Source organism: Endozoicomonas sp. 4G (assembly GCF_023822025.1).
Lineage (GTDB): Bacteria > Pseudomonadota > Gammaproteobacteria > Pseudomonadales > Endozoicomonadaceae > Endozoicomonas_A.
In genome coordinates this window covers 57,672-980,417 of record NZ_CP082909.1, presented here as the reverse complement: position 1 = coordinate 980,417, position 922,746 = coordinate 57,672, and the positions used below count along the sequence as shown (strand labels likewise).

Genomic DNA, 922,746 nt, shown 5'->3' with positions numbered 1-922,746 from the left:
GAGCCAGGCTAATTCCAGACATGAAACTGCTGAGATAATGACCCAATTTATCTTTAACGATCTGTATGACTTCGTTCATTCACAAGCCGTGCATTCATTCGAGCAAGAGGTTGACTTAAACGGGCCGTTGGGAATCCATATCTTAACGTTCCTTTATGAACTCGACCAGATTTCAGCCCAGCTATTTGATGGCAACAATTACGTTGAATCCAATAATATCGCCTATGCCCGAAGCAGAGCCTGGTTTTTCATTTTCGGTCAGTTTGGTCATCGTGAGCCATTGCCAAACCATTCCTGGCAATGCAGATATCACTCCCACGTTCGGCAGGCTATTGAACGATATTCACAGCACGATCGTAATCTCTACTCAGCTTACAGCTCTCTAACTGCCTTATTCACATTATTCCTTGGTAATCAGGAAATGGCTTATAACATGCTTGAAAGACTTTCCTGGTCAGATCCTTATTTTCGAAGGGGAAATTATCCCCCCGATATGGAGTCTATCGTCAGCTGGGTGGTCGACAGCAACCTACGTATGTTCGAGCCACCTGAACGTAACCGGATTATACAAGCACTGACTTTAATGGCCAGTAATCCATTCCCTCCCTCTTCGCTTCATCGCACTCCCGATACGATTCGTTCGGCTGCTAACCCAGAGGTGTTGGAGGCGCTTAAGAAAGAACTGTTACAGGCTAAGTCAGAATGACTGATCTGGGTTCAGAAATAACATCAGCACAGCATTGAAGCTTTTTAGATAGATAAAGTTCAAGGTTTATTAAATGTTCAAAAAAAAATCGTTGCTCTCAAATTTTTCTCACTATTCAGGCAGCTACTTGTTGCTCTCGGCCAGCCTTATTTTCTCTCTTTCTTCTGGAACTGCCTATTCAGCTCCTCCCATCAAAAACAGTGCCGACTCTGTCACCTTTTCAGGTGAGACACCGGAGCTTCCGGGCACAGAAGAACTGGGTGCCACAGGCATCACAACCTCAGATGCAACAGAGAATACGACAGCATCGGGTGCCCTTGTTGCCGAGCCTGGTCTTTCCTGGTCAGTCTCTTGGCCGGCGGAAGAAGCACTGGCTGCCACAGGCAACACAACCGCATCGAACGCCCCTGTCAACCTGCCTGTCTGGTCAATCACTTTTCAGTGGGAGCCTCCCTGCCAGTCAGCCGAAACGACTGATTCAACGCCATCCGTTCCACACGGTGCCAGTAATGCACCGCTTTCAAATCAGGATCCAATGCTAACAGAATGCTCTGGTTGGCCGGACCAGGACGTGGAGGCCACCCATAATTGGCAAGCCCATTTTTCGATGCTGTTGTCAGAGCTCGATAGTGACCCAGCCGATGGCACAAATGTTGCCTTCCCAGCCCTTGACATTGTCAATCCATCGCTGCAAGAGATTAAGCTCAACAGTGATTCGCTAAATGGTGCGCTGCTAAGTATAGAAACAAACCCTGGAAACTATACGCTAATTGACCTCTATTATGTGCTCTGGTTAATTGCAAAGCACAATAGTGAACAGAGCCTTATGAAGGTTCTGCGCCTGAACGCTATTATTCTCAAACATCACTTAAGTCCTCGCCAGTTTGCAGTATTCCACAAGTTGGGCGGATTTGATGCTGCAAAAGTGGTCTTATTAGAAGCATTGACAGGTTTACGGAACGCCCTGAGCCAAGCTGGTTCCAGCCATGAAACTGCTGAGATAATGACCCAATTTATCTTCAACGATCTGTATGACTTCGTTCATTCACAAGCCGAGTCTACATTTCAGAAGGAGGTTCGCATCAACTCACCGTTGGTAATTAATACCTTAACGTTCCTTTATGAACTCGACCAGATTTCAGCCCAGCTATTTGATGGCAACAATTACGTTGAAGCCAATAATATCGCCTATGCCCGAAGCAGAGCCTGGTTTTTCATTTTCGGTCAGTTTGGTCATCGTAAGCCATTGCCAAAGGTGCCTAAGCGATTCAGACGTCAGCAGCTCGTACAGCAGGCTATTGAAGGATATTCACAGCACGATCGTAATCTCTACTCAGCTTACAGCTCTCTAACTGCGTTATTCACATTATTCCTTGGTAATCAGGAAATGGCTTATAACATGCTTGAAAGACTTTCCTGGTCAGATCCTTATTTTCGAAGGGGAAATTATCCCCCCGATATGGAGTCTATCGTCAGCTGGGTGGTCGATAGCAGCCTACGTATGTTCGAGCCACCTGAACGTAACCGGATTATGCAAGCACTGTCTTTGATGGCCAGTAATCCATTCCCTCCCTCTTCGCTTCATCGCACTCCCGATACTATTCGTTCGGCTGCTAACCCAGAGGTGTTGGAGGCGCTTAAGAAAGAGCTGTTAAAGGCTAAGTCAGAATGACTGACCTGGGTTCAGAAATAACATCAGCACAGCACCGAATCTCTTTAGATCAATAAAATTCAAGGTTTATTAAATGTTCAAAATAAAATCGTTGCTCTCAAATTTTTCTCACCATTCAGGCAGCTACTTGTTTCTCTCGGCCTGCCTTATTTTCTCTCTTTCTTCTGGAACTGCCTATTCAGCTCCCCCTATCAAAAACAGTGCCGGCTCTGTGGTCTTTTCAGGTGAAGCGCCAGAGCTTCCGAGTACAGAAGAACTGGGTGCCACAGGCATCACAACCTCAGATTTAGCAGAGAATGCGACAGAATTGAACGCCCCTGTTGCCGGTGCCGGGCTTGGTGCTACCTGGTCAGTCACTTTACCGTCGTCGGAGTCTACCTCCTGGTCAACCGAAACGACTGATTTAACGCCATCGGTCGCAAACGGTGCCAGTAATGCACCGCTTTCAGATCAGGAGCCAATGCTACCAGGATACTCCGATTCGCCGAACGAAGATGTGGATACCATCAGTGATTGGCCAGAGCATTTTGCGATGCTCTTAGAGCTCGAGAGTGACCCAGCCAATGATACGAATGATACGTTCCCGGCCCTTGACCTTGTCAATCCATCACTGCAAGAGATGGAGATCAACAATGATTCGCTAAATGGTGCGCTGCTAAGTATAAAAACAGAACCTGAAAACTATACAGCAATTGACCTCTATTATGTGCTCTGGTTACTTGCAAAGCTCAATGGTGAGCAGAGCCTTATGAAGGTTCTGCGCCTGAACGCTATTATTCTCAAACGTTTCCTTAATCATTGCGATTTCGAGAGGGTAGACTTCCACAAGTTAATCAATGACACTATTCCAAGAGGGGCGTTACTTGGAGCATTGGCACGTTTACGCAAAGCCCTGAGCCAAGCTCATTCCAAGCATGAAATTGCTAAAATAATGACCCAATTTATTTTCAACGACCTGTATGACTACATTCATTCAGAAGCAGCGACTGAATTCGAGGAACAGGTTTACTTTAAGTGGCCGTGGGCAATCCACCTCTTACGTTTCCTTTATGAACTCGACCAGATTTCATCCCAGCTATTTGATGGCAACAATTACGTTGCACCCAATAAAATCGCCTATGCCCGAAGCAGGGCCTGGTTTTTCATTTTAGGTCAGTTTGGTCATCGTAAACTAATGCTACAGCGGGTTTATAATCGAGCCGTATGGCGCAATCCTTATCCAGAACAATCGGAGGATTTGGCACGATTTTCACAGCAGAACCGTGATCTCTACTCCGCTCACCGTTCTCTAACTGCGTTATTCACATTATTCCTTGGTAATTTGGATATGGCTCATAACATGCTTCAAAGACTCGGTAAGTTTGAGCGTTCTTTTTACCCGGATTGTTGCCGCAATGTGTATTCTATCGTCAGATGGGTGATCGTCGGCAACCTCCGTATGTTCGATCCACCTGAACGTAACAGGATTATGCAAGCCCTGTCTTTAATGTTCAGTAATCCATTCCCTGACCCTTCTCTTCATCACACTCCCGATACGATTCGTTCGGCTTCTGACCCGTTCGTGCTGATGGCGCTTGAGCACTATCTGCCGCAGTTTAAATCAGAATAAATCAGCCCATAGCTCAGTCAGCATATTGGTTTACTGGCAGAATCATTTATTACTGCTATTAGTTGACTGAGCCGGTAGTTGACTGAGCCGGTTTCAGGACTGACATCAGGACGGCATCGAAGCTTTGTGGAGTAGTAAACGTCAAGGTTTATTAAATGTTCAAAAAGAAATCATTACATTTAGAGTTCTCTGACCATTCAGGCTATTGCCTGTTGCTCTCGGTCAGCCTTATTTTCTTCCTTTATTCCGAAACAGCCTATCCAGTTCCCCCCGTGAAACCCAGTAGCAGCTATGCCATCTTGTCAGGTGAGACTCCAGAACTTCCGGATACAGAAGAACTTGGGGCCACAGGCACCACAATCCCGGATATTACCGGATTGGACAACCCTGCTTTCGAGGCCAATGACTCCGGGACAGGAGAATTTTTGACGCTGTCTTTCTCCCAGTTATCCGTAAGCGCCTATTCAAATTTATTCTTGCCAAACAGTGCTACCCATGCACCGCTTCCAGAGCAGGTGTCAATGCTGCCCGGTACAGAACCCGGTGCCTGGCTGGATCATTTTTCAATGCTGTTGTCAGAGCTCAATAATGAGCCCGGCTATGGTATCAATGATACCTTCCCGGCCCCTGAGTTTATCAGTCAATCGCTGCAACAGGTGGAACTCAATAATGTTTATCTAAACGATCCTGTTCTAAACAATATTTTGCTCAGTAATGCACTGCACAGCATAGTAACAACCCCTGAAAACTATACGGTAATGGATATCTATTATGTTCTCTGGTTAATGGCAAAGTACAATAATGAGCAGAGTCTTATGAAGGTTCTGTCCTTAAACGCTCTTATTCTTAAACGTCACCTTAACCTTGGCAAAATAAAATTCCACCAGTTGGCCGACGATGTTGCAAGAGAAGTATTATTCGACTCATTGGCACGTTTACGGAAAGCTCTGAACCAACCTGGTTTTAACGTTGGGGTTGCTGTAATAATGACCCGGTTTATCTTCAACGATCTGTATCACTACGTTCATTCAAAAGCCACGGATGCATTGGAGCTGGAGCTTGCCTCCCAGGGAACCAGGGCGGGTCTTATCTTAACGTTCCTTTATGAGCTCGACCAGATTTCATCCCAGCTATTTGATGGCAAAGATTACGTTGAATCCAATAATCTCGCCTACGCCCGAAGCAGAGCCTGGTACTTCCTTTTCGATAAGTTTGGTCATCGTGATCGATCGCCACAGCAGAGTCGCAATCTTCACTCCGCTTATATATCTCTGACTGCGTTATACTGCTCATTCATTGGTAAGCCGGATATGGCTTATAGAATGCTTGAAGAACTTGCCCGGACAGTGCCTGGTTTCGCCAGGGAAAATGATACCCACGATGTGCATTCAATCGTCAGATGGGTGATCAACGGCAATCTCCTTATGTTCGATCCATCTGAATATGACAAGATTGTGCAAGCCCTGTTCCTCATGGCTAGAAACCCATTCCCTTCCTCTTCTTCCCAGCACACTCCCAATACTATTATTCTGGCGGGTAACCTGGACATATTGAGGGCACTTCGGAAAGAGTTGTCGCTGGTTTACTCACAATGGTTCCATGTGTTGAATATCGGTCCGCCGCTATCCTATCAAATTGAAACAAGCGAGGTGTTTGAAGTGACTGCCTTGGCAAACACCATCGAGAGGCAGAACAAGGCTCAACAAGAACAGGATAAAAAGAAACCCGGCTGGTTTAAGAAATTACAGCAACGTAATACGTCACTTCAAACTCATTGAAATGACGTACCATGCACAGGCTAATCGTTAACGAAAGCCATATTACCAATCGCAGTCAGCAAAGCTCTTGCTCTTTTCTCATCTTCCGAGGCATTCATGCGACTAGCCAGAGCCAGTGCCCTCAAGGCCTCCGCTGCGGCTATCTCCCAATCTTCCATACGGTGATGAGTTTTTGCCAACAAGTAGTGATACAACATCTGGGAACGAGCACTCTTAGGAATAGCTTCCACAGATTCGATAACAGCCAGTGCTCTGTCGTATTTACCTTCAAGGTAATCAATTCTTGCCAACCTCAAGTTTGCGCGAACGATTTCATCAACATCTTTCAAGACTTCATAGAGGGCAAGCGATCTCTTCAATACTATTCTGGCACGATCCAGATCAGGTTTGTCCGAATCACTGAGAAGCGCACCGTAATTATACAGCATCTTAGCCTCGAGGAACGGGCCAACGGGCCGGTATTTCTCTAACGCTTCCATGCCTTTTTCGGAGTACTCCATCGCCGCCTCCTTTCGACCCTGAGCCCTGGCCACCGCGGACAACTGGGACAGACTGAAAATGTAGCCATCCCACTCTTCGTGCTCCTGGGCATAGTTGCAGGCTTCCTCAGCCACTTTGCGAGACTGGTCATAATCGCCACGATAGAAGTAAATGGAAGCCACAGTCAGGGCAATCCGAACCTGGTCCTCAAAACGCGACTGCATAGCCGCCTCCCGCATCGCCTGGGGACCCAATTGAATATAGGCCTGCCAGCAGCCTTCCCGCTTCATTTCGAGGCTATGCCGCAATAGCCAGTCGACTAATTGTCCTGACTCGCTCTGCGGTGGCTGAAATTTTTGACAAACAGCAGGGTCTTCATTGGACACCTGCCCCTCAGCGACCGCTGCATGAGCAAAGAGAACAGCGCTCAGAAACACAAACCATTTTGCTTTATATTTGTGAAGACACGGTTGTGAAACAGTCAGGAAGAACGGCTTTTGCATAAATTCAGACTCCATCTTATCCGTAATAATTAGCCGACAGAAAATGGAGTCTAGTATAGGATAAGCGTTTTGCGCTGAAAGAAGCTTCATTCTGTCAACGACCGAAAGCCGGAAATCGACCGTTACAATAACCAAAACGATGGAACCAGAATTATGAATCAGGCCTACAACCAACTGGTAGAACGTTTCAACAAGCTATACCGTTTTCAACATCTGTCTGCCATGGCCAGCTGGGATCAAGCTGCCATGATGCCTTCCGGGGGCAACCAGGCCCGCTCAGAAGCACTGGCTGAACTCTCCAGCCTGATGCACGAACTGCTGACGGAAGAGCAGGTGGGCCAGTGGCTTCAGGAAGCCGGGGAAAAAGCTGACGACACGGTAATAAAGCGTTCTATCCGGGAAATGGAGCGGAGCTGGAAAAATGCTTCGGTCATGCCGGCCGATCTGGTCAAAGCCCAGTCCCTGGCCAGCTCAAAGTGCGAACATGCCTGGCGAACCCAGCGCCCGGAAAACGACTGGAAAGGCTTTTCAGAAAACCTGAAAGAAGTCATCAAACTGGCCCGGGAAGAGGCCAGTATCCGCGCTGCGGCTTCCGGAGCCAAAAGCTACGATGCCATGCTGGAACTCTACGAACCCGGCATGACTTCCAAAGAGCTGGATGTTCTTTTTGGCAACCTGAAGAACTGGCTGCCAGAAACCCTGCAAACCGTTGTGGAACAGCAAAAAAATGATTCTCTGATAAGCAGTCAGGGCCACTACCCTACCGACAATCAGAAGGCTCTGGGGCTGGACGTAATGAAACGGCTGGGTTTTGACTTCAATCATGGCCGACTGGACGTCAGTGTTCACCCATTCTGCGGAGGGGTTCCGGAAGATGTTCGACTCACAACCCGTTACAACGAAGAAGACTTTGTGGAATCGCTGATGGGTACCATCCACGAAACAGGCCATGCCCGCTACAACCAGAATCTTCCGCAGGATCTGAGAACGCTGCCACTGGGCTCCTACCGTTCCATGGGGGTTCATGAAGGCCAAAGTCTGTTTTTTGAAATGCAGCTGGGCCGCAGCCCCCAGTTCCTGCAGTTGATCAGGCCTCTGATCGTAAAACACCTGGCCGGGGGTCAGGAACATGAGCGTTTCAGCCAGGTCAATCTTGAGAAGATCTACCATCGGGTAAAGCCCGGTTTTATTCGTGTTGAAGCTGATGAAATCAGTTACCCCATGCATGTCATCCTTCGTTATGAAATTGAGAAAGCACTGATCGAAGGAGACCTTCTGGTGGACGACCTGCCCCAGGTCTGGAATGAAAAAATGCAGGCTTACCTGGGCCTTGCCACCGGTGAAAATCACAGCATCGGCTGTATGCAGGACATTCACTGGCCAATGGGCGCGTTTGGCTACTTCCCAAGTTATACCCTGGGTGCCATGTATGCAGCCCAGCAGTTTGCCGCCGTTAAACGACAATTGCCTGATGTAGAAAGTCGTATTGCTAACGGTGATCTGGAGCCGATATTTAACTGGTTGACAGAAAACATCTGGCAGCAGGGCAGCCAGTTGGACACCCACGAACTTTACACTCAGGCGACCGGTGAACCGCTGAATGCCGATCACTTCAAGCAGCATATTCTGAGTCGTTATCTACACAACTGATGACTCAGTACCTTTAGCCACCTGAGCCCACTCACCCGCAGGTCGGGTTCAGGTTGAGTGGGCAGCCACCTGATAGTCACTAACCTATTTTAAAAATTCATACGACATACAACAGAAGTCAGTGTACCCTGTCTGCCATTGTATCACCCACCCCTTAACAGCCAGCAAACGCTACCATGCAACTCACTGAAATACAGAACATTAGCCGCTACATAGTGATAGCAGCCTCACTGGTGGTCATTCTTGCCGGTATCCGACTGGGCAGCGAAATACTCTCCCTCCTTTTGTTTTCTTACTTTCTGGCGATCCTTCTGAACCCCGCCATTAACGCCTTGAGTCGGCTGCATATTCCCAGGGTGCTGGGTATTCTGTTGGTTGTCTCAGTGTTGATCGTTGCTATTTTGATGATTGTGGCTTCCATTGGCAGTGCCTTACAGGATTTTGCCAAGGCGCTGCCGGGGTACAAACAGCAAACGACCGATATTGTCCACCAGATCAGTGACCGGCTGGCGCAACGTAATATTAATCTGGACCTGAAATCCATCGCTGAGCCTCTGGATACCTCCTCCCTGTTTGGCTTTTTAACCTCCATGCTCAGCCATATGGGCAGTGCCACCAGTTATGTTTTGCTGATCTTTCTGACGGTTGTCTTCATGCTGGCTGAGGCTCCACTGCTAAGAAATAAGCTGATCCGCTCTATGCCCAATCCAGACCAGCAACTGAGAGACCTTGAACGATTTGTCGCTTCAGTCAATCGTTACGTTGCCCTGAAAACAGCCATCAGTCTGCTCACCGGGTTACTGGTTGCTTTGTTGTTATGGTCACAAGGGGTTAACTTTTACCTGCTGGGAGGCATTCTGGCTTTTGCCCTGAACTTTATTCCAAACATTGGCTCCATACTGGCGGCGATTCCCGGCATCCTGATCACCTTGCTGCAACTGGGTTTTTCTGAAGCCATCTTTGTTTCAGCGGGCTATTTTGCCATCAACATGGTGATTGGTAATATTCTTGAGCCCAGAGTTCTGGGCAAAGGACTCGGCCTTTCGTCCATGGTCGTGTTTTTATCACTGCTGATCTGGGGCTGGTTACTGGGACCCATTGGTATGCTGCTCTCAGTCCCCCTGACCATCAGCATAAAAATATTACTGGAATCTTCACCTGACAGCCGAAGGTTTGCAGTACTTTTGGGGTCGGGCCGGATGGTAGAGGAAGTGGAGGCTGAGCAGTCGAAGTAATGGCTGCTTTCGCTGAGAGATAGCACTGACTGGGCTTATTTGATGCCATGGCTGTTAATAAGGTATTACTGTCTCGGTTTTCGATGTAACTTATTGAATATAAAGTAATTTATTTATTTGATGGTTATTTGATGGAGAGTAGACCGACGGAACTTCCCCGTCAGCCCCTTGCAGAACGGTACGTAAAGTTGTTGCTTAAAATCAGCCGGAAGCAGGCCTCATGAAAATTTTCGTGTACAGTGTCACTATCAACTAAATTAACCAGACTCATCAACGAACAGGCCAACACCATGCAAAAAAACCCATGGATAAACTGGGCTGAGCAGATTCGAGCTATTGCCCAGAACGGAATAACCTATACCGATGGTGGCTTTGATCTGGAACGCTATCACCAACTTCAAACCATTGCCCACGAAATGACCGCACTGCTTGCCGGTGCTCCCATTGAAAAAGTCGATCAGTTTTTTCTCCCTGAAAAGGGCTATACCACACCCAAGCTTGATATCCGGGCCGGAGTGTTTCAGGACGGTCGTATCCTGCTGGTGAGAGAACGCTCTGATGGTCGCTGGGCCCTGCCGGGTGGCTGGGCCGATGTCTGCGAATCCCCGGCCTTGGGAGCGGAACGGGAGGCTTTGGAAGAGTCAGGGTATATTGTCAAAGCCGAAAAGTTGGTGGCCGTTCGCGATGTTCATAAACACCCCTACTATCCCACCAACCCTCACCACCTGATCAAAATGCTGTTTCTGTGCGAGCTGAAGAGCGGCAGCCCCACTGCCAATATCGAAATATCAGAAGTCGGCTTTTTTGAACTGGATCAGCTTCCCCCGCTTTCACAGGGGAGAACCATTGCTTCCGACATTGCTTTGTTAAAGCAACATGATGAAAACCGTGACTTGCCTACAGAGTTTGATAAGTAATTCCTGCCCGAAAATCCACAAATAATCTGGTCGTAGTCGCAGTTAATGACCAGCCGCAAGGTGCCAAAATATGCCGTTTTTTTAAGTGCTTGAGGGTTTTCGGGCTGGCACTGCTTAAGACGCTGTGCTTCTATCGAAAGAATATTTCTTCAGCACACTTGATGAATGACTTATCTATTACTAGTCTTTCACTTTCACAACTTACTAACTGACTGAATAATAAGAAAAAATATTACCATTGTTTTATTTTTAGTACTGGCAAAATTTAATCACTGCTAATTCTTAGAGTCTTTAGTTGCCAGTATTGAGCGTGCTCTTTTCAGACGAGCAGCATCAGGACTTACTAAAAAAAATCATGCAGTGAGTTAAATGAAAAAATGGACAAAAAAATGAACTTACCAACTATAAAATCATTAATATTTTTCTTAAGCTTGTTACTGAGTGCTTCACACTCACTGGCTACTGGATCAGTCGCTCTTGGGCATCAATCCGTTTTAACTCCGACTTTCGCTAGAAAATCGTTTACCCAAGCACTTCCTATTGTAAAAAACAATGCTGACAGAATGCTAATTGATGCCTTTAAGGAAAAAGAAATAGCTGAACTCAAAGGTTGGAAAGACCCCTTTCTTGACAGTAAAACAATGAAATTGACTAAAGAGTTCCAAGAACTCGATTACAAAAAGAACACAGGTGTTTCTAAAAATGAAAAGAATAACTTCTACCCGTTAGCCTACGAAAAAAATGAGGCTGGCAATAGTGATCAAAATAATGATCAAAATAGTGCTCAAGTCTTGAATATTGTTATATCTTTATTGCTTGATACTGCTGACAATATTTTTTTGAAAGGCAATGCAGCTGATATACACGGAATCATAAATCTGGGTAATTCAGATAAACAGGGAGCAGTTGGTAATAAAGATGACCGGTCACCTGAAAAAAATAAAGAACAACCCAAGGGGCAAAACCAACAAGCATCTTCTCAAGTAAAACCGGGCAAGCGCAAGCTAAATGAGCAAGAAGAGCTTATGTTAGAGCTGACACCTCAAGAGGCAGCTGAGCATTTTCTGAATACCATTTATAAACTTTCCAGGGAACATGATTTATCCATCAGAAGAATAATCGAGAAGAAGAAAGATAAGAAACCTGGTTGTATGAAATTTCACGAAAATTGTTACATTACTAGCAGATACGATGTTAAGGAAATATTTGTAGATTTTATAATGTTTATAGAAGGATTATTAAGAGATCAGAAATTTGTTTACAGTAATGACACCAATAAATATCTCCCTGATAAAACAATTAGTAATGAACGAGTCAAAACAATAGATTCGTTATTAAAAGAGTTGTTTACTAAAGAAGGTAAAAGAGAAAACCCTCCTTTTTTTCTGGGCCGCCAATATTATCTTGGATGGTTATTATCCGATTATCTTTATGAGAATTACAAGGCCTTTGATCGTCAGATGGCTTCAGGGTATAAACATATAGGGCGTAAGACATTTCTACTTTTTGAAAGAGTTTTTTATAAAGATGGTTTTTTTTCTGAATTTGTTGATGTTATGAGATTCACTGGCATCCACAACCAGGAAATTGATGAAGGGACTCAGAAATATAGGGATTTAGATTCAGCTATAAAGTGCCAAACTTTTATTCTTCACCCCATAAAAAGTAATGATGAACTTAGAACAGCTTTTAATAAAGATATCATGGAATCGAAATTTAATAGACGCTGGTTAGATACTCTTAATAATATGTTTGAAAAGAAACCAGATTCAGATGGACAGGTTATTGCACCGGACAATGACATTCATCTCAAATTTGGCGAAGAGTTAGAGTATAATTTGAAAAAAATTCCACCCAGTAATCCTCATGGATGTCATTATACAATATTATCAAGCCATCTAATAAATTCAGGAGCTAATGAAACAAGTTCTTATCCTTTCCCCAATTTAACCTTTGATGGTCGTTTCCATGTAATGCCTTTTCTAGATAATGATCTCTGGCTTGAGATGAATTGTACACCTTACTATGATGATGAGGATGGTGTGGACGATTGCCTGGAAAAAGTCTTTGAATCAGTTGATTTAATGATTAAAAATGGGCTTATAGATCATGCCTCCGGTCACAAGCACGTGGATGCACTCTCTGCTACGCATGGTGACCCTGGCGTTCTGCTGGAATTACAAAGGGAGATTGAGAGTAATCCTTATCTAACCAGGGCATTCGGTAATAATGATAAAATCGTTAAAAAAGATGAGCAGCAATGGTATAAATTGTTTTCCGATTATTCTGATATGAGAGGATTAGCCATTAAAAGGATCAATTGGATGATTACTACGTATAATAAACAGTTGGAAAATTTCTTCTATAAAGAAGTGAATGGCCATTGGCTAACAGATTCAGAAAAACTGGATAGGCTTAAACAGTTTGCAAATATATATAGTCATTTTGTACAGATGACCCCTTTACAAACTACATTTGGAAGAACAGATGATCCAAGTATGGATAAATATACGGCTATATCTTTGTTGCATATTCCAGGAACTGAGTTTATCGAACCTTACTCCACAATAGAGTTTCGTTTTTTTCGTTGCCCTGAAAATCTTCGGGAGTTAAAACTCATTAATCGGTTTTTAACCGCCTGGTTTAAATATATCCTTGACCGTCGAATGCAAAACCAGCCGATTGAGCCTGTACCGGACGATGTTAAAGCCAGCAAAGATTACACTGATGAAGAAGTTCTTCAATATACTACTCAATACTTGCAAATGCTGGGACTGAACCCCAGTGATTATCATAGCTTTCTGAATAAATTATCTAAAGACCTTCATTGAGTTAAATAAACAAATGGACAAAGAAATGAAATTTCCAACTATAAAACCATTAATATTTTTCTTAAGCTTGTTACTGAGTGCGTCACACTCACTGGCTACTGGATCAGTCGCTCTTGGGCATCAATCCGTTTTAACTCCGGCTTTTACTGGAAAATCGTTTCCCCAAGCACTTCCTATTGTAAAAAACAGTGCTGACAGAATGTTAATTGATGCCTTTAAGGAAAAAGAAATAGCCGAACTCAAAGGTTGGAAAGACCCCTTTCTTGACAGTAAAACCATCAAATTGACTAAAGAGTTCCAAGAACTCGATTACAAAAAGAACACAGGTGTTTCTAAAAATGAAAAGAATAATTTCTACCTGTTAGCCTACGAAAAAAATGAGGCTGGCAATAGTGATCAAAATAATGATCAAAATAGCGCTCAAGTCTTGAATATTGTTATATCTTTATTGCTTGATACTACTGACAATGTTTTTTTGAAAGGCAATGCAGCTGATATACACGGAATTATCAATCTGGGTAATTCAGATAAAGAGGGAGCAGTTGGTAACAAAGATGATCGGTCACCTGAAAAAAATGAAGAACAACCCAAGGGGCAAAACCAACAAGCATCTTTTCAAGTAAAACCGGGCAAGCGCAAGCTAAATCAGCAAGAAGAGCTTATGTTAGACCTGACACCTCAAGAGGCAGCTAAGCATTTTCTGAATACCATTTATAAACTTGCTAAGGAGTATGATTTAGACATCAGAAGAATAATCGAGATTAAGACAGTTAAGAAACCTGGTCATGTGAATTTTCACTATGACAATTACATTACTAGCATAGAGGATGTTGAGGAAATATTTGTAGATTTTATATTATTTAAGGAAGGATTGTTAAGAGATCAGAAATTTCTTTATAGTAATGACACCAATAAATACCTCCCTGACAAAACAATTAGTAATGAACGAGTAAAAATAATAAATTCGTTATTAACAGAGTTGTTTAGCCAAGAAAATAAAAGACAAAATGTATTTAAACGTTCGGATCGTCGCTACTATCTTAGATGTTTATTATCCGATTATCTTTATGAGAATTACAAGGCCTTTGACGATAAGATCGCTTCTAAGTATGAACGTATTGGGCGTCATTCATTTCCATTTTTTGAAATAATTTTTTATAGAGACGGTTATTTTTCTGAATTTTTACATGTTATGGAATTTACTTATAACCACAACCAAGAAATTAATGATGAGTCAAAGAGTGAGAAACATGCAGCTGTAAATCGTGAATTTTATAATGTTTTCCCCCTAGTTACCCAGCTAAGAAGTAATGATAAACTTAAAATGACTCTTAATGAAAATATCATGGATCCGATATTTAATAGACACTGGTTAGATACCCTTAATAATATGTTTGAAAAGAAACCAGATTCAAATGGACAGGTTATTGCATCAGACAACGACATTCATCTCAAATTTGGCGAAGAGTTAGAGTATAATTTGAAAGATATTCCACCCGGCTATTCAAATAAAGGTCATATTCAAATATTAACAAGCCATTTAATAAATTCAGGAGCTAATGAGACGAGCTCTTATCCTTGCCCCAATTTAACCTTTGATGGTCGTTTCCATGTCATGCCTTTTATTGATGGTAGGACGTGGCTTGAGATGAATTGTACGCCTTACTATGATGGTGAGGATGGTGTGGACGATTGCCTGGAAAAAGTCTTTGAATCAGTTGATTTAATGATTAAAGATGGGCTTATAGATCATGCCTCCGGTCACAAGCATGTGGATGCACTCTCTGCTACGCAGGGTGACCCTGGCGTTCTACTGGAATTACAAAGGGAGATTGAGAGTAATCCTTATCTAACCAGGGCGTTCGGTAATAATGATGAAATCGTTAAAAAAGATGAGCAGCAATGGTATAAATTGTTTTCCGATTATTCTGATATGAGAGGATTAGCCATTAAAAGGATGAATTGGATGATTGATACCTATAATGAAAAGTTAGCCAATTTACCCTATGAAGATGTGAATGGCCATTGGCTAACAGATTCAGAAAAACTGGAGAGGCTTAAACAGTTTGCAAATATATATAGTCATTTTGTACAGATGACCCCTTTACAAACAATATTTGGGCACATAGATAGTTTAAAGATGGATAAATATATGGCTATATCTTTGTTGCATATTCCAGGAACTGAGTTTATCGAACCTTACTCCACAATAGAGTTTCGTTTTTTTCGTTGCCCTGAAAATCTTCAGGAGTTAAAACTGATTAATCGGTTTTTAACCGCCTGGTTTAAATATATCCTTGACCGTCGAATGCAAAACAAGCCGATTGAGCTTGTATCGGACGATGTTAAAGCCAGCAAAGATTACACTGATGAAGAAGTTCTTCAATATACTATTGAATACTTGCAAAAGCTGGGACTGGACCCCAGTGATTATCATAGTTTTCTGAACAAAGTATCCAGTGCAGCCAAGCTCTGATATCCGTACACCCCTCGTTCCCACGCCCTGAGACTGTCGCAAAACTCTGGTTCCCATGCTCCAGCGTGGGAACGAGTGGCCAATAAAGACCGTGCCCGGCACCCTTCGACTCCGCTCAGGGTGAACGGAGTTTGGGTGCCATTAATAGAGGGAACCCGTCAATTACATTGAAACCGTGTACTAGGGGGGCAGCCCCCGCATAGTTAACAACCCAATCAGGCGGTCCCGCCCACGGTGATTTCATCAATCTTGAGTGTGGGCTGGCCGACACCAACCGGCACCGACTGACCGTCTTTACCGCAGACGCCAACGCCCGGATCCAGCTCCAGGTCATTACCAACCATTGAGACCTGATTCATCACATCAGGCCCGTTGCCGATCAGGGTAGCGCCTTTAACCGGAGTGGTGACCTTGCCATTTTCAATCAGGTACGCCTCACTGGTGGAGAATACAAATTTGCCAGAAGTAATATCGACCTGACCACCGCCCATATTGGCGACGTAGATCCCTTTATCAACACTGGCAATAATTTCACCCGGATCGTTTTTGCCAGCCAGCATGTAAGTGTTGGTCATTCGTGGCATGGGCAGATGAGAATAAGACTCCCGACGTCCATTACCGGTTGGAGCAACACCCATCAGACGGGCATTCAGCTTATCCTGCATGTAACCTTTTAGAATACCGTTCTCAACCAGCACCGTTGCTTCGGTTGGCACACCTTCGTCGTCCAGATTCAGGGAACCTCTGCGACCTGCCAGCGTGCCATCATCAACAATGGTACACAGTGGCGAAGCGACTCTTTCACCGATACGGCCTGCGTAGGCAGAACTGCCCTTACGGTTAAAGTCACCTTCCAGACCATGCCCCACGGCTTCATGCAGCAGCACACCCGACCAGCCCGGAGCCAATACCACCGGCATGGACCCGGCTGGAGCGGCAACGGCTTCAAGGTTCACCAGAGCCTGTCGCACCGCTTCACGGGCGTAGCCCAAACCTTTATCGTCGTGGATAAATTGCAAATAATCACCACGGCCACCACCGCCGGCAGAGCCTCGCTCAATACGGCCATCCTTCTCGGCAATAACACTGACACTCATGCGAACCAGCGGACGAATATCCGCTGCCAGAGTACCGTCAGAAGCCGCCACCAGAACCACTTCATGGGCGCCCGCCAGACTGACATTGACCTGCTTAACTGCTGGGTCGGCTTTCCTGGCTTCCTGATCAACCGTCTTGAGTAGAGCGACTTTATCTTCACGGGTCATGGAATCCAGAGGGTTATCCGTGCCATACAGAGCCAGAGGCTGACTGCGGCTCCAGGCCTGAATCTGATGTTCCTGACCCAAGCGGGCAATACTGCGAGCCGCACCCGCTGCCTGCTCCAGGGCCGGTAAAATGATTTCGTTGGAATAGGCAAAACCGGTTTTCTCGCCACTGATAGCCCGTACACCCACGCCCCGGTCTACGTTGAAGCTGCCTTCTTTGATAATACTGTCTTCCAGCGCCCAGACTTCGTGGCGTGTGGACTGAAAGTAGAGATCCGCGGCATCAACCGAATGTCCGAGAATACTGTCGAGCACCCTGCCCAACTCGTTGTCACCGATATTTGCCGGCGCCAGCAAATGATTTCGCGCCTGTGTAAGAATGTCGGTCATAGTTTTTTCAGGCCTTTGCTATTATCCATAGCCTGCTCCTGTTTATCCGAAGCAGACATACATCGTTGTTTGAAGATTGTCACACCTATGGATGGAAAAAGCATTCCAATTTTGCTTAATCATTTTTCTGGCTTAGCTTTTTCCGGCTTAGCTTTTTCCCGCTTTGGAGTTTCCGTCTGCTGGGGTTTTCGGGCTTTGCTCGAAAATAACTGATCCAGGGTGACTTCAGGATTATCAAAAGAGCCTTTGATCCGGTAGCGAATGCTGGCCAGCTGATCCACCTGTTTACCTACCAGCACATCCGCCAGATAAATCAATCCGGCAACCTGAGGTGCAGACCCCAGCAAAACACTGAGTATTGGCAAATTAGACGATACTGGAAGTGTAACCACCAGGCTCATATCCATACTTTGAGCGACGGTATCGACACGACCATCCAGCTTGAAGTCCGACGAAGGGCCCTTAATTTCCAGAGGCTTATCAAAAGTGATCATTCCTTCGTCAAATTGCACCACTCCATCCAGACGGTCAAAGCTGATGCCTTTTTCGTAGAGGTCAGAAAAATCGAGACGCAGACGCCGGGTCAGCGCCTCCATATTCAGGATACCGAATAGCTTTAAGGCTCCGGCCCCTCCTTCCAGTTTCTGCAAAGTACCACTTTCCAGCTTCAGGCGAACGGTGCCCGTCAGTGACGCCATATTGATACCCAGCGGCGTACCATCCCAGGCCAGCTGCCCCTGAACAGTCATCTTTTTTGCTGAAACAAACGGTGAAATACCCAAAGCTTCCTGTAGTGCCTGAACTCCGGATCCCGTCAGGCGTTCAGCAAAAGAAGTCTTGTGCTGGCCATGGATGAAGGTCCAGTCCAGGTCTCCGGATAGCGTCACTTTCTTCAAGTTGACTTGCAAATCCTCAATGCGTTTGCCATCGGGAAAAGGTCTCAAACCAAAAGAAACTGAACCCAGATTCTTGCCACCCAGTTTAAGGGAGTCTATGGAAATATCAGCATCAGGCAGTTCCGCAGGCCTGATATGATCCAGTACACCCCCTTGCCTGGCAGTGGTTTTTTTCTCTTCCGGAAAGTGCAGTTTTTTCAGATTCAACTGGTATGGCTGCCTGTGATCCTCAGGGATCACCAGACTGCCATCTATCTTGTCACTGCTTAGCACGAGACGAGTGCCACTGTGCTCATGAGACAGGTTAAGCATCAGGTTATTCAGCGTCTTTTTATCGAAGAGGAGTTGATCAATCTTCAATTGCCGAACTTCAATCTTGCTTATCAGCGTCTTTTCTGTTTTGTCACCCGGCTGCCCTTCAAATTGTTGCTTCCAGGGGGTCAGATCCAGTTTGGGTATATGACCGGATAGTACAACCTGACCGGGCTTCATGGCTGGCAGTTTATCTTTATCACCCAAAAGAACGACAGCAGACTCATACTTAAAACCATCACCAAACTGAATTCTGGCCTGACCGGTTTTACCAAAAGTGATATCCAGCAGGGCATCTCGATGGGCGAATTGATTAAAACGCAGTTCAAATGGCAGTGTCTGGTCAGCCGTTACTTTTAAAGGAGCCGGAAGCTCAACTTCCATGCCTTTCAGGTCACTGGTGATATTTAACTGAAGGCCAGCAGGCCGACCACCCAGTATCAATTCGCCCTGATAGCCAGTGTCACCTTCCAGAAAACTGAGGGCATCGAGCTGGAGCCATTGCTGAAGTCCTTCAGCAGAAACAGAACCCTTCCAATTGAAGTGGATTTCAGGCTCTCCTTTATTGGCTTTATTGGCCATATTAGTGTAAATACTGCCTTTGACCGAATCTCCCAGAAAATAGCCTTGCAGGTTTTCCGCAGACAATCCGTTATCAGTACTGAAATTCAAGGCTCCCTGAATGTCTTCAATCTGAATGTCAGCCGCATCTATGCCGAAATACGCGTCTGATGTTGCCACACTGACGTTTACCGAGGTATTCATGGCCTGTTTCAGTGGAATCGCTAAATGGATGCTGCCATCCAGGTCGCCACGAATTGTCCACTGCTTTGCCTCTCCCTTCAGCCGGTTGTTAACGGGCGTCTCAGTCAGCAGCTTTTCCAGATCCTGACCGGTAGCGGCCACCTGACCAGAGATGATCAAATCCAGATGGTTATCCAACACCAGATCAGCCTGAACATGACTGAGTTTTGCCTTCAATGACTTTGCGGACTCGATATCAATTTTGATGTTGTCGTTATCCACCCAGACCCGCCCCCGGCCGTCATAAACTTCAGGCCAGTCAGGGTGATAATCCAGACGTGCGTTATTGACATCGAAATAGAGTTCCCACTTCACATCGTCAGGGTCGTCCGTCTCTTCCACCGGGCCATCGTAGCTAAAGCGCCCTTCATAGATTTCTGCCCCTTTGATACTGGTATCCAGCCAATCGACCAGCGTTTTTGAAAGCGCAGGCAGCTGAGTGGGAATATATTTCGGGGCATAGCTGGCATCGCCGTTTTTCATGCCCACATTGAGATCCATGACAATGGGCTTCTCCCCATCCAGAGGAATATCGAGCCTCAGCTGACCACTGAGATCACCCTCGGGGGCTTTTACGGTGATATCATCGCTGCTGAGCTGAAAGAGATCTTCCTTATCCAGAACATCCCAGCTCAGCCTTGCTTTGGCACTGTCAAAGTGCCAGACCTCCCGAAACAGTTCCGTCAGTCCCAAACTGAAAGGTTTGGTATCCAGATCAAAATAGCCGCTGATCATGCCCATTTTCAGGTGACCATTGACGTTTGTAGCAGACGGCGCCCCTTCCCAGGCTGCCACTGAAACGCCTTTCAGATCGGCAGAGAGATCCAGCTGCTCCCGTAACGGCCTGTCGGGATAATAGCGGGCGGAAAGGCTCTCCAGCTCACCTGACGGGTTGAGAGTGGAAAACAGTTCATCTGCCAACTCGGGCATCAGCCGGGTACTGACCAGAAACGATTTGAGTGCGGCCAGATCAACAGAGTTGACCGAAGTCGTGTACATCGACTCTCTGTCCCTTTCGCCATGAATCTCGATGTTAAGACCCACAGTATGATCACCGGATGTAAGACTCAGGTTTTGCAGCCCCAGCTGCCAGTCGGTACTGCCAACCAGGTAATCACTGCTCAGTGACAGCTCAGCGGACAGAGCAGCGCCTGGCACTACTTGCTGATCGTTCTGGTAGACAATGGCTGGCAGATTCAAATCGCCCTGCAACTGCCATTGACCATCGAGATATTGCCAATGGGCATCCAGATTCAATAGCGCGGTTTTTAGCTGAGCTGTTTTTAGCTGAGAAAAGAGCGCCGACCAGGGAGCCAGATCCAGGACACTGGTCTTGATAAGCCCGGACCAGGCCATCTCCTCTCTTTCAATCCCCTTGCCCTGTGCTTTGAACTCAAGAGCCCCTTGTTGAGTCACTATTCGGGTCTCAAGCTGCTTCAGCCCTGGCGTTTCTTCAACGATGGAAAAATAGCGGGTATCAAGAATCAGCGGCTCGCTGCCAAAGGGCTGCATTGTGAAGGAAAAGTTGGTGACATCAATGTGTTCCTGAAGCTGCAATAACTCCAGGGTTTTGTGCAGGTCAAAGTCCTTGCCATCGTCACGGATGTATTGGACACCCCTGAGGGACCACACGCCATCACTGTCACTCTCTACGGCCAGAGTGACACCGTCGGCTTCCAGGTAGGAAAAGACCGGAGCCCGGTTCATCAGGCTGGCTTTCAAATCCAGCTCAAGATCGAGGCGCGAAATCGCAAAAGCGGGCGCTTCAGAGGTATTCCCCCGAAGCGTCAAACCTTTAATGTTAACGGTAGGACTGCCCCCGGCCCAGTCAGCTTCCAGCTGATCGACCGCGAAAGAGGTGTCGAGGGTATCGTTAAGATAGTCAACCAGGTAGTCATGAAACAAAGGCAGGGATCCGATAAATATCCGGATTCCTGCCACCAGCAACACGATTAACAGAAGCACCACCATGACCAGGCGGAAGCTCCATAAAGCGGTAGACTTAAGGTAAGTCACCAGCCCTGAATCTGACCTCATGAAAAATCAGGCCACCTGTTGTTCATGAACGCATCCCTATTTAGGTTATACCAGCACCACATCAAACTGTTCCTGACTGTATATGGGCTCAACCTGAAAACGAATCGGTTTTTGAATAAACTCTTCGAGATCCGCCACGTTATTGGACTCTTCATCCAGCAGACGATCCACGACCTGCTCGGACGCCAGAACCGTGTAACTCTCGCTTTCATAAGCTCGAACGGCTCGAAGAATTTCTCTGAAAATTTCATAACACACAGTTTCAGCTGTTTTCAGTGTGCCACGACCATCGCAGGTTGGACAGGGTTCACACAGTACATTTTCCAGTGACTCCCGTGTTCTCTTGCGGGTCATTTCCACCAAACCCAGCTCACTGACTCCGGTGATATTGGTTTTGGCGTGATCTTTCTCCAACGACCTTTCGTAGGTTCTCAGTACCTGTCTCTGATGCTCAGGGTCTTCCATATCAATAAAATCGATAATGATAATCCCCCCCAGGTTTCGCAGTCGTAACTGCCGGGCAATGGCGACAGAAGCTTCCAGGTTGGTTTTAAGGATCGTTTCTTCGAGATTACGATGACCAACAAAAGCGCCGGTATTCACATCAATGGTGGTCATGGCCTCGGTCTGATCGATGATCAGATAGCCACCTGACTTCAACTGCACCTTGCGACTGAGCGCCTTGTTAATTTCGTCTTCGACCCCGAACAAATCAAAAATAGGGCGTTCACCGGGATAATATTCCACTCTGCCGTCCACCAGCGGTACCAGCTTTTTGACAAACTTGTGTACCTTGTTGAAGGTTTCCCTGGAATCAATCCGGATTTTCTCGATGTCCGGCTCCACCAGATCACGCATGGTTCTCAGGTGCAGGGGCAGGTCTTCATAAATCGTGGCGGGTGCCGTACTTTCCCTGACCGTTTCTTCAATGGTTTGCCATAACCGTCTCAGGAAAAGAATATCGGCCTTCACTTCTGCGTCGGTAATACCTTCGGCTGCGGTTCTGAGAATAAAGCCGCCCTTGCCATCTTCCCCGTCGTCTTTCATGCCCTGTTCAACGAGATTTCTGAGACGATCGCGCTCTTGGGAATCTTCAATGCGCAGGGAAATACCCACATGATTATTATGAGGCATCAAAACCAGATAACGAGCCGGGATAGAAATATGCGTGGTCAAACGGGCACCTTTTGTCCCCAAGGGATCTTTGGTGACCTGGACTACCAGTGACTGGCCTTCATGCACGAGTTCAACAATGGGCCGCTCCGACGGACTATCACTGTCTTTTTCACTGCGGGGCACAATTTCACTGGCATGAATAAAAGCCGCTCTTTCAAGACCGATATCCACAAAAGCCGCCTGCATACCGGGCAACACCCGAACCACTTTGCCTTTGTATATGTTACCGACGATGCCCCGACTGCAGGCTCTCTCTATATAGACTTCCTGAAGCACCCCATTCTCAACCAGCGCCACACGCGACTCCATTGGCGTGATATTCATCAGAATCTCTTCACTCATTCCCTTCCCCTTGAAATACTTGAAAACGTTTTGCCAGATCGCAGGTAACACGACCCGACAGGGAAGCTGTTGTACAGTCTCCCGAGATTCTTTCCGATCAGTTTTTTACTGACTGAGGGTGCCATGGGCTGATGCCCAGATTCTGAAGCAGGTCTGCGGTTTCTTTCACGGGTAAGCCCACCACACCGGTGTAGCTTCCCGTTATGCTTTCGACCAGAACGGCTCCTTTGCCCTGGATACCGTAGGCGCCAGCCTTATCCATAGGTTCGCCGGTAGCCACGTAGGCTTCAGCCACTTTCCGGTCAAAAGCAGTCATTCTGACCACGGTTCTGGATACTTTTACGGACAGATTATCACCATCTGTGATCGCAACAGCTGTGAATACCTCATGGCTATTCCCACTTAATGACAACAGCATATCACAGGCTTGCGGCTCATTTTCGGGTTTACCGAGTATTTTCATTCCCAGGATCACTGAAGTATCCGCTGCCAGCACAGGCCCCAGAGGCAAGCGATCCAAAGTTAGCTGGCGCCAGCCCGCCAGCGCTTTTTGTTCAGCCATTCGGGTAACATAAGCTTCGGGAGCTTCGCCCGAATGCGGCGTTTCATCAATCCCGGAATGAATCTGCTCAAAGGCAATACCGATCTGCTGGAGCAGTTCCTTTCTACGGGGTGACTGGGAGGCAAGATAGATCATAACCATCAGGTAACTCTGAAGTTTCGCCGCAACGACCTTAAAAGAGCAGACACCCATGGCCAAAATGCAGCACTGGTGAATGCCGGAGCCAAATACCAGAGTGTTGGTGGGGTTCTGCCCAAGGCGCTGCGTATCCACAAATTCAGCAGCTGATAAAAGCCGACAATCACAAACACTACGAAAGACTGCTGCCACCAGGGAAACATTCTCAGACGACGGTGCAGACTGAGCACAATCACCGCCACCAATAACAACCCCATAGAGTTTTGACCAAAAGGGGTTCCCACCACGACATCCATCAGCAAACCGGTGAAGAAAGCGAAAAATAATCCGAACCGCTCCGGCAGAGACAAAATCCAGTAGAGCATCACCATCGCCACCCAGGAGGGTCTGGCAACGGAAACCCACGCGGGCAGAGGGACAATACTCAACAGGAAAGCACCCAGCAGGGTAAACCAGACAACCCAGTGAGCATTGGCTTTCTGAATACTCATGAGCCCTCCTCCCGACCTGCTTCAGGCAACGCTTCAGGCAACGCTTCCGGCACTGCTTCTTCATCGGAACGGAACACCAGCAGCACAAACCGGGTTCTGTTGACTTCGGCCATCAACTGAACTTCAACCTTGGCGAACGCCTCTCCCGGTGTGCGCTCTATTTTCCTGACTTTGCCCAGGGGATAACCCACCGGATAAACCTGCCCCAGGCCCGAGCTCACCAAAAGATCACCTTCTTTAATGTCCGCAGTATCGGGGATATGAACCAGCTCCACAGAATCTTTGCTGCCGGTGCCTACAGCGATGGCACGATAACCACTGCGATTCACCTGGACAGGAACCCTGCTGGCGGTGTCTGTCACCAGCATTACCCGGCTACTGACCGGATTAACGGCAATCACCTGCCCCATAACGCCATGGGCATCAACAATGGCCTGACCTCTAAAAACCCCATCGCCAGAACCTTTATTGATGGTCACGATATGAACGTAGGGGTCTGGATCAACACCAATGATTTCAGCCACCAGTACCTGCTCGTCCACCAGCTCGGATGAATTCAACAATTCCTTAAGACGGAGGTTCTGAGCCGTCAGTGATGCCAGCTTTTGAACTTTTTGCTCAAGAATCAGGTTACGGGCTTTCAGTCGGGTATTTTCTTCCAACAACTCAGTTCGGGACGTCACCAGTTCATCGGCAGTGCTAAAAACCCGGGAGGGCAGATCAGAGACCCACTGCAGCGGGGTAACCGCCATGGTTAGCCAGGAGCGGGCAGTAGACAGGTAATGATAACGGTGATCAACAAACAGCAACGCAATACAAATAATCAACAAAAAAACAAAACGCGTCGCCAGAGACTGTTGCCGGCTAAATATCGGTTTAATGGCTGGCTCCTGTGATGTGCACAGAACTCAATCTTTTAATTTTACAAAAATACAAACTTCACTCACGACAACAGGCCAGGCGGAAACCGCTTGGCCTGTTGCCTGGCCTGTAGCTTGGCTGGAAACACACCCACTGACGTTCAGTCGGTGGACAGTAAATCCATACGATGCTTGTCCATCATTTCCAGAGCCCGGCCACCGCCACGGGCAACACAGGTTAGCGGATCTTCAGCCACCAGCACGGGCAGACCGGTCTCTTCACTGATCAGTTTATCCAGATCACGTAACAAGGCGCCACCACCGGTCAACACCAGGCCACGCTCAGCAATATCAGAGGCCAGTTCCGGCGGGGACTGTTCCAGAGCACTTTTAACCGCCTGAACAATGGCACTCAGGGATTCCTGCAGGGCATCCAGAATTTCACTGCTGTTCAGGGTAAAGCTACGCGGGATACCTTCAGCAAGATTACGACCACGAACGTCGATTTCCATCAACTCATCGCTGGGGTAGGCAATGGCAATCTCCTGCTTGATACGCTCGGCGGTTGAGTCGCCAATCAGGCTGCCATAGTTGCGACGAACGTAGGTCACGATAGCATCATCAAAACGGTCACCGCCGACTCTGACTGACTCAGAATAAACGACACCGCTCAGTGAGATAATGGCGATCTCGGTAGTACCACCACCAATATCAACCACCATGGAACCACTGGCTTCTTCTACTGGCAAGCCAGCACCAATAGCGGCCGCCATGGGCTCCTCAATCAGGTAAACTTCACGGGCACCGGCACCCAGAACAGATTCACGAATCGCCCTGCGCTCAACTTTGGTGGACTTGCAGGGGACACAGACCAGCACCCGGGGGCTGGGCTGAATAAAACTGTTCTCATGCACTTTGTTAATAAAATGCTGAAGCATCCGTTCACAGACATCAAAGTCTGCAATCACACCGTCTTTCATGGGACGGATGGCAGTAATATTGCCAGGTGTCCTTCCCAACATACGCTTGGCATCAGCTCCGACTGCCACCACGCTTTTCTGTGTTCCCAAGTTTCGAATAGCCACAACCGAGGGCTCATTCAGGACTATTCCCTTTTCACGGACATAGACCAACGTATTGGCCGTTCCCAGGTCGATCGATAAATCGCTGGAAAACAGACCCCGTAACCTTTTCAGCATTTTCTGTATTACCTTGATTCAAGGCTTTCTTTAAATGTCGCAAACTCTATCAACGCACAGTACTCAGAGCAAGCAGCAATTGACCAAACTCTATAGGTCCAACCGGTCCAACCGGTCCAGCCGGGACAATTGAAGGCTAACATGAGGGGTTGCCACACAAGCTATTTAACACAGACCATAGGTTAAACTAATGCAGATGGCCTTTGTTCTCAATGGCTGCCATTCATTAATTTCGAAATAAAATCAAAAATCGCCAATCTTCGCGGCGCATTTCCCGGGCTATTACCGGCTCCCTGACACGCCATCAAAAATTACACGTCACTCACACTTTATACACATAACCCGGAAAGATCGCCCCCCCCCACAACCCCCTTACCCGATGCTAACAAACCTTTACTCTGCCTAATCATGTTATGAGAGCTGAACTCACGTATAGTAAACCCAGTTATTAATAGAGCCTGAACGGGAGGCCGTTATGGATGTTAAGGGTTTATTGAATCAAGTTCTGAACTCAGGTTCTTCCCTGGGTAAAAGCAAATTGGGAAAATCCTCAGACAGCAAGCACAGTTCAATGCTTTCTGGTATGGGCAAGGGCATTTTAACCGGCGGAGCAATTTCTGCACTCCTGGGTTCCAAAAAGGGTCGCTCAGTAGCAGGTAAAGCCGTCGGAGTAGGTGGTGCTGCGGCCCTGGGGGCATTAGCACTGAAGACCTATCAGAACTGGAAAGCCAATCAGTCTGAAGGCAGCCAGCAAAACAGCAGCGGTATGCAACTGTTGCCAGAGAATGAAGAGAAGCAAAGCCGGGTCATTCTAAAGGCGATGATTGCCGCAGCCAAGGCGGATGGTCATGTCGACGACAGCGAAAAGGAAAGAATCCAGAAAGCTTTCGAGTTACAGGGAGCCACTGCAGAAATGAATCGTTTTCTGCAACAGGAACTGGAAAAGCCTCTTGATCCGGCAGAAATCGCCAATGAAGTGTACAGCCCCGAAGAAGCTTCTGAGGTCTACCTTGCCTCCCTTCTGGTCGTGGATGAACAAAACTTTATGGAGAAAGCCTATCTTCAGGAACTGGCGAGACAACTGAAACTGGCACCCGGATTAGTCCAGCAACTCGAAGCTCAGGTGCAAACAGCATAGCTACGTTACGTAAAGCATAGCCACGTAAAAGGAACCAGAAAGACCGGCTGTCTTTGTGGTTCCGACTCAAATTAATCTTGCCCACACCTTGAGATTCACCTCCATACCCCATACATTTAGCCTTTATTTCTCACACCCAGCTCGCTTTGCCTCAAAAAGCAGGCAAAGAGAGCTGGTTATGACCGCTTTTTAAAGCCCGAATCCGGAGATAGCCATGGCCGTTGATGCCTCTGAAATTCAGAAGGTTGCCCATTTGGCACGATTATCCATAGATGACAGCCAGGTAGAGACCACCGCCAATACCATCAGTCGCATTCTCGAACTGGTTGACCAGATGCAGACAGTGAATACCGACAACGTGGAACCTATGGCTCATCCATTAGATGCCACTGCGCGCCTGCGCAAAGACGTTGTATCCGAAGAAAATAATCGCGAGCAACTGCTGAGTTGTGCACCGGCCACTGAAGACGGGCTGTTCCTGGTTCCCAAGGTAATTGAGTGAGTCGGCTTACTGCCAACAACCTCAACCCTTTACCCTGTTTTTAAAGCGATTACCCAGAATCATGTACGATAAATCACTCTCAGAACAAAGCCGCGCCCTGGCCGACGGCGAACTGTCCAGTGTTGAGCTGACCCAGCTCTACCTCGATCGAATCAAACAGCTGGACAGCCGCTACAACAGCTACATCACAGTGACCGAAGAACTGGCACTGGCACAAGCCAAAGCTGCCGACCAACGTCGTGCAACAGGCGACGCTTCAGCATTAACCGGTATTCCACTGGCCCACAAGGATCTATTTTGTACAGAAGGTGTTAAAACCACCTGCGGCTCGAAAATCCTGGACAATTTTGTAGCCCCCTATGAATCAACCGTCACCGGTAAATTCAAAGAAGCCGGCTCTGTCATGCTGGGTAAAACCAACATGGACGAATTTGCCATGGGCTCCTCCAACGAAAACAGCTACTACGGTGCTGTAAAAAACCCCTGGGACAGCACAGCCATTCCCGGCGGTTCCTCCGGTGGTTCTGCCGCCTGTGTGGCGGCTCGCCTGGCAGCCGGTGCCACCGGTACTGATACCGGCGGCTCTATTCGCCAACCGGCTTCTCATTGTGGCATCACAGGTCTTAAGCCTACCTACGGTCGTGTATCCCGTTATGGCATGATTGCTTATGCCTCCAGCCTGGATCAGGCGGGCCCAATGACCCGAACCGCCGAAGATGCGGCACTGATGCTGAACGTCATGGCAGGTTTTGATCACCGTGATTCCACCTGCCTTGATCGTGAAGTGCCCGATTACACAGCAAATCTGAATGATTCCCTGGAAGGTCTCACCATTGGCCTGCCAAAAGAATATTTCTCAACAGGTCTCGATTCTGAAGTTGAACAACGTGTACGTGATGCCGTTGCCGAGTACGAAAAACTGGGCGCCAAGGTAAAAGAAGTCAGCCTGCCGAACCTGGAGCTGTCCATACCGGCCTATTACGTCATTGCACCGGCTGAAGCCTCTTCCAACCTTTCACGCTTCGACGGCGCCCGTTTTGGTCACCGCTGCGAAAACCCTGAAGACCTGATGGATATGTACAAGCGCAGCCGCAGTGAAGGTTTTGGCGAAGAAGTCAAACGTCGTATTTTAGTGGGCACCTACGCACTGTCCACCGGTTACTACGATGCCTACTACAAGAAAGCACAAAAGATTCGTCGCCTGATTCGTGATGATTTTATAAATGCCTTCGAACAGTGTGACATCATCATGGGCCCTAACGCTCCGACCTCTGCCTTCAACATTGGTGAGAAGAACGACGATCCTGTAGCCATGTATCTGTCCGATATTTACACCCTGTCTGTGAATCTGGCGGGCCTGCCCGGCATGTCGGTTCCGGCTGGAATGGCCAATGGCCGCCCGGTCGGTTTACAGATGATTGGCCGTCACTTTGATGAGTCCCGACTGCTGAACGCCGCCCACCGTTTCCAGCAGGCCACCGACTTTCACCAACAGTTCCCGGTTAATAGTTAACAGTGGACAGCAGATTGCGCCTCAGGCTTAGCTCCTGAGACACAATCTGCCACGGATTACATTTCGAGGATTTAAAAAGTGTCTCAAACAACTCCGAGTCAACTGACCACTGACCACCGACCACTGCCCACTGCCCAATGGGAAACCGTTATCGGGCTGGAAATTCACGTTCAGCTTGCCACAAAAACCAAGATCTTCTCTGGAGCCTCTACCGCTTTCGGCGCCGAGCCTAACACTCAGGCCTGTGCTGTCGATCTCGGCCTGCCGGGGGTTCTGCCAGTGGTGAACGAAGAAGCCATCAACATGGCCATCAAGTTTGGTCTGGGTATTGATGCTGAAATCAACAGGGTGAACGTTTTCGAACGCAAGAACTACTTCTACCCGGATCTGCCAAAAGGCTACCAGACCACTCAGCTGGAGAAGCCCATTGTCGGTGCGGGTCACGTTGAGATCACCCTGAAAGACGGCGCCACTAAAACCGTTCGCATTCATCACGCTCATCTGGAAGAAGATGCCGGCAAGAGCCTGCATGAAGATTATCACGGCATGTCCGGTATCGACCTGAACCGTGCCGGCACACCGCTGATTGAGATTGTTACAGAACCCGATATGCGTAACGCCGAAGAAGCGGTAGCCTTTGCCAAAAAGCTGCATTCCATCGTAACCACGCTGGGCATCTGCGATGGTGATATGTCACAGGGTTCCATGCGCTTTGACGTAAACGTCTCTGTACGTCCAAAAGGCCAGCAGGAGCTTGGTACCCGTACTGAAACCAAGAACCTGAACTCTTTCAAGTTCATGGAAGCCGCGATCCTGAAAGAAGTGGAACGTCAGATTGATCTAATAGAAGACGGTGGCAAAGTCATTCAGGAAACCCGTCTCTACAACGGCGACACCGGTGAAGCCCGCTCCATGCGCAGCAAGGAAGAAGCCAACGATTACCGTTACTTCCCCTGCCCCGACCTGCTGCCGGTTATGATCGAAGATAGCCGTCTGGAAAAACTCCGTGCGGAAATGCCAGAAATGCCAGACGCCAAAAAAGCCCGCTTTGTCAGTGACCTGGGGCTGAGTGAAGTGGATGCTGAAATTCTGTCAGGCGATCAGGCGACAGCGGCTTTCTTTGAAACCACTGCGAAAATCAGTGGTGACACCAGGCTGGCGGCCAACTGGGTGCTGGGTGAAGTTTCCAAATCCCTGAATGCTAACAACATTGGCATTTCAGAGAGCCCTGTTTCTGCTGAAGTGCTGGCAGGCCTGATTGCCCGCATCAAGGACAACACCATTTCGGGCAAGATCGCCAAGCAGGTTTTTGAAGCCCTGTGGAACCGTGAAGGCAACGATGCTGATGAAGTCATCGAGAAGCAAGGCCTCAAACAGGTAACCGACACCGGTGCCATTGAATCCATGATCGATGAAGTGCTTGCTGCCAACGCCCAGCAAGTAGAAAACTATCGCGCTGCACCTCCTGAAAAACGCGGCAAGATGATCGGCTTCTTTGTGGGTCAGGCCATGAAGGCTTCAAAAGGCAAGGCTAATCCGGGCATGGTTAACCAGATTCTCAAGAAGAAGCTGGACGCCTGATAGCCGCTGGCCGATGCAACCACTCGTTCCCATGCTGGGACCCACAGGGCCTAAAAGCATGGGAACCAGAGTTAATCCTTAATATAATACACGACACCTTCAACAGGATAATGATCAGAAAGCACACCTAACCGAGTGCATGATTGATTGGCCTGTAGAATATTCATGTAACCATTCACCGGACAAACATTTCTCTTATCACAAAGAATATAATCCAGGGTACTCTGTTTAGGGCCTTTTCCTTTGGCCATTGCATTATCATGGATATCAAAGGAATACGGCAGAGAGCTGTTGATAAAATTGGCCACCTGACGGCTAACCAGCGTTTCCAGTAACATTTGAAAATATTGATCTCCTCCAGCTTCTCCGCCCTGTCTGCCTGCATCGGAATTGAAGTCTCCCATGTAAATAACTGCTTCATGGCTGGGTATATCGAGTTGATTCTTGATCTCCTCAAGGTAGCCATAGTGCCTGATCAGGCCTTTGTATTCATTCTCGCTATCCGTTTGTATCGTTTGCAAATGAAGACCAAACACATGCAGATTGCCACTGTAAGTGGGCACCTTGATATACCAGGCACCAACGGCACACCAGCCTTGGTTCCCTGCCGGCATTGGAAAGACAAATTCACGCATTTCCAGAATCGGTGCCTTGCTGTAAACCACAACTCCGCCATTGAATAGCCTGCCATAAAGCAGCCATTTCCACCCTTCACCCAAAACAGGTGTCATATAATAACCCGCCTCTCTCATGCCTTTATTTACCACATCTCTAAGATGCTGATCAGCTAGTTCCTGGAGCGCAACAATATGATAATCCTTCTCGATCAGGTACTGAGTAATTTCCTGAGCCCTTAGTTCCGGGTCATTCATGTCCTGACCACCAAACCACCACATCAGGAACTCGAACAAGTCATAGGAAGTCATAAGGTTCACATTCCAGGTCAACAGCTTGAGAGGCGAACACTGATCAAAGGCATTCAAGGGACACACCACGGGAGGGCCGGTGTAGACGGGAATAGACTCCATTCTTTGTCGTTTTCCAAAAGTACACTGCGAGGTTGAATCGGCAACAGCAAAGGCGCTCAACCCAAATAGCAAAGCCAGAAGGGAACTGAACTCTTTCATCAAGCTTGCTCACTAATTGGAAAATCAAATGTAGAGGATAGAAGCTCTCAGAGAAGACAGAGAAACAAATCAGGGGAGTACTGAATTTAGTTCAGATAATCCACTCACTCCCTGCTGTTTTAGGCATTCTTCATATCAGCAGCCTGCCTGAAAAATTCGGTGAAACCGTCCTGAATACTTTGCAGCTCTTGAAATATATACGACTGGTGACTTCCGTTGTAACCTTTCCTTTTGATCAGCGTGTCGACATCATAAAAGCGTGCCTGAAGATCAACACTGTCGCTGATTAACTGTTTCGCTTTGGCATCTCTTTGCTTATGGTTTTCCCAGAATGTCTCACAGGATAAGTTGCTGGATTGAACGCTGTTATGAAGCTGTTTTAACTGACTCTCATCCACCTGTGTCGTTGCAACTGCCTGCTGCTCAGGCCACACCCAACCACACATCCAGCTGCCGACAGTTCTGGCAGATTCCGTCAGCTTGGGAACCACGTATTTGCCAACCACGGTAGCCAACATCAGTGTTCCACCTAGCGAAGCGGTATTTTTGACTACAGGATGATAGCTAGCTGCGTAGAGTGTCGCCTGGCACGCCACACCCTGATTCAGATCTGAAGGTGTGAAATATTGAATGAAATGCCCGGGATAGCCGGTTTTTGAAAAAACCTCCTGGGCAAAATCAACACAGTTAAATCCAAACGTTCTAAAGGAACAACTTTCCTCTCCCTTATTACAAGCATCGTCATACTCTGAGATATGCTTCTCAATCCCCAAGGCTTCCTGTTGAGAAATAAAGAAAGTAACTTTGGGAATATGATTAATATCGGTACGGTAATAGTGTCGATAGAGCACAGCTTCATCTGCCACAACTCCCTGCTTTTTTTCGGTAAGGCTTTGATATAGATAATATGTGCCAACTCCAATACCCCAGGACGCCCGCTCCCGAAGTGTACTACCCGCCAACCTGACCCCTCCAGACACTGCTGACGCCGGTAAAAATCTGCGAGCCCGCCCAAAATCGCGAATTTGCTCCACAGGACACTGATTATGAGCAACGCGATGCACGGGAACTTCATCTATAGGATCTGGCTTTTCATGTTCTGGCGAGGGATCAACAGGAGGAACCTCAGCATAAAATAGGTAGTCTAGAAGACCATCAAGAAGACCATTATTCCTACCTTCTCGCTGCAGTGTCCGCCGAACACTCCGAGCTGGATAGAGACCACGGACAATATCTATTTCTCTTTCTTTGTTTTCAAGCCTGACAAAGCCATGATCACATTCCAGGTAAACCGTCAGTTTACAAGGCAGGTTATCCTCTCTTGTCACATTGCGAGTATTAAAAGTTGCCGAACGACTTGTCATAACCGGGTATTGAGGAATATTACCGATATCCATCGGCGTGGTAAGCAGAACCTCTGCCTGAGGTTTATTACGTCCTGCATCCATGTCAGCTCTCCCTAATCTTCTGAGTCTTCTTCATATCATCAGCTTTTCAGACACCTCTTTTCTTATAACGTTCCCAGAATAGTTAAATCGGCAACAGCAAAGGCGCTCAACCCAAATAGCAAAGCCAGAAGGGAACTGAACTCTTTCATCAAGCTTGCTCACTCATTGGAAAATCAAATGTACAGGATAGAAGCTCTCAGAGAAGACAGAGGAACAAATCGGGGGAGGTAATGAATCTGGTTCAGATAATCCACTTACTGCCTGCTGTTTTGGACATTCTTCATATCAGTAGCCTGCCTGAAAAATTCGGTGAAACCGTCCTGAATACTTTGCAGCTCTTGAAATATATACGACTGATGACTTCCGTTATAACCTTTCCTTTTGATCAGCGTGTCGACATCATAAAAGCGTGCCTGAAGATCAACACTGTCGCTGATTAACTGTTTCGCTTTGGCATCTCTTTGCTTATAGTTTTCCCAGAATGTCTCACAGGATAAGTTGCTGGATTGAACGCTGTTATGAAGCTGTTTTAACTGACTCTCATCCACCTGTGTCGCTGCAACCGCCTGCTGCTCAGGCCACACCCAACCACACATCCAGCTGCCGACACGTCTGACAGTTTCCTTCAGTTTGGGCACTGTGTGTTCAACCACCAGAGCTGCCAGCATCAGTGTTCCACCTATCGAAGCGGTCGTTTTTATCACAGGATGATAGCTGCCTGCGTAGAGTGTCGCATAACCCACACCCTGACCCAGAAGGGAAGGTGTAAAGTATTGAATATAATGGCCGGGATAACCGGTTTTTGAAAAGGCTTCCTGAGCGAAATCAACGCAGTTAAAGCCAATCAATTGATAGGCACAGCTGTCCTCTTTTTTTTCACAGGCGTCGGAATACTGTGAGATATACTTCTCGACCTCCAAAGCCTCTTTCTGAGAAATGAAAAAAGTGACTTTAGGGATATCGTCAATACCGTTAAATTGGCGATAGCTTATGACTTCATCAATCACACTTCCCCGCTCACCCATGGAACTCAATTGATAAAACCTATCGCCAGACCCAATAGCTGATGAAATAACTCCCTCGGGCTTACTGCCTGCTGACTTAACAATCCCTCCGGTCGCTAAAAACCCGTACAGTGGGGCGCGCTCGAACCCGTCAGGCTCTTCTATCTCTACTTCTGGCACTCCCTGCTCAACAGCCTTCGTTGGGTAGAGACCACGGGCAATATCTACCTCCCTGTCTTTGTTTTCAAGCCTGACAAAGCTGTGCCCATACTCGAGATAAACCGTCAGTTTACAAGGAGGGTTGTCTGCCCTTGTCACATTGCGAGTATTGAACTTTACCGAACTGGTTGACACGACCCTTGAGTGGGAGGCAGTACTGGCATCCATCGGTCTGGGTGGTTGAGTGTCGGTGTGAGGTTTGATGCTCCAAGCGTCCATGCTGACTCTACCTGTCTGCAAAACTAAATCCTAATTATAATAAACCCCTGAATCACTCCCACCACCTGCCCACACAGGCGCAAAAGCGCTTCGACTTAATTGACCACCGTCTTTTATATTAAGAATTAAGAAGAATAAATAATTAAACCTTTATAGCTAAATTTGTATAAAAATCCTGTTTCAAGGTATTATTCCGACCGATTTGCTGGGAATGTACTCCAGCGTATCTTTTTGTCAGGGTCATTTGCCTGACTTATCCGTCGCACTTATTTGCTGAATAACTACAACCATTTAGCGCACAGGTGTTACTCATGAACAGGCCAGTGTCATAACCAAAAGTAAAGACGCTGGCTCAAAACCAACTACAAACTGTTTGGAGCGGAAGTATGTCGTACAAGTCCGAAACTCTCCCAACAGGCGATGCAAATAACACCAATAATAATCGCACCGCCTTTGATCGTTTTCTTGCCACTGTAGAGTGGCTGGGAAACCTGTTACCCCATCCTATCACCCTCTTTGCCCTGTTCGCTGTGAGTGTTGTGATCATCAGCGGCATCGCCTCATGGGCGGGATTGAGCGTTATTGATCCCCGTCCTGAAGGCGCTGCTGGTCGCACAGCTGACGGCATGATTCATGTCGTCAATCTGTTAAACGGTGAAGGCCTGCGAATGATTGTGACCAGCCTGGTCAGCAATTTCACCGGCTTTGCTCCCTTGGGCACCGTGCTGGTAGCACTGATGGGGGTAGCGATCGCAGAACACTCGGGATTACTCAGCGCCCTGGTTCGCTCTCTGGTTATGAAGGCATCCCGCAATACGGTAACCATGATCGTAGTGTTTGCCGGTATTCTGTCCAATACCGCTTCCGAGTTGGGCTACGTGGTAGTGATTCCCCTTGCTGCCATGATCTTCCACTCGCTGGGAAGACACCCTCTGGCCGGTCTGGCTGCGGCTTTTGCCGGTGTTTCCGGTGGCTACAGCGCCAACCTGCTGCTGGGAACCGTCGACCCACTGCTGTCCGGCATTACTGAAGCTGCGGCCAAAATGATTGACCCGACTTATGTCGTAGGCCCGGAAGCCAACTGGTACTTCATGTCAGTCAGTGTCTTCCTGATTACTTTCATCGGTACTCTGGTCACCAACAAGATCATTGAACCTCGTTTGGGCAAGTACAATGAAACTGAAGCCTCTGCTGATCTTTCCAATGACAAAATGGAAGCGGTCACCGACCTTGAGAAGCGCGGTCTGAAGCGGGCCGGACTGGCTTTACTGGCGGTAACCGGCGTTATGGCTCTGACCATTGTTCCCGAATGGGGCGTACTCAGACACCCTGAAACAGGCGCTGTTGCAGGCTCGCCATTCCTGAAAGGCATTGTTGCCATGATCCTGATCTTCTTTGCCATTCCCGGCTTTGTTTACGGTAGAGCCGTAGGCACCATCAAGAATGACAGGGACGTGATCGACTTTATGTCCAGGAGCATGAGCGCCATGGGCATGTACATTGTCCTGGTATTCTTTGCTGCCCAGTTTGTCGCCTTCTTCGGCATGACTAATCTTGGAACCATCTTTGCCGTACTGGGTGCCGAGTTCCTTCAGAGCATCGGCCTGACCGGCCCCCTGCTGTTTATCGTCTTCATCCTGATGTGCGGTTTTGTGAATCTGATGATTGGCTCCTCTTCCGCACAGTGGGCCGTTACTGCGCCTATCTTTGTGCCCATGCTGATGCTGGTAGGCTACGCTCCTGAAGTCATTCAGGCGGCATACCGTATCGGCGACTCGGTCACCAATATCATCACGCCGATGATGAGTTATTTTGGACTGATCGTGGCCTTTGCTTCACGGTATAAGAAAGATTTGGGGATTGGCACTCTGATTTCCATGATGCTGCCCTACTCCATGTTCTTTGTGATTGGCTGGAGTTTGTTGTTCTTTATTTGGGTCTTTGCTCTGGGCCTGCCCGTTGGACCGGGCTCTGAGACGTACTTCAACGCGGGCTAACCGTAAAACATAAGAGCTGAGAAAAAGGGGTGATGCTTCACCCCTTTTTTATTACTCAGAAATCAATCAGAAAAAGTCAGCCATACTGTCAGCCTTGTTATAACACTTGCCTCCGGCAGTCCTTAAGATGTCCTGCAACTGTCCTGCAACAAAGCAGCCATTTTAAAGGAGTTATAACATGGCCCTATCCATCAATCTGGAAGATCATTACAACTACACCCTGCTGGAAGTCCAGGGTAAAGTGGACGCCATCACCTCACACATGCTAGATCGCGCCATCGAAGCGGCGACCTTTGAAGGTAATCGCCACCTGATCCTGGACTGCTCACAGTTATACAGCATCAGCAGTGAAGGCCTGAGGGTATTGCTCAACACCCGAAGTACATTAACCCTGCTTCACAGCCTCACCCTGTGCAATGTCTCAAGACCCATTTATTCACTGTTGGAACTGACGGGTATCACCCGATACATTCCCGTTGCCAATGATCTGGATGAAGCGGAATCCATGCTGTTTGAATCGGATGCCAAGCTGGGCAGGATCAGTGTCAGTTAAGCGGTGCCAACAAGATCACCTGAATAATCCCTGCCAGACAACACTGAAGCTGGTCGGTATTTCCCTATTTCTTTGCCTTTTGTTGGCTCAAAGTCCAGTCAGAGTATGTCCTTCCTGCCCGGTATGTAATCCGCCATACTAGGAGCCTGACTCAGCTTCAGAAAGGATAGCCAGCTCATCGGCATGAACTGTTTCAGGGTTTAACCCTCTCAGCAAGGATTTTTCACTATAGGGAAGGTTCAACTTCTTGCTTTCTTTTACTGCTTTTTTTATCACCAGTCCGTCTTTTGAAATACTGACACAAACCTTTGTGCCGACAGAAAAGTCCGGCACTTCAGCCATTGCCCCAGATAATCGAAGGGCCAGGCTATTACCCCATTTCTTTATTTCCGCCTCAATTTCCATAGCCTCACCATAGACACATTGTATACACATCCAGGTGCATACAATGTAGATTCATTTGCCAGAATTTTATGAATCACTGACGCTTGTAGACTGGAAGCGATCTTCTTTATCCGCATGAGGCAAGATCAAGTTGAGCAACACCGCCGTTATAGCACAAAGGCTGACGCCTTTCAGAGTGAACTCACTAAACGACAAAGCCAGATTACCAATACCAAACACCAGGACAACGGAGACAATCACCAGGTTACGTGGCTTGCTCAGATCCACCTGAGCCTTGATCATGGTGCTCAGGCCCACAACAGCGATAGAGCCGAACAACAACATCATGATGCCACCCATCACCGGGGTTGGAATCGTCGCCAAAAAGCCACCGACTTTACTGATAAACGCCACGATAATAGCGATGATAGCAGCCCAGGTCATGATTTTAGGGTTGAAGGCTTTGGTCAGCATCACGGCACCGGTGACTTCTGAATAGGTGGTATTGGGAGGACCGCCCAGCATGGCCGCAGCAGAAGTGGCAAAACCATCGCCCATCAGGGTATTTTTCAGACCGGGTTTTTCCAGATATTTCTTACCGGTGACGGAACTGATCGCCAGCATATCGCCAATGTGCTCAATGGCTGGAGCAATAGCAACGGGCACCATAAACAGGATGGCATTCCAGTTAAACTCCGGGGCCGTAAACGCAGGAATAGCAAACCATGGACGATCAATCACCGGTTGAAAATCGACAACACCCATAAACAACGCAGCAATATAGCCCGCACTGATACCACACATAATAGGAATCAGCTTGAGGATACCACCAGCCATAGTAGCGACAGACAGTGTTGTTACCAGGGCAATCCCCGCCAGCAACAGGGAAGTATCGGGATCAATCGCAGGATTGGCACCACCACTGGCCATATCAACGGCAAGAGGTGCCAGCCCAAGACCAATAACCATAATCACCGGGCCCACTACTACGGGAGGAAACAGTCGATAAAGAATACCGCTTCCCCGCAGGCGAATAATGAAACTGAGCAGCACATAAAACAGGCCTGCTGCCACCATACCGCCCAAGGTTGCAGGCAGCCCCCAGCTTTCAATACTGAATGTGATGGGCGCAATAAAGGCAAAAGAAGAGGCCAGAAAGATAGGCACCTGTCGTCTGGTACACAACTGGAATATCAGAGTACCAATGCCAGCAGTAAAGAAAGCGACATTGGGATCCAGCCCGGTCAACAGGGGCACTAGCACCAGGGCACCGAAGGCGACAAACAGCATCTGTCCGCCCATCAGCATCTGTCGCCATACTGGCATTTCATCGTCGGTCAGGTTCATAATCAGTCCCTTAATAGAAAATGTTCTCTGTATTATTTTGTTCCGAAGATTTTATCTCCGGCATCGCCCAGACCCGGCATGATATAGCCATGCTCATTCAGACAATCATCCACCGAGGCCGTAAAGATGGTGACATCCGGATGCGCTGAAAGTACTTTTTCTATACCTTCCGGAGCCGCTACCAGCACCAGACAGCGAATTTCCCTGCAACCGGCTTTCTTGAGCATATCAATCGTGGCAATCATGGAGCCACCGGTAGCCAGCATGGGGTCCAGCACCAGGGCCATCCGCTCCTCAATATCCTTAACCAGCTTTTCGAAGTAGGGAACCGGCTCAAGGGTTTCTTCATCGCGATACAAACCTACGACACTGACCCTGGCACTGGGCACCAGGTCCAGCACTCCGTCCATCATACCCAGACCTGCCCTGAGGATTGGGACAATGGTAATTTTCTTACCCTTGATCTGCTTGACCGTGACATCTCCGGCCCAGCCCTCAATCACATGGTCTTCCAGTTCAAAGTCTTTGGTTGCTTCATAAGTCAGCAGTGAGCCCACTTCATTAGCCAGTGTCCGAAATCCTTTCGTACTGATAGCTTTGGTACGCAAAATACCCAGCTTGTGCTGTACCAGAGGGTGCTTGATTTCATGTACACTCATGTCAGTTACCGATGCCTTTCACTTAAATACCGAACCTACCCATTTCACGGGCATAAACCTTTCCATTTTTACACAGCCTTTACCACCTACCTATAAGTTTTTCTCACAGCAAACCCCAGTGAAGCTACAACTTGCCGTTCACAGCTAATGTCGGTATCGTTGCCCTCTTTTTTCTATGGTTCAATTTTTGTCCAGTGTCTGGTGTCCGGTTCAGTGTCTGCTCACCAGACAGCACCTGAAAAATCAGGCTTTGGTCAATGATCCGTTACTGTTATTACAACGAGGCTCCCAACCCATGTCTGTTGATCTCGACCATATCCAGCAAGTCCTCGACGAGGCTGACTGCCTGTACAATGAACAACAGATAGAAGCCGCCATCAAAAACATGGGCAGTGCAATTACTGAACAACTGTCCGGTAGCAACCCGCTGGTTTACTGCGTAATGAATGGTGGCATGGTCATTACCGGCAAGCTGCTGACTCACCTGCAGTTCCCCCTGGAAGCCTCATACGTGCATGCCACCCGCTACCGCGATCAATTGACCGGTGGTCGTCTGGACTGGAAAGTGCGCCCTTCACAGGACATGAAAGGCAGAACGGTTCTGATCGTGGATGATATTCTTGACGAGGGTCACACGCTGGACTCTATTGTCGACTTCTGCCGGGAACAGGGTGCCAGGCGCGTTCTGACGGCTGTTCTGGTTGACAAACTGCACGATCGCAAAGCACGCCCCGGTCTCAAAGCGGATTTCTCAGGTCTTGAAATTGAAGATCGTTATATCTTTGGCTATGGACTGGACTACCAAGGCTACTGGCGCAATGCTAACGGCATTTTTGCCTTGAAGGGTCACTGATCATTGAGTCAACAGAACCAGTTTGCCTGACGGCAGACTGGTTCAACGATTTTTAATTCCGGTAGAGTTCATTCTGCCCTGCAGGCTTTTTCTGAGTGCAGCGCGTTCCTTTTCAATTTCCCCGGGAATGGCTTTGCGCTCTTCGCGCACTTCTTTTTCTTCTATTTTCTGCCCCCTGGTGATTGCATCTATATCTTTTTTGAAGTCCTTACCCTGTTTGGCCTCAGCCTTGGCATAAATAGTATCGTAGTACTCTCTCCTTAGCGCAGCCCTGTCCTCGGGATAACTCTTTACTTTGTCTTTGAGAGCCTGTAACTCTGCCTCAAGCTTCTTTTTCTGCTTATTGAGTGATCCTAACACCCGCTCTTTGACCACTTGCTTCTGCTCTGGGGTCAATAGCTTGTTGTCATTAATTTCAGCAAGCCGCTCTCGGCTCATGGTTTTGACCCTGTTAATCTTGGCTTTCAAAGCCGGGATCTCAAAGTCCCTTCTATGCTGATGCTCCCTTTTCTGGACAGCCATTTCTTCTTTTTTGTCTATTACCGCCTTGCTCAATTTTTCTATTTCTGCCCGGTACTCGTTGAATTTCTGGCTAATTTTCCCACTAGCCTTCTTTTCAATAGTCTCTATCTGGCGGTCGAGTTTTTGGTGACGGAGATCAGCTTTCTCCGATGCCGCTGAATCAATCCTTGGTTTCAGGGTTCGACTCAGCTCTTTGATTTCCTCTTTCAACTCGACTCTCTGGTCTTGTGTACTTCTTAACTCTTTTATATCAGAGTCGTAACTCTGAAAACCGGCATCATTTTCAAAAGCGGCTCTGAAATGACTCAGCATGACTTTTCGCTCATTATAAAGTTCGGCCTTGGAAAAGTCGTAGGTATTTCCATCCGGGGCTGGAAACTTACCCTCTTTAGGAGGGGCTTGCCTACTGTCGTAAAGCTCCAGTGACTTGGCGTACTTTTTATCAAAATCCACCAGTTTTTTCTCCAGAGCATTGGCTTTTCCTTTCAGCTCGGCCAATTGCTCTACCTTGTTATTTCTGGTGGTGAGATCCTGCTTCAAACCTTTATTGCGAATACCATCAATCAATTCCCGTGGCACAGGCTTCCAGTTTTCGTTCTTGAAGAAACGTTTCAACTCGCCGTAAATATGAGCCACCTTTTGCTTCAAGACTCGTTTGATATTGACTTTATCCGGGCTGGCAGAGCCTGATGATTCTTTTTCCAAGTGTTTTTTACCGTCTACCACTTCGCTCTTTCTTTCATGAAGTGAAGTATCTGGAGGGACTGACTGATGCGATCCGCTGCGCTCTGGGGAAGATGGAGACAAATAATTCGATTGATTACGCGCTTCAATACTGCGATTAAGGCCTTGGGCTTTCTGCCCGGATCCCTCTTCAATACCCTGAGAGCCCTGATGACCCGTCTGTATCGGACTCTGCCCCCCTATTGAACCTGATTCTATTGACATCCCTGCTTCCTCTGCAATTTTTCAGTCTGTTTCGTTATATATTTAAGTATCATCTATAGCAGAGGCGCTTATTTGAAGAATTTATATCATTTCGGAATAATTCAGAGGAGCAGACCTACCATAGATGCCGTAATCGTCACAATTACGACAATTGCAGTAAAAATATCAAACTATACCATCAGAATAACCTAACTCCTTCACTGAATAAGCCTGTTTCTTTCTTTCATTTTTCAATTTCTCGTCCCGCTTCGTCATAAATCTTTTTCAAACGCCCTTCCTCCAAACGCCTGACTTCAGCCTTAATGCCCTGTTCAGCGGCAGAAGAAATATTAATATTCAACTCTCGCGCCCGCCGTAGCAGTTCGTCATCAATGGTCACTGTAATTTTACTTTTGCTCATGCTTTAAACCTACTTACTGAGTTTTTTTGGCTAGCGTAGCAGGTATTTATCAGATCTGCTTACTGTGCTTCCCAACCACCTCAGCAGACAGCCTGCTCATTTGCCGGTTCAGCTGGTAGCCAGTTTTCCTACAGCCAGATAACACTCATCATTGCTGTTTTCCATTTCCCAAATATCCAGAGCATTTTGCATTCCGAGCCATACATCTACAGAGGTACCCAGAGCAATAGCCAACCGCTTGGCCATATCCTTACTGCATGGTATTCGTTCGTTCACGAAAGCGGATAAGTGCTTTCTGGAAACATTCAGAACTTTTGCCGCGTCAGTGACCGAAAGGTTCAAAGGCTCAAGCACATCCTTTTTTACAATCTGACCGGGATGGGTCGGCTTTCTGCTTCTGATTCTCTTGGACATAGTTTTTTTCCTCAGTGGTACTGCTCATAATCAACTCTGACTGCATCAGTAGTGTCAAAAAGCGATCATGGCGAAACTGTCTGACTGGCTGCCTTCAAATATCAGTTCGGGATCACACAATAGCTCTGCCAACTGGTGCCCAACAGCACACACTTCCGATGAGCCATCTATACTCTTGGCTTTAGCAGTAAACCGGAGAAACCCCATGCTCAGTACATGGTTTAGAAACCCTCGCAGGCTAGCCTGCGCCGTAATCCTGTTCAGCACCTCTGTGGTCGCTTCAGAAAACACAACCGAAGACAGGCTGGCGGCCTACAATCAGCACTACCCAGCCATATCCTACACCCAACTGCGCAAGGCAATAGATGCCGGCGAAGTCTTTCTTCTTGATACCAACAGAGCTGAGACCTACGCCAAGGGTCACCTGCCGGGCGCCTATTCACTGGCAGACCGGGCCACTCTGGAGCGCCGACTTCCTGTGCTGAAAAACTACCCCATTGTTGTTTATTGCGGTGGCCCACAGTGCACAGCCTGGTTTACCGGTGCTGACTTTGCTACAGCCAAAGGGTATACCAATATCATGCACTTCAAAGGAGGCTTGAAAGAGTGGAAAGAGCAAGGGGATAGTCTGGCAACGGGGAAAACACAATAAACTGCCACCCCCAGAGGGCATCAGGATTGATGCCCTTTACTGAATACCAGCAAAGCCTGACAACCAGAGCCCGAGACACGATCCTGCAACGTAAACGACCAACCATTCTGACGACAGATGTCATTCACTATCATCAACCCCAGGCCATGCCCTTCGAGATTGCCTGCTGTTTCTTTCAGGCCAGGTCCGGTATCCAGAACTTCCAGACTGGAATCTGTGAGATGAATAGAAACCTCGCCTTCCTGGGTATAACTGAAAGCATTTTTAATGATATTACCCAGCAAAATCCGGATCATGGTATCCGGTGCATTGAGCACCAACTCCTCCCCGGCATCAATGCTGATAGCCACCGGCTTGCCCTGTAGCAGCGTCTTATTCTCTTCAACCAACTGTTCAATAAATGGTCGGTCAATCATGCTGCTGGCCTGAATACTGGCCTTCTGCTCCCTGACCAGACTCAGAAGAGTTTCCGAGATATCGGTCATATCACGACAGGCTCTTTCCAGCCTGAGTCGCTGCTTCTCGACAAAAGCCGGCGCGTTAGAAATCTCAAGCAGCCCTGCCACTCCCATGATGACAGACAGCGGCGTTCTTAGTTCATGACTGACGTATCGACTGAAGGATTTTTCTCTCTCAATACTCAAATGAATACGTCGGCGGTAATCATTCAAAGCCTGCACCAGCCTTAACTGCTCTTGCGAATGCAGGCCTTTTTCTGACAGGGGCAATAGATCGTCGGTACTCCCCTGATCAATCAATCGAGCCAGGTCATTAAAAGGCCTTGAGACATTTTCTGAGAGCCGTCTCACGATGAGATAAAAGCTGATCAATATCAGCAGGGAGGACAGTACAACACCGAGCGTCAAGGTGATTTTCATACTCAATGTCATAGTGACAGGCGTACTGTTCTCAACGATATAGAGAGTTTTTCTCTCACCATTGATGATCTCCTCTTTGGCCAGCACCGTAAAAACCGAGTCCCCATTAGCGACGTCGTCAAAATCTTCCCCACCACGCCAGTTTTTATCAAAGTATTTCGTGACATGCTTTGGTATGGATTCGTAACGGTCGTAGGCAGTGGTCAGGTGATCCAGCACCTGAGGCCCCTTTGCCCCACTTCTATATCTGTCTAATGCAAAACTTTGCAAGAACTCAGCCCGGCGAATGCTGACAGAATCCTCGACGTAGTGAAGCACGGAATAAAAAATTAAAAAATTGACCAGCAGAATTGAAATCAGGCAAATACAAATAGGCACTGTTATCTGCATACGCAGAGAAGGAGGCATTGCTTTTGAGTCAAACATTCAGACAGTTTCCTTCACAGCAAAAGCGCCTAGACTACTCGCAGTTTGGCAGAATGGGGAGCAGTTTAACGCAAACTCAAACCGCTTCCTTCAAACGATATCCCACCTTGGGCACCGTGATAATAAGCTCCTGCTCAAACGGTTTATCCACTGACGCCCTGAGCTGATAGATATGATTTCTCAGGGTATCCCCTTCCGGTGGCTCATCCTTCCAGATGGCGTAAATCAACTCGTCCCGGGTCACGACTTCCGGCGCCTTATCAATCAAAATTTTCAAAATCTTGAAGCAGGTCGGATTCAAACCGATGGACTGACTGTCCCTTATGGCAGCACGACTACCCAAATCCAGAGAAAGTTGACCGTACGACAGCTCCTTTTTAAAGGCCGACGATGAATTACGACGCACCAAAGCCTGGACTCTGGCATCGAGAATTTTCAGATCAAACGGTTTAATCAGATAGTCATCAGCGCCTTCTGAGAATCCCTGGAGCGTATCATCGGTGGTATCCCTTGCCGTCAACATCAACACAGGCGTACTGTTCCCCTGCTCACGAAGGGCCCGGCAGACCTTAAAACCATTCATACCGGGTAACATCACATCCAGAATAATAATGTCATAACTGTTTTCACTGGCCAGATTCAGGCCGCCCTTGCCATCGGCAGCATAATCTACCTCATGGCCGGTATTCTCAAAGTAATCGAGAATAACACCGGCGACCTCCCTGCTATCTTCAACTAAAAGCAAACGCATCCCATACCCCATCAATGATTGAAGCGATAAGCAAAGTATAATTTTATGCCAGTAAAAAAAATGTCTGAAAAGATTTAGATATTTTTATGACATGCATTGTAAAGTTTGATACAACCAGTCTTCTTATTTCTTAGCGGAATTATTATGATACGCCTGCTCAATTTCTATACGGAAAATTAACATGAAATCACTGGTCAAAACCCTCTTTATACCACTGGCACTGTCTGCTACTTTCATGGCGTCGACGCCGGCTTCTGCTGATCACCAGGAAGGCCATGCCAGTCAGCTGAACGCTGAAATGAAAAAAATGGGCTTCAATTTCAAACGCTCTGGCTCAGCTAAAACCCTTGAAGACCTGCAAAACTACGTAACCGAATTTCGTAAACATGCAGAAAATGCCAAACAAAACGGCTACTCTGACTCGCCAGAGGCATTCCAGAAAGGCATCGATCAACTGCTGACCGGTCTGGCCGGTGTTCAGGCTGCCCTTGATCAGCAAGATCTGGATCTGGCCAAGCAGAAAATGAAAAAACTGAATGACATCAAAAAGAAATACCACAGTAAGTTCGATGTCTGACAGGTTCCGGTGGCCACGTACCGTTCAGCTGATTCACTGGACGGTTGCCGCTCTTTTTTTCAGTAACCATTTTTTGGTTGATGGCTGCGATAAGTATCACCAGTACTCTGGCTGGATGATTCTTGCGCTGGTAGCACTCCGACTGCTCTACGGTTTGACGTTTGCCCCTGCACCCGCTCGCCTCAGGGACATCAAGCCCTCTTTTGCGGGCATTAAACAGCATCTTCATGAGCTGAAAACCCGACAACCAGGAGAAAAAGGCCACAACCCACTGGGAGCAATGGCTGTCTGGCTGATGTGGATTACCCTGGCCCTGGCGGCGTTTACCGGGTGGTTGCAGGATACCGATTTCGGCTTTGAGCACGGTGTCTACGAATGGCATGCCATGCTGGTGAATGGCCTTTACTATTTTGTTGGCCTGCACTTGCTGGCTGTATTCATGACTTCCTGGCTGACCCGTCGTAACCTGCTTAAAACCATGGTATGACGGCCAGCGGGGCTTACAACTCACGTGGCGACAACACGCGACGGAATGCTAACAATCAGCCTGATAAACACTGCCCACAGACACAGGCCGAATCCCCTCCGATTCGGTCTGGTTGCTGTCGTTTATTGACTGGTTGTGCGGTATTCCATTTTTTCAAATAAATGACCCGACGAGTGACATTATGCACACTTTTACCAAGCTGGCTGCCGGTATCGCCTGCGGTGTTCTATCCCTGACTGCTTCTGCCGCCAATGGAGAGCCGCGTCATGTTGACGCTCATGTTCACGGACATGGCGAACTGAACTTTGCCGTCGAAGGGTCCGAAGTTCACCTGGAGCTGAAAATGCCGGCCAACGATGTGCTGGGCTTTGAGACCATTACCACCGATAAACAACGCCACCAGCTCCATGAAGCCCTGAACAAGCTGGAAGCCGCCAGCCTCTGGAGCATGACCCCTGCCGCTTCCTGCAAACTGGTCAGTGCCAAGGCTACAACAAGCTCTGTTGATCACGAGCACGGACATCACGAACACGATCATCATCATGATGATGAGCACGCACATCACGACCATCACGAACACGATCATCACGATGAACACAAGCATCACGAACACGACCATCATCATGATGAGCATGCCCATCACGACCTCAGCCATGAAGGACATGGCGGTCATATGGACATCTCTGCCACCTATGTCTTTCAATGTGGTAACGTCAGTCAGCTAAACACCATCAGCACCTCAATCTTTGAAAAGTTCGAACGCAGCGAATCCTTAAGCGTTCAGGGCTTTACCCAAAAAGGTCAGACGGCTGCGGAAATGACCAAGAGCACGCCAGAGGTTCGTTTCTAAGATGACTGACTCCCGCTCTCAATTGATTGAACTCAATGCGGTCGAGTTCAGCTGGAAACCTGGAATACCCGTTCTGGACATTCCAGAATTAACGATATCCAGAGGCGAAAAGGTGTTTGTCTGTGGCCCATCGGGCTCCGGCAAAACCACGCTATTGGGACTGCTCGGCGGCGTTATTACACCAGAGCGGGGACAGGTCAAAATACTGGGGAACGACATTAGTCGCATATCCCCGGTACAACGTGATCGCTTCCGTGCTGATCATATTGGCTTTATTTTTCAGATGTTCAACCTGATTCCCTATCTCTCTGTGATAGAGAACGTCACTCTGCCCCTGAGCTTTGCCAAAGAGCGCAAAAACCATCTCACCAGTATTGCCAGCAGTGAGCAGAATGAAGCAAGGCGTCTTCTCAAGCACCTGGAACTGGACGACGCCTTACTGCATCGCCCGGTCACAGAACTGAGTATTGGACAGCAGCAGCGGGTAGCAGCCGCCAGAGCGTTAATTGGCAAACCTGACCTGATCATTGCCGACGAGCCCACTTCAGCCCTGGACGCAGACACCCGGGAAGCTTTCATCAAACTGCTGTTCGCAGAATGTGAAGCAGCCAGCGACACTCTGTTGTTCGTCAGCCATGACCGGAGTCTTGAACCTTTATTTGATCGCACCATTGCACTCAATGAAATCAACCGGGCCAGCAAAGCTGCCCCAGTAAAGCAATAAAGGTGAAATGATGTCGATTTTAAGTCTGGCTTTAAAGAGTCTTAAAAACCGGAAAACCACAGCCCTGCTGACAATCTTCTCCATTGCTGTCAGCGTCGCCCTGCTCTTGGGGGTTGAGCGTATCAGGGTCGAAGCCAAAAACAGCTTTACCAACACCGTTGCCGGTACCGATTTGATTGTGGGTGCCAGAAGCAGCTCTATGAATCTTCTGCTGTATTCTGTTTTCCATATTGGCAATGCCACCAACAACATCACCTGGGAAACTTATCAGGATTTAACTTCTGACCCCAACGTCGCCTGGTCTGTACCCATTTCCCTGGGTGACTCCCACCACGGTTATCGGGTAGTGGGCACCACCCATGGCATGTTCAATCATTTCCGATACGGTGATGACGAGTCGCTGCAACTGTCCAAAGGTCGACCTTTTAATACCTTGTACGACGCTGTACTTGGATCTGAAGTCGCTGCCAGGCTTGGCTATAAAGTCGGTGACGACATTATTCTGAGCCACGGCGTAGAAAGTAAGAGCCTGCTACCCCACGATGACAAACCTTTCACGGTCTCAGGTATTCTCAAACCCACAGGTACTCCCACTGACAGGGTGATTATGATTTCCCTTGAGGGAATGGAAGCCCTGCACATCGACTGGGTAAATGGCGCTCCGCCCATTGCCGCATTTTCAGTTTCCGCTGAAGAAGCAGAGGCCATGGATCTTCAGCCTGCCAGTGTTACCGCCTATTTTGTCGGCCTGAAATCCCGTATTGCCGCTTTCCGTTACCAGAGGAAAGTAAACGAATACCGCCAGGAAGCCATGACCGCTATTCTGCCCGGTGTGGCCCTTCAGGAACTCTGGCAACTGGTGGGCACCGCCGAAAAGGCATTACTGGCGGTTTCCGTGATGGTGGTATTAGCGGGTCTGATGGGGATGCTCACCACCATTCTCACCTCCCTGAACGAAAGGCGGCGAGAGATGGCGATTCTCCGCTCTGTCGGTGCAAGGCCTGTTCATATCTTCACGCTGATGATTACTGAATCTGTCGTTTATGCCGTTGCCGGAACCCTGTTGGGCTTCCTTATGCTCTATGGCCTGCTGCTGGCCCTTCAGCCCGTTGTTCAACAAATACTGGGGCTGCACCTGGCCATCAGTGCCCCGGGCACCTTTGAGTGGTCACTGGCTGGAATGATTATTATCTGCGCCACTATTCTGGGCATGATCCCAGCCTGGCGTGCCTATAAAAACTCTCTCGCCGACGGTCTGACCGTAAGAGTTTGAAAAGGACATCCCTCATGAAAACAGGAAAACCCCTGATACTGACGATGCTACTGGCTTTGTTGCCAGTAGTCACCGTTCAGGCCAAAACGGTAGAAAAACCAGCTACTCAGGACAAACCGGTAGAAAAACCAGCCACTCAGGACAAACCGGTAGAAAAACCAACCCCTCAGGCAGAAGTCATAGAAATCACCTGGGATGAGCTGATGCCGGCACCGGACCAGAAGGTCATTAACAGCTACCAGGCCGGAGACATGGGCAGAGACGAGGTCATCGCCTACCTGGATAAGCTGGGCCAGACGCCTGTTGCAAGACTGAATAAACGCAAGGTCAAAATCCCCGGCTACCTGGTACCACTCAATCTCGATAAAAACCAGCGAGCAACGGAACTGTTGCTGGTGCCCACCATGGGCGCCTGCATCCACGTACCACCGCCACCACCTAACCAGACCATTTATGTGAAATTCAAGGAGAAAGAAAAGGGGATCAAGGTTGAGGAAGCGGGCTATACCCCTTACTGGCTGGTAGGCACCCTGAACGTTGAGACCACCCAGTCTGAGTACACAGAAACCCTGTACTCCATAACCGTTGACTCTCTGGAACTCTATAAATAAGACAATGCACTTTTGTTAAGAGCTTTTGGTTAAGAGCTTCTGCTTGTTAAACAACAGAGGCTCTTAACCGCAACTCACAGCAACGGACTTAACAACTGAAACAGGCTTTCAAGGAATCGTTTGGTGACAGATCGCTGATTCCATACCGACAAACGAACACGCTCGGAACTTTGCATATACTGATCGAGAAGCGTCGCCATGGTCTGGCTAAAGGCTCTGTCATAGATGATCATAGTCACTTCATAATTCAGCCAGACACTGCGCATATCCAGGTTGACCGTGCCAAACAGAATGGTCGACCGATCCACCAGAACACACTTGGTATGCAGCAGCCCACCCTTGAACTGCAATATTTTCACCCCGGCCTTTAACAGGTCTTCATAGTAGGAACGACTGGCATGGTGAACCATTCTGGAATCGTTTTTGTGAGGAAGCAGCAACTGAACATCCACCCCTCGCATGGCCGCGGACTTGAGGGCAACCAACAATGATTCGTCAGGAACAAAATAAGGCGTAGATATCAGCAGCTCTTCCTTGCTTTCGTAAATGGCGGTCAGCAACACCTGATGAAGCCTTTCCCGGTTGATACCCGGCCCTGATGGCAGTACGTGAGCATCAGCACCGGTATAACTATCCAGACAAGAAGGTGGAAACTCATAAGTGGCATTAAACGACGAATGTTTCTCACCCGTCTCAAGTGCTTTATCCCAATGGGCAATCACCCCCATAACATGGGCCGGAATGCCCTCCACCCTGACCATGGCATCGACCCATTGCCCGACATTAGCCCTTTGGCGAAAGTAGACGGGATCAACCAGGTTAAAACTGCCACTCCAGGCAATCTCATCATCAATTACCAGAATTTTGCGATGGTTGCGAATATCAACCCGCTCAAACAGCATTCTCAGCAAACCAACCGGCATAGAGCTGGTAACACTGATGCCTTCCCGGCGAAAACGTCTTGCCCACTCACTGCGGAGAAAACGACGGCTACCCACGGCATCCAGAATAACCATGCAGTCAACCCCCCGCTGAGAGGCTCTGATCAAAGCTTCCGCCAGAACCTTGATGCGTCCCTTGGGCTGACAGATATAAAATTCCAGCACAATGCTCTGTCTGGCTTTTTCTATATCCTGTAACAGGCCATGAAGAATCGTATCGGTTTCATGAAACAGCTGAAGCTTACTGCAGGGCAGCACAGGAATGTCCAAAGTCTGCTCCGCCAGCTTGTAGACACCGGTATGAGGGGTATTGGAGGAACACTCACCCTGTCGCCGAACAATGACTCTCGAAAGGTGGCCAGACCACTGCTCGTGGTCGGGATAGAGGCTTTCCAGACGGCGGAGCCTTCTTCGCCCCAGACGCCTTGAGCCAAACAGCAGATAAAAGAAGAATCCAGCCACCGGCAGAATAAACAGCAACAGTATCCAGGCCAGCGTCACCCCTACCGGCCTGCGCTGCATAATGATGTGAATGCCAAAGGCGATAATCAGGGCAAGATAAACGCCCCCAAACAATGCACTGAGCCAACTGCTATCCATTCAAATACTTGCACTTGCGCGAGGTTATTCTTGCCAAAATTAGTGATGAGGCCACGAGAACCCCAACACTTTACGGACTATCTATCATAACGCCAAACCGCCACTTGCGCAGAAAAACTGTTAAAAAAGCCAGTGCCCGTATTCGTCCCACATGAGTTTGCCGGTCATCACTAATGAAATAATGACAATCATGGGACGAATAATCTGCTGACCACGCTTCATCACCATTCTTGATCCCAGCCTGGCACCAATGAACTGACCTGCCAGCATGACAAGCCCTACCGCCCAGACAACCTGGCCACCGAGGATAAAGAACAGCAGGGAAGCCACATTACTGGTGCAGTTCAGAACCTTGGTATGAGCCGTTGCCATGGTCAGGGAATAACCAAGAAGGCTAACGAAAGCGATGGCAAAGAAAGAGCCGGTACCCGGCCCAAAGAAACCATCATAAAAGCCGACACCCACCCCTGCCGTACAGGCAAAAGCCGTCAGGCTCATTTTGGCGGTAGACGCTTCGGTATTTCGAGCGCTGGGGGAAAGAATAAAGTAAGCGGCAATACCCACTAACAGGAAAGGAATAACCTGCCTCATCACTGAAGCATCAATCAACAGAACCAGAATCGTGCCTGCGGCACTGCCAGCAAAGGTCATGAAAATGGCGAAACGCATTTCCCTGAGATTCACCAGCCCCCGGCGAACAAAATAGACACTGGCAGAAAAAGCCCCCCCCGTGGACTGTAATTTGTTAGTGGCCAGCGCCTGCGCCGGAGAAAGCCCCACCGCCAGAAGCGCAGGAACGGTAATCAAGCCACCCCCTCCGGCAATAGAGTCAACAAAACCGGCCAGAACCGCAATAAGAAACAGTAAAACCGCCCAATCAAGAGTGAGTGCAAAATCCAAAACAGGCCTCAGCTTTATAGAATGTCAAATCGTTAGACGACGGGTTACTCGTGCTCATCTTTCAGAAAAGAACCTAAACAGTTTTTTCTTTGATGACGAATTCTTGTTAATAAACTACCACCACCAATTCTAAAGATTTGGTGGTGGTTTTACAGAGCAAGCTCTGTGTAGGCCGGTTTCCGCCCCCAACTCATTTAACGCCCAGTTGGATCAAATCCAAACGAACGGGGGGATTATGGTGATATTTTCGGCGCTTGACTATCCGCAATAACAACAGATAACAAACCTGCCGATTAAAACAAGCTGGGCATTATTTAATGAAATGAAAAAACCCCAACTGTTTTTAGTCGGGATTTAGAAAGATGGCTGGGGTGGAGGGATTCGAACCCCCGCATGGCAGGATCAAAACCTGCTGCCTTACCGCTTGGCGACACCCCAGTAAAATGGTAGCTAGGGGCAGATTCGAACTGCCGACCCCAGCATTATGAGTGCTGTGCTCTAACCAACTGAGCTACCTAGCCATTTTAAGTGGCTGGGGTGGAGGGATTCGAACCCCCGCATGGCAGGATCAAAACCTGCTGCCTTACCGCTTGGCGACACCCCAGCAAATACGAAATGTTTATAGGGTATGGACATTCCGTGAACCCTTTCGACTCTACGTCATCAGTCGCTTATTTACAAACCGCTGAAGGATGGTAGCTAGGGGCAGATTCGAACTGCCGACCCCAGCATTATGAGTGCTGTGCTCTAACCAACTGAGCTACCTAGCCGCCGAAAGATGGAGCGCATTTTCAGGATTTCACGGCTTCCTGTCAACTGTTTCAGCGGCTTTTTTAAGAACCTTCAGAAAATCCCTATCCTGCTTCGTATTTTTGAAGATGAATCAGACATTGAACCGGAAATGCATAACATCGCCATCTTTAACGATGTAATCTTTACCTTCCACTCTGAGTCGACCAGCCTCCTTGGCACCCTGTTCACCGTTGTACTGAACAAACTCATCATAAGCCGTTACTTCAGCACGAATAAATCCACGCTCAAAGTCAGTGTGAATCACACCCGCAGCCTGGGGAGCCGTGGCACCGATTTTCACCGTCCAGGCACGAACTTCTTTAACACCGGCAGTGAAGTAGGTCTGTAGCCCCAAAAGCTCATAACCACCGCGGATCACCCGGTCCAGACCCGGTTCCTCCATACCCAGGTCGGCCAGGAACTCATCCCGCTCTTCATCTTCGAGTTCAGCAATCTCGGCTTCCAGCTTGTTGCAGACCGTCACTACAACAGAGCCTTCGCTCTTTGCAATGCCGCGGACAACATCCAGATAAGGGTTATCGTCAAAGCCATCTTCATCAACGTTGGCGATGTACATGGTGGGCTTGGTGGTCAGCAGGTGGAACGTTTTGGTCAGCTTCTGCTCCTCATCGGACATGGCCAGAGAGCGAACAGGATTCCCCTCTTCCAGATGAGGCACAATTCTTTCCAGCAGGGCTTTCTGGGCCTTGGCGTCCTTGTCACCGCTTTTAGCCACTCGTGTCACCCGCTGCAACTGCTTCTCACAGCTTTCCAGATCGGCCATGGCCAGCTCGATATTGATAATGTCAATATCTGCCGCCGGATCGATCTTGTTGGCCACATGGATAACATTGTCATTCTCAAAGCAACGAACCACGTGTGCGATGGCATCGGTCTCACGAATGTTGGCCAGGAATTTATTACCCAGACCTTCGCCCTTGGAGGCACCTTCTACCAGACCGGCAATGTCGACAAACTCCATGGTAGTGGGTAGCACACGCTCAGGCTTAACGATCTCTGCCAGCCTGTTCAAACGAGGGTCAGGCATAGCCACCACCCCCGCATTTGGCTCGATAGTACAGAAAGGGAAGTTTTCTGCATCAATCCCAGCCTTGGTTAAAGCGTTGAACAGTGTTGATTTACCGACGTTGGGCAGACCAACGATGCCACATTTAAAGCCCATAAAAAAAACCCACAATAAGTTACCAGGGGAAAATCAATCAAAAATTTGGTGAAGGATTATAAGGCCCGACCTGAAATGACACCAGCATTATGCCATCTGTTGCGCCTGACTATGAATACGCTCCGACTGGTCAGATTGGGCTGATGTACTAGGCTTGTCTGATCGCAACCAAAACTGAAGTCATTTGAAGAATGCCTGACAAAAGCAAAACCATTGCCGTCATCTGCGGCGGCCTGTCTCCCGAAGCCGATGTTTCCAGACTCTCGGCGAGCCGTATCACCCCCTGCCTGGAACAACATTATGGCAGAGTGGTTCACCTGGAACTCGACGCAACACTTCCGGAACAACTCATAGCCCAACGGGTTGACGTGGCTTTTCCGGTCGCCCACGGCCCTTATGGTGAAGATGGTCGCCTGCAAGGACTATTGGATATTATGAGCATCCCGTACGTAGGTTCTGGCGCCCTGGCCAGCGCCTGCTCTCTGGATAAGGTGGTGACCAAACGCCTGCTTCAGGCTGCTGGCATCCCCATGGCCAAAGACAGAATCGTCTATCGCAGCGACAACTGTGAAGACGCCACCCTCGACTGTATCGAATCCCTTGGGCATAAGGTCATCATCAAGCCGCCAGGCCAGGGTTCAGGGATTGGCGTCCAGTTTGCCATGGGTTATGAAGACCTGTTGAACAAGCTGAAAACCGGCCTGCAAATGGACGAAAAACTACTGGTTGAAGAGTTTGTCAGCGGTCGGGAAATCACCGCTGGCGTACTTCATCTGGATGACTATCAGGTTCTGCCCGTTACCGAAATCACCACACCAGACGGCGCCTGGTATGACTATATTCACCGTTATACACCGGGTCTCAGCAACCATGTCACTCCTGCCAGAATCCCGGATGAGCAATATCAGAAAGTGCAGCAGATTGCCCTGAAAGCCCACCAGATTCTCGGCTGTCATGACCTGAGTCGCTCTGACTTTATTGTTCCTGAATCGGGAGACCCCATATTTTCAGAACTCAATAACCTGCCAGGAATGACACCCACCAGCCTGTTTCCAGACGGTGCCAGACACGCAGGAATACCCTTTGATACGCTGATCTGCAAACTGGTGGACCAGGCTTTGAAACGGGGAGAAAACCCCAACGACGGCAAGGCCTACTGGCCAATACCCAAACTGAATATCAGACCATCCTGAAGTCAGGCTTTAAAAGTATGCAGCTCCTGAACAGCCTTGGCTCGAGCACCGCTAAAGGCTTCAGGGGAAATACGAACCGCTTCGTCGATCACAGAATCAATCTTCTGACGATCCGCCACGGAAGGCTTGCTCAGCACATAATTGACCACTTCCTTACTGTCACCCGGATGACCAATACCCAGACGCAAACGCAGGAAGTCCTTATTGTTTCCCAATGCTGAAATAATGTCCCGAAGACCATTATGACCACCGTGACCACCGCCCTGCTTCAGACGACCGACACCGGCAGGCAAGTCCAACTCATCGTGAACAACAAGAATAGATTGAGGGGGAATCTTGAAGAAGGTACTGATAGCACCCACCGCCTGACCACTGCGATTCATAAATGTGGTCGGGTTTAGCAGACGGACATCCTGTCCATTGATGGTAACGCGGGCAGCCAAGCCAAAGAATTTCTTCTCGGGCTGCAGACTGGCACCATAAGCGCGAGCCAACTGCTCCACGTACCAGAAACCGGCATTATGGCGAGTATCATCGTATTGAGCACCAGGGTTGCCGAGTCCGACAACCAGCTTAATCGAGTGATCTTTCGCCATAATATCCTCTTACTCTTCGCCGCTTTCTTCTTCAGAAGCTGCTTCTTCAGCTTCTTCTTTACCACCACGGGTAGTCTGAACAGAAGCAACGTCCAGATCGTGGCCTTCACCCTGCTGCAGGGCAACCAGCTCAACACCCTTAGGCATGGTCAGGTCGGTCAGATGAATGTGACCACCCAGCTCAACATCAGCCATGTCAACTTCGATAAATTCAGGCAGGTCAGCAGGCAGACACTTAACTTCCACTTCAACACGAGCGTGAGTGATAGCGCCACCGGCTTTCACACCGACACAGCTTTCTTCGTTCAGGAAGTGCAGTGGAATGTGAGTGGTCACTGCATGAGTAGCGTCAACACGCAGGAAGTCCAGGTGCATAGCATAGTCTTTTGCAGGATGACGTTGCAGGTCCTTCAGGATAACCTGCTGGGAAGCGCCTTCTACGTCCAGGGTAACGATCTGGGAGTAGAAAGATTCAGATTCCAGTGCCTTACGGATAGCACGGGCTTCCAGGGTGATTTGCGCAGGTTCCTGCTCACCACCGTAAATAACGGCAGGTACCAGTTCTGCACGACGCAGGCGGCGGCTCGCACCTTTCCCTACGTCCTTGCGTGCAACAGCGCTCAGAGCGATAGCTTCAGACATTTTTCTTTCTCCAAAGGAATACCCTGATATCTTGCGACCAGATACCGGGGCTTTAATAAAGGCGCCATATCATACCGGCAATCGGGGCAATTGCAAAAAAAAGTTTGGGTTTTACTGCGAGTCACCAATGTCTTCATCAAAAATGCGAATGATCTTTATAAAACACCCCTGCGACGAGTGGTGTCGCACTCAAACCTAAAACCGAAGATTGATATTTCCTAAATGTCAGTCGGAGTGGTAAAAGACAGCTACCATGTTAACCGCGAAAGCAAACCATCAGCGGACATGGGGAAGCCAATGCAACTCAGCGTTAACCTCCGTAACCTTTCAACTTGCTCCCGTACTACTGCACCGGAGTGCGTCCAGCCCACGATAACCGTGGGCTTGCCCCAGGGTAGTTCATTCGCCAGATTTTTTGGTGTAGCCTGTGTTCTTTTAACGTTTTTATGTATTCAGGCTTATGCGGAGGATTTGTCGCTGACACTTCCGGACAGTGCCTACAAAGGAGAGAATATCTCATACAGTCTTTACTGCGGTTTGGATGAGTCGATCCAGCTCGAGCTGAAAATCGGTGATCACTGCGTATTTTCTTTTGATTGCTCTAACATTCGGGATGGCCGATGCAATGTGCGCCTGATGCAAGGAGAAGGTTATGATTGCGCAGCATTATCAATCGATCATCGCTATTACCCGGTTTATAAAACGAAAAAGATTAATTCTGACTATTCACAAGTCAGCTGTGTCTCTGGAGTGGGTTGTTCAAATAATAAGTGTCTGAGATGCACGTATGCGCAGGCTTATTGTTCTATCCCTAATGAAGTGGGCTGCCCCAGAAAGAAATGCCCTAAAGGACACTGTGTCATCAGAACGGTTGGTTATATTGCTTATAGTCGCATCAGCTTTGATTTTACGATGCCAGAAGGCTCTGTGACGCTGAGTAACTTCCATTGCAAAAACAATACGGGTTCGAGCAGGACAAAAATCGAAAACTTTGTCATAAAGGACAGTTCCTCCAGCACAATAACCGGGATCAACATCAGTTGTGGAGAAAAAGGCAACCCTGTATTGAAATGGCAAAAGATTGATCCTGTTAACACTGGATTTATTTCAGTGGATCTTCCAGGGCAAGTGGATTCATTGATAAGGCCTGCCAATGAAACTGAGTTGCAAATTCTTGATTTCATGGAAAGCCCATCTCTGTCAAGCGGTTTGATCAAGCTAAAAACCCTCTTCTTTACACGAGAAGGCAAAAGATATGGTAAAGAAGCAAGCGTATTCTTTAATGCAAATTCCTGTCATTAAACTGGGTCACTTCGAGTGGCTACGTTAAAGGCGAATCCATAATGAACAGTTTATTATATCCAACGGTGAAGAAAAAATTACATAACAAATCAATTATTTTCTCATTATTATTTAGTACGGGTTGGATTTATGCCTGTATGCTGTTGATAATAATACCTGCCCGTTCTCAAACCCTTACGACATTGAGTGACAACCGGCTTTGTCCCGGAGTTGACCATATACTTCTGAAATTGCAGTGTGGCACAGAGCAGCATCCGGAATTCTCTGTTACCACCCGAACAGCCGCGGGTGTTTGTACGACACATTTTGACTGCTCTGGCACCCTTTATAGACATAAGGATGGAACTCACAGATGCCTGGAGAAAACAGATAATGGCAGTGTTTCATGCCCGATATTAAATTACAGTTATACGGATGAGCGACAAAACATACCTGATTTCCAGCAGCTGGCAGCAGAAACCTATGAATTTTCTGATTATAACTGCGGTCATTCGATCAATAGTCGATGTCGTTGCAACGATCGCGTTGTAGCAAATGCATTTTGCGTTAAAAAATATTCTTGCTCTCGTTGCTCCCCGCCTCAAAAAGGTTCTGTTAATGCCGGTTACAGTGATTTAATCATTAATACAGTGATGCCTGAAGGTTCGATCGAATTTCATAACATTAAATGCTGTAGAGACAGGCACGATTCAGGTTCTTTTCAAAGTTCCACCGAGTCTGAGTGCAATACATTTAAAAATATTAAATTTAATCATTCAGTGCCTGGGCACGTCTATCACCCGGAAATGAAATACTTTGAAAAAAAGCCTGTTTTATCATGGACGGCAACCTCTGATGCCGAGCTATTCATGATTAAATTTGATGGTGACAGCTACTATACAGACAAAACAAACATCGTTATTCCAAATGCATTACGAAACTATGAAGGGAATATTACGATAATTCCAATAACAATTAATGAAAAAACACAAACATCATGTCCCGGAAAGGGTACCGAACTATTTTTTAATTCAACAGCACTTGTTGCTGAGTTAATGGATATTCATCAGGATCATCACAAATATGAAGTCAAATTAAACAGCATGGCCACAGCTTCTGAAAGCTACTCTCTATCCAGCTCGTTATCCAGCTCGATACAGTCATCAGAAATTGAATCAGCCAGATCATCTTCAACAGGGTATTCCCCGATAATGTTCAAATTAATGACAGCGCTTATTATAAGGGCGTTATGCATCTAACAGGAAAAATAAAATCTACCTTTAGCTGGCTCGACCACCTACCCGGCAAGTAAGTTGAATCTGGTTTGGCGGTATGGCGTTAAAATTAAAAATCAGGCAGATCATACACATATCACTCAAACTCTTGAGAATATTTGTCATTGGGTTAGGGAGCAGTGTTAATGAACCTCTATAGCTGGCTGGATGCCGAACGACTGCTGGCATCCAAAACTCAGAACTTTACACACTTTCCTGAGGGTATAGCTGATATCCGTACTTACAGTGAAGCGATCGAAATAGACCTTGAAGGTAACGATCAAACCCTTGCCTTCGATTTTGTAAAAACAGTATTTGGAAATAACTGGCATCATGATGAACGAAAAATAGCGCTGGCTTACGGCTCACAAAGCTCGATAGATGTTGAAATTATCACGGACTGCGAAGAACAGAACCCACGCCATCCAAGGCCACTTTGGAAAGACCTTGGTTATGATGGAGCAATGTCAATACTGCCAAAAAGCCCTGAACCTTTCGAAGGGAAGTGCAGACTTGCAGCCTTTCACTCCTTTAAAGGAGGTGTTGGCCGCACCACTTCATTATTGACATTTTTCAAGGCGCTTCAGGTGAACTTCCACCATCGTGAAAACAATCGTGAGAAATTAAAAGTGTTGCTTGTCGATGCTGATATCAAAGCGCCGGGCCTGACCTATTTGTTCAAAGACAGCGATAAACCGGATGTATCATGGATTCAGTTTCTGGAAGCCAGCCACTATCCGGCGGTTGATGAGTCAACCACGATTGCCACTTTTGCCAAAGAGCTTGATCGTTATACAAAAAGTGAAGCCGGTTTTGAGTACTGCCTGCTCCCTGCTTTTTCCGATAGTGAAGCAGATATTGAAAAACACAGTGAATGCAAATCGGGAATGGCTCAATTAATCAACATTTCTGTTCGACCAGAACACCTTGCGCGAACCTATGAACAACCCTGGCGTTGTACCGATATGCTGCAAAAGCTGGGAAATCAACTTCAGGCGGATTTGATCCTGATTGACTTGAGAGCCGGACTCAGTGAACTCTCGAGCCCGCTGTTGTTTGACCCAAGAGTGGAGCGATTTGTTGTGACCACTTTGGCCGAGCAGGCTGTTAAGGGTACAGAATTCATTCTGAATCGCCTGACCTCTCTGGCCAATAATCGGGATTGGCGCAATAAATTTGGTGAAAAGACATTAGACCCACGAGTCATCACTACCTTTGTAAATGAAGACTTCAAAAAAACCGATCAGTACAAAACGGGCCTCGAACGACTGACTGCTGCGTATACGCCCGATTTATACGCTGATGATGCTAACGCCACTAACGGCCTTGAGATTATTGAGGCTGAATTCAGTTCTCAATTGTTGAACCTCGGGACACTGGACAGCACACTTTCTGTTATAGAGCATGCAAGCCCACTGCTCAATGAAGGATTAAACTGGATCCAGAGACTTCTTTGATACTGATAACCAGCTATCAACTAAAAAGCCTTGATTCTGACCAGCACCGGGAAGCTCCGCAATGCCTGAGCAATAATAAAGTCAGCAGCCCTCTGGGTACTTGTATAGAATGTTTCAGTTAGCTGAATTTTGGTAAAAAGCACTTCCTGCCTGAGGAGCCTATCGATGAGCCTGCATACCAATCTGGCAGGAAGGTTAAGGAATGCAAGAGTCATGGACTTTTCCCGGTTTTTGAAGCCGTTGTGAACTCTCTGCAAGCTCGTTCAGGCTGACCCACATAAAATTTCATGCTTCGACCAAAAAGAAACACTCTCTCGCCCTTTGCGCGGCTAACAGGCTGGTGCAGGAAATTCCCATTAGTCATCAAATCCCGGGGCTGTTTGGCAAAATATCGGATGAGGCTGGTGAGTTCATCTATACCTGCTACATTTCATCCGACTATCTGGACGACCATGTTCGTCCGGAGCGCACTGCATTTGATATAGCTGATGATATAGGGGGTATTCTTGAGGATGTCGAAGTCAGTTTCAAAGATATGCAACGTCATGTTCTGGCCAGAAGCAAGCAGTACCTGAGCAATTATCTGAGTGAAAACCTGAAAGCAGGTCGTGAGAGAATCAACGAATTACTGCGAACTGTTTTTAACCCCAACCATGGTAGAACGATGCGAGCTGGCGAGCCTGACCGAAACCTATGATGGAATGGGGTTCTTTGGTTATAACAAGCCTCGAAATGCTTACATTGAAGTCGTATCTTATGATCGCCTGCTGCAATCGGCAAAAGAGAGGAACCGGGCTTTCTTTGACCAGCTCGGCTTACCTGCGTAGTCATAAAATCCACCTTTAGCCGGTTCGACTACTCACCCGGCAAAGGAAGTCGAAACCAGCGGCACACTCCGGGCGGCAGTCGGCGAGATTGATGGCGAAACCGACGTTTGAAACTTATTTTCAAACTGGTTAATACTCTGAATAAGAATATTCAGGTCATCCTTTTGAATAATGCCATCTCTACAACAAATACCGGTCAGACGCGGCTGGTCAAAACTGTCTTTTCCTGATTTGGATTTCCCGGTGATATAAAACAGGTCTTCTACTTCCTTTTCCTTACCCTCATGTTTGAATTTCAATTTGACTCCAACTTCAACAACGCCAAGACTTTCCGTTAAAGTGATGTCATTGATAGCTACATCGCCAAAATCCAACTCCAGATTGCCCTCTCCCAATACCTGTATAAGATCTATGCCGCCCCATTGTTCGTATTGATAAACCATTTTCCCCGGGGATCGATGCCTTATATGGTCATTCCCAGCCCCCGATTCAACCCGCCCATTTAAGGCGGACGAGCCCAGCTCAAGGGTGTTGTCAAAGTCATCTCCCCTTAATAAAACATCAGTCTTACTGTTCCATTTAAAATCCCTGATCTCTTGAAGAAGCACGTCTAGTGTCTGACCCGATGTTACCCGTTGCTCATCAAGATCGACCTCAACTGGCTGATTGTACTCGGTTGCCATTTCAGCTGCTGGGCCCTGACACGGCATGTAACAGTTGATGGCCTCTCCATAAGAAAATGGTGTTAACCTGGTTATTTTGTAACTTTCACCCTCTTCGGCATCCATCGCTGAACCTGTTACATTACAGGGCAAAAAGCATTCATGCTGGTTGGGCAAAGAAGAAGAACCAGTCGGGACAGGAAAGACCCCCGTAGGCACCAGAGGCAAGCAAAGCGCAGAGCAGTTTAATCCCGATACCGACCATTGAGTACCCTGGGGAGCCAGCAGTTGAGGTGCCTGCTGATTATCAAGCAACTGGACAGAACTTTCATTGCACTGAAGTCTGTTGTACGAAAACTGACTTTTATTACCGCTCTCCCTGCTGGCAGGCAAGCCACTGGAAAAACATGGAAGGGATTCAAGCCCCTTGAACTCAGGCTCACCGGAGTTTGCCCTGTCAATCAGATCTCCTAACCCCGGTATTTTGGATTCAGGCGCCTCCTGTTTAAGAACCGTTAATGGAAAATCAGGAAACTCAAAAGACTCAACACTTGGCTTTAATTGGGTAGGAGTCGGTGTTGCCTGAGTAATCTGAGTGCTTTTTGAGGGGGCAAGCTGACTTACGACAGTAGCAGCAGGCTTTGAAGTTGCAAGTACTGGAGTGGCGGTGGTCACTGAACTCGCAGCGTCGGGGCTAACCTTTGGCTCCGTTAATTCGTCATCCTTCCGGAAGTTTTCCAAAGATTCCATGCTTTGGCTCTCAACAAAAGCACTATGCACTTGATCCAGAGTTAAGCGCTGCTGACCCACGGTGACAGTCTTCGGACCGCCCCCTTTGACCACCACACCCAGCTCAGGGGAATCGATTCGTTTTAACCGAGTCAACTTTCCGTTGGGTGTTTCTGCCAGCAAACCTGCGGTTCTGGGGTTAACGCTGCCAGCCACCAAAACCACTGCCTCCACTCTGGCATTGTCCCCAATCTGCGTTCTGCTGCGTAAAGCCACAGGCAGAGGGGCAAGCACTTCAGACTGGATAAGCTGGCCATTTTGGTAAATCATCAAATCGCTCTGATTCTGGGACACCAGCAGGTGCGTTTTTTTGCCCGGTGAGAAAAAGTCGTTGACAACAATCCTTCGTTCTTTCCTGTCAGAAGGTACTATCCTGATCACCAGATCCTTCCCTTGACTGACCAACAGGGTCATTGTTCCCTTGTCGCTGTCCGGCAAGTCAGAAAAATCAAACAACTCAACCTCGGCAGATCCAGACACATCTTCAGACACATCTCCAGACACACCAGGACTGACAAAAAAGGACAGTGTCATCTGCCCTCCCGTCAGGATATTCCCAAAGGTTGTTGCTGGCTCAAACCTTTGCACCATCAGGTCAGATAACTTGATACCCGGATGGTTAAAATGGACGTTCTCAAGCCCGGCCCCATCGTCTAAGATGGTCACCGAGTTCCAACCGGTATCCAGCAGTTGCACAGTCCCGCTGCCACTAACGACAATGCTTTCTAGACTGGCCCCGGTTTTAACCTGCACATCCCCCAGGGTAACCGTTAACTGTTTCACCTCCGGTGGTGGGATAAATTGGCCAGTACCGGATACCTGCCAGTGGATAGACTCAAATCCGGACACTGAGCCTTTTACCTGCCCATCCACAACAATGTGCTGTTGGTTGCCATCAACAATAAAGGATGTACCGGAGGCTTTGGGTGCAAGCACCAGCGAATCATCGCCCTCACCGCCCCCGAGATAATCCCAGTGCAAATCCGTGACCGTGAACTGATCATTTCCGCCCAGCCCAAAAAAGGCACCTGTCTCTCCTGATGAGTGCCACTTGTCAGCACTCGAAGTACCCAGACGTACTGTACAGTTTGATGAAGACTCAGCCATGTCATTCAACGGGCAGAACCCAGCCGTTTTCTCAAACACATTACTGGCACTAAGCTGGTGCAAGTGCTCATCACTGATGTCCGACCCGGAAAACAACACCTGTCCGTAAGCCTGGGCCAACCCGCGCCAATCCATGGCCGACATAGAACACACTGCCTCCACCCCTCGGGTGGGCTGAACAGTCTGGCAGCTTAATGTTACCTGCTGACGGTCACTCTTATAGTCATCCCAGACAACGGGCCACAACTGACCCAACGTCATTCCCAGGGGAAAATGATTCCCGCCAAAGAACAGCAGCAACTGCCCCTGGCGTTCCAGCACCCTTACCTGCTCAAGTCTTGCCTTGTTGAGGATTTGTAATGGTTGTGGAAAATCGCGGGTGAGCGACCATACGTCTTCCAACCGCAAAACTCTATGATCCAGCTCAATGCGCTCAACCCGATCCGAATGGTTGGGATTAAAATAATTCTGATACCGTCTCCGATCGGAAATGCTGGTCAAAGAAGTCGTTTCCAGGTTTTCACCATCCTTGAAAAGATAAATCATCAGATCATCATTCTCTTTGCGAAACACAGCCTGGCTATCTCGATTAACGTTCACCACCAACAAATCAGCACGCCCCGGAGCCTCGACAATCTCACTGTAACCATCGCCCTGCTGAAACAACCCCTTTTTGCTGTTTTTATCCGCGACAAAGACGTGTCGGCCATCCGGTTCAGGAATCATACCCGGCAATCGTTCAATAGACTGGAGCCAGTCACGAACCGTACCCTGACCATCAAGATAATACCTGGCACCCAACTCCAGGTAGTCCGGATAACGGCTCAGGGTCACCTCAATCGAATCACACTCAGACGACAGCTTCACCAGGTTTCTCGGCCCGGCAACGCTCAAGGTTGCGTTAGTGGAATTTTGGGGCCCGCCGCTAACCAGTTCCCCCGGTTCAACGGACTGCCAGGAAATAGCCCTGAGCTGTTCTGGCGGAGATGGCAACGAGAGCGCGAAGGTTTGTGATTGATCCGGATCAAAACTGACAAAAACCCTGGCCCCTTCACCCGCAGCAAGTTGGTTATGGCCGGGTCCCGGATAGACATACGCTGTCGTATTGCGCACCAGAAAAGTATCATGCCCCTCTTCACCGTAGAGCTGGTAGCGGCAGCCAGAGATGCCTTCCGTCTGGTTGGGTTTCCGGCAGCCCAGTGCCATCAGGTCATCATTGCCGATGCCACCAGCATAAGGCACCTGATCGTCAGCCTCTGCAATCAGGATGTTGTCCAGCCGGATATCCTTTATTAACCGGTCCTGATAAAAAAGCTTTAAGTCTTGCTTGGTCAGGGGAGCCGCAGCAGTTTTGTTACCTTTTTCAGTATCCTCAACGCGCAGATAAGGAAAATGCTGATGGAGTGCTTCGACAAAATGCCCAGTGTCCAGGCTGCCATCAGGACGAACTCTTCTTGGCACAGCGTCCATGGTGATGTTTACCCAGTACTGCCCCTGGTCTTGAAAGGCCAGCTGACTGAAATTCCGATTCAGTACCAGCCCAATAGTGTCAAAGCTGGCCCCTTTGCCCCTGAGCATCAGCATATTGCCATTATCCGGGTCAGCAATCACTGACCCCCTGGCCTGCCAGTCGATGAGATAAAAATCCTTGCCTATATCGCCCATTAATCGGTCAGGATCCTGATCCGCAATCATTTTGTCATCGCCAGGGCCGCCATAATGGAGATCAAAACCTGGCCCACCCACCGTGGTAGTGCCCAAACTATCATTTCGAGGGCTGGCATGGAGTATGTCATCGCCTTTGCCACCGTTCAGGGTTGCCCCCCCAGACAGATCCACCAGGCGGTCATTGCCATCAGCCCCATTGGCTGAATGTTCGGCCAACGTCAGGAAAAGGACATCGTCACCCTGACTGCCAAACAGGTTTTCAATGTCGTATAACTGATCTTTGATGCCTCGCGATCCGGGAGTCGAACTCTCCTCATAACGAAAGACGACAAAGCCTGAACGACAGGTGACCGAAACATTGGCTGGTCTGCCAACGGTGCCGTCATTTGGACAAGACAACCCGGCCTGTTCGACATAGTCTGACCAATCCGGGTCAAACCAGCTGGTACCATTAAGCCTGCCCTTGCCGTCAGCCAGTGCCTGATAATCCTGTAGAACCATGACACCCGTGGTACCGGGGGGTAAAACCAGGGCCTGATAATCGAGGGTATCCGTGCCATTGCCGCCAGAAACCAGGTGGGTTCCCTCAAACAGTAGAAAGCGATCGTTGCCTCCTCTGCCATAGACTTCCTGCTTGTCGCCTGCCCGGGGAGTGAAAACATTATCATGCTCATCGCCGTAAAGGGTATCGCGACTCTTACTGCCGGTGATCCGCTCAAATCCCGCGACATGAAATAGCCCCCCGGTTCCAACCCTGGCCTTGCCCGCTTGCAGATCCAACCAGACGCCCTGATCTGTTTCAAACACCAGGGTATCGTTGCCACTACCACCCTTCAGGCTGGGCTGCCCGGAATCCAGAACAATAACCAGATCATCGCCTCCGCCCATATCCACAGTGTCGTCGCCACCGCCCGTGGTGTATTGCTCGTTATCGTCCGATCCGGAATAGTGATCGTTATTGCCAGTACCAACAATATGGTCAATGTCGGTAAACCGATCTGAAAATGATTTGTCGGGAGATTTTCCGTCATCGGCTTTCCATGTATGACGAACCCTTCTGCTGGCCATATCCACCGAAATAGCATCCAGCGTGTAGGGGATAAAGGGCCGAGATTTCAGCCAGGTCCGGGTCGCCACCTGATACAAAAGCGTATCGTATCCGGGGCCGGCGGTGATGGTGTTATCTCCCATTCCTGTAGAGAACTGGTTATCTCCGCCCCTATCAATTAAACGATTATTACCGCTGCCCCCGATAATTCTATTATTTTCATCGGGGTTTCCGGTAATCCTGTCATCACCGTCCTGAGCGACCAGGGTCGTTACATTTTGCACCTGCAAGTGCCCGTCTTTTTTGTAGGTTAAGTCGATGGTCACTGGTGGCGAAACAATTGTTGAGAATTCAACCAACCATTTGGACAGACATCTTCCCAAGTACGTCGTAGTTACCTGCTCTGTTCTTTTTCCATTTTTAGTGGTCACTTTTGTTTTATGATCTGGCGACCACTTCAGGTCAACATCAAGGGCAGCATTAGCAACAAGCGACTCCAAACCTGAGTCCATTGATACACCCTGAACAATGCTTCCCCAGCTTATCGTTGCTTCTCCTTTTATGAAGTCGCCCGGTGCCACTTCTTTTACTCTCTGCTTTCCCGCTAAATCGAATGACAACCGAAACACACTGTCCTTGGAAAACTTGCCAGGCTTTATTCTTGTCTCGCCTTTAGCGGCATCGTAGAGATCCAAAACCTTTAGCTTTAATACATTATTCGCAAGATCCACCACCAGGCGAACAGGTGCAAAAGTTGTGCATTGAGGTTTCTCCAGGGGAACAAAAACAGGTCGAAAAAAATGTTTAGGGTGAACATATTTTGGGAATAGGAAAAATGGAGGCGTTGTTGTTGGTTGTGTGCTCGGTACAACTGTAGGAGTCAACAGCCGTTTGAATCTCAACGTAACAGTGGGCCGCAGAGTACTGATTAGCTGATCCCTGCCTCCTCCACCCTGAATCAGATGCCGGGTGTGAGTGGTATCCGAAAAATAAATTTCATCATTGCCTTTGCCACCATGGACAATATGATCCCCAGCCTTCAGGAAAACCTTATTACTTCCTTTTTCTAACCAGATTTCCGTGCGCCCACCATCAGCCAGTACCGTGTCATTACCCTTGCGGGTATACACCAGGTTATTGCCAGCCCGGGGAATAAAGGTAGTGCTTTCATCATTCCCATCCATGATATCGTTGTGATCGGTTCCCTCGAAGACTTCGACATTGTCATACACATCTCCCCAGTCTTTAACCGAAAATTGCTTTCTGTTAAGCCTAATGGTCAAGCCCTGTTTACTTTGGGCGTATGAGACCCTGTCATCACCAGGGCCGCCGTCGATGTATTTCCGGCTTTTATCTGAGGCCTCAATAGATATGGTATCCCGCCCGGCTCCGCCATAGACTTCATCAAACTCACTCCCGGTGACAATCTGGTCATCGCCAGATGATCCCTCGAAGAAATTACGGCCACTCTTACCTTTCATCAGATTCTTCTGGTCATCTCCGATTATTTTGGTGCTGTAAACACTGCCAACTACGTTTTCAATATTTTTGACGACCCCGTGGGTTCTAATAAAATCCATAAGACCCGCGTAAAATCGAACCACCGGGTTATTAAGGTGAGTGTAATACCTGCCATTACTCTTATCGTAAAAGGATTTAAGGTTGGCATATTCAAGCAACTGTTTATGATCAAACTTAATCAGGCGATCCTCTTCATCACTCAAAAAGTACATAGTGATTGAAGGATCCTTCTTCCCCTCTTCGAACCCCCTGGTATGTATATACAGAGCTCCGTCGTACACTTCGTCTTCTTTAATATAATCAATGCCCGCCACTCCATAAAAAACACAGCAATTTTCAAGAGTTTTATATGCTGAACTTGATGCACAACGGGTCTTTTGTGCCAGCAATTGACACCCGCCACCAGGCATTTTTTTTTCATTTACAACCCCATAAATTCGTCCTTTTGCATCAGCCTTCAGGCTGTTGTAAGAATGATGACGATGCTTATCCACATTCAGGGCAAAGATGTCTTTTGTAGACTGGGACTTATAAAGCTTTTTGTGCTCTTTAGCTTCCCAGTGCTTAACTTCCTTTCTGGAAAGAATGGCGATAACAACATCACCCACTTTATAAACTTCTTTTGCAGGGAGTTCTTTGAAAGGTTGAATATCAGTACCAGTTTCACTGAACGGCACCACATCCTCAACATCAGGGCAACCTGAACGACTTCGGGATATGACAGTTTTGCCTTTGCAGTTTTCCAGACTGGAATATTTATGAACCAGGAAGGCCGTTGGGTCACCCGCATAATTGATAAAGTTGATACCTGAATCCCGAACCCGCAGGCTACCTTTCTTCTGCAAACCATACAGGTCCTTCAAGATACTGAAGTCATCGCCCTGCCGCTTCAACAGTTCAACCAACCGGTTGGTGAACGTTTGTTTTGAGAGATCTACCTCGAACAGGTAGGGGAAACCATCCTGCCCCGTTTTCAGCGCTTCCTGATTAAACCTGGCAACCACACCAGAAGAACTAAAGGTTGCTTTTTCATAGCAGAAGACGCAGTGATATTGGAGCTTTGAGAAATCATCAATCTTCCGTACCCCCAAATCAGTTCTCAGGCACTGTACCAGGTGCATGCCCTTGAAATGAGTCTCAAACATAGGGCTGGGCAAGACCAGAGTGTCCTTACCGGCCTCACCGTCAATATAAGCAAACCCGGTACCGGGACGAATGTCATCGTTACCTTCCCCTCCCTCCTGAACTACTTCACCGAGAGCATGAACGAGTCTGTCATCTCCGGCCCCCCCACTCTGAAACACTCCCCCCACCAGCAGGTCATCGCCAGCGCCACCGAAGGCTTTCCCCCGGTGCATCTCAAGAAAAATCCTGTCGTCGCCCGCCAGCCCATGAACGTGTTTATCACCTTTTGCTACCACATAGTCGTCTTTATCCGTGGGTTTCTCCACCAGATCTTCAGACAGTTCATCCATATCCCAGATTTTGATGCCTTTTTCACCGCTGCTCTTTAAATCCCTGACGACCTGGTGTCGTAAAGTGCGCAAATCCTTTTCATATTCTTTATAACGATCTTTGAGATGCTGATCTCCCGTTTCCCTCCAGGCAAATCGGCTATAGCCTTCCTCTGCCGCATCCCCGGCCAGCTTATCAATAAACTCTTTAAATGCCTTGCTTTGCACCAGGACATCAAAGTCCTGACGGGCATTGGTAGGCGGGGCAAAAAAACCGATGATGGTCTGAACCAGTCCAAGCAGGGTGGAAATGATGTCCAGTACAAAACCGACCGGTGCCAGAATCACCGAGGCTTCCATAACAGTACTGACCGCATCCAAAGCAATACCGATGCAGTCCAGTGCAGCATTCACTGCATAAAATGCCACCTGGGCACTATTGCCTGCCTTACGGGCATCATCTGCAGCCATGGCACTGGCAGCCAGGGCGGTGGCGCCTGCCGCCACGGCCACAAAGCCTCCCACCATGGGAACAAATCTGGCCAACCGGGATGTGGTTTTCGCCGATAATGTGATGGCGCTTTTCCCTACCAGCCTTGGCGCATTTTCAATGGCCGCACCGGCAAGACCCAGCCCTTCATCGGCAAAGCCGGCGGCTTTGGACATTACCGAGTGGGACGTTCTGGACAAACCGTAAATGCTGCCAGTGTATCCCAGTGCCACCCCGGCAATCCCCGTGGCATAGGTTTCTGGTGACAGAACGTCCCGATATTCATTCAAGTTGTACAGCGACACCGAGCTTTGGGCCAGGCCCGTTATCCCCATACCCACACCGAACGCCATCTGAGCATTGCCAAACCAGGGCTTGCTGGCCAGTTTTGCCTGAACCTTCTGAAATTTAATCAGGGTTAGGGATTGGTCAACGTTGTGTTTCCTGAGCCAGCGGTCAATCATGTTTTCCCGCAAAGCCCCGGCCTGTTTCAGGGCATCACTGCTTTCATGGCTACCTTTTTGATCCACCATGGACTCAACAATGGCCTTGAATTCGTCGCTGCCCCTGATTGCCTCCCTCAAGTCGCTGATGTCTTCCTTAAATCCTGCCTTGCTGTATATCTCCAGAACACTGTCTATGGCCGCGTCCACGGAACCAACTTTACCCGCCGACAACAACTCCACCAGCCTGGTCATCACCTTCTGCTGGAGTTTGCTGTCATCTGCGGGGCTTAAGGCTGAAACGGCAGCAAATCTCTGATTGGCAAAGAAATTAATGGTTTTCAGCAGCTCTGCCGCCTTGCCCTCAGTACCCGATGCCTTCAATTGCTGTTTTAGCGACTCCAACTCCCGGCTGGTCAGTGCTTTATCCAGCTCATCATCCACCTGATCAAGGGTTTGGATGACAGAGCGACCACAGCCCTCACCCGCAGCCCTGCGACAAACAACCCTGGGCAAATCCGGCCCGGGCAGGTTCAGCGTTCTGCTAAAAGCATTAAGCCGTTTGCGAAAAGGCTCCTCGCCGATATTCCATTCGCTACCATCGCCGGACATGGTTTTCAGTAATTCAACGCTGTTTGAAATTGTCTGTTTCAGTAACCGCGCACTGTCTTTACTGTCACCACTGCCAACCGCATCCAATTCTCTTACTAACCCGGCGGCTGTTTCCAGACGATCCAGTTTGGCCGCCACGTCCAGGCGGGCTGGCATTACCCTGACCCTGCCCGGATCATTGATCGCAAGACCTTCAGGATTATTTCGAACCCCGAGAGCTACCAGGTCGCTGCCGGTGTGTTCTCCACCAATCGCCCTGTCCAACACCTTAAACAGCGTTAAGGCTCCTACTGCCACCAGCCCCTGTGTCTTTGTGGTGCCAATAAACATCCGGTTTTGCCGGGTATCCACCCAGGATGCATCCAGAGTCAGCGTCGGCTTTAACTCCACTGCAACCCGGGTGCCTCGGAAATCCAACGACAAAGTCACTTCATTAGTCAGTCTGCTTAAAGCGTCCACCCGCCGACACTGAACGTCTTCAAGCCGCTCATCTGCTGCCAACTGGCCAGCAATATCATTGAATTCAAGTTTCAGCAGCTCAGCAGCCAGTTTAGAACGCGCTTGCCATTGGCTCTGATCCGCAACAATGCCTGTTTTTTGCTCATCACTGACCCGATCAATCAATGCCTGCCCAAGTCGATTCCGATCATTGGGACCCAGCTCACCGACTCTTCTGGTAATGTCTTCAGTCAGGGACTGCGGGGGGTCGTCGGTAACATCGCTGTCTTTAGACGGGGACTGCGAGGGTGCAGTAACATCGCTGAAAACCGATTCCAGATTCTTAATAAAGGCCAGAGTTTCTGAATCTGAACGACCAATGCCCGACTGCCGGGTTAATTGCAATAACCCATCCACTTCCGCTGACTCAAGGTTTTGCCTGGCGGCCACTCGCTCGATATCGACACTCACCATGCCAAACACCTGGTCACCACTCTTTATCAGTGGCTGACGTTGCTCTTCGTTAATGGCTACCGGGTCAATGAGAGAACGGCTGTTTCTGGGGCTTAGCGACATGGGCTCAACAGGTAACTGGAACGCCTCCCCTTTTGACACCCTGAGGGACAGAGTTTCCGCAAAAACGCTCTTCACGGTTTTATCAAACAGACGAACCTTTAGAGCATTTTTATCAATATTGGCAAAATCGATGATGCGCCGCGCAGCCTTTTCCATAGCCTCTTTGAAAGAGTCAGAAGGGTTTTTTAGTGCCTCGCTCAGCTCTATCGCCGCATTTTGCGGTAACTCGCCGGCCACCGCGTCACTGGCACCCGTCAGGGGCAAGAACCCCGCAGAAACGTCAGGCGTCACCTGTCTGGCAATTTTGGTAATGCTTTGAAACAGAAAGTTGGTAAACAGGGACTTAATATAAGATCGGTACTGGCTGTCAACAGCCGTATACTTCAGCGCCAGTTTCTCTGCTTCTGAACGACACTTGGCAAGAAACCGTTGCTCACTTTCACTGGACATCAGGCGATCCAGGCCGGACAGCAGGCTTCCCCAGGACTGTAAGTTGACGAACACCCGTTGTTTAACCGGTGAGCCATCGGTGGACGTTGGTTCAAGATTGGCAAAATCAGCTACGGAAGTCTTGATTTTTTCAATCAGCTCATTGTTCACCATTTTAAAAGATGGCCGTTCGCCTGAAGCCTGCTGCGCCAGTCGTTGGTTTACACGTTCAAGGTTTTCAATCAGATAACGACCGTTCGCCTGGTCATCACGCAGCGCTTCGACTAACACCCGGCTGACTGTTTCCACGTCCAGCCCAGAAACAGCCTTAAACGACTCAGGATCACTGATTTCCAACCGCAGGGAGTCTACCGCGTCCATCACCAGCCGCGCGTAAGGCTTGCCACCCTTCTGAGAAGGCATTTCCGCAACAACAACCTGTCGTTTAAATGGATCATAAGCCCCCTGTTCGTTAATAGTCAGGCGCAGCCCCTGAGCTACTTCTATGGATCGAACGACACGTTGCTCGTCTCCCTTAGCGATGGCGTCCGGGGTTTTTGGCTCAATGGCGGGCAGCCCCAGACTCTCCCTGATGCGGTTTTCATACTCAAGCTCGCCACTGGCAGGCAACAGCTCCGGAAAAATACTGGCCAGCCTGGGAAACAGCTGGGTGCTATCACTGATTTCTGCGCCCTGCCTGATGGTTAACGGGTTTATCTTTATTGTCACAAACCCGTTTTGTCCCTGGTAACGCTCAAGGCGTAGATTCTGGTCTCTGGCTCTGTCCAGCGTCACCAGAACCCTGGCCTGATCGGGAATAATGCGGGAAGCTTTTGCTCCGGCTGACTGGGAAATCTGCGGCAGGTCACTCAAAGAAACAGGCCGGGCCAGATCAGTGGCCAATGAAGCTAAGCGTTTTTTTAATGCCTTGCCTTCATCGGTACTTTTAAAAAAAAGCTTCAGCGAACGACCTGCTTTTTTTAATACCCGAAGACCATCAGCTTTCTGGTCAGCCGACCCTGCGGGAAGGTGAAAGAGAATGGACCTCAGTTCCGGATCAGAAGCAGTGAATAACCAGCCTGCCTCTGGCTTCCCTGTTGAGGGGTTCAGTTTGCTGTCTATTGCTACAGCGTCCTGAATGTGACTGGCGGTGGTTGTCTCACCGAAAGGCACGATCCGCACATTCTTTGGCACACTGCTTACATCCGGTTGCTCGCCATCACTTTTAGCATTTTGTAGAAGAACCCCGTACTGACCACTGTCTTTCATCCTGACCAGCCAGAAACGCTGGTCCTCTCCCGAATTGACAACTTCCGTTGTCTTTATGTTTTGGGGGTTTTGTAAAAGAGGGCTGAGCTGAGACCGTACCAAGGCGGTTTTATCGAGATTCAAAACCAGACGGTCACTGCCTGAATCAGCATCTGTCCTGACCAGCCTGAACTCACCATTGGCATTGTCAATCAGCAGCTTAAACCCTAGCCGCTCATAAGCGGCGGGTTCACTCCTGAAAACAGGCTGTATCTGCTTGCCGTCATAATGACTGATGGCGAATTCAAGCGGTTGCCTGCCGCTGTATTCAAACTCGGAAGGATCGAGAACCAGCACTGACTGGCCGGACGATGGAAATTCAACCCGCGCCAGGCCATCATTTCCTCTGACCTGCCTTAGCACTGAGTTCAATGCGCCTGTCATGGCTATAAGCGTTTTTTCCTGGCCTGAAACCCCGTAGTCTTTCATTCGGGTCAGATGCTCAGGACCTATGGCTTTTAACAAGGCGTCTACTTTTTCCCGGTCGCCATTAACCGGGTGATTCAGGGCTTCATAAGTACTGGTAACCGCAAAAATAAAGCGGGCACGCTCCTGTTCCGGCATCTCACCAAAGTATTGAAAGGCCTGGGCAAACACCTGCCTGAGCTCTGCTGACGGTAAACGGTTAAAGACATCCCTGAAATCAGCAACCGTGCCGGGGCGAATTTGCCAGTCGTGTTCCTGACCGACCAGCATCTTGTGATAAAGGCTGTCTGCCGTTGACCTCAATACCGGCAACGGGTCATAAAGAGCGGTTAAGCCAACGGTATCGCCGAGCTTATCCAGAAATCGGTTATTTTGATTCCAGATAGTATTAACCAGAACTCTTCTGGGGTCAGTGGTGGCTTGTTCTGACGGTTGCCCGTCAGTGTAACTGGCGGCCAGGGCTAGCGGGTAAAGGGTTTTAACGAGGCCAGGAAGGTTCTCTCCCTGGGCTCGGAGGGTTCCCAACTGCACTCGCACTGGCCGGGCCGGGTCATCCCGGTCATACATAAGTACCCTGCTCTCAACCGGCGACCACTCTGGCATCAATTCAATGCGGATACCCCTGCCAACATTCAAACCAAGGTTTTCCCCGGCTTTTATGCCCAATGCCTCCAGTTTTTCCGCTATCCCCCTTTCTGAAAACTGGCGGACAATCTCGTCAATATCCAACTGCAACTGATGCTTGATCAGGCTGCCAGAAGACAGTGCCTGCCAGTAGTGGTTTTTATCAATCACCAGAATCGTTTTGGGCAGGAGATCTTTCCTTTTTATTTTTATTTTTATTTTGATCTCATTCAAGTCAGTGCCATCGTAGGTTACCCGGTAGTTGCTCTTGCCCCGGTCATAGGCAAGGTCGTCCCTTACACCCACCACCAGGGTTTTCAGGCCATTCTGGTCTTTCCGCGCATAATCCCTCATGGATCTCTGGGCATCAAATTCCAGCCTGATGGTCTTCCCGTCAGCAGTATCAAACCCGGCTGGAGGCGTTTCAGAAAGAGCGTGAAGTTGCGCCAGCCTGATAACCTGTTTACCGGAATCTTGCTGACCGTAGAGCAGATCGGAGTGTAGCTTACGGGTCCGGCGCTTGATTAGCTCAGCCAGCAAATCTTGCCTGCTGGCATCACTGATAAAACCAGGCTCTTCTTTCCTGCTCAGGTCAATAAAAATATCTTCCACTTGCCGGATGCGCTCATCCGTCAGGCCGACAACCTTGTCCCGCAGAATTTCTTTAAAAAAATCGGCCTGATTAATCCCGTTGTAACTCGCCGCTGTGGGCGCCAGACCTGCAATAAAGTCCCGGGTTGCCTCGGGATTAATACCCAGGGCATCGGGATTCATCATAAGTGCCAACCAGCCAGCCATGCCGGAACTTTCCGGTGATTGTCGGACCAGTGAGAGTATCGGCGATTGAGTATGCCTGACTTCCATTTTAACGTGATGTTGACCATCAGCCGTCTTCACAATCGGTAGCCTGGAGCCAGGGTTAAGCGTTCCGAGACTGATCAGCTCACTTTTGCCTTCCCCGATAGGAATGACACGGAAACCTGACATATCCGAATAGGAAATCTGAACCTGAAAAGCGCCATATTTCTTTCTTACCGCAATGGCTTCCAAAACGCTTTCGAGCCGCTCCTGTAGCATGGATTTTTTCAGCTCTGGTAAGGTTATTTCCTCGGAAAATCCCGACAAAATTTCCTTATGCATCTCCTCCGTCAGCTTTTCAATAGGCTCCCGGGAAAAGTAACGATCCAGTGTTTTGACTTCCTGGTCACTTAGAATGGAGGTAATTGCCTCGACTTCCCCAAACCTAAACAGAAAATTCACTCTCGTTTTTGTTTTTCTCTCAGGATCAGACGCTCCATGGATGATACGTCGTTCGAAGAAAAAATGGGCAAGGAAAGACCTTATATTCTCGGTGACCGGACCCGTATCAATGTGCTTTGCGTATTCATGAGCCAGGACCTGGGCATTCAGGAAATCGACGAGCACTGATTTTTCGGCGTCTGGATAAATAAGATCGGCAACCATGGTGAACGGGTCACCAATGGCTCGATAATTGGCATTTAATGTTCCCTGGGTTCTGACAGTCAACTTTTCCTGTTGTTCGTTACGAGTGAACCTTATGTTGTTAAGTGGGGTAGCACCGGAATAATAAGGATTAAGGCTAAGCTTGTAAGCTGCGGCCTCATCACCTAATGACTCCAGACTTTTATTAAACCGGTCAACAAAATCCTGCACCGACTCCGCTGTGCCCTGGGGAATCGCCTTGAAGCTTTTTTTCAGCTTTGCCATAACCCGGTAGAAGGTTTTCTCATTATACTCATCAAGGGTCAGAGGCCCCGTGATGACCTCAATAATCGTTCCACCACGATGGGGATCCGTTGATATATTGAGAAGAGGGTAGCCCTGACGATCGGATTTCGAAGCGGCGAGGGCTATTCGTTGATCTGTGTCCGGGAGGGGATCATCTTGTTCATTAAGAACGTTTATATTGAGATACTCTCGCTCAAAGCCAATCCGGTTGGGTTGGTCATCCCTGGCAACAGGGTCAACGTTGGCACCGGCTTTTAGTTCGCCATACATTTGCGTGAAAGATTCACGAATACCGTCATTATCAAAGTAATAATTCCCGAGTATTTCGTTTCTGATATCAGTGGAAATCAGGTTTTCACGGCTATTGAGTGCCTCCTTGGCAACTTCTGCCAGGCCTCTGCTGCCTATACCGGCGACAGGGGCAGTCGCGGCCATTATTTCCACAGCGACTCTGGAGAAATTGTATTCATAGTTCAATTCACCCAATGCTTTATCCAGCGTTGGGTCAACCAGCAACCGGGTGATTGAACCGGATACGCCCGGCTTTTTGCCTTGTCCAGCCAGAGGGTCGAAGGCTTGTATTCGCCTTTTCTTTTTCCCGGACTCCAACTTGGAAAGGCTTTCCGGAGTCTCAAGAACCAGTATTAACTTGAGCTCTTTTGGAAAAAGCACCTCAGGCAGACCGGAATCCAGGTCACTCAACTTTTCAGGACGAGCCAGCCTCCCTGTCAGGTTTTGGAGGTATTGATTGAAACGTTTGCCGATTTCATTATTGCTTAAATAATTAATCAGACTATCTCTGAACCGGTCAACAAAACGATCATACTTATCACTTTCTGTAAATTCAGGAGTATTGGCCATTAAGCCAATCGTATTGCCACTTTCCTCAATGAGAAACAGGTAAGATATTTTTTCTGAAGCTTTGCTTGGAACAAAATCACTGGCGGCTTCAGCTGCTTTTAAAAGAGCGTCGGGTGTTTGCCCGGAATTAAACAGGACAACATCGTTGGCATCCCCAGCATTAATCCTGACACCAAATGAATGGAGCCCGTCGGGCTGTTTTAAGTAAACCCATCGACCATCCTGTTTCACCGCAACGGATGTCCTGTCATTGCCACTGTCATTGCTATTAACGGTGAAAATCTTATTACCGATCAACTCAATTTGATCAGGAAGCTCATCAAATCGCCCATAATTTGCCAGGATAAATTCCTGGACTGCTGATATTTTTTGCGGATCGTCCGGATCATCCACCCTGATCCTTTTTTCCGTTCCGCCCTCAGCCCAGGGGCTGACCCAGAACCCATCATCCTCTTTTACGACAATGATATTCAGCTCTGAGCGCAGCAGATAGAAGGGTATTTTTTTCCGCAATACCCGGTCAACCAGATCGGCCTTCACCGGCACATCGACAAAGTCATTGTCTTTATAAAACCGTCCGGAGGGCAGTCTGCTTTTTAACTCAGCATTCAGACTGCCATAACGAGCCTTCATGGTGATACCTTCGATCAAACCGTGTCCCAAGGGCTGGCCAGTCGGTGGCGGCAATACCCGAGAGCTGTCCACTACCCGAATATCGGAAACAGTTCCGACCTTTTGCAGGGCTCTTAAAATCGGCAGCTCGGCATTCCAGAAAAAATTGTCGTACCTCACCCCACCTTCCGCGAAAATATAAACTTTATCTTGGGCACCCGCAGCAAAAAAAGAGCTGTTGATGGCAGTATTCCTGTTATATAACTTCTTAAGCAGCCCTTTATCTACTTCTTTGAGAATCTTTTTTCCCTGACTCTTTAGTTCGTCATCCATTAAATACAGCCAGCGAAAACCACTAAAACTTTCATTAAGCATGAGTTCCTGTTTTATGTGTTTTTCGAACGTCACTTTATATTCTCGATATTCGCGACGTTTTTCAGCAACTCCGTACCAGAATCCAAGTAAGTGGCTTCTGTCGTCTGAACCGAAACTGTACCCAACACGTTCCAGACGGGAAATCAACTCCCCTCTTTTTAGCAAACTGTCTTCCAGCACGGAGTCCACAAACAGCGTTGCCAGGCTTCGAGCCTCAGGCTCCAGCTTTTGCAAGATTCCGAGCTCAGCCTTCCGCGTTGCCAAGCTTTCGATCACAGCCTTGTTTGTGACAGAACCACCATAGAGCAGAGCGTCATCCAGAGCTTGCTTCAGATTTTCAGTGGCAATCTTCAGATTTTCCTTAGCAGTATCCAGACTTTTCTTAGCAATCGAGTCGATCAGAGATTCCCTTGTATTGGCCGAAAACGCCTTTTTAATCGTCTGTTGATCGTACCCCGGCAAAACAGCAGGAAGAGACTCGCCATTATCCACCTGAACACGTCGGTAAACGTCTTCAATGAGTTTCAGTCGTTCCATAACCCAGGGTGAAATATCCAGGGATTGCGGGATATCAGGAAGAAGGCGGTCAGGCCTTGCACTTCGAACCAGGTCAACACTCTGTCCGGAAACGGTTTCCACTTTCAGTATCGGGTCAGCATCAGCCAGCTGGATAGCTTTTGCGTCATCCTTTTCCCATTGAAATATCAGGCCTGTTTCTTTCTCTACCAGAATATCCTTAATCTCAACGAAGCTGGCCGGTATCGGGATGGGACGCCCTAAGCCGCCATCCCGTTTTTTCTGTTCTATCTGGCGATGAGCAACCACCAGCGAGTCCGCACCGACGACCCGGTGTCCTTTGACGAGTGATTCACCTTCATTGACGATCTGGTAAATTTCATCCTTAAAAGCTCCATAACGGTAAAGCTGGAACCGGGCAGATTCATCCTTGGCAACCATGTCCGCCGACACATCAATAACTCGCCGTTCTATCGGTTGGTCAGAGAGCAGAACCTGCATTGAACAGGAACCACCCACCACTCTTTTGCAGGTTTTCGAAAGGATGATGCCAACAGAATCTCTACCATCGTCTGCACGAATGATTTTTGTGTCGGAACGCTGGTAGTCCTTACCATTGACTAGAAAAAAATCCTCCCCGGAATCACTGCGAACAACAATCGCCCGTGATCGTTTTCTGACCACAGGCTCAAAGTCTGTTTCCGAAGGATCAAGAATGGTATGGGGATTTCCTGACTTATCAGCGACAACGTCTCCCAGACCGTCTGCTACTGGCAGGTTCCCTTTGCGCTTGACCTTTGCTGCCAGGTCCCCTTTGCGCTCGCCCTTTGCTGCCAACTCAGCCATTTTAGCCATACGTTGCCGGGCAGGCTGATCCAACTGAGTCTTGGACAGTTCCTGCCAGAGTTCCTTACCGATAGCGGCACTGAAATTCTGCTTATCCCAGGCGGGCGTCCCATCGTAGTGAGCCAGCAAAAACCTGGCCCACTCAGTGATGGCGCTGTCCCCGGGATGTTGTCTGATGTATTCAAGAATCTGACCGACTGCTTTACTGGCCCCGGTAGAGGGATGTTCTCGCTGTTCTCGCTGTTCTCGCTGTTTTCGCTGTTCTCGCAAAAGCCAGTTCAGGGCAGCCTTAAAGCCGGTATTGTCACCATTGAGCATTTTCAGGTCATGGGGTGCTTCATTAACCAGGGTTCGGTATAAGCGGTTATCCTGTTCATCGGGCAATGCCGTTGGCTTCAGATCACTGAATAAGCCAATTCGTGAACCCAGCTCATCAAAATAGCGCGGATCCTCACCCCAAACCTCCTGAATCAGGCTCTGAGGTCCCTCAAAGGAAGCCTTCCGTTCAGGCGGGGTTCTATTATCAGGTCTGGGGTTTTCAGTGGCGGAGCGAATGAATAAACCAATTTGGTCCTTGTAACGAGCCATCAATCGGTTGTTGTCTTCATGCTCCACATTGGTGGCTTCGCCAGCCACTCGAAAACCATCCTTTTGCAATTGCTCCCTGAGTTTTTCAGCGTGGGTACCCAGATTTTCGTTATCTGAAAACAACATCAATGGCAGTTTTTTGGACACCTTGCGCAAGTTTTCTACGATATTAAACCGTTTTGCCAGGCGATTAATCATACGGCCAGAACCGGGGACAACCCCCAGGCCATGAGCCGTGACAGCCGCCCCAAGACTGGCCATGGGACGATCAAGAATAAACCCCGCTGGCAGCTGTTGCCGGACCGCAGCCGTCCTGGCCAGATGCGCCCCGACAGCAGCTCCCATGGAATAGCCGTGAATCACAATACGACTGGGGTCTATGTTTCGATCCTTAATCAGGTACGACAGCATGGTCCAGGCATCGTCCGTCAGCCCTTTCATACCGGGGGAGCCGTCACTTTCGCCAAAACCCCGGCCATTGACGGCCAAGAGATCCATGCCCTGATTACGGTAATGCATCCAGGTGGTTTTGACCTGGGTTTCACAGGATTCATGAGTTCCATGGAGAAACAGCACGACCTTTTTATCCGCTGACGGGCCACCATTGCCGTGATGAAAATACCCCTTAAGCCTGCCACCGGTCCCGTCCAGTGTGATCTTTTCCGAGTTGCCTTTTCTAACGGCTTCCTCAAGGAGTAATTGTGTGGACACATCAATGTAACGCCGGTCATCCGTTGAACCATAAAGCTGATCGTTCAGGGCTCTGCCAATCGGGCTGGCCGGTAGTTGATCGACCGGCGGAATTTGATCATTGGCCAACACCACCGACTGATAATCAGACGACAGTGCCGTGGTTTTTTTCCCCGCGGGATCAATGGTCTGGTCGTCCTGACTCTGGGAAGACAGCGCCCCAAGTTTTGAACTATGAGCGGCGGCCAACCCGAACAGGCGGCTAACGGTGCTGCCAAATACCTTTTCAGTAAACTGCTTTCTGTCTGCCATCCCCAGCCGCACTATTACCGGAGGCTCCCCGGGGCTGTCAGCAGCAGGGGCAATCATCTGGCTTTGCTCCAGCTTCAGGTCCGGGCGCAAAACAATCTCAATGTTCCGACCCGTGGTTAAGTCAACCCTGTGCTCATGGGCCAGGAGCTGGGCCAGACGACGCTTTCCACCCAGTTCCCCGGAACCATTCAATTTAATCAGGGCGGTGACATCGTCCTGTAATGAGCCGGACCAACCCCGGAAAATAGCGTCTTCTTTATAAATATCCGAATCCCAGGTAATCCACGTTTTCGGGAAGACCATGGCATCATCGTCATTGCCGGTAACAAGGACGCTGGAGAGGGTGCCCTTTGACGGTTCAATGAGGTAGCCACCGCCAGGTTTGATACCAAACTGGTCAAGGACTCCGATGCCCAGCGTGTCAGGCTGGCCTGGTGCACCCTTAGCAAAGTCAACGGTACCCAGAGGCAGATCTGTCCGCAGAACTATTTTATTGGTGGTTGACTTAACTGTCAGACTCTGCAGGGCAGTCTGCTCCATCAGGCGGGCTAAGGATTCCAGCGATTGGCTGGTCACCTTGTTGCCAGCCCATTGCCGGGCAACCAACTCCGCAAAGGGTTTTACCATTCTTTGCGCCAGCTTTTTCATCCCCGGACGATTATCCAACCCATCCTGGTCATGGCTGACCACTTTGGCCAGTTCTCTGCCGAGACTTTCCAGGCTCTCCTGACCAAGCCCTGAAATCACCGTGCCGAGTTCAGCACCAAAATGTTCTCTTGACTCCGCAAGGTGCTTATAGGTTCGGTCAACCTGTTCAAGAAACAGCCGGTTCTGATCGGACCCACTCCCCGGTTTGATCCCCTCCTTCAGGGCAGAAAGTTGTGTCCGTAAATCAGCAGGCAGAGCCCCACTAACAGAGCGTTGATTTAACGGACTGTTCTCACCCCAAAACTGCATCAATATATTGGGGGCCGAAGCGGTAGCCGGAATGACTGGCTGCCTTGATGTCTGGGGCATCATTCTGTGCAGCACCAGTTCCGTGCTTCCGGTCTTCACCGGCTGCCAGGGGCTACCGGTATTGGTAACGGCCAGTTGAAAGGCAGGGAGCACCTTTCCATCCCGGTATCTGAGACTCAGGGCATGGTCAAACAGCTCAGCAACCGCCGTATGAAAATCCTGCCTTACTGAATGCCCGGCAGGCAGTTGATTAAAGCGGCCCAGAGAAAGTTCATCCAACGCCTTTGACAGTTGCCCGACAAGATCAGCCCGTTTCCCCTTGCCCAAATAGCTTTTAATCGTCTCGATATCGCTCTCTGGCAAAACTGACACCAAGGCATCGGTAGGCGACACCATAAGCCCAAGGCCACCTGTTCTGGGGCTTACTTTTTCGAGAGTGAAATAGTACTCAGTCAGTAAAAAGTGCATTAAAAAGGCGGTGAGGGAACGGCCCGGTGTCTTGCCACTGATGTCACGAGCCAACCCCGTGGCAATGGTTTTTGCTCTTAACAGCAGGTCCTGTTGTATTGATGAAGTGTTCAATCGGCCAAGCACAGAAAAGGAATCGGCCAGGTTTTCATAACGGGTTTCTGCATAGCTGGTCGGAACATAGCTGACCGGATGCCGTTCATAAGGTTGTATAGCGATGTCGGAGCCAATGAGATTTCCCAGCCGGTAGGGGGACTGATCATTCCCCGTTGCCTCTTTCAACTTCTGGTTATAATCGGAAATCACCCTGTTCAGGGATTTCTGCTGCTCCAGTCTTATAGTGCTAAAACTGCTGAGTAGCAGCTGTCTGGCCTGCTGATAGCCCTTATCAGCCACCTGGCTGGCCGGAACGACCAGAATAATTTTCCCGCCGTTATCGCCCGGTTCAACTTTTAATCCGAAACGGATGTTGGTTGTTTCGCCACTATCGACAGCGTCCGTGAGCAGCCGCGGGTAACCCGGTTCGCTGGTCAGCGCAACTCCCTGAATGACATCCTCAAACCACAGGGCACCCTGAGCACTGGTTTTGGGCACAGACAATGGCTCTGATTCGCGGGTCGATTGATGGAACCCCAGCGTTTTTCTGATCAACGCCTGCTGTTTTGTCCGCTGTTTCTCGGGAAAAGCCGATGACTTGCCTGCGACCTGGAAAGCTGAGGCCGTCAAATCAGAGAACAGCCGGGTATGTTGTGACAACCAGTTGGCGTTCATGCCTCTGTCACTGGCATAACCGGGGTCAACATGAATAACACTGAGTGACCCCTGACGATTATCAGAAGCTTGCTGGTTAAAGGGCTTCGCCTGATTGAGTGGTTGTCCACCACTCTCTCCACCACTCTCTCCACCACTCTCTCCACCACTCTCTCCACCACTCTGGCTTGAGTGCTTCAGGACAATCAGCTGCCTTGCTTCCTGAGGCAGTGCTATCTGCGCTTCACGGAGCGAGTCGCCTGCCATCAATCCCGACCGGACCAGCTCAGCCAGAGTGTCTGGCCTGCTGGGACTTTTAGGGGTGGACAGCAGATTGGAATATTGCCGAAAAGGCTCCGTACAATCGGTAAAGTGGCTGGCCAGGGTATTCAGCTTTGCCAGTTCGTCCCTGACATTGCCGCCGGAATCAACGACAGCCTTCTGGTATTCCGGTGAAACCCAGACGAGAACCTGACCATCGAGGTTCAACCTTCTGAAAGGATAAAGGCCGGTATAGTCGTTCTCATCCGACTGGGGTGCAGAGGCGGGTATTCGAGCAATTCTGGCAACCTCATGGAGATTCCTGAAATCCCGAACCAGCAACCCACTCTGGTCAGAACGATGATCCAGAGACTGAAAAATATCCTTCAGGTCGGCACTGATTAGCTCAGTCTGGACATCAGTGATACCAATGGCTAAGGGGCGTGAAGCGGTGATATCCGGTGCCGCTTTTGGGCGGACCGCTTTCAAAAAACTTTCCGGCAACTGTCGTATTAAAAAAGAGTGCCCGGATTCAGGGTTTCTGATAGACAATGCCAGCGGTGGTTGGCTGCCTTTGCCAGTCAAGCCAACCGGCTCATCACCAGACGGTTGCTGAGCGTTCCTATCCATCGAAGCAACCGCATAAAGTTGGTCTCCAGCCTTGAGTACTCTTAACCCGTTCTGAATATTTAACTTTTCCGGGATCTGGTGGTCATCCCATTGAGTCAACAGGGTGTGTTGTGCATGTTGCGACAGACCCTCAGCAATAACATTCAAAAATGCCTTGTTAGCCTCCAGCTGTTCTTTTTGGCTACTGGCTTTGTTACGGCTAGACCAGGTTATCTTCGAGTCATGGTAAATGGGTTTTGCTTTGCCCTCATTACCTGAAGGATCTATTTCAAGGGTTAATTTCGGCATCGTAAAGCCGAGCGTTTCTTTGAAGATATTTCCGTATTTAAGCACCAGGGTGTCGAATATTTTTTGTAGACCAGCGGTATTTTTCTGAAGACCTCTTTTCATCAGGCTGGGTACAATCTTATCGTCGCTTAATATGTATGCAGATAACTGCCGGGCCATTCTTTCCCGAGCTATGTGAATGGCATCCTTTTTCTCAAGCGTTTGATAGATCTTTTGCAGGGCTTCCTCTGCCCTGTTCGATTTTTTGTGAAGGACTTTGCCTAAATCAACATCTCTCTTTGCCTGCCGTAAAATAACGTCCCTGTAGTCTTCCATTGATGACACCGGAAGATCAGAAAGAAGGGCCGGGTTAATGACCAGAGAAGGACGCACTTCATGCCGCAACTTCCCGGCCACGTCTTCCAGTTTACTGACCGCCCGATTTTTGATGAGGGCAATATCCTCCTTAACATCAACGTCAAGGCGTTTGAATTTAGCCCTGGTTTTATCCTGAGATTCCAGCCATCTGACCCGATAGACCCCCAGAGCCAGCCTGAAGGTCTTTTGGGCATCCGGTGATTTGATGGTGTCATAGTAATCAGAAACAGCTCCGGCAAAATCAGACAACTCAAGCGGTGAATAACGAGCCTGGTTTTTATGAATGTGTTCAATCCTTTCATGCAATTTTCCAGACTGATAAACGGCTCTTACCGCCCGAAACATATCGGAATGAGGTTCGGACCGGATTCTGATAGTGTCTGGCCCTTTGGCGACCAAATCACGATAAAGCGATGCGTCGGGAAGATGATACAGGGGGGCCAGCCTGAAGCTCTCATCCAACCCATAGTACCGACCCAGGCTCATTAGCTGGCTAGTGCTGTATTTCCAGATATTCCCTGCCGACCCCATGTCATCGGTGCCTGCTAACTGGATAGACCTTAGCAGCGCCGAACCAAACAAACCGGAAACGGCTTCCCGAAGTGTTGAATCGGGTATGTTCTCGATACCCTTTGTACCTATTTCAATAACCGGTTTGCCGTCATCGGGGATAACGACATGACTCTCAAACAGGGCTTTATCCGGATGAACCAGAACACGAACCTGTTCCTTACTGGCATAACGGATGCTTTTTTCGGTTTTGCTCAATACCCTGAGCTGGTCGTTTAACCGCCCGGTCAAAAACAAGTCGGTTATTTTGCTGATATCATCCTGAAGGCGTGAAGCGGGAAACTCGTTATTACGAACCCCCCTGTCGTACTGGGCAATATCAAACTCCATGGCGATATATCGGGCAAGAAGGTCAAATCTCTCTTCCAGATACAGAAGGATGCCCAGTCCTCCCGGAATTTCTTCTGTCAGATAGCCTGAACCAAATTTCTGATACGAAAGCGCTTCTTCTCCTATGATCAACACCGGTGCCTTGTCTGGAATAGCAGGGCGCCCAGGTTTGAGCTGTCCTGACTCAAGAATTTGCAACAGTGGGGCCAGATTAAACCGTTCACGAAAACTAATCCGGCTGCCGGCTCCCAACTTGTTACTGATCTCCGGTGGCACTTTATCAATACGCTGGTACGAACGATTTCGATAGGTCAGGAAACCGCGGACAACATCGTAGTACTTCAGGATACTTGACACCTGTTCAAAGGTATCCGTTTGATAAACCCGACCTTCAGGATCAATGAACAAAATTTTATCGTCACGCTCGGGGTATTTGATATTGTCCTGTTCTGTGCCATGGTGGCAGACTTTGGGCAACCCTCTTTTCGCCGCCGCTTCATTGATCTGGTCAATGATATTTTCCTGAAAATGAGTCAGGGTTCCCTTGTTGGGATCAAACTTGCGTCTCTCACGCGTACCCAATCCTTCCTTCACACGTCGATAGGCAGACAGCCAACGAGCCCTGGCCAGTTCGCTGGAAAACTGCCCCGCCCCCTTGTTCGCTGATGATAACCGCCCAATTCGATCCGCCTCTTCCCTGACGCCAGAGCTCAGGTCGCTTGCCGATTTGTCCAACCGCTTGAACAGGGCAAACAGGTCAATGTCTGCCGTAAACAATCGATGGGAGCCATCGTCATCGACTTCAGCCATGACCTTCAGGGGGCGGAAAGCCTTATATTCCGTATGCCCAATGCCATAGTCTTCACTTTTATACTCGACCTTCCAGAGGTCATTGGACTGCTTGGTCAAACGATACTGAAACACCACCGGGCGCTCACCGGCACTACCGGTGTTGGATTCAATGGTGCGAGTCACCGTTGCCAGATAACTGCCATCTTCCAGAGGCGTCAGCGAGTCCAGCTTGCCCTGTGCCAGTCGGCGCTCAATGGTGCTCCAGTCCAGTTGCAGCTGAACGGCGGCCATTCCCGGCAAGTGGGTTGAATGGACATTTTGGGTGTTGCCCTTTTCGATTTGATAGCGGTGCTCCAGACCGCCTTTGCCAAATACCTTGGACAAAGCGGAATCGAAGGGAATCAATCCCGCCTGTATTCCCCAGTCCGCACTTTTGCCCTTGACACTTAAACCTTTTGTGGCAATTTTTATCCCCTCGCCCAGACCATGATTGAGCAGATCGGACGCGTCTGGATTAATGGGCCTGATGGCAATAAGTGCCTGGTTTTTCCGGGCTATCTCCCTGAATCCTTCCCAAAGGGCCTGGGGTACACCAGAATCCGCAAAAGCCTGGTCACCCTGGATCAGCTTTCCCGCCCACTGTTCCAGTGAGACCGGATGCACTTCCAACGGTTTCGACTCGTGGGGCGCGCGGCGCTGTCTGCCACTTTGCTGGAGGCTCTCGACGATCGGGTCATGGTGTGAGAATTCCAGGATGGCACCGGTCGGGTAATCCTGGAGCAGCGTAAAATATCGGGTACGGGTCAACTGAAACCATTGGCCTGAATCATTCACCCGTACCTGCCGCTCGCCGCTGTGATCCCAACCTTCAGCTTTCGCCAGACTGATTTGTAAATCGGCGATTTCCTGTTGCTGTTTGATGGCCGTTGCAATCACCTGAAAACGACTGCTCCAGCCTTGATACAGAGCCATACGACGATCGTCCGATAAGCCATTGCCGGGGAGCTGTTTGTGAAGCAGCGTATTCAGAGCTGAGGCTGAAGCCGGAGGTAAAATCTGGTTTTGTATAAGAGCTGTCAGTGACTCCGCAACAAAATGGAGTCTGGAGTGGCGTGCCAGAGGTGACACAGCCTTAGTATCATCTTGAAGATTATCGGGAGCAGGAGTTAACTCAAGCGGCTGGCAACCTGTTGCATCCCCGTGAAACGCGCTGAAATCGTTCCAGAATGCCTCCGGTTGCAACCGCTCATAAATGACCATGGACAAGTAATGAAGGAGAATCGAGCTACCCCGGTCGCTGGCAGGTGCCAGATCAGCCAGAGCGGTGGACTGAAACGGGGCAAGATCAGAGTCCAGAAAGCTGCCATCCAGAACCAGCTTGACCCCTTCGTTGGTTATATAGAGTCCATTTTTTACCCAGGGGCTCAGGGACACCAGCACCGTAAAACGGTCACTCATGTCATCAGGTAACCCTGAAAAACCAGACAATTGGGTAAATGCCAGATTGACGTCCCTTTCGATCTGGCGAATGTCCCGGGATGAAAAAAAATACTCAGGCTGGTTGCCGTGATTTGCCGTCACGGTATCCAGCAGCAACTGAATAGTCAGTCCGTCTTTATTTATAAACTTACTGAATAAATAACCGCTTTCATTAACATATCCAAGCTCCCGCAAAACCTTACGATAATGCTCCCTGGCCAGGTCAATGGCTCGGGAAATATCATTGCGTGGAAGAACTTCCTTTTCTCCCCGGGCAAAATCCGAGGACTGGATTTTCCATTGCCCCCCCGGAGTTCTGTAACAGGCCCAGTGCTGTCCGTTCCCCTGCTGCCATAGCAACTTTCCCTGAGCATCGACAGTAGCGAGCCAGGGCTGGCCAAGATCATCAACCTGGGTCAGCCCCCGGGCCACTTCCAGAGCGTTCAATGTCGCCTGCCCTTCTGGCAGGGCAGCCAGCACCTCCTGGAAAAATCCGACAATGCGCTCATCGCCCAACGCGGGATCAGCAAGACAGTAGATCTTTATTCGGTGGCTGGACTGATGTAACCATTGACTGGCAAGACCCGCTGCCAGGGCTGACCCGGAAAAGCCTGATAAACGACCATCTTCTGACAATCGGCCAACCAGCACCAATAGCCCTGACGATGGCGGCTCAGCAAAAAAGTCCAGGGCATTGTCAGCATCCGGGGAAAGCGCTGACAGCCGCTGTGTCGCCTGAGGGTAACTGTGGTGGAGGAATCCGGCGATGGCCTGAATGTCCTCGCCCTGACTCAGGGGAAGAACGTATTGCTTCAGCTTGCTGTTGGTCTTTTCAAGATGAAATGACAGGCTGTTTTGCTGAGGATCGACCGCCAGAGCCAGGTGTTCTTCAGTCGACAAAGTGCCCCAGCTGGCCAGCTGTTTTCCTATCGGGTGCTGCTCCGGGGGCACGGGCTGTTCGCCCAGCGATTGAATGTAGTCGGCCATTGCCTCCCTGAGTAACTCATCGCCATTGAGAAACAGGTTAAGGCTTTCATCCCCGCGCAGCAGTCCCAGCCGGTAAGCACCAATCCGGGCCAGGTGCAGAGGAAAACCCTGATCCTTCGCCGCATCCAGCTGACTGAAATAAAACCGTCGGGTCTCCTGCCAGTTGTAGGGTTCACCTCCCCCCAGGGCATGGTCTAAAAACCGGTACCTTTTTACCATCAAAGCCAACACCCGTTGTGCGACAGGTGACTCCTTACCGGCAGCCATCATGCTGGCGGACAGACGCCCACGCGATTGTCCGGCCTGAACAGTACCGGGAATCAAGCCCGTCTGGTTAATTGGGCGAAAGGGTTGCCGGGTCTCTCTGGCTGCCGCCAGCAATTGCTGACGAACCCCCGGCCTGAGATCATCCAGCAGCTTGAGGCTGTCAATGTAGCCACTGCGAAGCGGTTGCCGGAGTTTGTCCTGACGGTGGGGGAAATCATCCGGATGGCTCTCCAGAACCGCCTGGACAATACCGGCTTCCAGCATTTCCTCTGGCAGGCCATCCAGTTCAATCCCCGTTAGCCAATCCCGATTGATGCCGGGCAGGCTATCTGGCCTGACAATAAAGCCACCGGCACTGAACAGGATCTGAAACCGGGCCAGGTTTTCCGCTCCGTTAATATTTCCTCGCAGTAGCTCATTGAAATAATCACTGGTCAGAATGTTCTCTTCTGGCCATAGCGAGGCAATATCCCGAACGTTAATCCGGTTCCCAAGGTCACTTAACCGGCTCAATTCTTCCCTGGCATAGAGAATCCGCTGATTAAAGCGCGCCTTTTCAACGGCCAGTTCTTTGGCAGAAGCATTGGTATAGGAAACCAGAAAATCCTGCACCGCCCGGTCAATGGAAGCCCCTTTATCGTAACTATCGAGCACATGACGGACAGCACGGCGCTGGGTATGAATTATTCGACTGATTAATTGCCCCGAAAACGGCTCAAGGTCCCGGGCATTGGCAATATCGGCGTGCGCCCACTCTATGATGTATTTTCGCATCAGAGAAGCCAGGGAAACCCTGCTGTCCTGCCAGAGATGGATTTGATAATCCGGGTTGGCCATGATCCAGGCTTTCAGATAATCCAGGCCAATCCTGTCCATTGGCTGGAGCAATAGCATGTGAATGGTTTTGGGAGGGTCTTCGAGGATATGGTTGAGAAAAGCTTGAACGGGGGATAACACCGCAGCTACCCAGTCTTTCTTAAAGGGTTCCTGCTGCAGGTAATCCTTCGCCCTGGCTTCTATCTGGCTGGCAGCCAGCCAGCCTTTAGCGGAATGTTTCTCCTGGATGGCATCAAAAGCACTGTAACTCTCCATTAACTTGCGGTAATGGACCGTATTGCGGTCTTCCAGAGAAAGCCTATTTTTGGCCATTTCCAGAAACTGATTGAAATCAGGCTCTGGTACTTGAGGACGTTTAGCATTCTTACCAGACATTTTTTAAAAACCTTTTGCGATAGCTTTTGTGATAGCCTTTTTGCATTTCCGTAATCAGCGTCGATATGCTGAAAAAGACAAAATATAAACGACAATAATATTATTTTTATGAGGCCCTCAGGTTGAAATGAATATCTGCTATCATTTCCGAGGGTCAAGGACCTTTGACTGACGCTATGTAATCCGAGTACCACGCCAGACTTATTGGTGATTGATTACAGTACAACAGGGTTTAATTTTCCAGCCGGTGTGTTTTATTTTCAGGCTGATGGCCTGATTCAGGGGGGCGTTGTCTATGAACCACCGAACTCGTCGTATCTATCGAAAAGACCGCGATACGAATCAAGTCGGCACTGACTCTTTAGTTTTTTTAATTATAAAATCTAAAAATATAAGAACAAAGACGTCTTTTCCCATTCTTGCTCTTATGTTTATTGCTATTACATGGATTGCCAGCTCCAGTGCTGGCGACGAAACCTGGCAACATCGTCTGCTTTTAATGAATTCCAGCGAGCTGGCTGCCAGTGAGGAACCCTTGAATACCTATAAGGGTTCTGTTTCCTTCTATAACGCTTCCCATATTCTGCTGACTGTTAATAATGCTACTGATTCCAGATCCCGCTTTTTAGTTGATTTCAATAACCTTAACGTTGTTCAAAAATGGTCAGATGTCCTTGCCACCTCGCCTCCCGTGCAAGACTCTCTCTTCAGCGAGCCGTTAGCCGAATACCTGGGGCAAAAAGCAGGCTCGGTGGTCACTGTGCCACAGTCGAACCTGACATATATTGCGGCTCTGAATGACATACAGGAAGGCGACAATGGTATAGCCATGATGAGCTCGCTGATTAAAGTGGACAAAGACTGGCAGGAGAATCAATGGCGGAATCGCACTCTCGCTTCATCTTCAGACATTCCGGCTCTAAAAGACATTGTTGGTATGACACTGTCATCGGATGGACGCTTCCTTGCTGTGGTCGCTGCCGAAACCCAAACCCTGCTGATTTTTCGATACGACCAGGAACAATTGTATCTGTTGCAATCAGTCTCCAACCCGGAAGATCTTGAGAAAGTGGACAGCTGGTTCGGAGTACAGGATGTCACCATTGCCGGACTGCCCGATGATGCCAGCACCGCCTTTATTGCCTCTACCGACCGGTTCGTTCATCTGGTGGTTTTAAACAAGGAAAATCAGTGGGAAACTCAGGAGGCTCAACTTATTGGCCTTCGAAACATGCCTCAGGCACTCACCAGCATAGCTTCCAGCCCGGATGGCAGAAAAATAGCCGTGATAGGCAAACGAGGTACCCTCCATACCCTGAAACTCATCTCGCCCCCTTTATTCACAGAATGGCAGGATCCTCCTGAATATGACTACGATGAATCCGATATGGAAAATAACCGATTCGTAGTAGGGCTTATGAATGTGACAGACCCCAATCAGTCAGACAACAAGGATTATTCTCAATTGATCGTCAGGGTTGAGTGTGAAGGCCATGAAGGCAATTGCCCGTTTATTTGGCAAAACGAAAGTTTAGTGCTCAACCCCGAGAGTGATACCCCTTTGAGTAAAAAAAGCGGTGGCTGGGCATTATCAGAAAGATGGCCCCTGACGGTAACAGCAGCTAACCCGCACAGCCAGTTCAGTCAAATACGAACAGTGGTCAACGTAAAACCAGCGGATTACAACTACCGAATATTGAAACGGGTGATCGCTGCCCTGGTGCCATCGTTGGCCATAGTAGGCTGTGGCGGTTGCGGTCTGATTAAATGGTATCGATCAAGAATGAGAACCTATGAACTCAATCACGAGACCTCATCCGACGATCACATAGAAAATATCTCTAATCGCCCTGAAAGCCAGGATCGACCATCAACGCCAGCAAGTTTAATGGTTCAGTTTGATCCTGAATCAAATGCAGTGAGCCAGACGCTGGTGTACCCGGCACCAGGTAGTACAGGCTCTAGTTTAAGCTTAACCCTGGCCTGGCCTGCCCCTGAAGTTATAGATACGACCACTGTAGATGTCCCTGAAGTTGCAAGTACGACCGTCGTAGATGTCACTGAAGCTGAAAATACAACCGTCGTAGATGTCACTGAAGCTGAAAATACAACCGTCGTAGATGTCACTGAAGCTGAAAATACGACCGTCGTAGATGTCCCTGAAGCTGCAAATACAACCATTGCAGATGCCTCTGAAGATACAAATACAACCATTGCAGAAGCCCTTGAAGCTACAAATATGATGGCCACTACAGATGCCCTTGAAGCTGCAAATACGGCCACTGAAGATGCCTCTGAAAATCGCGAATCTGGGCATGAGGAGCCAACTATCCCACATCATGCTCTCAGAATACCGAAGGCGATTGGATACGCATATTGCAGCCAACAAGGACCGCAAAATTGTTTTAAATACCTTGGTGTTGATATCAAAAATAACAGAACAAAAGAGCGGTGATCTCGTGCGATGCCCGGCTTAAAGGTGAGTCACCAGCATCGCAAAATAACAACAGCGTTAAACAACGTGGTCAGTAGCGGCATCACTGAAGCAACCAGCGGTGGCGAAAACGACTCAAGGGGCTGAGCCGCTTGATGAATCCTCATGAGATGGACGGAATGATCAAAGCGATTGCCGAACACCAGCAGGTCACCACTGAAGTCAAAGGTAATTCGGTTTCCCGGCCAACCGGCACTGCCATCGCGACTGGTCAGGGTTGTTTGATAACAGAGGCTACCATTGCCAAGCTGAACAACGTGCAGGCCCAGCTCGCCAGCAATCAAAAAAGTTTTATTGTCGTATTGTCGGATTTCATCCAGTTCTCCCAGGTCTGGCCAGCTTGACTCGATGGTATTCTCAACGCCTTCCCCATTCGATGAAAAAATAGCATTCTCACAGGCACCAAATGAGCAAACCGGTTGGGTCAAGGTCGGCTTGCCAGGCGCGGTTTGGCATTGATGGGAATGCAAGCGACAGCCAAGAGTCTGATAGGAATAGTGAGCTGGGCCCGTGCCAGTGAATTGATTAGCAACCTCAAGAGGGCATAAAACCAACTCTCCACCTCTATGGATAACCAACAAGTGTGCATCTGCGAAGATGGCTCCAACGGGTTGGTCAATAACAGCGTCGCCGATAGCCGGTGTCAGTACGGTTACTGGCCGCCAGTCTCCAGCTGATTGCTTAAAGCAGGCTATCTGGTTGTCAGACGCCCAACTGACACACAATTGCGTGCTGTCTTTGCTGAAACGGGCTGAGGAGCAGCCTTGGCGAAAAAGATAGTGATTTTGCCCACCAAAGCGTTGGAATGATCCTGTTTGACAGTTTTTTTCCTGCTGGTAAATCCGCAGCTCACCCATGAGTAGAGAGCAAGCCGCGAGCCATTTGCCATCAGGGCTCACCTCAAGCGATGAAACACCAGCAAACGTCACCTGAGGGCCGGTGGTCAGCTGCCCTTGTTCCCAACTGAAGCTGCCAATATTTCCTCCCTCTTCACCTGAATCACTGGCTACGTAGAAGCAGTTTTCATTTTTAACCAGACTTCGATGTTGTCTTGAGTTGGGTGATAGCTGGGTCTTCGTTTGCACCGCACACGGGTCAGAATCCTCTGAACAATGGAACGCAAGACAAAGCCCTCTGTCGTTTAAAACTACTATTGTCGTATTGTTTTTTTGGGCAAATAATGCCACGCCCGCAGGAGCTCCAAACCATTGAGTCTCATTGGCAAACGGGTAGGTTTCACGCAACAACACGTTGTCAACCAGTGTCAGCCCAAACCCAGGCGAAGGTGTACCAAGAACCAGAAAAATAACGGTACAGCAAGTACAGCCCCTGAGCGCAGCAAAGCAGGCAGAAACCTTACGTACAATATCAGTATTCAAGTTGACCCCCTCTCAAATTACGGAATTTACGCCCATTCGATAAAGTAGCACGCTTAATTGAGAGTCTGCCTGCAAAAGAACTTTTAACGATGCCCAAAATACATATGCAAAAAATTTGTAACGAAACCAGCGGAGATGTCTACACTGTGAGACTCAACTGAACAGCTGTAACGTATTACGGGATTGCACCTTCAGGTTAAAGCGTCGTTTGGCAACACAAATCAGGACTTAAGGATATTTCCAATGAGCACTACAGATGCTGATACCGAGCCATCTGCCGGAAGTGGCTTGTTTTGCTTTTTGTTGATGATGCAATACCTGAAGAAAACCATCGACATCAGCGTCATCAAACATGAGTTCTGCCCCGAGGGAGAAGACCTGACCCCACTGACGATGCTCAGGGCTCTCAAACAACTCAAACTAAGAGCCAGACAAGTCAGAATCAGGCGGCAGCGATTAACTAAAAGACACTGTCCGTTTATTGCCATAGACAAAAACGAGCAGTTTTTCATTATTGCCGCCATCAGTGATGGTAAAGCATTAATTCAACGGGAAGGAATGAGACCAGAGTCCATTTCTTTAGATGAGCTCTGGAGTCGTTGGGGTGGCCAGGCCATTTTAATCACTGATCGAAGTGTTCTGCCAGGCAACAATCAGCACTTTGATATCAGCTGGTTTATACCGGCTATTGTCAAGTTTCGAAAACTGTTCAGGGACATATTGGTTGCTTCTTTTTTCATGCAGCTATTTGCCCTGCTGACGCCACTTGTTTTTCAGGTGGTGATGGACAAAGTGCTGGTTCACCGGGCAGAAATGACGCTGAATGTACTGGTTATCGCCCTGCTGGCCATTTCCCTGTTCGAGGTTACGCTGGATGGCTTGAGAACCTATGTTTTTTCACATACCACCAACCGGGTTGATGTTGAATTAGGCACCCGGTTATTCCGGCACCTGCTGAAACTTCCTGTTGCGTTCTTCCAGAGTCGACCGGTGGGTCAGGTTGTGGCTCGTGTGCGTGAGTTGGAAAATGTGCGAAACTTCCTGACCAGCAGTGCGCTCACCCTGGTCATAGACCTGTTTTTCAGCCTGTTGTTTATTGTGGTCATGTTCTTCTATTCCAGTCGGCTGGCCTGGATCGTGATGGGCTCGATTCCGTTCTACATCATCATTTCTATTTTGATTACTCCCCGCCTGCGCCAGAGAACCGAAGAATTGTTTCACCGCAGTGCCATTAACCAGGCCTTTCTGACCGAAACCCTGACCGGGGTAGAAACCCTTAAATCCATGGCCATCGAACCCCAGATGCGACAGCGCTGGGAACATCAGCTGGCCGGTTTTGCCCAGGCCTCTTTTCGCTCCGTGGTCACTGGCATGTACGGCAGTCAGTCGGTGCAGCTGGTGAGCAAGCTGGTCATCGCCCTGTTGATGTGGCAAGGGTCTCTGGAGGTCATTCATGGGCATATGACGGTCGGCGAACTGATCGCCTTCAATATGATTTCAGGCCAGATCTCCGCCCCCATCCTGAGGCTTGCCCAGCTCTGGCAGGACTTTCAGCAATTTCGCATTGCCATCGACCGCCTCGGAGACATCATCAATGCTCCCACCGAACCCCAGAGTCATTTAAGTCAACCCTCACCTCCGGCAATGAAAGGAGCTATCAAGCTTGAAAACGTTGTGTTTCGCTACAGCCCTGCGAGTCCGGCAGTACTGAACCGCATTGACCTGGACATTCCAGCAGGACAGGTGATCGGCATTGCTGGCCGTTCAGGCTCTGGTAAGTCAACGCTGACCAAGCTGATCCAGCGGCTTTTTATACCAGAAAGTGGCAAGATTTATATTGATGGTGCCAACCTTTCCCTATTAAACCCGGCCTGGATCCGACGCCAGATCGGTGTCGTCCTTCAGGACAGCGTGCTGTTTAATGGCACTATTCGAGACAATATTGCGCTTGCCGATCCAACCCTGGACATGGAGTCAGTCATCGCTTCAGCCCAACTGGCCGGAGCTCATGATTTCATTTCCGAAATGCCCCATGGCTACAATTCTGAGCTGGGTGAGCGCGGCGTAGGATTGTCCGGCGGCCAGCTTCAGCGCCTGGCCATAGCCAGGGCACTGGCCACCCAGCCCAATATCTTGATTTTTGATGAAGCGACATCGGCTCTGGATTATGAGTCAGAAAAAATTATTCAGGACAATATGCGGGCTATCAGCAAAGGCCGCACCGTCATCATCATCGCCCATCGACTCTCAACTATCCGTCGTTGTGATCGGATTATAGTGATCGAAAAAGGGATTATTGAAGAAGATGGCAGCCATGATGAGCTAGTTCAACAGCAGGGACGCTATGCCCAGCTGTGGTCTTCACAAATCGATGTAACACAAAGAGTTTAAACCATTGGGACGCATTCTCACGCTGATCAGAGACAGCCTGCACCATGAGAAAAAACATCCTCGGGTCAGGCGCAAAAAAGATGAGCTGGAATTTCTGCCAGCCGCTATTGAAATTCTCGAATCACCCCCATCACCGTTCGCCCATGCCCTGATGTTGCTGATTTGTGCCCTGCTGACCTTTGTTTTGCTTTGGAGCTGGTTCAGCTTTATTGACACCGAAGTCACCGCCAATGGCAGAATAATACCCGTGGGCAAGGTCAAGGAAGTACAGTCGCTGATTGCTGGCCGGGTGGATACTATTTATGTCACAGAAGGTGAGCATGTTCACAAAAACCAGTTACTGATCAAGCTGAACCCCACTGAACCCGAAGCGGATATTCAGCAGCTTGAAGCCATGTTGCTGCAAAACCAGCTCAATGTCGGGCGATTGCAATTGTTGCTTGAATCGGCAACGGAAACGCCCCTGGCACCGCCCCCCAACCTGCAAAAATGGATTACCCAGACTAAGCTACCGCTCTCGGGAACGCCCAGCCCTGACCAGTGGTTTCGCCAGCAACAGTTGCTGGATTATGACTACCAGCATTATCAGAGCAGCAATCAATCCATAGTGCAGCAAATCAATCAGCGCCGGGCAAAAATCATGGCGATTCAAGCCGAAATTGATCGACTGCAACTACTTAACCCCCTGCATCTGGAAAATGAAAAAGCGACTCGGCAATTATTGGACAAAGGTCTTATATCTCGGCTGGAGTGGCTGGCCACCAGGGAAAAACAGCTGGACACCAGCCAGCAGCTGCAGGTTCAGCAAAGTCACCGGAATGAAGCAAAGGCAGACCTGGCAGCGCTTGTTAGTGAAAAAGAAAGTAGACAAAAAGCATTTCGTCATGAACGCATGGAAAAACTCAATGAGCTCAGCGATAAGATGACTGAGCTACAGATGAGCATTATCAAAGTCAGGGAACACCACCAGAATTGTTATATCCGGGCACCGGAAGACGGCACGATACAACAATTATCGGTGCTGGGTGACGGCTCGGTGATCCAACCGGCGGTCACTTTGATGTCGTTGGTTCCAGACAATGCTGAGTTGCAGGCGGAAGTCATGGTGGAAAACAAGGATATCGGTTTTGTGAAGGTGGGGATGGTGACCGATATCAAAATAGAAACCTTTCCCTATACATTTTTTGGCTATTTACCAGGCGTAGTTGAGCTGGTTTCCAAAGATGCCCGGAAGCAGGACGAGCAGGGATTAATGTATCCGGTATACATCCGATTGCAGCAGCAATTTGTCAATGTTAACGGTCAGAAGGAACCTTTGCATGTGGATATGATGGTCTCTGCCGAGGTGAAAACCGGCAAACGCCGACTACTGGAATTTTTTCTGGAACCCTTTTTGCGCTACCGTGATGAAGCACTGAATGTTCGTTGAATGGGTTTGACACCCTCGCCTGAGCGAGGGCTTACGGCGTTTTTGCTGATGCTCTGAAATTACTGGAACATCGCACTGATGGATTCAGCGTTACTGATTCTGCGAACAGACTCAGCCAGCAGAGGGGACATATCCAACTGACGGATGCAATCCAGAGCCTGGGCAGCCGGACTCAGAGGAATAGTGTTGCTGACCACCAGTTCGTCCAGCTCGGAGTTAGTCAGGTTTTCCAGGGCACGACCCGACAGAACCGGGTGAGTACAGTAGGCCAGCACCTTGGTAGCGCCTTTGGCCTTCAATGCCGCGGCGGCTGCGCACAGAGTACCGGCTGTGTCGACCATGTCATCGACCAGCACACAGGTACGACCGGCAACATCACCAATGATATTCATGACTTCAGATTTATTGGCTTCAGGGCGACGCTTGTCGATGATCGCCAGATCTGTGTTCAGGCGTTTGGCCACAGCACGGGCACGAACCACACCACCATGGTCAGGTGATACCACCATCAGGTTCTCATAACCTTGACGTTCCATATCGTCCAGCAGGATGGGTGAGCCGTATACGTTATCCACAGGAATATCGAAGAAGCCCTGAATCTGATCGGCGTGCAGATCCACCGTCAGAACACGATCAACACCAACACCGGCGATCATATCAGCCACCACTTTGGCACTGATAGGTACCCTGGAAGAACGTGGACGACGATCCTGACGCGCGTAACCAAAGTAAGGCAGCACTGCCGTGATACGAACCGCAGAGGAGCGATGCACAGCATCGGCCATAACCAGCAGTTCCATCAGGTTGTCGTTGGTCGGGGCGCAGGTGGACTGGATGATAAAGACATCACGACCACGAACGTTTTCCTGGATTTCAACGGCTATTTCGCCGTCACTGAAACGGCCAACGTAGGCCCTGCCAAGGGGAATATGCAGGTGATTGACAACCTTTTGCACCAGCTCCGGATTTGAGTTGCCGGCAAACACCATCATTTTCGACACGGATAAGTACCTTGCTCTGGTCGTAGTCGTGGGTGGATGTAGCTCTTCGCCAAACGAGCAGAACCCCCATCGCCGACGGCAATGAGAGTCACATCATTCTGTTTTGGGCTGCCTGGATTGGCAACGAGAGAGCTATCTGTAAGATAGGATTCAAAACTGTGGCTGGGGTGGAGGGATTCGAACCCCCGCATGGCAGGATCAAAACCTGCTGCCTTACCGCTTGGCGACACCCCAGTAACATAATTCGCAGTGACTGTAAGTGGGATAATGGACTTTAATTCACACATGATCGCAGTTGACTGATCGAGTGGTGAAGCGGAGATGTATTGACACCACTGGCAACAAAACTATCAACATCAGAGTCGATTCCTGCCAGAGTCGTTTCCGCCTCTTCACGACTGGCAAACGGTACAAACACACAGGCACCCGAACCGCTCATCATAGCCTGCCCCACGCTCGAATTTCCGGAATTATCCAACAGCATTAAACATTTATCAACTTCCGGATAAAGCCTGCGAACCAATGGTTGAAAGTCATTGGTCAGCTCATTTCCATGCAGCCTGTTCAATGCGGCGCAAACTTTAATGGGACGAGTATCTCTTGTCAATTCCTGATGACGGAACATTTCGGTGGTATTGACATGACAGCCAGGCTTGAGCACCAGGTACCAGTACTCCTCAGGACTGACGGGAGTAAGCTTTTCGCCAACTCCCTCGGCAAAAGCGGCGTGCCCCCGAACAAAGACCGGAACATCAGCTCCCAGTTTCAGCCCCAGTTCTGCCAGCGTATCGTCATCCAGCCCCAGCCCCCATAAAATATTCAGGCCGTGGAGAGTGGTCGCCGCATCAGAGCTTCCGCCGCCCACTCCACCGCCCATGGGCAGACGTTTAACCAGCGTAATTCTGGCACCCTGTTCACAGCCAGTATGGACTTGTAACAGACGGGCAGCTTTAAGAATGAGGTTGTCCTCATTGACCAGTTCCGGCAGATCACAAGCCAGCAATAACTCGTTATGAGGCTCGAAGGTCAGTTCGTCAGCAACATCCAAAAACTGGAAAACGGTCTGAAGCTGGTGATAACCATCTTCCCGACGTCCGACTATATGCAAGAAAAGGTTTAGCTTGGCAGGAGCAGGGAGAACCAGAGCTGAAGGCGACATCAACAAACCATCCTGAAATTACGACCATGAACGATTAAACGACTTCTGCCCTATAAAAGAACAGAGATTAAAAACAAAAAGCTTATTTCAGCTGCCAGGTTCTGGCAAACAGTGTTGCCTCTACTTCACCCTGTCGGACTTTTATTCGGGCAGGCAGGGTGATTCCGGAAAAGTCCTTGTACTGCAAATATTCAACCTGCCACCCCTGTTGAGTCATCAACTCGGGATAGCCCTGATTATTTAGCCGGATACTGGCGCGGCTCCCGGGACTGGGCAGCCCCATGACCCAATATCGCAGCAGGCTGACGGGCAAATCCCAACCGGTCAGCTCAAACAGCAACTTTTCAGGATTCTGGTCACGATAGCGCTTTCCAGAGGCTTCCAGTTCTACCGAACCCGGTTGGCCATTAATTTTTGCCACCGACTGGCCCAAGGGGCCATCCAGGTAGATAAGATAACGCTCTTTATTCTGCTGCCACTCCAGGGAGAGGGCTCCGGAATCTCCGGGAACCCTCAACCCCAGCCGCCCTTTCAGGTGCCAATGATCCAATGCCTTCAGCTGCTTTTGATGAGCCTGCCACAACGACTGGCGCTGAGCTTCTGAAAGCCCTTTCTCTGGTTTGGGAGCCGTGACACAACCAGAAAGCAACAGGGCAAAAACCATAAGAACAGCCAGTTTTAGCTGCAATGAAAAGTCAGTCAGGGTTAAGGTAGAAAACGGAATCCGCATACAGCCTGCCAGTTTTTGAAGGTGATGAAACGAGCCCCGCAAGGCTCGTTATGATGGGTAATCAGTGAGTTTCCAATCGCTCACGGGTTTTTTTCAGAATGTCGCTGTCCGGGGTCTTCTGCAAAGCTTTATCCCAAAGCGCCTGGGCTTCTGCTTTTCTCCCCAGAGCCCAAAGCACCTCACCCAGATGAGCCGCTACTTCATGATCAGGATATTTTTCATAAGCGTCCTGGAGATAAACCAAAGCCGCCTGATGGTTGCCCAGACGGTACTGAACCCAACCCATGCTGTCCAAAATGGCAGGATCGTCTTTATCCAGGGCATAGGCTTTCTCGATCAGCTCCCTGGCCTCTTCATAACGATCGGTACGATCTGCCAAGGTGTAGCCAAGGGCGTTCAAAGCGGCTGAATTATCGGGCTGGCTCTTGATAATAGCACGGAGGTCTACCTCAAGATCTTTGATTCTTCCCATTTTCTCATAAACCATGGCCCGACCATAAAGCAGGTTAGCATTGCCGGGATAGCGCAACACAGCGTCTGTAAACAGCTTTAAGGCCTTGTCCAGCTCTCCGGCATTCACCAGAACTTCTGTCTCAAGCAAATAAAGCTGCTCTGCATGAACCGGGAACCGATTGCGGTCTTCTGCCAACTGCTCCCGGGCCTCGGCCACTTTGCCCTGCTTGAGCAGCATCTGGACAAGGGCAACCCGAGACATCATGAAATCCTTGCCCGGCATCACATTCAGAAAATATTCCTGAGCCTGGTCATACTGCCCTTTCTGTTCCGCCATCCAGCCCAGGTAATAATGTGCAGTACTTTTTCTCTGCCCCAGGGCCAGCAGCTGTTTAAAGTATTTTTCAGACTCTGCCAGCATACCGCTCTCAAGGGAAATCAGCGCCAGAGACAACAGGACTTCAACATCATAAGGCGACTGATCCAAAAGCACCTGAAACTGCTTACGCGCTTCACTTAGCTTATCCAGATGCACCAGCACGCGGGCGTAAATCAGACGCAAACGGGGGTTTTCAGGATGTTTTTTGACGGCATCAGCCAACATTTTCTCAGCCTCTTCCCCCTTGCCCATCTTATTGAGAATCCGGCCTTTGAGTATGATCGCCTTGACATTGCTGGAGTCTCTGGCGAGCAGCTGATCACAGAGTTTGATCGCTGCCGCCAACTGGTTGTCACGAAGTAACAGGATGGCTTTGCCCAGTATCAATGATGGTTGACCGGGGTGCTCCTTGAGAATGCTGTCAAAGGTGCTCAGCATTTGCTTCCTTTCATCCTCAGGAAGCTCTGAGGCAGTGACTGCGAGGAAATCAAAATTAACTTCACCCTCCAGGGTCAGCACCTTTTTCATCTGCTCGACGGCACGGTTCAGTTGCCCCGCCCTGATCAGCTCAATCGCACTGGCCTGCAACGCCGCTGCATTTTCATCATCCAGCGTTGACCAGAGTAAGGCCGCATCCAGAGACGCCTGCCGTGCGCCAACCATCTGGCTGATTTGATAGGCGCGTTTAGCAACCCCTTTGTCCTGAGTTTTGTGAGCCTGTTTGAGGTAATTCCCCAAGGCCAGATCATAACGTTTATTCTGCCCGCCCAGTTCCGCAACCAGCAAATCGTAAAGGGTATCAGGTTCAAAAGAAGCTACCGGCTCTTCCAGCTCGTTGCTGACCGGAGCAGGAACAGGCTCAGCCGCCACCCCGGTCTGCCCTGAACGTTGAACTGAAGAACAACCCGACACCAATATAACTGCCAGCAATAAAGAGAAACCATTAAGTTTCTTCATAAATGGAATGCCTTTACCCGTTGGAAATGTTGGAAATAATGTCTGCATTGAAGCCCGCAGCCCCGGATGAATCCGTTTCAACTGAGACCTTTTTTATCATGACACACCAAATTATGGTGAGAAACATTTTGCTACGGAGCCTGTACCGGGAGACCGGATAACATATTTCTCTTCTGCTTTGGGTATGGCAGGATACATCCTGGTTTGCAGTTGTTGCCGTTCCATAGGAGAATTGATCGGCCAGAATGTCCATAACGCAAGAACTGCGAACGATCAGGTAGTAATAATCGGCCTGACATGACGGGAATTCCCTCTGCTTTTATTGAAATAACCTTGGACAAACATCAGCCTGCTGCCCAGTGTTGTAGAATACTGTGTGGTCAATAATAGCATTGACTCTGAAACAAACAGCCCAATCTTTTGTCAGAAGGCACGGAGACTGGGTTGTGTAAATGAACATTGAAAGTAAGAAGACAGCCCCGATGGGGCTGATTAGAGTGTAAGAAAAGGCAACAGGACTTTATGGGGTATCTTACCGCCGGTATTAATCACAAAACTGCACCCGTCGCACTCAGGGAGCAGGTTGCTTTTTCACCTGAGCAACTGCCTGAAGCGCTTCAGGATGCCCGCCATTTCATGCACACCAATGAAGTGGCCATTTTGTCTACCTGTAACCGGACAGAACTTTACTGTGCCAGCAACGCCGATTATCACAAAGCCCTTGAATGGCTGACCGGGTACCACAACCTGGATCAGAAGCTGCTGAGTCAACACAGTTATATCCATCACGACAAAGCCGCTGTCCGCCACATGATGAGAGTGGCCTGCGGCCTCGACTCAATGGTGTTAGGTGAACCCCAGATTCTTGGTCAGCTGAAATCAGCCTACGCCCAGGCCCAGGAAGCCGGGACTATTGGCTCGCTGCTATCGAGACTGTTCCAGTACTGCTTTACCACTGCCAAACAGGTTCGAACCAACACTGCCATTGGCAGGCAGCCTGTTTCCATAGCCTACGCAGCCACAACCCTTGCCCAGAGAATCTTTGCCGACCTTTCTGAGAACACAGCACTACTGATTGGTGCCGGTGAAACCATTGAACTGGTCGCCAGACACCTTCACCAGCAAGGCCTCAAAGACATCATCGTCGCTAACCGAACCATGGGCCGGGCGAAACTGCTGGCTGACAAATTTAATGGCAAGCCCGCCCTGCTTTCGGATATTCCTCATTTATTGCCAGCCGCTGATATTGTCGTCTCGTCAACGGCCAGCCCGGTTCCTGTACTGGGTAAAGGCACCGTTGAAAGAGCCATTAAAAAGCGCAAGCATCGCCCCATATTTATGGTGGACATTGCGGTTCCCCGTGATATCGAACCTGAAGTCACTGAGCTGCCAGACATTTACCTGTATACCGTCGATGATCTTCATGGCGTGATTCAGGACAATATGCAGCAGCGGCAGAATGCCGCCAAGGAAGCCGAGCTACTGATCGAAACCGGTGCTTTCGAATTTATGAGCCGACTACGCTCACTGGATGCCGTCAGTGTTCTGCGCAGCTATCGACAAAATACCGAGGCACTCAGGGATCGTGAGCTTGAAAAGGCCATACTGTCTCTGGCCAATGGCATTCCGGCAGAACAGGTTCTGAATCAATTTGCCCGTTCACTGACCAACAAACTTATGCACACCCCCAGCGTGGCATTGAAGAAAGCAGCGGCACAAGGTCAAAGCAACCAACTGGAGTGGGCTGAAGAGCTGCTGGGCATTCATCGCCGTTACGAAGACCCGGATAAAGGGCCAAGCCATTCTTAGTTTTACATCACCGAATTGCTGTTTAACCCATCAGGCTCACGCCTGAACCAAACATTGATTACATCAAAATGAAAGATCCCAACCTGGCCAGTCTGAGTGCCAAACTTGAAACCCTGCTGGAACGCTTTGAGGAACTGGCGGCTTTGCTGAGTGACCCGCAAGTCATCGGTAATCAGGACCAGTTCCGGAAACTCTCCAAAGAATACGCAGAGCTTGAACCTGTCGTTAATGCTTACCGGGAATACGACCAGATTCAAAAAGATTTGGAAGACGCCCGTACCATGAAAGACGATCCGGAAATGGCCGATCTGGCCGAAGAAGAGATTCAGAGCTGCGAAGAAAAGCTGCCAGCCCTGGCCCAGGAGCTGCAACTACTGCTTTTGCCCAAAGATCCCAGGGACAACAATAATACCTTTCTGGAAATTCGTGCCGGTACTGGCGGTGACGAAGCGGCTATTTTCGCTGGCGACCTGTTCCGGATGTATTCCCGCTACGCTGAAAAACGCGGCTGGAACATCGAAGTCATCAGCGCCAATGACGGCGAGCACGGTGGCTATAAGGAAATTATTTCCCGCGTGGTGGGCAACCATGTTTTTGGCCATCTGAAATTTGAATCCGGCGCTCATCGGGTTCAGCGTGTGCCTGAAACAGAATCCCAGGGACGTATACACACCTCAGCCTGTACCGTCGCTATTATGGCAGAACCCGACGAGCAGGAAGCCATCGAGATCAAAAAGGAAGACCTTAGAGTTGACACCTACCGCTCATCCGGTGCCGGTGGTCAGCATGTGAATACCACCGATTCCGCCATTCGCCTGACTCACCTGCCCAGCGGTATTGTGGTTGAATGTCAGGACGAGCGTTCACAACACAAGAACCGGGCCAAGGCCATGGCTTTGCTTTCTGCAAAACTACAGGATGCTCAGGAAATGGCTGCCGCCAAAGAGATCAGCGAAACCCGTAAAAGTCTGGTGGGCAGTGGTGATCGTTCCGAGCGTATCCGAACCTATAACTATCCACAGGGGCGGGTTACGGATCATCGTATCAACCTGACGTTGTATAAACTGCCTGAGATTATCGAAGGTGATCTCGACCCGGTGATTAACCCCCTCCTTCAGCAACATCAGGCGGATCTGTTGACAGGCTTGTCTGATGAATAAGCCAATGGGCAGGATTGATCAGACCCTCAGTGAGGCCACTCGACGCCTCACTGACAGTTATGCCACCCGAAGAGAACAAAGCGACACGGCCCGTCTTGATGCCGAAGTGCTGCTGTGTCATGTGCTGGACAAACCCCACAGCTACCTGTTCACCTGGCCCGAGAGAGAGCTGACGCGCGAACAGGCTGAGCAGTTTGAGTCAATGCTGAGACAACGAATACAAGGAACCCCTGTCGCTTATATAACGGGAGAGAAAGAGTTCTGGAGTCTGAAACTTAAGGTTTCACCTTCCGTACTGATTCCCAGGCCCGATACTGAACTGCTGGTAGAACTTGCCCTGTCTATGCCTGTTTCTGATCAGGCAGCGGTTGCTGATCTTGGCACAGGCAGTGGTGCCATCGCTCTGGCCATGGCTGTCGAGCGACCACAGTGGCAAGTGATCGGCGTTGACAGGCTGCCCGGACCGGTCGCCACGGCTAAGAAAAATGCTGTTCTGAACCAAATCGGCAATGTCACGTTTGTGGAAGGTGACTGGTGCTCGCCCCTGGCAGAGCCGCTCGATATGATTGTCAGCAACCCGCCGTACATTCGTGAAGACGACAAGCATCTTGCCCAGGGCGATGTGCAGTTTGAACCCAGGTCAGCACTGACTGCTGGCAAAGACGGTCTTGATGATATACACACCATCAGTCAGCAGGCCTTTGCAAAGCTGAAACCAGGAGGCTGGTTATTGCTTGAGCACGGTTATGATCAGGGCAGAGATATCCGACTCATACTGGAGTCCAATGGCTTTACGGCGGTTAGCACACGACAGGACTTGTCTGATCAGGATCGTGTTACTCTGGCACAGAAACCTGTTTGATTCAGAGCCGGAAAGGTGTATTTCCGCTATGCTCACGTTTTTTGGTTATACTCCATAGCTTTAAACTGAAAACAGTGAACTGTTAAACCGTCATGTGCGATAGGCATCTGACTACGAAAGATTTCTCAAGGCAGACAGGAAGTAGGAATGGAAAATACCGGAGCATTGCTGGTTAACCTGGGTTCGCCCAATAGCCCCCATGAACAAGATGTACGACACTATCTGAATGAATTTCTAATGGATAGTAACGTCATCGACATGCCCTGGCTCTTAAGGCGCATGATTGTCAGCCTGTTTGTCCTGCCCAAAAGACCCGCTCAGTCCGCCAAAGCCTATGCCTCTGTCTGGACCGAAAAGGGCTCCCCCCTGATCTCTATCAGCAAGGACCTTCAGCAAGAAGTCCAGAAACTGACTTCCATGCCGGTAGAGTTAGCCATGCGTTACGGCAAGCCGGATATGGAAGGCGCTGTGGTCAGACTGGCCAGCAAACCTGATATAAAGGAAGTTCTGCTGTTCCCCCTCTACCCACACTACGCCATGTCCACCGTCAAGACCGTGGTAGAAAAGGCTGAAAAAATCATCAGTGATCACAAACTACCGGTGTCGTTAAAAGTGCATCCCGTATTTTATGATCACGATGCCTACATTGACGCACTGATTGAAAGCGCAAAAGACTATCTGGAGAAGGATTACGATCACATCGTGTTCAGTTATCACGGTGTTCCGGAAAGACACATCCGCAAGGATGACTGCACCGGTTCACACTGCCTGAAATCCAACGACTGCTGTCAGAAAGCATCACCTGCTCACCAGTCCTGCTACCGACATCAGGTATACAGAACCACCGCCTGCTTTGTTGAGAAAGCCGACATCCCGGTGGATAAATACTCCGTCGCCTTCCAGTCAAAACTGGGACGGGATAAATGGTTGGAACCGGCTACCAGCAGTACGATCAAATCACTGGCAGAGCAGGGTATTAAAAAGGTTCTGGTGATCTGCCCGGCGTTCGTGGCTGACTGTCTGGAAACCCTTGAAGAAATTGGTATGGAAGCGAAGGAGGACTTCATTGCCGCTGGCGGTGAATCCCTGGAACTGATTCCCTGCCTGAACAGCCACCCGGCCTGGACGAAGCTGGTCAGTCAATGGCTGGAGAAACCGCTTCAGAATTGATGCGTTTCCCCCTATCAATGGCGCCCAAACTTCGTTCACCCTGGGCGCCTTTCGACTATTCGCTAAGATTTCTTCAATGTTGTAAAATGTGTCTTTGTTAGATACAGACGATAGATTACATTAATTCAGATAAAAATTGATAGAGATTCCAATATGATATCGAACTTTAAAATAAATAATTTCAGATTGTTTGGTGATGTGGAAATCAATAACCTAAATAGAGTCAACTTAATTGTTGGAAAAAACGGCTCAGGTAAAAGTGCACTACTAGAAGGGTTTCTGTTATATTTCTCAAGAGTATCACCAGACTCTTTACATGAACGCTTGCACTGTAGGCAGGAGCACTGGGAGTCTCAGCAAAGTAAATATACACAACAATTACTGTCTAACCCTATAAGACATCTGTTTAAAGGTCATACCATTCCTGACATTAACAAGGATGGGTTTAAGCTATCTTCTGATAAAGAAACTATACATGTCAAAACAGCTGCGTATATTAGGGAGGAAACTGAAAATGGCATTACTAGAAGAATGCTGTTAGAAGATGAAGTCGATGAATGCGATCCAGATTTTTTGGAAAAATATATCGTTTCTGAAACAAATGGATCATACAAAATATTATTTTCGCTCAACTCCGAATACCGAGATATTAAACGAAGATCCATCAACTTCAAGAAAAATGATTCAATTCCTTATCAATTTGTTCCAACCGATGGAATAGATGACTCTTTAGCATCTTTATTATGGGATGGAATTTCATTAACTGAATTAGAAAAAGAGGTTTTAAAAGGGGTAAAACTAGTAGAACCTAATGCAATGGGTATAACATTTGTAGAAAATTCCGGTGGTGTCAGAAGCCCATCCAGAATCCCTCTGGTGAAACTAAAAAATATTGCTGAGCCTGTACCTCTAAAAAGCTTGGGTGACGGCATGTCTCGTATATTTCAAATCATTTTATCTTTAGTTAGCGCTAAAGGTGGTGTATTAATCGTAGATGAATTCGAAAATGGTTTACACTGGAGCATCCAAGATGATGTATGGGATATCGTTTTTAAATTGGCATCCAAGCTAAATATTCAGGTTTTCTGTTCAACTCATAGTAGAGACTGTATCAATAGTTTTGAAAACACTTGGAAGTCATATAAAAAATCAGCCAGTTTTATCAGGGTTTTTAAAAATGAAGGAATTTCTTCAGTAAAAGAGTATGACTTAGAACTTCTAAGTGACTCACTTGAAACTGATCTTGAGGTACGATAAGTGAGTGACTTTAAGTAGCACCTGACTTTTGCGATAGGTTATACAACAGAATGGTCCAACTAAGAATGCGATCAACCATTACCGGTGTTAGAAGGATTAATGTTTTTAAAATATAGTTATTGCGTTTAATTCCTACATACGAGCTTCCAACAATAAGAGGCATAGCCAATACCACCATTTTTGAAATATCGTTTACATCTAATCCTTTACTCTGACCCGCATAATTCCTGACAATAACTGACAGGAAAGATGCTAAAGCATTGCTGTCTGAAAAAATATAACACAGTTTATTTTTTGTCCCCTGATAAAGTAACATTGCAACCATGGAGTTGATAATAAATTCATTTTCATTCGATTTTAACTGATCAGCCCCAAACTCGTTATAGACCGACACCCGATCACTTAATGATGCAGCCACGGAAATCAAACTAAGAAGACTGCCTCGAAAAAGATAAAGGCCTTCTCTCATATCAAACTCGTCAATTATGCTCTTTAGATCACCGGGTTCTGGCCGTAAACAACCCATAAATTTTTCAGGTGCATTAGCCGCATATTTAGTTGCACCATTTCTATCTTGGGTAATATAGCTCCTGATTAATTCTAAATCATTAATCCCAATATCTTGTCCATAAGCGACACCTGCCCTTCCGGTAAGCTTTATTTTGTGTATGTATTCTGACGGTCTGGTATAAAAAACTAAAGACAATGGAGCTTCAGCCACTGCATTTATCAATTGAGTAGCAATCATATTATAGTAACCCCCTGTTTCGTTTATTCCTTTCGCTTTTGCTTCAATTGATAGAAAAATTACTGCTATAACAAAAAATAAATTGCGCACCGAGTCAGCCCCATACCATAATAGAAGTGATTATTTTATTTAGTAAGCTGGTGCATGTAAGCAATCAGTCCGATAAAACCAGCTTTAAAAACGCCTCAAGGACAGAAAAATAGCACAAGTTGCTTGCTCTGCAAGCCGAGCTACATTCCTGCCCTCAAAGTACGACGCTTTACGCTGATTCGATAAATACTCAGGCCTGTTTCAGAAAGCCTGTCAATTTTGGATCGGCCAACGCCCTGCTCAGCACATCACTGAGCACCTGATTGATCAACTCTTCGTTCTTTTCATCAGACGGTGCTTTGGGTACACGTTCGGTGATTTCGGTGGCGTAGACGCCTTCGAAACGCTGACCATCTTTGATAATCCTGACCCGCACTTTTGCCTTCAGGTCAACCTGGGTGATATAACTGCCTTCAGGCACTTTGTATTCCAAATCATCAAGATAAACCTGGAACTGAGGCACATCTTCAGACTCAGTTACGGTCAAGCCCATTTCCCTCAAACTCATCTCAACCGCCGAGCGAATAGCCAGAGTCAGACGGTCATTGGTCGTGATGTCATTGGTATCTGAATAGACCCCTCCCCGATGACCCAGAGAACGGGACAATCGTTCATCGTAAACGGTCACACTGACGGTTCCCTGTAATGGTTCAACGGGCTTTTCCACAGCAATTTTGGGAGTGACATCCACTTCCTGAGGGCTCAGGGCACATCCGCCCAGGGCAAGGGCTCCCAGCAAAATAAGTGACGCTTTTTTCATGTCCGGCTATCCTTTGATGGGCAGAACGCCCTTGGCGAAAAGAAAGTAGGGTCGCACAAATCCTATCCAGTCTCGAAAACCGGATCAACCCGCTTGGCAAAACGGTTTATAGAGGATATAGTTCGACCTCATTCGATCCACAAAACAACTTAACGCTGATTTCAAAACGCTGAGCGTGATTACAATGCCTGTAGCGAACGATAAGCACCAGCCAAAAACATTCCAGATCGCTCACGGTAGCGCCATCGGTGCAGCCGTGGTGTTGCCGCCTGAATCCATATTTTGTTCTTCCCGCCTACTACTCCTACTGCCTTGAGCAGATTATTTAACTTCACCTTCGACCCCGGCCAACTGGCCCTCTGACTCCAGAGTCAGAAAAGTAGTTATATTTGAATAAATTCCGACTGCCAAGTGCAGAAAATGCCGCCTGTTGCAAGCACCACCAAAACCGGCATTGTCATACAGCACAGCCTTGAGCAGTAGAAAGCCTTGAGCAGTAGAAAGCCTTGAGCAGTAGAAAGCCTTGAGCAGTAAGTAAAAAGTACAGCAAAAAAACATTGAGCTGATAAAAGAACAGCGGAGCAGCAACCATGAGCAACGATCAGGTTATTATTTTCGATACCACCTTGAGAGACGGTGAACAGAGTCCCGGCGCAGCCATGACTGGCGACGAGAAGCTCCGGATTGCCAAATCGCTGGAAATACTCAAGGTTGACGTGATTGAGGCGGGATTTGCCATCGCCAGCCCGGGCGATTTTGAGGCCGTCAAGAGCATCGCCGAAACCATTAAAGAGAGTACTGTCTGCAGTCTTTCCCGGGCACTGCCAAAGGATATTGAAGCCGCAGGTCAAGCGATTCAGCCAGCTGCCCGTGGTCGTATTCATACCTTCATTGCCACCTCCCCCCTGCACATGAAACACAAACTTTGTATGACGCCCGAGCAGGTACTGGAACAGGCAATAGCTTCTGTCAAACTGGCTCGCAATCTGATTGACGATGTTGAGTTTTCCCTGGAAGACGCCGGACGATCTGACATCGACTTTATGTGCCGTGTCATTGAAGCGGTGATTGATGCCGGCGCTCGCACCATTAACATCCCTGACACCGTTGGTTATGCGCTGCCGCACCAGTTCGGCAACACGATTGCCCAGCTGATTGAGCGTATTCCCAACTCAGACAAAGCCATCTTCTCGGTTCACTGTCACAATGACCTTGGGCTTGCCGTGGCCAACTCCCTGTCCGCTGTCGTTAATGGCGCCCGTCAGATTGAATGCACCATTAACGGTCTTGGCGAAAGAGCGGGCAACGCCTCTCTTGAAGAAATCGTTATGGCAATCCGCACCCGTCAGGATGAACTCAACGTCGAAACGGGGATCAATACCCGGCATATCGTTCCTACCTCCCGTCTGGTCTCAAGTATCACCGGCTTCCCGGTTCAGCCTAACAAGGCCATTGTCGGTGCTAATGCTTTTGCTCACGAATCCGGTATTCACCAGGATGGTATTCTGAAAAACCGTGAAACCTACGAAATTATGAAGGCTGAAGACGTTGGCTGGAACACCAACCGCCTGACCCTGGGTAAATTATCCGGCCGCAGCGCCTTCCAGTCCCGTATGGAAGAGCTGGGCATTACTTTTGCTGATCGTGACGAATTGACCGAAGCCTTTAACCGCTTCAAGATTCTGGCAGACAAAAAGTCTGAGATTTTCGATGACGACCTGCAGGCTCTGGTCAGTGACGTTCGTTCAGGCAATGAAGAAGAGAAATACCGTCTGATTAAGCTGGAAGCCGGCTCCAGCACAGGCAAACCCCCTGAAGCTCATCTGGTCATTGCGGTGGACTCTGAGGAAGTAGAGATACGCAGTGCCGGTGCTGGCCCTGTTGATGCGGTCTTTAAAGCCATAGAAAGTATTGCTGATTCCGGTGCCCATCTGGCATTGTATAATGTCAAGGCGATTACCAGCGGTACCGATTCTCAGGGCGAGGTCAGCGTGCGTCTGGAAAAGCAGGGTCGCATTGTCAATGGCTCCGGAGCGGACACGGATATCGTGGTGGCTTCTGCGAAAGCCTACATCAATGCCCTGAACCTGCTGAACGCTGATCATCCAAAAACCAACCCACAGACAGGAAACCTGTAACAGCCATGCAAGGCAGGATCAACGAGCGAACTCGACAACACTACCTCGATGCCATGGGAATCCAGACCTGGTTCCCAAGGCAGATCCTGCCTAATGCACTGCCGCCCCGGCCTTTTGACTGTTTAGAAGAGGAGCCAGAGGAAAGCTTTAAACCTGAGGCCTCCGGCCTATCTTCTCAACAAGCGTCGGCCCAAGTTTCTTCTGCTAGTACGATGGGCGCTGCAACGGCAAAAGATTTACTGGGCATCTCCGGTAGAGTCGAAACAAAACAAGACTCGAAGCCAGTGCCGCCAGTAACACAACCCGTTATAACTGAAGCTCCGCCAGTAGCTGTCAGCAAGTTCAGGCTGATAACCCTGTCAGCTAACGAACACTGTCTGGTAGTTGCAGAAATGCCTCACTCCGGGCTGAATCAATTTTCTCGATTTCACCAACGGTTACTCAGCGATATCCTGCGTGCCATTCAATTACCGCCTGAGTCGGAAGCCATGCCTTTCAGTGAGTTTGTCTGGCCACTGGGCAATATTGGCCTGATGGAGCACCTGAGCCAGGATGATTCTGCTGCTGCCGACGCGGTATGCGCCTACCTTAGCAACCAGTTTGGATTAGCCAGGCGAAAAGTAGTCCTGCTGCTAGGTCAGGCAGCAGCCCGCTTTGTGATTGATCCAAACCGAACCTTTAGCGATCTGAGAGGTTTGCAGAAAGGACTCCACTCAGACCAACACTTTATCGTCACCCATGGCCTTAATGAGTTGATGAAACTTCCAACACTCAAGTCAGAAGCCTGGCGAGATATTTATCCGATCATTAAAGAGCTGACCTCAGACAGCTGACAACCTCTCAGTTATCACAGAAAAGAATACTAATATGCTGTCGTTTAGAGCAATGACTCATCAGGATCTTCCAGAACTGGCTGCTATTGAGCAGGAGGCCGGGCCTCATCCATGGCAACAAAAGCACTACATGGACAGTATCGACTCAGGCTATCTCTGCACGGTGGCCGAGCACAAGGGCAGGATTGTTGCCCAGGGTGTCGTCATGATAGCTGCCGGAGAAGCCAGCCTGCTGATTCTGACTGTCTCTCGCAACGAGCAGGGCAAAGGCTTTGGCTCGGCTATGTTGAATCAACTTATCGACTCTTCAGCAAAGCAGGCAGAGACCCTGTTCCTTGAAGTGCGGGAGTCCAACCAGAAAGCATTCAACCTTTATCTGAACTCAGGCTTTAGTGAAATTGGCCGTCGTAAAAACTACTACCCGGCCAGCAAAGATCATAAAGCTGAAGATGCTATTGTTATGGCTCTGGACCTCAGTGTCAGGACGGAAAAAATCCTATGATATTCGGGATATTCTTAGCTGTATTGACGTTTCAATACAGCCTCAGTCCGCTATCCCTTAAAAGAGTTTTTGAATAGTGCACAATCCCCACTACACAGAAGAAAATCGGCGGGTATAATTGCGCGCCTGTCACCGTCAGTATAAAGGTTATCCAGCGTTGATTATCTTCACCGTCACCAATAAAGTAACCAAACAAATTTTTGTAGGCTCCACTCGCAATGACCTTGAGAGCCAGTGGGAAAAAATGGTGGCAGCCGCACACCAGGATCTGGACTACCCGCTCTACAGAGAAATCCGCATCCATGGCGAGGATGAATTTACCGTAGAAGAATGGGATCGGGCCGAGTCTCGTGAAGAGCTGGCGGAACTCGAACAGGACGCCATCCATTTTTTTGGTGCCGACAGCCTCAGAGGCTATAAGACCAGTACTGTAAAAATCCTGCCTAAAAAGAAGAAGCGCCAGCGTAAGTCCAGCATTGAAAAAGAGCTGGCCTCTATTTTTGCTGAAATTAATGAAGGTGATAGCAATACACCTCCAAGCCTTGCCATGAAATCCGGCGACGCGGGCAATCAAGCGGCCAATGAAAAGGCCACACAGGCTCCTGTCGCCCAAACCCCTCAACACTCGGCACCCGAGCCGGTATCTACACCGATGGCAGTGAACCTTACCCCGGCTGCAACTGACATCAAGGTTGAAGTTACTCAGCCTGAGACCGAAAAGCCAAAGCCCGAACCTACCCAATCTGCGGGTTCAAGGGCCAATGCCATGGTTCAGATGAACAGCATTGAAATGAGTGATGACATCACCGCCCAGCTGGCTGCGATTACTGCCGCAGCTGACGCCTGTCTGGCCGGCGATAACAATGCCCTGAGCCAACTGGATGTCCAGCCCGAACCGGCGGTTGAAGAAGACTCCCAGCCACCAGAGAGCATTGAGTCAAAACCCGCTGACATTGCTGAAAAAGAAATCATTGTTGCTGAGCCCATCTGCCCGAAACAGCTTCGCATACGTGAGGCTATTGAACGCCACAGAAAGCAACGTGCACAGCGCAGTGCTGAAAATCAGGAAAACGAGCGAAGAAAAATGGCTGAAACTCTCGCTGAACTCGATAGCAGAATTCGGGAAATGCACACCGGGAAGCTGGCAGCAGTCGCCTGATCACTTCGAGAGTCGGCCCTGAGGGTCGACTCAATTGCCCCGCTTATTTAACCACAACTTCTGTGGATAACCCTGTTAATGGTCTATTTCAACCTGTACTGATCCCCTCAGGGACAAGGCTTACAGCAAAGTGGACATTATTTGCTCACAAAAAATCATGACTACTACATGTAGGGGCATAGAAGAAAACAAGCACAAGACACCGTTTTATCGATAAAAACCAATCTAAGAAATTCCCACCAAAAACCGTGATTTATCGAGAAAATGACGATACCACCCACCTATTCTACCCGTCTGTAAAAATCGTTATCATTGTAGGCTTGTACTCTCACGCGAAGCTTCAACATGTTAGAACGGCTATTCAAACTAAAAGAACATCATACGGATGTTAAGACGGAAGTACTGGCAGGAATTACAACGTTCCTGACCATGGCCTACATCATTTTTGTCAACCCCAGCATGCTGGCAACCACCGGCATGGATCAGGGAGCGGTCTTTGTCGCTACCTGTGTGGCGGCTGCTATTGGCTGTATGGTCATGGGCTTGTATGCCAATTACCCCATTGCTCTTGCGCCTGGTATGGGCCTGAATGCCTTCTTTGCCTTCACCGTTGTCGGCCAGATGGGTTATAGCTGGCAAATCGCGCTGGGAGCTGTTTTCCTTTCGGGTGTCTGCTTCTTCGCATTAAGTGTCTTCAAGATTCGCGAGTGGATTATCAACAGCATTCCCCTGTCATTACGGGGTGGTATTGCTGCCGGTATTGGCCTCTTCCTTGGCTTTATTGCTCTACAGAATGCCGGCATTGTCGTTGGTGACCCGGCAACACTGGTGACACTGGGAGAGATGAGTTCCTGGAGTGCCATCATGACAGCCATTGGCTTTGTCCTGACGGTGGCTCTTTACTATCGCAATGTCACCGGATCCGTCATGATCGGGATTCTGACCATTACTATCGTCAGCCTGATTGCTGGCAAAGTAGAAATGAACGGTCTGGTTTCCGTACCTCCCAGCGTGGCCCCGACGCTTCTGCAACTGGATATTGCCGGAGCATTGGAGGTGGGCATGATCAGCATTATCTTCTCTTTTTTGTTTGTTGATCTCTTTGATACTTCAGGCACCCTGGTTGCGGTGGCCCAGAAAGGCGACCTGCTGGACAAAGACGGTAAATTCCCCCGGCTGGGCAGAGCCCTGATGGCCGACTCCATGGCCAGCATGGCTGGGGCCGGACTGGGTACTTCAACCACTACCAGCTACGTCGAGAGTACTGCCGGGATTTCGGTGGGTGGTCGGACAGGCCTTACCGCTGTGGTGGTGGGCCTGCTGTTTCTGGGTTCCCTGTTTCTGTCCCCGATGGCGGCCATGGTGCCGGCCTATGCAACCGCCCCCGCCCTGCTTTTTATAGCCGTTTTGATGACTCACAGCATGTTCCAGATTAACTGGGATGACCTGACTGAGGCTGCGCCAGTGGTTATTGCCGCCGTCTCTATGCCTCTGAGCTACTCAATTACCACCGGCATTGCCTTTGGCTTTATCTCCTACACCGCCATCAAGCTCTTGAGTGGTCGTGCAAAGGACCTGAATAGTGCCCTGGTTATTCTTTCTCTACTGTTCGCCATTAAACTGGTGATGTTCAGTTAATGAGCTGAAAACCGGTTTTCATCTCTTTGAAAGCGGCCCATAATACGGGCCGTTTTTATTGGTCGAAGAGCATTATGTCATTAGCCGTTGTAGAGCCTGCAAAGTATCAAACCCAGCTGAGTGAAAAGGTAAACCTTACCTGCGAAGAGTTTCAGGTTTTTGATGTTCCTGAGCTGGAGGTTTTCAGATCCCGACCAGAACATTACCGAATGCGCGCAGAGTTCCGCATCTGGCATGAGGGTGAACACAGCTACTATCGCATGTTTGACCCCAAGACCCGACAACCTTTCAGCATTGACCAGTTTCCTGCCGGCTCAGAGCGGATCAATCAATTGATGATGCCGTTGATCAGGGACATAGAACAACAGGAGATTCTTCGAAAAAGACTGTTCCAGCTGGAATTTCTGACGACCCAGACGGGTGAAGCCCTGATCAGTATGCTTTATCACAAACCACTGAATGATGAGTGGCAGGCTGCGGCAGAGAAATTACAGATTTCCCACAACATTGGTATCATTGGTCGTGCCCGAAAGCAGAAAATCGTTCTGGATCGGGATTACGTCGTCGAAACCCTGAAAGTAAAGGGCAAAACCTACCAGTACACTCAGGTCGAGAACAGCTTCACCCAACCTAATGCCGGAGTTAATGAACAAATGCTTGGCTGGGCCAGTGATGTCTGTGCTGGCCTGAAGGGGGATTTGCTCGAACTGTATTGCGGTAATGGCAATTTCACCTGTGTTCTGGCTAATCACTTTGACAAGGTTTTGGCGACTGAAATATCCAAGACATCCGTTCAATCTGCCCACGACAACTTCGAGCTGAACGCCATTGAGAATGTCCAGATAGCCCGTTTATCCAGTGAAGAGTTCACCCAGGCCATGAATCGGGAAAGACTGTTCAGACGTTTGCAGGATATTGATCTGGACAGTTATAACGTATCCACCATTCTGGTAGATCCTCCCAGGGCCGGCCTTGATGAAGGTACTGAAGCCTTGGTTCAAAGGTTCGACAATATTGTCTACATCTCTTGTAACCCGGACACATTGAAACAGAACCTGGAAAAGATCACCCGGACTCACAAAGTGCATCGTATAGCCCTTTTTGATCAGTTCCCATATACCCATCATCGCGAAATGGGTGTCTTCCTGACTCGAAAATAACTGCCTGAAAGGCTAAAAAATAACCCACCGCCAAACTTTCCTAAAACGGAATTCTGTACCAGACTGTTGGTTTCCCTGTTTCAAAAATGGATAAAAACCAGTAACGGGGATTCCAATGGAGGCAGTATGGAAAACTATGTAAACACTCTCTGTGCGTTGTTTGTTTGTTTCTTTGTAAACATTTTCAGCTCCAATGCACTGGCAACACAGAAAATTGATGTTCTTCTGGTCGCTTATGACCAAGGCGAAAGTAATGCGTTTAAGCAGCTTGAAAAAGCTTTGAAAAAGCAGGGTCTCAACTACCGCATTTTATCGATGGGCAGGGCTGCAGAAATTTTCCGGAATCATCCGCTCAACCTTACTATTTCTGTACCCGACCCAGAGCAGCTCCGCAACAATCGGGAAACCGCTTGGCCGGAGAGCGCTCTCCTTGAGTTATCGCAACGCATTAACCCTAAGATCGTCTATGCCGGAATGGCCAGTGCTGCACAGGCTCAGATTCTCAACTACATGAAGCAACAAGGCAGCTTCACTATGGCTTTGTATGATAATTTTGATGACATTACCAACCAGGAATATGTGCAGGCGTTTCTGAAAACCATTCGAACAATCGATGAATTCCATCTTCCCAGCAGCGCAACCGGGGTAAGTTTTAACGACCTTGTACTTTGTCCTACTCCCCTGTATCTGGTAACCGGACAACCAGCCCTTGAGGCCTGGGATGATATTTACCGTCAAACGGATGACCGGTCTGTCCGCCTTGAACTAAACCTTGGTCCCAATGAGCCTGTTGTGACATTTGCCGGTGGCTATGACGACACGTATGAAGAGTATTTCAGAGTCTTTCTTGAAGCCACCCGAAAGATGCCGTCCGTGGCCTTTCTGGTCACCCACCACCCTAAGACCAATGGTGAGATCGAGCGACGCTTGATTAAGGAAATAGCTGCCGGAAATGTCCGGTTGATGGAAAATAATCGTCATTCAACAGCGGTTCTCACAAAAATATCTGTCGCTGTTATGGTTCATAAATCCTCTATTGGAACCATGGCACTCTACAAGGGAAAACCGGTTATCCACATTGCTGAACCCGAAGCAGACAACTTTCTGATCCGCAGAAAACTGGCTTTTCTGGCTTCTACCCCGGAACAAGTGGTCAAAAAGTTTCAGGCGGCCATTGCCACCCATCACCAGTTTCTCTCACTGGAATCGCTGGGCATTCCCAATCATCAGGCTTCAAGGTTTATCGCCAGTGAATTCAAAGATATTTTGGAAGAGCTCAAGGAACCCCGCCCTGAAGGACAGGAGGTTTGTAAAGAAGTACAGGGTATCCCATTGAGGTAAAGATCTGAGTCCGATAGCCTTTAACCAACAGGATGATTATGGTTAACTGTCTCTGAATTTCTTATTTTGCGGAGACTTCCGAATGGAGGGCAGACTGACCCGCCTGAAAGCTGTTACAGGGTTGTTTGCCGTTGCTGCGATAGGACTCATTTCCCTGATCTCTGTCGCTAACTGGCTGGTCAATACCAAAACCAGCTCACGGCTTTATGACAATGTAGAAAGCATTTCATACAACGAAGTGGGTGTCCTGCTCGGCACCAGTAAATATGCCCGCGAAGGAGGCAATAACGATCATTATGATCTCAGGCTCAAGGCGGCGTACCTTCTCTACACCCGAAATAAAATCGATTACATTTTGATCAGTGGTGACAATGGAACGCCTTATTATGATGAGCCCAGCACCATCCGCAAAGACCTTTTGAAAATGGGGATTCCTGCTGAAAAAATCTACCGGGATTATGCCGGTTTTCGAACTCTGGACTCTATTCTAAGGGCAAAGTTTGTCTTCGGGCTTGACCGGTTCACCATCATTTCACAGGCCTATCACAATAAACGGGCACTTTATATCGCCCAGAATAACAATATTAATGCTATTGCTTTCAACGCGGGCGACGGAGCCAACAGCGACCTGAGCAATAAAACCAGGGAGATGCTGGCCAGGGTTCTGGCCGTTCTGGAAGTTCACTGGTTAAACACCGGCCCTAAATACCTGGGACCCACGATCGATATTGGTCATACACCTCCGACATAGGCTGAGATCTGCAATGCGAGTGTTCAACAACAAAAAAAAGTACGGACTACAACTGCTGATCTTCTGCCTGCTGCTACCCAGTGCCCTTACTCTGGCTGATGAAGACAGAATTGCTATCTCAACAGGGCTGTTTCCAACAAACTATCCTCCTCTTTTCTGGATCGATGGTAAAGATGGTAAAAAAGGCATTGTGCAGAAAATCCTTGAAGCCGTCAGCCAACGAAGCAACTATGACTTCGTAGAAGAGTACTACCCTTTCAACCGAATCATTTACAAAGTAGGCAATGGCAGTCTGGACCTGGAAGCCTGGAGCTCCCCCCAATGGCGGGAAAGAGTGGCTGAGAAAGTTTATTTCACTGAACCTTTTTCAGAGCACTGCGAAGTGATTGTCCAGCTAAAATACAGCGACCAGGGAGTGAGCCAACCCAGCGATCTCCGGGGCAAGCGGCTTGGAGTGGTGCAAAATTATACCTATAAGACGTTTGAGCCTTACTTTCAGTCAGGGGAAGTAATTCGTAACAACTCCAAGGATGAGCTGCATGTGTTAAAGCTTCTGGAGAAAGGTCGCAGTGACGCAGCACTGATGGATGAACTGGTAGCACAGCATCTGATGAAAACCCGGTTTACAGGACTCTTTGCCACAGGAAAAAGATTCGACTGTGTGCCAGTAACCTTCATGTTCAGTAAGTCTGCTGAGCAGCACGGGAAAAAGATCAACACCATTCTTCAGGAATTAAAGGCAGAAGGTGTTATTGATCAAATTTTGGAAGAGTACCTGTAAGTACTCGACTTTAGAGTTATCAAAGGACAATAGTTCTAAACCCAAACCATCTAGAAAACCGGAGTTTTACCACTCTGACAGATTGTTTGCCCTTAGGCGCTCTTCTTCATCATTAAGAGAATCTTTGACCCAGAGTCTGTCAGCTACTTTTTCAGGATTTCGGTTTATACGTTCAACGAATTTTTTTGCGGCTTCGAGCAGATCTTCTGCCGTTTTATGGCAGTGATGGTATGTAACATCTTCCCGGAACCAGCGCCATAAGGCTTCTACAGGCATAAAGTCAGGGCTGTAGGCTGGCATCTGGATAATGTTCAAATTCAGGCGTAGCCCCGCGTCCCTTACAAAGTGTGCGGTATGCCATGATGCACCATCCCACACAATGTCGATTTTCCTGTCAGGGTTCTCCTGCCTGATTCGTTCCAGAACATTAACGGTGTGCTCTTTCCGCCCACAGGGATAAGGCCACATTCTGACCTGACCAAAATTGTAGTAATAGATTCCGTAGAAGGTGATCTTGTCAGCCAGCTTTGGAGAGTGTGAACTGACCCAGAGTCTTTCGCCTTTACGGGACCAGCCATAGCCAATATCGGCATCTTGATGAATATGAGCTTCGTCAATGTAGACCAGCAGGCGTTTCTGGAAAGTGGCTTCTGACAGCAACGGCTTTAAAGTTTCAAGAAAGGTAGCCCGTTTTACCGAGTCAGCCTTGTTGAGCAGTTTTTGGCTTTCTTCCATGAATACCCCTGCCGTTTAAGAACCTGTCGTATGGTCTCACGGCAACATCGTACCTGAAAGCAATCCCAACACCATTGAACCAAGTATTTCAACGTCCAGCGAGGTGAGTTAAGAGAACTTTCCTGGTTAGCTGCTTTTTCCAGTGTCCGGTCAATCAGGCAAGCAGCAGCTTTACTGATAATTTGACAAAAGGGGGGCGGCCCCCAGTCCGCTTATAAACCATAGCCTCCGGCCCCTTTGAATTGTAGCGGTGAATCCAGTCAGTGACCGTTTCGAGATGCCGCCCCAATTGCTTGGCAACCTGAGTTGCAGAAGAACCCTGTGCCACTTGATAGAGCGCAGAAAAGCGCTCTCGTGTACGTGGGTGAGCTGCATGTATGGACTGCTGGAGCAGACAATCTTGTGTCTGCTGCCACTGTTGAGGGGAGACTTTTAATACCATGGGTAAGCAAGAAAAAATGAAAACTATCTTACTTATAGCGACGGGCTTGGCATGTCGTAGTGGGCGTAGTCATACAGGTAAATGAACGACTGTGATTGCGCACCTTCCCTATACCGGGGTGCGCTAGGTACCAATCCATTAAACTCCGGTTTTCTAGATGGTTTGGGTTTAGCATAAATGCACATATACGAAATTCGGGGTAGGTCATACCCTTAGAGCCTGCCAAGCGAACGATGCTGTAATGTCGTCGGCAACAGGAAACTGCTAAAGCCGTGAGGCTGAAGCCTGCACTATCTAATTAGTGCAGAATCACCATCCTTTAGGGTGGTGAGTATGTCAAATGCAAGCACTTGAAGCTGCCAGCGTGCAGCAGGATATTGTGCCGTTTACCAAATTTTTAGCGTCATTGCTGCAGGACTAAGGTCTGAATCTGCCCGTAGTTTAAGAAACTTGCCAATTTACCATCACTTTTAAAAAAAAAGAAAATAAAAAAACCTTCCGACAATTATCCAACCCAATTAAAACCTAATTAAAACCCTGTTTAAAAATTACAATTTCGTATTAGTAGATCGCTCTTAACTTTCTATAGTTAATTTCACAAGGAAATAAAAATCTCCTGATCAACACCTAGTTTTTTTAATAAACAGCCAGCCTCAATGAAGTCTGTCGTTGAAAAACGTTCTACGGATGGCATCGAAAGAAGTCAAAGAATATGGAAACCAGCACAGGCATTGATGCTAAGCAACGCTTATCTGCCAAATTGCTTAAAGCGGTTCTGATGGCAGCCTGCTTACTGGGTATTGCTATCAGTTGTGTTCAGATTTTCTTTGATGCCCGCCAATCCAGTAAAATCATTGATTCCGAAGCCCTGCAAATACTGGCCATGATCAGAGAGCCCGCCATTCAGGCCGCCTATAGACTTGAACCCAGAATGGGAAAAGAGATTCTTACCGGGTTAATGGAGCACCAGTCAGTCCACATTGCAGCGATTGAAATACCCGATGAACCTGAGCTTGCTGTGCTGAAACGTGATCTTTCCAGCTCAAGGTATCGCCAACTTTCGGACTACCTGTTTGAACCTGTTCGAATTTATCGTACTCCTCTTTATCGGGAAGAACCTTTTGATGAATATTACGGCGAGCTGCTTTTGGCCATTGATACAGCCTATCATGGACAGGAGTTCATCCAGCGCTCACTGATTGTCCTGGTCAGCGGTATTTTCAGAGCCGTTGCCATGGCATTGCTGCTCTATATGATCTATTCGTTGATTCTTACCAAACCTCTGAACCGTTTGATCAAACATCTGTCACAGATTAACCCGGACGCGCCCGGCTCTCATAAACTGCCCATGCCTAAAGGCCATCAGGACAATGAGCTGGGCCTCTGGGTGAGAACCGCGAATCAGCTTTTGGAATCAATAGAACGAAACCTGAACCTGAGGCAGAAAGCTGAAGCTCAGATCATGAGACTGTCTCAGTACGATTATTTAACTCGCCTGCCAAACCGAAAAACCTTGCAGAAGCACCTTCAGAGCCTGATCAAGAAACCCGCAAGTACTGATGGTCATATTGCCATTCTCTGTCTTGGCCTTGACGACTTCAAATCACTGAACGCTCACTTTAACTTCAATGCAGCAGAACATGTGCTGGTCAAAATTGCAGATCGCCTGAGAAATCATATTGGTAATAAAGGTTTTATTGGCAAGCTTGGAGAGGACCAGTTTGCCATCATCCTTGCCAGTAGCACCCAACCTTATGCAGCCGCTGAAATGGCCCAGACCCTTCTGAAACAGCTGGCAGCCCCTATTACAGTGGACGACGAGAAGATAACCATCAGTGGCACTGTGGGCATCACTCTATTTCCTGACGATGGTCAGGAAGTGGATAAGCTCCTGCAACAGGCCGAATTCGCCATGATCATGGCCAAGTCCCGAAGCCAGAACCGCTACCAGTTTTATATTGCGTCTATCGACACCGAGATCCGCCAGCGCAAGCGGCTTGAAAGGGATCTTCATGAAGCCCTGGAGCATCATGAAATGAGCCTGGTTTATCAACCACAGATTGATTTCAAGACCCTGCAGATGGTGGGTGCCGAGGCTTTACTTCGCTGGAAACATCCTGAAAAGGGACTTATTTCACCGGACATGTTTATCCCTATGGCAGAAGACAATCTGGACATCATTCCTATAGGTGACTGGGTGCTCGAGTCCGCTTGCCACCAGCTCCATGAGTGGCATAAAACAGAGTTCCATGATTTGAGAATTGCCGTGAACCTTTCTGCCATTCAGCTAAGAGATAAAAATATCGTTGACCGCATCAAGTACCTGTTGAATAAATACCAGATTCCACCCCGGTTGCTGGAAATTGAAGTGACCGAGACCTCCATTATGGAAGACATTAAGCTTTCCTCAGAACAGCTCAATAATATCAAGGCAACGGGAATCACCCTTGCAATGGATGATTTCGGCACAGGCTACTCCTCACTGAGTTACCTGAAACAGTTTCCATTCGATAAGTTGAAAATAGATAAATCGTTTGTCGAAGGGATACCGGAAAACAAGGAAAACACGGTTATCGTTGAAGCCATTATTCAACTGGGTCGCAGCTTTGGCATTGAAGTCATCGCTGAAGGTGTTGAAACCAAAGAACAGGAAACACACCTGATCAACTCAGGATGCACAGAAGGCCAGGGTTATTTTTACAGTAAACCCATTCCTGATCATGAGTTTGTCGAATTCCTGAGAGCCTGGAAAAACAAGCCTGCAAACTCATAAACACATGAAAGGTGGCTGATGTCTCCACCTTTCATTTTCTCCAGAAATTAACTTTTACCAATGAACCTGTCAGGAATCAGTTCAGGTAATCGCTTCGCCAGATAAGCTTCCAGTCTGGTCTTGCCAGATTCATCCAGCTCGATACCCAGCTTGGTCCTACGCCAGAGGATGTCTTCAATCTGGTAAGCCCATTCATGCTCAATCAGGTAATCCACTTCAACAGCGTAGAGTCCGGCACCAAAATGCTCACCCAAATCATCCAGTGAATGACTCTCTCCCAACAAACGGGCGCTCAGATTTCCATAAGTTCCACTGAGGCGGGAAGCCATCTCCCGAGGCAACCAGGGGTAAGCACGACAGAGTGCTTCAGTGTTCTCCTGAACAGTCTTGAACCCTTCACTGCCAGGCAACTGACACGCTTTGGTCCAGCTTTCACCCATATCAGGGAAATAAGGCTGAAGTTTGCCAACAGCCGCTTCACCCAACTTACGATAGGTGGTGAGTTTGCCGCCAAAGACAGACAACAACGGTGCCTTACCGTCCTGATCTTCCAGTTCCATGGTGTAGTCACGGGTAATCGCTTGGGGAGAGTCTGACTCATCTTCACAGAGTGGGCGCACTCCAGAGTAATCCCAGACAATGTCATTCAGGGAGATCGATTGTTTAAAGTGTTTATTCACGATGTCGCAAAGATAGCGTTTTTCGTCCTCAGAGCAGAACACATCAGCGGGATCACCCTTATACTCAACGTCCGTGGTACCCACCAGTGAATAGTTGTTCAGATAAGGAATAACAAAAACAATCCGGTTATCTTCATTCTGCAGAATGTAGGCACGAGGTTCCTCATGAATACGGGGAACGATAATGTGACTGCCTTTGATCAAACGGATTTTTCGTGGGGATTTTTGCTTCAGCCCTTCGTCAAAGAAAGATTGAACCCAGGGACCCGCCGCATTCAGCAGAGCACGACTTCGAACAACAGACTCTTCTCCAGTGATCTCGTCCCGTAAAGTGATATGCCAGACACCCTGATTTCGTTCAGCATGCAACGCCTGAGTGCGAGTACGAATGTCTCCCCCTTTTCTCTGAAGTTCCATAGCATTCAGCACCACCAGACGGGCATCATCCACCCAGGCATCAGAATATTCGAAGCCTTTCCTGAAGTCTTCTTTGAGTGCAGAATCCTTACCAAACCTGAGGGATTTTGACCCCTGTAAAGAAACCCGGGCACTGAGATTGTCGTACAGAAACAGCCCGGCACGAATCATCCAGGCCGGTCTCAGGTGAGGTCTGTGAGGCAGGCAAAAGCGCATGGGAAAAGCAATATGAGGTGCCATTTTAAGGAGCACCTCCCGTTCTGCCAGCGATTCCTTAACCAGCCGGAATTCATAATGTTCCAGATATCTGAGACCACCATGAATTAGCTTGCTGCTGGCTGATGAGGTCGCCCCGGCCAGATCAGACTTCTCACACAGGCCTACTTTTAGCCCCCGGCCAGCTGCATCAACGGCAATACCGACACCATTGATGCCACCACCAATCACGAAAATGTCAAAGAGATCCTCTGACTTCACCTGCTTCATTGACACACCCAAAATGAATATTTGCGAACATATATAAACTATAACGAATCTTATGCTACAAAAAAAACCAATATGTTTAATAATTCGAATTAATACGAATACTCAGGTGGTTCATATCAGAGATGATGACAAGGCAAGAATCGTGCAGGAACGATCCAGGAGCCAGATCAGGCTCCTGTACTGAGAATACGCGGGGTTATCAGGAACAAGCGCATTTGACTGGTGTTTTGCTTCTTATCCGCGCGGAACAGACGACCCAGCACGGGGATATCTCCCAGGACAGGCACTTTGGTGGTCTTCTGATCCTGGCTTTCCTTATAGAAACCACCAATCAGCAGACTCTCATTTTCGTTTACGATCGCCTGGGTACTGACTGAACTGTTACTGACCCTGGGCAGGCTGAGATTCTGGTCATTAGAATCGCCACCATCCTGAATATTTACGCTCATGTGAATCCGGCGGCCTGCCTCCTCTTTGACAATTCTTGGGGTAACCTGAACAACAGTGCCCGAAGTCACAGGAAACAGCTCCGCATCTTCCTGACTGGCTACCTGAACATAAAAGGTACTGCTGTTGTCAAAGACTGCCTCCAGATTGTCCAGGGTAAGAATAGAAGGTTTGGAAACCACTTTGGCCCGACCTTCATCTTCCAGCAAACTGAGTCGGGCATTAAAGCTGCCAATGTTCATGCCCAGAACCGTCGTGAATGAGGAGAAATCATCTTTATAAGCTGAAGAGCCCGGATCAAATTTAATTTCAGAACCGGTAGCACGAGTATTGTTCCAGTCAACACCCAGCGCTTCTATATCGGCTGTATTAACATCGATAATGGAGACACTGACCTCCACTTGCGAAGAAGGTTTGTCCAGAGACTCAATCAAACCTTCATACATGGCCATCTTTGACTCCAGATCATGGACAATGATGGCATTGAGCCTTGGGTCGGCGCTGATGTATGCCCCTTCAATCTGGGCACCCGCATTCAGTGATTCTCCCGGTTGCTGAGCCTGTTGCTTGTTTTGAACACCGTTGCGAACAACCCCTTTAGCAGGCTGCATTTTAAGCGGTTCAGACTTTCGCTCAACACTGGCAACACCACCGCCACTGATGATGTTTCTTAACAAAGTGGCCACCCCAGGTACAACGATTTGCTGCCCCCTGAAATTGAAACTTTTATCGGTAGCCCAGGCATATTTGAGACTGAACATACGCACGGTCAGTTTGCTCTTCTGTCGGTCACCTTCTTTATTGTCCAGCAGCGCAGCCGTTTGGCTTACTATCTCAATATATCTTGGCGGCCCGGATACATAAATCAGGCCATCTTTGGGTTGCTCTTTCCAGAAGAAACGCCCATCCCATATACCCACTTTTTTAAGTGTTTTTTTGAAGCTCCCGGTAGTCATGTATTCCAGACTGATAATCTTTTGTTCTGCGGAACTGCCACTGTAGACATAGAGTGAGTGACCATCAAAATACCAGATAAATCCATAAATGTTGGCCATGTGATCCATGAAGTCGATAGGCGTCAATGGACCAATCTTGCCATTCACCTCACCGACCACATCTTCAGAGATAACGACGGGAACATAGTAACTGGCAGCAAAGTTCTGTAATGCCTCAACCAGATCTTCACCACTGCCATAGAAGGAATAAGGACGGTCTCCAAAGACAGCCAGGGCTGGGGACTCTGAATCTTCAATCTCTTCTTCCGCCTCTTTCAGCAACTCCTTGCCGACTGTTTCTATACTTTCCATCGGCTTAACCGCAGCCCCGGCAGCAGTGTTTCCTTTGGCCGGTTTTTCCGTTTCCAGAGGAACTTCAAAACCCGCTTTAGCCTGAGGTTGCGGAGTCTTTTTCGCATAGTTGTAATCGATGCTTTCGATGCCTGTCGTTTGTTGCTGGCCGCCCATCCACTGCTGCAACCTGAAATATTCTGCTTCATCCGGTTTTGACCTTGTTGGCGGAAATGCGGTTGCATCTAAAACTTGTGCTGGCGGCTGGGCAGGGGCGGCTTCCTGAAACCCGGACTCAATAGATTCAGTAGAACCGTCTGGCAGGTATATGGTTTGTCCCACCAACAGTTTTGAAGGGTTGGTGATGTTGTTGTATTCGGCCAGTTCATGGAGCTCAAAGCCATAGTTCTGGGCAATAATAGAGAGCGTTTCACCGGGTCGCACAATGTGTCTTCGAGCACTTTCAGATTGAGCAACAGAAGACCAGATCGCCGCCCGGGAATAGGACGGCAACAAAAGCAGCGGGGTCAACAAAGACAGAGCAAGCCATAAGATTAGCCAGAATTTGAGAGTTTTTGAGCCCATTCGAAGAGTGCCTCCATGCCCGTCCTCTAAACAACTCACAACAAAGGTGTTAACGGCTAAATTTACTTTTTCTAATCAATTTTTAATTTTTTATAGCTAATTTAAATATACAGCCAAACAAAACCAGTGTATCCAAGATCACCCTTCAATTCTAATCATTTACACAGTTTTAGGTTTGCTGCCATGCAGCCGATGCAAAAGCGAAGAGAATCAATTCACTTAAACCGAGGCTGGGCATTATGGATGTGTCTTTTAAAAATGGTCTTTCTGGTATTTCATTCGTCAACAGTGACTTTATTGATAAAGACTTTCCGAAAGACAAGTCTTCTTTTAAACCCTCTGGCGCAAGTGTTTCGGCCCACTTCTGGAAAACCCTTGAGTTCGGTCGCACCTACGAAGATCGTCAAAAAACATACGCTCTCACCCTGAGTGAAAACGCGCCTTCGCTCTCCCCTGCTGAACATAACATGATGACAGATATAGCGTTGACTCTGCTCAGCAAACATGCCGAAGAATGGCCAGAAGCAAAGGCGGCGCTGGCCGTATTGAAAGAGTCTAAAGAATTGCAGGAATACCTGACCATGACACGGAATATTTTGGTTGCAGGCTAATATAAGCAGGCTGATAAAAGAAAACAACAGGGAGGACAAACCATGAATAAGCCATTGAGACAATGGTTGCTGGCCCAGGCCTCTTACTATATGGAGTATCTCCAGCCGCGAAAGTCCATCGCTTTGCTGGAAGCGATGAAACGATTTGAACCCAAAAACCCCGATGTTTATCGAATGCTCAGCTATGCCTACCTGCAAATTGATCGACCTGAAGATTCCATCAAGGCCGCCGATACTTTTCTGCAGTACGCGAAGCCTGGAATCGATACCCGGGCCATCAAATGGATCAAGGGGCGAGCACTGCTCAAAAAGAGAAAGAAAGCCGCTGTAAAATAATCTCTTGCTTGACCAGACTGCTCTCTCCTGCAAACAGACTGGTCATAAAGCATGAATCCTGTCATCGCAGGGCTTAATAAACTGGGCCAAAGAAATGACCTGATGCTGGCAGCTATGCTGGTAGCCATCGTCAGCCTCATCATATTGCCCATGCCCACCGTTCTGGTGGACTTTCTAATCGCCCTCAATATGGGGCTCTCTTTCATCTTGATGATGACGTCTATCTATCTGTTATCGCCGTTGGAATTCTCTTCGTTTCCAGCGGTGCTTCTGGTAACCACCCTTTTCAGGCTGGCGCTATCCATCACTACCACCCGACTCATTCTTCTTCAGGCTGATGCCGGTGAAATCGTCTATACCTTCGGTAATTTCGTGGTGGGCGGCAACCTTATTGTCGGTATTGTGATCTTTCTGATCATTACTATTGTTCAGTTTCTTGTCATCACCAAGGGTTCTGAAAGGGTTGCAGAAGTCAGCGCCCGTTTCTCCCTGGACGGTATGCCCGGTAAACAGATGAGTATCGACGCTGACCTTCGTGCCGGTTCCATCGAAATGGAAGAGGCACAAAAACGTCGGGAACTGGTTCAAAAAGAAAGTCAGATGTACGGGTCCATGGACGGCGCCATGAAATTCGTAAAAGGCGATGCCATCGCAGGTCTGATTATTATCTTTGTGAACATCACCGCCGGTGTCGCCATTGGTACTACGATGAACGATATGACGGCAGGTGAGGCATTGCAGCTTTATGCCATCCTGACGGTGGGTGACGGTCTGATTTCTCAGATACCGGCTCTGCTGATCTCTATCACCTCCGGTATTATCGTTACCAGGGTATCCAACGAAGATTCCAAAGACCTGGGTAACGAAATTGGTGGACAACTGCTTGACAAGCCCAAGGCACTGCTGGTGGGTGGTGTTCTGCTGCTTGGTTTCGCACTGATTCCCGGTTTCCCTACTTTTATATTTCTGATGCTGGCACTGATGATTGGCGGGGGTGGCTACTACCTGTTGAGAAAGGCCAGCCGTGAGATGGCTCAGGAAGCCGAAGGCGGGATTCCGGCCATGGCCGCTGCCACTGAAACAGCCGGAGATGCTAAATCCAGGTTGGATCAGCAGGAAGAGTTTACCCAAACTCTGCCGCTTATTATTGATGTTCCCACTTCCATTCAGGAAACATTGAACACTCAGATGCTTAACGACGAACTTCTGAAAGTTCGAAAAGCTCTGTACATGGATCTTGGGGTTCCCTTCCCGGGTATCCACCTTCGCTTTAATGACTCCATGGCGGATAACACTTACTCCATCATGCTTCAGGAAGTTCCTGTGGCTAGTGGCCATTTCAGGCCCGGTTATGTGTTCGTTCGTGAAACCATTGACCACCTGGAAATGCTGAAGATCCCCTATGAACAGGAAGAGGACTTTCTGCCCAGCCTTGATACGCTCTGGGCAGAAGAAAGCCAGAAAGAAAGGCTGGAAAAAAATAACGTTAATTACATGGATGCCCCAAAAATCCTGACCTTCCATCTGGCTCACGTACTGAAAAAATACGCAGAAGAATTTATCGGTATCCAGGAGACTCGCTACCTTCTGGAAAAAATGGAATCTTCTTTTGGCGAACTGATCAAGGAAGTCCAGCGTCTTTTACCCGTGAATAAAATCACTGAAATATTTCAGCGACTGGTCTCCGAGGACATCTCGATCAGAAACCTGAGATCCATACTTCAGGCGCTGGTCGTCTGGGGTCATAAAGAAAAAGAAGTGGTTCAATTAACAGAATATGTCCGCTCATCATTGAAGCGATACATCAGTTACAAGTATTCCAATGGTAAAAACATGCTGCCTGTCTACCTTCTTGATCAGGATGTTGAAGATACCATTCGTGGAGGCATCCGACAGACATCGGCGGGCAGCTACCTGGCTCTTGATCCATCCCAATCTGCCCGCTTTGTTGAGAATGTCAAAAACACAGTGGGCAAAATTGGCCACCTTGAACACAAGCCTGTCCTGATCACATCCATGGATATTCGTCGATACGTCAGAAAGCTTCTGGAGCTGGAAGTTTATGATCTGGCGGTATTATCCCACCAGGAACTGACGGAAGAAATCACAGTACAACCCCTGGGTCGTATATCACTCTGATCAATGTTGATAAATGACAGCCTGTTCTCTTTATGGGAAAGGCTGTCTGGTGTGCAAAGAAGGAGAGGAAAGTCGAGGAGGAAAGTAAAGAAAGATTATTGAACGTCAGAGCGAATCAGACCGTAAACGTATTGATCAAAGTAATCATCACCTTTGAAAATATGTTTTCTCAAGGTCCCTTCGAGTTGAAAACCGCACTTTTCGAGTACTTTTCCAGACCCCTTATTGTAATCAACAACATCGGCATAAATACGAACAAGACCCATTTCGTCCATGGCATACTGGGTAACCCGGCTGAGTGCTTGAGTCATTACCCCTTTTCCCCAATGGGATTCAGATAACCAATAGCCGATTTCAGCCGTAAAACGATGGACATCCAGTTGGGTTACAAAGCCGATCTCGCCAATGGCTTCCCCTTCGAAGTCAATCACGAAACGGGTGTCAGCCTCATTTTCCTTAACATGCTGAATCCATGCCCTGGCATGTTCTATCGTGTAAGGATGTGGAAAACTGTCCCTGAGATTTTTGGCGACATTCCAGTTGTTACCATGACGTGAAAGCGATGACGCATCACCGTACAGAAAGCTTCTAACACAATATCCGTTACCCAGATCAAAGCGCATATCCATTGCCCGACATGATCAATTCATCAGGTATTCAATCGGCAAAATCGTGTATGGCTAAAGAGAGGCATCAGGGCAGTTACTGCCCTTTTTTCATTTTATCCAGCACGGCATCGACAACGGCTCTCGCCTCATCCTGTGCATCGGGCATGGTGTCGGGGTTAACATCCGGTGCTACACGCCATTCAATGACGCGTTTGGCAAGTTTTCGAGCCAGAACGCCAACTACATCATCCAGGTACTTTTCATCCAGCATGGGTAAGTCCATAAATCGAAGATGGACAAGAAGTTGCTCGGATTTTCCTTCCTCTTTCATGTGGATGGCAAAATCACCTGCGTCGGTAGTGCTTTGACTGATGGTCAATGTGAAATGTTGGCCACTCATAACATTCTCCAAACCTAACTAATTCCAGTTGTCGGCGAAGCTATGGAGGGCTTTAAGGTGTCACCCCCTGTTCTTACGTAGATTGGAAATAACAATCCATGACCGATAGAACAACTTCCATTTTGTCCCTGAGCTGTTTATCTACAATTAAGTATGGTTGTGGGCGATATAAATAAGCATAGACATTACCGCTCATCAAACTGACCAACCCAGGGAGAGAACTATGATCACTAACCATGATGCTGATCCCATCCAGCCTTCCAACCGTGGTCAACAAGTTGACCCAACCCAACCCGTGCAACCCATTGATGCCGCTGAAGCTGAGCGCTTTGCTGATCTCAAAAAACAGGCAGAAACCAAAGAAGGTGAAGCCAGTGAAGCAGAAGACGGCATGATCAGCCCGGAAGAGCTTCAGAGGCAGATCAGGGAAAATCTTTTCAAGAACGGATTTAACAAGGCCATGGAAAAAGCTCGGGAAATATCTAAAGAACTGAAAGAGGGCTAGGAGCCTGAATAAGCGCCCTGACAACCGATCCAGATATCAAGGAGTCTCCATTGATCGACCTTGGGAACCTGCAACAACTCACCGAAGACGATGCACCTCTGATGCAGACACTTCTGAATGAATTCCTCAACACCACAGAAGACGACCTGAAGTCTCTGGACAAAGCGGTTGAAAAGCAGATGCACCACGAGATCGCCAGCCTGGCCCACCGAATCAAAGGCTCATTTATGATGGTGGGCGCCAGCCAGCTGATACAGCTGAGTGATGAGCTCGAAGCAGCCGGTAAACACGCTGAAAATGACAAGATCGAATCATTACTCTCTGATATAAAAGCCTGCTACCGCAAAGTTTCCGAAGCCATCAAAAACTTATAGCTGTGTGACGGGAGTGATTTATCCGGTAGAGTATCCTGCTTTACCCATTAACAGAATCACTGGAATGAGTCTGACGTCCAAGCCAATATCAACACCGTCTCCCCAGAGCCTTGCTGAAGACCTGGCCAGGTGTACCCGGGGGGAACAAAAAGCCTTAAAGCATCTCTATCAGCTGACTTCGGCGAAACTCTTTGCCGTGATCCTGCGTATAGTGAAAGACCGGGAGATTGCTGAGGACTGTCTTCAGCAGGTTTATATCAAGATCTGGCAGGCATCATCCAGCTATAACAGCAGTAAGGCCGCTCCCATGACCTGGATGAACACCATTGCCAGAAATCAGGCACTGGACCATTTGCGAAAACTGAACCGGGAACCCCGGATGGAAATGGAAGCGCTTGACCATCAGGTCGATCAGGGTTCCAGCCAGGAGCAAATAATCACTGACAGGCAAAATAGCCAGGAAGTCCACCGCTGCCTGAAAACCTTGAACGATAACCAGAGACGCTGCCTGGAACTCAGTTATTTTGATGGCATGACTCATCAGAATCTTTCCAACCAGCTGCAAGTTCCTATTGGTACAGTAAAAACATGGATTCGACGTGGACTGATGAGGTTGAAGGAATGCATGACCGCTTAGACCTGAGCCATCCTGATGAAAGAAATCAGGCCGCAGCAGACTATGTGCTCGGCTTGCTGACACCTGATGAAAAAACTCAATTTGAAGAATTAATGGCGGTAAGCCAGGATACTCAGCGTGAAGTACAAGAATGGCGAGAGCATCTGGATGTTCTGAACGAGACGCTGCCTCCTGTCGAGCCTCCAAAACATATCTGGAAAAACATTGAGAAAGCCACCCGCAAAAAAGAATCCTTCTGGTGCAGCCTGAAATTCTGGCAAGGCTCTGCTTTTGCCTCTGTTGCCCTGACCCTTATCGTGGTTATGGCAAACTTCCAGTCAGTCAATCCGACCGGCATGGAATACGTTTATGTCGTCAATAATCAGGAAAAAAGCCCCGGCTGGATTCTCAACGCCTCTCTGGACAGCAAGAAACTGGTCATGGACACCGTTCAGCCTTATTCCATCCCCGAGGGAAAAGCCTGTGAACTCTGGCTGGTGGTGGATGGTGTTGAGCCCATTTCTCTGGGAATGCTGCCTGAGTCCGGTACAAAAGAGATGACCCTGCCCAGGGGATGGGCAGAAAGGCTTTCCAAAGCGAAGATTATTGTCACACTCGAAGACCAGAAGGGGGCATCCAACGGCTGGGATATGGGGCCTGTTCTGGACAAAGGAGACTGGAGTACACGAACGTATTAAGTTTACTGACACTGCCCGAAAAGGCAGTGTCGAACTCTTACCAGGGAATCAGGGCACCGTCGTAATTAAAGAACTGCCCGGTATTTTCCGGCCCAAGCTGCTCAATCACCTCAATCAGGCCTTTGATAGAGGTTTGGGTGTCAATCAAGGCATTGGGCCCGCCCATTTCCGTCAGAACCCAACCGGGATGACAAATAGCTACACTGATTCCCTTGTCCGACAGATCGTGGGCCATGCTCTTGCCAACCGCATTTAATGCCGCTTTTGAGGAACGGTACAGGTAGCTCCCACCGCTGGTGTTATCAGCAATACTCCCCATTTTACTGGTCATCAAAACAATCTTGGACCCCCGGGGCATCAGTTCAAACAGCTCCTGCGCCAGCAAAACCGGTGCAATGGTATTGATCTCCAGAACCTTATGCCATTCTTCAGACTCCACCTCGCCAAATTTTAATCGAGAACCAGCGACCCCGGCATTATTGATCAATAGGTCAACCTGCTCCCCCTGCAACGAATGCTTCAGATTCATTCTCTGTGCAGGCTGGGTGACATCCAGAGGCACGGTTTCCAGCTTTTCGCTGTTTTGCTGCTTCAACTTGAGCAAATCCTCTGCCGACTCCGGTGCCCGACAACAGGCGTAGACTTTGTAACCTTTTTCCAAAAACTGCCTGCAATACTCCAGACCCAGACCCCGGTTTGCTCCAGTAACCACCACCGTTTTAGTCATCACTTAACTCCTGATAGAGAGTATCCAGACGAGCCAGATGCCGGGCTCGCTCTGAATGCTCAAGAAAACTGGCATTAAAGCTGTTTCGAAGCAATTGATAAACAGCCTGATTGTCCAAACCTAACGCTGTCTGCGTCGCACGAAAATTGTCGTTGATATAACCGCCAAAGTAGGAAGGATCATCAGAATTAACGGTGACACAGAGGCCTCTGTCCAACATCTGTTTTAGATTATGGTCTGACAGACTGTCAAATACACACAACTTGACGTTCGAAAGTGGACAAACTGTCAGAGGAATACGGTTCTCAACCAGGTACTGAACCAGACGATCGTCGTCCAAACATCGAACACCATGGTCAACCCGCAATACTTTCAGTTCCTTCAAAGCCTCCCAGATGTACTCTGCCGGACCTTCTTCTCCCGCATGAGCAACGGCCTTCAACCCCGCTTGCCTGGCTTTTTCAAAGACCTCAGTAAACTTCCGGGGAGGGTTTCCCTGCTCTGAAGAGTCCAGACCGACGCCAATCATTCTGTGATGCCAGGGTTTGGACATTGCAAACGTGTTCATTGCGTCCTCGGCACTCAAATGACGAAGAAAACACATAATGATATGACTGCTGATACCCAGCTGCTTTTTGCCATCCTGAAGTGCGGCGTCGATGCCCTCAAATACCGTGCCGAAGGAAATACCTCTGTCAGTGTGGGTCTGTGGATCAAAGAAAATCTCGGTATGAACCACATTGTCCTTTTGACAGCGCTCCAGGTACGCCCAGGTCAAATCGTAGAAATCCTGCTCAGTCTGAAGAACCTTGGCACCGGCATAATAAATATCCAGAAAGGATTGCAGACTGGAAAACTGATAGGCCGCCCGGACCTCTTCAACGCTTTGGTAAGGCAGGCTGATGGCATTTCTTTCAGCCAGAGAAAACATCAGTTCGGGCTCCAGAGTGCCTTCGATATGCAGATGGAGCTCTGCTTTGGGTAACGAGTCAATCATAGAAGAGTTTGCCTGTTCGTCTGCCATTAAGAAAAACCGGGAATTCATTCCTGAATGAATACTGCATTTCCACGTTAAAAAGAGCTATTCTTTCAGAAGATGATCATTATACCGCCCCGCCTGCAAATCAGGCAGCAATACCAGCAAAGATGCTTGCCCTTTCAGGCGTCTTTTCCGGCAAAAAACCATGGAATGGTACTATGTCAAAGATTGATGGCTCAGGACAACCGCTCCCCCAAACACAGTTTGACCCCAACCAACCGTCTGTTGATAAAGGCAACGGATCGACAGAAGCGAAGAAATACCTTTCATCAGAAAGGCCTCAGTCAGGGCCAGCGAAGAGGTCGATTCTCTCAAGGGGTGTCAAAACAGCGCCTTCGGAAGGCAAACTGGCGCCTGAACACTTGGGCATGATGCTGAAGTTTTTTAAAGAAGGTGATTTAGTCGGAGCCCAAACGTCCATGGAACGCTTCATCAAGGACCTCAATCAACTCAACAAGCTGATTTCAATCCTGCCCAAAGATCAGCCAGAGGAAGCCAAAAAACTGTTAGTAGATGTCGCTGGCCAGCTTACCGCTAACGATATTGTCAGTAAACTGGTGGTTTCGGACGTTTCACCGGAAGAGCAATTTGAACAAATCAGTGGCTATATGACCCAACCGGGAACCTCAGAAAGCCCGGTCAGAATGATTGCCACCGTCAAAGCTGATGAATACCTCAGTAACAGCAGGCTGGGACAGGACCTTCTTCCGGAGATGGTCAAACTTATGGAAAAGCAATGCCTTTCTTATTTAAGCCAGATAGCCAACCAACTGGGATTGAAGTTACAGGAAGGTGAACTGATGCCTGATCAGCAAAAAGCCCTGGAGCAGCAGCTTCGTCAGATGCGCATTGAAATGTCCGCTTTCAGCGACAGTTAGAGAAAAAAAGCCGTCAAACACAGTCTGACGGCTTTTTTTGATCTGAAAATTTGTTAAATCAGAACAGCACCAACACCACAGTCACCACACTCAAAACCAAAGTGGCCCCGTAAAGCAGTACTTTCAGCCCACCCCCCGGATGAAAACCCAAATCATGCAGACCGTGGTAAATCCGGTGGATGCAGGCCCAGTAAGAAGGCACCAGCGCGACTAGAAGCAGCAGCTGTCCAACCAGGTTATTCAGAAAGAAATCTGACATTCTTTCATACGACAATGCATCGTCGGGAATCACACCCAGAGATACCGCCAGGATCACCAAAATCACAGCCGGGAAAAAGAAGGCGATGGTCGTTCCACCAGCACCGAACAAGCTCCACAGCAACGGCTCGATGTGTCTTTTCTGACTCATGACCTTCTCCCTCAAAACAGCACTGTAGCAGCGAAAATAATGACAGAAACACCTGCCAGACCTGCATACATCAGTTTATTGACCACCGTATCAGCCACCTTCTTGCGAATCTGTTGAGGCAATACCCGCGGTGTCATACCAAAATAGGTGACGGCATGAAACAAGGTCATCCCCAGCGTCACAACCGTGAACAGAATCATCAGAGGGTTAGCCTGGAAAGACAACCAGCTCTCCCAGGCGTCTTCACCCCGGGTCAGCTGAAGAATACCGAAGAACAGGTTAATGCTGTAAAGCGCGTCAAATACACAGGTCGCTTCCCTGATCATATAAGTACGGTAAAAAGGATGATCCTTATACCAGGTGCGCTTCATGGGACGAACATAAGGACGACGACTCATGACTGACCTCCTTTACGCGGCATCAGGAAAGACAAAGCCCAGTCCTGAGCCCCCTGCAACTTGTTCTGGTTAATGGCAGCAGCCGGATCGACACTCTTTGGGCAGACTTCTGAGCAATAGCCGACAAAGGTACAGGACCAGACACCGTTCTTACCTTGAATCACTTCGGTACGCTCATCATAACCGTCATCCCGCGTATCCAGATTATAACGGTGTCCCAGTGCGATAACCGCCGGACCTGCAAACAACGGATTAATTCCCATTTGCGGGCAGGCTGAATAGCAAAGCATACAGTTGATGCAGCTGGAAAACTGCTTGTACAGACTCAGCTCTTCGGGTGTCTGTCTGGTCACACCTTCTGCCACCGGTTTTTCCATTGCGTTAATGATGTAGGGTTTAACAGACTCCAGTTTGTTGATGAAGTCTTCTGCATCCACCACCAGGTCACGCTCAATCGGGAAGTTCGCCAAAGGCTCGACCTTGATCGTGCCTTGGTAATCCCTCAGGAAGGTCTCACAACCCAGTTTGGGCGTGCCATTAATGACCATGCCACAGCTGCCGCAAACAGCCATACGACAGGACCAGCGATAGGCCAGGGAAGAGTCCAGTTCATCCTTGATGTACTCAAGGGCATCCAGCATGGACCACTCTTCAAGAAAAGGTACCTCAAAGGTGCCATAGCCAGGCTTGTCATCGCTTTCCGGGTTGTATCTCAGAATCTCGATGTTGATGGTTTTGTTACTCATTTCCAGCGCTCCCGTCACTTTGAATCGCTTTTCTCAGCCGCTGCGCCGTAAACACGCTCTTCTGGCTGATAACGGGTAATATTGACGTCCTGATAATCCAAACGGGGGGCTGAGTCACCGTTATAGTAAGCCAGGGTGTGTTTCAGGAACTGCTCGTCGTCACGTTTTTCAAAGCCATCAATACGCTGATGTGCACCACGAGACTCCTTACGATTCAGGGCGCCTACTGCCATGGTTTCAGCGACAGCCAGTGAGCTTTGCAGTTCAAAAGCCTGCAACAGTTCAGTGTTGAAAGCCTTGCTGCGGTCTTCAACCTGCACGTTACGGAAGCGCTCACGAAGTTCTGCAATCTTGTCGACCCCTTCCTGCATCTCTTCGCCGATTCGATAGATACCAAAGCAGCGCTCCATGGTTTTCACCATCTCATGACGAATGTGAGAAGCTTTTTCAGTGCCCTGGGCATTGCGCAGATGTTCGATGCTGGCCAGATGCATTTTCGCCTGATCCAACAGTTTTTTCTCGTCAGACATCACCGCCTGCTGAGCAAACTCTGCCGCTTTCTCACCGGCTACTGCACCGAATACCACCGTTTCTGCCAGCGAGTTTGAGCCCAGACGGTTAGCACCGTGCATACCAACACTGGCGCATTCACCCGCAGCGTAGAGGCCGGGAATATCAGAGGCACAGTGAATATCAGTACGGATCCCACCCATGGTGTAATGCACTGCAGGACGTACCGGAACAGGCTGACGAACCGGATCAACACCCACATAGTTTTTAGCCAGTGAGCAGATCAGGGGCAGGCGCTCCATCAGTTTCTTTTCACCCAGGTGGCGAAGATCCAGCAACACAGCATCACCCAGCGGGGTTTCAATGGTGTTGCCTTTACGCTGCTCATGCCAGAAAGCCTGAGAGAGCTTGTCACGGGGGCCCAGTTCCATATATTTGTTCTTTGGCTGACCTACGGGGGTCTCAGGTCCCAGACCGTAATCCTGCAAATAGCGGTAGCCATGCTTATTAAGCAAAATGCCACCTTCGCCTCGACAACCTTCGGTCATCAGAATACCTGAACCGGGCAGACCGGTTGGGTGGTATTGAACAAACTCCATATCTCTCAGTGGTGCACCGGCTCTCATCGCCATGCCATGGCCATCACCGGTGACAATAGCGCCATTGGTGTTGAAGCGGAATACACGACCAGAACCACCGGTTGCCAGAATCACCGTCTTAGCCAGGAAAACCTTTGGCTCACCGGTTTTAACTTCAATGGCCACTACGCCCTGGGCACGGCCATCCTCAACAATCAGGTCGGTAGCAAAGTACTCGTCAAAGCGCTCAATAGCGGGATATTTGACAGATGTCTGGTAAAGCGTATGCAGCATGTGGAAACCGGACTTGTCAGCAGCAAACCAGGTTCTCTCAATCTTCATACCGCCAAATGGACGTACGTTAATATCACCATCCGGCTTTCGGCTCCAGGGACATCCCCAGTGCTCCAGACGAATCATTTCTTCAGTGGAGTTCTGAACAAAATAATCCACAGCTTCCTGGTCACAGAGCCAGTCGCCACCGGAAACGGTATCTTTGAAGTGATTCTCAAAAGAGTCATGATCCTGAATAACACCCGCTGAGCCCCCTTCTGCCGCCACGGTGTGACTGCGCATCGGGTATACTTTTGAAAGCAGCGCGATGTTCAGGTTCGGGTCTTTTTCTGCAACCGCTATCGCTGCACGAAGGCCAGTACCACCAGCACCTACAATTGCAACATCGGTCTTAATGACCTGCATTATGCCAACCTCTACTGAAGGTCCGGCCTTTCAGTCTGGCAGCAGCCCTCAGCAAAACCGGACAGGGTTAAGTGGAATCGTTGGAAAGGAAAATTATGGGACAATGTCTGGATACTGTCAGTTAGAAGGATTCTCAATGCTTACCTTGAAAATCAGTATAGCTCTATTCAAAACCCTTCTGGCTCATGCCTCCACAGCGGTCAGCCAAACCCATTAATAAGTCAATGAGTTTAATGTACTCACTAAGAGCATCCGAAGCAACCACGTCAAATCTCAAAGATATGAGTATTTAACACAGCCTTACTCTGACAATATAAAAACGACTATAGCCGTTTATATTTTTAAGTGAAAACCACGATCATTCAGGCTTATCAAACATTGAGTGGTCGTTGGTTATATTGTTTACCGCTTCAGAGTTAATTCTCTCAAAACGTTTTTGCAGTGCCTTGATTTGCAGATCGACACTGGCGTCAACGACCCCGATGTCACTCTCCATGATACAGTCACCGGTAGACAGGCGCTCATCCGACACAAGATCTATAAAGCCTACACCTTTGTACTCTGCCAGTATTTCATTGAGTCTTGCCTTAACCATCTTGAATTGGCTGGGCGGGATGCGAATGGTGACCTGCTTCTCATTTCTGACGTGCTGTAGTGCATTTTTGACCAAACTTACGGCCAGCTCTTCCTGGTCATAGTCACCGATAATTTTTTTAATCCCCGACATTAAAATATCGGCCAGGGCTTTCTCCACCTCAGAGAGATAGTTTATGGTTCGACTGACAACCTTAAGCATCTGCTCAGCCTGGTCCACTTTGCTTTCTGCTAACCCTTCTTCAAAACCTCTCTGCTTTTCCTTCTCGTAGGCCTGACGAGACTGCTCCAGTATTTCTCTGGCATGATCCCGGGCTTTCCTGATGATTTCTTCAGACTCAAGATAGTCGGCATAATCTTGTGATTTCAGGACTTTCGCTGACGGGTCAATCATCAACTGCCCAGAGGTCAGACCAACAGGTGACGCCATTCTCTATTCACCTCTTTATGTGCTTTAACGACCAGTGTCTTGCACTGTCTGATATCCAGACCGGACTTCTCTGAACTCTGGAGATCATCACGAAACGAAACTGGCAGCTTTAGTTCCAGCCTTTTGGTAAAGGCCGGTGAACTGTCTGAGAAAGCCCTTCCGAGCACCTGAAAACCGGATTGCAGAAGATAACGCTTAAAACGATCCAGATGATCCCAGTCAATTAAAAAACTGGGCCCCTGGTCGCTTCTGATGCGACTGAAAAACTGCGCCTTTTTAACGGCAAAACGAAACCCGTCCTCACCCAGCGTTTTCTTTAACAACATCCTTTCCTGCTTGCGAAGGGTATTTCGAATAACACTTTCGTTTAAAATAATACCCAGATAAAAAGCCAGTTTTGTAAGGGCTTCTTCGTCAGCCAGTGCTACTCTTTTGTGCTTTTCATCAAAGTCGTAATCATAGTCATTGTTCAGCTTGAACTCTGTTAATAAAAAATGAGACAGATAGTAATCTGCATGACCGGCCTGTCTCAGCTGTTTGACCAGAGGCGATAACTTGATGGTTTTCAACCAGCTGTGATGAATAAAGCGCACCAGGTACAGATTAAATTCAGCAATGGACTGAAACAGTTCTGATTGAGGATCTTCCTGAAGGTGTGGCTGTTCTGCGTTCATTAACTTTTCCTGACTTTTTTCTTGCCTTTCTTCATGAACATCATCCAATACAGTGCCCCACAACCGGCAAGAGCCACCATCAAGAGAAACAAGAGTCCATAGACAACCCCCCTCAGAGCCCCGGCGGAAGCAGGATTTACCTTAACAAAAAATACCGATTCCATTTTCGGGGCGGCACTGCCTCCCTGATTAATGCGAGTAGCAGGAAAGAGCGAAACCGTGATTTTATCCAGGGACAAACCTTCAATACTATTAGACACCAGTGTTTTAACCTTTGGAATGAAACCCGCCAGCTCCAGTTCCGGTGTGTACTTGATAAAGACGGAAGCTGAGGAAGGGTAATTGACATCATTCAGAGAATCCTGCTCCTGAGGCAGAACCACATGGACACGAGCGGTGATAACGCCATCAATCATGGATAATGTTGATGAAAGCTCCTGGGACATGGAATAGGTATAGCGGGCTCGCTCTTCAGTGGGTGAAGAGATCAGGCCATCTTTTGGAAAAATATCACCAATGGAAGAATACTTCTCCTTGGGATATCCATAGCCACGGAGCAACTTGATGGAACGTGAAACTTCTTCTGATGGCACCATCAGGGTTACCATCTTGTCTTTATTGATAAGCTTTTCTGCGGGTATGCCACCATCGAGCAGGATGGCCAGCATATCATTGCCTTCCTTTTCAGAAAGGCCGGAATAGAGCTCCACCTGACACCCCGACAGCAGCAGGCTGAGGCAGATGACTCCCAGGTATTTTAGAGTACGGTGCACAGTTCCCTTGCTCATGAACGGGTGACTCCGGCTGTATTTCTGGATTCAAAATAACCAGACAGCTGTGCACCTGCTTCAGGACTCCATCAGGAATTACTGATTTCGCAGCAGAGTATCAAACGTCTGAGTACTCTTACTGACGATCTTCCCTATGTAATCCTCGGTGACCATCAGGTTGGTCATGGCCATCTGGGTTTTAAACATGTCCTGCATGGTCATGGCTTCACCAGGCTGCAGGTTGGAAACCACATTCTCCTTACCGGCTTCCACATGCTCTTTTAAACCCTGCATCCCCCTGAGAATCTTATCTCCCAGGGTCAGGGCTTCCCCTTCTGGCTGCCCAACCGCTGAAGCAGCTTGTATTGCCTGCTGTCCGTCGGCATCACCTGAAAGCAAGCTGCCAAATTTATCTGCTGCACCTGCATCCACTTTCTCTGGAGCAGCAAAGGTTTCGGCAGATTCAAGCGCTTTCTCTGTCAGGCCTTTTGAGTTGATAATATTTTCGGCCATAGTACAGACCTCTTGAGTGGGTTACGTTTTCAGCAGGCCCGGCCTGCCAGCCTGTGGTGCCTTAAGCAGCAAGCTGCTCAGATTGTCTCATTATGGTTTCGATGGCACTTTCAACGGTTGGGCGGGAGAACTGTTCATTATTGAGATAAATCAACCAGACCAGTTCTTCCTCTCCCTTGAGTCCTGCCTGTAATGGCAGCACAAGAGACTGGGTGTAATGACATTTTCTCAGGGCATGAACCAGACTTTTGGCGGCATCGAATCGAGACAAGCCCTGAACCATGTAGATAAGAACGCCCTCTTCCTGTGTTTCCAGATACAGGGTTCTTTCAGATTCAAACTCAATGCTGATCACGCCGGATGCGCCGAAACTGAGTCCCTCAACACCCATTCCCCGACCGATATCTGAAACCACTTCATCGCGCCAATCCATAGCTTGCTTCCCTCATGCTAAACCGCTTTTACAGGCGCTTCTGCCCGTTATCACCCATAGAGTCTTTGATGGTAGCTACTGAGATTTTTTATCCTTCTCAGCATTAAAAAAAGGCGTTTCAACTTTTTTACTCGGTGGCAAATTCAGCGAGGCGGTTACCTCACCCAGAAAATCATCATCCAGCACAGCATCCAGATCAGCCTCTTCAATGGCCACTGACTCTTCCTCTTCAATTTTGGTATCCAGACTGTCTTTTGCTGCAGACAGCATATTCAGTTTGGTCTCATCATTGGTAAATACTTCTTCAGGAATGGAGCTGACAACTTCCACGATGGCAGTTAAAGCAAAAATCTGAGCCTGCAGCCCTTTCAGATTCATGTCTTTTGGCATCTTCTCAAATTCAGAGTCTGTGACCCACTGCTGATCGACAAGCTCCAGCATCCCTTCCATCATTACAAATCGAGCGACGTTTTCTTCAGGGAATGTTCTTTCCAGTCTTTCTTCTGCTTCACAGCAGGCATCATGAACGCCTGATTGAATCTTCAACCCTTTCATATCATCAATGATGACTTTCAATCTGACCGGCGAAGTGGAGTGAGTGGTACAGTTCAAATCCGTCGCAAGGAGATCCAGCTGTCCCTGGATAGCTCCTTCGAGATTTTCTGCGCCATAGGTTTCTACCAGGTAGCGATACGTTTGCACGAGTGAACGGTCATCTCGCACATGGTCTGTCTTCGCTGAATCAATGAAGCCAGCATAGCTTTCCCGGACTGTGCGAACATCAACATCAAAGCCCATTTCTTCGATCATCTTAGCTGCTGGCTCAGAGATATTGAGACCCGCCTGGATCAGTGTCGGGTTCTTTTCCCTGATGCTTTGCTGAGCAGTTCGAATTTGCCTGGCTTTGTCTTCGTCTCCCTGCGCTTCAAAATAGTCTGCAGCAAAATCCAGTGCTGCAAATTGCTCAAGCACGTCGTCTGAAAATTCCTGAGCCTGCTTTAGAACCTGGTTGGGGTTGAGGTTGGTTTGATTACTGAAATTATTAGCCAGATCCTTAAATGCCTGGGTTTCCTGAATAGCCTGTATTTTCTTGATACGCTCAAGCAGCTTGTCAGAAAGTTCTGAACCACTGGAGAGTTTTCTGTCTTTAAGTTTGGTTTGCTTGAAGCGGTCGGCGACCATGGACATCTCTTCTGCATTTTGCAGTGCAGAAGCAGCATCAGTTTTGACCCGAACCTCCTGCCCGGCAACCTTGCCTTTGGCTCCCTGGTTACCTGCAACGTTCTGGTTACTCTCCAGAAACGATGGCGCTGATGCACTACCGGCCCTGTCGAGTGGAATAGTCATGTCATGCCTCCTGCATGTCGAAGACGGAAATCCTCAGAGCCTGAACGTCTCTGTTTAGCCCCTTGTAGTGGTTTTCAGCGTCTCGAACCAGGTTCTGATAATTTCGTCCATTTTACTTTGTACGGTCTTCACCATGTCCTGGTGTAACTGCATCCACTCAGATGAACTCTGAGCCGAGTTTTCATGGGTTTTCTGGTAGGCTTCGTGCTCTTTCTGCAGAGCCTGATGCTTTGAAGACTGATAGTTAAGGCTCGCAGAAGCAATGTCACCGAAACCTCCTACTATCTGAGCCCTCTGGGTAGCCAGCTGCATCCTGATAGACTGCTCAGCGGCGGAACCGCCTCCCCGCGCTCCGAATATTGCCACGGAACCTGCACCTATTTTCGCAACACCGCCGGCGATACCGGCTCCCAAGGCCCATGCGGCAGCGCTTCTGATTTCGTCGGCCTGGTTCAGAACTTCCTGTTTGGCTGCGTCATACTCAACAGCCCTGGTTTCCCTGGCGGTTCTTCGGCCCTGAATACTCATCTCGTGAAGGAGTTCAAACACGGTAAAAATATCCACCAGCTGTTGCAGCACTCTGTCCCCTATCGGACTGCCTGTTGATAGAATGTTGGCCGCCTTGGCCATCTCTTGCAGATGGGCCAGCTGATTAGCATCGGTTGTTCGGGCAAGATTACCTTGTGTTTTCAACGATTGAGGGTCTGCTGCTGCCAGCAGTACATCGGCTTCTGCATCACTGAAACCCATCTGCTTCAGCAGTTCTTTTTGTTGTTCAGTACCAAATGTCTGGCCGTTCAACAGAGCGGTCAAACGTTGTGTCTGGGCATTGCTGAACCCTTGAGAGGCAAGCGCCGATTTATGTTTCCCGGACCCGGCCTGGTGAGTTGACATCAATGAATTGCCTTCATCATCAGGATCCGCCAGTGACAGCAAGGCATCCACCTGACTCTCACTGAAACCCATGGATTTCAGAGCATCTTTTTTACCCTGTAAGGCTGATTGACCGCCATGCATAGATGCCAGAGAGTTACCCTCATCATCGGGATCCGCCAGTGACATCAGGGCATCAAGCTGGCTCTGATTAAAGCCCATTCCGGCAAGAACACTTCTCTTACCCTCAGCCGTTCCGAGATTATGACCATGAAGGTTACCTAAGAGGCCAGCACTGCCTTTCAAAAGTTCGGTGTTTCTTTTCAGCTGCTGTTGTTGTTCCGGATTGAGGTTGCCAGTGCGCAAACCTTCCGCCAGCTTTTTAGTATTTTCAATAGACGACTGAGTAAACTTACTGATGTCGTTGACGTCAGAACTGGCTGTTTCAAGATGGGTAGGCTTGACCTCACCGGGTTTATCAAGCTCTGGTGCCCTGTTCTGTTGACCTTTCAGAACCTCGGTGCCTTTGGCTTCACGGGAATATCGAAGGTTCTCGCCATCGAGATCTCCACGACCCACTTCATCCAAGGGGGCTGTGCCACCCAATGCGGGTGCTTGAGAACTATAGTCCACCGGCGTATTTTGCGACGCGCCTGTCTGTCCTACCTGTGACATAATCTACCTCCTTGAGACTCAGGCACGCAGGTTGCGCGCAAGTGTTGTCTTGGTTTCATGATTTGCTTTAATGATGCTGGCGGCTGTGGAGTAGCCATTCTGGAGTTCTTCGATAGCCTTTTCCAAACCTTCCATAGCATCATCGATGGCCTTCTGGATCCTGACCATTTCAGCTTTTTCATCAAGCGCTTCTGCTTTGAATTGGTCTGCCTGGTATTTGTAAACCGAGGTTCCGATATCAGCACCACCGGAAGCTATCTGACCGGCTCCCCCTATCCACTGGGCGGTTTGTCCTACTCGGTTCAGGATCGCAACATTTTTTGCTACAGCCGCTGATGAGGCTGCCGCCGTGTTAGCGCCTGTCGCCGTCACCGTTGCCCCCGTTGAAGAACCTGTTGCGGCACTCGATGAAGCGGTACTGGCAGCGGTTCCACCTGCACCGATAGCGCCACCTGCGACAGCTGCGCCTGCGGTAAGTGCGATCATAATCGTCGCCCAAAAGACCGTGGCACCAATTTTGGCACCTTTCTCACCTTCTTCGTCACTGGCAAGGCCGTCAAAAATTTTCATCATGAAGTTGTCGGTTTCTGATGAAACCGTCATGGTGATCATAAGACCTGTCGCCGCAACCATCAGACTTGCAGCAACAATACTTAACGCACCACCGGTAAGAAGTCCCGCAGCAGCCACTGCGATGGAAGCAACCACCATGAAGAACAGCCCGATATAATTGAAAACTTTCCCTACCATTTGGGATTTTTTCGATTCTTCGACCTTGGCAATGGATTCACGGATTTTATCGATGATATTGTTACTGCGCTGCCCGGCAGCGACTTGACCTATCTTGATACTTTCCTGATCAAACCGGAGTCGTTCGTTCTGCAGTTTTGACTGAATCTGCACCAGCATCGTGGTAGCACTATCAATATCCAAAGGCTTCTCAGCATTGAAAGCAGCTTTGGTGAACGTATCAAGATCCTTGGTCAGCTCTGCTTTGAGATCGTCCGGGATTTCTCTGATGGCAGAAAAACGAACCATAACGTCTTCAAAAGTATCAAACAGTGTATTCAGCTTGGGATCGCCCCCCCGGGCGTCCATGTCCTGGAATCGGGCAGAAGCAGAATGCATCGGGGCAAGAGTGTTTTTCGAATCATTGGGATCAGCTACAGACAACATCCCATCAATTTGGGATTTACTAAAGCCCATCTTTTCAAGTTCAGTACGCTTAGCCTGAAGATGGTCTGTCTGCTTTCTGATGGGAAGGTTCCTGTGTTCCTGAACCACCTCACCAAGCGTTTTGGGGCTTTTTCCCGACTTGTCTGTTGCCTGCCCTTCCTGATGCTTCAATACTTCTGAAGTCGCTTTGTCGGACTCAGCATTAGCCGATGGCGCATCCAGGACAGGCGCATTGATCTGTGCTTTCGGAGCTTCTCCACCTTCCGTTCTTGAGTAACTGTTCTGGTGACTAAAACCCCGTTGAACCGGATTTTCTTCATTATCAACGGCATCAACGCCATTAAAAGAAGCCTGATGAATATTTCCGGTTTGTTCTGTAGGGACAGGTCCCTGACCGATTGAAGACATCCTTTCACCTCTTCCCTTAACTGCTCAGGTTATCCAGCATACTTTCGGCTCTCTGTTTTTCTTCCTCATAAGCAGCCGCGTTTCCAGTCCACTCAATGGCTGTCTCGTAAGACATTTTTGCTTTTTCATTGTCACCCATCGCCAGATGACAGTCGCCGATGTAGATCATAGGTCTGGGATCGTCGGCATCCAGCACAGTAGCAAAAGTGAAGATTTCAATAGCATTTTCATACTGCTTCATCATTTGCTGACAGGCACCGAGCCCCATAAAGTATTTTCGATTGAAGTGATCGTAGAAGCAGAGAAACTGAAAGACCTTTTGTGCCTCTTCGTACTTTCCTCCCTGATAAAGGTTATAAGCGACGCTGTATATAGCCTCCATGGCATCGTCACTCATATTCTTCAGGTCCTTGAAGGTTCCACCCTTGCCAAAGAACTCAAGAAGCATATCATCAAGTTCTTCACCTTCATTCATCTTGGCTTCTTCATTCACAACGGAATCCTCCATGATTCACCGTAGGTTCTGAATAATCGTACTGAGTGACTGATAGTATTTGTTGACGAAGTTCGAAAGCATTTCAAAGCTTTGGTTATATTTATTTATAGTCTGCTGCAGCTTGGTTGTTTCCAGTTGGGATTGACTGGTCAAAGCTTCAATTTTGGTCTTCAGGCCTTCAATGTTAACTTCCCAGTCGGCTGAATTGTGATCACTGCCGTCCTGAAACTTGGCACCAAGGCTAGTCCAGAATTCCTTGAACTCCTGACTAAAGGTTGATGTGCCGGATGTACCGGCTTCCACTTTTTTAGCCTTGGCTTTGGCCAGCCAGTCATTTGCCACTTCCAACTGGGCGTTCTTATCCTGAATTGATTCAATCTGGTCTCTGAGCTGAACTTCTATGATTTCTGCCCTGGCCGTAAGCACTGACATCACCAGGGCATCCAGACTGGGCTTGGAAAAATCGACAGGTTCTCCGTTCAAATAGGCATTTACAGAGGCCGCACCCGGACCAATATAATTATCCCCCTGCCAGTTTTTCGGATCACTGACCTGATTCATAAGGGAGACCGGGGTCTGGACATAAACCAGCTGTTTTGCCGCGTCCGTGAGCTTGCCTGAATATTGGAGGGAGTTGAGTGTTGACTTGTCAACGGTATAAAAGTGAGTAGGTGTCAGGGAATTCCCCTGATCATCAGGGTCGGCCAGTGACAGCAAAGCATCGATCTGGGCATCACTGAAACCCGCAGCCCGGAGTGAGTCTCTTTTGGCATCAGTAAGATGAACAGACCCCTGTGTGCCAGTGAGTGTTACTCCTCCCTTGTTATCCACCGATGGTGTGGAATCAGTCATAAATGGGCTCCCTGCCGCTTTGAGCAAATCACATTAGCATTAATTTAGTACATGGCTTCAATGCCAAAACTTCATTAAAAACATCAGTTAATGACTATTTAAAATGTTTTTTATCTCTCATTTTTTCAATGATCTGAGTGAACCTGCCCCCGGTATATCTTTCAAGCTCATCTAAAAACTGTGCTCCCGTAATACTTTCCCCCCTGGGCTTTTCGAGCACCTCTTTGGCGGCATTCAGGAAGTCATTGCTGTCATTACCATTAAGACGATCGGCACTCTTTAAAGTGCTCAACTCAAAAGAAAGCACCCGATAATGAACCCGGTTTTTTGAAATAGACAGATCAACCGGCTCTGAAGCGACTGCTTCACTGGCAGAGGGTTGTGGAGGTACTTTCGAAGATCCCCCGGGTGCCGCTGAGCTCTGCTGTTTTAACGACCGCTCTGCCATTTCTGCTTCGAGCAGCTTCAATACACTGGTCAATATTTGTCTGGCTTCTTCTGTGCCGGAACTGACAAGAGCGCCCCGGGTCATGGCCATCAGCTGGCCCAACGATGCATCGCTCATTCTCGGCAACATCTCTTTCAGTTTTGCCAGGAATTCAGTCAGTGCCTGCTCTTTTTCACTGGCCGATGTGGCATCCATCATGGCTTCTGCGGCACTCAAAATAGCATTTGTGACCGCTTTAAATTCTGCATCATGAGGATCAATACTCTTATCCCTACTCAATACATCGGCAAGAGCCTCTGCAATCACCTCTGAAAGGGGCAGACCTGCTTGTATGCCGGTAGACATTTGCTCCAAAAGCACTTCAGGGTCTGCATTAATCCCGCTCTCTTGCGCAAGCTTCCTAAGTCTTTTTTTAGCTTCGTCTTCATCCAGAGAACCATCTTCCCTGACAGGAATCGCACCATCCCCCTGGGTAAGGGCTTCCAGAACGGGTTTGCGAACCGCCATAAACTTGCCATCATCGGCATTGTTTTCACCCGGTTTTGATTTAGATTCATCAGGTTTTGGTTCAGGCTTATCAGGTTTCGGCGTGGGCGGCGGGCTGTCCGGAACATCACCAGAAGCCATCAACTCGGTAAGGCCCATACTCAGCACCAGTATTCCGCAAGCGTATATACAAAATCCTACTGGGGGGAAAATGATGGTTCCGAGGGCACCCACGCCCACCAGAACACTACCCACTGCGGTGACCGTTGACTCTTTTTTGTGCCTATCGAAAAAACCGAGCTTGGGCTGAAGTTGATTTTTAAATTCTTCTTTTCTTCTTTGCGCATCAGGATCCGCAGATGAACTGACAGACACCTTTGCTTTTTCAGCAGGAGTCGGTGTTGATGTAAGGTCGTCATCGGAGTCTGGGGTAGAACTTTCCTCATATTCTCCAGAAGGTGTTTCCTGAGATTCGGGTTGAAGCGAAGCCTCTTCATCGTCCGGGTCAAGTATTGAGTGCGCCCCATCAAGTTCAGAAGGATTGGAAGGGCTTGTGCCGGAAGACTTTCTGGAGGCCTGAAGCGAACGGAGCAATTCAGAAGCTTCATCATTGCTCAGTGAACCTTCCAGCTCTGCTTCTATGAGTTCTGGCAAATCCTCCTGACTATGACGGATTCTAGAAGCAGTCCGTGAATGTATACTTCCTGGTGCAGGATCCGAATCCTCAGGGTCACGTCTGCCAACCAGACTCTGCCCCGGTGTTCCGGTTACATTTCTGGGACCCAACCGACCTGTTTCACTGACCTCCTGCTCTGAATGTCCTAAATCAACAGGAGGCGTAGTTTGAGTAGTACCGACGCCCGTCGCTCTGTCTGGCATAAACCTTCTTCCAAAAACGCTGCATATACTTCCATAAAGCTTAGATGAACTATCGTTATGGCAGCCGTAATTGACCATAGTACTAACTAGCGATACCCTGCACGTTCGTACTCCAGTTACTAAGGACACCGAACATGCAGGCTTACAGTTACCGCCGCTTCTCCAGTCAACAACAGGCCAAAGGCTCCAGTCTCGAACGTCAGACTAAAGCCAGCCGAGAGTTCGCCATAAAGCAGGGCTGGACGCTCTCAGACGTTAGTTTCAATGACCTCGGAGTCTCAGCATTCCGTGGGGCTAACGTCAAACGAGGCGAGCTCTCAGACTTCCTATCGGCTGTCCAGTCAGGCAGCATTAGTACTCCATGCGCACTAATCGTGGAATCATTAGACCGAGTGAGTCGAGACAAGCTATCGCAGGGCATGGCTACATTTCAGGCCTTATTAGCGGCTGGTGTGACGGTAGCAACCGTGAGTGATAATCAGGTCTACACTCCAGCAGACAAAGATAACTTAGGCGCACTAATGATAGCGATGGTAAACCTGCATCGTGCGCATGAAGAAAACCTTATTAAAAGCCAACGGAGCCTTGGAGCTTGGCAGAAGGCACGGGATGGCAGGGCTAAAAGTATTGGCGGTAGATGCCCTTGGTGGCTTGAACGTTGCCCTGACGCTGGCTATAAGCCTATTCCAGAGCGTGCAGAGCTGATACAGAAGCTATTCCAACGCTACCTTGACGGTATGCCCAATGCAGAGCTTCAGCGTTTCATGCAGACCAATAGTCCAGACCATGAGAAAAGTTGGTCTATATCGTCTATCCGTTCGATTCTCACTAGCGGGATCGTCATTGGCCTATGGACACCAAGAGAGCCTAACGCCACTCCAGTTCCCTTATATCCGCCGATAGTCAGCGAACGTGTATTCTATGCAGCTCTGGAGCTACGTAAGGGCAAGCAAGACCAATCGAAACGCAGAGGTCTAGCGTCCTATACCGATAATCTATTCAAAGGTATAGTCAAGTGCGGAACTTGTAGCGGCGTACGGGTCTATCATCAGCCGAGAGTGCCCTACAAGTATCTACGTTGCGTGGCTAAGGAACATTTAAGGTCATGTAGTGGTGGCGTGAACGTATCCTACGCTGACTCTATGCTCGCTCTAAAATGCCTGTTGGCTAACGTTGATTCAAGGCCACCAGCGGAGCATGACGATGAGCATTCGTCCACATTACGTGAACTGGAGCAAACGATAGCAGGGCATCAGACCGCCATAGACAACGTTAAGGCAGCGATAGCCACTACAGTAGACCCTAGTACCATTGGAGCACTAACGGCTACTCTAACGGGCTCTATAGCCGCTAAAAGCCAAGCACAGGCAAAACTCCAAGCCTATCAGGTGGAACATAAAGCCAAACTGTCCGTTAACGAACGTATCAGCGCCTATGCTGACATTATGCATGACATTGATTCATCGGTAGGCAGTCCTGAGATCGCTAATAGGGTTAACGCTCGGTTACGTCAGCTCGGCTTGACGGTGCTGGTGGATCGACAAGAGTTCAGGCTTATGGAGAACGGGAGTCCTATCGGTTCCCTGAGTTCTACACAGATTGCCGCACTGAAGGAAGCAGACAAAGAGATTAAGGCCGTACAGGTTGAACGTTTAGCTATCGCCCGTTAAAGAGTAGGAACCTGTTTGAAACGGACAGGCACCTGACGTTCCAACTTCAGCCGAACTTTGCTCGCACTTTTGTCTAGCAAAAGCTAATCACGCTTAATTAATATAGGTTTTATGATGGTTCTAATGATGGTTAAAGGGGTACGAAAAGTAAGACGGGGGGAGTGCTAAAAGTAAGACGGGGTGGTTCTACTGTCTGGACACCTTGGCTAACTAGGCTTCCCATCTTCAGGAGGTGGCAGTAACGTCAGCCACAACGTCAGCCACAACGTCAGCTATACAGTCAGTTCACAGCACTTCGCCAAACAATCAGCCAGCTGCAAGTGAATCCTTTCTTAAGAGGGCAAACTAAAGCTAACATTAGTAAAGCGTTATGCAACACTCAGCCAACCCAAGCCAAGCAATCGGCCACCAGTGACCCTGACCTAAAGTGTAAACATACTGGAGTCCTGAGTTCATCGTTAGGGGTGGCCCAAAATACCAAGATGGAAAATCGGGACACCCAAGCCAACTCCAAGCCAAGCAATCAGCCAACCCAAGCCAAACAATCAGCCACCAGTGTAAACATACTGGAGTCCTGAGTTCATCGTTAGGGGGGCTCCAAAATGGCAAGATGCCAAATTGATACCCCCCAAGCCAACGTATCAAAACCTCTCGACAGGCCACCCGCTGAATTAACGGCGGAGCCAAAAGCCACTGAGTTCACTATTAGGGGTGGCCCAAAATACCAAGATGGAAAATTGGACCACCCCAAGCCAACTCCAAGCCAAGCAATCGGCCAGCTGCAAGTGAATCCTGAGTTCACTGTTAGGGGGTTCCAAAATACCAAGATGGAAAATTGATACCCCCCAAGCCAACGTCAGTATACCAACAAGCTAACTAACGCCTGCTCACTAGCTGTTCTAGCACGGGCTACCACACTCAGCTAAGCACCATGGCTCAGGTTTCACCAGAGTTCACCGCTAGGCTTGTTGACCGATGACAAGGGTCTAATCCAACTTACTCAAATTGAGGAAGAGCAAACTGAAGGTAATCGCCAGAGTTCACCGCAAGGCTTGTAAACCGGCTAAAACCATGTTGAACAAGCTGGGAATAGGAGAGCTGAGAGTTCAGTCGTCCTACCTGACACCGCAAAACAAGCTGGAAACAGGAGAATTCACTTTTGAATCGTCCTACCTAACCCCACAAAACGGGCAGTCTTATCTGGAATCCTTGCAGGACAAGGGACTAATCCAGCTTACACAAATTGTGGAAGTTCAAAACCAGCGCCGTAAGCAACACTCAGCCAAGCAATTCGCCAAGCAATTCGCCACCGCTGACCCTGACATACTGGAGTCCTGAGTTCACTCCAAGCCAACCCCAAGCCAAGCAATCAGCCAGCTGCAAGTGAATCCTTAGCTAACATTAGTAAAGCGTTATGCAGCACTCAGCCAAACAATCAGCCACCACTGACCCTGACCTAAAGTGTAAACATACTGGAGTCCTGAGTTCACTGTTAGGGGCGGCCCAAAATGGCAAGATGCCAAATCGGGCCACCCCAAGCCAACCCCAAGCCAACCCCCAAGCCAAGCACTCAGCCAGCTGCAAGTGAATCCTTCCTTAAGAGGGAAAACTAAAGCTAACATTAGTAAAGCGTTATGCAACACCAGCAGCCAAACAGCAGCCAAACAGCAGCCAACCCCATGAAACCAAAGCGAATCCTGCTGTAGACAAAGAGCAAGCAATTCGCCACCACCGCTTACCCTAGCGCCTCAGAATCGTCCTATATGGAGCTCTGAGAGCCACTGACCGCAATAACTGACCGCTTTTACTGACCGCAATAACTGACCGCAATAACTGACAGCTAGAACTATACGCCAAACTGAAGAACACACTACGCCAAGCCACGAGCCAAGCCAACGATCCCCAATCGTACCAACTAAATCAATCCCCAATAGCTAATCATATTGCCTTTCATACCTACACCATTGTTGTTCTAACTATTGGGTGTGGTGTGGGACGGGATGTGAGAGGCAATATTATTAGGAACAACAGTAAATGCAAAAGCCAAACCCATCAACACTTCAGCATTATCACCAGCTCAATGACGTTACCATTGATAACTGGGAGGAAATGATTTTTGAAGGCAGTGTATACCGTATAATCGACCAGAAGACCGGATTCTTTAGCATCGGCTACACAATCCATAGTCTCAAGAAGACGTTACGTACTCGAATTGCATCAGCTAAGCGTCGTGAGAATAACTTTCGAGGCCAGTCAGCCTTGATTAACAATGCACTGTCAGCTGGCAGACAATCAGACCTAACGATAGAACAATTAGAGTCCTTACCGTTCCATTGGGCGGACAAGAAGCAGGCGCAATCAGGCCTAGCGGCGTTAGCTTTTAGTCATCAGGAGACTGACCGAGAGCACTGCGTCGATGAACGAGTATTGACAAGGCATAGTCAGCGGACACCAGAACGGACGCCAGACGTTGAAGATAAGTTCTGCCATCGGTGCCAGATGCAGACGGAGCGTCGACGGAATGGGCACTGTAAGAGATGCCACCAGAAAGTAAGTAAAGTACAGAACTATAAGCGAATTGATGATTCCAGCTCGCCTTTGGTTGACTGCTTCGACACAGCAGAGTTTGAAGCGAGTATCTACAGGATTACCGATGAATCAACAGGGCGCTATTACCTCGGCGTGACGATACTGAGGCTCAGCAGTCAGCTTCGCACTATCATCTATGCCGCTAAGTCTAGAGACTCCAGAGCGCCCGCCGCCCGTATGATAAAGGCTGCCCTCGACGCTGGCTCTGACCTGACCATCGAACCCGTGGAGACTCGCACGTTTACCCTAGCTACAAAAGACAAAGTGAGGGCAGAGCTGAAGACCCGAATGGCAACCATCATTCCAACCGATGATGCACTCTGCCTGAACTAAGTTTTTGTGAGGAAAATCTGTGGGCGTATATGAGTAAAGTCGCCCTCTGCCAGTGTCCCCCGTGCGCCCATGTGCCAGTGGGGGAGGGGGGTACGCTGTTGCCTCTTACATTAACCTGACTGAAAACGCAATGCTGGCTTGTCGCTACATCTATAAGTGTACGCCTCGTTGTCAAGAGAGAGCTTGTCGCTAGGCATGTTAGTGATTGTACGGTGAGCCCATGCTAGCCTATTGACAACGCCTGAACCCTGCGCTATTGCCGTGGTTTCGATTGTCCAGCCAGAGTACACCTTGGCTAGACGTACAGCACCTACCGGATACTTGTTTAATCAGAGTTGACTTCAGGCAATTAGACGCTATAGTAGGCGACTCTTAGAGCCTGATTAGACACTTGAGGTAAACCATGGGCGAAGCAGTTTACATCCGAGTCTCGACTACCGACCAGAACACCGCTAGACAGTATGAGATAGTCAAGCAAGGAATGGAGGTATTCGAGGATAAGTGCTCAGGGAGTACGGTAGACCGTCCGGCTCTCCAAGAGTTGATTAGATGGGTACGTAAGGGCGATACCGTCCACGTTCACAGTATTGACCGGATGGCTAGAGACTTGTTAGACCTACAGAAGCTAGTTGAAATCTTCAATGAGCGTGGAGCGGCATTAGTCTTTCATAAAGAGAACTTGACGTTCACGCAGGATTCTAGCGATGCCATGAGTAAGCTAATGCTCCACATCTTTGGCGCTGTTGCTGAGTTCGAGAGGGCACGGATTAAAGACCGTCAGGCCGAGGGCATAGCTAAAGCCAAGGCCGCAGGCAAGTACAAGGGCGGTAAGCCGAGGCTGGACGAAAAGGCAGTAATAGCCTTACTAGAGCAGGGCATAGGCGCAACAGAGATTACTAGACGCTTGAACGTAAGCAGGGCATCAGTCTACAACATTAAGAAGAAACTACCGTTGGCACTATGATTATTATGGCAGGTAGATTTAATAGTTAAAAAGAATAAGTAACTCCTTACTGTTTCGCCAACTTTTTGGCACATCAATCGGTTATATATTTACGTTTACCCTCAGAAGTGGAACACTAGCGTCTGGCAAGTCTCATACTGTGCAGTTATTTACCCGATAACTGCCGTTTAAGTACACGTCCGGAAAGATCTTCGGGATCGTGACTACAAATTAAAATGCCTATAGCCAAACAGTGCCTATAGTCTACCAATAATAATTTAAACGAAGAGACACTCGATGAATTACCTGACATTCAACTTCAACCTGGGTGAAACCAATGACATGCTGAGAGAGCAGGTCAAACAGTTTTGCGATCACGAAATTGCTCACCGCGCACAGGAAATCGACAGTAGCAACCAGTTCCCTATGGATCTCTGGCAAAAATTTGGAGAGATGGGTTTACTCGGCATAACGGTGGAAGAAGCGTTTGGCGGTTCAGGCATGGGTTATCTCGCTCATGTCATCGCCATGGAAGAGATCAGCCGGGCTTCTGCCTCCGTTGCTCTGAGTTATGGCGCACACTCCAATCTCTGCGTCAACCAGATCAGCCGTAACGGTAACGAAGCACAGAAACAGAAATACCTTCCCAAATTGATCAGTGGTGAGCACATCGGTGCTCTGGCCATGAGCGAACCCAACGCTGGTTCAGATGTTGTCAGCATGAAACTGAAAGCCGAAAAAAAAGGCGACAGATATATTCTGAATGGCAACAAAATGTGGATCACCAATGGCCCGGATGCCCACACCTACATCATTTATGCCAAAACCGAACCTAAAAACGGTTCCCGTGGCATTACCTCATTCATCGTTGAGCGCAACACCAAAGGGTTTTCTCGTGCACAAAAGCTCGACAAACTAGGCATGAGAGGCTCGAACACCTGTGAGCTGGTGTTTGAAGATTGTGAAGTGCCTGAAGAAAACGTGCTGGGCACTGTCAATGAAGGGGTCGCAGTACTCATGAGCGGTCTGGACTATGAGCGGGTAGTTCTGTCCGGTGGCCCAACCGGCATTATGCAAGCCTGTATGGACATCGTGATCCCCTACATCCACGATCGCAAACAGTTTGGCAAGTCCATCGGTGAATTTCAGCTGATTCAGGGCAAAGTGGCTGACATGTACAGCCAGATGAATGCCAGCAAAGCTTACCTTTATGCTGTTGCAGCAGCCTGTGATCGCGGTGAAAGTACTCGTAAGGATGCAGCGGGTGTCATTCTTTATTGCGCTGAACGTGCTACTCAAATGGCACTGGATGCCATTCAGATTCTTGGCGGCAATGGTTACATCAATGAATACCCGACAGGTCGCCTGCTCAGAGATGCCAAACTGTATGAAATAGGTGCCGGCACATCAGAAATCCGTCGTATGTTGATTGGCAGGGAACTGTTCGAGGAGTCCCGCTAACAACGTCACGGAGCGCCGCACCTCGTACCGTACAAGTGCTACGTAGCCATAAAATAATAACAAGTTCTGAAACAGCTTTATCAGAGACGATCACTATGCCCGTATTATCTTCAAAAGTGGCACCCGACAGTCCCGAATTCCACAAGAACCGGCAACACATGCAGGCTCTGGTAGATCGGATTAACACTCGTTTTGAAAAAATTGCCCTGGGCGGCAGTCGAAAATCCAGAGAAAACCATGCTGCCAGAGGCAAACTTTTGGCCCGGGATCGTATTGCCCATTTGCTTGATCCCAACTCTCCCTTTCTTGAAGTAGGCCGTTTTGCTGCTGCTGACCTCTACGATAATGAAGCCCCCTGCGCCGGTGTTGTTGCAGGCATAGGTTTTGTTGCTGGCATCGAATGTATGATTCTGGCCAACGACGCCACAGTCAAAGGCGGCAGTTACTTCCCGCTTACGGTAAAAAAACACCTGCGCGCTCAAACCATAGCTGAACAAAATCACTTACCCTGCATCTATCTGGTTGATTCCGGAGGGGCCAACCTTCCCTATCAGGATGAAGTGTTTCCAGACAGAGAACACTTTGGCCGAATCTTCTACAACCAGGCCAACATGTCTGCCAAAGGAATCCCCCAGATAGCAGCGGTTATGGGCTCTTGTACAGCAGGAGGAGCCTACGTGCCAGCTATGGCAGACGAAACCATCATCGTCAGAAATCAGGGCACCATTTTTCTGGCGGGGCCCCCTCTGGTCAAAGCGGCTACCGGAGAAGAGGTTACGGCAGAAGCACTGGGTGGCGCCAGGGTTCATTGTGAACAATCCGGTGTGGCAGATCATATGGCGGAAAATGATGCTCACGCCCTTGAGCTTGTCAGGCGTGCCATTGGCAGATTGAACAAGAAACCACCCCCCATTCCGCCAGCAAAGCCCGCTCTTCCGATCCACGACCCAAGCGAACTTTATGGCCTGATTCCTGCCGACCTGAAACAAAATTATGACGTTCGTGAAGTCATTGCCCGAATTGTCGATGGCTCCGAATTTGATGAATTCAAAGCCCTCTATGGCAATACGCTGGTCTGCGGCTTTGCGAGAATTCATGGTCATCCAGTGGGCATCCTGGCTAACAACGGCGTGCTGTTCTCGGAATCCGCCCAAAAAGGTGCTCACTTTATTGAATTATGCTGTCAGCGACGCAGACCTTTGGTTTTCCTGCAAAACATCACGGGATTTATGGTGGGTTCAAACTATGAAGCCGGAGGCATAGCGAAAGACGGCGCCAAGATGGTAAATGCGGTGGCCTGCGCAACCGTTCCAAAATTCACCGTCATCATCGGTGGCAGTTTTGGTGCCGGCAACTACGGTATGTGTGGCCGGGCTTATGATCCGAGGTTTCTGTGGACCTGGCCCAATGCAAGAATCTCGGTTATGGGTGGAGAACAGGCTGCCGAAGTTCTGGCCCAGGTTAAAAAAGACAGCCTGGCCCGCAAGGGAGAAACCCTTTCTGCCGAAGAAGAAGCCGCCATCAAAACGCCGGTCATCGAAACCTATGACCACAAGGGCAACCCGATTTATGCCAGTGCCCGACTCTGGGATGACGGTATTATTGACCCCGCCAGTACCCGTGACGTTCTGGGCCAGAGCCTCTCCGCAGCCCTTAATGCCCCCATTGAAGACACTCGCTTTGGCGTTTTCAGAATGTAAAACCGGGAAGTAATACCATGAGCAACTCTCTTATTATCGACACCACCCACAATGGTCTTGCCAGCATTACCATGAACCGTCCGGAAGTGGGTAATGCCTTGAATGCAGAACTGATCAGCGAACTGATTGCTGCCCTGAAACAGCTTTCTGGTGAACAGACCTCAGGTGAACAAACCTCCGGTGAAAAGATACGACTGCTGCAACTAAGAGGCTCCGGCAAACATTTTTCTGCCGGAGCTGACCTTAACTGGATGAAGAGTGCCATCCATCTCAGCGAGCAGGAGAACTACGACGACGCTCGCTTATTATCAGAATTACTCGACACCCTGAATCACTTCCCTGCGCCCACCATGGCAGTAGTGCAAGGCGCTGCATTTGGCGGCGCTATTGGACTGATTGCCGCCTGCGATATCGCAGTAGGAGCGGACAACAGCCGATTCAGCCTGAGTGAAGTCAGGATTGGCCTGATCCCGGCCGTTATCAGCGCTTACGTGGTTCAGGCCATAGGCACCCGTCAGGCCCGTCGTTACTTTCTCAGTGCCGAAGTTTTTTCCGGGGAAAAAGCACTTGAGCTGGGACTGCTGCATGAACAGGTGCCTGAATCAGAACTCAATACCAAAGCAGAAGAACTGACTCAACAGCTGCTTGGTAACGCCCCGGAAGCCTCTCGACTGGCCAAAAGCATGCTTCATAACGTTCATAACAAACCCATTGATGATGAGTTTGTTGAAATGGCCTGCCGGGAAATCGCCCGGATCAGAATCTCTCCGGAAGGTCAGGAAGGTCTGGCATCATTCCTTGAAAAACGCAAACCGTCATGGGGACAGCCATGAGCGAGGAAACAGCCATGAGCGAGAAGACAGCCGTGAGCGAGAAGACAGCCATGCGTTCTAACAACAACCTCAAGAGTGTCAAACATTTCGATAAAATCCTGATTGCCAACCGGGGTGAAATCGCCTGTCGGGTAATAAAAACTGCCAAGAAACTGGGCATTACAACAGTTGCCGTCTATTCCGATGCAGATTACCAGGCTCTTCATAAAAATCTGGCCGATGAGGCTTACTACATTGGCCCCTCACCCGCACCGGAAAGCTACCTGTGCACTGACAAACTGATTGAAGTAGTCAAACAATCCGGCGCTCAGGCAGTGCACCCCGGCTATGGTTTTCTGTCAGAAAATGCCGACTTTGCAAAAGCCTGTCATGATGCTGGTATTCACTTTATTGGCCCCGGATATCAAGCCATCAAAGCCATGGGATCAAAAAGTGAAGCCAAAGCCCTGATGGAAAAAGCCGGTGTCCCGGTTTGTCCCGGTTATCATGGTTCCGATCAGTCTGATGAAACTCTGACCCTGGAGGCAAAGCGCATCGGTTACCCCCTGATGGTCAAAGCGGCACTGGGTGGTGGCGGCAAGGGCATGAGAATTATTGAACATTCAGACCAGTTGCAGGAAGGCCTTCAGGCTGCCCGGAGAGAGGCCCTGAAAAGCTTTGGCGATGACCACCTGCTGCTGGAGTCGTATATCAGCCAGCCTCGTCATGTGGAAGTTCAGATCTTTTTTGATCAAAACAATGAAGGTGTTTATCTCTTCGACCGTGACTGCTCTCTGCAGCGTCGTCACCAGAAAGTCATCGAAGAAGCCCCCGCCCCCAATCTTTCTGATGCCATGCGAAAAAGTATGGGAGAGGCCGCAGTCGCAGCTGGTAAGGCAATACAGTATCAGGGAGCTGGTACGGTTGAGTTCCTGGTTGATAATGAACGTTTCTATTTCATGGAAATGAATACCCGGCTTCAGGTTGAACATCCGGTCACTGAGGCCATTACCGGACAGGATCTGGTTGAATGGCAACTGGCGATTGCCGCTGGTGCCTCCTTACCTCTGGCCCAGGATCAACTGCAATGTCATGGTCATGCTCTTGAGGCTCGAATTTATGCTGAAAGCCCCGGTCATGACTTTTTACCTTCCTCCGGGAAAATCATGGACTTGCAATGGCCTCAGGCCGTGAATCATGTCCGCATCGATACCGGCATACAACAGGGTGACCATATCTCCAGCCACTATGATCCGATGCTGGCAAAACTGGTGGTCTGGGCTGAAAGTCGTGAAGCGGCTATTGATAAAATGTCCCGGGCTTTGTCTGACTACCAACAGACTGGCTTAAGTGATAACCGGGATTTTCTGTTGCATCTGATCAATGAGCCTGCTTTTAGACAGGCTGAGTTATCCACACATTTCATTCATCAGCACCCACCTGAAACAGAGTTGGATCATGATCAGTTAAGAATGTCATTGATGGCCGGAGCCCTGTATCAATTCCATCAATCTCAATACGAAGGATCATTACCCGCTGCTGAATCGCCCTATCAGACGACTCTGTTCCTGAACCACCAACCCTACCCGATTTCACTGGAAAAAGAGTCCGAAGGGTTCAGGGTGAGTCTGACTGATGGCTATTGTCAGGCTGATATTCACTGGTATGAGGCCGAGTCAGGTTGTTTGTCCGGACAACTGTCTATTGGCCATCACACGCCGCCTTCTACAGTACAATGTCGTGCAGTCCCACTGCCTGAAGCCAGGCTAAAAATATTCTTCCCTGACTTCAGCGTTGAGTTAAGCCTTTCAGGACAATGCCTGGCTGCTCACGATGGCTCTGAAGCGATGGCTGCGCCTATGAACGGAACCGTCAGCTCAGTGATGGTGACAGAAGGACAACAGGTTCATGCCGGAACCCCTCTGCTGGTCATGGAAGCCATGAAAATGGAACACACCGTTCATGCTCCCTGTAACGGAATCGTTGAGTCAATCTTTTACCAGACAGGCGACAGAGTAGATGCAGGCTCACCTCTTCTGGCGTTCAGGGAGGAACATGAAAATGCTGCCTGATTCTGTCCGCATTGTTGAAGTTGGAGCCCGTGACGGGCTTCAGAACCTGCCAACACCAGCAGCTCCGGAAATCCGTGCACAGCTGGTCGACTTGCTGTCTCAATCGGGTCTTCAACACATCGAAGCTGGCAGTTTTGTTTCCTCCAACCATGTTCCCCAGATGGCGGGTTCAGATCAGGTTTTTCAGGTTATTAAACGACAAAGTGACGTTGTTTATACGGCTTTAACCCCCAATCTCAGGGGGATGGAAGATGCGCTGAAATCAGGAGCAGATGAGGCGGCAGTGTTCGCCTCAGCTTCCGAAGGGTTCAGCCAGAAAAATATCAACTGTTCCATTGCCGAAAGTCTGAAACGCTTTGAGCCTGTTATGGAATTGGCCAGACAAAATAACATGCCAGTCAGGGGCTATGTTTCCTGCATTATCAGTTGTCCCTATGATGGCGCAACCACGCCTGAGCAAGTGGCCGAAGTCACCAAAGCCTTGTATCAAATGGGATGCTACGAAGTCTCTCTTGGTGATACGGTAGGTACAGGAACGCCTTTACAGATTAAAAAAGTATTAGAAGCCTGTTGTCGTAAAGTGCCCATGGCACATCTTGCCGCCCACTACCACAACACTTATGGACAGGCATTGGCCAATATTTACGCCTCCCTTGAGGAAGGTCTGGCGGTAGTGGATTCGGCGGTTGCCGGTCTGGGTGGCTGTCCCTACGCACCGGGAGCCTCTGGCAATGTCGCCACGGAAGATGTGCTCTATTTAATGACAGGCCTGAACATTAAAACCGGCGTACAGATGGAAAAGCTTCTGGAAGCGGCTGCCTTTATCTGCCAGCAACTGGGCATCGGTTCACGCTCGAATACTGGACTGGCCCTAAAAGAACAATCTAAAAGAACAATAAAACAGGATCGAATATGACGCAGCTCTGGACACCGGACGAGAGCCAGGTTCAATCATCAAATCTTTATGCATTCATTCAGTCCGTCAATAACAGCAGCACTCAGGAGCTGACGGACTTCCACTCCCTGTATAACTGGAGTATCAAGGATCGTTATGCTTTCTGGGAAAGCCTGACAAAATTTGTCGATATTCAATTTCATAAGCCTCCTTCTACGATCTGCATTAATGACCACATGCCAGGGGCAAAGTGGTTCCCGGACTCGACACTTAACTATGCAGAACACCTGCTTCGTCATGGCAAAGATGCTGAGAAGGCCGCCAAAGATGCGTTGATTTTCAGGCGAGAGGATGGCCTGCGTACCTCATTGAGTTATGGTGAGCTGGTTAAAGCAGTTGCGGCGGCACAATCTGGACTCAAGGCAGTTGGTATCACCAAAGGCGACAGAGTGGCTGCTTTTATGCCCAACTGCCCCGAAACCCTGATTATGATGCTGGCAACCACTGCCCTGGGGGCTACCTGGTCCTCCTGCTCGCCAGATTTTGGTATTCAGGGTGTTCTGGATCGTTTTGGGCAAATCACGCCAAAACTACTGCTCAGCATTGACGGTTATTTTTATGGTGGCAAGCCGATTCAATGTCTGGAAAAAGTTCAATCGATTCAGGAACAAATCCCTTCCATTGAACAGACCGTCATTGTGCCATTCCTGAACGGTGATGCCGATATCAGTGCCCTGACTTCATCCACTTTATACGACGATTTTATTGTTCCAGATGGCGATACACCTGAGTTTGTCGCGGTAGATTTTAACCATCCTTTATTTATTATGTATTCCTCCGGCACCACAGGAGCACCCAAGTGCATCGTACATGGACACGGCGGAACCCTTTTACAGCACCTGAAGGAGCTGTCTTTACATACTGATGTAAAACCCGAAGATACTTTCTTCTACTTTTCTACCTGCGGCTGGATGATGTGGAACTGGCTGGCTTCTTCTCTGGCATTGGGAGCCACTGTCGTTCTTTATGAGGGCTCCCCCTTTTATCCTGAGCCTCGAAGCCTTATGGATATGGCTGAACAAGAAGGCATCACTATTTTCGGGACCAGTGCAAAATACATTGCCGCACTGGAAAAGGCCGGGGTCAAACCGGCTGAATCTCACGCTCTGCCAAAACTGAAGACTATTCTCTCTACCGGCTCCCCTTTGCTTCACGAGAGTTTTGATTACGTATACCGGGACATCAAAAATGACCTTTGTCTGTCCTCCATTTCCGGTGGCACCGATATCATTTCCTGCTTTGCCCTGGGCTGCCCCACCTTGCCGGTGAATAAGGGAGAGCTTCAGTGTCGTGGGTTAGGAATGGACGTGCAATTTGTGAACCCTGAAGGCCAGCCGCTGCAGGCAGAAAAAGGTGAGCTGACCTGTCAGCACAGTTTTCCTTCCATGCCCATTGGCTTCTGGAATGACCCTGAGAATAAAAAGTATCACAGAGCCTATTTCAATCAGTTCCCCGGAGTATGGGCCCATGGTGATTTTGGTGAGCTGACAGAAAACCAAGGAGTGATTATTCATGGCCGGGCAGATGCTGTCCTGAATCCGGGTGGTGTGAGAATCGGTACTGCCGAAATTTACCGGCAGGTTGAAAAAGTCGAAGGGGTACTCGAAAGTATTGCCATTGGCCAGGACTGGGAAGGCGATGTCAGGGTCGTTCTATTTGTTAAGTTACGAGAAGGCATCACGCTGGATAACGAACTTATCAGTGAAATAAAAAAGACCATTCGGGCCAATACCACGCCTCGTCACGTACCTGCGGTTATACTACAGACGCCGGATATTCCCAGAACCATCAGTGGCAAGATTGTTGAGCTGGCCGTCAGGGATGCTGTCCATGATAAACCGGTGGCCAATACCGATGCTTTGGCAAACCCGGAAGCTTTGGACTACTTCCGCAAACGACCAGAACTTCAGGATTAAAACACAGACTTCAGAAACCGCCGCCTCTGAGGGCAGAAACGTCCTCAGAGGCGGCGGTTTTTCAGTGTGCTTTGGCAACGACCTGGTCAACGGGAACTTCCACCACAAACTGATAGAGGTTTTCATAGGACTCCCAGGTATGGGACCCGAACAGAGGATCTGGCGTCCCTTTCAGAGCCTCGCCTACCTGACTGAAGTCTTCTTCCGTCAGAATGGCTTTCATTGCCGGAATCAAAACCCTGTTTTCTTTCCTTATATGAGTTCTCTGCAACTCAACGTATTTTTGATAATCCGCCAACAGCTGATTGACCGGGATAATCTGATCCATAGCCAACGCATTGAAACGTTCTATCAAACTGGTGGTTAACTGACGTATTTCTTTATGTTCAGCCTCTACTTCTGCCATGACGGCGCGCTGGCTGGCATCGGTCAGTCTCGGACGAAGACGGGACAGTAATCGGGACTCCAGTGGGTGATGGAAGCAGTCCGGGTAATGATGCAGGTAATCCAGAGCATCAAGGATCAACCAGACTTTGGGAGTATGCTCGCTATCATCCCTGTACCCGGATACTTCGTAATCCAGACAATCGAGCAGGCGCAAAAGGTGTTCATGATCCTTCACGAGTCTATCGATCAGTAACGACATAGCACTCTTCCTCTCTTGTTCTTCTTGTTATGAAATGCCGACCCTGCAAAAAGTCTTAACAGACCTTAAAGCATTCAGGCATTTCAACCCCGGACTCCAGGAGGATGAGACAGCCCCCTGTTGAGTCATGGGAATGAAAACACTCTCACATTGTGAGAGCTGGATCTATTCTATTTACAGAACATTTCCAAAAAATGTCTTCATGCCTCATCTTGTTACTTTTCCATTCAGTATGCTCAACACCCCTTTGAATCGGTATCCGGTAACCGCCGGGAGGGAGTTTCTCATGAATTCATGGTGCTCAGCCCTTCATGTGGAGACTGAATTCCCGTAACCTTGAGAAGGTACTGGTTGCTACTGTAAACAATAAAAGTAATGAACTGTAAGGAGCCCTGACATGAGTGCTCAAATCAACCATTTCATCGCCGGTTTGCCCTCTGCCCCCAGCGTACGACAGCTGCCCGTTTTTAACCCTGCGACCGGCCAACAGGAAGCTTCTGTCTCCATGGCCAGTGCCATGGAGGTCGAGGTTGCCATAGCCACTGCCAAACAGGCGTTTGCCCAGTGGCGAAATGTCACACCGCTGAAACGGGCAAGACTTCTCTTCAAATTCAGGGAGCTGGTTGAACGACACCGTGATGAACTGGCTGAAATGCTGACCAGAGAACACGGAAAGGTTCTGGAAGATGCCCATGGCGATATCACCCGAGGATTGGAAGTCGTAGAATTCGCCTGTGGTATTCCTCATCTGCTGAAAGGAGAACACACTGAAAATGTCGGAACGGATGTGGATGCCTGGTCTATCAGCCAACCCCTGGGAGTGGTGGCCGGAATCACACCGTTTAACTTCCCGGCCATGGTGCCCATGTGGATGTTCCCCCTGGCTATTGCCTGCGGTAACACCTTTATTCTCAAACCTTCAGAAAAAGCCCCCTCCGTTCCTTTTCGTCTGGCTGAACTGATGAAAGAAGCCGGTCTTCCCGATGGTGTTCTGAATGTAATCAACGGTGATAAGGAAGCGGTGGATACTATCCTCACCTCCAGAGATATTCAGGCTGTCAGTTTTGTTGGCTCCACGCCCGTTGCCGAGTACATCTATCAGACGGGTTGCCACTATGGCAAGCGGGTTCAGGCTCTGGGTGGCGCTAAAAACCACATGGTGATTATGCCAGATGCTGATCTTGATCAGGCCGTTGATGCGCTGGTAGGGGCCGCTTACGGCTCTGCCGGCGAACGCTGTATGGCTATTTCTGTTGCGGTGGCTGTGGGTGATGTGGCGGATGCACTGATTGAGCGTCTGGCCCCACGGGTAAAAGCCTTGAAAGTAGGTAATGGTCTAGCGTCTGGTATTGAGCTGGGGCCACTGATCAGCCAGGAGCATCGTAGCAAGGTATCAGGTTATGTTGACGCCGGTATTGCCCAGGGCGCCAAACTGGTGGTAGACGGCAGACATTGTGCCGTTGAAGGCCATGAAGAAGGATACTTTCTCGGCGGCTGCCTGTTTGATAATGTCACCACCGATATGTCCATTTACCGGGAGGAGATATTTGGACCGGTACTGTCAGTGGTGCGAGTACCGGATTATGAGACAGCGGTCACCTTGATCAATGATCATGAATACGGCAATGGTACTGCAATCTTTACTCGCGACGGTGACAGTGCCCGACAGTTTGCCCATGATATCCAGATCGGCATGGTCGGTATTAATGTGCCCATCCCTGTGCCTATGTCATTCCACAGTTTTGGCGGCTGGAAGCGCTCTCTGTTTGGCCCACTGCATATGCACGGCATGGAAGGTGTGAAGTTTTATACCCGCCGCAAAGCGATTACTTCCCGTTGGCCAACCGGAATAAGGGCGGGTGCGGAGTTTGTCATTCCCACCATGAAATGAGTTGTTTGAGACAATAGATGCCACCTTCAACTTTAAACTCTGGCTGCCATATGCAAACCAGAGTTTTCAGTTCAGTTCATCTGTAAATCAGATTTCAGACAGCATTTCAGAAGCTGATCTATAGTTCAGGTTTTGCACCTGGGCAACACTCTCACAGGTCACCACACCTTTGCAGACATTCAGACCTTCCAGCAGGTGTGGGTTATCCTCCAACGCTTTGCGGGTACCCTTATTGGCAATGTCTACAACATAAGGCAGGGTTGCATTGGTCAGAGCCACCGTTGATGTTCTGGCCACAGCACCGGGCATGTTAGCCACACAATAATGAACAACACCGTCCACGATGAAGGTAGGGTCATCATGAGTAGTCGGTCTGGATGTTTCAACACACCCCCCCTGATCAATAGCAACGTCAACAATGACAGAACCACGCTTCATGCGGCTGATGAGATCTTTGCTTACCAGTTTTGGCGCCGCAGCACCTGGCAGCAGGACACCACCTACCAGCAGATCAGCGGTCAGTGCATGCTCTTCAATCGAGTGATGAGTAGAAAATACGGTTTTGATCCGGTTGCCGTAACGGGCATCCAGCTGTCTCAGGGTGTCGACAGAGCGATCCAGAACCACAACATCGGCCCCCATGCCAACAGCCATAGCGGTCGCATTTTGACCCACAACACCGCCACCAATAATAACAACCTTCGCAGGATCTACGCCGGGAACACCGCCCATCAGTACGCCACGACCTGACTGGGACTTCTCAAGGCAGTGAGCACCGGCCTGAATAGACATACGACCTGCGACTTCTGACATGGGAGCCAGCAAAGGTAGACGACCATTAGCATCTGTTACCGTTTCATAAGCGATGCAGGTCGCTCCGGACTCAATCAGATCCTGAGTCTGAGGAACGTCAGGAGCCAGATGGAGGTAAGTAAAGAGGGTATGGTGAGGACGCAGCCTTGCTCTTTCAACGGCCTGAGGTTCCTTGACCTTAACAATCAGCTCAGCCTGTTCGAACACAGCCTCGGCGGTGTCAACAAGAGTCGCTCCGGCATTCTTATAACAATCATTGGTGAAACCGATGCCTGCTCCGGCATTCATCTCAACAATCACTTTATGTCCCTGTTCCACGAGCTCCTGAACTGCAGCAGGTGTTAACCCAACTCGATACTCATGGTTTTTTATTTCTTTTGGCACACCTACCAACATATATTTCTCCAACCTTGGCTTTGCCTGATGAATTTATTCCAGTATACGGCTCAAACACCAGTTAATAATTTTTAATTTAAATTTTTTTCAGGATATGTTTCCAAAAAAAACCCAACATCACAAATAAAATCACCAAAACCCGGAAAGGTGTAAAAAATCAACTAACTGCACAGAACGTCAGGGAACATGACTCTTGGAGATTAACTCGTAGAAATCATCTGAAGGAACCACAAAAGAAACGCTTGAGACGTAGCTTTTATTCCTTGTCTGGCTATAAAATGCTCTCCCATGAACATTATCATCTGGATGCTAATCGGGACGGCTTTTGTCTGGTACTGGGCTGATACCACTAGAGCGCGAGAAATCGCCATCATGCATGGCAGACGTGCCTGCAAGGAAATGAACTTGCAGTTTCTTGATGGGACTGTGGTTCGTTACTCAACACGTTTTAAACGCGGCCCGGACGGTCAGATGCACCTTGCCAGGGATTTCAGCTTTGAATTCACGACTAATGGGAATCAGCGTTATCCGGGGCACATCGGTCTGATTGGCAAATACTTGCAAATAATGGATTTGCAGTACACTGGCTCTGAAGAGCAGCAAACTTCCAACCTGATCCTGTCTGCAGAGTATTCAGAGGATACTCAGCCCAAGAGTAGCACTCCGCCTAAAGTAGTCGATCTACAAAGTTACCGGGACAGGAGGCACTGACGTAGACATTTCTATCCTGTGATAGAATTCCTCCCCTTTGAACCGAGGTTGCAACAAATGGCCTACGCCAAAGATCTGAAAAAAGGTCAGATTGTTCAGATTGAAAACCAGTATTACATTGTCCGACAACAAGAAGCCAAGAGTCCATCTGCCCGTGGTGCCTCAACCCTCTACAAGTTTCGCTTCAACTCCGTTCCCGGTGGTCAGAAGCTGGAAATGACCTGCACTGGCGACGACCCATTTACTGATGTCGACCTACTTCGTAGAACGGTTTCATTTCTGTATCGCGAAGGGGATGAGTTTACCTTCATGGACAGTGAGGACTACAGCCAATATCTGGTAAATTCCAGCGCCATTAAAGAACAACTTCCCTATATGTCTGATGGCATGGAAGGACTGATCGCTCTCCTGGTGGATGGCCAGTTACTGGCCGTTGAACTGCCATCCTCCATCGCTCTTGAAATTGTTGACACTTCTCCTGCTATTAAAGGTGCTTCAGCAGCAGCTCGAACCAAAACAGCTGTACTGAGTACTGGCCTTGAAGTTCAGGTTCCGGAATACCTGAGTACGGGAGAAACCATCAAGATTAATACAGAAACTGGCAAGTTCATGTCCAGAGCGTAGGAGCCTGAGATCAGGCACCACCAGCCATGATTGAGAGCCCGAAACAGGCTCAAGATAACGAGCCTGTTTCCGATAAAGTCAGATACTGAGACTTTGTGTTTTTATAGCGTTCATCACGATCATTTTGAGAAATTATTTCACATTGTAATAATTAAGAAACACAAATATATTAAGTCGCTATATTGAACAGGAAACCCAAGACACTTTAGCCTGAACATGCTTAACTTAGAGGGCGAGGGTCTTTCTCTTGCCAGCATGGTGTATAGACTGGCAATATAATTTGAATAGAAGCGTTCCCAGTGCTTCACCAAGGATTATCACCATGAATGGAAGCAAGTCTTTTAACGACTGTCATAGAGGTTGCAAGTGGGGTTCATGCCTGATGGTGACTCTGTTTCCGCTTATGGCAATGTCGGACACAGAAGGTCATAACTCTTCTGGATTTTCCCTCTACAATACAGCCTACTCTGATGATATTTCAATCATTGACCCTTTCTCTGCCAGAACCATCAATCAATCAAAAAGCGTCAACAGAATGCCTGAACTCTCTATCAGGCAAAAATCTAAAATTAATCAGGAAGAAGTCAGTACTTTTGTATACGAAGCCATTAGCGATCCCAAAAAACTGGCTGAACAGGCAGCAGCCAGTGCCGCATTTCTCGGGCTCGACTACATAGGTGTAGCCAGACCTATCAAGGAAGGTATGGACTTCATCAAAGAAAAAACCCAGTTTAAGTTTGGAAAGTGCAGCAAGCTTCGATTCGACAGTAACGTAAAGGCAGAAACCTGCATGTTTGACAATTCCAGTATTGAACTCAATTCCGATTACGATCTGGATTCCTTTACTGTTAACTTCAAATGGCAACTTTAATCACAGAGCTTATCCCCCACCTGACTCCAGAACGTCTTCTTCGCAGTGCCTTTCAGGAATAATCCCGCTAAAATCCCTGCCCGGATATTCTGGCCTGAGGCTTCATCTTGAACACACATAGACAATACGCTCAGTTCCTGCGTCAACTGGACAAACTTTCAGCCTGGAAGCTCATAACAGTAGCCACTGCTGTCTCTGAAAGAAGCTGGCCCAACTTTGCCCTGTTTGCCGAACTGACAGAGTTTGGTCATCCCCAGGACGTTCGACACTGTCTGAATATGCTCTGGGATAACATCGCAGGCTATCAGTCCGCCAAAAACTTCGAGCGCCTTCTGGAGAAGCTTGAACCGAATGTGCCCGACCTTGACGGGTGTGAGATGTTTGGCGCTATTCCAGCTCACGACAGTGTGATCAGTACGATCTGCGCCGTTAACTGTGCCATGGAACCCGACGCCGGAGAAACAGCCAGCGCCCTGACACTTTCACTAAGCACCATCGGTAAATTTATCAAATACACAGAAGCGGAAGAGCTGAAAGGGACTGAACTACAGCAGTACGTTGAACAGCATGAACTGTATCAACAACAGATGGCGTTTATTCAGGAAGTATTGGATCAAATCAGCAAAAGCAAACAGAGCCCGGATGTTATGAAAAAGATCAGGGCTGTGGCCAGAAACGAAGGGATCAGTCACATTGGTATCAGCCTTGAGTGATCCATCACTTCGAATTATTGATGATATCCTTCAGCAATGAATAGATTCTACTTTGAGAGTTGGACATCGCATCAAAGTTCTGATTATACGACGCCATCGCACGCTGCAACTGGACTGTCTGCAACTGGTTGCTGCCAGTCAGATTTTCTTTTGCATTGTTAAGTGATGTTTTCAGCGAACCCCATTCCTCTGGTGTAAGCTGGCCTTTGCCACTGGCGTCAGTGTAATTGATCTTTAGCAGGTTACTGAGAATATCACGCTCTTCTTTAGTCAAGACCGGCATACCACCGGTCACTTCATTGGTGAAACTATTCTGAAAGGCCAGTTTTCGTGCTGCGTAGCCACTAAGGGTGACATTGGGGTCATTGGGATCCTTACGCGTCATCTGGTTAGTATTCACGCCATCGTACTCCCAGGAATGAAGCCCACCAGCCTCAAGCAGTACATAACCATCGTTACTGCCTGAGTCAAGGGTGGTGCCATTCAGATTGGGAGTGCCAATAACAGGTTTTGCTGTATTCAAATCAGTGACTGTGAGCCCCTGATTCCCCCTGGTGATGGTGATTCCAGTGATGTCAGCCAGACCTCCTGACAAATTGGACGGATCAAAGGGAGTCCCGGGCGCGGATGTTTTAAAAGTAATCTCAGTCCCGTCATCCAACACCATCGTCATATCATTCATAACCGGTATACCCACCTGACTGGTATCCGTAATGGAATCCTTAGCAACAGGTATTAAAGTCTGGTTCTGATAATTCAACTGATTGCCTTCAGCATCCACCAGGGTAAATGTCGTCTTACCATTAGCATCTGGCTGAATCGCAAGACCATAACCATTATCCAGCACAATATTGTTACCATTGGTGGTCCAGGTGGTTTGTGTGTACTGACTGGTGCCATACTGAGCGATATTGGACTTGTTAATCAGAGTGTTAACATTACCCAGTAGCTGATTAGACGTTTCTATCTCACCGACCAATCTGCGGACTTCTGAATCCAGCATATTTCCCCGCTCAAGGTAGACAGCTGAAACAAAGTCCTGCTGACTAAGCTGGGAAGCATCAACAACATTGATATTGTTATTACTGTTAACTCTATTAACGGTAGCCATGAAGAGCCGTCCCTGTCATCCATGTTATATTCGTTAAGAAGTAGCCACTGTCTCTGCCGGACCCGGCGACTCTTTTCAGACAATCCTTTCCAGACAATCCTTTCCAGACAATCCTTTCCAGACAATCAAACAAAGCCGGTTCGATGCCTTCTGCCCGAGGATCTTGATTTTGTCTTGGGTTTCAGCAGCCGGTTAGCCAGTCTGAGCTCTTTTCGTTTCAGTGCTGCCTCATGAGAAAGGTCACTCTTCAGCTCATCGTTGAACTTGATCAGCTCTTGGCGGGCTTTATGCTTGAAATGGTCAGGCCAGGCATCGCTATTGATAAACTCTCGGAGTTTCTTTTTATCCATACCAACAGAGTCCATAAAGTCTTTCTGCTGGTTAATGCCTGATTTGGCGGTCTTTACTGCAGCTTCGGATTCCTGTTGCACCAGCCAGGATGATTTCTTAAGTCTGGTGACATCAATCAGTCTGATACGGGAGGCCATGGGGTTTTCTCCTTTGTATTCTTTCCAGCTCAAGGTTACTTCCCATTGACAATGGCCGGTTCTTCTTATTTCAGTGTAGACATAGAATCCATCGGCGATAGAATGAGTACCCCTGTACGCTGGAGTAAAGTATGGATATAGACAATTTTGAAGGTTTGATGATGAAGGTCCTCCTGACTGGTCTGGTGCTGTTCATGGGGTTCATCGTCTACGATCTGGCTAAAAAATCAAAAGCTGGAAAGTTTGGTACATTCGTTCTTTTCGGTGCTTTATGCCTCGGAGTGCTGGGGTTTGTCATTAAGGGTATTCTGATGAAAACAATGGGCGGTTGATATGAGACGCCGCTCAATGTCAGATCACCCCCACCAGCCACCGGGTTCCCGAAAGAATAAAACGGAACCCACTTCCGCCCCCAGACTGATTCTTTTTAACAAGCCCTTCAATGTCCTGACTCAATTCACCGATTCTGAAGGGCGCGCCACGCTCAAGGACTACCTCCCTGTTCCTGATGTCTACCCTGCAGGTCGTCTGGACAGGGATAGCGAAGGACTGGTACTGCTCACCAACAATGGCCACATTCAACATCAGGTCAGCTCTCCCCTGCATAAGATGGAGAAAGTCTATTGGGTTCAGGTAGAAGGCATACCCGATGAACAGGCATTGGAGAAACTGAGGAAAGGCATTGAACTCAAGGATGGTATGACGCAACCTGCAAAAGCCAGAATCGTAGAAGCACCGGCAATCTGGCCAAGAACGCCACCCATCAGAGAGCGCAAGTCCATTCCTGACAGCTGGTTGGAGCTGACTATTCGTGAAGGGCGAAACAGGCAGGTTCGGCGCATGACCGCAGCCGTTGGCCACCCTACCCTGCGATTGATACGTTACCGTATAGGTGACTGGACACTGAATGGGCTCGAACCGGGAAACTGGAGCGAAATAGAGATACCTGATGCTTTAAAGGTACTCTTAACAAGCAATACGCCTATCAGAAAACGAACCAGTACCGACAACCATCGGTTTCAAAAAAAACGTTCGAACTATCACAGAAAAAAGCGCTGAGCGACAGCGCAAATCTATTTCGGCACATCAACTTCGGCACATCAACTTCGGCACATCAACAGGAAGGACTGCTTGAAAGCATTCATCAAAACTCACTACACAACACTGGCACGAACCGGCCTTTTGCTGAGCATGATCACTATCCTGGTTTTGTCCTTATTACCCGTGGATAAAGTGCCACTTTCCGGCATAAACGACAAACTTCAACATGCTGCTGGCTTCCTGATGTTGGCTTTTCTAATCGACGCCAGTTTTCCAAACCAGCCGTTCAACCTATGGAAAGTCACTAGCCTGATGGCCTACGGCCTGCTTATCGAACTACTGCAATTACAGACCGGGTACCGCTTTTTTTCTCTGGCTGACCTGGCCGCCGACCTCGCTGGAACTGCCCTGTACTTTTTAACGATTCCTGTCTGGAAACGTGTACCGGTACTCAACTGGCGCTGAGCTTATTTTCCAACGGCAGCCTGATCGTTACTTCAAGACCCGGATGGGCATTTCGGGCGGAGATGATACCACCATGATTGGCTATAGCGCCCATCGCTATGGCAGTCCCCAGTCCGAACCCGTCATTCTCCTTGCCCCGGGTTTCGTCCACCCTGAAGAAAGGTTCAAACATGGATTCCAGCACTTCTTCAGGAACACCCGGACCTTTGTCCCGCACTTTAATGATCAGGTTCTGATGAAGTTGTTCCAGAGTCACTTCAACGTTACTGCCTTGCGGAGTGAATCGGATGGCATTACGGATGATGTTTTCAGCAGCACTACTCAGCCAGTCACGGACCCCAACAATCTCTATGGGCTGGCTCTTAATCAGATCAACGCTTTTATTCTGAGCCTGGGCTTCAAAATTACCATCATCGACCAATTGCTTGAGAAGCTGCTCCAGATTAACCCGCTCACAGGCCACTTCACTCAAACCATGCTGAATACGGGAGAAACGAATAATCTCACCAATCAGCTCGTCAAGACGCTCAATCTCCCTTTCTATGCGTCCATGTTCAGCTTCCGCTTCGGGCGTTTTTCTTCGAGCCAGCGCCAAAGAAATCTGCAACCGGGTTAACGGAGAACGTAACTCATGAGAAACGTTTCTCAACAAAATTTCCTTATTATTGACCAGCGTCTCTAACTGCTCTGCCATGTGATCAAAGTCGCGGGCAAAGTCTCCCAGCTCATCACCTCTTTGCCGGACAGAGGCTTCTACCCGGGCAGAAAGCTCGCCCTTTGCCAGCCTCCTGGAGGTTCCCTGCAATCTTCTGATAGGGACTACCAGGTAGCGCGCCAGCATAATACAAAGCAAGAAACTCACCGCCAGCGCAATAATGACCACATGCCATTGCCGGGACAGAACCTTGGTGACTCGCCAGTGAACCAGCCTGGGCATTTCTTTGGTCAGAAACAGATCGTAAGGCACCCGTCCAATCCAGACGGTTCTGGGACCTACTACCACCACACCATCTCTGAAAGTAATGGTAGGTTCAGTGCGATCATGGGTTCGGTCATAAGCAGAGGTCAGCTCATCCGGAACAGCTCGTCTGCCCACTACATCACCGGCAGGATCAAAGAGGTAGAAATAACTTCCGCCGAACTGAGGAAAAGGGGTATGGGGCGCCCAACCAGAAGCCATGCGTTCCACTTTCCTGGAAACGATCTCCAGCTCACGAAACAGCTCTCTCCGCTCGGACAGAAAATCCGAAGGGTTCACCGTTATGGCTACCGCTATAACCATAGCTGCCATCATCGACAGCATGGTCAGCCAGAACCACAGGAACAGCTTCCAGAACAGGCTCTGAAACGGCCAGACCAGCATTCTTCGGATTTGTTTAATCATGGTCGTATATAGAAATAGCCCGCACCACGAACCGTTTTGATCCTGGGAGAACCATCCGGACGTGAGCCAATTTTCTTACGCACGTTGCTCACATGCATATCAATAGCACGATCATAAAGCGTCAGACGACGGTTCAATGCCAGCTGGGTCAACTCATCCCTGGAGATCAATTCGCCCGCTTTTTCAATCAAAGCCTTGAGCACCATAAATTCAGTCGCCGTTAGCTCAAGCAGGGTTTCACCCATTTTGGCTTCACGGTTTGCCAGGTTCAGAGTGATATCATCAATAGCAAGGACTTTATTACCCGCTTCAGCGCCGGATGTTCTGCCCCTTCTCAGGATGGCCTTGATTCTGGCAACCAGCTCACGATGGTTATAAGGCTTGGGCAGATAATCATCGGCTCCGATTTCCAGCCCGATGATGCGATCAACATCATCACCACGGGCGGTCAGCATCAATACCGGAATGTCAGACGTCTGACGGATTTTTTTCAGGACATCAAAACCGTTCAGTTTTGGCAGAGTCACATCCAGCAGAACCAGCTGATAATCACCTGAGAGAGCAGCTTTCGCTCCTGACTCTCCATCATGAACTGCGTTGACAGAATATCCTTCTGTGGCCAGATACTCGATCAACAGTTCACAGAGCTCAATATCATCGTCTATTAACAGAAGCTCTAGGTTTTCATTACTCATTGGCAGCTCCGTAATAAAAAAAGACCCCGCGGGGCAATGGCGGGGTTAAAGGTACAGCACAGGGCACACAATTTACAGAGAGTCTGTCAGCTGACAAGGCTTTCGTTTCAGTTGACCCTTTTCCTGTTGCCAGCCTTCAGCATTTAAACAATGGCTACAGTGTATTGAAGCCGGTATATACCTTGGGGTTAGAGTCAGTAAGCAGTCTGTAAAAAAAACATCTGATTTTAAATTTAGTAGTAGGAATCAGCCCTTACCTGAGTACAATACCTAGCACTTTTCCAACCACCACAAGACTCTGACCCTGGGCTGGAAATCTGAACTTGAGTCTCTTTCTCTCGGAGCCATCGATGAAACCCATCATCAAAAATAGACAACGATCCCTGCTCCCTTTCGGCTTGCTGGTCGCATCCATATTAGCCCTTTCTGGCTGTAACAAAGAGCAGGAACCAAGAAAAATGCCCCCTCCTGCGGTTTCCGTAATCAGTGTTACGAAGGAGCCTGTTGGTGATTATCAGGAATACGTTGCTCGCACAGAAGCTGTGAATACCGTCGAACTGAGAGCAAGAGTGGAAGGTTTTCTCGTCAAGAGAGACTTCGTTGAAGGACAAACCGTCGAAAAAGGCCAGCTGCTTTTCGAGATCGATCCTAAACCCTATATCGCCAGCCTGAAAAAAGCCGAGGCTGACCTGGCCAGTGCCGAAGCAGAATTGGACAAGTCGCAAAAAGACCTGAAACGCAGCAAGGATCTTTATCAAAAAGGTCATCTCAGCCAGGCCGACCTGGACACCCAGACCAGCAAAGAAGCCAAAGCAGAAGCCTCCGTTCAGGCTGCCCAGGCCCAACTGGATACAGCCAAACTGAATCTTAGCTACACCAAAATCAGAGCGCCTTTCAAAGGTCAGATCGGCCGCGCCAATTACAGCATCGGTAATCTGGTAGGACCCAGCAGTGAACCTTTGGCCACCCTGAACTCCATTGACCCCATCTATGTCAACTTTCAGGTCAATGAACAACAGTTCGTCAGCCATTTACAGGAAAACCCTGACAGCCGGACTTCAGAAAAGCGCGCATTTGAAATGAGTCTGCGTCTGCCCAATGGCAGCGATTACAATCACAAGGGCACCTTCAATTTTGCCGACACCAGGATTGATGAAACCACCGGAACCGTGAGCCTGCGTGCTGAATTTCCGAACCCTCAGGGCATCATAGTTCCGGGTCTGTACGTCACTCTGGTGGTAGAGAGCAAGATCAAGACCGAACACCCGACCATTCCCCAGTCCGCTGTTCAGGAAAACCAGTCAGGTCGTTTCGTGTTGGTCGTAAATGCTGATAACAAAGTTGAAACCCGTCAGGTAGAACTCGGACGTCGCATTGGCCCGATGTGGGTTGTGGACTCAGGGCTTAAAGTCGGTGAAAAAGTCATCGTTGAAGGTCTTCAGAAAGTTCGTGCCGGTGTCAAAGTGAACCCCACTACCGTCACAATCGATCCAGAAACCGGCGGAATAAAATCCCGGCCAGCCCCTGATCAAAAGCAGGGTGGTCAAAAGCAGGACAGCCAGACTAATAAACAAGGGTAACTGCGATGATCAGTCAGTTTTTTATTCACAGGCCCAAGTTTGCCTTTGTCCTCTCGATCGTCATCACCCTGGTGGGTATGATTTCCATGCTGACCCTGCCTGTGGCTCAGTTTCCGCAAATCACTCCTCCCCAGGTTAATATCAGTGCGGTGTTCCCGGGAGCCGATGCCGAGACCGTCGAAGAAGCCGTCATCCGACCCATTGAGGAACAGGTCAACGGTGCAGAGAATATGCTCTACATCGAATCTTCTGCAGGCAACAATGGTAGCGCCAATATCACCGTTACCTTCAACTCCGGTGTCGATCAGGACATGGCCCTGGTAGACGTCCAGAACCGTGTTGCGGTAGCAGAGGCGGCATTGCCAGAGGAAGTTCGCAGGACCGGTGTGACTGTCAGCAAGAAATCCTCCAGCATGCTGATGGGTATCAACCTGGTTTCCCATCAGGGAGAATACGACGGCGTTTACCTGAACAACTACGCCGACAACTACCTGAGAGAGCCCATGGCCCGCATCAACGGGGTCGCTTCTGCCGAGATTATGGGTTCGCAGGTCTACAGCATGCGGATCTGGCTTGACCCTGAACACATGGCATCTCTGGACATTACCACATCCGATGTAGCCAATGCCCTGAATGAACAAAACGTGATTGTTGCCGCCGGTAAACTGGGACAGGCGCCTAACCAGCCCGATCAACAATTCACCTACACCATCAAAACTCAGGGCCGTCTGAGCGACCCTGAAGAGTTTGGCAACATCATTATCAGGGCCAACCCCGATGGCTCGTATGTTCGCATCAAGAATATCGCCCGCGTTGAAATGGGCTCCCAGAATTATGAGGGTGTTGCCAAGTTCAACAATGATGACACGGCTTTCCTGATTATCTATCAGCAGCCGGATGCCAACGCCATGTCCGTGGCTAAAAATGTCAAAGCCACCATGGCTGAACTGGCTGCCCAGATGCCGGAAGGTATCGATTACGAGATCAAGTTCGATACCACCAAATTTATTGATCAATCCATCAAGGAAGTCGTCATTACCCTGCTCCAGGCGGTAGCTCTGGTGGTACTGGTGGTATTCCTGTTCCTGCAAAACTGGCGAGCAACACTGATTCCCGCAATCGCCATCCCGGTCTCACTGATTGGTACCTTTGCGGTTATGAAAGTCCTCGGGTTTTCCATTAACACCATCACTCTGTTCGGCCTGGTACTGGCGATAGGGGTGGTGGTGGACGACGCCATTGTCGTCATTGAAAATGTTGAGCGATTAATCACCAAAGAAGGTCTGAGTCCGGCTGCAGCCACCAGCCAGGCCATGAAAGAAGTATCCGGTCCTATTGTCGCGACCACCCTGGTATTGCTGGCGGTATTTGTGCCGGTGGCTTTCATGCCGGGCATTACTGGCGGGCTTTATACACAGTTTGCGGTCACTATATCGGTAGCGGTTGTCATCTCTTCCATCAACGCTCTGACACTGAGTCCGGCCCTGTGTGCCACTTTGCTGAAAAAAGGCAAGATGGGGCATATCAAATGGCTGATTCCTGTTGATAACTTTATCAAGCGACTGACCGGTGGCTACAAGAGCTGGGTAACCCTGTTATTGCGAAGAAGCATTCTCGGTATCGGTCTGCTGGGCATTATGCTGGCTTCTACCGGCTTCTTGTTCAACAGCACGCCATCGGGCTTCGTACCCAATGAAGACCAGGGTTTCTTCATGGTTGATTTGCAGCTGCCGGATGCCGCGTCCCTGAACAGAACCCAGGCGACGGTAGAGAAAATCACCAACATCATTCAAACAGAGCCCGGTGTTGACAGTGTTATTACTGTTTCCGGCTTCAGTATGATGGGTGGGGCAAACTCCAACAGCGCCATGGCTATTGTGGTACTCAAGGACTGGAAAGACCGTCCTGGCATGATGCAACATCAACAAGTGATTATGATGAAGCTACAGGGCAAACTCTGGACCCTGCCTGAAGCCCAGGTCATGGCTTTTGCCTTTCCTCCCATACCCGGCCTTGGCTCTTCCAGTGGCTTTGATTTCCGACTGCAAGACACCCAGGGACGCTCCCCACAGGAACTGGGCCAGGTCATGAACGGCCTGATCTACGAGGCCAACCAGCAACCGGAGCTGAGTCGGGTTTTCAGCACTTACCGGGCCAATGTTCCACAATACTTCCTGGAAGTGGATCGCAATAAAGCCAAGGCCCAGGGTATTCCTTTATCTGAAATCTTCATGACACTGCAGACTCAGCTGGGCTCTCTGTACGTCAATGACTTCAGTAAATTTGGCCGAACCTATCAGGTGCAGCTACAGGCTGAAAGTGAGTACCGGGCTAACCCATCTGACCTGAGCAGTTTCTATGTCCGTAACCTGGACAACCAGATGGTGCCCCTGACCACCGTAGCCTCACTGAAGCCGGTGCTTGGGCCCAACAGCATTAATCACTACAACCTGCATCGATCGGTCAGTATCAGTGGTAAAGCGAACTCTGGATTCAGCTCTGGTGATGCCATCGGCGTCATGGAAGAACTGGCCAAGAAACTGCCCGATGGCTATACCTTTGAATGGTCAGGGCAATCACTGCAAGAAATTCAGGCGGGTAACGTGGCACCTCTGCTGTTTGCCCTGGCTTTCCTGTTTGTCTATCTGTTCCTGGTCGCCCAGTACGAAAGCTGGACCATGCCGGTGGCGATCATCGTGGCAGTCCCCATAGCCGCTTTCGGTGCCATTGTCGGGATCAACCTGTTCCGGTTATTGATCCCCTCCATGGCCAATGATATTTATGCCCAGATCGGTATGGTGTTACTGATTGGCATTGCAGCAAAGACAGCCATTCTGATCGTAGAGTTTGCCATGGTACAGAGGCAATCAGGCAAGAGTATCTTCGATGCGGCAGCCGACGCCGCCGAGCTGCGCTTCCGAGCCGTGTTGATGACTGCCCTGTCTTTTGTACTGGGGGTACTGCCCCTGGTGTTTGCCAGTGGCGCCGGTGCCGCCAGCCGACGGATCATTGGTACCACAGTCATGTCTGGCATGATCGCTGCCACTCTGTTCGGTACGATCATGATCCCATTGTTCTATTATCTGTTGCAGAAAATGCGTGAGCATTTCAACCCGGATAAAGCGAACAGCTGATCAGCATAAAGCCCCTGCTTGCAGGGGCTTTTTTTTATGATGGAGATGACTCAACCATTGAATATTAACTAAACGAAGGTTCCAAAGCTGTTAAGCGGGTGTAATAATTAATGTTGATAAAAAAATAAGGAGCTTCAGGTTTGAAACGCTCTGACTATTTCAGGATATCTTTTCCCATAACAGCATGGGCTCTGGTTCCAGCCATTCTACTTGCTGGTTGTACCAGCCCTCTGGATTCACTCAGCTGCCACTACCAACCCGTCAGGGGAACGGTGCTCTTTACCAAAGTGGAGGGAGACTTTGCTGAACTGGCCTTCTATCCCGATGCAGAACAGGATCTGGCCTGGTTCAGGAAGTACGATATTAAACCGGATAACCTTAAGATGCTTGTTCACAATAATGAGCAGGCACCCACTCTTGCTACCCGTTATAAAGCCATTATTAACATTCTTACATCAGGCAGCTGCTCACCTTATATTGTTTATCAGGGAGATCCTGTTCCAACTCAATAAAAACAGAACCTCCCCGTACCTCTGCTGTTAACCGTTCACCAGGAAATGGGCTGCAATACTGCCAGCATATCCCAAGGCAATGGCCCAGCTCCACTTCAAATGGCTCAGGAAAGTATATCGGCCTTTAGAGGTTCCCATCAGACCTACACCCGCAGCAGAGCCTATTGACAGCAAACTGCCACCCACCCCTGCGGTCAGGGTTATCAGCAACCATTGGAATACGTCCATCTCGGGATTCATACCCAGGATGGCAAACATCACTGGAATGTTATCCACAACGGCAGAAAAGACTCCAGCTGTAATATTCGTCCAGGTGGCCCCTATTCCGGTATACATGGTTTCGGAAATCACTTCCAGATAACCCAGGTAACGCAAGCCACCTACAGAGAAGATAACCCCAAAGAAAAACAGCAGAGTATCCCACTCGGCATGGGCAACCCGTTTAAAAATATCCAGGTCTTCTTTTTTCTCGTCATCCACTCCCGGAATAGGCCGACTGCTGGTCAATCCTCTCAACTGCAGGAAATAGGTGTAGAACATCAGCAGGGAAAGTCCGGTCATCATGCCCATAAACGGAGGCAGTCCCAGGAAGTTCTCAAAAGAAACGGCCAGTGCAATGGTCATCAGGAACAGCACACAGATCACCAGCCCACCCTTGCGAATACTTGACTGATCTTCAAGAGCCGCCGGACGACCATTCTCAATAAAGAAATTCATGATGGTCGCCGGGATAATAAAGTTCACAACAGAGGGGATAAATAAAGAGAAGAACGTGAAAAACTCAACCTTGCCAGCCTGCCACACCATCAACGTGGTGATATCACCAAAGGGACTGAAAGCGCCCCCGGCATTGGCTGCCACCACCACATTAATCATTGCCATGGTGACAAAAGCAGGGCTCCCCTGCCCGACAGACATGATGACGGCCCCCATCAGCAAAGCCGTCGCCAGGTTATCGGCAATCGGTGAGATAAAGAAGGCCAGTAAGCCCGTCACCCAGAACAGCTGACGATAACTGAAGCCCTTACGGATCAGCCAGCTGCGCAGTGAATCGAATACCCGCCGCTCTTCCATGGCATTGATGTAAGTCATCGCCACCAGCAGGAACAGGAACATGGCCGAATATTCTTCAAGGTCATGCATCACAGCCTTGGATAAACTCTCGTGGGACACGCCCTCTCCGATAGCCAGCCAGGCAATCAGGGCCCAGATAATTCCAGCCGCGAGAATGACCGGCTTTGACTTACTGAGATGTAACTTCTCTTCTGCCATCACGGCCATATAAGCCAAAATAAAAACGACAATACACAACCAGGCAATGGGGTGGGTTGTCATCCTCAACAACTCATCTGCCGCAAAAGAACTCTGCGGAAGGGCAAATAATCCTACCCCGGCGAGGAGGGAAGATTTTCTCAGTACAGAGAAATTCACTATGATTTCCTTTAAGTTGTAAATCAATCAGGGGTCAAAAATGCGCAAATAATACTGATTGAATGGCGATAAGCCAACCGCCAGTGATATCCAATATGCGCCAGATTAACTCTTTTCAGTGGCTTATGTCTAAAGAGTAGAAAAAGATTACAACCCACCTTCATATACAATTTTCATCTTACTGCTCAGGTCAACAGACACAGCTCTCTGAAATATCCTATATACACTTGGGTAGTCTTTTGATTCCGATTTTTCCAACCAACGTGCGGGGACTTGAAGATGAGCATCGCCCGGAAACTGCACATGTTTCTAAACCAACATAATGCAGAATACGAACTTGTTTCCCATCCTTACTCAGAAAGAGCGATGAATACGGCGCGCTCCGCCTGTATTCCCGTCAAGAATATGACCAAGGCCGTTGTTCTCAGGGATACCGAGGGTTATGTCATCGCAGTAATGCCCTCTGTGAACAAACTCATGCTGCGCTGGATCAATGCCAAGCTGGACCGCCACCTGAATCTGGTTTCTGAACAGGAGCTGAAACACCTTTTTCCAGATTGTGAAGACGGAGCCGTTCCTGCAATCGGCACTGCTTATGGCATGACCACCTGCTGGGATGATGAATTGAACTCAGTACAGGATTTGTATCTGGAGTCTGGCAACCACCGGGAACTGATTCATATGAACCGCAGTCAGTTCAAAGAATTACTCGAGGGTGAGGCCCATGCTGCCATTAGTTGTGACCCTGATGAGATGGATGCCTATTGCACCTGAACCTATTGCACCTGAACCTATTGCACCTAAAAAAAAGGCTCTGAATTGATAACCGCTGAAGACAGCATAACCCGTAATGGTCCACTTCAGCGGGTCATTTTCTTTACAAAAACCACAACAAAAAGTGCTAACGTAAAACTGCCGACAAAAGCCTCAATGGCTGCAAACAACCTTGAAAGACCGACAGGGGTCAAGTCTCCATAACCCAGTGTCGTAAAAGTCACTACGCTGAAGTACAGTGTCTCCAGCCAATTAACCAGATTGTTGTAAAAAGGCTGGCCTGACTGGTACTGGATCAGGGTCTCACCATCCTCAATACCCAAAAAGAAGTAAAACAGAGAAAAGAAAACAATAAATGACATTGAAAACAGAACCACCCTTTCTGGCTTTTCCCCGTAGCCACTGAGTAAGTCGACTACCTTTGAAACCATCCTGTGCCGTGAGAGGCTGGGAAACCGGTATCGATTAAAGGTCATTTCCCGGTAAAAAAAATCACCGGCATTATGAAACAACCCCTGGGCTTCACAATGTTTGCGAATATTCCTGGCTACTTCCTCGGCCTCCTCAAACAACGCACAGGCTTTTGTCTCATCGCCTTCCCGGCGGGCCTGATGGGCTTTTTCTTCTTGCAGGAAAACAGCACCAAATTCAACATGCTCAATGCGGGCCGACTTAAAATTAACGCCCAACAGGTTTGATCCAATTAAACGGGTACAGTGAAGGTTGGCCCGACTTAAGTCTGCTTTCAGTAGATTCGAGCCGGAAAGATCTGCCCGATAGAGATGCGCCTTAACCAGGCTACACCGACTCAAATCACTATTGATCAATTGGTAGGCCTGACTCCTCTCAGGACAGACAAGATCCAGATTATCGAGATTAGCCCCTTTCAGATAAAACCCCTCCATCGGGGTACCTTTGTGTGCCCGTTCTTCCAGTAACGCTCTGACATTATCACCAGACTTATCAACATCCCTATCGTGCCAGAAGCAGTAGTCACTGCCTCCCATAGCCGCTTCATTGCACGCTCCGAATCGCTCGCCGATATAGCGGCATTGATGATCATCTTTACCTGGCATGAAAAAATAGCCCACAGTGTTTGAATAAGTGCTCCTATACTGTGTCGGCAAAATAATCAGAAGTGTTTACCGTCGGATGGGGTGAATTACCTGATCGGCTCATCTCTCCAGTAAACAGTTCAACGACTGGGAAGCCAGGTCTTGCTATCCAAAAAACCATTGATTTTGATCTTGGCCATTGCCTTTTCTGTCCATTGCTCTAATGGCCACGCTAAGGAAAACAGGTTGCCTTTGCGCTTCGCTCTGGCCATCGTCAAGGCACTTATCAAGACCCCACCCACCCGGATAAGGCTCCTACCACAGCCAGACACTCGCTATTGCTGTTCTCCTGATCCAGGTGTCGAAGCTAAGGTGTCCAGTCGGGCGGCCTCTGATGAGGGTTCTGGCAGTGTAGACAGCGGCATCTCTGATGAAAACAGCAACAACGGCTCAAACGAAGATGAAACTGATACCGTAACTGATGTTCAGTATGTAACCACGACACCTAACCCTTTTCCAGTATCAAATGAAATTAGTGAGTATTGTGCGATTCTGGTACTAAAAAAAATTAAGCAGGAGCCCGTTTCAGACAGTGAAATGCCCGCTGAGTCAGAGGGAGATACGACAGAGGTAGACTTTGCTAATGACCTGAAAATCACCTTACCTGCTTACAGCACCGACCACCTGCGTCACCTGAAAACACACAAACAGCCAAGCCTGCCTGCCAACCAGAGACCCAAGATGTACCAGTGTGACCATAAGGGCTGCAACCACAGCTCAGACCGTAAGGGTGATCTGAAAAAGCACAGACAGACCCACCTGCCTGCCAACCAGAGACCCAAGATTCCCAAGGTGCACCAATGTGACCATAAGGGCTGCAACTACCGCACCGGCCGTATGGGTGATCTGAATATGCACAGACAGACCCACCTGCCTGCCGACCAGAGACCCAAGAAACCCAAGGTGCAGTGTGACCATGAGGGCTGCAACTACAGCACCGTGAACACGAGCAATCTGAAAAGGCACAAACGGACCCATCTGCCTGCCGACCCGAGACCCAGGGTGCAGTGTGACCACGAAGGCTGCAACTACAGCACCGTGAACGCGAGCAATCTGAAAAGGCACAAACAGATCCACCTGCCTGCCGACCAGAGACGCAAAAGAGCCAAAAGAAAAGCGTATGCCCAGCCACCCTCTAACGAGAAAAGAAAGAAGGTTGATAAAGAATGATCCGCCTATCAACCCGTCTCAAAAAATAGTGCCATATCAGAACGTAGGTTGTTCACATCAAGCTTATTGAAGTGACGCACTAGAGTTGTCTTTGCGCACAAATTAGGCACATAATTTGTGCACGTCAAGATTGGGGGCATTTCCCCTCTGAGGCAATGCAAACCCTTCTATAAGTGTGTAGACTTTCGCTTCCTGAGCCTTGATTCCGAAATATCAGGAGACGGTCACCGAACCCCGCCCTGAAGGACGGGCTTGTAAAAGTCTCTAATTCAGGGGTATAGGTGACCAGACTAAGCCACTTTGAGTGGCTACGTTAAAGGCGAATGCATAGTTACCCTGGGATGCTTCACCAGTCCCAGGCTCTAAGGATAGTGATTAAACAGTGTATTGAGGGTTAATCACAGTGCTGCTATCAAGAAACCGCCTATTAACTTTGTCGAGGTGAACTTTACTGGCGAAAGCCTGGATCGGTGCGTAAGCACCAAAACAGAGTGATGGCTTGCCCTGATCGGGCAAGTCAACATTCCTCCCCGCACTAGAAGTACGGGGTATCCAGTTGAGGTAAAACGGTGATTACCCTTTATGGCATCTCCAACTGCGAGCACTTTTGTAGACTTAAACCGTATCGCTTTAGGCTGCCCGATTGATGGTCATTACTGAACAGCCTAATAGCCGTGCGGCGGCGGCCTTATTGCCATTGGTCTCCTGTAGTGCTGCCTGTATCTGATCTGATGTGTACTGCTTCTTGCGTCCTTTATATATGCCTTTTGCCTTAGCCTTGGCGATGCCTTCCGCTTGACGCTCTTTTATCATGTCGCGCTCAAACTCTGCCACTGCACCCAACATGTTTAACAATAAGTTATCTGTAGGGGTTGGATTGCCAGAAAATTCAAGATTGTTCTTGTGAAACTTTACGCTGATCCCTTTTGACTGGCATGTATCAATCAGGGAACGGAGATCAGTTAATGATCGAGCTAGGCGGTCAATGCTGTGTACGTGAATTGTGTCACCTTCACGCGCATAGTCGAGCATTGCGGTAAGCTGTGGGCGGTTTGTGTCTTTGCCTGAACATTTATCAATGAAAGTCCTATCGGCTGTCAGGTCTGTCAACTGGCGCTCTGTGTTCTGGTCTACGGTTGATACTCGGATATAAGCAATGTCAGCCATTTTTATCTCAGTAATAACATTAGGGTCTAGATGTTGAGAAGGATATCATAACAAAAATCAAAAATAACCCTAATGTTAGGCTTGTATCATAACATTGAAGTCATAACAGTAGGGTGTACTCAAATGAGTTCTTGATGCACGGTTTCTCACTGCTTGGTAAGATACCTCTATATATCCCTTCCGAACCCGTATTTTCATATGACTTTTAAAGGCAAATCCCTTGAGGAATCACTACCTCAAGCTGCTGTAGATATCGAAGACAAAAGCCGAAGTAACCTCTTCACATGGCGAGGTCAATTCTCACCGCAGTTGATTGAGCAGATTCTGGTTAACTATTCGTCAGAAGGTGAGGTTGTTTTCGATCCATTCTTGGGCAGTGGCACCGTTTTATTTGAGTCTGCACTGCTGGGGCTGGAAGCGTATGGCTGTGAGATCAACCCTGCTGCTGTAGCTTTTGCGGCAGTCTATGAGCTGATAAATGAACCGAAAGACCGTGTACTGTCTGCTATCAATGACATTGAACAGATTATATCCAAGTATACAAATGACTTGCCTCTGTTCGAAAATGAGGACATTGCCAATTTTCAAGATGAGCTGATAGCTGCCCTTAAGACTTCTGAGGATAGCGTTAAGAGTACTATCCTACTCTCTTTGATTACTGGTATGGATTTCGGGGCTAAGAAGCTCGACACAAAGAGAATCAATAATGTCTGGGGGACTCTCCGTTCTAATATTGAGAATCTGCCTGCTTCTGATAAGCCGCTGAAGTGCTTTCAACGTGACTCTAGAGATATACCTCTTGAGAATGGAACAGTTGATTTTGTGGTAACTTCTCCACCATATATCAATGTATTCAACTATCACCAGAATTACCGGAAGGCCATTGAGTCTACTGGCGTGGATGTTCTGAAGGTTGCCCGGTCGGAGATCGGTGCTAACCGAAAGTTCCGGCAGAATAGATTTCTCACTGTCGTCCAATATTGTATGGACATGTCTCAAGTTTTCATGGAACTGAGAAGAGTCTGCAAGAAGACCGCTAAGGTTATCTTTATTGTTGGTCGTGAGTCCAATGTCCGAAAAACTGCATTCAAGAATGCCGAGCTAATATCTGGAGTTGCTGAGGTCTGTGGCTTCAGGATGGAAGGCGAGCAGCACCGTGTATTCCAGAATAAGTTTGGTGAAGACATATATGAGGAAATTCTCCGGTTTTCTCTCACTGATGGCTTCTCACGTGACTACATCAATGACGCTAGAGAAATAGGCAGGACTGCCCTTAAAGAAGCAACTATAACGGCAAATGAAGAAGTAAAAGATGAAATTCGTGAAGCTCATGAAAGATCCCGAACAATCGATCCTTCGCCAAATCTCGCAGAGACAACAAGCTAGAGCAAAGAAGTTACAGGAAATGAACCCAATGCTACCTACGCCACACCTCGATAAGCTCACTGCTGCAATCGATAACGACAAGATGCCGGAAGCCGCAAAGCCTGCTCTTCATAACTGCATAACCCTATATCACCAGTGGGTTGCAGATATGCAAGCTGTTCATGGCTCTCGGGAGCAAGTTGTTGCAGAGTTGATCGACTTATTTAATCAGTACAAGTTCCATGTCGATTTCAACCTGATCTATTCCAATCAGGAGGACTTTCTCTACCGCCAGAAAGGACAGCTCAAGCTTGATAACAGCGTTATCGAAGAGTTCTTACCTCACCTTGTATTCAAGGCATTCCCTGAGTTGAGCAATATTAATCTCGGGCCGACTAAATGCTTCTCTGCTGCATATTTCAAGACAAGTCTTAATGCTCAAACCAATGGCGGCAACCTGACTATCAGAACGAAGGATCAGGATTTCGCCATATCGAAGAAGCTTTATGTCAAATCGTCTCACGATGCCAGCTTTCAACGCTCTGACTCTGTTGAAACGTACCTTGGGTATGTCACCGCTGAGTGCAAGACCAACCTTGATAAAACCATGTTCCAAGAGGCAACCGCTACAGCTAACGATGTGAAGTCAGCACTTCCGGGAGCCAAATACTTCCTACTATGTGAATGGCTGGATATGACTCCTGTCAGCACTGCACCTACAGATATCGATGAGGTGCTGATCCTGAGAAAGAGTAAGCGAATCCCTTCTAATGTCAGGAAGACCTTCAATACCTACGCTGGCAGGATGAAGAAAGCCGACTGGTATCACGAGTTCCTGACAAGTAGACCGTTTAGCCATGAAGTGTTTATGCGCTTTGTGGGTCACATCGAAAGCCTGATTAGCGATGAAGACCCAGCAGAAAACACCGTTTTGGAAGATGGCTACTTCTGATCCAACTACATTATAAGATAAGGCCGGACTACCCACTTTCCGGCCTACCTACCCCCGAAAAACCGCTCAAACAAAAAATACCTCCACTCAAATATACTTAAGCAGTCGTTTACGCCACTTGTATAGCCATTCTCAGTTGATATTAAGCTTTTACTTCGAGTTGCTTCTGGTGTCTTTAAAATAAGGATAGGCACCCCGGAAACACTGGGGGATTTAACTTTCTGATGTCTTTAGAGGTGACTGTATGAGACGTGTATTGACTGACGCTGAGAAGAGAATGGTGTTTGATCTAAGAAAAAGAGGGTGGTCTGTCTATGACCTCCGAATGTATTTCGGTTGCTCCCGGCACACTATTTACAAGTATGAAAGGGAGGGTGCGAAATGAGAGCATTTACGCTGAAGCTGAACGGGCAGAATGTCCCATTGATAGAAAACGACGAGGGTATGGTGAACCTGAATGAGCTTCATAAGTTGAGCGGTGAACCTGGTACCCGATCTCCAAAACGGTGGTTAGAGCTGGACAGACAAAAGGACAGAAAATCTGACTTTTTAAAAGTGCGGGGTAGGTCTGGTGGAATTTGGGCAAACCGGAGAGACGCATTGAAATATGCGGGCTATCTATCTGAGGAGTTCGAGGACGCTGTGTATGAGGCATTTGAGAATCTGATGGATGGCCGTACTGAGGCCGCTGTCGCTGCCGTACATCGCATGTATGGTAAAGCGATGAGAGATGACTTTACCGGGGCAACTGGTAGAGAGAGCAATAGATTAGACAACAGACCGGAGTGGATGTAATGACGTATTTCAATAAAGACACTGGGGAAGAACTGGTATGGATCACTGAGAAACTAGAGGACGACCGGGTAATCCATAAGGTGCCTAAAGGCTGGGATCGTAAGGATCTGGCTTTTGGAGGTAGCGAGGAGGCCGCTAAAGTTCGTGCTTGGTATGCGGGGAAAGAGGTGCGGGAAGAACGAGCTAGGGAACTTAAGGCAAAATGTGAAGCACGGAGGGCAAAACTATGAGTATTAACGTATTGAGATTGCGGGAAAGTATTGAACGATTCGAGCAGGAGAGAAATAAGCTGCTCAGGGAAGTATATGCAGTGGCAATTAAGGAAACGGCTCAAGATTACCGGCTGGGATTCATTGATAAAGAAGAGTATGACGTGCTTGTATCTGAGTATCGAGTGAGGCTGAGTAATGAAAGATAAGATTGTTTTGATACTGGCGGCTGTAATGTTGCTGGCAGTGGTAAAGTTTGATGACCTTGAGGTAGAGGCAGATACTGGTGGATTTAAATTAAGGGGGCGTAATGGATCAGGTGATAGTTAATACCCTGATTGCACTTCTTGAAAGAGTCGTGCGGGAGGGAGTTGAGGATCGTGAGTGGTTGGAACAGCAGCTTGAAGCAGTGAAGGAGTTGAGAAGTGGAAGAGAATAAGCGCGAACGTCGCAAGAAGAAAGTACAGGATGCAGAGCGACGGTTTACTGTAAAGCCTGTATCTCCAACAGAGGAACATAAGCAGTGGTTGCGGGAGGTCATATGCTAGATACGGTATCCAGCGAATCCGGTATACCTATTAATTGGGACTGGAAAGCTACTTATGTTGATCGCTTTTATAATGGCGCAGGGCTCGAGTTATTCTCTCAGTTCTCTGTAACCCCAGATACAACGCTACTGATGGCAGGGCCACCTCGTATTGGTGTCAATGGGTTTACAGAGATGCTGACCCCTTTAGGCCTTATAACGAACTATAACATTCAAATAGATAACGCTCTCAGGCCTGTACATGAGTTGGGGACAAGTTTTACATACTTCACGCGCGGAAAGGCCATTAATACTCTATCGATTGGCGCAATGGTGGCTTATAAACCATCTCTGTTACGTTTAACTTCAAGATGGTCTCCTACGGGTGGGCCAGTAGCTACGGTGACTAACAGTTATTCTGAGGGTGAAACCGGGCTTACCATTGGTACTAGCGAATTCCCGAATGATGTACTGGGGGTTGCTTGGACGGACGCGGACGCGCCAACTGTTACTAGACCCTTTGGCCTACTGGTTATCTATAAAACTAAGAATGGCCTTGCAGCGAATAGCACCTATCTAGAGAACTGCAATATTGCCAGCTATGGAGTCGGTATGGCTAGTGATGATCTGGTGGTTAATGAGAATGTGTCAATCATGTTTGACCGGCAGATTGATGTAACTGTTACTCAAGGTGGCTATTCCAGTGCGACTGGTGGTTCTGGGTATAGCGTCAGGAATGATAGGGGACAGTCAGTGCCTGCCAGTGTACCTCTCGGGGAGGGCGTTAATGGAGGGCTTGTATATGGATTTGATGAATATGGACGGGCAATCTACGGGTATAACCCTGATGGCTCTCCTATTGTCACCCCCCCTCCCGAGGCAAATCTTTAAGAAATTGTAATGCCGGGCTGTTGGAATTGTATTTGTTCCACACACCGGGAGAATTAACGCAAAAGCTTTCGAAATTGTAATGCCGGGTTGTTGGAATTGTATTTGTTCCACACACTGATTTAGATCGGTTTTTATAGAGGTGGTTGAGGCAAATCTTTAAGAAAATCCTTTATGGGACTGATTGAATTGTATTTGCTCCACCGGGGTAGACGTTAAGTGAGGGGAATGAAAGATGTTGAGGCAAAATCTTTAAGTTTCTTTAGGCAGGCTATGGGAATACTGGTTGTTACCAACCTAACTTAATGTATGTCTTAATAAGTATGTATGTATTAATAATTCTCCTCGTTGATGTTGCAATGTTACAAAATGGATAAAACCCAAGTGGGCGTTGGAATTCCGTTGCTACATCGCTGTGACTTTTAGTTTTTTAAATGTTACAAAATTGAATTCCACCAGCAATACCACAGAAATTTATTGGATTCAAAAAAGTAGCAAGCGCAGGCTTTAAAGTTCTTTTAATGTCTTCTTATTTCAAATCATAGCGCGGACTTTTTAGCAATTCATTTTGTAATGGATTCGTACGCGCTTTTAATTCTGGAGAGCTATCAAATGGCTAAACAAATATTCCGTAAAGGGATCGGAAAACACAATAAGACTGTTGAAGTAATCGGATCGAAAGTTCGCGTATTTCTTGGCAGAAAAGGCAGGAATGGTTATTGGGCGACAATGAGCGTTCATGATATCGACATTCTGAAATCTCACGGGTTCTACCTGCATAAACGCAATGATGGCTTGTATGTAGCTCGAAGCTGCCAGACAGGCGCACTGATGCACCGCTTGATACTGTCAGATGAGATTGAGGAATGTCTGGAAGAATTAGAGGTAGATCACATTGATGCAGATCCTCTGAATAACTGTCGGGGCAATTTGAGACTCTCCTCAGCAAGTCAAAATAAACTAGCAAGGCAACAACGGAACTTAGCAACAGGGTTCTACGGGGTGCGCGAGAAAGGAGACTTGTATCAGATCTGGGATGGAGTCAACTGGGTTGGCACCTATGAATGTCCTCATGAGGCGGCGGAGGCTAGAGATGATGCAATGTTCTTTCGGTACAAGAATGATTTCGAGTATGTCCAATGGAGCACCTTGAGCTTTATCCGTTGGAATTATCCGGGGGTGTACGAAGAGGGGGACAGCTATGAGGAGTGGCTGGACGGACAATTAGAGCTAGCTGAGGTAACGCTATGAATGAACTGATGGATCTGTTTAAGAAATACGACAGCGTATGTAATCCGCCACTTCTTGGGGTGGCTGGTATCCATTATGAGAATGTGGATGCAGTGAAGGAGCTACGGGAGACGATCTTAAAGAACCCACATCCAGAAGGCGTCAGGATTGCTATTGAATTAATGAAGTGGGCTATCAGGTGTATGGAGGAAAAACACTATGTATAGGCGAAGGGTTGACCGGACAGGAGCTATTAGAGCTACTGTCCAAAAGAAGGCAGAAGTGGAGGCTCTGGCGGCGGTACTGAAGATACCCCACCAGCAGGCCTATAAGTTGTGGCAGAAACAACACGTTAGACCAATCGCGCAACGCCTAGCAGCAAAGCGCAACAGAAGATTACTTAGAGCAGCAAGAGGATTTTAAGATGAATACACGACAGAAGAAAGAACAGGCACTGATTGAGAAAGCCCGTAAGAGTAAGCGTATTGCGGTACTCGGAGAGCGCGGAAAGGAAGATCGGCTAGTAGATAGAGCGCGGCTACTTAAGGAGGCTAGTGCAGGCAATGGGGTTGGTAGCGTTGGTTCTATCGCAGGTGTTACTGAGATAGGCCAGTATGCTCAGAAGAAAGTAAAGGGGCTGGTTGATAAAGCCAAAAAGAAGGCGCTGGATACCTTTGAGGTAGCCGCTACCCCTACCGGCGAATCTTTCACAACTGCAAAGAAGCTATGGAAGTAAGCCATGTTCAGAACCACAAGATTAACCGGAGAGTTCGGATCGTTTAGCAATGCGTTCCTATCTCCAGCACTACGGGCGGGTTCGGGGGTGCCCGCTTCCCGCCGTCTAGATCCCAACGCCCCGATATCAGAGGGAATGAATTATGATTTCGCCCTTGATGCCTCCCGCCGTATAGACCTCGACATGCTTGAGGGACTTAATAATTTCCGCGATGAGAATCAAGCTGAACAAACCGCTCAGGCCGTGATAGAAGCTATGAGGAGCGAGTTTGGACTTGGTTCGTTTAATCCCTTCAACCCTTCTCAAAACCCTGCTTACGGCTCTGCTGGTGGTGTGAATCCTGGGACTTCTTTTAGCACTTTCGGCGGTAACTTTACCCCTCCAAATGTCATGTATCAGAATCAACCGCAAAGCGGCGGGAGTGTTGGCTTTCTTGGCGGGGCTCTCCAGTATGGGGCTGGCAGATTTGCCGCAAGTGGTTTTAGAAGAGCTGTCAGGAATTATCAAAATTACCGCGCTGTTGCAAACCCGGTACTAAATGCGGGCGCGTTTACTATGGAGATGGCTCAGAATATAGGGCGTCCGTTTAGTAATTTCGTGCCGGAGAGTGCTAAAAACTATGGCAATGCAGCGGCTTTTCAGTTTGGTATGGGTGCCCGTCAGATTTACGAGAATAACCTTGGTGCGGGTGGGAGGTTGTTAGGTAGATCCGCCGCAAACTTCGGTAGAGCCGGTATGAGCGTTGCGGGAGGGGCATTAGGTGGGGTCGCTAGAGGTGCCGCCTTTGCTGCTACTAATCCTGCTGTTGCCGTTCCATTGGCTCTGGGGGCTGGTCTGTTGGTTGGTGGCAAGAGGACTTACGATGGTCTATCAGGTGCAGGAAATCTGAGAGAGGCTACTGGTAATCAATTCTTCGATCCTACCGGGCAATCTATAACAGGTCTGGGGATTAATGCCGGGAGGGCTACTGAGATATCGTCGGATGCAATGAGGATGGCGTCTGATGAATATGGCGTATCTGTTGCTGATACTGCTGATATCCCCGGTATGCTTGCGGAGGCTGGGGTTTTCTCTTCTATTACTGATATGGATCGAGAGAAGGTCAAAGAGATTACGAAAGATACTCTCGGATTTCTCAAGCTGGTTCAGGATATCAATAAGGACAAAGATATCAGGAACGGGGTGGAAGACCTTAAAGTGTTCCGGCAGATGGGCATTACGGATGCTAAAGAGATGACTCGGATTCTCAAGGGTGTTCGTGGAGATGCTGCCGTAGCTGGGGTGAGTACAAGAGAGATGCTTCAGAGAGTCGTTTCTCCTGCTACTACATGGGCTCAGAGCCAAGGTATGACAGGCGCGGCTGCCTCTCAGATTGCTGCTGATTCATTTGCTGGGTTCGCTGCTGCGAGACGGCAAGGGATTATTTCAGCAGGTGCCTTTAATGCTGCTGGTGGTGCTGAAGGGCTCACCAGATCAACCCTTGGAGCTACTGGAACTATTCTCAATTCACCAATATCAAGAGTCCATCGAATCGGCGGTACTCGTCCGGGTGCGAGCTGGCAGGAGACCGTAAATAACTTCGGTCGGGCTATGGGTCAAGATCCTTTCGGTGCAGTGGGTAGCGAGTTTATGAACCGGGGGATGCTGAATGAGGAGATGATGCAAGATCCGAATGCTCCTCTCAAGCAGCTCCAGATGATGGCTCAGATGGTTGGTAAAGATCCTACCGATGACAGAGTATTAGCCGCTATGGCTCAGAATATCGGTATGTCTTCTGAGGAATTCCGGGCGCTGGCTATTGCGGATCAGGCAAGGGGTAGCGAAGAAGTCCAGCAGATGAAGAAGGATGCCTATTGGGCTGGACATAAAGAGGATTCTATTGAGCGAGCTTGGATGTCTGGTCGTGGGCTTGATAATACTGGCTTTGGCGGCTTTATGGACTTTGGCAGATGGGCAGTTGAGGGCGTTTCTGGTGCTGTGGTTGCACCTATCGTAGAAGGCGCAGGAGAACTGATTGATGCCACTAAACGGATGTTTACCGAGAGCGCAGGGTTTTACACTGCTGATGAAATGGCTGTTGGTCGTGTGAATGATGAAGGCGTTGCTCGTATGATGACCATACGACAGAAGGAGACTAAAGAGAATCGCTGGGGTGATGAGTACTCGTTACCTTCTGAGGAATACGATGGATTAATTTCTCAGGTGCAGCAGCTTGCTATCAGTGGTGATGAGGACGCTTATCGGATTATGGAGATGATTCGAGATGGTGACGCCGAAGGGGCGCGGGAAGCTATAGCTGCTCTTGACAAGAAGACTGATGGCAAACTTCTTGGTAAGGATAAAGCGGACTTTCGGAAAGAGGTTGAGCTTGAGAAGATCCAGAAAGATATCGAGAAGGGAGACCTGTATATAGAAGAGCGTGGAACTGTAGATACTGAGGCAGTTGATGAAGAGGTTGACCAAATTGACAAAACCCTTCGAACTGCCGGTATGGATGATAAGAAGCTGGAAGAGGCAACTCGGAGTGCTGAAGTTCAGGAGAGGCTCGGTATCAAAGAGGGAGATATGGAAGGTATGTCTGAAGCTGCCCGCAAGGCTTACCGTGTTGACCTCGCTAAAGAATACCTATCGGAAGAGAAGGATGAGCTTACTGATGTTGGCGTCTATTCGAACAGAGAAGTAGATCAGGAGCAATTCTTTGCACGTCTTGAGGAGCGTGGTATTGAGACTGAGCAAGCTATGGATTACATCCAAAAGTCCGGTATAGATGTCTCGTCTTGGGTCAAGAGTAATACTGGTTGGTTTGAAGACGAAACGGAAAATCTTAACAGGCTGGCAGAACAGATTAAATCTGGTAAAGCTGGTGAGCCCGCTAAGGAGGAAAGTTCAGGTACTGTCTGGGATGACCTTATGACAGGTATTTCTGATTCCCTTAAGAGCGTTGCCAGTATCGGGGATGGAGCTTCTGATAATGCAATTAAGGATCTGACTAAAGCTACTAAAGAGCTGGCTCAGGAATATCGTGAGATTAAACCTGCTGTGTACAAAATGCAGAGTGAAAGAGTCCGATAAATATCTCGATCCTCCATTGGAGATAGCCGGACTGCATAATTGCATTCCGGTAGAACCCCCGTAGCTGTAGTGGCTGCGGGGGTTTTCTTTATGCTACAAGGTCGTGGTCTTTGGCGAAATTTAGACTCATTCCGTCTTTCGTGGTGTTGAATGCAGTACCCATGCCGCTCACTCTGGATGATTTCTTATTATGGCTAAATTGCTGCTCTATGACCGGCTCGCCTTCAACTATGTAAGTCATTAAGCCGGTTTCCGTGTCATAGCTGATATAATTCAGGAGATCACGTAGGCGAGCGTTTAGGGCGGCTCTGTCTTCTAGTGTCTTCGGATCAAATATCTCAATCTGTCGCCGCTGCTTGCTGGTGGCTGCTGCCTCTTGCCTGTCCTTTAGGTCAACTCTGAGACCTTCTAGAGCATCTTCAGCGGCTTTTAGTTGCTGGGCTACTGTCGTACTTAGGGATGCCTCAAACGCCTCTGTAAGCCGCTGTAGCCGTTGTTCTGTGGCTTGTATCTCAGTTTGGAGCCTTATTATCTCCGGGTCTTCTATTGCTGGTGCAAGGTGGTCGGCAATGTATGAAACAACTGGCAAAATTTGGGGCTCTGCAAATTCATATCTGAGAGATCGATGGCAATCAAGGTTATGACACTTTAGATAGGTGCTGGTGGGTGAGTTCTGGGAGCCAAGGACTATTGCTGCACCGCAACGAGCGCAACGTATCAAGCCCGTGAAGAGGTTTCTAAATTGACCTTTGCGACTGCCTGAACCTCTCCGGTTTCGCTTGTCAATGGCTCTCTGTGCTGCGTAATACGTCTCGGGGGGAACGATGGCGGGGTAGTAGTTCGGTATTGGTTCTCCGTCTGGTACTCGCTGCTTGCCATCCATTCTGTGGGGCTGGTATTCGCCCATAATGGCTCGGTTTCTTAGAATGTGCTGAAGGTAGCTGGGACGCCATCGGGAGCCGCGAGGTGTTTTTATGCCTTCATTATCAAGTATCTGTGCGATTTTGCTGTAGCCATACCCATTGATTGCCATTTCAAATATTCTTTTGATTGTGCTGGTATGCTCTGGGATTAAGGACAGATCTTGATTTAGCCATGCAGGACGGCGAGCGTTCTTTATAATGTGTCCCTCTGATCTGGCTTGCTGGCGTTGCTCTTTCCAGCTCTTGGCGGCTCTCTGGGACTTCATTTCTGATTCTTCATTGGCGCGGCTCATAATCATTACTGAATACATTATGTCCATCATGTCCGCATCTTGGGCGTATACCTTATTATCTGACAGGGTGACTAAGATAATCCCCCTGCTGATGATGCCTGTAAATAATGACAGGGCTGACATGATTGCCTGTCGGGATAGGCGGTCGAAGGATTCCACCAGCAGAAAAGAATCTTTTTTGATTTCCCCTGAGTCCACCAGCTCTATAAACTTACCGAGTGCTGTTTCCTGATTAGCTCCACGGAATGCTGATACACCTTTATCAAATAAGGACAGGTCTTGCAGGTCTAAATTGTGCTCTGCTGCATAGTTCTTAGCTTCTTGGTATTGTCTGCGGAAACTGTCGCCGCCTGCTTGCCTGCTGGTGGAGAAACGAATATATGAATACGCTTTTTTCATAGGTAACTGCTTGAAATGTCGAAAATCACACTATACGGTATAAGTCCCTCAAAATGCGACACTATTCGAAAAGCCCGCAAGTGGCTTAATGCCGCCGGTATTGACTACCACTTCCATGACTACCGCAAAGACGGTCTGGACAAGGCTACTCTGCAAAACTGGTCAACTGAACTGGGCTGGGAAGCACTGCTGAATCGCCGTGGTACCACCTGGCGACAGTTGCCCGAAGAGCAAAAAGCGTCCGTCGATGAAACCTCAGCCATCGAGCTAATGTTGGAGCAACCGGCTATGATCAAGCGACCCCTGCTCGACACCGGCTCCGAAAGATTTCTGGGCTTTTCAGACAAGCAATATCAAACACTTTTCAGAGAAACTAATTTATGAGCCAAACTCTTTTCAGCCTTGCGATGGGTGTAGGCAGTAAAAATACCAAAGGCGACTGGCTGGAAGTATTCTACCCCATGCCTCTGCTGCACCCCTCTGAAAAACTGGTGACCGCCATTACTGAACTCGTTGAGTACCAAGGCGGCAACACCTGCGTTGAACTGGACAGCACTACCTGCCACGCGCTGGAAGAATCCTTCGTCAATCTGGGTGAAAAAGCCCTGGCAAAAATGATGCTGAGCCTGGAAGAAAGTGACCAGCCCCGTGTCATTACTTTTCTGGAAACTGACGACACCCTGAACAGTACGCCAGAAGCTTACCTGAAGCTGCATCTGCTCTCACATCGTCTGGTTAAGCCCCATGGCGTTAATTTGCAGGGCATTTTCCCGCTGCTGCCTAACGTGGCCTGGACCAGTGAAGGGGCCATCGATCTGACAGAACTGCCTGAACGCCAGCTGCAAGCCCGTGCTGAAGGCCACACCATCAGTGTTGATTCAGTGGATAAGTTCCCGAAAATGACGGACTACGTTGTCCCGGCCGGCGTGCGTATTGCCGATGCTGCCCGCGTTCGTCTGGGAGCTTATGTGGGTGAAGGAACCACAATCATGCACGAAGGCTTTATTAACTTTAATGCCGGTACAGAAGGCAAAAGCATGATCGAAGGTCGTATCTCTGCCGGTATTATGATTGGTGAAGGTTCCGACCTGGGCGGCGGTTGCAGCACAATGGGTACCTTGTCGGGAGGCAACGACATCGTGGTGTCTCTGGGTAAAAACTGCCTGATCGGTGCCAATGCTGGTATCAATATTCCCCTGGGCGACCGTTGCACCATTGAAGCCGGTCTTTATCTGACGGCAGGCAGCAAAGTCAATGTTCTGGATGATCAGAGAAACGTGGTTGAAACCGTTAAAGCCAGCCAACTGAGTGGTCAGTCCGACTTGCTGTTCCGCCGCAACTCTATTTCCGGTGCCATTGAATGTCTGACCAACAAGTCAGCTATCGCTCTTAATGAAGAGCTGCACGCTCATAACTGATCGCTAAACCAGGCCGTTTTTGGCCAAAGCCTTATGCACTTTCTTTGAGGTTTTGGCCAATCGACTGAGATCCCCCAGCCGGGGAGCTTCTTCATCCTCAAGTCGGCTCTCCCAGTCGGTCAACTCCTGATCGAGAAACTCCAACAGTTTCTTTGGGCAACCCACACATTTTCCTGTGCAGATCTCTGCCTCGGGCATATCGAATGGAATGGCTTCCCTGACCTGCAGGATTAGCTCCTGCATGGCTGTCTGGGTATTGGGTTTCATCTACATTCTCCAGACTTGAATACTTTTTGTTCATTGCCGTTTCAGTTTACTCCTGCTGGAAACAGTGGAAATGCGTAGTTGTAGGGATATAAGCGACTTTGATCACTTAATTTCTACCCCTTATCGGCTGCTGACAACCGTCATCAGGAACATGATGTAACGCTCCCTATAATCAACAGGAAATGGGCTGTGCGCTTTCCCTAAAGGGCTTGCAGACCAAACTGTAAAAACCATGGATAGGAGTTGTACCATGTCTGCAAGGATGCTGAGCACGCTGGCTCTCGTTTTCTCTCTGCTGTTAACTGCAGGTTGTTCCACCACTTCTTCCCAAACCCAACCTCAGAAACCTCACTGGTCTGCCTGTATGGTCAAAGGAGGTGCAGTGATGGGAATCCCCGGAGCGGCTTACAATATGGCAACCGGTGGCGCAGCTTTTGTGGCTGGTGCTCTGGTCGGCGGGACCGCCTGCGCCATGGCGGATCCTGTTGCTGAGCCTGATAACCCAACGGCTGTCTCTGGTATCGAAGGGATGTCCATCGTTCACTTTGACTTTGACTCTTCCAAACTGAAATCCAACGACCTGGAAAAGTTGAACACCCTGATAGGTCAGCTGGATCAGGACAGCCATATCGAAATTGTTGGTCATGCCTGTGAGATAGGTACCCGCGCTTACAACCAGAAGCTTTCTGAAAGAAGGGCTGAGGCTGTTAAAAAGTACCTGATGAGCAGAGGAATTCCCGAAGAAAGTATGACTGTAAAAGGCGAAGGTGAAGATCACCCGGTACGTGGTAACGATACAGAAGAGATGAGACAGGAAAATCGTCGTGCTGAAATTATGCTGAAGTAATATCAGCCTGACCACTTAAACCCCGGCTTGCCGGGGTTTTTTGTTGGTCACAAGACCTTATTGGTCTTCAGCAATTCGGCTGGCCACCGCACTCTTCTGCTCCTTGTATTTTGCGTCTTTCCGCTTATTGTAGGGGCGGGCTGCAGTACCACTCATGGTCTCAAAATTAATGGCACCGATGCCCATTCCGGGACGCAGAGCCAGAGGCAGTTTGCCACCGTTAAAAAACTCCAGCACAATCTGACCACTCCATCCGGGGTCAATCCGGTGAGCGGTAACATGCACCATCAGCCCCAGCCTTGCCAGCGAAGACCGACCGTCCAGCCAGCCAACAATATCATCAGGCAGGGTAATGGATTCCCGAGTAACCGCCAGCGCCAGCTCTCCCGGATGAAGGAAAAACGCCTCACCATCATTCAGAGCAATCTCCTTGCTCATGATGGAGTCCAGCACCCGATTAATCTCTTCCCTGGGACCACTGATGTCGACAAAGGGTGCGGCATGATCATTAAACACCCTGAAACTGTTGCCCAGTGTCAGGTCAACACTGACCCCACTGATCTTGCCTGAGCCGGGACGGGGCTCAATAATAATTGTTCCGCTATCCAGGCAAGCTTCTATATCCCGATCACAAAGTCTCATGGTCTGTTTTTCCAGCAGCAAGTAGGGAGTGTCTGAACCACAACCCTCAGAATGTTGTAAGAAGTTGTTGTGAGAGGATAGTATACGTGCCCGACCCTCACAGGCGGTAGCCTTCTCCCTGCTTTCTCTACCGCGCCTGCTTTTGTTCGTAAAAGCCTCTAAAATGGCGGTGATTATCGCCAGAAAACAAGACTCGCATGAATGTTTTAGTGGTTTATGCCCACCCGAACCCACAGAGTTACAACGCAGCACTGTTCAAACTGACCTGTGAGCAGTTAGCCCTGGCTGGGCACACTGTGCACCCCCTGGACCTTTATGAAACTGACTTTGAAGCACGAATGTCCTGTGAAGAAAGGATCAACTATATGACCCAGGACAACACCAACGGGATCGAAAATCACGTCGCCAAACTGAAATGGGCTGAAGCGGTGGTTTTTGTCTATCCCACTTGGTGGATGGGCCCTCCAGCCATTTTAAAAGGCTGGCTTGACCGGATCTGGCTGCCCGGAGTGGTGGCGACCTATGGCGCTAATGGTCTGCAACCAGGTCTGACCCGCATTAAAAAGTTTCTGATCATTACCACCCAGGGATCCTCCCACTGGCGAATGGCCCTGACAGGCAACCCGCCCAGAAAAATGTTCAGGCTCTCGCTGAAAGCCGTATCCCGGTGCAAGGATATACAATGGCTGGCGCTTTACAGCATGAACAAAACGACAGAGGTCGACCGAAAGCAGTTTATGGAAAAAGTCAGGAAACATCTGCAAAGCTTCTGAGAGAGCTTCTGAGAAAGCTTCTGAAAAGCGGGGGAGCGAGCTCTCCCCCGGCTTACTCAGTCATCACTGAATGAGATGGTGGGCGCTTTGGGTTGCTCGGCATTCTTTAATGCCAATTCAGCAGCCACTCGTTTCGCCATATCTTTGTAGATCATGGTGATCTGCGAGTCTGGCTCAGAAACCACCGTTGGCACACCCTCATCAGACTGCTCACGAATCATCATGGACAAAGGCAGCGCTCCCAGCAGATCAACACCAAACTGATCGGCAATGCGGGTGCCGCCTCCTTCGCCAAACAGATGCTCGGTATGACCGCATTCAGAGCAGACATGCATGGCCATATTTTCAACAACCCCCAGCACCGGGATATTAACCTTGTTAAACATTTCAATGCCTTTTTTGGCATCAATCAGGGCCAGGTCCTGAGGCGTGGTGACAATAACACTACCAGTGACGGGTACTTTCTGAGCCAGTGTCAGCTGGATATCGCCGGTACCCGGAGGCATATCGATAAACAGGTAATCCAGATCATGCCAAAGTGTCTGGGTCAACAGTTGCTGGAGAGCACCGCTGACCATAGGACCCCGCCAAACCACCGGCGTATCTTCTGTCACCAGAAACGCCATGGACATGGCCTGAAGACCATGGGCCTCAATCGGCAAAAAAAGCTTTTCGTGCCTGACCTCCGGACGGGTGCCATCGGGCAAACCCAGCATCATGCCAATGCTGGGACCGTAGATATCTGCATCCAGAATACCGACGCTGGCACCTTCTGCTGCCATAGCCAATGCCAGATTAACCGTAGTCGTGGACTTACCGACACCGCCTTTGCCGGAAGCCACGGCAATAATATTTTTGGCACCGTTCATGGCTTCCAGCGCCCCCTGAACCGGAGCACTGGCAATGCTCCAGCTCACAGAGACGTTGGCACGTTCGACACCGGGAAGGTTTTCAATCTTGGCAGCCAGTAACTGCTCAATGCCTCCCTTTGAGCCTTCTGCCGGATAGCCCAGTTCGACCTTCAGGGTGACGTTACCCGACTCGATGGCAAGCTCTTTGATACAACCGGCAGTGACCAGGTCCTGCTTCAGATAGGGATCGTGATAGCCTTGAACAGCGGCTTCAACCGCAGCGCGTTCGACACTCATCAATGTCAGACTCCAACCGTTAGAATGGCGGATAGACTAATGATTTCGCTGTTATTCTTCCAGTAAAAAACGAACTTACTGACGTTTGGGTAAAGACTGTTTCAACGTCTCAAAAGCAGAGCGACCCGAATCAGGATCAATCCCCTGCTGTTCCATGGTTTTTCGCAGAGACTGTTCGGCGTGCTCATCGGCAACTCTCACCGCCTCTTTCGAACGGCTGTCTTCAATACCTTTCATGATTGAAGCTTCAAGGTCTTCACCATCAAGCACCCGATTGCAAAGAATGTTGTAGTTTCGCTCAAAGATGGGAAAAGCGACTCTTTGCTCTTCACTTCGCAGGGTCATCCAGCCTGTTTCCCGGGCCGCCAGATAAACGGCAATGTGAGACCAACGATAGTCACGGGTCTGCTCTGGTGCATAGCAGGCTTCGTAATAGGCTTGCAGAGGTTTTTTCAATCCCATCTCATCATGATGCAGCTTGCAGTGCTCACGTATTTCACTGAGATCAGGAAAGAATTTGGTGGTATCCAGAACTTTTTGCCCGGCTTTAACAATCCTTGCAGGCTTAAACTCACTGAGCCCCTGAATCCAGACCTTCTTCGCTTCGATCAATGAAGCATCGGTGGGAAAGGCTTTTTTAAACTTTAACGGGAAAGCCGCTTCCAACATGGTAAACAGGGTATTAATGGCATACTTGGTCTGCTGGGCCCTTTGCAGGGTTTCACGACTGGTCGTCTGACTCGTCGAAGTCGAACTGGAGTCCGTCTGCCCAGCTGGTGTCTGTAAGTTTTTCGACAGTTGACTTATGAGTTCGTTGCCCTTTTTCACTTTGACCCCGCTTCCACTGATAGATCACATGGTTCTTAAACTTATTCTGCCAGGCTTTACGGGCTTCTCCCGTCTCCAGCCAGTAGAGCTTAAATTCCGGGAGTTGTGCAAGAGTAAAATCCGCAGGAATCCCGTGGTGCTCCTCGAGAAACTCTACGTACACCGAATCAGGAGCAAAGTCTTCAGGCAAAGGCTGAACCCTGGCACCTTCGGCAGGCGTGTCTGTCTGGGCAGCCTGCTGGGTGAATACCGGATGCTCTTCCTCACGTTCCTGAGCAAAATCCTGAAATGGAGACCGGTCTCCGGAAGCCCACTCTCTTCGCAGTTTTTGCCTTTGGCGCTCTTCGTCTGTCATGAAACTAACAATACCTGCCTTCCCGGTTACGGTCTACCGGTTGTAATAATGAAACAGCCCTGTACTGCGAGGAGCCTGAAGCCAGACCAGACAGAACCCGTTGATCCCCGGAATCGTCCAATTTTTCCGACGGGGAGCCGAGCATTCTAACGTCAGAAAAGTCGGATTGAACAGCGGTATTTTTACTTTATTCGGGAGGTTTTTGCTCAGAGCAGGGCTGTCATGCGCTGGGGGCTTTTTCTTCGTAGTCTGTGGGTGATCTTACTTTTTTCACAGGAGTCAAAATCTCTTCCGAGCAAGGGATAAAATCGGGCACCTATTGACAGCCAACCACTTAACACCTACCTTTACCGTAACACACCCGCCATGCCTCTCGACGAAGCACACTCTGGCGGGTTTTTTTATTACCACCTAGTAATAAACAAAAACAAATGGTTGCTTTCAAAAAACACGCATTAAGCCTTGATGAGCAGATTCACACTTTGAGTGCCAGAGGCTTAGTAGTTACCGACCCTGTAAGAGCCAAACACTACTTAAAGAATATTAGTTACTTCCGTTTAAGTGCCTATACCCGTCCATTCTATATTCCCGGATCAGGTGATGAACACCGGTTCATTTCAGGCACATCGTTTGATGATGTCCTGAGACTTTATATTTTCGACAGAGAGTTGAGACTACTGCTTTTAGATGCCATTGAGCGAATAGAAGTTGCGCTGCGCGCTCAGTTAACACAAGTTCTTGCTACACGACATGGTCCTCACGGGTACCTTGACTCAAACATTTTTAAGAGCCATTACAATCACCAATGGCTAATTAGTGAACTGAAAAGCAAGTCTGAGAGGAGGGAGATAGAGGCATTTCTGAAAAGCTACCAACAGAAGTACCCTGATTCACCAGTACAACCACCCTTGTGGATGGCACTGGAACTTTTGAGCTTCAAGCAAATTTCAGAGCTCTTTGCCAATCTTCGCTTCCCGGAAGATCAGAAACCTCTTACAAAGCATTTTGGTTTTCAATTCACAGTGCTTAAAACCTGGTTTCATTCACTGTCTGATTTACGTAATCACTGCGCTCATCATTCCAGAGTCTGGAATAGAGAGTTTGGCACCAGCCCTGTATGGCCAAGAAAAGCACCAAAAAATTGGATATATGTTCCGGAGAAAATTGCTGTCCACTCATCACCTGCACAAACCATTAATCCACGGCGGCGTCTTTACTATCAACTGGTCATTATAGAAACACTATTAAGCAAGGTTAGCCCTGGAAGTGGCTGGGCTACCAGGCTTAACGGATTAATTTCAAGAAACCCAGCAATTTCAAGGGTACATATGGGCTTTCCGGATAACTGGGAAGAGGAACCCTTATGGATTCTTGCAGGCATTCAATCTAAGTAAAATTTCAACAACTCTTAGTTCTAAGTAAGCTGTTCTACGACGGTAACAAACCGTCAGGACAGAATCGCTACGTCCTTTCGCAAGCCTCCATCCTCAGATGAATATGCAAAACCTAACGCCACAGCAAAGATCTTTCAGAGGCGGCGGAGAGCAACCCAAAAGACGAAAAAACCAACCCAAAAAGCTTACGACAGAAGTCAGGTCGTAAGCTTTTTGGGTTGATAAAGAATGACCCGCCTCCCAACCCACCTCAAAGAAACCTCCGACCTCTCTCCAGATTTTGACTAACCTGATTTCCCAATAAACCGTTCAACGCTTGAGGACAAAGGCCTTGCTATCCAAAATCCCATTGATTTTAACCTTGGTCATTGCCTTTTCTATACATTCCTCTAATAACCATGCCCAGGAAAACAGGTTGCCTTTGCTGGTCGCTCTGGCTGTCGGCAAGGCGCTGATCAATACCCTGAAGCCCTGTATTGAGGTCTTACCCATAAAAGGAGTCTACGTTACGGGCGTTGAAGAAGAGAACGAGGCCATTGAATGGTGGGAGTTGAAGGTTCACAGTCGGGCAGCCTCTGATGATAGTGCCTACAGCGAAGACAGTGACAGCGAAGACAGCAGCACCTCTGATGAAGGCAGCGACAACCGTTTAAACGAAGATGAAGACGAAACTAATGCCGAATCTGATGTTCAGTATGAAACCACAACACTTAACCCTTTTCGGGTATCCAATGAAATCAGTGAGTGTTGTGTGGCTCCGGCACTGAAAAACATCAAGCAGGAGCTCGTTTCAGACAGTGAAATAACCACTAACGGTACCTCTGATGAAAGCGTCGACAACCGTTCAAACAAAGATGAATCTGATGCTCGGTATGTAACCACAACACTTAATCCCTTTCGAGTATTAGATGAAACCAATCAGTATGGTACGACTCTGGAACTGAAAAAGATTAAGCAGGAGCCCACTTTAGACAGTGAGATACTCACTGAGTCAGAGGTAGACGTGACAAGAGTGGACGCTGCTAAGCACCAGTGTAACCATGAGGGCTTCGACTATATCACCGGCCACAAGGGCCATCTAAGAGAACACAAACAGACTCACCTGCCTGCCGACCAAAGACCCAAGAGACCCAAGGTGCATCAGTGTGACTATGCAGGCTGCAACTACAGAACCGAATACAAGACCATTCTGAAAAGGCACAAACAAACCCACCTGCCTGCCGACCAAAGACCCAAGAGACCCAAGGTGCATCAGTGTGACTATGCGGGCTGCAACTACAGAACCGAATACAAGACCATTCTGAAAAGGCACAAACAAACCCACCTGCCTGCCGACCAAAGACCCAAGAGACCCAAGGTGCATCAGTGTGACTATGCGGGCTGCAACTACAGAACCGAATACAAGACCATTCTGAAAAGGCACAAACAAACCCACCTGCCTGCCGACCAAAGACCCAAGAGACCCAAGAGACCCAAGGTGCATCAGTGTGACTATGCGGGCTGCAACTACAGAACCGACTTCAGGTCCATTCTGAAAAAGCACAAACAAACCCACTTGACTGCCGACCAGAGAGTCAAGGTGTACCAGTGTGATCATAAGAGCTGCGACTACAACACCCTCCTGACGAGCGATCTGAAAAGGCACAAACAGACCCACCTGCCTGCCAACCAGAGACTCAAGAAGCACCGGTGTGACCATGAGAACTGTAACTTCAGCACCGACCGCACGAACAATCTGAAAAAGCACAAGCAGACCCACCTGCCTGCCGACCAGAGACTCAGGAAACCCAAAGTGCACCACTGCGATCATGAGGGCTGCAATTACAAAACCGACCAGATGGGCAATCTGAAAAAGCACAAGCAGACCCACCTGCCTGCCGACCAGAGGCTCAAGAAGCACCGGTGTGACCATGAGAACTGTAACTTCAGCACCGACCGAAGAAACGACCTGAAAAAGCACAAATGGACTCACCTGCCCGCCGACCAGAGACTCAAAAGGTACCAGTGTGATCATGAGAGCTGCGACTACAGCACCAACCGGGCGAGCGATCTGAAAAAGCACAAATGGACCCACCTGCCTACCAACCATAGACTCAAGGTGCACCATTGTGACTATGAGTACTGCAACTACAGCACCGACCAGGCGGGTAATCTGAACAAACACAAACAGAACCACCTGCCTGCCGACCAGAGACCCAAAAGAAAAGCCTATGACCAGCTGCCATCTAACGCGAAAAGAAAGAAAGGTGATAAAGAATGACCCACCTCCCAACCCACCTCAAAGAAACCTCCGACCTCTCTCCAGATTTTGACTAACCTGATTTTCCAATAAACCATTCAACGCTTGGGGACAAAGGCCTTGCTATCCAAAAATCCATTGATTTTGACCTTGGTCGTTGCCTTTTCTATGCATTCCTCTAATAACCATGCTAAGGAAAACAGGTTGCCTTTGCTGGTCGCTCTGGCTGTCGGCAAGGCGCTGATCAATACCCTGAAGCCCTGTATTGAGGTCTTATCCACAAAAGGAGTCTACGTTACAGGCGTTGAAGAAGAGAACGAGGCCATTGAATGGTGGGAGTTGAAGGTTCACAGTCGGGCAGCCTCTGATGATAGTGCCTACAGCGAAGACAGTGACAGTGAAGACAGCAGCACCTCTGATGAAGGCAGCGACAACCGTTTAAACGAAGATGAAGACGAAACTAATGCCGAATCTGATGTTCAGTATGAAACCACAACACTTAATCCTTTTCGGGTATCCAATGAAATCAGTGAGTGTTGTGTGGCTCCGGCACTGAAAAACATTAAGCAGGAGCTCGTTTCAGACAGTGAAATAACCACTAACGGTACCTCTGATGAAAGCGTCGACAACCGTTCAAACAAAGATGAATCTGATGTTCAGTATGAAACCACAACACTTAATCCCTTTCGAGTATTAAATGAAACCAATCAGTATGGTACGACTCTGGAACTGAAAAAGATTAAGCAGGAGCCCACTTTAGACAGTGAAATACTCACTGAGTCAGAAGTAGACCTGGCAAGAGTGGACGCTGCTAAGCACCAGTGTAACCATGAGGGCTGCGACTATATCACCGGCCACAAGGGCCATCTAAGAGAACACAAACAGACTCACCTGCCTGCCGACCAAAGACCCAAGAGACCCAAGGTGCATCAGTGTGACTATGCGGGCTGCAACTACAGAACCGACTACAGGACCATTCTGAAAAGGCACAAACAGACTCACCTGCCTGCCGACCAGAGACCCAAGAGACCCAAGGTGCATCAGTGTGACTATGCGGGCTGCAACTACAGAACCGACTACAGAACCATTCTGAAAAGGCACAAACAAACCCACTTGACTGCCGACCAGAGAATCAAGGTGTACCAGTGTGACCATGAGAACTGTAACTTCAGCACCGACCGCACGAACAATCTGAAAAAGCACAAGCAGACCCACCTGCCTGCCGACCAGAGACTCAGGAAACCCAAAGGGCACCACTGCGATCATGAGAGCTGCAATTACAAAACCGACTATATGAGCAATCTGAAAAAGCACAAGCAGACCCACCTGCCTGCCGACCAGAGGCTCAAGAAGCACCGGTGTGACCATGAGAACTGTAACTTCAGCAGCGACCGAAGAGACGACCTGAAAAAGCACAAATGGATCCACCTGCCTGCCGACCAGAGAGTCAAGGTGTACCAGTGTGATCATGAGAGCTGCGACTACAGCACCGACCGGGCAGGCGATCTGAAAAAGCACAAAAAGACCCACCTGCCTGCCAACCAGAGACTCAAGGTGCACCAGTGTGACTATGAGTACTGCAACTACAGCACCGACCAGGCGAGTAATCTTAACAGACACAAACAGATCCACCTGCCTGCCGATCAGAGACCCAAAAGAAAAGCCTATGACCAGCTGCCATCTAACCCGAAAAGAAAGAAAGGTGATAAAGAATGACCCGCCTCCCAAACGGATAAAGGAAAGTTCACCCAAGTCTTAGCCCAAGCGACAAAAATTATCGTATACTCCCCCCCTATCCACCCTCTTTCAACTTTCCAGCAACACAGTATTCGAATGAGCCAACGTAAAATACTTGTCACCAGCGCCCTGCCCTATGCCAATGGTCCTCTGCATATGGGCCACCTGGTGGAATACATTCAAACCGATATCTGGGTTCGTTTTCAGAAGCTGTTCGGCAACCAATGCACTTACGTTTGCGCCGACGATGCCCATGGCACTGCCATCAGCCTGCACGCTGAAAAGCACGGCATGACGCCAGAAGCGTCTGTCGCCCTGATCAACAAAGAGCGTATCCGTGACTTTGGTGATTTTCTGGTGGAGTTTGATAACTATCACTCCACCCACTCCGAAGAGAATCGCAAACTGTCTGAAGCCATTTACCTGAAGCTCAAGGAAAATGGCCATATTGCCAGCCGCAACATCACTCAGGCTTTTGACCCTGAAAAACAAATGTTCCTGGCGGATCGTTATATCAAGGGTGAGTGTCCAAAGTGCGGTGCCGATGACCAGTACGGTGATAACTGTGAAAAATGTGGCGCCACCTACTCACCAACCGACCTGAAAAATCCTAAGTCGGCTATCTCCGGAGCCGTTCCGGTAGAAAAAGAAAGTGAGCATTTCTTCTTCAAGCTTTCAGACTTTGATGGTTTCCTGAAAGACTGGACCCGTTCCGGCACCATTTCCGACGAGATTGCCAACAAACTGGCCGAATGGCTGGACGCTGGCCTGCAAGACTGGGATATTTCCCGCGACGCCCCTTACTTCGGCTTTGAAATTCCCGGCGAGCCCGGCAAATACTTCTACGTCTGGCTGGACGCGCCTATTGGTTACATGGCCTCTTTCGAAAACCTGTGCCAGCAAAGAGACGACCTGAACTTTGACGATTACTGGAAAAAAGACAGCGACTGCGAAGTGCATCACTTTATCGGCAAAGACATCGTCAACTTCCACTGCCTGTTCTGGCCAGCCATGCTGGAAGGAGCTGGCTATCGCACGCCAACCTCCGTCAGTGTTCACGGTTACCTGACGGTGAACGGCGAAAAAATGTCCAAGTCCCGTGGCACCTTTATAACCGCCCGAACCTATCTCGAACATCTGGACCCGGAATACCTGCGCTATTACTACGCCGCCAAACTGTCCAGCCGCATTGATGACCTGGATCTGAATACTGAAGACCTGGCTCAGCGGGTTAACTCTGACCTGGTCGGCAAGGTGGTTAACATTGCCAGCCGTAATGCCGGCTTTATCAAGAAACGCTTTGCTGGAAAACTGTCTGCCAACAACATGATCCCGGAGCTGACGGCCGACTTCCAGAACACCGGTGAGCGCATCGCAGAGCTTTATGAAGGCCGTGAATTCGCCAAAGCCATGCGTGAAATCATGGCTCTGGCTGACAAAGCCAATGCCTGGATTGATGAAGTGAAGCCCTGGGTCGTTGCCAAAGAAGAAGGCAAGGACCAGGCACTGCACGACATCTGTTCAGCCGGTATTAACCTGTTCCGTTTGCTGATGATCTACCTGAAGCCGGTTCTGCCTGCCATGGCGATCAAGGCAGAAACTTTCCTGAATATTGAGCCTCTGCGCTGGAGTGACAGCCAGACCCTGCTGCTGAACCACGAGGTCAACAAGTTCAAGCCTCTGATGACCCGTGTCGAGCTGGATAAGGTCGAAGCCATGATTGCAGCCAGCAAAGAAGTACGGGCCAAAATGTTTGAGCAAAAACCTGCCCAAACGTCTGCCGACAACGAGTGGTTGGCAAAAGAGCCCGTTGCCGAACAGATTACTTTCGACGACTTTGCCAAAGTAGATCTGCGCATTGCCAAAATCGTTAATGCCGAGCTGGTAGAAGGCGCTGGTAAACTACTGCGGTTAACCCTGGATATTGGCGAAGCAGAACCACGCAACGTATTCGCGGGCATAAAATCCGCCTACGCCCCGGAAGCCCTGACCGGCAAATATACGGTCATGGTCGCTAACCTGGCACCCCGCAAAATGAAATTTGGTGTGAGTGAAGGCATGGTTCTGGCCGCAGGTCCCGGCGGTAAAGATCTCTGGATTCTCGAACCCCATGAAGGTGCCCAACCCGGAATGCGTGTGATGTAATCCCGTCACGCCACAGTCCCAAACTCTGCCCATTTGACCCCCTCCCCCACCCACCTGAATCGGTGGGGGATTCCCATAAGGAGTATCGCTTGCTTTTTTCTGACCTGGCACTGCACGAACGACTGCAAAAAGCCCTGACTGAAAGACATTTCAACGAGGCTACCCCCGTCCAGGCGGCAGTGATCCCCAAAGCACTGGCTGGCAAAGATCTACTGGTCAGTTCCGAAACCGGTAGCGGCAAAACAGCAGCCTTCCTGCTGCCTGCCCTGAATCATTTCCAGAACCGTCCGGCCCCCCGCTCCAGCACCCGAATGCTGATTCTGGTGCCCACCCGTGAGCTGGCCCGACAGGTGCTGGAAGAAACAGAAACCCTGGCTCGTTTCACCCAGATTAAGGCAGGGCTGATTACCGGTGGCGACCCCTTTCGTCACCAGGTCAATACCTTGAGAAAGAATCCGGAAGTGCTCATCGCCACGCCGGGCCGTCTGCTCGAGCATATGGAAAACAACAATACCGACTTCAACGATCTGGAATACCTGATTCTGGACGAAGCCGACCGTATGCTGGATTTTGGTTTCAGTCCCGACATGCTGAAAATTGCGTCTGAATGCCGTCAGGATCGTCAAACCATGCTGTTCTCAGCCACCCTGCAACAAAAAGGAATGGGCGAACTCATTAACCTGGTGCTGCAAGAACCTGAATCCCTGACGCTCAATACGGCCAGGGAGAAGCACGAAAACATTCACCAGCAAATCATGCTCAGTGACGATCAAAAGCATAAGGAAAAGCTGACTCGCTGGTTGTTAGAAAACGAACACTTCGAAAAAGCCATTGTTTTCACCAATACCCGTAACCTGGCTGACCAGCTGTGCGGTTTCCTTCGCTACAGTGACCTCAAAGCCGGTGTTCTGCACGGCGAAATGGATCATCAGGAACGAAAAAAGATGATGGCCATGCTGGCTTCAGGCCAGATCAACATTCTGGTGGCCACCGATGTTGCAGCCAGAGGTCTGGATATCAAAGGGATTGATCTGGTCATTAACTTCGATATGGCCCGCAATGGCGATGATTACGTTCACCGCATTGGCCGCACGGGCAGGGCCGGTGAACAAGGTCTGGCCATCTCCCTGATTGGTCCCAACGAATGGAACCTGATGTCAGGCATTGAGCGTTATCTGAAAACCCGCTTCGAAAAACGTTCAATCAAAGAGCTGAGAGGCAGCTGGAAAGGTCCTAAAAAGCTGAAAGCGTCCGGAAAAGCCGCTGGCGGAAAGAAAAAGAAAAAACCCACCAAGGACAAGACAGCCGCTGGAAAAATACGACAGCACGACAAGAAAAACGTGGGTAAGCGCCGTAAACCCGATAACCAGAAAGCGACTGAATCAGTTGATGCGGGTTTTGAGCCTTTGAAGCGCAAAAAGAATTAACAACTGAATGACAGCCTCTTCAAGAAAGAGCCACTTCTCTACCAAGGCTCTTTCGATAAGTTAATTTTTTTTCCAGTGCCTGACCAAAACCTCCAACCTTTCTCCAGATTTTTACTAACCTGATTTCCCAATAAGCATTTCAACGACTGGGAAGCCAAGCTTTGCTACGCAAAAAACCATTAATTTTGACCTTAGCCATGGCCTTTTCTGTGCATTGCTTCGGTGATGACATCCTCTTAAAGCCAGACACAGACACCCGCTATTGCTTTGTTCCTGACTCTGGTATCGAACGGGCAGCCTCTGATGATAGTGCCGACAGCGAAGACAGTGGCAATGAAGACAGCGGCACCTCTGATGAAAGCGACAACCGCTCAGACGAAGACGAAAACGAAACTGATACCGAAACGTCTGTCTTTTTTATAAACACGACACCTGACCCCTTTCAGGCATTAAACGAAATCAGTGAGTATTGTGCGACTCTGAGACTGCAAATGATCGACCAAAACTCCATTTCAGATGGTGAAATAACCACTGAGGCAGAGGTGGCAGAAGCAGTCTCTGCTAACAACCACATGAGTCACCTGAAAAGGCACAAACAGACCCGTCTGGCTGCCGACCAGCAACCCAAGAGAGCCAAGGTACACCAGTGTGACCATGAAAGCTGCAACTACAGAACCGACCGGGTGGGCAACCTGAAAATACACAAACAGACCCATCTGGCTGCCGACCAGCGACCCAAGAGAGCCAAGGTACACCAGTGTGACCATGAAGGCTGCAACTACAGAACCGACCGGGTGGGCAATCTGAAAATACACAAACAAACTCACCGGCCTGCCAACCAGAAAGGCAAGTTTCAGTGTGATCACGAGGGCTGCAACTTCAGCGCCGCATGGCTGAGCCATCTGAAAAAGCACAAACAGACCCACCTGCCTGCCGACCAGAAACCCAAGACGCACCGGTGTGATCATGAAGGTTGCAACTACAGGACCGACCGGCCAGACAGTCTGAAAAAGCACAAACCCATTCATCTGCCTGCCGACCAGAGATCCAAAATACATCAGTGTCGGCATGGGGGCTGCAACTACTGCAGCGACCAGAAGAGCAATCTGGTAAAGCATGAACAGACCCACCTGCCTGCCGACCAGAGACCCAAGAGACCAAAGCCGTACCATTGTGACCATCAGGGCTGCGACCACCGCACCGACCGGCCAGGCCTGCTGAAAAGGCACAAGCAGATCCACCTGCCTGCCAAGCAGAGAGCCAAGGTGCACCAGTGTGACCATGAAGGCTGCAACTTCAGAACCGACTACAAGGCCGGCCTGAAAAAGCACAAACAGACCCACCTGCCTGCCGACCAGAGACCCAACTTGCAACAGTGTGACCATCAGGGCTGCAAATACGCTACTAACCAGCCAAGCCACCTGAAAAGGCACAAACAGAGCCATCTGCACCAGAGACTCAAGAGAAAGGCGTATGACCAGCCGCCATCTAACGCGAAAAGAAAGAAAAACTCCGACCTCTCTCCGGATTTTGACTAACCTGACTTTCCAATAAGTGTTTCAATGACTGGGAAAACAGGCCTTGCTATTCAAAAAACCATTGATTTTGATCTTGACCATAGCTTTCTCTGTGCATTGCTCTAATGATCACGCTCAGGAAAATAGTATGGCTTTGCTCTTCGCCCTGACTTTCGGCAAAGCGCTTATCAACAGCCCCAAGCCGTTTATTGAGGTCTCACCCACGAATGATGATGGTTCTGTCAGTGAAGACAACAGCACCTCTGATGAAAACAACGACAACAGCTCTGAAGAAGAGGAATCTGATACCACAACTTATGTTCAGTGTGTAAACACGACACTTAGTCCTTTTCGAGCATTACACGAAATCAGTGAGTATTGTGCGATTCTGAGAATGAAAATGATTAATGAGGAGTCCACTTCAGACAGTAAAAGACTCACAGAGTCGGAGACAGAAGTGACAGAAGTGACAGAAGTCGACTCTGTTAACCACCTGAAAAAGCACGAGCAGATCCACCTGCCAGCCAACAAGAGACCCAAGGTGCACCAATGTGACCATGGAGACTGCAAATACAGCAGCCGCTTCGCGAGCAATCTGAAAAAGCACAAACAGACCCACCTGCCTGCCGACCAGAGACCCAAGAGACCCAAGGTGCAATGTGACCATGAGGGCTGCCACTACAGCACCACCTTCATGAGCAATCTGAAAAAGCACAAACAGATCCACCTGCCTGCCGACCAGAGACCCAAAAGACCCAGGGTGCACCAGTGTGACCATGAGGGCTGCCACTACAGAGCCGCCCAGGTGGGCAACCTGAAATCACACAAACAGACCCACCTTCCTGCCGACCAAAAGCCTAAAAGACCCCAGAGACCCAAAGTGCTCCAGTGTGACCACAAGGGCTGCAACTACATAACCGGCTTCATGGGCAATCTGAAAAAGCACAAGCAGACCCACCTGCCTGCTGACCAGAGACCCAAAAGAAAGGCCTATGACCAGCTGTCATCCAACAAGAGAAGAAAGAAGGGTGATAACGAATGACGCCTCCCAACCCACTCCAAAGAAACCACCGCCCTCTCCAGATTTCGACTAACCTGATTTCCAAATAAACAGTTTAACGACTGGGAAGCCGGGCTTTGCTATTCAAAAAAACATTGATTTCAACCTTGGCCATTGCCTTTTCTGTACATTGTCCTGGAAGTCACGTTCAAGAAAACAGGCTGCCACCACAAAAACCAGACACCGGCTATTGCTTTTCTCCTGATTCTGGCGTCGAAGCTAAGGCTTACAGCCGGACAGCTCCTGATGACTCTGACACCGAAGACAGTGGCACCTCTGATGAAAGCAGCGACAACGGTTCAAACGAAGACGACACGGATAGTGACACTGAGACCAAAACGGATGTTCAGTATGTGACCACAACTCAGGATCCTTTTCGGGCATTAAACAAAATCAGTGAGTATTGCTCGACTCTGAGACTGAAAATGATCAACGAGGAGTCCACTTTACTGAAAACACACAAACAGACCCACCTGCCTGTCGAGCACAAACCCAGGCTGCACCAGTGTGACCATACGGGCTGCAACTACAGCACCAACCGGGCCGACCATCTGATAAGGCACAAGCAGACCCACCTGCCTACCGACCAGAGACTCAAGGAGCTTCAGTGTGACCATGAGGGCTGCAACTTCAGCACCGACCACACGGGTCACCTGAAAGCACACAAACAGATCCACCTGCCCGCCGACCAGAGACCCGGGATGCAACGGTGTGACCACGGGGGCTGCAACTACAGCACCACCCGGGCGAACCATCTGAGAATGCACAAACAGATCCACCTGCCTGCCGACCAGAGACTCAGGGAGCACCTATGTAACCATGAAGGCTGCAACTACAGCACCAACCAGCCGAGCAATCTGAGAAGGCACAAACAGACTCACCTGCCTCCCGACCAGAGAACCAAAAGACCTAAGGTGCACCACTGTGACCATCAGAGCTGCGACTACAGCACCGACCGGAAAGACGATCTGAAAAGGCACAAACAAATCCACCTGCCTGCCAACCAGAGAACCAAAAGAAAAGCCTGTGACCAGCCGCCATCTAACAAGAAAAGAAAGAAGGGTGATAAAGAATAGAAACCTCTGACCTTTCTCCAGATTTTGACTAACCTGATTTCCCAATCAACCGTTCAACAACTGGGAAGCCAGGCCTTGCTATCCAAAAAACCCTTGATTGTAACCTTGGCCGTTGCTTTTTATGTGCATTGTTCTAGTGGCCATGAAGAGAGTGAGGCCATTGAATATTGCTTTTCTCCCAACTCCAACGTCGAAGCTAAGGCTTACCACCGGGCAGCCTCTGATAACGGTTCTGACAGTGAAGACACCGGCACCTCTGATGAAAACAGCAACAACCGTTCAAATGAAGACGAAACTGAGACCGAAACTGATGTTCAGTATGTAACCACAACGTTTAATCCCTTTCGAGCAGCCAATGAAATCAGTCAGTATTGTGCAACTCTGACAGTGCAAAAGATTAAGCAGGAGCCGGTTTCAGACAGTGAAATAGCCACTCCGAAAACACACAAACAGACCCACCTGCCTGCTGACCAGAGACCCAAGAGACCCAAGATACTCAAGGTGCACCGGTGTGACTATGAGGGCTGCTGCTACAGAAGCGATCGGGCAAACCATCTGAAAATGCACAAACAGACGCACCTGCCTGCTGACCAGAGAACCAAGGAGCACCACTGTGACTATCAGGGCTGCAACTACAGCACCGACCAAACGAGCCATCTGAAAAGGCACAAACAGACTCACCTACCTGCCGAACAGAGACCCAAGAGACCCAAGCCGCTCCAATGTGACCATGAGGGCTGCAACTACAAAACCGACCACAGTGGCAGCCTGATAACGCACAAACAAACCCACCTGCCTGCCGACCAGAGACCCGAGAGACCCAAGACGCACCAATGTGACCATGCGGGCTGCAACTACAGCACCTACCAGGCGGGCAGTCTGAAAACGCACAAACAGACCCACCTACCTGCCGACCAGAGAGCCAAGACGCACCAATGTGACCATGAAGGCTGCAACTACAGCACCTACCAGGCAGGCAGTCTGAAAACGCACAAACAGACCCACCTGCCTGCCGACCAGAAACCTCACCATTGTGACCATGAAGGCTGCAATTACAGCGCCTTCCAGGCGGGCAATCTGAAAATGCACAAACAAACTCACTTGCCTGCCGACCAGAGAGCCAAGACGTACCAGTGTGACCACGAGGGCTGCACCTACAGCTCCGAGCTCGCGAGCAATCTGAAAACGCACAAACAGATCCACCTGCCTGCCGAGCTGAGACCTAAAAAGCCCAAGGTGCACCAGTGCCACCATGAGGCCTGTAACTACATTACCGACCGCCAGAGCCATCTGAAAAGGCACAAACTGACCCACCTGCCTGCCGACCAGAGAACCGAGAGACCCAGGATGCACCAGTGTGACCATGAAAGCTGCAACTACAGCACCGACCACGTCGGTAGTCTGAAAGTGCACAAACGAACCCACCTGCCTGCCGAGCTGAGACCTAAGAGACCCAAAAGGAAAGCGTATGACCAGCTGCCATCTAACCAGAAAAGAAAGAAGGGTGATAAAGAATAGAAACCTCCGACCTTTCTCCAGATTTTGACTAACCTGATTTCCCAATCAACCGTTCAACAACTGGGAAGCCAGGCCTTGCTATCTAAAAAAACCTTGATTTTGACCTTGGCCGTTGTTTTTTCTGTGCATTGCTCCAATGGCCACGCTCAGGAAACTCAAAAAAACAGGTTGCCTTTGCTTTTCTCCCTGACTGTCGGCAAGGCGCTTATCAAAACCCCGAAGCCCTTTATTGAGGTCTCAGTACGTCTGGGAACCGGCCAACCCACCCGGATAAAGCGGTTATCTGACGAAAGTGAAGAGAGTGAGGCCATTGAATATTGTTTTTCTCCCGACTCTGGCATCGAAGCTAAGGCTTACCGTCGGGTAGCTTCTGATGATGGTTCTAACATTGAAGACAACAGCACCTCCGATGAAAACAGCGACAACACTTCAAACGAAGACGAAGCCGAGAGCGAAACCGAGAGCGAAACCGATGTTCAGTATGTAACCATGACAATGACTCCTTTTCCGGTAGCGAATGAAATCAGTCAGTATTGTTCGACTCTGATACTGAAAAAGATTAAGCAGGAGTCCGTTTCAGGCACTGAAATAGCCACTGAGTCAGAGGCAGAAGTGGCAAAAGCGGACTCTGTTAATCCTCCCCAAATCCCCTCACCTGCTGACTGCACCGATCAGGCGAGCCACCTGGAAGCGCACAAACAGAGCCACCCGCCTGCCCACCAAGAACCCAGGAAGTCCCCCTGTGACCATGAGGGCTGCAACTACAAAAGCAAAAAGGCAGGCTACTTAAAAAGGCATAAAAAGACCCTCCTGCCTGGCGAGCAAAGAACCAAGACGCACCTGTGTGATCATCAGGGCTGTCACTACAGCACCAACCATATGGGCAATCTGAAAAAGCACAAACTGACCCACCTGCCTGCCGAGCTGAGACTCAAGTTGCACCAATGCGACCATGCGGGCTGTCACTACAGCGGCTACTATAAGGGCAATCTGAAACAGCACAAACTGACCCACCTGCCCGCCCACCAGAGACCCAAGGGATCCAAGTTGTACCAATGCGCCCATCAGGACTGCAACTACAGCAGCGACAAGAAGGATAATCTGAGAAAGCACAAGCAGACCCACCTGCCTGCTGACCAGAGGCCCGGGTTGCGCCAGTGTGATCATCAGGGCTGCAACTACAGCACCAATCACATAGGTAACCTGAATGCGCACAAACAGAAACACCTGCCTGCTAACCAGAGACGCAATAAACTCAAGGTGAATCACTGTAACCATGAGGGCTGCAACTACAGCTCCGACCAGCCGAGCAATCTGAGAAGACACAAACAGACCCACCTGCCTGCCGAGCAGAGACCCAGGACTTACCACTGTGAACATGAGGACTGTAACTACAGCACCAACCATGCGTTCAATCTGAAAAGGCACAAACTGAAAAGGCACAAACTGGCCCACCAGCCTGACGACCCGAGACCCAAAAGAAAAGCGTATGAACAGCTGCCATCGAACAAGAAAAGAAAGAAGGGTGATAAAGAATGATCCGCTTGCCAACCCTGCTAAAAGAAATCTCCAACCTCTCCAGATTTTTACTAACCTGACTTCCTAATAAACAGCTCAACAATTGGGAAGCCAGGCCTTGCTATCCAAAAAACCATTGATTTTGACCTTGGCCGTTGCTTTTTCTGTGTATTGCTCCAATGGTCAGGCTCAGGAAAACAGGTTGCTCTTCTCTATGGCCAAAACTATCACCACTGAGATCCAGCAAAGAAACCATCAGCAACGTGAAATCATTGCAACCGCCAAACAAAAGGGGAGTCTGATGCACGTTTGCTTCGGTGATGACATCCTCTTAAAGCCAGACACTCGCTATTGCTTTTATCCTGACCCTGGCGTCGAAGCTAAGGCTTACAGTCAGGCAGTCTCTGATGATAGTGCCAACAGCGAAGACAGTGACAGCGAAGACAGCGGCAGCCGTGATGAAAGCAGTGACAACCATTCTGACGAAGACGACACTGATACCGAAACTGATACCGAAATTGATGTTCAGTGTGTAAATACGACACCTGACCCTTTTCGAACACTGAACGAAATCAGTGAGTATTGTGCGACCCTTAGACTGGAAATGATTCAGCAGGAGTCTATTTCAGGCAGTAAAATAACCAGAAAACCCAAGGTGCACCGGTGTGAACATGAGGGCTGTAACTACAGCACAAACCACAAGGGCAATCTGAAAAAGCACAAACCCACCCACCTGCCTGCCAACCAGAGACCCAAAATACCCAAGGTGCACCAGTGTGACCATGAGGGCTGCAAGTACAGCACCAAGTACGTGGGCAATCTGAATAAACACCAACAGACCCACCTGCCTGCCAACCAGAGAGTCAAGAGACCTAAGGTGCACAAGTGTGACCATAAGGACTGCAACTACAGCACCAACCAAGTGGGCAATCTGAAAGCACACAAACAGACCCACCTGCCTGCCAAGCAAAGACCCAAGGTTTACCAGTGTGATCATGAGGGCTGCAACTTCGCTACCAACCACATGGGCAATCTGAAAATGCACAAACACACCCACCTGCCTGCCGACCAGAGACTCAAGGTGCACCGATGTGACCATGAGGGCTGTCACTACAGTACCGACCACAAGGGCAATCTGAAAACCCACAAACAAAAACACTTGCCTGCCGACCAGAGACTTAAAGTGCATTGTCAGCATGAGGGCTGCAACTACAGCACCGTGCACGTAAGCAACCTGATATCGCACAAACAGATCCATCTGCCTGATGACCAGAGACCCAGGCATCACCAGTGTCACCATGAGGGCTGCAACTACAGCACCAACCGGGCGAACAATCTGAGAAAGCACAGGCAAACCCACCTGCCTGCCGACCAAAGACCCAAGAGACTCAAGGTGCACCGCTGTGACCGTGAGGGCTGCAACTACAGCTCCGACCAGGGGAGCCATCTGAGAAGGCATAAACAGACCCACCTGCCTGACAACCAGAGACTCAAGCTGCACCAGTGTGACCATGAGGACTGCGGCTACAACACCGACTTAGTGAACCATCTGAGAAGGCACAAACAGACCCACCTGCCTAACGACCAGAGAGTCAAGGTGCATCGGTGTGACCATGAGGGCTGTCACTACGGCACCGACCACAAGGGCAATCTGAAAACCCACAAACAAAAACACTTGCCTGCCGACCAGAGACTCAAAAGAAAAGCGAATGAACAGCTGCCATCAAACAAAAAAAGAAAGAAGGGTGATAAAGAATGATCCGCTTCCCAACCCTGCTAAAAGAAACCTCCGCCTCTTTCCAGATTTTGACTAACCTGAATTTTCAATAAACAATTCAACGACTGGGAAGCCAACCCTTGCTATTGAAAAAACCATTGATTTTGACTCTGGCCGTTGCTTTTTCTGTGCATTGCCCCAAAGGCCACGCTCAGGAAAGCAGGTTGTCTTTGCTCTTCGCTCTGGGTGTCGGCAAGACGCTTATTGAATGGCACCACTTCGATATGCCACGGATTTGCTTCGGTGATGACATCCTCTTAAAACCAGCCCCCCGCTATTGCTTTTTTCTTGCCACCGGCGTCTCTCCTGATTCTGGTGTTGAAGCTAAGGCTCACAGCCGGGCAGCCTCTGATGAGGGTTCTGAGCCCGAAGACAACGGCACTTCTGATGAAAACAGCGACAACCTTTCTGAAGAAGACGAAACTGATACCGAAACGAATGTTCAGTGTGTAAACACGACAAGTGATCCTTTTCGAGCATTAAACGAATTCAGTGAGGTTTGTGCGACTCTGAGACTAAAAATGATTAACCAGAACTCCACCTCAGACACTGAAATAGCCACTGGGTCAGAATTGATTCACCCGCCTGCCGACCAGAGACCCAAGAAAACCAAGGTGCACCAGTGTGACCATGAAGGCTGCAACTACAACACTAGATGGGCGAGCTATCTGAAAAGGCACAAACAGACCCATCTGCCTGCCAACCAGAGACTCACGGCATTCCAGTGTGACAATGACGGCTGCAACTACAGCACCAACCATGCGGGCAATCTGAAAAGGCACAAACAGACCCACCTGCCCGTCGACCAGAGACCCATAAGAACCAAGGTGCACCAGTGTGACCATGAGGGCTGCAACTACAGAACCGACCACAGGGGCAGTCTGAAAAAGCACAAACGGACCCACCTGCCTGACGACCAGAGACTCTGGGCATACCGGTGTGACCATAAGGGCTGCAACTACAGCACCGACTATGGGAGCAATCTGAAAAGGCACATTCAGACCCACCTGCCTACCGATCTGAGACCTAAAAGACCCAAGGTGCACCAGTGTGACCATGAGGGCTGCAACTACAGTGCTGGTCATACGGGCCATTTGAAAATGCACAAACAGACCCACCTGCCTGCCGATCAGAGACTCAAGGTACACCAGTGTAGCCATGAGGACTGCAACTACAGCACCGACCGAGTGAGCAATCTAAAAACGCACCAACAGACCCACCTGCCTGCCGACCAGAGACCCAAGAAACCCAAAAGAAAAGCGTATGACCAGCCGCCATCTAACAAGAAAAGAAAGAAGGGTGACAAAAAATGATCCATCTCCCAACCCGCCGTAAAGAAACCTCCGACCTCTTTCCAGATTTTGACTAACCTGAATTTTCAATAAACAGTTCAACAACTGGGAAGCCAACCCTTGCTATTGAAAAAACCATTGATTTTGACTCTGGCCGTTGCTTTTTCTGTGCATTGCCCCAAAGGCCACGCTCAGGAAAATAGGTTGTCTTTGCTCTTCGCTCTGGGTGTCGGCAAGGCGCTTATTGAATGGCACCACTTCGACATGCCACGGGTTTGCTTCGATGATGACACTCCCTTAAAGCCAGACACTCGCTATTGCTTTTCTCCAGACTCTGGCGTCGAAGCCAGGACTTATCGTCGGGCAGCCTCTGATGATAGTGCCTACAGCGAAGACAGTGACAGTGAAGACAAGGGTACCTCTGATGGAAACAGCGACAGCAGCCCTGAAGAAAACGAAACGGATACCGAAACGGATGTTCAGTGTGTAAACACGACACCTGATCCTTTTCGAGCATTAAACGAATTCAGTGAGTACTGTGCGACTTTAAGACTGAGAATGATTAACCAGGAGCCCACTTCAGACAGTGAAATAACCACTGGGTCAGAGGCGATTCATCTGCCTGCCGACCGGAGACCCAAGAAAACCAAGGTGCACCAGTGTGACCATGAAGGCTGCAACTACAACACCAGATGGGCGAGCTATCTGAAAAGGCACAAGCAGATCCACCTGCCTGCCGACCAGAGACTCAAGGTGCACCAGTGTGACCATAAGGACTGCAACTACAACACCGATCTGATGAGCAATCTGAAAGCACACAAACAGACCCATCTGCCTGCCGACCAGAGACCCAAAAAACCCAGGATTCACCAGTGTGACTATAAGGGCTGCGACTACAGTTCCGCGCGGTCGCATCGTCTGAAAAAGCACAAACAGACCCATCTGCCTGCCGACCAGAGACACAAGGTGCACCAGTGTAACTATGAGGGCTGCAACTACAGAACCGACCACGGGGGCAGCCTGAACAAACACAAGCAGACCCACCTGCCTGCCGACCAGAAACCCAAAAGAACCAAGGTGCATCGGTGTGACCACGAGGGCTGCAACTACAGAACCGACCACAGGGGCAGCCTGAAAAAACACAAACAGACCCATCTGCCTGACGACCAGAGACTTAAGTTGCACCAGTGTGACCATGAGGGCTGCAACTACAGAACCGACCAAAAGAGCAGTCTGAATACACACAAACATATCCACCTGCCTGCCGACCAGAGACCCAAGGTACACCAGTGTGACCATGAGGACTGCAACTACAGCACCGACCGAGTGAGCAATCTAAAAACGCACAAAAAAAACCACCTGCCTGCCGACCAGAGACCCAAAAGAAAAGCGTATGACCAGCCGCCATCTAACAAAAAAAGAAAGAAGGACGATAAAGAATGATCCATCTCCCAACCCGCCGCAAAGAAACCTCCGACCTCTTTCCAGATTTTGACTAACCTGAACTTCCAATAAACAGCTTAACGACTGGGAAGCCAATCCTTGCTATTGAATAAACCATTGATTTTGACTCTGGCCGTTGCTTTTTCTGTGCATTGCTCCAAAGGCCACGCTCAGGAAAACAGGTTGCCTTTGCTCTTCACTCTGACTGTCGGCAAGGCGCTTATTGAATGGTACCACTTCGACATGCCACGGGTTTGCTTCGATGATGACCTCCTTTTAAAGCCAGACACTCGCTATGGCTTTTCTCCGGACTCTGGCGTCGAAGCCAGGACTTACCGTCGGGCAGCCTCTGATGATAGTGCCTACAGCGAAGACAGTGACAGCGAAGACAGTGACAGCGAAGACAGTGACAGCGAAGACAGTGACAGCGAAGACAGTGACAGCGAAGACAGTGACAGTGAAGACAAGGGTGCCTCTGATGAAAACAGCAACAACAGCCCTGAAGAAGACGAAACGGATGTTCAGTGTGTAAACACGACACCTGATCCTTTTCAAGCATTAAACGAATTCAGTGAGTACTGTGCGACTCTAAGACTGAGAATGATTAACCAGGAGCACACTTCAGACAGTGAAATGGCCACTGGGTCAGGGGCGATTCACCTGCCAGCCGACCGGAGACCCAAAAGATCCAAGGTGCACCAGTGTGACCATGAGGACTGTAACTACAGCACCAACCAGACGAGCAATCTGAAAAGGCACAAACAGACCCACCTGCCTGCCGACCTGAGACCCAAAAGATCCAAAGTGCACCAGTGTGACCATGAGGGCTGCGACTACAGCACCAACCTGGCGGGCAATCTGAAAAGGCACATTCAGACCCACCTGCCTGACGACCGGAGACCCAAGAAACCCAAAGTGCACCAGTGTGACCTTGAGGACTGCAACTACCGCTCCGACCGAGCAGACCATCTAAAAAAGCACAAACAAACGCACCTGCCTGCCGACCAGAGACCCAAGAAACCCAAGGTGCACCATTGTGACCATAAGGGCTGCTGCTACAGTACCAACCGGGCGGACGATCTGAAAAAGCATAAGCAGACCCACCTGCCTGACGACCAAAGACTTAAGGTGCACCAGTGTGACCATGAGGGCTGCAACTACAGAACCGACTACGGTAGCACTCTGAAAATGCACAAACAGACCCACCTGCCTGCCGACCAAAGACTTAAGGTGCACCAGTGTGACCATGAGGGCTGCAACTACAGAACCGACTACGGTAGCACTCTGAAAATGCACAAACAGACCCACCTGCCTGCCGACCAGAGAATCAGGGTGCATCACTGTGACCATAAGGACTGCAACTACAACACCGACGTGGCAAGCAGTCTGAAAATACACAAACGGACCCACCTCCCTGCCGACCAGAGGCCCATAAGACCCAAGGTGCACCAGTGTAACCATGAGGGCTGCAAGTACAGAACCGACTACAGAGGCAGTCTGAAAAGACACAAACAAATCCACCTGCCTGCCGACCAGAGGCCCAAGGTACACCAGTGTGACCATGAGGGCTGCAACTTCAGCACCAATCGAGCGAACAGTCTAAAAACGCACAAACAGACCCACCTGCCTGCCGACCAGAGACCCAAAAGATCCAAGGTGCACCAGTGTGACCATGAAGGCTGCAACTACAGTACCGTTCAGCTGGGCCATCTGAAAATGCACATTCAGACCCACCTGCCTGCCAACCAGAGACCCAAAAGAAAAGCGTACGACCAGCCGCCATCTAATAAAAAAAGAAAGAAGGACGATAAAGAATGATCCATCTCCCAACCCGCCGTAAAGAAACCTCCGACCTCTTTCCAGATTTTTACTAACCTGTATTTCCAATAAACAGCTCAACGACTGGGAAGCCAATCCTTGCTATTGAAAAAACCATTGATTTTGACTCTGGCCGTTGCTTTTTCTGTGCATTGCTCCAAAGGCCACGCTCAGGAAAACAGGTTGTCTTTGCTCTTCACTCTGACTGTCGGCAAGGTGCTTATTGAATGGCACCACTTCGACATGCCTCGGGTTTGCTTCGATGATGACCTCCTTTTAAAGCCAGACACTCGCTATGGCTTTTCTCCGGACTCTGGCGTCGAAGCCAGGACTTACCGTCGGGCAGCCTCTGATGATAGTGCCTACAGCGAAGACAGTGACAGTGACAGTGACAGTGACAGTGAAGACAAGGGTACCTCTGATGAAAACAGCAACAACAGCCCTGAAGAAGACAAAACTGATACCGAAACGGATGTTCAGTGTGTAAACACGACACCTGATCCTTTTCAAGCATTAAACGAATTCAGTGAGTACTGTGCGACTCTAAGACTGAGAATGATTAACCAGGAGCCCACTTCAGACAGTGAAATAGCCACTGGGTCAGGGGCGATTCACCTGCCTGCCGACCTGAGACCCAAGAAACCCAAAGTGCACCAGTGTGACCTTGAGGACTGCAACTACCGCTCCGACCGAGCAGACCATCTAAAAAAGCACAAACAAACGCACCTGCCTGCCGACCAGAGACCCAAGAAACCCAAGGTGCACCATTGTGACCATAAGGGCTGCAGCTACAGTACCAACCGGGCGGACGATCTGAAAAAGCATAAGCAGACCCACCTGCCTGACGACCAAAGACTTAAGGTGCACCAGTGTGACCATCAGGGCTGCAACTACAGAACCGACTACGGTAGCACTCTGAAAATGCACAAACAGACCCACCTGCCTGCCGACCAGAGACCCAAGGCTCACCAGTGTGACCATGAGGGCTGCAACTACACAACCATCCAGGCGGGCAATCTGAAAAGGCACATTCAGACCCACCTGCCTGCCGACCAGAGACTCAAGAGACCCAAAAGAAAAGTGTATGACCAGCCGCCATCTAACAAGAAAAGAAAGAAGAATGATAAAGAATGATCATCTCCCAACTCGCCTCAAAAAAACCTCCGATCTCTTTCCATATTTTTACTAACCTGTATTTCCAATAAACAGCTCAACGACTGGAAGCTAATCCTTGCTATTGAAAAAACCATTGATTTTGACTCTGGCCGTTGCTTTTTCTGTGCATTGCTCCAAAGGCCACGCTCAGGAAAACAGGTTGCCTTTGCTCTTCACTCTGACTGTCGGCAAGGTGCTTATTGAATGGCACCACTTCGACATGCCACGGGTTTGCTTCGATGATGACATCCTCTTAAAGCCTGACACTCACTATGGCTTTTCTCCTGACTGTGGCGTCGAAGCCAAGACTTACCGTCGGGCAGCCTCTGATGATTATTGTAACAGTGAAGACAAGAGTGCCTCTGATGAAAACAGCGACAGCAGCCCTGAAGAAGACGAAACGGATACCGAAACGGATGTTCATTTTATAAACACGACACCTGATCCTTTTCAAGCATTAAACGAATTCAGTGAGTACTGTGCGACTCTAAGACTGAGAATGATTAACCAGGAGCACACTTCAGACAGTGAAATAACCACTGGGTCAGAGGCGATTCACCTGCCTGCCGACCGGAGACCCAAGAAAACCAAGCTGCACCAGTGTGACCATGAAGGCTGCAACTACAACACCAGATGGGCGAGCTATCTGAAAAGGCACAAGCAGATCCACCTGCCTGCCGACCAGAGACCCAAGGTGCACCAGTGTGACCATGAGGGCTGCAACTTCAGAACCGACTACAAGGGCAGTCTGAAACTACACAAACAGACCCACCTGCCTGCCGACCAGAGACCCAGGAAACCCAAAGTGCACCAGTGTGACCTTAAGGACTGCAACTACCGCTCCGACCGAGCGGACCATCTAAAAAAGCACAAACAAACGCACCTGCCTGCCGACCAGAGAGCCAAGGCTCAACAGTGTGACCATGAGGGCTGCAACTACCGTTCCGATCGGAAGACCAATCTGAAAATGCACAAAAAAACCCACCTGCCTGCCAACCAGAGAGCCGGGGTGCGCCAGTGTGACCATGAGGGCTGCAATTACAGCACCGACCGGCCGGGCGATCTGAAAAGGCACAAACAGACCCACCTGCCTGCCGACCAGAGACCCAGGAAACCCAAAGTGCACCAGTGTGACCTTGAGGACTGCAACTACCGCTCCGACCGAGCGGACCATCTAAAAAAGCACAAACAAACGCACCTGCCTGCCGACCAGAGACCCAAGCAACCCAAGGTGCACCATTGTGACCATGCGGGCTGCAGCTACAGTAGCAGTCGGGCGGAAGATCTGAAAAAACATAAGCAGACCCACCTGCCTAAAGACCAGAGACCCAGGGCATACCAGTGTGACCATGAGGGCTGCAACTACAGAACCAACCACAGTGGCAGTCTGAAAATGCACAAACAGACCCACCTCCCTGCCGACCAGAGACTCAAGAGACCCAAAAGAAAAGCGCATGACCAGCCGCCATCTAACAAGAAAAGAAAGAAGGCTGACAAAGAATGATCCATCTCCCAACTCGCCGCAAAGAAACCTCCGACCTCTTTCCAGATTTTTACTAACCTGTATTTCCAATAAACAGTTCAACGACTGGGAAGCCAACCCTTGCTATTGAAAAAACCATTGATTTTGACTCTGGCCGTTGCTTTTTCTATGCATTGCTCCAAAGGCCACGCTCAGGAAAGCAGGTTGTCTTTGCTCTTCCCTCTGACTGTCGGCAAGGCGCTTATTGAATGGTACCGCTTCGACATGCCACAGTTTTGCTTCGATGATGACATCCTCTTAAAACCAGCCCTCCGCTATGGCTTTTCTCCTGACTCCGGTGTCGAAGCCGCCGATGATAGTGCCTACAGCGAAGACAGTGGCACCGAAGACAGTAGCACCTGTGATGAAAGCGACAACCGTTCCGAAGAAGATGAAACTGATACCGAAACGGATGTTCAGTGTGTAAACACGACACCTGATGCTTTTCGAGCATTAAACGAATTCAGTGAGTACTGTGCGACTCTAAGACTGAGAATGATTAACCAGGAGCACACTTCAGACAGTGAAATAGCCACTGGGTCAGGGGCGATTCACCTGCCTGCCGACCGGAGACCCAAAAGGTCCAAGGTGCACCAGTGTGACCATGAGGGCTGTAACTACAGCACCAACCAGACGAGCAATCTGAAAAGGCACAAACAGACCCACCTGCCTGCCGACCTGAGACCCAAAAGATCCAAAGTGCACCAGTGTGACCATGAGGGCTGCAACTACAAAACCGACATGGCAAACAATCTGAAAAGGCACGAACAGACCCACCTTCCTGCCGACCTGAGAATCAGGGTGCACCAGTGTGACCATAAGGGCTGCAACTACAACTCCGACGTGGCAAGCCGTCTGAAAAAACACAAACGGACTCACCTGCCTGCCGACCAGAGGCCCATAAGACCCAAGGTGCACCAGTGTGACCATGAGGGCTGCAGCTACAGTACCCACCGGGTGGACGATCTGAAAAAACATAATCAGATCCACCTGCCTGCCGACCTGAGACCCAAAAGACCCAAGGAGCATCAGTGTGACCATGAGGGTTGCAACTACAACACCGACCTGGCAAGCAATCTGAAAAGGCACAAACAGACCCACCTGCCTGCCGACCTGAGACCCAAAAGATCCAAGGTGCACCAGTGTGACCATGAGGGCTGCAACTACAACACCGACATGGCAGGCAATCTGAAAAGGCACAAACAGACCCACCTGCCTGCCGACCAGAGAATCAGGGTGCATCACTGTGACCATGAGGGCTGCAACTACAACACCGACGTGGCGAACAGTTTGACAATACACAAACAGACCCACCTGCCTGTCGACCAGAGAGCCAAGGTTCACCAGTGTGACCATGAGGACTGCAACTACATAACCAGCCAGGCGAGCAATCTGAAAAGGCACAAACAGTCCCACCTGTCTGCCGAACAGAGACTCAAGAGACCCAAAAGAAAAGCGTACGACCAGCCGCCATCTAACAAGAAAAGAAAGAAGGCTGACAAAGAATGATCCATCTCCCAACCCGCCACAAAGAAACCTCGAACCTCTTTCCAGATTTTGACTAACCTGAATTTTCAATAAAGCGTTCAACGACTGGGAAGCCAATCCTTGCTATTGAAAAAACCATTGATTTTGACTCTGGCCGTTGCTTTTTCTGTGCATTGCTCTAATGGCCACGCTCAGGAAAACAGGTTGTCTTTGCTCTTCGCTCTGGCTGTCGACAAGGTGCTTATTGAATGGTCCTACTTCGACATGCCACGGGTTCGCTTCCATGATCACATCCTGTTAAAGCCAGACACTCGCTATTGCTTTTCTCCTGACTCTGGCGTCGAAGCCAGGACTTACCGTCGGGCAGCCTCTGATGATAGTGCCTACAGCGAAGACAGTGACAGTGAAGACAAGGGTACCTCTGATGAAAACAGCAACAGCAGTCCTGAAGAAGACGAAACTGATACCGAAACGGATGTCCTGTGTGTAAACACAACACCTGATTCTTTTCGAGCATTAAACGAATTCAGTGAGTATTGTGCGACTCTGAGACTGAAAATGATTAGCCAGGAGTCCTCTTCAGACAGTGAAATACCCCTGAAAACACAAAAACAAACCCACCGGTCTGCTGACCAGAGACCCAAGACGTATCAGTGTGACCATCAGGGCTGCGATTACAGCACCGACCGGAGGAGCGATCTGAACAAGCACAAACAGGCCCACTTGCCTATCGACCAGAGAATCAAGAAACCCAAGATGCGCTACTGTGACCATGAGGGCTGCGATTACAGCTCCAACCAGTCGGGCAATCTGAAAAGGCACAAACAGACCCACCTGCCTATCGACCAGAGACTCAGGGTGCACCACTGTGACCATGAGAGCTGCAACTATAAAACCAACGCGGCGAACAATCTGAGAGTACACAAGCGGGTCCACCTGCCTGCCGACCAGAGACCCAAGGTGCACCAGTGTGACCATGAGGGCTGCAACTTCAGAACCGACTACAAGGGCAGTCTGAAACTACACAAACAGACCCACCTGCCTGCCGACCAGAGACCCAGGAGACCCAAAGTGCACCAGTGTGACCTTAAGGACTGCAACTACCGCTCCGACCGAGCGGACCATCTAAAAAAGCACAAACAAACGCACCTGCCTGCCGACCAGAGAGCCAAGGCTCAACAGTGTGACCATGAGGGCTGCAACTACCGTTCCGATCGGAAGACCAATCTGAAAATGCACAAAAAAACCCACCTGCCTGCCAACCAGAGAGCCGGGGTGCGCCAGTGTGACCATGAGGGCTGCAATTACAGCACCGACCGGCCGGGCGATCTGAAAAGGCACAAACAGATCCACCTGCCTGCCGACCAGAGACCCAAGTTGAACCAGTGTGACCATCAGGGCTGTGACTTCAGCACTTACCACAGGGACAGTCTGAAAACGCACAAACAGACCCACCTGCCTTACGACCAGAGAGCCAGGGTGCACCAGTGTGACCATGAGCACTGTAGTTACAGCACCGACCGGGCGAGCGATCTGAAAAGGCACAAACAGTCCCACCTGTCTGCCGAACAGAGACTCAAGAGACCCAAAAGAAAAGCGTACGACCAGCCGCCATCTAACAAGAAAAGAAAGAAGGCTGACAAAGAATGATCCATCTCCCAACCCGCCACAAAGAAACCTCGGACCTCTTTCCAGATTTTGACTAACCTGAATTTTCAATAAAGCGTTCAACGACTGGGAAGCCAATCCTTGCTATTGAAAAAACCATTGATTTTGACTCTGGCCGTTGCTTTTTCTGTGCATTGCTCTAATGGCCACGCTCAGGAAAACAGGTTGTCTTTGCTCTTCGCTCTGGCTGTCGACAAGGTGCTTATTGAATGGTCCCACTTCGACATGCCACGGGTTCGCTTCCATGATCACATCCTGTTAAAGCCAGACACTCGCTATTGCTTTTCTCCTGACTCTGGCGTCGAAGCCAGGACTTACCGTCGGGCAGCCTCTGATGATAGTGCCTACAGCGAAGACAGTGACAGTGAAGACAAGGGTACCTCTGATGAAAACAGCAACAGCAGTCCTGAAGAAGACGAAACTGATACCGAAACAGATGTCCTGTGTGTAAACACAACACCTGATTCTTTTCGAGCATTAAACGAATTCAGTGAGTATTGTGCGACTCTGAGACTGAAAATGATTAGCCAGGAGTCCTCTTCAGACAGTGAAATCCCCCTGAAAACACAAAAACAAACCCACCGGTCTGCTGACCAGAGACCCAAGACGTATCAGTGTGACCATCAGGGCTGCGATTACAGCACCGACCGGAGGAGCGATCTGAACAAGCACAAACAGACCCACTTGCCTATCGACCAGAGAATCAAGAAATCCAAGATGCGCTACTGTGACCATGAGGGCTGCGATTACAGCTCCAACCAGTCGGGCAATCTGAAAAGGCACAAACAGACCCACCTGCCTATCGACCAGAGACTCAGGGTGCACCACTGTGACCATGAGAGCTGCAACTATAAAACCAACGCGGCGAACAATCTGAGAGTACACAAGCGGGTCCACCTGCCTGCCGACCAGAGACCCAAGGTGCACCAGTGTGACCATGAGGGCTGCAACTTCAGAACCGACTACAAGGGCAGTCTGAAAATACACAAACAGACCCACCTGCCTGCCGACCAGAGACCCAGGAAACCCAAAGTGCACCAGTGTGACCTTGAGGACTGCAACTACCGCTCCGACCGAGCGGACCATCTAAAAAAGCACAAACAAACGCACCTGCCTGCCGACCAGAGACCCAAGCAACCCAAGGTGCACCATTGTGACCATGCGGGCTGCAGCTACAGTAGCAGTCGGGCGGACGATCTGAAAAAACATAAGCAGACCCACCTGCCTAAAGACCAGAGACCCAGGGCATACCAGTGTGACCATGAGGGCTGCAACTACAGAACCAACCACAGTGGCAGTCTGAAAATGCACAAACAGACCCACCTCCCTGCCGACCAGAGACTCAAGAGACCCAAAAGAAAAGCGCATGACCAGCCGCCATCTAACAAGAAAAGAAAGAAGGCTGACAAAGAATGATCCATCTCCCAACTCGCCGCAAAGAAACCTCCGACCTCTTTCCAGATTTTTACTAACCTGTATTTCCAATAAACAGTTCAACGACTGGGAAGCCAACCCTTGCTATTGAAAAAACCATTGATTTTGACTCTGGCCGTTGCTTTTTCTATGCATTGCTCCAAAGGCCACGCTCAGGAAAGCAGGTTGTCTTTGCTCTTCCCTCTGACTGTCGGCAAGGCGCTTATTGAATGGTACCGCTTCGACATGCCACAGTTTTGCTTCGATGATGACATCCTCTTAAAACCAGCCCTCCGCTATGGCTTTTCTCCTGACTCCGGTGTCGAAGCCGCCGATGATAGTGCCTACAGCGAAGACAGTGGCACCGAAGACAGTAGCACCTGTGATGAAAGCGACAACCGTTCCGAAGAAGATGAAACTGATACCGAAACGGATGTTCAGTGTGTAAACACGACACCTGATGCTTTTCGAGCATTAAACGAATTCAGTGAGTACTGTGCGACTCTGAGACTGAGAATGATTAATCAGGAGTCCACTTCTGACAGTGACATACCTACTGGCTCAGAAACAATTCACCTGCCTGCCGACCAGAGATCCAGAGTGCACCGGTGTCATCATGAGGGCTGCAATTACAGCGCCTACCGGGCGGGCGATCTGAAAAAGCACAAACAGACCCACCTGCCTGTCGACCAGAGACCCAAGGTGCACCAGTGTGACCATGAGGGCTGCAATTACAGCGCCTACTGGGCAGGCGATCTGAAAAAGCACAAACAGACCCACCTGCCTGTCGACCAGAGACCCAAGGTGCACCAGTGTGACCATGAGGGCTGCAATTACGGCACCGACAAAAGGGGCAGTCTGACAATACACAGACGGAAGCACCTGCCTGCCGAGCTGAGACTCAAGTTGCACCGGTGTGATCATGAGGGCTGCAACTACAGCAGCGATCAGGTGAGTAATCTGAAAGCGCACAAACGAACCCACCTGCCTGCCGGGCGGAGACTAAAGGTGCACCGGTGTGACCATGAGGGCTGCAACTACAGCAGCGATCAGGTGCGCCATCTGAAAGCGCACAAACAAACCCACCTGCCTGCCGACCAGAGAATCAGGGTGCATCACTGTGACCATGAGGGCTGCGACTACAGCACCAACCAGACGGGCAATCTGAAAACACACAAACAGACCCATCTGCCTGCCGACCAGAGACCCAGGGTGCACCAGTGTGACCATGAGGACTGCAATTACCGCACCGACAACAGTGGCAGTCTGAAAAGACACAAACAGAGACACCTGCCTGTTGAGCGGAGACTCAAGGTGCACCGGTGTGACCATGAGGGCTGTGACTACAGAACCGACCACAGGGGCAATCTGAAAAAGCATAAGCAGACCCACCTGTCTGCCGACCAGAGACTCAAGGTACACCAGTGTGACCATGAGGACTGCAACTACAGCACCGACCGAGTGGGCAATCTAAAAACGCACAAACAGACCCACCTGCCTGCCGACCAGAGACTCAGGGTATACCAGTGTGACCATAAGGACTGCAACTACAACACCGACGTGGCGAACAGTTTGAAAATACACAAACAGACCCACCTGCCTGCCGACCAGAGGCCCAAGGTATACCAGTGTGACGATGAGGGCTGCGACTACAGCACCAACCAGGCGAGCAATCTGAAAAGGCACAAACAGACCCACCTGCCTGCCGACCAGAGACTCAGGGTACACCACTGCGACCATAAGGGCTGCAACTACAACACCGACGTGGCGAACAGTTTGAAAATACACAAAGTGACCCACCTGCCTGCCGACCAGAGACTCAAGAGAAAAAGAAAAGTGTATGACCAGCCGCCACCTGACAATAAAAGAAAGAAGGCTGACAAAGAATGATCCATCTCCCAACTCGCCTCAAAAAAACCTCCGATCTCTTTCCAGATTTTGTCTAACCTGAATTCTCAATAAACAGTTCAACGACTGGGAAGCCAATCCTTGCTATTGAAAAAACCATTGATTTTGACTCTGGCCGTTGCTTTTTCTGTGCATTGCTCCAAAGGCCACGCCCAGGAAAACAGGTTGTCTTTGCTCTTCCCTCTGGCTGTCGGCAAGGCAATTATTGAATGGTACCGCTTCGATACACCACGGGTTTGCTTCGGTGATGACATCCTCTTAAAGCCGGCCCCCCGCTATGGCTTTTCTCCTGACTCAGGTGTCGAAGCCAAGGCTTACCGCCGGGCAGCCTCCGATGATAGTGCCTACAGCGAAGACAGTGGCACCGAAGACAGCAGCACCTGTAATGAAAGCGACAACCGTTCCGAAGAAGATGAAACTGATACCGAAACGGATATTCAGTGTGTAAACACGACACCTGATGCTTTTCGAGCATTAAACGAATTCAGTGAGTACTGTGCGACTCTGAGACTGAGAATGATTAATCAGGAGTCCGCTTCTGACAGTGACATACCTACTGGCTCAGAAACAATTCACCGGCCTGCCGACCAGAGACCCAGAGTGCACCGGTGTCATCATGAGGGCTGCAATTACAGCGCCTACCGGGCGGGCGATCTGAAAAAGCACAAACAAACCCACCTGCCTGTCGACCAGAGAACCATAAAACCCAAGGTGCACCGGTGTGACCATGAGGGCTGCAACTACAGCAGCGATCAGGTGAGCCATCTGAAAGCGCACAAACAGACTCACCTGCCTGTCGACCAGAGAACCATAAAACCCAAGGTGCACCAGTGTGAACATGAGGGCTGTGACTACAGCACCAATCACAAGGGCAATCTGAAAAAGCACAAACAGACCCACCTGCCTGCTGACCAGAGACTCAAGGTGCACCATTGTGACCATGAGGACTGCAGCTACAGTGCCGACCGAGCGGACGATCTGAAAAGGCACAAACAGATCCACCTGCTTGCCGACCAGAGACCCAAGAAACCCAAGGTGCACCAGTGTGACCATGAGGGCTGCAGCTACAGTACCAACCGAGCGGACGACCTGAAAAGGCACAAACGGACCCACCTGCCTGCTGACCAGAGACTCAAGGTGCACCAGTGTGACCATGAGGGCTGCAACTACAGTACCGACCGAGCGGACGACCTGAAAAGGCACAAACAGACCCACCTGCCTGCCGACCAGAGAGCCAAGGCTCAACAGTGTGACCATGTGGGCTGCGACTACAGCACCAACCAGGCGGGCAATCTGAAAAGGCACAAACAGAACCACCTGCCTGTCGACCAGAGAGCCAAGGCTCAACAGTGTGACCATGTGGGCTGCAACTACCGTTCCGATCGGAAGACCCATCTGAAAATGCACAAAAAAACCCACCTGCCTGCCAACCAGAGAGCCGGGGTGCACCAGTGTGACCATGAGCACTGTAGTTACAGCACCGACCGGGCGAGCGATCTGAAAAGGCACAAACAGACCCACCTGCCTGCCAACCAGAGACCCAATAGACACAAAAGAAAAGCGTATGACCAGCCGCCACCTAACAAGAAAAGAAAGAAGAGTGATAAAGAATGATCATCTCCCAACTCGCCTCAAAAAAACCTCCGATCTCTTTCCATATTTTGTCTAACCTGTATTCCCAATAAACAGCTCAACGACTGGAAGCTAATCCTTGCTATTGAAAAAACCATTGATTTTGACTCTGGCCGTTGCTTTTTCTGTGCATTGCTCCAAAGGCCACGCTCAGGAAAACAGGTTGTCTTTGCTCTTCACTCTGGCGGTCGGCAAGGCGCTTATTGAATGGTACCGCTTCGACATGCCACAGTTTTGCTTCGATGATGACATCCTCTTAAAACCAGCCCCCCGCTATGGCTTTTCTCCTGACTCTGGTGTCGAAGCCAAGGCTTACCGCCGGGCAGCCTCCGATGATAGTGCCTACAGCGAAGACAGCAGCACCTCTGACGACAACAGCGACAACTTTTCTGAAGAAGACGAAACTGATACCGAAACGGATGTCCTTTGTGTAAACACAACACCTAATCCTTTTCGGGCATTAAACGAATTCAGTGAGTACTGTGCGACTCTGAGACTGAGAATGATTAATCAGGAGTCCACTTCTGACAGTGACATACCTACTGGGTCAGAAACAATTCACCTGCCTGCCGACCAGAGAACCATAAAACCCAAGGTGCACCAGTGTGAACATGAGGGCTGTGACTACAGTACCGACCGAGCGGACGATCTGAAAAGGCACAAACAGACCCACCTGCCTGCCGACCAGAGAGCCAAGGCTCAACAGTGTGACCATGAGGGCTGCGACTACAGCACCGACCAGGCGGGCAATCTGAAAAGGCACAAACAGACCCACCTGCCTGTCGACCAGAGAACCATAAAACCCAAGGTGCACCAGTGTGAACATGAGGGCTGTGACTACAGCACCAATCACAAGGGCAATCTGAAAAAGCACAAACAGACCCACCTGCCTGCTGAACAGAGACTCAAGGTGCACCATTGTGACCATGAGGGCTGCAGCTACAGTACCGACCGAGCGGACGATCTGAAAAGGCACAAACAGATCCACCTGCTTGCCGACCAGAGACCCAAGGTGCACCAGTGTGACCATGAGGGCTGCAGCTACAGTAGCAACCGAGCGGACGATCTGAAAAGGCACAAACGGACCCACCTGCCTGCTGACCAGAGACTCAAGGTGCACCAGTGTGACCATGAGGGCTGCAACTACAGTACCGACCGAGCGGACGATCTGAAAAGGCACAAACAGACCCACCTGTCTGCCGACCAGAGAGCCAAGGCTCAACAGTGTGACCATGAGGGCTGCGACTACAGCACCAACCAGGCGGGCAATCTGAAAAGGCACAAACAGATCCACCTGCCTGCCGACCAGAGAGCCAAGGCTCAACAGTGTGACCATGAGGGCTGCAACTACCGTTCCGATCGGAAGACCAATCTGAAAATGCACAAAAAAACCCACCTGCCTGCCAACCAGAGAGCCGGGGTGCACCAGTGTGACCATGAGGGCTGCAATTACAGCACCGACCGGCCGGGCGATCTGAAAAGGCACAAACAGATCCACCTGCCTGCCGACCAGAGACCCAAGTTGCACCAGTGTGACCATCAGGGCTGTGACTTCAGCACTTACCACAGGGGCAGTCTGAAAACGCACAAACAGACCCACCTGCCTTACGACCAGAGAGCCAGGGTGCACCAGTGTGACCATGAGCACTGTAGTTACAGCACCGACCGGGCGAGCGATCTGAAAAGGCACAAACAGACCCACCTGCCTGCCAACCAGAGACCCAAGAGACCTAAAAGAAAAGCATATAACCAGCCGCCATCTAACAACAAAAGAAAGAAGGCTGACAAAGAATGATCCATCTCCCAACCCGCCACAAAGAAACCTCGGACTCTCTCCAGATTTTGACTAACCTGAATTTTCAATAAACAGTTCAACGACTGGGAAGCCAATCCTTGCTATTGAAAAAACCATTGATTTTGACTCTGGCCGTTGCTTTTTCTGTGCATTGCTCCAAAGGCCACGCTCAGGAAAACAGGTTGTCTTTGCTCTTCTCTCTGGCGGTCGGCAAGGCGTTTATTGAATGGTACCGCTTCGACATGCCACAGTTTTGCTTCGATGATGACATCCTCTTAAAACCAGCCCCCCGCTATGGCTTTTCTCCTGACTCTGGTGTCGAAGCCAAGGCTTACCGCCGGACAGCCTCCGATGATAGTGCCTACAGCGAAGACAGTGGCACCGAAGACAGCAGCACCTGTGATGACAACAGCGACAACTTTTCTGAAGAAAACGAAACTGATACCGAAACGGATGTCCTTTGTGTAAACACAACACCTGATCCTTTTCGGGCATTAAACGAATTCAGTGAGTACTGTACGACTCTGAGACTGAGAATGATTAATCAGGAGTCCGCTTCTGACAGTGACATACCTACTGGGTCAGAAACAATTCACCTGCCTGCCAACCAGAGAACCATAAAACCCAAGGTGCACCAGTGTGACCATGAGGGCTGCAGCTACAGTACCAACCGAGCGGACGACCTGAAAAGGCACAAACGGACCCACCTGCCTGCTGACCAGAGACTCAAGGTGCACCAGTGTGACCATGAGGGCTGCAACTACAGTACCGACCGAGCGGACGATCTGAAAAGGCACAAACAGACCCACCTGTCTGCCGACCAGAGAGCCAAGGCTCAACAGTGTGACCATGAGGGCTGCGACTACAGCACCAACCAGGCGGGCCATCTGAAAAGGCACAAACAGATCCACCTGCCTGCCGACCAGAGAGCCAAGGCTCAACAGTGTGATCATGAGGGCTGCAACTACCGTTCCGATCGGAAGACCAATCTGAAAATGCACAAAAAAACCCACCTGCCTGCCAACCAGAGAGCCGGGGTGCACCAGTGTGACCATGAGGGCTGCAATTACAGCACCGACCGGCCGGGCGATCTGAAAAGGCACAAACAGATCCACCTGCCTGCCGACCAGAGACCCAAGTTGCACCAGTGTGACCATCAGGGCTGTGACTTCAGCACTTACCACAGGGGCAGTCTGAAAACGCACAAACAGACCCACCTGCCTTACGACCAGAGAGCCAGGGTGCACCAGTGTGACCATGAGCACTGTAGTTACAGCACCGACCGGGCGAGCGATCTGAAAAGGCACAAACAGACCCACCTGCCTGCCAACCAGAGACCCAAGAGACCTAAAAGAAAAGCATATAACCAGCCGCCATCTAACAACAAAAGAAAGAAGGCTGACAAAGAATGATCCATCTCCTAACCCGCCACAAAGAAACCTCGGACTCTCTCCAGATTTTGACTAACCTGAATTTTCAATAAACAGTTCAACGACTGGGAAGCCAATCCTTGCTATTGAAAAAACCATTGATTTTGACTCTGGCCGTTGCTTTTTCTGTGCATTGCTCCAAAGGCCACGCTCAGGAAAACAGGTTGTCTTTGCTCTTCTCTCTGGCGGTCGGCAAGGCGTTTATTGAATGGTACCGCTTCGACATGCCACAGTTTTGCTTCGATGATGACAACCTCTTAAAACCAGTCCCCCGCTATGGCTTTTCTCCTGACTCAGTTGTCGAAGCCAAGGCTTACCGCCGGGCAGCCTCCGATGATAGTGCCTACAGCGAAGACAGTGGCACCGAAGACAGCAGCACCTGTGATGAAAGCGACAACCGTTCCGAAGAAAATGAAACTGATACCGAAACGGATATTCAGTGTGTAAACACCACACCTGATGCTTTTCGAGCATTAAACGAATTCAGTGAGTACTGTGCGACTCTGAGACTGAGAATGATTAATCAGGAGTCCGCTTCTGACAGTGACATACCTACTGGCTCAGAAACAATTCACCGGCCTGCCGACCAGAGACCCAGAGTGCACCGGTGTCATCATGAGGGCTGCAATTACAGCGCCTACCGGGCGGGCGATCTGAAAAAGCACAAACAAACCCACCTGCCTGTCGACCAGAGAACCATAAAACCCAAGGTGCACCGGTGTGACCATGAGGGCTGCAACTACAGCAGCAATCAGGTGAGCCATCTGAAAGCGCACAAACAGACCCACCTGCCTGTCGACCAGAGAACCATAAAACCCAAGGTGCACCAGTGTGAACATGAGGGCTGTGACTACAGCACCAATCACAAGGGCAATCTGAAAAAGCACAAACAGACCCACCTGCCTGCTGAACAGAGACTCAAGGTGCACCATTGTGACCATGAGGGCTGCTGCTACAGCACCGACCGAGCGGACGATCTGAAAAGGCACAAACAGACCCACCTGCTTGCCGACCAGAGACCCAAGAAACCCAAGGTGCACCAGTGTGACCATGAGGGCTGCAGCTACAGTACCAACCGAGCGGACGATCTGAAAAGGCACAAACGGACCCACCTGCCTGTTAACCAGAGACTCAAGGTGCACCAGTGTGACCATGAGAGCTGCAACTACAGCAGCGATCAGCTGAGCCATCTGAAAGCGCACAAACAGACCCACCTGCCTGTCGACCAGAGAGCCATAAAACCCAAGGTGCACCAGTGTGAACATGAGGGCTGTTACTACAGCACCAATCACAAGGGCAATCTGAAAACGCACAAACAGACCCACCTGCCTGCCGACCAGAGACCCAAGGTGCACCAGTGTGACCATGAGGGCTGCAGCTACAGTACCAACCGAGCGGACGATCTGAAAAGGCACAAACAGACCCACCTGCCTGCTGACCAGAGACTCAAGGTGCACCAGTGTGACCATGAGGGCTGCGACTACAGCACCCACCATGGGAGCAATCTGAAAAGGCACATTCAGAACCACCTTCCTGCCGACCAGAGACTCAAGAGACCCAAAAGAAAAGTGTATGACCAGCCGCCAACTAACAATAAAAGAAAGAAGGCTGACAAAGAATGATCCATCTCCCAACTCACCTCAAAAAAACCTCCGATCTCTTTCCAGATTTTGTCTAACCTGAATTCTCAATAAACAGTTCAACGACTGGGAAGCCAATCCTTGCTATTGAAAAAACCATTGATTTTGACTCTGGCCGTTGCTTTTTCTGTGCATTGCTCCAAAGGCCACGCTCAGGAAAACAGGTTGTCTTTGCTCTTCCCTCTGGCTCTCGGCAAGACGCTTATTGAATGGTACCGCTTCGACATGCCACAGTTTTGCTTCGATGATGACATCCTCTTAAAACCAGTCCCCCGCTATGGCTTTTCTCCTGACTCAGTTGTCGAAGCCAAGGCTTACCGCCGGGCAGCCTCCGATGATAGTGCCTACAGCGAAGACAGTGGCACCGAAGACAGCAGCACCTGTGATGAAAGCGACAACCGTTCCGAAGAAAATGAAACTGATACCGAAACGGATATTCAGTGTGTAAACACGACACCTGATGCTTTTCGAGCATTAAACGAATTCAGTGAGTACTGTGCGACTCTAAGACTGAGAATGATTAACCAGGAGCCCACTTCAGACAGTGAAATAGCCACTGGGTCAGAGGCGATTCACCTGCCTGCCGACCGGAGGCCCAAGGTGCACCAGTGTGACCATGAGGGCTGCAACTTCAGAACCGACCATAGAGGCAGTCTGAAAAGACACAAAAAGATCCACCTGCCTGCCGACCAGAGACCCAAGGTGCACCAGTGTGACCATGAGGACTGCAACTACAGCACCGACCGAGTGGGCAATCTAAAAACGCACAAACAGACCCACCTGCCTGTCGACCAGAGACTCAGGGTACACCACTGCGACCACAAGGACTGCAACTACAACACCGACGTGGCGAACAGTTTGAAAATACACAAACAGACCCACCTGCCTGCCGACCAGAGACTCAAGGTACACCAGTGTGACCATGAGGACTGCAACTACAGCACCGACCGAGTGGGCAATCTAAAAACGCACAAACAGACCCACCTGCCTGCCGACCAGAGACTCAAGGTGCACCAGTGTGACCATGAGGGCTGCAACTACAGTACCGACCGAGCGGACGATCTGAAAAGGCACAAACAGACCCACCTGCCTGCCAACCAGAGAGCCGGGGTGCACCAGTGTGACCATGAGGGCTGCAATTACAGGGCCGACCGGCCGGGCGATCTGAAAAGGCACAAACAGATCCACCTGCCTGTCGACCAGAGACCCAAGGTGCACCAGTGTGACCATGAGGGCTGCAAGTACAGAACCGACCGCAGAGGCAGTCTGAAAAGACACAAACAGAAACACCTGCCTGCCGAGCGGAGACTCAAGGTGCACAAGTGTGACCATAAGGGCTGCAACTACAGCACCGACGTGGCAAACAGTCTGAAAACACACAAACAGACCCACCTGCCTGCCGACCAGAGACTCAGGGTGCACCAGTGTGACCATGAGGGCTGCAATTACAGCACCGACCACAAGGGCAGTCTGAAAAAGCACAAAAAGACACACCTGCCTGCTGAGCGGAGACTCAAGATGCACCGTTGTGACCATGAGGGCTGCAACTACAGCACCGACGTGGCAAACAGTCTGAAAGCACACAAACAGACCCACCTGCCTGCCGACCAGAAACCCATAAGACCCAAGGTGAACCAGTGTGACCATGAGGGCTGTGACTACAGAACCGACCACAGGGGCAATCTGAAAAAGCATAAGCAGACCCACCTGCCTGCCGACCAGAGACCCAAGTTGCACAAGTGTGACCATGAGGGCTGCAACTACAGCACCAACCGAGCGGACCATCTGAAAGTGCACAAACAAACCCACCTGCCTGCCGACCAGAGACTCAGGGCATACCATTGTGACAATGAGGGCTGCGACTTCAGCACCAACCATAGGGGCAATCTGAAAAGGCACATTCAGACCCACCTGCCTGCCGCCCAGAGACCCAAAAGGAAAGCGGATGACCAGCCGCCATCTAACAAGAAAAGAAAGAAGGGTGATCAAAAATGATCTGACTCCCAAGCCGCACCAAAGTAACCTGCGACCTCTTTCCAGATTTTTACTAACCTGATTTCAAAATAAACAGTTCAACGACTGGGAACTCAGGCCTTGCTATCCAAAAAACCATTGATTTTGACCTTGGCCGTTACTTTTTCTGTGCACTGTTCTAATGGCCACGCTCAGGAAAAAAGCATGCCTTTGCTCTTCCCTCTGGCTGTCGGCAAGGCGCTTATTGAATGGTACCGCTTCGACATGCCACAGTTTTGCTTCGATGATGACACCCTCTTAAAACCAGCCCCCCGCTATGGCTTTTTTCCTGCCACTAGCGTCTCTCCTGATTCTGGTGTCGAAGCCAAGGCTTACCGCCGGACAGCCTCCGATGATAGTGCCTACAGCGAAGACAGTGGCACCGAAGACAGCAGCACCTCTGATGAAAACGACAATCGTTCCGAAAAAGATGAAACTGATACCGAAGCGGATATTCAGTGTGTAAACACGACACCTGATGCTTTTCGAGCATTAAACGAATTCAGTGAGTACTGTGCGACTCTAAGACTGAGAATGATTAACCAGGAGCCCACTTCAGACAGTGAAATAGCCACTGGGTCAGAGGCGATTCACCTGCCTGCCGACCGGAGACCCAAGGTGCACCAGTGTGACCATGAGGGCTGCGACTACAGCAGCAATCAGGCGGGCAATCTGAAAAGGCACAAACAGACCCACCTGCCTGCCGACCAGAGGCCCAGAGTATACCAGTGTGACCATGAGGGCTGTGACTACAGCACCAACCAGGCGGGCAATCTGAAAAGGCACAAACAGACTCACCTGCCTGCCGACCAGAGAATCAAGGTGCATCACTGTGACCATGAGGGCTGCAACTACGACACCGACGTGGCGAACAGTTTGAAAATACACAAACAGACCCACCTGCCTGCCGACCAGAGACCCAGGGTGCATCAGTGTGACCATGAGGGCTGCAACTACAGCAGCGATCAGGTGAGCCATCTGAAAGCGCACAAACAAACCCACCTGCCTGCCGACCAGAGACTCAGGGCATACCATTGTGACAATGAAGGCTGTGACTACAGCACCAACCAGGCGGGCAATCTGAAAAGGCACAAACAGACCCACCTGCCTGCCGAACAGAGGCTCAGAGTATACCAGTGTGACCATGAGGGCTGTGACTACAGCACCAACCAGGCGGGCAATCTGAAAAGGCACAAACAGACTCACCTGTCTGCCGACCAGAGAATCAGGGTGCATCACTGTGACCATGAGGGCTGCAACTACAACACCGACGTGGCGAACAGTTTGAAAATACACAAACAGACCCACCTGCCTGCCGACCAGAGACCCAAGAGACCCAAGAGACCCAAAAGAAAAGTGTATGACCAGCCGCCATCTAACAAGAAAAGAAAGAAGAGTGATAAAGAATGATCATCTCCCAACTCGCCTCAAAAAAACCTCCGATCTCTTTCCATATTTTGTCTAACCTGTATTCCCAATAAACAGCTCAACGACTGGAAGCCAATCCTTGCTATTGAAAAAACCATTGATTTTGACTCTGGCCGTTGCTTTTTCTGTGCATTGCTCCAAAGGCCACGCTCAGGAAAACAGGTTGCCTTTGCTCTTCACTCTGACTATCGGCAAGGCGCTTATTGAATGGTACCACTTCGACATGCCACGGGTTTGCTTCGATGATGAGCTCCTTTTAAAGCCAGACACTCGCTATGGCTTTTCTCCGGACTCTGGCGTCGAAGCCAGGACTTACCGTCGGGAAGCCTCTGATGATAGTGCCTACAGCGAAGACAGTGACAGCGAAGACAAGGGTGCCTCTGATGAAAACAGCAACAACAGCCCGGAAGAAGACAAAACTGATACCGAAACGGATGTTCAGTGTGTAAACACGACACCTGATCCTTTTCAAGCATTAAACGAATTCAGTGAGTACTGTGCGACTCTGAGACTGAGAATGATTAATCAGGAGTCCACTTCTGACAGTGACATACCTACTGGGTCAGAAACAATTCACCTGCCTGCCGACCAGAGACCCAAGGTGCACCAGTGTGACCATGAGGGCTGCAAGTACAGAACCGACCGCAGAGACAGTCTGAAAAGACACAAACAGAAACACCTGCCTGCCGAGCGGAGACTCAAGGTGCACAAGTGTGACCATAAGGGCTGCAACTACAGCACCGACGTGGCAAACAGTCTGAAAACACACAAACAGACCCACCTGCCTGCCGACCAGAGACTCAGGGTGCACCAGTGTGACCATGAGGGCTGCAATTACAGCACCGACCACAAGGGCAGTCTGAAAAAGCACAAAAAGACACACCTGCCTGCTGAGCGGAGACTCAAGATGCACCGTTGTGACCATGAGGGCTGCAACTACAGCACCGACGTGGCAAACAGTCTGAAAGCACACAAACAGACCCACCTGCCTGCCGACCAGAAACCCATAAGACCCAAGGTGAACCAGTGTGACCATGAGGGCTGTGACTACAGAACCGACCACAGGGGCAATCTGAAAAAGCATAAGCAGACCCACCTGCCTGCCGACCAGAGACCCAAGTTGCACAAGTGTGACCATGAGGGCTGCAACTACAGCACCAACCGAGCGGACCATCTGAAAGCGCACAAACAAACCCACCTGCCTGCCGACCAGAGACTCAGGGCATACCATTGTGACAATGAGGGCTGCGACTTCAGCACCAACCATAGGGGCAATCTGAAAAGGCACATTCAGACCCACCTGCCTGCCGCCCAGAGACCCAAAAGGAAAGCGGATGACCAGCCGCCATCTAACAAGAAAAGAAAGAAGGGTGATCAAAAATGATCTGACTCCCAAGCCGCACCAAAGTAACCTGCGACCTCTCTCCAGATTTTGACTAACCTGATTTCAAAATAAACAGTTCAACGACTGGGAACTCAGGCCTTGCTATCTAAAAAACCATTGATTTTGACCTTGGCCGTTACTTTTTCTGTGCACTGTTCTAATGGCCACGCTCAGGAAAAAAGCATGCCTTTGCTCTTCCCTCTGGCTGTCGGCAAGGCGCTTATTGAATGGCACCACTTCGACATGCCACAGTTTTGCTTCGATGATGACATCATCTTAAAACCAGTCCCCCGCTATGGCTTTTTTCCTGCCACTAGCGTCTCTCCTGATTCTGGTGTCGAAGCTAAGGCTTACCGCCGGGCAGCCTCCGATGATAGTGCCTACAGCGAAGACAGTGGCACCGAAGACAGCAGCACCTGTGATGAAAGCGACAACCGTTCCGAAAAAGATGAAACTGATACCGAAACGGATGTTCAGTGTGTAAACACGACACCTGATGCTTTTCGAGCATTACACGAAATCAGTGAGTATTGTGCGACTCTAAGAGTAAAAATGATTAATCAGGACTCCATTGCAAACAGCGAAATAGCCACTGGGTCAGAGGCGATTCACCTGCCTGCCGATCAGAGAACCAGGGTATACCAGTGTGACCATGAGGGCTGCAACTACAGCAGCAATCAGGCGGGCAATCTGAAAAGGCACAAACAGATCCACCTGCCTGCCGACCAGAGACCTAAGTTGCACAAGTGTGACCATGAGGGCTGTGACTACAGAACCGACTACAGGGGCAATCTGAAAATGCATAAGCAGACCCACCTGCCTGCCGACCAGAGACCCAAGGAGCACAAGTGTGATCATGAGGGCTGCAACTACAGCACCGACGTGGCAAACAGTCTGAAAACACACAAACAGACCCACCTGCCTGCCGACCAGAGACCCAGGGTGCACCAGTGTGACCATGAGGGCTGCAATTACAGCACCGACAACAGTGGCAGTCTGAAAAGCCACAAAAAGACACACCTGCCTGCTGAGCGGAGACTCAAGGTGCACCGGTGTGACCATGAGGGCTGTGACTACGGCAGCGATGAGGTGGGCCACCTGAAAGCGCACAAACAAACCCACCTGCCTGCCGACCAGAGAATCATAAAACCCAAGGTGCACCAGTGTGACCATGAGGGCTGTGACTACAGAACCGACCGCAGGGGCAATCTGAAAAAGCATAAGCAGACCCACCTGCCTGCCGACCAGAGACCCAAGGTGCACAAGTGTGACCATGAGGGCTGCAACTACAGCACCGACCGATCGGACCATCTGAAAACGCACAAACAGACCCACCTGCCTGCTGAGCGGAGACTCAAGGTGCACCGGTGTGACCATGAGGGCTGCAACTACAGCAGCGACAAAAGGGGCAGTCTGACAATACACAGACGGAAGCACCTGCCTGCCAAGCGGAGACTCAAGGTGCATCGGTGTGACCATGAGGGCTGTGACTACAGCAGCGATCAGGTGAGCCATCTGAAAGCGCACAAACAAACCCACCTGCCTGCCGACCAGAGACCCATAAGACCCAAGGTGAACCAGTGTGACCATGAGGGCTGTGACTACAGAACCGACCACAGGGGCAATCTGAAAAAGCATAAGCAGACCCACCTGCCTGCCAACCAGAGACCCAAGAGACCTAAAAGAAAAGCATATAACCAGCCGCCATCTAACAACAAAAGAAAGAAGGCTGACAAAGAATAATCCATCTCCCAACCCGCCACAAAGAAACCTCCGACCTCTCTCCAGATTTTGACTAACCTGAATTTTCAATAAACAGTTCAACGACTGGGAAGCCAATCCTTGCTATTGAAAAAACCATTGATTTTGACCTGGGCCGTTACTTTTTCTGTGCACTGTTCTAATGGCCACGCTCAGGAAAAGAGCATGCCTTTGCTCTTCCCTCTGGCTGTCGGCAAGGCGCTTATTGAATGGCACCACTTCGATACACCACGGGTTTGCTTCGGTGATGACACCCTCTTAAAACCAGCCCCCCGCTATGGCTTTTCTCCTGATTCTGGCATCGAAGCCAAGGCTTGCAGCCGGGCAGCCTCCGATGAGGGGTCTGAGCCCGAAGACGGCGACACCTCTGATGACAACAGCGACAACTGTTCTGAAGAAGACGAAACTGATACCGAAACGGATGTCCTTTGTGTAAACATTCAGTGTGTAAACACAACACCTGATCCTTTTCGAGCATTAAACGAAATCAGTGAGTATTGTGCGACTCTGAGACTGCAAATGATTAGTCAGGAGTCCTCTTCAGACACTGAAATAGCCACTGGGTCAGAGGCAGAAGTGACAGTTGCAGACTTTGCTAACAACCTGAAAATCATCTCAACTGCTTACAGCACCGACCCGGCGAGCCACCTGCCTGCCGACCAGACACCCAAGATGCACCAGTGTGACCATGAGGGCTGCAATCACAGCAGCAAATGGGCGAGCGATCTGAAAAAACACAAACAGATCCACCTGCCTGCCGACCAGAGACTCAAGGTGCACCAGTGTAACCATGAAGGCTGCAATTACAGCACCGACCGGGCGGCTGATCTGAAAAGACACAAACAGACCCACCTGCCTGCCGACCAGAGACCCAAGCTGCATCCGTGTGACCATGAAGGCTGCAACTACAGCACCGACCGGGCGGCTGATCTGAAAAGGCACAAACAGACCCACCTGCCTGCCGACCAGAGACCCAAGTTGCATCAGTGTGACCATGAGGACTGCAATTACAGCACCGACTATCCGAGCGGTCTGAAAACGCACAAACAGACCCACCTGCCTGCCCACCAGAGATCCAAGCTGCATCAGTGTGACTATGAGGGCTGCGATTACAGCACCGACCATGTGGGCAATCTGAAAACGCACAAACAGATCCACCTGCCTGCTAACCAGAGAGCCAAGGTGCACCAGTGTGACCATGAAGGCTGCAACTACAGCACCTACCACAATGGCATTCTGAAAAGGCACAAACAGACCCACCTGCCTGCTAACCAGAGAGCCAAGGTGCACCAGTGTGACCATGAAGGCTGCAACTACAGCACCGACCACAGTAGCATTCTGAAAAGGCACAAACAGACCCACCTGCCTGCCAACCAGAGACCCAAGAGAACTAAAAGAAAAGCATATAACCAGCCGCCATCTAACAACAAAAGAAAGAAGGCTGACAAAGAATAATCCATCTCCCAACCCGCCACAAAGAAACCTCCGACCTCTCTCCAGATTTTGACTAACCTGAATTTTCAATAAACAGTTCAACGACTGGGAAGCCAATCCTTGCTATTGAAAAAACCATTGATTTTGACTCTGGCCGTTGCTTTTTCTGTGCATTGCTCCACAGGCCACGCTCAGGAAAACAGGTTGCCTTTGCTCTTCACTCTGACTGTCGGCAAGGCGGTTATTGAATGGTACCAATTCGACATGCCACGGGTTTGCTTTGATGATGACATCCTCTTAAAACCAGCCCCCCGCTATGGCTTTTTTCCTGATTCTGGCATCGAAGCCAAGACTTACCGTCGGACAGCCTCTGATGATAGTGCCTACAGCGAAGACAGTGACAGTGAACACAAGGGTGCCTCTGATGAAAACAGCGACAACAGTCCTGAAGAAGACGAAGCTGATACCGAAACGGATGTTCAGTGTGTAAACACGACACCTGATCCTTTTCGAGCATTAAACGAAATCAGTGAGTATTGTGCGACTCTGAGACTGAAAATGATTAGCCAGGAGTCCACTTCAGGCAGTGAAATACCCACTGGGTCAGAGGCAGAAGTGACAGCGGCAGACTCTGCTTACAACACCGACCAGACGAGCCACCTGGAAACGCACAAAAAGACTCACCTGCCTGCCAACCAGAGACCCAAGTTGCACCAGTGTAACCATAAGGGCTGCGACTACAGCACGAACCAGACGGGCAATCTGAAAAGGCACAAACAGACCCACCTGCCTGCCGACCAGAGAGTCAGAGTGCACCAATGTAATCATCAGGGCTGCGACTACAGCACGAACCAGGTGGTCAATCTGAAAAGGCACAAACAAATCCACCTGTCTGCCGACAAGAGACCCAAGAAACCCAAGATGCACCAGTGTGACCATGAGGGCTGCAACTACAGCACCAGCTATACACACCATTTGAAAAAGCACAAACAGACCCACCTGCCTGCCGACCAGAGACTCAAAAAACCCAGGATTCACCAGTGTAACCATGAGGGCTGCCACTACAGCACCGACCAAAGGTGCAGCCTGATAAAACACAAAAAGATCCATCTGCCTTCCGACCAGAGACCCAGGTTGCACCAGTGTGACCATGATGGCTGCAACTACAGAACCGACATCAGGGGCAGTCTGAAAGTACACAAACAGACCCATCTGCCTGCCAGCCAGAGACTCAAAAGACCCAAGGTGCACCAGTGTGACCATGAGGACTGCAACTACAGCACCGACCACAGTGGCAGTCTGAGAAAACACAAACTGACCCACCTGCCTGCCGACCAGAGACCCAGGTTGCACCAGTGTAACCATAAGGGCTGCGACTACAGAACCGACATCAAGGGCAGTCTGAAAAAACACAAACAGACTCACCTGCCTGCCGACCAGAGAATCAAGGTACACCAGTGTGACCATAAGGGCTGCAACTACAGATCCGACCGAGCGAGCCATCTGAAAGTGCACAAACAGATCCACCTGCCTGCCGACCAGAGACCCAGGTTGCACCAGTGTGACCATGAGGGCTGCAACTACAGAACCGACCTCAGGGGCAGTCTGAAAATACACAAAAAGACCCACCTGCCTGCCGACCAGAGACCCAAGGTGCACCAGTGTGACCATGAGGACTGCAACTACAGATCCGACCACATAAGCAGTCTGAAAAAACACCAACAGACCCATCTGCCTGCCGACCGGAGACTCAAGGGACGCAAGAGAAAAGCGCATGACCAGCCGCCATCTGACAGGAAAAGAAGGAAGGGGAATAAAAAATGATCCGCCTCTCAATCTACCTCCAAGAAAACTCCAACCTCTCTCCGGATTTTGACTAACCTGATTTCAAAATAAACAGTTCAACGACCGGGAAGCCAGACCTTGCTAACCAAAAAAACATTGATTTTGACCTTGGTCACGGCCTTTTCTGTACATTGCTCTAATGCCCTGCCATTCTGTGACACCCAGTGTTGGCATACTGAAACACCGCAAGAGCAACTATTTTTAGGGAATGACTGCCTAGAAAATGACCAACCAACCCGGATAAGGTTTCTACCTGACCATAACCTGAAAATTGGCCTTCACTCCCCGGGCGAAGAGAGCGAGGCGATTGAATGGTGGGAGTTGAAGCAAGAATCCGAGGCAAACGACAGTGACACGCCGCAAGTTTGCTTCACTGATGATATTCTCCTAAAGCCAGACACTCGCTATTGTTTTTCTCCTGATCCTGACGTCGAAACTAGGAGCCTGACCGAGAATGGCGCCCGTAGCGAGGACGGCAGAAAATTGAGGATAAAAATTCGGTTTTGTGAGGAGAATAGCGAGCTATTTGACGAACAAAAGCGGATTTTTAGACCAATTTGCTGTCGCCGCAGTAGGGCAGCTATTCTCGGTCAGGCTCCTAGGGCAGCCACTGATGATAGTGCCGACAGCGAAGACAGTGGCAGTGAAGACAGCGGCACCTCTGATGAAAACAGCGACAGCTGTTCAAACGAAGACGAAACCAATACCGAACCTGATGTTCAGTATGTAGCCGCAACACTTACTCCTTTTCCGGTATCAAATGAAGTCAGTCAGTATTGTGCGGCTCTGGCACTGAAAAAAATTAAGCAGGAGCCGGTTTCAGACAGTGAAATACTCACTTACAGCACCGACCACATGAGTCACTCGAAAACCCCCAAACAGACCCACCTGCCTGTCGACCAGAAACCCGGGATGCGCCAGTGTGACCATGAAGGCTGCAACTACAGCACCCGACAGACAAGCCATCTGAAAAGGCACAAACAGACCCACCTGCCTGCCGACCAGAGATCCAGGCTGCACTGTGACCATGAGGGCTGCAACTACAGCAGCAACCAAGCGAGCAATCTGAAAAAGCACAAACAGATCCACCTGCCTGCCGACCAGAGACCCAAAAGACCCAAGGTGCACCAGTGTGACCATGAAGGCTGCAACTACAGCACCGGCCACACGGGCAATCTGAAAAAGCACAAAAAGACCCACCTGCCTGCCGACCAGAGACATATAGTGCATCGGTGTGACCATGAGGGCTGCAACTTCAGCACCGACCTGACGGGCAATCTGAGAAATCACAAAGAGACCCACCTGCCTGCCGACCAGAGACCCAAGAGACGCAAGAAACTCAAGGTGCACCACTGTGACCATGAGGGCTGCGACTTCCGCACCAACCATAAAGGCAATCTGAACAAGCATAAACTGAACCACTTGCCTGTTGACCAGAGGCCCAGAGACTACCAGTGTGACTACGAGGGCTGCAACTACAGAACCGACCGGGCGAGCAGTCTGAATAGTCACAAACAGACCCACCTGCCTGCCGACCAGAGAGTCAAGAAGTACCAGTGCGACCATGAGGGCTGCAACTTCAGAGCCGACTGGGTGAGCCATCTGAAAAATCACAAAGAGACCCACCTGCCTGCCGACCAGAGACCCAAGGTGCACCAGTGTGACCATGAGGGCTGCAACTACAGAAGCATCTTTGCGAGCTATCTGAAAAATCACAAAAAGACCCACCTGCCTGCCGACCAGAGAGTCAGGATGCACCAGTGTGACCATGAGCACTGCAACTACAGCACCGACCACAGTGGCAGTCTGAATAGACACAAACAGATCCACCTGCCTGCCGACCAGAGAACCAGGAAACTCAAAAGAAAAGCGTATGACCAGCTGCTATCTAACGAGAAAAGAAAGAAGGGTGATAAAGAATAGAAACCTCAGACCTTCCTCCAGATTTTGACTAACCTGAATTCCCAGTAAACAGTTCAACGACCGGGAAGCCAGGCCTTGCTATCTAAAAACCCATTGATGTTGATGTTGATGTTGATGTTGACCTTGGCTGTTGCCTTTTCTGTGCATTGCTCTAGTGGCCACGCTCAGGAAAACAGGTTGCCTTTGCTCTTTTCCCTGGCTGTCGGCAACTCTCTAGCTGTCGGCAACTCTCTAGCTGTCGGCGAGGCGCTTATCAACACACCGGGGTCTTGTATTGAGGTTTCATCCACGAACCAACCCACCCGGATAAGGCTGCTACCTGGCGATCACCTGAAAATTGGTCTTCACTCCCCCGGCGTCCAAGAAGAAAACGAGGCCATTGAATGGTGGGAATTGAACCAGGAACCCGAGGTAAACGACAGCGACATACCAAAAGTTTGCTTCGGTGATGACATCCTCTTAAAACCAGACACTCACTATTGCTTTACTCCTGACTCTGACGTCGAAGCTAAGGCTTACTGTCGAGTAGCTTCTGATAACGGTTCTGACAGTGAAGACTCTGATGAAAACAACGACAACCGTTCAAATGAAGACAAAACTGAGACCGAAACGGATGTTCAGTATGTGACCGCGACACTTAATCCTTTTCGAGTATCAAATGACATCAATCAGTATTGTGTGACTATGGCACTGAAAAAGATTAAGCCGGAATCCGTTTCAGACAGTGAAATACCCACAGGGTCAGATTACCTGGAAATCACCCCACCTGCCTGCAGCACCAGCCAGACGGGCAATCTGAAAGCCCACAAACAGACTCCCCTGCCCGCCAACCAAAGACCCAAGGTGCACCAGTGTAAGCATGAGAACTGCAACTACAGCACCATCCGGGCGAACCATCTGAAAAGGCACAAACTGACCCACCTGCCTGCCGACCAGAGACTCAGGGTGCACCAGTGTGAACATGAGGGCTGCCGCTACAGTACCGACCGGGTGGACGATCTAAAAAAGCATAAGCAGACCCACCGACTTATCGACCAGAGACCCAAAAAAACCAGGGTATACCTGTGTGACCATGAGAGCTGCAACTACAGCACCGATCTTCCGGGCAGTCTGAAAAGGCACAAACAGACCCACCTGCCTGCCGACCAGAGCCCCAAAAAACCCAGGGTGCACCTGTGTGACCATGAGAACTGCAACTACAGCACCGATTTTCCGGGCAATCTGAAAAAACACAAACAGACCCACCTGCCTGCCGACCAGAGACCCAAAAAGCCCAGGGTGCACCTGTGTGACCATGAGAGCTGCACCTACAGCACCAATCGTTCAGACAATCTGAAAACACACAAACAGACCCACCTGCCTGCCGACCAGAGACCCAAAAAACCCAGGGTGCACCTGTGTGACCATGAGAACTGCACCTACAGCACCAATCGTCCAGACAATCTGAAAATACACAAACAGACCCACCTGCCTGCCGACCAGAGACCCAAAAAACCCAAGGTGCACCAGTGTAGCCATAAGAGCTGCGACTACAGCACCAACCGGAAGGATCATCTGAAAAAGCACCAACAGATCCACCTGCCTCCCGACCAGAGACTCATGAGAGTTAAAAGGAAAGCGTATGATCAACCACCCTCTAACGAGAAAAGAATGAAGGTGGATAAAGAATGATCCGCCTCCCAACCTACCTCAAAGAAACTTCCGACCTCTCTCCAGATTTTGACTAACCTGATTTCCCAATAAACAGTTCAACGACTGGGAAGCCGGGCCTTGCTATCCAAAAAACCATTGACTTTAACCTTGGCCATTGCCTTTTCTTTGTATTGCGCCAGTGAGCACGCTCAGGAAAGCAGGTTGCCTTTGCTCTTCGCTCTGGCCGTTGGCAATGCGTTTATCAATACCTCGAAGTCCTTTATTGAATTCTCATGCTTGGGAAATAACCAACCCACCTGGATAAGAGTCCCCAGTGGCCTGCCAGAACTTGACTCTACGGTTGGAGAAGCCAAGGCTTACCGTCGGGCAGCCTCTGATGATAGTGCCGACAGCGAAGACAGTGGCAATGAAGACAGCAACACCTCTGATGACAGTAGCGACAACCGTTCAGACGAAGACGAAGACGACGCCGAATCTGATGTTGAGTATGTAGCCACGACACTTAATCCTTTTCCGGTATCAAATGAAATCAGTCAGTATTGTGCGGCTCTGGAACTCAAAAAAATTAAGCAGGAACCCATTTCAGACAATGAAATACCCACTGAGCCAAAGGAAGACGTGGCAGAAGCGGACTCAACTGCTAACAGCACCGACCAGGCCGACTATTTGAAAACGCACAAAAAGCCCCGCCTGCCTGCCCGCCAGAGACCCAAGGTACGCCAGTGTGACCACGAGGACTGCAACTACAGCAGCAACCACCTGGGCAATCTGAAAAGGCACAAAAAGACCCACCTGCCTGCCGACCAGAGACCCAAAAAACCCAGGAAACCCAGAAAACCCAGGAAACCCAAACTGAAACACTGTAACCATGAGGACTGCAACTACAGCACCTACTACTCGCACAATCTGAAAATGCACAAACAGAAGCACCTGCCTGCCGACCGGAGACCTGAGATGTACCTGTGTGACCATGAAGGCTGCAGCTATAGCACCATACATCTGGGCAATCTGAAAAGGCACAAACTGACCCACCTGCCTGCCGACCAGAGACCCGATAGAGCCAAGGTTCACCAGTGTGACCATGAAGGCTGCAGCTACAGCAGCTACCACTCGGGCAATCTGAAAACGCACAAACAGACCCACCTGCCTGCCGACCAGAGACCCAAGCGACCCAAGCGACCCAGGGTACAGTGTGACTATGGTGACTGCGACTACAGCACCGACCACGCGGGTAATCTGAAAACGCACAAACTAACCCACCTGCCCGCCAACCAGAGACCCAGGAAGCCCCGGCTTCACCCCTGTAACCATGAGAGCTGTAACTACCGCACCTACTACCCTGGCAAACTGAAAAAGCATAAACAGACCCACTTGCATGTCGACCAGAGACTCAAAGAAACCTGACATCTCTCTCCAGATTTTGACTAACCTGATTTCCAAATAAACAGTTCAACCTTGGAAAACCAAGCTTTGCTATCTAAAAAACCATTGATTTTGATCTTCACCATGGTCTTTTCTGTGAATAGTTCTAATGGCCATGCCCAGGAAAATAACATGCCTTGGCTCTTCGCTCTGGCTGTTGGCCTTCACTCCCCGGGCGTCGAAGCTGTAGCTCACAGTCAGGCAGCCTCTGATGATGGTGCCTACAGCGAAGACAGTGGCAGTGAAGACAGCGGAACCTCTGATGAAAACAGCGACAACTCTTCTGACGAAAACGAAATGGATACCGAAACTGATGCCAAGTGCGTACGACTTAATCCTTTTCGGGCATTAAACGAAACCAGTCAGTTTTGTGTGTTTCTGGCACTGGAAGTCATTCAACAGGAGTTAATTTCAAACAAGGAAATACTCACTGAGTTATGGGCAGACGTGACAGAAGCCGATTCTGTTAACCACCTGAAAACGCACAAACAGCTCCGCCAGTCTGCCGACCAGAGACCCAGGGTGTACCAGTGTGACCATGAGGACTGCAAGCACAGCACCTGCCGGGCGGGCGATCTGAAAAAGCACAAACTGATCCACCTGCCTGCCGGGCAGAGACCCAAGGTGCACCTGTGTGACCATGACGGCTGCAACTACAGCACCGACAGAAAAGGCAGTCTGAAAAGGCACAAAGAGACCCACCTGCCTGCCGACCAGAGACCCAGAAAACCCAAGGTGCACCTGTGTGACCATGAGGGCTGCAACTACAACAGCGACCGGGCGTACCATCTGAAAAGGCACAAACAGACCCACCTGCCTGCCGATCAGAGAGCCACGCAATCCAAGCTGCACCACTGTGACCATGAGGGCTGCGACCACAAGACGAACCGGTCGGGTAATCTGAAAGTGCACAAACTGACCCACCTGCCTGCCGATCAGAGACCCACGAAATCCAAGCTGCACCGGTGTGACCATGAAGGCTGCAACTACAGCAGCGACCGGTCGGGCAATCTGAAAGCGCACAAACTGACCCACCGGCCTGCCGACCAGAGACCCACGAACTCCAAGCTGCATCAGTGTGACCATGAAGGCTGCGACTACCGCTCGAAACAGAAGAACAATCTGAAAAAACACAAACGGACCCACCTACCTGCCGATCAGAGACCCAAGCTGTACCGCTGTGGTCATGAGGGCTGCCACCACAGCACGGACGAGAAGGGCAATCTGAAAAAACACAAACGGATCCACCTGCCTGCCGATCAGAGACCCAAGCTGCACCGCTGTGACCATGAGGGCTGCGACTACAACACGGATTGGTCGAATAATCTGAAATCGCACAAACAGACCCACCTGCCTGACGACCAGAGACTCAAGTTGCAGTGTGAGCATGAGGGCTGCCACTACAGCACTGACCATGCGGGTAATCTGAAAAAGCACAAACAGACCCACCTGCCTGCCAATCAGAGACCTGAAAGAATTAAAAGAAAAGCGTATGACCAGCCGCCATCTAACCAGAAAAGAAAGAAGGGTGACAAAGAAGAGTCCGCTTCCCAACCCGCCTCAAAGAAACCTCCGACCTCTCCAGATTTTGACTAACCTGTTTTCCCAACAAACAGTTCAACCACTGGGAAGCCAGGCCTTGCTATCCAAAAAAACCTTGATTTTGACCTTAGCCGTTGCTTTTTCTGTGCATTGCTCTAATGGCCAGGCTCAGGAAAATAGGTTGTCTTTGCTTTTACCTGACGAAAGTGAACAGAGTGAGGCCATTGAATGGTGGGAGTTGAAGCAAGAATCCGAGGCAAACGACAGCGCCATGCCACCCGTTTGCTTCGGTGATGACATCCTCTTAAAACCAGACTCTTGTTACTTTACTCCTGACTCTGGCGTCGAAGCCAAGGCTTACCGTCGGGCAGCCTCTGATGATAGTGCCGACAGCGAAGACAGTGACAATGAAGACAACGGCACCTCTGATGAAAACAGTGACAAGGGTTCTAATGAAGACGAACCTGAGACCAAAACGGGTGTTCAGTATGTAACCACGACAAATTATCCCTTTCCGGTATCAAATGAAATCAGTCAGTATTGTGCGACTCTGGCACTGAAAAAGATTAAGCAGGAGCCTGTTTCAGACAACGAAACAGCCACTGAGTCAAAGGCAGAAGCAGACTCTGTTAATCCCCCGGAAATCACCTCAACGGCTTACTGCACTGACCAGAAAAACCATCTGAAAGCGCACAAACAGAGCCACCTGCCTGCCGACCAAAGACCCAAGAGACCCAAGAGACCCAAGGAGCAACAGTGTGACCATGAAGGCTGTAACTACAGCACTCAACAGGCGGGCCATCTGAAAAGGCACAAACAGATCCACCTGCCTGCCGACCAGAGACCCAGGAAACCCAAGTTGCGCCAATGTGGACACGAGAGCTGCAACTATAGTACTTACCACCCCGGCAATCTGAAAAGGCACAAACAGATCCATCTGCCTGCTGACCAAAAACCCAAGAGACCCAAGAGACCCAAGAAACCCAAGGAACCCAAGAGACCCAAGAGACCTAATTGGCACCAGTGTGACCATCAGGGCTGTAACTACAGAAGCAACCGTACGAGCAATCTGAAAATGCACAAACTGACCCACCTGCCTGCCGACCAAAGACCCAAGCGACCCAAGGGACCTAAGCGGCACCTGTGTGACCATCAGGGCTGTAACTACGGCACCGACTATTCGGGCAATCTGAAAAAGCACAAACTGACTCACCTGCCTGCCGACCAAAGACCCAAGGGACCCAAGGGACCCAGGTTGCACCAGTGTGACCATCAGGACTGCAACTACAGCACCAACCTCAAGGGCAATCTGAAAACGCACAAACAAAACCACCTGCCTGCCAACCAAAGAACCACGAAACTCAGGGTGCAACAGTGTAACCATGAGGGCTGCAACTACAGCACCAGCCAGACGTGCAATCTGAAAAGGCACCAAAAGACCCACCTGCCTGCCGACCAGAGAAACAAGATGCACCAGTGTGACCATCAGGGCTGTAACTACAGCACCGACTATTCGGGCAATCTGAAAACGCACAAACTGACTCACCTGCCTGCCGACCAGAGACACAAAAGAAAAGCGTTCGAACAGCTGCCACCGAACAAAAAAAGTAAGATGATAAAAAATGATCCACTTCCCAACCCGCCTTTAAGTAAACCTCCAACCTCTCTGCAGATTTTGACTAACCTGACATCACAATAAACCGCTCAACAACTGGGAAGCCAGGCCTTGCTATTAAAAAAAACCTCGATTTTGATCTTGGCCGTTGCTTTTTCCATGCAGTGCGCCAATGGCCACGCTCAGGAAATTAGTATGTCTTTGCTTTCCGCCCTGGCTGCTGGCAAGGCGCTTATCAAGACCCCGAAGCCCTTTATTGAGGTCTCAGTACGCCTGGGAAACAACCCACCCCCCCGGATAAGACTGCTACCTGACGAAAGTGAAGAGAGTGAGGCCATTGAATGGTGGGAGTTGAAGCAAGAAGCCAAGGCTTACAGCCGGGCCGCCTCTGATGATAGCGCCGACAGCGAAGACAGTGACAGCGAAGACAGTGACAGCGAAGACAGTGACAGCGAAGACAGTGACAATGAAGACAGCGGCGCCTCTGATAAAGGCAGCGACAACCGTTCAAACGAAGACGAAACTGATAGCGAAGCTGGTGTTCAGTATGTCACTACAACCCTTAATCCTTATCCAGTATCAAATGAAATCAGTCAGTATTGTACCGCTCTGGCACTGAAAAAGATTAAGCAGGAGCCCGTTTCAGACAATGAAATACCTACTGACTCAGTTGTTAACCATCTGGTAATCAACTCACCTGCCGACAGCACCGATCAGGGGCGTCATCTGAAAAGGCACAAACAAACCCGCCTGCCTGCCGACCAGAGACCTAAAAAAACCAAATCGCACCCTTGTCACCACGAGGGCTGCAACTACTGCACCACCAAGCCCTCCTATATGAAAAGGCACCAACAGACCCATCTGCCTGCCGACCAGAGACCCAAGATACACCAGTGCGGCTATGAGGGCTGTAACCACAGCACCAATCATGCGGGCAATCTGAAAAAGCACAGGCAGACCCACCTGCCTGCCGACCAGAGGCCCAAGAGAATCAAGATGCACCAGTGTGACCATGGGGGCTGCGACTACAGCACCGACCGGATAAAAACTCTGAAAAGGCACAAACAGACCCACCTGACTCCCTACCAGAGACTCAGGCTGTACCAGTGTGACCATGAGGCCTGCAACTACAACACCCATGTGATAGGCCATCTGAACAGGCACAAAAAAACCCACCTGCCTGCCGACCAGAAAGCCAGGGTGCACCAGTGTGGCTATGAGGGCTGCAACTACCGCACCGATCAGTCGAACAATCTGAAAAAGCATCAACAGACCCATCTGCCTGCCGACCAGAGAGCCAGGGTGCACCAGTGTGACCATGAGGGCTGCAACTACAGCAGCGACCGCTCGGGCAATCTGAAAACACACAAACTGAGCCACCTGCCTGCTGACCAGAGAGCCATGCCGTACCGGTGTAACCATGAAGGCTGCAACTACAAAAGCAATCTGCTGTGCAACCTGAAAAAGCACAAGCAGATCCACCTGCCCGCCGACCAGAGACCCGTGAAGACCAGGTTACACAGGTGTTACCATAAGGGCTGCAACTACCGCACCGACGACAAAGGTCACCTGAAAACGCACAAACAGACCCACCTGTCTGCCGACCAGAAACCCAGGAGACCCAAGGTGCATCAGTGTGACCATGAGGGCTGCAACTACAGCGCCACTCAGGCGAGCCATCTGAAAGCCCACAAACAGACCCACCTGCCTGCCGACCAGAGACCCAGGAAAATCAAGGTGCGCCAATGTAATTATGAGAGCTGTAACTTCAGCACCAACTATTCGAGCCATCTGAAATCGCACAAAAAGAACCACTTGCCTGCCTACCAGAGACTCGGGATGTTCCGGTGTGACCATGAGAGCTGCAACTACAGCACCGATCATCCGGGCAATCTGAAATTGCACAAACAGACCCATCTGCCCGACGACCAGCGACTCAGGGTGCACCGCTGTGACCATGAGGGCTGCAACTTCAGCACCGATCATGCGGGTCATCTGAACAGGCACAAACAGACCCACCTCCCTGCCGACCAGAGACCCAAAAGGAAAGCGTATGACCAGCCGCCATCTAACCAGAAAAGAAAGAAGGGTGATAAAAAATGACACACTTCCCGGACCGCCTTAAAGAAACCTCCGACCTTTCTCCAGATTTTGACTAACCTGACTTCCCAATAAACATTTCAACGACTGGGAAGCCAGACCTTGCTATCCAAAAAACGATTGACTTTGATCTTGGGCATTGTCTTGGGCATTGTCTTGGGCATTGCCTTTTCTGTACATTGCTCTAATGCCCAGACTCAGGAAAATAGAATGCCTTTGCTCTCTGCTCTGGCTGCCGACCTGGCTGCCGACCTGGCTGCCGACCTGGCTGCCGACCTGGCTGCCGACCTGGCTGCCGACAAGGTGCTTATCAACTTCCCGAAGCCCTTTATTGAGCTCTCATGCTTCGGAAATAACCAACCCACCCGGATAAGGCTTCTACCTGACGAAAGTGAAGAGAGTGAGGCCATCCTGTTAAAGCCAGACACTCGCTATTGCTTTTCTACTGAGCCTGACGTCGAAGCTGAGGCTTACCGTCAGGCAGCCTCTGATGATAGTGCCGACAGCGAAGACAGTGACAGCGAAGACAGTGACAGCGAAGACAGTGACAGCGAAGACAGCGGCGTCTCAGATGAAGAAAGCAACAACCTTTCAGACGAAGGCGAAGCGGATGCTGAATCTAATGTTCAGTATGTGACCACGACCCTTGATCCTTTTCGAGTATCAAATGAAGTCAGTCAGTATTGTGCGACTCTGGCACTAAAAAAGATTAAGCAGGAGCCCGTTTCAGACAGTGAAATAGCCACTGATTCAGAAATAAAAGTGACAGCATCAGACCCTGCTAACTATCTGAAAACGCATAAAAAGACCCAACTGCCTGCCGACCAGAGGCCAAAGATACACCAGTGTGACCATGCCGGCTGCAGTTACCGCACCGACCAGAAGGGCAATCTGAAAAGGCACAAACAGATCCACCTGCCTGCCGACCAGAGACCTGAGAGACAAAAGAGACCCAGGAAACCCAAGGTGCACTCGTGTGACCATGAGGGCTGCCACTACATCACCAACAACAAGAGCCATCTAAAGACGCACAAACAGATCCACCTGCCTGCCAACCAGAGAATCAAGAAACCCAAACTGCACCAGTGTGACCATGAAGGCTGCAACTTCAGCACTGGCCAGAAGTGTCATCTGAACAGGCACAAGCAGATCCACTGGCCGGCCTGGCAGAAAGCCAGAAGACCCAAGGTGCACCGGTGTGACCATGAGGGCTGCAACTACAGCTCCGACCAGACGGGCAATCTAAAAAAGCACAAACAGACCCACCTGCCTGCCAACCAGAGACCCAGGTTGCAGTGTGACCATGAGGACTGCAACTACAGCTGCTACGACAGGGGCAATCTGAAAAAGCACAAACAGGGCCATTTGCCTGCCAACCAGAGACTCAAGTTTCAGTGTGATCATAAGGGATGCAGCTACGGCACCTACGACGTGAGCACTCTGAAAAGGCACCAACAAACCCACCTGCCTGCCGACCAGAGACCCAAAAAACCCAGAGTGCACCAGTGTGACCATAAGGGCTGTGGCTACAGCAGCAACGTCATGAGCAATCTGAAAAGGCACAAACAGACCCACCTGCCTGCCAACCAGAGACTCAAGTTGCAGTGTGATCATAAGGGCTGCAACTACACCACCCACCAGAAGTGCCACCTGAACAGGCACGAACAGAGCCACCGGCGCACCCACCAGAGACCCAAAAGGAAAGCGGATGACCAGCCTCCAGGCAACAAAAAAAGAAAGCAGGGCGATAGAAAATGATCCGCCTCCGAACCCGCCGCAAAGAAACCTCCGATCTCTCTCCAGATTTTGACTAACCTGATTTCCAAATAAACGGTTCAACGACTGGGAACCCAGGCCTTGCTATCCAATAAACCATTGATTTTGGCCTTGGCCATTGCCTTTTCTGTGCATTGCTCTCATGGTCATACTCAGGAAAACAGGTTGTCTTTGCTCTTCACTCTGGCTGTCGGCAAGGCGCCTATCAATACCCCGAGGCCCTTTATTGAGGTCTCATGCTTCGGAAACAACCAGCACTGGCCTGAGGAACCAGAAGCTGAGGCTTTCAGTCGGGCAGTCTCTGATGATAGTGCCCACAGCAAAGACAGTGACAGCAAAGACAGTGACAGCAAAGACAGTGACAGCGAAGACAGTGACAGCGAAGACAGTGACAGTGAAGACAGTGGCAGTGAAGACAGTGGCACCTCTGATGAAAGCAGCGACAACCGTTCTGACGAAGACGACACTGAGACCGAAACGGATGTTCAGTGTGTAAACAGGACACCTGATCCTTTTCAAGCATTAAACGAAATCAGTGAGTATTGTGCGACTCTGAGACTGAAAATGATTCAGCAGGAGCCTATTTCCCACCCGCCTGCCGACCAGAGACCCAGAAAACCCAAGGTGCACCAGTGTGACCATGAGGGTTGTCACTACAGAACTGATCAGGCGAACAATCTGAAAAGGCACAAACAGATTCACCTGCCTGCCGACCAGAGACTCAGCAAACTCAAGGTGCACCGGTGTGACCATGAGGGCTGCAACTACAGCACTGACCGGAAAGACGATCTGAAAAGGCACAAACAGACCCACCTGCCTGCCGACCAGAGACCCAGGAAACCCAAGGTGCACCACTGTGACCATGAGGGCTGCGACTTCAGCTCCGACCGGAAGAGCAATCTGAAAGCGCACAAACATACCCATCTGCCTGCCGACCAAAAACTCAAAAGAGCCACGATGCGTTGTGAGCACGAAGGCTGCAACTACAGTACCGACCACAGTGGCAACCTGAAAACGCACAAAAAGAGCCACCTGCCCGCCGACCAGAGACCCAATGTGCACCAGTGTGGCTATGAGGGCTGTAACTACAGCACCGATCATGTGGGCAATCTGAAAAAGCACAGGCAGACCCACCTGTCTGCCGACGAGAGACAAAAGAGATTCAGGTTGCATCAGTGTGACCATAAGGGCTGCAACTTCAGCACCTACCAATTGTGCAATCTGCAAAAACACAAACAGACTCACCTGCCTGCCGACCAGAGACTCAAGCCGCATCAGTGTGACCATGAGGGCTGCGACTACAGCAGCAGCCAAACGTACCACCTGAATAGGCACAAACAGAGCCACCTGCCTGTCGAACAGAGAATCAGGACGCACCAATGTGACCATGAGGGCTGCGACTACAGAACCGATCAGGCGCACAGTCTGAAAATCCACAAACAGAACCATTTGCCTGTCAACCAGAGACTCAAGGTGTACCGGTGTGACCATGAGAACTGCGACTACAGCACTAGCCAAACGAACCATCTGAAAAGGCACAAACAGACCCATTTACCTACCGACCAGAGACCCAAAAGGAAAGCGTACGACCAGCTGCCATCTAACAAGAAAAGAAAGAAGGATAATAAAAAATGATCCGCTCCCAACCCGCCTCAAAGAAATCTCCGACCTCTCTCCAGATTTTGACTAACCTGACTTCCAAATAAACAATTCAACGACTGGGAAGCCAGGCCTTGCTATCCAAAAAATCATTGATTTTGACTTTGACCGTTGCCTTTTCTGTGCATTGCTTTAATGCCCGGACTCAGGAAAACAGGTTGCCTTTGCTCATTGAAGCAGAGCACGAGGCCATTGAATGGTACCACTTCGACATGCCACGAGCCTGGTTCGATGATGACGTCCTCTTAAAGCCAGGCACTGGCTATTGCTTTTCTCCTGGCCCTGGCGTCGAAGCTGAGGCTTACAGTCAGGCAGCCTCTGATGATAGTGCCGACAGCGAAGACAGTGACAGCGAAGACAGTGACAGCGAAGACAGTGACAGCGAAGACAGTGACAGTGAAGACAGCGACCCCCCTTCCGAAGAAGACGACACTGAGACCGAAACGGATGGTCAGTGTGTAAATACGACACCTGATCCCTTTCAACCATTAAACGAAATCAGTGAGTATTGTTCGACTCTGAGACTGAAAATGATTCATCAGGAGCCTGTTTCCCACCCGCCTGCCGACCAGAGACCCAAGAACCCCAGTAAACCCAAGCTGCACCAGTGCGACCATGAGGGTTGTCACTACAACACTGACCATCAGGGCAATCTGAAAAGGCACAAACAGACCCACCTGCCTGCCGACCAGAGACTCAGCAAACTCAAGGTGCACCAGTGTGACCATGAGGGCTGCAACTACAGCAGCAGATTTGTGCACAACCTGAAAAATCACAAACGGATCCACCTGCCTGCCGACCAGAGGGTCAAGATACACCGGTGTGACCATGAGGGCTGTGACTACAGCGCTGACCAGGCGGGCAATCTGAAAACTCACCAACAAACCCACCTGCCTGCCGATCAAAGATCCAGGGAGCACCGGTGTGACCATGAGGGCTGTCACTACTGCACAGACTATGCGTGCAAACTGAAAATGCACAAATGGACCCACCTGCCTGCCGACCAGAGACTCAAGCTGCACCGATGTGACCATGAGGGCTGTCACTACAGCACCGAACACAAGGCCCACCTGAAAAGGCACAAACCGATTCACCTGCCTGCCGACCAGAGGGTCAAGAAACCTAAGGTGCACCAGTGTGACCATGAAGGCTGCAACTACAGCACAAACCGCCCGGGCAATCTGAGAATGCACCAACAAATCCACCTGCCTGCCAACCAGAGACCCAAAAGAAAAGCGTATGAACAGCTGCCATCGAACAAGAAAAGAAGGAAGGGTGATAAAGAATGATCCGCCTTCCAACTCTTCTAAAAGAAACCTCCGACCTCTCTTCAGATTTTGACTAACCTGATTTCCAAATAAACAATTCAACGACTGGGGCGCCAGGCCTTGCTATCCAAAAAACCATTGATTTTGACCTTGGCCATTGCCCTTTCTGTGCATTGCTCTAATGCTCAGGCTCAGGAAAAGAGGTTGCTTTTGCTCTTCTCTGTGGCTGTCAGTCAGGCGCTTATCACTAGCCCGAAGCCCTTTATTGAGGTCTCAGTACGCCTGAGAAACAATCAACCCGCCCGGATAAGGCTTCTACCTGAAGAAAGTGAAGAGCGCGAAGAGAGCAAGGCCATTGAATGGTACCACTTCGACATGGCACGAGCCTGGTTCGGTGATGACGTCCTCTTGAAGCCAGACACTCGCTATTGCTTTTCTCCTGTCCCTGGCGGCAAGGCTGAGGCTTACAGCCGGGCAGTCTCTGATGATAGTGCCGACAGCGAAGACAGTGACAGCGAAGACAGTGACAGCGAAGACAGCGGCACCTCTGATGAAAGCACCGATAACCCTTCTGACGAAGACGACACTGAGACCGAAGCGGATCTTCAGTGTGTCAATACGACACCGGATCCTTTTCGGGCATTGAATGAATTCAGTGAGTATTGTGCGGTTCTGAGACTGGAAATGGTTCAGCAGGAGTCTATTTCAGACAGTAAAATACCTACTGAGTCAGAGGTGACCCACCTGCCTGCCGACCAGAGACCCAAAAGACCTCAGAAACCCAAGGTGCACCGGTGTGACCATGAGGGCTGCAACTACAGCACAAACCTGAAGGGCAATCTGAAAAAGCACCAACAGACCCACCTGCCTGCCGACCAGAGAGTCAAAGGCCCTAAAGTGCAGTGTGGCCATGAGGGCTGTAGCTACAGCACAGACCATCCGGGAAACCTGAAAGCACACCAAAGGACTCACCTGCCTGACGACCAGAGAACCAAGGTGCACCAGTGTGACCATGAGGGCTGCAACTACAGCACCTACCACAGGGGCAATCTGCAAAGGCACAAATATGCCCACCTGCCTGCCGTCCAGAGACCCAAAGTGTACCAGTGTAACCACGAGGGCTGCGACTACGGCACGGTCTATGCTGGCAATCTGAAAAACCACAAAATAAAACACTTACCCGCCGACCAGAGACCCAAAGTGCAGTGTGACCATGAGGGCTGCAACTACAGCACCTTGCACTTGAGCCATCTGATGTCGCACAAACAGATCCACCTGCCTGCCGACCAGAGACCCAGAGTGCGCCGGTGTAACCACGAGGGTTGCAACTACAGCAGCAACCACGTGGGCAATCTGAACAAGCACAAACAGACCCACCTGCCTGCCGACCAGAGACCCAAAAGAAAAGCGTATCACCAGCAGCCATCGAACAAGAAAAGAAAGATAGGTGATAAAGAATGATTCGCCTCCCAACCTGCCTCAAAGAAACCTCCGGACTCTCTCCGGATTTTAACTAACCTGATTTACCAGAACAGCTCAACGATTGAGAAGCCTGGCCTTGTTATTCAAAAAAAGATTGATTTTGCCCTTGTCCGTTGCCTTTTTTATGTATTGCTCTCATGGCCACGCTCAGGAAAACAGGTTGCCTTTGCTCTTCGCTCTGGCTGTCAGCAAGACGTTTATCGTCGGGGAGGCTAACTCTGACACCCGGGAAACTACTCTTCTCCCTCTTTTCCCGAACCGGGATGCGTTACCAGAACTTGACTCTATGGTGAAAGCTATCGCTACTGAGATACAGCAAGGAGATCAGCAACAACGTGAAATCCTTGAAACAGCGAAACAAAGGGTGAGTCTCATACTCTCTCGCTTTAGAGGCCATAAAAAGCCTCAGGAACCAGGAGAAGAAGGTCTTGAGGATGAGTGCGAGGCCATTGAATGGTACCACTTCGACATGCCACGAGCTTGCTTCGGTGATGACATCTTCTTAAGGCCAGACACTCGCTATTGCTTTTCTCCTGACCCTGATGTCGACGCCAAGGCTTACAATCGGTCAGCCTCTGATGATAGTGCCTACAGCGAAGACAGTGCCTACAGCGAAGACAGCGGCAGCTCTGATGAAGGCAGCGACAACGGTTCTGACGAAGACGAAACTGAGACCGAAACGGATGTTCAGTGTGCAAACACGACTCTTGATCCTTTTCGAGCATTAAACGAATTCAGTCAATATTGTGCGATTCTGAGACTGGAAATGATTCAACAAGAGTTTATTTCAAACAGTGACACACCCACTGGGTCAGAGGAAAGAGTGACAGAGAGACCTGGCAAACTCAATAAACCCAAGGTGCATCAGTGTGACCATGAAGGCTGCGACTACATCAGCGACTATTTGGGCCATCTGAACAGGCACAAAAAGATCCACCTGCCTGCCGACCAGAGATCCAGGATACACAAGTGTGACCATGGGAGCTGCAACTTCCGCACCGACCGGTCGGACGATCTGAAACGGCACAAACAGACCCACCTGCCTGCCGACCAGAAACCCAGAAAACCCAAGGTGCACCAGTGTGACCATGAGGGTTGCAATTACATGACCGACCAGACGGGCCACTTGAAAGCGCACAAACAGACCCACCTGCCTGCCGACCAGAGAGTCAACATGCACCGGTGTGACCATGAGGGCTGTAACTACAGCACCAGCCACAAAAACCATCTGCAAAGGCACATGCAGACCCACCTGCCTGCCGAACAGAAACCCGGGAAGCCCAAGATGCACCAGTGTGACCACGAGGGCTGCAACTACAGCGCCGAATGGCCGAGCCATCTGAAAAGGCACAAGCAGACCCACCTGCCTGTCAGCCAAAAACCCAAGAAACCCAAGAAACCCAAGATCCACCAGTGTGACCATGAAGGCTGCAACTACTGCACGAACCAGACGGGCAATCTGAAAAGGCACAAACAGATCCACCTGCCTGCCGACCAGAGACCCAAGAAACCCAAGGTGCACCAGTGTGACCATGAGGGCTGCGACTACTGCACCGACCGGACGAACGATCTGAAAAAACACCAACAGACCCACCTGCCTGCCGACCAGAGACTCAAGAAACCCAAGGTGCACCAGTGTGACCATGAGGGCTGCAACTACAGCACCGGCCACACAAGCCATCTGCAAAGGCACAAACAGACCCACTTGCCCGCCGACCAGACACAGAGCCCCAGGAAACCCAAAAGAAAAGCGTATGACCAGCCGCCATCTAACAAGAAAAGAAAGAAGAGTGATCAAGAATGATCCCCCTCCCAACCCACCTAAAAGAAACCTCCGACCTCTTTCCAGATTTTGACTAACCTGAGATACCAATAAACAGTTCAACGACTGGGAAGCCAGGCCTTGTTATCCAAAAAACCATTGATTTTGACCTTGACCATGGCCTTTTCTGTGCATTGCTTCGGTGATGACATCCTCTTAAAGCCACTCTTAAAGTCAAATACTCGCTATTGCTTTTCTCCTGCCACTGGCGTCTCTCCTGATTCTGCCGTCGAAGCTAAGGCTCACAGCCGGGCAGCCTCTGATGATAGTGCCTACAGCGAAGACAGTGGCACCGAAGACAACGGCACCTCTGATGAAAACAGCGACAACCCTTCTGAAGAAAACGAAACTGATACCGAAACGGATGTCCTGTGTATAAACACGACACCTGTTTTTTTTCCAGAATTAAACGAAATCAGTGAGTATTGTACGACTCTGAGACTGAAAATAGTTAGCCAGGAGTCCACTTCAGACAGTGAAATACCCACTAGGTCAGAGACAGAAGTGACTAATGCAGACTCTGCTAACAACTCGGAAACCACCTCAACTACTTACAGCACCGACCAGGCGAACCCTCTGAAAACGCACAAACAGACCCACCTGCCTGCCGGCCAGAGAGCCAAGAGAGCCAGACTGCAGTGTGACCATGAGGGCTGCTGCTACAGCACCTGCCGGACGTTCGACCTGAAAAAGCATAAGCAGACCCACCTGCCTGCCAACCAGAGACTCAAGTTGCACCAGTGTAACCATGAGGGCTGCGACTACGGCACAGACCGTGCGGGCAATCTGATAACGCACAAACAGACCCACTTACCTGCCGACCAGAGACCCAAGAGAGCCAAGAGAGCCAGAGTCCACCAGTGTGAACATGAAGGCTGTAACTACAGCACAGACCGTGCGGACAATCTGAAAACGCACAAACGGATCCACCTGCCTGCCGACCAAAGACCCAAGGTGCACCAGTGTGGGCATGAGGGCTGCCACTACAGAACCGACCACCGGAGCAGCCTGAAAACGCACCAACTGACCCATCTGCCTGCCGACCAGAGACCCAAAAGATTCAAGGTGCACCAGTGTGACCATGAGGGCTGCCACTACAGAACCGACCACCGGGGCAGCCTGAATACGCACCAACTGACCCATCTGCCTGCCGACCAGAGACCCAAAAGATTCAAGGTGCACCAGTGTGACCATGAGGGCTGCCACTACAGAACCGACAACAAGGGCAGTCTGAAAACACACAAACTGACCCATCTACCTGCCGACCAGAGACCCAAGGTGCACCAGTGTGACCATGAGGGCTGCCACTACAGAACCGACAACAGGGGCAGTCTGAAAAAACACAAACAGACCCACCGGCCTGCCGACCAGAGACTCAAGAGACCCAAAAGAAAAGCGCATGACCAGCCGTCATCTAACAAGAAAAGAAAGAAGAGTGATCAAGAATGATCCCCCTCCCAACCCACCTAAAAGAAACCTCCGACCTCTTTCCAGATTTTGACTAACCTGAGATACCAATAAACAGTTCAACGACTGGGAAGCCAGACCTTGTTATCCAAAAAACCATTGATTTTGACCTTGGTCATGGCCTTTTCTGTGTACCGGGATGCGCTACCGGAACCAGAAGAAGAGAGTGAGGCCATTGAATGGTGGGAGTTGAAGCAAGAATCCGACGAAAACCATAGCGATATGCCACGAGCTTGCTTCGGTGATGACATCCTCTTAAAGCCAATCTTAAAGTCAAATACTCGCTATTGCTTTTTTCCTGCCACTGGCGTCTCTCCTGATTCTGCCGTCGAAGCTAAGGCTCGCAGCCGGGCAGCCTTTGATGATAGTGCCTACAGCGAAGACAGTGGCAGTGAAGACAGTGGCAGTGAAGACAGCGGCTCCTCTGATGAAAGCAGCAACAACCTTTCTGACGAAGACGACACTAATACTGAAACTAATGCTCAGTGTGTAAACACGACAGTTGACCCTTTTCAGGCATTAAATGAATTCAGTCAGTATTGTGCGACCCTGAGACAGAATATGATGAATCAGGAGTTCATTTCAGACAGTGAAATGCCCATTGAGTCAACCGACAAACAGACCCACCTGCCTGCCAACCACAGAGTCAGGGCGCACCGGTGTGAGCATGAGGGTTGCAACTACAGCACCGACCACAGCGGCAATCTGAAAAAGCACAAACAGACCCACATGCCTGCTGAGCAGAGACCTAAGCCGCACCAGTGTGACCACGAAGGCTGCGACTACAACACCGACCACAAGGGCAATCTGAAAAAGCACAAACAGACCCACATGCCTGCTGAGCAGAGACCCAGGCCGCATCAGTGTGACCATGAAGGCTGCGACTACAGCAGCGACCGGGCGAACTATCTGAAAACGCACAAAAAGACCCATCTGCCTGCCGACCAGAGACCCAAAATATTCAAGGTGTACCAGTGTGACCATGAGGGCTGCAGCTACTGCACCGAGTATGCAACCAATCTGAAATTGCACAAACAGACCCATCTGCCTGCCGACCAGAGAGTCAGGAGGCACCAGTGTGACCATGAGGGCTGCAACTACTGCACCGATCTGCCAGGCAATCTGAAAAAACACAAACAGATCCACTTGCCTGTCCAACAGAGACTCAATTTGCAATGTAACCATGAGGGCTGCAACTACAGCACTTATCTGGCAGGCAATTTGAAAATGCACAAACAGATCCACTTGCCTGCCCAACAGAGACTCAGGTTGCAGTGTAACCATGAGGGCTGCAATTACAGCACCAACTACAAGAGCCATCTGACAAAGCACAAACAGACTCACCGGCCTGCTGACCAGAGACCCAAGAGACCCAGGATGCCCAAGGTGCACCAGTGTCACCATAAGGGCTGCAACTACAAAAGTCTGCTGGCGGGCCATCTGAAAAGGCACAAACGGACCCATCTGCCTGCCGATCAGAGAGTCAAGGTGCACAAGTGTGACCATGAGGGCTGCAATTACAGCAGCGACCATAAGTTCAATCTGAAAGCACACAAACAGATCCACCTGACTACCAACCAGAGAGCCAAGGTGCACCAGTGTGACCACGAGGGCTGCAACTACAGCAGCCATCAAGCGTGCAGTCTGAAAAAGCACAAACAGACCCATCTGCCTGTCGATCAGAGAGTCATGAGGCACCAGTGTGATCATGAGAGCTGTAACTACAGCACCGATCACATAGGTCATCTGAAAACGCACAAGCTGGCCCACCTGCCGGCCGACCAGAGGCTCAAGATATTCAAGCTGCACCACTGTGATTATGAGGGCTGCGACTACAGCAGTAATCAGGTGTGTAATCTGAAAAGGCACAAACAGACCCACCTGCCTCCTGGCCAGAGACCCAGAGTGCACCAGTGTGACCATGAGGGCTGCAACTACAGCTGCGATCAGACGGACAATCTGAAAAAACACAAACAGACCCACTTGCCTGCCGACCAGAGGCCCAAGAGACCCAAAGTGCACCAGTGTGACCACGAGGGCTGCGACTACATTACTGACTATGTAAACAATCTGAAAAGGCACAAACAGATCCACTTGCCTACTAACCAGAGAACCAAACGAAAAGCGTATGACCAACCGCCATATAACCGAAAAAGAAAAAAGGGTGGTAAAGAATGATCCGTCTTCCAGCTCAGCTCAAAGAAACCTCCGGCCTCTTTTCAGATTTTGACTAACCTGAGATACCAATAAACAGTTCAACGACTGGGAAGCCAGGCCTTGTTATCCAAAAAACCATTGATTTTTACCTTGGCCATGGCCTTTTCTGTGCATTGCTTCGGTGATGACATCCTCTTAAAGCCACTCTTAAAGTCAAATACTCGCTATTGCTTTTTTCCTGCCACTGGCGTCTCTCCTGATTCTGCCGTCGCAGCTAAGGCTCACAGCCCGACAGCCTCTGATGATAGTGCCTACAGCGAAGACAGTGGCACCGAAGACAGTGGCACCGAAGACAGTGGCACCGAAGACAGCGGCACCGAAGACAGCGGCACCTCGGATGAAAGCAGCGACCCCCCTTCTGAAGAAGACGAAACGGATGTTCAGTGTGTAAACACGACACCTGACCCTTTTCGAGCATTAAATGAAATCAGTGAGTATTGTGCGACTCTGAGACTGAAAATGATTAGCCAGGAGTCCACTTCAGACAGTGAAAAAACCACTGGGCCAGAGGCGGAAGTAACCAATGCAAACTCTGCTAACAACCTGGAAATCACCTCAACTGCTCACAGTACCGACCAGCCGGGCCATCAGAAAACACACAAACAGTTCCACCTGCCTGCCAACCAGAAATCCAAGAGAACCAAAGTACACCATTGTGACCATGAGGGCTGCGGCTACAGCACCCACTACACGAACCATCTTAAAAGGCACCAACAGATCCACCTGCCTGCCAACCAGAGACCCAAAAGACCCAGGATTCACCAGTGTAACTATGAGGGCTGCGGCTACAGCACCCATAACACGCACCATCTGAAAATGCACCAACATATCCACCTGCCTGCTGACCAGAGACCCAAGGTGCACCGGTGTGACCATGAGGGCTGCAACTACAGAACCGACCACCGAGGCAGCCTGAAAATACACAATCAGACCCACCTGCCTACTGACCAGAGAGCCAAGAGAGCCAGGCTGCATTGTGACCATGAGGGCTGCTGCTACCGCACCTGCCGGGCGTTCGATCTGAAAAAGCATAAGCAGACCCATCTGCCTGCCGACCAGAGACTCAAGTTGCACCAGTGTGACTATGAGGGCTGCAACTACATCTCAGACCGTACGGGCAATCTGAAAACGCACAAACAGACCCACTTACCTGCCGACCAGAGAGCCAAGAGAGCCAAGGTGCACCAGTGTGAACATGAAGGCTGCAACTACAGCACCGACTATGCGAGCAACCTGAAAACGCACAAACGGACCCACGTGCCTGCCGATCACAGACCCAAGGCGCATCAGTGTGACCATGAGGGCTGCCACTACAGAACCGACAACAGGGGCAGTCTGAAAACACACAAACAGACCCACTTGCCTGCCGACCAGAGACCCAAAAGGAAAGCGTATGACCAGCCGCCCTCTAACTGATCCACTTGCCAACCCGCCCTGAAGAAACCTCCGCCCTCTCTCCAGATTTTGACTAACCTGATTTTCCAACAAACAGTTCAACGACTGGGAAGCCGGGCCTTGCTATTCAAAAAACCATTGATTTTGACCTTGGCCATTACCTTTTCTGTGCATTGCTTCAATGGCTACGCTCAGGACAACGGGTTGCCTTTGCTCTTCGCTCTGGCTGTTGGCAAGGCGCTTACCTATACCCCGAAGCCCTTGCAAGCACAAGTATGCTTCGGAAATAACCAACCTACCCGGATAAGGCTTATAGCCAACAATAACCTGAAAATTGGCCTTCACTCCCCCGGCCCAATACCGGTCGAAGAAGAAGAGAGCGAGGCCATTAAATGGTGGGAGTTGAAACAAGAATCCGACGAATACCACAGCGATATACCACGAGTTTGCTTTTCTCCTGCCACTGGCGTCTCTCCTGATTCTGCCGTCGAAGCTAAGGCTCACAGCCGGGCAGCCTCTGATGATAGTGCCTACAGCGAAGACAGTGGCACCGAAGACAGCGGTAGCTCTGATGAAAACAGCGACACCGCTTCTGAAGAAGACGAAACGGATGTTCAGTGTGTAAACACAACACCTGACCCTTTTCGAGCATTAAACGAAATCAGTGAGTATTGTGCGACTCTGAGACTGAAAATGATTAGCCAGGAGCCCACTTCAGACAATGAAATAGCCACTGGGTCAGAGGCAGAAGTGACCAATGCAAACCATGCTAACAACCTGGAAATCACCTCAACTGCCCACAGCACCGATCAGACGAACCCTCTGAAAACGCACCAACAGGCCCACCTGCCTGCCGACCAGAGACCCATAAGACCCAAGGTGCACCAGTGTGACCATGAGGGCTGCGACTACAACTCCGACCGTAAGAGCAATCTGAACAAGCACAAACAGATCCACCTGCCTGCCGACCAAAGACCCATAAGACCCAAGGTGCACCATTGTGACCATGAGGGCTGCAACCACAGCACCAGCTATGTGCACCACCTGAACAAGCACAAACAGACCCATCTGCCTGCTGACCAGAGACCCAGGAAACCCAAGATACACCAGTGTGACCACGAGGGCTGCCACTACAGCACCGCCCGGAAGGACCATCTAAAAAAGCACAAACAGACCCACCTGCCTGCTGACCAGAGACCCAGGGTGCATCAGTGTGATCATGAGGGCTGCAACTATAGGACCGACCACAGGACCATTCTGAAAATACACAAACAGATCCACCTGCCTGCTGACCAGAGACCCAAACTGCACCAGTGTGACCATGAGGACTGCGATTACAGCACCGACCGGGCGAGCGACCTGAAAAAGCATAAGCAGATCCACCTGCCTGCCGACCAGAGACCCATAAGACCCAAGGTGCACCAGTGTGACCATGAGGGCTGCCACTACAGCACCGCCCGGAAGGAACATCTAAAAAAGCACAAACAGACCCACCTGCCTGCCGAACAGAGAATCAGGGTGCATCAGTGTGATCATGAGGGCTGCAACTACAGGACCGACCACAGCCCCAGTCTGAAAAAGCACAAACAGACCCACCTGCCTGCCGACCAGAGACCCAGGGCGCACCAGTGTGATTATGAGGGCTGCAGCTACCGTACCTACCGGGCGGAAGACCTGAGAAAGCATAAGCAGACCCACCTGCCTGCCGACCAGAGACTCGAGAGACCCAAAAGGAAAGCGTATGACCAGCCGCCCTTTAACAAGAAAAGAAAGAAGAATGATAAAGAATGATCCATCTCCCAACCCGCCTCGAAGAAACCTCCGCCCTCTCTCCAGGTTTTGACTAACCTGATTTTCCAACAAACAGTTCAACGACTGGGAAGCCGGGCCTTGCTATTCAAAAAACCATTGATTTTGACCTTGGCCATTACCTTTTCTGTGCATTGCTTCAATGGCTACGGCTACGCTCAGGAAAACAGTCTGTCTTTACTCTTCGTTCTGGCTGCTGGCAAGGCGCTTATCAACACCCCGAAGCTCTTTATCGAAGCCTCGTCCAGGAATGGCATCGAAGCTAAGGCTTACAGCCGAGCAGCCTCTGGTGATAGTGCCTACAGCGAAGACAGTGGCACCGAAGACAACGGCACCTCTGATGACAATAGCGACAACCATTCTGAAGAAGACGAAACTGATACCGAAACGGATGTTCAGTGTATAAACACGACACCTGACCCTTTTCGGGCATTAAACGAAATCAGTGAGTACTGTGCGACCCTGAGACTGAAAATGATTGAGCAGGACGCCACTTCAAACAATGAAATAGCCACCGAGTCAGAGACAGAAGTAACAGAAGTAACAGAAGTAACAGAAGTAACAGAAGCAAACTCTGCTAACAATCTGGAAACCACCTCAACCACTTACAGCACCGATCAGGTGATCCATCTGAAAACACACAAACAGACCCACCTGCCTGCCGACCGGAAACCCAAGAAATCCAAGATGTACCAGTGTGACCATGATGGCTGCAACTACACCACCGGATGGACGAGCAATCTGAAAAGGCACAAGCAGACCCACCTGCCTGCCGACCAGAGAACCAAGGTGCATCAGTGTGGGCACAAGGGCTGCAACTACAGGAGCGACCAGAAGTGCAATCTGCAAAATCACAAACAGACCCACCTGTCTGCCGACCAGAGACCCAAGGTGCACCAGTGTGACCACCAGGGCTGCGACTACAGCACCGACCAGTCGTGCCATCTGACAAGGCACAAACAGACCCACCTGCCTGTCGGCCAGAGACCCAAAAAAAACAAAGTGCAGCAGTGTGACCATCAGGGCTAAGAGGCACAAACAGACCCACCTGCCTGCCGACCAGAGACTCAAGAGACCTAAAAGAAAAGCGTCTGACCAGCCGCCTTCTAACAAGAAAAGAAAGAAGGATGATAAAGAATGACCCACTTCCCAACCCGTCCCACAGAAACCAGCGACCTCTCTCCAGATTTTGACTAACCTGATTTCCCAATAAACAGTTCAACAACTGGGAAGCCAATCCTTGCTATTGAAAAAACCATTGATTTTGATTCTGGCCATTGCTTTTTCTGTGCATTGCTCCAATGGCTACGCTCAGGAAAACAGTCTGTCTTTGCTCTTCGTTCTGGCTGCTGGCAAGGCGCTTATCAACAACCCGAAGCTCTTTATCGAAGTCTCGTCCAGGAATGGCGTCGAAGCTAAGGCTTACAGCCGGGCAGCTTCTGATGATAGTGCCTACAGCGAAGACAGTGGCACCGAAGACAACGGCACCTCTGATGACAATAGCGACAACCATTCTGAAGAAGACGAAACTGATACCGAAACGGATGTTCAGTGTGTAAACACGACACCTGACCCTTTTCGGGCATTAAACGAAATCAGTGAGTACTGTGCGACCCTGAGACTGAAAATAATTGAGCAGAACGCCATTTCAAACAATGAAATAGCCACTGGGTCAGAGACAGAAGCAACAGAAGCAACAGAAGCAACAGAAGCAAACTCTGCTAACAATCTGGAAACCACCTCAACCACTTACAGCACCGATCAGGTGATCCATCTGAAAACACACAAACAGACCCACCTGCCTGCCGACCGGAAACCCAAGAAATCCAAGATGTACCAGTGTGACCATGATGGCTGCAACTACACCACCGGATGGACGAGCCATCTGAAAAGGCACAAGCAGACCCACCTGCCTGCCGACCAGAGACCCAAGGTTCACCAGTGTGACCATGAGGGCTGCAACTACCGCACCGACAACAGTGGCAGTCTGAAAGCGCACAAACAAACCCACCTGCCTGCCGACCAGAGATCCAAGGCGCACCAGTGTAACCATGAGGGCTGCAACTACCGCACCGACAACAGTCGCAATCTGAAAACGCACAAACAAACCCACCTGCCTGCTGACCAAAGGCTCAGGGCATACCAGTGTGACCATCAGGGCTGCGATTACAGCACCATCTATGCGAGCGATCTGAAAAAGCACAAACCGACCCACCTGCCAGCCGACCAGAGACCTAAGATGCACCAGTGTGACCATGAGAGCTGCAATTACAGCACCAGCCACAGGTGCTCTCTGAAAAGACACAAACAGACCCATCTGCCTGCCGACCAGAGACCCATGGAACCCAAGGTGCACCGGTGTGACCATCAGGGCTGTGATTACAGGACCAACCGGGCGGCCGATCTGAAAAAGCACAAACCCATCCACCTGCCTGCCGACCAGAGACCCAAGGTGCACCAGTGTGACCATGAGGGCTGCAATTACAGCACCGACAAGACGTACCATCTAGGAAGGCACAAACAGAGGCACTTGCCTGTCGACCAGAGAGCCAGGGTATACCGGTGTGAGCATGAGGGCTGCAATTACAGCAGCGACAAGACGTACACACTAGAAAGGCACAAACAGACCCACCTGCCTGCCGACCAGAGATCCAGGGTGTACCGGTGTGATGATGAGGGCTGCGACTACAGCACCAACCAGGCGGGTAACCTGAAAAGGCACAAACAGATCCACCTGCCTGTCGACCAGAGACTCAGGGCACACCACTGTGACCATGAGGGCTGCTGCTACAGTACCGACCGGGCGTACGATCTGAAAACGCATAAACAGACCCACCTGCCTGCCGACCAGAGACTCAAGAGACCTAAAAGAAAAGCCTATGACCAGCCGCCATCTAACGGAAAAAGAAAGAAGGGTGATAAAGAATGACCCACTTCCCAACCCGCCCCACAGAAACCAGCGACCTCTCTCCAGATTTTGACTAACCTGATTTCTCAATAAACAGTTCAACAACTGGGAAGCCAATCCTTGCTATTGAAAAAACCATTGATTTTGATTCTGGCCATTGCTTTTTCTGTGCATTGCTCCAATGGTTACGCTCAGGAAAACAGTCTGTCTTTGCTCTTCGTTCTGGCTGCTGGCAAGGCGCTTATCAACAACCCGAAGCTCTTTATCGAAGTCTCGTCAAGGAATGGCGTCGAAGCCAAGGCTTACAGCCGGGCAGCCTCTGGTGATAGTGCCTACAGCGAAGACAGTGACACCGAAGACAACGGCACCTCTGATGACAACAGCGACAACCGTTCTGAAGAAGACGAAACTGATGCCGAAACGGATGTTCACTGTGTAAACACGACACCTGACCCTTTTCGGGCATTAAACGAAATCAGTGAGTACTGTGCGACCCTGAGACTGAAAATGATTGAGCAGGACGCCATTTCAAACAGTGAAATAGCCTCTGGGTCAGAGACAGAAGTAACAGAAGCAAACTCTGCTAACAATCTGGAAACCACCTCAACCGCATACAGCACCGATCAGATGAACCACCTGAAAACACACAAACAGACCCACCTGCCTGCCGACCGGAAACCCAAGAAATCCAAGGTGTACCAGTGTGACCATGATGGCTGCAACTACACCACCGGATGGACGAGCCATCTGAAAAGGCACAAACAGACCCACCTGCCTGCCGACCAGAGAGCCAAGCTGCACCGGTGTGACCATAAGGGTTGCGACCACATCACTAATAGGGCAAGTGATCTGAAAAAGCACAAACGAACCCACCTGCCTGTCGACCAAAGACCCAGGGTGTACCAGTGTGACGGTGAGGGCTGTGACTACAGCAGCGATCAGGCGAGCAATCTGAAAAGGCACAAACAGACTCACCTGCCTGTCGATCAAAGACTCAGGGTGCACAACTGTGACCATGAGGGCTGCAACTACATCACCGACATGGCAAGCAGTCTGAAAACACACAAACGGACTCACCTGCCTGCCGACCGGAAAACCAAGAAATCCAAGGTGTACCAGTGTGACCATGATGGCTGCAACTACACCGTCGGATGGGCGAGCCATCTGAAAAGGCACAAGCAGACCCACCTGCCTGCCGACCAGAGACCCAAGGTGCATCAGTGTGGGCACGAGGGCTGCAACTACAGGACCGACCAGAAGTACAATCTGCAAAATCACAAACAGACCCACTTGCCTGCCGACCAGAGACCCAAGAAACCCAAGGTGCACCAGTGTGACCATCTGGGCTGCGACTTCAGCACCGACCAGGCAAGCCGTCTGAAAAGGCACAAAGAGACCCACCTGCCTGTCGGCCAAAGAGCCAATGTGTACCATTGTGACGATGAGGGCTGTGACTACAGCACCGATCAGGCGAGCAATCTGAAAAGGCACAAACAGACTCACCTGCCTGATGATCAAAGACTCAGGGTGCACCACTGTGACCATGAGGGCTGCAACTACATCACCGACGTAGCGAGCAGTCTGAAAACACACAAACAGACCCACCTGCCTGCCGACCAGAGACTCAGGGTGCACCAGTGTGACCATGAGGGCTGCAACTACCGCACCGACCGAGCGAGCAATCTGAAAACGCACAAACAAGCCCACCTGCCTGCCGACCAGAGACCTAAGGCGCACCAGTGTGACCATGAGGGCTGCAACTACCGCACCGACAACAGCGGCAATCTGAAGAGGCACAAACAGACCCATCTGCCTGCCGACCAGAGACTCAAGAGACCTAAAAGAAAAGCGTCTGACCAGCCGCCATCTAACGAGAAAAGAAAGAAGGATGATAAACAATGACCCACTTCCCAACCCGTCCCACAGAAACCAGCGACCTCTCTCCAGATTTTGACTAACCTGATTTCCCAATAAACAGTTCAACAACTGGGAAGCCAATCCTTGCTATTGAAAAAACCATTGATTTTGATTCTGGCCATTGCTTTTTCTGTGCATTGCTCCAATGGCTACGCTCAGGAAAACAGTCTGTCTTTGCTCTTCGTTCTGGCTGCTGGCAAGGCGCTTATCAACAACCCGAAGCTCTTTATCGAAGTCTCGTCCAGAAAAGGTGTTTACCTTGGGAAAGCTGATTCACAGGTCGAAGAAGAGAGCGAGACCATTGAATGGTGGGAGTTGAAGCAAGAACCCGAGGCGAACGACAGTGATGGGCCACGAGTTTGCTTTAATGATGACATCTTCTTAACACCAGACACCCGCTATTACTTTTTTCTTGCCACCGGCGTCTCTCCTGATTCTGGCATCGAAGCTAAGGCTTACAGCCGGGCAGCCTCTGATGATAGTGCCTACAGCGAAGACAGTGGCACCGAAGACAGCGGTAGCTCTGATGAAAACAGCGACCCCTCTTCTGAAGAAGACGAAACGGATGTTCAGTGTGTAAACACGACACCTGACCCTTTTCGAGCATTAAACGAAATCAGTGAGTATTGTGCAACTCTGAGACTGAAAATGACTCAGCTGGAGCCTGTTTACCACCCGCCTGCCGACCGGAGACCCAGGAAACCCAAGCTGCACCAGTGTGACCATGAGGGCTGCAATTACAGAACCGACGAGGCGCACCATCTAGAAAGGCACAAACAGACCCACCTGCCTGTCGACCAGAGACTCAGGATATTCCACTGTAACAATGAGGGCTGCGACTACATAACCGACCAGGGGAGCCATCTGAAAAGGCACAAACGGACCCACCTGCCTGTTGGTCAGAGACCCAGGGTATACCAGTGTGACAATGAGGGCTGCGACTACAGCACCGATCTGGCGTGCAACCTGAAAAGGCACAAACAGACCCACCTGCCTATCGACCAGAGACTCAGGGTACACCACTGTGACCACGAGGGCTGCAACTACAACACCGACGTGGTGAGCAATCTGAAAACACACAAGCAGACCCACCTGGCTGCCGACCAGAGAGTCAGAATGCACCAGTGTCATCATAAAGGCTGCGATTACAGTACCGACCGGGTGAGCCATCTGAAAAGGCACAAACAGACTCATCTGCCTGCCAACCAGAGACTCTGGCTGTTCCGGTGTGACCATGAGGGCTGCAACTACAACACCGATTATGCGGGCAACCTGAAAAGGCACAAACACAATCACCTGCCTGCCGGCCAGAGAGCCAAAAGGAAAGTTTATGACCAGCCGTCATCTGACAAGAAAAGAAAGAAGGATGATAAAGAATGATCCACCTCCCAACCCGCCTCAAATGTTCATGACCTTATTTCCGGTCACCCCGCACAATGAAAATGATGCATTCGGGCATTTTCACGGCAAAGAAACCTCCGACCTCTTTCCAGATTTTGACTAACCTGAACTTTCGATAAACAGCTCAGCGACTGGGAAGCCAATCCTTGCTATCCAAAAAACCATTGATTTTAACCTTCGCCATTGCTTTTTCTGTGCATTGCTCCAATGGCTACGCTCAGGAAAACAGTCTGTCTTTGCTCTTCGTTCTGGCTGCTGGCAAGGCGCTTATCAACACCCCGAAGCTCTTTATCGAAGTCTCGTCCAGGAATGGCATAGAAGCTAAGGCTTACAGCCGAGCAGCCTCTGATGATAGTGCCTACAGCGAAGACAGTGGCACCGAAGACAACAGCACCTCTGATGACAACAGCGACAACCATTCTGAAGAAGACGAAACTGATACCGAAACGGATGTTCAGTGTGTAAACACGACACCTGACCCTTTTCGAGCATTAAACGAAATCAGTGAGTACTGTGCGACCCTGAGACTGAAAATGATTGAGCAGGACGCCATTTCAAACAATGAAATAGCCACCGAGTCAGAGGTAGAGTTGACAGAAGCGGACTCTGGTAAGCATCTGGAAATCACCTCACCTGGTTGCAGCACCGATCAGGCAGGCCATCTGAAAACACACAAACAGACCCACCTGCCTGCCGACCAAAGACCCAAAAAATCCAGGATTCACCAGTGTGAGCATGAAGACTGCAACTACAGCTCCGACCGAGCGAACAATCTGAAAACGCACAAAAAAACCCACCTGCCTGCCGACCAAAGACCCAAAAAATCCAGGATTCACCAGTGTGAGCATGAAGACTGCAACTACAGCTCCGACCGAGCGAACAATCTGAAAACGCACAAACAGACCCACCTGCCTGCCGACCAGAGATCCAAGGCGCACCAGTGTGACCATGAGGGCTGCAACTACCGTACCGACCGAGCGAGCAATCTGAAAACGCACAAACAAACCCACCTGCCTGCCGACCAGAGATCCAAGGCGCACCAGTGTGACCATGAGGGCTGCAACTACCGCACCGACAACAGTGGCAATCTGAAAACGCACAAACAAACCCACCTGCCTTCCGACCAGAGATCCAAGGCGCACCAGTGTGACCATGAGGGCTGCAACTACCGCACCCACAACAGTGGCAATCTGAAAAGGCACAAACAGACCCACCTGCCTGTCGACCAGAGGCTCAGGGCATACCAGTGTGACCATGAGGGCTGCAACTACTGCACCATCCAGGCGAGCAATCTGAAAAAGCACAAACAGACCCACCTGCCTGCCGACCAGAGACTCAAGAGACCTAAAAGAAAAGCGTATGACCAGCCGCCATCTAACGAGAAAAGAAAGAAGAATGATAAAGAATGACCCACTTCCCAACCCGTCCCACAGAAACCAGCGACCTCTCTCCAGATTTTGACTAACCTGATTTCCCAATAAGCAGTTCAACAACTGGGAAGCCAATCCTTGCTATTGAAAAAACCATTGATTTTGATTCTGGCCATTGCTTTTTCTGTGCATTGCTCCAATGGTTACGCTCAGGAAAACAGTCTGTCTTTGCTCTTCGTTCTGGCTGCTGGCAAGGCGCTTATCAACAACCCGAAGCTCTTTATCGAAGTCTCGTCCAGAAAAGGAGTTTACCTTGGGAAAACTAATTCACAGGTCGAAGAAGAGAGCGAGACCATTGAATGGTGGGAGTTGAAGCAAGAACCCGAAGCGAACGATAGTGATGGGCCACGAGTTTGCTTCGATGATGACATCCTCTTAACACCAGACACCCGCTATTGCTTTTTTCTTGCCACCGGCGTCTCTCCTGATTCTGGCATCGAAGCTAAGGCTTACAGCCGGGCAGCCTCTGGTGATAGTGCCTACAGCGAAGACAGTGGCAGTGAAGACAGCAGCACCTCTGATGAAAGCAGTGACAATTGTTCAGACAAAGAAGAAGCTGGTGACGACTCTGATGTTCAGTATGTAACCACGACGCTTAATCCTTTTCCAATATCCAATGAAATCAGTCAGTATTGTGCGACCCTGGCACTGAAAAAGATTAAGCAGGAGCCCGTCTCAGACAGTGAAATGGGCCACCTGGAAACCCACAAACAGCCCCCCCACCTGCCTGCCGGGCAGAGACCAAAAAAAACCAAACAACCCAAGGTTTTCCGGTGTGACTGTGAGCACTGCAACTACAGCACCAACCGGGCGAGCAATCTGAAAAGGCACAAACAGACCCACCTGCCTGCCGACCAGAAACCCAGGAAACCCATGATGTACCAGTGTAACCATGAGGGCTGCAACTTCCGCACCGGCCTTTCAAGCAATCTGAAAGTGCACAAACAGACCCACCTGCCTGCCGACCAGAGAACCAAAAGAGCCAAGACGCATCAGTGTGATCATGAGGGCTGCAACTACCGCACCGAGCACGCGTGCAATCTGAAAATGCACAAAAAGACCCATTTGCCTGCCAACCAGAGACCCAGGATGCACCAGTGTGGCCATCAGCGCTGCGACTACAGGACCGACCACGTAGGCAATTTGAAAAGACACAAACAAATCCACCTGCCTGCCGACCAGAGACCCAAAAGACCTAAAGTGCACCATTGTCACCATGAGGGCTGCAACCACAGCAGCTACCTGGCGAGCAATCTAAACAGGCACATGCAGACCCATTTGCCTGCCCTCCGGAGACCCAAAAGAAAAGCGAATGACCCGCTGCCATCTAAAGGGAAAAGAAAGAAGGGTGATAAAAAATGATCCGCCTCCCAACTCACCTCAAAGAAACCTCCGACCTCTCTCCAGATTTTGACTAACCTGACTTCCCAATAAGCATTTCAACAACTGGGAAGCCTTGCCTTGAAACCATTGATTGCGATCTTTGCCATTGCCTTTTCTGTGTATTGCTCCGATGGCCACGGTCAGGAAAATGGCAGTGAAGACAGCGGCTCCTCTCATGGAAGCAGCAACAACCTTTCTGACGAAGACGAAACTAATACTGAAACGGATGTTCAGTGTGTAAACACGACTGTTGACCCTTTTCGAGCATTAAATGAATTCAGTCAGTATTGTGCGACTCTAAGACAAAATATGATAAATCAGGAGTCCATTTCAAACAGTGAAATGCCCAATGAGTCAACCGACAAACAGACTCACCTGCCTGCCGACCAGAGAACCAAAAGACCTAAGGTGTACCAATGTGACCATGAGGGCTGCAATCAAAGCTCCTACTGGGCAAGCGATCTGAAAAAGCACAAACAGACCCACCTGCCTGCCGACCAGAGACCCAAGGAGCACAAGTGTGACCATGAAGGCTGTGACTACAGCACTGAAAATGCGAGCCATCTGAAAAGGCACAAACAGACCCACCTGCCTGACGGCCAGAGACCCGAAAGACTCAAAAGGAAAGCGCATGACCAGCTGCCATCTGACAAGAAAAGAAAAAAGGGTAATAAGGGATGATCCACCTCCCAACTCGCCCCAAAGAAACCTCCGACCTCTCTCCAGATTTTGACTAACCTGATTTTCCAATAAGCATTTCAACACTGGGAAGCCAGGCCTTGCTATCCAAAAAACCATTGATTGCGATCTTTGCCATTGCCTTTTCTGTCTGTTGCTCCGATGGCCACGGTCAGGAAAATAGAATACCACAGGAGCAAGTCTGCTTCGGAAACAGCCTACCTACCCGGATAAGGTTTCAACCTGACAATAGCCTGAAAATTGGCCTTCACTCCCTGGGCATCGAAACGATTGCCAGACAAAGCGGGACTCTGATGCTCTTTCGCTTTAAAGGCGACAACAGGCCTGAGGAACCAGAAGAAGGTATTGAAGAAGAAGCTATTGAAGAAGAGAGCGAAGCCATTGAGATGAACCGCAGCGATATGCCATGGGTTTGCTTCGGTGATGACCTCCTCTTAAAACCAGACACTCGTTATTGCTTTTTTCTTGCCACCGGCGTCTCTCCTGACTCTGGCGTCGAAGCTAAGACTTACTGTCGGGCAGCCTCGGATGAGGGCTCTGGCAGTGAAGACAGCGGCTGCTCTGATGAAAGCAGCGACAACCGTTCAAACGAAGAGGAAACGGATACTCATGTTGAGTATGTAACAACAACACTTAACCCTTTTCGAGTATTAAATGAAATCAATCAGTATTGTGCAGCTCTGGCACTTAAAAAAATTAAGCAGGAACCCGTTTCAAACAGTGAAATACTCACTGAGTCAGAGAAAGACGTGACAGAAACGAACTCTGTTAACCATCTGGAAATCACCTCACTTGCTCACAGCACCGACCCTATAAGCCATCTGAAAACGCACAAACAGACCCATCTGCCTGCCGACCAGAGACCCAAAATGTACCAGTGTGACCATGAGGGCTGCGACTACAGCACCGACTACACGGGCAATGTGAAAAGGCACAAACAGATCCACCTGCCTGCCGACCAGAGACCCAAACTGCACCAGTGTGACCATGAAGGCTGCAACTACAGCACCGGATACATGAGCAATCTGAAAACGCACAAAGAAACCCACCTGCCCGCCGACCAGAGACCCAAAAGACCCAAAAGACCCAAAAGACCCAAGGTGCATCAGTGTGACCATGAGGACTGCAACTACGGTGCCACTCATTTCAGCTATCTGAACTTGCATAAACTAACCCACCTGCCCGCCGACCAAAGACCCAAGGTGCACCAGTGTGACTATGAGGGCTGCAACTACAGCGCCGCCCAGCTTGGCAATCTGAATGTGCACAAACAGATCCACTTGCCCGCCGACCAGAGACCCAAAAAACCCAAAGTGCACCATTGTGACCATGAGGACTGTAACTACAGCACAAACCTCACGGGCAATCTGAAAAAGCACAAACAGATCCACCTGCCTGCCAACCAGAGAGCCAAGAGACCCAAGGTGCACCAGTGTGACCATGAGGACTGCGACTACATCACCGACTACACGGCCAATCTGAACAGGCACAAACAGACCCACCTGCCTGCCGACCAGAGACCCAAAAAAACCAAAGTGCACCAGTGTGACCATGAGGGCTGTAACTACAGCACAAACCTCACGGGCAATCTGAAAAAGCACAAACAGACCCACCTGCCTGCCGACCAGAGACCCAAAAGACTCAAAAGGAAAGCGCATGACCAGCTGCCATCTGACAAGAAAAGAAAAAAGGGTAATAAGGGATGATCCACCTCCCAACTCGCCCCAAAGAAACCTCCGACCTCTCTCCAGATTTTGACTAACCTGATTTTCAATAAGCATTTCAACAACTGGGAAGCCAGGCCTTGCTATCCAAAAAACCATTGATTGCGATCTTTGCCATTGCCTTTTTTGTCTGTTGCTCCGATGGCCACGGTCAGGAAAATAGAATACCGCAGGAGCAAGTCTGCTTCGGAAATAGCCTACCTACCCGGATAAGGTTTCAACCTGACAATAGCCTGAAAATTGGCCTTCACTCCCTGGGCATCGAAACGATTGCCAGACAAAGCGGGACTCTGATGCTCTTTCGCTTTAAAGGCGACAACAGGCCTGAGGAACCAGTAAAACCAGACACCCGCTGTTGCTTTTTTCTTGCCACCGGCGCCTCTCCTGACTCTGGCGTCGAAGCTAAGACTTACTGTCGGGCAGCCTCAAATGAGGGCTCTGGCAGTGAAGACAGCGGCTGCTCTGATGAAAGCAGCGACAACCGTTCAAACGAAGAGGAAACGGATGCTCATGTTGAGTATGTAACAACAACGCCTAACCCTTTTCGAGTATTAAATGAAATCAATCAGTATTGTGCAGCTCTGGCACTGAAAAAAATTAAGCAGGAACCCGTTTCAGACAATGAAATACTCACTGAGAGCCACCTGCCTGCCGACCAGAGACCCAAAATGTACCAGTGTGACCATGAGGGCTGCGACTACAGCACCGACTACGCGAGCAATGTGAAAAGGCACAAACAGACCCATCTGCCTGCCGACCAGAGACCCAAAATGTACCAGTGTGACCATGAGGGCTGCGACTACAGCACCGACTACGCGGGCAATGTGAAAAGGCACAAACAGACCCACCTGCCTGCCGACCAGGTACCCAAAAGACCAAAAAGACTTAAGGTGCATCAGTGTGACCATGAGGATTGCAACTACAGTGCCACTCAGTTCAGCTATCTGAAATTGCATAAACTAACCCACCTGCCCGCCGACCAAAGACCCAAGGTGCACCGGTGTAACTATGAGGGCTGCAACTACAGCGCCGCCCAGCTTGGCAATCTGAATGTGCACAAACAGACCCACCTGCCCGCCGACCAGAGACCCAAAAAACCCAAAGTGCACCATTGTGACCATGAGGACTGTAACTACAGCACAGACATCACGGGCAATCTGAAAAAGCACAAACAGATCCACCTGCCTGCCAACCAGAGAGCCAAGAGACCCAAGGTGCACCAGTGTGACCATGAGGACTGCGACTACAGAACCGACTACACGGGCAATCTGAAAAGGCACAAACGAACCCACCTGCCTGCCGACCAGAGACCCAAAAGAAAAGCGTATGACCAGCCACCATCTAACAAGAAAAGAAAGAAGGATGATAAAGAATGATCCGCCTCCCAACTCGCCTCAAAGAAACCTCAGACCTCGCTCCAGATTTTGACTAACCTGACTCCCCAATAAGCCTTTCAACAACTGGGAAGCCAGGCCTTGCTAATCAAAAAACAATTGATTTTGACCTTGGTCGTTGTTTTTTCTGTGCATTGTTCTAATGGCCATGCTCAGGAAAACAGGTTGCCTTTGCTCTTCGTTCTGGGTGTCGAAGCTAAGACTTACTGTCAGGCAGCCTCGGATGAGGGCTCTGGCAGTGAAGACAGCGGCTGCTCAGATGAAAGCAGCAACAACCTTTCTGACGAAGACGAAACTAATACTGAAACGGATGTTCAGTGTGTAAACACGACAGCTGACCCTTTTCGGGCATTAAATGAATTCAGTCAGTATTGTGCGACTCTGAGACAAAATATGATGAATCAGGAGTCCATTTCAGACAGTGAAATGCCCATTGAGTCAACCGACAAACAGACTTACCTGCCTGCTGACCAGAGACCCAAGCTGCACCAGTGTGACCATGAGGTCTGTAACTACAGCACCGACTACAAGGGCAATCTGAAAAGGCACAAACAGATCCACCTGACTGCCGACCAGAGAGTCAGGGCGCACCAGTGTGACCATGAGGACTGCAACTACGGCACCGACCATACGAGCCGTCTGAAAAGGCACAAACAGACACATCTGCCTGCCGACCAGAGACTCAAGGTGCACCAGTGTGACCATGAAGGCTGTGACTACAGCACCGACCGGGCGCACCATCTGAAAACGCACAAACAGACCCACCTGCCTGCCGACCAGAGAACCAGGATGCACAAGTGTGACCATGAGGGCTGCAACTACAGCTCCGCTCTAGCGGGTAATATCAAAAATCACAAACTGATCCACCTGCCTGCCGACCGGAAACACAAGCTGCACCAGTGTGACCATGAAGGCTGTAACTACAACACCGACCGGGCCGGTGATCTGAAAAAGCACAAAAAGACCCACCTGCCTGCTGACCAGAGACCCAAGATACACAAGTGTGACCATGAGGGCTGCAACCATAGCACCGACAACCGTAGCAGTCTGAAAATGCACAAACAGACCCATCTGCCTGCCGACCAGAGACCCAGGAAACCCAAGGCGCACCAGTGTGACCATGAAGGCTGCACCTACAGATCCGATCTGCCGGGTAATATCAAAAGGCACAAACGGATCCACCTGCCTGCCGACCAGAGACCCAAGGAGCACAAGTGTGACCATGAAGGCTGTGACTACAGCACTGAAAATGCGAGCCATCTGAAAAGGCACAAACAGACCCACCTGCCTGCCGACCAGAGAGTCAAGGCGCACCAGTGTGACCATGAGGGCTGCAACTACGGCACCGACTACATGAGCGATCTGAAAATACACAAACAGACCCACCTGCCTGCCGACCAGAGAGTCAAGATGCACCGGTGTGACCATGAGGGCTGCAATTACACCTTCTACCGGACGGGCGATCTGAGAAGGCACAAACAGACACATCTGCCTGCCGACCAGAAACCCAAAAGACTCAAAAGGAAAGCGCATGACCAGCTGCCATCTGACAAGAAAAGAAAAAAGGGTAATTAGGGATGATCGACCTCCCAACTCGCCCCAAAGAAACCTCCAACCTCTCTCCAGATTTTGACTAACCTGACTTTCCAATAAGTATTTCAACAACTGGGAAGCCAGGCCTTGCTATCCAAAAAACCATTAATTGCGATCTTTGCCATTGCCTTTTCTGTGTATTGCTCCAATGGCCACGGTCAGGAAAATGGCAGTGAAGACAGCGGCTCCTCTGATGGAAGCAGCAACAACCTTTATGACGAAGACGAAACTAATACTGAAACGGATGTTCAGTGTGTAAACACGACAGCTGACCCTTTTCGGGCATTAAATGAATTCAGTCAGTATTGTGCGACTCTGAGACAGAATATGATGAATCAGGAGTCCATTTCAGACAGTGAAATGCCCATTGAGTCAACCAACAAACAGACCCACCTGCCTGCTGACCAGAGACCCAAGCTGCACCAGTGTGACCATGAGGGCTGTAACTACAGCACCGACTACAAGGGCAATCTGAAAAGGCACAAACAGATCCACCTGCCTGCCGACCAGAGAGTCAAGGCGCACCAGTGTGACCATGAGGGCTGCAACTACGGCACCGACCACACGAACCATCTGAAAAGGCACAAACAGACACATCTGCCTGCCGACCAGAGACTCAAGGTGCACCAGTGTGACCATGAAGGCTGTGACTACAGCACCGACCGGGCGCACCATCTGAAAACGCACAAACAGACCCATCTGCCTGTCGACCAGAGACCCAGGGTGCACCAGTGTGATCATCAAGGCTGCAACTACATCACCGACCACGTAAGCGATCTGAAAAGGCACAAACAGACTCACCTGCCTGCCGACCAGAGAGTCAAGGCGCACCAGTGTGACCATGAGGGCTGCAACTACGGCACTGACTACACGGGCGATCTGAAAAGGCACAAACAGACCCACTTGCCTGCCGACCAAAGACCCGAAAGACTCAAAAGAAAAGCCCATGACCAGCTGCCATCTGTCAAGAAAAGAAAGAAAGGTGATAAAGAATGATCCACCTCCCAACCCGCCTCAAAAGAATCTCCAACCTCTCTCCAGATTTTGACTAACCTGACTTCCCAATAAACATTTCAACAACTGGGAAGCCAGGCCTTGTTATTGAAAAAACCATTGATTGTGATCTTTGCCATTGCCTTTTCTGTGTATTGCTCTGATAGCCACGGTCAGGAAAATAGGTCGCCTTTGCTCTTCGTTCTGGGCGTCGAAGCTAAGACTTACTGTCGGACAGCCTCAAACGAGGGCTCTGGCAGTGAAGACAGCAGCTGCTCTGATGAAAGCAGCAACAACCTTTCTGAAGAAGACGAAACTAATACTGAAACGGATGTTCCGTGTGTAAACACGACAGCTGACCCTTTTCGGGCATTAAATGAATTCAGTCAGTATTGTGCGACTCTGAGACAGAATATGATGAATCAGGAGTCCATTTCAGACAGTGAAATGCCCATTGAGTCAACCAACAAACAGATCCACCTGCCTGCTGACCAGAGACCCAAGCTGCACCAGTGTGACCATGAGGGCTGTAACTACAGCACCGACCAGGCGAAAAACCTGAAAAGGCACAAACAGATCCACCTGCCTGCCGACCAGAGACCCAAGGTGCACCAGTGTGACCATGAAGGCTGTGACTACAGCACCGACCGGGCGCACCATCTGAAAACGCACAAACAGACCCATCTGCCTATCGACCAGAGACCCAGGGTGCACCAGTGCGATCATCAAGGCTGCAACTACAGCACCGACCACGTAAGCGATCTGAAAAGGCACAAACAGACCCACCTGCCTGCCGACCAGAGAGTCAAGGCGCACCAGTGTGACCATGAGGGCTGCAACTACGGCACTAACTACACGGGCGATCTGAAAAGGCACAAACAGACTCACCTGCCTGCCGACCAGAGGCCCAAAAGACACAAAAGACGCCAGTGTGACCATGAAGGCTGCGACTACAACACCCACTGGACGAGCCATCTGAAAAAGCACAAACAGACCCACCTGCCTGCCGACCAGAGAACCAGGATACATCAGTGTGACCATCAGGGCTGCAACTACATCACCGACCACAGGGGCAATCTGAAAATGCACAAACAGAGCCATCTGCCTGCCGACCAGAGAATCAAGGTGCACCAGTGTGACCATGAGGGCTGCGACTACAGCACCGACTATCTGAGCCATCTGAAAATGCACAAACAGACCCACCTGCCTGCCGACCAGAAGCCCAAAAGACACAAAAGACACCAGTGTGACCATGAGGGCTGCAACTACGGCACCGACCACACGAGCCACCTGAAAAGGCACAAACAGACACATCTGCCTGCCGACCAAAGACCCGAAAGACTCAAAAGAAAAGCCCATGACCAGCTGCCATCTGTCAAGAAAAGAAAGAAAGGTGATAAAGAATGATCCACCTCCCAACCCGCCTCAAAGGAATCTCCAACCTCTCTCCAGATTTTGACTAACCTGACTTCCCAATAAACATTTCAACAACTGGGAAGCCAGGCCTTGTTATTGAAAAAACCATTGATTGTGATCTTTGCCATTGCCTTTTCTGTGTATTGCTCTGATAGCCACGGTCAGGAAAATAGGTTGCCTTTGCTCTTCGTTCTGGGCGTCGAAGCTAAGACTTACTGTCGGACAGCCTCAAACGAGGGCTCTGGCAGTGAAGACAACGGCTGCTCTGATGAAAGCAACAACAACCTTTCTGAAGAAGACGAAACTAATACTGAAACGGATGTTCCGTGTGTAAACACGACAGCTGACCCTTTTCGGGCATTAAATGAATTCAGTCAGTATTGTGCGACTCTGAGACAGAATATGATGAATCAGGAGTCCATTTCAGACAGTGAAATGCCCATTGAGTCAACCAACAAACAGATCCACCTGCCTGCTGACCAGAGACCCAAGCTGCACCAGTGTGACCATGAGGGCTGTAACTACAGCACCGACCAGGCGAAAAACCTGAAAAGGCACAAACAGATCCACCTGCCTGCCGACCAGAGACCCAAGGTGCACCAGTGTGACCATGAAGGCTGTGACTACAGCACCGACCGGGCGCACCATCTGAAAACGCACAAACAGACCCATCTGCCTATCGACCAGAGACCCAGGGTGCACCAGTGCGATCATCAAGGCTGCAACTACAGCACCGACCACGTAAGCGATCTGAAAAGGCACAAACAGACCCACCTGCCTGCCGACCAGAGAGTCAAGGCGCACCAGTGTGACCATGAGGGCTGCAACTACGGCACTAACTACACGGGCGATCTGAAAAGGCACAAACAGACTCACCTGCCTGCCGACCAGAGGCCCAAAAGACACAAAAGACGCCAGTGTGACCATGAAGGCTGCGACTACAACACCCACTGGACGAGCCATCTGAAAAAGCACAAACAGACCCACCTGCCTGCCGACCAGAGACCCAATGTACACCAGTGTGACCATGAAGGCTGTGACTACAGCACCGGTCACACAGGCCACCTGAAAATGCATAAACTGACCCACCTGCCCGGCGACCAGAGAGCCAGGTTACATCAGTGTGACCATCAGGGCTGCAACTACAGCACCGACCACAGGGGCAATCTGAAAATGCACAAACAGAGCCATCTGGCTGCCGACCAGAGAGTCAAGGTGCACCAGTGTGACCATGAGGGCTGCGACTACAGCACCGGTCACACAGGCCACCTGAAAATGCATAAACTGACCCACCTGCCCGGCGACCAGAGAGCCAGGTTACATCAGTGTGACCATCAGGGCTGCAACTACAGCACCGACCACAGGGGCAATCTGAAAATGCACAAACAGAGCCATCTGGCTGCCGACCAGAGAGTCAAGGTGCACCAGTGTGACCATGAGGGCTGCGACTACAGCACCGATCGGGCGAACAATCTGGAAAAGCACAAAAAGACCCACCTGCGTTACGGCCAGAGACCCAAAAGAAAAGCGTATGACCAGCCGCCATCTAACAAGAAAAGAAGGAAGGATGATAAAGAATGATCCGCCCCCCAACTCGCCTCAAAGAAACCTCCGACCTCTCCAGATTTTGACTAACCTGATTTTCCAATAAGCATTTCCACAACTGGGAAGCCGGGCCTTGCTATTCAAAAAACCATTGATTTTAACCTTGGCCGTTGTTTTTTCTGTGCATTGCTCTAATGGCCATGCTCAGGAAAACAGGTTGTCTTTGCTCTTCGTTCTGGACGTCGAAGCTAAGACTTACTGTCAGGCAGCCTCAAACGAGGGCTCTGGCAGTGAAGACAACGGCGGCTCTGATGAAAGCAGCAACAACCTTTCTGACGAAGACGAAACTAATACTGAAACGGATGTTCAGTGTGTAAACACGACAGCAGCCCCTTTTCGGGCATTAAATGAATTCAGTCAGTATTGTGCAACCCTGAGACAGAATATGATGAATCAGGAGTCCATTTCAGACAGTGAAATGCCCATTGAGTCAACCAACAAACAGACCCACCTGCCTGCTGACCAGAGACCCAAGCTGCACCAGTGTGACCATGAGGGCTGTAACTACAGCACCGACTACAAGGGCAATCTGAAAAGGCACAAACAGACCCACCTGCCTGCCGACCAGAGAGCCAAGGTGCACCGGTGTGACCATGAGGGCTGCAACTACAGCACCGACCAAAGGGGCAACCTGAAAACGCACAAAAAGAGCCACCTGCCCGCCGACCAGAGACCCAATGTGCACCAGTGTGACCATGAAGGCTGCGACTACAGCTCCGACCAAGCGAATCATCTGAAAACGCACAAACAGACCCACCTGCCTGCCGACCAGAGAGCCAGGATACATCAGTGTGACCATCAGGGCTGCAACTACAGCACCGACCACGTAAGCGATCTGAAAAGGCACAAACAGACCCACCTGCCTGCCGACCAGAGAGTCAAGGTGCACCAGTGTGACCATGAGGGCTGCGACTACAGCACCGACTATCTGAGCCATCTGAAAATGCACAAACAGACTCACCTGTCTGCTGACCAAAGACCCAAGCTGCACCAGTGTGACCATGAGGGCTGTAACTACAGCACCGACTACAAGGGCAATCTGAAAAGGCACAAACGGATCCACCTGCCTGCCGACCAGAGAGTCAAGGCGCAGCAGTGTGACTATGAGGGCTGCAACTACGGCACCGACCACACGAGCGATCTGAAAATACATAAACGAATCCACCTGCCTGCCGACCAGAGAACCAGGATGCACAAATGTGACCATGAAGGCTGCACCTTCAGATCCGATCTGCCAGGTACTATCAAAAAGCACAAACGGATCCACCTGCCTGCCGACCAGAGACCCAAAGTGCACCAGTGTGACCATGAAGGCTGTGACTACAGCACTGAAAATGCGAGCCATCTGAAAAGGCACAAACAGAAACATCTGCCTGCCGACCAGAGACCCAAGCTGCACAAGTGTGACCATGAAGGTTGCGACTACAGCACCGACCAGGCGAACCATCTGAAAACGCACAAACAGACCCACCTGCCTGCCGAACAGAGACCCAAGGTGCACCGGTGTGACCATGAGGGCTGCAACTACAGCACCGACCAAAGGGGTAACCTGAAAACGCACAAAAAGAGCCACCTGCCCGCCGACCAGAGACCCAATGTGCACCAGTGTGACCATGAAGGCTGCGACTACAGCTCCGACCAAGCGAACCATCTGAAAACGCACAAACAGACCCACCTGCCTGCCGACCAGAGAGTCAAGGTGCACCAGTGTGACCATGAGGGCTGCGACTACAGCACCGATCGGGCGAACAATCTGGGAAAGCACAAACAGACCCACCTGCGTTACGACCAAAGACCCAAAAGAAAAGCGTATGACCAGCCACCATCTAACAAGAAAAGAAAGAAGGATGATAAAGAATGATCCGCCTCTCAACTCGCCTCAAAGAAACTTCAGACCTCGCTCCAGATTTTGACTAACCTGATTTCCCAATAAGCATTTCAACAACTGGGAAGCCAGGCCTTGCTATTCAAAAAACCATTGATTTTGACCTTGGTCGTTGTTTTTTCTGTGCATTGCTCTAATGGCCACGCTCAGGAAAACAGGTTGCCTTTGCTCTTCGTTCTGGGCGTCGAAGCCAAGACTTACTGTCGGGCAGCCTCAAACGAGGGTTCTGGCAGTGAAGACAGCGGCTGCTCTGATGAAAGCAGCAACAACCTTTCTGACGAAGACGAAACTAATACTGAAACGGATGTTCAGTGTGCAAACACGACAGCTGACCCTTTTCGGGCATTAAATGAATTCAGTCAGTATTGTGCGACTCTGAGACAGAATATGATGAATCAGGAGTCCATTTCAGACAGTGAAATGCCCATTGAGTCAAAGGTAGTAGTGATAGCGAGACCCAGGAGATCCAGGGTGCACCATTGTGACCATGAGGGCTGTAACTACAGCACCGGCAACACAGGCAATCTGAAAAGGCACAAACAGACCCACCTGCCTGCCGACCAGAGACTCAAGGTGCACCAGTGTGACCATAAAGGCTGTGACTACAGCACCGACCGGGCGAACCATCTGAAAATGCACAAACTGACCCACCTGCCTGCCGACCAGAGAGCCAAGGTGCACCGGTGTGACCATGAGGGCTGCAACTACAGCTCTGACTACACCAGCGATCTGAAAAAACACAAACGGATCCACCTGCCTGCTGACCAGAGACCCAGGATGCACCGGTGTGACCATGACGGCTGCAACTTCAGCACCGACTACAGTAACTCTCTGAAAACGCACAAACTGACCCACCTGCCTGCTGACCAGAGACCCAAGGTGCACCGGTGTGGCCATGAGGGCTGCGACTACGGCACCGGCTTAACGAGCGATCTGAAAAGGCACAAACAGACCCACCTGCCTGCCGACCAGAGACCCAATGTACACCAGTGTGACCATGAAGGCTGTGACTACAGCACCGGTCACACAGGCCACCTGAAAATGCATAAACTGACCCACCTGCCCGGCGACCAGAGAGCCAGGTTACATCAGTGTGACCATCAGGGCTGCAACTACAGCACCGACCACAGGGGCAATCTGAAAATGCACAAACAGAGCCATCTGGCTGCCGACCAGAGAGTCAAGGTGCACCAGTGTGACCATGAGGGCTGCGACTACAGCACCGATCGGGCGAACAATCTGGAAAAGCACAAAAAGACCCACCTGCGTTACGGCCAGAGACCCAAAAGAAAAGCGTATGACCAGCCGCCATCTAACAAGAAAAGAAGGAAGGATGATAAAGAATGATCCGCCCCCCAACTCGCCTCAAAGAAACCTCCGACCTCTCCAGATTTTGACTAACCTGATTTTCCAATAAGCATTTCCACAACTGGGAAGCCGGGCCTTGCTATTCAAAAAACCATTGATTTTAACCTTGGCCGTTGTTTTTTCTGTGCATTGCTCTAATGGCCATGCTCAGGAAAACAGGTTGTCTTTGCTCTTCGTTCTGGACGTCGAAGCTAAGACTTACTGTCAGGCAGCCTCAAACGAGGGCTCTGGCAGTGAAGACAACGGCGGCTCTGATGAAAGCAGCAACAACCTTTCTGACGAAGACGAAACTAATACTGAAACGGATGTTCAGTGTGTAAACACGACAGCAGCCCCTTTTCGGGCATTAAATGAATTCAGTCAGTATTGTGCAACCCTGAGACAGAATATGATGAATCAGGAGTCCATTTCAGACAGTGAAATGCCCATTGAGTCAACCGACAAACAGACCCACCTGCCTGCTGACCAGAGACCCAAGCTGCACCAGTGTGACCATGACGGCTGCAAGTACAGCACCGGCTACAAGAGCAACCTGAACAGGCACAAACAGATCCACCTGCCTGCCGACCAGAGGCTCAAGGTGCACCAGTGTGACCATGAAGGCTGTGACTACAGCACCGACCGGTCGTACCATCTGAAAATGCACAAGCAGACCCACCTGCCTGCCGACCAGAGAGTCAAGGTGCACCAGTGTGACCATGAAGGCTGTGACTACAGCAGCGATCGGACGAACCACCTGAAAACGCACAAACAGACCCACCTGCCTGCCGACCAGAGACTCAAGGTGCATCAGTGTGGCCATGAAGGCTGTGACTACAGCACCGACCGGGCGCACCATCTGAAAACGCACAAACAGACCCATCTGCCTGCCGACCAGAGACTCAGGGTGCACCAGTGTGATCATCAAGGCTGCAAGTACAGCACCGACCACGTAAGCGATCTGAAAAGGCACAAACAGACCCACCTGCCTGCCGACCAGAGACTCAAGCGGCACCAGTGTGACCATCAGGGCTGTAACTACAGCACTGACTACACGGGCGATCTGAAAAGGCACAAACAGACCCACCTGCCTGCCGACCAAAGACCCGAAAGACTCAAAAGAAAAGCCCATGACCAGCTGTCACCTGTCAAGAAAAGAAAGAAAGGTAATAAAGAATGATCCAGCTCCCAACCCGCCTCAAAGAAATCTCCAACCTCTCTCCAGATTTTGACTAACCTGATTTTCGAACAAGCATTTCAACAACTGGGAAGCCAAGCCTTGCCATCCAAAAAACCATTAATTTTGATCTTGGCCGCTGCCTTTTCTGTGTATTGTTCTAATGGCCAGACTCAGGAGAATAGTATGACTTTGCCCTTCGCTCTGGCTGTCGGCAAGGCGCTTATCAACACTCCGAAATTTTTTTTTGAGGTCTCATCCACAAAAACTGGTCTTCAATCCCTGTGCGTCGAAGCTAAGGTTTACAGTCGGGCAGCCACTGATGATAGTGCCTACAGCGAAGACAGTGACAGCGAAGACAGTGACAGTGAAGACAGCGGCACCTCTGATGGAAGCAGCGGCAACCTTCCAGACGAAGACGACACTGAGACCGAAACGGATGTTCAGTGTAAAAACACGACAGTTGACCCTTTTCGGGCATTAAAGGAATTCAGTCAGTATTGTGCGACTCTGAGACTGAACGTGATTCAGCAGGAGTCTATTTCAGACAGTAAAATACCCAGAAAACTCAAGTTGCACCAGTGTGACCATGAGGGCTGTAACTACAGCACCGACTACAAGGGCAATCTGAAAAGGCACAAACGGATCCACCTGCCTGCCGACCAGAGAGTCAAGGCGCAGCAGTGTGACTATGAGGGCTGCAACTACGGCACCGACCACACGAGCGATCTGAAAATACATAAACGAATCCACCTGCCTGCCGACCAGAGAACCAGGATGCACAAATGTGACCATGAAGGCTGCACCTTCAGATCCGATCTGCCAGGTACTATCAAAAAGCACAAACGGATCCACCTGCCTGCCGACCAGAGACCCAAAGTGCACCAGTGTGACCATGAAGGCTGTGACTACAGCACTGAAAATGCGAGCCATCTGAAAAGGCACAAACAGAAACATCTGCCTGCCGACCAGAGACCCAAGGTGCACCAGTGTGATCATCAAGGCTGCAACTACAGCACCGAACACATAGGCGATCTGAAAAGGCACAAACAGACCCATCTGCCTGCCGACCAAAGACCCGAAAGAGTCAAAAGACGCCAGTGTGACCATGAAGGCTGCGACTACAACACCCACTGGACGAGCCATCTGAAAAGGCACAAACTGACCCACCTGCCTGCCAACCAGAGACCCAAAAGACTCAAAAGACCCAAAAGAAAAGCCCATGGCCAGCTGCCATCTGTCAAGAAAAGAAAGAAAGGTGATAAAGGATGATCCACCTCCCAACCCGCCTCAAAGAAACCTCCGGCCTCTCTCCAGATTTTGACTAACCTGACTTCCCAATAAGCATTTCAACAACTGGGAAGCCAGGCCTTGTTATTGAAAAAACCGTTGATTGTGATCTTTGTCATTGCCTTTTCTGTGTATTGCTCTGATAGCCACGGTCAGGAAAATAGAACACCGCAGGAGCAAGTCTGCTTCGGTGATGACATCCTTTTAAAGCCAGACACTCGCTATTGCTTTTCTCCTGACCCTGACGTTGAAGCCAGAGGCAGCGGCCGGACAGCCTCTGATGATAGTGCCTACAGCGAAGACAGTGGCAGTGAAGACAGCGGCTCCTCTGATGAAAGCAGCAACAACCTTTCTAGCGAAGACGACACTAATACTGAAACAGATGCTCAGTGTGTAAACACGACAGTTGACCCTTTTCGGGCATTAAATGAATTCAGTCAGTATTGTGCGACCCTGAGACAGAATATGATGGATCAGGAGTTCATTTCAGACAGCGAAATGCCCATTGAGTCACAGACCCACCTTCCTGCTGACCAGAGACCCAGGCTGCACCAGTGTGACCATGAGGGCTGCAATTTCAGCACCGACTACACGGGCGATCTGAACAGGCACAAACAGACCCACCTGCCTGCCGACCAGAGACCCAAGGTGCACCAGTGTGACTATGAGGAGTGCAACTACAGCACCGACCGCATAAACGATCTGAAAAAGCACAAGCAGACCCACCTGCCTCCCGACCAGAGAGCCAAGATGCACCAGTGTGATCACCAGGGCTGCAATTACAGCACCGACCGCATAAGCGATCTGAAAAGACACAAACAGACCCACCTGCCTGCCGACCAGAGGAGACCCAAGCTGCACCAGTGTGATCATCAGGGCTGCAACTACAGCGCCGACTACACGAGTGATCTGAAAAGGCACAAACAGACCCACCTGCCTGCCGACCAGAGGAGACCCAGGCTGCACCAGTGTGACCATGAAGGCTGCAACTACAGCAGCGACCGGGCGAACCATTTGAAAAAGCACAAACAGACCCATCTGCCTGCTAACCAGAGACCCAAAAGACTCAAAAGGAAAGCGCATAACCAGCTGCCATCTGACAAGAAAAGAAAGAAAGGTGATAAAGGATGATCCACCTCTCAACGCGCCTCAAAGAAATCTCCGACCTCTCTCCAGATTTTGACTAACCTGATTTCTCAATAAGCATTTCAACAACTGGGAAGTCAGGCCTTGCTATTGAAAAAACCATTGATTGTGATCTTTGCCATTGCCTTTTCTGTGTATTGCTCTGATAGCCACGGTCAGGAAAATAGAACACCACAGGAGCAAGTCTGCTTCGGTGATGACATCCTTTTAAGGCCACTCTTAAAGTCAGACAGTCGCTATTGCTTTTTTCCTGCCACTGGCGTTTCTCCCGACTCTGGCTTTGAACCCAGGGTCTGCAGTCGGGCAGCCTCTGATGATAGTGCCTACAGCGAAGACAGTGGCAGTGAAGACAGCGGCTGCTCTGATGAAAGCAACAACCTTTCTGACGAAGACGACACTAATACTGAAACGGATGCTCAGTGTGTAAACACGACAGTTGACCCTTTTCAGGCATTAAATGAATTCAGTCAGTATTGTGCGACCCTGCGACAGAATATGATGGATCAGGAGTTCATTTCAGACAGTGAAATGCCCATTGAGTCAACCGACAAACAGACCCACCTGCCTGCTGACCAGAGAGCCAGGGGGCACCAGTGTGACTATGAAGGCTGCAACTACAGCACCGAGAAGGCGCATAATCTGAAAAGGCACAAACAGATCCACCTGCCTGCCGACCAGAGACCCAGGGTGCACCAATGTGACCATGGGGGCTGCAATTACAGAACCGACCACAAAGGCCATCTGAATGAGCACAAACAGACCCACCTGCCTGCTAAGCAGAAACCCAAGCCGCACCAGTGTGAACATCAAGGCTGCGACTACAGCACCAACCAGGCGAGTAATCTGAAAAAACACAAACAGATCCACCTGCCTGCCAACCAGAGAGCCAGAGTGCACCGGTGTGACCATGAAGGTTGCAACTACTGTACTGACTACACGAACGTCCTCAAAATGCACAAGCAGACTCACCTGCCTGCCGACCAGAGACCCTGGATGCACCGGTGTGACCATGAGGGTTGCGACTACATCAGTATTCGGATGGGTGATCTGAAAAGGCACAAACAGACCCACCTGCCTGCCGACCAGAGACTCAAGGTGCACCAGTGTGACCATGAAGGCTGTGACTACAGCACCGACCAGACGTACCATCTGAAAAGGCACAAACGAACCCACCTGCCTGCTGAGCAGAGACCCAGGGTTCACCAGTGTGACTATGAGGGCTGCGACTACAGCACCGACCAGGCAACCTATCTGAAAGTGCACAAACAGAACCACCTGCCTGTCGACCAGAGACCCGGGGTGCGCCGGTGTGACCATGAGGGCTGCAACTACAGCACCGACTACACGAGCAGTCTGAACAGGCACAAACTGACCCACCTGCCTGCCGACCAGAGACCCAAAAGACTCAAAAGGAAAGCCCATGACCAGCTGCCATCTGACAAGAAAAGAAAGAAAGGTGATAAAGGATGATCCACCTCCCAACGCGCCTCAAAGAAATCTCCGACCTCTCTCCATATTTTTACTAACCTGACTTTCCAATAAGCATTTCAACAATTGGGAAGTCAGGCCTTGCTATTGAAAAAACCATTGATTGTGATCTTTGCCATTGCCTTTTCTTTGTATTGCTCTGATAGCCACGGTCAGGAAAATAGAATAGCACAGGAGCAAGTCTGCTTCGGTGATGACATCCTCTTAAAGCCAGACACTCGCTATTGCTTTTCTCCCGACCCTGACGTTGAAGCCAGAGGCAGCAGCCGAGCAGCCTCTGATGATAGTGCCTACAGCGAAGACAGTGGCAATGAAGACAGCGGCTCCTCTGATGAAAGCAGCAACAACCTTTCTGGCGAAGACGACACTAATACTGAAACGGATGCTCTGTGTGTAAACACGACAGTTGACCCTTTTTGGGCATTAAATGAATTCAGTCAGTATTGTGCGACCCTGAGACAGAATATGATGGATCAGGAGTTCATTTCAGACATCGAAATGCCCATTGAGTCAACCGACAAACAGAGCCACCTGCCTGCTGACCAGAGAGCCAAGGTGCACCAGTGTGACTATGAAGGCTGCGACTACAACACCGAGCAGGCGCATAATCTGAAAAGGCACAAACAGATCCACCTGCCTGCCAACCAGAGAGCCAGGGTGCACCGGTGTGACTATGAAGGCTGCGACTACAGCACCGACCAGACGAATAATCTGAAAAGGCACAAACAGATCCACCTGCCTGCCAACCAGAGAGCCAGGGTGCACCGGTGTGACCATGAAAGCTGCGACTACAGCACCGACCGCACGAACCATCTGAAAACGCACAAACAGACCCATCTGCCTGCCGACCAGAGAGCCAAGGTGCACCAGTGTGATCATGAGGAGTGCGACTACAGCACCGACCTCACAAGCAATCTGAACAAGCACAAACAGACCCACCTGCCTGCTAAGCAGAGACCCAAGCCGCACCAGTGTGACCATCAAGGCTGCGACTACAGCACCGACCAGACGAATAATCTGAAAAGGCACAAACAGATCCACCTGCCTGCCAACCAGAGAGCCAGAGTGCACCGGTGTGACCATGAGGGCTGCAACTACAGCACCAACAACACGAACCATCTGAAAAAGCACAAACGGACCCACCTGCCTCCCGATCAGAGAGCCAGAGTGCACCAGTGTGACCATAAAGGCTGTGACTACAGCACCGACCAGACGAGCCATCTGAAAAGGCACAAACGGACCCACCTGCCTGCCGACCAGAGACCCAGGGTGCACCAATGTGACCATGAGGGCTGCAATTACAGAACCGACCACAAAGGCCATCTGAATGAGCACAAACACACCCACCTGCCTGCCGAGCAGAGAGCCGGAGCGCACCGGTGTGACCATGAGGACTGCAACTACAGCACCGACTACATGAGCGGTCTGAAAAGGCACAAACAGACCCACCTGCCTGCTGAGCAGAGACCCAAGCCGCACCAGTGTGACCACGAAGGCAGTGACTACAGCACCGACCTCAGGGGCAACCTGAAAATGCACAAACAGACCCACCTGCCTGCCGACCAGAAACTCAAAAGGAAAGCCCATGACCAGCTGCCATCTGACAAGAAAAGAAAGAAAGGTGATAAAGGATGATCCACCTCCCAACCCGCCCCAAAGAAATCTCCGACCACTCTCCAGATTTTTACTAACCTGACTTTTCAATAAGCATTTCAACAACTGGGAAGTCAGGCCTTGTTATTGAAAAAACCGTTGATTGTGATCTTTGCCACTGCCTTTTCTGTGTATTGCTCTAATAGCCACGGTCAGGAAAATAGAACACCACAGGAGCAAGTCTGCTTCGGTGATGACATCCTTTTAAGGCCACTCTTAAAGTCAGACAGTCGCTATTGCTTTTTTCCTGCCACTGGCGTCTCTCCCGACTCTGGCTTTGAACCCAGGGTCTGCAGTCGGGCAGCGTCTGATGATAGTGCCTACAGCGAAGACAGTGGCAGTGAAGACAGCGGCTGCTCTGATGAAAGCAGCAACAACCTTTCTGACGAAGACGACACTAATACTGAAACGGATGTTCAGTGTGCAAACACGACAGCTGACCCTTTTCGGGCATTAAATGAATTCAGTCAGTATTGTGCGACCCTGCGACAGAATATGATGGATCAGGAGTTCATTTCAGACATCGAAATGCCCATTGAGTCAACCGACAAACAGATCCACCTGCTTGCTGACCAGAGAGCCAAGGTGCACCAGTGTGACTATGAAGGCTGCGACTACAACACCGAGCAGCCGCATAATCTGAAAAGGCACAAACAGATCCACCTGCCTGCCAACCAGAGATCCAGGGTGCACCGGTGTGACCATGAAGGCTGCGACTACAGCACCGACCATGCGAATAATCTGAAAAGGCACAAACAGATCCACCTGCCTGCCGACCAGAGAGCCAGGGTGTACCGGTGTGAGCATGAAGGTTGCAACTACTGTACTGACTACACGAATGTCCTCAAAATGCACAAGCAGACTCACCTGCCTGCCGACCAGAGACCCTGGATGCACCGGTGTGACCATGAGGGTTGCGACTACATCAGTATTCGGATGGGTGATCTGAAAAGGCACAAACAGATCCACCTGCCTGCCGACCAGAGAACCAAGCTGCACCAGTGTGACCATGAAGGCTGCGACTACACCAGCGACCGGACGTACCATCTGAAAACACACAAACAGACCCATCTGCCTGCCGACCAGAGAGCCAAGGTGCACAAGTGTGACCATGAGGAGTGCAACTACAGCACCGACCTCATAAGCAATCTGAAAAAGCACAAACAGACTCACCTGCCTGCCGACCAGAGACCCAGGGTGCACCGGTGTGACCATGAAGGCTGCAACTACAGCACCGACTACACCAGCGATCTGAAAAAGCACAAACGGATCCACCTACCTGCTGACCAGAGAGCCAGAGTGCACCAGTGTGACCATGAAGGCTGCAACTACAGCACCGAACGGACGAACGATCTGAAAAAGCACAAACAGACCCACCTGCCTGCCGACCAGAGACCCAAAAGACTCAAAAGGAAAGCCCATGACCAGCTGCCATCTGAGAAGAAAAGAAAGAAAGGTGATAAAGGATGATCCACCTCCCAACCCGCCCCAAAGAAATCTCCGACCACTCTCCAGATTTTTACTAACCTGACTTTCCAATAAGCATTTCAACAACTGGGAAGTCAGGCCTTGTTATTGAAAAAACCGTTGATTGTGATCTTTGCCACTGCCTTTCTGTGTATTGCTCTAATAGCCACGGTCAGGAAAATAGAACACCACAGGAGCAAGTCTGCTTCGGTGATGACATCCTTTTAAGGCCACTCTTAAAGTCAGACAGTCGCTATTGCTTTTTTCCTGCCACTGGCGTCTCTCCCGACTCTGGCTTTGAACCCAGGGTCTGCAGTCGGGCAGCCTCTGATGATAGTGCCTACAGCGAAGACAGTGGCAGTGAAGACAGCGGCTGCTCTGATGAAAGCAACAACCTTTCTGACGAAGACGACACTAATACTGAAACGGATGCTCAGTGTGTAAACACGACAGTTGACCCTTTTCAGGCATTAAATGAATTCAGTCAGTATTGTGCGACCCTGCGACAGAATATGATGGATCAGGAGTTCATTTCAGACAGTGAAATGCCCATTGAGTCAACCGACAAACAGACCCACCTGCCTGCTGACCCGAAAGCCAAGGTGCACCAGTGTGACTATGAAGGCTGCGACTACAGCACCAACCAGGCGAATAATCTGAAAAAACACAAACAGATCCACCTGCCTGCCAACCAGAGAGCCAGGGTGCACCGGTGTGACCATGAAAGCTGCGACTACAGCACCGATCAGGCGAATAATCTGAAAAGGCACAAACAGACCCACCTGACTGCCGACCAGAAATTCAAAAGACTCAAAAGGAAAGCGCATGACCAGCTGCCATCTTCTGACAAGAAAAGAAAAAAGGGTAATAAGGGATGATCCACCTCCCAACCTGCCTCAAAGAAATTTCCAACCTCTCTCTAAATTTTGACTAACCTGACTTCCCAATAAACATTTCAACAACTGGGAAGCCAGACCTTGCTATTGAAAAAACCTTTGATTGTGATCTTTGCCATTGCCTTTTCTGTGTATTGCTGTAATGGCCACGGTCAGGCTCCTCAGGAGCAAGTCTGCTTCGGAAATAGCCAACTTACCCGGATAAGCTTTCTACCTGACGATAATCTGAAAATTGGCCTTCACTCCCTGGGCATCGAAACGATTATTCTCCCTCTTTTTCCTGCCCGGGATGCGCTTGACGCTATGGTTAAAGCTATCGTTACTGAGATACAGCAAAGAGACGAGCAGCAACGTGAAATCATTGCAGCAGCCAGACAAAGGGGGAGACTGATGCTCTCTCGCTTTAAAAGCGACAACAGGCCTGGGGAACCAGAAGAGGAGGGTATTGAAGAAGAGAGCGAAGCCATTGAGACGAACCACAGCGATATGCCATGGGTTTGCTTCGGTGATGATATCCTCTTAAAGCCACTCTTAAAGTCAGACAGTCGCTATTGCTTTTTTCCTGCCACTGGCGTCTCTCCTGACCCTGACGTTGAAGCCAGAAGCTGCAGTCGGGCAGCCTCTGATGATAGTGCCTACAGCGAAGACAGTGGCAGTGAAGACAGCGGCTCCTCTGATGAAAGCAGCAACAACCTTTCTGACGAAGACGACACTAATACTGAAACGGATACTCAGTGTATAAACACGACAGTTGACTCTTTTAGAGCATTACATGAATTCAGTCAGTATTGTGCAACTCTAAGACAGGATACGATAAATCAGGAGCCCATTTCAGACAGTGAAATGCCCATTGAGTCAACCCACAAACAGACCCACCTGCCTGCTAACCAGAGAGCCAGGGGGCACCAGTGTGACTATGAAGGCTGCAACTACAGCACCGAGAAGGCGCATAATCTGAAAAGGCACAAACAGATCCACCTGCCTGCCGACCAGAGAACCAAGCTGCACCAGTGTGACCATGAAGGCTGCGACTACCGCAGCAACCGGTCAAATAATCTGAAAAGGCACAAACAGATTCACCTGCCTGCCGACCAGAGAACCAAGCTGCACCGGTGTGACCATGAAGGCTGCGACTACAGAAGCGACCGGACGTACCATCTGAAAACGCACAAACAGACCCATCTGCCTGCCGACCAGAGACGCAGGAGGCACCAGTGTGACCATGAGGAGTGCGACTACAGCAGCGACCTCATAAGCAATCTGAAAATGCACAAACAGACCCACCTGCCTGCCGACCAGAGAACCAAGCTGCACCAGTGTGACCATGAAGGCTGCGACTACAGCACCGACCGGGCGAGCTATCTGAAAACGCACAAACAGATCCACCTGCCTGCCGACCAGAGACGCTGGAGGCACCGGTGTGACCATCAGGACTGCAACTACAGCACCGACTACACGAGCAATCTGAAAACGCACAAACAGACCCACCTGCCTGCCGACCAGAGACGCAGGAGGCACCGGTGTGACCATCAGGGCTGTGACTACAGCACCGACATCAAGGGCAACCTGAAAATGCACAAACAGAGACATCTGCCTGCCGACCAGAGACTCAAAAGGAAAGCACATGACCAGCTGCCGTCTGACAAGAAAAGAAAGATGGGTGATAAAGAATGATCAACCTCCCAACCCGCCTCAAAGAAATTTCCAACCTCTCTCTAAATTTTGACTAACCTGATTTCCCAATAAACATTTCAACAACCGGGAAGCCAGACCTTGCTATTGAAAAAACTATTGATTGTGATCTTTGCCACTGCCTTTTCTATATATTGCTCTGATAGCCACGGTCAGGAAAATAGAACAGCACAGGAGCAAGTCTGCTTCGGTGATGACATCCTCTTAAAGTCAAATACTCGCTATTGCTTTTTTCCTGCCACTGGCGTCTCTCCTGACTCTGGCTTTGAACCCAGGGTCTGCAGTCGGGCAGCCTCTGATGATAGTGCCTACAGCGAAGACAGTGGCAGTGAAGACAGCGGCTGCTCTGATGAAAGCAACAACCTTTCTGACGAAGACGACACTAATACTGAAACGGATGCTCAGTGTGTAAACACGACAGTTGACCCTTTTCAGGCATTAAATGAATTCAGTCAGTATTGTGCGACCCTGCGACAGAATATGATGGATCAGGAGTTCATTTCAGACAGTGAAATGCCCATTGAGTCAACCGACAAACAGACCCACCTGCCTGCTGACCCGAAAGCCAAGGTGCACCAGTGTGACTATGAAGGCTGCGACTACAGCACCAACCAGGCGAATAATCTGAAAAAACACAAACAGATCCACCTGCCTGCCAACCAGAGAGCCAGGGTGCACCGGTGTGACCATGAAAGCTGCGACTACAGCACCGATCAGGCGAATAATCTGAAAAGGCACAAACAGACCCACCTGACTGCCGACCAGAAATTCAAAAGACTCAAAAGGAAAGCGCATGACCAGCTGCCATCTTCTGACAAGAAAAGAAAAAAGGGTAATAAGGGATGATCCACCTCCCAACCTGCCTCAAAGAAATTTCCAACCTCTCTCTAAATTTTGACTAACCTGACTTCCCAATAAACATTTCAACAACTGGGAAGCCAGACCTTGCTATTGAAAAAACCTTTGATTGTGATCTTTGCCATTGCCTTTTCTGTGTATTGCTGTAATGGCCACGGTCAGGCTCCTCAGGAGCAAGTCTGCTTCGGAAATAGCCAACTCACCCGGATAAGCTTTCTACCTGACGATAATCTGAAAATTGGCCTTCACTCCCTGGGCATCGAAACGATTATTCTCCCTCTTTTTCCTGCCCGGGATGCGCTTGACGCTATGGTTAAAGCTATCGTTACTGAGATACAGCAAAGAGACGAGCAGCAACGTGAAATCATTGCAGCAGCCAGACAAAGGGGAGACTGATGCTCTCTCGCTTTAAAAGCGACAACAGGCCTGGGGAACCAGAAGAGGAGGGTATTGAAGAAGAGAGCGAAGCCATTGAGACGAACCACAGCGATATGCCATGGGTTTGCTTCGGTGATGATATCCTCTTAAAGCCACTCTTAAAGTCAGACAGTCGCTATTGCTTTTTTCCTGCCACTGGCGTCTCTCCTGACCCTGACGTTGAAGCCAGAAGCTGCAGTCGGGCAGCCTCTGATGATAGTGCCTACAGCGAAGACAGTGGCAGTGAAGACAGCGGCTCCTCTGATGAAAGCAGCAACAACCTTTCTGACGAAGACGACACTAATACTGAAACGGATACTCAGTGTATAAACACGACAGTTGACTCTTTTAGAGCATTACATGAATTCAGTCAGTATTCTGCAACTCTAAGACAGGATACGATAAATCAGGAGCCCATTTCAGACAGTGAAATGCCCATTGAGTCAACCCACAAACAGACCCACCTGCCTGCTAACCAGAGAGCCAGGGGGCACCAGTGTGACTATGAAGGCTGCAACTACAGCACCGAGAAGGCGCATAATCTGAAAAGGCACAAACAGATCCACCTGCCTGCCGACCAGAGAACCAAGCTGCACCAGTGTGACCATGAAGGCTGCGACTACCGCAGCAACCGGTCAAATAATCTGAAAAGGCACAAACAGATTCACCTGCCTGCCGACCAGAGAACCAAGCTGCACCGGTGTGACCATGAAGGCTGCGACTACAGAAGCGACCGGACGTACCATCTGAAAACGCACAAACAGACCCATCTGCCTGCCGACCAGAGACGCAGGAGGCACCAGTGTGACCATGAGGAGTGCGACTACAGCAGCGACCTCATAAGCAATCTGAAAATGCACAAACAGACCCACCTGCCTGCCGACCAGAGAACCAAGCTGCACCAGTGTGACCATGAAGGCTGCGACTACAGCACCGACCGGGCGAGCTATCTGAAAACGCACAAACAGATCCACCTGCCTGCCGACCAGAGACGCTGGAGGCACCGGTGTGACCATCAGGACTGCAACTACAGCACCGACTACACGAGCAATCTGAAAACGCACAAACAGACCCACCTGCCTGCCGACCAGAGACGCAGGAGGCACCAGTGTGACCATGAGGAGTGCGACTACAGCAGCGACCTCATAAGCAATCTGAAAATGCACAAACAGACCCACCTGCCTGCCGACCAGAGAACCAAGCTGCACCAGTGTGACCATGAAGGCTGCGACTACAGCACCGACCGGGCGAGCTATCTGAAAACGCACAAACAGATCCACCTGCCTGCCGACCAGAGACGCTGGAGGCACCGGTGTGACCATCAGGACTGCAACTACAGCACCGACTACACGAGCAATCTGAAAACGCACAAACAGACCCACCTGCCTGCCGACCAGAGACGCAGGAGGCACCGGTGTGACCATCAGGGCTGTGACTACAGCACCGACATCAAGGGCAACCTGAAAATGCACAAACAGAGACATCTGCCTGCCGACCAGAGACTCAAAAGGAAAGCACATGACCAGCTGCCGTCTGACAAGAAAAGAAAGATGGGTGATAAAGAATGATCAACCTCCCAACCCGCCTCAAAGAAATTTCCAACCTCTCTCTAAATTTTGACTAACCTGATTTCCCAATAAACATTTCAACAACCGGGAAGCCAGACCTTGCTATTGAAAAAACTATTGATTGTGATCTTTGCCACTGCCTTTTCTATATATTGCTCTGATAGCCACGGTCAGGAAAATAGAACAGCACAGGAGCAAGTCTGCTTCGGTGATGACATCCTCTTAAAGTCAAATACTCGCTATTGCTTTTTTCCTGCCACTGGCGTCTCTCCTGACCCTGACGTTGAAGCCAGGGGCTGCAGTCGGGCAGCCTCTGATGATAGTGCCTACAGCGAAGACAGTGGCAGTGAAGGCAGCGATTCCCCTGATGAAAGCAGCAACAACCTTTCTGACGAAGACGAAACTAATACTGAAACTAATACTGAAACTAATGCTCAGTGTGTAAACACGACAGTTGACCCTTTTCAAGCATTAAATGAATTCAGTCAGTATTGCGCGACCCTGAGACGGAATATGATGAATCAGGAGTTCATTTCAAACAGTGAAATACCCATTGAGTCAACCGACAAACAGACCCACCTGCCTGCCGACCAGAGAGCCAAGGTGTACAAGTGTGACCATGAGGAGTGCGACTACAGCACCAACCTCACAAGCAATCTGAACCAGCACAAACAGACCCACGTGCCTGCTAAGCAGAGACCCAAGCCGCACCAGTGTGACCATCAAGGATGCAACTACAGCACCGACCGGGCGAACCATCTGAAAAAGCACAAACGGACCCACCTGCCTCCCGACCAGAGAGCCAGAGTGCACCGGTGTGACCATGAGGGCTGCAACTACAGCACCGACTACACGAACGATCTGAAAAGGCACAAACAGACCCACCTGACTGCCGACCAGAGACTCAAGGTGCACCAGTGTGACCATGAAGGCTGTGACTACAGCACCGACCAGGCGAGCCATCTGAAAAGGCACAAACAGACCCACCTGCCTGCCGACCAGAGACCCAGAGTGCACCAATGTGACCGTGAGGGCTGCAATTACAGAACCGACCACAAAGGCCATCTGAATGAGCACAAACACACCCACCTGCCTGCCGAGCAGAGAGCCGGAGTGCACCGGTGTGACCATGAGGGCTGCAACTACAGCACCGACTACACGACCAGTCTGAAAAGGCACAAACAGATCCACCTGCCTGCCGACCAGAGACCCAGGGTGCACCATTGTGAACATGAAGGCTGTGACTACAGCACCGACCTCAAGGGCAATCTGAAAAAGCACAAACAAACCCACCTGCCTGCCGACCAGAGACTCAAAAGGAAAGCACATGACCAGCTGCCATCCGACAAGAAAAGAAAGAAGGATGATAAAGAATCATCAACCTCCCAACCCGCCTCAAGAAACCTCCGGCCTCTCTCTAAATTTTGACTAACCTGATTTCCCAATAAGCATTTCAACAACTGGGAAGCCAGACCTTGCTATTGAAAAAACTATTGATTGTGATCTTTGCCACTGCCTTTTCTATATATTGCTCTGATGGCCACGGTCAGGAAAATAGAACACCGCAGGAGCAGGTCTGCTTCGGAAATAGCCAACTCCCCCGGATAAGCTTTCCAACTGACGATAACCTGAAAATTGGCCTTCACTCCCTGGGCATCGAAACGATTCTTCTCCCTCTTTTTCCTGTCCGGGATGCGCTTGACTCTGTGGTTAAAGCTATCGCTGCTGAGATACAACAAAAAGACGAGCAACAACGTGAAATCATTGCAACAGCCAGGATGCTCTCTCGCTTTAGAAGTGACAACAGGCCTGAGGAACCAGAAGAAGAAGGTATTGAAGAAGAGACGAACCACAGCGATATATCATGGGTTTGCTTCGGTGATGAAATCCTTTTAAGGCCACTCTTAAAGTCAAATACTCGCTATTGCTTTTTTCCTGCCACTGGCGTCTCTCCTGACCCTGACGTTGAAGCCAGGGGCTGCAGTCGGGCAGCTTCTGATGATAGTGCCTACAGCGAAGACAGTGGCAGTGAAGACAGCGGCTCCTCTGATGAAAGCAGCAACAACCTTTCTGACGAAGACGACACTAATACTGAAACTAATGCTCAGTGTGTAAACACGACAGTTGACCCTTTTCAAGCATTAAATGAATTCAGTCAGTATTGTGCGACTCTGAGACTGAAAATGATGAATCAGGAGTCCATTTCAGACAGTGAAATGCCCATTGAGTCAACCGACAAACAGACCCACCTGCCTGCTGACCAGAGACCCAAGATACACCAGTGTGACCATGAGGGCTGCCATTACCACAGCGACCGGGCGAGCTATCTGAAAAAGCACAAACAGACCCACCTGCCTGCTGACCAGAGACCCAAGATACACCAGTGTGACCATGAGGAGTGCAATTACCACAGCGACCGGGTGAGCTATCTGAAAAGGCACAAACAGACCCACCTGCCTGCTGACCAAAGACCCAAGATACACCGGTGTGACCATGAGGGCTGCAATTACCGCAGCGACCGGGCGTACTATCTGAAAAGACACAAACTGACCCACCTGCCTGCTGACCAGAGACCCAGGATGCAGCAGTGTGACCATGAAGGCTGCGACTACAGCACCGACCGGGCGTACCATCTGAAAAAGCACAAACAGACCCACCTGCCTCCCGACCAGAGAGCCAGAGAGCACCGGTGTGACCATGAGGGCTGCAACTACAGCACCAACTACACGAGCGATCTGAAAAGGCACAAACACACCCACCTGCCTGCTGACCAGAGACTCAAGGTGCACCAGTGTGACCATGAGGGCTGCGACTACAGCTCCACTCAGGCGTGCCATCTAAAAAGGCATAAACAGATCCACCTGCCTGCTAACCGGAGACTCAAGGTGCACCAGTGTGACCACTGCAACTACAGCACCGTGTACGCGAGCGATCTGAAAAAGCACAAACAGACCTGCCTGCCTGCTGACCAGAGACCCGAGCTGCACCAGTGTGACCATGAAGGCTGCGACTACAGCACCGACCACAAAGGCCATCTGAATAGGCACAAACAGACCCACCTGCCTGCCGACCAGAGACTCAAAAGGAAAGCGCATGACCAGCTGCCATCTGACAAGAAAAGAAAAAAGGGTAATAAGAGATGATCCACCTCACAACCCGCCTCAAAGACCCAGATTTTGACTAACCTGATTTCCCAATAAGCATTTCAACAACTGGGAAGCCAGACCTTGCTATTGAAAAAACTATTGATTGTGATCTTTGCCATTGCCTTTTCTGTGTATTGCTCCAATGGCCACGGTCAGGAAAACAGGTTGCCTTTACTCTTCGCCCTGACTATCGGCAAGGCGCATATTGAATGGTACTACTTCGATATGCCACGGGTTTGCTTCGATGATGACATCCTCTTAAAACCAAACACCCACTATTTAAAACCAGACACACACTATGGCTTTTCTTCTGATGATGACTTCGGAGCCAGGGCTTACAGTCGGGCAGCCTCTGATGATAGTGCCTACAGCGAAGACAGTGGCAGTGAAGACAACGGCTCCTCTGATGAAAGCAGCAACAACCTTTCTGACGAAGACGACACTGATACTGATACTGAAACCGATGCTCAGTGTGTAAACACGACAGCTGACCCTTTTCGGGCATTAAATGAATTCAGTCAGTATTGTGCGACTCTGAGACTGAAAATGATGAATCAGGAGTCCATTTCAGACAGTGAAATACCCATTGAACCACAGACCCACCTTTCTGCCGGCCAGAGACCCAAGCTGCACCAGTGTGACCATCAGGGCTGCCACTACAGCACCGGCAACAGAGGCCATCTGAAATTACACAAACAGACCCACCTGCCTGCCGACCAGAGAGTCAGGGCGCACCGGTGTGAGCATGAGGGTTGCAACTACAGCACCGACCACAGGGGCAATCTGAAAACGCACAAACAGACCCACCTGCCTGCCGGCCAGAGAATCAACGTGCACCGGTGTGACCATGAGGGCTGCAACTACAGCAGCGAACAGACGTACAATCTGAAAAGGCACAAACAGACCCACCTGCCTGCCGGCCAGAGAGTCAGGGCGTACCAATGTGACCATCAGGGCTGCAACTTCAGCACCAACCACAGGGGCAATCTGAAAAAGCACAAACAGACCCACCTGCCTGCCGGCCAGAGAACCAGGCTGTACCAGTGTGATCATCAGGGCTGCAACTACAGCACCGACTACACGGGCGATCTGAAAAGACACAAACAGACCCACCTGCCTGCCGACCAGAGAGTCAGGGCGCACCAGTGTGACCATCAGGGCTGCAACTACAGCACCGACTACACGGGCGATCTGAAAAGGCACAAACAGACCCACCTGCCTGCCGACCAGAGAGTCAGGGCGCACCGGTGTGAGCATAAGGGTTGCAACTACAGCACCGACCACAGGGGCAATCTGAAAACGCACAAACAGAACCATCTGCCTGCAGGCCAGAGAATCAAGGTGCTGCACCGGTGTGACCATGAGGGCTGCAACTACAGCAGCAAACAGACGGGCAATCTGAAAAGGCACAAAAAGACCCACCTGCCTGCCGGCCAGAGAGTCAGGGCGCACCAGTGTGACCATCAGGGCTGCAACTACAGCACCGACTACAGCGGCAATCTGAAAAAGCACGAACAGACCCACCTGCCTGCCGACCAGAGAACCAGGCTACACCAGTGTGATCATCAGGGCTGCAACTTCAGCGCCGACTACACGGGCGATCTGAAAAGGCACAAACAGACCCACCTGTCTGTCGACCAGAGAGTCAAGTTGCACCGGTGTGACCGTCAGGGCTGCAACTACAGCACCGACTACACGAACAATCTGAAAAGGCACAAACGGACCCACCCGCCTGCCGACCAGAGCCCCAAAAGGAAAGCGCATGACCAGCAGCCGTCTGACAAGAAAAGAAAGAAGGGTGATAAAGGATGAGCCGCCTCCCAACCCGCCTCAAAGAAATCTCCGACCTCTCTCCAGATTTTGACTAACCTGATTTCCCAATAAGCATTTCAACAACTGGGAAGTCAGGCCTTGCTATCCAAAAATCCATTGATTGTGATCTTTGCCATTGCCTTTTCTGTGTATTGCTCTGATGACCACGGTCAGGAAAATAGAATACCGCAGGAGCAGGTCTGCTTGGGAAATAGCCAACCTATCCGGATAAGTTTAGCCGGGGGCTGCAGTCGGGCAGCCTCTGATGATAGTGCCTACAGCGAAGACAGTGGCAATGAAGACAGCGGCTCCTCTGATGAAAGCAGCAACAAACTTTCTGACGAAAACAACACTAATACTGAAACGGCTGCTCAGTGTGTAAACACGACAGTTGAACCTTTTCGGGCATTAAATGAATTCAGTCAGTATTGTGTGACCCTGAGACAGAATATGATGAATCAGGAGTCCATTTCAGACAGTGAAATGCCCATTGAGTCAACCGACAAACAGACCCACCTGCCTGCTGACCAGAGACCCAGGATACACCAGTGTGACCATGAGGGCTGCCACTACCGCACCGGCAACAAAGGCCATCTGAAAACGCACCAACAAACCCACCTGCCTGCCGACCAGAGAGTCAGGGCGCACCGGTGTGACCATGAGGGTTGCAACTACAGCACCGACCACAAGGGAAATCTGAAAACGCACAAACAGAGCCATCTGCCTGCCGACCAGAGAGTCAGGGCGCACCGGTGTGACCATGAGGGCTGCGTCTACAGCACCAACCGGGAGGGTCATCTGAAAAGACACAAACAGACTCACCTGCCTGCCGGCCAGAGAGTCAGGGCGCACCAGTGTGACCATCAGGGCTGCAACTACAGCACCGACTACACGGGCGATCTGAAAAGGCACAAACAGACCCACCTGCCTGCCGACCAGAGAGTCAGGGCGCACCAGTGTGACCATGAGGGCTGCAACTACAGCACCGACCACAGGAGCAATCTGAAAACGCACAAACAGAGCCATCTGCCTGCCGGCCAGAGAATCAAGGTGCTGCACCGGTGTGACCATGAGGGCTGCAACTACAGCAGCAAACAGACATGCAATCTGAAAAGGCACAAAAAGACCCACCTGCCTGCCGACCAGAGAACCGGGCTGCACCAGTGCGATCATCAGGGCTGCAACTTCAGCGCCGACTACACGGGCGATCTGAAAAGGCACAAACAGACCCACCTGTCTGTCGACCAGAGAGTCAAGTTGCACCGGTGTGACCGTCAGGGCTGCAACTACAGCACCGACTACACGAACAATCTGAAAAGGCACAAACGGACCCACCCGCCTGCCGACCAGAGCCCCAAAAGGAAAGCGCATGACCAGCAGCCGTCTGACAAGAAAAGAAAGAAGGGTGATAAAGGATGAGCCGCCTCCCAACCCGCCTCAAAGAAATCTCCGACCTCTCTCCAGATTTTGACTAACCTGATTTCCCAATAAGCATTTCAACAACTGGGAAGTCAGGCCTTGCTATCCAAAAATCCATTGATTGTGATCTTTGCCATTGCCTTTTCTGTGTATTGCTCTGATGACCACGGTCAGGAAAATAGAATACCGCAGGAGCAGGTCTGCTTGGGAAATAGCCAACCTATCCGGATAAGTTTAGCCGGGGGCTGCAGTCGGGCAGCCTCTGATGATAGTGCCTACAGCGAAGACAGTGGCAATGAAGACAGCGGCTCCTCTGATGAAAGCAGCAACAAACTTTCTGACGAAAACAACACTAATACTGAAACGGCTGCTCAGTGTGTAAACACGACAGTTGAACCTTTTCGGGCATTAAATGAATTCAGTCAGTATTGTGTGACCCTGAGACAGAATATGATGAATCAGGAGTCCATTTCAGACAGTGAAATGCCCATTGAGTCAACCGACAAACAGACCCACCTGCCTGCTGACCAGAGACCCAGGATACACCAGTGTGACCATGAGGGCTGCCACTACCGCACCGGCAACAAAGGCCATCTGAAAACGCACCAACAAACCCACCTGCCTGCCGACCAGAGAGTCAGGGCGCACCGGTGTGACCATGAGGGTTGCAACTACAGCACCGACCACAAGGGAAATCTGAAAACGCACAAACAGAGCCATCTGCCTGCCGACCAGAGAGTCAGGGCGCACCGGTGTGACCATGAGGGCTGCGTCTACAGCACCAACCGTGAGGGTCATCTGAAAAGGCACCAAAAAACCCACCTGCCTGCCGACCAGAGACCCAGAAAATCCAGGGTGCACCAGTGTGACCACGAGGGCTGCGACTACGGCACCGACCAAATGAGCCATCTGAAAAGGCACAAACGGAGACACCTGCCTGTCGATCAGAGACTCGAGATGTCCAAGGAACACCAGTGTGACCATGAGGGCTGCAACTACAGCTCCGATCTGGCGAGTAGTATCAAAAAGCACAAACGAACCCACCTGCCTGCCGACCAGAGACACAAGCCGCACCAGTGTGACCATGAAGGCTGCAACTACCGCACCGACCGGCCGAGCCATTTGGAAAGGCACAAACAGACTCACCTGCCTGCCGACCAGAGACCCAGGGGGCACCACTGTGACCACGAGAGCTGTGACTACAGCACCTACCGGGCGGACGATCTAAGAAGGCACAAACAGACCCACCTGCCTTACCACCAGAGACCCAAAAGAAAAGGGTATGACCAGCCGCCATCTAACAAGAAAAGAAAGCAGGATGATAAAAAATGGTAAAGAATGATCCGCCTCCCAACTCGCCTCAAAGAAACCTCCGACCTCTCTCCGGATTTTTACTAACCTGAATTTCAAATAGGCATTTCAACGACCGGGAAGCCAAGCCTTGCTATTCAAAAAACAATTGATTTTGACCTTGGCCATTGTTTTTTCTGTGCATTGCTTTAATGGCCACGCCCAGGAAATCAGGTTGCCTTTGCTCTTCGCTCTGGCTGTCGGCAAGACGCTTATCACCCCTCCGAAGTATTTTGTTGAGGTCTCATGCTTCGGAAATAACCAGCCGACCCGGATCAGGTTTTTACCTGACGATAACCTGAAAATCGGCCTTCACTCCCCGGACCTATCACTGGTCGAAACTATGCTTCTTCCTCTTTTTCCAGTCCGGGATGCGCTTGACTCTACGGTTAAAGCTATCGCCACTGAGATACGGCAAAAAGACGACCAGCAACGTAAAATCATTGAAACAGCCAGACAAAGGGGAAGTCTGATGCTCGCTCGCTTTAGAAGCGACAAAAGACTCGGGGAACCAGAAAAGGAGAGTATTGAAGAAGAAAACGAGGCCATTGAATGGTACCACGTCGATATGCCACGGCTTTGCTTCGGTGATGACATCCTCTTAAAGCCACTCTTAAAGTCAGACAGTCGCTATTGCTTTTTTCCTGCCACTGGCGTCTTTCCTGCCACTGGCGTTGCTCCTGACCCTGGCGTCTTTCCTGCCACTGGCGTTGCTCCTGACCCTGGCGTTGAAAGTCAGGCAGCCTCTGATGATAGTGCCTACAGCGAAGACAGTGGCAGTGAAGACAGCGGTGCCTCTGATGAAAGCAGCAACAACCTTTCTGAGAAACACGACACTGATACTGGAACTTATACTGAAACTGATGTTCAGTCTGTAAATACGACAGTTGATTCGCTTCTGGCATTAAAGGAATTCAGTCAGTATTGTGCGACTCTGGGACTGGAAATGATGAGTCAGGAGTCCATTTCAGACAATCAAATGCCCACTGAGTCAACCGACCAACAGACCCACCCGCTTGCTGCCGACCAGAGACCCAAGAGAACCAAGAGAACCAAAGTGCACCAGTGTGACCATCAGGGCTGCCAATACAGTACCGGCCACACAGGCCATCTAAATATGCACAAACAGACCCACCTGCCTGCCGACCAGAGACCCAGGGTGCACCGGTGTGACCATGAGGGTTGCAACTACAGCTCTGACTACACCAGCGATCTGAAAAAACACAAACGGATCCACCTGCCTGCTGACCAGAGACCCAGGATGCACCGGTGTGACCATGACGGCTGCAACTTCAGCACCGATTACAGTAAATCTCTGAAAACGCACAAACAGACCCACCTGCCTGCTGACCAGAGACCCAAGGTGCACCGGTGTGGCCATGAGGGCTGCGACTACGGCACTGGCCATATGGGCAATCTGAAAACGCACAAACAAACCCACCTGCCCGCCGACCAGAGACCCAGGAAACCCAAGGTGCATCAGTGTGACCATGAGGGTTGCAACTACCGTACCGCTCAGGTCAGCCATCTGAAATCGCATAAACAAACCCACCTGCCCGCCGACCAGAGACCCAAGAAACCCAAGGTGCACCAGTGTGACTATCAGGGCTGCAACTACAGCAGCGACCAGTTAGGCAATCTGAATGTGCACAAACAGACCCACCTGCCTGCCGACCAGAGACCCAAAAAACCCAAAGTGCACCATTGTGACCATGAGGGCTGTCACTACAGCACCAACCTCACGGGCAATCTGAAAAAGCACAAACAGATCCACCTGCCTGCCAGCCAGAGAGCCAAGAGACCCAGGAAACCCAAAGTGCACCAGTGTGACCATGAGGGCTGCCACTACAGCGCCAGCTTCGCGAGCACTCTGAAAGCGCATAAACAGACCCACTTGCCTGCCGACCAGAGACCCAAAAGACCCAAAGTGCACCAGTGTGACCATGAGGGCTGCCACTACAGCACCAGCTTCGCGAGCAATCTGAAAAAGCACAAACAGACCCACCTGCCCGCCAACCAGAGACTCAAAAGGAAGTCGTATGAGCAGTCACCCTCTAACAAGAAAAGAAAGAAGGATGATAAAGAATGATTCACTCACCAACCGGCCTTAAGGAATAGTGCCTGAAAAACTTCCGGCCTCTCTCCAGATTTTGACTAACCTGACTTTCCAATAAATAGTTCAACAACCGGGAAGCCAGGCCTTGCTATCCAAAAAACCATTGATTGTGATCTTTGCCATTGCCTTTTCTGTGTATTGTTCTAATGGCCACGGTCAGGAAAATAGAACGCCGCAGGAGCAAATCTGCTTCGGAAATAGCCAACTCACCCAGATAAGCTTTCTACCTGACAACGGGCCTGGGGAACCAGAAGAAGAGACGACCCACAGCGACATGCCACGGGTTTGCTTCGGTGATGACATCCTCTTAAAACCAGACACTCGCTATTGCTTTTCTCCTGACCCTGGCGTTGAACCCGGGGGCTGCAGTCGAGCAGCCTCTGATGAAGCTGGCAGTGAAGACAACGACTCCTCTGATGAAAGCAGCAACAACGTTTCTGACGAAGATGAAACTAATACTGAAACGGATGCTCAGTGTGTAAACACGACAGTTGACCCTTTTCAAGTATTAAATGAATTCAGTCAATATTGTACAACTCTGAGACTGGAAATAATTGAGCAGAACTCCATTTCAGACAGTGAAATACCCACTGAGCCAACCCACAAACAGACCCACCTGCCTGCCGACCAGAAACCCAGAAAACCCAAGGTGCACCAGTGTGACCATGAGGACTGCAACTACAGCACCGACCACAAAGGCAATCTGAAAAAGCACAAACAGGCCCATTTGCCTGCCTGCCAGAGAGCCAAGGTGCACCAGTGTGACCATGAGGACTGCAACTACAGCACTGAATTCAGGAGCGACCTGAAAATGCATAAACAGACCCACCTGCCTGCCGACCAGAGACTCAAGATGCACCAATGTGACCATGAGAGCTGCAATTACAGCACCGACCGGGTGGGCGATCTGAATAAGCACAAACGGATCCACCTGCCTGCTAACCAAAGACCCAGGATGCACCAGTGTGACCATGAGGGTTGCAACTACATCACTGACTACAGTAACAGTCTGAAAAAGCACAAACAGACCCATCTGCCTACTGACCAGAGACCTAAAAGACCCAAGGTGCACCAGTGTGACCATGAGAGCTGTGACTACCGATCCAGCTACAAGAGCAATCTGAAAGTGCACAAACAGACCCACCTGCCTGCCAACCAGAGACCCAAGAGACCCAAGAGACCCAAAGTGCACCAGTGTGACCATGAGGGCTGCAACTACAGCACCCGCCAGACGAGCCATCTGAAAATACACAAACAGATCCACCTGCCTGCCGACCAGAGACCCAAGTTGCACCAGTGTGACCATAAGGGCTGCAACTACAGAAGCAATCAGGCGAGCCATCTCAAAAGGCACAAACAGACCCACCTTCCTGCCGACCAGAGACTCAAAAGGAAAGCGCATGACCAGTTGCCATCTAAGTTGCCATCTAACAAGAAAATAAAGAAGGGTGATAAAGGATGATTCACCTCCCAACCCCCCTCAAAGAAACCTCCGACCTTTCTCCAGATTTTGACTAACCTGATTTCCCAATAAACATTTCAACAACCGGGAAGCCAGGCCTTGCTATCCAAAAAACCATTGATTTTGACTTTGGCCGTTGTTTTTTCTGTGCATTGCTCTAATGGTCACGGTCAGGAAAATAGGTTGCCTTTACTCTTTACTGTGGCTGTCGGCAACTTTACTGTGGCTGTCGGCAACTTTACTGTGGCTGCCGGCAACTTCGACATGCCTCGGGTTTGCTTCGGTGATGACATCCTCTTAAAGCCACTCTTAAAGTCAGACAGTCGCTATTGCTTTTTTCCTGCCACTGGCGTCTCTCCCGACCCTGGCGTTAAACCCAGGGGCTGCAGTCGGGCAGCGTCTGATGATAGTGCCTACAGCGAAGACAGTGGCAGTGAAGACAGCGGCTCCTCTGATGAAGACAGCAACAACCTTTCTGACGAAGACGAAACTAATAGTGAAACTGATGTTCAGTGTGTAAACACGACAGTTGACCCTTTTCGAGCATTAAATGAATTCAGTCAGTATTGTACGACTCTGAGACTGAAAATGATGAATCAGGAGTCCATTTCAGACAGTGAAATACCCACTGAGTCAAGCGACAAACAGACCCATCTGCCTGCCGACCAGAGACCCAAGAGACCCAGGGGGTTCAGGGTGCACCATTGTGACCATGAAGGCTGTAACTACAGCAGCAAACAGACGTACAATCTGAAAAGGCACAAACAGACCCACCTGCCTGCCGACCAGAGAACCAAGAGACCCATAGGGTCCAGGTTGCAACATTGTGACCATGAAGGCTGTCACTACAGCAGCGAACAGAAGTCCAATCTGAAAAGGCACAAACAGACCCACCTGCCTGCTGAGCAGAGACCGAGGATGCACCCGTGTGGCCATGAGGGCTGCAACTACCGCACCTACCATAAGGGCAATCTGAAAGCGCACGAACAGACCCACCTGCCTGCCGACCAGAGACTCAGGATGCAACAGTGTGACCATAAGGGCTGCAATTACAGTACCGACCGGGCGAGCGATCTGAAAAGGCACAAACAGATCCACCTGCCTGCCGACCAGAGACCCAGGATGTACCCGTGTGACCATCAGGACTGCAACCACAGCACCTACCGGGCGGACGATCTGAAAAAGCACAAACAGACCCACCTGCCTGCCGACCAGAGAGCCAAGGTGCACCAGTGTGACCATGAGGGTTGCAACTACCGCACCGACCAGGCAGGCCATCTGAGAATGCACAAACAGATCCACCTGCCTGCCGACCAGAGACCCGAGAGACCGAAAAGACTCAAAAGGAAAGCGTATGACCAGTTGCCATCTAAAAAGAAAAGAAAGAAGGGTGATAACAGATGATCCACAACCCAACCCGCCTCAAAGCCCCCCGACCTCTTTCCAGATTTTGACTAACCTGATTTCCCAATAAACAGTTCAACAACTGGGAAGTCAGGCCTTGCTAACCAAAAAACCATTGATTTTAACTTTGGTCATTGCCTTTTTTGTGCATTGCGCCAATGGTCGTGCCCAGGAAAACAAGTTGCCTTTGCGCTTCGGAAATAACCAACCGATCTGGATAAGGCTTCTATCTGACGATAACCTGAAAATTGGCTTTCACTCTCCGGGCCTGTCACAGCTTTGCTTTTCTCCTGACCCTGACGTCGAAGCCAAGGCTTGCTGTCAGGCAGCCTCTGATGATAGTGCCTACAGCAAAGACAGTGACAGCGAAGACAGCGGCTCCTCTGACGAAAGCAGCGACAACTGTTCAGAGGAAAACGAAGATGAAGCGGATACCGAAACGGATGTTCCGTGTGTAAACACGACACCAGATCCTTTTCAGGTATTAAAAGAATTCAGTCAGTACTGTGCGACTCTGAGACTAAAAATGACTCAGCAGGAGTCCATTTCAAACAATGAAGTACCCACTGAGTCAGAGGCAGAAGTGACGAGACCCAAGGTGCACCAGTGCAACCATGGGGACTGCAACTACAGTACCAACCGGGCGGACGATCTGAAAAGGCATAAGCAGACCCACCTGCCTGCCAACCGGAAATTCAGGGTCCACCGGTGTGACCATGAGAGCTGCAGCTACTTCACTATGTACACGAGCCATCTTAGACTGCACAGACAGACCCACCTGCCTGCCGACCAGAGACCCAGGGGGCACCAGTGTAACCATGAGGGCTGTAGCTACGGTACCAACCGGTCGGGCGATCTGAAACGGCATAAGCAGACCCACCTGCCTGCAAACCAGAGATCCAAAAGACCCAAGGTGCACCAGTGTGACCATGAGGGCTGCAACTACAGCACCAACCACATGGGCAGTCTGAACAGGCACAAACAGACCCACCTGCCTGCTGAACAGAGACCCAAGGTGCACCAGTGTGATCATGAGGGCTGCAACTACAGAACCGACCACAGGAGCAGTCTGAACACGCACAAACAGATCCACCTGCCTGCCGACCAGAGACTCAGGATGCAACAGTGTGACCATAAGGGCTGCAACTACAGTACAGACAACACAAGCCATCTGAAAAGGCACAAACAGACCCACCTGCCTGCCGACCAGAGACTCAAGAGACCCAAAATGAAAGCGCATGACCTGCCGCCATCTAACAAGAAAAGAAAGATGGGTGATAAAGAATGATCCACCTCCCAGCCCACCTCAAAGAAAACTCCGACCTTTTTTCAGATTTTGACTAACCTGACTTCCCAATAAACAATTCAACGACTGGGAAGCCAGGCCTTGCTATCCAAAAAACCATTAATTTTAACCTTTGCCATTGCCTTTTCTGTGCATTGCCCTATTGGCCTCGCTCAGGAAAACCACGACAACTGTTCTGAAGAAGATAAAACTGATACCGAAACGGATGTTCACTGTGTAAACACGACACCTGATCCTTTTCGAGCATTAAAAGAATTCAGTCAGTATTGTGCGACTCTGAGACTGACAATGATTAACCAGGAGTCCACTTCAGACAGTGAAATAGCCATTGAATCAGAAGCAGAAGTGACAGATGCAAACTCTGCTTACAGCACCGACCAGACGCGTTATCTGGAAACACACAAACAGACCCACCTGCCTGCCAACCAGAGACCCAAAAAAACCAAAAGTCTCAGGATTCACCAGTGTGACAATGAGAGCTGCGACTACAGCACCAACCGGGCGGGCCATCTGAAAAGGCACAAACAGATCCACCTGCCTGCTGACCAGAGACCCAAAGTGCACCAGTGTGAACATGAAGGCTGCAACTACAGAACCGACCACAGGAGCAGTCTGAAAACACACCAACAGATCCACCTTCCTGCTGAACAGAGACCCCAAGTACACCAGTGTGAGCATGAGGGCTGCAACTACAGAACTCACCTGTCGAGCAATCTGAAAACGCACAAACAGACCCACTTGCCTACCGACCAGAGAGTCAAGGAGCACCGGTGTGAACATGAGGGCTGCAACTACAGCAGCGACCGGGCGGGCAATCTGAAAACGCACAAACAGACCCACTTGCCTGCCGACCAGAGAATCAAAAAAAACAAAAGTCTCAGGTACCAGTGTGACTACGAGGGCTGCGACTACAGAACCGACCGGACGCAACGTCTGAAAAATCACCAACAGACCCACCTGCCCGCTGACCAAAGACCCAAGGTGCACCAGTGTGACCATGAGGGCTGCGACTTCAGAACCGACCACAAGGGCAGCCTGAAACTGCACAAACATACCCACTTGCCTGTTGACCAGAGACCCAGGGTGCACCAGTGTGACCATGAGGGCTGCAACTTCAGCAGCTACCGGGCAGGCAATCTGAAAACGCACAAACAAACCCACTTGCCTGCCAACCAGAGAGCCAACGTGTACCAGTGTGACCACGAGGGCTGCGACTACAGCAGCGACCGGGCGGGCAATCTGAAAACGCACAAACAGACCCACTTGCCTGCCGAGCAGAGAGCCGAAAGACTCAAGGTGCATCAGTGTCGCCATGAGGGCTGCCCCTACAATTCCTACCACAAGGGCCATCTGACAACGCACGAACAGACCCACCTGCCTGCCGACCAGAGACTCAGGATGCAACAGTGTAACCATAAGGGCTGCAACTACAGCACAGGCGACACAAGCCATCTGAAAAGGCACAAACAGACCCACCTGCCTGTCGACCAGAGACCCAAGAGACCCAAAAGAAAAGCCTGTGACCAGCCGCCATCTAACAAGAAAAGAAAGAAGGATGATAAAGAATGATCCGCTTCTCAAGCCGCCCCAAAGAAACCTCCGACCTCTTTCCAGATTTTTACTAACCTGAATTTTCAATAAACAGTTCAACGATTGGGAAGCCAGGCCTTGCTATCCAACAAACCATTAATTTTGACCCTGGCCATTGTTTTTTCTGTGCACTGCTCCAATGGCCACGCTCAGGAAAACAGCTTGCCTTTACTCTTCGGTCTGGCTGTCTTAAAACCAGACACCCGCTATGGCTTTTTGCCTGCCACAGGCGTCTCTCCTGACTCTGGCGTCGGAGCCAAAACTTGCAGCTGGGCAGCCTCTGATGATAGTGCCTACAGCGAAGACAAGGGCAGTGAAGACAAGGGCACCTCTGATGAAAACAGCGACAACAGCCCTGAAGAAGACGAAACTGATACCGAAACCGATGTTCAGTGTGTAAACACGACACCTGAGCCTTTTCGAGCATTAAACGAATTCAGTGAGTACTGTGCGACTCTGAGACTGCAAATGATTAATCAGGAGACCACTTCAGACACTGAAATAGCCACCGAGCTACACAAACAAACCCACCTGCCTGCCGACCAGAGAACCATAAGACCCAAGGTGCACCAGTGTGACCATGAGGGCTGCGATTACAGCTCCAACCTGAAGGGCAATCTGAAAATGCATAAACAGACCCACCTGCCTTCTGACCAGAGACCCAAGATGCACCACTGTGACCATGAGGGCTGCAACTACAACACCGACGTGGCGAGCAATTTGAAAACGCACAAACAGACCCACCTGCCTGCTGACCAGAGACCCGAGGTGCACCACTGTGACCATGAGGGTTGCGACTACAGCTCCAACCAGGCGCGGAATCTGAGAAGGCACGAACAGACCCACCTGCCTGCCAACCAGAGACCCAAGATGCACCAGTGTGATCATGAGAGCTGCAACTACAGCACCGACCACGTAAGAGATCTGAAAAGGCACAAACAGACCCACCTGCCTGCCGACCAGAGACTCAAGCGGCACCAGTGTGACCATCAGGGCTGCAACTACAGCACTGACTACACGGGCGATCTGAAAAGGCACAAACAGACCCACCTGCCTGCCGACCAGAGGCCCAAGGTACATCATTGTGACCATGAGGGCTGTGACTACAGAACCGACCACAGTGGCAGGCTGAAATTACACAAACAGATCCACCTGCCTGCCGACCAGAGGCCCAAGATGCACGATTGTGACCATCAGGGCTGCGATTACAGCACCGACCGGGCGAGCGATCTGAAAAGGCACAAACAGACCCACCTGCCTGCCGACCAGAGACCCAAGAGACCCAAAAGAAAAGCCTGTGACCATGAGGGTTGCGACTACAGCTCCAACCAGGCGGGCAATCTGAAAAGGCACAAACAGACCCACCTGCCTGCCGACCAGAGACCCAAGAGACCCAAAAGAAAAGCCTGTGACCAGCCGCCATCTAACAAGAAAAGAAAGAAGGATGATAAAGAATGATCCGCTTCTCAAGCCGCCCCAAAGAAACCTCCGACCTCTTTCCAGATTTTTACTAACCTGAATTTTCAATAAACAGTTCAACGACTGGGAAGCCAGGCCTTGCTATCCAACAAACCATTCATTTTGACCCTGGCCATTGTTTTTTCTGTGCACTGCTCCAATGGCCACGCTCAGGAAAACAGCTTGCCTTTACTCTTCGGTCTGGCTGTCTTAAAACCAGATGTCTTAAAACCAGACACCCGCTATGGCTTTTTGCCTGCCACAGGCGTCTCTCCTGACTCTGTCGTCGAAGCTAAGACTTACTGTCGTGCAGCCTCGAATGAGGGCTCTGACAGTGAAGACAGCAGCACCTCTGATCAAAGCAGCGACCACTATTTAAACGAAGACGAAACAGATACCGAAACTGATGCTCAGTGTTTAAGCACGACAGTTGATCCTTTTCAGGCATTAAACGAAATCAGTCAGTATTGTTCGGACCTGAGACTGAAAATGATTGAGCAGAGCTCCATTTCAGACAGTGAAATACCCACTGAGCCAGCGGCAGAAGTGACAGAAGCAGACTCTGCTAACAACCCGAAAATCAGCTCACCTGCTGACAACACAGACCACATTAGCCACCTGAAAAGGCACAAACAGACCCACCTGCCTGCTGATCAGAGACCCAAAGAGCATCAGTGTGACCATGAGGGCTGCAACTACAGCACCAAGCTGAAGGGCAATCTGAAAACGCACAAACAGACCCACCTGCCTGCCGACCAGAGACCCAAAGAGCATCAGTGTGACCATGAGGGCTGCAACTACAGAACCAACTACAGGGGCAGTCTGACAAGGCACAAACAGACCCACCTGCCTGCTGACCAGAGACCCAAAGAGCATCAGTGTGACCATGAGGGCTGCAACTACAGCACCAACCTGAAGGGCAATCTGAAAACGCACAAACAGACCCACCTGCCTGCCGACCAGAGACCCATAAGACTCAAGGTGCACCAGTGTGACCATGAGGGCTGCGATTACAGCAGTAAATGGGCGAGCGATCTGAAAAAGCACAAACAGATCCATCTTCCTGCCGACCAGAGACCCATAAGACTCAAGGTGCACCAGTGTGACCATGAGGGCTGCAATTACAGCAGCAAATGGGCGAGCGATCTGAAAAAGCACAAACAGATCCACCTGCCTGCCGACCAGAGACCCATAAGACTCAAGGTGCACCAGTGTGACCACGAAGGCTGCGATTACAGCTCCAACCTGAAGGGCAATCTGAAAACGCACAAACAGACCCACTTGCCTGCCGAGCAGAGAGCCGAAAGACTCAAGGTGCATCAGTGTCGCCATGAGGGCTGCCCCTACAGTTCCTACCACAAGGGCCATCTGATAACGCACAAACAGACCCACCTGCCTGCCGACCAGAGGCCCAAGATGCACGATTGTGACCATCAGGGCTGCGATTACAGCACCGACCGGGCGAGCGATCTGAAAAGGCACAAACAGACCCACCTGCCTGCCGACCAGAGACCCAAGAGACCCAAAAGAAAAGCCTGTGACCATGAGGGTTGCGACTACAGCTCCAACCAGGCGGGCAATCTGAAAAGGCACAAACAGACCCACCTGCCTGCCGACCAGAGACCCAAGAGACCCAAAAGAAAAGCCTGTGACCAGCCGCCATCTAACAAGAAAAGAAAGAAGGATGATAAAGAATGATCCGCTTCTCAAGCCGCCCCAAAGAAACCTCCGACCTCTTTCCAGATTTTTACTAACCTGAATTTTCAATAAACAGTTCAACGACTGGGAAGCCAGGCCTTGCTATCCAACAAACCATTCATTTTGACCCTGGCCATTGTTTTTTCTGTGCACTGCTCCAATGGCCACGCTCAGGAAAACAGCTTGCCTTTACTCTTCGGTCTGGCTGTCTTAAAACCAGATGTCTTAAAACCAGACACCCGCTATGGCTTTTTGCCTGCCACAGGCGTCTCTCCTGACTCTGTCGTCGAAGCTAAGACTTACTGTCGTGCAGCCTCGAATGAGGGCTCTGACAGTGAAGACAGTAGCACCTCTGATCAAAGCAGCGACCACTATTTAAACGAAGACGAAACAGATACCGAAACTGATGCTCAGTGTTTAAGCACGACAGTTGATCCTTTTCAGGCATTAAACGAAATCAGTCAGTATTGTTCGGACCTGAGACTGAAAATGATTGAGCAGAGCTCCATTTCAGACAGTGAAATACCCACTGAGCCAGCGGCAGAAGTGACAGAAGCAGACTCTGCTAACAACCCGAAAATCAGCTCACCTGCTGACAACACAGACCACATTAGCCACCTGAAAAGGCACAAACAGACCCACCTGCCTGCTGATCAGAGACCCAAAGAGCATCAGTGTGACCATGAGGGCTGCAACTACAGCACCAAGCTGAAGGGCAATCTGAAAACGCACAAACAGACCCACCTGCCTGCCGACCAGAGACCCAAAGAGCATCAGTGTGACCATGAGGGCTGCAACTACAGAACCAACTACAGGGGCAGTCTGACAAGGCACAAACAGACCCACCTGCCTGCTGACCAGAGACCCAAAGAGCATCAGTGTGACCATGAGGGCTGCAACTACAGCACCAAGCTGAAGGGCAATCTGAAAACGCACAAACAGACACACCTGCCTGCCGACCAGAGACCCAAAGAGCATCAGTGTGACCATGAGTGCTGCAACTACAGAACCAACTACAGGGGCAGTCTGACAAGGCACAAACAGACCCACCTGCCTGCTGGCCGGAGACCCAAAAGACCCAGAATTCACCAGTGTGACCATGAGGGCTGCGACTACAGCACCGTCTACAAATGCCATTTGAAAAGGCACAAACAGACCCACCTGCCTGCCGACCAGAGACCCATAAGACCCAATGACCACCATTGCGGCCATGAGGGCTGCGACTACAGCACCGCCTACAAATGCCATCTGAAAAGGCACAAACAGACCCATCTGCCTGCCGACCAGAGACCCATAAGACCCAAGGTGCACACGTGTGATCATGAGGGCTGCAACTACAGCACCGACCACGTAAGCGATCTGAAAAGGCACAAACAGACCCACCTGCCTGCCGACCAGAGACTCAAGCGGCACCAATGTGACCATCAGGGCTGCAACTACAGCAGTGACTACACGGGCGATCTGAAAAGGCACAAACAGACCCACCAGCCTGCCGACCAGAGAACCAAGGGGCACCAGTGTGATCATAAGGGCTGCAACTACAGCACCAACCACAGTAGCAGTCTGAAAAGGCACAAACGAACCCACCTGCCTGCCAACCAGAAACCCAAGGTGCACCTGTGTGACCATGAGGGCTGCAACTACAGCACCGACCGGCCGAGTCATCTGAAAAGGCACAAACAGATCCACCTGCCTGCTGACCAGAGACCCCGGGTGCACCAGTGTGATCATGAGGGCTGCAATTACAGCACCGACAACAGTAGCAGTCTGAAAACGCACAAAAAAATCCACCTGCCTGGTGACCAAAGACCCAAGGTGCACCTGTGTGACCATGAAGGCTGCGATTACAGCACCCGCTGGGCGGGCGATCTGAAAAGGCACAAACAGACCCACCTGCCTGCCGACCAGAGACTCAAGAGCCCCAAAAGAAAAGCCTGTGACCATGAGGGTTGCGACTACAGCTCTAACCAGGCGAGCAATCTGAAAAGGCACAAACAGACCCACCTGCCTGCCGACCAGAGACCCAAGAGACCCAAAAGAAAAGCCTGTGACCAGCCGCCATCTAACAAGAAAAGAAAGAAGGATGATAAAGAATGATCCGCTTCTCAAGCCGCCCCAAAGAAACCTCCGACCTCTTTCCAGATTTTGACTAACCTGAATTTTCAATAAACAGTTTAATGACTGGGAAGCCAGGCCTTGCTATCCAACAAACCATTAATTTTGACCCTGGCCATTGTTTTTTCTGTGTACTGCTCCAATGGCCACGCTCAGGAAAACAGCTTGCCTTTACTCTTCGGTCTGGCTGTCTTAAAACCAGTCACCCGCTATGGCTTTTTGCCTGCCACAAGCGTCTCTCCTGAATCTGGCGTCGGAGCCAAGACTTGCAGCTGGGCAGCCTCTGATGATAGTGCCTACAGCGAAGACAGCGGCACCTCTGATGAAAACAGCGACAGCAGTCCTGAAGAAGACGAAACTGATAGCGAAACCGATGTTCAGTGTGTAAACACGACACCTGAGCCTTTTCGAGCATTAAAAGAAATCAGTGAGGTTTGTGCGACCCTGAGACTGGAAATGATTAATCAGGAGTCCACTTCAAACAGTGAAATAGCCACCAAGTTACACAAACAGACCCATCTTCCTGCTGGCCGGAGACCCAAAAGACCCAGAATTCACCCGTGTGACCATGAGGGCTGCGACTACGGCACTGTCTACAAATGCCATTTGAAAAGGCACAAACAGACCCATCTGCCTGCCGACCAGAGACCCATAAGACCCAAGGTGCACACGTGTGATCATGAGGGCTGCAACTACAGCAGCTACCTGAAGAGCAATCTGAAAAAGCACAAACAGATCCACCTGCCTGCCGACCAGAGACCCATAAGACTCAAGGTGCACCAGTGTGACCATGAGGGCTGCAATTACAGCACCGACCTGAAGGGCAATCTGAAAACGCACAAACAGACCCACCTGCCTGCCGACCAGAGACCCATAAGACTCAAGGTGCACCAGTGTGATCATCAGGGCTGCAATTACAGCAGTAAATGGACGAGCGATCTGAAAAAGCACAAACGGATCCACCTGCCTGCCGACCAGAGAACCAAAGAACTCAAGATCCACCGGTGTGACTATGAGGGCTGCGACTACAGCGCCTACCGGGCGGACTATCTGAAAACGCACAAACAGACCCACCTGCCCGCCGACCAGAGACCCATAAAACCCAAGGTGCACCAGTGTGACCACGAGGGCTGCGACTACAACACCAACCTGAAGGGCAATCTGAAAAGGCACAAACAGATCCACCTGCCTGCCGACCAGAAAACCATAAGGCCCAAGGTGCACCAGTGTGATCATGAGGGCTGCAATTACAGCAGTGACTTGAGGGGCAATCTGAAAGCGCACAAACAGAGCCACCTGCCTGCCAACCAGAGACTTAAGAGACCGAAAAGAAAAGCGTATGGTCTGCCGCCATCTAACAAGAAAAGAAAAAAGGATGGTAAAGAATGATCCACCTCACAACCTGCGTCAAAAAAATCTCCGACCTCTTTCCAGATTTTGACTAACCTGATTCCCGAATAAACATTTCAACGCTGGGAAGCCAATCCTTGCTATTAAAAAAACTATTGATTTTGACTCTGGTCGTTGCTTTTTCCGTGCACTGCTCCAATGGCCACGCTCAGGAAAACAGGTTGTCTTTGCTCTTCATGCTGGCTGTCGGCAACTTCACGCTGGCTGTCGGCAAGGCGCCTATTGAATGGTACCACTTCGATATGCCCTGGGTTTGCTTCGGTGATGACATCCTCTTAAAACCAGACACCCACTATTTAAAACCAGACATCCTCTATGGCTTTTTGCCTGCCACAGGCGTCTCTCCTGACTCTGGCGTCGAAGCCAAGACTTGTGGCCGGGCAGCCTCTGATGATAGTGCCTACAGCGAAGACAGCGGCACTTCTGATGAAAACAGCGACAGCAGTCCTGAAGAAGACGAAACTGATAACGCAACCGATGTTCAGTGTGTAAGCACGACACCTGAGCCTTTTCGAGCATTAAAAGAAATCAGTGAGGTTTGTGCGACCCTGAGACTGGAGATGATTAATCAGGAGTCCACTTCAGACAGTGAAATAGCCACCTCACCTGCTTGCAGCACCGACCAGGCGGATCGTCTGAAAATGCACAAACAGACCCACCGGCCTGCCGACCAGAGAGCCAAGGGGCGCCAGTGTGACCACGAGGGCTGCAACTACAGAACCAGCAACAGGGATCGTCTTAAAGCGCACAAACAGACCCACCTGCCTGCCGACCAGAGAACCAAGGGGCTCCAGTGTGATCATAAGGGCTGCAGCTACAGCACCAACCACAGTAGCAGTCTGAAAAGGCACAAACGAACCCACCTGCCTGCCAACCAGAAACCCAAGGTGCACCTGTGTGACCATGAGGGCTGCAACTACAGCACCGACCGGCCGAGTCATCTGAAAAGGCACAAACAGACCCACCTGCCTGCCGACCAGAGAACCAAGGGGCACCAGTGTGATCATGAGGGCTGCAATTACAGCACCGACAACAGTAGCAGTCTGAAAACGCACAAAAAAATCCACCTGCCTGCTGACCAAAGACCCAAGGTGCACCTGTGTGACCATGAAGGCTGCGATTACAGCACCCGCTGGGCGGGCGATCTGAAAAAGCACAAACAGACCCATCTGCCTGCCGACCAGAGAACCAAGGGGCACCAGTGTGACCACGAAGGCTGCAACTACAGCACCGCCCGCAGGGAGCATCTGAAAACGCACAAACGGATTCACCTGCCTGCTGACCAGAGACCCAAGGTGCACCAGTGTGAACATCAGGGCTGTGACTACAGCAGCGATCAGGTGAGCCATCTGAAAGCGCACAAACAGACCCACCTACCTGCCGACCAGAGACTCAAAAGAAAAGCGTACAACCAGCCGCCATCTAACAAGAAAAGAAAGAAGAATGATCCACCTCCCAACCCGCCGCAAAGAAACCTCCAACCTCTTTCCAGATTTTGACTAACCTGAATTTCCAATAAACAGTTCAACGACTGGGAAGCCAACCCTTGCTATTGAAAAAACCATTAATTTTGACTCTGGCCGTTACTTTTTCGGTGCATTGCCCTAAAAGCCACGCTCAGGAAAACAGGTTGTCGTTGCTAAAACCAGACACCCGCTGTAGCTTTTCTCCTGATTCTGGCATCGAAGCCAGGACTTACAGCCGGGCAGCCTCTGATGATAGTGCCTACAGCGAAGAAAGTGACAGTGAAGACAGTGACAGTGAAGATAAGGGTACCTCTGATGAAAACAGCAACAGCAGCCCTGAAGAAGACGAAACTGATAGCGAAACGGATGTTCAGTGTGTAAACACGACACCTGATCCTTTTCAAGCATTAAAAGAATTCAGTCAGTATTGTGCGACTCTGAAACTGAAAAGGATTAATGAGGAGTCCACTTCAGACAGTGAAATAGCCATTGGGTCAGAGGCGACTCACCTGCCTGCCGACCAGAGACCCAGGAAACCCAAGGTGCACCGGTGTGACCATCAGGGCTGCAACCACAGCGCCAACCGGGTGGGTGATCTTAAAAAGCACAAACAGATCCACCTGCCTGCTGACCAGAGACCCAAGGTGCACCAGTGTGACCATGAGGGCTGTAATTACAGCACCGACAACAGAGGCAGTCTGAAAAGGCACAAACAGACCCACCTGCCTGTCGACCAGAGACCCAGGAAACCTAAGGTGCTCCAGTGTGACCATGAGGGCTGCAACTACAGGGCCAGTCTGGCGAGTGATATCAAAAAGCACAAACGGATCCACCTGCCTGCTGACCAGAGACTCAAGCTGCACCAGTGTGACCATGAGGGATGCAACTACAGGGCCGACCGGCCGAGCCTTCTGAAAAGGCACAAAAAGACCCACCTGCCTGCCGACCAAAGAGTCAAGGTGCACCAGTGTGACCACGAGGAGTGCAACTACAGCACCGACCTCATAAGCGATCTAAAAAAGCACAAACAGATCCACCTGCCTGCCGACCAGAGGCCCAAGATGCACCAATGTGACCATGAGGGCTGCAATTACAGAACCGAGCGGGTGGGCGATCTGAACAAGCACAAACAGACCCACCTGCCTGCTGACCAGAGACCCAGGATACACCATTGTGACTATGAGGGATGCAACCACAGCACCGACTACAGTAGCAGTCTGAAAAAGCACAAACAGACCCACCTGCCTGCCAACCAGAGACCCAAAAAACTCAAAAGGAAAGCGCATGACCAGCTGCCAACTAACAAGAAAAGAAAGAAGGGTGATAAAGGATGAAACCTCCGACCTTTCTCCAGATTTTGACTAACCTGATTTTCCAATAAACATTTCAACAACTGGGAAGCCAGGCCTTGTTATTGAAAAAACCATTGATTGTGATCTTTGCCATTGCCTTTTCTGTGCACTTAAAACCAGACACCCACTATGGCTTTTCTCCTGATGATGACTTCGGAGCCAGGACTTACAGTCGGGCAGCCTCTGATGATAGTGCCTACAGCAAAGACAGTGGCAGTGAAGACAGCGGCACCTCTGATGAAAACAGCGACAACTGTTCTGAAGACGACGAAACTGATAGCGAAACAGATGTTCAGTGTGTAAACACAACACTTGATCCTTTTCGAGCATTAAACGAATTCAGTGAGTACTGTGCGACTCTGAGACTGCAAATGATTAATCAGGAGTCCACTTCAGGCAGTGAAATAGCCACCGAGTTACACAAACAAACCCACCTGCCTGCTGACCAGAGACTCAAAGAGCATCAGTGTGACCATGAGGGCTGCAACTACAGCTCCAACCTGAAGGGCAATCTGAAAACGCACAAACAGACCCACCTGCCTGCTGACCAGAGACCCATAAGACTCAAGGTGCACCAGTGTGACCATGAGGGCTGCGATTACAGCAGTAAATGGGCGAGCGATCTGAAAAAGCACAAACATAGGCACCTGCCTGCCGACCAGAGACCCATAAGACTCAAGGTGCACCAGTGTGACCATCAGGGCTGCAATTACAGCAGCAAATGGGCGAGCGATCTGAAAAAGCACAAACAGATCCACCTGCCTGCCGACCAGAGACCCATAAGACTCAAGGTGCACCAGTGTGACCACGAAGGCTGCGATTACAGCTCCAACCTGAAGGGCAATCTGAAAATGCATAAACAGACCCACCTGCCTTCTGACCAGAGACCCAAGATGCACCACTGTGACCACGAGGGCTGCAACTACAACACCGACGTGGCGAGCAGTTTGAAAACGCACAAACAGACCCACCTGCCTGCTGACCAGAGACCCGAGGTGCACCACTGTGACCATGAGGGTTGCGACTACAGCTCCAACCAGGCGGGCAATCTGAAAAGGCACGAACAGACCCACCTGCCTGCCGACCAGAGACCCAAGATGCACCAGTGTGACCATGAGGATTGCAACTACAGAACCGACTACAGGAGCAGTCTGAAAATACACAAACAGACCCACCTGCCTGCCGACCAGAGGCCCAAGATGCACCAGTGTGACCATGAGGACTGCAACTACAGCTCCAACCTGAAGGGCAATCTGAAAACGCACAAACAGACCCACCTGCCTGCTGACCAGAGACCCAAGGTACATCATTGTGACCATGAGGGCTGTGACTACAGAACCGACCACAGTGGCAGGCTGAAATTACACAAACAGATCCACCTGCCTCCCAACCAGAGGCCCAAGATGCACGATTGTGACCATCATGGCTGCGATTACAGCACCGACCGGGCGAGCGATCTGAAAAAGCACAAACAGACCCACCTGCCTGCCGACCAGAGACTCAAGATACCCAAAAGAAAAACCTGTGACCATGAGGGTTGCGACTACAGCTCCAACCAGGTGGGCAATCTGAAAAGGCACAAACAGACCCACCTGCCTGTCGACCAGAGACCCAAGAGACCCAAAAGAAAAGCCTGTGACCAGCCGCCATCTAACAAGAAAAGAAAGAAGGATGATAAAGAATGATCCGCTTCTCAAGCCGCTCCAAAGAAACCTCCGACCTCTTTCCAGATTTTGACTAACCTGAATTTTCAATAAACAGTTCAACAACTGGGAAGCCAGGCCTTGCTATCCAACAAACCATTAATTTTGACCCTGGCCATTGCTTTTTCTGTGCACTGCTCCAATGGTCACGCTCAGGAAAACAGCTTGTCTTTACTCTTCGGTCTGGCTGTCGACAAGGCTCTTATTGAATGCTGCCACTTCGATATGCCACGGGTTTGCTTCGATGATGACATCCTCTTAAAACCAGACACCCGCTATGGCTTTTTGCCTGTCACAGGCGTCTCTCCTGACTCTGGCGTCGAAGCTAAGGCTTACAGCCGGGCAGCCTCTGATGATAGTGCCTACAGCGAAGACAGTGGCAGTGAAGACAGCGGCACCTCTGATGAAAACAGCGACAGCAGTCCTGAAGAAGACGAAACTGATACCGAAACCAATGTTCAGTGTATAAGCACGACACCTGAGCCTTTTCGAGCATTAAAAGAAATCAGTGAGGTTTGTGCGACTCTGAGACTGGAAATGATTAATCAGGAGTCCACTTCAGACAGTGAAATAGCCACCGAGTTACACAAACAGACCCATCTGCCTGCTGACCAGAGAACCATAAGACCCAAGGTGCACCAATGTGACAACGAAGGCTGCGATTACAGCTCCAACCTGAAGGGCAATCTGAAAACGCACAAACGGATCCACCTGCCTGCCGACCAGAGACCCATAAGACCCAAGGTGCACCACTGTGACCATGAAGGTTGCGACTACAGCTCCAACCAGACGAGCAATCTGAAAAGGCACAAACAGACCCACCTGCCTGTCGACCAGAGACTCAGGGTGCACCACTGTGACCATGAGGGCTGCAACTACAACACCGACGTGGCGAACAGTTTGAAAACACACAAGCAGACCCACCTGCCTGCCGACCAGAGACCCAGGGTGCACCAGTGTGACCATGAGGGCTGTGACTACAGAACCGACCACAATAGCAGGCTGAAAATACACAAACAGGTCCATCTGCCTGCCGACCAGAGACCCAAGGTGCACCAGTGTGATCATGAGGGCTGCAACTACAGAACCGACCACAGTGGCACGCTGAAAACACACAAACAGATCCACCTGCCTGCCGACCAGAGACCCAAGGTGCACCAGTGTGATCATGAGGGCTGCAACTACAGAACCGACTACAGGAGCAGTCTGAAAACACACAAACAGATCCACCTGCCTGCCGACCAGAGACTCAAGAGCCCCAAAAGAAAAGCCTGTGACCATGAGGGTTGCGACTACAGCTCCAACCAGGTGGGCAATCTGAAAAGGCACAAACAGACCCACCTGCCTGTCGACCAGAGACCCAAAAGAAAAGCCTGTGACCAGCCGCCATCTAACAAGAAAAGAAAGAATGATGATAAAGAATGATCCGCTTCTCAAGCCGCCCCAAAGAAACCTCCAGCCTCTTTCCAGATTTTGACTAACCTGATTTTCCAATAAACAGTTCAACGACTGGGAAGCCAGGCCTTGCTATCCAACAAACCATTAATTTTGACCCTGGCCATTGCTTTTTCTGTGCACTGCTCCAATGGCCACGGTCAGGAAAACAGGTTGTCTTTGCTCTTCACTCTGGCTGTCGGCAAGGCGCATATTGAATGGTACTACTTCGATATGCCACGGGTTTGCTTCGATGATCACATCCTCTTAAAACCAGACACCCGCTATGGCTTTTTGCCTGCCACAGGCGTCTCTCCTGACTCTGGCGTCGAAGCTAAGGCTTACAGCCGGGCAGCCTCTGATGATAGTGCCTACAGCGAAGACAGTGACAGCGAAGACAGTGACAGTGACAGTGACAGTGACAGTGACAGTGACAGTGACAGTGACAGTGACAGTGACAGTGACAGCGAAGACAGTGACAGTGAAGACAAGGGTACCTCTGATGAAAACAGCGACAACCGTTCTGAAAAAGACGAAACTGATAGCAAAACGGATGTTCAGTGTGTAAACACGACACCTGATCCTTTTCGAGCATTAAACGAATTCAGTGAGTATTGTGCGACTCTGAGACTGAGAATGATTAACCAGGAGTCCACTTCAGACAGAGACATAGCCACTGAGCCAGAGGCGATTCACCTGCCTGCCGACCGGAGACCCAAGGTGCACCAGTGTGACCATGAGGGCTGCGACTACAGCACCAACCAGGCGGGCAATCTGAAAAGGCACAAACAGACCCACCTGTCTGCCGAACAGAGACACAGGGTATACCAGTGTGACGATGAGGGCTGCGACTACAGCACCAACCAGGCGGGCAATCTGAAAAGGCACAAACAGACCCACCTGTCTGCCGAACAGAGACCCAGGGTATACCAGTGTGACGATGAGGGTTGCGACTACAGCTCCAACCAAGCGGGCAATCTGAAAAGGCACAAACAGACCCACCTGTCTGCCGAACAGAGACCCAGGGTATACCAGTGTGACCATGAGGGCTGCGACTACAGCACTAACCAGGCGGGCAATCTGAAAAGGCACAAACAGACCCACCTGTCTGTCGACCAGAGACCCATAAGACCCAAGGTGCACCAGTGTGACCGTGAGGACTGCAACTACAGAACCGACCACACTGGCAGTCTGAAAAAGCACAAACAGACCCACCTGTCTGCCGACCAGAGACCCATAAGACCCAATGACCACCATTGCGACCATGAGGGCTGCGACTACAGCACCAACCAGGCGGGCAATCTGAAAAGGCACAAACAGACCCACCTGCCTGTCGACCAGAGACTCAGGGTGCACCACTGTGACCATGAGGGCTGCAACTACAACACCGACGTGGCGAACAGTTTGAAAATACACAAGCGAACCCACCTGCCTGCCGACCAGAGACCCAAGAGACCTAAAAGAAAAGCCTGTGACCAGCCGCCATCTAACAAGAAAAGAAAGAAGGATGATAAAGGATGAAACCTCCGACCTTTCTCCAGATTTTTACTAACCTGATTTTCCAATAAACATTTTAACAACTGGGAAGCCAGGTCTTGTTATTGAAAAAACCATTGATTGTGACCTTTGCCATTGCCTTTTCTGTGTATTGCTCCAATGGCCACGGTCAGGAAAATAGCTTGTCTCTGCCCTTCGCCATGGCTGTCGGCAAGGCGCTTATCAATATCCCGAAGCCCCTTATTGAGGTCTCATCCTATTGCTTTTCTCCTGACTCGGGCATCGAAGCCAAGACTTACTGTCGGGTAGCCTCTGATGATAGTGCTTACAGCGAAGACAGTGGCAATGAAGACAGCAGCACCTCTGATGAAAGCAGCGATAACTATTCAGACAAAGAGGAAGACGAAGACGAAGACGAAAATAATGCTCAGTGTTTAAACACAACAGTTGATCCTTTTCGGGCATTAAACGAATTCAGTCAGTATTGTTCGGCTCTGAGACTGGAAATGATTAATCAGGAGTCCACTTCAGACAGTGAAATAGCCACCGAGTTACACAAACAGACCCACCCGCCTGCTGACCAGAGACACGAGGTGCACCACTGTGACCATGAGGGTTGCGACTACAACACCGACGTGGAGAACAGTTTGAAAACACACAAGCGGACTCACCTGCCTGCCGACCAGAGACCCAAGATACACCAGTGTGACCATAAGGATTGCAACTACAGAACCGACTACAGGAGCAGTCTGAAAAGGCACAAACAGAACCACCTCCCTGCCGACCAGAGGCCCGGGAGGCAACAGTGTGACCATGCGGGCTGCGACTACAGCACCGACCGGACGAATCATCTGAAAAGGCACAAGCAGACCCACCTGCCTGCCGACCAGAGACTCAAGAGGCACCAGTGTGACCATGAGGGCTGCAACTATATCACCGACTACACGAACCATATGAACATGCACAAACAGACCCATCTGCCTGCCGACCAGAGACCCAAAAGACCCAAGGTGCATCAGTGTGACCATCAGGGCTGCGACTACATCACAGACTACATAAGCAATCTGAGAAGGCACAAAAAGACCCACCTGCCTGCCGACCAGAGACCCAAGAGGCCTGAGAGGCCTGAGAGACCCAAGAGACCTAAGAGACCCAAGAGACCCAAGATCTACCAGTGTGGCCATGAGGGCTGCGACTACAGCACCGACCGGACGAGTCATCTGAAAAGGCACAAACAGACCCACCTGCCTGCCGACCAGAGAACCAAGCTGCCCCCGTGTGACCATGAGGGCTGCGACTACAGCACCGACCAGATGTACAATTTGAAAAGGCACAAACAGACCCACCTGCCTGCCGACCAAAGAGCCAAGGTGCACCAGTGTGACCATGAAGACTGCAACTACAGCACCGACTTCAGCACCGATTTGAAAAAACACAAACAGATCCACCTGCCTGCCAACCAGAGACCCAGGGTGCACCAGTGTGACCATGAGGGCTGTAACCACAGCACCTACTACACAAGCCATCTGAACAGGCACAAAAAAACCCACCTGCCCGCTGACCACAGACCCAAGGTGCACCAGTGTGACTATGCGGGCTGCAACTACAGCACCGACCGGGCGAACAATCTGACAAAGCACAAACAGACCCACCTGCCTGCCAACCAGAGAACCAAAAGACTCAAGAGGAAAGCGCGTGACCAGCCACCCTCTAATGAGAAAAGAAAGAAGGGTGATAAAGGATGAAACCTCCGACCTCTCTCCAGATTTTGACTAACCTGATTTCGAAATAAACATTTCAACAACTGGGAAGTCAGGCCTTGCTATTGAAAAAGCCATTGATTGTGATCTTTGCCATTGCCTTTTCTGTGTATTGCTCTAATGGCCACGGTCAGGAAAATGGTTTGCATTTACCCTTCGCCCTGATCGTCGGCAAGGCGCTTATCAATATCCCGAAGCCCTTTATTGAGGTCCCATCCTATTGCTTTGCTCCTGACTCTGGCATCGAAGCCAAGACTTTCCGTCGGGTGGCCTCTGATGATAGTGCCTACAGCGAAGACAGTGGCAGTGAAGACAGCAGCACCTCTGATGAAAGCAGCGACAACTGTTCAGACGAAGACGAAGACGAAGACGAAAATAATGCTCAGTGTTCAAACACGACAGTTGATCCTTTTCGGGCATTAAACGAATTTAGTCAGTATTGTTCGGCTCTGAGACTAAAAATGATTGAGCAGGGATCCATTTCAGACCGTGAAATACCCAATGAGCCAGTAGCAGAAGCAAACTCTGCTGAGAGAGCCAAGGTGCACCGGTGTAACCATGAGGGCTGCAACTACAGCACCAACAAGACGAACAATCTGAACAGGCACAAGCTGACCCACCTGCCTGCCGACCAGAGAACCAAGCGGCACCAGTGTGACCATGAGGGCTGCAACTACAGCACCGAACATAGCGGCAATCTGAAAGCCCATAAACAGAAGCACCTGCCTGTCGACCAGAGACCCATGAAACTCAACGTGCACCAGTGCAACCATGAGGGCTGTAACTACATCACCGACCAGACGAACAACCTGAACAGGCACAAGCTGACCCACCTGCCTGCCGACCAGAGAACCAAGCGGCACCAGTGTGACCATGAGGGCTGCAACTACAGCACCGAACATAGCGGCAATCTGAAAGCCCATAAACAGAAGCACCTGCCTGTCGACCAGAGACCCATGAAACTCAAAGTGCACCAGTGCAATCATGAGGGCTGTAACTACATCACCGACCAGACGAACAATCTGAACAGGCACAAGCTGACCCACCTGCCTGCCGACCAGAGACCCAAGTGGCATCAGTGTGACCATCAAGGCTGCAACTACAACACCGAACGGAAGCACGGTCTGAAAAGGCACAAACAGACCCACCTGCCTACCGACCAGAGAACCTGGAGACTCAAAAGGAAAGCGCATGACCAGCCATCCTCTAACGAGAAAAGAAAGAAGGGTGATAAAGGATGAAACCTCCGACCTCTCTCCAGATTTTGACTAACCTGATTTCTCAATAAACATTTCAACAACTGGGAAGCCAGGCCTTGCTATTGAAAAAACCATTGATTGTGATCTTTGCTATTGCCTTTTCTGTGTACTGCTCTAACGGCCACGGTCAGGAAAATAGTTTGCATTTGCCCTTCGCTCTGGCTGTCGGCAAAGCGCTTATCAATATCCCGAAGCCCTTTATTGAGGTCTCATCCTATTGCTTTTCTCCTGACTCTAGTCGGGTGGCCTCTGATGATAGTGCCTACAGCGAAGACAGTGGCAGTGAAGACAGCAGCACCTCTGATGAAAGCAGTGACAACTGTTCAGACGAAGACGAAGATGAAGACGAAAATGATGCTCAGTGTTTAAACACGACAGTTGATCCTTTTCAGGCATTAAACGAATTCAGTCAATATTGTACGGCTCTGAGACTGAAGATGATTGAGCAGGAATCCATTTCAGACCGTGAAATACCCAATGAGCCAGTGGCAGAAGCAAACTCTGCTGAGAGAGCCAAGGTGCACCAGTGTGATCATGAAGGCTGCAATTACAGCACCGAGCGGACGGGCGATCTGAATAGGCACAAACAGACCCACCTGGCCGCTGACCAGAGACCCGGGATATACCAGTGTGACCATGAAGGCTGCAACTACAGAACCATCCGAACCTACCATCTGAAAAGGCACCAACAGATCCATCTGCCTCCCGACCAGAGACCCAGGAGACCCTGTGGACCCAGAGTGCACCAGTGTAACCATGAGGGCTGTAACTACTGCACCGACCAGATATGCAATCTGAAAAGGCACAAGCTGACCCATCTGCCTGCCGACCAGAGACCCATTAAACCCAAGGTGCACCAGTGTGACCATGAGGGCTGCGGCTACAACACCAACTACAAGAGCAGTCTGAAGAGACACAAACAGATCCACCTGCCTGCCGACCAGAGACCCATGAAACTCAAGGTGCACCAGTGTAACCATGAGGGCTGTAACTACATCACCGACCAGACGAGCAATCTGAAGAGGCACAAGCTAATCCACCTGCCTGCCCACCAGAAACTCAAGAAACTCAAGAGACTCAAGAGGCTCAAGAGACTCAAAAGGAAAGCGCATGACCAGCCACTCTCTAACGAGAAAAGAAAGAAGGGTGATAAAGGATGAAACCTCCGGCCTCTTTCCAGATTTTGACTAACCTGACTTCAAAACAAGCATTTCAACGATCGGGAAGCCAAGCCTTGCTATTCAAAAAACCATTGATTTTGATCTTGGCCGTTGTTTTTTTGGTGCATTGCTCTAATGGCCACGCTCAGGAAAACAGGTTGCGTTTGCTCTTCGCCCTGGCTGTCGGCAAGGCGCTTATCAATATCCCAAAGCCCCTTATTGAGGTCTCATTCTATTGCTTTTCTCCTGACTCTGGCATCGAAGCCAGGACTTACCGTCGGGCAGCCTCGGATGATAGTGCCTACAGCGAAGACAGTGGCAGCGAAGACAGTGGCAGTGAAGACAGCAGCTCTGATGAACGCAGCGACAACCATTCAAACGAAGAGGAAACTGATACCGAATCTGATATTCAGTATGTAACAACAACACTTAATCCTTTTCGAGCATCAAATGAAATCAACGAGTATTGTGCAGCTCTGGCATTGAAAAAGGTTAAGCAGGAGCCCGTTTCAGACAATGAAATACTCACTGAGAGCCACCTGCCTACCGACCAGAGGCCCAAGAGAGCCAAGAGAGCCAAGAGAGCCAAGAGAGCCAAAGTGCACCAGTGTGACCATGAGGGTTGCAACTACAGCACCAAACGGGCGAACAATCTGAAAAGGCACGAACAGACCCACTTGCCTGCCGACCAGAGACCCAGGGTGCACCAGTGTGATCATGAGGGTTGTAATTTCAGCACCTACCGGTCAAGTGATCTGAAAAAGCACAAAGAGAACCATCTGCCTGTCGACCAGAGACCCAAGGAACCCAAGAGACCCAAGGGACCCATGCACCGGTGTCATCATGAGGGCTGCAATTACAGCACCTACCAAGGGGCGACTAATCTGAAAATGCACAAACAAACCCACCTGCCTGTCGACCAGAGAACCAAGGTGCACCAGTGTGAGCATGAGGGCTGTAACTACAGTTCCGATCGGACGGACCATCTGAAAACGCACAAACGAACCCACCTGCCTGCCGACGAGAGAACCAGGGTGCACCAGTGTGACCATGAGGGCTGCAATTACAGCACCGACCGGACGGGCGATCTGAAAAAGCACAAACAGATCCACCTGCCTGCCGCCCGTAGACCCAAAAGACCCAAGATGCACCAGTGTGACCATCAGGGCTGCGACTACAGCACCTACAACAGTAACAGTCTAAAAATGCACAAACAGACCCACCTGCCTGACGACCAGAGAGCCAGGGTGCATCGGTGTGACCATCTGGGCTGCAACTACAGTACTGACCTGAAGAGCAATCTGAAAAGGCACGAACAGACCCACTTGCCTGCCGACCAGAGACCCAAAAGAAAAGCGTATGACCAAGCACCCTCTAACAAGAAAAGAAAGATGATAAAGAATGATCCACTCCCCAATCCGCCTTAAAGAATAGTGCCTGAAAAACTTCCAGCCTCTCTCCATATTTTGACTAACCTGATTTTTCAATAAACATTTCAACAACTGGGAAGCCAGATCTTGCTATTAAAAAAACCATTGATTGTGATCTTTGCCATTGTCTTTTCTGTGTACTGCTCTAATGGCCTCGGACAGGAACATAGTATGCCTTCGCTCTTCGCTCTGGCTGTCGGCAAGGCGCTAACCAGCACCCCGAAGTATTTTATGGTCGAAACTATTTTTCTCCCTCTTTTCCCAGTCCGGGATTCGCTATCAGATGAAGAAGAGAGCGTAAAGCCAGACACCCGCTATTGCTTTTCTCCTGACTCTGGTGTCGAAGCCAAGGCTTACCGTCGGGCAGCCTCTGGTGATAGTGCCTACAGCGAAGACAGTGGCAACGAAGACACCGGCACCTCTGATGAAAACATCGACGACCATTCTGACAAAGACGAAACTGATACCGAAACTGATACCGAAACTGATGTTCAGTGTGTAAACATGACGCTTGATTCTTTTCGAGCATTAAACGACATCAGTGGGTATTGTGCGGCTCTGGGACTGAAAATGATTAAGCGGGACTCCATTTCAGACAGTCAAATGCCCACTGAGCTAACCCACAAACAGACCGACCTGCCTGCCGACCAGATACCCAAGAAACCGAAGATACACCCGTGTGACCATGAGGGCTGCGACTACAGCACCCGCTACAAGAGCAATCTGAAAGTGCACAAACAAACTCACTTGCCTGCCGACCAGAGAGCCAAGGTGCACCAGTGTGATCATGAGGAGTGCAACTACAGCACCGACCACACAAACGATCTGAAAAAGCACAAACAGATCCACCTGCCTGCCGACCAGAGACCCAAGAAACCGAAGATACACCATTGTGACCATGAGGGCTGCGACTACAGCACCAACTACAAGAACTATCTGAAAGTGCACAAACAGACTCACTTGCCTGCCGACCAGAGACCCAAAAGACCCAAAGTGCACCCTTGTGACCATGAGGGCTGCAACTACTGTGCCGCTCAGGTTGGCCATCTGAAAACGCATAAACAAACCCACCTGCCCGCCGACCAGAGACCCAAGAGACCCAAAGTGCACCAGTGTGACGATAAGGGCTGCGACTACAGCACCTACCAGACGGGTAATCTGAAAAGGCACAAACAGACCCACCTGCCTGCCGACCAGAGACCCAAAAAAAACAAAGTGCACCACTGTGGCCATAAGGGCTGCAACTACAGCACCGACCACATGAGCCATCTGAAAAGGCACAAACAAACCCACCTGCCCGCCGACCAGAGACTCAAAAGGAAAGCGTATGAGCAGACACCTTCTTATGAGAAAAAAATGAAGGTTGATAAAGAATAATCCACTTCCCAACCCGCCTTGGAGAATAGTGCACGCTTTCAATGTAATTGATGGGTACCCTCTATTAATGGCAGGCAAGTGGATGTGGGGGATGCGGTGATGGTGGCTATCGGTGGCTTGCGTAACCTTGATAAGCGGTTGCAGAAGATGGAGCAGCGCCAGAAGGGGTAGCTTTCTGGCGGGCTGTTTAAAGTTCAACTCCGTTTAGTGGATACCAGTCCTCAGTCATCATCTGGTCAAATGACCAAGGGCATTCTTCTGGAAAACTGTTGTTGTTCAGTTGTTGATTCTTATTAACGTAAAGATTCATAGCGTTAATGGCTCTATTTTTAGCATCTGTGTAAGATTCCTTTAAAGCATCTTCGATACGTCTGTTTAAACTGTGATTTTTTGCTAATAGCTTATTAATATCACGTCTTGCATTGTAGATAGTCACGCTCCAACCTTTAAGCACTCTTTCCGTTGCTACAGTGTCCTTTAATACCGTCGTTTGGTAATCCATTTTAAGCAAGTGGTGTATAAGATTTATCAGAAAATGCTCAAGATTATCGACCTTGGATTCGATACCCAACTCCAAATCCTCCAACAGATTTTCAAGGTCTAACTGGTCAAAATCGTGATTTCGCAGCAAAGCCACCTGATTGGATAGCCACTGGTGATAGTCAGTCTCATATAAGCTGTTCATCGTTTTACCTCAACTTGATACCCTGTTAATCACTCCACTGCCCTACCACTGTAGGCAAATAACAGAAAGGACGCAAAATGAATCACCAAAGCACAGATACCTTTGCCGGGGGCTTTGCCCAAGGTGCATCAGTGTGACCATCAGGGCTGCGACTACAGCACCTACAACAGTGGCAGTCTAAAAATACACAAACAGACCCACCTGCCTGCCGACCAGAGACCCGAGAGACCCGAGAGACCCGAGAGAGCCAAGGTGCACCGGTGTGACCATCAGGGCTGCAACTACCGCACCGACTACAAGGGCGATCTGAACAGGCATAAACAGACCCACCTGCCTGCCGACCAGAGACTCAAGGTGCACCAGTGTGACCATGAAGGCTGTGACTACAGCACCGACCAGGCGTACCATCTGAAAAGGCACAAACGAACCCACCTGCCTGCTGAGCAGAGACCCAGGGTGCACCAGTGTGACTATGAGGGCTGCGACTACAGCACCGACCAGGCAACCTATCTGAAAGTGCACAAACAGAACCACCTGCCTGTCGACCAGAGACCCGAGGTGCGCCGGTGTGACCATGAGGGCTGCAACTACAGCACCGACTACACGAGCAGTCTGAAAAGGCACAAACAGACCCACCTGCCTGCCGACCAGAGAGTCAGGGCGCACTGGTGTGAGCATGAGGGTTGCAACTACAGCACCGACCACAGGGGCAATCTGAACAAGCACAAACAGACCCATCTACCTGCCGACCAGAGAGTCAGGGCGCACTGTTGTGAGCATGAGGGTTGCAACTACAGCACCGACTACAGGGGCAATCTGAAAAAGCACAAACAGACCCATCTACCTGCCGACCAGAGAGCTAAGGTGCACCAGTGTGACCATGAAGGCTGCAACTTCAGCACCGACCACACGGGCAATCTGAAAGCGCACAAACAGAACCACCTGCCTGTCGACCAGAGACCCAAAAGACTCAAAAGGAAAGCGCATGACCAGTCGCCACCTGACAAGAAAAGAAAGAAGGGTGATAAAGGATAATCCACCTCCCAACTCGCCTCAAAGAAACCTCCGGCCTCTCTCCAGATTTCGACTAACCTGATTTTCCAATAAGCATTTCAACAACTGGGAAGCCAGGCCTTGCTATCCAAAAAACCATTTATTTTGACATTGGCCGTTGTTTTTTCTGTGCATTGTTCTAATGGCCACGGTCAGGAAAATAGTTTGTCTTTGCTCTTCGCTCTGTTTGTCGGCAAGACGCTTATCACCCTCCCGAATTATTTTATGGGAGACGAGCAGCAACGTGAAATCATTGCAATAGCCAAACAAATGGGAAACCTGATGCTCTCTCGCTTTAGAAGCGACAAAAGGCCTGGGGAATCAGTAAAACCAGACACCCGCTATTGCTTTTCTCCTGACTCTGGCGTTGAAGCCAGGGGCTACAGTCGGGCAGCCTCTGATGATAGTACCTACAGCGAGGACAGTGACAGTGAAGACAGCGGCGGCTCTGATGAACGCAGCGACAACCATTCAAACGAAGAGGAAACTGATACTGAATCTGATGTTCAGTATGTAACAACAACACTTAATCCTTTTCGAGCATCAAATGAAATCAACGAGTATTGTGCAGCTCTGGCATTGAAAAAGATTAAGCAGGAGCCCGTTTCAGGCAGTGAAATAATCACTGAGTCAGAGGAAAACGCGACAGCAACGAACTCTGCCAAGCATCTGGAAATCAACTCACTTAATTACAGCACCGACTCTATAAGCCATCTGAAAAAGCACAAACAGGCCCACCTGCCTGACGATCAGAAACCCAGGCGGCACCAGTGTGATTATGAGGGCTGCAATTACAGCACCTACCGGGCGAGAAATCTGAAAAAGCACAAACAGAGCCACCTGCCTGTCGACCAGAGAGCCAAGGTGCACCAGTGTCAGCATGAGGGCTGTAACTACAGTTCCGATCGGACGGACCATCTGAAAACGCACAAACGAACCCACCTGCCTGCCGACGAGAGAACCAGGGTGCACCAGTGTGACCATGAGGGCTGCAATTACAGCACCGACCGGACGGACGATCTGAAAAAGCACAAACAGATCCACCTGCCTGCCGACCGTAGACCCAAAAGACCCAAGATACACCAGTGTGACCATCAGGACTGCGACTACAGCACCTACAACAGTAACAGTCTAAAAACGCACAAACAGACCCACCTGCCTGACGACCAGAGAGCCAGGGTGCATCGGTGTGACCATCAGGGCTGCAACTACAGTACCGACCTGAAGAGCAATCTGAAAAAGCACAAACAGACCCACCTGCCCGCCAACCAGAGACCCAAAAGAAAAGCGTATGAGCAGACACCTTCTTACGAGAAAAAAATGAAGGTTGATAAAGAATGATCCACTTCCCAACCCGCCTTGGAGAATAGTACACGCTTTCAATGTAATTGATGGGTACCCTCTATTAATGGCACCCAAGCTCCGTTCACCCTGAGCGGAGTCGAAGGGTGGTTGGCACGATCTTTATTGTTGGCACGGTCGCCGGTATTGCGGGCTCGACTATGATTATGGCCTCTGACAAAAACAAAAAGCAGAACATCCGCCAGCGGAGGGATGGCCCAGACGATGCCACTATCCATGAGCGATGGCAGGCAAGTGGATGTGGGGGATGCGGTGATGGTGGCTATCGGTGGCTTGCGTAACCTTGATAAGCGGTTGCAGAAGATGGAGCAGCGCCAGAAGGGATAGCTTTCTGGCGGGCTGTTTAAAGTTCAACTCCGTTTAGTGGATACCAACCCTTGGTAATTAATTGTTCATAGGTCCAAGGGCATTCATCAGGAAAACTATTGTTATCAAGTTTCTGATTTTTATTAACATAAATGTTCATAGCTTCAATGGCTCTCTTTTTAGCCTTAGGGTAGGCTTCCTTTAAAGTTTTTTCAGTTCTTGAAGTTAGACAGTTGTTCTTTTCTATTAACTCGTCCACTCCATTCCTTGAATTGTTGATAGTCACCATCCACCCCTTGAGAACCCGTTCAGTGGCTACACTGTCCCTTAACACTGTTGTTTGGTAATCCATTTTAAGCAAGTGGTGTATAAGATTTATCAGAAAATGCTCAAGGTTATCGACCTTGGATTCTATGCCCAACTCCAAATCCTCCAACAGATTTTCAAGGTCTAGCTGGTCAAAGTCGTGGTTTCTCAGCAAAGCCACTTGATTGGTCAACCACTGGTGATAGTCAGTGTGATATAAGCTGTTCATCGTTTTACCTCAACTTGATACCCTGTTAATACTCCATTGTCCTACCACTGTAGGCAAATAACAGAAAGGACGCAAAATGAATTACCAAAGCACAGATGCCTTTGCCGGGGGCTTTGCCCAGGGTGCACCAATGTGACCATGAGGGCTGCAATTACAGCACCGACCGGGCGAGCAATCTGAAAAAGCACAAACCAACGCCAGCCGCCATCTAACAAGAAAAGAAAAAAGGGTAATAAGGGATGATCCACCTCCCAACCCGCCTCAAAGAAACCTCCGGCCTCTCTCCAGATTTTGGCTAACCTGATTTCCCAACAAGCATTTCAACAACTGGGAAGCCAGACCTTGCTATTGAAAAAACCATTGAATGTGATCTTTGCCATTGCCTTTTCTGTGTATTGCTCTGATGGCCTCGGACAGGAAAACAGGTTGCCTTCGCTCTTTGCTCTGGGTGTCGGCAAGGCGCTAACCAGCACCCCGAAGTATTTTATGGTCGAAACTATTTTTCTCCCTCTTTTCCCAGTCCGGGATTCGCTATCAGATGAAAAAGAGAGCGTAAAGCCAGACACCCGCTATTGCATTTCTCCTGACTCTGGTGTCGAAGCCAAGGCTTACCGTCGGGCAGCCTCTGGTGATAGTGCCTACAGCGAAGACAGTGGCAATGAAGACACCGGCACCTCTGATGAAAACATCGACGACCATTCTGACAAAGACGAAACTGATACCGAAACTGATACCGAAACTGATGTTCAGTGTGTAAACATGACGCTTGATTCTTTTCGAGCATCAAACGACATCAGTGGGTATTGTGCGGCTCTGGGACTGAAAATGATTAAGCGGGACTCCATTTCAGACAGTAAAATACCCACTGAGTCAACCCAAAAACAGACCCACCTGCCTGCCGACCGCAGAACCAAAGTGCACCAGTGTGACCATGAAGGCTGCCGCTACAGCAGCAAATTCACGACCAATCTGAAAATGCACAAACAGACTCACCTGCCTGCCGACCAGAGACCCAAGAGACCCAAGAGACCCAAGAGACCCAAGAGACCCAAAGTGCACCAGTGTGACCATGAGGGCTGCCACTTCAGCACCGCCTATATGAACCGTCTGAAAACGCACAAGCAGACCCACCTTCCTTCCGAGAGAGTCAGGGTGTACCAGTGTGACCATGAGGGTTGCGACTACAGCACCGACCACACGAGCAATCTGAAAGCGCACGAACAGACCCACCTGCCTGCCGACCGGAGACCTAAAAAAACCAGGGTTCACCAATGTGACCATGAGGACTGCAATTACAGCACCGACCGCAGGGGTAGTCTGAAAAAACACAAACGGATCCACCTGCCTGCCGACCAGAGACCCAAGAAACCGAAGATATACCATTGTGACCATGAGGGCTGCCACTTCAGCACCGCCTATATGAACCGTCTGAAAACGCACAAGCAGACCCACCTTCCTGCCGACCAGAGAGTCAGGGAGTACCAGTGTGACCATGAGGGTTGCAACTACAGCACCGACCACACGGGCAATCTGAAAGCGCACGAACAGACCCATCTGGCTGCCGACCAGAGACTCAAGGTGCACCAATGTAACCATGAGGGCTGCGACTACAGCAGCGACCGGGCAAACAGTTTGACAAGGCACAAACAGACCCACCTGCCTGCCGACCAGAGACCCGAGAGAGCCAAGGTGCACCGGTGTGACTATCAGGGCTGCAACTACATCACCGACCTGAAGTGCAATCTGAAAACGCACAAACAGACCCACTTGTCTGCCGACCAGAGACCCAAACTTTGTAAGTGTGACCATGAGGGCTGCAACTACCGCACCGACCATACGGGCAATCTGAAAAAGCACAAACAGTCCCACCTGCCTGCCGACCAGAGACCCAAAAGAAAAGCGTATGACCAGCCGCCATCTAACAAAAAAAGAAAGCAGGGTGATGACCAGTGACCAGTGAACAGTGAACAGCTCCCTCAGGAAGAAGCTACTTTTCTACAAAGGCTCTTTCGATAACATAGTGCCCCAGGTTTCCACCACGGGTTTCCCGGAAGTTACGCTCATCCAGAATACGACAAAGGTCTTTTAGCATAGAAGGACTGCCGCACAGCATAAAGCGATCATTTTCCAGGTCAGGCTCGGGAAGGTTCAGGTCAGAAAACAGCTTACCGCTTTCGATCAAATCCGTCAGACGACCCTGGTTGTAGAAGGGTTCCCGGGTAACCGTCGGGTAATACTTCAACTGATTTTTAACCTGTTCACCAAAGTATTCATTTTCTGGTAGTTCATTTTGAATCCGGTCCTGATAGGCCAGCTCAGAAACATAGCGAACGCCATGAGCCAGAATCACATTATCGAACTGCTCGTAAATTTCAAAATCTTTGATGATGCTCATGAAGGGGGCCAGACCCGTACCGGTACTGAGCAGATAGAGATTCTTTCCGGGCAGCAGATTATCGGCTACCAGGGTACCGACAGGCTTGGTGCCCACCAGAATATCATCGCCTACCTGCAACTTTTGCAGATGCTGGGTCAGGGAGCCATCCTGCACTTTGATGGACAGAAACTCCATTTCATCCTCGTAGTTGGCGCTGGCAATACTGTAGGCTCGCAGCAGGGGTTTATTGTCAATTTCCAGGCCAATCATGGTGAAATGACCGTTTTTGAATCTCAAGCCCTGGTTGCGTGTGGTGGTAAAACTGAAGAGGGTATCATTCCAGTGGTGTACGCTGGTGACTGTCTCCCGGATAAGATTGCTCACTGTCGGTATCACTCCTGAATGGCCGGGGGTTTACTAGTACATAACTTCAATGAGTTTGATGTGAACAATCTACGTTCATCCTGAGCGGAGTCGAAGGATGTAGGCTCCGAACCAACAATAAAGACCGTGCCCGGCACCCTTCGACTCCGCTCAGGGTGAACGGAGCTTGGGTGCCATTAATAGAGGGAACCCATCAATTACATTGAAACCGTGTACTAGTCAGACGCAATAATCAGCCAGAGGTTCATTTTTTCATAGTATTTTTTCTTCCATACCATCCTACATCCTAATCAAGCTTGCGTTTTTTGTGAATCAGTTAATTCTCATTCGCCTTACATGGTTTCCCGAAAGGTTTCTTTCTGATAACGCAGCAGAGGTGACAGGAAATACTCCAATAAACGACGTTGGCTAACAATAACATCGGCGGTGACCAGCATTCCCGGCTGCAACCTGATCCTGAGATCTTCTACCTGGAACCAGTCTTTTTCCAGATCAATATAGATCTGGAAAACCCAGCCCTTTTGTTCATCGTTAATAGCGTCACCGGATACTCTGCGGACATGGCCGTCAAGGTAGCCATAGCGGGTATAGGGGAAGGTTTCGACTTTCACCTGTACTTTTTGTCCGGGCTTAATCCAGCGAATGTCTTTATTAAGAACGGTGGCCTCAACGATCAGCGGCTTATTGGTAGGCACAATGACCATAACAGGCTGGCCCGGCTGAACCACGTCTCCCGAGGAGTGGGTCTGGATTTGCTGGACAATGCCATCAATGGGAGCGGTTAATATCTGGTTTTTTTCTCGCTGGTTGGCCTTCTGCCCCGTCTTGTCGGCACGATCCAGTTGTTCGATCGCTCCCAGGTACTCCTTGACGTGGTTGGCGATAAAGGATTCACGCTTTTGTTGCCGCTCGGCCAGTAACGCCTGGTATCGGGCTTCGTGCTCTTTATGGCGCAGCACCATGACTTTCAGTTGCTGGGTGGTGTCGATCTGTTTTTCCCGTCGAGTCAGCCAGTCCACTTCGGACATCATTTTTTTCTGATAGAGGCCCTGGGTGATAGTGGCCAGCTTGTCGTGGATAGGGTGCAAAAGCCGAAGGCGTTGAATTTCTTCAGTATCAACCAGCAGGGTTGTGGATAACTCATCAATGGTTTTTGCTATGGCTTTATCCGCCGAAAGAAAGGCATCCAGCTCACTGGTCAGGGTGCTGTTTTCTGTCGACCATCGCTGTTCGTCAGGAGGGACTTCAAAGACCAGCTGCTCAAGGGCGGCTTCCTGTTCCAGATTGACGAAAACCGGCTGCTTAAGATCCGGAGTATTAACCAGCCTGAGCAAGGTTTTTTCTCTCAGGGCAGACAGCCGGGCACTGGTCATTTCACGGGCGGTTTGCAGGGTATTGGTTTCTACGTCAGTGGGGTTGGGGATCAGCTCAATCAATTTGTCACCCTTTTTGACCCGGCTACCCTCACTGACAAAAATGGTGCTGACTCTGGCCACTTGTATGGGACTGATTTTTTTTGAATGCCCGTCGGGAATGACACGCCCTTCCGCTTCTACCACGACATCAAGGGTGCCAAACCACGCCCAGACCAGGGCAATGACCAATAACAGGCAGATGCCAACGGTCAAAACGTGCTTGAGGGGGGAAGCGGGCGTCTCCAGGATTTCTACCGCGGCGGGCAGGAACTCGTTTTCTTCTTTGGAACGAAAAGCAGAGAAGAGGCCTTTGAGCCGTTTAATCATCTTGGTTACCTGACTGGATATTCCACAACCGGGTGTAGTAGCCGTTCCGTTCGATCAGACTATGGTGGGTGCCATCCTCAGTAATCCGGCCATCTTTCATCACGATAATACGGTCACAATGTCGTATGGTTGAAAGTCGGTGGGCAATGGTAATTACCGTTCGGTCTTCGGAAATAGCATCCATATTTTGTTGCAGCACGTGTTCGGACTCGTAGTCCAGTGCCGAGGTGGCTTCATCAAAAATAAGAATTTTCGGATTGCTGATCAGTGCCCTGGCAATGGCAATCCTTTGCCTTTGCCCACCGGACAGTCCCGTGCCCCGCTCACCCAGCTCAGTGTCATAGCCCCGGGCCAGACGGGTGATAAATTCATGGGCACCTGCCAGTTTCGCGGCGTCAACCACCGCTTCCATAGGCAGCAGGGGGTCTGAGTGGGCAATGTTCTCCCGGATGGTACCGTTGAACAGCGTGTTTTCCTGAAGCACGACGCTGATTTGTCGGCGCAGCCAGGAGGGGTCAAGCAGAGCAATGTCGTTGTCGTCTATCAGCACCTTCCCGGTATTGGGCACGTACAGACGCAGTAACAGTTTTGCCAGAGTTGACTTGCCGGAGCCGGACTCTCCGACAATGCCGATGGTTTGTCCGGCAGGAATGATCAGAGAGATGTCGCTCAGGGTGTTCTGCAGTTCGCAGCTGTAGCTGAAATTGACCCGTTCCATCTGGATATGACCCTGCAATGCCGCTATGGGTGGTTTATCCAGACTCTGCTGTGGCTCCTGGGGGGTGTTTAGAACATCGCCCAGCCGGGCAATGGATATCCGGAACTGCTGAAATTCCTGCCAGAGCTGGGAAAGCCTCAGGATCGGCTGGGCGACCTGGCCTGAAAGCATATTAAAGGCAATCAGCTCACCAATGGTCAGACGACCACTGATGACTTCTTTGGCGCCAATCCACAACAGGGCCACGGTGACAATTTTGTTGATCAGCTCCACCAGATGGCTGCCTACCGTGCCCAGCACACTGCTGTTGAAGCTGGCTTTGGCATAGCTCGCCAGGTAACGCTCCCAGCGGGACTGCATTCTTGGCTCAACAGCGGTCGATTTCAGGGTTTCCATGCCGGTCACCGCCTCTGTCAGGAAGGCCTGGTTGATAGCACTGCGCTCAAACCGTTCCTTGGCGCGGTTGTGGAGGCTGGGGCTGATCAGTATGGAAAGCAGAATGTAAAAGGGAATGGAAGCCAGTACCACCCAGGTGAGCGTCGATGAGTAGAAGTACATGGCGATAAACAAAACAATGGTGAAAAACAGATCCAGCACCAGGGTCATGGCATTGTTGGTAAGAAACTCCCGGATATTTTCCAGCTCCCGAACCCGCGCCACCACCTGACCCACTGGCCGGGCGCTGAAGTAGGCAATGGGTATTTTCAAAAGATGCTCGAACAGTCGGCTGCCAAGCTCCACATCCACGCGGCAGCTGGTGTGGGAGAACAGGTACATCCTCAAGGTGCCCAGGGCCACTTCAAATAACGACATGGCCAGCAGGGCAATGGCAATCACATTCAGGGTGGACAGGGCCTGGTGCACCAGCACGGTATCCATAACCACCTGAAAACAGATCGGGGTAATCAGGGCGAACAGTTGCAGAAAAAATGAGGCAAGCACCACTTCGCCCAATACCCGGCGGTATTTGATCACCACCGGAATAAACCAGCTGATGCCAAAGCGTTTCATGGTGTGACTCAAATCAAACCGTCGGGTCATCCAGAGGGCGCTGCCATCCCAGTTTTTCCAGAGTTCAGCCAATGTCAGAATACACGGCTGCTGCCCATAAAATTGCACCATTGCGGTTTGTTTCTCGGTATCGATACTGGCAATGATAAAAAACTGTTGATCTTTTCCCTGAGCAATAAACGGAAGGGGGGCTTTATGAAGGTTGTTTTTAACTTTGACCTTTCGGGCTTTCATACCAAGGCGTCTCGACACCCTGACAAGTTCCTGCAGGTCGATACTGACATCTTTGCCCGATAGCTCATGAACCAGCGAGTTGATGTCGACGTTCTTTTCATGGAATTTCAGCAGCAGAGCGAGTGCACCCGCTGCTGAGTGGGTGTTGGGTTGATGCATTGTGTACTGCCTGCAATGGTTTTTGTGCAAACGAACAAGCTCTGAATTTTTTTTGCTTAAAGGTATTTTTGTAGGTCAGTTCTCGTATATAAAACGCAACACGCAGTGTAGTACGGAACTCCGCTATGTTCCTCTCGGAATTTACACAAAAATGATCATTCCCGGTCAACCCTGACCCATCGTCGTTAAATTGAGCGGAGTCGTCAGGTTCTGTATTGCTCTCTGGCTTGTGGACGGCACAAACGACGGGCTCTCACTACTGCGATTGCCTGACAGGGCACTGAGGTCCTGAATCAGACGCTGGTAGTGGTGGTACAGTTCCGTGTCATTCAGATTTGTCGCCACTGGCTGCTCATTATCTGAACCAATGTCGTCTTTCTTACTTCCGGCAAGACTAAACAAATAATTCAACAGTCGTTGCCCCCTGCCAATGATCTTGTTTAGAAAGGCCAGGGCGCTGTTCTCTCCCTCGTCACTGTCGTCCAGGGCAGACTGACTGTCGTTTCTGTTGATCACAGCCGTGGGGTTCAGGCTGACTTGCCCGCCTTTAAAGTGCAGGCTGGCCAACACCTCCGGTTTCACCAGCGCCAGCGTCTGATTCGTGCCAGTATTGATGATCCTGAAGGTTTGGCTCTCCAATGGCAGAGAGTAGTTGCTGTGGGTAAGGTTGCTGTGGGTAAGGTTGCTCTGCGCCTGCGATTCACACCGGCTGAACGCCACCTGTTCTACGGTCAGATCGGTAAAGAACAGTGCGGTGCTGTTATCACCCGACAATTGTCGTAAATCCGCCTTTGACCCGGACGACAGGAGGATATAGTGCTTGCCACGGCTGTCGATGGTGCGGGCTGGCCTGCACGCCCGGAGGTCATAGACGTCATTGCCAACACCACCGACCAGCGGGCGGGTCCAGTCGAGGATGGCTTGCCACAAGCTGCTGTTGCCGGGCGTGTCCAGCCTTCGGTTGTCACAGCGGTCGCCCCGTTTTGCCAGTACTTCTGGCCGTGGGGCAGTAGTTCCTGAGGTTCCCAGCAGCAGCAGGTCATGACCGCCCCATCCCCGGAGTGACCACTGCCGGGCGTCGGCGCCAAGGTACAGAATATTATTGCGGCTATTGCCCCAGAGTCTCGCTGTCCCGTTACCGATGGCGGACGAGCTGATCACGGAGGGTATAAACGGCCATGACTCATAACCGCTGCCGGGTTTCGGCCCGCTCACCTGAACACTGCCCGGCTCCCAACCCCACTGTCCTGTGCCAGTAATAAACACCTGACGTTTAACATAGGTGGAGTTCAAGGGCTCCAGCATCAGTTTAATTCCGTTCATCGCCTGGTATGTGACGATTTTTGCTGGCTGATTTTTCTGGATGTACAGGGGCTTGCTGGCGGTGGCGTTGATGGATCGGAGGCCCTCCTGCCTGACGAGGCTGCTCACCGTGAGTGGCAAGACGATCCCCCGGCCAGAGCCCGTCACCCGTGCTGCCAGGTCGGATAATGGCAGCCGACGGTCACTAAACACCAGGGTTGTGGGCTGCAGGAACCGGTCGTACTGTCTGGCCAGGGCCTGCTGAATCTCGATCTCGGCGTCGCCGGGATTAAACCGGTTGGACAGCAACAGGTTCTGACCCCAGCGGTCAGCACGGAAGAGGAAGGCCGGTACCTTCAGTTCAATGCGGGTCTGTGCCCTGTTGTGATGGGCGGTGCTTTCTTCGGCAAGACCAGGATGAATGAGGATCCGGGAAAAAAACGACAAGTCAGTCTCATCCAGTTCAATCACGTCCGACCCGCCCTGCCCCTCCACCATGACCTCGAACCGCTGTCGGGTACCCTTGTCGACAAAGGCCACCTTATGCTCGTGGTAGTAAGTGTCCAGCCGCAACTCGGTCAGGCTGATCCGCTCAGCTTCTGGAGTGCCTGACAACAGCAGACCCCCAGCAATCACGGCGACCTTGCCAAAGGTTCCCAGTGATTGGTAACCCTTTTGGGTGACCCGGTACAGCGTCTGGTTGTTCTGGTTATAAACGACTGTGCTCGTTGACTGAGGGAACGAGAACTTCCGGACGCTGCCAATTACTTGCTGAACACCGTGCTCCTTGCCAGGCAGGCCGAACAACAGTCTTTGTTGACGGGAACCCCGGCCCTGGTAATCCATCCAGGCTACCTGGGTGGGGGAATAGCCGGGGCGCAGCGTGAGGGCGATCAGTCCGATGTCGGCCTGCTGTCGTACGTCCGCTGGCAGAGAGCCCATGGCCTGGTTAAAATCTTGCCGGGTCCAGTAGACCAGGCTGCCGGTGCTGTTCCTGGGTCCCATCACGCTGAGGTCCAGCGCCACCAGGGCCAGGCGCTCCCGGTTGGCCAGGTATTGGGCCTTCGGTGTCTTGATGCGCCATGCCTGGGCACCGAACTCCCACTGGTAGCTGCCCCTCAAGTCGGTGCGCTTAGCCAGGGTGTAACGGCAGGGAGGGAGATCTGGTCATCAAACTCACTGGGCATCCCGGTCAGCGTAACGGCGGTGTCCTTGCCGCAAAAGGGATGGCCTTTGGCGCCCTGGTCAGGCTTGGGGAAAAACTCGAAAGCTTCCTGTTTGCGGGTGCCCGACAGGGCGAGCAGCTGGCCGTTCTCGTTCACCATGACCTCAAACTGGTCACCAGTGTTAGCTGCCAGCAGGGTTTCGGTGTCCGGGTTGTACCAGAAGTCCAGCTTTTGAAAGAGCTCAACAGAGGGTGGTCAGTGATCGCGGTGATCGGTCTCAGCGGCACCAGTCCCACCGTGGCCGAGAACTGTTCACGGGCCTGTACCACCCGGCTGCGCAATCGTTTCTTCAGCGCACTAATGAAAAACCGGGCACTGGCAGTGGTCCAGGTTGTGCCGCGATGTTCGTGGGTCACTTTGGCAAAAACCAGATAGAGTATCTGGCCCAGGTCCATGCTGTCCATCACCACGCCGGATTGAGGGGTGAACTGGCGCACACTCAGGGTATCGTTGGACTTGGCGACCATCTGCCCGGTGGCCTCGACCTGCCAGTGCTTAAAGGGTCGTGACTCCACCGACAGGTTTTCGTTGACAACCCGGGTATTGCCCCAGGCCTTGTCCGGTATCCACAGCCGGTAGCCACCGAGAGTATCGGCCAGGAGGCTGCCTGAGTGCGCCTGCACACGTATAAAGATGTGGTGGACGGCCATCTCTGCCACCGTCCGGTTCTCGCCTGCCGGGCGGATCAACTGGAAACCGGAACTCAGCCGCTGGACGCTCCCGGGGCGATCCATGTCGGTGCTTAGGTAATGCAGGTTGCCGGAGTGTTTGCTGAACATAATGTAGTAAACTTTCTTGCCCCACACCACCTTGTGAACCGGCAGGTGCTCTTCACGCAGTACCCTGCGGACACGCTCATTGATCACCCGTATGCGGCTTCCGTCGCTTTTACTGTTCGTTATGTAGCCATCGAACAGGCTGCTCAGGAAGGAAAAATGGGTTCGTGTGGCATCGTCATAAAAACCAGCCCTAAGGGTACGACGTTTGTCGTATTTATCGACGACCCGCATGGAAATAAGTCCATGGTCGGATGCCCTTGTGTTGGATGCCGTTGTGTTGGATGCCGCTACAGGTGGCACAGGAGGTACGCTGAGCTGGTCATCCAGCGTTTCTAGCGCAATCGCCTGATGAGTCAGCTGACCGGATGGGCTGGCTGTCAACAGGTAATAATAGGGAGCATCAAACACCAGCAATTGTGACTCATCTTTGTTCGGCACTATCCTTGATACGTTGCGACCAAACAAGCTGGCGTTCAACTGGAAGTGCCTGATTTCCCGGGTCAGTGTCTCCTTGTTCTGGAATAGCACCTTGCCGTTAGCAGAGTCAAAAAAATAGTAACCGGTAGCCGACTTCCCCTGGATCGGTTGCACCTGGATCGGTTGCCCCTGGATCGGTTGTACCTGGTCCGATTGCATCTGGGCACTGGCAACAATGAGCGGGATTTCCTGATGGTTAAGAGTATCGTACCAAAGCCGGACCCGGTCTAACTGACCCCAGTCTGCTTCGGCCAGTCCCAGCTTGCCAGGGAAACAGCGGTAAGGTTGCTTGAGATACTCATTGACCTGCCGGTCACAGCGCTGCTTGTGTTGTCGCCAGAGCACGTTCTCCTCGACCCGCGAGGCCCGCTCATCAGCTTCTATGGGTAATGGGTCACGGCCAGTCATCCTCGGCCACAGGTACGGTCTTTCGGGCGTCAACCAGATTGTGAGCCACCGCTCCGGCGCTTCAGCCATACAGCGTTCACGGATCCGGGGTGAGGCGTCACAGTCTTTCAGCTCCAGCGGCAGGAACCGGCTGGCCCCGTTATAACGGCTCATGATTCTGTTCAGTTTCGACGCCCTTGACGGCCTGTCATTCAGTGTTCCATTGTCGTATAAGCGATGAATCACTTTGCCGTCCGACCGCCACTCAAACAGTCCGTTGGCATCCCGGGCCACCACTTTATAAGGGGAGGATGACCTCGGTTCAGGAAACTCGAAACGGGTCTCACCCAGCGTGATATGCCAGGTTCGTTTTCCGTAATAGGTCTGCCAGAACCAGCAGCGTTTTACCTGGTCAGCCTGCTCGGTAACGCAGGCATAGGGTTCCTGGCCGTCGTAGTTCAACACCCAGGTAGAGATCCCTCGGGGGTGGACGCGAATGCGATGGGCACCGTCTGACATCAGGATGTAGGTTTTGTCGGCCCCTTCAGGACTATACAGATCATAACTCAGCCGTTCGGAATATTCGTCTTTGATGTGACGAAAAACGACGAGGTAATCCTTGTTATCGAGATACAGGCTGCTGGTTGACTTACGAAACATCAAAGCGTCGGTATGGGTGAACATCTGGACAAGGTATTTATATTGGTATCTGACGCTACATGAACCACCCTTACACTCGGTGAACCGGGTACCTTTTACCTTTTTCTGGTAAAACCGTTTCAGCTTATCGTCGCTAACGGCATCCAGAAACCGTGCACCGGGAGAGCTGCCGTCTGGCCCACTCCCCGGAGTATAACGTTTGCTAGTCTCGGGACTGTAGCGAAGCTTGATCTCCCACTGGGGTAAGCCGGGCATTAAAATGATTTTTTTATCGGTCATCTGCCCCAGGTTGTGGAACACCCCACTTGAGCATTGGTACCCGGTTAAACGCGACTCCCTCCGGCACAATGTCGCCAGGGCGTCGTCGACCATGTTAAAGAGAACCGTGGAGTATTCGATCCTGTTGATGTCACTGGCACAGTCCTCTATAGGGTCGCCCCTTACATACTGGTCATCCTCACAGCGTTCCCAGTCGTCTTTTTTTCCGGCGACGAAGGTTGTCTGAAATGAATAGCCGGGACCGTAGGTCAGGGTCTGGTTCACCAGGTTAATCGACTGGATATTCAGGGCCAGGAGGCTTTTGCCATCCCCGCTCGTTAACGCATTGAGGGTCTGGTTGTTGGCATGATTGTTGGCTTGATTGTTGGCCAGAAAGCTTCCGGGGTCCAGCTGGGCGTGGATCAGGTCAAAGATTTTTGCCGCCTTAACCGAAGCGTCCCCTAATTTTTTATAAGCCAGCTTTCTTGCCTCGCTCTCGTAATGGAGATTAAAAACCACCCTGATATGGTGCATGAGCCCACCAAGCATGATCCCCACGACTGGGTTGGCAAACACCGCAAGGATGGAGATACCCGTATCCACCGACTCAAAGATCACCCTGGATTCCATGAGTTTCTTAACTTCCGGGTCCTTTTCGTTCTCATATTCAATGATGGTCAGGGTGAGACTGCCTGCCTGCACGCCAGGAAGCAGAAAGGGTACAAAACGACCGGCACTTTTACCCAGCTTGCCGATTTTTTTCAGCCCCACGGGGAACTTGCCCGACCCCGGAATATTGGGCAGCTTTGGTGCTTTCTGACCGAAATGCATTGACGGCATGATAGCTGGGATAATGACCTTGACCCCGTGCCGTCCGACATTGATTATGTCAATCAGTTGTAATGCCAACGACGTATAAAAAAACGTCTGTCGCCCGATATAAATCTGCCGCTCAGTGTCCGTCATATTGCGTGGGGGGTGGTTGTAATGATGCCCCACGGGAGAAATCCCTGCTATCAGGTCGAAAAGGCCTATAAAAGAACTGAGCCTGTCCATATTGCCGGCGGCGGTTCTTTTCCCTTTGGCCAGCGATGGCAAGCCTTGACGACTCGTCCCCTGGAGAAAGCCCCGGAAGCGATCAAAGGCTCCGGAGGTAAACCGGATGTTCTTACGGGCCAGGGTATCGGGTTCCACAAAGTCCATGCGCCAGCCCCGGCCATCACGACGAAGGGTATCCAGTTGGGGAACCATGTTGTCGGCGAGTGAGTGCCGGGCTTTAATGTCCCTCAGGGCGGTATCAAACTCCAGCAGCCGCTGCCTGAATTCGGCTCGTTCAGAGGCCACACCTGAGAGATTGTCTTTAGTCCGGGGCTGCTCCGGAACCGAAAGGTGGCTGGGTGGCAAATACCGAATAAGGGCTTTTGAATCCGATGGCCGGGGCGACATCAGCACCGTCTTTTCGCCGGGAAGCAGCCGGTACTCCGGTTGTCCGGTGCCCTGGGAGCGCAGCACAAGGCTTTCAATCGCCGGGCGATCCTTCGGCATCAGGCGCTGGATATCTTTCACCAGTCGTTTAAAAACCTCGGGGCTGCGACTCCTGGGCTCGATAATCAGTTTGCCCACCAGGGGTTTGCCGTTGCTGGGCGAAAGGGCCACAAAGGTTTTCAGGGCGTTCAGGGCGGTGATTCCGCCGGACTGTTTGCTGCTGGCAAGATCGCTGACGGTCAGGCTGGCGATGTGGATGTCCGGGGTAAAGTAGGCCAGTGTCGTCAAAGCATGGGCGATCAGTCTGGCTGGCCGACCGAGAACGGTGACGCGGTTGCCGTCTCCCCCGGCGATGGCCGACTGCACCCGGCCATCGGGTGTGAGCAGCACATAACTGCCAGAGGGGGTGGTTTTCAGCAACAGGGGTTGGCCACTCAAGGTCCCGTCTTTTATCTGCTGTTGAGCGCGGGTAAACGAATCTTTGTCCAGGGCAATGACCGAGTGCATGCCCCGGGTGTCAGCTAATGCGTCCTTGGCTTCGAGGCGACGATACCGGGTGAAAAAATTCTGCAGCCAGCGCTGACCTTCGTTGGCGGGTTTGAGCAGGGCGATATCGGTTTTTTTGTCTTTTTTGTCATCAATGTTGTCATCAAGATAGAGTTGGGTTTTGGGGCCGGAAAGTAACCGGAGGGCGTACGTCAACGCTTTGCGTCGAGCATCGCAGCTGCCGGTATTGGCTGTTCTTCGGCGCCGGTTACAAGACCCCGGTAGCTGGTTTTCGAGAAGCTCAATGTAGGCGAATTGATTTACGTACATCCCATTAATCTCGGCAGCACCTCCCGCCGTTCCGATATCGACACGGTGAATAGAGTATGCATCTGCCTGTATCCGTCTTTTCAGGGTCTCGAAGGCTCTGGTCTTTGCTTCCTCACCCTGGAAATGATCCATTAGCTGCTGAAGCCGAGAGACCCCTAACCAGCGGTAACGTTGTTCATAGCGTGTAAGCCATTCAGTGTAAGAGGAAGATTGCCCCGCCATACTGAGGGTGTCTGACAAATGAATTGTTTCTGTGATGTCTGGATTGACGAAAGCAAATTTTTCAGACCCTGGGTTTTCAAGTAATCCATGAAAGATCGCTCCTTTGAAAGTGAAGAATAAGCCGAAATGTTGCGCATTTTTTTTGGTAAGCTCATATTCGACCAGGCTATCAAACAAATTCTGTTCTTCTATGGCAAAGTCAGACTTTTCTTCGTGCATGAGCCTGACCGAAGCCCCTTCGGGTCTGGCATTGATAGCCGATCTGGCATCTATAACCTCACCGGGTCTGACGCTGGCAGACTTATATTTGACTAAGCTATCAATCATCTGCCGTTTAAGATCAGGTTCAATCGAATCATCACTTGTGATGGCACTGATCAAATCCGTGTCATCGGCAAACTCATCTGTTAACAGGTCGTCGATAGACACTCCGGAGATGGCACCGATAAGCTCATTTTCGAAGTCGAGTGACTTGGCTTGGTATTCAACGATATTGCTAGGCTTCAGGGTAAAAACAATGCTTTGCCCCGGCTTATCTTTTGAGGTTGAAGGTCTGTTTTGATCGTCAGCTGACACGAATTCTCGAACCGCAACAGCGTAATTCGCCCGGATACTTTTTATGGCCAGCTCTCTCAAAACTTCAGGCACAACATATCTTTGGCTGATATCCAGCATGCCCTCAGAACCAGTAATGCTTTGTGCAGAGTTATAAAAAGCAAATTCGATGCTTTGTAAGTTGGTATTGCGTGGGATCACCATTTCCAAGGGAGAAAGTAGGGATCTCACTAAGTTCTGGTTGTAAACCTCTAAGTACTGGCTGTTTTCAGAGAACCAGGCATTCTGGAAATGGAGATTACCAGTTATCACGACTTTGGTGTCTTCACCAATGTTTGTCAACACTGTTCCGTCTACTCTATAAAGTCTTCTTACTCCCGAACCGACTTCAGCAAAGTGGTACAAAACTTTATTTTTTGTAGCGGAGTACTTTTGATAAAGCTCAATATCCTTTCCTGAAGAAGTCACTGTAAAAGCGAAATCATCAGAAAAATAAATCATTATTAATTTATTGTACGGTTGCTTATTTCTTTCAGGGCGGTAAAAAACAAGTTCGGGATAATTCTTCTTATTAAAGAAAGTATTCGATAAGAAATCATCAATTGGATTAATTGTAGCCGCTTTGTGTGATCGGAATTTTCTTAATCTTTCAAAGCCGCCATAAATTAATTGGGCGATAAGGCGGTAGTCATCTTCCTTGGTATTATCTGAAAGCTTTGTTGCAATTTCTACGACTTTATCGATATCATCATTGGTGACATCCAGTTTTTTTTCGCTATAGAATTGATTCATGGCATTCTTTATATCTATTTTTATTTCTTCTTTCGTTGTTGGTGTTTTTTTCAAATCTTCTAAAGTCTTATGAATAAAACGGATTTCATGAAGTAGTAGCTGAATTTCCTTATGGGAGGAGCGAGATGCCAGCATCAGGGGCTGGATTCGATTCGCAGTATTTTCAAACTTTATTTCTCTACTCAAAAATATTTTATTAATGGTATTCTTCGTTAGACTATATTCACTTAGTTTTCCGAAGATATCACTAACGCTTCTATTTTCCATGAGGCTTTTAATTAGACTGAACTCTTTTTCCGGAAGGCTTTTATCGTATCTCGTAAAATAAGGTCCAGGATCTGGAATAATATTATCTGAAAACATTTTTTCTAAAAGAGCACGTGTTACAGCTCTTTCGATCTGCACTTTCCATTCATCAGGTAATGGTGCTTCAGGTACAAAGTTGAGAGCATGCATCTCTGTTATAAGGGGGGTAATGTCCAGTTGTGGTAGTAGTCCTTTATCTATATATACCCCTCCAAACTCTGTTTCACGATGCAGTCCTACAAATCTTTCGGTTATCAAACTGTCACTAAGACTTAAACTGTACCTGATATATTCTTTGTTTTCTTCTTCAAAGTAATTCTGGCTACTATGAACGACAGAATTGCTGATATCTTCTTGAATTTTCTTTATCAGAGTGTTGGCTTTACCCCATGCTTCGAGAAAATCCTGCTTTAAACTATCTGAAAAACCAGATTTCATTATATCCAGGTTTACTACGTAATTGTTATTACCTATGAAACTATCAATTTCGTTCCAGATGCTGTCCTTAAACTGCGAAATGTTAGCGTGATAATTTTTTTCAGCGTTTTCTTTATTTTTCTCAGCAAACCGCAGTGAATATAAAATTCTTTGGTATATCAAAGGTCCGGGAGCCCATACATGGATTTTATAGTCCGGGTTCACCTCAGCCCATATTTTTAGCCAAATAAACTCCCGGTCATCAGCAGGACCGACGATACTAACATGAATATTCTTGGGTACGGATGGCATGATAACACCTCACGGGATTAGTTCAGACCCATCGTTGTCAAAGGTTGTGGCGTCGTCAGGTTCTGCACTATTCTCTGGCTTGTGGACGGCACAAACGACGGGCTCTCACTACTGCGATTGCCTGACAGGGCACTGAGGTCCTGAATCAGACGCTGGTAGTGGTGGTACAGTTCCGTGTCATTCAGATTTGTCGCCACTGGCTGCTCATTATCTGAACCAATGTCGTCTTTCTTACTTCCGGCAAGACTAAACAAATAATTCAACAGTCGTTGCCCCCTGCCAATGATCTTGTTTAGAAAGGCCAGGGCGCTGTTCTCTCCCTCGTCACTGTCGTCCAGGGCAGACTGACTGTCGTTTCTGTTGATCACAGCCGTGGGGTTCAGGCTGACTTGCCCGCCTTTAAAGTGCAGGCTGGCCAACACCTCCGGTTTCACCAGCGCCAGCGTCTGATTCGTGCCAGTATTGATGATCCTGAAGGTTTGGCTCTCCAATGGCAGAGAGTAGTTGCTGAAGGTGAGGTTGCTGCTGCGGGTGAGGTTGCTCTGCGCCTGCGGGTCACACTGGCTGAACGCCACCTGTTCTAGGGTCAGATCGGTAAAGAACAGTGCGGTGCTGTTATCACCCGACAATTGTCGTAAATCCGCCTTCGACCCGGACGACAGGAGGATATAGTGCTTGCCACGGCTGTCGATGGTGCGGGCTGGCCTGCACGCCCGCAGGTCATAGACGTCATTGCCAACACCACCGACCAGCGGGCGGGTCCAGTCGAGGATGGCTTGCCACAGGCTGCTGTTGCCGGGCGTGTCCAGCCTTCGGTTGTCACAGCGGTCACCCCGTTTTGCCAGTACTTCTGGCCGTGGGGCAGTAGTTCCTGAGGTTCCCAGCAGCAGCAGGTCATGACCGCCCCATCCCCGGAGTGACCACTGCCGGGCGTCGGCGCCAAGGTACAGAATATTATTGCGGCTATTGCCCCAGAGTCTCGCTGTCCCGTTACCGATGGCGGACGAGCTGATCACGGAGGGTATAAACGGCCATGACTCATAACCGCTGCCGGGTTTCGGCCCGCTCACCTGAACACTGCCCGGCTCCCAACCCCACTGTCCTGTGCCAGTAATAAACACCTGACGTTTAACATAGGTGGAGTTCAAGGGCTCCAGCATCAGTTTAATTCCGTTCATCGCCTGGTATGTGACGATTTTTGCTGGCTGATTTTTCTGGATGTACAGGGGCTTGCTGGCGGTGGCGTTGATGGATCGGAGGCCCTCCTGCCTGACGAGGCTGCTCACCGTGAGTGGCAAGACGATCCCCCGGCCAGAGCCCGTCACCCGTGCTGCCAGGTCGGATAATGGCAGCCGACGGTCACTAAACACCAGGGTTGTGGGCTGCAGGAACCGGTCGTACTGTCTGGCCAGGGCCTGCTGAATCTCGATCTCGGCGTCGCCGGGATTAAACCGGTTGGACAGCAACAGGTTCTGACCCCAGCGGTCAGCACGGAAGAGGAAGGCCGGTACCTTCAGTTCAATGCGGGTCTGTGCCCTGTTGTGATGGGCGGTGCTTTCTTCGGCAAGACCAGGATGAATGAGGATCCGGGAAAAAAACGACAAGTCAGTCTCATCCAGTTCAATCACGTCCGACCCGCCCTGCCCCTCCACCATGACCTCGAACCGCTGTCGGGTACCCTTGTCGACAAAGGCCACCTTATGCTCGTGGTAGTAAGTGTCCAGCCGCAACTCGGTCAGGCTGATCCGCTCAGCTTCTGGAGTGCCTGACAACAGCAGACCCCCAGCAATCACGGCGACCTTGCCAAAGGTTCCCAGTGATTGGTAACCCTTTTGGGTGACCCGGTACAGCGTCTGGTTGTTCTGGTTATAAACGACTGTGCTCGTTGACTGAGGGAACGAGAACTTCCGGACGCTGCCAATTACTTGCTGAACACCGTGCTCCTTGCCAGGCAGGCCGAACAACAGTCTTTGTTGACGGGAACCCCGGCCCTGGTAATCCATCCAGGCTACCTGGGTGGGGGAATAGCCGGGGCGCAGCGTGAGGGCGATCAGTCCGATGTCGGCCTGCTGTCGTACGTCCGCTGGCAGAGAGCCCATGGCCTGGTTAAAATCTTGCCGGGTCCAGTAGACCAGGCTGCCGGTGCTGTTCCTGGGTCCCATCACGCTGAGGTCCAGCGCCACCAGGGCCAGGCGCTCCCGGTTGGCCAGGTATTGGGCCTTCGGTGTCTTGATGCGCCATGCCTGGGCACCGAACTCCCACTGGTAGCTGCCCCTCAAGTCGGTGCGCTTAGCCAGGGTGTAACGGCAGGGAGGGGAGATCTGGTCATCAAACTCACTGGGCATCCCGGTCAGCGTAACGGCGGTGTCCTTGCCGCAAAAGGGATGGCCTTTGGCGCCCTGGTCAGGCTTGGGGAAAAACTCGAAAGCTTCCTGTTTGCGGGTGCCCGACAGGGCGAGCAGCTGGCCGTTCTCGTTCACCATGACCTCAAACTGGTCACCAGTGTTAGCTGCCAGCAGGGTTTCGGTGTCCGGGTTGTACCAGAAGTCCAGCTTTTTGAAAGAGCTCAACAGAGGGTGGTCAGTGATCGCGGTGATCGGTCTCAGCGGCACCAGTCCCACCGTGGCCGAGAACTGTTCACGGGCCTGTACCACCCGGCTGCGCAATCGTTTCTTCAGCGCACTAATGAAAAACCGGGCACTGGCAGTGGTCCAGGTTGTGCCGCGATGTTCGTGGGTCACTTTGGCAAAAACCAGATAGAGTATCTGGCCCAGGTCCATGCTGTCCATCACCACGCCGGATTGAGGGGTGAACTGGCGCACACTCAGGGTATCGTTGGACTTGGCGACCATCTGCCCGGTGGCCTCGACCTGCCAGTGCTTAAAGGGTCGTGACTCCACCGACAGGTTTTCGTTGACAACCCGGGTATTGCCCCAGGCCTTGTCCGGTATCCACAGCCGGTAGCCACCGAGAGTATCGGCCAGGAGGCTGCCTGAGTGCGCCTGCACACGTATAAAGATGTGGTGGACGGCCATCTCTGCCACCGTCCGGTTCTCGCCTGCCGGGCGGATCAACTGGAAACCGGAACTCAGCCGCTGGACGCTCCCGGGGCGATCCATGTCGGTGCTTAGGTAATGCAGGTTGCCGGAGTGTTTGCTGAACATAATGTAGTAAACTTTCTTGCCCCACACCACCTTGTGAACCGGCAGGTGCTCTTCACGCAGTACCCTGCGGACACGCTCATTGATCACCCGTATGCGGCTTCCGTCGCTTTTACTGTTCGTTATGTAGCCATCGAACAGGCTGCTCAGGAAGGAAAAATGGGTTCGTGTGGCATCGTCATAAAAACCAGCCCTAAGGGTACGACGTTTGTCGTATTTATCGACGACCCGCATGGAAATAAGTCCATGGTCGGATGCCCTTGTGTTGGATGCCGTTGTGTTGGATGCCGCTACAGGTGGCACAGGAGGTACGCTGAGCTGGTCATCCAGCGTTTCTAGCGCAATCGCCTGATGAGTCAGCTGACCGGATGGGCTGGCTGTCAACAGGTAATAATAGGGAGCATCAAACACCAGCAATTGTGACTCATCTTTGTTCGGCACTATCCTTGATACGTTGCGACCAAACAAGCTGGCGTTCAACTGGAAGTGCCTGATTTCCCGGGTCAGTGTCTCCTTGTTCTGGAATAGCACCTTGCCGTTAGCAGAGTCAAAAAAATAGTAACCGGTAGCCGACTTCCCCTGGATCGGTTGCACCTGGATCGGTTGCACCTGGATCGGTTGCCCCTGGATCGGTTGTACCTGGTCCGATTGCATCTGGGCACTGGCAACAATGAGCGGGATTTCCTGATGGTTAAGAGTATCGTACCAAAGCCGGACCCGGTCTAACTGACCCCAGTCTGCTTCGGCCAGTCCCAGCTTGCCAGGGAAACAGCGGTAAGGTTGCTTGAGATACTCATTGACCTGCCGGTCACAGCGCTGCTTGTGTTGTCGCCAGAGCACGTTCTCCTCGACCCGCGAGGCCCGCTCATCAGCTTCTATGGGTAATGGGTCACGGCCAGTCATCCTCGGCCACAGGTACGGTCTTTCGGGCGTCAACCAGATTGTGAGCCACCGCTCCGGCGCTTCAGCCATACAGCGTTCACGGATCCGGGGTGAGGCGTCACAGTCTTTCAGCTCCAGCGGCAGGAACCGGCTGGCCCCGTTATAACGGCTCATGATTCTGTTCAGTTTCGACGCCCTTGACGGCCTGTCATTCAGTGTTCCATTGTCGTATAAGCGATGAATCACTTTGCCGTCCGACCGCCACTCAAACAGTCCGTTGGCATCCCGGGCCACCACTTTATAAGGGAGGATGACCTCGGTTCAGGAAACTCGAAACGGGTCTCACCCAGCGTGATATGCCAGGTTCGTTTTCCGTAATAGGTCTGCCAGAACCAGCAGCGTTTTACCTGGTCAGCCTGCTCGGTAACGCAGGCATAGGGTTCCTGGCCGTCGTAGTTCAACACCCAGGTAGAGATCCCTCGGGGTGGACGCGAATGCGATGGGCACCGTCTGACATCAGGATGTAGGTTTTGTCGGCCCCTTCAGGACTATACAGATCATAACTCAGCCGTTCGGAATATTCGTCTTTGATGTGACGAAAAACGACGAGGTAATCCTTGTTATCGAGATACAGGCTGCTGGTTGACTTACGAAACATCAAAGCGTCGGTATGGGTGAACATCTGGACAAGGTATTTATATTGGTATCTGACGCTACATGAACCACCCTTACACTCGGTGAACCGGGTACCTTTTACCTTTTTCTGGTAAAACCGTTTCAGCTTATCGTCGCTAACGGCATCCAGAAACCGTGCACCGGGAGAGCTGCCGTCTGGCCCACTCCCCGGAGTATAACGTTTGCTAGTCTCGGGACTGTAGCGAAGCTTGACCTCCCACTGGGGTAAGCCGGGCATTAAAATGATTTTTTTATCGGTCATCTGCCCCAGGTTGTGGAACACCCCACTTGAGCATTGGTACCCGGTTAAACGCGACTCCGTCCGGCACAATGTCGCCAGGGCGTCGTCGACCATGTTAAAGAGAACCGTGGAGTATTCGATCCTGTTGATGTCACTGGCACAGTCCTCTATAGGGTCGCCCCTTACATACTGGTCATCCTCGCAGCGTTCCCAGTCGTCTTTTTTTCCGGCGACGAAGGTTGTCTGAAATGAATAGCCGGGACCGTAGGTCAGGGTCTGGTTCACCAGGTTAATCGACTGGATATTCAGGGCCAGGAGGCTTTTGCCATCCCCGCTCGTTAACGCATTGAGGGTCTGGTTGTTGGCATGATTGTTGGCCAGAAAGCTTCCGGGGTCCAGCTGGGCGTGGATCAGGTCAAAGATTTTTGCCGCCTTAACCGAAGCGTCCCCTAATTTTTTATAAGCCAGCTTTCTTGCCTCGCTCTCGTAATGGAGATTAAAAACCACCCTGATATGGTGCATGAGCCCACCAAGCATGATCCCCACGACTGGGTTGGCAAACACCGCAAGGAAGGAGATACCCGTATCCACCGACTCAAAGATCACCCTGGATTCCATGAGTTTCTTAACTTCCGGGTCCTTTTCGTTCTCATATTCAATGATGGTCAGGGTGAGACTGCCTGCCTGCACGCCGGGAAGCAGAAAGGGTACAAAACGACCGGCACTTTTACCCAGCTTGCCGATTTTTTTCAGCCCCACGGGGAACTTGCCCGACCCCGGAATATTGGGCAGCTTTGGTGCTTTCTGACCGAAATGCATTGACGGCATGATAGCTGGGATAATGACCTTGACCCCGTGCCGTCCGACATTGATTATGTCAATCAGTTGTAATGCCAACGACGTATAAAAAAACGTCTGTCGCCCGATATAAATCTGCCGCTCAGTGTCCGTCATATTGCGTGGGGGGTGGTTGTAATGATGCCCCACGGGAGAAATCCCTGCTATCAGGTCGAAAAGGCCTATAAAAGAACTGAGCCTGTCCATATTGCCGGCGGCGGTTCTTTTCCCTTTGGCCAGCGATGGCAAGCCTTGACGACTCGTCCCCTGGAGAAAGCCCCGGAAGCGATCAAAGGCTCCGGAGGTAAACCGGATGTTCTTACGGGCCAGGGTATCGGGTTCCACAAAGTCCATGCGCCAGCCCCGGCCATCACGACGAAGGGTATCCAGTTGGGGAACCATGCTGTCGGCGAGTGAGTGCCGGGCTTTAATGTCCCTCAGGGCGGTATCAAACTCCAGCAGCCGCTGCCTGAATTCGGCTCGTTCAGAGGCCACACCTGAGAGATTGTCTTTAGTCCGGGGCTGCTCCGGAACCGAAAGGTGGCTGGGTGGCAAATACCGAATAAGGGCTTTTGAATCCGATGGCCGGGGCGACATCAGCACCGTCTTTTCGCCGGGGAGCAGCCGGTACTCCGGTTGTCCGGTGCCTGGGGAGCGCAGCACAAGGCTTTCAATCGCCGGGCGATCCTTCGGCATCAGGCGCTGGATATCTTTCACCAGTCGTTTAAAAACCTCGGGGCTGCGACTCCTGGGCTCGATAATCAGTTCGCCCACCAGGGGTTTGCCGTTGCTGGGCGAAAGGGCCACAAAGGTTTTCAGGGCGTTCAGGGCGGTGATTCCGCCGGACTGTTTGCTGCTGGCAAGATCGCTGACGGTCAGGCTGGCGATGTGGATGTCCGGGGTAAAGTAGGCCAGTGTCGTCAAAGCATGGGCGATCAGTCTGGCTGGCCGACCGAGAACGGTGACGCGGTTGCCGTCTCCCCCGGCGATGGCCGACTGCACCCGGCCATCGGGTGTGAGCAGCACATAACTGCCAGAGGGGGTGGTTTTCAGCAGCAGGGGTTGGCCACTCAAGGTCCCGTCTTTTATCTGCTGTTGAGCGCGGGTAAACGAATCTTTGTCCAGGGCAATGACCGAGTGCATGCCCCGGGTGTCAGTTAATGCGTCCTTGGCTTCGAGGCGACGATACCGGGTGAAAAAATTCTGCAGCCAGCGCTGACCTTCGTTGGCGGGTTTGAGCAGGGCGATATCGGTTTTTTTGTCTCTTTTGTCTTTTGTGTCATCAATGTTGTCATCAAGATAGAGTTGGGTTTTGGGGCCGGAAAGTAACCGGAGGGCATACGTCAACGCTTTGCGTCGAGCATCGCAGCTGCCGGTATTGGCTGTTCTTCGGCGCCGGTTACAAGACAGTGATAACTCATCTGAGAGAAGATCGATGTTGGGGAATTTATTTTTGTATATTGCCTTGATTCTGGCAGCCCCCTCTTCAGTGAGGGGATCGAAAGTGAAGATATCGAATGAATAGGTCTGTGCCTTTCTTTTGAAGGTTTCGAAGGCCTCGACCTTCTCTTCTTCACTCTGATATTGGCTCATTTCCTGCCGAAGCTGGGTGATGTAGTTGAACTCGGGGAAACGCCTTTCATAGCGGTCAAGCCATTCGGTGTAGGAGGAAGACTCCTTCGCCAGCTTGATTGTGTCTTCCAAACGACGCGTTTCTCTCCAGTCCGGATGGAAGAAAGCAACTTTTTCAGGGGTCGACTCTTTGTTTAATCCGAAAAAAAGCGCATCTTTGAACTGAGATGCAAATGAGTATTCTCCAGCATCTCTTCTATAATCGACCTCATCGTGGACTGTGGAAGTGGGCACCCTGTTTTCCGGTCTGGCAGAGGCAGAATCACCCTGGTCTCCGTCACCGGCATACATTTTTTCGACAAGGGCTTCGACTGAATCCTTCCCGAGTCTGGGATCGGTCGAACCCTGCGAATCCTCAACGATTATGGATTCAAACAACTGATCTGTGAATGTGGATTCGGAAATATCAACCTCAGGCCTGAAAGAAAACTCATTATCAGGGTCAAGGGAGTCCAGCCCGAACTTGGCTTTGTATGTAACGCTGTTGTCTTCATTCCTGGTAAAAACAATACGGTTGAGTTCAGGATCGGACGCATCTCTTGAGGTTGAAGGCCCGTCAGGACCACCACCGGCAGTTTGCTGGGGAACACTTGCTGATACGTATCTTCGAACAGCAACAGCAGAATTTGCACGAATACCTTCTTTGGCCAACTCCCTCAGAACTTCGGGTACAATATAATCTTTCTGGCCAGCATCCAATACACCCTCAGAACCTGGAATGTCTTGTGCCGAGTTAAAAAAATAGAATGCTATGTTTTGTACGGTGGTATTCTCGGGGATCACTGTACTTAAAATTGACGATAGCTGTTTCACCAAGAACCGGGAGTTGATGGAATTAATTTCTCTCGACTCGGTACCAGAGAAATCAAAATTTCCAGTAATAAAGACTTTAGTGTCTTCGCCGATATTTTTGATTGCTTTTCCTGAAATTATTTTAATTACTCTTTTATTACGTTGATTATGATAAATAACGTCATACCAAACGCTGTTATCTCCATCAGTTCGATACCTGTTATAACGCTCATAAATCTTCCTCACAGACTCTTCTTTTTTTTTGCTCTGAGCATCTTTTTTGCCCTGAGCATCGGGAATATTAATCATTATAAACTTGTCGTATGGTCGCCTAAGCGCTGAGTCTGACAGGTCAGAATCGGTACCATATCTATAGAAGGGATTATTCGTTAAGAATTCAGAAGTTTCGACAATTGTAACTCTTCTTGTATTATGGATTTTTTTTAATCTTTCAAAAGCGTCATAACCTAGTTTAGCGAGAATCCGGTGTTCAAAACCCCCGGTATGATATGAAAGCTCCGTTAACATTATGGCAACTTTATTGATGTCATCGTCGAAGACAGTAATTTTATTTTCATAGAATTCATTCAAATATTTCTTTATCTCTGGTATGCGTTCTTCTTTGCTTATTTTGTTTTTTTTAATTCTTTCTAAAATAGTGTGAAAAAATGTAGCTTCTTCAATTATTTTTTCGATCAGTCGGTTATCTCGACTAGCTTCCAATATTATTGGCTCGATTGGATCATTAAGGTATCCAGATGAAGCATAGTCTCCAGAATATAAAGCACTACCTAAAAATATTTTGTTATGGGTATTGTAATTTATTTCACGATCTCTCAGTTTAATAAATAGATCGTCAACATTGTTTTCTTCTACGACGCTTTTAATTTTATTTAATTCTTCTTGTGACAGGTTTATATCTTCTATCTTAAAATAACGGTCAGGATCAGGAATAATTTTATTTTCAAACATTTTTTTCAAAATAGCACGCACCTTAGCTCTATCTAGCTGCTCTCTCTCACTACTGCCCACTCCCCTTCCCGGTAGCGCCCCCCCCTCTTCTTCAAAGAGCTCTCTGTTCAGTGCTGGTAGCAGCCCTTTATCAATATATACGCCTCCATAAGCGCGTTCGCGATCAAACCCTAAAATTCTTTCGATTATCAAAGTTTTTTTAAGGCTTAAGGTGTACTTAATATATTCACTGTTCTTCCGTTCAAAGTCAGACTCTGAAACGAAAACAAAAGCATTGCTAATTAATGTTCGAATTTGATTTAACACATGATTAGTTTTATTCCATTTGGTAACAAACGACCTCTTTACGCTGTCTGAAAAATCAGATTTCATTATATCCAATCTTTCTATGTCACCGTTTTCACCCACAAAAGCATCGATTTTTTGCCAGATACTCTGCCTCAACCGCGCAATATCAGCGGGATCATCTGTTTCAATAGATTGTCGTATTTTCTCAGAAAACAGTAACGAATATAAAATCCTTTTGTATCTCAAAGCTTTGGGAGCCCATACATGGATTCTATGGTTCGGGTTCACCCTGGCCCATATTGTCAGCCAAATAAGCTCCCAACCTTTAGCAGAACCGACAATAGCAACATGAACTTTCTTGGGTAGGCTTGGCATGATAACACCTGATGGATTGATCTACATGGTTTTCTGAAGGATTGTGATACTTGTCTTTTCACCGGCACTAGGAGCCTGACGATTGCACCATGCAGTGTAGTTCGGAACCGGGATAATGACCTGCTTATCCGTTTTATAAGATAAATATGTCGTCTTTTTAAGCGTCAGCAGTCGCTGACAATCAGCCTTGACCCATCGTCGTTAAATTTAGCGGAGTCGTCAGGTTCTGAGCCATTCTCTGGCTTGCCGATGGGATAAACGACGAGTTCTCACCACTGCGATTACCGGGCAGGATACTGGCTTCCTGAACCAAACGCTGGTATTGCCGGTTCAGTTCCGTGTTATTCAGGTTCGCCACCATAGGTCGCTCACTCTCGGCTTCACCTGTGTCAGCGTCGTCTTTCTTAGCTCCGGCCAGAATGCCCAGGTGATTCAACAGCTGTTTCCCCCTGCTAATGATCCTGCTCAGTAAGGACTGGGTTCCGTTGCCTCCACCCTCAGTGGCCAATGTTGCCTCTGGGATGCTTTCATTCATTGAGCGGCTGCCATTTGACTGTAAGGTATCTACTTTCGCCAGCACCTCGCTCATGCTGAGCACCTTGTTATTGACGATCAGGCGCTCAACGGTCTCGCCTTCCTGGCTGAAAAAGTTTTGCACCCGAAGGCTCTGGGTGGCATTGATCGGATGGGTGCTATTGTCGCGGTTTTTCAACAGGTTGTTATTCGGCAAGACAGTCAGGATAAGATCCTTGCCTGCTTTTTGATAGCCCAATGTCTGGCAGTCATGGGTATTAACTTCGAGCTGGTCAGCCGTGCCCGTGGCGTTTGCCAGAAGCCATTGACCGTTACTGGTATCATCGCCAGAGAAACGGTAAGTAGCGCTTTTTTCATCAATTAAATACTGGTGTCCGGGGATAGTTTGCTCTGAAAGTGAATAACCAGACTCGAGTCGTTGACCGATTCTTTCCCTGTCATCCAGAATGCCGTCATCCAGTTCCAAGCTGTCTGGCCAACCATTGGCATAGATAAGGTCAGGGTTCTGCCAGGTGCCGATTCCCACCAGGAGGTCGGCACCGGACGCCATCATTTTTATCCCTTCAGGCGACGGGAGACGCTCGTTGATGATGAGTTGGTCAGCGGCATAACAGTTCAGCGCCCGAATTTTTCTGGCTGGCTTGAAGGCCCGGGTTGCCAAAGCAACCTGACCATTCCGGTAGATGGTTAGAAAACCACTGTCATTTATTGTCATGACCAGGTGCAGGTGGGGGGAGGTGAAAAATGGCCTGACCCTTCGATAAAAGACCCTGCCACCCTCCGTTAGCCTGACCTCCAGCTTCCCGGGTTTCAGGCTCAGGCTGATGACATCAGAACCGTCAGACCCGGCAAAATGAATCAACGTGCTCCCCGCCCGTGTTCGTTTGCCCAGCGGCAGACCCTGGCGAATCAAGGCCGCCAGGATAAAACTGCCACCGGTGACCGGAGGGGGCATCAGGCGGGATAAGCCGACCGGGCAACCAGTCTGGTCACCGCTGTCAGGAGTATTACGCAGAGCCAGCGAACGCCAGCTTGCTGCCTGCAAATCCGTGAGGCTGACACCAGCCATTCGAATACGGTTAAACGAAGAGGGGGCAAAGAATAGCTTTAGCGCACGATTTTCTTCTGCATTCTCCAGCTCCAGACTGACAAGGTTATTGCCAGGACCGGGGTGGACACTGGCACCACTGCTTTTGAGGTGGAAAATATCATTTCCCGACTCCCCGAACAGTCCAGTCCCCGGCTTGACAGCACCCGACAAGAAAAACACATCATCACCTGGCCCGCCATGTACCGGTGCGGTGATATTGCCAAGCTGATAAGTGTTATCCAGTCGTTTATCCACAGTCAGCTTGGAGTGATAGTAATCTCGAAGGTTTTTGCCGCTAAGCAATCTGCTTCCGTTGTTGGCGGGATCAATCGTTGTCAGGCGCCAGAAATGCCGCTCCAGACTGTTGATAAAGTGTCCGGTAACCAGGCTGCCATCCTCACGCACACAATGGGGAACGTGCAGTAAATCGACGCTGAAAAATACATGTCCGCCGTTGTTCACTTCCAGACGGGTATAATTCCCGGTCAGTCGCCAGTCGAGATTTTCGGGTTTGACTCCGTGCAATACCAGGCTATTCCCGTCGTCCCGGTCGACGATCCGGGTACCATTAGCCTGTGGATAAATAACGTAAATATCCGGGCCCAGGTTGCCGGAAAGAAGGTCGGGTCCCAGGTTTGCCACCATCCGGTCAGCCTCCTGGCTACCATAATGTTGGTTGTATCCGGCTCCCCCTATGGTGGAGGTGATTGAACTGTTGCCCCCAGTGCCGGAAGAGGTCATTCTGAAAGTATCATTGCCACCTCCGCCATCGACGGCAATCCCGGCAAGGGCCGGAATGTCGTAAATATCGCCGGTATCCGGCCCCTTGAAAATCTCAAAATTACTGATAGCTACCGGCCATGTTTTAAAGGTGTTCTGCGATCCGGATAACCTGTTCGTAAAAGACACACGACCTTTGACGTTTTTATCGGGAGGGCAGGATCCCGAATCGCTTGCAGAACAGGAAAGGCCCGCTGCTTTTTTTCTTAAAGACAGATTGAGCCGGACAAAATGCGGCTCGATGGTCATCTGGCTGAAATCTATCGTGTCGGAGCCCGGACCACCGTTAAAATGGGTGGCTTTCGGCTGCTTCAGAAGAAAAAGGTAGTCATCCCCTCCTCTGCTATTAAAGCTTTCCAGGGAACCTCTGGACACATAAATGTTCTCTTGATCATCACCGGAAAATTTTATCCTGCCCTTCCCGGTGTCCTCCAGGATAAAGTTCTTGACCGTTACACTATTTTTCAGGTCGATAGCCACACGATGACTGTCGGGTAAATCAAAGAGCAGTGTATTGGCACCGCTGCCGCCGTCCAGGACGGTACCATTTTGACAGCGGGCGTTAATAATGACCCGGTCGTTTCCGCCGCCCATGTAGACCTTGTCCAGCCCCCCCAAGGTGCTGAAAATATCCGTACCATTGCTGCCAAAGTAGGTATCATCTCCGGAAGACCCGGTCATCTGGCTGATCCCACTGAATAGGGTCTGGTGATAACGCCAGCTGCCTGTTTCCGTATTCCGCCATCGGGTCTGTGCGATCCCCGCCGTGACATTGACGGTCATCCCATCCAGTTCATACATTGTGGCAACCTTGAAGGTAAGAACCCTGATGTCTTGCCGCAGGCGCCGGATGCCATAAAGTAAAGAAAACTTGTCGTGTATCAGCTGATTGTGTCCTTCCCTGCCAGCGGTAACGGTGGTATCGCCCATGCCGACAATAAACTGGTTGTTGCCGCCCATATCCTGCAAAACGTCGCGCCCTCCCTTGCCAAGCAATATATTATCTGTGGAGGGATTGCCTGTGAGCCGATCATTGCCCGGACCACCGATAATGATGGGAACGCCAGAGTGTGCGTCTGAAGACAAGTCAAGCTGGACATCCGGTACAGTCATGGAGCTGTTGTACAGTCTGGAGGCTCCGCATAGCTTGAAGAGCCCCATTGTCCTCTGAAAGGTATGACGTACCTCCAGCATGCCCAGGCCAGCCTCCATTGGCTGATTGGGGAACAGTTCATGCCATTGTTTTGAGTACTGTTCTTTTCCTGATATCTGGTGACGGCCATGATGTTGTCTGCTGCCGTCGGCATCGGTTTTAACCAATTTTAAAGTCAGTGTGTGCTTTGCCGGGACAGAGAAAACCATCTCCCTGTCCTTGTCGAACGTGGCATGCGCCTTCTGGACGGGGGCTAAGCCTTCAAAGAGCACCTGCTGTTGGTTCGGCTTCAGGGTCAGCCTGCGTAAAAGACCACTACGGTGGCCGCAACTGGAAGAGTCGAAACGAATCTCAATCCCCAGCCTGAGATTATTGCTTTCCTCACTGCTAATGCGGTGCAGGCCGGCCCCCAGGTTTTTTCCTTCATTGGCAAGGATCTCCAGCTCAGTCTTGTCGCGCCATTGGCTGCGGCGGAATTCACCTAAAGGTTTTCCGGGGTAGCGATTCAAAAATGCCAGCATCTGCTCTTTTGAAAAGGGATAGATGTCCACTTTCCTGGTGACCTTGCAAGCACCTTTTCTTGAATCAAAATCGGTTAGGGTCGTGTTTTTCAGTTTCATCACATCCCCGTCAATGAACTGCCAGCGGCCCGTTTTGGCCAAATCCTCCCGATACCAGTGGCTATTTAAGTGCTTGACTGTGACCGGCGGGATGTCGGGGGTGTTAAAGTCCAGGGTGACGGTTTCATCGGGTTTCTGTTCGCTGAACACCAGGTCGATGCTCTCGCTGAACGGGTTGGCAGTCAGGCTGGCCAGCTGTCTGGGCTTCCGGGTGCACCGGACACCAAATCGTCCCCAGCGGATGACCAGGACTGGCCATTTTCCTGTCGAAGGTTCCTGAGGTTTGTGGACATAAAATTTTTGGTTAACAAGGTTGTTGCCACTCACCCTGATTGAGTCGGCATGAATGCCCGTATGAACCTCGTGGTGACCATCACCCAGTATCACGGCGTTAAAACCGCTTCTCAGCCAGATGGATGTCTTTCCGCCTTGAGTGGTGACCGTGTCGTTGCCAGCTCCGGCATCCAGGGTATTGGTGCCACCGGTGGCCATGAAAACCGTATTCTCGGAGTTTCCTTTGATCTTGTCGTTATGGGGGGAGTCCTGTATGACCTCGACACCGGTCACCACCTCCCCCTTCGACGGATCCCGATTGGTCATATCCAGCCAGAGATCTTTTTTTCGAAGCATGTAGGAAATAGTGTCTGTGCCGGGGCCGCCGTCCACAACATTTTGGTCGCTCAACACCGCCCGGTCATTGCCCTCCCCCAGTTTTATTACGTCTGTGCCATTGCTGGCATAGACAAAATCGTCACCACCTCGCGTATCCACTATGTTGTTGCTACTTTTATCGCCCCTGAGATAAATGCTTTCGCTCTGTTCGGTCCCGTAGACTTCTGAGCCGTCTTCGGAACCCACCAGATGCTCCATACTATAAACAGAGCCCTCGGTTCCCAGGAAGTCCAGGAGGGTGGCGAAGAATTTGATGGCCTTATTCGTTTTACTGGCCTTGAGCAGGCTGTCCTTTTTGAAAAACACCAGGGAACGGTCGGCTTTCATCACGAAAACGCCTGACTCCGTAAAATAGAGGTGGACTTGCTCTCCCGCGCTGCCGTACTGAGCTTTGCCGAGGTAAAAGTAAGACTGCGTACCGTAAATATCAGAAATTCGACTGACGCCTGGGTGAGTGCCGTAAGGTGTAACCTGCGCCATCAATTCCTTAGTCACCAATGACTTACCGCTAGTCCCTACCCCAAACACACCGAAAAAGGATTCGCCTTTTTCCTTTTCTTCGCGATCCGGATGGGTGCGCTTCAACTTCTGAAACTCGAGATAATCAGAAAAATGGTTACCCCAGACTCTGTTTTTCAAGTTAACCCAGAGTAATGGCTTAGAGTAACCATGAGCGTAGGTATACGTGTGATCAATGGGTCGTCCGGATGGGTGGCCATCAATCCTGAAGGTATTACGACCAATAGTGTACTGAGCCGAGAGTTTACCTTTTTGTATCTGGCTGAACAAAGAAAGCGAGAACCTGGGCAGGACAAGCGTATCATTTCCGGGTCCGCCAAAAAGGTGTGCGAAGCCTAACCCCGGCGAAAGGCGGTCATTACCTGTTCCACCGTGCTGTTCGACTGCGCCGAGCTTGTCAATGAGCAGGTCATTGCCCGAGTCGCCATGCTGGAATTTGCCATAATAAATCCGATCGTTTCCCGGCCCGCCATGGCCAATTCCACCGATCTTTGACAGGTAGAGGGTGTCGTCACCGTATCCCCCATAAGCCGTACCTGAGTGCCCAATCCAGATAACATCATTGCCACTGTCACCGTAAGCCGTACCTGACCTTTCAATCCGGATAATGTCGTTGCCACGGCCCCCGTAAGCAGTACCTGTCTTTTCAATCCGGATCACGTCATCGCCACTGTCCCCGTGACCTTCGCCTGACTCTTCAACCCGGATAATGTCATTGCCACTGCCCCCTCTTGCTATGCCTTTTTTCACAATCAGCAAGTCGTGGCCTAAACCGCCATAAAGCTCCCCCAGGTCAGTGATCAGGGTGTCATTGCCACCCAAACCAAAAAATCTCTTGTATCCTTTCCTGCCCTCTATGTAGTCCGACAGGTACGTCCCTGACCCGGATCGCCTTACGTTTTGCCTGTCAACAATGGCATACCATTTGTCTTCGTCGAAATCATCCAGAAGAAACCACATAGTGGAGAACCTCAATGTCTCGAGGTTCTCGTCATACTTACTCTGGTCAAGATAATTACTGGCATCGTCGAACAGCATAAACCGCCTGTAGCCGGCTTTCTCAAAGTGCTCCATCTGCTGATTAAGCTGTCCATTGAATTGCGGACTCTCCAATAAAGCGTTGAAATCCTCCTGGGCGGTGGGGGGTGGCAAAATGGCCTGCAGGGCCGTTTGCACGAAACCTAACAGCATACTGATCAGGTCCACAACAAGACCCAGCTTTGGAAAGATGACGTCCAGCGCCATACTCAGAACATCAAGGCCAATGGTAATGGCATCCAGGGCCGCCATGGTGCCATAAAGGGCCGCCCGTTTATGGCTGCCAGCCTTTCTTGCCGCGTGGGCGTTTGCGGCATTAGAGGCCAGTGACAGCATGCCAACTTCAAGAGAAATGACACCGCCTATAACGGGTAAAGTCCTGGCCACTATTCGCGACGATTTTGGACCCAGTTTTAACGCTACGCCCAGGGGGCCTACCGGATTGTTGGTCTTGACAAGGGTTTTGCTCAGCGCCCAGTTGGCGCTCATGGTAAGACCGTAGACCGAGTTGGTGATGCCCAGGCTCGTACTCGCATAAGCCGTGTTCCTGGCTTCAGCAGGCATCGAGTCGCCGTATTTTTCCAGGTTATTCAATGTCACCGAAGCCAGGGCAAGGCCAGCGATGGCATTCCCTGCGCCAACAGCCATCCTGCCCGTATTAAATTTTGTACTACGATCCAGCACATCCAGCGTGCGCATGAACTTCCCTTTCAAGCTTTTCGGCCCACCTCCTGACTTGCTGCCAGCCGGGCTATCAGGCTCGAAGTCATCCCCGCCGGTATGGTCTTCACGAAGCTTGAGGCTCTCCATAAATTCCGGGCTTGCAAGCAGCTGTTGCTTTACATAGCGGGTGTCGTCGGGACTGTACCCCGAATCATCGAGCAAGGTGACCAGCCGATCAATGATTTGCTCCGGTTTCAGCCCCTGCCTTTGCGCCAGTGTTTGTCGTAAGAGCTCAAGAAGCTTCTTGCGGAACGCCGGGCTGTCCATAATGTCTTCGGTGACCACCGCCGCAAAACGTCCTTGTTCCAGCAGCAGGAAGGCGTCTGCCAGCAACCCCTTGTCACCGGCACTCTGCCTGATATGGATGAAGCCATCACTGGCCTCAATGGCATCCAGATGACTGCTGCTCCGGTCTATCAGGGCCATCATGGTCCTGATCGGTCCGGAACCCTCGCACAGCACGCAGTCGGCATCGGGTAGCCTTGCTGCCTGACCGGCGGGCAAACCGGCCTTGTCCAGTGCCTGCAAGGTTCTCCGGAAATCACGCTCGCTGATATCAACCAGGTCACCCATCTGGCCAAAATCAATATCACGCCTGAGTGCGGCAACGCTGTCGGCCACGTTCTGGCGGATCTCCCTGGCCAGCAGGTAGGCTCCGGAAGAATCCTCCCGCTTCAGCCTGTCCGCCAGCCCGATAAAGCTGGTCAGACGTTCCAGCAGGCCGGAGAGTGCCAGCTTGCCTTCCTTAACAGTGAACTCGCTGACCAGCGACTCTGGTGACAGGTTTTCCACCCCTTTTGGCAATCTGACCCGCTTCTGTTGCAGGGCCAGGAATGTTTTTGTCTGATCCTCCGGTTTCTGTGCCTGGGCGGCCCGCAGCAAAGCCAATGCTGCCGCAGCGGTCAGCGGACTGTCAGCGCCGCCATTGCCCAGCACCAGTGTCCGTTGGGCAGGAATCAGGTAGGAGGCATCGGCGGTAATTGAGGGGTCGGTCAGCACCTGAATAGTCAGGTCGCCAGTGGTCAGTGAAAACGCCCTTTTCCCGGTCAGGTTCAGCAACCCGTTGAGCCGCTGATAAAGCCCGGTAGACATCTGTTCAGGCAGGGAACCCAGGGCGCTGACCTCTGCCACAAGTAACTCCCCGGCGATGGTTTCAGCCAGACCTGCCGGGATACCTGACTGCTGGGCATAGTTCAGGAATTCCCCGGCAAACCGCTGTCGGTTAACATCCTCCATCTTTTCAATCACGGTATTGACCTGGCCAGTACTGTCAATGTCCTTCAGTTCACTAAAAGCCTCATAATGACGCGCCAGCTGTGACAGGTAAGCCTGAGTGGTTGCCGTGTTTTTACCCGGATTAAGGGGTCGCTGTAACAGCCTCTTCAGGCCATCCTGCGACTTAGACGACATAAGCGGGAAAGGATTGCCCGGGCCCGCCGGGGTTATTTTCAGATAACGCCTTTTAACGTCCGCCATAACCGCATAGCGAGGGCTGCTGGCGAAGGTTTCAATGATCTGATCCTGCCCCGCTAAAGCCTGCACAGACCTTGGCTCTTTACCCTGGGCGTCCTGCTGTTGGTTAACAGGCAACTGGAACGGCTTTCCGACGCGCCGTCGCAGTGCCACCGCCTTACGGAATACGGTGTCCACATCTTGCTTCAGATTGGCCAGCAGGCCAGTGTCAAAAGACTCCCAGCCGAGTCCTTGGGCAACAAAAGTGCAGGCTTTTTCCAATGCGACGAGAGTGGATATATTCGTATTCTCTGTCGTATTTATCTCCAACCAAAGATCGATGTACATCAGTCTTGCGATTTCATCGATATCGCTGTCAGGCAGTATGGCCGTTACCGCATCGGTCACTCCCAAGTGTATCCGGCTGGCTGGCTGGCCGGTGTGACCCAGAACCTGCTCCATCTTCCAGTAGATAAAATGAACCAGCAGTGACTTCAGGTAAGTGCTGGCAACGACTGTTAGCCCGAAATGGTTTTTCGCGACCTCTATCTGTTGAGACAGGAAGTTTTCTGCCGCCACCCGACTTAACCCCAGCAGTCTGGCGTCGAGCAGGGATTCCATACCGGAACCGACACTCCAGAAGGCCCGGTAATCCACGTTGACCAGCTTAGAGTTGGGAGGCAAGGCAGTGTAGGAGGCAACGGTATTATCAGAGCCATCTGGAACCAGGGGCGCTGAGGATTGCTTATCATTGACGACCTTGTTGAAAAGATTGCTCTCACTGTCACTGACTTTAATGTTCCCGTTAGCGAGGCTGTCCTTTATTGCCTGAATCCTGGTTTTGTCATAAAGCTCTAAATAATCCACTGCCCGGCGGAAATCGGCTTCAGTACCTTCAGCTAACAGCAGGTTATGATAGCCATCGACCAGTTGCCGATAGAGGCTTGTGCCTGATGAGGGATTGTCAGCCACCGGGGTCAGGGCGTATTGACGGGTCAGCCCAAGGGGGCGCGACTCACCGTCAGGCACTGTCCCGGTGTTGATCCCGAACTGCTGCCGCACCAGCTGCCGCAAGGCTCTCAGCGGGCGCAAGGCTGCCAATGACCCATCACCACCTTCAAGGGCTTTCAACAGACTGGCGCCGATCAGGCTCGTCAGGGCGTCCCGGAAAATAAACGGCCTGCTCCTGTCCTTCGTGCCCAGCAATAACAGGGCGTGGGCACTGCTTTCCTCACTCACCTTGATACGGCTGTCCACCAACGGCCAGTGAGGTCTGGGGCTGATTCTTATTTTAAAAGGGCTATCATCGGCAATGCCCGCGTCCTTGACGGATTGCACCAGCGCCTGAAGAAGGCTCGATAGACGTGAATCATTCATCCCTCCGGCAATGAGCTGAATGTCGTTCTGTAATTGGTTTATGCCAATATGGCCGTTCCGTTGCAGCTTGCGATAAGGCTCCATGTGGACAACCAGCCTGATCGGCAAAAGGCGGTCCGGCCAGCCATCAGGAAGCTCGACGCGAAAGACCTGCTTGCGGTCGCCTTCGCTGTGAGTCAGGGAGTAACCGGGTCCCTGGTCGGAAAAAGCCAGGTCATCCCGGCGACCCAGCGTGAACGTCTTTTGCTTTTCTACAATCTGAACCTGGGCCTGGTGACGGCCCAAACCGGTATCGAGGTTGAAAGCCGGGGGCTCCCTGCCGGGTCCCGGAAGCAATGGCGGATTTTTTTGCAGGAGATCAAGCCATTCATTGGCCCTCAGGGCATCCGCCCGCAACCCGGCCAGATCTGTGGTGTCCAGATCCCTGAGCCGCCTGTGGAAAAAATACTCCGCCAGCAGTGACTCACCGTCGGTCAGGGATGATTTTTTGAGCAAATCAACAAGGGTGTCGTCCAGGTTGTCGGCCTGCTGCGGGGACAGCGATGACAGGGTGCGCTGGATCGCGTCCCGGTAATAGTTCGGATCGGTAACCGCAGGAGCCCACCCAAGCTCGGTTGCTAAAGCAGCGGCAACCTGCCGGCTGTCAGGTGACTCCTGCCTCAACAGTGCCAGCAAACCGCTAAGCTCATCCCCCGCCGGGGCGGACAGGGGGCCGTTCTGGCTGTCAATGGCAATGAGAGACTGGTCGCCCAGCCGGGTGACCGGTTGCCGCACGGTGCTGGTCAGGGCAAGGGTTTTCCGGCTCCCGGCGGTGACCGGCACATTACCATTGGAATCCCCAACCAGGGGAAGTTGTCCGGGGCCGCCCCATTCCTTGCGCACGGCCTGTGCGTCCGCAAGAATCCCTTCTGCACGGCTTAACCAGCTCAATAATCCCTTATGTTCTGCCGCTGTAAAGGTGATTCCCCGTCGATCTTTCAGGGCATCGGTCAACACCTCTTCAAGCTGCCCGGCGAGGTTGTTGATCCCGGTGAGAGCCTTCAGCTCAGTGAGAGCCTTCAGCTCAGTGAGAGCCTTCAGCTCAGTGAGAGCCTTCAGCTCACTGTCGTCGAGCACGGCTGTGACCACATCCGCCGGATCAGCCAGAACTGTGGGCTGCGAAATCACCATCCGCTGGCTGACCAGCCCACTCCAGGCTAGCTGCGTTAACAGCGAGCGGAGGTTTCCCAGCCCCGAACCACCAGCGTCAGATAACCGGTCAACCCGTTGGTTGCAATAGTACTGAACCCGCTGAAACAGTAGACGGGTTTCCTTATCCCCCACCAGCCGACCAAAGCCGGACAGCGGCTCAGCAATGGCTTTATAGGCAATCCGGACCCGCTGGCGGCTTTCTACAGTCGTTATTCCGCCCGCCGTGGTGACCGTCTGAACGGGGGCATGGGCTGATGCTGTGGCCAGCACGGGCTGCAGGCCGTACTGCTTACGAAGCTGGTTTTCCAATTGCAGCAGCGTCCGGTCACCGGTGATTTTGGCCCCCTGCAACCAGCTCATGGCGATGGCTGGTGACTTCGTCTGGTCAGTACTGGCCAGTGCTGCCCGACATAAATCCTTCAGGACAGAAGCCAGTGCCCCCAGGTAATTACTGGTGGAGCGGCGCTGTCCGGCCAGTACCGCCGGGTCAACTTGCAGCACCACAAGCCTGTTGCCACTGGTGTCCCCGCTGCCCCCGGAGCGATAGGGGATCACCCGCTCAGGAAGCGTCTTTTTGGCGAGCCTGACCACCAGCCTGAGATGATCGGGAGGCTTCATACCCGTCAGTAGCTGGCTGTCCAGCTCAGTCATAGTGGCGGGTTTGATGAAGCTGCCGGGAAATCCCAGGGCATTGACCAGACGCTGTCCTGCGGAGGAGGAAATAAAGACTCTCAGCTCTGACAAGAGCCGTTCGGCTTGATTCGACAGTGTCTGGCCGGAACGGTAGTCGGCAGGAAGGATCACGGCTATCCGGTCATCCGTGCCCGTCAGCGTCCGTAGCTCGGAACTGCCTGCTGACAGCCAGTGGCGGGCAGCGGCTAACTGATCTTTCAGCGATTCCTTCAGGTTGAGTTTGAACAGCCCGCTTCTACCTGACGCGGCGTTGTCCAGTTTCACGCCATAAACCGTCTGTCCATGGTCGTTTTTTTCCAGCACCGGAATAAAGGTTTTACCGTCACTGTCTTGAGTCCCGCAGCCGTCGACCCCACGTCGGCAGCGTTTGTTGTCACTCGCCTCAAGGTCTTCGATGACAACCGTCGGCTCGTTATCGCTATCGCCATTGCCATTGCTATTGCTGTCGCTGCCAGACTCAACCAGCCGGTAGGTCGATGACTCAAACCCGTCTGCATCGGCTACCTGGGCCTGCCAATCGGACGCTGTTTTAAGTGCGTCTACGTAGTCAATCAGTTCCCTCTGGTGAGGGGCCTGGTGAGTCAGGGCGTCCTTCAGTAATTTAATCTGCTGAGGCGTGAAAGCCTCCCTGAACAGGACTCTGTCACCATCAGGCAGGTTGCTGTCAAACTCGTACAGTGCTCTGACAAAGGTTTGAATACTCGGGTCATCCAGGCCCTCCTGAATCTTCTCAAAGAGCTCTTCAAGGCCCAATGAGAGTGATTCAGGCTTCTGATTGAACAGCCATGACAGCAATACCAGCGTCTGTTTCGTGTCTTCCAGACTGGTGGATGACCCAGCATGAAGTGCCGGTAAATCCCGGCTGTTGTCTCCAGGAAGGGTATTATCCCAGTCCAGCCCCGCAGACAGGGAAGCCCATTGCTGGACAGAATCAAAACCAATAGTGTCGCCCAGTTGACTCAGTCGATCAGCCCCCTCTGGCCAGGTAGACTGGAACAGCCGGGCATCAATAGCCTCTACACTCTTGGCCAGACCCATGGCGTAGAACTGGCTAACCACTTTGTTAAAGAATCTGTACCTCAGCAAAGGGTTATCCTTCATCCCAAGCTCAATCGTTACGGCGGCATCCCCCACCTGCAACCGGGACTCCTGCAGGGAAATATGGGGATTTAACTGCCAGTGGAGAGGCCGGCCCGCACTCAGGTCAAGCGAACCTTTTTTTTGGAGTCGTTGGCGATAGATTTCCGGTCCAAAGTCACTGAACGTTTTAATAAGCCACTGGACATCATGCTGGTAACGGTCGGGATGCAGCTTGGTATTCTGCATCGCTTGCCGGTACTGCCTGAGGTTGTAGCGCGTATCCAGAAACGACCCTGGAAACTGGCTACTGAAAGAACTGGCGGGCATTAGCACCCGTTGCCGATTCGGCTCCAGAGATGGCTCTCCAGTCACCGGCTCCAGGGAGCCAGCCTGCACAGGTATGACCCCCTCGTCAGTCTCCAGCCTGAAGCCATGACTTCCGTCTTCGAGTAATGTCAGACTCCTGATGCGAAACGCCGGCGGTGTCTCGGCCTGATCATCCAGACTGAACTGCTGATTCACTTCCGACAGCTGGATTCGGGTAAGGGCAAGGCCCAGCTGCTTGATATCGTCCTCCGGATACTGCAAGCGATATTGACCCAGCGTCGCCACCATTGCGGAACGCCGCGATTCCGGCAATGCGGTAAACTGCTGTGAAAACTGCGGCCAGTCGGCCTTACCCACCCTGGTCATCGCCAGTTCAAGAAATGCACGGGTCACCTCTGGATCATGGCCCAGCGAGTCCGGTTCCAAAGCCAGCCGGAGGCGGCTGCCCAGGTTATCGGGGGTTGCCGGGTTTCGGAGCAACAGGCGTTTGACCATGCCGCTTTGCCCCGGCAGGGCCAGATTCAGAAGATAACGGCCATCGGCGTTCCTGGAGACAGGTCGTGCGGCGCTGTCCTCTGACATTCGGCCAGTCCAGAGTTGCCGGTATTTTTGGTTACCACTCAAGGGCAGCGAGTAGTAATCCGGCAGCGTGCCGGGCAGCAGTCTGGCTCCGTTGGCAAGGCGATAATCCAGGGCCACCCCCAGCAGGTCTTTGATCCTGACGCCAGCCTGCAGGTCCGGGGCACCCGGCCGGGCAAGGTCAGTGAGCTTCGCTTCCAGTTCCTCAGTGGCCTGTTGCAGGCCAACACGATGAACGTAGTCACTGAGTAAGGCAATGGCACTGTCGGAAAGGCAGGTATGGATATAATCTGCCAGCCTGATCCCCGGAAACAGGGATTTCCCTTGGGGGTCATCCCTTGACAGCCGGTACAACAACAGGGTGAATAGCGACCTTAACTGAGCATGGATTGCCCTGTCTTCGCCTGAGGCCGGGGCAATAGTCTTCACCACCCGTTTGGCAGCCTTCAGGCTGGCCAGCAGCCGCTCCCCTTCAGGGCTGTCACTGTCAGCAAACAGGGCGGTGAACACCGGCCTGTCCAGATCCTCAAAGGGTAGCCTCAGAGTGATTCCGGTATCTGCCCCGTCGGTAATTGTTGGCCGGTCAATGGGCAGCCCTTCAGGGCCTGACCGGTCTGTAAAATACTCCTTGTAGAGCTCATCGTAATCTTTGTCATTGTCCGGCTGAGTCAACGTCGAGATTATTTTATCCAGCGCATAAAAATCGGCTGCCAGAGCAAGCCTGTGCGTGTCCAGGTCATCCGGGGACAGCGGGGCTGTTATCAATTGCAATCCCGGCTGACCTTCGGCACCAAGCCATTTCAGGGTCGTCAAAGGTGAGCCATTGATCTGTGTCTGGCTCTGCTGCACCGTGCTGTCCGATGCAGCAGGCCGGGAAACAAGGTCAGTGATTCTTTCGAGAATGATCAAGCCGGATGCGCTGTCCTTTTTTACCGTCCTGGTGTCGGCAAGCGCCACCAGGGGAGCCAGCCCCATTTGCTGGCGTACCCTGCTTTCAATGTCTTTATCGTCCGGGGCGGCAGGCTGACGGCTATCGCCCATGTCGTAGCCGGATTTAATCAGCTCAACAAACACTGGGATCAAACTGGACAAACGGACCTTTTGACTGGCATTGGGATCAATAATCACTTGTTTGTCAGCAGTTTCTGCGCCAGCCAGTGTTAACGAAACAACGATTTGCTGCTTGCCATCGCTTGCTTTTGGGGCATCAAAAATCAGGTACTGATAACGGCCAGGTATGAAACCCTCTTCGAGTTTGTTCAGGTAATCTTTGCCCAGCGGCGTTGCCAGGAAGTTCCTGATGGCATCGGGTAATATATGATAATTCGCCCCGGCATAACCGAAGTATTCAGGGGTCACCCTTAATATTATCCCCCTGCCAAGCGCGATACCGGGAAGGCGTCGATTTAAATCGACGCCAGTACGAAGCGTGTCAAGACCTGTGGCATCTATGATTGCATCCAGGCCTCTCATTAATGACGCGTGCTTTTTCTTCAGGGCCTGTTTCAGAAAACTGCAGCCACTCCCGATGGCCTGACGCAGAGTCAGCGCTGCCCGGTCATCCGGCAGGTTCCTGTGTGTCTTCACCAGTGCTGAGGCAAAGGTGTCCAGCTGTACCCTGACGTTTTGACGCTGGTAGTTCTGAATCCGTTGAAAAGCCTCTGCCAGACTGTTCTGATCGTACCGGGCGGACAACTCGGACAGAACCCGGGCGAAATCCTCAACCGATCCGGAAGCAAACTGCCAATTGTGATCAGTGCTGCCGATGCCATCCACAAACTGTGTGTACAGGGCATCCTGCTGGTCTGGAAAAATGGCCAGAGTCCGTTCTCTGGTCAGACCATAGCGACGGCCAGTCTTGATTGACGACAATCCCCAGATCGCCCGCAAGGCCTTTTGCGCCTGATGGAGCGCTGCCACATCGGGATGGTTTAACAGGGCTATTGCGAAAAGCTTGCCTATGGGGGTAGCTTCAGGAATAGCTTTGGAAATAGCTTTGGAAATAGCTTTGGAAATAGCTTTGGAAATAGCTTCAGGGTTATCTTGCGTCAGGTCTTTTATTCCCACTGTCAGGGTCAGCGGATGGTTATTCAGGTGACTCTGATACGGATACCATTGAGGATTAAGGACAATCGTTATTTCCTTAGACACACGACTCAGGGACATTCCGTAGCCAGACAGCATCTCTCCTGATTTCAGCACTCGTTTAATAAAACCTTTAGCTCTTTCACCAGAAACATAACCAGAAACATCACCAGAAACATCACCAGAAAACAGTTTCAGAAGTTTATTGAGTTCAGTGGGCAGATTAAGCTCTGCCAGCTGTTGCCAGCGGGCCTGACGGTCAGTGGTTGCCAAAGGAAGCGGTTGATCCCCGTTGGTTGTCCGCTGAAGATTCACGGACACAATTTTTTGCAACTGCGCCAGAGTGTCCCAGGCTGATCCTGACGACCCACCGGTTATTGCCCTGAGATTGGCAGTCAGCAGCAACCGGGCCAGCCGGTTCTGCCCGATTGTGCCCTGTGTTTTCTGCAGACGGTTGACGAAGGAGCGGATGACATGCTCCAGCTTTGCGTGGCTGAGTCGACCCAAACGGTCGAGGATGGACTGCCTGACCCAGCTCTGGTAATGCGAAGTTTCGGTTTCATGGCTGACCAGAGATAGGGCTTTTGTTAAAAAAATCTCGTCAACGTCAGGGTCTGCTCCCAGTAACCCCGGGTTCTGAACGGAGTTTATTACCGACATCGTGAAAAAGCCGGGAGGGGAAAAAGCCATCTTTTCGAGATTGGGCCAGAGTTTTCGAACCTCGATGGTACCGAGGAAATGGATTTGCCCCCCGTCATCGACATAATAAGTGACGCCATGTCTTGAGGGTGGATTTATGACATCTATGTAACCCAGCTTCGGTTTTTTGTTCTCGCCCCGGGATAATTCGAAAAAATCTGAGCCATGATCAGAAGGGATAATCATCTTCCCATGTTCGACACGATGATCCAACAGGTCGGCGAACAGCAAGGTTAACCTGACTTGCAATCGCTGTTTGGGGACTTTCCACGCCCTGCCAAACCCTTCCGCCTCAGATCCCAGCTTAGCCAGATCATTGACCGTTTCCTGCATCAACGAAGTAAAGGCCTTCCAGCTGTAATTCTGGATGGCTGACTTAAGTTGGTTGGCCTCCAAATCAGAGAGGGCAGTCATTAAAAGATCAGCGGTACCCAGTCTCAATAATCCTCTGATTTTACTGATAGGGGTACCTTCAAGACTCATTTTACCCCTCATAAAATCGTCGGTTGAACTGTCTAATGCCTGCTTGTACAAATGCAGGGTAAACATGGATTTGAGCATGTCAGAATTCAGGTTCAGTTTTTCTGAAATGACAGAGGCCTTATACTGGCTCCCCTGAAAAACGTGCCTTAATGTGTCATGTTGATCCGAAACCATAAGATCGGGAATATAGGAGGTTATATCCCCAATCAAACTAAGATCGACCCCAATATTGACATGAATACGATAAGGGGGTACCTGTGCTCCTGCCGCTACCGCTTCCCCCATCATGTCAGGCAACAATGAAACTCGAATGTCTTTATATTTATAAACATTCATTAACTTGAAATTTTCTAAATTACCTTCGGGGTTACTGCCAAGCAGCCCATCATTATAAGCCTTAACCAAATCGCCTACGGTAAAACCACCTTTAGGTATTCTTGCTAAAACAGAAACCAGCGTATTGGTCGCAAGAAATAAATCCGAGGATTCACTGAGATAAGCGGAGAGAGGTTGGGGACCGGTAATGATTTCAATGATAGCGCGACTTTCATGGCTATCAGTAGACAGGATAATATTAGGAAATTCAGTGTTAATAGCATCAGGATCTGATTTAGTGAATGCCAGCTCTACCCTCGGTGCAGTATCCACACGTGTGATGAGATTCTCTATTTCAAGGCCGGTCCGCGGATAAACGTCCCTGGGGATAACTGCAATGGTTTTCTTTTCTGGTAATGCCTTAATGCCAAATTTGTGCAGCATTTTTTTGCGAACGGTTTCATAATCTCTGCGGATTCCTTTCAGCAGACTGGATGCAACCACATAACGAACTATCAGGCCTGATAAGGTGCGATATTGTTCAGCCTCTATTTGTCCTTTGATGAAATACTGGCTCGGATCCACTTTCAGGACGCAACCGGCATTTTTAAATAGAACCGGCTCCGGCGTTTTTGTAGCGGATGAATCAGGAGGAGTAACAACCAGTAATAGCCGGACAGATTCGGGTATTTTGACCTGGCCGAAGCCGGCACCGGCAGAACCATCAACAACCCCCTGATCCACCAGCGCCTGAAGGTTGCCAAAGACCTGGCTCCGATCTTTCGCCAGAGCGCCGGAAAAAACCTTGAATTCAGGGATGGTGCTGAGCCATCGAAGGGTTTTGATAATATTACTGTGTACTGAAAACAGGTGATCGGAAGGAGCATTCTGTTCAAGAACATATTTAATAAACCGGGCAGAAAACAAGATCGCGACCTTCGTCTGCGAACCTTTATCGCCATAGGAGCCCGGTGCCACTTCACTGATAATTCCGGGACTGTTCTTCCTTATTCCTTTGCTATAAACGCCCATGTAATGAGAAGGCGTTGTGCCAGTGTACGGAGTTTTGTCTAGCGGATTTTCCATATCACCCAGACCTGACAATAAACTGCTCCTGTCTTCGGAGGATAAATCGGAGCTGGTTAATCGTTGTTTCAATATCTGGTATTGCGATGCCCGCAACTGCAGCGCCGACCGCAGTTGTGAATCCTGCATCTCTTTCCAGGAATCTGTGTGTACCTTAACCAGACCTTTTACAAAATTATTAACAGCGATCGCCGGATTCATGGCAATGTGGCTCATAACGTTTCCGACCGAATCGCCGATTTTCCCTTCGAAAGACAGTGCCTCCAGAGCCCGCTGAAAATCCTCTACAGAACCCTCGGCAAACTTAAGATCATGGTTCTTACTGTCAAGGACCAGCACCCGGTAAAGCGAATCGCCATTTTCCGGTAATTGCCGCAATGTCAGAGCATTATCAAAACCGTATTCACCCTCAGGATCATGATGGTATTCCGTATGCCATATCGCCATAGCCCCGAGTAGATCGCGGGCATTTGGAAATACTGCTCGCATTCGCAGGCATAGGGCCATCCCGTAGGATTGGGTGAGCACCCGGGCCAGGCGGGCGTCAGACGCCTCTTCTGTTACATCCTTCACTCCAACCCGGACGATGATCGGCTGATCTACTTGCCATAGCCGGACCGTTACACGACTGTCCTCGATCAATAGGTCCGGTTCCAGACGAATATCCGGGTTCGGCTTTTTAACCTCAAAGTCAGTCTCTATCTCCCATCTGCGCCAGTCCAAAAGGGTATCGATAAATTGATTAGGTTTGTCGAAATAACGAAGCAAACGCCCCAGTTTTTTTGGCAGTCCATTCAGTTTCAACAGCTCACGCACCTGAGAGCGATAGGTACGGTCCTGAATGGTCGAGACATAAAGTGGCGAACGAGCCCCCAGAGTGACTCGATAATACAAGCCACGATAGTCATCCTTGTCCATGGGCATCACAGGATCCAGGGTAATCGTGCGTGCGTAATCTCCCGAATGATCGAGCTGGACGACAAAGCTTTTTTCTTCGGGGGCCCGGACGAATAATTCTGCGATCAGGAACTTCTCCTGGTGATCGGGTTCGTGACCCGTGTCCAGGGCCTCCACTGCGTTGCTTGCCAGACGAACCAAAAGTCTTCTTATCAGATTCCGGAGAGCCTCAGGCTCCGTGTCCATGTTAATGACTTCATTGGCCAGTGTGACGATATCAGCCATCGACAGTCGGGATATTTTTTCAGCAAACTGCTTTCCTAACAGTAAGTCTGAATGCCGGGAATAGGCTGACTCAATGGTATTAATCAGCGTCTGGGCATTACGGACCCCCAACGGCCCTGAGGACTGAAGCATAAACAGGTTATTGCGCAAATTATCCGGAAAAACCGGGCTGTTACTTTCTGGCATGTCCAGCAGAACATAAGTTACGCCCGAAGGGTCGGTGACAACAGGCAGGTGTTTGTTGTCATCAAAAGCCTCTCTATTAACCAGGGACACAGGACCCGAAAAGCTGACAGTTCCATAGGGATAGTGCTTCACCCTTTTATCGATCCCAAGGGAAAGTGTTTTTTGCAGCAACTGTCTCCTTTCCCCGGCGTTCAGTCTCGATACTTTTGCTTCGTCTGCTTTGTCCGCCAGAAAGTGACCCAATAACTTTTTCAGAGACTTGATATACCCCTGGCTCAAGTTGGAAAAGTCATTCAGTTTCCGTTGGTTATGGAGAGCATTCAGCTCCTCTTTTGTCAATACCGAAGCCATCAGGTCAAGGCTGGAGACCCGGAACGGATCTATGTCATTGGCATCAGGTGCCAAAATGTCCTGCAAAGACCCAAGTAGCAGGCGGGTAAACAGTGCTGCCATGGCATCGGATGGCGACTTTGTGACTCCCATGGCCAGCAGATACCCCTCCTGCTGGATCCGGGCAAAATTCTCTTGCGCCAGGGGATCGCCATAGGCCAGCTGACCAACTCCGGAATATGGGTCACCGATTGAGTCTGCGCGGACAAAGACGCTCATCTGACGCTTTTCGTCTGGCTGAGGCTTTTCGTCTGGCTGTGGCCTTTCTTCTGGAGCAAGAGGAAGCGCGACATCGGCAACCGGCAAAGGCATTAACCGGTGAGAAAGATCATCACCGGTGTTTTGATACAGTCGACGGTTGTAATCCTCAATCAGGTCGGAGAGTTTCTGCCTGCCATTGTTTTCAAAAATCGTTTCAAGCAGTAAGCGTCTGGCCTGCTCGAAATGACGGTCATTCTTACCCAGGTGGGCGTAATCCCTGCCGGGGGGCAAAGCGGGCAAATTCTGGAGTTTTTTCACCAGCCCTTCTGCAACCGGAAGCTGGCGGGCTATTACCTGCCCCTGTTCGTCTTTCTCAAGCACCAGCTTGACGCGACGGTCTGACTGTGACCAGAGGATATTGCCTTCAGCAGGTTGGGAGCCGTCAGCAGGTGGGGAGCCGTCAGCAGGTGGGGAGCCGTCAGCAGGTGGGGAGCCGTCAGCAGGTGGGGAGCCGTCAGCAGGTGGGGAGCCGTCAGCAGGTGGGGAGCCGTCAGCAGGTGGGGAGCCGTCAGCAGGTAAAAAGCCGGTCCATTTACGGCCAATCGTATCCACTGCCACCAGTGCATTACGGGCAGTGATGCGCTCTGTCCGGACTTCACTAAACAGTGTTCTGGCGAACGCTTCCACAGGGTAATGCTCCCCGCCGGCATCAGCACCACACCCCACCAGGCTGACCGTCCTGACAAACCGCCCGCCGGTTATGCGCTCAAACACTTCGGCCAGTTGCTCAGCCGTCTTCCCGCCCAGAAGAAACCTGTCGGAACCGGTCTTTTCATCCTGATCCTTAGTACCATGACCAACAACAATAATACGTGTGTAGTCTGTAATAAAACCGGCTTGCAATTTCTCGGGGTCAATGGCATCACCTGTCTTCGGATCAACCAGGGAGCCATCAGACTTCAGTCGTATAAGACGGCTGAAATCGGGCTGGTACTTATCTCTCAGGTATGCGCTGGCCCTGGCTTCATTGTCGCTGTTACCGAGTTGGAGAATAATCTGGTTTTTATAACGGCTGTTTTGCTCGGCGATCAGCTCATAACGCACAATTTTATTACCAGCGACAACCCAGCTACTGGACTGTTCATCCGTATCAAAACCCACCAAATCAATCCTTGCCAGTGGGTTAATTTGCGTGAAATAGCGTGCTGGTTTGTAATCAAAAAAATCCTCTTCTGGAAGAAGATCAATAAGATAGCTTCTGATGACGTGAACAATCACACCCGGTCCGGATAGCTGCAACGTCGATCCAGATCCAACAAGTACTCCATCACTCCGATAGTGAATTAAACTTTTGGCAAAGGCTTCATTGATGTCCAATTCATTGACAATTGACTCTACCATTCGCTTAATTTTATCGACATCGATACTGTAGTCAGAAAATTTTTCCGGGTCGTCTATCCCCAGCCGTTCAATCAATTGTTGACGCCTTATTATTTCTCGCTTAACGGCCTTGAGAACTTCACTGTCTGGCGGCGCAATAATAAGGTTGTTGTTGTTATGGATTTTTTCTTTAAATTCTAACGCTATTTCCATTGAGCCAGGAATAGCCCTGACTGAGCCCGGAAAAATAAAAAGAGGCTCTTTCTTATGATTAACGATGGCTTCTTTGGCAGCCTTAAAAAATTCAGGGTATCTTTCTTTTAATATGTCATAATGTCTCCGTATTTCTGGATCGGGTGTTCTGTTAAAAAACAGTTGCTCCGGCCCTGGCTCACCAAAATATTCCATAATGATATGGTTAATTACATGACTCACTTTTCCTGAATATAAAATATCATCCGGAATTTCAATGTCTTTAAACACTTTCGCATTGTAATGAGGCAGTGTGTCGACATCCAAATAGACACCGCCCTTTTTCTTAATCAGCAATTCCACTCTTATCAAATCAGCGGCTGCGGCGAAAACCCCCCTCTTGGCAACTTCTTTCAAGTACCACTCTTTCATGCTGGCATCGCCTGACTGCCAGAGTTGATTGATATCTGCCAGCGTGAATCCCGCGGGTCCGGGGTTGCCCCGGAGCTCGGTCAACTCTTTGGCGAGATCAGTGAACTCCTGCTGACTTTGCCTTTGTATTTGTGTTAACTCTTCTTGATCCATCCCCAGGTGGTTGACTAAAAATGTCTTCGCCATGTCGTCAAAGGTTTTGCCCTGGGCGATGCCTTTTTTTATAGTGCTGTAGGCCAGGTCCTGCAGATGATACAAACGTTTCAAAAATTCCTCGTTGGCTTTTCTACGCACCAGGAATGACTCGGCTATTTTCTCATTGGCAACAGCCTTATATATTTCCCGGGTAAGCATGGGCGCCAGAAATGCCTGTGGGTCGTACCAGAGCGTTTGCGACCAGGAGGGAACCATCTTGCTCCAGATCCTGAGATGGTCTTTAACCCCTTCGTTGAGACGACCAATCCAGATAAAGTTAAGCTGTTCAGGAACCTCCACCAACGCATCCAGCAGGTACTGGTTTATGGCGGCAGCCAAATGGGAGGCTGCTGGTTCTCCACTCAGAATTGCGGGCAGGTTTTTCTGCATCCGGTAGACGAGCATGTACTTTTTCAGGGCATTCAGAGAACTTTCACTTCCTTCCTGGCGAAGTTGGTCAAATTCTGCAATTTTCGTCTCCAATGCTTCTAAATCATTCGATTTGAGAACACCCTGCAGACCCGGCTTCAAACGGTGCCTGAACATCCCCTGAGTCGGCACCAGGTCATCGGGACTGTCGACGGGCCCCAGTAACCCGCTGTCCTGTGATAACACTGAGGGCAGCTGCCGGAGTCCAGTGCTACCTTCAGCCAAGGTGTCTTTTTCAGACCAGCGTTCGACAGTGATTTCACCGTCACTCTTACGACGCGCTTTCAGCTTGTCAGATTTGTCGGCCAGTGACCAGGTGACCGGATCTGTGTCAGAAGATACCTGGCCAACCCACAGGCGCCCCCAGATATCGACTCTCAAAAGACCGTCACGGGCAGTCACTGCCGAGGTTTTGGTTAGTTTCAGGGTGTCTTTCAGGTATTTGGTTACAAGCCCATTGTCGTCAATACCAGAGCCAACCAGGTTAATGGTTTTAACCGGGGTATCACCGGTCAATTCATTGATTTTTTTTGACAGTTCTGATGCGGTTTGACCGCTCAGGGTAAATTCCCCGTCCCCAGAGTCACCCAGACCTACCACATGAATTCGGCTTTCACTGTCCAGAAATCTGCCAATATCGGCTTTGTTGACCTTTGCGCCTGTCTCTCCATCTGACCAATCATTGCTACCAATAACCAGCCAACGGATTGAACGATAACTACCTCCTGCTGGTTGACCAATGTTGTATTTTTGAAACAGATAACGGCTGGCCTTGGCAATCGAGTTATCACCAGACTCCATCTGGATAACCAGTTGTTGGCTGTATTGGCTCCTGCTCTTTAGACGGGTGTCAGTATCGACTGCGATATCTTTTTCATGCTCCCAGACAGCCAGAGCTTCGCTGGCAATCGTATAGTGTTCGCTGGCAGACAATTCAGGAATATCCAGCGAATCTCTGGGGTCTTCAGTCCAACCCATTACACTATTGCTTTCCGCCAGTGCATCATTACCACTCAGTATTTGATTGCTGTGGTCAAACTCTGATATACCCCCGAGTCGATAACCCGCCAATAACGGTAAAGCCAACCCTTTCTCAATGAAAAACGTTCTTGTATCCTGGATAGCTTTCCAATCTGTCACGTCGAACAACTTATATTGATCAATCGTCTGATACGCTATTAAAAGACGACCTTGGACCACCTTCATGGTCGGGCTGCCCGGTAATGCTGCGAAGAATGCACTGGGGGCGGATTTTGATGGCAGGTAGATCTCACTGGGAATGAGTTTAACTTTTCCCAAGGGCTCAAACAGTTGCGAGGGATCAGATTTCGTCAGGATCCGCTCAATATCGCCTTTAAACCTGGGGTATTTTCTACCGAGCCAGGCGAGATCCTCTGAAACCTTCTGTGTTATGGCAGGATCCTGTTCATCGGGAAGGAAATCCCTGCCGAACTTTTGGATGACAAGCTGTATCTGTGCCATCCGTATCCTGTCCAAATCTGTTCTTTCGAGGCCTGAAAGGTCAATATCCTTGAAAAGATCCTCATTAATGGTAGGCGAAAGGTTCGTGTTAGAATAAACGCCACCGAGAGCGCCAATCACTCTGGTATTCACCAGTGCAATGGCTGCTGACCGATTGCCACGTAACCCCAGCTCCCTGAGATAGTTCTTTTCGGCCTCATCACCCATTTTCCCGAAGGCATCGGTCCAGACCGTCTTAATATTCTTGTAGGAAAACTTCGCCCCGGGATAAGAAGACTCTATCTTCTGTTTAAATTGCTTATAGGCGTTCTTCAATTCGGATTTTTTCGCATCAATATCCGATGATTTATGGTTGAGATGATTTACCAGAAAATTTTTCACCGCCAGATCAAATCCCTGGCCCTGCTCCATATCCGAGGCTATGGATTTCCAGGCCTGATCTTGCAGCTTCATGAATCCTTTCGTTAAATCCGATTCAAAATTAGACGGATCACCGAGATCAGATTGACTGGTCAATTTATTAGTCACTGCTTTTTTGAGAGCTTCGGAAAGCAGAGTGGTGAGCAGTGCGTCTTCGTCATACCAGAGGTTTATCTGCAAATTGGACTGGGCATTGGCCGCAATCCATAACCGGATATTGTTCAGCTCCGCAACGGTGGGGACGATGCTGACAAAATGCAGCTTTTCAGGGACTAGCTTAACGGTGACACCTAACCAGTGATGGAAGCTTCTAGCCAGTTTCACAAATTTTTTGCTGGCTTCACTTCCCATCGGGTAATTCCTGACCAGCTCGATGAGTTTTGCGTGAACATTGACTGCTAAAGCAAAGGTTGATGGAGAATTCGCACGACGATAGCTATCAAACCTCTTAAAAGCCTTGAGCAGGTCTTCAAAACGTATGTTGAAGACTGCATTCGTGGAGCGTTGATGGTGTATTAACGGCGCAAATTCCCTATAGAACAAGCTAGCGTCAGGAATCAGTCGATTCAATAATTCGAAGTCTGAATCTGCAACAGGAGCAGAAGCAGCAGGTTCAGAATCAGAACGGCGAACCCTGCGCCCTGCCGCCGATCTGGTAAGTGCGGGATAGTGGTGCCACAGGGACGGTGGCAGAAGACCCTCATCTGTGGTTATTGTGCCAATGGCAGCCAGTTGCAGACGATAAGTGCCGTTGCTGTCAGGCTCTGCTGTCAGTTGCAGATGACGCCCCAGGGAGCCGTATCCGGTCACCGCCAGAGGCACGGATTTTCCGGTGTCTGTCGCTGTCGTTTGATTAAACCTTAGCTGCACTGGCAGGGTTTGTTTGAGCATTACCTGACGATGGTTTACTACTGGTAACGGCAGTCTGTCCTGTTCGGGATAGTGCTCGGGATAGTGCTCGGGATAGTGCCGTGGCAAACCCAGTTCATTACGAATCCGGTTTTTAGCCGCATTGGTATCTTCTTCTGGCGCCAGCCCGAGCGCCAGCCGCAATGCCTCACCCAGCTGGTAAAAAAACGAAAGATGGCCTGACAGCCACCCGGAACCGTAGGGCAAGTCCCCCTCATCCGGATCAAAAGGGATCAGCGTGAAGGTGCCGTTATTGACTGTCTGGTTAATGGGGGCAAGGTCTGTCCCGTTATTTCGGGCAAGGTCTGTCCCATTGTTATTCAAGGCAAGATCATGAACGGTGTCATTTTCCATACCATGACGGATGGGCAGGTAGGTCAGCGGGCCGGACTTACTGCCGTGGAAATCACCATTGCGACCGGGGATAATTAAACTGACATATTCTCCGGGGATCGTCCTGTTGCGCTCATCGAGGGGTATTTTCAGTAAACCCTGGTCGTGTATGTCGCCAAGAGTGTCAGGTCTTACAGGAGTTGTTGCGTTGCCGGACAGCATCCGTAACGCGTCGGTGTTGTTCAACCGATGTCTGAACAAGTCGCTGGCATCTACCAGTTGCCACAGGTCACTGGCGAGGGTCTGGTTACTGGAACTGGCCAGATAGTCCGGCGTCAGGTAGACCCCTACCCTGTCACCCAGAGCCTTGAGGGTAAGGAATCTGCCCCGAACGCTGCTGCTGGTAGCGTTATTTAAGAGCGGCGCCTGCTCCGGCTCCAACAGGCCATCGTATTCATTTTGTTGTGCCTCATCTTTTTTCTTCAGTCGCTGAAGGTTTGCCAGAGCCAGGCTGTCGGGGTCTCTGGCAGTCAGCCAGTTCAGACTGGCATCAAGTGCCCTGCGGAAAAACCATTGTTCACTGCGCAGAGGTTGTTCGCCATAAACGGTGACAATAGCCTTGAGCAAATCCGCCATTTCTCCAGCTGTGCGGTTACTTTCTGTTGACGATTGCCAGTCTTCCATAACGCCGGCAAGTGCTGGTGCCAGCCCGTCACCTTGATAAAGCTCCCGGACAGCCTCAACAAAGTCTTCCGCAGTGCCGCCCCGCTTCCTGAGGTCATGGCGTTGGCCCGATACCAGTTGCCGATAAAGGTCTCCCGACTCCGGTGGCCATTGCCGGGCCTGGTAACGTTCATCAAGCCCATAGTGCGGTTGCAGTGCTTCCAGCCTGTTGCCAGTGATGCCCCAAAGCTGTTCAATACCCGTCACAGCCACGGCATTGTCGGTCAGGGTTTTTCGCCATGCAGGCACCAGCAGGGACGACAGTCCACGCCCAAGAGCCTCGTCAGAATGATCGGAAAAGTCGGCGGCTCCCAGACGAATCAGTGGCCGACTGTCGTTTGTAAAAGTTGCCTCACTGTCAATAAATAATCGGTCGGACTCTGCCTTGATAAGCGGGACCTTATGATCCGGGCCACCCGGATCACTGGCAATCTGAAGCCCGTAAAGAAAGGTCAGCAACTGCCGGTTAAAACCACCGTGTAGAAACAGTCCTGCCAATTTATCAAGGTTTAAAACCAGTCGCTGGAGCGTTTGTGCCGGATCCTTGTAATCCAGCGAACGATAGTCTTGGGCATCAAGAGTGATGTCCACCAGCCTCAGTGGCGGAGCGCCGTCGCCCTGGGGATATACCCTGACCGCTATTTCCGTGCCGTTAACCTGGGTGCGGTAACCCTTGCCAAAAGCAGGGCAGGTTATTGTCTCGTCGATGCGCAAAAGCGGCGCGACGGGCGTGAAGGAAGAATAACTGTCAGGCACGAGCCTGGTGACATTGCCTGTCGAAGAGATCTCCTCGTCCCGGAGCCAGTCAAGTGTTTGACCAAGGTCGTTTTTAGAATGCCAGTGCCTGGCTTGCAGTTCGGCACTTAGAGGGGTTGGCGACTGCTCAAAGTTTTTTGGGGCATTGAACAGATCGGGAAGCAAAGACTCCAGCCAATAGAGTGAAGTCGGGGATACTTTCTGATTCAACCATTTGGCAGCCAGCGTTTCCGAAATAAAGTCGAGCTGTGTTTGAGCGGCTATAGCGGAAACCCCATCATCCGTCTGGCTGATGGGGGACGGGATTAAACTGCCACCATTTTCTGTGGAACCATACTGGCGCACCTGAAATTCTGACCAGAAGTTTTTGGGGTCACAGGCTTCATAAACGACCATTGCCATGTTATTCAGCAACATGGCGACAAGCCGGTCAGTTCCGGGAGCATCGGCTATACCGGCAGGTTTGCCCGAAGCCTGGGGCAATGATGACGGATTGATGGCCGATTGCCCGATTAACAATGTCACGCCATCGTCGTCATAATAGATATTCTGCCCCGGCAAATCAGGGTCAGACAGGATAATATTGATATTCCGATGTAGGTAGTGAGGAAAAAAACCGGACTGCTCGATTAACCAGAAGGCTCGGTCAATGGCTGTCCTGACAGTAATAATGTGTTCTGGCGTGGCAAACACCGACTCCGTGCTAGCCGGGTTCGTCGACAGTCGGATGGTAAAGGTATCGGTATTAACAATGGCCGAGTAAAACCAGCCATCGCTGGTATCCAGCCACTGTCTTTTGGGAGCAGGATCGAGAGGATTGGTATCGGTCAGATTAGCAGACATACGGGAAGCTCTCCGTAACTAGGAGCCTGACCGAGAATAGTTGCCGTCCTCGCTACGGGCGCTATTCCCGGTCAGGCTCCTAACAAGTCTCATTTAGCCTTGACCAATCCTAGTTCACGGTTGCGGAGTCGTCAGGTTCTGCATCGCTTTTTCGCTTGCCGATGGGATAAACGATGGGTTCTCACCACTGCGATTGCCTGAAAGGGTGTTGATTTCCTGAACCAAACGCTGGTAGTGCCGGTTCAATTCAGTGTCATTCAAACTCGCCAGCTCGGGTCGCACACTCTCGGCTTCATCTGTGTCAGGGTCGTCTTTCTTAGCTCCGGCCAGACGGCCCAGATGATTCAACAGCTGTTTCCCCCTGCCAATGATCCTGTTCAGTAAGGACTGGGTTCCGTTGACTCCACCCCCAGACTGTTGGGTGTCGACTTGCGCCAGCACCTCGCTCATGCTGAGCACCTTGTTATTGACAATCAGGCGCTCAACGGTATCGCCTTCTTGGCTGAAAAAGTTTTGCACCCTAAGGCTGGTGGCATTGAGCGGATGGGTGCTATTGTCACTGTTTTTCAACAAGTTGTTATTCAACAAGACAGTCAGGATAAGATCCTCGCCTGCTTTTTGATAGCGCAATTTCTCGCAATCATGGGTATTCACTTCGAGCTGGTCAGCCGTGCCCGTGGCGTTTGCCAGAAGCCATTGGCCGTTATCCGTGTCATCGCCAGAGAAACGGTAAGTAGTGCTTTTTTCATCGATTACATACTGATGCCCTGGGATGGTTTGCTCTGAAAGTGAATAACCAGACTCGAGTCGTTGACCGATCCTTTCCCTGTCATCCAGAATGCCGTTATCCAGTTCCAGGCTGTCTGGCCAACCATTGGCATAGATAAGGTCAGGGTTCTGCCAGGTGCCTATTCTCACCAGGGGGTCAGCACCAGACGCCATCATTTTTATCCCTTCAGAGGACGGGAGACGCTGGTTGATGATGAGTTTGTCAGCGGCATAACAGTTCAGCGCCCGAATTTTCCTGTCTGGCTTGAAGGCCCGGGTTGCCAAAGCAACCCGACCATTTCGGTAGATGGTTAGAAAACCATTGTCATTTATTGTCATGACCAGGTGCAGGTGGGGGGAGGTGAAAAATGGCCTGACTCTTCGATGAAAAACCCTGGCACCCTCCGTTAGCCTGATCTCCAGTTGCCAGGGTTTCAGGCTCAGGCTGATGGCATCAGAGCCGTCAGCCCCGGCAAAATAAATCAGCGTGCTCCCCGCCCGTGTTCGTCTGCCCAGCGGCAGGCCACGACGAATCAAGGCCGCCAGGATAAAACTGCCGCCGGTGACCGGAGGGGGCATCAGGCGGGATAAGCCGACCGGGCAACCAGTCTGGTCACCACTGTCGTTGGTTGGGCGCAAAGCCAGCGAACGCCAGCTTGCTGCCTGCACATCCGCAAGGCTGACACCCGCCATTCGAACACGGTTAAACGAAGAGGGGGCAAAGAATAGCTTTAGCGCACCATTTTCTTCGGCATTCCCCAGCTCCAGACTGACAAGGTTATTGCCAGGACCGGGGTGGACACTGGCACCGCTGCTTTTGAGGTGGAAAATATCGTTTCCCGACTCTCCAAACAGCTCAACCCCCGGTCTGACAGCACCTGAAACGGAGAACACGTCATCACCTGGCCCGCCGTGTACAGGCTCGGTAAGATTGCCAAGCTGGTAAGCGCCATCCAGTCGTTTATCAACCATCAGCTTCGAGTAATAGTAATCTCGAAGGTTTTTGCCGCTAAGCAATCTGCTTCCGTTGTTGGCCGGATCAATCGTTGTCAGACGCCAGATATGCCGTTCCAGGCTGTTGATAAAGTGCCCGGTGACCAGGCTACCATCCTCACGCACACACTGGGGAACGTGCCGTAAATCGACGCTGAAAAATACATGTCCGCCGTTGTTCACTTCCAGACGGGTATAATTCCCGGTCAGTCGCCAGTCGAGATTTTCGGGTTGGACTCCGTGCAATATCAGGCTATTCCCGTTGTCCGGGTCGACGATCCGGGTGCCATTGGCCTGTGGATAAATAACGTAAATATCCGGGCCCAGGTTACCGGAAAGAAGGTCAGGCCCCAGGTTTGCCACCATCCGGTCAGCCTCCTGGCTGCCATAATGCCTGTTGTATCCAGGTCCCCCTATGGTGGAGGTGATTGAACTGTTGCCCCTGGTGCCGGAAGAGGTAATTCTGAAAGTATCATTGCCACCTCCGCCATCGACGACAATCCCGGCAAGGGCCGGAATGTTGAAAATATCGTCGGAATCGGGGCCCTTGAAAATCTCAAAATTACTGATAGCTGTCGGCCATTTTTCGAAAATGCCCTTGGATTTGGATTTGGATTTGGATTTGGGTTTGGGCGACCTTTGCGTAAAAGACATATGACCTTTGACGTTTTTATCAGGAGGGCAGGGTCCCGAATCGCTTGCAGAACAGGCAAGGCTCGCTGCTTTTTTTCTTAAAGACAGATTGAGCCGGACAAAATGCGGCTCGATGGTCATCTGGCTGAAATCTATCGTGTCGGTGCCCGGACCACCGTTAAAATCGTTGGCTTTCGGCTGCTTCAGAAGAAAAAGGTAGTCATCCCCTCCTCTGCTACTAAAACTGTACAGGGAGCCTCTGGACACATAAATGTTATCGTTATCATCACCGGAAAATTTTATCTTGCCCTTACCGGTGTCCTCCAGGACAAAGTTCCTGACTGTTAAACTCCTTTTAAGGTTAACAACCACACGATCGCTGTCGGGTAAATCAAAGAGCAGTGTATTGGCACCGCTGCCGCCGTCCAGGGTAGTACCATTTTGCCAGCGGGCGTTAATGATGACCCGGTCGTTTCCGTCCCCCATGTGCACCTTGTCCAAACCGCCCCCGGTGCTGAAAATATCCGTACCATTGCTGCCAAAGTAGGTATCATCTCCCGAAGTCCCGTCAATCTGGCTGATCCCATTGAATAGGGTCTGGTGATAACGCCGACTGCCGGTTTCCTTATTTCGCCATCGGGTCTGTGCGATCCCCTCAGTGACATTGACGCTCATCCCATCCAGCTCATGCATTGAGACAACCTTGATACTGAGATTCCTGGCCTTTTTGTGCAGGAGCCAGGCACCATAAAGTACGGCAGACTTGTCGTGTATTAGCCGATTGTGTCCCTTTCCGGAAGCCATCACGGTGGTATTGCCCATGCCGACAATAAACTGGTTATTGCCACCCATATCCTGCAAAATGTCCCGCCCTCCCTTGCCAAGCAATATATTATCTGTGGCGGGATTACCTGTTAGCCGATCATTGCCCGGACCACCGATAATGATAGGAACGCCAGAGTGTGAGTCTGAAGACAGGTCAAGGAGAGCACCCGGTAGGATCGCAGAGCTGGTGAACGGCCTGGAGGCTCCGCATAGCTTAAGAAAAGTCGTATTCCTGTGAAAGGTATGATGTATCTCCAACAGGCTCAGGGCTTTCGCCATTGGCTGACCGGGGAACATTTCGTCCCATTGTTTTGAGACCGGTTTTATTTCTGATACCTTATGGCGTCCGAGATGTTGCCTGCGACCGTCTGCATGGGTGTTAACCAGTTTGAAAGTCAGTGTGTGTGTTTGTTGTGGTAAAGAGAAAACCATCTCCTTGTCCACTTTGAGCCCGATACGCTGCTTCAGGACCGGGGCCACGCCTTCAAAGAGCACCTGCTGTTGGTTCAGCTTCAGGGTCAGCTTGCGTAAAGGACCACTACGCGGGCTGCAACTGGAAGTGTCGAAACGAAACTCAATATTCAGGCTGATATTATTACTTTCCTCGCTGCTAATGCGGTGCAGGCCGACACCCAGGTTTTTTCCTTCATTAGAAAGACTCTCCAGCTCAGTCTCGTCAGGCCACTGCCAGCGACGGAATTCACCTAAAGGTTTTCCGGGGTAGCGATTCAAGAATCCCAGCATCTGCGCTCTGGAAAAAGTATGGATGTCCACTTCTCTGATAAGCTTGCAAGCATCTTTTTTCTGATCAAAATGAGTGGACAGGGTCGTGTTGCCCAGTTTCATCACATCCCCGTCAATGAACTGCCAGCGGCCCGTTTCGGCCAAATCCCCCCGGTACCAATGGGTATTAACCTGACTAACTGTGACAGAGGGGATGTCGGGGGTGTTAAAGTCCAGGATGACGTTAGCATTAGGTTTCTGTTCGCTGAAAACCAGGTCCATGCGCTCGATGAACGGGTTGACTGTCAGGCTGGCCAGCTGTTTGTGCTGCCGGATGCACCCGGCACCAAATCGTCCCCAGCGGATGACCAGAACTGGCCATTTTCCTGTCGAAGGTTCCTGAGGTTTGTGGACGTAAAATTGTTGGTTAACAAGGTTGTTGCCACTCACCCTGATTGAGTCGGTATGAATGCCCATGTGAACCTTGTGGTGACCATCACCCAGTAGCACGGAGTTAAAACCGCTTCTCAGCCAGATGGTTGTCTTTCCGCCATTAGTAATGACCGTGTCGTTGCCAGCTCCGGTATCCAGGGTATTGGTGCCACCGGTGGCCATGAAAACCGTATTCTTATGGTTTCCTTTGATTCTGTCATCGTGGGGGGAGTCCTGTATGACCTCAACACCGGTCACCACCTCTCCCGATGACCGATCGCGGTTGGTCATATCCAGCCAAAGATTTTCCTTTCGAACCACGTAGGAAACGGTGTCTGTGCCGGGGCCGCCGTCCACCTTATTTTGATCGCTCAATACCGCCCGGTCATTGCCCTCCCCCAGTTTTATTATGTCTGTGCCATTGCTGGCATAGACAAAATCGTCACCACCTCGCGTATCCACTATGTTGTTGCTATTTTTATCGCCCCTGAGATAAATGCTTTCGCGCTGTTCGGTCCCGTAGACTTCCGAGCCGTCTTCAGAACCCACCAGATTTTCCACACTCTCAACACGGCCACCGGTCCCCAGGCAGTCCAGGAGGGTGGCGAAGAATTTAATGGCTTTGTTACTTTCACTGGCCCTGAGCAGGCTGTCCTTTTTGAAAAACAACAGGGAGCGGTCGGCTTTCATCACGAAAACGCCTTCGAGCGAAAAATAGAGGTGAACTTGCTCGCGCGCGCTGCCGTACTGAACTTTGCCGAGGTAAAAGTAAGGCTGCTTACTGTAAATATCAGAAATTCGATTGATGCCTGTGTGACTGGCGTCGGGTGTGACCTGGTTCATCAATTCCTTAGTCATCGATGACTTAGCGAAAGGCCATACATGAAAAACATCGAAAACGGATTTTTTGCCTGTTTCCTGACTATTCGGGTGGTCGCGGTCCAACCCCTGAAAGTCGAGATAACGATAAAAACGGTTAAGCCAGTTTCCGTTTTTCAAGTCAACCCAGACTAATGGCTTAGAGTAATCATGACGGTAGTGAAACTTCATACCCTTGTTGTTAGATGATTGCTCACCGAGCCTGAAGGTATAACGACCAACACTGTAGTGAGCCGTGACATTGCCTATTATTGGTCCCTGGCTGAAAACAGGAAGCGAGAAGCTGGGCAGGACAAGCGTATCATCTCCGGGGCCGCCAAAAAGCCGTGCATAGCCTAACCCCGGCGAAAGACGGTCATTACCTGTACCACCGTACTGATCGACTGCGCCGAGCTTGTCAATAAGCCGGTCATCACCCGCGTCGCCATACTGGGATTTGCCGTAATAAATCTGATCGTTTCCCGGTCCGCCGTAGCCAATGCCACCGACCTTTGACAAGTAGAGGGTGTCGTCCCCGTATCCCCCATAAGCCTTACCTGAGTGCCCAATCCAGATAACATCATTGCCACTGTCACCGTGACCCGTACCTGATTTTTCAATCCGGATGATGTCGTTGCCACTGCCCCCGTAAGCAGTACCCGTCTTTTCAATCCGGAGAACGTCATCGCCACTGTCCCCGTAGGCAGAACCTGACTTTTCAATCCGTATATCGTCATTGCCACTGCCCCCTTTTGCCAGGCCTTTTTTCAGGATCAGCGTGTCGTTGCCTGCACCGCCATACAGCTCTCCCTCGTTAATGATCAGGATGTCATCGCCACCCAGCCCATAAAACACCTTGAACCCTTTCTCGCCGTACATGTAGTCCGGCAGAGACGTTCCTTTTGTGGTTCGCCTTTCGTTGATCAAATCACGAATAGCAAGCCCTTTGTCTCTTTTACCACCCAAAAACTGGTGAAAGTATACCTTCACTGTCTCAAGGTTCTCCTTATAATTATCCTGGTCAAGCCAACCAGTGGCATCCTGGTGGAGCACAAACTGCCTGTAGCCCTCCTTCTCAAAGTGAGTTACCTGATCATTAAGATATTCCTTGAATTCATCGCTCTCCAATACAGCGCTGAAATCCTCCCTGGCGGTGGGAGGCGGCACCAGGGCCGCCAGAGCCGTTTGCAGAAAGCTCAGCAGTTGACTGACTAAGTCCACAATAATGCCCAGCTTTGGATTGATGAAGTCCAGCGCTGTACTGAGAACATCAAGGCCAATGGTAATGGCATCCAAAGCGGCCATTGCACCAAAAAGAGCCGCCCGTTTATGGTTGCCAGCTTTTCTTGCCGCATCGGCGTTGCTGGCATTAGAGACCAGTGAAGAAGCGCCAAGCGTAACAGAAATGACACCGCCTATAATGGGTATCGCCCTGGCCACATTTCGTGACATTTTCGGACCCAGCTTTAACGCGACGCCAATGGCCCCTGCCGGATTTTTCGTCTTGACCAGGGTTTTGCTCAGCGCCCAGTTGGCGGTCGTGGTAATGCCGTAGACCGAGTTGATGGTACCCAGGCCCGCACCGGCATAGGCCATGTCCCTATCTTGGGCGGGCATCTCGTCTCCGTATTTTGCCAGGCTATCCAGTGACACCGAGGCCAGGGCCAGGCCAGAGATGGCACTTACTCCGCCGTAAATCATCCTGCCCGTATTGAATTTTGTACTGCGATCCAGCTTATCCAGCATGCGCATGAACTTCCCTTGCGCTTTTTTCGACCCGCTTATCGGCCTGGTGCCACCCGGGCTGCCGGGCTCAGGGCCATCCCCGTCCCGGCCTTTTCGGGTCCGGAGGCTCGCCATGAACTCCGGGTTTCCAAGCAGCTGTTCCTTGACAAAGCGGGTGTCGTCGACACTGTAGCCCGAGTCATTAAGCAAAGTGACCACCCGATCAACGACTTGCTCCGGATTCAGCTCCTGCCTTTGCGCCAGTGTCTGTCGTAAGAGATCAAGAAGCTCCTTGCGGAACGCCGGGCTGTTCATAATGTCTTCGGTGACCACCGCCGCAAAACGTCCCTGTTCCAGCAGCAGGAAGGCATCTGCCAGCAACCCCCTGTCACCGGCACTCTGTCTGATATGGATGAAGCGGTCACTGGCCTCAATGGCATCCAGGTGCCCGCTGACCCGATCCATCAGGGTCATCGCGGTTCTGACCGGTTCGGAGCCGTCGCACAGCACGCAGTCTGCGGCGGGCAACCTTGTGGCCTGACCGGCTGGCAAACCCGCCTTTTCCAGTCCCTGCAGAGTCTCCCGGAAATGACGTTCGGTCATATCAAGGATGTCAGCCATCTGGCCAAAATCGATATCGCTCCTGAGTGCGGCAAGGCTGTCGGCCACGTTCTGGCGAATCTCCCTGGCCAGAATGTGGGCTTCGGAGGAGCCCTCCCGCTTCACCCTGTCCGCCAGCCCGATAAAGCTGGCCAGACGTTCCAGCAGGCCGGAGAGTGTCAGCTTGCCTTCCTTAACAGTGAACTCGCTGACCAGCGACTCTGGTGACAGGTTTTCCACGCCCTTTGGCAGTCGGACCCGCTTCTGTTGCAGGGCGAGGAATGTTTTTGCCTGATCCTCCGGTGCCTGGGCTTCCCATGCCTGCAGCAAAGCCAGTGCCGCCGCAGCGGTCAGCGGACTGTCGGCGCCGCCATTGCCCAGCATCAGTGTCCGTTGGGCAGGCATCAGGTAGGAGGCATCGGCGGTGATTGAGGGGTCGGTCAGCACCCGAATCGTAAGGTCGCCGGAGGTCAGTGAAAATTCCTTGTTCCCGGCCAGGTTCAGCAGTCCGTTAAGTCGCTGATAAAGCCCGGTGGAAATCCTTTCAGGCAGGGAACCCAGGGCGGTGATCTCTGCTGTAAGTAACTTCCCGGCGACGGTTTCAGCCAGACCTGCCGGGACAGCTGACTGCTGGGCATAGCGCAGGAATTCCCCGGCAAACCGCTGCCGGGTGACATCGTCCATTTTGTCAATAGCGGCATTGATCTGGCCAGTACTGTCAATGTCCTTCAGTTCACTAAAAGCCTCATAATGACGTGCCAGCTGTGACAGGTAAGCCTGTGTGGTTGCAGCGTTTTCTCCCGGTTTCAGGGGGTGACGCAACAGCCCCTTCAGGCCATCCTGTGACTGGGGTGACATAAATGGGAAAGGATTGCCCGGGCCCGCCGGGGTTATTTTCAGATAATACCTGTCACCGTCTGCTACAACCTTATGACGAGGACTGCTGGCGATGGTTTCAATGGTTTCAGGCTGCCCTGGTAAAGCCTGCACAGACGTTGGCTCTTTACTCTCCTGCTGCTGGTTAACAGGCAACTGGAACGGCCTTCCGACACGCTGTCGCAGTCTTACCGCCTCTACAAATACGGTGTGCACATCTTGATTCATATTGGCCAGCAGGCCAGTGTCAAAAGACTCCCAGCCCAGCCCCCGGGCAACAAAAGTGCAGGCTTGTTTCAATTCAGCGACCATGGATGTCCCTGATTCACTCCCAGATCCAGTTCTCCCAGATCCAAGGAGAGGCAAATTAAGATTTCTGATGGTATTGATATCGGTGTCAGGCAATATGGACGTTACGGCATCGGTCACTCCCAGGTGTATCTGGCTGGCTGGCTGCCCGTTGCTACCAAGAATCTGATCCATTTTCTGGTAGATAAAATGAACCATCAGCGACTTCAGGTAATCGCTGATAACGGGGCTTAGCTTGTAATCTTTGTGAATAGCCCTTTTCCGATTTGACAGGAAGTTTTCTGCTGCCGCCCGACTTAACCCGAGCAGATGAGAGTTGAGCAGGGATTCCATGCCGGAACCGACAGTCCAGAAAGCCCGATAATCCACGTTGACCCGCTTAGAGGTGGAAGGCAAGGGGGTGTAGGAGGCGATGGTATTATCAAAGCGGGGATCTGGGACCAGGGGCGCTGAGGGTTGTTTATCATTGACGACCTGATTGTCAGCCACCAGCGTCAGTGCGTACTGACGGGTCAGTCCCAGGGGACGCGACTCACCGTCAGGCACTGTCTCGGTGTTGATCCCGAACTGCTGCCGTACCTCCTGCCGCAAGGCTTTCACCGCGCGCAAGGCTGTCAGCGACCCATCCCCCTCAAGGGCTTTCAACAGACTAGCGCCAACCAGGCTCGTCAGGGTTTCCCGGAAAATAAACGACTTGTTCCTGTCCTTCGTGCCCAGCAATAACAGGGCTTGGGCACGGTTTTCCTCACTCACCTTGATACGGCTGTCCACCAGCGGCCAGAGAGGCTTGGGGCTGATTCTTATTTTAAAAGGGCTAGCATCGGCAATGCCCGCGTCCCTGACGGGTTGCACCAGCGCCTGAAGAAGGTGCGATAAACGTGACTCAGCCATCCCCCGGGCAATGAGCTGAATGTCGTTCTGTAGTTGCTCTCTGCCAATAAGCCCCTTCCGTTCCAGCCTGCGATAAGGCTCCATGTGGACAACCAGCCTGATCGGCAAAAGACGGTCTGGCCAGCGATCGGGAAGCTCGACGCGAAAGACCTTGCGGTGATCTTCGCTGTGGGTCAGGGCGTAGCCGGGACCCTGCCTGGAAAAAGCCAGGTCATCGCGGCGACCCAGAGTAAACGTCTTTTGTCCGTCCGTGGTCTGAACCCGGGCCTGGTAACGCCCCAGCCCGCTATCGGTGATGAAAGCCGGAACCTGCCTGTCGGATCCTGAAGGCAGTGGCGGATTTTTTTGCAGCAGATCAAGCCATTTATTGGCTCGCAGGGCATTGGCCCGCAACCTGACCGGGTCGGTGGTTTCCAGCCCCCTGAGCCGCCGGTGAAAAAAATACTCCGCCAGTAGCGGCTCAGCGCCGGTCAGGAATGGTTTTTTGAGCAAATCAACAAGGAGGTCGTCCAGGTTGTTGGTCTGCTGCCGGGACAGCGGTGACAAGATACGCTTGATCGCGTCCCGGTAATAGTCCGGGTCGGTATCCGCGGGAGCCAACCCAAGCTCGGTTCCTAAAGCAGCCGCAGCCTGCGGGCTGTCAGGTGGCTCCTGTCTCAACAGTGCCAGCAAACCGTCCCCTGCCGGGGCGGACAGGGGGCCGCGGCTGTCAATAGCACTTTCAATAGCAATAAGATGCTGGTTGCCCAGCCGGGTGACCGGTTGCCGCCCGGTGCTGGTCAGGGCAAGGGTTTTCCGGCTACCAGCGGTGACCGGCACATTGCCATGGGAATCCTCACCGAGGGGAAGCTGCCCAGGATCAGCCCATTCCTTGCGCACGGCCTGTGCGTCCGTGAGAACCGCCTCTGCACGGTTTAACCAGCTCAATAACCCCTGATGTTCTGCCGCTGTGAAGGCGATGCCCCGTCGGTCTTTCAGAGCATCGGTCAGCACCTCTTCAAGCTTCCCGGCGAGGTTGTCGATCCCGCTCAGAGCCTTCAGCTCTTGCTTGTCAAGCACAGCCGTGACCCCATCCGCCGGATCAGCCAGAAGTGTAGGCTGCGAAGTCACCATGCGCTGGTTGACCAGCCCACTCCAGGCGACCTGGGTCAACAGTGAGCGGAGATTTCCCAGCTTCGAACGACGAGCGTCGGATAACCGGTCTACCTGTTGGTTGCAATAATACTGGACTCGCTGAAACAGCAGACGGGTTTCCCTATCCCCCACCAGCCGACCAAAGCCGGACAGGGGGTCAGCAATGGCTTGATAGGCAATGCGGACTCGCTGGCGGTTTTCCACGGTCGTTATTCCGCCCGCCGTGGTGACCGCCTGAACAGGGGTATGAGCTGATGCGGTGGTCAGCACGGACAGCAGGTTGTATTGCTTACGAAGCTGGTTTTCCAGTTGCAGCAGCGTCCGGTCACCGGTGATTTTGGCTCCCTGCAACCAGCTCATGGCGATGGCTGGTGAGTTCGTCTGGTCAATACTGGCCAGTGCTGCCCGACATAAATCCTTCAGGACCAGGGTCAGTGCTCCCAGGTAATTACTGGTGGAGCGACGTTGTTCGGCCAGTACCGCCGGGTCAACTTGCAGCACCACAAGCCTGTTGCCACTGGTGTCCCCGCTGCCCCCGGGACGATAGGGTATCACCCGCTCAGGAAGCGTCTTTTTGGCGAGCCTGACCACCAGCCTGAGAGGGTCGGGAGGCTTCATGCCGGTCAGCAGCTGACTGTCCAGCTCAGTCATAGTGGCCGGTTTGATGAAGCTATCGGGGAATCCCAGGGCATTGACCAGACGCTGTCCTGCGGAGGTGGCAATAAAGACTCTCAGCTCTGACAGGAGCCGTTCGGCCTGGTTCGCCAGTTTTTGGCCGGGACGGTAGTCGGCAGGAAGGATCACGGCTATCCTGCCATCCGTACCCGTCAGTGTCCGTAGCTCGGAACTGCCCGCTAACAGCCGGTGGTTTTCCCGGCGGGCGGCGGCCACCTGGTCTGCCAGCGGTTCCGCCAGGTTAAGTGTGTATAGCCCGTTTGTTTTTGACGCTGCGTTGTCCAGTTTCAAGCCATAAACTGTCTTGCCATGGTCGTTTTTTTCCAGCACCGGGATCGAGGTGTCGCCGCAGCCGTCGACCCCACGTCGGCAACGTTTCTGGCCAGACGCATCCGGGTTCTTGTTGATGACAATCTTCCAGCCATTTCCAGAGCGAACCAGCCGGTAGGCCGATGGACTAAACCCGGCGGCATTGGTTACCCTGGCCTGCGAATCGGGCGTTGTTTTAAGTGTGTCTACGTAGTCAATCAGTTCCCATCGGTGAGGGGCCTGGTGCGTCAGAACATCCTTCAGTAATTTGACCTGCTGATCAGTGAAAGCCTTCCTGAACAGGGCCCTGTCACCATCAGGCAGGTTGCGGTCAAACTCATAGAGTGCTCTGGCAAAGGTTTGAATACCTGGATCATTCTGGTGGTCCTGAATATGATTAAAGAAGCTCTCAAGTCTCGTTGGGAGTAATTCAGGCTCCTCGCTGAGCAGCAATAGTATCGAGTTTTTAAAGTCTTCCTGACTGTCGGGTGACCCAATAGGGTCAAACTGACGTTCAAATACATACCGGTTGTCGTCTACCAGATGAGCATTGTCCCGGTTCAGCTCAGCAGGCAGGGAAACCTGTTGGTAGGCCGCGTCAAAACCAATGGAGTTGCCCAGTCGCGCCAGTTGCCCGGCCTCTTCAGGCCAGCCGGACTGAAACAGTACGACATCGACAGCCTCTACACTCTTGGCCAGACCCAGGTGATAGAGCTTAACGACTATTGAGTCAAAGAATTCCTGGGACAGCGAAGGGTTATTCTTCATCCCAAGCTCAATCGTTACAGCGGTATCCCCGACCTGCAACCGGGACTCCTGCAGGGGAATATGGGGATTTAACCGCCAGTGAACAGGCAGGCCCGCACTCAGGTCAAGCGAGCGCTGCCGCTGGAAGTCTCGACGATAGCTGTCCGGCCCAAAGCGGTCGAAAGCTTTGATAAACTGCTCGACATCATGCCGGTAGTGGTTTGCTACCAGCTGGCCATCCTGCCCAGCTTGCCGGTATAGCTTTCTACTGACGTAAGTATCCAAAAACGCCCCGGGAAACTGGCTGCTGAATGATCTGGCAGGCAGTAGCATCCGTTGCGGATACGGCCTGAGTGATGGCTGTTGAGCCACTGGCTCCAGTGAGCCGCCTCGCACAAGGATGCTCCCCTGGTCAGTCTCCAGCCTGAGGCCATGACTTCCGTCTGCGAGTGGCGTCACACTCCTGATGCGAAAAGCCGGCGGGGTCCCGGCCTGATCATCCTGACTGATCAGCCTGTTCACTTCCGACAGCTGGTTTTCGGTAAGTGCACGGGCCAGCCCCTTGATATCTTCCTCCGGATACTGCAAGCGATATTGATCACCCAGCAGCTCTATCACTTTGAGACGCCGCGACTCCGGCAATGCCGAAAAGCGCTCGGAAAACCACGACCAGTCTTCTTTACCCACCCTGGCCATCGCCAATTCAAGAAACCCACGGGTAACCTCTGGATCCTGGCCCAGCCAGTCCGGTTTCAAAGCCAGCCTGAGACGGCTGTGGAGGTTATCCGGAGTCGCCGGGGTTCGGAGCAACAGGCGATTGACACTGCCGCTTTGACCCGGCAGGGCGAGGTCCAGGAGATAATGGCCATCGGCGTTTCTGGAGACAGGTCGCGCTGTGCTGCCTTCTGACATCCGGCCAGCCCAGAGCTTCTGGTATTTTTTGTTATCTTTCGAGAACGGCGAGTAGTAATCCGGCAGCCTGCCGGGCAGCAGTCTGGCACCGTTGGCAAGGCGGTAATCCAGGGTCGCCCCCAGCAGGTCTTTGATCCTGAGGCTGGCTTGCAGGTCCGGAGCGCCCGGCTGTGCAAGGACAGTGAGCTTTGCTTCCAGTTCCTTAATGATCGGTTGCAGGCCAACACGATTAACGTAGTCACTGAGTGAGGCAACGGCGCTGTCAGAAAGGTAGGTATGGATATAATCTGCCAACCTGACCCCCGGAAACAGGGATTTCCCCTGGGGATCGTCCCCCGACAGCCGGAACAACAACAGGGTAAATAGCGACCTTAACTGAGCACCGATTGCCTTGTTATCACCTGAGGCCGGATCGCCTGAGGCTAGAAAAGTTGCTGTCACGAAACGTTTGGCGGCCTTCAGGCTGTCCAGCAGCCGCTCCCCTTCAGAGCTGTCACTGTCAGCAAACAATGCCGCGAACACCGGCATATCCAGATTCTCAAAGGGAAACCTCAGGATGATTCCGGTCTCTGCTTCTTTATCATTGGCCGGATGAGCCAGTGTCGGGATTGTTTTATCCAGCCCGTTAAATTCGGCTTCCAGAGCAAGCCTGTGAGTGTCCAGGTCATCCAGGGACAGCGGGGCTGATAGCCATTGCAATCCCGGCTGACCTTCGGCACCACGCCATTTCAGGGTCGTCAAAGGTGAACCATTGATCTGTGTCGAGCTCTGGCTGATCATGCTGTCCGATGCGGCAGGTCTGGAGACCGCGTCGGTTATTTTTTCAAGGATTATCCGGCCAGATGCGCTGTCCTGTATTACCGTATTTGTGTCGGGCGGCAGCAGGGGAGCAAGCCGCGTTTGCTGGCGAACCTTGTCACTGTTTTTAACATCCGGGGGGGGTTGCTGATCTGGAAAAACGGCCAGTGTCAGTCTTTTGGTCAGGCCATAACGGCGGCCAGTGATGATTGCCGATACTCCCCAGGTCACCCGCAAGTCCTTTTGGGCCTGCTTGAGCGCTGCCACATCGGGATGGTTTAACAGGGCTATTGCAAAAAGCTTTGCTACGGAAATAGCCTCACGCTTATCAAGCGTCTTGTCTTTTACACCCACTGTCAGGGTCAGCGGATCGTTGTTCAGGCGACTCTGATACGAGTGCCATTGGGAGTTAAAGACAATCGTTATTTCCTGACAGACACGACCCAGAGAGATTCCGTATCTGGACAGTATCTCTCCCGATTTAAGCACCGGTTTAACAAAACCTTTACCCTCATCAACAGCAAACAAGTCCAGGAGTGTATAAAACTCAGTGGGCAGATAAAGCGCCGCCAGCTGTCGCCAGCGGGCACTGCTGTCAGTGGCTACCGAAGGAAGCGGTTGATCATCACCGGCTGCCCGCTGAAGGTTAAAGTCCACGGATACTATTTTTTGCAACTGCACCAGGCTGTCCCAGGCTGACTCTGACGGCCCGCCGGTTATTGCCCGCAGATGGGCAGTCATCAGCAACTGGCCCAGTCTTTCCTGCCCGGCTGTGTACGGTGCATTCAGTTGATAGCTGACAAAGGAGCGGGTTACATGCTTCAGCTTTGTCTGGCTGAGTTGACCCAGGCGGTTGAGGATGGACTGCCTGATCCAGTCCCGGTAATGGGCAGTTCCGCTTTCAGAGGCCACCAGGGATTGGGCTCTCTCAATAAAAACCAGGTCAACGTCCGGGTCGGCTCCCAGAAACGCCGGGTTCTGAGCGGACTTTATTCGTGCAGTCGATACCCTGTCGAGAGGAGCTAAACCTATCTTTTTGAGTTCACGCCAGGGTTCCCGAACCTCGAGGGTGCCGAGGTAACGCGTTTCCCCCTCGTCAGTGACATAAAGAGAGACACCTTGTCTTGACCCCGGGTTTACGATATCGATGTAACCCAGCCTCGACCCTTTGTTTTTACCTTGTGGTAACTCGAAAAAATCTGAGTGACCAGTATCCTTGGGAATAGACCTCCGCCCGTGCTCGACCCGGTAATCCAACAGGTCGATAAACAGCAATTTTAACCTGGCTGCCAGCAGGTTTTCGGGGGCTCCCCACTGCCTGCCTAACCCTTCAGCCTCAGACCCCATGGTGGCCAGCTCATTGACTGTTTGCTGCATAAAGGCACTGAAGGCTTTCCAACTGTAATTGCCGATGGCTGACTTAAGTTGGGCGGCCTCCACATCTGAAATGACCGCCATTAAAAAATCGCCGGTACCCAGTCTCAGTAATCCTTCAAGTTGAGTGATCGCTGAGTTTCTGATACCTACTTTCCCTCTTAAAAATTCTTCAGTTGAACTGTCTAATACCTGCTTGTACAAATGAATGGTAAACATGGACTTCAGTAAGTCAGAATCCAGACCCAGCCTTTCTAAAACGACAGAGGCCTTATACTGGCTCCACTGAAAAACTCGCCTTAAGCAATCTTTTTCCTTCGGGACAATAAGACCGGCAATATAGGAGGTGATATCCCCGATCCCACCAAGATCGACCCCAATGTTAATCTGAACATGATAAGGTAATGACTTCCCTCCTCTGGCACTGCGCTTTAATGAGACTTTATTATTTTCATATAGAGGATCGCTGGTTAACCTGAATTTTTCTAAATCACCCTGGTGATCATTTTTAAACAGCTGGTTATTAAAAGCCTGAACCAAACCGCTTACGGTCATTCCATCCTTAGGTATTTTTGCTAAAACAGAGGCCAATGTCCTGATAGCAAGAAATAAAGCTGAGGATTTACTCTGGTAATTCTGGAGAGGTTTGGGTCCGGTAATGACTTCAATGATAGAGCGACCATCATGGTAATCGGTAGATAGAACCAGATCAGGATAGCCAGTGTCAAAAAGCTCGCCGGACTTAATTTCACTATGGGCAAGCCATTCTCTCGATTGAGCTTGCACATCTGTGAGAGAGTACTCTATTTCAAGACCGATTAGCCCTTTATCAGGGTCTTCAGGAATAATCGGATCTTCTGTATTCTCTGGTAATCTTTTAACACCCAGTTCAAGCAGAATGCCTTTTTGAATGGTTTCAGAATCGCTGCTGACTCCTTTCAACAGATTGGCTGCAACAACGTACCGGGCCATCAGGCCTGAAAAAGTCTGATGTTGTTCAGCGAGAATCTGGCCTTCGATGAAATACTGGCTCGGGTCAATTTTCAAGACACAACCGGTATTTTTGACCAGAACCGGTTCCGGCGGAGTTGTACCGGCTGAACCAGGGGGAGTAATGACCAGTAATAGCCGGACAGAGTCGGGTATTTTGACCTGGTCGAAGCCGGTACCGACAGAACCATCAATAACGCCCTGATTCGCCAGCGTCAGGAGGTTGCCAAAGGTCTGGCTCTGCGCTTTCGCCAGAGTATCGGAAAAGCCCTTGAACTCAGAGCTGGTTCTGAGCCATCGAAGGGTTTTGATAATCTCACTGTGTAATGAAAACAGGCGTTTGGAAGGGGTATTCTTTTCAAGAGCATTCTGTTCAAGAGCCTTCTGTTCAAGAGCCTTCTGTTCAAGAGCCTTCTGTTCAAGAGCATTCTGTTCCAGAAGATGCTTGATAAACCGACCAGAGAACAAGATCGCGACTTTCGACTCCGAGCCTTGATCGTTGTAGGAACCCAGTGGCACTGTGCTGATAATTCCGGGACTGTTCTCCTTTATTCCTTTGTTATAGACGGCCATGTAGTGGGAAGGAATGGTGCCAGCGTACAGAGTTTTGTCTGACGGCTTTTCCATATCACCCAGACCTGACAATAACCTGTTTTTGACTTCAACGGGTAAATCGGCGCTGGTTATTCGATCTTTCAGCATCTGGTAATCCGATTGCTGCAACCAAAGCGCAGACCGCAGTTGTGAATCCTGCATTTGTTTCCAGGAATCGGCATGTACCTCAACCAGACCCTTTACAAAAGTATCAGCAAAGTCCGTCGGGTTTGTTTCAAGGTAACGAATAACGTTTCTGATCGAATGGGTGAGTTTATTTTTCTTCAACAATACCTTCAGTGCCTGCCGGAAATCATCCACAGAACCATGGGCGAAATGAAGCTCACGGTCATCACTGTCAATGACCAGCACCCGGTAAACCAGATCGCTGTCTTCAGGTACCTGCTGCAGCTTCAGGTTCCTGTCAAAACCGAAATCACTATCAGGGTCATCATAGAAATCCGTTTGCCATATCTCCATAGCACCGTCAATTTCAGCCGCAGTTGCTATCGATGCTCGCAGTTCCAGGAGCAGAGCCAGCCCGTAAGATTGAGCCATCACCCGGGCCAGACGGGTAGTAGACGAATCTTCTCGTATATCAAGCAGCCCAACCTCAATGATGACAGGCTTGTTTCCCCGCCATTGCTCGACAGTTACCCAACTGTCTTCGATCAACTGGTCGTGTTTCAGGTGAATATCAATGTTCGGCATATCTGATTCAAAATCATTCTCTATCTGCCATTCGCGCCAGGTCATCAGGCTATCAACGAATTCATTAGGTCCGCCGAGATAATCAAGCACAACCCCCAGCTGTTCAGGCATTCCCTCAAGTTGCGCCAGCTTGCGCAGCTGAGAGCGATAGGCACTGTCTTTGATGGTCGAGAAAAGCAATGGCAAATCAGCACCCAGAATAGTTTTCCGGAGTTGACGGCGATCGTCGTCGAAGGGCATGGCAGGGTCCAGACGAACATAGCGTCCGGGTTTATTTGGATTCGGGTGCTTGAGGATGATGGCATTCTCGTGGCTGGGGAACCGGGCAGACAATTCGGCAATCAGCAGTCTCTGCTGGAGATCGGGTTCGTCACCCATTTCCAGGGTGGTTGCGGCCATACCCATCAGACGGAACAGCAGTTTTCGCATCAGGCTTCGGGCAGTCCCGGGCTCCGTGCCGATGTCATTGATTTCAGTGGCCAGTACGACCAGATCAGCCGGTGTCAATTGGGCTACTTTTTTATCGAGCCGCGGCTCTATCAGTGAAATAGGGTAATAGGAATAGGCCTGCTTAACCGTACTGATCAGCGTCAGGGCATTACGCTTATCCAGCGGCCCTGAGGACTGAAGCATAAACAGGATATTGCGTAGATTATCCGAAAAAGCCGCATTGTTATTCTCTGGTAAGCTCACCAGAATATACGTTTCACCCGAAGGATCGGTGACAACGGGCAGGTGGTAGTTGTTATTGTTATTGTTGTCACCATCAAACGCCTCTGGGTTAAAAGCCAGAGACACGGGATCAGTGAAATCGACAGAGCCATCCGGTTGCCGCTTCAGTCTTCTGTTAATGCCAAGAGAAAGCGTGTTTTGAAAAAACTTTCTCTGTTCATCACTTTTTGTGGGGCTCAGTTCTGGTACTTTTTTGTCTGCTTTTTTGTCTGCTTTGCCCACCAGAAAGTGATCTGTTATCACTTTCAGAACCTTGACATACTGCTGGCCCAATTCGGAAAAGTCGTTTCGTAACTGTTGGCCGTGGAGGGCCGACAGATCGTCTTTTCCCAATACCGAAACCAGCAGGTCAAGGCCAGAAACCCGGAACGGGTTTATGTCATTGGCACCGGGTGCCACAATGTCTTGCAAAGAACCAAGCAGCAGGCGGGTAAACAGTGTTGCCATGGCGTCGGATGACGGCTCTGCAACTTGCTGTGCCAACAGATGACCCGCCTGCTGGGCCGCGGAAAAAGGCTCCCGCATAAAGCGATTGCTGTAGGCCAGCAGGCCAATTCCGGAAAACAGGTCAGCGATTGAGTCTGCGCGGACAAAGGCGCTCATCTTTAGCGCTTTTGGCTCACCGGCCTGTGCCAGTTCGGCACCGGCAATCGACAAGGGCATCAACCGGTAAGGGGAAAGGTCATCACCGGTGAGTTTATGCAATCGACGGTTGTAACCCTCAATCAGGTCGGAAAGTTTCGGCCTGCCATTGCTTTCAATAATCGCTTCATGCAGTAACCGTTTGGCCTGTTGGAAATCAAGATCATTCTCTTCACCCAGACGAACATAACTCCTGCCGGAGGGTGGTAGAGCAGGCAAATTCCGGAGTTTTTTCACCAGCCCTTCTTCAACCGGGAGCTGGCGGGTAATTAACTGCCCACGCCCGTCTTTCTCTAGCACCAGTTTGACGCGAGGGTCTGACTGTGACCACAGCAGATCGCCATTGGCGGGTAAAAAGCCCGTCCATTTGCGCCCCAGCTCATCCACCGCCACCAGGGCGTTACGAACCGTGATTCGATATGTCCGGATTTCACCAAACAGTGCTCTGGCGAAAGCCTCCACAGGGTAATGCTCGCCGCTGGCATTAGCGCCACAGCCCACCAGACTGACGGTTTTGACAAAGCGCCCGCCGGTTATGCGCTCAAGCACTTTGGCCAGTTGCGAAACCGTCTTCCCGCCCAGAAGAAACGTTTCGGAACCGGCCTTATCCCCCTGAACCTGACGGCCGTGGCCAACTACAATAATGCGGGTGTCGTCTTTAAGAAAATCAGCTTGCAATGCCTCAAGCCCAATGTCCTCGCCTGTCTTTGCGTCGTACAGGGAACCATCAGAATCCAGAACGATACGGCGGCTAAAATCGGGCTGGTATTTGTTTGCCAGGTATAAGCTGGCAGTGCTTTCATTGTCACTGTCGTCCAGCTGAAGAATGACCTGGTTTTTATAATGGCTGTCTTGCTCAGCGTTCAGGGCATAACGCTCGGTTTTATCCGCATCGGGTATCCAGCTACTGGGGCTTTCATCAGTATCGACACTGATTAAATCAATCCTTGATAAAGGATTGATTCGCATGAAAGAGGAATTTTCGTCAAGATCATTAATGTCTTTTCTTGAAAAAAGACTAGACATATAACTCCGGGTGGCCTCTGTAAACACACGGGACCCGGATATAGACATCGTCGATCTGGAATTACGCAGTATTCCATCTCTGCGATAATAAAAAAAGGTGCTGGCAGTTTTTCTTGAAATGTTCAATTCCCTACTGATTGATTTTGCAAGTTTGTTTTTATCTGCATCGGAAATATCCAATGGTTTATCGATATGTAAACGTTCAATCAATTGATAACGTCTTAGGATATTTTGCTTAACTTCATTGAGAACCTCACTGTCAGGTGGCGCGATAATTAAGTTATTATTGGCGAATATGTTGTCTTCATACTTTAATCTTATTTCCACTGAACCAGGAATAACCCTGAGGGAATCCGGGAAGACAAAAAGAGGTTTTTCCCCGTGATTAGCTATGGCTTCTTCGATTGCTTTAACAAAATCAGGGTATTCTTCCCTTACTCTGTCATAGTATTTATCGCGTTCAGGATCAGGTGTCCTGTCAAAAATTAGCTGATCCGGCCCTTCCTGGGAAAGATAATTAAGAATTGCATGGTTAATGGGGTAAGCCGGACCGACCCAACCGCCGTCAAAGAAAAATTTTTCCGGAAAACTAATGTGCTTAAACAATTCCTTGTTAAAAGCAGGTAGAATATCAACATCCAAATAGACCCCCCCTCCTTGTTCATCTCTGGCTTGCTTATTACTGGCTTGCTTATTACCGGTAAGCACTTCCACTCTTACCAAATCTGCTGCAGCGGCTAAAATCCCCCTGAGCCAAAGTTCTTTCACGTACCACTTTTTCAGGCTGGCTCGATCGTCTTTCTGCCAAAGTTGATTGATGTCTGCCAACCTGAATTTAGCGGATTCAGAGCTGCCCTTAAGCTTGGTTATCTCGTCTTCCAACGCCTTGATTTGATTCAGGCTTTCTCTTTCTATTTTCTCTAATTCGCTTCGATCCATACTCAAATGGTTGACTAAAAACGTCTTTGCCATGTCGTCGAAGGATTTACCCTCTGCGATGCCTTTTTTTATAGTGCTATAGGCCAGATCTTGCAGCTCATTCAAACGTTCCACAAATTGATCCCTGGCATTTTCTTTTTTCAGGAATGATGCGGGTATTTTCTCGGCGGCAACCGTTTTCTGCATTTCCCGGGCAAGTACGGGGGCTAAAAACGCGTTCGGATCGTACCAGAGCGTCATGGACCAGGAGGGAAACTGTGAAACCCAGATCTTTAGATAGTCTCCAACACCTTTTTTGAGCGGACCAATCCAGACAGTGTGAAACTCTTTAGGTACCTCAACCAAAGTATCCAGCAGGTACTGCTTTATTGTGGCGGTCAGGTAGGGGACTGCTCCTTCACCCGGAAGCGTTTTGGGCAGGTTTTCCTGCATCCGATAAACAAGGCCGTATTTTTCAAGGGCGGTTCCATCCATGCGAAGAAATTGGTCAAATTGTTCAATTTTTTTCTCCAGCGACGCTAAATTATAGGAACCAAGCATACCCAGACGGGGCTTCAGGCTGCGCTGGAACATCGCCAGAGTCGGCAATGCATCATCGGGATCGACGGGGCCCAGTAACCCGCTGTTCTGTGACAAAACATGCGACATCTGCCGTAGTCCCACAGAGCTTTCAGCGAGCAGGTCTTGTTCAGGCAAACGCTCAACTTTGACGCTCCCGTCACTCTTGCGCAGTGCTTTCAGCTTGTCGGACTTGTCGGACAGTGACCAGCTCACCAGACCTGTATCCGAAAGCAGGCCAACCCAAAGCCGCCCCCAGATATCGACTCTCAAAAGACCGTCCCGGGCAGTCACTGACAAGGTTTTTGTTGTTGTCAGGGTTTCTTTCAGATAATCGCTGACATGCCCATCGTCATCAATGCCTGAGCCAACCAGGTTGATGCTTTTGACCGGGGTATCACCGGTCAATTCATTGATTTTTTTAGACAGATCTGACGCGCTTTGACCGCTCAGGGTAAATTTCCCATCGCTGGATTTGCCCAGACCTACCACATGAATCCGGCTATTACCGTCCAGAAATCTGCGAATGTCGGCATTATTAACCTTTGCACCGGTCTCACCATCTGACCAATAATCGCTGCCAATGACCAGCCAACGGATTGAGTTGTAACTTTCTCTGGCTTGCTGGCGGTTTTTATATTTTTCAAACAGGTAGCGACTGGCTTTGCTAATTGGGTTAGCATCGCCAGACTCCATCTGGATAACCAGTTGTTGACTGTATTGGCTATGCTTTTGTGGAGCGGTGAACACATAGCGTCTTATATCGTCTTCCTGAACCAGGGCAGCGAACGCTTCGCTGGCAATAGTAAAGCGTGCTCCGTCAGAAAGTTTAAGAGTATCAATTAACGCTTCTAAGCCTTTCCCCCAATTCATTAAAACCTTGCTTTCCCTCAGGGCCTGATTACCATTAAAAACTTGATAGCCTTTGGTAAACTTTTGTACACCTCCGAATCGATAATAAGGTAATCTCCCATCAACCTTGTGACTGGTTACGTACAATTCTTTTTGTTGGGCATCTGGCCAATTTTTCAAGCGGTACAACTGAAATCGATCAATCTCTTCGTATTGTAATAAGAGCGTGTTAAGAGCAAACTTAATGCTTGGATTATCTGCTTTTGCCGCAAAAAATAAACCCGGATTTTTTTCTGATGGCAGGTAGGTCTGATAGGGCATGAATTGAATTTTTTCTAAAGGCTTAAACAGTTTCGAGGGATCAGCACCCGCCAAACACCGCTCAATGTCGCTCTTCAACTTGGGGTACTTTTCACCTAACCAGGCGATATCGTCTGAAATCTTCTGTGTAATGGCGGGATCCTGGTTATCAGGAAGGAATTCTTTGCCAAGCCGCTGGACGACCAACTGTGTCTGTACTGCCCTTACCCTGCTCCAATCTGCATTGCTGACGTCTGAATCATCAAGCCCCTTGAAAAGATCCTCATTAAATGCAGGGGTAAGCGACGTGTCAGAATAAACGCCACCAACAGCGGCAATAACCCTTAGTTTCACCAGTGCGTTGGCCGCAAGCTCATGACCACGCAACCCCAGTTCTCTGTCATAGTAATTTTTGGCCTCCTTACCGTCTTCCCCGTAAGCATCGCCCCAGATATCATTAATATTTTTTAAGGAGAACATCGCATTGGGATAAGCAGATTGTATTTCCTGTACAAAATCCCGTAAGGTTTTTTGCAGTTGTTCTTTTTTTTTGTCAACGTCCGTCTTGTACTTGAGTCGGCTGAACAGAAAATCCTTCACCGCCTGATCAAACTGCTGGCCCTGTTCTATTTTTGGTTTTATGGCTTGCCAGGCCTCATCTTGTAAATTCATCAGGTCTTTCAGTAAATCCGATTCAAAATCGGATGGATTACCGGGACTGGGTTGGCCGGTCAATTTACTGGTCACTGATTCTTTGAGAGCTTCCCTAAGCACACCGGCGAGCATTGCATTGGGGTCATACCAGAGGTTTATTCTTAAATCGGACTCTGAATTGGCGAAAATCCATGACCGGATATGCTTCAGCTCCCTATCAGTTGGGTTAACGCTAACAAAATGCAGCCGCGAAGGGACTGTATCCAGTTTGGTTTCCAACCAGCGCCAGGTGTTGGTAGCCAGTTCCACAAATTTTACGCCGGTTACCTGCGGGTAATTCCCAATCAGGGCGATGAGTTTTTCGTAGACTTTTAACGCCGCAGCAAAGGTTGATGGATCATTCACATGGCGATAGTTATCAAGCATCACAAAAGACGAGAGCAGGTCTTCACAATGTGCGTTGAAGTCTGCGTTCATAACGCGGTGATACCGTAATAATGGCGCAAATTCCTTACGGAACGTCTTGGCGTCAGGAATCAGTTGGTCGATTGATTTCGGTGCTGAACCTTCAGCAGGATCAGTATCGGAACGGCGAACCCTGCGATCTGCCGCCGGTTTGGTCATTGCCCGATAGCGCCAATGTAAGGGAGGCAGCAGACTATTAACCGGGGTCATCATGCCAACCGGGGTCATGGTGCCAATGGAGGCCAGTTGCAGGCGATAACCGCCATTCCCGTCAGGCACTGCCGTCAATTCCAGATGACGCCCCAAAGAGCCGTGCCCGGTCACCGCCAGACGCACCGATTTTTCGGTGTCTGTCACTGTCGTTTGATTAAACCTTACCTCAACGGGAAGGGTCTCTTTGACCATTACCTGACGGGGGTTCACTACCGGTAATGGCAGTCTGTCCTGTTCGAGTCCGTCCTGCTTGAGTCCGTCCTGCTCGAGATAGTGTCGTGGCAAACCAAGCTCAGTACGAATCCGGTTTTTGGCCGCATGGGTATCTTCTTTTGGTGCCAGCCCGAGGGCCAGCCGCAATGCCTCCCCCAGCTGGTAAAAGAACGAAAGATGGCCTGACAGCCACCGGGAACCGTAGGGCAAATCCCCTTCATCCGGATCAAAAGGGATGAGAGTAAAGGTGCCGTTATGGACTGTCTGGTTAACCGGTACAAGATCACGAACAGTGTCATTTTCCGCACGATGATGGCTCGGCAAGTAGGTCAGCGGGCCGGACTGACTGCCGGGGAACGCACCATTGCGACCGGGGATGATCAAACTGACATACTCCCTGGGGATCGTCCTGTTGCGCTCATCGGGGGAAATTTTTATTAAACCTTGGTCGTATATATCACCAAGGGTGTCAGGTCTTACCGGAGTCGTTACATTGCCCGACAGCATCCGTAACGCGTCGGTATTATTCAAACGGTGTCTGAACAGGTCGCTGGCATCCACCAGTTGGCGCAGGTCACTGGCGAGGGTCTGGTTACCGGCACGGGTCAGGTAGTCCGGCGTCAGGTAAACCCCGACCCTGTCACCCAGAGCCTTGACGGTAAGGAATCTGCCCCGAACGCCGCTGGTGGCATTGTTTAAGGTAGCGTTGTTTAAAAGCGGTGCCTGCTGCGGCTCCAACAGGCCGTCGTATTCATTCTGTTGTATTTCATCGTTTCTTTTTAACCACTGAAGGTTTGCCAGGCCTGGATTGTCGGGGTCTCTGGCAGTCAGCCAGTCCAGACTGTCATCAAGCGCCCTGCGGAAAAACCATTGTTCACTGCGCAACGGTTGTTCGCCGTAAACGGTGACAATAGCCTTGAGTAAATCCGCCATTTCCCCGGCTATACGGTCATTCTTCGCTAATGCCTGCCAGTCTCCTATAACGCTGGCAAGTGCTGGTGCCAGCTCGTCACCCCGATAAAGCTCCCGGACAGCCTCAACAAAGTCTTCCGCAGTGCCGCCCCGTTTCCTGAGGTTGTGGCGTTGGCCTGATACCAGTCGTTGATAGAGATCACCGGACTGTGCTGGCCATTGCCGGGCCTGGTAACGTTCATCAAGCCCATAGTGCGGTTGCAGTGCTTCCAGCCTGTTGCCAGTGATGCCCCAGAGCTGTTCAATACCGGCCACAGCCACGGCACTGTCCGTCAGGGTCTCTCTCCATGTTGGTACCAGCAGGGCCGACAGTCCGAGCCCAAGAGCCTCGTCAGAGTGCCGGGAAAGATCGGCGGCTCCCAGACGAATCAGTGGCCGACTGTCGTTTGTGAAGGTGGCGTCACTGTCAAAAAATAATCGGTCGGACTCGGCCTTGATAAGCGGGACTTTGTTATCCGGGCCACCCGGATCATTGGCAAGCTGAAGTCCGTAAAGAAAGGTCAGCAACTGCTGGTTAAAACCACCGTTTAGAAACAGTCCTGCCAATTTCTCAAGGTTAAAAACCAGTCGCTGGAGCGTTTGTGCCGGATCCTTGTAATCCAGCGAACGATAGTCTTGGGCATCAAGGGTGAGGTCCACCAGCCTCAGTGATGGAGCGCTGTCGCCCTGGGGGTATACCCTGACCGCTATTTCCGTGCCGTTAACCTGGGTGCGGTAACCCTTGCCAAAAGCAGGGCAGGTTATTGTCTCATCGATGCGCAAAAGCGGCGCAACGGGCGTGAAGGAAAAATAACTGTCAGGCAGGGGTCTGGTGACATTGCCTGTTGAAGGGATCTCCTCGTCCCTGAGCCAGTCGAGTGTTTGACCAAGGTCGTTTTTAGAATGCCAGTGCCTGGCTTGCAGTTCGGCACTTAGAGGGGTTGGCGGCTGCTCAAGAGTTTTTGGGGCATTAAACAGATCGGGAAGCAAAGATTCCAGCCAATAGAGTGAAACCGGTGATAGTTTCTGATTCAACCATTTGGCAGCCAGCGTTTCAGAGATAAAGTCGAGCTGTGTTTGAGTGGCTACAGCGGAAACCGCATCATCCGTCTGGCTGATGGGAGACGGGATTAAAACGCCACCATTTTCTGTAGAACCATATTGGCGCACCTGAAATTCTGACCAGAAGTTATTGGGGTCACAGGCTTCATAAACGACCATTGCCATATTTTTCAGCAACGTGGCGACGAGCTGGTCAGCTGGGATCGATTGTCCGATTAACAATGTCACGCCATCGTCGTCATAAAAGATATTCGGACCCGGCAAATCAGAGTCAGACAGGATAATACTGATATTCCGGTGTATATAGTGAGGAAAAAAGCCGGACTGCTCGATTAACCAGAAGGCTCGGTCAATGGCTGTCTTTACAGCACTGATCTGTGCTGGCGTAACAAAGGCCGTCCCCAGGCTGGCCCGGTTCGTCGACAGTCTGATGGTAAAGATATCGGTATTAACAATGGCCGAGTAAAACCGGCCATCACTAGTATCAATCCACTGTCGTTCAGTAGCAGGGTTGAGAGGACTGGTATCGGTCAGATTAGCAGGCATAAGAGAAGCTCTCCGCAACTAGCAGGTCGTTTAGCCTTGACCCATCGTAGTCGAAGGTAGCGGAGTCGTCAGGTTTTGTATCATTTTCTGGCTTGCCGATGGTACCAACGACGAGCTCTCGCCACTGCCATTGCCTGACAGGGCACTGAGGTCCTGAACCAGTCGCTGGTAGTGCTGGTACAGTTCCGTATCATTCAGGCTTGCCATCACTGACCGCTCACTTTCCGCCATACCCGTTTCAACGTCGCTTTTCTCACCTCCGACCAGGCTGCACAGGTAATTAACCAGCCGTTGCCCCCTGACAATGATGCTGTTCAGGTAGGCCAGGGCTCCGCTCTCTCCTCCGTCACTGTCGTCCATAGCTAACTGACTGTCATTCCTGTTGATTACCGCCATGGGGTTCAGGCTGACTTGTCCGCCTTTAAAGTACAGACTGGCCAGCACCTCCGGTTTCACCAGCGCCAGCGTCTGGTTAGTGTCGGCATTGATGATCCTGACGATCTGGCTCTCCAATGGGAGGGAGTTATTGCTGCTGGTGAGGTTGCTGCTGGTTAGGTTGCTCTGTGCCTGCGGTTCACACCGGCTGAACGCCACCTGTTCTGCGGTCAGGTCGGTAAAGAACAGTGCGGTGCTGTTGTCACCAGACAATCGTCGTAAATCTGCCTTCGATTCAGACGACAGGAGGATATAATGATTGCCATGGTCGTCTATTGTGCGGGCAGGCTTGCTTGCCCGCAGGTCATAGACGTCATTGCCGACACCACCGGCCAGGGGGCGAGTCCAGTCGAGGAAGGCTTGCCACAGGCTGCTATTGCCGGGTGCATTGAATCTTCGGTTGTCACAAGGATCGTTCATGCTTGCCAGCAATTCAGGTCGCGCAGCGGTGTTTTCCGAAGCTCCCAGCAGCAGCAGATCATCACCACCCCGCCCCTGGAGTGACCACTGCCGGGCGTCGGCGCCAAGGTACAAGACGTTATTACGGCTATTGCCCCAGAGACTCGCTGTCCCGTTGCCCATGGCAGAAGAGCTGATAACGGCGGGTATAAATGGCCATGGATGGTAATTACTGCGGGGTTCTGGCCCACTCACCTGTACACTGCCCGGCTCCCAGCCCGACAGCCCTGAGCCGTTAAACAGCCCTGAGCCGGTGAACAGCCCTGAGCCGGTGAACAGCCCTGTACCGCTAATAAACACTTGACGTTTGATATAAGAGGGATCCTGGGGTTGCAGTATCAGTCTGATCCCATCCATCGCCTGATCCGTGACGATTTTCACTGACTGATCTCGTTGGATGTACAGGGGGTTGCTGGCTGTGGCCTTGATGAATCGAAGGCGCTCCTCCCCGACAAGAAGGCTGCTCACCGCTAATGGAAACACCACCCCCTGGTCAGAGCCCACTACCCATGCCGCCAGATCGGATAACGGCACCTGAAAGTCACTGAAAGCCAGGGTCGTGGGCTGCAAGAGCCGGTCTTTTTGGTTGACCAGGACCTCCCGAATCTCGATCTCGGCGTCGTCGGTACTAAACCGGCTGGACAGAATCAGGTTCTTACCCCAGCGCCTGACCCTGAAGAGGAAGGCCGGTGCATTCAGCTCAATGCGGGTGCGTGTCTGGTTGTGAACGGCGGTATTTTCTTTAGCAGGGTTTTCTTCAGCCAAACCAGGGTGAATAATGATTCTGGCGAAAAACGACAAGTCGTTCTCGTCCAATTCAATCACGTCCGACCCGCTCTGGCCTTCCACCAGAACCCCGAACCGCTGTCGGGTACCTTTCTGGACAAAGGCCTCCTGGTGCTCGCGGTAGTAAGTGTCCAGCCGCAACGCTGCCAGTTTGATCTTGTCGGCTTCGGGGGTTCCTGACAGCAGCAGACCTTCAGCGATCACGGCCACTCTGCTGAAGTTCCCCAGAGCTTGATAACTCTTGGAAGTGAGCCGGTAGAGTGCCTGTTTGTTTGGGCTATAAATGACGGCAGTCGTTGACTTGACTAGCCGGAAACTCTTTGTGTTGTCCGTGGTATATCCAATCAGTTGCTGAACACTGTGCTCCTTGTCAGGCAGGCCGAACAAAAATTTCTGTTGTCTGGAATTCCGGCCCCGGAAATCTACCCAGGCCACCTGAGTCCCGGCATAGCCGGGGCGCAGCTTGAGGGCGATCAGTCCGGTGTCGATATTGCCCACTGGCACTTGCAGAGACTTTACGGTCTCTTTGAAATCCTTCCGGGTCAAGTAGCCTCGTAGCTCGGTGGCATTCCTGGGTCCCATCTGGCTGAAGTCCAGGGTCTCCAGAGACAGACGCTCCCGGTTGGCCAGGTATTGGGCCTTCGGTGTCTGGATGCGCCATGCCCCGGCATCGGTTTGCCACTGGTAGCTGCCCCGTAATTGGACGTCTGGCAGGGTGTAAAGGCAGGGAACGGAGATCAGGTCATCATCGAACTCACTGGGCATCCCGGTCAGCGGAACAGCGGTACCCTTGCCACAAAAGGGATGGCCTTTGGCGCCCTGGTCTGGCCGGGGGAAAAACTCGAAAGCTTCCTGTTTGCGGGTACCCGAGAGGGCGAGCAGCTGGCCGTCCCCGTTAACCATTACCTCAAACTGGTCACGGGTGTTGGCGGCCAGCAGGGTGTTATTGCCTGGATAGTACCAGAAATCCAGTTGTCCGAAGGCACTGAACAGGGGGTGGTCGGGGATCGCGGTGATCGGTCTCAGCGGCACCAGTCCCACCGTGGCCGAGAACTTCTCACGGCCCGCTTTCACCCGCTCCTTCAGCAGTTTCTTCAGCCCACGGATGAAGTCTCGGGCACTGGCGGTGGTCCAGGTTGTGCCGGGGTGGTCTATGGTCAGTTTGGCGAAGGTCAGGTCGATCATCTTGCCCAGGTTCAGGCTATCCATCACCACGCCGGATTCAGGAGTGAACTGACGCACACTCAGGGTATCGTTCGACTTGGCGACGATCTGCCCGGTGGCCTCGACCTGCCAGTTCTTAAAGGGTCCTGACTCCACCGACAGGTTTTCGCTAACCACCCGGGTGTTGTCCCAGGCCTTGTCCGGTATCCAGAGCCGACAGCCATCGCTGGTATCGGCCAGGAGGCTGCGGGAGTGCGCCTGCACACCACTAAAGATGGAGTCGCCGGCCATCTTTGACTGTGCCAGCGTTTGCTTCTCGCCTGCCGGGCGGATCACCTGAAAACCGGCGTTCAGCCGCTGGATGTCCCCAGGTCGATTCACGTCGGTGCTGAGGTAATGCAGGTTGCCGGACAGCTTGCTGAACAAAATGTAGTAAACAGTCCCGTCCCACACCACCTTGTGGACCGGCAGGTGCTCCTCGCGCAGAGCCCTCTGGACACGCTCATTGATCGTCCACAAGTGACTTCCGTCGTTTTTAATTGCCGGCACGTCGCCATCCATCAAACTGTTCAGGAAAGCAATATGGGTTTTGGTGTCACCGTCATAAAAACCGGCTCGAAGTATACGTCGTTTGTCGTAGTTATCAACGACCCGCATGGGAATTAGTCTATGATCGGATGTCGTTGTTCCGGATCCCGCTGCAGGTGGCAAAGGAGGGGCGCTGAGCTGGCCATCCAGGGTTTCTGCAGCAATCACCCGATGAGACAGCTGACCGGATGAACTGGCCGTCAACAGGTAGTAATAGGGGGCAACAAACACCAGCAATTGTGAATCATCATTGGTCGGCACTGCCTTTGATACGCTTTTACCAAAGAAGGTGCCATACTTGCTGGCGTCAAGGTCATGGAACTGATTGATTTCCCGGTTCAGTGCCCCGGCGGTCTGGAATAACACCTGACCGTTGACGGCGTCAAAAAAATAGTAGCCAGTAGCCGGGCTCCCCTGAACGGGTTGTCTGGAGGCAAGGTGCCGGATTTCCTTACCGTGACGGGTATCGAACGAGATCCGGACCTGGCCTAGCCGGGCCCAATCCGCCTCGGCCAGTCCCAGCTTGTCAGGGAAACAGCGGTAAGGTTTCTTGAGATACTCATTGACCTGCTGGTCACAGCGCTGTTTGTGTTGCCGCCAGAGCGGGTTCTCCTCAAGCCACGAGGTCCGCTCATCAGCTCTCATGGGTGATGGGTCACGGCCACTGTTCATCAGCCACGGCCTCGGTATTTCGGGCGCCGACCAGATTCTCAGCCACTGCTCTGGCGCTCCGGCCATACAGCGTGCACGGACCTGAGCTGAGGCGTCGCAGTCTTTTAGCTCCAGCGGCAGGAACCGGCTGGCCCCAGTGTAATGGTTCATGATTCCTTTTAGTTTCGTTGCTCTTGAGGACCCGTCATTCAGTCCACCATTGTCGTACAAACGGTGAATCACTTTGCGGTCCGGCCGCCACTCAAACCGTGTGTTGACATCCTCGGCCATCACTCTATACGAGACGTCTGGCGTCGGCGCAGGAAACTGGAAACGGGCCTCACCCAGCGTTAGCGTCCAGGTTTTTTTAGCCTGGTTCAGCACGGATGAACAGCGTTGACTCCAATTGACCCTCTCGCTAATACAGGTGTAGGGGAGCTGTCCGTCGTAGTTCAGTACCCAGGTAGAGGTCTTCTGACCATGGAGATGAATGCGGATGTGGTGAGCACCGTTAGACATCAGTACGGTGTTGCCGGCCCCTTCAGGGCTGTACAGTTCATATTTCAGCAGGCTGGATAATTGGGCAGAGATCTGACGAAAGACGACGATGTGATTCTTGTTATCGAGATACAGGCTGGTGGTTGACTGACGGTACTTCAGGCCGTCCGTATGGGTGAACATTTGTCCAAGGTATTTATAGAGATAGGAGATGGTAGATGAGCCACCTATCGTATGCTTGGTGAGCTGTTTTCTTGCCACTTTTTTCCGGTAAAACCGTTTCAGCTTGTTATCGCTAACGGCATCCAGAAGCTGTGCACCGGGAGAACTGCCGTCTGGCGGACTTCCCGGAAAGTCCTTCTCCTCGTCATAGGCAAAGGGCGTGTAGCGGAGCCTGACCCTCCACTCGGGTACGGAAGGCATTAAGATGATTGTTTTATCGGTCATCTGCTCAAGGTTGTGGAACACGCCGTTTTCGCATTGGTACCCGGTTAAACGTGACTCCTTCTTACATAAGGTCGCCAGAGCGTCGTCGATCAGGTTAAAGGGGACAGCATAGTAGTCGATCCGGTTGACTTCGGTGGCGCATTTATGGAGAGGACCGTTTTTTACATAGGGCACATTCTTGCACCTGTCCGAGTCCCAGTCGTTATTGCTGTAGGCGACGAAGGTTGTCGGGTATGAAAAGCCGCCACCGTAGGTCAGGGTTTGGTTCACCAGATTGATCGATTTGATGTTCAGAGTCAGGAGATTCTTGTCATCCCCACTGATCAAAGCATTGAGGGTCTGATTGCCGGCCAGGAAACTTCCGGGGTCCAGTTGAGCGTGCATCTGATCAAAGACCTCTGCCGCCTTACCTGAGGCTTCCCGTAACTTTTTATAGATAAGCCTGTTTAACTTCCTTTGATAATGGCTATCAAAAATATTCCTGACAAAGTGCATGATCCCGTCAATCAAGAACCCTAATGGCCCGGCAAAATCTGAGATGATGGAGACAGCCGCATCCACCGACTCAAAGATCACTCTGGATTTCAGTAGTTCCTTGACTTCCGGGTCCTCTTCGGTCTCATATTCGATCACGGTCAGGGTGAGACTGGTAGCCTGCACGCCGAAACCCGCCAAGGGTATAAAACGAGCGGCTTTTTTACCTGCTCCTGTGGCTTTTTTCAGTCCTCCGGGTAACTTGGGTCCGCTATTTGCGGGTAACTTTGGCGCTGCCTTACTGGCAGGAAGTGATGGCAAGACGGCTGGGGCGATCACCTTGATCCCGCGTCGACCGAGATCAATCATCTCAATCCCTTGTAATGCCATCGCCGTATAAAAAACCGTCTGACGCCCGATATAAATCTGCTGCTGGGTGTCCGTCATATTCCCGGGCGAGGCATTTTTATAATGGTGTCCTATGGGGGCAATCCCTGTCATCAGGTCATAAAGGCCTATAAAAGACCTGAGCCTTTCCATACTGCCGGTGGAGGTTTTTTTCCCATTGACTGATGTCCCCTGGCGACCCTCTCTCTGGAGAAAGCCCTTGAAGCGACCAAGGGCTCCGGACGTAAACCGAATGTTCTTCCGCGCCAGGGTGTCAGGCTCCACAAAGTCCATACGCCAGCCCCGGCTATCCTGACGAAGGGTATCCAGTTGGGGGACCATGCTGTCGGGGAGTGAGTGCTGAGCTTTAATGTCGTTCAGGGCGGAGCCAAACTCCAGCAGCCGCTGCCTGAATTCGCCCCGCTTACTGGCGACAACGGACAGACCATCCTCTGTCGCTGATTGGCGCTTCGCTGGCACCGAAAGACGACCAGACGCGCGGGGTGGCAAATACCGGAGGGCTTTTGAATCCGATGGCCAGGGTGGTATCAGCACCGTGGTTTCGCCGGGAAACAACCGATATTCCGGTTGTCCGCTGACCGGGGAGCGCAGCACAAGAGTGTCTATCGCCGGACGGTCCTTCGGCATCAGACGCTCGACATCCTTTACCATTTGCTTGAAGGTACGGATGCTTTCGCTCCTGGGTTCGATAATCAGCTCGCCCACCAGGGGTTTGCCGTTGGCAGGCGATTGGGTCATGAAGCTTTTCAGGGCATTCAGGGCCATGATTCCGTGGGGCTGATCGCTATTGGCAAGATTGCTGACGGTCAGGGTGGCGATGCGGCCGCCCGGGGCGAAATCAGTGACCAGTGTCGTTAACGCACGGGTGATCAGTCTGGCTGGCCGACCGATGAGGGTGACGCGGTTGCCGTCACCCCCGGCGATGGCTGACTGAACCCGGCCATCGGGTTTAAGCAGCACATAACCGCCAGAGGGGGTGGCCTTGAGTAGCAGGGGCTGCTCACTCAAGGTCCCGGCCTTTATCCGATTTTGGGCGCGGGTAAACGATGTGTCGTCCAGGGCAATGACAGAGTGCACACCTCGGGTGTCTGCTAACGCGGCCTTGCCTTCCTGACGACGAAATCGGGTGAAAAACGCCTGCAACCAGAGCTTCCCCTCGTCGGAGGTATCGAGCAGGGCGATATCGGTGTTATCTCTGAGATGGAGTTGGGTATCGGGGCCGGAAAGTAACCGGAGGGCATTCGCCAGCTCTTTACGTCGAGTCTCACATCTGGCGCTATTGGCTGATCTTCGTTTCCTGCTACAAGACAACGAAGGCAGGTTTTTGAAAATCTTGATGTTTTCAAAATCATTTTTGAATAGCCCGTTAAGCGTGGCGACATCTTTTGCCTTTGTATAATCTAGAGGGAAGATGTCGTACAACCTTTCCTGTGCCCGTCTTTTAAGATTTTCGAAGGCTCTTTGCTTTGCTTCTTCAGTCTGGAAATGTCTCATTTCCCACTCAAGCATGCCGACTTCGATAGGCCCCCGGTAGAGACTTGCATAGCGAGCAAGCCATTGCTTATACGAGGAAGATACCAGCGCCAGGCGGAGCGTGTCTTCCATACGAAGAGTTTCTGTCCTGTCCGGATTGACGAAAGCAACCCTTCGAGCCGGAGGTTGCTCCACTAATCCATGTAAGAGCGCGTTTTGAAAATCATCGTATAACGAGTATTGGCTGGCATCTCTTCTGGTATCTTGAGGGTCGAGGTCAGTTTCGGTCGAACTATCTGATATGATCAAGGGCCTGCGTGCTTGACCCTGCGAATTATCTACTTCGATCAAGGGCCTGTGTGCTTCACCTTGCGAATTATCTACTTCGATCAAGGGCCTGTGTGCTTCACCTTCCGGACTATCAGAGTCAGAGTCAGACTCAGCTTCGCTCGAACTGTCTATTTCGATCACGGGTACGCGAACCTCACCTTGCGAGGCAGGCCTGACTTCGACCGAAGTATCTGTTTCCAGTGGGGTATGGCCGAACTTATCTCCCACTATGGCTGTGACCAAAGCTACTTTGAGCCTTGAATCGATAGACTTATGGTGGACAATGGTATCGATTAAACTCTCTTTGGTGGTCTCATCAACAGGCTTGCTTCTGACTACGACTTTGATCAAATCCTCTTTGAGTCTGGGTTCGATAAACTCATGTTCGACTACGGTTTTGATCAAATCCTTTTTGGGGTCGGCATCCGTACGCCTAACTTCGGGTTCGGTGTTGGTGTTGGTATTGGTATTGGTGTGCCCAACGTTGTGTCTGATACCGGTAAACTTAATTCGGGGTGGCAGGGAAGCCAACCCGAATCTGGCCCGGAATGTAACGATGTTGTCGTTAGTCAGGGTAAAAACAATACGGTTGAGTTCAGGAAAGGGTACATCTGCAGAGGTTGACGGGCTATCTTGCTGAGGAACCCCTGCTGACAGTGGACCTCGGACGCCAACAGCCGTATTTGCACGGATGCGTACTCTGGTCAACTCCCTCAGAACTTCAGGTATAACATAATCTCTATGGCTGGCATCCAATCTACCCGTGGAAGGCGGAATGTTTTGTGCAGAGTTATCAAAAAAGAATGTTATGCTTTGAACGGTGGTATCCGTGGGGATCGCCTTATTTATAACCGATGATAGATCTGCCACTACTTCCCGTGAGTAGGAAGGGAAGCTTTGACTCAGCATATCGGGGAAATCAAGCATTCCGGTTATGATAACTCTGGTGTCTTCGCCAATGTTATTGGGTGGTGCTCCTTTTGAGATTATAAGTCTTTTTCCTCCCTTTTTAGAAACATCAACAGCGTCGTACAAAACGCTGCCTTCTTCAGTTTTGTACATTTTATAAATATCATAAGACTTTGTTAACGATTTCGATTTTTCGTCATTATTGTTACAAACATCAATTACTATTAATTTGTCGTATCTACGTTCACGCTCTATATGTAAATCGTCCATGTCATGGTTATAAGATTTCCTGTTATAAAAGGGGGTGTTCGCTAACAGGTTATCAGTTAGATGGATTGAAGGCCTTCCACTTATTTGCAATTTTATTATTCTTTGAAAAGCGTCATAACCTAATTGATTTATAACGCGGTAGTCAAACTCCCTGGTATTATCTGAAAGAGCAGGTAACATTCTTACAACTTCATCAATCCTATCGCTGGAGATAGTGACTCTGTTTTCTCTGTAGAATTTTTCGATACTTTCTTTTGCGCCAGGCAAGAGTTCTTCTATGTCTATCGATGATTTTCTTAAATTACCCGCAATTCCTTGCAGAAAACGCATTTCATCGAGTAGCATTTTGAATACTGGATTTCTCAGGCGAGCCGCTACCATTATTGGCTGGACTGTAGCAGCAAGAGATCTGGCGACAATATTTCCTTCAGAATTTACTTTTGCATTTAAAAATATTTTATAGTGGCTACTTGCGTATAGAGAGTGCTCTTCCAGAGCATGGAACAGGTCACCAATAGGGGTGTTATCTACGATGCCTTTGATCTGACTAAGCAGTACTATCGGTAGGTTTTTGTCGTATGCCTCAAAATAAGGAGCAGGGTCTTGAATAATTTTTTCTGAAAACAGTTTCTCTAAAACAGCGCGTACCTTAGCTCTTTCAAGCTCTTTTCTCCTCTCTTCACCTACTGCCGTTCCCGATATCGGGTCGAGCAAATCACCCCTTTTTAGAAAGGGATTGCGCTTCAGCTTTGGCATTATTCCTTTATCAATATATACCCCGCCAAGTTCGTATTCATGAGACAGTCCTATATATCTTTCGATTATTATAGGGTTAGCAAGACTTAAACTGTGCCTGATAAAATCCTTGTTGAGTGTTTCAAAATAGCCCGTGTCTTTATGAACTACAGCATTGCTGATGGAACTTTCAATTTCATATAAGAAATTGTTGACTCTGGTTATTTGGATGTTAAATGCCGCCTTTACATTATTTGAAAAATCAGATGCCATTATATTCAGGCTTTCTATGGCAGCATCTTCACCCATAAAACTGTCAACTTTTGCCCAGATGCTCTCCCTCAACTGAGCAAGATCAACAGGATAATCTTTCTCAATAGTTATTCTGTTTCTTTCAGAAAAAAGCAGCGAATATAGAATTTTTTGATATATCAAACGTTCGGGAGCCCATACGTGGACTGTATGCTGCGGGTTCACCCTGGCCCATATTGCCAGAACACTGAACTCCCAGCCCTCTACGGGACTGACGACACTGACATGAATATTCTCGGGTACTCTGATGTTTGGACTTGGCATGATAACACCTGACGGACTGCCCCACATGGTTTGAGGGTGTCGTAAAACTCTAACCACTCGTTACGACGCCGGGACCCACAGAGCCTAAAAGCATGGGAACCGGAGTTTTGCGACAGCCTCAGTTTCGGTTACGACACTCGATTTTTCACTGGTGTGTGGTTGCAGGGCTTTAGATACGAAAAAATTCCACCATGCAGTGTAGTTCGGAATTACGACAGTGGCCTTATTATTCGTTTTATATAATTATATTGTCGTGTTTTTTTAGTGATAGGGATTTTAGTTTTTATTAATTATCCTTCGTCGTTTATATTTCCGGCGTTTTCACTTACGGCCAGGCTGTACAGGTAAGCAACCAGCCGTTGCCGCTACTAAAAATCTGACATAATCTGTAACCGACATTCACCACCTCACCTGACATTTTCCTGAATTCTGCTATTTATGAGATAAGCAAATATCAGGAAACCCCCTTATGCCTCCCGTTCAATACCGCAGTCAGGTCATGGATCACCTTGGTTTAGTGGCTGGAATGTGCAAAGAGCTTGGAATTGCCGAACATATCGATAAAAGAGCCCCCAAGGTATCTGATGACTGGCATATATCCCATGGTGAGTCTGTCGTTGCCATGATCATCAATGGTCTGGGCTTTACCGGACAATCTCTGCATATGTTTCCCCGGTTCTTCGCCAATAAACCTCTTGATAAACTGATCAGGCCCGGTATTAAGCCTGAGCATATAAACGACAAGGTTCTGGGCAGGACGCTGGATGAACTCTTTGAACTCAATGCCAGTAAAGTCTATTTTGAACTGGCTATCAAGGTCGTAAAACATCTCAAGCTCCCATGCGATGCCCTAAATCTCGACGGCACCAGCATACACGTCGATGGACGTTATAACAGCGACAGCGAAGAGGACGATGAAGACCTCAACTGCATTAGGTTGTGCAAAGGCTACAGTCGTGATCATCGTCCGGATTTAAATCAGGCCATATTGCTTCTGATGACAGAAAACAAAGCAGGCATCCCCCTGTTTATGAAGGCTGCCAGTGGCAATGTAACGGATAAGACCAGCTTCAAACTGGTGGTATCCGAACATCTGAAAAGTTTCAAAGCGGCTTTGGAATCCAGGTACTTCGTCGGTGATGCTGCTCTGTACACCTCAGAAACGGTTAAGGAGCTTGACCAGCAGGATCAGTGGTTCATATCCCGGGTTCCTCTCAATATTGGGGCTAGCAAAGAACTGGTGCAAAGTGCACCGTCACGCGCCATGAAGGCGGTCGAAGGTTTTGAGCATTACGAAGCTGTGGAAGTGTCGTCTGGTTATGCGGATGTGGAGCAACGCTGGGTCATGTTTCGCAATAAGCAAAGCCAGGAGACAGAACAGAAAGCGCTCACAAGGCGTATGCGGAAAAAATCCACCAAAGAATTTCAGAAGCTGGAAAAGCTCAGCAAAAAGGGATTCCGGTGCAAAGCTGATGCCATGGAAGCCTTTAAACAATGGCAGAAACAATCAGAGCTCTGTCAGGCAGAACCTCAGATTACCTCTAAACCCTGCTATAAAGGCAGAGGTCGCCCCGCTGAAGGGGTAGAACCCGATTACCAGGAATATTACATAAGTGGTTGCTGTTCAGTAACGGTGCAAACAAGGCTGGATGCACAAGCCTCTTTGGGGTGCTTTGTGTTGGCTACCAATGATACCGATACTGACCGGCTGAACACTGCTGAATTGTTGAAGACCTACAAATCACAACAACAGGTTGAAAGAGGTTTTCGCTTCCTGAAAAGTCCGGATTTTTTGGTGTCTTCACTGTATCTCAAAAAGCCGGAACGTATCGAAGCACTATTAATGATCATGACTCTTTGTCTGATGGTCTATGCTGCTATCCAGCACAGAATCCGCTATGAACTGAAAAAGCAGAGTCGAACGTTTCCAGACATGAAGAAGAAACCCGGCCAGAATCCGACAGGAAGATGGGTTTTCAGCTGCTTTGAGGGCATTCATGTTTGGGTCATCGACGGGACGGAGAAGCATGTGGTAGGCATCACGGAAAGCCAGTCGACAATCATTTTTATTTTAGGGTCTACGTACCAGTCGATTTATTCCTGATTGGGGTGGTGAATGTCGGCTATATGTATTGATCACAGCTCTTACTCGACTTTAGAGTTTTCAAAGGACAATAGTTCTACTTAATTCATCCAGAATCTGCTAAAAGCAACCGTCTCAAGTCCAGTAAAAAGCGAGACGGTTGCCATGCTCAAGGTTGTGCGTCAGGAAGTCTGTGAGCAGCCATTGCGACTGCTGGCGGACGCTTCCGACTCCCGTGGCTAAAAAGCGTGGTCGTCCCAGAATGTATTAATTTTTAGCGACAGTGGTTTTTAATTTTTTATTAATTAACCTACGTCGTTTATATCCCCGGCGTCGTCAGATTCTGAATTATTCCGCCACTTCCCGTCGGCACATACGACGAACTCTCACCACTACGATTGCCCATCGTGGCATTAATCTCCTGAACCAGTCGCTGGTAGTTTTGGTTCAGTTCTGTGTCATTCAGGCTTGCCACCACAGGTTGTTCACTGTCCGCTTCACCCGATCCAACGTCGTCTTTCTCACCTCCGGCCAGACTGCCCAGGTATTTCACCAGCCGTCGCCCCCGGCGAATGATCCTGTTTAGAAGGGAGAAGGTGCCGTTGCCTCCACCCTGAGCGACCAATGCATCCTCCGGGATGCTCTCATTCAATGAGCGACTGCCATTTGACTGGGGGGCGTCCACTTGCGCAAGCACTTCGCCCATGCTGAGCACCCGGTTATTGACGATCAGGCGCTCAATCGTCTCGCCTTCCTTGCTGAAAAAATTCTGCACCCGAAGGCTCTGGGTAGCGTTTATCGGCTCTGAGCTATTGTCGCTGTTTTTCAGCAGGCCAGTATTCGGCGAGACAGTCAGGATAAGATCCCCGCCTGCTTTTTGATAGTGCAATGTCTGGCAGTCATGGGTATTAACCTCGAGCTGGTCAGCCGTACCTGTGGCGTTTGCCAGAACCCATTGGTCAGAGTTAGAGAAGTCATCGCCAGCAAACTGGTAAGTGGTGCTCTCTTCATCTATCAGGTATTGATGTCCGGGGATTTTTTCATGCAAAAGTGAATAGCCAGATTTCAGCCGTTGACGGATGAATTGCTTGTTATCCAGAATCCCGTCATCCAGCTCCAGGCTGTCTGGCCAATCATTGGCATAGATAAGGTGAGGATCTCGCCAATGGCCTATCCTCACCAGATATTCCAGACCGGATGCCATCATTTTTATGCCTTCAGCCGATGGGAGATGCTGACTGATGACCAGTTTCTCAACGGCATAACAGTTCAGCGCCCGAATTTTTCTGCGTGGTTTGAAGGCCTCGGTTTCCAGAGCAACCTGGCCATCCCGGTAGATGGTTAGAAACCCACTGTCATCTATTGTCATGGCCAGGTGCTGACGAGGGGAGGTAAAAAATGGCCTGACCCTGCTATGAAAGACCCTGACACCCTCCGTTAGCCTGATCTCCAGCTCACCCGATTTCAGACTTAAGCTGATGGCATCAGAGCCGTCAGCATTGGCAAAATGAACCAGTGTGCTCCCGGCTTGTGTTCCCTTGTCCAGCGGCATCCATGCCGCCAGGATAAAGCTGCCGCCAGTGACCGGAGGCGGCATCAGACGTGACAAACCGGCTGGACAAGGAGCTTGGTCACCACTGTCGGTGGCATTGCGCTGATCCAGCGAACGCCAGCTTGCCGCCTGCAAATCGGTAAGGCTGACACCACTCAACTGAACCCGGTTAAACGAAGAGGGGGCAAAGAACAGCTTCACCGTGCCATTTTCTTTGCCGTCTTTCTCTGAATTTTCCAGTTCCAGTCTGACAAGGTTATTACCGGAGCCGGGATATACGCTGGCACCACTGCTTTTGAGGTAGAAAATATCATTTCCCGCCCCCCCAAACAGCCCGGCCTCCGGCTTGACCGTACCTGAGATGAAGAACACGTCATCACCTGGCCCGCCATGCACCGGTGCCGTGACATTGCGAAGCGGGTAAGTGCCAAGCTGGTAAGTGCCATCCAGCCGATTATCAACAGTCAGTCTGGAGTAATAGTAACTCCGAAGGTTTTGGCCGGTCAGTACACTGGCTTCGTTGCTGAGAGGATCAACCATTGTCAGCCGCCAGATATGCTGCTCCAGACTGTCGATAAAGTGCCCGGTAACCAGACTGCTATCTTCGCGTACACAACGGGGAACGTGTCGTAAATCGATGCTGAAAAATATTTGTCCATCGTTGTTTACTTCCAGGCGGTCATAATTTTCAGTCAGCCGCCAGTCCAGTTTTTCCGGTTGTACCCCGTGCAATATCAGGCTATTCCCGTTGTCCCGGTCTATGATTTGGGTGCCATTGGCCTGCGCGTGGATGACGTAAGTATCCGGGCCCAGGTTACCAGCAAGCAGGTCAGGTCCCAGGTTCGCCACCATCCGGTCAGCGTCCTCGCTGCCATAATGTTTGTTGTATCCTGTTCCCCCTACAGTGGTGGTGATTGAACTGTTGCCGCTGATGTGGGCAGCGGAAATGATGAAAGTATCATTACCCGCTTTACCATTGACGGTGAGGCCAGCGAGGGCCGGGATTTCGAAAATATCGTCGCTGGTCGGGCCATTGAAAACCTCAAAATTTCTGACCGTGGAATCCCATGTCTGATAGGTGACCTGCGATCCGGGCATCCTGAACGTAAAAAACAAACGACTTTTGATGTTTATATCTGGTGAGCAGGGTTGCGTATCGTTTACAGGACAGGAGTGGCTCACTGAGTTTTTTTGCACCAACAGCTTGAGCCGGACAAATTCCGGGGCAAGGGCTGCCTGGCTTAAGTCCAGTGTGTCTTTGCCCGGACCACCGTTAAAATGGATATGGTCGGGCAGCTTCAGAACAAACAGGTAGTCATCCCCTTCCCGGCCATTAAAACTGCGCAGGGCGCCTCTGGACACATAAACGTTATCCTTATCATCACCGGAAAATCTTATGTTGCCCTTCCCGGTGTCTTCGAGGATAAAGTGATCGACCGTTAAACCATCCTTCAGGTCGACCGTCACATCACGACTGACGGACAAATCAAAAACCAGTGTATTGGCGCCGCTACCTCCGTCCAGCGAGGTACCCTTCTGCCAGGGGGCGTCAATGATGACCCGGTCGTCTCCGTCCCCCATGCTGACTTGGTCCCGGCCACCCCCGGTGCTGAAAATATCCGTACCATTACTGCCAACGTAGATATCATTTCCCGGGCTCCCGGCAATCTTGTCGATAGCATTGAATACTGTCTGGTGATGGCGCCAACTGCCTGTTAAGTCAGTATTTCGCCAACGGGTCTTTATGACTCCCTCTGTCACATTGACGGTCATGCCATCCAGTTGATAGTTCGAGATGGTCACCTTGGCGGTCAGGCTTTTGGCGCTTTGCTGCAAGAGCCGGGTACCATAGACGACGGCAGACTTGTCGTGTACCAGCTGGCTGTGTCCCTTTCCGCCGGTAATCACTGTCGTATTACCTATGCCGACAGTGAACAGGTTGTTGCCTCCCATATCCTGCAACCGGTCATCACCTCCCATGCCCAGCAACACGTTATCCGTGGATGGGTTACCCGTCAGCTGGTCATTGCCCGGGCCGCCAATAATGATGGGGGTGCCAGCGTATGAGTCTGAAGACAGATCAAGGTGAACCGTCGGCATAATCACGGAGCTGTTGTACGAGGGAGAGGCATTGCATTTGAGAATAAAAGGACTCTTGAAGGTATAATCCATCTCCAGCATGTTCAGGGTTTTAGCCATTGGCTGACCGGGGAATATTTCAGTCCATTTAGACAACGAGGTATATTGGCGCGCCTTCCTGAATCCCGGTACCACCTGAGGGCGGCCATGTTGTTTTCTGCGACCGTCTGCCCCGGTTTCAAACAATGTTAAAGTCAGTGTGTGCCATAACTCCAACAAACCAAGACCCTGGGGCACGACAGAGAGCCTCCGCAAAATACCAGAACCTTCAGTAAGCACCTGCTGTTGATTCAGCTTAAACGTCAGCTTCCGTAAAATACCACTGCCTGGATTGCATCTGGAAGAAGCGAAACCAAACTCAACCACCAGCGTGATATTATTGCTTTCCTGGCTGGCAATCCTGTGCAGGCCGGCGCCGAGGGTTTTTCCTTCATCGGCAAGGCTTTCCAGCTCAGTCTTTTGACGCCATTGATCCCGGGGGAATTGACCTACCGGTTTTTCAGGGTAGCGATTTAAAAATGCCAACATCTCCTCTTGGGTAAAGGCATAGTCATCCACTACTCTTGTGGTCCGGCATGTTCTGCTGCCTGAATTAACATGAGTCGCGAGGGTAGTGTTCCTCAGGGTTGTCAGGGACTCGGTCAGTGACCGAAAAGGTTGTTTGCCTGCCACGTCGTCCCAGTAAATACAAGTATTGACCTGTACTGTGTTGAAGTCGGATAAGCCGGGGGTATGAAAGACAAATGTCGCATGCTCATCAGGCTTTTGAGCGTCAAAAAGCAGGTTCAGGCTCTGGTCAAAGGGATTGAACGTCAAACTGGCCTTCTGACGGTGCTCACAAGAGTTACCGGCTATTTCCCAACGGACGACCACGACTGGCCATTTTCCTGTTGCAGGCTTCTGGTGTTGATAAGCGTGAATTTTGTGATTGCCCAGATCGCTGCCACGACGCAGCAAGATGATGTCCGAGTGAGTGCCCGTATAGACCTCGTGCCAGCCCTCACCCAGCACCACCCTGTTAAAGCCGCTGCGCAACCGGATAGAGGTTTCTCCGCCGTTGGCAAGCACCGTGTCGTTCCCGCCCCGGACATCCACGGTGTTGGTGCCATTAGTGATAACGAACAGGGTATTGCTGTGATCGCCACGGATCCTGTCATTGCTTGGGGAGCCCTGAATGACCTCTACCTGTTCCAGATGCTGTCCTGCCGACGAATCCGAAGGGTTCCGGTGGGTGAGATCCAGCCTGACCCCGTTTTTTCTGAGAAGGTAAGAAACGGTATCCTTGCCAGAACCTCCATACACCTTGTTCGCGCCTTCACCCAAAAATGCCTGGTCATCACCCGACCCCAGGTGGATCAGGTTAATTCCATTACCCGTGCTGACAACATCATTCCCGCCCAGGGTATGGGCTACATTTTTACCCCCCTTCAAATAAATTTTGTTGGGCTCGGCAGTTCCCCGCACGATCAGACCTTGCTTCGAACCCACCACATTTTCAATGCCGCTAATTGTCCCCCCGGTTTCCAGCAGCTGACAGAGGGTTGTGTAAAATACGGTGGGCTCATTGGGTTGGTCTCTTTTGCTGCGCTCTATCAGTCCCTGCTTGCTGAAGTAATACACGTCCTCGTTTGATTTCAGGTAGATGCCCTGATTCGAAAAATAGACATGACCACTTTGTGTATCTCCTCTCCAGTTGCTGGCGAATTTATAAATGATTGTCCCAGCGTAATAGAAGGTCTGGTTGCTGTACTGATCAGAAATCCGTTTTACGCCTGTGTGCTTTTCATCGTACCCCATCAGAAAATGTTCAGATATCAGTGCCTTGTCATCCTGTTCACGCGGGTAGTCGGCTTTTATCTCTGACAGCGGGGCAATGTATAATTTCTTTGGGTTCAGATCCCCGTCGGGGTTGGCTGTGACTTTGATGGACCTGAAAGTGCGCTCGGTTACGCCAAAGAGTTTAAGAAGGGTTGTTCCTTCTGCTTCCTTGCCATCCGGCGCAAGGCGCTTAAGGTTGTAGTCTTGCAGGTATTCAGCAAAATGGTTAAGCCAGCGTCCTGCTGGTAAGTTAACCTCGAAGAATGCGCGGGATTTTGTCCTGTGAAGGTAATAGTAACCACTGACCTTTTGCGAGAAGTTGTTGATTCTGGAGTAAGGAAACCTGATCTCTTCCGGCAAAACCAGGGTATCTTTTCCATATCCCCCTCTAATGTTCCCTTTGCCTAAACCCGGTTGCAGCACGTCGTTTCCCGAACCGCCATACTGTTCGATATCGCCAAGGCCATCTATAAGCCGGTCATTATCGGCGCCGCCGGACTGTAGCGCGCCGTTAAAAATAGTGTCATCACCCGGTCCGCCAAAGCCTATCCCGCGATATCGCAGATAGAGGAGGTCATTACCATCGTCGCCATAGGCAGTCCCTGAGCCGTCGATCCAGATCCGGTCATTACCGGGGCCCCCAAACGCCTTCCCTGACTTTTCGATCCGGATAATATCGTGGCCTCTGCCCCCTTCTGCTGTACCTTTCTTAAGGATCAACCGGTCATGGTCTGGTCCGCCATAGAGCTCCCCCTGCTCAGCGATCAGGGTGTCATTACCACCCAGACCATAAAATATCTTGTAACCTTTCTCACCATACATATAGTCCTGCTCAGACGTCCCTCTCAGCACTCGCCTGAGGTTGAGCTTATCTTCAAGAGCAAGTCCCTTGTCTCTTTTACCATTCAGAATTCGGCTAATAGATATCCTCAATGACTCGAGATTATCCTCATACTTATCCTGATCAAGAAAATCGCTGGCGTCCTGAAAGAGCTGAAACTTCCTGTAGCCCGCCTTCTCAAATTGAGCTGCCTTGCCGTCAACGTATTTCTTGAATTCGTCGCCCGCCAATAAAGCGTCGAAATCCTGCCTGGCGTTAGGTGGCGGCATCAGTGCCGCCAGGGCAGTCTGCACGAAACCCAACAGTGTACTGACCAGGTCGACAATAAGACCCAGTGGTGGACACAGGAAGTCCAGCGCCGTACTGAGCACATCAAGGCCAAGCATAACCAGATCCAGACCCATCATTACGGCAAAAATGGTCGCCTGTTTATGGTTGCCAGCCCTGCTTGCCGCCTCGGCGTTTTCGGCATTGCCGTTCAGCGAAAGAAAACCGGAGACAATAGCAACGACATTGCCAATAACCGGTAAAGCCCTGGCGACCATTCGCGACGCTTTTGGGCCCAGTTTTAAAGCAACGCCAAGGGCCCCTGCCGGATTTTTCGTCTTGACAAGGGTTTTGCTCAGCAACCAGTTGCCGCCCATGGCAATGCCATAGGTTGAGCCGATTATGTCCAGGCTCGCCCCTGCATAGGCCATATCCCTGGCTTCATCAGGCATCGCGTACCCGTATTTTTCCAGGTTGATCAGCGTCATCGTGGACATGGCTAAGCCAGCGATGGCATTCCCTGTGCCGAAACCCACCCTGGCTCGGGTGAATTTCTTGCTCCGATCCAGCCTGTCCAACGTGCGCATGAATTTCCCTTGCCATCGTTTCGACCCGCCTCCTGGCCTGGCGTCACCCGGGCCACCGGGCTCAGGGCCATCCCCGCCGGTATGGCCTTTTCGGGGCTGGTTTTGGGGCTGGAGCCGCTCCATGAATTCCGGGCTTGCAAGCAGTTGTTCCTTGACATAGCGGGTGTCGTCGGCGCTGTAGCCCGAGTCATTGAGCAAAATGACCATTCGGTCAATGACTTGCTCTGGCGTCAGTCCCTGCCGTTCCGCCAGCGCTTGCCGTAACAGATCAAGAAGATTCCTTCGGAACCCCGGATTGTCGAGAATGTCCTCGGTGGTAACCGCCGCAAAACGTCCCTGTTCCAGCAGCAGGAAGGCGTCTGCCAGCAACCCCTTGTCACCGGCAGCCTGCCTGATATTGATGAAGCGATCACTGGCCTCAATGGCATCCAGATGACTGCTGACCCGCTCCATCAGGGTCATCAGGGTCTTGACCGGTTCGGAGCCGTCGCACAGAACGCAGTCTGCATCGGGCAGCCTTGTTGCCTGACCGGCTGGCAAACCTGCCTTGTCCAGTTTTTGCAGGGCCTCCCGGAAATGACGGTCGGACATATCAACCATGTCAGCCATCTGGCCAAAATCGATATCACTTCTGAGTGCGGCAATGCTGTCGGCCACATTCTGGCGAATATCTCTGGCCAGAGTGCGGGCTTCGGAGGAACTTTCCCGCTTCAGCCTGTCCGCCATTCCGATAAAGCTAGTCAGGCGTTCCAGCAAGCCGGAGAGCGTCAGCTTGCCTTCCTTGACCGTGAACTCACTGACCAGCAATTCTGGGGACAGGCTGCCTATGCCCTCGGGTAGCCTGATCCGCTTCTGTTGCAGGGCCAGGAATGTTTTTGTCTTATCCTCTGGTTTCTGTGCTTGGGCGGCTTGCACCAAAGCCAGTGCTGCCGCGGCGGTCAGCGGACTGTCAGCGTCGCCATTGCCCAGCACCAGTGTGCGCTGGGCAGGCATCAGGTAGGAGGCATCGGCGGTCATTGAGGGGTCGGTCAGCACCCTGATCGTCAGGTCGCCAGAGGTCAGCGAAAATGCCTTTTTCCCGGTCAGGTTCAGCAGTCCGTTAAGCCGCTGATAAAGCCCGGTAGAAATATTTTCAGGCAGGGAACCCAGGGCGCTGACCTCTGCCACCAGTAACTTCCCGGCGATGGTTTCGGCCAGACCTGCCGGGATGGCTGACTGCTGGGCATATTGCCGGAAACCCTCTGTAAACTGCTGGCGGCTGGCATCGTCCATCTTGTCAATAGCGGCATTGACCTGGCCTGTCATGTCAATGTCCTTCAGTTCACTGAAAGTCTCATAATGGCGTGCCAGCTGTGTCAGGTAAGCCTCGGTGCCCGAAGCACTTTTACCCGGATTAAGGGGCCGCCGTAACAGAGTCTTCAGAGCATCTTGTGACTGGGGTGACATGAGCGGGAAAGGATTGCCCGGGCCCGACGGGGTTATTTTCAGGTAACGCCTTTTACCGTCTGCCATAACCATATGACGGGGGCTGCTGGCGGTGGTTTCAATGATCGTACCCTGCCCCACTAAAGCCTGCACAGACGTTGGCTCTTTAATCTGGGCGTCCTGCGTATTAACAGGCAACTGGAATGGCCTTCCGACGCGCTGCCGCAGTTCTACTGCCTCTTTGAATACGGTGTCCACATCTTGCTTCATATTGGCCAGCAGGCCAGTGTCAAAACGCTCCCAGCCCAGTCCCTGGGCAACAAAAGTGCAGGCTTTTTCCAATGCAGTAACTGTGGGTGTCCTCGAATTCTTAAGGTTTGCGATTTCATTGATGTCGCTGTCAGGCAGTATGGCCGTTACGGCATCGGTAACTCCCAGGTGTATCTGGCTGGCTGGCTGGCCGTTGCTACCCAGGACCTGATCCATCTTCCAGTAGATAAAATGAACCAGCAGTGACTTCAGGTAAGCGCTGGTAACGACTTTTGGCCCGAAAAAGTTTTTTGCCGCCACCCGACTTAACCCCAGCAGCCTGGCGTTAAGCAGGGATTCCATGCCGGAACCGGCACTCCAGAAGGCCCGGTAATCCGCGTTGATCAGCTCAGAGTCGGGGGGCGGGGGAATATAAGGGGCGATGGTATTATCAAAATCGGCATCTGGGATCAGGGGAGCTGAGGATTGTTTATCATTGACGACCTTGTTGAAAAGAGTGCGCTCACTGACGCTGGCTTTAATTTCCCCTTTAGCAAGGCTGTCCTTTATTGCCTCTTTTATTGCCTCTTTTATCGCCTGAACCCTGGCACTATCATGAAGCTCTAAATACGTCAGTGCCCGGCGGTAATCGGCCTCAGTATCACCTTCAGCTAACAGCAGGTTATGATAGCCTTCGACCAGTTGCCGATAGAGGCTTGTGTCTGAGGGATTGTCAGCCACCGGGGTCAGTGCATACTGACGGGTTAGCCCCAGGGATCGTGACTCACCGTCAGGCACTGTCCCGGTATTGATCCCGAACTGCTGCCGCACCTGCTGGCGCAATGCTGTCAACCGGCTCAAGGCTGTTGACCCACCACCACCGCCCTCAAGAACCTTCAACAAACTGGCGCCAACCAGGCTCGCCAGGGTTTCCCGGAAAATAAACGGCTTGTTCCTGTCCTTCGTGCCCAGCTTTAAAAAGACAATGCTGCTGCCTGTCCCACTCACCTCGACACGACTGTCCACCAGGGGCCAGAGAGGCTTGGGGATGATTCTTATTTTAAACGGGCTATCATCGGCAATGCCCGCGTCCCTGACGGGTTGCACCAGCCCCTGAAGAAGGTTCGACAAACGTGACTCAGCCATCCCCCGGGCAATGAGCTGAATGTCGTTCTGTAACTGGTAACTGCCGATACTGCCCTCGCGTTGCAGCTTGCGATAGGGTTCCAGATGGGCAACCAGACTGATCTGCAAACGATGGTCTGGCCAGCCATCGGGAAGCTCAACGCGAAAGATCCGCTTACGGTCACCTTTGCTACGGATCAGGGCGTAGCCGGGACCCCGGTCGGAAAAAGCCAGATCATCCCGGCGACCCAGCGTGAAGGTCTTTTGCCCGTTCGTGGTCTGAACCTGGGCCTGGTGACGGCCCAGCCCGGTATCGGTGACGAAAGTCGGGGCTTTCCTGCCGGGGCCTGGCGGCAATGGCTGATTTTTTTGCAGGAGATCAAACCATTTATTGGCCCTCAGGGCATTGGTCCGCAACCTGGCCTGGTCTGTGGTTTCCAGACCCTTGAGTCGCCGGTGAAAAAAATACTCCGCCAGCAGCGGCTCAGCGCCGGTCAGGGATGGCTTTTTGAACAACTCAATAAGGGTGTCGTCCAGATGGTTAGCCTGCTGCGGGGACAGCGGTGACAGGGTGCGCTTGATCGCGTCCCGGTAATAGTCCGGGTCGGAGACAGAGGTATGCTGAAGCTCGGCCTGCAGTGCCGCCCCGGCAGGCGGCTGCTGTCTTAACAGTGCCAGCAAGCCGGTTAGCTTATCCCCTGCCGACGCGGTCAGGGCGCCGTTCTGGCTTGCAATGGTAATAAGATGCTGGTTACCCAACTGGGTGACCGGTTGCCGCTCGGTGCTGGTTATCAGGGCAAGGGTTTTCCGGCTACCGGCGGTGATCGGCACATTGCCGTTGGAATCTTTACCAAGGGGGAGCTGTCCGGGGCCGACCCATTTATCGCGCACCGCTTTTGCGTCCGCCAGTAACGTCTCTGCACGACTTAACCAGGTCAACAACGACTGTCGTTTGGTCGCCGTGAGGGTGCTGCCTCGTCGTTCTTTCAGGGCATCGCTCAGCACCCCTTCAAGGTGCCCGGCAAGATCGTCGATTCCGGCCAGTGCTTTCAGCTCCTCAGCGTCGAGCACAGCCGTGACCACATCTGCCGGATCCGCCAGAAGTGCCAGCTGCGAAATCACCATACCCTGGCTGACCAGCCCACTCCAGGCCACCTGGGTCAACAGTGAGCGGAGGTTTCCCAGCCTTGAACCACCAGCGTCGGGTAACCGGTCAACCCGTTGGTTACAAAAATACTGAACCCGCTGAAACAGCAGACGGGTTTCCCTATCCCCTACCAGCTGGTCAAAGCCAGACAGGGGCTCGGCAATGGCTTTATAGACAATGCGGACCTGCTGGCCGGTTTTCACGGTCGTTATCCCGCCCGCCGCAGTGACCACCTGAACAGGGCCGGGGACGGCGGCCCTGGCCTGAACGGTAAGCAGGTCGAACTGCTTGCGAAGTTGATTTTCCAGTTGCAGCAGCGTCCGGTCCCCGGTGACTTTTTTCCCCTGCAACCAGGCCATGGCGATGGCTGGTGAGTCCGACTGGTCGGTACCGGCCAGTGCTGCCCGACAGAAATCCTTCAGGACAGAGGCCAATGCCCCCAGGTAATTACTGGTGGAGTGGCGTTGCCCGGCCAACACCGCAGGGTCAACCTGCAACATTACCAGCCTGTTGCCGCTCACGTCCCCGCTGCCCTTGCGGCGATAAGGTAGCACCCGGTCAGCGAGAGCCTGTTTGTCGAGCCTGATCACCAGCCTCAGAGGGTTGGGGGGCTTCATGCCGGGCAGCAGTTTACTGTCCAGCTCAGTCATAGCGGCAGGCTTGATAAAGCTGTCGGGGAACCCCAGGGCATTGACCAGACGCTGCCCTGCCGGGCTGGCAATAAAGACTCTCAGTTCTGAAAGCAGCCGTTCGGCTTGGTTCGCCAGTGGCTGGCCGGGGCGATAGTCGGCAGTAAGGATCACGGCTATCCTGTCATCCGTGCCCGTCAGCGTCCGTAGCTCGGAACTGTCCGTTGACAGCCGGTGGTTTTCCCGGCGGGCGGCAGCCAGTTGCTCCTCTAGCGGTGCCGCTGGGTTAAGTTTGTACAGCCCGTTTGTATCTGACGCGGCATTGTTTAGTTTCAAGCCATAAACTGTTTGACCATCGTCGTTTTTTTCCAGCACCGGGATCAAGGTTTTCCCGCTGCTGTCGTAGGCGGCTAACAGCCTGTCGTCGGTTTGCAGGCGGATTGCGCGGTAGTGATCGTCATCGTTTGCAAGCAGCTGATAAACCTCGCCACCGGAACGCTTGACGGCCACCGACGTTGTGGTCAATGTGCCATCGGAAATCACACGCTCAGATCGGGAACCACCGCTATTGTGGATACTGTCATGGAGGGAAACTTCAGCGCCCAGAGGGGTGGCTGTGATATCGCTATCTGAACGGCTAAGCACCCTGTGCAGCTCACCTTGGTAGGTAAGGAACTCGACTTTGTAATAGGGTTTGCCGGTATCGGTGTTACTGATATCTGTACTGTCAATGTCCAAAAGAGGGTGATCCGCCAGATTTCCCGTCAGGAGCAGGCGGGTTCCGCACCCGCCGACCCCGCGTCGGCAGCGTTTCTGGCCTGGCGCATCCGGGTCCTTGATGACGACAACCTGCAACCCGCTTTCAGAGTGAACCAGCCGGTAGGCCGATGGCGCAAACCCGGCTGCATCGGTTACCGGGGCTTGGGATGTAGCAATGGCGCCAGACTGACCTTCAATCACCTCGCGGTTGTTCTCTGGCAGGAGGTCATGAAGGGTATTCGCCTGGTTCAGCAGCGCAGGCAGGGACACCCATCGTTGGGCAGCGTCAAAACCAATGGCGTTGCCCAGTCGCGCCAGTTGCCCGGCCTCCTTTGGCCAGCCAGACTGGAACAGGGCGGCATCAACCGCCTCGACACTCTTGGCCAGACCCAGGGCATAGAACCGGTCGACGACTGTGCCAAAGGACTCGAGGGTCAGCGAAGGGTTACGCTTCATTCCAAGCTCAATGATGACCGCCGTATCCGTGACCCGCAAGCTGGACTCTTGCAGGAAAATATAGGGGTTTAACCGCCAGTGGACAGGCCTCCCCGCACTCAGGTCAAGCGGGTGCGGCTGTTGCAATCGCTGGCGATAGCTTTCCGGTCCCAGACTGAAAATTTTAATTAACCGCTCGACATCATCCCGGAAACGGTTGGCTGCCAGCTGGCTGTCCTGCAGGGCTTGCCGGTACAGTCTGCCGCTGTGGCGTGTATCCAGAATCGACCCGGGAAACCGGCTACTGTGTGACCCGCTCAGCAGTATCTGTTCCAGATCGGGTAACGGGGTCTTTTTGTGGGTTACCGGCAACAGAGAGCCCGCATGAAAATAGACCTTGCTGCCATCTTCGGTGGTCAGCGTGCTCTGGCCTGAGAGCGATTCCAGACTCTTGATGCGAAACATCGCCGGTGTCTCAGGGTTATCACCCTGAATAATCTGCTCATTGATAACGTCGAGCTGGATCTTGGTAAAGGCACGGGCCAGCCGCCTGACATCGGCCTCCGGATGGTTCCAAGGATGTTCACCCAGTGCTGCCACCAGGGTGAGACGCGGCAATTTCGGTAATGAGGAGAAGCGTCTCGAAAACCACGGCCAGTCGGTATCCATCCTGGACATTGCCATTTCAAGAAAGGCACGGGTCACCTCCTGATCACGGCCCAGTGAGTTCGGTTTTAACGCCAGTTTGAGAGCGCCCGTCAACTTATCGGACTGAGACAGCTGCTCCATACTGCTGCTTTCGAGCGACAGGGCTGCGTCCAGCAGATAATGGCCATTGGCGTCTTTGGAGACCCGTCGCGTTGTGCCGTACTCTGACATCAGCCCGGTCCAGAGTTCCTGATATTTTCCGCCATCCGCCAGGGGTAGCGAGTAGGTGTCAGGCAGTGTGCCGGGCAGCAGTCTGGCGCCGTTGGCAAGGCGGTAATCCAGGGCTGTCCCCAGCAGGTCCTTGATCCTGTCACCCGCTTGCGGGTCCGGGTTACCGGCTGCCTGCTGTGCAAGCTCATTGACCAGATTGTCAGTGACTGGTTGCAGGCCAACACGGTTGATGTGGTGACTGAGTGTGGTCACGGCACCATCGGAAAGGTAGGTGTGGATATAGTCTGCCAGCCTTACCCCCGGAAACAGGGCTTGCCCGGGCAGGTCGTCCCTCGACAGTCGGAACAACAACAGGGTAAACAGCGACCTTAACTGGGCATGGGTTGCCTCGTTGCCGGAAGCCGGGGCAACAGTGTTCACGAACCGGGTGGCGGCCTGCAGACTGGCCAGCAGCCGCTCTCTCTCAGGACCGTCAGTGACAGCAAACAGAACAGGAGCCAGGGGCCCATCCAGGTTCCCGGAGGAAAACCTCAGGATGATTCCGGTATCTGCCTTGCCGGTGTTTTTTGACTGCCAGATGGTCTTCGGTTCATCAACATAAGGAGGCAGCCGGTGCCTGAAATACCCGTCAAATTTTGAGTGAAAGAATCGGTCACTGAGCGGTTGAGGCCGCGTCGAGATAATTTTGTCCACTGCGTAAAAAGTGGCTTCCAACGCATCCCTGTTGGTGGTCTGGTGACTCAGGGAAAGGGGCGGCGTTACCAGTTGCAAGCCAGGGTAGAGTCCGGAACCAAGCCATTTCAGGGTGGTCAAAGGTGTACCACCGATTTTTATCGGGCTTTGATACATCAGGGTGTGCGATCCGGTGGGTCTGTGGACCGTGTAAGTTATTTTTTCAAAGATTAACCGGCCCAGTGCGTTGTCTTTTTTTACTGGCTCCGTGTTGGCAAGCTGCTCGTGAAAGCGCCAGACCAAATCCCGGTTTTTAACCGGGCCAGACAGGGTCGCGATCGTTTTATCCAGTGCCTGAAAAGCGGCATCCAGCAAAGGCCGGTGCCTGCTCAGCTCATCCAGGGAGAGCGGGGCTGTTATCAATTGCAGACCTGGCTGACTGTCGGCACCCCGCCATTGAAGGGTGAATAAAGGTGAGTCATTGACGACTGTCGGGCTTCTGGCCAGCAGGCTTTCCGGTATGGCAGGTTGGTCAATGGTGTAGATTTTTTCAAGGACGATCCGGCCAGATGCGGTGTCCTCTTTCAGATTCAGATTCCCGGTGTCGGCAAGCTGAACCAGGGGTGCCAGTCCCATTTGCTGGCGAACCTTTCTTTCAATATCTTCAACATCTGAAGGGGCAAGCTGACGGCCACCGTTCAGTTCATAGCCGGATTTAACCAGGGCAGTAAACACTGGAATCAAGCTGGACAAACGGTTTTTTTGACTGGCGGTGGCATCGGGGTTAATCACCACTTTCTTACCAGTATGTGATAACCAAACGACGATTTGCTGTTTTCCGGCAACGGCTTTCGGGGCATCAACTTTCAGGGTCTGATCTTGAGATGAGGCTGCGGGATCGTTCCTGATTCTCTTCAGGTAATCCTTGCCCAGAGGCGTTGCCAGGAACTCCTGAAGACCATCGACTAATAAAAGATACTCTGTGCCACCATAACGAAAGTAAGCACGGCTCAGTTTTACCGATATGTGGCGGTCAATCTTGAATGCAGTAGTGCCATCGAACGAATCACGGTCATCATAAAACGAGTCAATAGCCCCGACCCATATCATCGTATTGAGCCCGGCAGTTAATGACACATTCTTCTCTATAAGAGCCTGTTGCAGATAAGTGCATCCCTCTTTCCCGATAGCCTGACGCAGAACCAGACCCGCCCATTCATCAGGCAGATTCCTGTGTGTTTGCACCAGAGCCGTGGTAAAAGTGTCCAGAGATACTTTGGGGTGCTGACGGTGGTAGTTCCGAACCCGTTCAAAAGCCTCTTTCAGCCTGCCCTGATCATGCTGGGCAGACAACCAGTACAGAACCCGGGCGAAATCTGTGACCGACCCGGAAGCCAATTGCCAGTTATAATTGATGCTGCCGATGCCATTCAAAAACTGTGTATACAAGGGGGCTTTCTGCTTTGGCAAAGCGACCGGTACCAGTTCTGTGGTCAGGCCATAGCTACTGCCAGTGCTGATTGCCGATAATCCCCAGACCGCCCGCAACTCCCTTTGAGTCTGACCGAGTGCCACCACTTCGGGGTGGTTTAAAAGGGCTATTGCGAACAGCTTTCCTATAGCGATAGCCTTATGGCTATCAGTATGGCTATCAGAAGCAGTGTCCTTTATTCCCACCGTCAAGGTCAGCGGATGGTTATTCAGATGACTCTGATACGAGCGCCATTCGGGTTCAAGGATGATGGTCATTTCCCGAAACAAGCGACCCAGTGACATTCCGTTCCCGGAAACTATCTTTGCCGACTCAAGCACTGCTTTAATAAAATCTTCGTCTCCGGAGTCCAGAAGTCTGTAGAGAGTGGCGGGCAGATTGAGTTTTACCAGCCGTTGCCAGCGGGCAACAAGCAGGGCGTCGCTGTCAATGGTTGCCAATGGCAGGTCATTATTGAGCTGGTAAGCGGCCACCCGCTGAAAGTCAAAATCTACGGACACTATTTTTTGCAACTGCGCCAGGGTGTCCCAGGATGATTCTGATCGCCCGTCGGTCATTGCCTTAAGATGGGTAAACAGTAGCAACTGGCCCAGTGCGTCCTGCCCGGCTGCGTCCGGTGCTGCCCGCTGATGGCTGACGAAGGAGCGGTTCACATGCTCCCGCTTTGCGCGGTCAAGTTGAACCAGCCGGTCGAGGATGGACACTTTTACCCAGTCCCGGTAATGCCAGGTTCCGGTGTCAGAGGTGAGCAGGGATTGAGCTCTTTTAATGAAGACCCGGTCAACGTCCGGGTCTGTTCCCAGCAGACCCGGATCCTGGACTGACTTTATAAACGCAGTCGTTTCAGGGTCGGGAGGGGCTACAGCAATATTGGCGAGCTTGGCCCAGGGTTTGCGGACCTCAATGACGGCGAAGTAATGGATTCCATCCTCGCCACTGTCATGACTGACGATGGTTACTCTTGAACCTTTGCCAATGGAATCAAGAAAAAATGTTATTTCGCTTTGAGGAAGTTGAAAATATTCCAAATAACCATGATGTAACAGCATTCGCCCATGTTTAATACGATAACCCAGTAAATCCACAAACAGCGAGTTTAACCTGGCTTTTAGTTTTTCTGCAGGCGCGTGCCAGTGTCGGCCAGCCTCCTCCGCCTCCGCTCCCTTTTTGTTCAGCTCATTGACCGTTTCCTCAATCAGCGAAAAAAAACCTTGGCCGTAAGCTTTGATGGCGGCATCAAGACGCTCGGCATCCAGGCTGGAAATGACTGACATAATAAAGTCAGCGGTAGCAAATCTTGGTAATCCACCGAGTTTAGTGACAGGACCACCCGCTGTGTTGCCGAGCTTGCCTCGAAAAAATTCTTCTGTTGAGCTATCCAGTACCTGTTTATAGAGATGCAGGGTGAACATTGAGGCTAATAAAGGAGAATGCTCCAGATTCAGCTTTTGCAAAATCTCGTTGGCCCCGAACTGACAGTGCTGAAAAACCCTTCTTAAGAAATCATTTTTTAGCGGTGCCATAAGATCAGGTATGACAGACGTTATATCTCCGAATGCACGAAGGTCAATTGAAATATTAATTTGTGGTCTTCGATAATAGGTCCCCATTTTTTTATTCCAGGTTTTCAGTGAGAACTTCTTCTCTTTAATATTTGGTTGAAACCTCACGGCAAAATGGTGAAGAAACTCTTTCTGGTATTTTTTTTCCAATCGCACCTTTGATAATGCACTATTGTAATCATCAACCAGATTTTTTATCGTGTAATCATCTTTATCATTTTCAGGTGCGCTATTCACGGTGTCTATTAGAGCTTCCATCGCATCATAAAAACCTGAAGACTTATCCCGATAAAATGAAAGGGGCTGTGGTCCGGTAATGATTTCCAGTACTGTCTTTTCAGTGCTCCAACCAGTCGTTGTGTCGGTGGTCAACATCAGTGAAGGGTAGTTATTGTTAACAGCACCTGCAGGAATCCCGGCTGATTTTGCAAACTTAATTGGAGCATGGCCGTCTACCTCTGTATAGTGCACTTCCATCTCAATGCCGATTCGCCTGGGATTTTGTATTCTTGGGACATTTATTTTTCCCTCAATCTCTGAAACAGAAGGTTCAAGCTCACGCAGGATTTGTTTTTTGATGTGCAAGTAATTCTTTAAGTCGCCGCCGGTTTTTTTTAACTTATACGATGCAACAACAAACTGACTGATCAGGCTTGCCATAATGTAATGTGTTTCAACAGCCGTTTTACCTGCGATGGAGTAACGGGTTGGATCAAATTTCAGGACACTACCGGCATTACCCACCAGAACCGGCTCAGGCGGCAGTGTGCCGGATGAACCGGGGGGAATGGGCACCAGTAATAGCCGGACAGAGCCAGGTATTTTGACCTGGTCAAAGTTTTTACCGGCAGAAGCATCTATAACACCCTGATTCACCAGAGCCTGGAGATCTCCAAAGACTTGGCTCCGTCCTTCATTCAATGCATTGGAAAAACCCTCGAATTTAGAGGTTTCTTTAAGCATTTGAAGAACTCCGATAACTTCATTCCGCAATAAAAACAGCTGTTTTAAAGGAATATCGTTTACCTGAACATATTTGATAAATTGACCAGAGAACAAGATCGCGATCTTCGGCTGCGAACCTTTACCACCATAGGTATCTGGTAGGATTTCTGAAATAAATCCGGGGCTGTCCGGCTTGATTTTACGACCATAGACGTCCATGAAAGAAGAAAACGTTTTGCCAGCGTACGGAATTTTGTCTGGCAGCTTTTGCATAGCACCCAGACCTGACAACAACTTGTCCCTGTCTTTAGGGGGTAAACCGGAGCTGGTTATGCGTTTTTCCAGCATCCGGTAGTCCGCTTTCTGCAACTCCAGTGCAGAACGCAGGTGCGAAACCTGCATCTTTTTCCAATAATCTGTGTGTATATCCACCAGACCCTGCACAAAAGTATCGACAGAGGTCTCCGGGTTTTTTTCGAGGTGATTAATAACGGTTCTGACCGAATGGGCAAGACGCTCTTCCCTGAACAATCCCTCCAATGCCAAATGGAAATCATCCACAGTGCCCCGGGCAAACTTAAGATCATGATCGTTACTGTGAGTGACCAGCAGCTGATAAACCGGATCACTGTCATTGGGCAGTCGCCGCAGTTTCAGACCATTGTCATAACCGTAACGGCCAACCAGAAAAAGAGGGTAATCCGTTTCCCATATTTCCATAGCCCTGACGATAACAGAGAGGGGTACCTGCTTTGCTTGCAGTTGCAGGAGCAGAGCCAATCCGTAGGATTGAGTCAGTACCCGGGCAAGGCGGGTGTTAGACAAACCTGGTCGTACATCAGCAAGCCCGACCCGAATCATAACAGGCTCATCTTTTTCCCGCTGCCAGATAATCATCCGACTGTCCCAGGTCAGGCGGTCTGATTCCAGCCGGATATCAACGAGCGGACTGATCGTCTCCAAACCATTATCTTTCTGCCATTTGCGCCAGAGCAAAAGACTATCGATGAATTCATTCGGTTTATTGAAATAGCCAATCACATCCTCCAGTCCTTTTGGTGGCTCATCCAATTGCGCCAGCTCACGCAGCTGGGAGCGATAAGCATTATGATCAATGGCAGAGATAGAAAAGGGCGAACGAGCCCCCAGAACGGTCTGTGAGGAAGAATAGTGATCTTCGTCGTAAGGCAGGGACGGGTCCAGATAAGCCCGGTGTTCAGGGTTTTCCTTAAGCGGAACCCTGAAGCCGCTGTTGTCGTCGGGAAGTCGGCTGGACAACTCCGCGATCAGGAGCTTCTGCTGGCGACTGGGTTTGTCACCGTTTTTCAGCGTGGTGACTACGCTGGCTACCAGACGCGACAAGAGTTTTGGCATCAGGCTTTGGGCCGCCCTGTGCCCGGTGTCGAAGTGATCAATTTCATTGGCCAGTGTGACCACATCGGCCAGCGGCAGTCGGGCTATTTTTTCATCGAGCTGCTGTTCTGGCGGGGAGAGTGAGCGATGGGAATAGGCTGACTCAATGGTCTTGATCAGCGTCTGGGCATCACGCTTCCCCAGCGGGCCTGAGGACTGGAGCATAAACAGGATATTGCGCAGACTGTCCGGAAAAACCCCGCTGTTGAACTCTGGCACGCTCACCAGAACATAAGTTTCGCCCGAAGGGTTGGCGACAACAGGCAGGTATTTGCCGGGTTTGTCGCCATCAAAAGACTCTCTATTTGACAGAGACACAGGATCAGTGAAACTGACCTTACCATCCGGTTGGCGCTTCAGCCTTTTTTTAACCCCAAGCAAAAGGGTGTTTTGAAACTGTTTTTTTCTGGCGTTCAGTCCCGGCACTTTTTTTGCCACCAGTTTGTCGGCCAGAAAGTCACCCGATAACTCTCTCAAAGTCTTGACGTACTGCTGGGCCAATTCGTAAAAGTCATTTCGTAACTTGTGAGCATAAAGAGCAAACAGGTCATCTTTTCCCAATACCGAAACCAGCAGATCAGGGCTGGAGACCCGGAACGGATCTATGTCATGGCCACCGGGTGCGACAATGTCCTGTAAAGACCCAAGCAGCAGGCGGGTAAACAATGTTGCCATAGCGTTGGATGGTGGGCTTGCGACTTGCCGGGCCAGTCGATACCCCGCCTGCTGGGTCCGAAAAAAATTCTCCTGGGCAAAAGGGTTACCATAGGCCAGCAAGCCAACCCCCGAAAACGGATCACCGACTGAATCTGCGCGGACAAAGGCGCTTAAGTGAAGCTCTCTTGGCTGAAGCTCTCTTGGCTGAAGCTCTCTTGGCTGAAGCTCTCTTTGTGCCCCGGCCTGCGCAAAAGGCAGTTCGGCATCGGCAACCGGCAATGGCATCAACCGGTAAAGGGAAAACCTGTCACGGGTGACTTGTTGCAGCCGAAAGTTGTAATGCTCAACCAGGTCGGAGAGTTTCTGCCTGGAGAGTTTCTGCCTGCCATTGTTTTCGATAATCGTATCAAGCAGTAAGCGTCTGGCCTGATCGAAATGACGGTCATTCTTGCCCAGATAGGCATAATTCCTGCCGAGGGGCAAAGCGGGCAAATTCCGGAGTTTTTTCACCAGCCCTTTTTCAACCGGTAGCTGGCGGGTCATTAACCGCCCCTGTTCGTCTTTCTCAAGCACCAGCTTGACGCGATGGTCTGACTGTGACCAGAGGACAGCGCCGCCGGTGGGTAAGGAGCCGGTCCATTTACGCCCAAGCATATCCACCGCCACCAGGGCATTGCGGGCAGTGATTCGTTTTGTCCGTATTTTACCAAACAGTCTCCTGGCGAACTCTTCCACAGGGTAACGCTCCCCGCTGGCAGCAGCGCCACAGCCAACCAAACTGATGGTGTTGACATATTGCCCACCGGTTATGCGCTTGAGCACATCGGCCAATTGGCTAACCGTCTTCCCGCCCAGGAGAAACTCTTTGGAATCCGCCTGTTTGCCAAACAGGCCCAAGCCAGCCTTGCTACCCTCACTACCATGACCAACAACAATAATACGTGTGTCGTCTTTAATGAAACCGGCTCGCAATATCCTGAGCTCAATGTTACGGCCTGTTCCCGGATTAATCAGGGTTCCATCCGGCTCCAGTCGTATATGCCAGCTGAAATAGGGCTGGTATTTTTTCTTCAGGTAAAGGCTGGCTTTGGCTTCATTGTCGCTGTTACCCAGCTGAAGAATAATCTGGTTTCCATACTGGCTGTCTGCCTCATCGGTCAGGGCATAACGCACGGTTTTATCAGCAGTGGCGACCCAGCTACTGGCCTCTTCATCCGTTTCCAAACTGACTATATCAATCTTTGCTAATGGATTAATTTGTGTGAAATAGGACTTTTGTTCGTAATCAAGAATTTCCTCTCCTGAAAAATAAGCATCGAAATATTGCTTCATGACATCACGAAACACACTTGGCCCTGATAGCTGCAACGTCGAGCCGGATCCATGCAGTATTCCATCAGTCCGATATGAAATAAAAAAACCGGCGGCTGTTCGACTGATTCCCAATTCATTGATAACTGATGCCTTGATTTCATCGGGATCGGAACTATAAAGTTTTGATGGATTGTCTATGTTTAAACGTTCAATCAACTGATGCCGTTTTATCATTTCTTGCTTAACTGTCTTGAGAACCTGGCTGTCCCGTGGCGCAATAATTAAACTATTTCTGGGCTCGACCACTTTTGCAAAGACTAAGGTTATTTCTGCTGAGCCAGGAATAGCCCTGATCGATTCTGGAAAAACGAAAAGAGGCTCTTTTTTGTTTTTATGATTGGCTATGGCCTCTTGAACAGCCTTGGTAAAACCAGGGTACTTTTCCTTTAGTTGATTATATTTCTCCTGTACTTCTGGATCAGGATTCCTTTTAGGAAAAAGTTGTTCCGGCCCTGGCTCACTTAAATACTCCATAATCAAATGGTTAATTAAATTATTCAGCTGGCCTTCAATTAAAAGATTTTCCGGAGGGTTAATGTGTTTAAACAAATTTTGATTATAAGGAGGTAGCGAGTCGACATCCAAATAGACACCTCCCTCACTCTTATCTTTAATAAGCAGATCTACTCTTATCAGGTCCGATGCTGCTGCTAAAAGCGCCCTCAGCCCAAGCTCTTTCTCGTACCACTTTTTCAGGCTGGCTTCATTGCCTGCCTGCCAGAGCTGGTTGATATCGGCCAGTGTGAATCCCCCGGATCCGGGGTTGCCCCGAAGCCTGGTCAGTTCATTGGCAAAATCCGTGAATTCCTTCAGGCTTTGTCTTTGTATTTGTGCTAATTCTCCTCGATCCATACCCAAGTGTTTGACTAAAAATACCTTTGCCATGTCGTCGAAGGTTTTGCCCCGGGCAATGCCATTTTTTATAGTGCTGTAGGCCAGATCTTGTAGCTGAAAAATACGTGCCAAAAATTCATGTTTGCTACTTGCTTCTGCCAGAAATGCTTCGGGTATTTTCTCAGCGGCAACAGCGTTACGTATTTCCCGGGCAAGCACCGGCGCCAGCAACGCTTGCGGGTCGTACCAGAGCGTTAGCGGCCAGGAAGAAACCATCTTGGCCCAGACCTTGAGATGGGCTTTAACACCTTCGTTGAGACGACCAATCCAGATAAAGTTAAGCTTTTCAGGTACCTCGACCAAAGCATCCAGCAGGTACTGGTTTATTGTCGCGGCCAGGTGAGAGATCGCAGCGCCACCAGGAAGAATTCTGGGCAGTTTTTTCTGCATCCGATAGACAAGCATGTATTTTCCAAGAACCGTTCCGTCCTGACGCTGTTGGTCAAATTTTGTGATTATCCTCTCCAGCTCTGCTAAATCATTCGGCTCGAGAACACCCAGCAGATGCGGCTCCAGACTGTGCTTGAACATGGTCAGGGTCGGCACCAGATCATCAGGATTGCTTGGCCCCAGCAACCCGCTGTTCTCTGACAAAACAGAGGGCAGCTGGCGGAGTCTGATGGCACCTTCAGCCAATGTGTCTTTTGCGGACAAGCGTTCGACTTTGATTTCACCGTTACTTATGCGAAAGGCTTTCAGCTTGTCAGAGCTGTCGGCCAGTGACCAGGTCGCCAGACCCGAGTCAGAGAGCAGGCCAACCCACAGGCGACCCCAGATATCGACTCTTAAAAGACCGTCACGGGCAGTCACTGCTGAGGTTTTTGTTGCTCCCAGGGTTTCTTTCAGGTACTGACTGACAAGACCATTGTCGTCAATGCCTGAGCCAATCAGGTTAATGGTTTTAACCGGGGTATCACCGGTCAATTCATTGATTTTTTTTGATAGTTCCGACGCGGTTTGACCGCTCAGGGTAAATTTCCCGCTCCCGGAGTTACCCAGGCCTACCACATGAATTCGGCTTTCACTGTCCAGAAACCTGCCAATATCGACCTTGTTGACCTTTGCGCCTGTCTCTCCATCTAACCAATCATCATTATCAATGACCAGCCAACGGATTGAGTTATAAGTTTGCTGGTGATTTTTATATTTGCGAAACAGGTAACGGCACGCCCTGCTGATCGGGTTATTATCAGCAGGATCCAGCTGGATAATCAGTTGTTGGCTGTATTGGCTTGTGCTCTGCGGATCCGTCTTAATATAGTTTGTGATGTCGTTTTCGTGATACCAGAAAGCTTCTGTTTCGCTGGAAATGGTATAACGTGTCCCGGAAGGCAATAGAAGATAATCAAGTAAAGCTCTATGGCTTTCAGTCCAATCTACTGCACTATTGCTTGCTGACAACGCGTCATCACCATTCAGTAATTGGTAGCCTTCCGAAAATTTCCATACACCACCGAGTCGATAATAAGCCAATTTCGGGGTATCAATTCCTGCTTTGGTGAAAAACGTTTTTGTATCCTGGATAGATTTCCAATCTGTTACGCTTGGCAATTTATATTGATCAATCGTCTGGTATTTTAATAAGAGGCTGTTTTCGACCGCCTTCATGGTCGGGTCGCCCTGTGATACTGAAAAAAAACGACTTTGCATGTTTTTTAGTGGCAGGTCGATCGTACCGGGAATAATTTTAACTTCTCCCAGAGGTTCAAACAGTTGCGAGGGATCAGCACTCGCCAAACGCTGCTCGATGTCATTCTTTAACCGGGGGTATTTTTTACCGAACCAGGCAAGATCGTCTGCAACCCTTTGTTCAATGGCAGGGTCTTGGTCATCAGGAAGGAATGCTTTGCCAAGCTGTTGGATGACAAGCTGTACCTGTACCGTCATTACCCTGCTCCAATCGGTAATGCTGACGTCAGAGAAATCAATACCCTTGAAAAGATCCTTATTAATGACCGGCGAAAGGAACGTATCAGAATAAACACCACCGAGAGTGCCAAGCACCCTGCTTTTCACCAGCGCACTGGCTGCAGGCTTGTTACCACGTAACCCCAGCTCTCTCAAATAGTAACCTTTGGCCTTATCTCCCTCTTCTCCGTAAGCATCGGCCCAAACCGTTTTAATATCCTCGCGGGAAAACTTCGCACCGGGATAAGAAGACTCTACCTTCTGTTTAAATCGCCGGTAGGCATTCATCATTTGGTTTTTTATCTCATCAATATCCGATGATTTATGGTTGAGGTGGCGCACCAGAAAATTCTTCACCGCCAGATCAAATCCCTGACCCTGTTTCATGTCTGACTCTATGAATTTCCAGGCCTGGTCTTGCAGCTTCATGAATCCTTCCATTAAATCCGAGTCAAAATTAGACGGATCACTGGGACTGGATTGACTGGTTAATTGACTGATTACTGCTTTTTTGAGGGCATTGGTAAGCAGAGCAGTGAGCATTGCGTCCGGGTCGGACCAGAGGGTTATTTGTAAATCGGACTTTGCATTGGCGGCAATCCATAACCAGATACGGTTCAGCTCCCCGACCGTTGGGCTAATGCTGACAAAATGCAGCTTTTCAGGGACTGGCACCATGCTGGATTCAATCCAGCTCTGGATGTCTGTAGCCAGTTTCGCAAACTTTTCACCGGTTTCCAGCGGGTGGTTCTCGGTCAGGTCAATGAGTTGATCGTAGACCCCTAATACCAAAGCGAAAGTAGATGGAGTCTGCTCATGGCGAGAACTGTCAAGCTTGACAAAAGCCTCGAGCAGATCTTCAAAACGTGCGTCCAAGTCGTCGTTTGCGGCGCGTTGGTAGTGTAATAACGGCGCAAATTTCTTTAGGAACGCGTCGGAGTCAGGAATCAGTTTGTCAATTAATTTCAGGCCCTGACCTCCAGCAGAATCAGGATCAGAATCGGACCGGCGAACCCTGCGCTTTGCCACCGGTCTGATCACTGCGTTATAGCGCCACAGAGGGAGAGGCAGTGAGTTATCAAGTGCCGTCATTGGGCCAATGGCAACCAGTTGCAGACGATAGGTACCGTTCCCGTCGGGCTCTGCCTTCAGTTCCAGATGACGCCCCAGAGACCCGTACCCGGTCACTGCCAGGGATATGGATTTTCTGGTGTCTGTCACTGTCGTTTGATTAAACCTTACCTGTACGGGCAGGGTTTCTTTTAGCATCACCTGACGGGGGTTCACTACCGGTAACGGCAGTTTGTCCTGTTCGAGATAGTCCTGTTCGAGATAGTCCTGTTCGAGATAGTCCTGTTCGAGATAGTGCCGTGGCAAACCAAGCTCAGCACGAATCCGGTTTTTGGCCGCATTGGTATCTTCTTCTGGCGCCAGCCCGAGCGCCAGCCGCAATGCCTCCCCCAGCTGGTAAAAGAACGAAAGATAACCTGACATCCACCCGGAACCGTAGGGAAAATCCCCCTCATCCGGATCAAAAGGGATAATCGTGAAGGTGCCGTTATTAACTGTCTGGTTAACCGAAGCAAGATCATGGACAGTGTCATTATTCGTACCATGCTCAATGGGCAGGTAAGTCAGTGGGCCGGACTGACTGGCGGAGGACGCGCCATTGCGACCGGGGATAATTAAACTGACATACTCTCCGGGGATCGTCCTGTTGTGCTCATCGGGGGGGATTTTCAGTAAACCCTGGTCGTGTATATCGCCAAGGGTGTCAGGTCTTACAGGGATTGTTATGTTGCCCGACAGCATCTGTACCGCGTTGGTGTTGTTCAACCGCTGTCTGAACAGGTCACTGGCATCCACCAGTTGCCGCAGGTCACTGGTGAGGGTCTGGTTACTGGAACGGGTCAGGTAGTCCGGCGTCAGGTAAACCCCTACCCTGTCACCCAGAGCCTTGAGGGTAAGGAATCTGCCCCGGACACTGCTGGTAGTGTTGTTCAGGAGCGGTGCCTGCTCCAGCTCCAATAGGCTATCGTTTTCATCCTGTTGTTCATCCTCTTGTTCACCCTGTAGCGCCTCATCATTTTTTTTCAGTCGCTGATAAAGGTCTCCCGACTCTGATGGCCATTGCCGGGCCTGGTAACGTTCATCAAGCCCATAGTGCGATTGCAGTGCTTCCAGCCTGTTGCCAGTGATCCCCCAAAGCTGTTCAATACCGGCCACAGCCACGGCATTGTCGGTCAGGGTTTTTCGCCATGCAGGTACCAACAGGGATGACAGGCCGTGCCCAAGAGCCTCGTCAGAGTGCCGGGAAAGATCGGCGGCTCCCAGACGAACCAGTGGTTGACTGTCGTTTGTGAAAGTTGCGTCACTGTCAATAAATAATCGGTCGGACTCTGCCTTGATAAGAGGGATCTTGTTGTCCGGGCCAGTCGGATTACTGGCAATCTGAAGTCCCTGAAGAAAGGTCAGCAACTGCCGGTTAAAACCACCGTGTAGAAACAGTCCTGCCAGTTTATCAAGGTCAAAAACCAGTCGCTGGAGCGTTTGTGCCGGATCCTTGTAACCCAGCGAATGATAGCCTTCCGCATCAAGGGTGATGTCCACCAGCCTCAGTGACGGAGCGGCGTCGCCCTGGGGATATACCCTGACCGCTATCTCCGTTCCGTTAACCTCGGTGCGGTAACCTTCGCCAAAAGCAGGACAGGCTATTGTCTCGTTGATTCGCAAAAGGGGAGCGACGGGCGTGAAGGAAAAATAACTGTCAGGCACGGGTCTGGTAACATTGCCTGTTGAAGGGATCTCCTCGCTTTTGAGCCTGGCAAGTGTTTGACCAAGGTCGTTTTTAGAATGCCAGTGCCTGGCTTGCAATTCGGCACTTAGAGGGGTTGGCGGCTTATCAGGATTTTTTGGGGCATTGAACAGACCGGGAAGCAAAGACTTCAGCCAATAGAGTGAAGCCGGTGGTACTTTCTGATTCAACCATTTGGCAGCCAGCGTTTCAGAGATAAAGTCGAGCTGTGTTTGAGTGGCTATAGCAGAAACCACATCATCCGTTTGGTTGATGGGGGACGGGATTAAAACGCCACCATTTTCTGTAGAACCATATTGGCGCACCTGAAATTCTGACCAGAAGTTATTGGGGTCACAGGCCTCATAAACGACCATTGCCATATTTTTTAGCAAGGTGGCGACGAGCCGGTCAGCTCCGATCGATTGCCCGATTAACAATGTCACGCCATCGTCGTCATAATAAATATGCTGATCCGGCAAATCAGAATCAGACAGGATAATACTGATATTCCGATGTATATAGTGAGGAAAAAAACCCGACCGCTCGATTAACCAGAAGGCTCTTTCAACGGCTGTCTTTACAGCACTGATGTGTGCTGGCGTGGCCCGGTCTGTCGACAGCTTGATGATAAAAGTATCGGTATTAACAATGGCCGAGTAAAACCAGTCATCGCGGGTATCCAACCACTGTCTTTTGGGAGCAGGTTTGCGAGGATTAGTATCAGTCAGATTGGCAGGCATACAGGAAGCTCCGTAACTAACAGATTGTTCAGCCCTCCCCTATCCTAGTTAAAGGTTGCGGAGTCGTCAGATTCTGCACCATTTTTTGGCTTGCCGATGGGATAAACGACGAGTTATCACCACTGCGATTGCCAGACAGGGCATTGATCTCCTGAACCAGGCGCTGGTGGTTTCGGTTCAATTCGGTGTCATTCAGATTTGCCACCTGGGGTCGCTCACTCTCGGCTTCACCTGTGTCAGCGTCGTCTTTCTTAGCTCCGGCCAGACTGCCCAGGTAATTCAACAGCTGTTGCCCCTTACCAATGATCTTATTCAGTAAGGACTGGGTGCCGTTGCCTCCAGCCTGAGCGGGCAATGTCCCCTCCGGGATGCTCTCATTCAGTGGGTGCCTGCCATTGGACTGTGGGCTGTCCACTTGCGCAAGCACCTCGCTCCTGCTGAGCACCTTGTTATCAACGATCAGGCGCTCAACGGTCTCGCCTTTCTGGCTGAAAAAGTTTTGCACCCGAAGGCTCTGGCTGGCATTGATCGGGTGGGCATTGATCGGGTGGGCATTGATCGGGTGAGAGCTATTGTCGCTGTTATTCAACAGGTTCTTCTTCGGCAAGACAGTCAGGATAAGATCCCCGTCCGACTTTTGATAGCGCAATTTCCAGCAGTCATAGGTATTAATTTCGAGCTGGTCAGCCGTGCCCGTGACGTTTGCCAGAAGCCATTGGCTGTTACCCGTATCATCGCCAGAGAAACGGTAAATAGCGCTTTTTTCATCAATTACATACTGATGTCCGGGGATGGTTTGCTCTGAAAGTGAATAACCAGACCCGAGTCGTTGACCGATCATGTCCTTGCCATCCAGAATGCTGTCATCCAGTTCCAGGCTGTCTGGCCAGCCATTGGCGTAGATACTGTTAGGGTCCTGCCAGGTGCCTATTCTCACCAGGGGGTCAACACCGGACGCCATCATTTTTATGCCTTCAGGCGACGGGAGACGCGGGTTGACGATGAGTTTTTCAGCGGCATAACAGCTCAGCGCCCGAATTTTCCTGTCTGGCTTAAGGGCCTCGGTTGCCAAAACAACCTGGCCATCCCGGTAGATGGTTAGAAAACCACGGTCATCTATTGTCATAGCCAGGTGCTGACGGGGGGAGGTAAAGAATTGCCTGACTCTGCTATGAAAGACCCTGAAACCATCCGTTAGTCTGATCTCCAGCCCCCCGGATTCCACGCTTAAGCTGATAACATCAGAGCCGTCAGCCCCGGCAAAATAAATCAGTTTGCTTCCGGCCTGTGTTTGCCTGCCGAAGGGTAAGCTCCGGCGAATCCAGGCGGCCAGGATAAAACTGCCGCCAGTGACCGGAGGTGGCATCAGGCGGGATAAACCGGCTGGGCAACGAGCCTGGTCACCGCTGTCAGTGGCATTACGCCAAGCCAGCGAATGCCAGCTTGCCCCCTGCAAATCCGCAAGGCTGATACCAGCCATTCGAACACGGTTAAACGAAGCAGGAGCGAAGAATAGTTTTACCGCGCCATTTTCTTCTGCATTCTCCAGCTCCAGACTGACAAGGTTATTGCCAGGGCCGGGGTGGACACTGACACCCCTGCTTTTAAGATGGAAAATATCATTTCCCGAATCGCCGTACAGCCCGGCCTCGGGCTTGGCAGTACCTGAGAAGAAAAACACGTCATCCCCTGGCCCGCCATGCACCGGTGCGGTGATATTGCCAAGCTGGTAATTGCCATCCAGTCGTTTATCAACCGTCAGCCTGGAGTGATAATAATTTCGAAGTTTTTTGCCGCTCAGCAGCCTGGTTCCGTTGTTGCCCGGAGCAATCGTTGTCAGGCGCCAGAAATGCCGTTCCAGACTGTTGATAAAGTGCCCGGTGACCAGGCTGCCATCTTCACGCACACAGCGGGGAACGTACGGTAAATCGATGCTGAAAAATAAATGTCCGTCGTTGTTTACTTCCAGACGGGTATAATTCCCGGTCAGTTGCCAGTCGAGATTTTCGGGTTGTACCCCGTGCAATACCAGGGTATTCCCGTTGTCCCGGTCGACGATCCGGGTGCCATTGGCCTGCGGGTGGATCACGTAAATATCCGGGCCCAGATTGCCAGAAAGCAGGTCAGGCCCCAGGTTGGCCACCATCCGGTCAGCTTTCGGGCTGCCATAATGTCGGTTGTATCCAGTCCCCCCAACCGTGGTGGTGATTGAGCTGTTGCCCTTGCTGCGGGGAGAGGAAATCCTGAAAATATCATCACCTCCTCCGCCGTCGACGGCAAGGCCAGCGAGAGCCGGAATGTTGAAGATATCGCCGCTCTTGGGGCCTTTGAAAATCTCAAAGTTGCTGACATTTGACGGCCATGTTTCATAGGTGCCATTCGATCCCGGTGCCATCAGCGTATAAAACAAACGAGCCTGGTTATGAGTCTCCTCAGAGCAGGACCGCGAATCGTTTGCAGGGCAAGAGTGCCTCACTGAGCTTGAGATCACAGACAGGTGGAGCCGGACAAATTCCGGGGCAAGGGTTGCCCGGCTCAAGTCCAGCGTGTCTTTACCCGGACCACCGTTAAAATGGACAGACATCGGCAGCTTCTGAAGAAAAAGGGCGTCATCCCCCTCTCTGCCATAAAACCTGCGCACCGAACCTCTGGACATATACACGTTATCTTTATCATCACCGAAAAAGTTGATGCGGCCCTTGCCGGTGTCCTCCAGGATAAAGTTCCTGACCGTTAAACTATTTTGCAGGCCGACAGTCACACTACGACTGACCGGCAAGTTAAAGAGCAGCGTATTGGCACCATTTCCTCCGTCCAGGTAGGTACCTCTTTGCCAGGGAGCATTAATGATGAGCCGGTCATTTCCATCCCCCATATCCACCCAGTCCAAACCACCTCCGGTGGTGAATATATCCGTACCATTGGAGCCAAAGTAGGTATCATTTCCCGAAGTCCCGGCAATCTGCCTGATACCATTGAATACGGTTTGGTAATAACGCCAGCGACCCGTTCCATCGCTATTGAGCCATCGGGTCCGGGCGGTTCCTTCCGTCACATTGACGTCTATCCCAGCCAGTTGATAAGTTGAGGCGATCACCTTGACGCTTAGACTTCTGGAGTGTTTTTTCAGCAGCCGGGTACCATAAATAACATAACGACGTTGATCGTGTATTAATTGATTGTGCCCATCTTCCCCGGCAATAACGCTGGTATTGCCCATGCCGACAATAAACTGGTTATTGCCTCCCATATCCTGTAAACGATCATGACCTCCCATGCCAATTAATACGTTATCCGTAGACGGGTTGCCCGTCAGCTGATCATTACCTGGGCCACCTAAAATGATGGGGATGCCAGAGTATGAATCTGAAGACAAGTCAAGGTGAACCGTCGGTAAAATCAGAGAACTGTTGTATGAGGGAGAGGCGTTGCATTGGTCACGAAAATAAGTATGAAAACTGTAATCCAGCTCCAGCATGGTCAGGGTTTTCGCCATTGGCTGACCGGGGAAAAGGTCGGTCCATTGCTCCAGATCGGTCCATTTCGGCAGCAGTCTGAATCCAAATGTTTTCTGGTAGTCGCGTTGTCTACGACCGTCTGCATCGGTTTTAACCAATTTCAAACCCAGTGTATGCGATGGTCTCATAAAGCCAACACCATGCCGCTTCATGTGTGGGGCGACACCTTCAAAGAGCAACTGCTGTTGGCCAAGCTTCAAGGTCAGCTTCCGTAAAACACCACGGTGTGGCGTGCAGCGGTTAGAGACGAAACCAAACTCAATCACCAGATTGATATGACTACTTGCCTGGCTGCCAATCCGGTGCAGGCCAGCGCCCAGTTTTTTCCCTTCATTGGCAAAACGCTGCAGCCTGGTCTTTTTACGCCAGTAATCCCGGGGGAATTCACTTAAAGGTTTTTCAGGATAACGATTCAAGAATGCCAACATCTCCTCTGTGGAAAAGCTGTAGTCGTCCATTCTCTTTATGATCCGACAAGGCTCCGTGCCCGCATTAAGATAAGTCGAGAGAGTGGTGCTCCTCAGGTTGGTCAGGGCTTCGGTCATTGACAGGTTAGAGTTTTTGCCCGCCACGTCCTCCCAATAAAAACTGCTGTTGGTATGTGTCGTATGGAAACTGGATAAACCAGGAGTGTGAAAGTCAAGAGTCGTCTTCTTGTTGGGGAGTGAATCGTCAAAAACCAGATTCAGGCTCTCGTCAAAGGGATTGACCGTCAGGCTGGCCATCTGATGGTCACCGCAATAGTCACCAAATGTTCCCCAGCGGATGACCAGCACAGGCCATTTTCCTGTCGGCGGCTCCTGACGTTTATGGACGTGAATTCGGTGGTTACCAAGATGGCTGCCAGCACGCAGCATAAGGGTGTCCGTGTGAGTGCCCGTGTAAACCTCGTGGCGACTCTGACCCTTGCCGTCACCCAGTACCACCGTATTAAAACCGCTGCGCAACCGGATAGAAGTTCTTCCGCCAATGGCGACCACCGTATCATTGCCGCCCCGGACATCGACGGTATTGGTGCCATTGGTGACAATGAAAACATTATTGCCCTGGTCTCCCCAGAGGTTGTCATTGCCAGGGGAACCCTGGATGATCTCCACCTGTTTCAGATGTTCTGCCTGTGACCCGGACCAATACTTGTTGGTAAGGTCCAGGTTAAGACCCTTTTTCCGACCCAGGTAAGAAACGGTGTCTGTGCCAGGGCCGCCATCCACCCTGTTCTCGCCATCACCCAACAACGCCTGGTCATTGCCCGAACCCAGGACTATCCAGTTAGTCCCGTTGCCCTTGCTGGCATCGACAAAATCATCCCCCCCTTTGGTACGAACCTCATTGCCACCGCCCCATAAGTAAATCCTGTTGGGCTGGGCAGTCCCGATCACCGCCACCCCCATCGTCGACCCTACGACACTTTCAACATTGGCAATCGACCCTCCGGTGTCCAGCAGCTGTATCACCGTCGCGTAAAAGACACTGGGGTTATTGGGCTTGGGCCTTTCGCTGCGTTCTCTCAGTCCGGTCTTGCTGAAATAGTAGAGATCCCCATTGGTTTGCAACAGGTAAGCGCCCTGTTTCGAAAAATACATATGGCCAAGTTTGGTATCGCCAACTTGTGTTTTTCCATCCCCGTAATGGACGTGTTTGAACCTGACTCTGCCAACGTAAAAGTAGGTCTGAGGGCCGTAGTGATCAGAAATTCGTTCTACTCTTGTATGCTTTGCTTCATACCCCGTCAGCAAATACTCGGAGGGTAATTTTTTATCTCTGGTGGCACGATTGTAATCCGCTTTTATCCATGACAGTTCGGCAATGTACATTCTGCCTGGGTGCAGATTTTGCTCCATGCCATCGCGTGGATTAGCAGAAAAATCTGAGTAATAGCTATCGATGCCGAAGCGGCCTGAAAGGGATGATTCATTCCATATTTCCTTACCATCCGGCGCGGCGCGGTTAACTCCATGTTTTTTCAGATATTCAGGAAAAAGGTTACCCCAGCGCCAGGTTTGCAGGTTAACGTCGAATAATGTGTCAGATTTCGTCCACTTAAGGCGATAGTAATGCGTTTTCGGCTTTATGAAGGAGAATAAAGAGTGCCTTAAGTAAGGAATCTTGATCTCGCTTGGCAAAATCAGGATGTCATTGCCAGGTCCCCCATAAAGAATCCCCTTGCCCAAACCCGGTTCAAGCCGGTCATTTCCTGGACCACCAAACTGCTTTATATAACCAAGGTCGTCTATAAGATGGTCATCATCGCGACCTCCGTACTGAACCCTGCCGTTGATAATGATGTCTCTACCCCACCCACCGTAGCCGACCCCGTATTTATATGGCAAACGGATGATGTCGTGACCTCTCCCCCCATAAGCCTCCCCTGACTCACCAATCCAGATATCGTCATTACCAAAGCCCCCAAACGCTATCCCTGACTCTATGATCCGGATAATATCGTTGCCGTCACCCCCTTCCGCCAAGCCTTTCTTAAGCGTCAACCGGTCATTGCCTGCTCCGCCGTATAGCTCGCCCTCGTCGATGATCAGGGTGTCATCGCCACCCAAACCATAAAATATCTTGTAGCCTTTCCTGCCATGCATGTAGTCTTCCAGATCCGTCCCCATCTGTGTGTGGCGCCGGTTGATTTTGTCGGTAAAGGCAAGGCCTTTTGTGGTACCAGCCAGCGATCGTTTCCGGGATACCAACAATTCTTCCAGGTTATCCTCATACTTGCTCTGGTGAAGAAACTCCTCGGCATCGGCATGGTACTCAAACCTTGAAAACCCTTTTTTCTCGAAGTCTTTCGCCATGTTGTCAATGTATCGTGCAAAGCGATCGCCGTTCAGTATTGCGTTGAACTCCTGCCGGGCATTGTTGGGCGGCATAAATGCCGCGATAGCGGTCTGTATGACAGTGAGCAGCTGGCCGACCAGGTCGGCAATAACACCAAACGGTGGAAAAAAGTCCAGCACCATGCCGACAATATCCAGGCCAATCGAAATCGCATCCAGGGCGATCATCATTCCGTAATAAGCCACCTGATCATGGTTGCCGGACGCTCTTGCCTCTTTGACGGACATCTCCGTAGCGACGATGGAAACAGCGGCACCCGCAATACCAATGACACTGCCTCCTAACGGCACCATCTTGGTGACAACCCTTGAGGCTTTTGCCGCCCTGGTGGTGGTCTTCAGGGCCTTGACACCAGAGCCCGCGGCATCAGCCCCCTTGAGCAGTTTTTTGCTGCTACTCATCAGCCAGTGGCCGGTCATCGCCATACCATAGACAGAGTTACCAATCGTCAGGCCGGCCCCGGCATAGGCCAGGTTTCTGGTTTTATCAGACAGTACGTGGCCATATTTCTTCAGGTTCTCAATGGCCTGAATACCACCGGCAAGCCCGGCAATGGATTGCCCTGCGCCGACACCGACTTTGATACGCCCGTATGTTTTGCTTCTGTCCAGCTTATCGAGCATGCGGGTAAATTTTCCGGGCCGCTTCTTCGAACCGCCCCATGACGAGCCGTCAGCATCAAAGCCACCCCCACCAGGATGGCCTTTATGGGTCTTCAAGTGCTCCATGAAGTCCTGGCTTTTAAGCAGCTGCTCTTTTACATACCGGGCATCGTCAGCACTGTAACCCGAGTCATTGAGCAAACCGACAACCCGGTCAATCACCTGCTCTGGCGTCAGCCCCTGCTGTTCTGTCAGTGTTTGCCGGAATAGATCAAGGATCTTCTTGTGGAACGTCGGGCTGTTCTGAATATCCTCGGTGGCCACCGCCGCAAAACGCCCTTGTTCCAGCAGCAGGAACGCGTCTGCCAGCAACCCCTTGTTGTCAACGGCAGTCTGCCTGACATGGTCGAAGCGATCACTGATCTCAATGTCATCCAGGTGCCCGCTGATCCGGTCCATCAGGGCCATCGCAGTCTTGACCGGGCCGGAGCCATCGCACAGCACGCAGCCGGCATCGGGCAGCCTTGTTGCCCGGCCTGCCGGTAAACCCGCCTTGTCCAGTCTCTGCAGGGCCTGTCGGAAATGAGATTCGGTCATATCAACGATGCCAGCCATCCGGCCAAAATCGATATTGCTCCTGAGTGCTGCCACGCTGTCGGCCACGCTCTGGCGAATGTCTCTGGCCAGAAGGCGGGATTCAAAGGAGCCTTCCCGGTTCAGCCTGTCCGCCACCCCGATAAAGTTGGTCAGACGTTCCAGCAGACCGGAGAGGGTCAACTTGCCTTCTTTCACCGTGAACTCGTTGACCAGCGACTCTGGCGACTGGCTGTCTATGCCCTTTGGCAGTTTGACCCGCTTCTGCTGCAGAGCCAGGAATGTTTTTGTCCGATCCTCCGCTTTCTGTGCCTGGACAGCTTGCAGCAGAGCCAGTGCTGCCGCGGTGGTCAGCGGACTGGCAGCACCGCCATTGCCCAGCACCAGGGTGCCTTGCCCAGGCATCAGGTAGGAGGCATCGGCGGTGATTGAGGGGTCGGTCAGCACACGAATCGTCAGGTCGCCAGCCGTCAGTGAAAATTCCCTTTTTCCGGCCAGATTCAGCAGTCCGTTGAGCCGCTGATAAAGCCCGGAGGAAATTCTTTCAGGCAAGGAACCCAGTGCGGTAACCTCTGCCACCAGTAACTTCCCGGCGATGGTTTCGGTAAGGCCTTCAGGGACGGCTGACTGCCGGACATATCCCAGGAAATCATCAGCAAACCGCTGCCGGGTAGCAGCGTCCATCTCTTCAATCACGGCATTGACCTGACCAGCAATGTCCATGTCCTTGAGTTCACTAAAAGCCTCATAATGGCGTGTCAGCTGTGACAGATAAGCCTTTGTGACCGAAGCGTTTTCACCCGGCTCAAGAGGCTGGCGTAACAGCGTCTTCAGGCCTTCCTGTGACTGGGATGACATCAGCGGGAAAGGATTGCCCGGGCCTGCCGGGGTTATTTTTATATAACGTCGGTCACCGTCTGCCATGACCACATGACGAGGGCTGCTGGCCATGGTTTCAATGGTCTTATCCTGTCCCGGTAAAGTCTGTACAAACGTTGGCTCTTTATTTTGGGCGTCCTGCTGCTGGCTAACAGGCAACTGGAAGGGTTTTTTGGCGCTCTTTCGCAGTGTTACCGCCTTTTCGAATACGGTGTGCACATCCTGATTCATATTGGCCAGCAGGCCAGTGTCAAAACTCTCCCAGCCCAGCCCCCGGGCAACGTAAGTGCAGGCTTTTTCCAATGAGTCGACCATGGTTAGTCGGGTCGTCAACCCATGTTCAAGGATATACAGGTCTCTGATTGCATCAATGTCGCTGTCAGGCAGTATGGCCGTTACCACATCAGTCACCCCCAGGTGTATCTGGCTGGTTGGCTGCCCGCTGCTCCCCAGAGTCTGGTCCATCTTCCAGTAGATAAAATGAACCAGCAGCGACTTCAGGTAAATACTGGCATCGACCTCTTTGTTGTAATAGTTTTTAAGGTCCTCTATCAGGCGGGACAGGGAGTTTTCTGCCGCTGCCCGACTTAACCCGAGCAGCCTGGCGTCGAGCAGGGTTTCCAGGCCGGAACCGACACTCCAGAAGGCCCGGTAATCCAAATTGACCTGATCTGAGCCGGAGGGCAGAGGGGTGTATTTGCTGATTGAATCATCGAATTGCCGACCTAACTCTATGGCAACTACGGGTCGTTTGTTATTGATGGCCTTGTTGAAAAGATTGCCGTCACTGAACTTACCTTCATCCTTTGACAGGAGTGTCGTTATTTCCTGAATCCTGGGGCTATTATGGCGCTCTAAATAATCCAGCGCCCAACTGAAATCGGCTTGCGTACCTTTAGCCAGCAGCAGGTTGTGATAGCCTTTGACCAGTTGCTGATAGAGGCTTGTTTCAGAAGGGGTGGCAGCCAGGGTGAGTTCGTATTGCCGGGTCAGTCCCAGGGGGCGCGGGTCACTGTCAGGCACTGTCCCGGTGTTGATCCCGAACTGCTCCCGCACCTGCTGGCGCAAGGCTCTCAGCGGGCTCAAGGCTGGCAGCCCCCCCCCACCACCACCCTCAAGGGCCTTTAACAGACTGGCACCGACCAGGCTGGTCAGGGTTTCTCTGAAAAAGAATGGCTTGTTCCTGTCCTTTGTGCCCAGCATTAACAGCGCATGGCGGCTGTCTTCTCCACTCACCTCGACACGGCTGTCCACCAACGGCCAGAGAGGCTTGAGGATGATGCTCACTTCATAAGTGCTGCCATCGGGAATGCCCGCATCCCTGACGGGCTTCACAAGCGGCTGAAAAAGCTCCGATAAACGGGACTCCCCCAGCCCCCGGGCAATGTCCTGAATATCTTTTTGTAGCCGGTATTCGTCAATACTGCCCTCACGTTGCAGCTTGCGATAAGGCTCCATCTCGACAACCAGCCTGATTGGCAAAAGACGGTCTGGCCAGTTATCGGGCAGCGCAACGCGAAACACCTCCTTGCGGTCACCTTCGCTGCGGATCAGGGAGTAACCAGGGCCCTGCTTGGAAAAGGCCAGGTCATCGCGGCGTCCCAGCGTGAAGGTCTTTTGCCCATCTTTGCTCTGAACCCCGGCCTGGTGACGGCCCAACCCGGTATCGGGGATGACAACCGGAGCCTTCCTGCCGGGTCCTGGCGGCATTGGCGGATTTTTTTGCAGGAGATCAAGCCATTCATTGGCTTTCAGGGCATTCATCCGCAACTCTGCGAGGTCTGTTGTTTCCAGATTGTTAAGCCGCCTGTGGAAAAAATACTCTGCCAGTAGCGGCTCAGCGCCGGATGGGGATTGCTTCTTGAACAACCCGATAAGGGTGTTATCCAGCTGCTCAGCCTGCTGTTGGGACAAAGGTGACAGCGTTCCCTCGATCGCAGTCCGGTAATAGTCCGAGTCAGCCGCCCCAGGGAGCCACTGCAGCTGAGTCCGTAAAGCAGCCGCAGCCTGCGGGCTGGCGGGCGGCTCCTGCCTTAGCAGCACCAGCAAACCGGTCAGTTCATCCCCTGCCGGAGCGGACAGAGGGCCATGCTGGCTGTCAATGGCAATAAGATACCGGTCACCCAGCCGGGTGACCTTTTGCCGCCCGGCGCTGGTCATCAGGGCAAGGTTTTTCCGGCTGCCAGCGGTGACCGGCACATTGCCGTGGGAATCCCCGGCAAGGGGAAGCTGTCCGGGATCGCCCCATTCATTGCGCACAGCCCGTGCCTTGGCCAGAGCTTCCTCTGCACGACTTAACCGGTTCAACAACTCTTGCCGCTCTGTCTCTGTGAAGACGCTACCCTGCTGGTCTTTCAGAGCATCAATAAGCGCATCCCCAAGGTGGCTGGCCAGATGCTTGATAGCGGCCAGAGTCTTAAGCTCGGTATCATTGAGCATGGACACCACCACATCCACCGGGTCAGCCAGAAGCCCGGTCTGTGCAGTCACCATGCCCCGGTCGACCAGCTCACTCCAGACCACCTGTGTCAACAGTGAGCGAAGGTTTCCCTGCGAACGGTCAGCTTTGGATAACCGGTCAACCAGTTGATTGCAACGATACTGCACCCGCTCGAACAGTAAGCGGGTTTCCGAATCCCCCACCAGCTGACCAAAGCCGGACAGAGGATCGGCAATGGCTTGATAGGCAATCCGGACCCGCTGACCGGTTGCCACGGTGGTTATCCCGCCGGCGGTGGTGACGGTCTCAACCGGAACTCGGTCGGCAGCCGTGCCCTGGGCAGGTCGCAGGCCAAACTGCTCCCGAAGTTGATTTTCCAGTTGCAGCAGCGTCCGGTCCCCGGTGATTTTTTTCCCCTGCAACCAGGCCATGGCGATGGCCGGTGAGCCCTCCTGGCCAATACTGACCAGTGCTGCCCGACATAAATCCTTCAGGATAGAGGCCACGGCCCCCAGGTAATTGCTGGTGGCGTGGCGTTGCCCGTCCAGCACCGCCGGGTCAACCTGTAGCACCACCAGCCGGTGACCAGTGACGTCCCCAATGCTTCGGGAACGATAGGGTATCACCGGGTCAACAGTCACCTGACTGCCAAGCCTGACCACCAGCTTGAGATGCTCGGGGGGCGCCAGATCGGGCAACAGCTGACTGTCCAGCTCAGTCATACTGATGGGTCTGCTGAAACGGTCGGAGAATCCCAGGGCATTGACCAGCCGCTGACCTGCCGGGGTGGCAATAAAGACCCTCAGTTCGGACAGGAGCTGCTGGGCCTGATTCGCCAGCCGCTGGCCGGGACGGTAGTCGGCAGGAAGGATCACGGCTATCCTGTCCTCCGTGCCCGCCAGGGTTCTTAGCTCGGCACTGTCAGCTAACAACAGATGATCTTCCCGGCGGGCGGTGGCCAGCTGATCCGCCAGCGATGCTGCCGGGTTGAGTTTGAACAGCCTGTTTGTATCTGACGCAGCGTTGTCCAGCCTCAGGCCATAAACCATCTCGCCATGGTCGTTTTTCTCCAACACCGGGATCAGGGTTTTCCCGCTGCTGTCGTAAGACGCTAACAGCTGGTCGCCGGGTTGCAGACTGACGGCGCGGTATTGACCGCCCTCTTTCGAAATCAACTGATAAACCTGACCACCGGCACGTTTGACTGCTACGAACGTGCCAGTCTCCGCCCCGACCTGAATAACACGCTCAAGACGGGAGTCGCCGGTAACGTGGATACTGTCATAAACCGACGTTTCGCCCAGGGGGGTAACGGTGATATCGGTGCCTGAGCGACTGAGCACCCGCTGCAACTCACCCCCGTGTGTCAGGAACTCAACCTTGTAATAGGGTTTGCTGGTATCGCTGTCACTGATATCGGCACTGTCAATGTCCAAAAAGGAGCGGTCCGCCAGGTCCCCGGTTAGTAACAGCCGAGTCCCACAGCCGTCGACCCCACGCCGACAACGCCCCTTGTCTGAAGCATCCGGATCCTTTATACCAGCCAGCACTCCGCTATCAGACTCAACCAGCTGGTACGTCGATGTTACAAACCCGCTTGCAGCGGTTACCGGGGCGGGCAAAGTGAGCGTTTTTTTAACTGTGCCTATATAGTTAACCAGTTCCCACTGGTCAGGCACCTGCCGGGTCAGGGCGTTCTGCAGTAATTCAATCTGTTGATGGCTGAGCCTCCCCCTGAACCGCACTCTGGCATCATCGGGTAGGTTCTGGTCAAACTCGCGCAGTGCTCTGGCAAAGGTTTCAATATCCGGGTCATCCTGATGAGCCTGAATGTAGTCAAAAACCCTGTTAAGGCTCAATGACAGTGATTCAGACTCCCAGGAGAACAGCCATATCATCGCCTGTTTAAAGTCTTCCTGACTGGCGGGTAGGCCAATGGCGCCAAAATGATGTTTGAGGATATCCCGGTTGTTGCCTGCCAGAAGGATATAAAGAGGACTGACCCGGTTCTGCACCTCCGTTGCGGAAACCCAGTGGTAGGCAGCGTCAAAACCAATGGTGGTACCCAGTCGCGCCAGTTGCTCAGCCTCCTTTGACCAGACGGACCGGAACAGGGCGGTATCAACCGCCTCGACACTTTTGGCCAGAGCCAGGGCATAAAACTGACCCACCTTTATGTCCAGGAACCGGGGCTTGAGTAACAGGTTATATTTCATCCCAAGCTCAATCGTGACCGCCCTGTCCCGGACCCTTAGCCGGGATTCCCGCAAAAGAATGCTAGGGTTTAACTGCCAGTGGACAGGCCAACCCGCACTCAGGTTAAGCGAGTCCTGCTGCTGGAGTTGTTGGTGATAGCTTTCCTGCTTCAGGTCGGTGAAAATTTTAATAAAATGCTCGACATCATTCCGGTAACTATTGGCTCGCAGCTGACCAGCCAACATGGCTTGCCGGTACAGTCTCTCGCTGTGGCGCGTATCAAGAAACGACGGGGGAAACTGGTCACCGTGTGACCCGCTCAGCAGCATCTGGTGTCGGCTCGGCCTGACCGATGTTGCCTCGGCCTGACCAGTCATCACCGGCACCAGAGAACCCGCCCGCAGATCGAACTGACTCCCCCCGTAGGTGTTCAGTTTGAAGCCATGGCCGTCGGTAAGCGATTCCAGACTCCTGATGCGAAACACCGAGGGTGTCCCGGATTGACCATCCTGATGGATCTGCCTGTTCACTTCGGCGAGCTGAAGGTCGGTAAGGGCAAGGGCCAGCCGCTTGAAATCAGCCTCCGGATGCTGCAAGCGATATTGATCAAGTGCTTCCACCACTTTGAAACGCTGCACTTGGGGCAATGAGGAAAAGTGTTCTGAAAACCACGGCCAGTCGGCTTTATCCACCCTGGACATCGCCAACTCAAGAAACGCACGGGTAATCTCCTGATCACGCCCCAGCCACTGTGGTCGCAACACCAGCTTGAGATGGCCCGCGAGGTTAGCTTTTCGGCTAAACAGGCGCTCCAGACTGCCACTTTGACCCGGCAGGACCAGATCCAGAAGATAATGGCCGTCGGCATTGCTGGACACAGGCCGCGGTGCGCTGCCCTCTGACATCAGACCCGTCCAGAGTTCCCGGTACTTTCCGCCATCGGTCAGGGGCAGCGAGTAGGCATCCGACAGGGTGGCGGGCAACAACCCGGCGCCATTGGCAAGGCGGTAATCCAGGGCCACCCCCAGCAGGTCTTTAATCCTTTTATCCGTTTGCGGGTCGGCAGCATCGCTTACTTGTTGGAGGTCAGCGATTGTCGCTTTCAGTTCATCCGTCACCTGTTTCAGGCCAACACGGTTGATGTAGCCACTGAGTGTGGTCACGGCAGTGTCGGAAAGGTAGGTATGGATACAGTCTGCCAGCCTTAGCCCCGGAAACAGGGTTCTCTCCTGTGAGTTGTCCCCCGACAGCCGGAATAGCAACAGCGTAAACATCGACCTTAGCTGGGCATGGGCTTGCGCGTCACTGCCTGAAGCCCCCCGGACAACTCCCCTTACCAACCGCCTGGCAGCCTGCAGACTGACCAGCAGGCGCTCCCCCCCGGGGCTTTGGCTGTCAGCAAACAGTGCCGCAACCACCGGCTTACCCAGATCGTCAAAAGGAAACCTCAGGGTAATTCCGGAGTCGATCCTGCCAGTGCTTTCTGTCCGCCAGGTTTTGGTCTTAATGTTATCCAGTGCGTAAAAGCTGGATTCCAGCAAAAGCCGGTGCTTGTCCAGCTCATCGGGAGAAAGCGGGGCCGTTATCAGCTGTAATCCCGGCAGATTTCCGGTATCAAGCCATTTAAGCGTGACTAAGGGTGAACCATTGATCTCTGGACTTTTGAACGGCAGGCTTTCTGACTTGGCAGGTTTCTGGATGGCATAGGTTTTTTCAAGGACTATCCGGCCAGGTGCGGTGTCCTTTTTCAGAGTCCCTGTGTCGGCAAGCTTCACCAGGGGGGCAAATCCCATTTGCTGGCGAACCATTGCTTCAATGTTGTTAGCATCCCGGAGAGCAGGCTGGCTACTGCCTTTCAGTTCATAACCGGATTTAACCAGGGCAGTAAACACTGGAATCAGGCTGGACAAACGGTTTTTTCCACCGGCAGCCGCATCGGGGTTAATAACCACTTGCTTGCCAGTGTGCGATAAAAAAACAACGATTTGCTGCTTTCCAGCAACGGCTTTCGGGGCATCAACGATCAGGGTCTGATAGCCAAATGAGGCTGAGGGATCGGCTTTGATTCTCTCCAGATAATCGTTGCCCAGAGGCGTTGCCAGAAAATCCTGAAGACGATCGACTAATGAAAGATACTCCGTTCCACCATAACGAAAGTAAGCACGGCTCACTTTTACCGATATTTTCCTGTGAACCTCAAATGCAGTAGTGCCATCGAACGAATCACGGTCATCATAAAACTGGTCCATCGTCCTGACCAATTTCATGGTTTCCAGACCGGCAACTACCGATGCTTTTTTCTTCGTCAGGGCCTGTTGCAGATAAGTGCATCCCTCTTTCCCGATAGCCTGACGCAGAACCAGGCGCGCCCGTTCATCGGGCAGATTCCTGTGTGTTTCCACCAGAGCCGCAGCAAAAGTGTCCAGGGATACTTTGGGGTGCTGACGATGGTAGTCCTGAACCCGTTCAAAAGCCTCTTTCAGAATGTCCTGATGGTGCCGGGCGGACAACCAGTACAGAACCCGGGCGAAATCCTTGATGGATCCGGGAGCAAACTGCCAGTTGTGATCGCCGTTGCTGAGGCCATCCACAAACTGTGTGTACAGGGGGTCTTTCTGGCTTGGCACAGTGGCCAACGCCAATTCTGTGGTCAGGCCATAACTGCGGCCAGTGGTGATTGCTGATAATCCCCAGATCGCCCGTAATTCCGTTTGAGTCTGGCCGATAGCCGCCACGTCGGGATGGTTTAGCAGGGCCGTTGCGAATAGCTTTCCGGCAGCGATAGCCTGACGGTTATCAAAAGTGGTGTCTTTTATTCCCAGCGTCAGGGTCAGTGGATTGCTATCAAGGTGACTCTGATAAAGGTACCTTTCGGAGTTAAGGGTAATGATCATTTCCCGACACAAACGACCCAGTGACACGCCGCTCCCGGAAACGGCCTTTCCCGACTCAAGAACCGATTTAATAAAATCTTCGTGCCCGGAAAACAAGTTCAGAAGCCTGTAGACAATGGCGGGCAAATTGAACCTTGCCAGCTCCTGCCAGCGGGCGACAAGCAGGGCTTCGCTGTCAGTGGTCGCCGCAGGCAGCTGGTGATCCCAGCTGATTACCCGCTGAAGGTTAAAATCCACAGACACTATTTTTTGCAACCGCGCCAGGGTGTCCCAGGATGATCCTGACTGCCCGCCGGTCATTGACCTGAGATTGGCCGTCAGCAGCAACCGGCCCAGTGCGTCCTGCCCGACTGTGTCCGTCACAGCCTCCTGATAGTCGAGGAAGGAGCGGGTTGCATGATCGAGCCTTGCCCGATCGAGTTGACCCAGCCGGTTGAGGATGGATTGCTCGATCCAGTCCCGGTAATGTCTGGACAGGATGTCAGTGGTGAGCAGGGATTGGGCTCTTCTGAAAAAGATCCCGTCAACATCCGGGTCTGCTCCCAGTAGCTCTGGATTTTGAACAGACTTTATGACCGTAGTCGTGGCAGTCCCGGGAGGTTCAAAACCCATTTTTTTAAGTGCAGGCCAGGGTTCGCGCACCTCCACGATGGCAAGGTAATGGGTTTCACCCTTGTCATTGTCATAACGGGTGACAGGTTGTCTTGAGGCGCCTGTGGCACCAACATCAATAATCGTCTCCTGGTCTTTGCCTTGTGGTAATCGGATATAACGTGTTTTAGAAGGGGGTAAGGGCATCCTCCCATATTTGATACGGTAATCCAGGGTGTCGATAAACAGCGATTCTAATCTGGCTTGCAGTCGTTGTTCGGGCGCTGTCCACTGTCTGCCAGTCCCTTCAGCCAGAGATCCCGCTTCGGCCAGGTTATCGACCGTTGCCTGCATCAACGAAGCAAAGGCTTGCCAGCTGTAGTCCCGGATCGCTGACTTAAGTTGGCCTGCATCCAGATCAGAGATAACCGTCATTAAAAAATCGGCGGTACCCAGCCTTAATAATCCTTCCAGTTGAGTGACTGGTGAGCCTTTAATACCCTCTTTATCTCTGTCAAATTCCTTGGTTGAACTGTCCAGTGCCTGCTTGTATAAATGAGCGGTAAACATGGAGTTCAGCAAGTCAGAATTCAGACCCAGTCGTTCTGAAATGACAGAGGCCTGATATTGGCTCAACTCAAAAACTTGCCTTAATAAATCACTTCTCCTTGGGACAATAAGAGTGGCAACGTAGGATGTTATATCGCCAATCCCCCTGAGATCGACCCCGATATTGACCTGAACATGATAAGGTAATGGCTTTCCTTTTAGCTCAGCGGGCAATGAGACTTCAGGATTCATCTTTGAATTAGTGCCTAACCGGTATTTTTCTAATTCATCAGTGGGATTATTGCCAAGTAGCTTGTCATTATACGCTTTAGTGATGTCGTCTACGGTATAACCACTCTCAGGTAAATTGGCTAAAATATCAGCTAAGGTTTTGGTGGCACCAAATACAACAGAGGATTCATCCATGTAATCCGAGAGAGGTTTGGGTCCGGTGATGATTTCAATGATAGAGCGATCGCCACTTTCTTCGCTGGATACCACCAAATCGGGGTAGACCGGGTTCAAAAGCTTTTTGGAGATATATTCAGTAAACGCAAGCGGTTGTCTCGAATCAACCTTTACGGTTATGCTATCAAACTCTATTTCAAGACCGATCCGTCCTCTGCGAGTGTCTTCACGAATACTTGGCAATTTTGCATCCCTTTGTAATATCGCAATGTCGTCAATGCCAATTTCATGCAGAATGTTTTTTCGAAGGGTTTCAGAATTGCTGTCGATGCCTTCCATCAGATTTGCTGCAACAATATAGCGGGCTATCAGGCTTGATAAAGTGTGATATTGTTCAACCCGCATTTTGCCTTCGGTGACATACTGGCTCGGATCAATTTTCAGGACACAACCCGCATTACCAACCAGAACCGGTTCCGGCTGAGTTGTACCCAATGAACCGGGAGGCGTGATGACCAGTAATAGTCGAACAGAGTCAGGTATTTTGACCCGCTCGGAGCCTCTGCCGACAGGACCATCAATAACGCCCTGCTCCACCAGAGTCTTGAGGTTGCCAAAGGTCTGGCTTCGTATTTTCTTCAGTGTTTTGGAAAAATTCTCGTATTTAAAGGTTCTTTTGAATATTCGAAGCGTTCTGATAATCCCATCCTGAACTGAATGCATTTCATTTGAAGGTGCATCGTTTTTCAGAATATCCCTGATATATTGGGCAGAGAACAAGATTGCGATCTGCGACCGCGAGCCTTCGTCACCATAGAAAACCAGTGGAACTTCTCTGAGAATTCCGGGGCTGCCCGCTTTGATTGCCTGACCATGGAAGTAAGAAGACGCTCTGCCAGTGTTCGATCCTGTGTCTGGAGGGTTTTGCATAGCACCCAGATCTGACAATAACCTGCCCTTGTCTTCCGCAGACAAACCGGAGCTGGAAACTCGTGCTTTCAACATCCGGTAATCCGTGTTCTGCAACTCCAGCGCAGAACGCAGGGGCGAATCCTGCAGCTGTTGCCAGTGATCTGTGTAGATATTTACCAGACCCTGCACAAACGCATCGACAGAGGTCTCCGGCTTTATTTTGAGGTAGTTAATAACGGCTCTGACCGAACGGGCAAGACGTTCTTCCCTGAACAATACCGCCAATGCCCGATGGCAATCATCGACAGTGCCCCGGGCAAACTTAAGATCATGGTCATCACTGTTAGCGACCAGCACTTGATAAACGGGATCACTGTCGTCGGGCAGTCGCCGCAGTTTCAGACCGTTGGTAAAACCGTAACGGCCAGCAGGAGAGCGAGAATCATTCGTTTCCCATATTTCCATAGCCCTGGTGATGACAGAATGGGGTGCCTGCTCTGCTTGCAGTTGCAGGAGCAGAGCCAGTCCGTAGGATTGAGTCATTACCCGGGCGAGGGTGAAGTCGGACGACTCTGGTCGTTCACCCGACAGTCCGACCTGGACGATAACAGGCCGATTGTTTTCCCACCGCCGGATAATCACCCGACTGTCCGAAATCAAAAGGTGGGGTTCCAGCCGGATATCAACGGGCGGCGTGATCGTCTCCAAACCATTCTCTGTCTGCCATTTGCGCCAGATTAGAAGGCTATCGATAAATTTATTCGGTTTGTTGAAATGGCGAAGCACACCGTCCAGCTCTTTTGGCAATCCATTCAGTTGCACCAGCTCACGCAACTGGGAGCGATAAACATTATGATCAATGGCTGCGAAAAAAAATGGCGAACGAACTCCCAGAACAATCCCTGAGGAAGAATGCTGATCCTCGTTGTAAGGCAGGGAGCGGTCCAGGTAAACCTGCTGTTCACGGTTTTGAGAAAGCGGAATTCTGAAACCGCGACGGTCTTCGGGCAGCCGGTTGGACAACTCAGCAATAAGAAGCTTCTGCTGGCGATTGGGTTTGTCGCCGTTTTCCAGAGTGGTGACTACGTTGGCCACCAGACGGAACAACAGCTTTTGTATCAGGCTCTGGGCAGCCCTGTGCTCGGTGTCGAAGTGATCAATTTCATTGGCCAGTGTGACCACATCAGCCAGGGCGAGCCGGGCTATTTTTTCATCGAGCCGCTGCTCAACCAGAAAGGGTGAGTGATGGGAATAGGCTGACTCAATGGTATTGATCAGCGTCTGGGCATTACGCGGCTCCAGCGGACCTGAGGACTGAAGCAGAGACAGGATGTTGCGCAGATTATCCGGGAACACCGCGCTGTTAATCTCTGGCACACTCACCAAAACATAAGTTTCGCCCGAAAGGTTGCTGACAACAGGCAGGTATTTGTCGTGTTTGTCGCCATCAAAAACCTCTCTATCAGGCAGAAACACGGGATCAGTGAAACTGACCCTACCATCCGGTTGGCGCATCAGCCTTTTTTTAACCCCAAGCGAAAGGGTGTCTTCGAACGACCTTCTCTGTTCACGCCTTTTCCAGGCGTTCAGTCTCGGTGCTTTTTTTTCCGCTAGTTTTTCTGCCAGAAAGTCATCCGATAACGCTCTAAGAGTCTTGACGTACTGCCTGGCCAATTCGGAAAAGTCATTTCGTAACTTGTGAGCATAGAGAGCAAACAAGTCATCTTTTCCCAATACCGAAACCAGCAGATCAGGGCTGGAGACCCGGAACGGATCTATATCATGGCCAGCGGGTGCGACAATATCCTGCAAAGACCCAAGCAGCAGCCGGGTAAACAGTGTTGCCATGGCATCGGATGGTGGCTTTGAGACTTGCCGGGCCAGCTCATATCCCGCTTGCTGGGTTCGGAAAAAATTCTCCTGCGCAAAAGGATTGCCATAGGCCAGCAGGCCAACCCCCGACAACGGGTCACCGATTGCATCTGCGCGGACAAAGGCACTCAGGTGCAGCTCTCTTGGTGCCCCTGCCTGCGCAAAAGGCAGTTCGGCATCGGCAACCGGCAACGGCATCAACCGGTAAGGGGAAAAGTTATCATGGGTGGTGATGTGTTGCAGCCGAAGGTTGTAATTCTGAATCAGGTCAGAGAGTTTCTGTCTGCCATTGTTTTCGGAAATCGTATCAAGCAGTAAGTGCCTGGCCTGATTGAAATGACGGTCATTCTTGCCCAGATAGGCATAATCCCTGCCGTGGGGCAACGCGGGCAAATTCCGGAGTTTTTTCACCAGCCCTTCTGCAACCGGGAGTTGGCGGGCAATTATCTGGCCCCGTTTGTTCTTCTCGAGCACCAGTTTGACGCGATGGTCTGACTGTGACCACAGCGGGATGCCTTCGGCTGGCAGGGAGCCGGTCCATTTGCGGCCAAGATCATCCACCGCCACCAAGGTGTTACGGACAGTGATTCGTTCTGTCCGGACTTCACCAAACAGTTTCCTGGCGAATTGTTCCACAGGGTAATGCTCCCCGCTGGCATCCGCACCACAACCCACCAGGCTGACAGTTTTGACAAACCGCCTGCCGGTTATGCGCCCAAGTACTTCGGCCAGTTGCTTAGCTGTCTTCCCGCCCAGAAGAAACTTGTCGGAACCGGCCTTGTGAAGCAACTTGCTGAGACCGGTCTTTTTATCCTGAATCTTTGTACCATGACCAACAACAATAATACGTGTGTCGTCTGTAAGAAAAGCGACTTGCAATATCCCGGGTTCAATGGCGTGACCTGTCTTCGGATCAATCAGTGAGCCATCAGGCTCCAGTCGTATAAGACGGCTGAAATCGGGCCGGTATTTATCTCTCAGGTATGAGCTGGCCCTGGCTTCATTGTCGCTGTTACCCAGCTGGAGAATGATCTGGTTTATATAATGGCTGTCCCCCTCAGCGACCAGGGCGTAACGCTGGGTTTTATCAGTATCGGCAACCCAGCTACTGGGCTTTTCATCGGTATCAAGACCCACTAAATCAATCCTTGCCAGTGGGTTAATTTGCGTGAAATAGATTTTTGGTTTGAAATCCAAATGTTTATCTTCTGCAAGAAAGTAAGTGATACATGCCTTGATCACTTTAATAAACACACTCGGCCCGGATAGCAGCAACGTCGATCCAGATCCATAAAGTATTCCATCACTCCGATATTTAACTAACAATTCGGTAGAGGCTCTATTGATTCCTAATTCTTTGGCAATGGTTTCTCTCATTTCATCGCTATCGGAATCAGCAAATTTTACTGGATCATCTATATTCAGACGCTCAACCAACTGCTGACGCCTTATCATTTCGTACTTAACTGCCTTGAGAACCTCACTATTTGACGGTGCGATAATAACGTTGTTGTTGGGATGGACTATTGCTTTAAATTGTAATGTTATTTCTGTTGAGTCAGGAATAGCCTTGATTGAGTCTGGAAAAACAAAAAGAGGCTCGTTTTTATGATTAACGATGGTTTCTCTAACCGCCTGGAAAAAAGCAGGGTATTGTTCCCTTAGCATGTTATATTCTTCCAGTTTTTCTGGAGCAAGCCTTCCGCTAACAAACAGTTGTTCCGGCCCTGGCTCACCAAAATATTCCATAATCATATGGTTAATTAAAGAATCCTGCATTCCTAATTCTGAAATATCTTTCGGAGTATCAATGTGTTTAAACAAGTTTTCATTATAATGGGGTAGTGTATCGACATCTAAATAGACACCTCCCTTTTTCTTGATAAGAACATCCACTCTTACATAATCAGCGGCTGCCGCAAAAACCCCCCTCTTCCCAAGTTCTTTCACATACCACTCTTTCAGGCTGGCTTCATCGCCTGCCTGCCAGAGTTGATTGATATCCGCCAGCGTAAATCCCCCGGATCCGGCGTTGCCCCGGAGCCTGGTCAGCTCTTTGGCGAAATCCGCGAATTCGTTCAGGCTTTGCCTTTGTATTTGCGCTAATTCTCCTTGATCCATGCCCAAATGGTTGACTAAAAATATCTTGGCCATGTCGTCAAAGGTGTTGCCCCGGGCGATGCCTTCTTTTATGGTGCTGTAGGCCAGGTCCTGTAGTTGATACAAACGTGTCAAAAAATCATTTTTGGCTCGTTCATGTTTCAAAAATTCAGGTATTTTCTCATCCGCAACCGTCCTATGTATTTCCCGGCTAAGCACAGGCGCCAGAAACGCCTGTGGATCGTACCAGAGCGTTTGCGACCAGGAGGAAACCATCTTGACCCAGACCTTGAGATGGGCTTTAACCCCTTCGTTGAGACGACCAATCCAGATAAAGTGAAGCTGTTTAGGAACCTCCACCAAAGCATCCAGCAGATACTGGTTTATTGCCGCGGCCAGATGGGAGGCCGCTGGCTCACCACTCAGAATTGCGGGCAGGTTGTTCTGCATGCGATAGACAAGCATGTATCTTTCAAGGGCACTGCCACTTCCTGCCTGGCGAAGTTCGTCAAATCGCGCGAGTTTCTTCTCCAGCGATTCCAGATCATTCGCTTCGAGAACACTCAGCAAACCCGGCTGCAAACGGTTCTTGAACATCTCCAGAGTCGGCACTAAGTCATCGGGATTGACGGAACTCAGCAACCCGCTCTCCTGTGATAACACCGAGGACAGCTTCCGGAGTCCGATGGCACCTTCAGCCATTGTCTCTTTTTCAGACCAGCGTTCGACGGTGATTTCGCCGTCACTCTTACGATGCGCTTTCAGCTTGTCAGAGTTGTCGGCCAGTGACCAGGTAACCGGGTCTGTGTCAGAAGAGACCAGGCCAACCCACAGGCGCCCCCAGATATCGACTCTCAAAAGACCGTCACGGGCAGTCACTGCCGAGGTTTTTGTTAGTCTCAGGGTTTCTTTCAGGTATTGGGTTAAAAGCCCATTGTCGTCAATACCTGAGCCAACCAGGTTAATGGTTTTAACCGGGGTATCAGCGGTCAGTTCATTGATTTTTTTTGACAGTTCTGACGCGGTTTGGCCGCTCAGGGTAAATTCCCCGCTCCCGGAGTCACCCAGACCTACTATATGAATTCGGCTTTCACTATCCAGAAATCTAACAACATCAACCTTGTTGACCTTTGCGCCTGTCTCTCCATCTGACCAACCATCGTTAGCAATGACCAGCCAACGGATTGAACGATAACTACCTCCTGCTTGAAGGCTATTGTGTTTACGAAACAGGTAACGGCTGGCCCTGGTAACCGGGTCATCACCAGCAGGCTCCATCTGGACAACCAGTTGTTGACTGTACTGGTTTCTGCTCTGCGGGTCGGTGTCGGTATGGACTGCGATATCCTTTTCATGGTTCCAGACAGCCAGTGCTTCGCTGGAAAGCGCAAAGTGTTCTCTGGAAGACAATCGAAGAACATCCAGCAAATCCCTACGGCCTCCAGTCCAACCCATTTCACTATTGCTTTCCTTCAGTGCTTCATCACCACTCAGTATTCGATAGACTTGTGCAAAGGTTGGAAAAACCCCGAGCCGGTAAAAGGCCAATGGCGGTGAACCTAGCTGTTTTTTGCTGAAAAACGTTTTTGTATCCTGGGTGGTTTTCCAATCTGTCACGTCGAACAACTTATATTGGTCAATCGTCTCATAAGCCGATAAAAGGTAGTTTTGGACCATCTCCATGGCTGGGCTGCCCTGTGGTGCTGCGAAGAATGCACTGGGGATTTTTTTCGATGGCAGGTAGATCTCACTGGGAATGACTTTAACTTTTCCCAGGGGCTCAAGTAACTGCGAGGAATCAACGCTCGCCAGAAGCCGCTCAATATTACCTTTCAATTCGGGGTATTTTTTACCGAACCAGGCGAGATCGTCTGAAATCTTCTGTTCTACAGCAGGATCCTGATCATAAGGAAGGAATTTGCTGCCGAGCTGTTGGATGACAAGCTGTATCTGTACTCTCCTCACCCTGCCCCAATCGGCTCTGTCAACATCTGAATAGTCAATATCCTTGAAAAGATCTTCGTTAATGACAGGCGCAAGGGACGTATCAGAATAAACGCCACCGAGAGTGCCAACCACCCTGGCTGTCACCAGTGCACAGGCTGAATTCTCATGGCCTCGCAACCCCAGTTCCCTGTTATAGTAACTTTTGGCTTTCTCACCCTTTTCCCCGAAGTCATCGCCCCAGACCTTATTTATATCCCCGTAGGAAAACTTCGCCCCGGGATAAGAAGACACTATCTTCTGTTTGAATCCCTGGTAGGCTTTCTCCATTTGGGCTTTTTTCTTATCAATATCCGATGATTCGAGTTTGAGGTGGCCTACCAGAAAATTTTTTACCGCCAGATCAAACTCCCGCCCCTGATCCATATCTGACTTTATGGATTGCCAGGCCTGATCTTGCAGCCTCATGAATCCTTGCATTAAATCCGATTCAAAATTAGTCGGATCACCGGGACCAGATTTGCTGGTTAATTCACTGGTCACTGCTTTTTTGAGAGCATCAGAAAGCAGAGTGGTGAGCATGGCGTGTGGGTCATACCAGAGGGTTATCTGCAAATCGGAGTTTGCATTGGCTGCAATCCATAACCGGATCCGGTTCAGCTCCCCGACGGTTGGGCCAATGCTGACAAAATGCAATTTCTCAGGGGCTGGCTTAATGGTGGAATCCAACCAGCGATGGAGGTTTGTCGCCAGTTTCGCAAATTTTTTGGAGGTTTCCCTTTGCACCAGGGAATTCCCGGCCAGGTCGATAAGTTTTTCGTAAACGTTTACTCCTGAGGCAAAGGTTAATGGAGAACTCTCACGACGATGGTCATCAAGCTCGGTAAAAGCCTCCAGCAGATTTTCAAAACGTTTGTTGAAGTCTGCGTTCGCAGAGCGTTGATAGTGTAATAACGGTGCAAACTCCTTATGGAACGTCTCAGAGTCAGGAATCAGTTGATTAATTAATTCGAAGTCTGAACCGGCAACAGGCTCAGTATCGGAACGGCGAACCCTGTGCCCGGCCACTGGTCTGGTAAGTGCGGGATAGCGGCGCCACAGGGACTGTGGCAGAAGCACCTCATCTGCGGTCATTGTGCCAATGGCAGCCAGTTGCAGACGATAAGTGCCGTTCCTGTCAGGCTCTGCTGTCAGTTGCAGATGACGCCCCAGGGAGCCGTATCCGGTCACCGCCAGAGGCACGGATTTTCCGGTGTCTGTCGCTGTCGTTTGATTAAACCTTAGCTGCACCGGCAGGGTTTCTTTGAGTATTACCTGACGATGGTTCACTACCGGTAACGGCAGTCTGTCTTGTTCGGGATAGTACCGTGGTAAACCAAGCTCAGTACGAATCCGGTTTTTGGCCGCATGGGTATCTTCTTCTGGCGCCAGCCCGAGCGCCAGCCGTAATGCTTCCCTCAGCTGGTAAAAGAACGAAAGATGGCCTGACAGCCACCCGGAACCGTAGGGCAAGTCTCCCTCATCCGGATCAAAAGGAATCAGCGTGAAGGTGCCGTTATTGACTGTCTGGTTAATGGGGGCAAGGTCATGAACGGTGTCATTTTCCACACCGTGGCGAATGGGCAGGTAGGTCAGCGGGCCGGAATGGCTGCCGGGGGACGCGCCATTACGACCGGGGATGATCAAACTGACATACTCCCCAGGGATCGTCCTGTTGCGCTCGTCGGGGGAGACTTTCATTAAACCTTGGTCGTGTATATCGCCAAGGGTGTCAGGTCTTACCAGAGTCGTTATGTTGCCCGACAGCATCCGTAACGCATCGGTATTGTTCAACCGGTGTCTGAACAGGTCGCTGGCATCCACCAGTTGCCGCAGGTCACTGGCGAGGGTCTGGTTACTGGAACCGGTCAGGTAGTCCGGCGTCAGGTAAACCCCGACCCTGTTACCCAGGGCCTTGACGGTAAGGAATCTGCCCCGAACGCTGCTGGTAGCATTGTTTAAAGTAGCATTGTTTAAAGTAGCATTGTTTAAAGAAACATTGTTTAAAGAAACATTGCTTAAGAGCGGTGCCTGCTCCAGCTCCGGCTCGAACAGACCGTCGTATTCACCCTGTTGTGCTTCGTCGTTTTTTTTTAGTCGCTGAAGGTTCGCCAGAGCCGGGTTGTCGGAGTCTCTGGCAGTCAACCAGTCCAGACAGTCATCCAGCGCCCTGCGGAAAAACCATTGTTCACTGCGCAAAGGTTGTTCGCCATAAACGGTGACAATAGCCTTGAGCAAATCCGCCATTTCTCCAGCTGTGCGGTTACTTTCTGTTGACGATTGCCAGTCTTCCATAACGCTGGCAAGCGCTGGTGCCAACCCGTCACCTTGATAAAGCTCCCGGACAGCCTCAACAAAGTCTTCCGCAGTGCCGCCCCGTTTCCTGAGGTCATGGCGTTGACCCGATACCAGTTGCCGATAAAGATCACCCGACTCTGGCGGCCATTGCCGAGCCTGGTAACGTTCATCAAGCCCATAATGCGGTTGCAATGCTTCCAGCCTGTTGCCAGTGAAGCCCCAGAGCTGTTCAATACCGACCACAGCCACGGCATTATCGGTCAGGGTTTTTCGCCATGCAGGTATCAGCAGGGATGACAGTCCGCGCCCAAGAGCCTCGTCAGAGTGCCGGGAAAAGTCGGCGGCTCCCAGACGAATCAGTGGCCGACTGTCGTTTGTAAAAGTTGCCTCACTGTCAATAAATAATCGGTCGGACTCTGCCTTGACAAGCGGGACCTTATGATCCGGGCCACCCGGATCACTGGCAATCTGAAGCCCGTAAAGAAAGGTCAGCAACTGCCGGTTAAAACCACCGTGTAGAAACAGTCCTGCCAATTTCTCAAGGTCAAAAACCAGTCGCTGGAGCCTTTGTGCCGGATCCTTGTAATCCAGCGAACGATAGTCTTGGGCATCAAGGGTGATGTCCACCAGCCTCAGTGACGGAGCGCCGTCGCCCTGGGGATATACCCTGACCGCTATTTCCGTGCCGTTAACCTGGGTGCGGTAACCCTTGCCAAAAGCAGGACAGGTTATTGTCTCGTCGATGCGCAAAAGTGGAGAGACGGGTGTGAAGGAAAAATAACTGTCAGGCACGGGTCTGGTGACATTGCCTGTTGAAGGGATCTCCTCGTCCCTGAGCCAGTCAAGTGTTTGACCAAGGTCGTTTTTAGAATGCCAGTGCCTGGCTTGCAGTTCGGCACTTAGAGGGGTTGGCGGCTGCTCAAGGGTTTTTGGGGTATTGAACAAATCGGGAAGCAAAGACTCCAGCCAATAGAGTGAAACCGGTGATACTTTCTGATTCAACCATTTGGCAGCCAGCGTTTCAGAGATAAAGTCGAGCTGTGTTTGAGCGGCTATAGAACCGTACTGGCGCACCTGAAATTCTGACCAGAAGTTGTTGGGATCACAGGCTTCATAAACGACCATTGCCATGTGGTTCAGCAACCTGGCGACAAGCCGGTCAGTTCTGATCGATTGCCCGATTAACAATGTGACGCCATCGTCGTCATAATAAATATTTGGATCGGGCAAGTCCGATTCAAACAGGATAATACTGATATTTCGATGTATATAACGAGGAAAAAAACCGGACTGCTCGATTAACCAGAAGGCTCGGTCAATGGCTGTCTTTACAGCACTGATGTGTGCCGGCGTGGCAAAGGCCGACCCCGGGCTGGCCCGACCCGTCGACAGCTTGATGGTAAAAGTACCGGTATTAACAATGGCCGAGTAAAACCAGCCATCGCTGGTATCCAGCCACTGTCTTTTGGGAGTAGGATTGAGAGGATTGGTATCGGTCAGATTGGCAGGCATACGGGAAGCTCTCCGTAACTAACAAATTGTTCAGCCCTCACCTATCCTAGCAGCCTGTCGGACTTAAGGCTGCCAGAAACCTGATCGAAACCCCCGACCTCTCTCCAGATTTTGACTAACCTGATTTCCCAATAAACAGTTCAACGACTGGGAAGCCAAGCCTTGCTGTCCAAAAAACCATTGATTTTGACCTTAGCCATGGCTTTTTCTGTGCATTGCTCTAATGGCCAGGCTCAGGAAAACAGGTTGCCTTTACTCTTTTTGAAGCAAGAACCTGAGGAGAACCACAGCGACATGCCAGAAGTTTGCTTCGGTGATGACATGCTCTTAAAGCCAGATATTCGCTATTGCTTTGCTCCTGACCCTGGCGTTGAAGCTGAGGCTTATCGTCGAACAGCCTCTGACGGGGGTTCTGGCAGTGGCGACGTCAGCACCTCCGATGAAAACGGCGACAACCGTTCAAACGAAGACGAAGCTGATACCGACTCTAATGTTCGGTATGTAGCCACGACACTTAATCCTTTTCCAGTATCAAATGAAATCATTCAGTATTGTACGACTCTGACACTGAAAAAGATTAAGCAGGAGTCTGTTTCAGACAGTGAAATAGCCACTGAGTCAGAGGCAGTGGTGACAGTAGCGGACTCAACTGCTTACAGCACTGATCAGGCCGACCATCTGAAAACGCACAGACAGATCCCCCTGTCTGCCGACCATAGACCCAAGAGATCCAAGATACACCGGTGTGACCATGAGGGCTGCAACTACAGTACCGACCGGGCAACCGATCTGAAAAAGCACAAACAAACTCACCTGCCTGCTGACCAGAGAGCCAAGGTACACCAATGTGACCATGAGGGCTGCAACTACAGCACCTACCGGGTGGACCGTCTGAAAAAGCACAAAGAAACCCACCTGCCTGCCGACCAGAGACCCAAGGTACACCAGTGTGACCATGAGGATTGCAACTACCGCACTAACCACATGGGCAACCTGAATATGCACAAACAGATCCACCTGCCTGTCGACCAGAGACTCAAGAGACTCAGGAAATCCAGGATGCGCCAGTGTGACCATGAGGGCTGCAACTACAGAACCCGGGCGGACCATCTGAATAGGCACAAAAAGACCCACCTGCCTGCTGACCAGAGGCCCAAAAGACCCAAGACACCCGAGAGACCCAAGATACACCAGTGTGACCATGTGGACTGCAACTACCGCACCTACCACACGGGCAATCTGAAAAGACACGAACTAACCCACCTGCATGCCGACCAGAGGCGCAAAAGCAAAGCGTATGACCAGCTGCTATCTAACGAGAAAAGAAAGAAGGGGGATAAAGAATAGAAATCTCTAACCCAGGTTTTGACTAACCTGATTTCACAATAAACCGTTCCACAACTGGGAAGCCAAGCCTTGCTCTCCAAAAAACCATTGATTTTAACCTTGGCCATGGCCTTTTCTGTGCATTGCTCTGATGGCCACGCTCAGGAAAGCAGGTTGCCTTTGCTCTTTTTTTTCCCGGTTCGGGAGGCGCTATCAGAACTTGACTCTACGGTTAAAGCTATCGCCACTGAGATGCCGCAAGGAGACGATCAACAACGTGAAATCATTGCAACAGCCAAACAAAGGGAGAGTCTGATGCTCTCTCGCTTTAGAGGCGACAAAAGGCCTGAGGAATCAGGACAAGCAGGCATCAAAGAAGAGAGCGAAACTACTGAATGGTGGGAGTTGAAGCAAGAATCCGAGGCAAACGACAGCGATATGCCAGGAGTTTGCTTAAGTAATGGCATTCTCTTAAAGCCAGACACTCGCTATTGCTTTTCTCCTGCCCCTGGCGTCGAAGCTAAGGCTTACAGCCGGGCAGCCTCTGATGATAGTGCCGACAGCGAAGACAGTGGCAGTGAAGAGAGCGGCACCTCTGATGAAAACAGCGACAACCGCCCAGACGAAGCTGATGCCGACTCTGATGTTCTGTATGTAACCACGACACTTAATCCTTTTCCTGTATCAAATGAAATCAGTCAGTATTGTGCAACTCTGGCACTGAAAAAGATTAAGCAAGAGCCCGTTTCAGACAGTGAAATAGCCACTGAGTCAGAGATAGACGTGACAGCAGCGAACCCGGTTAACCACTTAAAAATCAGCGCCTGCAGCACCGAGCAAGCGGGCCCTCTGAAAAGGCACCAACAGACGCACCTGCCTGTCGACCAGAGACTCAGGATGCACCAGTGTGATCATCAGGGCTGCAACTACAGCACCAGGCATGTGGGGCATCTGATAAGGCACAAACGGGCCCACATGGCTAACGACAAGAAAGTCAAAAAAAACAAGGTGCAACAACATTGTGATCATGAGGGCTGCAACTACAGCACCGACCACACGGGCAATCTGAAAATGCACAAACGAACCCACTGGCCTGCTGACCTGAGAGCCAAGGTGCACCAGTGTGAGCATGAGAACTGCCACTTCAGCACCAAACACATGGGCCACCTGAAAGCCCACAAACGGAACCACTGGCGACCCAAAAGCCCCAGGATGCGCCAGTGTGACCATGAGGGCTGCAACTACAGCACCGACCATCCGGGCCATCTGAAAGCGCACAAACAGATCCACCTGCCTGCTGACCAGAGACCTAAGATGCTCCGCTGTGACCATGAGGGCTGCAACTACAGAACCGACCATAAGGGCAATCTAAAAAAACACAAACACATTCACTTGCCTGTCGACCAGAGACCCAAAAGAAAAGCGTATAACCAGCTGCCACCCAGCAAAAAAAGAAAGAAGGGTGATAAAGAATGATCCACCTTCCAGCCCGGCTCAAAGAAACCTCCGACCTCTCTCCAGATTTTGACTAACCTGACTTCCCAATAAACATTTTAACGACTGGGAATTCAGGCCTTGCTATCCAAAAAAGCATTGATTTTGACCTTGGCCGCTGCCTGTTCTGTGCATAGTTCTTCTAATGGGCATAGTTCTAATGGGCATAGCTCTAATGGCCAGGCTCAGGAAAATAGTATCCCCTTGCTCTTCGCTCTGACTGTCGGCAAGGCGCTTATCAACACCCCGAAACCTTTTATTGAGGTCTCATCCATGATGGGAGAACCAGAACGCGACAAAAGACCTGAAGAAGAGAGCGAAACTATTGAATGGTGGGAGTTGGAGCAAGAACACGAGGCGAGCGACAGCGATATGTCACGAGTTTGCTTCGGTGATGACATCCTCTTAAAACCAGACACTCGCTATTGCTTTTCCCCCGACCCTGACGTCGAAGCTAAGGCTTACAGTCGGACAGTATCTGACGAGGGTTCTGGCAGTGAAGACAGCGGCTCTTCTGATGAAAGCAGCGGCGCTTCTGATGAAAGCAGCGAGAACAGTTCAAACGAGGACGAAGACGAAGCTGATACCGAATCTAATGTTCAGTGTGTAAAAACGACACCTGATGCTTTTCGGGCATTAAACGAAATCGGTGAGTATTGTGCGACTCTGAGACTGAAAATGATTAATCAGGATCCCATTTCAAACAGTGAAATAGCCACTGAGCCAAAGGCAGAAGTGACAGAAGCAGACTCTGCTAACAACCCGGAAATCACTTCACCTGCGTACAGCATCAGGCGCACAGGCTATCTGAAAATGCACAAACGAACCCACCTGCCTGCCAACCAGAGAGCCAAGATACTCCTGTGTGAACATGAGAGCTGCAACTACAGTACCGGCCACATGAATAACCTGAAAAAGCACGAACGGACTCACCTGCCTGCCAGCCAGAGACTCAAGCCGCACCGGTGTAATCATGAGGGCTGCAACTACAGGACCGATGTGGCGGGCAATCTGAAAACACACAAACAGAAACACCTGCCTGCCGACCAGAGACCCAAAAGACCCAAGGTGCATAAGTGCAACCATGAGGGCTGCAACTACAGGACCGACCAGGCGGGCAATCTGAAAACGCACCAACAGAAACACCTGCCTGCCGACCAGAGATCCAAAAGACCCAGGATCCACCCGTGTGACCATGAAGGCTGCAACTACAACACCAGCTATGCGCACAATCTGAAAAAGCACAAAGAGACCCACCTGCCTGCCGACCAGAGACCCAAAAGACTCGAGGTGCACCGGTGTGACCATGAGGGTTGCAACTACAGCACCAGCTATCCGTGGAATCTGAAAACGCACAAACGGACCCACCTGCCTGCCGACCAGAGACCCCGGGAACCCAGAGCCAAAAGAGCCAAAAGAACCAAAAGTCCCAAAGAACCCAAAATGCACCAGTGTGATCATGAGGGCTGCCAATACCGCGCCAAACTGGCGGGCAATCTGAAAAAGCACAAACAGACCCACCTGCCTGCCGACCAGAGACTCAAGGTGCACCAGTGCGACCATGAGGGCTGCAACTACCGCACCGACCTGACGAGCAGTCTGAAAGCGCACAAACTGACCCACCTGCCTGTCGACCAGAGACCCTGGAGACCCTGGAGACCCAAAGTACACCAGTGTGATTATAAAGACTGCAACTACCGTACCGACCTGAAAGCCAATCTGAAAAAGCACAAAGTGATCCACTTGCCTGCCGACCAGAGACTCAAGGTGCACCAGTGTGACCATAAGGGCTGCAGCTACCGCACCGACCACCCGGGCAATCTGAAAACGCACAAACGGATTCACCTGCCCGCCGACCAGAGACCCGAGAGAGCCAAGAAAATCAAAAGGAAAGTGTATGACCAGCCATCCTCTAACAAGAAAAGAAAGAAGGATGACAAAGAATGATCCGCCTCCCAACCCGTCTCAAAGAGTTGTACAAATCTGACTCCGGGTTTAGTCTTGTAGGCAATGTCACGAGGTCAGAATATAAACGATGATTAAAAAAATCACTATCGTGGGCGGAACCCACGGCAACGAATTGATTGGGCCTAACCTGATCAGAAAGCTGGAGCAGAACGGTAGTTTCGAACAGAGCACCATTCCGGTGGATTACCTGCTGGCCAATATTGAAGCTCATAAAGCCGTCAGACGGTTTATGGATTCTGACCTGAATCGATCCTTCACCGATGAAATTCTGGACGGCGATGATGATTCGATTTACGAACATCGCCGGGCCCGGGAAATCAATCAACTGCTTGGCCCCAAGACCAACAACGACCGCTTTATCATTGACCTGCACAGCACCACCAGCAACATGGGAATGACGCTGATTATCAAAGAGCAGGCCGCTTTTAACCTTCAGGCAGCATCCTATGTGCAACAGCATATGCCGAATGTAAAAATCATCCTGAGTGATCGTGACAATCAATTAAGCCGAACGCTGAACAGCCTTTCCGACTATGCCGTGACCGTTGAAGTTGGCCCTCTGCCCAACGGAGTTTTACGACACGATCAGTTTGCCGACACTGAATCAGTGATCCGACATCTGGTGGACTTCGCCCAAATGTCAGTAAACGAACGGAGTCGTATTCTCCCAACGACCACCGAAGTTTATACCGTCACAGACCGGGTCTTTTATCCAAGAAACGACGATGGACAATTATCCGCGATGGTTCACAGCTCTTTACAGGACAGCGATTTTGAGGAGCTGAAACCGGGCATGCCGGTGTTTCAGAATATGGATGGCACAGTCACTCCTTACCAGGGTGAAGCCGGGTACCCTATCTTTATCAACGAAGCTGCCTACTATTACGAGAACACGGCTTTTATGATGACTCGTCGAACAACCGTTGTTCCGGGCAGTTAAACTCTTCAGGGCAACCTTACACCGGCCAGCATTACAATGTTAACCTTTGGGGGTCGGCGTGCTAGCATTCTGACCCCTGAGCCAGAAAACAGCCTGAGCACCATACTGGAGAGATTATGACAAGACGCTTTCATACAGCAGCCATTCTGCCCCTGCTACTGATCACCAGTCTGCTGACAGCCTGTGGCTTTCAGCTGCGAGGCAAGGTCGATATCGCCAGTGAAATCGCCCAGCTGTCTGTCTCAGGAAGTGACCTGCCCTTTGTCAGGGAGTTAAAAAAAGCCCTGGTGCTTAATGGTATTGAAATCACAGACAATGCCCACTACCACCTGCAACTGGTGAGCCTGGAGCGTACTGCCGGTGAAGAGGTTCAAGCCAGTGCCGGTCAGTTTGAGCGCCTGCTGACCCTTAAAGCGACCTACCAGCTCAGCACTGACGATGGCCTGCAACTCTTTGACCCTATCGTGCTCACCAATGAGCGCTATATGTATCAGGACAAAAACCAGGTCAACGCCGCCCAGAGCGAAGAAGCCATTATCTTTGATCAGCTTCGTCAGGATCTGTTGCTGACCACTGTCCGCAGAGTGGCCGGCATTTCCAGCGAAGTGCTGCGCCAGGAAGAAGCCCGTGCCCGCAAAGTGCGTGAAGCCGAGCGTGAGGCGCTGCAAGCGGAACAATGAACATCAGACCCGATCAACTCGGTGCCCAGCTCAAGCGACAACTCGCCGCTGTCTACATAGTCAGTGGCGACGAGCCCCTGCAAGTCTCTGAGTGCTGCGATCAAATCCGGCAACAGGCAAGAAAGCAGGGATTCACCGAGCGCCACGTTTACCATATCGACAATAGTTTTGACTGGGGGGATTTCCTGGCAGCAGCCAACAGTCTTTCTCTTTTCGCTGAAAAACAGATCCTGGAACTCAGGATGCCCAATGGCAAGCCCGGTGATGCCGGCAGAAAAGCTCTTCAGGAGTACCTGAAACACCCTTCTGATGACAACCTGCTACTGATCATTACCGACCGCCTTGATAGTGCTACCCAAAAGGCAAAATGGTTCAAGACCCTGGAACAGGAAGGACTGTTTATCCCCATCTGGCCCATTGAGCACGACAAGCTGCCGGGCTGGATTGCCCGACGTCTGAAAAGCCAGGGGTTTGAAGCCAGCCAGGATGCCCTGTCGCTGCTCTGCGAACGCATTGAAGGAAACCTGCTGGCCGCTTCCCAGGAAATTGAAAAACTGAAGCTACTGGCGAATGACAAAAAGATTGAAGTGGAAACCGTCCGGGAAGCAGTGTCTGACAGTGCCCGCTATGACGTTTTCCAGCTGGCTGATGCCGCATTGAATGGTGATCCGAAAGCGGTGGTCAAAATACTGGGTGGTTTGAAAAGCGAAGGTATTGAGCCACCGATTGTACTCTGGGCGCTGGTCCGTGACGTGCGACTGCTCAGCCACCTCAGTCGGTTAAAATCCCGGGGCACGCCACTGAATGTGGCTTATGATCAGGCGGCCAAAGCTCACGGTATGTCGCCCTTTATTCTCAAAAAGCGTAAACATCTGCTGGAAAAATGCATGGCTCGTCACAGTGAACGTGCTTTTCGTCAAATGCTGATTCACACCGGTCATATAGACAAAAGTGTCAAAGGGCTGGAAAAACTCAACAGCTGGGACGAACTATTGAACCTGAGTCTGAATCTGGCTGGCCTGCCCACTCTCGCTCATACCTGAAGCTCGCTAACCGTCAGGCGTCTGGCTAAAAACTGTTTTCAGGCTTAAACACTCGACTGATTATGTCTTTAATTGGTCGCTTATAATTTCCTATTGCACTAAATAACCTGACTTACTAGACGCATTTGCAACAAGCAAAGAACTTCTATAAAGGCTTCTACGGCAGGGCCGATGGTTCGAGAAATCCGAAACCACGCACAGGAGTGTATGGATATGATTTTTCGAAACCTGCTGGGAGTAGCTGCTGCAATGCTGATAGCGGGCTGTGCCTTCAACCTGTCAAACCACAAAGGGGCCTATAACGAAAAATGGTCCAAGGCCAAAAACCTGACTTATGCCGGTGGCATGCTCGATCAGGTACATGACCAACAGCTGCCTGCCGGAGCCTATAACAAGGAAGGCAAGCTGGAAGATTACAAGCTGGGTAATATCTCCCATCCTGCCTACGGTGCCGCCAGCGGTGTCGTGGGTGTTAACGTCAAACCCTATGGCGCTTTTGAACACTTTTACTGGGGCTGGACGGTACCGGGCGCCAGCCACTACGACCATCACAGAGTGTTTGCCTGGATGCCCATTACCATGGCCGAGGATGAGATCGGAGCCAGGGAAGCCATGGAGCGGATGCTCACCCGCTCCGCACTGACCATCCTGAATGACATGAACTACAAGTACAAGCCGATCAAAACCCCTTTTCAACTCAATGGCCTGGCTTTTAAACAGTGGTACCTGGAACAGACCGGTGCCATCTGCTCTTTTGCCCGTATGAACTGTGTTCTGAGTCTGTATATCCCGGTTCCAGAAGCGGTCAGCCGTGCCCCTTCTTTTTCCTATTTCAGTACCGCGGGCGAGCCAGCCTGGTATTTCTCAGCGACGGATGATGATGCTTTCCCACGTCTGTCCATCACCCAGGGTGAAGGCTTGGAAAGCATCAGCGAGAATGTTTTCTATCAAAAGCTGAGTGCCCGCCTGCCAGGCTGGGTTTACTTTTACATGGCTCCCAAAGAGGTGGGTGTTGGTGACGATAACAAAACCATTGCCTACCCCTATGTGCTGGAAAAGGGCAAGCCGTTGCTGTTTATTCGCCCTGATAAATAGTTAAAAACGAAAAGCAAACCTCAAAATCACTGCTATAGTTTTGAGGTTTGCTGATCCGGCGGCTCCTAGCCCTTCGCAGGTCAAGCCCGATCATCAGACAATAGGTCAACTGTATTTAACAATAAGTAAGTGGACGAACGGTCCCTGAATGGAATGTCTGATCACAATAAACTCACCTCACCAGAAACTCAGGCCACCCGAAGCCAGTTCAGTAGCAGACTGAGCTTTATTATCGCCGCTGCCGGCTGTGCAGTGGGTGTGGGAAATATCTGGAGCTTTCCAACCCAGACCGCACAAAATGGCGGTGCAGCTTTTGTTCTGGTCTATCTCTGTTTCTCATTTCTTCTTGCCTACCCTACTCTGGTGGCTGAACTCACCATCGGTCGCTACAGCCAAGCCAATTCAGTGGCGGCTATGACCCGCCTGGATCACAGGAACTGGGCCAGAAAGCTGGGCTTTATCACCAGCATCATGGGGTTGCTGACACTGACTCTGATTTACAGCTTTTACAGCATTATCGGCGGCTGGTTCACAGGCTTCGCCCTGGCCCCGATCTTTGAATTGAGCGGCCTGCACCCGGTGGCCAGCTGGCTGACTGACTTCAACCTTTACTCAACGGTTCTGGTCACTCTGGTTTTCATGGTGCTGACAACACTGATCGTCATTGGCGGGGTGAAAGAGGGTATAGAGCGCTGGTGCAACAGGCTCATGCCTGCCCTGTTTATTATTTTGTCGGTGCTTATTGTCTTCGCGCTGACCCGACCCGGCGGTATGGAGGGGTTAAAAGCCTACCTGATTCCGGACTTTTCGAAACTGCTCAATCAACAGCTTTTGATTTCAGCCCTTGGGCAATCTTTCTTCTCCATGTCTCTGGGTGTGGGCTGCATGATGGTTTATGGCTCTTATCTGAATAAACAAGCCAACCTGCCACTTACCGCTTTTCAGGTGGCACTGGTGGACAGCTCAGTGGCATTTCTCGCCGGTCTGCTGATCATCCCCTGTATGTACGCGGCCATGCAGCAAGGTATAGAGATTTACACCGCAGCAGGACAGCTTCACAGTGCTGACACTCTGGTTTTTAACGTACTGCCCACCTTGTTTAATCAACTGGGCGTGGCTGGGCAACTGGTTGCCCTGGCTTTCTTCGTGCTACTGGTCATTGCTGCACTGACTTCATCTATTTCTCTGATTGAGCCAACCATAGCCTTTATGGTGGAACAGCTCTCTTTTCAACGCCACCGCGCCAGCTGGGTCATTACGGTGATCTCAGCCTGCCTGTCGGTTTTCATTATTTATCACATTGAAACGCTGCTGGGTCTGGCCGTTAAAGTCGCTACTCAGTATCTGCAACCGGTTCTGTGCCTGCTCATTGCTATTTATGGCAGCTGGATTATGCGTCAGAACCGCCTGCTCAGGGAATTGAGCCATGGCTATCCCGAAATTCGCAACAGTCTGTTCTGGAAGATCTGGCCCTGGTATATCAGAACCATTTGCCCCGGTCTGATTCTGATACTCTTTCTAAGCAATCTCTGATTTCTTATAATGGTCAGCTTTTTTAATAATGAAGTTGCATATATGAGTGTGTCCTCCTGGTTATCTCTGTTAGCTATCTGCGTCCTTGGGGCGATCTCTCCGGGCCCCAGTCTCGCCGCCGTCATGAAAAGTACGCTTCAGGGTTCAAGAAATCATGGTCTGGTGACCGCCATCGCTCACGCAACAGGTATTGGTATTTATGCGTTTCTGGTCGCTGCCGGTATGGCGGTCGTCATTACCCGGACGCCCTGGCTGTTTGAGCTGATCACCTGGCTCGGTGCTGCTTACCTGGCCTGGTTGGGTTACAAGGCTATTAGCGCCAGTGGTACATTCATTGCTGATGTACCAGGACAGCAGGCTTCATCCCTCTCTCTTCGTCAGGCCGCTTTGGATGGATTCCTGATCTCTTTTCTTAATCCCAAGATCGCCGTCTTTTTTCTGGCTCTGTTCAGTCAGTTCGTTACAACAGAGACGACACTGGCAACAAAGCTGTTAATGGCCCTTATGGCGACTTTATGTGATGGTCTCTGGTACTGTCTGATTGCTGGTGTTGCTGGGCACGCCAGTATCCTGCCGACACTGAGAAAAAGAGCAAAACTGATCAGCAGGCTGTGTGGGGGGTTGCTGATTCTGGTGGCGTTGAGGATTTTGATGATGTGATGTCTGGGGTAGTTCATGAGTTTTGAACAAAAGAACAGAAACATTGTCAGAGTAAGGAAGCAGTCTACAAGGAAGTGGTTAAAATGAACCCAAGTTCAGGCATGTCAGGAACAACTACGGAAAGTGTCGCAAGGGAGTATTGCAATTCAGCGTCAGAACCAGAATCGTCTGGTTATTTTTCACATTTTAATGTGAGAAAGGTTGCGGAGAAAATTGCAAAACGCTTTCCTGTCTCAGAAATAACAGGTCATATTCCAAAAAGTACTTTCTGGTTCACGAACGAGTATCCAGAAGGCATGAGAGGCTGCGAGCTTTCATTAGCTAAAACCATAACTAAACTGCGTGAGTCCAGTTTCCCTGTAAAAGAAAGAAGAGTATCCATCATAACAGGTGAATCAGGCTTACTGTCGAGCATTCCTGAGCTTTCATGCATTTCAGAATTAATAATACAAGTTGACAGCAACCCGCTCCTTTTAAACTTTACTGCAGAGTTACTCAAACAATTAAGCAATGTAACTTCATTCAATCCAAAAAAGTATCATCAGATAATCTTATCATCTCTGGAATGTTTAAAAAGAAAAGGATTTCCCAGTGATGCATACGTATCGGAAGTTATGGATTACGCTAAAGCATACAAAAAAGCAATGAGAGATCTACACTGCTTTTCATCTCAAAGACGATTTGAGGCGTTTAAATCAGCCTTAAACAAATGCTATATACAGGCTATAGAAGCAAACTATTTCTCAAAAAAAGACATGGTCAGTTTATTTGAAATACTGGCAGAAGAAGGGTTTGAAGTCTCTTATTTCAATATTTCCAATGTATGTGAATACTTGTTTGACTTCTACGACATGAATCCTTATGACGGTCTGGTTAAAGATATGGAAAGTACCGCTCATATAAGAGCTATGCCTCTCGCTGAAGATGCCGTTTGTGCTTATTCTTCGTTACTTTCAACTCATGATCATACAGGCACCTGCACGAAAGATTTATTTTTTGACCGATTGCATCAAATAAATAAGTCAATGGTTTTACGCATGATAGAAAAGCTTTCCGCTACAGATAAACCTGATATCGATAGTATCACTTCTGCCTGTGTGGCATTAGCCAAAATTGATCGTACCGATGTAAAATCATCGATGTCTTTTTTAAGATTGCTTTTGGCACATATCACTGACGAGGAATCCACGGCTTTACTTTCCAAGGTTGCAGAAATAGAACACATTTTAAGTAAAAACAAAATGTACGACTCTGAGTCTGGAAACAAATTCATGGACGTCATAAAAATGGCAACAAAAAAAGAACAGCCATACATTTGATTTCAAATGTCTGAAGTGATCTTTTCTGGCATTCGTTCAACCTGCTTAAAAATTAGCCTCGTCAGTAAAATCTATGGATCATTTCTGGTTCAGGCAGATGGCCCAGTGTAAGCGCTCATTTGAGGACGTCTTCAAAAATCACAACCTGACTGCCAGTCTTTCTCCTGCAAACAACGCAGGAGATGCGAAGCATGAATCAACTAACGAAACCCTTTACCCGTCTCACCCCCGAACAGTGGCAGCAGATTATTGACCAGCAAATGGCCGGCGGTTTGAGCCAGAAAGCTTTTTGTCAAACTCAAAACATCAGTCTGGCTACCTTCACAAACTGGAAACGTAAACTACAAATACATCTATCGCCTGGCACAGTGCCCCGCCAGTTATGTCATCCTGAAATACCAGCGCGAAGTCGTACGCCACAAGCCCAGCCAAACCCTGACGACAGTAGCTGCCCCCTCCGGCCTGTTTGATCGCAGCTTTGCCGACGTCAGTTTTATCGCAGGCCTGCTGGTCGAAAAATACCGTTTCCATGCGCCCCTTTATCGCCAGCACCAAAAGCTTGAATCCAGCGGTATTACCATCAGCCGTGGAACCCTGACACACCTTGAACAACGCGCCGGAGACCTGCTCAAGCCCATCGCTGATGAAGTACTCAACAGCTGCCTGGAAAGCCGGGTTCTCGCTCTGGATGAAACCCCTGGCAAAGCAGGCCGTAAAAGCAAAGGCAAGATGCAGAAAGGGTACTTCACCAGATCACCCATGCCCAGTGCTGGACACACAACAGGAGATACTTCGTCAAGTCACAGGATGCAGAGCCGGAAGCCACCAAAGAGGCGCTGGACTGCATAGGTGCGATCTATAAAGTCGAAGACGAAATTCGCAAAGCAGAACTGCAAGGTGAAGAAAAACGGGAATATCGTCAACAGAAAGCCAAACCTCTGGTTGACCAGTTCTTTAACTGGCATGAGAAACAACTGCAACGCCTTGACCTGGTGAAAAGCAACCCACTGAGTAAACGTAAACAAACGGGAAAAAGAGCTACGGGTCTATCTGGATGATCCGAATGTTGCCATTGACACCAATCACCTGGAGCGTGGCCTTAGATGTATCCCAATGGGGAGAAAGAACTGGATGTTCTGTTGGACAGAGCAAGGCGCAGACAATGTTGCCGTGTTTCAGACGTTAATCGTCAGTTGTCTTCTTGCAGGCATTGATCCATACAAGTACTTCGTCGATGTGCTCCAGCGCATCAGTCTCCATCCGGCTCGAGATATCCGAGAGCTAATCCCGCGAATTTGGAAAGAGAAATTCGGGGCCAATTCGTTAAAATCCGATCTCGACAAGTAGGGGGAGTCTGCCCCCTGCTTGAACGCTTACTCTCCCATAGTTTGCAGGAGAAAGACTGGCAGTCAGGTTGTGATTTTTGAAGACGTCCTCAAATAAGCGTTTACTCCTAAGTGTGGCTTGCCCAAATGCCAGATGGCACACTGCTCCAGCGTGGGAACGAGTTGAAATTCATGCTGTGGATCAGGTTTTGAGGTTGTCATGACTATTTTGTTAGGGGTGCTGTCGTTGCTGTTATGAACACTTCTCGAAGAATGTAGCTCTAAATATTTACTTATATTTATCAAGGAAGGGAAAAAATATGGATTCACCTATCAAGCCAATATTAACTGTATCAACTATGGCACTGCCTCAAACGATAGATGGAAGTGCAGCTTCTCCTGTGACAGTAGATCCTTCAAGTAAAAAACTTGTCTTTAAAGGTGATGATGAACTCAAACCAGAAATATTAAGGACAAGAAAAGAACTAGGGGAATATTCTGTTGCAAATCTGCATAGTTCTATTTTGCATAAAAGCAAAGGTGATCAACTTTTACTCACACAGCCTGATAAGCTGCTTGGTAACAGTACTGCTCGCGAAGAAAGTAAAGTTATAAAAGCTTTCAAAAAAGGGGGTGTGACTTCTAATCAATGTGTCAAAATTTGCAGGTAGCGACTACCTTTATCAGAGTCTGTATTTTTAGAAGTCCGTAGTCATGTCTGCCAGCACTCTCTCATCAAACACTCAAGAAACCCAGATTGTCATCACCATCCAACACGGTAAGTCGATGCTGGAGTTCGAAGAACACCTGCAATCCAGCCTGAATGAGGCAGGTTCACTTGCTTCAGCACACCAGCTGGAATACATGGATACCGACGGCTCGCCTATCAAGGTAGGTGGCGTCAAGATGACCACCAAACGCAAAAAAGAACCCAAGGTCTACGAGACACCCTGGGGGGCAGTTAAAGTTGCTCGCCATGTCTACCAGAGCAGCTGTGGCGGTGAGGTCTTCTGCCCCCTTGATCAAAATGCCCGGATCGTCGTTAATTCTACACCCGCTTTTGCTCGTATGGTGAGCTGGAAGTATGCTCAGATGGCAGCACCGCAGGTTCATGAAGACTTACGGCAAAACCATGGCCGTGCCAGCAGTCGCTCCACCTTGAGAGACCTGTCGGATGTGGTAGCCAGCATCGCGCAAGCCAAAGAAGAAAGATGGACATACGACATCCCACAACTGCCTGCACCGGTAAAAACGATAGCTATTGGGCTGGATGGGGCAAATCTCCTGTACTACGAGGGTTACCGGATCGCCATGTGCGGCACTATTACCTTGTACGACAACGAGGGTGAACGACTCTATACCCTTTATTGCGCAGCAGCACCGGAGTACGGCAAGCAAACATTTATTAAGCGTTTTTCATCGGAAATTCAGAAGATAAAAACGCGCTACCCTGATGCGACCTATGTGGGTGTTGCAGACGGAGCGGCAGACAACTGGTCATTTCTGGAGCCACTGACATCGGTGCAGGTATTGGACTTCTACCATGTATCTGAATACGTTGCTGATGCAGCCGAAGCACTTTATCCGGGCAAGAAGGCGACAGGTGACCGGCAAGCTTGGCTGAAGCAAAAGCTTCATGACCTGAAACATGAAGAGGGAGCAGCAGAAGCTTTATCACGTGAGCTGGAGCAGGCCTCACCTGGTAATAATCGGACGGCTTCCTTAGAAAAACTCGTCAGTGCCAGAACCTACTTCAAGAATCACTGGCATCAGATGATTTATCCAGACGCAAGGGAAAGAAACCTTCCTATAGGCTCAGGTGTTACTGAAGCCGCCTGCAAAACACTGGTTAAGCAACGAATGTGTCGATCTGGAATGCGATGGAAAGATCAGGGTGCATCTATGTTATTGACCCTGAGAGCCTTGGTCTGTTCAACAGGACATTGGGACGAGTTCTGGTCAAAAGTAGACAGGTATGGATTCCCCATAGCCCATAATCTACCTGCCGCACATTGATTAGGCAGCACACCCAAAAAAGGAAAAATTATTGCCAAAATGCTAGCCCGGATATTTCATAAACGTGCTCCCGATCTCGCTTGTCCTTTGCCGCTCTAAGGGAGTTTTGCTCAGTCGACCGTACTCCCCGGTACGGCGCTCCCTCGCAAAATCCCTTAGAGCGACAAAGTCCTGCGCGAGATTCGGGGCGGTTTATGAAATATCCGGGCTAGAAGAACCCAGACGATTTTCCCAAAAAATCTTTTCTCTGCCCACACGTTTTGACAGAGTGAGTAGAGAGGTGGATGAGCTAAAACATAGAAAATGCATTCTAGTCTCATCAGCAAGCTATGTCTCTCCCAATATTCCAACTCAGTTATTCAGAGACATAGGCTTTCTTCTTGAGCGTGATAAGTGCGAAGTAAAGGCTATATATTCGAAAGATGCGTTTACACAATTACTTGATAATGATGGAGAGCTTTGTAAATGGAGTAAAAACAGGCATAAATTTGTAAAATCTGAACGTTTAAAAAAAATAGATGATGAGGGATCTGGGTTCGTTGATATTTCAATGTTGAAAACTTACTTGCACTTTGCATTACAGGATATTTACTCGAGACTTACAGGTCAAGATATTCGGGTTTTAATACCCAGAAAAGCCGTGGATTTATATGATGTTAAAAAAAATGAAGAAACCAAAAAACTAAAATATCGTGAACTGAAAACCACTTTCAAAGGGAATTACCGAACGGTAATGGGGAGTCACGAATTTAAAGAAGAGTCCATTTCTGCACTACAAGACTCATTGAACGCAACGTATAACTCAAAAAAATGCCCTTTAGAAAACGAACTTATTATTTCGTACGCAAAAAAATCCATTATTGGAATTGTCGTTAATTTTGCACGATATGAAAAACAATATGGAAAAAATACTGAGACAGGTTTATCTAGTCTCATTGTTAATGACATTTTAGAAGACTGTAAATTATTTCAGGACTTAGTGAAGAAAGAGCTAGGAGTTGAGCTGGATGTTTTTCTTTATAATCCTGATACTTGTGAACTGTCTGTTTTGAAGAGAGATGCTTCCCACTAACGATTCCGCTACCTGAATCGACATATACGACTATATCAATCGGGGTGATAGAAAGGCAGTTACACCAACTGCCAGTGGATTGTTTCCGACCTCCAAAACCACTTAGGCCAGAGTTAGGTCAATGGCACTGACTTAAGCCTTCCCCCCCCGAAATACCAAGGCTTACCCAAGGAGAAAAACGACTAAGAGTGCAATCTCGTAGACTCAAGGTGTACCAACGGACAGCGGCTTAAGTCAGTGCTATTGGCCTAAACAGTCCCTTATACTTACTCACTGGTGAAGTAAGGCCATGGCCTGCTTAGGGTCGTTACGAAACATAATCAATAATGATCTGGCCGGCCCGAGCGGTTTTCTCACTTTTTGCTCCCATCCCTGCACCGTCTTGATGCTCACTCCAATCAGAGCCGCAAACTTCTCCTGTGAGAGGTGTGTAGCCTTTCTGATAGCCACAACATCAATTTCCTCATATTTGAACGACCGTGAAGGCTTTTTAATGCCTTTGTTAATGTCGATCGCTTCCTTGACGCTCTCCACCAACTCATCAAAGTTAAATTCATGGTCACTCATTGCAAAACTCCCTCGCTAGTTCTGACAGTACTTTTTTCTCGGCACTGGTTAAGTCTGTTTGTCGGCTTTTAGTGTAGGCATACAGCATGTAGAAGGTATCTTCACTGACTTGCCAGTAATAGATGGTCCTTACACCACCGCGCTTGCCAGAGTCACCCAACTTCCAGCGGAACTTACGCAGCCCTCCTGTTCCTTTGATGACGCTACCAATATCAGGCTGTGCAATCATAGCTTCCTGCATGGCACAATAATCATCGTCAGACATGAGTTGAGTGATGATTTTGGTAAATACACTGGCTTCTACAAATTCCATAGTTAATCCTACAATGTAGTAATAAATATACCACAATGTGGTATTTCTACAAACTGAAACCCGTCAGAGCATCATGGAAAGGAGCAGGTCATACTCTAGCACCCACTTCTGGTTTGATGGCAGACCCTTTTAATTCCTCTACTACTACCGGAGCATGGGCTGGCTCTGTAGTCGGGCCGACTCTTTATCACAAAGGGGAGTTCTATAATTCCTCACGGATGGGATCACCAACAGCCATTCCAACCAATGCCACCGTTACCTTTGTTTACTGGAGTTGGAACATTACCAATAAACCAGAAGGGCTGATTGTGTATCTCTGCGATTCTATCGGTGGTTGTTTAAGAGTCACTGACTATCAATCAGCTGGTAGCGAGGATTTCCGTGGGCGCTCTGCAAACGCAGAGTACTATTTTGCTTTTGGTGTTCCTGGTAGCGGCAGTATCTTTCCAGTGCCTTCTGGTATGAAAAATAACCTTGTCGTGAACTGGACAAGCAATAACTGATTCTGGATGTTTTAAGGTGAGAACCGACACTCTCACCTTTTATTCTCTCTCAAACATAACCTATTTTCAGCTTAAAGCTCTCAGGCTGGTTAGCATACAGTTCGTATATTTTTTCCAATATCTCTATTGATGATGTTCCTTTAGCCTTTTCTTTTTCATACAGTTCGATTCTCTGTTGCCTGAACAAATCAGCCTCAGCTCTGAATTTTGTACTGTAGCTGGTATCGGTGACCGGTGTTCCATCCAGATACTTATGGTCAGCGATTTTTGAACTCGTCGGTGCTGGGACGAAGAGAAAATTAATACCATAGGCAAATCTTTTAGCGTCAATAGCAGCCTGTCTTGGGTTATTTTTATAATATTCAATCTCTTGAGAATCTAATGTGTATGCCTGTTTTGTACTGATCTTATTTAAATCCCTTGCTTGTTCACTGATCTGAACTTGAACTTCCTCTTTAATTGTAGAGCTCTTTGGTGCCGTAAGAGGGTTCCTTGCTATACCGGCAGCAGTCGCATTGTACCGGTTAGTTAAGATTGAACCAATTTCCATGAAGGTATCCTCTAAATGTTCTGATGTTGTTTTTATCGTTCAGCTTTTCCTTTGTTTTAGTAAGGTGTTTGATTTAATGGGTGCCTATCCGAAAGCAGCAGCTGCTCACAGGCCTTAGAAAGCGGCTTAAGTCATTGCCATTGATTCATGGATGTCATCAAAACGGCAACAAAAAAAGAACAGCCATCCATTTGATTTCAAAGTCTAAAATGATCTTTTCTGACATTCGTTCAACCTGCTTAAAAATTAAAAACAGTCAACTGTACAAGTACTTGAATAAACCTGCATAGATGCCATAGTGGATACACATCCATATAATTTTATTTGGAGCTAGCTGTCGATGATCGTTCAAATTAAAAAATGGGGTAACAGCCTTGCGGTTAGAATACCAGCCAAGGCTCTTGCTGTTTCAGGGTTAGGTGAAGGCTCCTGGCTGGAAGTCAATTCTTTGAAGGGTGAAATTCTTCTGAAGGAATCAAAACAAAAGGTCAAATACACCCTGGAACAAATGTTTGATGGCTATGATGAAAACAGTTTTGAGCCCAGTCAGGAAGATAGGCATTGGATGGACAATATATAAGGTGCACGACAGGCTCTATACAACATACAGCCTGTCATCCATCATTCCTTGTCAGTCCAAAAACGACACATCCCTGACAGCACCCTTATCAGCACTAGTCACCATCGCAGCATAGGCTTTCAATGCCGCAGAAACCTTACGTGGACGCTCTTTTAAAGGCTTCCAGGCGGCCTTGCCTTTCGCTGCCATCTGAGTACGACGCCCGGCCAGTTCTTCATCAGACAACTGCACGTCAATGGTTCGGTTAGGGATATCGATACGAACAATATCGCCTTGCTCCACCAGACCAATATTACCGCCCGCTGCCGCTTCAGGGGAAGCATGACCAATGGACAGTCCGGAAGTGCCGCCAGAGAAACGACCATCGGTCAGGAGCGCACATTCTTTGCCCAGACCTTTGGATTTCAGGTAGCTGGTTGGGTACAACATTTCCTGCATACCGGGGCCACCTTTAGGGCCTTCGTAGCGGACGATAACGATGTCACCGGATTTTACCCGACCTTCGAGAATATCACTGACCGCATCTTCCTGGCTCTCGCAGATATGGGCAGGCCCTTCAAAAACCAGGATGCTTTCATCGACGCCAGAGGTTTTTACCACACAGCCGTCCAGGGCAATATTACCCGTCAAAACTGCCAGCCCGCCTTCCGTGCTGTAAGCATGTTCCAGTGAACGGATACAACCTGATTCACGATCATCGTCCAGCGTTGGCCAGCGAGTTTCCTGACTGAAGGCTTGTGTCGTACGAATACCGGCAGGGCCCGCCCTGTAAAATGTCAGCACCGATTCATCTTTAGTCTGTTTGATATCCCATTGAGCCAGACCTGCGGCCACAGTTTCACTGTGCACGGTCGGAATATCGTGGTTCAACAACCCTGCCCGATCCAGTTCACCTAAAATGCCGAACACGCCACCGGCACGGTGGACATCTTCCATGTGGTATTTCTGGATGTTAGGTGCCACCTTGCACAGCTGAGGCACCTTGCGGGACAGGGCATCAATGTCTTTCATGGTGAAATCGACACCGGCTTCCTGTGCCGCAGCCAACAAATGCAGAATGGTATTGGTGGAGCCACCCATGGCGATATCCAGACTCATGGCATTTTCGAAGGCTTTATAACTGGCGATAGAGCGAGGCAAAACAGACTCATCATCCTGTTCGTAGTAACGCTTGGTGATATCGACAATCCGCCGACCGGCTTCGAGGAACAGTTGCTCGCGATCAGCGTGGGTGGCCAGCATGGAGCCATTGCCCGGCAAAGACAGGCCCAGGGCTTCCGTTAGGCAATTCATGGAGTTGGCCGTAAACATACCAGAGCAGGAGCCACAGGTTGGGCAAGCAGAACGCTCGTACTCAGCAACAGTTTCATCGTCGGCATCGGAAGCCGCGATCACCATGGCATCCACCAGATCCAGGCCGTGCTGGGCCAGTTTGGTTTTACCGGCTTCCATGGGGCCACCGGAAACAAATATCACCGGGATATTCAGCCTCATGGCGGCATTGAGCATTCCGGGCGTAATCTTGTCGCAGTTGGAAATACAAACCAGGGCATCGGCAGTATGGGCGTTGACCATGTACTCAACGGAGTCAGCAATGATGTCACGGCTGGGCAGGGAGTAAAGCATGCCATCGTGGCCCATGGCGATACCGTCATCGACGGCGATGGTATTAAATTCTTTGGCGACACCACCGTGTTTTTCAATTTCTCTGGCCACCAGCTGTCCCATGTCTTTCAGATGAACATGGCCGGGAACAAATTGAGTGAACGAATTGGCTACGGCGATAATAGGCTTTTTAAAGTCATCATCCTTCATACCCGTGGCGCGCCAGAGCGAGCGGGCTCCAGCCATATTACGACCGTGGGTCGAGGTTCTTGAACGGTATGCAGGCATGACTCACTATCCTTTCTTTCGGGCTGGTTTCTGGTTCTTAACCCTGAAGTTTTAGAGAGGACGCTCTCTGTTGTCTTCGTGGCGGATTGGCGAGTATAACAGAATGCCAGGAGCCGGATAGGCTCCCGAAAGGTAATGTGGGCGGGAATTAAGCTACGTGTTCTATCCGACGACGATTATACTCGTTCACCATGCTGTCGATGACAGACTGATCGTACTCCCGCAGGTTGGCCAGAACCATGGTTTTTTTCCCTTCTCCCACCACTTTGCCAGCGTCTCTGAAGATAAAGCCCAGGGTGACGTTGCCCCGTTTGCCATTCACTTCCAGGTGAGACTGTGAGGCCTCTATCTGCGGGTCTTTCAGGTCAATGGTATCCAGATGCACCGACATGGTTTCATAGATAACCAGAGGCCGTGCCACATTAATCATGACATTCTTCTCTTTCATCAGGGGCACCAGCACATGAGGGAAGTTTTCACCCGAAAACGCTACATAGGCCCTGACCAGTTTTGCAATCAGGTCAGCGTCGTTTGTTTGCTCACCGCTGTGCTCAATCCTGAGGTATTCCTTGTCATTCTGGTCACAAATAATTTTCTCACCGTTACCGGCATCGGCAATGGACAGGGCAACGCCATCGCTGACCATGCCGCTGAAACTCACTCTCATGTCGGGATATAACCCTTCAGAGCTGAGGATTTTGGCAAACAGGAGGTCGCCGGGGACACAAAACTTTTTGGTGTCCACATCATGCAGTGGGTTGAAGTCATTGGCGACATTCTTGGCAAAATCACTGGACTGCTGACGAGTGAATGAGAACTGGTTGTTGTCCAGCTCAGTACAATATTGATCTAAAAACATAATGTTATTCTGTTGGTCGGATCTTCCGGGAGCGTGACCGAAGCGCAATCTGTTTCAGATTGACTTTGACTTCCTCAGGGCAGCGACAATCAAAACCAGAGGACTCGCTAAAACTCTGGCAACTGGTTGACAGTATACGTCAAACCTTAAACAAACGACTGTTGCTAAAACGTAGCCGTTTGTTTCAGCGCTTCAACTATTGATTTAAGTGTTTGATTAGTAAGTTATTTTCATTACCACCTCAGAAACCGGGACGTGCGGATTGTATCAAAGCTGTATCAAAGCGTTTGCCTGAAAAACTGCATGATCCATCGAGCCACCAGCTCATTGTCAGGATCGTCTTTCAGTGACGCCATACCCTTGAGGACCCGGTCCCTGGGGATCGACTCCCGACGTGAGTTCATCAGGTCTGCTGAGTAGGACTTGGTGAACTCCGGGTGCCCCTGGAAACTGATAAAACCATCGCCATATTGCAGCATAAAATTGGGACAAAAATCACTGCTGGCCAGTACTCTTGCTGAAGAGGGCAGCTGAATGACCTGATCCCTGTGACTGACCAGCAGTTTGAAGTCCTGAGCCGCAGGCTGCATCCAACCGGGCTGTTGGGTGATGTGATTGTACGACATACCCACACCCCAACCTTTATCGGCCAGCGCCACTTTCCCCCCGAGACTGCTTGCCATGACCTGGTGACCAAAACAGATACCCACCAGTTTGCAGCGATCTTGGTATAACCGTCTGATAAACCTTGCCAATAAAGGTATCCATGGCAAAGGATCATAAGCACTGTGACGACTGCCTGAAATCACCCAGCCGTCGCACTCGCCGGTGGTTTCAGGGATCTCGCCATCCAGAACCCGGTAGGTGATCATCTCCACATCCGGGTTCTGCTTACTTAGCAGGGCCAGAAACATATCCGGATAGTTGTTGTGACTCTTTCGCAGTTCCGGCGCAACGTCATCACACAACAGCAAACCGACTTTCATCACAGGTCTCCTCGAATGGCATCCTGAACTATCCGCTGATATTCAGCCGCAGAGAAAGGAATTGGGTTGCCGGCGGCTGAAGGATCAGCAAACGCCATCTGCCCGACTTTATCCAGCTGGCTATCATCAATGCCGATTTCAGCCAGGGTATGGGGGATTTTCAGCTGTTGCCTGAGTTCGATGACCCAGCTGAAAAAAGCGTCAAAGCCCGGAGCAGGCAGATCAAGAAAACGACTGAGAGCCGACAGTTTATGACCAATCACGGCTCGGTTTACCTTCAAAACATAAGGCATCAGCACGGCATTCAACAATCCATGATGAGCGTCATATAAAGCCCCCAGCGGGTGCGCCAGAGCGTGCATAGCACCCAGACCTTTCTGAAAGGCGGTGGCTCCCATAGTGGAAGCCACCAGCATCTGGTGCCTGGCTTCAAGATCATCGCCTTGCGCCACCGCTCTGGGCAGATAATCTTTTACCAGACGAATGCCTTCCAGTGCGATACCCGCAGCCATGGGGTGATGATAAGGCGAACAGTAAGCTTCAAGATTATGAGACAGGGCGTCCATTCCGGTGGCGGCAGTGAGCCTGGCTGGTAAGCCGCAGGTCAGTTGTGCATCCAGAAGCACAATGCCGGGAAGCATACCAGGATGAAAAATGATCTTTTTTACCTGTTTATCCTGATGGGTAATTACGGAAGAGCGCCCCACTTCCGAGCCGGTACCGGCGGTGGTGGGCACGGCGACCACAGGCAGCATCCCCTTTTCATTCACTCTCAGGTAGTTATCACCGATATCTTCAAAATCCCAAATTGGACGACTCTGTCCAACCATTAAGGCAATGGCCTTGCCTGCGTCCAACGCAGAGCCTCCGCCAAAAGCGATCACACCATCATGGTCGCCTTTTTTACAGGCAGCGACACCAGCAGCAACATTCTCACCGGTTGGATTACCCTTGATCCCAAAAAACAGACCGCACCCGGAAAGTGCAGAACTGACCCGTATCCGGGCGTCTTCAATCATGGGCAGCTCAGACAATCCCGGATCAGTAACCATCATCGGGTTTTTCATTCCCAGCTCAATACAGGCAGCAGGCAGATCTTTGATGCGGCCAACACCAGCACGGATAGCCGTCGGAAAATTCCAGTTGGCAGTGTACTGTTCAATGTTCATTGACGTCTCCTTACTGCTTTAACCGTGCTTGATGTGGAAAGATTTAGGGCGGGTCAGGGCATCAAAACCCAACACCGACAAGGTGCAGCCCCGACCTGAGTTTTTAATACCGGTCCAGGCAAGCGCCGGGTCAAGGTAGTCGCAGCGATTGACAAAGAAAGTGCCGGTTTGCACCTGACGACCCAGCTCAACCGCCCGTTCAATATCCCTTGAGAAAATAGCGGCCGTCAGTCCAAACTCACTGTCGTTCATCAGGCCTACCGCTGCTTCATCGGAGGAGACTTTCTGAATTCCCAATACCGGCCCGAAACTTTCTTCGGTCATCACCCGCATATCGTGATTCACATTCGTCAGCAATTGGGGAGCAAGATAGGGTGTACCCGGTTCATGCTTTGGAAACCAGGTTGGGTCAATATGAGCAACAGCACCTTGTGAAACCGCCTCTTCCACTTGCCGTCTGACAAAGTCCGCAGCACTGCTTTTTACCAGAGGGCCGAGCGTGGTTTCGGGATCATCGGGCCGTCCGAGGCGATATTGCTTAACCAGCGAAATAGCCTTTTCAACAAAGGCGTCATAGACGGCTTCGTGCACATACACCCTTTCGATGCCACAGCAGGATTGACCGGAGTTAAAGAAAGCGCCATCTATTACCGTGTCTGTTGCTGCATCCAGATCAGCATCTGCCCTGACATAAGCTGGATCTTTGCCACCCAGCTCCAACCCCATGCCAATAAATCGTCCGGCAGCGGCTTTTTCTACCATGGCTCCAGCAGACACTGAACCAGTAAACGCCACATGCTTTACGGCATCACGCTGAATCAGATACTCCGTGTGCTCATGGGATATATGCAGGTACTGAAAAAGCCCTTCCGGCAGGCCTGCTTTGAGAAAGGCTTCGACCATACGCTCAGCACAAAGAGGGGTTTGGGCAGAATGCTTCAAAAGCACGGCATTACCGGCCAGCAATGCCGGCATGATGCTGTTGATGGCGGTCAGGTAGGGATAATTCCAGGGCGCTATGACCAGCACAACGCCCAGGGCTTGCTTGCAGATATAACGGGTAAACCCTGCTTTTTCAGGTACGGTGATGGGCTTCAGTGCTTCACTTGAGGCGGCAATCATATAGCGGGCACGCTCTTCAAACCCGGCCACTTCCCCGGCAGCGTATTTGATCGGCCTGCCCATCTGCCAGGTGATTTCACTGGCAATGTCGTCTTTCTGAGCGACGAAGTTATCCACAGCTTTGCTGCAGATTCTTTGCCGTTCCTCGAGATCAATCTTTTGCCAGTCAGACTGCACTTTCTGAGCCTGAGATAAAGCTTGATTAATCTCTGAAATATCCGACAGTGGGCGTTCAGCAACCACCGAACCATCTACCGGTGAAAGTGTTATTTGTGTTTTATTCATTGTTTTAAATCCGTTGGAAGTGGTCAGATAATTTCGAAATAACGATCCATTTCCCAATCCGTAATATGCTTTCTGAACTCTCGCTCCTCCCACTCCCTGGAAGCAGCATAATGTTCGACGAAAGCATCGCCCAACATCGTTCGGGCCGCTTCGGATTGCTTGAATTTCTGAGCCGCCTCCCAGAGTGTTGAAGGCAGTGCCTGATGGGGTGAGTGATTCTGCTCGTAAGCATTACCTTTCACCTGCTCCTCCGGCTCCCATTGATGAATAATACCCTGCAAACCTGATGCCAATGCCGCAGAAAGTGAAAGATAGGGGTTGGCATCCGCAGAGCCAAGCCGGTATTCCACCCTCTGTGACTTCGCTGAGCCCGGAATAACCCGCAATGCGGTGGTCCGGTTTTCAACCCCCCAGGTGGCATCGGTTGGGGCCCAGAAACCGGGAATCAGTCGGGTGTAACTGTTAACCGTGGGAGCCAGCATGGACAGGAATTCCGGCATTAATCGCTGCAAACCGGCAATAAAGTGTCTCTGTGTCTGACTGATATTGTGTTTCTGGCTGGGATCAAAAAAGGCCGACAGCCCATCCTTTTTGTTGAACAGCGACAAATGAATATGACCGCTCTGCCCCGGATAATCCGGTGACCACTTGGCCATAAAGGTCGCCATCAGCTCGTTACGCTGTGCCAGCACTTTCATAAAGGTTTTAAACAGTGCGGCTTTATCTGCAGCATTTTCAGCGGTATCAACGGCAATGGCTGCCTCGATCACGCCGGGCCCGGTTTCGGTATGAATGCTTTCGATGGGAAAGTCCATCACCTCAGCCATTGCCAGTATCTGGTGATAAAGGTCGGAATGCGCTGAGTTTCTTATTATGGAATAGCCAAACCAGTCGGGCGTCAGTGGTTTGAGGTTTCGAAAGCCTTTTTCCCGAACCGATTCCGGGGTCTCCTGGAACATAAAAAATTCATATTCCAGTGCCGCACGGGCATCAAAGCCCATATCTGCTGCTTTTTCTATCACTCTTCTCAATGTGCCCCTGGGGCAGAGGGCTTCGGCCTGATCCTTGAATTCTGCCATAAACAGCAGCATACCATTTTCAAAAGGGATCTCCCGGCAGGAATGGGGCAGGATTCGAACCGGGGCATCGGGATAGCCGGTATGCCAGCCGGTGTATTTTACGTTGTCATAAAGCTGGTCTTTACTGTCCCAGCCGAGGATCACGTCGCAGAAGGCAAAGCCGCTTTCCAGAGCTGAAAAAAACTTGGCCTTGCTCATGTATTTGCCGAGCATGATGCCATCGTTATCGAAAAGGCCGACTTTTATGTGGGTAAGTCCTCTTTCTTCAACAATTTTTTTAGCATCTTCAATGGTTTTGACATCTCTGGGGTTGTGCATAGTTGGTACTCGTTTTTTTAGTTGTCCTGGTAGCAGGATGGACGACCGCCCACCTCGGTGCCATGCCTTATTATTCGGGTAATATGGGATTGATGCCAGTTAAGAGGGGCTTTAAGCTGTTTTTAAGCGGTTGCAGAAGATGGAGTGGCACCAGAAGGGTTAGGTTTCTGGCGGGATTGCATTACTTTCTCCTTTTCACTGGTTTCAAAACAGGCCAGGATTTATCCATAACTTGTTCAAAATACCAGTCGATTACAGGGGGGCTGAATAGTCACTTCTATTCTTTATCACCCTTCTTTCTTTTCTTGTTAGATGGCGGCTGGTCATACGCTTTTCTTTTGGGTCTCTTGAGTCTCTGGTCGGCAGGCAGGTGGGTCTGTTTGTGCCTTTTCAGATGGCCCGCCTGGATGGAGTTGTAGTCGCAGCCCTCATGGTCACACTGGTATACCCTGAGTCTCTGGTCAGCAGGCAGGTGGGTTTGTTTGTGCTGTTTCAGATGGCTCGCATCTCCGGTGCTGTAATTACAGCCTTCATGGTCACACTTGTGTACCTTGAGTCTCTGGTCGGCAGGCAGGTGGATCCGTGTGTGCCTTTTCAGATTGCCTGCCAGATTGGTGCTGTAGTCACAGCCCTCATGGTCACATTGGTGCATCCTGGGTTTCTGGTCGGCAGACAGGTGGGTTTGTTTGTGCGTTTTCAGACTGCCACTGCTGTGGGTTCTGTAGTTGCAGCCCTCATGGTCACACTGATGCACCTTGGGTCTCTGGTCGGCAGGCAGGTGGATTTGTTTGTGCGTTTTCAGACTGCTCCTGTGCTCGGTTCTGTAGTTGCAGCCCTCATGGTCACAATGGTGCACCTTGGGTCTCTGGTCAGCAGGCAGGTGAGTCTGTTTGTGCCTTTTCAGATGGCTCACCAGATTGGTTTGGTAGTTGCAGCCCTCATGGTCACACTGGTGCACCTTGGGTCTCTTGTCAGCGGGCAGGTGGGTCTGTTTGTGCTTTTTCAGATCGCTCGCCCATTTGGTGCTGTAATCGCAGCCCTCATGGTCACATTGGTGCACCTTCGATCTTATGGGTCTCTGGTCGGCAGGCAGATGGGTCTGTTTGTGTTTTTTCAGATTGCTCGCCCATTTGGTGCTGTAATCGCAGCCCTCATGGTCACACTGGTGCACCTTCGGTCTTATGGGTCTCTGGTAGGCAGGCAGGTGAATCGCCTCTGACTCAGTGGCTATTTCACTGTCTGAAATGGACTCCTGGCCAATCATTTTTAGTCTCAGAGTCGCACAATACTCACTGATTTCGTTTAATGCTCGAAAAGGGTCAGGTGTCGTGTTTACACACTGAACATCCGTTTCGGTATCAGTTTCGTCTTCTTCAGAACGGTTGTCGCTGTTTTCATCAGAGGTAGCCTTGTCTTCACTGTCAGAATCATCACTAGAGGCTGCCCGACTACAAGCCTTGGCTTCGACGCCAGAGTCAGGAGAGACGCCGGTGGCAGGAAAAAAGCAATAGCGAGTGCCTGGCTTTAAGAGGGTGTCATCATCGAAGCAAAAGAGCAAAGGCAACCTGTTTTCCTGAGCGTAGCCATTGAAGCAATACACAGAAAAAGCAACGGCCAGAGTCAAAATCAATGGTTTTTTCAATAGCAAGGATTGGCTTCCCAGTCGTTGAACTGTTTATTGGTAAATCAGGTTAGTCAAAATCTGGAAAGAGATCGGAGGTTTCTATTGGATCTGTTTTTAAAGGTTGCAGAAGATGGAGAAGCGCCAGAAGGGTTAGCTTTCTGGCAGGCCGCTTCAAGGTAGCCAATTCTTTTCCATAATCTGCTTAAAACTCCAAGGACACTCATTAGGAAAGTCTTTAACCTTACACTCCATAGCTTCAGCAGCTTTTCTACGAGCCAGTTTATAAGCCAATCCCAATACTTCCTCTACTTTAGGTTTTAATCCCGGGTTTTCATCGAGTTCTTGTTCAACATCAACTCGCTGCGTATTAATGGTGACTTTCCAACTACGATACCATTCATCCATATCATGTAGGTCATCCTTTTTAGTCGCTTGCATCTGCCATTTAAGTAAATGAAATAAGAGCTGCTTTAAACAGTTTTTCAACGTACTGCATTGACTCTTACCCATCGACTCTACTTCCTCTATGAGATTTTCAATATCCAGTTCGTTTAACTTGCCTTGTTTTAATAGCTCAGCTTGTTGACAAGTCCAGCTATAAAAGTCGGTGTCATATAAGTTGTTCATAGCTCAACTCCGTTCAATGGATACCAGTCTTCAGTCATTAACTGATCGTAAGACCAGGGGCATTCGTCAGGAAAACTACTGTTATCCAGTTTTGGGCATTTGGCAGGGATATGCAGATTCATTTCCCAGATAGCGTCTTTTTTCCCATCAGGATACGAATTTTTTAATATGTCACTCATCCGTGGTTTTAGACAAGGATTTTTACTTATTAATTTATTGATGTTATTCCTTGATCTATATATGGTTTTTACCCACCCTTTAGGAACTCTCTCGGTGGCTACTGTGTCCCTTAACACCGTCGTTTGATAATCACATTTAAGAAGATGGGTTACTAAAGTAGATAAGTAGCTCTCCAGACTGTCTACCTTGGATTCTATACCCAACTCCAAATCCTCCAACAAATTTTCTAAATCCAACTGGTCAAAATTACGATCTCTCAGCAAAGCCACCTGATTGGATAGCCACTGATGATAGTCAGTCTCATATAAGCTATTCATCGTTTTACCTCAACTGTATATCCTGTAAACAAAACGCCTCCATTGCCCTACCACTGTAGGCAAACAACAGAAAGGACGCAAAATGAATTACCAAAGCACAGATGCCTTTGCCGGGGGCTACCAGAAAACTGTACTTCAGAGCGGCACAAAATCACGAAAATACCAGTCGATTACAGGGGGGCTGAATAGTTACTTCTATTCTTTATCACCCTTCTTTCTTTTCTTGTTAGATGGCGGCTGGTCACAGGCTTTTCTTTTGAGTCTCTGGTCGGCAGAGAGGTGGATCCTTTTGTGCGTTTTCAGACTGCTCGCCAAGTCGGTGTTGTAGTTGCATCCCTCATGGTCACAGTGGTGCACCCTGAGTCTCTGGTCGGCAGGCAGGTGGATCTGTTTGTGCCTTTTCAGATCGTTCACCCATTTGGTGCTGTAGTTGCAGCCCCCATGGTCACACTGGTGCACCTTGGGTCTCTGGTCAGCAGGCAGATGGATCAGTTTGTGTTTTTTCAGACTGCCCCTGTTGTCGGTTCTGTAATTGCAGCCCTCATGGTCACATTGGTGCACCTTGAGTCTCAGGTCGGCGGGCAGGTGGATCCTTTTGTGTGTTTTCAGACTGTTCGCCACGTCGGTGTTGTAGTTGCAGCCCTCATGGTCACAGTGGTGAACCTTGAGTCTCTGATCGAAAGGCAGGTGGGTCTTTTTGTGCCTTTTCAGATTGCCCGTCTCGTTGGTGCTGTAGTCGCAGCCCTCATGGTCACACTGGTGAATCCTGGGTCTTTTGGGTCTCTGGTCGGCAGGCAGATGGGTCTGTTTGTGTTTTTTCAGATGATCCGCCCGCACGCTGTTGTAGTCGCAGCCCTGATGGTCACACTGGTGCACCTTGGGTTTCCTGGGTCTCCGGTCGGTAGGCAGGAGAGTCTGTCTGTGTGTTTTCAGAGGGTCCGCCGAGTCGGTGCTAGTGGCTATTTCACTGTCTGAAGAGGGCTCCTGGCTAATCATTCTCAGTCTCAGAGTCGAACAATACTGACTGAATTCTTTTAATGCTCGAAAAGGGTCAGGTGTCGTGTTTACACACTGGACATCCGTTTCGGTATCAGTTTCGTCTTCTTCAGAACGGTTGTCGCTGTTTTCATCAGAGGTAGCCTTGTCTTCACTGTCAGAATCATCACCAGAGGCTGCCCGACTGCAAGCCCTGGCTCCGACGCCAGAGTCAGGAGATACGCCGGTGGCAGGAAAAAAGCAATAGCGAGTGCCTGGCTTTAAGAGGGTGTCATTATCGAAGCAAAAGAGCAAAGGCAACCTGTTTTCCTGAGCGTAGCCATTGAAGCAATGCACAGAGAAAACAACGGCCAGAGTCAAAATCAATGGTTTTTTCAATAGCAAGGATTGGCTTCCCAGTCGTTGAATTGATTATTGGGAAATCAGGTTAGTCAAAATCTGGAAAGAGGTCGGAGGTTTTTATTCTTTATCACCCTTCTTTCTTTTCTTGTTAGATGGCGGCTGGTCACACGCTTTTCTTTTGGGTTGCTTGGGTTTCCCGTGTCTCTGGTCGGCAGGCAGGTGGGTCTGTTTGTGTTTTTTCAGATTGCCCGCCTGGTTGGCACTGAAGTTGCAGCCCTTATGGTCACACTGGTGCTCCTTCGGTCTCTGGTCGTAAGGTAGATGGATCTGTTTGTGCCTTTTCAGATTGCACTTCAGCTCGGTGCTGTAGTTGCAGCCCTTATGATAACACTGGTGCACCTTGGGTTTTTTGAGTCTCAGGTCAGCAGGCAGGTGGATCTGCTGATGCTTTTTCAGATCATCCGCCCGGTAGGAACTGTAGCTACAGCCCTGATGGTTACACTGGTGCACCCTGGGTCTCTGGTCGACAGGCAGGTGGGTCTGTTTGTGCCTTTTCAGATTGCCCGCCTCGTTGGTGCTGTAGTCGCAGCCCTCATCGTCACACTGGTATGCCCTGAGCCTCTGGTCGAGAGGCAGATGGGTCTGTTTGTGTTTTTTCAGATTAACCTTCCGGTCGGAGCTGTAGTTGCAGCCCTGATGGTGACACTGGTGCAACCTGGGTCTCTGGTCGGCAGGCAGGTGAATCGCCTCTGAGCCAGTGGCTATTTCACCGTCTGAAGTGGACTCCTGGCTAATCATTTCCAATCTAAGAGTCGCACAATACTCACTGATTTCGTTTAATGCTCGAAAAGGATCAGGTGTCGTGTTTACACACTGAACATCCGTTTCAGTATCAGTTATGTCTTCTTCAGAACAGTTGCCGCTGTTTTCATCAGAGGTACCCTTGTCTTCACTGCCAGAACCCTCATCAGAGGCTGCCCGACGGTAAGCCTTAGCTTCGACAGGATGCTTCAACTCCCACCATTCAATAGCCTCGTTCTCTTCTTCAATACAAGGCTTCGGGATGTTGAAAAGTGCTTTACCGATGGCCAGAGCGAAGAGCAAAGGCATACTACTTTCCTGAGCATGACTATTAGAGCAATGCACAGAAAAGGCCATGGTCAAGGTCAAGGTCAAGGTCAACGGTTTTTTGAATAGCAAGGCCTGAGTTCCCAGTCGTTGAACTGTTTATTGGAGAATCAGGTTAGTCAAAATCTGGAGAGAGGTCGGCCATTACAGGTGTGATGCTGTATGGATATTAGAGCTTGGGTGCACTAGTTTTTAAGCAACCGTATCATCTGAAGACTTTCAAAAATTTTCTTTTTATCGTTTTCGGACAAGTGCGTGACATTGACCGTGCTGTCAAACTCTTTCTGCATATCACTCTCAAAGGTTCCACCAGCCTCAAGATATTCGCTGATTTTTATCACGATCTGATCACCAAGCTCGAGAAGCCTGGGTCTGACTTCAGAAGCCAGGTCACGATGTTTTTTATTTTCTGGGCTGGCAGATAACCATTCCGCCCGGTATCGATATTGAATCGCCTTGGCCGCATCCATCTGAGCCTGAAAAAAACCAGTGATGGAGCCTGGTTCTAAACCAGCCTGCTGAGCGTTAGCCAGTGCTTTCTCAAGCACTTGTTTTTCTCTGGTCAAATCTTCAACAGCACGATGGTTCCTGGCCTTAAATAAGGCTACATCCTGCATATAAGTCAGTCGCTGGTTGATCAATTCAAAGATTCCATTCGACATTGTATCTGCAACCGTCAAGGTGGAGAGTGTCAAACAGAGCAACCCAGTTACAACAAGCTTCATCGTTACCTCAACAATTCTTAGCGCTTAAAACCAGTCCCTTGCTATTTATTCAGCCGTGACACCCTGATTATATTAAGTAACTAATAGAGTATCTGCCACAATTAGCAGCACTGAAGCCAAATTCAATGCAACGATGATCTACTTCCTTACCTGATCCGTAACGAAGTTATAACGTAAAAACCTGAATTGGGATGATATTTTCACTATGAATCGAACACTGGTCTGGTTCAGAAGCGATCTGAGAGTGAGAGACAATCCTGCGCTGTACCATTGTGCAGACAAAAATGAGGTAGTCGCTGTCTATTGCCTGTGTCCGGGGCAATGGCAGGAGCACAATGACAGCCCGAACAAGCTCTGGTTCTGGATGCAGAACCTTAAACAACTGGAACACTCGCTCAACCGTCTCAATATTCCACTGGTGGTCATCCAACCTGACCGATTTGAACACTGTGCCCAACAACTGTTACAGCTGGCCCGAACGTTCCAATGCTCTGGCATCAGCTTCAATAACGAACATGGCCTTAATGAAGAAAACAGGGATAACGCTGTAGCAGAAGCATTTACCGGGCAACAACTGAGATGCCAGCGCTTTTCTGACCAGACCTTGATCCCCCCCGGTCAATTGTTGAATGGCAGCGGTGAGTATTTCAAAGTCTTTACGCCGTTTAAAAAAGCACTCTATCGAACCCTTAACCGGCAACAGATTCAGCCACTGCCAGCCCCTGAAAAACAACATCCTCTAACGCTGCCTGACGTTCAACCCGTCAACTATCAGAATCTGTTTACACCATGTGAAGGTCTTCAGGGGCTTTGGCCTGCCGGTGAAGAAGAAGCGGCAAACCGGCTCAAGGCTTTTATTGAGTTTCACGGGGAAGGTTACAAAACGTTTCGGGATTTTCCGGGTATGGAGGCCACCAGCACCCTCTCTCCCTACCTGGTATCAGGAGCAGTCTCCCTCAGACAATGTTTTTCTGCAGCACTGCAAGCCAACAACGGCGAAATGGATTCAGGAAGCGATGGCCTGCAATGCTGGATGAGTGAATTAATCTGGCGGGAGTTTTACAAACATATTTTGCATGGGTTTCCCAGACTCTCCAGAGGCAGGGCATTTGTCAAGGAGACCGAACACCTGCCCTGGAATGACGATAACAAGGCATTTGTTGCCTGGTGCCAGGGTGAGACCGGCTTGCCACTGGTGGATGCCGCCATGAAACAGTTGGTGAATACCGGCTGGATGCACAACCGCCTGAGAATGGTCACCGCCATGTTCCTGAGCAAAAACCTGATGATTGACTGGCGTCTTGGGGAAGCCTTCTTTATGCAGCACCTGATCGACGGTGATTTGTCCGCCAACAACGGTGGCTGGCAATGGTCTGCCAGTACTGGCACTGATGCGGCCCCCTATTTCAGGATGTTTAACCCTGTCAGTCAGTCTGAGAAATTTGATTCTGAAGGACAGTTTATTCGCCACTGGCTACCTCAGCTGAATGGACTCAGCAATAAAGAGATTCACGCCCCCTGGCAACACAATATTTATGAGATCAACTACCCGGCACCGATGGTCGACCTTAAAGCATCCAGAGAAAAAGTACTCGCTGCTTTCAAGGCTTTAAAGCAACCGTAATCAAAGGGTTTGCTCTAAAATCAGTTACAGTGAGAACAGAGTGATAAAAAAGGACGTGTTAAATGGCTATTGTCTCAATTCCAGAACCTGAAAAAGATATCAAACTCGGCATCAGCGCCTGCCTGATGGGCCAGAAAGTTCGATACGACGGTGGGCACAAACGCTCATCATTTTGCATGAACACCCTGAGCCAGTACTTCCACTTCGAGTCTGTCTGTCCCGAAGTAGCCATTGGCCTGGGCACTCCCAGAGAGCCTATCCGTCTGGTTGGGGATATCCAACAGGTTCGGGTTGTGGGTACAGATCATCCAGACGTGGACGTTACCGACCAGCTCACTGATTATGGCTACCAGAAAGCCAGGGAATTAACCGAGATCAGTGGCTATATCCTGATGCAAAAATCCCCCAGCTGCGGTATGGAGCGGGTCAAGGTCTACCATGAAAACGGCTGCCCTTCCGGCGTCAGTGCAGCCGGTGCTTATGCGAAGGCTCTGATGGCAGCAAAACCTTTACTGCCGGTGGAGGAAGAAGGCCGACTCCATGATCCCGTTTTAAGAGAAAATTTCTTCACCCGGGTGTACGCCTACCACCGCTGGCACAACGAAGTGCTGAACAATCCCAGCCATGCCGCTTTGGTTCATTTTCACTCGACCCACAAATATATGATCATGGCTCATAACCCCAGTGATTATTCGGCCCTGGGCAGGCTGGTTGCCAAAGCCGGCAAGATGGAACTGGAACCTTTGCTGACCCAATATTTCGAAGAGTTTATGAACACCCTGAAAAAAAGGGCTAACCGCAAGTCCCACACCAATACCATGCTGCACATTATGGGATACGTGAAAAAGACCGTGGACACCACAGAACGGAACCAGTTTCTCAAACTGGTCGAGGAGTACCGTCAGGGGATCCTGCCGTTAGTGGTGCCAATGACCATGCTGCGCCATTTTATTGAAAACCATGGCAATGATTACATTCAGGAACAAACCTATTTGCATCCTCACCCTGATCAATTAGGGCTCAGGAATCAGATTTGAATTTATTTGACTGCATCTCATTTGAGAGACACAATGAATAGAAACCACTTAAAAGGATATTCGTCATGGCTCATACATCAATGCTGCACGTTCGCGTGGATGACACCTTAAAAAAAGAAGCCACTGAAAAGCTGGCCAACTTCGGCTTAACCCTATCTGATGCAGTTCGGATCCTGTTAACCCGGATAACCAAAGAAGGTGGCTTGCCCGTCGGCCTCACCAGTGATCCTGAAGCACACGATGCCTGGTTCCGGGAGCGGGTTAAAGAAGCCCTGAACTCTGAAGAGGTTTTGCCTCATAGCCAGGTTATGGATGACGTCCAGGCCTTGATCGAAAGGAAAAAACGACGTGCATAAACTGGAGTGGTTAAGCCTTGCTCGTAACGACCTCTTGGCCATTGTCGATTACATTTCCGATGATAATCCAAAGGCGGCTCTCCGACTAAAAGATGACATTCAGGCCAAAGCTGAAAAGCTTATGGATTTTCCCAAAATAGGTAAGGTAGGCCGGATTGAAGGAACAAGGGAATTAGTGGCCTTTGGAAACTACATTATTGTCTACAGGGAAAGTGGCACCATTATTCGGATACTTCGCATTTTACACGCTGCACAGCAGTGGCCATCTTCTAAATAAACACCTCAAACTACCTCTTCATATCAGAAAAAGGAACTTTTCCAGCTCCCTTTACTCTACTTGTTAGCCCAAGCAAGTGACTAATAAAGCAGAAGTAAAAGGAGTTTCGAATGCGAGTTTTTGCCCTGATATGGATTTTATTGCTGATAAATGCAGCAGCTTTCTCTTCAGAATCAGAACCCCCCTCTTATCCTGAGCCAGTGTTACACCAGGCTCATGGGATGCTGCATAACTCCCAGTGGCTGGTGATGCCTCTTATGAGCGGTATTGCTGGGGGCATTGCTGCCAGCAATTCAGCTGGTCATACGCCTTATAGCGTGAGTGCAGGCGTTATTTCCGGTGTCGGCCTATCCAGTCTGGACCTTCTCTACAATCACCTCAATACCTCGGCCTCCTATTATATGAGTGCCGGTGTTATGGGAGCCGCTACCATGAGCAATACTCCCATGCCCAGTTCTATCAATTACCTTTGCGGTTTTATCGGTGGTGCACTGGCTGCTACAGGCCAGTTTAATTTCCTTGAAAAGTACCTTAGCGCACCGGCAAAGGGGGCCATCAACGGCGCCATCCTGGGAGGAATGCCGGGAGCCGCTGCGGGAGCCGCTCTCGGTGCTGTCGATGAAGTGATGGCAGCCTGTAATTTAACGGGTACTGAGCCCTTATCCACAACACTATCCGCTGTCACCCAGCTAAAAATAATGACGCCCTTTTTCTCATCGGCTGCAAGCCGCCTGCCCATGATTGGCAGCTCTTACAGTTCTGCGGTGTCTCAACTCAATGTGCCTTATTTAATCGAAAGTGCCGGCATCGTCTGGAGTGGAACCTGTCTGTTCACCTCTCTTTCAGAAGATGAGCGCTCCCTTTCTTACCTGTGTATCACGCTGAAACCCTCTGGTCGGGCGAATGACAAAAGTAATTTGGAAGTCGTTGCTGAAATGGATTATATCCTGAACAACATTATGGATCGCCAGACCATCCAGAGACTCTCACACATGCAGGCGCTTGCCATAGCTGGCTCCCAACTGATGAGTTCCAGACTGGCCAAAATGCACTCTTCCCGGTTCCAGACTATCCAGGAAAGTCTGTCAAACTTTAATCCGAGGCTCGGTCTACAACCAGAAGAGGCTCTATCCAGTTATATGGGCGCCGGCCTGTCATTGGGTTATTTCTGCCTGCCTTACATGGGACAATGGCTAATGGATTCGGTGATAAACAGCTACTACAGAATTCTGATGATGCAAGCTGCACAGGATGAACTGGAGAAGCTCTTTTTCGATGACCAGAACTTTATCAGACTGAACATGGATAAAAATCTCGACACCCTGATTGCCGGAATGGATGTCAGTATCCACAACGTCGTCAATGGCGGTAGCGTACTCAAGCGTTCGCTGGCCCGCGCTTATATCGGTGGTTTTTATGATCTCTCTTTTATTATCAAAAGCGGCGCTGCCGATATGCTGGTGTTTATGGATATCTACAGCAAAACCACTGAGTCCATCACCCTGAGCCTTAACAAGGGAAGCCTGGATCTGGAAAGAGAGAGACTTTCTCTGAGCACTGAACTCGACTTGCTAAAAAAAGACTTCACCACCAATGCCCGAACCATTGGCAGCGGTGCCAAAAAGGATTTTATGGTCGAAAAGTATTCCCAGCTGCTGCTGGCACTTCGAAAGACAGAGGCCAGCCAGTCTCAAGCAGGACTGATTGCAGGTAGCTGGTACAGAGGAAAAGGCCTTGCCGACTTTCTTGCCAAAAGTCTTTTCATTGCCAAAAAGATGAGCACCGGAGAAGTCGCATACGATGATTATCAGGCCCTCCTTTTCGCCTCTGACAGTGTTTCCGATGCCTACTCATGGCACGCTAATAACGTCGATACCCTGCTGAGCTTCAGGCAAGCGGTCTATAGCATTTACTCTCTGGGAACAGAAATATACAACCCCCCGAAGGCATTGTCGAAACAGCCTGACTATCAGGCACAAAAAGGGAATGAGATCGCCATCCATCTGGAAGCCTTCTCCATGGGACACCCAAAAGGTGTGCTGATGACCGATCAGGCATTGACCATTCCCAGAGGCTATTATGCAGTTTCCGGTGCTTCTGGCAGTGGCAAGAGCAGCCTGCTTTCAAAGATCAGAAGAGAAGCCGGCAACGGTATCTGGGCAACCGGTAATGTGACCTACACCACGGCCAATGGCGAGTTGCCTGAAGTCTTCCACGCCGAACAGCTGACCTACCTGCCACCCAGCACCACCCTGAGAGAACTTGTCACGTTACGATTAGAAAAAGGCTCAGACAATCAGCCTCCAGCTTCACAACATCCACTACACCCAAAACACAGAGCCGACCTGACAGACCAGGAACTGATCGACCTGTTAAAGGAGATCGATTTCTGCCCTGAAAAGCAATGGCATCTTCTGAAAGAACAGCTCCGCGACGAACGTAACTGGAAAGACCAACTCAGTGGCGGCCAGATTAAAAAACTGGCACTGCTCTCGATGATTAACCGGCGTCCTGAAGTAGCCATACTGGATGAAATTTTCGCCGGGATGGATCCGGCTTCCGTGCAACGGACACAGGAAATGTTAAAAAAATATCTGCCTGACAGCCTGCTGCTGATCGTCGACCACAATGCCGCCCAGAATAACTACCATGGATTTTATTCAGGCAGAGTTCACTTGGAAGACAGCCAAGTCAGTCTCAGGAAAATGGAAAACGAATAACTCAAGAGGAGCCTGATATGCCTGATATGCCTAAAATAGAGAGTGGCTCCAACAATGAAGGTTTACTCCCAGTACCTGCCACTCAAGCTCAATTAGAAACACCAACCGGTAGTGGTTGGGGTAGAACTATCTCGGTGCCTGACAGCCAAGAATCCTTGTTAATCGGTTTGCCCATCGAAATACAAGAGCACATTATTAGCTTTTTAAAGTTTAGGGATGTTGCCTGTTTACAGCAGGTATGTACCCACTTTCGGCAGACCATTGAAGATAACCATGAGCTTGCAAAGGCGTGGTATCGCCAATTTACTTCACCACTGCAATATCGACTTAAATGGGCTCTTCCTACAAAAGATGTGAAACAACTCACTAAATGGCTGCAGCTATTTACGAAGGATAAACAGTTAATTACGTCACTCATGGAACACCAGGAGAAAGATTATTTTCCTGCTTTGTTCTATTTCACCCAAGCCAGGCTGATGTCTGAATGTGAAAAATTTGAAGTAGATACAAAAGCCGCCATTGTCCATGGTCACCGGATCAAGTCTGTCAGTACCGTCCTCAATGGTCTCTATATAGCGGTTGCCGGTACTCACATGGCAAGAATCTATGCCCGACAGTTCAATGAATTACAGTCTGAATTCAGATGGGTAGAAAAAACCAAAATTTTCCATAATTTTGTCAAAGACGTCCGCTTTAGTAACGATGCACGCTGTCTGGTGACCATTTCCTTGGACTATACGGGGAAAATCTGTCGTCAGAAGGACGATGGATCCTGGCAAGAAGAGTTCACCATTAGCCACGCAAGTAAGATCAACTCAGCCGCCATCAGCCCCAATAACCAATATCTGGTGACTGCCTGTTTGGACGGAACGGCGAAAATCCTGACTCTGAAGGACGATGGATTATGGGAAGAAAAAGACCTCATCTCCCTGGATAGACCGATCGAATCAGCCGAATTTAGCTACGATAGCCAACGTCTGATCCTTGCCTGTTACGATAACACAGCGAAAATCTATCGTCTGAAGAATGGATTATGGGAACCAGAAGTGAACATTACTCATGATAATCCTGTGCTGTTAGCCTTCTTCAGCGACGATAACCGTCATGTGGTGACCATCGACAAAGAACAAAAGTTAAAACTTCACGGCCTCGCGGATAATGGGCTGTGGCAAGAAAAAGAGCTTGCTTTCAATGATAGTCGAGTCAAATCAGTCCTCTTCAGTCTCGATTGTCACCGTCTGCTGATCACCAGAAGGGACTGCACGGTAACCATCTATGGTGAGGAAGAAGATGGATCATGGAAGCATGAAATTACTATTTCCCATGACGACCCAATCATATCAGCTGCCCTCAGCCTCGATGAACGCTGTGTGTTGACCGTCAGTGAAGATGGCACTGTGATGTTCCATAGTCTGAAGCTTGGATCCTGGCATAAAACGGCTGTCATTTCCGATGGTAAAGAGGTTGTCACGGCCATGTTCAGCCCTGCTGATAGCCGCCACGTATTAATCTGCGAAGATAAAACGTTAAAAATCTATGGCCAGCAAACGGATGGAACCTGGGAACCAAAAGCGATCATTTCTCACGATACCCCGATCTGGTTCACCACATTCAGCTACGATGGCCACTATGTGACAGTCATATGTAGAGATAACACGATGTTCATTTATGAATTACGGGGACATAATCGGTTGATTGCTGACACTGAGGGACAGAAATAATGACGCCCTTTTTCTCATCGGCTTCAAGCCGCCTGCCCATGATTTCAGGTCGCTCTAAAGTAAGTGGAAAATAAATAACTCAGGAGAAGCCTGATATGCCTAATATGCCTAAAATAGAGAGCAACCCCAACAATGAAGGTTTACTCTCAGTGTCTGCCAATCAAGTTCAATTAGAAACACCAACCGGTAGTGGCTGGGGTAGAACCATCTCGGTGCCTGACAGCCAAGAATCCTTGTTAATCGGTTTGCCCATCGAACTACAAGTGCACATTTTTAGCTTTTTAAAGCATAGGGATATTGTCCGTTTACAGCAGGTATGTACCCACTTTCACCAGATCATTGAAAATAACCATGAGCTTGCAAAGGCATGGTATCGCCAATTTACTTCACCACAGCAATATCGACTTAAGAGGGCTCTTCCTACAAAAGATGTGAAACAACTCACTCAATGGCTGCAGCTATTTACCAATGATCAACAGTTAATTACGTCACTCGTGGAACACCGGGAGAAAGATTTTTTTCCTGCTTTGTTCTATTTCACGCAAACCAGACTGATGTCTGAATGTGAAAAATTTGAAGTGGATACAAAAGCTATCATTGTCCATGATCACGAGATCATGTCTGTCAGAACCATCCTCAATGGTCTCTATATAGTGGTTTCCGGTCAGGATAACATGGCAAGAATCTATGTCCGCCAGTTCAATGAATCACAGTCTGAATTCAGCTGGGTAGAAAAAAACAAAATTTCCCATAATAAATGTGTCGAAAAAGTCCGCTTTAGTAACGATGCACGTCGTCTAGTGACCCATTCCTTTGACTATACGGGGAAAATCTGTCGTGAGATGAACGATGGATCCTGGCAAAAAGAATTCACCATTAGCCACAAAAATGCAATCAGAACAATCGCCTTCTGCCCCAATAACCAATATCTGGTGACTGCCAGCTGGGATGGAACGGCGAAAATCCTGACTCTGAAGGACGATGAATTATGGGAAGAAAAAGACCTCATCTCCCTGGATAGATCGATCGAATCAGCCGAATTTAGCTACGATGGCCAACGTCTGGTCATTGCCTGTCGCGATAACACAGCGAAAATCTACGGTCTGAAAAATGGCTCATGGGAACCAGAAATGAACATTACTCATGATAGTCCGGTCCTGTCAGCCTTCTTCAGCTGCGATAACCGTCATTTGGTGACCATCAGCAATAATAAAAAGTTAAAACTTCACGGCCTGATGGATAATGGGCTGTGGCAAGAAAAAGAGCTTGCTTTCAATGATGGTCAGTTCAAATCAGTCATATTTAGTCGCGATGGCCACCGTCTGCTGATCACCAGTGAGGAAAACAATGGATCATTGGATACCGGCTCCGGTGACGAAGTGAGTTTTAAAGTAACCATCTATGGTGAGGAAGACGATGGATCATGGGAGCATGAAATTACCATTTTTCATGACGCCCAAATCGTATCAGCTGCCCTCACCCACGATGGACGCTATGCGTTAACCGCCAGTGCAGATGGCAAGGCAAAAATCCTGTGCCGGGACGATAATGGATCATGGAGGGTTGGAGTCATCATTCGCCATAATCGCAAGATCACGTCGGCCGGCTTTAGCTTTGATAGCCGCCATGTGGTAACCGCCAGTTCAGATGGCACTGCGATGATCTATAGTCTGAGGCTTGGATCCTGGGATAAAACGGCTGTCATTTCCCATGATGGAGAGGTTTTCACAGCCCTATTCAGGCTTGATAGCCGCCACGTATTTACCGCCAGTAAAAAAACGTTAAAAATCCATAGTCTGCAAACGGATGGGAAATGGGATCAAAAAGCGATCATTTCCCACGATACTCCGATCCATTACGTCAACTACAGTGGCCACTATGTGATAGTCAAATGTGGTGATAAGAAGGTGTTTGTTTATGAACTACGGGGGACTAATCAATTGATTGCTGATGACACTGAGTGACAGAACTCGACAGGCCTTGTTATCACGATTGCCGGAGACTGGCTTGAGAGAGACAACAGGTAGAAACCACTTAAAAGGATATTCGTCATTGCTCATACATCAATGCTGCACGTTCGTGTGGATGACACCTTAAAAAAAGAAGCCACTGAAAAGCTGGCAAACTTCGGCTTAACCCTGTCTGATGCAGTTCGGATCCTGTTAACCCGGATAACCAAAGAAGGTGGCTTGCCCGTCGGCCTCACCTGTGATCCTGAAGCACACGATGCCTGGTTCCGGGAGCGGGTTAAAGAAGCCCTGAACTCTGAAGAGGTTTTGCCACATAATCAGGTTATGGATGACGTTCAGGCCTTGATCGACAGGAAAAAACGACGTGCATAAGCTGGAGTGGATATCAAAAAAAGGAACTTTTCCAGCTCCCTTTACTCTACTTATTAGACCACGAAAGCTGCTCATGATTTCAGGTCACTCTACAGGAAGTGGAAAATAAATAACTCAGGAGGAGCCTGATATGCCTAAAATAAAGAGCAGCTGCAACAATGAAGGTTTACTCTCAGAGCCTTCCACTCAAGCTCAATTAGAAACACCCACCGGTAGTGGTTGGGGTAGAACTATCTCCGTACCTGACAGGCAAGAATCTTTGTTAATCGGTTTGCCCATCGAGCTACAAGTGCACATTATTAGCTTTTTAAAGCATAGGGATGTTGTCCGTTTACAGCAGGTATGTACCCACTTTCACAAGATCATTGAAGATAACCATGAGCTTGCAAAGGCATGGTATCGCCAATTTACCTCACCACACCAATATCGACTTAAGAGGGCTCTTCCTACAAAAGATGTGAAACAACTCACTCAATGGCTGCAGCTATTTACCAATGATAAACAGTTCATTACGTCACTCATGGAACACCGGGAGAAAACTTATTTTCCTGCTTTGTTCTATTTCACCCAAACCAGGCTGATGTCTGAATGTGAAAAATTTGAAGTGGATACAAAAGCCACCATTATCCATGATCACGGGATCATGTCTGTCAAAACCCTCCTCAATGGTCTCTATATAGCGGTTTCCGGTCAGGATAACATGGCAAGAATCTATGTCCGCCAGTTCAATGAATCACAGTCTGAATTCAGCTGGGTAGAAAAAAACAAAATTTCCCATAATAAATGTGTCGAAAAAGTCCGCTTTAGTAACGATGCACGTCGTCTAGTGACCCATTCCTTTGACTATACGGGGAAAATCTGTCGTGAGATGAACGATGGATCCTGGCAAAAAGAATTCACCATTAGCCACAAAAATGCAATCAGAACAATCGCCTTCTGCCCCAATAACCAATATCTGGTGACTGCCAGCTGGGATGGAACGGCGAAAATCCTGACTCTGAAGGACGATGAATTATGGGAAGAAAAAGACCTCATCTCCCTGGATAGATCGATCGAATCAGCCGAATTTAGCTACGATGGCCAACGTCTGGTCATTGCCTGTCGCGATAACACAGCGAAAATCTACGGTCTGAAGAATGGCTTATGGGAACCAGAAATGAACATTACTCATGATAGTCCGGTCCTGTCAGCCTTCTTCAGCTGCGATAACCGTCATGTGGTGACCATCAGCAAGAATGAAAAGTTAAAACTTCACGGCCTGATGGATAATGGGCTGTGGCAAGAAAAAGAGCTTGCTTTCAATGATGATCAGGTCAAATCAGCCATCTTCAGTCGCGATGGCCACCGCCTGCTGATCACCAGTGAGGAGCGCACGGAAACAATCTACGATGAGGAAGACGATGGATGGTGGGATAACGGCTTCGGTGAACAAGTGAGTTTTAAGGTAACCATTTATGGTGAGAAAGACGATGGATCATGGGAGCATGAAATTACCATTTCCCATGACGACCAAATCATATCAGCTGCCCTCAGCCGCGATGGACGCTATGCGTTAACCGCCAGCACAGACGGCAAGGCAAAAATTTTGTGCCGGGACGATAATGGATCATGGGTGGTTGAAGCCATCGTTCGCCATAATCGCGGGATCAAGTCGGCCATCTTTAGCTACGATAGCCGCCATGTGGTAACCACCAGTTCAGATGGCACTGTGATGATCTATAGTCTGAAGCTTGGATCCTGGCATAAAACGGCTGTCATTTCCCATGATAAAGAGATTTTCACAGCCATATTCAGGGCTGATAGCCGCCTCGTATTGACCGCCTGTAAAAAAACGTTAAAAATCCATGGTCTGCAAATGGATGGGAAATGGGACCAAAAAGCGATCATTTCCCACGATGCCACGATCGATTACGTCAGCCACAGTGGCCACTATGTGATAGTCGCATGTAGTGATAACAAGGTGTTTGTTTATGAACTACGGGGGACTAATCGATTGATTGCTGACACTGAGTGAAAGCACTCGACAGGCCTTGTTATCACGATTGCCGGAGACTGGCTATTGTCTCAAAGCGACTTTATTCGCTATCATTTCTCGCTATGAAATCACTCTCATCAGTCACTCTCTGGTCAAGGCTGAAAGTTTGCTTTTCAGTCACCATCACTTTCGACACCATGCTTTTTTTGCAGAACAGGGCGACCACTGACCAGAAAGGTCAACAGGCTCTGTTGTCAGAGGCAGCTATAGCGGTAGAAAAATAGTTTAAAGAACCATCAACAATGAAACACAGACAGTGCAAAGTATTTTTCCCGATGAGCAGCCTTGAGCGAAAGCAGCCTTGAGCGAAAGCAGCCTTGAGCGAAAGCAGCCTTGAGCGAAAGCAGCCTTGAGCGAAAGCAGCCTTGAGCGAAAGCAGCCTTGAGCGAAAGCAGCCTTGAGCGAAAGCAGCCTTGAGCCAAATAAATCATCGAATACCCGTTTCAGACCAAGGACTTTTTTCCATGAACATCCTTAAACTGCTTGAAGACAGAGTCATCAAAGCACTGATCGCCGCCGGAGCCCCGAACGATACCCCGCCAATGGTTCGCCAGAGTGCACGGGCCAACTTCGGTGATTACCAGTGCAATGCCGTAATGGCCGCCGCAAAGAAAATGGGACTCAAGCCCAGAGACCTGGCTCAGAAAGTGGCAGAAAACCTGGATCTGGAAGGTATTGCTGAAAACACGGAAATTGCCGGCCCCGGTTTTATTAATATCTACCTCAGGCCAGAATGGCTGGCCGCCAGACTGAAAGAAGCAGTAAAAGACGATCGTTCCGGAGTCGCTGCTGTCAACAGTCCGGAAACCGTAATTGTCGATTACTCTGCGCCTAATGTCGCCAAAGAAATGCACATTGGCCACATTCGCTCCACCATTATTGGTGATGCTACCGCTCGCACTCTGGAGTTTCTGGGCCACAAGGTCATTCGCCAGAATCACCTGGGCGACTGGGGAACTCAGTTCGGTATGCTGATTGCTCATCTTGAAGAGCTGGAGCGGGACAGTCAGGAAGCCCAGGCCATGGAGCTTTCGGATATGGAAACCTTCTACAAGGCAGCTAAAAAACGTTTTGATGACGACGCAGAGTTTGCCACAAAAGCCCGTCAGTACGTCGTCGAATTACAGTCTGGCGACGAGCACTGCCTGAAACTCTGGAAAAAACTGGTTGATATTACTTTGTCTCACAACCAGGAAGTCTACGAGCGACTGAATGTTTCCCTGGCACCATCGGACGTGATGGGTGAAAGCGCCTACAACGACAGTCTGCCATCCATCATTAATGAACTGGACCACAAAGACCTGTTAAGTGAAGACCAGGGTGCCAAAGTGGTCTTCCTGGATGAATTCAAGAATAAAGACGGTGACCCAATGGGCGTCATCGTCGAAAAGTCTGGCGGCGGTTTCCTTTACTCCACCACCGATCTGGCAGCACTGCGTTACCGGACTCACACCCTGAATGCGGACCGGGTTCTTTACTATGTGGATGCTCGCCAGGGACAACACTTTGAGCAGATTTTCACCATTGCCCGCAAAGCAGGCTTTGTTAATCAAGACACCCGCACCGAACACCACGCCTTCGGCATGATGCTGGGTAAGGATGGCAAACCGTTCAAGACCCGTGCCGGTACCACCATCAAACTGGTGGATCTGCTGGACGAAGCTGAAGAACGTGCCGCCCGACTGATGGCCAGCAAAGCCTCTGATCTCAGCGAAGAACAGAAGGTTAAAGTCATCAAAGCCGTGGCCATGGGCTCGGTAAAATACGCGGATCTGTCCAAAAATCGCACCAGCGATTATGTTTTCGACTGGGACACTATGCTGGCGTTTGAGGGCAACACTGCGCCTTACCTGCTCTACGCCTACACCCGTGTCAAGAGCATCTTCCGCAAGGCCGGAGTGGCTGAATCCGACCTGACGGGTGACATTCTGGTGGTCGAGCCTGCTGAAAGAGACCTGGCCCTGAAGCTCAACCGCTTCAGCGAAACCATTGACCAGGCTGCCCGGGAAGGAACGCCTCATGTCCTGTGCAGCTACCTTTACGACTTGTCTGGTGCCTTCATGAGCTTTTATGAGAACTGCCCGGTTAACAAGGAAGGGGTCGGTGAATCGGTTAAAAACAGTCGCCTGCAACTCTGCGCCCTGACGGCTCATATCCTCAAGACAGGCCTTGGCCTGCTTGGTATCGAAACGGTTGAACAGATGTAATTCTGTTTAACCCGGAAAATGCCGACGTTAATGTCGGCATTTTCTATGGTAACTTTCTATGGCAACTTTCTATGGTAAGAAGGCATCCGCCGAAGCCTCGGCCCAATAGTTGCTGTACCCGAAGATGTATTCCCCCTCCAACAAAGCCCCTGTTGCCAAAGCCGGGTAGAGGGTGGCGTAAGAACCCTCTGTCTGATCCGCCAGACGACGGAAGATGTGCCTCGCACTGAGTTGATCGGGGCTTTCCAGCCCCATCGCACCGACAATATCCAGAAAACTGGCTATCGTCGCCCGGTGGTAGTTTGCCACCCTGATCTGTTTTTCAGCAATATTGACGGCTTTGCCTCTGACCGGATCCTGGGTGGTCACCCCGGTTGGACAGCAATTGGTATTGCACTTCAATGCCTGGATGCACCCCACAGCAAACATCATGGCCCTGGCTGAGTTACAAAGGTCAGCACCCAACGCGATCTTGGTCACCATATCAAAACCCGATGCCACCTTGCCGCTGGCAATAATCTTTACTTTATCTCTCAGACCTGCGCCCACCAGACTGTTGTGCACAAACACCAGAGCCTCATTCAGCGGCATTCCCAAACGGTCGGTGTATTCCACCGGAGCGGCCCCTGTGCCTCCCTCGGCGCCATCAACCGTAATAAAATCCGGAGCCAGGCCGGTTGCCAGCATCGCTTTACAGATCCCCATAAATTCCACTCTGTTGCCCAGGCAGAGCTTAAAGCCCACCGGTTTATTGGCCATATTCCTGAGACGGTCAATCAACAAAATCAGCTCTTTGGGCGTTGAAAAAGCCGAATGCGCAGGTGGCGAAATGACGGCTACGCCTACGGGAACACCTCTGGCCTGGGCAATTTCTTCCGTCACTTTAACGGCAGGTAAAACACCGCCGTGGGAGGGTTTGGCGCCCTGGGATAATTTAACTTCAACCATTTTCACCGCTTCATGCTTTACTTTTTCAGCAAAAAGCTTTTCATCGAAGCCACCTTCCGGTGTTCGACAACCAAAGTAACCCGTGCCAATCTGCCAGACCAGATCCCCACCCTCTGCCAGATGGTGTCGGCTTAACCCGCCTTCTCCCGTGTTGTGAGCAAAACCGCCCCTGCGGGCGCCGGCATTCATGGCCTTAATGGCATTGGCACTCAGGGCACCAAAGCTCATGGCAGAAATATTCAGCCTGGATGCCAGATAAGGCTGTGAGCAGGAATGTTCACCGATCAGTACTTTTCCGTGGCTGGCATCCACGGCTTTGGGTGTCAGGGAATGATTGGCCCGATGGTAGCCACAGTCGGTCAGCTCAAACTGGGTGCCAAAAGGTTGGGTATCAGACACGCCTTTGGCCCTTGAGTACACCATGTTCCGGATTTCACGATTAAACGGTTTGCCGCTTTGATTGGACTCGATAAAGTATTGATGAATCTCAGGGCTGATAAACTCAAGCGCGTAGCGCATATGACCAATGACAGGATAATTTTTCAGAACGTTATGATTGGTGCAGGTCAGATCAAGAATCCCGATCAAGGTATAAGGCAACAGAAAAACAAACAGCCAGAGTACCCCGGGCCAGAAAAACGACAGAAGTAATGTAATCAGCGTTCCGCCAATGGCAATCCAGAAAAACAACTTACGTGCCATTTCTCCACCTTTTTCAGCGCGATCCACTGGAGTGTTGTTGAAAAAACGGGCTTTGGCAAATTCGTTATGGCCTGGTTTGCCATGTGATATCTATTTTACGATGTTGTGCTACACAGTCTCTAAGATAGAGGTTGATAAGACTTTGATAGGGTACACCCGTCTCTTCAGCCATTTTTTTGAAATATTCAATGACATCTTCACCAAGACGCATTGTGACTGATTTTTTCAGTTTTGAAGCGTAAGGGTTTCGACGGGATTTCATTTTTGACAAATCATATTCGTCTTTCATGACAAGATTCCTTCGTAATATCTGCGCTCATTATGTGTTGCTTTCCGTGCTGAGATAATTCGGATTGATTGACCATCATCTCTCTCGCAGTGACAAACCAGTAAAACACGGGATTCTTGACTCAAGCCAACCATCAAAAATCTATCTTCAGCTTCTGAATTTTCCTCGTCATAAAACTGAACAGCATATTCATCATAAAATACGCTCTTTGCCTCCTCAAAGGAGACCCCATGTTTTCTTTGGTTAGATCGGCTTTTAACCTGATCCCATTCAAACTTTATCATACATACATAGTATGTACACAGTATGATCTGTCAAGTTTGTAGTGAGCTAAAAAGCATAGTTAGCGGGTGTAGTATGCTCTCCCGACGAACGAGTTGCGATGTTTCTGTAAAAGTTGGAAATTCACTTATACACTTGACACCACATTTAGATACATCCACAGTAAGCCTCACACTTTGCTACAGGTGTGCATCACAAAGAGGTTACGAGAATGACTAATGTAAATACTGAAGCGAGAAAGATTATAGAAAAGGTTCGTGAAGAGTTCGGCTATACCTTTGAAGAAATGGCTGAACTGTGCGGCGTCGCAACTGGTAGCTTGCAACGCTGGTACTCAACGGGACGAGCAAAAGCTAATAAGATCCAAGCACTTGAGAATCTCATCTCGAATACCAGGTTGCCCGAACAAAAGGTAGCTGAGAACCTTATCGAAATTTACTGGCATGTAAAACGACCTATAACAATTTCCTACAATCAGCTACGTGATATCTCTGGAAGAAATAGACTTTCTGAATCAGTCATTGAAAATATTTCCGAAGAACTTTATGAACACGGTTTTACCCTTATTGAAGATAAAGATGACGATGGACGTGTTGTGTATTCCATCGTGAGGAAAAAGTGGTTATCTAAGAAAATGACAACGGTAAATGAATCAATTTTGAAGGATTACCATAAAAAGAGGGTTGAGCTTGAGCTCATGGAAGAAGAGTTCTAACAAAGCTCAACGCAAATTAAAAGCTTGATGTTTAGCCCAAGCACCTAACGCCTGCTTCTGCCGTTTTTCCATCGAATGACACACCTCAGACTTCGAGATTGAAAGTAACCGGCCCATCATTCAACAGGGAGACTTTCATATCAGCGCCAAAACGTCCTGTTGCCACCTTGTGATGCAGAGCGCGGGCACGCTCAACAAAATAGTCGTATATTTTCTCACCCTGTTCAGGAGAAGCCCCGGAACTGAAACCGGGACGCAGTCCCTTACGAGTGTCGGCGACCAGTGTGAACTGTGAGACCACCAGCAACCCACCGCCGGTATCTGCCAAACCCAGGTTCATTTTTCCGTCCTGATCGCTGAAAACCCGATATTTGAGCACTTTGTCCAGCAACTTATTCGCTTTTGCCTGATCATCGTCTTTTTCTACGCCCAGGAAGAGTAAAAGACCTTCTTCGATCTCACCTACGGTTTCACCGTTCACTTTGACGTGGGCGAACTGGACTCGCTGGATTAATCCACGCATGGGTTATCCTACTCTGGAAGTCTGTACATGGTGTCGCCCCGGCTTTAAAGGCCAGGGCTCAGAAGAAAATCAATCGACCCCGGAATTATCCGAATTTAATCGCCAACTTGTCCGTTGCAATCACCAGTGCATCGACAATACCTGGCTCGGAAGAAGCATGACCCGCCTCCCTGATCACCTGCAGCTCTGCTTGTGTCCAGTGATCTGCCAATACCTGGGCATTATCCAGGGGACAGATCATATCGTAACGACCATGGACAATGATGCCGGGAATCTGATCAATGTATTTCATATCCCGAATAATCTGGTGAGGTTCAATAAAGCTGTCATTCATAAAGTAATGGGTTTCGATCCGGGAAATGGCCTTGGCGCTGTGGGGCTCACTGCAAAACTCTTCAACATCAGGGCAGGGTTTCAAGGTGCTGATCCGCCCCTCCCATAATGCCCAGTGTTTAGCCGCATTCATCTGCGCCAGTTCATCGTCACCGGTCAGGCGACGGTAATACGCTTTGAGCATATTACCGCGCTCACTTTCCGGAATAATTTCTTCAAAATGCTTCCAGTGGTCCGGAAACACTCTGCCAGCCCCCTGCTCGGTATAAAGCCAGTCAAAGTCCTTCTGACGAGACAGGAAAATCCCCCTGAGCACCATGGCCATAACCCTTTTCGGATGAGCCTGGGCGTAGAGCAAAGAAAGGGTAGAACCCCAGGAGCCGCCGAACAGCATCCATTTTTCAATACCCAAATGCTCCCTGATCTGCTCCATATCAGCGATCAGGTTCTGGGTAGTATTCTCTTTCAACTCGGCATGGGGAAGTGACCGACCACAGCCACGCTGGTCAAAAAGGATGATTCTGTATTTTTCGGGATCAAAGAACCGGCGCGCTTTTTCCGAAATACCTAATCCAGGTCCGCCATGGACAAACAACACAGGAATACCGTCAGGACTCCCGCATTCTTCCACATAAACCTGATGAACAGTATCCACAGTCAGTTTGAAGACAGAGTATGGCTTGATAGCCGGGTAAAGCGTGCGCATGTTCCTTCCTTCAGAAGTCACTGAATCAAGCGAAAGTCAGTCAGCTGAACAGACAGAGCGTCTGATTCACCTGCTGCCGGAACACTCTACAATACTCTTAAAAACCGAGGTTTTCCAAGCATTGTCATGGGTTTGAGGAACTTTCACGTATTTGAGCTATCTGAGTTACATAGCTAAAAAAAATGGCTAAAAAAAACGATTGAGAAAAAAGGCAGGTAGTGTGCTTGCATAACTCTGAAAACAGCGAGCAATAATTTATGAACAAACCATTTATTCACAGATTTATTGACCCACCGATCATTGCTTTGGTTCTTTCCATAGCAGTGGGTTTATCCCATGCTGCTTCAACGGACGACTTCCCGCAGGCTGATTCTGATGAGCTGAAGAGCTATCTCTCCAGCCACAATTACCAAACACCTGAAAGCTGTCGCCAAAATGCAGATGGGGGAAGTTGCTGGGCTCGCTCCATTATGAGCGTTCTCAGTGAACAGGAACTCAGCCAACTCTGGCAACAGGCAGAAGACCTTGAATACACAGAGGACCAGCCCGTCAATGCGGCGGCTCTGCATATCTATCTTGAAAGTTTCAGCGCAGGGACACCTGAAGGTGCCACACCGGGTGTGCCCATCAACCATCTGAACACTCAACTGGCCATTCTGCTAAAGAAAAAGATTCTGACCATAACGCCATTAGCAGATGGATCGATTGCGACTCAGATCTTCACAGGGTTTGAAGATGGCAGCTATGAAGTTGAAGAAAACATCATTTCACTGTCAGAAGAGCCTGAGGCTCTGTTCACAGCCTTAAGCACAGCGGATATAAGCCTTTTCCTGACACCTGGAGAGAATGAGGCTCCCGGTCATGTGCAGCCAATTGTCTTAAATCTGCAAGCCCATCAGACACCTGTGGAAGCTCTGCTTAAAGACGCTTTGAATCAACCTGTCAGACCGCTTGATATCTTCGCTGGTAGCAGTGCTGATATACCACCTTACTTGTTCTCAGCACTCCAATTTGGAGTCAGAAATGTTCAGAATCCACCCACGGGGCTCAGCTGGGGAAGCAGAGAGCATGCCATGAAAACACTCAGAGAAATAGCTACCGAAAGAAAAAGACTGGCTCGAGGGATCGCTGAGGTGAGAAAAGAAGCCGCTAAAGAATACAACGATGGTTCCCCACTTCGATTTTGCAAACGCTGTGTGGTAGGTGCTTTCAAGTTCGGCATTATCGGTGCAGCGTCCGCAACCTTCTACCAGAACTGGAGACCCATTAAGTATTATTTTCAAAGCACCTGGAAAGAAACTATTGCTCCCAAATTGCCGGTAATCATGAAATTCATAAACTCTCTTCCGAAGAAAGGGCATGAAGCCTGGAAATACCTCTCTCCCAAAGTCTCCAACTTCCTGAAAGATCGTTGGCACAACAGTCAATGGCCTGCCCCTCACCTGGATCACGCTCATTGGCCCAACGAAGGCATAATCCAATCCGGCCAAGGCCAAAGCTTTGCCAATCAAATACTGATGGCTGTCAATGCCATACGTTCCCAGCAGCAAGTCTGTGGCAATACCGTCAAGCCTGCAGTCAGACCTTTGCGCTGGAACTATTCTCTTGAAGCAGCGGCTTTCAAGCACGCAACGGATATGGCCAACGGAGACTTTATGAACCACACAGGCTCCGATGGCAGTAAAGCCCATCAACGCATTGAAGCACAGGGTTATCGCTTGTCAATCTCTAGCGAAAACATTGCCGTAGGCCAACTCTCTATCGACGAAGTACTCAAAAGCTGGATGAGCAGTAAGGGGCATTGTGAAAATATCATGAACCCTAAAGTCACCGAGATGGGAGTCAGCGTTGTAAAAAACCCCTCTGAACAATACAAAACATACTGGGCTCAGGTTTTTGCTTCACCATTAAGACACGCTGACCGGAGACTCCCCGGTCAGTAACGCCATGCCATTATTTGCTGCGGCTGGCACGCTTGCGCTCATGCTCCTTCAGGAACTTTTTGCGTAAACGGACATGGTTAGGCGTAACTTCCACCAGCTCGTCGTCGTCAATAAATTCCAGAGCCTGTTCGAGGGTATGCTGGATAGGCGGGGTGAGCTGAATGTTTTCGTCGGAGCCGGAAGCACGAACGTTGGTCAGCTGTTTACCCTTGGTCGGGTTAACCACCAGGTCATTGTCCCGATTATGCAGGCCAATGATCTGACCTTCATAAACGTCAACGTTCGGGTTCAGGAACAAACGACCACGATCTTGTAAGTTCCAGAGCGCATAGCCCAGCACCTTACCATTCACCATAGAAACCAGAACACCGTTCTTGCGGTGAGACACTTCGCCGTCTTTCACTACACCGTAGTGATCGAAGACATTGGTCAGAATTCCGCTACCGGACGTCATGGTCAGGAACTGGGAACGAAAACCAATCAGACCACGGGCAGGCATAATAAACTCCAGACGAACACGACCTTTGCCGTCTGGTACCATGTTGGTCAGTTCTGCCTTGCGGTGACCCATCTCTTCCATCAGAGAACCCTGATGTTGTTCCTCAACATCCACAACTACCTGTTCATAAGGCTCCTGTAGAACGCCGTCAATTTCTTTGATGACGACCTCTGGACGGGAAACCCCCAGCTCAAAGCCTTCACGACGCATGGTTTCGATCAGAACCGACAGGTGCAGTTCACCACGGCCAGACACCTTGAACTTGTCAGCATCATCACCCTGCTCAACACGCAGCGCTACGTTATGAAGAAGTTCGCGGTCCAGACGCTCCTTGATATTACGGGAGGTCACATACTTACCGTCCTGACCGGCAAAGGGCGAGTCATTCACCTGGAAGGTCATGCTGACGGTTGGTTCATCCACCGTCAGGGCTGGCAGTGCTTCAACATGGTTTGGATCGCACAGGGTGTCCGAAATGTTCAGTTTGTCGATGCCAGTGACGCAAACGATATCGCCAGCACGGGCCTCTTCAACGTCCACACGCTCCAGACCCAGGTGACCCATTACCTTCAGAATCTTGGCATTGCGCTCATTGCCATCGGCACCGATCAGACGAATCGGAGTAGAAGGCTTGAGGACACCACGGGTGATACGACCAATACCGATAACTCCCAGGAAGCTGCTGTAATCCAGGGCAGAGATCTGCATCTGGAAAGGTGCATCCACATCCACCTTGGGAGAAGGGACATTATTGACGATCATTTCAAACAGTGGCGTCATATCCTGCGCCATGTTTTCAGGATCATCACCGGCAATACCGTTCAGTGCAGAAGCGTAAATCACCGGAAAATCCAGCTGCTCTTCAGTGGCACCCAGACGATCAAACAGATCAAACACTTCATCCATAACCCAGTCAGGGCGGGCTCCGGGACGGTCAACCTTGTTGATGACCACGATGGGGCGCAGACCCTGTTCAAACGCTTTCTGGGTAACAAAGCGGGTCTGAGGCATAGGCCCGTCCACCGCATCCACCAGCAGCAGAACCGAATCCACCATGGACATTACCCGTTCCACCTCACCACCGAAGTCGGCGTGTCCGGGCGTGTCAACAATATTAATGTGGTAGTCCTGCCAGTTGATGGCGGTGTTCTTGGCCAGGATGGTAATGCCGCGTTCTTTCTCCTGGTCATTGGAGTCCATGATCCGCTCGGCACCCTGATCTTTTCGACCCAGGGTTCCGGACTGCTGAAGCAGTTTGTCAACCAGGGTGGTTTTACCGTGGTCGACGTGGGCGATGATGGCAATATTGCGTAACTTTTCTATCACTGTATTTCTCTCTTAAAATCTTTCAGATGCGGTGCATCACCGCTTCGACCTTGTCCACACCTACATCCGCCAGCCTGCGTAGGTGGCACAAAATGTCTGATCCTTAATCAGATACTGAACATCCTGCTTATAACGAGCCAGATGGTGCAAATTCCTGAGCCTTAACGCCTCTTTCAGAGGACTCCGGCTAAAGCGCATATCGGCAATGTCTATCAGCCCAAAAGTATCGTCGGGCAATTTCAGAATGTTGCCCATATGCAGGGAGCGAAAATAAATGCCTTTTGCGTGCAGGTGGGCAATATAACGGGCTACCTGTTCTGCCAGAGCCCGGGTTTCATCCTCATTCAGAGCAGGGAAAACCTGCCTGAGGGTCCGACCCGGCAATGGCCGATAGTGGACAGCCGTATTTTTATACCTTTCAAGACGATAGCAGCTAATGATGTCAACCGTTTTAATACCTCGTGCCATGAGTTCAGAGGCATTTCTGGCAAACCGGACAGAGTAAGGCCTCAGCCATGCTGAGCTGATGGTGCTTTTAACCCGAAACAGTTTCAGAAAAGTCTTATCCTTCAGCTTCAGAACCTTGTAGCCAACATGATCCTGTTCTATCACCTCAGCCCCTTCGATCAGGGTCTGGTAAGCCGTGGAAGATAACCGCTGCATACCACTCATGTGCGTTGAATACTCATTATTTCCACCGTAAAAAAGGCGGCCAATGATACCTTAGCCCGGAACATTCATAAAGCGGCTTTGATTCGGATGAAGACTACATTACTGCTTGTGTTCAGTATTCACGCAGGCCTATGCAATGATTAATGTGCAGTGAAGCGCCTTAGGTCTGGTGGTATTTAAAGTTAGCTTTATACTTTCTTTTCTTTAGCGACTATTCGGCCTACAATGTACCTAAATTGGTACAGCTTAATATGAAAATTATCTCAGTTCGATTCTATGCCAATGTTTCCGGGCATGAACCTGTTCGGGAGTGGCTTAGGGAGCTTGATCGAGACGATCGCCGGGTGATAGGTCAGGATGTCAAAACAGTAGAGCTTGGCTGGCCCTTGGGTATGCCTCTGGTCAAAAAAATGGACGTCAGCCTCTGGGAAGTTCGCAGTGATCTGCCAAAAGGCCGGATCGCCCGAATGCTGTTTACGGTAGCCGGGTCTGAGATGGTGTTACTTCATGGTTTTATTAAGAAGTCCAGGAAAATCTCGTCTGGAGACTTAAATCTGGCAAAATCGCGCCTTAAAGATGTATTCAGGAAACAAGGAGGAGTGTCATGAACAACCCCCACATAGGCAGTAGCTTTGATGACTTTTTAGCAGAAGATGGTCTACTGCCCGAGAGTCAGGCTGAAGCAATGAAGCGAGTGATTGCCTGGCAAATAAGTGAGTATCTAAAATCCGAAGGAGTAAATAAATCAGCCTTTGCACGGTTGCTGGGCACCAGCCGTTCCCAGCTGGACAGACTGCTTGATCCGGCTAACACCAGTTTAAACCTGAAAACCCTGTCTAACGCCGCGGAGGCGATGGGCAAGAAGCTGGAGTTGAAACTGGTTTGATATTTTTTTGCAGGCAAAACTCACTTTACTCTGCTGCGGCATCTAAAAACGTCATCTTAAAGTAAAAACCATGATTTTAAGGACAGTATCCATTGAGCCCGCAGCCAGATTCATCCAAAATAAGGTCCCTCATTTTTAACTGATTACAGTGATCATGTCAGAACCAGCCAAGGCGGGAAGCCTGCAGATCTACCTGCGCCTTCTCAGCTATGTGAAGCCCTACTCGGGCTTTTTTGCCGTCAGTTTACTGGGCTATGTCATGTTTGCGCTCAGCCAGCCAGCCTTTGCCCGCTTGCTGGAATATTTTGTTGAAGCACTTGAAGGCAGCTTCGTCACTATTAATAAGGACCTTGGGAGTATTCTTCCTGCTTCCATCATGACTTCGGTGATCCTGATTCCCCTCGTCATGCTATCTATTGCCATTTTCAGGGGAATAGGCTCCTTCCTGGGTAACTACTTCCTGGCCAAAGTCTCCTTATCGGTTGTCCACGACCTGCGCTGCCTGATGTTTAACCGAATGATTCAGCTGCCCAACAACTACTTTGACAACAATAACTCCGGCCACCTGATTGCCAGAATCACTTACAACGTGGGTATGGTAACCACGGCAGCCACCGATGCCGTCAAGGTGGTTGTACGGGAAGGCCTGACCGTTATCTTCCTGTTCGGGTATCTGATCCTGACCAACTGGAAGCTCACCCTGATCTTCATCGGTGTCGCTCCCGTCATTGCCTTAGTGGTCAGCACCGCCAGCAAACGCTTCCGTAGACTGAGTTCCAAGATCCAGATGTCCATGGGGGACCTGACCCACGCCAGCTCCGAATCCATCAATGGCTACCGGGTAGTCAGGGGCTTTGGTGGTGAAAACTATGAAACCACCCGCTTCTTTAACGCCAGTCATCGCAACACCCGTCAGGGGCTGAAAATGGTCAAGGCTTCGGCTGTCCATACGCCTGTTTTGCAGTTTCTGGTGAATTGCGCCCTCGCCGTCCTGTTTTTCCTGGTGCTCTGGTTAAAAGGGGATGCCACCACCGCCTCGCTGGTGAGTTTTGTCACTGCCGCGGCATTGCTGCCCAAGCCTATTCGTCAGCTGAGCGAAGTGAATGCCAATATCCAGAAGGGTATTGCCGCCGCAGAAAGCATTTTTGAAATGGCTGACCAGCCCTGTGAACCGGATAATGGCACCTTTGAGAAGGAAAGGGTTGAAGGCAAGCTGGAGTTTCGCAACCTGATGTTCAAATATCAGAATGCCGACAAACCCGCCCTGAACCATATTAACTTCACGGTTAATCCAGGTGAGACGATTGCCCTGGTAGGTCGCTCCGGATCAGGCAAAACCACACTGGCCAACCTGGTTCCCCGCTTTTATTCCCACGGGCAGGGTCAAATCCTGCTGGATGATACGCCTATTGATGAATACAGCCTGAAAAACCTCCGCAGTCATATTGCCCTGGTGGACCAGAATGTCACCCTGTTTAATGATACGGTAGCGCGCAACATTGCCTACGGTGACCTGCGTGACAAAGATGATGCAGACATTCATCTGGCTGCCGAAGCCGCCCATGCCAATGAATTTATCAAGAATATGGCCCAGGGCATGAATACGCTGGTCGGTGAAGATGGCGTACTGCTCTCCGGTGGTCAGCGTCAGCGTCTGGCCATCGCCCGGGCCATTCTGAAGGATGCTCCGATTCTGATTCTGGACGAAGCAACCTCGGCCCTGGATACTGAATCCGAGCGCCATATTCAGGCGGCACTGGATGAAGTGATGAAAAATCGCACAACACTGGTCATTGCCCACCGACTCTCCACCATTGAGAATGCCGACCGTATCATTGTGATGGAGAAAGGCGAAATTGTAGAGAGCGGCACCCATACCGAACTGCTGACCAAAAAAGGTCATTATGCGAAACTGCACCAAATGCAGTTTCAGGAAGAGCAGGAAGATGCCGTAGAAGTGACGCCTCTGGAGTCTTCCCAATCGGTAAAAAACTGAACTCTTTGAAAAAGCTGAGGTCTTACCACGATTACCCTTCAGGATGATTTCGTGGTAAACCTACCGGGAGTCCGGCCACCAGGTTTGCGCTTGGCAGGACTCTAAGATACCAACTGGAAAAAGACTGAATGAAACTGACTCTGCCACGATTTAATCAAGCCAGGGTTCTAGTGATCGGCGACGTTATGCTGGATCGCTACTGGCACGGCGGCACCTCCAGAATCTCCCCTGAAGCGCCTGTACCTGTTGTTCGTGTCAACCAGATAGAAGACAGACCTGGTGGCGCTGGCAACGTAGCCCTGAATATTGCCTCCCTCGGTGCCCCGGCCTGGTTGATCGCTGCCACCGGCAATGATGAAGCAGCCGACGCTCTGAAGGCCCGCCTGGAAGCGGCCGGAGTCTACTGCGACTTTGCCCGGCTGAAAGATATTCCCACCATCACCAAGCTCAGGGTGATCAGCCAGCATCAGCAGCTGATTCGTCTGGATCACGAAGAAGCGTTCTCCGGTCTGAGCAGCGACATTCTGACCGAAAAAACGGCGAACCTGCTGGCAAGCATCGATGCGGTTATTCTTTCTGATTACAACAAAGGCACCCTGCAAAACCAGCAGCAGCTCATCGAACTGGCTCGTACCCAGGGCATCCCGGTCCTTGTTGACCCCAAAGGTACAAACTTTGAGCGTTACCGCGGGGCAACGGTCATCACTCCAAACCTCCATGAGTTTGAAACCGTGGTCGGCCACTGCCGGGACGAGCAGGAGTTGATTACCAAAGGCCACCGGTTGCTGGATGAGCTGGAGCTTGAGGCCATACTGATCACCCGCAGCGAGCACGGCATGACCCTGATTCGCAGAGACGAACAGGAACTGCACCTGCCAGCCCGGGCCCGTGAAGTCTTTGATGTAACCGGTGCCGGAGATACGGTTATTTCGACTTTGGCCACTGCCCTCGCGGCTGGGGCTGACCTGCCCAAAGCCGCCGCCCTGGCCAATATTGCCGCTGGTATCGTGGTCGCCAAGCTGGGTACGGCAACGGTGAGCATGCCCGAGCTGCGCCGCGAAGTGAACAGAGAACTGGGAGCAGAGCGAGGTGTTATCACCCCGGACCAGCTCAAGATTGCCTTGGAAGATGCCCGGGCCCATGGCGAAAAAATCGTCTTCACCAATGGTTGCTTCGACATTATTCATGCAGGCCACGTCGGATATCTGGAGCAGGCCCGAAAGCAGGGTGACAGGCTGGTACTTGCCATCAACAGCGATGCTTCGGTAAAAAGATTGAAAGGTGAAGGCCGCCCCATCAACTCGGAAGATCGCAGAATGGCGGTACTGGCAGGCCTTGAAGCGGTAGACTGGGTCGTTTGCTTCGAAGAAGATACCCCTGAAGATCTGCTGAGAATGGTCAAACCCGACGTTCTGGTCAAAGGCGGTGACTACACCATAGATGAAGTCGTCGGCGCCCCTATCGTCTACGAATACGGTGGTGAGGTAAAGGTTCTGGCGTTCCTGGACAACTGTTCAACAACCGCCATTGTTGAAAAAATCAGAAAAGACAAGACTTCTGAAGAGACCGCCTGATGCTTTTGCCATGAACTAGCAGGATTGCCGTCAACTTTTCGACAGTTGACGGCTATCTTCTCCAAAACCCGAGGATAGTCGTTTACTATAACTCTGCCCTCTATAATAAGTTGAGCGAACTCAGAGATCCAGGGATAGAATAATGGGTATTATCAGCGGCGGCGAAAAGGTTTCTATCAGCCCAACATGGTCCGAACATGGTCAACAGAAAGTTGAGAAACCTAAGGGCCATCACAAAGGCTCTTCAATTTCTTCCGTTGAAGATGCCGTCCCCCAAAATGGAAAAGGTAAGAAGCTGCCGAAAAAAAGCCTCTTCTCCAGAAGTGTCAGCAATTCCGATAAGGCCACAGCTAAAGAGAAAAAAGCCGCAGCTAAAGAGAAAAAAGCCACTGAAAAAAAAGCCGTCAAAGCATTTAAACTGGCATTGAATGATGTCAAAAAAGCAGTAAACAATAAAAATGGCAGTTATGAGTCTGTTCTGAGAACGATTAAAAAACACGCCAGAAATCAGGGTGAAGTGGAAGATCTGTTAGCTAACCTGACCAAAAAATCCGAAAAATCCGGACAGCCAGACCTGCAACCTCATGTTCAAAAGGCTTTCAAAGAAGCCGGTTTTTCCATAATGCTGCTAGAGGCACGATATAACGCTCATCAACCCTTAAAAGAGGCACCAAACCTTGGTGAGCCTTTCAGAAAAGGACTGGATAAGTGCATGCAACAATTGCGGGCTCAGCGAGAAGAACTGAAATTCTCCAATTTTCCAGACTCCATTCGAAACCAGCTTAAATCTTGCCCTGCGCTGTCTGAATACTTAGTGGAAGGAATACCCGACTCAAAGGCATTTTCTTCTGTTGGCAGACCATACCCTAGTATTCAGGCTCAGGCTATTCTTACCTGCCAGTGCTTTGAGCAGGCTCACCAAATTAAAAAAAATCTGGGCAAGGCGGTAGCGAGTAAACAACTCCCCCCTAAGACAAAGGTCAAAGTTGATAGTGCTTTGAAGGAGCTTCAGGAGATTTTAGAAGCTACACCAAAAGACCTCAAAAAACTGGAGAAGAGTTACGCTTTTAAGGGAGAGGGTTCTTTCCTGAAAACAGAATACCGGGAGGCCCTGCAGAAGAGAATTCACGAAAACACGGTTCAACCTGAAACCAAAACAGGCCCCAAAAAACCTGACAGAGCCCCACCCACCATTCCCTTCCGGGGATCTCTTACAGCGCTGACAAAAGAAAAGCCAGAGTTTACAAACGAGGCAAACTTGCTAAACAACTACTTGAATGAACTGCTGACTTTCAGCAACTCATCTGAGCTAGTGAACCTTTTAGGCAAAGAGTTCGCCGCCCATTTAGACGCAGGCTGGGACTTTGACCAGTACGCCTCCCTGTGTCAACAGGCGGTTGGAATCACTGTAGACAACCCATCAATGACAATTGCTGAAGTGATGGCAGCGGCCTATGAAAACGTGGGAACCTCGCGTGAATAAAAGCCCTTTTTCCTTAACCGAGCCGCCAGAACATCAATCAGCTGCCAAGATGACTGATGACCCTGGCACACGTCTGTGCATTGCTCTTAAGATGTGACGGATTAATAGTGCCAATCACCGCCGCCGAAGTCGCAGGATGAGAGAACACCAGCTCCATGCTTTTTTCCACCGGATCTTCACCTTCCAGACAGGCATGACCACTGGCCAGAGCCTTCTTGATCAAAATACCCTTATTGTTCTGGAGAGCGTAATCAAGCACCGGTTTCTCAGCCTGTTCCTTCAGGTTATAAGTCACCATGGCCATATCGGACTTTTCCAGGGCCATAATGCCGCCTTCAATGGTTTTGGTGGACATGCCTGACGCCAGGATCTTGCCTTCTTTTTTTAACGACTCCAGCACTTCCAGACAGCCGTACTGCTGAATAATATTGACGTCATCACCATTGGAATGCACCAGCACCATTTCAATCCGGTCGGTATTCAACCGTTTCAGGCTTCGCTCGATACTGAAACGAATATGTTCCGGGGTGAAATCGAAATGAGATTCGCCGTTCTCAAACTCCTCACCGACTTTACTGCAAATAACCCAATCGTCTCTCTGACCTTTTAGCAAAGGCCCCAATCGTTCTTCACTGGTACCGTAGGCAGGTGCCGTGTCCAGCAGGTTAATCCCCAAAGATTGAGCCAGTTTCAGTAATTCCCTGGCCTCGCGATCATCTGGAATCTTGAATCCGGCTGGGTATTTTACCCCCTGATCCCTGCCCAGCTTCACCGTTCCGAAGCCGATGGGAGAAACCTGAATATCGGTGCCTGCAATGGTTCTTGTCTCAAGCGTGTAATCAGTCATGATCGGCAAAGACCCCACTCCAGAAGGGTTGGCAGATTTCAGGATGCTGAACGCCCTCTGGCAAAGCAAAGCCTTCGTTGCCGGAAGGTAGGAGTTGCTGCTTGTTCAACACTTTAATGACCTCATCGGAAAGATTGGGCGCCAGCGCCAGCTTGGTTGGCCAGGAAACAATGCCGTTTTCTGCTTCATGAATAAAAGCAGCATCCGGTCTCAGCCGTTTGGTCTGCCTGGGTTCGGCCCGGTTTACAAACAAGGTCGCCCACTGAGCCTCATCCAGATTCACCCACGGCAATAAGGCTGCCAGCTCACGCTGGGCCACCCGGATCTGTTCTTCGGGTGTCCGCTCCATCCCATCTTCGGCAATTTCGCCCCCCAAATACCAGACCCAGTTGCCTTCACCATCCGGATGGCTGGTTACTGTCATTCTTGGCACGGGTTTGGTACCCAGACAATGGGCAAAGAGTGGCTCAGAATGACGATGCCGAACCATAATCATGTGGAGCGGCCTTCTCTGCATTTCTGGCTGGGAGAGTCCCCAGAGCTTCATCAGACCCTCGGTGCCTTCACCTGCCGTTGTAACAAACTTGCGCGCCTTGATGCGCAGGGTTTTGCCCCCGACTTTATGCTCGATGAAAGCTATTTTCTTAGCTTCGGTGACAATACGGGTATTTTCCGACCAGTCCACCTTGAGGATCCGGTCTTCCAAGCCTTTCACCAGCGCTTTGATCACCGTTCGGATATCCAGCACGATCTCATTGAGCTGATAGACTTTGCCCCGGAACCCTTCATGGCGAAAAATATCGGGAAAATCTTCCGGTTTCTTCAGCTGCTCCACTCTACCTCGCAGAGCCTTGCTGGCGAAAAACGTGGTGAGCCGGGAACCAACATCGCCGGGAGACCACAGGTACTGAGACTGAGAGAGTATAGCGGCTCCCGACAGATCAACCTCACCTTCTCCCTTCAGAGCCCGGCGCCAGCGGTCTGGCATGCCGGCAATGCACTCTGCCGCCTTGGTCAGAGTACCCGTCAGCGTGTACTTGGTGCCGCCATGAACGATCCCCTGGGACTTGATCGTCTGACCACCACCTAGGGCAGCATTTTCCAGAAGAAGGGTTTTATAGCCTTGCTGATTGAGGGTATTGAACAGCCAGAGACCGGCAATGCCTCCGCCAATTACGACAACATCTGTTTCTAGGGTCTGGGTCATATGAAATGGATCAGAGAGTAAAACAGGAAATAGAGAGCCCGCAGTATACGCCTCATACCCTTCAGACACCAATACCCCCTTCTCAACCTCTCCCTGCGAGTCACTTGCTTTTAGCCCCTGAGTCCGGCATCTTGTACAGTCTTTTTCTACCCCCATTATTGATGTACGTTGCATAAGGAGATATCTATGCGCTCTCTTTTGAACGATTTTCCCAGCCTCTCTGAGCGCTCATGGCTGAATAGACTCCTGGCGGCGACTTTTAGCCTGCTTATGATCGCGGCAGCCTCAGCTGCCGAATCAAAACCCGGACAGGCCACCCTGCAATTACCGTCCAAAACCGAGTTACTGGTTCTTGACGGCACCAATGTCAGAGACCTCGACTTCAAGGTGACGGCTGACAAGCCCATCGCTCTCAGCAATGAACGCCACCAAATTGTTTTCCAGTTATCGGCCATCGTCTCTGATGGCGGTGAGCGCAATCAATTTGTCTCTAAACCTTTTATTCTGACCTTCCATCCAAAACCTGGCGGGCACTACAAACTTGATGTCCCTGTCCTGAGAACGATGCGTCAGGCCCAAGCCATTGATAACAACCCCACCAGCAAGATTACCCTGAAGGATGCTAAAGGCGGGGCCGTTCCCTTTGAGTTTGCCATTCTGCCCAGCAAGGGCATCCAGCTGGGTCGCAACTATGCGACAGATGTTCAGAAATTTAATCGCACCGACAATCCGGCAGCGGCCACTGAGTATTCAGGCATGGGCACCTTCGCAGAACAAAACACGGGCTTTGCCAATGCGACTCAGAATGAGGCCATCTACGGCGGTGCTGCCAATAAGAATGACGACGCTCAGATGAGTGCCAGCATGTTGCGCTACTGGTTTAAAAAAGCCGACCCAAAAACCCAAAAGGCATTTGTTAACTGGGCCCGGGAACAGGTCAGCCAGTGAGACTCGACAAATTTCTCTGTGAAAGCACCGAGCTGACCCGTTCAGAAAGCAAAAGACTGCTGAAAGCCGGATCAGTGACTGTGGAAGGCATCATCGTCAAAAATCCTGCCTGTAAGGTTTCTGACGATTCCGAGATTCTTCTGGATGGCGCACCACTGAATCGGGTGGGATTCCGTTATATCATGCTCAACAAACCGGTGGATACTCTTTGTTCGACGCTCTCAGGAACAGAAGCTGAACGGTATCCATCCGTTATTGAACTGCTGGATGTCATCAAATCAGATCGCCTCAGGATTGCCGGTCGGCTGGATGCGGATACCACAGGGCTGGTGCTGATTACCGACGACGGCCAGTGGTCTCACAGAATCACATCACCGGTTAAGAAGTGCTCAAAGCGTTACCGGGTAGAATTAGCCATGCCTCTGGATCACTCAGCTATCGAACCCTTTGCAGAGGGAATTCAACTGCACGGAGAGAAAAAGCCGACCCGCCCTGCTCAGCTTGAATTTATTTCTGACCAGGAAGTATTGCTGACGATTCATGAAGGCAAGTACCATCAGGTCAAGCGGATGTTTGCCGCCCTGGGTAATCGTGTAACAGCCCTGCACCGGGAACAGATTGGCGCCATTACTCTGGATCCTGAACTTGAGGCGGGTGAATGGCGCTACCTGACTGAAGAGGAAATCAATTCTATATAGGCGGGTATTGGCAAGGTTCTACAGGCTCAGGAAGCCTGTAGAATAGCTCGGTAAACTTGCTTGGCAGTGACCATCCGGGTTTGTTCCGGACTCCGTCCGGCAAGCAGTGCGACAGAAGCCCGGGCCTCGCCAAAAGCCTTGACGGCATCCAGCAAAGTATTTCCCTCTTCCAGAAAAACAACCTGTCTGGCCAACTCCCCAACCGTCTTATCGGCATGACCATTGACCAGACAGCTGGTTATATGGCGATAGTGCACAATCCCCACCACCTCACCATCATTGACAACCAGATAACGCTTGTAAGAATGCTCACAGATGAACGCCTGAATATCCTGCACCCTGGAGTCAGAGGCCAGCCAGATCATAGGACCATCCTCCATGATCAGGGCAGCCAGCGTTTTCTGGTTCATCTTCAGAGCCAGCTCTGCCATTTTGCGCTCTTCGCGGGCTATCACACCGGACTTATTAAAGTGACGAATAATACCTTTCAGCTCATCCCGACTGGGCTCTTGATGGTTCTCAATCCTGAACAGTCTGGCCCAGACTAGCGTCATCTTGAGCATGGGGCGCAGCAGAAAACAGATAATTCTCACGAAACGGGCAGAGTGATTGAGGACTGGCTCTGCCATCTGGACCGCAAACAGTTTCGGCAGAATTTTGGCAAAGACCAACATGCAGTAAGTCAAAAGCGCAGTGAATATGGCCAAACCGGTGTCATTAAAGTATCTGGCGGCGATAGCCCCTATCATCGAACTGCCGGCAATACTGACCAGGGTGATCAGCGTGACCATGGAGGATAAGTGCGCCTCCTTATTCTTGATCACGTATTTAATATCGGCCTTATTGGCCGGCTTATTTCTGAGAATAGTGGCGAGTCTGAGATCATCAACGTAGATAATGGCAGATTCAATAATCGAAAGAATAGCTGTAACGGCAACAATCAGGCAGGCAACAGCAACAACCAGAAGCATCCTTGCTCCTCCATTTTTTTATGTGTGGGAATAAACCTTTATCGGTCACCTCATGGATAAGTTTATATTAAAATTTTACGACAGCACGCTGATTTCAGCACTGTAAAAAAGCCTTCCTTACTTTGAAATAGAACGTCCCTTTCTCGCCATGGCCTCCCACTTTTTTATTATTTTCAGCCTAATTTCTATCCTAAATCGAACATTCCTGATTACACAACCTTTTTCGTAGACTCTTGCCTTAACGTTGAGGCGGACTTGGACTTATAACTCTTGCTCACATACTCAGGCTCACTGATCCCCAGTCGTCCATTGATCACCACCGTTAATCGGAAAAACAGATTGCAAAGCATGTTGGCAAAACGGTGCAGGACATCTGGAACCTCTATGCCTTCCGCATCCACCAGCACCATCGCCCTGATCGCTTTTTTACTGAGCGAACGACACGAGTGGAGCAACTGAACAGGTCGGGGTCCGCGGGGTAACACGAAGCCTTTAATCCGCCCGGCGATCTCTTGCTGATAATGGTCAAAATGCCCGGCAAGCCATTCCAGCTGCTCCTCAAACAGAGCCTGTTTTCCCCGGATAGAGGCATTCAGGTGGAAGATTTTCGGTTGCAGCTCGCAGAGAAAATCGTAGATATCGCTGAATCGCTCGTCTCCTTCGAGTTCATAGATGGCTCCGCCCAGTGTCGTACACAGCTCATCGGTAATAATTTCGTGATCGCACAGAGATGAATGTTCGTAGATGAAGGGGTAGCAAAGCTCGCGGATGTCGCTGGATTTTTTCAGTGTCATATTGACCTCCTTACAAAAAAGCTCTCACTCCGGGAGAAAAGAGTGAGAGCTTTTTTAACATATAAAAGACATTAATCGTACAACAGACGACTTACAGCTCGGGAGTCCAGGTTAAAGTTAAAAATGCACCTTTTGGCTCACTTCTATAACCATTTGCTGTTTGGTAATCCTTATCAAACAGATTAACCACTTTCAATTCCGTAAGAAGCTCTTTGGTTACCCTGTATCCGCCTCTGACATCTACGGTCACGAAGCCAGCCAAACGTGTTGTATTTTCAGCATCATCATAAGAGTGACCTTGCGCTCTAATAGATGAACCAACAGAGAAAAGGCCAAACTGTCTATCAACATCAAGCGTTGCAAACTGCTCAGCTCTTCTGGCAAGAACCTTATCCCTCTTGGTATCTTTTGCATCCAGAACGGTTGCTGATGCTCTGATATTCCAATCATCAATTCTTTTTTGAATAACAGCCTCAATACCTTTAATTCTGGCTTCGTCAACGTTAGAAGGCACCCATATATTTGGATCGGCAGCAGAAGGAGCCCAAGCAATAAGATCCTTTATATCATTCTGGAAAAGGGCAACAGACCAGTTGCCAATCGCATGACGCCCCTTTAAAGCCAACTCAACATTATTCGAAGTTTCTGGCTTAATGTCGGGATTCCCAGATTCTGGGTAGTAAAGGTCATTAAATGAAGGGGCTCTAAAAGCGGTTCCATAGGAGGCAACTATTCTGAAGCTTTCGGGTAAGTCAACTCCCCAAGCTATGTTTCCAGTTGTGCTATAACCAAATGACTCATTTTTATCTCTACGCAGCCCGACCTGCAGATCACTCCAACCAAAGTCAGATTGATTCTGAGCAAATATCGCTGCGTTGTATCGAGAATCAACTTGCTTATTCGTTTCAGGATTAAAATATAGACTGCTGCTATCAACTTCATCCTTGTAATAATCTACGCCTAACGTCAAAAGCTGACTGTCCAGCCAAGAAATATCTCCTTGTGCCACTACTGAGTAGCGTTTAGTGTCATAATAATTCGGAGTGTAAGGAGCTTCTGGAGCAGAGTTCTTACCGAGTTGCTTGCTTTCTAACTCAGTGTATCCTGCGTCAACTCTAGTCATGAAAGACTCTGAAACAGGCACTACAGCGTAAATATTCGCCGTTGAAGATTCAAACTCTGTATAGGCGTTATATGGATATTTTTTAAACAACTTAGTTGTGTAACCATCAAACTCTGTTTTCCCCTGATTGTGTATAAAACTGAAGCCTAGCTCAGCTCCTGTTTCAAAAGTATGCGATAACTGACTAGTAAATGACTTATCTCTAAATCCATCATCATCCAGGTTTAAACCTGTATTTGCAGGGTAGTTGTCATTCGTATAGTCATATCCGGCAGTTTCAAACAAGCTAGCGCCTATGTTGAAGCGGGTGCCATTAACCTCACCACCATAGTTCACTCCTATATCACTAGTGTTTCTACTACCTGCACCAGCTTTAACTGTTAGCTTCGGATCCCCTTGACCTCTTCGTGTGAATATTTGAATGACACCACCAATTGCATCAGCACCATATAGGCTAGACTTGGGGCCGCGAACAATTTCAATTTTTTCAATCTGATCTGGAGTTAAGTATTGAAACTCAGGTGTTGCGGCAGTGGGGCTATTCAATCGCTGACCGTCGACTAACACCAATGTCTGCGAAGAACTGGCTCCACGAACAAATACAGACGGTAAAGCGCCCGGTCCACCACTTCTATTGACTTGAATACCCGGAACTTGCTTTAGAAGCTCAGTGACGTCTGTCGCCTGACTACGCTCAATATCTTCCCGCGAAATCACGGTCACCGGCGCCAGGGTTTCGTCCACCGACTGAGCCGTTCTGGTGGCCGTTACCACCACTTCATCCAGCTGGGTCACTTCTTCACTGGCCTGAAGTGTACCTGCCAGACCGGCTGTCGCCAGTGCAACGGTAATACGCAATGTACTAGACATGGAATTATTCCTCATGTGTGTTTTACGGAGCCTTTGAAGCCTTGGCGGGACTTTCTTTTCTAACGCTCTCAAGTTGTTGGCAAAGGGATTCGGCAGCATCCAGCACCCTGGGTGAGGGTCTGGAAATCAGGTTCGCTTCAACGGTAAAAAGATAGTGCTGTGCCACTGCCCGCAGGTCGCTCCATTGCGACCAACGCGCTTCAATAGTTTTGCCGTCTTTAAGGTTGTTGGAGCTGACAATGACTTCAGGGTTCTTGCTAAGAAGGGATTCCATAGTGACTTGGGGAACCCGCACTTTTGAGTCAGCATAGATATTCTGGCCGCCACAAAGTGCTATCACCTGCCCGATAATCTGGTCGTTACTGATACTCATCAGCGGCTTGTCCCAGATCTCATAAAAGACAGTGACAGGCTTTTTAACCTGATAGTGTTTCTTGATGGCTTGGTAGCGAGCCAGAAACTTTTTCGCTTCTTTATCGGCGACTGCCGAGGTACCAAACAATTTGCCCAGTCGCCTGATAACCGATGCGATATCAGGAAAACTCAGCGGGTCAATGTAAAAAACCGTGATCCCCAGGGATTCCAGTTTTGAAGTAACTTTCGGACTGTTGCCCCCTGCCCAGGCCACCACCACATCTGGCTTCATGGCGGCAATGGCTTCAACGCTGATATTGGGAAAGCCACCGATGCGGGGAATTTTGGCGACGGCGGGCGGGTAGTCGCTGTGATCGTCAACCGCTACCAGCTGTTTGCCCGCCCCCGCGGCGTAGATCAACTCAGTCGAACCGGGGGAAAGGCTGATTATTTTTTTGACGAGCTCAGGGACACAGACTTTTCTTGCCAGATCGTCTGCTACGCAAATCTCTGAAGCCTGCAACAACGTCGTATAACCAGAAAATACCAAAACAGCCAGCCAGATAGCAGGCATAAAATACCCTGCAAGCTTTCCTTGAGTTTGAGATTTTCGCAGGCAACAGAAAATATTTTTCATCGCTTTGAGTGGTGACTGATCTCACTACCGGTCAGCCGTTTTTATAGGCTGAGCCGGTGTAGAGTAAAAATTTCGTAAAGGCCGGACATACTACCCGAACCTTCGTTTTAAATCATCCCCTCATTGCGAAAAGCGAAATTACTCCCCGACTTTTGATGTGGGAGAAGCCTGCCAGAGCACTTCGCCTTCGTTCTTTCTGGCGCAATGCCTTGAAAGCACATACATCACATCGGATAACCTGTTGAGGAAAGTGATGAGAGGGGCATTAATTTCAGCACCGGATTCTCGCAGTCGAATCACAGCACGTTCGGCCCTGCGGGAAACCGTTCTTACCATGTGACAATGGCAGGCGACGGTGCCACCACCCGGCAGCGTGAAATTTTTCAATGGCGGCAGGTCTTCATTCAATTCGTCAATCAATAACTCCATCACTGTCGTATGTTCTTCCTGAATCAACTGATAGCCCGGCATGGCCAGCTCGCCACCGACATCAAACAGCCGATGTTGAATCTCGCTGACCTGACTCAGCTGCGCCTTGGTTAAATCGTCCGATTGCCTGAGCACATTCAGCAACATGCCCATCCAGCTGTTGGTCTCATCAACAGAGCCGATGGCTTCAATTCGATCATCGGCTTTTGATAATTCGTCACCGCTGCCTATCCGGGTGGTTCCCTTGTCGCCAGTGCGGGTATAGATTTTGGTCAGGCGATAGCCTTTGCGTTCTTCTGTCATTTTAAAGATCCCTCGGACATAATTTATTTAAATCAATACGTTGCTCAACGGCATCTGCCATTCGATTAATACCTTCTTCCCTGAGCACATGGTAGTCCACTGTCGCCCATTGTGTGAGACCCGCCCAGGTTAACAGAGCATGGCAGGCTTCGGTGGTTTCGAAGATGCCATGCAGATAGGTACCGAAAATCTGACCATCTTCAGACAGGACACCATCCACCCCCTGTTTCAGTTGAATAAGAGGATTGTCAAGAGCCGGACCTTCGGTAATACCCGCATGGATCTCATAACCGGTGACCGGAACCTTTTCCATGTCAGGAAGGGAGAGACTGCCCACCACCTGTTGCAACTGTTTTTGAGGGGCTATTGTGGTGTCCAGATTCAGTAACCCCAATCCTTCAGTACTGCCCGGTGCTCCCTCAATACCTTGGGGATCGTGCACAGCGTTACCCAACATTTGATAGCCCCCGCAGATGCCCATCAGTTTTCCGCCATAGCGAAGATGTCTGAGAATATCCCTGTGCCATTGATTTTCCCTCAGAAAGTCGAGATCGGTCCGGGTATTTTTGGAGCCGGGAATAATAATCAGATCCACTGGCGGAATGGCTTCACCTTTGCCCACAAAGTGAATCTGAACATCCGGTCTCAGCCGGAGAGGATCAAAGTCGGTGTGATTACTGGTACGGGTCAGTATAGGGATCGCGATGTGTAAAACCTCATCGCTATCGTCGGAAACCTGTTGCGATTCAATGGCATCTTCAGCTTCCAGATGCAGGCCGTGGAGATAGGGAAGAACCCCCAGCACCGGTTTACCGGTTTTTTGCTCCAGCCATTCCAGACCGGGTTCCAGCAGCTTGATGTCACCTCTGAAACGATTGATCACAAAGCCGACAACTCGCTTCTGCTCCGATTCCGACAACAGGGCCAAGGTTCCGTACAGATGAGCAAAGACCCCGCCTTTATCAATATCAGCCACAATAATAACCGGGCAGTCGGCGGCTTCTGCAAATCCCATATTGGCAATATCCCTGTCACGGAGATTGATTTCTGCCGGACTTCCCGCCCCTTCAACCAGCACAAAGCGGTATTGATCTGCCAGCCTGCGCCAGGATTCCAAGACTGACTCAAGCAATTCGGGTTTACATTGGTGATAAGTTTGAGCGTTCATTTCCCCGATAGAACGACCATGGACGATCACCTGCGCACCAATATCGGAGTTGGGCTTCAGCAACACCGGATTCATATCGGTATGGGGTTCGAGGCCCGCCGCTAAGGCCTGCAATGCCTGCGCCCGGCCAATCTCACCGCCGTCCGCAGTCACCGCACTGTTCAGCGCCATATTCTGTGGTTTAAAAGGAGCCACTGAAATGCCCTGCCTGTACAGAGCCCGGCAAAGTCCGGTAACCAGAGCACTTTTACCCGCATCACTGGTGGTTCCCTGAACCATGAGCGTGCGCTGCTCTGCCGGTGTTGAGTGATTCATAAATGCGAGAATGCCAGCCCTGACAAAAGCGGTGAGGATAAATCTATTTCGAGTCAGGTACCATCTGTTAACATAGCGGTCAGTCTAATTTCAAACGAATTCATTCTTCGCATGAGTCGATTCTTATATTCATTTTTATTGTATCTGGCGGTGCCTGCCGTCCTGATCAAGCTGGTTCTACGTGCCAGAAAATCTCCTGCTTATGGCTATCGCTGGAGAGAACGCTTTGGTTTTATTAAAAAGTTGCCTGATGACAAGCCGGTCATTTGGGTTCATTCCGTTTCTGTGGGTGAGACCATCGCCAGTGCACCCATGGTGAAAGCCTTAATGAATCAATACCCCGGCCACCACTTTGTCGTCACCACCATGACGCCCACCGGCTCTGAGCGTGTTAAAAAAATATACGGCGACCGTGTTTCTCATGTTTATTGCCCTTACGACCTGCCCGATGCCCAAAACCGGTTTTTAAATCGGACGCACGCCAAAATGGCATTAATCATGGAAACTGAGCTCTGGCCCAATACTGTTGCCGCCTGTAAGGCCAGAAACATTCCGGTGGTGATCGTCAATGCCCGGTTATCGGAGAAGTCGGCCCGGGGTTATGCAAAGCTGGGCTCACTGACTCGAAACATGATGCAGAATATCCATCAGGTAGCCTGTCAGAATGAGAATGACGGTGAAAGATTCAAGCAGCTGGGTTTGCCTGCTGAACGTCTGGCCATTACAGGCAGCGTTAAGTTTGATCTGACGGTGGATGATGAAATCAATAACAGTGCAGCGTTGCTTAAATCGACATGGGAATCGGGATTAGGCCACAAAGTGCACATACTGATTGCTGCCAGCACCCACGATGGCGAAGACAAACCGGTTCTGGATGCTTTTCGCAAAATACACGAGAAATTACCTGATACTCTGTTGCTGCTTGTTCCCCGACATCCCGAACGTTTTGACCCTGTCTTTGAGCTGTCAAAGAGTCTGGGATTTAACACTATAAGACACAGCCAGGCGACAGAAACGACGACCGATACCCAGGTGATCATCGGTGACACCATGGGTGAGTTGATGAAGCTGTATGCAACCTCCGACATCGCCTTTGTCGGGGGCAGTCTGATTGAGAACGGGGGCCATAACATGCTGGAACCCGCTGCCCTGGGGCTACCGGTTTTATCCGGTCCCAGTGTCTACAACTTCACAGACATCAGTCAGCAGCTGGAAGACGCTGGCGGTATGAAGACCGTAGAGAACTCGGAGCAACTGGCAGAAGTGGTATACAACCTGCTGACAGACGATGCTGCCAGAAAAAAGATGGGTAGCCAGGCTCAAACCTTTGTGGAAGGGAATAGAGGTGCATTGCAAAGGCTTTTGAAACAGGTGTCGGAAACGATTGATGCGCTTGGTTAAACAAGCAGGTTTTTATTGACTGGTACACGGTTTCAGTGTAATAGACGTGTTCCCTCTATCAATGGCACCGAAACTCCGCTCAGGATGCACGGTCGAAGGGCGCTCAGGACGAACGGAGCTTGGATGCCATTGGATGCAATGACTTGAGGCAGAACGATGGTTTTCAGAAAAATAGTAACCGCTTTAGCTTTCCTGACTGTATCGGTATGTTATGCGGATGCATCGGTATGTTACCCTGATTCACTAATGACTGTTAAGACAAACAGCTTGCCATTATCGGATTCATTTAAGGCTTACATTGAAAATAACCTGTCACAGGCTTTGAACAAAAGGTGTTCTACTCCAGAACGTATTTCTGCGTTAATTCAAAATGAATTATATTCAATTGGTTATGTTGCAACACCGGAGGATGCTGCTTTTTCGGTGCAGTATATCTTCGATAAAAAACTCTCTGGGAATCAACTGATTACTTCGGATGCCTGGTCACCAACAGTAAAAGTTTTTAGCAGTTATCATGACCAGATAGACTGTGGAGCAGGCTTGGGAGTAAAAGAAAAAGACTATTTATCTATGAGCCAGCGTAAGCTTTCTCGCTTTGTTAGTGCATTCAACAGAGAATTGAATGGCTATGAGCTAGGAAGTGGCTTGTTTTTTATATTGGTTCAGCCAAGCTCGCAGTTCCCGGGAAAAAAGAATATATTTCATTGCGATGCCCTTTATTCAAAACGCAGGTAGAGGAAAGGTTTTAAATCACAGCATCGTCACATGAAAATATTTCCAGTTATTTCTCCTGGTTCGCCAAGCCACCTTTGAACTAAATCATTTCCTCGTTGTCATTAAGACAGTAGTTTTAGAATCATATAATTCGCACACTCTCTTGAGATTGCCTGAAATACTGTCAGGCAGGATTGAACAGGCTGGCTAAATAAGCTGTCTTCAGGAAAGGTATTAACAGCAAGTATATGTGCATGGAGGATAAGAAATATGGATATTAAACCTACAGGCTTACAATCCGGCACATATTCCCAGCCCGGAGCAGAGGGTGTCGAATCTTCTGAAATAGCTCAAAGCTCCACCACAAAATTTTCGGTTAAACCCTCAAGGTTTGTATCATTTTTGCCACCAGGTTCTGCACCTGATTTAAAACCTTTAAGTGCAATCAATACTGACTTCAAACCGAGATGGATAGGTAAATCTGTTTCGTCCAGATGTGTATCCTCTTTGCCATCAGACGATGAGAGGAAATCAGGTTTAAATACTGTCCCGGACTACGATTTAAATCGTTGGATCGATCATCTCAACTCTATACGCCCGATAAAACCCGCTTACAAACCCTTCCCAAAAAGCCTGAGCACTAAGCCCATGGCTGAGCAATTCGCTGAGAATACAATTAACTGGCTCCAGCGTGTTAACACACCCTACGCTGAACGGGAATCAGTTACGACAATTTTTTATAATCAGGTGTGCGATCTTAGAGTAAAAGCAAATAAACGTTTGGGTGTTTTTTATCGTGAGGATTATAGGGATCACGAGCTTCCTGAACTGTCAAAAAGTTTCAAACCCGTGTTGCACTCACTACCGGAATATTTTGACACGAAGCACGTGATTAGTTTTGTATCAACGGATAATGGGCATAAACCAAGCGAGTGTCTGAATGCTTTTTTTCATGGCCCCACCACTGCAGACTGTGCAACGACCCTTTTGGCCTGCCAGTATCGGGCCATTGAAACCATCATTGGCTCCAGCGAATTCGACCGCATCTTTGGCGCACCGGTCTCAAAGTTCAGAATTTCCGCCGACCTTTTCAGTCACATCAGCCAAAGTTCTGAATTGCTCGCATTTAAAGGTAAATATGTAGATCCGATCAATTTAAGCAACCCGCTCTTCCGTCTGTTTAATAATCTTGAGTTTTACGAAGATTCATGGAGCACTGAGCAGTCAGAACAGGAGATAAAAAAAGGTGATATTCTCTATATTGAGGGCGTAAAAGACTACGATTTGAAGCACGCAAGCGGTTCTGCTGTCGGTTTTAATCTGGTATGCACCGGGCAAAACAGCAGCGGACAGAATCTCTATCTGGGGTTTGATCCAGATGAATTTGATGAACCGAAAACCTACGACCAAGTCAAAAGAATACTGATTGATGGCTACAATGAACCGCAGGGTTCTGACACAATCCTTGCCATTAAAGGAAAAACGAGCTATAGAGAGCTGGCCGGCGATATCAAGCCCTATGACCACCCTATTGGTGGTATCACTATTGCGGCTCGCTTTAATACTAAGTTCTGGGAATGTTTTTTGTCCGAGTGCGATCAAGTCTGGCATCGTCAACCGCTTTTGCCTGTCTCTGCGACGATGGAACCAAAGCCGGTGCACCAGGGGTCAAAGTTCCACACTGAAAATCTTGACGCTGATATAGATCAATTCGAACACCGCTCAACACAGCAGGAACTGATGTATGAGACGGCGCGGAAGTTCACGCACGCTGTGATTAATAATCAGGGTGAAGCCTCAAAGCCCATGGGACTGTTCCTGACCGGATCACCAGGATTGGGAAAGACACATCTTTGTGTAGCCGTTACCAAAAAAGCAGCCGACTATGGTCTCAACACCCTGTATCTAGACGCAGATAAGGCAGGTAAACTGTATCAGTACTTTCAGGGTGATGAATGGGATAGCAAGATCGAGGGAATGCTTGCCGGTAAAGATTTGATGGTGATCGATGATACCAACGGCGATTACTTCAGCGACCAATTTCTGGCAAAAGCAATGAAACATGTGATCGCTGAGAATAAAGCTATCATGGTCAGTTCAAATCATCATATTCCTGTCAAAGCGGCATGCCCCGTCGATATTGATCCCTTAACCGGGGACGCCCATAATTTTCTTTACCTGAGCGATTTGCAGGGAGACAGTTACCGTTCCCAATGGTGGCACAGCCCTGAAGTACAGGCTGCTGATGCACTATCGCAACTGGCTCAGTATCAAGGCCGCAATGCGGCAGGGGTGATCACTGAACAGGCTGTATCAATAAACGAAATAGCCAAAGAACTCGGTATTCCAATCGAACAGATCCGCCAGGTGGGTCACCCCTATTTACCCGGAAAAGCGGTTGTAAGCGAGGAGTACCATTTCAGCCATTTATCCAAAACAGAGCATCAGGCTGTTTTTATGGAGTGTAATGTTACTGGTGATAGTATTCATATCATGCAATTCTTGAATGTTATTCAGAAAGTACACGACGAAGGATTGAAGCTGGTGGTCAAAACCAATGACCGCTTATTATTGTTAAAAGCTGCACTGGATTATTTAAAATTTGATCAAGAGAATGAGATCCGTATCAGAGAGCGGCTAGAGCATATGTTCCCGGATTTTGCGGAATCCGGGCAGCAGAAGTTGGCAATGAACTAAATCATTTCCTCGTTGTCATTAAGACAGTAGTTTTAGAATCATATAATTCGCACGCTCTCTTGAAGTTGCCTGAAATACTGTCAGGCAGGATTGAACAGGCTGATTAAATAAGCTGACTTCAGGAAAGGTATTAACAGCAAGTATATGTGCATGGAGGATAAGAAATATGGATATTAAACCTACAGGCTTACAATCCGGCACATATTCCCAGCCCGGAGCAGAGGGTGTTGAATCTTCTGAAATAGCTCAAAGCTCCACCACAAAATTTTCGGTTAACCCCTCAAGGTTTGTATCATCTTTGCCACTAGGTTCTGAACCTGAGTTAAAACCTTTAAGTGCAATCGATACCAATTTCAAAGCGAGGCGGACAGGTACACCTGTTTCGTCCAGGTGTGTATCACATTCGTCATCAGACGATGAGATGGAATCAGATTTAAATACTGTCCCGGACTACGATTTCAGTCTTTGGAACAAACATCTCAACGCTATACGTCCGATAAAACCGGCTTGCAAACCCTTCCCGAAAAGTCTGAGCACTGAGCCCGTGGCTGAGCAATTCGCTAAGCATACAATTCACTGGCTCCAGCTTGTTAACACACCCTATGCTAAACGGGACTCAGTTAAGACACGCTTTTATCATCAGGTGGACAATCGCAATTTTAGAGTAGAAGAAAATAAACGTTTGGGAGTTTTTTATCCTAAGGATTATAGGGATCACGAGCTTCCCGCACTGTCAAAAAGTTGCAGATTCGGGTTTCACTCACTACCGGAATATTTTGACACGAAGCACGTGCTTAGCTTCGTATCAAAGGATAATGGGCATAAACCAAGTGAGTGCCTGAATGCTTTTTTTCATGGCCCCACCACTGCAGACTGTGCAACGACCCTTTTCGCCTGTCAGTATCGGGCCATTGAAACCATCATTGGGTCCAGCGAATTCGACCGCATCTTTGGCGCACCGGTCTCAAAGTTCAGAATTCCCGCCAACCTTTTCGGTCACATCAGCCAAAGTTCTGGATTGTGCGCATTAAAAGGTAAATATATAGATCCGATCAATTTAAGCAACCCGCTCTACCGTCTGTTTAATTATCTTGAGTTTTGCACAGATTCATGGAGCACTGAGCAGTCAGAACAGGAGATAGAAAAAGGTGATATTCTCTATATTGAGGGCGTAAAAGACTACCATTTGAAGCACGCAAGCGGTTCTGCTGTCGGTTTTAATCTGGTATGCACCGGGCAAAACAGCAGCGGACAGAATCTCTATCTGGGGTTTGGTCCGAATGAATTTTATGAACCGAAAACCTACGACCAGGTCAAAAAAATACTGATTGATGGTTACAATAAACCACAGAGTCCTGAGACAATCCTTGCTATTAAAGAAGGGAAAACGAACTATACAGAGCGGGCCAGCGATACCGTGCCCTATGACCACCCTATTGGCGGTATCACTATTACGGCTCGCTTTAATACTGACCTCTGGGATCTTTTTTTATTCCAGTGCGATCAAGTCTGGCATCGTCAACCGCTTTTGTCTGTCACTACGACTATGAAACCAAAGCCCGTGTACCAGGGGTCAAAGTTCCACACTGAAAATCTTGACGCTGATATAGATCAATTCGAACACCGCTCAACACAGCAGGAACTGATGTATGAGACGGCGCGGAAGTTCACGCACGCTGTGATTCATAATCAGGGCGAAGCCTCAAAGCCCATGGGACTGTTCCTGACCGGATCACCGGGACTGGGAAAGACACATCTTTGTGTAGCCGTTACCAAAAAAGCAGCCGACTATGGTCTCAACACCCTGTATCTAGACGCAGATAAGGCAGGTGATCTGTATCAGTGCTTTCAGGGTAATGAATGGGATAGCAAGATCGAGGGAATGCTTGCCGGTAAAGATTTGGTGGTAATCGATGATGCCAACGGCGGTTACTTTAGCAACCAACTTCTGGCAAAAACAATGAAACATGTGATCGCTGAGAATAAAGCTATCATGGTCAGTTCAAATCATCATATTCCTGTCAAGGCTGCATCCCCTGACTATATTGATCCCATAACCGGATATGCCCAGAACTTTCTTTACCTGAGTGATTTGCAGGGAGACGGTTACCGTTCCCAATGGTGGCACAGCCCTGAAGTACAGGCTGCTGATGCGCTATCGCAACTGGCTCAGTATCAAGGCCGCAATGCGGCAGGGGTGATCACTGAACAGGCTGTATCAATAGACGAAACGGCCAAAGTACTCGGTATTCCAGCTAAACAGATCCGCCAGGTAGGTCACCCCTATTTACCCGGAAAAGCGGTTGTAAGCCAGGATTACCATTTCAGCCATTTATCCAAAACAGAGCATCAGGCTGTTTTTATGGAGTGTAATGTTACTCGTGATAGTGCTCATATCACGCAGTTCTTGAATGTTATTCAGAAAGTACACGACGAAGGATTGAAGCTGGTGGTCAAAACCAATGACCGCTTATTATTGTTAAAACGGGTACTGAATTTTTTACAACTTGATCGAAATAAGGAGATCCGTATCAGAGAGCGGCTAGAGCATATGTTCCCGGACTTTGCGGAATCCGGGCAGCAGAAGTTGGAGCCTGACCGAGAATAGCGTCCGACCAGGCGCCCCCCGTTAATGCAATGCTGCCCTAATTAAATCCATCGTTATTTTATACTCACGTTCCATACTAAAATCAGTACACATCATTAAAAAACGCTCATCGCTTTCCAACAAAGTGTAGAATTTTAATAAAAAATCTTTTGCCCTTGCACTGACTTCTTTCTCTTCCAGCCCGTCTAATTCAGAAAAAAGTACATGTTCTTCCTCATCAAGTATTTTTCCGCTTTCATGAAATGGGAAGTAACCCACCCCTTCACAACGAGCCATTGACCGATCTAAATCCTGCTCCTCAGCTTGTATAGAACAACCTTGCGCACGGCGACGCAGTCGTTCCTTCATATTTCTCACAAAGAGCTTTTTTGAAGGGACTGGAACTGGCTGCTCTATGGAAGATAACGATGCGAAGTACAGTTTTAGCATATCCAGATTACTATTCAACACTGGATAAGAAAAAACCTCTCCGACTCGTCCACTGAGTCGAAACTCTTTTAAATGCACCTCATCAATGAGGGCGGTCAGACTGTTGAACGCATTATAGAGTGGTGAAGAATTAGCATTGTATGAGTACAATACAGAAATAATAAAAATAATTCGAGTAATTACAATGGCTATATGATTTTTCATGTGCTTTTCAGGTTTCTTTACGTTGAACAATAACCCTGAAATCTAGCACTTTTTTATTATTTTGCAGGAAAATAATAGCGCTAAATCCGAATTAACTGAACGGAACAGGGTTTGGTTGCTCAGGATTGTACCAAGGTTGCCGCTCATAGCTGGCATCTTTTGTTCAGGCTGCAATGTTAATGTAATGCAGCCCTTATTAAATCCATCGTTATTTTGTACTCATTTTCAAAGCCCAAATTAGTACAGGTTGTTAAAAACACCTGATCATTTTCCAATGACTCGAACATTTCTGATAAATGCTCTTTTGCCTTTTCGTTGATTTCTTCATTTTTTAACTCATCTATGCCAGAAAATTTTACACATTCCGGTTTACTCAGTCGTACTCCATTCTCGTCGAATCGATAGTAAGCCACTCCCTCACTCCTCAACACACTCCTTGCTGACGCTTGCACCAAAGGATTAATAGTGCCTCCTGGCAGGCAGCGTAAGTCTCGTTGTTTAAGACTGTTTGCATAGAGGATTTTTGAAGAAACTTTACCCGGCAGGTTTCTGACCTGCAATGAAGCCTGATATAACCTTAACAATCGAAAACTATCTGGTAATGCTACATTATTATAAGAAAAATAAGGTTCGCTCTGTTGACCCAATCGATCTCGTTTTATATCTATCTCATCAATAAGGGTCATTAAACTATTGATCGCATCACAGAGTGGTGATGCATTGGCATTGTATGAATACAAAACAGAAATAATAAAAATAATCGGAGTTATTACAATGGCTCTGTGATTTTTCATGCGCTTTTCAGGTTTCTTTACTTTGAGCAATAACCCTGAAATTTAGCACTTTTTTATGATTTTGCAGGAAATAATAGTGCTGAAGTCAGCACTATTATTCTGTCAAACATTGCTTATACAAAAAGCCGCTGTCATTTTGCACGACATTCGGCAGGTATCGACATTTCTTCTGAAGAAACAATCCAGTTATTCAGCTGGGAAAGGTCTTCCGGACTCAAAGTACCGGCTGTTTGCTTCAACTTCAATGTATTGACAATGTAGTCGTAGCGGGCATTCAGGTAATCCCGCTGGGCAGCAAATAATGTCTTCTGGGCATCCAGAACATCGGTAATGTTACGGGTACCGACCTCATAGCCGCTCTCTGTCGCTTGCAAAGCACTTTCAGAAGAGACAATGCCCTGACAACGGGCTTCGACACGGGCAACATCAGAATTGACTGAGCGGAACAGGTTACGGGTGCCGGAGTTAATCTCGCGCAGTGCTTTATCGTAATTCTGCTGAACCGATTCCATCTGGTAAGTGGCCTGACGAACCTGGGAACTGGTGGCACCACCGGCAAACAGTGGCAGGGAAAATTTAACGCCGACTACGGTCTGGTCGCCGTCACCGGTTGTCATTACCCCAGTTTCACCAATGCGTACCCTGGCAGAGTCAGCATCACTGGAACTGTAGTTATAGCTGGCAAAAGCATCAACCGTCGGTGCATGACCTGACTTTTTGGCCTTGATATTGCTGTGCGCTGCCTTCAGGCTTTCCCGTGCGGCCTCAAGTTGCAGGTTATTCTTGACCGCGTTGTTGACCCACTCATCTGAGTTGGCAGGCGTCGGCGCACTGACCGGCATGGTTTTATTGAGCTTGCCAAGGTTCTGAACATCTTTATCGATAATGGTGCGCAGAGCCTCATAAGCCACTGAGACGCTGTTCTCACCATCAATCCTAACGACTCGGGCGTCGTCGTAACGCGCCCTGGCTTCGAGCACATCGGTCTCGGCAATAAGACCCACATTATAACGTTCACGAGCCTGGTCCAGCTGTTGTTTAACCGCTTTCTCTTCAGCGATAGCAGTGGTCAGGCTGTCTTCGGCTCTGAGCACATTAAAGTAGGCTTCTGACACCCTGAGGATCAGGTTCTGCTGCTCATAGCTAAAAGAGGCTTCTGCCTGGGCACTTTGAAATTTGGCAGTGTCATAACCAAACCAGCTGGCCAAATTGAACAGCGGCTGACTTAGCGTGGCTCCCCAGGTATGGGAGTTATAGTTGTCTTTGACATCACCGACTTGAGTCTCCTGGGATGTTTTGTTGTACTGCGTTCCAGCCGACAAAGACAGATTGGGCAGCAACAGGGCCCTTGCCTGGGTGCTACCTTCCTGAGTCGCCATCATATCCGCCCGGGCAGCGGCCAGCTGGGCATCATTTTTTAGCGCCAGGTTGTACACATCCAGCAAATTGTATTCAGTCTCTGTCGCCTGGGCAGACATAATAGAGCCAGCCAGGGCTGCCAGTAAAAAGCCTTTGCGATAAGTTCGTGGCATATCTCCAGTTCCTTGAAAAATGGGCCCAAAAGCCGAACAATAATGTCGGTTTACCCGCTGTTGCTCAAGCAAGACCCATCGAATTTACACTAGTTTACTGTGAGTTTCCCAGTTATTTCATCATTGAAATTTCTTTCTTTTTGCTTCCCTTCAGACCAAACCAGGTCAGGTAAATAAATCCGACCAGCGGAACCACAAAGGCCCAGCCAATCCCGGACCTGTCTGAAATCCAACCCATCAGTGCGGTCAGTACGGCTCCCCCGAGAATGGCCATAATCAGGCAGCTACCACCCAGTTGAGTATCGTTTCCCAGTCCGGACACAGAGATGCCGTAAATGGTGGGGAACATTAATGACATGCAGCCAGAGATAACAACCAGAGCGTAAATGCCAGCATAGCCATCGCTCAGCATAACAACAATAGCCATCATTGCTGCAACAATGGCAAGCCCGCCCAGCAATTTCGCAGGCTTGATATAACGCATCAGAGAGGTACAAACAAAGCGACCGCCACTAAACAGCAGGATTGAATAGAGGTAATAGGTTGAAGCTTCTGCTTCGGTACCTCCGACGTTCTTCATGACGTAACGAATCGTCCATGACCAGCAACCAACTTGCGCCCCCATGTAAAGAAACTGTCCCAAAACACCACGGATAAATACTTTTCTTTTAAACAGACGACGAAAGGATGCTAAATAGCTGTACGCTTCGGAAGCAGCCACTGCTTTTGGCATTTTACGAAGCGCGATAGAGAGCCATACTCCCATAATGACGACAGCCGTCATTATGTATGGCCCCATAACAGCCATTAATTCCTGTGACTGAATCGCCCGCAACTGCTCAACCGGCATCAGCGCCCGCTGTGCTTCCGTAGCCGGGTTTAACTGGCTGAGGATATAAAATTTTCCAATCAGAACCCCGATAATTGAACCGAAAGGGTTGAAGGACTGGGCGAGATTCAACCTTTGGGTGGCGGTCTCTTCTGGCCCCATGGCAATAACATAGGGGTTGGCACTGGTCTCCAGAATAGATAGCCCTCCTGCCAGGATAAACAGGGCTGCCAGAAAATGGGAATACTGCATGCTCTGGCTGGCTGGATAAAATAACAATGCACCGAATGCAAACAGACCCAGCCCAAGCAATACGCCAGACTTGTAAGAAAACTTTTTGATGTATATGGCGGCAGGCAGGGCCAGACAAAAGTAAGCGCCGTAGAACGCCATTTGCACCATACTGGACTGGATATCCGTTAAGATAAACACTTTACGGAACTGAGCAACGAGTACATCCGTCATATTGTGTGCCAGTCCCCATAAGGCAAAACAACTGGTTAGTAATGCAAAAGAAACCAGCAACTCCCTCGGCACAACCGGTAATTCTTTGCTACTCGTCGACTTGCAATCGGCAGACTTGGTTATAGATAATCTATTCACAACGGTACTTCCCCTGAACGGCATACCCCAAACCGGCAATGAGCAATCGAAAGCCGGCAACATTCACTCAAAAAAAGACAACTGACGTATTTATGAATCGTATTCGCGTAGACAATATAGCCCACAAAAAGAAAAGTTATGGCCAGAAGGCCAGCAAACCCAATGCCGAATAACAGGGCCATGCACTACGATTGAGTTATGGATAGCAAAACTCCCTACAAAGCCAACCTGATCAAGCAGCAAAAGGTGTGTGAGAGGAATTTCCATAAACTCATGAAACTGCTGCCCGATCTGGAGAACAACGACAACCTTGTTCTCTCATTTTATCTCGCCGGGTGGGAGGGACAGGCACGGTTTCAGGTGCTGGAGCGGGCACCTTATACCACCGTTCTACACGTCAACCTGGATGCCGCCTGGGGTCAATGGCTGAAGCTTCCCGAGTTCCGGATCCGTATTTATCGGGATGTTAGAATGGCCGAAATCATCAGTGTCAATAAAGACCGGCACTTCAAAGCCATTTACCCTTATCCCAATGAGAAGATGCTTATGCCCGATGAAAAGGAACAATTGAATCAGCTTTTTTCTGAATGGCTAAACTTCTGTCTCACTCATGGTTTAAATAATTGATGAATCAGCCTATGACCAGAATACGTATTATCCAGTTAACCGATACCCATCTGTTCGGCACGCCTGATCGCAGACTGATGGGAACCGATACTTATCAAAGTTTCCTGGCCGTCTGGGATAAGATTCAGTCCTCATCCTTTAATCCGGACGCTTTTCTTGTCACGGGTGATCTTAGTCAGGACGAAAGCCTGAAATCTTACCAAACCCTGAAAAGCATGTTGGATAGCTGCGACAAACCTTATCTCTGGACCTGTGGAAATCATGACGACGCTCACCTGATGCACCAGGTCAACCCCGGGGCCATGAAGCCTTACCTGGATTTAGGCAACTGGCAAATCATTATGCTGAACTCCCAGATTCCGGGACAGATACCCGGTTTTTTATCCAGCACCGAGCTTCAGCTTCTGGAAAAGTACCTGTCTGAGAACCCGGACAAACCCACTCTGGTGGCTTTTCACCACCCTGCCTACACCATTGAAAGTCGCTGGCTGGACGAAATCAGACTGAAAAACGCTGACCAGTTTATGAACCTGATCCGGTCGCACGCCAGCGTCCGTGCAGTGATCAACGGTCATATCCATCAGGAGCGAGATCAGCTTATCGAGAATGTCCGGTTTCTTTCTACTCCTTCTACCTGTGCCCAGTTCAAGCCCAAATCCGATGATTTTATGACGGATAACCGTTGCCCTGGCTACCGAGAGCTTGAACTAATGCCCGACGGCACCCTGAACACTCGGGTGGTTCGACTGGAAGGCTAGGAGCCTGACTGCGAACGGCTATTGATAACCCTCTTCATATCAACATTTCTTATTAAAAACCTGATTTATTTTTTCTAAATTGAAGATAGAGCAGTAAAAAAAGGAAGTAAGGATATGTCCAGGGTTAGATCAATGCAGTACGACGATCAGGATAAAATCTTTTGGGATTCAGGTCAGGAATTCAGAAAAAGACAAACTGCCAAAGAACGCTGCAAGAAGAGAAAACAAAAATCCATTCGACAGGGCATTGATGATTACTGGGATAAGAAGTCCCTTCGTCAGAATCTCGCCGACTCCTACGAGCATTTCGATGACGATGACGACTCCAGTCAATGGGATGACATCCAGGATCGGCAAGCCAGACATTGAAGTGAATACAAAAAAGCCGCCCAACTGAGGCGGCTTTTTTGTACCAATACTCAAGACTCCAGAAAACGCATCAAAGTACGGGCTACCAATTCCGGTTTTTCAGCATGAAGCCAGTGGCCTGTACCCGCAATTTCTCGCATAGCGGCTTTTGGGAAATGTTTCAGAACAGTTTCCCGGTGTTCTGTGAGAATGTAATCCGAGTGACTGCCCCTCAGAAACAATACATCACCTTCAAAACATCCGTCTCCTGAATAACCCGCAGAAATTTTCAGATAGTTATGACGGATAGCTTCCAGGTTCATTCTCCAGCGATACTCTCCTTCGTCATTGCGATAAAGGTTCTTCAGCAGAAAGGTTCTGATAGCCAACTCTTCTACATGCTGGCGCAGGGCACGATCGGCATCCGCCCGCTTCTCCATAGCCTCGAGATCAACAGCAGACAAACCTGCGAAAACATCGTCATGCCGTCGTACCCCGTACTGTACCGGAGCGATATCCATAACCGCCAGTTTGCCGACCCGGTCAGGATAAGTCAGGGCCACTTCCATCACGACTTTACCGCCCATAGAATGTCCGAGTAGATGAGCCTTCTCAATCTGTTGATCATCCAGGTATTCAATGATATCTGCGGCCATAACGGAATAATCCATTGCATCATCATGGGGAGAGCGACCATGGTTGCGGACATCCAGACCATGTACCTTGAATTTCCGGGCAAGCTGGCGATTGATCGCACCGAGATTTTCCTGCGATCCAAATAATCCGTGGACACTGATCAGATGTTCACCCTCTCCCTGCTGTCTGGCATACAATTTCATAAATGACTCATCCCTCCTTCCGTCTTGCGCCGCTCCTTATAGAGCTGGGTAAAAGTATTCTGTCTCTGAAGACACTTTATCAGTATGGCCTCTCTGCTGGGATACGGAGAAAACCTGAGGGAACCTCTCTGCCTGAGACTTTCTTGCAAATGCTAGTCTGAATCCTATAACTTCACTTTTTGGTAAGGACACCATCATGAAAAGACTACAATGGCTCTTCAGCCTGTTGATCTCTGCATTTTGTCTGACCGCCTGGTCTAACCCCCCTTTAAAATTCGAACCACTTTCTGAACAAGTACAGGCCAACCAGGAGGGATGGTGGCAAACCGGACTTATGGTCGGCACGATTGCCTCAAAAGGTTGGGAAGTAGGCTTTATCTGGGAATCCGGGGAACTACAGTTTCAGGCAGGGCAAGGCGCTGCCGCTGAAAAAAAATACCCGGCCCGGACCTACCATATATCAATACAACCGGAGTATCGTTACCTCTGGGAGAGTTTGAGCCCTTCCAGCAGAAAACCTATGGTCATCAAATACAAATACCCATTCTGGTTTAACTCTATGGCGACTAACAGTCCTTATCGAGTAATTGATATCCAACCGGTTGAAAGCAGTTTTTCCAAAACACCCTCATTTACTCAATTTCCCAATGGCATTGATTTAAGTCCGACAATCAAAAATCCAGGTTCCTTTAGTCAGTGGCAAGTATTCGGACTGGTAGTCCATGTAGAACGGTGGGGACAGGTCATTATGAATCATCGATGTACGGTACACCTCCACTTGGGTGGTACCGTCAGGGTTTCGAAAACCAGACAGAGTTACAAGCCCACTCTTCAATACAATCCACGTCTGAATGAGTATGAAACCATAACGGTTTTGACCTATGAATATTACGAGGTAGAAGTGCCCAATATTGTACAACTGGGCACGTACAATGAAGCCATTTGTCGCTATGCAGAAGATGCCGCTATCTCGCAGTCAGAAGTCTATGTTGAATACAGCGGGTCAAGGGCTCAGGCTGATACCTCAACCAACTCTATCCTGCATTCTATCCAGGTTGAAGACCCCTTCAACGATAAGTAACGATTTAATCTGACGTATCAATAATGCTTGTTTGATACGTCAGAGCATTTGAAAGTCACGAAAACTGCTTAAACTGAAACAGCCGCCTTGATATGAGAATGGGCCTGATAACCCACCAGTTCAAAGTCATCAAAGGTAAATTCAAACAGATCCCTGACCGCAGGGTTCAGTTTCATCCTTGGTAGAGGGAATGGCTCACGGGTTAGCTGTTCCTCTGCCTGCTCGAGGTGATTGGAGTAAAGATGGGCATCACCAAAGGTATGAACAAAATCCCCCAGCTCCAGATCGCAGACCTGGGCAATCATCATGGTTAATAATGCATAAGAGGCGATATTAAAAGGCACCCCCAGGAAAATATCAGCACTGCGCTGATAGAGCTGGCAGGACAGCTTGCCATCGAGAACATAGAACTGGAACAAACAATGACAGGGCGGCAGGGCCTGTTTACCCATAGCGGCATTGTCTTTAGGGCTGAATGTCACATCGGGCAGCACACTGGGATTCCAGGCACTGATGACCAGTCTTCTGGAATCCGGATTGGTTTTTATTTCATCCAGCAGCCACTGAATCTGATCAAAGGTTTCGCCGTTGGCCCCTTCCCAGCTTCGCCACTGTTTACCATAAACAGGGCCCAGGTCTCCTTCCTCTGTCGCCCATTCGTCCCAGATTCTGACACCGTTTTCCTTCAGGTAGGCGATATTAGTGTCACCCTTCAAGAACCAGAGCAGCTCATGAATAATGGAGCGCAGGTGGCACTTCTTGGTGGTGACCAGCGGGAAACCTTTCGCCAGGTCAAAGCGCATTTGATAACCAAAAACACTGTAGGTGCCAGTGCCGGTTCGATCGGATTTGAAAGTGCCCTGCTCTTTTACATGACGCAGGAGGTCCAGATACTGTTTCATGGTTAATCCTTTATTTATTGCTCATGGCTTATGTCCGCTCATGGCTGTTTACGTCCGCTCACGGCTGTTTTCTCATCAGGCTTAGGCGCATGTTTTTTCAACCAGGCCTGGTCATCCTGATTCTGCCCATCCACCAGTGGGAATTTTTTATAGGCTACCACCATAAGCCCCACACCCAGAAGAATCATAGGCACCGTCAGCAGCTGCCCCATCGTCAACCAGCCAAAAGCAATAAAGCCCAGCTGTTCATCGGGCTGCCGGACAAATTCTACACAGAAGCGCCCAATACCATAGATCAGCAGGAATAATCCGGACACAGCCATCCGCGGACGGGGTTTGGCCGAGAACCACCAGAGCGCCCCAAACAGGATAACCCCCTCGATAACAAACTGGTAAAGCTGTGATGGATGCCTTGGCATCTGTGAGGGATCCGTCGGAAAGACCATAGCCCACGGAACATCCGTTGCCCTTCCCCATAGCTCACCCCCAATAAAATTACCCAGGCGACCCATGCCCAGCCCCAAAGGAACCACAGGAGCAATAAAGTCCGTCATCTGGAAGAAGTTCTTGTCAATCTTGCGGCCAAAGAGCAATACCGCCAGCAGAACCCCCAGCAAGCCACCGTGGAAAGACATGCCGCCTTCCCAGATGCTGAACAGCCAGAGCGGGTTTTGGAGAAAATAATCAAAGTTGTAGAACAGCACATAACCCATGCGCCCGCCCAGGATCACCCCGACCGCCACATAGAACACCAGGTCTCCGATTTGTTCAGGATTCCATAAACCCTTTGATTTCTTGGCTCTCTGGATTGCCAGCCACCAGCCTCCGGCAAAACCCACCAGGTACATAAGACCGTACCAGTGAACTTTGAGAGGCCCAAGGCTGATCGCAACGGGATCAATTTGAGGATATGGGATCACAGGAGGATTCCGGATAGGTTTATTGTTACGCACTCCCCCCTTTGAACTTGAGAAAAGTGCATTCGGCGAATCAGTGTATCAACAAGACAAAGGGATGAGCCAGCTGGCCTGACGCTTTCAGATAGAGAAAAGAAACTCCGATCCTACAGCCAGCAGCAGAAGCGCAAACAACCTTTGTAATTTGTCAGAAGACAGCTTATGAGCCAACTGGGCACCAAAGCGGGCAAACAGCATGCTGGTCAGGACAATACCAAGAAAGGCCGGCCAGTAAACATAGCCGGTACTCAGCTCTGGCAACAACTCATTTTCTATGCCCAGGAACATATTAGCCGCAGTTCCCATAATAGCGATCGGCAAACCACAGGCAGCCGAAGTCGCCACTGCCTGGGGCATTGAGAGGCTGCTCTTGCGCAAAAAGGGTACTGACAGGCTGCCACCACCGATGCCAAATATACTGGAAGCCCAGCCTATGACGCCTCCAGCAGTGACTAATACCGGTCGTCCCGGCACTTTACTGCTTTCAGAATGCTTGAAGCCAAACCACATTTTTGCGGCTACGGCCAGGGCAAAAATCCCAATCATTTTCTGAAGCATTGGGCCCGACATCTGGACCGCAGTGTAAACCCCGAGCCATGAGCCCATAAGAATTCCCATCGTCAAAACACCAAAAACAGGCCACTGAACAGCCCCCTTGGAATGGTGAGTGCGAATGGAACTGAGTGAAGTGACAACGATGGTGGCTAGCGACGTACCCACAGCCAGATGAGTGAGAACTTCGGGAGACAGCCCCTGTAACTCGAAACTGTAAACCAGCACCGGAACAATAACCAGCCCACCACCGATCCCGAACAGACCGGCCAGAGTCCCGGCCAGAGCACCGAGCAGAAGATAGGAAAGAAAAATCATTAAACAGCAATCCAGCAAGAAAGCCTCAAGCCGGGAGTTCTGTCACAACTCTCGTGTCTGAAGCCATAAAACATTAGCAGTGCAGCACTCCATGCAAGGAACGAAGACGCATCGCTATTGTAAATTAAATGAATACGTTAATTGACCCGATAATAACGGTTTAGTTCACCCCGTTCAAAAGTAGTTCACACAACGTCAACAAAGTACCGATTTTGATGAATTGACTGGCAAAGAAACACACCCTCTCCTATCATCAGGCTTTACATGATTACCAACAACAAAAACATATAAATGTCTATACGTATAAACATCGGCCAGAAAGATACAGCGGTACGCTTCTTAATCGGACTCTTATCCCGAACGCCCCGGTTCGTTTACTCTGTCATCGGCTTGGTACTCTCTTATGCCCTGCGAGCCAAAAAAAGCCATATTGCCAGAGAGTCACTGCAACTGACCCTCTTGCCTGTTTCTGAGAAGAGACAGAAACAGATCATTCGCCAGTCTGCTCGTCACACCATTGACTACATTCTTTCCCTTCCCTCACTGAGCAAAGTCAATTACCTGCTGCACAATCAGAACGTTATTACTCAGGCTCTTTCAGACAACAAAGGCGTGGTCGTACTCTCACTCCACATGGGACCTCCCGATCTGGGAACGCTAGCCCTCTCACAACAGGGCTTACCGGCAACGACCCTGATTGGTTCAGGAAAGCAGTCACCATTAACTCATAAACTCGGCAAGGCGTTTCTTCTCAAGGCCGGTATTGAACCTATTGTAAAAGGAGACCCCACTGCGGTACTCCAGGCTCTGAAACAGAAAAAAGCCGTATTTTTATACAGCGACCTCCGCTCAGGAGAAATGCCGGTAACATTTTTTGGGCAGCAAACCCGGGCTCCCGCCAGTGGCATTATGACAGCTCATCTTCTAAAAGCACCCGTTCTCTTTCACTACTGCACTTTTGAAAACAACCAATGGCAGTTGCATTTTGAGGCTCTGCCACTGACCCAGACTGGTGACAGAAAAGGGGATACCCAACGCGACCTTCAGCGATTGATGCACAGAATGGAACAGGTGATCAGGGAGAACCCCCAACTGTGGATCTGGCATTACGACCGCTTCAAGTTGAAAAAAAAGATTCACCGGAACAAAGGCTTCTCATTATTTCAACCAGAGCCGGATGAGTCATAAGTGCACCTGAATAAAGTTAACTCTGGGTCAGATTATTAAACGACAGAAAAACACTATCACTTCAACGTTCAAAAATTTTCACTGGTGACTATCCAAAAACCCCTTTAAGATGGATAGATTAACCCTTCTGGATATTAATTTTTTCCTTTTATATCAACAAGTTAGCCCACCTTCCCATATAAGAAAAAATCCGGAAATTAGTAGACATTTATACGGATAGCCTCTATAACTTGCATTGTGATATCAACAGACAGAGCACTTGCTCCTATAAAATAGCAGTGTCGTTTGATTCACAATCACACTTCGCATTAACAATACAGTGCCCAGACAGACAATAATATTAAGTACGCCGTGATCATGGAGGTCATAGCGGGGGGAAGCCTGATATGTCTATTTTTTCTCATTACCAGGAAAGGTACGAATCAACTCAACAAGAGGAGATGAGCCTTCAGGAGTACCTGGATCTTTGCAAAACCGACCCTGGTGCCTATGCCAATGCGGCGGAGAGAATGCTGTCAGCCATTGGCGAACCAGACATTGTTGATACGTCTCGCGATCCACGCCTGAGCCGTATTTTTTCCAACAAACTGATCAAACGTTATCCTGCTTTTGAAGAGTTCTATGGCATGGAGGAAGCGATCGAACAGATTGTTTCTTACTTCAAACACGCTGCACAGGGTCTGGAAGAGAAGAAACAGATTCTCTATCTGCTGGGCCCGGTCGGTGGCGGCAAGTCATCTCTGGCTGAGCGCCTCAAAGCACTGATGGAACTGAAACCCTTTTACGCCATCAAGGGCTCACCAGTGTTTGAATCACCGCTGGGACTGTTCAACCCTGATGAAGACGGCAAGATCCTGACCGAAGAATACGGTATTCCCGGTCGCTACCTGAAATACATCATGTCTCCCTGGGCGGTTAAACGCCTGCACGAGTTTGGTGGTGATATTTCCAAATTCCGTGTTGTGAAAGTCTACCCAAGTCGTTTAAATCAGGTAGCTATTGCCAAAACTGAACCGGGCGATGAGAACAATCAGGACATCTCCAGCCTGGTCGGTAAAGTCGACATTCGTCAGCTGGAAGAATTCTCCCAGGACGACCCGGATGCTTACAGCTTCTCCGGCGCACTGTGTCGTGCCAACCAGGGCGTAATGGAATTCGTGGAGATGTTCAAAGCGCCTGTGAAGGTTCTGCATCCACTGTTGACTGCAACTCAGGAAGGTAACTACAACTCCACTGAAGGCATGGGAGCGATTCCTTTTGAGGGTATCCTGCTGGCGCACTCCAACGAATCCGAGTGGCAGACCTTCCGTAACAACAAGACCAACGAAGCCTTTATTGATCGTGTCAACATCGTTAAGGTTCCTTACTGCACACGCATCAATGAAGAAGTGGGTATTTACGAGAAACTGCTGGAACACAGCTCACTGAAAGATGCGCCCTGCGCCCCGGATACGCTGAAAATGCTGGCCCAGTTCTCCGTTCTGTCCCGTATCAAAGAGCCAGAAAACTCTTCAATTTTCTCCAAAATGCGGGTCTACAACGGTGAAAACCTGAAGGACACCGACCCTAACGCCAAGCCTCTGCAGGAATATAAAGATTTGGCCGGTGTTGATGAAGGCATGGACGGATTGTCTACCCGTTTTGCGTTTAAGATTCTGTCCAAGGTTTTCAACTTCGACTCCACCGAAGTAGCGGCCAACCCTGTGCACCTGATGTACGTTCTGGAACAGCAGATTGAACAGCAACAGTTCCCGGATGAGATAACGGATCGCTACATGCGTTTCATCAAGGAATACCTGACCCCCAAATACGTAGAGTTCCTGGGTAAGGAAATCCAGACCGCTTACCTGGAGTCCTACTCCGATTACGGTCAGAACATCTTTGATCGCTACATCACTTACGCTGATTTCTGGATTCAGGATCAGGAATTCCGTGATCCCGATACCGGACACATTCTGGATCGCAGTGCCCTGAACGATGAGCTGGAAAAAATCGAGAAGCCTGCTGGCATCGCTAACCCGAAAGACTTCCGTAATGAAGTGGTGAACTTTGTCCTGCGCGCCCGGGCCAACCACGAAGGCAAAAACCCAAGCTGGTTGAGCTACGAGAAAATGCGGGCCGTGATCGAGAAAAAGATGTTCTCCAACACCGAAGATCTGCTGCCAGTGATCTCCTTCAACGCCAAAGGCTCGAACGAAGACCAACGCAAACATGCAGATTTTGTTAAGCGCATGGTTGAGTACGGATACACAGAGAAACAGGTTCGCCTGCTGTCCGAGTGGTACATCCGGGTTCGCAAGTCTCAGTAAGTCACGAGTTACGCTGCCACCGGCAGCGTTCATGATCAATCACCACGGCGCCTTCGCGGGCGCTTCTTCATCTTGTTGTATCAGACAGGAGAGCGTCCTATGAGCATAATAATTGACCGACGCCTCAATGCGAAAAAGAAAAGTACGGTCAACCGTCAGCGTTTCCTGAGACGCTATAAAGGTCTGGTAAAAGAGGCAGTGCAGGACGCTGTCGATCAACGCTCCATTACCGACGTTGACAGCGGCAGCGACATCAGCATTCCAAAAAAAGATGTGTCAGAACCGTTTTTTCATCACGGTCGGGGTGGCCGGGTGGAACAGGTTCATCCAGGCAACAAAGAATTCACCACCGGTGATCGTTTCCAGCGCCCTCAAGGTGGCGGTGGACAAGGCAGCGGTGAAGGGGAAGCCAGCAACAGCGGTTCCGGTGAAGACGATTTCATTTTTTCCATTAACCGTGAGGAATTTCTGGAATACCTGTTTGAAGATCTTGAACTGCCCAACCTGGTTCGCAAAGAACTCAAGGATTCCACCGACTTTAAACTGAAAAGAGCGGGATATACGACTGCGGGCTCTCCTGACAGGTTGAACGTAGTGCGCTCCCTGAAGGCCGCCCACGCCCGTCGAATTGCTCTTTCCGGTAAAGAAAGAAAAGAAATTCGCGCCCTGAAACGTCAACTGCGTGAAATGGAAGTGGGACCTGAAACCAACGACGAAGTGTTAAGAAAAGAACTGAAAGATCAGATTGCGACGCTGAACAAAAAGCTTAAGCGTCTGCCCTTTATTGATGAATTCGATCTTAAATTCAACAATCTGGTGAAAGTGCCGCAGCCTTCCAGCAAGGCGGTCATGTTCTGCGTTATGGACGTATCGGGCTCCATGACCCGGGAAATCAAGGACATCGCCAAGCGCTTTTTTCTGCTGCTCTACCTGTTCCTGGAGCGCAACTACGAAAAAATTGAAGTAGTGTTTATCCGCCACCACAGCGAAGCCCGTGAATGTAATGAGCACGACTTCTTCTATGCCCGGGAAACCGGCGGCACGGTTGTATCGTCAGCACTGACCCTGACAGACGACATTGTTACTGAAAGATATTCCCCCAATGAGTGGAACATCTACGTAGCCCAGGCCTCTGACGGTGATAACTGGGAGGCAGATTCAACCAAGTGCCGTAATATTATCGTCGACAAACTGTTACCGCTGACTCAGTACTACTCCTACGTAGAAATTACTGACCGCCACCACCAGAACCTGTGGCATGAATATAAAATGATCGAAAAGCATCACGCAGGTCATTTCGCCATGCAACAGATACGAAATGCCGGAGAGATCTATCCGGTCTTCCGCAAACTGTTCGAAAAAAAGGAGGGTCAAAATGCCTGACAAAAAACGCCACGAGCAGGACATCGATCCCCATAAAGCAGGAACTTCCTCCGAACCTGCCAATACTGAAAAGCCATCACGTCGTGCAGAGCCTATCTCCAAAGGCTCTGAGTGGACCTTTGCCCTGCTGGAAAAATACGACAGAGAGTTTGCAAAGCTGGCAGAACGCTACCAGCTGGACACTTACCCCAACCAGATAGAAGTGATCAGTTCCGAACAGATGCTGGATGCCTATGCTTCTGTGGGTATGCCACTGATGTACAACCACTGGAGCTTCGGCAAGCAGTTTCTCAGCAACCAGCAAAGCTACCAGCGCGGTCAGATGGGCCTGGCCTATGAGATTGTGATCAACTCCAATCCATGTATTGCTTACCTGATGGAAGAAAACACCATGCCCATGCAGGCGCTGGTGATCGCCCACGCCTGTTATGGGCACAACTCTTTCTTCAAGGGTAACTATCTGTACCAGCAGTGGACGGATGCAGACTCCATCATCGACTATCTGCTGTTCGCTAAAAACTACATTGCAGAGTGCGAAGAAAAACACGGCGTTGATGCCGTAGAAGAGCTACTGGATGCCTGTCACGCTCTGATGAATCAGGGTGTCAATCGTTATGAGCGTCCTCGCCCTATTTCACCGGAAGAAGAAAAAGCCCGGGCCAAAGAGCGCGAAGAATACATTCAGCGCAACCTGAATGATTTGTGGCGAACCATTCCTCTTCGTGAAGAACATGAGGTAAAACAGACTGAGCGTTACCCAAGAGACCCGGAAGAAAACATTCTCTACTTCATAGAAAAAAACGCCCCTCTGCTGGATACCTGGCAACGTGAACTGATACGGATCGTTCGCAAGGTGGCTCAATATTTCTATCCACAGCGCCAGACTCAGGTGATGAACGAAGGCTGGGCAACCTTCTGGCACTACCACCTGATGCACGAAATGTACAACGAAGGTCATATAACTGAAGGCTTCATCATGGAGTTCCTGCATTCCCACTCCAGCGTGGTGTTCCAGCCTGATTTTGATGACCCCCGTTACAGCGGCATAAACCCATACGCCCTGGGCTTTGCTATGTTTCAGGACATCCGCCGGATCTGTGAAAACCCGACAGAAGAAGATCGTCGCTGGTTCCCTGACCTGGCCGGTTCAGACTGGCTGCAAGCCGTTCACTTCGCCATGAAGAACTTTAAGGATGAAAGTTTCATCATGCAGTACCTCTCACCCAAGGTGATGAGAGATCTGAAGCTGTTCTGCATTGATGACAATGAAGTCAACCCATACCTTGAAGTCAGCGCCATTCATGACGATTCTGGCTATCGAAAAGTCAGGGAGTCACTGGCCGCTCAATACAACCTGGGCAACCGTGAACCTAATATTCAGGTTTACAGTGTCAACACCCGTGGCGACCGCTCCATTACTTTGCGTCACTTCATGCACCAGGGCCGTCCGGTGGATTCTGACAGCACTCGTGAAATCATCAAACATATCCACAGACTGTGGGGCTTTGATGTGCACATGGAGTCTGTCGATGAGTGGGGTGGCGTAAAAACCATTTATGGTCTGCCCAGACAGGAAAAAAATGAAGAATTCGCGACAACCTGATAAAAATAAACTGTTATCTCGCGTCAATATGGTCTTATAATGGGATAGCTCTATACGGAAATGTAGGCTGTATTTTTAGTTTGAAACCTTTCAGGCCAAAAAGACATCACCAAGAAAGAGCGCTGTGATATGGACGACGCAGAACTGACACGTGACTAAAAATAAAACAACAAGGGTTGCTGTTTCCCGGCAGTTCCTTCAATGTAGATAATGTAGGAATCGCGCTGTATGGAAGCGACCAAGAAGGAAATGGAAGCTATGCTGGAAGGTACAGTTAAGTGGTTTAACAATCCCAAGGGCTATGGATTCATCCAGGCTCAGGACGCCACTGAAAATCAAGACGTACTCATACATTACTCCGTTATTGAAATGGACGGCTTCAAGACGTTGAAAGCCGGACAGCTTGTGCAATTTGAAATCGGTCAGGGACCCAAGGGGCTGATAGCCACTCGTGTCGTTCCTGGTGGTGGAGAAAGCGCAGGCCAGGGCACAGAGACTTCCCGGGAAGAATCCCTGCCAGCCTGACAACTCTTGTCAATCAGGTTGAGAGCGTTGAGAGTGTCACCCAAATCTTTGCCTTGTCAAAGATCTGTGGGTGACATAAGCCTGACGGGGATTTGAAACGGAAGCCGGAAGCCATTAAATAGCGATCTTAGACCGCTATTTCTTCTGTTTCCGTCACGTCTTCCGTCACTTCTTCCGTCCCTTCTTCAAAGTGACGTTCTGGCTGATTGTTACCCAGAATCATCTCCGCTGCTTTTTCAGCGATCATGATCGTAGGTGCATTGGTATTCCCACTGATAATGGTTGGCATAATTGAAGCGTCAACCACTCGCAAACCCTCCAGCCCATGAACCTTCAAACTGTTATCGACGACAGCCATATCATCAGACCCCATTTTGCAGGTTCCCACCGGATGATAGATCGTATTGGCGTTATCTCTTATATAAGACTCAAGTCCATCATCCGGCACATCGGAACCCGGCAGATACTCTTTCCCCGCATAACGGGACAACTCAGGTGACTGAATAATCTCCCTCACTCTTTTAACACCGCGTACCAGACAATCCATATCTGCCTGTTTTTCCAGAATATTCAGCTCAATCTCAGGTTTATCTTTGGGGGAGGCACTTTTGAGGGTTACACGACCCCGACTATCGGGCCTGAGGACACTGACATGAACCGTAAACCCATACTGGAGGTATCTGGATAATTTACGACCATGGTCTTCCACAAGGGCAGGGATAAAATGCAGTTGCAGATCAGGTCTTTCGACTGCCGGTGAAGATTTTATAAATCCGCCCGACTCGGCAAGACTGCTGGCCAGAAAGCCTTCTTTTTTACGGAGGTATTTCACGCCTTCCCCGATACCTCTGGCCAAACCCCGCGGTCTGGCAAAAGCCATTGAGGATGCCGTCTTGTCATTAGCAAGAACAGTAACGTCAGGGTGCTCCTGAAGGTTTTCACCAACGCCTGGCAGCTCATGCAAACAATCAATAGCGTGGGGCTCCAGTTTATCTCTGGCACCAATGCCTGAAAGCAGCATAATCTGCGGGGAGCCAAATGCTCCGGCGGAAAGAATCACCTCTTTTCGGGCAAAGAGTTTTCTTCGGGTAATACCTCGAACGACTTCAATCCCTATGGCCCTTTTTCCTTCAAGGATAACCCTGGCAGTGTGACTGTTGGTCATGACCGTCAAATTCGGTCTATCCATAACAGGGTGCAAATAAGCAGCCGCTGAACTGCACCTTTGTCCTCCTTTCTGTGTCACCTGATACCAGCCTACACCTTCCTGATCAGCTCCATTAAAGTCCGGATTGTCTTTTTCCCCGACTGCTATCGCTCCCTTAATAAAAGCCTCACTTAAACAGTGCCGACTTCTGGGGTCAGCAACATTCAATGGGCCACCGATGCTATGCCGTTCAGAAGCACCTCTTTCCTGATTCTGAGATTTCAGAAAATAGGGTAAAACATCATCGAAAGACCAGCCTTCATTTCCCAAGGCTGCCCATTGATCATAATCCTCTTTTTGCCCCCTGATGTAGAGCATGGCGTTGATGGAGCTACTCCCTCCCAGCGTTTTTCCCCGGGGACAATAAACATCCCGGTCATTAACCGTGGACTGAGCCAAAGCATTTAGCTGCCAGTTATAAAAGCTAAAGGGCACAGTGATCACCATTCCGACAGGCGTATAAATCAATGGCGACTTATCACTGCCTCCCGCTTCTACCAGGCAAACCTGATGGGCAGGGTTCTCAGACAACCGGTTGGCCAGAACACAGCCTGCTGAGCCACCTCCCACAATGATGTAGTCGAACTCTGTCATAGTACTCACTTTCTTCTTGTTGGCGTTTTTCAACTTATGGCTGCTGAAGCAGTTTCCACTCTGGTAGATTATCATAACTGTGATCACAATAACTGTCAGACTCAAAGCTGGCTAATCCGTAAACGAGGTATTTCTGTGCGATTTGGTATTGATGTGGGTGGCACCAAAACCGAAATTGTGGTGCTTTCCGATAGTGGGGAAATGATTCATCGGGAACGACAGTCCACCCCGGATAATTACCCTGACTTTCTCGATAGTATTCAGGCATTCATTCACACCACTGAAGCACACTACGGGCAGGCCAGTAATCTCGGTCTCTGTTTGCCGGGCGCTATCAGTCCTGATACTGGCCGTATGAAAAATGCCAACACCCTTTACCTGAACGATCAGACCGTTGCTGAAGATCTTGAGCAGCAACTGGGCAGAACCGTCAAACTGGCTAACGATGCGGATTCCTTTACGCTGTCAGAAGCGACCGATGGCGCGGCAGCCGGTGCCAAAAGCTGTTTTGGTGTCATTATCGGGACCGGCTGCGGCGGCGGACTGGTGTATAACGGTCAACTGATTCAAGGACCCAATGCCATTGCCGGTGAGTGGGGACACAATCCTCTGCCCTATTACTCTGCCATCATCGACGGTCCGGACCAACACTGTTACTGCGGTCGCAAGAACTGCATCGAAACCTTTGTCTCCGGCACCGGAATGGCCAAACGTTTTCGTGAAGCCTATGGTTACAGCCCACAGGAAATACCTGATGCAAAATCAGTGATGGCAAGAGTGAAAGACGCCGACCCACTGGCTGTAAAGCACTTCAATCATTATATTGATGCACTGGCCCGTGCGCTGGCCGGTGTCATCAATATTGTCGACCCAGAAGTTATTGTCCTGGGAGGGGGTATGTCGAATATTCAGGCACTTTATACCGAGCTTGCCAATACCGTCCCACGGTATGTTTTTTCCGATCAGCTGAACACCCGGATCGTACCCGCGAAACACGGTGATTCATCCGGGGTCAGGGGAGCAGCCTGGCTGTAGCTGGGCTGTTACCAGCCAATACAATGATTACACATTTTTCACCTACTTCATTTTCATTATTGCTGCATTCGTAGTCTATGTCTCCGCCCCGGTGAACTAAGTCCTCGAGGTTAGTAAAAACAAAACCGCTATTTTGTTCATAAAAATGTGTTTCTTTCGTGCCTTCATCAGGAGAGGAAACACTATAGCCCGGGGTTGAAGACCGACCAATATCAAGTCCACCACCTGAATATTTCATTTCACAATCATTGTCATTCAACTGTACGACCATACTTGTACGCCCCGGATCGCGATGCCAAACCAAACCCTTGATATTTTCAGGTGCCCAGGAAAACCCTTTAAACCTGTCAGGATTGATTAGGGGATAACGCACTATATAAAACTGTATCTTTTCTACCTCATTATCTGACCAGCCTAATGAAGCAGCCATTTTTTCCAATGCCTGACAGCATAGCTCTTTAACGGATTCTGAGCTAGTGTGAATAATTTTTTCCTTAAATGCCTCCTTTTCTTTTATCTTGCCATCTTTATCAAAATGACTGATTAGTATTTCCCCTACGGGATGCATTTGAATAATACTCCGTAGATTTTTTTTAACAAGCCCTATAGACATAAAATCAAAAACATCATTCTTAGGAAGGTCAAGTGACAGATATTCAGATTCCAGATTTTCAAAACAACTACTAATGTATTTTTTTTCAAACTCACTACCTATAAAATCCACATCAAACAATCGGCGATCCTTGCCTATTTCTTCATTGACCTTTTTTAAAAGATTTTCATCAAACACATGATCTACCTTAATGAATTTATCACCATATTTTATATTTTCATCAACGGCTTTTTCCCCTACAACCGATGGATTGGCACCATCAGCCGACGGTTCAAGCATGAACATAGCGAATGAACTTAAGAATCTCATATGCAACTTGTACAGTTCGTTATCCAAAGACAATTGACCCGCTTTTATCCTCTTTTCGAAAGTATGGGTTAATGCTCTCAAAAAACCGGGCTCTACTGAGCGTTCCGATAATTCTGTCGATTCTGGAACATTGGACAGGCTGTTTTTAAAAGAATCGCTCTGTTGAGGTGATGAGGCTGATTCAGGATTAGACGACATTGCCAGATGGGCATTCATGGCATGATAAAGTAAATGCCCGGCTCCCATTCGAAGCAATGACATAAGGTCATTGATATGATCTTGCCTCCAGATTTTTTGTGACGAAATAGCCATGGCCAGATTGTCTGATGTTGTACTGAGGGCCAGTGAAAACAGGTCCTCTGAATGCTGGCTTGAGTCAGTGAGCAGTAAAAAGCCCGGATGATGGGTAAAAACATCATGATCAGAGTAAACCAGTCGTGATACCGGATTATTCTGACGACTGCCCAGGCTGATAACCGCAGCGCCTTTATCACTCTTTAAAACATCGGTAAAAGAGGGTGAAAAAACTACCCCTTCAGTGATACCCCCTGACACTGAATTTTCAATGGTCCGGTTAATAGCCTTTAAGGTTTCTACATGAAAAAGGCTGTAAACTTTGTCATCTTCAAATTGTGAGCAGAGGGTTGTGAGCGTCTGCAGATCCCACTGAATGTCCGCTTCAGTATCAACAGGCAGGTTAATGTCCTCAAAAAACTGATCACCACTGATCCTCAGTTTTAGCAGGTTATTATTATCCTGAATCTGGACAGTCAGTTTATCCACACGATTGTCAGAAAGCGTTTGATATAAGTGGGCCCATTCTGGAATATCATCGGGGAGATCAATATCATCATTATTACTCAGTACATTGATTTCCAGAAACGGCTTTTGATCTTCGGGGAATACAACCTGCTGATAATAATGACTGGCCAGCCATGGGTGCTCAGGGTAGACAGGCATGAATCCTTTGCGGGGAAGGTTCGCGTCACAGGCAAGGATTTTGTTTTCTCGGTCGACATAGTCAGACACAGTAGTGGTCAGATAATTAAAATAAAAATTCAGGTTGAGCAGTGTAAAAGATGTCCTGATCAGAGACTCCACTGTCACTGCCGATGCTGTGAAAAAATTCGTTATATAAGAATGGGCGCCTGATTGCTGTTTGAGAAACACATCTCCGGCGGTAACCATGTAGTAAGGTAAAAATAAAATAACAACAAAAGATGCAGAAGTACTCAGTGAGTCTAACACTTGTCGTACGATTGTATAGGAATCCTGTTGCACCAGCAGGTGAGTCTGTGCTTTTGATAAATGAGGTATTCCCTGGCTTGAAATAGCAGTACCTACTGGATTTTCATTGACGTTGATGAGTGTTTCAATATTTCCACTTGCAGCTAATGAAAGCGCAGTCAAAAATAAAATCAATGTCAACCTTATGGCTATATTATTCACTGTTAAATTGTCCCAAATTTTCTATTGTTTGGTTTGGCCAAAATTATTGTAGGCGAGAGTAACTTTTTCGCAATTTAGAAAAAAAAGACACCCATTAGAAAAAAAAGACACCCATAGATTTGCTTTACCAAAAAGAAAAAAAGACACCCATAGATTTGCTTTACCATCCACCTGGTCTAGAAAAAAAAGACACCCATAGATTTGCTTTACCATCCACCTGGTCTACTTTTCACCTATCATTGATTTTTTGCCCAGACAGGTGAGTTCATGGCCCAAGCTCGTAATACCTTGATTGACCCCGGCTCAACGCCTTATTACCACTGCATGGCGAGATGTGTTCGTCAGGCTTACCTCTGTGGAGAGAACCACCTGACTGGCAAGAACTACGAGCATCGCCGTCAGTGGGTTGTGGATAAACTCCGGGAACTGGTTTCAGTCTTTGCTATCGAAGTCTGTGCTTACGCTGTCATGTCGAATCATTATCAGAAACCTTTTTGTTTTCAAGGACAAAATACGGACGTTGCCCTTCCCTACCTTCTTCACGACTATCTGGAACTGGTTGACTGGAGTGGCCGCACTGTCAGGACAGATAAGAAAGGTTCTATCCCGTCGTGTACCCCTCCTATTCTTCAAAGATTGGGAATTGATCCGGATGAATGGCTGAAAACCATGCAATGGAATAATCGTTTTTATCGGGCAGTTGGCCGCCTGGAAGCGATGAAGAACTTCGCACTTGAAGCTGGACAGAAGTGGCTTCAAGGCTTAAACGTCTGTAGCCGTTTGTATCAGACAGGTTAACGTAGTAGTCAGTTAAAAAATTAAACTTCTTCTCTTTATCCCTCCTCGACTTTAAGTCGGAATGACTTTTTGTGGTCTGAATCATAGCCTGAGCAGCCTCTGTTTATCGAATGATTCCGTTTGGCTTGATGATAGGCTACTTGAAGATGGTTTTTTAGATTCTTTTTTGGGAATACAGTTTTTGGATGTCTTATTTTTGAGATTTTTTATGGGTGTCTTATTTCGAGTCTTATTTCGAGTCCTGGGAGGTGGTATGTCGAATATTCAGGCACTTTATACCGAGCTTGCGAATACCGTCCCACAGTATGTTTTTTCCGATCAGCTGAACACCCGGATCGTACCCGCAAAACACGGTGATTCATCCGGGGTCAGGGGAGCAGCCTGGCTGTAGCTGGGCTGTTACTTGCGACCAGTCAATACAACCATTACACATTTTTCTCCTGCTTCATTTTCATTGTTGCTGCATTCGTAATCTATATCTCCGCCCCGGTGAACTAAATCCTTGAGGTTAGTAAAAGCAAAACCGCTATTTTTTTCATAAAAATGTGTTTCTTTCGTGCTTTCATCAAGTATGCCTAAGGGTGTAGACCGACAAATATCAAGTCCACCACCTGAATATTTCATTTCACAATCGTTGTCATTCAACTGTACGACCATACTTGTACGCCCCAGGTCGCGATGCCAAGGCAAACCCTTGATATTTTCGGGTGCCCAGGAAAACCTTTTAAACCTGTCAGGATTGATTAGGGGATAACGCACTATAAAAAACTTTATCGGTTCAACCTCATTATCTGACCAGCCTAATGAAGCAGCCATTTTTTCCAATGCCTGACAGCATAGCTCTTTAACGGATTCTGAGCTGGTGTCAATAATTTTTTCCTTGAATTCTTTCTTTTCTTTTATCTTACCATGTTTATCAAAATGACAGATTAGTCTTTCCCTTATGGGGTGCAATCGAATAATAATCCGTAGGTTTCTGTTAACAAGTTCCATAGACACATCATCAAAAATATCATTGTCAGGAAAGTCAATTTTCAGATCTTCAGATTCCAGCGTTTCAAAATAACGACTCATGTATTTTTGTTCAAAACCACTACATATAAAATCCACATCAAACAATCGGCGGTCCTTGCCTATTTCTTCGTTGACCTTTTTTAAAAGATTTTTATCAAACACATCATTTACCTTAATGAAGGTATCACCAAATTTTATATTTTCATCAACGGCTTTTTCCCCTAAAGCCGATGGATTGGCACCATCAGCCGACGGTTCAAGCATGAACATAGCAAATGAACTTAAAAATCTCATATGCAACTTGTACAGTTCGTTATCCAAAGACAATTGACCCGCTTTTATCTTCTTTTTGAAGGTATGGATTAATGCTCTCAAAAAACCGGGCTCTACTGAGTGTTCCGATAATTCTGTCGATTCCGGAACATTCGACAGGCTGTTTTTAAAAGAATCGCTCTGTTGAGGTGATGGAGCTGATCCAGAGTTAGACGACATTGCCAGATGAGTATTCACGGAATGATAAAGTAAATGCCCGGCTCCCATTCGAAGCAATGACATAAGGTCATTGATATGATCTTGCCTCCAGATTTTTTGTGACGAAATAGCCATGGCCAGATTGTCTGATGTTGTGCTGAGAGCCAGTGAAAACAGGTCCTCTGAATGCTGGCTTGAGTCAGTGAGCAGTAAAAAGCCCGGATGATGGGTAAAAACATCATGATCAGAGTAAACCAGTCGTGATACCGGATTACTCTGACGACTGCCCAGGCTGATAACCGCAGCGCCTTTATCACTCTTTAAAACATCGGTAAAAGAGGGTGAAAAAACTACCCCTTCAGTGATACCCCCTGACACTGAATTTTCAATGGCCCGGTTAATAGCCTTTAAGGTTTCTACATGAAAAAGGCTGTAAACTTTATCATCTTCAAATTGTGAGCAAAGGGTTGTAAGCGTCTCCAGATCCCACTGAATGTCCGCTTCAGCATCAACAGGCAGGTTGATGTCCTCAAAAAACTGATCACCACTGATCCTCAGTTTTAGCAGGTTATTATTCTCCTGAATCTGGACAGTCAGTTTATCCACATGATTGTCAGAAAGTGTTTGGTATAAGTGGGCCCATTCTGGAATATCATCGGGGAGATCAATATCATCATTATTGCTCAGTACATTGATTTCCAGAAACGGCTTTTGATCTTCAGGGAATACAACCTGCTGATAATAATGACTGGCCAGCCATGGGTGCTCAGGGTAGACAGGCATGAATCCTTTGCGGGGAAGGTTCGCGTCACAGGCAAGGATTTTGTTTTCTCGGTCGACATAGTCAGACACAGTAGTGGTCAGATAATTAAAATAAAAATTCAGGTTGAGCAGTGTAAAAGATGTCCTGATCAGAGACTCCACTGTCACTGCCGATGCTGTGAAAAAATTCGTTATATAAGAATGGGCGCCTGATTGCTGTTTGAGAAACACATCTCCGGCGGTAACCATGTAGTAAGGTAAAAATAAAATAACAACAAAAGATGCAGAAGTACTCAGTGAGTCTAACACTTGTCGTACGATTGTATAGGAATCCTGTTGCACCAGCAGGTGAGTCTGTGCTTTTGATAAATGAGGTATTCCCTGGCTTGAAATAGTAGTACCTACTGGATTTTCATTGACGTTGATGAGTGTTTCAATATTTCCACTTGCAGCTAATGAAAGCGCAGTCAAAAATAAAATCAATGTCAACCTTATGGCTATATTATTCACTGTTAAATTGTCCCAAATTTTCTATTGTTTGGTTTGGCCAAAATTATTGTAGGCGAGAGTAACTTTTTCGCAATTTAGAAAAAAAAGACACCCATTAGAAAAAAAAGACACCCATAGATTTGCTTTACCAAAAAGAAAAAAAGACACCCATAGATTTGCTTTACCATCCACCTGGTCTAGAAAAAAAAGACACCCATAGATTTGCTTTACCATCCACCTGGTCTACTTTTCACCTATCATTGATTTTTTGCCCAGACAGGTGAGTTCATGGCCCAAGCTCGTAATACCTTGATTGACCCCGGCTCAACGCCTTATTACCACTGCATGGCGAGATGTGTTCGTCAGGCTTACCTCTGTGGAGAGAACCACCTGACTGGCAAGAACTACGAGCATCGCCGCCAGTGGGTGGTGGATAAACTCCGGGAACTGGTTTCAGTCTTTGCTATCGAAGTCTGCGCTTACGCTGTCATGTCGAATCATTATCATGTGGTTTTGCACATCAATCAGTCATCTGCCAAAGGCTGGTCACGGAACGAAGTGCTTCATCGTTGGACAACCTTATTCACAGGTCCGCTTCTGGTGCAAAGGCATCTGGCCGCTGACAAACTGGGCAGCGCTGAGCTGGCCCATATCGATGAATATGCTGAAGAATACCGGCGTCGTTTAACCGATATCAGCTGGTTTATGCGTTGCCTAAATGAATACCTTGCTCGTGAGGCCAATAAAGAAGACGAGTGTAAAGGGCGCTTCTGGGAAGGTCGCTTTAAAAGTCAGGCATTGCTGGACGAAGCAGCATTGCTGACTTGCATGACTTACGTTGACTTGAATCCGATTCGGGCTGGAAAGGTAGAAACACCCGAAGAGTCCGACTACACGTCGATTCAGGAACGAGTGGAGCAGATTGCACATTCTGAGACCAAAAAGCAGCCTCTGACCCTAAAACCTTTTTGTTTTCAGGAACAAAATACGGAGGTTGCCCTTCCCTACCTTCTTCACGATTATCTGGAACTGGTTGACTGGAGTGGCCGCATTGTCAGGACAGATAAGAAAGGTTCCATCCCATCGTGTACCCCTCCTATTCTTGAAAGATTGGGAATTGATTCGGATGAATGGCTGAAAACCATGCAATGGAATAATCGTTTTTATCGGGCAGTTGGCCGCCTGGAAGCGATGAAGGCTTACGCACTTGAAGCTGGACAGAAGTGGCTTCAAGGCTTAAACGCCTGTAGTCGTTTGTATCAGACAGGTTAGCGTAGAATTCAGTTAAGAAATTAAGCACCTTCTCTTTATCCCTCCTCGACTTTAGGTCGGAATAAGTTTCTGTTGTCTGAATCATGGCCTGAGCAGCCTCTGTTCGTATAATGGTTCTGTTTGGCTTGCTGATACGCTACTTGAAGATAGGTTTTCAGATTCTTTTTTGGGGGTGTAGGTTTTAAATGTCCCATTTTTATTTGTTGGTGCCTTATTTTTTGGTTATGGGTGTCTGATTTTTTTTATTTTTTCTGATTTTTATGGGTGTCTAATTTTCTTGTGCTTTCTATGGGTGTCTGATTTTCTGAGAGAGCCCGAAACTGAAAACCACCCTGCCCACCATTCAGAAACAAGGCTCTCTGCTGTCAAAAAAGGTCAGTATGGCCTGAATTGCAGGCTCTACCTCAGCTATCCTGGGTGCGGGGATGCAAAGCAGGTCTAAGAATCAAAGAAGCCAATGGCGGCAGAGTCAGGGAGCAACTCTGTTCAAAACCGTGGCAGGCCTCGTGAACGGTTTTAATCCCTTTACCTGGCGCTACACCACTGCCGCCCAACTCTTTTGAGTCGGTATTCAACAGCAGTTTGTATTTTCCAGCTACCGGAACACCCAGTCTATAATCATGCCTCACGGTTGGCGTCATATTATGAATGACGATCAGAGGATGATCCTGCTTGTCAAAGCGCACATAAGCCAAAACACTCTGATCCCGGTCATCAGAAACCAACCATTGAAAACCCGACTCGGAACAATCCAGCTCATAAAGCTCCGGACAAGTCTGGTAAAGCTTATTCAGTGTACGGGTCAGCTTTTGAATACCTGCATTAGGTGACTGACTGTCGTCCAACAGCTCCCAGTCCAGCGCCTTATGGTGATTCCATTCATTCCAGCTGCCAAACTCACAGCCCATAAACAACAGCTTTTTGCCGGGATGAGTGTACATAAAGGTAAGATAGGTTCGGAGGTTGGCAAACTTCTGCCAGTCATCTCCGGGCATTCGGGTCAGTAAAGTGCCTTTTCCATACACCACTTCATCGTGGGACAGGGAAAGCACAAAATTTTCACTCCAGGCATACACAGTGCTGAATGTGATCTTGTCATGGTGATGTTTACGGTGGATCGTTTCCTCTTTCATGTATTCCAGGGAATCGTGCATCCATCCCATATTCCACTTATAACCAAACCCTAATCCATTGTCGTACACAGGCCGGGATACGCCTCCAAAGCTGGTAGACTCTTCAGCAATGGTCATTGCCGTTGGAAAACGCTGATAAATAGCCTGATTCAGTCTTTTCAGGAAGGCAATGGCTTCAAGGTTCTCATTGCCACCATGAATATTAGGCTCCCACTCTCCGTCGTTTCTTGAGTAATCCAGATACAGCATGGAGGCCACCGCATCAACCCTCAACCCATCTATATGAAACTCGTCCAGCCAGAACAGGGCGCTGCTGATCAGAAAATCCTGAACCCAGGGACGGCCAAAATCATAGATACAGGTTTTCCAGTCTGGATGCCAGCCTCTTCTGGAGTCTGGGTGCTCATAGAGTGAAGTGCCATCAAACTTCGCCAGACCATGGTCATCATTGGGGAAATGGGCCGGCACCCAGTCCAGAATGACACCAATGCCTGCCCGGTGGCATTGATCGACGAAGTATTTGAAATCGTCGGGACTGCCATAGCGACTGGTAGGAGCAAACATACCAACAGTCTGGTACCCCCAGGACTCATACAAAGGGTGTTCAGCCACCGGCATAAGTTCGATATGGGTGAAGCCTATCTTTTTGACGTAGGGAATCAGCTTTTTCGCCAAAGCCCTGTAGTCCAGCGGCTCATTCTCCGCTGTTCTCTGCCAGGAACCCGGATGCACTTCATAAATCGACATAGGTTTGTCGTATAACTGACCACGGCTATTCAGCCAGTTTTCATCCTGCCAGCCATATTTTTTTTCATCGTGAACGATAGAAGCCAGCCCTGGCCACTGCTCAGCATAACGACCAAACGGATCAGCCTTCAGTGGCAGGCAATGACCCTGGGCATCATGGATTTCATATTTATAGAGAGCGCCTTCATCCAGCCCCGGTATAAACAGTCGCCAGATACCATCATCAGCACTGGCCATAGGATGCAGACGACCATCCCATTGATTGAAGTCTCCGACCACACTGATTGAACGGGCATTGGGTGCATAAACCCTGAATAACACCCCCTGAACCTGACGGCGGGCATTAAAACGGTGGTTCAGCAGCTGCGCCCCTTGATAACGGTACAGCCCGTCGTAGTCTATGCCTTCTTCCCTCAAAACATATTCGCCAAACTGGTAGGGATCATAGATTTTTTGACTCTGACCCGATTCGGAATCACCTGGATTCAAGTCAATAGACAACTGATAATTAAAACGCTTTCGACGACGGGGAAATGCTAATTCAAACAGTCCCGAACCGGACCTGACCATGGAACCCAGCGGCTTGCCCGTTGGGTATTCTGTAACATCAATTTTATGAGCATCAGGACGCCAGACTCTTAAAATCAGGCCCTTACCCGATGGATGCTCATGCAAGCCGAGAAAACTGAAGGGGATGGCACAATGCGCATGCAGCAGTTCCTGCTCACGATCAAACGCAAACCCTGATACAACAGACGATGGTTGAACAGCTATGGTCATAGTTTTCTCCTCAACTTCTTACAATCCTCGCTACGGACGCTTAAGCCCGACAAGCTAGATTTGAACCGATTGCCTGATTAATGACCCATCATGCCGGTAAACATGAAAGACAATGGTCTTCCAGGGCACCTGCCCTTTAGTCACCTCGGCAGACACTTTAAGACCCGCACTTCCCTGCTGAACACTCAACGATAGACAATCACTGACGCCCTTCTCCCACGCCTTACTGATACCATCATCATAAATCAGTTCATAGCGAGCACCCTGATCGAGATAAACCATAACATCCAGCGTTTCGGGCTGTCGTTCATCGACCCAGGAGGTGGTCTCAGTCAACGGCAACATGCCGTCTTTGCGGATAAAAACCGGCATCTCTTCAAGGGGCAGTTCAAGGTAATGATCGCCTGCCTTGATGACCGTCGCTGCCATAAGATCATGACGACTGACTTTCCAGAGCAACATATCCTCCGGCAGGAAAACATGACGGCCACGGGCATTCTGTTCATAGACCGGAGCATTCATCAGTGAGCGGCCAACCAGTAGCTGATCTTCGACTCTTTTTGAACGCTCATCGTCGTACTCAAAAGCCAGTGGATAGAATAAAGCATCCCCGCTCTCCACGGCTTTCATATACTCGGAGTAGAGATAAGGAATCATTCGATAACGCAGCTTGATGTGCTCCCTCATAATCGCCATGGAGTGCCCGTCAAACGCAAAAGGTTCCTGATCACGAGTACCCATAGCGGCATGATTTCTCATCAGTGGTGAGAACACCGCCAACTGAGTCCAGCGAACCACCAGCTCAGCACTGGCATTGGCACCAAAACCACCGATATCCGCACCGGAATAAAGGAATCCACAGAAGTTGGCACCGGGTAACATTTGCAGATTCAGTTTCAGGTGCTCCCACCAGCTGTGATTATCCCCAAACCAGATACCACCATAGCGATGGGCCCCGACGCTGGATGCCCTTGAAAACATCAGGAAGCGTTTGTCCGCATCCACCTGCGCAAACCCCTCATAGGCGGCACGTGTCATGTTTGTGCCGTAAAGGTTGTGGACCTGTTCATGATTAACCCGACCCCCCGGCGCTGGCTCATGGTAAAAACTGCGATAATCCTCCCGACTGTTGGAAATGTTCATAATGCTGTCTTTCAAGTCAAAGAATTCATAGACACCAATGTTCTTGTCTTTGGCCGCAGACACCGCATCAATGGCTTTTGACAAACTCGCTGGCGAGTAAAACAGCGCCGGTTCGTTCATGTCATTCCAGAAGCCTTCAATCCCCAGATCCGTCAGTGCCTGATATTGCAGCCCCCACCATTGGCGAGTCTCCGGTTTCAGAAAGTCAGGAAAAGCACACAACCCGGGCCACACAGCGGCACGGAACAGTTCACCTTGGGCATCCTTACAGAAGTAGCCTTTTTCAAGACCCTCTTCGTAGACCTTGTAACCGTCTTCTATTCTGACGCCCGCATCAATAATGGGAATCAAACGAATGCCCTGCTCTTTCTTCTCCTGAACCCAGTTTTCAAACCGGGGGAACTTTTGTTCATCGATGGAGAAGTCTTTGAAATTCACCATGTAATCAATGTCCATATAGACCGTGTCACAGGGAATATCATTGTCACGAAAGCCTGCAATAATCTCGTCAATTCGAGCAGCATCCGGATAAGACCAGCGACACTGTTGATAACCGAAACCCCACCGGGGTGGCACATAAGGCTTGCCAATCAGCTTTCTGAAGTCACGGACAATGGTTTTCTTGTCAGTGGCTTTCTTGTCAGTAGCGACGAACTCATAGATATCCACATCAAGGGAAGGGATTCGGATTTCCAGCAGATCGGTTGTCGTGTAGCCCAGATCAAAAAAAAGTTCACCCGGAAAATCGATGAACAGGCCAAAGGTGTCATCACCGTCCACAATCAGAAACGGGTGAGCGCCATACAGTGACTCTTTTTCTGGTGTGTGGCAGGGATCATCAGAACACCAGGTACGAAATTGACGACCACGCTTGTTCAGCCCCCCCATACTTTGCCCCATGCCAAACACCTGATCACCGGGTTTCAGGTCTCTGCGAATAATCAGCTCCCGGCCCTGCTCTGCAACCGAAAAACACCTTGGTGATTCAGGACCTGCATGGTCGGTCGTTAATACCACAGCTTCTGTATTAAAAGGCTGGCCAGAGCGGAAACAGTGGACCGAATCCGAAAACGACAAAGTATTGGTAAACTGCATGATCAATACCGGGTTTAATGAAGAGTCAAACGATAATGTGATGGCTCACAGAATCAACCGGGGTGATTAAGTCTGTAAACGATTACAGAAAAAAAAGCCGATGCAAAAACACCGGCCATGGGAGTCACAGAAGTACCAACAAGTTTAGAACCAGATTTCAGCCTCTACACCAATCTGGAACACGCCTTTGTCATTATCGAAATTCTCTCCCCAGCCATTTTCGGCACTGTTGTAGAGATAAGTCACGAATGGCTTGATCTGAGGGCGACCAAAGTAATCGGCATTGACTGTGATAACACCGGCTACTTCAGCTGTGTAATAATCAGTAGTGGTCGTTTCAGCACCCCAGTTGGACTTGTCGTAGCCATAGGCGGCAGTGAACTCCCAACGGAAGTTGTCGTTTATACGACGGGTTGGACGCACAGCCAGCAGCAGACGGTCAACAGTTTCAGCTTCCTTGACAGGAGTATCAGCGTTTTCAGTCAGCCCCCAAATGTTCTTGCCATGAAGGTAAGTCACCTCAGAAGCCATCTGCCACAGTGGGTTGATGTTCATGACACCGTAAGAAGTAAAGAACACCGTGCTGCCGTCTTCATTATCCGCAGCACCGAGACCGGCCTGACCTGACCAGGAACCGAAGTTAACCCCACGGTTTGCCGCCATACCGTTACCATAAGCCAGGGCTGTGCTAGACCAGCCATCCATGCCATAGTAGTCACGGTTGTAGGTGATCGCCGCCCCCAGACCATTGGTGGCCGCATTGTCACCATAGGCGGTTTCAAACTCACTCTTGTTACCCTGCATCATGACCTTCAGGTCGTAGTCGAAGCTACCACCCAGAGCTTCATGGCCGTAGCTGTAAAAGTCGATGGAGTGCATGGTGGCACGATCACCAACTTTTTCCTCTACAGTTTCTTTTTGATCCCCTGCACCCGGATCAGCAGAAACCACAGCAACACCGGAACGGTTCTGTTCATAACCAAAGCCGACACCGGAAGACTGTTTCCAGAATTCTCCGGACAGCGCACCCGCCGCGCGGTTCAGGTAGCGACGACCCGCCCAGACGTGAGCATCTTCAGGCAGATAGGAAAGGCCACCTATTTTCATGAAGGCTTCTTTTACTTCAAACTGGCCATCGTCATGGGTGTTTTCACTGCCCGGAGAGGAGTAGAAGTAAGAGTTACCATTGCCGTATTCAGCACGAACACCCAGTTCGGACCAGACGCCGTTCTGGAATTCGGTCATCTTGCCAATAACAAATTCCACCTGGTTAGCGCTGCTGGCGGTGGTGCCTGCTGTGGCATAGTTTGCTTTGCCAAAGTCGGTATCTGTTGAAACCCCCTTTTCAGTGATTCGCCAGCCGGTTCTAACATAACCATTAATGGTCCAACCGTCGGTCAGAATATCGGTGGGGTTGGCAACTACCTCTTCAATCACCTCTTCTGTGGTGGATTCTTCAACGGCTTGTTCTTCAACGGCCTGCGCCGCAAAACCCTGAGTTGCAAAGGCAATGGCCGAAACGGCGCCCGCCAAAGGCAGCAATTTAAAAAAGCCCTGTTTCACTGTTTCTTATCCCCTGATTACTTGTGTGTCAGCTGCAAGCCCGTCTGTGTTTTTTTTAAATAGATCTTTTACAACTGAATTAATCGTGTAAAACGCGTAGGCAAGGTTCGCAGCTGAAGACCTTGAGAGGCAATCTGAAAAGGTTTTGAGAAAGGGACATAAAGTTTTTCTGGCACCACTTCGACTTCAGAAAATCGTCGGAGTAATTCTTCATGGCTACAGGATATTTGATCTACTCTTTGCCGTTTAACATGAATTGAGAGCAAAGACATTGAAACGATTATTGATATCTCTGTTCTTGTCCCTGTCTTTCATCGCTTCAGTGGAGGCACAAATAACTAACGGGTTGACGGCATACCCTCTGCCAGACCAGACCTCCGCTATCACAGGTTCTCTGGTGACACTGGGTGCACTGGCACTCAGGCAGCAAACCTGGCAGCCGCTTCCCTATCATCTGGAAAAAGGCACCGAACCGGAGTCGTACAATAAACCGTTTCTTCATATTTCATCGGATGATCCTTTTATTATCAGTGGCACGGAACCTGTGCCCGGCGAGCATACTCTTTGCCAGCCCATAGACACTTCTGAGAACAAAACCTGGCAATGCTTTAGTGTTGAGTCCGTAACCAGCGTGGCGCTCAACACCGACCAGCCTCTCTACCTGGAAACCCAGCCTGACCAGAGCCTTGTTCTGCACCATACCCAGGGACCCAAGCTGACATTTTCGGAATACGATCTGCCCGACTACCTGACTTTTTTAAAAAATCAGCAAGCTGAAATGGAGCGGATTAATGAAATCACCACCAAAGAAATAGCCATGGGCAGGCTGAAGATCAGGATCACTGAAGAAGCGACAGACGAAGACACTGCCCGAAGAGTGTACATTGCAAAAACCAATGGAATCACTGTCAAAGAGCAAAAAGACATTGAGCAGGAAGCTAAACGACACCGTGACGATGCTCATGCCCATTCAGACCGCTTTGCCCCATCGGATACTGATCTTCCTGATGATACTGCCCTGTGTCTGGCATCCAACAGGAAAGCCTGTTGGGTGGTTCTGTCCAAAATAGTCAGCTGCTCAAATTCTGAATCAGACAAAACCAGCGAAAACACCAGTACCCCATCGCAGGAAGGCCAAGAAACGAAGACCCCTGCCAACCTGCGCCCCCAACCAAATGTTGACACCCAACATGCAACAACCCCTTGCCTGTGGACAACCAGCTCTTCGACCCACAAGCTGTCACCCTGTCCTCCCAGAAAGTACAGACGACAAGAGTCACCGGAGCAGGCCGCCAAAAAAGAAGAGTTACTGGAGGCCGCTAAAACAGGGAAGCTGGCGATCAGGCGAGTTACCTCATCGAAAGAGACTATTTACTTTCGCAGCGAGGATACCCCAAGACCTTTTACCCTTGCCCTGCCCGGAGTGCCCATCAGACGTATGCCAGCTGGATATGGTGAATGGATGATTGGTATTGTCAACCCACACTGCCTGTTTACCTACAAACGTGACGCACGCACCACAGAGATAGAATCGGGCGCAAGTCCTGATGAACTGAAGACGAAACTGCTGCCTGACCTCAGATCACTTAAGGAGAAATGTGAGGAGGAAGTTGAGCGAGCCCTTTGGGAGGATTCCAAACACACCACAGGACACCTGAGGGAAGACGGCCTGTTCAGTTTACCAAAAGCGAAACACGGTCATTATGTATGCCCCTTGCCTTATCCTGAACTAGTAACCACTCACTACAACAAAGCAGACATCAAATGCTTTTGTGTTATGCGTGATCCGTCAACCGATATTTCCAGCATCCTTCAGGCAAAGCGCCAGTGTGAACAGGCATGGGATCTTGACCCGCTGCCTCTGATTGTTCGTTGCCAGCGCACCGGAACCGTAGACGTCTATTTTGATAACGAGCTTGACTATGAGCATCTGGAAAAAAATGAACGTGTTCTGGATGAGTTTGCGTTATCACAAAACTTGTCTCCGGATAATCTCAGGATCCTCTTGAATCTGCTGCCAATGCCTTTGCAAGCGGAGGCATTGGGCTCAAAATTAATCGTTCCATCGGGTGGCGCTCCATCGGATGGTAAACACCAACAGGCTATTCAACTGGTGAGTGATCCCTGTCATTACAGTTACCAGAGCCTTTTGGAGTTAAAACAGAGTGGTTTACTCATTCACCATCGTTTTATTCATGAAGGCAATGTTCGATCTTTACTTGATATGCTCCTGAGTAGCGAAATGCTCAGACACGATCATCCCAAACAAGAACGAATTCAGGAACAGGAAAAAGAGGCTTACCGATCACTGCAACTGCTCTTGCAGAGCGGAGCAAAACTGGATGAACAGTGCCTTGAGCTGATTGACAAAATGGTCATTGAAGCAGAACCGGTCATGCCACCGGGCATACTGAGTAATATGGTGGCAGCCTTTGCGCCATTTAAGTGCCTGACCCTGCAACATCTCAGGAGGATACCTTTAGTCGGTTGTCCGGGGAGCGTCGTTGAATTTGACCGGATCTGCCAGAGGCTCTCGCCACAGCAACGGCAGAGCTGTCTAAAAAAGGTATTACGTTATGTAAAAGGTTTTAACTGTCCAACCCTAGACATCATCCAGCGCCATTTATTGGCTTTGTTTCATTACGGGGCGCGAGTGGATGAAGGCATTCTGGATAAGCTGAAAAGCAGTCTCAAGAGGAGTTGCCGTGGCGGTAAGAAGGTTATTAATCACTTATCTTTGACCGATTATATCCGATGGGTTGAAAAACTCTGGCAGCAACGGAAAACGTATCCTTTCTATCAGAATTGGCCAACCCACGTCCAACAGGCTCAGCGGGACATTAACGACCTGAAACAATCTCTCGGTTTGGACGCTTATCACAAACCGAAAGCAACATTGGCAACTGCAACACCGACGGCATTAAAGTTTCTGGTGGACGCCTTTAACAAACCGCCAGTCCTGCCCGATCATGTTGGAGATAATGAAAAAACCATACTGACGGTCCTGCAGCATTATTACCGCCGTCCGGGACCGGAACGGGTGATCGAAAGCCTTTACAGAGAACCCCTGCCAACCGTATGGAAACCAAAGCACAGCTGCAGCCATGTCCTGCGTGCCCGGAACAATGGGCACTGGTATATGGAATTGCTGGAGAAATTTCAGCAGTGTTACCTGCCTCCGACAGAAAAAGAGCTTCTGTCTCTGGCGATTATCTACCACGATGCAGCCGCCGAAGAGGTCGAAAAATCAGCGGAAGAAGCATGTCAGCTTACTACTTCAAACGGGACCTGACCGGACACTACCCCGAACAGCTGCTGAATGATATCGCACTGGCGATGGCCAACAAGGAAAACGATGTCGATGGTGATGACGAGCAGAAACTACCTGATTCTGTACGCTGGTATTTGCGGATATTGCGCTTTGCCGATCGAATGGACATTATTCGTGACTTAGGGGTTGGGGCTGATTTTCCCGAAGTCACGGAGACTGAACCCGGGAGTTTTGACGCCAGACGTCTTGACCTGCCACCGCAACTGCCCTGCGATTTTAACTCCGGGTCTGACCACAAAACCGAATTCCAACGTCATCTGGAAGCGGCCATGCACGGCGCGGCAGATCTGGTGCAGGTAACCGGGCGGCCTGAGGATCAGCGCAAAAACAACTATACACAGGTCTACGGTCTGAGTGCCAATGGTCAAGAGATCTCTGAAAACTTTGAACGAACATCTGAACCCCTGCGGAGAATGAACCAGTTTATTGACGACAAGGTTCGCCGCAAAATAGCTCAGAAAGCTGGAATAATGGTCTGTTCAGACCCCAACCACCAAACCTGCCGGGCGGATCAGAGTGAGGGCATCACCTATGGTATTCATAACAACTGGTACGACCTGAGACAGGTAAAGATTCCCACCGGAATGACTCTGTTGGAAAAAATGCAGTACGAACATGACCCATCGCTGCTGCGTCCAGCAACACAACAGGCATTGAAGCATGAGGTGCAGCAGCTGAAAAACGAAGGTATACAGATGAACCTGGGTACCTTGACGCAAAAAACGCTGGCTACCGAGGCAGCCCAAAAAGTGCTGAAACAGCGGGGTATTACCGTGGTCGGCGAGAAGCGTCCTTACTTCACCAACGATGGCGACTCGAAAAGTTGGGAAATGCTGATACCAAAGAAGATAGCGCGCCCGGAAAAAAACTCACCCGAACCAGAATAATACGACAAAAACAAACCATTGACCGAAGTCAAACAAACGCACTGAAATTCACATTCAATCTCAACAATCGGTTAACATTACCGGCTGGTTCGGTTGAAAGCATGTCTCATGGGAAGAAACAAATCGGAAGGACAGGCAACTATTTTGCAGGTTGCCGCTCAGTCAGAGCTTTCTATTGCCACAGTCAGCCGTGTGCTGAATGGTGGCAAATACGTCTCTGATGCCACCCGTAAAAAAGTGCTTGAGGCCGCGAAAGCCCTGAACTACCAGCCGAATTACATGGCTCGCCAGCTGCATGGTCAAAAAGATTTTTCCGTTGGTGTGTTGCTGGGCCGGGACCTGGGCACGATCTCCCCTTTTGCCCTGAAAGTTTATGAAACATTAAAAGTGCACCTTCAGGAAAATGGTTACCGGGCCAAACGTGTTAAATTTAACGACAGTGGTGAGTTAATAACCCGGGCCAAAGCCTACATCTCCATCGGTGTCCATGACAGCGACAGTCGTCTGAAAACACTGGAAAAGTCCGAAGCCCCCGTTATTCACGTGGGTGAGCCCAAAGATGACCGGTTCTGGATTGCTTCCAATGATGAACAGGGCGGCTATCTGGCCACCCGTCATCTGCTGAAAAATGGCTGCCGAACTATTTACTATGTTTGCCTCGACGCCTCCCACAAGGTTTCCCAGTTACGAAGAGAAGGTTATCGACGGGCCATGCTGGAGGCCGGGCTGGTGCCTTCTGAAGTCATCGAGGTGTCCAACAGCACTCAACTGCCGGCACTGGACAGTTATCGCAGAGTGCGATCCCTGCTGGAATCAGGACTCAGGCCGGACGGTTTCGTCGCTTTCTCAGATATTGTCGCCACCGGTATCTGCACAGCCCTGACGGACTCGGGCAAAAAAGTCCCTGAAGATGTTCAGATCGTCGGCTACGACGGCATTGATAACGACCGTTATGAGTCCCTGACTTCGGTGTGTCAGGACATTGATGGCCTGGCCATGAAAACTACCGAGCTGACCCTTGAAGCCATTCGTAATAAGCCGGTTCGAGGGTCTTATCTTGATGTGTTGATTAAGCAGGGGTATACAACACTGGTTGTGTCAGAAAAAAAAAGACACCCATAAATTTGCTTTACAAAAAAAGACACCCATAAATTTGCTTTACCACCCACCTGGTCTACCTTTCACCCATCACTGATTTTTTACCCAGACAGGTAAGTTCATGGCCCAAGCTCGCAACACCCTGATTGACCCCGGCTCAACCCCTTATTACCACTGCATGGCGAGATGTGTTCGTCAGGCTTACCTCTGTGGCGAGAACCACCTGACTGGCAAGAACTACGAGCATCGCCGCCAGTGGGTGGTGGATAAACTCCGGGAACTGGTTTCAGTCTTTGCTATCGAAGTCTGCGCTTACGCTGTCATGTCGAATCATTATCATGTGGTTTTGCACATTAATCAGTCATCTGCCAGAGGCTGGTCACGGAATGAGGTGCTTCATCGCTGGACGACCTTATTCGCAGGTCCGCTACTGGTGCAAAGGCATCTGGCCGCTGACAAACTGGGCAGCGCTGAGTTGGCCCGTGTCGATGAATATGCTGAGGAATACCGGCGTCGTTTAACGGATATCAGCTGGTTTATGCGTTGTCTGAATGAATACCTTGCTCGTGAAGCCAATAAAGAAGACGAATGCAAAGGACGCTTCTGGGAAGGTCGCTTTAAAAGCCAGGCATTGCTGGACGAAGCAGCGTTGCTGACCTGCATGACTTACGTTGACTTGAATCCGATTCGGGCTGGAAAGGTAGAAACACCCGAAAAGTCCGACTACACGTCGATTCAGGAAAGAGTGGAGCAGGTTACAAACTCTGGGACTAAAAAACAGCCGCTGACCCTGAAACCTTTTTGTTTTCAGGAACAAAATACGGAGGTTGCCCTTCCTTACCTTCTTAACGACTATCTGGAACTGGTTGACTGGAGTGGCCGCATTGTCAGGACAGATAAGAAAGGTTCCATCCCGTCGTGTACCCCTCCTATTCTTGAAAGACTGGAAATTGATCCGGATGAATGGCTGAAAACCATGCAATGGAATAATCGTTTTTATCGGGCTGTTGGTCGCTTGGAAGCGATGAAGACCTACGCACTTGAAGCTGGACAGAAGTGGCTTAGAGGTTTAAGCGTCTGCCGTCGCTTGTATCAGACAGGCTAACGTAAAAATCAGTTAAGGCGTCAAAGAACCTCTCTTTATTTCTCTTCGACTTATGTCGGAACGGATTTTCATTGTCTGAATCATGGCTTGAACAGCCTCTGTTCGCTGGACGACGCTGTGCGGCTCGTTGATACGCTAGTTGAAGATAGATTTTCTGATCCTTTTTGGGAATACAGTTTCTGAATGTCTTCTTCATTCTTCATTAAATAAATGGGTGTCCTATTTTCCTATTTCTGGACTGGTTAAGGTTGAGGGTCTATTTTTTTCTCTAAGATGGGTGTCTACTAAACTAGTAACCTGGTGCCTTTCCCATAGAGTCCTGAACATGACGAAGTCAAAGCATTATTTAGTCGGGTTAACCACTGTCGTACTGCTGTTGCAAGCTCTGAGCCTACAGGCCCAACCGATACCTTCCAATTCAAGTATGCCCCTCGCCACTATTGCCAGCCTGCTCTCTACGGCCAGTAAGGGTTCGCTCTCGACTACCAGTGCGGATAAATTATCGTTTGTGGGTCGGGTTAGACGCTCATCAAAACGTAAAGATTGCAGTACTGTTTTAACAGATCCTGATTCAAGTTCGGGGGTTAAAAAGGCGATAAGAGAAAATAACGGTTTTCCTGGACGAAAGTGCTTTCTTATCTATCGCGATCCGACTAAAAATATAGAAGACTCGATACGACTGATTCCTAGCAACACCGTGATACTGCTCACCTCCCATTCTGGTCGGCTGACACCCGGTAAAGAAATCGAGTCCGTGCACTATGTTGATGACATGATCCCGCTACGTAACGGTCAGGAACTTATTGGGGCTCCTAATGATGGTTTCAAAATCGTCTTAAAGAATAGGTCGTCTTCTGGAGGTGTGGCAATGATCTCAATAGGAGACTATAGCGACTTCGCATTTTCAGAAACTTTACCTGTGCGTATAAAAAACATTACCTTTAGACAAGTACGTACCAACCTTTTGGACAGCATTATCAGGCTACGGTGCAATAACCGGAGTGTGAGCATAGATTCCAACACATTCGAACTGAATCTAGTTCGGGCTGCCCTTATGTTTGAATGCCTCCAAACTCTGGATACCAGTGCCGATATCAGGCAGCGGGGCCCGTCCCTGAATTTCACCAATAACACGATCACAGGCAGTAACTTCCAACAAGGGGGAAGCAGCCATATTCCCGAGCAGGGAGTATTGGTTGATATTCCCAATATCACAAAAAAGACAAGTAATCTCTCGGTTACCGGGAACACATTCCAGGGAAAAATGTCATCAGCGGGTCAGTTTTTTCTTGGCTACGGAACCAATTTAGAGGCCTTCAATAACACTATCAACATTGATAATAGTGGTCGAGTATCAACTGGCAATTACCGACCAATACGACGAGGTGGTTTTACACTTTCAGGTGGTGACGATTCCAGTAAAGACCGCCCTCTCTTCAAAGTAGCCAACAATGATGTCAAGGTCAGAAATCATGCTATCACTGTCTTGGGACTAACATCTCTGGACCTTGCCTGTAATACCCTGAGTGGCTTCACGCCGTGGCTGCAACCTCAAAGTCAATACAGCCTGAAGGCCATTGAGCCATCGCAACTGCGAGCTCAGTGCCGCCGGTCACTCAAAAATACCTGGAGAGCCAGAAGTAGTAACCCCTCTGCCACGGCCTGCGATGGCTTGGTCAACGTCGAGAGTCGATTCACTTTTAACGCAGGGGTCTGTCCAGCCCCCTATGTTTCTACTACAAGTTTGCCCGCTTCTACCACTACAAGCTCGTCCGCTTCTACCACTACAAGCTCGTCCGCTTCTACCACTACAAGCTCGTCCGCTTCTGCCAGTTCAGTCAGCTCCTCTACTGCCAGTTCTACCACGCACTCTACGGTCGTTACCACTACCAGCACACCTCAGCCAGTCTTATGCGATGATCTTCTGACAGGGCACCACTCCAGAGGCGTTCAACAACGGCTAAAGCAAGATAAAGATCTGATGGCTGGACGTCAGTGCGTTGTTCTCAGCGCCGACCCGGCAAAAGATTTAAGTGAGTGGATAAAACAGATTCCTGAGAACACTATCGTATTATTTTCCTCCAACATCGCCTCCGGAGTGGCGCCTTCTCCGACAGCGAACCCGGTGACAGCTAAAACCCCGATTGAGTACTTTACTGATCATGAAATACTTCTAAAGAACGGTCAGGGCTTGATTGGAGCAGCTGATGAGGGTTTTGAAATCGTTATCAGGGATCGGCCAGCCTTTAAACCCAGGTATTTAATCAGGCTTGGAGCCACTGACAACTTCCAGTCTGGCGATATCAAAGACAGCCATATCAAGCACATCACTTTCCGGAGCGCTCCAAATGATCAACGCAATCCTGTTGACTCCATTGTTTACGCAGAGTGCTATAACCGGAAACTAATTGTCGAAAAAAACCTATTTTATGCCCCTGTCCGGGCTGCCGTTGTCGTTGATTGCAAGGCTTCCCTGGATGCTTCTGCCGATCAGTCATCCCAAGGCCCAAACCTGCAATTCGCTCATAACAAGATCATCGGTAAAAAGTACAACCCCATTCTCGACAAAGGTTCGTCCTATATTCCCAACCAAGGGATATTTATTCATCTGCCTGCCATTATGAACCAGTCAGGGCAGCTAGCTGTTTTTGATAACACATTCGAAGGTTATATGGCTCAGGCGGGTGAGTTCAGACTGGCAGCTGGAACCCACATTAAAATTTTCAAAAACAGGATCGACATTTCCAACGTCGGCAGCACAACCCGCACTCACAAAGGAGGCATCGTTCTCTCAGGGCACACCGATACCGTGAAAAACCTCCCCGTGAAAAGCCTCCCTGTTTTTTACCTGGCCGGCAATCAGATCCACGTCACACAAACAGCCATAACGGTCAAGGGCAAGCTTGAGCTGAGCCTGGCTTGCAACCAGCTCCGGGCCGTCACTCCATGGCGGCAACCTCAGGAACAATCCAACCTGAAAGCACTTTTAATGATGCCCAAAGAAGTGACGGCCACGTGCAAAGAAGTCCAGCGTTCAGTGGCCAGAACAACTCCCTCTTCACCGGCAGGCAACCGTTTTGCAAATACCTGGACAGCCATCAATAATTCCTCCGATACTGCCTGCAGTGGACTGGTTAATTTCGAAGGTCAGTTCTTTTTTGAAACAGAAGTTTGCCGACCCGTCACTGTGCCCTCCGAGACAGAGAACCTACCCACTTCATCAACGGGTACCACCGCTGTCACTACAGCTTTGGGGATCATAATCACCCTGTCCATATTGTTGGCTCTGTGAAGAAACTTAAAGATAGATTTTCTGACCCTTTTTGGGGGTACAGTTTTTAAATGTCTTAATTTTTTATGGGTTCTTATTTTTTTATGGGTGTCTTATTTTTTCTGACGAAGTTAAAGCATTATTTGGTCGGGTTAATCATCACCGTATTGCCTTTGCAGGCTCTGAGCTTGCAGGCCCAACCCACCCCTTCCAATTCAAGCCTGCCCCTCGACGCCATTACCAGTCTGCTCACCACGGCCAGTTCGGGTTCGCTCTCTAATACCAGTGCGGATGAATTATCGTTTAAGGGTCGAAGCTCGCGATCCAGCGGTTTATTAAAAACTAAAGATTGCAAGACTTATTTAACAAGTGGAACGCAAGGGGTTAGAAAAGCAGTAAAAGAAAATAACGGTTTTCCTGGACGAAAGTGCATTGTTATATTTGAAAGTCCTAACTTAAATAAGGATATAGACAGGATTCCCAATAAAACCGTGATACTGCTCACCGGCGATACTGCTCCGCCAAAACCCGGTAAAAAAAATGAGTCTAAACACTATATCAGCTCATCTATCACACTGTACGAAGGTCAGGAGCTTATTGGGGCTCCTAATGATGGTTTCGAAATCGTGATCGAGAATAAGCAAGCGTTTTCAGACCAACAAATGCTCCTAATAGGAAACTATGCCTTCTTCAATTTTTCAAGACGTTTACCTATTCGTATAAAAAACATTTCCTTCAAGCCAGCAGCTAACAACACTTTAAACAGTATTATCGAGTTACTGTGCTATAACTGGAATGTGAGTATAGATTCCAACACATTCGAACTGAATCTACCTCTGGCTGCCCTTGATTTCACCTGTGACCTGACTCTGGATACCAGTGCCAATGAACATCGCCCGGGCCCGACCCTGAGTTTCATCAATAACACGATCACAGGTAGTAACTTCCAAAAAATCGGAAACAGCTATATTCCCGAACAGGGAATATTAATTGATATTCCCAAGATCACAAACAGGTCACGTAAGCTCTCTATCACTGGAAACACATTCCGGGGCAAAATGTCAGCAGCGGGTCAGTTTTTTCTTGGCTACGGAACCAATTTAGAAGTCTTCAACAACACTATCGACATTAAAAATAACGGTCTTGTAGAAACTGGCAATTTTCGACCAATACGACGAGGTGGTTTTACGCTTGCAGGTCGTGATGATTCCAGTAAAGACCGTCCTATCTTCAAAGTGGCCAACAATAATATCAAAGTCACGGGTAAATCTATTACGGTTTTGGGACTAGTAGCTCTGGATCTTGCCTGCAATACCCTGAGTGCCTTCACGCCGTGGGCGCAACCTCAACGTCGATACAGCCTGAAGGCCATTGAGCCATCGCAACTGCGAGCTCAGTGCCGGTCACTCAAAAATACCTGGAGTGCCAGAAGTAATAACCCCTCTGCCACGGCCTGCGATGGCTTGGTCAACGTCGTGAATCGATTCACTTTTAACACAGGGGTCTGTCCAGCCCCCTTTATTGCCAGTTCAAGCGTATCCGTTTCTACCGGCCCAAGTGTGTCCGTTTCTACCAGCCCAAGTGCGTCCGTTTCTGCCAGCCCAAGTGCGTCCGTTTCTGCCAGTTCAAGCCTGACCTCTTCTGCCAGTTCAAGCCTGACCTCTTCTGCCAGTCCAAGCCTGACCTCTTCTGCCAGTCCAAGCCTGACCTCTTCTGCCAGTCCAAGCCTGACCTCTTCTGCCAGTCCAAGCCTGACCTCTTCTGCCAGTCCAAGCCTGACCTCTTCTGCCAGTCCAAGCCTGACCTCTTCTGCCAGTCCAAGCCTGACCTCTTCTGCCAGTCCAAGCCTGACCTCTTCTGCCAGTTCGATCATACCCTCTACGGTCATTACTACTACCAGTACCAGCATGCCGCCGCCAGTGTTATGCGACCTTCTAACAGGGCAGTCTATAGGCGTTCAACAGCGGTTAAAGCAATATAAAGATCTGGTGACCGCACGGCAGTGCGTTGTTCTCAGTGCCGACCCGGCAGAGGATTTGAGTGAGTGGATAAAACAGATTCCCGAGAACACTGTCGTATTATTGTCCTCCAACACCGTCTCCGGAGTGACGCCTTCTTCGTCAGCAAGTCCGGTGACAACTAAAACCCCGGTTGAGTACCTTATTGATAATGAAATAGTTTTGAAGGACGGTCAGGATCTTATTGGAGCAGCAGATGACGGTTTTGAAATCGTTATCAGGCTTAATGCAGGTTATTCAGGTTTTTATATGGTCAAGGTTGGAAGCTTTTACAGTTTCCAGTTTGGAAAAGCAAGAGACAATCATATAAGGCACGTTACTTTCCAGCCAATAGGACCTAATAACGCTAAGACACTTGATAGTATTGTTTTTGCGGAGTGTTATAACCGGAAACTGATTGTAGAAAATAACCGGTTCAATATTTCTGTCTACCGGGCTGGGCTTATTCTTGATTGTAAACAATCCCTGGATGCATCGAAGAATGTCAGGCGTCAGGGTCCGGGTCTACGGTTTGCCAGTAACAAGATCATAGGTAAAATCATCAAAACCTGGTACAGCGACTATATTTCCAAAGCAGGGATAATCATTAACCTTGATACCATTGTGAACCAGTCACAGAGGATCGCTGTTATTGAAAATTCATTCCAAGGCGATATGGCAAAAGCGGGTGGCTTTACCCTAGGGTTTGGAAGCAATATGGATATTTTCAGAAACAGGGTTGATATCAACAATTTAGGCAAGACATTTGAAGAAGTTCTTTCAGGACGAGAAGCAGTAAAAGAGGGTTTCTCCCTCATAGGTCATACAAGTGGCAGTGAAGAACCTCCTCTTTTTAATCTGGCAGGCAATCGAATAAGCTCAAAAAATATAGCGATAGGTATCGAGAAACAAATCAAACTGGCCCTGGCCTGCAACCATCTTCAGGCGGTCAATCCGTGGCAACAACCTCAACGACAATTCAGCCTGAAAGCGGTTAATCCACTACCATTAGCAAAAGAGTGTGAACGTTTAGCACCCTCTTCACTGACACTCTGCCAGATTGCAAATACTTGGACGTCTATCACTGGCTCAACAACCCATCCCTTGAGTGGACTGAACAATTTCGAAGGCCAGTTTCTTTTTGACACAGAAATTTGTCCCGCCACCGTGCCCTCTGCCCCCACGGAGGCTCCTACTTCATCAGCGGGTATCACCGCTGTCACTTCGGCATTGGGGATCATAATCACCCTGTCCATATTGTTGGCTCTGTAGTTACCGAGCCAACAATATAGCCAAAGTAGTGATAACACCCAAACCCGTCATCACTGCAGTCGTACTTGAAGCAGTGGAAACCGTACTGGCCTCACCGGCCTCAGAGCTAGTGCCGTCAGGAGCAACAAAGGGGGTAGTTACTGACGGACAGACCGATTCATCAAAAAAGAGCTGACCATCAAGGTTGTCCAGTCCACTCAAAGGATTGATCATGGAACCAGTGATAGACGTCCAGGTATTTACAATCTGGCAGAGTGTCGGTGAGGTGGGCGTTACCATGGCACTGGTTGAACCCACAGTACGTTCACACTCTCCTGCCAATGGTAGTGGATCAACGGCTTCCAGGCTGTATTGTCGTTGAGGTTGTCGCCACGGATTGGCAGCCTGAAGATGGTTACAGGCCAGGGCCAGCTTAATGCGTTTCTCGACACCTATCGCTATATTTTTTGAGCGTATTCGATTGCCTGCCAGATTAAAAAGGGGAGGTTCTTCACTGCCACTTGTATGACCTATGAGGGAGAAACCCTCTTTTGGCACATCCCGTCCTGAAGCCTCTTCTGCACGTGTCTTGCCTATATTGTTGTTGATATCAACCTTGTTTCTGAAAATATCCATACTGCTCCCAAACCCAAGGGTAAAGTCACCGGCGTCTGCCATCTCGCCCTGGAATGAATTTTCAATAACAGCGATCCTCTGTGACTGGTTCACAATGGTATGAAGGTTAACGATTATCCCTGCTTTGGGAAGAAAAACGCAGCACCAGGTTCTGATGGCTTTACCTATGATCGTGTTTTTGGCAAAACGCAGGCCAGGACCCGGACGGCGCCTGACGTTCACCGATGCATCCAGGGACTCTTTGCAATCAAGAATAAGCGCAGCCCCGTAAATAGGAATATTGAACAGGTTATTTTCTATAATCAGTTCCCGGTTATAACACTTTGCGAAAACAATAGTCTCAACCGTCGTACGGTTATTATGTCCAACGGGCTGGAAAGTCACGTGCCTTATATGATTGCCTCCCGTTTTATCAAACTGGAAACTACCAGTTGTACCAATCCTGACCATATAAGTATCTGAATAACCTGGATTAGTTCTGATAACTATTTCAAAACCCTCGTCTGCTGCGCCAATGATGTCCTGACCGTTCTTCAAAAGTATTTCATTATCAATAAGATACTCAACCGGGGTTTTATCTATTCCAGAGGGAGATGCTGCAGAAGTTGCCGCAGGAGCAAATGATGCAGAAGGAGTCACAGTAGAAGACGACGCTGCAGTTTTGGAAGAGAGTAATATAACAGTGTTCTCAGGAAGCTGGCTGACGATTTCACTTAAATCCCTTGTCGGATCAGCACTGAGAACAACGCATTCTCGCCCGCTAAAAGAGCTGCCATACTGGCTTAGCTGCCGCTCTACCCCCGTCGTTTGTCTTGCAAGCGAGTCACACAATCCTTTCGAAGTGGGTGCTATAGAAGGAGGTGCTATAGAAGAGGGTGCTATAGAAGAGGGTGCTATAGAAGAGGGTGCTATAGAAGAGGGTGCTATAGAAGAGGGTGCTATAGAAGAGGGTGCTATAGAAGAGGGTGCTATAGAAGAGGGTGCTATAGAAGAAGAGTTTGTGGCTGGTGAAGAGGTTACGTTTAAAAATGGAGTCGTCGTCTGAGCCTCTACAATCACAGCTGTTAGCAGTAATGCAAGAACGACTAGCCGGGTTAAATAATGATGTAGCCTGATCATGTTCAGGACTCCTTGAAGCAATCGACAAAAAGTCTAGACCCTGCATTTATACTTATCCATTAACAAGATTGTTCCACCCAGTGCTGTAAAGCTTTTCAGATTTCGATAAAAATCCCCTTCTTCATTGGAAACGTTTACACATTGATTCAAGTCACAGATAACAACAGCATAGCCATGCAACCATAAGCCACATCGCAGACAACGCTGAGCCGACACACATTTTTCCGTAATTTTCCCCATCATTTTTCAATGATTGGGTGTGTCTGTTTGCGGCGCCGAAAGCTGCCTCCTACAAAATTCAGTCAGGATACAAAAAATGGTTAAGAAGACACTCGCTGCGGCACTGGCCACGACCATGGCTTTGACGCTAACAACAGGGACTGCCCAGGCATTTTCCGACGACGAACTGGTGATCTGGGTAGGCGGTGACAAAGCCTACAACGGTATTCGTGAAGTCGGTAAACAGTTCGAAGAAGAAATGGGCATCAAGGTCAAGGTTGAGATTCCCGAGGCGCTGACCGATCGTTTTCAGCAGGCTGCGGCCACCGGCCAGGGGCCTGACATTCTGATGTGGGCTCACGATCGTTATGGTGAGTGGGCGTCTTCCGGCTTACTGTCCGAAATTCATCCTTCCCCGGATTTCAAAGCCGGTGTTGAGGAGCTTGGCTGGCAGGCCACCAGCGTCAACGGCAAGATATACGGCTATCCCATTGCTATGGAAGCCATTGGTCTGATTTATAACAAGGATCTGATTAAAGAAGCGCCAAAAACCTTTGAAGAGATGTTTGCCCTGGACAAACAGCTGGCAAAGAAAGGCGTCGATACCATCATGTGGGATCAGCTTCAGCCTTACTTCACCACGCCCATGCTGGTTTCCAATGGTGGCTACGTCTTCAAGGAAACCACCACCGGTTATGATGTCAACAATGTCGGTGTCAACAATGAAGGTGCCAAAAAAGGCGCACAAATGTTCTCTGACCTGATCGAAAAAGACGTTCTGCCAAAAGGCGTTGATTACGGGGTGATGGACTCCAGCTTCAACAGAGGCAAGGTCGCCATGATGATCAGCGGTCCGTGGGCCTGGTCCAACCTGGACAAGAGCGGCATTAATTACGGTGTAGCACCACTGCCTTCTATTGACGGTAGCGCTTCCCGGGCATTTGTCGGCGTCTGGGCCGCCGCTATCAGCAACGCTTCTCCCAACGAGGAACTTGCCAAAGAGTTTCTGGAAAACTACCTGCTGACCATTGATGGCCTGAAAACCATGAACAATGACGTCGCACTGGGTGCAGTTGCCAATAAGGCTCTGATGGCAGAGCTGAAAAATGATCCCCGCATTGCTGCCACTTACCAAAATGCAATGAACGGACTGCTGATGCCCAATGTGCCTGAGATGGGCAGGTTCTGGCCTGCCATGGAAGCCGCCCTCTCGAATATCTCTACCGGTCGTGAAGAGGTTGATGCGGCTTTGGATAACGCTGCCAAGCGAATTCTGAACTAATCACCCCCTGATAAAAGCGGCACTCTTTCTACAGATTCTCTCTTACAGATCTGTTTTAACCGTGCCGCTTGCTGATACCCGGAGAGAAAGCAATGAAAAAACCAGGGGCTGCCGGAGCAGTTTTATCTGGCAATGGGCTGAAGTGGGCGCTGGTAGCACTCATTGATCTGGCCCTGCTCTACATAGTGACTTTGATGTATGCCCAGGGAGAAATCGCTTTCGCTCTGGTAATCCTGCTGCTGGGTGGCATCGGCACTTGGGTGTTTACTTCTGAGAAAGCCTATAACTTCCGTTATGTTTACCCCAGTCTTATGGGCGTCATTCTGTTTGTTATTTTTCCGCTGGTTTATACAGCTAATGTCGCCTTTACCAATTACGGCTCTGCCAACCTGCTGAGCTTTGAGCGGGTTAAACAGATTCATCTGGCCACTCGTTACCAGAGCGGCGACGAAAAATTCACTCTCGCTCTCTACCAGTCCGGTGAAAACTATCAACTACAGCTGACCGATAAAAACGATAGCAGTCGTTCTTTTGTCTCCGAAGCGTTTCCAAAGAGCCAGGAAGAACTCCGCATTTCTGCCAGTCAGACGCTTGAACCTTCTGGCGATAAACTGGCCATGCGCGATGTCATCAAAATGCGCAGTGCCCTGAAAAAACTGACAGTCGTTTTACCCGATAACCGTGAACTGGCGATGACCAGCCTGCGTGAATTTGGCGCCATAGCCCCTTTATTCACCGAAGGTGAAAACGGAGAACTGATCAATAATCAGACTGGCGGTGTCGCCAAACCGGACTTTGAGACGGGTTACTATCTGGACGAGAACGGCAAGCGAATGACGCCAGGCTTTACCGTTTACGTTGGCTGGGACAATTTCAACAAAGTGCTGACCGACCCCGGCATTCAGGGGCCTTTCCTGAAAATATTCCTCTGGACCATCCTCTTTTCTGCCCTGACCGTGGTTTTCGCTCTGGTGGTTGGCCTGCTGCTGGCCTGCCTGGTGCAATGGGAGCCTCTCAAAGAGAGTGGCGTCTATCGGGTGCTTCTGATTCTTCCTTATGCGGTACCCGCTTTTATCTCCATTCTGATTTTCCGGGGACTGTTCAACCAGAATTTTGGTGAAATCAATATGATGCTGGAGGCTCTGTTCGGCATTTCTCCAGAATGGTTCACCAATGAATATCTGGCCAAAAGCATGATTCTGATGGTGAACACCTGGCTGGGTTACCCCTACATGATGATTCTCTGCATGGGTCTGCTCAAAGCCATACCAGAAGATCTCTACGAAGCATCAGCCATTGATGGCGCCGGCCCCATTCAGAACCTGATGAACATTACTCTGCCCATGATCATCAAGCCCCTGACGCCGTTGTTGATTGCCAGCTTTGCCTTCAACTTTAACAACTTTGTCCTGATTAGCCTGCTGACCGGGGGTCTGCCCAGCATGATGGATGCCACCACTCCGGCTGGCACAACCGACATTCTGGTGAGTTACACCTTCCGAATCGCCTTTGGCGCCCAACAGGACTACGGTCTGGCATCGGCCATCGCAGCACTGATCTTCCTGATTGTCGGAACAATCGCCTGGGCCAACCTGAAAGCCACCCGAAGCGTGCAGGAGCAATAAACAATGGCAATGGTTCAACCCCGAAACCTTAAGTATCGAGTATGGGCAGCGCGCCTGTTCATGATCCTGTTCCTGTGCATCATCCTGCTGCCGTTCCTGATGATCCTATCAGTGTCGTTCCGGTCCGGTAATTTTGCCACCGGCAGCCTGATCCCGGACAATCCGAGCCTGGAACACTGGGCCCTGGCCTTTGGTATTCCGTGGGAGAATGCCGATGGTTCCATTACCCAGCCTACCTTTCCGGTGCTGACCTGGCTCTGGAACTCCATCAAAATCAGTGTGCTGACCTCAGGATTTATCCTGCTACTGTCCACTACCGGTGCTTATGCTTTTGCCCGCCTGAGGTTCCGTTTCAAGCAAAGCCTGCTCACCACTATGATGATTTTGCAGATGTTTCCGGCGGTACTGGCATTGGTGGCCTTTTACACCCTTTTCGACAAGCTGGGTGATTTTATTCCCTGGCTGGGTCTGAATACCCATGGCGCATTGATTGTCGCCTATTTGGGAGGGGTTACCATGAATATCTGGCTGATTAAAGGCTACTTCGAGAGTATTGATAGCGCCCTTGAAGAATCAGCGGCTATTGATGGCGCGACACCCTGGCAGGCATTCCGACACATTCTGCTGCCCCTTTCTGTGCCCATTCTGGCAGTGGTCTTTATTCTCACCTTTATCGGCGTTATCGGCGAAAACCCCGTTGCCTCGGTATTGCTGCAGGATATGGACAAGCTGACCCTGGCAGTGGGTTCAAAACAATACCTGAACCCGCAGAACTATTTGTGGGGTGACTTTGCTGCCGCAGCGGTGCTGACAGGCCTGCCCATCACGGTAATCTTTCTGTTTGCCCAGCGTTACCTGGTGAATGGCCTGACCTCCGGCGGCGTTAAAGGCTAAGAGTTAAAGGCTAAGAGCTAAAGGCTAATTGGATATCTGGATTTAATGCCCATAGCGCAGAAAAAAGCGCAAAAAAGGGTGTGGAAAAAAACATGGCTGAACTAAAACTGGTTAACCTCGACAAAAGCTACGACGACGGTAAAAGCTTTGTCCTGAGGAATATTAATCTCGACATAAACGACGGTGAGTTTGTTGCTTTCGTCGGCCCTTCCGGCTGCGGAAAGTCCACTCTGCTGAGAATGATCTGTGGTCTGGAAGAAATCACTTCCGGTGACCTGAGCATCGAGCAGGAACGAGTCAACGATATGCCTCCCAACGAGCGTCGTGTGGGCATGGTCTTCCAGTCTTATGCCCTGTATCCCCATATGACCGTCAGGGAAAACATGGCTTTTGGTCTGAAGCTGGCCAAGGTCGATAAAAAAGCGATGAATCAGCGTGTGGAAGAGGCCGCCCGTATCTTGCAACTGGAGCCACTGCTGGACAGAAAACCCAAGGCAATGTCCGGTGGCCAGCGTCAGCGTGTGGCCATTGGCCGCTCCATTGTTCAGGAACCACGGGTTTTCCTGTTCGACGAGCCACTGTCCAACCTCGATGTCGCGCTCAGGGTACAGATGCGTCAGGAACTGGCCAGACTGCACAGCCGCCTGAAAACCACAGCGATCTACGTCACCCACGACCAGGTGGAGGCCATGACGCTGGCCGACAAAATCGTAGTGCTGAGCCCGCTGGCAGAAGGAGCTGAAAGTAACCTTGAACAGGTTGGCGCCCCGCTGGAGCTTTATCATCATCCTGAAAACCTGTTTGTTGCCGGTTTTATCGGTTCCCCGAAAATGAACTTTTTCAGGGGTGAGATTATTGCCACCGGTGCAGAAACCACTCAGGTAAAACTGGAATCCGGTGAAACGATTCAAGCCTGTAATAACACCGCTGCTGCGACGGTTGGCGATAAGGTCACCCTGGGCATCCGGCCACAGGATGTTATAGGTAACAGTGAAGAAAATTCAGTGACTGGCACGATCAACGCTCTGGAAAGACTGGGAACCGAAACCTTTGTCTACCTCGATCACCCGGCTATTGAACAAGCCTTTACCGTTCGAATAGAAGACCATCGTCGTCGTGAGCAGGGAGAGTCTTTCAAAGTCGGCCTGCCCGCAGAAAGTTGCCACCTGTTTGACGCCAGGGGTCAGGCTTTTAAAAGAACCCGAGCCCCTCAATTCGATTAAAAGCTGACCCAAACCAGGCTGAATCGGTTCTGATTCAGCCTGGCCTGATCAATAAATTAGCCCACGCCACTTCACTTCAAACTGTTTTGAGGTGACGGGGCTCTGTTAACTAAAAGTTTCTACGGTTAAATGATGTTAAACCCTGAACTGATTAATCAACTGGCTGAACTGGCCGGTATGCCAGCCAGCTACGACGACTGGGCCGGAGAGCCTGTGCCCATTGCTATGGAATACAAGACAGCCATGCTGGAAGCCCTGGGCTTTGATATGAGCAGTGAAACGGCTGTCAAGAAACAGATCCAGACGCTACAGGAAAAACCCTGGCAGTCGGTTCTGCCTGAAGTAGTCGTGCTTCATGAAGATAAGCCCTACCAGGTCACCTGCCATTTAAAGAAAAGCCAACTGAACGACACCGTTACTGTTATCCTGATTCTCGAAGACGGTCAGAAACAAACGATTAACGCCGAGCCCTCCAGTCTGGAAGTCGTTGCCCGCAAAACCATTAACGGCTCTGAGATCCTGCGCTTGCAACTGCCTCTGCCCACCGACCTGCCCATGGGCTACCATACACTGCAACTGCGAGAAAAAACCTTGCAGGCAGACTGCTCGCTGATTATTGCACCGGCCACCTGCTACGAACCCGAACCCCTTCAAACCGGCGAAAAAATCTGGGGATCCGGTATTCAGCTGTACTCGGTTCGTTCTGAACGAAACTGGGGGATGGGGGATTTTACCGACCTCAAAACCCTCGCCTCAGAACTGGGTAAAAACGGTGCACACTTTGTCGGCCTGAATCCCATTCATGCCCTGTACCAGGATAACCCCCTGCACTGCTCACCCTACAGCCCTTCCAGTCGTCTTTATGGCAATGTTCTTTATCTGGACCCTCTGGCAGTACCTGAATTCGACCACTGTAAAAAAGCTCAGCAAGCATTCGCAGCCGAATCCTTTCAACAACGGTTGTCAGAATCCAGAGCCTGTGACTATGTGGATTACGAAAAAACCGCCGGTCTGAAATTTGAAATACTGGAGCTGCTCTATGAGCACTTCACCGAACAGCCGGATGCCAGCAACAGCGATCGCGCGCGGGCCTTTGCGGCTTATTGCGACAAGCATGGTGAACCACTCCAGCGCTTTGCCCTGTTCAACGCCCTGTATGAACATTTCAGAAAAGAAGACCTGATGAACTGGGGATGGCCCTGCTGGCCGGAGGCGTTCCAGAACCCCCAAAGTGCTGAAGTCGCTGACTTTGCCAAAGCCAATGAAGACCGCATCACTTACTTTAAATACCTGCAATGGCTGGCGGAAGAACAATTCGCTCAGGCTCAGACGATCGCCAGAGACGCCGGCATGATGGTTGGCGTCTATCGCGATCTGGCGGTAGGCGTTGACCGGGGCGGTGCCGATGTATGGTCAGATCGTCGTTTATTCTGTTTAGAAGCCAGCACTGGAGCACCACCCGATGGTCTGGGCCCACAGGGACAGAACTGGGGGCTGCCGCCTTTTAATCCAGCGGCTTTGCAGGAAAGACGCTATCAGCCGTTTATCGATATGATTCGCAACAACATGCGGGACTGTGGCGCACTGCGTATTGACCATGCCATGGGGCTGTTCCGACTCTGGTGGTGCCCTAATGGCAGGGGTGCTGCTGAAGGTGCCTACATTCACTATCCGCTGCAGGACCTGCTGGGCATTATTAAATTGGAAAGCCGTAGAAATGGCTGTCTGGTATTTGGTGAAGATCTGGGCACCGTGCCACAGGCCATCACTGACAGTCTGCCACCGGCTCGCTTCTATTCCAGTGTGATGGGGATTTTCATGCAGGAAGGTGACAGTTACCTGCTGCCAGAAAACTACAAACTGAAAGCCCTGGCGACACTGGTTTGTCACGATACTCCCACGCTGGCGGGATGGTGGGCTGGCAAAGATATCGATCTGGTCGAATCGTTGGATTTTTACACACCTGAACGTGCAGAACATGAAAGGAAGGGCCGCCAACACGCACGACAGGCTGTCATTAACCTGCTCAGCACCATCAATGAGCTGCCGTCGGATACCGGGGATCAGATGCCTGAACAATTTACCCGTCAGCTGATGGAACGCTTCAGTTATTACCTGGCCCGCTCTAACTCACAGATTGCCGGTATTCAACTGGAAGACTGCATGATGATCGATACGCCGGTCAACATGCCAGGAACCAGCACTGAATATCCCAACTGGCGACGACGTCTGACTGAGAATCTGGAAAGTTTCTTTGCCAGCGAAGAGAACAAGGCCTTTTTCCATAATCTGACGCAATGTCGGAAAAGCTGATTACGACGCTTGACTTCACTCCGGGGCATCGTAGCGATGAAAGCCGTGCTCTGGAGTCACGACAGAACACCATGAAAAAAGGAGCTAAGATGAAGCGCCTGACCCTGATGCTGGCCATCGCTGTTTTAAGCGGCTGCGCCACTCAAAGCAATGAAATAACAGCTGCTGCCCAAGCATTTGAAAAAGCAGCGGTTGAACAAAAAGCCGTGGTGCAACTGGATCAGATCCCCTACTCTGAGATCCAGGTTTATGAAAAAACCATTCGGATAGAGCGCACCCTCAGTGAAACCACTGAGCAGGTTGATTTGAATGGCACTTTAAATGGAAATGGCAAAACAACACCTGTAGCAGGTTGGAAGTTGCCAGATTATGGTGTCTATCGCTTTAAACTGGAAAGTCTGGTCAAACGCACTGATTTTGGCACCCGGGCCGAAGCTTTTATGCCGGAAGTATGGCTGCTGGACAAAGACTTCAAAGTCCTTGAGAAGCTCCCCGTCGAGCGCATGAAGTATTCAAAACAAAAAATGCTGTCCAGTGAGGCACTGGAACAGGAATTCATCATCGATAATCGCAAAGAGAAGAAGACGCAGCCTGCCTACATTGCCGTGCTGACGACGGCAGAGGCCCGTCAATACTCAGTCAAAGTCGCCAATTTTGATGAAGAATACGCCCGAATTCGAGCCCGTACAGCACCTCCTACAGCGGATGTTTTTGCCGTTGCCGCTGACACCGGCACCCTGAGGCTGGAAGTTACTCCGTTGATCAGTCACTCGCCCTTGCAAACAGCGAAAAAAGTGACACGCCCGGACTATGTCCCCGCTCAGCCAGAACAAGTTAAGCCCAGGGTGTCGAACGATACATTGTCCGTTACCGAAAACTACCTTGATGCAGTGCAAACTGCGGTTGCAAACTCAGATATTCAGACCGCCCTTGAGCTAAGAGAGAATGCCCGTGAGCTTCATGCTCTTTTGCAAAAGCAGTTTGCAGAAACTTATGGCCAACCGGCAGAAACCATTAATGTACCGGGTAAAACTCAGGCTACCACCGCAAAGAAAAAACTGAATGATCAGTTTGAACGACAACTGGCGTTAGCCATGAAACAGCAAGATGCCCAGGCGGCTTTGGCGGTCATCGATAAAGCCGGTGCCCTGTCTCGCGATATTGATGCCATTTTTTAGCAAGCAATGACTCATGAGGTTCCGACCGTTTTTTGTAAAGCAGTCGGGATCTCAAAAATTTTGCGACACCTGCTCCAGCGTGAAAAAATAATATTAAATTGCTTTTTTATAAAATTATGAGAAAAGCAATGTCTTGATAAAAATTATTCCCCACATCATCATTGCCCTCCAATTCTACCGCTATTCCTACACTGGATCGGGAGCCGTTGACCGATGATCAGATTACTGGGTACTCCACTTGGCAAAACCGTAGCTGCTGCAGCCATCACTCTGGGGGCTGCCTTCAGCTCGTTTCAGGCCTATTCCTTTCAGGATAATGAACTGGTGATCTGGGTAGGCGGCGACAAGGCCTACAACGGTATCCGGGAAGTGGGCAAGGACTTTGAGGAAGATACCGGAATCAAGGTTAAGGTTGAGATACCGGAAAACGTCACTGAACGTTTTCAACAGGCAGCAGCGTCAGGCAGTGGCCCGGACATTCTGTTCTGGGCCCATGACCGTTACGGTGAATGGGCCCGCAGCGGTCTTCTTTCTTCCGTAAACCCGACCCCGGATTTTAAAAGCAAGATTGACAAACTGGGTTGGGAAGCCATGACAGTCAAGGGCAAAATCTATGGTTACCCGATCTCCATAGAGGCCATCAGCCTGATCTACAACAAGGATCTATTGCCAACTCCCCCCAGCTCTTTTGAAGCCATGTTTCCCCTTAAAGACAAGCTGGCCAAACGTAAAATCACCACCATTATGTGGGACCAGATCCAGCCTTACTTCACCATGCCCATGCTCGCTGCCGATGGCGGCTATGTCTTCAAGAAAACACCGACCGGTTATGACGTTAAAGACACCGGGGTAAATAATGCCGGAGCCATGGCCGGGGCCAAAATGCTGACCGAGCTGATCGATAAAGGCGTTATGCCCAGAGGCGTTGATTACGGTGTCATGGAGTCCAGCTTTAACAAGGGTCAGGCCGCCATGATGATTACCGGCCCCTGGGCCTGGTCAAATCTGGACAAGACTAAAATCAACGGCAAAAAGCTGAACTATGGACTGGCTGCGTTGCCCAGCATCAACGGCCATCGTTCAAAAGCCTTTGTGGGTGTCTGGGGAGCCACACTGAACAGCGCCAGCCCCAATAAAGCCCTGTCCAAAGAGTTTCTTGAAAACTACCTGCTGACAGACGACGGCCTTCGTACTATGAACCGTGATGTTCCGCTGGGCGCGGTGGTCAACAAAAGCTACATGAAAGAATTGGAAAAAGATCCTCGCATCAAGACTACCTACGACAATGCTGTCCACGGTTTGCTCATGCCCAATGTGCCGGAGATGGGTAAATTCTGGTCAGCCATGGAGTCGGCGTTGCTGAACATTACCTCCGGCAGACAGGATTACAAGAGCGCGCTTAATGAAGCAGCCCGACAGATTGTCAACTAGGCTGTCTAGGTGAACTGAATCTGCCCTGGGAGGCCGCTTTATGGCTGCTGATCAGAAAGCGCAAAGCCCGATGACCTGGCTGGTATGGGGAGTCATTGGCCTGATTGACCTGTTGTTACTGTATGGCGTGACCCTGATGTATGCCCAGGGAGAGATTGCCTTTGCCCTGATTATTCTCTTAATTGTCTGCGTCGGCACCTGGGTATTCATCAGCCGTAAGGGCTACAACTACCGGTATGTTTTTCCTGCACTGCTGGGAGTGTCGGTGTTTATCGTTTTCCCCCTGATTTATACGGTGTATGTCGCTTTCACCAATTACAGCTCCAGCCACCTGTTAACCATGGAGCGCGTTAAACTCCAGCACCTGAGTAAAACTTACAGGACAGAAGGTGCGTCCTATCAGTTCAAGGTTTATCAGCAAGGGAGTGATTACCGAATTCTGTTTACCAGTAACAAGAAGGCAGATAAGCAATTTATAACTCAGCCGTTCAACAAAACTTCGATCCCAACGCCGCTATCAGCTGACTTTTCATCGAGCCCTCCTCAGGGCAGTGAATTACCGCTCAGGGATACCATAAAGCTTCGCAATACCCTTAAAAAACTGTCGGTAGAACTGCCTGACAAGACAGAGCTGACGATGACCGGCCTCAGAAGTTTTGGTCCCATGTCAAAAGTTTACCGGGACTTAGGGGATGGCACTCTGGAAGATGTCCGCAATGGTAACCTGCTGAAACCTGATCTTAAAACGGGCTATTACATCGAAGTGCCCAAAGGGCAACCTGACTCAGCGGGCAGCCAGATAGGACCAGGCTTTGTCGTCTATAACGGTTGGGAGAATTTTGTTCGGGTGATTAAAGACCCGGGGATTCAGGGGCCTTTTTTACAGATTTTTATCTGGACCCTTGTGTTTTCCGGTCTCTCGGTACTCTTTACCGTGACAGTGGGTCTGCTGATGGCCTGTCTGGTGCAATGGGAACCCCTGAAAGGCAATGGCGTTTATCGACTGCTGTTGATTCTGCCCTACGCGGTTCCGGCCTTTATTTCTATTTTAATCTTCAGGGGTCTGTTTAATCAGAACTTTGGTGAGATTAATTTGCTGTTGAACCTGCTGTTTGGTGTCCAGCCGGAATGGTTCACTAATGGCTACCTGGCAAAAACAATGGTTCTGATCGTCAATACCTGGCTGGGTTACCCCTACATGATGATTCTCGCCATTGGCCTGTTAAAGTCTATTCCAGATGACCTTTACGAAGCTTCAGCCATAGACGGCGCCTCTCCCGTCCAGAACTTCTTTAACATCACCTTACCCATGATCATAAAGCCAATGACACCGCTGTTAATCGCCAGCTTTGCCTTCAACTTCAACAACCTGGTGCTGATTGCCCTGCTAACTGACGGTGCTCCCAATATCATTGGTGCCAGCACGCCAGCCGGTGCCACCGACATTCTGGTGAGCTACACCTTCCGAATCGCTTTTGGTCAGTCCGGTCAGGATTACGGTCTGGCCTCGGCTATAGCCACCTTTATTTTCATCATGGTGGGCATTATCGCCTGGGCGAATCTGAGAGTGACCAGACGGTTACTGGAGTAAACGACGATGATGGTACAGCCCAGAAACCTGAAATACCGGGTGTGGTCCGCCAGAATTTTTATGATTCTGTTTCTCTGTCTGATCATGCTTCCTTTCCTGATGATTATTTCGGTGTCTTTCCGTTCCGGCAACTTTGCCACCGGTGACCTGATCCCCCGCAATCCCAGCCTGGAACACTGGTATCTGGCTTTCGGCATTCCCTGGGAACATGCCGATGGTTCTATCACCGAGCCTCCCTTTCCGGTTCTTCTCTGGTTATGGAACTCTATTAAAGTAGCCTTTATCTCGACGATACTGATCCTGCTGCTTTCAACCACGGGCGCCTATGCCTTCGCCAGGCTGAGATTCCGATTCAAGGAGTCCATGCTCACCGCCATGATGATCCTGCAGATGTTTCCCGCCGTATTGGCACTGGTGGCAATACACTCGCTGTTTGATCAGATAGGCAACTATGTTCCCTGGTTAGGACTGGACACCCTGGGTTCGGTCACTGTCGCTTATCTGGGCGGTCTGGCTCTGCATATCTGGTTGATCAAGGGCTACTTCGAAACCATTGATGCCTCCCTTGAAGAAGCCGCTGCCATTGACGGGGCAACGCCCTGGCAGGCCTTTCGTTTTGTCTTGCTGCCGCTTTCAACGCCTATTCTGGCGGTGGTATTTATTCTGGCCTTTATTGCCAACATTGCCGAGTACCCGGTCGCTTCGGTGCTGTTGCAGAGCATGGATAACCTGACGCTGGCGGTTGGCTCCAGACAATACCTGAATCCACAGAATTATCTCTGGGGTGACTTTGCTGCGGCAGCCGTTCTATCGGGTCTGCCCATCTCGATTATTTTCCTGTTGTGCCAGCGCTGGATTGTCGGTGGTCTGACGTCAGGTGGTGTCAAAGGCTGATTGCTGGGTTCAGTAAACGAAAAACGGAAAACCTCATGGCTGACGTTAAGCTTATCAACATTTCCAAAAGCTACGACCAGGGCAAAACCTGGGTGCTCAAGAACATCAACCTGAACATTGCCGAGGCTGAGTTCATTGCCTTTATCGGGCCTTCTGGCTGTGGTAAGTCCACTTTGCTGCGAATGGTCTGCGGTCTTGAAGATATCACCGAAGGCGAAATGTACATTGCCGGGGAGCAGGTCAATGACTGGCCACCCAACGAGCGTCGGGTGGGTATGGTGTTTCAGTCTTATGCGCTCTACCCCCATATGTCCGTTGCTGAAAATATGGCTTTTGGCCTGAAGCTGGCCAAGGCCGACAAGTCACTGATTAACAGCCGGGTGGAAGAAGCCGCGCGCATTCTGCAACTGGAAGCCCTGTTGGATCGAAAACCAAAAGCCATGTCCGGAGGTCAACGACAAAGGGTGGCTATAGGCCGCTCCATCGTGCAACAACCCAGGGTATTTTTGTTCGATGAGCCGCTGTCCAATCTGGATGTTGCGCTTCGGGTTCAGATGCGCCAGGAAATAGCCCGACTCCACAACCGTCTGCAAACGACGTCTATTTATGTCACCCATGACCAGGTGGAAGCCATGACTCTGGCGGATCAGATTGTCGTCCTGAGTCCACTAGCCCAGGGGGCTGACAGTAACCTTGAGCAAGTTGGGAAGCCGCTGGAACTTTATCATCACCCGGCCAACCTGTTCGTTGCCGGATTTATTGGTTCACCCAAAATGAATTTCTTTGATGGCTTTATTGAAGAAACCGGCAACAACGAAACACGGGTCAGATTAACCACCGGGGAAATACTTCGGGCCAATGTCGACAGCCAGAGCGCCAGCAAGGGTGACCGGGTCGTGCTGGGGATTCGCCCGGAAGATGCCCTGGGAGAAACGGATAACGGTAACACGGTCGAAGGCAGGGTCGAAACACTGGAACGCCTGGGAGCCGAGTCTTACATCTATATGAGCCACGATACCATTCGGGAAAACTTTATTGTCCGGGTAGAAGATTCCAGAAAGCGTGAAGTGGGCAGCAAGATGAAAATTGAGCTTCCGGTTCAGTTTTGTCACCTCTTTAATGCCCAGGGCCAGGCATTCCCCCGTACCCAGGCACCCGCCTTTGACTTATAAGAGAGATCGTTATGTCGGATCCTGATCTGATTGAGCAACTGGCCGGACACTATGGCGTTTGTGGTGAATACAGCGATTGGGCAGGTGAGCCGGTCAGTGTCCCCACTGAATACAAACTGCCCATTCTCAGTGCCATGGGATTAAACGTTGAGTCTGACGACGCCATAAAACAGGCAATAACAGACGTTGAACAGCAAAACTGGCAGCAGCTTCTGCCGCCAGTGTCGGTGTTCACCCAGGGCAAGAACTGTCTGCTCAACCTGCACCTTGAAGATCAGCGGTTGGGGAGTCAGTTCAAAGGTGAAATAACACTGGAAACCGGTAGCCAGCATTTACTGACTCTGAATACCAGCGATATGCCCGTAGAGGCCAGTGGCACGTTTGAGGGAAAAACCTACCATCACCTGACGTTTAAATTACCGGACGATTTACCTCTCGGCTACCATCGGCTCTCTTTGCAAAGTAACAAGATAAAAGACAGTGCCCTGATTATTATTGCGCCTGAAACCTGTTACGAACCTGACCGGCTTGGAAGAGGTCATAAAATATGGGGCAGTGCTGTCCAATTGTACACACTCCGAACTGATCATGACTGGGGCATAGGTGACTTTTCGAGCCTTGGTCAGTTAGCCACTCAACTGGCACAACAGGGCGCAGATATTATTGGCCTGAATCCCATTCACGCCCTGTACCCTGCTAACCCTCTTCATGCCAGCCCTTACAGCCCATCAAGTCGAACCTTTATTAATCCGTTGTATATCGATATCACGGCTGTTCCTGAATTCAGGGAATGTGAAGCAGCCCAAAGGCGGTTTGAAGACCCTGAATTCAAAGAACAACTGCAACGGGCAAGAGCTGAAGAATACGTCGACTACAGTCTGGTCGCCTGGCTGAAGTCTGGTTTTCTGAACGTCCTGTTTGATCACTTCTGTGAGCAACATCTCGGCCCCGAAAGCGCACGGGGAAAAGCTTTTCTGAATTTTTGCAGAAACCATGGCCCGGCTCTGGAGCGACACGCTCTCTACGAAGCGATTTATGAGCACTACAAAAAGCTGGATATCAATAACTGGGGATGGCCTTGCTGGGAGTCTCTGTTCCAGGATCCACAATCCAATGCCGTCAAAGAGTTTGCCAGCCATAATCAAAAGCGCATTCAATACTATATGTACCTGCAATGGCTGGCGGAAGATCAGCTAACCAAAGCGCAGGAAGCGGCCATTAAAGCCGGTATGCTGGTGGGCATTTACCGTGATTTAGCCGTAGGCGTTGACAGTGGCGGTGCTGATGTCTGGAGTCATCGCAGCCTTTATTGTCTGGATGCCGGCGTTGGCGCGCCTCCGGACGGTGTCGCACCCCAGGGACAGAACTGGGGTTTACCGCCCTTTAATCCGCAGGTGCTCAGGAGTCAACAGTACCAGCCCTTTATTGAAATGGTTCAGGCCAATATGAGCCATTGCGGTGCTTTGAGAATTGATCATGTGATGGGTCTGCTCAGGCTCTGGTGGTGCCCCAAGGGCAAAACCGCTGATTATGGTGCCTATGTCTATTATCCCCTGGACGACTTGCTGGGCATTATTAAACTGGAAAGCCATCGTCGTCAGTGTCTGGTGTTCGGCGAAGACCTCGGGACCGTTCCAGCTGAAATCGAAGCGTCCCTGCCACCTGCCCTGTTCTACTCCAACGAAGTAGTGCTGTTTGAATGTTTGGGTGATCACTTCACGCCACCTCAAGATTACAAAGCCATGGCCCTGACCTGTATCAGTAACCATGACATTCCCCCTCTGAAAGCCTGGTGGAACTGCGTAGATCTGGATTTGCGTCTGCAACTGGGCATTTACGATCACAACCGGGCTCAGCAGGAGAAAGAGGCAAGACATCAGGAAAAGCTGGCTTTACTGAAAACCCTTTCAGGCATCCATGAGTTTCCTGAAGGTATAAACCCGGACGATATTGCCACCATGGGATATTCAAGGGACTTAATGGAAAAGGTTCATTATTACCTGGCTAAAACCGCGTCAAAAATCACCGTGATTCAACTGGAGGAAATTTTGCAGATTGAATCCCCGGTGAATATTCCGGGCACCAGCGAGGAATATCCAAACTGGCGCAGGAAGTTGACCGATACCTTGGAGAATATCTTTGCTGATAGGGCCAACCGGTCGTTTTTTGGTAATATGTCGGTGATTAGAAAGACCGGTTAAGTTTAACGCCGACAGTCGACAATCCAGCTCTCGTCGTTTGACAACTATCCTGAAAGCTCCGGTTGTGCGGGGAGGACATTAAGTGAAGCCTTTCCATCAGGTTGTTGTAGCTTTCCAGTGACATGACAACGGCATCCTCACCTTCGCGGCGGTGGATAATGGTGTAGTCAGCATTTTCAGCCACCTGATCAAGCAGCGACTTAAGATTGTTTCTGGCTTCAAAGTAGGAAATTACATTCATAGCATTATTACCTGAACAACTAATAGAACAATAATTTGTACAAAATTAGGACTATTTATGATTCCCATCAGCGCCCGTTTACAGACTATCGATCAAACAACTGATCCACTTCTTCCTGAATCGTCTTGATTTGATCCACTGTATGTAACGCCGCGGCGCCCTGCCCGGCCTTCAGGTAGTCGTATATCTGCATTTCGTAGTGATACAAGACTTTGCCGACGTAGTCATCTTTGCTCTCGGGAGCTTTGGGGGCATTTAATTGAGCGGCAGGTTTACCATAGTGTCTGACAAAGTAACTTTCTGTCGCCCTGGCAAGGTTTCTCAGTTCTGCCCTTGCAATCACAGCGTTGGTGATATTGTCTGACTTCAAGCCTTTATTAACCGCATTAACATAATGCTGTCGTACTTCTTTTGAAAAAGCATCTTGTGCCGCTGGCAACGCTTTTGGAAGCACAGCGGCAGAGCTGGCAACAGGAACAGAGACGGCAACGGGAGCAATGGGAGCAACAGGGGCGATGGGCATTGCTGCCATCTCTAAACTTTTAATACTGATGGCCAGGTGCCCTTCATTGCCATGAATCGCTACAGGGTCGGGAATCGGCGGCGCTACAACACCATAGGCTCTAGCGTATTCTTTAGCCTCGTTGGTCAGGGTTGTTGTCTCTTTTCTTAACTGATCTGTCGTATAAATCAGCATACAAACCGCCTGTGCACTGGCGCGTCGGTCATTATCAATAATAAATTGAGCTTCAACACCTTCAGGATGAGTAAACCCGGACTTTTCATATTTAACCTGACTTTCAGGTACGTGGGCGATGATGTTGTTCGACTGATCCAGAAGAGCAACGGCTGGATAGAAGAGTTGTTCTTTGTCGCCCTCCTTGATCACATAACTGTGCAGTGTCACTTTATGAACGCCTGTTGGAGGCAGGCTGAAAGCCAGAACCGGGGTCTCTCCAGAGGGTTGTTTCAGCCTTGAAGTAAACTCATTAACGACAACGCGAGCCTGTTTTTTATCAGCAGGATATCTTAATGGCTGACACTTGATATCTTTGACTGAGTGGTAAACCTTACCTTCTGAATCTGGCTGCTCTAAGGCTTCCTGAGTGTTGAAAGAGGAGCAACCCGTCAGGGTGATGACAGGGGCAAGACACAGGGACAAAAACTGTTTTTTCAGTTTTAATGCCTTCACCATTCGGCCTCTCTCAGTGCCAAGTGTTTTGATACCTCTCAGTAAACTCATAACTTGTATACCCGAATTCACGATCAATAAAAAATTGCAGCATTTTTTCACTTGCAGTAACAGTACTGCCGCAAAGGCTCTGGGAGCCTGTCTGCAAACATAGTCGTATTTGGGTCAAACAGGATAAAAAACTGTCTTTGCTGTTCTTTTTTTCTTCCTTTACTTTGCTGATTACAAGTCTCTGGTCTAGGTTTTGTACGGGTATACCGAAAATATAATTTTCAAAGCCATTTCGTTTAGTTACCCAAGTTGTAAAACCGCCAGAGTTACTCCGCCAACAGTAAGCTCTGGGCAATTGTCGTACACCACACAAGGTAAATAGCAATGATTCGGATACAGAGTACTCTGTCTGCTCTGAGTCGCAGTCTCGGAGTCATTTCCCTCGCTTCTCTCCCTGCACTTTCTTTCGCCATTGAAAATACCAGCATTGATTTCCATGGCTATGCCCGCTCAGGTATAGGTCGCTCACTGAAAGGAGGAGACCAGGCCTGTTTTAAAGCCGCTGGGGCACCCGCCAAATATCGTCTGGGTAATGAGTGTGAAACCTATATGGAGCTCAAGCTGGGCGCAGAGCTGTCGGATGATAACAACACCTCTTTCAGGCTGGATACCAATATCGCCTACAAGGTTCAGCAGGACAATGACTGGGAAGACCCTACACTTGACGGTGGATTTGCCCTGAGAGAAGTCAACTTACAGGCTCGGAATATCTTTGAAGCACTGCCCGGCTCCATGCTCTGGGTCGGCAAACGCTATTATCAGAGACATGAAGTTCATATCAATGACTGGATTTACTGGGATGTTTCTGGCCCCGGAGCAGGCCTTCAGGATATTGACTTGGGCTTTGCCAAGTTTGATATTGCCTGGCTGAGAAGTACCCCTACCGTTACTTACAATACAACTGGCTCCGAGGGACCAGATTCAGTCAAGATTGAAACCGACATCATCGATCTCAGGCTGAAAGATTTGAGACTCATGGATAATCTCAGCCTTGAACTAGGCGTTGACTACGGTAAGGGCAACCCACCTGACAAGGCTGCATACAAAAAGCTTTTTGATAAAGATGGATGGATGCTCACCGGTGAGCTGACCTGGGCGATTCTGGGTGGCTTTAACAAGTTTGTACTGCAATACGCTACTGATGCCATGACCGGTCCGGGGGTTGGCTCAACCGGCCGCTCTCTGAATACCATGGAGTGGTATAAGGGTGAAAAACTTTTCCGGGTACTGGATCATGGTTCATTCTCCCTGACTGACCGGCTGGACATTATGTATGTTGCCGCGTGGACTCAGGTTGAGTATGACAATGAAGCCCGGATAGTAGACCCCCTGTTACCCGACAAGAGAACCTGGATGACCGCCGGTGTCAGGCCCATCTGGAAGTGGACCGAGATCACCAGTACCGCCGTTGAGCTGGGTTGGGACAAAGTAGAAAATGCTCGTTATTCATCTGACATAATTGGCCTGAAGTCTTTTGATAGCCAGTTGGTGAAATTCACCATCGCACAACAATTCCATCCTAAATTTGGTGCTTTGGTCAGACCGGTGATCAGGGTGTTTGCCACTTACGCTGAATGGAAAGCGGTGGACAGTCCTCTATGCAAAGCATCGGAAGACGCTGAAAAAGAATGCAGCGCAGATGGTCTTGACTACTTCGATACCGGAACGTCAAAGACTCAGATCATGAGAACCTTCGGCACAGACTCCAGCGGCTGGACCTACGGCGTGCAGTTTGAAGCCTGGTGGTGATGGTTAATCCATACCTTAAATGACTCGTTCCCATGCTTTTAGGCTCTATAGGTCCAAGCGTGGGAACGAGATGAACTTATACCTGCAAAGGCTTTCCGATATTCATAGAAACTCCCAGAGCTTTGCACACAGCCAGAAGGGTTTTTAGATTTGGATTACCTTCTTCGCTTAACGAACGATAGAGGCTCTCACGGGATAAACCTGTTTCTTTTGCAAGTTTACTCATTCCTCTAGCTCTAGCAATAACGCCCAGTGAGTCTGCAATAAAGCCAGCATGACCTGTCGCTACAGCCTCGTCTATGTAATGCTGAATAGCTTCATCGCTATCAAGGAACTCAGCAGGGTCAAAGTCTGTTATTTTACCGTCCATTATTAGCTCTCCAATCTTTGTATAGCGCCTTGGCTAGATCTATTTGCTTCTGCTGATCTTTCTTTTGACTTCCACAAAATACAATAATTAGCTCACTGCCTTGACGCACAAAATAGACACGGTAGCCTTTGCCTGTATCAACCCTCAACTCGCTTAAGCCACCTCCAACAGGCTTCACGTCCCCAAATAACCCGAACTCCAAGCGCTTCACTCTGGATAATATGGATGATTTGGCCTTCTGATCTTTCAGAGCTTTAAGCCATTTTCTGAAAACATCATGTTGTTTGACTGTAATCATGCCTCTATTGTAGCTTAAATACTACAAAGTCATAGGTTTTGAGTTTAGGGGGTGAGTACGAAAAAACAGCCACACCCTGCTTTATCCCTCTTGGCTCTGTACCCTCTCTTTTACAACCAACCCCTGATCATTTTTTAACCACTTTTTCCCAGTTTGTTATTTCCCTGAAGTTTGAGCAACCACCCAAAGGTTAATCCCAGACTTATCCACAGGCTCTGGGGATACTTTTCAAAAACCGCTTTAAAAGACAGTCGTCTTCAATAATGCCCGGAACAGTTCAGGTAAGCCGCAGCTCCTGTTAACCCCGGATGTTCAGACAGGATCAGCGATGTCGGTATGCCTGACATGTATTCTTTCATTTTGTCTCTGTTCTCAAAGGCTTTTCGGAATGTCCCCTTGGCAAACAGCGTTTTCACTCTTGGGATAATGCCACCGGCAATATAGACACCGCCCCTTGCGCCCAGAATCAGTGCCGCATTGCCTGCAGTGTTACCCAGGATCTCGAAAAAGTGGTCCAGAACCTGACAGGCAAGAGAGTTCTGTTCTGCCAGAGCCTGTTGGGTAATATCTGCCGCCTGTAGTTTATCCATGCGACCATCCAGGCTGGAGTGGGCTTCATAGAGTAATTCCAGACCAGAGCCAGAGAGTATCCTCTCGACCCCCAGCAGGCCCCCAACTTCTTTTCGTATGAATCTCCAGACACTGATATCCCTTTCAGAACAAGGGGCAAAGTCGGCATTGCCGCCTTCTCCGGGCAGAGCCTGCCAACCCAGGGGTGTTTCGATCAATCCACACACTCCCAGACCGGTTCCCGGGCCGATCACCAGTTTGACGGCATCGGGATCCATTTCCAACTCAGGCCCAATCACCATACGTTCGTTTGGAGGAAGGTGAGGGACGGCCAAAGCCTGTGCAGCAAAATCATTAATCAGCGCCATTACTGCCAATTCAAAGTCCTGTTTGAACTGTTGCCGATCAATTTTCCAGTGGCTGTTAGTAAAACTGACTTTGCCATCCACAACCGGACCGGCAACGGCAAGACAAGCTCTGGTTATGGTTTCAACTCCCTGGTTTTTCAGGTAAAGCCGAACGGCATCTTCAAGGTCCGAATAATCAATACTCGACATCGTCTGAATACCTTCCAGCACCAGGCTGTCAGGATTCACCAGGGCAAAACGGGCATTGGTACCACCAATATCCCCTACCAGAGATCGCAATGCTTTAGTCATTAGAAACACCCAAGGCCAACAGGCTTCATGACAAGTGAGGGTGTCAGTATTATAATCCCGCGCCCGGATTCATGATCTGTAAATAACGGAAAAGCACTCGGATTTTTTTATGACAGTTGCTTCAGAACACTCAACCACCAGCTATGATGCCCGCTTTGGAGGAAGCCGTCGGCTCTATGGCAGTGCTGCTGTAGACAGGCTGAAACAGTCCCATGTCTGCGTCATAGGTATTGGTGGAGTGGGTTCCTGGGCAGCCGAGGCGCTGGCTAGAACCGGTGTCGGAACCCTGACTCTGATCGATCTGGATGATGTCTGCGTCACCAACATCAATCGTCAGCTCCATGCCACCAGCGAAACGATAGGTCAGTCCAAGTGTGAGGTGATGGCCAGCCGCATTCAGTCCATTAATCCGGACTGCCAGTGCCACGTCATTGAGAATTTTATAACCACCGACAATCTGTCTGAGCTGATCCATCAGGACTTTGATTATGTACTGGATGCCATAGACAGTTTCAGAGTCAAAGCCGCCCTGATCCATCACTGCAAAAGAAACAAGATTCCGATTATCACCACCGGGGGGGCCGGCGGTCAGGTTGATCCGACCCAGATCCAGATTACCGATCTCAGCAAAACCTGGCACGACCCTTTGGCAAAAAAAGTCAAAAACCATTTAAGAGACTTTCACGGCTTTTCTAAAAACAGCAAGCGGAAGTTTGGTATTGATTGTGTCTTTTCTTCAGAACAGGCGGTTTATCCCCAACCCGATGGTACGGTATGCCAGCAGAAGCCTTCTGAGCTGGGGTCGACAAAAATGGATTGCGCCAGTGGGTTTGGCGCTACGACGGTGGTGACGGCTACGTTTGGCTTTGTGGCCGTCTCGCGGATTATTAAAAAAATCACCGATAAGAAAATCTAGTTGAGCATCTCCTGTCTTATGTCGTCTACCATTTCTTCCGGGAGTTCGTTATCAATGGCTTTGTCCAATGCTTTGTTCATTTCCTGTGACTCTTCATCGCTGAAGTTTTGAGTGTCTTTTTCAACGGGTTCAAACATGTCTTCAAGCCGCTCTTCCATCTCTTTTGTCAAGAGCAGGATTTCGATTCTGCGATTGGAGCTGTCTTCAGGGTTTTCAGGGTTGCGCAATACCCGGTCAGCCATACCCAATACCATCATAATCCGGGACTCTTCTAACCCTCCGAAAACCAGTGTTCTTCTGGCTATCTGGGCCCGGTCCGATGATAGCTCCCAGTTTGAATAGGCACGCCTCTGAAAGCCTGAGCTGTCGGTATGCCCACTGATCATGAGCCGGAAAGAAAGTTTGTTGACAATAGGGGCCAGTTCGAGCAGTAAATCCTGATAAAAGGGTTTCAGCCTCGCACTCCCCTTCTCAAACATATTCCTCTTGTTATTGTCCAGAATGACAATGCGCATCCCTTCGGGTGTTTCCTCCAGCTGAATGTAATCTTCATATCTTCCAGCTGACTTACTGCCACCGATCAATTTTTGTAATTCATCGGACAGCTTGTCGAAAATCAGCGTGTTATTCAGTGTTTTGGTGTTTTCTTTAGTCACCACTTCAGTCTCTTCCCTGCCACGCTGGCCAGGCCCCGGTTTGGGAATGTCCACCAGAGTATTCATTCCTCCCCCAAAATCAATGGGCCTGGAACTGCTTTTAGGACGGAATGAGCCCGGATCGTCAAAATAGGAGGCAATGGCTGACTTTTGTTCCTTGTCTGTAGCACTCATAATCCACAGCAGAAGAAACAAAGCCATCATGGCTATGGCAAAATCAGCAAAGGCTACTTTCCAGGAACCGCCATGATGCCCGTCACCATGACCGCCATGCTTCTTTTTGATGACAATAACATGGCCTTTACTCATTATTGGCCATCCAACAATTCTTCCAGTTCACTGAAACTGGGACGTTTATCTGAAAAAAGCATTTTCCTGCCAGAGTCCACTGAAACAATGGGAGGAAACCCGGACTTGTTAGTGCCCAGTCCTACTTTGATACATTCAAATGCCCTGATCTCCTGGTTGATTGAGTGGCCAATGGCGGTTGCACAAGGTCCCACCAAGCCATAGGCCATAAAGATGCCAAGAAAGGTGCCTGTCAGAGCCGCAGCAATCAGTCTACCCAGTTGATCCATGGGGCCGTCTATCGCACCCATGGTAATAACGATACCCAATACCGCCGCCAGGATACCAAAGCCCGGCAATGCGTCAGAAATCAGCTGCAGCGCATCCGCCGGACGCATCATTTCTGATTCCATGGATTCAATTTCTTCTTCAATAATGGTTTCGTATTCGTGGGGTTCAATGCCATCCACCAATGACAGCCTGAGGTTTTCAGCAATGAAGTTATAAATATGAGGGGTCTTCATAATCGCCGGGTATTTTGCAAAAACATCACTGTTTTCAGGATTCTCTATGTGCTCCTCAAGTGCCTTACTCCCCCCCTTTTTTTTCGCCATATTGAATAACACATACAAAAGAGAGAGCAGCTCGTCAAAATACTCACGATTAAAGCCTGAATTATTAACGGTATAAACCAAATGTCGTCCAGCGGCTTTGACAACATTAGTTGGGTTAGCAATGAGGAACGCCCCCAATGCGCCACCACCAATCATCACTATTTCTGCTGGCTGCCAGATAGCTGCCATTTCACCGCCTGCCGCCACAAAACCACCAAAGATGCAGCCAAGCTGGATCAGTAGCCCCAAAATTTTCATAACATTATTCCCTGTTCCATTCTTCCAGCAGCGAACGCAGTCGTAACACTGCCTGACGGTGTAACTGGCAAATACGGGCCTCCGTCAGTTCCAAAGCTTCTCCAATTTCTTTCATATTCAGTTCATGGACATAATAGAGATTCATCAGATGTTGCTCCCGTTCCGGCAGCTCCTGTAACGCTTTTGCCAGTGCCTTGCTGCGCTCCCTCCCCATAGCAACCACTTCTATAGAGTCATCATCATTGATCTCTATGATTTTGCTGTCGGCCTCACCCTGCATCAGCCCATCCAGGCTCAGCAGGCTGTCGGAATTACTGCCCTGCAACATGCGGTGGTATCGCTCAAGGCTGACGCCAAGTGCTTCGGCAATTTCTGACTCGGCCGGAGCACGCCCCAGTTGGGTATTAAGCTTCTGGATTGCATTCCTGATCTTTTGCCCGTGTTCCCGGTCGGTTCTGCTGCGCCAGTCCCACTGCCGTAACTCATCAATCACTGCACCCCGAATCCGGGTTTTGGCAAACTGTTCAAAGGGGACTTTGCGACCCGGATCATAACGACTGGCAGCATCCAGAAGCCCCATCATCCCTGCCTGCAAAAGATCATCCCGGGAGATATTACTGCCCAGGCTGCTGGCCAGGTGCAGCACAATCTTCTTAACCAGGGACAAGTGTTGTTTAACCAGAACATCCCGCTGATTTCCTGCCTGCTGGCGATAAGCGTTAAGTCCTTTTTGCTGCATGTCTGCCACTAAGCTGCTACTGGATCACAAGGTCCGTAATCAGACTGTCTTCCACCCTCGCTGCCACATTCTCTTTGGTCAACAGTGCATTTACTCTTGCCAGCGTTTCAGAACGGATCGTCTCGGTGACTCCTCCGGCTTTAGCCTCCTCAAAAGAGAGAGAGCCCAGATAGTTGATCATTTCATTACGAATAAGAGGACGATAAGCTTCCAGTGTTGCGATCATGGCTTCATCCCTTACCATCCATGACAGTTTTATCTGCATATACCGGGGTCGGCCTTCGCTTTTGAGAGTAATAATAAATGGCTCAAGTACCATAAAACTGGGTGGCGCCAATGTTGACACGGGTTGTTGCGGTTGCTCTTGCTGTTGCGGTTGCTGCTGGTCCTTAGGGGCCATCATGGTCATTGCCACAAAGCCGCCACCACCTGCCAGCAATAACACCAGAAGAATAATGATGATAATCAGTAACTTGCTGTTGCCTGAACTTTTGTTTTCAGAGGCGCTGCTGTCCTTTTCATCTGCCATAGTCAGGCACTCCTTTTCCGATTATCTGTTAAACGAAATGATCCAATAATCTGCCGCCATGAACCCTGAATTGTTCCTGGGCACTCTGATAACCATTTGATTCAAGACAACCATCGGCGGTGGGCAGGTATTCTGAAGATTGTTCCGACGTATCAGACTCTTTCTGGCTACCTACATCCACTGACATTTGCCCCAGGGTCAGTGATTCACTATTAAGCGCTTCCCGCAGGCGATCGCCATGAAGCAGAAGCAAATCCCTGGCGGCCGGTGTTGCTGTTATTGCCTGAAGGCTGACAGCATCTCTATCAACGCTAACCGTCAGCGTGACCCGGCCTAATTCCGGTGGGTCTAAACGAAACTCCATTTTCTGGTCACCCTGCTTGATCATTTGAACCACTGTCTGGCCAAAGGATCGCTGGGCTATTTCTGGTTGCAGGAAAGGCTGTTTAACCGAAGATGACTGGGTGACTGATGGTTGCTCAGTCATCTGAATGGAAGCAGCATGTTGAGAGGTTTGCGGCGCCTGATGAACAACCATCTGTACTGACTCAGTTTGCGGCATCAATGCGGGCATTGTTGTTGTAGACATGGATGTTGCGGACATGGTTGTTGCGGACATGGTTTTTAGAGTCACTTCCCCTTCCATTTCAACACTGGGCAGAGGCAGGGGAGCTGGAATGTCTTTTATTCCATTGTGATGTTTTATTTCCGGTACTTTGGCTTCTGCTAATATCTGATCCGGTTTTATCGTGACTTCCGACCTGAGTTTTTCGGTGAGATGATTCAGCTGATTAACATCGGTTAATGGTCTTTGAGTCTGGGTAGCTCCCTGGGCAACAACCGGAATCAAAGAGACCTGTGATTCTGGTGATCGAACCGATAAATCGATAGTTGCCGCCTTTTCAATCTGTGACACATTTACATCAGGCCGTTCAGTCCTCCCTGCTGTTGGCGTACTTTTTATCGCCACGGCTGCCTGTTCAGATTTTGTCTCTCTTATTAGTGCTGGTAAGTCGGTAACAGGAAAATGCTTTATCAGCCCGGAAGCGTCAGGGCTTATCGCCAGTAAATCGGGTGTTGCCTGCCAATCAGCAGGTGTCAACTCTGCGGGTGTCAACTCTGTAGATGCCAGCCCCAAAGCAACAAACTCTGCCGGTGCAGATTCTGTCAGGGCAAACTGCTGAAGAATGTTTTCAAAGGCAAAATCTGAGGAAGTGTTAAGGGCCTGGGCTGATGCCATAACCCGGGGTTGAGCACCATCAACCGATGGCACCGGTCTCAATAGTGATAACAACGAAAAAGCGGGTAGCGCCTGGTTTTCCATTCAAGCCTCTCTACTACTGGATCGTTGCAGTCGCAACTTGAGGTGCAGAAATATGAGCCCAGGCTTCCTGTATTTCTTTTAATAATCCCATCACTTCACTGATTGCGGTCACATCATTATCTTTATTGGCCTCAGTCAAACGCCTCATACAATAGAGGTATAACGATTGAAGATTACTGGCCAGGTCACCACCTTTTTCAAAATCCAGAGATTGTTCCAGTACCATTAGAATTTCGACGGAAAGGGAGAGGCGATCAGACTTATTGGTCAGGTCTTTTCGCTCAATGTAATGACTTGCTTTAGCCAGGTTGTCCATCAGCTTGGTAAACATCACACCCACCAGCTGGACAGAATCAGAGACTTCAACACCCGCTTTTTCCTGTTTTTGATAAGCACCCAGGCCTTTTTTCTTCATAAATCTCTCCGTGATCAGGAATTATTGTTTTGCAGGCTGTTGGTGAGCCACTCACTGGTGCCACTGAATGATGCCAGAATTGTTTCCATCATCAGGAACTGCCTCTGATGATAGCTACGGATTCGTTCCAGCCTCAGCTCCAGTCCAGCACGATCGTCTTCAATATCACTCAGGCCTTCTTCAATCCGATCTTCACGAGTTTCAAGTGTTCCGTCACTGCCAAGATGCGTTGCAAGAACCTCTTCAAGCCGACTCATTAAACCATCTTCACCCGCCAGCACCTGCGCTACTTCATCAAAGTTGTTAGCCAAAGCCTCATCCAAAGTTTCGGTATCCAGAGTTAACGAACCGTCTTCGGTGGTTTTCAACCCCAGTTGTCCAATGGTTCTGAATGGGTCGCCATCTTCACCAAATAAAGAGCTGAGTACACTTCTTAATTGGTTCGCAATAGTCCGGGTCTGGGCATCACCATTAAGAGGTCCCGCAGTTGCCCCGTTGTAATCGGTCAGCGTGTCAAGGGTGGACTGGAGCTCATTCCAGGCATCCACAAAACCCTGCATGGACTCTTTAACATTGTCTTTATCCAATGAAACATTCACGGTGACCGGGTCTGAGCTGACGGCTTTTAAATCAAGCGTGACGCCATCAATAAGATTTTCCAATTGGTTATCTGAGGAAGTGACCGTGATTGCAGCAGCGCCTGAACCAAACCTGACGATGGCATCAGCGGCCACCTGCAAGTCAGTCAATGATCCCAGGGCTGCTGATCCGCCGGAAAGGCCACTAAAGTCTGCCGTTATGGCGTTTGCTGCTCCGGATTCCTCACTATTAAGCATCAGGCGTTGCTGACCGTTTTCATTAATAATCGTGGCCTGCACTCCGGAGTTATCGGTAGCGCTGTTTATGGCATCACGTAAATCCGCCAGGCTCTCTTTGCCTGGTTCAACCACCACAGAAAAAGATTGACCGTTAACCGATAAACTGACCGTTCCGGCACCGATAGTGGCATCTGAAGCAACAGCATTGGATACCGCCTGATGATGAGTGGCCAGCTGATCCACATAAAACTGATAATTCCCTGCCACAGCACTGCTGGAAACCGTTGCACTCAAGACTGACTCATGACTGCTGCTACCTTCTCTGGGGCTGAGTTTGCTGACACTGTTCAGGCTTGTTAACTGGGTATTAAGTTCATCCAGGGCAGACTGTAGCTGACCAACAGCAGACAGTTCTACGTTATAAGCCTGCTCTCTGCGGGCATAACGGCTTTCTGCCGGAGCACGCTCGGCTTCCACCAAAGCGTCCACCATGGCGGTCACATCGAGCCCTGAGTAGATGCCATTCAAACTGAACATAATCAGCCTCTGATTAATTGTTGCTTTTATTCAGTCGGCACCGCTTTGGGAAACATGACTGAATAACAGGCAGCTCCATAAAAAATGGGAGCTGGTTGGCTCCCACAAAGACCATCAGCATTCAAGCTGACTAAACTGCTCTGAAGCGATTAACGCAACAGGGACAGAATGTTCTGGGGTATAGCATTAGCCTGAGCCAACACCGCAGTACCCGCCTGTTGCATAACCTGATACTTACTCAGTTTCGCTGTTTCTGCCGCAAAATCAGTATCCATGATACGGCTTCTGGAGGCCGTCAGATTCTCATGGATATTGGCAAGGTTATTGACGGTCGTGGTCAGTCGGTTTTGAGCCGCACCCAGGCTGGCCCGGACCGCATCATAAGCGGCAATATCTACATCCAGTGCAGCCACTGCCGTTTTCGCTGTAGCGGCATCGGTAAAGGTGGCAGCGGTCATCGCAACCGCAGCAAAGTTAAGCGTTACGTTATTGGAGGTAGCATCGGTGTAGTCAACCGCAACTTCTATGGCACCGGCACCAATGACTGTTTTACCGTTAAACTCAGTGGTTGCACTAATCCGGGTAATCTCAGCCAGCTGAGCATCGTATTCAGCTTTCAGAGCATTAACATCAGCCGTCTCATAGGTGCCACTGGAGGCCTGCAAAGCCAGATCCCTCATACGCAACATAGAGTTAGTAATCTCACTCATTGCGCCTTCAGCAGTCTGAGCCATTGAGATACCATCATTAGCGTTACGGATAGCAACACTAAGCCCACCAATTTGTGCTGACATTTTATTCGCAATTTGCAAACCGGCAGCATCGTCCTTGGCACTGTTGATACGCATACCCGAAGACAAACGCTGCATTGCAGTTTGAAGTCCCACCTCAGTCCTGGCCAAATTGCGCTGAGCATTCTGGGAAAAAATATTAGTATTTACGGTCATTGCCATTTTCTTAACTCCTGTACAAGGCTTTGACTCTATTCAGCCGACACCGCTTTGCGAAACACGACTGAATAACAAAACAGCTTCATAAATAATGGGAGCAGGCTGGCTCCCACAAAAACCATCCGCATTGAAGCTGAACAAATATTACAAACTTTCCTGAGACGATTAACGCAACAGTGACAGAATGTTCTGAGGTATAGCGTTAGCCTGAGCCAACACCGCAGTACCCGCCTGTTGCATAACCTGATACTTACTCAGATTCGCTGTTTCGGCAGCAAAATCAGTATCCATGATGCGGCTTCTGGAGGCCGTCAGGTTTTCACGGATATTGGCAAGGTTATTGACAGTCGTGGTCAGTCGGTTTTGCGCCGCACCCAAGCTGGCCCGGACCGCATCATAGGAGGCAATATCTGCATCCAGTGCACCTACTGCTGCCTTAGCGGTAGTGGCATCGGTAAAGGTAACAGCCGTCAGCGCAACCGCCGTAAAGTTAAGCGTTACGTTATTGCTGGTAGCATCGGTGTAATCAACGGCAATTTCGACGGCACCTGCGCCAAGAACGGTTGTCCCGTTAAACTCAGTGGTGGCGGCAATACGGCCAATCTCAGCGAGTTGAGCATCGTATTCAGCTTGCAGAGCGCTTATATCAGCCGCCTCATAGGTGCCACTGGAGGCCTGAAGTGCCAGGTCCCTCATACGCAGCAAAGAGTTGGTGATCTCACTCATGGCACCTTCAGCAGTCTGGGCCATGGAGATGCCATCGTTGGCATTACGGATAGCGACACCAAGTCCACCAATTTGTGCCTGCATTTTATTCGCAATCTGCAAACCGGCAGCATCATCCTTAGCGCTGTTAATACGCATACCCGAAGACAAACGCTGCATTGCCGTTTGAAGGCCTACCTCAGTCCTGGCCAAATTGCGCTGAGCATTCTGGGAGAAGATGTTAGTATTTACGGTCATTGCCATTTTCTTGATTCCTATTCAAGGTTTTAATCGCTTGATGACTTCAACGTACTGCCTGTTGATAAATACCACTCGGAAGAGCTTGTGAATTTATTAAATAGAGTTGTCATTTTTTTAAGTCGTTTTTAAAGTAAAAAAATGTTCTTATATATCTACAAAGCATTTATTTAAAAACCTGTTCAGGGGAAACCCCATGACACCGGAAGTTGTGGCAGACCTTTTTCGTGATGCGCTGACTCTTATTGTTCTGATGGTATCGGTGATTGTCATGCCCGGACTGCTGGTTGGCCTGGTGGTCAGTACCCTTCAGGCGGCAACTCAAATCAATGAACAAACCCTCAGTTTCCTCCCCCGTTTGCTGGCAACACTGGTCACCATTGGCCTGACGGGGCCCTGGTTGATTCAGGAGTTTATGGATCTGTTTCGCCGACTTTATGACTTTATTCCCGAGATGCTGGCCTGATGCCGATGGTGACTTTCTCCGAGGTGGTGGGCTGGATTGGTCAGTACCTCTGGCCGTTTTTCCGTATCGGAGCCCTGTTTCTGGCCATGCCCATTATGAATAGTCAGGTGGTGGCACCGAGAATTCGGGTAATTCTGGCGATGGCCATCACCATTATTGTTGCTCCCATGTTGCCTGCAGTTCCGGCAGTAGAGCCACTCTCAAGTACCGGTCTGTTGATCACAGTACAACAGCTGGCTATTGGTCTTGTAATGGCCATGGTACTGCAAATCTATTTCGCTATTTTCACCTCCGCCGGTCAGATGCTCTCTTTACAGATGGGACTGGGTATGGCGGTGATGTTTGATCCGATGAACGGCGCCCAGATTCCGGTAATCAGCCAGGTATTCCAACTATTGAGTTTTCTGATGTTTCTGGCGGTGGATGGACACCTGGTGGTCATTTCTATTGTTGTAGAAAGTTTTAATACCCTTCCCATTGCGCCCTTTCATATCAGCCAGCTGGCTATTGGCCAACTGCCGGCCCTGGGCGGTTGGATGTTTGCCAGTGCACTGCTAATGGTGCTACCCGCCATTGTGGCTTTATTAATTGTCATGTTTACCTTTGGTGTGATGAACCGCTCGGCTCCGCAGTTCAACATTTTCAGCCTGGGCTTTCCCCTGACCATGCTGGCGGGCATTTTTATCCTGATGCTGATCAGTTCCACCCTGAACGGTGTCTTCATACGATTTACCCAGACTGTTCTGGACCTTCTACGATCCCTGGTTCTTTAGGTATTTTAAGATGGCAGAACAACCCGATTCCGGCGAACGCTCAGAAGAACCCTCAGAACGAAAGCTTCAGAAGAGCCGTGACGAAGGCCAGGTTCCCCGATCCCGGGAGCTGGTCACTTTTGCTCTGCTGGCTTCAACGCTCGGTGCTTTATGGGTCAGTGGCGGATTAATTCGTGACCGGCTGGTACAGGTGATGCACAAAAGCTTCAGCTTTGAAAAAGACGCACTGCGTCAGGAAAGCTGGCTGACAGAGCACCTGGCCATCAGTATGACTCAGGGGTTCTCCGGTTTGATGCCTTTTGCGCTGTTTGTCATTCTGGCTTCAATCGCCGCTTCAGCGGCTTTGGGAGGCTGGATATTCTCAAACAAACAGTTACAACCCAAGGCTGAGCGCATCAGCTTTTTCAAAGGCATTAAACGTATGTTTTCTGCCAACTCCATGATTGAGTTGCTCAAGTCCATCGCCAAAATCTTGCTACTGTCTTTTTCGCTCTGGCTCATTCACCAATGGTTCTTTCGGGAGATGCTCTGGTTGAACCGGCTACCAATCATTCAGGCAATATCAGAGGGGCTCCATCATGCGGCCATGGCCTTCGCCATTCTGGTGACCGCCCTGCTGTTGATCTGTTTTATTGATGTGCCTTTTCAAAGATGGAACCACATAAAAAAACTGCGCATGACACACAAGGAAATGCGTGATGAAATGAAAGAAGCTGAAGGTCAGCCAGAGCTTCGTTCAAAACTGCGGGAAAAGCAACAGGAAATTGCCGGGCGCAGAATGATGCAGGCCGTTCCTTCAGCGGATGTCATCATCACCAATCCAACACACTTTGCAGTGGCCCTGAAGTACGATCTGGATAAAGCCAGGGCTCCCTATGTTGTCGCAAAAGGTGTTGACCGGGTAGCCTTGCGTATCTGTGCAGTAGCGAGGGAATATAATAAGCCAGTGGTACAGTCACCAACGCTAACCCGGGTGATTTATTATACGACACAGTTGAATCAGGAAATTGCCGACGACCTGTTTTTAGCAGTGGCCCAGGTTTTGGCCTACGTCCATCACCTGAATGACTTTCAGGCCGGACGCAAAAGCAAGGCACCCGATTTACCAACTCCGGAAGTTCCCCGCGCCTTCCGGGAAAAATGGGATAAAAAGGCACAATGATCAAGGAAGCTCAACGTCTGCTACACATGATGTCGCCCAAAAGCGGCAACCTGAATATCGGGATTCCACTGATCGTTCTGATGACTCTTGGCATGGTGACACTGCCAATGCCGCCTTTTATGCTGGATGTATTTTTTACCTTCAACATTGCCCTGTCGCTGCTCATTTTATTAGTCAGTATCTACACGCTTCGGCCTCTCGAGTTTGCCGTGTTTCCAACCATCCTGCTGGTTTCCACTCTGTTGCGTCTCGCTCTGAACGTGGCATCGACCAGAGTAGTGCTGCTCAATGGACACACCGGTAATGGCGCTGCCGGAAAGGTGATCCAATCCTTTGGTGAGGTGGTGATTGGCAACAGTTACGTTGTTGGTCTGGTGGTGTTCTTTATTTTGGTAATCATCAACTTTGTCGTGGTGACGAAAGGCGCTGGTCGTATTTCTGAAGTGACCGCCCGCTTTACTCTGGATGCTTTGCCAGGCAAGCAGATGTCCATCGACGCAGACTTGAATGCGGGTGTTATTAATCAGCAGGAAGCTCATGACCGCCGGGAAAGTGTACGTCGGGAGGCAGACTTCTATGGCTCAATGGATGGTGCCAGCAAGTTTGTCCGGGGCGATGCCGTGGCTGGCCTGCTGATTCTTGCCATTAATATTATTGGTGGCATGCTGATAGGCACCCTGGGTCAGGGGCTGTCCGCTGGAGATGCCTTTGCTGTTTACTCTCTGCTGACGATCGGTGACGGTCTGGTTGCCCAGATTCCATCGCTGCTGCTTTCTACCTCTGCGGCGATTATGGTAACCCGTGTTTCTGAATCGGCGGATGTCGGCCACCAGGTTTCCGAGCAGATGTTTTCTTCTCCGAAAGCGTTGGGCCTGACTGCCATGATTTTAGTGGTGATAGGCATTGTTCCCGGTATGCCCCATGTCCCCTTTATCAGTCTCGGCTTAATGGTGGCGTTTCTGGCCTGGTGGACCAGCAAACGGCAAAAGGATGAGCCTGAAAGCGGCCCTTCTCAAGCCAGCGCAGAAGACCAACATGAAACGCCCTACTCCTGGGGAGATATTCCACCGGTGGACACCCTGGGACTTGAGCTGGGTTATAAACTCATTCCTCTGGCGGATGAAAAACAGGGCGCACAATTGCTCACTCAACTGAAAGGCATTCGCAAAACCCAATCCCGGGAGCTGGGCTTCCTGATACCCAGCGTGCATGTAAAAGACAACCTGAACCTGAAACCAGACAGTTACAACATATTGCTTAAGGGTGTCATTGTCGCCGAAGGCCAGATTGAACCCATGCGTTTATTAGCCATCAATCCCGGTGAAGTGTTTGGCGAGATCAATGGCATTGAAACTTCAGAGCCTGCCTACGGACTGAAAGCACTCTGGATTGAAACCACAGAGCGGGAACATGCGGTCGGACTTGGCTACACGGTGGTTGATGCTGCCACAGTGATCGCTACCCACCTTAATAAAGTTATTGATGAACACGCCAGTGAGCTGCTTGGCCATGATGAAGTGATGCAACTGCTGGATAAGCTGACTCACTATTCCCCCAAACTGGCAGAAGACCTTATTCCCAAAAAGCTCTCTATGAGCGTGTTTTCCCGAATACTCAGAGATTTGCTGATTGAAGATGTGTCCGTCAGCGATATTCAAACCATTGCCAGCACCCTGCTGGAATCGTCTGAACGGATTACAGAAACTCACTTGCTGACCTCTGAAGTTCGTATTGCCCTGCGTCGCAGCATTATTCAGAACCTGGTGGGCAACACCCCTGAAATCCCGGTGGTCACCATGAGCTCAGAACTGGAGCAGGTCATTATGCAAAGTTACCAGCAGGCTCGTCAGAGCAATGACTTCTCCCCCGACACACTGCCACTTGAACCCCGGATTGCGGAGCAACTGCAGACGCAAATGCCAGAAGTTTCTGCCAACCTTGCAGCGGAAGGAAAAGTGCCTGTTATGCTGGTCAATGCATCACTGCGCCCGGCTATGGCCAGATACGCTCGTTTATGTACTGAGGGTATGTATGTGTTGTCGTTTAATGAAATCCCTGAAAATAAAGACGTCATTGTGGTTGGTAAAATTGGCTGATTGTCTTTATCAGCTAATAACGGTATGTTTTTAATAACAAGAATTATCTGGTGATAAGCCAGTTATATGGAATTTCCCATGGAACGGAAATCTTTATCAGACAATAACGAATCCAGCCTATCAGCTGAATCGAAGGGTGGCCGGATTCACCCGCCTTCGAAATTCGAGGATCTGACCACTTATGATCTGACAAACCCGGATTATAAGATTCATGACCTTTTGCCAACACTGGAACTGATCTACCGACGCTTTACTCAGTTATTTCGCCACAGTCTCAGCGCTGTTTTTCGTCGTCCGGTGGACATTAATTTTGAGTCTGTAGACTCATTGCAAATCGGTGATTATCTGCATCAGGAAAATATACCTGACCTGCAGTACATCTATCGCTCTACGACACTGAAATGTGCTGGCTTCATGGCCGTAGAGACACCCCTTTTATATTCTCTCGTAGACATTTTTTTCAATGGTACCGGCGAGTTTAACAGACAACATGAAGAAGAACTGACCAACGCCGAGATTCGCATTATGGAACGCCTGCTGCAATCTGCAGCGGATGATCAGACCGAAGCCTGGAGCAGTATCCTGTCCTTCAAGATACGCCTTGCTGAAAATCACAACCGCCCCATATCTACTATTTTTCGCTCAGATACTGAGATTATCCTGTTGAGTCGCTTCACCATTTCACTTGGCTCAACAGAAAGCCCATTTCATATCATCATGCCTTATCAGGCCCTGGAACCCGTCAGAGAAAAGTTGCAGGCCTTTAAACTCACAGAACAGGACCCCGCCTGGCAACGCAACATGCTGGCCGGGGTTATGCAGGCCCCTTTAGAAGTCTCTGCCCGTTTATGTGAATTGAAGTTGAGTCTTCGCGATGTCTTGAGATTAAAAGCCGGACAGATCATTCAGGCAGATATCCCCAGCAGTGTCACTGTCAAATTCGCTGGCATTCCAGCCTACCGTGCTGACGTTTGCACTGTAAATAATATGCTGGCCATGAAAATTCTTAAGTCTCTGTATACACCTCAGAAAGAATAGACAGAGGTCAAAAAGCCCGAGGAAAAACCTCTATGAGCAATGAAGAAAATGAAAATGAGCAGGAAATAACTTCGCCACAACCTGCTGGTGACGGTGTCAGTCTTCAGGACAGTCTGGAGTCAGAAACCAACCACAGGGGGATAGAAGACACAAACAACCTGCCGCAGTCAGTCAGTGACCTGGGTATGATTCTTGATATTCCTGTAACACTGTCTCTGGAACTGGGCAGCACCGAAATAAACATTGGTGAGCTAATGCACCTGAATAAAGGCTCAATTGTTGAGCTGGAGAAAGAAGCCTCCGAGCCTTTGGAAGTCAAAGTCAATGGCACCCTGGTCGCCTATGCCGAAGTGGTGGTGATCAATGATAAGTACGGCATTCGCCTGCTGGATGTCATCAGCGAATCTGAACGTCTGAAAAAACTGGCCTGACCGCAGCTATGAGGTTGCTGATCTATGCCGGCCTGCCTCTGCTCCTGATTTCCCCGCTCAGCTGGGGGCAGGAGGGGTTGCCATTATTGACGGTCACCAGTGACGGTGATTCACAGGAATACAGCGCCAGTCTTCAGATTTTGATTCTGATGACAGCCCTGAGTTTTATTCCTGCCGCGCTGTTGATGATGACGTCTTTTACCCGGATTATTATTGTTCTGGCTATTCTGCGTCAGGCGCTGGGCTTACAGCAAACACCACCCACTCAGGTGTTACTGGGGATGGCACTGGCACTGACCCTGATTGTGATGCAACCCTTGTTTGGGGTGGTTTATACCGAGGCGGTTGAACCTTATCTGGATGAACAGTTGACCCTGATGGAGGCTATAAAACAGGCGGGCATTCCGGTCAAAGAGTTTATGCTGCGCCAGACCAGGGATACGGACCTGGAATTGTTTTATCAAATTGCCGATATAACACCACCGCTAAATGTTGCGGAAACCCCTTTTTCCATCGCCATTCCCGCTTTTGTGACCAGTGAATTGAAAACCGCCTTTCAAATTGGCTTTGTTATCTACATTCCCTTTCTGGTGATTGATCTGGTGGTTGCCAGTGTGCTAATGGCCATGGGTATGATTATGTTGTCGCCCCAGATGATTTCGCTGCCTTTCAAGTTGATGCTGTTTGTTCTGGTAGACGGCTGGGCCATGATTATGGGCACCCTGGCATCAAGCTTCTTTTAGCAGCTCATCTTCTATCATCCGGGCTTTATCACGAATAAACCGAACCTGGGCATAGAGTTTAAGAATTTCCCTGTGAGACTGTTCTGCCTGCTGCTGTTCAAAGGCAGACCACTCGGGAATAGGAAGTTGCTTTAAATCATTTCCGTGAATAAACGGCACCTGACTTTCGGTACAAATACTATCGACTAACGCCTTGCCAGTTTGCGAGCGCAGGAACCGGAACAACACAATGGAGCTGTTGAGATAGGTATTTTGCTTCAGTCGTAAAATAACAAAGGACTGATTGGCCACCCAGTTTAAGCCACAGACATCCGGTACAATGGCAATTCGTCCCGCCTGCCCCTTAATAACCAGCAGGACATCGCCTGGTTGCAGTAATTGTTGTTTTGCGCGCTTCAGCCCTTTTTCATCAACATGAATTTCTTTTGCAGGCTGCTCAATCTCTCCAGCCTCATTGATATCATTGGCTGTGACTTCCAGAAACACCTGTTTTTCCAGATGAATATCGCGTAGGGCCTGGGCTCTTATAATATCAACCAGTGTCTCTAAATAACTGGCCGCCACCGGCTTACCCAGTAAATCAATGCGTCGAATATCAGCGCAATAATGTCCGGGGTCGAGAATAACGCTCCCCTGAATCAGCGCCTTTTTATCCAGTTTTTTAGAAAAACGAGGGCTTGCGCTATCCTCGTTCATTTGTTCAAGAATGACATCCACATTATTCAGCTGGATTTTGGCCGTCCCCTTCTTCCGCACAGGAGTGGCTTTGAAGTAATCGCTACTGGCGTCTATCAAATACACATTATCAGTAACCTGTCGTTTTGCTACCAGCACGTAAAGAGGCGTAGCCCGTCCGGGTAGCAGTCCTTTAGGCAGTTTAATAATAGCGTGCAGCCTGTTTTGTTTTAATAACCAACGACGAAAGGCAATATGCTGCTCGGTATTTTTCTGTAAAAACCGCCCTGGCACAGCAATAACCACCTGCCCGGAACAACGCCAGAACATATGCCGGATAAACAACATTTCTTCACTGCGAACCTGGGTATCCAGCCGTTGGAAAATATCCCTGACTTCGTTGACTTTATAACGGTGGTCGGCTGTCAGAAGACCCACCCCATGATCAAACTTTTGCAGCTGGCCCGATGTAAAAAAAGCAGGCTCAAGCACCGGATGCCCCTGGGCAATATGAATATCCGGATTAATCAGCACACTTAAAGCATCCAGAGTGCTGATAGCAGGCTGCTCGGAATACACCTGACCGGCAAGTGCCAGATCCGCCCCCAGCATAAAGCTATTGGCATTAGGCAGGTAGCAACTGCCACCTGAGCCGGACAATGCCTCCAGCAATTCACCCATGGCTTCGGGCAATGCCGAGGAGAGGGGTTTGGAGCGACGTTGCAAGGCCAAAGGAATCTCATTGTATTTCAGTAGATTGTGCCGTTTTGCAGTCATCACTGAGTGGCAGGCCCGGGTAATTTCATCGCTTGGGATCTGCCCAAGTAATTCATCGCCCTGTTGCCAGGCTGTTTGCCAGAGAGACTGGTCAACATTGGCAAATGCCCCCGCTACTTTTTTCTGCCCGATTGTTCTGAACAGCGGCTCAAGTTCCGCATGATTGTCTGGCAGTTCCTGCTCTGGCAAAAACTCCAGTTCAGACAATCTTGCCCAGGCAAAGAGCTGCCCCAGCAGAACCAGGTAAGCCTGATACCAGTTTTTACTCTGTAGCGTGCCCGGAATAAGGGCATGAACGATGTCGCGGCTCATAAAATCATTCTCTGACAGGGTTAATTTAATCGTTATTGACTAAATCATCTGCTGATTCGTTAATTTTTTGATAAATCACCTAATCAGACGCTGATTGCTGTATTCAACAAAAAATTAACGGTGAATTCGAACCTTTCCGGAATCAATCACTTCTGCGTGCACAATTTTGCCAGAAGACCGGTTTCTTACCCGTATCGTTTCGTGCAGTTCGCCATCATCCAGAGCAACGCCAGACATGGAAACCTGCAAGCCATTCCCACCGGCAATAATCTGGACGATGGCTCCCTTGCGAATCACATAATCTTTTTCCAGCATATTGGCTGAAATCAATGTCTGAGCGCCAATGCTGCGTTTAATGACTCTGCCACTGATTTCATTGATTTCAGTAAAATACTGCCCCCTCAATCGGCTGTAATCGACTTCCCGCAGCTGAAGCACTTCCCCGGTCAATCTCTGCCCCCTGGTCAGGGCGCGGGCACTGTGAATAACGGGCAGCAAAATTTTATTGTCCGCCATCACGGTCATTCGCCACTCCCCGGGGCATTCTACGGTTCGTTTGACGACTCCTACCGGCGGACGAGTCCCGAAATCTTCGGAAACAGATAGATTTCCTTCACAGGTTCTTCGGGATTTACTGGCGGAAAGAGGGCGAACGCTGAGTTCATAGCGGGCACCGGGAATCGTTTGAATAAAACTGGCCACTTCCTTTTCAACCGATTGATAAACTCTGCGTTCAATATCCTTTGCGAGGTGGGTATCAGAAAAACTATGGGACGAAAATAGCGAGGCGATGACTATGGACGATCTGAAAATCGGCCTGAGATGAAATATGAAAGGCGGCATGGATGCTTCCCTGCATAAAGTACCTTATGAAGCATCAGGTTAACCTTTAAATCAGTGGTTGCCAACGGGCAATCCACTGGATTTTGTTATTAGGTGGCGTTTTACTTGCCGGCCAGGTGGTTCACAATCTGGATCAAAAGTTCTTCGCTTTTGTCGAAACGCTGGTCAACCGCTTTGAACTTCTCACGTTGTTCATTGAGGATCAGAGAGACAACACCGTGAGTCGCTTCCATAATTTTGCTGCTTTCGTGGAAAGCGTATTCAAGGTGTTCAACCTTTTGCTCAAGCTTGATAACTCTTGCTTCTAGTGACATAGGTACTACCCGTTTTTATTGAAGGAGCCATGAGCATAGCAGACATTGAAAGATTGCACAGAGACACGCAAGTCAGAATTAGCGAGGGGAGCGAGGGGATTGCTGCAACAGTCGATCGGTCTCCTGAAGTTCATCCCGAAGTTGTTTTTGCTGCTGTTTTTCGGTTTCTTTGTTTTTTAAATGCTCAACGCCGCTGGTCATTCTGCGTTCTTCTGCCAGCCGTTGGTTAATGTGTTCGAGATTTCCAGACTCTGCTTTTATCTTCTCTTCCAGCAAAACCGAAACATCGGTAAGCAATTCAACAAATTGACTGCGACCCCAGCAGGACAGTGATGACAGTTTTTCTCCCGGAGCATTGTCGCAGGATTTGTGGGCATCATTTAATAACTGCTTCTGGGTGTTGAGAACAGCCAGGCTCTGCTCAGCGTGCTGCTTTTCTCTTTCCGTGAACTGGCTCTTTTTTTCCAGTGCTGACTGAGCTTTTTCCAGACGCTGAGACTTGCTCATGAGGTAACCACCTGATCAGACCGCCAGATATGTATCAGTTGTTCAATGCTGCCAGAGAGATCAACCTGTTCATAACGGCTTTGCTGGAGAAAACGCTCCATCTGGGGACGGTGTTCAATGGCTTTATCAAGTTCAGGATCTGCTCCGGGTTTGTAAGCCCCGATAGCCATAAGTTCTCTGAACTCATTATACCGGGCATGATAGCGTCGGAACGCCTGGGCACACTGCTCATGTTCTTCTGTGATGAGCTGAGACATGGTTCTGCTGATGGAGGCTTCCAGATCAATGGCCGGGAAATGACCTCTTTCTGCCAGTTCACGACTGAGCACAATATGTCCATCAAGAATAGAGCGGGCAGTGTCTATCACCGGCTCCTGCATATCATCACCTTCTGCCAGTACGGTATAGATAGCGGTGACTGAACCTTCACCCACTCCCGTTCCGGCACGCTCCAGCAGTATTGGAATCTTACTGAAGACCGAAGGAGGAAAACCTTTCGCTGCCGGAGCCTCACCCACAGCCAGTGCGATTTCACGGTGAGCCTGGGCATAACGGGTAAGGGAGTCCATCAGCAGCAGAACCGTTTTGCCCTGGTCCCTGAAATACTCGGCAATTTGATGACAATAGAGTGCCGCACGAATTCTGCGGACGGGCGATTCATCGCCGGGGGAAGCCACCACAACGGCCTTTTCCCGACCTTCCATGCCCAGAATCTGATCCACAAACTCCTTTACTTCACGACTGCGTTCACCGATCAAACCCACAACCGTTACATCCGCCCGGGTATTACGGGTCATCATGCCCATCAGTGTGCTTTTGCCAACGCCACTGCCAGCAAACAAGCCAACTCTTTGCCCTTTTCCTAACGTCAGCAGACTGTCGATCACTCTTACGCCCACTTCCAGAGGTTCATCCACCGGCCTTCTGGCCATCGGATTAAGGGGCGAGGAATGAATTGAGATTCGACCTGATAAACTCAGGGCATTGGCATCAAGCGGCTTACCCATAGCATCCACCACCCGCCCTAACAGCTCTTCCCCCACTGGCATGGTGTGGTTGAGAGAAACGGGAATAATTTTGTCTCCGGCAGCCAAGCCTTCCATGGTGGTTGAAAGGGGCATCAGAAATTGGCTGGCACCGTCAAAGCCAACCACTTCGGCCTCTACCTGGCGACCACTGCGCATATTGATATGGCAAAGTTGACCAACGGGCAATCGTAACCCCTGGGCTTCCAGAAGCAGACCTTTTATGGCGGATATCTTGCCGGATAATTTGGCAACCGGTACGGTCTTCAGTTTTTGAATCAGATCATCAGGAAGAGACATTAACCTGCGTCCTCCATGGCGGCAGGCAAGTTTTCACGAATAATATCCAGGCACTCCACCAGCCGGGATTCCATTCGTGCTTCTGCTTCGGTCTGGCTGGAAATAATCCGGCAATCGCTCATTGCCAATTCCTGATCTTCGACCACCTGCCAGGCGGCACCAAAATCAGGCTTGAGTTGTTTCAGCAGTTCGGCATTGACCGGATTTACATGGATGGTGTACTGAGCATCCTCAGGCATGATACTCAGCGTTTCCCTGATGACGGAGACAATCTGATCCGGAGCGGTCATCAATTCCCGTCGTACCACCTGACGACAGGTTTCTTCTATTACTTTACCCAGCCAGCTGATCTTTTCGTCACCGCCATAACGGCTACCAGAACGAAATTCAGACATTTCCTTGCGTAGCAGGGACACCAGTTTTTTCTGCTCCTCAGTAGCAATACGCCCGCCTTCTTTAACCCCCAGTTCCCTGCCCTCTTCAAAGCCCATTCGGCGGCCTTCTTCCACGCCTTTGGCATAGCCTTGTTCAATCCCCTGCTTCAGGGCACTCTGCAAAACTTCTGCAGAAGGCTCAATGGCTTCCGGCGGTGTTGCTACTGTATTCTGAACCCTGTCGACAGGTTGGGAAATATCAGGTTCGGGTTGTTGATGGGTCTCTGAAACCTGAGCTTCACCTGACTTTTGGTGAACCGGAAAGAGAAACCGTTTGAAGGCGGCTGTCTCAGGCTGCCATATTTTTTGTCTGTTTGTCATGAACCAACCTGTTTCCAATAGTATGAAAAAAGGGGTGAGCATTGCTGTGCATCACCCGATCATCTCGTCCTCATCATTAAAGATCAGCTCTATCTCACCGGATGCAGCCAGCTGTCGCGCTGCCCGCAGCACATCATTACGGGCCGACTGAACCTGACTGGCGCGGACCGCACCAAGGTTTTCGATATCTTCAAGCAGGAATTTGGAACTTCGCTTGGTCATGGTGCCGACAATGGCATCAACCATCTCCTGGGCAGCCCCCTTGAGAGCCAGGGCCAGAATATCCTGGCTGACCTCTGCCATAACCTTACGCAGTGCATCTTCATCCAGACGCATAAGGTGTTCAAAGAGGAACATTTGTTGTTCAATCTGCTCAGCCAGTTTCTTATCCTGCTCCTTGAAGTACCCCAACAGACTCTGCACCGAAGTGTCGTTCATTCGGTTCATAATATCGGCCACCTGACGAAGACCACTGACGGTGGTATTCTGGCTGGTGCTCATTTTGCCGATATTGGCATCAAATATAATGTTGAGTTCTTCAATAATGGACGGATGTAATTCCTGCAATCGGGCGACTCGTGATAATAGATCCTGGTGATTCTTGGCTGGCAGGCGCATTAATACGTCGGTGGCCTGGGTGGCTCCCAGGTAGGTCAATACCACTGCCTGAAGCTGTGGGTGCTCATCAACAATCAGTTCGGTGATGGTTCCCGAGTCCATCCACTTCATCGCTTCCAAACTGTTGCTCTCGCCGCCAAAAATAGAATCCATTACACCTTTAGCTTCTTTATCACCTAAGGCCAGTTTCAAGGTTTTGTTAAGGTAGCCCTTTGAGGAACCAGACAAGGCACTGTCATACCGATAGGTATGGAAAAACAGATCCAGCACTTCCTGAACCTGGTCTCTTTTCAAGGGTGCGATGGTAGCCATGGTCGCGCTGATCTGTCGAACTTCCCGCTGGCTAAGGTGTTTGAATACCTGCGCTGCCCCTTTCTCCCCAAGACTGAGCAGCAGAATGGCTATGTCTTTAGGCGTCGGCTGCCTTGATGGCAAAACTCTTTGATTATCACTCATAGCTGTTCATCCATAGCTTGATCACCTGTGCCACCCTGGCTGGCGCCTTCGACGACAGCTCTCGCATCTGAGTCACCTGGGTTTCAAAATCTGCCAGCTCAGGAGGCAAAAGATCAAAGGTGTCATCAAATATCACCTTCCTACCTTTTTGGTCGAACTGGGTGTTATTATCTCCCGCTGACATTGCATGAGGTAATGCAATAGGCTCCTCCATCTTGAGAGTGATCTGTTTCATCATGGGCCTTAAAAGGAACATAATCACCAGAATGCCCAGCAAAGTGCCGCAAATATATTTGAGATAATAAAGTACCTGCGGCTGCTGCCACCAAGCCAGTCCGACAGGCTCAACATGAGTGACTGGCACAAACGGTGCGGTGTGAATGCTGATCTGATCACCACGGGCCTGGTCAATGCCGGTTGCATCGATGATCATTTGTTGAATTGTGGCAATTCTTGCCTGATCCCAGTTGCCAATACCCAAAGCTTCATCAGGCAATTCATTGAGAACAACGGCCACGCTGAGTTTCTGTACCCTGCCCTGCTGATTGGCCACCTGCCTGATCACTTTGTCGACTTCATAATTACGGACAAACTCTGACCGGGTATTACTGCTCTGCTCCGCCTGGGCCTGATCCTCTTCTTCCGGCGGCTGATTGGCGAGAGCACCGGGTATGCCACCGGCTCCCTGGCCAGTGTTGACCATTTCCTTGCCCTGCTCACTTCTTAACACCGGAGCACCGGGCTCATATTGCTCGACAGTCTGCACCACCCGCTCAAAATCCACATTGGCAGTGACCTGCGCCCTGAAATTGGCAGAACCCACCAGAGGCTCGAGCAAGGCGCTGATACGCTGTTGAAAATGAGCTTCTACCTGACGCTTGAAATCCAGCTGTTTACTGGCTTCACTGAGCGCGCTGTTGCCCAACAAAACATCTGAAGAGAGCAACTTGCCGGACTGGTCAATCACCGAAACATCGCTGCGATTCATGTTGGCGACACTGGCAGCCACCAGATTGACAATGCCTTCAATCTGCTCATTGTTTAGCCGGTATCCCGGAAACAGATCGACAAACACCGAGGCTGAGGGTTTTCCCTGTTTACGGATAAAGCTGCTCTGCTTGGGTAGGGCCAGATGGATACGGGCATTGCGAACGGGTTTCAAGCTGATAATCGTCTGGGCCAGCTCACCTTCGAGACCGCGCCGGTAACGGACATTTTCCACAAACTGGCTGGTACCGATTTCCTGCCCATCCAGCGTTTCCAGTCCTTCCGGTGACCTTGCCTGAACGCCGGATACTGCCAGCTGCATACGGGCATCAGAGAGTCGTCCGGCATCCACCATGACTTGACCCGAAGCAGGGTGAATTTTATAGGCAATATTGTTTTGTTCCAGCACATTGACCACACTGGCCACATCATAGAGTTCCTGATTGCCATACAGTGGCTGATAATCGGGGGATTGCGACCAGAGCCAGAAAACCGACATCAGGGCAACAGAAACAGCAAACAACACCATCAGCGCTACTTGATAGCTGCGATTCTTTCTCAGAACCCCGGTGACCCTGTCCAACATTTCCCGCGGTACAGGTTTCACTTCTTTTTCTTCCGGTGTCTGCTCCGGGGCAGTCTTTTTTTCTGACTCTGATTCGGCCATGGTCTTTTTCTACCTTAAATCTGCATACGCATGATGTCTTCGTAAGCAGTCACTGCCTTATTGCGGACCTGCATCAATGCCTGAAAAGAAATACTGGATTTCTGCATGGCAATCATGGTGCCCAGGAGGTCATCACTTTCCCCGGTTTCAATCTTGTGCATCATGCTGCTGGACTCTTTTTGCAGACCATTCACCTTGTCAATGGCCTGTTGCAACAGATTGCCAAAACCGGGCGTCGTCATGCCTTCAGATTCAATTGAGGAGGGTAAAATCGGAGCAGGCCGGTCCTTCAGGAGTACACTGAGAGCATCCGGGTTAAGACCTTTGATTTCCATTGAGCCGCCATCCACTGTTGTTCTGTGAAATATTGTTCAGCTGACAATTTATTGTCAGAATTATTTATCGGCGGTTCAGGGTAATCTTTACCCGTCGGTTTTTATTTCTTCCGGCAAGGGTCTGATTGGAGGCTACAGGATAGCGGTCACCGTGATAGCGCATAATAATACGCTGTTCGGCAATGCCTTTTGATCGCAAATAGTTAAACACCCGAATGGCACGTATTTTTGACAGCTGAAGATTTTCCAGCCTGTCACCCCAGGAATCTGTGTGAGCATCAATAGTCACATTGGCGATACTTTTATCCACCAGAATATAAGTAGCCAGGTCATCAAGGTGTGATAATCGTTCGGGGCTTATGCGGGATCTTGCAGGAGGGTAGTAGATCATCGTTTCTCTGGCCTGCTCATAGTTCAGAGCCAGTAACGCCCCATAACACTGATAAAATGATGCTGCCGTTTTTTGAAAATTCATGGCGGGCATTTTAATGAAAACAGGGTTAACCGCTTCCCTCTGAATCTCAATAACCAGCTGATGACCCTGTTGCAGGTCTTCAACGACACGGGCCACATTAACTTTCATTGCAAACGGTTTTTCCGGCTCTACTTCAATATCGCCAAAAGCATTCACATAAGGGCTATGAAGCCAGGGTGTTTGTTGCACCTCAACACGAATATGACGGGCTTCTTTAATAAACACATCCGATTCCAGGGCGATATAATGCACGCCTCCGGCAGCGGAATTCAAAACGATATTGCCAAGCCCGGTCACTTTGCTAACCAGACGACACTGGAAACGGGAAGTCGTCAGCTCCCACTGATGGTCACTCAGTTCCTGCGGGAACTCTCTGACCGGGTTGGCTAAAGACCGGGAAACCAGCAACAGGGCGAGGCCAAAAATCAACAGTTTCCGTAGTTGCCGTGCATGATCGGAAAACAACATGCTGATCAGCCCAGCTTTCTTTCACAGATGCCCTGCTGGTTATAGGGCGTAGATTCCTGAGTGGCGAAAACGACATCAATAATCTGGTTAGTACTGGCAGCCAGACGACTCAACAGTTTACCGTTGGCCTGATTCAGAGTACGACAACGGCCTGCTGTTATTTCCAGTTGATGCCACTGTTTCAGTGTGGTTTCCGTTTGAGGAGTGAGAGGTATCATTTGCAGAAAAGATCGCATACCCACCTTATCCGGTGACAGCCCCATTTCTTTCAAATAGTGCTCTCGCAGGGAAGCATTCAGTTGCAGCATGTTCAGTAGTTTGACCTGAGTCTCAAGATGAGTCTCTAACGCGCTAATATTCCTTTCTAACATCAGATTGTGGGCTTTACTCAGAACCGCTTCCAGTTTGCGGGTTAAAGCCAGTGCATCACGAATATTATCCAACAGCTTTTGTTCAGGAGAAACGCTGTAAGCACTCGTCTTATGGTCACTCCTTTCGGTGGTCGTCAAAGTCATCGGAAAGCTCCAGAATTTTGTTGGCCAGCATTTGATAATCGACCGGCATCTCTCCTTTTTTAATGGCCTGACGAATGCTCTCTACTTTTTTCTGGTCAATTTCATCTATCGCTGAAAGGGACTGGAACAACTCTTCAATATTCTGGGCTTCACCACTCAACCGGAGACGATCGTCATTGACTTTAGGAGGTTCAACCGCTTTGGCACCATTCTTGACAGCAGGCTGAGCAATTATTGGGCTGGCTGCTTTTTTTGACCCGGTGCGATTTATTCCTGACATGCTTGTCACCACTCGTCTGTGATGGGTTCAGAACTCCAATCGGCAAGGTGTCAAAAAATCTTAAATTCTCTGAAGTGGGGGATTTTTTTAAAAAAAATAACCGGTTAGAAATAATTGAACAGCGACAACTGCTTGATGTTGGCATACACCTGCTGACTGGCACTGAGGACGGTCTGTTGGTGGGCCAGATCGGTAGCTGCCTTGGCCATATCAACATCTTCAAGGGATGAACGAAGGCTTTCCAGCATCAGTTTGATATCGGCATGGCTGTCACCCACCCGGTCAAGCACAGTCTGATTACTGCCTGCCTTGGTCTGGGCGATTCCAACCCGCTCCAGAGTGGCATCAACCCATTTCATTGCCTCTGTGGAGTTAAAAACAGTCTTAGGATCAGAAGCTCTCAGTTCAGCCACCGCAACAGACAAGGCATCAAAGATACTATCCATTGTTGCTGGTGGTGTAATGGCTGAATCAAAAAACAGATTTTCTCCCGACTCATTAACCGGCACCTGAGCCGAGCCACTGATATTGACCTGGCGAAGGTTATTATTGCCACTGTACGAATAATCACCGGTGGTTGCATCAAACGTAACCGGCATCTGAGTGCTCAGGGTTCCGGAGAACAAGTATTGCTCATCGGACTGCTGATAATTGGCCAGGCTCAACAGAGATTCACTGATCGTTTCCAGCTCCTCTGCCAGTGGCTTATAGTCCTCAACCGACAGGACTTCGTTACTGGCCTGCAAAATAATATCCCGTGCACGACGCAACTGATCCGTCATACTACTGTACAAAACATCCTGCTGCTCCAGCATTCTTCTGGCCGAATCAATGTTGTCTTCGTACTGCTCTATAGCGGTTATTTCATTATTAATCTGAAGAATTTTTACGGTATCAACGGAGTCATCCGAGGGTTGCAGGATACGTTTGCCAGCGGCCATCTGTTCATTGGTAATGGCCAGTTTAGCCATACTGTCCTGCATAGCCCTGAGCATAATATTATTGAAGTTGATGGTGCTGACACGCATGTTTTGGACTCCCTGTCTGGATCAGAACATTCTGAGCAATGAATCAAAGGTTTGCCGGGCCACAGAAATAACCTGAGCATTGGCACCGTAGAGTTGCTGAAAGCGCATCAGGTTGGCAGCCTCTTCATCCAGGTTGACACCGCTGTAGGCATTGCGGCTTGCTTCAACCTGCTCAAACAGTTTTTTACCGCCATCGGCCTCTGTTTTCGCCTGAGAAGTCTGTACCGCAATATCGCCAATAAATCGGCTATAGCTTTCGGTCAGGCTTCGTTCTCCCTCGACCAGCCGACCATTCTGAAGCTCAAGAATTTTCTGCAGGTTAGAATTATCGGCCACGCCAGCACCTGCTGCGGCAAGAGCCAGGGCAGAAGGGTCCGTCAGAACCGAATCCAGATCTCTTGCCCCATAACGCACTGGTGACAGCCGGTAAATCTGGTCCGTAGCAGCTCCATCGATATCAATCTCAACACCATCAAAGCTCAGGATCTGAGTACCTGCTGCACCGGATAAGCTGCCACTATCGACTTGAACGCCATCGCTCAACCGGGTGACCACGTAGTTGCCGGTGTTGTCTACCCGCAGGTCGTACTCACTGGCTTTCAGTTGCGAACTGTCAGCAATTCTCATATCCGACACTGCGCCAGACGCAGCATCCAGGGCAAATATGCCACTTGCGGGATTAGTGAGGTCGGAAAACAGATCAACACCGGTATTGCCATTAAGATCCTCACCCTGTCTGAGCTGGGCATTGATGGTCGAAGACATCACTACCGCCAGGCGCCCAATCTCATTCTGAGCCTGCCTTAAAGCACCGTTCTGGTAACTGAGAATGCCACCAATGCTGCCACCGGGGTCACCCTGCACCGCAAGAGCAGCCGAATCACTTACAAACTCAATGGAGAAGCCGTCGGGATGGCTGGCAGAACCGCTAACATTCAGACTGTTTTTCTGATCACCCAGTAACAGAGGCTGACCTGATTTCAAGAAAATATTAATACGGCCATCAGGCTGCTCCATAACATTAACGCCCAACAGCTTGGATAATTCTTTAACAGCCAGATCCCGCTGGTCCAATAACTCGTTAGACGCCTGAGAACTGGCGCTGAGCTTCTGCACCTGGCTATTAAAACCTGCGATATTGGCCAGCAGACCATTCACTTCTGCCACCGAAGCCTCCAGTTGCCTGCCAACTAAATCCTGATGACCAACAATCTGGTTGTTCAGTGTCGTAAATTGCTGAGCCAGCTTATTACTTTCGCTGAGTATGACTTGTCTGGAAGCACTGGAATAAGGATCAGCCGATGCGCCATTAAGCGTGGTAAAAAAACTATCAAGGCCGGCGGTGAGCGACGTACTGTCGTCGCCCAACCATTGATCCAGGGAGGTGATGTATTCTGAAAAACTGGCGGTTTTTGCTGCCAGAGATTGAGTCTCCCACATCTGGGCAGTAATAAAACTACTGGCTATCCGATCAACACTGGAGGTATTAACACCGGTTCCCTTGGTGCCAATTCCCGGATACAAGGTATAAGACGGAACCCAGTAGACCCTCTGACGGCTGTAACCTTCTGATTCCGCATTGGCAATGTTATTACTGGTAACATTCAGCGATGCCTGGCTGGCCTGTAATCCAGAGATGCCGATCTGTGTCATGCTCATAGTATCTACCCCGATTCACGTTCAGTATTCAGCCAATCGTTGGTGTCACCCAGCTGCCTTACCAGAGCTTCAGCAATACCCAGCCCGCCTTCCTTACCCAGATGCCCGGCAATATGACTGTCAAACATCGACTGAAAAAACTGCACATCCTTGCCCGACATCGGCAGGTCTGAGCTGCCCATCATCGCTTCATTGGCCTGACGCATACTCTTCAGTAATTCGTTAACAAATATGGCCTCGAAGGCTTCTGCAGCTTCTTTCAGGTCTTGGGGAGCTTTTCCCTGATCCGATCCCGACTGATAAATACTGGTCAGATGTTTAGCCGACAGACTGCTTCCAATATCCATATCAAAACGCCCTTTTCGACGATCTATTCAAGAGAATCTATTTAAGAGAATCCATTTAAATCACAATTAATTCAGCTTCCAGGGCCCCGGCTGCTCTCAGCGCCTCGAGGATGGACATCAAATCCATGGGAGTAGCCCCAACACCATTAATAGCCGTCACCACTTCCTGCAAAGTGACGCCTTCGTTCACCATATAAATAGCGGCATTCTTCTCTTCTATGGCAACATCGCCGTTCAATATGGCTTGTGTCTGTCCTCCTCGAGAGAAAGGACCCGGTTGTGAGACAGACGTTTGCTGCCGGACTTTGACAACCAGATTGCCGTGACTGACCGCAGCAGGGCGAACACGAACATGCTCGCCCATGACCACCGTGCCGGTTCTGGAATTAAAAATAATTCGCGCTGCCGGAGCTGCCGTTTCCACCTTCAACTCTTCCAGCATGGACATAAAGACCACCCGCTGGCTGCTGTCTTTGGGAGCCGACACCAGGATAGAGACACCATTACTGGCATTGGCGACTTTTGGGCCAAAGTGATTATTAATGGCTTTTACGACCCTGCGAGCATTGGTGTAACTGGGCTCTTTTAAATTCAGTACCAGCTGCTCGCCAAAATTGAAGGCGCTCTGCACCGGGCGCTCAACCAATGCCCCTCCGGGAATACGACCGGCGTTCGTGCTGTTAATCTGTATGCTGCTACCAGTGACGGGAGCATCCGCCGTTCCTGTCAACCCTGAAGCAGAAACTCCGCCGACAATCAGATTGCCCTGGGCAACGGCAAACACTTCGCCATTAATGCCTTTCATCGGTGTCAGGAGCAGAGTTCCGCCTCTCAGGCTCTTGGCATCACCAATAGAAGACACGGTTACATCTATTTTCTGGCCCGGACGGGCAAAGGGAGGCAAAGTGGCGTGGACAGTGACTGCGGCAATATTTTTTGAATTCACATCAGAGCTGCTGATGGTCAACCCGAATTCTCTGAGCATATTGACCAGCGACTGTTTGGTAAACGCTGACTTATCCCCGGTACCATCAAGCCCCACCACCAGCCCGTAACCAATCAGCTGATTATTTCTGACCCCTTCAACATCCACCATATCCAACAACCGACGGGCACTGGCATTGCCCGCCATAACGAGCATCAGAAATATCAGTCCCCACCGTGTTAAAAACATAGTGACTCCTGTCAAAATGGAAACCATGGGCTGTTAAGTATCTTGCTCACCCAGCCCGGTTCATGGGCATCAGAGTTAATGCCTAATGCTACGTAATCGATTTTTGCTTCAGCCAGCCGCTCAGACGACACCTTGTTATCGGTTTTGATATCTTCCGGACGAACCAGCCCGCTGATCTTGATCAACTCTTTACCCGAATTGATGGTCAGCCATTTTTCGCCCTCAACCCTGAGGGTGCCATTACTGAAGACCTCGACGACTTTCACGGCAATATTACCTTTCAGGCTGTTACCACGGCTGGCGGACGTGTTGCCGCCGTAACTTCTGGAAGGTTGAATATCAAATGCCAGAGACCCAATCCCGCCAACAATATCTGCGCTGGATCTACCCAACAGAGTGGGATCGGGAATGCTGATCGCATTATTTTTATCGACTTTACTTAAACCACTCATGCTGACATTAGTGGTACCTTCCAGCTCAATGGTAAGAATATCGCCCAACCGATATGCACGACGGTCGGAGAACATAAAATGTCCGTAGTTGGCATTAAACAGGCTGCCACTGGGATAAACCGTTGAGCTATGAGGGGCTTTCTTTTTTAAGACGGCTTTTTCGGCAACCGCTTCGGCCACCCCTTCGGCCACCCCTTCGGCAACCGCTTTTTCCATTTCAGGTTCAGGATGCTCTGCCACCTGCTGAGGTTTAGCCGCAGATTGAGTGTCAACCTGTCGGGCTGCCGTCGTACAACCAGACAACAGAATCACGGTTATTAAACACAGACGTTTCATTCCCTGCCCCCTATCCAACTCTCTGTCAACTCTGTTACAGAGTCTGGTTAACGAACTGCATCATTTCATCAGCTGCGGCAATGACCTTGGAATTCATTTCATAGGCCCGTTGTGCTGATATCATATTGACCAACTCTTCCACTGAGCTGACATTGGAGGTTTCCAGAGTGTACTGTTTCAACACTCCCAAACCTCCCTGACCGGCGGCACCTTCTATCGGATCACCACTGGCGGCAGATTGCAGGTACATATTTCCCCCCTGAGCCACCAGACCCGCCGGATTAACAAAGTTAGCGATGTTGATCTGACCTATTTCTTCTGATTCAGCCTGTCCCTGAATCGTTGCCATAACAATGCCATCTTCACTGATACTGATTCCGGTCGTCTCAGCGGGTACGATAATGCCCGGTTCCAGAGGCAAACCACTGGCATTCACTATTTGACCATCGCCGTCTAAATGAAACTGACCATTTCTGGAAAAGGCAAGGGTGCCATCAGGCTGGGTAAACTGAAAAAAGCCATTACCGATGATCGCCAGATCCAATGCCTGTTTCGTGGTTTCATAACTGCCGGGAGTGAACACTTTCTGGGTTCCGGTCATTTTTACGCCGGTTCCCAGCTGCAAACCAGCAGGCAGTTCGTTGTCCTGGTCTGCCAGGGCTCCTGGCTGCCTTTCAATGTGATAAAAGAGATCTTCAAAATTGGCCCGATCCCGTTTGAAACCGACAGTATTGACGTTGGCCAGGTTGTTAGAAATGATGGACATCTGCTTTTCCTGAGCAGCCAGTCCGGTTTTACTGACCCATAATGCGGGATTCATAGACTCATCCTCTGGTTATTGTCTGTCAGTTACTGATCTCTGATTAAACGGTCACCGGCAGAAGCCATATCGCCAGCGGTTTTCATCAACTTCATCTGGGCTTCAAACTGTCGACTGAGGCTTAAAAACGACACCATTTCTTCTAACGCATTGACATTACTGCCCTCGAGGAAACCACTGCGCAACCTGACCTCCGGGTCTGCCTCCAGCGCTTCGCCTGCTATGGTACGAAACAGCCCGTCTCTGTCTTTGGCAATGTCTTTAATATCCGGGTTCACCAGCTTTAACTGGCCTACCTCGACAGGATTGCCGCCCTCAGCCGGTACAATGCTCACCGTACCGTCGGCACCAATAGCGACAGACTGACGATCCGGCAACTGAAGAGGCCCGCCATCACCCATAACGGGAAGCCCCCCGGCGGTCAGCAGATTACCTTCTTCATCTACTTTTAGCTGTCCGGCACGGGTATAAGCTTCATTGCCATCGCCACCCTGGACGGCAAACCAGCCACTACCCACGATCGCAACATCCAATGCCCGACCGGTTGTATCCATGGCGCCGCTGGCGAAACGACTCCCCAGTCCACGGGTCTTGGGCATCACTCGCGTGTCATGGCCATCACCCACCATTTCTACGGACAGACTGCTGACAAAGTCACGGCGGAATCCGGGGGTAGAGACATTAGCCAGGTTGTTGGCATGGACCTGCTGCGCTTTCATGGCCAGATTCGCTCCGGCCGTGCTGATATAGAGAACTTTATCCATCAGATAATATTCATCAGTGCCTGAGTAAGGTTATTACTGGTTTCAATGGTTTTGGCATTGGCCTGATAGTTACTCTGGGCCTCAATCAAACGCACCAGCTGCAACGATATATCGACATTCGATTGTTCCAGTGCCCCTGACTCCAGGGAACCCATCACCCCCGCCCCCGGAATACCCAAAGCAGGATCACCAGAAGCAATGCTTGACTGCCAGAGGCTGTCGCCCATAGGAATCAGACCACTGTCGTTGGCAAAATCGGCCAGCACCACCTGTCCCTGTACCTGGGTTTGTCCGTTAGAGTAAAGAGCCTCAAGAACACCGTCGTCGGTAATCTGAATACTGCTGAGTGAGCCCGGAGGAAAACCATTCTGGGTGACCTGGTTTACCGCAGAGTTAGTGCCCAACTGAGTGAACTTTGAAATATCTATGTCGAAGCTCATCCCATTAGCACCCGACAACCGGTTATCCCCAGCTATAATGCCCATAGTCAGGGTGCCGGGATTAGGTGTTGCCAAAGTTCCGTCGTTATTAAATGTGACTGACTGGGACAGTTCAGGTCCATCCCCATCAAAATAAAATTCAATATCCCAGGCATTATCTCCTGTCTTTTCAAAATACATACTGACAGTGTGGGATCCACCCAGACTGTCATTCACGTTAAATGCCATGGTGGAACTAAAAGTAGACTGGTCAGTTGGATCGATTGGCAGAGGAGCACTAGCCGGGTCAGTTGGATCTGTTAGCCTGACAGGAATGACATCAAGCCTGGCATCCAGATTAGCAAGGGCTACTACGTTGCTGGTAGCCTGGGCGGGCATAGAAGTCTGGTTGATTTTGAGGTCAGTCTGGGTACCCACCAGTACGTTGCCTGACCCATCGGCTGAATACCCCTGAAGCTTCAGACCCTGATTATTCACCACGTAATTATTAGCATCTAACTGAAAGTAGCCAGCCCTGGTGTAATTCATTTGACCATTGTCATTAACCACAAAAAAACCCTGGCCACTAATGGCCATATCAAGGGCATTGTCGGTTGAGGTGATATTGCCCTGGGAGAACTGCTGGCTGATAGTGGCTACCTCGACACCGGCTACCTGACCATCACCTCCTCCTACCGAAGAAGCATAAACATCAGAAAATTCAGCACGGGATCCTTTAAAGCCAATGGTGTTACTGTTGGCAATATTATTACTGACTATTTCCAGATCCTGCTGTGCAGCATTTAATCCGGTCAACCCGATCCTAAACGACATGTTCTACCCTCCCTGGTAGTCTCAGTTACCTGTAATTAATCGCCAATCATTGAGATAGAAGACAGCGGTACAGACCCCATGCCATCAAGCTTTAATTCAGCCCCGGCACCGGTCATATTGACACCTGTTACCGTTGACTTCATGGACAGTTTGCCGGTGTAGGCGACATTGTCGTTTACTCCGGTGGCCGTGACGATGTATTGCCCGGGTTTAAGCTCATCCAGAGTGAATGGGATAACACCTGCTGATTGCTGTCCCAATGATTGGGACTGAACCAAAGTACCGTCTGGCGTATAAACCCGAATAAGCACATCAGAAGCATTGACCTGCAACTCGGCCTGTCCACTGTATTCACCCGTCTCATCCACCGTCAGGCTGTTGGAGCCAACCCAGACTTCCTTCCCTACCAGTCCAACGGCTCCGAGCGCCTGAGTCTGCTGAAGAGAGCTGGTCAGACCGCCAATTCGTTCATCAATAGAGTTAAGACTTTCAACAGACGATATTTGAGAAAGCTGTGTCAGCATCTGATTGGTGTCCGTCGGTGCCAACGGATCCTGATGTTTCAACTGGGCGATGAACAGTTCAATAAACTGGTTCTGATTGACCTGCAACCCCCGGCTGTTGGTTTGGCTACTGCTGCTGCCTGGTGAAACCCCACTAACGCCTGTCATAGCTTTTCCTTTTACTCACCCAGTGACAGCAATCGTTGCTGTAATTTCTTGGCACTCACCATAATTTCCATACTGCTCTGGTAACTGCGAGTGGCCGACAGCATGTCAGCCATTTCCTCGATCACGTTGATGTCCGGATAGAACACATAACCCTCCTCATTCGCCAGTGGGCTATCTGGTTCGTAGCGTTTATTTTTTTCACTGGCTGGCATTTCGATCACTTCATCAACCTGCACTCTGGCAACGCTATTATCTTCTCCAACCGTCTGCTGATACACAGCAGAAAAAACCGGTCTCAGAGGACGGTAAGCCTCTTCAGGAGTGCTGCCGGGGCTGGAAATATTAGCCAGGTTACTGGCGATGGTGTTCAGGCGAACCATCTGGGCATTCAATGCCGAACCGGATATTTCATAGAGGTTATTCAAATGCATTTATCGACCTCCCTTAATGGCGTTCTCAAGGGAACCCAGCTTCTTACGCAGAAAAATAAGGCTGGTTTGAAAGTCCATGGCATTCTGGGAGAAAGAGGCCTGCTCAACCCCTAACTCTACCGAGTTGCCGTCGGCACTTTCCTGATAGGGAATGCGATACATCATCGACCCCTCTTCACCGGCAAGGGGCATTTCCAGATGCCTGTCATCGGTGGTGGTCGCTCCGGAAAGCTGATGTTTCAGGATGGCTTGAAATTCCACATCCCGGGCCTTGAATCCCGGTGTATCCACGTTTGCCAGGTTCCCGGCAATCACTTCTGCACGGGTTCCACGAAACGCCAGTGCCTGGGGATGAACACCCAGCGCAGACTCAAAACTGATGGCCATAGGAGTTAAGTTCCTGTTTTATCGTTATTGGAGTGGTCTGTCAGCCAAGTTCACATTGGTTTAAGATTTATCTAGCAACTCAAGGAAATCTTTAGCCGTTAACGGTCAGTTAATGGTCAACGTCAGGGTGGAACAATCCTTTATGCTGCTAAATACGACAACACAACTGTTTCCTTTATGGGCGGTTATCTTTTCGGCTCTCGCTTATTTCTTCCCCGGGGGCTTTGATCATCTTGGCTACCTGATTACTCCCGGACTCAGCCTGATCATGTTATTTATGGGACTGACTTTATCAGTAACCGACTTCACCCGGATCAAAAACCGTTTACCCGCGTTAGCTGCTGGCATCTTACTGCAATTCGGGATCATGCCTTTTGCCGGATTATTGATTGCCCAACTTCTGAGCCTTCCTGCGGATTTGACGGTCGGTATGATTCTGGCGGGCAGCGTAGCCGGAGGAACCGCCTCTAACGTGCTGTGTTATCTGGCCAAAGGCGATGTTGCCCTGTCCATTTCAATGACCGCTGCATCCACCCTGATTGGCGCTTTCGCTACTCCCCTGTTAATCAGTCTTCTTGCTCACCAGTATATTGAAGTGGAGCCACTGGCGATGATGTGGAGTCTGGCGAAAGTGGTTATTTTGCCTGTGGCGCTGGGGGTACTGATCAACCATTTCTGCCATGGTTTTGTGCAAAAGCTGAACCCCCTGTTTCCGCTCTGTTCCATGGCCACCATCCTGTTGGTTATTGCCGTGGTTGTGGCATCTAATGCACAGGCACTGCCGGACATTGGACTGATCACTCTTCTGGCCGTGGCACTGCACAACGGCACAGGTCTGAGCCTCGGTTATCTGGCAGCACACCTCTTGGGCTTTGACCGAAAAACCTGCAAGACCGTCGCCATCGAAGTCGGTATGCAGAACTCCGGTCTGGCGGTGGTACTGGCTACCAAATTCTTTACGCCTGCGGCGGCCTTACCCGCTACCTTCTTCAGCATCTGGCATAACATCACCGGCTCGGTGCTCGCCACCTTGTGGGCAAAGAGAGTGGGCAAAGAGAGAGAACGCTACTCAAAGCGATGAGCAAGGGACCTGATCTCTTCTATGATCGCCCTGAGCCCATTGCCCCGTGATGGGCTCAGATGATTATAAAGATCCAGCCTGGCAAACCAGTCATCCATATCAAAACGACTGATGTCTTTTGCCGTGCAGTCATTAACGACAGAAAGCACGATAGCGATCAACCCTCTGATAACCCTGGCGTCAGAATCCACAGCAAAATGCAGTTTCATGGTTTGCTCATCATAAAAGTGATGCAACCAGACGGTGCTTTCACAACCATGAAGTCGTGACTCTTCCGTTCTCATGGCTTCTGGCAGGGAAGGCAGTTTCTTGCCAAGCGACATAATATGCAGGTATTTGTCCTGCCAGCTTCGGGCAGTGGTGATGGTCTGGAAAATCTGATCTTTGGTGAACGCAGCAGCATGTTCACCTTCAAGCTGATTCAAGAAGACTGAATTAACGTTAGCCTCCTTACTCTCCTGTACAGCATCAAACTCCCCCTTCACAATACCGGTCAACGCTATCAGAAAAGCGTCCACATCATCCAGTGTGTTATAGACGGAAAACGACGCTCTGACGGTACCCGACAGGCTCAGGTGTTCCATCAGCGGCATGGTGCAATGGTGGCCGGTTCTTACCGCAATACCCTGCTGATCCAGCAAAAGACCAATATCCTGGTTGTGAAACCCTTCGACCACAAAAGAGACGACAGATACCTTATGTCTGGACTCACCTACCAAAGTGACTCCGGGAATATTTCTCAGACCTTCTTCCGTTCTTTTTCTCAGTCGCTCTTCATGTTCGGCCACCTCTGCCATATCCAGCGACTTCATAAACCGGATGGCCTCCCTGAGCCCGATCACCCCCGACACATTAGGCGTACCCGCTTCGAACTTGAACGGTAAATCGTTGAACGAAGTGCCACTGAAACTGACCTTGCGAATCATTTCTCCCCCGGCCTGCCAGGGAGGCATGGCTTCCAGCAAGGCTTTTCGACCGTATAAAACACCGATACCGGTTGGGCCAAACACTTTATGGCCGGAAAAAACATAGAAGTCACAGTTCAGTTGCTGTACATCAACGCAAGAATGAGCCACCGCCTGGGCACCATCCACCAACACCAGTGCACCTCTGGCTTTAGCCTCAGTAATCAGTGTTTCAACCGGATTCACGGTGCCAATCGCATTAGAGACATGGGTAATCGCAAGAATTCTGGTTTTGTCCGTCAGCCGTTCACGAAAACTGTTGAGATCCAGCTCTCCCTGCGCGGTGACATTAATGACGTTAATCACAGCGCCGGTTTGTTCGGCGATAAGCTGCCAGGGCACAATATTGGCATGATGCTCCATGGCTGAGAGCAGAATTTCATCGCCCGGCTGCAACTGACTTCTTCCCCAACTTTGAGCGACCAGATTCAAAGCTTCTGTCGCTCCCCGCGTCCAGATAATTTCATCGGAACTGGCGGCGTTCAGGAAATGCTTGACCTCCTCTCTGGCTTCCTCGAAAGCATGGGTTGAGCGGGCACTCAAGAAGTGTGACGCACGATGTACATTGGCATTGGCTTCCCGATAAAAGCGGTCAATGGCTTCAATGACCGGGAAAGGCTTTTGAGTAGTGGCGGCGTTATCCAGATACACCAACGGATGGCCATGGGCATGCTGCTCGAGAATGGGAAACTGCTTTTTCAGGTTCATAGACACATATCCTGATTTGATGCGGGCATTGTACTCAGAAATGTAGGAAAGCAGTAAACAACCAAAGTACCGTGAGCCCGAATTTAAGAAACGTGAAGCTGCTCGTTTCTATCATTTAGCACGTCTGCTCCCGTAAACGTCAGGTTGCTCTAAAATACAACATGCAGCAACGCAGTAGGAGCTTTAGTTATGTTGAGGAAAAGTATCCATCAAACCTTTTCGTCAGTGTTTTTGGTGGTTTCGTTGTCGCTGTACTCCCTGAATGTCTTTTCCGAAGATATGACAGCCAAGGTAGAGTTCACACAATGGCTCGGTCCCGATATCTACACAGTTACGGCATCATCAAAGCAATGCATTGACTATGTCACGCCGTCGAATTTGCAGTTGTTCCCGGAATATCCACAAACCATAACTATTCATTACCTCGCAGATGGTGTCCCCTGTAGAGCAAGTCCCTCTATCGAGCTGTTCGAAGTTAAAGACATTCTACAACCTGATAAGGTCGCCCGGTTTGAATGGTTGCTGTACGCTCAAGGCCCAACGTTGACGGAAGTCCATGATCCTTATGGATTATTGTCGTTTGATACTAGCGATCCCTTCGATATTAAAGTCTGGGTCAGTCCCCTCAACCAGTCTCGGCCGACCACTTCCAACTCAAATTAATTTTTCTTGTACTGAGAACAGGCTGACGTCCTAAAATACACCATGCAGAGATGCAGCAGGAGCTTTAGTTATGTTAAGGCAAAATATCAATCGAACCTTTTCGTCAGTGTTTTTGGTGGTTTCGTTATCGCTCTGCCCACCAAATGCTCTCTGCGACAATGCGACGGCCAAGGTAGAATTCATACAATGGCTCGGTCCCGACCTGTTCATAGTTACGGCATCACCAAAGGAATGCATTAACTATGTCACGCCGGGGAGTTTGCTGTTGTTCCCGGGAATTCCACAAACCATGACTATTCATTACTTCGTAACCGGACCCCACTGTAGTGCGGATCCCTCTATCGAGCAGTTCGAAGTGAGAAACTTTCAACAACCTGACAAAGTTGCCCGGTTTAAATGGACATTGCAATTCGCTAGCCCAACGCTGTCGGAAATCTATGACCCTGATAAATTACTGTCGTTTTATACTAAGTACCCCTACGACATTGTAGTCTCGATCGTTGGTGGCGGTCAGTCACAACAGGCCACTTCCAACTCAAATTAATTTTTCTTGTACTGAGAACAGGCCGACGACCTATAATACACCATGCAGTAATGCAGTAACGCGGTAATGCAGTAGGAGCTTTAGTTATGTTAAGGCAAAATATCAACCAAACCTTTTCATCCGTGTTTTTGGTGGTTTCGTTATCGCTCTGCTCCCTGAATGCCTTCTCTGACAGCACGGCCGAGGTAGAATTCATGCAAGGGGCCGGTACCGACACTTTCACAGTTACCGCATCGCCAAGGGAATGTATTGGCTATGTCTCGCCGTGGACTTTGCAGATAGTTCCGGAGTATAGCCAAACCATGACTATTCGTTACCTCAAAAAGGATCACTTCTGTAGCTTAAATCCGTCTATCGAGCTGTTCGAAGTGCAAAACAATCAACATCCTTACAAGATCGCTCTATTTAAATGGTTACTGAGATCCGGTGCCGGTGAACAACCCTCTGTGACGGAAGTCCATGATCCTGATGGATTTTTATCATTTGACACTGACAACCCCGAACACATTAAAGTCAAGATCAGTTATAGCCATCAGCATCAATAAGCATAACTTCTTATTCCAGAACCTTGGAACCAATTAGACAATAGCGCATTATTTAAAAAAATCTGCTGAACACATAATGCGTAAAAAATCCCAACTCGGACAAAAATCAAAGTTTGCCGGAGCATCCATACTCTTGGCTGCCGGGCTTCAAAGCGCGTATGCGGCAGAGCCTTCCGGTGAAGCGTACGACGTTGCTGGAGTACCCTTCCTGTTCAGCGGTGAAAAGTGGGGAGTCGCTTTGGGTGGTGCCGGAGTAATCAAAGGCATTGGACAGCCACAAGCCTCCTTGTTCGGAAGCGCCATCGCTTCCACTAACGGTTCTGAACTGGTCTACCTGGGCCTGCAAAATTTCATCATTCCTGGTCTTGATCAGATGCTGGTGAGTGTGAACACACTTTATAGTGATTACACACAGTCCAGTTATTATTTGCCCGGCAACCCGGACTTTTCCGGTGAGCAACCCGGCAGTAATGACTCCAGCAAAGATAACTTCATAACCACCAGCAGTGTTGAACAAAGCTTTGCGGCCCGTTTCAAATACATTCTGCCCATTGCAGAAGGTCGAAACGGTGCCCTGGCCAGCCTGAAGGGGGATGCCACTGCCGGTGAAGTCTGGAACCCTCTGACCTCCGGGATCAGCTCTTTCGAAGTTCAGCCTTTTTATGAAAGCCAGGAACTGGATGATCACTCAACCGATTCCGCAGACAAGGCGGCTGGTATCAAGTTCATTCTGGATTACGACAACCGTAATGCCAGCCAATTGCCAACCCGGGGTAGCCAGACAACCTTCACCTACACCAAAGACTGGGGTAGTGAAAACCGTGCAGACTGGGCAACCTGGGAATTTGAATTCAGCAAGTTCATCAGCCTGGGTAGTAGTGAATACCTTGATCAGCAGGTCATCGCACTGAACGCCTGGGTAGCTGACACGCCCACCTGGAATGACACTACCCACGTCAATGGCGCAGAAGTGTACCAGCGCCCTCCTTCTTTTGCCGGAATTTCTCTGGGCGGCTGGGATAAGCTGAGAGGTTACAGTACCGACCGTTTCTATGGCCGGTCAGCGGTTTCTTACAGCCTGGAGTTCCGTGCTATTCCGAACTGGCAGCCCCTTGAGGACCTGCCGGTCATCGGACCTCTGTACGATATTCCCTGGTGGCAATGGACCCTGTTTGTTGATGCCGGGCGCGTTGCTGACGACTTCGATCTGGGAGAACTCCACACCGATATGAAATACAGTGTCGGTGGTGGTATCCGCTTTAAGGTGGAAGGCATCACCGTGAGAACTGAAATCGCCAGCAGTAAGGAAGACAACCAGCTGCGGATCTTTATTAACCAGCCTTTCTAACACACGGTTTCGATGTAATTGACGGGCTCCCTCTATCAATATCAATGACACTCAAACTCCGTTCACCCTGAGCGGAGTCGAAGGGTGGTTGGCACGGTCTTCATTGTTGGTTCGGAGTCCACATCCTTCGACTCCGCTCAGGATGAACGTAGATTTTCACATCTAACTCATTGAAGTGACGTACTAAATTGTTTGCCAGTGGGGATGCTCTGCCTCACTGGCTTTTTCTTGCCCCATGCTATTTTACTTTTTTCTGGCAAATACTGGCTGCCTGTGTTATACCTTCCACCACATCAAACAAACTGATTTTTTTATTTGTCTGTCATGAAACTCAACCCCATCAGCAACATTATCCTGCTACTAGTCGTGGTGATTACCATCTCCGCGCGGGGTTCTGTTGGCTGACAGATCAGAGTTTTAAAAACCCCCGCACCGAAAGGTCCGGGGGTTTTTTCGTATCTGGGGCCTGAAAACCCCGGAAGCACAGGCAAAATGACGGCTCCGAACCTAAAGGATAGAACCATGCTAAACGTAAACAACAAACTGATTATTGCTGTTCTAAGTCTGATTATTGTGGCGGTCGTCAGCCTTCCTGAGCTGCTCATGAATGGGAGAGGTCAACCCTATGAACGGCGCTAATGCACTGGTAAAACACCTCTCCCAGCGTGGAGTCCAGCATGTTTTCGGTTATCCCGGTGGCACTATCATGCCCGTTTATGACGCCCTCCTGGATTCCAATGTTGAACACCTTCTCTGCCGACATGAACAGGGCGCTGCGTTCGCCGCCATTGGCTATGCCAGAGCCAGCGGTAAAACCGGAGTCTGTATTGCCACTTCCGGCCCCGGCGCTACCAATCTGGTCACCGCCTTATCCGACGCCATGCTGGATTCCATTCCACTGGTAGCCATCACCGGTCAGGTGCCCACTGCCATGATGGGAACCGATGCCTTTCAGGAAATGGATATTCTGGGTATGACACTGAGCTGCACCAAACACAGCTTTCTGGTGACCGACCCGAATGAAATCTGCGAAACCCTGAACAAAGCGTTCGAGCTGGCTCAGTCTGGTCGTCCCGGCCCTGTTTTGGTAGACCTGCCAAAAGATATTCAGCAGTCAGAAGCTCACTACACCCCTCCACTCAACGTGATAGAAGAAAGCGCTGCCGACAGTTTTGACAAGATTGATAGCGCCATTGCTCTGCTCCAAAACAGCAATAAACCCCTTGCTTACGTGGGCGGCGGCGTCGGCATGGCGAATGCAGTAGAGGAACTCAGGACATTTCTGACAGAAACCGGTATCCCCAGCGTTTGCACTTTAAAAGGCATCGGAGCGGTTCGCCCCGACGACCAGGGCTACCTCGGTATGCTGGGTATGCATGGCACCCGGGCTGCTAACCTGGCCGTGCAGGAGTGTGACTTACTGATCGCTATCGGAGCCCGTTTTGATGACCGGGTCACGGGCAAGCTTGAGGGCTTTGCCCCTAATGCGAAAGTCATCCATCTCGATATTGACCCGGCAGAATTTGGTAAACGTCGCCAGCCCGATATCAGCCTCAGCGGTTGCCTGAAAAAGAATCTCAACAGCCTGGCCATCACGCTGGCTAAGACTGATTGGTTACAACAGTGTCAAACCAGCCGCAGGGCCAACCAGTGGTGTTATGACAAACCCGGTGAAGACATCTTTGCGCCTCTGCTTCTGAAACAGTTATCTGAAGCCACCCGCGAGAACGCTGTGATCAGCTGTGACGTCGGCCAGCACCAGATGTGGGTAGCCCAGCACATGAACTTCTATCATCCTAACAACCACCTCTCCAGTGCCGGGCTTGGCACCATGGGCTTTGGCCTCCCGGCAGCGATAGGCGCAGCCATTTCAAGACCACAGGACGATGTGATACTGGTTTCCGGAGACGGCTCTTTCATGATGAATGTGCAGGAACTGGCTTCGATCAAAAGAAAACAGCTCCCCGTCAAAATTGTCTTACTCGACAACCAGCGGCTGGGCATGGTGAAGCAATGGCAGGAACTTTTCTTTGACCAGCGCTACAGTGAAACTGACCTTTCGGACAACCCAGATTTTGTAACGCTGGCCAAAGCCTTTGGTATTGAAGGCAAAATGATTACCAAAAGAGCTGAAGTGCTCCCGGCTCTGGAAGACATGCTCCGGGCTCCGGGGGCAAGAATACTTCATGTCTGTATTCACGAGCGGGAAAACGTCTGGCCCCTGGTACCACCCGGTGCCGCCAACCACGAAATGATAGAGGCAAGAGCATGAGTGATTCCAGAACCCACTTCGCTTTGACCATCCAGTGTCGTAAAACACCGGAGGTAATGGAACGGCTCCTGCGGGTTGTCAGGCACCGGGGATTTGAACTGCAACGTTTCTCCATGACCAGCGCCGAGTGTGGGAAAATCGTCTCTGCTGATCTTGAAGTCTGTAGTGAGCGTTCCATTGAAATGCTCACCCGTCAGATAGAGAAATTATACGACGTTCTTCAGGTTCACCAATCCACGACAATGGCAGCAATGCCTCAGGAAAAACGGTCACACGCCGCTCCCTGACTTTTTTCAGATTCGCTGACGAACATATCCAGCTCTTTACTCTGGATGTGTTCCAGCAATTCATCTCTGATAAACTCCCTTAGCCAACGATGGGCCCGGTTCAGCTCCCAATACTCAGGCCAGACAATATTGAAGCTGACTTCGGGAATAGTTTTTGGACACTCCCGGATCACATAGCCTGACAGACCTTCCATAAACATCGACACTGAAGCCGGAGCCAGGAACACACAGTCTGTCCCCTTAATCAACGCCAGACTGACCGACAGACCGGGCGACCAGGTTTTCACCTGGACCGAATTCAGGAAACGGTTGATCTCACCCTGTTGATGCAGATTCATATTGTCCCGTTGCACCACGAAGGAAAAAGACTTTAAAACGTCTTCCGAAAAAGACTCATGAGCCAGAGGGTGATTTTCACAAAGTATCAGACACATTCTGTCTTTCATCAGGGCAAAGCTGGACAAACCTTCTTCTTCAGCCCCCATATAACCAATAGACAGATCCAGCTTTCCAGTTGCAACATCAACCGCAGGGTTAATGGCCTGCAAGTCAAAGGTGAGTCCCGGGGCCAGTGCCCATATTTTCTGCAGCACCTCTGGCAAAATCCGCTCCAGCACAACATGCCCGGCAGCAATCCGGAAGTGTCGCTGGGTGGTGGCAATATAAAACTGCTGGTTTTCAAAAATACTGCTGGCTTGTGAGACCACCCTGTTGACATCTTCATGCAATGACAGAGCCTTCTCAGACAGAAAGATCCGGTTGCCTTTTCTCACCAGAATCGGGTCATTCAATGCTTCTCGCAACTGGGCCAAAGTGCGGCTCATAGCAGACTGGGTAACGCACATGATTTGCGCTGCTTTGGAAACACTTTGGGTATCCAACAGAGCTTTCAGGCCAGGCAGGAGGTTCAGGTTCAGTCTGGAAAGGTTCATACACACAGCAGAGGGAATTACAAAGAATGAAATTATGGCTAATCAGCCCTGGATTATGAATAAAACCTTTCAGAAAATCTTTCTGGAAAGACTATTCCGCCTAAAAGTAACACCATATTCCAATCCATAGAAGAGCCGCTTTACATCCTTACGTAACACCCGAAACAGCGATGCATACAAATACTTATTTAAACTTTCATTTGATTCGCAATCAGGTACACTGGAACTGTGCACTCGTTTACAGGCATTACTGAAAGCGCAGTTAAGGAGGGTTTCATGAACCACAACAAGTACAAAGAACTGCAGGATCTGGTGGACAACTATCTGGACTCGGGATTATCAGCCAGGGAGTACGTTGAAGCCTGTGTGGATGCAGGCGATATCAGCGCAGCAGAAGCCCTGAAGCTACTGTCTGTTCTCAGGGAGGCCCAGTCTGTTACCTTCAAGTTGGCCGAAATCACGAACTATGAGCATCCCGGCCTTCAAATGACGCTCACGCGCAAAGGAGAGGAATATGAACATGACAACCCTCTCTTTAATATCACTTTTGATGAAAGCCTCGATCCTGACAGGGAGGAAGTGATCGATCTTTTACAGAGCTTTGCCAAGGATCTGGCAGTGCTGGCAACCCGCGAGGAACTGAGTGAAGCCGAAGCGGTGGACTCCATTGATGAGAGCCCTGAAGAATGGCTTGATCACCCAAACATTATGCCAGCCAGTGAAACCCGTCATTAACCAAACTCTTTACTTCCTCTGGAACTTTTATTTCCTCTGGGAACTCCAGATAGCATCAACCAAAGCGCCCGCTCAAGGGCGCTTGTCTTTTAGATCCAAATAAATTCTTCTGAAATCAGCCGATCAAGACGCTTTAATGCATCACGGGCATGAACGCCAGAAAGCCTGATACCCAGAGTCTCACCGCAGACCAGCTCAAGCCCCAGCAGCTTGACCAGGCTTCGTCCGTTGACATACTCACCATTCTTGCTGACATTGCGCACATCCACACGGGTGTCATAGTACGTCAGTGCAGAAATAAAGGCACTGCCGCAACGGGCATGCAAGCCATTAGTATTGTGGATACGATACTCTCTGGTCAGCTCCTGGGTTTTACTGCTGGAGCGACTGACCCAGCCCCTTTCACAGGTTTCTCTCTGACCCGGGTGGTGCCATTCACCGAGACCGGCCAACCCCGGCAAAGGTTTACCCTCCAGGGCATCGACGATTTTTTCTGGCTCACGGGTACGGGCCAGATAGCGACACAAAGGACGATTATCCAGAACCCGGGCAAGAGCGCTCAAAATCCTCAAGTGCTCATGGCTGTGAGCTGCTATGCCAAAGGCCAGAAAAACGGGCTGATTCACTCCCCACTCAACGCCTTCAGGAAACTGAACAACCACCACCCCCGTCTTTTTTATGGCATGGCGAAACTGAGGCATACCATGAGGTATGGCAATGCCATGGTTCAGAAAAGTAGAAGCAAGAGCCTCGCGGACATGAATACCCGGTAGATAGTCCGCTGAAACCAGGCCGGTTTCCAACATTTTGTTGCCAGCCAACTGCAAAGCCTCCTGCTTATCTTTAGCTTCCTGCTGCAAAAAAATCTGTGCTTTTTCGAGTTTTAACATCAGTGAACGAACCGCGCTAAATCGCCCCGGCCATCAAACCATAGCCAAAACGTAAGAAGGCATTTATAGCCAGTTATTATACCTTGGGCCGGTGTTTTTTATGATTAACCCATCTACAAAAGTAGACCTGACCACAACAGAATTCACTATTGACAGGCAAGCCTTTTTCTCAATCCGACTCAAGCCTCACGAATTTCAGGCCTGTCTGTCCTGCAATTTGGTGAGAGTTAATCTCTAACTCCCCCCTGGCCATAGCATGCTTTAACCAGTAATTGGCAAGCCAGGTACCCAAAAAAGGCATTCTCGCACCACGAACCCGAATGGCAGGTTGACTGAATTGAACAACATCTTCTTTCAGGGGAGCCTGAACCGATAGCGACAGATCAGAGCCCACCAGCCAACTCAATAGCAAAGATAGCTTCCCCAGCACCTTGAGAGCCGGAGCTTTTATGGCAAAACTCACTTGCGGCGTGTCACCTTTAACCGCTACTTTCACCTGACTGACCCCCGGACAATCACTTAAATCACCGAGACGAATCTCTGTTTTGGTCAGTGCCACTTCTTCAACCGTTTCCTGAGGTGCCCTGAGCACTGGCTGCTTGCGTTCAACCGGAGTCTCTGACTGATGATCGCTATGAACCACGGGGCTGACGGGAACAGGTGGGGATGGGGGCGTCACAGGGGTCGATAACACTTCCTGTTCATTCATGGGAGAAAGCGGCTTCGGTTCCCCCAACAAGCCCAGGCAAAGCAGGTTCATGATCTGACTGGACGACTGTGGACTCATACCCATTTTCTCCCGGAACAGTTTATCCAGTTGACTGACCTTAAGCGTCTGTCCCATCAGATCAGAGAGACCAAGGGCCATCAACTCCTTATCGGCAACCGGACGCTCGCCAGCTTCAACCCGAGCATCCCCCTCGGCCAAACAGGCGACACTGCCGATATCGATGGCAAAATAACTGGCGACATCAACCGGACTGTGGGCACCCTTGGCGTTGTAATGTTCAGAGGTACAAGCCTGATACTGCCTCCACAGCGGTTCCAGTATCCGAAACTCAAGAGGGAAATCCAGTTGCAGTATTTGATAAATAATCGCTCCCATTGGCGGATTCACTTTCAGAGAGACATCTTTCAGACTGGCAGGAAAGGCTTCACGGGTCTCTGACACTTCATTGACTAACCCCAGATTCAAGGCGACATCAGGCACTTTGATTTCAAGCACCCCCTCTTCCCCCAAATTGAACCCGGAAAACTTCAGAGAGGCCGAGGATAGCTCGGCATGGGCGGTGTCTGTGAAGTCGATGCGCTGCTCATCAAAAACCATGGATGCAGAGGCTGACGGATCTGAAACCTGTTCTCTGGCAAGCCCTCTCAAGGTATGAAAGAGCTTCAGGGCATTTTGGTAAGAATGAATCGATTGGTCAGCATTGGCTTGCCGATACACCATGGCCGCCGTTTGCTGTTTGTGCGTCGATAACGTCGTTTTCTTCTTCTGTAACAATTTTTCGGATCGTTCCAGATCTTTCCGGTATCCTGCCAGCATGTCCTGACAGACCTTTTTTGCCCTGCTTTCTTTAATCTTTGGAAGATCATCTTCCAACATTTTTATCGCTTTCTCTCTTGCCCGGCACAGAGCCGCCGCACTTTCGGCTTTCAACGTATCGACCTGTTCCTGCACCCTGGACTTGTCAAGGCTGTCGGCACCCAGTTCTTTTTTCCAGGTGGTCACCATCGGAGCGAATAATCGAATGACCGCTTCTCCCATGGTTTGGGTGAACAGGCCTGACTTCAGTCCTCTCTCTTCCATTTCCAGACCATCAACCGAGCATTGAATAACATCGCCCAGATGCCTTTTTGCATCGGCTCCTGATGTTTCTGCCAAGAGTGTTCCAAAGGCCTCAGAGAATTTTTTGTAAGCACTAAAAATCTCTGTTTTTCTACAGGTCAATAATTGATTCAAGGGCTCGGCAAGAGGCTCACCAATGCGAATCCGACAGCTGCCTTTTATTTTGACAGGGCCAACCGTTTTACTATCTTCCAGAGAAAAACAATGGGCAGAGAGTTCGGGTACTTCCAGCTCCAGCTGCCCATTCTCAAAACAGAAGCGACCGACATTGACCACCAGATTTTTAAGCTGAAAATCATAACGGTCAGGATCGGTCACTTTGATATCGCCCAGGCTCATTTCAAACACCTTACCCTGGTGCTTGTCTTTCCTCCTCTTTTTGAAAACGTCTTTCAGTACCAAAAGGGCTTCAATACCGGTTGAAATATTCTCCTCCAGCACCTTCATACTGCGCGACAGTTTTATCTTATTGGCTGAAAGCGTCTGTTCATAACAACGAACCTGCTCAGGGGACCTTGTTAAATAAGCCTTATTGAGAATCCAATCCTCCTGTATCCTCAGTTGCTCTTTAACCAGATCGCTGTAATTATCCATCTGCTCGGGCGTCAGAGCTTCGATATTGTTACGTAACATATGGTTGCGTAACATATGGTTGCGTAATGCTTGCAGCGACTCCCCGGTACGCTTCAGTCTGAGCTCCAATGCTTCGACTTTTTGCTTAAGTAACTTCTGTTTCTCAAGTTCACCATTGATTAAACTGCGAAACTCTTTCTGACTGGCACCAGCCACCGATGAAATCGCAGAACTGAAAAAAGAGATAAAACTGGACGACAATGAACTGAGCGCACGGGTCAACAGTCCGGGTTTAACAGGGACTGTCTCTATTCCCCTTTCAGCCAGTGATCGGAAAGGTTGATGTCCCGGACGAGACAGGATCTGCCTGTGGGTAGTCTCTTCCCTGCGAACCCCCTGGGCTTCACTGGCTAAGTCCGAAAACACAGGCGGATGCAGGGGTTTCCTGCCCGCTCCTTCATTACCGACTCTCATTGCTTGTTATCCGATGGCTCTGGCCTGCTGCCATCAAACAGGGCTGGCCAGAGGTTTATGAGTTAGGGTTAAACGCTTCTGCTGTTCAACCTGATCCAGCTCCAACTGATACGGCTGTTTCCTGAGCCTGCGATTGACCAGAGAAGTCGCTAACCAGACGACTGGGTTGAAGGAAGTCCGCTTCTTCAATTGCACAGAAGGTGACTGCAGTTGCAGTTGTGAGCTTTCCCGCTCAATGGGCAGAGTGACCTCCACCGCCACCTCTTTCTTACCGAGGAAAAAACCCATCCACCAGGACAGTTTTTTCATCAGGCTCCGGGGAGCAATATGCATTTCAAAGTCAGCCATTCTTTTTCCTTCTTCGGTCCGGAACCTTGGATTACTGACTCCGATGCAGTTTTTCAAGTCTCTGAACTTTAAACCTTCTGGTGGCTTTTTCGGGGCAGGCTGGGCAACGGCTCCGGACAGGGGTGTCTTGGCCGGTGCTTTTTCGACTTTCGGCGGCTCAACCTCAGCGGGTAATGGCGATGAGGGTGGAGTGACGGTATCGTTTATTCGAGCGTTTACTTTAATGGACTCAAGCCGTTCCGGCTCTGAAACCTCAACATCCGGGGTAGTGTCCTCTTCCAGAGACGTAGAGCTGCTATAACCTTCATCGGATTCGTCCTGAATGAGCTCATCCACTCTCTCCTGACCCACTCTCTCCTCATCCACTCTCTCTTGCTGCTGCTCTTGTTCAGAGAATGGCAGAACCAGATGCGCCAGTTTTTCAGGTGCAAATACGGCACTGTCCGCAAAAATGCCTTCCTCGCAAAGCTTCCAGACTTTCTGCTGAGACTCCGGGGTTAAACCTGCCAACGCCAGAGCTGACGCCATCACCTTGGCATTAACATTCGCCGAGAGAAGTTCTCCGGCTTTCTCAAAAAACGCCTGCCTCTGCTGCTGATACGGGCTACCTTCCTCTCCTGAGAAAGCCATCTCGCCCTCGCGGGTCAGACAGGCCACCGTCCCCAGATCAATGTCTAAATAATCGGTGATTTTAGCCCCACCCGATTGCTTCTTTTTGTCCGCCTCCCTGTAAATGGGCATAACGACTTTTTCCAGCGTTTTGGAGTCCACTGGAAACTTCAGCTGCAACACTTCCTTCACCAGTGGTCCATAGGGTGGCCGAATTTTGATCGATGCCCCTCTGACAATGACCGGTACCGACCTTTTCTCCCTCGTCGCTTCATTCTGAAGGGTGATATGGCTGGCCATTTCCGGAATAGTCAGCTCCGCGACACCCAATTGACTGAAAGAAAAATCAGATACGTTGATCTTGAGCTGGCTCAGGTCAACAGAGCAGGTATCCGATACAGGAATCTTCATTTCCGAAATAGCAATAGGCTTTTTTAAACCGGCCTGGCTGCCATTAGCCACAGCCGCCAGCCCATAGACCAGATCGATCATCCCCCGGTTGATATCAAATGAGGAGTCAATATTCTCTAATCGTTGTTGCTGAACGCTTCTTGCCTGCCTGCTGAGCGTTAGCTCACGGATTTTGGCTTCTTTTTCATTCGCTGCAAGTCTCAGCTCTGTGGTCCATCGATCACTCATTTCTTGACAGCTGTCTTTTGCTCCGCCCTCAGGCAGGCTTTTTATATCTTCCGACAATTGATGAAGATCGTCTGTGAGTTCTTTTTCTTCTTCGACCAGACTTTCGCAAACCACCTCCAACCCTTTATCCTTCCATTGCTGCTCAAGACTCTTTGCGGCAATAGGAAGTTCGGAACTTCCCGACATGACGGGGATCATCAAGTCAAGCAGCGAGTGAGCAAATGGGGCATCTTGCAGCGCCAGGGTTTGTCCGTCTTTTTTCTCTAACTGAAGGCTTTTAATGGACACTTCGGCCATGTCACTGAGCCTGGATCGGGGCGGATTTTTGAACATGCCATCAAAAACAGGCTTCAGCTCTTTGCTCAGATTATAAAGATGTGTGGGAGCATTCGTGATCTTTTGGGTCAAGGCATCGAACAATTTGTTACTGGCCGGAGGCTTTAGTTTGATACTGATTCCGCCAGACAAAGTCATTGGCTCAACCTCACCGCTGGCTCCGGTTGACGATACATCTGCCCTGATATCGGCAATATCCAGTGTCAGCTCATTCGTGGGAGACATATAACACTGCTCAATAAATACACCGATGTTTTGTACCTTCAGCTCAGCACCGCTTGATAGTTTGGTCGATAGGTTCCCCAGATCGATGTGATAAACCTTGTCTCCAATCCGCCCTTTTTTAGACTTTCCAAAAACGTGTCGAAGCCCTTGTAATAGTTTAAGTCCCGGACCCATGTGCTTTTCGATCAACTTGAGATAGTCTTTCATCTCGTCCTTGATCGTCTCACTCCAGGCTTTCAGGAGAGGCTTCGTCTCACTGATCCCGTCAAAGTTTCGCTTCAGAACTCTCAGCTCAGCTCTTAATTGAAAAAACCTTTGTTGGAGTGCTGAAAATTGATCCTGCTCTTTAGATTCCAGATCGGGAAGCTTTTTTCTCAATTTTTTCAGTTTAGCCTGAATGGATTTCAACTCAGTCTGAAAGGCATTCCGTGTCTTGGTGTTTTCATTAACAAACTGCTCATTACTCTCTAATTGATCGTTGGCCCTGTTACCAGAAAAACCGATTGCAGCTTTGACTAACGGCATAGCGACCTTCGAAAATCCTTGCAGGATGAGGGCCAAAAAGCTTCTCTTCACTTTCTCAATGACGACATCCCGTTTGTGGATAGGCACGTAGGGAGGGGGATAATGGCCTGCTTCTCCCGACAATGCCGCGTCGGTCTTTTCCTGAACAGACACATCCCGGGGCCCCAGTTTGGCCTTGGCGGGTTGGGCCGGGGGTATCGATGGATTTTGAAGTGTATCCCGCCTGCTTCCAGGGCCATTGACGGGTAGATTAGGGCCACCAGTTGCCATGCCACTCACCATGCTCAGAGAATAAATTTTTATATCGCCACTTTATTGCTGAGCTTGATTGCTGAGCTTGAAACAGACCCTGTCGTCCTTCCTTATTAGCCTAAAGTCGAAAAGGCAGATACGGCTTTTACTGCTACTGTGACTGCTACACCTGCGAGACTCACTGATCGCTGGCCCGATACCAATTATAATTATGGGAGAACCCCACAGTGGCAACCCCCCAAGACCCCAAAAAAGCGGCAGCCGCCGCTTATTGGCGTGAGAATATCCGCCTGTTACTCAGCCTCCTCGTGATCTGGTTTGCCGTTTCCTTTGGCGCCGGAATCCTGTTCGTTGACTATCTTGACCAGTTTCAGCTGGGCGGTTTCCCCCTGGGTTTCTGGTTTGCCCAGCAGGGTTCCATCTACACCTTTGTGGTACTGATTTTTATCTATGCCTGGCAGATGAACCGTCTGGATCATAAGTACCATGTTAATGAAGAGGAGGATGACGTATGACCACAGAAATGCTGACCTACCTCTTCATCGGTGCCTCTTTTGCCCTCTACATTGCCATCGCCATCTGGTCACGGGCCGGCTCAACGGGTGAATATTATGTCGCCGGAAAAGGGGTTCACCCGGTCGCCAATGGTATGGCCACCGGAGCCGACTGGATGTCTGCGGCTTCCTTTATTTCCATGGCCGGTATTATTTCCTTTATTGGTCGTGACGGGGCGGTTTACCTGATGGGCTGGACGGGTGGTTACGTGCTGCTGGCCATGTGTCTGGCGCCTTACCTTCGCAAGTTCGGCAAGTTCACGGTGCCAGACTTTGTCGGTGAGCGTTACTACTCCCAGACCGCCCGTGTGGTGGCGGTGATCTGCGTTATCTTCATCTCCTTCACTTATGTGGCAGGTCAGATGCGGGGAGTGGGCATCGTCTTCTCACGCTATCTGGAAGTGGACATCACCATGGGTGTCCTGATCGGTATGGGGATTGTTTTTTTCTACGCCGTACTGGGTGGTATGAAAGGGATTACCTACACTCAGGTCGCACAATATTGTGTGATGATCTTTGCCTTTATGATTCCTGCCATTTTCATTTCCATCATGATTACCGGCAACCCCATTCCCCAGCTGGGCTTTGGCAGTGAAGTCACCGGCACCGGGCAATCGGTTCTCGAAAAACTGAACGGGCTCTCGGCAGAACTGGGTTTCAAACCATATACCGATGGCTCCAAGTCCACTATTGATGTGTTCTTTATCACCATGGCACTGATGGTCGGCACCGCAGGGTTGCCTCATGTTATCGTGAGATTCTTCACAACCCCTACGGTTCGTGACGCCCGTAAGTCTGCTGGTTATGCCCTGTTGTTTATCGCAATCCTTTATACGACAGCCCCTGCTGTGGCCAGTTTTGCCAGAATCAACCTGCTCAATACCGTCAGCGAAGCCAGCTACAAAGATCTGCCGGGATGGTTCTCCAACTGGGAAAACTCCGGTCTGATTGCCTGGATCGACAAAAATGAAGACGGCAAAATCCAGTACACCGACGGCCACCCCATGGCAGGCAAACCCCAGTTTACTGCCGAGCGTGGCAATAACGGCGAGCGTCTGGTATCCAACACCCCATCCGCCGGTAACAATGAGCTGTATGTTGATCGCGATATTATGGTTCTGGCCAACCCGGAAATTGCCCAACTGCCCGGCTGGGTCATAGCCCTGATTGCGGCGGGTGGTCTGGCTGCCGCACTGTCTACGGCTGCCGGCCTGTTGCTGGTGATCTCAACCTCAGTGTCTCACGACCTGCTGAAACGGAACCTGATGCCCGGTATCTCTGACAAGCAGGAGCTGCTGGCGGCCCGAATTGCAGCCGGTGTCGCTGTGGTGATTGCCGGTTTGTTTGGTATCTATCCACCGGCCTTTGTCGCACAAGTGGTGGCTTTTGCCTTTGGACTGGCGGCGGCATCCTTCTTCCCGGCCATCCTGATGGGTATTTTCTATAAACGTATGAACCGTGAAGGGGCTATTTCCGGAATGGTTACCGGTCTGTCATTCACCTTTGCCTACATTGTTTACTTCAAATTCATTAACCCTGCTGCCAACACCGCAGACCACTGGTGGTTTGGCGTCTCACCAGAAGGTATTGGCACACTGGGCATGTTGATCAACTTCAGTGTCGCCATGGTGGTTTGTCATCTTACGGCACCACCGCCCCAGCATATCCAGACATTGGTGGAAGACATTCGTGTACCACGGGGTACGCCTTCCAGGCAGCCGGAAGTTCAAGGCGGCACGCCTGCCAGCCATCCTGGATAACCTCTCTTTGACATCAGGCCTTCGGGCCTGATTTTTCGTTCTTGATTTCCCTTCACATGCACTACTACACGCTTTCAATGTAATTGACGGGCTCCCTTTATCAATGCACCCAAACTCCGTTCACCCTGAGCGGAGTCGAAGGGTGGTTGGCACGGTCTTTATTGTTGGTTCAGAGTCCGCATCCTTCGACTCCGCTCAGGATGAACGTAGATTGTTCACATCAAACTCATTGAAGTGACGTACTACAATCCAAAGCAATAATCATCCTGAGAATCTGGCACAATAAGAAGGCTGAAAAAGACCCGACCTGACCTCCAAGGAGTCCTCTCTTGAACTTGAAAACTGTATTTATCACCGGCGCCACCTCCGGCTTTGGTGAAGCCTGTGCCCGTCGTTTTGCCCGTGAACAAGGCTGGCAGATGGTGCTTACCGGCAGAAGAAAAGAACGTCTGGAAGCACTGGCCAAAGAACTCTCGGCACTCTGTCCGGTTCACAGCCTGGTGTTTGATATGAGAGATGAACAGGCTATTCAAGAAGCGGTAAACAGTCTCCCGGAAGCTTTTTCCGATATCCACACCCTGATTAATAATGCCGGCCTGGCCCTGGGCACCAAACCCGCTGACCAGTGTGATACCCGACAATGGATTAATATGATCGACACCAACATCAAAGGATTGGTTCTGATCACCCATGCCCTTTTACCGGCCCTGAAGAAAAACAACAATGGCAGTATTATCAACCTGGGATCCGTTGCCGGTACTTACCCTTACCCCGGTGGCAATGTGTATGGCGGCACCAAGGCCTTTGTCAAACAGTTTTCCTTGAATCTCCGGGCTGACCTGCTGGGGACTGGCATCAGAGTCACCAATATCGAACCGGGAATGGCTGAAACGGAATTTTCAGTGGTGCGTTTCGAGGGGGATCAGGCAAAAGCCGATGCTGTGTATAAAGGTATGAAGCCTCTTTCAGCAGACGATATTGCCGAGAGCATCTACTGGGTCGCAAGCAGACCCACCCATGTCAATATTAACGCCATGGAAATCATGCCGGTTCAGCAGGCTTTTGCAGCGTTTGATGTGGATCGCAGTCACTGATACGGGTCTGGGAGCCTGCCGTTAAAGCAGGTTATACACAGAATGGCGTTGTCTGATAAACAACAAAAACCGTATATATACTGATTCCATGAAGCTTTTGTGTATCTGACACGCATTACCTGTTTATTTTTTAACCACCCCAAAAAACACCCTGTCATTTCAGGCATTCCATGAGTTATCCACAAGTAATTCATGGGGTTGATCAGTTATTCTGTTGAAAAGACTGATCAGCCTCATTTTTATAAATGGTTGAGTTATACATAGACAAACCCCCTCACTCATAAAAATTAACCACAACACAGAGTATTTCTGACTATAGGAGCCTGTAGATTTTCAATTTAAGCTGTCAGCCTGAAATGAGAATCGCTTAATAACTGAACAAGAGCAGAATGAATGAGAACGTAAGTACTTAGTAAAAAGCTCAAAGAAAGGTCATTTTTTGAATCCAGGCACTGAAGCCCGGCGTATTCATTACTTGTACGACTCGACTGTTAAGACTTGCCTGAATTTCTCGGGAGATACATGAAAATACGATCGCTTAACCAGCATTTGCAGATAAACGGCACCTCAAGTAGGCGACAGAGCAGCCTGCCGGTGCTCTTCAGCTTATGTCTAGTGCTACTTTTTTCACTGCTCAATCGACCTGCTTATGCGCTTTCAACAGACTGGCTGGTGAACCCTCAGCAACCTGATGCCAGAGTCAGACTGCACCTCTCTGGTGAAGTCTACCCGGATAGCCGTCAACTACCTGCGGCGTTGGAAGTCCAGTTATCAGGCGACTGGAAAACTTACTGGCGATCACCTGGTGATGCCGGTATTCCACCAGAGATCGACTGGCGTATAGAACAGCCCCATGGCAGCCGCAATATAGAGAGTGTTGAGTGGCTATGGCCGGCTCCAGAACGCATAGAAATGCTGGGGCTGCACACACTGGGCTATAAAAATGGAACCGTTTTCCCGCTTCTGATCAAGGTCAAGGATCTAAACAAACCCATCACCATTAATGCCAAACTGCGGCTGTCATCCTGCACCACCGTGTGCGTTCTGACAGATTATAAGATTCAACTGAATTTCACCTCCCCTTTGGACTTTGACCCCCAGGCATCATTCCTTATCGATAAAGCCCTTGCCCAGGTTCCTGGGTATATGCCGAACACAGGACTGAGTGCAGAATCCATTGTCTGGGATAAAGAAAACAGCAAGGTCATTGTCACAGCCAACTCTGAAACGGGCTGGAAAGAAGATGTCGATGTCATTATTGATGGTCAGGAAGACATCACCTTCAGCGTACCGGAAGTGACCATTGAGGGTAATCAGCTTCGAGCCGTTATGGACGCATCAAGCTGGCTCGGTGAATACAACCTGTCTGGAGAATCCGTCACCGTTACCCTGATAAACGGGGAAAGTGCTCTTGAAAAGTCTTTAAAGGTCAAAGAAGGAGGAGCTGGCAGTTCAAATTCTGAAGACACCTCCATAGCAAGCTTGATAGTCATACTGGGCCTGGCTCTGCTGGGCGGCCTGATCCTGAACCTGATGCCTTGTGTTCTTCCGGTGCTTGGCATGAAGCTTTCTTCCGTACTCCACGCCTCAGGGCAGGAAGCCAGGCTCACTCGCAAACAGTTCCTCAGCTCTGCGGCAGGCATTATTTTTTCTTTCTGGTTACTGGCGACCTTCCTCTGGGTACTGAAACTGACTGGCAACAGTATTGGCTGGGGCATCCAGTTCCAGAACCCCTGGTTTATCGGTTTTATGGTGGTAGTGACTGCACTTTTTGCTGCCAACCTGATGGGCCTGTTTGAAATTCGTCTGCCTTCCTTCCTGTCGACCAAACTAGCGACAGCGGGTGATAACAGTACCGCAGGCCACTTTGTTCAGGGGATGTTTGCAACGCTGTTGGCCACTCCCTGTTCAGCGCCATTCCTGGGAACCGCCGTAGCTTTTGCCCTGTCTACCAACAGTTTCAACCTGTTTGCCATTTTTACGGCTCTGGGCGTAGGTCTTGCCCTTCCTTATCTATTGATTGCCGCCCGGCCATCACTGTTGAAGTGGATGCCAAAGCCCGGCCAGTGGATGATAAACCTTCGTCGTATACTGGCACTGATGCTACTGGCAACAACGCTCTGGCTGACCAGCCTGCTTCAGGCATTCCTGCCGGTTTACCTGCTGCTGGTGATTGCCCTGGTTCCTACCGTACTGATCCTGCACCGTCTGTTGATCGGCTTAATGCCCAAGTCAGGAAAAGGGTTATTGCTGCTGCCCTCACTGTTCCTGTCCATGGCGATTGTGCTGTTCGGGGCCTGGTCCACCGGTTTGTTCACATCAGAAGAGCCATCAACATCGGAAAGTCTGACCTGGCAACCTCTGCAAGAACAGGAAATTGCCAGTCTGGTCGCTGAAGGTAAAGTGGTCTTTGTCGATGTCACCGCCGACTGGTGTGTCACCTGTAAAGCCAACAAGATCAGGGTTCTCGACCGGGACCCAACCCACAGCCTTCTACAAAAAGACTCGATTGTGACCATGAGAGGAGACTGGACCCGGCCTTCAGAAGTGATTAATGCCTACCTTCAGAAACACGGGCGATTTGGGGTACCGTTCAATATTGTCTACGGTCCAGGCGCTCCTGAAGGCGTACCACTGCCGGTTATTCTTGACCATGACAGCGTTGCAGCGGCTATCAAAAAGGCATCATCCAAATAGATAACATTGGACGTATAAAAATCCACCACTGATTCACAGAAGTATATGATGAAGAAAACACTGACATTGACTCTGACTTCAGCACTGATGCTGGGCTCTTTTAACCTGCTGGCAGCGCCTCTGGATGACTCCCAGAAACAGGAAGTGCAGGACCTGGTTCGCGAAACACTGGTTGAAAATCCGGACATTCTGGTGGAAGCTATGAATGCCTTGAGAAAAAAAGAAATAGCCGCTCAACAGCAGGCAGAGCAAAGGATTCTGTCTGCCAGAAGCGAAGCTCTTTTTGAAAACCCCGATAACCCGGTTATTGGCAACCCCGACGCTGAATTAACCGTGGCTTATTTTACTGACTACAACTGCCAGTACTGCAAGCAACAGGATAAAGTTCTCAGAAAAATTGCCGAGGAAAACCCAGACGTTAACTTCGTTATTAAAGAAACTCCTATTCTGGGCCCCTCGTCACTGGAAGCGACACAATACGCCCTGGCTACTTTCGATCAGCAGCCGGATAAATATACGGCGGTTGCCCATCGCCTGATGTCCAAGCCTGGCAAACACAGCAGTAACTCTGTCGAAGCGGCCTTTAAAGCGGAGGGGGTTGATATTGACGAGCTGGAAATTAATGAGGCCGTTGCCACACAAATAAATGATAACCTGAAGTTGCTGCGGGAACTGGGATTGATAGGCACACCCGCCATTGTTTTCCCGGATACCATGCTCAGAAGCTATGCCGATGAAGCCACTTTAGAAGCAATGATCAAGGAACGTACCTGATCGCTGGTGACGAATTAAGCCATTCCTCCTGAGCTTGCCGAAGGAGGATGGCTTCAGCAACGATCAGGGAAACAATAACCGACTCACAGACGAGTACTATGAAAAAAACACTTATACTCACCGCTGCCCTGATGTTGAGTTCGCTCAACCTTCAGGCCAAAGCTCTGGATGATCAGCAAACGCAGGAAGTCAGGGAGCTGATTCATAAAACGCTGGTAGAAAACCCGGAAATCCTGGTTGAAGCTATCAACGTACTGAAAAAGCGAGAAGTCGCCGCCCAGCAGAAAGCCGAAAAGCAGGTGCTGAAAACCCGTCACAAAGAGCTTTTTGAAAATCCTGCGAACCCCATTATTGGCAACCCTGAAGGCAAAGTGGCTATTGCCTACTTTGGCGATTACAACTGTGGCTTCTGCAAGCGTCAGGACCCTATCCTGATGAAAATTGTTGAAGAGAACCCGGATGTAAAAATCATCATCAAGGAACTTCCCGTTCTTGGCCCTCAGTCTCGTGAAGCGGCCGAGATGGCCCTGGCCACTTTCAAGCAGCACAAGGATAAATACCTGGCTGTTAACAAACGTCTTATGTCCAAGCCTGGCAAACACACCAGTGGCTCAATTAAAGCTGCACTGAAAGCAGAGGGCATAGACCCCAAGACACTGAAAGTGGATGAGTCTGTCAATCAGCAGCTGGATGAGAACCTGCGTCTGGCACAGGAGCTTGGCATTCGTGGGACACCTGCACTGGTATTCACTGACGAAGTGTTAAAGGGACTTATGGAAGAAGACGTACTGAAAGCCATGATCAAGCAGCGCCTCTGATTTTTAGCCCAATAAAAAACCGGAATTATCCGGTTTTTTATTGGGCGTCTGAACAGGTAGCTCTATTAAACAGCTGTTAAGTAGCTATTAAAGCTCGGCAACAATACAGTCTTTACGTTCTTTTCCCGTTCTTGACAGATATTCAGAAAAATCCGATGGAATACGACCCACGGTAGAGCCTGCCCAGCTAAGCACAGAACCATCTTCTTTTTCATACTCGAACTGATAACGCTGTCTTGGCTTCCCTTTTCTGACTTTTTCTACAGCACCAAAAGCCATCAGGTCTTCAACGCTTACGCCTTTTTCCTGCATTTGACCGAGAATATTTTCAATAGCTTCTCTCTTGCGACCTTGCTCTTCTCGCTGTTCCTCGTGCTCACGCACTTTTTCATCATGGATTGCTTCTACGCGTTTGATAACGCTCTCTATATCTTCAACATGCATATCCTGAAACAGTTTACGCAACTGCACTTTTGATTTCAGGATACTCAGGGACTCTTCAAAAATATTCATTAGAAAAACCGGGTTGGCATTAATTTTCAGGCATAAAAAATACCATCGCTCTGGCGAACTGTAAACAGTGTCGTACATAAATTACGATAAAAAAATAACAATGAACGAATAAAGAAAAATCACATTTTTTTTCAATAGCCAATTACACGACCAACCAAACTATATATTTATCGGCAACCATTTTTTTAGAGATAATGGCATAGACTCATTCTGACTCTATGCCGTGCTTGTCAAATGACGTTCAAAGTTGAGAGTTACGCTATTTCCAGCTTCTTCAGCTCTTGTGCACGAAGATCTTTCCTTAAAACCTTGCCTACCGGCGTCATTGGAAGCTCCATTCTGAACTCCACCTGACTCGGCACTTTGTAAGCCGTCATATTCCTGCGGCAATAATCCTGCAGCTCCTGCTCAGTAATGCTGTCATCCTCAGAAACGACAAACAGCTTTACTGCCTCTCCCGTTTTTTCATCAGGCACTCCGATCACCGCACAGTTCTGAACCTTTTCGTGACTGGCTACAACATCTTCAACTTCATTGGGATAGACATTAAAGCCAGAGACCAACACCATATCTTTCAGACGATCTACTATACGTACATAGCCGTCTTCCTGAATAACCGCTACATCGCCCGTACGGAACCAGCCTTCGTCGTCCAGCACTTCAGCCGTGGCTTCCGGGCGCTGCCAATAACCGGCCATAATCTGAGGACCTTTTGCACAGAGTTCACCACGCTCACCAAAAGGCAGTTCATTGCCTTCACTGTCAATGACTTTCAGAGCCGTACCGGGTAAAGCAATACCCACTGTACCGTCCTGAACAAAATCACCCGCAGGGTTGGCGGCCAGAACCGGAGAGGTTTCAGACAAACCATAGCCCTCACCGATTCGGCAACCGGTCAGTTCGAACCAGCGGTCTGCCGTGGCATGCTGTAGTGCGGTTCCCCCGGAGTTGGTCACTTTCAGACCAGAAAAATCAATAGTCTTGAACTCAGGATGATTCATCAAGCCTACAAACAAAGTATTGAGCCCCATGAAGGCATTAAAACGCCAGGGCTTGATGGTTTTAATAAAGGTATCAATATCCCTGGGGTTGACAATAAAAAGGCTGTGACCACCCAAAGAGAAGTAAGACAGCAGATGAATCGAAAAAGCGTAAATATGGTAAAGAGGCAGAGGGGCGACGACAATATCGCCTTCAGGGTTAGACACCGGACTACCATCGGCGTTTACCTGCTTTCTCAACTCGACTGTCTGGAGCACATTGCTGATCAGATTCTCATGGGTCAGCATGGCTCCCTTGGCGACACCGGTAGTGCCTCCTGTGTATTGCAACACAGCCAGATCTTCTTTTTGGGCTGGTCTGGGTGGCTGGTAGGTTTCCTTGCTACCCAGTGCCAGAGCCTCCCTGAAAGACACTGCCTGTGGAAGACGGTAACCCGGCACCATTTTCTTGACGTGTTTAACGGCAAAGTTGATTAAGGAGCGCTTTGGCCAGGGCAATAGATCCCCAAGGTCGGTCACTATCACATGCTGAACCCCAGTCTCAGGCAAAACTTTTTCAATCAGATGCCCAACGAAATTGACGCAGACCAGGGCTTTTACGCCCGCATCGTTAAACTGATGTTTAATCTCTCTGGCCGTATAGAGAGGGTTGGTGTTAACGATGACCAAACCGGCCTTGATAGCGGCAAAGGCAGCGACCGGATATTGCAGAATATTGGGCAACTGCAGGGCAATGCGATCACCGGGTTGCAATTTGGCGTGTTGCTGGAGGTAAGCCGCAAACTGATCGCTCAGCCGATCCACTTCCTTAAAGCTGAGTGTTAACCCCAGCCCTGTAAACGCAGGCTTGTCACCGTGTCTGGCGACAGCATCGGCAATCATTTCGCCAAGATTGCCGAAGGCGTCGGAGTCAATATGATCAGAAATACCAGGTGCGCGCTTGCCATCCCAAAAAGCTGCTTCCATTGAGAGGATCCTCGTCTTATTGTTGTCAACGTCATCCGGAATGCCACCGGTTACTTACAGATTTTTCAAACCTGATCGGTAGTGAAGTATAACTGCTCACCCGGAAGTCTTGAATCATTTTTGTGATATATTGTTAACTTACGAAAGACCTTCGGAATTATAAAACCACTGTCTTTTATGGGAATAAATGATGAGCACCCTGAAACCAAAGGTCGTACTACTGTTGCAAAGACGCCATTGTCGGCAGCACTTCAGCATAGTTTGCAGCGCTGTTTTGCTTTTCTTGCAACAGAGCCTCCTTCTGGGTACGGGTCATCTTTTTGATGGCAGCTTCCCGCTTGCCTGCGGTTGAACGGTTGTGATCTCCTTCCACATACATCAGGGCAGAAGGTTTTTTGCCGTTAAAAAATCGGGCACCGCCTTTCTTTTCGCCCGAATGTTCTTTCCAGCGCCGCTCGACATTGGTGGTAATGCCGGTATAGAGACTGTTGTTGCTTGCCAAAATAATATAAACGAACCAGTTCATGAAACCTTCACAAAAAAATACACAACAGCCGTCTACTGTACCGGGCACCATGGCATAAGGCCACTCAGCTATGTATCTGAGCGATGCATCTGAATATCGAATTCCGCACACTTTTCCGCTACTCTCTGTAGGTTACTTTCTATTCGTTGCACCCTAAACTCAAGGATCCGTGAATGCTCTGGGTTAAAGCCTTTCATATTATTGCCATGGTCTGCTGGTTTGCAGCTCTGTTCTACCTGCCAAGACTCTTTGTTTATCATGCCATGAGCGAAGATCAGGCCAGTAATGAACGATTCAAGATCATGGAGCGCAAGCTGTATCGAGGTATTGCCCTGCCGTCCATGATCGCCACCCTGGTGCTGGGCATCTGGTCACTCAGTTACAACCCGTCCTATTACATGAGCAGTGGCTGGATGCACGCCAAACTGGCTTTGGTGGTTCTGCTGATTGGCTATCACCACATGTGTGGTGCCTTCCTGAAGAAATTTGCTAACGATGCCAACACCCGGTCAGACAAGTTCTACCGTGTTTTTAATGAAGTGCCGGTTCTGTTCCTGGTGGCGATTGTGATTCTGGTTGTTGTCCGCCCCTTCTGACGCTTAACAGTCTTGCTTTTTTAGCACACCTGCCGATAAGACGCCCTGAGTGGGAACTCCCCAGGATTTCCCAAGGTTCAGGGGGTCGTGCTATGAAAGGCAAAAATTATAAAGTGATATTTGCAGGGCAGATTCTGCCTGACTTTTGTGAAGCTGAAGTCAGAAGTAATCTGGCTCAACTGTTCAATGCCGATGCGCAGCGCATTGACCGGCTTTTTTCAGGCAAGCCCTATGCGGTTCGAAAGCCCGTCACCGAGAAAGAAGCTCGCAAATACCAGAAAGCGATTAAAAAGGCCGGTGGACAGTGTCAGATTATGACGCTGGACGGCTCGGAAATATTGCTTCCCCCTGATGAAAACAGTTCATCAATTTTTGCCGAAATGCCGCTAGCCAAAATATCCAGACAGAATAATAAGCAACCATTGCGGGTGATAAAACGCATCGGGCGAGCCCGTTTTCTGGCAATAAGCTGGTTGGTCATGGCTATAACAGCGGGTGCCCTTGCCCTTCCTGATTATTTACCGATGCTGATTGGAGCGGCCCTGACCATTCAACAAACGGCATCAATGGTTTTGGGCATTCACAGCCTGGCCATCATGCTCACACTTTATCTGGTCATCACCCGACTTCATGATATGGATCGCAGTGGCTGGCTATGGTTGTTTCTGGTTATTCCGGTCGTCAATATCCTGTTTCTCTTCTGGCTCAGTGTTGGACCGGGTACAGAAGGAAAAAACAGCTATGGCGAGCCGCCATTACCGCCAACCAACCTGACACGGGTACTGGGCATTTATCTTCCCGCCGCCCTAATTCTTACCGGAGTCGCTGGCGCTTATCTCAACCAGGAGCAACTGGTCGCCTGGATCCAGAGATTACCCGAAACCACCTCGGCATGGACGGGCCTTGAGTATCCGGGATAAAAGGCTACATTATCTGTGAATCCCGAACAGATTCTGATGGTATCTGCGGACACCCCCCCCATTAGAACTGTAGAAAGGAACTGTAAAAATTTCGATCAAACAGCATCAGCATACGCATCTTTACGCAGTCCACTGACCTATATCAATGGTTATAATCGTAACTTCTTTAAAGCTGCCCGTACTCTGACCGGATGTTCGTCTGGTGAATTGCAATAGTTCTCTATTCACTCCCGACTCTCGAATATCTGACCCGCGGGCCATCATATATGCAAACCGTTCCTTCAGCGTAAAGAGACGTTACTGTTGGTTCATACCCCCTCAGGAGGCTGACCGGAATCAACAGGTCAGTCTCTCATTGCCCGTGTTCAGTTAGGTAATATTTCAATGAGCAAAGACAGCATTCTGGTCATCAACTGCGGTAGTTCGTCCCTCAAATTCGCAGTGATCAATCCGACAACGGAAGAAGAAAAAATCAACGGCATCGCTGAGCGCATGAACAGCAGCGAAGCGGTTCTGAACTGGAAAATCAACGGCGAAAAAGGCTCTTTGCCGCTGGGACAGGCGGCGCACGAAGCGGCCTTGGAAGCTATCGTGGGCCTCCTGCGTGAAGAAGGCCTGATGGCAAGTATCTCCGCCATTGGTCACCGTGTTGTTCACGGTGGTGAGAAGTTCTCTCAGTCCTGCCTGGTGACCGATGAGGTTCTGCAAGCGATTGAAGACGGCACCAAGCTGGCTCCTCTGCACAGTCCGGCCAACCTGGCGGGTATTCGTGCCGCCCAGAAAATTTTCCCGGGCCTGCCCAATGTCGTGGTTTTTGACACCGCGTTCCACCAGACCATGCCAGCCGAAGCATACCTTTACCCGATTCCATACAGCCTGTACAAAGACCACGGTGTGCGTCGCTACGGCTTCCACGGAACCAGCTACCGCTATGTCGGTCAGGCTGCTGCTGACATGCTGGGTCTGGATATCAACGACAGTAATCTTGTTGTGGCTCACCTGGGCAACGGCGCTTCTGCCTGTGCCATCAAAAATGGTAAGTCCATTGATACCACCATGGGCCTGACACCACTGGAAGGTCTGGTTATGGGAACCCGCTCCGGTGATGTTGACCCGAACCTGTTCAACTTCCTGAACAAGACTCTGGGCTACACTCTGGACGAAGCCACCGACATGTTGAATAAAAAAAGCGGCCTGCTGGGCCTGTCTGAAATGGACAGCGATTGTCGCGTTATTCAAGAGGCGGCGGCGCAAGGCAATGAACATGCCCAGCTAACCCTGGACGTTTTCTGCCATGTTCTGGCTGAAAAAGTAGCAGGCTTCGCTGCGGCTATGGGCAAGATTGACGCTCTGGTATTCACCGGTGGTATTGGCGAGAACTCCAGCGTCATTCGTAAGAACGTCCTTGAACGCCTGAGCATTTTCGGCTTCAAGCTGGATGAAAAGCTCAATGATGAAACCTTCCGAGGCAAGAGCGGTGTGATTACTCAGGAAGGCTCTACCGTTGCCATGGTCGTTGCCACCAACGAAGAGCTGATGATTTCCCGTGACACTCAGGCTCTCACCGCCTGATTCAGCCTGGGGTCTGTCTTAAGACCCCATGTCTGACTTGTCTGCAAATATTTCTGGAGCGGCATTATGCGTACGTTTTTTCTGGCCCCCACTCGCTATGGGGTCGGTCTGACTTCAGTCTCCTTGGGTCTGGTGCGGGCACTGGACACTCTGGGCCTGAGGGTAAAATTCTTCAAGCCCATTGCCCAGCTGCACACGGCGGATAAAGGGCCTGAGCGTTCTACACGACTGGCTCAGCGTATTATGGACCATGAGCCGCCGACGCCGATTACCACCCAAAAGGTTGAAAACCTGCTGGGTGACAACAAAGGTGATGAGCTTATGGAAGAGATTGTCGCCCTGTTCGGGGATGCTTCCGAAGGCGCTGAAGTGGTCGTGGTTGAAGGTCTGGTCCCTACCCGGAACATGCCTTACGCCAACCGCCTTAACAGCGATATGGCCATAACCCTGAACGCCGATATCATTCTGGTTTCAGAAACCGGTAAGGACTCCCTGGAAGATGTTGCAGACAAGCTGGAAATCGCTGCCGACAGCTTTGGTGGCATCAAAAACCCCAATGTTATCGGTTATATCCTGAACAAGCTGGATAAAGAACTGGTTGAACAGCTGACTGAAGACCAGCAGTTCAAACCGTTGCCTGAATTTGCCCGCAAAAACTTCCTGCCCCTGGGTTACATCAGCTACGACCCTCAGCTGAGTTCACACCGTACTCTGGATATTGCCCGCCACCTGGGCTGCGAAGTCATTAACGAAGGCGATATCGCCCAGCGTCGTGTCAATTCCTTCACGCTGAGCGCCAGAACCCCCAGCAATATGATTCATAATCTGAAGCCCGGTAATCTGATCATTACTGCCGGCGACCGTGACGATATTGTGCTGGCCACCTCCATGGCCGCAGCCAATGGTGTTCCACTGCCCGGACTGCTACTGACCAGCGGCATCAGAATGTCCAATGCAGTTAAGGAACTCTGCGACAGAGCCTTTGCTACTGGCCTGCCGGTGCTGATGACCGAGGATGATTCTTACACCACCGCTACCCGTCTGGATCACATGAGTGACGAGCTGCCTCTGGACGACATTGAACGTATTGAAAAGGTGATGAACACCATCGCCGGGAACCTCAATAACCATTGGTTCAAGCAGCACTGCAAAAGTCTGGCAGAGCGTCGTCTGTCGCCTCCGGCATTCCGCTACAGTCTGGTGCAACAGGCTCAGGCAGCGCGCAAACGCATTGTTCTGCCAGAGGGCGATGAGTCAAGAACCATTCAGGCGGCCATCATTTGTCAGGAACGTGGCATTGCCGAGTGTATTCTGCTGGGTAACCGTGAAGTCATTGAACAGGTCGCCCGTGACAACGGTTTTGATCTGCCGGAAGGGCTGATCATTATGGAGCCCGAAAGTATCCGCCAGCGTTATATTGAGCCCATGGTCGAACTGCGCAAGCACAAGGGCCTGAACGCCCCCATGGCAGAAGCTCAGCTGGAAGATACCGTGGTTCTGGGTACCATGATGCTGGCCATGGACGAAGTGGATGGTCTGGTTTCCGGCGCTGTCCATACTACGGCCAATACCATCCGCCCGGCTTTCCAGCTGATCAAACCGAAAAAAGACGCCGGTGGCCTGGTATCTTCGGTGTTCTTCATGCTGTTGCCTGATCAGGTTCTGGTGTACGGCGACTGTGCGGTTAATCCAAACCCTGACGCAGAAGCCCTGGCTAACATTGCCATTCAGAGTGCTGATTCGGCCCTGGCCTTTGGCATTGAACCACGCATTGCCATGATCAGCTATTCCACCGGCTCTTCCGGTATCGGTGAAGATGTTGAGCGGGTTCGTGATGCAACTCAGCTGGTTCGTGAGAAACGTCCTGACCTGGTGGTTGATGGTCCATTGCAATATGACGCAGCCTCGGTGGAATCGGTGGCTAAGAGCAAGGCTCCCGACTCAAACGTCGCTGGTCGTGCAACCGTTTTTGTATTCCCTGACCTCAATACCGGTAACACCACTTACAAGGCGGTACAGCGCAGCGCCAACGTTATCAGTGTTGGCCCGATGCTGCAGGGTTTGAACAAGCCCGTAAACGACCTGTCCCGTGGTGCCCTGGTGGACGATATTGTCTACACCATTGCCCTCACTGCCATTCAGGCTGCTGCTGAAAAAGCCTGATCCTGCCTTTGGCCGGGAGAGAAAAAGTGTCTCTCCCGGACATATAAGTACTCATCGCGTAGTAGTATCTCCGTTCACCCTGAGCGGAGTCGAAGGGTGGTTGGCACGTTCTTTGTTGTTGGTTTCGAGTCCACATCCTTCGACCGTGCATCCTGAGCGGAGTCGAAGGGCGCTCAGGATGAACGAGGGGTTGAGTACCCATAACACACAATTGTCACACTTCTTGCCTACCCTTTAAACGAACATCTATTCAAGTAAGGAAGCAATATGTCGACATTGGGTTATTACGCCCCGAAGAAAATAACAACGACAGAGAAAATGACAGAGAAAACGACCATGAAACTTCATGTTAATACCGAGTCAACCGTCACCTGCAATAGCTGTGGCCATTGTGAAACTGAAACCATGCCACTGGATGCCTGCGTTTATCTCTATGAATGCAGAAGCTGTAAAAATCTGATGACGCCGCAAAAAGGCGACTGCTGTGTTTTCTGTTCCCGTGGCAGCCATCCGTGCCCCACCAGCCAGAGAGAAAGTAAAAGTTATCAGGTGATTCCCAGGCAAAAACAAACGGCCCTGGAAGCCTCGCACTTTGAAACAAGAACCTCAATGGCGGGATAATACCCGCCCGGAACTGAGCCAGTGCAGCCGAACTCTCTGATGAAAACATCCTCGGCACACTGGCTTTTTAGTATTTATTACTTTTGCGGAGCCGGCCTTAAATTAATCTCTACTCGCCTGTTCATCGCCCGGCCTTCCTTGGTTTTATTATCACCGATGGGGTTTGAAGCACCCGCACCAAAGGAAGTAATACGCGATCCGGAAATCCCCTGATTCATCAGATAACTCGCGACACTTCTGGCTCGATCTTCAGAGAGTGGCAGATTAATTTTGTCGCCACCAGTGCTGTCGGTATAGCCCACCACTTCAATCAGATTCTTGTCATACTCCTTAAAGACCTTGGCAACCGAACCCAGGACTGGATAAAAGCTGGACTTAATATCTGACTTATTGGAATCAAAGGTGATGTTTGAGGGCATGATCAACTTGAGGTTATCCCCCTCTCGTTGTAACTGAACACCGGTTCCCTGTAGCTCCTGCCTGAGGGCTGCTTCCTGCTGGTCCGTGTAATAACCATAACCGGCACCGGCTGCACCACCAATGGCAGCCCCCTTGAGAGCCCCTTCGCCACCGTCGACCAAACCACCAATAACCGCACCGGTAAGCGCACCAATGCCGCCGTAGGTAGACGTTTTATTCACTTCCTGCTCGCCGGTATAAGGGTTGGTAGTCTGACAACCCGCTACGATAGCGGCTGCGGCAACGACCAGGGACACTCTTTTTAGTTGTATTAACATGTTCACCTCTTTTTGCTGGCTAACCGGAGCCAGAAGCCTGACCGGAAATAGTCTGCCATCCTCGTTTATGGACACCGTTCCCGCTCAGGCTCCTAGCCTCTGATAATGCTGTTTTCCCGGATTTCTTCACCAATACAGGTATCCGGGCCATGACCTGTTACCACGGTAGTTTCTTCATCCAAAGTGTACAATCGATCACGAATGGACTTCTCTATTGCCTTGAAGTCACCACCCCAAAGATCGGTTCTACCGATTGAGCGACGGAACAGCGTGTCTCCGGCGATCAACAGATTCTCTTTCTCAAAATGAAAACACATGGACCCCGGCGTATGTCCGGGCGTATGCATCGCTACTCCTTCACAACAAGGTAGTTCCTGATCATCATTCAGCCAGTAATCGGGATCAGGAACAGGATTATAGGGTACACCAAACATACGACATTGGGTTTCAAGATTATCCCAAAGGAATTTATCTTCTTTGTGAAGATGGATGGGGGCACCGGTCTTTTTCTTGATTTCGCCACTGGCCAGAAAATGATCCAGGTGAGCATGAGTGTGAATCAGTGCTATAGCCTTTAGCCCGTGGGCCTCCAGTTTCGCGAGAATGACTTCGGGATCACCACCGGGGTCGATCACGATGGCTTTTTTGGTGATGGAGTTACCTATGATGGTGCAGTTACACTGCAAAGGCCCCACAGGAAATGTTTCTTTTATCAGTGACGGATTTTGCCCAGTCATGCCAACAGCCCTAAAACTCAAGACTCAACATTCTAAAACAGATTGCGGGAATTACGCATTATCTGTTTAACCAATAGATTCAACAACCGTACAAATAGCCTTACACAAGGTATTCAGGTCTTCGTCCGAAATAACATAGGGTGGCATAACATAAACCAGCTTGCCGAAAGGTCTGACCCATACTCCCTGCTCAGGAAAGCGGGGCTGAATGTCGGACATCACCACCGGCTCTTGCAATTCAACCACACCGATAGCCCCCAGAACCCGAACGTCAGCCACCGTCTCCAGCTCAGCACAGGGAGAGAGACCGGCCCATAATTTTTTCTCTATATTGGCCACCTGATGAACCCAGTCACCAGTGGCTAAAATATCCATACTCGCCACACCGGCGGCACAGGCCAGGGGATTAGCCATAAAGGTGGGGCCGTGCATAATCGGGCCAGAGGCACAGATGGTCTTACTGATTGCTTCGCTGCACAGCACTGCCGATAGCGTCATGTAGCCACCAGTCAGGGCTTTACCGACACACATGATATCCGGGATAACATCGGCGTGTTCGCAGGCAAACATTTTTCCGGTTCGACCAAAGCCTGTGGCAATCTCATCATGAATCAACAAAACTTCATGCTCATCACACAGTGCCCTGACTTTTTTCAGAAAGTCGGGGGAGTAAAAATGCATACCACCAGCCCCCTGAACGATAGGCTCGATGATAACGGCAGCCACCTGATGATTCAGGGACTCCAGTTCAGAGCGAAACGTCTCAATGTGGTGATCTTCAAAAGTCTCATCAAAACCACAGCCGGGCCGGGGTACAAAATGATGCTCAGGCAGAATGCCGGTAAACAAATGATGCATGCCATTGTCAGGATCACAGACCGCCATGCCGCCGGTGGTATCGCCAAAGTAGCCACCTTTGAAGGTCAGCAACTTATTCTTGTTGGTCTCACCCCGGCACTGCCAATACTGCATGGCCATCTTGATGGCTACTTCCACGGCGACCGATCCTGAATCCGCAAAAAATACCGTTTTGATCGGTTCAGGCGTCAGTTCAACCAGTCTGCGAGCCAGCTCAATAGCGGGTTTATGAGTCAGCCCACCGAACATCACATGGGACATGGAATCCACCTGATCCTTAATGGCCTGATTCATAACCGGATGGTTATAGCCATGAACCGTGCACCACCAGGAAGACATTCCATCAATCACTTCCCGGCCATCACTCAAGCGCAGCCTGACCCCTGAAGCACTTTCAACAGCAAACAATTCATACTGGCTGGGCGTTGTCCCGTAAGGGTGCCAGATATGCCGGGCATCAAACTCAAGATCAGACGGTGTAATGGTTCGATCCAAAATGAACTCCAAAGCCTTTATATACAAACGGTTGTGAATGATATGCCAAATCCCCATAACAATTCACCGATAGTGGACCAGTGAACATCCAATTTGACCAGACACTGAATCCTCTGGAGAAATGGGTTACAATTGCTGGTTAGTCCATTATTTTTTTCAGCCGCAGTAGAATCCAATGACCGCACTGTTCGTCAATCAACTCACCACTCTTGATTTCAGTTACCTTTCTCCGGAGCGCGGGGTTGTAGGGGAAACCTGGCTGGTGGATGTCGTACTTCGGGGCGATCTGGATGAACAGGGCATGGTCTTTGACTTTGGCCATGTTAAAAAGCAGATCAAGGCTTCCCTGGACATTCTTGCCGACCACCGTCTGCTGGTACCTGTTTCCCACGAAGCAGTCGCCATCAAAACGGAGAATGAGAAATGTCTTGCTATCAAGATGCAGACCAGCACCGGTGATATCATCGAATGCAAGGCTCCGGCCCCTGCTATTTTACTGGTCAATACTCAGGAAATAACACCCGAGGCTTTGACCCCCTTCCTGGAGAAAACCTTGCTGGATGAACTGCCGGACAACGTCAGTAGCGTTGAACTGGATATTTATCCTGAACAGTTTTCCGGTGCCTTCTACCATTACAGCCACGGTCTGAAAAAGCACCTGGGCGACTGCCAGCGAATTGCCCACGGCCACCGCTCCCCGATCCATATCTATCTGGACGGCAAGCGTGACCCGTCGCAGGAAGCAGACTGGGCCGAAACCTGGAAAGATATCTACATTGCTACCCGTGAAGACCTGCTGGAAAAAGTCACCCTGGGCAAGCGGGATCACCTTCGTTTTGGCTACACCTCTGACCAGGGCTACTTCGAGCTGACCCTGGCCGAAGACCGCTGCTACCTGATTGACACCGACAGCACCGTGGAACTTCTGGCAGAGCATATCGCCTCGACCCTGAAAACCCGTCACCCTGACCACGCAATCCGGGTGGTAGCCTTTGAAGGTTTTAATAAAGGCGCTGTGGCGGAAAAGTGCGCTGCAGCGGAAAAGGAGCTGTGACGGAAAAGACGCTGTGGCGAAAAGACGCTGTGGCGAAAAGACGCTGTGGCGAAAAGACGCTGTGGCGAAAAGACGCTGTGGCGAAAAGATAGTCCTGACTCCAACTAAAATTACCTTTACGGATTAACAGAAAAGGATTTTCTTATGACCATCGAAAATATCAACAACCGCCCTATTCCCCCCTCGGCCCCACGACAAGATCCGGAGTTGGGCCTTTCCAGTGAGCAACAGGTTGAAGAAGCCGTAACATTCACCTTCGAAGACCTGAAAAGCCACATGGAAGAGATGCTGCAATTCAATTACGCCATCGTCCATGAACTACTGGGACAGATTGCCGCGATCAGCCCCTACCGGGCCGACATGGCCCAGGGCAAACAGCCGGAAGTTGCCTCCAGAGAAGCGTCTGACGCCGTCAAAGCCACCCCTGTTGCCCCCGTGGGAGAAGCCAGTGCGGCAGCCTATCTGGCCGGTCTTCAACACATTGAAGGCATGATGGGCAACCACGACCTCAAGCTTCAGGAAATGCTGGACCAGCTGGCGCTGTCCCGTTCCGGCAGAAAGGCCAGCCTGGGGAACCAGGGGTTGGAGTTTGAGCGCCTGAAATCCATCATCATTCAGGCAGAAGGCAGGATGAACCAGGTATTAAGCCAGATACCAGAAACCCTGCCTGAACACCCGGGCCAAATGCTCAGGGAAATGCTGCCCGAAATGATCGAAAAACTGCAACAATACGATGGCAGCTTTCGGGAAGCGCTCACAGAAGTGCGTGAAGAAATTCTCAGGGTCAGCTCACATCAGTGACAACCGATAATGTGCTCGCTGACCTCTGAGTTCCCACTTCCGGTGATAGGTAATCACACGCCTTCGGAGCCCGTTTAGCTGCATGGTACAATCTTCCCAATCTTCCCAATCATCCTCTTGAAAGGTCTGAGACATGACGACGTTTTATCTGAAGGCAAACGAGATTTTCACTGAAGAAGGCATTGTTCAGGACAGCTTTCTGAAAATTACAGACGGTCGCATTGCGGCTATTGACTGTGTGCCTGAAGAAGACGCCAACATTATGGACCTGGGAGACCACCGTATTGTCCCGGGCTTTATTGATCTGCATATCCACGGCAGTGGTGGCTTTGATGTCATGGACGCCAGCCACGAAGCCATTAACACCATCTCAAAAACCATTGCTGCCAAAGGGGTTGTAGGCTTTCTTGCCACCACGGTGACCGATACCTGGGAAAGAAACCTTGCCGCCCTGAGCAACGTCAAAGAATGCATCGAGCAAGGTGTGGATGGCGCAGAAGTGCTGGGTTCTTACAGCGAAGCCCTGTTCTTTTCCGAACGTTTCAAAGGTGCCCATGAAGGCAGCTACTTCCTGGAACCGACCAAAGAAAGGCTGGATGCAATGCTGGAAGCATCCGGAGGCACCCTTCGCTCACTGGCCCTGGCTCCCGAGGTTGAGGGCGGCCTTGAAGCGGTTGAATACCTGACCAGCAAAAATATCCGCGTCATGATTGGACACACAGGCGCCAGCTACGAAGTCTGCAAAAAAGCCTTCGAAGCCGGAGCAGTTGGCGGCGTGCATATTTTTAACCAGATGCTCGGATTGCATCATCGTCAACCCGGCACCGCCGGTGCCGTGCTGCACCATCGGGATATCTATGCGGAATTGATTGCTGACGGCGTTCATGTTGATCCCGTCATAATGGATCTGGTCTACCGCCTCAAAGGGGCGGATAAAACCGCGTTAATCACCGATTGCATGTGTGCAGGTGGCCTGAGTGACGGTGAATACCAGCTGGGACTGCTGACCGTTAACGTAAAAGACGGCGTTGCCAGAACCGAATCCGGTGCCCTGGCAGGCAGCACCCTGACGCTGAACCGTGCCGTCGCTAATATGATCGAAAAAGTCGATGTCGATCCGCTGAGTGCTGTGCACATGGCTTCCCTGACACCGGCCACTCTGCTCGGTCTGGATAATGAACTGGGGAGCATTAAAGTGGGTAAGCGTGCATCCATCGCCGTTATGAACAAACATCATGAAGTTCTGATGACCTTTGTCGATGGCAGGCAGGTTTTCAGTCAGTATTAATGTCTTTCTCCGTTAGCCTTCTGCCGCTCTGCGAATAGAAGGCTACTGTCGCTCTTCCCTGGGCGTCAGGTCAAAATGGTTTTTATACGCCGTACTGAAATGTGAAGCATTGGAGAAACCACAGGCCATCGCCACATCCACAACCGGCCTGTCACTCTCCCTGAGCAGTTTTCTGGCCTGCTCAAGCCTGAGTTTCAGATAGTGCCTGGAAGGCACCGTATCCAAATGTTTGCGAAACAGTCGTTCCAGCTGTCTTCGCGAAATCCCCACCAGAGAGGCCAGTTCGTCAGCACCCAGAGGCTCTTCTATGTTGGCAGCCATCAATTGTATTGCCTCCTCAATCTGTGGCTGTTGCTTTCTGACGGGGGTTGCGACAGACGCAGTCAGCGGCTCACCTAGACGATCCCTGACCAATAATTCCGAGACACGGGCAGCCAGATCAATCCCCTGCTCCCGAGCGATCAAAGCGAGCATCATATCCATAGCCGCGGTTCCTGCCCCACAGGTCATTCTGTTTCGATCCAGTTCAAAAGCGGTCTGACTCAACGCCACCCTGGGATAAAGTATCTGGAGAGCATCCGCTGCCCCTTCCAGCCGGGCCCGATAACCATCAAGAAAACCGGCGCTCGCTAACCGGTTGGCCCCTTTGCCAATCCCTCCCAAAACAGCAATCTCAGACAATGAGGCAGAAGGAATATCAATATCGGTTTCTGAAGCCACCAGAATCACCCCATCCATAGATTCCAGCGCCGACTGCGAGGGCTCAATAACAAGCCCCAGGTTACTGGTGACGGATGACTCGGCAATAACAACACTTTCATAAACCATCTGCCCGGTCACCTGATTGACGGCTCTCAGCACTTCAAGGGCTGAAGACAGTCCCAGCAGAGAGAAATCGGGATATAACAGAAAACCCACCTTGCAAGGCTTACTCACCCATCACTCCTTTTTTTACGAAGCCTTGTTGCTCGACTCAGAACTATGCCAGCCAACGTCCCAAAATGTAAATACTGAACAAAGGCGAATAAAGCTCGTCCTTCCAGGGCATCCCGTCTTCCGGTTTCCCCAGAGGTTGATGACATTCCAGCACTTCCAAACCCGATTGAGAAAATACTGACCGGTAGTCCTTATCCGTCCAGAAGAAATCTTCAAAGACGACCCCGGAGCCCACCACAGAGCACTTAACCCGACAGCCACTGGTAAGCGCCCTGTTTTCAGGGAAATCATTATTGATCAACAACCAGTTTCCCTGAAACTTTTGTTCTGAACTGGCAATAACGACGGCTACACCATCGGGTTTTAATACCCTTTTCACTTCGCAGATAATCGCCTTTATTTCAGACAAAGAAGCGATTTCAACCAGAACATACGACAGCATCACCAGACCATAAGACGCATCGGGGCGTGGAATCGAAGCAGAATTAATGCGGGTAAATGCGGTGTTCTTATGATCTGTTATAGCCAGGCTGAGCATATTGGCCGAAATATCCATACCCTCAACATCGAACCCGGCGCCTTTTAATAGTGGCATCATCAACCCTGCACCACAGCCGTAGTCCAGAGCCCGTGCTCCAGTTTTGACGTATTTCGCCAACAGTCCGGGCAGGTCTCTTTCAATCAAAAATCCCGGGTGATTTTTTTCTTCGGCATAAGCCCTGGCTTGTTGTTTTGTGTACTCCATAACCTGATTACTTTAAAGAAAACACGAAGATGAAAATAGCAGAACCGCTTTTAACCCATGATGGCAAATGATCCATGAAACCGTCTGTCAGCAAAAAAACACTTATTGGCTACTTCATCTACTCTTTATTGTTTAACAATAATTGAGAGCCAAGACATTGAAACGATTTCTAAGATCTCTATTCTTTTTCCTGCCCTTCATGGCTTCAGTGGAGGCACAAATAACTGACGGGTTGACTGCATACCCGCTGCCAGTCCAAGCCTCCACTCTCACAGAATCTCTGGTGACACTGGGTGCACTGGCACTCAGGCAGCAAGTCTGGCTGCCACTTCCTTATAATCCAGAAAAAGGCACTGGAACGGAGCCAGACAATAATCAGTTTCTTCACGTTTCATCGGATGATCCTTTTATTATCAGCGGCTCGGAACCCCTGCCCGGCGAACATACCCTTTGCCAGCCCATAGACACTCCCGAGAACAAAACCTGGCAATGCTTCGGTGTGGAATCCGTAACCAGCGTGGCGCTCGACACCGGAAAGCCTTTCTATCTGGAAACCCATTCTCAGCAAAGCATTGTCCTGAGCCATAGACGCGGACCCAAGCTGACATTTTCGGAATACGATCTGCCCGACTACCTGACTTTTTTTAAAAATCAGCAAACTGAAATGGAGCGGATTCATAAAATCGCCACCGAAGAAATAGCCATGGGCAGGCTGAAGATCAGGATCGCCGAAGAAACAACAAACGAAGACACCGCCCGCAGGGTGTACATTGCAAAAACCAACGGCATCACCGTCAGGGAGCAAAAAAACATTGAGCAGGAAGCGGAACGCCACCGTGAAGATGCTCATGTCCAGTCAGACGACTCTGCCATACCATCGGATATTGATCTTCCTGATGACACTGTCCTGTGTCTGGCATCAAACAGGCAAGCCTGTCAGGAGGTTCTGGCCAAAATAGTCAGCTGCCCAAATTCCGAACCAGACTCAACCAGTGAAAAAAACACGGCCTCATCGCAAGAAGGTGCACAAGGCGGTGCGGAAGGACAGGCACCTGAGCAGACCGACACCGGTGAGGATGGAGCTGTTGCCACAGCAGCTGGCAGTACAGCTAAGGATCCGGAATCTCCTGCTAAGATGGAAACCCGGCGGGTCCCGCGTCTTGTGAAAGAGTTGAAGCTCGACCTCTTTACCGGGTCAGTTAATTGGTTGTTCGACCACGTCAAGTCCCAAATCCATAATGGGCCTTCCGGCGCCTTAGTCCTACCGAAGCATCGTCTGGACCATCAGGAGGCCCAGGCTTCTATGGGTAGGATCTGGAAAATCCTCAAAAACCAAATGAATGTGGACGACAAGGAACTCCATAACATAATACAGCAGAGAGTGGTCGATCTTCTAAGCGGTATCACACAGACAAGTTCGTCTACCGACCAGTCCCCCTCACAGGCCGATTATGATCATGGTTGGGAGCAATTAGGAGAACGCACTTTGGTTGGTGAAAAGATAACAAAGATGGAGCAGGAGAGGGCTAGGGAGTCCCGGCGTCTTGATTATGAACGTTTCAAACTACGCACCGCCCAACAACATCCCTTGAATTCCAAAAAACCCGATGACCCGCATCTGGACGACCGTCAAAGCGATGCCAATGTACTCGATGACCCAACAGAGGAGCATCTGGTCAACCCTCAAAGTGATACCGAAGAGTTCACACAGACAAACTTGTCTGCTGACCAGAGTCCCTCGAAGGACTAGTGCATTGTTTCAATGAGTTTGATGGGTGAGGTATGCATTCCCACGCTGGAGCGTGGGAACGAGGGGTCAACAACCAGTTTCCCTGAAACTTTTGTTCTGAACTGACAATAACGACGGCTACACCATCGGGTTTTAATACCCTTTTCACTTCGCAGATAATCGCCTTTATTTCAGACAAAGAAGCGATTTCAACCAGAACATACGACAGCATCACCAGATCATAAGACGCATCGGGGCGTGGAATTGCAGCAGAATTAATTCGGGTAAATGCGGTGTTCTTATGATCTGTCATAGCCAGGCTGAGCATATTGGCCGAAATATCCATACCCTCAACATCGAACCCGGCGTCTTTTAATAACGGCATCATCAACCCTGCACCACAGCCGTAGTCCAGAGCCCGTGCTCCTGTTTTGACGTATTTCGCCAACAGTCCGGGCAGGTCTCTTTGAATCAAAAATCCCGGGTGATTTTTTTCTTCGGCATAGGCCCTGGCTTGTTGTTTTGTGTACTTCATAACCTGACATCGCTTTGAAGAAAACACGAAGATGAAAATAGCAGAACCGCTTTTAACCCATGATGGCAAATGATCCATGAAACCGTCTGTCAGCAAAAAAACACTTATTGGCTACTTCATCTACTCTTTATTGTTTAACAATAATTGAGAGCCAAGACATTGAAACGATTTCTAAGATCTCTATTCTTTTTCCTGCCCTTCATGGCTTCAGTGGAGGCACAAATAACTGACGGGTTGACTGCATACCCGCTGCCAGTCCAAGCCTCCACTCTCACAGAATCTCTGGTGACACTGGGTGCACTGGCACTCAGGCAGCAAGTCTGGCTGCCACTTCCTTATAATCCAGAAAAAGGCACTGGAACGGAGCCAGACAATAATCAGTTTCTTCACGTTTCATCAGATGATCCTTTTATTATCAGCGGCTCGGAACCCCTGCCCGGAGAACATACCCTTTGCCAGCCCATAGACACTCCCGAGAACAAAACCTGGCAATGCTTCGGTGTGGAATCCGTAACCAGCATGGCGCTCGACACCGGAAAGCCTTTCTATCTGGAAACCCATCCTCAGCAAAGCATTGTCCTGAGCCATCCCCTCGGACCCAAGCTGACATTTTCGGAATACGATTTGCCCGACTACCTGACTTTTTTTAAAAATCAGCAAACTGAAATGGAGCGGATTCATAAAATCGCCACCGAAGAAATAGCCATGGGCAGGCTGAAGATCAGGATCGCTGAAGAAACAACAGACGAAGACACCGCCCGCAGGGTGTACATTGCAAAAACCAACGGCATCACCGTCAGGGAGCAAAAAAACATTGAGCAGGAAGCGGAACGCCACCGTGAGGATGCTCATGTCCAGTCAGACGACTCTGCCATACCATCGGATATTGATCTTCCAGATGACACTGTCCTGTGTCTGGCATCAAACAGGCAAGCCTGTCAGGAAGTTCTGGCCAAAATAGTCAGCTGCCCAAATTCCGAACCAGACTCAACCAGTGAAAAAAACACGGCCTCATCGCAAGAAGGTGCACAAGGCGGTGCGGAAGGACAGGCACCTGAGCAGACCGACACCGGTGAGGATGGAGCTGTTGCCACAGCGGCTGGCAGCACAGCTAAGGATCCGGAACCTCCTGCTAAGAAGAGCAAGCGCCAAGATGAGGAGGCGCGGCATCTGGTGCGCGACCTTACCCAGTACACTAATGGGCTCTTAAACTACTTCAAGCTCTACCTATCGGACAATCGTCTGGGCTCTCTGACCCCTCAGGAGGCCCTGGATTCTGCAAATGCGGTCTTCGGAATCGTCAAAAAGAAAATGAATGTGAACAACGAGGAACTTCTTGATCTGATGCAGAGGAATATGGAGGATCGTCAAAGAGCTAATTCATCTCCCGACCAGTTCCTCCCATACCATGATTATTATCGTGCTTTTGCGAAATCAGCAACACGCACTTTGGCTTATGAAAAAGCAATGAAGAGGGAGGAGGAGAGGGAGAGGGAACGGAACCTCAAACTACTTGCCATCCAACAATTGCGCTCATACTTCAAAGAGGTTGATGAGAGAATTGAGAAGGCTCTGAACGGCGACGACAGCGTTAACAAAGAACTCGATAACCTGCCTCTGGACGACGACCGTGAAAGCGATACCAATGTACTTGATGACCCAAAAGAGGAGCATCTGGTCAACCCTCAAAGTGATCCCGAAGAGTTCACGCAGACAAACTTGTCTGCTGACCAGAGTCCCTCGAAGGACTAGTGCATTGTTTCAATGAGTTTGATGCGAACAATCTACGTTCATCCTGAGCGCCCTTCGACTCCGCTCAGGATGCACGGTCGAAGGTTGTGGGTTCCGAACCAACAATAGAGATCGAGCCAATCACCCTGTGCGCCCTTCGACCGTGCACTGGTTCTCTTCTGGCAGACCACTTCGCAGCAACTTTTTGATCCATACAATCACTCGTTCCCAAGCTGGGACCCACAGGGCCTAAAAACATGGGAACCAGAGTTTTAAAAAAACTTATGGGATATTGATCTATTCTTTGCCGTTTAACATTCACTGAGAACCAAGGCATTGAAACGATTACTGAAGTCTCTATTCTTTTTCCTGCCTTTTATAGTTGCAGTAGTTTCAGTGGAGGCACAAATAACTGACGGGTTGACTGAATACCCTCTGCCAGTCCGAGCCTCCGCTATCACAGAATCTCTGGTGACACTGGGTGCACTGGCGCTCAGGCAGCAAGTCTGGCTGCCACTTCCTTATAATCCAGAAAAAGGTACCGAACCGGAGCCTTACAATAAACCGTTTCTTCACGTTTCATCGGATGATCCTTTTATTATCAGTGGCTCAAAGCCTGTGCCCGGCGAGCATACATTTTGTCAGCCCATAGACACTCCCGAGAACAAAATCTGGCAATGCTTCGGAGTCGAATCCGTAACCAGCGTGGCGCTCGACACCGGAAAACCTCTCTATCTGGAAACCCATCCTCAGCAAAGGATTGTCCTGCGCCATACCCATGAACCCAAGCTGATATTCTCGGAATACGAACTGCCCGATTACCTGACTTTTTTTAAAAATCAGCAAGCTGAAATGGAGCGGATTCATAAAATCGCCACCGAAGAAATAGCCATGGGCAGGCTGAAGATCAGGATCGCCGAAGAAACGACAGACGAAGACACCGCCCGCAGGGTGTACATTGCAAAAACCAATGGTATCACCGTCAGGGAGCAAAAAGACATTGAGCAGGCAGCGGAACGCCACCGTGAAGATGCTCATGCCCAGTCAGACGACTCTGCCATACCATCGGATATTGATCTTCCTGATGACACTGTCCTGTGTCTGGCATCAAACAGGCAAGCCTGTCAGGAAGTTCTGACCAAAATAGTCAGCTACCCAAATTCTGAACCCGACAAAACCAATGAAAAAACCACGGCCTCATCGCAAGAAGGTGCACAAGGACAGGCACCTGAGCAGACCTACGACGGTGCGGGTGGAGCTGGTGCCACAGCAGCTGATAGCACAACCAGGGATCCGGAATCTCCTGCTAATAAGAGCAACCGCCAAGATGAGGAGACGCGGCATCTCCAGAAAGATATGGTGCGCGACCCTACTACCGACCAGTTCCCCCCATACGCTGGTTTTTATCGTACTTTTGCGAAAGAAAGAACACGTATTTTGGCTTATGAAAAGGCAAGGGAGAGGGAGATGAGGCGTCTCTGCAAATTCGCCGCCCAACAACTGCGCTTAAACTTAAAAAAGCTCGAGGAGAGAATTGAGAAGGCTCAGGACGGCGACGACAGCATTAACAGAGAACTCAATGACCTGCATCTGTACGTCCGTGAAAGCGATACCAATGTACTCAAAGACCCAAAAAAGGAGCATCTGCTCAACCGTCAAAGTGATACCGAAGAGTTCACACAGACAAACTTGTCTGCTGACCAGAGTCCCTCGAAGGACTAGGAGCCTGACCGAGAATAGCGCCCGTAGCGAGGACGGCAGAAAATTGAGGATGAAAATTTGGTTTTGTGAGGAGAATATGATTAACAACACCCCTCCCGCTTCCCGTCAGATCAGCGCACTGCGAGGGGTTACTTGTTTTTGGAATCCCATAATTTTCTGAGCTAGTAGTGAGAAGAGTCGCCAGAATGTACTAATATGTGTTGGTTATTAACACAAATGGTGCAGAGCTATGGCTAGAACAACATCAGTAACATTGGGCCAGCATTACGAAGACTTCATTAACGAACTGATAGAAAAAGGTCGTTTTCAGTCTGTTAGTGAGGCGGTTAGAGCAGGACTCAGAGTCCTGGAAAAAGAAGAACAAGAATACGAAGCCCGGTTACAGGCTCTACGAGACACGATAGAAGCCGGTCGTAACAGCCCGATTGTAAAAGACTTTAATATGGATCACTTACTTCATGAATTAAACGGGAGACGTGATGTCGGGTAGTTACACTGTTCGCCAGAGAGCAAAAGACGATTTAATTAACATCTGGTTTTATCGTAACCCATGAAAAACCCCGTACTTTTAATGCGGGGATGTAAACGGGGAAGTCGTCAGGCTTCCTTGTATCAACAATATCAATGTAGCCATTGGCTTTCTGTAGTATAAATATATTGAGAAAAAAGGAAATCGCGTGAAAAAAAATCGTGTCATTCAAATCAACATAGGCAAGCCAACAGACGGTCAGACGCAAGTCCGTCTGGAAGCGGCTCGCCTGTGGAATGACATAGTTCGTTTGCACCGATATATCCGTAAACGCCACTGGAAGTGGCCTACCGAGTCTAAAATGAAGGCTCACGTCAAAGGCAAGTATGCCCTGCATTCGCAGACTATACAGAAGCTCGTCGAGAAGTTGTACGACTCTATAGATTCAACTCAAACCAAAAGGGAACAGGGAGATAAGAAAGCCCGTTACCCTTGGAAGTGCAAGAAGAAATTCCAGACGGTGACTTGGAAGCAGTCAGCCATTCGCCGCAAGGGGAATAGGCTGAATCTGTCCAATGGTCGTGGAGTGAAAGGCTTGTCCATCAAAATCCCACTGGATCAATTGCCGCAAGGCAAGATCACAGGAATTGAGCTTGGATACCCCACTCTCTACATTTCCATTCAAGACGTAGTTGAGAAACCAGAATCAGCCGGAGACAACACCGTTGCGGCTGATTTGGGTATCATTCATACCGCTGTCATGACGGACGGCATCAAATCAACTGCTGTTGTTGGTCGTGGCTTGCGTTCATTGACACAAGGCAAGAGCAAGAAAATAGCTGGCTACAGTCGTCTAATAGATAAATGCGAGCAGGGTTCCCGTCGAAGACGGAAACTCAAGGCAGAAAAGGCCAGATATCTGGCACGATACCACAGGCAAGTTCACAACTTGCTACATCATACCGCAAACAAGATGATCGACTTTGCCGTTGAACGGCAAGCCGGAACATTGGTTGTTGGGGATGTGACAGAAATAGCACGTAACAAGCGTAAGCAGAAAAAGGGATCAAGACGCAGCAACCAGGAGAACAGCGGGAATCCGCTAGGTCGATTGGTTGAGTACCTGACGTATAAGGGTCAGTTGAGAGGGGTTGATGTGGTTAAGATCAACGAAGCCTACACCACTCAAACGTGCCCTAAGTGCGGTCACAGGCACAAGCCAAGTGGGCGCAACTATAAGTGTCAGGGTTGCGATTATGTTGCAGCGAGAGATGAAGTCGGAGCCTGCAACATCCTGAACAAATACATCCACAATGGACGTATGGTTCCTGATTCGATTCTGCCTACCGGAAACGTGAAGTATCTACGACCGACCTTGCTACGCAAGTCGCCCGTAGTAGTGGCTTTGAATGAGCCTACTTTGCTTGGTACTACCCTTGAATCAGTTTGGGCGTCCGAGGACGCAGGTTTGGTTGAACCGTCCAAACAGAGTCTTGTGGTTTAACCAAGAAGAATCTCCTTCCTTTTAGGAAGGGGAGCATTCAAACAGTGGAACGCTGGGGAACTGAGCAGGCCAACAGGTATCTGTGTAAAATCAGTGACACATTTGAATGGCTGGCTGAAAACCCCAGATCAGGTACACACAGAAAAGACATAGACCCTGAACTGTATGCTTTACCGGTAGAGATGCACATCATTTTCTACAATATCGTTAATAATCAGCCTGACATCGTGGCTGTTATACACCAATCCGCAGACATAAAACGCAAACTGCGAGAAAGAGAATAAGCAATTAACAAAACGCCTTCAGGCGTTTTTTTTATGCTTGGAAAAACCGGAAAAGCGAACACCCCTTCACTCGTTCCCACGCTGGGACCCACAGGGCCTAAAAGTATGGGAACCAGAGTTTTAAAAACACTTATGAGATATTTGATCTACTCTTTGCCGTTCAACATTCATTGAGAGCAAAGACATTGAAACGATTACTGATATCTATATTCTTGTCCCTGCCCTTCATGACTTCAGTGGAGGCACAAATTCTTGACGGGTTAACTGAATACCCTCTGCCAGTCCGAGCCTCCGTTATCACAGAATCTCTGGTGACACTGGGTGCACTGGCACTCAGGCAGCAAGTCTGGCTGCCGCTTCCTTATAATCCAGAAAAAGGTACCGAACAGGAGTCGTACAATAAACCGTTTCTTCATGTTTCATCGGATGATCCTTTTATTATCAGTGGCTCAAAGCCTGTGCCCGGCGAGCATACATTTTGTCAACCCATAGACACTCCCGAGAACAAGACCTGACAATGCTTCGGAGTGGAATCCGTAACCAGCGTCGCGCTCGACACCGGAAAACCTCTCTATCTGAAAACCAATCCTCAGCAAAGGATTGTCCTGCACCATAGCAACGGACCCAAGCTGACATTTTCGGAATACGATCTGCCCGATTACCAGACTTTTTTTAAAAATCAGCAAGCTGAAATGGAGCGGATTCATAAAATCGCCGCCGAAGGAATGGCTATGAACAGGCTAAAGATCAGGCTCACCGAAGAAACAACAGACGAAGACACCGCTCGAAGGGTGTACATTGCAAAAACCAATGGCATCACCGTCAGGGAGCAAAAAGACATTGATCAGGAAGCTGAACGCCACCGTGAAGATGCTCATGCCCAGTCAGACGACTCTGACATGGTACCATCGGATATTGATCTTCCTGATGATACTGTCCTGTGTCTGGCATCAAACAGGAAAGCCTGTCAGGAGGTTCTGTCCAAAATAGTCAGCTGCCCGAATTCTGAACCCGACAAAACCAATGAAAACACCACTGCCTCAGCGCAAGAAGGTGCACAAGGCGGTGCACAAGGACAGGAACCTGAGCAGACCGACACCAGTGAAGATGGATCTGTTGCCACAGCAGCTAACAACACAATTAAGAATCGTCCTTCTGGGCTATTTGACGTATTAAGTCAGTGTCTTGAGCCACAGGACATAATTGAACAGAAGTCCGCTTCAAAGAGTGAAGTACCCACTCATAGCGAACTCGTCGCCGCCCGACAGGGTAGAGAGATCTTCGACCACTTAGCGCAACTTGGGAGTATTCTGAGCGGGCAGCTTTTTGACCAGAGACCTGAACCTAGAAGAAAAGGGTGGCACTACTGCAAGATCTGCCACTACGGCTCTAAATTCAAGACAAATCTGAAACGGCACGAAGAGCTTCACAAAAGTCACGTTCCTTGAGAGCCGATAATTCGATACACAATTAATTAAACGCCTTCAGGCGTTTTTTTTATGCTTGGAAAAACCGGACAAGCGAACGCCTCCTTTAACCCAATTCACGGCAACTTTTTGATCCATGCAACCGTCTCTAAAAAAACACTTATGGAATATTTGATCTATTCTTTGCCGTTCAACAACGATGTTCAACAATGATGTTCAACAACAAGAGAGAGCCAAGACATTGAAACAGTTACTGAAGTCTTTATTCTTTTTTCTGATGTTCATAGCTTCAGCAGAAGCACAAATAACTGACGGGTTGACGGCATACCCCCTGCCAGACCAAGCCTCTGCTATCACAGGATCGCTGGTGACACTGGGTGCACTGGCACTCAGGCAGAAAACCTGGCAGCCGCTTCCCTATAATCCAGAAAAAGGTACCAAACCGGCGCCGTACAATAACCCGTTTCTTCATGTTTCATCGGATGATCCTTTTATTATCAGTGGCCCGGAACCTGTGCCCGACTATCACACCTTTTGTCAGCCCATAGAGCCTCCCGAGAACAAGACCTGGCAATGCTTTGGTATGGAGTCCATAACCAGCGTGGCGCTCAACACCGGAGAGCCCTTATATCTGAAAACCGATTCTCACCAGAGCATTGTCCTGCATTATACCCATGGCTCCAAACAGATGTTTCCGGAATACGATCTGTCCGATTACCAGACTTTTTTTAAAAATCAGCAAGCTGAAATGGAGCGGATTCACAAAATCGCCGCCGAAGAAATGGTCATGGGCGGGCTGAAGATCAGGATCGCCGAAGAAACAACAGACGAAGACACTGCCCGCAGGGTGTACATTGCAAAAACCAACGGAATCACTGTCAGGGAGCAAAAAGACATTGAGCAGGAAGCGGAACGCCACCGTGAAGATGCTCATGTCCAGTCAGACGACTCTGCCATGGTACCGTCAGATATTGATCTTCCTGATGACACTGCCCTGTGTCTGGCATCTAACAGGAAAGCCTGTCAGGAGGTTCTGCCCAAAATAGTCAGCTGCCCGAATTCTGAACCAGACTCAACCAGTGAAAAAAACACGGCCTCATCGCAAGAAGGTGCACAAGGCGATGCGGAAGGACAGGCACCTGAGCAGACCGACACCGGTGAGGATGGAGCTGTTGCCACAGCAGCTGACAACACAATTAAGAATCGTCCTTTTGGGCTATTTGAAGTATACGGTCGGTATCCTGGGGCTAAGGCAGAGAAAATAATTAATCCGATCTCCGCTTCAAAGAGTAGAGTACCCACTCATAGCGACCTCGTCACCGAACGACAGGGTATGGAGTTCCTCAACACCATCGAGCAAATTGCGAATGCTCTGAGCGGACAGCATCCCAAGGATAAGGAAGACCAGAGACCCGAACCTAGAAGAGAACGGTGGTACTACCCCTGCGATATCTGCGGCTACGACACTGTGGACAAGAAAAATCTGAAACGGCACAAACGGGTTCACCGAGGGTACATTCCTTGAGAGCCTCGCGCTGTAGAGTCCGCTTTTCAGGGGAGGTATGCATTCCAACGCAGAATACATACCCTCTCACTTTCTCCTCTGGCAGCTCACTGCCCGGCAACTTTTTGATCCATGCAATCGTCTGTCAAAAAAAACACTCATGGAGTATTTGATCTATTCTTTGCCGTTCAACAAGAATGTTCAACAACAAAAGAGAGCCAAAACATTGAAACAGTTACTTAAGTCTTTATTCTTTTTTCTGACTTTCATATCCTCAGTGGAAGCACAAATTCCCGGCGGCTTGACTGCATACCCCCTGCCAGACCAAGCCTCTGCCATCACAGGATCTCTGGTGACACTGGGTGCACTGGCACTCAGACAGAAAACCTGGCAGCCGCTTCCCTATAATCCAGAAAAAGATACCAAACCGGAGTCGTGCAACAACCCATTTCTTTATGTTTCATCGGATGATCCTTTTATTATCAGTGGCCCGGAACCTGTGCCCGACTATCGCACCCTTTGTCAGCCCATAGAGCCTCCTGAGAACAAGACCTGGCAATGCTTTGGCATGGAGTCCATAACAAGCGTGGCGCTCAGTACCGGAGAGCCCTTATATCTAAAAACCGATTCTCACCAGAACATTGTCCTGCATTATACCCACGGCTCCAAACCGTTGTTTCCGGAATACGATCTGTCCGATTACCAGACTTTTTTTAAAGAGCAGCAAACTGAAAGAGAACGAATTCTTAAAATCACAGCCCAGGAAATAGGCACAGACAGGCTGAAGATCAAAGTCGCCGAAGAAATGATCGCTGGAGAAGTAATAGACGACGACAGTTCCCGAAGGATGCACATTGCAAAAACTGAGGGAATCACAGTCAGGGAGCAAAAAGACATTGAGAAGGAATATAAACACCGCCGTGAAGATGCTCACGTCCAGTCAGACCTCTCTTCCATGGAACAAACTCATCTTATTGGTACTGACTTGTGCCTGGCAACCACCATGGAAGCCTGTCGGGAGGTTCTGTCCAAAATAGTCACCAGCGCAGATGCTGAATCAGGCAAAACCAGTGAAAAAACCAGCACCTCGTCGCAAAGTGAAAGCACCAGCACCTCATCGCAAGAAGGTGCACAAGGCACTTCGGAAGGACAGGAAGGCAAGCACACTGGTGAGGGTGGATCTGCTGGTACAGAAGCTGCCGGCACAACCGACAATCCGGAACCTACTGCTGAAAAGCCAAACCTCCAGCAAACTGGCTCTACGGACCGTCAGCAAATAGACAAACTGACCTACCTGCCTGCCGACCGGAGACCCAAGGTGCACGTGCACCAGTGTGACCATGAGAGCTCATCCGTATCCGGTTCATGTGAAAGTACGGAGGAGTTCCAAGACAGGACTAATTTTCTTCGGTCATTTTTAGAACAAGCCAGAGAAGAACCGGAGGTACGAGAGGAGGAGCGGAAGCGCATGAACATTGACGATGAAAGTGAATCAGAATCAGATGCTCAGGATAACTCAAACTCCGTTCCAAGCTTCATAATCAACTCAAATGTTGACAGCAGCGAGCCCATGGATCTCGACACCGGTGAGGATGGAGCTGTTGCCACAGCAGCTGACAGTACAACTAATGATCCGGAACCTTCTGGTGAAGAGCAAGGGGTCCAGCAAACTGACTCTGACTCTGATGACGAACGGAAACTCAGCACTCCCTTAGGTTGTGACCATTGGGGCTGTGATTTCAAGCACAAAAAAATTAGCTACCTTAAAGCGCACAAAATGACCCACCTGCCACCCGAGTTGCGTTGTCGCTATGAGGGCTGCAACTACAGAACTTTCCGGGAGTCCTGTATGGATATTCACGAATATGACCACCGGATTGCCGGCCATAAATTCAAAAAAGGCCAGAAAGAGGAAAAAATCTTCATCTATCCCGATTCTTGGCAATAACGATAATTGAGAACGAAGACGTCGGAACGGTTGCTGAGATCTCGATATCCTCAGTATCAATGGCACCCAAACTCCGTTCACCCTGAGCGGAGTCGAAGGGCGCTAAGGATGAACGTAGATTCACTCGTTCCCACGCCGGGACCCACAGGGCCTAAAAGCATGGAAACCAGGGTTTTAAAAACACTCATGAGATATTTGATCCACTCTTTGCCGTTTAACATTCATTGGGAGCCAAAGCATTGAAACGATTACTGAAGTCTCTATTCTTTTTCCTGCCTCTTATAGTTGCAGTAGTTTCAGTGGAGGCACAAATAACTGAAGGCTTGACTGTATACCCTCTGCCAGACCAAGCCTCTGCCATCACAGGATCTCTGGTGACACTGGGTGTACTGGCACTCAGGCAGCAAACCTGGCAGTCGCTTCCTTATAATCCGAAAAAAGGTACTAAACCGGAGTCGTACAATAAACCTATCGTGCACTATAGCCATGAACCCAAACTGTCATTTCCGGAATACGACCTGCCCGATTACCGTATTTTTTTACAAAAGCAGCAAGCTGAAATGGAGCGGATACATAAAATCGCTGCCGAAGAAATGGCCACGGGCAGAGTGACAATCAAGATCGCCGAAGCAACAACAGACGAAGACACTGCCCGAAGGGTGTACATTGCAAAAACCAACGGAATAACCGTCAGGGAACAAAAAGACATTGAGCAGGAAGCTAAACGACACCGTGAAGACGCTCATGTCCAGTCAGACGGCTCTGCTATGGAACGACCCGATATCCAACTTCCTGATGACAGTGTCCTGTGTCTGGCAGCCACCAGGAAAGCCTGCCGGGAGGTTCTCTCCAAAATAGTCAGCTGCCCAAATTCTGAACCAGACTCAACCAGTGAAAACACCAGCGCCCCAGCGCAGGAAGGTGGACAGGAATCTGACCACACCGGTGAGGATGGGTCTGCTGCCACAGAAGCTGACTCTCAACAGCTGTTAAACCAGCACCTTGCGGGATTCAAGGTGATGCAAACACCCACAAATAACGGTTGTTGGCTGCACGCTATCTATTTATCCACAGGTCGAATCGTATCCACACTGATTCCAACGCTCATTGAAATGATTGACAATCATTTAACACGTAAGACGACACCGGTTCAAAAAAAGATTAAAAATAATTTCCCAGCTAATGAACATTCAGCTTTTCTACTTCGCTGGGCCATTGAACAGGGCGAAGAAAATGTCCAATTGCTCGGGCGACAACTCCACGATAATAAATGGCCGGACTTCAATATTTTATTGCCGCTTCTGAGCCACCTATTCGAAAAAACGTTTGTCGTTGTCAATCTGCATGCCAGCGGATTGACTCAGGATCAGGTTTTTACCTACGCCACGTCTAATCATGCTCAAGTCACCACAGCCTCAGAAGCATCGGCTATCAATACCCCAGAGGCAACGGTCTATCTGGGACTTTTATCCAGAGATCATCACTTTGTCGGTATTCAGCCTGACACCCAGGATGAAAACTGTTCACATAGCTGCACTGTCTGTCTTGACCCGTTTACAAAAGACAGTGGTATCAAGAGTACAAGTTGCTTTCACTACGTGTGTGATACCTGTTTTGAAGAATTGAACCAATTGAACCAACCTTCAGGCTGGACGTGCCCTATGTGCAGGAGGCCACAGAAGTACGTGAAACCTCCTGGCTCTGAACCTGAACGTACAGAAGATGACACTCAACGGCTGTTGAACCGGTATCTTACGGGATTCGAAGTGATACCAACACCCGCAGATAATTTTTGTTGGCTGCACGCTATCCATTTTTCCGCAGATCAAAACGTATCAACACTGATTCAAACGCTCATTTACACAATTGACGATCATTTTTCACATAATGAGCAGGCACCGGAAACCGAGACTTCAGTTTTTGTATCAAACTGGGTAAATGCACAGGGCGAAGAAAATGTCCAATTGCTCAGGCAACAACTCCATTATGGTCAATGGCCTGACTTAAGTATTTTATTGCCGCTTCTGAGCTATCTGTTCGCCAAAACGTATGTCGTTGTCAATCTCCATGCCAGTGGATTGACTCAGGATCAGGTGTTTACTTACGTCACTCCTAATGATGTTCAAGTCACCATTGTCTCAGAAGCATCAGATATAAATACCTCAAGGGAAACGGTCTATCTGGGACTTCTATCCAGGGATAATCACTATGTCGGTATTCGGCCTGACACCCGGAATAACGACCATTCCTGTCCTGTTTGCTATAACAGGTTTACACAAAGCAGTGGCATCAAGAGTACAACTTGCTATCACTACTTGTGTGATACGTGTTTTGATCGTTTGAACCAACCTCCATTCTGGGATTGCCCTTTGTGCCTGAGGTCACAGGAGTACGTTAGGCCCACTGAACAGCCCCCCTCTGCCGACCAGAGGCTCGGGCTAGAGGATGATTATCGTCAGCTATTAAACGAACTCAGTCGGTATGCTCCGGTTCTGGAGAAACCGAGAATGCAAATGATAATGCGGAACCCCAATCCAAACAGGGAAGTAGACATTGATCAGGAGATGGAAATGATAATGCGGAACCCCAATCCAAACAGGGAAGTAGACATTGATAGTAACTATTCAGCACCCAGCAAAGGATGACCGCAGTAATTCTTCATGGCTATAAGCAGGGCTTCGAAAACGTTCTGACCCTGCTTTCTCGCCGATGAAACATAACTCCGTATCCGGCAATACCATTTCGCTCCTTTCTTGCTTCTGATACAACCCGATATTTTTTGCTTCACCTTGCCATTTCTTATGTCTCGTTCACTGCCATTATTGTCGAAGGGGATGTTGAGGTCGGTCATGAATCTCAAGGTTTCGTCCTTGAACTCCACCAACCGCTTAAACAGGTTGAAGGCTTTGGTATTTTTGACTTTGTCACGACCCAGCCGTTGCCGTACTCGTTCCATATACTCAGCCTCTTCAGCCAGCGCTCTTCTCGCTGTCCGCTCGAACAGTGAGGCAATGCGCTGGTAAATCACTTCTGGCATAGCCTTCATGCCAATCTTTCTGAAACCGTTGCTGAGATGGCAGGCCAGTCTCAGCAACCGTTGCAAACGTGCGGCAAGATGGTTGCAGTCCCTGTCAACAACACCCTGTAACTCTCTCAGGTGATGGGCATTGCAGAGGGCATGAAGTGCGGCATAACGGAAGTAAGCCTTATAGTGGTCATGAACTAATATTCCAGCAAAGGCCAGTAAGATGCCCATGGACTCTATGGCGGAGTGACCTCGACTGGGATCAAGGTGATACATCGTCCATTTTTCAGTACGAAGGACATGCATCCACCATAGCGCCCCGGCTACTCTCATGCCTGTTTCGTCAGCACCGGCAATGGGTTCTACCTTGAGGGCATCGGCAATAGCCTGTTCGGTGCTGGCTAACTGGTTATAAGCCTTCTCCTGGAAGGTGCAGATAGAACCCGGGCTAACCTCTAATCCGAAAATATCCATGAAGAACTGGGAAGCGCGCTTGTAAGGCACCAGCTGATACTGGCAAAGATACACGGCCAGTGCCTGAGTAACAGGCCCATACTGCACATGAGAGTCTACGCCTTCGGGGAAGCTGGCCTGCGTTACATGACCGCAGCTACACTTTTTGACCTCTGCTACATGAGCAGTTACTTCAAAGTGACCAAAACGACCGGGTTCAAACACTTGTCGTTCAACCAGCTTAACCGTTTTTTCCGAACGCAGCGAGCAACCGCATTTTTCGCAGTCAATGACAGGGTGGTAGTGGGTATGCTCTGCTTTAGCAGCTTGTCGAAGCGTAGAACCTTTGTGACCTTTCTGGCCGCCAGGCTTACGACCTGACTTCTTTCGTAAGCTTTTTGGGTTGGGTTTTTCGTCTTTTGGGTCGCTCTCCGTCGCCTCTAAAGAGTCCTTTGCTTTGGCGTTGGGTTTTGCATATCCATCCGAGGATGGAGGCTTGCTGCTGTTACGGCTGTTGGTATTGAGTCTAGCTGAGAGTTCTTTGTTCTCCGCCTCCAGCTTTGCCCCTTGCTGGCTCAGCACGGTCACCTGCTCTTGCAGTTCATTCACAACGGCAAGGAGGGCGACAATCATCTGAAATTCGGGAGTAAGCTGACTCATAGCGGCATACGACCAGGAAACTGTACTTCAGGGTGGCACAAAATCACGAAAATACCAGTCGATTACAGGGGGGGGGCTGAATAGTTACCATTGATCAGGAGATAGAAATGACAGAGGCAGATTCTATTAACCACCTGTTACTCAGAATATATTCTCAAAGCACCAACGGCATGGTTTTCGACTTGAGACCCTTGGGGCACCAGTACGGGCTTAACTCTTTTCAGTCATTATCAGAAGAATCCCGTGATCGAATCACTAGCGATGACGATGAAATTGATTCAGAATCAGATTCTCCGTATAACTCAAACGCCATTCCAAACTTCATAATCAACTCAAATGTTGACAACGATGGATCACATGCCTGCGACCAGAAAACCAGGAGGTGATTAAAATAGCCATGCAGTCGCCTGTCAAAAAAAACACTCATGGGATATTTGATCTATTCTTTGCCGTTTAACAATAATTGAGAACCAAGGCATTGAAACGATTTCTGATATCTCTATTCTTTTTCCCACCTTTCACAGCTTCAGTGGAGGCACAAATAATTGACGGGTTGACTGCATACCCTCTGCCAGACCAAGCCTCCGCTATCACAGGATCTCTGGTGACACTGGGTGTACTGGCACTCAGGCCGCAAACCTGGCAGCCGCTTCCTTATAATCCGGAAAAGGGTACCGAACCGGAGCCGTACAATAACCCGTTTCTTCATGTTTCATCGGATGATCCTTTTATTATCAACGGCCCGGAACCTGTGCCCGGCGAGCATACCCTTTGTCAGCCCATAGACACTTCTGAGAACAAAACCTGGCAATGCTTTGGTGTGGAGTCCGTAACCAGCGTGGCGCTCGACACCAACCAGTCTCTCTACCTGAAAACCCATCCTTACCAGAGTATTGTCCTGAGCCATACCCAAGGACCGAAGCTGACATTTTCGGAATACGATCCGCCCGACTACCCGACTTTTTTTAAAAATCAGCAAGCTGAAATGGAGCGGATTCATAAAATCGCCGCCGAAGGAATGGCTATGAACAGGCTGAAGATCAAGATCACCGAAGCAACAACAGACGAAGACACTGCCCGAAGGGTGTACATTGCAAAAACCAACGGAATCACCGTCAGGGAGCAAAAAGACATTGAGCGGGAAGCTAAACGACACCGTGAAGATGCTCATGCCCAGTCACACGGCTTTGCCATGGAACCATCAGATATTGATCTTGCTGATGATGCTGTCCTGTGCCTGGCATCCACCAGGAAAGCCTGTCGGGAGGTTCTGTCCAAAATAGTCAGCTGCCCAAATTCTGAACCAGACAAAACCAGTGAAAACACCAGCCCCCCATCGCAAAAAGGTGCACAAGGCACTCCGAAAGGACGAAAACGCAAGCACTCCGACACCGGTGGAGGTGGATCTGTTGTCACAGCAGCTGTCAGCAAACCTAAGAAGAAAATCAGGATGCTGTACATGTACATGTGCCCAGATAAGGACTGCGGATACATGTCCGACGATCTGGCGCATATGATACGACACATGAACTTTTTCTGGCACGACTTTGACTTCAGAAAACAGTCGCAGTAATTCTTCATGGCTATAAGCAGGGCTTCAAAAACATTCTGACCCTGCTTTCTCGCCGATACCAAGACAGGCCACTTCGCGGTGACTTTTTGACCCATGCGACCGTCTCTCAAAAAAAACACTCATAGGATATTTGATCTACTCTTTGCCGTTTAACATTCATTGAGAGCAAAGACATTGAAACGATTATTGATATCTCTATTCTTGTCCCTGTCTTTCATAGCTTCAGTGGAGGCACAAATAATTAACGGGTTGACGGCATACCCCCTGCCAGACCAGGCCTCCGCTCTCACAGGATCTCTGGTGACACTGGGGGTACTGACACTTAGGCAGCAAACCTGGCAATCCTTTGGCCCGGAGTCCGAACCCAAGCTGACATTTTCGGAATACGATCTGCGCGATTACCAGGCTTTTTTTAAAAACCAGCAGGCTCAAATGGAGCGGATTCATAAAATCGCCGCCGAAGCAATAGCCATGGGCAGGGTGAAGATCAAGACCGCCGAAGAAACAATAGACGAAGACACTGCCCGAAGGGTGTACATTGCAAAAACCAACGGAATCACCGTCAGAGAGCAAAAAGACATTGAGCAGGAAGCTGAACACCACCGTGAAGATGCTTATGCCCAGTCAGACCACTCTGCCATGGAACCATCGGCTATTGATCTTCCTGATGATGCTCTCCTACGCCTGGCACCAAACAGGAAAGCCTGTCAGGAGGTTCTGTCCAAAATAGTCAGCTGCCCAAATTCTGAATCAGGAAAAACCAGTGACAACACCCGTGCCCCAGCGCAAGAAGGTGCACAAGGTGCTTCGGAAGGGCAGCAACGCAACCAAACCAGTGAGGGTCGATCTGTTGCCACAGCAGCTGTCAGCACAACCAGGCATCCGCAACCACCTGCTAAGAAACGAAAGCGCCAGAAAGGCACTGACCTTCCTCCTAAGATATCAGGAGCATTCGATCAGCATTCTGAGGCTAAAACACAGGAAATCAGTAAGCAGGCTCTCAACATCATCGACGCATTGGGGCGTTCTCTGGACAAGCAGAACGAGGCCCGGCGTCCCGATAATAGCAACTGGCCCGTCCTCACTGGGAAAGCTCTGGAAAGGCACAACCAGATGATTCGCCAGCAGGCCAAACAGTATGCCCCGATTTACCGGTGTGACCACGAAGAGTGCGTCTACCAAACCCGCCACTTGAGCAATCTGGAAATGCACAAAAAGACCCCCCACCCCGACCATCAAGAGCAGTTAGACGAGCATCTTGCGGGCTTCAAAGTTATGCAAACGCCCGTGGGTAAATTTTGTTGGCTCCATGCTATCCACTTATCCACAGGTGAAAACGTCGCCACACTGATTCAAACGCTCATTGACATGATTGACAACCATTTACACGATGATGAGCTGATAACTGAACATTCAGATTTTCTATCAGACTGGATAACTGCACAGGGCGAAGAAAATGTCGAACGGGTCAGGCAACAACTCCTCGATAATGAACGGCCAGACTTCAATATTTTATTGCCGCTTCTGAGCCACTTATTCAACAAAACGTTTGTCATTGTCAATCCGCATGGCGATGGATCGACTGAGGGTCAGATTATTACCCGCGCCACTCCTGCCAGTGTTCAAGTTTCAGAAACATGGCCTTTAGGTACCAGAGAAGACCCTGTATATCTTGGACAGCTATCCAGGATTAATCACTTTTTCGGTATTCAGCCTGACACCGGGGATAACAACCATTCACATAGCTGTTCTGTTTGCTTGAACCAGTTTACAAAAAGCACGGGGATCAAGAGTACAAGTTGCTTTCACTACTTGTGTGATGAGTGTTTTAACCGTGAGAACAAATCTCCAGAGTGGGATTGCCCCGTATGCGCGAAGCAACAGGAGTTTATTGATCCCAGAGATTAAGTACTCAACCATAGGAAATCAGTCGTGTTGTGAGTCCTCTCGAAGCAAGCCACTTCGCGGCGACTTTTTGGTCCATAAAGTCGCCTGCCAAAAAAAACACTCATAGGATATTTGATCTACTCTTTGCCGTTTAACATTCATTGAGAGCAAAGACATTGAAACGATTATTGATATCTCTACTCTTGTCCCTGTCTTTCATAGCTTCAGTGGAGGCACAAATAATTAACGGGTTGACGGCATACCCCCTGCCAGACCAGGCCTCCGCTCTCACAGGATCTCTGGTGACACTGGGAGCGCTGGCACTCAGGCAGCAAGCCTGGCAATCGCTTCCCTATCTGCATCATACCCAGGGACCCAAGCTGACATTTTCGGAATACGATCTGCCCGACTACCTGACTTTTTTAAAAAACCAGCAAGCTGAAATGGAGCGGGTTGATAAAATCGCCACCGAAGGAATGGCGCTGAACAGGCTGAAGATCAGGATCATCGAAGCAACAACAGACGAAGACACGGCCCGAAGGGTGTACATTGCAAAAACCAACGGAATCACCATCAGAGAGCAAAAAGACATTGAGCAGGAAGCTAAACGACACCGTGAAGATGCTCATGTCCAGTCAGACGGTTATGCCCCATCGGATATTGATCTCCCTGATGATACTGTCCTGTGCCTGGCATCCACCAGGAAAGCTTGTCAGGAAGCTCTGTCCAAAATAGTCAGCTGCCCAAATTCTGAACCAGACACAACCAGTGAAAACACCAGCGCCTCATCGCAAGAAGGTACACAAGACGCTCCGGAAGGAGAGGAAGACAACCACACTGGCACCGGAGAGGATGGATCTGTTGCCACCGCATCCAGCCTACCAGCTGTCCGATTATGCTGGGTATCATCTGACACCGGTGAGGATGGACCTGTTGCCACAGCAGCTGACAGCACAACTGACAATCTGGCACTTGCTGCTGAACAACAAAAGCGCCAGCAAACTGACTCTGACTCTGACTCTGAATCTAAATGTGTAAGAAGTTATACCTTTTTCTATCCCCCTTGGCCAAGTCAAAAATATCTCCACCTGCCTGCCGACCAAAGACCGTTCGAGTGTCAATTTGAGGGCTGCGAGTACAGCACCCATGATAGGCGCAAAATGCAAAGGCACGTAGGAAAATACCACACACCTTCCTATACCAACGATATGCTCTGTATGGTGATGAGACACGGTAAACACGAGATCCACCGGTGTAAAAATAAGGGCTGCGACTACGCAACCACAGATCTTAGATGTCTGAAAGAGCACGAATGGAAGAAACACTCGACGGTCTTGATATTTGACTGTAAGCATAAGCGCTGTAACTACAGAACCAAGAGCCTTTGCCATCTGAAAAGGCATAAACAGACCCTCCACCCTGCCGACCAGTGACCCAACAGGAAAGACAGGATGTTTGGTCTACTCTTACCATCTAACAATAATTGAGAATCAAGACATTGAAACGATTTCTGAGATCTCTATTATTTTTCCTGCCTTTCATGGCTTCAGTGGCGGCACAAGTTCCTGGCGGGTTGACTGCATACCCCCCGTCAGACCAAGCCTCCACTCTCACAGAATCGCGGGTAACACTGGGTGTCCTGGCTCTCAAAAACACCGGTGCCCCACCGCAGAAAGATGCACAAGGCGCTCCGGAAGGACAGGAACCTGACCACTCCAGTGAGGATGGATCTGTTGCCACGGCAGCTGTCAGCACAACTAACGATCCGAAACCTTCTGGTAACGAGCAAAAGCTCCAACAAACTGAATCTGAATCGGCATCTGCAGAAGACGACCCTCAACAGCTGTTAAACCAGTATCTTGTGGGATTCAATATTATGGAAACACCCGCAGATAACTTTTGTTGGCTACATGCCATCCATTTATCCGCAGATCAAAGCGTTTCCACACTGATTAAAACGCTCATTGATATGATTGACCATCATTTACCAGATAATGAGCAGGCAGTGGCCACTGAACATTCAGATTTTCTAACACGCTGGATAAATGCGCAGGGCGAAAAAAATGTCCGATTGGTCAGAAAGCAACTCATCAAGCAGGATTGGCCTGACCTCAATATTTTATTGCCACTTCTGAGCTACCTATTCAAAAAAACGTTTGTCGTCGTCAATCTGCATGCCAGTGGATTAACTCAGGATCAGGTTTTTGCTTACGCCACTTCTAATCATGTTCAAGTCACCGTAGTCTCGGAAGCATCGGCTATCAATACCCCGGAGGAAACAATCTATCTGGGACTGCTATCCAGGGATAATCACTTTGTCGGTATTCAGCCTGACAGCCGCTATAACAAGCATTCACATAGCTGCCCTGTTTGCCGTGAAGAGTTTACAAAAGACAGGGCTATCAAGAGTACAAGTTGCTTTCACTACTTGTGTGATGAGTGTTTAAAAAAATTAAACAAGCATCCAGTGTGGGCCTGCCCTGTATGCAGGAACCAACAGAAGTATATTGAATCCATTTCAGACAGTGACATAGCCACTGAGCCAGAGATAGAAGTGATGGGGATAAACATTTCTAACAGCGTGAGAATAGGCTCTTCCTGGGTCTTGCACTTAGACGACTTACTTCCATTTTATAGCCGCATCGAATTCACAGCTCCTCTGGAAACGTACGAACAGACCTACCATAAGGCCATGTATGGCGACAGGAACCCCAAACCCAAGCTGTACTTGTGTGACCATGAGGGCTGCAACTACGTCACCCACCTGAGGGGCTGTATGAAAAGGCACAAAAAGACCCAACACTCCGCTGACCAGTGACCCAACAGAAAAGCGTCGCAGGGATTATCTGAACAGGAGAGTGTCATGAGTGACCTGGATCAATACATTCAAGATAGGAAAGCCCGAGACCCGGAATTTGCCGACGGTTATGATGAGGGCTACGAGTCGTTCAAGTTTGGGAACCAAAGCATTGAAACGATTGCTGAGATCTCTATTATTTTTCCTGCCTTTTATGGCTTCAGTGGCGGCACAAGTTCCCGGCGGGTTGACGGCATATCGCCTGCCAGACCAAGCCTCCGCTCTCACAAACACAACTGACGACCTGGAACCTCCTACCAAAAAACAAAAGCGCCAGCAAACCGGCTCTGAATCCGAACTTGTGGAAGCTAACCCTCAACAGCTGTTAAACCAGTATCTTGAGGGATTCAATGTTATGGCAACACCCGCAGATAACTTTTGTTGGCTGCACGCTATCCGCTTATCCGCAGATCAAGACGTATCCACACTGATTTATACGCTTATTAATATGATTAACCATCATTTATCAGGTAATGAGCAGGCACTGACAGCTGAACATTCAACTTTTCTATCAGACTGGATAGCTGCACAGGGCCAAGAAAATGTTCAATTGGTCAGGCGACAGCTCATTAATAAGGAATGGCCAGACTTCACTATTTTATTGCCGCTTCTGAGCCACCTGTTCAAAAAAACGTTTGTCGTTATCAATCTGCATGCCAGTGGCTTGACTCAGGATCAGGTTTTTACTTACGCCGCTTCTAATCATGTTCAAGTCACCATAGTCTCAGCAGCATCGGCTATAAATACCTCGGAGGAAACGATCTATCTGGGACTTCTCTCCAGAGATAGTCACTTTGTCGGTATTCGTGACACTCAGGATGACAACCATTCACATAGCTGCCCTGTTTGCTTTGACGAGTTTACAAAAAACAGTGCTATCACGAGCACAAGTTGCTTTCACTACCTGTGTGATGACTGTTTTGAAAAAATGAAGCGATCTCCGATGTGGGATTGTCCCGTATGCAGGGAGCAACAATACTATACTGAGCCCAGGAATCAGCAGCTCCCATCCCCCCATGAAAGCGGTAACGAAGTAGTCGAACAGAACGACCCGCCTGCCGAACAGGAATCCCCGATTCGAGATGACGAAGAATACGACTTTGGTCCTTTTCGGCCATTTAACGAGTGGAGTCGGTATTGTATGACTCTGAGACTAAAAATGATTGCGCAAAGGTTTATTGCAGACGATGAACCCTCCCAGTAAAACAGACTCTCCAGATTTTGACTAACCTGATTTCCCAATAAACATTTCAACGACCTGCCGACCGGAGACCCAAGAGACCCAAAAGAAAAGCGTCTGACCAGCCGCCATTTAACGAGAAAAGGAAGCGGGGTGGTAAATAATGAGAGCCTGTCGCAAAACTCTGGTTCCCATGCTCCAGCGTGGGAACGAGTGGTAACTCTGGCTCCCATGCTCTGCGTGGAAACGAGGAATATACAGATATCGAAAAAACACTCATAGGATATTTAGTCTACTCTTGCCGTCTAGCAATAATTGAGAACCAAGACATTGAAACGATTTCTGAGATATCTATTATTTTTCCTGCCTTTTATGGCTTCAGTGGCGGCACAAGTTCCCGGCGGGTTGACGGCATATCGTCTGCCAGACCAAGCCTCCGCTCTCACAAACGCAACTGACGATCTGGAACCTCCTGCTAAAAAGCAAAAGCGCCAGCAAACCAGCTCTGAATCCGAACTTGTGGAAGCTGACCCTCAACAGCTATTAAACCAGTACCTTGAGGGATTCAATGTTATGGCAACACCCGCAGATAACTTTTGTTGGCTGCACGCTATCCGCTTATCCGCAGATCAAGACGTATCCACACTGATTTCTACGCTTATTAATATGATTAACCATCATTTATCAGGTAATGAGCAGGCACTGACAGCTGAACATTCAGCTTTTCTATCACGCTGGATAAATGCACAGGGCCAAGAAAATGTTCAATTGGTCAGGCGACAGCTCATTAATAAGGAATGGCCAGACTTCACTATTTTATTGCCGCTTCTGAGCCACCTGTTCAAAAAAACGTTTGTCGTTATCAATCTGCATGCCAGTGGCTTGACTCAGGATCAGGTTTTTACTTACGCCGCTTCTAATCATGTTCAAGCCACCATAGTCTCAGCAGCATCGGCTATAAATACCTCAGAGGAAACGATCTATCTGGGACTTCTCTCCAGAGATAGTCACTTTGTCGGTATTCGTGACACTCAGGATGACAACCATTCACATAGCTGCCCTGTTTGCTTTGACGAGTTTACAAAAAACAGTCCTATCACGAGCACAAGTTGCTTTCACTACCTATGTGATGACTGTTTTGAAAAAATGAAGCGATCTCCGGCGTGGGATTGTCCCGTATGCAGGGAGCAACAATACTATACTGAGCCCAGGAATCAGCAGCTCCCATCCCCCCATGAAAGCGGTAACGAAGTAGTCGAACAGAACGACCCGCCTGCCGAACAGGAACCCCCGATTCAAGATGACGAAGAGTATGACTTTGGTCCTTTTCAGCCATTGAACGAGATAAGTCGGTATTGTGCGATTTTGAGACTAAAAGCGAGAAGTATGTAAGCGAACTCGATCCAGCCGCCTGCTAAGCGCCGCAAAAACAAAGTGTGTCGTATAACCAAAAAGAAAAAAAAGGATGATAAAAAATGATCCACTTCGCGGCGACTTTTTGATCCATACAACCGTCTCTCAAAAAAAACACTTATGGAATATTTGATCTATTCTTTGCCGTTCAACAACGATGTTCAACAGCAATGTTTAGCAGCAGTGTTTAACAACAATAGAGAGAGCCAAGACATTGAAACAGTTACTTAAGTCTTTATTCTTTTTTCTGACTTTCATAGCTTCAGCGGAAGCACAAATTCCCGGCAGGTTGACGGCATACCCTCTGCCAGACCAAGGATCCGCTATCACAGAATCGCTGGTGACACTGGGTGTACTGGCACTCAGTCAGCAAGTCTGGCAACCGCTTCTCTATAATCCGGAAAAAGGTACCAAACCAGAGCCGTACAATAACCCGTTTCTTCATGTTTCATCGGATGATCCTTTTATTATCAGTGGCCCGGAACCTGTGCCCGACTATCACACCCTTTGTCAGCCCATAGACCCTCCTGATAACAAGACCTGGCAATGCTTTGGTCTGGAGTCCATAACCAGCGTGGCGCTGGACACCCAACAGTCTTTCTACCTGAAGAAAACCCATTCTCACCAGAGCATGATTCTGCGCCATACCTATGGACCCAAGCTGACATTTTCGGAAGACGATCTGTCCAATTACCAGACTGTTTTAAAAAATCAGCAAGCTGAAATGGAGCGGATTGATAAAATCGCCACCAAAGAAATAGCTATGGGCAGGCTGAAGATCAGGATCGCCGAAGAAACAACAGACGAAGACACCGCCCGAAGGGTGTACATTGCCAAAACCAATGGCATCACCGTCAAAGAGCAAAAAGACATTGAGCAGGAAGCTAAACGACAACGTGAAGATGCCCGTGCCCAGTCAGACGGCTATGCCCCATCGGCTATTGATCTTCCTGATGATACAGTCTTGTGCCTGGCATCAAACAGGAAAGCCTGTCAGGAGGTTCTGTCCAAAATAGTGAGCAGCGCAGATTCTGAACCAGACAAAACCAGTGAAAACACCAGCCCCCCATCGCAAGAAAGTGAACAAGATGCTTCGGAAGGACAGGAAACCGACCACACCAGTGAGGATGGATCTGTCGCCACAGCATCTGCCAGCACAACTGACGATCTGGCACTTGCTGCTAAAAAACAAAAGCCCCAGCAAAGTGACTCTGACTCTGAACTTGCAGAAAATGACCCTCAACAGCTATTAAACCAGTATCCTGAGAAATTCTTTGCTATGCATACACCTTCAGGTAAATCTTCCTGGCTGCATGCTATCCGTGTATCCTCAGGTCGAAACGTATCCACACTGGTTGAAACGCTCATTAAAACTATTGACGATCATTTAGCAGATCAGAAAGCACTGACTGAAACGTTCGCTATGTTCGATAAGCTCGCTAAAAGGGTGAAAAATCTTTTTAATGAGCGTTCCGCTTTTTTATCACGCTGGATAACTGCACAGGGCGAAAGAAATGTCCAATTGCTCAGGCAGCAACTTTTCGAGAATGAATTGCCAGACCTCAATATATTATTACCGCTTCTGAGCTACCTATCCGAAAAAACGTTTGTCGTTGTCAATCTGCATGCCAGTGGATTAGCTGAGGATCAGGTTTTTACCTACGCCACTCCTGGTAGTGTTCAAGTCAGCGTAGTTTCAGAATCATCGGCTATAAATACCTCAGGGGAAACGATCTATCTGGGACTTTTATCCAGAGATAATCACTTTGTCGGTATTCAGCCTGGCACCAAGTATGACATCTATTCACACTACTGTTCTCGTTGCACGGACCTGTTTACAAAAAATAGTACTGTCAAGAGTACAAATTGCTTTCATTACTTGTGTGAAAATTGTTTTGACGTACTGAACCAACCTCCAGTTTGGGAGTGCCCTAAATGCCGGAACCCACAGGAGTGTATTAATCCTAAGCCGCAGAGGCGGCTGCCTCAGTTAGCGTGCGGCTGCCGCTACTGCACCGATAATGAGGAACTGCTAGAAAAACACCAATGGAGGACTCACGGCCCATTTTTCCACCACTAGCACAACCAAGCCTTGATATCCGTACCCCCCTCGTTCTCACGCTCCAGATTATCAATGGCACCCAAACTCCGTTCACCCTGAGCGGAGTCGAAGGGTGCCGGGCACGGTCTTTATTGTTGGTTCTGAGTCCACATCCTTCGACCGTGCATCCTGAGCGGAGTCGAAGGGCGCTCAGGGTGAACGGAGTCTGGGTGCCATTAATAGAGGGCACTCATCAATTACTTCAGTCTCTCAAAAAAAACACTTATGGAATATTTGATCTACTCTTTGCCCTTTAACGTTAATTGAGAGCCAAGACATTGAAACGATTTCTAAGATCTCTATTCTTGTCCCTGTCTTTCATAGCTTCAGTTGAGGCACAAATAACTGACGAGTTGACTGCACACCCGCTGCCAGACCAAGCCTCCACTCTCCCGCGCAATGCCACGGTCAGCTCCGCAGATTCTGAATCAGACAAAACCAGTGAAAAAACCAGCGCCCCATCGCAAGAGGGTGCACAAGGCACTTCGGAAGGACAGGAATCTGCTGAAGATGACCCGCAACAGCTGTTAAACCAGTATCTTGCGGGATTCGATATTATGCCAACACCTGCAGATAACTTTTGTTGGCTACACGCTATCCATTTATCCGCAGGTCAAGACGTATCCGGACTGATTCGAACGCTCATTGAAATGATTAACCATCGTTTACCAGATAATGAGCAGGCAGTGGCCACTGAACATTCAGATTTTCTATCACAATGGATAGCTGCACAGGGCGAAGAAAATGTCCGATTGATCAAGCGACAACTTCGTAATAAGGAATGGCCAGACTTCAGTATTTTATTGCCACTTCTGAGCCATCTATTCAAAAAAACGTTTGTCGTGATCAATCTGCAAGCCAGTGGATTGACTCAGGATCAGGTGTTTACCTACGCCACTTCTCAAAGTGTTGAAGTCAGCATAGTTTCAGCAGCATCGGCTATAAATACCTCAGAGGAGACGATCTATCTGGGACTTCTCTCCAGGGATAGTCACTTTGTCGGTATTCAGCCTGAGACTCGAGGTGGACAGGATTCACATAAATGTCCTGTTTGCCTGGAACCCTTTACCAAAAACAGTGGTATCAAGAGCACAGATTGCTTTCACTACTTGTGTGATGAGTGTTTTAAAAAACTAAACAAACCGGCAGTGTGGGATTGCCCCGTATGCAGGAAGCCACAGCTGTATATTGAGCCCGAGGATAAGGATCAGCAACCCTCGTACCTCGATGAAAGCGATACCAAAGTGCCCTCACAGACCTACCTGCCTAACGTACAGAAAATCTACATGGATCTTGATCCTTTTCATGCACTACAAACAATCAGTCAGTATTGTGCGACTCTGGCACTGCCAGGGATTAGACAGGAGCCCAATTCAGACGATGAAATATATCCTGAGCTGGTGGTAGACCTGGCAGAAGCGAACTTCAACTTCAGCACCGGCCACACGAGCAATCTGAAAAAGCATAAAAAGCACAGAAAACTCCACCTCCTGCCGAGCAGGAAACCAAAAGTAAAGCGCATAGCCAGCCATAAGAAAAAGAAGGGAGATAAAAAACGATCCGTCGCCGAACCCGCCTCAAAGAATAGGTGACTTTTTGGTTCATGCAACCGTCTCTCAAAAAAAACACTCATAGGATATTTGATCTACTCTTTGCGCTTTAACCTTAATTGAGAGCCAAGACATTGAAACGATTTCTAAGATCTCTATTCTTGTCCCTGTCTTTCATAGCTTCAGTTGAAGCACAAATTACTGACGGGGTGACGGCATTCCCTCTACCAGACAAAGCCTCTGCCATCACAGAATCGCTGGTGACACTGGGAGTCCTGGGCTATAGCCATGGGCCCAGGCTGACATTTTCAGAATACGAACCGCCCGACTATCTGACGGTTTTAAAAAATCAGCAAGCTGAAATGGAGCGGATTCATAAAATCGCCGCCGAAGGAATGGCTATGGACCGGCTGAAGATCAAGATCACCGAAGAAACAACAAACGAAGACACTGCCCGAAGAGTGTGCATTGCCAAAACCAATGGAATCACCGTCAGAGAGCAAAAAGACATTGAGCAGGAAGTTAAACGACACCGTGAAGATGCTCATGCCCAATCAGACAACTCTGCCATGGAACCATCGGATATTTATCTTCCTGATGATACTGTCGTGTGTCTGGGATCAACCAGAAAAGCCTGTCGGGAGGTTCTGTCCAAAATAATCAGCTGCGCAGATTCTGAATCAGACAAAACCGGTGAAAACACCAGCCCATCATCGCAAGAAGGTGCACAAGGTGCTTCAGAAGAGCAGGAGGGACAGGAAGGGCAGGAACAAAGCCACACCAGTGAGGATGGATCTGTTGCCACAGCATCTGCCAGCACAACTAACGACCTGGAACCTCCTGATAAAAAACAAAAGCTCGAGCAAACTGGCTCTGAATCTGAACTTGCAGAAAATGATCCTCAACAGCTGTTAAACCAGTATCTTAAGGGATTCGTTGCTGTGCCAACACGTCCAGATAACTTTTGTTGGCTAGATGCTATCCATTTATCTACAGGTCAAAGCATAGCCAAGCTGGTTGAAACGCTCATTGACACGATCAACCATCATTTACAAGTTAATGAGCAGGTAGTACCAACTGAACATTCAGCTTTTCTATCACGCTGGATAACTGCACAGGGCGAAGAAAATGTCCAATTGGTCAGACAACAACTTCGTAATAAAAAATGGCCAGACTTCAATATTTTATTACCTCTTCTGAGCCATCTATTCAAAAAAACGTTTGTCGTGATCAATCTGCAAGCCAGTGGATTGCTTCAAGATCAGGTTTTTACCTACGCCACTTCTGACAGTGTTGAAGTCACCATAGTCTCAGAAGCATCGGCTATAAATACCCCGGAAGAAAAGATCTATCTGGGACTTCTACACTGGGATAATGACTTTGTCGGTATTCGGCCTGAAGACCATGACCCTAATGTGCACCCGTGTGACCATGAGGACTGCAACTACAGCACCGACAATGAGGATAAGCTGGAAAGCCACAAACTGACCCACCAGCCTGCTAATCAGGAACCCGAGAACCCCACGCAGCACCGGTGTGACCATGAGGGCTGCGACTACAGCACCGACGATGTAGACAATCTGAACCTCCACGAACTGGCTCACCAGCCTGCCAGAAGACCCAGGAGACTCAAACCGCAGCGGTGTTACCATGAGGGCTGCAACTTCAGCACCCTCCGTGAGGAAGAACTGGAAATTCACAAAAGAACCCACGACTTATATGGCTCTGATGGCTCTGATGGCCCTGATTACGCTGATGGCCCTGATTACGCTGATGGCCCTGATTACGCTGATGGCCCTGATTACGCTGATGGCCCTGATTACGCTGATGGCTCTGATGACCCTGATGACCCTGATGACTATGATGACTCTGATGGCTAGTGCACGGTTTCAATGTAATTGATGGGTTCCCTCTATTAATGGCACCCAAGCTCCGTTCACCCTGAGCGGAGTCGAAGGGTGCCGGGCACGGTCTTTATTGTTGGTTCGGAGCACACATTCCTGACAAGGTGACTGCCCCCCTCTGCCAGAACAAGCCTCCACTCTCACAGAATCACTGGTGACACAGGGTGCCTGGCACTCACCAGCGCCTCACCGCAAGAAGCTGCACAAGACGCTCCGGGAGGACACAAAAGTAACCACTCCGTGAGCCCATCCAACCTGACACAGTGGGCGTTCTTTCTGACCATCAAACCCTCGTAATCAGTGTCAGGATCATTGTAAGTTCAGTAAGGTGTAAATCACACTAAATGCTTGAAGACTGTTTGGCAGAGCATCATTTTCATTGCGCCAGGTGTCCGGAAATAAGGTCATGAACATTTGAGGCGAATTGGGAGACGGATCATTCTTTGTCACCCTTCTTTCTTTTCTGGTTAGATGGCCGCTGGTCATAGGCTTTTCTTTTGGGTCTCTGGTCGACAGGCAGGTGGGTCTGTTTGTGTGATTTCAGATTGCCCAGGTGGTCGGTGCTGAAGTTGCAGCACACATGGTCACACTGGTGCACCTTGGGTCTCTGGCCGGCAGGCAAGTGGGTCTTTTTGTGCCTTTTCAGACTATACACTCGTTCGAAGCTGTAGTTGCAGCCCTCATGGTCACACTGGTGGATCTTGGGTTTCTTGGGTCTCTTGGGTCTCTGGTCGACAGGCAGGTGGGACTGTTTGTGTGATTTCAGATTGCCCAGGTGGTCGGTGCTGTAGTTGCAGCACACATGGTCACACTGGTGCACCTTGGGTTTTCTGGGTCTCTGGTCGGCAGGCAGGTGGGTTCGTTTGTGCCTTTTCAGATTGCCCATGCGGTTGGTACTGTAATTGCAGCTCTCATGATCACACTGGTACTCAGCAGCGTCCACTTTTGTCACGCCTACCTCTGAGTCAGTGAGTATTTCACTGTCTGCAACGGGCTCCTGCTTAATCTTTTTCAACTCCAGAGTCGTACAATACTGACTGGTTTCATTGGATACCCGAAAAGGATTAAGTGTTGTGGTTTCATACTGAACATCAGATTCGTCTTCGTTTAAACGGTTGTCGATGCTTTCATCAGAGGTGCCGTTAATGGCTATTTCATTGTCTGCAACGGGCTCCTGCTTAATCTTTTTCAACTCCAGAGTCGTACAATACTGACTGGTTTCATTGGATACCCGAAAAGGATTAAACGTTGTGGTTTCATACTGAACATCAGATTCGGCATTAGCTTCGTCATCACCTTCGTTTGAACAGTTGTCGTTGCTTTTATCAGAGGTGCTGCTGCCTTCACTGTCAGAGCCATTATCAGAGGCTGGCCGACTGTGAACCTGCAACTCCCACCATTCAATGGCCTCGCTCTCTTCTTCAATGCCAGTAACGTAGACTCCTTTTGTGGATACCTCAATGAAGGGCTTCGGGGCGTTGATCAGCGCCCTGCCGACAGCCAGAGCGAAGCGCAAAGGCGACCTGCTTTCCTGAGCGTGGCCATTGGGACAATTCACGGAAAAGGCAATGACCACGGTCAAAATCAATGGTTTTTTGGATAGCAAGGCTTGGCTTCCCAGTCGTTGAACAGTTTATTTGGAAATCAGGTTAGTCAAAATCTAGGAGCCTGACCGAGAATAGCGCCCGTAGCGAGGACGGCAGAAAATTGAGGATAAAAATTCGGTTTTGTGAGGAGAATAGCTAGCTATTTGACGAACAAAAGCGGATTTTTAGACCAATTTGCTGCCGCCGCAGTAGGGCAGCTATTCTCGGTCAGGCTCCTAGGGAGAGGTCAGAGGTTTCTTTGCCGTAAAAATCCCTAAATTCAAGGAGAGTTAAAAAGAATACTTTCAGTAAAAAACACAATCAGGTTATTTCGTCTATGCTTGGCTATCGAAGAATAATCGAGAACCAGAACATTGGAACAATTGCTGAAGTCTCTATTCTTTTTCCTGCCTTTCATGGCTTCAGTGGAAGCGCAAATTCCTGACGGGTTAACTGCATACCGCCTGCCAGACCAAGCCTCCCCCCTCACAGAAACTCTGGTGACACTGGGTATCCTGGCACTCAGGCAGCAAAACTGGCAGCCGCTTCCCTATAATCCGGAAAAAAATACCGAACCGGAGCCGTACAACAACCCGTTTCTTCATATTTCATCGGATGATTCTTTTATTGTCACTGGCCCAGAACCCGTGCCCGTACACTATAGCCATGAACCCAAGCTGTCATTTCCGGAATACGATCTGCCCGATTACCGGATTTTATTGAAAAAACAGCAAGCTGAAATGGAGCGAATACATAAAATCGCCACCGAAGGAATGGCCATGGGCAGGGTGAAGATCAAGATCACCGAAGCAACAACAGACAGAGACTCTGCCCGAAGGGTGTACATTGCAAGTGTCCTGTGCCTGGAATCAACCGGGAAAGCCTGTTGGAAGGTTCTGTCCAAAATAGTCAGCTGCGCAAATTCTGAATCAGACTCAACCCGTGAAAACACCCGCGCACCATCGCAAGAAGCTGCACAAAGCGCTCCAAGGAAACGCAAACGCAACCACTCCAGCGAGGACGAGTCTGTTGCCACAGAAACTGACGACCTTAAACCTCCTCTTAAAAAGCAAAAGCTCCAGCAAACTGGCTCTGAACTTGAAAGATATGACCCTCAACAGCTGTTAAACCAGTATCTTAAGGGATTCAATGCTATGCCAACACCCGCAGATAACTTTTGTTGGCTGCACGCTATCCATTTATCCGCAGGTCAAAACGTCTCGACACTGATCCGAACCCTCATTAATATGATTAACTATCATTTACCAGGTAATGAGCAGGCAGTGGCAACTGAACATTCAGCTTTTCTATCAAGCTGGATAACTGCACAGGGCGAAGAGAATGTCCAATTGGTCAGCGAACAACTCTCCAATAATATCTGGCCAGACTTCACTATTTTATTGCCGCTTCTAAGCTACCTGTTTAAAAAAACATTTGTCGTCATCAATCTGCAAGCCAGTGGATTGACTCAAGATCAGGTTTTTACCTACGCCACTTCTAATCATGTTCAAGTCACGATAGTCTCAGAAGCTTCGGCTATAAATACCCCGGAGGAAAAGATCTATCTGGGACTTCTAGCCAAGGATAATCACTTTGTTGGTATTCGGCCTGACACCCGGGATGACAACTATTCACATCACTGCCCTGTTTGCTTGAACAAGTTTACACAAAGCAGTGTTATCAAGAGTACCAGTTGCTTTCACTACTTGTGTAATGAGTGTTTTGAAAAATTGAACACCCCGCACGTGTCGACATGCCCCGTATGCTGGCAGCAACTAAGCATTAATCTGGACATCAACGACTGGGGTTGCCCCGTGTGCAGGACGCAACAGAAGTTTATTGAGTCTAGGGATTAACAAAAGCCATACTCCCGTCACTGAACCCCGCCCCAAGGGCGCTCAGGGTGAAACGCCGGAGCGGAACGAGGTAAAACTTGCACCCCCCTCTTCAACTGCTATCCTCAAACCTCAAACAAAGTTGAACACTCAGACCTGCTGGCCGACTTATCCTCAGGGGAGGGAGCGGTTGATGGCTGAAGAATGGTATCCGTTTAATGGAGTGAACATTTATGAGTGATTTATACGAAACTGATTATCACCAGTGGTTATCCAATCAGGTAGCTTTGCTGAGAAATCATCACTTTGACCAGTTAGATTTAGAAAACCTGTTGGAGGACTTGGAGTTGGGTATTAAGCAAGGTTTACGAGAGTTAGAGCATTTTCTAATCAATCTCATACATCACTTGCTTAAAATGGATTACCAAACAACAGTGTTAAGGGACACCGTAGCCACAGAAAGAGTACTTAAAGGTTGGATGGTAACTATCAACACTTCGAGAAATGGAATTACTTGGTTACTGGAAAAGAACCACAGTTTAAACCGACGTATCGAAGATGCTTTAGGAGAGGCTTATCCTAAAGGTAAAAAAGAAGCCATCGAAGCTATGAATATTTACGTTAATAAGAATCAAAGGCTTGATAATAATAGCTTTCCAGACGAATGCCCCTGGAGCTATGACCAGTTAATAAATAAAGACTGGTACCCACTGAACGGAGTTGAATTATAGCTTGTATGGCTGGTGAGTAGACCGGCGGAACTTCCCCGCCAGCCCCTCTCAGTTATAACAAGATCCAAACCCTTGCCTGTCAGTAAAAAACACAATCAGGTTATTTCGTCTATGCTTGGCTATCGAAGAATAATCGAGAACCAGGACATTGGAACAATTGCTGAAGTCTCTATTCTTTTTTCTGCCTTTCATGGCTTCAGTGGAGGCACACATTCCTGACGGGTTGACTCCATACCGCCTGCCAGGCCAGGCCGCCACTCTCACAGAATCACTGGTGACACTGGGTGTCCTGGCTCTCAGGCAGCAAACCTGGCAGCCGCTTCCCTATAATCCGGAAAAAAATACCGAACCGGAGCCGTACAATAATCCGTCTCTTCATATTTCATCGGATGATTATTTTATTGTCACTGGCTCAGAACCTGTGCCCGGCGAACATACCCTTTGTCAGCCCATAGACACTTCTGAGAACGAAACCTGGCAATGCTTTGGTATGGAGTCCATTACCAGCGTGACGCTCGACACCCAACGGGCTTTTTACCTTAAAACCCATCCTCACCAGAGCACTGTCGCACACTATAGCCATGAACCCAAGCTGTCATTACCGAAATACGATCTGCCCGATTACCGGATTTTTTTGAAAAAACAGCAAGCTGAAATGGAGCGAATACATAAAATCGCCGCCGAAGGAATAGCCATGGGCAGAGTGAAAATCAAGATCACCGAAGAAATTACAGACAAAGAGTCTGCCCGAAGGGTGTACATTGCAAAAACTAACGGAATCACCGTCAAAGAGCAAAAAGATATTGAACAGGAAGCTAAACGACACCGTGAAGATGCTCACGCCCAGCCAGACGGCTCTGCCATGGAAGGATCGGATATTCACCTTACTGATGACACCTTTCTGTGCCTGGCATCAACCAGGAAAGCCTGTCGGGAGGTTCTGTCCAAGATAGTCAGCTGCGCAAATTCTGAATCAGACTCAACCCGTGAAAACACCAGCGCCCCACCGCAAGAAGCTTCACAAGGCGCTCCGGAAGGACAGGAACGCAACCACGCCAGAGAGAGAAATCGCAAACAGCAGATCCGCCGCTGGCGTGTCCAACAACGCATCGACCGGATGGAATGGTATGGCCGTAAAGTCCGCCTCCAAAAAACCTACCGCCCAACCAAGCTGAAAAGGCTCAAAAAGCCCCCCAACCCCAACCATCAACAGCTGTTAAACCAGTACCTTGAGGGATTCCATATTGTGGAAACACCCATGGATAACTTTTGTTGGCTGCACGCTATCCGTTTTTCCGCAGGTCAAGACGTATCCACTCTGATTCAAACGCTCACCGACATGCTTAACAATGATTTACCAGCTAATGAGCAGGCACAGGCGACTGAACATTCAGCTTATCTATCAGACTGGATGGCTGCACAAGGCGAAGAAAATGTCCAATTGGTCAGAGAGCAGCTCATGAATAAGCAATGGCCAGACTTCAATATTTTATTGCCGCTTCTGAGCCACCTGTTCAAAAAAACGTTTGTCGTCGTCAATCTGCAAGCCCGTGGATTGATTGATGATCAGGTTTTTACCTACGCCACTTCTAATGATGCTCAAGTCACCATTGTCTCAGAAGCATCGGCTATAAATACCCCAGAGGAAAGGGTGTACCTGGGACTTCTACCCAGAAATAGTCACTTTGTTGGAATTCGGCCTGGCACCTGGTATGCACCGGTGTCACCATGAGGGCTGTAACTACAGAAAGCGCATGACCCGCCAAAAGAGATCCATGCCGTCGCCTGTCAGTAAAAAAACACACTCAGGTTATTTCATCTATGCTTGGCTATCGAAGAATGATCGAGAATCAAGACATTGGAACGATTGCTGAGGTCTCTATTCTTTTTCCTGCCTTTCATAGCTTCAGTGGAAGCACACATTCCTGACGGGGTGAGCGTATACCTTCTGCCAGTCAAAGCCGCCACTCTCACAGAATCACTGGTGACACTGGGTGTCCTGGCTCTCAGGCAGCAAACCTGGCAGCCGCTTCCCTATAATCCCGAAAAAAGTACCGAACCAGAGCCGTACAATAACCCGTTTCTTCATGTTTCATCGGATGATTCTTTTATTATCACTGACCCGGAACCTGTGCCCGGCGAACAGATCACTGTCGTACACTATAGCCATGAGCCCAAGCTGTCATTTCCGGAATACGATCGGTCCGATTACCGGATTTTGTTAAAAGAACAGCAAGCTGAAATGGAGCGAATACATAAAATCGCCGCCGAAGGAATGGCCATGGGCAGAGTGAAAAGGGAGCAAAAAGACAAAGCCTGTCAGGAGGTTCTGTCCAAAATAGTCAGCTGCGCAAATTCCGAACCAGACTCAACCAATGAGAACAACAGTGCCCCACCGCAAGAAGCTGCACAAGACGCTCCGGGAGGACAGAAACGTACACACTCCGCTGAAGATGAAGCGGTTGCCACAGAAGCTGACAGCACAACTCAAGATTCGGAACCTTCTGCTAAAAAGCAAAAGCTCCAGCAAACGGGCCCTGAATCTGAACTGGCAGAAGATGACCCTCAACAGCTGTTAAACCGGTATCTTGAGGGATTCCATGTGATGCATACACCCGCAGATAACTTTTGTTGGCTGCACGCTATCGGCTTATCCGCAGGTCAAGACGTATCCACACTGACTCGAACACTCATTAACATGCTTAACCATCATATATCAGGTAATGAGCAGGCACTGACCGCTGAACATTCAGCTTTTCTATCACGCTGGATAAGTGCACAGGGCCAGGAAAATGTCCAATTGGTCAGGCGACAGCTTATTGAGAGGGAATGGCCAGACTTCACTATTTTATTGCCATTTCTGAGCTACCTGCTGAAAAAAACGTTTGTCGTGGTCAATCTGCATGCCAGTGGATTAACTCAGGACCAGGTTTTTACCTACGCCACTTCTCATCATGTTCGAGTCGACATAGTCTCAGAAGCATCGGCTATACATACCCCAGAAGAAACGATCTATCTGGGACTGCTATCCAGGGACAATCACTATGTCGGTATTCAGCCTGACACTGGGGATAACAACTATTCACATAACTGTCCTGTTTGCATTGAAGAATTTACAACAAGCCGTGGTATCAGGAGTACCACTTGCTTTCACTACTTGTGTGATGACTGTTTTAAAAAAGTGAACAAATTTCCAGCGTGGGATTGCCCTATGTGCAGGAAGCGACAGGAGTTCATTGAGCCCCCCAAACAGGAGATTAATGAGCAGGAGATGATTGAGCAGGAGATGATTGAGCAGGAGTCCATTTCATACAGTGATTCAAGGATAGAAGCTTCCAATGCCCTGAAACGCCTCCAACAGGTTTGGCGCATGGAATACATGAAAAGCCAAAAACAGACTCACCTACCTGCCGAGCAGAGACCCAGGGTGCACGAGTGTAACCATGGGGGCTGCAACTACAGCACTAACCACAAAGGCAATCTGAAAAAACACCAACAGACCCACCTTCCTGCCAACCAGAGAGCCAGGGTGCACCAATGTAACCATGAGGGCTGCGACTACAGAACTGTCTACAAAGACAATCTGAACATACACAAACAAACCCACCTGCCTGCCGCCCAGAGATATAAGAGAACCAGAGTGCGCCAGTGTAACTATGAAGACTGCAACTATCGCACTGACCTGTTGGGTAATCTGAAAAAACACCAACAGACCCACCTGCCTGCCGACCAGAGACCCAAGAGACCCAAGGTGCGCCAGTGTAACTATAAAGGCTGCAACTACAGCACTGACCTGTTGGGCAACCTGAAAAAACACCTACAGACTCACCTGCCTGCCGACCAGAGACCCAAAAGACCCAAGGTGCGCCAGTGTAACTATGAAGGCTGCAACTACAGCACTGACCTGTTGGGCAACCTGAAAAAACACCTACAGACTCACCTGCCTGCCGACCAGAGACCCATGAGAGCCAAGGTGCACCCGTGTGATTATGAGGACTGCAACTACAGCACCGACCGGTCGGCCAATCTGAGAAGGCACAAACAAACCCACCTGCCTGCCTTCCAGAGACCCAAGAGACCCAAGAGACCCAAGGTGCACCCGCGTGATTCTGAGGACTGCAACTACCTCACCTCCCTGACGTACAATCTGAAAAGGCACAAACAGACCCACCCGCCTCTCAAGCAGAAAGTCAAGATAGCCAGGGCGTACTATTGTGACCATCCGGGCTGCTACTACTTCACTAACAACAAAGACAATCTACAAAGGCACACACAATGGAGCCATCCCCCTGGCAATCAGGAAACCAAAAGCAAGGCAAATGACCAGCCAGAAAAGAAAGGTGATAAAGAATGATCAGCCTACCCATTTTTGATCCATGCAATCGCCTGTTATCAAAAAACACTTATGGATTATTTCGTCTATTCTTTGCTGCTTAACTCTTTGCTGCTTAACAATAATTGAGAACGAAGACATTGGAACGATTGCTTAGGTCTCTATTCTTTTTCCTGCCTTTCATGGCTTCAGTGGAGGCACACATTTCTGATGGGGTGACTGCCTACCCTCTGCCAGACCAAGCCTCCACTCTCACAGAATCTCTGGTGACACTGGGTGTCCTGGCACTGAGGCAGCGAACCTGGCAGCCGCTTCCCTATCATCCGGAAAAAGGTACTGAACCGGAGCCGTACAATAACCCGTTTCTTGATGTGTCATCGGATGATTCTTTTATTATCAGTGGTCCAGAACCTGTGTCATTTCCGGAATACGATCTGTCAGATTACCGAATTTTGTTACAAAGACAGCAAGCTGAAATGGAACGGATACATAACATCGCCGCCGAAGAAATAGCCATGGGCAGGGTGAAGATCCTGATCGCCATAGAAACAACAGACGAAGACACTGCCCGAAGGGTGTACATTGCCAAAACCAACGGAATCACCGTCAGGGAGCAAAAAGACATTGAGCAGGAAGCTAAACGACACCGTGAAGATGCTCATGTCCAGTCAGATGACTCTGCCATGGAACCATCGGATATGGATCTTCCTGATGATACGGCCCTGTTTCTGGCATCAACCAGAATGGAAGTTCTGTCCAAAATAGTCAGCTGCGCAAATTCTGAAGCAAACTCAACCAGTGAAAACACCAGCGACCCATCGCAAGAAGATGCACAAGGCGCACCGGCAGGACAGGAACGTAACCACTCCGGTGAGGATGGATCTGTTGCTACAGAGGCTGACAGCATAACTGACGACCTGGAACCTCCTCCTGAAAAGCAAAAGCTCCAGCAAACTGTCTCTGAATTTGAACTTGCAGAAAATTCCCCTCAACAGCTGTTAAACAGGCATCTTGTGGGATTCCATGTTCTGGCAACACCCATGGATAACTTTTGTTGGCTGCACGCTATCCGTTTATCCTCTGGTCAACCAGTCTTGAAACTGATCGAAACCCTGATTGCTATGATTAGCCATCATTTACCCGATAATGAGCAGGCACAGGCCAGTGGACCTTCAGACTTTATATCACGCTGGATCAGCGCACAGGGCGAAGAAAATGTCCGATTGGTCAAAAAACAACTCACCAAGGGGAACTGGCCTGACTTCGATATTTTATTGCCGCTTCTGAGCTTCCTATTCAAAAAAACGTTTGTCGTTCTCAATCTGCATGCCACTGGCTTGATTGAGGATCAGGTTTTTACCTACGCCACCTCTGAAAATATTCAAGTCACCATAGTCTCAGAAGCATCGGCTATAAATACCTCAGAGGAAAGGGTCTATCTGGGACTGCTATCCAGAGATAATCACTTTATCGGTATTCGGCCTGACACCCCGGATGACAACCATTCACATAGCGATCTTGCTTTCGGCTCCGACTCCATGGGTCACCGGAAAACGCAAAAACAGCCCCACCTGCCTGTAGCTCAGAGAGCCAGAATACTCATAGAGCGCAGATTCATAGAGCGCATGTGTGCCTTTGAGGGCTGCAACTACAGAACCGACGATAGGTGTCGTCCGAAAAAGCGCAAACAGACCGACCGGCATACCCGCCAGAGACTCAGGAGGCACAAATGGAAGCGGTGTTACCGTGAGGGCTGCAGCTACTCCGCCTGCAATGTGAGCGATCTGGAAAGGCACAAACTGCTGATCCACTCCCTTGCCAAACAGAAACCTAATCTGCAACCCTGTAACCATAAGGGCTGCCACTACAGCACCTTCCCTGCGAACAAACTGAACAGGCACAAAAGAAACCGCTACTCCGATGACTCTGATGACTCTGATGACTCTGATGACTCTGATGACTCCGACGACTCCAACGACTCCAACGACTAGTACACGGTTTCAATGTAATTGACGGGTTCCCTCTATCAATGGCACCCAAGCTCCGTTCACCCTGAGCAGAAAAGAAATTCATGCCCTCGCCCATCAGCAAAAAACAAAATCAGGTTATTTCATCTATGCTTGGCTATCGAAGAATAATCGAGAACCAAGACATTGGAACGATTGCTGAGATCTCTATTCTTTGTCCTGCCTTTCATGGCTTCAGTAGAGGCACACATTTCTGACGGGTTGACTGCATACCCTCTGCCAGACCAAGCCTCCGCTATCACGGAATCCCTGGTGATACTGGGTGTCCTGACACTCACTGTCGTGCACTATAGCCATGAACCCAAACTGACATTTCCGGAATACGATCTGCCCGATTACCGGATTTTGTTAAAAAGTCAGCAAGCTGAAATGGAGCGGATACATAAAATCGCCGCCGAAGAAATGGCCATGGGCAGGCTGAAAATCAAAATCACCGAAGCAACAACAGACGAAGACACTGCCCGAAGGGTGTACATTGCAAAAACCAACGGAATCACCGTCAGAGAGCAAAAAGACATTGAGCAGGAAGCTAAACGACACCGTGAAGATGCTCACGCCCAGCCAGACGGCTCTGCCATGGAAGGATCGGATATTCTTCTTCCTGATGACAACGTTCTGTGCCTGGCATCAACCAGGAAAGCCTGTCGGGAGGTTCTGTCCAAGATAGTCAGCTGCGCACATTCTGAACCAGACACAACCCGTGAAAACACCAGCGACCCGTCGCAAGAAGATGCACAAGGCGCACCGGCAGGACAGGAACGTAACCACTCCGGTGAGGACGGATCTGTTGTCACAGCAGCTGGCAGCACAACCAAGGATCTGGAACCTTCTGCCAAAAAGCAAAAGCTCCAGCAAACTGCCTCTGAATCTGAACTTGCAGAAATTACCCCTCAACAGCTGTTAAACAAGCACCTTGTGGGATTCCGTGTTCTGGCAACACCCATGGATAATTTTTGTTGGCTGCACGCTATCCGTTTATCCTCTGGTCAACCAGTCTTGAAACTGATCGAAACCCTGATTGCTATGATTAACCATCATTTACCCGATAATGAGCAGGCACAGGCCAGTGGACCTTCAGACTTTATATCACGCTGGATCAGCGCACAGGGCGAAAAAAATGTCCGATTGGTCAGAAAACAACTCGTCAATGAGGAATGGCCTGACTTCGATATTTTATTGCCGCTTCTGAGCGCCCTATTCAAAAAAACGTTTGTCGTCGTCAATCTGCATACCAGTGGATTGATTAATGATCAGGTTTTTACCTACGCCACTTCTAATAATGTTCGAGTCGTTATAGTCTCAGAAGCATCGGCTATAAATACCTCAGAGGAAAGGGTCTACCTGGGACTTCTATCCAAGAATAATCACTTTGTTGGAATTCGGCCTGGCACTCCGGATGACACCCGGAATGACGACCATTCACATGACGATCCTGATTGCCTGAACAAGTCTACAGAAAGCAGAGCTATCGAGAGTTCAATTTCAGACAGTGAAATACCCACTGAGCCAAAGATAGAAGAAACGCAAAAACAGCCCCACCTGCCTGTCAATCAGGAACCCAGAAGACCCATACAGCTCATGTGTGCCTTTGAGGGCTGCAACTACAGAACCGACGACCCGTATCGTATGGAAAAGCACAAATACGCCCACCAGCGTGCCCGCCGTGGAGTCAATGTGCACCTGTGTGACCATGAAGACTGCGACGACATCAACTGCGACATGGAGGATCTGGAGCTGACCCCCCCGCCCATCCCGGAACCCCACCTCCTGTGTGACTATGAGGGCTGCAACTACGCCGACTACTATGAGCCGAATCTGAGAATGCACAAACTGATCCACCGGCCTGTTGCTCAGGCACCCAATGTGCACCGGTGTGCCCATGAGGGCTGCAACTACCGCACCGACAATGTGAACAATCTAAATAGGCACAGACTGACCCATCGGCCTGCTGCCCCCCCGGGACGTGGTATGTACCGGTGTCACCGTGAGGGCTGTAACTACAGCACCGACTATTTTAGCCACCTGGAAAGGCACATACTGACCCACATACCTCCCGACCTAAGACCTAAGGTCCACTATTGTAACCATGATCGCTGCTTCTTCAGCACCCGCCATGAGGCCAAACTGAAAAGGCACAAAAGAAAGCACTACTGTATCGAATACCACCACTAATGCAGCTAAGCTCTGATATCCGTACAGCCCTCGTTCTCACTCTCCAGATTTATCAATGGCACCCAAACTCCGTTCACCCTGAGCGGAGTCGAAGGGTGCCGGGCACGGTCTTTCTTGTTGGTTCGGAGTCCACATCCCTCGACCGTGCATCCTGAGCGGAGTCGAAGGGCGCTCAGGATGAACGTAGATTGTTCACATCAAACTCATTGAAGAGACGTACTAAGAGCAAAGTGCATAACAAGTCAAAAGAGATCCATGCCGTCGCCTATCAACAAAAAACAAACTCAGGTTATTTCATCTATGCTTGGCTATCGAAGAATAATCGAGAACCAAGACATTGGAACGATTGCTGAGGTCTCTATTCTTTGTCCTGCCTTTCATGGCTTCAGTGGAAGCACACATTCCTGACGGGTTGGCTGCATCCCCTCTGCCAGACCAAACCTCGGCTATCACAGGATCCCTGGTGACGCTGGGTGTACTGGCACTCAGGCAGCAAACCTGGCAGCCGCTTCCCTACAATCCGGAAAAGGAGCCCAAACTGACATTTTCGGAATACGATCTGCCCGATTACCGGATTTTTTTAAAAAAACAGCAAGCTGAAATGGAGCGGATACATAAAATCGCTGCCGAAGAAATGCCCATGGGCAGGGTGAAGATCAAGATCGCCGCAGAAACAACAGACGAAGACACTGCCCGAAGGGTGTACATTGCAAAAACCAACGGAATCACCGTCAGGGAGCAAAAAGATATTGAGCAGGAAGCTAAACGACACCGTGAAGATGCTCATGCCCAGTCAAACGGCTCTGCCATGGAGGGATCGGATATTCATCTTCCTGATGACACCGTTCTGTGCCTGGCATCAACCAGGAAAGCCTGTCGGGAGGTTCTGTCCAAGATAGTCAGCTGCGCAAATTCTGAACCAGACACAACCTGTGAAAACACCAGCGCCTCATCGCAAGAAGCTGCACAAGGCACTCCGGAAGGACAGGAACGCAACCACTCCGGAGAGAAAAAGCGCAAACGGCAGATCCGCCGCTGGCGTACCCAACAACAGATCGACCAGATGGACTGGTATCGCCGTAAAGACCCCCTCCAAAAAACCTACCGCCCAATCAAGCTGAAAAGGCCCAAAAAGCCCCCCTGCGATCAACAGCTATTAAACCAGTACCTTGAGGGATCCGATGTTATAGAACCCCCCAGAGAGAACTTTTGTTGGCTGCACACTATCCATTTACCCGCAGGTCAAGACGTATCCACACTGATTCAAACGCTCATTGACATGATTAACAATGATTTACCAGATAATGAGCAGGCACAGACAACTGAACATTCAGCTTATCTATCACGCTGGATGACCGCACAAGGCGAAGAAAATGTCCAATTGATCAGGCAGCAACTCATCAATAATGAATGGCCAGACTTCAATATTTTATTACCGCTTCTGAGCCACCTGTTCAAAAAAACGTTTGTCGTTGTCAGTCTGCATGCCAGTGGGTTGACTCAGAAACGGGTTTTTACTTACGCCACGTCTAATGATGTTCGAGTCGTCATAGTCTCAGAAGCACGGGCTATAAATACCCCGGAGGAAACGGTCTATCTGAAACTGCTACCCAAGAATAATCACTTTGTCGGTATTCAGCCTGGCACCGAAGATGACAACCATTCAGGTTGCGGTCCTGCTTGCCACTCCGGCAAGGACAGATCTGTTGCCACAGAAGCTGACAGCACAACCGAGGACCTGGAACCTTCTGCTAAAAAGCAAAAGCTCCAGCAAACTGACTCTGAACCTGAATTTGAACCTGAATTTGAACCTGAACCTGAACGTGCGGAAGATGACCCTCAGCAGCGGCTAAACCAGTACCTTGTGGGATTTAATGTGATGCCAACACCCGCAGATAACTTTTGTTGGCTACATGCTATCCATTTATCCACAGGTCGAAGCGTCTCGACACTGATTAAAACGCTCGTTGGTATGATTGACCGTCATTTACCAGGTAGTGAGCAGGCGCAGACAACTGAGCATTCAGCTTTTCTATCACGCTGGATGACTGAACAAGGCGAAGAAAACGTCCAATTGGTCAGGCTGCAACTCATCAATAATGTATGGCCTGACTTCAATATTTTATTGCCGCTTCTGAGCTACCTGTTCAAAAAAACGTTTGTCGTCGTCAATCTGCATGCCAGTGGGTTGACTCAGGATCAGGTTTTTACCTACGCCACTTCTAATCATGTTCAAGTCACCGTAGTCTCAGAAGCATCGGCTATAAATACCCCAGAGAAAACGATCTATCTGGGACTACTATCCAAGGATAATCACTTTGTCGGTATTCAGTCTGACACCCGGGGTGACAACCATCCACATAGATGTCCTGTTTGCCTGAACAACTTTACAAAAAGCAGGGCTATCAAGAGCACAAGTTGCTTTCACTATTTGTGTGATGAGTGCGTTAATCGTTTGAACAAATCTCTAACGTGGCGCTGCCCTATGTGCAGGAAGAAACAGAAGACTGTTAATCCCCTGAGACAGAAGATGGCTGAACAGGGGGGCATTTCAGACAGCGATTTAGGCAGCGATTTAGACAGTGATTTAGACAGCGATTCAGACAGCGATTCAGACAGCGATTTAGACAGCGATTTAGACAGCGATTTAGACAGCGATTTAGACAGTGATTTAGACAGTGATTTAGACAGTGATTTAGACAGTGATTCAGTTAGTGATTTAACCAGTGATTTAACCAGTGATTTAACCAGTGATTTAACCAGTGATTTAACCAGTGATTTAACCAGTGGTTTAACCAGTGATTTAACCAGTGATTCACTCAGTGATTAAGTCAGCCTGCCAACTTTTGATCCGTGCCATCGCCTACCAGCAAAAAAAACAAAATCAGGTTATTTCATCTATGCTTGGCTATCGAAGAATAATCGAGAACCAAGACATTGGAACGATTGCTGAGGTCTCTATTCTTTGTCCTGCCTTTCATGGCTTCAGTGGAAGCACATATTCCTGACGGGTTGACTGCATACCCTCTGCCAGACCAAGCCTCCGCTATCACGGAATCCCTGGTGATACTGGGTGTCCTGACACTCACTGTCATGCACTATAGCCATGAACCCAAACTGACATTTCCGGAATACGATCTGCCCGATTACCGGATTTTTTTAAAAAAACAGCAAGCTGAAATGGAGCGGATACATAAAATCGCCGCCGAAGAAATGGCCATGGGCAGGGTGAAGGTCAAGATCGCCGCAGAAACAACAGACGAAGACACTGCCCGAAGGGTGTACATTGCAAAAACCAAAGGAATCACCGTCAGGGAGCAAAAAGATATAGAGCAGGAAGCTAAACGACACCGTGAAGATGCTCATGTCCAGTCAGACGGCTCTGCCATGGAACAACTTCATCTTCCGGTTGGTAGTGACCTGTGTCGGGCAGCAACCGGGAAAACCTGTCGGGAAGTTCTGTCCAAAATAGTCAGCTGCGCAAATTCTGAACCAGACTCAACCAGCGAAAACACCAACGCCCCACCACAAGAAGGTAAACAGGGCGCTCCGAGAGGACACAAACGCAGCCACTCCGGTAAAGATGGATCTGTTGCCGCAGAAGCTGACAGCACAACCAAGGATCCGGAACCTTCTGCCAAAAAGCAAAAGCTCCAGCAAACTGACTCTGAATCTGAACTGGCAGAAGATGACCCTCAACAGTTGTTAAACCAGTACCTTGTGGGATTCGAGGTGATGCAGACACCCGCAGATAACTTTTGTTGGCTACATGCTATCCATTTATCCACAGGTCAAAACGTCTCGACACTGATCAAAACCCTCATTGATATGATTGACCATCACTTACCCGGTAATGGGCAGGCACAGGCCGCTGAACATTCGGCTTTTTTAACAAACTGGATAACTGTACAGGGCGAAGACAATGTCCAATTGGTCAGGCAACAACTCTTTGATCGGGACTGGCCTGACTTCAATATTTTATTGCCGCTTCTGAGCTACCTGCTCAGAAGAACATTTGTCGTGGTCAATCTGCATGCCACTGGATTGACTGAGGATCAGGTTTTTACCTACGCCACTTCTAACAATGTTCGAGTCACCATAGTATCAGAAGCATCGGCTATACATACCCCAGAGGAATCGGTCTATCTGGGGCTGCTATCCAGAGATAATCACTATGTCGGTATTCAGCCTGACACTGGGGATAACAACCATGCACATAGCTGTCCTGTCTGCCTTGAAGAATTTACAAAAAACCGTGATATCAAGAGTACCAGTTGCTTTCACTACTTGTGTGATGAGTGCTTTAAAAAAGTGAACAGATCTCCAGCATGGGATTGTCCAATGTGCAGGAAGCGACAGGAGTTCATTGAGCCCCCCAAACAGGAGATTAATGAGCAGGAGGTGAATGAGCAGAAGTTCACTTCAGACAGTGATTCATGGAGCGCGTACGAGCAGACCCACCAACCCTACCAGGAATCCAGGTTGCTCCAGTGTCACCATGGGAGCTGCGACTACCGCACTGCCCTGCCGGCCAGTCTGAAAAGGCACATACAAACCCACCTGGCTGCCGACCAGAGACCCAGGAAACCCAAGGTGCACTGGTGTAACCATGAAGGCTGCAACTACAACACTAACCACAAAGGCAATCTGAAAAAACACCAACAGACCCACCTGCAAAGGCACACACAACTGAGCCATCCTCCTACCAACCAGGAACCCGAAAGCAAGGCAAATAACCAGCCAGAAAAGAAAGGTGATAAAGAATGATCAGCCTACCCATTTTTGATCCATGCAATCGCCTGTCAGCAAAAAACACTTATGGGTTATTTCGTCTATTCTTGGCTATCCAACAATAATCGAGAACCAAGGCATTGGAACGATTACTCAGGTCTCTATTCTTTTTCCTGCCTTTCATGGCTTCAGTGGCGGCACAAGTTCCTGGCGGGTTGGCTGCATACCGCCTGCCAGACCAAGCCTCCGCTATCACAGGATCTCTGGTGACACTGGGTGTCCTGGTTCACCAGACTTTTTTTAAAAAACAGCAAGCTGAAATGGAGCGGATTCATAAAATCGCCGCCGAAGAAATAGCCATGGGCAGGGTGAAGATCAAGATCGCCGAAGAAGCAACAGACGAAGACACGGCCCGAAGGGTGTACATTGCAAAAACCAACGGAATCACCGTCAGGGAGCAAAAAGATATTGAGCAGGAAGCTAAACGACACCGTGAAGATGCTCATGTCCAGTCAGACGGCTCTGCTATGGAACGACCGGATATTCAACTTCCTGACGATGCTGTCCTGTACCTGCCATCAACCGGGAAAGCTTGCCGGGAGGTTTTGTCCAAAATAGTCGCTGCACAAAGCGCTCTGGAAGGACAGGAAGGACACAAATGCAAACACACCGGTGAGGACGGATCTGTTGCCACAGAAGCTGACAACACAACTGACGATCTGAAACCTCCTGCTAAAAAGCAGAAGCTCCAGCAAACTGGCTCTGAATCTGAATTTACAGAAGATGACCCTCAACAGCTGTTAAACCAGTATCTTGAGGGATTCAATGCTCTGGAAACACCCGCAGATAACTTTTGTTGGCTACATGCTATCCATTTATCCACAAGTCAAAGCGTATCCAAACTGATTAAAACGCTCACTGACATGATTGACCATCATTTACCTGATAATGAACAGACACAGGCCACTGAACATTCAGCTTTTTTATCACGCTGGATAAATGCACAGGGCGAAGAAAATGTCCAATTGGTCAGGCAACAACTCCACAATGATGTATGGCCAGACTTCGATATTTTATTGCCGCTTCTAAGCTACCTGTTCAAAAAAACGTTTGTCGTCGTCAACCTGCATGCCAGCGGATTAACTCAGGATCAGGTTTTTACTTACGCCACTTCTAATCATGATCAAGTCCACGTAGCCTCAGCAGCATCGGCTATAAACACCCAAGAGGGGACAGTCTATCTGGGACTGCTATCCAGAGATAATCACTTCATCGGTATTCGGCCTGACACTCAGGATGACGAGGATTCACATAGCTGTCCTGTTTGCCTCAACAAATTTACAAAAAGCAGAGGCATTAAGAGTACAAGTTGTTATCACTACGTGTGTGGTGGGTGTTTTGATCGTTTGAACAAGTCTCAAGGGTGGCGTTGCCCTATGTGCAGAGAGCGACAGAAGTACATTAAGCCCACTTCAGACAGTGAAACATTCATTGAGTCAAAGGAGGAAGAAACGGGAATAAACTTTGCCAACAACTCGCTGAGCGCAGACTATCCCGATATCCAGGGACTCACCTTATCTCCAATTCTTTACAGAACCAAAGTAGCTTGCTTTAAAAGGCACAAACAGACCCAGCTTCCGGCACCCAGGTTACTCCAGTGTGATTATAAGGGCTGCAAGTACCTCAACTACCAATTGGTCAATCTGCAAAAACACCAACAGACCCACCTGCCTGCTGACCAGAGACCCAAGGAACCCAAGAGACCCAAGGAACCGAGACCCAAGAAACCCAAAGTGCATAAGAGCTGCCACCTTGAGCACAGAGGCGCGCTGAAAAAACACAAAAAACGGAGCCACTCCCCTGCCAACTACCGCGACTACCACTTGGGCAATCTGAAAACATACAAACAGACCCACCGGCCTGCTGGCCAGAGACCCAAGAGACCCAAAAGCAAAGCGAATAACCCGTCAGAAAAGAAAGCTGAAAAAGAATAATCAGCCTACCCATTTTCCACTCGTTCCCACGCTGGGACCCGCATCCACTCGTTCCCACGCTTCGAGGCTGTCGCAAAACTCTGGTTCCCATGCTCCAGCGTGGGAACCCATACCTATCTCGCGCTGTAGAGTCAGCTTTTCAGGGGAGGTATGCATTCCCACGCGCAGCGTGGGAACGAGAGGTTTGAGTTTCGCGACACCCTCGCTTCGCGTGGGAATGCATACCTCACCTAACAAACTGGTACATCATTTCAATGAGTTTGATGTGAACAGTCCACGTTCATCCTGAGCGGAGTCGAAGGATGTGGACTCTGAACTAACAAAGACCGTGCCAACCACCCTTCGACTCCGCTCAGGGTGAACGGAGTTTGGGTGCCATTGATAATCTGGTGCGTGGTAACGAGGAGTGTACGGATATCAGAGCTTGGTTGCACTACCCATTTTTGATCCATGCCGTCACCTGTCATCAAAAAACACTTTCAGGTTATTTCGTCTATTCTTTGCTATCCAACAATAATCGAGAGCCAAGACATTGGAACGATTACTGAGGTCTCTGTTCTTTTTCCTGCCTTTCATGGCTTCAGTGGAGGCACAAGTTCCTGACGGGTTGGCTGCATACCACCTGCCAGACCAAGCCTCCACTCTCACAGGATCCCTGGTGACACTGGGTGTCCTGGTTCACCAGACTTTTTTTAAAAATCAGCAAGCTGAAATGGAGCGGATTCATAAAATCGCCGCCGAAGAAATAGGCACGGGCAGGGTGAAGATCAAGATCGCCGAAGAAACAACAGACGAAGACACAGCCCGAAGGGTGTACATTGCAAAAACCAACGGAATCACTGTCAGGGAGCAAAAAGATATTGAGCAGGAAGCTAAACGACACCGTGAAGATGCTCATGCCCAGTCAGACGGCTCTGCCATGGAACAACTTCATCTTCCTGTTGGTAGTGACCTGTGTCTGGCGCCAACCGGGAAAGCCTGTCAGGAGGTTCTGTCCAAAATAGTCAGCTGCGCAAGTTCTGAACCAGACACAACCCGTGAAAACCCGCAAGAAACTGCACAAGGCGCACCGGCAGGACAGGAACCTAACCACGCTGGTAAGGATGGATCTGTTGCCACAGCAGCTGACAGCACAACCAAGGATCCGGAACCTTCTGCTAAAAAGCAAAAGCTCCAGCAAACTGGCTCTGAATCTGAATGTGCAGAAGATGACCCTCAACAGTTGTTAGACCAGTATCTTGTGGGGTTCGATGCTCTGGTAACACCTGCTGATGACTTTTGTTGGCTACATGCTATCCATTTATCCGCAGATCAAGACGTCTCGACACTGACCAAAACCCTCATTGATATGATTAGCCATCATTTACCAGGTAATGAGCAGGCAGTGGCCACTGAACATTCAGCGTTTCTATCAAGCTGGATAGCTGCGCAGGGCGAAGATAATGTTCAATCGGTCAGGCAGCAACTGACCTATCAGAAATGGCCAGACTTCAATATTTTATTGCCGCTTCTAAGCTACCTGTTTAAAAAAACGTTTGTCGTTGTCAATCTCCATGCCAGTGGATTAACTCAGGATCAGGTGTTTACCTACGCCGCTTCTAATCATGTTCAAGTCACCATAGTCTCAGAAGCATCGGCTATAAATAGCCCAGAGGAAAGGGTCTATCTGGGACTGCTATCCAGAGATAATCACTTTGTCGGTATTCGGCCTGACACCCTGGATAACAAGCATTCACATAGCTGCCCTGTTTGCTATGAATCGTTTACAAAAAGCAGGGGTATCAAGGGTACCAGTTGCTTTCACTACTTGTGTGATGAGTGTTTTAAAAAAGTGAACAAGTTTCCAGCGTGGGATTGCCCTATGTGCAGGAAGCAACAGGAGTCCATTGAACCCCCGGAACAGAATATAACTGAGCTGGAGTTTATTTCAGACAGTTATTCATGGGAAGAGGAAGAGGCAGAGGCAGAAGTAGAAGTTACTTACAACACGACAATCATCAATCCTTGGCGCACGCGCACCTACCCGATTTACCTCTATGACGACTAGAGAACACTCATTTACCGGCAACCTGCCGACCAGGAACCCAAAAACAAGGCAAATAAACAGCCTACCCATTTTTGATCCATGCCGTCACCTGTCATCAAAAAACACTTTCAGGTTATTTCGTCTATTCTTTGCTATCCAACAATAATCGAGAGCCAAGACATTGGAACGATTACTTAGGTCTCTGTTCTTTTTCCTGCCTTTCATGGCTTCAGTGGAGGCACAAGTTCCTGACGGGTTGGCTGCATACCACCTGCCAGACCAAGCCTCCACTCTCACAGGAACTCTGGTAACACTGGGTGTCCTGGCGCTCAGGCAGCGAACCTGGCAGCCGCTTCCCTATAATCCGGAAAAAGTTACTGAACCGGAGCCGTACAATAATCCGTTTCTTCATATTTCATCGGATGATTCTTTTATCATCAGTGGCCCAGAACCTGTGCCCGACGAGCATACATTTTGTCAGCCCATAGACACTCCTGAGAACAGGACCTGGCAATGCGTTGGTATGGAGTCTATTACCAGCGTGGCGCTCGACATCCAACAGACCCTCTGCCTTAAAACCCATTCTCACCAGAGCACTGTCGTGCACTATAGCCATGAACCCAAGCTGTCATATCCGGAATACGACCGACCCGATTACCAGACTTTTTTTAAAAATCAGCAAGCTGAAATGGAGCGGATTCATAAAATCGCCGCCGAAGAAATAGGCACGGGCAGGGTGAAGATCAAGATCGCCGAGGAAACAACAGACGAAGACACAGCCCGAAGGGTGTTCATTGCAAAAACCAACGGAATCACCGTCAGGGAGCAAAAGGATATTGAGCAGGAAGCTAAACGACACCGTGAAGATGCTCATGTCCAGTCAGACGGCTCTGCCATGGAACAACTTCATCTTCCTGTTGGTAGTGACCTGTGTCTGGCGCCAACCGGGAAAGCCTGTCAGGAGGTTCTATCCAAAATAGTCAGCTGCGCAAGTTCTGAACCAGACACAACCCGTGAAAACTCGCAAGAAACTGCACAAGGGGCACCGGCAGGACAGGAACCTAACCACGCTGGTAAGGATGGATCTGTTGCCACAGCAGCTGACAGCACAACCAAGGATCCGGAACCTTCTGCTAAAAAGCAAAAGCTCCAGCAAACTGGCTCTGAATCTGAATGTGCAGAAGATGACCCTCAACAGTTGTTAAACCAGTATCTTGTGGGGTTCGATGCTCTGGTAACACCAGCAGATGACTTTTGTTGGCTACATGCTATCCATTTATCCGCAGATCAAGACGTCTCGACACTGACCAAAACCCTCATTGATATGATTAGCCATCATTTGCCAGGTAATGAGCAGGCACAGGCCACTGAACATTCAGCTTTTCTATCAAGCTGGATAGCTGCACAGGGCGAAGACAATGTCCGATCGGTCAAGAAACAACTCGTCGATAAGGAATGGCCAGACTTCAGTACTTTATTGCCGCTTCTGAGCTACCTGTTTAAAAAAACGTTTGTCGTTGTCAATCTGCATGCCAGTGGATTAACTCAGGATCAGGTGTTTACCTACGCCACTTCTAATCATGTGCGCGTCACCATAGTCTCAGAAGCATCGGCTATAAATACCCCGGAGGAAAGGGTCTATCTGGGGCTGCTGTCCAGAGATAATCACTATGTCGGTATTCGGCCTGACACTCAGGATGACAATGATTCACATAGCTGCCCTGTTTGCATCGAAAAGTTTACAAAAAGCAGTGGCATCAAGAGTACAAGTTGTCATCACTACGTGTGTAATAAGTGTTTTGATCGTTTGAACGTGCTTCGAGGGTGGGATTGCCCTATATGCAGGAAGCGGCAGAAGTACATTAAGCCTGTTTCGGACGGTGCAGCATCCGCTGATTCAGAGGCAAAAGTGACAGATTCAGACTCTCCTGGGATCTGGCAATACTTCAGCTTACCTTCACCTATTAACGACATACTAACCGACGCAGAAGCTCCCCTTAGAATGCACAGAAAGATCCACCTGCCTGCCGACCAGAGACCCAGCAGACCCAAGCTGCATCATTGTGACCACGAGGACTGCAACTTCAGCTCCGACCTTACGAGCCGTCTCGAAAGGCACAAATGGATGCACCAGCCTGCCGGCCAGGGGACCAGGCGGTATTATTGTGACTATGAGGGCTGCAACTTCAACTGCAACGTTCTGTTGGAGCTCAAACGGCACAAACAGACCCACTTGTCTCCCTGACGATTCAGGTGACCCAAGGTGCATCCAGTCACCGGTCATCAAAAAACACTTTCAGGTTATTTCGTCTATTCTTTGCTATCCAACAATAATTGAGAGCCAAGACATTGGAACGATTACTGAGGTCTCTGTTCTTTTTCCTGCCTTTCATGGCTTCAGTGGAGGCACAAGTTCCTGACGGGTTGGCTGCATACCACCTGCCAGACCAAGCCTCCACTCTCACAGGATCCCTGGTGACACTGGGTGTCCTGGCGCTCAGGCAGCGAACCTGGCAGCCGCTTCCCTATAATCCGGAAAAAGTTACTGAACCGGAGCCGTACAATAATCCGTTTCTTCATATTTCATCGGATGATTCTTTTATCATCAGTGGCCCAGAACCTGTGCCCGGTGAGCATACATTTTGCGAGCCCATAGACGCTCCTGAGAACAGGACCTGGCAATGCGTTGGTATCGAGTCCATTACCAGCGTGGCGCTCGACACCCAACAAACTCTCTGCCTTAAAACCCATCCTAACCAGAGCACTGTCGTGCACTATAGCCATGAACCCAAGCTGTCATATCCGGAATACGACCGGCCCGATTACCAGACTTTTTTTAAAAATCAGCAAGCTGAAATGGAGCGGATTCATAAAATCGCCGCCGAAGAAATAGGCACGGGCAGGGTGAAGATCAAGATCGCCGAAGAAACAACAGACGAAGACACAGCCCGAAGGGTGTACATTGCAAAAACCAACGGAATCACCGTCAGGGAGCAAAAAGATATTGAGCAGGAAGCTAAACGACACCGTGAAGATGCTCATGCCCAGTCAGACGGCTCTGCCATGGAACAACTTCATCTTCCTGTTGGTAGTGACCTGTGCCTGGCACCAACCGGGAAAGCCTGTCAGGAGGTTTTGTCCAAAATAGTCAGCTGCGCAAGTTCTGAACCAGACACACCCCGTGAAAACCCGCAAGAAACTGCACAAGGCGCACCGGCAGGACAGGAACCTAACCACGCTGGTAAGGATGGATCTGTTGCCACAGCAGCTGACAGCACAACCAAGGATCCGGAACCTTATGCAAAAAAGCAAAAGCTCCAGCAAACTGGCTCTGAATCTGAATGTGCAGAAGATGACCCTCAACAGTTGTTAAACCAGTATCTTGTGGGGTTCGATGCTCTGGTAACACCAGCAGATGACTTTTGTTGGCTACATGCTATCCATTTATCCGCAGATCAAGACGTCTCGACACTGACCAAAACCCTCATTGATATGATTAGCCATCATTTGCCAGGTAATGAGCAGGCACAGGCCACTGAACATTCAGCTTTTCTATCAAGCTGGATAGCTGCACAGGGCGAAGACAATGTCCGATCGGTCAAGAAACAACTCATCAATAAGGAATGGCCAGACTTCAGTACTTTATTGCCGCTTCTGAGCTACCTGTTTAAAAAAACGTTTGTCGTTGTCAATCTGCATGCCAGTGGATTAACTCAGGACCAGGTGTTTACCTACGCCACTTCTAATCATGTTCAAGTCACCATAGTCTCAGAAGCATCGGCTATAAACACCCCGGAGGAGAGGGTCTATCTGGGGCTGCTGTCCAGAGATAATCACTATGTCGGTATTCGGCCTGACACTCAGGATGACAATGATTCACATAGCTGTCCTGTTTGCATCGAAAAGTTTACAAAAAGCAGTGGCATCAAGAGTACAAGCTGTCATCACTACGTGTGTGATAAGTGTTTTGATCGTTTGAACACGCCTCAAGGGTGGGAATGCCCCATGTGCAGGAAGCGGCAGGAGTATATTAAGCCTGTTTCGGACGGTGCAGCATCCACTGATTCAGAGGAGGAAGAAATGGGAGTAGACTCTTCTCAGATCTGGGAATTATTAACATCAGCTTTACTGGCTATCGACTCGAGACCCAGAAGACCCAAGGAGTATCATTGTAAGCATGAGAGCTGCAAATACAGCACAGACTGCCCAAGCCATCTGAAAAGGCACGAACAGATCCACCGGCCTGCCGACCAGATACCCAGGGTGCATCGTTGTCAGCATGATGGCTGCGACTACCGCACAAACCGCTTAGCCCATCTCAAAATGCACACACAGGTCCACCGGTCTGGCGACCAGAGACCCAGGGTGCATCGTTGTGAGCATGATGGCTGCTGCGGCGACAGCACAGACCGCAAAGGCAATCTCAAAATGCACACACAGGTCCACCGGCCTGACAACCAGAGACCCAAGGTGTATCGTTGTCAGCATGAGGGCTGCAACTACAGCACATTCTTCGCAGGCAATCTCAAAAGGCACACACAAGTTCACCAGCCTGCCGACCAGAGACCCAAGGTGTATCGTTGTCAGCATGAGGGCTGCCACTACAGCACAGACCTCGCAGGCAATCTCAAAAAGCACTATTGTACCCACTTTCCTGACAACTTCAGATCCAAAAGCAAAGCGAATAACCCGCCAAAAAAGAAAGAAGGGTGAGTTTCCCGGTAAAACGGTTCTCAGAGAAAACTCCGGGTCGCCTGATGTAAACTCTTTGCTCCGGCTTTGATCTATAGTTGTTAGGCCAACGGCTAAGCCAACAAATAATAAACCATGCGCCCCGAGGACAAAAAATGAGCGAATACTCCGTTAACAGAGCGACCTTCGATGAAGTTATGGTGCCAAATTATGCACCACAGGCAATGATTCCCGTTCGTGGAAAAGGTTCCCGAGTCTGGGATCAGGAAGGCCGTGAGTACGTCGATTTCGCAGGGGGGATTGCCGTTAATGCCCTTGGTCACTGCCACCCTCAACTGGTCAGGGCTCTCAAGGAACAGAGCGACAAACTCTGGCATCTGAGTAACGTTTATACCAACGAGCCTGCCCTGGCCCTGGCCCAGCGCCTGACCGAAATCTCCTTTGCCGACAAAGTCTTCTTCTGTAACTCAGGTACCGAGGCCAACGAAGCCGCCTTCAAACTGGCCAGAAAATATTCTTTTGATCATGTTGGCCCTGAAAAACACGAGATCATATCCTTTAAAAGCGCGTTCCACGGTCGCAGCCTGTTCGCCGTCACCGTGGGTGGCCAACCCAGTTACTGTGAAGGTTATGCGCCGGTTCCGGCGGGTGTGACTCATCTGCCTTATAACGACCTGGAAGCCCTGAAAGCGGCTATTTCCGACAAGACCTGTGCGGTTGTTCTGGAACCCATCCAGGGTGAAGGAGGTGTGATCCCGGCAGATCCTGAGTTCCTGCAAGGTGTAAGAGCACTGTGTGATAAACACCAGGCCCTGATGGTGTTAGATGAAGTGCAAACCGGTGTTGGCCGTACCGGTGAATTTTATGCCTACATGACCACCGGCGTCATTCCAGATATTCTCACCACCGCCAAATCCCTGGGCGGCGGCTTCCCGGTGGCGGCTATGCTGGCCACCGACGAAGTGGCCAAAAGCTTCGGCTTTGGCAGCCACGGCAGCACCTATGGTGGCAACCCCCTGGCCTGTGCTGTTGCCCTGGAAACCATCAACCTGATTCACAATGACCAGATTCTGGCCAATGTCAGCAGCAAACATGAACTGTTCCGCAGCGAGCTGGAGCGCATTAACAAAACCTACGGCGTCTTCAAAGAAGTTCGTGGCCGGGGCATGTTGATTGGCGCTGAGCTGACCGAAGAGTGGCACGGCAAAGCCAAGGACTTCCTGGCCGCTGCTGCAAAAGAAGGTCTGATGATGCTGGTGGCCGGACCGAATGTGCTGAGAATGGCGCCGTCGCTGATCATTCCGGATGAAGATATCCGTGAAGGCATGGCAGCCCTGGAACGAGCGGTTGCCAAAGTCGTTAATCCCTAATTTTATTCTTCAAATTCTGCGTTTGAGCTTGGCTGAAAGCTCAAGCGCAGGGTTGGTAGAACTTCTCCTTGGCCTGCAATTGGGCGATGGTCTAATTCTGGAAAACCTGTTTCACGGATGCGTCCTTGCTGATGGGCGCTACTTGCTTCTGTTCTCAATACGCCGACGCGCGTTTTGGATGGCTTGCTGGAACCGGGCTTCAAGTACTTCCATGGAAGGCAGGCTGGTCAAATAGTCAGCCACATGAATGCCGCTTTTGTCCAGCTCTAGCAGCTCGATCTGATCTTGCTTTTTGCCTGTGCAGAGAATAATGCCAATAGGCGGCTCTTCTCCCTGCTTGCGATCATGTTTATCCAACCAGCGGAGATACAGCTCCATTTGACTTTTGTGGCTGTGATGAAAATCTTCCGTTTTCAGCTCAATAGCCACTAAGCGTCTCAACTCCCGGTTATAGAAAAGCAGGTCAATATAAAAGCTGTCATTATCGATCAAAATGCGCTTTTGTCGGGCTATGAAACTGAAGCCGACGCCCAGCTCCAATAAAAATTGCTCCATATCCCGCAAAATGGCATCTTCAAGATCTTTTTCCAGATAGCGATCATTGAGATTGAGAAAGTCCAGCATATAAGGGTCTTTCAGTAACACATCAGGCTCTATGCTGCCAGTTTCTTTCAGGGCATTCAGTCGCGCCTCAAGCACTTTTTCGGGCTGTTTTGCGGCCATAGTCCGTTCAAAAAGCAAGCTTCCCACCTGTTTTCGCAGGGTGCGGACACTCCAGCGCTCAATACCGCACATCTGCACATAAAAGTCTCGTGCCAGCGGCTCTTTCAGATAGATCAGCTCCAGAAAATGACTCCAGTGCAATTGTCTAGACAGTGTCGAGACAATTTGCTGATCCGGATAAGCTTCGGCGAAACGACAGCAATGGAACAGCTGCTTCTCACTCCAGCCTTTGCCAAAAGCGGCGGTGAGTTGCTTCGATAGATTGACGACCACCTGCTTACCATAATCGGCCCGCTCGCCCTTGAGTACTTCGGTGTTGATACGCTGACCTATCTACCAATAGAGCAGGGTCAGTTCGGCATTTACTGCTACAGCAGCCCGTTGTTTGGCTGAAGTGATAAGGGTTTTGATCTCACCAAATAGTGAAGTGGCTGACTCTGGTGTTGTCATTCAGTGGCCTCGACGGAGTTGGGGTGTTGTTGTTTTTGTGAGTGTAGTGGAGGCATCCAGTCGCGTACGTCTATTTTTCCGATAACGGGGCGGAGATCAGGAAACCGTCGAACACCCTTGGCAGGCCGGGATCAACCTGACCATACTGGAGCTGTTTGAAATTTCCCCAGAGAAGGTCAGCAACAGACCAGATAAAGACAGCGAGATTGTTATGGGATTGAGACATAAAGCGTTCTGAATTTATGGCGGTTGGTGGGTTGGAGCCCAGAGCGGTTAGACTGGGAAAACGCTTGTCTTACGGCGTTAGTCGTTATTGTGGAGGATATAGAGGGCAGGCTCAAGTGGTGTATGTAGCCATGCCAACGTTTTGGTCGTTTCACCCGGAACCCTGACTTTGACCAAGTAATGCATTTGCATTACCATAATAAATTATAATTAACATCCGAGGATTTCATGATGAAAAATGTGTCCGTAGATCGATCCACCCTGACGGATCGTTATCAGACGACTATTCCGGCCTCGGTCAGAAAAGCGCTGGAATTAAACAAGCAGGAAAAGCTTCGGTATGAGATTCGTTCCGATGGCAGTGTCCTGCTTTCCAAGTGGCAGAGTGACGAAGGAGATCCTGTAATAGCGGGTTTCCTGGACTTTCTCGAGCAGGATATGAAAAACCAACCCCAAACACTGAAACAGGTTTCTCCGGAGCTTGCCCGGAAGCTCAATGATCTGGTTGGGGAGATGGATATTGATCTTGATGAGCCTCTTGGTGAGGATTGATCGACAATGCGTTCCATCCGTAATGACTTTCATGGCTGGAAGATTCTGGCCCATCCCATGTTTGTCGCACAGCTCAAGAGCCTGGCTGTCGAGGTCAAAAAACTGAAACAGCAGTATCCTGATTCCTTCCAAAAGAAAAACGCCACAAAACGACTGGCGGCAATCAGCCAGTTGGCGTTTGAACGGGTTCCAAGCAATCCCTCTGACCCCGTATACCGTCAAGGCTTGACGCTTGGAAAAGCCAGAAAGCACTGGTTTCGAGCTAAGTTTTTTCAACAGTACCGGCTGTTTTTCCGCTATGACGAAGCAGCCAGAATCATCATATATGCCTGGGTAAATGACGAAAAAACCAAACGTGCCTATGGCAGCAAGACCGATGCCTATTCGGTGTTTGGGAAACTGGTGAGCGCGGGAACGCCTCCTGACAGTTGGCAGGCTCTCATGAATGAATCCCAAAGCATTGAGGATCTGGATGAGTTTTTCAAAAACCTCTAGCCCGAATATTTCATTTAAACGAACAGGCATTCACGGATGGTTAGTTGTTTGGGAAGGCTGGGCGAAACTGCAACTGTCCGTATCGCAATACTTACTGTCGCAAAATCAAGAGTGATCACGCTCAGCGGCTTGTATACTGAGACAGCCATAACCTCTGACAAAACAACCAGAACAAAACCAATATCAAAATAGAATGCCGCTTTAGCCTGCATTTCAACAAAACCCATCCCTAAAAAATGGTGCCTCATGTCCGATCTTCTTGCCCCACTACAACCCCTGCTAACCCGCCTGGACAACCGTCAGGCCGAGATGCTCCGGCACACCATTGAACTGGCTGAAATCAACTCCGGCAGTCTTAATGCCGCGGGTGTTAATCAGGTCATGGAACGTCTCAGGCACCTGACCGCAGCTTTGGGTGGCAAGCAGGAAGTCATTGATCTGGAACCCTATGAGGAGATTAATAACCAGGGAGAAGTGACTCAACACCAACTCGGCAAGGCTCTGAGAATCCGCAAGCGCCCTGAGGCTCCTCTTCAGGTTTTCCTGTGCGGCCATATGGACACCGTGTTTCCCAAAGACAGCCCTTTTCAGAAGGTCGTCCGTCTTGATGAAGAGACCATCAATGGCCCCGGTGTCACCGATTTAAAAGGCGGCATCATTGTCATGTTGAATGCGCTTGAAGTACTGGAAGCAAGCCCCTGGGCAGACCATATCGGCTGGGAAATCCTGTTTAACCCTGACGAGGAAATTGGTTCACCCGGTTCCGCGCCACTGATAAAAGACGCCGCCAGTCGTGTTGACCTGGGCATGATTTATGAGCCCTCCTTCCCTGATGGCAGCCTCGCCGGCCAGCGCAAAGGCAGCGGCAACTTTACCGCTATCTGCCACGGCAAAGCGGCTCATGCGGGCAGGGAGCATCACCTGGGAAGAAATGCTATCCGTGCCCTGTGCGATTTTGTCTCAGCCATGGACGACCTGAACGGCAAGCGGGAAGGCGTCACCTTTAATCCCGGCTATATTCACGGGGGTGGCCCAACCAATATCGTTCCGGATAAATGCATCAATAGTTTTAATATCCGCCTGGAGAGACCAGAAGATGAAGACTGGTGCCTTCAGGAATTGCAAATGATTGTTAATGAGATCAGCAGTCGCAATGGTATCCGTCTGGAACTCCACGGCGGCTTTAGCAGAAAGCCCAAAGTACTCTCCCCTGCCAACCAGCAACTGCTGGAACTGGCCAGACAGTGTGGTCATGCCCTGGGACTGACCATTGATGTAAAACCGACCGGCGGCTGTTGCGATGGTAATAACCTGGCCTCAGCGGGCATTCCCAATATTGATACTCTGGGTGTTCAGGGGGGTCATATTCACAGTGAACAGGAGTACCTGAAAATCAGCAGTCTGGTGCCCAGAGCCAAACTCAGTGCCGCCCTGCTGCTAACACTGGCCCGCAATGAAGCCCTGGGGATCGACAACAGCTGGCTGAAGAATAAAGAGACCCGCTCATGAAAGTCGTCAGACCTGTTGATTATCAGGACCTCAGTGCCCTGGAAGCACTGGCCAACCGTGCCCAAGGCTCAATGACGACACTGCCGGCAAACCGTGATCACCTGGCAGAACTGATTTGCAAAACCCGGGACTCTCTTGGCAAAAACGTTGAGAGTGCCGCAGACGAAAGCTACCACTTTGTACTGGAAGATCTGGACACGGGTGAGATTCTTGGCATATCCGGCATTATCGCCACAGTGGGTTTGTCGGCACCTTTCTATAACTTCCGTGTCGACGAAGAAGTTCATGCCTGCGAGACACTGCAAACCATCAACCGGATGACCGTTTTAAAACTCTGTCAGGACTACAGCGGTTACACCAGCCTGTGCACGCTTTTTATTTCTCAAAAACACGACAACGGGTTTAACCTTCAGTTGCTGAGCCGGGCAAGGTTCCTGTTTATAGCTGAACACCGTGATCGTTTTTCTGACCGTGTCCTGGCAGAGCTTCAAGGGGTTATTGATGAAAACAATCGCTCAGCATTCTGGGATAGCCTGGGCAGCCACTTTTTCCCAATGGCCATGTCCAAAGCCAATTATCTCACCGGTGTTCAGGAAAAGGGTTTTATTGCTGAGCTGATGCCCCGGTATCCCATCTACACACGCCTGTTACCCAAACAGGCAAGAGCGGTGATTGGTGAACCCAGACCCGATCGGGAGCCGGTGTTTAACCTGCTGGAACGGGAAGGTTTCAGCTACCAGGGCTATGTGGATGTTTTTGACGCAGGCCCCACTCTGGAAACAGGAACCGACCGGCTCACCACAGTGCGTGACAGTCAGACTCATCAACCGGAAGTCGCCATAACATCGGCTGCACGAGAGACGGCTCTTACCGAAAATAACAACTATCTTGTAGCCAACACATCGGCCCAATCTTTTCGCTGCATCAACACGCCTTTTAACCCGAACGCCCCGGCTCTGACACGGGAAGAAATGGATCGGCTGCACCTCAATGACGGCGACCCCGTCAGAGTGGCAGCCTGCTATTAAAAGACCATGGCCTTTTAAAGGCAGAGGAATTAAACAATGACAGAAGCCAATACCAACAAGATCACCCCCCTTCTGGAAGCCATGTGGCAGAACTATCTGGAACTGACCCCCGACGCCCGCACCATCCATGATCTCTTTGCCAATCAGAATGACGGGCTGGTGATCAATGACCACATTGCCCTGCGTACCTACAACCTGGACAAGGTTAATCTCGAAAAAGTAGCCCGCCCCTTTCTCAATGCCGGCTATGTGGCGGGCGGCGACTATGAGTTTCCCGGCAGGAAACTGGTGGCCAAACATTTCCAGCATCCAGACGACACTTTGCCAAAAGTATTTATCAGCGAACTGCTGGTTGAGGCACTGTCGGATAAAGCTCAGCACATTATCCACAGTCTGGTAGATCAGGTGACTGAAGCCTCTGTTCTTGTGGATAACTTCTGCTTTTCAGGACGCCCCTGGACAGTCAGCCTGCAGGACTATGGCCTGCTCTTACAGGAAAGTGAGTACGCGGCCTGGGTCGCGGCCTTGGGATACCGGCCCAACCACTTCACCGTTTCCATCAATCACCTGCAATCCCATGATGACATTCATGTCCTTAACCAGATGTTGCAAGACAATGGCTTCCAACTGAATAACAGCGGCGGTCTGGTGAAAGGTTCTCCCGAGGTACTTCTGGAGCAGTCATCGACCATGGCGGGCAAGGTTAACGTCAGCTTTTCCGATGGCGAGCGGGACATTCCCGGCTGTTTCTATGAATTTGCCAAGCGTTACGCCCTGCCCGATGGTAAGCTTTACCAGGGATTCGTAGCGGCATCTGCTGATAAAATTTTTGCAAGCACCGACACGAAGTGAACCCATTGATCTGACGTTGTTCAGTCATTGAGGAAAGCAACCATGCGGATTTTTATACACGCTGCACGGTTCGAAATAATCATAAAAATACAACCATTAAAGCCTGGCATTTCTCTATGATGATAATCAGACCCATAACCGAACAGGATCACGACGCACTCTGGCAGATTGCCCAGATGACCGGCGTGGGTTTTTCTTCCCTGCAACCTGACCCCGAGATGGTGCAGAGAAAGCTCGAATGGGCAGTCAACTCTTTCAGGGCAGAAAAGCCTCTGGAAGAAGCGTATTACCTGTTCGTCATGGAAGATATGGAAACGGGAACCGTGGTCGGTGTCACCGGTATTGAGTCCGCAGTGGGCCTGAAAGCCCCCTGGTACAACTACAAAGTCAACACTCAGGTGCATGCCTCCAGGGAACTGGATGTCTACACCCGTATCAAAACCCTGACGCTTTGCAGTGACTACACCGGCCACTCGGAACTCTGCACGCTGTTCCTGACCCCCCAATACCGTAAATCCAGTAATGGACACCTGTTGTCTAAATGCCGTTTTCTTTTTATGGCTACCCATGCGCCTCGCTTTAACGAAAGCATTATTGCCGAGCTTCGTGGTTTCTGCGATGAAGAGGGCGAATCGCCTTTCTGGGAGGCCCTGGGCAGACATTTCTTTGCCGTGGACTTTGTCGAGGCCGATCAACAGGTTGCCCGGGGTAAATCCTTTATCGCCGAACTGATGCCACGCAACCCGATCTATACCAATCTGTTACCCGCAAAAGCCCAATGCGTCATTGGCCAGACTCATCCGGATACTATGCCGGCGAGGAAACTACTGGAAGACGAAGGCTTCCGATACACCGGCTATATCGACATTTTTGATGGTGGCCCGGTGCTGGAAACCCAGATTAGAGACATCCGGGCAATCAGGGATTCCCGCCACTACCGGGTCAGGGTGCATGACTGTCTGGATACCGACGAATCGGTCTGGCTGATGGCTAACACTCATTTTTGCGATTTTCGTTGTATAGCCGGACAACTGTCGTTTGAAGGACTGGAATTCGTCAATATCAGCCAGCAACAGGCTGAAGTGCTGAATATACGGGACGGTGATGAACTCAGAGTCGTGCCATTGTTCAATCCACAACGCCATAACCATCGATAAGCAGACCTGAAAACTATAGATCTGAAAACTATAGACCCGAAAACTATAGACCCAAAAACTATGGGAGTGACTTATGAAAGGTTCTCTATTTATTAAAGGACAATGGCTTCAGGGTGAAGGTCAGACATTTCATTCTCTGAATCCAGCCACTGGTGAAACCGTTTGGAGCGGTGCTGCTGCCCAGCCTGCCCAGGTTGACCTGGCTATTTCAGCGGCCCGAAACGCCCAGCCGGAGTGGGCGGCACGCTCTCTGGAAGACCGCATTAATCAGGTGCGCAAGTTTGCCGGGCTGGTTGAAGAAAACGCGGAGCTGCTGGCTGAAACCATTGCCATGGAGACCGGTAAACCCCTGTGGGAATCCAAAACCGAAGCAGCGGCCATGAAAGGCAAGATTGAAATTTCTATCAAAGCCTACCATGAGCGCACCGGCACGACAGAAAATACCATGCCGGGAGCCCGGGCTTTTATACGACACAAGCCTCATGGAGTGGTGGCTGTTTTTGGCCCCTATAATTTTCCGGGGCATTTACCCAACGGACACATTGTTCCGGCCCTGCTGGCGGGCAATACGGTGGTTTTCAAACCCAGTGAGCTGACACCTGCCACCGCTGAAATAACCCTCAAACTCTGGGAACAGGCCGGATTGCCAAAAGGTGTGTTAAACCTGGTTCAGGGCGAGCAAGAAACCGGTATCGCCCTGGCTGCACACCAGGACATTGACGGCTTGTTCTTCACCGGCAGCTCCAATACCGGAAGGGTGATTCATCAACAGTTTGGAGGCCAGCCCGGTAAAATTCTGGCCCTGGAGATGGGTGGCAATAATCCGTTGATTATTACTGAAGTTGAAAATCAAAAAGCCGCGATTCACGACGCTATCCAGTCAGCGTTTATTACCGCGGGTCAACGCTGTACTTGCTCCAGACGCTTGTTCGTTCCGGTTGGCGAATGGGGTGATAGCTTTATTGACCAACTGGTTAAAGCCGCTGGCAACATCAAGGTGGGCCAGTGGAATGATAAAGAGCAGCCCTTTATGGGCGCTGTTATTTCAGAGGCGGCAGCAAACGGTATTCTTCAGGCACAGTCGCGCCTGCAACAACTGGGTGGTGAATCATTGCTGACGGGCAGAAAATTGAAGGAAGGTACCGGTTTATTGTCGCCTGGCATGATTGATGTCACCGCCATCAAAGAGCTACCTGACGAAGAATACTTTGGCCCACTGTTGCAGGTGATTCGTTATAACCAGCTCGACGAAGCTATTGAACAGGCCAATAACACTCGCTATGGGCTGTCCGCTGGCATCTTCAGTGACAGCCGTAAAGACTATGAACGGTTCCTGCACCTGAGCCGCGCTGGCATTGTCAACTGGAACAAGCCCATCACCGGAGCCAGCAGTGCTGCGCCATTTGGTGGTATTGGTGACAGTGGTAACCACCGTCCCAGTGCCTACTTTGCTGCGGATTATTGTGCTTATCCCGTGGCCAGTGTGGAAGCTGAGAGTCTGTCACTCCCGGAAAAACTGGCTCCGGGTTTAAAGCTGTAAGATCGGAATTTAAGAGATATGAATAAAACTGTTGAAGCCAATTTTGACGGCCTGGTAGGTCCGACTCATAACTATGCGGGCCTGTCCCTGGGCAATATCGCCTCAACCCATAATCAGTCAGTGCCTTCCAATCCGAAACGGGCGGCTTTGCAGGGTCTGGCTAAAATGAAGGCACTGCACGACATGGGTTTAGTACAAGGCGTGCTGCCCCCCCATGAAAGACCTGACGTTGATACCTTGCGCAAACTGGGCTTTAGCGGCAGCGATGAGCAGGTGCTTGCCGAAGCCGCACAACAGGCGCCCAAAATTCTTGCCGCCTGCTGTTCTGCATCCACCATGTGGACCGCTAATGCCGCCACCGTGTCACCCAGTGCCGATACTACCTCTGGCACCGTTCATTTCACACCGGCAAACCTGTGCAGTAAGTTTCACCGCTCCATTGAACATGAGATAACCGGTAAAATCCTGAAAGCCGTGTTCCCCGGTGAGGAACATTTCACCCATCACCCGGCGATTACCCCTTCCTCTCACTTCGGTGATGAGGGCGCAGCCAACCACACCCGTTTCTGCCGGGACTACGGAGACAAAGGGGTTGAGTTTTTTGTTTATGGCCGTCACAGCTTTGATGACGCCCGCCCCGCCCCAACAAAGTTTCCGGCCCGTCAGACTCTGGAAGCTTCGCAGGCCATTGTTCGCAACCATCAACTGAACACCCGCCGTACAGTATTTGCACAGCAAAACCCTGAAGTCATTGATCAGGGAGTGTTCCATAACGATGTTATTGCGGTGGGTAACCGCCATGTCCTGTTCTGTCACGAGAAAGCGTTCCTGAATCAGGCTCAGGTCTACAACGAACTGAGAAGCAGCTATAGAAGCAGCTATAGAAACACCTGTGGCCGGGATGACTTCTGTATTATTGAAGTGCCTGAAAGTCAGATAAGGGTCGAGACTGCGGTGAAAAGTTACCTGTTCAACAGCCAGCTGCTCAGCACTTCCGATCATGATATGACCATTGTTGTGCCCTCTGACTGTCAGAGCGATCGACAGGTTTCAGCGTATCTGGAAGGGCTGGTTGCGTCGGACAATCCCATTAATGACGTTAAAGTGTTCGACCTGCGACAGAGTATGAATAATGGCGGTGGACCCGCCTGCCTGCGGCTGAGAGTCGTCCTGACGCCTGAAGAACTGGCGGCCACTAACCAGGCCTGCCTGATGGACGACAACCTTTATGTAACCCTCTGCCAATGGGTAGAAAAACATTACCGCGACAGGCTGACTGAAGCCGACCTTGCCGATCCTGCCCTTGTGATTGAATCCCGCACGGCTCTGGATGAGTTAACCGGCATTCTGCAGCTGGGGCCGGTTTATCCATTTCAGCAGGTGAACCGATGAGAACACTATCCGTTGCCATCATAGCCATTGTTTCTACAGTCCTTGCAGGCTGCGTCAGCGTGACCATTCCGCAGGAAAAGTCTCAGGTCGCTCCCCTGTCGATTACGTCTTCTCCCCTGCATCGGTTCGCTTTATCCGATTTTGATGGCTTATTATTCGAAGCCATTGTCCCTGATCAGGCGGACCCGATGTTTCCTAACCGGGAGAAGGCTTATGAGACGATAGAAGTCGAGATAGCCAAACAGCTGTCAGCAAAGATGAACATGAATCCTGGCCAACTCTCTCAGAATCCTCTGATTGTTCGCTACGCCATAGCCTCTGGCTCGACCGTTTCCGATGCCGAACTGGTTGGTTTCTTTGGAACAACACCGGGGCTGGTCACGGCACCGGGCCAGGAAAAGCTGACGATCGCCGTCACGCTGATTCAAGCCAATACCGGTGATGCTTTGTGGCAAGGGGTCGCCCAGGGCACCATCGTTCCCGGATTGACCAATGAGACGAGACTGGCCAGGGCTGAAGCAGCCATAGCCAGAATGTTGAGTGGCTTGAGGTGATAATCCCATCAACAAGGTCACTTTATGCTAACCTTGTGTCGTTTATTTACACGTCGATGAAATTCAATGAAACAGCCTATCCTGGGATCCCTCTCGCCCGAGGCTTTCCTGCAAAGTTATTGGCAAAAGAAACCCCTGCTGATTCGTCAGGCCATCCCGGATTTTCAGTCGCCGCTCTCAGCCGACGAGCTGGCGGGTCTGGCACTGGAAGAGGAAGTTGAATCCCGCATTGTGCTTGAGCAAGGGGAAAATCCCTGGGAGCTAAGACGGGGGCCTTTCAATGAATCGGACTTTGCCTCTCTGCCCCCCAGTCACTGGACGCTTCTGGTTCAGGCTGTGGACCACTGGGTTCCCGATGTTCATTCGCTACTGGATTACTTTGACTTTCTGCCCTCCTGGCGACTTGAGGACATTATGATCAGCTATGCAACCGATGGGGGCTCAGTGGGTCCTCACTATGATCATTTTGATGTTTTCCTGATTCAGGCCGAAGGGCAAAGACGTTGGCAAGTGGGTCCGGTCTATGATGCCAGTTCACCGAAACGGGAAGACACTGACCTTCATATCCTGTCAGAGTTTGAGGTTCTGGAAGATTATGTCCTTGAACCAGGCGACATGCTCTACCTGCCCCCCGGTATCGGTCATCATGGCGCGGCCGACGGGGAATGCATGACGATCTCAGTAGGCTTTCGGGCTCCCAGTCACCGCGAGATTCTGATGCAGTTTACTGATTTTATCGCCGATCAGTTACCAGAAAGCCTTCGCTATTCAGACCCCGACCAGACGTTGCCGGAGCAAAAGGCTGAAATTGATGACCAGGCCCTGGATCGACTGCAGACAATCCTGAAAGAGCATATAGAAGATCGCTCAATGCTGGCAGAGTGGTTTGGCGAGATGATGACTCAACCTAAGCATGAGCAGCCTGTGGACGAGCCCTGGCAAAGTTGGGAAGCATTTAAGGACGAGGCTGAAGGGGTTGACCTGGTGCTTAATGAAGGCTCAAGGCTTGCGTTCAGGAAAGAGAACGGCTCCCTGATATTGTTTGCTGATGGTGATGCTTACGAATGTCACTGTGCAAACGCTGTGAACCTGGCTCAACAGTTGTGTCAGAACTCACAACTGACATCCGATCAATGGCACTCTGTCGTAGACCATGAAACACGGGGGCTGCTGCTCGACTTAATTAACTCAGGTTGTATCTACCCGCTCTTTAAATAACCCGACTGTCACAAAACCCTGACTCCCATGCTTTCAGGCCCTGAGGCTCCCAGTATGGGAACGAGTTAAAAGCGCCTGTAATTGGACCTCAGTCCCCCTGCTTATCTCCACCTTGTCCATGCTCCTGGGCTTGGTGAGTAGCCAAATCTGAAGAGACGAAGCGCAGGATGCAGCCATTAATACCGCATATTTCAGTCTTTAAACCATGCTTTTTGGCTTTATGGGAAAGCAAGGCTGAAGTGATCGTAAACCGTCGGCGACAGCCATCAATGCCGCATTCTTCAACCCCCACGCTATGCTCGGATGCAGGGTGGGTTTGCCCGGATATTTTCCTTTTTTTAGTAGGTTTAGAGGTCAGATCTTGAGTTGAGGAAGAGGCCTGATCTTGAGTTGAGGAAGAGGCCTGATCTTGAGTTGAGGAAGAGGCCTGATTTTTAGTAGATGAGGAGGCCTCATTTTTGGTAGATGAGGAGGCCTCATTTTTAGTAGATGAGGAGGCCTCATTTTTAGTTAATAAGGCGGTCAGTTCTTGAATTAATGAGTAGGCCTCTTCTTTAGTTGATAAGCTGGTCAGTTCTTGAGTTGATGAGGAGTCCTCATTTTTAGTTGATAAGGTGGTCAGTTCTTGAATTGATGAGGAGGCCTCATTTTTAGTTGATAAGGTGGTCAGTTCTTGAATTGATGAGGAGGTCAGACCTTGAGTAGGTGGGCAGTACGTATCCTGAGTAGGTGGTAGGCAGTACGGATCCTGAGCAAGTTGTGGGCAGTACGAATTCTGAGCAAGTGGTGGGCAGTACGAATTCTGAGTGGGTGGAAAGTACGGATCCTGAGTAGGTTGGAAGTTCAGATCCTGAGTAGGCTGGAAGTACAGATCGTTATTAGGTGGGAAGTACGGATTGTTAGTAGTGCTGTCAGCTTTTCTGGCAACTGTTCGACCTTCAGCAGGGTAACTTACTAAATTAGGGTTCGGTTCCTGGGTACTTGCTTGCGGATAGATATCTGTTGTGCAAAGGAAAGAATTATCCGAGATTGAATTGCACTCGGTGTTTATGAAAGTAGCCAACATTTCATCAAGCGAGTCAAGGCACTCGTTGCAAGCACAATCCATAGAATGGGTTTTAATAGGATTTGGAGCAAAGATACAGTTTCCTTGTTGGGTACAACACGGATGTTCATAGCAATTTACGCCATAGGTATGTCCAGAGTGAGTGGGCCAGCCCGAACGGTCGTCATCATCATCATTGTTGAAGAGTGAAAAACAAGAACTGCCTACTGTGCCTGAAGGCGTATGAAGTGGCTGAGAGTAATCCCATAACGTTGCCCAGGAATAGTTACTGCCGCCGGTATTGTCCATCAAAGTGATAATCTGAGGTTCGTGCTGTTGATTAAACGACTGCTCATCCAGTTGCTTGAACATGGCTGCTCCCGGGTTCCAGTAACTTCCTGACAACCAGCCCACGATAACGGTTACCACCACCGGCCCCCAGACAAAAGACTGGCGAGGCAGCGAATCTCCCTGAAGAGACAGGAGCAGTCTGTAGCCGACAACGTTATTGTTGGCGTAGAGCAACTGCCACGACACCGATTTGAACACCGTTGTCAGTCTTTCCCACAACCCTCCAGGCCTAAAGGGCTTGTCATCGGGTGGCGCGTCTGACCCTGGATATCCCTTTGTGCCGGCCATTTGTGATGGCTCGCTTTGCATCGGTCCCCGGCCCATCATTCGCATTGCAGATGCAGATGCAGATGCAGATGCAGATGCAGATGATGTGTCTGGCTCAGTCTTTACAGAAAAATTCTGTCTTGTCGAAGCTGTATTCTGGTCAACCTCAACGATAAAACTGTGAGTCTGCGACTCCGCCAGACAGGCGAAAGACACGAAAACCAATAAGTGGAAGATTAGATATTTAATGGTTCTATCCTTTCGTTTCTCTACAAATCAGAACCGGTAAAGATAGACAAAGAGAAACGTGTGCGCTTCCTAATTATTGGAAGGTTCTCGCTCTGTCAATCTTGCAGTGAAGGACATGGGCCAGGAACCCTAAGCTGACAAAGAGATACCTTAAGGAACTAAGGTTCTGCTTATTTAACCGATTGACCCACTATTTTGTGGCTTTCAAGCTTTAGCAACAAAAAATTCCAACGGAAGGATTAATTATAACTATTCTAGTGAGGTTGTTTTAACTAATGCAGGTAAGGCTATGCCTCTACAATGTGCCTTTAAGGCGCTTTTGCTTTCAGTATTTTTGTGGTTTTGTCAGCAGGGGCTGGCAAACGACACCTATGACCTTGAAGAATTTCGTGAGCATTATAAAAAAAACGATAAGCCACCCCTAAAAAAACCACAAAAGAGAGCACGCTCTTCCACCACGAGTCCATTTGAAAACATTCGTATTGGCTTTTTCGGACTGAATTTGACAGATGATGATGTATCTGGAGATGAACGACTGGAGACCTATAATGATTTCGTGGTTCATGAGCAAGGCTTTTTGAACCTGTTAAACTTTTACTCTTATTACGTCAACATAGGGGGTCCCCAGGATCGGCACGGGCGTATTCAGAACGCACTGAACCTGATATTGCGTATATTCACTGTCAATATGACCACGGAAACCAGTCCGGAAAATAAACAGAAAATACATGCCATGGCAAAAAGACTCTTTGAACAATTGTTTTTGTCTGCAACCATCAATGGTGAGAGTAACCCCTATTACCATTATTTCAATTCAGGTTTGTCAGAAAACCCGTCTGACTCTACCCATATCAATCACGGCTTAGTCATGATGTTTTTCGCTTTTCTTGGCCCTCATTTATTTACCGGTTACGATGACTATTTTGATCACGCTTCTGTGCTGATTAGACGCTTTACCCATCAACACTACCATCAGGCGCTGTCTGATTCACGGCTGTCTGACAATATCGGAGAATATAACACTCCAGAACACTTTGCCAATCAACTCATAGCAGCAGGTCTGGACGCTGAAACAGCTCTTTTAATCACTCTGTGTGCACTGGCACATGCTTCTTATTTTTGCATGAATATAAATGATGTGTCCTGGCAAGAAACTCTGGAAGAACTGTTAAAAAGATTCGTACCTTCTCACTTTATACTCGTCGCCTATAACAATATGAACATCCTGTGCACTGGCTCTTCAGGTACTGTGCCTGATAGCATATTTTACAGCATGAACGAGTTTACAGAAAACCTTATGGGTATTGAAATCCAGAATTCGCTCTCTCGAAAAAAACCAAAAGCCGCCAATTTAACGGACGCTTCTACTCAGTATTCCGATTCTGACTGGCGTTCAAAGTTTGAAGATCACAACGAAGAAATAGAGCAGGAAGCAGGAGCGGTTGGAGGGGCGACAGAAGAGAGTCATGAATGTAAGGTTTGTTCAGGATCACCGCCATATAAAGCCATTATAGAAAACGTTAGAAGCCTCGATATTTGTGAAAACTGTTGTAGAAAAATGGGTATTTGTGAAACCTGTATTGAGCGCGCTTTCAAAGAGTAGGATTGAGCTGCTATTTTTTGGCTTTCAAACTTTAGCGGCTAAAAATTCCAACGGAAGGATTATTCATAACTATTCTAGTGAAGTTATTTTAACGAATGCAGGTAAGGCTATGACCCCACAATGTGCCTTTAAGGCGCTTTTGTTTTCAGTATTTTTGTTGTTTTGTCAGCAGGGGCTGGCAAACGACGCCTATGACCTTGAAGAATTTCGTGAGCATTATAAAAAAAACGATAAGCCACCCCCAAAAAAACGACAAAAGAAAACACACACTTCCACCTTGAGCCCATTTGAAAATATTCGTATTGGCTTTTTCAGACTGAACTTAACCGATGATGATGTATCTGGAGATGACCGGCTGGAAACCTATGATGATTTCGTGCTTCATGAGCAAGGCTTTTTGAACTTGTTAAACTTTTACTCTTATTACGTGAACATAGGAGACGCTCAGCATCGGCACGGGCGCATTCAGAACGCACTGAAACTGATATTGCGTATATTCACTGTCAATATGACCACGGAAACGACTCCGGAAAACAAACAGAAAATGTTTGCCATGGGAAAAAGCCTCTTTGAACAATTGTTTTTTTCTGCAACCATCAATGGTGAGAGTAATCCCTATTACAATTATTTCAATCCAGATTTGTCAGAACTCCCCTCTGGCTCTACCCATATTAATCACGGTTTAGTCATGATGTTTTTCGCTTTTCTTGGCCCTTACTCTATTTTCGACAACTTTCATCATGATTACTCTTCTGTGCTGCTTAATCGCTTTACCCGTAAACGCTACCGTCAGGCACTGTCTGATTCACGGCTGTCTGGCAATATCAGCGAATATAAAACGCCCAAAAAATTCGCCAATCAGCTTAGAGCAGCAGGTCTGGACACTGAAACAGCTCTTTTAATCGGTCTGTCCGCAATGGCAAGAGCTTCTCATTGTCACATATGTACAAATTCGAAGTGGCCAGAAACTCTGGAAGAGCTGTTAGAAAGATTCGTGCCTTATGATCTTCTGCGCACCGGCTATGACAATATGAACAACTTGTGCAATAACGGCTCAGGCCCTTTGCCTTATATCATGTATAGCTACGACGGGATGCAAGAGTTTACGTTCAATATTGTGGGTATTGACCCCGAAAACCCTGAATTATTATCCCTTCGAGAACAATCAGAAGTCTCCGGCAACCTATCGAACCCTTCTCCCCAGGAATCCGGTTCTGACTGGATTTTAGAGCTTGGAGACTCCGACGAGGAAATAGAACAGGAAGCAGGAGCGGTTGGAGGAGCGACGGGAGAAAGTCATGAATGTACGATTTGTTTAGGATCACTGGACCATAAAGTCATATTAGACAACTGCAGACGCCTGGGTATTTGCGAGGTCTGCATTGAGAAGCTTTTAAAAGAGTAGAAAGTTTTACTGACCCAAAATCCCCAAGAAGGCTTGATAATAAACTTTAATTAATAAAGGTAGTTTTATGAACCTACAACATGTCCTTAAGATGTTTTTGTTTTCAGCGTCCCTGTTGTTTTCTCTACAGGGGCTTGCAATCGATACCTATAACCTCGAAGAATTTCGACAACATTATAAGAAAAGCCCGGAGCCTTCCTCAGAAAAACCACAAAATAACACGAGCGCTTCTATCACAAGTCCATTTAATAATATTCGCATTGGTTTTTTTGGACTGAATTTAACCGATGATGATGTATCTGGGGATGATCGACTGGAAATCCATGATAATTTCGTGATTGACCCACAAAATATTGAGTATCTGTCAGACTTTTACTGGCATTACGTGAACACAGGAGACCCTCAATACCAACAGGCGCGCATTCTTAAAGTATTCAGGTTGATATTCCGTATATTCACGATCAATATGACCACAAACACCAGCCTGGAAATTCAACAGCAAATAACAGCGATGGTAAAAAGTCTCTATGAACAGGTTTTTTTATCTGAAACAACTAGCAATAACGAAAGTAATCCCTATTACGCTATTATGGGTTCAGACCAGGAAAGGGATCAGTCTTATTATCACAACATTAATAATAGTTTTGCCCTGATGCTTTTTGCTTTTCTTGGGCCTTATGTTCATACCTTAGATAGCTTTCCGCATTATTGCGATCAGCTGACCAGAAGAATTTCCCTAAGCAGCTACCATCAGGCACTGTCTAACGGCCTGATGTCTGGCAATATGGAAGATTACGAATCTCCGCAACGTTTTGCAAACCAACTCACAGCAGCCAACCTGAACACTGAAACAGCACTTTTACTCGGTTTAAGCTCAATGGCAACCGCTGCTCAACAGTATCTGGATTTAGGGCAGAGCTGGCCAGAGACACTGGAAGAACTGTTACAAAGGTTCTCTCCCATTGTGGTTCTTCAAGACAGTTACCAAAACATGGAGAAACTGTTCCATAGACCTTCTTGTTCTGTATCTAGCGATATCTATAGTCGCCAGAGCACGCAAGAGTTTATATACCATATTCTGGGTATTTACCCCGGATCTTCACCTGAGAGCCACTCTTCCCAAAGCTATGAACCTGTTCAGGATAACCATGTTTTCCGGGAGTTTTCTTCTGATGAATCTTCAGACGATGAAGGTGCTGACAACGGAGGTGCCAACGGAGGTGCCAACAATGAAACAGCACAGGAAGCAGGAGCAGTTGGAGGCGTCTTCAGCAGAGTTCTGAGTCTGGTAATGTATTTTTCGTTCAAGAACCAGTAAAACGGATAGTTGTTTTAACAAATGCAGGTAAGGCTATGACCCTACAATATGCCTTTAAGGGGCTTTTAGTTTCAGTGTTTTTTTTGTTGTGTCAGCAGGCGCTGGCAAATGACACCTATGACCTTGAGGAGTTTCGTCAGCATTATAAAAAAAACGAGGAGCCACCCTCAAAAAAACGAAAAAATAGCGCACAGGCTTCCATCTCGAGCCCATTTAATAATATTCGTATTGGTTTTTTTGGACTGAATTTAACCGATGATGATGTATCTGGAGACGATCGACTGGAAACCCATGATAATTTCGTGATTGACCCACAAAACATTGAGTATCTGACAGACTTTTACTGGCATTACGTGAACACAGGAGATCCTCAATACCAACGAGCGCGCACTCTGCAAGTATTGAGACTGATATTCCGTATTTACACGATCAATATGACCACAAGCACCAGTCCGGAAAATCAAGAGAAAATAAAAGCAATGGTAACAGGCCTCTATGAACAGGCGTTTTTATCTGAAAATAACCAAAGTAATCCCTATTACGTTATAATCGATCCAGACCAAGAAGAAAATCAGACTGATTTTAGCAATACTAATAAGAGTTTAGTCCTGATGCTTTTTGCTTTTCTTGGCCCTTATGCTTTTCCCTTCAATAGTTTTCCGTATTATTCCGATCTGCTGATCAACAGGGTTACCTTAAGCAGCTACCATCAGGCACTGCCTAACCTCCTGATGTCTGGCGATATGGACAATTTCGAATCTCCGCAACACTTTGCAAACCAACTCACAGCAGCCAACCTGAACACTGAAACAGCTCTTTTACTCGTTTTAAGCTCAATGGCAAATGCTACTCAACATTGCATGGATTTTAATCAGAGCTGGCCAGAAACACTGGAAGAACTGTTGCAAAATTTCCTTCCCCCTAACGTTCTTATAACCATTTACGAAAAGATGTGCATACTGTGCCACAGACCTTTACGCCCCCTACCTAAAGCTACCCATAATAATCAGTGCAAGCTAGAGTTTATAAACCATATTCTGGGTACTAACCTCAGACCCCCAACTAAATTAGTTGAGAAAGGCGATTCATCTTCAGAAGCCGCCAGTGATCAATCGTGCCACTCTTCCCAGGATGGTGAATCTTTTCAAGATAACTATTTTCCCCAGGATTTTTCTTCTGACGACTCTTCAGACAATCAAGGTGCCGCCAATGAAACTACACAGGAAGCAGGCGCTGTTGGAGGCGTCATCAGCAGAGACTTGGGAATGTATTTTTCGCACAAGGATCAGTAAAACAGATTGACCCGCTATTTTGTGGCTTTCAATCTTTAGTGACTAAAAATTCCAACGGAAGGATTAATTGTGACTATTCTGGTACACGGTTTAAATGTAATTGAAACCGTGTACTAGTGAAGTTGTTTTAACGAATACAGGTAAGGCTATGACCCTAGAGTGCGTCTTTAAAGGGCTTTTATTTTCAGTGTTTTTTTTGTTGTGTCAGCAGGCGCTGGCAAACGACACCTTTGACCTTGAGGAATTTCGAGCACAGGCTTCTACCTCAAGCCCATTTAAAAATATTCGTATTGGTTTTTTTGGACTGAACTTAACCGATGACGGTGTATCTGGAGATGATCGACTGGAAATCCATAATGACTTCGTGATTGATCCACAAAACATTGAGTATCTGTCAGGCTTTTACTGGCATTACGTGAACACGGGAGATCCTCAATACCAACAGGCACGCATTCTGAAAGCATTGAGACTGATATTCCTTATTTTCACAATCAATATGACCATAAATACCAGTCCGAAAAATCAAGAGCAAATAAAAGCAATGGTAACCAGTCTCTATGAACAGGTGTTTTCATCTGCAACAACCAGCAATAACGAAAGTAATCCCTATTACGTTATTTTCAACCAGAGCCCAGAAAAACATCAGCCTGAGCATAGCAATCTTTATAATAGTTTAACCCTGATGCTTTTTTCTTTTCTTGGGCCTTATGCTCTGCCCATGAATACCTTTTCAAATTACTTCAATAATATTCTGATCCATAGAATTACCCTAAACAGCTACCGTCGGGCAAAATCTAATTTCCTGATGTCTGGCCATATAAACAATTACCTATCCCCGCAACGCTTTGCAAACCAACTCACAACAGCCAACCTGAACACTGAAACAGCTCTTATACTCGGTTTAAGCTCAATGACAAGAGCTGCTCAAGAGTGCATGGATATTGATTTTGATCAGAGCTGGCCAGAGACACTGGAAGAACTGTTGCAAAGATTCCTTCCCTGTTACGTTCTTCAAGCCAGTTACGAACATATGAACAACCTGTGTCAAAGACCTTATCGTTCTGCACATGACGCTATCTATAGTGATGAGGCCACGCTGGAGTTTATATACCAAATTCTGGGTCTTGACCTCAGACCCTCATCTGGATTAGCTGAGGAAGGCGATTCATGTTCAGAAGACCCCGATGATCAATCGAGCCTCTCTTCCCAGGATTATGAATTGCTTCAAGACAACTATTTTCCCGAGGGGTTTTCTCCCGACTACTCTTCAGACAACGAAGGTACCGCCAATGAAACAGAACAGGAAGCAGGAGCTGTTGGAGGCGTCATCATCAGAGACCTGAGAATATATTTTTCGTACAAGGATCAGTAAGACAAATTGACCCACTATTTTGTGGCTTTCATACTTTAGTGACTAAAAATTCTAACGGAAGGATTAATTATATCTTCTGAGCTTGTTTTAACGAATGCAGGTAAGTCTATGACCCTACAATGTGCCTTTAGGGTGATTTTGTTTTCAGTGCTTTTTTTGTTTTTTCAGCAGGGGCTGGCAAACGACACCTATGATCTTGAAAAATTTCGTCAGTATTATGAAAACAACGGGGAGACACCCAAAAAAAAACGACAAAAGAGAGCACACGACTCCACCTCGAGCCCATTTAAAAATATTCGTATTGGTTTTTTTGGACTGAACTTAACCGATGATGGTGTATCTGGAGATGATCGACTGGAAACCCATGAGGATTTCGTGCTTGACCAACAAAACATTGAGTACCTGTCAGACTTTTACTCGCATTACGTGAACACAGGAGATCCTCAATACCAACGGAAGCGGATTCGGACAGTATTGAGACTGATATTCCGTGTTTTCACGATCAATATGACCACAAACACCAGCCCGGAAAATCAAGAACAAATAAAAGCAATAGTAACCAGTCTCTATGAACAGGTGTTTTCATCTGTAACAACCAGAAATAACGAAAGTAATCCCTATTACCATATTTTCAATCCGGCCCCAGAAAAACATCAGCCTGAGCATAGCGATGTTTATAATAGTTTAACCCTGATGCTTTTTGCTTTTCTTGGCCCTTATGCTCTGCCCAATAATACCTTTTCGCATTATTCACATCTGCTGGTCAATGGAATTACCTTAAGCAGCTACCGTCAGGCACTGCCTAACTTCATGATGTTTGGCAATACAGACAATTACAACTATCCGCGACGCTTTGCAAACCAACTCATAGCAGCCAACCTGAACACTGAAACAGCTCTTTTAATCAGTTTGTTCGCAATGGCAGATGCTGCCCAACATTGCATGGATTCTGATCAGAGCTGGCCAGAGACACTGGAAGAACTGTTGCAAAGATTCTTTCCCTGTTACGTTCTTCCAGCTGGTTACCAAAATATAATCAAACTGTGCCGCAAACCTGTTCGTTCTGTACCTGAGGCTATCTATAGTTGTTCGGGCACGCTGAAGTTTATACACCAAATTCTGGGTATTGACCTCAGCCCCCCATCCGAATCAGGTGAAGAAGGCGATTCATCTTCAGAAGACTCCGATGATCTATCGTGGGATTCTTCCCAGGATAATGAACCTCTTCAGGATAACTATTTTCCCCAGGAGTTTTCTTCTGAAAACTCTTCAGACGATGAAGATGCCGACGATAAAAATTCCGACGATAAAAATTCCGACAATGAAAGCACCGACAATGAAGATGCCGACGATGAAGGCACCGACAATGAAGGTGCCGCCATTGAAGGTGCCGCCAATGAAACAACACAGGAAGCAGGAGCTGTTGGAGGAATCATCAGCAGAGACTTGGGAATGTATTTTTCTTACAAGGATCAGTGAAAAATAAGGATCACTCGTTTTCCGAGGCTGTCGCAAAACTCTGGTTATCTCGCGCTGTGGAGTCGACTTTTCAGGGGAGGTATGCATTCCCACGCAGAGCGTGGGAACGAGTGGTTGGAGTTTTGTGACACCCTCTTTCCCCGGGTGGAGGCCCGGGGCGAGCCCTTAGAATGGGTGACATTTTAAGGATTCCTTGCTGGATCGTCGGGATTCCCTGGGTTATTCCTGGCTTCTTCCAACTGTCTCAGCTCTGTAGGCTTGCCATTCATGGTAACCACGGGGTTATTGGAACGGTTCAAACCTTCAAAGGCCTCCAGTCTCACGGGTTTATGGCGTATTTCCTTCCAACGCGTTTCCCAGTCGTTATCCTCATCTCTCTCACCTTCTTCTTTGACGTTGTCACCCAGTTTATCGGCTATCTCTTTGATACTGTTTTTAAGCACTCCCAATTTATTAAAATCATCATCCGGATTGTAATTTGCAAAGTTTTCCGCCTTGTGCTCTGCCAGCACCTTTTTAGCGGTCTCCCAAAGTTCCTGAAAATCAGGTCGATCCATAAGCTGGTCGTTCCATGGAATCAGGGTGACAGGCTCCTTACCCGGAAAGGCAATCTTCACTTTGAGATCTTTGGGAGCATTCCTCGGATTATTCAGAGCGCCCTCGGCTCTTTCTAATAAAGAAAATTGCTCAAAGCGATCAGATATCGGGGCTGCTTCATCCAGTTTCTCCTTTTGTCGGGCCTCCAGTTGATCCTTAGACATCGTTTCAAGCTCTCGAGCTTCTCTGATGGCTTTCTCTTCTGGAGTCTCTGGAGGAACCTCTGGTGGAACCTCTGGTGGAACCTCTGGTGGATTCTCTGGTGGATTCTCTGGTGGATTCTCTGGTGGATTCTCTGGTGGAACCTCTGGTGGAACCTCTGGTGGAACCTCTGCTGGATCGTCCGCCGGCCTCTCGCTGATGGGCCTCAGTCCCGGCGTATTTGAAGGGTCTACAGGATCGATCCTTCTCTCGCTTATAGGCGTTTCAGGGGGCCTGCCTGGCTCCAGCTCAACAAGCTGTGAACCCGGATTAACAGGACCATCAATCCTGCGAGTGGGTGTACTTCCCTGTGAAGATTCTGGGGCATTACTATCCGTTTGTCCGGTGGGTATATGAATACTGCCACCCCTCCCTGTAACTTCCATGCCACCGCTCATAAGCTGCTCCAATGCTGTTAATTGCCATGACGTGAGTCATCGGCATAGTTCATCCTGAGTTGAGTTCTAGACTCGCGATGGTTTTTTTGACCTCAACTCAACAATTAAGTTCATTGCAGCTTTTTTCGGTGGGTTGTGGGTGTCCTTAGAAATTCAGGCCACTTTAGCCATCTCAACCAGAGTCCTGCGTACCGCCATGGGTTCATCTACTTCTGTTGGGAAAGGAATGCGAACCACTTTGTCCTTCAGTAACAGGTGCATACCCGTGGCATCAATACCGGCCATCTTTGGCTCAACACCTTGCGGAAGGTGGATACCAGCCACCTTGCAGTATTTCACCATAGCGTCGACATGGTCTTCATTCATATGCTTGACCATTCCGCTTTCTACCGTGCCAAAAAATGGGTTTTCACGGGTCATCAGCTCATTCTTCACCCAGAAAATCTTACCGAAACCCCCGATAAAACGTGCACGCTTGAGGTGAATACGATAGAAGTCAAAACCATGGGTTTTGTGATAGTTGGCAGAAGGAGGAAAGAAAGAATAGTAGCGCTGCTCCACTTCCTGCAGCTCGTCACTGTCTGCTGCAATCTTTTCAGCATCACCGATCCAGGTCAGACGACCCGCTTTGTGTATATCATCAACACCGCTCTGGGTAATGATCAGTGAAACCTTCGGGTTGGCTTCAATGTTTTTGGTGTGCTGGGCGAGATCACTGATCAGGATGATCGGGTTGCCCTGCCTGTCCAGACAGTAGGGCATAACAGAACCAAATGGGTACCCAGGCACATCATCCGAGTGAGTTGACAAAATACCGTGGTACTCATTCAAAAGTAAATTACGTGCGTCGTGTGCGGCTTGAACCTTGGGTTCCATTGGTTTCCCTCTGTAATGACCCACCGTAAAACATACCACTTATTCAGGTAGGTAGAGTACGGTTCCTCAGCCTTTTACTATGGCTGATGATTATGATACCTGTTCAGGCGTTTTTGGCGATTATATATTAATGAGATTGATTATCAATAAGATTATCATAAACATATAACCGCTGTCGTTTAATGAAACCAGACGTCAGTGTCAGCCAATGTGACAAAGTCAATAGAGAATTTTCTGTGTTCCGTTACAATCATCATGTGATTTTAAACTCAGAAGAAAAAAAGTATGAATCTCCAACAAAGCAATATCCTGATTACCGGCGCTGCCCGTGGCCTGGGTAAGGCCATGGTACTGCATCTGGCGAAAAAAGGTGCCAGCCTTGGACTGATTGACCTGGAAGGCGAAGCCCTGGACCAGGTAGTGAAAGAATGCACTGAGCAGGGAGCAGAAGCCATTGCTCTGCCTACGGATGTCGCCAATGAAGAGGCTGTGGAAAACACCGTAAAAATAGCCAGAGAAAAACTGGGCCCACTCAATGGCCTTATCAACAATGCCGGCATCCTGCGTGACGGCCTGCTGGTCAAGGCTAAAGAAGGTCAGGTCACTGATAAGCTATCACTGGCAAAATGGCAGTCAGTCATTGACGTTAATCTTACCGGTGTCTTTCTCTGTGGTCGCGAAGTGGCTGCCAGTATGATTGCCTCAGGCAGCAAGGGGCTGATTTTAAACATCGCCAGTATTTCCCGCTCAGGCAACTTCGGACAAACCAACTACTCTGCCGCAAAAGCCGGTGTCGTGGCGATGACCGTATCCTGGTCCAAAGAGCTGGCCCGTTTTGGCATCAGGAGTGCCGCCATTGCTCCGGGTATGATTGAGACCGAAATGACACTCAGCATGAAACCCGAAGCCCGCGCCAAAATGAACGCGGGTATTCCAGCCGGACGTATGGGTAAGCCGGAAGAGATTGCCAAAACCGTCGCCTTTATTTTTGAAAACGACTACTTCAATGGCCGGGTACTGGAACTGGATGGTGGTCTTCGTCTCTGATGTATCGTGCCCGGAAGGTATTACCCTCCGGGCCGTTCTCACTACCAGGAATAACCAATACCAAACTTGATCTGGCTTGAGGTTTTATCAGCACCCTCTACCGGTATACTGTCGTAGTCCAGATAATGCATCAGGTTTAAATAAAGGTTTTCAGACAACCCTACTTTCAGGCCATGCTCGCCATCAAACAACCACTCCCGACCCGAGCTCAGACGATAGAACAGCTTGCTGTTAAAGTAATACTCAAGATTATCAATGAGCTTCTTCCGATACAGCAGTCCCGTCGTTACCGCCAGGTTTTTCTGATTATCTTCGAGCCGGTAATTTTCCCAGAGATGGGTCAGACCGGCGGTGGTAATCCAGGTTTCGTTGATCGTTTCCCTGAAGCGGTAACCTGCCGACCCGCCAAGCGTCAGCCTTGATTTCAGATCTTCTGTAGAGTCATATTCCTGATCCAGGGAACCCTGAACAAACCAGTGCTCAGTGAAATAGCGACTGTACGCATACCCCAGCTCCCACTCTTTGGTTATGGATTCTGAGTCTTTTTCTTTCTCTATCTCAATGTCCCATTTAAAGCTGTTTTTGTTCCATTCGTCATTGATATTCAGGTCGCCATCGAGTGTGAAGATGGTTTCGTTGTCCACGCCCTGGTCGCTGTCCAGCCCAAAGTTGAGCTTGCCGGTAATATCCCAGGCAGAAGCCAGCACGGGTTGTTCAAGGAGAATTTCTGCCACTGGCCAGGCGGCCGAGAAGCTCCGCTCATAACCATCGGGATCAACCACCACCAGTTGATCGCCGTTGCTCTTTAACCGCCGCTGCTGAGACTCCTTCTCGCCAATCAAACCAACCCACATCGGCTGGTCCGTCTCAAGAGAACGAACGTGACGCCAGTTTACGGTGATGTCACCCGCATACCGGGTAGAAAGGACTAACTTTCCCGCTTCGAGACTTTTAATTTTGCCACTGATCACATCTCCGTTTTCCATCCATATTTTATCCCCATGGGCCATCATTGCCATGCCCCAGAGAAATAGTACCCAGACTGTACGCAATCTGAAAAAACGGCCAATGCTCCTGAAACACTGGAGCCCCATGCACACCCCTCGATCAACCGATGTATTATTGCCTTATAAGGGGGACAAGGGTTCCAAAATAATGAAAGCTTAACAAGAGGGAAAGCCGCTATAGGCAACTATTTTGTCTCTATCAGGTCGAACGTAAATTAGGATATGCTTGGCGGATTCTTTTTATCCCCTGATGACTGTTTATCAGTCTGGAGACCTGGCTTGCAAGCACCGTTCAGTCCATCCGATATCTGGTTCATCCTGGCCAAAATACCTGAAGGCAGTGTGGTCACTTATGGACAACTGGCCGACATGGCCGGTGCACCAGGCTATGCCCGGGTAGTCGGTAATATTCTTAAACAACTGCCTTCAGGCAGCGGACTGCCCTGGCACAGAGTGATCAACAGCAAAGGACACATTTCGTTTCCAGAGGCCAGCAGCAAGTATCAGCAACAGCAATCCTTACTTGAATCAGAAGGTATTACTTTGCTCAATGGCAAGGTCAATCTGAGTCTGTATCAATGGAGTGGAGACTAACCCTTGGACGATATAAACCAGCATTCCGAAGACATGATTCTGGCCGTTGAAATTATTCGCCAGTTGGAAAATCTTAACTATCAACCTGAAACCATCCTTCAGGCAATGATTTATATTTGCAGGGATTCCCTCGGCAAGCTCTCTGAACGGGAAAGGCAGCAATGGCAGGAAAGACTGATCGCTGAATTGACACAATAACGTTGGCGGGCTTTTGCCCGCCTTTGTGATCAGGATGTCAATCGGGAGCAGCGTCTTCGGACAGCGACTCCGCATCCTTCTCCTCTAGCTGACCCATAAGCCTCTGCACATAACTGATTAATAACAGGACTGGCAATCCAAGAATAGCGGAGCCTGCAAAAAAGACAGCGTAGTTCACCGCATCCACCACCGTTCCGGAGTATCCCGCCATCAGCTTGGGCACCAGTGTCATCAAAGAACTGAAGACCGCATACTGCATCGCTGTAAATGCCCGGTTCGTCAGACCAGAGAGGAAAGCAACAAAGGCCGCAGAAGCAATACCTGCACTCAGATTATCGGCGGCAATGACCACCGCCAGCATCCAGGTTTCAGGCTCCATTTGAGCCAGCAGGGAAAACAAAAAATTACTGACCGCTGCCAATAAGCCACCGAGCCAGAGGATTTTCATCACCCCGTAGCGAAGGGCTAACAAGCCACCCAGGAAACCACCCGCAATGGTCATCAGCAGACCAAAGGTTTTGGTGACAGCTGCTATCTGTTCCTTGCTATAGCCCATGTCCTTGTAAAACACATTGGACACTGCGCCCATGACAATATCGGCAATCCGATAGGTGCCCACCAGCAGCAAAATATAAATCGCCAGTTTTCCGTAACGAGCAAAGAAGTCCGTAAAAGGCGCTACATAGGTTTCCCTGACCATCCCTCTGGGCGCTACGTTCATGCTGATCATCAACCAGGCAGCCCCGCCACCCAGGGCGGCACTGAACAGCAGTCGAAGGGATTCAGAAAAGAATCCTGCAACATGGGCAGAAACGCCCCCATCAATCATCGACGTTTTCAGCTGTAAAGAGAGCTCAGGGGTTAAGGTAAAGCCTGCCACAAAAGCCCCGGCAGCCATCACAAACAACCCCAGAAAACGAACGTAGTCAAGGGTACGGTATTGCCCGGAGAAGACAGACTGATTTTGCTCAGGCTCTGGCACCAGTAATGTCGTCGCGACCCCCACCAGCATAAACGCCGCCATACAGCGATAGACAGAAGCCCAGGCCTCATAGTTATAAACGGTTTCATCGCCACCTGAAAACCAGCTGGCCAATGCCAGGCTGCCTGCCCCGGCCACCAACATGCCGACTCGGTAGCCGGCGATGTAAGCAGAAGACATCATGGCCTGGAGATCACTCTCCGCGGCTTCTATCCGGTAGGCATCAATAACAATATCCTGGGTAGCGGATGAGAATCCCAGCATCACTGCCCCCACTGCCACCCAGGTCAATCCATAGACTGGATCATGGCTTGCCATAAACAAAAGAGCAGCGATCACGGCAAACTGAGCCAGTAACAGCCAGGCCCTGCGACGCCCGAGACTGTTCGTTAACCATGGCAGGGGAACCCTGTCTACCAAGGGCGCCCAGACAAACTTGAAGGAATAACCCAGTGCCGCCCAGCTGAAGAAGGTCACCATGCTGCGCTCAACACCGGCTTCCCGCAGCCAGATAGAGAGGCTGCTGAAGATCAGCAATATGGGAAGCCCCGCTGAAAAACCAAGAAACAGAACACTGATGACTCGTGGGTGCCTGAAACTCTTCCATGCCTCTCCCCAGGAATGGGGAGAGGAGTTCATTAGTTGCATTCTGCTTCTCCGGGTGTGCTCTTGACGGATTTATTGTCGACTAACAGGAGAGGAACACCTCTCCTGCCAGAATCAGTCCCTGAAGTTGTTGTACTGCAAAGGCATCTCGGTATCCGCTTCTCTGAGCAAAGCAATAGCGGTCTGAAGATCGTCACGCTTTTTACCCGTGACGCGGACCTGCTCGCCCTGAATGGCAGGCTGTACCTTGAGCTTGGCATCCTTGATCATCTTGACGATTTTTTTGGCCTGCTCTTTATCAAGCCCCTGTCGTACAACAACATCCTGTTTAAGCTGTTTGCCAGAACCATAATGGTCTTTCACTTCCAGGCATTTAACATCAATGCCCCGCTTGACCATTTTGGTTTTCAGCATTTCGACCATCTGCACCAGCTGGAAGTCGGCATCGGCTGTCATCACAATCTGGTTTTCACCGCTTTTTTCAAAGCTGGCGTCAACCCCTCTGAAATCATAACGGGTGGTCAGCTCGCGATTCGCCTGATCGACCGCATTGGTCAGCTCGTGCATATCCACTTCAGAAACAATATCAAATGAAGGCATGAGGGATTTCCCAATCAACAAAACCTGAACGTAAGCATCTATTGTATCCGAGAATCCCTGCCAGATGGCAAGCCCTGATCAGGTGCGATGTTCAGGAAGGTTTGCCATGGTCTTCCAGCCTGAAACCGATTCTGACGGTCACCTGAAAGTGGGCGATCTCACCCTCCTCAATATGACCCCGATGCTCCACCACCTCATACCAGCCCAGATTTTTCAGAGTGACACTGGCCGCTGCAATAGCATTACGGACGGCATCGTCGCTACTGACGGTTGAGCTGCCCACCACTTCAAGGATTTTATAGATATGAGCCATAACAAATAGTCTCCACGACATTGACAGGACAGAGGAAGTATAGACACCCTTCGTCATTAACCGTCATTAACCGTCATTCACCGTCATTCACAAATCATCACCGACTGTTTAAACTCGCTCAGATTTTTTCAACCAGAGCGAACCAAGAAGTGACCTGGCATATCATCGGTGCTGGCAGCATGGGCTGCCTGTGGACGGCGCAGCTGCTCAAGGCAGGAATGAAAGCCACCCTGCTTGTTCGGGAACAAAGATTGCGCTCACTCAACATTGCCCACAACATTGCCCGGCCCATTCTGACCGTGGATGAATGGGATGGCGCTACTCATCGTTACCCCATCAAACTCAACTCTCCGGAATCTCTCACGGACTCAATCACCCATTTATTAGTCTGCACAAAAGCTCAGGATGCCGAAGCTGCTGTTCAGTCACTGGCTGGCCAGTTATCAGACCAATGTCAGATACTTTTGATGCAGAATGGTATGGGCAGCCAACAGGCAATAGCACGACAGTTCTGTTCACAAACTGTATGGGCCGCATCGACAACGGAAGGGGCGTGGATGAAAGACGCTCTGCATGTCTGCCATGCTGGTAGTGGCTCAACCTGGGTGGGCCCTGTTGATCAGGAGCCTGACGATTCGGTCTGGCAAGCTTTAAAAGGGGTTCTCGAACAGCTGCCACTTGATATTCAGTTTACCCATCAGATTGAACAAAAGCTCTGGGATAAGCTGGCAATCAATTGTGCCATCAACGGCCTTACCGCTTTGTACGATTGCCGGAATGGAGAGTTGCTGAACAGCAAAGAGCGCCAACAGCGTCTGGCTGCACTGACTGAAGAAGTGACACAGGTGAGGCAATCCGCCGGTGTTCCCGGCTCAGGAAACCTTCTTGAGTTAGTCCATCAGGTTTGCCGGGATACGGCAATGAATCACTCTTCAACCTGCATGGACGCCCGACGGGGTCGAGACACTGAACTGGCGTTTATTAACGGCTACCTGATCGAGCAGGCTGAAAAGCTGGGTGTAGAAACACCGGCTAACCGGAGACTGATGAAAGCACTGACAGAGCTCAACATCAGGTAGCCAAAAAAATCTTCAAAGGTGGGGTGTGCGCCATAACTTAACCGCTGTTCCCAGTGGACACTTGAAGTGAAGGCTGACTATGGTCTTCCCGGTTTTTGCATCTGCAGCAATAAACCTGACGTCAAATTCTCCAGCACTTTCTTTGGAGAGGGTATAGGCGCTTTGCCACTCCAGCCAGGCTGGCAGCTCTTCCCGGTCTGGCGTTGTGTCATGCATAGCTTCGGATACTAATCGTGTACTCAGTTTATACGTCGTTAACATCAGTATTAAACCATCTGCATTGAGCGTGTTTCGATTAAAAACAGTGATCTCTTTTCCCCGGAATCTCGGAACTCCTTCAGACTCTGGCGAGCACTGTGCAAAATCAATCACACCTTTAATAGGCACTTCTCCCTGCTCAAGGGCGGCCCTGAGGGCCGGGTAGGAGTTAATTTGAGCGCTCTCTGCCCATGCTTGGGAATGGGAGATAACCAAAGTGAGAAAAGCACAGGTAATCAGCCTGATGGTACGCATGTTTTGCACCTGCCGCTGTGTTTTGAAAGTGGTTTTACAGTATAGTTCATGACTGGCGATTGCCATCGGCAAGACCAAAGACCTTCAGTTGTTTATAATCCCGGCCCATTGATTATCATTTCCGCAAAACAGTAAGTAGAGTCAACATGCAGCCCCAGGACAACCTCGCTTCCGACCTGACCGATACTATCCAGCTCACTATCCAGCTCAATGTTCGCCATGCCCTGGAAGAAGACATCGGCTCAGGTGACATTACCGCCTCCCTGATTCCTGCCGGGCAAATGGCCAAAGCCCGTATCCTTTGCCGCGAGCCTGCGGTGATTGCCGGACGCCCCTGGTTTGATGAAGTGTTCAGGCAGGTTGACCCGTCGGTGACTCTGGACTGGCAGGTAAAAGAAGGGGAGCGGGTTGCGGCGGATCAGGTTCTGGTTTTTATGGAAGGCCCTGCCCGAAGCCTGTTGACCGCTGAACGTGCTGCCATGAACTTCCTTCAGACCCTTTCCGGCACCGCTACCCGCTGTTATCACTATGCCAATCAGGTTAAAGAGACAGGCGTTCGACTGCTGGATACTCGCAAAACCCTGCCCGGCCTCCGCCTTGCTCAAAAGTATGCCGTCAAGACAGGCGGGTGCCACAATCACCGCATCGGGCTGTATGATGCCTTTCTGATCAAGGAAAACCATATTGCTGCCTGTGGCGGTATTGAGCAGGCTGTCAGCACCGCCCGGACCATGGCTCCGGGCAAACCCGTGGAAGTCGAGGTTGAGAACATGGCCGAGTTCCAACGGGCAAGAAGCGCGGGTGCCGACATCATCATGCTGGACAACTTCCCACTGGCAACACTGCGTGAGACCGTTGAGCTGAACAACACCCTGCCAGCGCCGCAACCGAAACTGGAAGCTTCCGGCGGTATCACCGATGAGCGTCTGCCAGTGATCGCCGCCACCGGCGTTGACTTTATTTCCATTGGCACGCTCACCAAAGACATTCAATCCATTGATCTCTCCATGAGACTGATTGAGACCACAGAAATCTTAACAGCGAGCAACAAACCATGAGTAAAATTCTCGTCACAGGGGGGGCTGGCTATATTGGTAGCCATACCTGCCTGGAATTATTAAACGACAACTACGAAATAGTCGTTCTGGATAACCTCTGCAACAGCAGTGAAGAGTCGCTGCGCCGGGTTCAGGATATGACCGGCAAGACACTGACGTTTGTTAACGGCGACATCCGCGACCGGGCCTTGCTGGACACTCTTTTTCAACAGCATGACTTTGCAGCCGTTATTCACTTTGCGGGATTGAAAGCCGTTGGCGAGTCCTGCGAGATACCGCTCGATTACTATGACAACAATGTGTACGGCACCCTGGTACTCTGCCAGGCCATGCAGGCCGCCGGGGTTAAACGCATTGTTTTCAGCTCGTCAGCCACGGTTTATGGTGATCCGGCTACGTTGCCGATCACAGAAGACTTTCCCCTGAGTGCCACCAACCCATACGGTCGCTCGAAGCTGATGGTGGAAGAAATCCTGGAAGATCTCTTCAAATCCGATGCTGACTGGAGCATTGGCTTGTTGCGTTACTTTAATCCGGCAGGTGCTCATGCTTCTGGTCGTATTGGCGAAGATCCCAATGACATCCCTAATAACCTGATGCCCTACGTATCCCAGGTGGCTATTGGCAAGCTGGAAAAATTGAGAGTCTTTGGTGACGACTATCCCACCGTTGACGGAACCGGAATTCGTGATTACATCCACGTCGTGGATCTGTCATTGGGCCATGTCAAAGCCATAGAAAAACTTTGTACGACCAAAGGCGTACATACCTGGAACCTGGGTGTCGGCCAAGGTTGCAGCGTACTGGAAATCGTTGCGGCCTTTGAGAAAGCATCAGGCCAAAGCGTACCTTATGAAATCACGCCTCGCCGGTCGGGCGACATTGCTGCCTGCTATGCCAATCCCGAAAAAGCCCTGAACGAACTGGGCTGGAAAGCAGAGCGAGGACTGGAAGATATGGTGACCGACGCCTGGCGCTGGCAGTCCAATAACCCTGATGGCTACAGGTCGTAAGCCTGCTCTCCTCTGATCAGTTTCGTCTTTTACTGCCGATCAGTAAAAGACGTTACCCTCACCGGAAAACTGATCATGAAACATCTTTTTTCGCTCTTGCTTTTACTCCTTCCAGTGACAGCATGGAGTGCCTGTCCAAACTGGTCAGATGAGCAGGCCGAACAGCAGATCATCGCTCTGCAAAAAGAGATCAGGCATCACGACGATCTTTACTATAACAAGCACTCACCCGTTCTTACTGACCATGAATACGACGCGCTGAAAGCACAACTGCAATCTCTGACGCAGTGTTTTCCAGAACTGACACTCCCTGCCATTGCTGAAGAAGAAGAGGCCGGGGGAGATGTTGATCACCGCGCCTTTATGGGCAGCCTGAAAAAAGCCCGGAACGTAAATGACATCAAAAAATTCCTGAAAGAGGCCGGGCAGGAAAGCATTCTGGTGCAACCCAAGATAGACGGTATTGCAGTCGAGCTTATTTATCAGAACGGAAAACTGGTCGCCGCCTCCACCCGGGGCACCGGCGACCGGGGCGAAACTATTCTTGATGCCGTCAAACAGATGCCAATGATCCCGAAAGTGCTGAAAACGAACTATGACGACATTATCCTTCATGGCGAGCTGTTTGCCCGTTTGGGTGAGACCGTCAGAGATTCCGGTTACACCAGCGCCCGCCATTTTGTTGCTGGCCATATCAGTCGTAACGAACTGGATGTTACTGCACTGGGCAGTATCGAGTTTTTCCCCTGGCGCTGGGTCAATAGCCCATTTGCGAGCGACAAAACGGTCATTAACACCCTGTACAGCTACGGTTTTGAGCTACCTGCCCGGTATACCCATCCAGTTAAGACTCTGAAAGAAATAGAAACGATTCGTCAAACCTACAGTAACAGCAGTGGTGAAGAGCCCTTCCTTATGGACGGTATTGTTCTGAAACTGGACAACCTTGAGCTTCGTAAAAAACTGGGCTGGAACAGCCGCCACCCAGCCTGGGCCATTGCCTGGAAATTCCCTTCAGACAGCGCGGTAACCGAAGTAAAGGACGTTCATTTCAGCGTGGGACGAACCGGTAATATCACCCCGGTACTGCAACTGGCACCGGCAGCGATCGGAGGGAGAACAATCCAGCAGGTATCACTGGGCAGCATCAATAACCTGACGGATAAGGATATTGCCATTGGCGACCAGGTTTCTGTGCAACTGAAAGGCGCCGCCACACCGGCTTTTGGCCTGGTTGTTCTAAGACCGAAGCACCGCACCCAGCCAACCCTGCCAGATTCGGCAAAGTACAACGCTTTCACCTGTCTTGAGCTAAAGCCCGGCTGTGAAGAACAGCTAATGGCAAGAATAAAATGGCTTGGGATGCAGCTGGATATTCCCTTTTTGCATGAACCGCTGATCAACAAGCTAATGACCAATAAAGCCATTAACCGCTTTTCAGATGCTTTTAGCGTATCTGAATCGGACCTGAAACAGGCGGGCCTGGATGAGCACACATCGAAACAACTGCTCTCTACACTCAACGTTCTTCACAGAGTTTCTCTGGAGTCTCAGATAAGTGCCCTGAGCATCCCACAGGTAGGAAAAAGCCGTGCTAAAAAACTGGCAACCCATTTCAAACATTGGGAAAACATGCTGAATGCCACGCCTGAGGAAATGGCGGCTGTGGCTTCGATGTCCATCGAGCAAGCCAAGGTAGCTAAAGACTATTTAAATACTCCAGACATCAGAGACGCTATTGAATGGTTTGGACGGCGGTGATTCTGCTCAAAAAAAAGGCCGGGTTAAATCCGGCCTTTTTTGATAACAGATAGTGTTAAGGGCAGGCTGAAATAGCAGTGGTAAACCCGGGATAATTCTTAACAGCATCTGTTTCACATAAGTCATTTGTCCCTGTCACACCACCGTTTGTACAAAAAACCTGCCAGGTGGTGCCCGCTGTGTCAGGACACATAGTAACGGTTTGGCTCCCAAATGGACTGCCCGGTGTAATTACAAAAGACGATTTGTCTGTCACCGAGTTAGCCGATACTTTACCTGCTGACGCGGGCACTGAATTTTCAGTAAGATCGCAGGAATCCAGTGCATGTGACTGCAAGCAGATCGAAATGGCTGTTTTATAGGCATTTGCTTCTTGAATAGCCGCGCTCGCAGTAGCATTACGGGTGTAGTTCTGATACTGGGGAATCGCTACTGCTGCCAGAATACCAATGATCGCCACTACGATCATCAGCTCAATCAGCGTGAAACCCAGCATCCTGGCTGTCCATATTTTCATCTCATCATCCTCGGTCATTAAATCGTTGCCCTCTACCAGTACATCAGGCTCCTCAAGTCAGGCTCCTCAAGTCAGTCTCTAGCAAGATGTTTCGGCGCTCATGGTCAGAGCTTTAGGCTTATCTTTCCCCGCTAAACCCGCTGATTTCTCGTGATTTTCAGGTGACACCCGATAACCCCCAGAAGGCTTATCTATAAAGGCGGCTGCCATGAAACATCGCACCTTTTTCGTGGGTAATTTCGCGGGTAATTTCGCGGCTAAAAGACTCTCTCTTGCAATCCGGGCCCTCACGGCTGTGCTGGTACTGTCATGCATTGCGATCACTGTGGCTATGGGTCTTCAAGCGATTTACCAGGGGGAAGTGGATCGTTATTTTCAAGAAAAACAAGGCTCAGAGTTGATGCTGATTATTCAATCAGGGCACCACACGCTCAAAACCTCAGGTTCAGGCAAAGATAATTTCAGACCGCTGTTAAGCAGTGAACTGGGGGAATATCAGGATCATACCTTTGTAGGCTGGCACGCAGATTTTGCACACATGATCCGGGAAGGTGAGCTTCCTTTCTTTATGTTCTATGAAGTGAGTTATCAGAAAGGGCGGACTCAAGAGTCTTTTTCTTACGAAGGGTTGCTGAATCCGCAGTTGATTGCCAGAAAGGTGAATATTGATGAGTGAGGTGAAAGGCTCCATTCTGCGAAAAGTGTGGGCCAAATGCTTACAGATCCACATCCCTCGGGATTTCTCCGCTTCTGTCAAAGGCTTCAACATCAGAATTTGAAAAGGGAGATTTTTTGAGAAGCTAACTAGGACTATGACTACCCCCTTTGTTGCTTTCTACAGCACGAACTCTGAGGCCGACGAGGCTAGCACGCTATACACTGCTTCGGCAGGTACGACCGAAGTGGTGACGAGGCTGGGGGTTATTTTTTGATGGATAATTATAAATACAGAGTCTAGACTTCTTGTCGATTGCTTCAAGGGGTCCTGAGCATGATCATGCTGAAACACCATTTATTAGCCCAATTAGTCGTCCCTTTATTCCTGTTAATGGCTTTTTTTGCACAAGCCCGGACGACTCAATCTCCAAACGTCAACTCTTCTCCAGCCACAACCTCTTCTTCTACAGCACCCTATTCTCCTCTGCCGACAGTATTATGTGACTCTCTTACGGGACAAACGATGGGGGTTATACAGCGGCTGACCCAGTACACAGAACTTGTCAAGGGACGACAGTGTATTGTTCTCGCTGCTGATCCGACAGGAGAGACAGAGGATCTGAGTGAGACGATCAAACGGGCTCCTGAGGGTACTGTTATACTGCTCTCTTCCGAGACTGTGCCTACTGCGTCTTCTACTTCCACATCCTCTCTCCCTTCGGTGGGTAAAATCCCGGTTGAGTATTTTATAGATAAAGGAATAGTTTTGAAGAACGGTCAGGACATCATTGGTGCAGCAGACGACGGTTTTGAAATAGTTATCAGAGTTGACGCAGGGTTTAGAGATCTATCTATGGTCATGATTGATGATATGCACGATTTCGATAAAACGAGAGACAGTCACATAAACCATGTTACTTTCCAGCCCGTTGGACCTGATAACAATGTGGGGGCTTATTCTATTATTTATGCAGGCTGCTATAACCGGAAACTGATTGTAGAAAATAACCTGTTCCATGTGTCTGTTAGACGGGCCGGACTTTACTTCTCTTGCGCAGACCCCCTTGATGCATCGGTGAAGTCGAGCCTGCTGTTTGCCAATAACACTATGATAGGTACATCCACACTCTTCGGCGTGAAGGATATTTTTCCCAAAGGGTTAGATATTGATTATTCCGGTACGCAGTTACAGAAGATCGCTGTTATTGAAAATATATTCCAGGGCAGGATGGCACGCGCGGGTGAATTTTACCTACCGGCCGGGAGCAGTATGGATATTTTCAGAAACATTGTTGATATCAACAACAATATGCCAGACAAGAAACCTCTTCCGACAAGACTAGCTCGTTTCAGAGATGGTTTCTTTCTCAGAGGTAATTATGATACAAAAGTCAACTTGCTACCTCCTCTTTTTAATCTGGCAGGCAATCGAATACGCTCAAAAAATTCAGCTATAGGTATCGAAGGACACATTAAACTGGCCCTTGCCTGTAACCATCTTCAGGCGGTCAATCCGTGGCGACAAGATCCACCTTCATGGTGGTGGCGACCACAACAATACGGCTTGAAAGCCGTTGATCCACAACCATTGGCAGGAGAGTGTGAAGGCACTAAGGATTCAGCCGGTGCCATGGTAACGCCCACTTCAGCAAAAGTCTGCCAGGTTTTCAATACTTGGACGTCTATCAATGGTTCCATGACCAATCCTTTGAGTGGACTGGACAGCCTTGATGGTCAGTTATTCAGTCTTGATGGTCAGTTATTTTTGATTTATGAGTCTGCCCCTCAGTAACTGTTGCTTCCTACAACACGGGCTCTGAGGCCGACTGTCATGCACTGCAATCACCGCTGCTATAGGTCTTCAAGCGATTTACCAGGGGGGAAGTGAATCGTTATTTTAAAGAGAAACAAGGCTCAGCGAAGTTAATTGCCAGAAAGGTGCATACTGATGGTATTTAATTGACACCGCAGAAAGGTGCCGTGTCTTCCCAAGGGTTATATAACTGAACCTGACTCATGCGCATATCGCCTGTATTTCGAGTAACTACAGTACAGTCATTCACTAATCCTGTGACAGCTATAAGCCCATCAATAACGGGCATAGGTGTACCCTTTTTTTCAGATTCAGCCTGAATACGCCCCCAGGCTATTGCCACCCCAAGATCTATAGGTAATATTCTGTGCTTGAAGCGCTCCATTAAATCAGACTCAAGCCAGGTTCGCAGCTTTTCCTGCCTTACCGGTTCCTGGCATTTTATTATTCCCTTTTCAATTTCTGCCAAAGTTAAAACACTCAAATAAAGCCTGTTTTCCTCACGACTATCGATCCATTCAAGTACATGCTTATCAGGATTTTTTTTGAATGCTTCTGACAACACGCAGGTATCCAGTAAATACTTCACAGATCTACATCCCTCGGGGTTTCTTTACTTCTGTCAAACGTTTCAACATCAGAATCTGAAAAGGGTGAGGCTTTAAGAAACTCACTCAGACTATTCTCTGGTGCACACATCCTTTGATAGTCTTCAAATGAGAGGACGACAGCCGCTTTATGCCCATGACGGGTCACGAATTGTGGACCATGCTGACGAGCCCTGTCCACAATATGACTGAACTTGCTTTTCGCCTCCTGTAACTGCCATTGATTTTCCATACTAATCCCCTCAGTCATAACACGCTCCTAAAAAACTAGTCTGACTAGTCATATCTGTCAAACTCAGCAACCATGCCATCGAGTCTTAAGTTATGCTCTTATGCCTTAAATTCAAGCTACTTTAGACACAGTAATACTCAAAATGGTATTTCGATTATGCACTCCATAACAGCTACCGAACTGGCCAAAAGCCTTTCTGAAACCATAAATTCAGTCAAAGCTTCCGGACAAAGCCTGCTTATCACCCGGGGTGGAAAGCCTGTTGCCATCCTCTCTCCTCCTCCAAAACAGGGTCTTACTGTTGATGAACTGGTAGAAGTCCTCTCCAATATGCCAAGGTTGGGAGATGATGCAGCAAGCTTCGCAGAGGATGTCAGATTAGCTCGTTCTAACGACTCAAACCACTTCCAGCCCTGAAGCCTTAAAATGAGCAAACACCTTCATTCCGACTTTCAGTGGTAAGCGATCCACCGACTTTCTCGTCACCATGGCCATTAACTTCTGCTCACCCAGAGATAATGTGATTAACTGGTGCCAGTCGTCCATCGCCTGTATTAAATCAATCACCACCGGCAAACGATTCAGAACACTGGTTTCACAAAAGTCATCCAGCACAATACTCACTTCATGGGCCGGGACAATCATCCGTACTTTGGTTCCCAGCGCCAAACCCGCTTCATGAACCTGCAACGGATAACCTTCAGCACTGAGAACAGTGAGCCCATAGTCCTTATCATGATCAACCACTTCCGCTTCCAGCGTGGATAATAGTGGCTCATGCTGATCATCAACCGCCAGTGCGCTGTTTAGCAACGTCTGGCTTTGATCTTTTCCGGTCACAGAACCCTGATGCAGTAACAACACCCTGTCAGCCAGACGGGCGACTTCTTCTCTGGAATGACTGACCATAATAATGGGGATATTGAAATCGCGATGAATATTTCTTAAACAAGGCAATATCGTCGCCTTGGAATCCCAGTCCAGAGAAGCCAGAGGCTCATCCATTAACAATAATTGCGGTGCATTCAACAAGGTACGGGCGATGGCGACCCGCTGTTTTTCGCCACCAGACAGGGCTTCAATCCCGCGATTCAACAGGTGGCCAATACCTGATTGGTCGACAACTTCAGCCAGGGATAATCCCTGTCGATCCGGACTTGAGCGTTTCGCAGAAAACCGGAGGTTACCCAAAACACTCAAATGTGGAAATAAACGCGCTTCCTGAAAGATGTAACCTATCCCACGTTGTTCAGGGGGAACAAAGATACCCTGTTGACTGTCCATCCAGACCTGATCATGACACTGAATCCGACCCTTAACCTGTTTTTCCAGACCGGCAATCGCTCTGAGCAGAGAGGTTTTGCCGCAACCTGAAGCCCCCATAATGCCCCACACTGCATCCAGCTCCAGCGAGGTATTGATGGCAAGATCGAACCGATCCCGAGGCAGTTGAATATCCAGTTGCAACATCAACGGCAACTCACTCCCGACACCTGTCTTTTATCAATACGGTACGCTTATCAATGCTATACAGCGCCACCAGCATCACCAGCGCAAACATTAACAAACCCGCTGCCATAGCATGTGCCTGATCCAGCTGTTGCGTTTCCACCGCGTCGTATAAGGCGATGGACAACACCTGAGTTTCTCCGGGAATATTGCCGCCAATCATCAGCACTACACCAAACTCACCCACCGTATGGGCAAACCCCATACAGGCAGCCAGCAAGAGCGCTCTGAGAGAGTTAGGCAGAACCACATTCACAAACCGGTCAAGCCGACTGGCTCCCAGCATGGCAGCAGCTTCAAGCAGGCCATGATCCAACTGCTCAAACGCCCTTTGCAGAGGTTGTACGACAAATGGCAACGAATACAGAACAGAAGCAACCACCAGCCCTGAAAAGCTGAATGCCAGAGTTGAACCTGTTAAATCAACCCACCATTGACCCAGCGTATTGTCCGGCGAGAAGGCAATTAACAGATAAAAGCCAAGCACCGTTGGCGGCAGCACCAGTGGCAATCCCACGAAAGCTTCTATTAATGGCCGAAAACGGCTGCTCATATTGGCCAGTTTCCAGGCCAGAGGTATCCCCACCAGCATCAACAGCAGCGTCGTCATCAGAGCCAGTTTAATGGTCAGCCAGATGGCTGTGATCAGCATTATTTCGCCTTATCCTTGATAGCAGGAAACTTGATAGCAGGAAAATAGCCATGCTCAGCGATATAGTTCTGGGACGGAGCAGACAACACAAACGTCGAAAACGCCTGGGCAGCTTCGCTATGGTCTGTTCTTTTCAGGATCACCATATCCTGACGAATCGGATCATAAAGCCGGTCTGGTATGTAAGTGATTCGCTGCAATTCTTTGCCTGACAGCTGGGATAAGGCAACCAGCCCCACTTTCACATTACCACTGGCAACAAACTGCCATGTCTGCTGAATGTTCGCTCCCTGTACCAGACGCCCCTGATAACTTTTCCACAAACCCAGTTTTTCCAGCGACTGTTCAGCCGCCAGCCCGTAAGGTGCCGTTGCGGGGTTGGCAATAGCTAATTTACCCTGCCAATCCTTGAGCTGATCAATGGACAATGGCTTGACATGGCTGGTTCGATCCCAAAGCACCAGACGTCCATAGGCGTAAGTCTTTCGGCTTTCTGACAGTGTTTTTCCCTTTTGTTCCAACTCCAGGGGTCTGGCCTGGTCGGCTGAGAAAAAAAGGTCAAAAGGCGCATCGTGCATAATCTGGTTGTACAGCACTCCGGTAGACGCCGACGAGATACTCACCTGATGACCTGTTTGCTGCTCAAACCGTTCAGCCAGATATTCCAGCACCGGCTTAAAGTTGGCAGACACGGCTACCCGAAGCGTGTCGGCGGTGGCACTGACACTCAACAACAGCGTCGCAATACCCAGCCCAATACCCAGCCAATAGTTCACAATGATTCTGGCTCCCAGCGTTTCGCCGCCTGCTCATCGGACTCCCTGGCGTCCACCCAGCGATCGCCTTCGGATGTGGTTTCTTTTTTCCAGAAAGGAGCGCGGGTTTTCAGGTAGTCCATAACAAACTCACAGATCTCAAAGGCCGCTTTGCGGTGGGCGCTGGCGACACCGACAAAAACAATTCTGTCACCCGGCTTAAGCGGCCCGACCCGATGAATCACCTTGATGGCTTGCAGTGGCCAGCGTTCAGCGGCTTCATCAATAATGTCCTGAAGCGCCTTCTCGGTCATACCCGGATAATGTTCCAGATAAAGCCCACCGACATCGTCCCCAAGGTTTTCATCTCTCACCAATCCAGTGAAAGTCACCAGGGCACCGGTACCGGTGTTGCCGCTGAGCAGATCCTGTTCAAAGCCGGGATCAAAGTCATCCTGCTGTATGGAAATCATGATTAGCCTCCGGTGACGGGAGGAAAGAATGCAATTTCGTCGCCTTCTTTTATTTCAAAATTCTTGCGGGTCATGGTCTGATTCAGGGCCACCAGAGTACGTGAATCATTAACCACTTCCTGCCAGTCTTGCCCTTTTTTGCAGAGCACATCACGAAGCTCAGAAAGATTCGTTGGCTTATCAGCCAGTTCCAGACTGTCGATACCCAGCTTTTCCCGGTAGCTGGCGAAAAAAAGAACCTTAATCACAGGACTCACTCTCCTCTGTAATGGTTAACCAGCCGCTTTGTAGTGACCACTCTTGCCACCGCTTTTCTCAAGCACCTGCACACCTTCGATGCACATATCCTTATCGACGGCCTTGCACATGTCATAGATTGTCAAAGCTGCCACAGAAGCGGCTGCCAGGGCTTCCATTTCAACACCGGTTTTACCGCTTAAACGACAGCAGGTCTCGATCCGGATGCGGCTTTGTTCAGGCTCCAGTTCAAACTCTACGCCGATAAAGTTCAACATTAACGGATGACACAGAGGTATCAGGTTGCCGCACTGTTTGGCCGCCTGGATGCCAGCAATGCGGGCTACCGCCAGCACATCGCCTTTTTTCAGACCATTGTCAGCCACCAGCGCCAATGTTTCCGGTTTCATCACCACGAAACCTTCTGCCCTGGCTTCACGGCGGGTGACGTTTTTGTCACCCACATCCACCATGCTGGCCTTGCCTTCGTCATTGGTATGGGTCAGCGACATCAGTCTTCAACCTTTTTGAGTTGCTCAACAAAGTTGCAGGGCCGGTGTCGACTGTCCAGCTGCTCTCTGATAATGCCTTCCCAGCCAGTCTTACAGGCATTATTGGAACCCGGCATGACAAAAATGACGGTACCATTGGCAAAGCCGGCAATGGTTCTTGATTGGATGGTGGACGTACCAATCTGGTCATAGGAGAGTTGCCGGAACAGCTCGCCATAGCCGTCTACTTCCTTGTCAAAAATGGGGAGTAAGGCTTCCGGAGTGCTGTCACGACCGGAAAATCCAGTACCGCCCGTGACCAGAACGGCCTGAACATTGTCCGAGGCGATCCAGCGGGATACCACTTCACGAATCTTGTAGATGTCGTCTTTGACAATCGCCTTGTCCGCCAGTTTATGGCCGGTGGCGGTCAGGTTATCCACCAGCAGATGGCCAGAGGTATCTGTTTCTTCGGTACGGGTATCAGAAACAGTCAGTACCGCAATGTTCAGGGGTACAAATTCAGTTACTTGTTTATGAGCCATCAGATCTCCGTTGATACCGTTAGGTTTTTCCCGCTCAGGGCTGTCTTCCGCTCAGGGCTGTCTTCCGCTCAGGGCTGTCTTCCGCTCAGGGCTGTTCCGCTCTGCTCATGGCTGTCTGAGCACGATGCCACTCATCGGGGGTATTGGTGTTCTGGAAATGCACGACCATTTCCTCAGGCAGCGGGACAGTCACACCCTGCAAACGATCAAACAGCCGCCTGAGAGAATAGTCTTTGTGATCCTGGCTGCTCAGCGCACGATTAACAGCACTTCGCAGCTGGCTGTTGACAGGCAGAACAAGCGGCAGAGAGAAGGTTTCAAACATAACCGCCCTGCCCTGCTCAGCAATGGCTGATACCAGCTCCCGGCAGGCTTCCGGTGGCAATAAAGGCATATCCACCGGTACCACCAGCAGGTTGACACCATCGGGTAGAACATCAATAGCCACATGAATACCACTGAGAGGCCCTTTGCCCGGTATTTTATCCGCCAGCGCCCTGTTGCCAAACTGGGCACCGCTGAGCAGCACCCTGTCGACACCCGATTCATACAACAGGTTTTGCATATGCTGGAACAGGGGAATGTTCTGCCAGAGCAGGCGAGCTTTGTCCTGCCCCATCCGGGAAGACCGGCCACCAGCTAGCACCAATCCAATTGTTTGGGTCATATACAGAAACCCATAAACCGTTTTGCCTGTTAAGCGGGATAGGGATTCTACCAGCCTGCCCTGTCGAGGTTAAGAATGAAGCATTATTTTCTTTTACTCTTCACCGACCTGACTCGGTGCCGCTAAATAAAGAGACGGATTACACCAGGTCAGGCACTGACATGCCCACCATTCAAGAGCAAGTAAGTCATAATCTGACACTCATTGACCAGGCTGCCAGCGAAGGGCGGGCCTTTCGTGTCACTATGCACGATGGTCGGCTCGTGGTAGAGACCTCTCCAAAAGAACTTCTGGAGAAAGACCAATGGAAGCGTTCACACCTTAGAAACGAGGTTGCTGAAAGACAACTCAGTGAAATGGTGATCAGCGTCCTTGACGATTCTGAAAGCAGTCTATCCCTGCGAAAACAGATCTTTGATGGCGCCAAAGCTCGCCGGTACACTTTTTTATCGAACAAGAGAGCCAAAGCGATCGCCAAAAACGAAGCTCTGATGTTAAGCCCTTTCCAGAAAAAAGAGCCCGTTCCCACCCGGCCTTTACCGAAGAGAAAAGTCCGGCTGCTGGACGCCATGGAATCCAATGGACCGATCAAACAATTATCCGGTAACCCCGGCAGGCGCCCATTTGCTGATGCTATGAAAAGCAATGGCCCAATCAAAGTAATTCAAAAAAGCACGCCTCAGGAAATACCTCCTGTTACCTTTACGCCGCCGACCATTACGGTAACGCCACCGGCTGAAGAACCTATCCCCGACGACCCGACACCGGTAACGTTGCGGGAACAAACCCCTTATGTCCCGGTTTTCCAGGTAGACGGGCCTCCCGGTCAGACCAATCAGCCTGAGCGCCCTGTTATCTTTCCGAAATCCCCCCTGCTCATGCTCGAAGAGGCTCGACAAGAGCTGGAGGCAAAGCTCCCTACCGCTAATCTTGCAGACGCAGACTCGTTTCTGTGGTTGTACTACACCTGTGAGTTTCTCGAAAAAGACACGTCCGACAGCGCAGATGAATTGAAAGCGCAACTGGAGCAAAACTTTGCCGCTGCAGGTCTGTCTTCTTATTTCAACAAACGGCAAACCGAACAAAAGTGGCAGGCGGTTCGAGCACTGAAAACCGATATGTCGCCCGAAGCCTTCAGCCAATGCATCGATGAAATAAGTCAAATCAGCACCCCAATGCGCTTCAAACTGACCCAGGAATTGGTCCGGGATATTGATCAACTCAGTTTTCGCAAAATACTCTACCCTGACGGCGATCCAACCATAAGAGTCGATGCTTTTCAGCTGGAATTTCTTGAGCAGGTCAAAGATACCGATGAATTAATGGAAGAGCTGGGCTTTGAAATCGATGACCCCGATGAAAGTGACTTTCCTCTGGAAGCCATGGCAAAACTGGTGGATGTCAGGGAGAAACTCAAGGATGAACTATTAACCTACAGCACCGAATACGAGCCTTTCGCCCAGCTGGTTGATCAACTGAAAGAGATTGACCCGGTTGCCATCAGAGACAAACTCAACGAAGGGAAAACCCCTGCCGGGGAAGAACTACAGGCCATTATCGCGGCCAAAAAGCAGAAACTGGAAGTAGCCCGGCAGCTCGGAAAAAAATGGGGAGATTCCCTGCTGCTGGATGGACGCAACTGGCCCGACGACAACGCCAGGCAAACATTATCGAAACTGTATGATCTTGCCAGCCTGAACAGCCCTGCCATTGATGCCCACCTTAACCGCTGGCTTCTGGATAAACATCAGGAGGCCGAATACCACCCACAGGTTGTCATTGATGGCTCAGACCTTCACGGCCTGCTGGCGGCATTGACACAGGTTGAAGCAGGTGCCGATGTCACCCTGTTATTGAGCGCCGAGCCTCTCTTTGCTCCCACTGCGATATTGCGGCTCGACCCACAATGGCTCGAAACATTACGCTTTTATCTCGGTGAACCGTTTGACGCTCTGTTCAACAGCAACTCAGGACGGCTTGACCCGGACGGGTTTGGAGAAATTACCGCAGCCCCCCTGTATCAGGCTCTCTGGAAACAAGCGCTGGAGATGACAAAGCTTGAACCATCCCCCCTTAAAATGGTCTCCAATGCCAGGGTCGTGGATATTGAAGCGCCTGATCAGCAAGACGGAAAATACCTCGTTCATCTGGAACATCAAAGTGAGCAAAACACCCACAGGAACAAAGTCCCTGCTGACCTGCTGATCAATGCCGGGGCAACACTTAACGCTGCCAGTGTCGGCTATCTGGAAACAGAAACCCTTGATAATAGATTCCATGAAGCCGCCAAAGAGGAGCAGTCCAGGCCGCCAGTGCGCATAGCCTGTCGAGGTGCATTTTCATTACCCGAGCCTGCCATCGCTCTCCCGGCAAAGAGTCCTTTTAACGTGACGGTGACCGACCCGTCATTCAGCGACACACTGGTCGAAAATATGCGGCAGCGATTCGGTCATCAGGCACCTGCACTTTCTGGTGTAAGAGACCACGTTCAAGCCGGTATCCGGCTCAACCTGATCGAAAGGAAAGAAGGTTTCGAGGACGAAAGCCAATATACGCTCACAGAGGAATTACAAAAACTCCACCTCTCAATCAAAAATAAACCCTTGCAGTTGAAAACGGTTCACATCGAAAACCGGGAATCCATCCAGATGGACATGGAACTCCCTGCACCAATGTGCCAGTTTCTTCAGGCGGCAGAGGCATACCTTCAACATCATCAGGCCACCCCTGAGGAATCAGCAGCCATACGCCAGCAGATTCTGGCGGTCTGGTTTGAAACGGTAGCGATACAGATAGAATTGCCCAAACGGGGCATCCAGCCGGAACACTTGAGACAAGCGTCTCTGTCTACTTTTTCACCGGAAAAGACGACACTCGAGCCTGCCGTTGAAACGCTTAAGTCTCATAACAGCATTCTCACCCTGACAGCCGTGGGCCCTGCTGCCTTCAAACATCCATTATCACCGGAAGCTGGCCAGACCTCGGCCAGAGAACAGGTCTTCTACTGCCAGGAACTCACCGAAAAACTGTCGGAACGTCACACCCCGGAGGGTCACCTGAAGGATTCTGAAGACCTGCTGGAAGATACAGAAGATATGGAACAAAAGTACTTAACACTGCAAAGATTTGTAATTGGTAGTGATTAATCCTGCAAGAACCTCATTTTTTATTAAACTTTAGTGTTTCATCCCTCCGAAAACTAATAAATGAATAAGGTTGTATCATGTCCAGCCACCTTGAAACCCCTTCAGCTGTGAAGCAATGGACTGCAAGACTGGCTGTTCCCCTGTCGTTCTGCGCACTGCTTCTGGTGATCTCTTTGCCCCTGGAAGGCTTAACCGCCTATGGCCAGATTATGCTCGGCATTCTGGTTATGGCGGTTATTCTCTGGGTCACAGAAGCTTTGGCTTATCCCATCAGCGCCCTGCTTATTGCGGCACTGGTTACCCTTTTGACGGGTATTGTCCCCAGCAGTGAAACCGGTGCCATCCTGGGCACCAGCAAAGCCCTGGGGCTGGCCATGAAAGGCTTCTCATCCCCCAGCATCATTGTTATAGCCGGAGCCCTGATCATGGCGGCCGCTATGCAGTCCACTGAACTGGACAAACGCATTGCCCTGGCCATTCTGTCACGCATCCGCCCCAGTCCCGGCGCCATTATTGCCGGCTGCCTGCTGGTGGGGGTGGTGTTTTCCTTTATGATACCCTCGCCGACAGGACGTACTGCCGTACAGGTTCCTATTCTGGCAGGCGTCATCGCTACACTGGGTCTCGACCCCAAAAGCCGTCTGGCTGCCATACTGATGATCGGTGCAGCCCAGGTCAGTACCATCTGGAATGTTGGCGTCATGACAGCCACCGGCCACAACGTGGCAGGCCTTGAACTGATGTCTGAACACAGTGGCTTCGCCATGACCTGGATTCAATGGCTGATCCATGCCGGTCCCTGGTCGGCACTGATGACGGTCATCCTGTATTTCATTTTGAGAGCAGAGGTAAAAGGACAGTCGCTGAACGAAGACATCAGCAACTGCCTGAACACCTCTTCCGAACCCTGGTCCTTAGCACAGAAAAAGCTGGCTCTGTTTACCCTTCTCCTGATCAGCCTCTGGGTAACAGAAGGCACGCTTCATCACATTACCGTTCCCGCCACCATGTTGCTGATGTCCGTTTGTCTGCTGTTACCGGGAATCGGTGTCTTTGCAAGCTGGAAAGAGGTAGAGAAGCGCATTCCTTGGGGCGTCATCGTCATGTTTGGCATCAGCATCAGCCTGGGTCAGCAACTGGTCAGCACCGGTGCCGCGGCCTGGCTGGCAGAACGTTGTTTTTCATCCATGGAAATTCACACCATGTCGCTGACCCTGCTGGTGTTTGTGATGACGTTGTTTACGGTGGTCATGCATTTAGGATTTGCTTCAGCAATGAGCCTGACCGTGGCATTACTGCCGGTGTTCCTGGCTTTTACCGACACCCTGCCAGACACTATGATGCATAACGCCATGGGACTGGTACTGCTGCAACTGTTTGCCGTGAGCTTTGGGATGATCCTGCCGGTGAATTCACCCCAAAACATGGTGGCTTATTCAACCGGCACCTTTCAGGCCAAAACATTTGCACGGATCGGTTTGCTACTGACCCTGGCCTGTCTGCTGACGTTTGTACTCTTCTCCATGAGCTGGTGGCAGTGGACAGGGCTTTTGTCTCCGGTTCAATAAGCGGACTTTCTGGCGCAGGAGCCTGATGGTTATGATCCGTCACTGACTATCAGGCTTTCCCCATAAAGGTAGCCATAATGTCACGGGCTTCATCCGACTGAAGTCGTTCAGCAAAAAGAATGGCCTCGTCGTGCAGTCTTTTTTCCACATCACTGCGATAGGACTGCTTAAGCAACTGCTTAGTGTACTTTAGTGATTCTAACGGCTTGGCGGCCAAGGATTCCGCCTTGGCCAGAGCATGTTCAAAGATATGATCGGTATCCACAGTTTCATTAGCAATTCCGTAATCCCGGGCCGTTTCTGCATCAAAAAAATCACCCAGCATCAACAGTTCTGAAGCACGCTGATGACCCATCACCTGGGGCAACAGAAGGCTGGAGGCTGCCTCTGGCACCAGGGCCAGATTCACAAACGGTAATCTCAACTGGGCGTTTTTAGCAATGTAAACCAGGTCACTGTGCAACAGCATAGTGACACCGATGCCGACAGCGACACCGCTGACCGCGGCCACCAGGGGCTTTTCAAAGGCGACCAGTTGACGAAGGAACGTCATTACCGGGGAGTCCAGCCCCAGGTCTTCACTCAGGAAATCTCCCAGGTCATTCCCTGCTGTAAAGGCCTCTACGCACCCCTGAATCAGGACAACACGAACAGCATCATTGTTGTCAGCATCGGCAAGGGCCCTGGCCATATCGGTGTACATAGCACGGGTCAGGGCATTCTTTTTTTCCGGTCGGTTTATGGTTACGATCAGAACCGGACCCGTTTGCTCAAGCACTACATTATTTACAGACAAATTCACCACCTTTGAGCGTTGCTTTCTTGTTTTCCTAATAGTGATAAGGGAAGCGAGAAAAATCCTTAGGTCTCTTTTCCAGAAAGGCATCACGCCCTTCTTTGGCTTCTTCCGTACCGTAAGCCAGTCGAGTCGCTTCGCCGGCAAACAGCTGCTGGCCCACCATACCATCATCGGTCATGTTCAAGCCAAATTTCATCATACGAACCGCTGTGGGGGATTTCTCACCGATAATACCGGCCCATTCCAGTGCCACTTCTTCCAACATTGCGTGGGGGACTACTTTGTTGACCATGCCCATTTCAAAGGCTTCCTGGGCAGAGTAATCCAGCCCCAGGAAAAAGATTTCACGGGCCCTTTTTTGCCCGACCATCTTGGCCAGATAAGCTGAACCATAACCCGAATCAAAGCTGGCCACATCCAGATCGGTCTGTTTGAAAACCGCGTGTTCTGCCGACGCCAGTGTCAGGTCGCAAACAACATGCAGGCTATGACCACCGCCTGCGGCCCAGCCAGGCACCACCGCCATCACTACCTTGGGCATAAACCGGATCAGTCGCTGAACTTCAAGAATATGCAAACGCCCCAAACGGGCCGGATCGATCTCATCCTGGGGCAAGCCCTCATACTTGTAGCCGTCTTTGCCACGAATACGCTGGTCGCCCCCGGAACAGAAAGCCCAACCACCATCTTTCGGCGATGGGCCATTGCCCGTCAGAATCACAACACCCACATCGCTGGAGGTTCTTGCATGTTCCAGTGCCCGGAACAGCTCATCCACTGTTTTGGGTCGAAAAGCATTTCGACACTCGGGTCGGTTAAAAGCAATTCTCACGGTTCCCTGATGCCTGGCCCGGTGATAGGTGATGTCTTCAAATTCAAAGCCATCCACTTCCTGCCAATGTTCTGGATTGAAAATTTCAGAAACCATAAGACCTCCCGAGACACCTGTAATGTAGCGACAAAAAATATTAGCGAACAATTGTCGCACAACGGCCAGACAGCGCCAGTACCTGATTTACCTAAAAACTACTTTCCAGAACCCTGTTGGATTGCCTGAAGCATAGTCCTGTCTTTGCGATGTGGGAAACCTTTGTTATGCGTTCTACCAGCCGCCTGCCCTCAGGGCGAAGATTGGCTATCCTTGCATCAGTGCGGATAGTCATTGATAGAGTTAAAACTTACCACTAGGTGCCTGCCCGAAAACCCACAAATAATCCGATGCAGCAGGCAGCAGCCAAAATTTTTTGATTAAAATTTAGCCTACTTATTTGAGGGTGCTACTTTTTGGTTAATTTCTGTTCATTTTATGAACAACTTCCCGATTTTTGGGCACAGGGCATCCTCACCCAAAGGTGAACCTGGTTGCCAACAAGCCAGTTTCTCTTTTCAGGCCGCTTTTTTACTTGTCTGGACTGCCTGCTTTATGACCAGATGGTGCAGGGTAAAGCCAAACTGATCCTGTAATACGCAGACTCTGAGGCCAAGCTCCATAGGGGTGCCAGCCTTACCTTTGCTGATCCATTCAGTATGACGTTCGAATAAAGAAAAAACCTTCTCATTATGAGGTATGCTTTCATTCGAGGAATATCGTCCCTTGACCTGAGGTTGAATGTAATGGCAGAGATGTCAACCTCGCCAAGCTGCATTTGTGGGTTGATGGTTTGGCGCATAAGCGGAAAAGGCTCGTTGTGGAAAATCTTCGTTCCCTATATTGGGCTATAAGCCTATGTTTTCACGTGGTTGAGGGTTTTCGGACAGGCACTATCTATGAAAACAGTGCAATTACTGTTTGATGGATCATGAAAAACTACCAAGTGCGCAATCTTAAAATGCCCTGTCTTTACAGGGCTTTTCACCGTTTTGGGGGCCGGATTCCTGTTTTGCCTGTCTGCTTCCAGGCGCCTCAGTTAATCACCCTTTCTGGGAAACAGCTTGTGACGAACCCAGCCTATCAGGGTATTTCCCCCTGAAACGTAGCGATCCAGTTCTTGCTGCATCTGAAGATAATGATCACTGTCGCGAAACATAAATTCTCTTTTCAGCATCCGCCGACGGGGGTTCAGCTTTTTGATGACTTTAGCCGGATTGCCACCCACCACCGAATTGGCGGGAACATCTTTTACAACCACTGCACCTGCTGCGACTACACTGTTCTCACCGATGGTGACGCCTTTGCCGACTTTGGCGCCATGCCCCAGCCAGACATTATCTTTCAGAACAATGGCTTTGCTGCACCGGAAGGGTCGCAGTCGGTTATAGAGACCGTGCCAGTCACTGTCGGACAGGTAGCAGTCGGCGGCAAGCATACAGTTGTCGCCTATGCTAATGCTGGCGGCTGAGGAGATCGTTGTTCCCGGGGAGATCAGGCAATAATCACCTATGTTAATTTCACCCTGGATGCCCCGGCCGCTCCAGGTCGAAAGACTGACCGGGTTATGACGGATACTGAGCAGGTGGACAAAACGACCGATGGCAATACCGGCACCATGAACATTGACCGTGGAAGGGTGAACGACCATAGGGTGTTCACCCAGATGTTCAAAATGTTTGCTGAAAAAGTGCTGGATATAAAACTGCTGCCAGCGATCCGAGAGCTTCTTGATCCAGAAAGGTTTATGATTTTTACGCACTGCTCAAGCCTGATTTGTTATTATGCCGCTGAGGCCAGTCGTCTGACTGAACTACTTCCGACGTATAAAATGAAAAAACGAACGATTTCTTTAAAAAAAGCTATGCCTGTACAACTGCCCCTCAATATCGACTCAGTGAAAGGCTTTCTGGCACCGGATGAAGGTGAAGCCCTTTACCAGTTCGCACTGGCAGCCAGCCAGCTGGGTCCCTGTCTGGAAATTGGCAGCTACTGTGGCAAGTCCACGGTCTACCTGGGCGCTGCCTGCCAGCAAAATAACAGTGTGCTCTACGCCGTGGATCACCACCGGGGTTCAGAGGAGCACCAGCTGGGAGAAGAGTACCACGACAGTGACCTCTACGATGCCAGCATTCAACAGATGGACAGTTTCAAAGCGTTCCGAACCACTCTGCGTGAAGCCAGGCTGGAGGATACGGTTGTCCCAATTGTTGCTCCTTCTGCGGTAGCGTCCCGTCACTGGGCCACGCCTCTGGGCATGGTGTTTATTGACGGTGGCCACAGTGAAGAGGCGGCCCAGACGGATTTTCGCAGCTGGGTCAGCTTTATCAGGCCCGGTGGTATTCTGGCCATACACGACATCTTTCCCAATCCCGAAGACGGTGGACAGGCGCCTTACAATATCTGGAAACAGGCGAAAGCCTCGGGATTGTTTGAAGAGCTGCCGATGGTCAACACCTTGGGACTGTTCCGCCGTCGTTAATGGTTCACTGCTGCCAGAGCCTCTTCGGTTTCTGGCAATTCCACTTCCGGTTTTATTTCAAGGCTCGACTCCAAAAACAGACGAGAAGCCGCGGTGTGCTCGGTCAAAGCATCGGCTGCCAGCAAAATAGCAGCGGCTGTCCAGGTGGTTTTCTCCTGGGGCCAGATCACGTCTTCAGCGTATTGATAGCCGGTCCAATAGCCACCATCGCTGTCGCGCCAGTTGTGCAGCCAGCTGTAAAGCTGGGTGGCTTTCTGGTGTTCACCCGCGGCCAGCAGTGCCATGGTCAGCTCGCAGGATTCGGCAATGGTGACCCAGGGTTGATCGCTGACGCAGACACAGCCGATATCCTTGCGCACAAACTTGTCCCAGGATATCTGGATTCGGTCACGGGCTTCCTGACCACGGAAGACACCGGCCAGAATGGGGTAAAACCAGTCCATGGAAAAACGCTCTTTGCTTTCCCAGGTGCGGTCAAAGTTCTCAGGATGATACTTCAGGGCCTGCGCCAGCCGTTGCCAGGCATGGTGCCATGTCTCAACCTTTTTGTTCAGGGCCTGTGCGATCAGAATGGCGCATTCCAGGCTTTTCAGAATCGAAGAGCAGCCGGTAATCAGTGCATCTTTTTCTGGCTGGCCCTCTTCTGTAACGGCCCAGTAGATTTCACCCGTAGGCGACTGTTGTCGTAGTACAAACTGGATAGCACTTTCGACCATTGGCCAGTTCAGTGCCAGAAACCCGGTATTTTCAGTAATCAGGTAGTGATGCCAGACACCGGTCGCCACATAGGCGACAAAGTTAGTTTCTCGTTTGTCACTGTACAGAGGCTTGCCATCCTGATAGTTGGCGTACCAGCTGCCGTCTTCCAGCTGTTCTTTTCGCAGCCAGTCATAAGCCCTTTCTGCTTCTGGATAATGACCAATGATACTCAGCCCCATGGCGGCTTCGGTATGATCCCAGGGGTCCAGCTTGCCACCGGTAAACCAGGGAATGCTGCCATCGTCCAGCTGTATGGACAGGATGTGCTCCGCTGTCTTGTTCAGAAAATCTATTGGAAACAGGCCTTTGGTCAGCAGCAGGCTATCCATAACAAACCTCCTTGTCCGTATCGTCGGCTTTGCCTCTGCCCGGCTCCCATTCGAAATACATCACCACACTTTTGCCCATAACCGGGTCAAGCAGCTTTTCGGTAATACGAGTCACCTTCGGCTTTTTCATAAGATCCCATACCAGCAGCTTGTGGTAATAATCCACCAGCTTGGAAGGCTGCTCCCACTTCCAGCACTTCAGCCACCAGTAAGGAACGTGCAGAGCGTGAGCCCAGTGCCGTGAATAACGACGCCAGCCCAGCGATTCAATATCATGGCGAAGGTGCGTGGCATTAAAGATGCGAATATGGCCGCCTTCAACCTCATGGTAAGCCTTGCTCAGTCGCCAGCAGATGTCTTCCGGCCAGGCTCGTGGAACACTGACTGCCAGCAAACCATCGGGCTTCAGTACCCGTTTGATCTCAGCCAGCACTCCCTGGTAATCAGGAATGTGCTCCAGCACTTCGGAACAGATTATTTTGTCGAACGCGTTGTCTTCAAAAGGCAGCTCCAGAGCGTTGCCCTGAATAAAGCGAATACTGCGACCGTCGTCTGACTCCTGCAGAAATGGAATCGATTCCTGCTGCCTGCCACGGGCTGTTTGCAAATCTTTTTCGCACAGGTCAATCCCGGTCACATCCACCCTGGCCTCCAGCCAGGCAGCAATGGCATGACGGCCCTCACCGCAACCCACGTCCAACACTTTATCGCCACTGCGCAACTTCAGACGATTAAAATCTATGGTTTGCATCTTGTCTCACTTATCCCCTGGCATCAGCTGCTGACAGCGGTTTGCTGGTCAAGGTCAGCATCGGCAGCCACTGTGGCTTTTAATTCTTCGGGTTGTTGTTTGCTATCCAGCAGGTTCTGGTAATAGTGGCTGAACTGTCTGGCGGCTACTTTCCAGCAGAAAGTTTCCAGAATTCTCTGTCGGCCCAGCTGACCGTATTCAACCCGTTTTTCAGGGTTTTCTAACAGCGTCCGCAAGGCTTGTGCCAGAGCTTTGCTGTTACCCGTTTTGACAATCAGGCCAGCATCGCCCACCACTTCGGGCAGGGCGCCACCGTCTGAAGAAATCACCGCACAGCCGCAGGACATGGCTTCGCCAGCGGGCAGCCCAAAACCTTCATAAAGCGAAGGGGATACAGCAATAGCGGCTTCAGAATAGTACGCCACCATTTGTTCAGTGGAAATGCCGGACACAAACCTGACCGCTGAGCCAAGGTCCAGTTGTTGCAACTGCCTTGCTGTCTGACCCTCTTTATTCAGTTTGCCAACTACCAGAAGTTCCAGCTCAGGATAGTCGGGTTTTAACAACGCCATGGCTTCCAGAAGGTATTTTAAACCTTTTAAAGGCTGATCCGCCGAAGCCGTGGTCATAATTCTGAATGGTTTACGCTCAATATCGGGCTGAGGGCTGAAGGTTTCGGTATCAATCCCGTTATAAATAAGACTGATGTCGTCAGACGGACGCTCAAAGGCTTCAGCGATATCGCCCCGGGATTGCTCTGAAACGGTGACGATGTGCTTCAGTCCACGAACCACTTTGCCCTGCATGTTCAGAAAGGAATACCAGCGGCGGATCAACAGACGGTGCTGCCAGTCGGGCGCAGCATCCAGGGCCAGTTGTCGGTCACGGGTTATGGGATGGTGGACAGTGGCAACAACAGGAATGCCCTGCTTTTGCAGCTCCAGAAGACCATAGCCCAGACTCTGGTTGTCGTGAATAATGTCGTAGTCATGACCGTTTTTGCGCAGATATTTCACGACCCGACGGGTAAATGTGTAGGGCTCTGCAAACCCTCCGGTCAGCATGGCCCACCATTCAAAAAAGTCAGACCAGGATTTCAGGTGCCTGGGCCTCAGGGCGGTGACATGGCTGTCAAGACTGAACAGATCCAGACTGGGGATTTCAATCAGGCCGACCCGGGGATCAAGATCCGGATAGGGAGGGCCAGAAATAACGTCCACCTTATGGCCTGCTTCTACCAGCGCCTTGCTCAGGTACTTGAGGTAAATACCCTGACCGCCCACGAAGGGATGGCTGCGATAACACAGCAGACAGATACTGAGTGACCTGTCAGGCTGTTCGGGCACTTTAGACGACAGCAAACTGGCTGTGGTCAGTGTGTTGGGTAGTTTTTCTTGTGTGGTCATCAAACAACCTGTCACCAGACTGGCTTATGAGGTAAAAACAGCGTCGGTTATTGAACGTCTGTAAAAATCGACCTTTATAACACTTTTATGCGCAATAAAGTGTGATGAATCTACACTTTATTGCACGTAAAAATGTGAATTAATAAAAAATTGGCTTAATTCTGTAGATAACCTATAACTAAAGGGTTCCATAAAGTTTTGATCCGGGGGCGATCTGGATTCGACGACGGTATTGAAACCTTAGGTGCATGCCGAGGACGTAGTGGTTCTCGTTAATCAAAACACTACAAACCTTATAGTTGCCAACCTGGTAGCTCTTGGAGACGCTCAAAACGACACCTTCGAACAAGGTGTTGCATTTGCAGCCTGATCGTAGCTAAACCCTACGAGTCTCCCAGTCTTTCCGGCTCGTCTGCTGGCCGGTTTTTGGACTGTCATCGTAAGTAGACTCGCGAGGCCCGGCGTGCCTGTAGCTGGCCAGCTAAAACTTAACAGGATCGCTCAGTAGAACCCCGACCGCTGGGTCGTTATTGAGTTAAACCTAAAGGCGGATCTAAGCATGTAGAGCCGAAGGCTGAGAATCGGCGGACGCGGGTTCAATTCCCGCCGCCTCCACCAACACAGAGCCCTGTAGGTCATCGACCTGCAGGGCTCTTTTATTGGCTTGAAGAAATAGCGTCAAGGCCATGAGCCTGAGCGGAGTTTGGGTGCCATTGATAATCTGGAGCGTGAGAACCAGGGGTGTACGGATATCAGAGCTCAGCTGCACCAGGATCATAACTGACCCAGACTTTAATCTTGCTGCTATCGCTATTGTCAATCCATAACAATCCGTCTGGATCTGCATCTTCGCCTATCACTGCATAGGCATTCTGATGCAAATCTTTAAACCACAAAAGTTGGGCTGATCTTTCAGAATGATCTTTGCCTTTTACCTTGAACAGCACGGAAGCCCAAGACCTGTCACAGATACCCGTATCAACGTAATGAATACTCATAGTTCGTCCGTTTCCCGGAACCGTCAGCACAGAGGCCGGTGAGACCCAATCAACGCATGCATCCGATGGATCCTGCACTGGCGTAACTATGTAAACATCTTGATCTTTATCAGCCCCGATTTTCTGTAAGAATTCTATGTGCCCGAAACCATCGGAGGAAGCATTCGGGGAAGAGAGTAAGAACACAGCCACCAATAGCGCGGGCAGAAAGCTTTGGCTTGTCTTTTGCATCAACATAATCGAACCTACTGCCGTATAACAACAGTAAGTATTCTAGGACACTCTGGTGTTTTTGCTAGCAGCCTGTCGGACTTAACGACGGCGATCGGGGGTAGAAGTATCGCCAGAAAAAAACCTTATAGTTGCAAATCTGGTAGCTCTTGGAGACGCTCAAAACGACGCCTTCGAAGAAGGGGTTGCAGTCATAGCCATCGGGACTTTCTATTTTTATTATCAAGATGTGTTTTCGCCTGCACCTAACTTCGCCACGCAATCTCATCTACTATGTTGATTCTCCATTCTACTATATTTGAATAAGTCCCATTTCGGGACTATTATTGGCATTATGAGAATCATTGCTTTATCAACACTGAAAGCTTTCTGGGAAAAACACTCAGAACACCAGGATGCTAAAGAGCCCGCGCTCGTCTGGTATCGACATGCGCTAGCGGCAGACTGGAGTACACCTGCCGATGTAAAGCAGGACTTCAGAAATGCAAGCATACTCAAAGACGGGCGCGTAGTTTTTAATATTGCGGGAAACAAATATCGACTGGTCGTTTGGATCAACTATGCCTATCGCGTTGTATACATCCGATTCATTGGCACCCATAGACAATACGACAAAATCGATGTACACACCATCTAATAGCGGGAAGAAAACTATGGACATCAAACCGATTAAAACCGATGCCGACTACCGAGCAGCATTAAGAGAAGTAGAAGGCCTCATGAAGGCTGGCGCTGATACTCCTGAAGGCGAAAAACTGGATGTTATGGTGACGCTTATCGAAGCTTATGAATCAAAGCACTTCCCTTTAGACTTGCCCGACCCTGTCGAAGCCATCAAGTTCGAGATGGAGCGTAAAGGACTAACAGTCAAAGATCTCGAACCCATGATTGGCAAGAGCAATCGAGTCTATGAGATTCTCAATCGTAAACGCTCTCTTACGTTGAAAATGATCTGGAGGCTGCATGAAGGCTTGGGTATTCCAGCGGAGTCTTTGATCAAGCCACCACAAGCACATGCCTAATCTTCCTGACCTTTAATGGCCTCAATCACTTTCTGATTACGCTTGTCTGCCAGATGACTGTTGACAACAAACAGCGCATGAATGATTCCGGGAATCCATCCCAGCAGGGTGAGAATAATGTTAAGGATCATCTGACCCGGCTTGCCACATAAAAGTACGGCGATCGGAGGTAGAAGTATTGCCAGAAAATAACGCATAGTGTCTCCCTGAGGCTGCATCCATAATCGTCTGTCGTTTTATGCGGCAGCAGTAGTCTGGTGCTGAGCAAGCAAATCAAGCAGTCTCAGCACTTCTTTCTGAAGGTTTCTTGAGGCCATGGCAAGGTTGGCAGCAAATTCTTCCGCAGTACCCTGTTTACTGTCCACACAGAATAGCTTCATCAGTCGGACTTATATCTTTCCGACTGTTGAAATACAAGGCTCAGTGGGCAGGGAGGTCGGGAACAACCTTTTATCTATTAAAAAGTACGAAAAACAATACTTTTTAATACCATAAAGTACGAAAAAGTGATTATTATTCTACAATAGAATCCAAACCACAGCTTTTGGTGACCATGGATAGATTACTCAATACCCAGCTACTGGACTGGAAAACGCAGCCAAAGCGCAAACCTCTGCTGTTGAATGGTGCCCGTCAGGTAGGCAAGTCTTACCTGATAGAGGAAAGTTTTGGTAAAGAGCACTTCAACCGGGTGCTCAAGCTGGACTTTCTGGCTAACCCCCATTTAGCCGGACTGTTTAAAGCCAGTCTGAACCCACAGGACATCCTTCTGAATATCGAGCTGGAACTGAGTGTCGACATTAACGCCCGTAGTGATCTTCTGTTTTTTGATGAAATTGGCGAGTGCCCTGCGGCGTTAAGTTCGTTGAAGTTCTTTGCTGAGCAGCGCCCGGATCTCTACCTGTGTGCCTCTGGCTCTAATATCGGCCTGCTGAACTCGTTCCCGGTTGGCAAGGTAGAAGCGCTGGAGCTGTTCCCTATGTCTTTTGAAGAGTTTGTCATGGCATCGGGAAACATGAAAATCCTGGAAGCCTTCAGACGAGGACTTCAGATCCAGGCCGCTCACAATAAACTATGGGACTTGTTGCTGGATTACTACTTTGTCGGCGGCATGCCTGAAGCAGTAAACACCTGGTTTGCTGATGGCGGAAAGCTCAATGGCATTAATGAACGTTGCAGCCAGATACGAGCCATCCACCAACGCCTGTTATCTGGCTATCTTCATGACTTTGGCAAGTATGGCGGAAAGGTTAATGCACAGCACATAGAAAGGGTTTTTCGTAATGTGCCCTTGCAGCTCTCCAAAAACATCGATGCGTCGGTTAAACGTTACCGCTTCAGCGGTGTGATCGAGCGTAAACGCAGCTATCTGGATTTAATCAGCCCTATCGAATGGCTCGAGAAAAGCAAACTGATGTCACGCTGCTATCCAATTGACTGTGAACCTAAATCTCCCCTGTCTGCCTATCGCAAAGAAAATTTTTTCAAACTGTTCCTGTTCGATATCGGGCTGCTGGGACATATGCTGGACATCAGTTATCAGGAGCATCGTCAGCAAAGCTATGAGCACAAAGGCTATCTGGCTGAGAATTTTGTCCAGAACGAGTTAAGAGCCAGCGGTTGTTATCCTACCTACTCCTGGGACTTCAGACAGGCTCAGATTGAGTTTCTTTTTAAAACGGATGATGGCGAGATCCTCCCGGTCGAAGTGAAATCCGGTAAGCGCACACGGGCAAAAAGTCTGAAATCTTATGTAGAACGATACCAACCGGCTCGTACGGTCAAATTGATTGGCTCTGTGGGAGGGGTTGAGCAAGAGCGGCAGAATATAATCTGGCCTTTGTATTATGCAGGTAGGCTCAAGACTTTGTGACACTCCCTACCTGATCACTGCCCTTTAAGACCAGACAATGGTGGCATACCGTTCACACTGAACTTGTCGAACGACGGCGTTACCCTTTTTCGACAAGCTCGATGCAAACAATATGCACATCTGCGCTTGACTACGCCAGATCAGGCATCAGCCACAGCGGTACCCATCAAACGTCGAGAGCGAACGCTAAAGAGCACAAAACTGCAAACAGCCACCGCAATACCGGCAGGATAAGCGACGGCGGTAGACAGACCCAGACCTTCCGGGGCCATAACAATATAAGTGGCACACACAGCGGTCATAAAAATGGCAGGTGCAGTGGTCAGCCAGTGGAATTTGCCATTCTTAACCAGATACATAGAAGCGGCCCACAGCACAATGGTGGCCAACAGCTGGTTAGAGAATGCGAAGTAGCGCCAGATGATATTGAAATCAATAAAAGTCAGCACAAAGCCAATGACAAACACCGGAATAGCCAGCATTAAACGACTTTGGGTTGAAGTTTGTTCCATATTCAGGGTGTCGGCGATAATCAGTCTTACACTTCGGAATGCGGTATCACCGGAGGTAATCGGACAGGCAATCACACCCAAAATAGCCAGCAGCCCACCGAATGTCCCCATCAGGCCTACGGAGATTTCTTTCACCACCAGGCCTGCACCGCCCTGAGCCAGAACGTTATTCAGCCCCTCGATGCCATTGGGGAAGAAAGCCATTGCCGCAGCAGCCCAAATCAGGGCAACAACACCTTCTGCAATCATCGCCCCGTAGAATACACGACGACCATAAGTTTCTGTGGGCAAACAGCGGGCCATCATAGGTGACTGGGTTGCGTGGAAGCCACTGATTGCACCGCAGGCAATGGTCACAAACAGCATTGGCCACGCAGGCAAACCAGCCGGATGAACCGTTTCGGTGCCGATTTCAGGAATAGGCAGCCCGTTGACAATCAGCATACCGCCAACCCCCACAGCCATAATCAGCAAAGCGGCACCAAAGAGCGGATAGATTTTGGAGATCAGCTTATCCACCGGCAGGATGGTCGCGATAAAGTAATAGGCCAGAATCACTGCCAGCCAAAAGCCGCTTTTTGCAAGAATACCTTCGCCACCCAGGTTTGCCAGTAAGCCTGCTGGCCCCATCATAAAGACGACGCCGACCAGTACCAGCAGAATGACAGAAAACCCGCGCATAAATTGCCGGAAGCCTTCACCCAGGTAAGTGCCAACAATTTCCGGAATGGACTGACCGCCATGACGGACCGACAGCATACCAGAAAGATAGTCGTGAACCGCACCGGCAAAAATGCAGCCAAAAACAATCCAGAGAAAAGCAGAAGGGCCATAGAGAGCCCCCATAATCGCGCCAAAAATAGGACCAAGACCGGCGATGTTCAAAAACTGGATCAGGAATATTTTGTACCAGGGCAAGGGCACAAAATCGACACCGTCTGTCTTGGTTAATGCCGGCGTTTTACGGTCAGGTTCAACGCCAAAAAGACGGTCAACCAGCCGTCCATAAATAAAATATCCGGCTACCAGTGCCAGAAGTGCTGTGATAAAGCTGGTCATCCCATCTCTCCGGCCTCTTGACGCTCTTAAGCGGGTTGAGGCCTCAGTTTCCATCGTGTATTCAAAGTTCAGGAGAGAGTTTAACAACTTAAGGATTTTGTAAATTGACTTGAAACAACAAACCGTTAACAAGATCGGCAATTTTTCCAAGTGTCACATTTTTAAATAACCTATCCTTTTTCGGGAACTTACGCTGGGCTACAGGGGTCTTGACTCTGACACTTACGCACATTCAAACATCTGCTCAGGCTGATGAATGCACTGCAATTCTTCACCGACGCCCAGGAGACCATGTAATGAAAAGATTTCTCAAATTCAGCCTTCCTTTAACCCTGCTATTTTCTCTGGGTGTAAAAGCCGAACCCTGCTGGCAGCAACAATCAACTCCGCCAGCTGATGGCAACCTGTGCATTCTCATTGATGATGAAGCGGAGCCTGGTCAACCAACATGGTACTTTGGCAGAGCGGCATTGGATCTGAGTAAAACCAATCAGGAGGCTGGAAAATTAAAGCACTTTTGTGCTTATGAAGTAAGGACTGATACTGGTTATAACACCAAGCGCAGCAGCAACTATTTCTGGCTGGACGCAACAAAAAGTGAGCTCCAGTCCAGGTTTCAGGCACTGCCCCAGTACAAGAATAATCCACTCAGTCCGGATCAGTCTGATAAGTGGGTATTAAACTCAGGCTCTCTGGCAGGTCTTTTCAAATTCTGCTCTGCTGAAAAACCCGAAGTGGTGGATTCAAGCGATATCCATCTATGCGCAAAACCTTTGCAGGGCAATGGTATTGCTTTTGGAAAACTGACCACAAAAGGTATGTGCAAAGTGTTTGATGCTGGTGTAGGCAAAGAGCTGGTGCCATTGCCTGCAGTTCAGGCGATGCGTAAAGATCTCCCGGATATCAGTTGGGTAGGGGCAGGTTGGGCTGTGCGCAATGGTCAACCATTTGCCACGCATACGGTTTATGGTACGCCTGACGCCACGGAGTACTGTCTGCTTCAGGCTATGATTCGTGGGCACCGGTACTGTAGCGTTAATAAAGTCGGGCACTATCAGACAGGGAATGAGGTTGATGTTGATGATACGGGTGATGAAGTAAACGCTGTTTATCGGTTGGACTATCCTGATTAGCCTTCAGGTGAAAAAGAGTCGTGATACCTCTTTTTTTCCGATGCTTGGCTTATGTTTGTTCTATCTTGTCTAACTCATTCACGAGAAACAGATTTACAAGCAGGTGTATACTCAATGCGGATCAAATTACCGGTACTGACTGAGGCCCTGGAGCAGGCAGGCACAAAGCAGGAACTGGCTATTAGCGCCAGTAACGAGGTGTGCTCCCTGGTGGAGGGCTACCGACGGGAGATGTCGCGAATGTTTGAGCAGGTGGAGCGGCGGCTGAGCCGCAAGATTGACGACGTGGTAGGTCAGGCCCTGGGCCGTATTGATGAGCATTTTATCCATATCGGTAATGTGCAGCTGGAGCAGCACAAGCAGATTCAGGGGATTCTGAGCGGTATGATGTTTCTGAATCAGCGGCAGGATCGTATGGAGGGCGACATTAAAACGCTTAAGCAGGATGTCTCTGGCTTGAAAGAAGATGTTGTTAACATTAAGCAGGATGTCTCTGGCTTGAAAGAAGATGTTTCTGACATTAAACAGGGACAGATTAGGTTGGATGCCAAGCTGGATGAGGTTTTGAAAAGGATTTAAGTAAACAAGGCCGGGAAACCGGCCCGCGCTGAAAGATCAGCGTACAAGAGCAGCGACAGAGAAACGGTCATGAAAAAAGTAAAGCTCTGCGATTATGACCCGGCGGACGATTTAACCTCCGCCGAGGCGGTTGAATATTATATGGCGGAGGCGTTTAAAACAAACGACGCTGCTTACATAGCCCATGCCTTTGGAGTAGTGGCCAGGGCCAGGGGAATGACCATCATTGCTGAGCAGACTGGCCTTTCCAGAGAGCAGCTATACAAAAGCTTCAGTGAGCAGGGTAATCCTACCCTGAAGACGATCATTGCCCTCACCCAAGCATTGGGACTCACATTGACACCCAAGGCTACCTGACAGGTGGCCTTTGCTATTCCGGCATCAGCCAGGTTTTTCCGGGAACTTCCCAGCATTCAACGAGTCTCAACCCTGACAACTATTGGTCTTGAAACATCAGCTCACCCTGATTATTTCACTACAATTCTTCACTGGGTCCATAGCATTCAGAAAACAGGAGTAGAGTCCAATGAAGAAAATTCTCAAATCTAGCCTGCCTTTTGCCCTGCTGCTTTCCCTGGGTGCAAACGCAGACCCATGCTGGCAGCCCCAGTCGGTTCTGCCGGCAGATGGTAGCCTGTGCATCGTCATTGACAGCGAAGTAGAGCCTGGTAAAACACAATGGTTTTTCGGCAGAGCGGCACTGGATCTGGAAGCACCCATTCAGACGGCGGACAACAAAAAGAATTTTTGTGTCTATGAAGTAAAACTGAGTGGTGGCAATGATATTAAACGAAGCCGCAACTACTTCTGGCTGGATGCGACAGAAAGTGAAGTCCGGTCCAGGTTTAAACCACTGTCTGAGTACAAAAATGATCCCGAGAGCCCTGACCAGTCTAAAAAGTGGGTAATGAGTTCAAAAGCCTTGGCAGGTCTTTTCAAGTTCTGTTCTGCTAAGCCACCAAAAGAGGTCGTTGCCAGCGAACTCAGCGCCTGTGCGAAACCCCTGCCAGAAAATAACATTGCTTTTGGCAAATTTACCCCAACGGGTAAGTGCAAGGTGTTTGATGCAGGCGTCGGCAAACAACGGGTGCCATTGTCTACCGTACAGGCTCTGCGTAAAGATCGTCCTGATGCCACCTGGCTGGGTGTCGGTTGGGCTGTACGCAATGGTCAGTCGTTTGCGACCCACACGGTTTACGGTATCCATTACTCCACCGAGTATTGCCTGCTTCAGGCTATGATTCGTGGCCATAAGTACTGCAGTGTTGATAAAACCGGGCACTACCAGACAGGCAATAAGATTGACTATCATGATGCCGACAAAGGAATAAACGACGTATATCGTTTGAATTATCCTGATAAGTCTTCAAATAAGACAGAAATGTAATACTGTGGATGACTAACGACAGATGACAAGTATGGCGTTGAGTGGAAAGACGACTATCAGAACACGACAAGAACTGTTACATTCTGCGCCGCATTTCCGGAAAATAACAGGAGCTCTCTGACAGCATGGACATAAGAAAAGCACAACGCAGTGACGCTCAGAGAGCTTTCAAAGGCGATCAAGTTTCGATTTATCACTCTCCCAGGGGAATCCAGCTGGACTGCATCCCCATGACTAAAAGCCTGTGCGAATAAAAACCAACAAGAAATTAATAAAAGGAGGGAAGAGCGATGAACGAGTTTATTTCTGGAACAAATAATCTTCTCTGGGGAAGCGTTCTGATTTACCTGCTCCTTGGTGCCGGCATTCTCTTTACCATTCGTACCCGCTTCGTACAATTCCGCCGCTTCGGCCTGGCTGCCAGAACGATGATGGACAGCCGCAACACCGACTCCAGCCAACAGATTTCTCCATTCCAGGCATTCTGTACCAGTCTTGCCGCCCGGATTGGTACCGGTAATATTGCCGGTGTTGCCGTTGCCATCTATCTCGGTGGACCCGGTGCTATCTTTTGGATGTGGTTGATTGCCCTGCTGGGCATGGCCACCAGCCTTGCGGAAAACATCCTCGCTCAGATTTACAAAACCAATAACGGTGACGGCACCTATCGCGGCGGCCCTGCTTATTACATGCAGAAAGCACTCGGTCAACGCTGGATGGGCATTGCTTTCTCCATCTCTTTGATTATTGCCTTCGGGTTTGCTTTCAACAGTGTTCAGTCCAACTCGATTGCCGCTGCTTTTACAGGGTATGGCATGGCTCCTGAATACATCGGTATCGGACTGATACTGGTGAGTGGCGTCGTTATCTTTGGCGGTATTCGTGCCATTGCCAAAGTGGCTGAAATGATTGTTCCAGTCATGGCTATGGGCTACCTGGCGGTCGCTCTTGTGATCGTTGCCATGAATATCTCTGAACTGCCAGCGGTATTCGCTCTGATTGTTAAAAGTGCTTTCGGTCTCGAAATCGCCATGGGCGGCGGTGTTGGCTACATGGTTTCCCAGGCTATGATGCAGGGCATCAAGCGCGGCCTGTTCTCCAACGAAGCAGGTATGGGCAGCGCACCTAACGCGGCAGCCACTGCTCACTCCACCCATCCGGTGACTCAGGGCATGATGGGAATGCTGGGGGTGTTTATGGATACCCTCGTCGTGTGTACAGCCACCGCTGCCATTATCCTGATGTCGGGTATGCTGGAACCGGACAGTGGCCTGACCGGTGTTGCACTGACTCAGGCCGCCCTGTCCCATGAGATAGGTCCATGGGGTGGGCACCTGATTGCCATCGCCATCCTGCTGTTTTCTTTCACCTCCATCATTGCCAACTACTACTACGGTGAGTCCAATCTGTTGTTCATCAAAAACAGTAAGCCGCTGCTGATGCTTTATCGTCTGGCTGTGCTGGGTATGGTGTACTGGGGCTCTATTGGCAATCTGCCTGTGGTCTGGGCTTTTGCTGATCTGTCCATGGGCACCATGGCCCTGATTAACATTGCCGCTATTTTGCTGTTGTCAGGTATCGTGGTACAGGTTCTGAAGGATTTTGATGAGCAGATTGCCGACGGCGTTGTCCCGGTATTTGACAGAAAGAAGTTCCCATTTCTGGATAAGACCATGGATAAGGACGTGTGGCAGGAACAGAATACCAGCGAGACTGAACCTTGCCCGGTATCGGAAGTAAAAGTCCGACCAGCCACTGAATAACACCTGATAAGCCCGGCCATCCGCCGGGCCTCACTCTCTGTTGAAGACGCTTCTCACCGAAGTCTGCCCCCACCCGGATTTGTGGTATGATTCGGCCCGTTTTAAGTATTCCCTCCCCAAGTCAATGGAAAAGGTTTCTGGACATGTCGGAAAAAAAGCAGGCCTTCGCCTTTGAGCAGTCGCTCACAGAACTGGATGCACTGGTTCAGCAAATGGAGTCCGGTGATATGTCACTGGAAGAGTCCCTGAAAGCCTTTGAAAAAGGGGTCAGGCTGACACGCGACTGTCAAAAAGCCCTGACTGAAGCAGAACAAAGAGTCCAGCAGCTTCTGGAAAATCAGGGCCAGCTGGAAACTCGTCCGTTCGATCCGACAGAAGGCGAATAATCGATGGCTCTGCCGGAATACATCAGGGGTTGTCAAAACCGCGTTGATGAGCAGCTCAAACGGCACCTGCCCGACACCAGCCAAGTCAGTGAAAGACTGGTTACGGCTATGTCTTACTCCGTTTTTAACGGTGGCAAGCGTATTCGACCCGTTCTGGTGTATGCCGCCTCTGAAGCCGTTGGCGGCAAACAGGCTCCAGCAGACCCGGCTGCCTGTGCGGTCGAGCTGATCCATGCCTACTCTCTGGTGCATGACGACCTGCCAGCGATGGATGACGATGATCTTCGAAGAGGCAAACCCACCTGCCACAAAGCCTTTGATGAAGCCACAGCCATTCTGGCGGGTGATGCTTTGCAAACTCTGGCGTTTGAAGTACTGACTTCCAAACATCACGAATTGCCTGACCCGATTCGTTTGCAACTGGTCAGGGAACTGGCCTGTGCTTCTGGTCATTCGGGTATGTGCGGTGGTCAATCCATGGACCTGAACTCGGTAGGCAGCCCACTGAGCCAGGAACAGCTTCAGTTAATGCACAGCCATAAAACCGGGGCGCTGATTCGTGCCAGTGTCGTCATGGGTGCGCTTGCAAGTGGCAAGGTCGAAAAGGAACCCCTGACTCACCTTATTCAATATGCGAACGCTATCGGTCTGGCGTTTCAGGTTCAGGATGACATTCTTGACGTCACCGCCGACACCGAATTGCTGGGTAAGCAACAAGGGGCTGACCTCGCTCTCCACAAGCCCACCTACGTCTCCCTTATGGGGCTGAAGGATGCCAGGGCCTTCGCCAGCTCACTGTGTCAGCAGGCAATTCGTTCCCTTGAAAGCTTCGGTGATCAGGCCATTATCCTCAGGCAAATGGCAGAGTACGTCATCCAGAGATCTCATTAAGCCTGGTACATGTGTACTTATATTCAGCATTGCCATAGAAAAAACCTCCTGTTCAGGTACAATTCTATGGTTGACTGATGACATTTGCCGTTATCATTCTTCGTCAGGCTTCGATACCCTCAAACCTGACGAACTGCCGGAAACATCAAGGTTTCCCTCTCCCGTCCCATACACGTTGTGGTGAATGAGGAACTACGTCGAATTTTCGAAAAGCGACCCAGAAGACTGGCTTTTATGATCGGTTCCCCTGCAAGAGTCGCTTTTTATGGCTGAAAGGCCTGGATCGCAAGCAAACATGTTTCACGAAATACCCAAAACAAAGCCTGATACGCCCCTTTTAGATCAGGTCGATACCCCTGACCAGCTGCGCCAACTTGATAAAACAGACCTGCCACAGCTGACCCAGGAACTCAGAGAGTTTCTGCTCTATTCGGTCGGTCAGGTGGGTGGGCATTTTGGTGCCGGGCTGGGTGTTGTTGAACTGACCGTCGCCCTGCACTATCTCTTTGATACCCCCCATGACCGTCTGGTATGGGATGTTGGCCATCAAACCTATCCCCATAAAATACTCACGGGCCGCAAAGGCAGAATGGGCACCCTTCGCCAGAAAGACGGTCTGGCCGCTTTTCCCAAAAGAGAAGAAAGTGAGTTTGATACCTTTGGCGTCGGTCACTCCAGTACCTCTATCAGTGCTGCGCTGGGCATGGCTACCAGCGCCCGACTGAAAGGAGAAAAACGACGCACGGTTGCGATTATTGGCGATGGTTCCATGACCGCCGGAATGGCCTATGAAGCCATGAACCATGCCGCAGACCTCAAAGCCAACATGCTGGTTATTTTAAACGACAATGACATGTCCATTTCAAAAAGCGTGGGCGGCTTGTCAAATTATCTGACCAAAGTCTTATCCAGCAGGACTTATCACCATATTCGGGAAGGCAGCAAGAAAGTTCTGAACGTTATTCCCCATGCCTCGGAACTGGCACGCAGAACGGAAGAGCACATGAAGGGAATGATTATTCCCGGCACCCTGTTCGAAGAAATGGGCTTTAACTATTTTGGTCCTATTGACGGCCATGACCTGCCCATGCTGCTGCACACACTTGAAAACCTTAAAGATCTGGAAGGCCCTCAATTCCTGCACGTTGTGACCCGCAAGGGTAAGGGCTTCACGCCTGCAGAAAAAGACCCCATTGGTTATCACGCCATCACCAAGCTGGAACCCAGCCCCAAAGCCGGTGAAGCAAAACCCAGCCTTCCGAAAAAGCCCAAGTACTGCAATGTCTTTGGTCAATGGTTGTGCGATATGGCGGCAGAAGACGACAAACTGGTGGGTATTACCCCGGCCATGTGTGAAGGCTCGGACCTGATTCGCTTTGCTGATCGCTACCCGGATCGTTACTTCGATGTCGCCATTGCCGAACAGCACGCAGTCACTCTGGCTGCCGGTATGGCCTGTGAGGGGATGAAACCCGTCGTCGCGATCTACTCCACTTTCCTGCAAAGAGCCTACGACCAGCTGATTCATGACGTGGCGGTGCAAAAGCTGAATGTGCTTTTCGCCATCGACCGGGCCGGCATGGTTGGCGAAGACGGACCCACCCATGGCGGCTGCTACGATATTGCCTACCTGCGCTGTGTGCCTGAAATGCTGGTTATGACACCTTCTGATGAAGATGAAACCCGTCGTATGCTTTCCACAGGTTACCAGTACCCAGGGCCGGCTTCTGTCCGTTACCCGAGGGGCACGGGGCCTGGTGTAGCGATCAGCGAAAGCCTGGAATCCATAACCATCGGTCAAGGCGAAATTCGTCGCCAGGGACAGCAAGTAGCCATTCTTTCTTTCGGCACCTTGCTGCACAACGCTCTGGAAGCCGCTGATGAACTGGACGCCACTGTCGCCAATATGCGCTTTGTTAAGCCCTTGGACAAAGACCTTATTCAACAACTGGCCAGAGATCATGAACTGCTGGTCACTTTGGAAGAAGGCAGTATTGCCGGTGGCGCAGGTTCAGCGGTTTCCGAGTACCTGAATGAACAGGGCATCCATGTGCCTGTGGTGCAGCTGGGCATTCCTGATAAATACATTGAAGCCGCCAGTCACAAACAACAACTGGCTGAATGTGGGCTGGATGCCGGGGGCATCAAACGCGCCATTATGAAACGGATGAATTGGAAACTGAAACGTGCGATTAAGATCGCCCATGTCACTCCGGCCTGATTATTTCGTTATCAGCCTTCTGTTTACGGGAGGCTGATTTATTGTTGCTGGATAGATGTCGCTAGATGCATCGCTTCTTCACCTTCAATCTGAACGGTCACATCTTCATACCGTGAGATTTTGTTGTTACGCATTTCTATATAGCCAAATATTTTAAACAGGCCGCTGGTACCGTCATTGGAGGTCACTCTGGAGGTGTGGTGATCGAAGCCCCGGTCACCGTCGAAAAAAATTCGGTGCACAGTGATTTCTACGCCATGGGTATGCTGTTTTATCCACTGCAATCGTTCGCAAATCTGTTGGCGGCCTTCCAGATGTCTTTCATTAATCATTATGACGGCATCGTCTGTAAAATAATCGGCTACTTTAGAAGCATCGTGCTTTGCTAACACATGGTGCAGGGCATCGCTGAAAAATTGAACTTTTTGCTGGTGGGTCATTGATTTTTCATTCATGGCCGCTATTCCTGAGATGAAAGCCGGTGTAACTGTTATAGCTACTCTCGGTAGAAATACAACCATTTTATGAGGATAAAACAGGTTTTAAAGATTGCGTTGCCAACAGTTTAATACCACGTTTTTAAGATGAATGTCCCAAGCAGCCAACTCTAATAGGAACTAGGAACTCATATCCCTCAGGTGCAGAGGGTGACTATTCGCTTAAATATTTCAGACATAGGTTCGTAATTTACATCAACGCCATCAATGTTTGCCTGAATCCATTCACTTTGCCCTATATCACCCCAGTCAAGGTCATAACCGACAGCGAGAGAAAGGTGCTCAAACAGCATTCGCTGAACTCTACCGTTACCCTCACGAAAAGGATGAATCATGTTAAACTCGCAGTAGTATTCAGCGAGCTTGTTACAGAAATCTTCTTTTTTCAGGCTGTTTAACCGTAACTATTCAGCACCCAGCAAAGGATGACCGCAGTAATTCTTCATGGCTATAAGCAGGGCTTCGAAAACGTTCTGACCCTGCTTTCTCGCCGATGAAACATAACTCCGTATCCGGCAATACCATTTCGCTCCTTTCTTGCTTCTGATACAACCTGATATTTTTTGCTTCACCTTGCCATTTCTGATGTCTCGTTCACTGCCATTATTGTCGAAGGGGATGTTGAGGTCTGTCATGAATCTCAAGGTTTCGTCCTTGAACTCCACCAACCGCTTAAAAAGGTTGAAGGCTTTGGTATTTTTGACTTTGTCACGACCCAGCCGTTGTCGTACTCGTTCCATATACTCAGCTTCTTCAGCCAGCGCTCTTCTCGCTGTCCGCTCGAACAGTGAGGCAATGCGCTGGTAAATCACTTCTGGCATAGCCTTCATGCCAATCTTTCTGAAACCGTTGCTGAGATGGCAGGCCAGTCTCAGCAACCGTTGCAAACGTGCGGCAAGATGGTTGCAGTCCCTATCAACAACACCCTGTAACTCTCTCAGGTGATGGGCATTGCAGAGGGCATGAAGTGCAGCATAACGGAAGTAAGCCTTATAGTGGTCATGAACTAATATTCCAGCAAAGGCCAGTAAGATGCCCATGGACTCTATGGCGGAGTGACCTCGACTGGGATCAAGGTGATACATCGTCCATTTTTCAGTACGAAGGACATGCATCCACCATAGCGCCCCGGCTACTCTCATGCCCGTTTCGTCAGCACCGGCAATGGGTTCTACCTTGAGGGCATCGGCAATAGCCTGTTCGGTGCTGGCTAACTGGTTATAAGCCTTCTCCTGGAAGGTGCAGATAGAACCCGGGCTAACCTCTAATCCGAAAATATCCATGAAGAACTGGGAAGCGCGCTTGTAAGGCACCAGCTGATACTGGCAAAGATACACGGCCAGTGCCTGAGTAACAGGCCCATACTGCACATGAGAGTCTACGCCTTCGGGGAAGCTGGCCTGCGTTACATGACCGCAGCTACACTTTTTGACCTCTGCTACATGAGCAGTTACTTCAAAGTGACCAAAACGACCGGGTTCAAACACTTGTCGTTCAACCAGCTTAACCGTTTTTTCCGAACGCAGTGAGCAACGGCATTTTTCGCAGTCAATGACAGGGTGGTAGTGGGTATGCTCTGCTTTAGCAGCTTGTCGAAGCGTAGAACCCTTGTGACCTTTCTGGCCGCCGGGCTTACGACCTGACTTCTTTCGTAAGCTTTTTGGGTTGGGTTTTTCGTCTTTTGGGTCGCTCTCCGTCGCCTCTAAAGAGTCCTTTGCTTTGGCGTTGGGTTTTGCATATCCATCCGAGGATGGAGGCTTGCTGCTGTTGCGGCTGTTGGTATTGAGTCTAGCTGAGAGTTCTTTGTTCTCCGTCTCCAGCTTTGCCCCTTGCTGGCTCAGCACGGTCACCTGCTCTTGCAGTTCATTCACAACGGCAAGGAGGGCGACAATCATCTGAAATTCGGGAGTAAGCTGACTCATAGCGGCATACGACCAGGAAACTGTACTTCAGAGTGGCACATAATCACGAAAATACCAGTCGATTACAGGGGGGCTGAATAGTTACGTTTAACCAGTTTTCTCTTTCCAGGTTCATAAATAATTTCTTTGACTCTGCGATTATTCTTCCACAATTACAAAAACGTGTACCGCCTTTAGATACATCGACACTACGAATTTCTCCAGCCCAATCATACAGCTCCGAGAACAACTGCCGGTGAAGATGTTTCATATACTCCAGATTATATGGCGGTGGTCTAAAAAAAATCCTTCCAGCAGTTATTGCAGTAATTTCTCTTTCTGCTTCTTCAAGCTCATCCATGTCTTTTATATTAAGCTTATTTTTTAATATTGTTGACCCTTGATAACAATAGCAATCATTAGCCGAATCGTACTTATCCATGAAATCACCTTCTATACTTCGCCAATACACCTTCTATTGTTTGATCTTGATTTGAAAACTCTATTTTAATACCTTCAAGCCTTGAACTACTCTTGAATTTGTCTAATTTAGTCTTTTCGTAGTGTTCATAGGGATCAAACGTGCTCGAGCCAAAAAAAACAATAATCATATCTATCTTTTTTTTCAATTCATTAAAATTTTTCGCAACTACTTTAAAACCCAAAATATCAGAAACCTTTTTTTTAGATTTATTTAAATAATCACCATCGCACTCTGAAATCAATTTATTTTTATTTAAACCAACGCTTTCCTTAACAGCTTTAATTTTATAAAAAAGAGGCTTCCAACCATTAACACCAAGCTTGTTATCGATTTTTTCCTCAATAAGAATTTTGACTTCAAGGTAGGAGCCAACTTTCTTCAACTCATCGATTCTTGATGCTGATAAAATTTCATTAACATTCATATTAAAAACACATTGATCAAATAGTATCGATTAATAGTACAACGTTTCAAAGAAAAATGCTCTGATGTACAAAAGAAAAAATAGTGCCAGAAGTTATTAAAATTCTGACAACAATAATTTTTTATGTAGTATCGTACAAATGCCCCAGCTTCCAGACCTTGGTGGTCTCATGTTCCTTTTAGAGGTGGTTGAGGCAGATCATTCTTTATCAACCCTCTTTCTTTTAGCGTTAGATGGCGGCTGATCATACGCTTTCCTTTTGGTTCTTTGTTTAGCAGGCAGGTGAGTCATTTTGTGCTTTTTCAGACTGCTAATGTAGTCGGTGCTGTGGTTGCAGCCCTCATGGTCACACCGGTACATCTTGGGTCTCTGGTTAGCAGGCAGGTGGGTCTTTTTGTGCTTTTTTAGATCCACCGCCCGGTCGGTGCTGTGGTTGCAGCCCTTATGGTCACAATGGTGCACTTTGACTCTCTGGTCGGCAGGCAGGTGGGTCAGTTTGTGCTTTTTTAGATCCACCGCCCGGTCGGTGCTGTGGTTGCAGCCCTTATGGTCACAATGGTGCACTTTGACTCTCTGGTCGGCAGGCAGGTGGGTCAGTTTGTGTTTTTTCAGACTGCTGCTGTAGTCGGTGCTGTGGTTGCAGCCCTCATGATCACACTGGTATATCTTGGGTCTCTGGTCAGCAGGCAGGTGTGTCCTTTTATGCTTTTTCAGATCGCCCGCCCGATGGGCGCCGTAATTGCAGCCCTCATGGTCACATTGGTGCATCTTAGGTACCTCGGCAGGCAAGTGGATCTGTTTGTGCATTTTCAGATCACTCGCGTAGTCGGTGCTGTAGTTGCAGCCCTCATGGTTACACTGGTGCACTTTGGCTCTCTGGTCGGCAGGCAGGTGGGTCAGTTTGTGCCTTTTCAAATGGCTCGCCCAGTCACTGCTGTAGTTACAGCCTTTATGGTCACACTGTTGCAGCTTGGGTCTCTGGTCGGCAGGCAGGTGGATCCGTTTGTGTTTTTTGATATAACACACCAGATCGGATCTGTAGTTGCAGCCCTCATGGTCACACTGGTACACCTTGGGTTTCCTGGGTCTCTGGTCGACAGGCAGGTGGGTTTGTTTGTGCTGTTTCAGACTGCCACGCTTGTCAGTGCTGTAGTTGCAGCCCTCGTGGTTACACTGGTGTACCCTGGGTCTCTGGTCAGCAGGCAGGTGGGTCTTTTTGTGCTTGTTCAGATCACCCGCTCGGTGGGTGCTGTAATTGCAGCCCTCATGGTCACACTGGTGCACCTTGGCTCTCTGGTCGGCAGGCAGGTGAATCTGCTTGTGCTTTTTCAGATCATTCTTTCGGTTGGTGCTGTAATTGCAGCCCTCATGATCACACTGGTGCACCTTGGATCTCTGGTCAGCAGGCAGGTAGGTCTGTTTGTGCCTTTTCAGGTGGCTAATGTGGTCTGTGTTGTGGGCAGATGAGCTGATTTCCAGGTTGTTAGCAGAGTCTACAACTGTCACTTCTGCCGCTGTGGGTATTTCACTGTCTGAAATTAAACCCTGCTCAATCATTTCCACTCTCAGAGCCATACAATACTGACTGATTTCGTTTAATGCCCGAAAAGGATCAACTGTCGTGCTTAAACACTGAGCATCAGTTTCGGTGTCGGTGTCGGTGTCGGTGTCGGTGTCGGTTTCGGTTTCGGTTTCGGTTTCGTCTTCGTTTGAATATTCGTCTGAATAATTGTCGCTGCCTTCATCAGAGGTGCTGCTGTCTTCACTGTCAGAACCTTCATCAGAGGCTACCCGACAGTAAATCTTGGCTTCGATGCCAGAGAGTAGTAGGGCATTAGCCTTCCTAAAATAAACTCCTTCCGTGGATGAGACCTCAATAAAGGGCTTCGGGATATCGATAAGTGCCTTGCCGACAGCCAGAGCAAAGAGTAAAGGCATACTATTGTCCTGGCCGTGGCCATTAGAGCAATACACAGAAAGTGCCATGGCAAAGATCACAATCAATGGTTTTTTCAATAGCAAGGCCTGGCTTCCCGGTTGTTGAGATGTTTATTGGGAAATCAGGTTAGTCAAAATCTGGAGAAAGGTCGGAGATTTCTTTGAGACGGGTTGAGAGGTGAATCATCCTTTATCACCTTTCTTTGCTTGTTAGATGGTGGGGCTGGTCATGCACTTTCCTTTTGTGTCTGGCTCCGGCTTAAACATCACGCAGTATCGTACAAATGCCCTAGCTTCCAGACCTTGGTGGTCAGGTATTTCTCGTTGTGGGGATTCTGGCCGGTCTGATGAGGCTGACGCTGAACAACCTCAATTCCCTGACGGGTCAAGGCTTCAACCTTCTTCGGGTTATTGGTCATAAGCACCAGGCGGGTGACGCCCAGATGATCTAGCATGACCTTGCACATATCGTACTTGCGCAGATCGGCAGCAAAACCCAGTTCTTCGTTGGCTTCTACGGTATCCAGACCGGTATCCTGAAGCTGGTAAGCCCGGACTTTGTTCATCAGGCCAATGCCGCGGCCTTCCTGACGCAGATAAAGGATAACCCCACGACCGGCCTCGGCAATCTTGCGCATGGCCGCCTCGAGCTGAGGGCCGCAATCACAGCGCATGCTAAACAGAGCATCTCCGGTCAGACACTCTGAATGAACCCGTGCCAGAACGGGGCCACCCTGGCTCACATCCCCCATGGTGAGAGCCAGATGCTCCTTGCCGGTGCCACTCTCTTCAAATCCATGCATGATGAACTCACCGAAAGGGGTGGGCAGGCGAGATTCTGCAACGTAACGAACAGACACTCACTACTCCTTAAGACAGTCGTGGGCTGGGATTGTAACAGTACCGGATAATTTATGTCATTTTTGTGTGTACTCAGGTCTTACCAAAACAGTAGCCAAGCAATAACCTGAAGAGAAACAAGCGCAAAAATACCAGCAACAATGTCGTCTATCATAATTCCCAGACCGCCATGCACTTGCTTATCCAGCCAGCCGATGGGCCAGGGTTTCAAGATATCGAAAATTCGGAACAGGATGAAGCCCACCACTATCCATTCCCAGCCACTGGGAGCGGCCAGCATGGTAATCCAGTAACCGACAAACTCATCCCAGACAATGCCTCGATGGTCATGAACGCCCAGATCTTTAGAGGTCTTATCACACAGCCAGATACCCAAAACAATACTGACCGCCAGCACCAGTAGATAATTCCATAACGGCAGGTGCTGAAACATCAGGTAGAAAGGAATGGCCGCCAGGGTGCCGACCGTTCCCGGTGCGACAGGCGACAGGCCACTGCCCAGACCAAAGGCAAAAAAGTGAACCGGATTTTTCCAGACTGAAGGTGTTTTACTCATAAATACCTGTAAAAAAAGTCACTAAAAGTGCTGATAGGCCTTGGGAGAAAGAGGCTGAGCCGTCTCTGCATCCACCAGCCCGGTAGCAGAAGTTATACGACCAACGCAGGTTACAGGACTGTCAGCCAGCAAACGGTCAGGAAGCTGTAACGGTGTTTTAGCCGGCCAGGTAAAGCACAACTCATAATCATCACCTCCGGTCAGTGCCAGCTCTCTGGCTTGCTCCGGGCCCAGCCAGTTTTCCAGTTCTTTGGAAACCGGCACTGATGCCGTATTAAGTTCAGCACCGACCTGACTGGCTTTGAGAATGTGCCCCAAATCACCCAGTAGACCATCGGAAATATCCAGGGCCGCAGTAGCACCATTTGCCAGTAACCACTGACCCAATGGGATTCTAGGCGTCGGTCGATAGTAACGTTCCAGCAGATGACGCTGTTCAGGGGTGTCGGCACTCTTTGGGGTCTTACCTTTCAACACGTCAGGCAAGGCACCGGCAGCGTCGCCAAGAGAACCGCTGACATAAATCAAATCCCCGACTTTTGCCCCCTTTCGCCGCAGCGCACTGGCCTTGGGCAATGTTCCCTGTACCTGTATCGAGAGGGTCAAAGGCCCAAGGGTAGTGTCACCGCCAATCAACCCTATCTGATGCATTGATGCGAGTTCTGCCAGACCGTCAGAAAACGACTGAAGCCAGGTATTATTGGCTTCAGGCATCGTCAAACCCAGTGTAAAACTGTGGGGTTTGGCTCCCATAGCCGCGAGGTCACTGAGATTAACGGCCAGTGCCCGATAACCCAGCAGATAGGGATCACAGCTTTTCGGGAAGTGAACGCCCTCAACCAGCGTATCCAGAGACTGAGCCAGCTGTTGACCCGCTTGAAGAGACAGAAGCGCACAATCGTCGCCTATGCCAACAACATCGGTCAAATGTGATCGCAGACCCGGACGATCGAAAAAACTGCGAATCAGATCAAATTCGCCAAGCGCCATGGGAGATTCCAGCCAAGCTAAAGTAGGAGTGCAACGTGCTCAAGGCAGATTAGCAGATCAGGGGACAACCGCGTTATCTCCTGATCAAAAAACCATTACTTACGACGGAAGTTGCGCACTTCATCAGGACGAACACGGGGTGCCAGCTTGTCCAGAATGCCGTTTATATAACGGTGAGAGTCCTGGGCACCGAACCGCTTAACCAGCTCAATGGCTTCGTTGATGACCACACGGTATGGGACATCGGAGCGGTTCATCAACTCATAGCAGCCAATACGCAGGGCCGACATTTCAACCGGGTCCAGCTGTGATATAGGTCGATCCAGCAGTGGCGACATGGCGTCGTCCAGTCGACTGGCTTCACGGGCAATTCCGGTCAGCAGCATGTGGAAATAGCCATCGTCCACCTTGTTGAAATCATTGTCCGCACGGAACTGCATTTCAATCTGGGTGATGGATGACTGGGACATCTGCCACTGGTATAACGCCTGCAGCGCCAGTTGACGTGCACGACGGCGGGCAGATGGTTTTGGACGCGGGGCAGATTTCTGCCCGGCTTCCTGCTTCTCAGTGGACAACTCAGGCCTCCAGTTTCTTGAGCAGGGACACCATTTCGAAAGCCGCCATGGCAGCCTCTGCCCCCTTGTTACCGGCCTTGGTACCGGAACGCTCGATCGCCTGCTCAATGGTATCTACGGTCAGAACACCGAAACTCACCGGAATTTCTTGATCCAGATTCACCTGGGACAAGCCTTTCACACATTCGTTGGCAACGAACTCAAAGTGGGGTGTACCGCCACGAATGACCGCACCCAGGGCAATAATAGCGTCGAAGCGTTGGGTTTTGGCGACTTTCTTAACAGTCAGTGGAATTTCGAACGCGCCGGGGCAGCGTACGACAGTGATATCTTTTTCTGCAATACCGTGACGAGTCAGACTGTCCACAGCACCGCTGAGCAGACTTTCTACAACAAAGGCATTCCAGCGGGCAACCACGATCGCGTACTTGCCACCATTAGCCTGCATAGTGCCTTCGATGGTTTGCAAAGACATAGCGTTTTCCTCAATAAATCTTTGTGTCTGATGCACGTGCTCTGACGTTCAGTCTTCACACGGGATGTATTCAACAATTTCCAGATCAAATCCGGACAGGGCCGCGAAGCGAACCGGCGAGCTGAGCAAACGCATTTTGCCTACCCCCAGGTCACGCAGAATCTGTGAGCCGGTGCCTATTGTCAGATAAGCGCCGGACATACCGTTGCTGCCACTCTTACCATTGGAGAACTTTTCCAGGGCACCGCCCAGGTCCAGCCTGGATTCAGAGTCCAGCAACACAATCACACCACGGCCTTCACTGGCCACACGCGCCATCGCCTGATGCAGCGGCCAGCTGGATTTTCCGTTTTCAGGATGTGCCGACAGCAAATCACGGAAAGGTTCCATCGCATGGACTCGCACCAGCGCTGGCGAGTTCGGTGTAATATAGCCCTTGGTCAGGGCAATGTGCGTGGCACCACTGATGGAATCCTTGTAGGCAGTCATATCAAACTGGCCAAAATCAGTATCCAGTGTGCGCTTTTCCAGCTTTTCGACGGTTTTCTCATTCAGGATTCGATAGTTGATCAGATCCGCGATAGTACCGATTTTCAGATCATGCTTTTTGGCAAACACTTCCAGATCGGGACGACGAGCCATGGTGCCGTCTTCATTCATGATCTCGATGATCGCTGCGGCTGGCATCAATCCAGCCAGACGAGCCAGGTCACAACCCGCCTCGGTATGACCCGCACGGCTGAGCACACCGCCAGGCTGAGCTCTCAGTGGAAACACATGACCTGGCTGAACAATATCACCGGGGCGGGACAGAGGGTCCGCGGCAACCCGAATGGTTCTTGCCCGGTCATGGGCAGAGATACCGGTTGTCACGCCTTCTGCCGCTTCAATAGAAACGGTAAAAGGGGTACCAAAGCCCGATGCATTGTCTGCCGTACTCACCATGGGTGGCAGTTCCAGAAAATCACAACGCTCTCCGGTCAGGGTCAGGCAGACCAGACCTCTGGCTTCCCGGGTCATGAAATTCACGATCTCAGGAGTGACCTTCTCAGCAGCGATTATCAGGTCACCTTCGTTTTCACGGTCCTCGTCATCCATCAGGATGACTGGTTTGCCAAGGCGAATATCCTCAATAATCTCTTCGATGGAGTTAAGCTGCATAACACCCCCGTGTGTGCTCTCTATACATCCGGTATGCGAAACCGACGTATTCTAACGGTTTCATTCTCAAGCTGAAAGCGGTCACTTCATAAAGCCATGTTCAGCAAGAAAACCGGCTGTCAGACTGGCAGGGGCGGATACGCGCTCTTCCCTGAGGCTGGGGTCCATCAGCCTTTCCAGATAGCGGGCCAGTAAGTCCACTTCCAGATTAATCTCTGTTCCTGCCCGGTAACCGTTAATAATGGTTTCCTGCTGGGTATGGGGCACGATATTCAGGGCAAAGCGACAGCCGTCCACTTTATTGACCGTCAGGCTGACGCCATCTACCGTGATCGAACCCTTATGAGCGATATAGCGAGCCAGATGGGCAGGCGCTGCCAACCAATAGACCGTTGAACGGCCCGAAGGTTCGATGGAGACAACATTACCAACACCATCAACATGCCCACTGACCAGATGTCCACCCAGCCGGGTTGAAGGCGTCAGTGCCTTTTCCAGATTTAGGGCCGAGCCGACAGTTAGCCCCGAAAGGGTGGTATTTTCCAGCGTTTCCAGGGAAACATCGGCCACGTAGCCCTGCCCGGTCAATTCGACCACGGTCAGGCAGACGCCGTTGGTGGCAATGCTGTCACCGAGCTTTACATCAGAAAGATCCAGCTGACCTGAGTGGACCGTTAACCTCAGATCACCGGAACGGGATTCGACTTTTTGCAGGCTACCAACAGCCTCGATAATGCCTGTAAACATGGATAGAGAGTCTCAGTAATCAGTGTTCTATTTGAACGTTGCCTTAATCAGCCAGTCATCGCCAATAGCGCGGATATCGGAGATGTTCAGACCCAGCTTTTCTGACATGGACTGGAAGGGAAGGTTCAACAAAGGCCGGGCTGCTGAGCCCATCAGGGTCGGGGCCATAAAGATATTCATTTCATCCACCAGCCCTTCACTGACAGCCGCTCCGGCAAGAGTCGCCCCGGTTTCAAGCAAGACTTCATGGCAATCTCTTCGAGCCAGTTCGGTCATTAATGCCTTCAGGTCGACCTGTTTGCCGGCATTTAATCTCAGCACTTCAGCACCGGCAGCTTCAAGCCTTGCCTGCCGACTTTGCTCTGCCTGATCGGTACACACAATCAGCACTTTTCCGGGGCCGGTGACCACTTTTGCAGCAACCGGGGTTTGCAGAGATGAATCCAGAACCACCCTGAGTGGCTGCCTGCGGGCCAGTTTTTCAGCATCGGGCAGTCCCAGTTCTTCGGCCCTGACCGTTAATGAAGAATTATCATGAAGAATGGAGCCAACACCGGTCATAATGGCACAGCTCTGCGCCCGGAGCTTTTGCACTTCGCTGCGGGCAGCGGGGCCGGTGATCCACTGGGATTCACCACTGGCCATGGCCGTTCTGCCGTCCAGGCTCATGGCCAGCTTCAGCCGGACGTAAGGTTGCCCGCTCACCATCTTTTTGATGAAGCCGGGATTCAAGGCTTTCGCTTCGGCCTCAAGAACGCCGGATTCAACCTCAATACCGGCATCACTCAGCCTGTTCATACTTCGACCGGATACCAGTGGATTAGGGTCTTCCACAGCAACCACCACTCTGCCGACTTTGGCCTTGATCAAGGCTTCTACGCAGGGTGGTGTTTTGCCGAAATGACTGCAGGGCTCAAGGGTGACATACACGGTGGCGCCCTCAGCTTTGTCGCCAGCCATATTCAGGGCATGAACTTCAGCATGGGGCTCGCCTGCGTACTCATGAAAGCCTTCACCGACAACGACACCATTCTTGACGATCACGCACCCTACCCTGGGATTGGGCATTGTCGTGCATAACCCTTTGTGTGCCAGTCGCAAGGCACGAGACATCATTTCATGATCAACCGCAGACGCCATGGGACCTGCTCCTGGCTCAGTCAGAAAAGGAGCTAAGTTTATATGAATTTGCGTTGGTCATCACTCACTGGCGGAAGAACCCGGTGAAATCAGTTCCCAACCTGGGCTGACAATGGCGGCCATGGGCGCACATCTTCACTTTCAATCCAGGCTTTTACCCAGCCTTCCGGCTCTGGATATTCGTCTTCCATGCCTATGGCCTTTCTGACTCGTTCGGTAGCAATCATCCTGCCCCGCTCAGTCACAGCCGTTCGTAACAGGACTGAAGACGCCGGCTCTCCTTTCACCCACATGGACTGTTTGATATAAACCCATCGCTCATCAATCGCGGCCACCTGGGTGTACATGGTCACTTTGTCGAACATCCGTACCCGCTTTCGGTAGCGAATGGTACTGCCTGCCACCACCAGCCCCCACTTTTCTCTTTTGAGGACATCAGCCAGCCCGCTCTGGATAGAAAGAGTAAACCGGCCCAGGTCATAAAGTGTCAGAACCCGGCCATTATTCATTTCCATAAACAGGTCTAAATCCCATGGCATACAGTGAAAGCTATTCTCACTGACAGCATCGACGGAAATTTTGGGTGCTTTTTTGGCTTTACGGAGAGTGGTCAGGAGTCGAATGAGTGGATACATGCTGAAATCTTCTAATAATAATGTCAGGCATCATAGCGATTCACTCAATAGAAAGGAATAAGCATTTAAAGCCAATTAAGCCGGTTTGTCGTCTAAACTGATCCCTGCTGGAGAAGTTACAGACACTGAAAGAAGAAAAAGTAAACCCTTGCTGGAGCAAACTATGAAAAAACTATCATTCATCATCCTATGCTGGCTGATGATCAGCCCTGTGTTCGCTCTACCGCTACCGACCATTAAACCGGCACCTCTGAAAAAAGGGGATACCGTGGCCCTGATTTCAAGCGGCTTTCGTGCCAATACCGATCAGGATATACAATTTGCAACAGAGCGACTCCAGGCACTGGGCTTAACCGTTATCTACGGCAAAACGGTTTTTCAACAAACCGGCTATTTTGCGGGCACTGATCAGGCCCGTGCCGCTGATATCAATGACATGTTTGCCAACCCAAAAGTCAACGCCATTATTGAGTTACGTGGCGGCTGGGGATCCGCCCGTACACTGGAATATCTGGATTTTCCTTTAATCAAAAAGAACCCCAAGATCTTTATGGGCTTTAGTGACATTACTACCTTGTTGTTAGCCATCCATCAAAAAACGGGATTGATTACTTTTCATGGCCCGATGGCGGCCGCTTTTCCGTGGACACAATACACCGTTAATTATTTAGAGAAAATTCTCTTTCAAGGCAACGCCATTGAGATGGCTAACCCCATTATTAAAAGCGATGACTTAACCCGGACGGTTGCGCGCATTCAAACGATTCGCCCTGGCATTGCTACAGGGGAAATATTAGGGGGCAATTTATCCGTTTTAGTATCTATGCTGGGAAGCTCCTACTTGCCCAGTTTTAAAAATAAAATTCTGTTTCTGGAAGACACGGGAGAAGATGTTTATCAAATAGACCGCATGTTAACCCAGTTACAAACAGCTGGAATACTAAAAGAAATCTCTGGCTTTATTTTTGGTCAATGCAGCAATTGTAACGCCAAGATTCCTTATGGTTCTTTCCGTTTGCAGGAAGTATTGGAACAGCATATTTCACCCCTGAAAATTCCCGCCTGGAATGGCGCCATGATTGGCCATCAGGCGAATATGTTTACCATTGGTGAGGGGGCAAAGGTTCGTATTGATGCGAGTGAAGGCACTATTACGATGCTGGAGCCTGCTGTTGGTCGCTGATCCAGATAATGCCTTGGTTACAAGAATCCTTATGAAGCATTTCAAGAATAAGCAAGAATAGATTCAATAAAAACTGCGGGTCATGCACTCACGACTTGAATTCAACACTTATAAATCTCTAAGGGCATAATAGGCTCCTCTGATAATAGGTTTTTATGCCAGGCCTTTCCTTGATCAGTTAGGAATGTTCCGTTATCTTTTTCACTCCTACCCAAAAATTCAAAGGAATGAGACGAATGAAACGGCTTAATCGCAACTTTTTTGCTTTGTTGGCTCTGATTTTCTCTTCTCTGATGTTCTCCAGCACTTCTATTGCTGAAGAATCCATCCCTATGAGTGAGCATAAGTTTGAATTACTGGGTGATGCAGCACCTACTTCTGGCTTGATGGCAAAACCTTTCAATCCTTCTACTACTACTGGAGCATGGGCTGGCTCTGTAGTGGGGCCGACTCTTTATCACAAAGGGGAGTTCTATAATTCCTCAAGGATGGGATCACCAACAGCCATTCCAACCAATGCCACCGTTACCTTTGTTTATTGGAGCTGGAACATTACCAATAAACCAGAAGGACTGGTTGTATATCTCTGCGATTCTATCGGTGGTTGTTTAAAAATCACTGACTATCAATCAGCTGGTAGTGATGCTTTCCAAGGGCGATCTGCAAACGCAGAGTACTATTTTGCTTTTATTGTTCCTGGTAGCGGCAGCATCTCCCCAGTGCCTTTTGGTATGAAAAATAACCTTGTCGTGAACTGGACAAGCAATAACTGATGCTGGATGTTTCGAGGTGAGAGCTGACATTCTCACCTTCTTACTGCCTCTCAAATATACCCTATCTTCAGTTTGTAGCTCTCAGGCTGGTTAGCATAGAGTTCGTATATTTTTTCCAATATCTCAATTGATGAGGTTCCTTTAGCTTTTTCTTTTTCATACAAATCGATTCTCTGTTGCCTAAACAAATCAGCCTCAGCTCTGAATTTTGTGCTGTAGCTGGTGTCTGTGACCGGTGTTCCATCCAGGTACTTATGATCAGCGTATTTACGACTCGTCGGCGCTGGGACTAAGATAAAATCAATACCATAGGCAAATCTTTTAGCATCGATAGCAGCCTGTTTTGGGTTATTTTTATAATACTCAATCTCTTTAGGGTCTAATGAGTATGCTTGCTTTGTACTGATATTATTTAAATCCCTTGCTTGCTCACTGATCTGAACTTGAACCTCTTCCTTATTTGCAGAGGCCTTAGATACTGTAAGAGGGTTCTTTACTATACCGGCAGCGGCTGCATTGTAGCGGTTAGTTAAGATTGAACCAATTTCCATGAAGGTATCCTCTAAATATTCTGATGTTGTTTTTATCGTTCAGCTTTTCTTTTGTTTTAGTAAGGTGTTTGATTTCATGAGTGCCTATCCGAAAGTAGCAGCTGCTCACAGGCCTTAGACATGGCTGCCCATCAGTTGAGTTACAGCGGTTCGTAACAGGACTGAAGACGCCGGCTCTCCTTTCACCCACATGGACTGTTTGATATAAACCCATCGTTCATCAATCGCGGCCACCTGGGTGTACATGGTCACTTTGTCGAACATCCGTACCCGCTTTCGGTAGCGAATGGTACTGCCTGCCACCACCAGCCCCCATTTCTCTCTTTTGAGGACATCAGCCAGCCCGCTCTGGATAGAAAGAGTAAACCGGCCAAGGTCACAAAGTGTCAGAACCCGGCCATTATTCATTTCCATAAACAGGTCTAAATCCCATGGCATACAGTGAAAGCTATTCTCACTGACAGCATCGACGGAAATTTTGGGTGCTTTTTTGGCTTTACGGAGAGTGGTCAGGAGTCGAATGAGTGGATACATGCTCAAATCTTCTAGTAATAATGTCAGGCATCATAGCGATTCACTCAATAGAAAGGAATAAGGATTTAAAGCCAATTAAGCCGGTTTGTCGTCTAAACTGATCCCTGCTGGAGAAGTTACAGACACTGAAACAAGAAAAAATAACCCCTTGCTGGAGCAAACTTTGAAAAAACTATCATTTATCATCCTATGCTTTCTGATGATCAGCCCTGTGTTCGCTCTACCGCTACCGACCATTAAACCGGCACCTCTGAAAAAAGGGGATACCGTGGCCCTGATTTCAAGCGGCTTTCGTGCAAATACTGACCAGGATATACAGTTTGCAACAGAGCGACTCCAGGCACTGGGCTTAACCGTTATCTACGGCAAAACGGTTTTTCAACAAACCGGCTATTTTGCGGGCACTGATCAGGCCCGTGCCGCTGATATCAATGACATGTTTGCCAACCCAAAAGTCAACGCCATTATTGAGTTACGTGGCGGCTGGGGATCCGCCCGTACACTGGAATATCTGGATTTTCCTTTAATCAAAAAGAATCCCAAGATTTTTATGGGCTTTAGTGACATTACTACCTTGTTGTTAGCCATCCATCAAAAAACGGGATTGATTACTTTTCATGGCCCGATGGCGGCCGCTTTTCCGTGGACGCAATACACCGTTAATTATTTAGAGAAAATTCTCTTTCAGGGCAATGCCATTGAGATGGCTAACCCCATTATTAAAAGCGATGACTTAACCCGGACGGTTGCGCGCATTCAAACGATTCGCCCTGGCATTGCTACAGGGGAAATATTAGGGGGCAATTTATCCGTTTTAGTGTCTATGCTGGGAAGCTCCTACTTGCCCAGCTTTAAAAATAAAATTCTGTTTCTGGAAGACACGGGGGAAGATGTTTATCAAATAGATCGCATGTTAACCCAGTTACAAACAGCCGGAATACTAAAAGAAATCTCTGGCTTTATTTTCGGTCAATGCAGCAACTGTAATGCCAAGGTTCCTTATGGTTCTTTCCGCTTGCAGGAAGTATTGGAACAGCATATTTCACCCCTGAAAATTCCCGCCTGGAATGGCGCCATGATTGGCCATCAGGCGAATATGTTTACCATTGGTGAGGGGGCAAAGGTTCGTATTGATGCGAGTGAAGGCACTATCACGATGCTGGAGCCTGCTGTTGGTCGCTGACTCGGAAATTCTAATAACGCTGAATGAGGCCGGCAATAACCTCATTGATTGTCAAGATTGATTATCAAGATTGCTTATCAACCGTCTCCAGCCGTTCAATCTCTTCCCGGAATTCATTCAGGTCCTTGAAGTGACGATAGACGGAGGCAAAGCGGATATAGGCAATTTCGTCCAGCGCCTGAAGTTCTCGCATAACTTCTTCACCCAGAACCAGGGACTTGATTTCCCGCTCACCGGTGGCTCGCAGCCGATGCTTGATCCGGGTCACCGACTCTTCGATCTGTTCCATACTGACAGGGCGCTTTTCCAACGCTTTGGACATGCCCGCCCGTAACTTGTCTTCGTTAAAGGGTTCGCGGGAACCGTCTCGCTTGACCAATCTGGGAATCAACAGCTCTGCCATTTCATAAGTCGTAAAGCGTTCACTACAGGTCAGACATTCACGACGGCGGCGTACCTGGTTGCCATCAGCTACCAGACGGGAATCGATGACTTTGGTATCGACAGCGTTGCAATAAGGACAGTGCATAGGTAAGAGAAACATTGTTCAGAGTGAGTGCTACATCATAATTCACCCTTGGATAATTACCAACAGTTTGCGGTTATGATGGAAAAACATCGGGACGAGCAGCTGTCCCGTGCCGATAATAACCGACAGCCGCCGGATGATTTATCCGAGTGGCTGCCCTGATTCGCAATTGATTAGCAGACAAATAGAGTCTTTTTTTCCCACAATGCTGATTGGTTGATGTGTCAGTCCATCATCCATCGAAATTCTGACCTCCATACTTTTATCCTCAAAAGACTCTAATTCTTTGATTAGCTGTTCGATGGTTTTACCTTTAAAAACCCACTGTGGTTCTTTCATGACGGCTTAGTCCCCTATTCTGCTGAGATTTTGATCATATGTTCCTAACCTTGTACTTCTTGCCCCAAGGTTTTTAACGGAAGTTGCCATTTTCCAAACTCCACCGCTATGGCTATCAATATCGCGCGTTATGTACAAGTTTCCCCTTTTAAAGACGGCCTGACCATGCACTTTTTCCTCAATCTTAATAAAACCAAGTTTACTTGCCGCAGTAGCTGCTTGCTGTGTGATCTTATAGAACGGTTGGCTGGCCGCAGATGATTGCTCATGATCCTCTCGCCCCCCATAATGCTCCTGCCACTCCTTATGCCGATCCTCCACACTGTCCGGATGCCAGCCATCTTTTTTCAGAGCCGGTGAGGGCACTCTGGCCAGCTCAGCCAAAGCCTTTACTTTGGCAACTGGCACCAGCACCGAAAGCACCTTCCCAGCCCCCAGTATACGAGCCTGGGCCTTTCCGTCCAGCTGTTGCCAGACGGCGCTGGCCCGGTTGCCGGTGCTGTCGTCGACAAACTCCACCACGGCATCCATGGTGCTATCGACATGGCTTAGAGCATTGAGAACCCGTTCCGTTCCTTCCGGAAAGTGCCGATAAGAGATTCTGACCAGATTCCCCGCAGTTTTTTCAATGCTCTGGGTTAACGGGTCTTCACCCCGGCCAAGCGTTTCCAGGGCAGCAAGCAATTGATTTTCACCGGGTATCTGTTGTTGCTGTTGCGCCTGAATCCCTGCCAGCGCCTGCCGACGAAGTTTTTCCAGATCGGCAACACCATCCAAAAGCACCATTAACGCATTCTGGTTCTGGAGTTCACCGAGGTTATCCACTTCGCTCAGGGCTGTGATGCCTGAAGCCCAGATTTTTTTGAAGCATCCTGCCTCCTTGTGGCAAACCTTGCCACTGAGTTGAGCCCCATGCTGCTCCCACTGTATAGGGGCTGTCAGTTGCGGATGGTGACGCAAGCCGGTGAATTCAGCCATGTTGTGTTCCAGCCAGTGGCGGTACTCATCCATGGTCATCTGTTGACGGTTCCGGGACATAGCCTCAAAGGTCTCAAAACTGCGAATTTCCCACTGCGCCGCTTCTATACCATGCTGCCGTCGTGCTTCGGAAAAAAGGAAACGTCCTTCGTTCTCCAAAAAGGCAATATGATCCTTTCTAGCCTGGATCGGTTCCGTATCGAAACGCGCCATGATGCTGTGATGAGTTTTCACCCGGCCAAGCTGACCCCTGTAACGGCTGACTAACTGTCTGGTCTCTTTCGGGTTGGACGCTTTGGGCAGAACCGATTCCAGCAAGTCAATCATTGCCTGCCAGTTTTTCTCTGACAGGGGGCTGCTGTTTAAACGTTGCTGGATCTGAGCCTGTTGTTCATCAAACGACGTCTGCAAGGTATTTTTCTGCACATGACTTGAAGCGCGGTGAGTACTGCCTCGTCGGGAGGAATGACTGGCGACAAAGTGATAAAACCGGGCGGCGTGCTTCAACGTTTGCCGGGCAGGATGGTAGGGCGTTGAACCGCCTGGACGAATAACCACATCCGGACCACCACCCCGGTCGTGAAGAACATGGGCTCTCGCACCGGGCAACCCGAAAGCACCTCCACTTTGTTTTGACACATTCTGGCAGGGGGCTGGATAGTGTAATTGACCAAGACGCTTCCAATCAGACGTTATTGCCTGCTCTGCCAGCCATGATTGCCAGAACTGATCCGCTTTCCAGTGACCACCACCAGGCACCCATCGCAACCACTCCCTTGCGAGCCAGTGGAGTAAAAAGTGGTCTGGTTGGTTTTTCAGCTCTTGCTGCCAGTCTCTCCATTGCTCATCCCAATAAAGGGTAAACGACGTTTTTCTTATGAAGAAGTTCAGAACAGATTCAAGTAAGAAGCGCTCTTCAGAACAGTCCGGCAGTGAGTGCTGGAACTGCTTTATCATGTTCAGCCATGGCAAAGAATAATTACCTGCAAGGTTATCAATGAAAGGCCTGGAGTCCTGACCTTTCAGCGCAAGGTATTGAATGGCATGACGGGAAAATTTTGCTTCATCTTCCAAGGCTTGAATGAGCAGGGTTTCGAGATAAGTGACAGACTCGCTGGCACTGACATCATCCGACATGGCATTGCCAAAAGTCACCAGCAGAAGGACAAAAACAAGTCTGGCCAGCAATCCAGTACAGCGCATATCAGGCTACGAATTTGGTAAAAGCACAAGGATAGATGGGTCTAGCAACTCACAACAAGTCCATATAATGCCCATATATGAACTTTTTCGTTAATTAGGCCTATCTTTTGACTGGTAAATTTTTTCATTATTGGAGTTAATTAAGTATGCGCTCATCAACCTCACATCTTATTACAACAGTATCGGCCTTCAAGAAAGAACTGGCTTCTATGGATGTATCAAAGCCTGTAGTGGTAACCCAAAATGAGAAACCATTGTATGTAGTTCAAGATCCTGTCCAGTTTGAGATGCAGCAGGAACAAATAGCTCTACTACGATTGCTATCTTTTGCCGAAAAAGATGTTCAGGCAGGCCGTAAGCGCTCATTTGAGGACGTCTTCAAAAATCACAACCTGACTGCCAGTCTTTCTCCTGCAAACAACGCAGGAGATGCGAAGCATGAATCAACCAACAAAACCCTTTACCCGTCTCACCCCCGAACAGTGGCAGCAGATTATTGACCAGCAAATGGCCAGCGGTTTAAGCCAGAAAGCTTTTTGCCAAACTCAAAACATCAGCCTGGCCACCTTCACAAACTGGAAAAGTAGACTCAAGAGCGATGCTGGCATTGACTCTGCCAATGTCATTCAGACTTCTGAGCGGGAATGGATCGAACTCCCAAATGAGCTTAACGAACCTCCAGCCAGCCCAGACTGGCATATCGAGCTGGAGTTACCAGGTGGTGTTATTCTTCGTATGCGTCATTAATCATGTTTTACCCAGAATCACAGGTGCGGGTCTGGCTCTATAACCGCCCCACCGATATGAGAAAGTCATACGATGGCTTGTCTGCACTGGTGAGAAACAAACTGAAAGAAGATCCTCTCAGTGGCCAGCTATTCGTGTTCATCAACCGCAAGCAGACGCAATGTAAGGTCCTGTATTTTGACCGCAGTGGTTACTGTATCTGGAGCAAACGCCTGGAGCAGGGACAGTTTCATGCCCACGCCGGAGAGGCCCACAAAAAGCGCTTGGAATGGACCGATTTGAAACTGATTCTTGAAGGCATTGATACCCGCTCTGTTCAGCAATATAAACGCTACAAACATCAACAGTCTGGTTACACAACTGAAGCATAAAACCGCTATCTTTAGTCGTCATGAATTTACCTGCTCCCACCACCGCGCCTTCCAGCCTGCAACTGCTTCAGCAGATGCAGGCGCTGTTAGTGGAACGGGATCAGAAGTTGGTGGAACGGGATCAGAAGATCGCTTCCCTTGAGCAGCAGTTAGCCTGGTTTAAACAACAGCTGTTCGGTGAAAAATCGGAAAAGCGCCTGATTGAGAACCCCGACCAGCTGTCATTAGGTGAAATCCTCCAGGGCAAACCCAAAGAGCAGGAAGTCCCTACTGAAACCATCACTTACGAGCGGCGGAAAAAGAGTCGCCCCGAAGACTGCGTGACTGATCAGGGTCTGCGTTTTACTGAAGATGTACCGGTCGAACTGATACCTATGCCTGCTGTCGAAATGCAGGGAGAAGATGCAGACCAATACGAAGTCATTGATTACAAATACACCTATCGTCTGGCACAGCGCCCCGCCAGTTATGTCATCCTGAAATACCAGCGCGAAGTCGTACGCCACAAGCCCAGCCAAACCCTGACGACAGTAGCCGCCCCCTCCGGCCTGTTTGATCGCAGCTTTGCCGACGTCAGTTTTATCGCAGGCCTTTTGGTCGAAAAATACCGTTTCCATGCGCCCCTTTATCGCCAGCACCAAAAGCTTGAATCCAGCGGTATTACCATCAGCCGTGGAACCCTGACACACCTTGAACAACGCGCCGGAGACCTGCTCAAACCCATCGCTGATGAAGTACTCAACAGCTGCCTGGAAAGCCAGGTTCTCGCTCTGGATGAAACCGCTGGCAAAGCAGGCCGTAAAAGCAAAGGCAAGATGCAGAAAGGGTACTTCTGGTGTTTTTATGGTGACCAGGATGAGATGGCCTTTACCTTCTCTACCAGTCGTTCTGGCAGAGTCGTAGAACCCTATCTGAAAGAGTTTGGGGGCACCTTACTGACGGATGGTTACCCGGAATACGACCGCCTATGTGAAAAATACCCCCAGATCACTCATGCCCAGTGCTGGACACACAGCAGGAGATACTTCGTCAAGTCACAGGATGCAGAGCCGGAAGCCACCAAAGAGGCACTGGACTGCATAGGTGCGATCTATAAAGTCGAAGACGAAATTCGCAAAGCAGAACTGCAAGGTGAAGAAAAACGGGAATACCGTCAACAGAAAGCCAAACCTCTGGTTGACCAGTTCTTTAACTGGCATGAGAAACAACTGCAACGCCTTGACCTGGTGAAAAGCAACCCACTAAGTAAAGCCCTGGGCTACGTAAACAAACGGGAAAAAGAGCTACGGGTCTACCTGGATGATCCGAATGTTGCCATTGACACCAATCACCTGGAGCGTGGCCTTAGATGTATCCCAATGGGCAGAAAGAACTGGATGTTCTGTTGGACAGAGGAAGGCGCAGACAATGTTGCTGTGTTCCAGACGTTAATCGTCAGTTGTCTTCTTGCAGGCATTGATCCTTACAAGTACTTCGTCGATGTGCTCCAGCGTATCAGTCTCCATCCGGCTCGAGATATCCGAGAGCTAATCCCGCGAATTTGGAAAGAGAAATTCGGGGCCAATTCGTTAAAATCTGATCTCGACAAGTAGGGGGAGTCTGCCCCCTGCTTGAACGCTTAGTGTGCCGAGATAAATCGGCAAGATGTTAAGGGTGAAAGTCCCTGTGGGGTAAGACTGGCGGGTCACCCCAGCCTCGAGTCATGCGCCGTATATCGTAAGGTATCCGGTGAAGCGTTGACAGGGGAGCCTGTAGGCTAAGTATTGAGCTGCGAAATCAAATAGTCCGAGGTGCTGATGTTGTTAAGTGATGCAGAAAGCAATATTGCAAGTTGCACTACACCGCAAGTGACTTGCAGACCTCGCGCAGTCGTAGACCTTGTGCATGCAGGTACGCATCTTGTGCGGAACTCGGGAGATCCTGCCGGTTTCTCCTTTTTAGCCATAGGAGACGCAGTAGGGAAGGTTAATAGCCGCACGCCTATTGTCGTCGGCAGGAAGTCGGACAAGCTCATAGTACCTGAGAAGCGCCGAACTAAGCAGAGAAATCTGTGGCGGAGGTTGTGGAGGAAAGGGGCTTGACCAAGAGGAATACTCAACAGGGTGTCAGTGACCTGACCCAGAGCAGGAGTAACACTATGTCCAATCTGTCGGGTATACGTCAGGCTGCGGCAAAGGATCGTCGTTTGCAGTTCACGGCCTTGTTTCATCACATTACCCCATATCTGTTGAAAGACAGTTTCTTTCAATTGAAGCGGAAATCAGCAGCGGGTGTAGATGGTGTTACGTGGCAAATCTATCAGCAGGATTTGGATAACCGGCTGAAAGCCTTGTACGAACGATTACATAAAGGGAGCTATCGCCCCCGAGCGGCCAGAAGAGTAATGATTCCGAAGGCTGACGGTGGTGAACGTCCGATCAGTGTATTCTGTCTGGAAGATAAAATAGTCCAGCAGGCGGTAGTTAAGGTATTAGAGGGGATTTACGAGAATGATTTCCGCGGCTTTTCGTATGGTTACAGACCTTTGAAAAGCCAGCATGATGCGTTGGACGCTCTGACGGTGGGAATCAAACGTAACCCAGTGAACTGGGTGCTGGATCTGGATATTCGGAAATTCTTCGAACAGGTCGAACATGACTGGCTGATCATGTTTTTAGAGCATCGGGTGAAGGACAAGCGCATTATCCGCTTGATAAGCCAGTGGATACAAGTAGGACACTACGGCGAGGATGGCTGTCGTGTTCGAAGCGTAAGGGGGATGCCACAGGGATCGGTGATATCGCCTCTATTATCCAATATTTATTTGCACTACGTGTTTGACCTTTGGGTTGACCAATGGCGAAAGCGGAAAGCCTCTGGACGAATCATTGTGGTTCGTTTTGCGGATGACAGTGTTCTGGGCTTTCAGCGAGAGCATGATGCTAAGGTCTTCCTGAGTGAGCTTGGTAAAAGACTGGGACAATTTGGTTTGTCCTTGCATGAGGATAAAACCCGATTGATACGTTTCGGTCGCTTTGCCAGAGTTGACTTGAAGAAAAGGGAAGAGGGAAAGCCGGAGACGTTCACGTTTCTTGGATTTACTCATATCTGCGGTAATAGCCGTAGCAGTGGAAACTTCAACATTGTTAGGCGTACCAGCAAAGAGCGAATGCGAGCGACATTGCGTAAGATCAAAGGCTATCTCCTGAAACATAGGCATGACCCCGTGCCAGAGCAACTGAAGTGGTTGAAACGTGTACTGCAAGGTCACATGAACTACTTTTCGGTGCCAGGCAATGGACTGAGAATCAATGCCTTCAGAACAGCAGTGCAAAAGATTTGGTACAAAGCCTTGAAGCGGCGCAGCCAGAGAAGCCGACTGAACTGGAAGAAGTTTGGTGCCTTCATCAACACTGTGTTGCCTAAAGTAAAAGTTCTTCATCCATGGCCGGAGCAACGGTTTGACGTTAAATACTCGAGGTAGGAGCCGTATGCGCTAGCAGTGCAAGTACGGATCTGCGCAGGGGGTGGCGGGTGACCGCCATTCCTACTGTGACCCCTTGGAAAAGTCTTTCAATCTGTAGGTTTTTATACGTCTTGAGGCGTATGTTCATCGGGAATAGATGGAGAAAGACCAGCTCTTACCCGATTTAGGCGCGTGTATGACGATTCTGTCAGTAACTTTTCTCTATAAAATGTATTTATCAAATCATTATTTTTCTTAAGATTTATAACTTTGGCTCCGTACTTTGAAGGAGTTATGACAAATTCTTTTTTATCATCAACATAAACAGAATTTTCAAAAACATCTGATTCTTTAAATATAATGGTTTCAAATAGTCCGTCTGATTTTCTACATCCAAGCTCATTTGAAAAGAACATTTTTTCAAAGATATGTCCATATTTCTCCCTAATAAAGCTTGTGTAGCTTGGGAGACTATCAGATATTAAAAAAATATCATATTGTCTCTTTAATTCAGATAAGAAATTTAAAATCAATATATCTATCTCACAAGATTTTCTAAAAACCTCCCTAATTTCTTGAAGATTTTTAATGTTTATCATCTTGTTAATTTCACTATAAAGTTTTTCCTCCGAGTGATTCCCTCTTGCCACATCTTTTATAAAATCACTACAAAGTAGATTATTTAGCTCTGTATTATAAGCATTATTTTTATCAAGCTTATTAATAATAATCTCTTTTCTTGATTGACTTAATAACACTCCGCCAAAATCAAATATTATCTTTTGCACTTGGCTACCTAACAAGCTTTCTTATAATTATTCCAACAAAAGTTGTTGTAAGAATCATTCCAATTATAAACTGAATTATTAGGAGGAATACTGGTGCATCTGCCGAAAGATTAGCATCTGCTTGTTGTCCGAAAAAAGCTAGTATTGATAAAAGCAAGCAAGAAAAAAATCCTGCAGTATCATACCCCATATATTCCAAGTTACTTGAAACAGATTTGATGTGAAAATAAATATAGTATACTCCAGTCATGACAAGTATGAACGCAGCAGATGATAATATTGGATTTTTTACCCTAACGCCCCAACCAAATACAAATCTATTTAAAATATAACTTAATATTTTAATAGGCTTTACTAGTGAGTTTGATGAAGAGATCAAGATTTTGCTTTCTTCGTTTTTTAGAATATAGAAACAATTATCTTCTGAATGATATGCATGATCATTTGCAAATGATGACTTTAGAATCCTCAAAGTGCTAACTCTCTGCTCTATATTTCCTTCTTGATTTAACAGAGGGCTTAATCCTATACCTTTAGAAATTGAACTAACTAATCTCTCATCCAATTTTAAATTAGTTATACTCGATGTAGAAAAGTCAATTGTATATTTATCATCATTCTCTAACGAATCTATATATAGTATCCCAGTAACTATAGAATTAAGTATTTTTACTTGGGAATTCTTGTAAGTATTTTTGAACAATCTAGCATCAAGTAAAGTTGCATCAGAGACGATCAAGATTGAATTAAGGCCAAACCTATTTCTATCTATTTGAAACAAATCAAATTTGCAATCATTAATATTTATTGTCGATGATTCTTTTGTGTTCAGCTTCTCAAGAAAAAATGAAGGGGACGACGATGACTCCAATCTAAACTCTTCAGTGCCGGATAACGCTGTTATAGAAATCAGTGAATTTGATTTTACTTTATTAAATAAAATCTTTTTGATCACAGAACTACTTTCATCTGATGATACTTGTATTTTCTCTGCGCTAGTTATATCAAGTTCAACTGAGTTGGTAGTTGTATTGTTTATTGAATACATTCCTTTGATAATGCTTTTTAGTACTCTAATTGATCCATTGATTGTACAGTTATATATGTTAACGTTTTTATAAACCGTACAGTCAGAAAATGTTATATTGCTAGATGATTTTGTATCGAGAAACGATATATTATCAAATGTACAGTTTATAAAAGATATGTTTCCTTTGAGATTGGAGCTTTTAAATTTCAAAGACTTAAATGTATAATTTTGAAATATTAAATCTTCTGTAACTATTGACTGAGTTATTTCAACTTCACATGAGTCATTTTTTTTTAATCCTTTGGTCTGAATACTACTAATTCTTTCCTTTTTAAATACAAATGAGTTCATTTTATTTATTCTTCACTTATTTTATGTATTTTTCTTGCAATATCACTTGCAGACTTATTATCATTGTTTATCATAAAATCAAAATTCAAAGAGTTACATGAGCTTATCAAACTTGCTATCTCAGCTCGCTCTTCTATATATGCGTTAACTCTTGATTCTATCTCTTCTGCATCATCTAAATGCCTGGCATTTAAGCGCTTTATTGTTTCATTTTTTGAGACAACAAGTAAAATGCTAACGACCTCCACACCCTCCAACTCTTTGAACGGCTTTAAATTCTCATACTTACCTACATGAATGATTGGTACTTTACAACTATCAAAAATTTTATTTAACTCTTTGATTGAAACGCCATATCCCCTATTGTAGCGATAATGATATTGAATGAACTCTGACTTTTCAATCATAGATTCAAATTTAGAATGTTCTATTAAAATATAACTATTATCAAGCTTTCCACCTGTCCCTGTTTTGTGTTTTTTTAATAGGACGAACTTATCATCAATTCGAGTTAAATGCTGTGATATAGTATCCTTGCCCGAAGCTGGCGTACCGCTAAGTAAAATTATTTTTTTCATATTAATCTGCTTCTATTAAATTAATTACATTGTTTATTTGATCAATAAGCGTCACTTCTGAAAAGGAGGTATTGTCTATTATTACTAAGTCGTCTAATTCTGGGGGAGTATGATTTATAGAATTAATATATGAATCCCAATCTGCTAATTTTCCATTATCTCTGCTTGCACCTCTTGATATTATTCGCTCTCTTGCTGTTTTTTCATCTGCATAAATCCATACCAATATCAGTTTTGCATCTGCTATTTCAGTTTCTAGCTCTAAATTATTTACCCAATCCTTGTTGTTCAGCTCACTAATAAATGGTGCACTACAAACAACATTGTTTCCAAGGCGAACATTTTCAAATGCATGCTTTAACAGCGTTTCATATTCTATACTTCTAACATTTGTTAAGTATATTTCACTTTCTCTATCATCTTTGTGTGAACCTAGTAATTCAAGAAGCTTTTCCGTATAAAAACGAGATATAGTATCTTTATCAATAAAGATGCACCTACCTTTTGAAAGTTCCTTGCCAATATAACTCTTTCCACTTCCTGGAACGCCACCTACTAATATTAATTTTGCTTGCATACTTTTCCTTTTTATTATTTCGACGCTTTCGAATAAGCGCCTAGCCTAACAGCTATTAGACCTCAAGCGATTGATATTAGCCACCATACTCACACGCGGCATATCCCCCTAAACCAGGGAAAATAAACTCACTTGAGGTATACCTCAACTTTTCAATCTCTCAAAAAGTCTTAAATTATCAATAGATTACACCTCGTTTTGCCAACTGCCCACTGCTCCAAATAGGTAGGCCGCAAGTGAGTTATTTGCATTTTTGGTATTTGCTTCAACAGCACTGTGCAAAATAACAGTTATTGAACTGACCATGCAATCTCTTTTTATGACCGAAGTACGCAACACCCTGAGAGTAAGGCACCATAGCTATAAAACTTAACAGTCGTATTGCTATTGGATCAAGTATTTTATTTGCTATCAACACATGAGACACACTCGGAACTTGGGGTCTGATCATGTCAGACAGGTTCTGCCTTACCTTGCCGCTCAGCATCGGGTTGCCGAAGCTTGTCTACCGTTAAGACCTGCTGGAAGTGGATACCCCGCTTAAAGGCGTTATCCCCAAAGCCTCACACCTCGGATTGCACCACAGCATGCTCGGGTAAGAGCATCTGGATGCACAGAAGCCCGAATCACATCATATGTATCAATACCTCAATCTTACCCTTGTGAATCGGACTTATGCGCCCCCGATTCTCTGATCGCACCCACGCTACCGCTCGGAGATAAGGTCATAGTTCCAGTCAGAACTGACAGAGCATGGTTCTCAATAGCTCAAAATAGAATTTTCAGCTGTATAGGGTACTGAAAATCAGGTGGTATGTATGTAGTAATAGAGCGCACTGCAAGTATGCGTCCGCGTGTTGTGTAATGGAAAAATAAATCAGTTACAGGTAGCAAGGCACAATCGAGCCTCAGAAGCAGCAAGTTACAACATCGATGCTCTATACTCACGACACATTCCAGGTTTTGCCGGGAAGAAACCAGCGAGATGGGTACGCTGCTACCGTGGCTCGACAAAGCTCACCTGAGATATTGCCGTGAGGCAACTGTGACTCTCTGCGAGCGATCAACTTATATATTCAGCTTTTGAGCTGGAATAACCTCCCCCAGAAGAATTTTGCTTCTGGCAATTTCATTCTCTGATCCCGCTCAGCCTCTCTCATTTTACGTGTTTCCGACAGGTTGATCTTTCGATCAAAAATCAATCTTCCAAGAGACAGATTCCAGGCCTATTGGCACCCGTGCCACACAGCCAGTTCACCGTCGTCTACCGACATCATTCCATCACCACCGCCGCAAAACAGGAGGCAACTCTGCGGTTATCAACGTCAAAAACGCCATACCAAACCCGGCCTTTATATAAAAAGGCAATGAGGTGCGCGTTTTAAACAGCTGGCATCTGTCTTGTTCCATAGAGAGCATCACTGCCCGCAACCCTTGCGTTACAGAGCTGTCCCGCCTGACCAGAGCGTGATCTGGTTTCACATTAAACAAAAACAGGGTTATCAGGACGGAAGTTCCCAGTGTACCGGACAAGGGCGGACGGGTGATTCTATGCCTCGTTATCACAGTAAAACAGATCGAAATTTTGGTTTTGGTAAGCAGTTAAACTATGCCGGACGTAACGCTTTAAATACCCTGATGACAGGGCAGCACCACAGCATTGCCACGCACTCAGAGCGCTGGCAGCGGTTTTGTGACTGGGCAAAGACTCGAAACATCAAAGAAGCCCATCAAATCAGCAACTTCATTCTGAAAGATTATGCTGACTATCTTAAAGCCAGGCTTAACGGGCAGGGCAAAGCTATTGCTGTATCCACAGCACAGAACCGATTGTCCACCTGCAATACAGTTTTAAAAGCACTGCGTGGCAACCATGATATTGCCATCAACCCCGCTGAAGTCCTGAACGCCAGGCGTTGTCATATCCGTACAGAACCACCGGAACTCAGTCGTGAAAAGCTGTCCGCTGCACAGCAGGAATTATGTGACCATGGGTATAATCGTATCGCTGCCTTGTTGGGCTTGTGTCGTGAATTGGGCTTACGCTCCAGAGAAGCGGCGTTGCTGGATTGCCAGAAAGCACTTTGTCAGGCCAGAGAGCAGGGCACCATTGATATAGAACGAGGCACCAAAGGCGGCAGGGGTAAATCAACAGTGACTAGCCCCAGTCGGGTTGAGCGATTAGTTCCTGTCAGTGATACGGCTATGAAAGCCCTTGAAACCGCAGCCGCACTCCAAAGTGGCAAAGATAACCTGGTGCCAGAGCATCAGCGTTTGCCGGATTTTCTATCGGCGGTTCGTCACTACAGTGGTGCGGTTTTGAAAAAACATGGGCTGAATAATCGCCACGATTTGAGAGCCGCTTATGCTTGTGAACGGTATCAGCAGATTACGGATACTTTTGCGCCCGTTATTGCTGGCCATCGTGAGTGTTCGAAATCATTAGACCGAAAAGCAAGAGAAATCATTGCTCAAGAGCTAGGGCATAACCGGACGGATGTGGTTGCAAGCTATCTTGCCTCTTCTCGATGAGTGGAAAAGAGTTATTGCAGACTGGCTCTGACTTCTTTGATGGTGATAAACAATTTGTTCGGGTATTGTCATTACCCGCCTGTTGTCGTGCCATCATCTGAAGGTAATGGTTCAGGGCAGGAACACCGCAATCAAAACGCTGGCGATTGTGTTTGCCCTTATCAAGAATCACCGTCTTTATGGGCTGTCAGTCCCTTTATATCGCTGGGCTGCCTGCTTTAATCTGGGATTAGGTTTGACCTCTTCATCTAAAGCCTTAACCAGTAATATGGCGTCTTGCTGGCTTAACTTCAGGGTTCGTTTTCTGTCTATGATTTGTCTGGCTTTCTCAATAGCAGCAGACAAAACAAAAGAGTTAATGCTGGAAACTCCGGTAATGGCAGCTGCCTGAGCCAACAGCTCCTTGGTGTCGGGATCAATACGGGCGGTGATTCTGGGTAATGATGTTGCCATAAGCCCTCCTTACTGTGTGTCAAAATGGCACATTAAGAATTGTTCAGTACGCATCAAAAATCTATTTAGCGTGTCAAATTGGCACATAATCAGATTCAGTAATCATCAGGCTTGCTGGTGCATGTTCAATATTTGGCAAGAATCGTTGTCAGGGAGCAGAGTGAAGGTAAGAAAGATACAAAGAGGTAGATTAAGGTTGGTTGATGCCGGAGGCATGTCCGGGCGACTGCAAGGCAACCTGCCACGTTCTACACCGACACCAACCAACGAAAGTGTAGACTAACGCAAAGCTGATAAGTTCAATCACGGCAAAGGCAAAACCCCCTACGCCCTGACCGCCGATCTCCCGAATGAAGTCGAAAACGTCATCAACGCTATCCACGGCAACACCACCCGCAAGAAGTGGACCGACAAGGTGAAGGACTGGCTGAAAGACCACCCCTACTTGGGCACAAAACGCGGCTGAAACCAGGGGCTGATCGACTGCTTCAATTCCATCGAACACTTTGAACGCTTTCGGCAGGCCGAACCTTATCATCTTACGACCTTCGGGCTGGATTAAAAAAGTCTATTGATGAAGCTTGAGGAGAGTAAGCCGCTGACCCGGTTCAGATCAGCGGTTTTCGGTTACAAAGCAACCTTGAATCAGCTGTAAACAGGCAAACGCTTGCAAATCGTCAAAACCTTCGCCTTCACATCCGCTATCACTTGCTCATTATCAATGTTTTCCAATACGTCGCAGATCCAGCCTGCCAGGGCAGCAGAATCTTCTTCATTGAAACCGCGACGGGTAATGGCCGGAGTCCCCATACGCAGACCACTGGTGACAAATGGCGAGCGCGGGTCATTTGGAACAGCGTTCTTGTTGACCGTAATGTTGGCTTTACCCAGTGCCGCCTCAGCGTCTTTACCGGTGTACTCTTTACCGATCAGATCCATCAGGAACAGGTGATCGTCGGTACCGCCAGAGACAATGTTGATACCCCGTTCCAGCATGACGCGGGTCATCGCCTGGGCATTTTTCACCACCTGCTGCTGGTAGGTCTTGAAGTCATCGGACATAGCTTCCTTGAAGCAAACCGCCTTGGCAGCAATCACATGGCACAGAGGGCCACCCTGGGACTCAGGGAATACGGCAAAGTTGAACTTCTTGTTCAGCTCTTCATCGTCGTTCGCCAGGATCAGACCACCGCGAGGACCGCCCAGAGTTTTGTGAGTGGTTGTGGTAACAACATCGGCAATACCCACCGGCGACGGGTAAACGCCAGCCGCCACCAGACCCGCTACGTGAGCCATATCAACCAGCAGGTAAGCGCCTACCTTGTCGGCAATATCACGGAAACGCTGCCAGTCGACAACACGGGAGTAGGCCGAGAAGCCTGCAACGATCATTTTTGGTTTGTGCTCGTCCGCCAGACGTTCAACTTCTTCGTAGTCGATCTCGCCGGTTTCTGGCTTCAGGCCATATTGAACCGGTTCATAAATACGACCGGAAAAGCTGACTTTGGCACCGTGAGTCAGGTGGCCACCGTGGGCCAGGCTCATACCCAGCACCTTGTCGCCCGGCTTAATCAAAGCCATGTAAACGGCGGCATTGGCCTGGGATCCGGAATGCGGCTGGACGTTAGCATAACTGGCACCAAACAGCTCTTTGGCGCGATCAATAGCCAGCTGCTCAGTCACATCGACGTGCTCGCAGCCACCGTAGTAGCGTTTGCGGGGATAACCTTCTGCGTATTTATTGGTCAGGACAGACCCTTGTGCCTCCATTACTCTGGGGCTGGTGTAATTTTCGGAAGCGATCAGTTCAATGTGCTCTTCCTGGCGAACCGCTTCAGCATCAATGGCAGCTTTGAGCTCCGGGTCGAACTCAGCGATGGACATGTCCTTTCTGAACATTAATGATTCCTCGGAATGTTGCCTGTTAATGAGGTTTTTCGGCGACCATTCTAATACAGATGTTCAGGATTTCGTATCGAAAAAGTTGTCTGTTAATTTGAGCAGGGCTGACTCGTCTGAATCAGCTTTCTGGCAGCCAGTCTTCTGTCATGATTTGTTCGAAGCTCCAGGGGGATTCAGCCGGGAAATTACTGGGTTTACATCTCAGGTCAGCCGCTGCATCTCTTTTAGCAGACTGGTAGGCCTTCGGTAGGATTTCACCAACCTTTGGGTTCAGGCTGGGACTGTCTTCAAGCAGATCAAGAATGGTAAATCGTTGTTTTGTGATGCTGACAAGCCAGCTTCTGTACCGGTCCCTCATGGTATTCTGATCGTCTTTGCCGGACTGCATTTGCCATTTGAGCAGATGCAGGAGCAATTCTTTTATACAACTTTTTAAAGACCGATACTCAGCTTTGCCCAAATCCTCTATTTCCTCAGCCAGATTGTTAATATCAAGCTCGTCATATCGACCCTGTTTGATCAGCTCGGCCTGACGATAGGACCAGCTGTAGAAGTCAGTGTCATACAGGTTTTCCATAAAAACACCTCCATCGCCCTACCAATGTAAGCAAGGCAGCCTTGATTTCAGAATCGAATTCAACAATGGATATTTAGCCTTCTGGCAACCAGTTGTCAGCCATAATTTGCTCAAAACTCCAAGGGGAGTCAGCCGGGAAATCATCGGATTTACATTTCATATCAGCCGCTGCCACTTTTTTTGCAGATTGATAGGCTTTTGGCATGATTTCATCAACCTTGCCGCTCAGGCCGGGGCTATCATCGAGCAGAGCAAGAATGGCAACTCGTTGCTTTGTGATACTAACAAGCCAGCTTCTATACCAGTCTGTCATTGTGTGCAGGTCGTCTTTCCTGGACTGCATCTGCCATTTGAGCAGATGCAGTAATAATTCAGTGATACAACTGCGTAAGGCATGATACCGAGCTTTGCCCATGTCTTCGATTTCCTCAACCAGATTGTCAATGTCAAGCTCAGACAACCGACCCTGCTTGATCAACTCGGCCTGACGATGAGACCAGCTGTAGAAATCAGTGTCATACAAGTTTTCCATAAAAATTCCTCCGTTGCCCTACCACTGTAGGCAAGGAACAGAAAGGAATCAAAATGAATGACACAGGCACAGAAGCCTTTGCGGGTAGGCTTTGCCCGGAGATTTAGCATGATTGCAAGTCGGTACGGGCATACAGAAAAACTTCAAAAGTGCTATTATTTCAGGGTTTTAGTTGAACCTGATGGATGCCCAAATTGTCACAATACGTCTATACCATGAATCGGGTGAGCAAGATTGTTCCCCCGAAGCGCCAGATTCTTAAAGATATTTCCCTCTCTTTTTTCCCCGGTGCCAAAATTGGTGTCCTGGGTCTGAACGGTGCTGGTAAATCCACTCTGCTACGTATCATGGCCGGTGTTGACCAGGAATTTGATGGCGAAGCCCGTCCACAACCTGATCTGAATGTTGGCTACCTGCCCCAGGAACCACAACTGACACCCGGTAAAACCGTCCGCGAAGTGGTGGAGGAAGCCCTCGGGGAAATCAAGGAAGCCCAGGACAAGCTGGAAGCGGTTTACGCCGCCTACGCGGAACCCGATGCCGACTTTGATGCCCTGGCGGCAGAACAGGCCAGGCTGGAAAACATTATTCAGGCCGCCGATGCCCATAACCTTGAGCGCAAACTGGATGTGGCGGCTGACGCTCTGCGTCTTCCTGAATGGGATGCTGTCGTGGACAACCTGTCAGGTGGTGAGCGCCGTCGTGTAGCGCTTTGCCGCCTGTTGCTCTCCAGCCCCGAAATGTTGTTGCTGGACGAACCCACTAACCACCTGGATGCTGAATCCGTGGCCTGGCTGGAGCGTTTTCTTGTTGAGTATCCGGGAACCGTTGTAGCGATCACCCACGATCGCTACTTTCTGGATAACGCTGCTGGCTGGATTCTGGAACTGGACCGTGGCCACGGTATCCCATGGGAAGGGAACTACAGTGACTGGCTGGAGCAGAAAGAAGCCCGACTTCAACAGGAAAGCAAGCAGCAGGACGCCCATCGTAAAGCGATGCAGCAGGAACTGGAATGGTCCCGTTCCAACGCTAAAGGTCGCCAGTCCAAATCCAAGGCACGTCTGGCGCGGTTTGAAGAGATGCAGTCCCAGGAGTTCCAGGCCCGTAACGAAACCAACGAAATCTACATTCCGCCCGGCCCACGCCTGGGTGATAAAGTTCTGGAATTTAATCATGTCTCCAAAGGCTTTGGCGATCGCCTGTTGATTGATGACCTGAGCTTCAGTATTCCCAAGGGCGCGATTGTCGGCATTATCGGCGGTAACGGCGCGGGTAAAACCACCCTGTTCAAGATGATTACCGGAGACGAACAGCCTGATTCCGGAACCATTGAACACGGTGACACGATCAAAATCTCCAACGTTCAGCAGATGCGTGACGAGCTGAAAGACGACAAAACCGTTTTCGAAGCCATTTCCGATGGCCAGGACATCCTGCGCATCAATGGCTACGAAATGCAGTCCCGCAAGTATATTGGCCGCTTTAACTTCAAAGGCGGCGACCAGCAGAAACGTGTGGGCGAACTCTCCGGTGGTGAGCGCGGTCGGCTGCAACTGGCTGCAACGTTGAAAGAAGGCGGCAATGTTCTTCTACTTGACGAACCTTCCAACGACCTTGATGTGGAAACCCTGCGTGCCCTGGAAGATGCACTGCTGGCCTTCCCGGGCTGCGCCATGGTGATCTCTCACGATCGCTGGTTCCTGGATCGTGTGGCCACCCATATTCTGGCCTATGAAGGTGATTCCAAAGTCACTTTCTTCGAAGGCAATTACACCGAGTACGAAGCCGATCGTAAAGAGCGTCTGGGCGAAGAAGCTGCTGGGCCTCACCGCATTAAATACAAACGTATTGATGCTTAATAAAGCCCGGAACTGTTTCTGAAACATTAAAAACGGTACTTATGTACCGTTTTTTTACGCGACTCGTTCCCACGCTGTGCGTGGGAATGCATACCCAAACCCACCATAACTGATAAGCCCTGCCATTTTCGTGTGCTTCTTTGTAGAACTTTCCAAAGAATCGACTAATCTTGTCATTTCTGCATAATAAATCAGGATTCAAGGGTATGCGTTTTAAGACACTCAGTGGTCTGTCTCTTAGTGTGTTGTATATGATTACAGCCTTAATAATTTCAAATAACGCACAATCTTCCGGAGCTGTTTTTGTTGGAAGAATGGGAGGGTTGGATGTTCAGGTTCAGGGAGATAAAGCCCTGTTTAGCAATAACGAACTCATTCATGATTACAATCCTCTGTCTTTGGCAATGAAGAATAAAGGTATTGAAAAAATAGCAATAGAACCGGACAAGATAGAAATACACCAATATAAAAACCACTTCCCGGACATTATTCATTTTCCACTACTGATTGAGCCAACCCCCACGGCTACAGGCATTAAAAGCATTGATCAAACCCGAGGGTTGCAGCTACTGAACAACAGCGTCCTGTCACTGGCGACCACCCTAATCGATAAAACCGTCGTTCTGCCAACCCCCACACTGAGCTCTTCACCGATGGAAGACAGTGCTAAAACCATCAGTCACTCCGAGATAGAGCTTTATCAAGAAACTCAAAATACGTTTTATGCAACCGCTTCTATCCCCATGCTGCCCCCTGTGTCCTCAGTAGCATCTGAGGGAGATTATATTGACCTTGAGTTTGAAACTTCCGATACCATCAGGGTTTATCCCAAAGCAAAGGACTCTGACGCAGCATCCGGTTTTTTTGAGCGGATTATCATAAAAGCGGCTGATAGCCCTGAGAAAAAAACCGACAATGACAATGGCGGGCAACAGGAACAGCAAGCGGCCAATTCATCGGCACAAAATGATGATTCCAATTCAGATGAAACTACGTCGGGCGCAGAAACCGCTTCAACCTCCACGCCACAATCAGAAGCCTCAGCCCTGGGTGAAAAAACGGACGGAACGCCAGAAACGCCTTTGCCCGACAAATTCCATAAGTACCACTCCATAGAAGACAGTACGAATGAAAACGTGGTCAGTGCCATACGAGCATTCATTGAAGAAAACGATGAACACGACCTGCCGTGGGTGGTACTTGAAAAAATTCATGGCACTAATTATACCCTCTGGACTGATGGCACCATTGTAAAGGCAGGCAAAAGAACGGAATGGCTTAGTGAAAATGACAATTTTTATAACCATCGCCCAGTCTATGAACAATACCGGGAAATGATTCTTGATATGCACCGTAAGTTCTGTAAAGAAGGCGATATTTTAAATGTCACGGGCGAGCTCTATGGCAAATCCATACAGAAACAAATCTTTTATCAGGACGATGTAAAATTTGCAGCTTTCGACATTTTCGTGAACAACTGGAAAATAGATTATCACACTTTTAAAGAATGGACTTCAGCAAGCGGTATCCCTACTGTTGCAGAGTTAAAAATATGCGACTCCTTTGAAGAAGCTTTTTCTTTCAACCCGGTTTTTCCAAGCCAGCATAGTCAAACCAATGATGTTGCTGAAGGTGTTGTTATTAAACCTGTCAGAACCAAATTACTAAAATATAAACGCCCTGTTATTTTAAAAATAAAAAATCCAAAATTTGCTGAAACCAACTTAAAAAAAGTATCAGCTGAAAAAAACAATGAATTGAGTGAAGATAATCAGGAACTACTTAACTTACTGCTTGCAAAAGTAACCAAAAATCGTTTTTATACAGTTGCCAGCAAACTTGAAAAATTAACAGAAAGCAATATCAATAGGTTCAAAGCCGAATTAAGCAGGGATATTTTTGCTGAATATGAAAGAGAGAACGGGATAACTGCAAAGGATAAAGTAAAAGATAAAAAACAATTGAAAATTATACAAACAGACGTATTTAAAGCAATAAACAAACTTTTGAAGGATCAGATTGAATGAGCAATTTCAGTAAAGAGTAAAAAGCATTTTTCTGATCATGATAACAGCATCAAGGACGAAGCTGTCCATAAAGGCCGTCCGTCTGGTCTGGATGAGCCTCACCTTATGAATTATCACCCTATCTCAGTCAGCACGACAGATATACGGTAAATATTTCATATCAATCAAGCAAGAATTAGAGATATTTACTGGAAATTTGATGATTTAGTGCCATCCTGTTGGTTTGCTTTTAGTTCAATCTGAGAAAAAAGGACTTTAACCTCAGTGACTGATTGCTTGCTCTGGATGTAGTGCTTACACATCCATTGCACTTTTATTGGACTTTATTTGAAAAAACTGGGCTGAGCGTAAAATTTTCGTGGCTTAGCATTTTGCCGGACTTGTAACTATTTAGTATGAGCATTAACCTTCAGGATTTTTTCATGTTAACACAAAAAGGTTTATCTAACGTCGTATATTTTTTTATGTTGTTTCTTGCTTTTTTACAATCGGCAACGGGATACGGTGATGAAACTGACCTGATGTTCTCCCAACCTTATGCTCCTTCCATGATCAATGAGTTAAGGCCACTCCCACCTAATATTTTCAACATGATGCTTACTTTTCAAGGAATGCAGGGCAAGAGTATGCTAACGATGGATTTATCGGGTCATGAGCCTTCCATAAGCTATGAAAAGTTCATGCACTGGATAGATACTTTTTTCTTATCCGGCCTTTTCAAAGATTATACGTGGAAAGTCAGGGCAGTGCCTGATACTGCTGGCAGATCAAAATACTCATCAAAGACTCTGCCCACCAATAATAATGAAGTTGTACATTTAGATCATTCATACAGTCAGCAGCCAGTAACAGACAGCCAGCAGCCAGTAACGGAGAAGGAAACTTCTGTAAACAAACCATCTGCCAGTGAGAAAAAAAATCGAAGTAATCGACGCAAAAACAAGCCGTCTAAACGTTTAGATAGAAAAATTCTTATTGAAGAAGAAAGGCTGGAACATCTCGAATTTGAGGCAAATTTACGCGGAATCACCTGGCAAGACGTTACCACAGATATTATTCCTGAAGATTGCCCTCGGGTCGTCTGGATGATAATGCATGAAGTTCATGATGCACTAAGGTCTAGCCCTGGCTCTGATGAAGACTCAAGAGATTTGACCGAAATATTGACAGCATTCGATCCTGCATTAGAACTGGTGTTCAAAGCAATGCTGCAAGCACTGGAGGGTGAAAAAGCAGCACATCTCTCCATCATCTGGCTCAAATATGGACTCATAAAGAGCAACAACTATGCGGATGTTGACAGCTGGCTACTTAAAGAAAAGCCTGAACCTCATTACGACTTTAGAGTTGAAGATATATCTATGTTCTACAATGGCGGATTTACAATATGGGGACGGGCTTACCTGGAGAAAAATAAATTAACAACAGCTAAGTTGTACACCAAAAAGCTGAACAAAAATCATTTCAGATCACAGGTATTATGGAATCTTATTTTTCAATTCCAAATAATGAAGAATCACATAAGAAAACAATCCCTTGATAATTTTAAAGAGTTCGAGAAAATTCTTCTCTATGTTTTGGATGATTTATTCTGTGAGACTAATGAGATCTGGAAATCTGAAAAAGCTCTGATGGCATTATGGCTCGATATGGAAATTGAGAGATACAAGGTGGATTTTCGTTGGAGACATAAACTCCGTCTACTAAGGTCAGATAGAGCAACTAGTTTGTTGTACGAAGACAATCTGCAAGAACCCCCACTGCCTGGCAACAACTCCAAAAAACGTAAATCAGAGGATATGGATGAGGGCCAGGCTGAAGGCCAATTTGAAGACCAGGATGAAGGCCAATTTGAAGATCAGGCTGAAGGCCAGGATGAAGGCCGTGATGAAGGCCAGGATGAAGGCCAGGATGAAGGCCAGGATGAAGGCCAGGATGAAAGCCAGGATGAGGGTCGAAAAAAGGTAAAACGAAAGCATTTTATAGACGTAATACACTTAGGTGAAAACTCTGCTTCAACCAGGTCAGGCCGTCAGGTCTTAACACCCAAACGATTCAAAGACTAGTACACGGTTTCAATGTAATTGACGTGTTCACTCTATCAATGGCACCCAGACTCCGTTCACCCTGAACGGAGTCTGGGTGCCATTGATAATCTGGAGCGTGAGAACGAGAAGATCGTGTTCAGTCATGACTGTGGCGGTTTTTCAGTTTATTATACATAGTTTCAGAATAGGCATTTGACACCAGCTTGATATATTCATTGACGGCAATTTTTCTGAGTTCATTCGTGAACAACAAAGAACCAATAGCGGCATCCGAGATCAAATCAGTTGTAATCTCTCTTCCTTCTTTTTTGAACTTCTCCAGTTTTTCTCTTGAGTCCCAGATGGATTTATTGACTTTCTCCCTCACGGCACCCCGACAGTTTGCCACAAACTGGCGTTCTTGCTCGTGAGTAAGAGCAGGTAAAGATACATTGCTGTACTGAATCTCTTCTGCCACCAGCTCAAGTAATTCAGAAAAGTTTTTGCCACCTGGAAAAAATTGCTGCATTCCTGCCTGAGACAGGTTGAGTACAGGTGAACTCCCCATTAGCTTTAGCATTTTAATCCCGTGTTCACCCTTGAATGACTTGGGTTGTTCTTTAATCCCCAACGCAAGCTCCCGGGCTGCTTTGAAAATAAGACCGGCATTGTCAGAATCACCTCCCATATCTTCAATCCAGTCTTTTACGGCTTTTTTAAAGAAGCTATGGGATATCTTCTGACGCAAAGCAGTATGATCCTGGCCGAACTGAACATTAAAATCAGTCTGATAAGCAGTGTTAGAATGGTCTAACCCATTTCTTCCTATTAGATAGGAACGCAGATCATTTACCAACATAATCGAATTCGATTTTTTATCGAATTGAAACACCAATGCATCACTCGTAAAATCAGCAGCAACATTATCAGGCTCTTGTGCAGAATCTTTCTGTGGAGGCAGCTTCAACGCATTTAATAGCAACAGAGCCTCTTTTTCGGTTATTTTGTGCGTTGCGGGGTCATACCCCTGAGAAAAAAAAGCATCAAATACCTTATTGACGTCAGCGTCAGGAAAAGCATTCTGAAGTGCAGCTTTGAAACTATCATTGACCTCAACACGCGTTGGCTCTTTATGCTTTGGCCTGAACAGTCGGCCAATCCATGACGTTTTCGGAACAATCTCACCCGATTTGGAATTATAACTAACACATTCTGTGAGATACGCTGCCTGATGCTTATCCGTCTCAGAAGAAAAAGCAGACAAAATAGCCCGGGAAAAGTGAACCGGGGCACCTTTACTTAAAACAGGTGAAGGGGGCGTGGCTACCACATCCCTTGCCAAAATACTTTTCCCCTTCAGGGTAGAACCGGGGGCTTCAGGCGATGTAGTATAGCGCTGGGAATTATCCACCGAACTGACCCGATATCCAAACACTAGTGCCTTAGCGGCCCTACTAACCGCAGCAATACGACCCTCGCCTTGATCCAGAGTCATTCTGTAAGTATGCTTGAACCCCTCCATACGGCCCATTGGCTTTTGATCCATTGTTTTATCATCTTCGTATTCACCTTATGATGCTGTGTCGGCTGAAAACTCAGGTGGATTAAATGAGTGAGACTTTCGTTAACGATTAGTGCAGCCAAGCATTAATATCCGTACCATTTCAACTCGCTCCCGTGCTGCTGCATCGGAGACAGCAAAGCCCGGGAGAAGGACAGTGATCAGTAAACTGAACCTACAGACTGCCCCTGCTAGTAGCGCAGTCAGGGCTCCGTATCAAAACTTTGCAGATCGTTTGGCCAGCTCCGGATTCCGGGGCGACATCGAGCTGGGTTATGCAGAGCGAACAGTGCTGGCCACTGACAACTCGATCTATCAAGTGTATCCGACAGGTGTTCTGTATCCCAAAGGCACTGAAGATCTGAGTAAAATTCTGACGCTGGCTAATGAACCTTCTTTTCAAACCATTGTGCTCTCGCCAAGGGGAGGTGGCACCGGCACTAATGGCCAGTCGCTGACCTCGGGGTTTATGGTCGACACCAGCCGCTATATGAATCAGGTACTGGAGATCAATCCGCAAGAGCGCTGGGCAAGGGTGCAAAGCGGCACCGTCAAAGACTATCTGAATGAACTGGCGGCAAAGCACGGCCTGTTTTTCGCCCCGGAACTGTCCACCAGCAACCGGGCGACCGTCGGCGGCATGGTGAACACCGATGCCAGCGGCCAGGGCTCGGTGGTCTACGGCAAAACCCGCCACCACGTCCTTGAACTGACCTCGGTCTTTGCTGATGGCACTGTGTGGCACTCATCACCTTTGACAGAACAGGAGCTTGATAAGATCTGTCAACGTGAAGACCGGGCCGGACACATTCACAAGACGGTGCTGGAAGCCTATAACCAGAACAAAGATCGAGTCGAAGCTGTTTTTCCAAAGCTCAACCGTAATCTGACCGGCTACGATCTGGCCAATATCCGCAGAAAAGAACCAGTGAACCCTGAAGACGTTGGCAAGTTTGATCTTAACGCCATTCTCTGCGGTTCCGAAGGAACTCTGGCCATGATCAGTGAAATCAAGGTCAACCTCCTGCCCATACCCGAAACTTCTGCACTGGTTCTGGTGTTCTATTCCAGCTTTCAGGAATCGTTGAGAGATGCTCAGTCTCTTATGAAAGCGACGCCCGACTCTGTTGAAACCATTGACTCCAAAGTCCTGTCTCTTGCCAAGGCAGACAGTGTCTGGGAGAGCGTCAAAGCCTATTTCCCGAACGATGTTGAGCACATAGACGGCATTAATTTTGTTGAATACACCGGTCAGTCAGAAACCGATATTCAAGAAGGTGTTGGACGCCTGCAAGCGGAGCTGGACAAGCCTTCAGACATTCAGCGGGTGGGTCACAGTGTTGTGACAGGAACCCCGAACGTTAAGAAGATCTGGAATATGCGCAAGCAGTCCGTGGGGCTGCTGGGTAATATGGAAGGCGACGCACGACCTATACCCTTTGTTGAAGACGTCGCTGTGCCGCCGGAGAACCTGGCTGCTTTTATTGCCCGTTTTCGGGCGTTACTTGATCGCCATGACCTGTCGTATGGCATGTTTGGTCATGTTGATGCCGGGGTTCTTCATGTAAGACCTGCCATAGATATGAAAGATGTTCAACAGGAGGTTCTGGTCAGGACCATCAGTGATGAAGTCTCTGCGCTGGCGAAAGCTCACGGTGGCGTCCTGTGGGGCGAACATGGCAAAGGGGTTCGCTCTGAGTATGCACCTGACTTTTTTCAGGATCTTTACCCGGTACTGCAAACCATCAAAAGTGCTTTCGACCCCCATAACCAGCTGAACCCTGGGAAAATAGCAACACCCGCCACCCAGGCATCAGAAACCCTGCTGAAGATTGACGGCGTACAAACCCGTGGCCAACTGGACAGAACCATTGAACGAAAAGCCTTCGATGCGTTTACCCGTGGCATGTACTGCAATGGTAATGGTGCCTGCTTCAACTACCATCCCAACAGCGCCATGTGCCCAACCTGGAAGGCCACTCTGGACAGAACGCAATCCCCCAAAGGCCGTTCAGGGCTGGTACGTGAATGGTTGAGACTGCAAAGCGCAACGGGCAGTAATCTCTCTGAGGCTATAACCGAAGCACGTCACTCCGGACTTTTCTATAACGCTATGGATAAGGTTCGTAACAGCCTTGAAAAGCTGCGAGGTAAGAAAGATTTCAGCCATGAGGTCTACGAAGCCCTGGACAGCTGTATGAGCTGTAAATCCTGTGCTGGTCAGTGCCCTGTTCAGGTGAATATTCCTGACCTGAGATCCCGGTATTTTGAGCTTTACCACACTCGCTACCTGCGCCCCGCCAAACATCATGCTGCTGCCATGCTGGAACCCATGCTGCCAACACTGGCAAAAGCCAGATCGGTTTATAACCGGGTGGCCAGCTCGGGTTTCATGAACAGGCTTGCTGCTAAAACATCGGGCCTTCAGGATCTGCCGTCTATCACCAGCTCATCGCCTATGGAAGACAGTTGTCGTTCTGGTGCCTCCATGGCTTCAGACAGCCTGCTTGCTGCCATGACAGAACAGGAGCTGAGCCGAACTGTGGTGATTGTCCAGGATGCCTTTACCAGTTTTTTCGAAACCCCGGTATTGACGGATCTGGTGGAATTATTAGTCAGGCTGGGGTATCGCCCCCTGGTTGCCCCTTATCAACCCAATGGTAAAGTACTGCATGTCTACGGTTTCCTGGGACGCTTTGAAAAAGTCGCGAAAAGCAATGCCAGGGAACTCAAAAAGCTGGCCGATAAAGGCGTAGCCCTAATCGGGATTGATGCCGCCGTTACCTTGACTTACCGGGATGAATATCGGGAAATCATGGGGGAAGAGGCACCCGGGGTGCAATTACTCTCGGAATGGTTTGCCAGTCAGGCGGACGCCATTCGTGGGCTTCAGTTAAACCTGAGCGGTGAATTCAAACTGCTGGGCCATTGTACAGAAACCACCAATGCCCCTGCTGCACCGGCACAATGGCAAACACTGTTTTCTGCCTGCGGACTCAAGCTGACTTACCAGGCTACTGGCTGCTGCGGTATGGCGGGTATCTACGGGCACGAAACCCGTAACCAGAAAACGTCCCGAAAACTGTACGACATGAGCTGGAAGGCAGTGGTTGAGAGTCAGGACAATCAAAATAAACTGGTGGCTACAGGCTACTCCTGCCGAAGTCAGGTTAAGCGTTTTGGCAACACCGAGATTCCTCACCCGGTTTCAAAGCTGCTGGCCTTACTGAACGGCTAACAGCTCCGACAATTCAGTACGATTCTCAATCAAATCAGCCAGCGTGTAACCATCTAAAACCGCCATGAATGCTGACATGGCGTCAGCCAGAACTCTTTTTAAACGACAATTACTTGATATTCGACACACAGGCTCATCACAGTCCACCAGCACCAGACTGGACTCCATCATTCTCACTACTGCCCCCAGGTTGACCTCCTCAGCAGAACGCCTCATCCGGAAACCGCCCCCTTTACCACGGACCGTAGTCAAATAGCCTTCCTGACCCAGGCGCTGGACAATCTTCATGACATGATTGCGCGAGAGGTCATACACCTCGGTCACCTCCTGAATAGAGATCAACCGTGCCTGTGGTTGCAATACCGAGTAAATCAGGATTCTCAGTGCATAATCGGTATATTTGGTCAATTTCATGGGCACTGTGGACTTTTTTTAAAGATGCATCTAGGATGCACCTAATAAAGATGCATTACAAATACATCTTTCAGAAAGACCCATTTGGAGCCATCCACCATGAGCCTCAGTGAAAAAACCATTAACATCGTCAAAGCCACCGCCCCCGTAATGGCTGAACATGGCGAGGCAATTACCCGCTACTTCTACCAGCTGTTATTCAGCCATCACCCGGAACTGCTGAATATTTTCAATACCTCCCACCAAAAGACAGGACGTCAACAGGCCGCTCTGGCAGCGGCTGTCTACGGCTACGCTGCCCATATTGATAATCTGGAAGCCCTGAGTGACGCAGTACGGCGTATTGCTCACAAACATGCCAGCTTCAACGTAAAGCCTGAACACTACCCCATCGTAGGTGAACACCTGCTGGCAGCCGTGGCCCATGTTCTGGGTGATGCAGCAACGGATGAGATTCTTGAAGCCTGGGCAGAGGCGTACCAGTTCCTGGCCAATCTCTTTATCGAAGTCGAAGAAGGGATTTATCAAGACAGTGAGGGGCATTCTGGTGGCTGGCGCGGCACCCGTGAATTCAGAGTGGCCCGGAAAGTGAAAGAGAGCGATCTGATCACTTCCTTCTATTTTGAACCAGTGGACGGAAAACCCGTTGCTGACTTTAAACCGGGACAATACATCGGTCTGTACATAACCCCGCACAACAGTGCAAACCGTTGCGTCCGTCAGTACAGTCTGTCCGATGCCAGTAATGGCAAAAGCTACAGAATTTCGGTAAAACGTGAAGGAACAGAGGCTATTCAGGGCGTAGTTTCCAACTACCTGCACGACTATGTACAGGAAGGTGATGCCGTAGAACTGAGTCCTCCAGCCGGAGATTTCTTTCTGGATACCCGTAATAAAAGCCCGGTCGTGCTGCTCAGTGGCGGTGTCGGTGTCACTCCGCTGCTCAGCATGTTGAATACCCTGACAGCCTCGGAATCCTCAGAACCTGTCCGTTTTGTTCACAGTGCAATAAACGGCAGTGTCCACGCTTTTTCCGACCATGTAAGCACTCTGGCAGAGCAGCGTGATAATCTTGAAAAAATTGTTTTCTACGATCAACCTGCAAAAGGTGATCAGCACTACGATCATGCTGGCCGTACCGATCTAAACCTGATTCGTGAGCAGATTGAAATTCCGGGGGCTCACTACTACTTTTGTGGTCCTTCAGGCTACATGTCCATGGTCAACAAAACACTTCAGGGCTGGGGGGTGCCATCAGAGAATATTCACTACGAGGTATTCGGTCCTCACAAAGACATCTGATCCCGGAGAGGGCTTCGCGCTCTCTTCCTGATGCATTTTTGTCACACCTCCCGTCTGTTTGTTGTTATCCGTCCGTTAAGTCTGGTTTCTGACACTCCTTTTACCCCTCCCACTGCTGCTAGATTTTCCATAAAGACGTATTAAAACAGGGAAGTAGGCGATGATTCCGAGTCTTCATGAACAGGTTCAAGACCTGACCCCAGATCATAAAAAATGTGCACCGAATACTGAGATTGGACTCCACGACCCATACCAACTGCTGACAGTGATCGCTACCTATAAAGACTGGATTGTCACCCGTCCAGACCCTGCGCACCTCAGCAACCTGCTCGGCTCCATGACTCAATCGGCCCACGATGTGAACCGACATCTCAACCTGAGTGACCGAGCTGTCTCAACCTTTGAAGCAACGATAGCGGGAGAGCGGGACTTATTCGTACTGACTCAGCAGGTCGCAGAGTTCCTGAAAACCCCCGCCTGTCAGATCATCCGTGCCAGAGAGCAACTGAGTAAAACACTTTATGTTTCTGTCCGGGCAAAAAAGCCCGAGCAAAATTTACAGGACAAACTGAACAAAACCATGCATGAAGGCTTTACAAGATTCTGTGACTTTATGGACACCACCGACCTCAACCAGCTTGTCGGATTCTATAACACAGCCCTGCTTGAATGGCTGGATGAATTCAGCCATCAATGCTCAGGTCAGGACGACCTGAGCGAGGTGTATCAGGCCACCCGGAACTGCGTTGATGAGTTTATTACGATGGAGCTTAGCCTATACCTGAAATACCCGAATGTGATTAGTCAGTGTAAGTCAGCTCTCGTACATCAGCTGATGTTTCTGATTCAACTGAACCCGGATATGGAAGAACAGTATATTGCCGTAGCGGCTCAACATTATCTGCGACGCCAGGACAGCTTAATGCCTTATCACTCACCCACTTTTCACAAAGCTGCTCGAAATACACTGCTACTGTCTGACTTTACTCAGGAAGAGCAGGTAACGCTGGCGTTCGTCAAACGGTTTCCACAAGCGGCTCTGGATATTGACCCCACACTGTTTGAAAAAGCACTGGCTGACCCTGAACTGCTCGACTTCTGGCCGGGGTTCATCGCCGAGAATGCTACCCGGCTCAGTGACGAAAACTGGCAACCGCTTTTTTCAGGAACGGCTCCTGTATTTCAAAAGCTGATTAGCCAACAAATGTCGGCATCACCACCCCTGGTTTGCCGATTCCCCAGAGCCTTTGCCCCTCAGGTAAAAAGCTTTTTAGAAGCCAACCCTGATGTGTTAAGCAAAGTGCTGAAGTTACCCAGACAGGTAGAGAGTGCGGGTTACCGAACCTTGATGGCCATTGCCCAATCACTCTCTTTGGAAGACCGCGGATAAGATTAAGTAGAAGCTAGCTTAGGCTCCAGCCTTTCACCCGCGGTTTCATCGTCATAGATCGTTTTGTCCAGTTCACCTTCGCTTCTGGCTACGACACTGGTGACCATAATGTCGCCCTGTACGTTCACCCAAGTGCGGGCCATATCCAGAATCCGATCCACTGCCGCAATCAGGGCAACCCCCTCAACCGGCAGGCCAACGCTGGTCAGTACCAGACTTAACATGATCAGGCCAGCACCCGGAACACCGGCTGTACCCACCGCTGCAAGCGTAGAAGTAAAGATGATGGTGAGATAGTTCGCCACCGTCAGATCAATACCGTAAGCCTGAGCAATAAACAGTGCACAAACCCCTTGATACAGGGCAGTGCCATTCATGTTCACAGTGGCACCCAGAGGCATGACAAAACTGCAGATGCTTTTAGACAGGCCCAGCTTTTGCTCACCCGTTTGCAAACTTACCGGCAGAGTGCCTGAGCTGCTGGAAGTACTGAAAGCAACCGTTTGCACGTTCATGGTCGCCTTCAGGAATTTACGCGGACTCAAACCATTGGCTTTCAGGAAGAGGCTGTACAGGCCGTAAATCAGGAAAGCACAGCCAAAATAGACAGAGCCAATCACTTTAGCCAGAGGTAGCAAGACATCAACGCCATTCTCACCTGCCACAGCGGCCATCAGACCAAAAATACCGTAGGGCGCAAAGCTCATCACAATGCCCGTCAGCTGGTACATAATTTCGGCACCGGACTCAATCAGCTTCCGCATGGGCTCGGCTTTCTTGCCCAGAGTGCTGATAGCCACACCGACAAACAGGGCAAATACAATAATCTGGAGAATTTCGCCATTCGCCATAGACATAATGGGATTGGCAGGAATCGTCGCCACCAGAGTATCGATCATGGACGGAGAATCTTTGACTTCACTGGCGGCAGGTGCAACAAGGTTCAAGCCTTCACCGGGTGCAAAGAAGTTACCGATCAGAAGACCAATAGTAATCGCAACCGCACCGGTGGTCAGATACAGGGCAATACTCTTCAATGCCACACGACCCATTTTGCTGGAGTCGTTCATCGAGGTCACACCGCTCACCAGAGAACAGAACACCAGCGGTACGATCAGCATTTTAATGGCATTAAGAAACAGATCGCCCAGCGGCTTGAACATGGCGGCTTCAGGGCCCATGGTAAAACCGGTAGCCAGACCCAGCACCATGCCAGTCATGATTTTCTTCCAGAGGGGAATCGTCTTCCACTTCTGATAAAGACCATTTTTCTGATCTTTTGAACGCATATTCTCTCCAGATAGAAAGCTTTACAGCCGTCAGCAATGAGGGGGCAGATTTAGAAAGGGGCGAAAAATGACAATATTTGTTAAACATTGCAATCGACGAAAAGCAGAGTGTTGATCTGGGTCAATTTAGTGAAAAGGTGGGAGAACAGAACAAAAAAATTAGTACTTAGTGCCTGCCCGAAAACCCACAAATAATCCGATGCAGCAGGCAGCAGCCAAAATTTTTTGATTAAAATTTAGCCTACTCATTTGAGGGTGCTACTTTTTGGTTAATTTCTGTTCATTTTATGAACAACTTCCCGATTTTTGGGCACAGAACATCCTCACCCAAAGGTGAACCTGGTTGCCAACAAGCCAGTTTCTCTTTTCAGGCCGCTTTTTTACTTGTCTGGACTGCCTGCTTTTGCAGCAAGGTACCCAATCGATGCAGATTGGTACCCAGAACTGCCAGCGACACATAACGACGGAAGCCATCAATGCCAGTATCCGGGCATCGGTCCAGCCCATGCTGTTCGAGGGCATTAATGTCAGATTCTACAGCGGAGTGCTTCCTTTTTGCCCTGATAAACTCCGGGTGTCGCTCACGAAGCCTGTCCTGTTCTGACCACCTGCCTTTTTTCGGCAACACGGCTCGGTCGAGAAATTCTTCCAGTTTTTCAAGGTTTTCTTTTGACCAGAAACCTCGGTCATAACTGACTTGTGATACCTGGGGAAATCGCTGTTTGCGCAGTTAATAACCAGCCGCAAGGTGCCAAAAACCAACACCCTTCAGAGATCCATTCCGGGACGCCCGTTACCTTGGTCAGCAGTTATCATACCCTCAAGCACGTGAAAAACCTGGTTTCTCAACTCGATATTTGTCCAGATATGCTGCAATGCCAGGAGTAATCGAGGAATATCGTCCCTTGACCTGAGGTTGAATGTAATGGCAGAGATGTCAACCTCGCCAAGCTGCATTTGTGGGTTGATGGTTTGGCGCATAAGTGGAAAAGGCTCGTTGTGGAAAATCTTCGTTCCCTATATTGGGCTATAAGCCTATGTTTTCAAGTGGTTGAGGGTTTTCGGACAGGCACTAAATATCATGTACTAACTAGGAGCCTGACCGAATAGGAGCCTGACCGAATCCATTTTCGAACTTAAAAAGCACTTCATTGATTCAAAGCTGGTCAAGTATAGAAATGGCATTTCCCATGGGGAAAGACTGACAGGCAAAGATGTTGAAGATGTTTATAGCGAAGTACAGGCAGAACTGTTAGAGATGATCATTTCCTTTCAAACCCTTATCAGGAATGCAGTTGATAACGAAAGCTATTTAAAGAATCGAACTGTTTGAAAAGCACAGCCATCAAGCATGCATATAGCTTGATGGCTGTCACTTGACTTCCTCCCAGCCGTGAACAACGGGGATTCCTACAACCAGTGCAGCTAAGCTCTAATATCCGTGCAGCCCTCGCTCTTACGCTACAGATTATCAATGGCACCCAAACTCCGTTCACCCTGAGCAGAGTCGAAGGGCGCTCAGGGTGAACGGCGTTTGGTTGCTATAGCGAGATACACCTTATTCGACGGGGTTCCCCAGACAATCTGCCCTACCTTTCGTTACGCTCATTCGATAAATCAACCAGAACAAATGTAAAGCAAAGTAATATCTATGAGAGCTTGCTGTAAAAATCAGATATGATCTCCGGGGACCAGACAACACATAAAAACCCCGACCTGCTATAGTGCCCGGAACAATACTCATGGAGTTATAACAATGACCACAGTGCAAGAAATCTTCGACAACATACCCAGCCGTTTTGATGCCAGCGCGGCTGCGGGACAGCAGCTCACTTTTCAGTTTGATATTACCGACGGAGAAACCTACCACATCATTATTGATGACGGCACTTGTCGTGTACTTAAAGGCGCCAGTGAAGACCCTGGTGTCACCCTGATCACAGACAGTGAATCCTTTGTCGGGATCATGACCGGTGAACTGGATGGCATGCAGGCTTTTATGACGGGCAAAGTACGCACCGAAGGCAATATGATGCTGGCTACCAAGCTCAACGACTTTTTCCGCAGAAAATAACTTTTTCCAGAGTCAATGCCCATCGGATCTGGTGAATATCAGCAGGTCTTCCCCTCTCTATCGGCATTTCTGATTGATTGGTATCATAGTGCCCAATCTGACATAGCCAACTTGTCAAACGAATCGATTTTCAATGCCCTTGCAAGCGGGAGCGCAGTTTTTATGAGTGAGCAGTCTCTGGTTTCGGACTTTAAACAAGCCATGCAGGAACTGGCAGCTTCCGTCAACGTCGTTACTTCCCGACATGATGGATCAAGAAATGGTCTTACGGCCACAGCCGTATGCTCTTTATCCACGGAACCGGCTGCCATGCTGGTTTGTATCCATAAAGACGTACAGGCTCTGGCAGAAATCAGGGCCAGTGGCTATTTCTGCATCAATGTTCTGAGTGCCGATCAGCAGAATGTGTCTGACGTATTTGCCGGTCGTTCAGGTGCCAGGGGCGAACAACGATTTCTGGAAGCCGGTGACTGGTCACCTTCTCAATCCGGAGCTCCTATGCTGGATGATGCTTTGGCCAGTGTCGTCTGTGAACTGAAGGAGATGAATCAGTCAGGTACTCACCATATCTGTATTGGCCATGTTCGCGAAGTTCGCCTGAATCAGGGGGCTTCGCCACTGATTTATGCCCAGCAACAATACGGCACTCTGACTGATCTGCCGGAAGCAGAAAGAGCCGCCTGAATAAAATAAAACAGAGGATTTCAGGGCATGCGTTTTGGCAAATTCATTCGGGAAGCCTTTTTCACCCTGCTGATCGGGGCCGCAGTAATGACGGCATATAACGTCTATCTGCAAAAAGACATGCCTTCAGGCATGGCTCCAGAGCTGCGCGCGATGCCTGTTAACGGAGCAGAAGTCGACCTTTACAAGCTGTCTGAAGAAAAGCCGGTGCTGCTTTATTTCTGGGCCAGCTGGTGCCGGGTCTGTCACTGGGTCAGCCCTGCGGTCAGTGATTTGTCAGAAGAGTATCAGGTCGTTACCGTGGCCCTGGTCTCGGGCAACAATGAGAAAGTGGCCCGGTATCTCAATGCCAAAGGGTTACACTTCCCTGTCATTAATGATCCTGAGGGCTCTATCAGCAGAGCCTGGAATGTCAGCGTAACGCCTTCCATTTTTATTATCAGAAACGGTGAAATCAAGTCCATCACCACGGGCTACACCAGCAAGGCGGGAATGCTCGCAAGGTTATGGATGAATCAATGAAATACCCATGCTATCTGACACTGGGAGGCTTGCTTCTCCTGATGTCGGGTTGTGCCACGCACAACCCCTTATCGCCACCAGAAACGTCTCTGCCTGCGGCTTTTTCTCAGTCCGGCAATAAAGCTCAAACCAACCTTTGGTGGCAAAGTTTTAACGACCCCCGGCTTAACATCCTTATTGAAAAAGCATTGACTGATAACTTCAGTCTGAAAGCGGCAACGGACAGGCTTCATCAGGCCCGGGCGGTTGCCAGACAGTCCGGGGCAGCATCGGTTCCCAGCATTGATGCAACCTTCGACGCCCGCCACAGCCGTCAGTCTTCCGGTAATACCGATCAATTTCAGATTGGCTTGATGGCGAGCTATGAAATTGACCTCTGGTCACGTCTGGCAGCCAGTGAAGCCTCGGCAATGTTCGATTTTCTGGCCAGCCGTGAAGCACTGGCCACTGCAAAAATAACATTGTCGTCTGAAGTGGCTCGTCACTGGTACGAACTGGTGACCCAGGAGTCCCTGATCAAGCTCTACGACCAGCAGATTGAAAACCTGACCCGTCAACTGTCCGTGATTGAGCTGCGATTCCGATACGGCCAGACACCGGCAGAAGACCTGTTGCAACAACGACAGCTGCTGGAAAATCTTAATGCCAAAAGACTCGCTGCCGAGCATCAGAAGCAACTGATCTCCCAGCAGCTGGCCCTGCTGACGGGGACAACGGAGCTGCCTTCAATGGCTATCCCGGAAACTCCGGAACTGAAACCTCTACCTTCTACAGGCGTACCGGCTGACTTACTGAGTCGTCGTCCGGATCTGAAACAGGCCTGGTTTAAGGTCGAGAGCCAAAACCAACAATTAATCATGGCCGAGGCCGACCGGTTACCTCAAATCAAACTCACAGCCTCATTGTTATCCAGCAGCTCGAACCTGTCTTCCCTGATGAATGACTGGGCAACCACTCTTGCGGCTGGACTGATAGCGCCCCTCTTTGATGGCGGGATGCGAAAGACCGAAGTCGAACGTCAGGAAGCTGCTTTGAGCGAATCTCTGAACACCTACTCGCAAGCAGTGCTTGAAGCTTTTACGGAAGTAGAAACAGCACTGACCCGTGAACAGTCGGAGCAACAGCAACTGGAAAGTATTGATAAACAGTTGTCGTTAGCGTTAAAAACAGAGCAGTTTAAACTGACCCGCTATCAAAATGGCGACAGCACTTTTCTTGAAGTGTTAACTGCACAACACAGCAGACTGGATCTGGAACAACAGAAACTGATCAGCAAGGGCAACCTTCTGGCTGAGCGCATTCAACTTCACCGGGCTCTGGCGGGTGACCTGAATACGGAAACCATTCGGAATGAAAGCATGGTAAGCACGGAACAAAATAAGGCTCAGGTCTCACACTAAAATGAAAATGAATGCATCGACCCAACACCTGAAAAAGCTTGCGGCACCGCTATTAGTTCTTGCCGTCTCAGTGACCATTGCATGGCAACTGATGACCACCTCCCCCAAAGCCAGTCGTGACGAACCTGAAAAACAAGCGCAAATGGTGGAGACGGTTACCGTTGAGAGACAAACCGTCAATATTCGTGTCAGTGGCCTGGGTACTGTTATTCCCAGTCAGTCTGTCACTCTTTATCCAGAGGTCAGCGGCAAGGTGGACAGTATCCTTAATGGCCTGATACCCGGCTCCCGGGTCAGGGAAGGTGAGCTGCTTGTGGCCCTGGATCAGGATGAATATAAGATTCTTGTCCGGGAACAGGAGGCAGCTGTCGCACAGGCATTGTCGGAATTGAAGCTGGAGCAGGGACAGCAAAATATTGCCCGGCAGGAGTATGAACTGACCGGCAATAAACTCTCCCCGGAAGAAGAAGCCCTGGTGCTCAGGCAGCCGCAACTGGAAGCTGCCAAAGCCGCCTTAAGTGAGGCTCAGGCGAATCTGGATCAGGCAAAACTGAACCTGAGTCGTACACAGATCACCGCACCGTTTAACAGTCAGGTCATCAACAACACCGTTTATCCGGGCAGTCAGGTCAGCAATAGTACCGCTTTGATGGAGCTGATCTCAACGGATCGCTTCTGGATAGCCATGGAAGTGCCTGTCGGGCAACTGAAATGGCTAAACTTTGCCAACGCAGGACAGACTGGCAGCACTGTGAAAATCACCAGCCCACAATGGCGTGAAGACTTTCGTAAAGGGACCTTGATCTCCGTATCCCCCGAACTGAACGACGGCTCTCTTATGGCAAAAGTCATTATTGAGATTCAGGACCCGCTGGCGCAACGGGAAGAAAATAAAGGAAAACCTGCCGTGCTGGTAAACGACCTGCTGCGGGCGGAGATTGTCGGCAAAAAAGTGGACCATGCCTTTGTCGTGCCTGAAGCACTGATCAGAAACAGCAATCGGGTCTGGGTGTTAGCTGAAAATAACACACTGGAAATCCGTACTCTGTCGCCCGTATACCGTGATTCCGAAAAAGCCATCATGCTTTCAGGGCTTGAAGATGGCGACCAACTGATCAGCTCTTCACTGACCACGCCTGTTAATGGCTTACCGCTACAAACAGCAGAAAAGCCTTTAGCAGCAGAAAAGCCTTTAGTTGCAGGTAAACAGCCATGAGCGGCATCAATGAAAATAAAGGCGCTATCGCCTGGATGGCCCGAGACCGGATCACCCCGAACCTGTTGATGCTGTTTCTGATCATCGGCGGCCTGTTTGTCACCTGGGGCATTAAGAAAGAAATCATGCCTGAGTTCGAGATTGACTGGATCGAGGTGTCTGTCAGTTATTCAGGGGCAACACCTGAAGAGATTGACCTAGGTATTGTGTTACCGGTTGAAAATGCCATTCGGGGCATTGAAGGCATTGATGAGATCCACTCAAGGTCCGTTTCAGGTTCAGCCGCAATCTACGTCAGTGTGATCGAAGGGCATGATGCCAACCAGTTACTTCAGGAAATCGATCAGGCAGTGAACCGACTCAGCACGTTGCCTAAAGACTCGGAAAAACCCCGGATAACCGTGCTCAGCCGTAAAAAAGAGGTCATGGAAATCATGATCTACGGTGATGTCGATAAGCGCATTTTGCGCACCGTTACAGAAAACGTCCGCGACCGTTTTCTACAAGATCCCGGACTCACTCAGGTTGAACTGGATCTGGCGCCCGGACATGAGATCCGGGTCAGTCTTGATCAAGACCAGCTGCAGCGCTACGAATTGACTCTGGAGGAAGTCTCTGACGCCATCAGCCATCACGCTTTTGATCAAACCTCCGGAGAAATTAATGCCACCGGAGGCGACATCAGCGTCCGGGTGCAGGAACGTCGTGAACAGGCTGACGCTTTCCGTGATGTTCCGATCAAAACATTGCCCAGTGGCAGCATACTGACATTAGGCGACATCGCCAAACTCACTAATGATTTCGACGACGATGGTATGGAAGCCCGTTATAACGGCCACCTGGCCGCCGGACTCACCGTTTACCGTATCGGTGACCAAACCCCCATCGGGGTATCGGATACCGTAAGAGCCATTCTTCCTGAAATACAGGCGCAATTGCCTCCCGGAGTCAGCATCGCGATCACCGACGATGACTCGGTAAACTTCAAGAACCAGATGGATCTGTTGCTGAAAAATGCCTTCCTGGGGCTGTTGCTGGTACTGGTGCTGCTGAGCTTGTTTCTGGAGTACCGTCTGGCGTTCTGGGTCACTATGGGAATTCCGACGTCCTTCCTGGGCGCTATGCTGTTGCTGCCCGGAATGGATGTTTCTATCAACATTATTTCCATGTTTGCCTTTATCATCGCCCTTGGGATTGTGGTGGATGATGCCATTATTGCCGGTGAAAACATCTACCACCGTCGTCAGGAAGGAATGGGCTTTTCCAGGGCTGCGATTCTCGGGGCCAGGGATGTCGCCGTACCACTGACGTTCAGTATCCTGACCAATATGGTGGCCTTTCTGCCGATTCTCACTCTGCCCGGCATGTTGGGTAAACTGCATCAGGCGACTCCGTTAGTAGTCATCAGCGTATTTGCCATCTCCTGGATCGAGGCCCTGTTTATTCTCCCCGCCCACCTGGGGCAAAGCAAAGACAAGCCAAAAGGTAAGATTGGGCAGCGACTGGACAACCTTCAGCAAAGTGTTGATAAACGATTAACGTCTTTTATAGAGACAAAATACAAGCCGGCGCTAAACAGCGTTCTCGATCGAAAATACCTGTCACTGTCCGTTGCCCTGGCCATTGTCGTACTGGTGGGAGCCTGGCAGGCCAGTGGCAGGCTGGGCTTTTATCTGATGCCCAGAACCGATGCCAACTTTGTCAGGGTCACTGCGGTTCATCCATACGGCAGTCCGGAAAGCAAAATCAGGGAAACACTGGCCATTATTGAAGCGGGCGCTCAGAAAGTGGCCAGAGAAAATGGCGGTGATCAACTGGTTAGCGGTATCACCACCATGATTGATAACGACATGATCAGAGTTTCTATGAACCTGACAGCTCATAATGTTCGCCCGATCAATACGGCGGAAGTCGCCAACCTGTGGCGGGAAGCCAATGGCGAACTGACCGACCTGCTGAGCATCAGTTACAGTACCACCGGCCATGGTCCGGGAGGTGATCCGGCCCTGACCGTTGAACTTAGCCACACGGACACAACGGTTCTTCAGCAGGCCAGTGAATCCCTCTCAGGGCAACTCGAGCAGTTTAGCGGCGTCACGGATATTTCCAGCAGTTTCGCCAGTGGCAATCCTCAGCTGGATATCCGTATCAGTGAAGAAGGCATGGCCCTGGGACTCACTGCCGATGATATTTCACAACAGTTGCGCAATGCCCTCTTTGGTGTGACGGCTATAAAACAACAGGATGGAAGGAACGAAGTCTCAGTAAAAGTTATGTTGAACGAAGGGCTGAGGCAGAGTGAAGCGGACCTTCTCAATATGATGATCCGTACTGACGACGGCAGCTATATTCCCCTGACCCGTGTTGCAGCCATTGGCAACAGTATTGCACCGTCAAGCGTCATCCGCAGGGATGGCAATAGAACCGTTGATATTACTGCAGAAGTGAACCCGAGAGGCTCGACACCGCAGGTCATCAGCTCTTTGGAAAACCATGTGTTTGACGTGCTCAAGGCAAAATATCCGGGACTGCAAATCACCCTGGGAGGAGACCAGAAACATGCGAAAAGAAGCATGAGCGCACTGTTAAACTCAAGCCTGCTGGCCATGCTGCTGATCTACGCTCTGCTGGCGATACCTTTCCAGAGCTTTACTCAGCCGCTGCTGGTCATGGCAGCCATTCCTTTTGGACTGGTGGGCGCGTTCCTGGGTCATATGATTCTGGGCCACACCCTGAGTATGATCAGTTTTATGGGCGTCGTGGCGCTCTGTGGTGTTGTGGTGAACGACAGTCTTATTCTACTCACTACCTACAACAAACACAGAAAGGATGGCAAAGATTGGCGAGCAGCGATTACCCAGGCCGCAACCCGACGATTCCGCCCCATTATTCTAACGACACTGACCACCTTTGGTGGCTTAGCCCCGATGATTTTCGAGACCTCCCGGGAAGCTCAGATGGTCATCCCCATGGCGATTTCACTGGGCTTTGGTATTCTCTTTGCCACTTTTATCACTCTGGCGATTATTCCCTGCCTGATTGGGGTTGGGCATGATCTCAAAAGCTGGCTTCAGGAAAGACGAGGGGGTGGAGCCACTTTTAGCTCAAACATCTGATGGAAAAAGGCCGCGATAGCGGCCTTTTTCTGAGGGCTAACTGTTGGGTGGCCACTTCCCGCTTCGTTCACATACTTCAGAGTTTTGCGAAATCCTTTAGTGCAGCCAGGCCTTGATATCCATACAGCCCCCTCGTTCATCCTAAGCGGAGTCGAAGGGCGCTCAGGGTGAACGTTACCCGTCAATTACATTGAAAGCGCGTACCAGTTTGTTAAGTGAGGTATGCATTACCACGCAGAGCGTGGGAACGAGGGAACTCCAATGGTTTGACTCGGAACTCCGATGGTTTGACTCAGGAACTCCGATGGTTTGACCCTGAACTCCGATGGTTTGACTCAGAACTCCGATGGTTTGACTCAGAACTCCGATGGTTTGACCCTGAACTCCGATGGTTTGACTCAGGAACTCCGATGGTTTGACCTGGAACTCCGATGGTTTGGGCAAGCCGATTAACACCCTGATGACAGGAAAATTATCTCGGATTTGACTGTCACAGGAGTCCAGAAAAAAGTAACCCCTCGCAGTGCGCTGATCTGACGGGAAGCGGGAGGGGTATTATTAAGCAGAAATATGGCGTAACTATCGGCAAAACCAAACATTAACGACCGATTGTTTACTACCAGTCATTAACCCAAACCCACATTATTCTTCTGCAATACCTGCTCAGCACGATAACTCGAGCGCACCAGGGCACCGGCCACGACTTCAACAAACCCTCTTTCCAGCCCCCACTGTCGATATTTTTCAAACTCTTCCGGCGTCACATAACGCTCAATGGGCAAATGGTTTTTGGTGGGTTGCAGGTACTGACCCAGGGTCAGGATATCGCAATCAATAGCCCTGAGATCGTCCATGGTCTCGATGATCTCTTCCTCGGTTTCACCCAAACCCAGCATCAGGCTGGTTTTGGTGAGTACATCAGGACGATATTTTTTCGAGTGAGCCAGAACATCCAGCGTCTGTTCATAGCTGGCACGTGGATCACGAACAGGATGTGTCAGTCGTTTAACGGTTTCGACGTTTTGGGCAAAAACAGCAATACCGCTGTCGACTACGGTTTCTACATCAGCCAATACGCCGAGGAAATCCGGGGTCAGTGCTTCAACATCGGTTTCAGGATTGACTTCCTTCACACGTTTTACGACAGCGGCATAGTGACCGGCACCGCCGTCTTCCAGATCGTCGCGGTTAACAGAAGTCAGAACCAGGTATTTCAGGTTCATCAGCTTAACACTGTTGGCCGTATGATCCGGCTCATCTTTATCCAGCCAGCCTTTGGGATTACCGGTATTTACCGCACAGAAGCGGCAGGCGCGGGTACAGACATCGCCCATCAGCATGATGGTAGCGGTCCCGGAACTCCAGCATTCATTAATGTTCGGGCACATGGCTTCTTCACAAACGGTACTCAGTTTGTGCTCATGGACGGTCCCTTTGACCTCTTTGAACTTGCTGCCGTACCTGGGCTTAATCCGCAACCACTCCGGCTTGCGCATAAAAGGCTGAACCGCTTCATCGGAGCGATTGCTGGCTTTGATGCCATTCTTTATGGCCGTGATGCCTTTTTCATTGACAAACTTTTCGCCACTTTGAATGCTAACAGTTGGAATCAGGTTGCTATCGGTCATAGATTCAGCCATGTTGTACCGGTTGGTAAATCGGTTCGTTCATTGTACCCAAGTTCTTCCATCAGGCACTCAAGTAAGCGATTGCTCACTTCATCCCACTGTACCGAGTTTCGAAACTCCCTGAGCTGGGTGACCTGCAAACCCTGGTAGCCGCAGGGGTTGATTCGGGCAAACGGTTCCAAATCCATATCCAGATTGAAACTCAAACCGTGATAACTTTTCATTTGCCGGAATCGCAGCCCCAGGGCCGCAATCTTGGCACCATCAATATAAACGCCGG

At 49.7% G+C, this 922,746-nt stretch carries 641 protein-coding genes, 5 tRNA genes, 1 other RNA gene and 3 pseudogenes (2 of these 650 running past the window's edge); 391 read left to right on the top strand and 259 right to left on the bottom strand.

Annotated features, from left to right (window positions below; genetic code table 11):
* From K7B67_RS03675 to K7B67_RS03660, 4 genes are all read left to right on the top strand, one after another.
* On the top strand, positions 1-706 hold the end of the coding sequence (locus K7B67_RS03675; RefSeq protein ID WP_252179024.1) for a hypothetical protein. 830 nt of this gene lie to the left of the window's left edge; the window shows 706 of its 1,536 coding nt (coding positions 831-1,536); its start codon lies off the left edge, out of view; it ends in the stop codon at positions 704-706.
* 73 nt (positions 707-779) lie between these two features.
* The gene (locus K7B67_RS03670; RefSeq protein WP_252179023.1) at positions 780-2,378 is read left to right on the top strand and encodes a hypothetical protein; all 1,599 of its coding nucleotides are present in this window, start codon (positions 780-782) and stop codon (positions 2,376-2,378) included.
* Positions 2,379-2,451: 73 nt separating this feature from the next.
* Entirely contained in the window at positions 2,452-3,987 is a 1,536-nt protein-coding gene (locus K7B67_RS03665; RefSeq protein WP_252179022.1) for a hypothetical protein, read from the top strand.
* Between the two features lie 155 nt (positions 3,988-4,142).
* Positions 4,143-5,765, top strand: coding sequence for a hypothetical protein (locus K7B67_RS03660; RefSeq protein WP_252179021.1), 1,623 nt, complete (start codon positions 4,143-4,145; stop codon positions 5,763-5,765).
* Positions 5,766-5,785: 20 nt separating this feature from the next.
* On the opposite strand, the gene K7B67_RS03655 is transcribed toward K7B67_RS03660, so the two are convergent.
* Positions 5,786-6,748, bottom strand: a complete 963-nt coding sequence (locus K7B67_RS03655) for a tetratricopeptide repeat protein (protein WP_252179020.1) — start codon at positions 6,746-6,748, stop codon at positions 5,786-5,788.
* Positions 6,749-6,901: 153 nt separating this feature from the next.
* Here K7B67_RS03655 and K7B67_RS03650 point away from each other — a divergent pair, with 153 nt between their 5' ends.
* From K7B67_RS03650 to K7B67_RS03630, 5 genes are all read left to right on the top strand, one after another.
* Positions 6,902-8,398 (top strand): carboxypeptidase M32, encoded by a 1,497-nt coding sequence (locus tag K7B67_RS03650; RefSeq protein ID WP_252179019.1) that lies wholly within the window; start codon positions 6,902-6,904, stop codon positions 8,396-8,398.
* Between the two features lie 176 nt (positions 8,399-8,574).
* Positions 8,575-9,633 (top strand): AI-2E family transporter, encoded by a 1,059-nt coding sequence (locus tag K7B67_RS03645; protein WP_252179018.1) that lies wholly within the window; start codon positions 8,575-8,577, stop codon positions 9,631-9,633.
* 290 nt (positions 9,634-9,923) lie between these two features.
* Positions 9,924-10,550, top strand: coding sequence for an NUDIX hydrolase (locus tag K7B67_RS03640; RefSeq protein ID WP_252179017.1), 627 nt, complete (start codon positions 9,924-9,926; stop codon positions 10,548-10,550).
* Between the two features lie 377 nt (positions 10,551-10,927).
* On the top strand, positions 10,928-13,381 hold the full coding sequence (locus K7B67_RS03635) for a hypothetical protein (protein WP_252179016.1): 2,454 nt from the start codon (positions 10,928-10,930) through the stop codon (positions 13,379-13,381).
* A 13-nt stretch (positions 13,382-13,394) separates the two neighbouring features.
* The gene (locus K7B67_RS03630) at positions 13,395-15,857 is read left to right on the top strand and encodes a hypothetical protein (RefSeq protein WP_252179015.1); all 2,463 of its coding nucleotides are present in this window, start codon (positions 13,395-13,397) and stop codon (positions 15,855-15,857) included.
* A 215-nt stretch (positions 15,858-16,072) separates the two neighbouring features.
* Here the strand turns inward: K7B67_RS03630 and tldD are convergent, their stop codons facing one another.
* From tldD to K7B67_RS03595, 7 genes are all read right to left on the bottom strand, one after another.
* Complete coding sequence (tldD, locus tag K7B67_RS03625; protein WP_252179014.1) at positions 16,073-17,512, bottom strand: metalloprotease TldD; 1,440 nt, start codon at positions 17,510-17,512, stop codon at positions 16,073-16,075.
* 119 nt (positions 17,513-17,631) lie between these two features.
* A complete protein-coding gene (locus K7B67_RS03620; RefSeq protein WP_252179013.1) occupies positions 17,632-21,561 on the bottom strand; it encodes a YhdP family protein in 3,930 nt (1,309 codons plus the stop codon).
* Positions 21,562-21,606: 45 nt separating this feature from the next.
* Positions 21,607-23,079: a ribonuclease G gene (gene rng / locus K7B67_RS03615; protein WP_252179012.1), complete on the bottom strand. Its 1,473-nt coding sequence runs from the start codon at positions 23,077-23,079 to the stop codon at positions 21,607-21,609.
* Positions 23,080-23,176: 97 nt separating this feature from the next.
* The gene (locus tag K7B67_RS03610) at positions 23,177-23,782 is read right to left on the bottom strand and encodes a Maf family protein (RefSeq protein WP_252179011.1); all 606 of its coding nucleotides are present in this window, start codon (positions 23,780-23,782) and stop codon (positions 23,177-23,179) included.
* Positions 23,782-24,270 carry a rod shape-determining protein MreD gene (gene mreD, locus K7B67_RS03605; protein WP_252179010.1) on the bottom strand — a complete coding sequence of 163 codons (489 nt, stop codon included), beginning with the start codon at positions 24,268-24,270 and terminating at the stop codon, positions 23,782-23,784. Before mreD ends, K7B67_RS03610 begins: the two co-directional genes overlap by 1 nt.
* Positions 24,267-25,142, bottom strand: coding sequence for a rod shape-determining protein MreC (gene mreC / locus K7B67_RS03600; RefSeq protein WP_256484853.1), 876 nt, complete (start codon positions 25,140-25,142; stop codon positions 24,267-24,269). Before mreC ends, mreD begins: the two co-directional genes overlap by 4 nt.
* A gap of 149 nt (positions 25,143-25,291) precedes the next feature.
* Complete coding sequence (locus K7B67_RS03595) at positions 25,292-26,329, bottom strand: rod shape-determining protein (RefSeq protein ID WP_252179008.1); 1,038 nt, start codon at positions 26,327-26,329, stop codon at positions 25,292-25,294.
* A gap of 475 nt (positions 26,330-26,804) precedes the next feature.
* Between K7B67_RS03595 and K7B67_RS03590 the strand changes: the two genes are divergently transcribed.
* The 4 genes from K7B67_RS03590 to gatB all read left to right on the top strand — a co-directional run bounded on the left by K7B67_RS03590 (position 26,805) and on the right by gatB (position 31,063).
* Complete coding sequence (locus tag K7B67_RS03590; protein ID WP_252179007.1) at positions 26,805-27,467, top strand: tellurite resistance TerB family protein; 663 nt, start codon at positions 26,805-26,807, stop codon at positions 27,465-27,467.
* Between the two features lie 214 nt (positions 27,468-27,681).
* Complete coding sequence (gene gatC, locus K7B67_RS03585) at positions 27,682-27,969, top strand: Asp-tRNA(Asn)/Glu-tRNA(Gln) amidotransferase subunit GatC (RefSeq protein ID WP_252179006.1); 288 nt, start codon at positions 27,682-27,684, stop codon at positions 27,967-27,969.
* Between the two features lie 61 nt (positions 27,970-28,030).
* Entirely contained in the window at positions 28,031-29,482 is a 1,452-nt protein-coding gene (gatA, locus tag K7B67_RS03580; RefSeq protein WP_252180519.1) for an Asp-tRNA(Asn)/Glu-tRNA(Gln) amidotransferase subunit GatA, read from the top strand.
* A 78-nt stretch (positions 29,483-29,560) separates the two neighbouring features.
* The gene (gatB, locus tag K7B67_RS03575) at positions 29,561-31,063 is read left to right on the top strand and encodes an Asp-tRNA(Asn)/Glu-tRNA(Gln) amidotransferase subunit GatB (protein WP_252179005.1); all 1,503 of its coding nucleotides are present in this window, start codon (positions 29,561-29,563) and stop codon (positions 31,061-31,063) included.
* A gap of 71 nt (positions 31,064-31,134) precedes the next feature.
* Here the strand turns inward: gatB and K7B67_RS03570 are convergent, their stop codons facing one another.
* From K7B67_RS03570 to K7B67_RS03560, 3 genes are all read right to left on the bottom strand, one after another.
* Positions 31,135-32,190, bottom strand: a complete 1,056-nt coding sequence (locus K7B67_RS03570; RefSeq protein WP_252179004.1) for an endonuclease/exonuclease/phosphatase family protein — start codon at positions 32,188-32,190, stop codon at positions 31,135-31,137.
* Between the two features lie 119 nt (positions 32,191-32,309).
* On the bottom strand, positions 32,310-33,638 hold the full coding sequence (locus K7B67_RS03565) for a hypothetical protein (protein WP_252179003.1): 1,329 nt from the start codon (positions 33,636-33,638) through the stop codon (positions 32,310-32,312).
* Between the two features lie 254 nt (positions 33,639-33,892).
* Entirely contained in the window at positions 33,893-35,080 is a 1,188-nt protein-coding gene (locus K7B67_RS03560) for a hypothetical protein (protein WP_252179002.1), read from the bottom strand.
* Between the two features lie 386 nt (positions 35,081-35,466).
* Here K7B67_RS03560 and K7B67_RS03555 point away from each other — a divergent pair, with 386 nt between their 5' ends.
* Positions 35,467-37,077, top strand: coding sequence for an AbgT family transporter (locus K7B67_RS03555; protein WP_252179001.1), 1,611 nt, complete (start codon positions 35,467-35,469; stop codon positions 37,075-37,077).
* A gap of 178 nt (positions 37,078-37,255) precedes the next feature.
* A complete protein-coding gene (locus K7B67_RS03550) occupies positions 37,256-37,630 on the top strand; it encodes an STAS domain-containing protein (protein WP_252179000.1) in 375 nt (124 codons plus the stop codon).
* Between the two features lie 138 nt (positions 37,631-37,768).
* Here the strand turns inward: K7B67_RS03550 and K7B67_RS03545 are convergent, their stop codons facing one another.
* From K7B67_RS03545 to upp, 3 genes are all read right to left on the bottom strand, one after another.
* Positions 37,769-38,035: a hypothetical protein gene (locus tag K7B67_RS03545; protein WP_252178999.1), complete on the bottom strand. Its 267-nt coding sequence runs from the start codon at positions 38,033-38,035 to the stop codon at positions 37,769-37,771.
* Between the two features lie 66 nt (positions 38,036-38,101).
* Complete coding sequence (locus tag K7B67_RS03540) at positions 38,102-39,361, bottom strand: uracil-xanthine permease family protein (RefSeq protein WP_252178998.1); 1,260 nt, start codon at positions 39,359-39,361, stop codon at positions 38,102-38,104.
* A 32-nt stretch (positions 39,362-39,393) separates the two neighbouring features.
* Positions 39,394-40,020 (bottom strand): uracil phosphoribosyltransferase, encoded by a 627-nt coding sequence (gene upp, locus K7B67_RS03535; RefSeq protein ID WP_252178997.1) that lies wholly within the window; start codon positions 40,018-40,020, stop codon positions 39,394-39,396.
* A gap of 295 nt (positions 40,021-40,315) precedes the next feature.
* Between upp and K7B67_RS03530 the strand changes: the two genes are divergently transcribed.
* Positions 40,316-40,873 carry a hypoxanthine-guanine phosphoribosyltransferase gene (locus K7B67_RS03530; protein WP_252180518.1) on the top strand — a complete coding sequence of 186 codons (558 nt, stop codon included), beginning with the start codon at positions 40,316-40,318 and terminating at the stop codon, positions 40,871-40,873.
* A 42-nt stretch (positions 40,874-40,915) separates the two neighbouring features.
* Here the strand turns inward: K7B67_RS03530 and K7B67_RS03525 are convergent, their stop codons facing one another.
* From K7B67_RS03525 to K7B67_RS03515, 3 genes are all read right to left on the bottom strand, one after another.
* Complete coding sequence (locus K7B67_RS03525) at positions 40,916-42,343, bottom strand: hypothetical protein (RefSeq protein ID WP_252178996.1); 1,428 nt, start codon at positions 42,341-42,343, stop codon at positions 40,916-40,918.
* Between the two features lie 223 nt (positions 42,344-42,566).
* Positions 42,567-42,743 carry a type II toxin-antitoxin system CcdA family antitoxin gene (locus K7B67_RS03520; protein ID WP_252178995.1) on the bottom strand — a complete coding sequence of 59 codons (177 nt, stop codon included), beginning with the start codon at positions 42,741-42,743 and terminating at the stop codon, positions 42,567-42,569.
* A 108-nt stretch (positions 42,744-42,851) separates the two neighbouring features.
* A complete protein-coding gene (locus tag K7B67_RS03515; protein ID WP_252178994.1) occupies positions 42,852-43,157 on the bottom strand; it encodes a HigA family addiction module antitoxin in 306 nt (101 codons plus the stop codon).
* 205 nt (positions 43,158-43,362) lie between these two features.
* Between K7B67_RS03515 and K7B67_RS03510 the strand changes: the two genes are divergently transcribed.
* Positions 43,363-43,809, top strand: a complete 447-nt coding sequence (locus K7B67_RS03510) for a rhodanese-like domain-containing protein (protein WP_252178993.1) — start codon at positions 43,363-43,365, stop codon at positions 43,807-43,809.
* 20 nt (positions 43,810-43,829) lie between these two features.
* On the opposite strand, the gene K7B67_RS03505 is transcribed toward K7B67_RS03510, so the two are convergent.
* A complete protein-coding gene (locus K7B67_RS03505; RefSeq protein WP_252178992.1) occupies positions 43,830-45,113 on the bottom strand; it encodes a HAMP domain-containing sensor histidine kinase in 1,284 nt (427 codons plus the stop codon).
* A 76-nt stretch (positions 45,114-45,189) separates the two neighbouring features.
* The gene (locus tag K7B67_RS03500; protein WP_252178991.1) at positions 45,190-45,864 is read right to left on the bottom strand and encodes a response regulator transcription factor; all 675 of its coding nucleotides are present in this window, start codon (positions 45,862-45,864) and stop codon (positions 45,190-45,192) included.
* 181 nt (positions 45,865-46,045) lie between these two features.
* Here K7B67_RS03500 and K7B67_RS03495 point away from each other — a divergent pair, with 181 nt between their 5' ends.
* From K7B67_RS03495 to K7B67_RS03470, 6 genes are all read left to right on the top strand, one after another.
* Complete coding sequence (locus tag K7B67_RS03495; RefSeq protein WP_252178990.1) at positions 46,046-46,441, top strand: cytochrome b562; 396 nt, start codon at positions 46,046-46,048, stop codon at positions 46,439-46,441.
* Positions 46,401-46,928 (top strand): cytochrome b/b6 domain-containing protein, encoded by a 528-nt coding sequence (locus tag K7B67_RS03490; RefSeq protein ID WP_252178989.1) that lies wholly within the window; start codon positions 46,401-46,403, stop codon positions 46,926-46,928. The genes K7B67_RS03495 and K7B67_RS03490 overlap by 41 nt, the downstream gene beginning before the upstream one ends.
* Positions 46,929-47,109: 181 nt before the next feature.
* On the top strand, positions 47,110-47,778 hold the full coding sequence (locus tag K7B67_RS03485) for a DUF2796 domain-containing protein (protein WP_252178988.1): 669 nt from the start codon (positions 47,110-47,112) through the stop codon (positions 47,776-47,778).
* 1 nt (position 47,779) lies between these two features.
* A complete protein-coding gene (locus K7B67_RS03480) occupies positions 47,780-48,502 on the top strand; it encodes an ABC transporter ATP-binding protein (RefSeq protein ID WP_252178987.1) in 723 nt (240 codons plus the stop codon).
* Between the two features lie 7 nt (positions 48,503-48,509).
* The gene (locus K7B67_RS03475) at positions 48,510-49,775 is read left to right on the top strand and encodes an FtsX-like permease family protein (RefSeq protein ID WP_346658249.1); all 1,266 of its coding nucleotides are present in this window, start codon (positions 48,510-48,512) and stop codon (positions 49,773-49,775) included.
* 14 nt (positions 49,776-49,789) lie between these two features.
* Entirely contained in the window at positions 49,790-50,386 is a 597-nt protein-coding gene (locus tag K7B67_RS03470) for a DUF3299 domain-containing protein (protein WP_252178986.1), read from the top strand.
* Between the two features lie 74 nt (positions 50,387-50,460).
* On the opposite strand, the gene cls is transcribed toward K7B67_RS03470, so the two are convergent.
* The 7 genes from cls to ychF form a co-directional block, all read right to left on the bottom strand.
* Positions 50,461-51,927 carry a cardiolipin synthase gene (gene cls / locus K7B67_RS03465; protein WP_252178985.1) on the bottom strand — a complete coding sequence of 489 codons (1,467 nt, stop codon included), beginning with the start codon at positions 51,925-51,927 and terminating at the stop codon, positions 50,461-50,463.
* Between the two features lie 120 nt (positions 51,928-52,047).
* The gene (locus tag K7B67_RS03460; protein WP_252178984.1) at positions 52,048-52,827 is read right to left on the bottom strand and encodes a TSUP family transporter; all 780 of its coding nucleotides are present in this window, start codon (positions 52,825-52,827) and stop codon (positions 52,048-52,050) included.
* Between the two features lie 363 nt (positions 52,828-53,190).
* Positions 53,191-53,265: transfer RNA gene (locus K7B67_RS03455), tRNA-Gln, on the bottom strand.
* A gap of 6 nt (positions 53,266-53,271) precedes the next feature.
* Positions 53,272-53,348 (bottom strand) — tRNA-Met (locus tag K7B67_RS03450).
* 8 nt (positions 53,349-53,356) lie between these two features.
* A tRNA-Gln gene (locus tag K7B67_RS03445) sits at positions 53,357-53,431 on the bottom strand.
* 89 nt (positions 53,432-53,520) lie between these two features.
* Positions 53,521-53,597: transfer RNA gene (locus K7B67_RS03440), tRNA-Met, on the bottom strand.
* A gap of 113 nt (positions 53,598-53,710) precedes the next feature.
* The gene (gene ychF / locus K7B67_RS03435) at positions 53,711-54,802 is read right to left on the bottom strand and encodes a redox-regulated ATPase YchF (RefSeq protein ID WP_252178983.1); all 1,092 of its coding nucleotides are present in this window, start codon (positions 54,800-54,802) and stop codon (positions 53,711-53,713) included.
* Positions 54,803-54,993: 191 nt separating this feature from the next.
* Between ychF and K7B67_RS03430 the strand changes: the two genes are divergently transcribed.
* Complete coding sequence (locus tag K7B67_RS03430) at positions 54,994-55,995, top strand: D-alanine--D-alanine ligase (protein WP_252178982.1); 1,002 nt, start codon at positions 54,994-54,996, stop codon at positions 55,993-55,995.
* Between the two features lie 2 nt (positions 55,996-55,997).
* Here K7B67_RS03430 and pth read toward each other — a convergent pair whose 3' ends face one another.
* Together pth and K7B67_RS03420 are read right to left on the bottom strand one after the other, a co-directional pair.
* On the bottom strand, positions 55,998-56,591 hold the full coding sequence (gene pth / locus K7B67_RS03425) for an aminoacyl-tRNA hydrolase (protein ID WP_252178981.1): 594 nt from the start codon (positions 56,589-56,591) through the stop codon (positions 55,998-56,000).
* A gap of 9 nt (positions 56,592-56,600) precedes the next feature.
* Entirely contained in the window at positions 56,601-57,233 is a 633-nt protein-coding gene (locus tag K7B67_RS03420) for a 50S ribosomal protein L25/general stress protein Ctc (RefSeq protein ID WP_252178980.1), read from the bottom strand.
* A 378-nt stretch (positions 57,234-57,611) separates the two neighbouring features.
* On the opposite strand from K7B67_RS03420, the gene K7B67_RS03415 reads away from it, so the two are divergent.
* From K7B67_RS03415 to K7B67_RS03400, 4 genes are all read left to right on the top strand, one after another.
* Positions 57,612-58,535 (top strand): hypothetical protein, encoded by a 924-nt coding sequence (locus tag K7B67_RS03415; RefSeq protein ID WP_252178979.1) that lies wholly within the window; start codon positions 57,612-57,614, stop codon positions 58,533-58,535.
* Between the two features lie 41 nt (positions 58,536-58,576).
* Positions 58,577-59,773, top strand: coding sequence for a hypothetical protein (locus K7B67_RS03410; RefSeq protein WP_252178978.1), 1,197 nt, complete (start codon positions 58,577-58,579; stop codon positions 59,771-59,773).
* Positions 59,774-59,934: 161 nt separating this feature from the next.
* The gene (locus tag K7B67_RS03405; RefSeq protein WP_252178977.1) at positions 59,935-61,245 is read left to right on the top strand and encodes a hypothetical protein; all 1,311 of its coding nucleotides are present in this window, start codon (positions 59,935-59,937) and stop codon (positions 61,243-61,245) included.
* A gap of 340 nt (positions 61,246-61,585) precedes the next feature.
* Entirely contained in the window at positions 61,586-61,942 is a 357-nt protein-coding gene (locus tag K7B67_RS03400; RefSeq protein ID WP_252178976.1) for a hypothetical protein, read from the top strand.
* Positions 61,943-62,104: 162 nt separating this feature from the next.
* Here K7B67_RS03400 and K7B67_RS03395 read toward each other — a convergent pair whose 3' ends face one another.
* Positions 62,105-91,564, bottom strand: a complete 29,460-nt coding sequence (locus tag K7B67_RS03395) for an anthrax toxin-like adenylyl cyclase domain-containing protein (protein WP_252178975.1) — start codon at positions 91,562-91,564, stop codon at positions 62,105-62,107.
* Positions 91,565-91,859: 295 nt separating this feature from the next.
* On the opposite strand from K7B67_RS03395, the gene K7B67_RS03390 reads away from it, so the two are divergent.
* Positions 91,860-94,019 (top strand): hypothetical protein, encoded by a 2,160-nt coding sequence (locus tag K7B67_RS03390; protein WP_252178974.1) that lies wholly within the window; start codon positions 91,860-91,862, stop codon positions 94,017-94,019.
* A 29-nt stretch (positions 94,020-94,048) separates the two neighbouring features.
* On the opposite strand, the gene K7B67_RS03385 is transcribed toward K7B67_RS03390, so the two are convergent.
* Positions 94,049-95,437, bottom strand: coding sequence for a WD40 repeat domain-containing protein (locus K7B67_RS03385; RefSeq protein WP_252178973.1), 1,389 nt, complete (start codon positions 95,435-95,437; stop codon positions 94,049-94,051).
* Positions 95,438-95,680: 243 nt separating this feature from the next.
* Between K7B67_RS03385 and K7B67_RS03380 the strand changes: the two genes are divergently transcribed.
* Both K7B67_RS03380 and K7B67_RS03375 read left to right on the top strand, forming a co-directional pair.
* A complete protein-coding gene (locus tag K7B67_RS03380) occupies positions 95,681-97,828 on the top strand; it encodes a type I secretion system permease/ATPase (protein ID WP_252178972.1) in 2,148 nt (715 codons plus the stop codon).
* Positions 97,829-97,832: 4 nt separating this feature from the next.
* The gene (locus K7B67_RS03375; RefSeq protein WP_252178971.1) at positions 97,833-99,257 is read left to right on the top strand and encodes an HlyD family type I secretion periplasmic adaptor subunit; all 1,425 of its coding nucleotides are present in this window, start codon (positions 97,833-97,835) and stop codon (positions 99,255-99,257) included.
* 59 nt (positions 99,258-99,316) lie between these two features.
* Here the strand turns inward: K7B67_RS03375 and K7B67_RS03370 are convergent, their stop codons facing one another.
* From K7B67_RS03370 to K7B67_RS03350, 5 genes are all read right to left on the bottom strand, one after another.
* Complete coding sequence (locus tag K7B67_RS03370) at positions 99,317-100,258, bottom strand: ribose-phosphate pyrophosphokinase (RefSeq protein WP_252178970.1); 942 nt, start codon at positions 100,256-100,258, stop codon at positions 99,317-99,319.
* Positions 100,259-100,417: 159 nt separating this feature from the next.
* Positions 100,418-100,492: transfer RNA gene (locus K7B67_RS03365), tRNA-Gln, on the bottom strand.
* Positions 100,493-100,532: 40 nt separating this feature from the next.
* Complete coding sequence (gene ispE, locus K7B67_RS03360; protein WP_252178969.1) at positions 100,533-101,417, bottom strand: 4-(cytidine 5'-diphospho)-2-C-methyl-D-erythritol kinase; 885 nt, start codon at positions 101,415-101,417, stop codon at positions 100,533-100,535.
* Positions 101,418-101,499: 82 nt separating this feature from the next.
* A complete protein-coding gene (lolB, locus tag K7B67_RS03355) occupies positions 101,500-102,147 on the bottom strand; it encodes a lipoprotein insertase outer membrane protein LolB (protein WP_252178968.1) in 648 nt (215 codons plus the stop codon).
* A 61-nt stretch (positions 102,148-102,208) separates the two neighbouring features.
* A complete protein-coding gene (locus K7B67_RS03350; RefSeq protein WP_252178967.1) occupies positions 102,209-103,936 on the bottom strand; it encodes a tetratricopeptide repeat protein in 1,728 nt (575 codons plus the stop codon).
* 522 nt (positions 103,937-104,458) lie between these two features.
* Between K7B67_RS03350 and hemA the strand changes: the two genes are divergently transcribed.
* The 5 genes from hemA (at position 104,459) to K7B67_RS03325 (ending at position 110,194) form a co-directional block, all read left to right on the top strand.
* On the top strand, positions 104,459-105,745 hold the full coding sequence (hemA, locus tag K7B67_RS03345; RefSeq protein WP_252178966.1) for a glutamyl-tRNA reductase: 1,287 nt from the start codon (positions 104,459-104,461) through the stop codon (positions 105,743-105,745).
* A gap of 68 nt (positions 105,746-105,813) precedes the next feature.
* A complete protein-coding gene (gene prfA, locus K7B67_RS03340) occupies positions 105,814-106,905 on the top strand; it encodes a peptide chain release factor 1 (RefSeq protein WP_252178965.1) in 1,092 nt (363 codons plus the stop codon).
* Positions 106,898-107,767, top strand: a complete 870-nt coding sequence (gene prmC, locus K7B67_RS03335) for a peptide chain release factor N(5)-glutamine methyltransferase (protein ID WP_252178964.1) — start codon at positions 106,898-106,900, stop codon at positions 107,765-107,767. The genes prfA and prmC overlap by 8 nt, the downstream gene beginning before the upstream one ends.
* A 147-nt stretch (positions 107,768-107,914) precedes the next feature.
* On the top strand, positions 107,915-108,937 hold the full coding sequence (gene hemH / locus K7B67_RS03330) for a ferrochelatase (protein ID WP_252178963.1): 1,023 nt from the start codon (positions 107,915-107,917) through the stop codon (positions 108,935-108,937).
* A gap of 153 nt (positions 108,938-109,090) precedes the next feature.
* Positions 109,091-110,194, top strand: coding sequence for an ATP-binding protein (locus K7B67_RS03325; protein WP_252178962.1), 1,104 nt, complete (start codon positions 109,091-109,093; stop codon positions 110,192-110,194).
* A 10-nt stretch (positions 110,195-110,204) separates the two neighbouring features.
* On the opposite strand, the gene K7B67_RS03320 is transcribed toward K7B67_RS03325, so the two are convergent.
* Positions 110,205-111,032, bottom strand: coding sequence for a hypothetical protein (locus tag K7B67_RS03320; RefSeq protein WP_252178961.1), 828 nt, complete (start codon positions 111,030-111,032; stop codon positions 110,205-110,207).
* Positions 111,033-111,222: 190 nt separating this feature from the next.
* Complete coding sequence (locus K7B67_RS03315) at positions 111,223-111,792, bottom strand: YajG family lipoprotein (protein ID WP_252178960.1); 570 nt, start codon at positions 111,790-111,792, stop codon at positions 111,223-111,225.
* 590 nt (positions 111,793-112,382) lie between these two features.
* Here K7B67_RS03315 and K7B67_RS03310 point away from each other — a divergent pair.
* The 9 genes from K7B67_RS03310 (at position 112,383) to K7B67_RS03270 (ending at position 122,095) form a co-directional block, all read left to right on the top strand.
* On the top strand, positions 112,383-113,930 hold the full coding sequence (locus tag K7B67_RS03310) for a 2-isopropylmalate synthase (protein WP_252178959.1): 1,548 nt from the start codon (positions 112,383-112,385) through the stop codon (positions 113,928-113,930).
* Positions 113,931-113,935: 5 nt separating this feature from the next.
* Positions 113,936-114,763 carry a hypothetical protein gene (locus K7B67_RS03305; protein ID WP_252178958.1) on the top strand — a complete coding sequence of 276 codons (828 nt, stop codon included), beginning with the start codon at positions 113,936-113,938 and terminating at the stop codon, positions 114,761-114,763.
* A 34-nt stretch (positions 114,764-114,797) separates the two neighbouring features.
* Positions 114,798-115,265 (top strand): ribosomal protein S18-alanine N-acetyltransferase, encoded by a 468-nt coding sequence (gene rimI, locus K7B67_RS03300; protein WP_252178957.1) that lies wholly within the window; start codon positions 114,798-114,800, stop codon positions 115,263-115,265.
* Between the two features lie 157 nt (positions 115,266-115,422).
* On the top strand, positions 115,423-116,424 hold the full coding sequence (locus K7B67_RS03295; protein WP_252178956.1) for a GIY-YIG nuclease family protein: 1,002 nt from the start codon (positions 115,423-115,425) through the stop codon (positions 116,422-116,424).
* 345 nt (positions 116,425-116,769) lie between these two features.
* Entirely contained in the window at positions 116,770-118,062 is a 1,293-nt protein-coding gene (locus K7B67_RS03290; RefSeq protein WP_252178955.1) for an NCS2 family permease, read from the top strand.
* A gap of 74 nt (positions 118,063-118,136) precedes the next feature.
* Entirely contained in the window at positions 118,137-119,222 is a 1,086-nt protein-coding gene (gene trmA / locus K7B67_RS03285) for a tRNA (uridine(54)-C5)-methyltransferase TrmA (RefSeq protein ID WP_252178954.1), read from the top strand.
* 126 nt (positions 119,223-119,348) lie between these two features.
* Entirely contained in the window at positions 119,349-120,563 is a 1,215-nt protein-coding gene (locus tag K7B67_RS03280; protein WP_252178953.1) for a hypothetical protein, read from the top strand.
* A gap of 82 nt (positions 120,564-120,645) precedes the next feature.
* Positions 120,646-121,314: an ElyC/SanA/YdcF family protein gene (locus K7B67_RS03275; RefSeq protein ID WP_252178952.1), complete on the top strand. Its 669-nt coding sequence runs from the start codon at positions 120,646-120,648 to the stop codon at positions 121,312-121,314.
* Positions 121,315-121,333: 19 nt separating this feature from the next.
* Positions 121,334-122,095 carry a transporter substrate-binding domain-containing protein gene (locus K7B67_RS03270; RefSeq protein ID WP_252178951.1) on the top strand — a complete coding sequence of 254 codons (762 nt, stop codon included), beginning with the start codon at positions 121,334-121,336 and terminating at the stop codon, positions 122,093-122,095.
* 66 nt (positions 122,096-122,161) lie between these two features.
* Here the strand turns inward: K7B67_RS03270 and K7B67_RS03265 are convergent, their stop codons facing one another.
* Entirely contained in the window at positions 122,162-122,830 is a 669-nt protein-coding gene (locus tag K7B67_RS03265) for an IS630 family transposase (RefSeq protein ID WP_252178950.1), read from the bottom strand.
* Between the two features lie 1,154 nt (positions 122,831-123,984).
* On the opposite strand from K7B67_RS03265, the gene K7B67_RS03260 reads away from it, so the two are divergent.
* Positions 123,985-126,045: a GGDEF domain-containing phosphodiesterase gene (locus tag K7B67_RS03260; RefSeq protein ID WP_252178949.1), complete on the top strand. Its 2,061-nt coding sequence runs from the start codon at positions 123,985-123,987 to the stop codon at positions 126,043-126,045.
* Between the two features lie 47 nt (positions 126,046-126,092).
* Here the strand turns inward: K7B67_RS03260 and glpD are convergent, their stop codons facing one another.
* Together glpD and sctC are read right to left on the bottom strand one after the other, a co-directional pair.
* Positions 126,093-127,628 carry a glycerol-3-phosphate dehydrogenase gene (glpD, locus tag K7B67_RS03255; protein ID WP_252178948.1) on the bottom strand — a complete coding sequence of 512 codons (1,536 nt, stop codon included), beginning with the start codon at positions 127,626-127,628 and terminating at the stop codon, positions 126,093-126,095.
* Between the two features lie 167 nt (positions 127,629-127,795).
* On the bottom strand, positions 127,796-129,946 hold the full coding sequence (gene sctC / locus K7B67_RS03250; protein WP_252178947.1) for a type III secretion system outer membrane ring subunit SctC: 2,151 nt from the start codon (positions 129,944-129,946) through the stop codon (positions 127,796-127,798).
* A gap of 239 nt (positions 129,947-130,185) precedes the next feature.
* Here sctC and K7B67_RS03245 point away from each other — a divergent pair, with 239 nt between their 5' ends.
* The 3 genes from K7B67_RS03245 to sctV are packed head-to-tail and all read left to right on the top strand — an operon-like array spanning position 130,186 to position 133,032.
* On the top strand, positions 130,186-130,557 hold the full coding sequence (locus tag K7B67_RS03245; RefSeq protein ID WP_252178946.1) for a hypothetical protein: 372 nt from the start codon (positions 130,186-130,188) through the stop codon (positions 130,555-130,557).
* Between the two features lie 42 nt (positions 130,558-130,599).
* On the top strand, positions 130,600-130,893 hold the full coding sequence (locus K7B67_RS03240) for a hypothetical protein (protein WP_252178945.1): 294 nt from the start codon (positions 130,600-130,602) through the stop codon (positions 130,891-130,893).
* Between the two features lie 51 nt (positions 130,894-130,944).
* The gene (gene sctV, locus K7B67_RS03235; protein WP_252178944.1) at positions 130,945-133,032 is read left to right on the top strand and encodes a type III secretion system export apparatus subunit SctV; all 2,088 of its coding nucleotides are present in this window, start codon (positions 130,945-130,947) and stop codon (positions 133,030-133,032) included.
* A gap of 95 nt (positions 133,033-133,127) precedes the next feature.
* On the opposite strand, the gene K7B67_RS03230 is transcribed toward sctV, so the two are convergent.
* Positions 133,128-133,655, bottom strand: a complete 528-nt coding sequence (locus tag K7B67_RS03230; RefSeq protein WP_252178943.1) for a GNAT family protein — start codon at positions 133,653-133,655, stop codon at positions 133,128-133,130.
* 79 nt (positions 133,656-133,734) lie between these two features.
* Positions 133,735-134,040, bottom strand: a complete 306-nt coding sequence (locus K7B67_RS03225; protein WP_252178942.1) for a hypothetical protein — start codon at positions 134,038-134,040, stop codon at positions 133,735-133,737.
* 223 nt (positions 134,041-134,263) lie between these two features.
* Between K7B67_RS03225 and K7B67_RS03220 the strand changes: the two genes are divergently transcribed.
* From K7B67_RS03220 to K7B67_RS03205, 4 genes are all read left to right on the top strand, one after another.
* A complete protein-coding gene (locus K7B67_RS03220; protein ID WP_252178941.1) occupies positions 134,264-134,545 on the top strand; it encodes a hypothetical protein in 282 nt (93 codons plus the stop codon).
* Between the two features lie 50 nt (positions 134,546-134,595).
* Complete coding sequence (locus K7B67_RS03215; RefSeq protein ID WP_252178940.1) at positions 134,596-134,919, top strand: Hpt domain-containing protein; 324 nt, start codon at positions 134,596-134,598, stop codon at positions 134,917-134,919.
* A 64-nt stretch (positions 134,920-134,983) separates the two neighbouring features.
* Positions 134,984-135,556, top strand: coding sequence for a sigma-70 family RNA polymerase sigma factor (locus K7B67_RS03210; RefSeq protein WP_252178939.1), 573 nt, complete (start codon positions 134,984-134,986; stop codon positions 135,554-135,556).
* Positions 135,541-136,233, top strand: coding sequence for an anti-sigma factor (locus K7B67_RS03205; protein ID WP_252178938.1), 693 nt, complete (start codon positions 135,541-135,543; stop codon positions 136,231-136,233). The genes K7B67_RS03210 and K7B67_RS03205 overlap by 16 nt, the downstream gene beginning before the upstream one ends.
* A gap of 37 nt (positions 136,234-136,270) precedes the next feature.
* Here K7B67_RS03205 and K7B67_RS03200 read toward each other — a convergent pair whose 3' ends face one another.
* A complete protein-coding gene (locus tag K7B67_RS03200; RefSeq protein ID WP_252178937.1) occupies positions 136,271-136,960 on the bottom strand; it encodes an SDR family oxidoreductase in 690 nt (229 codons plus the stop codon).
* Positions 136,953-137,957: an adenosine deaminase gene (locus tag K7B67_RS03195; protein ID WP_252178936.1), complete on the bottom strand. Its 1,005-nt coding sequence runs from the start codon at positions 137,955-137,957 to the stop codon at positions 136,953-136,955. The genes K7B67_RS03200 and K7B67_RS03195 overlap by 8 nt, the downstream gene beginning before the upstream one ends.
* 8 nt (positions 137,958-137,965) lie before the next feature.
* On the opposite strand from K7B67_RS03195, the gene K7B67_RS03190 reads away from it, so the two are divergent.
* The gene (locus K7B67_RS03190) at positions 137,966-138,877 is read left to right on the top strand and encodes a hypothetical protein (RefSeq protein WP_252178935.1); all 912 of its coding nucleotides are present in this window, start codon (positions 137,966-137,968) and stop codon (positions 138,875-138,877) included.
* A 58-nt stretch (positions 138,878-138,935) separates the two neighbouring features.
* On the opposite strand, the gene frdD is transcribed toward K7B67_RS03190, so the two are convergent.
* From frdD to K7B67_RS03115, 15 genes are all read right to left on the bottom strand, one after another.
* Positions 138,936-139,286, bottom strand: a complete 351-nt coding sequence (gene frdD / locus K7B67_RS03185; protein ID WP_252178934.1) for a fumarate reductase subunit FrdD — start codon at positions 139,284-139,286, stop codon at positions 138,936-138,938.
* A gap of 11 nt (positions 139,287-139,297) precedes the next feature.
* Entirely contained in the window at positions 139,298-139,684 is a 387-nt protein-coding gene (locus tag K7B67_RS03180) for a hypothetical protein (RefSeq protein WP_252178933.1), read from the bottom strand.
* Entirely contained in the window at positions 139,681-140,430 is a 750-nt protein-coding gene (locus tag K7B67_RS03175; protein WP_252178932.1) for a succinate dehydrogenase/fumarate reductase iron-sulfur subunit, read from the bottom strand. The genes K7B67_RS03180 and K7B67_RS03175 overlap by 4 nt, the downstream gene beginning before the upstream one ends.
* A 14-nt stretch (positions 140,431-140,444) precedes the next feature.
* A complete protein-coding gene (gene frdA, locus K7B67_RS03170; protein ID WP_252178931.1) occupies positions 140,445-142,217 on the bottom strand; it encodes a fumarate reductase (quinol) flavoprotein subunit in 1,773 nt (590 codons plus the stop codon).
* 358 nt (positions 142,218-142,575) lie between these two features.
* On the bottom strand, positions 142,576-143,241 hold the full coding sequence (locus tag K7B67_RS03165) for an HrpE/YscL family type III secretion apparatus protein (RefSeq protein ID WP_252178930.1): 666 nt from the start codon (positions 143,239-143,241) through the stop codon (positions 142,576-142,578).
* Positions 143,220-143,915, bottom strand: coding sequence for a SctK family type III secretion system sorting platform protein (locus K7B67_RS03160; protein ID WP_252178929.1), 696 nt, complete (start codon positions 143,913-143,915; stop codon positions 143,220-143,222). Before K7B67_RS03160 ends, K7B67_RS03165 begins: the two co-directional genes overlap by 22 nt.
* The gene (gene sctJ, locus K7B67_RS03155) at positions 143,915-144,703 is read right to left on the bottom strand and encodes a type III secretion inner membrane ring lipoprotein SctJ (RefSeq protein WP_252178928.1); all 789 of its coding nucleotides are present in this window, start codon (positions 144,701-144,703) and stop codon (positions 143,915-143,917) included. The genes K7B67_RS03160 and sctJ overlap by 1 nt, the downstream gene beginning before the upstream one ends.
* Positions 144,704-144,781: 78 nt before the next feature.
* Complete coding sequence (locus tag K7B67_RS03150; RefSeq protein WP_252178927.1) at positions 144,782-145,198, bottom strand: EscI/YscI/HrpB family type III secretion system inner rod protein; 417 nt, start codon at positions 145,196-145,198, stop codon at positions 144,782-144,784.
* 61 nt (positions 145,199-145,259) lie between these two features.
* Positions 145,260-145,631 carry a type III secretion chaperone SycN gene (gene sycN, locus K7B67_RS03145; protein WP_252178926.1) on the bottom strand — a complete coding sequence of 124 codons (372 nt, stop codon included), beginning with the start codon at positions 145,629-145,631 and terminating at the stop codon, positions 145,260-145,262.
* Positions 145,632-145,706: 75 nt separating this feature from the next.
* A complete protein-coding gene (locus K7B67_RS03140) occupies positions 145,707-146,978 on the bottom strand; it encodes a TyeA family type III secretion system gatekeeper subunit (RefSeq protein ID WP_252178925.1) in 1,272 nt (423 codons plus the stop codon).
* 54 nt (positions 146,979-147,032) lie between these two features.
* The gene (locus tag K7B67_RS03135) at positions 147,033-148,526 is read right to left on the bottom strand and encodes a hypothetical protein (RefSeq protein WP_252178924.1); all 1,494 of its coding nucleotides are present in this window, start codon (positions 148,524-148,526) and stop codon (positions 147,033-147,035) included.
* Between the two features lie 18 nt (positions 148,527-148,544).
* Positions 148,545-149,873 carry a type III secretion system translocon subunit SctE gene (sctE, locus tag K7B67_RS03130; protein ID WP_252178923.1) on the bottom strand — a complete coding sequence of 443 codons (1,329 nt, stop codon included), beginning with the start codon at positions 149,871-149,873 and terminating at the stop codon, positions 148,545-148,547.
* Between the two features lie 253 nt (positions 149,874-150,126).
* Positions 150,127-150,603: a SycD/LcrH family type III secretion system chaperone gene (locus K7B67_RS03125; protein ID WP_252178922.1), complete on the bottom strand. Its 477-nt coding sequence runs from the start codon at positions 150,601-150,603 to the stop codon at positions 150,127-150,129.
* A gap of 18 nt (positions 150,604-150,621) precedes the next feature.
* Positions 150,622-151,458, bottom strand: a complete 837-nt coding sequence (locus K7B67_RS03120; RefSeq protein WP_252178921.1) for a hypothetical protein — start codon at positions 151,456-151,458, stop codon at positions 150,622-150,624.
* A 94-nt stretch (positions 151,459-151,552) separates the two neighbouring features.
* A complete protein-coding gene (locus K7B67_RS03115; protein WP_252178920.1) occupies positions 151,553-153,046 on the bottom strand; it encodes a hypothetical protein in 1,494 nt (497 codons plus the stop codon).
* A gap of 1,343 nt (positions 153,047-154,389) precedes the next feature.
* Between K7B67_RS03115 and K7B67_RS03110 the strand changes: the two genes are divergently transcribed.
* The 10 genes from K7B67_RS03110 to K7B67_RS03065 all read left to right on the top strand — a co-directional run bounded on the left by K7B67_RS03110 (position 154,390) and on the right by K7B67_RS03065 (position 167,722).
* On the top strand, positions 154,390-154,941 hold the full coding sequence (locus tag K7B67_RS03110; RefSeq protein WP_252178919.1) for a hypothetical protein: 552 nt from the start codon (positions 154,390-154,392) through the stop codon (positions 154,939-154,941).
* Between the two features lie 1,071 nt (positions 154,942-156,012).
* Positions 156,013-156,279 carry a hypothetical protein gene (locus tag K7B67_RS03105; RefSeq protein WP_252178918.1) on the top strand — a complete coding sequence of 89 codons (267 nt, stop codon included), beginning with the start codon at positions 156,013-156,015 and terminating at the stop codon, positions 156,277-156,279.
* A 696-nt stretch (positions 156,280-156,975) separates the two neighbouring features.
* Positions 156,976-157,863 (top strand): hypothetical protein, encoded by an 888-nt coding sequence (locus tag K7B67_RS03100; protein ID WP_252178917.1) that lies wholly within the window; start codon positions 156,976-156,978, stop codon positions 157,861-157,863.
* Positions 157,864-158,266: 403 nt separating this feature from the next.
* Positions 158,267-158,827, top strand: a complete 561-nt coding sequence (locus K7B67_RS03095; RefSeq protein ID WP_252178916.1) for a recombinase family protein — start codon at positions 158,267-158,269, stop codon at positions 158,825-158,827.
* 276 nt (positions 158,828-159,103) lie between these two features.
* Positions 159,104-160,267: an isovaleryl-CoA dehydrogenase gene (locus K7B67_RS03090; RefSeq protein WP_252178915.1), complete on the top strand. Its 1,164-nt coding sequence runs from the start codon at positions 159,104-159,106 to the stop codon at positions 160,265-160,267.
* Between the two features lie 95 nt (positions 160,268-160,362).
* A complete protein-coding gene (locus tag K7B67_RS03085) occupies positions 160,363-161,967 on the top strand; it encodes a carboxyl transferase domain-containing protein (protein WP_252178914.1) in 1,605 nt (534 codons plus the stop codon).
* Positions 161,968-161,984: 17 nt separating this feature from the next.
* Positions 161,985-162,800, top strand: coding sequence for an enoyl-CoA hydratase-related protein (locus K7B67_RS03080; RefSeq protein WP_252178913.1), 816 nt, complete (start codon positions 161,985-161,987; stop codon positions 162,798-162,800).
* Between the two features lie 14 nt (positions 162,801-162,814).
* A complete protein-coding gene (locus K7B67_RS03075; protein ID WP_252178912.1) occupies positions 162,815-164,851 on the top strand; it encodes a biotin carboxylase N-terminal domain-containing protein in 2,037 nt (678 codons plus the stop codon).
* Positions 164,835-165,767 (top strand): hydroxymethylglutaryl-CoA lyase, encoded by a 933-nt coding sequence (locus K7B67_RS03070; protein ID WP_252178911.1) that lies wholly within the window; start codon positions 164,835-164,837, stop codon positions 165,765-165,767. Before K7B67_RS03075 ends, K7B67_RS03070 begins: the two co-directional genes overlap by 17 nt.
* Complete coding sequence (locus K7B67_RS03065; protein ID WP_252178910.1) at positions 165,764-167,722, top strand: acetoacetate--CoA ligase; 1,959 nt, start codon at positions 165,764-165,766, stop codon at positions 167,720-167,722. The genes K7B67_RS03070 and K7B67_RS03065 overlap by 4 nt, the downstream gene beginning before the upstream one ends.
* Positions 167,723-167,783: 61 nt before the next feature.
* Here K7B67_RS03065 and K7B67_RS03060 read toward each other — a convergent pair whose 3' ends face one another.
* Entirely contained in the window at positions 167,784-168,368 is a 585-nt protein-coding gene (locus tag K7B67_RS03060) for a hemerythrin domain-containing protein (RefSeq protein WP_252178909.1), read from the bottom strand.
* Between the two features lie 397 nt (positions 168,369-168,765).
* Here K7B67_RS03060 and K7B67_RS03055 point away from each other — a divergent pair, with 397 nt between their 5' ends.
* A complete protein-coding gene (locus tag K7B67_RS03055; protein WP_252178908.1) occupies positions 168,766-170,259 on the top strand; it encodes a CoA-acylating methylmalonate-semialdehyde dehydrogenase in 1,494 nt (497 codons plus the stop codon).
* Between the two features lie 87 nt (positions 170,260-170,346).
* Here the strand turns inward: K7B67_RS03055 and ald are convergent, their stop codons facing one another.
* Positions 170,347-171,468, bottom strand: coding sequence for an alanine dehydrogenase (gene ald, locus K7B67_RS03050; RefSeq protein WP_252178907.1), 1,122 nt, complete (start codon positions 171,466-171,468; stop codon positions 170,347-170,349).
* Between the two features lie 288 nt (positions 171,469-171,756).
* Here ald and K7B67_RS03045 point away from each other — a divergent pair, with 288 nt between their 5' ends.
* The 4 genes from K7B67_RS03045 to K7B67_RS03030 all read left to right on the top strand — a co-directional run bounded on the left by K7B67_RS03045 (position 171,757) and on the right by K7B67_RS03030 (position 174,387).
* Positions 171,757-172,179: a DUF3301 domain-containing protein gene (locus tag K7B67_RS03045; RefSeq protein ID WP_252178906.1), complete on the top strand. Its 423-nt coding sequence runs from the start codon at positions 171,757-171,759 to the stop codon at positions 172,177-172,179.
* 57 nt (positions 172,180-172,236) lie between these two features.
* The gene (gene yeiP / locus K7B67_RS03040; protein ID WP_252178905.1) at positions 172,237-172,803 is read left to right on the top strand and encodes an elongation factor P-like protein YeiP; all 567 of its coding nucleotides are present in this window, start codon (positions 172,237-172,239) and stop codon (positions 172,801-172,803) included.
* 382 nt (positions 172,804-173,185) lie between these two features.
* Complete coding sequence (locus tag K7B67_RS03035) at positions 173,186-173,674, top strand: hypothetical protein (protein WP_252178904.1); 489 nt, start codon at positions 173,186-173,188, stop codon at positions 173,672-173,674.
* 107 nt (positions 173,675-173,781) lie between these two features.
* The gene (locus K7B67_RS03030; protein WP_252178903.1) at positions 173,782-174,387 is read left to right on the top strand and encodes a DUF416 family protein; all 606 of its coding nucleotides are present in this window, start codon (positions 173,782-173,784) and stop codon (positions 174,385-174,387) included.
* A gap of 4 nt (positions 174,388-174,391) precedes the next feature.
* On the opposite strand, the gene K7B67_RS03025 is transcribed toward K7B67_RS03030, so the two are convergent.
* Together K7B67_RS03025 and K7B67_RS03020 are read right to left on the bottom strand one after the other, a co-directional pair.
* Positions 174,392-175,498, bottom strand: coding sequence for a hypothetical protein (locus tag K7B67_RS03025; protein ID WP_252178902.1), 1,107 nt, complete (start codon positions 175,496-175,498; stop codon positions 174,392-174,394).
* A gap of 125 nt (positions 175,499-175,623) precedes the next feature.
* Positions 175,624-176,019 carry a hypothetical protein gene (locus K7B67_RS03020; protein ID WP_252178901.1) on the bottom strand — a complete coding sequence of 132 codons (396 nt, stop codon included), beginning with the start codon at positions 176,017-176,019 and terminating at the stop codon, positions 175,624-175,626.
* A 98-nt stretch (positions 176,020-176,117) separates the two neighbouring features.
* Between K7B67_RS03020 and K7B67_RS03015 the strand changes: the two genes are divergently transcribed.
* The 3 genes from K7B67_RS03015 to K7B67_RS03005 all read left to right on the top strand — a co-directional run bounded on the left by K7B67_RS03015 (position 176,118) and on the right by K7B67_RS03005 (position 177,492).
* Entirely contained in the window at positions 176,118-176,318 is a 201-nt protein-coding gene (locus K7B67_RS03015; protein ID WP_252178900.1) for a DUF2788 domain-containing protein, read from the top strand.
* Positions 176,319-176,334: 16 nt separating this feature from the next.
* A complete protein-coding gene (locus tag K7B67_RS03010; protein WP_252178899.1) occupies positions 176,335-177,045 on the top strand; it encodes a pseudouridine synthase in 711 nt (236 codons plus the stop codon).
* A 72-nt stretch (positions 177,046-177,117) separates the two neighbouring features.
* Positions 177,118-177,492 (top strand): VanZ family protein, encoded by a 375-nt coding sequence (locus tag K7B67_RS03005; protein WP_252178898.1) that lies wholly within the window; start codon positions 177,118-177,120, stop codon positions 177,490-177,492.
* Here the strand turns inward: K7B67_RS03005 and K7B67_RS03000 are convergent.
* Positions 177,479-178,876: an ATP-binding protein gene (locus tag K7B67_RS03000; RefSeq protein WP_252178897.1), complete on the bottom strand. Its 1,398-nt coding sequence runs from the start codon at positions 178,874-178,876 to the stop codon at positions 177,479-177,481. The genes K7B67_RS03005 and K7B67_RS03000 overlap by 14 nt on opposite strands.
* A complete protein-coding gene (locus K7B67_RS02995) occupies positions 178,873-179,571 on the bottom strand; it encodes a response regulator (protein WP_252178896.1) in 699 nt (232 codons plus the stop codon). Before K7B67_RS02995 ends, K7B67_RS03000 begins: the two co-directional genes overlap by 4 nt.
* A gap of 350 nt (positions 179,572-179,921) precedes the next feature.
* On the opposite strand from K7B67_RS02995, the gene K7B67_RS02990 reads away from it, so the two are divergent.
* The 3 genes from K7B67_RS02990 (at position 179,922) to K7B67_RS02980 (ending at position 184,797) form a co-directional block, all read left to right on the top strand.
* A complete protein-coding gene (locus tag K7B67_RS02990) occupies positions 179,922-181,151 on the top strand; it encodes an efflux RND transporter periplasmic adaptor subunit (protein ID WP_252178895.1) in 1,230 nt (409 codons plus the stop codon).
* 5 nt (positions 181,152-181,156) lie between these two features.
* Positions 181,157-184,285 (top strand): multidrug efflux RND transporter permease subunit, encoded by a 3,129-nt coding sequence (locus K7B67_RS02985; RefSeq protein WP_252178894.1) that lies wholly within the window; start codon positions 181,157-181,159, stop codon positions 184,283-184,285.
* Between the two features lie 140 nt (positions 184,286-184,425).
* Positions 184,426-184,797 (top strand): hypothetical protein, encoded by a 372-nt coding sequence (locus K7B67_RS02980; protein WP_252178893.1) that lies wholly within the window; start codon positions 184,426-184,428, stop codon positions 184,795-184,797.
* A gap of 27 nt (positions 184,798-184,824) precedes the next feature.
* On the opposite strand, the gene nhaD is transcribed toward K7B67_RS02980, so the two are convergent.
* Positions 184,825-186,132 (bottom strand): sodium:proton antiporter NhaD, encoded by a 1,308-nt coding sequence (nhaD, locus tag K7B67_RS02975; protein ID WP_252180516.1) that lies wholly within the window; start codon positions 186,130-186,132, stop codon positions 184,825-184,827.
* 399 nt (positions 186,133-186,531) lie between these two features.
* On the opposite strand from nhaD, the gene K7B67_RS02970 reads away from it, so the two are divergent.
* Positions 186,532-187,002, top strand: a complete 471-nt coding sequence (locus K7B67_RS02970; RefSeq protein ID WP_252178892.1) for a YbaK/EbsC family protein — start codon at positions 186,532-186,534, stop codon at positions 187,000-187,002.
* Between the two features lie 86 nt (positions 187,003-187,088).
* On the opposite strand, the gene K7B67_RS02965 is transcribed toward K7B67_RS02970, so the two are convergent.
* On the bottom strand, positions 187,089-188,078 hold the full coding sequence (locus K7B67_RS02965) for a pentapeptide repeat-containing protein (protein ID WP_252178891.1): 990 nt from the start codon (positions 188,076-188,078) through the stop codon (positions 187,089-187,091).
* A gap of 141 nt (positions 188,079-188,219) precedes the next feature.
* On the opposite strand from K7B67_RS02965, the gene K7B67_RS02960 reads away from it, so the two are divergent.
* A complete protein-coding gene (locus tag K7B67_RS02960; protein WP_252178890.1) occupies positions 188,220-189,287 on the top strand; it encodes a C2H2-type zinc finger protein in 1,068 nt (355 codons plus the stop codon).
* Between the two features lie 630 nt (positions 189,288-189,917).
* On the opposite strand, the gene K7B67_RS02955 is transcribed toward K7B67_RS02960, so the two are convergent.
* A complete protein-coding gene (locus K7B67_RS02955) occupies positions 189,918-190,454 on the bottom strand; it encodes a recombinase family protein (RefSeq protein ID WP_252178889.1) in 537 nt (178 codons plus the stop codon).
* Between the two features lie 198 nt (positions 190,455-190,652).
* On the opposite strand from K7B67_RS02955, the gene K7B67_RS02950 reads away from it, so the two are divergent.
* The 11 genes from K7B67_RS02950 (at position 190,653) to K7B67_RS02905 (ending at position 200,227) form a co-directional block, all read left to right on the top strand.
* Complete coding sequence (locus K7B67_RS02950; protein WP_252178888.1) at positions 190,653-191,840, top strand: DNA methyltransferase; 1,188 nt, start codon at positions 190,653-190,655, stop codon at positions 191,838-191,840.
* Positions 191,785-192,771: a Bpu10I family restriction endonuclease gene (locus K7B67_RS02945; RefSeq protein WP_252178887.1), complete on the top strand. Its 987-nt coding sequence runs from the start codon at positions 191,785-191,787 to the stop codon at positions 192,769-192,771. Before K7B67_RS02950 ends, K7B67_RS02945 begins: the two co-directional genes overlap by 56 nt.
* A gap of 381 nt (positions 192,772-193,152) precedes the next feature.
* Complete coding sequence (locus K7B67_RS02940; RefSeq protein ID WP_252178886.1) at positions 193,153-193,566, top strand: KilA-N domain-containing protein; 414 nt, start codon at positions 193,153-193,155, stop codon at positions 193,564-193,566.
* Positions 193,566-193,796, top strand: coding sequence for a hypothetical protein (locus tag K7B67_RS02935; protein ID WP_252178885.1), 231 nt, complete (start codon positions 193,566-193,568; stop codon positions 193,794-193,796). Before K7B67_RS02940 ends, K7B67_RS02935 begins: the two co-directional genes overlap by 1 nt.
* Positions 193,793-193,984, top strand: coding sequence for a hypothetical protein (locus K7B67_RS02930; RefSeq protein WP_252178884.1), 192 nt, complete (start codon positions 193,793-193,795; stop codon positions 193,982-193,984). Before K7B67_RS02935 ends, K7B67_RS02930 begins: the two co-directional genes overlap by 4 nt.
* Positions 193,974-194,105, top strand: coding sequence for a hypothetical protein (locus K7B67_RS23830; protein ID WP_256484698.1), 132 nt, complete (start codon positions 193,974-193,976; stop codon positions 194,103-194,105). The genes K7B67_RS02930 and K7B67_RS23830 overlap by 11 nt, the downstream gene beginning before the upstream one ends.
* Positions 194,106-194,316: 211 nt before the next feature.
* Positions 194,317-195,192 carry a hypothetical protein gene (locus tag K7B67_RS02925; RefSeq protein WP_252178883.1) on the top strand — a complete coding sequence of 292 codons (876 nt, stop codon included), beginning with the start codon at positions 194,317-194,319 and terminating at the stop codon, positions 195,190-195,192.
* A 609-nt stretch (positions 195,193-195,801) separates the two neighbouring features.
* Positions 195,802-196,440, top strand: coding sequence for an HNH endonuclease (locus K7B67_RS02920; RefSeq protein ID WP_252178882.1), 639 nt, complete (start codon positions 195,802-195,804; stop codon positions 196,438-196,440).
* Positions 196,437-196,646: a hypothetical protein gene (locus tag K7B67_RS02915; protein WP_252178881.1), complete on the top strand. Its 210-nt coding sequence runs from the start codon at positions 196,437-196,439 to the stop codon at positions 196,644-196,646. Before K7B67_RS02920 ends, K7B67_RS02915 begins: the two co-directional genes overlap by 4 nt.
* Positions 196,647-196,843: 197 nt before the next feature.
* Positions 196,844-197,155, top strand: coding sequence for a hypothetical protein (locus K7B67_RS02910; protein ID WP_252178880.1), 312 nt, complete (start codon positions 196,844-196,846; stop codon positions 197,153-197,155).
* A 3-nt stretch (positions 197,156-197,158) separates the two neighbouring features.
* A complete protein-coding gene (locus tag K7B67_RS02905; RefSeq protein WP_252178879.1) occupies positions 197,159-200,227 on the top strand; it encodes a hypothetical protein in 3,069 nt (1,022 codons plus the stop codon).
* 88 nt (positions 200,228-200,315) lie between these two features.
* Here the strand turns inward: K7B67_RS02905 and K7B67_RS02900 are convergent, their stop codons facing one another.
* Complete coding sequence (locus K7B67_RS02900; RefSeq protein WP_252178878.1) at positions 200,316-201,842, bottom strand: recombinase family protein; 1,527 nt, start codon at positions 201,840-201,842, stop codon at positions 200,316-200,318.
* A gap of 15 nt (positions 201,843-201,857) precedes the next feature.
* Between K7B67_RS02900 and K7B67_RS02895 the strand changes: the two genes are divergently transcribed.
* Complete coding sequence (locus K7B67_RS02895) at positions 201,858-202,226, top strand: ArsC family reductase (RefSeq protein ID WP_252178877.1); 369 nt, start codon at positions 201,858-201,860, stop codon at positions 202,224-202,226.
* Complete coding sequence (dapD, locus tag K7B67_RS02890) at positions 202,223-203,260, top strand: 2,3,4,5-tetrahydropyridine-2,6-dicarboxylate N-succinyltransferase (protein ID WP_252178876.1); 1,038 nt, start codon at positions 202,223-202,225, stop codon at positions 203,258-203,260. Before K7B67_RS02895 ends, dapD begins: the two co-directional genes overlap by 4 nt.
* Positions 203,261-203,263: 3 nt before the next feature.
* On the opposite strand, the gene K7B67_RS02885 is transcribed toward dapD, so the two are convergent.
* The gene (locus tag K7B67_RS02885) at positions 203,264-203,527 is read right to left on the bottom strand and encodes a hypothetical protein (RefSeq protein WP_252178875.1); all 264 of its coding nucleotides are present in this window, start codon (positions 203,525-203,527) and stop codon (positions 203,264-203,266) included.
* Between the two features lie 385 nt (positions 203,528-203,912).
* Between K7B67_RS02885 and K7B67_RS02880 the strand changes: the two genes are divergently transcribed.
* On the top strand, positions 203,913-204,374 hold the full coding sequence (locus K7B67_RS02880; protein ID WP_252178874.1) for an OmpA family protein: 462 nt from the start codon (positions 203,913-203,915) through the stop codon (positions 204,372-204,374).
* Positions 204,375-204,431: 57 nt separating this feature from the next.
* Here the strand turns inward: K7B67_RS02880 and dcd are convergent, their stop codons facing one another.
* The gene (gene dcd / locus K7B67_RS02875) at positions 204,432-205,016 is read right to left on the bottom strand and encodes a dCTP deaminase (RefSeq protein ID WP_252178873.1); all 585 of its coding nucleotides are present in this window, start codon (positions 205,014-205,016) and stop codon (positions 204,432-204,434) included.
* 197 nt (positions 205,017-205,213) lie between these two features.
* On the opposite strand from dcd, the gene K7B67_RS02870 reads away from it, so the two are divergent.
* The gene (locus K7B67_RS02870) at positions 205,214-205,789 is read left to right on the top strand and encodes an NAD(P)H-dependent oxidoreductase (RefSeq protein ID WP_252178872.1); all 576 of its coding nucleotides are present in this window, start codon (positions 205,214-205,216) and stop codon (positions 205,787-205,789) included.
* A gap of 56 nt (positions 205,790-205,845) precedes the next feature.
* On the opposite strand, the gene apbC is transcribed toward K7B67_RS02870, so the two are convergent.
* From apbC to K7B67_RS02855, 3 genes are all read right to left on the bottom strand, one after another.
* The gene (apbC, locus tag K7B67_RS02865; protein WP_252178871.1) at positions 205,846-206,937 is read right to left on the bottom strand and encodes an iron-sulfur cluster carrier protein ApbC; all 1,092 of its coding nucleotides are present in this window, start codon (positions 206,935-206,937) and stop codon (positions 205,846-205,848) included.
* Between the two features lie 75 nt (positions 206,938-207,012).
* On the bottom strand, positions 207,013-207,765 hold the full coding sequence (locus K7B67_RS02860) for a replication protein P (RefSeq protein WP_256484696.1): 753 nt from the start codon (positions 207,763-207,765) through the stop codon (positions 207,013-207,015).
* A complete protein-coding gene (locus K7B67_RS02855) occupies positions 207,659-208,120 on the bottom strand; it encodes a DnaT-like ssDNA-binding domain-containing protein (protein WP_252178869.1) in 462 nt (153 codons plus the stop codon). Before K7B67_RS02855 ends, K7B67_RS02860 begins: the two co-directional genes overlap by 107 nt.
* Positions 208,121-208,551: 431 nt before the next feature.
* Between K7B67_RS02855 and K7B67_RS02850 the strand changes: the two genes are divergently transcribed.
* The 96 genes from K7B67_RS02850 to K7B67_RS02380 all read left to right on the top strand — a co-directional run bounded on the left by K7B67_RS02850 (position 208,552) and on the right by K7B67_RS02380 (position 352,818).
* Complete coding sequence (locus K7B67_RS02850) at positions 208,552-209,514, top strand: Abi family protein (protein WP_252178868.1); 963 nt, start codon at positions 208,552-208,554, stop codon at positions 209,512-209,514.
* A 331-nt stretch (positions 209,515-209,845) separates the two neighbouring features.
* Positions 209,846-211,774, top strand: coding sequence for a C2H2-type zinc finger protein (locus K7B67_RS02845; RefSeq protein WP_252178867.1), 1,929 nt, complete (start codon positions 209,846-209,848; stop codon positions 211,772-211,774).
* A 99-nt stretch (positions 211,775-211,873) separates the two neighbouring features.
* Entirely contained in the window at positions 211,874-213,469 is a 1,596-nt protein-coding gene (locus K7B67_RS02840) for a hypothetical protein (protein ID WP_252178866.1), read from the top strand.
* Between the two features lie 117 nt (positions 213,470-213,586).
* Positions 213,587-215,635: a methionine--tRNA ligase gene (gene metG / locus K7B67_RS02835; protein WP_252178865.1), complete on the top strand. Its 2,049-nt coding sequence runs from the start codon at positions 213,587-213,589 to the stop codon at positions 215,633-215,635.
* Between the two features lie 89 nt (positions 215,636-215,724).
* Entirely contained in the window at positions 215,725-217,062 is a 1,338-nt protein-coding gene (locus K7B67_RS02830; protein WP_252178864.1) for a DEAD/DEAH box helicase, read from the top strand.
* A 161-nt stretch (positions 217,063-217,223) separates the two neighbouring features.
* Positions 217,224-218,600, top strand: coding sequence for a hypothetical protein (locus K7B67_RS02825; protein ID WP_252178863.1), 1,377 nt, complete (start codon positions 217,224-217,226; stop codon positions 218,598-218,600).
* A 43-nt stretch (positions 218,601-218,643) separates the two neighbouring features.
* The gene (locus K7B67_RS02820) at positions 218,644-219,621 is read left to right on the top strand and encodes a hypothetical protein (RefSeq protein ID WP_252178862.1); all 978 of its coding nucleotides are present in this window, start codon (positions 218,644-218,646) and stop codon (positions 219,619-219,621) included.
* Positions 219,622-219,716: 95 nt separating this feature from the next.
* Complete coding sequence (locus tag K7B67_RS02815) at positions 219,717-220,715, top strand: C2H2-type zinc finger protein (RefSeq protein WP_252178861.1); 999 nt, start codon at positions 219,717-219,719, stop codon at positions 220,713-220,715.
* A 75-nt stretch (positions 220,716-220,790) separates the two neighbouring features.
* Positions 220,791-222,233 (top strand): hypothetical protein, encoded by a 1,443-nt coding sequence (locus K7B67_RS02810; protein ID WP_252178860.1) that lies wholly within the window; start codon positions 220,791-220,793, stop codon positions 222,231-222,233.
* Positions 222,234-222,308: 75 nt separating this feature from the next.
* Entirely contained in the window at positions 222,309-223,772 is a 1,464-nt protein-coding gene (locus tag K7B67_RS02805) for a hypothetical protein (protein ID WP_252178859.1), read from the top strand.
* Between the two features lie 97 nt (positions 223,773-223,869).
* Entirely contained in the window at positions 223,870-225,510 is a 1,641-nt protein-coding gene (locus K7B67_RS02800; RefSeq protein WP_252178858.1) for a hypothetical protein, read from the top strand.
* 98 nt (positions 225,511-225,608) lie between these two features.
* Positions 225,609-226,841 carry a C2H2-type zinc finger protein gene (locus K7B67_RS02795; RefSeq protein WP_252178857.1) on the top strand — a complete coding sequence of 411 codons (1,233 nt, stop codon included), beginning with the start codon at positions 225,609-225,611 and terminating at the stop codon, positions 226,839-226,841.
* A 99-nt stretch (positions 226,842-226,940) separates the two neighbouring features.
* Positions 226,941-228,263, top strand: a complete 1,323-nt coding sequence (locus K7B67_RS02790; RefSeq protein ID WP_252178856.1) for a hypothetical protein — start codon at positions 226,941-226,943, stop codon at positions 228,261-228,263.
* A 99-nt stretch (positions 228,264-228,362) separates the two neighbouring features.
* Entirely contained in the window at positions 228,363-230,081 is a 1,719-nt protein-coding gene (locus K7B67_RS02785) for a hypothetical protein (protein WP_252178855.1), read from the top strand.
* Between the two features lie 99 nt (positions 230,082-230,180).
* Positions 230,181-231,215 carry a C2H2-type zinc finger protein gene (locus K7B67_RS02780; protein ID WP_252178854.1) on the top strand — a complete coding sequence of 345 codons (1,035 nt, stop codon included), beginning with the start codon at positions 230,181-230,183 and terminating at the stop codon, positions 231,213-231,215.
* Between the two features lie 97 nt (positions 231,216-231,312).
* Positions 231,313-232,740 carry a C2H2-type zinc finger protein gene (locus tag K7B67_RS02775; protein ID WP_252178853.1) on the top strand — a complete coding sequence of 476 codons (1,428 nt, stop codon included), beginning with the start codon at positions 231,313-231,315 and terminating at the stop codon, positions 232,738-232,740.
* Positions 232,741-232,839: 99 nt separating this feature from the next.
* A complete protein-coding gene (locus K7B67_RS02770) occupies positions 232,840-234,267 on the top strand; it encodes a hypothetical protein (protein WP_252178852.1) in 1,428 nt (475 codons plus the stop codon).
* A gap of 99 nt (positions 234,268-234,366) precedes the next feature.
* Positions 234,367-235,896 carry a hypothetical protein gene (locus K7B67_RS02765; RefSeq protein ID WP_252178851.1) on the top strand — a complete coding sequence of 510 codons (1,530 nt, stop codon included), beginning with the start codon at positions 234,367-234,369 and terminating at the stop codon, positions 235,894-235,896.
* Positions 235,897-235,995: 99 nt separating this feature from the next.
* A complete protein-coding gene (locus K7B67_RS02760) occupies positions 235,996-237,330 on the top strand; it encodes a C2H2-type zinc finger protein (protein WP_252178850.1) in 1,335 nt (444 codons plus the stop codon).
* 99 nt (positions 237,331-237,429) lie between these two features.
* Positions 237,430-239,217: a C2H2-type zinc finger protein gene (locus K7B67_RS02755; protein WP_252178849.1), complete on the top strand. Its 1,788-nt coding sequence runs from the start codon at positions 237,430-237,432 to the stop codon at positions 239,215-239,217.
* A 99-nt stretch (positions 239,218-239,316) separates the two neighbouring features.
* The gene (locus tag K7B67_RS02750) at positions 239,317-240,849 is read left to right on the top strand and encodes a C2H2-type zinc finger protein (RefSeq protein WP_252178848.1); all 1,533 of its coding nucleotides are present in this window, start codon (positions 239,317-239,319) and stop codon (positions 240,847-240,849) included.
* Positions 240,850-240,946: 97 nt separating this feature from the next.
* Positions 240,947-242,662, top strand: a complete 1,716-nt coding sequence (locus K7B67_RS02745; protein WP_252178847.1) for a C2H2-type zinc finger protein — start codon at positions 240,947-240,949, stop codon at positions 242,660-242,662.
* Positions 242,663-242,760: 98 nt separating this feature from the next.
* Positions 242,761-244,074 carry a C2H2-type zinc finger protein gene (locus K7B67_RS02740; protein WP_252178846.1) on the top strand — a complete coding sequence of 438 codons (1,314 nt, stop codon included), beginning with the start codon at positions 242,761-242,763 and terminating at the stop codon, positions 244,072-244,074.
* A gap of 98 nt (positions 244,075-244,172) precedes the next feature.
* Positions 244,173-245,714 (top strand): hypothetical protein, encoded by a 1,542-nt coding sequence (locus K7B67_RS02735; protein WP_252178845.1) that lies wholly within the window; start codon positions 244,173-244,175, stop codon positions 245,712-245,714.
* Positions 245,715-245,813: 99 nt separating this feature from the next.
* Complete coding sequence (locus K7B67_RS02730; RefSeq protein ID WP_252178844.1) at positions 245,814-247,727, top strand: C2H2-type zinc finger protein; 1,914 nt, start codon at positions 245,814-245,816, stop codon at positions 247,725-247,727.
* A gap of 99 nt (positions 247,728-247,826) precedes the next feature.
* Positions 247,827-249,155, top strand: coding sequence for a C2H2-type zinc finger protein (locus tag K7B67_RS02725; RefSeq protein ID WP_252178843.1), 1,329 nt, complete (start codon positions 247,827-247,829; stop codon positions 249,153-249,155).
* Between the two features lie 97 nt (positions 249,156-249,252).
* Positions 249,253-250,557, top strand: a complete 1,305-nt coding sequence (locus K7B67_RS02720; protein ID WP_252178842.1) for a C2H2-type zinc finger protein — start codon at positions 249,253-249,255, stop codon at positions 250,555-250,557.
* A 99-nt stretch (positions 250,558-250,656) separates the two neighbouring features.
* Positions 250,657-252,300: a hypothetical protein gene (locus K7B67_RS02715; protein WP_252178841.1), complete on the top strand. Its 1,644-nt coding sequence runs from the start codon at positions 250,657-250,659 to the stop codon at positions 252,298-252,300.
* A 99-nt stretch (positions 252,301-252,399) separates the two neighbouring features.
* Positions 252,400-253,773 carry a hypothetical protein gene (locus K7B67_RS02710; protein WP_252178840.1) on the top strand — a complete coding sequence of 458 codons (1,374 nt, stop codon included), beginning with the start codon at positions 252,400-252,402 and terminating at the stop codon, positions 253,771-253,773.
* Positions 253,774-253,872: 99 nt separating this feature from the next.
* On the top strand, positions 253,873-255,576 hold the full coding sequence (locus K7B67_RS02705; RefSeq protein ID WP_252178839.1) for a hypothetical protein: 1,704 nt from the start codon (positions 253,873-253,875) through the stop codon (positions 255,574-255,576).
* A 99-nt stretch (positions 255,577-255,675) separates the two neighbouring features.
* Positions 255,676-257,520, top strand: coding sequence for a hypothetical protein (locus K7B67_RS02700; protein WP_252178838.1), 1,845 nt, complete (start codon positions 255,676-255,678; stop codon positions 257,518-257,520).
* Positions 257,521-257,595: 75 nt separating this feature from the next.
* Positions 257,596-259,191 carry a hypothetical protein gene (locus K7B67_RS02695; protein ID WP_252178837.1) on the top strand — a complete coding sequence of 532 codons (1,596 nt, stop codon included), beginning with the start codon at positions 257,596-257,598 and terminating at the stop codon, positions 259,189-259,191.
* A 99-nt stretch (positions 259,192-259,290) separates the two neighbouring features.
* Positions 259,291-260,577, top strand: a complete 1,287-nt coding sequence (locus K7B67_RS02690) for a hypothetical protein (RefSeq protein ID WP_252178836.1) — start codon at positions 259,291-259,293, stop codon at positions 260,575-260,577.
* 66 nt (positions 260,578-260,643) lie between these two features.
* Positions 260,644-262,191, top strand: a complete 1,548-nt coding sequence (locus K7B67_RS02685; protein ID WP_252178835.1) for a hypothetical protein — start codon at positions 260,644-260,646, stop codon at positions 262,189-262,191.
* A 43-nt stretch (positions 262,192-262,234) separates the two neighbouring features.
* The gene (locus K7B67_RS02680) at positions 262,235-263,836 is read left to right on the top strand and encodes a hypothetical protein (RefSeq protein ID WP_252178834.1); all 1,602 of its coding nucleotides are present in this window, start codon (positions 262,235-262,237) and stop codon (positions 263,834-263,836) included.
* 27 nt (positions 263,837-263,863) lie between these two features.
* Positions 263,864-265,855, top strand: a complete 1,992-nt coding sequence (locus tag K7B67_RS02675; RefSeq protein WP_252178833.1) for a hypothetical protein — start codon at positions 263,864-263,866, stop codon at positions 265,853-265,855.
* Positions 265,856-265,954: 99 nt separating this feature from the next.
* Complete coding sequence (locus tag K7B67_RS02670; protein ID WP_252178832.1) at positions 265,955-267,610, top strand: hypothetical protein; 1,656 nt, start codon at positions 265,955-265,957, stop codon at positions 267,608-267,610.
* 99 nt (positions 267,611-267,709) lie between these two features.
* Positions 267,710-269,263, top strand: coding sequence for a hypothetical protein (locus tag K7B67_RS02665; protein WP_252178831.1), 1,554 nt, complete (start codon positions 267,710-267,712; stop codon positions 269,261-269,263).
* A gap of 98 nt (positions 269,264-269,361) precedes the next feature.
* Positions 269,362-270,576 (top strand): hypothetical protein, encoded by a 1,215-nt coding sequence (locus K7B67_RS02660; protein WP_252178830.1) that lies wholly within the window; start codon positions 269,362-269,364, stop codon positions 270,574-270,576.
* Between the two features lie 99 nt (positions 270,577-270,675).
* Positions 270,676-272,016 (top strand): C2H2-type zinc finger protein, encoded by a 1,341-nt coding sequence (locus tag K7B67_RS02655; protein WP_252178829.1) that lies wholly within the window; start codon positions 270,676-270,678, stop codon positions 272,014-272,016.
* 97 nt (positions 272,017-272,113) lie between these two features.
* Complete coding sequence (locus tag K7B67_RS02650) at positions 272,114-273,841, top strand: hypothetical protein (RefSeq protein ID WP_252178828.1); 1,728 nt, start codon at positions 272,114-272,116, stop codon at positions 273,839-273,841.
* 99 nt (positions 273,842-273,940) lie between these two features.
* Entirely contained in the window at positions 273,941-275,308 is a 1,368-nt protein-coding gene (locus tag K7B67_RS02645; RefSeq protein ID WP_252178827.1) for a hypothetical protein, read from the top strand.
* Positions 275,309-275,407: 99 nt separating this feature from the next.
* A complete protein-coding gene (locus K7B67_RS02640) occupies positions 275,408-277,504 on the top strand; it encodes a hypothetical protein (RefSeq protein ID WP_252178826.1) in 2,097 nt (698 codons plus the stop codon).
* A gap of 99 nt (positions 277,505-277,603) precedes the next feature.
* Complete coding sequence (locus K7B67_RS02635; protein WP_252178825.1) at positions 277,604-278,959, top strand: hypothetical protein; 1,356 nt, start codon at positions 277,604-277,606, stop codon at positions 278,957-278,959.
* Positions 278,960-279,058: 99 nt separating this feature from the next.
* Positions 279,059-280,729, top strand: coding sequence for a hypothetical protein (locus K7B67_RS02630; protein WP_252178824.1), 1,671 nt, complete (start codon positions 279,059-279,061; stop codon positions 280,727-280,729).
* 99 nt (positions 280,730-280,828) lie between these two features.
* The gene (locus K7B67_RS02625; protein WP_252178823.1) at positions 280,829-281,776 is read left to right on the top strand and encodes a C2H2-type zinc finger protein; all 948 of its coding nucleotides are present in this window, start codon (positions 280,829-280,831) and stop codon (positions 281,774-281,776) included.
* Positions 281,760-281,888: a hypothetical protein gene (locus tag K7B67_RS23825; protein WP_256484693.1), complete on the top strand. Its 129-nt coding sequence runs from the start codon at positions 281,760-281,762 to the stop codon at positions 281,886-281,888. Before K7B67_RS02625 ends, K7B67_RS23825 begins: the two co-directional genes overlap by 17 nt.
* A gap of 99 nt (positions 281,889-281,987) precedes the next feature.
* A complete protein-coding gene (locus K7B67_RS02620) occupies positions 281,988-283,676 on the top strand; it encodes a hypothetical protein (protein ID WP_252178822.1) in 1,689 nt (562 codons plus the stop codon).
* Between the two features lie 99 nt (positions 283,677-283,775).
* Positions 283,776-285,557 (top strand): C2H2-type zinc finger protein, encoded by a 1,782-nt coding sequence (locus tag K7B67_RS02615; RefSeq protein WP_252178821.1) that lies wholly within the window; start codon positions 283,776-283,778, stop codon positions 285,555-285,557.
* A 99-nt stretch (positions 285,558-285,656) separates the two neighbouring features.
* On the top strand, positions 285,657-286,952 hold the full coding sequence (locus K7B67_RS02610; RefSeq protein ID WP_252178820.1) for a C2H2-type zinc finger protein: 1,296 nt from the start codon (positions 285,657-285,659) through the stop codon (positions 286,950-286,952).
* Between the two features lie 167 nt (positions 286,953-287,119).
* On the top strand, positions 287,120-288,382 hold the full coding sequence (locus K7B67_RS02605) for a C2H2-type zinc finger protein (protein WP_252178819.1): 1,263 nt from the start codon (positions 287,120-287,122) through the stop codon (positions 288,380-288,382).
* A 99-nt stretch (positions 288,383-288,481) separates the two neighbouring features.
* Positions 288,482-289,765, top strand: a complete 1,284-nt coding sequence (locus K7B67_RS02600) for a hypothetical protein (RefSeq protein WP_252178818.1) — start codon at positions 288,482-288,484, stop codon at positions 289,763-289,765.
* 99 nt (positions 289,766-289,864) lie between these two features.
* The gene (locus tag K7B67_RS02595) at positions 289,865-290,467 is read left to right on the top strand and encodes a hypothetical protein (protein ID WP_252178817.1); all 603 of its coding nucleotides are present in this window, start codon (positions 289,865-289,867) and stop codon (positions 290,465-290,467) included.
* Between the two features lie 98 nt (positions 290,468-290,565).
* A complete protein-coding gene (locus K7B67_RS02590; RefSeq protein WP_252178816.1) occupies positions 290,566-292,191 on the top strand; it encodes a hypothetical protein in 1,626 nt (541 codons plus the stop codon).
* A 98-nt stretch (positions 292,192-292,289) separates the two neighbouring features.
* The gene (locus tag K7B67_RS02585; RefSeq protein ID WP_252178815.1) at positions 292,290-293,585 is read left to right on the top strand and encodes a hypothetical protein; all 1,296 of its coding nucleotides are present in this window, start codon (positions 292,290-292,292) and stop codon (positions 293,583-293,585) included.
* 99 nt (positions 293,586-293,684) lie between these two features.
* Entirely contained in the window at positions 293,685-295,178 is a 1,494-nt protein-coding gene (locus K7B67_RS02580; protein ID WP_252178814.1) for a hypothetical protein, read from the top strand.
* Between the two features lie 105 nt (positions 295,179-295,283).
* Complete coding sequence (locus K7B67_RS02575; protein WP_252178813.1) at positions 295,284-296,192, top strand: hypothetical protein; 909 nt, start codon at positions 295,284-295,286, stop codon at positions 296,190-296,192.
* A 99-nt stretch (positions 296,193-296,291) separates the two neighbouring features.
* A complete protein-coding gene (locus K7B67_RS02570; protein ID WP_252178812.1) occupies positions 296,292-297,596 on the top strand; it encodes a hypothetical protein in 1,305 nt (434 codons plus the stop codon).
* A 99-nt stretch (positions 297,597-297,695) separates the two neighbouring features.
* Positions 297,696-299,186, top strand: coding sequence for a hypothetical protein (locus K7B67_RS02565; RefSeq protein WP_252178811.1), 1,491 nt, complete (start codon positions 297,696-297,698; stop codon positions 299,184-299,186).
* A 97-nt stretch (positions 299,187-299,283) separates the two neighbouring features.
* Positions 299,284-301,071, top strand: coding sequence for a hypothetical protein (locus K7B67_RS02560; protein WP_252178810.1), 1,788 nt, complete (start codon positions 299,284-299,286; stop codon positions 301,069-301,071).
* A 99-nt stretch (positions 301,072-301,170) separates the two neighbouring features.
* On the top strand, positions 301,171-302,442 hold the full coding sequence (locus tag K7B67_RS02555) for a hypothetical protein (RefSeq protein WP_252178809.1): 1,272 nt from the start codon (positions 301,171-301,173) through the stop codon (positions 302,440-302,442).
* Between the two features lie 97 nt (positions 302,443-302,539).
* Entirely contained in the window at positions 302,540-303,622 is a 1,083-nt protein-coding gene (locus K7B67_RS02550; RefSeq protein WP_252178808.1) for a hypothetical protein, read from the top strand.
* Positions 303,623-303,721: 99 nt separating this feature from the next.
* Positions 303,722-304,891, top strand: a complete 1,170-nt coding sequence (locus K7B67_RS02545; RefSeq protein ID WP_252178807.1) for a C2H2-type zinc finger protein — start codon at positions 303,722-303,724, stop codon at positions 304,889-304,891.
* Positions 304,892-304,990: 99 nt separating this feature from the next.
* Complete coding sequence (locus tag K7B67_RS02540) at positions 304,991-306,040, top strand: hypothetical protein (RefSeq protein WP_252178806.1); 1,050 nt, start codon at positions 304,991-304,993, stop codon at positions 306,038-306,040.
* 99 nt (positions 306,041-306,139) lie between these two features.
* Complete coding sequence (locus tag K7B67_RS02535; protein WP_252178805.1) at positions 306,140-307,525, top strand: hypothetical protein; 1,386 nt, start codon at positions 306,140-306,142, stop codon at positions 307,523-307,525.
* Positions 307,526-307,624: 99 nt separating this feature from the next.
* Positions 307,625-309,178, top strand: a complete 1,554-nt coding sequence (locus K7B67_RS02530; protein WP_252178804.1) for a hypothetical protein — start codon at positions 307,625-307,627, stop codon at positions 309,176-309,178.
* Between the two features lie 99 nt (positions 309,179-309,277).
* Complete coding sequence (locus K7B67_RS02525; RefSeq protein ID WP_252178803.1) at positions 309,278-310,666, top strand: hypothetical protein; 1,389 nt, start codon at positions 309,278-309,280, stop codon at positions 310,664-310,666.
* 146 nt (positions 310,667-310,812) lie between these two features.
* Complete coding sequence (locus K7B67_RS02520; RefSeq protein WP_252178802.1) at positions 310,813-311,541, top strand: C2H2-type zinc finger protein; 729 nt, start codon at positions 310,813-310,815, stop codon at positions 311,539-311,541.
* Positions 311,542-311,640: 99 nt separating this feature from the next.
* Positions 311,641-313,233, top strand: a complete 1,593-nt coding sequence (locus K7B67_RS02515; protein ID WP_252178801.1) for a hypothetical protein — start codon at positions 311,641-311,643, stop codon at positions 313,231-313,233.
* 99 nt (positions 313,234-313,332) lie between these two features.
* A complete protein-coding gene (locus tag K7B67_RS02510) occupies positions 313,333-314,097 on the top strand; it encodes a C2H2-type zinc finger protein (RefSeq protein ID WP_252178800.1) in 765 nt (254 codons plus the stop codon).
* A gap of 99 nt (positions 314,098-314,196) precedes the next feature.
* Entirely contained in the window at positions 314,197-314,505 is a 309-nt protein-coding gene (locus K7B67_RS02505; protein WP_252178799.1) for a hypothetical protein, read from the top strand.
* Complete coding sequence (locus K7B67_RS02500; RefSeq protein ID WP_252178798.1) at positions 314,505-316,094, top strand: hypothetical protein; 1,590 nt, start codon at positions 314,505-314,507, stop codon at positions 316,092-316,094. Before K7B67_RS02505 ends, K7B67_RS02500 begins: the two co-directional genes overlap by 1 nt.
* A 99-nt stretch (positions 316,095-316,193) precedes the next feature.
* Positions 316,194-317,522 carry a hypothetical protein gene (locus K7B67_RS02495; RefSeq protein ID WP_252178797.1) on the top strand — a complete coding sequence of 443 codons (1,329 nt, stop codon included), beginning with the start codon at positions 316,194-316,196 and terminating at the stop codon, positions 317,520-317,522.
* A 47-nt stretch (positions 317,523-317,569) separates the two neighbouring features.
* Positions 317,570-319,237, top strand: coding sequence for a hypothetical protein (locus K7B67_RS02490; protein ID WP_252178796.1), 1,668 nt, complete (start codon positions 317,570-317,572; stop codon positions 319,235-319,237).
* Between the two features lie 84 nt (positions 319,238-319,321).
* Positions 319,322-321,052 (top strand): hypothetical protein, encoded by a 1,731-nt coding sequence (locus K7B67_RS02485; RefSeq protein ID WP_252178795.1) that lies wholly within the window; start codon positions 319,322-319,324, stop codon positions 321,050-321,052.
* Positions 321,053-321,151: 99 nt separating this feature from the next.
* Complete coding sequence (locus tag K7B67_RS02480) at positions 321,152-322,471, top strand: hypothetical protein (protein WP_252178794.1); 1,320 nt, start codon at positions 321,152-321,154, stop codon at positions 322,469-322,471.
* 99 nt (positions 322,472-322,570) lie between these two features.
* Entirely contained in the window at positions 322,571-323,806 is a 1,236-nt protein-coding gene (locus tag K7B67_RS02475) for a C2H2-type zinc finger protein (protein ID WP_252178793.1), read from the top strand.
* Between the two features lie 106 nt (positions 323,807-323,912).
* The gene (locus K7B67_RS02470) at positions 323,913-325,910 is read left to right on the top strand and encodes a hypothetical protein (protein ID WP_252178792.1); all 1,998 of its coding nucleotides are present in this window, start codon (positions 323,913-323,915) and stop codon (positions 325,908-325,910) included.
* Positions 325,911-326,022: 112 nt separating this feature from the next.
* Positions 326,023-327,399, top strand: coding sequence for a hypothetical protein (locus tag K7B67_RS02465; protein WP_252178791.1), 1,377 nt, complete (start codon positions 326,023-326,025; stop codon positions 327,397-327,399).
* A gap of 99 nt (positions 327,400-327,498) precedes the next feature.
* On the top strand, positions 327,499-328,803 hold the full coding sequence (locus K7B67_RS02460; protein ID WP_252178790.1) for a hypothetical protein: 1,305 nt from the start codon (positions 327,499-327,501) through the stop codon (positions 328,801-328,803).
* Between the two features lie 97 nt (positions 328,804-328,900).
* On the top strand, positions 328,901-330,091 hold the full coding sequence (locus tag K7B67_RS02455) for a hypothetical protein (RefSeq protein ID WP_252178789.1): 1,191 nt from the start codon (positions 328,901-328,903) through the stop codon (positions 330,089-330,091).
* 99 nt (positions 330,092-330,190) lie between these two features.
* The gene (locus K7B67_RS02450) at positions 330,191-331,678 is read left to right on the top strand and encodes a hypothetical protein (protein WP_252178788.1); all 1,488 of its coding nucleotides are present in this window, start codon (positions 330,191-330,193) and stop codon (positions 331,676-331,678) included.
* Positions 331,679-331,777: 99 nt separating this feature from the next.
* On the top strand, positions 331,778-333,157 hold the full coding sequence (locus K7B67_RS02445; protein WP_252178787.1) for a hypothetical protein: 1,380 nt from the start codon (positions 331,778-331,780) through the stop codon (positions 333,155-333,157).
* Positions 333,158-333,256: 99 nt separating this feature from the next.
* A complete protein-coding gene (locus tag K7B67_RS02440) occupies positions 333,257-334,855 on the top strand; it encodes a hypothetical protein (RefSeq protein ID WP_252178786.1) in 1,599 nt (532 codons plus the stop codon).
* A 99-nt stretch (positions 334,856-334,954) separates the two neighbouring features.
* Positions 334,955-336,952 carry a hypothetical protein gene (locus K7B67_RS02435; protein WP_252178785.1) on the top strand — a complete coding sequence of 666 codons (1,998 nt, stop codon included), beginning with the start codon at positions 334,955-334,957 and terminating at the stop codon, positions 336,950-336,952.
* Positions 336,953-337,051: 99 nt separating this feature from the next.
* Positions 337,052-338,359, top strand: coding sequence for a hypothetical protein (locus tag K7B67_RS02430; protein WP_252178784.1), 1,308 nt, complete (start codon positions 337,052-337,054; stop codon positions 338,357-338,359).
* A 98-nt stretch (positions 338,360-338,457) separates the two neighbouring features.
* Positions 338,458-339,879 carry a hypothetical protein gene (locus tag K7B67_RS02425; RefSeq protein ID WP_252178783.1) on the top strand — a complete coding sequence of 474 codons (1,422 nt, stop codon included), beginning with the start codon at positions 338,458-338,460 and terminating at the stop codon, positions 339,877-339,879.
* A gap of 47 nt (positions 339,880-339,926) precedes the next feature.
* Positions 339,927-341,180 carry a hypothetical protein gene (locus tag K7B67_RS02420; RefSeq protein ID WP_252178782.1) on the top strand — a complete coding sequence of 418 codons (1,254 nt, stop codon included), beginning with the start codon at positions 339,927-339,929 and terminating at the stop codon, positions 341,178-341,180.
* Between the two features lie 74 nt (positions 341,181-341,254).
* Positions 341,255-342,883 (top strand): hypothetical protein, encoded by a 1,629-nt coding sequence (locus K7B67_RS02415; protein WP_252178781.1) that lies wholly within the window; start codon positions 341,255-341,257, stop codon positions 342,881-342,883.
* 99 nt (positions 342,884-342,982) lie between these two features.
* The gene (locus tag K7B67_RS02410; RefSeq protein ID WP_252178780.1) at positions 342,983-344,326 is read left to right on the top strand and encodes a hypothetical protein; all 1,344 of its coding nucleotides are present in this window, start codon (positions 342,983-342,985) and stop codon (positions 344,324-344,326) included.
* A gap of 99 nt (positions 344,327-344,425) precedes the next feature.
* On the top strand, positions 344,426-345,856 hold the full coding sequence (locus K7B67_RS02405) for a C2H2-type zinc finger protein (RefSeq protein WP_252178779.1): 1,431 nt from the start codon (positions 344,426-344,428) through the stop codon (positions 345,854-345,856).
* Positions 345,857-345,930: 74 nt separating this feature from the next.
* The gene (locus K7B67_RS02400; protein WP_252178778.1) at positions 345,931-347,577 is read left to right on the top strand and encodes a hypothetical protein; all 1,647 of its coding nucleotides are present in this window, start codon (positions 345,931-345,933) and stop codon (positions 347,575-347,577) included.
* A 74-nt stretch (positions 347,578-347,651) separates the two neighbouring features.
* A complete protein-coding gene (locus K7B67_RS02395) occupies positions 347,652-348,833 on the top strand; it encodes a hypothetical protein (protein WP_252178777.1) in 1,182 nt (393 codons plus the stop codon).
* Between the two features lie 74 nt (positions 348,834-348,907).
* Positions 348,908-350,011 (top strand): hypothetical protein, encoded by a 1,104-nt coding sequence (locus tag K7B67_RS02390; protein ID WP_252178776.1) that lies wholly within the window; start codon positions 348,908-348,910, stop codon positions 350,009-350,011.
* A 74-nt stretch (positions 350,012-350,085) separates the two neighbouring features.
* The gene (locus tag K7B67_RS02385; RefSeq protein WP_252178775.1) at positions 350,086-351,438 is read left to right on the top strand and encodes a C2H2-type zinc finger protein; all 1,353 of its coding nucleotides are present in this window, start codon (positions 350,086-350,088) and stop codon (positions 351,436-351,438) included.
* A 90-nt stretch (positions 351,439-351,528) separates the two neighbouring features.
* Entirely contained in the window at positions 351,529-352,818 is a 1,290-nt protein-coding gene (locus tag K7B67_RS02380) for a hypothetical protein (protein ID WP_252178774.1), read from the top strand.
* A gap of 187 nt (positions 352,819-353,005) precedes the next feature.
* Here the strand turns inward: K7B67_RS02380 and K7B67_RS02375 are convergent, their stop codons facing one another.
* On the bottom strand, positions 353,006-353,503 hold the full coding sequence (locus K7B67_RS02375) for a DUF29 domain-containing protein (protein ID WP_252178773.1): 498 nt from the start codon (positions 353,501-353,503) through the stop codon (positions 353,006-353,008).
* Between the two features lie 114 nt (positions 353,504-353,617).
* Between K7B67_RS02375 and K7B67_RS02370 the strand changes: the two genes are divergently transcribed.
* From K7B67_RS02370 to K7B67_RS23820, 3 genes are all read left to right on the top strand, one after another.
* On the top strand, positions 353,618-354,538 hold the full coding sequence (locus tag K7B67_RS02370) for a hypothetical protein (RefSeq protein WP_252178772.1): 921 nt from the start codon (positions 353,618-353,620) through the stop codon (positions 354,536-354,538).
* A gap of 99 nt (positions 354,539-354,637) precedes the next feature.
* Positions 354,638-355,897, top strand: coding sequence for a C2H2-type zinc finger protein (locus tag K7B67_RS02365; RefSeq protein ID WP_252178771.1), 1,260 nt, complete (start codon positions 354,638-354,640; stop codon positions 355,895-355,897).
* Between the two features lie 225 nt (positions 355,898-356,122).
* Complete coding sequence (locus K7B67_RS23820; RefSeq protein ID WP_256484688.1) at positions 356,123-356,245, top strand: hypothetical protein; 123 nt, start codon at positions 356,123-356,125, stop codon at positions 356,243-356,245.
* A gap of 16 nt (positions 356,246-356,261) precedes the next feature.
* On the opposite strand, the gene K7B67_RS02360 is transcribed toward K7B67_RS23820, so the two are convergent.
* Positions 356,262-356,759, bottom strand: coding sequence for a DUF29 domain-containing protein (locus K7B67_RS02360; protein WP_252178770.1), 498 nt, complete (start codon positions 356,757-356,759; stop codon positions 356,262-356,264).
* Positions 356,760-357,101: 342 nt separating this feature from the next.
* Between K7B67_RS02360 and K7B67_RS02355 the strand changes: the two genes are divergently transcribed.
* Positions 357,102-358,712, top strand: a complete 1,611-nt coding sequence (locus K7B67_RS02355) for a C2H2-type zinc finger protein (protein WP_252178769.1) — start codon at positions 357,102-357,104, stop codon at positions 358,710-358,712.
* A 34-nt stretch (positions 358,713-358,746) separates the two neighbouring features.
* Here the strand turns inward: K7B67_RS02355 and K7B67_RS02350 are convergent, their stop codons facing one another.
* The 11 genes from K7B67_RS02350 to K7B67_RS02300 form a co-directional block, all read right to left on the bottom strand.
* A complete protein-coding gene (locus tag K7B67_RS02350) occupies positions 358,747-359,520 on the bottom strand; it encodes a ferredoxin--NADP reductase (RefSeq protein ID WP_252178768.1) in 774 nt (257 codons plus the stop codon).
* Between the two features lie 332 nt (positions 359,521-359,852).
* Positions 359,853-361,262, bottom strand: a complete 1,410-nt coding sequence (locus tag K7B67_RS02345) for an HlyD family type I secretion periplasmic adaptor subunit (RefSeq protein ID WP_252178767.1) — start codon at positions 361,260-361,262, stop codon at positions 359,853-359,855.
* Positions 361,255-363,384, bottom strand: a complete 2,130-nt coding sequence (locus K7B67_RS02340; protein WP_252178766.1) for a type I secretion system permease/ATPase — start codon at positions 363,382-363,384, stop codon at positions 361,255-361,257. Before K7B67_RS02340 ends, K7B67_RS02345 begins: the two co-directional genes overlap by 8 nt.
* 165 nt (positions 363,385-363,549) lie before the next feature.
* The gene (locus K7B67_RS02335) at positions 363,550-365,808 is read right to left on the bottom strand and encodes a hypothetical protein (RefSeq protein WP_252178765.1); all 2,259 of its coding nucleotides are present in this window, start codon (positions 365,806-365,808) and stop codon (positions 363,550-363,552) included.
* A complete protein-coding gene (locus K7B67_RS02330; protein ID WP_252178764.1) occupies positions 365,805-366,011 on the bottom strand; it encodes a hypothetical protein in 207 nt (68 codons plus the stop codon). Before K7B67_RS02330 ends, K7B67_RS02335 begins: the two co-directional genes overlap by 4 nt.
* A complete protein-coding gene (locus K7B67_RS02325) occupies positions 366,005-372,529 on the bottom strand; it encodes a hypothetical protein (protein WP_252178763.1) in 6,525 nt (2,174 codons plus the stop codon). The genes K7B67_RS02330 and K7B67_RS02325 overlap by 7 nt, the downstream gene beginning before the upstream one ends.
* An 866-nt stretch (positions 372,530-373,395) precedes the next feature.
* On the bottom strand, positions 373,396-377,667 hold the full coding sequence (locus K7B67_RS02320; RefSeq protein ID WP_252178762.1) for a hypothetical protein: 4,272 nt from the start codon (positions 377,665-377,667) through the stop codon (positions 373,396-373,398).
* 211 nt (positions 377,668-377,878) lie between these two features.
* Entirely contained in the window at positions 377,879-381,505 is a 3,627-nt protein-coding gene (locus tag K7B67_RS02315; RefSeq protein WP_252178761.1) for a hypothetical protein, read from the bottom strand.
* Between the two features lie 1,909 nt (positions 381,506-383,414).
* On the bottom strand, positions 383,415-411,782 hold the full coding sequence (locus tag K7B67_RS02310; protein WP_252178760.1) for a TcdA/TcdB catalytic glycosyltransferase domain-containing protein: 28,368 nt from the start codon (positions 411,780-411,782) through the stop codon (positions 383,415-383,417).
* 114 nt (positions 411,783-411,896) lie between these two features.
* Complete coding sequence (locus tag K7B67_RS02305; protein WP_252178759.1) at positions 411,897-438,812, bottom strand: TcdA/TcdB catalytic glycosyltransferase domain-containing protein; 26,916 nt, start codon at positions 438,810-438,812, stop codon at positions 411,897-411,899.
* Between the two features lie 30 nt (positions 438,813-438,842).
* Positions 438,843-449,015, bottom strand: coding sequence for a hypothetical protein (locus K7B67_RS02300; protein WP_252178758.1), 10,173 nt, complete (start codon positions 449,013-449,015; stop codon positions 438,843-438,845).
* A gap of 469 nt (positions 449,016-449,484) precedes the next feature.
* Between K7B67_RS02300 and K7B67_RS02295 the strand changes: the two genes are divergently transcribed.
* Entirely contained in the window at positions 449,485-451,119 is a 1,635-nt protein-coding gene (locus K7B67_RS02295; protein ID WP_252178757.1) for an IS1634 family transposase, read from the top strand.
* Between the two features lie 298 nt (positions 451,120-451,417).
* On the opposite strand, the gene K7B67_RS02290 is transcribed toward K7B67_RS02295, so the two are convergent.
* Positions 451,418-479,404: a TcdA/TcdB catalytic glycosyltransferase domain-containing protein gene (locus K7B67_RS02290; protein ID WP_252178756.1), complete on the bottom strand. Its 27,987-nt coding sequence runs from the start codon at positions 479,402-479,404 to the stop codon at positions 451,418-451,420.
* Positions 479,405-479,432: 28 nt separating this feature from the next.
* Positions 479,433-507,593: a TcdA/TcdB catalytic glycosyltransferase domain-containing protein gene (locus K7B67_RS02285; RefSeq protein ID WP_252178755.1), complete on the bottom strand. Its 28,161-nt coding sequence runs from the start codon at positions 507,591-507,593 to the stop codon at positions 479,433-479,435.
* Positions 507,594-507,755: 162 nt separating this feature from the next.
* Here K7B67_RS02285 and K7B67_RS02280 point away from each other — a divergent pair, with 162 nt between their 5' ends.
* From K7B67_RS02280 to K7B67_RS02235, 10 genes are all read left to right on the top strand, one after another.
* Positions 507,756-508,940 (top strand): hypothetical protein, encoded by a 1,185-nt coding sequence (locus K7B67_RS02280; protein WP_252178754.1) that lies wholly within the window; start codon positions 507,756-507,758, stop codon positions 508,938-508,940.
* Between the two features lie 69 nt (positions 508,941-509,009).
* Positions 509,010-510,395 (top strand): hypothetical protein, encoded by a 1,386-nt coding sequence (locus K7B67_RS02275; RefSeq protein ID WP_252178753.1) that lies wholly within the window; start codon positions 509,010-509,012, stop codon positions 510,393-510,395.
* A 99-nt stretch (positions 510,396-510,494) separates the two neighbouring features.
* Positions 510,495-512,360: a hypothetical protein gene (locus K7B67_RS02270; RefSeq protein ID WP_252178752.1), complete on the top strand. Its 1,866-nt coding sequence runs from the start codon at positions 510,495-510,497 to the stop codon at positions 512,358-512,360.
* An 88-nt stretch (positions 512,361-512,448) separates the two neighbouring features.
* Positions 512,449-513,321 (top strand): aspartoacylase, encoded by an 873-nt coding sequence (locus K7B67_RS02265; RefSeq protein ID WP_252178751.1) that lies wholly within the window; start codon positions 512,449-512,451, stop codon positions 513,319-513,321.
* Between the two features lie 116 nt (positions 513,322-513,437).
* The gene (locus tag K7B67_RS02260) at positions 513,438-514,001 is read left to right on the top strand and encodes a hypothetical protein (protein WP_252178750.1); all 564 of its coding nucleotides are present in this window, start codon (positions 513,438-513,440) and stop codon (positions 513,999-514,001) included.
* Positions 513,998-515,044: a DNA polymerase III subunit delta gene (gene holA, locus K7B67_RS02255; RefSeq protein WP_252178749.1), complete on the top strand. Its 1,047-nt coding sequence runs from the start codon at positions 513,998-514,000 to the stop codon at positions 515,042-515,044. The genes K7B67_RS02260 and holA overlap by 4 nt, the downstream gene beginning before the upstream one ends.
* Before the next feature lie 213 nt (positions 515,045-515,257).
* Complete coding sequence (locus tag K7B67_RS02250; protein ID WP_252178748.1) at positions 515,258-516,139, top strand: hypothetical protein; 882 nt, start codon at positions 515,258-515,260, stop codon at positions 516,137-516,139.
* A gap of 153 nt (positions 516,140-516,292) precedes the next feature.
* A complete protein-coding gene (locus tag K7B67_RS02245) occupies positions 516,293-517,672 on the top strand; it encodes a sodium-dependent transporter (RefSeq protein WP_252178747.1) in 1,380 nt (459 codons plus the stop codon).
* Between the two features lie 42 nt (positions 517,673-517,714).
* Positions 517,715-518,332, top strand: coding sequence for a LysE family translocator (locus tag K7B67_RS02240; protein ID WP_252178746.1), 618 nt, complete (start codon positions 517,715-517,717; stop codon positions 518,330-518,332).
* Between the two features lie 83 nt (positions 518,333-518,415).
* Positions 518,416-519,651: a hypothetical protein gene (locus tag K7B67_RS02235; RefSeq protein WP_252178745.1), complete on the top strand. Its 1,236-nt coding sequence runs from the start codon at positions 518,416-518,418 to the stop codon at positions 519,649-519,651.
* A gap of 321 nt (positions 519,652-519,972) precedes the next feature.
* Here K7B67_RS02235 and K7B67_RS02230 read toward each other — a convergent pair whose 3' ends face one another.
* Both K7B67_RS02230 and K7B67_RS02225 read right to left on the bottom strand, forming a co-directional pair.
* Positions 519,973-520,263, bottom strand: a complete 291-nt coding sequence (locus tag K7B67_RS02230) for a hypothetical protein (RefSeq protein ID WP_252178744.1) — start codon at positions 520,261-520,263, stop codon at positions 519,973-519,975.
* A gap of 188 nt (positions 520,264-520,451) precedes the next feature.
* The gene (locus K7B67_RS02225) at positions 520,452-520,616 is read right to left on the bottom strand and encodes a hypothetical protein (RefSeq protein WP_252178743.1); all 165 of its coding nucleotides are present in this window, start codon (positions 520,614-520,616) and stop codon (positions 520,452-520,454) included.
* Positions 520,617-521,296: 680 nt separating this feature from the next.
* On the opposite strand from K7B67_RS02225, the gene K7B67_RS02220 reads away from it, so the two are divergent.
* From K7B67_RS02220 to K7B67_RS02210, 3 genes are all read left to right on the top strand, one after another.
* Entirely contained in the window at positions 521,297-521,647 is a 351-nt protein-coding gene (locus tag K7B67_RS02220; RefSeq protein ID WP_252178742.1) for a hypothetical protein, read from the top strand.
* Positions 521,648-521,690: 43 nt separating this feature from the next.
* Positions 521,691-522,992: an ISKra4 family transposase gene (locus tag K7B67_RS02215; RefSeq protein WP_252178741.1), complete on the top strand. Its 1,302-nt coding sequence runs from the start codon at positions 521,691-521,693 to the stop codon at positions 522,990-522,992.
* Between the two features lie 280 nt (positions 522,993-523,272).
* Positions 523,273-524,064, top strand: a complete 792-nt coding sequence (locus K7B67_RS02210) for a hypothetical protein (protein WP_252178740.1) — start codon at positions 523,273-523,275, stop codon at positions 524,062-524,064.
* 270 nt (positions 524,065-524,334) lie between these two features.
* Here the strand turns inward: K7B67_RS02210 and nadS are convergent, their stop codons facing one another.
* Both nadS and K7B67_RS02200 read right to left on the bottom strand, forming a co-directional pair.
* Positions 524,335-524,631, bottom strand: a complete 297-nt coding sequence (gene nadS, locus K7B67_RS02205) for a NadS family protein (RefSeq protein ID WP_252178739.1) — start codon at positions 524,629-524,631, stop codon at positions 524,335-524,337.
* Positions 524,624-524,944: a type II toxin-antitoxin system RelE/ParE family toxin gene (locus K7B67_RS02200; RefSeq protein ID WP_252178738.1), complete on the bottom strand. Its 321-nt coding sequence runs from the start codon at positions 524,942-524,944 to the stop codon at positions 524,624-524,626. Before K7B67_RS02200 ends, nadS begins: the two co-directional genes overlap by 8 nt.
* Positions 524,945-525,060: 116 nt before the next feature.
* Here K7B67_RS02200 and K7B67_RS02195 point away from each other — a divergent pair, with 116 nt between their 5' ends.
* On the top strand, positions 525,061-525,447 hold the full coding sequence (locus K7B67_RS02195) for a flagellar protein FlhE (protein WP_252178737.1): 387 nt from the start codon (positions 525,061-525,063) through the stop codon (positions 525,445-525,447).
* 49 nt (positions 525,448-525,496) lie between these two features.
* On the opposite strand, the gene K7B67_RS02190 is transcribed toward K7B67_RS02195, so the two are convergent.
* Positions 525,497-525,997, bottom strand: coding sequence for a hypothetical protein (locus K7B67_RS02190; RefSeq protein ID WP_252178736.1), 501 nt, complete (start codon positions 525,995-525,997; stop codon positions 525,497-525,499).
* A gap of 340 nt (positions 525,998-526,337) precedes the next feature.
* On the opposite strand from K7B67_RS02190, the gene K7B67_RS02185 reads away from it, so the two are divergent.
* On the top strand, positions 526,338-526,577 hold the full coding sequence (locus K7B67_RS02185; RefSeq protein ID WP_252178735.1) for a hypothetical protein: 240 nt from the start codon (positions 526,338-526,340) through the stop codon (positions 526,575-526,577).
* A gap of 51 nt (positions 526,578-526,628) precedes the next feature.
* On the opposite strand, the gene ilvD is transcribed toward K7B67_RS02185, so the two are convergent.
* From ilvD to K7B67_RS02125, 12 genes are all read right to left on the bottom strand, one after another.
* On the bottom strand, positions 526,629-528,470 hold the full coding sequence (gene ilvD, locus K7B67_RS02180) for a dihydroxy-acid dehydratase (RefSeq protein WP_252178734.1): 1,842 nt from the start codon (positions 528,468-528,470) through the stop codon (positions 526,629-526,631).
* Positions 528,471-528,618: 148 nt separating this feature from the next.
* The gene (locus tag K7B67_RS02175; RefSeq protein WP_252178733.1) at positions 528,619-529,329 is read right to left on the bottom strand and encodes a DUF3581 family protein; all 711 of its coding nucleotides are present in this window, start codon (positions 529,327-529,329) and stop codon (positions 528,619-528,621) included.
* A gap of 278 nt (positions 529,330-529,607) precedes the next feature.
* A complete protein-coding gene (locus tag K7B67_RS02170) occupies positions 529,608-530,315 on the bottom strand; it encodes a GMP synthase (RefSeq protein ID WP_252178732.1) in 708 nt (235 codons plus the stop codon).
* Positions 530,315-531,484, bottom strand: a complete 1,170-nt coding sequence (locus K7B67_RS02165; protein WP_252178731.1) for an iron-containing alcohol dehydrogenase — start codon at positions 531,482-531,484, stop codon at positions 530,315-530,317. The genes K7B67_RS02170 and K7B67_RS02165 overlap by 1 nt, the downstream gene beginning before the upstream one ends.
* Positions 531,485-531,502: 18 nt before the next feature.
* Positions 531,503-532,891, bottom strand: a complete 1,389-nt coding sequence (locus K7B67_RS02160; protein WP_252178730.1) for an aldehyde dehydrogenase family protein — start codon at positions 532,889-532,891, stop codon at positions 531,503-531,505.
* 23 nt (positions 532,892-532,914) lie between these two features.
* On the bottom strand, positions 532,915-534,288 hold the full coding sequence (locus tag K7B67_RS02155; RefSeq protein ID WP_252178729.1) for a glutamine synthetase: 1,374 nt from the start codon (positions 534,286-534,288) through the stop codon (positions 532,915-532,917).
* 277 nt (positions 534,289-534,565) lie between these two features.
* Positions 534,566-535,936: a hypothetical protein gene (locus tag K7B67_RS02150; RefSeq protein WP_252178728.1), complete on the bottom strand. Its 1,371-nt coding sequence runs from the start codon at positions 535,934-535,936 to the stop codon at positions 534,566-534,568.
* Positions 535,937-536,083: 147 nt separating this feature from the next.
* Entirely contained in the window at positions 536,084-536,539 is a 456-nt protein-coding gene (locus K7B67_RS02145) for a DUF29 domain-containing protein (protein WP_252178727.1), read from the bottom strand.
* Positions 536,536-537,036 (bottom strand): DUF29 domain-containing protein, encoded by a 501-nt coding sequence (locus tag K7B67_RS02140; protein ID WP_252178726.1) that lies wholly within the window; start codon positions 537,034-537,036, stop codon positions 536,536-536,538. Before K7B67_RS02140 ends, K7B67_RS02145 begins: the two co-directional genes overlap by 4 nt.
* A 195-nt stretch (positions 537,037-537,231) precedes the next feature.
* The gene (locus K7B67_RS02135) at positions 537,232-538,416 is read right to left on the bottom strand and encodes a hypothetical protein (RefSeq protein WP_252178725.1); all 1,185 of its coding nucleotides are present in this window, start codon (positions 538,414-538,416) and stop codon (positions 537,232-537,234) included.
* Positions 538,417-538,491: 75 nt separating this feature from the next.
* Complete coding sequence (locus K7B67_RS02130; protein WP_252178724.1) at positions 538,492-539,574, bottom strand: C2H2-type zinc finger protein; 1,083 nt, start codon at positions 539,572-539,574, stop codon at positions 538,492-538,494.
* A gap of 113 nt (positions 539,575-539,687) precedes the next feature.
* Positions 539,688-540,227 (bottom strand): chorismate mutase, encoded by a 540-nt coding sequence (locus K7B67_RS02125; RefSeq protein WP_256484679.1) that lies wholly within the window; start codon positions 540,225-540,227, stop codon positions 539,688-539,690.
* 205 nt (positions 540,228-540,432) lie between these two features.
* Between K7B67_RS02125 and phrB the strand changes: the two genes are divergently transcribed.
* The 11 genes from phrB (at position 540,433) to argS (ending at position 554,546) form a co-directional block, all read left to right on the top strand.
* On the top strand, positions 540,433-541,851 hold the full coding sequence (gene phrB / locus K7B67_RS02120) for a deoxyribodipyrimidine photo-lyase (RefSeq protein WP_252178722.1): 1,419 nt from the start codon (positions 540,433-540,435) through the stop codon (positions 541,849-541,851).
* A gap of 62 nt (positions 541,852-541,913) precedes the next feature.
* Positions 541,914-542,888: a DUF523 and DUF1722 domain-containing protein gene (locus K7B67_RS02115; RefSeq protein WP_252178721.1), complete on the top strand. Its 975-nt coding sequence runs from the start codon at positions 541,914-541,916 to the stop codon at positions 542,886-542,888.
* Between the two features lie 65 nt (positions 542,889-542,953).
* On the top strand, positions 542,954-543,244 hold the full coding sequence (locus K7B67_RS02110) for a type II toxin-antitoxin system RelB/DinJ family antitoxin (RefSeq protein ID WP_252178720.1): 291 nt from the start codon (positions 542,954-542,956) through the stop codon (positions 543,242-543,244).
* Positions 543,237-543,521 (top strand): type II toxin-antitoxin system RelE/ParE family toxin, encoded by a 285-nt coding sequence (locus tag K7B67_RS02105; RefSeq protein WP_252178719.1) that lies wholly within the window; start codon positions 543,237-543,239, stop codon positions 543,519-543,521. The genes K7B67_RS02110 and K7B67_RS02105 overlap by 8 nt, the downstream gene beginning before the upstream one ends.
* 110 nt (positions 543,522-543,631) lie before the next feature.
* Positions 543,632-546,241, top strand: coding sequence for an ATP-binding cassette domain-containing protein (locus K7B67_RS02100; protein WP_252178718.1), 2,610 nt, complete (start codon positions 543,632-543,634; stop codon positions 546,239-546,241).
* Between the two features lie 17 nt (positions 546,242-546,258).
* Entirely contained in the window at positions 546,259-547,962 is a 1,704-nt protein-coding gene (locus tag K7B67_RS02095) for an F-box/WD repeat-containing protein (protein ID WP_252178717.1), read from the top strand.
* A 95-nt stretch (positions 547,963-548,057) separates the two neighbouring features.
* On the top strand, positions 548,058-549,926 hold the full coding sequence (locus tag K7B67_RS02090) for an F-box/WD40 repeat-containing protein (RefSeq protein WP_252178716.1): 1,869 nt from the start codon (positions 548,058-548,060) through the stop codon (positions 549,924-549,926).
* A 102-nt stretch (positions 549,927-550,028) separates the two neighbouring features.
* Complete coding sequence (locus K7B67_RS02085; RefSeq protein ID WP_252178715.1) at positions 550,029-550,304, top strand: type II toxin-antitoxin system RelB/DinJ family antitoxin; 276 nt, start codon at positions 550,029-550,031, stop codon at positions 550,302-550,304.
* 130 nt (positions 550,305-550,434) lie between these two features.
* A complete protein-coding gene (locus tag K7B67_RS02080; protein WP_252178714.1) occupies positions 550,435-552,318 on the top strand; it encodes an F-box-like domain-containing protein in 1,884 nt (627 codons plus the stop codon).
* Positions 552,319-552,401: 83 nt separating this feature from the next.
* A complete protein-coding gene (locus K7B67_RS02075; RefSeq protein ID WP_252178713.1) occupies positions 552,402-552,563 on the top strand; it encodes a hypothetical protein in 162 nt (53 codons plus the stop codon).
* Between the two features lie 240 nt (positions 552,564-552,803).
* Positions 552,804-554,546 (top strand): arginine--tRNA ligase, encoded by a 1,743-nt coding sequence (argS, locus tag K7B67_RS02070; protein WP_252178712.1) that lies wholly within the window; start codon positions 552,804-552,806, stop codon positions 554,544-554,546.
* A gap of 69 nt (positions 554,547-554,615) precedes the next feature.
* On the opposite strand, the gene K7B67_RS02065 is transcribed toward argS, so the two are convergent.
* From K7B67_RS02065 to K7B67_RS02055, 3 genes are all read right to left on the bottom strand, one after another.
* The gene (locus K7B67_RS02065) at positions 554,616-556,196 is read right to left on the bottom strand and encodes an FMN-binding glutamate synthase family protein (protein ID WP_252178711.1); all 1,581 of its coding nucleotides are present in this window, start codon (positions 556,194-556,196) and stop codon (positions 554,616-554,618) included.
* 64 nt (positions 556,197-556,260) lie between these two features.
* Positions 556,261-556,485: a BrnA antitoxin family protein gene (locus K7B67_RS02060; protein WP_252178710.1), complete on the bottom strand. Its 225-nt coding sequence runs from the start codon at positions 556,483-556,485 to the stop codon at positions 556,261-556,263.
* Positions 556,482-556,769 (bottom strand): BrnT family toxin, encoded by a 288-nt coding sequence (locus K7B67_RS02055; RefSeq protein WP_252178709.1) that lies wholly within the window; start codon positions 556,767-556,769, stop codon positions 556,482-556,484. Before K7B67_RS02055 ends, K7B67_RS02060 begins: the two co-directional genes overlap by 4 nt.
* 209 nt (positions 556,770-556,978) lie before the next feature.
* Here K7B67_RS02055 and K7B67_RS02050 point away from each other — a divergent pair, with 209 nt between their 5' ends.
* Positions 556,979-557,482: a hypothetical protein gene (locus K7B67_RS02050; protein WP_252178708.1), complete on the top strand. Its 504-nt coding sequence runs from the start codon at positions 556,979-556,981 to the stop codon at positions 557,480-557,482.
* A gap of 85 nt (positions 557,483-557,567) precedes the next feature.
* On the opposite strand, the gene dtd is transcribed toward K7B67_RS02050, so the two are convergent.
* Both dtd and pip read right to left on the bottom strand, forming a co-directional pair.
* A complete protein-coding gene (dtd, locus tag K7B67_RS02045) occupies positions 557,568-558,005 on the bottom strand; it encodes a D-aminoacyl-tRNA deacylase (protein WP_252178707.1) in 438 nt (145 codons plus the stop codon).
* Between the two features lie 85 nt (positions 558,006-558,090).
* On the bottom strand, positions 558,091-559,044 hold the full coding sequence (pip, locus tag K7B67_RS02040; RefSeq protein ID WP_252178706.1) for a prolyl aminopeptidase: 954 nt from the start codon (positions 559,042-559,044) through the stop codon (positions 558,091-558,093).
* A gap of 257 nt (positions 559,045-559,301) precedes the next feature.
* On the opposite strand from pip, the gene K7B67_RS02035 reads away from it, so the two are divergent.
* Positions 559,302-560,987 carry a CAP domain-containing protein gene (locus K7B67_RS02035; RefSeq protein ID WP_252178705.1) on the top strand — a complete coding sequence of 562 codons (1,686 nt, stop codon included), beginning with the start codon at positions 559,302-559,304 and terminating at the stop codon, positions 560,985-560,987.
* A 10-nt stretch (positions 560,988-560,997) separates the two neighbouring features.
* Here the strand turns inward: K7B67_RS02035 and typA are convergent, their stop codons facing one another.
* Both typA and K7B67_RS02025 read right to left on the bottom strand, forming a co-directional pair.
* Positions 560,998-562,812, bottom strand: a complete 1,815-nt coding sequence (gene typA / locus K7B67_RS02030; RefSeq protein ID WP_252178704.1) for a translational GTPase TypA — start codon at positions 562,810-562,812, stop codon at positions 560,998-561,000.
* A gap of 60 nt (positions 562,813-562,872) precedes the next feature.
* Positions 562,873-563,484, bottom strand: coding sequence for a lipopolysaccharide kinase InaA family protein (locus K7B67_RS02025; RefSeq protein WP_252178703.1), 612 nt, complete (start codon positions 563,482-563,484; stop codon positions 562,873-562,875).
* Between the two features lie 251 nt (positions 563,485-563,735).
* Here K7B67_RS02025 and K7B67_RS02020 point away from each other — a divergent pair, with 251 nt between their 5' ends.
* The 5 genes from K7B67_RS02020 (at position 563,736) to K7B67_RS02000 (ending at position 569,423) form a co-directional block, all read left to right on the top strand.
* On the top strand, positions 563,736-564,092 hold the full coding sequence (locus K7B67_RS02020) for a type II toxin-antitoxin system RelE/ParE family toxin (RefSeq protein WP_252178702.1): 357 nt from the start codon (positions 563,736-563,738) through the stop codon (positions 564,090-564,092).
* On the top strand, positions 564,089-564,370 hold the full coding sequence (locus tag K7B67_RS02015; protein ID WP_252178701.1) for a helix-turn-helix domain-containing protein: 282 nt from the start codon (positions 564,089-564,091) through the stop codon (positions 564,368-564,370). Before K7B67_RS02020 ends, K7B67_RS02015 begins: the two co-directional genes overlap by 4 nt.
* Positions 564,371-564,524: 154 nt before the next feature.
* Positions 564,525-566,366, top strand: coding sequence for a lipid A export permease/ATP-binding protein MsbA (gene msbA, locus K7B67_RS02010; RefSeq protein WP_252178700.1), 1,842 nt, complete (start codon positions 564,525-564,527; stop codon positions 566,364-566,366).
* Positions 566,367-566,494: 128 nt separating this feature from the next.
* Positions 566,495-567,940 carry a bifunctional D-glycero-beta-D-manno-heptose-7-phosphate kinase/D-glycero-beta-D-manno-heptose 1-phosphate adenylyltransferase HldE gene (gene hldE / locus K7B67_RS02005; RefSeq protein WP_252178699.1) on the top strand — a complete coding sequence of 482 codons (1,446 nt, stop codon included), beginning with the start codon at positions 566,495-566,497 and terminating at the stop codon, positions 567,938-567,940.
* 142 nt (positions 567,941-568,082) lie between these two features.
* The gene (locus K7B67_RS02000; RefSeq protein ID WP_252178698.1) at positions 568,083-569,423 is read left to right on the top strand and encodes a hypothetical protein; all 1,341 of its coding nucleotides are present in this window, start codon (positions 568,083-568,085) and stop codon (positions 569,421-569,423) included.
* Positions 569,424-569,460: 37 nt separating this feature from the next.
* Here K7B67_RS02000 and K7B67_RS01995 read toward each other — a convergent pair whose 3' ends face one another.
* Positions 569,461-570,270 (bottom strand): aldo/keto reductase, encoded by an 810-nt coding sequence (locus K7B67_RS01995; protein ID WP_252180515.1) that lies wholly within the window; start codon positions 570,268-570,270, stop codon positions 569,461-569,463.
* Complete coding sequence (locus K7B67_RS01990; RefSeq protein ID WP_252178697.1) at positions 570,263-571,651, bottom strand: FAD-dependent oxidoreductase; 1,389 nt, start codon at positions 571,649-571,651, stop codon at positions 570,263-570,265. The genes K7B67_RS01995 and K7B67_RS01990 overlap by 8 nt, the downstream gene beginning before the upstream one ends.
* Positions 571,652-571,663: 12 nt before the next feature.
* Here K7B67_RS01990 and K7B67_RS01985 point away from each other — a divergent pair, with 12 nt between their 5' ends.
* Both K7B67_RS01985 and rsuA read left to right on the top strand, forming a co-directional pair.
* Positions 571,664-572,425, top strand: a complete 762-nt coding sequence (locus tag K7B67_RS01985; protein WP_252178696.1) for a DUF2057 domain-containing protein — start codon at positions 571,664-571,666, stop codon at positions 572,423-572,425.
* On the top strand, positions 572,422-573,123 hold the full coding sequence (gene rsuA / locus K7B67_RS01980; RefSeq protein WP_252178695.1) for a 16S rRNA pseudouridine(516) synthase RsuA: 702 nt from the start codon (positions 572,422-572,424) through the stop codon (positions 573,121-573,123). Before K7B67_RS01985 ends, rsuA begins: the two co-directional genes overlap by 4 nt.
* Before the next feature lie 26 nt (positions 573,124-573,149).
* Here rsuA and K7B67_RS01975 read toward each other — a convergent pair whose 3' ends face one another.
* The 6 genes from K7B67_RS01975 to K7B67_RS01950 all read right to left on the bottom strand — a co-directional run bounded on the left by K7B67_RS01975 (position 573,150) and on the right by K7B67_RS01950 (position 580,087).
* On the bottom strand, positions 573,150-574,094 hold the full coding sequence (locus tag K7B67_RS01975; RefSeq protein WP_252178694.1) for a CNNM domain-containing protein: 945 nt from the start codon (positions 574,092-574,094) through the stop codon (positions 573,150-573,152).
* Positions 574,095-574,303: 209 nt separating this feature from the next.
* Entirely contained in the window at positions 574,304-574,888 is a 585-nt protein-coding gene (locus K7B67_RS01970) for a cobalamin adenosyltransferase (protein ID WP_252178693.1), read from the bottom strand.
* Positions 574,889-574,979: 91 nt separating this feature from the next.
* The gene (locus K7B67_RS01965; RefSeq protein ID WP_252178692.1) at positions 574,980-576,881 is read right to left on the bottom strand and encodes a TonB-dependent receptor; all 1,902 of its coding nucleotides are present in this window, start codon (positions 576,879-576,881) and stop codon (positions 574,980-574,982) included.
* Between the two features lie 22 nt (positions 576,882-576,903).
* Positions 576,904-577,809, bottom strand: coding sequence for a cobalamin-binding protein (locus tag K7B67_RS01960; protein ID WP_252178691.1), 906 nt, complete (start codon positions 577,807-577,809; stop codon positions 576,904-576,906).
* A gap of 201 nt (positions 577,810-578,010) precedes the next feature.
* Positions 578,011-578,604 carry a cob(I)yrinic acid a,c-diamide adenosyltransferase gene (locus K7B67_RS01955; RefSeq protein ID WP_252178690.1) on the bottom strand — a complete coding sequence of 198 codons (594 nt, stop codon included), beginning with the start codon at positions 578,602-578,604 and terminating at the stop codon, positions 578,011-578,013.
* 1 nt (position 578,605) lies between these two features.
* Positions 578,606-580,087, bottom strand: coding sequence for a cobyric acid synthase (locus tag K7B67_RS01950; protein ID WP_252178689.1), 1,482 nt, complete (start codon positions 580,085-580,087; stop codon positions 578,606-578,608).
* A 111-nt stretch (positions 580,088-580,198) separates the two neighbouring features.
* Between K7B67_RS01950 and waaA the strand changes: the two genes are divergently transcribed.
* The 4 genes from waaA to K7B67_RS01930 all read left to right on the top strand — a co-directional run bounded on the left by waaA (position 580,199) and on the right by K7B67_RS01930 (position 587,507).
* Entirely contained in the window at positions 580,199-581,488 is a 1,290-nt protein-coding gene (gene waaA / locus K7B67_RS01945) for a lipid IV(A) 3-deoxy-D-manno-octulosonic acid transferase (RefSeq protein ID WP_252178688.1), read from the top strand.
* A 156-nt stretch (positions 581,489-581,644) separates the two neighbouring features.
* The gene (locus K7B67_RS01940; protein WP_252178687.1) at positions 581,645-582,223 is read left to right on the top strand and encodes a hypothetical protein; all 579 of its coding nucleotides are present in this window, start codon (positions 581,645-581,647) and stop codon (positions 582,221-582,223) included.
* 249 nt (positions 582,224-582,472) lie between these two features.
* The gene (locus K7B67_RS01935) at positions 582,473-584,899 is read left to right on the top strand and encodes an ATP-binding protein (RefSeq protein WP_252178686.1); all 2,427 of its coding nucleotides are present in this window, start codon (positions 582,473-582,475) and stop codon (positions 584,897-584,899) included.
* Positions 584,900-585,065: 166 nt separating this feature from the next.
* Positions 585,066-587,507 carry an ATP-binding protein gene (locus K7B67_RS01930; protein ID WP_252178685.1) on the top strand — a complete coding sequence of 814 codons (2,442 nt, stop codon included), beginning with the start codon at positions 585,066-585,068 and terminating at the stop codon, positions 587,505-587,507.
* 21 nt (positions 587,508-587,528) lie between these two features.
* Here the strand turns inward: K7B67_RS01930 and K7B67_RS01925 are convergent, their stop codons facing one another.
* The 4 genes from K7B67_RS01925 to fucP all read right to left on the bottom strand — a co-directional run bounded on the left by K7B67_RS01925 (position 587,529) and on the right by fucP (position 591,898).
* Positions 587,529-588,140, bottom strand: a complete 612-nt coding sequence (locus K7B67_RS01925; protein ID WP_252178684.1) for a hypothetical protein — start codon at positions 588,138-588,140, stop codon at positions 587,529-587,531.
* Positions 588,141-588,316: 176 nt separating this feature from the next.
* Positions 588,317-588,934: a hypothetical protein gene (locus K7B67_RS01920; RefSeq protein WP_252178683.1), complete on the bottom strand. Its 618-nt coding sequence runs from the start codon at positions 588,932-588,934 to the stop codon at positions 588,317-588,319.
* Positions 588,935-589,065: 131 nt separating this feature from the next.
* Positions 589,066-590,466, bottom strand: coding sequence for a TolC family outer membrane protein (locus K7B67_RS01915; protein ID WP_252178682.1), 1,401 nt, complete (start codon positions 590,464-590,466; stop codon positions 589,066-589,068).
* 112 nt (positions 590,467-590,578) lie between these two features.
* Positions 590,579-591,898, bottom strand: coding sequence for an L-fucose:H+ symporter permease (fucP, locus tag K7B67_RS01910; protein WP_252178681.1), 1,320 nt, complete (start codon positions 591,896-591,898; stop codon positions 590,579-590,581).
* A 198-nt stretch (positions 591,899-592,096) separates the two neighbouring features.
* Here fucP and K7B67_RS01905 point away from each other — a divergent pair, with 198 nt between their 5' ends.
* The 3 genes from K7B67_RS01905 to K7B67_RS01895 all read left to right on the top strand — a co-directional run bounded on the left by K7B67_RS01905 (position 592,097) and on the right by K7B67_RS01895 (position 593,652).
* The gene (locus tag K7B67_RS01905) at positions 592,097-592,525 is read left to right on the top strand and encodes a DUF1249 domain-containing protein (protein WP_252178680.1); all 429 of its coding nucleotides are present in this window, start codon (positions 592,097-592,099) and stop codon (positions 592,523-592,525) included.
* Positions 592,526-592,536: 11 nt separating this feature from the next.
* On the top strand, positions 592,537-593,283 hold the full coding sequence (cpdA, locus tag K7B67_RS01900; RefSeq protein ID WP_252178679.1) for a 3',5'-cyclic-AMP phosphodiesterase: 747 nt from the start codon (positions 592,537-592,539) through the stop codon (positions 593,281-593,283).
* Between the two features lie 114 nt (positions 593,284-593,397).
* Positions 593,398-593,652, top strand: coding sequence for a hypothetical protein (locus K7B67_RS01895; RefSeq protein ID WP_252178678.1), 255 nt, complete (start codon positions 593,398-593,400; stop codon positions 593,650-593,652).
* 50 nt (positions 593,653-593,702) lie between these two features.
* Here K7B67_RS01895 and K7B67_RS01890 read toward each other — a convergent pair whose 3' ends face one another.
* On the bottom strand, positions 593,703-594,470 hold the full coding sequence (locus tag K7B67_RS01890) for an alpha/beta fold hydrolase (RefSeq protein ID WP_252178677.1): 768 nt from the start codon (positions 594,468-594,470) through the stop codon (positions 593,703-593,705).
* A gap of 196 nt (positions 594,471-594,666) precedes the next feature.
* Between K7B67_RS01890 and K7B67_RS01885 the strand changes: the two genes are divergently transcribed.
* On the top strand, positions 594,667-595,551 hold the full coding sequence (locus tag K7B67_RS01885; RefSeq protein WP_252178676.1) for a hypothetical protein: 885 nt from the start codon (positions 594,667-594,669) through the stop codon (positions 595,549-595,551).
* A 68-nt stretch (positions 595,552-595,619) separates the two neighbouring features.
* Here the strand turns inward: K7B67_RS01885 and K7B67_RS01880 are convergent, their stop codons facing one another.
* The 3 genes from K7B67_RS01880 to K7B67_RS01870 all read right to left on the bottom strand — a co-directional run bounded on the left by K7B67_RS01880 (position 595,620) and on the right by K7B67_RS01870 (position 598,279).
* Entirely contained in the window at positions 595,620-596,453 is an 834-nt protein-coding gene (locus K7B67_RS01880) for a thymidylate synthase (RefSeq protein WP_252178675.1), read from the bottom strand.
* Between the two features lie 38 nt (positions 596,454-596,491).
* A complete protein-coding gene (gene lgt, locus K7B67_RS01875; protein ID WP_252178674.1) occupies positions 596,492-597,373 on the bottom strand; it encodes a prolipoprotein diacylglyceryl transferase in 882 nt (293 codons plus the stop codon).
* 117 nt (positions 597,374-597,490) lie between these two features.
* Positions 597,491-598,279, bottom strand: coding sequence for a sulfite exporter TauE/SafE family protein (locus K7B67_RS01870; protein ID WP_252178673.1), 789 nt, complete (start codon positions 598,277-598,279; stop codon positions 597,491-597,493).
* Between the two features lie 291 nt (positions 598,280-598,570).
* Here K7B67_RS01870 and K7B67_RS01865 point away from each other — a divergent pair, with 291 nt between their 5' ends.
* The 5 genes from K7B67_RS01865 to K7B67_RS01845 all read left to right on the top strand — a co-directional run bounded on the left by K7B67_RS01865 (position 598,571) and on the right by K7B67_RS01845 (position 605,287).
* Positions 598,571-599,467 (top strand): hypothetical protein, encoded by an 897-nt coding sequence (locus K7B67_RS01865; RefSeq protein ID WP_252178672.1) that lies wholly within the window; start codon positions 598,571-598,573, stop codon positions 599,465-599,467.
* A gap of 386 nt (positions 599,468-599,853) precedes the next feature.
* A complete protein-coding gene (locus K7B67_RS01860) occupies positions 599,854-601,776 on the top strand; it encodes a PrkA family serine protein kinase (protein WP_252178671.1) in 1,923 nt (640 codons plus the stop codon).
* A gap of 99 nt (positions 601,777-601,875) precedes the next feature.
* Complete coding sequence (locus K7B67_RS01855) at positions 601,876-603,159, top strand: YeaH/YhbH family protein (protein WP_252178670.1); 1,284 nt, start codon at positions 601,876-601,878, stop codon at positions 603,157-603,159.
* Positions 603,152-604,762 (top strand): SpoVR family protein, encoded by a 1,611-nt coding sequence (locus K7B67_RS01850; RefSeq protein ID WP_252178669.1) that lies wholly within the window; start codon positions 603,152-603,154, stop codon positions 604,760-604,762. The genes K7B67_RS01855 and K7B67_RS01850 overlap by 8 nt, the downstream gene beginning before the upstream one ends.
* A 228-nt stretch (positions 604,763-604,990) precedes the next feature.
* Positions 604,991-605,287: a cold shock domain-containing protein gene (locus K7B67_RS01845; RefSeq protein ID WP_346658248.1), complete on the top strand. Its 297-nt coding sequence runs from the start codon at positions 604,991-604,993 to the stop codon at positions 605,285-605,287.
* Positions 605,288-605,414: 127 nt separating this feature from the next.
* On the opposite strand, the gene K7B67_RS01840 is transcribed toward K7B67_RS01845, so the two are convergent.
* Positions 605,415-607,193, bottom strand: coding sequence for a choline dehydrogenase (locus K7B67_RS01840; RefSeq protein WP_252178668.1), 1,779 nt, complete (start codon positions 607,191-607,193; stop codon positions 605,415-605,417).
* A 30-nt stretch (positions 607,194-607,223) separates the two neighbouring features.
* Between K7B67_RS01840 and K7B67_RS01835 the strand changes: the two genes are divergently transcribed.
* Entirely contained in the window at positions 607,224-608,123 is a 900-nt protein-coding gene (locus tag K7B67_RS01835) for an ROK family protein (RefSeq protein ID WP_252178667.1), read from the top strand.
* Here the strand turns inward: K7B67_RS01835 and K7B67_RS01830 are convergent.
* The gene (locus K7B67_RS01830; RefSeq protein ID WP_252178666.1) at positions 608,101-610,494 is read right to left on the bottom strand and encodes a hypothetical protein; all 2,394 of its coding nucleotides are present in this window, start codon (positions 610,492-610,494) and stop codon (positions 608,101-608,103) included. The genes K7B67_RS01835 and K7B67_RS01830 overlap by 23 nt on opposite strands.
* Before the next feature lie 267 nt (positions 610,495-610,761).
* Between K7B67_RS01830 and K7B67_RS01825 the strand changes: the two genes are divergently transcribed.
* Together K7B67_RS01825 and K7B67_RS23965 are read left to right on the top strand one after the other, a co-directional pair.
* Positions 610,762-611,292 carry a hypothetical protein gene (locus tag K7B67_RS01825; protein ID WP_252178665.1) on the top strand — a complete coding sequence of 177 codons (531 nt, stop codon included), beginning with the start codon at positions 610,762-610,764 and terminating at the stop codon, positions 611,290-611,292.
* A 61-nt stretch (positions 611,293-611,353) separates the two neighbouring features.
* A complete protein-coding gene (locus K7B67_RS23965) occupies positions 611,354-611,683 on the top strand; it encodes an ROK family protein (RefSeq protein ID WP_346658247.1) in 330 nt (109 codons plus the stop codon).
* Positions 611,684-611,691: 8 nt separating this feature from the next.
* On the opposite strand, the gene K7B67_RS01815 is transcribed toward K7B67_RS23965, so the two are convergent.
* Complete coding sequence (locus K7B67_RS01815; RefSeq protein WP_252178663.1) at positions 611,692-614,049, bottom strand: hypothetical protein; 2,358 nt, start codon at positions 614,047-614,049, stop codon at positions 611,692-611,694.
* Between the two features lie 267 nt (positions 614,050-614,316).
* Here K7B67_RS01815 and K7B67_RS01810 point away from each other — a divergent pair, with 267 nt between their 5' ends.
* Entirely contained in the window at positions 614,317-615,300 is a 984-nt protein-coding gene (locus tag K7B67_RS01810; RefSeq protein ID WP_252178662.1) for a transposase, read from the top strand.
* A gap of 404 nt (positions 615,301-615,704) precedes the next feature.
* Here K7B67_RS01810 and glgB read toward each other — a convergent pair whose 3' ends face one another.
* The 3 genes from glgB to K7B67_RS01795 form a co-directional block, all read right to left on the bottom strand.
* Complete coding sequence (glgB, locus tag K7B67_RS01805) at positions 615,705-617,960, bottom strand: 1,4-alpha-glucan branching protein GlgB (protein WP_252178661.1); 2,256 nt, start codon at positions 617,958-617,960, stop codon at positions 615,705-615,707.
* A gap of 54 nt (positions 617,961-618,014) precedes the next feature.
* Entirely contained in the window at positions 618,015-620,198 is a 2,184-nt protein-coding gene (locus tag K7B67_RS01800) for a TIM-barrel domain-containing protein (RefSeq protein WP_252178660.1), read from the bottom strand.
* Between the two features lie 144 nt (positions 620,199-620,342).
* Positions 620,343-621,761, bottom strand: coding sequence for a carbohydrate porin (locus K7B67_RS01795; RefSeq protein ID WP_252178659.1), 1,419 nt, complete (start codon positions 621,759-621,761; stop codon positions 620,343-620,345).
* Between the two features lie 271 nt (positions 621,762-622,032).
* Here K7B67_RS01795 and K7B67_RS01790 point away from each other — a divergent pair, with 271 nt between their 5' ends.
* The 5 genes from K7B67_RS01790 (at position 622,033) to K7B67_RS01770 (ending at position 631,474) form a co-directional block, all read left to right on the top strand.
* Positions 622,033-625,053, top strand: a complete 3,021-nt coding sequence (locus K7B67_RS01790) for a hypothetical protein (protein ID WP_252178658.1) — start codon at positions 622,033-622,035, stop codon at positions 625,051-625,053.
* Entirely contained in the window at positions 625,023-625,979 is a 957-nt protein-coding gene (locus tag K7B67_RS01785) for a hypothetical protein (RefSeq protein WP_252178657.1), read from the top strand. The genes K7B67_RS01790 and K7B67_RS01785 overlap by 31 nt, the downstream gene beginning before the upstream one ends.
* A gap of 108 nt (positions 625,980-626,087) precedes the next feature.
* A complete protein-coding gene (locus K7B67_RS01780) occupies positions 626,088-627,101 on the top strand; it encodes a LacI family DNA-binding transcriptional regulator (protein ID WP_252178656.1) in 1,014 nt (337 codons plus the stop codon).
* Positions 627,102-627,198: 97 nt separating this feature from the next.
* Positions 627,199-628,182, top strand: a complete 984-nt coding sequence (locus K7B67_RS01775) for a transposase (RefSeq protein ID WP_252178655.1) — start codon at positions 627,199-627,201, stop codon at positions 628,180-628,182.
* A gap of 1,054 nt (positions 628,183-629,236) precedes the next feature.
* Positions 629,237-631,474, top strand: coding sequence for a hypothetical protein (locus K7B67_RS01770; protein ID WP_252178654.1), 2,238 nt, complete (start codon positions 629,237-629,239; stop codon positions 631,472-631,474).
* A 1,372-nt stretch (positions 631,475-632,846) separates the two neighbouring features.
* Here the strand turns inward: K7B67_RS01770 and K7B67_RS01765 are convergent.
* Positions 632,847-633,362: a hypothetical protein gene (locus tag K7B67_RS01765; protein WP_252178653.1), complete on the bottom strand. Its 516-nt coding sequence runs from the start codon at positions 633,360-633,362 to the stop codon at positions 632,847-632,849.
* On the opposite strand from K7B67_RS01765, the gene K7B67_RS01760 reads away from it, so the two are divergent.
* Positions 633,361-634,722 carry a hypothetical protein gene (locus K7B67_RS01760; protein WP_252178652.1) on the top strand — a complete coding sequence of 454 codons (1,362 nt, stop codon included), beginning with the start codon at positions 633,361-633,363 and terminating at the stop codon, positions 634,720-634,722. The two genes, K7B67_RS01765 and K7B67_RS01760, sit on opposite strands and share 2 nt — an antisense overlap.
* On the opposite strand, the gene K7B67_RS01755 is transcribed toward K7B67_RS01760, so the two are convergent.
* The gene (locus K7B67_RS01755; RefSeq protein WP_252178651.1) at positions 634,723-635,874 is read right to left on the bottom strand and encodes a hypothetical protein; all 1,152 of its coding nucleotides are present in this window, start codon (positions 635,872-635,874) and stop codon (positions 634,723-634,725) included.
* A 124-nt stretch (positions 635,875-635,998) separates the two neighbouring features.
* Between K7B67_RS01755 and K7B67_RS01750 the strand changes: the two genes are divergently transcribed.
* The 12 genes from K7B67_RS01750 to malQ (K7B67_RS01695) all read left to right on the top strand — a co-directional run bounded on the left by K7B67_RS01750 (position 635,999) and on the right by malQ (K7B67_RS01695) (position 652,479).
* Positions 635,999-636,382: a hypothetical protein gene (locus tag K7B67_RS01750; RefSeq protein ID WP_252178650.1), complete on the top strand. Its 384-nt coding sequence runs from the start codon at positions 635,999-636,001 to the stop codon at positions 636,380-636,382.
* A 390-nt stretch (positions 636,383-636,772) separates the two neighbouring features.
* The gene (gene malE, locus K7B67_RS01745) at positions 636,773-637,957 is read left to right on the top strand and encodes a maltose/maltodextrin ABC transporter substrate-binding protein MalE (protein WP_252178649.1); all 1,185 of its coding nucleotides are present in this window, start codon (positions 636,773-636,775) and stop codon (positions 637,955-637,957) included.
* 92 nt (positions 637,958-638,049) lie between these two features.
* Positions 638,050-639,582 (top strand): maltose ABC transporter permease MalF, encoded by a 1,533-nt coding sequence (gene malF / locus K7B67_RS01740; protein WP_252178648.1) that lies wholly within the window; start codon positions 638,050-638,052, stop codon positions 639,580-639,582.
* Positions 639,583-639,585: 3 nt separating this feature from the next.
* Positions 639,586-640,476: a maltose ABC transporter permease MalG gene (malG, locus tag K7B67_RS01735; protein ID WP_252178647.1), complete on the top strand. Its 891-nt coding sequence runs from the start codon at positions 639,586-639,588 to the stop codon at positions 640,474-640,476.
* A 92-nt stretch (positions 640,477-640,568) separates the two neighbouring features.
* Complete coding sequence (ugpC, locus tag K7B67_RS01730; protein ID WP_252178646.1) at positions 640,569-641,699, top strand: sn-glycerol-3-phosphate ABC transporter ATP-binding protein UgpC; 1,131 nt, start codon at positions 640,569-640,571, stop codon at positions 641,697-641,699.
* A 129-nt stretch (positions 641,700-641,828) separates the two neighbouring features.
* Entirely contained in the window at positions 641,829-644,012 is a 2,184-nt protein-coding gene (gene malQ / locus K7B67_RS01725; RefSeq protein WP_252178645.1) for a 4-alpha-glucanotransferase, read from the top strand.
* Positions 643,997-645,190, top strand: coding sequence for a MalM family protein (locus tag K7B67_RS01720; RefSeq protein WP_252178644.1), 1,194 nt, complete (start codon positions 643,997-643,999; stop codon positions 645,188-645,190). Before malQ (K7B67_RS01725) ends, K7B67_RS01720 begins: the two co-directional genes overlap by 16 nt.
* Positions 645,191-645,403: 213 nt before the next feature.
* Positions 645,404-646,621: a maltose/maltodextrin ABC transporter substrate-binding protein MalE gene (gene malE, locus K7B67_RS01715; RefSeq protein WP_252178643.1), complete on the top strand. Its 1,218-nt coding sequence runs from the start codon at positions 645,404-645,406 to the stop codon at positions 646,619-646,621.
* A 40-nt stretch (positions 646,622-646,661) separates the two neighbouring features.
* On the top strand, positions 646,662-648,212 hold the full coding sequence (gene malF / locus K7B67_RS01710; protein ID WP_252178642.1) for a maltose ABC transporter permease MalF: 1,551 nt from the start codon (positions 646,662-646,664) through the stop codon (positions 648,210-648,212).
* Positions 648,213-648,218: 6 nt separating this feature from the next.
* Positions 648,219-649,106, top strand: coding sequence for a maltose ABC transporter permease MalG (malG, locus tag K7B67_RS01705; protein WP_252178641.1), 888 nt, complete (start codon positions 648,219-648,221; stop codon positions 649,104-649,106).
* Between the two features lie 35 nt (positions 649,107-649,141).
* Positions 649,142-650,278: a sn-glycerol-3-phosphate ABC transporter ATP-binding protein UgpC gene (gene ugpC / locus K7B67_RS01700; RefSeq protein ID WP_252178640.1), complete on the top strand. Its 1,137-nt coding sequence runs from the start codon at positions 649,142-649,144 to the stop codon at positions 650,276-650,278.
* Positions 650,279-650,289: 11 nt separating this feature from the next.
* Positions 650,290-652,479, top strand: coding sequence for a 4-alpha-glucanotransferase (gene malQ / locus K7B67_RS01695; protein ID WP_252178639.1), 2,190 nt, complete (start codon positions 650,290-650,292; stop codon positions 652,477-652,479).
* On the opposite strand, the gene K7B67_RS01690 is transcribed toward malQ (K7B67_RS01695), so the two are convergent.
* Together K7B67_RS01690 and K7B67_RS01685 are read right to left on the bottom strand one after the other, a co-directional pair.
* Positions 652,463-652,720 (bottom strand): type II toxin-antitoxin system Phd/YefM family antitoxin, encoded by a 258-nt coding sequence (locus K7B67_RS01690; protein WP_252178638.1) that lies wholly within the window; start codon positions 652,718-652,720, stop codon positions 652,463-652,465. The genes malQ (K7B67_RS01695) and K7B67_RS01690 overlap by 17 nt on opposite strands.
* 85 nt (positions 652,721-652,805) lie before the next feature.
* Positions 652,806-653,963, bottom strand: coding sequence for a MalM family protein (locus K7B67_RS01685; protein ID WP_252178637.1), 1,158 nt, complete (start codon positions 653,961-653,963; stop codon positions 652,806-652,808).
* A 324-nt stretch (positions 653,964-654,287) separates the two neighbouring features.
* Between K7B67_RS01685 and lamB the strand changes: the two genes are divergently transcribed.
* Positions 654,288-655,712, top strand: a complete 1,425-nt coding sequence (gene lamB / locus K7B67_RS01680) for a maltoporin LamB (RefSeq protein ID WP_252178636.1) — start codon at positions 654,288-654,290, stop codon at positions 655,710-655,712.
* Between the two features lie 76 nt (positions 655,713-655,788).
* On the opposite strand, the gene K7B67_RS01675 is transcribed toward lamB, so the two are convergent.
* The 3 genes from K7B67_RS01675 to glk all read right to left on the bottom strand — a co-directional run bounded on the left by K7B67_RS01675 (position 655,789) and on the right by glk (position 657,609).
* Entirely contained in the window at positions 655,789-656,082 is a 294-nt protein-coding gene (locus tag K7B67_RS01675) for an addiction module antidote protein (RefSeq protein ID WP_252178635.1), read from the bottom strand.
* Positions 656,072-656,380, bottom strand: coding sequence for a type II toxin-antitoxin system RelE/ParE family toxin (locus K7B67_RS01670; protein ID WP_252178634.1), 309 nt, complete (start codon positions 656,378-656,380; stop codon positions 656,072-656,074). Before K7B67_RS01670 ends, K7B67_RS01675 begins: the two co-directional genes overlap by 11 nt.
* Positions 656,381-656,637: 257 nt before the next feature.
* On the bottom strand, positions 656,638-657,609 hold the full coding sequence (gene glk, locus K7B67_RS01665) for a glucokinase (protein ID WP_252178633.1): 972 nt from the start codon (positions 657,607-657,609) through the stop codon (positions 656,638-656,640).
* A 109-nt stretch (positions 657,610-657,718) separates the two neighbouring features.
* Here glk and tcdA point away from each other — a divergent pair, with 109 nt between their 5' ends.
* The gene (tcdA, locus tag K7B67_RS01660) at positions 657,719-658,525 is read left to right on the top strand and encodes a tRNA cyclic N6-threonylcarbamoyladenosine(37) synthase TcdA (protein WP_252178632.1); all 807 of its coding nucleotides are present in this window, start codon (positions 657,719-657,721) and stop codon (positions 658,523-658,525) included.
* Here the strand turns inward: tcdA and K7B67_RS01655 are convergent.
* The 9 genes from K7B67_RS01655 to K7B67_RS01615 form a co-directional block, all read right to left on the bottom strand.
* Entirely contained in the window at positions 658,522-659,490 is a 969-nt protein-coding gene (locus K7B67_RS01655; protein WP_252178631.1) for a flagellar motor protein MotB, read from the bottom strand. The two genes, tcdA and K7B67_RS01655, sit on opposite strands and share 4 nt — an antisense overlap.
* Positions 659,490-660,341 carry a flagellar motor stator protein MotA gene (gene motA, locus K7B67_RS01650; protein ID WP_252178630.1) on the bottom strand — a complete coding sequence of 284 codons (852 nt, stop codon included), beginning with the start codon at positions 660,339-660,341 and terminating at the stop codon, positions 659,490-659,492. Before motA ends, K7B67_RS01655 begins: the two co-directional genes overlap by 1 nt.
* Before the next feature lie 4 nt (positions 660,342-660,345).
* Complete coding sequence (locus tag K7B67_RS01645; protein WP_252178629.1) at positions 660,346-661,080, bottom strand: FliA/WhiG family RNA polymerase sigma factor; 735 nt, start codon at positions 661,078-661,080, stop codon at positions 660,346-660,348.
* Positions 661,081-661,096: 16 nt separating this feature from the next.
* Positions 661,097-661,609 carry a flagellar basal body-associated FliL family protein gene (locus K7B67_RS01640; RefSeq protein ID WP_252178628.1) on the bottom strand — a complete coding sequence of 171 codons (513 nt, stop codon included), beginning with the start codon at positions 661,607-661,609 and terminating at the stop codon, positions 661,097-661,099.
* A gap of 28 nt (positions 661,610-661,637) precedes the next feature.
* Entirely contained in the window at positions 661,638-662,933 is a 1,296-nt protein-coding gene (locus K7B67_RS01635; RefSeq protein WP_252178627.1) for a flagellar hook-length control protein FliK, read from the bottom strand.
* Between the two features lie 13 nt (positions 662,934-662,946).
* Positions 662,947-663,348 carry a flagellar export chaperone FliS gene (gene fliS / locus K7B67_RS01630; RefSeq protein WP_252178626.1) on the bottom strand — a complete coding sequence of 134 codons (402 nt, stop codon included), beginning with the start codon at positions 663,346-663,348 and terminating at the stop codon, positions 662,947-662,949.
* A gap of 14 nt (positions 663,349-663,362) precedes the next feature.
* A complete protein-coding gene (gene fliD, locus K7B67_RS01625; protein WP_252178625.1) occupies positions 663,363-664,703 on the bottom strand; it encodes a flagellar filament capping protein FliD in 1,341 nt (446 codons plus the stop codon).
* 149 nt (positions 664,704-664,852) lie between these two features.
* Positions 664,853-665,656 carry a flagellin gene (locus tag K7B67_RS01620; protein ID WP_252178624.1) on the bottom strand — a complete coding sequence of 268 codons (804 nt, stop codon included), beginning with the start codon at positions 665,654-665,656 and terminating at the stop codon, positions 664,853-664,855.
* 162 nt (positions 665,657-665,818) lie between these two features.
* A complete protein-coding gene (locus K7B67_RS01615) occupies positions 665,819-666,622 on the bottom strand; it encodes a flagellin (RefSeq protein ID WP_252178623.1) in 804 nt (267 codons plus the stop codon).
* A 190-nt stretch (positions 666,623-666,812) separates the two neighbouring features.
* Between K7B67_RS01615 and fliQ the strand changes: the two genes are divergently transcribed.
* From fliQ to fliP, 7 genes are all read left to right on the top strand, one after another.
* On the top strand, positions 666,813-667,082 hold the full coding sequence (gene fliQ, locus K7B67_RS01610; protein ID WP_252178622.1) for a flagellar biosynthesis protein FliQ: 270 nt from the start codon (positions 666,813-666,815) through the stop codon (positions 667,080-667,082).
* A complete protein-coding gene (gene fliR, locus K7B67_RS01605; protein ID WP_252178621.1) occupies positions 667,082-667,855 on the top strand; it encodes a flagellar biosynthetic protein FliR in 774 nt (257 codons plus the stop codon). The genes fliQ and fliR overlap by 1 nt, the downstream gene beginning before the upstream one ends.
* 10 nt (positions 667,856-667,865) lie before the next feature.
* A complete protein-coding gene (flhB, locus tag K7B67_RS01600) occupies positions 667,866-669,017 on the top strand; it encodes a flagellar biosynthesis protein FlhB (protein ID WP_252178620.1) in 1,152 nt (383 codons plus the stop codon).
* Positions 669,014-671,113 carry a flagellar biosynthesis protein FlhA gene (gene flhA, locus K7B67_RS01595; RefSeq protein ID WP_276576717.1) on the top strand — a complete coding sequence of 700 codons (2,100 nt, stop codon included), beginning with the start codon at positions 669,014-669,016 and terminating at the stop codon, positions 671,111-671,113. Before flhB ends, flhA begins: the two co-directional genes overlap by 4 nt.
* A gap of 78 nt (positions 671,114-671,191) precedes the next feature.
* The gene (locus K7B67_RS01590) at positions 671,192-672,151 is read left to right on the top strand and encodes a FliM/FliN family flagellar motor switch protein (protein ID WP_252178619.1); all 960 of its coding nucleotides are present in this window, start codon (positions 671,192-671,194) and stop codon (positions 672,149-672,151) included.
* Between the two features lie 32 nt (positions 672,152-672,183).
* Complete coding sequence (gene fliN, locus K7B67_RS01585) at positions 672,184-672,582, top strand: flagellar motor switch protein FliN (RefSeq protein WP_252178618.1); 399 nt, start codon at positions 672,184-672,186, stop codon at positions 672,580-672,582.
* Between the two features lie 8 nt (positions 672,583-672,590).
* Positions 672,591-673,325 (top strand): flagellar type III secretion system pore protein FliP, encoded by a 735-nt coding sequence (gene fliP, locus K7B67_RS01580; protein WP_252178617.1) that lies wholly within the window; start codon positions 672,591-672,593, stop codon positions 673,323-673,325.
* On the opposite strand, the gene K7B67_RS01575 is transcribed toward fliP, so the two are convergent.
* The 23 genes from K7B67_RS01575 to flgB form a co-directional block, all read right to left on the bottom strand.
* Entirely contained in the window at positions 673,311-675,089 is a 1,779-nt protein-coding gene (locus K7B67_RS01575) for a type I restriction-modification system subunit M/S (RefSeq protein WP_252178616.1), read from the bottom strand. The genes fliP and K7B67_RS01575 overlap by 15 nt on opposite strands.
* A gap of 114 nt (positions 675,090-675,203) precedes the next feature.
* Complete coding sequence (gene flgA / locus K7B67_RS01570; RefSeq protein ID WP_252178615.1) at positions 675,204-675,932, bottom strand: flagellar basal body P-ring formation chaperone FlgA; 729 nt, start codon at positions 675,930-675,932, stop codon at positions 675,204-675,206.
* Positions 675,933-676,033: 101 nt separating this feature from the next.
* A complete protein-coding gene (locus K7B67_RS01565; RefSeq protein ID WP_252178614.1) occupies positions 676,034-676,246 on the bottom strand; it encodes a hypothetical protein in 213 nt (70 codons plus the stop codon).
* A 78-nt stretch (positions 676,247-676,324) separates the two neighbouring features.
* Positions 676,325-676,753, bottom strand: a complete 429-nt coding sequence (locus K7B67_RS01560; RefSeq protein WP_252178613.1) for a hypothetical protein — start codon at positions 676,751-676,753, stop codon at positions 676,325-676,327.
* Complete coding sequence (locus tag K7B67_RS01555; protein WP_252178612.1) at positions 676,750-678,078, bottom strand: FliI/YscN family ATPase; 1,329 nt, start codon at positions 678,076-678,078, stop codon at positions 676,750-676,752. Before K7B67_RS01555 ends, K7B67_RS01560 begins: the two co-directional genes overlap by 4 nt.
* Positions 678,078-678,833 (bottom strand): FliH/SctL family protein, encoded by a 756-nt coding sequence (locus tag K7B67_RS01550; protein WP_252178611.1) that lies wholly within the window; start codon positions 678,831-678,833, stop codon positions 678,078-678,080. The genes K7B67_RS01555 and K7B67_RS01550 overlap by 1 nt, the downstream gene beginning before the upstream one ends.
* Positions 678,834-678,884: 51 nt before the next feature.
* Positions 678,885-679,907: a flagellar motor switch protein FliG gene (gene fliG, locus K7B67_RS01545; RefSeq protein WP_252178610.1), complete on the bottom strand. Its 1,023-nt coding sequence runs from the start codon at positions 679,905-679,907 to the stop codon at positions 678,885-678,887.
* Positions 679,900-681,561 carry a flagellar basal-body MS-ring/collar protein FliF gene (gene fliF, locus K7B67_RS01540; RefSeq protein ID WP_252178609.1) on the bottom strand — a complete coding sequence of 554 codons (1,662 nt, stop codon included), beginning with the start codon at positions 681,559-681,561 and terminating at the stop codon, positions 679,900-679,902. Before fliF ends, fliG begins: the two co-directional genes overlap by 8 nt.
* A gap of 14 nt (positions 681,562-681,575) precedes the next feature.
* Positions 681,576-681,896: a flagellar hook-basal body complex protein FliE gene (gene fliE, locus K7B67_RS01535; RefSeq protein WP_252178608.1), complete on the bottom strand. Its 321-nt coding sequence runs from the start codon at positions 681,894-681,896 to the stop codon at positions 681,576-681,578.
* 64 nt (positions 681,897-681,960) lie between these two features.
* Complete coding sequence (locus K7B67_RS01530) at positions 681,961-682,839, bottom strand: OmpA family protein (RefSeq protein WP_252178607.1); 879 nt, start codon at positions 682,837-682,839, stop codon at positions 681,961-681,963.
* Positions 682,840-682,844: 5 nt separating this feature from the next.
* Complete coding sequence (locus K7B67_RS01525) at positions 682,845-683,354, bottom strand: flagellar protein FlgN (RefSeq protein ID WP_252178606.1); 510 nt, start codon at positions 683,352-683,354, stop codon at positions 682,845-682,847.
* A complete protein-coding gene (gene flgM / locus K7B67_RS01520; protein ID WP_252178605.1) occupies positions 683,326-683,634 on the bottom strand; it encodes a flagellar biosynthesis anti-sigma factor FlgM in 309 nt (102 codons plus the stop codon). The genes K7B67_RS01525 and flgM overlap by 29 nt, the downstream gene beginning before the upstream one ends.
* A gap of 104 nt (positions 683,635-683,738) precedes the next feature.
* On the bottom strand, positions 683,739-684,662 hold the full coding sequence (gene flgL / locus K7B67_RS01515) for a flagellar hook-associated protein FlgL (RefSeq protein ID WP_252178604.1): 924 nt from the start codon (positions 684,660-684,662) through the stop codon (positions 683,739-683,741).
* A 21-nt stretch (positions 684,663-684,683) separates the two neighbouring features.
* Positions 684,684-686,321 carry a flagellar hook-associated protein FlgK gene (flgK, locus tag K7B67_RS01510; protein WP_252178603.1) on the bottom strand — a complete coding sequence of 546 codons (1,638 nt, stop codon included), beginning with the start codon at positions 686,319-686,321 and terminating at the stop codon, positions 684,684-684,686.
* 5 nt (positions 686,322-686,326) lie between these two features.
* On the bottom strand, positions 686,327-686,668 hold the full coding sequence (locus K7B67_RS01505) for a rod-binding protein (protein ID WP_252178602.1): 342 nt from the start codon (positions 686,666-686,668) through the stop codon (positions 686,327-686,329).
* 55 nt (positions 686,669-686,723) lie between these two features.
* The gene (locus tag K7B67_RS01500) at positions 686,724-687,842 is read right to left on the bottom strand and encodes a flagellar basal body P-ring protein FlgI (RefSeq protein ID WP_252178601.1); all 1,119 of its coding nucleotides are present in this window, start codon (positions 687,840-687,842) and stop codon (positions 686,724-686,726) included.
* An 11-nt stretch (positions 687,843-687,853) separates the two neighbouring features.
* Entirely contained in the window at positions 687,854-688,630 is a 777-nt protein-coding gene (locus K7B67_RS01495; protein WP_252178600.1) for a flagellar basal body L-ring protein FlgH, read from the bottom strand.
* Between the two features lie 34 nt (positions 688,631-688,664).
* On the bottom strand, positions 688,665-689,450 hold the full coding sequence (gene flgG, locus K7B67_RS01490) for a flagellar basal-body rod protein FlgG (protein ID WP_252178599.1): 786 nt from the start codon (positions 689,448-689,450) through the stop codon (positions 688,665-688,667).
* Between the two features lie 29 nt (positions 689,451-689,479).
* A complete protein-coding gene (gene flgF / locus K7B67_RS01485; protein ID WP_252178598.1) occupies positions 689,480-690,214 on the bottom strand; it encodes a flagellar basal-body rod protein FlgF in 735 nt (244 codons plus the stop codon).
* Positions 690,214-691,467, bottom strand: a complete 1,254-nt coding sequence (gene flgE, locus K7B67_RS01480; RefSeq protein ID WP_252178597.1) for a flagellar hook protein FlgE — start codon at positions 691,465-691,467, stop codon at positions 690,214-690,216. Before flgE ends, flgF begins: the two co-directional genes overlap by 1 nt.
* Before the next feature lie 35 nt (positions 691,468-691,502).
* Positions 691,503-692,138 (bottom strand): flagellar hook capping FlgD N-terminal domain-containing protein, encoded by a 636-nt coding sequence (locus K7B67_RS01475; protein ID WP_252178596.1) that lies wholly within the window; start codon positions 692,136-692,138, stop codon positions 691,503-691,505.
* Positions 692,139-692,149: 11 nt separating this feature from the next.
* On the bottom strand, positions 692,150-692,569 hold the full coding sequence (flgC, locus tag K7B67_RS01470) for a flagellar basal body rod protein FlgC (RefSeq protein WP_252178595.1): 420 nt from the start codon (positions 692,567-692,569) through the stop codon (positions 692,150-692,152).
* Positions 692,570-692,956, bottom strand: coding sequence for a flagellar basal body rod protein FlgB (gene flgB, locus K7B67_RS01465; RefSeq protein ID WP_252178594.1), 387 nt, complete (start codon positions 692,954-692,956; stop codon positions 692,570-692,572).
* Between the two features lie 142 nt (positions 692,957-693,098).
* Here flgB and K7B67_RS01460 point away from each other — a divergent pair, with 142 nt between their 5' ends.
* Positions 693,099-694,037 carry a bile acid:sodium symporter family protein gene (locus K7B67_RS01460; RefSeq protein ID WP_252178593.1) on the top strand — a complete coding sequence of 313 codons (939 nt, stop codon included), beginning with the start codon at positions 693,099-693,101 and terminating at the stop codon, positions 694,035-694,037.
* On the opposite strand, the gene K7B67_RS01455 is transcribed toward K7B67_RS01460, so the two are convergent.
* Complete coding sequence (locus K7B67_RS01455; RefSeq protein ID WP_252178592.1) at positions 694,022-695,710, bottom strand: SufS family cysteine desulfurase; 1,689 nt, start codon at positions 695,708-695,710, stop codon at positions 694,022-694,024. The genes K7B67_RS01460 and K7B67_RS01455 overlap by 16 nt on opposite strands.
* A 189-nt stretch (positions 695,711-695,899) precedes the next feature.
* Between K7B67_RS01455 and K7B67_RS01450 the strand changes: the two genes are divergently transcribed.
* The 6 genes from K7B67_RS01450 to ilvM all read left to right on the top strand — a co-directional run bounded on the left by K7B67_RS01450 (position 695,900) and on the right by ilvM (position 701,369).
* Positions 695,900-696,373, top strand: a complete 474-nt coding sequence (locus K7B67_RS01450; RefSeq protein WP_252178591.1) for a hypothetical protein — start codon at positions 695,900-695,902, stop codon at positions 696,371-696,373.
* A 70-nt stretch (positions 696,374-696,443) separates the two neighbouring features.
* Complete coding sequence (locus tag K7B67_RS01445) at positions 696,444-696,917, top strand: hypothetical protein (RefSeq protein ID WP_252178590.1); 474 nt, start codon at positions 696,444-696,446, stop codon at positions 696,915-696,917.
* An 86-nt stretch (positions 696,918-697,003) separates the two neighbouring features.
* Positions 697,004-697,462, top strand: a complete 459-nt coding sequence (locus K7B67_RS01440) for a hypothetical protein (protein ID WP_252178589.1) — start codon at positions 697,004-697,006, stop codon at positions 697,460-697,462.
* A 76-nt stretch (positions 697,463-697,538) separates the two neighbouring features.
* Entirely contained in the window at positions 697,539-698,810 is a 1,272-nt protein-coding gene (locus K7B67_RS01435) for a hypothetical protein (RefSeq protein WP_252178588.1), read from the top strand.
* Between the two features lie 625 nt (positions 698,811-699,435).
* Positions 699,436-701,082: an acetolactate synthase 2 catalytic subunit gene (gene ilvG / locus K7B67_RS01430; protein ID WP_252178587.1), complete on the top strand. Its 1,647-nt coding sequence runs from the start codon at positions 699,436-699,438 to the stop codon at positions 701,080-701,082.
* On the top strand, positions 701,079-701,369 hold the full coding sequence (gene ilvM, locus K7B67_RS01425; protein ID WP_252178586.1) for an acetolactate synthase 2 small subunit: 291 nt from the start codon (positions 701,079-701,081) through the stop codon (positions 701,367-701,369). Before ilvG ends, ilvM begins: the two co-directional genes overlap by 4 nt.
* Here ilvM and K7B67_RS01420 read toward each other — a convergent pair.
* Positions 701,339-702,301: a LysR family transcriptional regulator gene (locus tag K7B67_RS01420; RefSeq protein ID WP_252178585.1), complete on the bottom strand. Its 963-nt coding sequence runs from the start codon at positions 702,299-702,301 to the stop codon at positions 701,339-701,341. The genes ilvM and K7B67_RS01420 overlap by 31 nt on opposite strands.
* Before the next feature lie 276 nt (positions 702,302-702,577).
* Here K7B67_RS01420 and K7B67_RS01415 point away from each other — a divergent pair, with 276 nt between their 5' ends.
* Positions 702,578-703,036 (top strand): hypothetical protein, encoded by a 459-nt coding sequence (locus K7B67_RS01415; protein WP_252178584.1) that lies wholly within the window; start codon positions 702,578-702,580, stop codon positions 703,034-703,036.
* Positions 703,037-703,125: 89 nt separating this feature from the next.
* Here the strand turns inward: K7B67_RS01415 and K7B67_RS01410 are convergent, their stop codons facing one another.
* The 3 genes from K7B67_RS01410 to K7B67_RS01400 form a co-directional block, all read right to left on the bottom strand.
* Positions 703,126-703,926: a PTS sugar transporter subunit IIA gene (locus K7B67_RS01410; protein WP_252178583.1), complete on the bottom strand. Its 801-nt coding sequence runs from the start codon at positions 703,924-703,926 to the stop codon at positions 703,126-703,128.
* A gap of 169 nt (positions 703,927-704,095) precedes the next feature.
* Positions 704,096-706,822, bottom strand: coding sequence for a hypothetical protein (locus K7B67_RS01405; RefSeq protein ID WP_252178582.1), 2,727 nt, complete (start codon positions 706,820-706,822; stop codon positions 704,096-704,098).
* 33 nt (positions 706,823-706,855) lie between these two features.
* Complete coding sequence (locus K7B67_RS01400) at positions 706,856-709,774, bottom strand: hypothetical protein (RefSeq protein WP_252178581.1); 2,919 nt, start codon at positions 709,772-709,774, stop codon at positions 706,856-706,858.
* A 209-nt stretch (positions 709,775-709,983) separates the two neighbouring features.
* Here K7B67_RS01400 and K7B67_RS01395 point away from each other — a divergent pair, with 209 nt between their 5' ends.
* The 6 genes from K7B67_RS01395 (at position 709,984) to K7B67_RS01370 (ending at position 717,453) form a co-directional block, all read left to right on the top strand.
* Complete coding sequence (locus tag K7B67_RS01395) at positions 709,984-710,271, top strand: DUF4212 domain-containing protein (protein ID WP_252178580.1); 288 nt, start codon at positions 709,984-709,986, stop codon at positions 710,269-710,271.
* On the top strand, positions 710,268-712,070 hold the full coding sequence (locus tag K7B67_RS01390) for a sodium:solute symporter family protein (RefSeq protein WP_252178579.1): 1,803 nt from the start codon (positions 710,268-710,270) through the stop codon (positions 712,068-712,070). The genes K7B67_RS01395 and K7B67_RS01390 overlap by 4 nt, the downstream gene beginning before the upstream one ends.
* A 335-nt stretch (positions 712,071-712,405) precedes the next feature.
* Entirely contained in the window at positions 712,406-713,164 is a 759-nt protein-coding gene (locus tag K7B67_RS01385; RefSeq protein WP_252180512.1) for an SDR family oxidoreductase, read from the top strand.
* 615 nt (positions 713,165-713,779) lie between these two features.
* Positions 713,780-715,861 (top strand): protein-disulfide reductase DsbD domain-containing protein, encoded by a 2,082-nt coding sequence (locus tag K7B67_RS01380; RefSeq protein WP_252178578.1) that lies wholly within the window; start codon positions 713,780-713,782, stop codon positions 715,859-715,861.
* 45 nt (positions 715,862-715,906) lie between these two features.
* Positions 715,907-716,635 (top strand): DsbA family protein, encoded by a 729-nt coding sequence (locus tag K7B67_RS01375; RefSeq protein WP_252178577.1) that lies wholly within the window; start codon positions 715,907-715,909, stop codon positions 716,633-716,635.
* A 98-nt stretch (positions 716,636-716,733) separates the two neighbouring features.
* Complete coding sequence (locus K7B67_RS01370) at positions 716,734-717,453, top strand: DsbA family protein (protein ID WP_252178576.1); 720 nt, start codon at positions 716,734-716,736, stop codon at positions 717,451-717,453.
* An 87-nt stretch (positions 717,454-717,540) separates the two neighbouring features.
* On the opposite strand, the gene K7B67_RS01365 is transcribed toward K7B67_RS01370, so the two are convergent.
* From K7B67_RS01365 to K7B67_RS01355, 3 genes are all read right to left on the bottom strand, one after another.
* Positions 717,541-717,966 carry an H-NS family nucleoid-associated regulatory protein gene (locus K7B67_RS01365; protein WP_252178575.1) on the bottom strand — a complete coding sequence of 142 codons (426 nt, stop codon included), beginning with the start codon at positions 717,964-717,966 and terminating at the stop codon, positions 717,541-717,543.
* 254 nt (positions 717,967-718,220) lie between these two features.
* Positions 718,221-719,933, bottom strand: coding sequence for an AMP-binding protein (locus tag K7B67_RS01360; RefSeq protein ID WP_252178574.1), 1,713 nt, complete (start codon positions 719,931-719,933; stop codon positions 718,221-718,223).
* Positions 719,934-720,150: 217 nt separating this feature from the next.
* On the bottom strand, positions 720,151-720,459 hold the full coding sequence (locus K7B67_RS01355) for a GIY-YIG nuclease family protein (protein ID WP_252178573.1): 309 nt from the start codon (positions 720,457-720,459) through the stop codon (positions 720,151-720,153).
* A gap of 173 nt (positions 720,460-720,632) precedes the next feature.
* Between K7B67_RS01355 and hemJ the strand changes: the two genes are divergently transcribed.
* The 5 genes from hemJ to K7B67_RS01330 all read left to right on the top strand — a co-directional run bounded on the left by hemJ (position 720,633) and on the right by K7B67_RS01330 (position 726,331).
* Positions 720,633-721,055: a protoporphyrinogen oxidase HemJ gene (gene hemJ, locus K7B67_RS01350; protein WP_252178572.1), complete on the top strand. Its 423-nt coding sequence runs from the start codon at positions 720,633-720,635 to the stop codon at positions 721,053-721,055.
* Positions 721,056-721,147: 92 nt separating this feature from the next.
* Complete coding sequence (locus tag K7B67_RS01345; RefSeq protein ID WP_252178571.1) at positions 721,148-721,975, top strand: DUF805 domain-containing protein; 828 nt, start codon at positions 721,148-721,150, stop codon at positions 721,973-721,975.
* Between the two features lie 384 nt (positions 721,976-722,359).
* Positions 722,360-723,547: an acetate kinase gene (locus K7B67_RS01340; protein WP_252178570.1), complete on the top strand. Its 1,188-nt coding sequence runs from the start codon at positions 722,360-722,362 to the stop codon at positions 723,545-723,547.
* A 66-nt stretch (positions 723,548-723,613) separates the two neighbouring features.
* The gene (pta, locus tag K7B67_RS01335) at positions 723,614-725,710 is read left to right on the top strand and encodes a phosphate acetyltransferase (RefSeq protein WP_252178569.1); all 2,097 of its coding nucleotides are present in this window, start codon (positions 723,614-723,616) and stop codon (positions 725,708-725,710) included.
* A gap of 336 nt (positions 725,711-726,046) precedes the next feature.
* Positions 726,047-726,331, top strand: a complete 285-nt coding sequence (locus K7B67_RS01330; protein ID WP_346658270.1) for a GDCCVxC domain-containing (seleno)protein — start codon at positions 726,047-726,049, stop codon at positions 726,329-726,331.
* Between the two features lie 77 nt (positions 726,332-726,408).
* Here K7B67_RS01330 and K7B67_RS01325 read toward each other — a convergent pair whose 3' ends face one another.
* From K7B67_RS01325 to bioA, 3 genes are all read right to left on the bottom strand, one after another.
* Positions 726,409-727,068, bottom strand: coding sequence for an OmpA family protein (locus K7B67_RS01325; protein WP_346658246.1), 660 nt, complete (start codon positions 727,066-727,068; stop codon positions 726,409-726,411).
* Between the two features lie 92 nt (positions 727,069-727,160).
* Positions 727,161-727,805: an MBL fold metallo-hydrolase gene (locus K7B67_RS01320; RefSeq protein WP_252178567.1), complete on the bottom strand. Its 645-nt coding sequence runs from the start codon at positions 727,803-727,805 to the stop codon at positions 727,161-727,163.
* Positions 727,806-727,871: 66 nt separating this feature from the next.
* Positions 727,872-729,158: an adenosylmethionine--8-amino-7-oxononanoate transaminase gene (gene bioA, locus K7B67_RS01315; RefSeq protein ID WP_252178566.1), complete on the bottom strand. Its 1,287-nt coding sequence runs from the start codon at positions 729,156-729,158 to the stop codon at positions 727,872-727,874.
* A gap of 175 nt (positions 729,159-729,333) precedes the next feature.
* Between bioA and K7B67_RS01310 the strand changes: the two genes are divergently transcribed.
* The 3 genes from K7B67_RS01310 to nagA all read left to right on the top strand — a co-directional run bounded on the left by K7B67_RS01310 (position 729,334) and on the right by nagA (position 732,301).
* A complete protein-coding gene (locus K7B67_RS01310) occupies positions 729,334-730,212 on the top strand; it encodes a 6-carboxytetrahydropterin synthase (protein ID WP_252178565.1) in 879 nt (292 codons plus the stop codon).
* A 144-nt stretch (positions 730,213-730,356) separates the two neighbouring features.
* A complete protein-coding gene (locus tag K7B67_RS01305) occupies positions 730,357-731,013 on the top strand; it encodes a hypothetical protein (RefSeq protein WP_252178564.1) in 657 nt (218 codons plus the stop codon).
* A gap of 133 nt (positions 731,014-731,146) precedes the next feature.
* Entirely contained in the window at positions 731,147-732,301 is a 1,155-nt protein-coding gene (gene nagA / locus K7B67_RS01300) for an N-acetylglucosamine-6-phosphate deacetylase (RefSeq protein ID WP_252178563.1), read from the top strand.
* Between the two features lie 42 nt (positions 732,302-732,343).
* Here nagA and K7B67_RS01295 read toward each other — a convergent pair whose 3' ends face one another.
* Together K7B67_RS01295 and K7B67_RS01290 are read right to left on the bottom strand one after the other, a co-directional pair.
* Positions 732,344-733,237 (bottom strand): helix-turn-helix domain-containing protein, encoded by an 894-nt coding sequence (locus K7B67_RS01295; protein WP_252178562.1) that lies wholly within the window; start codon positions 733,235-733,237, stop codon positions 732,344-732,346.
* Positions 733,238-733,280: 43 nt separating this feature from the next.
* Positions 733,281-733,982: a class I SAM-dependent methyltransferase gene (locus K7B67_RS01290; RefSeq protein WP_252178561.1), complete on the bottom strand. Its 702-nt coding sequence runs from the start codon at positions 733,980-733,982 to the stop codon at positions 733,281-733,283.
* Between the two features lie 157 nt (positions 733,983-734,139).
* Here K7B67_RS01290 and K7B67_RS01285 point away from each other — a divergent pair, with 157 nt between their 5' ends.
* Positions 734,140-735,732 (top strand): hypothetical protein, encoded by a 1,593-nt coding sequence (locus K7B67_RS01285; protein WP_252178560.1) that lies wholly within the window; start codon positions 734,140-734,142, stop codon positions 735,730-735,732.
* Here the strand turns inward: K7B67_RS01285 and K7B67_RS01280 are convergent.
* Positions 735,686-736,246, bottom strand: a complete 561-nt coding sequence (locus K7B67_RS01280; protein ID WP_252178559.1) for a class I SAM-dependent methyltransferase — start codon at positions 736,244-736,246, stop codon at positions 735,686-735,688. The genes K7B67_RS01285 and K7B67_RS01280 overlap by 47 nt on opposite strands.
* A 159-nt stretch (positions 736,247-736,405) precedes the next feature.
* On the opposite strand from K7B67_RS01280, the gene K7B67_RS01275 reads away from it, so the two are divergent.
* The 9 genes from K7B67_RS01275 (at position 736,406) to K7B67_RS01235 (ending at position 749,480) form a co-directional block, all read left to right on the top strand.
* Positions 736,406-737,998 (top strand): hypothetical protein, encoded by a 1,593-nt coding sequence (locus tag K7B67_RS01275; RefSeq protein ID WP_252178558.1) that lies wholly within the window; start codon positions 736,406-736,408, stop codon positions 737,996-737,998.
* A 315-nt stretch (positions 737,999-738,313) separates the two neighbouring features.
* Entirely contained in the window at positions 738,314-739,699 is a 1,386-nt protein-coding gene (locus K7B67_RS01270) for a hypothetical protein (protein ID WP_252178557.1), read from the top strand.
* A 229-nt stretch (positions 739,700-739,928) separates the two neighbouring features.
* Positions 739,929-740,189, top strand: a complete 261-nt coding sequence (locus K7B67_RS01265; RefSeq protein WP_252178556.1) for a type II toxin-antitoxin system ParD family antitoxin — start codon at positions 739,929-739,931, stop codon at positions 740,187-740,189.
* A 187-nt stretch (positions 740,190-740,376) separates the two neighbouring features.
* Positions 740,377-741,672 carry an RNA-guided endonuclease TnpB family protein gene (locus K7B67_RS01260; protein ID WP_252178555.1) on the top strand — a complete coding sequence of 432 codons (1,296 nt, stop codon included), beginning with the start codon at positions 740,377-740,379 and terminating at the stop codon, positions 741,670-741,672.
* 469 nt (positions 741,673-742,141) lie between these two features.
* On the top strand, positions 742,142-742,471 hold the full coding sequence (locus tag K7B67_RS01255) for a hypothetical protein (protein WP_252178554.1): 330 nt from the start codon (positions 742,142-742,144) through the stop codon (positions 742,469-742,471).
* 12 nt (positions 742,472-742,483) lie between these two features.
* A complete protein-coding gene (locus tag K7B67_RS01250) occupies positions 742,484-743,404 on the top strand; it encodes a hypothetical protein (protein ID WP_252178553.1) in 921 nt (306 codons plus the stop codon).
* A 220-nt stretch (positions 743,405-743,624) separates the two neighbouring features.
* Positions 743,625-744,908: a C2H2-type zinc finger protein gene (locus K7B67_RS01245; protein WP_252178552.1), complete on the top strand. Its 1,284-nt coding sequence runs from the start codon at positions 743,625-743,627 to the stop codon at positions 744,906-744,908.
* Between the two features lie 37 nt (positions 744,909-744,945).
* Positions 744,946-746,835 (top strand): hypothetical protein, encoded by a 1,890-nt coding sequence (locus K7B67_RS01240; protein WP_252178551.1) that lies wholly within the window; start codon positions 744,946-744,948, stop codon positions 746,833-746,835.
* 239 nt (positions 746,836-747,074) lie between these two features.
* Positions 747,075-749,480 carry a zinc finger, RING-type domain-containing protein gene (locus tag K7B67_RS01235; RefSeq protein ID WP_252178550.1) on the top strand — a complete coding sequence of 802 codons (2,406 nt, stop codon included), beginning with the start codon at positions 747,075-747,077 and terminating at the stop codon, positions 749,478-749,480.
* Here K7B67_RS01235 and K7B67_RS01230 read toward each other — a convergent pair.
* On the bottom strand, positions 749,456-750,973 hold the full coding sequence (locus K7B67_RS01230) for an IS66 family transposase (RefSeq protein WP_252178549.1): 1,518 nt from the start codon (positions 750,971-750,973) through the stop codon (positions 749,456-749,458). The genes K7B67_RS01235 and K7B67_RS01230 overlap by 25 nt on opposite strands.
* 107 nt (positions 750,974-751,080) lie before the next feature.
* Between K7B67_RS01230 and K7B67_RS01225 the strand changes: the two genes are divergently transcribed.
* The 11 genes from K7B67_RS01225 (at position 751,081) to K7B67_RS01175 (ending at position 765,414) form a co-directional block, all read left to right on the top strand.
* Positions 751,081-751,359, top strand: coding sequence for a hypothetical protein (locus K7B67_RS01225; RefSeq protein ID WP_252178548.1), 279 nt, complete (start codon positions 751,081-751,083; stop codon positions 751,357-751,359).
* A 92-nt stretch (positions 751,360-751,451) separates the two neighbouring features.
* Entirely contained in the window at positions 751,452-752,546 is a 1,095-nt protein-coding gene (locus tag K7B67_RS01220; RefSeq protein WP_252178547.1) for a hypothetical protein, read from the top strand.
* A 174-nt stretch (positions 752,547-752,720) separates the two neighbouring features.
* Positions 752,721-754,454, top strand: a complete 1,734-nt coding sequence (locus K7B67_RS01215; RefSeq protein ID WP_252178546.1) for a zinc finger, RING-type domain-containing protein — start codon at positions 752,721-752,723, stop codon at positions 754,452-754,454.
* Between the two features lie 155 nt (positions 754,455-754,609).
* Positions 754,610-755,866 (top strand): hypothetical protein, encoded by a 1,257-nt coding sequence (locus tag K7B67_RS01210; RefSeq protein ID WP_252178545.1) that lies wholly within the window; start codon positions 754,610-754,612, stop codon positions 755,864-755,866.
* Between the two features lie 65 nt (positions 755,867-755,931).
* Positions 755,932-757,251, top strand: coding sequence for a zinc finger, RING-type domain-containing protein (locus K7B67_RS01205; protein ID WP_252178544.1), 1,320 nt, complete (start codon positions 755,932-755,934; stop codon positions 757,249-757,251).
* A gap of 45 nt (positions 757,252-757,296) precedes the next feature.
* On the top strand, positions 757,297-757,530 hold the full coding sequence (locus K7B67_RS01200) for a hypothetical protein (RefSeq protein ID WP_252178543.1): 234 nt from the start codon (positions 757,297-757,299) through the stop codon (positions 757,528-757,530).
* A 115-nt stretch (positions 757,531-757,645) separates the two neighbouring features.
* Positions 757,646-758,494, top strand: a complete 849-nt coding sequence (locus K7B67_RS01195; RefSeq protein ID WP_252178542.1) for a zinc finger, RING-type domain-containing protein — start codon at positions 757,646-757,648, stop codon at positions 758,492-758,494.
* 306 nt (positions 758,495-758,800) lie between these two features.
* Entirely contained in the window at positions 758,801-759,862 is a 1,062-nt protein-coding gene (locus K7B67_RS01190; RefSeq protein ID WP_252178541.1) for a zinc finger, RING-type domain-containing protein, read from the top strand.
* Between the two features lie 235 nt (positions 759,863-760,097).
* On the top strand, positions 760,098-761,963 hold the full coding sequence (locus K7B67_RS01185; RefSeq protein ID WP_252178540.1) for a hypothetical protein: 1,866 nt from the start codon (positions 760,098-760,100) through the stop codon (positions 761,961-761,963).
* A gap of 299 nt (positions 761,964-762,262) precedes the next feature.
* Positions 762,263-763,576, top strand: a complete 1,314-nt coding sequence (locus tag K7B67_RS01180) for a zinc finger, RING-type domain-containing protein (RefSeq protein ID WP_252178539.1) — start codon at positions 762,263-762,265, stop codon at positions 763,574-763,576.
* 92 nt (positions 763,577-763,668) lie between these two features.
* Entirely contained in the window at positions 763,669-765,414 is a 1,746-nt protein-coding gene (locus tag K7B67_RS01175; protein ID WP_252178538.1) for a hypothetical protein, read from the top strand.
* 460 nt (positions 765,415-765,874) lie between these two features.
* On the opposite strand, the gene K7B67_RS01170 is transcribed toward K7B67_RS01175, so the two are convergent.
* Positions 765,875-767,044 (bottom strand): hypothetical protein, encoded by a 1,170-nt coding sequence (locus K7B67_RS01170; RefSeq protein ID WP_252178537.1) that lies wholly within the window; start codon positions 767,042-767,044, stop codon positions 765,875-765,877.
* A 354-nt stretch (positions 767,045-767,398) separates the two neighbouring features.
* On the opposite strand from K7B67_RS01170, the gene K7B67_RS01165 reads away from it, so the two are divergent.
* The 13 genes from K7B67_RS01165 to K7B67_RS01105 all read left to right on the top strand — a co-directional run bounded on the left by K7B67_RS01165 (position 767,399) and on the right by K7B67_RS01105 (position 792,935).
* Positions 767,399-768,880 carry a zinc finger, RING-type domain-containing protein gene (locus K7B67_RS01165; protein WP_252178536.1) on the top strand — a complete coding sequence of 494 codons (1,482 nt, stop codon included), beginning with the start codon at positions 767,399-767,401 and terminating at the stop codon, positions 768,878-768,880.
* Positions 768,881-769,092: 212 nt separating this feature from the next.
* The gene (locus K7B67_RS01160) at positions 769,093-769,590 is read left to right on the top strand and encodes a DUF29 domain-containing protein (protein ID WP_252178535.1); all 498 of its coding nucleotides are present in this window, start codon (positions 769,093-769,095) and stop codon (positions 769,588-769,590) included.
* Positions 769,591-769,738: 148 nt separating this feature from the next.
* Entirely contained in the window at positions 769,739-771,322 is a 1,584-nt protein-coding gene (locus K7B67_RS01155) for a hypothetical protein (protein WP_252178534.1), read from the top strand.
* Between the two features lie 126 nt (positions 771,323-771,448).
* Entirely contained in the window at positions 771,449-773,944 is a 2,496-nt protein-coding gene (locus K7B67_RS01150; protein WP_252178533.1) for a zinc finger, RING-type domain-containing protein, read from the top strand.
* 119 nt (positions 773,945-774,063) lie between these two features.
* On the top strand, positions 774,064-775,914 hold the full coding sequence (locus K7B67_RS01145; RefSeq protein ID WP_252178532.1) for a hypothetical protein: 1,851 nt from the start codon (positions 774,064-774,066) through the stop codon (positions 775,912-775,914).
* Positions 775,915-776,076: 162 nt separating this feature from the next.
* Entirely contained in the window at positions 776,077-778,122 is a 2,046-nt protein-coding gene (locus K7B67_RS01140; protein ID WP_252178531.1) for a hypothetical protein, read from the top strand.
* 337 nt (positions 778,123-778,459) lie between these two features.
* Positions 778,460-780,952 (top strand): zinc finger, RING-type domain-containing protein, encoded by a 2,493-nt coding sequence (locus K7B67_RS01135; RefSeq protein WP_252178530.1) that lies wholly within the window; start codon positions 778,460-778,462, stop codon positions 780,950-780,952.
* A 107-nt stretch (positions 780,953-781,059) separates the two neighbouring features.
* Positions 781,060-782,889 carry an RING finger domain-containing protein gene (locus K7B67_RS01130; RefSeq protein WP_252178529.1) on the top strand — a complete coding sequence of 610 codons (1,830 nt, stop codon included), beginning with the start codon at positions 781,060-781,062 and terminating at the stop codon, positions 782,887-782,889.
* A gap of 104 nt (positions 782,890-782,993) precedes the next feature.
* On the top strand, positions 782,994-784,847 hold the full coding sequence (locus K7B67_RS01125) for a zinc finger, RING-type domain-containing protein (RefSeq protein ID WP_252178528.1): 1,854 nt from the start codon (positions 782,994-782,996) through the stop codon (positions 784,845-784,847).
* A gap of 532 nt (positions 784,848-785,379) precedes the next feature.
* Complete coding sequence (locus tag K7B67_RS01120) at positions 785,380-786,894, top strand: zinc finger, RING-type domain-containing protein (RefSeq protein ID WP_252178527.1); 1,515 nt, start codon at positions 785,380-785,382, stop codon at positions 786,892-786,894.
* Between the two features lie 160 nt (positions 786,895-787,054).
* Positions 787,055-789,118, top strand: a complete 2,064-nt coding sequence (locus K7B67_RS01115; protein ID WP_252178526.1) for a zinc finger, RING-type domain-containing protein — start codon at positions 787,055-787,057, stop codon at positions 789,116-789,118.
* A 104-nt stretch (positions 789,119-789,222) separates the two neighbouring features.
* Positions 789,223-791,586: a zinc finger, RING-type domain-containing protein gene (locus K7B67_RS01110; RefSeq protein WP_252178525.1), complete on the top strand. Its 2,364-nt coding sequence runs from the start codon at positions 789,223-789,225 to the stop codon at positions 791,584-791,586.
* A gap of 134 nt (positions 791,587-791,720) precedes the next feature.
* A complete protein-coding gene (locus K7B67_RS01105) occupies positions 791,721-792,935 on the top strand; it encodes an aspartate aminotransferase family protein (RefSeq protein ID WP_252178524.1) in 1,215 nt (404 codons plus the stop codon).
* A gap of 138 nt (positions 792,936-793,073) precedes the next feature.
* On the opposite strand, the gene K7B67_RS01100 is transcribed toward K7B67_RS01105, so the two are convergent.
* Together K7B67_RS01100 and K7B67_RS01095 are read right to left on the bottom strand one after the other, a co-directional pair.
* Complete coding sequence (locus K7B67_RS01100) at positions 793,074-793,979, bottom strand: PDDEXK nuclease domain-containing protein (protein ID WP_346658269.1); 906 nt, start codon at positions 793,977-793,979, stop codon at positions 793,074-793,076.
* A 199-nt stretch (positions 793,980-794,178) separates the two neighbouring features.
* Positions 794,179-794,334, bottom strand: a complete 156-nt coding sequence (locus tag K7B67_RS01095; protein ID WP_252178523.1) for a type I restriction-modification system subunit M N-terminal domain-containing protein — start codon at positions 794,332-794,334, stop codon at positions 794,179-794,181.
* Positions 794,335-794,561: 227 nt separating this feature from the next.
* Between K7B67_RS01095 and K7B67_RS01090 the strand changes: the two genes are divergently transcribed.
* Positions 794,562-794,885 (top strand): type II toxin-antitoxin system PrlF family antitoxin, encoded by a 324-nt coding sequence (locus K7B67_RS01090; protein WP_252178522.1) that lies wholly within the window; start codon positions 794,562-794,564, stop codon positions 794,883-794,885.
* A gap of 6 nt (positions 794,886-794,891) precedes the next feature.
* Complete coding sequence (locus K7B67_RS01085; protein WP_252178521.1) at positions 794,892-795,380, top strand: type II toxin-antitoxin system YhaV family toxin; 489 nt, start codon at positions 794,892-794,894, stop codon at positions 795,378-795,380.
* Between the two features lie 14 nt (positions 795,381-795,394).
* On the opposite strand, the gene K7B67_RS01080 is transcribed toward K7B67_RS01085, so the two are convergent.
* Positions 795,395-795,628 carry a hypothetical protein gene (locus K7B67_RS01080; RefSeq protein WP_252178520.1) on the bottom strand — a complete coding sequence of 78 codons (234 nt, stop codon included), beginning with the start codon at positions 795,626-795,628 and terminating at the stop codon, positions 795,395-795,397.
* On the opposite strand from K7B67_RS01080, the gene K7B67_RS01075 reads away from it, so the two are divergent.
* From K7B67_RS01075 to K7B67_RS01040, 8 genes are all read left to right on the top strand, one after another.
* Entirely contained in the window at positions 795,627-796,889 is a 1,263-nt protein-coding gene (locus tag K7B67_RS01075) for a hydrolase (protein WP_252178519.1), read from the top strand. The two genes, K7B67_RS01080 and K7B67_RS01075, sit on opposite strands and share 2 nt — an antisense overlap.
* The gene (locus tag K7B67_RS01070) at positions 796,886-797,917 is read left to right on the top strand and encodes an arginine N-succinyltransferase (protein ID WP_252178518.1); all 1,032 of its coding nucleotides are present in this window, start codon (positions 796,886-796,888) and stop codon (positions 797,915-797,917) included. Before K7B67_RS01075 ends, K7B67_RS01070 begins: the two co-directional genes overlap by 4 nt.
* A 36-nt stretch (positions 797,918-797,953) precedes the next feature.
* On the top strand, positions 797,954-798,769 hold the full coding sequence (locus K7B67_RS01065) for a DUF1338 domain-containing protein (protein WP_252178517.1): 816 nt from the start codon (positions 797,954-797,956) through the stop codon (positions 798,767-798,769).
* Positions 798,770-798,885: 116 nt separating this feature from the next.
* Positions 798,886-799,926 carry an arginine N-succinyltransferase gene (gene astA, locus K7B67_RS01060; protein ID WP_252178516.1) on the top strand — a complete coding sequence of 347 codons (1,041 nt, stop codon included), beginning with the start codon at positions 798,886-798,888 and terminating at the stop codon, positions 799,924-799,926.
* Positions 799,927-799,999: 73 nt separating this feature from the next.
* Positions 800,000-801,466, top strand: a complete 1,467-nt coding sequence (gene astD / locus K7B67_RS01055) for a succinylglutamate-semialdehyde dehydrogenase (protein WP_252178515.1) — start codon at positions 800,000-800,002, stop codon at positions 801,464-801,466.
* A gap of 18 nt (positions 801,467-801,484) precedes the next feature.
* On the top strand, positions 801,485-802,858 hold the full coding sequence (gene astB, locus K7B67_RS01050) for an N-succinylarginine dihydrolase (RefSeq protein ID WP_252178514.1): 1,374 nt from the start codon (positions 801,485-801,487) through the stop codon (positions 802,856-802,858).
* Positions 802,855-803,412: a DUF4136 domain-containing protein gene (locus K7B67_RS01045; RefSeq protein WP_252178513.1), complete on the top strand. Its 558-nt coding sequence runs from the start codon at positions 802,855-802,857 to the stop codon at positions 803,410-803,412. Before astB ends, K7B67_RS01045 begins: the two co-directional genes overlap by 4 nt.
* 66 nt (positions 803,413-803,478) lie before the next feature.
* On the top strand, positions 803,479-804,630 hold the full coding sequence (locus tag K7B67_RS01040; RefSeq protein ID WP_252178512.1) for a cupin domain-containing protein: 1,152 nt from the start codon (positions 803,479-803,481) through the stop codon (positions 804,628-804,630).
* Between the two features lie 88 nt (positions 804,631-804,718).
* Here the strand turns inward: K7B67_RS01040 and K7B67_RS01035 are convergent, their stop codons facing one another.
* The gene (locus tag K7B67_RS01035) at positions 804,719-806,335 is read right to left on the bottom strand and encodes a hypothetical protein (RefSeq protein ID WP_252178511.1); all 1,617 of its coding nucleotides are present in this window, start codon (positions 806,333-806,335) and stop codon (positions 804,719-804,721) included.
* 940 nt (positions 806,336-807,275) lie between these two features.
* Here K7B67_RS01035 and K7B67_RS01030 point away from each other — a divergent pair.
* The 6 genes from K7B67_RS01030 (at position 807,276) to K7B67_RS01005 (ending at position 815,011) form a co-directional block, all read left to right on the top strand.
* Positions 807,276-808,145 carry a hypothetical protein gene (locus K7B67_RS01030; RefSeq protein WP_252178510.1) on the top strand — a complete coding sequence of 290 codons (870 nt, stop codon included), beginning with the start codon at positions 807,276-807,278 and terminating at the stop codon, positions 808,143-808,145.
* The gene (locus K7B67_RS01025; protein ID WP_252178509.1) at positions 808,081-809,550 is read left to right on the top strand and encodes a hypothetical protein; all 1,470 of its coding nucleotides are present in this window, start codon (positions 808,081-808,083) and stop codon (positions 809,548-809,550) included. The genes K7B67_RS01030 and K7B67_RS01025 overlap by 65 nt, the downstream gene beginning before the upstream one ends.
* A gap of 67 nt (positions 809,551-809,617) precedes the next feature.
* Positions 809,618-810,868 (top strand): hypothetical protein, encoded by a 1,251-nt coding sequence (locus K7B67_RS01020; RefSeq protein ID WP_252178508.1) that lies wholly within the window; start codon positions 809,618-809,620, stop codon positions 810,866-810,868.
* A gap of 35 nt (positions 810,869-810,903) precedes the next feature.
* Complete coding sequence (locus K7B67_RS01015; RefSeq protein ID WP_252178507.1) at positions 810,904-812,160, top strand: hypothetical protein; 1,257 nt, start codon at positions 810,904-810,906, stop codon at positions 812,158-812,160.
* A gap of 148 nt (positions 812,161-812,308) precedes the next feature.
* The gene (locus K7B67_RS01010; protein WP_252178506.1) at positions 812,309-813,532 is read left to right on the top strand and encodes a hypothetical protein; all 1,224 of its coding nucleotides are present in this window, start codon (positions 812,309-812,311) and stop codon (positions 813,530-813,532) included.
* A gap of 108 nt (positions 813,533-813,640) precedes the next feature.
* Positions 813,641-815,011, top strand: a complete 1,371-nt coding sequence (locus tag K7B67_RS01005; RefSeq protein ID WP_252178505.1) for a hypothetical protein — start codon at positions 813,641-813,643, stop codon at positions 815,009-815,011.
* Between the two features lie 182 nt (positions 815,012-815,193).
* Here K7B67_RS01005 and K7B67_RS01000 read toward each other — a convergent pair whose 3' ends face one another.
* Positions 815,194-816,195, bottom strand: coding sequence for a hypothetical protein (locus K7B67_RS01000; protein ID WP_252178504.1), 1,002 nt, complete (start codon positions 816,193-816,195; stop codon positions 815,194-815,196).
* 165 nt (positions 816,196-816,360) lie between these two features.
* A complete protein-coding gene (locus tag K7B67_RS00995) occupies positions 816,361-817,083 on the bottom strand; it encodes a DUF2470 domain-containing protein (protein WP_252178503.1) in 723 nt (240 codons plus the stop codon).
* 285 nt (positions 817,084-817,368) lie between these two features.
* On the opposite strand from K7B67_RS00995, the gene K7B67_RS00990 reads away from it, so the two are divergent.
* Complete coding sequence (locus tag K7B67_RS00990; RefSeq protein ID WP_252178502.1) at positions 817,369-818,130, top strand: SDR family oxidoreductase; 762 nt, start codon at positions 817,369-817,371, stop codon at positions 818,128-818,130.
* A 41-nt stretch (positions 818,131-818,171) separates the two neighbouring features.
* Here the strand turns inward: K7B67_RS00990 and K7B67_RS00985 are convergent, their stop codons facing one another.
* Complete coding sequence (locus K7B67_RS00985; RefSeq protein ID WP_252178501.1) at positions 818,172-819,116, bottom strand: DUF481 domain-containing protein; 945 nt, start codon at positions 819,114-819,116, stop codon at positions 818,172-818,174.
* Between the two features lie 300 nt (positions 819,117-819,416).
* Between K7B67_RS00985 and K7B67_RS00980 the strand changes: the two genes are divergently transcribed.
* Positions 819,417-819,731 carry an MGMT family protein gene (locus tag K7B67_RS00980; RefSeq protein ID WP_252178500.1) on the top strand — a complete coding sequence of 105 codons (315 nt, stop codon included), beginning with the start codon at positions 819,417-819,419 and terminating at the stop codon, positions 819,729-819,731.
* A gap of 3 nt (positions 819,732-819,734) precedes the next feature.
* Entirely contained in the window at positions 819,735-819,929 is a 195-nt protein-coding gene (locus K7B67_RS00975) for a hypothetical protein (RefSeq protein WP_252178499.1), read from the top strand.
* A gap of 37 nt (positions 819,930-819,966) precedes the next feature.
* Here K7B67_RS00975 and K7B67_RS00970 read toward each other — a convergent pair whose 3' ends face one another.
* From K7B67_RS00970 to K7B67_RS00960, 3 genes are all read right to left on the bottom strand, one after another.
* A complete protein-coding gene (locus tag K7B67_RS00970; protein WP_252178498.1) occupies positions 819,967-821,559 on the bottom strand; it encodes an MFS transporter in 1,593 nt (530 codons plus the stop codon).
* Positions 821,560-821,631: 72 nt separating this feature from the next.
* Entirely contained in the window at positions 821,632-822,117 is a 486-nt protein-coding gene (locus K7B67_RS00965; protein ID WP_252178497.1) for a YajQ family cyclic di-GMP-binding protein, read from the bottom strand.
* A gap of 91 nt (positions 822,118-822,208) precedes the next feature.
* Entirely contained in the window at positions 822,209-822,430 is a 222-nt protein-coding gene (locus K7B67_RS00960; protein ID WP_252178496.1) for a dodecin, read from the bottom strand.
* 149 nt (positions 822,431-822,579) lie between these two features.
* Between K7B67_RS00960 and K7B67_RS00955 the strand changes: the two genes are divergently transcribed.
* Entirely contained in the window at positions 822,580-823,509 is a 930-nt protein-coding gene (locus K7B67_RS00955; protein ID WP_252178495.1) for a 2-dehydropantoate 2-reductase, read from the top strand.
* Between the two features lie 12 nt (positions 823,510-823,521).
* Here K7B67_RS00955 and K7B67_RS00950 read toward each other — a convergent pair whose 3' ends face one another.
* Positions 823,522-824,022, bottom strand: a complete 501-nt coding sequence (locus K7B67_RS00950) for a VirK family protein (protein ID WP_252178494.1) — start codon at positions 824,020-824,022, stop codon at positions 823,522-823,524.
* A 146-nt stretch (positions 824,023-824,168) separates the two neighbouring features.
* On the opposite strand from K7B67_RS00950, the gene nadC reads away from it, so the two are divergent.
* The 3 genes from nadC to K7B67_RS00935 all read left to right on the top strand — a co-directional run bounded on the left by nadC (position 824,169) and on the right by K7B67_RS00935 (position 827,854).
* Entirely contained in the window at positions 824,169-825,080 is a 912-nt protein-coding gene (gene nadC / locus K7B67_RS00945; protein ID WP_252178493.1) for a carboxylating nicotinate-nucleotide diphosphorylase, read from the top strand.
* The gene (gene galE, locus K7B67_RS00940) at positions 825,077-826,093 is read left to right on the top strand and encodes a UDP-glucose 4-epimerase GalE (RefSeq protein WP_252178492.1); all 1,017 of its coding nucleotides are present in this window, start codon (positions 825,077-825,079) and stop codon (positions 826,091-826,093) included. Before nadC ends, galE begins: the two co-directional genes overlap by 4 nt.
* 75 nt (positions 826,094-826,168) lie before the next feature.
* A complete protein-coding gene (locus K7B67_RS00935) occupies positions 826,169-827,854 on the top strand; it encodes a helix-hairpin-helix domain-containing protein (RefSeq protein WP_252178491.1) in 1,686 nt (561 codons plus the stop codon).
* A gap of 55 nt (positions 827,855-827,909) precedes the next feature.
* Here the strand turns inward: K7B67_RS00935 and K7B67_RS23930 are convergent, their stop codons facing one another.
* Positions 827,910-828,389 (bottom strand): prepilin-type N-terminal cleavage/methylation domain-containing protein, encoded by a 480-nt coding sequence (locus K7B67_RS23930; protein WP_276576716.1) that lies wholly within the window; start codon positions 828,387-828,389, stop codon positions 827,910-827,912.
* 190 nt (positions 828,390-828,579) lie between these two features.
* Between K7B67_RS23930 and K7B67_RS00925 the strand changes: the two genes are divergently transcribed.
* On the top strand, positions 828,580-829,047 hold the full coding sequence (locus K7B67_RS00925) for a hypothetical protein (RefSeq protein WP_252178490.1): 468 nt from the start codon (positions 828,580-828,582) through the stop codon (positions 829,045-829,047).
* Between the two features lie 315 nt (positions 829,048-829,362).
* Positions 829,363-830,820, top strand: a complete 1,458-nt coding sequence (locus tag K7B67_RS00920; protein ID WP_252178489.1) for a hypothetical protein — start codon at positions 829,363-829,365, stop codon at positions 830,818-830,820.
* A gap of 163 nt (positions 830,821-830,983) precedes the next feature.
* Here K7B67_RS00920 and K7B67_RS00915 read toward each other — a convergent pair whose 3' ends face one another.
* Both K7B67_RS00915 and K7B67_RS00910 read right to left on the bottom strand, forming a co-directional pair.
* Positions 830,984-831,430, bottom strand: a complete 447-nt coding sequence (locus K7B67_RS00915) for a type II toxin-antitoxin system VapC family toxin (RefSeq protein WP_252178488.1) — start codon at positions 831,428-831,430, stop codon at positions 830,984-830,986.
* Positions 831,427-831,699, bottom strand: a complete 273-nt coding sequence (locus K7B67_RS00910) for a type II toxin-antitoxin system Phd/YefM family antitoxin (RefSeq protein ID WP_252178487.1) — start codon at positions 831,697-831,699, stop codon at positions 831,427-831,429. Before K7B67_RS00910 ends, K7B67_RS00915 begins: the two co-directional genes overlap by 4 nt.
* 138 nt (positions 831,700-831,837) lie before the next feature.
* Here K7B67_RS00910 and K7B67_RS00905 point away from each other — a divergent pair, with 138 nt between their 5' ends.
* A complete protein-coding gene (locus tag K7B67_RS00905) occupies positions 831,838-832,098 on the top strand; it encodes a type II toxin-antitoxin system Phd/YefM family antitoxin (protein ID WP_252178486.1) in 261 nt (86 codons plus the stop codon).
* Here the strand turns inward: K7B67_RS00905 and modC are convergent.
* The 8 genes from modC to K7B67_RS00865 all read right to left on the bottom strand — a co-directional run bounded on the left by modC (position 832,078) and on the right by K7B67_RS00865 (position 837,010).
* Positions 832,078-833,151: a molybdenum ABC transporter ATP-binding protein gene (modC, locus tag K7B67_RS00900; RefSeq protein ID WP_252178485.1), complete on the bottom strand. Its 1,074-nt coding sequence runs from the start codon at positions 833,149-833,151 to the stop codon at positions 832,078-832,080. The genes K7B67_RS00905 and modC overlap by 21 nt on opposite strands.
* Positions 833,152-833,161: 10 nt before the next feature.
* Entirely contained in the window at positions 833,162-833,842 is a 681-nt protein-coding gene (modB, locus tag K7B67_RS00895; RefSeq protein WP_252178484.1) for a molybdate ABC transporter permease subunit, read from the bottom strand.
* Positions 833,842-834,618, bottom strand: a complete 777-nt coding sequence (gene modA / locus K7B67_RS00890; RefSeq protein WP_252178483.1) for a molybdate ABC transporter substrate-binding protein — start codon at positions 834,616-834,618, stop codon at positions 833,842-833,844. The genes modB and modA overlap by 1 nt, the downstream gene beginning before the upstream one ends.
* Positions 834,615-835,070 (bottom strand): molybdopterin synthase catalytic subunit MoaE, encoded by a 456-nt coding sequence (gene moaE, locus K7B67_RS00885; RefSeq protein WP_252178482.1) that lies wholly within the window; start codon positions 835,068-835,070, stop codon positions 834,615-834,617. The genes modA and moaE overlap by 4 nt, the downstream gene beginning before the upstream one ends.
* Before the next feature lie 2 nt (positions 835,071-835,072).
* On the bottom strand, positions 835,073-835,318 hold the full coding sequence (gene moaD, locus K7B67_RS00880; protein WP_252178481.1) for a molybdopterin converting factor subunit 1: 246 nt from the start codon (positions 835,316-835,318) through the stop codon (positions 835,073-835,075).
* 24 nt (positions 835,319-835,342) lie between these two features.
* Positions 835,343-835,819, bottom strand: coding sequence for a cyclic pyranopterin monophosphate synthase MoaC (moaC, locus tag K7B67_RS00875; RefSeq protein WP_346658245.1), 477 nt, complete (start codon positions 835,817-835,819; stop codon positions 835,343-835,345).
* Positions 835,819-836,343: a molybdenum cofactor biosynthesis protein B gene (gene moaB / locus K7B67_RS00870; RefSeq protein WP_252178480.1), complete on the bottom strand. Its 525-nt coding sequence runs from the start codon at positions 836,341-836,343 to the stop codon at positions 835,819-835,821. Before moaB ends, moaC begins: the two co-directional genes overlap by 1 nt.
* A gap of 85 nt (positions 836,344-836,428) precedes the next feature.
* On the bottom strand, positions 836,429-837,010 hold the full coding sequence (locus K7B67_RS00865) for a molybdenum cofactor guanylyltransferase (RefSeq protein WP_252178479.1): 582 nt from the start codon (positions 837,008-837,010) through the stop codon (positions 836,429-836,431).
* A 161-nt stretch (positions 837,011-837,171) separates the two neighbouring features.
* Between K7B67_RS00865 and K7B67_RS00860 the strand changes: the two genes are divergently transcribed.
* Positions 837,172-840,156 carry a hypothetical protein gene (locus K7B67_RS00860; protein WP_252178478.1) on the top strand — a complete coding sequence of 995 codons (2,985 nt, stop codon included), beginning with the start codon at positions 837,172-837,174 and terminating at the stop codon, positions 840,154-840,156.
* 77 nt (positions 840,157-840,233) lie between these two features.
* Positions 840,234-841,724: an SLC13 family permease gene (locus K7B67_RS00855; protein ID WP_252178477.1), complete on the top strand. Its 1,491-nt coding sequence runs from the start codon at positions 840,234-840,236 to the stop codon at positions 841,722-841,724.
* A 49-nt stretch (positions 841,725-841,773) separates the two neighbouring features.
* Here the strand turns inward: K7B67_RS00855 and K7B67_RS00850 are convergent, their stop codons facing one another.
* The 4 genes and pseudogenes from K7B67_RS00850 to K7B67_RS00835 all read right to left on the bottom strand — a co-directional run bounded on the left by K7B67_RS00850 (position 841,774) and on the right by K7B67_RS00835 (position 845,153).
* On the bottom strand, positions 841,774-842,520 hold the full coding sequence (locus tag K7B67_RS00850) for an enoyl-CoA hydratase (RefSeq protein WP_252178476.1): 747 nt from the start codon (positions 842,518-842,520) through the stop codon (positions 841,774-841,776).
* A gap of 34 nt (positions 842,521-842,554) precedes the next feature.
* Positions 842,555-843,451: a 1,4-dihydroxy-2-naphthoyl-CoA synthase gene (locus K7B67_RS00845; protein WP_252178475.1), complete on the bottom strand. Its 897-nt coding sequence runs from the start codon at positions 843,449-843,451 to the stop codon at positions 842,555-842,557.
* 488 nt (positions 843,452-843,939) lie between these two features.
* A pseudogene (locus tag K7B67_RS00840) lies at positions 843,940-844,101 on the bottom strand (ISNCY family transposase); the annotation flags it as partial.
* A 329-nt stretch (positions 844,102-844,430) separates the two neighbouring features.
* Positions 844,431-845,153 carry an acyltransferase gene (locus K7B67_RS00835; RefSeq protein WP_252178474.1) on the bottom strand — a complete coding sequence of 241 codons (723 nt, stop codon included), beginning with the start codon at positions 845,151-845,153 and terminating at the stop codon, positions 844,431-844,433.
* A gap of 102 nt (positions 845,154-845,255) precedes the next feature.
* Between K7B67_RS00835 and K7B67_RS00830 the strand changes: the two genes are divergently transcribed.
* A complete protein-coding gene (locus tag K7B67_RS00830) occupies positions 845,256-845,873 on the top strand; it encodes a class I SAM-dependent methyltransferase (protein ID WP_252178473.1) in 618 nt (205 codons plus the stop codon).
* Here K7B67_RS00830 and K7B67_RS00825 read toward each other — a convergent pair.
* Genes K7B67_RS00825 through K7B67_RS00815 form a run of 3 tightly spaced genes read right to left on the bottom strand, consistent with a single transcriptional unit; the run spans position 845,870 to position 849,118 of the window.
* Positions 845,870-846,961, bottom strand: coding sequence for a prenyltransferase/squalene oxidase repeat-containing protein (locus K7B67_RS00825; RefSeq protein ID WP_252178472.1), 1,092 nt, complete (start codon positions 846,959-846,961; stop codon positions 845,870-845,872). The two genes, K7B67_RS00830 and K7B67_RS00825, sit on opposite strands and share 4 nt — an antisense overlap.
* Positions 846,954-847,712: a class I SAM-dependent methyltransferase gene (locus K7B67_RS00820; RefSeq protein WP_252178471.1), complete on the bottom strand. Its 759-nt coding sequence runs from the start codon at positions 847,710-847,712 to the stop codon at positions 846,954-846,956. Before K7B67_RS00820 ends, K7B67_RS00825 begins: the two co-directional genes overlap by 8 nt.
* 23 nt (positions 847,713-847,735) lie before the next feature.
* Positions 847,736-849,118, bottom strand: a complete 1,383-nt coding sequence (locus tag K7B67_RS00815) for a glycosyltransferase family 4 protein (RefSeq protein WP_252178470.1) — start codon at positions 849,116-849,118, stop codon at positions 847,736-847,738.
* 205 nt (positions 849,119-849,323) lie between these two features.
* On the opposite strand from K7B67_RS00815, the gene ssrA reads away from it, so the two are divergent.
* Positions 849,324-849,736: a transfer-messenger RNA gene (gene ssrA, locus K7B67_RS00810) on the top strand.
* Between the two features lie 134 nt (positions 849,737-849,870).
* On the opposite strand, the gene K7B67_RS00805 is transcribed toward ssrA, so the two are convergent.
* A complete protein-coding gene (locus K7B67_RS00805; RefSeq protein ID WP_252178469.1) occupies positions 849,871-850,353 on the bottom strand; it encodes a hypothetical protein in 483 nt (160 codons plus the stop codon).
* Positions 850,354-850,411: 58 nt separating this feature from the next.
* Positions 850,412-850,573, bottom strand: coding sequence for a hypothetical protein (locus tag K7B67_RS00800; RefSeq protein ID WP_252178468.1), 162 nt, complete (start codon positions 850,571-850,573; stop codon positions 850,412-850,414).
* A 108-nt stretch (positions 850,574-850,681) separates the two neighbouring features.
* Between K7B67_RS00800 and K7B67_RS00795 the strand changes: the two genes are divergently transcribed.
* Both K7B67_RS00795 and K7B67_RS00790 read left to right on the top strand, forming a co-directional pair.
* Positions 850,682-850,984, top strand: coding sequence for a type II toxin-antitoxin system HigB family toxin (locus tag K7B67_RS00795; RefSeq protein ID WP_252180644.1), 303 nt, complete (start codon positions 850,682-850,684; stop codon positions 850,982-850,984).
* A gap of 16 nt (positions 850,985-851,000) precedes the next feature.
* Positions 851,001-851,369 carry a transcriptional regulator gene (locus K7B67_RS00790; RefSeq protein WP_252178467.1) on the top strand — a complete coding sequence of 123 codons (369 nt, stop codon included), beginning with the start codon at positions 851,001-851,003 and terminating at the stop codon, positions 851,367-851,369.
* 62 nt (positions 851,370-851,431) lie between these two features.
* Here K7B67_RS00790 and K7B67_RS00785 read toward each other — a convergent pair.
* Both K7B67_RS00785 and K7B67_RS00780 read right to left on the bottom strand, forming a co-directional pair.
* A pseudogene (locus tag K7B67_RS00785) lies at positions 851,432-851,587 on the bottom strand (YqaE/Pmp3 family membrane protein); the annotation flags it as partial.
* Between the two features lie 18 nt (positions 851,588-851,605).
* Entirely contained in the window at positions 851,606-851,749 is a 144-nt protein-coding gene (locus K7B67_RS00780) for a hypothetical protein (protein ID WP_252178465.1), read from the bottom strand.
* Between the two features lie 173 nt (positions 851,750-851,922).
* Between K7B67_RS00780 and K7B67_RS00775 the strand changes: the two genes are divergently transcribed.
* Positions 851,923-853,242, top strand: coding sequence for an ATP-binding protein (locus tag K7B67_RS00775; protein WP_252178464.1), 1,320 nt, complete (start codon positions 851,923-851,925; stop codon positions 853,240-853,242).
* Between the two features lie 140 nt (positions 853,243-853,382).
* Here K7B67_RS00775 and K7B67_RS00770 read toward each other — a convergent pair whose 3' ends face one another.
* A complete protein-coding gene (locus K7B67_RS00770) occupies positions 853,383-854,813 on the bottom strand; it encodes a carbon starvation protein A (RefSeq protein ID WP_252178463.1) in 1,431 nt (476 codons plus the stop codon).
* 296 nt (positions 854,814-855,109) lie between these two features.
* Between K7B67_RS00770 and K7B67_RS00765 the strand changes: the two genes are divergently transcribed.
* The 8 genes from K7B67_RS00765 (at position 855,110) to dxs (ending at position 863,173) form a co-directional block, all read left to right on the top strand.
* On the top strand, positions 855,110-855,946 hold the full coding sequence (locus K7B67_RS00765) for a hypothetical protein (protein WP_252178462.1): 837 nt from the start codon (positions 855,110-855,112) through the stop codon (positions 855,944-855,946).
* Positions 855,947-856,060: 114 nt separating this feature from the next.
* Positions 856,061-856,525, top strand: coding sequence for a hypothetical protein (locus tag K7B67_RS00760; protein WP_252178461.1), 465 nt, complete (start codon positions 856,061-856,063; stop codon positions 856,523-856,525).
* A 69-nt stretch (positions 856,526-856,594) separates the two neighbouring features.
* Complete coding sequence (locus tag K7B67_RS00755) at positions 856,595-856,882, top strand: addiction module antidote protein (RefSeq protein WP_252178460.1); 288 nt, start codon at positions 856,595-856,597, stop codon at positions 856,880-856,882.
* Between the two features lie 169 nt (positions 856,883-857,051).
* Positions 857,052-857,912, top strand: a complete 861-nt coding sequence (locus K7B67_RS00750; protein WP_252178459.1) for a hypothetical protein — start codon at positions 857,052-857,054, stop codon at positions 857,910-857,912.
* Between the two features lie 290 nt (positions 857,913-858,202).
* Entirely contained in the window at positions 858,203-859,675 is a 1,473-nt protein-coding gene (locus tag K7B67_RS00745) for a sodium:alanine symporter family protein (RefSeq protein ID WP_252178458.1), read from the top strand.
* A 143-nt stretch (positions 859,676-859,818) separates the two neighbouring features.
* Positions 859,819-860,061: an exodeoxyribonuclease VII small subunit gene (locus K7B67_RS00740; RefSeq protein WP_252178457.1), complete on the top strand. Its 243-nt coding sequence runs from the start codon at positions 859,819-859,821 to the stop codon at positions 860,059-860,061.
* Between the two features lie 3 nt (positions 860,062-860,064).
* Positions 860,065-860,952, top strand: coding sequence for a (2E,6E)-farnesyl diphosphate synthase (gene ispA, locus K7B67_RS00735; RefSeq protein ID WP_252178456.1), 888 nt, complete (start codon positions 860,065-860,067; stop codon positions 860,950-860,952).
* Between the two features lie 295 nt (positions 860,953-861,247).
* Positions 861,248-863,173 carry a 1-deoxy-D-xylulose-5-phosphate synthase gene (gene dxs, locus K7B67_RS00730; protein ID WP_252178455.1) on the top strand — a complete coding sequence of 642 codons (1,926 nt, stop codon included), beginning with the start codon at positions 861,248-861,250 and terminating at the stop codon, positions 863,171-863,173.
* 38 nt (positions 863,174-863,211) lie between these two features.
* Here dxs and K7B67_RS00725 read toward each other — a convergent pair whose 3' ends face one another.
* The 15 genes from K7B67_RS00725 to K7B67_RS00655 all read right to left on the bottom strand — a co-directional run bounded on the left by K7B67_RS00725 (position 863,212) and on the right by K7B67_RS00655 (position 875,560).
* Positions 863,212-863,628, bottom strand: coding sequence for a nuclear transport factor 2 family protein (locus tag K7B67_RS00725; protein ID WP_252178454.1), 417 nt, complete (start codon positions 863,626-863,628; stop codon positions 863,212-863,214).
* A gap of 179 nt (positions 863,629-863,807) precedes the next feature.
* Complete coding sequence (locus K7B67_RS23815; RefSeq protein WP_256484896.1) at positions 863,808-864,059, bottom strand: Fic family protein; 252 nt, start codon at positions 864,057-864,059, stop codon at positions 863,808-863,810.
* A 15-nt stretch (positions 864,060-864,074) separates the two neighbouring features.
* Entirely contained in the window at positions 864,075-865,592 is a 1,518-nt protein-coding gene (locus tag K7B67_RS00715) for an IS66 family transposase (protein WP_252177798.1), read from the bottom strand.
* 43 nt (positions 865,593-865,635) lie between these two features.
* Positions 865,636-866,013 (bottom strand): Fic family protein, encoded by a 378-nt coding sequence (locus K7B67_RS00710; protein WP_252178452.1) that lies wholly within the window; start codon positions 866,011-866,013, stop codon positions 865,636-865,638.
* Between the two features lie 4 nt (positions 866,014-866,017).
* Positions 866,018-866,479 (bottom strand): YhfG family protein, encoded by a 462-nt coding sequence (locus K7B67_RS00705; RefSeq protein WP_252178451.1) that lies wholly within the window; start codon positions 866,477-866,479, stop codon positions 866,018-866,020.
* A gap of 198 nt (positions 866,480-866,677) precedes the next feature.
* Positions 866,678-868,501, bottom strand: a complete 1,824-nt coding sequence (locus K7B67_RS00700) for a hypothetical protein (protein ID WP_252178450.1) — start codon at positions 868,499-868,501, stop codon at positions 866,678-866,680.
* Between the two features lie 182 nt (positions 868,502-868,683).
* A complete protein-coding gene (ribA, locus tag K7B67_RS00695; protein ID WP_252178449.1) occupies positions 868,684-869,277 on the bottom strand; it encodes a GTP cyclohydrolase II in 594 nt (197 codons plus the stop codon).
* Positions 869,278-869,357: 80 nt separating this feature from the next.
* The gene (locus K7B67_RS00690) at positions 869,358-869,834 is read right to left on the bottom strand and encodes a phosphatidylglycerophosphatase A (protein ID WP_252178448.1); all 477 of its coding nucleotides are present in this window, start codon (positions 869,832-869,834) and stop codon (positions 869,358-869,360) included.
* Positions 869,835-869,855: 21 nt separating this feature from the next.
* Positions 869,856-870,824 carry a thiamine-phosphate kinase gene (gene thiL / locus K7B67_RS00685; RefSeq protein ID WP_252178447.1) on the bottom strand — a complete coding sequence of 323 codons (969 nt, stop codon included), beginning with the start codon at positions 870,822-870,824 and terminating at the stop codon, positions 869,856-869,858.
* A gap of 95 nt (positions 870,825-870,919) precedes the next feature.
* On the bottom strand, positions 870,920-871,402 hold the full coding sequence (gene nusB / locus K7B67_RS00680; RefSeq protein ID WP_252178446.1) for a transcription antitermination factor NusB: 483 nt from the start codon (positions 871,400-871,402) through the stop codon (positions 870,920-870,922).
* A gap of 1 nt (position 871,403) precedes the next feature.
* Positions 871,404-871,877 (bottom strand): 6,7-dimethyl-8-ribityllumazine synthase, encoded by a 474-nt coding sequence (ribE, locus tag K7B67_RS00675; protein ID WP_252178445.1) that lies wholly within the window; start codon positions 871,875-871,877, stop codon positions 871,404-871,406.
* A 48-nt stretch (positions 871,878-871,925) separates the two neighbouring features.
* Complete coding sequence (ribBA, locus tag K7B67_RS00670) at positions 871,926-873,038, bottom strand: bifunctional 3,4-dihydroxy-2-butanone-4-phosphate synthase/GTP cyclohydrolase II (protein WP_252178444.1); 1,113 nt, start codon at positions 873,036-873,038, stop codon at positions 871,926-871,928.
* Between the two features lie 81 nt (positions 873,039-873,119).
* On the bottom strand, positions 873,120-873,785 hold the full coding sequence (locus tag K7B67_RS00665; RefSeq protein ID WP_252178443.1) for a riboflavin synthase: 666 nt from the start codon (positions 873,783-873,785) through the stop codon (positions 873,120-873,122).
* 27 nt (positions 873,786-873,812) lie between these two features.
* A complete protein-coding gene (ribD, locus tag K7B67_RS00660; protein ID WP_252178442.1) occupies positions 873,813-874,925 on the bottom strand; it encodes a bifunctional diaminohydroxyphosphoribosylaminopyrimidine deaminase/5-amino-6-(5-phosphoribosylamino)uracil reductase RibD in 1,113 nt (370 codons plus the stop codon).
* A gap of 89 nt (positions 874,926-875,014) precedes the next feature.
* Positions 875,015-875,560, bottom strand: a complete 546-nt coding sequence (locus tag K7B67_RS00655) for an acyl-CoA thioesterase (RefSeq protein ID WP_252178441.1) — start codon at positions 875,558-875,560, stop codon at positions 875,015-875,017.
* A 163-nt stretch (positions 875,561-875,723) separates the two neighbouring features.
* Here K7B67_RS00655 and K7B67_RS00650 point away from each other — a divergent pair, with 163 nt between their 5' ends.
* Together K7B67_RS00650 and K7B67_RS00645 are read left to right on the top strand one after the other, a co-directional pair.
* Positions 875,724-876,743 carry an LD-carboxypeptidase gene (locus K7B67_RS00650; RefSeq protein ID WP_252178440.1) on the top strand — a complete coding sequence of 340 codons (1,020 nt, stop codon included), beginning with the start codon at positions 875,724-875,726 and terminating at the stop codon, positions 876,741-876,743.
* A 236-nt stretch (positions 876,744-876,979) separates the two neighbouring features.
* Complete coding sequence (locus K7B67_RS00645) at positions 876,980-877,516, top strand: flagellar protein FlhE (RefSeq protein ID WP_252178439.1); 537 nt, start codon at positions 876,980-876,982, stop codon at positions 877,514-877,516.
* A 50-nt stretch (positions 877,517-877,566) separates the two neighbouring features.
* Here the strand turns inward: K7B67_RS00645 and K7B67_RS00640 are convergent, their stop codons facing one another.
* The gene (locus K7B67_RS00640) at positions 877,567-878,067 is read right to left on the bottom strand and encodes a hypothetical protein (protein ID WP_252178438.1); all 501 of its coding nucleotides are present in this window, start codon (positions 878,065-878,067) and stop codon (positions 877,567-877,569) included.
* A 114-nt stretch (positions 878,068-878,181) separates the two neighbouring features.
* On the bottom strand, positions 878,182-878,601 hold the full coding sequence (locus tag K7B67_RS00635; protein WP_252178437.1) for an acyl-CoA thioesterase: 420 nt from the start codon (positions 878,599-878,601) through the stop codon (positions 878,182-878,184).
* Between the two features lie 85 nt (positions 878,602-878,686).
* On the opposite strand from K7B67_RS00635, the gene K7B67_RS00630 reads away from it, so the two are divergent.
* Positions 878,687-879,784: an LD-carboxypeptidase gene (locus tag K7B67_RS00630; protein WP_252178436.1), complete on the top strand. Its 1,098-nt coding sequence runs from the start codon at positions 878,687-878,689 to the stop codon at positions 879,782-879,784.
* A 64-nt stretch (positions 879,785-879,848) separates the two neighbouring features.
* On the opposite strand, the gene nrdR is transcribed toward K7B67_RS00630, so the two are convergent.
* The 3 genes from nrdR to K7B67_RS00615 form a co-directional block, all read right to left on the bottom strand.
* Positions 879,849-880,313: a transcriptional regulator NrdR gene (gene nrdR / locus K7B67_RS00625; RefSeq protein WP_252178435.1), complete on the bottom strand. Its 465-nt coding sequence runs from the start codon at positions 880,311-880,313 to the stop codon at positions 879,849-879,851.
* 141 nt (positions 880,314-880,454) lie between these two features.
* Positions 880,455-880,652 carry a hypothetical protein gene (locus K7B67_RS00620; protein WP_252178434.1) on the bottom strand — a complete coding sequence of 66 codons (198 nt, stop codon included), beginning with the start codon at positions 880,650-880,652 and terminating at the stop codon, positions 880,455-880,457.
* A 6-nt stretch (positions 880,653-880,658) separates the two neighbouring features.
* Positions 880,659-882,833 (bottom strand): toxin C-terminal domain-containing protein, encoded by a 2,175-nt coding sequence (locus K7B67_RS00615; protein ID WP_252178433.1) that lies wholly within the window; start codon positions 882,831-882,833, stop codon positions 880,659-880,661.
* Positions 882,834-883,042: 209 nt separating this feature from the next.
* Between K7B67_RS00615 and K7B67_RS00610 the strand changes: the two genes are divergently transcribed.
* From K7B67_RS00610 to ltrA, 5 genes are all read left to right on the top strand, one after another.
* On the top strand, positions 883,043-883,333 hold the full coding sequence (locus K7B67_RS00610; protein ID WP_252178432.1) for a hypothetical protein: 291 nt from the start codon (positions 883,043-883,045) through the stop codon (positions 883,331-883,333).
* The gene (locus tag K7B67_RS00605; protein ID WP_252178431.1) at positions 883,272-883,580 is read left to right on the top strand and encodes a transposase; all 309 of its coding nucleotides are present in this window, start codon (positions 883,272-883,274) and stop codon (positions 883,578-883,580) included. The genes K7B67_RS00610 and K7B67_RS00605 overlap by 62 nt, the downstream gene beginning before the upstream one ends.
* 2 nt (positions 883,581-883,582) lie before the next feature.
* The gene (tnpB, locus tag K7B67_RS00600; RefSeq protein WP_252178430.1) at positions 883,583-883,951 is read left to right on the top strand and encodes an IS66 family insertion sequence element accessory protein TnpB; all 369 of its coding nucleotides are present in this window, start codon (positions 883,583-883,585) and stop codon (positions 883,949-883,951) included.
* Positions 883,952-883,971: 20 nt separating this feature from the next.
* A complete protein-coding gene (locus K7B67_RS00595; RefSeq protein ID WP_252178429.1) occupies positions 883,972-885,543 on the top strand; it encodes an IS66 family transposase in 1,572 nt (523 codons plus the stop codon).
* A gap of 593 nt (positions 885,544-886,136) precedes the next feature.
* Entirely contained in the window at positions 886,137-887,414 is a 1,278-nt protein-coding gene (gene ltrA / locus K7B67_RS00590; protein ID WP_252178428.1) for a group II intron reverse transcriptase/maturase, read from the top strand.
* Positions 887,415-887,518: 104 nt separating this feature from the next.
* On the opposite strand, the gene K7B67_RS00585 is transcribed toward ltrA, so the two are convergent.
* Genes K7B67_RS00585 through K7B67_RS00570 form a run of 4 tightly spaced genes read right to left on the bottom strand, consistent with a single transcriptional unit; the run spans position 887,519 to position 890,720 of the window.
* Positions 887,519-888,184, bottom strand: a complete 666-nt coding sequence (locus K7B67_RS00585) for a hypothetical protein (RefSeq protein WP_252178427.1) — start codon at positions 888,182-888,184, stop codon at positions 887,519-887,521.
* 4 nt (positions 888,185-888,188) lie between these two features.
* The gene (locus K7B67_RS00580) at positions 888,189-889,565 is read right to left on the bottom strand and encodes a hypothetical protein (RefSeq protein WP_252178426.1); all 1,377 of its coding nucleotides are present in this window, start codon (positions 889,563-889,565) and stop codon (positions 888,189-888,191) included.
* Positions 889,566-889,570: 5 nt separating this feature from the next.
* Positions 889,571-890,143 carry a hypothetical protein gene (locus tag K7B67_RS00575; protein WP_252178425.1) on the bottom strand — a complete coding sequence of 191 codons (573 nt, stop codon included), beginning with the start codon at positions 890,141-890,143 and terminating at the stop codon, positions 889,571-889,573.
* A gap of 1 nt (position 890,144) precedes the next feature.
* A complete protein-coding gene (locus K7B67_RS00570; RefSeq protein WP_252178424.1) occupies positions 890,145-890,720 on the bottom strand; it encodes an AAA family ATPase in 576 nt (191 codons plus the stop codon).
* Between the two features lie 1,551 nt (positions 890,721-892,271).
* Here K7B67_RS00570 and K7B67_RS00565 point away from each other — a divergent pair.
* Entirely contained in the window at positions 892,272-893,252 is a 981-nt protein-coding gene (locus tag K7B67_RS00565; protein WP_252178423.1) for an integrase domain-containing protein, read from the top strand.
* A 55-nt stretch (positions 893,253-893,307) separates the two neighbouring features.
* On the opposite strand, the pseudogene K7B67_RS00560 reads toward K7B67_RS00565, so the two are convergent.
* From K7B67_RS00560 to K7B67_RS00540, 5 genes and pseudogenes are all read right to left on the bottom strand, one after another.
* Positions 893,308-893,433: pseudogene (locus K7B67_RS00560) on the bottom strand (GNAT family N-acetyltransferase); the annotation flags it as partial.
* Positions 893,430-893,705 carry a DUF1778 domain-containing protein gene (locus K7B67_RS00555; protein WP_252178422.1) on the bottom strand — a complete coding sequence of 92 codons (276 nt, stop codon included), beginning with the start codon at positions 893,703-893,705 and terminating at the stop codon, positions 893,430-893,432. The pseudogene K7B67_RS00560 and the gene K7B67_RS00555, both read right to left, overlap by 4 nt.
* 645 nt (positions 893,706-894,350) lie before the next feature.
* The gene (gene glyA, locus K7B67_RS00550) at positions 894,351-895,604 is read right to left on the bottom strand and encodes a serine hydroxymethyltransferase (RefSeq protein ID WP_252178421.1); all 1,254 of its coding nucleotides are present in this window, start codon (positions 895,602-895,604) and stop codon (positions 894,351-894,353) included.
* A gap of 121 nt (positions 895,605-895,725) precedes the next feature.
* Positions 895,726-896,184, bottom strand: a complete 459-nt coding sequence (locus K7B67_RS00545; protein ID WP_252178420.1) for a DUF29 domain-containing protein — start codon at positions 896,182-896,184, stop codon at positions 895,726-895,728.
* 73 nt (positions 896,185-896,257) lie between these two features.
* Positions 896,258-896,716, bottom strand: coding sequence for a DUF29 domain-containing protein (locus K7B67_RS00540; RefSeq protein ID WP_252178419.1), 459 nt, complete (start codon positions 896,714-896,716; stop codon positions 896,258-896,260).
* Between the two features lie 194 nt (positions 896,717-896,910).
* Between K7B67_RS00540 and ettA the strand changes: the two genes are divergently transcribed.
* The 3 genes from ettA to K7B67_RS00525 all read left to right on the top strand — a co-directional run bounded on the left by ettA (position 896,911) and on the right by K7B67_RS00525 (position 902,671).
* Positions 896,911-898,578 (top strand): energy-dependent translational throttle protein EttA, encoded by a 1,668-nt coding sequence (gene ettA / locus K7B67_RS00535; protein ID WP_252180643.1) that lies wholly within the window; start codon positions 896,911-896,913, stop codon positions 898,576-898,578.
* 206 nt (positions 898,579-898,784) lie between these two features.
* On the top strand, positions 898,785-900,605 hold the full coding sequence (locus K7B67_RS00530; protein WP_252178418.1) for an RNA ligase family protein: 1,821 nt from the start codon (positions 898,785-898,787) through the stop codon (positions 900,603-900,605).
* A gap of 422 nt (positions 900,606-901,027) precedes the next feature.
* Entirely contained in the window at positions 901,028-902,671 is a 1,644-nt protein-coding gene (locus K7B67_RS00525) for a hypothetical protein (protein ID WP_252178417.1), read from the top strand.
* Positions 902,672-902,789: 118 nt separating this feature from the next.
* On the opposite strand, the gene K7B67_RS00520 is transcribed toward K7B67_RS00525, so the two are convergent.
* Positions 902,790-904,178 carry a hypothetical protein gene (locus tag K7B67_RS00520; protein ID WP_252178416.1) on the bottom strand — a complete coding sequence of 463 codons (1,389 nt, stop codon included), beginning with the start codon at positions 904,176-904,178 and terminating at the stop codon, positions 902,790-902,792.
* Between the two features lie 172 nt (positions 904,179-904,350).
* On the opposite strand from K7B67_RS00520, the gene K7B67_RS00515 reads away from it, so the two are divergent.
* Positions 904,351-907,431: an FAD-binding and (Fe-S)-binding domain-containing protein gene (locus K7B67_RS00515; RefSeq protein ID WP_252178415.1), complete on the top strand. Its 3,081-nt coding sequence runs from the start codon at positions 904,351-904,353 to the stop codon at positions 907,429-907,431.
* On the opposite strand, the gene K7B67_RS00510 is transcribed toward K7B67_RS00515, so the two are convergent.
* Positions 907,417-907,845, bottom strand: coding sequence for an Rrf2 family transcriptional regulator (locus K7B67_RS00510; RefSeq protein ID WP_252178414.1), 429 nt, complete (start codon positions 907,843-907,845; stop codon positions 907,417-907,419). The genes K7B67_RS00515 and K7B67_RS00510 overlap by 15 nt on opposite strands.
* 99 nt (positions 907,846-907,944) lie before the next feature.
* Here K7B67_RS00510 and hmpA point away from each other — a divergent pair, with 99 nt between their 5' ends.
* Both hmpA and K7B67_RS00500 read left to right on the top strand, forming a co-directional pair.
* Positions 907,945-909,147 carry an NO-inducible flavohemoprotein gene (hmpA, locus tag K7B67_RS00505; RefSeq protein ID WP_252178413.1) on the top strand — a complete coding sequence of 401 codons (1,203 nt, stop codon included), beginning with the start codon at positions 907,945-907,947 and terminating at the stop codon, positions 909,145-909,147.
* Between the two features lie 160 nt (positions 909,148-909,307).
* Complete coding sequence (locus K7B67_RS00500; RefSeq protein WP_252178412.1) at positions 909,308-910,537, top strand: hypothetical protein; 1,230 nt, start codon at positions 909,308-909,310, stop codon at positions 910,535-910,537.
* Between the two features lie 2 nt (positions 910,538-910,539).
* Here the strand turns inward: K7B67_RS00500 and K7B67_RS00495 are convergent, their stop codons facing one another.
* On the bottom strand, positions 910,540-911,826 hold the full coding sequence (locus K7B67_RS00495) for a dicarboxylate/amino acid:cation symporter (protein WP_252178411.1): 1,287 nt from the start codon (positions 911,824-911,826) through the stop codon (positions 910,540-910,542).
* Between the two features lie 367 nt (positions 911,827-912,193).
* A complete protein-coding gene (locus K7B67_RS00490; protein WP_252178410.1) occupies positions 912,194-912,454 on the bottom strand; it encodes a hypothetical protein in 261 nt (86 codons plus the stop codon).
* A gap of 1,074 nt (positions 912,455-913,528) precedes the next feature.
* Here K7B67_RS00490 and K7B67_RS00485 point away from each other — a divergent pair.
* From K7B67_RS00485 to K7B67_RS00455, 7 genes are all read left to right on the top strand, one after another.
* On the top strand, positions 913,529-913,900 hold the full coding sequence (locus K7B67_RS00485) for an SCP2 sterol-binding domain-containing protein (protein ID WP_346658286.1): 372 nt from the start codon (positions 913,529-913,531) through the stop codon (positions 913,898-913,900).
* 162 nt (positions 913,901-914,062) lie between these two features.
* Entirely contained in the window at positions 914,063-914,584 is a 522-nt protein-coding gene (locus K7B67_RS00480; RefSeq protein WP_252178408.1) for a flavin reductase family protein, read from the top strand.
* Positions 914,585-914,611: 27 nt separating this feature from the next.
* Entirely contained in the window at positions 914,612-915,106 is a 495-nt protein-coding gene (locus tag K7B67_RS00475; protein ID WP_252178407.1) for a protein disulfide oxidoreductase, read from the top strand.
* A complete protein-coding gene (locus tag K7B67_RS00470) occupies positions 915,103-916,506 on the top strand; it encodes a TolC family protein (RefSeq protein ID WP_252178406.1) in 1,404 nt (467 codons plus the stop codon). The genes K7B67_RS00475 and K7B67_RS00470 overlap by 4 nt, the downstream gene beginning before the upstream one ends.
* A gap of 1 nt (position 916,507) precedes the next feature.
* Positions 916,508-917,722 carry an efflux RND transporter periplasmic adaptor subunit gene (locus K7B67_RS00465; RefSeq protein WP_252178405.1) on the top strand — a complete coding sequence of 405 codons (1,215 nt, stop codon included), beginning with the start codon at positions 916,508-916,510 and terminating at the stop codon, positions 917,720-917,722.
* Positions 917,719-920,838: an efflux RND transporter permease subunit gene (locus tag K7B67_RS00460; RefSeq protein WP_252178404.1), complete on the top strand. Its 3,120-nt coding sequence runs from the start codon at positions 917,719-917,721 to the stop codon at positions 920,836-920,838. The genes K7B67_RS00465 and K7B67_RS00460 overlap by 4 nt, the downstream gene beginning before the upstream one ends.
* A 309-nt stretch (positions 920,839-921,147) precedes the next feature.
* Positions 921,148-921,291, top strand: coding sequence for a hypothetical protein (locus K7B67_RS00455; protein ID WP_252178403.1), 144 nt, complete (start codon positions 921,148-921,150; stop codon positions 921,289-921,291).
* Between the two features lie 173 nt (positions 921,292-921,464).
* Here the strand turns inward: K7B67_RS00455 and lipA are convergent, their stop codons facing one another.
* Both lipA and lipB read right to left on the bottom strand, forming a co-directional pair.
* A complete protein-coding gene (gene lipA, locus K7B67_RS00450) occupies positions 921,465-922,466 on the bottom strand; it encodes a lipoyl synthase (RefSeq protein WP_252178402.1) in 1,002 nt (333 codons plus the stop codon).
* Positions 922,463-922,746 carry the final stretch of a lipoyl(octanoyl) transferase LipB gene (gene lipB, locus K7B67_RS00445; protein WP_252178401.1) on the bottom strand. 370 nt of this gene lie beyond the right edge of the window, so 284 of the gene's 654 nt are visible here — the last part of the coding sequence; its start codon lies off the right edge, out of view — the gene reads right to left on this strand; its stop codon occupies positions 922,463-922,465. Before lipB ends, lipA begins: the two co-directional genes overlap by 4 nt.

Coding starts and splice junctions, on each gene's coding strand:
- K7B67_RS03670 (WP_252179023.1), top strand. CDS start 780: ATGTTCAAAAAAAAATCGTTGCTCTCAAATTTTTCTCACTATTCAGGC.
- K7B67_RS03665 (WP_252179022.1), top strand. CDS start 2,452: ATGTTCAAAATAAAATCGTTGCTCTCAAATTTTTCTCACCATTCAGGC.
- K7B67_RS03660 (WP_252179021.1), top strand. CDS start 4,143: ATGTTCAAAAAGAAATCATTACATTTAGAGTTCTCTGACCATTCAGGC.
- K7B67_RS03655 (WP_252179020.1), bottom strand. CDS start 6,748: ATGCAAAAGCCGTTCTTCCTGACTGTTTCACAACCGTGTCTTCACAAA.
- K7B67_RS03650 (WP_252179019.1), top strand. CDS start 6,902: ATGAATCAGGCCTACAACCAACTGGTAGAACGTTTCAACAAGCTATAC.
- K7B67_RS03645 (WP_252179018.1), top strand. CDS start 8,575: ATGCAACTCACTGAAATACAGAACATTAGCCGCTACATAGTGATAGCA.
- K7B67_RS03640 (WP_252179017.1), top strand. CDS start 9,924: ATGCAAAAAAACCCATGGATAAACTGGGCTGAGCAGATTCGAGCTATT.
- K7B67_RS03635 (WP_252179016.1), top strand. CDS start 10,928: ATGGACAAAAAAATGAACTTACCAACTATAAAATCATTAATATTTTTC.
- K7B67_RS03630 (WP_252179015.1), top strand. CDS start 13,395: ATGGACAAAGAAATGAAATTTCCAACTATAAAACCATTAATATTTTTC.
- tldD (WP_252179014.1), bottom strand. CDS start 17,512: ATGACCGACATTCTTACACAGGCGCGAAATCATTTGCTGGCGCCGGCA.
- K7B67_RS03620 (WP_252179013.1), bottom strand. CDS start 21,561: ATGAGGTCAGATTCAGGGCTGGTGACTTACCTTAAGTCTACCGCTTTA.
- rng (WP_252179012.1), bottom strand. CDS start 23,079: ATGAGTGAAGAGATTCTGATGAATATCACGCCAATGGAGTCGCGTGTG.
- K7B67_RS03610 (WP_252179011.1), bottom strand. CDS start 23,782: ATGGTTATGATCTATCTTGCCTCCCAGTCACCCCGTAGAAAGGAACTG.
- mreD (WP_252179010.1), bottom strand. CDS start 24,270: ATGAGTATTCAGAAAGCCAATGCTCACTGGGTTGTCTGGTTTACCCTG.
- K7B67_RS03595 (WP_252179008.1), bottom strand. CDS start 26,329: ATGCTGAAAAGGTTACGGGGTCTGTTTTCCAGCGATTTATCGATCGAC.
- K7B67_RS03590 (WP_252179007.1), top strand. CDS start 26,805: ATGGATGTTAAGGGTTTATTGAATCAAGTTCTGAACTCAGGTTCTTCC.
- gatC (WP_252179006.1), top strand. CDS start 27,682: ATGGCCGTTGATGCCTCTGAAATTCAGAAGGTTGCCCATTTGGCACGA.
- gatA (WP_252180519.1), top strand. CDS start 28,031: ATGTACGATAAATCACTCTCAGAACAAAGCCGCGCCCTGGCCGACGGC.
- K7B67_RS03570 (WP_252179004.1), bottom strand. CDS start 32,190: ATGAAAGAGTTCAGTTCCCTTCTGGCTTTGCTATTTGGGTTGAGCGCC.
- K7B67_RS03565 (WP_252179003.1), bottom strand. CDS start 33,638: ATGGATGCAGGACGTAATAAACCTCAGGCAGAGGTTCTGCTTACCACG.
- K7B67_RS03560 (WP_252179002.1), bottom strand. CDS start 35,080: ATGGACGCTTGGAGCATCAAACCTCACACCGACACTCAACCACCCAGA.
- K7B67_RS03555 (WP_252179001.1), top strand. CDS start 35,467: ATGTCGTACAAGTCCGAAACTCTCCCAACAGGCGATGCAAATAACACC.
- K7B67_RS03550 (WP_252179000.1), top strand. CDS start 37,256: ATGGCCCTATCCATCAATCTGGAAGATCATTACAACTACACCCTGCTG.
- K7B67_RS03545 (WP_252178999.1), bottom strand. CDS start 38,035: ATGGAAATTGAGGCGGAAATAAAGAAATGGGGTAATAGCCTGGCCCTT.
- K7B67_RS03540 (WP_252178998.1), bottom strand. CDS start 39,361: ATGAACCTGACCGACGATGAAATGCCAGTATGGCGACAGATGCTGATG.
- upp (WP_252178997.1), bottom strand. CDS start 40,020: ATGAGTGTACATGAAATCAAGCACCCTCTGGTACAGCACAAGCTGGGT.
- K7B67_RS03530 (WP_252180518.1), top strand. CDS start 40,316: ATGTCTGTTGATCTCGACCATATCCAGCAAGTCCTCGACGAGGCTGAC.
- K7B67_RS03525 (WP_252178996.1), bottom strand. CDS start 42,343: ATGTCAATAGAATCAGGTTCAATAGGGGGGCAGAGTCCGATACAGACG.
- K7B67_RS03520 (WP_252178995.1), bottom strand. CDS start 42,743: ATGAGCAAAAGTAAAATTACAGTGACCATTGATGACGAACTGCTACGG.
- K7B67_RS03515 (WP_252178994.1), bottom strand. CDS start 43,157: ATGTCCAAGAGAATCAGAAGCAGAAAGCCGACCCATCCCGGTCAGATT.
- K7B67_RS03510 (WP_252178993.1), top strand. CDS start 43,363: ATGCTCAGTACATGGTTTAGAAACCCTCGCAGGCTAGCCTGCGCCGTA.
- K7B67_RS03505 (WP_252178992.1), bottom strand. CDS start 45,113: ATGTTTGACTCAAAAGCAATGCCTCCTTCTCTGCGTATGCAGATAACA.
- K7B67_RS03500 (WP_252178991.1), bottom strand. CDS start 45,864: ATGCGTTTGCTTTTAGTTGAAGATAGCAGGGAGGTCGCCGGTGTTATT.
- K7B67_RS03495 (WP_252178990.1), top strand. CDS start 46,046: ATGAAATCACTGGTCAAAACCCTCTTTATACCACTGGCACTGTCTGCT.
- K7B67_RS03490 (WP_252178989.1), top strand. CDS start 46,401: ATGACATCAAAAAGAAATACCACAGTAAGTTCGATGTCTGACAGGTTC.
- K7B67_RS03485 (WP_252178988.1), top strand. CDS start 47,110: ATGCACACTTTTACCAAGCTGGCTGCCGGTATCGCCTGCGGTGTTCTA.
- K7B67_RS03480 (WP_252178987.1), top strand. CDS start 47,780: ATGACTGACTCCCGCTCTCAATTGATTGAACTCAATGCGGTCGAGTTC.
- K7B67_RS03475 (WP_346658249.1), top strand. CDS start 48,510: ATGATGTCGATTTTAAGTCTGGCTTTAAAGAGTCTTAAAAACCGGAAA.
- K7B67_RS03470 (WP_252178986.1), top strand. CDS start 49,790: ATGAAAACAGGAAAACCCCTGATACTGACGATGCTACTGGCTTTGTTG.
- cls (WP_252178985.1), bottom strand. CDS start 51,927: ATGGATAGCAGTTGGCTCAGTGCATTGTTTGGGGGCGTTTATCTTGCC.
- ychF (WP_252178983.1), bottom strand. CDS start 54,802: ATGGGCTTTAAATGTGGCATCGTTGGTCTGCCCAACGTCGGTAAATCA.
- K7B67_RS03430 (WP_252178982.1), top strand. CDS start 54,994: ATGCCTGACAAAAGCAAAACCATTGCCGTCATCTGCGGCGGCCTGTCT.
- pth (WP_252178981.1), bottom strand. CDS start 56,591: ATGGCGAAAGATCACTCGATTAAGCTGGTTGTCGGACTCGGCAACCCT.
- K7B67_RS03420 (WP_252178980.1), bottom strand. CDS start 57,233: ATGTCTGAAGCTATCGCTCTGAGCGCTGTTGCACGCAAGGACGTAGGG.
- K7B67_RS03410 (WP_252178978.1), top strand. CDS start 58,577: ATGAACAGTTTATTATATCCAACGGTGAAGAAAAAATTACATAACAAA.
- K7B67_RS03405 (WP_252178977.1), top strand. CDS start 59,935: ATGAACCTCTATAGCTGGCTGGATGCCGAACGACTGCTGGCATCCAAA.
- K7B67_RS03395 (WP_252178975.1), bottom strand. CDS start 91,564: ATGTCTGGTAAGAATGCTAAACGTCCTCAAGTACCAGAGCCTGATTTC.
- K7B67_RS03390 (WP_252178974.1), top strand. CDS start 91,860: ATGAACCACCGAACTCGTCGTATCTATCGAAAAGACCGCGATACGAAT.
- K7B67_RS03380 (WP_252178972.1), top strand. CDS start 95,681: ATGAGCACTACAGATGCTGATACCGAGCCATCTGCCGGAAGTGGCTTG.
- ispE (WP_252178969.1), bottom strand. CDS start 101,417: ATGTCGCCTTCAGCTCTGGTTCTCCCTGCTCCTGCCAAGCTAAACCTT.
- lolB (WP_252178968.1), bottom strand. CDS start 102,147: ATGCGGATTCCGTTTTCTACCTTAACCCTGACTGACTTTTCATTGCAG.
- K7B67_RS03350 (WP_252178967.1), bottom strand. CDS start 103,936: ATGAAGAAACTTAATGGTTTCTCTTTATTGCTGGCAGTTATATTGGTG.
- hemA (WP_252178966.1), top strand. CDS start 104,459: ATGGGGTATCTTACCGCCGGTATTAATCACAAAACTGCACCCGTCGCA.
- prfA (WP_252178965.1), top strand. CDS start 105,814: ATGAAAGATCCCAACCTGGCCAGTCTGAGTGCCAAACTTGAAACCCTG.
- prmC (WP_252178964.1), top strand. CDS start 106,898: ATGAATAAGCCAATGGGCAGGATTGATCAGACCCTCAGTGAGGCCACT.
- hemH (WP_252178963.1), top strand. CDS start 107,915: ATGGAAAATACCGGAGCATTGCTGGTTAACCTGGGTTCGCCCAATAGC.
- K7B67_RS03325 (WP_252178962.1), top strand. CDS start 109,091: ATGATATCGAACTTTAAAATAAATAATTTCAGATTGTTTGGTGATGTG.
- K7B67_RS03315 (WP_252178960.1), bottom strand. CDS start 111,792: ATGAAAAAAGCGTCACTTATTTTGCTGGGAGCCCTTGCCCTGGGCGGA.
- K7B67_RS03310 (WP_252178959.1), top strand. CDS start 112,383: ATGAGCAACGATCAGGTTATTATTTTCGATACCACCTTGAGAGACGGT.
- K7B67_RS03305 (WP_252178958.1), top strand. CDS start 113,936: ATGCAAGGCAGGATCAACGAGCGAACTCGACAACACTACCTCGATGCC.
- rimI (WP_252178957.1), top strand. CDS start 114,798: ATGCTGTCGTTTAGAGCAATGACTCATCAGGATCTTCCAGAACTGGCT.
- K7B67_RS03290 (WP_252178955.1), top strand. CDS start 116,770: ATGTTAGAACGGCTATTCAAACTAAAAGAACATCATACGGATGTTAAG.
- trmA (WP_252178954.1), top strand. CDS start 118,137: ATGTCATTAGCCGTTGTAGAGCCTGCAAAGTATCAAACCCAGCTGAGT.
- K7B67_RS03280 (WP_252178953.1), top strand. CDS start 119,349: ATGGAAAACTATGTAAACACTCTCTGTGCGTTGTTTGTTTGTTTCTTT.
- K7B67_RS03275 (WP_252178952.1), top strand. CDS start 120,646: ATGGAGGGCAGACTGACCCGCCTGAAAGCTGTTACAGGGTTGTTTGCC.
- K7B67_RS03265 (WP_252178950.1), bottom strand. CDS start 122,830: ATGGAAGAAAGCCAAAAACTGCTCAACAAGGCTGACTCGGTAAAACGG.
- K7B67_RS03260 (WP_252178949.1), top strand. CDS start 123,985: ATGGAAACCAGCACAGGCATTGATGCTAAGCAACGCTTATCTGCCAAA.
- glpD (WP_252178948.1), bottom strand. CDS start 127,628: ATGAAGCAGGTGAAGTCAGAGGATCTCTTTGACATTTTCGTGATTGGT.
- sctC (WP_252178947.1), bottom strand. CDS start 129,946: ATGGGCTCAAAAACTCTCAAATTCTGGCTAATCTTATGGCTTGCTCTG.
- K7B67_RS03245 (WP_252178946.1), top strand. CDS start 130,186: ATGGATGTGTCTTTTAAAAATGGTCTTTCTGGTATTTCATTCGTCAAC.
- K7B67_RS03240 (WP_252178945.1), top strand. CDS start 130,600: ATGAATAAGCCATTGAGACAATGGTTGCTGGCCCAGGCCTCTTACTAT.
- sctV (WP_252178944.1), top strand. CDS start 130,945: ATGAATCCTGTCATCGCAGGGCTTAATAAACTGGGCCAAAGAAATGAC.
- K7B67_RS03230 (WP_252178943.1), bottom strand. CDS start 133,655: ATGCGCTTTGATCTGGGTAACGGATATTGTGTTAGAAGCTTTCTGTAC.
- K7B67_RS03225 (WP_252178942.1), bottom strand. CDS start 134,040: ATGAGTGGCCAACATTTCACATTGACCATCAGTCAAAGCACTACCGAC.
- K7B67_RS03220 (WP_252178941.1), top strand. CDS start 134,264: ATGATCACTAACCATGATGCTGATCCCATCCAGCCTTCCAACCGTGGT.
- K7B67_RS03210 (WP_252178939.1), top strand. CDS start 134,984: ATGAGTCTGACGTCCAAGCCAATATCAACACCGTCTCCCCAGAGCCTT.
- K7B67_RS03205 (WP_252178938.1), top strand. CDS start 135,541: ATGCATGACCGCTTAGACCTGAGCCATCCTGATGAAAGAAATCAGGCC.
- K7B67_RS03200 (WP_252178937.1), bottom strand. CDS start 136,960: ATGACTAAAACGGTGGTGGTTACTGGAGCAAACCGGGGTCTGGGTCTG.
- K7B67_RS03195 (WP_252178936.1), bottom strand. CDS start 137,957: ATGATTGACTCGTTACCCAAAGCAGAGCTCCATCTGCATATCGAAGGC.
- frdD (WP_252178934.1), bottom strand. CDS start 139,286: ATGAGTCAGAAAAGACACATCGAGCCGTTGCTGTGGAGCTTGTTCGGT.
- K7B67_RS03180 (WP_252178933.1), bottom strand. CDS start 139,684: ATGAGTCGTCGTCCTTATGTTCGTCCCATGAAGCGCACCTGGTATAAG.
- K7B67_RS03175 (WP_252178932.1), bottom strand. CDS start 140,430: ATGAGTAACAAAACCATCAACATCGAGATTCTGAGATACAACCCGGAA.
- frdA (WP_252178931.1), bottom strand. CDS start 142,217: ATGCAGGTCATTAAGACCGATGTTGCAATTGTAGGTGCTGGTGGTACT.
- K7B67_RS03165 (WP_252178930.1), bottom strand. CDS start 143,241: ATGGCGTCACCTGTTGGTCTGACCTCTGGGCAGTTGATGATTGACCCG.
- K7B67_RS03160 (WP_252178929.1), bottom strand. CDS start 143,915: ATGAACGCAGAACAGCCACACCTTCAGGAAGATCCTCAATCAGAACTG.
- sctJ (WP_252178928.1), bottom strand. CDS start 144,703: ATGAGCAAGGGAACTGTGCACCGTACTCTAAAATACCTGGGAGTCATC.
- K7B67_RS03150 (WP_252178927.1), bottom strand. CDS start 145,198: ATGGCCGAAAATATTATCAACTCAAAAGGCCTGACAGAGAAAGCGCTT.
- sycN (WP_252178926.1), bottom strand. CDS start 145,631: ATGGATTGGCGCGATGAAGTGGTTTCAGATATCGGTCGGGGAATGGGT.
- K7B67_RS03140 (WP_252178925.1), bottom strand. CDS start 146,978: ATGACTATTCCACTCGACAGGGCCGGTAGTGCATCAGCGCCATCGTTT.
- K7B67_RS03135 (WP_252178924.1), bottom strand. CDS start 148,526: ATGTCACAGGTAGGACAGACAGGCGCGTCGCAAAATACGCCGGTGGAC.
- K7B67_RS03120 (WP_252178921.1), bottom strand. CDS start 151,458: ATGACTGATTCCACACCATCGGTGGATAACAAGGGAGGAGTAACACTC.
- K7B67_RS03105 (WP_252178918.1), top strand. CDS start 156,013: ATGTTGAACAAGCTGGGAATAGGAGAGCTGAGAGTTCAGTCGTCCTAC.
- K7B67_RS03100 (WP_252178917.1), top strand. CDS start 156,976: ATGCAAAAGCCAAACCCATCAACACTTCAGCATTATCACCAGCTCAAT.
- K7B67_RS03095 (WP_252178916.1), top strand. CDS start 158,267: ATGGGCGAAGCAGTTTACATCCGAGTCTCGACTACCGACCAGAACACC.
- K7B67_RS03090 (WP_252178915.1), top strand. CDS start 159,104: ATGAATTACCTGACATTCAACTTCAACCTGGGTGAAACCAATGACATG.
- K7B67_RS03085 (WP_252178914.1), top strand. CDS start 160,363: ATGCCCGTATTATCTTCAAAAGTGGCACCCGACAGTCCCGAATTCCAC.
- K7B67_RS03080 (WP_252178913.1), top strand. CDS start 161,985: ATGAGCAACTCTCTTATTATCGACACCACCCACAATGGTCTTGCCAGC.
- K7B67_RS03075 (WP_252178912.1), top strand. CDS start 162,815: ATGAGCGAGAAGACAGCCGTGAGCGAGAAGACAGCCATGCGTTCTAAC.
- K7B67_RS03070 (WP_252178911.1), top strand. CDS start 164,835: ATGAAAATGCTGCCTGATTCTGTCCGCATTGTTGAAGTTGGAGCCCGT.
- K7B67_RS03065 (WP_252178910.1), top strand. CDS start 165,764: ATGACGCAGCTCTGGACACCGGACGAGAGCCAGGTTCAATCATCAAAT.
- K7B67_RS03060 (WP_252178909.1), bottom strand. CDS start 168,368: ATGTCGTTACTGATCGATAGACTCGTGAAGGATCATGAACACCTTTTG.
- K7B67_RS03055 (WP_252178908.1), top strand. CDS start 168,766: ATGAGTGCTCAAATCAACCATTTCATCGCCGGTTTGCCCTCTGCCCCC.
- ald (WP_252178907.1), bottom strand. CDS start 171,468: ATGTTGGTAGGTGTGCCAAAAGAAATAAAAAACCATGAGTATCGAGTT.
- K7B67_RS03045 (WP_252178906.1), top strand. CDS start 171,757: ATGAACATTATCATCTGGATGCTAATCGGGACGGCTTTTGTCTGGTAC.
- yeiP (WP_252178905.1), top strand. CDS start 172,237: ATGGCCTACGCCAAAGATCTGAAAAAAGGTCAGATTGTTCAGATTGAA.
- K7B67_RS03035 (WP_252178904.1), top strand. CDS start 173,186: ATGGTGACTCTGTTTCCGCTTATGGCAATGTCGGACACAGAAGGTCAT.
- K7B67_RS03025 (WP_252178902.1), bottom strand. CDS start 175,498: ATGGCTACCGTTAATAGAGTTAACAGTAATAACAATATCAATGTTGTT.
- K7B67_RS03015 (WP_252178900.1), top strand. CDS start 176,118: ATGGATATAGACAATTTTGAAGGTTTGATGATGAAGGTCCTCCTGACT.
- K7B67_RS03010 (WP_252178899.1), top strand. CDS start 176,335: ATGTCAGATCACCCCCACCAGCCACCGGGTTCCCGAAAGAATAAAACG.
- K7B67_RS03000 (WP_252178897.1), bottom strand. CDS start 178,876: ATGATTAAACAAATCCGAAGAATGCTGGTCTGGCCGTTTCAGAGCCTG.
- K7B67_RS02995 (WP_252178896.1), bottom strand. CDS start 179,571: ATGAGTAATGAAAACCTAGAGCTTCTGTTAATAGACGATGATATTGAG.
- K7B67_RS02990 (WP_252178895.1), top strand. CDS start 179,922: ATGAAACCCATCATCAAAAATAGACAACGATCCCTGCTCCCTTTCGGC.
- K7B67_RS02985 (WP_252178894.1), top strand. CDS start 181,157: ATGATCAGTCAGTTTTTTATTCACAGGCCCAAGTTTGCCTTTGTCCTC.
- nhaD (WP_252180516.1), bottom strand. CDS start 186,132: ATGACAACCCACCCCATTGCCTGGTTGTGTATTGTCGTTTTTATTTTG.
- K7B67_RS02970 (WP_252178892.1), top strand. CDS start 186,532: ATGTTTCTAAACCAACATAATGCAGAATACGAACTTGTTTCCCATCCT.
- K7B67_RS02965 (WP_252178891.1), bottom strand. CDS start 188,078: ATGCCAGGTAAAGATGATCATCAATGCCGCTATATCGGCGAGCGATTC.
- K7B67_RS02955 (WP_252178889.1), bottom strand. CDS start 190,454: ATGGCTGACATTGCTTATATCCGAGTATCAACCGTAGACCAGAACACA.
- K7B67_RS02950 (WP_252178888.1), top strand. CDS start 190,653: ATGACTTTTAAAGGCAAATCCCTTGAGGAATCACTACCTCAAGCTGCT.
- K7B67_RS02945 (WP_252178887.1), top strand. CDS start 191,785: ATGAAAGATCCCGAACAATCGATCCTTCGCCAAATCTCGCAGAGACAA.
- K7B67_RS02940 (WP_252178886.1), top strand. CDS start 193,153: ATGAGAGCATTTACGCTGAAGCTGAACGGGCAGAATGTCCCATTGATA.
- K7B67_RS02935 (WP_252178885.1), top strand. CDS start 193,566: ATGACGTATTTCAATAAAGACACTGGGGAAGAACTGGTATGGATCACT.
- K7B67_RS02930 (WP_252178884.1), top strand. CDS start 193,793: ATGAGTATTAACGTATTGAGATTGCGGGAAAGTATTGAACGATTCGAG.
- K7B67_RS23830 (WP_256484698.1), top strand. CDS start 193,974: ATGAAAGATAAGATTGTTTTGATACTGGCGGCTGTAATGTTGCTGGCA.
- K7B67_RS02925 (WP_252178883.1), top strand. CDS start 194,317: ATGCTAGATACGGTATCCAGCGAATCCGGTATACCTATTAATTGGGAC.
- K7B67_RS02920 (WP_252178882.1), top strand. CDS start 195,802: ATGGCTAAACAAATATTCCGTAAAGGGATCGGAAAACACAATAAGACT.
- K7B67_RS02915 (WP_252178881.1), top strand. CDS start 196,437: ATGAATGAACTGATGGATCTGTTTAAGAAATACGACAGCGTATGTAAT.
- K7B67_RS02910 (WP_252178880.1), top strand. CDS start 196,844: ATGAATACACGACAGAAGAAAGAACAGGCACTGATTGAGAAAGCCCGT.
- K7B67_RS02905 (WP_252178879.1), top strand. CDS start 197,159: ATGTTCAGAACCACAAGATTAACCGGAGAGTTCGGATCGTTTAGCAAT.
- K7B67_RS02900 (WP_252178878.1), bottom strand. CDS start 201,842: ATGAAAAAAGCGTATTCATATATTCGTTTCTCCACCAGCAGGCAAGCA.
- K7B67_RS02895 (WP_252178877.1), top strand. CDS start 201,858: ATGTCGAAAATCACACTATACGGTATAAGTCCCTCAAAATGCGACACT.
- dapD (WP_252178876.1), top strand. CDS start 202,223: ATGAGCCAAACTCTTTTCAGCCTTGCGATGGGTGTAGGCAGTAAAAAT.
- K7B67_RS02885 (WP_252178875.1), bottom strand. CDS start 203,527: ATGAAACCCAATACCCAGACAGCCATGCAGGAGCTAATCCTGCAGGTC.
- K7B67_RS02880 (WP_252178874.1), top strand. CDS start 203,913: ATGGGAATCCCCGGAGCGGCTTACAATATGGCAACCGGTGGCGCAGCT.
- dcd (WP_252178873.1), bottom strand. CDS start 205,016: ATGAGACTTTGTGATCGGGATATAGAAGCTTGCCTGGATAGCGGAACA.
- K7B67_RS02870 (WP_252178872.1), top strand. CDS start 205,214: ATGAATGTTTTAGTGGTTTATGCCCACCCGAACCCACAGAGTTACAAC.
- apbC (WP_252178871.1), bottom strand. CDS start 206,937: ATGAGTGTCGAACGCGCTGCGGTTGAAGCCGCTGTTCAAGGCTATCAC.
- K7B67_RS02855 (WP_252178869.1), bottom strand. CDS start 208,120: ATGACAGACGAAGAGCGCCAAAGGCAAAAACTGCGAAGAGAGTGGGCT.
- K7B67_RS02850 (WP_252178868.1), top strand. CDS start 208,552: ATGGTTGCTTTCAAAAAACACGCATTAAGCCTTGATGAGCAGATTCAC.
- metG (WP_252178865.1), top strand. CDS start 213,587: ATGAGCCAACGTAAAATACTTGTCACCAGCGCCCTGCCCTATGCCAAT.
- K7B67_RS02500 (WP_252178798.1), top strand. CDS start 314,505: ATGCTCTCTCGCTTTAAAAGCGACAACAGGCCTGGGGAACCAGAAGAG.
- K7B67_RS02375 (WP_252178773.1), bottom strand. CDS start 353,503: ATGAACAGCTTATATGAGACTGACTATCACCAGTGGCTATCCAATCAG.
- K7B67_RS23820 (WP_256484688.1), top strand. CDS start 356,123: ATGCCACTATCCATGAGCGATGGCAGGCAAGTGGATGTGGGGGATGCG.
- K7B67_RS02360 (WP_252178770.1), bottom strand. CDS start 356,759: ATGAACAGCTTATATCACACTGACTATCACCAGTGGTTGACCAATCAA.
- K7B67_RS02345 (WP_252178767.1), bottom strand. CDS start 361,262: ATGATTAAACGGCTCAAAGGCCTCTTCTCTGCTTTTCGTTCCAAAGAA.
- K7B67_RS02340 (WP_252178766.1), bottom strand. CDS start 363,384: ATGCATCAACCCAACACCCACTCAGCAGCGGGTGCACTCGCTCTGCTG.
- K7B67_RS02330 (WP_252178764.1), bottom strand. CDS start 366,011: ATGGTGAACGAGAACGGCCAGCTGCTCGCCCTGTCGGGCACCCGCAAA.
- K7B67_RS02310 (WP_252178760.1), bottom strand. CDS start 411,782: ATGTCTGCTAATCTGACCGATACCAATCCTCTCGATCCTGCTCCCAAA.
- K7B67_RS02305 (WP_252178759.1), bottom strand. CDS start 438,812: ATGCCTGCTAATCTGACCGATACCAGTCCTCTCAACCCTGCTACTGAA.
- K7B67_RS02300 (WP_252178758.1), bottom strand. CDS start 449,015: ATGCCAAGTCCAAACATCAGAGTACCCGAGAATATTCATGTCAGTGTC.
- K7B67_RS02295 (WP_252178757.1), top strand. CDS start 449,485: ATGCCTCCCGTTCAATACCGCAGTCAGGTCATGGATCACCTTGGTTTA.
- K7B67_RS02290 (WP_252178756.1), bottom strand. CDS start 479,404: ATGCCTGCCAATCTGACTGATACTAATCCTCGCAAACCTGCTCCCAAA.
- K7B67_RS02285 (WP_252178755.1), bottom strand. CDS start 507,593: ATGCCTGCCAATCTGACCGATACCAATCCTCTCAATCCTACTCCCAAA.
- K7B67_RS02265 (WP_252178751.1), top strand. CDS start 512,449: ATGATTAAAAAAATCACTATCGTGGGCGGAACCCACGGCAACGAATTG.
- K7B67_RS02260 (WP_252178750.1), top strand. CDS start 513,438: ATGACAAGACGCTTTCATACAGCAGCCATTCTGCCCCTGCTACTGATC.
- holA (WP_252178749.1), top strand. CDS start 513,998: ATGAACATCAGACCCGATCAACTCGGTGCCCAGCTCAAGCGACAACTC.
- K7B67_RS02250 (WP_252178748.1), top strand. CDS start 515,258: ATGATTTTTCGAAACCTGCTGGGAGTAGCTGCTGCAATGCTGATAGCG.
- K7B67_RS02245 (WP_252178747.1), top strand. CDS start 516,293: ATGTCTGATCACAATAAACTCACCTCACCAGAAACTCAGGCCACCCGA.
- K7B67_RS02240 (WP_252178746.1), top strand. CDS start 517,715: ATGAGTGTGTCCTCCTGGTTATCTCTGTTAGCTATCTGCGTCCTTGGG.
- K7B67_RS02235 (WP_252178745.1), top strand. CDS start 518,416: ATGAACCCAAGTTCAGGCATGTCAGGAACAACTACGGAAAGTGTCGCA.
- K7B67_RS02225 (WP_252178743.1), bottom strand. CDS start 520,616: ATGCCAGTTAAAGAACTGGTCAACCAGAGGTTTGGCTTTCTGTTGACG.
- K7B67_RS02220 (WP_252178742.1), top strand. CDS start 521,297: ATGGATTCACCTATCAAGCCAATATTAACTGTATCAACTATGGCACTG.
- K7B67_RS02215 (WP_252178741.1), top strand. CDS start 521,691: ATGTCTGCCAGCACTCTCTCATCAAACACTCAAGAAACCCAGATTGTC.
- nadS (WP_252178739.1), bottom strand. CDS start 524,631: ATGAGTGACCATGAATTTAACTTTGATGAGTTGGTGGAGAGCGTCAAG.
- K7B67_RS02200 (WP_252178738.1), bottom strand. CDS start 524,944: ATGGAATTTGTAGAAGCCAGTGTATTTACCAAAATCATCACTCAACTC.
- K7B67_RS02195 (WP_252178737.1), top strand. CDS start 525,061: ATGGCAGACCCTTTTAATTCCTCTACTACTACCGGAGCATGGGCTGGC.
- K7B67_RS02190 (WP_252178736.1), bottom strand. CDS start 525,997: ATGGAAATTGGTTCAATCTTAACTAACCGGTACAATGCGACTGCTGCC.
- K7B67_RS02185 (WP_252178735.1), top strand. CDS start 526,338: ATGATCGTTCAAATTAAAAAATGGGGTAACAGCCTTGCGGTTAGAATA.
- ilvD (WP_252178734.1), bottom strand. CDS start 528,470: ATGCCTGCATACCGTTCAAGAACCTCGACCCACGGTCGTAATATGGCT.
- K7B67_RS02175 (WP_252178733.1), bottom strand. CDS start 529,329: ATGTTTTTAGATCAATATTGTACTGAGCTGGACAACAACCAGTTCTCA.
- K7B67_RS02170 (WP_252178732.1), bottom strand. CDS start 530,315: ATGAAAGTCGGTTTGCTGTTGTGTGATGACGTTGCGCCGGAACTGCGA.
- K7B67_RS02165 (WP_252178731.1), bottom strand. CDS start 531,484: ATGAACATTGAACAGTACACTGCCAACTGGAATTTTCCGACGGCTATC.
- K7B67_RS02160 (WP_252178730.1), bottom strand. CDS start 532,891: ATGAATAAAACACAAATAACACTTTCACCGGTAGATGGTTCGGTGGTT.
- K7B67_RS02155 (WP_252178729.1), bottom strand. CDS start 534,288: ATGCACAACCCCAGAGATGTCAAAACCATTGAAGATGCTAAAAAAATT.
- K7B67_RS02145 (WP_252178727.1), bottom strand. CDS start 536,539: ATGAACAACTTATATGACACCGACTTTTATAGCTGGACTTGTCAACAA.
- K7B67_RS02140 (WP_252178726.1), bottom strand. CDS start 537,036: ATGAATAGCTTATATGAGACTGACTATCATCAGTGGCTATCCAATCAG.
- K7B67_RS02125 (WP_256484679.1), bottom strand. CDS start 540,227: ATGAAGCTTGTTGTAACTGGGTTGCTCTGTTTGACACTCTCCACCTTG.
- phrB (WP_252178722.1), top strand. CDS start 540,433: ATGAATCGAACACTGGTCTGGTTCAGAAGCGATCTGAGAGTGAGAGAC.
- K7B67_RS02115 (WP_252178721.1), top strand. CDS start 541,914: ATGGCTATTGTCTCAATTCCAGAACCTGAAAAAGATATCAAACTCGGC.
- K7B67_RS02110 (WP_252178720.1), top strand. CDS start 542,954: ATGGCTCATACATCAATGCTGCACGTTCGCGTGGATGACACCTTAAAA.
- K7B67_RS02100 (WP_252178718.1), top strand. CDS start 543,632: ATGCGAGTTTTTGCCCTGATATGGATTTTATTGCTGATAAATGCAGCA.
- K7B67_RS02095 (WP_252178717.1), top strand. CDS start 546,259: ATGCCTGATATGCCTAAAATAGAGAGTGGCTCCAACAATGAAGGTTTA.
- K7B67_RS02090 (WP_252178716.1), top strand. CDS start 548,058: ATGCCTAATATGCCTAAAATAGAGAGCAACCCCAACAATGAAGGTTTA.
- K7B67_RS02085 (WP_252178715.1), top strand. CDS start 550,029: ATGCTGCACGTTCGTGTGGATGACACCTTAAAAAAAGAAGCCACTGAA.
- K7B67_RS02080 (WP_252178714.1), top strand. CDS start 550,435: ATGCCTAAAATAAAGAGCAGCTGCAACAATGAAGGTTTACTCTCAGAG.
- K7B67_RS02075 (WP_252178713.1), top strand. CDS start 552,402: ATGAAATCACTCTCATCAGTCACTCTCTGGTCAAGGCTGAAAGTTTGC.
- argS (WP_252178712.1), top strand. CDS start 552,804: ATGAACATCCTTAAACTGCTTGAAGACAGAGTCATCAAAGCACTGATC.
- K7B67_RS02065 (WP_252178711.1), bottom strand. CDS start 556,196: ATGGCACGTAAGTTGTTTTTCTGGATTGCCATTGGCGGAACGCTGATT.
- K7B67_RS02060 (WP_252178710.1), bottom strand. CDS start 556,485: ATGAAAGACGAATATGATTTGTCAAAAATGAAATCCCGTCGAAACCCT.
- K7B67_RS02055 (WP_252178709.1), bottom strand. CDS start 556,769: ATGATAAAGTTTGAATGGGATCAGGTTAAAAGCCGATCTAACCAAAGA.
- K7B67_RS02050 (WP_252178708.1), top strand. CDS start 556,979: ATGACTAATGTAAATACTGAAGCGAGAAAGATTATAGAAAAGGTTCGT.
- dtd (WP_252178707.1), bottom strand. CDS start 558,005: ATGCGTGGATTAATCCAGCGAGTCCAGTTCGCCCACGTCAAAGTGAAC.
- pip (WP_252178706.1), bottom strand. CDS start 559,044: ATGCGCACGCTTTACCCGGCTATCAAGCCATACTCTGTCTTCAAACTG.
- K7B67_RS02035 (WP_252178705.1), top strand. CDS start 559,302: ATGAACAAACCATTTATTCACAGATTTATTGACCCACCGATCATTGCT.
- K7B67_RS02025 (WP_252178703.1), bottom strand. CDS start 563,484: ATGAGTGGTATGCAGCGGTTATCTTCCACGGCTTACCAGACCCTGATC.
- K7B67_RS02020 (WP_252178702.1), top strand. CDS start 563,736: ATGAAAATTATCTCAGTTCGATTCTATGCCAATGTTTCCGGGCATGAA.
- K7B67_RS02015 (WP_252178701.1), top strand. CDS start 564,089: ATGAACAACCCCCACATAGGCAGTAGCTTTGATGACTTTTTAGCAGAA.
- msbA (WP_252178700.1), top strand. CDS start 564,525: ATGTCAGAACCAGCCAAGGCGGGAAGCCTGCAGATCTACCTGCGCCTT.
- hldE (WP_252178699.1), top strand. CDS start 566,495: ATGAAACTGACTCTGCCACGATTTAATCAAGCCAGGGTTCTAGTGATC.
- K7B67_RS02000 (WP_252178698.1), top strand. CDS start 568,083: ATGGGTATTATCAGCGGCGGCGAAAAGGTTTCTATCAGCCCAACATGG.
- K7B67_RS01995 (WP_252180515.1), bottom strand. CDS start 570,270: ATGACTGATTACACGCTTGAGACAAGAACCATTGCAGGCACCGATATT.
- K7B67_RS01990 (WP_252178697.1), bottom strand. CDS start 571,651: ATGCAACGTACATCAATAATGGGGGTAGAAAAAGACTGTACAAGATGC.
- K7B67_RS01985 (WP_252178696.1), top strand. CDS start 571,664: ATGCGCTCTCTTTTGAACGATTTTCCCAGCCTCTCTGAGCGCTCATGG.
- K7B67_RS01975 (WP_252178694.1), bottom strand. CDS start 574,094: ATGCTTCTGGTTGTTGCTGTTGCCTGCCTGATTGTTGCCGTTACAGCT.
- K7B67_RS01970 (WP_252178693.1), bottom strand. CDS start 574,888: ATGACACTGAAAAAATCCAGCGACATCCGCGAGCTTTGCTACCCCTTC.
- K7B67_RS01965 (WP_252178692.1), bottom strand. CDS start 576,881: ATGTCTAGTACATTGCGTATTACCGTTGCACTGGCGACAGCCGGTCTG.
- K7B67_RS01960 (WP_252178691.1), bottom strand. CDS start 577,809: ATGCCTGCTATCTGGCTGGCTGTTTTGGTATTTTCTGGTTATACGACG.
- K7B67_RS01955 (WP_252178690.1), bottom strand. CDS start 578,604: ATGACAGAAGAACGCAAAGGCTATCGCCTGACCAAAATCTATACCCGC.
- K7B67_RS01950 (WP_252178689.1), bottom strand. CDS start 580,087: ATGAATCACTCAACACCGGCAGAGCAGCGCACGCTCATGGTTCAGGGA.
- waaA (WP_252178688.1), top strand. CDS start 580,199: ATGAGTCGATTCTTATATTCATTTTTATTGTATCTGGCGGTGCCTGCC.
- K7B67_RS01940 (WP_252178687.1), top strand. CDS start 581,645: ATGGTTTTCAGAAAAATAGTAACCGCTTTAGCTTTCCTGACTGTATCG.
- K7B67_RS01935 (WP_252178686.1), top strand. CDS start 582,473: ATGGATATTAAACCTACAGGCTTACAATCCGGCACATATTCCCAGCCC.
- K7B67_RS01930 (WP_252178685.1), top strand. CDS start 585,066: ATGGATATTAAACCTACAGGCTTACAATCCGGCACATATTCCCAGCCC.
- K7B67_RS01925 (WP_252178684.1), bottom strand. CDS start 588,140: ATGAAAAATCATATAGCCATTGTAATTACTCGAATTATTTTTATTATT.
- K7B67_RS01920 (WP_252178683.1), bottom strand. CDS start 588,934: ATGAAAAATCACAGAGCCATTGTAATAACTCCGATTATTTTTATTATT.
- K7B67_RS01915 (WP_252178682.1), bottom strand. CDS start 590,466: ATGCCACGAACTTATCGCAAAGGCTTTTTACTGGCAGCCCTGGCTGGC.
- K7B67_RS01905 (WP_252178680.1), top strand. CDS start 592,097: ATGGATAGCAAAACTCCCTACAAAGCCAACCTGATCAAGCAGCAAAAG.
- cpdA (WP_252178679.1), top strand. CDS start 592,537: ATGACCAGAATACGTATTATCCAGTTAACCGATACCCATCTGTTCGGC.
- K7B67_RS01895 (WP_252178678.1), top strand. CDS start 593,398: ATGTCCAGGGTTAGATCAATGCAGTACGACGATCAGGATAAAATCTTT.
- K7B67_RS01890 (WP_252178677.1), bottom strand. CDS start 594,470: ATGAAATTGTATGCCAGACAGCAGGGAGAGGGTGAACATCTGATCAGT.
- K7B67_RS01885 (WP_252178676.1), top strand. CDS start 594,667: ATGAAAAGACTACAATGGCTCTTCAGCCTGTTGATCTCTGCATTTTGT.
- K7B67_RS01880 (WP_252178675.1), bottom strand. CDS start 596,453: ATGAAACAGTATCTGGACCTCCTGCGTCATGTAAAAGAGCAGGGCACT.
- K7B67_RS01870 (WP_252178673.1), bottom strand. CDS start 598,279: ATGATTTTTCTTTCCTATCTTCTGCTCGGTGCTCTGGCCGGGACTCTG.
- K7B67_RS01865 (WP_252178672.1), top strand. CDS start 598,571: ATGTCTATACGTATAAACATCGGCCAGAAAGATACAGCGGTACGCTTC.
- K7B67_RS01860 (WP_252178671.1), top strand. CDS start 599,854: ATGTCTATTTTTTCTCATTACCAGGAAAGGTACGAATCAACTCAACAA.
- K7B67_RS01855 (WP_252178670.1), top strand. CDS start 601,876: ATGAGCATAATAATTGACCGACGCCTCAATGCGAAAAAGAAAAGTACG.
- K7B67_RS01850 (WP_252178669.1), top strand. CDS start 603,152: ATGCCTGACAAAAAACGCCACGAGCAGGACATCGATCCCCATAAAGCA.
- K7B67_RS01845 (WP_346658248.1), top strand. CDS start 604,991: ATGGAAGCGACCAAGAAGGAAATGGAAGCTATGCTGGAAGGTACAGTT.
- K7B67_RS01825 (WP_252178665.1), top strand. CDS start 610,762: ATGGCCCAAGCTCGTAATACCTTGATTGACCCCGGCTCAACGCCTTAT.
- K7B67_RS23965 (WP_346658247.1), top strand. CDS start 611,354: ATGACTTTTTGTGGTCTGAATCATAGCCTGAGCAGCCTCTGTTTATCG.
- K7B67_RS01810 (WP_252178662.1), top strand. CDS start 614,317: ATGGCCCAAGCTCGTAATACCTTGATTGACCCCGGCTCAACGCCTTAT.
- glgB (WP_252178661.1), bottom strand. CDS start 617,960: ATGACCATAGCTGTTCAACCATCGTCTGTTGTATCAGGGTTTGCGTTT.
- K7B67_RS01800 (WP_252178660.1), bottom strand. CDS start 620,198: ATGCAGTTTACCAATACTTTGTCGTTTTCGGATTCGGTCCACTGTTTC.
- K7B67_RS01785 (WP_252178657.1), top strand. CDS start 625,023: ATGTCAGCTTACTACTTCAAACGGGACCTGACCGGACACTACCCCGAA.
- K7B67_RS01780 (WP_252178656.1), top strand. CDS start 626,088: ATGGGAAGAAACAAATCGGAAGGACAGGCAACTATTTTGCAGGTTGCC.
- K7B67_RS01775 (WP_252178655.1), top strand. CDS start 627,199: ATGGCCCAAGCTCGCAACACCCTGATTGACCCCGGCTCAACCCCTTAT.
- K7B67_RS01770 (WP_252178654.1), top strand. CDS start 629,237: ATGTTTGAATGCCTCCAAACTCTGGATACCAGTGCCGATATCAGGCAG.
- K7B67_RS01760 (WP_252178652.1), top strand. CDS start 633,361: ATGCCGCCGCCAGTGTTATGCGACCTTCTAACAGGGCAGTCTATAGGC.
- K7B67_RS01765 (WP_252178653.1), bottom strand. CDS start 633,362: ATGCTGGTACTGGTAGTAGTAATGACCGTAGAGGGTATGATCGAACTG.
- malE (WP_252178649.1), top strand. CDS start 636,773: ATGGTTAAGAAGACACTCGCTGCGGCACTGGCCACGACCATGGCTTTG.
- malF (WP_252178648.1), top strand. CDS start 638,050: ATGAAAAAACCAGGGGCTGCCGGAGCAGTTTTATCTGGCAATGGGCTG.
- malG (WP_252178647.1), top strand. CDS start 639,586: ATGGCAATGGTTCAACCCCGAAACCTTAAGTATCGAGTATGGGCAGCG.
- ugpC (WP_252178646.1), top strand. CDS start 640,569: ATGGCTGAACTAAAACTGGTTAACCTCGACAAAAGCTACGACGACGGT.
- malQ (WP_252178645.1), top strand. CDS start 641,829: ATGATGTTAAACCCTGAACTGATTAATCAACTGGCTGAACTGGCCGGT.
- K7B67_RS01720 (WP_252178644.1), top strand. CDS start 643,997: ATGTCGGAAAAGCTGATTACGACGCTTGACTTCACTCCGGGGCATCGT.
- malE (WP_252178643.1), top strand. CDS start 645,404: ATGATCAGATTACTGGGTACTCCACTTGGCAAAACCGTAGCTGCTGCA.
- malF (WP_252178642.1), top strand. CDS start 646,662: ATGGCTGCTGATCAGAAAGCGCAAAGCCCGATGACCTGGCTGGTATGG.
- malG (WP_252178641.1), top strand. CDS start 648,219: ATGATGGTACAGCCCAGAAACCTGAAATACCGGGTGTGGTCCGCCAGA.
- ugpC (WP_252178640.1), top strand. CDS start 649,142: ATGGCTGACGTTAAGCTTATCAACATTTCCAAAAGCTACGACCAGGGC.
- malQ (WP_252178639.1), top strand. CDS start 650,290: ATGTCGGATCCTGATCTGATTGAGCAACTGGCCGGACACTATGGCGTT.
- K7B67_RS01690 (WP_252178638.1), bottom strand. CDS start 652,720: ATGAATGTAATTTCCTACTTTGAAGCCAGAAACAATCTTAAGTCGCTG.
- K7B67_RS01685 (WP_252178637.1), bottom strand. CDS start 653,963: ATGAGTTTACTGAGAGGTATCAAAACACTTGGCACTGAGAGAGGCCGA.
- lamB (WP_252178636.1), top strand. CDS start 654,288: ATGATTCGGATACAGAGTACTCTGTCTGCTCTGAGTCGCAGTCTCGGA.
- K7B67_RS01675 (WP_252178635.1), bottom strand. CDS start 656,082: ATGGACGGTAAAATAACAGACTTTGACCCTGCTGAGTTCCTTGATAGC.
- K7B67_RS01670 (WP_252178634.1), bottom strand. CDS start 656,380: ATGATTACAGTCAAACAACATGATGTTTTCAGAAAATGGCTTAAAGCT.
- glk (WP_252178633.1), bottom strand. CDS start 657,609: ATGACTAAAGCATTGCGATCTCTGGTAGGGGATATTGGTGGTACCAAT.
- tcdA (WP_252178632.1), top strand. CDS start 657,719: ATGACAGTTGCTTCAGAACACTCAACCACCAGCTATGATGCCCGCTTT.
- K7B67_RS01655 (WP_252178631.1), bottom strand. CDS start 659,490: ATGAGTAAAGGCCATGTTATTGTCATCAAAAAGAAGCATGGCGGTCAT.
- motA (WP_252178630.1), bottom strand. CDS start 660,341: ATGAAAATTTTGGGGCTACTGATCCAGCTTGGCTGCATCTTTGGTGGT.
- K7B67_RS01645 (WP_252178629.1), bottom strand. CDS start 661,080: ATGCAGCAAAAAGGACTTAACGCTTATCGCCAGCAGGCAGGAAATCAG.
- K7B67_RS01640 (WP_252178628.1), bottom strand. CDS start 661,609: ATGGCAGATGAAAAGGACAGCAGCGCCTCTGAAAACAAAAGTTCAGGC.
- K7B67_RS01635 (WP_252178627.1), bottom strand. CDS start 662,933: ATGGAAAACCAGGCGCTACCCGCTTTTTCGTTGTTATCACTATTGAGA.
- fliS (WP_252178626.1), bottom strand. CDS start 663,348: ATGAAGAAAAAAGGCCTGGGTGCTTATCAAAAACAGGAAAAAGCGGGT.
- fliD (WP_252178625.1), bottom strand. CDS start 664,703: ATGTTCAGTTTGAATGGCATCTACTCAGGGCTCGATGTGACCGCCATG.
- K7B67_RS01620 (WP_252178624.1), bottom strand. CDS start 665,656: ATGGCAATGACCGTAAATACTAATATTTTTTCCCAGAATGCTCAGCGC.
- K7B67_RS01615 (WP_252178623.1), bottom strand. CDS start 666,622: ATGGCAATGACCGTAAATACTAACATCTTCTCCCAGAATGCTCAGCGC.
- fliQ (WP_252178622.1), top strand. CDS start 666,813: ATGACACCGGAAGTTGTGGCAGACCTTTTTCGTGATGCGCTGACTCTT.
- fliR (WP_252178621.1), top strand. CDS start 667,082: ATGCCGATGGTGACTTTCTCCGAGGTGGTGGGCTGGATTGGTCAGTAC.
- flhB (WP_252178620.1), top strand. CDS start 667,866: ATGGCAGAACAACCCGATTCCGGCGAACGCTCAGAAGAACCCTCAGAA.
- flhA (WP_276576717.1), top strand. CDS start 669,014: ATGATCAAGGAAGCTCAACGTCTGCTACACATGATGTCGCCCAAAAGC.
- K7B67_RS01590 (WP_252178619.1), top strand. CDS start 671,192: ATGGAACGGAAATCTTTATCAGACAATAACGAATCCAGCCTATCAGCT.
- fliN (WP_252178618.1), top strand. CDS start 672,184: ATGAGCAATGAAGAAAATGAAAATGAGCAGGAAATAACTTCGCCACAA.
- fliP (WP_252178617.1), top strand. CDS start 672,591: ATGAGGTTGCTGATCTATGCCGGCCTGCCTCTGCTCCTGATTTCCCCG.
- K7B67_RS01575 (WP_252178616.1), bottom strand. CDS start 675,089: ATGAGCCGCGACATCGTTCATGCCCTTATTCCGGGCACGCTACAGAGT.
- flgA (WP_252178615.1), bottom strand. CDS start 675,932: ATGCCGCCTTTCATATTTCATCTCAGGCCGATTTTCAGATCGTCCATA.
- K7B67_RS01565 (WP_252178614.1), bottom strand. CDS start 676,246: ATGTCACTAGAAGCAAGAGTTATCAAGCTTGAGCAAAAGGTTGAACAC.
- K7B67_RS01560 (WP_252178613.1), bottom strand. CDS start 676,753: ATGAGCAAGTCTCAGCGTCTGGAAAAAGCTCAGTCAGCACTGGAAAAA.
- K7B67_RS01555 (WP_252178612.1), bottom strand. CDS start 678,078: ATGTCTCTTCCTGATGATCTGATTCAAAAACTGAAGACCGTACCGGTT.
- K7B67_RS01550 (WP_252178611.1), bottom strand. CDS start 678,833: ATGACAAACAGACAAAAAATATGGCAGCCTGAGACAGCCGCCTTCAAA.
- fliG (WP_252178610.1), bottom strand. CDS start 679,907: ATGAGTGATAATCAAAGAGTTTTGCCATCAAGGCAGCCGACGCCTAAA.
- fliF (WP_252178609.1), bottom strand. CDS start 681,561: ATGGCCGAATCAGAGTCAGAAAAAAAGACTGCCCCGGAGCAGACACCG.
- fliE (WP_252178608.1), bottom strand. CDS start 681,896: ATGGAAATCAAAGGTCTTAACCCGGATGCTCTCAGTGTACTCCTGAAG.
- K7B67_RS01530 (WP_252178607.1), bottom strand. CDS start 682,839: ATGTTGTTTTCCGATCATGCACGGCAACTACGGAAACTGTTGATTTTT.
- K7B67_RS01525 (WP_252178606.1), bottom strand. CDS start 683,354: ATGACTTTGACGACCACCGAAAGGAGTGACCATAAGACGAGTGCTTAC.
- flgM (WP_252178605.1), bottom strand. CDS start 683,634: ATGTCAGGAATAAATCGCACCGGGTCAAAAAAAGCAGCCAGCCCAATA.
- flgL (WP_252178604.1), bottom strand. CDS start 684,662: ATGCGTGTCAGCACCATCAACTTCAATAATATTATGCTCAGGGCTATG.
- flgK (WP_252178603.1), bottom strand. CDS start 686,321: ATGAGCATGACACAGATCGGCATCTCTGGATTACAGGCCAGCCAGGCA.
- K7B67_RS01505 (WP_252178602.1), bottom strand. CDS start 686,668: ATGGATATTGGAAGCAGTCTGTCGGCTAAACATCTGACCAGTATTTAT.
- K7B67_RS01500 (WP_252178601.1), bottom strand. CDS start 687,842: ATGTTTTTAACACGGTGGGGACTGATATTTCTGATGCTCGTTATGGCG.
- K7B67_RS01495 (WP_252178600.1), bottom strand. CDS start 688,630: ATGAAACGTCTGTGTTTAATAACCGTGATTCTGTTGTCTGGTTGTACG.
- flgG (WP_252178599.1), bottom strand. CDS start 689,450: ATGAATCCCGCATTATGGGTCAGTAAAACCGGACTGGCTGCTCAGGAA.
- flgF (WP_252178598.1), bottom strand. CDS start 690,214: ATGGATAAAGTTCTCTATATCAGCACGGCCGGAGCGAATCTGGCCATG.
- flgE (WP_252178597.1), bottom strand. CDS start 691,467: ATGTCGTTTAGGATCGGGTTGACCGGATTAAATGCTGCACAGCAGGAT.
- K7B67_RS01475 (WP_252178596.1), bottom strand. CDS start 692,138: ATGACAGGCGTTAGTGGGGTTTCACCAGGCAGCAGCAGTAGCCAAACC.
- flgC (WP_252178595.1), bottom strand. CDS start 692,569: ATGCATTTGAATAACCTCTATGAAATATCCGGTTCGGCATTGAATGCC.
- flgB (WP_252178594.1), bottom strand. CDS start 692,956: ATGGCCATCAGTTTTGAGTCTGCGCTGGGTGTTCATCCCCAGGCACTG.
- K7B67_RS01460 (WP_252178593.1), top strand. CDS start 693,099: ATGCTGCTAAATACGACAACACAACTGTTTCCTTTATGGGCGGTTATC.
- K7B67_RS01455 (WP_252178592.1), bottom strand. CDS start 695,710: ATGAACCTGAAAAAGCAGTTTCCCATTCTCGAGCAGCATGCCCATGGC.
- K7B67_RS01450 (WP_252178591.1), top strand. CDS start 695,900: ATGTTGAGGAAAAGTATCCATCAAACCTTTTCGTCAGTGTTTTTGGTG.
- K7B67_RS01445 (WP_252178590.1), top strand. CDS start 696,444: ATGTTAAGGCAAAATATCAATCGAACCTTTTCGTCAGTGTTTTTGGTG.
- K7B67_RS01440 (WP_252178589.1), top strand. CDS start 697,004: ATGTTAAGGCAAAATATCAACCAAACCTTTTCATCCGTGTTTTTGGTG.
- K7B67_RS01435 (WP_252178588.1), top strand. CDS start 697,539: ATGCGTAAAAAATCCCAACTCGGACAAAAATCAAAGTTTGCCGGAGCA.
- ilvG (WP_252178587.1), top strand. CDS start 699,436: ATGAACGGCGCTAATGCACTGGTAAAACACCTCTCCCAGCGTGGAGTC.
- ilvM (WP_252178586.1), top strand. CDS start 701,079: ATGAGTGATTCCAGAACCCACTTCGCTTTGACCATCCAGTGTCGTAAA.
- K7B67_RS01420 (WP_252178585.1), bottom strand. CDS start 702,301: ATGAACCTTTCCAGACTGAACCTGAACCTCCTGCCTGGCCTGAAAGCT.
- K7B67_RS01415 (WP_252178584.1), top strand. CDS start 702,578: ATGAACCACAACAAGTACAAAGAACTGCAGGATCTGGTGGACAACTAT.
- K7B67_RS01410 (WP_252178583.1), bottom strand. CDS start 703,926: ATGTTAAAACTCGAAAAAGCACAGATTTTTTTGCAGCAGGAAGCTAAA.
- K7B67_RS01405 (WP_252178582.1), bottom strand. CDS start 706,822: ATGAGAGTCGGTAATGAAGGAGCGGGCAGGAAACCCCTGCATCCGCCT.
- K7B67_RS01400 (WP_252178581.1), bottom strand. CDS start 709,774: ATGGCAACTGGTGGCCCTAATCTACCCGTCAATGGCCCTGGAAGCAGG.
- K7B67_RS01390 (WP_252178579.1), top strand. CDS start 710,268: ATGACCACAGAAATGCTGACCTACCTCTTCATCGGTGCCTCTTTTGCC.
- K7B67_RS01375 (WP_252178577.1), top strand. CDS start 715,907: ATGATGAAGAAAACACTGACATTGACTCTGACTTCAGCACTGATGCTG.
- K7B67_RS01370 (WP_252178576.1), top strand. CDS start 716,734: ATGAAAAAAACACTTATACTCACCGCTGCCCTGATGTTGAGTTCGCTC.
- K7B67_RS01365 (WP_252178575.1), bottom strand. CDS start 717,966: ATGAATATTTTTGAAGAGTCCCTGAGTATCCTGAAATCAAAAGTGCAG.
- K7B67_RS01360 (WP_252178574.1), bottom strand. CDS start 719,933: ATGGAAGCAGCTTTTTGGGATGGCAAGCGCGCACCTGGTATTTCTGAT.
- K7B67_RS01355 (WP_252178573.1), bottom strand. CDS start 720,459: ATGAACTGGTTCGTTTATATTATTTTGGCAAGCAACAACAGTCTCTAT.
- hemJ (WP_252178572.1), top strand. CDS start 720,633: ATGCTCTGGGTTAAAGCCTTTCATATTATTGCCATGGTCTGCTGGTTT.
- K7B67_RS01345 (WP_252178571.1), top strand. CDS start 721,148: ATGAAAGGCAAAAATTATAAAGTGATATTTGCAGGGCAGATTCTGCCT.
- K7B67_RS01340 (WP_252178570.1), top strand. CDS start 722,360: ATGAGCAAAGACAGCATTCTGGTCATCAACTGCGGTAGTTCGTCCCTC.
- pta (WP_252178569.1), top strand. CDS start 723,614: ATGCGTACGTTTTTTCTGGCCCCCACTCGCTATGGGGTCGGTCTGACT.
- K7B67_RS01330 (WP_346658270.1), top strand. CDS start 726,047: ATGAAACTTCATGTTAATACCGAGTCAACCGTCACCTGCAATAGCTGT.
- K7B67_RS01325 (WP_346658246.1), bottom strand. CDS start 727,068: ATGTTAATACAACTAAAAAGAGTGTCCCTGGTCGTTGCCGCAGCCGCT.
- K7B67_RS01320 (WP_252178567.1), bottom strand. CDS start 727,805: ATGACTGGGCAAAATCCGTCACTGATAAAAGAAACATTTCCTGTGGGG.
- K7B67_RS01310 (WP_252178565.1), top strand. CDS start 729,334: ATGACCGCACTGTTCGTCAATCAACTCACCACTCTTGATTTCAGTTAC.
- K7B67_RS01305 (WP_252178564.1), top strand. CDS start 730,357: ATGACCATCGAAAATATCAACAACCGCCCTATTCCCCCCTCGGCCCCA.
- nagA (WP_252178563.1), top strand. CDS start 731,147: ATGACGACGTTTTATCTGAAGGCAAACGAGATTTTCACTGAAGAAGGC.
- K7B67_RS01290 (WP_252178561.1), bottom strand. CDS start 733,982: ATGGAGTACACAAAACAACAAGCCAGGGCTTATGCCGAAGAAAAAAAT.
- K7B67_RS01280 (WP_252178559.1), bottom strand. CDS start 736,246: ATGAAGTACACAAAACAACAAGCCAGGGCCTATGCCGAAGAAAAAAAT.
- K7B67_RS01265 (WP_252178556.1), top strand. CDS start 739,929: ATGGCTAGAACAACATCAGTAACATTGGGCCAGCATTACGAAGACTTC.
- K7B67_RS01240 (WP_252178551.1), top strand. CDS start 744,946: ATGCATTCCAACGCAGAATACATACCCTCTCACTTTCTCCTCTGGCAG.
- K7B67_RS01230 (WP_252178549.1), bottom strand. CDS start 750,973: ATGAGTCAGCTTACTCCCGAATTTCAGATGATTGTCGCCCTCCTTGCC.
- K7B67_RS01225 (WP_252178548.1), top strand. CDS start 751,081: ATGACAGAGGCAGATTCTATTAACCACCTGTTACTCAGAATATATTCT.
- K7B67_RS01200 (WP_252178543.1), top strand. CDS start 757,297: ATGAGTGACCTGGATCAATACATTCAAGATAGGAAAGCCCGAGACCCG.
- K7B67_RS01195 (WP_252178542.1), top strand. CDS start 757,646: ATGGCAACACCCGCAGATAACTTTTGTTGGCTGCACGCTATCCGCTTA.
- K7B67_RS01160 (WP_252178535.1), top strand. CDS start 769,093: ATGAGTGATTTATACGAAACTGATTATCACCAGTGGTTATCCAATCAG.
- K7B67_RS01105 (WP_252178524.1), top strand. CDS start 791,721: ATGAGCGAATACTCCGTTAACAGAGCGACCTTCGATGAAGTTATGGTG.
- K7B67_RS01095 (WP_252178523.1), bottom strand. CDS start 794,334: ATGTCTCAATCCCATAACAATCTCGCTGTCTTTATCTGGTCTGTTGCT.
- K7B67_RS01090 (WP_252178522.1), top strand. CDS start 794,562: ATGATGAAAAATGTGTCCGTAGATCGATCCACCCTGACGGATCGTTAT.
- K7B67_RS01085 (WP_252178521.1), top strand. CDS start 794,892: ATGCGTTCCATCCGTAATGACTTTCATGGCTGGAAGATTCTGGCCCAT.
- K7B67_RS01075 (WP_252178519.1), top strand. CDS start 795,627: ATGTCCGATCTTCTTGCCCCACTACAACCCCTGCTAACCCGCCTGGAC.
- K7B67_RS01080 (WP_252178520.1), bottom strand. CDS start 795,628: ATGAGGCACCATTTTTTAGGGATGGGTTTTGTTGAAATGCAGGCTAAA.
- K7B67_RS01070 (WP_252178518.1), top strand. CDS start 796,886: ATGAAAGTCGTCAGACCTGTTGATTATCAGGACCTCAGTGCCCTGGAA.
- K7B67_RS01065 (WP_252178517.1), top strand. CDS start 797,954: ATGACAGAAGCCAATACCAACAAGATCACCCCCCTTCTGGAAGCCATG.
- astA (WP_252178516.1), top strand. CDS start 798,886: ATGATGATAATCAGACCCATAACCGAACAGGATCACGACGCACTCTGG.
- astD (WP_252178515.1), top strand. CDS start 800,000: ATGAAAGGTTCTCTATTTATTAAAGGACAATGGCTTCAGGGTGAAGGT.
- astB (WP_252178514.1), top strand. CDS start 801,485: ATGAATAAAACTGTTGAAGCCAATTTTGACGGCCTGGTAGGTCCGACT.
- K7B67_RS01045 (WP_252178513.1), top strand. CDS start 802,855: ATGAGAACACTATCCGTTGCCATCATAGCCATTGTTTCTACAGTCCTT.
- K7B67_RS01040 (WP_252178512.1), top strand. CDS start 803,479: ATGAAACAGCCTATCCTGGGATCCCTCTCGCCCGAGGCTTTCCTGCAA.
- K7B67_RS01035 (WP_252178511.1), bottom strand. CDS start 806,335: ATGCAAAGCGAGCCATCACAAATGGCCGGCACAAAGGGATATCCAGGG.
- K7B67_RS01030 (WP_252178510.1), top strand. CDS start 807,276: ATGGCAAAAAGACTCTTTGAACAATTGTTTTTGTCTGCAACCATCAAT.
- K7B67_RS01020 (WP_252178508.1), top strand. CDS start 809,618: ATGAACCTACAACATGTCCTTAAGATGTTTTTGTTTTCAGCGTCCCTG.
- K7B67_RS01015 (WP_252178507.1), top strand. CDS start 810,904: ATGACCCTACAATATGCCTTTAAGGGGCTTTTAGTTTCAGTGTTTTTT.
- K7B67_RS01010 (WP_252178506.1), top strand. CDS start 812,309: ATGACCCTAGAGTGCGTCTTTAAAGGGCTTTTATTTTCAGTGTTTTTT.
- K7B67_RS01005 (WP_252178505.1), top strand. CDS start 813,641: ATGACCCTACAATGTGCCTTTAGGGTGATTTTGTTTTCAGTGCTTTTT.
- K7B67_RS01000 (WP_252178504.1), bottom strand. CDS start 816,195: ATGGAAGTTACAGGGAGGGGTGGCAGTATTCATATACCCACCGGACAA.
- K7B67_RS00995 (WP_252178503.1), bottom strand. CDS start 817,083: ATGGAACCCAAGGTTCAAGCCGCACACGACGCACGTAATTTACTTTTG.
- K7B67_RS00990 (WP_252178502.1), top strand. CDS start 817,369: ATGAATCTCCAACAAAGCAATATCCTGATTACCGGCGCTGCCCGTGGC.
- K7B67_RS00985 (WP_252178501.1), bottom strand. CDS start 819,116: ATGGAAAACGGAGATGTGATCAGTGGCAAAATTAAAAGTCTCGAAGCG.
- K7B67_RS00970 (WP_252178498.1), bottom strand. CDS start 821,559: ATGCAACTAATGAACTCCTCTCCCCATTCCTGGGGAGAGGCATGGAAG.
- K7B67_RS00965 (WP_252178497.1), bottom strand. CDS start 822,117: ATGCCTTCATTTGATATTGTTTCTGAAGTGGATATGCACGAGCTGACC.
- K7B67_RS00960 (WP_252178496.1), bottom strand. CDS start 822,430: ATGGCTCATATCTATAAAATCCTTGAAGTGGTGGGCAGCTCAACCGTC.
- K7B67_RS00950 (WP_252178494.1), bottom strand. CDS start 824,022: ATGCGTACCATCAGGCTGATTACCTGTGCTTTTCTCACTTTGGTTATC.
- nadC (WP_252178493.1), top strand. CDS start 824,169: ATGCAGCCCCAGGACAACCTCGCTTCCGACCTGACCGATACTATCCAG.
- galE (WP_252178492.1), top strand. CDS start 825,077: ATGAGTAAAATTCTCGTCACAGGGGGGGCTGGCTATATTGGTAGCCAT.
- K7B67_RS00935 (WP_252178491.1), top strand. CDS start 826,169: ATGAAACATCTTTTTTCGCTCTTGCTTTTACTCCTTCCAGTGACAGCA.
- K7B67_RS23930 (WP_276576716.1), bottom strand. CDS start 828,389: ATGACCGAGGATGATGAGATGAAAATATGGACAGCCAGGATGCTGGGT.
- K7B67_RS00925 (WP_252178490.1), top strand. CDS start 828,580: ATGAAACATCGCACCTTTTTCGTGGGTAATTTCGCGGGTAATTTCGCG.
- K7B67_RS00920 (WP_252178489.1), top strand. CDS start 829,363: ATGATCATGCTGAAACACCATTTATTAGCCCAATTAGTCGTCCCTTTA.
- K7B67_RS00910 (WP_252178487.1), bottom strand. CDS start 831,699: ATGACTGAGGGGATTAGTATGGAAAATCAATGGCAGTTACAGGAGGCG.
- K7B67_RS00905 (WP_252178486.1), top strand. CDS start 831,838: ATGCACTCCATAACAGCTACCGAACTGGCCAAAAGCCTTTCTGAAACC.
- modC (WP_252178485.1), bottom strand. CDS start 833,151: ATGTTGCAACTGGATATTCAACTGCCTCGGGATCGGTTCGATCTTGCC.
- modB (WP_252178484.1), bottom strand. CDS start 833,842: ATGCTGATCACAGCCATCTGGCTGACCATTAAACTGGCTCTGATGACG.
- moaE (WP_252178482.1), bottom strand. CDS start 835,070: ATGATTTCCATACAGCAGGATGACTTTGATCCCGGCTTTGAACAGGAT.
- moaC (WP_346658245.1), bottom strand. CDS start 835,819: ATGTCGCTGACCCATACCAATGACGAAGGCAAGGCCAGCATGGTGGAT.
- moaB (WP_252178480.1), bottom strand. CDS start 836,343: ATGGCTCATAAACAAGTAACTGAATTTGTACCCCTGAACATTGCGGTA.
- K7B67_RS00865 (WP_252178479.1), bottom strand. CDS start 837,010: ATGACCCAAACAATTGGATTGGTGCTAGCTGGTGGCCGGTCTTCCCGG.
- K7B67_RS00860 (WP_252178478.1), top strand. CDS start 837,172: ATGCCCACCATTCAAGAGCAAGTAAGTCATAATCTGACACTCATTGAC.
- K7B67_RS00855 (WP_252178477.1), top strand. CDS start 840,234: ATGTCCAGCCACCTTGAAACCCCTTCAGCTGTGAAGCAATGGACTGCA.
- K7B67_RS00845 (WP_252178475.1), bottom strand. CDS start 843,451: ATGGTTTCTGAAATTTTCAATCCAGAACATTGGCAGGAAGTGGATGGC.
- K7B67_RS00830 (WP_252178473.1), top strand. CDS start 845,256: ATGCCTGTACAACTGCCCCTCAATATCGACTCAGTGAAAGGCTTTCTG.
- K7B67_RS00825 (WP_252178472.1), bottom strand. CDS start 846,961: ATGGATAGCCTGCTGCTGACCAAAGGCCTGTTTCCAATAGATTTTCTG.
- K7B67_RS00820 (WP_252178471.1), bottom strand. CDS start 847,712: ATGCAAACCATAGATTTTAATCGTCTGAAGTTGCGCAGTGGCGATAAA.
- K7B67_RS00815 (WP_252178470.1), bottom strand. CDS start 849,118: ATGACCACACAAGAAAAACTACCCAACACACTGACCACAGCCAGTTTG.
- K7B67_RS00805 (WP_252178469.1), bottom strand. CDS start 850,353: ATGTTGATGCAAAAGACAAGCCAAAGCTTTCTGCCCGCGCTATTGGTG.
- K7B67_RS00795 (WP_252180644.1), top strand. CDS start 850,682: ATGAGAATCATTGCTTTATCAACACTGAAAGCTTTCTGGGAAAAACAC.
- K7B67_RS00790 (WP_252178467.1), top strand. CDS start 851,001: ATGGACATCAAACCGATTAAAACCGATGCCGACTACCGAGCAGCATTA.
- K7B67_RS00780 (WP_252178465.1), bottom strand. CDS start 851,749: ATGAAGCTATTCTGTGTGGACAGTAAACAGGGTACTGCGGAAGAATTT.
- K7B67_RS00775 (WP_252178464.1), top strand. CDS start 851,923: ATGGATAGATTACTCAATACCCAGCTACTGGACTGGAAAACGCAGCCA.
- K7B67_RS00770 (WP_252178463.1), bottom strand. CDS start 854,813: ATGACCAGCTTTATCACAGCACTTCTGGCACTGGTAGCCGGATATTTT.
- K7B67_RS00765 (WP_252178462.1), top strand. CDS start 855,110: ATGAAAAGATTTCTCAAATTCAGCCTTCCTTTAACCCTGCTATTTTCT.
- K7B67_RS00760 (WP_252178461.1), top strand. CDS start 856,061: ATGCGGATCAAATTACCGGTACTGACTGAGGCCCTGGAGCAGGCAGGC.
- K7B67_RS00755 (WP_252178460.1), top strand. CDS start 856,595: ATGAAAAAAGTAAAGCTCTGCGATTATGACCCGGCGGACGATTTAACC.
- K7B67_RS00750 (WP_252178459.1), top strand. CDS start 857,052: ATGAAGAAAATTCTCAAATCTAGCCTGCCTTTTGCCCTGCTGCTTTCC.
- K7B67_RS00745 (WP_252178458.1), top strand. CDS start 858,203: ATGAACGAGTTTATTTCTGGAACAAATAATCTTCTCTGGGGAAGCGTT.
- K7B67_RS00740 (WP_252178457.1), top strand. CDS start 859,819: ATGTCGGAAAAAAAGCAGGCCTTCGCCTTTGAGCAGTCGCTCACAGAA.
- ispA (WP_252178456.1), top strand. CDS start 860,065: ATGGCTCTGCCGGAATACATCAGGGGTTGTCAAAACCGCGTTGATGAG.
- dxs (WP_252178455.1), top strand. CDS start 861,248: ATGTTTCACGAAATACCCAAAACAAAGCCTGATACGCCCCTTTTAGAT.
- K7B67_RS00725 (WP_252178454.1), bottom strand. CDS start 863,628: ATGAATGAAAAATCAATGACCCACCAGCAAAAAGTTCAATTTTTCAGC.
- K7B67_RS00715 (WP_252177798.1), bottom strand. CDS start 865,592: ATGAGTCAGCTTACTCCCGAATTTCAGATGATTGTCGCCCTCCTTGCC.
- K7B67_RS00710 (WP_252178452.1), bottom strand. CDS start 866,013: ATGGATAAGTACGATTCGGCTAATGATTGCTATTGTTATCAAGGGTCA.
- K7B67_RS00705 (WP_252178451.1), bottom strand. CDS start 866,479: ATGAATGTTAATGAAATTTTATCAGCATCAAGAATCGATGAGTTGAAG.
- K7B67_RS00690 (WP_252178448.1), bottom strand. CDS start 869,834: ATGAGTAAAACACCTTCAGTCTGGAAAAATCCGGTTCACTTTTTTGCC.
- thiL (WP_252178447.1), bottom strand. CDS start 870,824: ATGGCGCTTGGCGAATTTGATCTGATTCGCAGTTTTTTCGATCGTCCG.
- ribE (WP_252178445.1), bottom strand. CDS start 871,877: ATGTCTTTGCAAACCATCGAAGGCACTATGCAGGCTAATGGTGGCAAG.
- ribBA (WP_252178444.1), bottom strand. CDS start 873,038: ATGCAGCTTAACTCCATCGAAGAGATTATTGAGGATATTCGCCTTGGC.
- K7B67_RS00665 (WP_252178443.1), bottom strand. CDS start 873,785: ATGTTTACAGGCATTATCGAGGCTGTTGGTAGCCTGCAAAAAGTCGAA.
- ribD (WP_252178442.1), bottom strand. CDS start 874,925: ATGGCGTCTGCGGTTGATCATGAAATGATGTCTCGTGCCTTGCGACTG.
- K7B67_RS00655 (WP_252178441.1), bottom strand. CDS start 875,560: ATGTATCCACTCATTCGACTCCTGACCACTCTCCGTAAAGCCAAAAAA.
- K7B67_RS00650 (WP_252178440.1), top strand. CDS start 875,724: ATGAAAAAACTATCATTCATCATCCTATGCTGGCTGATGATCAGCCCT.
- K7B67_RS00645 (WP_252178439.1), top strand. CDS start 876,980: ATGAAACGGCTTAATCGCAACTTTTTTGCTTTGTTGGCTCTGATTTTC.
- K7B67_RS00640 (WP_252178438.1), bottom strand. CDS start 878,067: ATGGAAATTGGTTCAATCTTAACTAACCGCTACAATGCAGCCGCTGCC.
- K7B67_RS00635 (WP_252178437.1), bottom strand. CDS start 878,601: ATGTATCCACTCATTCGACTCCTGACCACTCTCCGTAAAGCCAAAAAA.
- nrdR (WP_252178435.1), bottom strand. CDS start 880,313: ATGCACTGTCCTTATTGCAACGCTGTCGATACCAAAGTCATCGATTCC.
- K7B67_RS00620 (WP_252178434.1), bottom strand. CDS start 880,652: ATGAAAGAACCACAGTGGGTTTTTAAAGGTAAAACCATCGAACAGCTA.
- K7B67_RS00615 (WP_252178433.1), bottom strand. CDS start 882,833: ATGCGCTGTACTGGATTGCTGGCCAGACTTGTTTTTGTCCTTCTGCTG.
- K7B67_RS00610 (WP_252178432.1), top strand. CDS start 883,043: ATGGATGTATCAAAGCCTGTAGTGGTAACCCAAAATGAGAAACCATTG.
- K7B67_RS00605 (WP_252178431.1), top strand. CDS start 883,272: ATGAATCAACCAACAAAACCCTTTACCCGTCTCACCCCCGAACAGTGG.
- tnpB (WP_252178430.1), top strand. CDS start 883,583: ATGTTTTACCCAGAATCACAGGTGCGGGTCTGGCTCTATAACCGCCCC.
- K7B67_RS00595 (WP_252178429.1), top strand. CDS start 883,972: ATGAATTTACCTGCTCCCACCACCGCGCCTTCCAGCCTGCAACTGCTT.
- K7B67_RS00580 (WP_252178426.1), bottom strand. CDS start 889,565: ATGAACTCATTTGTATTTAAAAAGGAAAGAATTAGTAGTATTCAGACC.
- K7B67_RS00575 (WP_252178425.1), bottom strand. CDS start 890,143: ATGAAAAAAATAATTTTACTTAGCGGTACGCCAGCTTCGGGCAAGGAT.
- K7B67_RS00570 (WP_252178424.1), bottom strand. CDS start 890,720: ATGCAAGCAAAATTAATATTAGTAGGTGGCGTTCCAGGAAGTGGAAAG.
- K7B67_RS00565 (WP_252178423.1), top strand. CDS start 892,272: ATGCCTCGTTATCACAGTAAAACAGATCGAAATTTTGGTTTTGGTAAG.
- K7B67_RS00555 (WP_252178422.1), bottom strand. CDS start 893,705: ATGGCAACATCATTACCCAGAATCACCGCCCGTATTGATCCCGACACC.
- glyA (WP_252178421.1), bottom strand. CDS start 895,604: ATGTTCAGAAAGGACATGTCCATCGCTGAGTTCGACCCGGAGCTCAAA.
- K7B67_RS00545 (WP_252178420.1), bottom strand. CDS start 896,184: ATGGAAAACCTGTATGACACTGACTTCTACAGCTGGTCCTATCGTCAG.
- K7B67_RS00540 (WP_252178419.1), bottom strand. CDS start 896,716: ATGGAAAACTTGTATGACACTGATTTCTACAGCTGGTCTCATCGTCAG.
- K7B67_RS00530 (WP_252178418.1), top strand. CDS start 898,785: ATGCGTTTTAAGACACTCAGTGGTCTGTCTCTTAGTGTGTTGTATATG.
- K7B67_RS00525 (WP_252178417.1), top strand. CDS start 901,028: ATGTTAACACAAAAAGGTTTATCTAACGTCGTATATTTTTTTATGTTG.
- K7B67_RS00520 (WP_252178416.1), bottom strand. CDS start 904,178: ATGGATCAAAAGCCAATGGGCCGTATGGAGGGGTTCAAGCATACTTAC.
- K7B67_RS00510 (WP_252178414.1), bottom strand. CDS start 907,845: ATGAAATTGACCAAATATACCGATTATGCACTGAGAATCCTGATTTAC.
- hmpA (WP_252178413.1), top strand. CDS start 907,945: ATGAGCCTCAGTGAAAAAACCATTAACATCGTCAAAGCCACCGCCCCC.
- K7B67_RS00500 (WP_252178412.1), top strand. CDS start 909,308: ATGATTCCGAGTCTTCATGAACAGGTTCAAGACCTGACCCCAGATCAT.
- K7B67_RS00495 (WP_252178411.1), bottom strand. CDS start 911,826: ATGCGTTCAAAAGATCAGAAAAATGGTCTTTATCAGAAGTGGAAGACG.
- K7B67_RS00480 (WP_252178408.1), top strand. CDS start 914,063: ATGAGTGAGCAGTCTCTGGTTTCGGACTTTAAACAAGCCATGCAGGAA.
- K7B67_RS00475 (WP_252178407.1), top strand. CDS start 914,612: ATGCGTTTTGGCAAATTCATTCGGGAAGCCTTTTTCACCCTGCTGATC.
- K7B67_RS00470 (WP_252178406.1), top strand. CDS start 915,103: ATGAAATACCCATGCTATCTGACACTGGGAGGCTTGCTTCTCCTGATG.
- K7B67_RS00465 (WP_252178405.1), top strand. CDS start 916,508: ATGAAAATGAATGCATCGACCCAACACCTGAAAAAGCTTGCGGCACCG.
- K7B67_RS00460 (WP_252178404.1), top strand. CDS start 917,719: ATGAGCGGCATCAATGAAAATAAAGGCGCTATCGCCTGGATGGCCCGA.
- lipA (WP_252178402.1), bottom strand. CDS start 922,466: ATGACCGATAGCAACCTGATTCCAACTGTTAGCATTCAAAGTGGCGAA.